Source organism: Bradyrhizobium centrosematis (genome assembly GCF_045571495.1).
Classification (GTDB): Bacteria; Pseudomonadota; Alphaproteobacteria; order Rhizobiales; family Xanthobacteraceae; genus Bradyrhizobium; species Bradyrhizobium centrosematis.
This window is the reverse complement of record NZ_CP120703.1, coordinates 4,879,213-5,790,797: the sequence shown is the minus strand read 5'-3', so window position 1 is coordinate 5,790,797 and position 911,585 is coordinate 4,879,213. Positions and strand designations below refer to the sequence as shown.

Genomic DNA, 911,585 nt, shown 5'->3' with positions numbered 1-911,585 from the left:
GGGCGCGCTACTGATGATGCGAGCGGCGACTACGCGTTCGGTCGTCAGGCGGCCATGACGGAAGAGAGTGTGCCTTACAACTCCCGTGCGTTCGAGAACGCAAAGCTCGACACACGCCGCGTCGTCTCGTCCAGGATCAGCGTGCGCGTGATCGGCGGCTCGGCGCGCTGGGCGCAGTTTTCGCGCTCGCAGAGGCGGCAATTGACCCCGATCGGCGTGCCTTCCGTCTTCTCCAGATCCATGCCGGCGGCGTAAGTCAGGCGCGTGGCGTGGCGGATTTCGCAGCCGAGGCCGATGGCGAAGCGCGGCTGCGGCAGCGGGTGTGGCGCGACGGGGCGGCGCACCATCTGCGCGATCGAGAAATAGCGCGTGCCGTCGGATAGCTCGATCACCTGCTTGAGCAGGCGATCCGGCGTGTCGAAGGTCGAATGCACGTTCCACAAGGGGCACGTGCCGCCGAATTTCGAGAACGGGAAGGTGCCGGAGGAGAAGCGCTTCGACACGTTGCCGGCATTGTCGACGCGCAAGAGGAAGAACGGAATGCCGCGCGCGTTAGGCCGCTGCAGCGTGGTGAGGCGGTGACAGACCTGCTCGAAGCCGGAATTGAAGCGCTGCGCCAGCACGTGAATGTCGTAGTTGAGCGCTTCGGCGGCTGCGAGGAAAGCCGGATAGGGCATCATCACGGCGGCCGCAAAGTAATTGCCGAGCGTGATACGGAACAGCCGGCGCGGCGCGTCGTCGAGCGGGCCGGCGCGGCCGATGATGGTCTCCAGCGCCTGTGCGCATTCGCCGAGCCCGAGCTGAAAGGCAAGCTGGAAAGCGCGCCCGGGCGGATCGACCAGCTCGGAGATCAAGAGCTGGCGGCGATGACGGTCGAAACGCCGCAGCGTCTCGCGCATCACGTCGACCGGCATGATGCGGGTCTGGATCGAGTGCTTTTCACGTAGCCGTGCGGCAAGGGCTGCATAGAGTCCTTCGGCAGGCACGTTCAGCTCGTCGCGGAGCGTTTCCGCGGCCTGCTCGAGCTCCGGAAAATAATTGCGGTTGGCCTCGATCAGCTCGCGCACGCGCTCGACCGGATTGGCCTCAAAGCGCGTGCCGACGTCGCGGTCGGCCATTTGGGCCGCCGCCAGCGTCTCGCCCTGCCGGGCCTCGGTATAGGCCGCATAGAGCCGCTGCAGCGCATGGGTGACGCCGGGGCAGAGCTCGGCGAGGTCGCGCAGCTCCTGCTTGGGAACATCGATCTGGCGGAACAGAGGATCGGAGAAGATCTCGTTCAGCTCCGCGAAGAAGCGGTCTTCGTCGGCGGTGGCGAGGTCACGCAAGTCGAGATCATAGGTCTCGGCCAGCCGCAGCAGGATCTGCGCCGTCACCGGGCGCTGGTTGCGCTCGATCAGGTTGACATAGCTTGGCGAGATCCCGAGGCCCTCGGCGATCTGGGTCTGAGACAGCCCCAATTGCTGCCGGATTCTCCGGAAGCGTGGGCCCACGAACAGTTTCTTGCCGGACTCGGCGGCCATGGGTCGAGTTCTCCGCTTGCATCAAGGACAGTCTTACTGACCTATAATTTTACAAAATTTACAAAATAACATCTATTACATGTTCTGATGTTACATGACATCACCAATAAGAAACAAGCCATCTATACGAAGTTTCTGTTTTCGCGTTTAGCTCCTGACGCGCATTTCGCAATGCAGTGTCAAGAATGTCGATGGCCAGCCATCGCCATCGTCAGCAAAAGGGATTAGGCACATGAACTACCAGCCCCGTGGCATCAGCACCCTCCAGGGTCCGTCTTCGTATCTCGACGAGGTCAAGGCCGCCCAGGCGCTCCTCGAGACCCAGCCGACCTGGAACGGCGTCTCGGCCGAGGCCGTTGCGCGCATGCGCCTGCAGAACCGCTTCAAGACCGGCCTCGACGTCGCCCGCTACACCGCGGCGCTGATGCGGGCCGACATGGCCGCCTATGACAAGGACCCGACCAAGTACACCCAGTCGCTGGGTTGCTGGCACGGCTTCATCGCCCAGCAGAAGCTGATCTCGGTCAAGAAGCACTTCGGCGGCAAGACCGACCGCACCTACCTTTATCTCTCGGGCTGGATGATCGCGGCGCTGCGCTCCGAGTTCGGTCCGCTGCCCGACCAGTCGATGCACGAGAAGACTTCGGTGCCGGCGCTGATCGAGGAGCTCTACACCTTCCTGCGTCAGGCGGACTCCCGTGAGCTCAACGACATCTTCCGCCTGCTCGACAAGGCGCGCAAGGAAGGCGACAAGACCCGCGAGAAGGAGCTGATCGAGAAGATCGACAACTTCCAGACCCATGTCGTCCCCGTCATCGCCGACATCGACGCCGGCTTCGGCAACGCCGAGGCGACCTATCTGCTCGCCAAGAAGATGATCGAGGCGGGCGCCTGCGCGCTGCAGATCGAGAACCAGGTCTCGGACGAGAAGCAGTGCGGCCACCAGGACGGCAAGGTCACCGTGCCGCACGAGGTCTTCCTCGCGAAGATCCGCGCCTGCCGCCATGCCTTCCTCGAGCTCGGCGTCGAAGACGGCATCATCGTGACCCGCACCGACTCGCTCGGCGCCGGCCTGACCCAGCAGATCGCCGTCAGCCACAAGCCGGGCGACATCGGCGACCAGTACAACAGCTTCCTCGACTGCGAGGAAGTGACGCCGGAGAACGCCAGGAACGGCGACGTCATCATCAACCGCAACGGCAAGATGATGCGTCCGAAGCGGCTGCCCTCCAATCTGTACCAGTTCCGCCCCGGCACCGGTGCAGACCGCTGCGTGCTGGATTGCATCACCTCGCTGCAGAACGGCGCTGACCTGCTCTGGATCGAGACCGAGAAGCCGCACATCGAGCAGATCGCCAGCATGGTCGACCGCATCCGCAAGGTGGTGCCGAACGCCAAGCTCGCCTACAACAACTCGCCGTCGTTCAACTGGACCCTCAACTTCCGTTGGCAGGTCTACGACGCCTGGAAGGAAGCCGGCCAGGACGTCAGCAAGTACAACCGTGCCGAGCTGATGAAGGCGGAGTACGACGACACGCCGCTGGCGAAGGAAGCCGACGAGCGTATCCGTACCTTCCAGGCGGATTCGGCCAAGCGCGCCGGCATCTTCCACCACCTGATCACGTTGCCGACCTACCACACGGCGGCGCTCTCGACCGACAATCTCGCCAGGGAGTATTTCGGCGAGCAGGGCATGTTGGGCTACGTCAAGAATGTTCAGCGCGCCGAGATCCGTCAGGGCATCGCCTGCGTGAAGCACCAGAACATGGCCGGCTCCGACATCGGTGACGACCACAAGGAGTACTTCGCCGGCGAAGCAGCCCTGAAGGCGGGCGGCGCCCACAACACGATGAACCAGTTCGGCTAACGCATCGCGTCATTCGAGAGGAGACTGACAATGACCAAAGGCAGCAATTTCTGGGTGATCGGCGGCGAGTTCGGCTCGATGAACTTCCACAAGCTCGTGGAGGGCTCCGCCCAGGTCAAGGGTCCGTTCAAGACCCGCAAGGAAGCCGAGGACTGCTGGAAGGAAGTCTCGGAAGAGAGCCGCCACAAGGCCGGCGTCCGCTTCTCGATCGTGGAAGAGCCCTCGCGCGTCTCGGCCTGATCGCCCTCATTTTAAGAAGACGTCCAAGGACGGATGGTCCCATCCAGGCGCTGCCTGGGTGGGATCGTCTGTTTTTGGCACAGGTCAAACGGCTGTGGGCGCCGTAAGTATCTGGAATTGTAGGCCTTTGCGGAAGGTTTGGTTGCTGATAGGTTAATGGGGATAAGTCGAGGACGAGGCCGACAATGTCAGAGCCCGAGACCAGCGGGACCCATCCCGGCCAGCCGCGCCCGGTGCGGCTGCGCGATGCGCTGCTGCGCGCGCGGATCGAGGCCGCCGACCGGACCGGCGTCGTCGTCGATCTCAGGGACGCCGAGGTGGCGCGGCTCGAGATCCTCAACGATGCGCTCGATCCCCTGTTCGCGCAGGTGCCGGAGCAGATCGACCTGTTCGATCGCGGCGTCAGCCAGGGCGATACGCCGAGACTCTGGATCGACGTCGTCGCCCACATCGTGATGGGGCGCGACAAGCGGATGTACCGCTTCGTCCAGGACACCCGCTTCGGCCGCATCGTGCTCGCCGAATCGCACGACACCGCCGTGATCGTGGAAGCCGTCACCGACTACGTCGCGCGCCGCATGATCGAGCGTGAGCGCGCCATGGTGGTCCCGCCCGAACCGCAGACCCCGGTCGCCGCGCCGCCGCGCCGCTCGCGCCTGTGGCCGTTCGTGTTCGGATTCGTGCTCGGCGCCGCCGCGCTGTTCGGGCTTGCCGTGGTGGCGGCCTTGCGGAGCTGGTGAGGCATCCCCCGCCCGGGGCATGCGAAGCATGGACCCAGAATCCGTCGAGCCATCGCGCATGAGGGTGGTTGGATCTCGGCTTCGCTGCCGCGCGCCCCGGAACGACGGTGAACTAAATCAGCCGCACATGCTTGATCTGCCCGATCTGGAATCCAGCCCCGAGGCTTCGCACCGTCTGCTCGCAGCGCCAGCCGGCATTGTCCTTCTCGATCTTGAACAGGTTATAAGCCGCCGCCGGGTAGCGTCCGTGCGCGAGCGCGGAAGCCGAGGGCACGCCGAGCGCGGGAATGTTGCCGTTGGGGCCTTCGACCCAAATCGTCGAATGAATGTGGTCATGCCCGTGCAGGATCAACTCGACGCCGTGGCGTCTGAGCAGCGCCAGCAAGGCGGCCGCGTCGGTCATCCGCTTCTGGCGTGCGTCGGATTTCAGCGGGTGATGCACCAGCAGCACGCGGAAGACGTCCTCGGCCGCGAGTCGTTCGAGGACCTGCTCGAGCGCGGCGAGCTGATCGCGCCCCAGCGTGCCCGTCGCCATCAGCGGCAGGGTCGGTACCGCCGTCGACAGGCTGATCAGCGCGACCGGCCCGCGCCGGCGCACCGCGGGAAAGCCGATGCGGCCGTCGTCGCCCGCAAGATAAGGGCCAAACGTCTCGCCGAAGCGATGCGAGGTGGCGCGGACATAGGCGTCGTGATTGCCGGGAATCGTGGTGACGCGGTCGGGTGGGCCGACACTGTCGAGCCAGGCGCGGGCAGGGGCGAACTCGGCTTCGAGCGCGAGGTTGACGAGATCGCCGGTCACCGCGACGTGGTCGGGCGCCTGCGCCTTCATGTCGGCGACCAGCGCGTCGAGCACCTCGCGGCGCTGGTACTTGTGGCGGTTGCGCGTCCAGTTGACGTAGCCGAACGCGCGCTTGCCCGCGAGCTCGATCAGCCGCGGCTTCGGCAGGGGCGCCAGATGCGGGTCGGACAGATGGGCGAGCGTGAAGGGAGCCTGCCTGTTGTGAGTCATGGGGCGCGATTGCCTCGCTATTGCTCCGTTGTAATGGCAAGGTCGCGAGGACTGCGCAAGCAGCGCCTGAATCGCGGTATCGAGGAGCTTGATGGGAGAACGTCTGAACCGGGTCCGACGGACATGCGAGCCGCTGCTGCGGCAAATCTTCCACGCCTATTTCTGGATCGTCCGCGGCATGACGCTCGGCGTCCGCGCCGTGGTGCTGGACGCCGAGAATCGGGTGTTCCTGGTCAGGCACAGCTATCTCAGCGGCTGGTACCTGCCGGGCGGCGGCGTCGACTACGGCGAGACCATGGAACAGGCGATGCGGCGCGAGCTCAAGGAGGAGGGCGACATCGACGTCACCGGAGCTGCCGCGCTGCACGGCATCTTTCTCAACAGCCACATTTCCCGCCGCGACCACGTCGCGGTCTACGTGGTCAGGCAGTTCAGGCAGGATCGCCTGCCCGAGCCCAATCGCGAGATCGTCGAATGCGGGTTCTTCGCGATCACGGCGCTGCCCGAGGGCACCACGCTCGGGACACGGCTACGGATCGCCGAAGTGGTTGACGGTCGGCCCCTGATTGCGACGTGGCGCTGAGGGCGGTCTGTGCTAAAGCATGATCCGGAAAAGTGCGAAGCGGTTTTCCGGAAGGATCATGCGCAAACAACAACCTGAAGCGCGATGACGATTCATCCAAATCGCATCGCGCTTTGGTAAGCAGCCCCAAAAGCGTGCCACGGAAACCGGATGAAGATTGCCAAATTCGCTTTCGGCCTGACCTGCCTTCCGATCCTCCCCAACATCGCCACGATGTTGCGCTGGCGCGAGGCGCGCCCGCTGGCCCTGCGGACCGCGCCGCCCGGGCGCGCTCCGGCGAGCCTCGGAGTGCCGGCGCGATGACCTCAACGCAACTTCGCATCGCGGTGCTGGTGCCCTGCTACAACGAGGAAGCGGCGGTCGCGACCGTCGTTGCCGATTTCCGCAAGGCGCTGCCTTCGGCCACGATCTACGTCTACGACAACAATTCGCGCGACCGCACCGCGGCCGTGGCGCGCGAAGCGGGCGCGATCGTTCGCAGCGAGCGCCGGCAGGGCAAGGGCCACGTCGTGCGTCGCATGTTTGCCGACGTCGATGCCGACGTCTATGTGCTGGTCGACGGCGATGCCACTTACGATGCGCCGAGCGCACCGCGCATGATCGACAGGCTGCTGGACGATCATCTCGACATGGTGGTCGGCATCCGCGTCGATCAGGTCCAGGCCGCCTACCGGCTCGGCCACCGCACCGGCAATCGCATGCTGACCGGCTTCCTGGCCTCGACCTTCGGTCACGCCTTCAAGGACATTCTGTCCGGATACCGCGTGTTCTCACGCCGCTTCGTCAAATCGTTCCCCGTCCTCTCCGACGGCTTCGAGATCGAGACCGAGCTGGCGGTCTATGCGCTGGAGCTGTCGCTGCCGGTCGCCGAGATCGAGACCCCCTATTACGCGCGTCCCGAAGGCTCGTTCTCCAAGCTCAACACCTGGCGCGACGGTTTTCGCATTCTCGGCACCATGCTGAAGCTGTACCGCTCGGAGCGGCCGTTGCGCTTCTTCACGGTGATCGGAATCCTGCTCGCGCTCGCCTCGATCATCCTTGCCATCCCGATCGTGATCACCTTCATCGAGACCGGCCTCGTGCCGCGCCTGCCCACCGCCGTGCTGTCGATGGGCCTGATGATCATGGCCCTGCTGTCGGTGTCGTCCGGACTCGTGCTCGACACGGTCACGCGGGGACGGCGGGAGATGAAGATGCTGGCCTATCTGTCCCAACCGGCATTGAAAAGGAGCTGAACGCCTTCGTTGTCCGATGGACCGGGCTGCGTTCAGGTGCTATCCCGCGATTGACATGAACGAACTCTCACTGACCATCCTTCCCGAAGCCGCCGGCGACGCCCAGGCGATCGAGCGGCTGCACGAGCGCACCTTCGGTCCCGGCCGTTTCGTGCTCAGCGCCTACCGCATTCGCGAGCACGTCGACCATCTACTCGAATTGTCGTTCACCGCCCGCATCGGCACCCTGCTGGTCGGCTCGGTCAGGCAGTTGCCGATCCTGATCGGCGACACGCCGGCGCTGCTGCTCGGGCCGCTGACGGTCGAGCCGCCGTTCCGCGACCGCGGCATCGGCCGTCTGTTGATGGAGCGCGCCCTGAAGGACGCGAAGGCAAGGGGCCACGCCATCGTGCTGCTGGTCGGCGACGAGCCCTATTACAGCCGCGTCGGCTTCAAGCAGGTCCCCAAGGGCCGCGTCACCATGCCCGGCCCCGTCGACGCCGCCCGTATCCTGGTGTTCGAGCTGGTCGACGGCGCCTTCGAAGGCGTGTCGGGCCCGGTCGGCCCGGACTGGAGCAAGGCGTGAAGTTAGTTTCCGTGCCTGTCGGGGCCCTTTAGGGCCCCGACAGATCTTTCAAAACTCGAAATTCGCAAACGCTCGCACGCCGATGCCCGGCATCAGCACCTCGTCCTTGGTGTAGGACACGTGGTTGCGGATGTTCTCGTTGAGGAGGTTGTTGCCGACGATGCCGGCCATCATCTCGCGAGCACCGAACCAGTTGCGGTCCAGCTTGGTCTTGTAGCTGACCTCGGCTTTCAACAGATTGTAACCCGCCGTCGGCGTCTCCGCGATCACGGCGACGTTGTTCTGCGCGAAGGCGTGCAACAAGTTGACGCGCATCAACCAGTTGTCGTCGCGCCAGAACACGCCGCCGCCCATCCGCAAGGGTGGAATCCGCGGCACGTTGGTGCCGTCGGAGAAGGTGGCGCGGACGAAGTCGAGCTGGTTCTCGATGCCCCAGATGCCACCCTGGAAGGCGCCGACGTCGAGCTGCGACTGGAATTCGCCGCCGCGGAAGTTCGCGTTGCGCTGCGAATACACCGCCTGGTTCAGCTCGGCGCCCGGATTGCCGCAGGATGCAAAGTCGTCGTCGCACATCACGCCGGTGAGGCGGCGATAGATGAAATTGTCGAAATGCGTGTAGTAGACCGTCGCCTCGAAGCGGAACGGTCCCGTCGCCCTGCGCACGCCGAGCTCGACCGATTTCGCCGTCTCGATGGTGAGGTTGGGATTGCCGATGTCGAACGTCGCGGTCGCGTCATGGCCGCCGCGCGAGAACAATTCGGCTGCCTTCGGCGCGCGCTCGACATATTGCGCGGTGATGCTGCCGACCATGCCGCCCGGCAAGTCCTGCAGCAGGCCGATGCTGCCGCTCTTGGGCGTGAAGGACGGATTGCGCGCGATCGCCGCCTGCGGCGCGCCGTTGGGCAGATAGTCCGCAGGGAAGTCCGGCATCGTGCCGTGCAGCTCGACATGCTCGATGCGGCCGGCGATCTGCGCCCGCGTCGCCTCCGTGAACTTGAATTCGTTGAAGGCGTAACCGGCAACGCGCGTGCTGTTGTTGGGGTCCCACAGGCCGTTGAACAGCGTGCCGGGATTGTCCGGGCTCGGCGCGCTCAATTCCTGATGCCCGACCTGGAAGCCCAGCGCCGTCGTCACCTCGGCGAAGCGCGCGTTGAACGGCATCAGCTGCACCTCGGTGCGGATCTCCTGTTCCTTGTTGGTGAAGGTCTGCCTGATGCCGTCGCTGTTGAGGTTGGCGGGATCGGCAAGGCCGATCTCGTTGTGACGGTAGTCGGTGGCGCCGGCCCAGAAGCGGACCGCGTCGATCGCCGCGGCGTCGGGATGATACTCGCCCTTGACGTTGATCTTGGTCTGGTGGCCGTCGATCCGGGTGTTGTGGTCGGCGCCGTCGATGCCGGGGATGTGGTAGAGCGAATCGTTCTGCGTGATCGATGCGCCGATATAGCCGCCCTGGAAGAAGTAGGAGCCGCCGATCGAGGCGCCGTCCGAACGCGTCGCCGAGTTCGGCTGGCGGCCGTTCACGGGGCGCGATTGGTCGTTCAGATAGGGATAGCCCGGAATGGCGTAGTCGGAGGTCGTGCGGCCATAGGCGTCGGCATGGAATGCAAAATTGCCACCGCCGGTGTCGACCAGCACACCGCTTTCGACGCCGCGGTCGACCGACGAGACCGCGGTGCGGGTCTCGGCGGTGACGCAAGGCGAGGTCGCTGCGCTCGCGAGCGGAGCCTTGGTCGGCAGGCCATAGGCTTGGAACGAGGGCGCGCAGGAGGGCAGCGCATCCGGAATCCGGTTGTTGGTGGCGCTGACGACGCCGCCGATCGAGGTCGAACCGTAGCGCAACGCTGCCGGTCCGCGCACCACCTCGACCTGGTTGGTCGCGAGCGGGTCGATCGGAACGAAATGATCCTCACCGAGGTCGGAGGCGCCGCCGCCATTGGTTCCGTTCTCGACGATGCCGACGCGGTTGACGTCGAGACCCCTGATGATCGGCCGGCTGGAGGCGCCGGGCGCGAAGCTGGAGCCGGTGATGCCGGGCTTGGAGAACAGGAGATCGCCGAGCTGGCCGCCGCCCTCGCGGCGGATCTCGTCGTTCGGCACCACCGTGACGGTGGCGAACTGGTTGGTCACGACAGGCAGCACGCCCTGCTGCGGCGTGGTGGGCGCGGGGGCCGCCGGTGCCGCTTCGGCCGTTTGCTCGCGGTGGCGCACGCGCGCAGTCCGCGTGCCGCGGCCGGGATTGCGGGATGGCACCACCGCCCTGCGCACGATCGGGCTCGGGGCGGTCACGGTGACGGCGGGGATCTCGGTCGACGATTTGTCTTGCGCAGGCGTTTGGGCCGGCTCTTGCGCGAGCGCGGATGTCGCGGCGGCACCGAGCAGGAGCAGGCTTGCTCCGCCAAGACGCTGCGCGCGACGCGATTGAAATGACATGGTCCTGATTCCAGTCAGGCGCCGTCCGGATGATTGTCTGCTGATCGGAGGCGGCCTGCCGTCGCGGCGCGACGGAATTCGACTTCAACTTCTCCCCAGGCATTCGGCGATGTGCAGCGAGCCCGGGCGTGATCAAGCGATGTTGGATGTCAGGACGCGGGAGGGGCGCGGGGCTGGAACGCCGTGCCGGCCGATTTCAGATGGAGAAATTCGGCGTCGGTGGTGCGGTAGAGCAGGTCGATCGCCTGCGGCAGCTGCAACAGAGGTGGTGTCGCGAACAGGATCGTGCCCGCCATCGCGACCACGGCGCAGATCGCGCAATTATCCTCGCCCGGCTGCTCGCGGTCGGGGCCTGCGGGCGATTGCTTCTGGACTGCAGCGCGGTCGACCGCGGAAACGCCCTTGGCGTTATCGGCCTGCGCCAACGAGGACTGAGCAAGCGGTGCGGCCTGGGCGAACCAATGGCTATGGCCGAATGTCAGCGCGAACTGCACCAGCATCGCGAACAACGCGAGCCGGGCACCGTGCCTGATGTTCGACCGGAACCACTTCATCTGGAAACGCCACCCCACGTCGCGAGGCGCCAACCCTTGGGGCATCGCGATGTTGATGTTATAATGTAACATCGCAGGATCGGTCGGTGGATGTCAACGGCGGGCGGCCCCGCAAGCGGCAGGCAGCCGGCCCGATGTGTCGTTCGGGCAACTAAAGCGGGATGAGTAATGGTCGAACCGATGTGAGCCGAGGGTCCACCTCTCCCGAAGCTCCCAGCTTTTTTCCCCCACTCGCCCGATGCACCAGGATCGTTTGCCAGTCGGTGGCCCGTGTGTTTGCTGAGATTGCCGCAATCATTTCGCGACGTGTGGGTCGCAAGCGATAAGCAGCTCTTGTCCGAAGGCTGAAACGATGTAGCCCTGCGGGTGTGTGCGAAGGCAACCTTGCGCTTCGAGATGGTTTATGCTGATCGACAAGCTTGACTGTCTATGACCAGGCATTTCATCCCGCAATCGAGGTTCGTGGAAGGTTGGATTTGGTGTATCTCGCAATTCCATTGCCTTCCGGAGCACGAGGATGTCGATCGGCTGCAAATTTCGTAGAGTTTGGATGAATTCCGGTCTGACATCGCTGCTATATGCAGGGTCCATGGCATTCGCTAACAGCGAAGCGTAGAGTTCCTGCATCTCCTCTCGACTCTCGCGTTGTGCCTGTTCGAGCAATGGTGTCGCGAGATCTTCCGGTAGTGGGCGCGCATCTTTTAGATTGCGTTCTTCGATGATTTTCTTGGTCTTGCGCGCAAAGGCATCGGCGTTGCGTTTCCGCGCCTCGCTAACGCGGTCACCGATCATCCATCCATAAATGTTGTCGATGGCAGGCGAAGCCGATTTGACCACATCAACGGCCTTGCCAAGTGTCTTGGCGGCCTCTTCGATCGCTTTCTCATAGGGTAGGTCGGGGCGTTCCTCGGACATGGCATTCCTTAAGCCTCTTCCTATGCTGGATATCACACCAGGGACACTGCGTCATTGTTGGACCGGCTCCTCCGGCGGCGGTTCGCCATGCAGATGCTCAAAGACCTCACCAAGGTCCGCGGCGATAGGAATCCGAACTCATATTGGGGAGAGGTGAGCCGTTGCCGACCAACCTCATTCATCGCGCCTTGGGAGATCACCGCCCCTCGCGCACCCACGTCGCCGCGAACGCGCCGAGCAACAGCAAGAGGCCGATCAGGCCGGCAAAGATCGGCAGGACGCCGACGCCCTTCACCACGCTGGCATCGCGCATCCGCACGCCCATCCAGCCGTCGCCGGCGAAGACGCTGGCCGAACGCACCGGCAAGATGCGCGGCAGCTCGACGCCGGCGCCGCTCGCCACGCGCACGGCGTTGCCGCCGGTCGCCTGCGTCAGCGGCTTCAAAGTATCGACGGTGGATGTGACTTCCGAAAACTCCTTCGGATTGGTCGGGCCGACATTGATCAGTGCCTTCAGCGTGCCGTCCGTCGCCTGCCACAGGCCGAGCTCGTTCGCCGGCAGGCTCCCGCGCCACTCGCCGGGATCGCCGGCGCTCAGCGTCAGATCGTGCGACACGCCCGACGGCGACGTCACGCTGACGGGCTGGACGCTGTCCGCCATGGTCTGGCGCACCACGACGAGATTCTTGCCCTGCACCTGGAGGCGCAGCGCTTCCTCGTCGAGGTCGGGCTGCTTCATCAGCCAGTGCGACATCCGCCTGAGCAGATCCAGATGCGGCCCGCCGCCCTCATAGCCGCGCGCCCACAGCCAGATGTGATCGGAGAGCAGAAGCGCGACGCGGCCCTCGCCGAACCGCGACAGGAACAGCAGCGGCTTGCCGTCGGCTCCCGTCATCACCGGCGGGTTGACGGAATTGCGGGTGTCGACGGTGCGGAAGAACCGGCTCCAGCGCGGCGGCTCGCTGGCGGAGCCCTCCAGGGCGCGCGTGACCGGATGGCGTTTGCCGATGTCGGACAGATGCGCATAGAACGGCTTTTCGGTCACGCCGACCGGTTCGGCCGGCAGCACCGAGTCCAGCGGCGTGCGCCAGATGCTGGTGTTGGAGGCGTAGTCGGGACCGGCCGAGACCAGGACCGCGCCGCCGCCGCGCACATAGCGCGCGATGTTGTCGAAATAGGCGATCGGCAGCACGCCCTGGCGGGCGTAGCGATCGAAGATGATCAGCTGGAATTCGTTGATCTTCTGCTGGAACAGCTCCCGGGTCGGAAACGCGATCAGCGACAATTCGTTGATCGGCGTGCCGTCCTGCTTCTCCGGCGGACGCAGAATGGTGAAATGCACGAGGTCGACGCTGGCGTCGGACTTCAAGAGGTTGCGCCAGGTGCGCTCGCCCGAATGCGGCTCGCCCGAGACCAGCAGCACACGCAGCTTGTCGCGCACGCCGTCGATGGCGACGACGGCGCGGTTGTTCACCGGCGTCAATTCGCGCTCGAGCGGGGAGGCCTCGATCTCGACGATGTTCGGGCCGGCATGCTTGATGTCGACGTCGACGCTTGCACTTTGGCCGCTCGAGAGCGTGCGCTCGTTGATGACCTCGCCGTCCCTGCGGATGGTGACCTTGGCGCGCTCGCCCGTGACGCCCTGGTCGTCGAGGCGGTAGCTGATGGTCTGGGTCTGTCCGACGATGCCGAAGCGCGGCGCGGCGGTGATCGCGATGCGGCGGTCGCGCTCGTCCTTCTGGCCGGTGATCAGCGCCTGCACCGGCGCCTGGAAGCCGAGCGCGGCGGCGTTCGCCGGAATATCATGGACACGGCCGTCGGTGATCAGGAACGCGCCGGCGACACGATCGACCGGAACGTCCGAGAGGGCCGAGGCGAGCGCGCCGAACAGCTTTGTGCCGTCGGTCTCGCCGTCGGCCTGCCCGGCCTCCACGACGCGCACCTCCAGCCCCTTGATCTTCTTCAGGTTGTCGACCAGCGCTTCCTGCGCTTGCGCAGCTTCACGATTGCGGCTGCCGAAATTCTGGCTCGGGCTCTTGTCGATCACAATGGCGGCGACCGAGGTGAGGGGCTCGCGATCCTCGCGGGTGAAGGAGGGATTGGAAAGCGCCAGCAGGATCAGCGCCAGCGCGGCCACGCGCACGGCGGCGCCGCGCGCGCGCGTAACCAGCAGCACGAGCGCGACGATGACGATCGCGGCGAGCGCGAACCACAGCACGATCGCGGGAACAAGCGGCGTGAATGCGATGCCGTAGCTCATCGAACCACCCAATCAACGTCATTCCGGGGCGATGCGAAGCATCGAACCCGGAATCTCGAGATTCCGGGTCTGGTCCTTCGGACCATCCCGAAATGACGAGGCCCATGGTTCAAGCTCGTCACCCGCATCATTGCCCCAGCCGTTCGATCAGGGCGGGTGCGTGCACCTGATCGGCCTTGTAGTTGCCGGTCAGCGTGTACATCACGATGTTGGCACCGGCGCGGTAGGCGAATTCGCGTTGGCGCGTGTCGCCGCCGGTCACCGGCAGCATGGCCTGCCCGTCGGGCCGCACGGCCCAGGCGCCGGCGAGGTCGTTCGAGGTGATGATGATCGGCGAGACGCCGTCGCCGCCGCGCGCCGGCCGCTGCGCGCTGTCCTCGTCGTCGTCGCGCGGCAGGGTCTCGACCCAGGTTTGGCCGGTCACGAAGCGGCCGGGGAAGTCGCGCAGCAGATAGAAGGTCTTGGTCAGCACGTGCTCGCGCGGCACCGGCTCGAGCTCGGGGACGTCGAGCGAGGACAGGATCTCGCGCAGCGTTTGCATGCCCGGGGTCTGCGCGGCGCCGTTCGCGCCCGGCGGGGCTTCGATCGCATCGCGGGTGTCGAACAGCACGGTGCCACCCTGCTTCATGTAGGCGTCGATCTTGTTGATCGCGTCCTGCGGCGGCTTGGGTGCGCCCGGCACGATCGGCCAGTAGATCAGCGGGAAGAAGGCCAGCTCGTCGCGCGCGGGATCGACGCCGACGGGGTCGCCGGCCTCGAGCGCCGTGCGCTGGGCCAGGAACAGCGTCAGCCCGTTCATTCCTGCCTTGACGATGGAATCGACGTCCGCATTGCCCGTGACGACATAGGCGAGGCGGGTCTGCGCCGTCGCCCGCATCGCGAAATCGTCCGTGACGCCGTCCGCGCGTGACGGCGCCGGTGCGAGCGCGAGGAGTCCTGCGAGCACGAGGCCAAGCACGATGATGGCGGGCGCGGCGCGGCGGCGCAGCAGCGCGGCGATCCCGCCACCGAGCACCGCGACGATGATGGCGTCGATCAGGAAGAGCGCGAGCGCCGTCGACAGCAGCCAGCCGCGCAAGTCCTGCGGCTCGGCATTGGTGTAGGTGGCGTGCCGGGCGCGCAGGCTCGCGGTGTTGAGGGCCGCGATGCGGTCGGCGCTGGCAAGCGTGTTCACGGCGAGCGGTCCTTCGGCCGGCCCATAGAAGCCCGGCGGATGATCTGGGGTGGCGCGGTCGCGGTAATCCGCGGGCAGCGGCTTTGCGGTCGCCGGCGGCGGGCCGAAGGCGCCAAACCCGTCGAGGATGTGCAGCGGCGCCACCGTCTCAGAGGTCGCTTCGCTGGCGACGCCGGCGCCGGGCTTCGACGTGTAGCCGGACATGTCGACCACGCGCCTCAGCATTTCGACGAAGGTGCCCGACATCGGCAGGTCCGACCAGCGCATGTCGGCGCTGACGTGGAATAGGCTGACCAGGCCCTTGCCGCGATGCTCGCCAGTGACGAGCGGCGTGCCGTCCTCCAGCGAGGCCCAGCTCTTGGTGGCGAGCACCGCGTCGGGCTCGGCCAGCACTTGACGGCTGACGGCGACGTCCTTGGGAACTGCGACGCCGGCGAACGGGCCATCGGCGGCGAAGGAGGCGAGGTGCTGCGGCTTCTCCCAGGTCAGGCTGCCGCCGAGCGTGCGGCCGCCCTTGCGCAGCTTGACCGGCACGAGGTCGTCCTCGGCCTGCGCCAGGCGCGGACCTGCGAACCGGACCAGGACGCCGCCCTGGTCGATCCAGGCATTGAGGCGCTCGCGCAGCTCCGGCGCGATGGTGCCGACATCGGCGAGGATGATCATCGGCAGCTTCTGATCGAGGAATTGCGTGATGCCCTGCTGCGGCGAGCCCTTGTCGGCGAGCCTGACGTCGGCGAACGGCGCCAGCGCGCGGGTGAGATAGAAGGTCGGCGCCAGCAGCGGCTGCGCGGTCTCGCTGGTCGAGCCCGAGACGATGCCGATGGCGCGGCGGCGCCAGCGCTTGTCGAGCAGCTGCACCGCGCCGGCGGAGCGCTCGCCCGAGATCTCGAGCCGGGTGATGTCGTTGCGCAGCTCGACCGGCAGATCGAACACAGCGTCGGTCTCCTTGTCCTGCGGACCGAACGAATAGCGGGCTTCGCCGATCGGCGAGGCCTTCTGGTCCAGCGCGCGCACGGTGCCGGCGGCAATGCCGCTGTCGGTGCGCAGCACCTTCACCGTCATCCTGGCGGCCATGTTCTCGGCCGCGACCAGCGCCAGCGGCGCGGAGGTGCCGCCTTCGAACACGGTCAGGCTGCGCTCGCCGATGGTCTTGCCGAGGCCGGCCACGAAATCCTCGCCGCGGCCGGTGTCGACGCCGTCGGACAGCCAGGCGATCTCGCAATCACCGGTCGCCTTGAGAAAGCGGTCGATAGCAGCCAGCGTCTCGACGCGGTCGATCGAATAGGGCTTTGGCGCGAGTTGACGCAGCGCCACGCGCGCCGCGCCCGCCGGCATCAGGGTGATGTCGCGGTTCGGCTCGGACAGCGGCACCAGCGCGATCGCACGGCGATCATTGTCGGCGTTGGCGATCAGCTCGTCGGCGGCCCTGATCCGGACGTCCCAGTGCGATGCCGCGCTCCAGCCGTCGTCCAACATGATCATCAGCGGTGCCTTGCTGCCGGCGAGCCCTGCCTGCGGATTCCAGATCGGGCCGGCGGCCGCGAAGATCACCAGCGCGGCGGCGAGCAGGCGCAGCGCGGTCAGCCACCACGGCGTCCGCGAGGGCGTCTCCTCGCGCGGTGCGATGTCGAACAACAGGCGAGTTGGCGGAAACTCGATCCGGCGCGGCCGCGGTGGCATCACGCGGAGCAGCCACCACAGCACCGGCAGGCTGACGAGGCCGATCAGGAGCAGCGGTTCGGTGAAGGCGAGCGGCAATCCCATCATGCGGCCGGCCCCGCCTTGATCGTCGTGCTGCGGGCGCCCGACTTGCTGACTTGCATGCCGGCATGCAGGAACAGCAGGAGCTCGGCAGCGGAGCGGTCGGTGGCATGCGTGGTGAACAGCCAGTCGAGCTTGCCCGTCTCGGCGCGGATCTGGTCGCGGTGCAGCGCGAGTCGCGCGGTGTAATCCTGCACCCAGCTCTCGGCGCGGCCGGCGGTGATCACGCCGAAGCCCTCGGGCTCGACGAACTCGACACGGCCGGAATAGGGGAACGATTCCTCGGCGGGATCGACGACCTGCACCAGCGTGCCATGCGCGCCGGAGCCGGAGAGCCCGGCGAGCGTCGCCCTGATCTCGGCGATCGGCGACCAGAAATCCGACAGCACGATGGTCTCGGCCAGCGCGGCCGGCACGAAGGACGGCGGCAGGCTGAGGCGGTCGGCATCGTCATGCAGCATCGCCTGCGCCATCTTGTCGATCACGTTGCGGCTCGCGGTCGGGGCCATCAGCCCGGGAATGCCGACGCGTTCGCCGCCGGAGACCAGCAGCTCGGCCAGCGCAAAGGCGACGATCAGCGTGCGCTCGAGCTTGGATTCGCGCGCGGTCTTGGAGGCGAAGGCCATCGAGGGCGAGCGGTCCGGCCAGATCCAGACCGTGTGCGAGGCTTCCCATTCGAGCTCGCGGACATAGAGATGGTCGTCGCGCGCCGAGCGGCGCCAGTCGACGTTCTGCGCCGGCTCGCCGGAGACGAAGCGGCGGTACTGCCAGAAATTCTCGCCGGAGCCGGCGCGGCGCCGTCCGTGCAGACCGTGGATGACGTTGGCGGCGATGCGGCGGGCTTCTAGCACCAGGCGCGGCAAGGAAGCTGCGAGCGTGCGGCTTTCGCCATCGGCACGTCGGATCGCAATGATCTCCTTCGCCGTGTGCCCGTTCTCCGCTGCCATCAACCGATCCGTGTCTTCAATTGCCGGATCACGTCCGGAATCGTGCGGCCTTCGGCGCGCGCCTGGAACGTCAGCGCCATGCGGTGCTTCAGCACGGGCTCGGCGAGGTCGAGCACGTCGTCGACCGAGGGCGCGAGGCGCCCGTCGATCAGCGCACGCGCGCGCACCGCCAGCATCAGGGATTGGCTGGCGCGCGGACCCGGGCCCCAGGCGATGAACTTGCCGGCCTCGCCGGCATCAGGGCCCGGACGGGCCGAGCGCACCAGCGACAGGATCGCCTCGACCACGGAATCGCCGACCGGCAGGCGCCGGATCAGGCGCTGCGCGGTGATCAGCGCATCGGCCGTCATCGCCCCCTTCGCCAGCGTCTCCTCGGCGCCGGTGGTCTCGAACAGAATGCGGCGCTCGGCATCGCGGTCGGGATAGTCGACGTCGATCTCCATCAGAAAGCGGTCGAGCTGCGCCTCGGGCAGCGGATAGGTGCCTTCCTGCTCCAACGGGTTTTGCGTGGCGAGCACGTGGAAGGGTTTCGGCAGATCGTGGCGCGCGCCGGCCACGGTGATGTGCTGCTCCTGCATCGCCTGCAGCAGCGCCGACTGCGTGCGCGGTGAGGCGCGGTTGATCTCGTCGGCCATCAGCAGCTGCGCGAACACCGGACCCGAAATGAAGCGGAAGGCGCGCTTGCCCGCGGTGCTCTCATCCAGCACCTCGGCGCCGAGAATGTCCGAGGGCATCAGGTCCGGCGTGAACTGGATGCGCTTGGCGTCGAGACCGAGCGTGACGCCGAGCGTCTCGACCAGCTTGGTCTTGGCAAGGCCGGGCACGCCGATCAAGAGCGCATGGCCGCCGGAGAGGATGGTGACCAGCGTGTTCTCGATCACGCGATCCTGGCCGAAGATGACGGAGGCGATCGCATCCTTCGCTGCACGAACCTGGCTCGACACCTGCTCGGCCGAACGGACGATTCCGTCCTCCAGTTTCTCGACACTCTCTGCCATCCGTTCGCTCCTTCAGCCCGCCACGCGGCTTGCTTGGGCCATCATGTCATCGCATCACGTCAGATCATGGGCCTATGCTAGACTTGCAGGAAGGCCATGTATTCGTTGAATTAACCTATCCCCACCTTATCGGCTTCGGGTTATGTACGGCATCACGAAGTGGCGACCTCCACACCGGACTATTCCGGATGGAACCGCGCAACCGAGTACAACGTAGACCTGCACCAATCGTGCCAAAGGACAAAGTCAGGGCAAACCATGGCGAACCAAGGGCAGAGCGCCGATCGTGGTCTCGAGGGGCTGACTGCAGCCGCCAAAAGCGCTGCCAGTGCCGAAGGCGCCAAAAAGGGCCTGCCTCCGGTGCATCTGTGGAATCCGCCGTTCTGCGGCGATCTCGACATTCGAATCGCCGCCGATGGTACTTGGTTCTACTTGGGGACGCCAATCGGGCGTCCCGCGTTGGTGCGGCTGTTTTCGACCATCCTCAAGCGCGAGGGCGACAAGCACTTTCTGGTCACCCCGGTGGAGAAGGTCGGCATTCGCGTCGACGATGCGCCGTTCATGGCGGTCGAGATGCAGAAGGAAGGCGAGGAGAAGCATCGCGTGCTGCGCTTCCGCACCAATGTCGACGACTGGGTCACCTGCGATGCCGCGCACCGGCTGCGTTTCGAGCAGGCCGCGGACGGCGGGCTGACGCCTTACCTGCACGTCCGCGCCGATCTCTGGGCCAAGGTCACGAGAGCGCTCTATTACGATCTGGTTGACATGGGCGAGGAGCGGATGGTCGATGGCCAGCCGATGTTCGGCGTCGAATCATCCGGCGAATTCTTCGCCATGGCCGATGCGGAGCAGGTGAGGGCCGCGCTTTGAACAAGCCTATCCTGAAGAGTGATCCTGTCGCCATCGGCGCGTCGGATTTCTTCGCCCGGTCGAAGGCGAGGCTCGGCTTCGACGTCCCGCCCGGCCTTTACGATCCCAACATCATCCCGGCCTCGGGCGATCCCGGCACCGACAAGATGCTGGAGATCGTCGCGCGCGAGCAGCCGGTGCGTCCCGCGGCGGTGCTGATCGCCGTGGTCGACCATCCCGAGCCGACCATCCTGCTGACGCAGCGCTCGGCGCATCTCAACGATCATGCCGGCCAGATCGCCTTTCCCGGCGGCAAGATCGACGCGACCGATGCCTCGCCGCTGGACGCGGCGCTCCGCGAGGCCGAGGAGGAGGTCGGGTTGTCCAGAGATTTCGTCGAGCCGCTCGGCTATCTCGATCTCTACGGCACCGCCTTCGGCTTCCGTATCCTGCCGACGGTAGCGAAGGTCCGGCCGGGCTTCTCGCTCAGCATCAACCATTCCGAGGTTGATGATGCGTTCGAGGTGCCGCTATCCTTCCTGATGAATCCGGTGAACCATCAGGTGCACAGCAAGGAATTCCGCGGCACGCCGCGGTCCTACTATGCGATGCCGTTCGCGGAGCGTTACATCTGGGGCGCCACGGCCGGAATGCTGCGTGTGCTGTATGAGCGGATCTATTCGTCATGATCCGGCCGGTTCTGACCGAGATCGGAATCTTCCTTATTCCCTTTGCCGTCTATGCGCTGTTCCTGGCCGCCACGCGGTCCGGCCTGTTCGCGCACTCGTCCTGGCCAGTCAAGATCGTCGCGCGCCTTGCGCTGGCAGCGATCGTGCTGGTCATCGCAGGCCTGATCGGACTTGCGCATTTCTCCGGCGCGCCGCCGGATTCGACCTACGTTCCCGCTCATATCGAGAACGGCAGGCTGGTGCCGGGCGTGGAAAAATAGGGGCCGCACGATGAGCCAGGAGCCATTTGTTGCGCCGTTACTTGCCGATGCGCCCTGGCTGATCTCAGGCGGGACCGCGCGCGTCCTGCATCTGCTCAACGCCGATGGTGAGGAGGCGCGTGTGGTCGGCGGCGCGGTGCGCAACGCACTGCTCGGACTCGTGCCCGGCGATATCGACATCGCGACAACGGCGCGGCCGGAGGAGGTGATGCGGCGCGCCAAGGCTGCCGGCATCAAGAGCGTGCCGACCGGCATCGATCACGGCACCGTCACGCTGGTCATCGACACCCGTCCCTACGAAATCACGACGCTGCGCGAGGACACCGAAACCTTCGGCCGCAAGGCCAAGGTCGCGTTCGGCCGCGACTGGGTGAAGGACGCCGAGCGCCGCGACTTCACCATGAACGGCCTTTCGGTCGACGCGCGCGGTATCGTCTACGACTATGTCGGCGGCATCGCGGATGCCAAAGCGCGCCGGGTGCGCTTCATCGGCGATCCCGATCAGCGCATCGCCGAGGATTTTCTGCGCATCCTGCGCTTCTTCCGCATCCACGCCGCCTTCGGCGCAGGTGAGCCCGACCGCGACGGCTATCTCGCCTGCATCCGCGGCCGCGGCGGCCTTGCCAGCCTTTCGGCCGAGCGGGTGCGGATGGAGATGCTGAAGCTGCTGGTGACATCGGGTGCATCCGCGGCCGCGCTCGCCATGGCCGAGGGCGGATTGCTGCAGGCGCTGACCGGCGGCGTCGTCTACACCGGACCGCTGGCGACGATGATCGCAATCGAGCGCGAGCTCGGCCTGTCCGCGCAAGCGACGCGGCGGCTCGCCGCGCTGACCGTCGCGGTGACGGAGGATGCCAAGCGCGTCGCGGCGCGCCTGCGGCTGTCCAATGCCGAGGCCAAGGCGCTGGATTCGATGGGGCACCGCTGGTGGCGCCTCGCCACCAAGGACGAAGCCAATGCACGGCGGCTGCTCTACCGGCTCGGGGCCGAGCGCTATCACGATCGCGTGTTGCTCGGCTGGGCACGGCATGGCAGCGATGTCACCTCGATGCACTGGCGCGCGCTCGCCGAGCTGCCGCAGCGCTGGACCGCGCCGAAATTTCCGCTCAAGGCCGCCGATTTCATCGCGCGCGGCATGGCGGAGGGACCCGCACTCGGACACGTGTTGACGCTCGCCGAGGACGCTTGGCTTGCCGCGGATTTTCCACTAGAGCAAGCCGCACTCGCTGCCATCGCCGATCAAGCTGCGGCTCGCATCAGCCGCGATGAGAGACCGTGACCATCGTCTCAGGCTTCGCCGACATCTCGATTTTCCAGCTGCTGCTGGTCGCGTTGATGGCGTTGTTTGCTTCGATCATCGGTGGTCTCGCCGGTTACGGTACCGGCGCCCTGATGCCGCTGGTGCTGGTGCCGCTGGTCGGCGCCGAGCCGGTGGTGCCGATCATCGCGATCTCCGCCATCTTCACCAATTGCAGCCGCGCGATCGCTTATCTCCGCTATGCCGACCGCCGCCGCGCCCTGATCGTGCTCGCCTGTGCCGCGCTGACGACCGCGCTGGGCGCCTACGGCTACACGCGCCTCACCAACGCGGGCGCCGCGCTCGTGATCGGCACCATGCTGATCCTGAGCGTGCCGCTGCGCCGCGTGCTCCGCCGCCGAAAGGTCAAGATCGGCGACAGCGGCCTTGCCGCCGGCTCGGTCGGCTATGGCGTGCTGGTCGGCGGCACTTCGGGCTCCGGCGTGATCCTGCTCTCGCTTCTGATGGCCGCCGGCTTAGAGGGTGCCGCCGTGATCGCGACCGACGCGATGATCTCGCTCGGCACCGGCGTCATCAAGATCTCGGTGTTCGGCCTCGCCGGCGCCGTCACCCCTCAGGTGCTCGCCTTCGCGCTCCTGATCGGCGCGATCGCGATCCCCGGCGCGTTCCTGGCAAAGGCCTTCGTCGAGCGGATGCCGCTGCACATCCACACCGCGATCCTCGATGTCGCGGTGATCACCGGCGGGCTGGTGATGATCTCCGCAGCGGCGAGGCAGCTCGTGGCGTAGATGGCCTGGGCCCGATCGGGCATTCGCGGCTTTGCGCGATCCGGGTCGTTCTCATGACGTCGGCTGCCGAGGGTCCGTTTATCCTCCGCAACCTAAGCGCGATGGGATTTTGATCAATCGTCATCGCGCTTTCGGTTGTTGGTAGGGGACTATGCCGTTGCTGGTGGCTCCTTCAACCCGCGACGTCGGTGCCAAGCCATCAAGCATGCAAACGCTGCGACAAGTCCCGGAAGACCTGCACCGGCGATGGGGCCAGGTACCGAGCCATAGAACGTGATCCCGCTCGAGGTTTCGCGCGTGCCGCCAGCTCCATCCGGGACGAGCAAAGGCAACACCAAATCCAGTTCAAACCAGCCGCCGACTATGGTGGGCTGAAAGCGCACGAAGTTGTTGTTCCAGCAGAAGGGACCAAGACAGCCCTGTCCAGAGCCAATTTGGGTGCCAGGAGGAGGCAGAAGACCGGCAAGCGATGATTGCCCAATCGGCGTGTCGCGAAATATAAACGTCCCGACCGGGTTGTGCGTCGGGAAGAATGTTCCGTCGCCAATTGCCGATAATGAGAATTCGGGACCTATGGCTATCGGTACAGGATTAGCTCTTACTTCCCACGAGCTGATGAATGCACCCGCAGCCAGCATCATCGTCCAAAGCAGTACCTTCTTCATTTAAAACCCTTCATTCAATTCTTTGTTCCACCAATGGAACTCATGGAACCAGATCGCTTGTGACGAGTCAACGCACCGGACGTGGGACTACGTTGAGGCCGTGGGCGGTCTATTCCCACGCCAAAGAAACCAGTGCTCAAGCGCGCTTCTGGATCGTGCCCATGGGATCGAAGATCGATCGCCCCGGCTGAGGTCAAGCAAAGCTGCTGAAATTCGTTTCCCAATCCGACCATCAACCGCCGCCAGATGCACGAGCGGTCAGACATCTCAGTTATGACGGTTTCAGAAGATTGCCTCGAGGATCGACCGCAGCAGGGCGCGTGATGGAGCAGTTCGGGGCGTCCGCTGGTGACCCTCTGTCCTACGCCGAGTGAGGGATTTACCCGCACGTCAAGATTGAATTAGAATGGCTGCACTCGCTTTTTTGGGTTGTTCATGGCCACGGTTCACCTGATTCACGGATACATTGGTGCGGGAAAGACGAGCTTTGCGCGGCGCTTGGAGGAAGAGCTGCCGGCTATTCGTTTCAGTCACGACGAATGGATGGCGAGTTTGTATGGCGATGATCCGCCCATGAATCAGTTTGCTGAATTTCAAGAGCGGGTGTCGAAGCTGATCGACACATATTGAAGACGGTGTGTGACGCTCGGCCTAGATGTCGTGCTTGATTTCGGCTTCTGGTCGCGGCGCCAGCGCGATGAGACGAGGGCGACTGCGGCGGCGCTAGGCGCGCATGCGCGGCTCTACCTTCTAGAGTGCTCAGAAGAGGAAGCGTGGCGCCGGGTCGACAAACGTAACGAGCGTCTCGACGGAAGCCTGTTTATCGTCCGAAACACCTTTGAGATGCTTAAGAGCCGCTTTGAGCCACTGGCAGACAATGAGGACCGAATTGAAGTTAGGCAATGCTGACCAAGGTGCATCAAGCCTGCTAACTCCAGCGTTCCTAAAGGTCTGCCATCGGGCCCGTAGTAGACATTCGCCGACGAGCCTGCCATTCCAGCGATTAACAGAGAAGCAGACATCATTGCGCTGAAGCGGCGCGCGCCAGCCTCACGAGGGTGGGGTCCGAGACGTGCTCACTCCTCGTCGTCGTCTTCCTCCTCTTCATCCTCCTCGTCCTCTTCCACCTGCACCAGCACGGCCAGTGGCAGCGTCTCGCGGAACAGGTCGCCTTCCATGCCCATCCAGAGGCAGAGCACCTCGTCCTGCTTCACTTCCGCGACCGTCAGCGGCTGGCCGCCGGATTTCAGCATGACGACATCACCGGCTTTCAAGTCCATGGATTGTCCTTTCGCGTGATCGATCCGGACGCGAACCTAGCAAGCGGTCATGACAGGCCGATCACGCCGCCCGGCCGTGCCCGGAAATTCCAGCGGCGTGACGCAGCGCAGGGGGCCGCGGCGTCTGTTCGCAGCGGGGAGATCGAGGTGTCTTCCGCAGCCGCCGATCGGCGATGATGACGCTAGCGGCTCGTCAGCCGCAGAAGATGCGGCACGGCCTCGCTGTCGACGGTCGCGCCCAGGCCCGCGTAGAACTGCATCGCCGACGCATTGTGCTTCCAGACATCCCAGCCGAGCTTCGTGACGCCATGATCGGAGGCCCATTCCTTGGCCTTCGTCATCAACGCACTGCCGACGCCCTTCCTCCGCGCGTCAGCATGCACAGCGATGTCACTGATGTACATGCCCGCCTGGGCGCTATAGAGCTCGTGGGTCAAGATCCAGGCGATCAGGCCGACAATGCGATTGTCCAGCAGCGCCACAAAGAGGTGCACAGGCGCATGCTCGCGGGCATAGAAGGCGAGGTAGCGCTCGAGCGTCAGAGGCGGTGGCGGCTCTTCGATATGAGCCGCCAGCGCTTCCGCAAGTCCCCGAACGGCAGCGTAGTCGCTCGCTTCAGCTCTGCGTATGCTCAATTCGCCATCCACGACGCCGCGCCCTCCTTGGGGGCAAAAGCGCCCGCAGGATCATCTACGTGCAGGGACGGCCGGTCGTTACACCGGCAGGCGAAGGAATTCGGATCGCTGACAGGGTGGGGCCATCGCGTGCAGCTCACACCGTCCCATACCAAGCGACGATGATTGGTCCATCTGGACTGTACGCCGCAGGTACTTGGGAACCATCCCTCGCGAGCGACGTTGGGGCTGGTTCGGCGTGAACAGGGCGTCCGCCTGTATCTCTTTCGAACGGTTGGCTCGCATGGGGCCGTCCCCTCCGCCCGAGAGTTAAATCATGTCGAACGTCGAAGAGTTCCCTGTCTCCGCTCGCCGCCGGCCAACGGAGTTCGAAGCACTGGCCGCGGCCGGGCACACTGCGCTCGATGCCATTCCGGGCGCGGTCTGCCTCTGTGACGCCGAGGGATTGATCGTCGCCTACAACACGGAAGCCGTCGAATTGTGGGGGCGGACGCCTGAAGTCGCCTGCGAGCGCTTCTGCGATTCGTATCGGCTCTATTCCCTCGACGGAACGCCGCTCGCCCATGACGACTGTCCCATGGCGATCGCGGTCCGGCGCGGTACGCCGACGCGCAATGCCCCTGTCGTTGTCGCGCGGCCGGACGGCACTCGCTTCACCGCGCTGGTCAATGTTCGCGCCTTGCGCGACCACTTCGGCCTCATCCAGGGCGCCATCAATTGCTTCCAGGACGTCACCGGATGGAAGCGCGTCGAAGAGGAGGTCCGCCAGAAGACCCAGGATCTGGAGGACTTCTTCGACAACGGCGCTGTGGGGCTTCATATCGTCAGCGGTGAAGGCATCATCGTTCGCGCCAACAAGGCTGAACTGGATATGCTTGGGTACAAGGCGGAGGAGTACGTCGGCCGCCACATCGCCGAGTTTCATGTCGATGCTCCAGTGATCGGCGAAATCCTTCAGCGCCTTTCATGCGGCGAACCGTTGTCTCGGTATCCTGCGCGGTTGCGGGCGCGGGACGGCTCCGTGAAGCACGTGCTGCTCACGTCCAACAGCCGCTTCGTGGACGGCAAGTTCGTCAATACGCGTTGTTTCACCCTTGACGTGACGGAGTTGCATGCCGCCGAACAAGCATGGCAAGCCAGCGAAGCCCGGCTGGCCGCGACCTATGAGGCTGCAAGCGTCGGCATCTCGGAAGCGGACGACACCGGGCGTCTCTTGCGGGTCAATGATGCTCTCTGCCGCATCACCGGGCGCTCGCGCGCCGAGCTGCTCGGAATGACCTTCCTGGACTACACCGATCCGGACGACCGTCAGGAGGACGCCGAACTCTACGCGCGGCAAGTGCGTGGCGATGTCGAGAACTACACGATCCGCAAACGCGCAATACGGCCCGACGGCTCCGTGCGCCATCTCGATATCTTCAGCTCGTCGGTACGCGACTCGGGCGGCCGCTTTCTGTACGGCGTTCGTGTCGTCCAGGATGTCACCGCCACCAAACAGCTCGAGGATCGCCTGCGCGAAGGCGAACAGCGCATGCGCGATCTCCTCGAGGCCCTGCCGGCGGCGATCTACACGACGGATGCCGAGGGCCGCATCAATTTCTACAACCGCGCCGCCGTTGAGATGGCGGGCAGGACGCCGCAGCCGGGCGACGAATGGTGCGTGACCTGGAAGCTCTATCGGCCCGATGGCTCGCCTCTCCCGCATAATGAATGCCCGATGGCCGTCGCGCTCCGCGAAGACCGTCCGGTTCGCGGCGCCGAAGCGGTCGCCGAGCGCCCGGATGGCCGGCGCGTGCCGTTCATTCCCTATCCGACGCCGCTACACGACGCCGCGGGCAAGTTGGTTGGCGCCATCAACATGCTCGTGGACATCAGCGAGCGGAAGAGTGCCGAGAATGCGCAAAGGGTCCTCATCGACGAGCTGAATCACCGCGTGAAGAACACCTTGGCGACGGTGCAGTCGCTCGCGAACCAGACCGCTCGCCATGCCGCCGGGCTGGAAGAGTTTCTGCCGACGTTCACGGGACGTTTGTTGGCGCTCTCCCGCGCACACGACCTGCTGACGAAGCGAAACTGGCAGGATGCGCCTTTGGAAAAACTGGTCCAAGACATCGTTGCTCCCGTCTCCGGCGGACGGGTGGTAACGGGCGGGCCACATGTCGATCTGGACGCGCGCACTGCGCTAAGCGTTACTATGGTGCTCAACGAACTGCTGACCAATGCCGCGAAATATGGAGCACTCTCCGTACCGGACGGATCGGTGTCGCTCACCTGGCGGATAGCCGGTGGCGAGCTGGCGCAAAGCATGCTCGAGTGCGAATGGCGAGAATGGGGTGGGCCGCCGGTCATGCCGCCGAAGCGACGAGGATTTGGCACGCGACTGATGGAGCGGTGTGTCGAGCATGATTTGGCTGGAGGGTTCGATCTGGTGTTCGAGCCTGAGGGCACACGCTGCCGCATGACGTTTCCCGTTTTGGTTGGAGCGTCCAATGGCTGAGGTGCCGGGAGCCAGGGTTCTCCTCGTCGAAGACGAAGGGCTTGTCGCCCTCATGATCGAGGACATGCTCGACGAGCTGGGATTCAAGGTCGTTGCCTCGGCTGCGCACGTCACGAAGGCCTGTGAGCTTGCTTCGGCGGCGTCTTTCGATCTGGGACTTCTCGATGTGAACCTGGCCGGAGAGTTCGTCTTCCCGGTTGCTCGCATCTTGCGCGCTCGAAAGATTCCCTTCCTGTTCAGCACGGGTTACGGCGGACCTCCACTTGAGGAGGAGTTCAGGAACGCCCCCTCGATCGGCAAGCCATTCACCGTCGATCAATTGAGCGAGAAATTGCGGACGCTGCTGCCGTGCCCGGGTGTCTGATCGTCTCGATCGACGCTGGCGCACACCAGCCATCGCAAGTTTGGACGATGGCATCTTACCCCTGATTTGCCCGACGGATCAAACGCGTTTCGTGAAATCCGTAAGCCTTTGATCTTGCAGGGGCCGTCTACTGTGCATGGGGTTGTTTTCCGATATTTTGTTCTCGGCCCTGCTCAGGACCGGTCCGGCACCAGCTCGGTCAGCGAGCGGATGATGCGGTCGGGCTTGACGGTCGAGCCCTCCGGCAGGCCGTCGCCATGCACGTCGATCCAGATCGAATAGATGCCGAGGCGTTGCGGCGTCACCACTTCCCATTCCAGATTGTCGCCGATCATCCAGGTGTCCTTTGCGGTGACGCCCAGCGCCTCCATCGCGTGCAGATAGGCGCGCTCCTCGGGCTTGCCGAAGCCGTGCTCGCCCTCGATCTGGATGTGGTCGAAGCGATGGGTCAGCTCGAACCGCTCGACCTTGGCTCGCTGCATCTCGGCGGCGCCGTTGGTGACCAGTGCGAGCTTGACGCCGCGTGCCCTGAACGCGTCGATCGCATCATGCGCTCCGGGAAAGACGAAGATCGCTTCCTCGCGATAGGTGGTGAAGCGGTCGGCGATGCGATCGGCGAGATCGTCGGGCAGGGCGCGGTTGCCCTGGGCGGCGAGCGCGGCGAAGCCACCGCGCACGGTGAGCCGCCGCGCCTCGCCGAGCTTCATCCGCCAGATCGGCTCCGCGGTCGACCAGAACTGCCGCGCATAGGCGAGCACCGCGGTTGCGACCTGCGGCGGCGGCAGCGGCGCAAGCTCCTCGGCGAACTCGGCGGCGATCGTGTTCCAGGCGATCTCGGGCCGGCCATAGGCCGACAGGATGGTGTCGTCCATGTCGATCAGCATGGCGCGGGGCAGCGGCCTTGCGGCGGGCTTCATCGTCGTCACGGCCATTTCACCTCCGGCGGCATCGACGACAGGATCGAGTCGACATTGCCGCCGGTCTTCAGCCCGAAGATGGTGCCGCGATCATAGAGCAGATTGAATTCGACGTAGCGGCCGCGCCGGATCAATTGCTCCTCGCGGTCTGCTGCGGTCCAGGTGCTGGCGAAATTGCGCCTGACGATCTCGGGATAGACCTTCAGGAAGGCGCGGCCGACGTCCTTGGTGAAGGCGAGGTCGGCGTCCCAGTCGCCGCTGTCGTGCCAGTCGTAGAAGATGCCGCCGATGCCGCGGGCCTCCTTGCGGTGCGGCAAGTAGAAATACTCGTCGCACCATTTTTTGTATTTGTCGTAGTCGGCAACGCCGCTGTGCTGGTTGCAGGCCTGTTTCATCGCGGCATGGAAGGCGATCGTGTCGGCATCGTCCTGCGTGCGCCGTCGCTCCAGCACCGGCGTCAGGTCGGCGCCGCCGCCGAACCAGGCTTTCGTGGTGACGACGAAGCGGGTGTTCATGTGCACGGCGGGCACGTTCGGATTGCGCATATGCGCGATCAGCGAGATGCCCGAGGCCCAGAATTTCGGGTCCTCCGCGGCGCCGGGGATCTGGGCCCGAAACTCGGGGGCGAACTCGCCATGCACCGTCGAGCAGTGCACGCCGACCTTCTCGAACAGGCGGCCGTGCATCATCGACATCACCCCGCCGCCGCCGGCCGCGCCGGTATGGTCGGTGCGCTGCCAGGGCGTGCGCTTGAAGCGGCCGGCCTCGCCCGGATAGAGGCTTTGCGGCGCATCGTCCTCGAGCCGCTCGAAGCTCGCGCAGATGTCGTCGCGCAAGGCTTCGAACCAGGCGCGGGCGCGGGACTTGCGGTCTTCGATCGTCGACATGTCCATCAGCATTCCCGTCCTATCTGATGCCGAGCGATTTGTGCGTCTGCACGCTCAGCCGCCATTGCGGATGGCGCAGGCAATAGTCGATCGCGCGCGCGGTGTTCTCGACGACCTCGGGACCGTCCATCGGCTGCAACGAGAAGCGCTCGAAGGCGAGGTGCTCGAACGTCTCGGGCGCGGCGAGGGCCTGCGGGTAGACCAGCTTCAGCTCGTGCCCCTGGCGCAGTACCAGCTCGCTGCCGCCCTTGGGGCTGACGCAGATCCAGTCGAGGCCGTCAGGCGCGGCCATGGTGCCGTTGGTCTCGACCCCGATCTCGAAGCCGCGCTGGTGCAGGGCCTCGATCAAGGCTGTGTCGACCTGGAGCAGCGGCTCGCCGCCAGTGAGCACCACGTAGCGGTTGGCTTCGGTGGCACGCCATTGCGCGGCGATGGTGTCGGCGAGCTCCGCGGCCGAGCCATAGCGGCCGCCGAGCGTGCCGTCGGTCCCGACGAAATCCGTGTCGCAGAACTTGCAAATGGCCTCGAGGCGGTCCGCCTCGCGTCCGCTCCAGAGGTTGCAGCCGGCAAAGCGGCAGAACACGGAAGCGCGCCCGGCATGGGCGCCTTCGCCTTGCAGGGTCAGGAAGATTTCCTTGACCGCGTAACTCAATCGTCTCTCCTCAACCTGTTCAAACGTGCGGGTTACCGGATCTGCCGCAGCGCCTCGCCTGCGGCCATTGCCGCCGTCATGGCGACATTGAGCGACCGCAGCCCCGCCCTGATCGGGATGACCAGCCGGGCATCCGCGGCCTCGACCACGGCGTCGGTGACGCCGGCGCTCTCGCGCCCGAATAGCAGGATGTCCGACGTCTGGTAACGGAAATCGCGATAGTCGGTGGCGCCCTTCGTGGTGAACAGCAGCAGCCGATAGCCATGCGCGGCGCGCCAGTCCTCGAATTTCAGCCAGGAGTCATGCCTGAGGATGCTGACATGGTCGAGGTAATCCATTCCCGCCCGGCGGAACGCGCGGTCGGAGACCGGGAACCCTGCGGGTTCGATGATATGGGCGGCCAGTCCGAGGCAGGCGCACAGCCTGAGAATCGTGCCGGTGTTCTGCGGGATGTCGGGCTGGAAAAGCGCTATCTGCATCGAGGGCGGCGGGGTTGGTTGCGGGGCGGAAATGTCTCAATAAAACATCGCCTGCCCGGGAATTCGTGCATGGCACGCCCCTGCGCCGATAGCGGGCTTGCGCTCGCCCGGCAAGGGTGCCAATAGAACGATTCTGGACTGCTGTTTCGCCCGTTTAGAGGTGAACATGCGAAGTTCTGCCGCCGCGGGGGGCCGCGGGCGCCGGCAGCCTTTCCGGGGACCTCATGGGGCGCCCCCTGGAGCGGTTCCACCGGTTGCACAAGAAGAAAGGGTTGGAATCGTGACGACAGCGTCTTCGGCGGACCATCCGACACGCCGTGATTTCTTATTCGTTGCAACGGGGGCAGCTGCAGCAGTAGGGGGCGCGGCCGCGCTCTGGCCCTTCATCTCTCAAATGAATCCTGACGCCTCGACCATCGCCGCCGGTGCGCCGATCGAGGTCGATCTCAGCCCGGTCGCCGAAGGCCAGGACATCAAGGTGTTCTGGCGTGGCAAGCCGATCTACATCAGCCACCGCACCAAGAAGCAGATCGACGAGGCGCGCGCCGTCAACGTGGCGAGCCTGCCCGATCCGCAGACCGACGAGGCCCGCGTCAAGTCCGGCCACGAGCAATGGCTGGTCGTGATCGGCATCTGCACCCATCTCGGCTGCATCCCGATCGCTCATGAAGGCAGCTACGACGGGTTCTTCTGTCCCTGCCATGGTTCGCAGTACGATTCGTCCGGCCGCATCCGCCAGGGGCCCGCGCCCGCGAACCTGCCGGTGCCGCCCTACCAGTTCGTTTCCGACACCAAAATCCAGATCGGCTGAGCTTCGGGCCTTCGTCCGAAGCTTCGCGCCGTCTCGTCGTACTATTTCCTCAGGATCGCATCATGAGCGGACCATCCGACTACCAGCCGAGCAATCCGGCCCTGCAATGGATCGAGCGACGCCTGCCGATCCTCGGCCTCATGCACTCTTCGTTCGTCGTCTATCCCACCCCGCGCAACCTGAACTATTGGTGGACCTTCGGCGCCATCCTCTCCTTCATGCTGGGGATGCAGATCCTGACCGGCGTGATCCTGGCAATGCACTATACCCCGCATGCCGATCTCGCCTTCAAGTCGGTCGAGCTGATCGTCCGTGACGTGAACTACGGCTGGCTGCTGCGCAACATGCATGCCTGCGGCGCGTCGATGTTCTTCTTCGCGGTCTACGTCCACATGCTGCGCGGTCTCTATTACGGCTCCTACAAGGAGCCGCGCGAGGTGCTGTGGATCCTCGGCGTCATCATCTACCTGCTGATGATGGCGACCGGCTTCATGGGCTACGTGCTGCCGTGGGGGCAGATGAGCTTCTGGGGCGCTACCGTCATCACCAACCTGTTCTCCGCCATCCCCTATTTCGGCGAGAGCATCGTGACGCTGCTCTGGGGCGGCTATTCGGTCGGCAATCCGACGCTGAACCGCTTCTTCTCGCTGCACTATCTGCTGCCGTTCCTGATCGCGGGCGTCGTCGTGCTCCACGTCTGGGCGCTGCACGTCGCCGGTCAGAACAATCCTGACGGCGTCGAGCCGAAGACGGAAAAGGACACGGTGCCGTTCACGCCGCACGCGACCATCAAGGACATGTTCGGCGTCGCCTGCTTCATGCTGCTCTACGCCTGGTTCATCTTCTACATGCCGAACTATCTCGGCGACGCCGACAACTACATTCCGGCGAACCCGGGCGTGACGCCGCCGCACATCGTGCCGGAATGGTATTACCTGCCGTTCTACGCGATCCTGCGCTCGATCCCGAACAAGCTCGCGGGCGTCATCGCGATGTTCGGCGCGATCATCATCCTGTGCTTCCTGCCCTGGCTCGACGCCGCGAAGACGAGGTCGTCGAAGTATCGCCCGCTGGCCAAGCAGTTCTTCTGGATCTTCGTCGTGGTCTGCATCCTGCTCGGCTATCTCGGCGCGCAGCCGCCGGAGGGCATCTACGTCGTTGCCGGCCGGGTCCTGACGGTCTGCTACTTCGCCTACTTCCTGATCGTGCTGCCGCTGCTCTCGCGCATCGAGAAGCCGCGTCCGGTGCCGAACTCGATCTCGGATGCGGTGCTGGCCAAGACCGGCAGCAGGTCGACGCCGATGGTCTCGACCGCGATCGTGCTGGCGCTCGCCGGCTCGTTGTTCGCGGGCTCGATCGACAGCGCGAAGGCGTCTGAAGGCAGCGACCAGCCGCCCGGCAATAAATGGTCGTTCTCGGGCCCTTTCGGTAAGTTCGATCGCGGCGCGCTGCAGCGCGGCCTGAAGGTCTACAAGGAGGTCTGCGCCAGCTGCCACGGCCTGTCTTACGTCGCTTTCCGCAACCTCTCGGAGCCCGGCGGACCCGGCTATTCGGTGGCGCAGGCGGCTGCGTTCGCTTCCGAGTACAAGGTTAAGGACGGCCCGAACGATGCGGGCGACATGTTCGAACGTGCGGGGCGCCCGGCGGATTATTTCCCCTCGCCCTTCCCGAACGAGCAGGCCGCTCGTGCGGCGAACGGCGGCGCGGCGCCGCCCGACCTGTCCCTGATCACCAAGGCGCGTTCCTACAAGCGCGGCTTCCCCTGGTTCATCTTCGACTTCTTCACCCAGTACCAGGAGCAGGGCCCGGACTACGTCGCGGCAGTGCTGCAGGGCTTTGAGGACAAGGTGCCCGAGGGCGTCACCATTCCGGAGGGCTCGTACTACAACAAGTACTTCCCGGGCCACGCCATCAAGATGCCGAAGCCGCTCAGCGACGGCCAGGTGACGTATGACGACGGCTCGCCGGCCACGGTCGCGCAGTACGCCAAGGACGTCACCACCTTCCTGATGTGGACTGCCGAGCCGCACATGGAAGCGCGCAAGCGCCTCGGCTTCCAGGTCTTCGTGTTCCTGATCATCTTCGCGGGCCTGATGTACTTCACCAAGAAGAAGGTCTGGGCCAGCTCGCACTGAGCGGCGCAAGACGAGACTGAAGAAGCCCCCGCAAGGGGGCTTTTTTGTTGCTTTGCCATTCCGCGGCGATGCGTCAGCATCGAGCCCGGAATGACGCGACTGTGGATTGCGCCATCCGCTCCCACCCGCCAAGATGCCCCCAACTGCTCCCCAGAAACTCACCGGAGGACACCATGGGAACCGCCATCACCTTCAAGCGCCCGGACGGCAAGGACGCCTCGGGCTATCTCGCCAATGCCGCGCGCGGCAACGCTCCGGGCGTGGTCGTGATCCAGGAATGGTGGGGCCTGTCGGACCAGATCAAGGGCCTGTGCGACCGCTTTGCGCTGGCCGGCTTCGATGCGCTCGCGCCCGATCTCTACAAGGGCAAGGTGGTGCCGTATCACGACACGGACAGCGCCAACAAGGAGATGAACTCGCTCGACTTCATGGACGCCACCACGCAGACCGTGCGCGGGGCCGCGCAATATCTGTCGCGCAACGGTGCCAAGGTCGGGCTGACCGGCTTCTGCCTCGGCGGCGCCGTCACGATCATCGGTGCGACCAAGATCCCGGAGCTCGCGGCCGGCGTCGTGTTCTACGGCATCCCGCCCGAGCAGGCGGCCAAGCCCGCCGACGTCAAGATCCCGCTGCAGGCCCATTTCGCCAACAAGGACGATTGGTGCACGCCGGAGCTGGTCAACGGCTTCGAGAAGGCCATGAAGGCGGCCGGCAAGTCGCTGGAGCTGTTCCGCTATGATGCCGAGCACGCCTTCGTCAACGAGCAGCGCCAAGCCGTGCACGACCGCGAAGCCGCCGAGCTCGCCTGGGGCCGGGCGACGGAGTTTTTCCGGAAGCATCTCGGGTAGGGCAGTGAGATAGCGCGCCCTGGGGCAACCAGCTACTATCGAAATTGCCCTTATGCAACTTTAAGACGTGGTCGCATACATTCTACATGCGACTGCGGAGGTGCGCGATGATTGTGAAGGGACGTTTGACGACGATTGTCGTACCTCGCACGGACCTGGAAGCGGCTCAGGACCCTAAGAAGGCCTATTATCTAACCGGCGCTGTGGTCGACTACGTCGCTGCACGTGGGCATTTACTCGAGACACGAGCTGCCCGCCGTGGCGATGCAAGCGTATCACGCCGACTACTATCTCGCTCAGGTCGACAACGGCGGTCACAGCCAGTTCATCGGCAACACGGGCGCCGAGATGCTACCCACGACATCCGGTGATGCGCTCGCTGGACTGAAGGCCATGGGAGCGAGCGCGCAACACCAGATTTTGCAAGAGATGATGGCCTGGGTGGAGGCGCACCCCGGCGAAGCCGCACTGCAAAACGGATTCGAAAACCGCTCTGCGGCTCTCAGCGCGCTTGATGATCGCTTCTACGAGGCAGAGCGCCGACAGCCAATCACACACCTCGCGGCGCGATGGATTGCGGGCTGGCCCGAACTCCACCCTGTGTCAAAGGAGCACTACGCTTCAGAAATCGAACGGATTGCGCAACTGAATCCATATTCGTCGCAGCGCCAGATATGGCGAAGCGTCCATAAGATTCGCTTCCAGATGACCGACAGCGTGCAGATTACCGTTGCCGCGGCATGCGGGGCTGCGACGCCTGATCCGGAGCTCAAGGTCATGGTTCTCCCAGGATTCGACATGGATGTGGAGGGAGAGCAATGCAGGACATTCGGTGTCAAGACCGACAAAGGTTCGCGGCTATGCGTCGTTGAAGAAGCGGGCGGACGACTCTATGAAATGGCCCCAGTTAGTCCGATGGTGGGGGCGCAGCTGTCGAGTGTGGGAGCGGACACGATCGCGAGCTTCGTGAGAATTGCCCAGCAAAACCTGGCAGCCGAAGCGATCGACCTGCTGTTGCGAAGATTGGATCTGGATCCAGCCGCGATGATCACGGCACTGCGCGTGAGCGACGACCGTGCCACTTGGTACGCGGTCACACGAAAGACCGGCGTGTTGGTTGAAACCCTGGCGGACCGTAGCAACGTCATCGGATCCGGCGGTCAACTCCTGCTCACAGCGACCCGAGCCGACATCGAGCATCATGCTGCGGACGCAGCCATGGGGCATGACAGCCTGGAGATCAGGGCCTGAGCGCAACCCGGCCGCGCGATTTTGGCGATCGAGGCCACGCAGCTCACCCTTGACGCCGCCGCCCGGCCATGGTGAGTATCCCGCCCATGAGCACCGTAGCCCGCCCAGCCCGTCGTTGGTGGCGCACCTCCTGACGAGGTGGCCGGTGCGCTTTCTTTTCCCAAGATCGCTCGAGGTCGCCAGCACAGCGCGGCGGCCTGATCGTTTGTCCTGTGTGGCGTTCCCTCGGCAAGTCTCGTAAGAGGACCCCAAGAGGATCACATGAACAGGACAGTCTTTGCTCTCCCGGCCAGAAGCGACTATCCGACCCGCGCGGGTCTTGCGATCACGCGCGTGGCCGAGCAGTTTACCGGAGGTGCAAGCCGGCTCGACGACCTGATCAACCTGCTCGACCGCCGCCGCGGCGTGGTGCTGTCCTCCGGCACGACCGTGCCCGGCCGCTACGAAAGTTTTGACCTCGGCTTCTCCGATCCGCCGCTCAAGCTCGAGACCACGGGCGTCAATTTCAAGCTGGAAGCGCTCAACGCACGCGGAGAGGTGCTGATCGCCTTCCTCGGCGACGTCCTGCGCGAGCCCTGCGTCGTAATCTCCGAGAAGACGCCGACGCGCCTTGCCGGCCACATCATCCGCGGCGATGCCCCGGTCGAGGAGGACCAGCGCACCCGCCGGGCCAGTGTGATGTCGCTGGTGCGCGACATCATCGCCGCCTTCTCCGCCAACGATGACGGGCTGCTCGGCCTGTTCGGCGGCTTCGCCTACGACCTCGTGTTCCAGATCGAGGATCTCGTGCAGAAGCGCCCGCGCGAGGCCGACCAGCGCGATATCGTGCTCTATGTGCCCGACCGCCTGCTCGCCTACGACCGCGCCACCGGCCGCGGTGTGGTGCTCTCCTACGATTTCGCCTGGAAGGGCAAATCGACCGAAGGCCTGCCGCGCGAGACGGCCGAGAGCCCATACCTGAAGACGCCGCGCCAGGGCTTTGCCGATCACGCGCCGGGCGAATATCAGGCCACGGTGGAGACGGCGCGCGCCGCGTTCGCCCGCGGCGATCTGTTCGAGGCGGTGCCGGGACAGCTGTTCGCCGAGCCCTGCGATCGCTCGCCGGCCGAAGTGTTCCAGCGTCTCTGCGTCATCAATCCGTCGCCCTACGGCGCGCTGATGAATCTCGGCGAGGGCGAGTTTCTCGTCTCCGCTTCGCCCGAAATGTTCGTGCGCTCCGACGGCCGCCGCGTCGAGACCTGCCCGATCTCGGGCACGATCGCGCGCGGCACCGATGCGATCGGCGATGCCGAGCAGATCCGCCAGCTCCTGAACTCGGAGAAGGACGAGTTCGAGCTCAACATGTGCACCGACGTCGATCGCAACGACAAGGCGCGCGTGTGCGTGCCCGGCACCATCAAGGTGCTCGCGCGTCGCCAGATCGAGACCTACTCAAAACTGTTCCACACCGTCGACCATGTCGAGGGCATGTTGCGCCCCGGCTTCGACGCGCTCGATGCCTTCCTCACCCACGCCTGGGCCGTCACCGTCACCGGTGCGCCCAAGCTGTGGGCGATGCAGTTCGTCGAGGATCACGAGCGCTCGCCGCGGCGCTGGTATGCGGGTGCGATCGGTGCCGTGAATTTCGACGGCAGCATCAACACCGGTCTCACCATCCGCACCATCCGCATGAAGGATGGGCTCGCCGAGGTGCGCGTCGGCGCCACCTGCCTGTTCGATTCCGATCCGGCCGCGGAAGATCGCGAATGCCAGGTCAAGGCCGCCGCGCTGTTCCAGGCGCTGCGCGGCGATCCGCCGAAGCCTCTCTCGACCTTCGCTCCGGATGCGACCGGCTCGGGCAAGCAGGTGCTGCTGATCGACCATGACGACAGCTTCGTGCACATGCTCGCCGACTATTTCCGCCAGGTCGGCGCCAGCGTCACCGTGGTCCGCTATGTGCACGCGCTCGACATGCTCAAGCAGAAGAGATGGGATTTGCTGGTGCTGTCGCCAGGCCCCGGGCGGCCCGAAGATTTCGCGATCAAGACCACGATCGATGCGGCGCTGGAGAAGAGGCTACCGGTGTTCGGCGTCTGCCTCGGCGTGCAGGCGATCGGCGAGTATTTCGGCGGCGAGCTCGGTCAGCTCTCCCATCCCGCCCACGGCCGGCCTTCGCGGGTGCAGGTGCGCGGCGGACGCCTGATGCGCAATCTGCCGAACGAGATCGTCATCGGCCGCTATCACTCGCTGTTCGTCGAGCGCGACAGCATGCCGGAGGTGCTTGATGTCACCGCCAGCACCGAGGACGGCGTCGCTATGGCGCTGGAGCACAAGACCCTGCCGGTCGCCGGCGTGCAATTCCATCCGGAATCGCTGATGTCGCTCGGCAACGAGGTGGGCTTGCGCATTGTTGAGAATGCGTTCCGGCTGGATGCCGGGGCGAATTGAGTAAGAACCGTCATTGCGAGGAGCCTGCGACAAAATTGCGAAGCAATTTTGCGCTGGCGACGAAGCAATCCAGAGTGTTGCCGCGGAGAAGATCTGGATTGCTTCGCTTCGCTCGCAATGACGGTGGAAAAGCCAGAGCGAGATGACCAATGACATTTGACCACGACATCAAGGCGAGCGTCCGCACCATCCCCGACTATCCCAAGCCGGGGATCATGTTCCGCGACATCACCACCCTGCTCGCGGATGCGCGGGCGTTCCGCCGCGCGGTCGACGAGCTCGTCAATCCATGGGCCGGCAACAAGATCGACAAGGTCGCCGGCATGGAGGCGAGGGGCTTCATCATCGGCGGCGCGGTAGCGCACCAGCTCTCCGCCGGCTTTGTGCCGATCCGGAAAAAAGGCAAGCTGCCGCACACCACCGTGCGGATCGCCTACTCGCTCGAATACGGCATCGACGAGATGGAGATGCATGTCGACGCGATCCAACCCGGCGAGCGCGTCATCCTGGTCGACGACCTCATCGCCACGGGCGGCACCGCGGAAGGTGCGGTGAAGCTGTTGCGTCAGATCGGCGCCAACGTGGTCGCCGCCTGCTTCATCATCGACCTGCCCGAGCTCGGCGGCGCCGCCAAGCTGCGCGCGATGGACGTGCCGGTGCGCACGCTGATGACGTTCGAAGGGCACTGAGAAGCGGCAGGGATCCTCAGATCGCCTCGGCGTTCAGCTCGGCCCGCCAATGCAGCTGGCGCTCCTTCAGGAGCGCGTTCCTGACGTAGTCGCTCTCCTCGTCCTCCAGCCGCTCGCATTCGCCGAACGTCAGACCGGCCTCGCCATGCGCAGTCCAGGCGGCCTGGAGGCTCCGGCAGGTGTGGCTGCCCTGGCGCAGCGAGAACCAGATGCGGTTCTGGATCGTCTCCAGGTTGGGCGCCTGGCCGACCCAGACCTGCCCCGACGCCGCGCAGCGCACGACATAGATGCCGGCAATGGTCTTGCGCTCCTTGTAGGCGGCAATCGCTGCTTTCCGATCGATGGTCACGGGACGGCCTTTGACGTGAGGATGCTGATCATGCTTTAGCGGCCGCTCCACCGGGCGTCAATATTACCCGGATAGAAATTAGGACCGTTGCAGGATCAGGCTGAGCTCAAGCTCGCGGAAGGCAAGATAGTTGCGCCGGGTCCATTGGTGCAGCTCGGTGGAGGAGTCCTTCTCCTGGCGGAGGTAGCCGGTGAAGGAGAAGTTCAGCCGGCCGATATAGGTCTTGAGGAAACCGGGCAGCGCGGGTAGGCGGAATAGCCGGCCGCCGGCCATTGCGACTGGCAGCTCGCCGCGCACGACATGTTCGTTGTCCACCGTGATCAGGTTCATGCGGGGGATCTGGGTGCGCAGCATCTCGTGGGCGCGCGCCGAGACGCGGTCGGTATCGGCGATGAACAGGATCTGCGGAGCGACGTGGCGGCGTGCCGCCTCCTTCAACAGGCCGATCTCCTCGGTCATCTTGAAGAACTCGTCGAAGGCGTGGAAGCCGAGGTCGATCACCTTGGCAAGCCCGTCGTCGACGATGACGCGGTCCATCAGCTGCATCTTGCCGTAGGTGTCGATCACGTCGGCGGTCTCGGTCACCTTAGGCAGGTAATCGAGCAGCGACGGCTCTTTCAGATTGACGTCGAAAGCCGCGACATTGCCGTTCTTGAGCAGCAGGAATTCGCTCAAGAGCCGCGCCAGCAGGGTCTTGCCGACCTGCGGGCGTGGCGAGCAGATGATGTAGACGGGCGTTGCGGGCATCGACAGCTATATCAGTCGAACTTGGCGACCAATCCAGCCGTATCAGCCCGCACTTCGCAACTATTTTTCGCTGTTGCGGGTGACCGGCTTCGAGCCGACGATGTCGGTCAGGCGGATGCGATCGAATTCGCTCCAGACATTGGCCAGCCAGTGCCGGACATAGCCGCGCAGCACGAAGGAGTAGTTGGCGGCTTCGTCGTTGATGCCCTTGTTGGCGACGAATTTCAGGAACGGGACGGACGACACCTCCACCTGCTCGTAGGCCATCTCGTTGAGCTTGGGGATGGTCAGCTCGGTGGCGTCCTTGATGCGGTGGAAATAGGAATTGTAGGTCGCCTGGTCCCACTGGAAGAACTGGGTGTCGTTGATGAAGTTCTTCACCAGGAAATATTTCGCGCCGGTCATGAAGCCCGCGGTCTCCGCGATCTCCTCCAGCGAGGCGATCGAGGGTCCGAGGATGTGGAATACCGCGAAGGTGATCTGGCCGGCCTTGGCGGCGTCGAGGAATCCGATGTCGCGCAGCGAGGCGAGCGCCGGCGAGAGCAGGCCGGCGCGGACGTCGATGACGGTGACCGACGGGCTGACAGCGTTGAGCGTGTCAAAAATCTTCATCTGGTCGGCCGTCGTCGTCATGTCGACGATCTCGGTGATGTCGGGGTGGAAGCGCTTCAGGGTTCCGCGCGGCGACTCCGTGTCGAAGGCGCGCGTCGGCACGTTGTTGGCTGAGAAATAATCGAGCAAAGTACGCGACACCGTGGTCTTGCCGACCCCGCCCTTGTCCGCGCCCACCACAACCACTGCCGGCTTTGCCATTGCTGTCCCCTAACGCGCGCCCCCGATCGCGAGGTCGCAATCGGCCGGGCCCCAAATCGATGTCCCGAGTCTGCTGTTGGGCGCGAACATGGCAGAAACAAGGGAGAATTCAATTCCTCGGCATGTCGATACGGCAATTCCCGAAGTTTTTCCCAATCGCGGCGAAACCTGCCACGCATGGTGGCACATCGCGTGCTTAGTGACGGCCCCAGGGACCCATTGGATTACCCACGGGGTTGCCGGTCGCGGTTCCGGAGGGGCCAGGTACGGGCGGCGGAGCGGCTGGGCCGTCAGCATCGTTCCAGGGGCCATGGCGGAGCGGCGCTGGGGCGTCCTGCTGGTCGGCTGGCGGCTCCTCCTTTTCGGGCTGGTCCGTTTCTGCGGTCGGCGGCAGCGGGCCCGGATCATGGCCGCCGGCAAACTTGACCAGTGCATCGACCCTGGATTGCATCGAGGGGTGGGTTGCGAACAGATCGGCAAAGCCCTCGCGCGGATTGTCGACGCAAAGCTCCATCACGGCTGAGGTCGCACCGGGCAGCTCGCCGCGATTCTCGATCTTGCGCAGCGCGGAGATCATGGCATCAGGATCCTTCGTCAACTCGACCGAGCCGGCGTCGGCGAGATATTCGCGCGATCGCGACAAAGCGAGCTTGACCACCTGGGACAGCAGCCAGGCCACCACGATCAGCACGATCGCGATGATGATCACGATCACCGCGCCGCCGCCGGAATTCTTGCTGTCGCTCGACGAGGATGACCGCGACGATGAGGAGGAGCCCGAGGACCACGAGCCGCCGGAGCCGGAGCTCCAATTGAAATTCGTGAACAGGCGGAAGAACAATTCGCCGAAGAAGCCGACCACGCCGGCTATAATGACGGCCACCACCATCAACTGCACGTCGCCGTTCTTGATGTGGGTCAGCTCGTGGCCGAGCACAGCCTCGATCTCCTTGTCGTTCAGCGCCTCGAGCAGACCCGTGGTGACGGTGATGGAATATTGCCTGGGATTGAGACCGGTCGCGAACGCGTTCAGCGCCGGGCTCTCCATGATCTTCAGCTTCGGCATGGTGATGCCGCGCGAGATGCAGAGGTTCTCGAGCAGATTGTAGAGCCGCGGCTCCTCCTGCCGGGTGACGTCGTGGCCGCCGGTCACGGCGTCGATCATGGACTGGTGGAAGAAATAGGCGATCACGATCCAGGCCGCCGCTGCGACCGTCGCGAAGGGCGCGGCCTTGAGCAGGTCGGTGAAGGCCTGGCTCAGATAATAGGTGACGGTGCCGTTGCCGTTGATGACGACCTCGGCAACCAGCGCGCCGGCATAGACCAGCACGTAGACCAGTGCGAACAGGCCGGCGAGCAGCAGCATCGAACGAAACTTGTTCGAGGCGATGTGCGTGTAGAGACCGTACGCGGCCATGGCTGGTTCCGTTTAATCACCGTCATTCCCGGGCGGGCCGGAGGCCCGAACCCGGAATCCAGAGATTGGTGATCTCGATGAGATGCCGGGTTCGATGCTTCGCATCGCCGCGGAATGACAGCATCTGTTGTGCAAGCTCAAATCAGAACTTCACCTGCGGCGCCGCCTCGACCTCGGTGCGGCTGGCGCCGAGATCGAAGAAGTCCTTCCTGGTGAAACCGAACATGCCGGCGAACAGCGCGGCGGGCATCTGCTGGATGCCGGTGTTGTATTCCTGGACCGCGTTGTTGAAGAAGCGGCGGCTCGCCGCGATCTTGTTCTCGAGGTCGGAAAGCTCGGATGCGAGCTGCTGGAAGTTCGCGTTGGCCTTGAGGTCCGGGTAGGCCTCCGACAGTGCGATCAGCCGGCCGAGCGCGCCGGACAGCTGGTTCTCGGCCGCGGACACCTGCGCCGGCCCTTGGGCCGACATCGCCGAATTGCGCGCTTTGATGACGTCGTCGAGCGTGCCGCGCTCATGCGAGGCGTAGCCCTTCACGGTCTCGACCAGGTTCGGGACGAGGTCATGACGCTGCTTAAGCTGCACGTCGATGTCGGCAAAGGCCTGGCCGACGCGCTGGCTCAGCGCCACCAGGCGGTTGTAGGCACTGAACGCCAGGAATACGAGAACGACGATAACGCCGAGAACGATCCAGCCGGTCGACATGGAGAACTCCTGAAGGGGAAGAAGATGGGCTCTAGGGTAGACCAAATTGGCGCGAAGCGTGAGCCCGGCGCAGAGGGGAGGTGAGACTTGGTCGAATGGGGAGCCGCCCGAGTTCAAGGCAAACCGGGGAACGAGGTTAACTTTCGGCAATGACGGCCTCGCCCCAGCGCCAACGCCTGGCACTTGCATAGCCAGCCTTGTCGCGCCGCGGGACTTTTGTCAGCGCCACACCTTGCTCGGTACAGAGCTTCGCCGTGATCTCGGCCTTGCCGACGTCCGGCGGCGCCAGAACGCGCGCGGCGCGGGTGGCGGGCGGGGTGCGGGTCAGCGCGACGTAGATGAAGCGCTCGTCCTCGAACGGGACCTCGGCGCCCTTGATCTGGCGATGCGCTTGCGAGCGCGGCAGGCGCTGGCTGAAATGGCACCAATCCGGCGCGAGCAGCGGGCAGGGCTTTTCGTGCGGGCAGGGCGCGGCGACGTAACCGCCGGCCGCGATCAACTGCTGGCGCAGCGCGAGGATGCGCGCATAGCCGGCGGGCGTGCCGGGCTCGATCACGACCAGCGCGTGGCGCGCTTTGGCCCACATGGCTTCCGCGAGCTTGCGCTGATCGGCCTCGCCGAGCTCGCCGATGACGTAGCTGGCGATGACGAGATCGGCTTGCGAGACTTCCGTGAGATTGCCGCCGGCATCGCCCGGCAGATAGCGGCAGTGCGCCAGGCGGGTGCTGTCGCGCGCCAGTTCGAGCGCGAGCCGGCTCAGCGTGGCATTGGCGTCAAGCAGCGTGAAATCCTGCAACGACGGAAAAGCCTCCGCGGCCGCCCAGCTGGCGGTGCCCGGGCCTGCACCGACGTCGAGCAGCGTTTCCGGAGCGAGATCAGGCGCGATCTCGGTCAGCGCATTGAGGCTGGCCGCCACCGCCGCGTAGGTCGCGGGCATGCGTGCCAGCGCATAAGCGAGCGCGTCGGCTTCGGACTTGATCGTGCCGGAGGTGCCGCCGGCGCGATAGGTGGTCGAGATCTTTTGCGAGCGCTGTGCCGCGTCGCTGCGGGAGAAGCCCTGCAGCTTGCCGTCGAGAGCGGCTTTCAATTCGGCAGGGAGGGTGGGGGAGATCATGTTGGCCCACCGTCATGGCGGGACGCGCACAGCGCGAACCCGCAAGCTGGAGATTGCAGCGCGAGATTCCGGGGTCTCGCTGCGCGAGCCCTGGAATGACGCCGGAGGATCACGCCACGTTCTGGTCGAGAATGTCCACCGCCTCTTGCAGGCTCACCGACACCAGCTGCGAGACGCCGCGCTCGGCCATGGTGACGCCGAACAGGCGATTCATCCGCGCCATCGTGATCGGGTTGTGGGTGATGATGATGAAGCGCGTGTCGGTCGAGCCGGTCATCTCGTGGAGGAGGTTGCAGTACCGTTCGACGTTGTGGTCGTCGAGCGGCGCGTCGACTTCGTCCAGCACGCAGATCGGCGAGGGGTTGGTCAAGAACACCGCGAAGATCAGCGCCATCGCGGTCAGCGCCTGCTCGCCGCCGGAAAGCAGCGACAGCGTCTGTGGCTTCTTGCCCGGGGGTTTTGCGATGATCTCAAGGCCGGCTTCGAGCGGGTCGTCGCTCTCGATCAAATGCAGCGCGGCCTCGCCGCCGCCGAACAGCTCGACGAACAGACGCTTGAAGTGGTTGTTGACGATCTCGAACGAGGTCAGAAGCCGCTCGCGCGCCTCCTTGTTGAGGCTCTGGATGCCCTGGCGCAACCGCTTGATGGCTTCGACCAGGTCGTCGCGTTCGGTGACGAGGCCGGTGTGCTGCGTCTCGACCTCGCGCAGCTCCTCCTCGGCGCGCAGATTGACGGCGCCGAGGCGCTCGCGGTCGCGGCGCATCTTTTCGAGGTCTTCCTCGATGTCGTGCAGCGGCGGCAGCTCGGCACCGGGCTCGATCTCGGCAAGGCCGGCAACCGCCTGCGGCTCGACCTCGAGCATGTCGCGGATCTCGCGCTCGATGTCTTCCAGGCGGCGCCGTGCGCCTTCCATGCGCTCCTCGGCGCGGGCGGTGGCCTCGCGGGCGCTGGAGAGTGCTTCCAGCGTCAGCTTGGCGACGCGGTCGGTCTCAGCCATCGCGCTTTCCGCGGCGGCGAGCGCGTCGGCGGCCATGCGACGGTCGTTCTCGGCGTACTCGATCTCGGTGATCAGCGCGCTGCGCTTCTCGGCGAACACGGCCGGCGCGTTTTCGAGCTCGCTGCGCTCGATCGTGAGCTCGGCGATGCGGGCCTGGATGGTGTCGATATGGGAGGCCGCGCTTTCCTTGCGGTTCTGCCACTCGGTGCGCTCGGCGAGGATCGCCTGCACCCGGCGGTCGGCGAGCTCGGCCTCGCGTGCCAGCGCCTGCGCCTCGGCCCGAACCTGGGCGGCCATGCGGCGGTGGCCTTCGATGTCGCTGCGGACGGCGGCGAGCTGGGTCTCGGTGTCCTCGCTCGAGGGCAGCTCGCCGATGCCGGCCTGGGCGTATTCGTAGGCGGCCTCGGCTTCGGCGCGGTCGGCGGCGAGGCGGCTGTGCGCTTCCGACAGCGTCGCCTTGCGCGCGGCATGGCGGCTGATCTCGCGCTCGGCATTGGCATGGCGCTCGCGCGCGACGTTCAGCTCGCGCTGCGCGGCGCGCCAGGCTTCGCGGCTGGCGCCTTCGGTGCTCGCCGCCATCTGCAGCTCGGATTCCGCGTTCTCCAGCGCCTGGCGCTTGATCTGCGCGTCGATGCGGGCCTGCTCCAGCTCGTTCTCGATGTCGACGAGACGAGCGCGCTCGGCGAGGCGCCGTGCGGCACCGGTCGGGGCGTGCGCCGCGGCGACGAAGCCGTCCCAGCGCCAGACGTCGCCCTCGGGCGAGACCAGCCGCTGGCCGGTCTTGAGCTGCGACACCAGCTCTGCACCGCGCTCGCGCGGCACCACGCCGATTTGCGCCAGGCGGCGCGCCAGCTCGGCCGGCGCCTGCACGTGATTGGCGAGCGGCACCGCGCCTTCAGGCAGCTCGGGATCGCCTTCGGTGTGGCCGACATTGGTCCAGCGCATCGGCGCCGACGGGTCGATCGGGGCGTCGAGATCGTCGCCGAGGGCGGCGCCGATCGCTTTTTCAAAACCCTTGTCGACGGTGATGCCGTCGATGATCGGCGGCCACAGATTCTTGGTCTCGCCGTTGACGATCTTGGAGATCGTGCGCGCCTCGGTCTCGAGCCGCTGCACGCGCTTGTCCGCTTCGACCAGCGGCGAGCGCGAGGATTCCAGCGTCTGGCGCGCGGCGACGTGCGCGGCTTCGCTGGCCTGCGCGGCGGCTTCGGAAGCCGCCAGCGTCTGCTCCGCGGTCTCCACCAGCGCGGTCAGCTCGTCGAGATCGCCGAAGCCGCCGGTCGCCTCGGTGAGCTTCTGTTCTTCCGCCACGACGCTCGCGATCTCCTGGTCGAGCCGGGCGAGCTTGTCGCGATGGGTGCGGACGTTGGCTTCGAGCTGGTTGCGCTTGGCGGTGAGGTCGGCGAGTGCGGTGGTGAGCTCGGCGAAGCGCTGCTCGGTTTCGGTCAGCACCGCCTCGGCTTCGGCGACGCGCTCGTCGACGCCGGAGCGCTTCTCGACGCGAGACTTGATCTCTTCCTTCAGCTCGGCGTCCTCAGTGTCGAGCCGCTGCAGCGCGACGTCGGCATCCATGGTCTGCTGCTGGGCGCGGGAGATGTCGCCCTCGAACTGGGCGAGGCGGCGCTCGAGCTCGGCGACGCGCTCCTTGGCGCGCTCTTCCTCACGGTCGAGCTGCTCGCGGGCATTGGTCAGGCGCTGCAAGCCGGCAGCGGCGCGCGCTTCCGCATCGCGCAGCGCGGGCATCTCGGCGGCGCGGATCGCCTGGATGCGGGCGGCCGCGGCCTGATGCTGGGTGCGTTCGGCCATCTCGCGGACGGCGAGGTCGTGGGTCTGGCCGGATTCGTTGACGTCGGCATGGGCGCCGATCCAGCGCAGGTGGAACAGCGTCGCCTCGGCCTTGCGGACCTTGGCCGCGACCTCGCGATAGCGCACGGCCTGGCGGGCCTGCTTCTTCAGGCCTTCCATCTGGCCGGAGAGCTGGCCGATCACGTCCTCGACGCGGGTGAGGTTGGTCTCGGCGGCCTTCAGGCGCAGCTCGGCCTCGTGGCGGCGGGCATGCAGACCGGCGACGCCGGCGGCGTCTTCCAGCACGCGGCGGCGCTGCTCGGGCTTGGCCTGGATGATCTCGCCGATCTTGCCCTGGTGGACGAGGGCGGGCGAGCGCGCGCCGGTGGCGGCGTCCGCGAACAGGATCTGCACGTCGCGGGCGCGCACGTCGCGGCCGTTGATGCGGTAGACCGAGCCCGCTTCGCGTTCGATACGGCGAGAGATTTCGAGCAGCTGGCTGTCGTTCATCGCCGCCGGCGCGGTGCGATCGGCATTGTCGATCGTCATCGTCACTTCGGCGTGGTTGCGCGCGGGACGGTTGCCGGAGCCGGCGAAGATCACCGCATCCATGTCGGCGGCGCGCAACGACTTGTAGGAGGTCTCGCCCATCGCCCAGCGCAGCGCTTCGACGAGATTCGACTTGCCGCAGCCGTTGGGCCCGACCACGCCGGTCAGGCCGGGCTCGATGACGAAGTCCGTGGGCTCAACGAAGGACTTGAAGCCGTGAAGTCGCAGGCGGGTGATTTTCATAAGCACGCATCTCTGTTGGCAGGCGCGAATCCCCCTGCCGGGACAATACCATGGAAGGCAATGTCGCTATCCGGGCGAGTCGCGCGAGGCGCCTCATGCGGCTGGACAATGGCCGCGGTGCGCCGCGAGGGCAACCGGCGAAAGCCGTTTTTCCCAAGGGATTTATGCCGGGAAAGCTACGGCTTTCGAGATGCGAATCAGGATCTTGACGAGCGAATCAGCTCTTCAGCAGCGGATTGATCTTCTTGGCGAACTCCTCGAACGAGGCCTCGCCCTTGATCTTCTCGCCGTTGATGAAGAAGGTCGGCGTCGAATCCACCTTGAGCACGTCGCTGGCGTATTTCTGGTCGGCGGCGATCTTGTCGAGCAGCGCCTGGTCCTTCAGGCAGGCCTCGACCTGCTGCTGGGTGAGGCCGGCCTGCTTGCCGATCCGCGTCAGGGTCTCGGTGGTGTTCTTCATCACCCAGTCGCTCTGTTGGCGGAACAGCATGTCGGTGACGGCGAAGTATTTCGGTGCGTCGCCATTGGCGATGCAGCGCGACAGCATCGAGCCGGCCGCGGCTTTGATGTCGAGCGGGAACTCGCGGAAGATGTAACGCACCTTGCCGGTGTCGATGTATTCCTTCTTGATCTTCGGGAACACCTGCTCGTTGAAGGCGGCGCAGTGCGGGCAGGTCATCGAGGCGTATTCGGTGATGGTGACGGCGGCGTCGTTCGGGCCGAGCGCCATGTCGGGCAGCGACACCGGCTTGGCGACGTCGGCTGCCGACTGGGCCATTGCTTCAGGGATCATGGCGTCAGAGATCAACCGCAGCGGTGAGAGCCCGGCGATCGCGGCAAGCCCGGTCAGCGACAGCATCGTGGTGAAGGCGCGGCGGGTGATGATCAAGGTCGGCTCCCGGATTGGCAAGGTTCGCCCGAGGTTCCCGGGCGGCCTGTCGCTAGCTTGAAACGTGGTTTGAGGCAATGGCGAGCGACAGGGGCGGGTCCAGATTAGCGGCGGAATGAGGCTCAATTTCGCTTGATGGCGGCCCCGAGCCGCGCCAGCGCCGCCTTGAGCTCTTCATCCTCGATGTCGGTCAGGCCCTCCGCCACCTTGGCGACGGCCTTCGGGTCCGGCGGTCCCGGTCGCTTCCGGGCGCGGGGCCGCGACAGGGGCGCCTGGCGGAAGGCCAGCTTGCCGACTGCGCTCCAGCCGAAGAAGCGGTTGACCCGCTCCAGGATCACGTCGGCGGAATGCTGGATCTCCAGCGCCATCGGCCCCTCGACCCGGAGCACCAGCGTCGCCGGCTCCTGCGGCTGCCCCTCCACCGGTCGCGGCCATTGCATCTTCAAGGGCTCGGCATGGGCCGCGATCTCGGGCCCCGCAATCTGCGCCCACCGTGTCACCAACTCGCGGGCCGCAAAGCCCTGCTTGGCGTAGGCTTCGGCAAAGACGTCGTCGAGCAGGATCCCGAGCGGTTTTGCGCTGATGGGACCGGGCTTGAAGATAGGGCCGGATTTGGACATGGGGCCGCGTCCGTCATGCCGCCGCGCGGGGCCGAATGGCCCTGAGATCGCGATCTATCTCGCGCCGTCGCTGCATCAGATCGTAGTCCATCTGGAGCCCCAGGAAAAAGCCCTCCGATAAACCAAAATAGCGGGCGAGCCGCAGGTCGGTGTCGGCGGTGATGTCGCGTTTGCCGAGGACGATCTCGTTGATCCGCCGCGGCGGTACGTGAACGGCACGCGCCAGCGCGTTCTGGCTGAGCTCCATCGGCTTCAGGAACTCCTCCAGCAGGATCTCGCCGGGATGGGGATTGCGGAGGAGCCCGTTCCTAGTGGTAGTCGACGATTTCAACATCTCTCGGTCCTCCCTCATCCCACACAAAACAGATACGCCACTGACCGTTGATCCGGATCGAATGCTGACCTTCGCGGTCGGCTTTGAGGGCTTCCAGGCGGTTGCCCGGAGGAACCTTAAGATCAGCCAACACCCGCGCTGGTTCAGCAAGCGCAGTTTTCGCAAAGCCACACTCTGAATGTCGGGCGGCAGTTTTCGACTTCGCCGCCCGGACCAGATCAACTCTGTCTCGGCGTTGGCGAAGCTCCGGACATGCCTGTGTATAACGCAAGACGTTATAGCGCGCAACGGCCCGGTCCCGCTGGCCACAGGCGGCATCCTACTCTAGTAAAGGCGAATGCCCTCCATGATTGCGCGCAAGAAGGAAAAGAGCGTGACGACAAGCACGTCGTCGGCTCGTCCGGTCGCGCTTCTTCAGTGGTACGACCGCCACCGACGCCGACTGCCCTGGCGCGCCGCGCCGGGCGAGGCGTCGGATCCCTACTGCGTCTGGCTCTCCGAGATCATGCTCCAGCAGACCACCGTGAAAGCGGTCGGCCCGTATTTCGAAAAATTCATCGCGCGCTGGCCGGATGTCACGGCGCTGGGGCGGGCTTCGCTCGACGACGTGCTGCGGATGTGGGCCGGACTCGGCTACTACTCGCGCGCGCGCAACCTCCATGCCTGCGCCGTGGCGGTGACGCAGGAGCATGGCGGCACCTTTCCCGACACCGAAGAAGAGCTGCGCGCACTGCCGGGCATCGGGCCCTATACGGCGGCGGCGATCGCGGCGATCGCCTTCGACCGCCGCACCATGCCGGTCGACGGCAATATCGAGCGCGTGGTGTCACGGCTGTTCGCGGTCGAGGTTGAGCTGCCGCAAGCCAAGCCGCTGATCCAGCAACTGGCCGCGACGCTGCTGGGGGATTCTCGCGCCGGCGACAGCGCGCAGGCGCTGATGGATCTCGGCGCCTCGATCTGCACGCCGAAGAAGCCGGCCTGCTCGCTGTGTCCGCTGAACGAGGACTGCACCGCGCGTGCGCAAGGCACCCAGGAGACGTTCCCGCGCAAGGCGCCGAAGAAGAGCGGCACGTTGCGGCGCGGCGCCGCTTTCGTGGTGACGCGTGGCGACGAGCTGCTCGTCCGCTCGAGGCCCGAAAAGGGCCTGCTCGGCGGCATGACGGAGGTGCCGGGCTCGGACTGGCTCGCCTGTCAGGACGATGCAACGGCGAAGCAGCAGGCGCCGCAGCTGAAGGGGGTGTCGCGCTGGCAGCGCAAGGTGGGCGTCGTCACCCACGTTTTCACGCATTTCCCACTCGAACTGGTGGTCTACACAGCAAGGGTGGAGGTGCGCACCCTCGCCCCTGAAGGCATGCGCTGGGTGCCGATCGCAACCCTGGCCGATGAAGCGCTGCCCAACGTCATGCGCAAGGTCATCGCGCACGGACTGAGTCTCTAGGATCCATCCTGCTGACAGCAGGCTGTCAGCAGCCTTGCGCTAACAGGGGCAAAGGAGATCTCGCATGGTCAAGACCGCGCTCGACAGCTTCCCACGGCCCCCCTGCGCCGAGCTATTGGGCTGGCGCCTGCTCGATGCGCGCCCTGAGGAGGGGTGGATCAAGCTTGCCTTCGACGGCAAGCCGCTGTTCTGCAATCCAGCGGGGTTCATCCAGGGTGGCATGCTCTCGGCCATGCTCGACGACACCATGGGCCCGGCGGTGCTGGTGATGAGCGAGGGCCGGCTCTACACCACGACCATCAGCATGACCGTGAATTTCCTCAGCCCCGCACGGCTCGGGACCATCATCGGCGAAGCGAAGGTGACGCAGCTCGGCAAGACCATCGCCTTCGTCGAGGCCAAGCTGACGGCCGAGGACGGCACCGTGCTGGCGACGGCAAGCGCGAGCGAGCGGCTGCTGGAGGCCACGAGGGTGGTGAAGTAAAGTAATTTGGCTGCGCATGCGGTACCCCTCCTCCCCTTGCGGGAGAAGGGGGCATCGATGCGCATCTCGCTCGGAAGCGGTCACGCCCTCGCGCGCGCGTCCCTGCTCACGATCGGCGGCTTCGCATTCAGCGCTTCCACCTGGAAACCCGCTACGCGCTTATAGTTCGCGGCGATGTCCTCCAGCTCCTTTTGCGAGAGTACGTCGGTGACGACCTTGTATCCGTCGGGCGCGCGCTCCTCGACCAGCTGCATCACCTGCTCCGGGCCGTTCTTGCGATTGAGCAGGACAAGATCCGTGGTTGCGGGCCGGCGCTCGGCCTCATAGGCGAGCAGCGCCGCGGTCGTCGGGCCATGCGCGAGAATCTCGCGGGTAATGACGCGAGCATCGAGGATCGCCTGCGAGGCGCCGTTCGAACCGATCGGGTACATCGGATGTGCGGCATCGCCCATCAGCGTGACGCGGCCGAAGGTCCATTGCGACACCGGATCGCGGTCGACCAGCGGATATTCGTAAGCGTGCGGGCAGTTCCTGATCAGGGCGGGCACGTCGAGCCAGTCGAACGTCCAGCTTTCGAACCAGGGCAGGAACTCTTCCAGTCGCGCGGTGCGGTTATAGTCCTCGCGCCGCCACTGATAGGTCGGCGGCATGTGGCGCTCCGCCACCCAGTTGATCTGATGGTTGCCGTCGGCGTCCGGTTCTTTCGAGATCGGATAGCAGACGAATTTCAGGATCTCGTGACCGGCCATGATCATGGTGCGGCCGGTGAGGAAGGCTTTTGCCGGCGTGACGCCGCGCCAGAGGATACGGCCGTTCCAGATCGGCGGGCCTTCGTTGGGATAGAGCTTTTCTCGGGCGGCGGAATGGATGCCGTCGGCAGCGATCAGGATTGCGCCGTCGTAGGTGCCGGCGGCCTTGCCGGTCGCCTTGTCGACGAAATCGGCGCGGATGCCGTTTGCCGTCTCGGTCCATCCGGTCAGATGATGGCTGGTGAGGATGTTGTCGCGGCCGAGCCGCTCGACCGCGGTATCGAGCAGGATCTGCTGCAGCGTGCCGCGATGGATCGAGAATTGCGGCCATTTATAGCCCGCCTCCAGGCCGCGCGGCTCGCTCCAGATCGGCTTGCCGTGCTTGGAGAAATAGGCGAGCTCGCGGGTTCGCACGCCGCTGGCGTCCAGCCTGTCCAAAAGGCCGAGTTCGATCAATTCGCGCACCGCATGCGGCAGCACGTTGATGCCGACGCCGAGCGGCTTCAGCTCGGCGACGCTCTCGAACACTTTTACGGGAACGCCGATCTGGTGCAGGCTGAGCGCAAGCGTTAGCCCGCCGATGCCGCCACCGGCGATGAGTACGGTCATGACAAATCCCCCTCCGATTGACGGCGTCTTCGCACAGCCGGGCGGCCGTGGGCAACTGCGAACAGCTCGCCTATGGACGGCGCGGCGGAGGACCGGTAACCTCGGGTTTTCCCCATGAGGTCCGACATGCTCAAGCTCTACTACGCCACCGGCACCTGCGCGCTCGCTACCTACATCACCCTGGAGGAGGCCGGCGCCGACTACACGGCCGAACGGTTGAGCTTCAAGGACAACCAGCAGAACAGCCCGGACTATCTCGCGATCAACCCGAAGGGCCGCGTGCCGGCGCTGGTGACCGATCGCGGCGTGCTCACCGAGACGCCGGCGATGCTGGCTTACCTCGCGCAAGTGTTCCCCAAGGCGAAGCTTGCGCCGCTCGACGATCCCTTCGACTTCGCCCAGGTGCAGTCGTTCAATTCCTATCTCTGCTCGACCGTGCACATCAATCATGCCCACAAGATGCGCGGCGCGCGCTGGGCGACGCAGGAGAGCTCGTTCGCCGACATGAAGGCGATGGTCCCGAAGACCATGGCCGCGTGCTTTGGCCTGATCGAGCAGAAGATGTTTCGGGGACCCTGGGTGATGGGCGATCAGTTCACCATCTGCGATCCCTATCTCTACACGCTCTCGACCTGGCTCGAAGGCGACAGCGTCGACATCAAGGCGACGCCGAAGATCGCAGACCATTTCAAGCGCATGTCCGATCGGCCTGCCGTGGCCAAGGTCATGGCCGCGCAGAAGGCGTAGGAGCGCAGCTGTTGTAGGGTGGGTTAGCGCAGCGTAACCCACCTCTTCTGACGCTGCGGAAACCAAGGCGGTGGGTTACGCCTTCGGCTAACCCACCCTACGCGAGTTTTCGCTTGGCTTGCTCCAATTCCCGCCCCGTCTCCAGCATCAGCCGCCGCAGCCAGATTGAGCCGGGGTCCATCTGCGCCCGGGTCGGATGGAACATGAACTGCTCGTCGATCCCTGGGTCGAGCGGCGGCGTCACCGCGACGAGGCCGAGCTGCTTCGAGAGCGCCGCGATCAGCCGGCGCGGCACGAAGGCAACGAGGTCGGTGCGGGCGGCGACATGCAGCGCTTCGAGATAGCCTGACACCACCAGCGAAATGTGCCGCTCGATGCCCTTGGCTCGCAGCCAGGTGTCGATCAGATCCTCCGGCTGGCCGCGGATGATGACGCCGACATGGCGCGCGGCCAGGAACGTCTCGCGCCGCTTCAGCTTCGCCGCCATGGGGTGGCCGCGCCGGACCGCCAGCGCATCGCTGTCGGTATAAAGCAATTGCCGGTGAAAGCCCTTGAAGGCGTTGCCGATCGAGATCACGAGATCGATGGTGCGGGCAAACTCGGCGTGGAAGATCGCAGGTCCCCGCCATGGCACGACGTCGATGCGGACGTTGGGCGCGGCCTTCGTCACCTTCTCCATCAGGGGCGGTATCAGCAGCTCGACCGCAAGATCCGGCATCATCAGGCGGAATTGCCGCTCGCTGCGTGCGGCATCGAATTCGTCGGGCACGAACAGTCCGCGCACCTGGTCGAGCGCCTGAGCGAGCGGCGCGCGCAGGGCCTGCGCCCGCGGCGTCAGCTCCATGAGTGCGCCGGTGCGCACCAGCAGCGGGTCACCGAAGATGTCGCGCAGGCGTTGCAGCGCGTGGCTGGTGGCCGGCTGCGACAGGCCGATGCGCATGGCCGCGCGGCTGACATTGGCCTCGCGCAGCAGCGCGTCGAGTGCACTCAGCAGATTGAGGTCAAGCGAATTCAAATTCATGCGGTGAATAGATATCATATTTCATATCGATTTGAAGAATTATGCTGCAGCAGCAATGATCTTCCGTGTTCTCACCAAACGGAGATGCCGCCATGAGCGCGAGCGCCAACAAGAAACTGATGCAGGATATTTTTGCCGTCGCCGCCAATCCCGATCCGGCCGCGCGCGATCGCGCCCTGTTCGTCGCAAGCCTTGCCGAGGATGCCAAATGGGTCGTCACCGGCCAGTATTCCTGGTCACGCACCTTTTCGGGCAAGGAGGCGATCCTCAACGACCTGCACGGCTATGTGCGCACTCGCCTGCGCGACCGCACGCGCACCGTCGCGCACCGGTTCATCGCCGACGACGATGTCGTCGTCGTGGAAGCCAAGGGTGACAACGTCACGCCCGAGGGCCTGCGCTACGACAACGACTATTGCCTGGTGTTCCGCCTCGAGGACGGCAAGATCAAGGAGATCCGCGAGTACTGCGACTCGATCCTGACAGAGAGGGCGCTCGGTCCTTTCCCGCAGGCGCCGGTAGGGCTTACGAGCTGAGAAGAGTGAGGACCACCTCTGCAGGCCCGCTTTATCAGGCCGGGCCGGTGAGGGTCGTGCGGGCCTGGCGGGCCCTGGTCGAGATGGTCCGGATCGCGCGCGCCCGGTCCCGGGCTCGAGATCAACTCGCAGCCATGACCGAGCGGGAGCTTCTCGACTGCGGGATGACCAGGGCAGAGATCATGTACGAGCTGCACAAGCCCCGCTGCCGGACATAGAGTCCGACGGACATGGTTCGCGACTGCCCGGATTTTCCAGTGCCGGCGGAGTCTTTTTGGATTCCGCCGGCGTCGAAGTGGTCGAGCACGCGCTGGGCAAATTGCAGCAGGCCGGCGCCTGATGAGCTGTCGTATGCAGCACTCTGCATGACGGCGCGCCTGCATACGCGAACTTTGCATAGCTGCCGATAATAGCAGCAGATTTCGTGCCGGCTGATCTTAATCGCGCGAAGAATTTGAAGGTTCAATTAACGAGTGTCCCCCATTGTGTCGCGGTGCAGCGTGGGTCGAAGGACGCGACCTGCGGCTGCCGGGGTGGCCGATGACGATCGCCGGGATCGTTCGGTCGCTCGAATTGAAATGCATCTTGGTGGACAGTGGGAATGCCGAAGTTTCGTTTGCGGATCAGGGGACGCCTGTACGCAGGCTTCATGGCCCTGGTGGCGGTCGGTCTCGTGATGGCGTTGGTTGCCGTCTGGAATTTGCGGGAGGTCCAGGATCAGGTCGCAAGACAATCCGCGCTCTCCGACAGCACGGCGCGCGTGCTGGAGATTTCGACCCATCTTCAGGCAATCCAGCGCGCCAACCTGCGCTACATCTACGATGCCAACGAATCCGCGATGAAGGAGGCCCAGGAGCGGGAAACCGCAGCGACCGAGCTGTTGCGGGTCGGTGCGAAGGGAACGGCCTCCGAGGAGCGGCGAGCGCTCTATAACGGCCTCATCGACGACATCGCCAAGATGCGACGGCTGCGTGACAATCTCGGCGACGCCATCAACGAGGCGAGAACGGGCAAGGCAACGCTGCTGCCGAGCGGCGAGGAGCTCGCCGCCAAGGTGGGCAAGCTGGTCGATACGGCGCGCGCAGCCGTCGACGAAGACACCGCGGCCCTCGTCGCCGACCTCGAATCCAGAATCCTCCTTGTTCGGATTGCAAACTGGCGTTTCCTGGCGCTCCGCGACACCCAGGGACCGGCCAACTTCCGGTCGAGTGTGGATAGGGCGGCGCAACGGCTCGCGGCTCTCGAAAAGAGCCCACAGGCGACGGAATTGCGATCCACGCTCGCGCCGGTGAAGACCTCGCTCGGCATCTACAAATCTGCTTTCGAGGCGACCTCCGCGGCGATGCTTCAGGCTGACGAAATCTATCACAAGAACCTCGCGCCCCTCATTGTCGACAGCATTGGCAAGCTCAAGGCTGCTGAAACGACGCTGAAGAAGGACTATCAGGACTCGCGTAGCCATGCCGAAGCCGTGATCGCCGGCACGACCACCGTGCAGGAGATCGCCGGCGGCATTGCCAGCCTGTTCGGATTGGTCGTCGCCTTCCTGATCGCCCGCAGCATCGTCGGCCCTCTGACCGCGATGACGCGTGCGATGGGGCTGATTGCCGGTGGCAATCTCGCGGTCGAGATCCCCGGCCGCGGCAAGGCCGACGAGATCGGCGACATGGCCAAGGCGATCCAGGTGTTCAAGGACAACATGGCCGAGACCGAGCGCCTGCGCGCCGAGCAGGCCGAGGTCGAGGCACGGCAGGCCGAAAGCCGCAAGAAGGACATGACGAGGCTCGCCGACCAGTTCGAGCAGGCCGTCGGCGAGATCGTCAACACGGTGTCGACGGCATCGAGCGAGCTCGAGGCCTCCGCCGGCACCCTGACCACGACCGCTTCGCGGGCGCAGGATCTGTCGACGGAGGTCGCCAGCGCCTCGCAGGAGGCCTCGGCCAACGTCCAGGCGGTCGCCTCGGCGACCGAGGAGCTCTCCTCCTCGGTGTCCGAGATCGCCCGTCAGGTGCAGGAATCTGCCCGGATCGCCGGCGAGGCCGTCGGTCAGGCGAGCCGGACCAACGCGCGCGTCGGCGAGCTCTCCAAGGCCGCGGCACGGATCGGGGACGTGGTCGAGCTGATCAGCACCATCGCCGGCCAGACCAACCTTTTGGCGCTGAACGCCACCATCGAGGCGGCGCGCGCCGGCGATGCCGGCCGCGGCTTCGCCGTGGTTGCCTCCGAGGTGAAGGCGCTGGCCGAGCAGACCGCGAAGGCAACCGGCGAGATCGGCCAGCAGATCTCCAACATCCAGGCCGCGACCGAGCAATCGGTCGGCGCTATCCGCGAGATCAGCTCCACCATCGAGCGGCTGTCGGAGATCTCGTCGACGGTTGCCGCCGCCGTGGAGCAGCAGGGCGCGGCTACGCAGGAGATCTCCCGCAACGTCCAGCAGGCGGCGCATGGCACGCAGAGGGTGTCGTCGAACATAGGCGACGTGCAGCGCGGCGCCTCCGAAACCGGATCGGCCTCATCGCAGGTGCTCTCCGCGGCGCGCTTGCTGTCGGCCGACAGCAACCGCCTCAAGGTCGAGGTCGCCAAGTTCCTGAACTCGGTCCACGCGGCCTGACGTCTCAAACGCAAGAGGCCACGCGCGCGCGCGTGGCCTCGAAGAACGGCACGGCGTAATCAGGCCACCTTGGTCATCATGTGCTTGAACATGTTGGCGCGCGCCTCGTCGTCCATCTCGGCCTTGAAGGTGAACTTGTCCTTCAGCGCGATCGCACGTGCCGCCGCAGGGCGCGCCGAGATCTCGTCGACCAGCCGCTTCACGTTCGGGTAGCGCGCAAAGGCGTCGTCGCCGAGCTTGAACGGCAGCATCCGCGCCCAGCCCCACAGCGCCATGTCGACGATCGAATAGCCGTCACCCACCATGTAGCGGCGGCCTTTGAGGTGAGCGTCGAGAATCCTGTAGTGGCGGTCGGTCTCGTACTGGTAGCGGTTATGGGCGTAGTCGTGGTTCTGCTCCTTCGGGGCAAAATGCTTGAAGTGCACGGCCTGACCTGAATACGGGCCGACGCCGGTGGCCACGAACATCAGCCAGGACAGCAGTTCGGCGCGGTTGGCGGGCAGGAATTTGCCGGTCTTCTCGGCGAGATAGAGCAGGATGGCGTTCGAATCGAACACGATGGTGCCGCCATCGTCGATCGCCGGCACCTTGGCATTCGGATTGATCTTGAGATATTCCGGCGTGAACTGCTCGCCCTTGCGGGTGTCGATCTTCACGGGCTCGAAAGCAAGGCCGGCCTCTTCCAGGTAAAGCGCGACCTTGGTCGGGTTCGGCGAGCCGTTGAAGTAGAATTTGAGCATCACACATCTCCCCAGTGTTTCTTGCCGAGAGCGAACGCAGCAACATTGCCACGCCGCCTCTCTTGCCGAACCGCGCCGGAGGGAGCAACCGGCGAGTTTGCCGGGCGGTATCTGCGCCCTGCGCAGATCAGCCGGCGTAACAAAGGCCGATCGCCGCCGTAAGGACCATCGCCGCGCCGACCGCTTCAAGGCGCAGCCCGAGCCGGGCGGCGAGATGCATGTCTGAGGCCCGCGCCGCGCGCTCCGAGCCGCGCGAGTAGCCGTGAACGATGACGTCCTGATTGAAATTGTCGTGCGCCTCGTTGCTGGAGGCGAGGCCGACGCAGATCACGAGCACGCCGAACAGCGCGAGGCCGAAGAATCCGAGCAGGGCGATCAGGAACATCGGAAACATGCCGACCAGGAAGATCGGCAGCAGCGGCACCAGCAGCAATGTCTCGGACTGTCGTCGCATCGGAGCAGGCCGGTCAGGACGGGGCTGATCGGCCGAATCTAGTGCTGGCCGTGGCGGCTTTCAACCAGCAGTGCTGTCATTCCGGGGCGCGCCTCTTGGCGCGAGCCTGCCGTGGCTGGATGAATTCCGGGCTCGCGCTTCGCGCGCCCGGGAATGACGGAGAAAAATTACTCCGCCGCCATGCCGGCTCGGATTTCGGCGCGCAGCTCGTCGATCAGCTTGAGGCCCTTCTTGGTCTCGACGTGCCAGAAGGTCCAGCCGTTGCAGGCCTGCGCGCCCTGCGCCACGGCACCGATGCGATGGATCGAGCCGACCTTGTCGCCGAGCATGATGGCGCCGTCGGCGCGCACCAGGGCGCCGAGCTTCTTCTTGGCATCGAACAGCTTGGTGCCGGGCATGATCATGCCGCGTTCGATCAGTTCGGAGAACGCGACCCGCGGCGCTTCCCGCGCGGTCATGAACGGGGCGAGGCTCTCTTCCGGCAGCGGCTCGACCTTGGCGATGCGCGCTTCGGCGGCGTTGGCGTAGGTCCTGTCGCGCTCGAAGCCGATATAGGAGCGGCCGAGGCGCTTTGCGACCGCGCCGGTGGTGCCGGTGCCGTTGAAGGGATCGATCACGAGATCGCCGGGCTTCGACGACGACAGCAGCACGCGCGCCAACAACCCTTCCGGCTTCTGCGTCGGATGCACTTTCTTGCCGTCGGCGCCCTTGAGGCGCTCCTCGCCGGTGCAGAGCGGGATCAGCCAGTCGGACCGCGCCTGCACGTCCTCGTTGGCGGCCTTCAGCGCCTCGTAATTGAACGTGTAGCCCTTGGCCTTCTCGTCGCGCGCGGCCCAGATCATGGTCTCGTGCGCGTTGGTGAAACGGCGGCCGCGGAAATTCGGCATCGGGTTCGACTTGCGCCAGACGATGTCGTTCAGGAGCCAGAAGCCGAGGTCCTGCATGATCGCGCCGACGCGGAAGATGTTGTGATAGGAGCCGATCACCCAGATCGTCGCCGACGGCTTCATGGCGCGGCGCGCGGCAAGCAGCCAGGCGCGGGTGAAATCGTCATAGGCGGAGAACGAATCGAACTTGTCCCAATCGTCGTCGACGGCGTCGACATGGGATTCGTCGGGACGCTTGAGATCGCCCTTGAGCTGGAGATTGTAGGGCGGATCGGCGAACACGAGGTCGACCGAACCAGCCTGAAGCTTCGACATCTCGGCAACGCAATCGCCGACGACGATACGGTGCGACGGAGACTCAAAATTTGTGCGGGGCGCCCTTGCAGACGCCCCGCGACGCGACTCTACCATGACTCAAGAACTCTGACTCAGGCGACGCTGTCGGCGACGCGGGACCAAACAACCGACTGACCGTTACATTGAAGCGGCAAAGTAAAAATCGACTTAACCCGCCGTTTTGTTGAGCAGGCTTCGCATCGCGTTCTGCGTGCGTATCGTCGCGCGCATTCGCTGTATTTTACGGGGGATTTCGCATTTGCTTGGGCGGCGGACGCAATCATGGCTGCAAAAAGGCCGTAAATTTCTCTCGGAAAAAATTGCTCGACCCTCGGAAAAAATTGCTGGCCTCGACATGCTGCCGCACTAGGCAATTTTTGCCGGCCACGATATTGATAGAGGCAACGGAAATTTTACCTCTGTGGCGCGTTGAGCTTTCGCGTTCTTGCGCACCGATGAATCAGGGACCCCAAAGGGAAGGCCGCCATGCGTTACGATGACTTCCGCCGCAGCGACGACATCGAGGATCGTCGCGACGAAGGTGGCGGCTTTGGCGGCGGAGGCGGCGGGTTCGGCCTGCCCATGGGCGGCGGCGGGCTCGGCATCGGCACGATCATCATCCTCGGTCTGGTCGGCTACGCCTTCGGCATCGATCCGCGCATCCTGATCGGCGGCGCCGAGATCCTCACCGGTGGCGGCCATGCGCCGACCTATCAGACCGATCGCCAGGCCTCCGCCGGCAAGCGCGGCGCGCCGACCGACGAGATGGGCAGCATGATCTCCGGCATTCTCGGCGAGATCGACGACCGCTGGAGCGAGATCTTCCAGGCCTCGGGCCAGTCCTATACCGGCCCGAAGATCGTGCTGTTCCGCAACGCCACCAATGGCGGGCGCTGCGGCATGGCGCAGTCGGCGATGGGCCCGTTCTATTGTCCGCCGGACCGCACCATCTTCCTCGACACCGGCTTCTTCCGCGAGGTCGAGACGCGCTTCCGGGGCTGCTCCGGCAAGTCGGCGTGCAACTTCACCACCGCCTACATCATTGCGCACGAGGCCGGCCATCACATCCAGAACCTGCTCGGCATCATCCCGCGCGTGACGCGGCTGCAACAGCAGGCCGGCAGCAAGGCCGAGGCCAATGCGCTTCAGGTCAAGGTCGAGCTGCAGGCGGATTGTCTGTCGGGTGTCTGGGTCAATCGCGAGGCGAAGAAGCGTCCGAACTTCCTCGAGCCCGGCGACATCGACGCCGCGCTGACGACGGCCAGCGCGATCGGTGACGATACGCTGCAACGCCAGGCCACGGGGCGTGTGGTGCCGGACTCCTTCACCCACGGCTCGGCCGCGCAACGCAAGCAATGGTTCATGACCGGCTACCAGCAGGGCACGGTCCAGGCCTGCAATACGTTCGGCGCGGGAGCGTTGTAGGTCTCGCCCAGGATGCAGCGCGAATTATGATGCGCGATTGCGCATCTCGAAATCCGGGAGTAGTGGCGTCGTCCTGAGGCGCTTGCCGTCAGGCGCGCACCTCGGGATGATGGCGGTGGATGTTGAAGGCAGGTGCAGGGCTATGGCTTCGATCGACGAAACGAAACAGTTCATCCCGCTCAACATCGCGGTGCTCACCGTGTCCGACACGCGCGCGCTTGAGGATGACAAGTCCGGCCAGACCCTGGTCGATCGTCTCACCGCTGCCGGCCATCGTCTCGCCGCGCGCGAGATCGTCACCGACGACGTCGAGGCGATCCGCACCGTGATCCGCCGCTGGATTGCCGATAGTGGCGTTGACGTCGTCATCACCACCGGCGGCACCGGCTTCACCGGACGCGACGTCACGCCGGAGGCGATCGAGCCGCTGTTCGAGAAGCGCATGGACGGCTTCTCGATCGCATTCCACATGCTGAGCCACGCCAAGATCGGCACGTCCACGATCCAGAGCCGCGCCACGGCGGGCGTCGCCGGTGCGACCTACATCTTCTGCCTGCCGGGCTCCCCCGGCGCCTGCCGCGACGGCTGGGACGGCATCCTCGCAGCTCAGCTCGACTACCGCACGCGGCCCTGCAATTTCGTCGAGATCATGCCGCGGCTGGACGAGCATCTGCGCAGGCCAAAGGCCCAGGGCGCGACAGTGTGAGCGCGTTGTTGCGGATAACGTCTGGCTGATCGAGGCACGGTCTTCTTCCTTCTTCCCTTCTCCTCTTGTGGGAGAAGGTGGCGCGAAGCGCCGGATGGGGGCTATCACATGCACCGACGCTCGTTGAGGCATACCCCTCACCTAAGCGAATCTGTGTCAGCCAGCGGAGACGCCCTCTCCCACAAGGGGCGAGGGCACATCAATGTGCATCTCGCCACGATGCGCATTCGCCGGCAGCAAGCTCAGAGATCCAGCTCCCACGTTTCCCCGATTAGATCCTGTCCAAAGCTGTGATGCGGCTCGGTCGCGACCAACTTGAATCCCGCACTTTTGTAGATCCCGCGCGCGGCGACCAGGATGCTCTGCGTCCACAGCGTCATCTTGCTGTAGCCCCGCTCGCGTGCGCCCTGGATGCATTGCTCGACCAGCGCGCGGCCGACGCCGAGCCCTCGCGCTTTCTTCTCCACCTGCAGCAGGCGCAGCTTGGCGATCTCGTCCGTGGCCTTGACCAGAAAGACCGAGCCGACCGGCTCGCCGCCGACTTCCGCGATCCAGCAGTGCTCGCGCGCAGCGTCGTAGTTCTTGATGAACTGCGCGCAGATCTCGGCGACGAGCGCCTCGTAGCTGATGTCCCAATTGTAGTCCGCCGCATAGGCGGCGGCCTGGCGGGAGATGACCCAGCCCATGTCACCGACCCGATGGCTGCGCAGCATGAAAGCCGCGGGCTGGATTCGGCGTTGCTCCAGCAGGGCCTCGATGGTCGCCATCGCCTGCGTGAGCCGCGTTGCATCGCTGGCTGAAAGCGGAGCCAGCATTGCTGCGACCTCATTTTGCGAGCTCAGGTTCAGCTTGGCGAAGGTCTGGCGGCCCTTGGCGGTGAGGCTGAGCTGGTATTGCCTGCGATCTGCGGGCAGCGGCTTGCGCGTGATCAGCCCCTTCTCGTCGAAGCTCTGGACGATGCGGCTGAGATAGCCGGCATCGAGACCGAGCTCGCTGCCGATCTCCTTGGCCGCCAGCTCGTCGCGATGGGCGAGCTCATAGAGCACCCGGGCCTCGCTGAGCGAAAACGGGGTCTGCCCAAGGTGCTGATCGAGCACCCCAAGCTTGCGGGTATAGAAACGGTTGAAGGCGCGGACCGCGGCGATGTGGTCGTCGGAAGCTTCAAGTGACATGGGGCACCTCGATACTTGCCATTGTCAACTAATTGTTTGACTTTGGCAAGTATCTGGCGGCCTCAGGCGACCATGACGATCCGGCTGCGCAGCAGGGTCCGGGACGAGCGGCCGAGCCGCCGGAGCAGCCGCGCCTCGGATCGGCGGGCTTGCGGCGGGTAGCCGCCCAGCCGGTCGTAATGATCACGCGCGATCAGAAGCCCCTGATCGCCGAGCGGGCCGATCAGCCTGCGCGTCACCGCCTGGAGGATGTCGCGCAATCCGGTATCGGCGTAGGGCGAGCGGGCATAGCGGAACACCGCGGCGCGGTCCCGTCCGCTGGCCGCGACGGCCTGGATGAACTGGCTGGTCTCCTCGATCCAGCCGGTTTCCAGCACGGCGCCTGCGGGCAGGAACATCAACCACGGTGAACGGGCCTGGAGCGCGCCGGCCGCGAGCGCGGCACCCTGCGAGGCGCCCTCGAAGCCGACGAAACGGCAGCCCGCGACGTCGGCAACGCGCTCGATGACGCCGTTGCCGGTGCCGTCGACCAGGAGCACCTCGCGGATGACGCCGGCGGCGGCGCCGGGGACCAGCGCGGCCAGAGTGGCCACGGCCGTCTGCTCGACGCCTTCGGTCGGAATGATGACGCTCAGCATGATTGTGGCTTCAAGGTCTGCACTTCGGGAGAAGCGTAGCTCGCTATGATGCTGTCATAAACCCGTAGCGTTGCCGAGTGCAACTTTCTGGCGGTGCTTCGGCGCCGATGGTAAACCGCGGCCGGTCACCGCAGCCAAATGTGTCAAGTGCGGGCTGCAGACGTTGCCGAATGTTTCGGCACAGGCTGGTCCCGAGGGTATTAACCCCTGGTTTCACTGCGCCACTGCGCAGTGCCGCAACGGGTTCGGCGGGAACGATGCGCCTTGCGCGAAAGGTTCGGGGCGGGAAATGTGTGACTTTGGTGCCGGCGGAGGCCTCACATGAACGCCGATCAACTCGCTGTTGGCGCGGCGCCGACATCGCCGAAGCAGGGGGCTGCGCCGAGCTTGCGGATCCGGGCGCTGATGCTCGGTGACCGCATCAATGCCTCCGGCCTGGAGATCGGGACGCTGGTCTCTTCCACCCCGGCCGCTTTCCGCGTCCATGCCGGTCTTGCCGTGATCTTCCGCTACGGCGTCGTGGTGCTGATCGGCCTGCTCCCTTCGGAGGAGAAGGTTCTCATCGACAGTCTGAAGTCACGCGTGACCGGAGAGCTCAGCCCCTACGAGGAGGAGATCGCGCAGGCGCAGCTCTGCAACGACGAGGCCGCCGAGGCGATCCAGCCCGGCGGGCCGATCTGCCTTGCCAAGTTCTCCGACGACCGGCTGCTGCTGGTTGCGGATGCGCTCGCCAAGAGCACCTCGCTCGCGCGCGACGAGCGCCGCGTGGCCGCGGTCTTCGATGTGATCGAGCCGTTTGCGCGGGAGCTCGCCGAACACGGCCGCACGCCGCGCCGGCGCAGGGGCATCCTGCAACTCATCGGCAATGCACTCTTGGTGCAGCAGCGCGTCGCCGGCCGCGTCGCGATTGCCGAGAAGCCCGACGTGCTCTGGGAGAAGCCCGAACTCGACCGGCTCTATTCCCGCCTGGAAGACGAGTACGAGTTGAAGGAGCGCCTCGACACGCTCGAGCGCAAGCTCACCGCGGTGTCGGAGACCGCCAACGCGCTCACCGACATCATCGACACCCAGCGCTCGCTTCGCCTCGAAGTCGCAGTGGTGGTGCTGATCGTGATCGAGGTCGCGATCGGCTGTTTCCAGATCCTGACCGGCACTCACTGAGGCGCAGCGGCGAGCCTGCCATGTCGGCCGGATTGCGCCTTCCAGGCGGCGATCTCGGCGAGCTCGGCTTCGGGCCGTGACCGGATCGTCTCGCAGCGCCCGAGATAGAGCTCTCCGGCGTCGCCTTCGATCGTGATCCACTCGCCTTCGGCAAGGTTGAGACTGCCGAGCTGGGCATGCTCGCCGGCAGGGTCGATCTTCAACTCACGGCAGCCGACCACGCAAGGCTTGCCCATTTGCCGCGCCACCAGGGCTGCATGCGAGGTGCGCGCACCGACCGCCGTGACGATGCCGGCGGCTAAAGTGAATCCCGCTACATCGGCGGTGCTGGTGTCGGGACGCAGCAGGATGACCGGCTCGCCCGCGGCCGACAGGCGCTGCGCGCTTTCGGACGAGAACGCCGCCCGTCCGATACCGATGCCGCCGGAGGCGCCGATGCCTGTCGCTGCGGGTTTGCCTGAGGAAACCAGCCGCGTTTCCGCGAGCGAGGCGAGGTCGATATCCGCCATCCGTTCCAGTGCCTCGTCTTTCGAGATCAGCCCTTCATGCACGAAGTCGATCGCGATCCTGACGGCGGCCCGCGGCGTGCGCTTCGCCGCCCGGGTCTGGAGGATCCAGAGCTTGCCGGTCTCGACCGTGAACTCGACATCCTGGACATCTTCGAACGCGCGCTCAAGTTGCCTCAGAATATCGCCAAGTTCGGATTCCAGCTTCGGCAACTCGCGGGCGATCGCTTCGGTCGTGTCGGGTACGCGCCTTCCGGAAACGACGTCTTCCCCCTGCGCATCGAGCACAAGATCAATCATTGGGCGCCGCGCGCCCGTCGACGGATCGCGCGAGAATGCCACGCCTGCGCCGGAGCCAAGGCCGCCATTGCCGAAGGCCATGGCCTGCACGGTCACGGCGGTCCCCTCCAGCGTCTCGAGGCGCTGGAGGCTCCGATAAGTCCGCGCGCGCTCGCTGGTCCAGGAGCGATAAACAGCTTGGGCTGCCTGCAACTGCGCGAAGGCATCCTCCAGCGAGCCATCGGCGCGATCCTCGATCAGCGCCTGCTCGCGGCCGGCGAGCCGTTCGAGCGCTTCGCTGTCGAGCTCGCGGTCGCTGCCGGCGCATTCGGCTGCGACGAGTTCGGAGATCTGCGCAGCAAATCCAGCCGGGTCGAGCTCGAGCACGGTCTCGCCAAAGCTCTCCACGAAACGACGCCGGCAATCCCAGGCGAGCCGCGGCCGACCAGTCGCACGGATCAGGCCATGCACGGCGTCCAGCGTGCAGCCGACATTGAGAACGGTGTCGAGCATGCCCGGCATCGATCGCGCCGCACCCGAGCGCACGGAGACCAGCAGCGGCTGCCGGCGGTCGCCAAAGCGCTTTCCGGTCGCGCTCTCCAGGAACGAGATGCCCTCCTTCAAGCCGTCGCGCAGATGTCCCGTGGCGTGCGCATGGCCGGCAATGATGTCGGCGCAGAGCTTGACCGGGAGCACGAAGGCCGGTGGCACCGGCAGGCCCAGTGCAGCCATGCGGGCGAGGTTGGCGGCCTTGGCGCCGATCTCTTCGGCCGGCCGCAATTCGGAGGCTTCACCGCCGATACGCACGATATGCATGGTGGTTCCCTCAAGCTGCAAGATCGATCATGATGTGGCGGCGGAGCAGATGACCGAACGCGGCGAAACGGTCGGTTGCGCGCTCGACGGCGCGGGCGAGCTCGATCACCGACAGCGAGGTCGCGACGTCGAAGCCGCCACAAAAGACCAGGGCGGTCGTCGCGCGTTCGCGGTTGTCGGCGGCGTGCTCGGCATCGATCAGACGGGTCACGGCGGAGAGCGCGTCCTCCGAATCGGCGCGCCGTCCCTCCGGCACGTCGATCGCAGCGGCGACGCCGCTTGCGGCGATTTCGGTGGCGGTCTCGGCCACCGTGCAAAGCTCGGCCAGCGATGTCAGCAGGGCCGGATCGGTCCTTTCCGGCATCAGCGAGGCGATGAAGGCGGCCTGCTCCAGCTCGTCGACGGCTTCCTCGGCGCGATCAATCAACTGCCCGATCAGCGGACGCGCATTGAGGCGGTCGACCTCGTTGCGGCTCTCGAATGCGATTCTATCTGCCTTTCGCTCGATCGTGCCGCAACGCTGCGTCAGCAGCGTGCCGTCCGCGGGCTGCCCGGCCCGCAATGCGGCGATATGGCGCGAGATCGCCGCGACCAGATCGTGGGCGAGACCGATCTGCCGCAGCACCACTGCCAGCAAAGCCCCGTCGACGCGATCCAGGTGCCGCATCAGGTCGGCTTCGATCTGGTCGCGCACCGTCCTCACCGAGCGGCCCGCGAGCAGTGCCTCGGTGGAGGCGCGCAGCGAGGCCTTTAGAAAATCGATTGCGGCGTTGCGTCCGAGCGCCTGGTCGAGCCGTTCGCCGAAACCGATCCGCGTCGGGGCGGCGTTGCGGACGGCCGAGCCCAGCAGATCATTGCCGCCGAGCTCGAGGAAGCCGCGATGGCCGATCCGCTGACGGGCAGCCCATTCCAGGATGCGGGCCGCGTCCTCCTTGGCAACCCAGGTCCTGAGCAGCTTGCGCGCCTTGTTCCAGTCGATCAGGAAAACCAGTGCGGCCCCGAGCGCGGCGAGGAACTCGTTGCGATCGGCGGCGTGGTCGCCCTGATACTGCCCGGTGACGAGATAGAAGGAATTGTCCTCGCCGAGGCCTGCGGCGGTGTGACGATCGAGTCCACTCCAGGTCGCCTCGAAATCGTCGAACAGCGAGATGAAGAACTTCGCCCGCGCCAGATGCACGTCGGTGTAGGTGACCGTCACCGCGTTCTTCTTCACCGTGATGACAACGACATGGGCATCCGTGGTGCCGATATCGTTCTGGATCAGCAGCCGGCCGCCGGCGCGTGTGGCCATGGTGTCGAGGCCGGGATGATTGAACTTGAGGCCGCGCGTGGCGTTCAGGCCCTTCATGAAGGCGGCAACGGCCGGCCGGTCCTCGCTGTGCAAGCCAAAGACGTGGGCGCCGTCGAGCGCTTCTTCCGAGCAGCTCGTTGCCAGCCTGTTGAGCTGCTTGTGCAGATCCATGACGAGGCGATGCAGGCTGTCGCCGCCCGCGTCAGCCACGCCGGTCAGACGCACGATGTGGGACAGCGCGATCTCGCCTGTGGCGTCGAGCAGGCCAGCCGCGCGGATCGTGTCGAGGCGCGCCTGCGCTCTCTCGCCTTCGCTCGCCGCGCCGGCGCCGACAGCGCGGATCATGGTCGCGGCATCGTCCGCAATCTCCTGCATCAGCTTGGCAAGATCGGGAGCCGTGAGCCGACCCGGTCCGATCAGATGGGCGCCGCCGATCAGCGCCGCGATTCCCGCAGGGGCGATGCCCGCAGTCCGGCTCTCGACGCCAAGGTCGCTCGCGGGCCGACCCGGCTCTTGCGCGTGCTGGGCGGCCGCCTGCAGTGCGCTCATCCGCACCTTGATGCGGTCGTTGGCGGCGAGCCCTTCGGCCACCAGCGCGGGCAACAGGATGCCGCCTTGTCCGAGCTCTTCGATGATGTGGGTCTTCATGTTCCGTCCGCTCGCGAATTGATGCGGTCGTTATGCCGCGATACCGCGGCTGCATCATTGCGGCAGATCATTCACAAAAATGTCACGCAACGCCGCGTCCGCGGATCAGCGCTGCGCAGTGGCGCGCGATCGTCATCTCTTCATCGGTCGGGATGACGAAGACAGCGACGGCACTGTTGCCGTCGTCGATGCGCTCGCGCGCGTCGTCGTTCGCCGCAGCATCGATGCGCATGCCGAGCCAACCGAGCCGTTCGGAGATTGCGCGGCGGATCTCCCTGGCGTGCTCGCCGATGCCGCTGGTGAAGACGAGACAGTCAAGCCCGCCAAGCGTCGTCGCCATTGTCGCGACCTGCTGCGCCGCACGGAAAGTGAAGAGATCGACGGCTTCACGCGCAGCGGTCTCGCGGCTCGCCAGCAGCGTTCGCATGTCGGCGGAGATGCCGGAGACGCCGACGAGGCCGGACTGGTGGTAGAGCAGGTGCTGGACCTCATCCACCGACATCGTCTCGTGCTGCAGGAGATACAGCAGCACGCCGGGATCGATGGCGCCGCTGCGCGTACCCATCATGAGGCCGTCGAGCGGGGTCAGTCCCATCGTCGTGTCGACGCTGCGGCCATCGCGTAGCGCGCACAGGCTGGCGCCGTTGCCGAGATGCGCGATCACGGTGCGCTTGCACGCAAGCTCCGGGGCGATCTCGGCGAGGCGGCCCGCGACGTATTCAAAGGAGAGGCCGTGAAAACCGTAGCGCCTGACGCCGCGCTCTTCATACCGCCGCGGGATGGCGAAACGGTTGGTGGGCGGGAGCATGCTGTGATGGAAGGCGGTGTCGAAGCAGGCGATCTGCGTCAGCGCAGGCCGGATCGCCGCAAGCGCGCGAATCGGCGCGAGGCACCGCGGCTGGTGCAGCGGCGCCAGCGGCGTCAACGCCGCGAGCCTCGCGATGACTTCGTCCGTCAGCGCGACCGGACCTGAATAGTCCGGCCCTCCATGGACGATACGATGGCCGACGGCCCGCAATGGACGTTCGCCGAAGCGGTCCGCGATGAAGGCGAGCACGTCGGCGAACAGATGACCGCCCTCGGCACCCGCAGCCTCTCTTCGCGTCTCGAACAGGTCTTCGCCTTCGGGACTCCTCACCACGAGCCGGGGTCTTGCCTCGTGCTCGTCGAGCAGGCCCTTGCAAAGCAGGCCGGGCTCAGTCGCCGCGATATCGAACAGGCCGAACTTGATGCTCGACGATCCCGAGTTGAGGACGAGGACCTTGTCCGACATGGCTAGTCGCCGGCTTCGGCGGGGGTGTTGCCGCCGGAACTGTTGGGCCAGACCCAGTCGCGGATCTCCGGCATGTCCTCGCCATGCTCGCGCACATAGCGCGAATGCTCGATCAGCTTGTCGCGAAATTGCTGCTTGGCCTGCGCGGCCTTGGCTGCGAGCCCAGGCACGCGTTCGATCGCCTCGATCGCGAGGTGGTAGCGGTCGAGCTCGTTGAGCACGACCATGTCGAACGGCGTCGTCGTGGTGCCTTCCTCGGCAAAGCCGCGCACATGGATGCCGGCATGGTTGGTGCGGTTGTAGGTCAGCCGGTGGATCAGATAGGGATAGCCGTGATAGGCGAAGATGACGGGCTTGTCCGTCGTGAACAGGCTGTCGAAGTCGCGGTCGGACAGGCCATGCGGATGCTGCTCCTTCGGTTGCAGCGTCATGAGGTCGACGACGTTGACGACGCGGATCTTCAGGTCTGGCAGCGCCTTGCGCAGGAGGTCGACGGCAGCGAGCGTTTCCAGCGTCGGCACGTCGCCGGCGCAGGCCATCACCACGTCGGGCTCGCCCGTTGCCTCTTCTGTCCCCGCCCAGGTCCAGATGCCGATTCCGGCATCGCAATGCGTGGCTGCGTCCTGCATCGAGAGCCATTGCGGCGCCGGCTGCTTGCCGGCAACGATGACGTTGATGCGATTGTAGGTGCGCAAAGCATGGTCGGCGATCCACAGCAGCGTGTTGGCATCCGGCGGGAAGTAGATGCGGACGATATCGGCCTTCTTGTTGGCGACGAGATCGACGAAGCCGGGGTCCTGATGGCTGAAGCCGTTGTGGTCCTGACGCCAGACATGCGAGGTCAGGAGATAATTGAGCGAGGCGATCGGGCGCCGCCACGGCAGATCACGCGTGACCTTCAGCCATTTGGCGTGCTGATTGAACATGGAATCCACGATGTGGATGAAGGCCTCGTAGCACGAGAAGAAGCCGTGCCTGCCGGTGAGCAGATAGCCCTCGAGCCAGCCCTGGCAGAGATGCTCGCTCAGCACCTCCATGACGCGGCCGTCTTGCGCCAGATGCACATCGTAGGATTCGATCGGCTCCATCCAGACGCGTTCGGTCGCCTCGAACACCGCGTCCAGCCGGTTTGAGGCGGTCTCGTCCGGGCCCATGATGCGGAAGTTGCGCTCCTTGGCGTTGAGCGTGATGACGTCGCGCAGGAATTTGCCGAGCTCGCGCGTCGCCTCGGCGATGACGCCGCCGGGGCGTGGGACCTCGATGGCGAAGCTGCGGAAGTCCGGCAGCTTCAGCTCCTTCTTGAGCAGGCCGCCATTAGCATGCGGATTGGCTCCCATGCGGCGGGTGCCGCCAGGCGCCAGCGCCTGAAGCTCGGGGATCAGCGCGCCGTTCTTGTCGAACAGTTTTTCGGGCTCGTAACTGCGCATCCAGTCTTCCAGCACTTGTCGGTGCGCGGGGTTTTCGCGGCAGCTTGCGACGGGGACCTGATGGGCGCGCCAAAAGCCCTCGACCTTCTTGCCGTCAACCTCTTTCGGGCCGGTCCACCCCTTCGGGCTGCGCAGCACGATCATCGGCCAGCGCGGCCGCCCGACGCTTTTGCGTCCGTCCCGTGCGTGCTGCTGGATCGAACGGATGCTGGCGAATGCGACATCGAGCGCGTCGGCCATGGCCTGGTGCATCAATTTGGGATCATCACCCTCGACGAACAGCGGCTCGTGGCCGAAGCCGCGGAACAGATCGCAGATTTCCGCATCTCGCATCCGTCCGAGCACGGTCGGGTTGGCGATCTTGTAGCCGTTCAAATGCAGGATCGGCAGCACCGCGCCGTCATGGACGGGGTTCAGGAACTTGTTGGAGTGCCAGGACGCAGCGAGCGGGCCGGTCTCGGCTTCGCCGTCGCCGACCACGCAGGCAACGACCAAATCAGGATTGTCCAGCGCCGCGCCATAGGCGTGCACCAGCGCGTAGCCGAGCTCGCCACCCTCGTGGATCGAGCCCGGCGTTTCCGGCGCGGCATGGCTCGGGATGCCGCCGGGGAAGGAGAACTGCCTGAACAGCTTGCGCATGCCATCCGCATCGCGCGCGATGTCGGGATAGATCTCGCTGTAGCTGCCTTCCAGATAAGTGTTGGCGACCATGCCCGGCCCGCCATGACCGGGGCCGCAGACATAGATCACGTCGACGTCAAGTGCGCGAATGACGCGGTTGAGATGGGCATAGATGAAGTTGAGGCCGGGCGTTGTGCCCCAATGGCCGAGCAAACGCGGCTTGATGTGCTCGGCGCGCAAGGGCTCGCGCAGCAGCGGGTTGTCGAGCAGGTAGATTTGCCCGACGGAAAGGTAATTCGCGGCACGCCAGTAGCGATCGAGGAGATCGAGATCGCTGCTCGCTGAGGTCGATTGTTGTTGATTTGTCATGTTCCTGCTGACCTTCACCCGGCAACCGTCACCAACATTGTTCCGGGACGATTGATCCCCGACCGGCATCAAACGAAATCGCGATGACGGGCATGTTGCGAGAGGTCAAAGGACCGCGCCCGAACTTTGGGCGGCTACTTTGCATGGGTTGTTTTTCCATTTTTGGTTTGCGTTCTTGATTTGTTCCTTTTGCGTGCTATCTTGGCGTCATGAGTCCTGCAGCATCCTCTCATGCTCTCAAGCACCCGCCGGTCAAGGCGCCCTCCGAGCCGGCGGGTGCGGGCTCTGACTTTCCAGAACTTGGCGTCGCGATCGAGCGTGGGCGCAGGCGAGGGCGCGGCGCACAGTCCAACGCCAGCGGCCGCTACGAGGCCGAGGCGCGCGTCGCCTTCGACGACGGCTGGCAGAGCCTGGAAGAGCTGCCGCCGTTCAAGACCACGGTCGGGGTCGACACTTCGCGCAAGGTGATCACCCGGAACGATTCTCCCGACATCGGCTTCGACCGCTCGATCAATCCCTATCGCGGCTGCGAGCACGGCTGTGTCTATTGCTTCGCCCGGCCGACCCACGCCTTTCTTGGCCTGTCGCCGGGGCTCGATTTCGAGTCGAAGCTGTTTGCGAAGCCCGAGGCGCCGGCGCTGCTCGAGAAGGAGCTCGCCGCCTCCGGCTACGAGCCGCGGATGATCGCGATCGGCACCAACACCGATCCCTATCAGCCGATCGAGCGCGAGCGCAAAATCATGCGCGGCATCCTCGAAGTGCTGGAACGTGCCGGCCATCCGGTCGGCATCGTCACCAAATCGGCGCTGGTGGTGCGCGATCTCGACATTCTGGCGCGAATGGCCAAGCGCAATCTCGCCAAGGTCGCGATCTCGGTCACCTCGCTCGATCCGAAGCTCGCGCGTACCATGGAGCCGCGCGCCTCGACGCCGCCGAAGCGGCTGGAGGCGTTGAAGCAGCTCTCGGACGCCGGCATTCCCACCACCGTGATGGTCGCGCCCGTGATCCCGGCGCTGAACGATTCCGAGATCGAGCGCATCCTCGACGCCGCCGCCCATGCCGGCGTCAAGGAAGCCTCCTATGTGCTGCTGCGGTTGCCGCTGGAGGTGCGCGATCTCTTCCGCGAATGGCTGATGGCGAACTATCCGGACCGCTATCGCCACGTCTTCACCCTGATTCGCGACATGCGCGGCGGGCGCGACTACGACGCCAAATGGGGCGAGCGGATGAAAGGCACCGGACCGATGGCCTGGACCATCGGTCGTCGCTTCGAGATTGCCTGCGACAGGCTGGGGCTGAACAAGCGGCGCTCGAAGCTGACGACAGATCACTTTGCGCGGCCGAAGCGGAACGGCGATCAGCTCAGCCTGTTCTGATCGGGAAGTGGAAGAGGCGTCGCATGGCCAAGGAACTCACTGTGCCGGTGCCGCGGCTCACCGTCATCACGCTCGGCGTCAGCGACATCCGTGCAAGCATCGCTTTTTACGACGCGCTCGGTTTCTTGCGCCGGCTCAAGGCAACCGGCGAGGCCGTCGCGTTCTACGATACCGGTGGTCCCGTGCTCGCGCTGTATCCCTGGGATCAGCTCGCGGCGGACGCGGCGTTGCGGGACCGGCCGAGGCCTTCGAGCTTTCGCGGGATGACGCTTGCCTGGAACTGTCGGACGCGCGAGGAGGTCGATGCGGTGATGGCCTTCGCGCTTGGCAAGGGGGCGATGCTGGTGAAGGCCGCACACGAGACCGATTACGGCGGCTATTCCGGTTATTTCGCTGACCCCGACGGCCATCCCTGGGAGGTCGTGGTCGCCCCCGGGATCGACGTTGGTGAGGACCGGCGGGTGCATCTGGCGGAGTAGGGCGCACTGAATAACGGGAATTGCGCCGGGTTTCCGGTTGCGCGGGCCGGGTCGTTTGCGCACGATCCCGCCATGATTCGGGACAAGTCCGCGACCAAGCCGGCCAAAGCCGCGCCCAAGAAGGCCGCTGCGAAGAAGCCCGCGCCTGCCAAGGCGGCGAAGGCCGCCGAGGTCGAGGCGTCGACGGGCAAGAGCGCAGGCAGGAAAGGCGTCATTGCCGTCGCTCCCCCGAGCTTTCGTCGCGAGCGCGCGCTGATCAAGCGCGGGGTTTGGCCGGTCGCCGGCTGCGACGAGGCCGGCCGCGGCCCGCTCGCAGGTCCCGTGGTGGCGGCTGCGGTGATTCTCGACCCCGACCGCATCCCGCGCGGCATCGATGATTCCAAGCGCCTGACGGCCGAGGAGCGCGAGAAGCTGTTCGACAAGATCTGTGCGACCGCGCAGGTCTCCGTTGCCGTCGCCTCACCCTCGCGGATCGACCGCGACAACATCTTGCGCGCCTCGCTGTGGGCGCTGAAGCGCGCCGTGGTGGCGCTGCCGGAGGCGCCACGCCACGTCTTCGTCGACGGCCGCGACCGGCTCGACACCGAATGCGATTGCGAGGCCGTGATCGGCGGCGACGGCATCGTGCTGTCGATCGCGGCGGCCTCGATCATCGCCAAGGTGACGCGTGACCGGCTGATGTGCGCGCTGGCGCAGGACTGTCCCGGCTACGGCTTCGAGCAGCACAAGGGCTACGCCGTCCCCGAGCACCTCGATGCCCTCGACCGCCTCGGCCCCTCGGTCCACCACCGCAGCTTCTTCGCCCCCGTCGTCGCCGCCCGCGCCAAGCACATGCCCTGGACGGTCGAGTCGGTGCAGGACTTGTTCTCGGGGACCGAAGTGCAGGTGCAGGTGGAAGCCCAGATCGAAATCGATACCCAGGCGAATCTGTAAGGCTTCGCTCGTTGTTTCCGCATCGTCATGGCCGGGCTCGACCCGGCCATCCACGCCTTGCTTTGCGGCCTCAAGAACGTGGATGCCCGGGCCTTCGCCTCGCCGAAGCGGCTTCGGCCGCGCAGGCGGGACAAGCCCGGTGACGAACGATCGCGTAGCTGTCTTGCGCGCCTCACTCTGCAAGAACGGGGAGAGGGAGCACACCGAAGTTGCCACGACGCGCAGCGCCCATTATCAAAACAGGTGTGAGCGAATAGGGCCGGCTGGACGGGTTGGCTGCATCTTTCGGGCGTTGCATGCGGTTTACCTCCCTGGTCATCGAGCTCATTCGCGCCCGGCCGCGGCTGATTGTCTGGATCGCCGTGCTGCTGCAGGCCGCGATGTGGCTGTTCGTGGCGCTGGTGTTCTACCGCAGCCCGCCTGGCAGCCTCGCGACGCTGCTGGCTTTCGGACGCGAATACCAGGTCGGCACTGACCTCGGTCCGCCCTTGCCGGTCTGGCTCGCCGACATCGCTTACCGCGCCGCCGGCGGCCACATGTTCGGCGTCTACGTGTTGGCCGAGCTCTGCGAGATCGCGACCTTCATTGCGCTCTATCATTTGTCCCGCGCCGTGGTCGGCTCGCAGCACGCGGTGCTCGCCGTGCTGTTGACCATGACGGTGCTTGCCTTCTCCTCCTCGGCGCTCGACTTCGGTCCCCTCGTCCTGGCCCGGCCGCTCTGGGCGCTGCTGCTGCTGCACTCCTGGCAGATCATCGGCCAGCGCCGCGGCAATGCCTGGTTCGCCTGGTCGATCGAGGCCGGCCTCTTGCTGCTGACGACGCCGGCCGCGGTCTTCCTGCTGCTGCTGCTCGTCGTCTTCGCGGTCTCGACCGCCGCCGGCCGCCGGACCCTGCGTGCGCTCGATCCGCTGTTCGCGCTGATCGTCGTCGCGGTGCTGGCGCTGCCTTATGCGGTCTGGCTGACGCGCGCCGGGACGCTTGCCCTGCCGGCCCTGCCGCAGGTCGCGGAGCTGAATGCCCGCGCCCTGCATGCGGCCTGGCTGCTCGGCGGCCTCGTGCTCGGGGCCGCCGCGATTCCGGCGCTGACCTTCCTCAACACCGGCCTGTTTGCCGGCAAGGGTGAGGAGCCGCCGATCATCTTTAGGCCGCCGGTCGAGCCGCTCGCGCGCAACTTCGTCTATTTCTTCGCGCTCGCCCCGATGCTGGGCGCGGTGCTGATCTCCGGTCTGCTCGGGCTCGACTCTGTCCTTGGCGGCGCCGGCGTTCTGCTGGTCACGTCCGGGCTTGCCGTGGTGGTCACGGCCGGCGATCTCATCGCCATGCGCCGCGCGCGGATGCTGCGGATGGTGTGGGCCGCGGCCGTGGTGGCGCCGGCCATCGGCGTCGTGCTCGGCGTCCTGCTCCTGCCCTGGACCGGCACCGCCGAGATCGCAACCTCGATGCCGGCGCGTGCGATCTCGGACTTCTTCGACGAGAGCTTTGCCCGCCGCACCAATCATCGTCTGCGCGCGGTGGCCGGCGAGACGCAGCTTGCGAGCCTGATCACGCTGCATTCCGGCCGGCCGCATCTGTTCATCGATGCCGATCCTGCACGTACACCGTGGATGAACCAGACCAAGTTCAGCGAGACCGGCGGCGTCGTGGTCTGGCGCGCCTCCGACACCGCCGGCACCCCGCCGCCGGATATTCTTAAACGCTTTCCCGGCATCGTGCCGGAAGTGCCGCGCGCCTTCGAATGGCTGGTGACCGGGCGCCAGCAGCTCCTTCGCATCGGCTGGGCCATCGTGCGGCCGAAGGGGAGCTAGAGCGGCGGTCTCTCCCCCGTCATTGCGAGGAGCCCTTGCGACGAAGCAATCCAGAGTGCCTCTCCGAAAAGATCCTTGATTGCTTCGCTGCGCTCGCAATGACGGGGAGAGAGAGTTCCGCCCCTCACGCTCCTGCCAGCGCCTTCGCGATCGCCCGCAGATCCTGCCACGCCAGCCGCTTGTAGGACGGCGAGCGCAGGAGATAGGCCGGATGGAACGTCGGTAGCGCGCGGATGGTGCGCGCACCCGTCTCATAATCGAACCAGCGCCCGCGGGTGCGCATGATGCCCTCGCGCGTACCGAGCAAGGTCTGGGTCGAAGGATTGCCGAGCGTCACCAGCACGTCGGGATTCACCAGCTCGATCTGGCGCTGGATGAAGGGCAGGCAGATCTGTGTCTCCTGCGGCGTCGGCGTGCGGTTGCCGGGCGGCCGCCAGGGAATCACGTTGGCGATGTAGGCGGTGCTGCGGTTGAGGCCTATGGCTCCGATCATCAGATCGAGCAGCTTGCCGCTGCGCCCGACGAAGGGCAGGCCCTCGATGTCCTCGTCGCGGCCCGGCGCCTCGCCGACGAACATGATGCGGGCCTGCGGATTGCCGTCGGCGAACACCAGCCGCGTCGCCGTGTGCTTGAGCGCGCAGCCCTCGAAGTTTTGCATCAGCTCCCGCAGCGCCTCCAGCGTCGGCGCGGTCCGCGCCGCTTCGCGCGCCGAAGCGATGGCGATGTCTGGAGGGGCAGCGGCCTCGCCACGCATCACCGCGGGCGCAGCCACCGGACGGGGCGCCTCGACCGATGGCGCCGCGCGCGGGGCCGGCGATGGAGCATCCAATTCCGCCAGGCGGTCGATCGGTTCCTCCGCCAGCGCGCAGTCGACCCCGGCCTCCAGATAGAAGGAAAGCAGCTCGCGGACGGTGGGTGCGGGTTCGGGGATCATGGGAAAGTCTGACTTTTACATCATTCCGGGACGCCTTGCATCCCGGCGAAATGTGATTCCGAGGTTGTCCTGCCCGGAAAAATCGGAAACAAGAGGGCACAAACGACCGAGGACCGTCTCAAGGGCTGAGATCAGATGAGCACCGAAGAACTTCCCCCGCGCGAATCCATGGAATTCGACGTCGTCATCGTCGGCGCCGGCCCCTCGGGCCTGTCGGCCGCGATCCGGCTGAAGCAGCTCAACGCCGATCTCAACGTCGTCGTGGTGGAGAAGGGCTCCGAGGTCGGCGCGCATATTCTCTCCGGCGCGGTGATCGATCCGGCCGGACTCGACAAGCTGATCCCGGACTGGCGCGAGGATCCCGATTGCTCGCTCAAGACCCAGGTGAAGGACGACCGCTTCTTCTGGTTCACCGAGACCGGCGCGATCAAGCTGCCGAACTTCATCATGCCGCCGCTGATGAACAATCATCATTGCTACATCGGCTCGCTCGGCAATGTCTGCCGCTGGCTGGCGCGGAAGGCAGAGGCGCTCGGCGTCGAGATCTATCCCGGCTTTGCCGCAGCCGAGGTGCTCTATGACGAGGCCGGCAACGTCAGGGGTATCGCCACTGGCGACATGGGCATCGGCCGTGACGGCAAGCCGAAGGACTCCTTCACCCGCGGCATGGAATTGCTCGGCAAGTACACGCTGTTCGCCGAAGGCGCGCGCGGCAGCCTGTCCAAGCAGCTCATCGCGAAATACGCGCTCGACGCCAAGAGCGAGCCACCGAAATTCGGCATCGGCCTCAAGGAAGTCTGGCAGATCGATCCTGCCAAGCACCAGAAGGGTCTGGTCCAGCATGCGGTCGGCTGGCCGCTGAAGAATGACACCGGCGGCGGCTTGTTCTTTTATCATTACGACGAGAACCTGGTGTCGATCGGCTTCGTCGTCCACCTCAACTACAAGGATCCCTATCTATCGCCGTTCGACGAATTCCAGCGCGTCAAGAACCATCCCGCGGTGCGTGCCACGCTGGAAGGCGGCAAGCGGCTGGCCTACGGGGCCCGCGCCATCACCGAAGGCGGCTATCAATCGGTGCCGAAGCTGAGTTTCCCTGGCGGCGCGCTGATCGGCTGCGCGGCCGGCTTCGTCAACGTGCCGCGCATCAAGGGCGTCCACAATGCGATGGGCACCGGGATGCTCGCCGCCGAGCATGTCAATGCCGCACTCGCTGCGGGCCGCGCCAATGATGAACTCGTCGAGTACGAGAATGCATGGCGCGATTCCGTGGTTGGCAAGGATCTCTATCCCGTCCGCAACGCCAAGCCACTGTTGTCGAAGTTCGGCACCTTCATCGGCGCCGGCCTCGGCATCTTCGACATGTGGTGCAACACGCTGTTCGGCGCCTCGCTGTTCGGCACTCAGTCCCATGCCAAGCCGGACCGCGCTACGCTCGACGCGGCGAAGAGTCACGCCCCGAAGAACTACCCGAAGCCGGACGGCAAGATCTCCTTCGACAAGCTGTCCTCCGTGTTCCTGTCCAACACCAACCACGAGGAGGACCAGCCGGTCCATCTGAAGGTCACGGACATGAACCTGCAGAGGACCTCAGAGCACGACGTCTACGCCGGTCCTTCGAATCGCTATTGCCCCGCCGGCGTCTACGAGTGGATCGAGGAGGGATCTGGGCCGCGCTTCCAGATCAATGCCCAGAACTGCGTCCATTGCAAAACCTGCGATGTGAAAGATCCCAACGGTAACATCACCTGGGTTCCCCCGGAGGGCGGTGGCGGCCCGAACTACGAGGCGATGTAAAAGAGCCAGCTAGGCGAGAGAACCCGATCGCGAAGGGGATCCGGCGCACGTTCGCGTGAGGATGGGGCCGCGGTCCCCGGTCGCGGTCACGATAAGGCCATAGTAGCGGCGTCTTGGGGCTGCTCCTGACCGGACTTGGCCGATTTGGGGGGCATGCGGAGGGGGCGGCCGGTCCGAATCCTTGCGGCGAAGCGCCAAAAGCGGCATTGTCGGGCCGACGGTTCCGGGTCCGGACGCCTCCGGCCGCGTTCGCATGCGATACGGCCCTTTGCTGCAAACCCAGGCACTACCAACTCAAGGCGAGCCCTGATGCTTTCATATCGTTTCAACCGCTGGACTGTTGCTGCCATCGCCCTCATGAGCACAGCGATCGCGACCGTCCCCGGCAGGGTCGTGGCGCAGACGCCGGATCATCCCTCCGATACGGCGGCGCAGTTTCCGACCCGAAACGATCTGAAGTCGCTCACCAGCGCCGGCAGCTATCTCGCCGCCCGCCACGCCAGCGTCGAGCGCGACGCCGCCTCGGCCGCCGCATTCTACCGCTCGGCGCTGCGCACCGACCCGAAGAACAACGAGCTGCTCGATCGCGCCTTCATCTCGTCGGTCGCCGACGGCGATATCGACGAGGCGGTCAAGCTCGCCGAGCGCATCCTCACCATCGACAAGACCAATCGCGTCGCGCGCCTCGTCGTCGGCGTGCATGACCTCAAGGTGAAGAAATACGCGGCCGCGCAGACCAACATCAGCCAGTCGATCCGCGGTCCGATCACCGATCTCGTCGCCACGCTGCTGTCGGGCTGGGCCGCCTATGGTGCGGGTGATGCCAAGGGCGGTGTCGCCACCATCGACAAGCTGGCAGGTCCGGAATGGTATCCGCTGTTCAAGGATCTCCACAGCGGCATGATCCTCGAGCTCGCCGGCAAGGAGAAGGACGCCGGCACTCGCTTCGAGCGCGCCTACAAACTGGACGATTCCATGCTGCGCGTGACCGAGGCCTATGGGCGCTGGCTGTCGCGCAACAAGGATTCCGCCGCCGCGACCGCCGTCTACCAGGCGTTCGACAAGAAGCTCGCGCGCCATCCGCTGATTCAGGAAGGCCTGCGCGACACCAAGGCCGGCAAGAAGATGCCGCCGCTGGTCGATTCCGCACAGGCCGGCGCCGCCGAGGCGCTCTACGGCATCGGCGCGACGCTGACCCGCCGCGGCGGCGAGGATCTTGCGCTGGTCTATCTCCAACTCGCGCTCTACCTCCAGCCCAGCCATCCCCTGGCGCTGCTCTCGCTCGCCGATCTCTATGAGTCCGTGAAACGGCCCCAGATGGCGATCAAGGTCTATGAGCGCGTGCCCGCGACCTCGCCGCTCAAGCGCAACGCGCAGATCCAGCTCGCGATCGATCTGGATTCCGCCGATCGCACCGACGAGGCGATCAAGATCCTGAAGGGCGTCACCGCGGAGGATGCCAAGGACCTCGAGGCCATCATGGCGCTCGGCAACATCGAGCGCGGCCGCAAGAAGTTCGGCGATTGCGGCGCGACCTATTCGCTAGGCATTGACGCGCTGCAGGCCGGCAACGACAAGGCCAACAGCGTCTGGTACTATTATCGCGGCATCTGCGAGGAGCGCTCCAAGCAGTGGGCGAAGGCCGAGGCCGACATGAAGAAGGCGCTCGAGCTGCAGCCCGACCAGCCACATGTCCTCAACTATCTCGGCTATTCCTGGATCGACCAGGGCGTGAACCTCGACGAAGGCATGAAGATGATCAAGCGTGCCGTCGAGCAGCGTCCGGACGATGGCTACATCGTCGACTCGCTGGGCTGGGCCTATTACCGCATCGGCAACTACGAGGAAGCGGTGAAGAATCTCGAGCGCGCGATCGACCTCAAGCCCGAGGATCCCACCATCAACGATCACCTTGGCGACGCCTATTGGCGCGTCGGCCGCACGCTGGAAGCCAAATTCCAGTGGTCGCACGCCCGCGACCTCAAGCCCGAACCGGAGGAGCTTCCGAAGATCGAGGCCAAAATCGCCAATGGCCTCGCCGACGACAATTCGAACTCTTCGGCCGCGCAGGCGGAAAAGAAGAAGGACGACGGCAAGGGCGGTTAGTCTGAGCGCATTTTGGGGGCGTGTCGCCGATGCCGGCGTTGATTGAAGAAGGACGGGCGAAGGTCAACTTGAGCCTTCGCGTCGTGGGTCGTCGTGCCGATGGCTATCATGATCTCGAAAGCGTGGTCGCCTTTGCCGACTGCGCCGACCGGCTGACGCTGGAGCCGGGCGGCGAGCTGAAGCTCACCACCACCGGACCATTGGCGGCGGCCTGCGGCGATACGTCCGACAATCTGGTGTTCAAGGCTGCCAGGCTGCTCGCCGAGGCGGTGCCGGAGCTGAAGCTGGGCGCGTTCACGCTCGACAAGGTGCTGCCGGTAGCGGCCGGCATTGGCGGCGGCTCGGCCGACGCCGCGGCGGCGCTGCGGCTCCTGGCGCGCCTCAACAATCTATCGCTCGATGATCCGAGGCTGCAGAAGGTCGCGCTCGCGACCGGCGCCGACGTGCCGGTGTGCCTCGTCTCGCGGGCCTGCGACATGACCGGCGTCGGCGAGCAGCTGCTGCCGCTCGCGCTGCCGAGCATGCCCTGCATGATGGTCAATCCGCGCGTGCCGGTCGCCACCAAGGACGTGTTTCAGGAATTAGGCCTGCGCAACGGCGAGCTGCTGGTCGGCGCCACCGCGGTGCTGCAGGCTCCGGCTTGGCCGGAAGCGGGCGGATCGATTGCCGATTGGGTCGAGGTTCTCGAAACCGTCGCCAACGATCTGGAAGCGCCTGCGCTGCGCATCGAGCCTGTCATTGGCGAGGTGCTGGAGGCCTTGCGCGACTCCGCCGGCGTCAAGCTCGCCCGCATGTCGGGCTCGGGCGCGACGTGCTTTGCGATCTACGGCGCGGCAAACGAAGCCCATGCCGCCGCAGAAAAGATCCGGCGCGATCATCCCGGCTGGTGGGTGCATGCGGGTACGTTGAGCTAGTCTGTTCGTCACTGCGAGCCAACGGGTCCGCGCGAAGCGCGGCCCCGTTGGCTCGCAGTGACGTGGATGTCGTTGAGCTAACCCGCGCCGTCCTCGTCGAGCCCAAGAAATCGCCGGATCTCGCCCAACACCTCCTGCGGCTTGTCGTGCTGCAGCCAGTGTCCTGCCTCGGCGATGGTCTTGATGCGCGCGTTCTGGAAATAGTGTTCCAGGCCCGCCGCTCTGGCGCCGGCCAGGAAGCTTTCGCCGGCATTGAGCAGCAGGGTGGGGCAGGCGATGCGGGCCCACAGCGCGATGTGATCGTCCGGCCACAGCCGGTGCGGGGCGGAGGCGCGCTGATACGGATCGAATTTCCAGCTATAGCTGCCGTCCTCGTTCCGCCGTGCGCCATGCGTGGCGAGATGCAGCGCGAGCTCGCGGGTGAGGCGCTTGTTGTGAAGCACCATCTGGGCCCCGGCGTCTTCGAGGGTTGCATAGCGGCGAGGCGTGCGGTCATGCAGCTTGTCGAGCTGGCTGACCCATTTGTTGATGCGCTCATGCACCGGCGGCTTCGGCGTGTCCGGCAACATGGTGACGCCGTCGAGCACGACTAGCTTCGAGACCAGCTCCGGGAACGATCCCGAGAAGATCAGGCTCACCATGCCGCCCATCGAATGGCCAATCAACGTGATCTGAGCTGCGGCGACGCTGCGGACGAGCTGGGCGAGATCGTAGACATATTCGGTCAGTGCGTAGCTGCCGCCGCGGGTCCAGTCGGAATCGCCATGACCGCGCAGATCCGGCGCGATGACGTGGAAATGCGGTTGCAGCGACCGCGCGATGACGTCCCAGCTCCGGCAGTGATCGCGGCCGCCATGGACCAGCACGGCGACCGGCGCGCCAGCGTTGCCCCAGTCGGCATAATGCAGCCGCAGGCCGTGCGATTCATAAAACCGGCCTTGCGGGACGCTAGCCATTGGCTGGCCGCCGCGCCAAGGCGAGGGAGAGGCCGAGGCCCGAGATGAAGACGCCGGAGCCCCGGGTCAAGCGCCGCATCAGCTGCGGCCGTCCGATCAGGTGCGTGCGGGTCGCGGAGGCCATCAGCACCACAACGACATCGGCGAGCGTGTTCAGCGTCACCGAGATCGCGCCCAACATGATGAATTGCAGCGTCGGGCTCGATCCCGCGGGATCGAGGAATTGCGGGATGAAGGCGAGGAAGAACGCCGCGGTCTTCGGATTCAGCGCCTCGACCAGCACGCCGTCGCGAAAGGCGCGCTTGTCGCCGGCGGCATCGCCCTCGAGCGGGAGCGCGCGGCCAGCGCTGCGAAAGGTCTTGATGCCGAGCCAGACCAGATAGAGTGCGCCGACAAACTTGACCGCGGCGAACAGTTCGGCGCTCGCCAGGATGATCGCGGAGATACCGAGACTGTCGGCCACGACATGGACCATGCCGCCCAACGCCGTGCCCGCGGTCGAGGCAAAGCCGCTGCCGCGCCCCTCTGACAAGGTACGCGCCGCGACGTAGAAAATGCCGGGGCCGGGAACGGCGGCAATGAGACAGGCGGCAGCCAGGAACAGCCAGAAATTCGTTTCGATCATCCTGGTTTCGTAGCGCAGCGGATCGCGATTGCAAGGGCCTTCGTTCAAGCCATGCGGCGGAAGATCACGCTGGCATTGACGCCGCCGAAGCCGAAGCCGTTGGAGATGGCATGCTGTATCGGCATCGGCCGCGCGGCGCCGGCGACGATGTCGATTCCCTCCGCGCCCGAATCCGCGTTTTCGAGATTGAGCGTCGGCGGCGCGATCTGGTCGCGCAGCGCCAGGATGGTGAAGATCGCCTCGAGGCCGCCGGCGGCGCCGAGCAGATGGCCGGTGGCCGATTTGGTCGCGCTGACCGCAATGCCGCGCTTGCGGCCGAACAACGTGGCGATCGCGCCAAGCTCGCTCTCGTCGCCGGCCGGCGTCGAGGTCGCATGTGCGTTGAGGTGCTGCAGATCCGCGGGCGCAAGGCTCGCTTGCCGTAGCGCGATCTCCATGGCGCGGCGGGCGCCGTCGCCGTCGGGCGGACCGGACGTCATGTGATAGGCGTCCGCCGTCGTGCCGTATCCGATCAGCTCCGTGATCGGCGTGGCGCCCCGCGCCCGCGCGTGCTCGAGCTCTTCGATCACCAGAATTCCGGCACCTTCGCCCATCACGAAACCGTCGCGATTGCGATCGAACGGGCGCGAGGCGCGCGCAGGCTCCTCGTTGAAGCCGCTCGACAGCGCGCGGGCGGCGGCGAAGCCGCCGAGGCTGACGATGTCGATGCAGGCTTCCGCGCCGCCGCAGATCGCGACATCGGCTTCGCCCGCGCGGATCATCCGCGCGGCATCGCCGATGGCCTGCACGCCGGCGGCGCAGGCCGTGACAGGCGTGCCCAACGCGCCTTTGTAGCCGTATTTGATCGAGACGTGGCCGGCGGCGAGATTGGCGAGGAAGGAGGGGATCGTGAACGGCGACAGCCGGCGCACGCCGCGCTGCTCGGTGATGCGCACCGCCTCCGCCATCGCCGGGAATCCGCCGACGCCGGAGGCGATGATCGTCGCGGTGCGCTCCAGCGCGCTCGCGTTCTGCGGCATCCATCCGGCCTGCGCGACTGCTTCTGCCGTGGCGAGCAGCGCGAACAGGATGAAGCGGTCCATCTTGCGCTGGTCTTTTGGCGCGGCGGCCTGCGCCGGATCGAAGCCGCCCTCGGCGTCATCGGCCTTGTCGGGCACGCGGCCGGCAATGCGTGCCGGCAGCGCCTGCGCCCATTCCGGCAGCGCACGCAGCCCGCTCTGGCCGGCGAGCAGCCGGCGCCAGGACAGTTCGACACCGCAAGCCAGCGGCGAGACCGCGCCCATGCCGGTCACGACGATACGACGCATGTCAGTCTCCGGCCGGCGCCACGGCCGGGTTCATGGCTTTGAGCGAAGCGATGCGCCGACGCATTCCGCGGCTGGCGCGCGACCCGGCGATGGCGACCGTATTGGCGAGCGTGATCGGCTGCATGCTGGTCGCGTCGACGACGACGGGGTCGAGCGGGCGGACGTCGTCGCGGCTCGCCAGCAGAATCGCTTCGCCCTTCGGCGCGAGATGCTTGTTGCCCCAGGCGAGCAGTGCCACGATCACGGGGAAGAAATCCCGCGCCTTGTCGGTCAACACGTATTCGTAGCGCGGCGGCCGCTCGTGATAGCGGCGGCGCACGAACATGCCTGATGCGGTGAGATGGGCAAGCCGCCGCGACAGGATGTTCGGCGCTATCCCGAGGTTTTGCGAAAATTCGTCGAACTTCGTCGCGCCCTGAAACGCATCGCGCAGGATCAGGATGCTCCACCATTCGCCGACCGTCTGCACGGCCCGGCCGACGGGGCATTCGAGGATGGAAGGGGATTTCGGCTGCATGGCCGGAAGGTTTAGGTCAGTTACTTGTGAAATGCAAGTGACTTGGCAGCTGGTAAGGCTGAGCCGCTTTTGTGCCAATCTCTGGGTGTTGCGTGGGACCCGGCTTTGCGCCACAGCGCTTCACGCTGCAGCGCGTCCGGGACACGAGCAAGGGTCGTGCTGTTGCATCTTGCTGGTCATTGCGAGCGAAGCGAAGCAATCCAAACGGCTTCGCCGGAGGGATTCTGGATTGCTTGGCAATGATCGTGTGGAGGCAGGCGCACAAATCTGGCGCTGTCACCGTGAGGTGCTCGCCTCTTGGGCGAGCCTCGAACGGCGGCGGCCCAGCTGCCGCTCGGTCGTTCATCCTTCGAGGCCCGCGGCGCGATGCATGGCATCATGCCGCTCGCGCCTAAAGCGACAACGGCTTCGCCGTTGCGCGGGGACGGCGGGCTAACAGTAGCGCGGGGTGACAGAAGCCTCAGTCGCTCAGTGCGACCTTGCCAAACAGAACGCCACCACCTGCTCCAGCGCGCTCTTCATCGGCGAGGACGGGAATAGCGCCAACGCATCGACGGCCATGGCGCCGTAGTGCTGGGCGCGGCTCAGCGTATCTTCCAGCGCGCGATGCTTGTTCATCAGGCCGATGGCGTGATCGAGATCGCTGTCGCCGATCTCGCCGCGCTCCAGCGCCCGGATCCAGAAGGCGCGTTCGGTGTCGTTGCCGCGGCGGAACGCGAGCACGACGGGCAGCGTGATCTTGCCCTCGCGGAAGTCGTCGCCGGTGTTCTTGCCGAGCTTGGCGCTCTTGCCGCCATAGTCGAGCACGTCGTCGACGAGCTGGAAGGCGATGCCGAGATTCATGCCGACCGAGCGGCAGGCGGTCTGCTCCGCCTTCGGACGGTTGGCGATGACGGGGCCAACCTCGCAGGCGGCTGCGAACAGCTCGGCGGTCTTGCCGCGGATCACGGCGAGATATTCATCCTCGGTGGTCGCGGTGTTCTTGGCGGCGGCGAGCTGCATGACCTCGCCCTCGGCGATGGTGGCGGCGGCCGCGGAGAGGATATCCAGCGCGCGCAGCGAGCCGACCTCGACCATCATGCGGAAGGCCTGGCCGAGCAGGAAGTCGCCGACCAGCACGCTCGCCTCGTTGCCCCAGAGCATGCGGGCGGACAGCTTGCCGCGGCGCATCTCGCTCTCGTCGACCACGTCGTCATGGAGCAGGGTGGCGGTGTGCATGAACTCGACGCTGGCGGCGAGCTTGATATGGCCGTCGCCGGTGTAGCCGGCGAGGTTGGCCATGGCGAGCGTCAGCATCGGCCGCAGCCGCTTGCCCCCGGAGGAGATCAGATGGTTGGCAACCTCCGGGATCATGGTCACGTCCGAGCCGGTCCGCGACAGGATCGTGGCGTTGACGCGCTCCATGTCAGGGGCGACAAGGGCAACCAGCTCTTCGATCGACGCGCCGGGAGTTTCGAAAGGTACGATGACGGCCACGCCGGTCTCCAATATTTGCCCCGGAAGGGCTATTCTGACGGAAAGACAATAGAAACTGGCGGCGAATGCGGCAAGTGCCGCGGAACCATTGACATTTGCCGTCTAACCCCTTTCAGGCAGGAGATCTGCGTTTTGCGTGAACTGGTTCGGACCAACGATATGGTGCTGGTGTCGGCGATCGGCGCGCTGCTCGACGGCGCCAATATCCATCATCTGGTGCTGGACCAGAACATGAGCATCATCGAAGGCTCGCTGGGTATCCTGCCGCGGCGGATCCTCGTCCATGAGGACGACGCCCAGGAGGCGCGCCAGCTCCTCACCGAGGCCGGCCTCAGCCACGAATTGCGCGGCGATGAGTGAGACCGCAGGCATTACCGAGGACGCCTTTCTCGGCGGGCAGCTGCGCTTGATGCAGAAGCGATCCGGCCATCGCGCCGGACATGATGCGATCCTGCTTGCGGCGGCGACGCAGGCTCGGGCGGGGGATCGCGTGGTCGATTTCGGCGCTGGCGTCGGCACGGCCGGGCTGGCGCTGGCCCGGCGTGTTCCCGGCGTCAGGCTCACCCTGGTTGAGATCGATCCGGAACTCGCCGAGCTCGCGCGCGGTAACGCGGCTGCAAACGCGATTGCCGCCGAGACGATCGTGCTCGACATCACGGCGGGCGCCGAGGCCTTTGCGTCACATGGGCTGGGTCCCGATAGCGTCGACGTGGTGCTGACGAACCCGCCCTTCAACGATCCCGTCCGGCATCGTGGCTCGCCGGATCCGTCCCGCCATTCCGCGCACGTCGCGACCGAGGAGACGCTGCATGCGTGGGTGCATGGAGCGCGGCGCATCCTTCGATCGAACGGAGTCCTGACTCTGATCTGGCGCGCAGACGGAATCGCCGAGGTCATGGCAGCGCTGTCACGCGGCTTCGGCAGCCTTGTCGTCCTGCCGGTTCATGGCGAAGCGGGAAGGCCCGCGATCCGCGTGCTGGTGCGCGCGGTCAAAGGCGGTAGGGCTCCGACACGATTGTTGCCGGGCCTCGTGCTTAATGAAGAGTCAATCGTGCCTAAAAAAGAGGTGAGGGATATTCTGGAGGGGAGGGCGACGTTGCCGCTGGCGGAGCCGTGACGGCCTACTGCGGAAGCGATTCCGTCTGCTGTTCGGACGAAGACGTAAAGCGAATCGCCGTGAAAAGCGCACCGATCAGCAGCATCAGCAGGTAAATCTTCATGGCGTTCCCTCCGCTGCCTATTGCAGCTTTCCAACGGGGATTCTGCAAAACACGTTCCAGGCACTTTCAATGACACTCGCGTGATAAGAAATGGTAAATCAGAGGTAACGGCATGGCCGAGCAATTGAACGATCGTGAGAGTTCCGGCCTGGCCGACACACTCATGCAATATCTGCCGGCGCGCTTTCGCCCCGGCGCCGCCATCGTGCCGGTGGTGCGGCTGTCAGGTGTGATCGGTGCGGTGACGCCGCTGCGTCCCGGCCTGACGCTTGCCGGCGTCGCGCGGGTGCTCGAGCGCGCGTTTTCCTTCCGGCACGCCAAGGCCGTGGCGCTGGTGATCAACTCGCCCGGCGGCTCGCCGGTGCAGTCGCGCCAGATCTACCTGCGCATCAAGCAGCTCGCGGCGGAGAAGAAGCTGCCCGTGCTTGTGTTCGTCGAGGACGTCGCGGCCTCCGGCGGCTACATGATCGCCTGTGCCGGCGACGAGATCATCTGTGATCCCTCCTCGATCCTCGGCTCGATCGGCGTGGTCGGCGGCAGCTTTGGTTTTCAGGAGGCGATCAGGCGGCTCGGCATCGAGCGGCGCCTCTACACGGCCGGCGCGCACAAGGCGATGCTCGACCCGTTCTTGCCGGAGAATCCGGATGACGTCGCCAAGCTGAAGGCGATCCAGCGCGAGATCCATCAGATCTTCATTTCGCTGGTGAAGGAGAGTCGCGGGGCACGGCTGAAGGGCGCGGACGACACGCTATTCACGGGCGAATACTGGGCCGGCGACAGCGCGGTGGCGCTCGGGCTCGCCGACAGCATCGGCGATCTCCGCTCAACTCTTCGTGCTCGCTATGGTGACAAGGTTCTCACCCCCGTGATCGCGCAGCCGACCGGATTGCTCTCCGGCCTTCTGGGGCGGAAATCGCCTGGCGCGGGGCAGCTTTCGGCCCTGGAATCAATCGCCGGCCTGCCGGACGAGCTGATCTCGGCGGTCGAGACGCGGGCGATTTGGGCGAAATTCGGGTTCTAGGCGGCCGCCTCCCGCGCCATTTGGTCCCTTGGCGGGCCGATTGCGGCGCAGCTCCGACTGCGCGAGAATGCGCGTGGGGGCTGAGCATTGAACAAGGATCGACCGATGCCGCCGTTCGTTGCATTCGCGGGCGTTCTGGGCGGGCTTGCCGTGGTCCGCTGGGCCTACAAGACCGCTGTCAGGATCAACCAGGAGCTGGAGGAGATGCGCCTGTCGCGCGTCACTGAAACCGCCCGCATGGGGGATATCCAGACGCTGAAACGTGACCCTGTGACCGGAGCCTACCGGCCGGGTTAGCCGCTCCACACGCTCATTCGTCATTCCGGGGCTCGCGAAGCGAGAACCCGGAATCCATCGAACCAGGGAGCGAGCGGCGCAATGGATTCCGGGCTCGCCCTGCGGGCGCCCCGGAATGACGGCCAATCCGCCCCCTTTGCCTTGATTCCCACTCCCGCCGTCGATACGGTCCCGCGCGATTCAACCCCCCGCGAGAGCCTGATCTGACGATGGACGCCTCATTGCCCGCCCATATGCGCCCGGAACGCTCGTTCCAGGGCTTCATCCTCGCGCTCCAGCGGTTCTGGGCCGAGCAGGGCTGCGTGATCCTGCAGCCCTACGACATGGAGATGGGCGCGGGCACCTTCCATCCGGCGACCACGCTGCGCGCACTCGGGCCCAAGCCCTGGAACGCTGCCTATGTGCAGCCCTCGCGCCGGCCCAAGGATGGCCGTTACGGCGAGAACCCGAACCGGATGCAGCACTACTACCAGTTCCAGGTCATCATGAAGCCGTCGCCGCCGAACCTTCAGGAGCTGTACCTGAAGTCGCTCGCCGCGATCGGCATCGATTCCGCCGTGCACGACATCCGCTTCGTCGAGGACGACTGGGAGAGCCCGACGCTGGGCGCCTGGGGCTTGGGGTGGGAATGCTGGTGCGACGGTATGGAGGTGAGCCAGTTCACCTATTTCCAGCAGGTCGCCGGCTTCGAATGCGCCCCGGTCGCGGGCGAGCTCACCTACGGGCTTGAGCGCCTCGCGATGTACGTGCAGGGCGTCGATCGCGTCTACGACCTCAACTTCAACGGCCGCGAGGGTGAGCAGAAGGTCACCTATGGCGACGTCTTCCTGCAGGCAGAGCAGGAATATTCGCGCCACAATTTCGAACATGCCGACACCGCGATGCTGTTCGAGCAGTTCAAGATGGCGGAAGCGGCCTGCAGAAAGTACCTCGACGCAGGCTGGCGCGAAGGCGGCAACAGGAAGCAGCATCTGATGGCGCTGCCGGCCTACGACCAGTGCATCAAGGCCAGTCACGTCTTCAACCTCCTGGACGCGCGCGGCGTGATCTCGGTGACGGAACGGCAGAGCTACATCCTGCGCGTCCGCGAATTGGCAAAAGCCTGCGGCGAAGCCTGGATCCACACTGAAGCGGGCGGAGCGGCCTGATGCCCGATCTTTTGCTTGAACTGTTCTCGGAAGAAATCCCGGCGCGCATGCAAGCCAAGGCGGCCGACGATCTGCGTCGCCTCGTCACGGACAAGCTGGTCGCCGAGGGCCTCGTCTACGAAGGCGCGAAGGCGTTCGCGACGCCGCGCCGCCTTGCGCTCACCGTACACGGCATCCCCGCGCGCCAGCCTGACCTCAAGACCGAGCGCCGCGGACCGAAGGTCGGCGCGCCCGAGGCGGCCGTGCAGGGCTTTCTGAAAGCGACGGGATTGAAGTCGCTGGACGAAGCAAAAATCCAGCGCGACCCCAAAGGTGACTTCTACATCGGCTTGATCGAGAAGCCGGGCCGCGACGCCATCGACGTGCTCGCGGAAATCCTGCCCGTCATCATCCGCACCTTCCCCTGGCCGAAATCGATGCGCTGGGGCGCGCGCTCGGGCAAGCCGGGCTCGCTGAACTGGGTGCGTCCTCTGCACGCGATCACCGCGACCTTCGGACTCGAGACCGAAGAGCCCGACGTCGTGAAGTTCGAGGTCGACGGCATCGAGAGCGGCCAGACCACCTACGGCCACCGCTTCCTCGCGCCGGCGCCGATTCAGGTGCGCCGGTTCGAGGATTACGAGGCAAAACTGCTCGACGCCAAGGTCGTGCTCGATCCCGAGCGCCGCAAGGACGCGATCCTCACCGACGCCAAGCAGCTCGCCTTCGCGCAAGGCTTTGAGCTGGTCGAGGACCAGAACCTGCTCGACGAGGTCGCCGGCCTCGTCGAATGGCCCGTCGTGCTGATGGGCTCGTTCGAGCCGGAATTCCTGGCGACGCCGGGCGAAGTGATCCGCGCCACCATCCGCAACAATCAGAAGTGTTTTGTCGTCAGCGATCCCAAGAGCGCTGACAAGCCTGGCAAGCTTGCGAGCAAGTTCATCCTGGTCGCCAATATCGAGGCAACCGACGGTGGTGCGACCATCATCGCCGGCAACGAGCGCGTGATCCGCGCGCGTCTGTCGGACGCGAAGTTCTTCTACGAGACCGATCTCAAGACCAGGCTCGAGGACCGGCTGCCGAAGTTCGAGCAGATCGTGTTCCACGAAAAACTGGGAACGCAGGCGGAGCGCATCAAGCGCATCGAGCGCCTCGCCGCCGAGATCGCGCCGCTGGTCGGTGCCGATGTCGCCAAGGCCACGCGCGCGGCGCATCTCGCCAAGGCGGATCTGCTGACCGAAGTCGTCGGCGAGTTCCCCGAGGTGCAGGGCCTGATGGGCAAGTACTACGCGCTGGCGCAGGGCGAGGATTCCTCCGTCGCGGCTGCCTGCGAGGAGCATTACAAGCCGCAGGGGCCCGCCGATCGCGTGCCGATCGATCCGGTCAGCGTCGCCGTGGCGCTCGCCGACAAGATCGACACGCTGGTCGGGTTCTGGGCAATTGACGAAAAGCCGACGGGCAGCAAGGATCCGTATGCGCTGCGTCGTGCAGCGCTCGGCGTGATCCGGCTGATTGCCGAGAACGCATTGCGTCTGTCGCTCATGAAGGTGGCGGGATCCGCGCTCGCCGGCTTGTCGGTCAAGCCAGCCGATGCCGCGAAGCTTCCGAGCGACCTGCTCGCCTTCTTCGCCGATCGCTTGAAAGTTCAGCTCCGCGAGCAGGGCGCGCGTCACGATCTCGTCGATGCCGTGTTCGCGCTCGGCGGCCAGGACGATCTGCTGATGATTGTCCGCCGCGTCGAGGCGCTCGGAAAATTCCTCGACAGCGACGACGGCAAGAACCTGCTCGCCGGCACCAAGCGTGCCAGCAACATCCTTGCGATCGAGGAGAAGAAGGACAAGCGCACGTTCGACGGTGCGCCGGATGCTGCGCTCTATAGCCTCCCCGAGGAGAAGGCGCTGGCCAAGGCGATCGGTGACGTCAAGGCGGAAGCCAGCGCCGCCGTCGCGAAGGAAGACTTCGCCGCCGCGATGAGCGCGATGGCCAAGCTGCGTCCGCCGGTCGATGCGTTCTTCGACAAGGTCCGCGTCAACGACGACAATGCGAAGGTGCGCGAGAACCGCCTGAAGCTCCTCAACGAGATCCGCACCGCTACGCGCGCGGTGGCGGATTTCTCGAACATCCAGGATTGAGGCGCAGCCGCGCGGCAAATGCCGCTGTCATTCCGTGGCGCGCATAGCGCGAGCCCGGAATCCATCGTGCCGCGCGTGATGCTGAAATGGATTCCGGGCTCGCGCCAAGTGGCGCGCCCCGGAATGACAGAGCAAAAAATGCCCCGCCCGGCGGGGGGAAGACCGGGCGGGGCCTGATGTCCGATTTAACACTGCTCGCGCCAGTCTGATGTAGCGCGCCGGACATCGAATGCAGCGGCAGCGTTCTCAGTCCAGCACCTCGACGATGCGGCGTGAGCGCGGCTCGACCAGCACGGTCTCGCCGTTCACGACGGTGTAGCGATAGGTGGTGGCGCCGAAGCGTTGCGGCACGTCATAATAGGTAATGCCGCTCTCGGGTAAGGTGGCACCGACCACCACGCGATCCGGAATGCGGAAGGGCGGCACACGTTGTTCGACGACATATTCGCGGAAGGCCGGCCGCTGTTCGACGGCAATCGTCGCGGCGCTGTCGACCACGGCGGGCGCGCGTCCGATCGTGACATCGCTTTGCGCCTGCGCCGCAAGGGGCGAGCCGATCGCGGCCGCAAGCGCTGCGAGAGCAAGAATCCTGTTCCGCATGGGCAACTCCTTCGACGTGATTCTTCGGACGCGCCAGTGGCGCGTTCTAGCTGCCAATGCATGGCCCGCTGCCAATGTTCCGGGAAAAGGGCTGCCGCATTCGCGGCAATTTCGGGCAGTTTTCGTGAGGCGGGGAACTCGCTACGCGCCTTGCGCATCTCTACTCCCGGAACCCAGCCGGCTATGATCCGCGCACGATTCGCCTCACCTCCACAGAAAGATAGTTCATGCACATCACCGTCGCCCACATTTCGCCGATCCTGTCGTTGATTGCGGGCGTGCTCATCCTGATCATGCCGCGGCTCCTCAACCTGATCGTCGCGATCTTCCTCATCGTCAACGGCGCGATTGGGTTCGGGCTCCTGAAGTGGCTCCGCTTCTAGGCGTTCACTTTTCGGAACTGTCCGACTTGCGCGGGCCCGCCCAAAATGGTGTAAGGCCCGCGATTTCCCATTCCTCTCGCAGGTTGTGTGCAAGCTATGGCCAAAGCCGCCTCGAAGCCGAAGAAAATCCTAGTGAAATCAAAGCCCTCCGCCGCCGCCAAGGCTGCGCCGCCGGCCCGTAAGGCGCTGGCCAAGAGCGCGCCAAAGCCGGTCGCCAAATCCGCCGCCAAGCCGGCTGCGAAGCCGGCGGCAAAGGCCGTGACCAAGGCGGCTGCGCCGAAGGTCGCTGCCAAGCCCGCAGCAAAGAAAGCTGCGCCGGCGAAGGCGGCGCCCGCAGCGGCCAAGGCTGGCAAATGGGTCTTCACGTTCGGCGACGGCAAGGCCGAGGGCCGCACCGAGATGCGCGACCTGCTCGGCGGCAAGGGCGCGAACCTCGCCGAGATGGCCAATCTCGGCCTGCCGGTGCCTCCGGGCTTCACCATCCCGACCTCGGTCTGCACCTATTTCTACGCCCACGACAAATCCTATCCGAAGGAGCTGCAGTCGCAGGTCGAGAAGGCGCTCGCCTATGTCGGCAAATTGACCGGCAAGACCTTCGGCGACGCCAAGAACCCGCTGCTCGTCTCGGTGCGCTCGGGTGCGCGCGCCTCGATGCCGGGCATGATGGACACGGTGCTCAACCTCGGCCTCAACGACCAGACCGTGGAAGCGCTGGCCGAACTGTCGGGCGACCGCCGCTTTGCCTATGACAGCTATCGCCGCTTCATCACCATGTATTCAGACGTGGTGCTCGGCTTCGAGCATCATCACTTCGAGGAAATCCTCGACACCTTCAAGGACAGCCAGGGCTACACGCTCGACACCGATCTGTCCGCCGACGACTGGGTCGAGTTGGTCGGCAAGTACAAGGACGCGGTCGCGCGCGAGACCGGCAAGGACTTCCCGCAGGATCCGCACGACCAGCTCTGGGGCGCGATCGGCGCGGTGTTCTCATCCTGGATGAACGCGCGCGCGGTGACGTACCGCAAGCTGCACGACATTCCGGAATCCTGGGGCACCGCGGTCAACGTGCAGGCCATGGTGTTCGGCAACATGGGCGAGACCTCGGCCACCGGCGTTGCCTTCACCCGCAATCCCTCGACCGGCGAGAGCAAGCTCTACGGCGAGTTCCTGATCAACGCGCAGGGCGAGGACGTGGTGGCGGGCATCCGCACGCCGCAGGACATCACCGAGGAAGCGCGCAAGGAGTCGGGCTCCGACAAGGCGTCGATGGAATCGGCGATGCCCGAAGCCTTCAAGGAGCTGACGCGAATCTACACGCTGCTCGAGAAGCACTACCGCGACATGCAGGACATGGAGTTCACGGTCGAGCAGGGCAAGCTCTGGATGCTGCAGACCCGCAGCGGCAAGCGCACCGCGAAGGCGGCGCTGCGCATCGCGGTCGAGCTCGCCAATGAGGGTCTGATCTCGAAGAAGGAGGCGGTCACCCGCATCGATCCGGCTTCGCTCGACCAGCTCCTGCATCCGACCATCGATCCCAATGCCAAGCGCGACGTGATCGCGACCGGCCTGCCGGCATCGCCGGGCGCTGCCTCCGGCGAGATCGTGTTCTCCTCGGACGAGGCCGCCAAGCTTCAGGGCGACGGACGCAAGGTCATCCTGGTCCGCATCGAGACCAGCCCGGAAGACATCCACGGCATGCATGCCGCCGAAGGCATTTTGACCACCCGCGGCGGCATGACCTCGCACGCGGCGGTGGTCGCGCGCGGCATGGGCAAGCCCTGCGTCTCCGGCTGCGGCACCATCCGCGTCGATTACGGCCGCGGCACCATGAGCATCGGCTCGCGCACCTTCAAGACGGGCGACGTCATCACCATCGACGGCTCGCTCGGCCAGGTGCTCGCCGGCCGCATGCCGATGATCGAGCCGGAGCTGTCCGGCGAGTTCGGCACGCTGATGAACTGGGCCGACCAGGTCCGCAAGATCGGCGTCCGTGTCAACGGCGACACGCCGGACGATGCGCGCACCGCGATCAAGTTCGGCGCCGAAGGCATCGGCCTGTGCCGCACCGAGCACATGTTCTTCGAGGAGACGCGCATCCGCACGGTGCGCGAGATGATCCTCTCCGAGGACGAGCAATCGCGCCGCGCCGCGCTCGCCAAGCTGCTGCCGATGCAGCGCGCCGATTTCGTCGAGCTGTTCGAGATCATGAAGGGTCTGCCGGTCACGATCCGTCTGCTCGATCCGCCGCTGCACGAGTTCCTGCCGCACACCCATGCCGAGGTCGAGGAAGTGGCACGCGCCATGAACACCGACCCGCGGCGCCTCGCCGACCGCGCGCGCGAGCTCTCGGAGTTCAATCCGATGCTCGGCTTCCGCGGCTGCCGTATCGCGATCGCCTACCCTGAGATCGCCGAGATGCAGGCCCGCGCGATCTTCGAGGCGGCGGTCGAGGCCGAGAAGCGCACCGGCAAGGCCGTCGGCCTCGAGGTGATGGTGCCGCTGATCGCGACCAAGGCCGAGCTCGACCTCGTCAAGGCGCGGATCGATGCCACCGCGCAAGCTGTGATGCGCGAAACCAACACCAAACTGGCCTATCAGGTCGGCACCATGATCGAGCTGCCGCGCGCCTGCCTGCTCGCGGGTGAGATCGCGCAGTCGGCCGAGTTCTTCTCGTTCGGCACCAACGACCTCACGCAGACCACCTACGGCATCAGCCGCGACGACGCGGCGAGCTTCCTCGGTCCCTACGTTGCGAAGGGCATCCTGTCGGTCGATCCGTTCATCGCGCTCGACCAGGAAGGCGTCGGCGAGCTCGTCAAGATCGGCGTCGCGCGCGGCCGCAAGACGCGGGCGAAGCTCAAGGTCGGCATCTGCGGCGAGCACGGCGGCGATCCCGCCTCCGTCGCCTTCTGCCACAATATCGGCCTCGACTACGTCTCCTGCTCGCCCTACCGCGTGCCGATCGCCCGTCTTGCCGCCGCGCAAGCCGCGCTCGGCAAGGAGATCGCAAGCCAGGCGTAAGGCGAAGCGCAAATTGAACGCGAGAGAGGCGGGGCGAAAGCTCCGCCTCTTTCATTTTAGGCGGCGCTCTCTCCACGCGTCATTGCGAGCGCAGCGAAGCAATCCAGGCTGCCTCTGTGGAGGGATTCTGGATTGCTTCGTCGCAAGTGCTCCTCGCAATGACGCGTTTGTGGGGCAGATTCGCCACGCCCCCCGCTGTCATCGCCCGGCTTGACCGGGCGATCCAGTACCCCGAGACGGCAATGAGCGAATCGAGACGGCGCGGCCTACTGGATTCTCCGCCTTCGCGGGGAATGACCCCGGTGACGAGAATACGTTTCGCGCAAGCGCCAACAGCGGAGAAACTGCGCGTCCCATATTGATACGTACGTGCGCGCAAGAGTTCCTTCACCATTCGCGTTGACCTCTTGTTTACCGCTTCACGTGACGTCGCATTTACCACCGTCCGCGATCGCTCCGTGAAAACACCTGTGTTCGCTTGAGTGTGCTGCACGCGCAACGCCGATTAACGCCCCGGCAACCTAAATTGGATACTTACGATAAAGATCGAATTGCACGGACGTACTGCGGTTCGGTTTTTCTGGCGTAAGCGTAGCGTGAGCGTGTTGATGTCAGTGTTGCGTAACCATCCGAAGGGCGCGCGGTTCGCGTCCTTCGGCATCGGTCTCTGCATCTTCGCCTTGATGCCGAGAGAGACCGGCTATCAAGACATTGCTTCCCTGCTGGCGCGCCAACCCGGCGTCGCCGAGCGTTGGCAGAAGCAGGTGTTCTCCGCGGCGTCCTCGATCCAGCTCGCCACCTACAGTTTTTCGCGCCCCATCGGTACCTCGGTTCCGCAGAGCGCGATGGTTCGCCTGGCCAGCCTCGATGGCCGCGACGTCACCGGCGCGATCAGACGCAATCCCGCGCTGCAGGCCGCGCCGCGCTACCAGGCTTCCGACTTTCCCAAGGTCGACCGTTCCATGAAGGGTGATCGCCTTGCGATCATGACCCCGGCGGCGCCCGCCGCTACGACCGTGCCGGTTGCGCCGCCCGCGCAGGAAGATCCCGTGACCTCGAACAGCTCGGTGTTCGGCGCCAAGACCGTCGCCCTGCCACAGGCGATGTCGCCGGAATCTGCAGCCGCGCTCGATCCTGAGCTGCAGGAAGCCCTGCGCGCGCCGCCGCTGCCGCAATACACCAACGCGCCGCAGGCCAGCGCCGCCGCGCGCGCGCTCGCGACCGCTCCGCTCGAGGCGTTCAAGCGGGACGCCGCGCCGCCCGCGCCGGCGCGCGATCCTTTCAGCGTCAAGACCTCGAACCTCTTCTTCGGCAGCTCCTCGCTCGGCGGCAATCTGGAAAGCATCGAGAGCTGGCAGCCCGGAGCCGAGCCGCTGATCGTGATGCCCGATCCCGACATGAAGGTGACGGCCGCGTTGACGCCGCCGACAGTGGAGATCGCCAAGGACATCGAGAGTGGCGAGAGCGTTGCGCCGAAGGGCGAGGTCAACGCCGACAACCAGCGCACAAGGTCGCCGGCGGAGCGGCTCGCGCTCGACGCCAAGTCGCGCGCCAAGTCCGAGAAGTGCCTCGCCGAGGCCGTTTATTTCGAATCCCGTGGCGAGGCCGTGCGCGGCCAGATCGCGGTGGCGCAAGTCGTGATGAACCGCGTTTTCTCAGGCAAATATCCCGACACCGTGTGCGGTGCGGTCTATCAGAACAAGCACCGTCATCTCGCCTGCCAGTTCACCTTCGCCTGCGACAACAATGCCGACGTGATCCGCGAGCCTGAGATGTGGGAGCGCGCCAAGAAGATCGCGAAGGCCATGCTCGATGGCCAGATCTGGCTGCCCGAAGTCGGCAAGTCCACCCATTACCACGCCTATTGGGTGCGCCCGTCCTGGGTCGCCGAGATGAAGAAGATGTACCGGACCGGCGTGCACACCTTCTACCGGCCGCGCGCCTGGGGTGACGGCAGCGAGGAGCCGAGCTGGGGCACGCCGGCCCAGACCGCCGCGCTCTCGGCCGAGCTCGCGCAGGAAGCCAAGAGCTCCGCGGAGCTGGGTGCGACCGAGCGGAGGTAGGGCTCGCCACGACCCGGGTCTGCTCCCTCGCCCCGTTTGCGGGGGAGAGGCGGAGACTCACATATCGATATCCAGCGCGCAGTCGAAATTCGGTGCCGAATGCGTCAGCGCGCCGGCTGATGCATAGTCGACGCCGGTCGCGGCGATGGCGGCGATCGACTCCAGCGTGACGCCGCCGGATGCCTCCAGCGCGAGGCGGCCCCCGTTGAGCTTCACCGCTTCGCGCAGCGTCGCAAGGTCCATGTTGTCGAGCAGCACGGCGTCGGCGAGCCCGCTGTCGAGCACCTCGCGCAGTTGCGACAAGGTATCCACCTCGATCTCGATCTTGACGAGATGGCCGGCATGGGCGCGGGCGCGCGCCAGCACCGCACCGACGCCGCCGGCAACCGCAATGTGGTTGTCCTTGATCAGGATCGCGTCGTCCAGACCGAAGCGGTGATTGAAGCCGCCACCGCAGCGCACTGCGTATTTCTCCAGCGCCCTGAGCCCCGGCGTGGTCTTGCGCGTGCAGCAGATGCGCATCTTGGTGCCTTCGGTGCGCGCGACATAATCCGCCGTGAGCGTCGCGACGCCCGACAGGCGGCCGACGAAGTTCAACGCGGTCCGCTCCGCAGTGAGAATGGCGCGTGCGGGGCCCGAGATCGTCAGCACCTGCTGTCCACGGGCAACGCGTGCGGCGTCACGGACATGCGCGCGCACCTCGATATCGGGCGAGAGCTTTTGCAGCGTCGCGAGCGCGAGCGGCAGGCCTGCGATCACGCCGGATTGGCGCGCGACCAGGATGGCCTGGGCCTTGGTCGCTTCCGGGATCGTCGCAAGCGACGTGATGTCGCCGGCGCGGCCGAGATCCTCGTCGAGGGCGCGCTGCACGGCCGCGTCGATTGCGAGCGGCGAGAGGAAGGCGTCGGGGTTGAGCAGTGAGGTCGGGCTGATCATGACGGGCTCCATCAGGCGATCATGGGGCGGGCGGTGCGGGGCAATGGGCTCAAGCCATCGGCGATCTCGCGCACCGCGGTGAGCGAGGTCATCGTTCTCTGCGCCAGCGCAGAGCTGTCCGCCGGATAATCGGAGCGGAAATGCGCGCCGCGGCTTTCGCGCCGGCGCCATGCCGCGGCCGCGACCAGCAGAGCCGACGTCGCCATGTTGCGGAGCGCGATGCTCGTTGCCTCGCGTTCGAGCGCGGCAAAGCTGCGCACGGCTCCGATGAGCCCGTCATCGTCGCGGACCACGCCGACGCAGGCGCTCATCGTCGCCCGCAGCCGCTTCACGGCCGCAGCATCCGGTGCACGACCGCGCGGTGCCACCACTGCATCGGGAAGGCGGGCAGGCGAGGGGAGCGCACGGCCGGCGATGTCGTCGGCGATTCGCGCGGCGTAGACCACGGCCTCGAGCAGCGAATTCGAGGCGAGACGGTTGGCGCCGTGTGCCCCGGTCGACGACACCTCGCCGCCGGCCCAGAGCCCGTCGATCGAGCTGCGGCCGCGGCCGTCCACGGCGACGCCGCCCATGTGATAGTGCGCAGCCGGCGCGATCGGGATGGGCTGCGTCGCCGGATCGATACCGGCGGCGACGCAGCTTGCATGCACGGTCGGAAACTTGTCGGCGAAGCGCGCGCCCAGCGCCTGACGCGCATCGAGGAAGGCGCCTCGCCCGGCCGCGATCTCGGCGAACACGCCGCGAGCCACGATGTCGCGTGGCGCGAGCTCCGCGAGCGGATGGCGCGCGACCATGAAGCGTTCGCCGTTGCAATTGATCAGCGTGGCGCCTTCGCCGCGCAACGCTTCGGTTGCGAGCGGTGCCGGATCGCTTCCGGCCATGATGGCGGTCGGGTGGAACTGCACGAATTCGGGGTCGGCGATCACGGCACCGGCGCGCGCGGCGATCGCAAGGCCCGATCCGCTGGCCTCCAGCGGGTTGGTGGTGACGGCATAGAGGTGGCCGATGCCGCCAGTGGCCAGCACCACCGCGCGCGAAGGGAGCACGACCGGCCTTGCCGATGAGTTGCCGGCCTCGCGCAATTGCAGGCCGGTGACGGCGCCGTTCTCGGTCAAGAGCGCTTCGGCGACGAGACCTTCGATCACGCGGATCGACGGCGTGCGGCGCACCGCTTCGCTCAAGGCTGCGATGATGGCCGCACCCGCGCCGTCGCCGCGCACATGGACGATGCGCCGGGCCGAATGCGCCGCCTCGCGTCCGACCGCGAGCCTGCCTTCGAGGTCTCGATCAAAGGGAACGCCATAGCTCAGGAGATCGTGGATGCGAGGCGCGGCCTCGCGCGCGATCCCAAGCGCGACCGTCTGGTCGACGAGGCCGCCGCCGACCGCGATGGTATCGGCGGCATGCGCCTCCGGCGTGTCGCCCTCGGCGACCGCCGCAGCGATGCCGCCTTGCGCCCATGCCGATGAGGCGCCCTGTCCGAGCGGCGCCGCCGAGATCAAGGTCACCGGCCGCGGCGCGAGCTTCAGCGCACAGAATAATCCGGCAAGGCCGCCGCCGACGATGACGACATCGTCGTTGCGAGTGAGATTGTGGATGTTGTCGGTCATGTCTTCTCCATTCACTCCGCTGTCGTCCCTGCGAAAGCAGGGACCCGTGCACCGCAGCGGAGATTGTTGTGCGAAGCTGCGATTTGCCTTCAGTTCTTCAGGTTGATCATCCGCTCGACCGAGCGCCGTGCGCGGATCGCGAGCGCGGGATCGATCGTCACCTCCTCGCGGAGCGTCAGCAGACTGTCCAAGATGTTGGCGAGCGTGATGCGCTTCATGTGCGGGCAGAGATTGCAGGGGCGCAGCATCTCGACATCAGGCAGCTCGGCCCGGACATTGTCGGCCATCGAGCATTCCGTGATCATCACCAACCGCCGCGGCCGTTTCTCGCGCACCCAATTGATCATGTGGGCGGTCGAGCCGGTGAAGTCGGCCTCCGCCAGCACGTCGGGCGGACATTCCGGATGCGCGATGATCTGGACGGACGGATCGGCCTCGCGAAAGGCGCGCAGCTCTTCGCCCTTGAAACGCTCATGCACCTCGCAGGCGCCCTTCCAGGCGATGATCTTCACGTCGGTCTTCGAGGCCACGTAAGTGGCGAGATAGCGGTCGGGCAGGAAGATCACGCTGGGCGCATTCAGGCTCTCGACCACCTGCACCGCATTCGACGACGTGCAGCAGATGTCGACCTCGGCCTTCACTTCCGCGGAGGTGTTGACATAAGCGACGACGGGCACGCCGGGAAATTTTTCGCGGAGCAGCCGGACATCGGCTCCGGTGATGCTGGCGGCCAGCGAGCAGCCGGCGCGCGAGTCGGGGATCAAGACCGTCTTGTCCGGATTGAGCAGTTTCGAGGTCTCGGCCATGAAGTGCACGCCGCACTGGACGATGACCTTGGCCCGCACTTTCGTGGCCTCCACCGCGAGTTGGAGCGAGTCGCCGCCGATGTCGGCGACGCAGTGGAAGATCTCCGGGGCCTGGTAGTTGTGTGCGAGGATCACGGCGTCTCGCGCGCGCTTCAGCACGTTGATCGCGTGGATCGTCGGCGCCATCAGCGGCCACTCGATCGGCGGGATCACGTGCTTGACGCGGTCATAGAGCGGCGCGGTGGTGCGTTCGACCTCCGGCGTCCATTCCAGCGCGGGCGCGGGCAACGTCTGGCCCGTTCGCGCCGGTGCGGCACGGGAGGCGGTGACTTGGCCCTGCGGCCGGTTGTCAAAGTCGTCGGGGCCGTAAATTCCAGCAATCGGCATCGAAGCCTCCCTTATGTCAATTATGCTCAATATGAGTATATTTGAGTCCTAGATGATCCGGCCGTAGGGCCAGTGAGGGATTTCTTCCGGACTCCGATATACTCAATATGAGCAAATCAAAAATAGCACGCACTGCGAGGGATAGCCAGACCCGTCCGCACACATTTCCGTCAAGCCGCGGCTGACACGTCGGGCGAGGCCAAGTCGAAATGCAATGCTCTCGCGGCAGCTCCCCGTGGAATGCAACCGTTTTTGACTTGGGGTTTTCATGCAAGTGCATTAAACGGCTGGTTCGCGGGCGCTGCTTTGGTCCGCCAACGACAGACGAGGAACACCATGTCGACATCAGCGGGCGAACTTGCTCCGGCCTCTCGTTCCTCCAATTGGCGCACCCCCGCCGTCATCATCCTGTGCGGTTGTGCGATCGGCATGCTCGGCTTCGGTCCGCGCTCGGCGCTCGGCTTCTTCGTACAGCCGATGAGCCACGAGTTTTCCTGGGGCCGCGACGTGTTCGGCCTCGCGATTGCCGTGCAAAATCTGTTGTGGGGCTTGGGCCAGCCGTTCGCCGGTGCGGTCGCGGATCGCTTCGGCCTGTTCCGGGTGATGTGCGTCGGCGCTCTGCTCTATGCCGGCGGCCTGCTGCTGATGCGCTATTCCTCGACGCCGCTGTCGCTCGACGTCGGCGCCGGTGTGATGGTCGGCTTCGGTCTTGCCGGCTGCTCGTTCAATCTGGTGTTGTCGGCTTTCAGCAAGCTGTTGCCGGCCGAGAAGCGCGGCCTGGCGCTCGGTGCCGGCACCGCGGCGGGCTCGTTCGGACAATTCCTGTTCGCACCGATCGGCGTTGCGCTGATCGACAATTTCGGCTGGCAGCAGGCGCTCTCGGTGTTCGGCTTCCTGATGTTGCTGATCATCCCGCTGTCGCTGGCGCTCTCGACGCCGCCGGTTGCACATGCGGCAAACGCGACGCCGGCGGATGAGCAGAGCTTCACCAGGGCGCTTGCCGAAGCCTTCGGCCATCGCTCCTATGTGCTGCTGGTGCTCGGCTTCTTCACCTGCGGCTTCCAGCTGGCCTTCATCACCGTGCATCTGCCGGCCTTCCTGGTCGATCGCGGCATCTCCGCGCAAACCGGAGGCTGGGTGATCGCGGCAATCGGGCTGTTCAACATCATCGGCTCTCTCAGCGTCGGCTATCTCCAGAACTCACTGCCCAAGCGCTACATCCTCTCGACCATCTACTTCACGCGCGCGCTGGCAACGCTTGCCTTCATCTCGTTCCCGATCACGCCGTTCTCGGCGATTGCGTTCGGCGCGATCTCTGGCCTGACCTGGCTGTCCACGGTGCCGCCGACCTCGGCGCTGGTGGCGCTGATGTTTGGCACGCGCTGGCTTGCGACGCTCTATGGCTTCGCCTTCGTCAGCCATCAGGTCGGCGGCTTCCTCGGCGTCTGGCTTGGCGGCATCGTGTTCGAGAAGTTCGGTTCCTACACCCCGATCTGGTGGCTCTCGATCCTGTTCGGCGTGCTCTCGGCGCTGATCAATCTTCCGATCGTCGAGAAACCGGTGGCACGGGCGGTTGCGCAGCCTGCCTGATCGGCTAAACATCCCGGACAAACAAAGTCAGGGAGTTCAGTCGTGGCCACATTCAAGGCGATCCGAATCGACAAGGCGGACAAGGGCACCACCGCCGCGCTCACCCAGTTCGATGAAGCCGAGCTGATGGAGGGCGACGTTACCGTCCGGGTCGAATGGTCGACGTTGAACTACAAGGACGGCCTGGCGCTCACGGGCAAGGCGCCGGTGGTGCGCCGCTTCCCGATGATCGCCGGCATCGATTTCGCCGGCACGGTCGAAGCGTCCTCGCATCCGCAGTGGAAGGCTGGCGACAAGGTCGTCTGTACCGGCTGGGGCATGGGCGAGACCCATCTCGGCGCCTATGCCGAGAAGGCGCGGGTGAAGGGCGACTGGCTGGTCGCACTTCCGCAAGGCCTCTCGGCGCGCGATGCCATGGCGATCGGCACCGCCGGCTTCACGGCGATGCTCTCGGTGCTGGCGCTTGAGAAGCACGGTCTGTCGCCGAAGAGCGGCCCGGTGGTGGTCACGGGCGCCGCCGGCGGCGTCGGATCGGTCGCCACCGCCGTGCTCTCCAAGCTCGGCTACCACGTCATTGCCTCGACCGGCCGAGCCGCGGAGGCTGACTATCTGAAGCACATCGGCGCCACTGAGGTCATCGACCGCAACGAATTGTCGGGGGCGGCCAAGCCGCTCGCGAAGGAGCGCTGGGCGGGCGGCGTCGACAGCGTCGGCTCGACCACGCTGGCGAATCTGCTGTCGATGACGAAGTACGGCGGGGCGATCGCAGCCTGTGGCCTGGCGGCCGGCATGGACCTGCCGTCTTCTGTCGCACCTTTCATTTTGCGCGAAGTGTGCCTTCTCGGCATCGATTCGGTGATGTGCCCGATTGAGCCGCGGAAAGCTGCCTGGCAGCGTCTGGCCTCTGATCTCGATAGGGCAAAACTATCTGAAATCACTCATGAAATTTCGCTTGAGGAAGTTCCTCAATGGGGCGCGAAAATCCTCGCCGGTGAGGTACGCGGCCGCATCGTGGTAAAAATTCTCTAACGGCGTTCAGACTTTACCAACCAACCTGCTTCAATGTCGCCATGGTTAGTATGGTAAGCAGCGGGTAAAGACATAAGGCATCGCCCGCTGCGGGGGTCGGTTCGGAGTTGAGCATGCTTGCGCGTATTGTGTTGGGGGCTGTCACGGCGGCAGCAACGTTTGCGCCGGCCATTGCCGGAAGCATGAATGCCGACGAGGCACGTCGCTTCGTGGCCGGCAAAGTGTTCGCCTTCACCTGTTTCGACGGCACCCGCGGCGCAGGCCGCATCCTTGACGATCTCGGGGCTGCCGGTGCGGTGCAGTTCTCGGGCGCAGGCCCGGTTCGTCATCTCCGCCTGCCCGGCAACACGCTTCAGATCCGCGGCCAGAACGTCTGTGCCTCGATCAAGGGCATTCCGTTCGAACCCTGTTTCAACCTGGAAAAGACCGATGATCGCAGCTTCCGCGGCTCGGTGTCGGGCATGGGTTTCGCCTATTGCGACTTCCATCACCAGGGCGGCAACCAGATGCTGTTGGCGCGCGCTGCGGCGCGGCCGCGCTCGATCCACAGGGTGGAGCATACCGGCTCGATCGGTGCGAACACCGAGGTCGCCGCCCGGGTCGAGACGCCCCGAGTCGAGAGCAGCCGGCTCGAGCCGGTGAAGGCGGAGATCAAGTCGGAGCCCGCCAAGAACGAGGCGCCCCTGGAGCTGCGCCGCTCGACCCAGTGAGACCGCAGCGCGGGACAGTCCGCGCATCTCGTCGTTGAACACGTCCATCGAACACGAAGCCGCCGCGCCGTAGTCATACGGACGGCGGCTTTCATGCGTTGGTAGCTGTTCGCGCTCCAGTTTGCGTACGGCCGGGGGGCGCGGCCCGATAAAAGGGTTCAACGATGTCGCTGTACTTTTTCCGCATCAGTACCGGTCGCTATTCCGGCGCCGCCGACCAGCCGTACGAGTTTGAGGATCGCGCAGCCGCCTGGACGGAGATGACCGAGGTCTGCGCCAACCTGCTCGGTGGCATCGCCCGGAGCCTGAAGCCGAACGCCGAGTGGTGCATGGAGCTGCTCGACGAGAACAAGAAGCCGGTTTTTCGGATCAGCCTTGTCGGCGAGACCGTCGGGTGCAGAACACCCTAGGTCCGACCTCTAGCTGCAATTTACAACTATGGCGAGATCGATTCCCTTCACTTTCAATCATTTAGCGCAGCAAATGCGTATTTCTGCGAGTGACGTCGTTAACCAAATCGGAATGTCAGGCGCTCAGTTTTTGGGCAAGGGCGCAGTCAACGCTCAGGGGCAGTCGACAATGACTCGACCGCGCATTCCTTTGGGGGAAACGGCCCATGTTGAGCCTTGTTCAGAATCTGAAGATCGGCACCAAGCTGGCGATTGCTTCGGCACTCGGGGTGCTCCTGGTCGCAGCCATGATCGCGAGCCAGATGCTCGGCAATGTCAGTGTCCGCGAGATCACGGAGAGTGCGATTGCGCAGCAGCAGATCGCGCGCGACGCGGTGAAGGCCGAAGCCGCGGTTCGCGGCATGCAGCTCGCCGTACGGGACCTTCGTCTCGCCAATAGCCCGGCCGATATCCAAAAGGCGAACCAGAGTTTGGAGAATCAGCAGAACTCGACCAGCTTGTTGGTCGATCGGATGCTGCGGCTATCTCACGAGACTGAGAACCGCGCCCGCATGGAGAAGTTGAGGGCGCTGGCGGCGAGTTATGGCAAGGCGGCGCAGCAGATTGCTGGCGTCCGCGGCGAGATAGTGGCTGCGAGTGGCGCAGATGGCGCCTCGCGTGCCGCCAAGCTCAATGAGGATGCGATACGCATCGCTCGCGAGGTGACCCTGCCGATTGCCGCCGAACTCGATGTCCTGATCGGTCAAATCGCCGACTACGCGAGCCGCAAATCCGAAGAGAAGAATGCCGCGTCCGCTGCCCAAATGAGATCGAGCGAGCAGGTTGCGATCATGGTTGGCGCACTTGCCATGCTTGTCCTCGTCGGCTCCTGGCTGACGTCGTTCGTGACGATCGCCCGACCCATCCGGATGCTCACGGTCGCCATGGACAAACTCGCCGGCGGCGACTTCTCCGTGGTGCTCCCCGGGCTCGGCCGCAAGGACGAGGTCGGCGGTGTTGCCGCGGCCGTTGAGAAATTCAAGATCGTGTCCGAACGAAAGGCGCGCGAAGAGGCCGAGGCCAAGATCAGGCAGGATCAGCTTGCGGCTGCGCAGCGCAAGGCCGAGATGCACAAGCTGGCCAACAGCTTCGAGGCCGCGATCGGCGAGATCGTCGATACCGTATCGGCGGCGGCAACCGAACTGGAAGCCTCCGCGTCGACCCTGACATCGACTGCGGCGCGTGGGCAGGAGCTCACCACGATGGTTGCTGCCGCCTCCGAGGAGGCGTCTACCAACGTGCAGTCGGTGGCGTCGGCCACCGAGGAGCTGTCGTCATCGATCAGCGAGATCAGCCGCCAGGTGCAGGAATCCGCCCGTGTCGCGGGCGACGCGGTAAACCAGGCCCGTACCACAACCGATCGTGTGGGCGAGCTGTCCGCAGCAGCAGCGCGGATCGGCGACGTCGTCGAACTGATCAACACCATCGCCGGCCAGACCAATCTCCTGGCGCTCAATGCAACCATCGAAGCTGCGCGCGCCGGCGAGGCGGGCCGCGGCTTTGCCGTCGTCGCGTCCGAGGTCAAGGCGCTCGCCGAGCAGACCGCGAAAGCGACCGGCGAGATCGGCCAGCAGATCGCCAGCATCCAGACCGCGACCGAGCATTCGGTCGGCGCCATCAAGGACATCAGCCACACTATCGAGAAGCTGTCGGAGATTTCCTCAACCATCGCAGCCGCGGTGGAAGAGCAGGGCGCCGCGACACAGGAAATTTCCCGCAACGTGCAGCAGGCGGCGGCCGGCACACATCAGGTGTCGTCCAACATCACCGACGTTCAGCGCGGCGCGAGCGAGACCGGTTCGGCGTCCTCGCAGGTGTTGTCCGCGGCGCAAATGCTGTCGGGTGACAGCAATCGTCTCAAGCTCGAGGTCGAGAAGTTCCTCGGCACCGTGCGAGCCGCCTGACAGCGACGTCTCACCGAAGTTCGGATTTCAACCGGCGCGCGCGAATGCGCGGCGGTCTCGCGCGTTCGTATTCGCTGCAGCGGGCTCTGCAGGCGAGGTTAACTTTCCGGAAAAGCGATGCGGTCATGATTGCCGCAATTTCTGGGGTGCTGAGTCGCCCTTCGCATATTGCGTCTCGATTGCTGGAGCGAGTCCATGAGCGGTATTTCCATTCGTCTCACTCACAAGGTCATGGCGATCGGATTGTTCGGTCTCATCGGGCTCGTCGCATTCGGCTCGATCTACCAGATTGGCAGCCTCTCCCAGGACACCTCCCGCGGTGCTGCGGAAGACGCGCGCAGAATGTCCGATCTGAACCAACGGATTTCCCAACAGATGCTCGAAGCGCGCCGGGCCGAGAAGGATTTCCAGCTCCGTCGCGATCAGGCCTATACGAAACGGCACGCCGAACTTGCGTCCGACATCATCCGCAATCTCGATAGCCTCGGCGGCGCAACGCGTGCGGCAGGATACGCGGGAATTGGCGAGAAGGTGTCGCAGGTCCGCGCCGGGTTCGAGAGATACGCGAAGGAATTTGCAGCCGTCGAGCAGGCTGAAATCAAGCTTGGACTGAACGAAACACTGGGACTGTCGGGTTCGCTACGCACCGCGGTCCACGACATCGAGACCAAGCTCAAGGAGATCGACGACCCCCGGCTCACCAACGGCATGCTGATGATGCGTCGTCACGAGAAGGATTTCATGCTGCGCCGCGACCAGAAATACGTGGAGGCGCTCAAGAAGACCGCGGCGGAATTCTCCAGGCAAGTCGAAGCATCGACGGTTCTCCCGGCAATCAAGGCCGATATCGGCAGGAAGCTCGCCAAATACGAGGTTGACTTCGCGGCCTGGGCCGCCGGCGCGCAAGATCTCGCCGCGCATGGCTCGGCCATGTCCAAGGAATTCCGGGCGATCGAACCGGTCCTCGAGGACATCGAAAAGAACGTGACTGAGCGCCACGTCGCGGCGCAGGCGGCCGAAGTGTCGACGCGCGCCTCGATCAAGCTGTGGATGTGGGTCGCGCTTGGATGCTCCGTCCTGCTGGTCGGGAGCGTGTCCTACTTCATCGGCCGCTCGATCTCGACCGCACTGATCGCGATGGTGCGGTCGATGACCGGCTTGGCACATGGCGACACCTCCGTCGTGATCCCCGGCCTCGGCCGCAAGGATGAGATCGGCGAGATGGCCGGAGCGGTTGCGGTCTTCAAGACCAACATGGCGGAGGCCGAGCGGCTGCGCACCCAGCAGGCCGAAGCGGAGGAGCGCGTCCGGCAGCAGCGCAAGGCGGACATGCAGCGCCTCGCCGACGATTTCGAAGGCGCCGTCGGCGAGATCATCGAGACCGTATCGTCGGCGGCGACCGAGCTCGAAGCCTCCTCCAACACACTGACGCAGGCCGCCGAGCGCGGCAACAGCCTCGCCACTGCCGTTGCGGCAGCCTCCGAGGAGGCTTCTGCGAACGTGCAGTCGGTGTCGTCAGCGAGCGAGGAGCTGACCTCTTCGGTCTCGGAGATCAGCCGTCAGGTGCAGGAATCGGCCCGCGTCGCCGACGTCGCTGTCGGACAGGCCGAGCGCACCAATGCGCGCGTCGCGGAACTGACGAAGGCCGCCTCGCGCATCGGCGACGTCGCCGAGCTGATCAACACCATCGCCGCGCAGACCAACCTTCTGGCGCTCAACGCGACGATCGAGGCGGCGCGGGCGGGCGAAGCCGGCAAGGGTTTTGCGGTGGTCGCGACCGAAGTGAAGGCGCTTGCCGAGCAGACCGCAAAAGCCACCGGCGAGATCAGCCAGCACATCGGCGCGATCCAGACCGCGACGGAAGACTCCGTCGGCGCCATCAAGGAGATCGGCGACACCATCGCACGGATGGCGGAGATCTCCTCGACCATCGCCGCGGCGGTGGAGGAGCAGGGCGCCGCGACGCAGGAAATTTCCCGCAACATCCAGCACGCCGCGATAGGCACGTCCGATGTCTCGGCAAATATCGGCGATGTCCAGCGTGGCGCCGGCGAAACCGGCGCCGCCTCGGCCCAGGTGCATGCAGCCGCGCAGTCGCTGTCGCAGGAGAGCAACCGCTTGAAGACCGAGGTCACGCGCTTCCTGGAGACGGTACGGGCGGCCTGAGCGGCTGCCATCTGGTTCGACGTGGAGCGATGCGGTGTAGTGGTGTGATGTTGCGCGATATCGGCTGCACTGCAACAGATGGTTGCGGAACATGCAAAGGCGGCGGCGCCGAAGCCCGTAATTCAACGTAGCATCCTGTTAACGCCTGTTTGCAATGATGGGCGCAATCTTACGGGACAATAACCAGCCAGCATTGTTGGAATGAGCCCGCCCTGTCGTCCGTTGACGATTGCGGCGCGGCTGCCTCGTGCGTTGCAGGTTTCATCGGGATTTGCGTGATGTCGAAGTTGTCAATCGTGTTCAAGCTGCTGACCGTGCTGTCGGTCCTCGTGCTCTCGCTTGCCGGTGTCGGCGTGATGGCGATCGGCACCATGCAGAACATCAACGCCCACACCGTCGAGATCGCCGAGAGCTGGCTGCCGAGCGTGCGGGCGCTGGGCTCCATGCGTGCCGACATCAACGAGCTGCGCGTCGCGCTTCGTTTGCATCTGATGCAGGACACGGCCGAGGGCAAGGACGCAGCCGAGAAGCGGCTGGCAGGCTTGCGTGAGCGGATCGAAAAGACGCGCAAGGTCTACGAGCCGCTGATCACGGTCGCCGAGGAACGCTCACTCTACGAACAATGGAGCAAGGCGTGGGCCGAATATCTGAACGGCGTGCAGGAGACGATGGCGCTGTCGCGCAAGAGCATCGGCCGCTTCCCGACCGATGCCAACGAGCTGCTGCAGACCAAGGTCGCGAAGATGGCCCAGGCCGCCGATCCCCTGCTCCAGAAGGGCATCGAGCTCAACAATCAGGGCGCCGAGCTGGAAACGAAGCAGGCGGCCGACAGCTACGCCACCATCTTCCGCGTGCTGGTCGGCATCATCGTTGCGGCCGTCGTGATCGCGATCGGCGCCGCCTACTATCTCGTGCGCGACGTGTCGCGTGGCATCGCCTCGATCATCCGTCCGATGCAGTCGCTCGGCGAAGGCGACCTCTCGGCCGAGGTGCCGCATCGCGGCGAGAAGACCGAGATCGGCTCGATGGCGGATGCGCTCCAGATCTTCAAGGAGGCGCTGATCGCCAAGAAGGCCGCCGATGAGGCGGCCGCCCGCGATGCCGAAGCCAAGATCGAGCGCGGCCGCCGCGTCGATGCCATCACGCGCAATTTCGAGGTCATGATCGGCGAGGTCGTCGAGACCGTGTCGTCGGCCTCGACCGAGCTCGAGGCCTCCGCCGCCACGCTGAGCGGCACGGCGCAGCGCGGCCAGGAGCTCGCGACCGTCGTTGCGGCCGCGTCCGAGGAAGCCTCCACCAACGTCCAGGCCGTCGCCTCGGCCTCGGAGGAGTTGTCGTCCTCCATCACCGAGATCAGCCGCCGCGTGCAGGACTCGGCGCGGATGGCTGCGGAAGCCGTCGAGCAGGCGGCGCGGACCAACGACCGCGTCAACGCGCTGTCGCAGGCGGCCTCCCGCATCGGCGACGTCGTCGAGCTCATCAACACTATCGCGGGCCAGACCAACCTGCTGGCGCTCAATGCCACCATCGAAGCGGCGCGTGCCGGCGAAGCCGGCCGCGGCTTTGCCGTCGTCGCTTCCGAGGTCAAGGCGCTGGCCGAGCAGACCGCGAAGGCGACCGGCGAGATCGGCGCGCAAGTCGCGGGGATCCAGGCCGCGACGCAGGAATCGGTCAACGCCATCCAGGAGATCGGCGGTACCATCGAGCGGTTGTCCGAGGTGTCCTCGGCCATCGCCGCCGCCGTGGAGGAGCAGGGCGCGGCCACGCAGGAGATTTCGCGCAACGTCCAGCAGGCCGCACTCGGCACCCAGGAGGTCTCGTCCAACATCACCGACGTGCGGCGCGGGGCGATCGAGACAGGCTCTGCCTCGGGCGAAGTGCTCTCGGCAGCGAAATCGCTGGCGACCGACAGCACCCGTCTCAAGGTCGAGGTCGCGCAGTTCCTGCAGTCCGTCCGCGCGGCCTAGAGGCATCGCTCGGTCGTTGTTCACCTCTCCCGTAGGGAGAGGTCGGAGCGCATCGAAGATGCGATCCGGGTGAGGGGTTACGCTCTTATTGAACGCTGCTGCCCCTCACCCGGATTGCTGCGCAATCCGACCTCTCCCCGCTGGGGAGAGGTGAAGTACCCCGCCGACGATCTCCTCTAGCTGCCCGCCTGCGGGGCGACCGGCGGTGGTGCGACCTGCCGCCGGAACAGGATGCGCTGGTAGAGCCAGCCGATCGCGACCAGCACGCCGCCGAGGCACATGAACGACAGCGCGCGATAGACGCCCGTCAACGTCCAGACGTCGACGGCGAAGGCCTTCAGGATCGTCAACCCGATGACGGCGGCCGAGGCCAGCCGCGCACGCTCCGAATTGACCAGGATGCCGACGCCCAGCAGCATCACCCCGAACGCGAGCCAGCCGATCGAGTAGGTGTATTGCTCGGCGCTCGTCGTTCCGCCGTAGAGCAGGACCGGGCCGTGATAGAAGCGACGGATCTCCAGCGTCACATAGGCGAGCGCGAACACCAGGGCGCCGCCCGCGATCGTATTGGCATATGCGACGGGACGATGGCCCGCCACGGCGTAAGAGAGCAGCAGCATCAGCACGGCCGGCAGCGCATAGCCGAGCAGCAGCAGGTTGAACACGAGGCCGCCGACATTGACGCTGGAGAACAGCAGCGGATTCTCCAGAATCAGGAGCCCCGGCACACTGATGAGCCCGCCGACCGCCGTGAGCACGACCGCGCCGGCATTGTGCACGATGCTGTGGCTGCGCAGCCGTAAGCGCTCCAGCGCGATCGCCATCGCGAGCGTGACACAGACTTGCAGGGCGAACTCGAGCAGCGACGGCGGTGAGGTCATGCGGCCGCCGGTCGCAAAGTGCCTGATCTCCATGAAGGCGAGCAGCGCCGTGAACAGGATCGCGGCGGTCTCGACCATGCGCAGCGGCGGATCGTCGGCGCGGCGGCGCAGGAAGAGGCTCGCGCCCCAGAACGAGGCCGCCGGCAGGCCGTAGCCCCAGAGCAGCCAATTGAAGATCGGCGCGGTGCCGACGGCGTCGCCGACGATGCGTGGATCATAGACGATGCGCGCGGTGACGAGCCCCGCGAAGATGGCGGCGAGCCAGCGTAGGAACGGGATCGGCCGCTGCAGCGAGATCCAGGCAGTGCCGAGCGACATCAGCGCCAGTGCGATCGTGAGCCAGCCCTTCTCCAGGGCGAAGGTCAGCGCCAGCGCCAGCGCACCGAGCGTGCCGGTCGCGAACAACGCGGTGGAGATCATGGTGCCGGGCCGGGTGTCGCGGCGCGTGAGGGCTTCGGTCGCGGCACCAAAGGCGGCGGCGAGCAGAACGGCGAGGATCGCGAACGGGACCGAGCGGTCGAGATGGGCGATGCGCGCATAGAGCGCAACCAGGATCGCAATCGGCGTCGCGACGCCCGCCGCCGACCACACCACCGGGATGATCGCCGAGTTCGAGCGGCCCTGCGCGAGGAAGCCTGCGATGCCGAAGCCGGCGGCGAAGACCGCGGCCGTCACCAGATGCAGCGTCACGGAGCTGTCGATTGCGGTCGGCCCGACGCCGGACATCGCGCCACCCGGCAGCACCAGCATGTCCGGATTGGCGCGCACCGCCCATTCGGCGAACACGATGAAGACGGTGGCGGCAGCCGCGCCGATGGCGCCGGTGGCTGCCGGCGCGCGCCAGGCGACGAACAGCGTTGCGCCGACCAGCAGCGCAAACGCGATCAGCGCCAGATCGGCATGCGCACTCGACAGCACGATCAGCATCGCGCCGAACAGATAAGCGCCGAGCGAGCTCGACGAGATCGGCTCGATCTCGCCGTCTTCGATGCCGGGTCCGAACATGAAGCCGCAGACGACGAGGAGCGCGGCCAGCACGAAGCCCGCGATGACATGGAAGGCGTCCGGCGCGACCTCGACCTGCTCGGTGTCAAGACCCGGGAACAGCCAGAGCACGGCGAAGACGATCGTCGTGACCGCAAGCCAGCGCCACAGCCGGATGCGGGCGAGGCCGAAACTCGCGGCGGTGACCACGGCAAGATAGATGTAGAGCGACCAATAGTCGGGCTTGTCGCTTGAGACGAGGACCGGTGTCACGAAGGCGCCGACGACGCCGAGACCTGCGAGCGCCGGTCCATGCAGCAGCGCGGCGGCGAGCGTGCACATGGCTACGATGCCGAGCAGCACGAAGGCGGTGGCAGGCACGAGGAAGCCGTAGAGCGCATAGGCGGCATAGATGGTCGCGAACGCCACTGCGGTGCCGGCCGCGGTGAGGATCGCGGGGATGTTGGCGATCGGCAGCGCCGCGATGTTGGAGATGCTCTCCTTGCGCCGCGTCCATTCGCCGGCCCCCAGCAGCGCCGCTGCGAACAGGCCGCCCAGGAACACGCGCACGCCGGGGCCGAGCAGGCCGGCCTCGATCGAGTAGCGCACCATGAAGAAGCCGCCGAGCGCGAGCGCGAGGCCGCCGATCCACACCACCCAGCGCGTGCCGAGCTGCTCCTCGAAGCCAGGTTCTCGAATATCAGGCGCGGGAGTGGACGCGGGCAGCGGCGGCGGGGCATCGGCCTGCGGGCTGGTTTCGGCCTGAGGCGGCGCAAGCTCTTCGGTGAGGCGCGGAGACGGCGCCGGCTCTGTCTCAGGCGCAAGCGGCGGCGGCTCGGCGGTCGGTATTGCGGGCGCTTCAGCCTGCGCCAGCGTGGGCAGCGGCGGCGGCTGGACCGGCCGCTGCGCGTAGAACATCTCTTCGAGCGCGTTCAGTCGCCGGCGCAGCTCGGCGGCCTGGCTGGACGCCTTGATCGCGATCAGGAAGGCGATGATCGCGATGATCACCGCAAAGGTGTCGAACGGGCCGTCGAACATGAATCCTCCAGGCAACCGGCGGGCAGGGCCCCGCGGCACCAATCTCAGAGTCTAGCGCCGGGAGCGCACGCGCAGGCCCGGCGCGGGCCGCTCCTGGAGCACCTCGCGGCGGAAGCGGTAGAGCGCTGCCGGCCGTCCGCCCGTCTGTGTCGACATCAGCCCGGTCGGTTCGACCAGAGCTTCCATTTCGACCAGGCGGCGGAAGTTCTGCTTGTGCAGGTGCCGGCCGGAGATCGCCTCCACCGTATGCTGCAGTTCCGTAAGTGTGAATTCGGGGGGCAAAAGTTCAAAGACGACAGGACGATACTTCAGTTTTGCCCGCAGCCGCGCGATCGCCGTGGCGAGAATCCGGCGGTGGTCGAACCGCATCGAGGTGCCGAGCGGGGGAAGCCTCTTGCGGGCCAATGCCGCGGGGCGGCCGTCACGCCGCGCTTCCTCGACCAGCCCGGCCTCGTACAGGAGCTCGTAGCGGTCGAGCACGCGCTCCTCGTCCCAGGCGGCTCCGTCGAGGCCGAAATAGAACCGCACGCGATCCTTGCGCGGCAGCGCGCGGACCGTCTCCGGCGTCTCCTCTGCGGCCCATTCGCTCAGCGCGGGAATGATGTCGCGGGCAATGATCGCTGGCGGCTCCTCGCGCCAGTCTTCCCAGGGGAAGAAGCGATACCATGGCGCGAAGCTCGCCGCGTTTGCCGCAAGCTCGCCGTCCACCGCGCGCGTCAGCGCGAGATAACCGATCGACACCATATGCGCGCCGGTATCGCCGGCCTCGGCATGGCGGCCGCGATCGCCAAAGGTGTAGAGCTGCTCGACATAGCCGAGCCGCAGGCCCGCCTGCTCCTCGACCCAGGCGCGCAGGCCGATCTCGAAGGTGCGGTGCGCGAGAGCGTCGAACGGGCCGAACGGCAGGCCGGTAAGCCCGTCATCGCCGCGCGCGGTGAGGATCAGCGGCTCATGGCCCTCGATCGCGACGATCGCCGCGGTCAGGCCGATCTCGATCGGCGTCAGCAGCGTCTCGCTCATGCGGCCGTCGCGTCTTTCGCCTCTCCCGCTTGCGGGAGAGGTCGCGCCGAAGGCGCGGGTGAGGGTTCTCTCCTCTGGAGGATTCCCGATGCGGAGACACCTTCTCCCGCAAGCGGGAGAGGGGGCGCAATCACGCGGCTGCTATTCGCCTCCAGCCTCATTCGAGTTCGATCACGAAGGGGCGGCCCTCGACCATCATCGCGCCCGGGCCGATCTCGTCGAGCGCGCGCAACATGCGACCGTTGCGCCCCAAGGCGCGGTCGGCGAGGCTGACGATGCGCCGGTTCGGCGAGGCGATCGGCGAGGCCGCGCGAATCTTCCTGGCGATCTCGAGCTCGTCACGGTTCGGATTGAGCGCGCAGACCGCGGCAAACGCGCTCGCCGTGGAGCGGCTGATGCCGGCATAACAATGCACCACCAGCGGCGCGCTGCGGTCCCAGCCGCGCACGAAATTCAGCACCTGATCGATATGCGTCTCGGACGGCGCGACAAAACCGTCCATCTCCTCGGTGATGTCGTCCATCGACACCTTGAGATGGTTGGCCGGCAGCACCGAGACCGGCCGCGCCACCTGCTCGACATTGGCCATCACGGTCAGCACATGGCTCGCCCCGGTGAGGCGAACGGTTTCGGGAAGGGCGGCGAGGGAACAGACGTGGATCATGGCAGACCTTTTTTGCCGGCGATTATAGCCGGTGCCGTAAGGTGGGCAAAGCGACGCGTGCCCACCACCTTTGTCGCAAACGCGAAAGGCTGTGGGCACGGCGCAAGCGCGCTTTTGCCCATCCTGCGGCACCTACGCAAACACCGCGCCGAACCGCTCCAGAAACTGCTTCTCGGCTCGCGCCGCCGTCCAGGGCGTCAGATAGTCGCGGCGGACGCTGTCGGCGAGGCCGGGATCCCTGCCGAACAGGCGCCTCGCCTCGCTTTCGCTGAAGCCGGCAAGCTCGGTCGCTTCCAGAAAGGCCGCGCCGCGATCGGCGGCCTTGATGGCTTGCGTGATGTCCGCCGGTAGGACCGGCGGCAGCCCGAAGCGGATATGAATGGCGCCAAGCAGGCGCTTCTCGACCGCCTTGTAATGGCCGTCGAGCACGGCCTTGAACGGCGAGATCATGTCGCCGATCACATATTCCGGCGCATCGTGCAGCAGCGCGGCGAGGCGCAAGCGCTGGTCGACATTCGGCATCTCGTGCCGCAGCACCATCTCCACCAGCAGCGTGTGCTGGGCGACCGAGAAGATGTGCGCGCCGGTGGTCTGGCCGTTCCAGCGCGCCACGCGCGCCAGCCCGTGTGCGATGTCGGCGATCTCGACGTCGAGCGGCGAGGGATCGAGCAGGTCGAGCCGCCGGCCCGACAGCATGCGCTGCCAGGCGCGGGACGGCGCATCGCGCGCGGTCTTCTTCGCTGTCATTTGACCTTGAGGCGCGGCTTGCGCTGCGTCTTGCCGCAGATCGCGTGGCAGTGGCAGTCGACGAGATGGTCGTTGACCATGCCGGTCGCCTGCATGAAGGCATAGACGATGGTCGGGCCGACGAACTTGAAGCCGCGCGAGGACAGCTCCTTCGAGATCTGCACCGACAAGGGCGTCGAGGCCGGCACGCTCGCGCTAGTCTTGAAATGGTTGACCCTGGGCTTGCCGTCCATGAAGTCCCACAGCAGCTTCGAGAAGCCCGGACCTTTCTCCATGATATCGAGATACGATCTGGCGCTGAGGATCGCGCCGTCGATCTTGGCCTTGTTGCGGACGATGCCGGCATCGTTCATCAACGCATGGACCTTCTTCGCATTGTAGCGTGCGATCTTCTCCGGCTGGAAATCGTCGAAGGCTTTGCGAAAATTGTCGCGCTTGCGCAGGATCGTGATCCAGGACAGGCCGGCCTGGAAACCGTCGAGGATCAGCTTCTCGTACAGCGCGCGGTCGTCATATTCCGGCACGCCCCACTCGGTGTCGTGATAGGCGACATAAAGCGGGTCGTCGCCCGGCCACGGGCAACGGGTCTTTCCGTCGGGATGCAGACGAGGGGCTCGGCTCATAAGGTGGGCTGCTTCGCAGGCATGCGGACAATTTCGGGTTCGGCGAGCTTCAACGCCAGACCGCCGGCGGTGAGCGGCTGGCCGGCATCGAGCGCCTCGGCGACGCGGTCGATGCGCACCAGCGCGATGCCCATTCCCTTGGCCGATGAGCCCATCGTGCCGACGGATTTGTCGCCGGCCATGACGCTGGCTCCGGCCTCCGGCGAGAAGTCGTCGAGCAGCACCTTGACGCTGCGGGTGCGCGCGGTGCCGCGATGTTGCATGCGCGAGACGACCTCCTGACCGACATAGCAACCCTTGTCGAAATCGACGCCGGCGAGACGGTCCATATTGGTCTCGTGCGGGAACGCATCGTTGTACATGAAGTCGAGCCCACCCCGCGGCACGCCCAGCGCGATGCGGTGCGCCTCGTATTCGGCGGCATCGACCAGCTCGGCGCCGATCAGGTCGGACAGCTTCTGCTTGAGATCCTCGGGGACCAGGATGCGGTAACCGAGCTCGCTGTTGCGCGGATCGGCGAAGGCGAGGTCCGGCTGCGTCGCGAGCTCGCCGTCCCAGGCCGCGAGCACGCCGAGATCGAGGATTTCCACCGTGACCTTGGCGCGCAGCTTGTAGAATTTCAGCTTGGTGGCGAGGGTTTCCGCCAGCGCCTTCGGGCAGTCGATCAGGAACCCGCCGCCGTGGCCGGCGGGCACTTCCGTGATCAGGAAATCGACGATGATCTTGCCCTGCGGCGTCAGCAGCGCGCCGAATCGCCCCAGGCCCGGCTTCAGCCTGTCGAGATCGGTGGTGACCAGGCCGTTGAGGAAGTTGCGCGCATCCTCGCCCGCGACCTTGACCACGCCCCGGTCGGGAAGAAACGCTGATTTCATGCGAAAATCTCTTGCGACATGTTGCTCCGGAACGTAAGCCCGCGAGGCATAAACGACAAGACCTCGAGCCCTGCGCTTGGGGATGAGAGGGGCCTTTAGCCATGACCCAGCGTTTCGACGTGATCCTCAAAGGCGGCACCGTGGTCAATCAGGACGGCGAGGGCCAGCGAGACATCGGCATCGCGAATGGCCGCATCGCCGAGATCGGCGCGTTGTCGCAAGGCTCCGCCGCCGAGGTGATCGACTGCAAGGGGCTGCACATCCTGCCCGGCGTGATGGACACCCAGGTGCATTTCCGTGAGCCCGGGCTGGAGCAGAAGGAAGACCTCGAGACCGGGTCGCGCAGCGCCGTGATGGGCGGTGTCACCGCCGTGTTCGAGATGCCGAACACCTCGCCGCTGACCGTGACGGAGGCCACCTTCACCGACAAGGTGAAGCGCGCCCATCATCGCATGCATTGCGATTTCGCCTTCTTCATCGGCGGCACCCGTGAGAACGTGCAGGACCTGCCGGTGCTCGAGCGCGCGCCGGGCTGCGCAGGCGTCAAGGTATTCATCGGCTCCTCGACCGGCGCGCTGCTGGTGGAGGACGACGAAAGCCTGCGCCGGATCTTCCAGGTGATCCGCCGCCGCGCTGCGTTCCACGCCGAGGACGAATATCGCCTCAACGAGCGCAAGTCGCTCCGCATCGAGGGCGATCCGCGTTCGCATCCGGTCTGGCGCGACGAGACCGCGGCATTGATGGCGACGCAGCGGCTGGTCAAGCTCGCGCACGAGACGGGAAAGCGCATCCACGTGCTGCACATCTCGACCAAGGAAGAGATCGAGTTCCTGCGCGACCACAAGGACGTCGCCTCCTGCGAGGCGACGCCGCATCACCTGACGCTGGTTGCGCCCGAATGCTACGAGCGGCTCGGCACGCTGGCGCAGATGAACCCGCCGGTGCGCGGCGCCGATCACCGCGCCGGGATCTGGCGCGGCATCGAGCAGGGCATCATCGACGTGCTCGGCTCCGACCACGCCCCGCATACGCTGGAAGAAAAGCAGAAGACCTATCCGGCTTCGCCCTCCGGCATGACCGGCGTGCAGACGCTGGTGCCGCTGATGCTCGATCATGTCAACGCCGGCCGGCTCTCGCTGGCGCGCTTCGTCGACCTCACCAGTGCAGGCCCCGCGCGCCTCTACAACATGGCCTGCAAGGGCCGCATTGCCGCCGGCTACGATGCCGATTTCACGATCGTCGATCTCAAGCGCAGCGAGACCATCACCAACAAATGGGTGGCGTCCAAGGCCGGCTGGACACCTTATGACGGCGTGCGCGTGACAGGCTGGCCGGTCGGCACCTTCATCCGCGGCCGGCGCGTGATGTGGCAGGGTGAGCTGGTGACGGCCTCGCGAGGCGAGCCGGTGCGGTTCCTGGAGACGCTGAAGGCGTAGGGGTGCTGTGCTGGGGAGCCACGCTGCTTCCCCAGGCGTCATTGCGAGCGCAGCGAAGCAATCCAGAGCCCCTCCGCGGCGGCAGTCTGGATTGCTTCACTGCGCTCGCAATGACGAGGAGAGGGGTCTACACTTCTTCTCGAACGGGAGTGCAGTCCGATGTCCCAGCCAGCCGCCCTCACCACCACCGAGCAGCTCGCCGCCATGCTCGAAGATCCAAACCTCCGTCTCTATGACTGCACGACCTATCTCGAGCCGGCGCCCGAAGGTAGCGCCGTGCCCTACCGCGCAGTCCCCGGCGACAAGACGTTTGCCGCGGGCCACATCCCCGGCGCCGATTTTCTCGACCTGCAGGGCGAGTTCTCCGACGCCTCCTCGCAGCAGTTCTTCATGATGCCCGATGTGACGCAGCTGGAGGCCGCCTTCGGCCGCCATGGTCTCGATGCGTCCAAGACGATCGTGCTCTACAGCATCGGCACCATGATGTGGTCGACGCGGTTCTGGTGGATGCTGCGCTCGCTCGGCGTCGATGCCCGTGTGCTCGACGGCGGCTTCGACAAATGGAAGGAGGAGGGGCGGCCGATTGAGACAGGCGCATCGCGGGGGTATCCGGCCACAACTTTCAAGGCCACGCCGCGCGAAGGCTTCTTCGTCGACAAGACCGCGGTGAAGTCGCGGCTCGGTGATCCCTCGACCGTCATCGTCAACGCGCTCGGTCCGCAGTTTCATCGCGGCCTCGAGCCGAGCCGCTACGGCCGGCCCGGCCGTATTCCCGGCAGCGTCAACGTATCGGCCGCAACGCTCGTGAACGCCGACAAGACGCTGACGACGCTTGCAGACGCAGAAGCGAAATTTGCAGGTCAGGGTGTCACACGCGACAAGAACGTGATTCTCTATTGCGGCGGGGGCATTTCGGCCACGATCGACCTGTTCCTGCTGACGCAGCTCGGCTTCGACAGGCTGACGCTCTATGACGCCTCGATGGGCGAATGGGCGAGGGATCCGGCACTGCCGATCGAGACGGATTAGGCCCCTTTCTTAACAAGAAATCTGGGAACCTTTGGCTTCGGCCGGCATCCAATGTCCGGAACCAATGGAGACAAGGCACCCGCCATGCCACGGACCTCAGCCGGCTCGTCCGCCGGCGTCAGGATATCGGAAGCCGAGCTGATCGACCGCGCGCGGCGGCGTGACGCAGCCGCGCTGCGCGAGATCATGCAGGCCAACAACCGCAGGCTCTACAGGCTCGCCCGCGGCATCTTGCGCAACGATAGCGAGAGCGAGGACGTGGTGCAGGAAGCCTACATCCGCGCCTTCACTCATCTCGATGGATTTCTCGGTGAAGCCGGGCTGTCGACCTGGTTGTCGCGCATTGCGATCAACGAGGCGCTCGGACGCCTGCGCAGTCGGAAGCCGCAAGTCGAGCTGGAATCGCTGCCGGAGGCGACGCTCGAAGCACAGATCATCCAGTTTCCCCTTTCGTCCGCCGCAACCGATCCGGAAAAATCCATGGCTCAACGCGAGATCCAGCGCGTCGTCGAACACGCGGTCGATGAACTGCCCGACGCTTTCAGAATGGTCTTCATCGCACGGGTGATGGAGGGGATGAGCATGGAGGAGACGGCCGAGCTGCTCGCCATCAAACCCGAGACCGTGAAGACGCGCTTGCATCGTGCACGCACCCTGCTGCGCGAGAACGTCGAGAAGAAGATCGGCCCCGTCGTGATGGATGCCTTTCCGTTCGCCGGACAGCGCTGCGAGCGCCTGACGGAAGCCGTACTCAGGCGCCTTGGTCTCGGCTCGTAATTTTTCGGGAACGTTCGCGCAAAACTCCCATCCAATTCCTGTGAAGCAACGCGCCGGGCGAGGTCCGGCACCACAGGAGTATCGAGCCATGTTCATCCGACAGAGCGCGGCGATCGCCGCGGCCATTCTGTTGTCGAGTCCGGCGCTGCTGCAAAGCGCCGGCGCAGCCGACAAGCCTACCGATCCGCAGATCGCCCACATCGCCTACACCGCAGGCGTGATCGACATCAACGCCGCCAAGCAGGCGCAGAAGAAGGCGAAAAGCAAGGACGTTAAGGCGTTTGCCGCGGACATGCTGCGCGACCACGAGGCCGTCAACAAGCAGGCGCTCGCGCTGGTCAAGAAGCTGAACGTCACGCCTGAAGACAACGATACCAGCAAGGCGCTGTCCAAGCAGGCGAGCGACAAGCTGGCCGAGCTCGACAAGCTGAGCGGCGCGGCGTTCGACAAGGCCTATGTCGCCAACGAGGTCGCCTACCACAAGCAGGTCAACGGCGCGCTGGAGACCCAGCTCATTCCGTCCGCCAGCAATGCAGAGCTGAAAAGCCTGCTGCAGACCGGCCTGAAGATCTTCCAGGGTCATCAGCAGCACGCCGAGCACGTCGCGGCCGAGCTGAAATAGGAGAGAGGCCATGATGCCGGAGCGACGATTGCCGGTCGCCGCAGCACTCGTCCTTGCGGCAATGGTCGTTCCGGCGCGCGCCGCGACGATCGAGATCACGATGGACAACCTCGTGATCTCACCGGCCGAAATATCGGCCAAGGTGGGCGATAGCGTCACCTGGATCAACAAGGATGTCTTCGCCCATACCGCTACCGCGAAAAACGGCGATTTCGACGTGACGCTGCCGCCGAAGAAATCAGTAACGTCCGTTCTGAAGAAGGCGGGAACGATCGAGTATTACTGCCGCTATCATCCCAACATGAAAGCGACGCTCAAGGTTGAGCCGTGAGGGGAGGGAGGGAATTCCCGACCCTGGCAGGAACATCTCCCGGCCATTGCGAGACGAATGCTTGTCGGGAGGGCGCGGCTTCCGTGCGATAAACCCTGCAGACTTCGCGACGCCTTTCGCAAAGTCATTCATCCGTTGACTGGCCCCGCCCGCGTGGCGGGGTCATTTTCGCGAAAGGCTACTGTCTTGCGATCGTGACCGAGAATTCGCCATTGCGGATGCGGCCGGGAAAGCCCTCGACGAACTTGGCGACCGCGTCCTCGCCATAAGTGCCGACGAGCTCGGCAAAGGCGGCGAACAGGCTCGCCTGCGCCAGGCAGTCGCCGTCGACGCCGTCATGGCGCGCCTCGGCCCAGGCCTCGTTAAGATAGCTCAGTGCGGCCTGCTTCTGCTCGTGGTCGGGCAGCGGCGCGCGGGCGGGGGCGTAGGAAATCGGCTGGCTCATGAAACTCGATCAGGGCTGGGGCGCGATCCACGGCGATGCGCTGTGCGAGAAGGTGTAGCACGGGCGTTAACGACCGCTAGGCCACATCTTTAAGAACGGTTAACGGCTGTGAACAAAGTCGATGACAAGGTTCCAGCCTCTGTCATTCCGGGGCGCGCACAGCGCGAACCCGGAATCCATCGGCGTCATAGTTGGTGGTGCGATGGATTCCGGGCTCGCGACTTCGTCGCGCCCCGGAATGACGGGGGAGAGTTCTAGTTCGCGTAACGTGCCGTCAGATCCCGCGAGATTTTCGAGCCTTCCTCGATATAGCGGCGGATCGCTACCGTCGCGGCTGGCGTGCAGGTTCGATAGGTCTGCTGAAAGCCGTTATAGCCGCGGTTGAAACCGGCGATCATGCGGGTGCGGCGCTCCCCGGACGGCGTTTCGGCATCGATCAGCGCCTGCATCTCGTTGCGCCATTTGTTGCCCTCGTTGGATCCGCAGATGCCGCGCAGATAATGCAGCCCGCCGAGGATCTCGGCCAGCCGCTGCAAATCGGCATCGAACGGCGCCGCCACGTCCTGGGCCCTCGCGGGCACGGAGGCGCAGGCGAGAATCAGGGCAAAAATGGCCAGAAATCGCATGGACATCGGCAGGGTGTATGCCCCCTTGGGACGGCAGGCGCAAGGCGGGCGGTCAGGCCCCGATCAACCGGTGGGCGGACTGGATGACCTCCTCGAGCCCTCCGGTCAGTTTGAGGTCACCGAGGCCGGCCAGGGCGTCGGGGGCGATCCATCGATAGTCGTCGAGCTCGTCGTTCAGGACCGGCTCCCGGGCCACCCAGCGGGCGGCAAACGACATGATCAGATAGTGCCCGGCACCAGCCGCCGCCGGCAGCACCTCACGCCAGCCGGCGAGGTCCACGATCGCAATGTCGAGCCCGGTTTCCTCCGAGACCTCGCGCTTCAGCGCCTGGTGCAGCGATTCGCCGAATTCGACCCGGCCCCCCGGCAGCGAATAGAAGCCCTTGGCGGGCGAACGGGCGCGGCGGGTCAGCAGCACTTTGCCGTCGCGGAAAATGGCGGCGCTGACGGCGAGCTGGGGATGAACGGGCTGGACGACTGAGGCCATTTTCTGAAAGGACCTGGCTCAGTTCGCCATGATGGTGTCGACGTCGGCTTCCGCCCCGCCATGGATGATGCCGCCGCAGGCCGCGATCAGCGGCTTGACCCATAGGGCGGCCTGTTCGGCGAGGCGGATGCGCGTCGTGTCCTTCTCCACCTCGCGCATGGCCGAGCCGACCGCGGTCAGGATCGAGGTCATGGTGTCGGTGAGGTGATCGAACTGGGCGCGCACGTTGGGATCGGCCTTCTCATAGGCTTCGATCGCCAGATCCCGTGCCTTGAAATTCGATGCCGTAAAATGCTCGGCATAGGACAGCGGCGTCCAGGTCAGGAAATCTTCCGCGCATTCGGGCATGTCCGGAACCATTTCCAGCAGCATCACGGCTTCATTGAAATGGTTGAGATAGTCGGTGGCAAGCCCGGTGCGCGGGTTGATATTGGCCACGCGCAGCCGCTCGGCCCAGGCCTCAGCCTCGGGGCCCGTCTGTACATGCGTCCGCGCGGGTTGGGAGGCCGTTGAGCTCATCTGCCGCAGTGTTAACGTTCGGGGTTAAAAGGACCTGAACGGACCCTATATAGGCTTCCAAGGATGTGTGGACGCTTCGTCATAACTTCGGCCCCCGCGGCTTTGCGGCAACTGTTCGGCTATGTCGAGCAGCCGAACTTCCCGCCCCGGTACAACGTCGCCCCGACACAACCGATTCCGGTCGTGCTGGTCGAAAACGGCGCGCGCCATTTCCGCCTGATGCGCTGGGGTCTGCTGCCGAGCTGGGTCAAGGACCCCCGCGGATTTACGCTCCTGATCAATGCCCGCTGCGAGACGGTGCTGGAGAAGCCGGCGTTCAAGAAAGCTATACGCCGGCGCCGCGGCCTGATCCCGGCGGACGGCTATTATGAGTGGAAGTCGGAAGGCGGCCGCAAGCAGCCGTTCTTCATCCACCGTGCCGACGGTGCGCCGCTTGGTTTCGCCGCATTGTTCGAGACCTGGATCGGGCCGAACGGCGAGGAGCTCGATACCGTCGCGATCGTCACGGCCGCGGCGGGCGAGGATCTCGCCGCGCTGCATGACCGCGTGCCCGTCACCATCAGCCCGCGCGATTTCGAGCGCTGGCTCGACATCAAAGGCGACGACATCGAGACGATCCTGCCGCTGATGACCGCGCCGCGCATCGGCGAATTCGCCTGGCACCCGGTTTCCACCCGCGTCAATCGTGTCGCCAATGACGACGAGCAGCTCGTGTTGCCGATCAGTGCGGAGGAGATCGAGGCGGAGGCCGAGGCGGCCAGGCCGAAAAGGACGGTGCGGAAAGCCTCCGCTGCGTCTGCCGACGACGGGCAGGGGTCGCTGTTCTAAAGCATGATCCGGAAAAGTGCGCAGCGGTTTTCCGGAAAGATCATGCGCAAACGATTTCAAACGATCTCCCTTGCCCTCAAGTCCGCGATCTCCGCCGCATCGAATCCCAGTTCGCCCAGCACCGCCTCCGTATCGGCGCCCAGCTCGGGCGCCATCCGGTCCAGCCGGCCGCCGCCATGGGCGAGCTTGAAGCCGCTGCCGGCAAAGCGCAGCCGGCCATAGGGCGTGTCCAGCTCCTGGATCGCACCGCGCGCCTTGATTTGCGGATGGTCGATCACCTCCTCGACCTTCCAGATGCTGGCGCAGGGCGCCCCGGCGTCTTCCAAGATCGTCTCCCATTCGCGCGCCGGTCGTGCCGCGAGCGCCTGCTCGATGATGGCGCGCAGCGCAGGCTCGTTCTCGTTTCGGGAGAACCAGTCGGCAAAGCGCGGATCTGACAGCGTATCCTCGCGGCCGAGCGCGCTCATCAATGCGCGGTATTGCTTCTCGTTGTTGACGGCGAGCAGGATGTGGCCGTCGCCGCATTTGAACAGATTCGCCGTGGTCCGGCGGCTCACCGCCTGATTGCCCGAGAGTGTCTGGCGATGGCCGGCGACCGACCAGTCTGCGATCTGCCCCGACAGAAACGCCAGCGTCGCCTCCAGCATGGAGACGTCGATCAGCTGCCCCTTGCCGGTGCGGTCGCGCTGGTACAGCGCGCTCGAGACACCAAAGGCGGCGGTGGCGCCGGAGAGCACGTCGCATACCGCAAAGCCGGCGCGCGTCGGCCCCGTTTCGGGATGGCCGGTGATTGCCATGATGCCCGACAACGCCTGCATCTTGCCGTCATAGCCGGGGCGCAGGCGGTCCGGGCCGGTCTGGCCGAAACCCGACACCGCGCAATAGATCAGCTTTGGATTGATCGCGGACAGCGCCTCGTAACCGATGCCGAGCTTGTCCATCACGCCCGGACGGAAATTTTCCATGACGACGTCGACGGTCGCCGCGAGCTTCTTCACGATCGCGATCGCCTCCGGCTTCTGCAGATCGAGCGTCAGGCTGCGCTTGTTGCCGTTGATGGCCTGGAACGCCGGCGCCAGCCCGCGCTCGGCCCATTCGCGGGAGAGCGGCGTGCGGCGCATGTCCTCGCCCTCGCGCCGCTCGACCTTGATGACGTCGGCGCCCAAGAGCGCGAGCTGATAGCTCGCATAGGGGCCGGCCAGCACTTGCGTGAAGTCCAGGATCTTCACACCCTCGAACGGTCGCGTCACGTCGCTCTCCCCTTTTGTCTTCGTTATCGGAGGACGTCAGGCGGCGCGGTTGCCGCGCGCGATCTCCTTCTGCTTGTCGAATTCGGCGCGGCGGCGGGCCAGCTCTTCCGGCGAAAGCTGTGCGACATTGTTGTAGTCGAGCTTCCAGGAGGCATCCTCGCTCCAGCGCAGCGGCGACTGCATCGTCGTCTGCGGGCCGCTCGCGGTCTCGAGCAGCCGAAGCGCGAGCTCCAGGGTCTGCGCCTGCGAAGCGACATCGTGCGGCTTGCCGGCGGAATTGCCGAGCGGGAAGTCCGAGAACAAGAAGCGCGGCACCGCGGCGTGCTCGATGATGTCCTTGGCGCAGCCCATGATCACGGTCGGAATGCCGTTGGCTTCCAGGTGCCGCGCCACCAGCGCCGTGGTCTGGTGGCAGACCGGGCAGTTCGGCACCAGCACCGCGGCGTCGACCGCATCAGCAAGGCAGCGCGCCAGGATCTCCGGCGCGTCGGTGTCGAGCGTGACGCGGTGGCTGCGGTTGGTCGGCGCGCCGAAGAAGCGCGGGCTCACCTCGCCGATGCGGCCTGCGGCGGATGCCTTCAACAGCTGCGGCAGCGGAAACCAGGTGCCGCTGTCCGTGGCCGAGGTGTGCTTGCGGTCGTAGCCGATGTGCGAGATGCGCAGGTCGTGCTGCTTGGAGGTGTTGCCATCATAGACCTGGTAGAACTTCGCAGCTCCATTATAAGCCGCGCCCGGCCCCTGGTCGCCCTTGGCGGGATCGTAGGGTGCCGCGGTCGTGATGATGGTCACCCGCGACTTCGTCAGCGGCTTCTTCAGCGGCTGGAACGGCGCCGAGGTGTAATGCGCCCAGCGATAGGGCGTGGTGTAGCCGATCGCCGCGTAATAATCGCGGGTGCGCTGCATGTAGGGGACGGGGGAATCGTAGTCGGGCGCAAAGCCGAATTCATCGTCGCGCGGAGCGGACATAGGCGCGTCTCCTTGGTCTTGGTTGGAGCCAGACTAGAGATAGTTTGGGGCCTGCTCAACGGGGGGAGCGGCGGCGCAGGACAGAATTGCAGATGAGAATGGCGCGGCGTCTCTTACCCTCCCCTGGAGGGGGAGGGTCGATCGCGCGCAGCGCGAATCGGGGTGGGGTGATCTCTCCACGCGGGCAGTGTGCGACGTGGACAGACCGTCACCCCACCCCGTCTCACATTTCGCTGCGCTCAATGTGACCGACCCTCCCCCTCCAGGGGAGGGTAAGCACGTCACTTGAACACGTGCAGCGCCGCATATTGCAGCAGCATGATCGCCTTGGCATCGATGATGCGGCCATCAGTGATCATCGCCAGCGCCTCGTCGATGGAAAGCTCGAGCACCTCGATGTCCTCGCCCTCGTGCTCGAGGCCGCCGCCGTCGCTCACCCGCATCTCCGGCTCGTATTCGGCGACGAAGAAATGCAGCTTCTCGGTGATGGCGCCAGGGCTCATGAAGGCCTCGAACACCTTTTGGACGTGGTGCAGGCGATAGCCGGTCTCTTCCTCCGCCTCGGCACGAATGCGCTCCTCGGGCTCGGCGTTGTCCAAAACGCCGGCGGCGGCCTCGATCAGGAGGTCGTCGTAGCCGCGGATGAAGACGGGCAGGCGGAACTGGCGCACCAGGATCACGGTGCGCCGGGCGCGATTGTACGGCAGCACGGCGGCGGCGTTGTCGCGCTCATAGGTCTCGCGGTGCTGGGTCTGCCATTCGCCGCTGGCGCGGCGGTACTCGAACGTGGTGGTCTTCAGCGTGGTCCAGCCGTCTGAGAGCACGCGGACGTCCTTGATGCGGACGCGGTCGGAAATGGTCATGGCGATCTCAATTGCTTGGCGTGGTCGCGCGGCCGTCGAGCCACTTCTGGAACATCACGGAGGTGGATAGCTCGAAGCCGAGCGAGCCGTAGAACGCATTGGCCTGCGCGTTCTCGCGCCGGACCAGGAGCTGCAGCTTCGAAATGCCGGCCGCGCGCAGCCAGTCCTCGGCCGCCGCCATGATGCTGCGGCCGAAGCCGCGCTTCTGGCTGTCGGGATCGACCGCGACGTAATAGACCCAGCCGCGATGGCCGTCATGGCCGACCATGACGGTCGCGACGATCGCGCCATCGTCGCGGCCGATCAGCACGGTGGAATTGTCGCGCCGCCGTGCCAGTGCGATGTCGGCATGCGGATCATTCCATGGCCGCGTCAGGCCGCAGCGCTGCCACAGCGCAACCACAGGCTCGACATCGGCATCATTGATCGCATCGATCGCGAGCGGAGCAGGCGAGCTGGATGCGCTCACAGCACCTTCCCCGGATTCATGATGCCGAGCGGATCGAGCATCGCCTTGATCGCGCGCATCAGCTCGATCGCGGTCTTGTCCTTCACCTCGGGCAGCTCGTCGCGCTTGAGCACGCCGATGCCGTGCTCGGCGGAGATCGAGCCGCCCATGCGCAGCACGATCTCGAACACCACCGCGTTCACGTCGTGCCAGCGCGCCAGGTAATCGGCGGTGTCGGCGCCGATCGGCTGGCTGACATTGTAATGCAGATTGCCGTCGCCGAGATGGCCGAACGGCACCGGCCGCGCGCCGGGGATCAGCTTCACCACCGCGGCGTCGGCCTCGGCGATGAAGCCGGGCACGGCGGCGACCGGCACGGAGATGTCGTGCTTGATCGAGCCGCCCTCGGGCTTCTGCGCCGCCGACATCTCCTCACGCAGCTTCCAGAAATCGTTGCGCTGGGTGAGATTGGCCGCAATCACGGCGTCGTCGACGATCTCCTCCTCCATGGCGCGGGTCAGGATCGTCTCCAGCGGCGTGCGGGCGTCGTCGCCGGGGGAGGACAGCTCCATCAGCACGTACCAGCGATGCTTCTCTGCAAGCGGATCGCGCACGTCGATGCCGTGGCGGACCGAGAAGTCCACCGCCATCTCCGAGAGCAGCTCAAAACTCGTCAGCGCATTAGCGGCCTCGCCTTGCGCAATCGTGAGCAGCTTGAGCGCCGCCGCCGGGGACTTCAGCCCGACGAAGGCGGTCTCGATCGACCGCGGCTTCGGAAACAGTTTCAGCGTCGCCGCGGTGATGATGCCGAGCGTGCCTTCGGCGCCGATGAAGAGATTGTGCAGATTGTAGCCGGTGTTGTCCTTCTTCAGCTTCGACAGCACGTTGAGCACGCGCCCGTCGGCGAGCACGACCTCCAGGCCCAGCGCCATCTCGCGCGCCACGCCGTAAGCGAGGGCGGCGGTGCCGCCGGCATTGGTGGAGAGATTGCCGCCGATGGTGCAGCTGCCTTCGGCGCCCAGCGACAGCGGAAACAGCCGGTCCACGTCGGACGCCTTCTGCTGCGCCACCTGCAGCACCACGCCGGCCTCACACGTCATGGTGTTCGAGGCGGTGTCGACCTCGCGGATCTTGTCAAGCCGGCGTAGCGACAACACCACCTCGCCATTGTGCGGCGTCTGCCCGCCGACGAGCCCGGTATTGCCGCCCTGCGGCACCAGCGCGATCCTGTGCTCGGAGGCGAGCTTGCAGATCGCGGAGACTTCGGCGGTCGAGCCCGGGCGCAGCACCAGCGGCGAGCGGCCGTGGAACAGGTTGCGTTCCTCGGTGACGTAGGGCTCGATGTCGTTGGCATCGGTGATGGCGTGACGGTCGCCGACGATCTCACGGAATTGGTCGATCAGCTCCGGCGCGAGCGGAGGGGCGGCAGGCTTGTCGATGTTCATTGTCTCGTCTTCTCTTATCGCACCACGGCCGCGCGCCGCAGCCGGTCATTGATCGCTTCGCCCAGGTCTTCCTCGGGTATCGTCATCACCGCAATCGCCCGCGGGCCCCTGGCATCGAGCTCGCGAAGATAGCCGAACAGATTGGCGGCGGCTTCATCGAGATCACCGGTGGGCGACAGATTCATGACGGCGGCTGCGGCCTCCATGCCGGGCAGGTGCTCGGAGCCGAAGGCCAGCAGCGCTTCGTCGGGCGCAACGTCCTGCGCGCGCAGGCGCACATGGGCGCGCGGCGCGTAATGCGAGGCCAGCATGCCCGGCGCCAGCGGCTGGCCCTCGTCGCTCTCGGTCTCCACCGGCGGCCGCGCCAGGGGTGCGCCAAGCACCGCCTCGATCCGCTCGCGCGACAGCCCGCCGGGGCGCAGCAGCATCGCCCTCTCGAAGCAGCCGACGATCGTCGATTCGACGCCGACCGCGACCGGCCCGCCGTCGACGATCAGGTCGATCCGTCCAGCGAGGTCGCTTTCGACATGGCCGGCCAGCGTCGGCGAGACGTGGCCCGAGATGTTGGCGGACGGCGCCACCACCGCCCCGCCGAACGCGCGCAGGATCGCCTGCGCCACGGGATGGGCGGGGATGCGGATCGCGACGGTGTCGAGCCCGGCGGTGGCGAGATCCGCCACCGGGCAGTTCTGCGTCTTCGGCACCACCAGCGTCAGCGGCCCCGGCCAGAACGCCTTAGCAAGGCTCAAGGCGCGGGCATCGAACCGCCCGATCCGCTGCGCGGCCTCGAGATCGGCGACATGGGCGATCAGCGGATTGAACGCCGGCCGCCCCTTGGCGGCGTAGAGATGGGCGATCGCCGTGGCATTGGCGGCGTCCGCTCCGAGCCCGTAGACCGTCTCGGTCGGAAACGCGACCAACCCGCCGGCGGCCAAGGTGCGGGCAGCGGCCTCCGCGCCAGCCTCACCGGCCGGTAAAATCAGCGTTTCAAGACCCGTTTTCACAGGGACAAAATTCCTCATCTCGGCCGCTTGCGGTGCGTCAAACCCGACGCTATAAGCCGCCTTCTTGTCGGAGTGTGGCTCAGCCCGGTAGAGCACTGCGTTCGGGACGCAGGGGTCGCAGGTTCGAATCCTGCCACTCCGACCATTCTTCCAAAAATTGACGTCCAGAGGCTTGGCGGACCGTCCGCCGGCGCCTCGGAGCGCCTTTTTGCAACGATTTCGGGATCGGGTCCACGGCCGATTTGGCCCTCGCAGGGCGGCCTGTTGCGGCGGCATGGCTTGCCATGGGTCGGGGGGCGAGCGTTGCGAGGTAGGTCAGAGGACGCCGCGCCGCCCTCATGGAATTCGAAGCACCATCCCCCCGATGCGACCGCAATAACCTGACGAACCGCCGCGGCCCATTGCATAGCTGCGCTCGGGATAACCGGTTGCTCTCCGGTCAGTCCGACAGCTAGATGAAAGCACAGTCGATCGCGCGTTCGAGAGCGCGACCGGCCAATAAAAAACAGGGCTGGAAATCATGAACAAGAAAATCCTCGCGCTCGTCGCAGCGTTTGGCTTCGCCGCCTGCGGGTCGGCATGGGGGGCGTGGCCAGACGACAAGCCGATCGAGGTGGTGGTCGGCTTTGCGCCCGGCGGCGGCACCGATGTCATGGCGCGCAAGCTTTTGCCCTTTGTCGAGCGCTCGCTCGGCGGCAAGGCGAAATTTGTCGTCCTGAACAAGCCCGGCGCCGGCGGAGAGATCGCGTTTACCTCGATCGCGCGCGGGGCGCCCGACGGCTATGCGATCGGTGTCGTCAATGTGCCCGGCTACAACTTCCTGCCGATGACCCGCAAGACCCAATACACCACGGACGAGCTTCGGCTGGTCGCACGGGTCGTCGAAGATCCGAACGTGATCGTCGTGCCCGCGGACAGCAGATTTCAGAATTTGGCTGACATCATTGCTGCGCTTCGCAGCAAGCCGGGGTCGGTGAGCTTCGGTCACAATGGTGCCGGAACGAACGGCCATCTGGCCATTCGCATGCTCGCGGCCGTCGCGAAGGTCGAGCCCAACGAGATCTCCTACAGAGGAACGGCCGCACAGCGGACCGATCTGTTGGGCGGCCATCTGGACGTCGGGATGGTCACTCTCAGCGAGATTCCCGAGCTGCATGGCACCAACAAGGGGCCACTTCGCGTCATCGCGATCCTGTCGAAGAAGCGCTTTACATCGCTGCCCGGCGTTCCGACGGCAGAGGAGGCGGGCTTTCCGGTCATGACAACGGCCGAGCGCGGCTTTGCGGTCCCCAAGGGCGTTCCAGACGACATCGTCAAGAGGCTGGAAGCCGGGATAGCCGAGGGCCTGCGCAATCCGGAGTACCTGACGGGGTCGCCCGGGGATGAGCCGGTGATCGCCTTCATGCCTGGCGCGGAGTGGCAGAAACGCCTCGACGACATGTCCGAGGCCCTGCGTCCTTTCGCCGAGCAGATGCGGGCAAGCGAACAGAAGTAACCCTGTTGCAAGCGGCTCTGGCGCGGCTACCTTGGCGCCACCAGCACGCCCACCAGAAACGCCACCATCAGCGACGGCAGCGGAGCCTCGCGCACCATGCCGCGCACGATGTCCGGCCAATGCTGGTCCGGGACCAGTCGCGGCGAGCGCACGTTGGGCGTCGGATCGATGCCCCAGTGTGATGCGAGCTCGGCGACTTCGCTTTGCGCAAGCCGCACGCCGTCGCGGACGCGGAAGATTGCGGCCTCGGAGCGTTCGTGCGGCGCGAGTTGCATCAGCGTCGCGACCGCGGTGCGCAACGTCATTTCGCCAAAACCCTGCAGCCTCACCTGCTCCTCGGGATCGGACGTCATGTAAAATCCCTCACAGCGCCAAATTGGTCACAACGCAAAGTGGCGCGCGATGGTGAAGGCCGCCGCCGCGCACAGCACCAGCGTGGACACCGCGCCGGCCACGCCGCGCGCGAGATGGGCTCGCGTCAGGTGCCTCGTCATGATCGTGCTCCATGCTGTGCATGGAAATGGCGGCGGTGGATCTTGGTTCCTGTGCGAGGAGTGCGAATCGGCGGACGCCGGCTATTTCCGCAGCAACTCGCTCAGCGCCGCCGTCGCCTCGGCGCAGCGGATATCGTCGATCTCCCGCGACAGGCTGAGCGCGCTCGATTTCAGCTCTTCGAGCTTCCAGCTGTCCGGATGCTGGCTTTCGAGCTCACCGAGACGCTTGTTAAGATCGTCCAGTTTCGATTGAAGCTGCCCCACGCTGGCCGCCCCATTCACATTCCAAACGCGTTGTGCACGCATCGTCGTTCCCCTGATAGTCTCACGGCCTTGTGAGAGCGGTTCGTGGCCGGAATGGGAGTTTGTTTTGTCCGGCTTCAGATCGCGGGGAACCGTTGCAGATTCGCAACGAAGTTCCCGGTTCTTTCGTGAGCACGCGGGCGCCGCCGCAAGATGATACCCGCAGGCACGGAATTTGATTGTGTCGTCACGGCGGTGGGGCGAGGCAGCCCTGTGCGTCGCGAGCACCGCTCGATAGGCTTTAGCCCGGATGCCCTCCGGCACAGGAAGGAATGACGCGTGGCAAGATTTGTGACTGTCGCAGCCGGCCAGCTTGGCCCGATCGCCAGGACCGAGAGCAGGGCCGAAGTTGTGGCTCGGTTGACGGCCTTGATGCGCGTGGCGAAGGCCAGCGGCTGCGATCTGATCGTCTATCCCGAGCTTGCGCTGACGACATTTTTCCCGCGCTGGTACTTTGAGGATCAAGCCGAAATCGACAGCTTCTTCGAACGCGAGATGCCGGGCCCTGAAACGCAGGCCCTGTTCGATCTCGGCCGCGAGCTCGGGATCGGCTTCTGCCTGGGTTATGCCGAACTGATCGTCGAGGCCAATATCGTCCGGCGCTACAACACGTCCATCCTCGTCGACAAGGGCGGCGCGATCGTCCTGAAATATCGCAAGGTCCATCTGCCCGGCCATGCCGAGCACGAGCCATGGCGGAAATTTCAGCATCTGGAAAAGCGTTACTTCGAGCCGGGCAAGGGCTTCGGCGTCGCCGATGCCTTCGGCGGCGTGATGGGCATGGCGATCTGCAATGACCGCCGCTGGAGCGAGACCTACCGGGTGATGGGGCTGCAGGGTGTCGAGATGGTGATGATCGGCTACAACACGCCGGTGCACAATCCACCCGCGCCCGAGCACGACGATCTCTCGCTGTTCCACAATCATCTGGTGATGCAGTCCGGCGCCTATCAGAACGGCACCTTCGTGGTCGGCCTCGCCAAGGCGGGCGTCGAGGAGGGCGTGGACCACATCGGCGGCAGCTGCATCATCGCGCCCTCCGGCGAGATCATTGCGCGATGCACCACCAAGGGCGACGAGCTCGCGCTGGCAAGGTGCGATCTCGATCTCTGCAACTCCTACAAGCGCACCACCTTCAATTTCGACGTTCACCGCCAGCCGCGAGCTTACGGGAGATCGTCGAGCGTAAGGGCGTGAGCATGATGGCGGATGGTTCGCCGGTAGCCCCGAAGCGGTGATCTCTCCTTCGTCATTCCGGGGCGATGCCAAGCATCGAACCCGGAATCCATCGCGCCGCAAGACACGCCGCCCATGGATTCCCGGATGCCCAGTTGCGCATAAGTCGTCGCTGCGCGCCGCCCCGGAACGACGCCGAAAATTGCTGTGTCGCCGTCTGTCAATCCGCCAGCCCAAAAATATTCCACTTTACCGAAATTCGGTTTTGGCGTATGTGTCGCCCATCCCGGCTCATCCTTGAGGGGCGATCATGTTGTCGTCACGATGCGCGAGCCGGGCTTGCGGTGGACGCGGCAGCGTCGGCACGAGATGGGGCGGGCAGGGCGGGTAGTCCCTGTGAGCCTGAATCCCGCGTGCAGATGAGCGGCGCTGTTCTATTCGTCGCGCCAACATTTTTCCGGCCGTGTCGACAATGCCGGGAGACCCTGTGGCGCCAACGAATGCGCGTACGGCAAAACCGTGTGGTCCTTGCGTCCAGCGCTTTTTTTGAAGACTGGGAAGCGTGGTAAGTAGCTGTAAGTGAAAGAAATTCTTGGCTATCGCTGGAAAGCGGAAGGCCCGCCCGAAACCGCTGGGCCCTATTAGGCCCTATGCGCGCTCTGCCCGCTTGCCCGAGCCCGTGGGGTGCCCGTTCTCCCGCGTGTTGCTATCCGCCTTCGCTGACCGTCTTAGCCTCGCCTCATGGACGCCTGTGTGCTGGCGCGGGCTGGTCCGATGCACAGCGGCGTTCCCGCCGAGCATTACTATGGCTTCCTCCACCCTTGGAAGCGGGCATAATGGCGCGAGCGTCACAGACAGGCGGTGGAGAAGTACGTGCTACGTATCGATAAAACAGGGAAGAAGTTGGTCCGACTGACGAAGTCCACTTTTGTGGATGCCGATCATTGGGAAAGGGACTTGCAGGCGATGATCTGCACAGATCCCGACAGCTTCTGCGAAGAAATCGGTGAAAATCTGTGGGTGATTGGCCAAGAAGTTCGTCCGTCTGAGGCTGTATCCGACAGGATTGATATTCTTGCAACGGACGAAGATGGAACAACTGTTGTCATCGAGCTGAAGCGCGGCACGCACAAACTTCAGTTGCTACAGGCCATAAGCTACGCCGGAATGATTTCTAAGTGGCCGTCCGACCGATTTGTTCAAACTCTGGCCACGAACTACAAGCAGTCGTACGACGACGCGCGTGCCGAGATTGAGGAACACGTTGGCTCGGACGTCTCGGCGATCAATCAAAACCAACGAATAATACTCGTTGCAGAGGACTTCGATCCCGCGCTCCTGATCGCAGCCGAATGGCTTCACGAAATCTTTGAAGTCGATATTCGATGCTACCGGCTGTCGCTGTCTCAGGAGGGCGGGAATGACTACTTGACGTGCACATGTGTGTATCCGCCCATTGAGATAGCGGCTCTCACTCGCGGCTCCGAAAAAACTGATCGCACCTCAACCGCGTGGAAGGACTGGGATGAGGCACTGAAGGCTATCGAAAATCCTGCCGTTGCCGACTTCATACGAAACGCCCTTGCAAGTAATCAAGAAACGCGGCTCTATCGGCGGCAAGTTATGTATCGCATCGGCGGTAAGCGACGCTTCTGGGTGACGTGCCGACCGGCATTTGGATACGTTTGGCAACTTGGCAGATTTGATGGTGACGAGCAGTTTTGGAAAACACGGCTTTCGACACCTAACGTGAAGGAGGTCAACGATAAGCGCGGCCTACGCTTTTATTTGAGAACCGCAGCCGATTTCGACGCATTTAATCGCAGCGTTGCTCAGGAGTTGGTTTCAACCGAGTTTTCTGAGCCAGACGAATTGGAGGTTGAAGGTGCTTAGGACGAACTGCCCGAAGTATCTTGCATGCCCGATTTCATTTCTGTGCGGATCGGTACGCAAAACGGCGCGGATGCGGTCGGCGGATGCGCGTTATTCGAGCGGCCTTCGCTGCCCGTAGAGAGACCACCATCGCGGCTTCTGTGTCTCATTCAATTTGCGTCTTCCTTCTGCCTGTCGCCTCCGAAACTCGTCCTCATCGTCGCTCGTCGCAGTGACCCACTCTAATTCCAGTACATTTTCGCAGAATGTTCTCAACTCATCTGGAGTTAAGTGTCCTTTCAGTCGATTTGCTTTGTGGCAGATGACCCAGACGTTGCCTTTAACATAACCAAGGCGAGGGTCTTTGCGGTCCAACGTGGGGGAGTAGTCTGTGTGTTGACCTCTGCCGACTTCAAAAGGAACTCCAAGCAGCGGGCAGACTTCCGGAATCTCGTAATCGCTCTTGTCGATGTCGAACGCGATTGACGACTTCTTTGCTCGATGCCTCGCGCTGTAGAACAGGCGCGTCATCACGTCCCAGTATTCGTAGCCACGCGGATTGACCCAAAAATCGGAAGCGCGCAGCTTGCTGACCTTTTCCTCGACGTCTAAGCCAATTTCTCGCCAGCGCTCAGCGATCTTGTAGTGTTGCTTATGGAGCAGTTGCCATCCCCGCTTCGTCATGATGTAGAGCATGGCGCGAGTCCCCCTTCCAAGAACTTTGGCGCAACGTAGCATATACTTTGTTGCCTGCGGCAACGCCCAAGTCGAAGCGCGATGGCAGAGGCCGGAGCGGGTGAGAATGTGCCTTCTGCGTCACCGCTTAGCCTTTCCTGCTTGATAAGTGTTGCGCTAAACTCCGTTTATCGACATGGGAGGGTCAGATGAAAAACAAAGGTTCAATGTCACGCAAGGCGACGAAGATCGGGCAATCAATTGTGCCCACCAATACCTTCCGAGAAGAAGGTGCTGCGCAAAAGAATAATCGTCACGCACGGCGGCGCGATGCCAAGCTGGCGAAGAGAGACGATCAGAAATAGCCGAGGCGGCTGTCCCTCGGTGTCTCGATGTCAAAAGCGGTGCGCGGAGTTGCGCGCTTCGCCGATGTTGGTCTCACTCGTCTCGCTCCAACGGCAAATCATTGACCATCCCCGTCGTGATGAAGCCGACCGCGCTCGGACCCTGCGGCCCCGCTGATGCCCGCCGAAGGACCCCGCACATTGTGGCAGTGAAGTACCCGCCAAGGATGTGAGAAAATATTTCACACTTTACCGTACGAAATTCTGCTTACCTTTCAGCCCTATATTCTCCGATCCAAATACCTCTCGCGCAGGCAGCGACCCCGTGCAATTGCGGCAAAGGGCTGACGAATTTGCGTCGAGATTCAAATTACGTTGCAGCGATAATGACTAAGGGGAAAATCACGTGTCCCTTTTTGTCCCTGCTCTTTCAATGGCTTGTCTTGTGGATAACTTGACTGCACGTCGCTGACCGATCACGATGCGGTATCGGCGGGCTTCGTCCAGCCGCAGCCGATTTCACGAGCCTACGCTCATTCAAACAATAACGACTGTCTTGTCGCGCGGGAGGCCATGCCTGCCGAGGGAGCCGCACGCGCGCGGAGGATGTTCGATGTCTACTCGAAAGACGCACCGTCGCCGCTCGACCGCCGCGACGCGACGGCGCAACGGCACGGCCGGGCAAAACGCCCCGCGCCGCATGCTGACTGAAAAGCAGGTTCTGGAAATCGTCCCGGTCTCGCCAGCGACGTTGTGGCGGATGGAGCGGGACGGCTTGTTTCCGAAAGGGACCTTCATCAGCGCGAACCGAAAGGTCTGGTTCGACGACGAGGTCGTCGGGTGGCAGAACGGCGTTAGCGGACGCCGACGCGGAAAGCATCATTACCCGAAGGTGGAAACCTGAAGGCCCGCACACGCGCGAACGTGGCGCGGGCCGAGGGTTGCACCGTGGTCTTCTCGTCAGCTTGGAACGGCTCGAACGATAGCACCATCAATTCCCGACTGCCATAGTCGCGCCGACGTGCTGGCCCTCCGATTGAGGGATTGCACAGAATGAGCCACGAGCAGGACGATCTGCCGGGTGTTGGCGACGATCTGCCGGGAGTCGAGCCCGATCCCAACAACATCAACAACAACCGCAATGCATCGATTGCGATCAAGCGTAGCCTGTCGTCGCCAAGCGATCACGATGATCTCACTGTTGAAGCGTGGCTCCGCCGTGAGCTGCCTGCACGCGACTACCTTTTCAAGAACGTGCTCTGCACCACCAGCCGATGGATCATCAATGGCGAGACCGGCGTCGGCAAGACACTCTTTGGGCTCGAATTAGGATTCGCTGCGGCGGCGGGCTCGGACTTCTTGTCGTGGAAAGGAGGGCGCCCCTGCCGCGTTATGTATCTCGACGGCGAAATGCCAGCCGAAACGCTTCAGGAGCGCATCAGGTCTGCGGCCGATGTCTACGGCACCGTCGATCTCTACGCCTACAACCGAGACGAACTGAAGCTCGGCGAAATGCCACCGTTAAACACAGACAGCGGACGGGCATGGCTCATGAGAGAGATTTCTGCCGTTCAGCCTGACCTGCTCATTGGCGACTCTCTCATGTGCCTGTTGGCGGGGTCGCTCAGCGACGAGGAACCATGGCTGCCCATGAAGGCGCTGATCCGGCATCTCTCGGCACAACACGTCGCGCAAATCTGGCTGCATCATACAGGGCACGATGTGTCGAAGGGCTTCGGCACCAAGACGCGCGAGTGGGAAATGGACACCGTCGCGATGATGTCCAAGCGTGATGACAACGAAGGGCTTACGCTCGAATTTACCAAAGCTCGCTTACGAACCCCGGCGACTGCTGCCATGTTCAAAACACAGGTGATCCGGCGCGAAGCTGACGGCTGGCGCACGACCGGCTCAGCGAGCGCGGGAAAGCCCCGAAGCACGGCCGAACGAAAGCGCGCGTGGTTCAAGGAAATCTATTTCGAGTTGGCGGCGGACGTTCCCGAAACGCCGGGCTATACGGCGGCGCTGGTGCGGAAGGTCGCGCTGGACGCCATCAGAAAAGGTATGGTGGCGCGCGGCTTTCTTTCAACCGAGGACGGCAAGGTCACCAGCGCGGAGCGCAAGGCGTTCCAGCGCGCGAAGGACGATTTGGTGGACAGCCGGATGTTCTGCTCCACCGACCTACATTTCTGGCAAGTGTCGTAACGCGTACGCGAATTTAGCTAATGGCTTGAGGTTGGTTGGCTAAGCCCCCACTTAAGCCAAGCGCAAGGAACCTTTCAATGTACAGGCACGCAAGGGGTCCGAGACCCACGTACACGACGGGACGCCGAGGCGACCTTCGGAATCCCTCCCGTAGTGAATTTGACGCGATAGACGCCGCCCATCGCAATCGCTGGTTCGTGCAAACGGCCAGCGAGCTTATCACGATCCTCGCCAATCGCGGCGACCCGTCATCCTGCTCCGACATGGCATCAATGTTAAACGGCGGAGGCTTCCTGACTGCCACGGGAGACCGCTGGACTGATCGCCTCGTCCGCTTGTTTGTGTTCCGCAACAGCCTCTCGAAGCCTATCCTCTGAGCCATTAGTCGACATTTAGCTCGCTCCATTCGGGTGACATCATTCGGGTGACATCATTCGCGTGACATCACGTGACATTGTCACGTGACACGTAAGAACGCCCCAAAGATGAACGTGTGACCGTGACAAGTGCCTATAAGGCACTGTCACGTCACGCGCATCGGGCCGGTTTTGTGGCAGAACGGAGCATGGAGAAACCGGCGGCGTCCTGATTGCCGATGAGTAAACGTGGTTTTATTTTCACGATGTGCCGTTCGATTTCGTCAACGAAGCTGTCACGAAAGGCGCGCGAAAAGGGTATCAGCGCGCCACGCACGCTCGCGAAAATCTGGTCGAGCGGCACGCCAAGCTGGATGTGTTTGCGTTGCACCGTGCCGGGCTGCTCGTTGCAAGCCGGGTAACTGTTGCCATCGGCAAGCGGAAACAGACCGTGCTGATCGAACAGGAGGCGTGGCGCGGAGATCACCGGCTCCGTCCGAACTTCCTCTGCCCTACCTGCGGTCGTCGGTGCCGCAGACTTCACGAGAAGGACGGTGCTCTCCTCTGCCGCATCTGTGCGGGCTACGACTACGCCTCGCGCCGTCTCAACCGCTTCGATCCTGCTTTCAATCGCGTTTTGCGGCTGAAGCGTAGGCTCGTGGACAATCCACGCCACCGCGACGCCAAGCTGTACCGGGCCGAAATTCGTCGCGGCGAACGCGCGCTTGCAAAGAATTTGCGCCGGGTGTTGGCTGCGCTCGCCAAGCAGTTGAAGGACGCCGGACCATGACCGACCTAATCGACTTGGACAGTGCGCCGGATAGCGCCGAGCGCGACGAGCAGATTCTGAAGCTGCGGGTCGCATGCAACAGTGTGCGCGAAATCGCCAAGCATTTCGGCATGCAAATCAGCGCGGTGAATGCCGCAATTGATCGCGCGGTCGGCGTGATCGACAACAAGCTCAGGGCGCGAAGCGTCGCCGTCGATCTCGAAATGCTAAACCTGCTTCAACGGCCGTTTCTGGCGCAGGCCCTCAAGGGCGATGTGGCGGCGGCGGCGCTGCTGTTGAAGATCGTCGAAAGGCGCGCGGCGTACCTCGGTCTGGATGCCCCCATGAAGCTCGACATCATCTCGCAACAGGTCAGCGCAGCGGGCACGTCTACGGACGACTTGCAGGCATCCATTGATAGGTTGGTTGGCAAAGGCCCCACGCCGCCGCAATAGCGACCGCTGAGGCGTTTTCCGCGCCTCGCCACGCTCGGCTGCCCTCATCGGGTTATGCGCGCCAACGGCCTTCCTATTGGAGTATCGAGTTACTGCCGCCGACAACGTGGCTTCGGGTTATCCGATCTGATACAAGTAAACGAACGTCAGCATGTAACAAAGCCGTGGAACGTCCTTCTATGTCGCAGCCCGTCATTGCCTATGTCCGCGTCTCGAAACCGAAGCAAGGCCGCAGCGGCCTCGGTCTCGAAGCCCAGCAGGAAGCTATTGCGCGCTTTGCCGAGGCCGAGGGCTACGTTGTGGTCGAGACGTTCGTGGAGGTCGAGACCGGCAAGGGTGCGGACGCGCTGGAGAAGCGGCCGCAGCTACGGGCCGCCATGGATGCCGCGCGCAAGCTCGGCGGTGCTCGGACGCAGCGCGACGCGGCCCCGGTTCTCGTTGCCAAGTTGGACCGTCTATCGAGGGACGTCCATTTCATCAGCGGCCTCATGGTGCAGCGGGTGCCCTTCATTGTGACGGCGCTGGGGCCGAACGTCGATCCGTTTACGCTCCACATTTACGCGGCGGTCGCAGAGAAGGAGCGCGAGCAGATTGCGGAGCGTACCCGGCAGGCTCTGGCGGCGGCCAAGCGGCGCGGCGTCAAGCTGGGCAATCCCAAGGCCGCCGCGCAAAACAAGCGCGACGCTGATGCCTATGCCGAGACCCTGCGGCCTACTATCGCTTCGCTCGCTGGCAGGACTACCCGAGCCATCGCCGCACACCTGAATGCTGAGGGGATCATGACCGCTCGCGGAGGTCAGTGGCGGCCGACGACGATCATGCGGCTACAGCGGCGGCTTGGCCTCGGGCGAACCGACGGCCTCGCCTCGGTCTGACGACCGCTCTCTGATCAACCTTCATCGTTTGATATTGCGCTGACCGCTTCCAGCGTCGTGGATGCTCGTCGTCCAGACCCGGGGGTTGTTTTGCCGGGCGCGACAAGTTCCCCGGCGGACTGGAGGCACCCCCTTCGCAGTCGTTCGGCGACATTTGATGATCTGAACACCCGCTCACCGATTGGAATGGAAAACGATGTAGCCGCGCCCGACGCCTTGTAATAAGCTGCGCGCCGAGGAGATCACCGGCGTCGGCGCCACCCGGATAATCGGGCGCGGCAAGGAGTGATCCCCGTGGGTATGGAGCTACACGACCTCCTCAACGAGGTTCGCGCCACGCGCGACGCGCTGGCGACCGGCGACACCGAGCGCGACAAGGTCCTCAAACAGATCAAGGACGACATCGACCGCCTCTTCCTGCGCGTCAACCGACCGGGCAACGACGACGGTGCTGGCGAGAACAATGAGCGCAAGCGCGCGAAGGACTATCTTCAGCTTCGTCACGTCCTCAAGAACGGACCGACTGCCCAGCCCGTCGAATTTGATCATCAGCAGATCGATCAAGCCGCCCTCGCGCGCAAGGCTTTCGCGTCCTACGTGCGCACTGGCGATTTCGCGCGCATGGTCGAGCCGGAGCGCAAGGCGCTGTCCGAGTTCACGATGGGCAACCTCGGTCTGCTGCTGCCGCCCGAAGTCTCCGACAAAATCCTCAGTTGTTTGACCGACCCCGGCGATTTGACCGGCGTGGTCGATTCTTTGACGATCTCGTCCGCCGCAGTCCAATTCCTCGTCGATAATGCCGACGGCGAAGACCTGTTCGGTTGGGCGTGCGAGACCGACTGCGCGGCCAACGGCAACGGGGCCGACATCGCCAAAGGTCTCGGCCAACTCGAAATGAAACCGGAGGAATTGCGCGGCCTGATCTGCGCCACCCGGTCGTTTCTGGAAGACGCCGCGATCAATATCGAGAACTGGATCGCGCGCAAAGGCCAGCAGGGCGTGCGCCGGATCGCCAGCCGAGCCATCGCTGTCGGCAGCGGCGTCGGCATGCCAATTGGCATCCTCAATCCGCAGAGCGGCATTCCGATCTGCGACACGGCCGCGCCGACACCGGCAGGCCAGTTCACATGGCAGGACCTCGTGAGCCTGATGTTTGCGGTGCCCATCGAATATCACGCCAACGGCTCGTGGATCATGAACCAGCGAACGCTCGGCATGCTGTTCGGCATATCGGATGCGAACGGGCGACCGATCGTCGTTCAGGACTTGCAGTCCCCTTTGCGCTGGCGGCTGCTTGGTGCTCCGGTGATCGTGAACCAGTTCTGGCCTGATGTCGCACCTGGCGCGACGCCCGTCGCCTTCGGTGACTGGAAGGCCGCTTATCTCCTGATCAACCGCAAGGCACTGACCATCCTGCCGGACCCATACTCCATCGGCTGGTGCGTGCTGTTCAAATTGTACGCGCGCCTGGGCGGCGGCATCATTTGCGCGAACGCGGCGCGGCTCCTGCGGGTAAAGTGAACGGAGGAGTTAGCATGACCGACGTCGAGAGCAACGCTCTGTTCGCGGAGATGACGCGGCTTGTGGCGGCGATGACGGCCGATCCCGATCATCCGTCATGGTCGCACCCCAGCATTCGTGAGTTGCCCGGCGACGAGCCGATCATCTTCGCAAGGCTCGCAAAGCGGATGCACCCGGAGTTGAGCGACGAGGACCGGCGGCAGTTATTTCCGCAATGGGAAGACTATGAACGAAGGCGGCTGCGGGTCGAATTGATCAAAGCCCGTGCCGAGTTAGGGGCGGCGGACGACGAGCGGCAAAAGCCGTTCGGACATCGGGAAGGCGCCTGCTCACTGCGATGTGCGTGCGGGGTCATATTGGATGACGCCTCTGACCCAGAGACGATCAGGCAGCACAAGCCGCATATGATTGCCGCTGGCGTTCTTCGCGACGATTGAAGCCGGAAAGCGGCGAACGGCTCCCTGATGGCGGCGATGGGTTAGTCGGAGACATCCGGACCCGGCGTGCGCATGCGACCGGGTCGAAGTTGCACGACCCGACGCGCGCCGACCTCCGGTTCCGCGACGTCGCCACCCGTTGGCTGGAGGCACATCAAGGCCTGACGGGCAAAGCACTCCGCTTGCTTGTTTCCGGCCTTCTCAATCTCTTCGATGGCCCAGATAAGCATCTGAACCGCACCTTCGGTGCTTTTCCGGTTCATTTACATGCTCGTTGCTCGAAGCCCACCAGCCAATCTAAGGTAGACCTTTGGTGGAGCCAGTTCGGTACACAATTGTACATTGAACACGCCCGGCGTCCAGCGGCTGATGAGCACATCTTGCAATGACCGACACCATTCTATCTCCACGCGAGAAGCAGCTTCTAAGACGCATTGCGGCTGGGAAAACGGATGCTGAAATAGCAGGGAAGTTCGGAGGTGGCGTGAAGCGCGTCGCCGAACAGCGATCCCGGTTGCTGCGAAAACTCGGGGTCAGCGAGCCCGCCGAGATCGTGGAAGTGGCCGAGCGGCTTGCGAGCTGGGGTAGCTATAGAGGCGTTACTTAACAGACCAGTGGCGGCCGCACATGATCGCGGCTGGCATCTACTACGAAGGCTGACGTGGCCAATCATCCGGCTCGCATGCCTCCGACCGTGCGCGTCAAGCCGATTTTCTAAAAAGGATGCCATATAAATAGCTTGATGAGAGCCGCGTTCAGGATCAGCTTAGCGGAAGTGAGGAGCCGACCCGGTCGCAGGCTCCTTCAGCAGCGGCATCTTCGCTGTCAGCGCGGCAAGGCAAGGCAAGGCAAGGTCTTTGACCTTCGAGCAATGCGAGCGTGACCGGGGCATTGCACGGGGTCTCCCCTCAACAAGGAGACTTGCCATGAACGTGCGAAATCCCAAGCTGAGGCGCGGCCATGCACCCGGTCATGTCCGTGACACGTTTTGCGATGCTGTCGATGCTTTCCTTGGATGGCAGGATGGCGAACCGGAGCCGTGTGTGGAGTTTGAAATTCACTATGTCGCGCATGCTATCGTAATTTCGCGCGCGTGTACGCTCGTGTGGAATTGCACCGATATCGTGCCGGGCATGTTGATTGCCGAACTCCGCGACCACGGACTTGAGATCAAGCGAGCAACCTACGCCGCTTGTGCGAGGGCAATGCATGCTGAGGTTCGTGCTCGGGTCGAAGCCGATTCGGTTGCGGTCAACTGTGGAAATTCATTTCCCCATGCTTGCACCTTGCCGGTCGAACGCTACCTTGATCCTCAAGAAGAGACAGCCGAAGAGTGCTGAGGGACACCCCGGTGGCTGTTTAAAAACCGAAAAACCCTCGCACTGGCCTGATGCGCGAGTTCGGCTCTGGAAGGGACCCCGCGCACGATGACAGGAGGCCCCATGGGCATTTTCCTTGTCTTCGAAGCCAGTCGCCCGTGCGGTACGAAATACCGTCTCGGTTTCGGGTGCCTCGTGCATCCCAAACTGGCCTCGATGGTAGTCGCGCTGCTCGGGCTGCGCTGACAGAGAGAGCCGTCACCGACAGGTGGCGGCTTTTCTGCGCGTTCATTCTGCCTTGCCTCGCGAATGAACCGCGCGGCGGACAGAAATTACCTCCTTTTCCTTCCGCATTGTTGGTGACACGATGTTCTAAACGCCAGTTCATGGCCTCGGGCGATATCCGCCGAACGGCAATTCGCTGGACGTCATCACTTAGGATAGGTCAAGCGCCGATTATTCTTGGGCGGATGGACTGCCGGTGATTCTTGTATAAAGTCTCCATGCAATCGGGGCGTGTTTCAAATGCAAATTACGCATTTTCACTGTGTCGGCTTAAACGCTTTTCTGGACTATGATTTCGACTTTTTCAGCGACGTGACATTTTTGCACGGGATCAATGGTTCGGGGAAGACGAGCATCCTGCGAGCAATCGCTTCGCTGCTCACGCCTGATCCCGTCTGGCTGTGTAACAGCATCTTTGAAAAAATCTCTGTATCGCTCGAACACGACGGCCAGAAGTATTCGATATCCGCAATGGCTTATTCGGAATCTAACACACTGATCGTCAGCGTTGAAGGGCCCGAAAATGAGAGAAGAGATAGTATCCTAAGGGAGGACCTGCTTGGTATCCTCAAATTCTCGGATGACGAATGGCGCATACCCAACGCAGCATTGCAGGAGGAAATCACCCTTCGCACAAAGCGATTGATCGATAGCTTGGATACGTTCAAGTTTATCGCTGGTCTCCCGACACCGATTTTTCTTGGACTGGATCGAACCACTCTCACGCCCAGCAATATAAGGGCGCCGCAACGAGGACGGGGGCGGATTCTAAGTCCCTATTTTCGTACGTCTCTCGATGACGCATTGCACGAAGCGGAAAGGCTCGTAACCACTCAGCTTGCGGCGCTAAGTGTTGAACGAAACCGGCTTTTCGAGACGCTGCGCAATCAACTTGTTCTTTCGCTTTTTCAGCTTCCCGGCGAGGGCCCCGACGAGCCCCCCAATAGGCCGCAGGTGGTCCGTCTGCAGAGAATGCGTTCCTCAGTCATTACAGCTTTGAAAAAGATTTCGATTACGCCAAGCGAGATTGAGACAACGGTCGAGCCGTTCTTTGGGCGGGTATTTTCGACGACCGATCAGGCTATCGCGGCACCACAACCCACGCAATCAAACTTCCAAGAGTTCATTGCTGCCGTTGGCCCATATTTGGCTTTACGCCCATCCATTTCAATCATTGATCGTGCTGTCGAGAAGATTGAGATCGCAAATAACAAGGAAAACGCAATCTCTCGTCCTCTGGAAACATATACGAGCATTATGAACTCATTCTTCGAGGACTCAAGAAAAGCGATTGTGTTTGAACAGAACAATGTTCGCGTGAGGCTGCCCTCCGGGAAGACTGCCGACATCACTGCGTTAAGCTCGGGTGAACGGCAGATTTTTGTGTTGATCACGCATTTGCTCTTCAATCCATCCATGCGAGCCGAAAACATTCTTTTGATTGATGAGCCGGAGCTGTCATTGCACTTAAAGTGGCAGCGGCAGTTCGTGCCTGCAATTCGGACCGCCAGCCCTGCAATTCAAATGATCCTTGCGACACACTCTCCCGAGATTGTTTTTAACGCTGACGATCGAATGATTTCTTTGGAGTTTTGACTTGGCCCAGTTCTCGCCGCAGTCCATGGGGGCTTATGCCGCCATTTGGCGACCCTACAACGACATAGACATTTTCGTCGAAGACTCTTCTCTTCAGGGGCTCTACGAACGGATGTTTCAGCGGATGTTGAAGGGGGCTGCTCGTGTAAGTGCGATCATTCCGCTTCAGAATCGTGATGCCGTTATTGCGGAAGCGATCCGATTTAAGGATGACCAAAGCCGACGGCGGTTCTTTTTGATCGATGGAGATTTTGAATGGGCGGTCGGCAGAATCCGTAGAGTGCGCAACTTATATACGCTGCGGTGTTATTCTATCGAGAACCTCGCTTGGAACATCAATTCGATCCATTCCGCTGCTAAGAAAGTAGCGCCCGGTATGAGCAATGCCGATATTTCTCGCGCGATTACCGAAATCGATTTGGACGCTATTACCGCAGCTTTGGTTCCCTTGTTTGTTGCTTACTCGATTTGTTTTCGCCTCGGCGCTAACTGCGAGACCGTTGGGTTCTCAATAGTTCGCCTAATCCAAGACGGACGGCAGACGTCGCTGTGCTCCAAAAAGATCGGCGGCAGGCTGCGCGAAGTCTTCAGACATGTTAAGCAACACCACGGCGTTGACGCATGGGTTCGGGAACGGCGCGCTGTGGAAACAATGCTAAGCCAGCGAGAAGTCGAGCCGTCTCATTTCATCGCTGGAAAAGATTATCTTCTTGTCATTTTGCTTCGCATGTTCAACGAGCGATTGAATTACAGAGGCAGCTTGCGCTTAATGTTCTCGCTTCTTCTGGATGAGCCTTCCGGGATGGAGGTGGGCCTTCAACGGGCGGTGAGGAGGGCCGCCCGAGCGTGAATTAGGTAGGAAGAAGCGGACACACGATTAGGCAACGAGTCGAAGTTGACTGTGCTGGTCGAGGTTATCGCTTGGCTTACCCACAATTCGACGTAATTCGGTCGCGACCGCGTTCAGCAATGCACGCTTCTCCTTCATGCGGTTGGAGTGATTGTAGACCTTGCCGGTAACGGTCGGCACGATCACATCACCCTTCCTACTGACAGCATGGTCGAGGCACTTTGCGATGGCGGCATCGTCGAAGCCGAGATCGCCCGCCAATGTCGCCGCCGTCCTGCGCAAGTCGTGCGGTGTGAACGGCTTCAGGCCCAGTAGCTCGCAGAGCCCCGGCGTCTTGGTCTTGTTCTTGTTCTTCTCGTGTTTGGTGCCCCGCAGGGCGGCAGCCATGGCTTTGCGGTGGATGGGCTGGCCAGCGTAGATCGGGCTTTCAAAGACGAACTGCTGATCTTCGGAGATCAGCGCCTCTTTGATGAGCTCGACTGCTAAATCGGAGAGCGGCTGCTGGATCACCCGTCGCTTCTTGACTCGCTTGAGTGGCACATCGAAGCGCGGATAATCGCCGTCGAGATCGAACAATTCACTCCGATGCGCACCGAGCAATTCGCTCGACCGGAGCATGGTTACCAACTCGAATTTGAGTGCGAGGCGGGTCTTCCGGTCCCACGGCAGGTCGTTGCGGTCGAGGCCGTGCCAGAAAATCCTGATTTCGTCCTCTGAGAGGACGCGGGTGCGGGGATGCTCGGGGTCCAGCTTGGGCAGGTTGATGCAGGGGCTGGCGGTCACGTAATCGCGGCCTGCTTCAGCCGCCCAGTTGAACAGGCCCGAGGCTGCTTTGCGCATGTGCCGCGCATTGCTGACGGAGGGCTTTCCTCCGTGCCTGCCTGCCACGATGTCGTTCGAGAGCGTGGCGATGTCGTGCTTGGTGACCTCCATGGCCAGCCTCTTGCCGAGGCGGGGGCTGAGGAACCGGCGCAGGTGGCTGGCGGTGTTCTCCCAGCTTTCCAGACGAGGGCGCATTTCGCCATCCGGCTTCCGGACCGGGGTCTTCATCCACTCGATTCGCTCCTCGATGATCTCATTGACCGTCTTGCCCCGCTTCAATTGACCCGTCTTTCGGTCGCGGAATGTCTCGGCGAGTGCCTCGCCGCTCTTGCCCTTGAGGCCGTAGACCCTGCTGCGGGCGTCCTCAACCGTAAAGGTCTCGGGATTGTAGACCCCGAGCCAGCCGGTGCGCTGTTTGCCCGTCTGTCGGTCGGTGAACTTGAAGGAGAAGGTCGCAACACCGGCCGTGGTGATGCTGACATAAAGGCCGGGGCATTTACGGTCGTAGATTTTCGTGCGTTCGGTCACCCGTTTCTCGCACATGCGGTCGGTCAAGATGACGCTGGCCTTCCGACCCCGCTTGCCTGCGAGGGTGGCGACAATGGTAGTATTCATGTGGTTTCGGCTCCTGAGGCTTGAGACCAGAGGGCTCGGCTTTGAGGTTTTCAGTTTGTCGTGCGGACGCTGAACGCCTTAGGGCCGGGCCCTGATTTTGGCGAAAGTCGCTGAAAGCCGATGAGGGATGGTAGTGGAAAACCCCTTCGTTTAAAGGGGTTTGTTTCTTTCAGGACCTTTCACCGGCCATCAAAATATAGACGTGTGGTCCTGGCCGTCGTTGCTACGGTCAAGCCGGATCGAAGATGCGCGCGAGCCCGACCGGGTGGACGGCATCACCAATTCGAACGGCGAGGGAGGCCAGAACGAACTCGGCTCCCGGGAGAGCACGGCATAAGCCGTCCGACCACCGCGCAGGGAAGGCCGTGTGTTGGGCTTCACCTGTATGCTGCTGTGCGGTTCTTCCTGCGCGTGCCTTTCGCGCGGCGGACCGCGGGTGCGAGCCGGCACCCGGCCTTCCCTGCGCCCTCTTGACTTTCAGAGGGCGAAGCGACGAAGCAAAGCTCGGGTGAATTGAGCCGCGAGATCGGGAAGGTGTGTCTGCAAGCCGAGGCGCGAGTTGGAGGGTGATGCCGACGCCCCTTGCTCCCGTCATTGCGAGGAGCCCTTGCGACGAAGCAATCCAGACTGTCACTGCGGAGGGATTCTGGATTGCTTCGCGGAGCCTGTCATCAGGCCGCGCCCTGCGCGCACCCGGTTTGTCCGGGACAGGCGCGCGCCACCGGCCTGCAGGATGTCCGGCATTGTACGATGCGGTTCGTTTACCAATCCCGTCCCGATGCAATTTCCACCTCGCGGTTTTGCCGCGGCTGTAGTACTTTGGTCGCAACTGGACCCGGTTAACGGGCGGCAGGGGGAGACTGATGAGGCGTGCTGGGCTGTTTGGCGTACCGCGGGTACGGCCATGGTCGTGGCGGGCGTTTCTGCTCGGATTCATCGTTGTTGCGGTGTCGGCTGCGGTCCAAGGCATCTGTGTCGCGCTCGGCGCAAAGCTCTATTTCGCCGCGTTCCTGCCCAGCCTGTTCGTGCTCGGACTCGTCGCGGGCGCCCCGGCGGCGGTGGTCGCCGCGCTGCTCACCATTCCCCTGGTGTGGTGGGCGTTCATTCCGCCGTTCTTCCAGTTCATGCCATTATCCAGCGCGAATGCGGATTCCATCAACCTGTTCTGCCTGCTTGCCGTGCTCTTGATCGGCCTTGCCGATCTCTGTCGCGAGACGATGGCGATCGTCAGCCGCGGCGGATTGAAGTCCCCGGGCGAGAGCGCAGCAACGAATCCGCAATAGTTCTTGTTGGCCCCACGCTGCGCGTTGCGGGCCCGCAACAGTCCGGCAACCATTCGCGAGCTTGCCGCGCGCCGCTAACTTTTCGAAAAAGATTTGGCCGCAGTTTCTCCCCCGGGAATGACGAGGGAGTTTTCGGACATGAACGGCCAGATCAACGGTCAAGCCATCCTGGCGAACGTGCGCCGCTATCGCGGCATTGCATCGCTCTATCGCCAGACCGCCGCATTCCGCCCGGGCCAGAGCTGGTCGTTGCTCGAGCAGGCGAGGGATTGGGAGGCGCGCGCGCTGTCGGAGCTGGAAGCCTATTTCGCCACGCGCGTGGACTACGCCGCTTCGCTCGCGGCCTGATCGTTAACGACCTGCGCGGCCGCGAGCCGGCCCGCCGCAGGCGCGATCGCCCACGGGGCGATTACGGAGTTGTCGCCGCGCCCTTCTGTGCTAGCAACGGGCCGAGCGAAATCTCCTTCACGACGGCCGGGGCAAATGATGACCACATTCAACCGCATCTTCACGACGGAGCGCCTGCTCCAGATCATCGTGATCCTGGCGGCCACCATCCTCATGAAGCTGATGAGCTGAGCTCGGCGGACTATCGTCCGCCGAGCTCGGGCACGTCGGGCAGATAGTTCGATCCCTCCGAGCCCAGAAAATCGAACATCGCCTGCGCCGGCGGCAGCAGCACCTTGTCGCTGCGGCGGATCACGTACCATTGCCGGACGATCGGCAGGCCCGCGACGTCGAGCACGACGAGCCGGCCCTCCGCGAGCTCGTGCGCCACCGTGTGGGCCGAGATGAAGGCGATGCCGAGCCCGGCAATCACCGCCTGCTTGATGGTCTCGTTGCTGCTCATCTCCATGCCGATGATCGGCTCGAGATCGGACTTCTGGAACATGCCCTCCATCAGCGTCCGCGTGCCCGAGCCGGGCTCGCGGGTGAGGAAGGTCTCGTGCACGAGGTCGGTCAGGTTGAGGCCGGAATCCTTTTCCAGCCAGTGCCCCTTGCGCGCGACGATGATGTGCGGATTGCGCCCGAGCTGGCGGACATCGACGGTGACGTCGGCCGGTGGCCGACCCATCACCGCGAAATCGAGATCGTAGCCGTGCATGGCCTCGCGGATCTCCTCGCGATTGCCGATGGTCAGCTTGATCTCGATCTTGGGATAGCGCTTGGAGAACGCCGCGATCGCATGCGGCACGAAATATTTCGCGGTCGAGACCGCGCCGAGTTGCACGGTGCCGCCGGTCCGCCCCGCGAGCAGGTCGAGCGCGCCCTGGCAGTCCATGATGGCGGCCTCGACCCGCTCCGCCAGCGCCAGGACCTCCTTGCCGGCCTCGGTCAGGAGCATGCCGTCGCCGGTCCGCTGCACCAGCGGCAGGCCGGCGAGGTCCTGAAGCTGCCGGAGTTGCTGTGTCACGGCCGGCTGGGTCAGCCCGAGATGGCCGGAGGCGGCCGTCACGCTGCCCTTGGCCGCAAGCGCCGCAAGAGAGCGCAGCTGCCGGATGGTCAGATGCCGGAGCTGCGCCGCTGCATGGCCAGGGCCATTATAAGAAAATTCTTTGATGCTCATTATGAATAGAAATTTTCCTTATTAAGTCACCGCTGTCAATCTCCTGATGCCGGGACTGATCGCACCGACCTCCAGCGGGGAGGCAATCGGAGGCGGCGCCGGCAGAGGGGATGGACGCAGATGACCGGGCAACTCAGGCTGGACGATCACCTTCAACGGTATTCTGAGACCGCGCCGCACGCGCTGGCCGTGGCGGCCGCTGTCGATGCCATCGCGGCGGCGGCCATCGAGATCGCCGACCTCATCGCGTCAGGCGATTTCGCGGACGCCTCCGGCCTGACGACGGGGCGCAACAGCGACGGCGACATCCAGCGCGATCTCGATGTGCAGGCGGATGCGATCCTGCGCCGCTGCCTCAGCAAGCTGCCGATCGCCGCGCTCGCCTCGGAAGAGATGCGCGAGGCCCAGGTCGTCGATCGCGCGGCAAAGATCTGCATCGCGATCGATCCGCTCGACGGCTCTTCCAACATCGACATCAACATGACGGTCGGCACGATCTTCTCGATCCTGCCCGCCCCAGACGATCTCTCGCTTGCCTTCCATCAGCGCGGCTCGGCGCAGCTTGCGGCGGGCTTCGTCACCTACGGTCCGCAGACTTCGCTGGTGCTGACGCTCGGCGAGGGCGTCGACATCTTCACGCTCGACCGCAAGGCCGGCTGCTTCCGTCTCGCGCGCAGCGGCGTGCAGATCGTCGAAGCCTGCGAGGAGTTTGCGATCAACGCTTCCAATCGCCGGCACTGGGATCCGCCGGTGCGCGCCTTCATCGACGAATGTCTCGCCGGCGTCGAAGGGCCCGCCAACCATGATTTCAATATGCGCTGGGTCGGCTCGCTGGTCGCCGAGGCTTATCGCATCCTCACCCGTGGCGGCATCTTCCTCTATCCCTCGGACGCGCGCGCAGGCTACGGCGACGGCCGCCTGCGCCTGGCCTACGAGGCGCACCCGATGGCGATGATCATCGAGCAGGCCGGCGGCTCGGCCTCGACCGGCCGCGAGCGCATCCTCGACCTCTCCGCGCAGAGCCTGCATCAGCGCGTGCCCCTGATCATGGGCTCGAGCAACGAGGTGCGGCGCGTCGAGGAGCTGCATTGCGATCCACTGCTGGTCGCCAGCGTCTCTGCGCCGCTGTTCGCGCGGCGCGGATTCTTCCGGCTCTGAGCGAGGCGTCCCATGTCCAGGAAGCATCCGATCATCTCCATCACAGGCTCCTCCGGCGCCGGCACCACCTCGGTCAAGAAGACTTTCGAGCAGATTTTTTTCCGCGAGAAGGTCAACGCCGCCTACATCGAAGGCGACGCCTTCCACCGCTACGACCGCGCCGAGATGCGCGCGCAGATGGCGAAAGAGGCCGAGCGCGGCAACAAGCATTTCAGCCATTTCAGTCCCGAGACCAACCTGTTCGAGGAGCTGGAGCGCGCGTTCCGCGACTACGGCGAGACCGGTACGGCGGTGACCCGGCACTATGTTCACGACGCCGAGGAATCCGCGCTGCACGGCACGGCGCCCGGTACTTTCACCGACTGGAAGCAGCTGCCGGAGAACTCCGACCTGTTGTTCTACGAAGGCCTGCACGGCGCCGTCGTCACCGATAAGGTCAATGTCGCGCGCTATGCCGATCTCAAGATCGGCGTCGTGCCCGTCATCAATCTCGAATGGATTCAGAAGCTGCACCGCGACCGCAGCGCGCGCGGTTATTCGACCGAGGCGGTCACCGACACCATCCTGCGGCGGATGCCCGACTACATCCACTACATCTGCCCGCAATTCACCGAGACCGACATCAATTTCCAGCGCGTGCCGACGGTGGACACATCCAACCCGTTCGTGGCGCGCTGGATCCCGACGCCGGACGAATCCATGGTGGTGATCCGCTTCAAGAACCCGCGCGGCATCGATTTCCCCTATCTGCTCTCGATGCTGCCGCAGAGCTGGATGTCGCGCGCGAATTCGATCGTCTGCCCCGGCGCGAAGCTCGATCTGGCGATGCAGCTGATCCTGACGCCGCTGATCATGCAACTGATCGAGCGCAAGCGCAGCCTGAAGTGAACGAGGAGAGAATCCGATGAACATCTCCGTCCACGCCGAAGCCGACCTCACGGCGATCGCGCACAACGATCTCGCCAACGCCGTCCGCTTCCTCGCGGTCGACGCCATCGAGACCTCGCAGTCGGGTCACCCCGGCCTGCCGATGGGCATGGCGGACGTTGCCACCGTGCTATTCTCGCGCTTCCTGAAATTCGACTCGGCGCATCCCAACTGGCCGGACCGCGATCGCTTCGTGCTGTCGGCGGGCCATGGCTCGATGCTGCTCTACGCGCTGCTGTATCTGACCGGCGGCGACGTCAGCCTCGACGACATCAAGGCTTTCAGGCAATGGGGCTCGAAGACGCCGGGCCACCCCGAATACGGCCACACGCCTGGCGTGGAGACCACAACGGGACCGCTGGGGCAGGGGATCGCGACCGCGGTCGGCATGGCGCTCGCCGAGCGGATGGCCAATGCGCGGCATGGCGACGGCCTCGTCGATCACTTCACCTATGTGATCGCCGGCGATGGCTGTCTGATGGAAGGTATCAGCCAGGAGGCGATCTCGCTGGCCGGCCATCTCGGGCTCGGCCGGCTGATCGTGCTGTTCGACGACAACGGCATCTCCATCGACGGGCCGACGTCGCTCGCGACATCGGACGACCAGCTCGCCCGTTTCGCCGCCTCCGGCTGGTCGGTGCGCCGCGTCGACGGGCACGATCCCGAGGCTGTTGCGCAGGCGATTGCGGAGGAGCGGGAGACCGCAAAGCCGTCGCTGATCGCCTGCCGCACCATCATCGGCTACGGCGCGCCGGGCCGGCAAGGCACCGAGAAGGCACATGGCGCACCGCTCGGCACCGAACAGACGGCGGCGGCGCGCCGGACGCTCGGCTGGGACTATCAGCCCTTCGTGGTGCCGCTCCCGATCCTCAAAGCGTGGCGGATGATCGGGCAGCGCGGGCAAGTCGATCGGCTCGCCTGGCTCGATCGCTACGAAGGCGCAACGCCGGAGCAGCGCGACATGTTCGTCGAGGGCAAGGCGGTTGCCTTGCCGGGCGCCTATGCGCTGGCCGCTGCGAAATTGCGCGAGCGCTTTGCCAGTGAGCGTCCGAAGCTGGCGACGCGGCAGGCCTCGCAACAGGTGCTCGACGGCATCGCCGGGACCATCCCCGGTCTCGTCGGCGGCTCAGCGGATCTGACGCACTCGAACCTGACGCATGCCAAGGCGCAGGCGCCGGTCAAGAGCGGCGCATTCGGCGGTGACTACATTCACTACGGCATTCGCGAGCACGGTATGGCCGCTGCGATGAACGGCCTCGCGCTGCATGGCGGCTTCATCCCTTATGGCGGCACGTTCCTCGCGTTCTCCGATTACAGTCGGCCGGCGATCCGCCTTGCGGCGCTGATGCGGCTGCGCGTCATTCATGTGATGACGCACGACTCCATCGGCCTCGGCGAGGACGGCCCGACGCACCAGCCGGTCGAACACCTTGCCGCGCTGCGGGTGATCCCGAATCTCCTGGTGTTCCGTCCTGCCGACGCGGTGGAGACGCTGGAGGCCTGGGACTGCGCACTCAGCTCCGAAAACCGTCCGTCCGTGCTGTGCCTGTCGCGGCAGGCGTTGCCGACCTTCCGCAGCGATGCCCGCGGCAAGAACCGCGTCGCGCGTGGTGCCTATCTCGTCGTCTCGCCGGATGGCGGCCGCGACGTGACGCTGATCGCAACCGGCTCGGAAGTGTCGATCGCACTGGAAGCGGCCCGCTTGCTCGCAACCGAGCACATCCGGGCAGCCGTGGTCTCCGCGCCTTGCTTCGCTCTGTTCGAGGAGCAGCCGGATGATTACCGCGCCACCGTGCTCGGCAACGCGCCGCGCGTCGGCATCGAGGCGGCCGTCGCCGGCGACTGGCATCGCTGGATCGGCGCCGACGGCGAGTTCGTCGGCATGCGCGGCTTCGGGGCCTCCGCGCCGGCGCCGGTGCTCTACCGCGAATTCGGCATCACCCCACAAAGCATTGCAGAGGCGGCCCGCCGGGCGATCGCCCGCAAGAGCCAATAAGGAGGACGACCCTTGGCCCGTATCACCCTTCGCCAATTGCTCGATCACGCCGCGTCTCATGGCTACGCGGTGCCGGCATTCAACATCAACAACATGGAGCAGGGCATCGCGATCATGCAGGCAGCGGCCGAGGTCGACGCGCCCGTCATCATGCAGGCCTCGCGCGGCGCGCGCAGCTATGCCGGCGATCTCATGCTCTCGCACATGATCGACGCGCTGGAGCGGACCTATCCGGATATCCCGCTCTGCATGCATCAGGATCACGGCAACGATGAAGCGACCTGCGCGTCCGCCATCGCTCACGGCTTCACGTCGGTCATGATGGACGGCTCGCTCAAAGCCGATGCCAAGACGGCGGCCGACTACGAGTACAATGTTGCGATCACCCGCCGCGTCGTCGATCTCGCGCACTGGGTCGGCGCTTCCGTCGAAGGCGAGCTCGGCGTGCTTGGCTCGCTCGAACATGGCGGCGGCGAACAGGAAGACGGTCACGGCGTTGAAGGCAAGGTCAGTCACGACCAGCTCCTGACCGATCCCGACCAGGCGGTCGACTTCGTTCGCGCCACCAAGGTCGATGCGCTCGCCATCGCGATGGGCACTTCGCATGGCGCCTACAAGTTCAGCCGCAAGCCGGACGGCGACATCCTCGCGATGCGGGTGGTCGAGGAGATCCACCGCCGCCTGCCGAACACGCATCTCGTCATGCACGGCTCCTCCTCGGTGCCGCAGCCGTTGCAGGACATGTTCAACCAGTTCGGCGGCGAGATGCCTCAGACATGGGGCGTCCCGGTCGAGGAAATCGTCCGCGGCATCCGAAGCGGCGTGCGCAAGGTCAATATCGACACCGACTGCCGCCTCGCGATGACCGCCGTATTCCGCAAGGTCGCCGCGCAGAGCCGCAGCGAGTTCGATCCGCGCAAGTTTCTCAAGCCCGCGATGGATGCGATGCGCCAGCTCTGCCGCGAGCGTTTCGAGCAGTTCGGCACCGCAGGTCACGCCAGCAAGATCAAGGTTGTTCCGTTGAGCGAGATGGCGCGGCGCTACCGCGCCGGCGAGCTCGATCCGCGTATCGATGCCCGCGCACCCGTTGCGGCCTAGTCAATCCGAAAGAGCAGAGAAAAGAGCAGGAGAGAGACATGAACGCACATGCAGGCACGGTCCGCGGCAAAGAGCGCTATCGCTCCGGCGTGATGGAATACAAGCGCATGGGCTATTGGGAGCCCGACTACACGCCGAAGGACACCGACGTCATCGCGCTGTTTCGCGTCACGCCGCAGGAGGGCGTCGACCCTATCGAGGCCTCTGCTGCGGTGGCCGGAGAATCCTCGACCGCGACCTGGACGGTGGTGTGGACCGACCGCCTGACGGCGGCCGAGAAATATCGCGCCAAGTGCTATCGCGTCGATCCGGTCCCGGGCTCGCCGGGTTCGTACTTCGCCTACATCGCCTATGATCTCGACCTGTTCGAGCCGGGCTCGATCGCGAACCTGTCGGCCTCGATCATCGGCAACGTGTTCGGCTTCAAGCCGCTGAAGGCGCTGCGTCTGGAGGACATGCGCTTCCCGGTTGCCTACGTGAAGACGTTCCAGGGACCGGCGACCGGCATCGTGGTCGAACGCGAACGCCTCGACAAGTTCGGCCGGCCGCTACTCGGCGCGACGGTTAAGCCCAAGCTCGGGCTGTCGGGCCGCAATTACGGCCGCGTCGTCTACGAGGCGCTGAAAGGGGGGCTCGATTTCACCAAGGACGACGAGAACATCAACTCGCAGCCCTTCATGCATTGGCGCGACCGATTCCTCTATTGCATGGAGGCGGTGAACCGCGCACAGGCGGCCTCCGGCGAGGTGAAGGGCACGTACCTGAACGTTACCGCAGGGACGATGGAGGATATGTACGAGCGTGCCGAGTTCGCCAAGGAGCTCGGGTCGTGCATCGTCATGATCGACCTCGTGATCGGCTACACCGCGATCCAGTCGATGGCCAAATGGGCGCGGCGCAACGACATGATCCTGCATCTGCACCGTGCCGGCCATTCGACCTATACGCGGCAGAAGAGCCATGGCGTGTCGTTCCGCGTCATCGCGAAGTGGATGCGGCTCGCCGGCGTCGACCACATTCATGCCGGCACGGTGGTCGGCAAGCTCGAAGGCGACCCCAACACCACGCGCGGCTACTACGACGTCTGCCGCGAGGACTTCAACCCGACCAAGCTCGAGCATGGCCTGTTCTTCGACCAGCACTGGGCGAGCCTGAACAAGATGATGCCGGTCGCCTCCGGCGGCATCCATGCCGGCCAGATGCATCAGCTGCTCGATCTCCTAGGCGAAGACGTCGTGCTGCAATTCGGCGGCGGCACCATCGGCCATCCCATGGGTATTGCCGCCGGCGCGACCGCCAACCGCGTGGCGCTGGAGGCGATGATCCTCGCCCGCAACGAGGGCCGCGACTACGTCCACGAGGGTCCGGAGATCCTGGCTAAGGCAGCCGAGACCTGCACGCCGCTGAAGGCCGCGCTCGAGGTCTGGAAGGACGTCACCTTCAACTATCAATCCACCGACACGCCGGACTTCGTGCCGACGGCGCTGGAAACCGTCTGAGGAGATCGACATGAAGCTGACCCAGGGTTGTTTCTCATACCTGCCCGCTCTGACCGACGACCAGATCTATAGCCAGGTGCAATACTGCCTCGCCAACGGTTGGGCGGTGAACATCGAGTTCACTGAGGACCCGCATCCGCGCAACACCTATTGGGAAATGTGGGGCCTGCCGATGTTCGACCTCCAGGATGCCGCCGGCGTGATGATGGAGCTCGCCGAATGCCGCAGGGTCTATGGCGATCGCTACATCCGGATCAGCGGCTTCGATTCCAGCCATGGCTGGGAATCGGTCCGGATCTCCTTCCTCGTCAACCGGCCGCCGCGAGAGGCGGAGCTCGAGCTGGTGCGACAGGAGGTCGGCGGCCGCGCGATCCGTTACACCACTGTGCGCCGGCAGGCCGCGCACGCGTCGACTTAACCATCCGCTTCCGCGCGGAGCTCTCCCTGCTCCGCATCCTTGGCGGACCAACTGCTTCGCCGCCTCCCTCGCGGCGAAGCCCTTTTTTCGAGGCTCCGATGCTCGATGTGCCCCACGCAACGACGACCGAACACAACGAGACCCATTTCGATCTTCGCAAGGAGGCCGAAGCGGCCGGGATCACCGGCACGCTGCAGCAGCTCGGGCAGGAGCTGGTCGGATTGAAGCCGGTGAAGAGCCGCGTGCGCCAGATCGCCTCGCTGCTGCTGATCGAACGTATCCGGCAGCGCGCTGGATTGGCCTCTGCGCCGCCGACGCTGCACATGTCCTTCACCGGTAACCCTGGGACCGGCAAGACCACCGTGGCGCTGCGCATGGCAAAAATCCTGCACGGTCTCGGCTTCGTGCGGCGCGGGCAGGTGATCTCGGTGACGCGCGACGATCTCGTCGGCCAATATATCGGCCACACCGCGCCGAAGACGAAGGAGATCTTGAAGAAGGCGATGGGCGGCGTGCTGTTCATCGACGAAGCCTATTATCTGCATCGCCCCGACAACGAGAGAGACTACGGTCAGGAGGCGATCGAGATCCTGCTCCAGGTGATGGAGAACCAGCGCGAGGATCTCGTCGTGATCCTTGCCGGCTACGGCGAGCGCATGACGAGCTTTTTCGCCTCCAACCCCGGCTTCCGCTCGCGCATCGCCCATCACATCGAATTCCCCGATTATGCCGAGGCCGAGCTGCTGGTCATTGCCGAGCTGATGTTGAAGGAACGCGGCTATCGCTTCTCGGCTGCGGCGCGAGACGCCTTCGAGAAGTACATCGCGCTGCGCCGGACGCAGCCGTTCTTCTCCAACGCGCGCTCGATCCGCAACGCCGTCGACCGCATCCGGCTGCGGCAGGCCGATCGCCTGGTGTCAGATCTCGATCGCATGCTCGATGTTGCGGACCTCGAGACCATCGATCCCATGGACGTCCTGGCGAGCCGCGTCTTCAGCGGCGGCACTGACGCGCGGAGTGCAAAGCCATGACCAGAGAGATCATGATCGCTCCTTCGATCCTGGCTGCGGACTTCGCGCGCCTCGGCGAGGAGGTCGCGGCAATCGACGCGGCCGGCGCCGATTGGATCCATTGCGACGTCATGGACGGACACTTCGTGCCGAACATCAGCTTCGGTGCCGACGTCATCAAGGCGATCCGGCCGATGACCACGAAGATCTTCGACGTTCATCTCATGATCGCGCCTGCCGATCCCTACCTCGAGGCGTTCGCGAAGGCCGGAGCCGATATCATCACCGTCCATGCCGAAGCCGGCGCCCATCTCGACCGCTCGCTTCAGGCGATCCGCGCGCTCGGCAAGAAGGCCGGCGTCAGCCTGTGTCCGGCCACTCCGGAGAGCGCGATCGCCTATGTGCTCGACCGCGTCGATCTCGTGCTGGTGATGACGGTCAATCCAGGATTTGGCGGCCAGTCCTTCCTCGAGTCCCAGCTCGAGAAGATCGAACGGATCAGAGTTATGATCGGCGATCGGCCGATCCGGCTCGAGGTCGATGGCGGTATCACGCGCGACAATGCCGCCGCCGTGGCGGCAGCGGGCGCCGATACGCTGGTGGCGGGTTCCGCGGTGTTTCGCGGCAAGAGCGTTGCCGACTATGCCGCTAACATCGGGGCAATTCGCATCGCTGCCGAGACGGGCCGGGCTCCGAAGCGGCGAAATAATGCCATGCAGCCGATGCGCCTCGGCGAAGGCGCGCGCATCCGGTAGATTACGGGCAGCGGCATCGGGCGATTGCGCATCGGACATCGATGGCTCGGGAACCGGCATTTTTCCCGGAGTCTTACGGAGAACCAGCAACGACTCGGCAATGCCTTTCATGCCGGGGTAACCAACGGTGTCGAAGTACGCACGCGATTAACGACGACGCAATGCGCCGCTCCACAATCTGTGGTTCAAGAACTGCAGAGTGTGTGGGATGCAGATTCAATATCTTCACTGGAATGCTGCCCATGGCTGGCGCGGAGCGGATGCCCTGTGCGAGCCTGCTCAGCTCGTGCTCTATTTCGGCAGCCGCGATGGACTGGCTAGCGGCGAGCGCTATCGCGAACTTCGTGACCTCTATCCGGACGGCCATATCGTCGGCTGTAGCGCGGGCGGGCAGATCCATGGCGATGATATCAGTGACGACGAAGTCGTTGCCGTTGCCCTGCATTTCGAGCGTACACAGGTGCGGCTTGCGAGCGAGGTCGTTGCGTCCCGCGACGGCTCGCGCGCCTGCGGCGAGCGCCTCGCCAGGCAGCTGACGGCTCCTGATCTGGCAGGCCTCTTCGTTCTGTCCGACGGGCTGGTGGTGAATGGCAACGAGCTGGTTGCCGGCATCAACGGGATCGTGAGACCGGATTTGACCGTCACGGGTGGTCTGGCGGCCGATGCGACCAAGTTCGAACAGACCCTGGTCGGGGTCGATGGCGTGCCTGCGCCGAATCTCGTCGCCGCGATCGGCTTCTACGGCGCGTCCTTCCGCTTTGCGCATGGCTGTGCCGGCGGTTGGGACGTGTTCGGTCCGCGCCGGAAAGTCACGCGGTCGGAAGGATCCGTGGTGATGCAGCTCGACGGAGAGCCGTCACTTGACCTCTATACCCGCTATCTCGGTGAGGAGGAGGCCGCAGCCATGCCGGGCTCGGGCCTCGAATTCCCCTTGCGCATTCACGACGATGCCGAGCCGGATCGGCAGATCGTGCGCTCAGTGTTTGCGGTGGATCGCAATGCCCGCACCCTGACCTTCGCCGCCGACATTCCGGAAGGATGTACCGCGCAATTGATGCGCGCCAATTTCGACAGCCTCGCCGCCGGCGCCGGCGAAGCCGGCAGGCAGGCGCGCAACGCACTCGCGGAAGGCGTTGCCGGCGACAAGCTTGCGATCCTGGTGAGCTGCACCGGCCGTCGCAGGGTGATGGGGCAGCGCACGCAGGACGAGCTGGATGCAGTCGCCGCCGAGCTCGGCGAGGACGTCGTTCGGATCGGATTCTACTCCTACGGCGAGATCGCCCCGCCGGCCGCATCCGGCCGCTGCGAACTGCATAACCAGACCATGACCGTCACTGTCATCGCGGAGGCCGCGGCTTGACCATGCATCGGCTGATCGCAAGACAGATTCGCCAGTCGACGGACGAGTCCGGACAGGTCGATCTGACCAGGCTCGGCGAGCTCGTCAGCGCGGCCTATGAGGAGAGCGACCGCGATCGCCGTCGCACCGATCGTGCGATCAAGCTGATGATCGAGGAGCTCGAACAGACGCACAAGCGCGCCGAGCATGATCTGCTGCGGGCGCGCGAGTTTCTCGACAGCATCATCGAGAACATTCCGATCGCGGTGTTCGCCAAGGATGCGAAGGACTCCCGTTATGTCCTGCTCAACCGTGCCGGCGAAGAATATTACGGCATGAAGCGCGAGGCGATGCTGGGCAGGACTCCGCAAGAGATATTCCCGGACAATATCGCCCGCGTCGTCAACGAGCAGGATCGCCGCGTGGTCGACAGCGGCACGCCGCTGCTCCTAGAAGGCCATCGGCTCGAAGCCGGCGTCAATGGCCGCGATCGCCTGGTCAATTCGCGCAAGCTGCTGATCAGGGACGGCAATGGCGCGCCGCAATATCTGGTCGGCGTGATCGAGGATGTCACCGAGAGGATCACGAACGAGGCGCGGATCAGCCATCTCGCGCATCATGATGCCTTGACCGACCTGCCGAACCGCAGTGCCTTCAACGCCGCGCTCGACGAGCGGCTGGAGCGGGCGCAAGAGACGGCGACCAGCTTTGCCGTGCTCAGCCTCGACCTCGACCGCTTCAAGGAGGTCAACGACGTGTTCGGCCATCCCGTCGGCGACATGCTGATGCGGACGGCGGCGGACCGATTTGCCGCGGAGGCCGACGGTGCCTTCGTCGCCCGTATCGGCGGCGACGAGTTCATGATCCTGATGCCTGACGACATCAGCCGCGAGACAGTTCTGGGACTCGCCGAACGTCTGGTCGAGACGATCGGCAAGGAGCTCGAGGTCGACGACTATCTTCTTCATGTCGGCCTCAGCGTTGGCATCGCGTTTTATCCTGATGACGGCGTGAGCGCCGCCACGCTGCTCGCCAATGCCGATTCAGCTCTCTATCGCGCCAAGCGCGAGGGCAGGGGGCGGGTCCGCTGCTTCGAATCCGAGATGGACCAGGAGCTGCGCGACCGCAGGTTGTTGCAGCACGATCTGCGGCAGGCGCTGGAGCAAAACCAGTTCCTGGTCTACTTCCAGCCGCAGGCGCGGGTGGATGGCGAGGTCATCGGCTTCGAGGCTCTGCTGCGCTGGAACCATCCGACACGTGGCTTCGTGCCGCCGGACCAGTTCATTCCGCTCGCCGAGGAGAACGGGCTGATCGTCGAGATCGGCGAGTGGGTCTTGCGCGAAGCATGTCGCGAGGCGGCATCCTGGCCGCGGCCGCTCCAGGTCGCCGTCAATTTGTCGCCGGTTCAGTTCCAGGCGGGGGATCTCGAACGTTCGATCCACCAGATCCTGCTGGAGACGGGGCTTACGCCGACGCGACTCGAGGTCGAGATCACCGAGGGGGTGCTGATCGGGGATTTCACCCGCGCGCTCAATCTGCTGCGGCGGTTGAAGGCGCTCGGCATCCGCATCGCGATGGACGATTTCGGCACCGGCTATTCGTCGCTGTCCTATCTGCAGTCGTTCCCGTTCGACAAGATCAAGATCGACCGCAGTTTCATCTCCAATCTGGAGACGAAGCCGCAATCGGCCGAGATCGTTCGCGCGGTCTTGAGCCTCGCGCACGCGCTGAAGATCCCGGTCATCGCCGAAGGGGTGGAAACGGAAGCGCAGCGTGCCTTCCTGGCGCGCGAGGCCTGCGAGGAGATGCAGGGCTATCTGGTCGGCCGGCCCGACCTCATCGAGCGCTACCTCGATCTGGTCGGCGTAACCGTGGAGCGACGGCGCTACGCCTAGCCGCTGCAGCGTGCGGCGTTCCGGGCGTCATTCGACATCATTTGGAACTTTGGCCCGGAGATATATTTCCTAACAATCAGGCGGGACCGGGCGTGAGGACGGGTGCAGCAAATCTTTCGCATAGCCGCCATCGGCCTGACGCAAATCAGAGCAATAAGCTCTGTAAGTGCGAGGGAGGGTCTCATGGAGAACGTACGTCGCTACCGGGCGCTGGCGTCCCTCTGTCGTCAGCAGGCGGCCTACCGGCCGCTCCAGAACTGGCAACTCCTCGGCCAAGCTGAACATTTCGAATATCTCGCCGAAGTCGAGCTCAAGGCGCATTTCGACGCGTGCAACCTGCGACAGGACGAGAGCGCCGCAGCGGCCGCGACATGGGAGACCCCGGTGGCGGCTTGATGGCACCGGGCCGGCTCAATGCGACATCAGCGTCGGCACCGTCATGGCTTCCAGCATGGCACGGGTGACGCCGCCAAGAACGCGCTCCTGCAATCGCGAATGGCCGTAGCCGCCCATCACCAGGAGATCGAGTGCCTCATCGGCCGCCAGCGACAGGATGGTCGGTTGGATGTCGGCGCGCGTCGCCGACAGGCTGATCGTGCGGGTCGACAGTCCGCGCCGGCCGAGATGTCTTGCTAGGCTGTTGGCTGACGCGTCGCCGGGGACCGCGTCGGCCTCGTTGATGGTGATGATCACGATCTCGTCGGCACGTGCCAGGAACGGCGCCGCGTCGCGCACGGCGCGGGCAGCGAGGCGGCTGCCGTCCCAGCAGATGCCGATTCGTGCCGCCTTGAAAGCTCCACGGAATGTGTAGGGCAGGAACAGCACCGGGCCGCCCGACTGGAACAGGATCTCGCCCGGCACGTCGTTGTCGAACGAGCTGTGCGCCGGATCGGGCTGAAGCACGACGCTGAGGTCGTGCAGCCGCGCCATCTCGCCGAGCGAGCCCGCCGCATCCACCGGGATCGCGCCGAGCGGGCGCAAGGTGTAGGAGACGCCGGCGTTCGCCGCTTCGATTCCGAACACCGAGAGTGCGGCTTCGGCCCGCTCCAGTGCGCGCTCGCGTTCCAGCTCGAATACGGCAGCCACCGCCGCGCCGCCCTCCATCACATAGGCAGCACTGGTTGCGACATAGCCGATCGCGACCGCGTCGAGCTGGGCGTTGAACTGCGCGGCGAGCGAAATCGAGCCCTCGACGGCTGCGCGCATGGGACGCTCGGTGGGGATGTGGACGAGAATGTCTTTGTACATGGGGCGCCTCCGATGAAGATCATTCGGTGGCTGTAGTTTTTCACTGCCCGGAGGACCCGCGTTGAGCTGCATCAAATGCGCCGGGACGATCTTTCCCTGGGTGCCCGCCCGCATATCCTTTGCCAAGATTTAATCGGACGGACGGGACGTCGTAAGGTGACGATCTCCATGTTGGACGCAAGGCGACACCTTACCCAACATGGACATTTCGACATGAACGATCACGTTAACTCCGACACCACGACGTCCCGCAAGATCTTGAGGCCGCGCCGGCTCGCGCTGCTCGGCAGCGTGGCCGCGCTCGGCGTCGCCGTGCTGGCGGTATCGCCCGCCTCTTCGCCGTTCGGCATGGCCTCCTTCATTGCGCCGGCCCAGGCCGCGGAATCCGCCGCAACGCCGCCGGGTTTCGGTGATCTGGTCAGCAAGGTCAAGCCCGCCGTCATCTCGGTGCGGGTCAGGATCGACCAGGACAACGACAAGAATGCGATGCTGCAGCAGAACCGGATGGACTCCGACGAGGACTCCCCATTCGACCAATTCTCGCGGCAGTTCGGCTTCCGCTTTCCGGGCGGTCCGAACGGCTTGCCGCGCCAGCGCCATCAGATGGTCACGGGCGAAGGCTCCGGCTTCTTCATTTCCGCCGACGGCTACGCCGTGACCAACAACCACGTCGTCGACCACGCCGAGTCGGTGCAGGTGACCATGGATGACGGCACGACCTATACCGCGAAAGTGGTCGGCACCGATCCGAAGACCGATCTGGCGCTGATCAAGGTCGACGGTAAGAAGGACTTTCCGTTCGTCAAATTCTCCGACCAGAAGCCCCGCATCGGCGACTGGGTGGTCGCGGTCGGCAATCCCTTCGGTCTCGGCGGCACCGTGACCGCCGGCATCGTTTCGGCCAGCGGCCGCGACATCGGCAACGGGCCCTATGACGATTTCATCCAGATCGACGCGCCGATCAACAAGGGCAATTCCGGCGGCCCGGCCTTCGACATGAACGGCAACGTGATCGGCGTGAACACCGCGATCTTCTCGCCCTCCGGCGGCTCGGTCGGCATCGGCTTCGACATTCCGGCCTCGACTGCAAAACTCGTCGTCGCGCAACTGAAGGACAAGGGCGCGGTGACCCGCGGCTGGCTCGGCGTGCAGGTGCAGCCGGTGACGGCAGAGATTGCCGACAGCCTCGGCCTCAAGGAGGCGCGCGGCGCGATCGTCGACAATCCGCAGGATGGCAGCCCCGCGGCGAAGGCCGGCATCGAGGCGGGTGACGTCATCACCGCCGTCAACGGCACCGCGATCAAGGACTCCCGTGATCTCGCCCGGACCATCGCCACCCTGGCCCCGGGCAGCTCGGTGAAGCTCGACGTGTTCCACAATGGCGGCACGAGGACGCTGACGCTCGCGCTCGGCGAGCTGCCGAACGAGCGGCAAGCTAAAGCGAATGGCGGCTCTGACGAGGGCAGTGGGCAGTCGAACGCGGGTACGCCGCGCCTCGGCCTCGCCCTGGCGCCGGCCAGCGAGGTTCAGGGCGCCGGCCAGAAGGGCGTCGTCGTCACGCAGGTCGATCCGCAAGGTCCGGCCGCGCAGCGCGGCATCCAGACCGGCGACGTCATCCTCAATGTCGGTGGCAAGGCGGTTGCCAATGTCGGCGAGGTTCGCACGGAACTGGCCCAGGCCAAATCGTCTGGCAAGCGCAGCGTGCTGTTGCAGGTCAGAAGCGCCGAGGCGACGAGGTTCGTCGCGGTGCCGCTCGCGTAACGCGAACGGCTCCCCCACCCATCCAAAAGGGCGGCCCTCGGGCCGCCCTTTCCTTTCGCCTTCAGGATCTGCGGCGGGCTCCGATAACATTCTCGTTAACGGCAGGGATGGTGACGCGGTTCATACGAAAAAGCCGTGTTCGGCCATCACAGTTCCGATGCTCGTCGGCAACGACGCTGCCGAGTGATTGCAAGCGTGGAACTCCGAACTTCCGGCCGCTTTGTGGAACTGGCCGGTGGTTCGTATTTGATCGGTGCCGACATGGGTCGATTGAAGCTCTCGCTGAGAGGTGCGCTGCTCGTGGCGCCGCTGGTGCTGTGGGGCGGAAGCGCGCTCGGTCGTGATGACGGCCGCTACGCGAACTCGCCCCTCAAGCCGTGGTTCGACAGCCTGCGCAGCCACCTCGGTCCCTGCTGCTCGGACGCCGACGGTTTTGCCGTCTCCGACCCCGATTGGGAATCGCATAACGGGCATTATCGCGTGCGTCTCGACGGGGAGTGGATCGAAGTGCCGGACGAAGCCGTCATCACCGAGCCGAACCGCGCCGGCCGCACCATGGTGTGGCCGGTGAAGACGGCCTTCGGAATCTCGATCCGCTGCTTCATGCCCGGCAGCATGATCTGAGGCGTCAGCGTCAACGCTTGCTGGATTTGCGCTTCGACGACTTCCTGCTTGTCTTCTTGGCTGTCTTCCTGCTCGTCCGCTTCTTGGACGACTTCTTGCTCGCCTTCTTCGGGACCTTCTTGCCCTTCTTGCGCGCCTTCGACAGTCCGATTGCGATCGCCTGCTTGCGACTCTTCACGCGTCCGCCACGGCCTTTGCGACCGCTCTTTGCCGTGCCCTTCTTGTAGCGCCGCATCTCGCTTTCGACATCGCTGCCGGAGCTGCGCGAGTAGCGGCGCTTCTTTGCCTTGCGTGCCATGCATGTTCTCCCTTGGCCCGGGAGAACCGTTCGAAACGAGCATGGTTCCCGAAAGAGCGCGCGACCTTGCGGGCGAAGGCCTAGAACGAATTCGCCAGCGCGATCTCCGCCTCCAGCACCTGGATGCGCCGTGCCGCCTCGCTGGACGACAGATCGCGCGCATATTGTGCGGGCTGATAGGCCTCTTCGCTCAGTCGTTTCAGCTTCAGTCCTTGCGCCCGGGTCATCTGCTCGGCGAGGAAGAGCTTGGCGTTGTATTGACCTTGAGCCTGCATTTGACATCTCCATTTCCGAAATCGTGACTTGACTATATGTTCTTATTTTGTTCTAACAAGCCATGGACAACAGATTTAATGAAATTCGACGTAAGATCAGTGCTTTGAGGCTGGAGATGGCGGCCGTCGAGGCCGCCGTGCGCGATCGCGTCAACGGCGGTCGCGATTGCACCGAACAGGCCCTGACGCAGATGGATCTGCGGCGGAAGATCAATCTGCTGAGCGACGAATGGAAGGCTGCCGGCGGCGGCGATGTCCTGCCTGACGTTGGCGACCGGGTCCGCCTTCACCTCGTGAAGACAACAATCGGCCATTCCGCGCGCGCGAGCATGCGGCGCTGAAACCTTGGAGAGGGCGCTGTGGAGGAGGTCCAGGACACTTACCGGATCTTGAAGCTACGTGCCGAGATTCCCGAATTGCGATCTGCCATCCGGCAATTGTAGCGCGCGGGTCTCGATGACGATGCGGCCCAGTTTTTGATCGGACGCAAGCGATGGCGACTCATCTGAATCGCATCGCGCTTTAGCCGCAGGCGCGACCTTGCAGCGCGCCGGCCGCAATGAGCCGGTGCGGACGCCGGACGATGTGTGGCTCCATTGCCGATCACGCATCAAGAATGGAGCCCCGCGTCGCCGCGGGGCCCGATGTCATGCCGGCCTGAGCTCACTTGGTGTTGCTCATGCCCTTGCTGTTCTGGTTGGTCATGGTGCCGCCTTGGTCTGAGCCGGGGCCCGAACCACCTTGGCCGGAGGGATCTGCGCCCTTGGACGACTTGGTGTTGGCGCCCGTGGTCTGCGACGACGACATCGAGGATCCATGTTTCGCCTTGTGTGACTTGGCCTGCGCGGCGAGCGGTGCGGCGGCGAGGCCGGCTGCCAACATTGCGGTGAGAACGAGCTTTGCCGTTGTCATGCGAGGGAACTCCCTGGGTTAAATTGACGCAGGCAGCCAACCGCCATTTGCCGCAGGAGTTCCCAACAAAGCTGCTGCCGCGTTCCGCGCGTGCTTCAAGATTGCTTGTCCTCGACGAGGATGAAGACGGCGCCGGTGAGTGTCGCGCCGATCGTGAACGTCGTCACCAGGGTGAGCGCGAAGATGGTCGCAGCTTGGCTTCCACCGTTGTTGAGCAGGTTTGCGACGGCGGGATTGGACAGGATCAGCGCGAGACTGAAGGAGAGGCCGAGGGCCGCCCCCATCATGGCATGCGTCATCAGCTTGACGAGGCCGCTCGCAGAGATCAGATCCGACGACTTTTTGGTGCGCATGGGAACCGCATCCCGACTTGGCATGCAACGCGGGCGATACGCGCCGGTTCCAATTGAATGAAGGAATTGTCATCCCCGGCTTCATCCGACGTTCATGCCGGGCTTGCGAGGATGAGTGCCAGCAAAACGGGAACATCGATATGGGTAAGGTAGTCTTTCTTTACCGCTCGCTGGCCTATCGCAACGCCGCCGCGGACATTCTGCGCAAGGCACGCAAGCTGCCGCGCGGCGCAGAGCGAAGCGCGGCTCGCCGCTACGCCAGGGCGCTCCGCGATCTCGCCCAGACGGAAGCCTGGCTCGAAGGCCGGGTTGCACGCGAGCCGCGGACGGCGCAACGCATGACCAGCGCGGCGTCCGGCTAATGCTTTGCCGCTCCGTTGGAAGCGAAGCGGAAGGCGCACGCTTCTTGTCTTGACGCGCCTTCTCGACGCGAGCCGGTCGCCACTTCGCCGGAAAAGGCTCTAACCGGATGCGCGCTGCAATTCGGCGGAGCTGGCATCCTCGAATTTGCCGGTTGTGGTCGTCGTCGGCGTTTTGCGTGTCAATGGCACCTGCAGACGGCACAACAGGCCTTCGGCTCGCCAATCGAACTGCGCCTGTCCGCCGAGCTGGGACTCGACGCTCGCAAGCAGGCTTCGTGTGCCGAAGCCGCGCGATTTCGGCGTCATGACGAGCGGACCGCCGGATTCTTCCCAGCTCAGCGTGAGCAATTGGTCCTCGACCTGCCAGCTGATCGTGAGCCGCCCCGACCTGGTCGAGAGGGCGCCATATTTGGCCGAGTTGGTGAAGAGCTCGTGCAGGGCAAGCGCCAGCGTCTGGGCTGTCGCCGGCAGCAGCTGAACCTCCGGACCCGCCAACACGATCTGGCCACCAAGCGAGTAGGGCGCCAGCTCCTCGTCGATCAGCCTGGAGAGCTCGGCGCCCTGCCAGCTCGACAGCGACAGGATCGTGTGCACGCGCGCCAGCGCATTGATACGGCCCTCGACGGCGTTGACATAGGCCTTGACCTCGTCGGCACGGGTGAGGCGCACGATCGACTGCGCCAGCGCCAGCGCATTCTTGGCGCGATGATCGACTTCCCGCGCCAGCAGATTCTGCCGTTCCTCGGCACGCTTGCGTTCGGTGATGTCCACGGTGACGCCGCTGACGCGAACGACGCGACTGCTATCGTCCACCGTGGCTGCCGCCGTGCCGACGCACCAGCGCACCTCCCCGTCGGGCCGTATGATGCGGAACTCGGTCTCATAGGCCCGCGCGCCCTTGTTGAACTCGGCAATCGCCTTGCGCAACTGATCGACGTCGTCGGGATGCAGCAGCGCCTGAACGTTGGCCGGGTTGACCTCGAAGTTCTCGGGGCTGACGCCAAAGATGCGATATTGCCCCTCGTCCCACATCCAGTCGCCGCTGATCCAGTCCCAGTCCCAGGAACCCATCTTGCCGGCGGCGATCGCCATGCTGCGCCGTTGTTCGCTCTCGCGCAGCTTTGCCGTGGAGTTCTCCAGCTCCGCCGTGCGGGCGCGGACACGATCCTCGAGCTCCTGGTTCAGCCGTTCGAGCTCGCGGGTCTTGCGGTAGAGTTCGGCAAACACCTTGATCTTGGCGCGCAGCACCTCCGGCACGACCGGGACCGGCACGTAATCGACCGCGCCCATCTCGTAGCCGCGCAGCCGGTCGATGTCGCTGACCTGGATGGCGGAGATGAAGATCATCGCGGTCTTCTGGAAGCGCGGATGCTCGCGGATCATCGCGGCGAGCTCGAAGCCGTCGAGCTCGGGCATGCAGACGTCGACCAGGATCACCGCGATCTCGGTCTTGAGCAGCACCTCCAGTGCCTCGCGTCCGGACGAGGCGATCACCAGGTTCTCGCCGAGATCCTTCAAGATCACCTCATAGGCGAGCAGCTTGGCCGGCTGGTCGTCGACGAGGAGGATGTTGACCTTTTCGTGGTCCATTCGCGGATCCAACTCAGCGGTGCAGCCACATGCGGATCGCAAGCAGCAATTGATCGGTGTTGACGGGTTTGGCGAGATAGTCGGACGCACCGGCCTCCAGGCATTTTTCGCGGTCGCCCTTCATCGCCTTGGCGGTCAGCGCAATGATCGGAAGGCGGGCGAAGGCCGGATTTTCGCGAATGACGCCGATGGTCTGATAGCCATCCATCTGCGGCATCATGATGTCCATCAGCACGATGGCGATTTCCGGATTGGATTCGACCAGCGCCACCGCCTCGCTGCCGGTCGTGGCGGTCAGCACCTTCATGCCGCGCCGCTCCAGCACGCTCGATAGCGCGAAAATGTTGCGAGCGTCGTCGTCGACGAGCAGCGCGGTCTTGCCGATCAGGTCTTCGTCGGAGCTGTTCAGCTTCTCCAGCATGCGCTGCTTCTCGATCGGAAGCTCCGTGATCACGCGGTGCAGGAACAGTGCGGTCTCGTCGAGCAGCCGTTCCGGCGATTCCACGCCCTTGACCACGATGCTGCGCGCCATGGTGTGGAGTTCCGCATCTTCCTCCGCCGAAAGCTCGCGGCCGGTGAAGACGACGACCGGAACATTCGACAGCGCCTCGTCATTGCGGATCTGGTCCAGCACCTCGAAGCCGCTCATGTCGGGCAGCCTGAGGTCGAGCACGACGCAGTCGCAAGGCGCCTCGCGCAGCGTCGAGAGCGCGCCGGCGCCGGTGGCGGTCGTCACGATCTCGATGTCGTCGTGATGCAGCAGCTCGCGGATCGAGAGCTGCTCGGCCTCGTTGTCCTCGACGATCAGGAGCCGCTTGCGCCGCGGCCGCGCATATTCCTTGATCTGGGTCAGGGCGGCGGCGACGCCTTCGGTCGTCGTCGGCTTGTTGACGAAGGAGAATGCACCTCGCGCCAGCGCGTGCTGGCGGTCCTCGTCGAGCGTGATGATCTGCACCGGGATGTGACGGGTCAGCGGATTGTGCTTGAGCTGGCTCAGCACGGTCCAGCCCAGCATGTCGGGCAGGAACACGTCGAGCGAGACCGCTCTCGGCTGGTACTGCTTGGCGAGCTCCAGCGCCTCCGCGCCACGGGCGGCGACCAGCACCTTGAACCCCTTGTCGCGCGCGAGGTCGACCAGCACACGTGCATAATGCGGGTCGTCCTCGACGATCAGGAGGATACTGTCGCCTGGCTCGAGATTGAGCCGGTCGTCGGGAAGCTGCTCGATGACGCGCTGCTGGTCAGGTGCGGCGGGCTGCAGCGCCGGCGGTTGGTTGTGTTGCTGCGGGGCCGGCGCAGCACGCGGTGCGAGCGTCGGGCCGGAATATTTCAACGGCAGATAAAGGGTGAAGGACGAGCCCTTGCCCGGTGCGCTGCGCAGATGGATCTCGCCGCCGAGCAGGCTCGCGAGCTCGCGGCTGATGGCGAGGCCAAGGCCGGTGCCGCCGTATTTCCGGCTGGTACCGGCATCGGCCTGCTGGAACGCCTCGAAGATCAGCTTCTGCTTCTCCACGGGAATGCCGATGCCGGTGTCGGACACTTCGAACGCGATCACGGCCGGCGCGGAGTTCAGCACCGGATGATCCGTTCCCCAGCCGCCGACCGCTGCGGTGACCTTCAGGCGCACCTCGCCTTCGGCTGTGAACTTGAAGGCGTTGGAGAGCAGGTTCTTCAGGACCTGCTGCAGACGCTTGGAGTCGGTGACGATGCTGCGCGGCAGGGTCGGATCGACGTCGATCTTGAACGACAGGTTGCGGTTGTCCGCCTCGTGCCGGAACGGCCGTCCGACGGTCTCGAGAAGGTTTGCGGTCAGGATCTCCTCGGCGTCCACCGTCACCGTGCCGGATTCGATCTTGGACAGATCGAGGATGTCGCTGATGAGATTGAGCAGATCGGTGCCGGCGCCGTGGATGGTGCGGGCGAACTCGACCTGCTTGGCCGTAAGGTTGCCGTCCGGATTGTCGGTGAGCTGCTGTCCGAGGATCAGGATCGAGTTCAGCGGCGTGCGCAGCTCGTGGCTCATATTGGCGAGGAATTCGGACTTGTACTTCGAGGTCAGTGCAAGCTCGGTCGCCTTTTCCTCCAGCGCGCGGCGGGCCTGCTCGATCTCCTGGTTCTTGCGCTCGACCTCGACGTTGCGCTCGGCGAGCTGCTGCGCCTTCTGTTCGAGCTGGTCGTTGGTCTGCTGCAATTCGCGCTGCTGGGTCTGGAGCTCGCCGGCGAGCTGCTGCGATTGCTTGAGCAGGCCTTCGGTCTGCATCGTCGCTTCGATCGAATTGAGCACGATGCCGATGGAGTCGGTGAGCTGCTCCAGGAACGTCATCTGCGAGGTCGTGAAGGAGACGAGCGAGGCGAGCTCGATCACGGCCTTGACCTGGCCTTCGAACAGCACCGGCAGCACGACGAGGTTCTTCGGCGCGACGCGGAACAGCGCCGAGTTGATCGGCACGACGTCGGAGGGAATGTCGGCGACCACGCGCGGCCGCTTGTCGAGCGCGCACTGGCCGATCAGGCCCTCGCCGAACTGCAGCACGCGCTGATAGGGGTAGACGCCATCGCTGGCATAGGAGGCCAGCAGCAGCAGCTGCGGATTGCCCTCGCTCTCGACCTGGTAGATCACGCCGGTATGGGCGTTCACCAGCGGCGACAATTCGGTGAGCAGCAGCCGGCCGACGGTGGCGAGATCGCGCTGGCCCTGAAGCATGTTGGTGAATTTGGCGAGATTTGTCTTCAGCCAGTCCTGCTCGGTGTTCAGCTCCGTCGTGAGACGGAGGTTGGTGATCATCGTGTTGATGTTGTCTTTCAGTTCGGCCACCTCGCCGCGGGCGTCGACCTGGATCGATCGCGTCAGGTCGCCCTTGGTGACGGCGGTCGCCACCTCGGCGATCGCGCGCACCTGCGAGGTGAGGTTGGCGGCGAGCAGGTTGACGTTGCCGGTGAGGTCCTTCCAGGTGCCGGCCGCACCCGGCACGTTGGCCTGACCGCCGAGGCGGCCCTCGACGCCGACCTCGCGCGCCACCGACGTCACCTGGTCGGCGAAGGTCGCGAGCGTTTCGGTCATGTTGTTGATGGTGTCGGCGAGCGCGGCGACCTCGCCCTTCGATTTCACGGTGAGGTTCTGCTTCAGATCGCCGTTGGCGACCGCCGTCACCACCTTGACGATGCCGCGGACCTGCTCGGTCAGATTGGCCGCCATGAAGTTGACGGTATCCGTGAGGTCCTTCCAGGTGCCGGCGACGCCGGGCACCTGGGCCTGGCCGCCGAGCTTGCCTTCGGTGCCGACCTCGCGCGCCACGCGCGTCACTTCGCCGGCGAAGGCGTTGAGCTGGTCCACCATGGTGTTGATGGTGTTCTTGAGCTCGAGGATTTCGCCCTTCACGTCGACGGTGATCTTGCGCGAGAGGTCGCCGCGCGCGACCGCAGTGGTGACTTCGGCGATGTTGCGGACCTGGGTGGTGAGGTTCGCGGCCAGCAGGTTGACGTTGTCGGTGAGGTCCTTCCAGGTGCCGCCGACGCCGGGAACGACGGCCTGACCGCCGAGCCGGCCCTCGGTGCCGACCTCGCGCGCGACGCGCGTCACTTCGGCGGCGAAGGAGCGGAGCTGCTCGACCATGGTGTTCAAGGTGTCCTTGAGCAGCAGGATCTCGCCGCGCACGTCCACCGTGATCTTCTTCGACAGGTCGCCGCCGGCGATCGCGGTCGCGACCTCGGCGATGTTGCGGACCTGGGCGGTGAGGTTCGAGGCCATGAAGTTGACGTTGTCGGTGAGGTCCTTCCAGGTGCCAGCAACGCCGGGCACCTCGGCCTGGCCGCCGAGCTTGCCTTCGGTGCCGACCTCGCGTGCCACGCGCGTCACCTCGCCGGCAAAGCCGTTGAGCTGGTCCACCATGGTGTTGATGGTGTTCTTCAGCTCGAGGATTTCGCCCTTTACGTCCACGGTGATCTTGCGCGACAAGTCACCGCGCGCCACCGCGGTGGTGACCTCGGCGATGTTGCGGACCTGGGCGGTGAGGTTGCCCGCCATCGAATTGACGCTGTCGGTGAGGTCCTTCCAGGTGCCGGCGACGCCGGGCACGTTGGCCTGACCGCCGAGGCGGCCTTCGGTGCCGACCTCGCGCGCGACGCGCGTCACCTCGCCCGCGAAGCGGTTGAGCTGGTCGACCATCGTGTTCAGCGTGTCCTTGAGCTGCAGGATCTCGCCGCGCACGTCCACGGTGATCTTGCGCGACAGGTCGCCGCCGGCGATCGCGGTCGCGACTTCTGCGATGTTGCGGACCTGGGCGGTGAGGTTGCCCGCCATCGAGTTCACGGAGTCGGTGAGGTCCTTCCAGGTGCCGGCGACGCCGGGCACGCCAGCCTGGCCGCCGAGCTTGCCGTCGGTGCCGACCTCGCGCGCCACGCGCGTGACCTCACCGGCGAAGGCGTTGAGCTGGTCCACCATCGTGTTCAGCGTTTCCTTCAGCTGAAGGATTTCGCCCGACACGTTCACCGTGATCTTCTTCGACAAATCGCCCTTGGCGACCGCGGTCGCGACCTCGGCGATGTTGCGGACCTGGCCGGTCAGGTTCGAGGCCATCGAGTTGACGCTGTCAGTGAGGTCCTTCCAGGTGCCGCCGACGCCGCGCACGACGGCCTGGCCGCCGAGCTTGCCCTCGGTGCCGACCTCACGCGCCACGCGCGTCACCTCGCCGGCGAAGGCGTTGAGCTGGTCCACCATGGTGTTGATGGTGTCCTTCAGCTCCAGGATCTCGCCGCGCACGTCCACCGTGATTTTCTTCGACAAGTCGCCGCCCGCCACCGCGGTCGTCACCTCGGCGATGTTGCGGACCTGTGCGGTCAGGTTCGAGGCCATCGAGTTGACGCTCTCGGTGAGGTCCTTCCAGGTGCCGGCGACGCCGAGCACGTTGGCCTGGCCGCCGAGCCGGCCCTCGGTGCCGACCTCGCGCGCCACGCGCGTCACTTCGCCGGCGAAGGCGTTGAGCTGGTCGACCATGGTGTTGAGCGTCTCCTTCAGCTGAAGGATTTCGCCCGAGACGTTCACCGTGATCTTCTTCGAGAGGTCGCCGCTCGCGATTGCGGTTGCGACGTCGGCGATGTTGCGGACCTGCGCGGTCAGGTTCGAGGCCATGAAGTTGACGTTGTCGGTGAGGTCCTTCCAGGTGCCGGCCACACCGGGCACCTGGGCCTGGCCGCCGAGCTTGCCTTCGGTGCCGACCTCGCGCGCCACGCGCGTCACTTCGGAGGCGAACGAGTTGAGCTGGTCCACCATGGTGTTGATGGTGTCCTTCAGCTCCAGGATCTCGCCGCGCACGTCCACCGTGATCTTGCGCGACAGGTCGCCGCGCGCCACGGCGGTGGTGACGTTGGCGATGTTGCGGACCTGAGCGGTCAGGTTGCCGCACATCGCGTTGACGGAGTCGGTCAGGTCCTTCCAGGTGCCGGCGACACCGGGCACGATGGCCTGGCCGCCCAGCTTGCCGTCGGTGCCGACCTCGCGCGCCACGCGCGTCACTTCGGAGGCGAAGGAGCGCAGCTGGTCCACCATCGTGTTGATGGCTTCCTTGAGCTGGAGGATCTCGCCGCGGACGTCGACCGTGATCTTCTTGGAGAGGTCGCCGTTGGCGACCGCGATCGTCACTTCGGCGATGTTGCGAACCTGATTGGTCAGGTTGTTCGCCATCGAGTTGACGCTCTCGGTGAGGTCTTTCCAAACGCCGGTCACCTCGGGCACCTGGGCCTGGCCGCCGAGCTTGCCTTCGGTGCCGACCTCGCGCGCCACGCGCGTCACCTCGGAGGTGAACACGCCGAGTTGCTTGATCATGGTGTTGACGATATTGGCCGATTGCAGGAATTCGCCCCGCAATGGCCGGCCGTCGACGTCGAGCTTGACGGTCTGAAGCAGGTCGCCTTGGGCGACGGCGGCGACCGCGCGGGTCACCTCGCGCGTCGGCCACAACAGGTCGTCGATCAGCGTGTTGACGGAACCTTCCATGTCGGCCCAGGAGCCCGAGGCAAGGCCGAATTTCACGCGCTGCCGGGTCTTGCCTTCGCGGCCGACCACCTGGCCGACCAGCTCGAGCTGTTGCGCCATGCGCTGGTTGGCGGCGATGATTTCATTAAAAGTGTCGGCGATCTTGCCGTCGATGCCGAGGTAGTCACCGCTCATGCGCACCGAGAAATCGCCGCTGCGCATCGCCTGCAGGGCGAGCAGCAACTCGGCCCGCGAATCCGGGTCCGACACACCGTTGGTTTTTGGCCTTGGGACGCGACGACCGGAGCGTGATGCAGTTCCGGGATCGAGGTCGCTCATACTGATTCCCCCGCAAGCGTCGGCCGAATCCTAGGCAAGACGCGTTAGGTCAAAATAGAGCGTCAGCCAAATTCGAAATCAAGCGCCAAGGTCGCGGCGCGAGGAAATGGAACCTGTCTTGCTCAGCCCGACGTAAGCAACGCCGATCCCCGGAATTGGTTCCATACGAATTCGGAAAGAAGCGGCCTCCGCCGCCCCCCATACCTTGCCGGTCCGGGCATTGGCCTCCTTCGGAACGGAGCGCCAAGCCTCGCTGTTAGCCCGCAAAGAGGGAGAACGGATATGAAAGCAGGACTTGCCGCGATCGTCGTCATGCTGCTGGCCGGGTCGGCCTGGGCGCAAGGCGGAGCGCCCCGCGGCCGCGGGGCGGTGACCGGCGATCCCGCCGCCAGTTCCGCCAGCCCGCAGGCGGATACGCCGACCACAGGGGCAGCGACGCGCGCGAACCCGAGCGGAAGCGGCACTTCGTCTTCGGGCGGCAAGGATGACAATGGCGATGCAGGTCGGGACAAGATGCCGGAGAGCGACCGCACTGTGCGGCCGCAGAGCCAGCAGCATCATCCGAACGACAAATAGGGACGCTACTTGTCCGCCATGGTGTGCTCGGCATCCATGACTTGCGAGCGCAACAATGGGAGCTGTTCGCGCGCGAATGCTGCGAGTGCAGGATTGTCGGGCGCCTTCAGATAGCCTTCGAGCAGCTTGATGACCGATTGATATTCGGGAATCTGCGAGGCATAGAAGCTTCGGACGTAAGTCGGTCCGTCCGACGTCTCGGGCTCAACCAAGCTCGCGCCAACGGAGGTCGCCTTGTCGACGCGCGGCTCCGCGCCGATCGCCTGCTGTATCTGCTTCAGCGCCTTGTCGCGCTTGGCCGCTTCCTCGGCGCGCAGGGCCGCAAGGTTCTTGACCTCAGCGTTACCCTTCAGATCGGTGCTCTCGAGCAGGTCCTGCTGGAAGCGGCTGAAATTGTAGAGACCGTTGATGACGTCGGTGGCGCTCGGCGGGCGGTCGCCGGAGTTCCGTTCACCGGCGCTGTCGGCAAGCGCAGCGGTGCTGATGAAGGCCAGGATAATGGCGACGAGAATTCGCATCGGGTGTCAATGGCGGAGGGCAAGCGAAGTTCCCTGCTACATTACGATCCGGCAAGCAGGTTGCGATGCCAGAGTTCCGTCCCCACGTCCTTTCCTATGAAACAGTCTGACATCTTCAGAGACAACGCCGACAATTGTCTTCAGCTCGCCGAGCGCGCCGACGGACAGCCCGCGCACAAGCGTTATTCGCGTATGGCCGATGCCTGGACGGCCCTCGCGCACGAGCAGGATTGGCTCGATGGCGAGATCCCGCCCGTTGCCGCCCGTTTCCCTCAAGAGCGGGACGCGTGAGGACGCCGCGTGTGAGACGGCGCACGGAATGCAAGTGACCCATCCAGGACGATCAGGGAACAGTTCATCGCATCGGTTTTGATTCCAGAAGGAGGTTTGCAATGGCTCCACGTCTGGCTCTGCTTTCACTCATTCTCGCCTTTGGTGTCTCGGTCGCGTTTGCGACGGTGACGACGGTGCGCCAGGTGCATCTCGAGAATGCATCGGCCACGGTCCACGCGACGCGCAGCTAGCACCACGCCGGAACATTCGACGCCGCAATGCGTAAGCGCTTCGAGACATCATAAGAGGCGAGAGAACGTCATGGCGAATTCGCAAGGCATCGTTCGGGACCAGCGGGGCGAAGAGCAGCCGCGTGACAAGCAACGCGCGCAGACCGTTCATAAGGCAGATCCGCAGGGCTCGCCATCGCGTGAAGCGACGCGCGATCCCAAGCTCAGCGACGGGAGCAAGACGCCAGGGTCGGGCGCCATGCCTGACGGTTCAAGCGACGCGACGGGGTAGTCTGCAGTAGGAACCAGCTCTCGCGCGACGAGTCCCCTGGTTGCTTTCGGCTGTCATGCCCCCGGTGCGCCGGAAGCGACCTCCAGGACGGCCCTGGCACCCACCGGTGCCGGGGTCGTTCGCTTATGGGCGGCCGGCATGCCAGTCATTACGTTAGTCGTTGCTCTCGGGGTCTCCGTGAGTATGCCCGTCAGGTCCCCGGCCGAACACGCCGAAACTGCTCGATTTTACGCCGGCGGCGGCATCGACGCCCGCGGCGGCCAGTCCGAATTTGAGCAGCTCGCGGACAGCTGCCGCTCGCGTCGGCATGCGATGTTTGAAGCGGAAATCGTCGACAGCGGCCAACTCTTCCGGCGAGAGCATGACCTGAAGGCGCTCGGCGCGAAGATCATTCATGGTTGGTCACACAGATGAGTAGATTGAGTAGATTACTCAACGAACCAACTTGACGCGAGTTCCACAAGGGACGAGAAAGTCTCCAAATGAGTAGAAATATTCAGCAAAATCAATAGATTAATAGTTGCAACGAGTCGTCTGCTGGCGCATTCCCTTGGAAAGGGAGAGAAGCCATGACGGACGAGGTCAGGTTGCCTCGAAAGCTTTCCGAAGAGCCGGAAGCCCCCAAACCGGTGCGTCCAAGCCATCAGAAGGTCATCGAGCAGGTCGAGCGCTGGGCCAACAGCCCGGGACTGCAGCCACCGAGGACAGAAGGTCCGAAGACCGTCTAAGCGCGACGTTGTTCGTTCTCGCGCATCGATCAGCTTCAGACCGCTGCCGAGATGGACGGCTGTCGGGTTTTACGAGACGGTGCCGCGGCTGTTGGCTGATGGCCCGAGGCGCCCGGCCTGCTCGGTGCGGGAGGTGATGCGAAGCTTTCGTCTCAGCCACCACGCCAAAACCGAGACGGCAGCCCACGCCAGGACGGCGGCGATGAATGCGCCGATCACGTTTTTCGAGACCACGACGTAAAACACCGCAGCGAACGCTACGAGACCGATGCTTCCGAGGCCCGCACCCGCAGCATCGAGCGCTGCGGCTTGCTGCCCGCGTCGTTGTCCTTTAAGGCCGGCCTTTTCCTTGGCCCGGCGCTCATGGCTTTCGACCAGGGTTGCACTGGCACAGAAGATAGCGGGGAGTGCGAGGAAGAGCCCGCCGACGGAGATGCCGAAATGGCTGCCGATGAGGCCTGCCGCGACCGTCGCAAGGCCGCCAAGCGCGAAACGCACCGCATACTCGTACCAGTGCGTCTGCTTGAGGGCGGATGATGATAGCTTTATCGGCATCAGGCAGCGCCTCCGAGACCGGCAAGCAAGCCGAAGGCGACCACGAGCCAAACCGTAAAGGCGAGGATGGTCGCCAGCAGCGCTCCGAGGCGAAATCGCATCAACATCTGGCAGACGGCGAGGCTGTAGCAGCCGAGGGCGACCGCGCCGTAGATCATGGTCCAACTCGCGGCCGCCGCGTATTGCGGGCCGTGCTGAACGACCGCGATGCCGAGCGTGGCGAGTGCGACTGACGGTGCCGCACCGAGAAGCCCGGCAAAGCTCTTCGGTCGAAGCATGTCGCCGAGGATCGCGAAGGCGGAGACAATCAAGCCGCCGGCGACGAAGCGCACCAGATATTCCGTCATGGCCGGCCCCGCGAAGCCGATGACCGCTGCGGCCGCGACCTTGCGAGCGTGAACGGCCTGAACAGTCGCTCGACGATGACGCCGAGCGTAAAGCCCGCCACGACGTCGCTGGCCCAATGCGCGAGCAGCGCCACGCGCGTCAACGACAACGCTACGGCGAGCGTTCGGGCCAAGCGGCGCGAGGGCGGCGGCAACAAGCCGGCTGCCGAGGCGAGGGCGCCCATGTGCACGGCATGGCCCGAGGGAAACGCGTCTCTCGACCGCCCTGAGAAGGGAACGCCACGCCAATGGCCCTTAACGGTGAGCCGGTCCGGTCTCGTCTGATCGAATAAGGATTTCAGAATATGCGGCAGCACGGCTGTTGCCAGCGAGACCATGAGAACATGATCCGCAACACGACGCTGCTGCGGTGACCGCAGCCGCGTGTAGAGCCATCCCGCCGCCGCGACCGCGACCAGCAGATGCTCGTCGGCGCCCCATGTCATTGCCTGGGCGGCGTGCTCGAGGCCTGAGTTGGTGTTGTCCGCGATCTCGTTCGCGATCGCCGTATCGATCCGGGTGGGTTTGACTGTTACGAGCGCCATCGGTCTGCCGGCGAGATTTCCTCCATGACAGATTTGTAAAAGCTGGAAGACAAAGATGGTTCCTGTGTTCCAGCGCGAGTGCAGCGGCTCGACTAAGGCTGGCCCGATCCACCCGCGGCGCCATACACCTGTCCGGTCGCATAGCTTGCGTCGGCAGCGGCAAGCTGCACGTAGATTGAAGCAAGCTCGACTGGCTGGCCGGGGCGGCCGAGCGGCGTCATGCCGCCGAATTTTTCGAGCTTGTCCATCGTGGCGCCGCCGGAGACCTGAAGCGGCGTCCAGATCGGTCCCGGCGCCACGCCGTTGACGCGGATGCCTTTGGAGGCGAGCTGCTTGGCCAGCGACTTCACATAGTTCATCGTCGCTGCCTTGGTCTGCGCATAATCGTAGAGATCCGGCGAGGGATCGTAGGCTTGCTCGGAGGTGGTGCCGATGATGCAGGAGCCGGGCTTGAGATGCGGCAGGGCCGCCTTGATGATCCAGAACGGTGCGTAGATGTTCGTCTTCATGGTCGCGTCGAAATCCTCCGACGAGATATCGAGGATGGAGGCGCGTGTCTGCTGCCGTGCGGCGTTGCAAACGACGACGTCGAGGCCGCCGAGGCCTTGTGCGGCCTGCTCGACCAGCTGCTTGCAGAAGGCTTCGTCCTTGAGGTCGCCCGGGATCGCAAGGCCGCTCCGCCCTTCCTTCTTGATCAGCGCGATCACTTCCTGTGCGTCGGGCTCTTCCGCGGGCAGATAGTTGATGGCGACATCGGCACCCTCGCGCGCATAAGCGATCGCGGCGGCCCGGCCCATGCCGGAATCGCCGCCCGTGATCAATGCCTTGCGGCCGGCGAGCCGGCCCGAGCCCTTGTAGCTGGTCTCGCCATGATCCGGCCGCGGCTCCATCTTGCCAGCAAGACCCGGCCAGGGCTGCGACTGCTTCTTGAACGGCGGCTTCGGATAGCGGCTGACGGGATCGATCAAAGCGTGCTCGGCCATGGACGTGTTTCCTTGCGCTGGGGGCGCCAGCGAGGCCGCCGCGAGCGATGCGCCTGCGGCGTGCACGACATGGCGGCGCGACAGGGAATTCTTGCTGTGGGACATGGTGCGCTCCGCGATGGACGAGGCTCAATGCGCGGAGGCGATCGACGTTGCTAAGCGAAGGACGCCGGGTGCGCCGGCGTCCTTCAGTAATACGTTACTTGTTGGACTGGCCGACGCTCGGCGCCTTGCCAAGCTCTTTGGCCATGTCGAGATGGTGCTTCAGGGCGGGCAGCGTCTTGCCGGCCCAATCCTTCAGCTCGGCATTGTCGCCGCCTTTGGCGTAACGCTCGAACAGCGAAACGGCATCCTCATGGGCGCTGACCTGATAGGAGTTGTAGTCCGAGCTGAAATCCTTGCCGTTCGCATTCTTGAGCTTGTCGAGCTTGCTCTGGTGCGAACTGTCGAGCTCCGTCGGAAGCGTCGCCTGGACTTTCTTGTCACCGACCAAGCCCTTGAGCTCGGTGCTGGTCTTGGTGTGGTCGGTGACCATCTGCTGAGCGAAGCTCTTCTCCTGCGCGTTGCCCTTCTGCTGGGCGAGCTTGCTCGACTCGATCTCGAACATGTCGCTGATTGCGACCTGTTTGACGAAGTCGGCGGTGCTCGGTGAGACGCCGAGCGCGGAATTGACGCCGGTCTTTTCGCCGAGCGATTGGGCGAGCGCAGGGCCTGCGAAAAGCACGCAAGCGAGGGCGATGACGACACGTTTCATGTTCGGTCACTCCAATTTGGATGCGCGGCCGGTTGCCGCGCGTTGTTGCGCCGATCAACCCGCCGCCGAGGCCGTGGTTCCTAACGATCAATCCGCGGGATTCCGTCCGGTGCGCGGATTGATGGGATCGGTCGGCTTGCGTCGAAGCCGCTCGGGCAGAAATGGTTCGGCCGGCACAGCGGTTGGGTCGGCTCGTACGTCGGCATGGCGCTGCGCCCGCTCATGCGGCGTCCGGTTGTCGTTGATGTGGTACTTCACATCGACGCCATCGACCGGATCGTTGACGCCGTGCCGGATATCGCGGAAGTCGCTCATGGTTCACCTCATTCCTTTCCGGGCAGGATCGTCTCGAGCACCTGCCGTGCTGCTCCCTTGATCATCCCGCTTTCGTTCGGGTCACCTTTCAGCAGGGCGAGCGAGAAGTTCTTGGCCTGTTGCAGCGTGATATGCGGCGGCAGCGGCGGCACTTCGGGATCGGTCTTGACCTCCAGCACGACGGGCATCTCGCTCGCCAGCGCCTGCTCCCAGGCCGAGCCGAGCAGTTGCGGACTGTCGACGAAAATGCCGCGCAGCCCGATGAGTTCGGCGAAGCGGGAATAGGAGACGTCGGGAATGCGCTGCGAGGCCTCGAATTTGGGATCGCCGTTGATGATGCGCTGCTCCCACGTCACCTGGTTGAGATCCTCGTTGTTGAAGACGCAGACGATGAAGCGCGGATCCTTCCAGTTGCGCCAATATTTCGCGGCGGTGATCAGTTCGGCCATGTTGTTCATCTGCATGGCGCCGTCGCCGACAAGGGCGATCACCGGCCGGTCGGGATGGGCGTATTTCGCGGCGAGCGCATAGGGCACCGCGGCGCCCATCGAGGCGAGGCCGCCGGAGAGCGACGCCGTCATGCCGCGCCGCATCTTCAGGTCGCGCGCGAACCAGTTGGCGCAAGAGCCGGAATCGCTGGTAATGATGGCGCGATCGGGCAGACGCGGGGACAATTCCCAGGCGACGAGCTGCGGATTGACCGGCGCCGCGGGCTGATGCGCGCGATCATCCAGCGTCTTCCACCATCTCGTAACGTCCTCCTGGATGCCTTGGCGCCAGGCGCCCTCGCTTCTGGGTTTCAGTCGCGGCAACAGTGCGCGTAGGGTCTCGGCGGCATCGCCCACGAGACCGACCTCCATGGGAAAGCGGATCGACATCATGCTGGCGCCGATGTCGATCTGCACGCCGCGCGCGGCGCCTTCCTTTGGCAGGAATTCGGCGTAGGGGAAGGCCGAGCCGACCATCAGCAGCGTGTCGCATCCCATCATCATGTTGTAGCTGGGCTCGGTGCCGAGCAGGCCGATCGCGCCGGTGACCCAGGGCAGGTCGTCCGGGAGTGCGGCCTTGCCGAGCAACGCCTTGGCGCAGCCGGCCGACAGCCGGTCGGCGACGGCGATCACCTCGTCGGTGGCGTGAAGCGCACCGGCGCCGACGAGCATCGCGACTTTCTTGCCGGCATTGAGGACCTCCGCCGCACGATCGAGATCGGCCTCGCGCGGCGTGATGCTGGGCGCGCTGTAGCCGATGCCCGAATGCAATGTGCCGTGGGCACGGGGCGGGCTCTCGTACGGCTCTTCCTGCAAATCGTTGGGGAGGATGATCACGGTCGGAGTGCGCCGCGCCAGCGCCATCCGTACCGCACGGTCGATCAGGTGCCGCACTTGTGCAGGCGAGGACGCCTGCATGACGTAAGCACCGGCGACGTCCTTGAACATCGAGAGAAGGTCGAGCTCCTGCTGATAGTGCCCGCCGAGGGCGTTGCGGGCCTGCTGGCCGACGATCGCCAGCACCGGCTGGTGATCGAGCAGCGCATCGTAGAGCCCTGTGATGAGATGCGAGGCACCGGGCCCGGAGGTCGCGATGCAGACGCCGAGCTGGCCCGAGAACTTAGCGTAGGCGCTCGCCATGAACGCCGCCATCTCCTCGTGCCGTGCCTGCACGAACCCGATCCTGTCTTCAGCCCGGTTCATCGCGCCGAACACGGCGTTGATGCCGTCGCCGGGGTAGCCGAAGATGTGACGCACGCCCCATTGATGCAAGCGCTCAACGATGAAATCGGAAACTGTCTGGGTCATCGTGCGGCTCTTCGGTTCTGCGAACTGGCTGAGGCTCAGAGAACCCATCGTCCTCCGCGATGTTCCTGGCTTTCCGGGATGTTTCCGCCCCACGCGCGCGGAACAGCGGCGGAACGATCGCTTGCCTGTCCGGTTGATTCACATATTGGCTGAGTGGAGCACTGGGATGTTGAATCAAAGTGAGCTGGATCGCGCCGAGATGGGACGTCTGATCGGCAGCGATAAGGTCGAGGGAACATCGGTCTACGGCGCCGATCGCAACCGCATTGGATCGATCGAGCGCGTGATGATCGACAAGATCAGCGGCAAGGTGTCCTACGCCGTGCTGGGGTTCGGCGGATTTCTCGGACTGGGCAACGACCACTATCCGTTGCCTTGGCAGTCGCTGAAATACGACACGGAGCTGGGCGGTTACGTGACGGCGATTACTGCCAAGGATCTGGAAAGCGCGCCGAGATACAGCGAACGGAGCGACTGGAACTGGGGCGATGAAGCCGCGGTTCGCGGCATCAACTCCTATTACGGCGTTCCCTTCGCATAGACGGTGCACGGAAGGGAGTTCGATGAGCAAGGAGCGACCCAATGACGATCCCCGCAATCAGGACGATTGGGGATCACACCGACAGACGGACAAGCCCTGGAAGGGTAATCCGGAGAAGGAGCAGGGATCGGACGAGGTGAAGCCCGATCTCGAGAAATGGCATCGGACGAAGACGCACTGAAACAGGTGCGCTTTCGCGGAATAACGAGACGAGCGCGGCATGAGATGCCGCGTTTCGTTTTTTCACGGCGCGATCACGAATGATCGCGGCGCGTTGGCGGGGCGGAACCAAGTGTCGGCGCCGAGGTTAGGCCGGCGGCGCACAAGACCTGCCCCAAAAGCGTTCGGGCGTCATTTCAATCCTGAGAGAGGTTGTTGGCCGTGGATGCTCAGACACGGGAGCATGGGCCGTCCGCGGAGCGGCCGCAGCGGGCGAAGCAGGCTCCAAACGCGCCGCCTGATCCGACCCGCGACGCTGATGGCCAGCCGCCCAGGCCGCCGTCGACGCGAGAGCGGCTTCGGGAGCATTGGCTGCTTGTAACCGCAGGTGCCGTCGTTCTGATCGCCGCGCTCGTCGGCGGCCTGCTCTACTGGATGGAGGTCCGTCACTATGAATCGACCGACGATGCTTTCGTCGCCGCGCGAAGCTTCTCGGTCGCCTCGAAGGTCGGCGGCTACGTGACCGACATTCCCGTCACCGACAACCAGCACGTCAATTCCGGCGATCTCCTCGCCAAGATCGATGAGCGCGATTATCGCATCGCCATCGATCAGGCCGATGCGCAGGTCGCCAGCGCCAAGGCGAACATCGCCAACGTCGAGGCCCAGATCGATTCGCAGCACGAGCAGATCAAGCAGGCCGAGGCCCAGCTTGAGCAGGCCCAGGCCCAGCTTCAATTCTCGCAGGAGGAATTCACGCGCGCCCAGGACCTGGTCGAGAAGGGCGCTGGCACCGTGCAGCGCCAGCAGCAGACCCGCTCGGATCTTCAGGCGCAGCAGGCCAACACCGAACGCGCCAGGACGGCGGTGGCATCAGCGCAACTCGGCATCAAGACGCTGCAGGCCCAGCTCGAAGGCGCCCAGGCGCAGCTCGGGCAGGCGCAGGCGCAGCTCGATCAGGCCAAGCTGAACCTGCAATACACCAGCGTCGCCGCCGCCCAGTCCGGCCGCGTCGTCAAGCTCTCCGGCGCCAAGGGCACGTTCGTCACTGCGGGACAGAGCCTGATGATGTTCGTGCCCGACGAGATCTGGATCGTGGCGAACTACAAGGAGACGCAGCTGGGCGACATGCGTCCGGGCCAGCCGGTCGAGATCCGCATCGATGCCTATCCCGGCCGCAAGCTCACCGGCCACATCGATTCCGTGCAGCCGGGTTCCGGCACCGCCTTCAGTCTGCTGCCGGCGGAGAACGCGACCGGCAACTACGTCAAGGTGGTGCAACGCGTGCCGGTGAAGATCGTGGTCGACAGCTGGCCGGCCGACCTGCCGGTTGGCCCAGGCATGTCGGTCGTGCCCTGGACCAGGGTGAGATGACGGACACAGCGCAAGGCGGCGCGTCCGCGGGCGGCTGGTCGCCGGAGCGCTCGGCGGCCGGAGGGCACAATCCCTATTTGATCGCCTTCGTGGTCTCGATCGCGACTTTCATGGAGGTTCTCGACACCACGATCGCCAACGTTGCGCTGCGTCACATTGCAGGCAGTCTTGCGGTCGGCATCGACGAGAGCACCTACGTCATCACCAGCTATCTCGTCGCCAACGCCATCGTGCTGTCGATCTCGGGTTGGCTCTCGACCGTGATCGGCCGCAAGCGCTTCTACATGATGTGCGTCGCGACCTTCACATTTGCCTCGCTACTGTGTGGCTTCGCGTGGAATCTGCAGTCGCTGGTGCTGTTCCGCATTCTTCAAGGTCTCGGTGGCGGCGGCATGGCGACGAGCGAGCAGGCGATCCTCGCCGACTCCTTCCCGCCGCATAAGCGCGGCCAGGCTTTCGCCATCTACGGCGTCGCCGTCGTGGTCGCGCCGGTGATCGGTCCGACGCTTGGCGGTTGGATCACCGACACCTACACCTGGCATTGGGTGTTCCTGATCAACGTGCCGATGGGGCTGCTGTCGCTGTTCCTGGTCGGGACGCTGGTCAAAGAGCCTTCGGGCGCGGAGGAGGAGAGGGAGAAGCTGCTCAGCAAGGGCCTGCGCGTCGATTATATTGGCTTCCTTCTGGTTGCGATCGGACTCGGCTCGCTGGAATTCGTGCTCGATGAAGGTCAGCGCAACGACTGGTTCGGCTCGAACATGATCGTCGTCTTCGCGCTGCTGGCCGCGGTCTGCCTGATCGCGCTGATACCGTGGGAGCTGACGCGGGAGGATCCCATCGTCGATTTGCGCCTGCTCGGCGGCCGCCAGTTCGCCGCCTGCTTCCTGGTGATGCTGGCCACCGGTGCCGTGCTGATCTCGACCACGCAGCTCTTGCCGCAGCTGCTCCAGACCGAGTTGAACTACACCGCCATGCTGGCCGGCCTCGCGTTGTCGCCGGGCGGCATTGCGACCCTCGTGCTGATGCCCGTGGTCGGTCGCCTTGTCGCTACGGTGCAGCCGAAATATCTCATCATGTTCGGCGCGACGATCGTTGCGCTCTCGATGTGGCATCTCACCGGGCTTACCGGCGACATCACCTATGGCTATGCGGCGCTGTCGCGCATCTTCCTGGCGCTCGGTCTGCCGTTCCTGTTCCTGCCTGTCACGACCGCGTCTTACGACGGCGTTCCGCCGGACAGGACCAATCAGGCTTCGGCGCTGATCAATGTCGCCCGCAATATCGGGGGATCCATGGGTGTTGCGCTGGCGCAGACGGTGTTGGCGCAGCGCCAGCAGTTCCATCAGAGCCGCCTGGTCGAGCACGCCGCGCCTTCCGATCTCGGCTATCAGCAGACCATCGACACCATGACGCGGTACTTCCAGGCGCAAGGCTCCAATGCGAGCGATGCAGCGTCGCAGGCTGTCGCCTGGGTCGGTCGCACCTTGCAGCAGCAGGTCGATTTGCTCGCTTATATCGACGTGTTCTGGACGCTGGCGGTCATTGCGGTGCTGATGATCCCCACGGCCGCGATACTCCGCCCGATCAAGCTGGGTGGGCCGGCGCGGGGGCATTGATTGCGTTGCTGTTGCAAGTGGCGAGCTTCGATCACGAAGATGCTGCCACTCACGCCCCCACTTTCAGCCATCGCCGACACGACGATGGTCCGGAGAGCGAGCAGGTCTCCTCGTCCGGCGCGTCCCATTTCCCGGTGCGATCTCCGACTTGTAAGTCTGAAAAAAGAACTGAATTTAACGATCAGAAAAAGTTGCACGGCGCGCAAACGATCGCGCCCGTCATTTGACAGGTCCATTTTAGAACTATAGCCTGCAGCCGGTCATCTGAGCTCTTGCTGGAGGAGGCGAACCTTGCCGAAGCGAAACGCGACAGCTGCCGTGATCGGGGCCGGCGACTTCATCGGATCCGAGATCGCGAAGAAATTCGCGGCGGAGGGGTTCACGGTCTTCGCCGGCCGCCGCAATGGCGACAAGCTGGCGCCGCTGGTGCGCGACATCGAGGCCTCAGGCGGCGAGATCCACGCCCGCTCGCTCGACGCGCGGAAGGAGGACGAGGTCATCTCCTTCCTCAACGACGCCGACAAGCACGCACCGCTCGAAGTCTGCATCTTCAATGTCGGCGCCAACGTCAATTTCCCGATTCTCGACACCACCGAGCGCGTGTTTCGCAAGGTCTGGGAGATGGCCTGCTATTCCGGCTTCCTTGCGGGTCGCGAGGCGGCGCGGCTGATGCTGCCGCGCGGCGGCGGCAACATCTTCTTCACGGGCGCGACCGCAAGCTTGCGCGGCGGCAGCGGCTTTGCCGCCTTTGCCAGCGCCAAATTCGGCCTGCGCGCGGTGGCGCAGGCGATGGCGCGCGAGCTCGGCCCGAAGAACATCCATGTCGCCCATCTCATCATCGATTCCGGCGTGGACACCGAATGGGTGCGGCAGCGCCGGCTCGAGGCGCTCGGGCCGAATGCGCTGGATAATCCCGATCTCTTGATGCCACCGTCTTCGGTTGCTGACGCCTATTGGCAGCTTTACCGGCAGCCGAAGAGCGCCTGGACGTTCGAGATGGAGATTCGCCCGTTCGGAGAGAAATGGTGACTGCGGCGCAAAAGTCCGGCTAGACTGAGCCCAACCCAAGCAAAATTCCGGGAGGAGAACGACGTGAAGACCGCGATCACCGAGCTGTTCGGCATCGAGCACCCCATCATCCAGGGCGGCATGCATTTCGTCGGCTTTGCCGAGCTGGCTGCTGCCGTCTCCAATGCCGGCGGGCTCGGCATCATCACTGGTCTCACCCAGAAGACGCCGGAGCTGCTCGCCAAGGAGATCGCGCGCTGCCGCGACATGACCGACAAGCCGTTCGGGGTGAACCTCACCTTCCTGCCGACCTTCTCGGCGCCGCCTTATCCGGAATATATCGCAGCCATCGTCGAAGGCGGCATCAAGGCGGTGGAGACCGCAGGCCGCAGCCCGGAAGCCTACATGCCGGCGCTGAAGGCCGCCGGCATCAAGGTGATCCACAAATGCACCTCGGTGCGCCACTCGCTGAAGGCCGAACGCATCGGCTGCGACGCCGTCAGCGTCGACGGCTTCGAGTGCGGCGGTCATCCCGGCGAGGACGACATTCCCAACATGATCCTGCTGCCGCGTGCGGCCGAGGAGCTGAAGATCCCGTTCGTTGCCTCCGGCGGCATGGCCGATGGGCGCAGCCTCGTCGCGGCATTGTCGCTGGGGGCGGCCGGCATGAACATGGGCACGCGCTTCATCGCCACCAAGGAAGCACCGGTGCATCAGAACGTGAAGAACGCGCTGGTCGCGGCGACCGAGCTCGACACCCGTCTGATCATGCGGGCCTTGCGCAACACCGAGCGCGTGCTGAAGAACGCCAATGTCGACCGTCTGCTCGAGATCGAGCGCGAGAAGGGCGACAAGCTGACGATCGACGACATCCACGATCAGGTCGCGGGTGTTTATCCCAAGATCATGCTGGACGGGCAGATGGATGCGGGGGCCTGGAGCTGCGGCATGGTCGCCGGGCTGATCCATGACATCCCCTCCTGCAAGGAACTGATCGATCGCATCATGACTGAAGCGGAAACCATCATCCGCAGCCGCCTAATGGGGTTCCTGGATGGGACGGGGGCAACGCGAAAGGTCGCCTGACACCGCCAAACTTCTTAACCACGGCGGCACTCGACCGCTGGAATTGCGCGCGACGCCTCCTAAATTGGGGTAAATTACCTCTTTCATCATGGAATTTCAGGAGGCGTCCCGTGGTCCTGAAAAGCGTTCCTTTTGCAGTTGCCGTTGCCCTGGTGCTCGCAGCGTGTGGCATCGCGCGCGCTGACGACTACAAGCCAGACGAATATCTCAGTCTCGATCTCTCCAAAGCCGTGCTGTCGCCGAAACGGCTCGGGCCCGAGACGCAGTTTGCACCGGTCGCGCTCGAGGCGCGCGGCGGCAATGACGCGCAGGCGCGCGCCGAGCCAGTCGATGTGCCGAAGAAGGTTGCGGCCGAACGCGTTCGTGTGGCCGAGCCGAAGGCCGCACAGGCCAGGAGCGCACAGCCGCGCGGCGCGGCCCGCGCCAAGCTTGCGCATCGTCACGGCAATGCGCTCGACGCACAGGCGATGGACACCCGCATCCAGACCTGGCCGTGCCGCTCCGGCGGCATCTGCAACTGGAAGCGGTAATCGCAGCACTCTCTTCGCCTATCCCCGCAGCGCCAGGGCAATCGCTTGATGTCGTTTGGGGGCCATCCTTCGAGACGCCCGCCGTTGGCGGGCCCTCAGGATGAGGACCGAGTGCGTTTGGCTGGTTTCAATGGGCTCCGATGCCGCTTAGCCTCATCCTGAGGAGACAGCTGAAAGCGGTCGTCTCGAAGGACGAGGCGCGCGCTCAGCCCGCGAAGAGCCATATGCGATTGCCCTGCCGCAAGCGGGAGGGGAGAAAATCGCCTCGGCTGCATCTCGTTCGTCATCCGCTCGTCGTAAAACCGTAGGCGCGGAGTCAAGAAACCGTAAGCTGCAAGTCAAGGAGCGCAGGCACCTTCCGTCGCGATTCGAGGAAGGTCTCCTGAATGGCAATGCTCCGCGCGCAGCGCGCATGGACCCGACGGCAATTCCTGGCCCGCTCCGCCTCTAGCCTCGCTATCGCCTCGCTCGCGAAGCCTCACCTAAGCCGCGCCGCCGATCGGCCGCAAATCGCAGGCGGCATTCAGTCCGGTGACGTCTGCGGCGATGGCTCCGCCGTGATCTGGGCGCGAGCCGACCGTCCCGCGCGCATGCAGGTGGAATGCTCGACCGTCGAGAGCTTCAAGACCATCATTGCGTCGGCTTCGCGCGATGCGGTGCCGGAGGCCGATTTTACTGCAAAGCTGCTGCTGAACGACCTGCCGGCCGGGCAGGACATCTTCTATCGTGTCCGCTTCGACGACATCGCAACCGGCGTTCCCGGCGAAAGCCGCCTCGGCCATTTCCGTAGCGCGCCGGCAGCTGGCCAGTCGATCTCGTTTGTGTGGTCCGGCGACGTCGCGGGGCAGGGCTGGGGCATCGACGTTTCGCGCGGCGGCTATCGCAGCTATCGCACCATGCTCGACAACCGTCCGGATTTCTTCATTCATTCCGGCGATCACATCTACGCCGACTGCACGATTCCGTCCGAGCAAAAGCTGCCGACCGGCGAGATCTGGCGTAATCTGGTGACCGAGGACAAAGCCGAGGTCGCGCACACGCTGGCGCAATTCCGCGGCAACTACAAATACAACCATCTCGACGAGAATTTCCGCGCCTTCCATGCCGAGGTGCCGATGCTGGCGCAGTGGGACGACCATGAGGTCACCAACGACTGGTCGCCGACCGGCAGCTACGATGAGGCAGGCTTTGAGCAGGACGGGACTTCGCGTCTGGTTGCGCGCGCCCGCCGTGCCTTCTTCGACTTCATGCCGATCCGCGATATCGGCACGCGGCAGGGCCGGGTCTATCGCAAGATCGGCTACGGTCCGCTGCTGGATGTCTTCATGATCGACATGCGCAGCTATCGTGACGAGACCTGGAACAAGGGGAGCGATCACCGCGGCTGGATCCTGGGGGCCGAGCAACTCGCCTGGCTGAAGCGCGAACTCGCAGCCTCGCGCGCGACCTGGAAAGTGATCGCGGCCGACCTGCCGATCGGCCTGGTCAGCCTGGACGCCGTCGCGCTCGGCGACGGGCCGCCTGACCGGCGCGAGCACGAGATCGCCGATCTTCTGGCGTCCCTCAAGCACGCCGGTGTGCGCAACATCGTGTGGCTCACCGCCGACATGCACTACACCGCCGCGCATTACTACGATCCGAACAAGGCGCAATTTAGGGATTTCGAGCCGTTCTGGGAGTTCGTCTCCGGTCCGCTGCATGCCGGCACTTGGGGCCCGGCCGAACTCGACGACACCTTCGGCCCGGTCGCGATGTACCAGAATGGCTGCAGCGCAGCGCAGGGCGAGAATTTGGCGCCCTGCTTCGGACTGCAGTTCTTCGGCCGGGTCGACATCGACGGCCGCAGCGGCGTCATGACCGTGACCCTGAAGGACGTCGACAACCGCGATCTCTGGTCGGTCGATCTCGTGCCACAGCCACAGCCGCAGCCGCGCCCGGCAGTGGTGGCGCAGCATTCGTGAGGGAGCGAGCCTTGCGCGCCCGGCCGTGACGGCGGGGAGGCAGGGCGCGCCTGCCAGTCTTAACCCGATCTTGATTGGCCGCCTCCCGCCTCCCTCGCTATACTGACCACTCCCGCCACCTCTTTTCCATCACCAGAGAGTTTGCAGCCCGCGGCTTCGCCGCGCGTCCGGCGGGACGCAATATGTCAGGAGTTAGCTCATGGACGATCTGAAGACACAGGGCATCAGCATGCCCAAGCTCGGCCTCGGCACCTTTCGCATGCAGGGCGATGCCTGCCGCGCTGCGGTCGAGAGCGCGCTGTCGATCGGCTACCGCCATATCGACACCGCCGAGATGTATGCCAATGAGGAGCCGATCGGCGCAGCCATCGCAGCGTCCCGCCTGCCGCGCAGCGAACTGCACGTCACGACCAAGGTCTGGCACGAGAACCTCGCGCCGGACGCGATCCGGCGGGCCATCGATGCGAGCTTGAAGAAGCTCCGGCTCGACCATGTCGATCTCTATCTCGTGCATTGGCCGTCGAAGGCCGCGGATTGGGGGGCAGTGTTCGAGACCTTGATGAGGCTGAAGGAGGAGGGCCGCACGCGGGCGATCGGCGTCGCCAATTTCACCACCGCGCTGCTCAAGATCGCGGTCGAGGACATCAAGGCGCCGATTGCCTGCAACCAGATCGAATATCACGCGATGCTCGATCAATCGAAGGTGCTGGCCTATCTCGCGCCGAAGTCGATTCCGCTGGTCGCTTATTGTCCGCTGGCGCAGGGGCGCATTGCCTCGGATTCGGTGCTGGCCGAGATCGGTGCCAAGCACAACGCGACCGCGGCGCAAGTGGCCCTGAAATGGCTGCTCGACCAGGACGGCGTCGCCGCGATCCCGAAAGCCTCGCGCCGCGAGAGCCAGCAGGCCAATCTCGATGCGCTGAAGATCACGCTCGATGATGCGGACCGCAGCAAGATCGCCGCGCTGCCGAAGGATCGACGCTGCGTCAATCCGGGCTTCGCGCCGGCGTGGGACTAAAGCATGATGAGTTTTGGTTGAATCGATGTGCGCTCAGGGCTCGATTCACCTCTCCCGCAGGGAGAGGTCGGAGCGCATCGAAGATGCGGTCCGGGTGAGGGGATCTGGTCTTGCCGAGTGCCGCGGCCCCTCACCCGGATTGCGCTGGACTTTGCATCGCCAGGGCAATCCGACCTCTCCCCGTTGGGGAGAGGTGAATCACCGACAGCCCGCCGAATCTAACTTCATAACGCTTTAACTCGACGGGTTTTCGATGCGCAAAGAAATGGCCCCGCGAGGGGGGCCATTTCCAAGTTGCGCGCTGCATTAGTCCCAGTGACGATGGCTGCGCTTGATCACCACGACGCGGTCGCCATGGTGGCCGCGATGCCAGCCATAATCGCGATGCCTGCGGAATTCGGCGCGGGCGCCGTACGGGCCGTGATGATGATGGTGATAGCCGCCACGCTTGATCACCACGGTCTCCGCGCTTGCCAGCGTCGGCGCCGCGATCACGAGCGCGCCCAGGGCCGCAACCACATAACCAAGCTTCTTCATGATGTCCTCCTCCAATTCAATGCACATCTAAACCGCGCATTGATGCGAACGTTCCGGAGGAATAGCGGGAGAATTCTGAACGGCTGTTCAGATCGATGCTTAGTCGCAGCGCTGTTGCGTGGGCGTTGGTGCGCCTGTCGCGACGTATTTGCCGTCTCGAATCGTGTACTCGCCGCGTTCGCTGCGATTGTAGATCGCGCGCAGGCTGCCGTCCTTCGCCAGCAGCAGCCCGAACTCACGCGCGTGGTGCAGCGAGGGGAAGTACACCATCACATTGATCAGGCCCTCGGCGTTGACTGTGGCCGACACCACCTCGTTCTCGTCCTTGGCGTCGCCGAAATTGCGCCGGTACATCACCCGGCCGTCCTTCCGGATCTCGTAGGTCAGGAGCGCGCCCTTGTCGCGGTCAGGGCGAGCCGCGCAGTCGACCGCCCATGAGCCGAGCAGGCCCCATTGCTCGACTGTCGCCGCCAGCGTCTCGGCACCTGCGGCGGAGGTGATCGCCGCCCACAGCATCCCCGCCGCGATCCAGCGGCTCAAACAACGCGTCATGTCCCTAGAGAACCCCGCCTCGAAGAATTCCAAAGTGTAGCATCCCGCCCGATTCCGTCCATGGCGGCCCCTGATCGCTCGCGAATTTGATCCGCGTCAATGAGGCCGGTGTTTTCCCGGGTAGGATGGCATTTCCCGAAGGCGAATCTGGATAGACCAATGCTGAATCAAGTCATGGATTTTGCGGGCGAAGTGCTGCCGGGGAGCTGTGCCGTGCCGCCTTATTCCGAGACCGAGTTTCTGACCGAGCTGGGTGATCGTTTGCGGTCCTCGCGCATGCGCTGCGACCTGTCGCGCCGCGAGCTGGCCCGCCGTTCGGGGATCTCCGAGCGCTATATCGCCCAGATCGAGGCCGGCAAGGGCAACGTCTCGATCGTCCTCTTGCTGCGACTGGCTTCCGCGATCCACAGCAGTCAGCCCCAGGCGGCCTGACGCTTCGAGGTGGCCGCCATGGGGCAGCTGGTACTCGCGGCCAAGGTCACCCACGTTCCATCATTGATGCTGTCGGAGCAACCCGGCAGCCCGTTACGCGACGCGCGCAAAGCCGCCGTCGATGCGCTGCGCGAGCTCGGCCGGCGGGCGAAGGAGCGCGGCGCGACCTGCTTCGTGGTGTTCGACACCCACTGGCTCTCCAATTTCGGCTACCACATCAATGCCAATGCGCGGCACCGCGGCTCGTTCACCAGCCACGAGGCGCCGCAGATGATCCAGGATCTGCGCTACGATCTGCCGGGCGATACCGCTCTGGCGGAAGCCATCGCGACCAGGGCCGGCGAGGCGGGCCTGAACGTGATCGCCCATCAGGTGGCCAGCCTCGGGCTCGAATACGGCACCATCGTGCCGATGCACTACATGAACCCGGACGGCTCTGCGAAGGTCGTCTCGGTCGCCTCGCCGCTGTTCACCTCGGTCGAAGAGAGCCGGATCCTCGGTGAAGCGACCCGCCGGGCGATCGATGGATCCGGTGAACGGGTCGCCGTTCTCGCCAGCGGTTCGCTCTCGCACCGGCTCTGGCCGAACAAGAAGCTGGGACCCGAGGCGTGGACGTCGGTCGCCAGCGAGTTCAACCGCCAGGTCGATCTCCGCGTGCTCGAGCTGTGGCAGGGCCGCCGCTACCGCGAGTTCCTCGACATGCTTCCCGACTACGCCACCAAGTGCAACGGTGAGGGCGGCATGGCCGACACCATCATGCTGTTCGCGGCGCTCGGCTGGTACGACTATCGCGGCGCCGCCGAGCAGCTTTGCGACTATTTTCCCTCGTCGGGCTCCGGCCAGGTCAACGTGGAGTTTCACGTCGAGGCGTGAAGCCGCGGCCTCAGGCCCGCTTCTCCACATTGGCGCTGCGGGCCGGCACGCCGAACTCCTTGCGGCAGACCTCTGCCAGCACGGCGACGCCCTCGCGAATCTGCTGATGCGTCGGACTCGCAAAGCATAATCTGAGCCGCGAGCTGGAATGGCCCTTGTTGGTCGACCATTCCGGCCCTGGATTGATCGAGACGCCGGCGGCGAGCGCGGCCTGATATAGCTTCAGCGTATCGACCTGGTCGGGCAGCTTCACCCAGAGGAAGATTCCGCCTTTGGGTTCCTCGAATTCCGCGGCCGTCCCGAACTGCTCGTTCAGCGCCTCCATCAGCGTGTCGAGCTTGGTGCGCAGCGCCTTGGTCAAAGCCGGCACGTGGGTTGCGAAATGCGGCTTGCAATAGGTGGCGAGCACCATCTGCTCCAGCGCGCCGGAGCCGGCATCCGTCTTCAGCGCCAGCATCCGCGACATCACCTCCCATGGCGCGACGATGAAGCCGACACGCAGCGCCGGCGCGATCGACTTCGAGAACGAGCCGATATGGATCACGCCGCCGCTCTCGCTCATCGCGTAGATCGCCGGCGGCCGCTGCCCCGACCAGACGAGGTCGGCATAGCAATCGTCCTCGAAAACAGGCACGCCGTATTCGGTCGCGAGCCGCACCAGCTCGGCGCGCCGGCTTTCGGGCATGATGCTGCCGGTCGGGTTCTGCACCGTTGGGATGGTGTAGATGTATTTCGGCCTGATGCCGCGGCTCTTGAGGTCGGCGAGCGTGGAGGCCAGCACGTCCATGCGCATGCCGTCCTTGTCGAGCGGGATGCCGACGACGTTGACGCCGAGCCGCGCCAGGCGGGTCAGGGAGCCCTGATAGCTCTCCTGCTCGAAAATCACGGTGTCGCCGCGGGTCAGCAGCGTGGCGTTGACGAGGTCGAGCGCCTGCAGCGAGCCGGAGACGATCAGGAGATCGTCCACGGTGCAGTTGATGCCGGCGTCGCGCTTGAGTTTCGTCACCAGGAACTCACGCAAGGGCAGGTAGCCCTGCGGCCCATGGGCGAGCCCGTAAGTGGCGAGCGACCGGCCTTCGTGCCGCAGCACCGTGCTGGTCGCTTCGATCAGCTCGTCGAGCGGCACCTGTTCGGAATCGTTGTTGCCGCCGACAAAACTGTACTTCGCAAGGCCGGTCCAGCGCGCGGAGGGGGCCGGCAGCCCAGCCGGAAACAGGGGCGCGAAATCGAAGCTGGACGTCATGGGGCGTTCCTCGTTTCTGTTCTTGTTGAGCCAGCCGGCGTTGCACCGGCCAGGCCTTAATTCTTGGTCGCCGTCCGGGTCGGACGACCCTGGCTGATGAAAGCGTAGTGCGCATTGGCGACGCCGCCAACCATCAGCGCCTCGACCACGGGCTCGGCGATCTCGCCTGTCGCGGCCCAGTCGACCAGGAAATTGGCCCCGGTCCCGCCGCGCACGTCGTCGGTCGGAATGAAGATCGAGACAGTGGCCAGCGGCCTCAAGGCCACCGGCGCCTTCAGATAACTTTCGACCTGCTTGCCTGCGGTGTCGAAATAGGCGATGCGTTTGATCACCAGCGGCTGGGTCTCGGAGGCGTTGTGAACACTCAAGGTCACCGAGAAGTCGACGCGCAGCTTGCCCTGGCTCATTGCGACACTGGAATAAGCGGGCACGTAGAAGCCACCGCTGACGGCGAGGCCCTCCTTCGGCATCGTGGTGAGGGAATCGGCAAAGTTTTGTTCGATATTGACCTTGGATTGTGCGGCGGCGGGCACGGCAAAGGCCAGGGGGCATAGCAGCATTGCTGCGAGCAGGCCTCCTTGCATGTGACGAATTGCTCGCTTGCCGCGCCGCAACCCGTCTCTAGGGTGCGGCAAAACGGACCAATCTGGTATGCACGAGCTCATTCGCGACATCACTCTCTGTATTCTGTTTGCCTGGATGCTGGGCCTGCTCGCCCATTTCTCACGGCAGCCGCTGATCCTGGCCTATCTTATCGCCGGCTTTTGCATTGGTCCATTCGGCGCCGGCTGGGTCCACTCGCAGGAATCGATCGGCGTCATTTCCGAGCTCGGCCTGATCTTCATGCTGTTCATGATCGGTCTGGAGATCGACCTGAAGAAGATCGTGCGGGCGGGAAAGGTGATCCTGTTCGCGGCGGGCGGCCAGCTGCTCGGCGGCTGCCTGCTCGGGGTCGTGTTCTTCGTCGGCATCGGCCTCTCGCTCGGCGGTGGGCATTTCGATGCGATCTATCTCTGCGTCGCCTGCGCGCTGTCGAGTACCGTCATCATCGTCAAGGTGCTCTACGAGAAGCGCGAGCTCGACACGCTGCCGGGACGGATCACGCTCGGCGTGCTGGTGCTTCAGGACATCTTCGCCATCCTGTTCCTGGCGGTGCAGCCGAGCCTTGCCAATCTGCAGGCCAGCGTCATCCTGCTCTCGATCGGCCGCGTCGCGGTACTGGTCACCGCGGCGCTGCTGGTCAGCCGCTACGTGCTGCCGCGGCTATTCCACCAGATCGCCCGGCGGCCCGAGCTGATCCTGCTTGGCGCGCTGGCCTGGTGCTTCCTGGTTGCCGAGACCGCCGAGCGGCTCTCGCTGTCGCGCGAGATGGGCGCGCTGATCGCCGGCGTCTCGCTCTCGACCTTTCCCTACGCGCTCGACGTCACCGCCAAGGTCACCACGCTCCGCGACTTCTTCATCACCCTGTTCTTCGTCGCGCTCGGCATGACCATTCCCGTCCCTGGTCTCTCCGTGATCGGGCTGGCGCTGATGATCGCCGCTTTCACGGTCGTGAGCCGCCTCGTCACCACCTTCACGCCGCTCTATCTGATGAAGCAGGGCCTGCGCGCCAGCCTCCTGCCGGCGCTGAACCTCGCGCAGATCTCCGAGTTTTCGCTGGTGGTGATCCAGACCGGTGTCACCGATCACCACATTGCAGCCGAGACGGCAAATGCCGCCTCCTTCGCCTTCGTGGTGCTGGCGGTGCTTTCGACCTTCGTGATGACCCGCAGCGACGAGATCACCCGTTGGGCGATCGGGCCCTTGAAGCGGATCGGCCTGCGCGACCTCGACCATGGCAGCGACCATGGCGAGGAGGGGCACGAGGGCGGCCATGGCGAGGCTCGCCGCATCGTCATCCTCGGCTTCTTCCGGGCGGCGAGCGCGCTGCTGGCCGAGATCGAACGGCAGGCCCCGGTGCTGCTGGAGCAGATCACGGTGGTCGACTTCAACCCCAATGTGTACAAGACGCTGCTCTCGCGCGGCCTGCACGTGATCTATGGCGACATCAGCAACGTCGATACGCTGCTCCATGCCGGCATCGGCAAGTCCGAGATGGTCATCCTCAGCGTGCCGGATTCGCTGCTGAAGGGGGCCACCAACGAGAAGCTGGTCCGCCACGTCCGCGCCCTCAATCCGACCGCTATGATCGTCGCCACGGCCGACCTCCTGGCCGACGTCGGCGCCCTCTATGAAGCCGGCGCCAATTACGTCACTGTGACCCGGCTCAGCGATGCCCACGAGCTGTTCACGGTCATTGAGGCGGCCCAGGCCGGGCTCCTTGCCGACAAGCGCGCTGAGCTCGATCAGCGGCTCGGCGAGCGCCGCGAAGTGCTGCCCTGAGGGCGGCCAGCCTACCCGCCCGGCTGCCTGCACCTATATCCCTGGTATCTTCGGTGCAAGCTTGGCGTTCCGATGGCCCGCGGCCCGGAATATGCGGTTGCGTCCAGGACACTAGCGCCCCGGCCCAAGTCCGGCTAAGCCTCCCGGCACAACCGATAGAGATTGGGACATGCCCGATAGCGTTCAGGAAGTCTTGCAGGCCTTTGCCCGGGGCGAGCTCGTGGTCGTCACCGACGACGAGGACCGCGAGGGCGAGGGCGATCTGATCGTCGCCGCCTCGCTCTGCACCGCGGAGAAGATGGCGTTCATCATCCGCCACACCTCGGGCATCGTCTGCGCGCCCGTGACCACCGAGGATGCGCGCCGCCTGCGGCTCGATCCGATGGTGGCCCATAACGATTCCGCGCACACCACCGCGTTCACGGTCTCGATCGACTACAAGCCCGACGGCGGCACCGGCATTTCCGCCGAGGAGCGCGCCTCGTGCTGCCGTGCGCTGGCCAATCCCAATGTCGGCGCCAACGATTTCGCCCGGCCGGGCCACATCTTTCCGCTGATCGCCAAGGATGGCGGCGTGCTGCTGCGCTCGGGCCATACCGAGGCCGCCGTCGATCTCTGCAAGCTCTCCGGCCTGCCGCCGGTCGGCGTCATCAGCGAGTTGATGAACGACGACGGCAGCGTGATGAAGGGTGAGCAGGTTGCGCAGTTCGCGGCCAGGCACAAACTCAAGCACGTCACCATCGCGGACATGATCGCCTACCGCCAGGCGCGCGAAAAGCTGATCGAGCGGGTTTCGACCTTCGTCACCGAAAGCCCGATCGGGCCGCTGCAGGGCTATGCCTACCGCTCGCCGTTCGATTCCATCGCTCACGTCGCCTTCGTCTACAACGGCGTCGGTGACGGCAAGAACGTTCTGACGCGTTTTCACAAGCCGAATATCGTCAAGGACATCTTCACCGGACACAAGCGCATGGCGACCGTGCTGGAGCATTTCAAGAAGTCCGGCCGTGGGGTGCTGGTCTATCTGCGCGACGGCGCGGCCGGTGTGCCCGTCGCGGCGCTGCCGGACGAGACGGCGACGGAGGCCGACCGCAACCGCCAGTGGCGCGAGGTCGGCGTCGGTGCGCAGATCCTGCGCGACCTCGGCGTCACCTCGATCCGGCATCTCACCTCGTCGGTGCACGACTACAAGGGCCTGTCGGGCTTCGGCATCGAGATCGTCGCCAACGAGCAGCTCGAGAGCTAGCGCGCAGCGTCATTCCGGGATGGCGCGACAAGCGCCAGACCCGGAATCTCGTAGCGACTGACAAAGAGAGTCCGGGTTCGACGCTCCGCGTCGCCCCGGAATGACAAACCAGGATGCAATTGCACTTGTTGCCGCGGCGCTTTAATTTGTCGGGCAATTTCTAGACGGAACCAGACGAAAGGACGTTTCATGAGCGTGCGCCCTCAGGCCAAGGACAAGCCGGCTGCGGCTTCTTTCCAGTGGGACGATCCGTTCCTGCTCGACGAGCAGCTGACCGAAGACGAGCGCATGGTGCGCGACACCGCCCGCGCCTATGCGCAGGACAAGCTGCTGCCGCGCGTCTCCAAGGCCTATCTGGAAGAGAAGACCGACCGCGAGATCTTCAACGAGATGGGCGAACTCGGCCTGATCGGCATCACGCTGCCGGAAGAATACGGCTGTGCCAATGCGAGCTACGTCGCCTATGGCCTCGTCGCACGCGAGATCGAGCGGGTCGATTCCGGCTATCGCTCGATGAACTCGGTGCAGTCCTCGCTGGTGATGTACCCGATCTACGCCTATGGCGACGAGAACCAGCGCAAGAAGTACCTGCCGAAGCTCGCCAGCGGCGAGTGGGTCGGTTGCTTCGGCCTGACCGAGCCCGATGCCGGCTCCGATCCGGCCGGCATGAAGACCCGCGCCGAGAAGGTCTCGGACGGCTATCGCCTCACCGGCAGCAAGATGTGGATCTCCAACGCACCGATCGCCGACGTGTTCGTGGTTTGGGCCAAGTCGGCCGCGCACGACAACCAGATCCGCGGCTTCGTGCTGGAGAAGGGCATGAAGGGCCTGTCGGCGCCGAAGATCGGCGGCAAGCTCTCGCTCCGCGCCTCCATCACCGGCGAGGTCGTGATGGACGGCGTCGTCGTCCCCGAGGACGCGCTGCTGCCCAACGTCTCCGGCCTGAAGGGGCCATTCGGCTGCCTCAACCGCGCCCGCTACGGCATCTCCTGGGGCGCGTTAGGGGCGGCCGAGGACTGCATGCATCGCGCCCGCCAGTACACGCTCGACCGCAAGCAGTTCGGCAAGCCGCTCGCCGCGACGCAATTGGTGCAGAAGAAGCTCGCGGACATGGAGACCGAGATCGCGCTGGGGCTGCAGGGCTCGCTTCGCGTCGGCCGTCTGATGGACGAGGGCAAGTTCGCGCCGGAGATGATCTCGATCATGAAGCGCAACAATTGCGGCAAGGCTCTCGACATTGCCCGCACCGCCCGCGACATGCACGGCGGCAACGGCATCTCGATCGAATATCACGTGATGCGCCACGTCCATAACCTCGAGACGGTCAACACCTACGAGGGCACCCACGACGTCCACGCCCTGATCCTGGGCCGCGCCATCACGGGCATTCAGGCGTTTTTCTGATTTGGTTCTCCGTCATTCCGGGGCGATGCGAAGCATCGAACCCGGAATCTCGAGATTCCGGGTTCGCCCTTCGGGCGCCCCGGAATGACGTCAAAGAACAAAGAAGAAGCCATGTCCGACAACGACGACGTCCCGTTCAACCGCAACTTTCCGCTGAAGCCCGGCATCGTCGAGGAGGTCCGGCCCGGCGTGCGCCGCGTGCTCTGCAATAATCCGAGCCCGTTCACGTTCACCGGCACGGTTAGCTACATCGTCGGCACCGGCAATGTCGCGATCATCGATCCCGGTCCGGACGACGAGGCGCATGCGGCGGCGCTGCTCGATGCGGTGCGGGGCGAGACGGTGAGCCATATCTTCGTCACCCACACCCACCGCGACCATTCGCCGAACACCGCGCGGATCAAGCAGGCGACGGGGGCGCCGGTGTATGCCGAAGGCCCGCACCGGGCCTCGCGCCCGCGTTTCGAGAGCGAGAAGCACAATCCGGAATCCGGCGCCGATCGCGATTTTGCACCCGACGTCAACCTTGCGCATGGCGACGTCGTTGAAGGCGACGGCTGGCGGCTCGAGGCCGTGGCGACGCCGGGGCACACCGCCAATCATCTGGCGTTCGCCTGGCCGGAGCGGAAGTTCAACTTCGTCGGCGATCACGTGATGGGCTGGTCCACCTCGATCGTGGCGCCGCCCGACGGCTCGATGATCGACTACATGGACTCGCTCGACCGCCTCGCCGCCCGCGAGGAAGATCTCTATTTCTCCGGTCACGGTCCGGAGATTCCCGAGGGCCAGCGCTTCGTGCGCTTCCTGATCCGCCACCGCAAGGCCCGTGAGGCCTCGATCCTGCATCGCCTCGCCAAGGGCGAGACCGACATCCCGACCATGGTCCGCGCGATCTATATCGGCATCGATCCCAGGTTGACGACGGCCGCCGGCTATTCCGTGCTGGCGCACCTCGAAGATTTGGTCGCGCGCGGCGTGGTGGCGACGGATGGTGATCCTGTGATCGGGGGGACGTATCGGATGGCTGGCGCGTAGCTCTCCGCCGTCATTCCGGGGCTCGCGAAGCGAGAGCCCGGAATCCATTCATCGACAGACTCCGCCGCCCGATGGATTCCGGGTTCGTGCTTCGCACGCCCCGGAATGACGGTCGAGACTATTTCTTCACCGTCTTTGCCGGTGCCTTCGGGGGTGTCACCGGCGTCTTCTTCACAGGCTTGAGCGCGTCGGCATCGGCGGCGGCATTGAGATCGTCGATGAATTTCTTGACGCGCGCGGCGTTGCTGCCGAGATCGTTGTCGAAATTGCGCGAGGCCGAGCGGATATCGACGCGGGAATCATCGCCGTCCGCCACGAACCTGATCGAAATGTCCTCGCGGAACCCCATGATCGGTGTGCGCGCCACCGCCTCGATGCGGCCGATCCGGCGCGGCGGCTGCGGCGCGCGCTCGTCGATGACGGTCCATTTGCGCTTGTGGACGAGCTGAAGCGCGATCGCATAGGCGCGGTCGACGGAAATCTCGAGCTCGACGGGCTCGACGTCGGGATAGAAGTGGCGCTGCTGCTCCGCCGAATAGAGGCCGGCATAAACCGCGCTGTTGGTGCCCTCGCCGGTGCGCAGTCGCGCCAGCGCCTCGAAGCGCGGCGGATCGATCGGGTCGGTTGTGATGTCGTAGATCGCCGGCAGCTTGCGATATTGCAAGGCCAGATAGGCGGGATAGGCGAGGATCGCCCCGTCGATCAGGAACGCGAGCAGGATGCGCGCCATGCCGCGCGAGCCGTTCTGCCAGATCGCGGCGAAGCCGGCGAGCCCGAACAGGATCGAGAGGCCGGCGATGGCGAGTCCGCCGAAGAAGGTCGCAAGCGCCGGCTTCGGCTCCAGGAAATCGAAGCGGACGATGATGATCGAGACCACCACCGCCACCACCGCGAACACGGCCAGATTGCGCGCCCAGCTCGCGAGGCTGGACACGGGCTCCGATTGATAGGGAGCGGAAAACCTGCGGGCCATCGGATGAAGCTCTGCCGGGGTTGGCGATGCCGGCCGATCCGGCGCGGCGATGGGCCGTTGAGATCACGGCCGACGGGTAAATTCAAGGGAGACCGGACTGTTACGGCCCGTCATTCCGGGGCGCCCGAAGGGCGAACCCGGAATCTCGAGATTCCGGGTTCGATGCCGTTGGCATCGCCCCGGAATGACGTGTCTGTCCCTACGCCGCCGCGTTCGGGAAGCGATAATCCTTGAACTGGTCGCGCAGCGCCGTCTTCAGGATCTTGCCGGTGGCCGTATGCGGAATGCCTTCGACGAAGGCAACGTCGTCGGGCATCCACCATTTGGCGATCTTGCCGTCCATGTATTTCAGGATCTCCTCACGCGTGGCCTGCCGGCCCTGCTTGAGCTGCACGATCAGAAGCGGCCGCTCGTCCCATTTGGGGTGGAACACGCCGATCACGGCGGCTTCCGCCACGGCCGGATGACCGACCGCGAGGTTTTCGAGGTCGATCGAGGAGATCCATTCGCCGCCGGACTTGATCACGTCCTTCGAGCGGTCGGTGATCCGCATGTAGCCGTCCTCGTCGATGGTCGAGACATCGCCGGTGTCGAAGAAGCCGTCCTCGTCGAGGATGTTGGTGTCGACGCGGTAATAGGCCTTGGCGACGGAGGGACCGGAGACCTTGAGACGGCCGAAGGTCTTGCCGTCCCACGGCAGCTCCTTGCCGGCGTCGTCGGTGATCTTCATCTGCACGCCGAACGGCGCATAACCCTGCATCTGCAGCACGTCGAGCTTGGCATCGCCGGTCGCATTCTGGAACGGCGGCTTCAGCGCCGCGACGCTGCCGATCGGGCTCATTTCGGTCATGCCCCAGGCGTGGCGCACGTTCGAGCCCATGTCGAGGAACGCCTTGATCATCGAGCGCGGCATCGCCGAGCCGCCGCAGATCACCATCTTCAAATCCGGCAGCTTGAGATTGTTGGCGGACATGTGCTGGAGCAGCATCAGCCACACCGTCGGCACGCCGGCCGTATGCGTCACCTTCTCGGTCGAGAGCAGCTCATAGACCGAGGCGCCGTCGAGCTTGGCGCCGGGCATGACCAGCTTGGTGCCCTGCGAGGGGGCGGAGAAGGCGATGCCCCAGCTGTTGGCATGGAACAGAGGAACCACCGGCAGCATTGTCTCGGACGCGCTCGTGCCGAGGGCGTCGACATTGTTGGCCATCAGCGCGTGCAGCACGTTGGAGCGATGCGAATACAGCACACCTTTCGGGTCGCCCGTCGTGCCGGACGTGTAGCACATCGCCGCTGCCGTGTTCTCGTCAAAGTCCTTCCATTTGAATTTGCCGTCCGCCTGCGCGATCCAGTCCTCGTAGGCGATCACGTTCTTCAGCGTGGTCTCGGGCATGTGCGCCTTGTCGGTGAGCACGACGTAGCGCTCAACGCTCGGCAGCTTGTCGGCGATCTTCTCCAGGATCGGAACGAAGGTGAGATCGGTCATCACGATGCGGTCCTGCGCATGGTTGATGATCCAGGCGATCTGCTCGGGGAAAAGGCGGGGATTGACGGTATGGCAGATGGCGCCGATCCCCATGATGCCGTACCACACCTCGAGATGGCGCCAGGTGTTCCAGGCGATCGTCGCGACCCGGTCGCCGAGCTTGATGCCGTCGCGCTCCAGCATCTGCGAGACCTTGAGCGCGCGCTGGTGGATCTCGGCGTAAGTGGTGCGATGGATCGGTCCCTCGACCGAGCGTGTGACCACCTCCTGCTTGCCATGAATTTTGGCGGCGTGTTCGATGATCCGGTGGCAGAGCAGGGGCCAATCTTGCATCAAACCGAGCATTCCGACGTTCCTCCGAGAAGTCGCTGGGCGCATTGTCGCTCTCAGCGTTGGGCCAAAGATTGCCATGAGTTTTAGCCTGCCGGACTTTCGCCGCAAATGGTCTTGTCGCGGCTATATGTCCGCTCGGGCGGCAATGGTTACCGCTGCGCTCGGTTTATCGCTCGGGTCCGCCGGGACGGCGGAGGCGCGAAGACATGCGTCCCCGCTGGATATCTTCGGGATCGCCGCACCCCGGCCGCGCCCCGTGGTTCATGCCGCCAAGATCCCGCTGCCGAGACCGCGCCCTGAGGAGGCGCCCAAGGCAGCGGACGAGGCCGCGCCGGAAGCTGACGACAAGCCCCTCGCGGACAAGCCCGGCGCCGAAAAGCCCGCCGAGGCTGCGCCGCCACCCCAGAAACCGGTCTCGGCCTGCCGCCTTGCGCTGACCGAGGAGATTGCGATCGCACCCTCAATTCCTGACATCCGCGGCCCCGGCGCCTGCGGCGGCGAGGATCTGGTGCGGCTGGAAGCCGTCGTGCTGCCGGACAAGAGCAAGGTGACGGTGAAGCCGGCGGCGATCCTTCGCTGCACCATGGCGTCCGCGATCGCCGACTGGCTGCGCAAGGACATGGTGCCGCTGGCCACCAGCCTCGGCTCGCCCATTGGCGAACTCGATAATTTCGATTCCTTCGAGTGCCGTGGCCGCAACCGCGTCGCCGGCGCGCTGCTATCCGAGCATGGCAAGGCCAATGCCATCGACATCCGCGCCATCAAGCTGGCCAACGGGCAGTCGATCGGCCTGACCGACCGCACCACCTCGCGCGAGGTGCGCGAGCGTGTGCTGCACTCAGTCTGCGCGCGCTTTTCCACCGTGCTCGGCCCGGGCTCGGACTGGTACCACGAGGACCATGTCCATCTCGACCTGGCGCAGCGGCGCAACGACTATCGGATCTGCCAATGGAATGTCTGGGATCCGCTGCCACAGGTCGCCCCATTGCTGCCGGCGGAACGTCCCGAAGAGGCGCCGCCGCGCGAGGTCGCGGCCGGGCCCGAGGCGAAGAACGGAGCTGACGACGAGGCGGAGAAGACCCAGGCGCCTGCGGAGAAGCCGGCGGCCGAACGCAGCAAATCCCAGCCGCACAAGCCGGCAACAAAAAAGCGCCGGTGAACCGGCGCTTTTGGAGCCCAGGGGATCAGCAGGCGATCAGTAGCTGCCGGCCTGCCCGGTTTGGCTGCCGCCGAGCGCAAGCCGCGAATTGTAGGGCGAGTCGCCATGCTTCGGTTCGAGCACGACGACGATGGTGCCGACCTTGACGCGGTTGTAGAGGTCGATGGCGTCCTCATTGGTCAGGCGGATGCAGCCCGACGAGATCGAGGCGCCGATATATTCCGGCTGGTTGGTGCCGTGGATGCGGAACAGCGTGTCCTTGCCGCCCGAGTAGAGATACATCGCACGCGAGCCCATCGGATTGTCCGGGCCGGGCGCAACATAGGTCGGCACGCCCAGGCGCGAGATCTCGCCGGGGGTCGGATGCCAGGCCGGCCACTCGGTCATGCTGCCGACCTTGGCGATGCCGGACCAGGCCATGGCCTCTTCGCCGACGGTGATGCCGTAACGGATCGCCTTGCCGCCATCCAGCACGTAATAGAGGTAGTGGTTGTCGGAATCGACCACGATCGAGCCCGGCGACTCCTTGCGGTGGTATTCGACGATGGCACGGCGGAACGGCTCCGCAACCGGGGTGTTCTCGTACCGGACCTTGGCGAGAAGTTCCTTGTCCTTCGGCTTGAAGGCCTTGGTGTCGGTCGCCTCGAAATGCGTGGCCTGCATGCAGCCCGACAACATCAGGCCCGCGGCCAAAATCCCCAACTTAACTTTCAGCGACGACATGGTTTGGTTCCAATCAAAACAATACCGTGCGGAAGGCCTGAGCTTAACGCCCAAGTTCCTCGACTCCGTTAAGCCCATTATCGTTGAAATCTGCCACAATTCCAGCACTGAAGCCCTTTTCCCGCGCTGCGAGAGCCGAGCTGTGGCTTTTCTGCCGCAAGTTTTACGGTGGCGTGGAGGTTTTTGGGCAAGCAGGCCCCGAACTGTCGATTCCATGCCACAGAGGGGCCATGGCGTCGCCACAAATGCAAACGCTCCGTTAATCTGGTTGTCATCGTGAACTTGTCAGAATCGCGCTAAGGGCTGTCATTCTGTCGCAGGTTCTCTGGAGTTGTTCATGTTTTCGGTGTTTGTTCCCTCCGAGTCTGCCCTGAAGAAGGTTGTCGTTGAGGATCTCGCTGCGCTGCCCGAACACGCCGTCTGGATCGATCTCGTCAATCCGACCGCGGCCGAGGACAAGGCGGTCGAGCGGCTCGCGGGTATCGCCATCCCGACCCGGGAAGATATGCAGGAGATCGAGATCTCCAGCCGCCTCTATATCGAGAACGGCGCGCGCTACATGACCGCGACGCTGATGTGCCACTCCGATACCGACATGCCCCGGACCACGGCGGTGACCTTCATCCTTGGCGACCACCGCCTGGTGACGGTCCGCTACGACCTGCCGAAGCCGTTCGCCCTGGTGGAGGCCAAGCTCGCCCGCTCCTGCACGCCTTCCATCACCGGGGAGATGGTGCTGATGGAGCTGCTGGACGCCGTGATCGACCGCTGCGCCGACATCCTGGAGCGATGCGGCGCCGAAATCGATCAGGTCAGCCACGACATCTTCGAGCCCGAGAGCGAGCGCCACGGTCACGCCAAGCAGTATTCCCGGATCCTGATCTCGATCGGCCGCAAGGGCGATCTGACCTCCAAGGTTCGCGAAAGCCTCGTGTCGATCGGCCGGGTCGTGACGTTCCTGTCCGCGGTGGTCGAGGGCGTGAAATGGTCCAAGGACATGCGCGAGCAGCTCAAGACCATGCAGCGCGACGTTGCCTCACTGACCGACCATGCTTCCTATCTCTCCAGCAAGATCACCTTTGTGCTCGACGCCATGCTCGGTGTCGTCAATCTCGAGCAGAACAACATCATCAAGCTGTTTTCGGTCATGGCCGTTGTCCTGATGCCGCCGACCTTGATCGCCTCGATCTACGGCATGAACTTCAAGGTGATGCCCGAGCTGGAATGGGTGCACGGCTATCCGATGGCGCTGGTGATGATGCTGATCGCCGCCATCGTTCCGTACTGGATCTTCAAGTTCAAGAAGTGGCTGTAATACTACCGAGACCTTACAGCGTTCGCACAGACATCACGGTTGGTGTCGCAGAATAGAGCGGGATTGCGGCCGCGCGGTGATGCCTGCCTGCCGCCCCAATTCCTCCGGTAAAATTTGAGCGGTGGGCTGAACGTTTGCGCGAAACTTGTCTGCGATAAGCAGTGCGTAGCCGCGAGGAACAACCATGGTTGAAAAACACATAACGTCGCCCCGCAACGTCATCGACCTGGCGATCTATCGCCAGGTCCTGGCGAGCGGCAAGGCGTCGTCGATGTCGGCGCGCATGTGCCGGCACTGTGGTGCTCCGCTGCTCGACGGTGAGAACGACGACGATTGCTCGACCGCATTCAGCTCGGCCGCTCCGCGGCCGCGCGACAGGTCGCGTCGGATTCGAATCGATTGAGGAACGGAAGGCGAGGGCGATCCAGGTCTTGCGGCGGCGTTGTCTGGATCGCCTTGCTTCCCCGAGCGGCATTTCTGCTTCCGTCACTGCGAGGAGCGCGCGAAAAAATTGCGTAGCAATTTCGCGCTGGCGACGAAGCAGTCCAGACTATCTCCACGGAGGCAGTCCGGATTGCTTAGCTTTCGCTCGCAATGACAGTGCTCGCCTACACGTGCTGGCCGCCGTTGATGTGGATCTCGGCGCCGTTGACGTAGGAACTGGTGTCCGTGCACAGCACGTAGATGATCTTGGCGACCTCGTCGGGCGTGCCGAGGCGGTGCATCGGAATCTGCTGCTCGACGATCTTCTCGGTCCCCGGCGACAGGATCGAGGTATCGATCTCGCCCGGCGCGATCGCGTTGACGCGCACGCCGATACGGCCGAAATCGGAGGCCATCTCGCGTGTCAGCGCCGCGAGCGCGGCCTTCGAGGTGGCGTAGGCGGCGCCTGCGAACGGGTGCACGCGCGAGCCCGCGATCGAGGTGACGTTCACGACCGATCCCTTGGCGGCCTTCAACTCCTCGATCAATCCGCGCGCCATCATGATCGGCGCGAAGAAGTTGACATGGAAGACGTGCGTCCAGGTGTCGAGATCGGTGTCGACCGAACCGAGCCGCGAGCCGCCGGGCCCCTTCGGCGAGATCGCGGCGTTGTTGACCAGTGCGTGCAGCGTGCCGCCCTCCAGCCGGTTGCGGATCTCGCTGATCGCGCGCGCGGTGTCCTGGGGATCGCCGAGATCGACCTGGATGTGGTCCTCGGGACCCGCGTCCCACGGGCAGTCCTCCGGGAAGGGGTGCCGCGAGCAGGTGATGACCCGCCAGCCCGCCGAGGAGAAGCGGATCACGGTGGCGTGGCCGATGCCGCGGCTGGCTCCGGTCAAGAGCAGCGTACGGCGCGGCGCATTGGACGAATGCGGCATGGACATCTTTCAGGTCGGCCCAAAGCTCGAGACAGCGTTCAAGAGGGGCTCAAGGATACATCCGCGTCTTGGACCACTTCTGGCCGGCCGCGTCACGGCGAAATTCGATGCGGTCGTGCAGACGGAACGGGCGGTCGTGCCAGAACTCGATTCGCAGCGGCGTGATGCGCCAGCCGCTCCAGCCCGGCGGCCGCGGCACTTCGCCAATGACGTATCTTGCCGCGACCTTCGCGATGGCTTGCTCGAACGCGAAGCGGCTCTCCAGCTCCTGCGACTGCTTGCTCGCCCAGGCGCCGATCTGAGCCTGCTTCGGTCGGGTGGCGAAATAGGCGTCGGCCTCGGCCTCCGTCACCGGCGTCACGGTGCCGCGAATGCGGACCTGGCGACGCAGCGACTTCCAGTGAAAAAGTAACGCCGCCTTAGGATTTGCGGCGAGCTCGCGGCCTTTCTGGCTGGCGATGTGGCTATAGAAGACGAAGCCCTCGGTATCGAAGCCCTTCATCAGCACCATGCGCACGTCAGGCAAGCCGTCCGGGTCGACGGTTGCGAGCGCCATGGCGTTCGGATCGTTCGGCTCGCTCTTGATCGCCTCGTTCAGCCAGGCCTCGAACAGCGCAAATGGCTCGTCGGCGGCGGTGAAATCACCGGATGTTAAGGGTGTCTGGTGTTTCATCGAGGTCGTGTCGGTCATGTCTGGAGTCCGAGTTGCGTCCCGCGGCCCAAAACGCGTTGTTGTCCGCTCCCGCCCTATATAGGGCATGGGGACGCGTTGGCCTATCGGCGATCCGGCCGTCCGGCTTTATCATGACGCTCATTCTCATCGGACTGGGGACCGGAGGATGCAGCTTTTCCCGCAACGACCAGAGCGCCTACGCCAAGGCCGATGACGGCGACCTCACCGGCTCGATCGCGCGGCCGGCGAAGGATGCCCCGCCGACCGAGACCGATCTCGCCTTCGCCCGCAACGCCGCGACCGACGTTCTCAGCAAGGGCGACAAGGATTCCAGCCAGCATTGGGAGAATCCCGAGACCGGGGCGCGCGGCTCGGTGACGCCGATCGCGCAGTCCTATGCCGCCGAGGACGGCCGCAAGTGCCGCGATTTCCTGGCGAGCTATGTCAACGGCAACACGGAAAGCTGGCTCCAGGGCGCCGGTTGCCAAAGCAGCCGTGGCCGTTGGGAGATTCATACGCTAAAGCCGTGGCGGAGCTAGGATTCGGCCGGCAACCCTAGTTGCAAAAATGCCACTCCACCCCCACATGGATCGCAGGTGGGGCGGGGAGCCCTTTGAACAATTCGAATTCTTGAAGGAGACGTGACGGATGCGCGACCCCTATGAGGTCTTGGGGGTGCCGCGGAGCGCCAGCGCTGCCGCGATCAAGAGCGCCTATCGCAAGCTTGCCAAGAAGCATCATCCCGACAGCAACAAAGGCGACCCGAAAGCCGCTGAGCGGTTCTCCGAGATCAACTCGGCGAACGAGATCATCGGTGACGAGGACAAGCGCAGGCAGTTTGACCGCGGCGAGATCGACGCCGAGGGCAAGCCGCGCTTCCAGGGGTTTCCGGGTGGCGGCGGGCCGCGCGGCCGCGCCGGTCCCGGCGGGTTCGAAAGCTATACGTTCCGCTCCGGTGGTGGCCCCGGCCAAGGCGGCGGCGCATTCGAGGATATCCTCAACAGCATGTTCGGCGGCGGGATGCGCGGAGCGCGACCCGGAGCCGGCGGCGGCGCCCAGTTCGAATTCGACACCGGCGGGATTGGGCTCGATCTCGACGTCAATGTCGCCATGAGCGTCTCGCTGGAGGAGGCGGTCAAGGGCGGCGAAAAGCGTGTCCGCTTGCCGACAGGCAAGGAGCTCAACGTCAAGATTCCGGCAGGCGTCACCGAGGGCCAGCAGATCCGGCTCCGGGGGCAGGGAGAAAGTGCTCAGGGCCATCCGCCCGGCGATCTCCTGATCACCATCAACATCACCCCCCATCCCTTCTTCAAGGTCGAGGGCGCCGATTTGAGGATCGATCTGCCGGTGACCCTCTACGAGGCTGTCCTCGGCGGCAAGGTCCGCGTGCCCACCCTCGGCAATGCCGTGGAGCTCTCGGTCCCCAAGAACACCTCCAGCGGCCGAACTTTCCGTCTCAAGGGTAAGGGGCTGCCGAAATCTGGTGGAACCGGGGATCTCTTCGTCACCATCAGGATTATGCTACCGGACGGGAACGACGCCGAGCTTGAAGCATTGATGGAGAAGTGGCGGGACCAACACCCCTACAATCCACGTAGCGGGCTTGGCTAGGCGATCGGACTGACGGGGTTCTCCTAAAGGACGAAGGCATGATCCGGAAAGTGCGAAGCGGTTTTCCGGAAAGATCATGCGCGAGTAATAACCCAAGGCGCGATGCCGGTTTGTCCAATCTCATCGCGCTTGAGGGCATCATCCTGAGATGATGCTCATCATACGCCTGAGGCGTGGTAGCGCTTCATGAACTGGACGTGTCGGCTGTCCGGCGGGGCAGCCGATAAAAAGGTGCGGCCTCGAGAGGGGGACCAGCGCGGTACCAAAAACCCCAATCGAGGCCGCCCGCGTCGATCGGCGGATCGAACGCCACTCATAATCGCGTGAACACTCGGTGCGATAATGAGACGCGTCGATGTCCTGATTCGAAATTTTCGATGACGGAATCTGGGCACTGCGCTTGTGCGGTTGTCTAGGTGCCGTTTTTCTCGGCCTGATCATAGACGGCCTGCGCCACCTTGGTCAGCCGGTCGCGATCGCCGCCGCCGCTGACGACGTAGCCGACGCCCCGCTCGGCCCAGAACAGCGCCCCGTCCTTGTCCGTCCTGGCATAGCGCATTTGCGTCGCACCATTCTCGGTCTTGGCGGTATAGATCGTGTAGCGTTCGCCCGAGGCGCCCTCATACATCAGGAACGATGCAGGACCGTTCGGCCCCGGCAAGAGCCGGCCGCCGACCAGCTTCAGCCCGCTGGCCTCCAGATTCGGCGCGAACACCGTCCAGCCGCAGCGCCGGGTCAGCCAGGCCTGGAGGTGGTCGCGCTCGTTGCCGCCGACCTCGACGGGATGGCGGACCTCCACGACATAGAGGCGGTGAGCGTCGAGCGCGTCCGCGGTCAAGCTCTGGAAGGTCGAGGGCGCGCTGGTGGCCCCATGCGCAACCCAGCCGGCGGTGCCGCCGGCGATAAAAGCAACCAGCACGGCCGCGGCGGCGCCATAGAGCCATTGCCGCGGACGGCGCTCCAGCCGCTCGAGCTCCAGCCGCGCCGGCACCGGCTCCTGGGCGATGACGTCATAGCGGGCGTGCAGCATCTCCGCCATGGCGCGCCAGGATTGCACGCGTTCGGCCTCTTCTGGATGGGCGGCAAGCCAGGCCTCGACGTCGGCGCGGCGCTCGACCGGCAGCTCGCCGTCGACATAGGCGTGCAGTTCGTCCTCGGTCACTGGGATCTTGCGGTCGTTCATATCGATCGTCTCTGGCTCTGTGGCCCAAAATATCTTCTGCGAGTTAACTTCGCACAGCCCATCATTTCACCCGCCTGAGCGCCGGGCGCTCGCCCTCCAGCGAGGCCTTGACGTGGGCGCGGGCACGGGCGAGGCGCGACATCACGGTGCCGATCGGCACGCCCTGGATGTCGGCGACCTCGCGGTAGCTCATGCCTTCCAGCATCACCAGGAGCAGCACCGAACGTTGCTCCTCGACGAGTGTGGCGAGCGCCCTCTCGATGTCGCGCCCTTCGGCTTCAGTGCCGCTGGCATCGGGGTTGTTCTCCGTCAGCTGCATGAACTGCGGCCGTCTCGCCAGCGAGCGCCGCCGGTTCTTGTTGAGGTTGGTCAGGATCGTGTAGAGCCAGCTCCTGACGTCGCCTCCGAGAAACAATCGCTCCGAGCGCAGCGCCCGCACCAGCGTGTCCTGCACCAGATCGTCGGCTGCATCCGCGTCGCGCGTGAGCGCGCGGGCGTAGCGGCGCAGCGCCGGGATCATGGCTTCCACACTCTGGCGAAACGCACTCATTGTGGTCTTGACGTCCTGATCTCAGGCGCGAGCGCCCATAGCAATCATAACACCCGAATGGAACGGCTATTCCGGCGCCCGAAACAGCGTTAACGCCGTGTATTAGGGCTGTACCGCAGGGGAGGGCTGGTGTACCTCCAGACCTCACGAGTTCGACGGGACGTTCAAAGATGGCGCAGAATTCAGGTCTGATGCAGGGCAAGCGCGGGGTCATCCTCGGCGTTGCCAACAACCGCTCGATCGCCTGGGGCATCGCCAAGGCATGCCACGCCGCGGGCGCCGAGCTCGCCTTCACCTATCAGGGCGATGCGCTGAAGAAGCGCGTCGAGCCGCTCGCCGCCGAGATCGGTGGTCTCGTGCTCGGCCATTGCGACGTCACCGATGCCGCGTCCATCGATGCTGCGTTCGCGGTGCTGAAGGAGAAGTGGGGCAAGATCGACTTCCTGGTGCATGCGATCGCCTATGGCGAGCAGCTCGACGGCCGCTACGTCGACACCACGCAGGAGAATTTCTCCAAGTCGATGCTGATCTCCTGCTACTCGTTCACGGCGGTGGCGCAGCGCGCCGAAAAGCTGATGACCGATGGCGGCTCGCTGATCACGCTCAGCTATTACGGCGCCGAGAAGTGGATGCCGCATTACAACGTGATGGGCGTGGCGAAAGCGGCACTGGAGGCCAGCGTCCGCTATCTCGCCGCCGACCTCGGCGAGAAGAACATCCGCGTCAACGCGATCTCGGCAGGTCCGATCAAGACGCTGGCGGCCTCCGGCATCGGCGACTTCCGCTACATTCTGAAGTGGAACGAGTACAACGCGCCGATGCGGCGCAACGTCTCGACCGAGGACGTCGGCGGCAGCGCGCTCTATTTCCTCTCCGACCTCTCGCGCGGCGTCACCGGCGAGGTCCATCACGTCGATTCCGGCTATCACGTGCTGGGCATGAAGCGGCCCGATGCGCCGGATATCTCGTTCGGCGGGTAGAGCATGATCCGGAAGAGTGGAAACCGGTTTTCCGACAAGATCATGCTCAAACAAGACGACTAGACTTAAGACCTGGAATGGCCGTGCCCACGATCTACTTCCTTCGCCACGGCGAGACCGAGTGGAATGCCCTCGGCAGGCTTCAGGGCACCCAGGACATTCCGCTCAATGCGCGCGGCCGCAGCCAGGCTGTTCACGCTGCAGGCGTTCTGGCCGATCTGTTCAGGCGCGACGGCAAGGACAGGGCGGCGCTGCCTTACGTGGCAAGCCCGCTCGGCCGCGCACGCCAGACCATGGAACTCGTGCGCGGCAAGCTCGAATTGCCGCTTCCCGACTATTCGCTCGACGATCGCCTGCGCGAGATCGGCTATGGCGTCTGGGAGGGGCTGACCCTCGCCGAAAGCGAGGCCTCCGATCCGGATGTCTATGCGAGGCGCCTGGCGGACAAATGGGCCGTCGCCCCGAGCGGCGGCGAGACTTACGCCGCCGTGCAACTGCGCATGCTCGACTGGTACGAGTCGCTCCTCGTCGACACGGTCGCGGTCGCCCATGGCGGCACCTGCCGGGCCCTGATGGTCGCCCTGGGCATCGAGACGCCCGCCAGCGCTGCCAAGCTCTATATCGAGCAGGGGGCCGTCTACGTGTTCCGCGACGGGAGGCTGGAGAAATTCCGTTAAGCTCGATTGCCGTCATTCCGGGGCGCCCGAAGGCGAACCCGGAATCTCGAGATTCCGGGTTCGATGCTTTGCATCGCCCCGGAATGACGGAACTAGGGTTGAACGCAATGCTGCTCGGCGCTAGGACGTTGACATACAACGTATATGTTGAACGTCAGCATTAGGCGACAGTACGGATGTCCTTCAACACCTTCGGCCACATGTTCCGCGTCACCACCTTCGGCGAGAGCCACGGGGTGGCGATCGGCTGCGTGGTCGACGGTTGCCCGCCCATGATTCCGCTCACCGAGGCGGACATCCAGAAGGACCTCGACCGCCGACGGCCGGGCCAGTCGCGCTTCACCACGCAGCGCCAGGAGCCGGACCAGGTCAAGATCCTGTCCGGCGTGATGCCGCACCCGGAGACCGGCGTGCAGGTGACGACGGGCACGCCGATCGGGCTCCTGATCGAGAACACCGACCAGCGCTCGAAGGACTATTCCGAGATCAAGGACAAGTTTCGCCCCGGTCACGCCGACTTCACCTATGAGGCCAAATACGGCCTGCGCGACTATCGCGGCGGCGGCCGCTCCTCCGCGCGCGAGACTGCGATGCGCGTCGCTGCCGGCGCGATCGCGCGAAAGGTGATACCGGACGTCAAGGTGCGCGGCGCGCTGGTGCAGATCGGCCCGCACAAGATCGACCGCGCCAAGTGGGACTGGGACGAGACCGCCAGGAATCCGTTCTTCTGCCCGGACAAGGACAAGTCCGCATTCTTCGAGACCTATCTCGACGGCATCCGCAAGAGCGGGTCCTCGATCGGCGCGGTGATCGAGATCGTTGCCGAAGGCGTGCCGGCCGGACTTGGCGCGCCGATCTACGCCAAGCTGGATTCCGATCTGGCGGGTGCGATGATGACCATCAACGCGGTGAAGGGCGTCGAGATCGGCGCCGGCTTCGGCGCCGCCGAGCTGACCGGCGAGGAGAACGCCGACGAGATGCGTACCGGCAATGATGGCACGCGCTTTTTGTCCAACCATGCCGGCGGCGTGCTGGGCGGGATCTCCACCGGGCAGCCGGTGGTGGTGCGTTTCGCGGTGAAGCCGACCTCGTCGATCCTGCAGCCGCGCCTCACCGTCGATCGCAAGGGCACTGATACCGAGATCTTCACCAAGGGCCGCCACGATCCCTGTGTCGGCATCCGCGCCGTCCCCGTCGGCGAAGCCATGATGGCCTGCGTGCTGGCCGACCATTTCCTGCGCGATCGCGGGCAGGTGGGACGGTAGCTGCTTCACCCCTCCCGTAAGGAGAGGTGAAACCCGCGATTGAGCGTTGATGTCGCGGTACCAGCCCACCGCGCAGCTTGACGATCCCGCAACTTCGTCCGCAAATGCGGGCATGCAAACTTCCGAGCTCCAGCGCATCACCAACTGGCTGATCGACGGCGCGAGGTCGTCGGGAACGCCGGCCGAGATGATCGCGGAGGTCTGCGAGCATCTGGTCGAAGCGGGTCTGCCGCTCTGGCGTTTCGGCATCTTCATCCGCACGCTGCATCCTGAGATCTTCGGCCGCAACTTCATCTGGCGGCAAGGCGAGGAGGTCGAGGTCGGCACCGTCGATTTCGACATCCTGGGCACGCCGGAATTCGCCGCAAGCCCGCTCCGCATCGTGTTCGAGCAGGGCATCGAGGTCCGGGCGCGCATCGGCGATCCCGGCAACGAACGTTTTCCCATCGTCAACGACATGCGGGCCGAAGGAGCGACCGACTACATCGCGGTGCCGATGCCATTTCTGGACGGCTCGGTCCACGCCACGAGCTGGGTGACGCGGCATCCCGGCGGCTTCACCGACGACCACATCGCGGCGATCCGCTCCATCGTGACGCCGCTGGCGCGCGTCAGCGAGATCGTCAGCCTGCGCCGCACCGCCGAGATGCTGCTCGATACCTATGTCGGCAACCGCGCCGGCGCGCGTATCCTCGGCGGCCAGATCCGTCGCGGCCACAACGACACCATGCAGGCCGCGATCTGGCTCTCGGATCTGCGGGGCTTCACCGCGCTGTCGGACCGGCTGCCGCCCGAGACAGTGGTGCAGATCCTCAATCATTATTTCGACTGTCAGGTCAGCGCGATCCGCGGCCATGGCGGCGAGGTGCTGAAATTCATGGGCGACGGTCTGCTCGCGGTGTTTCCGATCGATGAATATGTCGGCGATGCCGCGCATGTCTGCACGCGCGTGCTGGAGGCCGCGCGCGAATCCCGCGCCAGCGTCGAGGCACTGGCCTTTCCGGTCGGCGAGACCATCGAGCGCTTCCGCTTCGGCGTCGCGCTGCATGTCGGCAACATTCTCTACGGCAATATTGGCGGCGGCAACCGCCTCGACTTCACCTGCATCGGCCCCGCGGTCAACCTTGCCGCCAGGCTCGAGAAGATCACGGGGCGTCTCGGACGGACCGTCGTGGCTTCGGAAGGCTTCGCCAATGCCTGCCGCCACGATTGGCGCGAGCTCGGCGAGTTTCCGATCGCGGGCTTTTCCAAGGCGCAGCGCGTGTACGGGCTGGCGGAAGAAACGCCGGTGGTGATGGCCTAGTGGCTGGCGCTCTCGGCGGCCCTAGCTGTCGCGGACATAGGATTGCTTCAGCCCGAGCGTGAGGATGTTCAAGGTGATCCACAGCCGCAGCATGGCGAAGCTGAAGATGAAGACGAAATAGATCAGGTTCTTGGTGAACTGCGTCGAGGACGAGGTCTGCCAGAAGTTCCAGATCGCGGTGCGTACCGCCTCCTGTCCATAGGCGAGGGCGACGTTGACGACGCCGAGGACGATGACGGCGGCGCCGAGCCACAGCCCGCGCCGCGCGAATTCGCCGATGGCTGCAAACAGGTCGACCGTGCCGTCATCGCGCTCGGCACGCACGATCATGAGCAGCACGATCGCGGCGATCCATGCGCTCCAGAAACGTCCGGGATGGGTGAACTGGTCGAACGCCATGCCGTCGAGGCCGGCCATGAGATGATACGCAGATCCGTAACCGGCCGCTGCGGCACCGAGCGCCGCCGCGACCATCACGAGCATGATCCGCCACAGGATCGAGAAGGAAAGCTTGAACTGCTCGCCCAACGTCAGCGCACCCAGCGAGGATTGTCCACCCGCCGCCTCGATCGATTGTTGCGCCGTCGCAAAGAAGGCCAGCAGCACCGAAATGTCGGCAACGATGATTGCGGGCAGCGCCATGGCGCCGCCGCCGAACGCGATTACACGCATCGCGGCCGCCAGGATCAACCAGGGCAGGGCATGCAGGAGCCTGAACGGACCGAACGAGGTTTCGGGTCGGGCCGACTTGAGCCCGAGTTGTTTGCGCAGTGCGACTGTCATTGCATGGTGATGACACAGGCGACTAAACCTGCGGTAGCACGGATTGCTAAAATTGACCCGAAGCGGGCAGGCGGCGCCTATTCCTCCGGCTCGGTCGTGAACAGCAGCGGATAGCCCTTGGCGCGGCCGGCGTCGGTGGCGCGCGTCGCCTTGGTCTCGGCGACGTCCTTGGTGAACACGGCGACGACGCAGGCCCCCAGCTTGTGCGCGGTGATCATCACCTTGTAGGCCTGATCCTCGGTCATGCGGAATTCGGCTTTCAGCACCATGGTGACGAATTCGCGCGGCGTATAGTCATCGTTGATCAGGATGACCTTGTGCAGCCGTGGCCGCTCGACCTTGGTCCTGGTCTTCGGCTTGGTGACGGTGTCGTTCATTCCGCCTCCTGGACACGGCGGGCTCGGTTCCTGCCGCGGCGATCAGCTCGCAGCCTTCTCACCATATTGCAGGACCTGCACCTTCTCCAAGGTGATCAGCCCGCTCGACATCATGCCATCCAGGATGGGCAGGAATGCGTTGATGTTGTCCTCGCTGTCGACGATCTCAATCAGCAGCGGCAAATCTTCCGACAGCCGCAGGATTTTCGAGGTGTGCAACCGGCTCGACTTGCCGAAACCCATCGGCCCGCGCAGCACGGTGGCGCCGGCGAGGTGCAGCTCGCGCGCCTTGATCACAATGGCTTCATAGAGCGGCTTGCCTTCGAAATGATCGCTTTCGCCGATGAAGATCCGGAGCGAAACTGCCTGATTGGGAATTTGCATGCTCAGCTCCTTGTCAAGCGGTTGTAGCGGTTCGCCATCATATGACCGATCCATACCGATGCCAGCCAGCAGATCACGGATGCGGCGATGTAGGCGAGTGCGGTGTATTTCATTCCGCCGTGGAACAGACGGAAGGTCTCCAGGCTGAAAGTTGAAAACGTGGTGTAACCGCCGCAGAACCCGGTCATGACAAATTGCCGGTGCTCGGGTCGCGCCAGCATGCGGCCGTCGGGGCCGGTCAGCGTCGCGTAGAAGCCGATGATCAGCGATCCCGTCGCGTTGATGAACAGCGTCGCGAACGGAAAGCCCGGCCCGGTGTCGAGCGCAAGCCCGACGAGATAACGCGTCAGGCCGCCGACGATGCTGCCGGCCGCAACCCAGGCATAGAGCAGCGCAACGCGCCAGCGCTCGGCGGGAGAGTTCATCGGCCTCTAGCCTCCCAGACCGTCCGCAAGGACGAAGCCGCAGCTGACGGCGGCGAGGCACAGTCCGACCGAGAATACGATATTCCCGAGCGCATGCATCGGCTCGCTGCGCGCGAGCGTCAGCGTTTGCAGGCTGAAGGATGACACCGTGGTGTAGCAGCCGAGGAATCCGGTGACCGCGAACAGCCATGGGTTGGGCGATGCGAACACCGAACCAGGATGGCTCGCCAGCGCGCCAAGGATGCCGATCAGGAAGGCGCCGGTGACGTTGATGGTCATGGTGCCCCAGGGAAAGGTTTCGCCGAGCCGCCGCGCGATCACACCGGAGACGAAATAGCGTGCGCAGCCGCCGAGGGCACTGCCTACGATGATCGCGATAGCCCCGCTCAGCACGATGAACGCCCCTCCGTCATCCTTTGTCCTTCGTTGCGAGACCGTCGCCGACGGCCAGCAGTCCCAGCAGCGAAACCAGCGCGAAGCCGAGCCCCGCAAGGAACGTTCCTGCCGGACCATAGGCGTCCCACAGCGCGCCCGCGATCACGCTCGCGGCCAGCAAGGCGAGGCCGGTGAACAGGTTGAAATAGCCGAACGCAGTGCCGCGCAGGCTGGGCGGGGCGGCATCGGCGACCAGGGCCGAGAGCAGGCCTTGCGTCAGTCCCATATGCAGCCCCCACAGCACGACGCCGAGCGCAAGGCCGGCAAGGTTTCCCAGCAGTGCGAGCGCGAGATCGGCACACGCGAGGAAGACGAGGCCGAGCGCGAGCAGGCCGGTCCGGTTGATCCGGTCCGAGAGCACGCCGGCTGGATAGGCCGACAGGGCGTAGACGATGTTCATCAGCACCAGCACCGCCGGCACCCACATCGCATTGAGCCCGATGTTCTGTGCGCGCAGGATCAGGAAGGCCTCGCTGAAGCGCGCGAGCGTGAAGATGACGCCGAGGGCCACGACACGCCAATAGACCGCTCCGAGCTGCCGCATCGCGGCGAGATTGAGCGGATTCTTGGCCGGCTCCCGGCTCGGATCCGGCTCCGGCTCGCTCACCGCGAACGCGATCAAGCCGAAGGACAGGAAAGCCGGCAGCACCGCCACCCAGAACACGGCGGCAAAATTGTCCGCCGTCCACCACATCAGGCCGATCGCCACCAGCGGGCCGACGAAGGCGCCGATGGTGTCGAGCGATTGCCGCAGGCCGAAGCTCGCCCCGCGCAGGCCGGCGGGGGCGATGTCGGCGATCAGCGCATCGCGCGGCGCGCCGCGTATGCCCTTGCCGACGCGATCGACGAAGCGCGCCGCCACCAGCCATCCGACGCTGGGTGCAAGCGGGAATAGCGGCTTGGTCGCGGCGGCGAGGCCGTAGCCGAGTGCGGCGAGCAGCTTGCGGCGGCCGAGCCAGTCCGACAGCGCGCCGGAAAAGATCTTGGTGATCGAGGCCGTCGCCTCGGCAATGCCCTCGATGAAGCCGACGGTCAGCGTCGAGGCACCGAGCACGGTGACGAGATAGACTGGTAGCAGCGCGTGGATCATCTCGGAGGAGATGTCCATCAGCATCGAGACGAAGCCGAGCACCCAGATTCCCCTGGGCAGCCCCGCACGCTCGGCATTCGGTGTCGTCGTCGTCACGCCATCGCCTTCGTCGCCGGACAACAAAAAACCCGCCTCCGGCGGGTTTGTCCATGCTCCCGCCGACGGCAGAGGCTCAATGATTGCCCCTCCTCAAGCAGGAGTCATCAGCCCACCACGGTCATCAACCGCCGGGCGGTTATCGGGGAACTCCATCCCCATCTGTGCGGCCAACCTAGCATGGAAATCGCGCTGGACAAGTGGCGGGGGAATTCTGTCCCGCGCCTCTTCAGCCCGCTTCGCGCATCGTGGGCCCGCTGGTGCGAGCGAGCGGGCCGGTCCCGGCGGCGCGAGCGTGGCAACATGGCGGCAGCTTTGCGCAAAGCGAGTGCGCGCCTAACCCACAGATTCCTAACTTGAATGTGAAGCGCAGGCGATCTTCGCGCTTTGCGGCAAGGCGATTGCATGTCACCATCGCATCATACGACGGGAGGCTGCGATGCGCTTGCTGTTCTCGATCGGGGCTGTGCTGGTGGCCGGCATGTTTGCCGGAGGGGATGTCGCGGGCATCGCGGCACCAGGACCAAGATTTGAGCCGTCCAAGACTCAGCCGCAGCGGCTGGCGGCCGACAGAGACGCGCAGACGGTCGACGTCGAGCTGGTCCTCGCGGTCGACGTGTCCTATTCCATGGACATGGACGAGCTCGCGATCCAGCGCGAGGGCTATGCGCAGGCGATCCAGTCCAAGGAGTTCCTCCAGGCCCTGAAGCTCGGTCCGAACGGCCGGATCGCGGTGACCTATTTCGAGTGGGCCGCCTCGAGCGACCAGAAGATCATCATTCCCTGGCGGCTGGTCGATGGCCCCGAGACGGCGGATGCGGTCGCCTCCGAGATCATGAAGACGCCGATCCGGCGCGCCTCGCGCACCTCGATCTCCGGGGCGATCACCTTCGCGATGCCGCTGTTCGACGAGGATCCCTATCGGGGCCTGCGCCGCGTGATCGACATCTCCGGCGACGGCCCCAACAACAATGGCGGCCCGGTCACGGTGGCGCGAGATGCGGCGCTGGAGAAGGGCGTCGTCATCAACGGCCTGCCGATCATGGTCAAGGAGCCGTCCTATTCGACCATGGATATCGACAATCTCGATCTCTATTACGAGGACTGCGTCATTGGCGGTCCCGGCTCCTTCGTCATCACGATCAAGGACCGCGACAAGTTCAAGGAAGCGATCCGCACCAAGCTGCTGCTGGAGGTCGCCGGCCGCACGCCGGAGCGTCCTGTGATGCGGGTTGCTGACAAGGAGCCGCGCGTCAGTTGCCTGATCGGTGAAAAGATCTGGTCGGACCGCTGGGGCCGATAGGCACGCCTCGAGGCTTGAGATCTTTCGGCTTGAGACCTTTCGCCTCATCTCGCCCGAGGGTTGAGTTTAACCGCTCGTTAACCGGCACATGGCCCTAATCGGACTGTTTCTGTTCGTTTCCAGCCGGCATCCCGAGATTGCTGGCTGACGAGCGAACGAGAGCGGGTTCATCGCACCCGTCCACCGAGCAATCCAATGGCCATCGTCACCTCGAGCACCAACCAGATTTCGCCCGCCAATGAGCGGCTGTATCACCAGAGTGCTCTGGTCGGCGACTGGAAGGGCAATTGGGTGGGCAACAACCAGCCCGTCGGCTTCAAGGTCGTGAACATCCGCGGTGCGCGGGCGCAGGTCGAGTACACCCACAACGGGCACACCGAGCGCGGCTTCGGCGAGGTCAAGGGCACGCTCATCACCTTTGGCGGAGTCACGGTCGGCACCAAGGACGGCAAGAACATGGTGATGCTGTTCTCCTTCGGGGGGGCCGGCAAGCAGACCGCCAATCTCGAGAAGCAGGACCCGCCGGCTTCCGACAGCCGCCTGATGGGAAGCTGGGGCGGCTACTCAAGCGCGAACGGCAAGAGCGCGAGCTTCAAGGTGCTGTCCGTCAATGGCAAGGAAGCCCAGGTCAGCGTCACCACTGACGGCGTCACCCGCCAGGGCACCGGCTACGTCTACAAGAACGTCATCATGTTCGGCCAGGCGCAGATCGCAACCGATGACGGGCAGAACGGCAAGGTCATCTACCAGGTCGGCACCAAATCCTTCATGGTGCCGGTGACGAAATACCCGCCGGCCGATTCATCGTCCTCGGTCGACAGGACCGCCTGAACGCGCCGTCCTCCTGCGCAAAGCCCTTCGCCGCTACATCGGCAGATGTCACCGCGTTCTCCGCGCTTTCATTGACACAGCACCTTCAGCTGCCGGTCGATCTTGCGCAAGCCGCCACAGGCGGCTGCGAGGGCGCCTTTGCCGATCATCTGCCAGACATCGTCGGCCCGTTCGGCCAGCTGGGGGATCGTGAGCGGCAAGCGGGCCGCTTCGTGCAACGCGCCCTTCTCGTTGATGAGATAGCGTTCGTTGAGCGCGAACAGCACCTGCGCGATGCAGCTGAGTGATCTGTAGAGACATCCGGCGATGTGGGTGCGGTCACCGCGCGCAATGGCGAGCTCGGCGTTCTCGACGCCAAACAGGATCTCCCACTGGAAGCGCTGGATCAGGGCTTCGCGTAACCGGCGGGGATAGGGCAGGGCGATCGATTTCAGCCGCGCGATCAGACCCTGCGGATCATGCAGAGGCTGACAATAGGCGATCTCGCCCATCCAGATGGCCGAGCAAAAGCCGTGGGGATGGCCGGGCTGGTAGGCCATGAGGACCGTCCCGTGCCGGCAGTCCGTCATGACGCGTTCGACCTCGTCAGTGCGACGGTATAGCAGGTCGACCTTCTTCCCCTGGATTGACAGCCAGGCGCCGCCGACGATCCACGGTCCCCATTCGCCAAGCCTCGTCACGGTCGCGGCGCCTGGATCGTCGGCGATGTCCTTGACCATGGTCTGGAGCAGATCCGTATCGAGCGGGCGGGCCTCGGAGCAATACAGCCCGATGTCATAGTCCGATGTAAGATGTGCACTGCCGCGCGCACGTGAGCCGCCGAGCACGATCGCTTCAATGCCCGGAACCTCGGCGAGACTGGATGTCAGGTGACTGAGCAGCGGATCGTGAGGCATGAGGTTTGGTTGTCGGGGAGAGCCCCGCGACTTCGGCGCGGACGCTTGGCTGGCATTGGTCATGTCGGCAGAGTATAATCGGCAAAAGTCCTGACGGTAGCTTGAATGTCTAGCCTCGTCCCTTCACGCGTTCTTGCAACTCTGATCGCAGCGCTTTGCCTGACCGCAACTCCTGTTCATGCGCAGGTCGCGCCGCTGAGATATTGGATTCCCGGCGGGCCTTTCGGTCTCGGCGGTGGTACCGGCCGGAGTTCCGATACTTACGGCAGCTTCACGAGCTTCAACGCGGGCGATGCGGATTGGCGCAGCAGCTTGACGGGCGGCTTCTTCGTTGGAAGCCAGCGCGGCAACCTCAATTGGAGCGGCCTCGGTCAGACCGGCCTCGCCGGCAATTTCAGCGCGCTCTCTTATGACAGCACGCAGTTCGGCTATACCACCAAGACCGCGGGCGGCTTGCCCGTGACCTTCTTTGCCGGTTTCGACACGATGAAATACGGCAATGGTATCGGCAGCTCGCTCGCGCCGCTGACCCCCGGTGCGGCTCCCGGCTACAGTGCATTTGCAGGTGTGGAGTTCAAGCCGACGTCCAATCTCAGCCTCTCGTTCGGGGCTGGTTTCATCCAGCAGGACTCCGGCCGCATGGACAGCGACATCAGGTCGAACATGCTGCCGGGCGAATCGCCGGCGCTGAGCGGTCTACGACGTTAGGACCGCATCACCAGCTCCGGCGGACGCCGCGGCGATTTCGGCAGGTCCGGGCCAGCTCCGAAACGCATCACGATATCAGGACGCCGTTCGCCGAGCCCGAGTGAGGTCGCAAATTGCGGCCGCAGCGCCGCAACCTCGACCGGCTGGTTGACGAAGGAATATTTGAGTCCGAGTGCAGTCGCCTGCAGACCGAAGCGCTGGCAGGCGCGGCCGACCGCAATCCAGTGCGATTTGTCGCTGCGATCGGCCGCGAGCACGACGACGCCCGCGGAGCTGGCGAGCTGCTCGCGGTACTTCTTGTTCTCGCCGCTCTCGGTGAAGAAGAATCTCAGCAGCGGCCGCGCCAGCCATGACGGCAGGGAAGGGTTTCCCGAGGCGGGCGAGAACAGCCCGTCCAAGGTCGCGAGCGCTTCCGCCTCGTTGAAGCGAATCCAGCTCACCAGTTCACGCATGAAGGCCTGGTCGCGCATTTGCGCCGAGTTGCCTTCGAGCACGTAGTCGGTGACCGCGGCGATCGCGGCACGCTCGGTGATCAGGATCGCTGCCACGTTGGGCTCGCGACAGGCGTCCTCGAGCCGACGCAAGGTCTCGGGCGCTGCCGGCCTACCGTCGTACGCCGCGCGGGTGCATTGCCTGACCGGAATCGCGGCCGCCAGCGCCAATGCGGCCGGCGGCGCTTCCTCGAGCGCGATCACGATGCGGTCGCCGTCGACGGTCGGGTCAGCGCGCCAGCCGAGCGTGGACGCAGCGAGAATGAGATTCTCGGCGGCGCAGCCGAGACTGACGAAGATGTGATGATCGTCCGGATCGACGGCCGGACAGCGGCGCGCGAAATCCGGTGCAATCGTGATTTCGTTGCCGCGCGCGGAGAAGATCCACGGCTGGGTGTTGTGGCTGTTGGCGGCGAGCGTGGCAAAGCGCACGAGCTCGCGGTCTCTCGGCACGGGCTGCAGCGGAGCTCGCGACATGCGCACCGCCTCATTATAGGTCATGGTTGCTCCCGCGGCGGGGAAGCCGCCGATCGCAGCCGCAGACACCCCCAGCGCGGTTGCGATGAACTGTCGTCGGTCAACCACCAGCGTCCGCTCCATGCCGTTCTGCAGGATGCGTTTAGCAGCAACGGACGTCAGCGCGATTGACCGGAATCAAGACCGGCAGGCAGCAGTCCCAGAGGCGAGTGTCACGCCCGCCGTGCGGCTTGGCGTGTCCGGTGATGATGGCCCGACCGTCACGACAAGCCTGCCACCAACGGCCGTTGCAGGTGCCGGGCCATCAGGTCGGCCGCCTCGGCGTAGCGTCGCGTCTCCAGCACATCGAGCAGGCGCAAATGCTCGCGCACGTGCCGCCGCATGCCGTCGCGGTCGGCGAAGCTGCGATAGGCGAACAGGCGTCTGATCGAGTTCACGCGCCTCAGCGCTTCGAGAAAGAAGGGATTGCCGGCGCCGCGGATGATCTCTTCGTGGAATTCGCAGCCGGAGTGAAAGATCTCGCCGATCGTCATCTTCTCGAGCTCGCCCTCAAACATGCGGTGTTGGCGCTCGCGCAGGCGTACGATCACCTCCTGCTGCAGTGCGAAGCCTGGCTGGGCAATTGCCGCCGGCTCGATCACCGCGCGAAACGCCTTGGCTTGCGCTTGCGCTTCGGGACTTGCGACCGTCTCTGCGAAACGCCAGCCATAGCCCGGCAAGCGTGCGATCCAGCCTTCGGCGGCGATCCGGTCGAGCAGCCGCTGCAGCTCGGCCCGAGTGACACCATAGCGGCGCATCAGCTCGGCCTCGGTGACATCGGCCGGCAGCCGCGCCGCCAGCACGTCGCCTGCGACCGTCGCATAAACCTGCTCGTTGCGCCTGACTGCCGCGAGCGCGGGTTGGGCCGCGCCGCTGGTGGGATTCTTCGCCAGCACAAAGCCGCGATGCGGCTCGCCGCGCGCCAGCCCTGCCGCTTCCAGGGCTTTGAGGCCGAGCCGGATCGGCGCACGTGAAAGATCCAGTGCATCGGCAAGCCTTTGCTCGATCAGGCGATCGCCCGCCTTCATGCCGTCGCGTCGGGCGAGCGCCATGATCAGCCCGGCAAGATGTTCGGCGCGCTCGGAACCGGTCTTGTCGCTGCGTTGTCGCGAATTGTCTGATGCGCTCATTGCACTGCACGACGAGTTTAGGACTTGACAGAGTGTCCCATGGATTGTTCTTTTATGCAACAATATACAATCGATCCCAGGGAGAGCCCGATGGCGCACGCGCCCGATGTCTACATCTGCGAGGTTGCGCCCCGCGATGGTCTCCAGAACCTGGACATTTTCGTTCCGACCGAAGCCAAATGCGCGTTGATCGACACGATCGCTGCCGCCGGCGTGCGCGAGATCGATGCCGGATCGTTCGTACCGCCAAAAGTCGTGCCGCAATTCGCCGACGTCGATGCAGTGATGGCGCATGCGCTGACGCACGAGACGGCAACGATCGGCGCGCTGGTGCCGAACCCGAGGGGTGCCGAACGCGCCATCGCCGCGGGCGTCAACGCCGTCTATTTCGTCATCTCAGCGAGCGAGACGCACAACCAGGCCAATGTGCGCCGCACGGTCGCCGAGCAGATCGAAGGATTTCGTGCGGTCCGTGCCGCGATCGACGCCCGGCCCGTGGGCCAGCGGCCGCAGCTGATGGGCGCAATCTCGACCTCGTTCGGCTGCTCGCTGGAAGGTGAGGTCAGCGAGGCAGCCGTATGCCGTGTGGCTCGCGCCTTTGCCGAAGCCCGTGCCGACGAGATCGGGCTTGCCGATACCGTAGGTTATGCGACGCCGAAATCGATCGGGCGGATCGTCGCGGCGGTGCGGCGTGAGGTCGGGTCGGAGATGACGCTGCGGCTGCATCTGCATGACACGCTCGGTGCCGGCCTCGCCAACGCCGTCGCCGGCCTCGAAGCCGGCATCCGCCGGTTCGACGCCGCGGTGTCCGGCCTCGGCGGCTGCCCCTTTGCTCCCGGTGCGCGCGGCAACATCGTCACCGAGGATCTCGTCTTCATGCTGGAACGCATGGGATTGTCGACCGGCATCGATCTCGACCGCCTGATGCAGACGCGCGACATTCTCGCCCGCCATATCCCGGCAAAACATTTGACGGGCCATCTGCACGAGGCAGGTATCCCCAAGGTTCTGCGGAGGGCCGCATGACGGCGGCAGCGCCTCAGCCGACATCGGAGCTTCGTCCGCTGGCAGGACTTCGTGTGATCGAGTTCAGCCAGATGGTGATGGGGCCGAGCTGCGGCTTGATCCTTGCCGATCTCGGCGCGGATGTGATCAAGGTCGAGCCGCCCAAGGGCGATCGCACCCGCACCTTCAAGGGGCCCGCCGCCGGCTTCTTCGCCACCTACAGCCGCAACAAGCGCAGCATCGCGCTGGATACGTCGACCGCGGAGGGCCAGGGCGTCGCACGCAGGCTGATCGAGAACAGCGACGTCCTGATCGAGAATTTCCGCCCTGGCCTCCTGAAGCGGATCGGCCTCGACTACGAGAGCGTCGCAGCCTTTGCGCCGCGCCTGATCTATTGCTCGCTGAAGGGCTATCTGCCCGGCCCATACGAGAACCGCCTCGCGCTCGACGAGGTCGTTCAGATGATGGGCGGCCTTGCTTACATGACCGGCTTGCCCGATAGGCCCATGCGCGCCGGCGCCTCGGTCAACGACGTCATGGGCGGCATGTTCGGCGTCATCGCGATCCAGGCAGCGCTCGCCGAGCGGCAGCGGACCGGACGGGGTCGCCACATCCAAAGCGCGCTGTACGAGAACAATGTGTTTCTGATGGCGCAGGCCATGATGTGCGAGGTGGTGAGCGGCCAGCCGTCGATCCCGTATTCGATCAAGGACAGTCCGTGGCCGGTCTACGATCTCTTCGACACCAAAGACGGCTCGAAGCTGTTCGTCACCATCGTCGGTGAGGAGCAATGGGACGCGTTTTGTCGCGCCTTCCATCGCGAAGCCTGGCTGGCTGATCCCCGCTTTGCGACGAGCAACGACCGCGTCGATCATCGCAGCTGGCTGATCCCCGAGATCGCGAAGATCTTCAAGCAATGGGACAAGGCCGATCTCGCTGCGCGCCTCGAAGAGCTCGATCTGCCCTATGCGCCGGTCAACAAGCCCGGTGATCTCTTTGATGATCCGCATCTCAACCAGTCCGGCGGGCTGACCGACATTCGTCTGCCTGACGGTAACGAGGCCAAGACACCGCTGTTGCCGATCTCCATGGACGGAAAGCGGCTGCCCAACCGCTACGATCCACCTGGGATCGGCGAGCACAGCGGCGAGATCCTGCGCGAGATCGGGATGTCGGCGAATGAGATCGAACAGCTGCGACAAGCCGGGACGATCAAGGTCGCGCCGTCCTGACGGGCCGCGCGATTGAACAAGAACCGAGGGAGGAGGAGCAGATGAGCATTTCCAGGCGACAGGCGCTGATCGCGGGCTCCGCATGGGCCGGCGCATCGCTGCTGCCGGGGCAGTTACGCGCCGAGGCCAAGCAGGTCTCGCTCGCCTTCGGGCCGGTATCGCCGGTCTACGCCATCGGCATGATCGCGGAGCTGAAAGGGTATTTCAAGGACGAAGGGCTCGATTCCAAGCTCGTCACCGGCAATGCCGGCACATTCGGCCGGCAGACATTGGCGGCAGGGCAGGCCCTGTTCGCCCATGGCGATGCGAGCCATCCGCTCCAGCTCGGCGCGCGCGGCAAGCCGTGCAAGATCCTGCTCGCGACCGAGATGGTGTGCTCCTATGCCAACATCATGGTCCGGCAGGACCTTTACGACAGCGGTATCAATTGGGTCGAGAAGCTCGCCGACTACAAGCGCGCGGACGGCGCCAAGCCGATCGTCGCCGCGACCGCGATCGGGTCCGGCACCTGGGTGTTCGGCACCTATGTGTTCGAAGCGCGCGGGCTGGGCAGCAAGGTGAACTGGGTCGCGGGCGGCGGGCCCAATACGATGTTCCCTTCGCTGCAGACCAAGCAGTTCGATGCCATCATGGCGCCGCCGAGCTGGATCGTCGAGGTCGAAAAGAAGGGCTTTGGCAGGACCATCTACGACACGTCCAAGCCCGGCGTGTTCGAGAAGGATTTCGGCGGGACGCTGCCCGTGCTGGTGATCTACACGCTCCAGGACACGGTCGAGCAGGACAAGACGATGGTGCAGGCCTATGTCAATGCGATTCATCGCGCCATGGCTTTCGTGAAGGCGGCGCCGCTTGCGGAGGTGCAGGCGCTGGTCACGCCGAAATATTTCTCCGGGATCGATCCCGACGCGGTCAGCGCCGAGCTCGGCTTCGACAAGTCGACCTGGGCCTATGATGGCGTCATCGACAAGGCCGCGTTCGAACGCGGTGCCAAGCCCTGGTACCGCAAGGGCACGGATATTCCCGAGACCAGATACGAGGATGTCGTCGACATGAGCTTCCTCCAGGCAGCAAGGGCGAAATACAAATGATCGCCGCGCCAGGCCAGAACCTTGCGCTCGCGGGCGAGCCGGATCGAGCAGCGGCGGCGCCCACGCGCATCGCCGTGCAGGGTCTTGTCAAGCGCTTCAACGCCTCCGGCCGCGAATTCGTGGCGGTGGATGACGTCTCCTTCGAGGTCAAGCAGGGCGAGTTCGTTGCGCTGCTCGGTCCATCCGGCTGCGGCAAGAGCACCATTCTCAACATGGTCGCTGGGCTGTTGCCGCGCTCCGGCGGACGCATCCTGATCGACCAGGACACGGTCGAGACCGGCAGAGTGAACCCCAGGGTCGGCTATGTCTTCCAGCGAGATACGCTGTTTCCCTGGCGAACCGTGGAGCAGAACATCGGCTACGGGCTGGAGATCGCGGCAGTGCCGAAGACCGAGCGCGCCGGGCGCGTCGCCGCGGCGGTGGAGAAGGCCGGGCTCTCGGGCTTTGCGCAGAGCTTTCCGCGCATGCTCTCCGGCGGCATGCGCCAGCGCGTCGCCCTGATGCGCACGCTGATCCTGGAACCCGAGATCCTGCTGATGGACGAGCCGTTCGGAGCGCTCGATACCCACACCAAGCTGGAGATGCACAAGACGCTGTTGGAGATCTGGGAACGCGAGCGGCAGACCGTGCTGTTCGTGACCCACGATCTCGGCGAAGCCTTGACACTGGCGAGCCGCATCATTCTGCTCTCCGCGCGGCCCGGGCGTCTGAAGGAAGATTTCGACGTCGCCATTCCGCGTCCGCGCGACCCCGTTGGTGTGCGCGAGACTGCCGAATTCGGCCGGCTCTATTCCCACATCTGGCATTCCCTCGGCGAAGAATTCCGCCGCACCAGGGCCGATTGACCATGTCCAACAGCCGCGCCGTCATCCTGTTCTGGCAACTGGCCATTCTCGCAATCATTCTCGTGGTCTGGCAGTGGGGGTTCGAATGGAGCAAGGCGCTGCTGCCGAAGGCCTATGTGCCGAAGATCCTCGATCCCTATTTCGTCGCCAAGCCGTCGCTGATCTGGCAGAGCTTCTTGCGGCTTGGCTGTTTCGCTGACGCGGCCGGCTTTACCGCCTGCATCACGGGCAGCGACAACAATCTGTGGCTTGCGACGCTCGTCACCTTGAAGAACACCTGGTGGGGCTTCCTGTTCGGCTCGGCCAGCGGAATCGCGGCAGGTCTTGTTCTCGGCCGCTCGGATTTCCTTGCCCGCGTGTTCGGTCCCTACATCGTGGCGCTCAACTCGATCCCGCGTATTGCGCTGGTGCCGCTCGTCATCCTGATCTTCGGCCTCGGTGACCTCTCCAAGATCGCGACCGCCTGGCTCGTCGTGTTCTTCGTGGTGTTCTTCAACACTTTCGAGGGAACGCGGGCGGTCGACCGCGATCAGATCGCCGCCGCCCGTCTGCTCGGCGCCAGCGAATTCACGGTGCTGCGCACCGTCGTGATACCGTCCGCGCTCGCCTGGGTGTTCGCTTCGCTGCTGCCGGCCGTCTCTTTTGCCCTGATCGGCGTCATCGTCGGCGAGTTCATCGGCGCTGAACGCGGCCTCGGCAAGCTCATCATCGAAGCCGAGGCGCGGGCCAATGCCAGCGAGATGATGGTCGCCATCTTCGTCATGATGTTCGTCGGCATCCTGCTGGCGATCGCGGTGCGCTTGCTGCAGTCCTACCTCCTGCGATGGCAGCCGCAATTCGAGCCGTCGGCGTAGAGCATGATCCGGATAAGTGTGCAGCGGTCTTCCGGAAAGATCATGCTCAAACAGTAGCGTCCGGGGTCAGCGGCTGAACCGCGCCACCAGCTCCACATGCGGTGTGTGGCGGAACTGGTCGACCGGCACCACCGCCTCCAGCCGGTAGCCGCCGTCGATCAAGAGCCGCGCATCGCGGGCAAAGGTTGCGACGTTGCAGGACACCGCGACCACGACGGGCACCTTGCTTGCCGCGAGCTTCAACGCCTGCGCCTGCGCGCCCTGGCGCGGCGGATCGAACACCACGGCATCGGCATCGCGGAGCTCCTGCGGCACCAGCGGGCGGCGGAACAGGTCGCGCGGCTCGCACCTGATCGGCTTCAGGCCAGGTGTGCGCGCGGCTTTTGCCAGCGCCGCGATGGCACCGGCGTCGCTGTCGTAAGCGGTGATGCGTGCCTTCTCGGCGAGCCGTAGCGCAAACGGGCCGACGCCGCAGAAGAGATCGAGAACCTCCTTGGCCTTGCCGATGCGTTCAGTGACGAGCGCGGCGAGGGTCTCTTCCCCCGCCATGGTCGCCTGCAGAAATGAGCCCGGCGGCAGCGTTACCTCGGCGCGGCCCATCTTTACGGTCGGCGGCAAGCGTTGCAGCACCAGCTCGCCATGCCGCGTCAGCCGTGCCAGCCGGTGCTGCTCGGCGATCCGCGACAGCGCCGTGACCAGCGGCGTCGGCAACGGCCCGGAGCCGCGCACGTCGACGTCGAGGCCGTTGCTGGTCGCGGTCACCTGGATGTCGAGCGGCTTGGTCACCGGCATCTTCGACGTCAGCGGCTCGGCGATCGCCCAGGCGGCATCGAGCGCACCGTCGAGCGCGGGATCGAGGATCGGGCAGCGATGGATCGGGATCACATCGTGCGAGCTCGTCGCGGAGAATCCGACCTTGAGGATGTCGTGCGTGCCGAACCGGCCGTGCAGCGTGACGCGCCGGCGCCCGGCGCCATGGGCGTCGACCAGCGGCGCCACCTCGCAATCGATGCCGGCCTGCGCCAGCGTCTCCACCACGATGCCGCGCTTCCAGGCATGATACGGCTCGGCGGCCCAATGCTGGATCGCGCAGCCGCCGCAGACGCCGAAATGCGGACAGAACGGTTCGATCCGTTCGGAGCTTGCCACGTCCACCGCGAGCAGCTTGCGGCGGTCGGGATGATGCCCCACGACATGGTCGACCTCGACGGTCTCGCCGCCAAGCGTGTAGGGCACATAGATCGCTTCGCCCGTCGCGAGCGAGACGCCGTCGCCGCGATGGCCGACATGGTCGATGGTCAGGCGCTCAACCACGGCGCGCGCCCAGGAAGAATTCGACATTGCCGTCACCGCCCGCGATCGAGGAGGGAAACACCTCGATGTCGGTGCAGCCGAGCGAAGCGGCGAAGGCGGCGATGTCGTCGCAAATCTCCTGACGTACGGCGGCGTCGCGGACGATGCCCTTCTTGTTGTGCTTCCGGTCCGCTTCGAATTGCGGCTTGATCAGCGCCAGCAGGCTCATCGGCGCGGCCGCCAGCGACAGCGCCACCGGCAGCACCGACTTCAACGAGATGAAGCTGACGTCGATGACGACCACGTCGGGCCGTGCCGGCAGCCGCTTGCCGTCATAACTGCGGATGTCGGTCTCCTCCATCGACACGATCTTGGGATGATCGCGCAGCGAGGGATGCAACTGGCTGGTGCCGACATCGATGGCGAACACCAGGCTCGCGCCGTTCGCCAGCAGAACCTCGGTGAAGCCGCCGGTGGAGGCGCCGACGTCGAGGCAGACATGATCCTCGATCTCGATGGGATAGCGCTCCAGCGCGCCGGCGAGCTTGACGCCGCCGCGGGAGACATAGGGGTGCGCGGGCTCGGCCTGGATCACGGCGTCCTCGGCGATCGTCTCCGACGGTTTTGAAACCGGCCTGTCGTCGGCCATGACGAGGCCGGCCTCGATCGCCGCCCGCGCCCGCGCCCGGCTCTCGAACAGGCCGCGTTCGACCAGCAATACATCTGCGCGCTTGCGGGCAGGGGGCAACCGACTCTCCAGAACAGGGGCTGGCGCTTACTTAGCCATCAATCGCGCGGCCGCCATCCGGACGCAAGCCTCGAACGCGGCAAGATCGTGCCAGACATCGATCGGCGTCGTCGCGGGGGTCACCAGCGGGCAGCCATGCAGCTCCAGCGCGTGGATCATCATGAGATTGTCGACGAGGCCGAAATCCTCGACGGTCAGTCCCTGTGCGTCGACCAGCCGCCCGTGCTCCGACGTGACGTTCATGAAGCGCTTGACGCGGTCGGCATAGACGGCGCCGTCGTTGGAATAGGCCAGGCAGAGCTTGCGGCGCCCGGCCATGTAGCCGAGCTCGTAGACGGTACCAGGATCGGCGCCGGCGCCGCGGAACGGCGTCAGGTTCGCAATGATAGCATCGGCCGCATCCATCATCGCCTCGTTGCCGCAGAAGATCTGCCGGGAGGCGTCGGGCGCGGCGAGATCGATCTCATTGTCGAGGGGATAAAGGCCGGTCAGGCCGAAGCCAGCGCAGATATCGACCTTGCGACGGCCAATCTCGATGGCATCCGGCAGGAACACGTCGGGGCCTGCCAGATAGATCTTCATGGGAGCCACGATCGAAGTGGCACCACGTTGCCGCGGCATCGGTGGTGCAGAACCTCTCCCACCGGGAGAGGTCGCGCCGAAGGCGCGGGTGAGGGGTAATGCTCTCTCGTGGGACCTGAACCCCTCACCCGGATTGCCGGCGCAATCCGACCTCTCCCTTCGGGAGAGGTGGAGTTCAGTGCCCGCACGACAATCAAGCCAGCTTGACCGTCTCGGTCTTCACGTCCTTGCCGAGCGCTTCGAACACCTTGGCGACGATGCCCTTGGCGTCGAGACCGGCGCGGGCGTACATCGCGGCGGGCGTGTCGTGGTCCTGGAACACGTCGGGCAGCACCATCGAGCGGAACTTGACCATGCCGGTGTCGAGCACGCCCTGATCGGTCAGGAACTGCGCGACATGCGAGCCGAAGCCGCCGATCGAGCCTTCCTCGATCGTGATCAGGATCTCATGGTCGCGGGCGAGCTTGAGCACCAGCTCGGTGTCGAGCGGCTTCATGAAGCGCGCGTCCGCGATCGTGGTCGACAGACCGTGGGCCGCGAGCTCGTCGGCGGCCTTCTCGCATTCGGCGAGGCGGGTGCCGAAGGACAGCAGGGCGATCTTGCTGCCCTGGCGGATCATGCGGCCCTTGCCGATCTCGAGCGGAATGCCGACCTCGGGCATCTCGACGCCGCGGCCTTCGCCGCGCGGATAGCGTAGCGAGCTCGGACGGTCGTCGATGGCGACCTGGGTCGCCACCATGTGCACGAGCTCGGCCTCATCGGCGGCGGCCATGATCACCATGTTGGGCAGGCAGCCGAGATAGGCGTTGTCGAACGAGCCGGCATGGGTCGCGCCGTCGGCGCCGACCAGGCCGGCGCGGTCGATGGCGAAGCGGACGGGCAGGCTCTGGATCGCGACGTCATGCACGATCTGATCGTAGCCGCGCTGCAGGAAGGTCGAGTAGATCGCGCAGAACGGCTTGTAGCCTTCGGTCGCAAGGCCCGCGGCAAAGGTCACCGCGTGCTGCTCGGCGATGCCGACGTCGAAGGTGCGGTCGGGGAAGGCCTTGTTGAAGATGTCGACACCGGTGCCCGACGGCATCGCCGCGGTGATGGCGACGATCTTGTCGTCCTTCTGCGCCTCCTTGACGAGGCTCTGGCCGAACACGTTCTGGTAGGCCGGCGCGTTCGGCTTGGCCTTGGCCTGGGTGCCGGTCGCTACGTCGAACTTGACGACGGCGTGGTACTTGTCGGCGGAGGCTTCCGCTGGGCCGTAGCCCTTGCCCTTCTGCGTCACGACGTGGACCAGGATCGGGCCGGTCTCCATGTCGCGGACGTTCTTCAGCACGGGCAGCAGATGGTCGAGATTGTGGCCGTCGATCGGGCCGACGTAGTAGAAGCCGAGCTCCTCGAACAGCGTGCCGCCGTCCATCATGAAGCCGCGGGAATATTCCTCGACGCGGTTGGCGCGGTTGGCGATGATCTTGGGCAGGCGCTTGTTGATCTGCTTGGCCGCATCGCGCAGCGTGCGATAGGTCTTGCCGGAGTAGAGGCGCGACAGATAGGCGCTCATGGCGCCGACCGGCGGCGCGATCGACATGTCGTTGTCGTTGAGGATGACGATCAGGCGCGAGTTCATCGCCCCCGCATTGTTCATGGCCTCATAGGCCATGCCGGCCGACATCGCGCCGTCACCGATCACGGCGATAACGTTGTTCTTGCCGCCGGAAAGGTCGCGCGCCACGGCCATGCCGAGGCCGGCGGAGATCGAGGTCGAGGAATGCGCCGCGCCGAACGGATCGTAATCGCTCTCGCTGCGCTTGGTGAAGCCGGACAGGCCGCCGCCGGTGCGCAGGGTGCGGATGCGGTCGCGGCGTCCAGTGAGAATCTTGTGCGGATAGGCCTGATGGCCGACGTCCCAGATCAGCCGGTCGCGCGGCGTGTCGAAGACGTAATGGATCGCGGTGGTGAGCTCGACCACGCCGAGGCCCGCGCCGAAGTGACCGCCGGTCACCGAGACGGCATCGATGGTCTCCTGCCGCAGCTCGTCGGCCACCTGGCGAATCTGCTCGACCTTGAGCTTGCGCAGGTCTTCCGGCGTCCGGATGGTGTCGAGGAGCGGCGTCTTACTGTATGCGTTCACGGCGATTTCCAATTTGTCAGCGCCGGAAGGTCATTCCGGCGCGCGATGGGTTTGCACAATATCGGCGCAGCGCGAGTCCTTAAACCGTCGGAGCCACCTGCCAGGGGCAAGGCCCCGTCTTCAAGCTTAGGTGAGCCTAGGTGCGCCCCGGTTCAGTCTCTGTGATCCCTGTCACTTAGATCGGCTTCGTCCGTCCCAAGCCAATTTCATTAGCAGTTTGAAGCGCTTGTCATGGGCAATCGGTGCCTACGCAAGGCTTGCAAAAAGCCACACTCCGCGCAGCTTTACACCAAAGCTTGGGCCAAAGCCAACCCGTCGGACCGATTAGGGGTATGCAGGTGCAACCGGCGGGCCAGAGTGGTTAACCTTGGGCCGGGACCAGGGGTTCCTGCCTTATTCTACGTTTTGGCAGGCTTTTTTTCGCTGAAGGACGTCGTTTTCGCGCTGGGGCGGGCCGATTCGGGAGCGGAAGGGCGATCGGTCCGTCGGCGCGGAACCGCCGAATGTCGCGGAATGGCGCCGTGCGATCATGAAAACAATGCGGCAGGAAAGCAACGCAGCATCAAGGCTCGCTGCAAAGACGTTTCGCGGGCGGGCCCTGCGTCAGGAGACTGACCGGAAGAGCCTCGGCTTTCGCTTATTGGACGTCGAGCGGCGCCGTGCCGGCGGCCTGTCCGCTGGCATCGGTGGTGATCTTGTCGACGCGCGCCTCGGCCTGCCGCAGCAGGTCCTCGCAGCGGCGCTTCAAGGCTTCGCCGCGCTCGTAGATCGTGACGGATTCCTCGAGCGGCACCTTGCCGTCCTCGAGCCGCTTCACGATCGATTCGAGTTCCTCGATTGCGCGCTCGAAGGTGAGGCGGGAGACGTCGACTTGGGTGTTTTCGGCCATATCCGGTTCCGATTGCCCGATTCGCTTCGCCCACAGTGAAGGCGGGTTTTGCGGGCTTAATGTGGCGAGTGCTCTCAAGCGCCCATCAGGGCGCCGACATGCGCCGTAACAGATTCTTTCAGTCCTTGCAGGTCATAGCCGCCCTCGAGCACCGAGACAACACGCCCGCCGGCGGTCTTGTCGGCGAGGTCCATCAGCTTGCGCGTCACCCAGCCATAGTCCTCCGCGCGCAAATTCAGCGAGGCCAGCGGATCGCGATAATGTGCGTCGAAGCCGGCGGAAATGATGAGAAGCTCGGGACTGAATTTCTCGAGCTGCGGCAGGATCAAATTCTCGAACGCGGAGCGGAATTCCGGCCCGCCATCCTCGGAGGCGAGCGGCGCGTTGACGATCGTGTCGTGGTCGCCGCGCTCGCTTCTGGCGCCGGTGCCTGGAAACAGCGGCATCTGGTGCGTCGAGCAGTACATCACGGTCGGGTCCGACCAGAAAATGTCCTGCGTGCCGTTGCCGTGATGCACGTCGAAATCGACGATGGCTGCGCGCTTGATGCCGTATTTGCGCTGCGCATGGCGCGCGGCGATCGCAACGTTGTCGAAGAAGCAGAAGCCCATCGGCTTGCCGATCTCGGCGTGATGTCCGGGCGGACGCACCGCGACGAAGGCGTTGCGATGCTCGCCCGCCATCACCGCCTCGGTCGCCGCGACCGCGCCGCCGACGCCCCGCATCACCGCTTCCCAAGTGCCCGGCGACATCGACGTATCGCCGTCGACATAGACCTGCCCGCTGGTGGGCGCGATGTGGCGCAGCTCGGTGACGTAGTGCTCGTTGTGGCAGAGCGTGACGAGATCGAGATTGCCCTCCGGCGCCTGGTCGCGCACCAGGAACTGGAAGCGCTCATGCGACAGCGCTTCCTCCACCGCACGCAGGCGATCCGGCCTTTCAGGGTGTCCCGGCGGCGTGACATGGTCGAGGCAGGCCTTGTGGGACAGGAGAAGCGTGCTCATCAGGTCGGCCTCACAGCAAACGGGCTCTCGTCGTCGCTTGGCGCATCCGGCGCCAAAACGCAATGCAAAACCCAATCTATGCGCTTGGGCGGCAATGGCAAAGGGGCCGGGGCCTCGCCGTTTGATCCCGATCAATTCACCCTCAGGATGCGGGTGGGCGGGAGTGGACCGATCGGTCCGTGCGCCCGGAAGAACGCGAACAGCGCGTCCGCATCGTATCCGCCATATTGCGGCGACGTGCCCTGTTTGGCCACGGTAAACCCGTCGCCGCCGACGGCAAGGTAATCGTTGAGGGTGACGCGGTAACCACTTCCAGCTTCGATCGGGCTGCCGTTGAGCGTCATCCTTTCGGCCATCACGCGCTCACCGAATGGCTTGGACGCATCCCAGGCATAGCTGAATCCATTCGAGACCTGGAGGATCCGCGGCCGCTTCGGGTCCAGCCATTGCTGCTCGAGCATGTCCTTGAGCTGACTGCCCGTCAGCGTCATCGTGACGAGGCGGTTGCGGAACGGCTGGCTGGCGAAGACGTCGCCGAAGGTTATCGCGCCGTTCTCCTTCGGGACGATGTCGGTGCGGATGCCGCCGGGATTGGTAAGCGCGATGACAGCGCTGCCAGCCTTGGCATCCCTGGTCGCGGCAAGCTGCGCGTCCGCGATGACGTCGCCGAGCGCGCTTTCGCCGGCCTCGTTCGGAACGCGCGACAGCGTCTGCGTCACCGATCCGGCCGGCCGGTTGGCGATCGGCGCCGACAGCCTGTCATAAGCCTCGATCAGCGCGGTCTGCTCGGCGTCCTTTGCCAGCGAGGCATTGGCGACGATGACGTTCTCGCCCTTGGCGCTGACGATGTCGCGCGTCACGGGATCGAGCTTCAAGTCAATCGCCGTGACCAGCGTGCCGTATTTGTCGCCGCTGGTGACGAGCCGCCCGTCGATGTCGCAGACATAGGCGCGGTGGGTGTGGCCGCTGACGACGACGTCGACGGCGCGGTCGAATTTCTTCACGATGTCGACGATCGGTCCGGTGATGGCAGGGCATTCATTGTAGTCGCCGGCGGGCTCGCCGCCCTGGTGGATCAGCACCACGATCGCTTCGACGCCGCGCGCCTTCAGCTGCGGTACCAGTGCGTTCACCGTCTCAGCCTCGTCGCGGAATTCGAGCCCCTTGATGCCCGACGGCGACACGATGCCGGCGGTCTCCTTCAAGGTCAGCCCGATGAAGGCGACGGGAATGCCGTCGAATTCCCTGATCTCGTAAGGCGGCAGCACGCTGCTGCCCGTCGCGGTCTCGATGGTGGATGCGGCGAGATAGCGGAACTTGGCGCCCGTGAAGGGATGCGGTCCCTGGCAGCCGTCGACCGGATGGCAGCCGCCATTCTGCATCCGCAGGAGCTCGGCCTTGCCCTCGTCGAATTCGTGATTGCCGACCGAAGTGATTGCGAGCCCCATCATCGAGAGCGCCTCGATGGAAGGCTCGTCGTGGAACATCGCCGACAGGAACGGGCTCGCGCCGATCAGGTCGCCGGCGGCGACGAAGATCGTGTTCTTGTGTCCCTCGCGCAGCTGCTTCACCAGTGTCGCCATGTATTCAGCGCCACCGGCCGCCACCATCACCTTTCTCGACCTGTCCTCGGGATCGTTGATGCGGATGCCGCCCGGCGGCGGCCGCAGATTGCCGTGAAAATCGTTGATCGCGAGGATACGCAGTTCGACGGGGGCTGCGGTCTGGGCAGAAGCGGGCAGGGTAGCGAGGGCGAGCGCGGCAAGAATGCATGGGACTACGTATCTCATGGAACCAGACTAGTCGTACCGCGCGAAGATTTCACGAAACCTTTTGTTGAAGCACCGCGCGTGCCGCGCGCTCCGCACCCGCCCTTTGAAGGCAGAGCTATCGCATATGGATTTCACGAGCACTGCCTGCGGGCTTGCTCCGCCTCTCCCGCTTGCGGGAGAGGCCGACGCGCTCGCAGAGCGCGGCGGGTGAGGGCTCTCGCTACGCAGGGGACATCTTCCTCAATGCCCTAACAATCCCGACGCGGAGACACCCCCACCCCAGCCCTCCCCCGCAAGCGGGAGAGGGAGCTTAGTGACGATGCCGCCACATCGTGCATGCCATATGGCCCTGCCCTCCAGAGGAGGGTGATAGCCGGGTCCGCACCTCACCGCCTCTTCCGGTTCGCAAACGCGTTGAACGCCGCCACCGCTTCGTCCGACTTCAGCCGTTCGCCGAACAGATGGCCTTCCTGGTCGATGCGGCGGGTGAGCTCTTCGGACGGGCCGCGCAGCAGCTTGCGTGAGGTCGCGATCGCCTCGGCCGGCAGGCGGCAGATCTCGCGCGCCACCTTGCGCGCCTCGACCTCGGTATGTCCCGGCGACACCACGGTGTTGACGAAGCCGGCGGCATGCGCTTCCGCGGCGGAGAAGGTCCGCCCCATCACCAGCATTGCAAAGGCGCGCTGGTATCCCATCGTGTTCGGCATCAGGAGGCTGGCTGCGCCGACCGGCACCAGGCCGAGATGGATGTAGGGCGCGGAAAAGGTCGCAGCGTTCGAGGCCAGCACGTAGTCGCAGTGGAACAGCATCACCGTGCCCATGCCGATCGAGGCGCCGTCGACGGCCGCGATGATCGGCTTGAGGTTGAGGGCGAGCGAATAGAGGAACTTGGCGGCCTCCGACAGCGTTTCGGGGCGCGAGGTGTCGGCGTGCATGAAATCGTCGATGTCATCGCCGGCGGTGAACACGCCAGAACCGCCGGTGATGATCATGCAGCGGATATCGGAGTTGTTCTGCGCGGTGTCGATCGCGCTCCTCATCTGCCGGTACATATCCTGGGTGATCGCGTTCTTCTTGCCGGGGCGGCGCAGGGTGATCACGCGCGTTCCGCGCTCCTCGGTGACGACGATATTGCCATTCGGCATGAGAGCCCCCTGCGCTCGCCGCTGTGCGAGTCTCGCTGAACCTCCAGCCTACATCATCCCGCAGGCGTGCCAATGCACTGGCTCAACCTTTTCAGCGCAATTCCCGCCTGGCACCGTCGCTCATCGCGACAATTGGCGGCGATGTTTCCTGAAAAAGCCGGGCATTTGCCCTGCGCGGGGCTCGATCTCTGGCTGCAGGGGCAGCCCGTAGCCGGGATTACGCGCCATCCAGGCGACAAGGCCGCCTTACCCCAGCAACACCGCATCCGCCGCCGCAACCGATTCGGCGCTCTCCGTCACGGTGCGCTCGAGCGCGCCGGCCTGCACCGTGATGTTCTCGGCGAAGAAGCGCGCGAGCGCGACGTAGCGCGCGGCGTCCGTGTTGGCGTCGGCCTTGGCGGCGAGCGCCTCGGAGGCCAGCAGGCAGCCGCCGAGCGTCGCGCCGAACTGCTGCAGATAGGGCGTCGCACCGGCAAGCGCCTCGTTCGGTGCGGACGTCACGCGCTCCAGCAGCCATTTGCTGGTGCGCCTCAGCGCCTCGACCGCTTCGCGCAATTTCGCGCCGGTGGTGCCGAAGGCGGGATCGTTGGAGGCTTCGACTTGGCTGACGGTTGCGGCGAGCTCGTCGAGCAGCGCCCACACCGAGGCGCCGCCGTTGGCGGCGAGCTTGCGCGTGACGAGGTCGATGGCCTGGATGCCGTTGGTGCCCTCGTAGATCGCGGTGATGCGGGCGTCGCGATAGTGCTGCGCCGCGCCGGTCTCCTCGATGAAGCCCATGCCGCCATGGATCTGCACGCCGAGATAGGCGACCTCGTTGCCGATGTCGGTGGAATAGGCCTTGGCCATCGGCGTCAGCAGTGCCGCGCGCGCGGCAGCATCGGCGCGAACCTTCGGATCCCTGGCGCGCGTCGAGACGTCGATCGCAACCGCCGTCGCATAGCAGATGGTGCGTGCGGCGGCCGTCTGGGCCCGCATCCGCATCAGCATGCGCTTGACGTCGGGGTGGACGAAAATCGCGTCCGAGCCGTCGCCCTTCTTGCCGACGGCGCGGCCCTGCTTGCGCTCCTGGGCATACGACAAGGCCTGCTGATAGGCCCGGTCGGCAACGCCGACGCCCTCGAGACCGACGCCGAGGCGGGCCTGGTTCATCATTGTGAACATGCAGCGCATGCCCTGGTTCTCTTCGCCGATCAGAAAGCCGATGGCGCCGCCGTGATCGCCCATGGTCATGGTGCAGGTGGGGGAGGCATGCATGCCGAGCTTGTGCTCGACGCCGGATGCATAGATGTCGTTGCGTGCGCCGAGCGAGCCGTCGGCGTTGACCATGAACTTCGGCACCAGGAACAGCGAGATGCCCTTGGTGCCGGCAGGAGCATCGGGCAGGCGGGCCAGCACGAAATGCACGATGTTGTCGGTCATGTCGTGCTCGCCATAGGTGATGAAGATCTTCGTGCCCTTGATGCGATAGGTGCCGTCGGCCTGCTTCTCGGCGCGGGTGCGCAGTGCGCCGACATCGGAGCCGGCCTGCGGCTCGGTGAGCTGCATCGTGCCGGTCCATTCGCCCGAGACGAGCTTTTCGAGATAGATCTTTTTCAACTCGTCGCTGCCATGCGCGTCCAGCGCCTCGATCGCCGAGGCCGTCAGCAGCGGACAGAGGCCGAAGGCGACGTTGGCCGCGCTCCAGATCTCGGTGCAGGCGGCGTTGATCGCGATCGGCAGGCCCTGGCCGCCGAAATTCTCCGGGCCGGACACCGCATTCCAGCCGCCTTCGATCCAGCGCTTGTAGGCGTCCGGCCAGCCCGGCGCGGTCGTGACCTTGCCGTCGTCGAGCTTGATGCCGTGCTCGTCGCCGATCTTGTTGAGGGGCGCCAGCACGTCGGATGCAAACTTGCCGGCTTCCTCCAGCACGGCTGCGGCGATGTCCGCGTCGAAATCGCCGTAATGACCGGCCTCCACGGCGGCCTTGAGGCCGGCGCCATGGTTGAGCGACAGCAGCATGTCATTGATCGGCGCGCGGTAGGTCATGGCTCACTCCCGTGGACAAATATTGGCGCCGTATTCTCACGAAACGGGAGCGGTCTCAATGGCCGCGGGCTGGGGCGGGCGCCGGACCGCAGCCCGGATCTCTCGATAATAAAGAGAGGACCGGCGGGATCGTCGGCCCCGCGTGGTATTTTGCCGCTCCAGGCGGTTGAAATGCCGCGCCGCTCCCTATAGACCGGCAGCCACCCGAGGGAATCTGCGGTAGCCAGGTCTTCCGCCGTTCCTTTGGTCGCTGTTGGGGCGTAGCCAAGCGGTAAGGCAGCGGATTTTGATTCCGCCATTCGGAGGTTCGATCCCTCCCGCCCCAGCCAGTGTTTAAGCCGTTGAGTTCGTTCGTTAAGCAGTGGAAAATTGCAGCCCGGCCGCAGTCCGCCCAGCCGGCGGCCTCGGGGCGGTCGTTGCCCGCTATTGGGGACCACTACGACCGCAAATGGCGCGGCCTTCGTTTCCTTGCCCGACCGGAACGATGTAGACCGCGCACTTCCTGCTGTTGAAAAAGCTCCGCGCAGACGCCACGCAACCATTGGCTTGCCGGATCGTGATGGAAGCGGGCGTGCCAATATTGCTTTACGGTAAAGCCGGCGATTGCCAGCGGACAATTGAGCACGTTCAGTCCGTAGTAGTGAGCCAGCGTTTCGCCAATGTGCCTTGGAAGGGTGGCGATCACGTCGGTCGTTCCCACGATTGCGGGTAATCCCAAAAAGCCGGGGAGCTCGAGGGCAACGTCAAGGACCATCCGCTGCTCTTGTAACGCGTCCGCGAGCAATTGATGTCCGGTGCCGGAGCGAATGATGACGTGGGCCTCACGCCTGAAATCCTTTGTGGTGATGCGGTCGCGGATCCGGGCATGTTTTGCGTTCGCCAGGCAGACCCAATCCTGCGGAAACAGCGCCTGCTGGAAGTGTCCCGCATCGAGATCCGAGATGTAGCCGAGCGCCAGATCGGCCTCTCCGGATCGCAGCATCCGTGGGGTGTCCGCGCCGATCTGTGTCGCCTCGATACGAACGCCGGGGGCAACGCGGCGGACGTGAGCGAGAATGGACGGAAGCAGCGTGACGTGGCTTCCATCCGTCATGCAGATGGTAAAACGGCGTTTTGCGGTCGTCGGATCGAAATCCGTACGAAGCTCGGCCAGGCGACGCAGCATTTCCAGCGCCTGCCTTGCCGTGCCGATGAGTGCCTCGGCGCGCGGCGTCGGCAGCATCCCCTCCGCTGAGCGGATGAAGAGCGGATCGTCCAGTTCCTTTCGCAGCCGCGCCAGCCAAATCGAAATGGTCGGCTGACTCTGACCGAGTTTCTCGGCTGCCTTGGTGACGCTGCCCGTGGTGAACAATGCGTCGAACAACCTGAGCAGGCGCGGGTCAAGCAGGTTCGTCTCGGTGTGATCCGGATGTATCATTGCAATTCGCAATAATGGCTATAAGGATCATAGCATATCTTAATGTCGACCAGCCTGCTACCACCCGACCAACGCCAAGAAAGGCGCTGGGAGAAGCGTTCGGATGAGGATCTGCTTTATCGGAGCGGGGGCCTTAGGCTCGACCATTGGCGGCACAATGGCGCGCGGTGGAGCCGAGGTCTGGCTGATTGATCCGTTCCAGGCCCATGTTGACGCGATCAACGCCCGCGGGCTTCACCTTCTCGAAGGTGGCGCCGAGGCCGTCGTGAAGGTCACGGCCTGCACGTCTGCGGCCCAGGTTGGCGTCGAGGCGGACCTCGTCATTGTCCTCGTCAAATCTTACCACACGCGAGACGCCATCCGCGCCGCTGCGCCGATCATCGGGCCGCAGACGGTTGTGATGTCGCTTCAGAACGGTCTTGGCCACGAGGACATCCTGTCGGAGGAAGTCGGTCGTGACCGGGTCATGGCGGGCAAGACCTACGTGGGAGGCGTGCTGCTCGGTCCCGGTCATGTTCGCTCCGGGGTCATCGGCAAGGAAACGATCATCGGCGAACTTGATGGGCGCTTGACGGAACGCGCACAGCGAATTTCCGAGACTTTCAATCGTGCCGGCATTCTCACGCTGCTCAGCGACAACATCCTGGGCACGATGTGGGACAAGTTGTTCATCAACGTCGCCGGCGGAGGAATTACCGCCATTACCGGCCTGACCTATGGCGGCCTCTATTCGCTTCCCATCCTGGAAGATTGTGCGCTGGCAGCGATTTCAGAGGGCATTGCGGTCGCGCAGGCCGCCGGCGTGAAGATCTCGATTGCCGACCCGCGCCGTGCCTGGACGATGGCGTCCGCTGGACTGCCGCCCGAATTCAAGACCTCGATGTTGCAGAGCCTGCAGTCCGGCAACCTGACCGAGGTCGATTACATTCACGGCTCCGTCGTGCGTTGGGGGGCGAAGTTCAATGTCCCGACCCCCGTCAATTCGACCCTCGTCGCGTTGATCAAAGGGCTCGAATATGCCCGCAGCGATTATCCAGGAAAGGCCTGAGACGATGTCGTTGCCCCGCGCTTACGTCGAACACGTCGCGATCCGCGTGCCGGACGTTGATCGTCACGTCGACTTCTTTCGTGAGGTGCTTGGTCTTGCCATCCGCGACGAGCAACCGGCCGATGGCGCGCGCCCGCGTCAGGTATGGGTGCTCGGAAGCGTGCAACTCATCGAGGATCCGAACTTCGTCGGACCAGAGGGGCGTCTCGCCCATCTCGGCATCATGGTCGACGATTACGAAGGTGTGCTCGCCCGTGCTGCCGCGTGGGGCGCCAAAGCACTGCCCGCCGGGCCGAACTGGCTCGAGCTGCCGGGCGGGCTGAACGTCGAAATCTTGCAAGCCAGTGCGGGTGCCGTGGAAGCCGCTTTGGCGATCAATCCACGGGCCTAAGGAACACGCGACATGACCGATGAGCGCTACTGGGACGATGCCAAGGTCGGTGATGAATGCGTCACCCCCTCGGTGACGGTCACCGAAGCGATGGTGAATGCCTATGCCGAACTGACCGGTGATTTCACGCCGGTCCATGTCGACGAGGAATACGCCAAGACCACACCATTCGGCACGCGCGTCGCGCATGGGCTGTTTGGGCTGTCGCTAGCCGACGGCTTGAAGACCCGTGCCGATTACCGCTTCCTGCCGGGAATGTCGCTGGGCTGGACCTGGGATTTCAAGCTGCCGATCAAGCTCGGCGACACCGTGCATGTGAAGTTCCGCGTCGGCGCGATGCGTGCCACGAAGCGGGAAGGGTGGGGCATCGTGGTGCTGCCCTCGGAGCTGATCAATCAGCGCGGGGAGGTGGTGCAGCTCGGCGAGCACCGGCTGATGATTCCGATGCGCCCGAAGACCGGCGTCGCGGGAGGCCAGGCATGACCGCACAGGATCTGCCGCTCCAAGATCTGCCGCTCAAGGGCATTCGCGTCATCGACTACAGCCATTTCCTGGCGGGTCCGTTCATGGGCCGCTGCCTCGCCGCGATGGGTGCGGAAGTCATCAAGGTGGAGCGTCCGAAGGCAGGCGATGCGGGCCGCGCCCATGGCTATTTCAAGGACGGACAATCCGGCTACTTCCTGCAGCAGAACATGGGCAAGCAGGGCCTGTGTATCGATCTGCGCGACAAGCGTGGCCTCGACCTGATGATGAAGCTGGTCGACACAGCCGACGTCTTCATCGAGAACTACCGCCCCGGCGCCCTCGAGCGCCTCGGGCTCGGTTACAAGGCGCTCTCGGCGCGGACTCCCGGACTGATCTATTGTTCGGTCTCCGCCTATGGTCACACCGGTCCCTATGCCGACCGTCCGGGCTTCGGCCTGATCGCAGAGGCGATGTCGGGCGCCCTGGCGCAGCTGGGTAATCCCGGTGAAGCGCCGCCGCTGCTGCGGATGCCACTGGCCGACATGTACACCGGCATTCACGGTGTGGCTGCCATCAATGCCGCGCTGGTCGGCCGCGCATCGTCCGGGCGCGGTCAACACATCGATCTGGCGCTGTACGACTGCATGGTCTCGATGCACGACTATGCGGTGCAGCGCTACTTCCTCTCCGGGGGGAGCGATCTGCCGAAGCAGACCGGCAGCGGACAGCCGGACTCGACCGTCTACGGCGTCTTTCCGGCCAGGGACGGCAATCTTGTCATCGCCGCGCAAGTCGATGATGCGTGGCGACGATTGGCGAATTTGATCGGCGGAGACAATCTGGCATCCGACGAACGCTTCACGACGCCTGCTGCGCGCAACGCCCATTATGCTGAAGCGATGGAGATCGTGCGCACCTGGACGCAGTCGCAACCATCTCGGGACGCCTGTCTGGCGGCACTTGAGGCAGCAGGTGTGCCGTCCGCTCCGGTGCAGACGATCGAAGAGGTCGTGAAGGATCCGCAGATCCACGCGCGTGGCATGCTGGTCGAGCAGGAGCATCCTGTGCTCGGCAAGGTGACGTTGCCGAACTTGCCGTTCCGGTTCTCGGATTGCGACACCACGGTGCGAACTCCGGCGCCGCTGCTCGGTCAGGACAATCGCCGCATTGCGGAGTCGCTGGGATTTTCGGCCGAGCTCGTCGAGGCGATGGTGCGCGACGGGGTCCTCTACAGCGAAGTCGCAGTGCAGGAGTGAGCGATGAGCGACCGTTATGCGGTGATCGGCAATCCGATCGGCTTCAGCAAATCACCTCTCATTCATGGCACTTTCGCCAGAATGACAGGACAGGATGTTGTCTATGAGGCGATCGAGGGTCCCCTCGGTGGCTTCAGCGAACGGGTTGATCAATTCCGGACAGAGGGCGCCAAGGGGCTGAACATCACTGCCCCGTTCAAGCTCGATGCCTTCGACTACGCAAACGAGCTTTCAGAGAGCGCCGACCGAGCTGGCGCCGTAAACTGCCTGAAGTTCGACGGCGATCGGATCATTGGCGAGAATTTCGACGGGATTGGCCTTGTGCGCGACATCACCGCCAATCTCGGCGTCAAAATGGCCGGCCGGCGCGTCCTGATGCTCGGTGCCGGGGGCGCGGCGCGTGGCGCGCTGCTGCCCTTCCTGCGCCAGGAGCCGTCCGAGCTGGTTCTCGTCAATCGTACCTTATCGAAGGCTGTGGCATTGGCCGAAGAGCTTGCCGGTTGTGGTCCTCTGATCGTCAATGGCTATGCCGAGCTGGCCGATCTTGCCGAGGGCTATGACATCGTGGTCAACGCGACATCGGCCAGCCTGCGCGGTGAGATGCCGCCGCTTCCCGGCAATGTCTTCCGTGGTGCGGAGCTGGCGTACGAACTCGCTTACGGCAAAGGGCTGACTCCATTTCTGCAAGCGGCCCGCGCCGAAGGCGTAGCCAAGCTGGCCGATGGCGTCGGCATGCTGGTCGAGCAGGCGGCCGAAGCTTTTGCCTGGTGGCGCGGCGTTCGGCCGGGCACGGCTCAGGTCATCGCCGAACTGACCGTTCCACTGAGCTGACGCGCGATGCCCGACATGCACCCGAAGTCCAGCTTCCTCGTCGCCCTGATCGGCAGCGGCATCGCGGCGTCCCGCACCCCGCCGATGCACGAAGCGGCCGCCGACGCCGCCGGCATCCGCTATCTCTACAAGAAGGTCGATCTGGCTGAGCTGAAACTCGGAGTCGAAGCGCTGCCGGAGTTGCTCACGGCGGCAAAGCGGATGGGCTTTGATGGGCTGAACGTGACCCATCCTTGCAAGCAGGCGATTCTCTCGCTCCTGGACGAGCTTTCGCCCGACGCGGAGGCCCTTGGCGCCGTGAACACCGTGGTCATCAGGGACGGTCGAATGACCGGCCACAACACCGATTGGTTTGGCTTCGCCGAGAACTTTCGCCGTAACATGCAAGGTGCCCCGCTCGGTCGTGTCGTCCAATTCGGCGCGGGCGGCGCGGGGGCTGCGGTCGCATTCGCGCTGATGAAGCTCGGCGTGCGGGAACTGACCATGATCGACGTCGACATGGCCAAGGCGCAGAGCGTGGTCGACAGCTTGTCCCCGCGATTTGCAGAAGCGCGCTTGAAGGTCGGCCAGGATGTCGCGGCCGCCGTTGCTGCTGCAGACGGAATTGTCAACGCGACACCGGTGGGCATGGACAAATATCCGGGCACGCCGCTGCCGACGGCCCTGCTGCGTCCCGATCTGTGGGTCGCCGAGATCGTCTACTTCCCGCTGGAGACTGCATTGCTGCGCACGGCGCGCGCCCTTGGCTGCCGCACCGTCGATGGCGGCGGCATGGCGATTTTCCAGGGTACCGAAGCATTCCGCCTGTTCACGGGCATCTCACCTGATCCAGACGTCTTCTTCGCCACTTTTGCATCCCTGGGAGGGTGACACCCGGCCGATGGGCGAGCGGCACGTACAACGCCCGAGAGGAAACGCAAGATGGGCTACACGCTCGATTTCTCGGTGGTTTGGCATGCCATGCCCGCGCTGCTGTGGGGATGCGTGGGGACATTGGGCCTGGCGCTTGCCGGCATGACGCTCGCGATGATCATCGGTGTCGCCGGGGTCGCGGCACGCGATTCGAAGGCGGCCTGGTTGCGGGCCATCGTCATCGGCTTCGTCGAGATCGTACGCAACACGCCTTTCCTGGTGCAGATCTTCTTTCTGTTCTTTGCGCTGCCGCTCGTCGGGTTGAAGCTCAATCCGACCGCGACTGCCATTATCGCGCTCGGTGTCAATGGCGGCGCTTATGCCATCGAGATCATTCGTGGCGGCGTCCAGTCCATTCATAAAGGACAAATAGAGGCCGGCTACGCGCTCGGCCTGCACAAAGGACAGGTATTCCGCTTCATCGTGCTCAAGCCCGCGCTTCGCGCGATCTACCCCTCGCTCACGGGGCAGTTCATCATGCTGACGCTGACCTCCTCGATCTGCTCGGCGGTATCGGCCTACGAATTGACGTCGGTTGCGCAACGCATCGAAAGCGACACGTTCCGCAGCTTCGAGGTCTATTTTTCCGTAACCCTCCTGTATCTCGCGATCTCCTGGCTGCTGATGCTGGGCTTTGCCGTCGTTTCCCACCGCTTCTTCTCCTATCCGACACGTTGAGGGAGCGATCATGACACCGCATTTTGGTCTTGCCGAGTTCGGCTTCCTGCTGCGTGGGCTGCAATGGACGGTGCTGCTGACGCTGGTCGCGTTTGTGGGCGGCTGCACGGCGGGGCTCGCGGTCGCATTGCTGCGCACCTGCGGTCATAGCAGCGTGGAATGGATCACCCGCATTTACATCGCGATATTCCAGGGCACTCCGCTGCTGCTGCAGCTCTTCGTCGTGTATTACGGATTGGCGCTCACCGGGCTGAAGCTCGACGCCTTCGTGGCGGTGGCGATCGGCTTCACCGTGAATGCCTCCGCCTTCCTTGGCGAGATCTGGCGCGGAGCGATACAGGCCGTGCCGCGTGGCCAGACCGAGGCGGCGCTGGCGCTCGGACTGCACTATTCGTCCCGCATGCGCGATATCGTGCTGCCGCAGGCGATCCGCATCTCGCTGCCCGCGACCATCGGCTATCTCGTGCAGCTCATCAAGGGCACGTCGCTTGCCGCCATTGTCGGTTTCATCGAACTCGCTCGCGCCGGTCAAATCGTATCGAACCAGACCTTCCAGCCGCTGCTCGTCTTCGGCGTGGTCGGCGCGATGTACTTCATCCTCTGCTGGCCCCTCTCATGGTGGGGCAGCCGGATGGAAGCCAGGCTTGCCCTGGCCGGTCAAAGGTAGGAACGGCGCACCTACTCAATCACAAACAGCCATCACCAGGAGGAGATACTCATGTTGTTTTCACTCAATCGTCGCCAATTCGGCATTGCCGTGCTGACGCTGGGAGCCATCGCTCTCGCCGGCAAATCGCAGGCGGGCACGTTGGAAGACGTGAAGAAGAAGGGTGTCGTCGTCATCGGTATTCAGGGCGACAATCCCCCCTGGGGTTATGTCGACAGCTCGGGAAAGCAGGATGGCATCGATGCCGACGTGGGGCGCGCCTTCGCCGAATATCTCGGTGTCAAGGCCGAGTTCGTCCCTCTGGCGGTGGCCAATCGCATTCCGGCGCTGACCACGGGCCGCGTCGACATCCTGTTCGCAACCATGGCCATGCTGCCCGAGCGTGCGAAGGCGGTGCAGTATTCCAAGCCCTACGTCGCCAACGAGATCACGCTTGTCGCGGCCCAGGCGACCCCGATCAACAGCAATGCCGACATGGGCAAGTACGTCATCGGCGTTCCCAGGTCCTCCACGCAGGATACCCAGGTGACCAACAACGCCCCGTCCGGGACCCAGATCCGCAGATTCGACGATGACGCCGCCACCATCCAGGCGCTGCTCTCTGGCCAGGTCCAGGCAGTCGGCGCGAATCTGTTTTATCCGCAGCGCCTCAACGCTGCAAAGCCGGAGCTGGGGTTCGAGCCCAAGCTTCACTTCACCGCGCTTTACAACGGCGCTTGTACGCGCCTCGGAGAGAAGGAGTGGAATGAGACGGCCAACAAGTTCATCGACGAGATCAAGTCGAACGGCAAGTTGGCCGGTTTCTACGCCAAATGGATGAAGGTCCCGGTTCCTGTCTTCCCGGACTCCGTCCCCGGCGTTCCCTTCACCGTCCAGTAGCCACCGCGAGCGGCCGACGCGATCCGCGTTGGCCGCCGCCCAACGGCGGAGACCAGCATGCAGGACCAGATCCTGATCGAAATGAAGGGCGTGCAGAAGTGGTACGGCGGGTACCAAGCTCTCCGCAACGTCGATCTTACCGTGAGGAGGGGCGAGAAGATCGTGCTCTGCGGCCCGTCCGGTTCAGGCAAGTCGACGCTGATCCGCTGCATCAACCGCCTGGAGCCGATCCAGCAGGGCACCATCGTGGTGAACGGTCACCGGCTCGACGACAGCATCAAGGCTATCGATGTCGTACGTCAGGACGTCGGCATGGTCTTTCAGAGCTTCAATCTCTTTCCGCACATGACGGTCTTGCAGAACTGCATGCTCGCGCCCATTCGCGCGCGCCGCATCGGCAAGGCCGAGGCGGAGGCGACCGCGCGAAAATACCTCGAGCGCGTGCGCATCGGTGACCAGGCTGAGAAATATCCGGCTCAGCTTTCGGGCGGTCAGCAACAGCGCGTCGCGATTGCGCGCGCGCTGTGCATGCAGCCCAAGGTGATGCTGTTTGATGAACCGACCTCGGCGCTCGACCCCGAGATGGTCAAGGAGGTGCTGGATACGATGATCGGCCTCGCCAATGACGGCATGACCATGATTTGCGTCACCCACGAGATGGGCTTTGCTCGCCAGGTCGCCGACAGGGTCATATTCATGGCCGAAGGGCAGATCGTCGAAGAAGGCGCGCCCGACGCTTTCTTCCGCAACCCACAGCACGCACGCACCAGGCAGTTCCTTGGCGAAATCCTTGCCCATCACTGAACGGAGGTCTTCCATGAGTCGCCTTGTCTACGTCCTGAACGGGCCTAATCTCAATCTGCTCGGCAAGCGCCAGCCCCACATCTACGGCCACGAGACGCTTGCGGACGTGGAGCGGGATTGTCGAGCATTGGCCAACGAGCTTGGCCTGGAGATTCGTTTCCATCAATCCAACAGAGAGTACGAGCTGATCGACTGGATCCACGAGGCGCGCGAGACAGCTGCCGGGATCGTGATGAATCCCGCAGCTTTCACCCATACGTCAGTCGCCATCCTTGATGCTCTGAACACGTTCGAGGGGACGGTGATCGAGGTGCATATTTCCAACGTTCACAAGCGCGAGGAATTCCGCCACCATTCGTTTGTGTCCAAACGAGCTGATGGCGTCATCGCAGGCTTCGGCACCCAGGGTTATCTGCTCGGCTTGCGCCGTGTGGCCAAGCTGCTTGATGAGAAGAGGGGATAGCATCGGACGGCGGCGCGCGTCTGGCTGGCCGCCGAGCTGCTGCACCAGCTCTGCAACGGATCGGCCCTGCGCCCCGCCATCCTCACCCCGCCTCAGACCCAGCCGCCATCGACGATGTAGTGTTGAGCGGTGCAGGCGGAGGCCTCGTCGGACGCGAGGAAGACGGTGAACTTCGCAACTTCGTCCGGCACCAGCCTGCGCTTCAGGCATTGTCGCTGCTGCAACTCGATCTCGCCGGCCGGCGTCATCCATTTCTCCAGCTGCCGCTCGGTCATGATCCAGCCCGGCGCGATGGCGTTGACGCGGATGTTGTAGGGGCCGTAGTCGCGCGCCAGCGAGCGCGTCAGCCCGATCACGCCTGACTTGCTGGCGGTGTAGGCGGCCATGCCGCCTTGTCCTGCGATCCACGACACCGAGCCGAAATTGATGATGGCACCGGCATTGGCTGCCTTCATGTCCGGCAGCACGGCCTGCGATGCAAAGAACTGGTGCTTCAGATTCACCGCGATGCGGTCGTCCCAATAGTCCGGCGTCATCTCCTCGGTGTTGTGCCGCTCGTCATGCGCGGCATTGTTGATCAGGATGTTGATCGGGCCATATGCCTTGCGTGCCTCGACCACGCCGGCACGGAGTGCGGGGATGTCGGTGAGGTCGACATGCTGGAAATGCGCGGCCATCCCCTGGGCGGACAGTTCGCGTGCCAGGCGCTGTCCCTCGTCGCGCTTGATGTCGAAGAACACGACTTTCGATTTCTGCTCGGCAAAGCGCCGCACGATCGCAGCGCCTATGCCGGATGCGCCACCGGTGACGAGCACGACCTTGCCGGCGAGGTCGGAGTAAATGGCAGCCATAGGCACCTCGGTTTGTTGTGCCGGCGCGGCGGGCCGCCACCGACTCTTTTTCCAAACCTTAGCCATTCCATCGGTGAGGTGCATAGATCAGATTTTGTGTTGCGTACCTCAAAAATTGAGGGCAGGATTGCACCAAAGAATAAAAGCTGGTTGGGAGGATGTGATGAGATTGCTCGGGAAACTGGGACTCGCCGCTGTCGCATGCCTGCTTTGGGCCAATGCCGCGTCAGCCGACACCACGGTGAGATGGCTGCACATCGAAGCCAACCCGGCCCAGGTGAAAATCTGGGACGAGGTCGCCCGCGCCTATGAGGCATCGCATCCTGGCGTCAAAATCGAGATGCAGTTCCTCGAGAACGAGGCCTACAAGGCCAAGCTGCCGACGATCCTGCAATCCAAGGATCGCCCGAACATCATCTACAGCTGGGCCGGCGGGGTTTTGAAGACCCAGATCGAGGCGGGCGTGCTCGAGGACATCACTGATCAGGTGAAGGGCTACAGCGACAGCCTGACACCGGCGGCGCTCGCAGCTTTCACCAGCAATGGCAAGGTCTACGGCCTGCCGACCGCGCTGTCGCAGGTCGGCTTCCTCTGCAACAAGGAGCTGATGGCGAAAGCGAAGGTCGATCCGGCCGCGATCAAGACCTGGGACGATCTGCTCGCCGCCGTGAAGACGCTGAAGGGCGCTGGCGTGACGCCGATCGTGGTCGGCGGCGCCGACAAATGGCCGCTGCATTTCTACTGGACGCATCTGGCGGTGCGCATCGGCGGCAAGGCTGCGTTCGATGCAGCGCTGCGCGGGGAGAACGGCGGTTTCGCCGGCGAGACCTTCCAGAAATCCGGCGAGCTGTTCAAGCAGCTCGTCGATCTCCAGCCGTTCCAGAACGGCTTCCTCGGCTTCAAGAATCCGCAGGCCGTCGGCTATTTCGGTGACGGCAAGGCCGCGATGACGCTCGCGATTTCGACCGTCTATCATCTGCAGCGCGCGCTCGCGGCGGACAAGGTCGGTCTCGGCGAAGACAAGATCTGTTGGTTCGACTTTCCGGTCGTCGCCGGCGGTAAGGGCGCGCCGACCGACACTCTCGGCGGCATCACCGGCTGGCTGATCACCAAGGGTTCGCCGAAGGAGGCCGTCGATTTCCTGAAATACTTCGTCTCCAAGGACGTGCAGACGCGGCTTGCGGCGGCCAATTTCATCATCCCGGTGGTGCAGGGTGCCGATGCTGGCCTCAACAATTCCTTCATGAAGCTGATCGCGGCCAATCTGTCGAAGTCGAACTACCACCAGAACTTCTACGATCAGAGCCTCGGCCCCTCGGTCGGCCGCGTCGTCAACGACGTCACCGCGGAGATCGCCGGCGGCAGCATGGCCCCGCAGGACGCTGCGAAAGCGATCGAAGCGGCTTGGAAGCAGGGCAATTGATGTTGCAACGGCGCATCGCGAGCGCGTGGGCGATGGGCGTCGTGAAGCCGACGTCCTCGCCGCTTGCGGTTCGCGGCCCCAGCTGGGACGGCCGCTTCACGGTCCTGATCCTGTTCCTGCCGCCGGCGCTGCTGCTGTTTACGCTGTTCGTGGTGCTGCCGATCGGCGAGGCGGCGTGGTACTCGGCTTTCAATTGGAACGGCTTCGGCAGGCCGACGAACTGGATTGGCTTTGACAATTACCGCTTCGTGCTGGAGACGCGCGCTTTCTGGCTCGCGCTGCGCAACAACGGACTGATCATCGCCGTCTCGCTCGCCGTCCAGCTGCCGCTTGCGCTGACGCTGGCCCTCATGCTCGCGGAACGCTTTCGTGGCGCTGTGGCGCTGCGCATGCTGTTCTTCATGCCCTATATCCTCGCCGAGATCGCAACGGGCCTGATCTTCAGCTTCGTCTACGACGGCGACTACGGCCTCGTCGCCTCGATCTGGCGCACGTTCGGCGCCGAGCCTCCGCATCTTTTGGCCTCGACCGACACGGCGATGCTGGCGGTGCTGATCGTCGTGGTCTGGAAGTATTTCGGCTTCCACATGATGCTGTTCATCGCCGCGCTGCAAAGCCTCGACAAGAGCCTGGTCGAGGCCGCCCGGATCGACGGCGCGACGCGGACGCAGACGCTGCGCCATGTCGTGATCCCCTTGCTCTACCCGACGATCCGTCTGTCGGTGTTCTTCGCCATCATCGGCTCCTTGCAGCTGTTCGATCTCGTCATGCCGCTGACGCGCGGCGGACCGGCCGACTCGTCGAACACCATGGTGAGCTTTCTCTACAACAACGGCATCTCGCGCATGCGGGTCGGCTATGGCAGCGCCATCGGCGTCATCCTGTTCGCGATCTGCGTGACCTTTGCCTTCACCTACAAGCGATGGTTCATGCGCGATGAATAGTGCCGGGGCTAGACGCGCATTCGATCCCGCCGGGCTGTTCAAGGCGTTGTTCCTCGGCCTGATCGCGATCTTCGTGCTGGTGCCGCTGCTCGCGACCCTGCTCGGCGGCTTCAAGTCGCTCGGCGACCTTCGCGTCAATCCGTTCGGCCTGCCCAGGCATTGGGAGTGGCAGAACTACGCCGACATCCTGTTCTCGGCCCGCTACTGGCAGCTGTTGCGCAACTCCCTGATCATCTCGACGCTGGCGGTGACGCTCACGCTGATCACGGCTTCAATGGCCGCCTTCGCTTTCGCCCATGTCAGGTTCTTCGGCTCATCGATGCTGCTCAGCTATCTGACGCTGGGCCTTTTGTTTCCAGCCGCGACCGCCGTGCTGCCTCTCTTTATCAAGGTGCGGGATCTCGGCTTGCTCGATACCTATTTCGGCGTCGCGCTGCCGCAGGTGGCGTTCAGCCTCGCCATGAGCGTGCTGCTGCTGCGCCGCTTCTTCAAGGACATTCCATATGAGCTGCTCGAGGCCGCGCTGGTCGACGGCTGCAGCTACGTCAAATTCTTCCGCTATGTGACTTTGCCCTTGTCGCGCCCGATCCTGGCGACCGTCGGCACCATCACCTTCGTCAACAGCTGGAATGCCTATCTGTTGCCGCTGGTGATGCTGAACACCGATGCGCTGTATCCTTGGCCGCTCGGCATCATGGTCTATCAGGGCGAATACTCGTCCGAATGGCACCTGATCCTGGCCTTCATCACGCTCACCATCCTGCCCACGATCATTCTGTTCCTGCTGGCGCAGAAACACATCGTGGCCGGCCTCACCGCAGGGGCGGTCAAGGGATGAGCCATATCTGGAGATCACAATGAGAAAAGTCGGCGTCGGAATCATCGGCTGCGGTGTGATCAGCACCGCCTATCTCAAGGCGGCTCAGCGCTTTCCGGTCATGGAGGTCAGGGCGCTCGCCGACATGCGCAGCGAGGTTGCCGAGCGCCAGGGAGCGGCTTTCGGTCTGCCGGCGATGCGGGTCGACCAATTGCTGAAGCGTGACGATGTCGAGATCGTCGTCAATCTCACGGTGCCGCTCGCCCACACCGACGTCAGCCTGGCGGTGCTGAGTGCCGGCAAGCACGTTCATTCGGAGAAGCCGCTCGGCATCAATGTCGCCGAGGCGCGCAAGGTGATGGAGCTCGCTGCACAGAAGAATCTGCGCGTCGGCTGCGCACCCGATACGTTCCTTGGCGGCGGCCATCAGACCGCGCGCAAGCTGATCGACGACGGCGCGATCGGCACGCCTGTCGCGGGCAGCGCCTTCTTCGGCTGCCCCGGCCATGAGCGCTGGCATCCGGCGCCCGGTTTCTACTACCTGCGCGGCGGCGGGCCGATGCTCGACATGGGGCCGTACTACATCACCGATCTCGTGCAATTGCTCGGTCCGGTCGCCAGCGTGATGGGCTCGACCGCGCGTCCAAAGGCCGAGCGCATCGTCACCAGCCAGCCGATGAACGGCGCGCTGATTCCGGTCGAGGTCGCGACCCATGTCGCCGGGACGCTGGAGTTCGAGAGCGGCGCCGTCGTATCGATCACGATGAGCTTCGACGTGCCGAAACATCGGCATGCGCCGATCGAGATCTACGGCGACAAGGGCAGCATGCTGGTGCCTGATCCAAATCGCTTCGGCGGCGAGGTGCAGGTGGCGAAGACCGGCGGTGAATGGGAGGCGATGCCGCTGACGCACGGTCACGTCGAGGGCGAATTCCGCTCGATCGGCGTCGCCGACATGGCCTCCGCGATCCTGCACGAACGGCCGCATCGCGCCAGCGGCGCGCTCGCCTTCCACGTGCTGGAGGTGATGGAGGCGTTCCAGACCTCCGCCGACGAGGGCCGCCGCGTCAAGATCGAGAGCCGCGTCGAGCGGCCGGCGATGCTGCCCACGGGGCGCGAAACCGGACAGATCGATTGAGGAAAATGACCATGCGCAAGGCAATGATTGTATGGGGCGGCTGGCCGGGACATGATCCCGATCTCTGCGCTTCGATGATCCGTGGCTGGCTGAAGGCGGAAGGCTTCGAGGTGCGGATCGAAACCACGACGGCAGCCTTTGCCGATCCCGCGATTCACGATCTGTCGCTGATCATACCGATCTACACGATGTCGAAGATCGAGAAGGCGGAAGCGCTCAATCTCTGCGATGCGGTGCGCGGCGGCGTCGGCCTGGCCGGCCATCATGGCGGCATGTGCGATGCCTTCCGCGAGTCGGTCGATTACCAATTCCTGTGCGGCGGGCAGTGGGTCGCCCATCCCGGCAACATCATCGACTACAAGGTCGACTTGACGAAACCGGATGATCCCATCATGACGGGTCTGAAGAGCTTCGAGCATCGGTCAGAGCAATATTACATGCATGTCGACCCCGCCAACGAGGTCTTGGCAACCACGACCTTCACCGGCGAGCACGCGCCCTGGATCGACGGCGTGGTGATGCCCGTGGTGTGGAAGAAGCGTTATGGCGCGGGGAGGGTGTTCTATTCCTCGCTCGGCCACCGCGCCTACGAGCTCGACGTCCCGGAGATCCGGACGTTGATGATTCGCGGCATGCTGTGGGCCGCGCGCGAATGACTGAAGGCGCGACCCAGCCGGTGCTTCGCGCCACGCTCGAGGACGTCGCGCGCGCGGCGGGCGTTTCGCTGGCCACCGTCGATCGCGTGGTCAACCGGCGCGAGGGCGTTCGCGCCAAGACCGTCGCACGTGTCGAAGCCGCAGTGGCAAAGCTCGGCTATCGCGCCGATGTTGCGGCGGCGCGGCTCGCCCGGGGGCAGACGTTCCGCTTCGCCTTCGTGCTGCCGACGGGCAGCAACAGCTTCATGACCAATCTGACCGAGCAGGTGGCGCGCACCGCCGGCTGGCTCGCCGGCCAGCGCGGCTTCATCGACATCCATCATGTCGACGTGTTCGACCCCGATGTGCTCGCCGGTGCGCTGGAGACCCTCTCGCCGGCCTATCAGGGCGTCGCCGTCATCGCGCTCGATCATCCCCGGGTTCGCGCCGCGATCGACGAGCTGGTCGCGCGCGGGGTTGCCGTGGTGACTCTTGTGTCGGACGCGCCGAGCTCGTCCCGGGTGCACTATGTCGGCATCGACAATCCGGCCGCGGGCCGCACCGCAGCGACTCTGATGGGGCGCTTTCTTGCCGGGCGCGAGGGCACGGTGGCGGTGATTGCGGGATCGTTGTCGCTGCGCGATCACACCGAACGGCAGTTCGGCTTCCACCAGATCCTGTCCAGCGAGTATGCGAACCTGTCCACGCTACCGGTCATCGAAGGCCGCGACGACAGTGATCGCACGCGAAAACTCACGGCTGCGCTGCTCGCCCGTCATGCCGACCTGCGCGGCATCTATTGCTGCGGCGCCGGAAACCGCGGCATCGCCGACGCGCTCGAGGCCTCGGGCCGCGCGCGCGAAGTGGTCTGGATCACCCATGAGCTGACCGAGCATACGCGGCGATTCCTGGTTCGCGGCACGCTCGACGCCGTCATCAACCAGGACGCCGGCCATGAGGCGCGGTCAGCGGCGCGAATCCTGCTCGCGCATTGTTCGGGCGAGCCGATCAGCCCCGACCAGGAGCGCATCCGCATCGACATCTTCCTGCGGGACAACCTGCCTTGATTTCGAGTGTCGTTGCCGCGGTGCGCCTTGCCAAAGCCGGCGTCGCGGCCGCGGCCGGGCGAGCATCTTGACACCTCGGCGCGCCTGAATATTTTTGACGCCGGAAGAAGCTTCTTCCGGCAACCTCAACCGAAAAGGACCGTGAAAGACCGTCAGGAGTGACGATGATGCTCGATCTGGATTTCGCCCGCGTCCGCGCGCACCGCAACAACGTCTCCCGTTATCGACGCCTGCTGAAGACCAGGCTATCGGACCTCGAGCGCCAGTTCATCGAACGACGCCTCGCAGAGGAGCAGGCCGCGCTCGAAGCTCTTGCCGCCGATGCCATCCCGGCCGCGTTCACCCTTCCCAACGCATCATTGGTACCCACAGCCGCGGGAGCGGAACGATGAGTGACGTCCGCGAGCTCCTCATCCGCGGCAGCGAGAAGGTGATCGGGCACTATCGTGTGCTGCTGGCCGGAGCCAAAAGCGAGGCCGAACGCGAGCTCTATCGCGCCCGGATTGCGCGCGAGCAGCGCCTGCTCGATAGGCTCCAGCACGGCTTGCTGGACCGATCGGCGGCGTGAATGGATGGCGTTGCCGAGATCTTCTGCGGATCTCGCTGGGGGACGAACGCGTGCATCTTAAAGCTTAGTTTCCGGCCGCCGAATTTTTCCGCCGGTCACGCTGCACTGCTCCACCCGGCGGGTGTCGCTCGCGATCAAAAATTTTTGCCTGGCCCTCTTGAACCGAAATCGGCCTGCTCCTAGGTCGTTTTCCGCCCGGGGGCCGGTTCCGGACCCGGATTTTGGACATCGCTGAACCTACTCAAGGAGGATGTGCATGCATTTCCGCCCGTTGCACGACCGTGTGCTCGTGCGCCGCATCGATGCCGAGGAGAAGACCGCCGGCGGCATCATCATTCCCGACACCGCCAAGGAGAAGCCGCAGCAGGGCGAGATTATCGCCGCTGGGCCGGGTGCACGTAACGAGCAGGGCCAGCTCGTGCCGCTCGACGTCAAGATCGGCGACCGGGTGCTGTTCGGAAAGTGGTCGGGCACCGAGGTCAAGATCGAGGGCGAGGAGCTCCTGATCATGAAGGAGAGCGATCTTCTCGGCGTCGTCGAACAGGCCGGCGCGCTGAAGAAGGCGGCGTAACTGACAGTCATCGAACGGAAAGGAGTTTGAAACATGGCTGCCAAAGACGTGAAGTTCGCGACCGAGGCCCGCGAGCGCATGCTGCGGGGCGTCGACACACTGGCCAATGCGGTGAAGGTCACGCTCGGTCCCAAGGGACGCAACGTCGTCATCGAGAAATCGTTCGGCGCGCCGCGCATCACCAAGGACGGCGTCACCGTCGCCAAGGAGATCGAGCTGGAGGACAAGTTCGAGAACATGGGCGCGCAGATGGTGCGCGAGGTCGCCTCGAAGACCAATGATCTCGCCGGGGACGGCACCACCACGGCGACCGTGCTGGCGCAGGCCATCGTCAAGGAAGGTGCCAAGGCGGTCGCCGCCGGGATGAACCCGATGGACCTCAAGCGCGGCATCGACCTGGCCGTGGACGCGATCGTGGCTGACCTCAAGTCGCACGCCAAGAAGGTCACCTCCAACGACGAGATCGCGCAGGTCGGCACCATCTCCGCCAACGGCGATACCGAGATCGGCCGTTTCCTGGCGGAGGCCATGCAGAAGGTCGGCAACGAGGGCGTGATCACCGTCGAAGAGGCCAAGAGCCTGCACACCGAACTCGAGGTGGTCGAGGGCATGCAGTTCGACCGCGGCTATGTCTCGCCCTATTTCGTCACCAATGCGGAGAAGATGCGGGTCGAGCTCGAGGACCCCTATGTGCTGATCCACGAGAAGAAGCTGTCGGGCCTGCAAACGATGTTGCCGCTGCTCGAGCAGGTCGTGCAATCCGGCAAGCCGCTTCTGATCATCGCCGAGGAAGTCGAAGGCGAGGCGCTGGCCACGCTGGTCGTCAACCGGCTGCGCGGCGGCCTGAAGGTGGCCGCGGTCAAGGCGCCCGGCTTTGGCGACCGCCGCAAGGCGATGCTGGAAGACATCGCGATCCTCACGGGCGGCACGGTGATCTCCGAAGACCTCGGCATCAAGCTCGAGAACGTCACCGTGAAGATGCTGGGCCGCGCCAAGAAGGTGGTGATCGACAAGGAGAACACCACGATCGTCGACGGCGCCGGCGCCAAGAAGGACATCGAGGCGCGTAGCCAGCAGATCAGGGCGCAGATCGAGGAGACGACCTCGGATTACGACCGCGAGAAGCTCCAGGAGCGTCTGGCCAAGCTCGCCGGCGGCGTTGCGGTCATCCGGGTCGGCGGCGCGACCGAGATCGAGGTGAAGGAACGCAAGGACCGCGTCGACGACGCGCTGCACGCGACGCGGGCTGCCGTCGAGGAAGGCATTCTGCCGGGCGGTGGCGTGGCGCTGCTGCGCGCCCTCAAGGCGCTCGATGGCGTCAAGACCGTCAACGCCGACCAGAAGGCGGGCGTCGACATCGTGCGGCGCGCGATCCAGGTGCCGGCCCGGCAGATCGTGCAGAACGCGGGCGAGGACGGCTCGGTCGTCGTCGGCAAGCTCCTCGAGAACGAGACATACACGTGGGGCTTCAACGCGGCGACGGGCGAGTACCAGGACATGGTCAAGGCCGGCGTGATCGATCCTGCCAAGGTGGTGCGCACCGCTTTGCAGGACGCGGCCTCCGTCGCCTCACTGCTCATCACGACCGAAGCGCTGGTGGCTGACAAGCCGAAGAAGGCCGAAGCGGCAACCGCTCCGGCGATGGACTTCTAAAGAACGAGCGAGCCCGGCGCTGCCGCCGGGCTCGCTTTCCTGAGTGTTGTCACGATCAACGGATCTGTTTTCGAACGACTGGAGGATGAGATGATTAAGCATCGTACTTTCTCCGCTCGCGCGGAGAACACGCAAATGGCGCGGCACCTTGCCGCCGCGGCTGTCGCTGCCAGCCTCTCTCTCGTGCCCGTTGCGGGCCATGGTGCCGAGAGCGCCGGCTCGGCAGCCAACGCAGCAGACACTTTCGAACGGCTGACGTTGCCGCCGATCCCATACCTGGACACGATGCCGTGGTCGAACTGGGAGCGGACCAATGCCACCATGAAGGTGGATACGCTGCTGTCGCCGGTGCTCGGGCCATCGGGTATCCGTCTCGATGCGACCCCGCACGACCAAGCCCGGCCACAACCTGCCATGAGCTGAGGCGCCGGAGCGGCCGCGGGGCCGCTCCGCTGTCGACGCACATGCAAGTGAAAGGAGGATGATGAGAAATGAGAGGCGTCGTTGTCGGAGTTGCTTTGTTGGGAATGATCAACGTCCTCCAGGCCAAGGAGACGGATCTTCCGCGCGGAGACGCACGGAGCTCGGCCGTGCCCACGCGGCAGCTTGCGACCAGCTCCGCGGCGGTCTCACGCAGCGATACCGAGAAGCCGCGCCGCAATGGGCGCCGGAGCCCCGAGTTTTCCGCCGAGCGCATTATCCCTGACATCTGCACCAGGTGCTGATCGGCCTTTTGGCCGATCAGCAGTCGGGGGGACCGCGGCAGGGCCCGTATCAGCAAGACGGGCGCAGACCTTTGCCTTGATCCGCTGCAGCGCACGCTGCTCGATCTGCCGGATTCGCTCGCGCGAGATGCCGAACTGGCCGGCAAGCTGCTCCAGCGTCTTTTGCGGCTCGTCCAGATATCGAGCCTTGACGATGCTGTGCTCGCGCGGAGACAGCGCAACGAGCGCCTCGGCGAGGGCAGTCCTCTCTCGTTCACGATCGCTCGCCTCCAGCAGCAGGTTCTCCGGATCGGGAGAGGGATCCACCAGCCGATCCTGCCACTCGTCTCCCTCGGTGTCCGCGCTGAGCGGCATGTTGAGGGAGATGTCGCCGCGCAGCCTGCCGTCCATCTCGATCACGTCGCCTTCTCTCACCTTGAGGCTGCCGGCAATCTGCTTGAGCTGATCGGCACGCAGATCGCCGTCCTCCGGGACGCCGAGCCTGCTCTTCAGCTTGCGGAGGTTGAAGAACAGCTTCTTCTGCGCCGCCGTGGTGCCGAGCTTGACGAGCGACCATGATCTGAGGATGTATTCCTGCACGGCCGCCTTGATCCACCAACTCGCGTAAGTCGCGAGCCGAAAGCCCTTCTCGGGGTCGAACCGCTTGACAGCCAACATCAACCCCACATTCGCCTCGGAAATGAGATCGGCGATGGCAAGGCCATAGCGGCGATATTGAAGCGCGATCTTCGCCGCCAGGCGCAGATGACTGGTCACCAGCCGGTAGGCCGCCTCAGGATCGCCGCGATCCCGCAGGCGGCGCGCATATTCGATCTCCTCCGGCGCCTCGAGCAATGGAAATCGATGGATCTCGTTCAGATAGCGGGACAGCCCGCGTTCGGAATGGATCATAGGAAGCGACGAGACGGGCAGCATCGCTCACTCCTTACCGACACCATTTGCGCAGAGCCGGTACGCCCTGCTGCTTGAAGCACCGCGCGCGGCGACGCCGGCCGGCCGCGCATTCTGGGCATAGGTCGTTCTCATGTCCAAATCCTCCGGAGAGCAAGATGGTCAGAACCACCGATCGCCTGACCCACTGAGCCCAATGAGGCGCCCAGATGTGGTCAGGCCGGCGGTGCCTCTAGAATTTCAAAATGGGCTGAATGTTCCGGCGTGAATGAGCCGCAGGGCACGCAGTCAGGCTGTCCCTTGAACCGAGACGTCTTCATTCTACCTTGATCCATGCACGCGGCGGGTCGCGCCCGCTGGTCGAGCAACCGAGATCTTATGTTTGGTTCGTGGAATGGATAATTATCGTGATCTCGTCAGCGCGGCCCTCGCGCTGTTCTGCGCCGGCGTGATGTTGGTGGCCGGTCACCTCTTCATCGAATGGCGCGCCAGGCATGCTGATCCCGCTACGGGAATGGAGGCGCCCGCGAGCGAAGACCTGCCTTTGCCGAAGATTTCGAACGGTTCGCCACCGAACAGGAAAATGATCGAGCTTCCGGCGGAGATCAGGGTGAAACGGGCCGCGTAGCGGCCGGTCCTGCGCCTGAGGCATCGAACGGCGCCAGGTCAAATCGCACGCAATCCTTCCCTCGGCATTTCCTGGACCAGCGCGTCGATATCGCTCTGCTCCAGGGTTTCCTTCTCCAGCAGCTTCTTCGCAGCGCGATCCAGGATCGGCCGCCGCGTGTTCAGGATGCCCTGGGTACGCTGGAAGACCTGGTCGACGATCGACTTGACCTCCCGATCGACCGCAGCTGCGGTCTCTTCGGCATAGTCGCGCTCGCGCGTCGGATAGGCGCGGTCCGGACCTGCAAGGAAGTTGCCGGGATCGCGCTCATAGGCGACGCTGCCGAGTCTCTCAGACATGCCGTAGCGCGTCACCATGCTGCGCGCGATGTCAGTCACCCGGCGCAGATCGTCGGCCGCACCGGTTGACAAATGCCCGAACACGATCAACTCGGCCGCCCTGCCGCCGAGCAGCACGGCCATCTTGTTCTCCAGTTCCTCCTTCGTCATCAGGAAGCGGTCTTCGATCGGTCGCTGGATGGTGTAGCCGAGCGCGCCCACGCCGCGCGGGATGATCGACACCTTGTGCACGGGGTCGGTGCCGGGCAGCGAGAGCGCGACGAGGGCGTGTCCCATCTCGTGATAGGCGACGATTTCGCGCTCCTTAGCATTGAGCAGGCGGTTGCGCTTCTCGAGGCCCGCGACCATACGCTCGACCGCATTGTTGAAGTCGCTCATGCTCACCGCGTCGGCCCCGCGGCGCGTCGCCAGAAGCGCGGCTTCGTTGACGAGGTTGGCAAGGTCCGCGCCGGTAAAGCCGGGCGTCAGCGCTGCGACCGTCTCTGCCTCGACGTGCTCGGCCAGGCGCACCTTCTTCATATGGACCTTGAGAATCTCGATGCGGCCCTTCTTGTCGGGGCGGTCGACCAGCACCTGCCGGTCGAAGCGGCCGGCGCGCAGCAGGGCAGGGTCGAGGATTTCCGGCCTGTTGGTGGCGGCGAGGATGACAAGCCCGGAGCGGGAATCGAAGCCGTCGAGCTCGACCAGCAACTGGTTGAGAGTCTGCTCCTTCTCGTCGTGGCCGCCTGCGAAGGGGCCGATGCCGCGGGCGCGGCCAAGCGCGTCGAGCTCGTCGATGAAGATGATGGCCGGCGCCTTTTCGTGCGCCTGCTTGAACAGGTCCCGCACCCGCGCGGCGCCAACGCCGACGAACATCTCGACGAACTCCGACCCGGAGATCGAGAAGAACGGCACTCGGGCCTCGCCCGCGACAGCCTTGGCCAGCAGGGTTTTGCCAGTGCCCGGCGGGCCCACCAGCAGCACGCCTTTCGGCATGCGGCCGCCAAGCCGGCCATAATCAGTGGGGTTCTTCAGGAAATCGACCACCTCGCGAAGCTCGTCCTTGGCCTCATCGACCCCTGCAACATCGGCGAAGGTGACCCCGGTGTTGGACTCGACATAGACCTTGGCCTTGCTCTTGCCGATCGCCATCAGCCCGCCGCCGATGCCGCCGCCTTCCGCCATGCGGCGGCCGATGTACCACCAGAGACCGAAGAACAGCAGCACCGGCATGACCCACGACAACAGGTCCCGCAGGAACGTGCTCTCGATCTGGCCGGTGAAGCGGACGTTGTATTTCTCAAGCTCCTGGGCGACGTCCTGGTCGACGCGCGTGGTGACGAATTGTTTCTGGCCGCCGGCAAGCGGCTCCTTCAGCGTGCCTTGCAGGGTCCGATCGGAGATGCCGACTGCCTCGACCTTCCCCTGGCGCAGCAATTGCTGATATTCGCTGTAGGGAATCACGGCGATCTGGCTGGCCGTGGAAATGAGATGTTGGATCAAGAACACCGCGAAGATCGCGGCGGCAGCATACCCGAGATTGAAGCGGATATTCTTGTTCATGCGAAATCCGGATCCGATCGTGTTGCGCGGCGGGGCGGCGCCGAGGCGCATTCATGCGCGCTCGCGCGGGCCCGGTTACGCGTCCGGACCTGCATCGTATCCACAAAACTTCTCCTGCTGCCTTCTGTTCCGGACGCCAAGGTGCCTTGGCAGGCACCTGGCATCTGCAGCTTCGTGATCAGGCAATCGGGCGGTGTCATTCAGCGATAAGGCCCGGCTGCAGGCCGGGCCTTCCTCAGCTCACCACCAGTAGGGGTAGGCCGCTGGATAATAGCGGACGGTCCGATAGTATCGGGGTCCGTAGTAATATGCCGGCGGTCCATAGACCGGCTCATAATAGACCGGCGGTGCCGTCGCGGCCGCCAGCGCGCCCGTGAACAGACCCAGGGCAACTGCCGGACCGATGCCCGGACCACCCCAGTGATGATGACCTCGCCAGTGGGCCGAAGCCGGCGCAATCGTTCCGATGAGGAGCGTTGCTGCCGCGAGAACTGCAAGAGCAAGCTTTCTCATGTCATCTTCCTCGAACTTGTGCCCGCGCAAGCTGCGGGCCATTCCTAACCTCTGCATCAGTGTTGATCGCCGAACCCGCAAGGTCCGGCTGTGTTTGAACTTAGAATTGGTCGCGGCGACTTCAAGCCTCCGCGTCTCGCCCGGTGCGTGCCTCCCGCATCGGCATTTTGCCGCGGGCGGTGTGTCGCAGCGGCAACAGCCGATCCTTTTCCGCCGGTTGCAACCGGCTTGTCGCTCGCGTGCCCTTGCGAAGGCCGCCGGGGTTCCAACATAGGCACGGACCACGCGCCGGGGGCGGTGCGGTGGCGGGGCAGCTGCCGACTGCGAGTGACCAACCATGCGCGCGTTCGTTCGAATCGCGATCCTTCTATCCGCCATCTGGTGTCTTGCCGGCCCGAGCGCAGTCTTCGCGCACGCCATCATCGTATCGTCAGCGCCGGAGGCCGGTGCGACCATATCGGGAGATGCGATCGCGATCCGCCTCAAATTCAACAGCCGGATCGATCGCGCCCATTCCCGGCTGACGCTGCTGGCTCCGAACGGCGCCGCACAGGCGCTGGCGCCTGCGGCCGACGCGCCGGCCGACGAGCTCAAGGCCGAGGCGGCGCGGCTCTCCAGCGGCGCATGGCGCCTGCGCTGGCAGGTGCTCAGCGTCGATGGGCACATCACGCGTGGCGACATTCCGTTCATCGTTCACTGACCCTGCCTTGTACCTGTTTCTCGACATATTCGGCTATCTGTCGGTCGTCCTGCGCGGCCTGATCCTGATCGCGCAATCCGTCACGCTCGGCGGTCTCGCCTTTCAGATGTTTCTGTGGGGTCCGTTGCAGCCGCGGCTTTCCGTATTCGGCCTCACGATCGAGGAGAGGTGCCTGACGGTGCTGAAGGTCAGCGCCTTCGCATGGGCACTGCTCACCCTGGCCTCGCTGGGTCTCAATGCCGCCGCGCTGGTCGGAACGCTTCAGGTGCCCTGGAGTGAGGCGATCGGTGCCGATTTCGGCCGGGCCGACCTCGTCATTGCGGCCAGCGCATTCGGCCTCGCCGTGCTGGCCGATCGCCGCGCGCAGGGCCTGCGAGCCCTGGCGCTTCTCGCGCTCGCACTGCTCGCGCTCGCGATGCAGACCAGGCTGACCCACGCGGCGAGCCGGCCCGATCTCAGCTGGCCGCTGCTCTTGGCCGATGCCGGCCACATGCTGGGCGCCGCGATCTGGATCGGTGGGCTGCCCTATTTTCTGATCGCGTTGAACGGCTGCAAGGTGCCCTCCGACTGGCGCCTCATCGCACGGCGCTATTCGTTGATGTCCATGGCCGCAGTCGCGGCGATCGTCGCCGGCGGCCTCGTCATGGTCCTGAATTACATCGGCTCGATCGGGGCGATTTACGGCACCGCCTACGGCGTCATGACGCTTGCCAAGATCGGATTGCTGCTGATGCTGCTCGCGCTTGGCGCGGGCAATTATCTCCTGGTCGAGCGGCTGCGGCGCGATCCCGCGACGCCGATCCTCCGCCTCAAGCGCTTCGCCGAGGTCGAAATCGGCATCGGTCTGACCGTTCTGCTCGCCGCTGCGTCGCTGACGTCATTGCCGCCCGGCATCGATCTGTCGCGCGACCGGCTGAGCTGGCAGGAGATCGTCGAGCGCGCCACGCCGCAATGGCCGCCGCGCCTGACCAGCCCGGACTACGACAAGCTGACCATCGCGCAGCTCCAAGCCAGAATCACATTGGCCGATGCCGGGCGCAGCAGCGCGCCGTCAGCCTACGTTCCCGGCGAGGGCACGATCCTACCGCGCAATGCCGAGGACATCGCCTGGTCCGAATATAATCATCACTGGGCCGGCGTCTTCGTGGTGCTGATCGGGTTGCTTGCCCTGATTGAGCGTTTTCGCTGGGGCCGCTGGGCGCGGCACTGGCCGCTGCTGTTTCTCGGCATGGCGGCCTTCCTGTTCCTGCGCGCCGATGAGCAGGCCTGGCCGCTGGGTCCGGTTGGATTCTTCGAATCGCTGCGCGACCCCGAGGTGGCACAGCATCGCATCTTCGTGCTGCTGATCGCCGTGTTCGGCCTGTTCGAATGGCGCGTGCGGCTGCGCGGCGACAAGGCCGGACGCGCGGCGCTGGTGTTTCCCCTGACCACCGCGCTCGGCGGCGCGCTCCTGCTCACGCATTCCCATGCCATCGCCAACATCAAGGACCAACTCCTGATCGAGATGAGCCACACCCCGCTCGCCTTGTGCGGGATCGCGGCGGGCTGGGCGCGCTGGCTCGAATTGCGGCTCGACGGCCGCGTCCGCAACGTCGCGGCGTGGATCTGGCCCGTCGCCTTCATCCTGGTCGGCCTCATCCTGCTCGACTACCGCGAAGCCTGAGCGCGTGCTGTCGGTGATTCACCTCTCCCCGACGGGGAGAGGTGAATCGAGCCCTGAGCGCACAACGATTCAACCAAAACTCATCCTGCTTTAGCCCAACGCCTCCGAGAGCTTGTGCATCACGCGGTCGAGCACCTTCACCTCCTCAGGCGTCAGCACGTTGAGCAGCTCCGTCTCCCGCGCCAGTGCGAAAGGAACGATCTTGCGATACAGCGCGCGGCCGGCCGGCGTCAGCGAGACGATCAGCTCGCGCCGATCGTCGGGATGGTGCTTGCGGCTGGCGATGCCGCGCGCCTCCAGTCCCTGCACGGCGCGGCTGACCTGCATCTTGTCGAGCGTCGTCAGCGGACCGATCTCCTTGGTCGCAATGTCTGCACGTGCCCCGAGAATGGCAAGCACGCGCCATTCCTGCCGCGTCAGCGCAAACCGCTCGGAATAGACCTCGGCAACCGCCAGCGACACCTGCTCGGCAAGACGCGCCATCCGGTACGGAAAATATCGCTGCAAATCGAGCGCGCGACCATCCTGTCCCGAGCCGCGCTCGGCGGCATCCCCGCGCCGCATCTCACCCGAATGCCCCATCACGCGATGTCCGCTCCGCCGGTCCACCTGGCAAATTCTTCCGAGCCGGTTGATCCAGATCAAATCTGGGAAATAGTAACATCTGATACCAATTTCGCAACCGCAAGTCCAGGGAGCGAAACGTCATGAAGATCGAGAAGATCCACCACGTCGCCTATCGCTGCGTCGACGCCAAGGCCACGGTCGAGTTCTACAAGAAGGTCATGAATATGGATCTGCTCGGCGCCATCGCCGAGGACCGGGTGCCGTCGACCAAGGCGCCGGATCCCTACATGCACATCTTCCTCGATGCCGGAAACGGCAACATTCTCGCCTTCTTCGAGCTGCCGAACTCGCCGCCGATGGGCCGCGATCCCAATACGCCGGACTGGACCCAGCACATCGCCTTCCAGGTCAAGGACCTCGCCGAGCTCGAAGAGGCCAAGGCGCGCGCGGAAGCCGCCGGCCTCGACGTGGTCGGCGTCACCGATCACACCATCTTCAAGTCGATCTATTTCCGCGATCCCAGCGGCCATCGCCTGGAGATTGCCGCCTGGACCGCCACGCCCGAGCAGATCGACCGCATGAAGTCGGTCGCGCATGAGATGGTCGAGGAATGGTCGCGCACCAAGCGTCCGCCGCGCCACACCGCCTGGATGCACGAGAAGGAATTCGCGGACGCGCATTGATCCCGCACCCGTGCATCAGGAAGCGAACATGACGAGCTACATCTATCCGAAGTTCGGCTATCGGCGCTCTCAGGAACAGGCCGATTGCATCGTGAAGCGGCATCCGATCGTGGTGATCGGCGCAGGTCCCATCGGCCTCACCGCGGCGCTCGACTGTGCGGCCCGCGGTCAGCCGGTCGTGGTGCTCGACGACAACGACACCGTCTCGATCGGCTCGCGCGCGGTCTGTTACGCCAAGCGTCCGCTGGAGATCTGGGACCGCCTTGGCTGCGCGGCGCCGATGGTCGAGCGCGGCGTCAGCTGGAAGGTCGGCAAGGTGTTCTTCCGGGACGAGATGTCCTATCAGTTCGATCTGTTGCCGGAGGCCGACCACCAATGGCCGGCCATGATCAATCTGCAGCAATATCATCTGGAAGAGATGCTGGTTGCCCAATGCAGGGCCAATCCGCTGATCGAGCTGCGCTGGAAGCACCGGCTCATCAGCCTCAAGCAGGCCGCCGACCATGCGACGCTGGCGGTGGAAACGCCCGACGGCATCTTCACCATGGAGGCGCAATGGGTGATCGCCTGCGACGGCGCCAACTCGGACGTACGCAAGATGGTGGGCGCCGAGTTCACGGGACAATTCTTCCAGGATCGCTTCCTGATTGCCGACGTTGCCATGAAGGCGGATTTCCCGACCGAGCGCTGGTTCTGGTTCGATCCGCCGTTCCATCCCGGCCAGTCTGTGCTGCTGCACCGGCAGGCCGACAACATCTGGCGCATCGACTTTCAGCTCGGCTGGGACGCCGATCCCGAGGAGGAAAAGCGGCCGGAGCGGGTGATCCCGCGCATCCGTGCCATGCTTGGCGAGGATGCCGAGTTCGCGCTCGAATGGGTCTCGATCTACCAGTTCGCCTGCCGGCGTATCGACAATTTCCGGCAAGGCAGGGTGCTGTTCGCCGGCGACGCCGCGCATCAGGTCTCGCCGTTCGGCGCGCGCGGTGCCAATACCGGCGTCCAGGACATCGACAATCTCGCCTGGAAGCTCGCGATGGTGCTGCGCGGCGAAGCCTCCGAAGCGCTGCTCGACAGCTACCACGAGGAGCGGGCCTATGCCGCGGACGACAATATCCTGAACTCGACGCGGGCGACCGACTTCATCACGCCGAAGACGAAGCCGAGCCGCTATTTCCGTGACGCGGTGCTAGAGCTCGCCCGGCATCACGGCTTTGCACGACCGCTGGTCAACAGTGGCCGGCTATCGACGCCGACTCCTTACGTGAGGTCGGCGCTCAACACGCCCGACCACGATGCGGTGCCGGGCGCCATGCGGCCCGGCATGAATGCGGCGGATGCGCCGATTGCCGTGGATGGCAAGCCGTCCTGGTTCCTGCACTGTCTCGGCGAGGGCTTCACGGTCGTTGCCTTCGGCAAGGTGAGCGACAAGACCGAGATCGCGGTGGGGCCGTTCGCGGCCAAGCTCATTCTCGTCGGCCGCGACATCGAGGATCCCACGGGTCTGCTTGCGCAGCGCTACGGCGCCTCGCCCGGAACCACGTATCTGTTCCGCCCCGATCAATATGTCGCCGCGCGTTGGACCGGATTCGACGAGGCCAAGATCACCGAGGCGGCGCTACGCGCAGCCGGCCACGACACCGCAGACCGGACGGAGCTTGCGGCATGATGCTCAACCTGTCACCGAACATCGCCGATCCCGACGATTTCTACGCCGAGCTGATCAACAGCCAACGCGATCTCGATGAGGAGCAGGCCCTGCGCATGAACGCCCGGCTGATCCTGCTGCTCGCCAACCACATCGGCGACCGCAAGATTCTCACCGAGGCGATTGGATACGCCCGCGCCGGTTAATTCACGGGACTACCGGCCTTGTCGGCAGTGGTGGCGTGCGTAGGCGGCCGGCAGCGGTTGCAATTGCGCGATCTCGTCGGCTGAATTCGGCGCCAAGGTCATTGGCGTGAGAAAGGCATGGGGCGCAAGCCGCTTTGTTGACTTGCCTCAAGGTAAAATCGGTGAAGTTCGACAACCTCCTTGGGCCCACATCAAGGCCGGAGGAGTGCCATGCGAGATCGAACCATTGCCGTAGCGTTGCTGTTCGCCATCTTGGGCCAGCCAGCTTTGGCTCAATCGCCGGCGGATCATCAAGGCCATCATCCCGGACAGGAGCAGACGCCGACGTCGCCGCAGTCGAGTTCTCCTGCCAATCCGTCCGCCGAGCGGCAGAGCCCGATGCCGGGTGGAGACATGATGGGAATGATGGGGCGCGGAATGATGGGACAAGGAATGAAGGGGGAGGGGATGAAGGAACATGGCGCGATGGGCAGTGACGCCATGCCGCCGCCGGTCGCCTTCCGCATCATCTTCGCGCTGATGGATGCCGATGGCGATGGGAACGTCTCGCTGCCCGAGTTTCAGGCCGCTCACGAGCGCGTGTTCAAGGCAATGGACCGCGACAAGGACGGCAAGCTCACGTTGGAAGAGATGATGGCGTTCATGCACAGGAGCAAGAGCCCCGTCCCGCAGCAATAGCAGGTGGAAGACGAAGGGCGCGCGCCAAGCCATGCCGTTTGATCGGGTCTTGCGATGGGCTCTGGTTGCGATCGCAATCGCAGGATTGACTGCAGGGACTCTCGCGCGGGCCGCGGGCCGGCCTGATCTGGCCGATCTCGCGTGGGCGCTCGGCACCGTGCCCGTGATTGCAGGATTGGCGGTCTCGATCGTCCAGGATCTGCTGAGGGGCCGCGTCGGCGTGGACGCGATCGCGCTGCTGTCGATGAGCGCGGCTTTGGCGCTCGGACAGCCGCTCGCAGGGGCTGTGGTCGCGCTGATGTATTCCGGCGGCAACCTGCTGGAAGAGATCGCGATCGCACGGGCGGAGCATGATCTGCGATCTCTGGTCGATCGGGCGCCGCGGCAGGTCCATCGCAAATCGAGCGAGCGGATCGAGGATGTTCCGATCGAGGAGGTGGCGGTCGGCGAGGAGCTTCTGGTGCAGGCCGGCGAAATCGTGCCGGTCGACGGTGTCGTTGCGTCGGCCTTCGCCGTGATCGACGAGTCCGCGGTTACAGGCGAACCGATTCCGGTGGAGAAGTCACGCGGAAGCGCCGTTCTTTCCGGTTCCCTGAACGCGGGTGAGACCTTCCAGTTGACCGTGACCGCGGCGGCCAGCGAGAGCACCTATGCGGGCATCGTGCGCATGGTGACTGCGGCGCAAACGGCGAGAGCTCCCTTCGTGCGGTTGGCCGACCGGCATGCGCTGATCTTCCTGCCGGTGACACTCGTCATCTCGTTCCTGGCATGGCACATCTCCGGCGACGTGACCCGCAGCCTTGCGGTGCTGGTGGCGGCGACGCCGTGCCCGTTGATTCTGGCCGCGCCGGTCGCCTTCATCGCGGGAGTGGCGCAAGCGGCCCGCCGCGGGATCCTGGTCAAGGGCGGCAAGGCGCTGGAGGCGTTGGCCCGTGCTCACACCGTGCTGTTCGACAAGACCGGTACCCTGACGGTGGGCGGGGCGCGGTTGCTCTCCGTCGAGGTCGCGCCGGGCGAGGATCCGGATCAGGTCCTCACGCTCGGCGCGTCGCTCGAGCAAGCTTCGCACCACGTGCTGGCGAAGGCCGTCGTCGCTGCGGCCCTTGCCCGTGGGCTCAAGCTGAAGCCGCCGGAGCACGTCAAGGAGACCATGGGAGCCGGCCTCAGCGGCCAGATCGACGGACGCCACGTCATGGCGGGCTCGCGAGAGATGCTTCTCTCGCGTGCCGAGCTTTCGTCATGGGAGGCGCGGGCGATTCGACGTGCCTCGTGGCGCTCGGCGCTGATCGTCTTTGTCGCGGTGAACGGCCGTCTCATCGGCGCGTTGCTGCTGGCGGACGAATTGCGCGCGGATACGCCACGCGCGATCCGGCTGCTGCGCGATGCCGGCATTGCGCGCATGGTGATGGTGACGGGTGATCGCGCTGCAGCGGCGCAGGCCATCGGAGCGGCGCTCGATCTCGATGCCGTGCTGGCCGATCGCGTTCCCGCGGACAAGGTCGAAGCGGTACGTAGCGAACAGCGGCTGCATCCGACCATCATGGTCGGCGACGGCATCAACGACGCCCCGGCGCTGGCTGTGGCCGACACGGGGGTCGCGCTCGGCGCGCGCGGTGCAAGCGCTTCCTCCGAGGCGGCAGATGTGGTGATTCTCACCGACCGGCTGGATCGGGTCGGCGAAGCGATCGTCATCGCGCAGCGCGCGCGGCGCATCGCCCTGCAAAGCATCTTCGTCGGGATGGGGCTGTCACTGGCGGCAATGGCCGCTGCCGGCCTTGGCTGGCTCGATCCGGTACCGGCCGCGATCGTTCAGGAGGTGATCGACGTCGCCGTCATTCTAAACGCGCTGCGAGCGCTCAATCCGCCGCTCGCCAGGAGTGGTCCGCGCCTCACCGCGGAGCAGGGGCTGACGTTGCATCACGATCATCAGGCTCTGCTTAGGGATCTCGGCCGCTTGCGTCAGATCGTCGACGCGCTGGACGATGCGGGGCCCGAAGCCGCCGCCGCGCTGATTGGTGAGGCGGATCGACTGGTTCAGGGCAGCGTGGTGATGCACGAGCGCGAAGATGAGGACAGCGTCTATCCGAAGCTCACGCAGGTGCTGCGCGACCGCCACGGGCTCTCTGCCATGAGCCGTGCGCATCGCGAGATACTGCATCTCGCCCGGCTGCTCGCCCGGATCGCGGAGGATCTGCCGTCGGAGAAGATCGACCGCTACCTCATTCGCGACGCTCAGCGCGTGATCGAGGCGATCGAAACTTTGGTGCGCATGCACACGGCCCAGGAGGAGGATATCTACGAGGCGGTTGCCGCATAGGCGATAGCCGTACATTGCGCCGGCATTGTGCATCCCCAACTTGCCCTGGCGGCCAGTCCCTGTAATCTGCAACAAACAACAGGGAAGGGTTCGATGGGAGGAGTTTTGGAGGGCGTGCGCGTGCTCGATTTCGGGCGCTATATCGCAGGTCCCTATTGCGCGACCTTGCTGGCCGAATTCGGCGCCGAGGTCATTCGTGTCGAGAAGCGCGACGGCAGCGAGGATCGCTTCGTGGCGCCGGTCGGTGAAGGCGGCGAGGGCGCGCTGTTCCTCCAGGTCAACCGCAACAAGAAGTGCGTCACGCTCGATCCGATGAAGCCGGACGGGCAGGAGGTGATGCGCCGCCTGATCGCGACCGCCGACGTCGTCGTCGCCAATCTGCCGCCGCAGACCCTGCGCGCCATGAAGCTCGACTACGAGTCGTTGAAGGCGATCAAGCCCGACATCATCCTGACCACGGCGACCGCGTTCGGCGGGCCGGGGCCGTGGTCCGATCGCGTCGGCTTCGACGGTGTCGGGCAGGTCATGTCGGGATCGGTGTACATGACGGGCGCGGGCGATCCGCCGTATCGCGCCGCGGTGAACTGGGTCGATTTCGGCACCGCGCTGCATTGCGCATTCGGCACGCTTGCCGCACTGATCGAGCGCGGCAAATCCGGGCGCGGGCAGGTCGTCGAGGGCGCGCTGCTCGCGACCGCCTTGTCCTTCACCAATGCGACGCTGATCGAGCAGGCCGTCATCAACGTCAACCGTGTTCCGACCGGCAATCTCGGCCAGACCGCAGCGCCCGCCGACATCTACCGCACCAAGGACGGCTGGGTGCTGTGCCAGGTCACCGGCCATCCGCTGTTCAAGCGCTGGGCAAGGCTGATGGGCGAAGAGGAGATCTGGCTGAACGATCCGCGCTTCGCCGACGATATCAGCCGCGGCAACAACGGCCGTATCATCAGCGAGCGGATGGCGCGCTGGTGCGCCGAGCGCACCACGCAGGAGGCCGTCGATGCGCTGGGCCAGGCGATGATTCCGACCGGGCCCGTGCTCTCGCCGCAACAGGCGCTGGATCATCCGCACATCCGCGCCGCCGGTTTCATGCAGGACGTCGACTATCCGGGGCTGCCGAAACCCGCACCGGTGACACGGGCCGCGGTCCGGCTCTCGGAAACGCCGGGCGAGATCGCGCGCCGTCCGCCGACCCTCGGTGAGCACACCGATCTCGTCCTTGCCGAGCTCGGCTATGACGAAGCCGCGATCGCGGCGCTCCGGCAGAGCGGCGTCATCTAGCGTCACAGCAGCTGCTTCAGCGCCAGCGCGTCGACGGGTGCTGCGCTCTTCTGGTCGTTGTCGAAATAGACATAGACGTCGCAGCCCTGCCGCTTCCAGGACTTGATGCGCTTGGCCCATTGCGCCAGCGTGGCCTTGGTATAGTGCCCGTGATAGCGTCCGCTCGGGCCGTGCCCGCGCACATAGACGAAATCGGCCGTGCGCTTCCACGGCGCCGGCGCGTCGTGATGGTCGGACAGGCACAGCGAGATGTTCTCGTCGGCCAGCATCCGCAGGATGCGCGGCTGATACCAGCTCGGATGACGGAATTCGAAACTGTACCGCCGTTTCCGCGACAGCAGCTTGAAGAACGATGCGAGACGGTCGGCATTCGCCTCGAATTGCGGGGGGAGCTGGAACAGGATCGGGCCGGCCTTGCCGCCGAGCCGGGAGATGCGGTCCTCCAGCAGCTCGAGGCTGTTGACCGAGCGCTCCGACAGGCGCTTCCAATGCGTGATGAATTTCGATGCCTTCCACGCGAAGACGAAATCGCGGCCGGTCTGCTCGCGCCAGCCTTTCACCGCCTCCGGCGTCGGCGTGCGGTAGAACACGCCGTTCAGCTCCGTGGTGTCGAACTGTCCGGCGTAGTAGCTGAGCTGCTGCTTGAGCGTCACGTCCTCGGGAAAGAACGGGCCGCGCCACGAGGCGTAATGCCAGCCGGAAGTTCCGATCAGAACGCGCGCCATCGACGTGCCATCTCCCGCCTTTTGCCGGAAGGGAACGTCCGTGCGGCCGATACGTTTCCGGTGCACGCGTCAATGCAAGGACCGGAACCGATGTACGCGCTGTTCGAAGGCAGCAAGCAGATTGGCGATCCCTTTCCGACCGAGAAAGAGGTTTGGGAAGCCGCCTTGATCGAGGGCCTCGTGACAGACGTCCCGGTCGCAGACGAGGAGGGTGGCCACCTGCTGCCTGCCGGATATCACGTCGCCCGCGTCGAGGAGACGTTCGAGCCGCGGCCAGACTGGAAGCTGCCGCGCGAGATTTCGTGAACGGCCCTGGGGCGGAATCGCTTGAGGTCGAACTGATGGCCACGGGCCCGGTGCAGCCTCTCCCGCTTGCGGGAGAGGTCGCGCCGAAGGCGCGGGTGAGGGCCTTCTCCTCTAGGGGATTGTCCCATCGCTGAAGCACCCTCTCCCCAGCCCTCTCCCGCAAGCGGGCGAGGGAGTGCATCTGTCAGGTGGCAAGCGATAAACCCGATCACATCGCGCTTTAGTTCGACGCCAGCGCCGCCTTGGCCACCTCCGCCATCCAGCTCGAGGCCACGGGCAGGATCGCGTCGTTGAAATCGTAGCGCGGGCCGTGCAGCTCGGCGCCATCGCGCAATTCGCCATTGCCGATCCAGACGAAGGCGCCCGGCCGCTGCTGCAGGTAATGGGCAAAATCCTCGCCGGCCATGCTCGGCGCGAGGTCGCGCCGCACCGGCACCTGCACCTTCTCCGCGGCGATCCGCGCGAGGTCCGCCTCCTCCGGCGTGTTGACCACCACACCCACACCCCAGACGATCTCCGGCGTGACCTTGACGCCGAAGCTCGTCGCAATCCCGGCGCAGGTCCGTTCGATGCCGTCGAGGATGGTACCCCTGACGGCCTCGCGGTGATAGCGCAGCGTGCCGCGGATGGTGACGCGGCCGGCGATCTGGTTCGGCGCGGTGCCGCCTTCGATGGTGCAGAGCGACAGCACCGCGGTGTCGAGCGGATCGACGCTGCGCGAGACCACCGATTGCAGCGCCACGATCAGATGACCGGCCGCCACCACCGGATCGCGCGTCAGATGCGGCATGCCGGCGTGGCCGGCATGGCCCTCGATGGTGATGGTGATGCGGCCGCCGGACGCCATGACGACGCCGTCGTGCACGGCGATGGTGCCGGCGGCAAGGCCCGGCCAATTGTGGAAGCCGAACACGCGCTGCATCGGAAATCGATCGAACAGCCCGTCCGCGACCATCGCGCGCGAGCCGCCAAAGCCTTCCTCCGCCGGCTGGAAGATGAAATCGATCGTGCCGCTCCAGCTGCTGTCGCCGGCGAGCAGCGCGGCGGCGCCGAGCAGCGAGGCGGTGTGGCCGTCATGGCCGCAGGCATGCATCACGCCTGGTGTCTTGGAGGCGTAGGGCAGGCCGGTGTCCTCGGTGATCGGCAGCGCGTCCATGTCGGCGCGCAGGCCGACGCGGCTCGGGGCATGTCCGCGCGTCAGGGTCGCGACGATGCCGTGGCCGCCGATGCCCGCCTCGAAGGGAATGCCGAGCTCGGTGAGCTTGTCCTGCACGAAGGCGGCGGTCTCCTTCTCCTGGAGCGACAGCTCCGGATGCATGTGAAGGTGCCGGCGCCACATGGTCAGTTTCTGGTGCAGTTCGGGGGACAAGGCGGGATCTTTCGCGGAGAGAGTCGACTTACAGTAAGCATAGCCGATTATCGGACCGCTGCATCAAGCGCCAGCGAATAGCTCGCGTGCAAAGCGCGCCGCTCTTTCCCCGTCATTCCGGGTTCGCGACTTCGTCGCGCCCTGGAATGACGAGCATTGGGTATCACGCCAGCTTTGCCAACCCCGCCCAGTCGAAGCTGATGCCGTGTCCGGGGCGGTCCGGCGCCAGTGCCTTGCCGTCCTCGAGCACCAGCGGGTGCTCGATGTATTTGTCGAGCCCGAAGCCGTGCGCCTCCAGATAGGAGCGGTTCGGGCAGGCCGCGAGCAGATGCACGGTGATGTCGTGCGCGCCGTGGCTGGTGACGGGCAGGTTGAAGGCCTCCGCCAGGTGCGCGATCTTCATGAAGGCGGAAACGCCGCCGCAATTGGTGACGTCAGGCTCGGGATAGGACACCGCGCCCGTGGCGATATAGCTCTTGAACTCCCACAGCGAGCGCAAATTCTCTCCCGCCGCGATCGGCACGCCGCCCTCCCGCATGATGCGGGCATGGCCCGCGACGTCGTCGGGGATGATCGGCTCCTCGAGCCAGGTGAGGTCGTAGGGAACGAAGGCCCGCGCGCCGCGGATCGCCTCCTCCACCGTCCACTTCATGTTGGCATCCGCCATCAGCGGAAAGCCGTCGCCGAGATGCCGTCGCATCGCGGCAACCTTCGCAACGTCCGCTTTGAGATCGGGGCGCCCGACCTTCATCTTGATGGCACGAAAGCCTTTGGCGAGATTGCCGTCGGTCTGCGCCAGCAGCTCATCCACGGAGAGGTCGAGGTCGATGCCGCCGGCATAGCAGGGCACGCGCGCGTCGAAGCCGCCGAGCAGCCGGTACAGCGGCACCTTGGCGCGGCGCGCCTTCAGATCCCACAGCGCGATGTCGAGCGCGGAGAGCGCCAGCACCATCGGCCCGCCGCGCCCACCGTAATGCAGCGCCCACCAGACGTGATGCCAGATCGCCTCGGTGTCATCAGCCTCGCGCCCTTCGACCAGCGGCGGGATCTCGCGCTTGAGAATGTCTGCAACAGCGCCGCCATTGCGCCCTACGGTGTAGGTGTAGCCGACGCCTTCGGCACCATCGGCATCGCGGATGCGGCAGGTGATCAGCTCGAACGCGGTGATCTCGCCATGAGTGGAATCGGAGAGCGTGACGGGAAGGGGGATCCGGTAGAATCCGGTCTCGATCGTCGCGATGCGTGCCATGCGGCCTCCCTGTATTTTTCTTCTTGTAGGACGGGTAGAGCGCAGCGAAACCCATCATCTCCGTCTTTGCAAGGAACGATGGGTTGCGCTGCGCTCTACCCATCCTACGACCTATCTCACCGCATCGTCGCGAGCTGCACGGCGAGTGCACAGGCGCGGTCGTATTCGTCGAGATTGATCCATTCGTCGATCGTGTGCGCCTCGTTTTGTCCGGCGCCGAAGGTTACGGTCGGGACGCCGTGGCGGACCATCCAGTTGGCATCGAGGCCGCCATTGGCGGCGCGCACGTTCGGGGTGCCGCCCACGGCGGAGACTGCCTCGATGGCACGTTTGACCACGGGCAGGCTCTCTTTCATGCGGAACGGATAATAGTCGGTCTCGGCCTTGAACTTGACCTTGCCGGACTTGCCTTGCGCGTTCGTCACCTTCTTGGCCGCCTTCTCGAACGCGGCCTTGTAGGCCTTCGTGATCTCCTTGAAGAACTTTCCGTCGTGGCTGCGGCATTCGCCGCGCACATGCACGTAGTCGGTGACGACGTTGGTGGCATCGCCGGCGGGGCGGCCCTCGCCGCCGGTGACGGGGCCGACATTGCTGGTGCCTTGCTTCTTGCCCTTCACCACCTTGCCGAACCAGCCGCCGGCCTTCACGTCCGCAAGCGCCAGCGCCATGATCATGGTCGCGGAGATGCCGCGCTCCGGCGCGACGCCGGCATGCGAGGCGCGGCCGAAGATCTCGACCGTCCAGCGGTCGGCGCCGACCGCGCCGATGACGACGTTGGAGGCGGAGCCGCCGTCATAGTTGAAGGCCATCACGGGCGAGCCGAGCTCGTCCACCTTGACGTGGCGTGCACCGTAGAGCCCGCTCTCCTCGCGGACGCAGAACAGCAGCGTGATCGGCGGATGATCGAGCTTCTGCTTTTCGAGCTCGGCGGCCAGCGTCACCAGCACGCCGCAGCCGCAGCGATTGTCGCCGCCGAGCGCGGTCTTGGCCTCGTTGACGATCTTGCGTCCCGATTTCTTCGGCTTGGCGCCGGCACAGAGCGGCACGGTGTCCATGTGGGTCATGAACATGATGCGCGGCTGGTTGTGCAGCGCGCCGCGGCCGGGCAGGTCGACGATGAGATTGCCGGTCTCGGTCGGCACCGGAATGCGCGTGTTGGCATCGTCGAGCCGGATCGCCTTCGTCGGCACGCCGCTCTCCTTCAATGCGGCGGTGAGCTCGCGCCCGATCGCCGCCTCCCGGCCGGTCACGCCCTCGACGGCGAGGAAGCGCATGAGGCGGTCGGTGGCGGCTTTGGTGTCGACAGGCATGATTCTTTCCTTGTGGCGAACCGGCCCACCATCCTACGAACGCTGCGTCGTGTAAGTCAAAAAGATCAGCACGCCGAGTGCCAGCATGGCAGCCATGAACAGCAGCACGGCCGGCAATCCGGCGAGCGCCGCCACTGCGCCCGTCACCGACTGCATCAGAGCCGCGCCGAGGAAGAACGCAAGGTTCACGGCTGCGAGTGCCTTGCCCGCCACCTGCGCATCGACGAGTTGACGGGACATGCCGAACAACAGCGGCTGGGCGGAGGTCGCAAGGCCGATCAGCACGAACAGCACGAGATCGTATTGCGGCGGCATCACGGGCACGCCGAACAACATCGACACCGCAGCCTGCGGCGCCCCGAGCGCCATCAGCGCCAGCAGCAGCGCCCCGACCATATGCGAGCCCGCCACCAGCGCGCGGCGGCGGCCGAGCCTGCGATCGATCATGCCGATGCACAGCGGCCCCGCGATCATCGCCAGCGTGAACGCGCCGAGCTGGTTGCCGGCTTCGACCCGCGACAATCCCTTCACCTGCATCAGCCACGGCCCGCCCCACAGGCCGCGCAGCACCAGCGAGGTCGCCAGCGACACCAGCGCGAGCGCGATCAGCCCACGCAACGGGCGCGAGAGGCCGAGCCTGAGCACCTCGATCATCTGCGACAGCGGCGAGGAATCGTCCTTGTGCTCGGCCGCCTGGTGCGGCACCAGCGCGAACACCGCGAGCGCGACCGCAACACCGCCGAGGGCGGATATCCAGAACCCGGCGCGCCAGCCGTAGGCGTCGACCACGAAGGCGAGCGGACTCGCCGACAGCAGCATGCCGATATTGCCGATCGAGAGGATGGCGCCCGACCACAGCCCGAACCGCGCCGCAGACAATTGCTTGGCTGCCAGCGTCATCGGGCACATCAGCATGCCCGAGGTGGCGACTCCCAGCATGAATTGCCCGACCGCAAAGCTCGCAGCCCCCGTGGCGAAGCCCGATGCCACCGCGCCGAGCACGGTGCCCGCGAGCAGGCTCAGCGACACCGGCCGCACGCCGAAGCGGTCCATCGCCGCGCCGACCGGGATCTGCGCCGCGGCAAAGGCAAACGGATAGATCGAGGTGAGGCTGGCGAGGGCCTGCGGCTCGATGTGGAAATCAGCCGCCATGAGATCGAGGCTGACGGCCGGAATGGTGCGCAGCAGAGTGGAGAGCATGTGGCCGCAGGCGAGTGCGACAAGCGCAAAGATCAGCGTGCGGGTGGCGGTGCCCGCGTCGTCGGCAGCAGTCTCCATGAGTATCTCGTCCCGGCAACTTTCGTGTCGCGTTACACGATCGGAGCGGCCGTGCCAAGGCGGGGCGATGGCACGGCGACATGCTCTGTTGCGCGGAGTGGTCAGGTCATGCCGCGAGCTCGCGGAGCAACCCCTTGCCTGGAGGGCCTGTCATGGCCTGCATGCAAGGGACGCAGCTCGCGTGCCCCGCAGGCGCAGGTCAACCGACCCGCGGATTGACCACCGCATAGCCGCGCAACGATCGCGCGTGAATGCGGGTTGCCCGGCCTCCCGAATTGCCGTCATACGCCATCCAGACGTCGCCGCCGACATGTTGCTCGAGAACGAAGACGTGCCCGTGTCGCGCGGCGACCATGCCCGGCGCCGGCGATGTCCGCGGAAAGCGCAGCCAGTTGGCGGCCAGGTTCAACCCCGGCACGATGCGGCCAAACACGCGAATGGATGCTGCGCAACCGCAGAAGGAATGCGGGCAGCCGGATGGGCGGCCCCCGACGACCCGGCCGGCGCCCTCTGCCGTCGCAACCTGCATGGCGGCGGGTCCCATCACCTCACGCTGCATGGGAAATCGCGACACCATCGTGCGGGTGCGTATGCTGGAGCCGGTGAAGTCGCACGGCATAATGACATTGCACTCCCGCGGCGCGGCGGGGAGGGATCGGACAGGGCGTGCATCGGCAATGCCGAAGGTAATCGCAAGAAGGAAAGCAACGATAAACGCAAACTGACGGCGCATTGCAGGTCTCCAGGTTCGTGAAGCCTGCCCCGCCGCAGAGACAGAACAATCCTGAACCAAAATACGGCGGCTGATCCGGACAGGCCGGAATCGAGCATCTTTGGTGAGTTCCACTAACCTATGCTAAGCGCGGCCATGCTGGCGCGTGAGTGCGATACTGGTCGCGCGCATTGCGTGCAGAGGCGCTGCGCGATCCGGGCACATCTACAGATGCCGGTTTTTTGCGACCGAAATCGGTTCGGCGAAGCACGGCCTTGCCTTATGCCTGCCGTGGCAAGCGCATCAGCGCGGCCTCAGGCGGCGGTCACGAACCAGGACGTCCGCCAGACGTTATAACCGGGAAAACGTGGCATCCTGCCACGCAGCAAGCGGCTTCATCTGCGGCCAGCGGCGCCATGTCTTCGTCCGAGCGTACAAGTCAGACGACCAGCGAGGCGGCCCGTCGAGAGCGGAGAAGGGGCAATTCCTTGCTCTTGGTTCTCGCCGTGGGATTCCTTGTCTTTGGCGCCGCGGCGGGCGCACTCTATTATGCATTGCGGCCGGACGTTCTCCGGATCGCCGTTGGACCACCAGGTAGCGACGACTACAAAGTCGTTCAGGCGATGGCGGATACCTTCGGCGGCGAAAGCCGGGCTGTCAGGCTGCATCCGATCAAGACAGAGGGAGCGGTGGAGTCGCTTGCCCTGCTCGGGGCTGGCAAAGCCGACCTCGCCGTCGGCCGTGGCGATCTGGAGATGCCCGCGGAGGCACAGACGGTCGCCGTGGTTCGCAAGAACTTCGTCGTGCTCTGGGCCCCTTCTCGAGCTGCCGGCAAGACGCCGAAGAGAAAGCCATTGCCGAAAATCAAGGAAGTTGCCGATCTCGCGGGGCGCCGGGTCGGCGTGATCGGCCGGACTCCGGTCAACGCTGCATTGCTGCGCGTCATCCTGAGCGCCTCCGGAGTGGAGGCGGACAAGGTCGTCGTGACACATTTTGGCACGGATCAGACCGAGGAGCTGGCGGCCGATCCAACCCTCGATGCCTACATGGCGGTGGGGCCGCTCGACAGCAAGATCACTTCCGATGCCGTGGCTGCGACGGCGCGGCTGCGCGGCGAACCGAAGTTTCTCGCCATCGAGACATCGGAAGCCATCGCCCTCAAGCACCCGCGGTATGAATCGGAGGAGATTCCGCCCAGCGTCTTCAATGCCGATCCGGCCTGGCCGGGCGACAAGGTTGAAACGGTGAGTGTCAGCCACCTGATCGTGGCGAGAAAGTCCCTGCCTGAAACGACAGTTGCCGCCTTTTTCCGGCAGCTCTTTGCCGTTCGCCAGGCGATCGCAAGGCAGGTCCCGGGTGCTGCGCACATTGCCAAGCCTGACGTCGACAAGGACACCGAGCTACCGGTGCATCGGGGAGCGGCGGCTGTCATCGACGGCAACGAACGGACGTTTCTCGATCGTTACGGCGACTACTTCTGGTTCGGGCTGCTGCTTCTCTCCGGGATCGGCTCGGCCGCCGCCTGGTTTCGTCGTTATCTCAATCGCGACGAAAGAGAGGAAACCAACAGCCACCGCAAGAGAATCCTGGCCATGGTGTCCAGCGCGCGAACCGCCGGATCCAGCCAGGAGCTTGTGGCTCTGCAGCGCGAGGCCGACGCCATCATCGCTGAAACGCTCGAGTGCTACGATGACGGCGCTATTGAGGAAGACGAACTCGCGGCTTTTGGTCTTGTGCTCGGGCTGTTGAGCAATGCCATCGCGGAGAGACGCGCCACGTTGCAGCGTGCCAATTTCGAAACTGTCAAAGGAGCGGCGTCCGCGTCGCGAAGTTGACGCGCCATTTTGAGGCCGCCGCTGCCGGTTTGACGGAAGACCGGAACAAAACGGACGTCCTCGCTCTTACTCCAGTCAGGAGATTCGTTCATGCTGAGCTCGAGACCGCCACGGGTCATTCGCACGACGCTTGATCTTGCGAACGCAAAGCAAGTCAAATCCGTTCGAAGGCGCCTCAAGATCTCCGATTCCGACCTGGTCAGGATCGTCGAAAAGATCGGCAATTCTCTGGCGGCCATAGAGAAGGAAGTTCAGCTCGAAAAGCTCGCGCTCGTTGAGCAGTGCAGCGCCAAGGGCGGACTTACGCCCCCGGGCTAGTTTCAGTCACCCCATCGAAAAGGAGAACGCGAATGAACGGCCTGATTTACCTCGTGGGATTGGTCGTCGTCGTCGCAGCCATTCTGTCATTCTTCGGCTTGCGTTGAGCACGCTCCCTTCGGGACAACGCGCGCCCCGGTCGGGTTTGAGTCCGTTCGCAACTTCGTGTGCATCAAATGGTTGATCTGCACCAGGTGAACACCATCATCGCCACGACCATTTGCGCGTTCTTCAAAGGACATCCGGACGCGCAAATCGGGACCGAGGAGGCCAAGCTGCTGGCGAAGCAGATTGCCCAGGCGCTGGAAGAGGCCGGTCTGCAAATTTCTGCCGCCGATCAGACAAGCGCGCCGCCCTAGCTCTTGGCGCGCAGCCGGTGATGTAGCCAAAGCGACGATTGCGGCGTTTCGCGAGGGTGAACGCGTCATGCAGCCCGCATGGTTGTTTCCCCTCCTCGTTCCGGAATGTGGCCTCTCTAAAGCGCGACGAGATTAGGTTTGGAGGGACTGTTGGTGATTCACCTCTCCCCTACGGGGAGAGGTCGGATTGTCCTGGCGATGCGAAGCATCGTCCAGCGCAATCCGGGTGAGGGGCTGCGGCACCCAGTGAGACCAGAACCCCTCACCCGGATCGCATCTTCGATGCACTCCGACCTCTCCCGATGGGAGAGGTAGATCGAGGCGCTGAGCGCACATCGAATTGCTCAAATTTCGCCCCGCTTTAGATCATCGCGCTTCAGGTCCGTTCGAACGTATCGATGTTCGTTGTCACGGCGCGCCACCAGTTTACCGGCTTGAGCTTCGCCGGCTCGCCCTCCCTGGACGCACTCAGCACCTGGTCAGCGATCACGAACCAGGCGGTCTCCATCTTTGCGTGACGCAGCAATCCGGTATAGGAGACCGCGCGGTCGCCCGTCGCAGACGAGCCGACTGCGACAAAGGCGATGCAATTGCCCTTGTGAAAGCCGGTGATCGGCACCGCCTGGCCGTAAAAGCCGCTGTCCTCGAGCGCGGTCTCGAAGTTCCCCTCGATGCGGCCGTTCGCATCGTCAGTGATGCGCAAGATCGAGCCGAACTGATTTCGCCAATCGCCGACCCAGGCCATGTTCGGTTCTCCTCCGCGCGTCCATTTGGCCAGGCCTGCAGCCGGGCAACCTGAGCGATTCCCTGCGCGACGGCTGCCTCAGCCGGTTATCGCGCCCGCATGCTGTCCGCCTGCTTGCGAAATTCCGTGCAGCGCCTTCGCCGCACCGTCGCCCGGCTTGCATACGGCGATATCGCCGAGTGCGATGATGCCGACCAGCCGCTTGCCTCGATTGAGCACGGGCAGCCGCCGCACCTGGATCTCGGCCATGTTCCGGGTGACCTCGTCGATGTCCTGGTCCTCGTAGCAGTATCTGACGTCTGTGGTCATGACATTCCGCACTGGTGCGTCGGGTCCGAGGCCCATTGCGACCCCTCGCGTTGCGATATCGCGGTCCGAGATCATGCCGACAAGGTGGTCATATTCAGCCACGGGCAGCAGGCCGACATTGAGCGTCGCCATCGCCTCGGCTGCGTCCCTGATGCTGTCCTGCGGCGTGCAAAGCTGCACGTCGGGAGTCATTACGTCGCTAACTCTCATTGGAAACCTCCATTGCTGTTAGCCGGCCAACAAAATGCGCCAGCGGTCGTTCCTTGGGAACAGGCCGCAAATCGCGACGAATTCAAGAAGCAACGATGCTGACGCGTGCGAGCCAATCGCTGGCAGAGCTGGCACCTTCAAGCTGGAGCATGATGAAATTAGGTTCGGCGGGCTGTCGGTGATTTCCCCGACCGGGAGAGGTGGATCGAACCCTGAGCCCCCATCGATTCAACCAAAACTCATCCTGCCTTAGTCAGTCTGATCCCTTTCTGGCAGGCTGCCTGGCGCCATCTCCCCCAGCAGCTTTGCCGCATCGTCGAACAGCGCCCGGATCGCCCTTCGCTCCGCGATCCGTTCCTGTGTGAAGGCACCATGCTTGTGCGCATTGCGGTTGCCCCATGGCGCGCCCGATCCCGCGGCGCCGCCGTGCATGCGGCAGCGGAGCTTGCCTCGCACGGCCGGCGCGCGGCAGGTGAGCCCGCTTCGGGTCGCGGCGCCGCATCGCGGGCTCGCCGACATCGCGCTGATGTTGCGGATGGGCCTGGCACTCATGCGGTGGTGCCTCGCGTTGCCTCGACACGATAGTGTTCGCGTTCACTGAGGTCGCGGGGCGGGACCGGTCCTGCCTCTGTCCCGATGCCCGGATCGGCAACGATCAGGTGCGCCTGCTGCGTGAGATTGCCAACGATCGCGCTGCCGCCATCCTGCACCGAGAGATTCTGCACGGTGATCGGCCGTTCACCGTTGCCGCGGTGGCGATTGAGGGCCTCCATCTGGGCTGCGAAGGTGCGGGCCAGACGGGTCAATGTGCGTGCGATGCCTTCCTGCTGCGAGAGATCCTCGGTGAAGGCGAGGCGGCAGGCGGAGCGCATTGTGGCGACGTGAACGGACACCATCTGCGCCGTCAGCATTGCCTCGAGCGAATCCCTGGGCGCGATGCCCTTCATCATCGAGATCATGAAGGCGAGGTTGGCCTCATCGGGCTTCTGCAAGACCGCGCTGGCTTTCATCAACTGCCTGAGCATGCCATGCAGCGCATCGCGGTCGACGGCGCCGAGCGCCTCGGCCAGCAGCCGTTCGCCGGCCTGCGCGTCGGGATGCCGGATCAGGATGCGTCGCCGGGCGAGCTTGATCCGCGGGCTCGGCCTGCTGCCGTCATATTTGCCGACCGGTGTCGTGCTGTCGCGCGTCAGGGCTGTCGTCATGTCGATATGTCCTTATGCGCCCACGCAGGAGCGGGGGGCTCGCTGGGCGAGGCCGACCCGCGCAGCTGCCGTGCGGCGGTTGCGATGTTCAGATGTCGATGGAGGGCTTATGCGCGATCGAAACGAGGCAGCCATGGCCCGGTGGGCCGTGGACTTCACGGTGATCGCGATGATGCCATTATGCCCCTGATTTGCCCGACGAGTCAAAGCCGGTTTCGAAAAATACGAAGATCGTTGCCTCGGCCTAAGTCCTTGTTTCGACTGGGGCCGTCTACTGTGCATGGGGTTGTTTTCGCATTTTTTGGTGCGAAGGGGTGCGCATGTGCCGTGCGGCGGAATGCCGGCGCGCAAACGCGATTGCGAAATCCGGCGCGACCGCTATTCATGGAATTGCGTCGCATGAACAAGCCTGCACAAGCGGCGCTCACGAGGTCTCGGGAGAGAAGCAATGCAACGAACCGCCCGCCTGCTGGCCCTCATTGCCGGCTTGTGCGCCTCCGTGCTGTCGACGGAGGCCACGGCGCAGAAATATCCGGTGCGGCCGGTCAAGATCATGGTCGGCTTCAGCGCGGGCGGACCGGTTGATGTGGTCGCGCGCATCATCGGCGATCGCTTGGGCAGCAAGCTCGGGCAGCCCTTCGTGGTCGAGAACCGTGCCGGCGCCAACGGCATGATCGCCGCAGAGGGCGTCGCGCATGCGGACGGCGACGGCTACACCATGCTGGCCTGCAACTCGTCCACCATCACGCTGAACAAGACGCTGTTCAGGGATATCCGCTACGACCCGGAAAAGGATTTCGCGCCGCTCACAACCGCGGTTTCGGCGCCGCTGGTGCTCGTGGTCAATCCGGAGAATCCCAAGACGGCTGACATCAAGACCGTCGCCGACCTTGTCGCCGCGGCGAAAGCCGCGCCCGGCGCGCTGGCTTACGGTTCGGGCGGCAACGGCAATCTGGCCCATCTCGCCATGGAGCTGCTGAGCCAGAAGGCCGGCATCAAGCTGATCCACGTGCCCTATCGCGGCGGCTCGGCGGCCGAGGTCGGCATTCTCGCGCAGGAGGTGCTGGCGGTGTTCGATCCGCTCTCCGCCGTGCCGCTGGTCAAGGCCGGCAAGCTGCGCGCGCTCGCGGTGTCGTCGGCCGAGCGGCTGCCGGCGCTGCCTGATGTGCCGACCGTCGCGGAAGCCGGCTATCCCGGCTTCGACATCTCGTTCTGGGTCGGCTTCTTCATGCCGAAGGCGACGCCGGCGCCGATCCTGGAGACGCTGCACCGGGAAATCGTGGCGGCGGCCAAGGACCCGGCGATCGAGGAGAAGCTCGGCTCGCAGGGCGTGGTCAGCGTGCTCAGCCCGGCCGACTACGCCGCCAAGATCGCGAAGGAGACCAAGGAGCTTGCCGAGGTGGTGGCGGCCGCGAACATCAAGGCGGAGTGAACAGGCGCCCCGCGCGAATGGTCCATGGTTGCGGCGGTCTCTACTCGCCGCCGGCCAGCTGCGCCAGCCGATCGAGCAGCGGGCGTTGCCCTGCGTTGATCTTCTCGCGCGCCGCTTCGAGCGTGAACCATTCGGCACAATCGACCTCCGGGAAGGTCTGCCGCTTGCCGCTCCGTGGCGGCCACTCCATCTCGAACATGTTGCTGCGAACGCTGCGCACGTCGAGGTCGAGCTCGGCTGCGAATGCAGTGACGAGCTTGCCGCCGCGCTGCCTGACCTGACCAAGCTCAGTCAACGGTCTGGGCACCTCGAGCCCCAGCTCCTCGGCAAACTCTCGCCGCGCCGCTGTTTCCGCATCTTCTTCATCCGAATATTCCCCCTTGGGAATCGACCACGCGCCAGCATCCTTGTTGCGCCAGAACGGCCCGCCGGGATGAACGAGAAGGACCTCCAGCCTTCGGCGCCTTCGATAGACGATGATCCCGGCACTCTTCGATGGCATTGCAGGTTCCGTGCTGGAGCGGCCCAGCCTTCTCTCGGGAATAAGTGGAACTGGCGGATTTAGCGCAGGTTAGTAGCCCATGTTCATTTGATGAAAGGGAGTGAACCATGATCCGCCTGTTGGCAACCACCGCCTTGGGGCTGGTGCTGGCGAACGCCGCCTTTGCGCAGTCGCCCAGCACGACCACGAAGTCCGAGCAGACGCCGCAAACCCAATCGAATTCCACGACGCCGTCCACCACCTCGCCATCGGGCGCGACTGGTACGCAGACCACATCGCAGCCGGCGCAATCGCCGGGGACTGGAACGTCAGCGCAGAACACGCAGAACCCCGCGCCGTCATCCGGCGCTGCCAATTCCGGTTCCGGCACGTCCAACAATGCTGCGAACAGCACCGACACCTCGCGTCCGCAAAGCGGCACTGCGAACTCGGACACGGCCGGCAACCCGCCTGCGTCGCAGCAGAGCGCCAACCCGCCACCGGCGAATACCAACCAGGCGCAGGATCGGTCCAGTCCGCCTCCGACCAACAGCAACCAGGCCCAGCAAGCGCCTGCGGCGACCGGGACCAACCAGGCCCAGCAGGCGCCGACCAGCAATCAGGCGCAGGGCGAGCGGTCCGGCACCGGTTCACAGGCTGCGGCGCAAACCGACGTCAACCTCAACAAGCAGCAGGAGACCAAGATCAGCGCATCGATCTCGCACCTGAACGTGCGGCCGCTGACCAATGTCAATTTCTCGCTGAATGTCGGCACGGTGGTGCCGCGCGACGTGCAGCTCTCGACACTGCCGCCCGATGTCGTGGAGATCGTGCCGCAATATCGCGGCTATAGCTTTGCACTGGTGAAGGACCAGATCGTCGTGGTCGATCCAGCGACCTACAAAATCGTGACGGTGCTGCCGTATTCGGGGCAGTCGACCGCGACAACGACGACGACTACGCGCGAGCGTAGCGCCAGCAAGTTCTCCGATCGCGATCGCGAGGTGATCCGCAAGCATGCGAAAACGCGTGCCGAAGGGCGGAGCGAGGCGCGGACCACCGGCAGCACGGCGCGCAGCGAGATCCATGTCGGCGATCGCGTGCCTGACACCGTCGAGGTGGAGGAATTCCCGAGCACGGTCTATCGGGAGGCGCCGGATCTGCGCGAATACCGCTACATCCATCGCGACACCCGGACCTACGTCATCGAGCCCCACGAACGGCGCGTGATCGAGGAGATCGACTGACGATGGATCTCGGAGCCACTCAAGCGGGTGGCTCCGAACCGCTAGCCCGAAGGCCGTTCGCGTGATGCGAAGCGGACGGCGCGGGCTTTCGCGCTCTTTCCGGCCGCGCGCGCGGCAATCATGCTGCGCGCCTTGCCATGAGCAGAAGCGTTCTTCCGGAGCAAGGTGGCGAACCGCTTGCGGGCACGGTTCGCCGTCAGGCGCGCGGCGAGCTGTTCGGCCTTGCGCATGATGGTCGCGACTGAGGGCGTCAGGTTGACCGGAACCCAGGCGACGTCCTTGGCCTTCGAGAGGCTGCCGATGCCTTCGCAAGGGGCTTCGCGCGGCAGGTCGATCCGGATCGCAAGCGCGTCAGAGCGCTCGGTCCAGTCCTCGGCCTTGGTGCCGGTGATGATGCGCACATAGTCGCGCGTCTCGCGCGGCAGCTCGCTCTCCTTGGCAAGCCACTTCTGGATGCGGCCGGGACCTGCATTGTAGGCGGCTGCGGCAAGGCCGAGATTGCCGAAATCGTCGCGCAGCTTGCGCAGGAATTTGGCCGATGCCGGCAGCGCCTTCATCGGGTCAAACGGATCATCGAGCCCGACCTCGGCGGCCGTCTCAGGCATGAACTGCGCAACGCCCTGCGCGCCTGCGTGGCTGACCTCGTTGGACTTGAAGCGGCTCTCCTGCCAGATCAGGCGCGCGAAGAACGGCACCGGGATGCCGCTTGCCTCGGCGGCTTCGCGAAGAGCGTGACAGAATTGGTCTGTGGGCGACGGCGGCCCCTCGGCGACGGGCTCGGTCGGGAGTGGGGGCTCGATCGTTTCCTCATGCGCCGCGCGCGCGTTGGCGAGCTCGATCGCCTGCACGCTGGCGAGGAAGAGTTCGACCACAGGAACCAGCGGCGAGGCATGGTTGTTCTGAACAACGACGGTGTCGAAAGTTGATGTTTGCCGGGACACCGACGGATCGAGGTCGCACATCAGAAGCAGAAACGCGGCGCAAGCCGCGACGACAAATCGCATTTGCTGGGGCAACCTCGAACTGTGGGATGAACGGCCAGCGATGCGCCGGCGATAGGGAGTTCTTAACCCTCCGATTGCGGCAAAGCTGCGATCTCGTCGGTTCCTTCGGTGTTACTACGGTGTTCCCGGGAGAAGCTTCCCCGCGGTTTTGCGGATCATTGTTTGCAAGATGGGACGAGCGATCATGATGCGATGGATGCTTGGCGCGGTGATGTCACTGTGGTTGGTCTGCCCGGTGCTGGCGGGCAATCTCGATGCGAGAGCGGTGAACGACGCTGCGCGCCCCGAAAAGTTGCCACCTGCCGACAAGATCAGCGCGCCGGCGACGAAGCTTCAGATATTGCTCGATCGTGCGCAATTCTCGCCTGGCCAGATCGACGGCAAGCTCGGCGAGAATGCGCAGAAAGCGTTGAAGGCATTCGCCGAGCAGAACGGACTGAGCGTCGACAAGACCATCGCTCCGGAACTCTGGGATAGGCTGAATGCAGCCAGCGAAGGTCCTGCTCTCGTCGAGTACAAGATCACCGATGCAGACGTGAAGGGGCCGTTCCTGAAGAAGCTTCCCGCCAAGCTCGACGACATGAAGCCGCTGGAGGCGCTGAGCTACACCAGTCCGCTCGAAGGCCTCGCTGAAAAATTCCACATGAGCGAGGAGCTGTTGAAGGCGCTCAATCCGGGCAGGTCTTTCGACAAGGTCGGGGAGACGATCGCCGTGGCCAATGTGCCGGCGCGACGGGAGCTTCCTCGCATCGGTCGGATCGAGATCGACAAGACGCGCGCGACGCTGAAGGCTTACGAGGCCTCCGGTCGTCTGGTGGCGTTCTATCCGGCGTCAATCGGCAGTCCGGATCGGCCGACGCCGACGGGGACGCTGAAGGTCACAGGCACCAATGAGCAGCCGACCTATCATTACAATCCCGAGTACAAGTTCAAGAGTGTGAAATCCAAGAAGCCGTTCGACATCAAGCCGGGTCCGAACAATCCCGTGGGTGCGTACTGGATCGGCCTCTCGGCGCAGGGCTATGGCATCCACGGGACGGCCGAGCCCGATAGGGTCGGCAAGTCCGCATCGCATGGTTGCATCAGGCTGACCAACTGGGACGCGCGAGCGCTCGGCGAGAACGTCAAGCGCGGCACGCCCGTCGTCTTTCTCGACGCGCCGACGGATTCCTCATCGAGGCAGCAGAGCAAGACGGCCGGCACCCGCGCTGCGAACTAAGCCTCGAATTAGTCCTTGGGGAAATCCTTGCGCATCGCGATCTCGGCGGCATCGCCGGGCGACAGCACGGTCTGATCGAAGGCCGGTTGCGGCACCGTCATGATATCGTAGAGCGAGATGCCTTTGATGGGCTTGCCCATCAGCTCGCGGACGCAGCCGGCGAGCGTGCCGTTGTAGACAAGATAGGGCGGACCTCGATCCTTTTGCCTCTCGCCCTTCAGCGACGGCCACTTCTTCAGTTCGGCCGGCGCATCATAGGCAATCGGCGATCCTTCTTTGAACATGGGTTGAGCCCCGGTGGCTTGGACTGCGGGGAATCCTAAGGCCGCCGGGGTAAATCCTCGTTAAAGAATTGGTTCAAATCAGCCGGTAACGAAGGCGAGCAGGGTGCCGTTGGCCCTGGCGGGCGGGACGCAGATCGCGGGGCCACTGCGCACAGCAGTCGATCCCAGGGCTTTCTCCGTCGCCGCGAGGTCACCGCTGACGAGCACCAGCGCGGCGCCGCCGCGCTCGGCAAGGCCGGCGAGCGGCACGCCGGGATAACGCTTTCCGAGCTGCTCCAGCGTCAGATAGACGAAGTCGGCGCGATCGCCGCCGGAGGGCACGGTCACGGCGCCATCGGCCTCCGCCTTTGGCTCGCGGTCGATCAGCTGGCGGAGATGCGCAGCTTCTTTCGCCGGCTCAGGCGTTGCGATCAGCGTCTGCTTGATCCGCTTCGCCGCATTGGCGTGCTTCATGAGCTCGGGGATCCATACCGTCTCGCGCGTCTTGTGCTGGCAGGCGAAGATGCGCACGCCGCCCGGCGCTTCAGCGGTCGGCCACATGAAGGTGCGGAACTTGGCCGCCGAGACCGTGCCATCGGGCAGCGTGACCGGCCGCTCGAAATCGGTCGGACCGATCGGCGTCAGGCCACGTGCGCGGATCTCCTCCGCGCCGGCGGCGGAATCCACCGCGGTGAAGGCGATGCGCTCGATGCCTTCACCCCGCTTGTCGAGGAAGGTGCGTGCGGGCGCGTTGTGCTCGGTCGCGGCGAGCACGCCGAGCAGCTCCATATAGTCGGGGTCGAACATGATGGTGTAGTTGCCGGTGCCCATATGCGCGCTATGGGTGCCGCGCGGGGAGACCGTGAAGCCGAGCTGCCGGTAGTTCTCGGCGGCCTTGTCGAGGTCCTTCACCATGACCACGGCGTGGTCGATACCGATGACGTTCTTGAGAGCCACTGTTCTTTCCCGCGAATGCAAACCGATCTGAAGCCGCGCCGGCGGCGGTCGCTCCTGTCTACGCCGGATAGGCGACCATGTCATTTTCAAATCAGCCAGGGCATGCGGAATTTCGTTCCGCGAGATGTGGCCTCGACGCGTCACGAGCTCAGTGCGCCGTCTCGATATAGGCGGCCAGGACCGCACGCTCCTGGCGGGTCATTTCGGTGATGTTGCCCGGTGGCATCGCGCTGGACCAGGCCGCGACACGGCCGATCAGGCGGATGTTGCGATGGATGTGCTCGGGCGCATCGAGCAGGATGCCCTTCGGTGCAGTCGCGATCCCGGCCCACACCGGCTCGGCCGCGTGGCACATGCTGCACCGGGACATCACGATGTCCTCGACGGCGGCGAGCGTCGGTTGTGTCGAGAGCGCGGCGGTCTTCACCTCGCGCGGGCCGGCTGCGGAGAGGAAGAGAATAGCGACGACGCCCGCGGCAGCGACGCCCCATACCCACCACGGCGATTTGCGCCCGGCGTGCCGCTCGTTGAAGAAGTGGCGGATCACCGGGCCGAGCGCCAGGATGATCGCGACGATGATCCAGTTGAAGCGGGTGGCGTAGAGCAGGGGATAGTGGTTGCTGATCATCAGCACGACAACGGGGAGCGTCAGATAATTGTTGTGGACCGAGCGCTCCTTGCTGGCCTTGCCGAGCTTCGGATCGGGCGCCTGTCCAGCGATCAGGCTGGCCACGATCTTCTTCTGGTTCGGGATGATCAGGGCGAAGACGTTGGCGACCATGATGGTGCCGATGATCGCGGCGATCTGGTTGAAGGCGCCGCGACCGCTGAGCACATGGGTGAAGGCATAGGTCAGCGCGACCAGGAAGAGATAGCCGCCGATGGCAAAGGGCAATTCGCGCTGGGCAAGTCCGGTGCGGCAGGCGGCTTCATAGAGCAGCCACGCCAGCGCGAGACTACAGAAGCTGAACAGCCCCGCCTGGAATGGCGTGAGATCGAGGATCGACTTGTCGACCAGGAACAGGTCGGCGTCGAGATAATAGACCACCACCATCAGCGCAAAGCCGGACAGCCAGGTGGTGTAGGCCTCCCATTTGAACCAGGTCAGCTCGTCCGGCATCTGGCTTGGGGCCACCAGATATTTCATGATCCGGTAGAAGCCGCCGCCATGGACCTGCCAGGCTTCGCCCTGCACGCCATCAGGCAGGTTACTGCTGGGCCTGAGGCTGAGGTCGAGGGCGATGAAATAGAAGGAACTGCCGATCCAGGCGATCGCCGCGACCACGTGCAGCCAGCGGAGCAGCAGGCTCGCCCATTCCGATATGATGGATCCCCACATGATCATCCCATCAATTGCGACAGCGATGCCGCAGCTTTGATGACCGCAACCCCGCCCTTACAATGTGTCGCACCTATCTGCCGGGTTTTCCAGTACGATGGGTCGCAGCTTATGCACATCGTGCGTGCATCGGCTGATATGAGATGCAGCAAGGCTCTGATCTGACGCCGTGGCGTTGATGTTCGAGATGGCAGGCCGGGAGGACAAATTGAAGAGCGGATTTTTGTCCATCGCGCTATCCGCGGGGCTGCTGTTTGCAGGCGCTGCGCAGGCCGAGCTGGTGCTGCAGGGCAAGGACGCCTATGGCGATTGGCGGGCCGATAAGCCCGGAACGATCAGGTTGATCCGGCCGCAAGACCTGGTCAGGCCCGGCGCAACGCGGTCGGTTGCGAGTTCGTCGCGCGTGGTGTCGCGTCCGCCGGAAGCGAAGCTTCAGGTGCCGGCAGGCTTCAGGATCGAGCCGTTCGCGGAAGGTCTGCGCGCGCCGCGCATCGTGCGGGTGGCGCCGAATGGCGACGTGTTCGTCGCGGAAACGCGCGCCGGCAGCATCCGTGTGTTGCGCGCCGGGGAGGGCGGCAAGGTCGCGAGCAACGACGTCTTTGCCAGCGGACTGAGACAGCCCTTCGGAATCGCCTTCTTTCCGAACGGTGACAATCCGCAATGGGTCTATGTTGCCAACACCGACAGCATCGTCCGCTTTCCCTATCAGGCGGGCGATCTCAAGGCCCGCGGCAAGGCGGAGACGGTCGTGGCAAGCCTGCCGCACGACGGCGGCCATTCCACGCGCGACATCGTCTTCACGCTCGACAACAAGCGCATGCTGGTGTCGGTCGGCTCGCTCAGCAACGTCGCGGAAGGTCTGGGCACGCCGTCGGGCGGAATGGAAGCGTGGTCGAAAGCGCAACCGCTCGGCGCAGCCTGGGCCAGCGAAACCGAGCGTGCCGCCGTGCTGGCTTTCAGTCCTGATGGAAAGGAACGGAAGATCTACGCCACGGGTATCCGCAACTGCGTCGGCCTTGCGATCCAGCCGCAGACCGGTCTGCCCTGGTGCTCGACCAACGAACGCGACGGTCTCGGCGACGATCTCGTGCCTGACTACGTCACCAGCGTGAAGGAGGGCGCCTTCTACGGCTGGCCATGGTTCTACATCGGCAACAACGAAGACCCGCGCCACGCCGGCGCGCGGCCGGACCTGAAGGACAAGGTGACGGTGCCCGACGTGCTGATCCAGCCGCATTCGGCCTCGCTCGGCATGGCCTTCTATCAGGGCACGCAGTTTCCGTCCGAATACCAGGGCGACGCCTTCGCTGCCGAGCACGGCTCGTGGAATCGGTCGAAGCGCACCGGCTACAAGGTGATCCGCATCCGGATGAAGGACGGCAAGCCGACCGGCGAGTATGAGGATTTCGTCACGGGGTTCGTGGTGAGCGACATGGAGGTTTGGGGCAGGCCAGTGGGCGTAGCGGTCGCCAAGGACGGATCGCTGCTGGTCTCGGAGGATGGCAACGGCACGATCTGGCGGGTGACGCACTGATCTTACCCTTCCCCCTCCGGGGCAGGAGAATCGCATGTGGCTCTTTTGCACGAGCTGAGCGCGCGCCTCGTCCTTCAGACGACCGCTTTCAGCGGTCTCCTCAGGATGAGGCGAAGCGGCATCGGAGCCCGTCGAAACCAGCGAAACGCACTCGGTCCTCATTCTGAGGGCCCGCCAACGGCGGGCGTCTCGAAGGATGGCCGCACGCGATATCACTCTCATATGCGATAGCCCTGGCCTCCAGGGGAGGGTGAGGTTAGCTCGCTTCTACCCCCGTCGCACGCTCGCGCCGCCATCGACCGGCAGCGTCACGCCCGTGATGAAATTGGCTTCGTCCGACGCCAGGAACAGCGCGGCGTTCGCGACGTCCCAGCCCGTTCCCATCTTCCTGCGCAGCGGCACCTTGCTGTCGCGTTCGGCTTCGACCTCGGCGCGGGTCTTGTGCCATTCGCGGGCGCGCGTGTCGACGGCCATCGGCGTGTTCATCAGGCCGGGCAGGATGACATTGGCGCGGATGCCGTATTCGGCATTCTGGTAGGCAAGCTGCTCGGTGAAGGCGATCATCGCAGATTTCGTGGCCTTGTAGGCAACGTAAGGATAGGTCGTGATTGCGGCCATCGAGGAGATGTTGATGATGGCGCCGCTGGCTTGCGCGCGCATGATCGGGATCACTTCCTTCGCAGCGAGAATGCAGCTCTTCAGATTGATGGCGACGACGCGGTCGAAGGCTTCTTCGGTCAGTTGAAGGAGTTCGGCATCGCCGCCGGCCAGGCTGACGCCGACATTGTTGTGCAGCACGTCGATCCGGCCCCAGCGCGATTGCGCGTCCTTGACCATCGCCTTGATGTCGGCCGACTTCGTCACGTCGGCCTTGAAGGCCGCGGCGGTGCCCTGCGCCGCCGTGATCATCGCGACCGTTTCCTGTGCGGACTCCAGATGGTGGTCCACGCACAAGACCTTCGCACCTTCGCGCGCAAAGGTCAGCGCGGTGGCGCGGCCGTTGCCCATGCCTTCACCGGGGCTCTGCCCGGCCCCGACGACGATCGCGACCTTGTCCTTCAGGCGCATCTCAGTTCACTCCCTGGATCGGATGCTTCTCATTATTTTCGTGCAGATTAGCAATCGGCCCGGCCGGAGAGAAGGCGCGCCTTCTGCGTTCATGTCATTGACATCACATGGAATTGCATGTCGGGCCGGACGCCTTGCCGACGGCTGCCCCCGCGGTTCAGGAACCGATGTCACGCGATCGCGTTTGTTGCGGAGCCTTTCCCGCGCTAGGCTCTGTCCCGGGGCTTCCCAACCGCCAGTGGCTTGCCGATGAACCTGCTCGATCCGCAAGGGCCTGTGGCTGCAGCCAACAGCACCATCCTGGTCGATTCCGTCTTCATCATGCTCGTGATCGTGGTGCCGACCATTGTCGCGATCCTGGCCTTTGCATTCTGGTTTCGCGCCTCGAACACCAAGGCGCGCTACCAGCCTGACTTCGTCTATTCCGGCCGCGTCGAGATGGTGGTGTGGTCGATCCCGGCACTCACCGTGATCCTGCTCGGCGGTGTCGCCTGGATCGGCTCGCATCAGCTCGATCCCGCCGCACCCGTGCCGGGCACCGGCAGCCCGGTGCGGATCCAGGCCGTCTCGCTCGACTGGAAATGGCTGTTCATCTATCCGGACCAGCGCATCGCCACCGTCAATACGCTGACGGTGCCGGCCGGCGCCGAGCTGAACTTTCAGCTGACGTCGTCGAGCGTGATGAACACGTTCTTCATCCCGCAGCTCGGCAGCATGATCTATACCATGAACGGCATGGTGACGAAGCTGAACCTGCGCGCCGACAACGAAGGCAAGCTGCAAGGACTGTCGGCGCATTTCTCCGGCGACGGCTTTCCCGACATGATGTTCGATGTCGACGTGATCTCCCCGCTTGCGTTTCCGGATTGGGTGGCAGGCACGGCGAAGACCGATGCCGTGCTGAACGAGGACAGCTACAGGAAGCTGATGCAGCAGGGCGTCGAGAAGGGCCGACCGACCTATCGCCTCGACGATCCGCGCCTGTTCGACTTGATTGCAACCCAGCACATTCCGCCGGGACCCGGACCGGAGCTGATCTCCGATGCCGGTCGTCCGCATATTGGAGGCCATGATGCTCGGTAAGCTCGATTGGTCGGCCATTCCGTTCGATCAGCCGATTCCGCTCGTCGCAGGCGCGGTGGTGCTGGTCGGGATCCTTGCGGTGCTGATATGGGTCGTGGTCAAGGGGCATCTGCCCTATCTCTGGCACGAATGGATCACCAGCGTCGATCACAAGCGGATCGGCGTCATGTACATCCTGCTGGCCTCGGTGATGCTGCTGCGCGGCGGCAGCGACGCCATCATGATGCGAATCCAGCAGGCGGTCGCCTATCAGTCTCAAGGATACCTGCCGCCGGAGCACTACAACCAGATCTTCTCGGCGCACGGCACCATCATGATCTTCTTCGTGGCGATGCCGTTCGTAATCGGGCTGATGAACCTCGTCGTGCCGCTTCAGCTCGGCGTGCGCGACGTCGCGTTCCCGACGCTCAATTCAGTCGGTTTCTGGCTGACCGCGACCGGCGCGCTATTGGTCAATATCTCGCTCGTGGTTGGTGAATTCGCGCGCACCGGCTGGCTCGCCTTTCCGCCGCTGTCGGAATTGTCCTATTCGCCCGGCGTCGGCGTCGACTATTACGCCTGGTCGCTCCAGATCTCCGGCGTCGGCACGCTGGTCGCCGGGATCAATCTCGTCACCACGGTGCTGAAGCTGCGCACCAGGGGCATGAACTATCTGCGCATGCCGATGTTCTGCTGGACCACGCTGGCCTCGAACCTCCTCATCGTCGCGGCCTTTCCGATCCTCACCGCGACGCTCGCGATGCTGCTGCTCGATCGCTATCTCGGCTTCCATTTCTTCACCAACGAGGCCGGCGGCAATGTCATGATGTTCATGAACCTGATCTGGGCCTGGGGACATCCCGAGGTCTACATCCTGGTGCTGCCCGCGTTCGGCATCTTCTCCGAGGTGGTGTCGACCTTCTCCGGCAAAGCGCTGTTCGGCTATCGCTCCATGGTGCTTGCGACGATGGCCATCTGCGTGATCTCCTTCATGGTCTGGCTGCACCATTTCTTCACGATGGGCGCGGGGCCCGATGTCAACGCAATCTTCGGCATCGCCAGCATGATCATCGCCATCCCGACGGGGGTGAAGATCTACAACTGGCTGTTCACGATGTATGGCGGCCGCATTCGTTTCGCGACGCCGATGCTGTGGTCGGTCGGCTTCATGGTCACCTTCATCATCGGCGGATTGACGGGTGTCCTCGTCGCGGTGCCGCCGGCCGATTTCATGCTTCACAACAGCATGTTCCTGGTCGCCCACTTCCACAACGTCATTATCGGCGGCGTGCTCTTCGGTGCCTTCGCCGGCTTCGAATACTGGTTTCCGAAGGCGTTCGGCTTCCGTCTCGACGAGCGTTGGGGCAAGGCGGCGTTCTGGTTCACCTTCCTCGGCTTCTATATCACTTTCATGCCGCTCTACATTGCCGGCATGCTCGGCATGACCCGCCGCATGCAGCACTACGACGTCGCGGCGTGGCGGCCCTGGATGATCATTGCAGCGGTTGGCATGGCCGTGTTGACGATCGGCGTGATCTGCCAGATCGTGCAGCTCGTGGTCAGCATCCGCAATCGCGAGGCGCTGCGCGACCGCACCGGCGATCCCTGGGATGGTCGCACGCTGGAATGGGCGACCGCGTCGCCGCCGCCGGTGTTCAATTTCGCCTTCAATCCCGATGTGCGCGGAGAGGATGCCTATTGGGACATGAAGGCTCACGCCAAGCAGCAATCGCTCGAGCATGAGAGGCCGGAATATCAGGACATCGAGATGCCACGGAATTCCCCGACCGGCTTCGTCTGCGCCTTCTTCGCCACCATCATGGGCTTTGCGCTGATCTGGCATATCTGGTGGATGGTGATCCTGGGTGGCCTCGGCGCGTTCGCGACCTTCGTCGTGTTCGCCTGGCGCGACCATGACGAATACGTCATCCCGGCCGAGGAGGTCGCAGCAATCGACCGTGTCAATATCGAGGAGCGGCGCAGCCTCGTCAGCATGGCGGGAGCGGTCTGATGGCGATGATCGCGACCGCCGGCCACGCGCACGCCGATCCCCATCATATCGGGCTCGTCATCGAACATCCCGGACCAGCGCCAAAGCGGATCGTGACCGCTTACGGTTTCTGGATCTTCCTGCTTTCCGACATCGTGATGTTCTCCTGCTTCTTCGCGGCCTATGCGGTGTTGTCCGGCCAGACGGCTGGTGGCCCGAAGGGCTCGGAGATTTTTGAACCGCGAAACGTTGCGATCGAGACGGTCTGCCTGCTGCTGTCGAGCTTCACCTGCGGCATGGCGAGCATTGCCGCAGATGTCCGCAACCGGTTCTGGTTCTATCTCGGCATGGCCGTGACCTGCGTGCTCGGACTCATTTTCCTGGCCATCGAGTTCCGCGAATTCGCCGATCTCGTCGCCCGCGGCTACGGCCCGTCGCGCAGCGCGTTCCTGACCGCGTTCTTCTCGCTGGTCGGCTGTCACGGCCTGCATGTCTCCGCAGGTGTGCTGTGGCTTCTCACCATGATGGCCCAGGTCTTTGCCAAGGGCTTTCGCGCCGACATCTTGCGCCGGATGACGTGCTTTGCCCTGTTCTGGCACGCGCTCGACATCATCTGGGTTGCAGTTTTCTCCGTCGTCTATCTGCTTGGGAGTGGCGCATGAGCGATCAGACCCACGCGCGGACCGACCACGACCTCGCGCCGGGCGAGGAAGAGCAACACAGTGTCGGCGCCAGGATCCTCGGTTACGTCGTGGGGCTCGCGTTGGCGCTGCTGCTCACGGCGACATCGTTCTTTATCGCCGGCACCGATCTGGTCTGGCAACCCTCGATACCCGTCGCGCTGATCGTGCTGGCGATCGCTCAGATGGGTGTGCACCTGGTGTTCTTCCTGCACATCACCACGGGCCCCGACAACACCAACAACGTGCTGGCGCTCGCCTTCGGGCTGCTGGTGGTCTTCCTTGTGGTCGGAGGTACCGTCTGGATCATGGCGCATCTGAACGCCAACATGCCGCCAATGGACCAGATCATGATGCGGCAGTAGCCGGAGCCGCGGCAGAGCCGCCCAAAAAAGAAGAGCCGCTCGTGATGACAAGCGGCCCAAGTCTAGGGAGGAAACGCCCAAGCAAAGACAATTCGATGAGAATCATCTGCCAAGGAAACGCTCGCGCGAAGCGCTTGCGTATGTTGATAAGTGCATCAACTCGGGACGAAGTTCAATTCCGGATCAATACGGTCCCGAACTACCACTCACGGATGCGTGAACCCCTTATTCACCTTGGCCGGCGGCAATTATAGGCCTTGCGGAAGCCGGCGGCTTGGGCGTCCTCCTCCGAGCAGAACCAGCGGTCCGGCTTGGTGGTCGCCGGGTAGCTCGGGCACCCCCGCAGGTGATAGATGCCGATATTACCGGTGACGCGCGCGCGCACCGCGAGCTTGCCCTTGATGCTGCAGCTCGGCGGCATCGTCAGCTCCTCCGGGAACAGCACCGCGCGAATTTCCTTGTCGCGGTCCTGGCGGCAGGCAGCGCCCAGGAGTGCGCCATCCTTCTTGCCGGCGCGGAAGTCTTGCGGCGCAACAAAGCAGCCCTTCCAGATTCCCACCGAGGCCGTCTTGGCTTCGGACGCCGCCGGCTTGACGTTCGCCTTGATCGGCTCCCGCGCGACGGCAAAACCGAGCTTGATTAGCTGCTCGTTCAGGCTGGCCTTGTCGCCCTCGGCGGTGCAGATCGCCCGGTGCCGCTTGCCGAAGCTCTTCTCCGGTCCGACATCGTCGCATCGCACGACGCGGCCCTTGATCAGCTTCGCGAGCTGGTCGCGGGCCTCGATACCGCAGGTCCAAGCATCGGCGTGGTCGTCGATGCAGACCTGATCCAGCTCGGGCGCGTCGACGCCGTCGAGCCGGTAGGTGACGTCGCCGAGCTGGACCGAATTGCCGTCGCGGACCGTCGCGGCGGCCGTCAGCGCGGAGGCTGGCTCGAATGAGACCAGAATTCCGGACAATGCGAAGAATGAAACGAGCGCAAAAGCGCGGGCGGCGGCAAAGACATTTCGGAAGGACATGCGGTCTCGCTATCGATGGCTCGGTCCGCCTGTTCCTAGCATCCGGATATGGCGATACCAATGGTCTGCACCCTGCGAAGTGCGACATTCCGGCCTCGCGGCTTTACTCGCCACCCGCTCTGATCCTATCGTTTGCCGGCCTTGCGGATCGCGAAGGCCGAATCGCCCGGAAAGCGGCGAGGGCGGGAGGACAAGGTTACGATGAAAGACCCCGTGGACGTCCTGATCATCGGCGCCGGCGCTTCGGGTGCGGCGGTGGCATGGTCGCTGGCCGAGACCAAGATGCACATCGTCTGCCTGGAGCAGGGCGGCTGGATGAACCCCGCGGAATATCCGAGCACGGGCCGCGACTGGGAGGCCAAGTTCTACGGCGAGTGGTCGTCGAGCCCCAACGTCCGCGGCCGGGCCGAGGATTATCCGATCAACGACGACAATTCGCCGATCAAGGTCGTCAACTACAACGCCGTCGGTGGCTCGACCGTGATGTACACTGCGCATTGGCCGCGGCTGCACCCCTCCGACTTCAAGGTGAAGACGCTCGACGGCGTCGCCGACGACTGGCCGATCGACTACGACGCGCTGACGCCGTTCTTCGAGGAGAACGACCGCATGATGGGCACATCGGGCCTGTCGGGCGATCCGCTCTCGCCGTTGACGCATCCGCCGATGCCGCAGCAGCCGCTCGGCCTGTCCGGCGCCATCATCGCCAAGTCCATGAACAAGCTCGGCTGGCACTGGTGGCCGTCGGACACCACGGTTGCGACCATGGACTATGAGGGGCGGGCGCGCTGCATCAACCTCGGCCACTGCACGCCGGCCTGCGCGCAGGGCGCGAAGTCTTCCACCGACATCACCTATTGGCCGCATGCGATCCGCGCCGGCGTCGAGCTGCGCACCCATTGCCGGGTGCGCGAGATCACCACCGACGAGAACGGCATGGCCTCGGGCGTGGTCTATTACGACAAGGACGGTGTCGAGCAGTTCCAGCCCGCGCATGTCGTCATCATCGCCTGCAACGGCGTCGGCACGCCGCGGCTGCTGCTCAACTCCGCATCGGGGCGATTCCCCAACGGTCTTGCCAATTCGTCGGGCCTCGTCGGCAAGAACCTGATGTTCCACCCCTATGCGCAGATCTACGGCTACGTGAAGGAGCCGACCGACTCGAACCGCGCGCCGCCGACCTGCCTGTGGAGCAAGCAGTGGTACGACACCGACCTGTCGCGCGGTTTCGTGCGAGGCTATGGCGTCCAGTTCGTGCGCGGGGCAGGGCCGGTGTTCGAGGCGGTCGTCAGCGAGCAGAAGGGCATTCTGCCTTGGGGCGAGGATCATCACCGCGTCTTCCGCAAGCTCAACGGCCATCGCCTGGGTTTCTCCGCGATCTGCGAGGATTTGCCGGAGGAGCATAACCAGGTCACGCTCGATCCCGTCTTGAAGGACAGCCACGGCATTCCCGCGCCGAAGATCGACTACACGATCAGCGAGAACAGCCGGAAGATGATGGAGCATGCGCTGGCTCGGGGACGTGAGTTTCTCGAGACCGCAGGGGCCACCGATATCTGCGTCAACTCGCCGATCCCGTGGGGCGGCTGGCACCTGCTCGGCACCGCGCGGATGGGCACCGACCCCGAGCGCTCCGTCGTCAACGAATGGGGCCGCACCCACGACGTGAAAAACCTCTTCATCGTCGACGGCAGCATCTTCGTCACGTCGGGCGGGGTGAACCCGACCTCCACCATCCAGGCTCTCGCGCTCTACATCGCCGACCAGATGAAGCAGCGCCTAGCCAATTTGTTTGATTAGAGGCGCGTGGTGGATGCACTGAACTCGCCACGAACTCACTGTACCTCTCCCGCTTGCGGGAGAGGTCGACGCGCTCGAAGAGCGCGGCGGGTGAGGGCTCTCTCCTCTAGGGGAGCCCCTCCGCGGAGACACCCTCTCCCCAGCCCTCCCCCGCAAGCGGGGGAGGGAGCGCACCTTCACCGTGGCCGCAAGGTTTTCCACGAGAGCACGCCATGACCGATCAACTCACCCTCTCGCCGCGGCAGCGCGATGACCTCCGCACCATCGCCGCGATGATCATTCCACCGAGCGAGGAATACAACGTGCCCGGTGCCGATGACGAGATCATCCAGGCGGACATCCTCGCAACCCTTGGCCGCGACACCAGACCGGTCGCGGCGGCGCTCGATCATCTGGTGCGGCTTGCCGGGATGCCGCTTGCCAACCTCGAGCCGGCCGCGCGCGAAGACGTTGCCCGGCAGCTTCGCCAGCAGGGCGGCGTGCCTGTTGCGACGCTCGTCCGCGTGGTGCTGCAATGCTACTATCGCGACGACCGCGTGCTGCGCTCGCTCGGGCTCGAGCTGCGCGCGCCGTTCCCTAAGGGACATGTGCTTCCGGACGGCGACTGGTCGCTGCTCGACCCGGTCAAGGCAAGAGGCGGCTCGCTGAGGCGGGCGACCTAGCCATCTGGGCAGTCCAGCCCTGCCGGCCGGGCGGGCATCTTGCGCGGCAGGGAGCAGGCCACCATCTGTGTGAGCCTTCAAGGACTCTTGCCATGTTGGACTTCACCTCAGATATCGTCGATGACGCACCGTCATCGCGAACGACGGCGTCTGCCCCGGTCGACGACGGGGCGCTGCTGGACGCCTATTCCAATGCCGTGATCGACGTGACCGACCGCGTCGGCCCTGCGGTCGTGCGGATCGAAACCGGACCAAAAGTGCCTGATAGACGCGAGCGCGGCGGGCTCGGCTCGGGCATCGTGATCTCGCCGGACGGTCTCGTTCTCACCAACAGCCACGTGGTCGGCACGTCGAAGGAGATCCGGCTGCGGGACGTCGAAGGCCATGTCGGCGAGGCGCAGGTGCTCGGCGTCGATCCCGACACCGATCTGGCGCTGCTGCGCGCCAACGGAGTGCGCCATCTGCCCTATGCCGCGCTCGGCAATTCCAAGACGTTGCGGCGCGGCCAGCTCGTGATCGCCATCGGCAATCCGCTCGGCTTCGAATCGACCGTGACTGCCGGCGTGGTCTCCGCGCTCGGACGTTCGATCCGCTCGGTGAGCGGGCGCACCATTGAGGACGTGATCCAGACCGACGCCGCGCTCAACCCCGGAAATTCCGGCGGGCCGTTGGTGTCGTCGCATGCCGAGGTGATCGGCATCAACACCGCCATCATCAACGGTGCGCAGGGCATCTGCTTCGCGGTCGCCAGCAACACCGCCCAATTCGTGCTGTCGGAGATCATCCGCCACGGCTATGTTCGCCGCGCCTATATCGGCGTTGCCGGACAGACCGCGCCGGTCCCGCGGCGGCACGCGGTGCTCGCCGGCGTCGAGAACAAGATGGGCGCGCTGCTGATGCAGATCGAGCCGGACGGTCCGGCGGCCAAGGCTGGCCTGCTGCCCGGTGATGTCGTGATCCGGCTTGATGGGGTCGAGATCAATGGTGTCGACGATCTGATCCGCGTGCTCGACCGCGACCGGATCGGCCGGCGGCTCGCCATGGACGTGTTGCGGCTCGGCCGCCTGCGGGCGATCGATATCGACCCGATCGAGCGCAAGCCGGCGCGCTAGCTGCAGGCTCGCTGGCGAGGTATGACGGTGTCATGCCTCGCTTTCGCACAGCCGCCGCATGATGTCGGCGCATGAGACCTACGATGTCATCGTCATCGGCGCCGGTGGCATGACGGCGGCGGCGGTGGCCGCTGCCGAAGGCCTGCGCGTGCTGGTGATCGAGAAGACCGCGTTCGTCGGCGGGACCACCGCCTGGTCCGACGGCATGGTGTGGATTCCCGCCAATCCCAAGATGAAGGAAGCAGGGCTCTCCGACAGCGTCGCAGATGCCGTCCGATATTTGTCGGGCACGGTGCCCGAACCTGCCAATGCCGGCCTGCGCGCCGCCTTCCTTGCGCGCGGGCCGGAGGTGATCGCTTGGCTCGAAGCCAATACCGAGGTGCGGCTTCAGCCGGTGAAGGACTCTCCGGATCATTATCCGGAACGACTGGGGGCGACGGCCGGCGGTCGCGTGCTCGAGCCGGTTGTCTTCGACGGCACGCGGCTTGGTCGGGCTTTTGCACGATTGCGGCCGCCGCTGCCGGAGTTCACCCTGCTCAGCGGGATGATGGTCAATCGTCTCGACATCCCGCATTTGCGCAGTGTCGGAAAATCGCTGCGCTCGACCTTGCGCGCGGCGCGGCTGGTTGCGGCGTATGCGCTGCAGCGGCTGCGAAGTCCGCGTGGGACTACGCTGCATCTCGGCAACGCGCTTGCCGCGCGGCTATATGCTTCGCTGCTGGCGCGGCAAGTCGAGATTCTCTTCAGCGCCGATGTCCAAGACCTCTCGATGCAGGGCGATCGCGTCAGCGGCGTCGTGATCCGTCATGGTTCCCGCGACCGCCCGATCGCCGCGCGCCGCGGCGTGGTGCTGGCGACCGGCGGCTTTTCGCACGACGCCGTGTTGCGCAAGCGCTTCTTCCCGGCGGCAGCGCGACTTGTCTCGGCGACCAACACCTCCAGCACCGGGGACGGACTTCGTCTCGCGACAGCGGCCGGTGCCGCACTCAACACAGATGCGACAAGTCCGGCCTATTGGGTGCCGGCCTCGCTATTCCGCAGGGCCGACGGCAGCCGCGGCGTGTTCGCGCACACCGTGACTGACCGCGCCAAGCCCGGACTGATCGCCGTCAACGCGGCCGGACGGCGCTTCGTGAACGAGGCGCTGTCCTACCACGAATTCGTGATCGCCATGCTCCGCGACGGTAATGGCGAGCCGGACCGGCCGTTCTATCTGATCTGTGACCGCCAGTTCCTGTGGAGCTACGGTCTCGGCCGTATCAAGCCGTTCACGCGCAGTGTGCGGCGCTACGTGACGAGCGGCGAACTTGTCGAAGCCGCTGACGTCGCGCAACTGGCGACGAAGATCGGCGTCAAGCCCTCCGTGCTGACGGCGACGCTTGCGAGCTACAATGAAGGCGCGAAGGAGGGGCGCGATCCCGAATTCGGCCGCGGCAGCACGATCTATCAGCGCCACCTCGGCGACCCCAGCCACAAACCCAACCCTTGCGTCGCGGCGATCACGCGTGCGCCGTTCTTCGCAATGCGGATCCATCCGGCCGATCTCGGCACCGCGATTGGCATGAAGGTCGACGCCCAGGCCCGCGTGCTGCGCGCCGATGGCACGCCGATCGCCGGTCTCTATGCCTGCGGCAACGACATGGGCTCGATCATGAACGGGAATTGTCCGGGGCCGGGTATCACGCTGGGTCCGGCGCTGGTGTTTGGATATATCGCGGGAAGGTATTTGGCGGAGGGGAGTGCGGCGGGCACGACGAGCGCTGCGAATGCCTCAGTCCAGTGATTGTCTTGGCTGCGTCCACAGGCTCCGTCATTGCGAGCGCAGCGAAGCAATCCAAACTGCCGCCGCGGCAAGGATTCTGGATTGCTTCGTCGCAAGGGCTCCTCGCAATGACGCGGAGAGAGGCTAGCTCTATCCGCTACTCGGCAGCCGCTGCAAAGCGGCTGTTCTCCAGCTCGGCCTCAAGCCGCGCTTTCTCCGCCGCGGCTAGCTTGACGTTGGCTTCCTTGACGTGGCCGAAGCCGCGGATGGTTTCCGGCACGCGGGCGAGCCGTGCCAGCAGCGGGATCTGCTCCGCCTTCAGGCTCGTGATCCGCTGATCGATCATGTCGAGATAATCCGCAACGAGCTTCCGCTCGGTCCGGCGCTCCTCGGTGCGGCCGAACGGATCGAACGCGCTGCCGCGCAAGAACTTGAGCCTGGCGAGCACGCGGAAGGCGTGGATCATCCAGCCGCCGAACTCCTGCTTCTGGAACCGTCCGGTCGCCTTGTCGCGCTTTGCGAAGATCGGCGGCGCCAGATGGTACTTCAGCGTGAAGTCGCCATCGAATTTCTCCGACACCTTCCTGGCAAAGCTGCCGTCGGTGTAGAGCCGTGCCACCTCGTACTCGTCCTTGTAGGACATCAGCTTGAACAGGTTCTTCGCGACCGCGTCAGTCAGCTCCGTGGACGCGGTCGAGGCCGCGCTCTCCGCCTTGCGCACCTTGGCAACGGCTGCAAGGTAGCGGTCGGCGTAGGCCTTGTCCTGATAGGAGGTCAGGAATTCGGCGCGGGTCGCGATGATGTCGTCGAGCGATTTGGTCGGCGCCGACGCCCGGCTCTTGAACTGCAGCACGCTGCGCACCCGCGACATGTCGTGGGCGGCGAGGCGCCCCCAGGTGAAGGCGAGCTTGTTCATCTCGATGGCGGCGCCGTTGATCTCGATGGCGCGGAGCAGGGCTTCCAGCGACAGCGGGATCGCGCCCTTCTGGAAGGCAAAGCCGAGCATGAAGGGATTGGTCGCAATGCTGTCGCCCATTAGCGCCGCGGCAATGCCTGTCGCGTCGATGATGTCGAGGTTCTTGTCGCCGACGGCGTCGCGCAGCACGGTCTGCATCGTGCCCATCTCGAAATCGAGATCGGGATTTTGCACGAAGCTCGCGGTCGGCTGCAAATCCGCGTTGATATAGGCTTTCGTCACGCCGCGCTCGGCGCGGCTGAGCGCCGTGGGGCCGGCCGAGACGATCATGTCGCAGCCGAGAATGACGTCGGCGCCGCCGGTGGTGATGCGGACGGCGGAGATATCCTCCGGCTTCGGCGCGATGCGGACATGGCTCATCACCGCGCCGTTTTTCTGCGAAAGGCCGGTGAAATCCAGCGCCGAGCAGCCGCGGCCGTCGACATGGGCGGCCATGCCGAGCAGGGCGCCGATGGTGATGACGCCGGTGCCGCCGATGCCGGTGACGAGAATGTTGTAGGGGCCATCGAGCTCTCGCGTGGCCGGGAGCGGGAGGTCGGCGAAGAGCTGCCCGGAATCCACCGCCGAGGTCTTCATGCGCTTGAGCGAGCCGCCATGGACGGTGACGAAGCTCGGGCAAAAGCCCTCGACGCAGGAAAAGTCCTTGTTGCAGTTCGACTGGTCGATCTGGCGCTTGCGGCCGAACTCGGTTTCCAGCGGCTGCACCGAGACGCAGTTGGAGGCCTGCGAGCAGTCGCCGCAGCCTTCGCAGACGAGCTCGTTGATGAAGGCGCGCTTGGCGGGATCGGGATAAAGACCGCGCTTGCGGCGGCGGCGCTTTTCCGCAGCGCAGGTCTGGTCGTAGATGATGACGGTGAGGCCTTTGATGTCACGCAGCTCGCGCTGCACGGCGTCGAGCTCGCGGCGGTGATGGACGGTCGCGCCCTGCGGGAAGTAATTGCCTTGCGGGTACTTGGCCGGATCGTCCGAGACGATCGCAAGCCGCTTGACGCCCTCGGCCCAGACCTGATGCGCGATCTGGGCGACGTTGAATGCACCTTCGGCGGGCTGGCCGCCGGTCATGGCGACGGCGTCGTTGTAGAGGATCTTGTAGGTGATGTTGATGCCGGCGGCCGACGCCGCGCGGAGGGCGAGCAGCCCGGAATGGGTATAGGTGCCGTCGCCGAGATTCTGGAAGATGTGCGTCTCGCTCGTGAAGGGCGACTGGCCGATCCAGTTCACGCCCTCGGCACCCATATGCGAGATCAGGTCGGTGCGGCGGGTCGGCATGCTCAGGGCCATGCCGTGGCAGCCGATGCCGGCCATGGCGCGGCTGCCCTCCGGTACGCGCGTCGAGGTGTTGTGCGGGCAGCCCGAGCAGAAGAACGGCGTGCGCGCGAGCTTGATCGGCGTGCTGGTGGTGACGGGATTGTCGAAGGCCTCGAGCCGGGCAAGGCGCTGCTCCAGCACCGGGCTGTGATGGCCGAGCTTGCGCAGGCGCGCCACCAGCGCGCCCGCGACGATGGTCGGCGTCAGCTCGCCCTCGCTCGGCAACAGCGGTGCGCCGCGCTCGTCGCGCTTGCCCGTGACCGTCGGGCGCCTGGAGGCATCGACATTGTAGAGAATGCGCATCAGCTGGTCTTCGATGAAGCCGCGCTTCTCCTCGACCACCAGCACGTCCTGCAGCCCTTCGGCGAAGCGCTTGGCACCGCTTTCCTCCAGCGGCCAGGTCAGCGCGACCTTGTAGATGCGCAAGCCGAGGTCCTGCGCGTCCTTGTCGGTGATGCCGAGATCCGCCAGCGCCTGGCGCAGATCGAGATAGGCCTTGCCGGTCGCGACGATGCCGAGCCGCGCCGGCTTGGAATCGAGCACGATGCGGTCGAGCTGGTTGGCCCGGGCGAAGGCCTGTACCGCCGCCATCTTCGGGCCGAACAGGCGCCTCTCCGCCTCCAGCGGCGGATCGGGCCAGCGGATGTTGAGGCCGCCGGGCGGCATCTCGAAATCATCGGGGAGCACGATCTTGATGCGCTCGGGGTCGCTGTCAATCGAGGCAGAGCTCTCCACCGTCTCGCTGATCGCCTTGAAGCCGACCCAGCAGCCGGAGAAGCGCGACAGCGCGAAGCCGTGGAGGCCGAGATCCAGATAGTCCTGGAGCGTCGCCGGGTTGATCACGGGGATCAGCGCCGCCGCGAACACCTGCTCGCTCTGATGCGCCAGGGTCGAGGACTGGCAGCCGTGATCGTCGCCGGCCAGCGCCAGCACGCCGCCGTTACGCGAGGTGCCGGCGGCGTTGGCATGCTTGAGTGCGTCGACCGAGCGGTCGACGCCCGGGCCCTTGCCGTACCAGATGCCGAACACGCCATCGACCTTGGCGCCGGGAAACAGGCCGACCTGCTGGCTGCCCCAGACCGCGGTCGCTGCCAGGTCCTCGTTGAGGCCGGGCACGAAGGCAATGTCGTGCTGCTGAAGGTGCGACTTCGCCCGCCACAGCGCGTGGTCATACATGCCGAGCGGGGAACCGCGATAGCCCGAGATGAACCCGCCGGTATTGAGTCCCTGCAGCCGGTCGCGTTCGCGCTGCAGCATGGGCAATCGAACTAGGGCCTGCGTGCCGGACAGGAAGATCCGCTTGGATTCGAGCCGGTATTTGTCGTCCAGCTCGACCTGCAACAACGTCATTTCGGGAGTCCTCGTCTTTCGTACGGCGGGAGGTTTGCGCTGCGGGAGGGGTCGCGGCTGCGCGACGCGAATTGTGACAGTCAAAAGGATGGGCCGGCGAAGTCAATATCGCTGGCCGCATCCGTGGCGCTCCTGCTAGTCATGGCTTGCCCGCGGAGAACATCATGGCTGCAAACGCATTCGACACCGAGATCACGGAGACGCCCGAGGCCCTGATCGGACCATGGCGCCAGCCCCGTCAGATGCTGCAAGCGCAAACCTACGACGCGCACGCATCGATCCACGACGACGCCACCGCGCAGAAGCTCGGCTTCAAGGGCGGCACCATCGAGGGCCCGACCCATTTCAGCCAGTTCGCCCCGCTCGGCGCGCGTCTGTGGGGCCGCGCCTGGTTCGAGACGGGATGTCTGTCCGCGCATTATCGCAGCGTCTGCTATGAGGGCGAGGAAGTGCAGGCGATCCTGTCGAAGCCGCTGCCGGGGACAAGCCAGTCCCAGATCCAGATGGTCAAGCGCGATGGCACCGAGGTGCTGCGCGGCACCGCCTGCGTCGGTGAACCCCACGCCGCCACGGCGCTCGAGGCCCGCCTTGCCGAGCTCAAGCCGCTCGCCGATCCCGTGATCCTGCGCGACGTCAAAGTGGCGCAGACCGGCAAGCGACAGATGGTGCGCATGGCGTTCGACCAGACCATGGGCGAGCTCTATCCGTTCTCCCTGCGGCAGAAGCTCGCCGTCATCACGGAGAACTCGCCCTACTACGCGACCGCCGACAATCCATGGGGCAAGCCCATTATCCCGATGGAGATGCTGAGCGTGCTGTTTCAGTACCGCTCCAAGGACGATCCGCTGCCGGCCAAGGGCCCGGCCGTCGGCCTGTTCGCCGACCAGGAGATCCGGCTGGTGAAGGGCCCGCTCTTCGTCGGTGAGGAATACGAGGTCGAGCGCGAGGTGGTCGCGCTCTCCGGCAGCCGCCGCACCGAAAGCGCCTGGGTTAAGACGCGCGTGTTCGACAAGACGGGCACGGTGGTGGCAACCATGCTGCTGAACATGGCGACGCTGAAGGACTCCTATGCGCCGTATCAGGAGGAGTATCGGCAGCTGTATGGGGCGGGGCGGTAGTCTCCTCGTCATTCCGGGACGATGCGAAGCGTCGAGCCCGGAATCCATGAAGCGGCAGAGTCCCGGGTGAAATGGATTCCGGGCTCGCGCCACGCGCGCCCCGGAATGATGGCGAAAGCCGCCCATCCCTTGGGCAAATGCACGTCGCAAAGCCGTCGCACAGGGAATAAGCAGACGCTGATCGCCGTCGTAACCTTCTGACAAAACAGCAAATTCCATCGCGCCCCACGCGTCCCTGCAATTGTACACAATGGCACGGCGCTTGCAGAACTCCTGGCACAGTTCTCGCGAGGGGCGGGCGTCATGCTGGACTTGATTAAGCCGACGATGGGCGTCATCAGCGCCGAGCCCGAGCCAATCAAGCTCGACTGGTCCGTCACCGCGCTTCTGATCATCGACATGCAGCGCGACTTCATGGAGCCTGGCGGCTTCGGCGAGACGCTGGGCAACGACGTCAGCCAGCTCGCGCGCGCGGTGAAGCCGATCGGTGAGGTGCTGACGGCCGCGCGCGACACCGGCATGCTGGTGATCCATACCCGCGAGGGCCATCTGCCCGATCTCTCCGATGCGCCGCCCGCGAAGATCGAGCGCGGCGCGCCGAGCCTTCGCATCGGCGATCCCGGCCCGATGGGCCGCATCCTCATCCGCGGCGAAGCCGGCCACGACATCATCTCCGAGCTCTATCCGCTCGACAGCGAGATCGTGATCGACAAGCCCGGCAAGGGTGCGTTCTACGCCACCGAGCTTGGCGACGTGCTGGAGAAATACGGCATCGAGAATTTGCTGGTGTGCGGCGTCACCACGGAAGTGTGCGTCAACACGACCGTGCGCGAGGCCAATGACCGCGGCTACCGCTGCGTCGTCATGTCGGACGGCTGCGCGTCCTACTTCCCCGAGTTTCACGAGATGGGCCTGAAGATGATCAAGGCCCAGGGCGGCATCTTCGGCTGGGTCGCGGACTCAGCCGCAGTTCTGGAGGCAATGAAGGTTTCGACCACATAGGGGTGTTATCAATGAGCACATTGACGGGGACGGCCGGCAGTTCTGATCTGAACAAGTCCGCTTTTAAGCCGGCATTATGGACATCGGGCGACTGGAACGCGTTTTTCGGCTTCGGCACCAACATCCTCGTCAACATGCTGGTGCTCACGGGTCTGTTGCGCTTCGTCTTGAAGATGCCTGATAGCCTCGTGTTCGGCCGCATCCTGCCCGCGCTCGGGCTGATGATGTGCCTGTCGACCTTCTACTACGCCTATCTTGCCTATCGCCTCGCCCAGAAGACCGGGCGCAACGATGTCTGCGCGCTGCCTTCGGGCGTCAGCGTGCCGCACATGTTCATCGTCACCTTCGTTATCATGCTGCCGATCACCCTCAAGACTGGTGATCCGCTCAAGGGCTGGTCGGCGGGCCTGGTCTGGGTGTTCTTCCAGAGCTTCATCCTCATGGTCGGCGGCTTCATCGCGCCGTTCATCCGCAAGATCACGCCGCGCGCGGCGCTGCTCGGCACCCTTGCCGGCGTGTCCGTCACCTTCATCTCGATGCGGCCGGCGCTGGAAATGTACATGACGCCGCAGATCGGGCTGGTCTGCTTTGCCATCATCCTGGTGAGCTGGTTCGGGGGCGTGAAATATCCGCGCGGCATTCCTGCAGGCCTCATCGCCATCGCTGCCGGCATGATCATCGCCTGGGGTTCGAATCTGTTCGGGCTCGGCCTTGGCGGCTTGAGTCTCAATGGCGTCGGCGCAGCGTTTGCCAATTTCGGCTTCTCGGTGCCGCTTCCCGCCGTGGGCTACGTCTTCTCCGGCTTCGAATTCCTCGGCATCATTCTCGTTACCGCCATTCCGTTCGGCATCTACGACCTCGTCGAGGCCATGGACAATGTCGAGAGCGCGGAGGCGGCCGGCGACGAATATCCCACCACGCGCGTGCTCACCGCGGACGGCGTCGTCAGCCTGATCGGCTGCCTGATGGGCAATCCCTTCATCAACGCCGTCTATATCGGCCATCCCGGCTGGAAGGCGATGGGCGGCCGCATCGGTTACTCCGCGGCGACCGGCGTCATGGTGATCGTGCTGGCCTGGTTCGGCATCATCTCGGTGCTGCTGGCGCTCGTGCCCGTGGTTGCGATCTCGCCGATCCTGCTCTACATCGGCATGCTGATCGGCGCTCAGGCGTTCCAGACGACGCCGGTCAAGCACGCGCCTGCGATCGTGCTCGCGCTGACGCCGCACCTGGCCGCCTGGGCCAAGCTGCAGATCGACACCATGCTCGGCTCCACCATGAATGCGGCGGCAGCCGTCGGCGGAATGGCCGCCGACAAGGCCGACGCGGTGAAGGCCGCCGCGATCGCCGCGCTGCCGCAGCAGGGCGTATTCTACCACGGTCTTGAAGTGATGGGCGGCGGCTCCATTCTTGGCGGCCTCATCCTGGGCGCGATCGGGGTGTTCATCATCGAGCGCGATTTCGAAAAGGCCTCGGCCTTTGCTCTGGTCGGTGCCGTGCTCACCTATTTCGGCTTCATGCATGGCGAGGCTGTCGGCATCGGCGGCGGATTTGGTGTCACGCCCGCCGTCGCGCTGGCCTATGCCGCGATGGCCGCCGGCCTGTTCGCGGCCAGCAAGCTCGGCGCCAGCGAGCACTATGCCGCGCATCCGGAAATGTCGGCCGCGCCGGCGGAATAGGCAACAGCCGCGGACTTCAGCGAAGCGGCCGGCCTGTGCCGGCCGCTTTCGTTTCAGGGCCGCACCGCCGGCGTCTCCATCGGCAGGCCGTGCGCCCGCGACATCAGATAGAGCTCGAGCGCGACCAGCTCGGGCGAGCCGTAATCATAGGCCTGGGCGCGCACGCCGCTCATGCAGCTGCGTAAGCGCCGCTCGAGCGAACCCAGCGTCTGCCATTCCAGGCGGTAGAGCGGATAGCCGGTCGGCTGTCCTTGCGTGATCGGCGCGCCCGCGAGGCGCTTGTTGAAATTGTCGTCGTGACAATTGGTGCAGGCGAGGTTGAGCTGGCCCTCGCGCTGCATGAAGAGGTCGCGTCCTTGCTCCACGAAAGGTCTTGCCTGCGGATCGTCGCCAGCAGTGATCGGAAGGCCGCGCGACTGGTGCGCGACGTAAGCCGAGAGCGCCAGGAGGTCGCGGCTCTCGTAGGGCAGCGGCGCTGCCTGCTGATGATTGGATCGGCAGAGATTAATGCGCTGGTCGAGCGTAACGGGGCGCGCCAGCGCCTTGTCGAAGGCGGGATATCGCGCCGCGATGCCCTTCATGCTGCTGCGGGCATCGCCATGGCAATCTGCGCAGGCCTTCTCCGCGCTGCCGGTTTTCCTGCCCCACAGCTGCTCGCCGTCGAGCACGAATAGCATGCCAGGATTGGAGGTGTCGTCGTCCTGCATCGCGCGCGTTTCCAGCCCCATGAAGGAATAGCCGGACCGACGCACATCGGGCGAGATTTCACCGGCGAGCAGGGCAGGGGCTGCGGCGAACAGGGCCGCCGCGGCTATCGCGCGCCAAACACTCATTCGACGATGATCGATGCCGATGCAGTTGACGAATAGCCGTTGTCGCCGATCCACTCGAACTCGAACCTGCCGCTTTCGTTGGCGACCGTGAAGAATGACAGATAAGGATTGGCTGCGATGGCAGGGAAGAGATCGGCACGAAAGATCTCGGCGCCGTTGTAGCGGCAGGTAAAGCTCGTAATGATGTCGCGTGGCACGAGCTTGCCGTCCGCGGTGTGGCGGAACCCTGTTTCCATGATGTGGGAGGTCAGCGCGCGGATCTCGATGACGTCGCCGCGCCTGGCCTTGGCAGGAACGTTGATGAGCGCGGCCATCAGTTCATCTCCTCGGTGCATGCGGCCAACGTCACGACGACGTCAGCGGCAACCTGCCAGAACGTGTCGTCGGACAGGCGCGCGATCGCAACCACCTTCTGGGTGTCGGCGAGCCGGATCCGGGTCGAGACCTGAGGGCGGCCGGACGATGGACCGAAATAGAAATTGCCGATGTTCGGCTGCGGGTTCTTCTCGTTGAAGACATGGATGCTCTTGACGTGGTCGTCAGCCGTCATTGGACTTGCAACGCTCACCGTCATCGGCACCGTGTTGCCGTTCTCGACCAGCGGCGGAATGTCGAGTTTCACCCTGCCGGTGCGAACAGGCGCTTCGCCAACGAGGTTGCGGATCGCGCCGTTGAGCATCGCCGGCGTCGCCTGAAGCGGACGCAGGGTGACGATCGGCAGCGTCCCGGCGGCAGTGACGCCACCGGCGAGGCTCAGGAATTGTCGTCGCGTGCTTGGCATGAACAGTCCTAGTCGCGCAGCGTTGCAAGAAAGGCCACGATGTCCTCGATCTCCTCAGCCGACAAGATCGGCTTGCCGGCAAAATTGCGTCCCACCCGCACGAGGCCATCGTTACGATAATAGGACGGCATGATGGTCTCGGGATTGAAGCGGGAGGCATCGACCAGTCGAAGCCGCAACTGGCTCACCGTCCATCGGTTCCCGGCGCCACTGAGATCGGGCGCAAGATCGCCCTGGAACCGCGTCTCCGGAAAAGGCCCGGAATGGCAGAGGATGCAGGTCGTCGTGCGCGCGAGCACCAGCGCGCGTCCGCGCGCGGCATCGCCGGGCGTGCCGGTAAGCGAGGCTGGAATGCCGTCGCCGACGATCGTGTAGGGCACGAGCTCGTTCGCTTTCGTATGTGAGGGTAGAGCGAGGCTCAGTACGATGAATGCCGCAATCCCCGCTATTGGATGGGACGGCTGAGATCGCCGCGCATTCCCCTTAGCTCTCCCGCTTGCGGGAGAGGTCGAGCCGAAGGCGAGGGTGAGGGCTTTCTCCTCCGGGGGAGTCCTTGTTGTTGAGATACCCTCTCCCCAACCCTCCCCCGCAAGCGGGGGAGGGAGCGCATCGTGGTCGTGGCGGCAGGCTCTTTCCATCATTGCGTTAGCCAAATGTGTCCGCTGTGAGAGCCTGAAACCAGCGCTCCGCCTCCGCGGCCTCGCGCGCCCGCAGTTCGCGCGGGGCATCGACGGGACTGGTGGTGCCGCCCTCGACCTCGGCGAAGATGTCGCCCTTGGGCTCGTATTGGCCGGTGAGCGAGAAGCCGTAACCGGGGGCGACGGTGTTGTAGCAGACACCCGTGAGCCGGGGCGGCTCCGGCCGGCGGCCCGCGAGCAAGGCGACAATCGCAGCGGCGCAGGCCTTGCCCTGGGCGCTCGCGGCCGCCGCGGATTTCGGAATGCCGCCGCCGAGGCAGGCATCGCCGATGACGTGGATGTTTTTGACGAGCTTCGATTCGAAGGTCACGGGATCAATCGGGCACCAGCCGGTCGCATCCGCAGCGCCCGCGGTCTCGGCGATGCGGCCGGCGCGCTGCGGCGGAATGACGTTGGCGACATCAGGCGTATAATTGCCGAACTCGGTGACGATGGTTCTGGTCGCGGCATCGACCGACGTGACGTGGCCGCCTTGCGACAGCGCGATGCGCTCGATCATGTCGCCGTAGAGTTCCTTCCACGCCTTCTCGAACAGCCGCTGCTGCGAAAAGCTATCCTTGGCGTCGAGGATCAGAACTTTCGAGCGCGGCTTGTTCGTCTTCAGATAATGCGCGATCAGGCTGGCGCGCTCGTAAGGCGCGGGCGGGCAGCGCGAGGGATTGGCCGGGATGGCGATGGCGACCGTGCCGCCGTCTTCCATCGCCGCCAATTGCCGGCGCAACAGCAAGGTCTGCGCGCCGGCCTTCCACCCATGCGGCATCTTCTGCGCTGTGGCCTCGTCATAGCCGGGCAGGGCTTCAAGGTGAAAGTCGATGCCGGGCGAGAGCACGAGGCGATCATAGGGCAGCGCAACGCCGTCGGCCGTCATGACGCTGCGCCGCTGCGGCTCGATCGTGGTCACGGCCTGGCCGATCACAGTGACGCCATCGGCGGCGATGTTGTCGTAGCCGAAGCGTTGCGCTTCGATGTCGCGCAGGCCCGCGATCACCTCGTTGCTGAAGGGACAGGAGGTGAAGACCGCGTTGGGCTCGATCAGGATGACCTGCAAGTCTGCTTGCGCGCGCTTCAGCGCGCGAGCGCAAGCCGCGCCGCCAAAGCCGCCGCCGACCACGACGACACGTCCCGTGGATTGCCCGCGCGAAATCGATGGCCGCGCCAGCGTCGCGGCCGCCATGGTGATGCCGAACACGGCATTCCGCCGTGTCATCGGGCGCGTGGTCATCGAGCGCATCTGAAAGGGCTGCGGCGGCAATTGCTCGTCGCCGCAGCATGTTGCTCTAGGCAAAGGTGATGTTCTGGTCGCGCAGCGGCACCGAGCGGATGCGCTTGCCGGTGGCGGCGAAGTACGCATTGAGCACCGCCGGCGCGGCGACGCCGATGGTCGGCTCGCCGACGCCGCCCCAGAACCCGCCGCTCGGCACCATCACCGACTCCACTTTCGGCATCTCGTTGATGCGCATCGAATTGTAGGTGTCGAAGTTGGTTTGCTCGATCTTGCCGTCCTTGACGGTGCAGCCGCCATAGAACAGCGCGGAAAGGCCATAGACGAAGGAGCCCGCGATCTGCCGCTCCACCTGCGCCGGATTGACGATGTAGCCGGGATCGGTGGAGGCGACGATGCGATGCACCTTGATCTTGTTGCCGTCGGTCACCGAGATTTCGGCGGCGCCGGCGACATAGCTGCCATAGCCCATGACCTGCGCAATGCCGCGATAGACGCCCTGCGGCGCCGGCTGGTCCCAGCCGATCTTCTCGGCGACTGCATTGAGCACCGCCAGATGCTTGGGATGGTTGCCCATCAGCTTGCGGCGGAATTCGAGCGGGTCCTGGCCTACGGCCTGGGCCAGCTCGTCCATGAAGCACTCCATGTAGATCGCGTTGTGATTGACGTTGACGCCGCGCCAGAAGCCCGGCGGGACGTGCGGGTTGCGCATCGCATGCTCGATCAACAGGTTCGGCACCGAATAGCCGAACGCGGCCTCGCCGGATTGGGCGACGCCCTGGAAGGCGGCCGGGTCCATGCCGTTCTGCAGCGCTTCGGGGCGGAGCGAGAACAGGATCGATTGCCCGGACAGGCGGTAGTGCAGCGCGACCAGATTGTCGTTGGCATCGAACGCACCGGTCATCTTGCACTGGGTGATCGGGTGATACCTGCCGTGCGCCATGTCCTCTTCGCGCGACCACAGCAGCTTGACCGGCGTGCCCGGCATCTGCTTGGCGATCATCACGGCCTGACGGACATAGTCAGTCTGGCCGCGCCGGCCGAAGCCGCCCCCGAGCATCACCTTGTGGACGTCGCACTTGTCCGAGGGCAGGCCGGAGGCTTCCAGCACCGCCGCGAATGCCGCTTCGCCGTTCTGCGTGCCGCACCAGACCTCGCACTTGTCCGCCGTGTAGAGCGCGGTGGCGTTCATCGGCTCCATGGTGGCATGGTTCTGGTAGGGATAGGAGTAGACGGCCTCGACCTTCTTGGCCGCGCTCGCAATCGCCGCCTTGGCATCACCGTTCTTGTTGCCGACATAGGCCGGCTGCGAATTGTCGAGGCCCTCTGCCAGCCATTTCGCAATTGACTCGCTGGAGACCTTGGCATTGTCGCCTTCGTCCCAGACGATCGGCAGCGCGTCCAGCGCGGTCTTGGCGTGCCACCACGTATCGGCGACCACGGCGACTGCGGTGTCGCCGACCCTGACGACCTTCTTGACGCCTTTCATGCCGGCGACCTTGGCTTCGTCGAAGCTCTTCAACTTGCCGCCGAACACCGGGCAGTCCTTGATCGCGGCGTTCAACATGCCCGGCAGCTTGACGTCGATTCCGTAGATCATGGCACCGTTGGTCTTGTCGACGGTATCGAGCCGCTTCACGCCCTTCCCGATCAGCTTCCAGTCTTTCGGGTCCTTCAGCTTGACCTCGGCCGGCGGCGTCAGTTTGGCCGCGGCTTCGGCGACCTTGCCGTAGGTTGTGGTCCGGCCCGACGGCGTATGGGTGATGACGCTGTTCGCGGCCGTGCACTCGGAGGCCGGCACCTTCCAGGCGTCGGCGGCGGCCTGGATCAGCATCACCCGTGCGGTGGCGCCGCCCTTGCGGACATAGTCCTGCGAGGAGCGGATGCCGCGGCTGCCGCCGGTGGAGAAATCGCCCCAGACGCGCTTGCGGACGACGCTCTGGCCGGGCGTCGGATATTCAGTCGTGACCTTGGTCCAGTCGCATTCGAGCTCCTCGGCGACGAGCTGGGCGAGGCCGGTGAGCGAGCCCTGGCCCATCTCGGAACGGGCGATACGGATCACGACGGTGTCGTCGGGCCTGACCACGACCCACGCGCCGATCTCAGGCGAGCCGTCGGCGGCGCGGACCACGGCGGGCCCGCCGAAGGGGATGTCGAGGCCGATGGCAAGACCGGCGCCGAGCGTGGCGCTGCCGATGACGAAGGCACGGCGGTTCATCGTGGGAGAAACATGCTTGTTCATGAGGGCGCCTCCTTTAAGCGCTGGCGATCGTGTGGATCGCTTCGCGCACCTGCTGGAAGGTGCCGCAGCGGCAGATATTGGTGATGGCCTCGTCGATATCGGCGTCGGTCGGTTTCGGCTTCTCATTCAGCAGCGCTGCCACCGCCATGATCATGCCGCTCTGGCAGTAGCCGCATTGCGGCACGTCCTGCGCGATCCAGGCCTCCTGCACCTTGTGCAGCGTATCGCCCGAGGCGAGTCCCTCGATCGTGGTGATCTTCTTGCCCTCGGCCTCGCTGACCGAGACCCCACAGGAGCGCATTGCCACGCCGTCGATGTGAACCGTGCAGGCGCCGCATTGTGCAATGCCGCAACCGTATTTGGTGCCGGTCAGGCCAGCATTCTCGCGGATCGCCCACAGCAGCGGCGTATCCGGCTCGACGTCGAGGGTGAAGGTTTTTCCGTTGATTGTTAGGTTTGCCATCGCAGTCCCCTGATTGGCCCAATCCACCGATTGAACTCAGGCGCGCAATGTGTCCGGCAAATTGGAACTGTTCAAATCAACAGTCCGCGGGGTGGCCGCTGAAAATTTTCGTCGCGTGGGAAGATCAGGGGCCGAGCGGTGTCACGGCCGAAGCCCGCCCCCGGGCGACGGGCAGGGTTCTCTCTCGCCGCCGATCGACCGCCTGAGGCGACGCCCGGCGCGTTCCCGGCGTTCCCATCCGCGATTTTGCCACCATTGTCGGGATGCAAGACGGCGATGCTTTGCTACACTGTAACGACGCCCTGAGGAGTTCCATGATCGTGCCGAGCCCCTGCAACGTGCTGATGCTTTATCCGCTATTCACGGCGGAATCGTTCTGGAGCTTTGGCGAATCCTGCAAGCTGATGGGCGTTCGGCGGCCCGCGGCTCCGCTCGGCCTGATCACCGTTGCCGCGATGCTGCCTTCGAATTGGACCGTCCGGCTGATCGACTGCAACACGCAGGCGTTCGGTGACGACGATCTCGCCTGGGCCGACGTCGTCTTCACCGGCGGCATGTTGCCGCAGCAAGCCGACACGCTGCGCCTGATCGACAAGTGCCGCGCGGCGGGCAAGCCGGTCGTCGTCGGCGGTCCCGATCCGACCTCGAGCCCGCACATCTATGAGAAGGCCGACTTCCAGGTGCTCGGCGAGGCCGAGGGCGTGATCGACGACTTCATTGCGGCTTGGGAGGGCGGAAAGCGGTCCGGCGTCTTTACCGCGCCGAAGTTCCAGGCCGACGTCACCAAGACGCCGGTGCCACGCTTCGACCTCTTGAAGTTCGAGGACTATCTCTATCTCGGTGTGCAATATTCCCGCGGCTGCCCGTTCACCTGCGAGTTCTGCGACATCATCGAGCTCTATGGACGCGTGCCCAGGACAAAGACGGCCGAGCAGATGTTCGTCGAGCTCGAGACGCTCTACAACATGGGTTACCGCGGCCATCTCGACTTCGTCGACGACAATTTCATCGGCAACAAGAAGTCGCTGCGCCAGTTCCTGCCGCAGCTCGCCGAATGGCAGCGCGCCCATGGTTATCCCTTCGAATTGTCGACCGAGGCGTCGGTCAATCTCGCCGACGATCCCGAACTCCTTGAGCTGATGGGCGCGGCCAATTTCTTCGGCATCTTCGTCGGCATCGAAAGCCCGGATCCCGCGACCCTGGTGGCGATGCGGAAGAAGCAGAACACGCGGCGCAACATCGCCGAGAGCATCCACAAGATCTACGCTGCCGGCATGCTGGTCACCGCCGGCTTCATCGTCGGCTTCGACAACGAGAAGGTCTCGATGGCGGACGCCATGGTCGACTTCATCGAGGAGGCCGCGATCCCCGTCGCCATGGTCGGGCTACTCTATGCCTTGCCGAACACGCAGCTGACGCGGCGGCTCGCCAAGGAGGGACGGCTGCACGCGGACCACGATCTGGCCTCGACCACGGGCGGCGATCAGTGCACGAGCGGAATCAATTTCGAGCCGGTGCGGCCGTTGCGCGATATCCTGATGGACTACAGGACCGTGCTGGAGCGCATCTACAGCCCGGCCGCCTACGCAAGCCGCGTCGATCGCCTGATGACTCTGCTCGACCGTTCCCGGCAGCGCCACGAACTCGCGGAGGGCGACATCCGTTCGCGGGTCGGCGCCATGGAGACCGTCCACCGCGTGATCACGGCCATTCCCGAAGCGCGCGGGCCGTTGTGGCAGACCTTCATGAACTGCGCCAAGCGCGATACCTCATCGGCGCGGATCGCGGTGCAGATGATCGCGGCCTATGCGCATCTCGGGCCGTTCTCGCGCAAGGTCATCGCTGCCATCGACGCGCGCCTTGCGGCGCTGGACGACGAGGCGGTCGTTCCGGCGGCCGCGACGATCGACGCCACCGTGGCTCGCCACCTGGCCTGAGCGGCCTACTTCACCGCCAGCCGCAGAAAACTCATCACGCTGCCGAGCGCGGCAAAGCCGGCGCCGAGCGCCAGCGCCAATGTTGCACCCTGGTGGCCGGCGAGGGCAAAGCAGGCCGCGGCAAGCGCGGCTCCCGTCGTCTGTCCCGTCAGGCGGGCGGTTGCGACGATGCCGGAGGCGCTGCCGCTGCGATGCGGCGGCGCGCTCGACATCACCGCCTTCATGTTCGGCGCCTGGAAGAAGCCGAACCCCATGCCGCAGATCACCATCCGCCAGATGATGTCGGCTATGGCGGGGTTGGCCGGCAGCGTCGCCAGCAGGGCCATGCCGAGCCCGAGCAGGACGAGGCCGATGCCGCCGAGCAGGCCGACGGCATAGCGGTCGGAGAGGCGCCCGGCGATCGGCGCCATGATGCCGACCACCAGCGGCCATGGCGTCATGAAGAAGCCGGTCTCGACCTGCGAGCGACCCAGCACGTCCTCGAAATAGAACGGCAGCGAGACGAAGGCGAGGCCCTGCACGGCGAAGGAGCACACGGCCGTTGCCGCCGACAGCGCGAACATCGGCCGGCTGAACAGGTCGATCGGCAGCATCGGCGCGGGATGATCGGCGTGCCGGCGGGTCAGGATGAAGCCGAACGCAAGCGCCGCAACCAGCTCGATGCCCACGGTGACCGGCGACAGATTATGCGCGGCGCTGCCGATGCCGATGATGAAGAGGCCGAGGCAGGCCGATGCCAGAACCGCGCCGAGAAAATCGAAGCCGTGATCGGCCCGCGGTGTCTTCGGCAGCATCGCAAAGCCGATGCCGATCGCGACGAGGCCGAAGGGGATGTTGACGGCGAACAGCCATGGCCACGGTCCGAGCGCGAGGATGGCCGACGCAATCGATGGCCCGAACGTGAACGCGGTGGCGACAACGAGCGCGTTGTGACCAAAACCACGGCCGAGCATGCGACCCGGATAGACGAAGCGCACCAGCGCGGTGTTGACGCTCATGATGCCGCTGGCACCCAGGCCCTGCAGCGTGCGCGCGATCAGGAGGCTGTCGAGCGACCACGCCACCGCGCAGAACAGCGAGGCGATGGTGAACAGGATCAGGCCGCCGAGATAGATGCGCTGGTGCCCGACGATCTCGCCGAGCGCGCCAAGCGGCAGCAGCGTCGCCACCAGCGCGATCTGGTAGACGTTGACCACCCAGACCGACTGCTCCGGGCTGACATGAAGATCGGCGGCAATCGCAGGCAGGGCGATGTTGGCGATCGCGGTGTCGAGCGAGGCCATCGCCAGCGCGGTGAAGATCGCGGCGATCGCCCAGCGCCGCCGCGCGGCCGGCAGGCCATCGGACGTGGTGTGGTCAGGCTCGCGCGCTGCGGCGGGTAACGTGATTGTCATTGCGTTCGCGCGTTGCTCCGGCGGGCGTGACGAAAGGGCCCTTCGGCATGTACTACGCCGGAGCCTGCTGCCACAGGCATATGCTTGCATGATGTGTATGCGCGAAGGCTGGGCGATGTCGTCTCGCGCCGGCGTATGATCGCGCCGACTGTTACAATGAGGGGAAGCGCCATGCACATCGTCGTTCTGCCCGGAGACGGCATCGGGCCCGAGATCACGACCGCGACATCGGGCGTGCTGCGCGCGGCCTCGGAGCGCTTCCAACTCAATCTGCGCCTCGAGGAGCACGCGGTCGGCCACGCCAGCCTGAAGCTGTCGGGCGCGACCGTGCGCCCCGAGCTGCTCGACATCGTTCGCGCCGCCGACGGCCTGATCCTCGGGCCGACCGCGACCTTCGACTTCAAGGACGAGGCGCATGGCGAGATCAACCCGTCCCGGCATTTTCGCAAGAACCTCGACCTCTACGCCAATATCCGGCCCGCGCGCACTTATGCGGGGCGGCCCGGTCGCATCGGTGACTTCGACCTCGTGGTGGTCCGCGAGAACACCGAGGGCTTTTACGCCGACCGCAACATGGAGCAGGGCAATGGCGAGCTGCTGGTTACGCCCGACGTGGTGATCTCGCTGCGAAGGATCACGCGGGCGTGCTGCGAGCGGATCGCGCACGCGGCCTGCCGCCTGGCGATGAAGCGGCGAAGGCACCTGACCGTCGTGCACAAGGCCAATGTGCTCAAGCTCGGCGACGGCATGTTCCTCGACATCTGCCGCGAGGCGGCGAAGGGCTATCCCGGTCTCGCGGTCGACGACATCCTGGTCGATGCCATGATGGCGCATGTGGTGCGCAGTCCGGATCGCTTCGACGTGATCGTCTCGACCAACATGTTCGGCGACATCCTGTCCGATCTCACCGCCGAGCTTTCGGGAAGCCTCGGCCTCGGCGGCTCGCTCAATGTCGGCGACCGCCACGCCATGGCGCAGGCCGCGCACGGCTCGGCGCCGGACATCGCAGGCCAGGACGTTGCCAACCCGGTCTCGCTGATCCTGTCGGCCGCGCTGCTGCTGGCCTGGCACGGCGAGAAGACCGGCGCCGTCCGCTATGAAGAGGCGGCGCGCGCGATCGAGGCTGCGGTTGCGAGGTCGATCGGCGAGGGCAGGGCGACGCGGGATGTCGGCGGCACGCTCGGCACCATCGCGGCGGGCGCAGCGGTTGCGGAGATCCTGCAGGCGGGGTGAGCTGGCGCTTTCCCCTGGAGGCCCGAGGCAAAAGTCGAAAAACAACCCCATGCACGGTAGAAGGCCCCTTGATTAATAAGGGATTTTCGAACCGTGCCATGACGGCGGCGCGCTCTGCCCCTGGAGCGGCCAATGCGTGCGGCAGCGCAATAGAGTCGTGATCGGCCCCAATCCGACTCTCTCCCCCTATAGTGAGGGCTGCTGATATGGAGAGAACATGAGCGTGCCGGAAATCATTCGACGGGCCATCGAAATCGGCGAAGGGAACGGCAAGATTACGTTCGGTGAACTGAATCAGCTGTGTGACGGCCGGTCACTCCACCCCAAAGACGTCGAGCGCATTCTCAACGCGCTGAGCGAAGCAGCAATTTGGATTGAAGGAGGCTAAGGTCCGCTTCCGGCGACATTTCAGCAGTTCGGCCACAAGACAGCTGGCGGCCCAAAGCGAACCTCTACAAGCCGCTCGTGATGGCATTGAAATGTTCGACAACAGCCTCCGCCAATGCGCTACACGAGGGTTACAGGCACAACTTCAGGCGACCATTCGGCCTTCAGATTGGCAAGTACCTCTTTGAACTGAGGCCGGGCCGTGGCCGCGATTGGCGAACCCTATTTGTCCGGGTTTGATCCCAATGAGGTTGCGAACGATCTAAGGTGTGTGGGGCTTGAATTGGTGCAGGATCTCGACGGAAAGGCAATGTGGGAGCGCTATGCGGGAGGCAGCGCCACCATCCGCCCACCGCCTGCCAGCTTGCACATAGTGCTCGCGCGCAAGAGTTAGCGCATCGGCAGTGCCAGTCGAGCCGCCGCTAATGGCCGGCTTGGGTCATTACCTACGGGAGTAGGCGGCCCGCCCCAGGTGCTGCTCGACCTCCTGGCGCAAGAGGTTGAAGTCGATGGGCTTAGGAATCAATCCGGCGGCCCCGAGTTCGGTCGCCCTCTTTCTGGTCCCATCGTCCCCATAAGCAGTAATCATAATTACAGGGACGTTCGGACGTTGTGCCTTGACCCGAGGAAGCATTTCAAGACCGCTCATTCCTGGCATATTGATGTCTGACAGGATCAAGATTAGCGACGGATCAGGAATCGCGTTCACCTGCTCCAAAGCGATCGGCGCCGACAGAGCGAATTCCATTACGAAGCGCCCCGATCTCAGGTCCCGTCGAAAATACTGCCGGAACATGCTTTCGACGTCGGGTTCGTCGTCTACGACAATAATATACACGCTCATTTCGATCTCCGGCCACTACTGCGCCGGTCCCCGACGCGGTAGCGTAATGATGAATTCCGTGAATGCTCCAGGTTCGGTATCTACTTCGATTGTACCGCCATGCTGTTTCACCACGATGTCGTGGCTCATGGACAGGCCAAGGCCGGTGCCCTCGCCGGCCGGCTTGGTGGTGAAGAACGGATTGAACATCTTTTCCTTGATCTCCGGCAGGATGCCCGTGCCGTTATCGCGGATCCGGATCTCAACCCTGTTGCCCAGGTTCTTCGTAACGGCACTCAGCGTCGGCTCAAAGGCGTCACCCGCTTTCTCCTTGCGCTTGGCCGCCGCATAGAAGCCGTTCGAGATCAGATTGAGGAAGACGCGGGTGATCTCCTGCGGATAGATGTCGAGCGTGCCGGCGGTCGGATCGAAATCGTGCTTCAGCGTGACGTTGAAGCCAGGCTTTTCGGCACGGGCACCGTGATATGCGAGGTTGAGGCTCTCCTCAACGATCGCGTTGATATCCGCGGCGCGATGCTCGCCCGCTCCTTCGCGCGAATGCAGCAGCATGTTCTTGACGATGGAATCGGCGCGCTTGCCGTGCTGGACGACCTTCTGCAGGTTGTCCTTTAAAAGACCTGTCAATTCATCGACTTCGTCGCGGATGCTACTGGTGAGACTGGCGGACTTCAGAATATCGTTGAGCTCGTCCGTCAGTTCCGATGAGAGTGCGGCGAAGTTGTTGACGAAATTGAGCGGGTTCTTGATCTCATGCGCAATGCCAGCGGTGAGCTGGCCAAGTGAGGCGAGCTTTTCGGTCTGGATGAGCCGGTCCTGTGCGGTGCGGAGCTCGTCGAGGGAGGCGACAAGTTCTTTAGTGCGGGCCTGCACCTCGTCGAAGAGGCGCGCATTCTCGATCGCGATCACGGCCTGGTCGGCGAAACTCGTGACGAGTTCAATCTGCTTTTCGCTGAACGGCCGGACTTCGCGTCGTGCGAGGATAATCGCACCGACCGGGCTGCCTTCCCGCAGCAATGGCACCCCAAGAAAGGTGCGCGGATTGCCGCTTAATTCCTGCCCTTCAAAGAAGTAGTCAGGGTCTTCGAGCACATCGATAACATGGACCACCCCGTCGCCGAGTAAAGTCCGGCCCGTGATGGTACGCTTGTCGGCCCGGACCGGGAGATCTCTTACATATTCGGCGAATTGGACTGGAAAGCCGTACGAACCGGCGCGGAAATAAACGTTGCCAGTCTTGCGGGTTATCGCCGCCATATCGGCCTCGCATAGTCGAGCCGCCGATTCAACTAGCGTATTGAGCACGGCCTGCAAGTCGAAGGCCGAACGACTGATCACCTTGAGCACATCCGCTGTCGCCGTTTGTTGTTGCAGCGACTCGCTCAAATCCTCGGTGCGCTCTCGCAATTCCCTGAGCAACCGAGTGTTCTCGATGGCGATGACTGCCTGGGCAGCAAATTGCTGCAGGAGCGCGATCTGCTTTTCGGAAAACCGCCGGTTCTCCTGTCGGAAGATCATGACGTTGCCTACGACACGTTCGTCTTTCACAAGCGGCACCGCTAGTAGGCAGCGTGCGCCCCCGAGATCGACCAGCGCCCGACGGTTGGAGTCTCCGGTGCGATAGGCGTCCGACTCGAGCAGGTCCGCGATTTCGACGAACGCTTCACCTTCTAAGAGGCGCGCGGGCGCGGTGGCCGGACCGTAATTGAGGGGTTGCTTGCGCCGGGACTCATCGTAAGCGGCGGGCAGGCCAAAAGTGGCCGCTGTATGGAATTGCCGGCCATCGTAGGTGTTGAGCACGCCAAAACTGGCGTCGCAGAGCTGCATCGCCTTGCTCAGCATCGCGTCGAACACCGGGGTGAGATCGCCGGCCGATCGACTGATGACGCTCAGCACTTCCGATGTCGCGGTCTGCTGCTCCAGCAATTCAGTCAACTCCTGCGTCCGCGCCTGCACCTCCTCGAACAGGTGGACATTACCGATGGCGATCACCGCCTGGTCAGCGAAGGTTTGCAGCAAGGCAATCTGCTTATCGCTGAACGGATGGACCTCCGCTCGACGTAGCACGATCGCACCGATGCCTTCGCCATCCCGCAGCAGCGGCGCGCCAAGGAGTGTGCGGCAACCATCGGCACGCGACATTTCGTGCGCTTTCGCAAAGTCCGAACCTTCGTCGGAAAGCACGTCGTGCACGTGTACCGGGCGCCTGTCGGCCACAGCACGGCCCGAGATCGACGCCCGGTCGTTGGACCAGCGCTGCTGACTCATCGAAATCGGGCCGTGGTGGGCGCCGAGGCGCAGTTCGCCGCCCTCCTTCAACACCACGACAGCATCATAGGCATCGCAGAGCTCGCAGGCACTTTCAACGATGGCGCTAAGAACCGGCCCGACATCGGTGGGCGAGGAGGCGATGACGCGGAGGATGTCGGCGCTACCTGTCTGGTGCTGCAGCGCTTCGCTGAGATCATTTGTACGCTGGCGCAGTTCCTTTAATAGCCTTGCGTTCTCCATCGCAATGACCGCTTGGGCTGCGAAATTCCGGACCAGTTCGATCTGCTTGCTTCCAAAAGGGCGGACCTCGCGGCGATAGATGGCGAAGGCACCAACCAGTTCATCATTCTTGAGCATTGGTACAAGGAGAAGGGTGCGCGCTCCGGCGGCGTCGACAAGCTCGCAGAATCGTGGGTCGCGATCGATGTAGCTTGGCTCGTTTCTGACGTCTGCAATGTGAACAATCTCTTTCGTGCGAATGACCCGGTTTAAGGGAACATCCGGATGGGAGTGATGGACCACCCCGCCACGACGTCTCGCCTCAGCATAGGCTGGCGGCGCGCCATGTAGCGCAGCCGTGGCAAAATCCTTGCCATTATAAAGGAACAAATTTCCGAACTCGGCTTGGCAAAGCTGGAGCGCCTTGTCGACCATTGCGTCGAATACCGGTTCCAAATTGCCGGCCGATGAATTGATGACCCGCAGCACTTCGGCGGTGGCTTTCTCCCGCTCGAGCGCCTCGTCGCGCTCACGTCTTAAGCGTCTTTGCTGGTCACCGGGCATCGCTTTGGATGAGCCTTGCCTCGTCGGCGTGTCGCGCGTCGATTTGCCTGTCTTGCTGTCCGCGTTTACGCGCCGCTTCATTGTGGTCCCCAGTGCCGGTCCATGGCGATCCTAACCGCTGAGGCCAACACGCTGGAAGCTCTCATCGCAGCGCAGCAAAGTTTGCCCCCCTTCCGTGCTGGTGGCAAAAGCGGAGTCCTGCTATTCGGGACCAAACGCGATTACCTCGGATTCTGTTTTCCCGGTCCTCCAAGCGCGCGGGTCAATTCCCTGACGTCACTTAGATGTTCGATATCGTTGACCAGCGACATGACATGCTGCGCGCCAGCCTTGCCGACCACAGGGACGGCAAAGTTCAGGAACTTGTGCTCGAGCGAAGAATCCGACATCGGGCGTTGAGCGTCCCCCTCGGCAACTTCGACCGTCTCGCGTAAGGATTGGCCATCCGCAAGGATAATCTCGACGCTTGCGCCGCGCCCCTTCGGTAGCTTCGCGATGAGTTGCTCTGACGGCTTCACCGATATTTTTTCAACGAGGGCGCTCACGTCCTGTCTCCGCCAGCGGTCCTTCTCGAATTGTGAAACTGTCACATCGCCATCCAGGAGGCCCATGGCGAAACAAACAGGAAGGCTGTGATCGGCGGTTCCTTTTGTCTGCGGCCGGAATTTGGCTGGATCTGCAACGCGCTCGATGATCCCGGGATAAGTTTCGACCGTGATTGAGCGGATGTCTTCGGTTCGACCCTTTATCCTATTGCTCAGCAACACGGCAGCCTCGGTCACGGCCTGCAACTCGATCTGAACGGGAAAGCTTTTGAATGCAACACGGGGCAAGCGGTATCCCGCAGGCTCGAGGTCGACGGTAAAGCCTGCCTTGGCAGGTTTCATTTTTGACGCAAGCCATTCCAACGTGCCGGTAGGGCCTGTAAAGCCCTGAGCTGCGAGTCGAGTTGCAAAGACCCCGTCGGCCGCGGTTGCCGCGAGCCCCATCGCCTTCATCATGCTAATCGCGCCGCTGTTGACGACAAAACTCGTGAAACCGCGCGCGCCGGAAATTCCGACCGCATTCGCAATCGCCTCCTTCGGCAAATCCCATATCTTGCCTGCTATCAGAGGGATGCCGTACGAGGCGGCGCACAGGGGGTGGAAGCCCCGTTCGATGAACGAAATTGCATCGTTGACCCGCATGCTGGCCTCGTAGCCAGCGACCATCGCTTCGATGAGATCGGGGCCACTGCGCCCCTTATCTTCGCAGAGCGCGAGCGCGGTTGGCAGCACCTCGCTCGGGTGAAGCGGCTCGGTGCCGATATAGGTGTCGTTCATGTCGAGGGAACGGACGAGCACACCATTGACGAAGAGCGCGCCCTCGATGGTCGCGGGTCGCGGATAGCCGATAATTGTCACGGTGCTGCCGTCGCCAAAGGTGTTTCGGATGGTGCTCTCGGCGATGTTAGCAGGTTCCGACCCTACAGCACCAAACGCGCAGCCGAGCGTGTCCAGCAGCACGCGCTTGACCGAAGCAACCACATCTTGCGGTAGCTTGTCGTATTTAATCGACAGAGCAAATTCTGCAAATCTCTGCTCAAGCGGCGTTTTCTGGTCGCTGCTGTCACCGGCGGCAAATGCCGGAGTCACCAAATGAGAGCTCTCCAGCCAGAAGCTGCTCGAAGCGAGACTTGCTGGAAAAGCCATTGCGGCTCGGCGCAAAAAACAACGGCGATTCATCAATGCCCCCTTTTATAAAAATGCAGAGACAGCGATCAGCAATGAGAAAATTGTCGTCGAAATATCCGGACGGCACGGACGTGACGCGAAGGGGCTTGCATTTGTCCGCAAGCGAGAGGGCAGTATGGTCAAAAGAGTCAGTTTTCGAAAGCCCAAATGTCCGCTTCGGGTCAACAGCGACGTTTCTGGGCGCGTCCGGGCACTTCCAGTTTGGCCTCAAATGCCGACGTGCCGGGCACCGACGCGATCTTCGCCTACGGGCCCAATACCAGACTTTTCAGTACCTGGAAGGGGCGCCCGTCATCGGCAAATTCAATGTTCTGCCAGACGGGAGGAGATCGCCATGACAGGCGCGCCAACTTCAGGCCGGGACAAACTGGCATCTGATTTCAGGTCGGGGGCCGTAATCGTCCGGTTTTGACTCGGCGTAACCTGATGTGGTGGAAGCTAGGTACACTTCTCTCGGTTGTGAAGACGAGTCTGCCGTCGCGGCGAATCCTGATTTCGACTAGCAGAAATGCTGTCGAGTTGCTCAGTGCCTCGAGGCGCGGATCTCATCCCAACGCTCGAGCCCGCGGCGATCGGCTTGCGCTTCGGGCAGACGCAGCGACCAAGCCCCAGCGGAGATCCAGTCGTGGTTCGCTTGCATGTAGAACGTTTCATTCGCAGCCGGGTTGTTCGCCGATCCCTGGCGCTCGGAATCATCGCTCTGGGCGGATGGGCGCTGTTACCGTATGCGACCTACCGAATCGCTCCTTCCGCATTTGTCAACGCCGAGCTCATGCGGGTGACCGCACCGATCGCGGGTCAGCTCTCGCCTGATCTTCCACGCAAGGGCGAATATTTCCAGCGCACCCGGGTGGTGCCGCTGGTCGAGGCGCGTTCGCCGGATCGCCGGCACCTCATGGATCTTGATCAGCAGCTTGCCGTGTCAACCAAGCGCGCCGAGCTGGCAAGCCGGCAACTGGAGGAAATCGCCGAGCTCGATCGCAAGCTCCGCGAGCGCAGCGAGGACTATCGTTTGGGGATGGTCGCGCGCCTGAGCCACGAGATCGGCGAAACGGAAGTTGAAAAAGGCGGCTGTCTCGCCGAGGCGCGGCAGCGCAACGATGTCGCGGGCCGGATGGAGAGGCTCGTGAAGCTCGGCATCAGTTCGCAGATCCGCTCCGGTGAGGCCCAAGCCTCGCAGGAGGCAACCGCAACGCGCTGCCAGATGGCCGACGAACGCCTGCGGCGCCTCAGGACCGAGTTGGGGGCGGCCGAGAAGGGCATCTATCTTCGCGGCGATGCCAATGACGTGCCCTATTCCCAGCAGCAACGCGAGCGACTTGTTCTCCGCCGCCAGGAGCTCGAGACAGACCAATTGCAAAACAGCTCACGCTCCGCGCAGCTGGCCGCCGAAATCGCAGAGGAGCGCGCTCGGCTCGGTCGTCTCGATCACTACGATCTGTCCTTGCCCGCCGCTCATGTGGTCTGGTCGGTCGCGGCGAGCCCAGGCTCTATGGTGACGGAAGGGCAATCGGTCTTCGATTTTGCAGATTGCGAACGCCGATTCATCGTTGTTGAACTGCCCGAGCGCGATTTCGAGAAGATCAAGGCCGGAGATGCAGCCACCGTCCGCCTGATTGGGAGCCGCGAATGGAAAACCGGCCAGGTCCGGCAGGTCCGCGGTTCGGCAGCATACGGCGATGATCGACTGCTTGCGGCTCGGGTGCCGCGGCCCGATCCGGGCAGCATTACCGTCGAGATATCGCTTCCGCCGAATGGGACGCCGGCCAACAGCAACGGCTCCTGCGATATCGGACGGTTGGCTGAAGTGCGCTTCGAGCGCAGAGTCGACGGCCTGCTCCGATTGGTCAGCTCGAAATTGAAATGGTTGACCGCTCGCCTGGAGCTTGACCAGTCGTCCCTGTGAGCGAGACGTTCCATGCAGGCTATGACTCTGCCTTTCTCTCAGCTGTTCGCGCCGATGCTGGTCAGCTTTGCCGCGATGTACCTGTTGGCGCCGACCTTTCCAGTCGCGCGCCTTTGGGTACGTGTCGCGGTTTTTGCCGTAGTTTGGCTTGTGGTCGCCCGCTATCTCGAATGGCGTATTTTCTCCACCGTGCTGCCGGCGAGCGGGACCTGGTATCAGGTTGGCTGGATCTGGTTCTGTCTCTTCGTCGAGCTTTTGACCTTCACGGATCAGTTCATTCTCTATCTGACTTTTCTTCGCAGGACTGATCGCCGCAGTGAAGCCGATCAGCACGAACGTCGGCTTCGCAGCCTGCCGGCTGACGAACTGCCCTCGGTCGACGTCCTTATTCCGACCTATGACGAGCCATTCGAGGTGCTGGAAAAGACGATCACCGGCGCGCTCTGCCTGGACTATCCAAACTTCCAGATCTGGGTCCTGGATGAGGGTCGGAGGCCTTGGCTGAAGGAGCTCTGCGAGCAAAAGGGCGCCGGCTATCTCACCCGCGCCGACAACGCGAATGCCAAGGCCGGCAATATCAATCATGCCCTGACGAAGACAAGTGGCGAGTTCTTCGCGATCTTTGATGCGGACTTCGTACCGCAGCGCAATTTCCTGATGCGCACAATGGGCTTCTTCGCCGATCCAAAGATAGGGATCGTTCAGATCCCGCACACCTTCTACAATGAGGACCCGATGCAGGCCAATCTCGGCCTGCACAGGGGGCTGCCGGACGAACAACGGTTCTTCTTCGATTCCATCATGCCCGCGCGCGACGGCTGGGATGGAGCCTTCTGTTGTGGTTCCAACTCCGTCACACGGCGTGGAGCACTCCGGGCAGTCGGAGATGCCTTGCCGACCCAGTCCATTACGGAAGACATCCTGCTGACGCTGGTCCTGCTACGCAAAGGGTACATAACCCGATATCTTCGCGAGCCGCTGGCGATCGGCTTGGCGCCAGAAAGCCTAGATGCCTTTTTCGTGCAGCGGCAACGCTGGGCGCGTGGCGCGATCCAGACGCTGTATCTTGCTGCCGGCCCGCTCGGTCCCGGACTGGGCTTGATGCAACGGCTCCTCTTCTTTCCTACGCATTGGCTCTCAATGGGCCTGCGCGCGCTCGCGGTCGTGGTGGTTCCGATCGTGTTCATGTGGACTGGGCTGGCGCCTGTCGTCGACGTCACCCCTGAGTCGGTCTTCTACTATTTGTTTCCCGCGATCCTGGCGCTCAACGGCGGCGTCTCCTGGTTCGCGCCGCACGAACATTTTCCGCTCGCCGCTCAGGTCTCGGCGACGATCCAAAGCTTCAAGCTCCTGCCGACGGTGCTCGGGACTCTCGTCAAGCCGAAGGGACATGCATTCAGGGTGACGCCCAAGGGTGCTGCAGCGCGGTGCTCAAGCTACGCCGCGGACATATTCTGGCCGTCGGCGGCTCTCATAGCGCTGACCGTTATCGGTCTGGTCCTGAACACCATCCCGGAATGGCGGATCATCGATCATCCGGCCGCATTGCCGATGGTCGCCTTCTGGTCGGTCGTGAACATCGTCGTGCTCTTTTTCGTCTGCATGACCTCGCTGCAGGCGCGGATGGGGCGTTCCGAGGAACGTTTCGATGTCGACGAATCGGTCTTGATCGAGACTGAGGCCGGCGAGCGATTTTCCGGGCGCGTGAGCAACATCTCCCTCTCCGGCGCCGGCGTCCTCCTCGGTTCCAGCATTGACGGTCCTCGTCCCGGAGAGCCGCTGCGCATGCACATCATGCAGGTGGGCTGGGTCGATGCGATGATTGTGCAACAAAGAGGCCAGCTCATCGGAGTGCAGTTCAAATTGCCGCAATCGCTTGAACGAGACCTGCTGATCCGCAAGCTCTTTACCGTCGCCCGTCTGAAGGCGAACGGTGCCGTCGCGTGCTCGGTGAACCGGGCGATGCTCAAGAACATCTGGTCGATGGCCGCGCCGTTGCCTCAAATTGCTAAAAACGGCGCCAAGTCCGCAACGCTTCTGCCGGCTGAGCGTCTGCCGGCAGAGAGCCTGCTCATTCGACCTCAACCGCGGATCGACGATTTGGCGCGCCTTGCCGGAGTTCGAAGCGGGCATCCGGCAAGTTTCACTGAATCCGGCTTTGGCCCGCTAGCCGGCACGGTGCTCTAAGCTAAAGCGCGATGGCTTTAGGTGGAATCGACATCGCGCATTAGCTCTCGGCTCGAGCATTATCTTTTCGGAAACAGCGGCGCACTTTTCCGAATCATGCTTGGGCCATCAAGCCGAGCCGATTGCTGTTGCTCCGTCGACCGCTCCGCGAGCTGGTCGGTTGAGCGCAACTCCTTTGTGAATGCCGTCAGTCTCCTTCTAGGTTCTGCCACAAACCTGGATCGAAATAAGCAAGCCTGTCTTACCCAAGGCTCTGGGGTTGCAGGGGTGGAGGGAACATCTTGATCGATCACGGCAGCGATCTCCGCCAAGCGCGTTTGACGTTCTGGACCTCGCTATTTGTGGCGGTCGCCTGCATCGCGATTGTCGCGCTCAGCGGCTGGCGCGAGTGGTCCTCGCGACTGACGGTGCTGAAGAGCTCCGAAACGGATATGGCCAATCTGGCTCGATCGGTGACGCAGCACGCCGACGACACGTTCGAACTCGCGGACACCGTTCTAAACGTGTTGGTTGCTCAACTCGAACTCGAAGGAATCAGCCCAGCGGCAATCGGCAAGATTCAGACCTTGCTGACGCGACGCAAAGCCGCGAACCGGATCCGTGCCGTGTTCGTCTATGACGAAACGGGCCGCTGGCTTGCAACCAGCGAGTCCATGGATTTCGCCGGTCTCAACAACAGCGACCGAGACTATTTCCAGCATCATCGTGCCGTGGCCGAACGAGGAACCTTCATTGGGCATCCGGTGAAGAGCAGGTCGGGCGGACAATGGATCATCACCGCGTCAAGGCGCTTCAATCATCCTGACGGCCGTTTTGCCGGAGTTGCCCTTGCAACGATCGATGTCGACTATTTTCTGCAGTTTTATCGCGGATTCGACGTTGGCCAGAACGGCTCGATTGCACTGACGGCCACTGATGGCGTTGTCCTGGCACGGAGCCCGGACAACGGATATACGGGCCGCGATTTATCGAGTGCTCCGCTCTTCAAGGAAATCGGCGAGCGGCCGGCTGCCGGTGCCTACTACTTCACGTCGCCGCTCGACGGCGTCCGGCGCCTGAGCTTTTATCAGCTCAGCCGTCGCTACCCTGTTCTCGTGGTTGCCACGGAATCGGAAGATGACGTCCTGGCCCCCTGGCGCGGCGCCGCGCTAACACGCATCACTGCGGTACTGGGGCTGACATGTGGGCTCGCCGTCGCGGGTCTCCTGCTGGTTCATCAGTTGCACCAGCGGCAAAAGATGGCCGCAGCTCTGGTAGCCAAGGAGGCCGACTTTCGCCTCCTCGCGGAGGCGTCGGGAGACATGGTCATGCGCATAGGGGTCGATGGACAGATCCTCTATGCGTCACCGTCCAGCGCTCGAATTCTCGGCTGGGCTCCGAACGAGTTGGTGCATACGTCAGCCCTCGCCGGCATAAATCCCGCGGATCTGGCACGGGTCGAGCACACGATCTCCGCGTTGAAGAACGGCGAAGCCGAGGAGGCAAGGCTCGCGTATCGCACCCGTCATCGCGAGAAAGGAGAAATCTGGATCGAAGCGGCGCTGCGCATCACCAGGAGTCCACAGTGCGGCGACATCAACGGCGTGGTGGCGATCTCGCGCGACGTGACCGAGCATAAGGATCTTGAGAAAAAGCTGGCGGCTCTCGCCATTTCGGATGGCCTGACGGCGTTGGCGAACCGCAGACATTTCGACGAGCGGCTCGAGACGGAATGGGATCGGGCGAGGCGCGAAGGAACACCCTTGTCGCTGTTGCTGATGGATGTCGATCATTTCAAGGGATTCAATGACCAGTACGGTCATCAGGCCGGCGATGCGTGTCTCCGCTCAATCGCCAGGATCCTGGTGGAGCAGGCCAGACGCCCGGCAGACGTGGCGGCTCGGTACGGTGGTGAGGAATTCGCCTTGCTGTTGCCGAACACAGATGCTGAAGGTTGCGAGCAGGTCGGCGAACGAATCCGGCGGGCGATTCAGGAACTCGGCATCCTGCATGCGCTCAACCCGCCATCCAAGCAAGTCACCGTGAGCATTGGCGGCGCAACGCATGTTCCGCCAACGGACAAGGCGGATTGCACGTCATTGGTCGCCGCTGCTGACAAGGCGCTCTACGCCGCCAAAGAGAGCGGGCGCAACCGCATCGTGATGTCGGGGCAAGTCGTGGCGTGGCCCGGTTCGATACGGGCTTGAAGTGGCATTCGAGCGAAGTGCTTTTGGATCGCGACGGGATCGGTCGTGAGGTCGTAGGGTGACCTCAATTCCTAAACGCCGCGATGAACTGCGAGGATTTCAATCTCCTGAGCGGCAATGCGTCCGCATTTGCATAGTTTATTGCGGCGACGTTTCGGCCGGGTAGTCTCTTCCCATGGAACGAGAACTCCGACGCCTCGAACGGAACGCCCGCCATCAAGCAGCTCTGTCTGCTGACGAGCGCACAAGGGCGGCCTTGCTCGAAATCGCGGAGGAGTACCGGTTACGCGCCGATGACCTCGAGGCCCAAAGCGGCAAACCGACTGAGGCAGGAGGTCGAAAGGGCTCGTAATCGCGCTCTTTGGCACTCTCGGGGGATTGACTGCCAAGCCGATGAGGAACAGCGTTGTTCCATCATCGCCCGGTTCGTGGCTTCTATCGGTGACTGAGAGACCAATTGTGCTCCCGCCTACTCAAACAGGGGGCAACGGTCATGCCGATTTCACGGCTGATTGCGAACATCGATCTCACCCGCGAACAAGAGCACGTTCTTGAACTGGCCTTCAACCACGCCCTACGCAAGCTCGATTTGATCGGCCGAAGTGATCCGCTCTGTGATCTCGTTGCCAAGAGGATGATCGAAATTCACATGCGCGGCGTTACTGATGCCGTCGCTCTTGCCGAGATGACAGTCCGGGAAATCAAGGTAGCGAAACAGTAACAGCGCCCCTGGTCATGCGTGCTGGGTCAGTCAAGCAAGGCATTATTCGCAGTCGAAAAAAGTGGTCGGTGTTGGCGCGAAGCTGACATCAGCAACGATTCATGAAGACGTCGTTCTAGACCAAGCCTTGCGTCGCAAGATTCTCCTTGGTCCGACCGAAGTTACGACCCGACGTTACGACCAGCCTTGACCTGATCCTCGTCGTCCCACGCGACGTTGTTGAGGTCCAGGTAGCTCGAAACCGGCCGAGCCAGCGGCAGTCATCAAGTTGACCGGTCCAGCAAAATACTGGCAGGATGCCGATATGGCGGCGATCCGGAAACACACTGGTGCGCTCCTGAATGCGTGATGCTGCATGCAGCAGCGAAGCGCGTATGGGCTGGCCTAGGGGAGCGGTGACGCTGGGTATCGGCTGATGGCGATGCCGCTGCCCGAGACTGCAGCACAACGATCGTCGTCAAGGCAGGAGAGGTCAGTGAAAAGGCGGGCAGTCGTTTTGGGAGGCGCGGCGGCGCTGTTATGGCGCGGGGCGGGCGCCCAGACGCGCGGCGGACCGCCGTCCCGGCTTGGCATTCTACGCTACGGAGGACCGTCGAGCGACGAGACCCTTGAGCCGTTTCTCGCAGGCATGAGCGCGCTTGGCTATGCGGAGGGGAAGACGGTCTCCTACGATTATCGTCATGCCGACAATGACGGGCAGCGGCTCGCCGCTCTCGCCGCCGAGCTCGCTGCGACCAAGCCCACCATCATGATGGCTTTCGGAGGCGATATCGCGCCCTATGTGCGGGATGCAGCGAAGAACCTGCCGATCGTATTCTCGGTCAGTGCCGACCCCGTCAAGCTCGGACTGGTGGCGAGCCTGAGCCGGCCGCAGCGCAACGCGACCGGCGTGACGTTCCTGCATGACGAACTCGGCTCGAAGCGGCTGCAGCTCCTGAAGGAGGCCGTGCCGCGCATCTCCCATGTCGCATTCCTGTGGAATCCCAACCATCTCGACAATGAGCTCGAAGATACGCAACGGGCGGCCCAGCAATTGGGAGTGAAGCTGCTGTCGCTGCCGGTTCGAACGGTCGACGAGCTTGCGCCGGCTCTCGACAAGGCCACGGCGGCCCAGGTCGATTCAGTCTACGTCGTCACGTCGACGCTGATGATAAACCTGATGCCGCGCATCGTCGGCTATGCAGACGAGCGTCGGTTGCCGCTGATCGGCGGTTGGGGCGCCTGGGCCTCCGGCGGCGGGCTGATGTCCTACGGACCCGACGTCAACGTGATGGTGAGACGCACGGCGGCGTATGTCGACAGGATCCTGAAGGGAGCGCAGCCGTCCGAGCTGCCGGTCGAGCGGCCCACCAAATTCCTGCTGACCATCAACTTGAAGGCGGCCAAGGCGCTCGGCCTGATAGTCCCTGAGAGTTTTCTGATCGGTGCCGATCAAGTGATGGACTGACGCGCCGCTTGCGTTCGAGCCAGGGCGGACGTGTCTCGCAGAATGTGTGGAGGATCTGCAAGATCCATCGCGGACAACCGGTCAGCGCGCGCGTTCCTGCCGTTTCGCCAGCAGGAAGACGGGCACCGAAGCAAGTTGAGCGAGGATCGAGAATGCGATCAGCCCGGCCTTCGAATTTTCGTACAGCAGGCCCGCCACGATGCTGCCAACGAGCCAGCCGACGCCGTAGCCCGCGTAGTACAGCCCGAAGGCGAAGTTGCGCTTTCCTTCGGGCAGCACCTCGGCGACGATCGCCTTGAGCAGCGTGTCCTGGATCGCGTAGCCGACGCCCCAGAGCAGCATTCCGAACAGGACCAGCCAAAAGCCGCCGAGAAACACGAAGGGCGAGAATGCGGCCGAGACGCATACGGCGGCGATCACCACCGGAAGTCCGGTCCGGTCGTAAGCTTTTCCGAAGGCCAGATTCGCCAGCACGCCGAAGGCGGTCGAGGCGGCGAGCATCACGGGGATCCATTGTTCGGACGCGATCCCGGCCTTGGTCAAATGGTAGGAGATGAGCTCGAAGCTCATCAGCCCCGCGGCGAACATCGCGCCGGCCAGCATATAGAGCCAATAGGCCCTGCAGAAGTCCTTTGCCGGAGCCGTCCCGCCTTGATCGAGGCTTGACGGCAGCGGGAAGTTCACCCGTGCGACCACCAGCGCGACGAGCGCCGCCGCGGCCGAGATCGCCAGCAGCGCGTATCCGGTCCGAAGGTCTCCCTTCAGCAGAAGCACCGCCGCGACGATGAGCGGACCAAGGGTCGCGCCGAACTCGTCCAGCGCGGTGTTCAGCGCGTACACCCAGCCCTTGCCGAGCTCAGCCGTCGTATAAGAGAGCATCGCCTCGACCGTGGGCTTGCGAAGCGCGCGCCCGATGCGCTCGGCCAGGATGAGCGCGGCCGCGACCTGCCAGCTTCCGGCGAGCGCCATCGCCGGCACCGCGAAGAGGTTGATGGCGTAGCCGACGAACGTGATGAGCCAGTAGCGGCCGGTCCGGTCCGCCGCGTAGCCGGCGGGAAGGCGCAGGGCGTAGCCGAGAAACTCGCCAAGCCCCGCCGTGGCGCTGACGATGGCCGCGCTCGCGCCGAGCGAGGCCATGAACGGCCCGTTGATGCTGGCGCCGCCTTCGTAGGTGATGTCGCCGAACAGGTTGACGATGCCCGTCGTCATCACGAAGAGAAACGCCGGAGAGCCGAAGTCACCTGTTTTGCGGGACTGCGCCATCCGCAATCCTCCACCATCCTCGTGCAGACGCGGCGTGCCGCCGGTCAACGCGGCGTGAATTGGTTCAGGTCGTCAATACCCATCTGCTGCTCGAGTCGGGCCACGCGAGCGGCCATCTTCTCGAAGCCGTCCTCCCCGAAGATCTCGTGCTCCTTCTTCTCGAATTCCTCGGCCATGGCGTCGTATTCGCTCGACGAGACCACGTCCTTCAGCTTTGGGAAGAGGTCGGTATCCTCCCGCGCGGCGTGCGGCCGGTACATCGTGATGAAGGATTGCATCGAGCCGACGAGCTGCTTGCGGCCATCGGCGTCGGTCCGGCTCCTGGGCGCAAGCAACAGGATGGTCTCCGTGACCTTTCGACCGGCCTCGTGCTGGCGCAGCAGGACGTCCACGAGATCGGTCATCTTCCCGGCCTTCTTGAAGCGCGGGAAGACGTGCTGCTCCTCGGACTTCTCATGGTAGTTGTTGATGAAATCGCGAATGACCTCGGCCGATTGCGTGATCAGCGCAGGGTCGAAATCCGCGTTGAACGAGAGCTTCCGCATGCCGGCCTCGTAGAGCAGCAGCACGCGATCGAGCACGCCGTGCTCGCGCATTAGGTCCTCCGGTGGCGTGACGTCCTCGTCCTTCTTTCCTGTGACCGCTTGCTTCAACGTCTCGCCGATGCCCCGCTCATCGGCCAGCGCCCGCGTGGTGAGAATGGCCGGCGCTGCGACGGTTACCAGCGTGGTTCCGAGCAAAAGCCGACGGCGCTTGTCTGGCACGATGACTTTCATGGCCGGCACTCCCGAATGCGGTGCTGATATGGCTTCGCCGGTTTCCGGCGAGACGGCGTCAACGTGCAACGGAAAGCCTCGTTCCAATCACGAAGTCTGGCAAAAAAGCGTGCCCACCATTCTCGGTGGGAAGATGAGTGATGAGACGATGGCAGGTAGCCCGGCGGCAAGCGCAAGCAAAACTGCCCGAAGATTGCCTTGCGGTTCGCAGCTTCTAGAACTGATACCGCCGCAATCCCCCATCCACCGGGATCACCGTGCCGGTGATATACCGCGCCACCGGTGAGGCCAGGAACACCGCGAGCGCGGCCAGATCCTCCGGCTCGCCCCAATAGCCGACCGGGATCTCTTCCTCGGCAAAGCGCTCGCGATAGTCCGGCGGATAGTTGCGGCGGATCTGCTCGCTCATGATGCGGCCGGGCGGAATGCAGTTGATGGTGATGCCGTGCTCGCCGATCTCGCGCGACAGGCCCTTGGCCCAGGCATGCACGGCGGCCTTGGCGGCGAAGGCGGCGTTGAGGCCTTCGGGCTCGGACTTGCCGGTGATGTTGACGATGCGGCCCCATTTGCGCGCGATCATCTGCGGCAGCAGCGCATGGGCAATGCGGCGGTAGCTGGTGAAATTCAGCGCGATCGCCTCGTCCCATTTGCTGTCGGGCGCATCGACCGGCAACGGGCGGCTGCCGCCGGCATTGTTGACGAGAATGTCGACATGGCCGAGCTCTTTCAGCGCGAAGGCGGCGATCGTCTCGGCCGCGTCCTTGGCCATGATGTCCTGCTCGAGCGGCGTGATCAGCCCGCCACCGACCTCTTTCGCCAGCTCGGCCAGCAGCTCGGTACGCCGCGCCACGCCGACGACGCGCACGCCCTCGGCGGCAAGACCCTTGGCGATGGCGCGGCCGATGCCGATGCTCGCGCCGGTGACGACTGCGGTTTTCGATTTGAGCCCGAGGTCCATGGTCACACGCTCTCTTGGTCGTTCTTGCTTGTTGCTGTTGGTTTCCTGCCCTGTCCCGGCCGGGGTGATTTGCCCGATGGGGACGAGCAGTGGTAACCAAGAGGCTTGCCGAAGGACAAGAGCCTTGGCGAAGGAAACACCAAAAAGAAAAGGCGTCGAGCGATGGTCTGGGATCCGCAGCAATATCTGAAGTTCTCCGGCCACCGGCTGCGGCCCGCCGTCGATCTCTTGATGAGGATTCCGGATTTTGCTCCGCGCACGATCGCCGATCTCGGGGCCGGCGCCGGCAACGTGACCAAGCTGATCAAGGAGCGCTGGCCGGAGGCCAGCGTGACCGGCGTCGAGGGCTCAGCCGAGATGGTCGCGGCCGGGCGCAAGGCCGCGCCGGACGTGGAATGGTCACATGAAGACCTCGGCCATTGGCGCCCAGCCAAGCAATACGACTTGATCTATTCCAATGCCGCACTGCACTGGCTGCCCAATCATGCGGCACTGTTTCCGTCCGTCATGGAGAAGGTGACGCCCGGCGGCATGCTTGCGGTGCAGATGCCGCGCAACTTTACCGCGCCGTCGCATGTGCTGATCGGCGAGACCGCGCTCGATGGTCCGTGGCGATCGAAGGTCGAGCATCTCGTCACGCCGCCGCCGGTCGAGGGGCCGGCCTTCTATCACGATCTTCTTGCGCCGATGTCGGCCAACATCGACATCTGGGAGACCGAATATCTGCAGGTGCTGGAAGGCGAGAACCCGGTCAAGGAATGGACCAAGGGGACCTGGCTGACGCGCTATCTCGACGTGCTCGCGGGCGAGGAGAAGATCGCGTTCGAGGCCGCCTATGGCATGCGCGTTGCGAAGGCCTATCCGAAGAATGCGGCGGGACAGACCCTGTTCCCGTTTCGCCGTCTGTTCATGGTCGCGCAGCGCAAGGGCTGATGCATTGCCGCAATGCGACATAAGCGCTCGTTCCGCTGGGCGCGCGGGTGCCGGGTTGCGCATACGGCACGCGGCAAGCTAGCTTGGCTGCTGCAAATTGGGCTTAGGTCTAGTTGTTCGGCTTGCGGATAGCTGCCACTACTGACCTGCAAAACAAAAAGAACCCGGTTTTCCAGGTTGTTGGGGAGGTCTTCATGCGCAAACTGCTCTTTGCGGTCGCGGCAGCCGCGCTCGCTCTGGCTCCTGCCATTGCACACGCCCAAAATCCGATCGTCATCAAGTTCAGCCACGTCGTCGCCAACGACACGCCGAAGGGGAAGGGCGCGCTGAAATTCAAGGAGCTCGCCGAGAAATACACCGACGGCAAGGTCAAGATCGAAGTCTACCCGAACTCCACGCTCTACAAGGACAAGGAGGAGATCGAGGCGCTGCAGCTCGGCTCGGTGCAGATGCTCGCGCCATCCACAGCGAAGTTCGCCCCGCTCGGCATCAAGGAATTCGAAGCGCTCGACTTGCCCTGGCTGTTCAAGGACGATGCGACCTATTCCAGCGCGATGAAAGGCACCGTCGGCAAGTGGCTGTTCCAGAAGCTCGAAGCCAAGGGCATCACCGGGCTCGCTTATTGGGACAATGGCTTCCACATGCTCTCCGCCAACCGGCCCTTGCTGAAGCCGACCGATTTCCAGGGGCTCAAGTTCCGCATCTCCGGATCGAAAGTGGCCGACCAATATCTGCGCATCATGGGCGCGATCCCGCAGATCATGGCGTTCTCCGAAGTCTACCAGGCGCTGCAGACCGGGGTGGTCGACGGCTGCGAGAACACCGCGTCCAATTATCTGACGCAGAAGTTCTACGAGGTGCAGAAGGACATCACCGTGTCCTATCACGCCCATCTGCAATATGCCGTCATCGTCAATTCGAAGTTCTGGTCGGGGCTGCCGCCCGATATCCGCGCCCAGCTCGACAAGGCGATGGCTGAGGCGACCGACTACACCAATTCGATCGCGCGCCAGGAGAACGAGGACGCGCTGGCCGAGATCAAGAAGACGGGCAAGACCAATCTGCACTACCTCACCGATGCCGACCGCAAGGCCTGGCAGGAGGCGATGCAGCCGACTTATAAATGGGCAAAGGGCAGAGTCGGGCAGGAGGTGCTCGATCTCGTTGCCAAGGAACTCGACGTCAAGATGAACTGACGGCCGCGCCCTAACAAGAACAATAGCAACGGTCGGGAGTGATCGCGCTCCCGGCCGTTTCGCTCTTGATTGATGAGACGATGCTGGGGGGACCAAGTTGCTGCGTGTGTTGAACCGTTTTCTCGATCACCTCGAGGAGTGGCTGATCGCGACGATGATCGCGGCTGCGACGTCGCTCATCTTCGTCGCCGTACTGCACCGTTACGGCGCCGGACTGTCGATCGACATCGCCAAATGGGCGGAAGCGCGCAAGCTTGCTTTCCTGGCCGTTCCGGCGCGTGCGACGTTCACCTGGCTTGCCGCGCTCGACCTGTCCTGGGCCCAGGAGCTCTGCATCTACATGTTCATCTGGATGGCGAAGTTCGGCGCCGCCTACGGTGTGCGGACCGGCATCCATGTCGGCGTCGATGTGCTGGTCAATATCCTTCCCGGCGGATCGCGCCGGCGCGTCATCACCTTCGGGCTGTTGTGCGGTGCGCTTTTCACGGCGATCGTCGCCTATTTCGGCGCCGCGTTCGTCGGCCAGATGTGGCAGACCGGCCAGCAGTCCAACGATCTGGAAGCGCCGATGTGGATGGTCTATCTCACCATCCCGCTCGGCTCCGGCCTGATGTGCTTCCGCTTCCTGCAGGTCGCCTGGTCGTTCTACCGCACCGGCGAGCTGCCGCATCACGACATGGCCGGCGTCGAGGGCGTCGATGTGGACCCGGTGCATCCGGCACCGGTCACGCCCACCCAAGTGGTCCGGGACGAGCGCAGCCCGCTCGGCTGGATCCTGATGCTGCTGCCGGTGCTGATCGTCGCGCTGTGCTTCGCCCATGCGGGCCATGTCATCACGCTGCCGCAGGGCCTGCGCGTCATCATCGTGTTCGCGCTGCTGCTCTCCCTGATGCTCACGGGCATGCCGATCTCGATCGCGCTGGGTCTCACCGTGCTCAGCTTCATGTTCACGCTGACCGACGTGCGAACGGAATCGGTGGCGCTGAAGCTGTTCACCGGCATCGAGAATTTCGAGATCATGGCGATCCCGTTCTTCATACTCGCCGGCAACTTCCTGACCCATGGCGGGGTGGCGCGCCGGATGATCACCTTCGCGACCTCGCTGGTCGGCCATTGGTACGGCGGCCTCGCGCTGTCGGGCGTGGTCGCCTGCGCGCTGTTCGCGGCGATCTCCGGCTCCTCGCCGGCGACCGTGGTGGCGATCGGCTCGGTGATCCTGCCGGCGATGGTGGCGCAGGGCTTCCCGAAGCGGTTCGGAGCAGGCGTCATCACGACGTCGGGCTCGCTCGGAATTCTCATTCCGCCGTCGATTCCGATGGTGCTCTACGCCGTGTCCACCAACAGCTCGGTCGGCAAGCTGTTCATCGCCGGCATCGTGCCGGGATTCGTGCTGGCCTCGCTGCTTGGTGCCACGACGTTCTATCGCGCCTGGCGCAACGACTATCCGCGGATGCCGAAGGCCACCTTCCTCCAGCGTCTCGACGCCTTCCGCAAGTCGATCTGGGGCATCCTGCTGATCGTGATCGTGATCGGCGGCATCTACAGCGGCCTGTTCACGCCGACCGAAGCCGCCGCTGTCAGCGCGGTCTACGCCTTCATCGTCGCAGTGTTCATCTACAAGGATCTGAAGCTGCGCGACGTGCCGCGGGTGCTGCTGTCGTCGGCGAACCTCTCGGCGATGCTGCTCTACATCATCACCAACGCCGTGCTGTTCTCGTTCCTGATGACCTACGAGAACGTGCCGCAGGCGCTCGCGCAATGGATGATCGACCAGGGCTTGGGGTGGATCGGCTTCCTGCTCCTCGTCAATTTGCTGCTGCTGCTGGCGGGCAACGTGATGGAGCCGTCCTCGATCATCCTGATCATGGCGCCGATCCTGTTCCCGGTCGCGGTCAAGCTCGGCATCGACCCGATCCATTTCGGCATCCTGATGACGGTCAATATGGAGGTCGGCCTGTGCCATCCGCCGGTCGGGCTCAATCTCTACGTTGCCTCGGGCATCGCCAAGATGGGGATCACCGAGCTCACCGTCGCGGTCTGGCCATGGCTGCTGACCATGCTGGGCTTCCTCGTGGTGGTGACCTATTGGCCCGGCCTGTCGTTGTGGCTGCCGAGGCTGCTGGGGATGTAGTGGGCGCGAAAGGCTGCGCGAGTCTCACCCTCCCCCTCCAGGGGAGGGCAATCGCATATGGTGTGCACGATGCGGCGGCAGTGGCAGTCGGCTCCCTCTCCCGCTTGCGGGGGAGGGCTGGGGTGGGGGCTGTCTCCGCATTGGGATTGCTAGAAATTGCGGAAGATGCCCCCGGGTGGCGAAAGCCCTCACCCGCCGCGCTCTGCGAGCGCGTCGGCCTCTCCCGCAAGCGGGAGAGGCGTAGCAAGCCCGCGGTCCTCGCGAATCCATATGCGATTGCCCTGCCCTCCAGGGGAGGGTGAGCCCGGCGGCCGCTTCGCCCCATCGATGGCCATCGGCGGTGAGATGCGGTTAGATTGTTCCAGCCAGTGCGGGAAGGAGCGGGCCGATGACAGGGATTTCCAACGAGCCGAAGGATGCCACGCCGTCCGTCATCGCGCAGCAAGCGGCGATGCTGAATGCGCTGCCGTTTTCCGATACGCGGGATTTCGATGATGCCGCCCGCGGCTTCCTCGGCACGATCGAGGACGCGACGATCGCGAACTCGCAAGGTCGGACGGTCTGGAGCCTGAAGCCTTACGGCTTCCTGTCCAGCGAAGAGGCGCCGCCCACGGTCAATCCGAGCCTGTGGCGGCAGTCGCGGCTCAACATGCAGCACGGCCTGTTCGAGGTTGTGCCCGGCGTCTATCAGGTGCGCGGGCTCGACATCGCCAACATGACGCTGATCGAGGGTGACAACGGCGTCATCGTCGTCGACACCCTGACCTCGATCGAAGGCGCGCGTGCCGCGCTCGATCTCTATTTCAGGCATCGGGGGCTGAAGCCGGTTGCGGCGGTGATCTTCACGCACACCCACACCGACCATTGGGGCGGTGCGCGCGGCGTGCTGGAGGAGGATGCGCTCGCCATCGGGCGGGTGCCCATCATCGCGCCGAACCTGTTCATGGAGCATGCCGTCTCCGAGAACATCATCGCGGGGCCGGCCATGCTGCGCCGGGCGCAATACCAATTCGGGCCGCTGCTCGCCAAGGGCGCGCGGGGGCAGGTCGATTGCGGGCTCGGCAAGTCGATGGCCGCAGGCTCGGTTGCGCTGCTGCGCCCCACCGACCTGATCATGGCGACCGGCGATACGCGCGTCATCGACGGCGTCGAATTCGAATTCCAGATGGCGCCGAACAGCGAAGCGCCGGCGGAGATGCACTTCTTCATCCCGCGCTACAAGCTGTTGAACCTCGCCGAGAACTGCACGCATAATTTCCACAATCTGCTGCCGTTCCGCGGCGCCGACGTGCGCGACGCGCTGGCGTGGTCGAAATATCTCGGCGAGGCCTTGCGGCTCTGGGACGGCAAGGCGGAAGCGATGTGCGGCCAGCATCACTGGCCGGTGTGGGGGCGCGAGCGCATCGGCACGATGATCCGGCAGCAGCGCGATCTCTACAAATTCGCGCATGACCAGACCATCCGCCTGATGAACCATGGCCTCACCGCAGCCGAGATCGCCGAGACGATCCAATTGCCGAAGAGCCTGGAAGGCGCCTGGCACGGTCGCGGCTATTACGGCCACATCCGGCACAATGTGAAGGCGATCTACCAGAAATATCTCGGCTGGTACGACGCCAACCCGGTCAATCTCGATCCGCTGCCGCCGGTGGAGTCGGGCAGGAAATACGTCGAGTACATGGGCGGCGCGGACGCGATCCTGGCGCGGGCGCGCGCAGATTTCGACAAGGGCGAGTTTCGTTTCGTCGCGCAGGCGCTCGGCCATCTCGTCTTTGCCGAACCCGACCATGCGGCGGCGCGCAGCCTGCTCGCCGACACGCTGGAGCAGCTCGGCTATGCCGCCGAAAGCGCGACCTGGCGCAACGCCTACCTGTTCGGCGCGCAGGAATTGCGCCAGGGCATGCCGAAGGTGCCGGCCCGTCCCCCGATGCCGCGCGAGACGCTGGCCGCGCTGCGCACCTCCCAGCTCTGGGACGTGCTGGGCATCCGCCTCAACGGCCCCAAGGCGGAAGGCAAGCACATCGTCTTGAACTGGCTCTTCTCCGACACCGGCGAGACCTTCGTGCTCAATCTGGAGAATTGCGCGCTCACTTACACTGAGGGCGTGCTGGCCGAGGATGCCGATGCCGGCTTCACGCTGGAGCGCTCCACGCTCGACGAGGTGATCGCCAAGCTGACGAGCTTCCCGGAGGCGGTTGCCGCCGGCAAGATCAAGCTGTCGGGCAATCCGATGAAGCTCGCCGAGCTGATGGGTCTGATGGACGAATTCCCGCGCATGTTCGAGATCGTCGAGCCGAAGCGGGCGACGGTGAGATAGGACGCTGTCGCGCCATATTGGGTGTCGTCCCCGCGAAGGCGGGGACCATAACCCCAGGGAGAAGTTATAGCGCCGGCTGGCAACTCCGAGTCTTCGCAAAACCAATGCTGCGGATCATCCCGGATCGGCGCGCGCTTTTGGGCGCGCTTGTCCGGGACGACGCCGTTTGGTTTACCTACTCCGCGCTGCTCACCAGCTTGATCCGCGGCGCCTGCGCCTCGGTCAGCGAGCGATAGGCGGCGAGATAGTCCAGCGCCATGCGCCGCGCCGTGAAGCGCTTCTCGAACTGGCTGCGGATCGCGGTGCGGTCGAGTTGCGGCAGACGTTTCACCACGCCCGCCGCACTGATCACGTCCTCGACCACGAAGCCGGTCAGCCCCTCGTCGATGATCTCCGGTACCGAGCCGCGGTTGAAGGCGACGACCGGCGTTCCGCACGCCATGGCTTCGATCATCACGAGGCCGAACGGCTCCGGCCAGTCGATCGGCAGCAGCAGCCCGAGCGCGCCGCTCAGGAAATCCGACTTCTCGTGATCGCTGATCTCGCCGATGAACTCCACCAGCGGATTGTTCTCGATCATCGGCCGGATCAGTTCGTCATAGTAATCCTGATCGGCACGATCGACCTTGGCCGCGATCTTCAGCGGGATGCCGCAATCGGTCGCGATCTTGATGGCGCGGTCGACGCCTTTCTCCGGCGCGATGCGGCCGAGCACGGCGAGGTATTCCTGTTTCGCCGGCTTCGGCGTCAGCAGGTTCTCCGGAAGACCATGGTGAATCGTCGCCACCCAGTTCGCCTGCGGCACCGGCCGCCGCTGCGCATTGGAGATCGAGATGACCGGCATTTTGGAGAAGGTGTTGAAGACAGGCTGATGCTCCGGCAGGTCGAGCCGGCCATGCAGCGTGGTCAGGAAGGGCGTCGGCTGCCGGTGGAACAACGACCAGGGATAGTAGTCGAGATGGAAGTGGAGGAAGTCGAACTCCTCATCGTCACATTTCTGCCGGACGCGCTCGAGGAGGACCATGTGCAGCGCGTTGGGGTCGCGCACGGAGCCATCAAGCCGAAGCGCCCGCGGCCATAATGCATCCAGCTTCGCCGACGTCTGCGAGTCGCCGCTGGCGAACAGCGTCACATCGTGTCCCAGGGCCACCAGCTCTTCCGTCAACCAATGCACCACCCGCTCGGTGCCGCCATACAGCTTGGGTGGAACAGCCTCCGTCAACGGAGCTACCTGCGCGATGCGCATCTCACCATCTCCTCTGCGATCATGAATGTTGAAACCCCCGCCTGAAGGCACCGGCAATGCCAGACGAGGGAACGTTCCCGCACCTGCGAAGTTCCTTCTCCCAAACGTTACATCTTCGACACGTCGGGGCAGCGTCGCGATGTTGCCACTACATCTTCGCAGATCGTCCGCATCCGCATGTCGTGATCACGGGGCGCGGGAACCCGGGCGAAGCGTCGATGTTCACAGCGCTAAGACGACAAACTTAAAATTCTCAGGACGGGGCAATAGCCAAATGGATCATCTTTCTGGATACGCGCGCAGACCATTTGCCTTTGTCTTGCGCTATCTTCGGATGCGAATGGCGTCGCATCTGGTGATCCTGGCTGCGGTCGTAGGGGCCGTTGCCTGCTCCGTAGGCACCCAGTACGGGGTTAAGTCTCTCGTCGACGCCCTGTCCGCGGGACCTTCGCATGGCGGTGGCGTATGGCTGGCATTCATTTTGCTCATGTCGCTGATCGCCGCCGACAACTTCCTGTGGCGCATCGCGAGCTGGACAGCGAGCTTCACCTTTGTCCGGGTGACGGGCGATTTACGGCGTGACATATTTCGGCATCTCACCGGGCATGCGCCAAGCTATTTCTCGGACCGGATGCCGGGAATGCTGACGAGCCGCATCACGGCGACCTCAAACGCGGTGTTCACGGTCGAGAACATGTTCGTCTGGAACGTGTTGCCGCCTTGCATCGCCACGGTTGCGGCCATCGCGCTGATCGGAACCGTGAGCCCCTACATGGCGCTCGGCCTGACCGTGATCGCGGGCGGTATGGTGATCGCGATGTTCCACCTTGCCGCCGCCGGCAAGCCGCTTCACGACGATTTCGCCGACAAGGCTGCCGCGGTCGACGGCGAGATGATCGACGTCATCAGCAACATGCCGCTGGTCCGTGCCTTTTGCGGCATCGGCCACGAGCATGAGCGGTTCGACGCGACGGTGAACCGGGAGCTGACGGCGCGAAGCCGCAGCCTGCGCTATCTGGAAAAGTTGCGGCTGTTGCATGCCGCCGTCACCGTGCTCTTGACGATCGCGCTGATGGCCTGGGCCATCACGCTCTGGCAGAAGGGCGAAGCGACCACCGGCGACGTCGTGCTGGTCTGTACGCTCGGCATCTCGATCTTGAGCGCGACGCGCGATCTCGCGGTGGCGCTGGTCGACGTCACCCAGCACGTCGCGCGGCTGACCGAGGCGATCGCCACGCTGCTGGTGCCGCACGAATTGCGCGATCACCCCGAGGCGGAGCCGCTGGTGAAGAGCGGCGCGGCCATCGCATTCAACAACGTCACCTTCGGCTATCCCGGCGGCGACAAGATCTTCGAGCGGTTCAGCCTGCGGCTTCAGCCCGGCCAGCGCGTCGGCCTGGTCGGCCAGTCCGGCGGCGGCAAGTCGACATTGTTCACCCTGCTGCAGCGCTTCTACGATATCGACGAAGGCAGCATCACCATCGACGGTCAGGACATCTCCATGGTGACGCAGCAGAGCCTGCGCGAGGCGATCTCGGTCGTGCCGCAGGACATTTCGTTGTTTCACCGCTCGATCCGCGAGAACATCCGCTACGGCCGGCCGAACGCGACCGACGACGAGGTGTTGCGAGCCGCGATCGCGGCGCGCTGCGACTTTGTCGAGAGCCTGCCGGAAGGGCTCGACACCATGGTCGGTGACCGCGGCGTCAAGATGTCCGGCGGCCAGCGCCAGCGCATCGCGATCGCGCGCGCCTTCCTCAAGGACGCGCCAATCCTGCTGCTGGACGAGGCCACCGCCGCGCTCGACAGCGAGTCCGAGGAGGCGATCCGCGAGGCGCTCTCCCGCCTGATGCGGGGCCGCACCGTGATCGCGATCGCGCACCGGCTGGCGACGTTGCGCAATTTCGACCGCGTGGTGGTGCTGAGGAATGGCAAGATCATCGAGGACGGCTCGCCGGAGCGTCTGATGCAGGGCCACGGGCCGTATCGTGAGCTGGTGACGCAGGAAATGAGCCGGCTCGCGCAAGCCGCCGCGTAAATCAACAGTCGCGTTCTCGAGTCGGTTGCGTTCCATACAGCGCAGGGGAGCAGCTCATGTCGGCCGAAGCCGTAACCCAATTCGCCTCCGTGACGCGGACCTCCGAACAGGTCGCGGAACAGCCTTTCTACATCCCCATGACCGGGCCGTCGGCCCGGCCGCGGCGGTCCCTCAAGCACGACGACATGTTCATCGTGCTCGACAGCCATGGCGACATCGGTGCCTCGGCCGGCGGGCCGGACGGGCTGTTTCACCACGACACGCGCTATCTGGCGCGGCTGGAGCTCGTGCTCGACGATCTCCAGCCGCTGCTGCTCGGCTCCAATTTGCGCGACGACAATTCGGCGCTAACGGTTGACCTCACCAATCCCGACATCTACCGGCAGGGCAGCCTCGTTCTGCAAAAGGACCTGCTGCACATCGTGCGCACCATTTTCCTGTGGCGTGGCACCGCGTATCAGCGCATCGGCGTGCAAAATCACGGCGACCGGCGCACCAGCTTCGACCTGACACTGCTGTTCGACAACGACTTTGCCGACCTGTTCGAGGTTCGCGGCGAGCGGCGCCCGCGCCGCGGGACCGGCACCAGCAAGTTGCTCGGGCCGACCGACGTGCTGTTCGAATATCGCGGTCTCGATGACACCGAGCGCACCACGAGCCTGCATTTCGACCCGCGCCCGACGCGGCTGTCGGTCAATGCCGCGACCTGGCAGCTCGAGCTGGAGCCTCACGAATCGAAGTCCCTGTTCGTGGCCGTATCCTGCAACCGGCCGGCCACGGAGAAGCCCGTGCGCTTCTTCAGGGGGTTGCTCGCCCATCGCCGCGAGATGCGCTGTTCCACGATGGGCGCCGCCAGCATCGAGACCTCCAACAACATCTTCAACGAGGTGCTGTGCCAGGCCATGGCCGACCTCAACATGTTGATGACGGAGACGCCGCAGGGACGTTACCCCTATGCCGGCATCCCCTGGTACTCGACGACTTTCGGCCGCGACGGCCTGATCACCGCGCTCCAGATGCTGTGGGTCGATCCGCGCGTCGCCAAGGGCGTGCTGAGGCGGCTCGCGCATTTCCAGGCCAAGGCGGTCGATCCGCTCGCGGACGCCGCGCCCGGCAAGATCCTGCATGAGATGCGCGGCGGCGAGATGGCGGCGCTGCGCGAGGTGCCGTTCGCGCAATATTACGGCAGCGTCGATTCGACCGCGCTGTTCGTGCTGCTCGCCGGGAGCTATTTCGAGAGGACCGGCGACGAGAAGACTCTGATCGAGCTATGGCCGGCGATCGAGGCGGGGCTGGCCTGGATCGACGGCCCCGGCGATCCCGACCAGGACGGCTTCGTCGAATACCAGCGCGCGACCGATAAGGGGCTGGCCAACCAGGGCTGGAAGGACTCCTACGACGCGATCTTCCATGCCGACGGCCAGCTCGCGGAAGGCAACATCGCGCTGGCCGAAGTCCAGGGCTACGTCTACGCCGCCAAGCAGCTCGCCGCTCGCTGCGCGCTGCGGCTCGGCAAGCCGGAGCGTGTGCGCAAGCTCGAGGCCGACGCCAGGATACTGGCCGAGCGCTTCGAGCAGGCATTCTGGTGCGAGGAGCTCGGCACCTATGCGCTAGCTCTCGACGGCAAGAAGCGGCCGTGTAAGGTGCGGACCTCGAACGCCGGTCAGGTCCTGTTCAGCGGCATGATCCGCGAGGACCGCGCTCGCCTCGTCGCGGCCGATCTGATGCGGCCGCACTTCTTCTCGGGCTGGGGAATCCGCACCGTCGCGCAAGGCGAGGTGCGCTACAACCCCATGTCCTACCATGACGGGTCGATCTGGCCGCACGACAATGCGCTGATCGCGCTCGGGCTCGCGCGCTACGGCCTCAAGCATTCGGTGGCGCATGTCTTCAAGGGACTGTTCGACGCCGCGACCTACATGGACCTGCGCCGGTTGCCCGAACTGTTCTGCGGCTTCCGGCGCGAGAAGCGGCGCGGCCCGACGCTTTATCCGGTCGCCTGCGCGCCGCAGGCCTGGGCCAGCGCGACGCCGTTCACGCTGCTGGAAGCGGCACTCGGCATCGAGTTCGACGTGGCGCGCGGCGAGATTCGTCTGCGCAACCCGCATCTGCCGGCGTTCCTCAACGAGGTGATCCTGCGCGACCTGCGCCTCGGCGAGTCCAGCGTCGATCTTCGCGTCAGCCGCCATGGCGACGACGTGGCGCTGGAGGTGTTGCGCACGCGCGGCCAGATTCAGGTCTCGATCGTGCTGGCGCGCTAGCAGCGCGCAAGGAGGCGTCATGCGTGCGACCGGAGCATTGATCCTTGGCCTAGCCGTCGTCGCGAACCTGGCGGTCGCCACCTCGCACGCCGCGGACGAGCCGCCCACGGCCCCGAGTGAAGCGAATGCGCCGGCATCCCAGCCACCGGCCTCGACCGTGCCGGTCACGCCGAAGGACGCCGCGCCGCCGCCGTCGGTGACCATCATCGGCGCGAGCGAGGCCCACGGCGTGCTCGGCCGCGACGTGCGCAGCGCGGCCGGCGAGGACATGGGCCGGATCGTCGACGTCATCGTCGATCGCACCGGCCATGTGCGCGCCGCGGCCATCGATTTCGGCGGATTTCTCGGCGTCGGCAGCCGCAAGATCGTGGTGGACTGGAATGCGCTGCGCTTCGGCAAGATCGCCAACAAGAAGGACAGCATCACGCTGGAATTGACCAAGGCGCAGGTCGCCGCCGCGCCGGAATACAAGGAGGACACGCCGATCGTCGTGCTCGGTGCGTCCGGCAGCCTTCAACCGCTGCAAGCGATCCAGTGAGGTGCGGGGAGGGCTGACCGCCTGTGCTGTTGTCGAGGAAGCCGAAGCATGCAGATCGCGATGGCCGCGTTGAACAGGACAACGTCGCCGCGCCTTCGGCCGCCAGCATCCCGGCTCCGTCGCGGCAGAGCCTGCGCGGCCTCGACTGGTTCATCTTCTTCCTTGCCGACGTGCAGACCGGATTCGGTCCGTTCATCGCGGTCTATCTGACCACCCAGAAATGGACCCAGGTCGAGATCGGCCTCGTGTTGTCGATCGGCGGTATCGTCGCCTTGATCGGGCAGATGCCGGGCGGGGCGATCATCGATGCCGCGAAATCGGAGCGGCTGGTCGCCGCGCTCGCGATCGCGACCATCGGCGCTTGCGCGCTCGCCTATGCCGCGATGCCGATCTTCCCGGTGGTGATCACGGCCGCCACCCTGCATGCGATGGCGAGCTGCGTGCTGGGCCCCGCGATCGCGGCGATCAGCCTCGGCCTCGTCGGCCCGCTGGCGATCGGCGAGCGGCTCGGCCGCAACGCGCGTTTCGCCTCGCTCGGTAACGGCGTCGCGGCGGCGGTGATGGGCACCGCGGGCTATCTGCTGTCGAGCCGCTCGGTGTTCCTGGTGACCTTCCTGCTCGCAATCCCGACCCTGATCGCACTCTCGCGGATCCGCGAGCACGAGGTCGATATCAGGCGTTGTCACGGCGAGATGCCGCCCGAAGCGGCCGACCGCGCCGACACCAACATCTGGCATCTGATCCGGCAGCGCCCGCTGATCGTATTCGCCCTCAGCGTGCTGCTGTTGCAGCTCGCCAACGCCTCGATGATGCCGCTGATGGCAAGTGCGGTGACGGCGCGGTCCGCCCAATGGGCGACAGTGCTGGTCGCGTTCTGCATCGTCGTTCCGCAAGCGATCGTGGCGCTGCTGTCGCCGACGGTCGGACGCAAGGCGCAAGCGTGGGGGCGGCGGCCGCTGCTGCTGATCGGATTCGGCGCGCTGGCGATCCGCGGCCTGCTGTTTGCGACCGTGCGCGATCCGTATCTGCTGGTGCTCGTGCAAGTGTTCGACGGCATCACCGCGGCGGTGTTCGCGGTGATGATTCCGCTGATCGTGGCCGACGTCGCCTTCGGCAGCGGCCATTTCAACCTGGCGCAGGGCATCGTCGGCACCGCGACCGGCATCGGCGCGTCGCTGAGCACGGTGCTCGGAGGCTATGCCAGCGACAAGTTCGGTAATGCCACCGCCTTCATCGGGCTGTCCGGCGTTGCCGCAACCGGGCTGCTGCTGATTCTCTTCGTGATGCCGGAAACGCGGCGCACGGCATGATCGCGGCAAAGAAAAAGCCGGCTGAAACGAGTTCGGCCGGCCAAGTCACGGGGGAGAAACTGATCAGGCGTCGAGATGCTGCAGGCGCTGGCGATTGCGCAGCACGATCTGGCGGGCGCCGGAGAAGCCGAGAATGCCCTGCGCATGAAGCTGCGACAGTGCGCGCGATACGGTTTCGAGCGTGAGGCCGAGATAATCGCCGATGTCGCGACGGCACATCGGCAGCGCCATCATGCCGGCAACGGTGAGGCGGCGGTCCATCTCAAGCAGGAAGGTCGCAACGCGCTCCATCGCGGTTTTGCGGCCGAGCAGCAGCATGTGGTCCTCGGCATGGCGCAGCTCGGAGGCGGTCATCGCCCAGAGCTTGCGGGCGACCTGGACGTCGGTGCCTGCAGCCTTCTCGAGGCTCGCGCGCTTCACGAGGCGCACCGTGGTGTCGATGATGGCTTCGGCGGCAAGGCGGTGAACCGGACCGGATTCGAGGCCGAACACGTCGCCGGGAAGATGAAAGGCGCCGATCTGGCGACGGCCGTCGGACAGGAGCTTGTAGCTGCTCACCGCGCCGGAGACGACCTGGTAGACATATTCGGCCGGCTCGTCCTCGCCATAGATCTCCTCGTCCTTGCGGTAGGAGAACTCCGTGGCGACGAGGCCGACATGGCCCGTGATGGCGCCGAACTGGTCGGTAACGGGGTGGGCAGGGGCAATCTTGCCGATAATCTGGGTGTTGATCGCCTGGGTGTTGAGCGTCTGGGTCAGCATCTGCGCCATCTCCGTTGTGATGGCGCATTGGTACGCGGTATCCGGGGCTTCGAAAATTTCGAGCGATATCTTAAGGGGGTCGCCTTACGTAGAATCCCGTAGGTCAGGCCTGGGGGCGGTCCTGGATGGCGTGGCGGATGCACTTGACCAGATTTTCGTCGAGAAGTGGCTTCAGAACCACGTCTTTGATGCCCGCCGTCGCAGCCCGGGCCGAGATGTTCTCGTCGGGATAGCCGGTGATCAGGATCACGGGCGCGTCGCGGTCGGATTTGCGCAAGCGGCCAGCCAACTCGATCCCGTTGATATCAGGCATCTTGTAGTCGATGACATAGCAGTCCGGCCCGGGCGCGCCGCCGACATTGAGCAGCGCCGTGCCGCTCCTGAAGGTTCGCACGGCAAAGCCGTCGGCCTCCAGCAGGAACCGCAGGGATCCCAGGACGGCGGCATCATCGTCGACCACAAAGACGGTAAGTTGTGCGGGGGACGACGGCCGCGCACGATGTGAGCTGACCTCGATCATGCTGCCTGGTTAGCACGGCGCCGGCAAGGTGCCTTGACCTGCCTCAATCCTTGAGCATGCCAGCCCGCATGGCCAGTCGGACCAGCTCCGAGAGGCTGCTCGCCTGCATCTTGGTCATGACATTGGCCCGGTAGACCTCGATGGTGCGCGGGCTGATGTCGTATTCTCGGGCGATCAGCTTGTTGGAGAGACCTGCGATCAGCCCTTCCATGACCTGGCGCTCCCTGGGACTGAGGGACGCGACGCGGGCGGCGATATCATGTGCCACGGCTTCATTCTTGGCAGCGGGCTCGGCCTGGCGGATCGCCGACTCGATCATGGCGGTAAGACGGTCGTCGTCGAACGGCTTTTCGAGGAAATCGACCGCTCCGAGCTTCATCGCCTCGACCGCGAGCGGCACGTCGCCATGACCGGTCATGATCAGGATCGGGAAGGTGCTTTGCAGTGCCTTCATCCGCTTCAAGAGCTCGATGCCGTCGAGGCCGGGCATGCGCACGTCGGAAACGACGCAGCCGAATTCCAGGCGGGGCAATGCCTCGAGAAAGGCGAGGGCGTCGTCGAACAGCGTGACGCCGAAGCCGGCCGAATCCAGCAGGAAATTCAGCGAATCGCGCATCGCTGCGTCGTCGTCGATAACGTAGACATGTCCCTTGGTCGTCATGAAGTCAGCTCTCGTCGGTTGCCGGCAGGGTGAAGCGGAATGTCGCTCCGCCAGCTGCGTTGCTCTCGGCCCACATGCGGCCGCCATGAGCCTCGATGATTGAGCGGCTGATGGAGAGCCCCACGCCCATGCCGGTGTCCTTGGTGGTGAAGAAGGTCTGGAACAGGTTTGGAATCACGTCGTCCCGGAAACCCGAGCCGGTATCGGAGACCTCCACCTCGATCATGTCGTCGGCGACGCGGGTGTTGGCGACCACGAGCTCGCGGCGCGGCGACTGCGCCATCGCCTCCAGCGCGTTGCGGAACAGATTGACCAGCACCTGCTGGATCTGCACCCGGTCGGCGAGAACGAGATCGGCGTCGGGATCGAGGCTGAAGCGGAGCTGCACGTTCTGCTCGCGCGCGCCGGCGAGCCCCAGCGCGCCGGCCTCCTCGATCAGCTTGGACAGGCTCTCGACCCGCTTCTCCGATTCGCCGCGGGAGACGAAGTCGCGCAAGCGCCGGATGATCTGGCCGGCGCGCAGGGCCTGCTCCGCCGCGCGATCCAGCGCGTTCTCGACCTTCGGCGTGTTGGGATCGCTGCTGCCGGCGAGGAGGCGCCGCGACCCCTTCATGTAATTGCTGATCGCGGCCAGCGGCTGATTGAGCTCGTGAGCGAGCGCGGAGGCCATTTCACCCATCGCTGTCAGCCGCGAGACGTGGACGAGCTCGGATTGCAATTCCTGCAGCCGCGCCTGGGTCTGCTGGTGCTCCGTAAGGTCGCGCACGAATCCCGTGAAATAGGGCTCGCCGCCGGATTCCATCTCGCCGATCGACAGGTGCATCGGAAAGGTCGTGCCGTCGCGGCGCTTGCCGGTCACGATGCGGCCGATGCCGATGATGTGCGGATCGTTCGTGGTGCGGTAACGGGCGATGTAGCTGTCGTGCCGGGTGCGATCGGGCTCCGGCATCAGGATGCTGACGTTCTGGCCGATCGCCTCGTGCTCGGACCAGCCGAACAGGCGCTCCGCGGCCGTGCTGAACAGCTGCATGATGCCGTGGCCATCGATGACGATCATGGCGTCGGGAATGGTTTGGAGAATGGAGCGGAGGTGGCTCTCGCGCGTGCGCAGCGCCTCCTCGACCTGCTTTTCCTCGTCGACGTCGAGAAAGATGCCGCTGAGATGACGGGCGACGCCATGTTCGTCGCGAATGAGGCCGGCCCGGGCGCGAATCCACTGCCAGCTGCCGGAGGCATTCGCGACCTTGAAAGACACGTCGAAGCCGCCGCCACGCTCGGAAACGCGCTTGATTGCGCTCTCGACCCGCTCTCTGTCCGCGGGCTGAAGCCGCGACAGGAACAGCTCGTAGCTCGCCGGCTGATCCCGCTCGATGCCGAGCAGGGCCTTGGCGGTATCGGACCAGTCCAATTCCCGCGTGGTGAGATCGAGATCCCAGGTGCCGACGCCAAATCCTTCGATCCGAACGCGAAAACGTTCGCCCCGACCATCGTCCTGCGAGTACGTTACGGGGGTCGGCGACAAATGGTGCTCCTATTGCTGATGCGGCGGCTCCGGACGCCGTTACCGCTTCCCCCAATGTCGCTCAAGGCCGGGCCGGAGGCAAGTTCCGTCGCTTGCGGATCGACGGCAAGCCGGGCGCCCGTTGCCTCCTTGATCTATCTCATCCCCATGTGTGGAGGCAGGCGTAAGTTTCGCCAAAGTTTCTGCACTGGAGAACTTCGATGACATACGCGACCGTGATGGTCAGCCTGGCGCTCGATCAGCCCAACGAGGCGCGTCTCCAGGTCGCTGGCGAGCTCGCTGAACGATTCGAGGCTAATATCGTCGGGGTCGCCGCGGCGCAGTTCGCGCCGCCACTCTATTTCACCGACGGCGCCGAGGCGCAAGCGCTGATCGACGACGGCGAAGCTTCGGTCAAGCGCCGGCTGGCCGGCCTCGAGGCGCAATTCCGGGCCGCCACAAAGAATCGTGGCGGCCATGCGGAGTGGCGCAGCGCCATGGATTTCCCGGTGCGATTCGCCCTGGCGCAGGCGCGTTGCGCCGACATCGTCGTCAGCGGCGGGCAGAGCCCGGCGTTCTCCGACGCGTTCGCGCTGGCAAGCCCCAAGGATCTGGTGATGCAGGCCGGTCGCCCGCTTCTCGTCGTTCCCGACCGCGTCAACTGGCTCGACCTGCGCAGCGTGCTGGTGGCGTGGAAGGATACGCCGGAGGCGCGGCGGGCTGTGGCCGATGCGCTGCCGATGCTGCGCAAGGCAAGGGAGGTCACCATCGCCACGGTTCCGGAGCGCGACGACGACCGCTCAGCCGTGATGGCCGGCGTCACCGACGTGGCCGCCTGGCTCGCCCGCCACGGCATCACCGCGACGGCCCGCATCTGCGAGGGCGCTCGCAACGAAACCGCCGCCGCGCAGCTTGAGAAGGTCGCCGGCGAGGTCGATGCCGGCCTGATCGTCGCGGGCGCCTATGGCCATTCGAGATTTCGCGAACTGATCCTGGGGGGCGTCACCCAATATCTCGTGACGCAGACGGCCCGCAGCGTGCTGCTGTCGCATTGACGGCCGGCCAGGATCGAATCGAGGAGGACGCGCCGTGTACAAATTTCTTGAACAGACCGTCGACGGCTACATGACGCGCAACGTCAAGGTGGTGCAGCGTGACCGCGACCTGCTCGAGCTCAGCGAGATGTTCGAGACCGACGATTTCAACTCCTATCCGGTCGAGGACGACGGGCAAGTCGTCGGCATCGTCACCAAATTCGACATCCTGAAGTGCTTCGCCTTCACGCCGACCCAGATGCTGCCGCGCTATCACGACCTGATGAGCCGCAAGGTCGGCGACGTCATGACGCCCGAGTTCATCTATGTCAGCCCCGAGACGCGGCTGACGCGCGTGCTCCAGATCATGGTCGAACACCGCATCAGGAGCATCATCGTGCTCGACGGCACGCAGAAGCTGGTCGGGATCATCGCCCGCGAGGACGTCATCGCCGCACTCAAGGCGACGGCGCTGGAGTGACGGACCATTCCTGAACGAGTCCATTGTCGCCTCCGTGATTGTACGGAGGCTGCTCCCATTGGCGCGTCACGCCGGGGCGGCCTGCGAGCGTCGAGATTTTGAAGGAACCAGCACGATCGCCGCCGACTCCGAAGAACTTAAGTGTCGCTCTTGATTGAAATCAATTCCCGGTGAGGGTGGATGTGGTTTCTGGAGCTGTGTTCTTTCAGAGAGAATCCGCATGAGCCAGCCCTCCATTTCCAAATCCATGACCATCGGTGAAAGCGGCTTGGCTGTCGTGTTCGCAGTCACCGCCTTCTTCTGCGTGATCGCTTCGGCCAAGGCGCTCGATGCGCCCTTCGCCTTCCATGCCGCGCTCAGCGCGGCGGCGAGCCTGGCTGCGGTGTTCGTCATCGTCAACCGCTACCTTGACCGCCCGGCGGCGCTGCCGCCGCAGGAGATCAACGGCCGCCCGAACTACAATATGGGCCCGATCAAGTTCTCCGCGTTCATGGCGATGTTCTGGGGCATTGCCGGCTTCCTCGTCGGCCTGATCATCGCCTCGCAGCTGGCCTGGCCGGCGTTGAATTTCGACCTGCCCTGGACCAGCTTCGGCCGCCTGCGACCGCTGCACACTTCGGCGGTGATCTTCGCCTTCGGCGGCAACGTGCTGATCGCAACCTCCTTCTACGTGGTGCAGAAGTCCTGCCGCGCGCGCCTCGCCGGTGACCTTGCGCCGTGGTTCGTCGTCATCGGCTACAATTTCTTCATTCTGATCGCCGGCACCGGCTATCTGCTTGGCGTCACGCAAGGCAAGGAATATGCCGAGCCCGAATGGTACTCGGATCTCTGGCTGACCATCGTCTGGGTCGTTTATCTGCTGGTCTTCCTTGTCACCGTCATCAAGCGCAAGGAACCTCACATCTTCGTCGCGAACTGGTTCTATCTCGCTTTCATGGTGACGATCGCGGTGCTGCATCTCGGCAACAACCCCGCGCTGCCCGTCTCCGTGTTCGGCTCGAAGTCCTACATCGCCTGGGGCGGCATCCAGGACGCCATGTTCCAATGGTGGTACGGCCACAACGCGGTCGGCTTCTTCCTGACCGCCGGCTTCCTCGCCATCATGTACTACTTCATCCCGAAGCGCGCCGAGCGGCCGATCTATTCCTACCGGCTGTCGATCATCCACTTCTGGGCGCTGATCTTCCTCTATATCTGGGCCGGCCCGCATCATCTGCACTACACGGCGCTGCCGGATTGGACGCAGACGCTCGGCATGACCTTCTCGATCATGCTGTGGATGCCCTCCTGGGGCGGCATGATCAATGGTCTGATGACGCTGTCGGGTGCCTGGGACAAGCTGCGCACTGACCCCGTGCTGCGCATGCTCGTGGTCTCCGTCGCCTTCTACGGCATGTCGACCTTCGAAGGCCCGATGATGTCGATCAAGGTGGTCAACTCGCTCAGCCACTACACCGACTGGACCATCGGCCACGTGCATTCCGGCGCGCTCGGCTGGGTCGGCTTCGTCTCCTTCGGCGCGCTCTACTGCCTGGTGCCGTGGGCCTGGAACCGCAAGGGCCTCTACAGCCTGAAGCTCGTCAACTGGCACTTCTGGATCGCCACGCTCGGCATCGTTCTCTACATCTCGGCGATGTGGGTGTCCGGCATCCTGCAGGGCCTGATGTGGCGCGCCTACACCTCCCTCGGCTTCCTCGAATATTCCTTCATCGAGACCGTCGAGGCGATGCATCCCTTCTACATCATCCGCGCAGCCGGCGGCGGCCTGTTCCTGATCGGCTCGCTGATCATGGCCTACAATCTCTGGATGACGGTTCGCGTCGGCGAACAGGAAGCCCAGATGCCCGTCGCTCTTCAGCCGGCGGAATGAGGAGCTAAAGCAATGTCGTTCTGGACACGCCACCAAGTCTTCGAAAAGAACTCGATCATCCTGATCGTCGGCATCCTGCTGGTGATCGCGATCGGCGGTCTCGTCGAAATCACCCCGTTGTTCTACCTCAAGAGCACGATCGAGAAGGTCGACGGGGTGAGACCCTATACGCCGCTGGAGCTGGCGGGGCGCAACGTCTACGTCCGTGAGGGCTGCTATCTCTGCCATTCGCAGATGATCCGGCCGCTGCGCGACGAGGTCGAGCGCTACGGTCACTTCTCGCTCGCCGCGGAGAGCATGTTCGATCATCCGTTCCAGTGGGGCTCCAAGCGCACCGGTCCGGACCTCGCCCGCGTCGGCGCCAAATATTCCGACGACTGGCACGTGACCCATCTGACCAACCCGCGCGCGATCGTGCCGCAGTCGGTGATGCCGGGCTATCCGTTCCTCAGCCGGAACGAGGTCGATCCGGACGCGATCGCCGACCACATGCGCACGCTGCGGACCGTCGGTGTGCCCTACACGGACGACCAGATCGCCAATGCTGGCGCCGATCTGAAGGCCCAGGCCGATCCGGAGAATGCCGGCACCGACTCCTTCAACAAGCGCTACGCCAAGGCCGTCGTGCGCAATTTCGACGGCAAGGCCGGAACGCCGACCGAGATGGACGCACTGATCGCGTATCTGCAGATGCTCGGCACGCTGGTCGACTTCAAGATCTACAACGAGAAAGCCAATCTTCGCTGAGAAGGCATGAACGATGAAAGCTATCCTGACAGTCCATAATCTAGCGTCCGAGCTCGTGACGACGATCTGGACGCCGGCGTTCGTCGCGATCTTTCTCGCGATCATCGCCTACGCTTTTTGGCCCCGTAACAAGGCTGCTTTCGATGAAGCAGCGCACCTGCCGTTGCGGGAGGAGTGAGACACCATGACCGACCATCATAGCGACATCGATTCCGTCTCCGGCAAGTCCACGACCGGGCACGAGTGGGACGGCATCAAGGAGCTCAACACGCCGCTGCCACGCTGGTGGGTGATCACCTTTTACCTCACCATCGTCTGGGCGATCGGCTACTGGATCGTCTATCCGGCATGGCCGCTGATCGCCAGCAATACCACCGGCGTGTTCGGCTATTCCTCGCGCGCCGACGTCGCGGTCGAGCTCGCCAACCTCGAGAAGATCCGCGGTGACAAGATGGCGGCGCTGGGTGCGGCCTCGCTCGCCGACATCGAGAAGGACCCGGCCTTGCTGGCGCTCGCCCGCGCCAAGGGCAAGACCGTGTTCGGCGACAATTGTGCGCCGTGCCACGGCTCCGGCGGTGCCGGCGCCAAGGGCTTCCCGAACCTGAACGACGACGACTGGCTGTGGGGCGGCACGCTCGACCAGATCATGCAGACCATCCAGTTCGGCGCGCGTTCCGGTCATGCCAAGACGCATGAGGGCCAGATGCTCGCCTTCGGCAAGGACGGCGTGCTGAAGCCGGACGAGATCGTCACGGTCGCCAATTACGTGCGGTCGCTGTCGGGCCTGTCGACCCGCAACGGCTTCGATTCCGCCAAGGGCGCGAAGATCTTTGCGGAAAACTGCGTCGCCTGCCATGGCGACGGCGGCAAGGGCAACCAGGAGATGGGCGCCCCGAACCTGACCGACAAGATCTGGCTCTACGGCTCCGACGAGGCGACCCTGATCGAGACCATCAGCCAGGGCCGCGCCGGCGTGATGCCGGCCTGGGAAGGGCGGCTCGATCCCGCCACCATCAAGGCGATGGCGGTCTACGTCCACTCGCTGGGCGGTGGAAAGTAGCGGGATCCGCGGCTCAAAGGTTCAGGCGGGGGCGCACAAAAGTGCCCCCGTTTGAGCTGGATCAACTGACGCGGCGATGTCGGGTCTAGGTTTAATCGCACCTCTTCGAGAAGCTCTAGGCGATGAACAAGACCGTCAACCCGAACGAACTGAAGCCTGCGGACGACGTCGGGCCGCTCTATGCGGCCCGTAAGAAAGTCTACCCTCAAAGCGTCTCCGGCACGTTTCGCCGGATCAAATGGGCGCTGATGGCGTTCTGCCTCGGCGTCTACTACTTCCTGCCGTTCGTACGTTGGAACCGCGGCCTCGGCGCTCCCAGCCAGGCGGTGCTGATCGATCTGCCCAACAGCCGCTTCTACTTCTTCTTCATCGAGCTGTGGCCGCAGGAGGTCTACTACTTCACCGGCCTGTTGATCGTGGCCGCGGTGGCGCTGTTCCTGATGAACTCGGTCGGCGGCCGCATCTGGTGCGGCTATCTCTGCCCGCAGACGGTGTGGACCGACCTGTTCTATGCCGTCGAGCGCCTGATCGAGGGTGACCGGCGCGAGCGGATGAAGAAGGACAAATCGTCCGATCCCTTGAAGCTCGAGCGGATCTCCGAGATCGTGCTCAAGCATTCGATCTGGCTGATGATCGCCTGGTGGACCGGCGGCGCCTGGGTGCTCTACTTCAACGACGCGCCGACCCTGGTGAAGGAGCTCGTCACCTTCCAGGGCCCGATGATCGCCTATATCTGGATCGGCATTCTCACCGCCTCGACCTATCTGCTCGCCGGCTACATGCGCGAGCAGGTCTGCACCTATATGTGCCCCTGGCCGCGCATCCAGGCCGCGCTCACCGACGAATGGGCGCTGAACGTCACCTATCGCTACGACCGCGGCGAGAAGCGCACTTCGGTCAAGAAGGCCGCCGAGCTGCGCGCGCTCGGTCAGCAGGTCGGCGATTGCGTCGATTGCTACCAGTGCGTCGCGGTCTGCCCGACCGGCATCGACATCCGCAACGGACCGCAGATGGAATGCATCCAGTGCGGCCTCTGCATCGATGCCTGCGACAACGTGATGGCCAAGATCGGCCGGCCGAAGCGGCTGATCGGTTACGACAACGACATCAACATCCATCGTCGTCAGGAAGGCAAGGCGCCGATCTATCGCATCGTCCGGGCCCGCACCATCGTCTACAGCGCGATCATCGCAGCGGTCGGCGGCTTCATGGTCTATACGCTGGCGACACGCAGCCTGCTCGACGTCAACGTGCTGCACGACCGCAATCCGGTCGCGATCAAGCTCAGCGACGGCTCGATCCGCAATGCCTACACGGTGCGGCTCCTGAATAAGAGCGGCTACGACCGCGCCATCGCCATCGACGTCGAGGGGCCGGTCAATCCCACGATGCACGTCGTCGGCGTCGATTCGGTGACGCCGGACCGGCCCATCATCGTGATTCCGCGCGACTCCACCAGCGAGCTGCGGCTGCTCGTCACGGCGCCGGCCGAGAACAATCCGGAAAAGTCGATTCCGGTCCGCTTCCACGTCATGGATATCGGGCTGGGCGTCGCCGCGAGCGCCACCGACAACTTCGTCGCGCCGTAAATCCAGGAGACCATCATGTCATCCAAGCCGCTGACCGGAACCAAGGTCCTCCTGATGCTGGTGGCCTTCTTCGGCCTCGTGATCGGCGTCAACATCACCATGATGAAGCTCGCCATCGCGACGCTGCCCGGCACCGACGTCGACAGCCCCTATGCTGCCGGCTTGACCTACGACCGCGAGATCTCGGCGGCGCAGGACCAGGCCGCGCGCAAATGGAAGGTCAACGCCCATATCGAGCGTCGCAACGACGGCGGCGCCGTGGTCCAGGTCGAGGCCCGCGATGCTGGCGGCCAGCCGATCGCCGGGCTCAAATTCGGCGGACGGCTGGAGCGGCCGACCGACAAGCGCGCCGATCTCGCCGTCGAGCTCACCGAAGCCGGCATCGGCCTCTATCGCGGCGGTGCCGCCTCCGTCGCGCCGGGCCAGTGGGACCTGGTGATCGAAGGCGAGGCGCGAGGAACGCGCGTGTTCCTGTCGCGCAACCGCGTGATCCTGAACTGAAGGGTCTTGCCATGCAGGTCACGCGCGATTTCTCCCATTATGTTCGCGAGGCGGGCGAGGGCGTCCAGCACATCGATCTCGCAGTGGAAGGCGTTCACTGCGCCGGCTGCATGGCCAAGATCGAACGTGGCCTGTCCGCCATCCCCGACGTCACGCTGGCGCGCGTCAACCTCACCGACCGCCGCGTCGCGTTGGAATGGAAGGCGGGCACGCTCGACCCAAGCCGGTTCATCGATCGGCTCGAAGAGCTCGGCTACAAGGCCTATCCGTTCGAGACCGAGAGCGCGGAGGTGGCGGAGGTCGCCGAGTCGCGCTTCCTGCTGCGCTGCCTCGGCGTCGCGGCCTTCGCCACCATGAACGTGATGATGCTGTCGATCCCGGTGTGGTCGGGCAACGTCTCCGACATGCTGCCCGAGCAGCGCGACTTCTTCCACTGGCTGTCGGCGCTGATCGCGCTGCCGGCGGCGGCCTATGCCGGCCAGCCGTTCTTCCGCTCGGCCTGGCGCGCGCTGTCGGCGAAGACGACCAACATGGACGTGCCGATCTCGATCGGCGTGATCCTGGCGCTCGGCATGTCCGTGGTCGAGACCATTCATCACGCCGAGCACGCCTATTTCGATGCGGCGATCATGCTGCTGACCTTCCTCCTGGTCGGCCGCTTCCTCGACCAGAACATGCGGCGGCGGACCCGCGCGGTCGCCGGCAATCTCGCGGCGCTGAAGGCGGAGACGGCCGCGAAGTTCGTCGGTCCCGATGAAATCTCGCAGGTGCCGGTGGCGGCGATCCATCCCGGCGACATCGTTCTGCTCAGGCCCGGCGAGCGTTGCGCCGTCGACGGCACCGTGATCGAGGGGCGTTCGGAGATCGACCAGAGCCTGATCACCGGCGAAACGCTTTATGTCACGGCCGAGCAGGGCACGCCGGTCTATGCGGGGTCGATGAACATCTCCGGCACGCTGCGGGTGCGGGTTTCGGCCGCATCCGAGGCGACGTTGCTCGCCGAGATCACGCGGCTGCTCGACAACGCGCTGCAGGCCCGCTCGCGCTACATGCGCCTCGCCGACCGCGCCTCGCGGCTGTATGCGCCGGTGGTGCACGCGACCGCGCTTTTGACCATCTTCGGCTGGGTCATCGTCGGCGCGTCCTGGCACGATGCAATTATGACGGGTGTTGCCGTGCTGATCATCACCTGCCCCTGCGCGCTGGGGTTGGCGATTCCGACCGTGCAGACGGTCGCCTCCGGCGCGATGTTCAAGGCAGGTGTGCTGCTCAATGCGGGCGACGCCATCGAGCGGCTGGCCGAGGCCGACCATGTCATCTTCGACAAGACCGGCACGCTGACGCTGCCCGATCTCGAAGTGATGAATGCCGCCGACATTCCCGCCGACATCTTCGAACTCGCCGGCCGGCTGGCGCTGTCGAGCCATCATCCGGTCGCGGCCGCAATCGCGCAGGCCGCCGGCGCCAGATCGCCGATCGTTGGTGCCGTCGAGGAAGCCGGACAGGGCGTCCGGGCGACCGTGGACGGCGTCGAGCTTCGCCTCGGCCGCCCCTCCTTCTGCGATGCAGAGGCGCTGATCGGCAGCGCCATGGTCGATCCCGAAGCCTCCATCGTCGCGTTCAGCAAGGGTAGCGAAAGGTTCATCCTCTCGGTCCGCCAGGGCCTGCGACCCGATGCCAAGGCGGTGATCGCGGCGCTGAAGGCGCGCAACATCGGCATCGAGATTCTCTCCGGCGATCGCGAGCCGGCGGTGAAGGCCGCGGCCCAGGCGCTTGACATCCCAGAATGGCGCGCCGGCGTCACGCCGGCCGACAAGATCGAGCGGATCGAGGAGCTGAAGCGGCGCGGCGCCAGGGTGCTGATGGTCGGCGACGGCATGAACGATGCGCCTTCGCTCGCTGCGGCCCATGTCTCGATGTCGCCGATCTCGGCCGCCCATCTTAGCCAGGCCACCGCCGATCTCGTCTTCCTCGGCCGGCCGCTGGCGCCGGTGGTTGCCGCCATCGACGCCTCGCGCAAGGCGCTGCATCTGATGCGGCAGAACCTCTGGCTCGCGATCGGCTACAACGTTCTCGCCGTGCCGGTTGCGATCAGCGGCGTCGTGACGCCCTTGATCGCGGCGGCGGCCATGAGCGGGTCCTCGATCCTGGTGATGCTGAATTCGCTGCGCGCGCGCAGCGCCTCGCGGGAGATCGTGTGATGGAGATCCTGGTCATCCTGGTCCCGCTGGCGCTGATGCTCGGCGGCGCCGGTCTCGTCGCCTTCCTGTGGTCGCTTAGAAGCGGCCAGTACGACGACCTCGACGGGGCCGCCTGGCGCGCCATTGCCGACGACGAGCCGCCGCAGGAAGCCCCGGCCAAGCGCTAAAGCCTGATCCGAAAAAAGTGCCAAGCGGTTTTCCGGAAACATCATGCACAAAGCGGGATGATGATTCATCTAAATCTCATCGCGCTTTAGCGCAAAGGTGAGCAGGGCTGCCGCGATGAGAGCCGCGCCTACGCCGAGCACGCATGCCTGCCACCCGAAAGCATCGAACAGGCGCCCGAGCACGGCCGTGCCGACCAGCCCGCCGCAGAAATAGCACGCAAGATAGGTCCCGCTGGCGATGCCGCGGTTGTCGGCAGCCGCCTGTCCGACGAAGCCGGTGGCGGCGGCCTGCGCGAAGAATGTGCCGACGCCGACCAGAACCATACCGGTGAGGACTTCGCTCAGATGCGGCCGCAGCATCAAAGGGAGGCCCAGCCCGGCAATCGCGAGCGCGCCCCAGATCGTCGGACGTGTTCCGAGCCTTGACGCCACCCGGCCGGCCAGAAGCGTCGTGACCACCGACGGCAGGAAGACGAAATAGACGAGGCCCAGATCCATCATGCCGAGCGCCAGCGGCGGCCGCACCAGCACGAAATTGACGAAGGTGAAGGTGCCGATGAAGGCGAACAGGATGCAGAAGCCGATGCCGAAGACCGCCCGCAGATTTGGATTGCGCCAATGCGCGATGGTGGCGGCGAGCGGCGAAGCCGCCGGCGTCATCGCATGCATGGGCGGCAACCGTCGAATCGTGAAATGGACCAGCACGGCGCCGGAAAGATTGAGCGCGGCGAACAGATAGAAATTCCAGGCGAGGCCGAGTCCGTCGGCGATCGCCGCCGACATCAGCCGCCCGACGAGATTGCTCGCGACATTGCCGGTGATGTAGGCGGCGAAGGCGGTGCCGGCGTCCATCGCGCTGCATTGCTCGCCGAGATAGGCGAGGGTGAGCGCGAAGGCGGAGGCCATGCACAGGCCCTGTGCGACCCGCAAGGCGGTGAAGACGGCGAGGTTCGGCGCCGAGGCCAGCAGGCTGGTGGGGATTGCCAGCAGAGCCAGGCTGAGCAGGATGCCGGTTCGCCGGTTGATGTGCGGGCTGAAGATGCCGACGACGAGGCTGGCTGCCGCCATGCCGAAGGTGCTGGCGTTGACGGCAAAGCCCATCGCTGCGGGCGTGACGCCGTAGTGCCGCGTCAGCGAGGGCAGGATCGCCTGCGTCGCGAAAAGATCGACGACGGTCAGGAATGCGGTGAGGCCGATCACGAGCGAGCGCAGCGCCAGACCCGGCGCGTGCGCCTCCATCGGCATCGCGGACGGTTTGATGGGCGCGGAGAGGTCGGTCATATCGTTGCGTCTCCTCATGCCGGATGTCATTCCGGGTGCGGCTTCGCGACCCGGAATGACGTAGGGCTGTCGCACCTGGCGCTTTGTCAGTCCCGAGCGCGCGCCTCGTCCTTCGAGACGACCGCTTCGCGGTCTCCTCAAAAGCGGGCGTCTCGAAGGATGGCTGCAGCGAATTACATGTGGTGGTCGTTGGGGTCCTTGCGGACGTCGCCGACATAGAGAATGACGGTCTCCTTGCCGAGGTTCTTCCACCAATGCGAGGTGCCGTAGACCTCGGGACGGATGTCGCCGGCCTTGTGCACGATCGGATCGACGCAGTTCGAGGCGTATTCTACGATCTCGCCCTGCTGCACGAAGATCAGCGCGGGGCGGTCGTCATGGCTGTGCCAGGGCACGATGCCGCCGGGCGCGATAGTCAGCTTGCGGAAGCGCAGCTCGCGCCCCTCGATATGGGCCGGCTGCTTGCCGAGGTCGATCGCACCAAGCGTGACGTCGGTGACCCCGACCGGCTTGTAGTCGACCATCTGCTGGGCGTTCGGCTTGATCTTGCCGGCCGGGCATTCGCCGGCAACGACCGGCTGCGCCGAGAGTGTCAACGCGCCGACGATAGCAAGGCCCGGCCAGATCAGACGCGACAAGGCATGGCTCTTGGACATGGGAGGTCTCCTGTGTTGGCCGCAACCCCGCTGGTCGCCGGCGGTGAGGCCAGCTTTGACGAGATCGCGTCCCGCCTGAAATGCCAGCTTGCTCTCGTTGCGATAGCGGCGCGCTATGTCGATGCGCGGCGGCTATCGATCCGATTGGGCAACGGCATTTCCGCTTTTGGGGCATTCGGCGTCCGATGACAGGGCGCCCGATTGGCGGGCGTTCGCGTCGATCCGGAGGAGCATGTCATGACGAGAGTGTCCAAGACCCTGATTTTCACCGCTGCGTTTGCTATCATCGCCACCTCGGCCTTCTCGGAGGCCACATGGGACTTCAAGGCCGGCATGGCCTATGTCTATGGCGGACCCGGCAAGATGTCGGCGATGGCGATGGCCCCGGCCGAGAAGAACCACGAGGCGATGATGAAGAACGCCAAGAAGGTGCCCGACAATACCGTCTTCTTCATGAACAACGGCTCGCTCTACTACACGCCCGGCCGGCTCGATCCGACCGGCAATTTCTACGTGAACTGAAGAGACCTTCGCCTAATGGCCGCCCCTTGCGGGCGGCCGGAGCGAAAAACTACTATTCCCCCTTCCAAGGCCGGAGCGGAAGATGACGTCTCTCTCACCTGCCGACGCCGAGCGGCTCAAGCTTGCCTTCCAGCGCTGCCGCGACATGGACGGCACGTTGAACGAGCAGCTCCGCGCCTATGCCGATGCCAGCCGTGCCGTCTTTCCGGCCTATGGCGAGGCCGTCGATCGCCTGGTGGCGAGATTGGGCGGCAATGGCGGCGGCGAGTCCGCGCCGCGGCCGGGCGATGCGATGCCGCCGTTCATGCTGCCGGACGAGGGCGGGCGTCTCGTTACGCTGCCTTCGCTGCTCGAGCGCGGTCCGGTCGCGGTGATGTTCTTCCGCGGCCATTGGTGTCCCTATTGCCGGCTCAATGTCCGCGCCGTGGTCCAGGCGCTCGACCGCATCGAGGCCATGGGCGCGCAGATCGTTGCGGTCATGCCGGAGACGCAGGAATACACCGGACGGCTCAAGGCCGAATCCGGCGCGCCGTTTCCGATCCTGACCGACCTCGACAACGGCTATGCGCTGTCGCTCAATCTCGCGATCTGGCTCGGCGCCGAGATCCAGAGCCTGTTATCCTATCAGGACATGGCGAAATTCCACGGCAATGACGGCTGGATGCTGCCGATCCCGGCCGTGTTCGTGGTCGGCCGCGACGGCATCGTGAAAGCGCGCTTCGTCGACCCCGATTTCCGCAAGCGCATGGAGATCGATGACCTGCTCGCAGCGCTGGAGAGCGCGAGCCGGGAGAACTGAGCAGCGCATTGCGCGCTTTCTTCCTTTGCCACCTCGCAAGAGGAGAGCGGAAAGGAAGCGCGAATCTCCGTCTACCCCGCAATCTCCCGCCAGTCGGCGCCGCGCAGCATGCGCATGACGGCGTTGGCGACCGCCGTTCGCTGCCGACCTGCCACGCCGTAGAGGCTGACGGTGCGGCGGGCGTCGAGCCCAGTGACGGCGGCGCGTTTCAGGCTCTCCGGGACCAGCGAGGTGTGGGGCATCATGGCAACGCCGATATCTGCCTCCACCAGTTCGATCAGATCGCGTTCGCTCGAGATCTCGTGGCCGTGATCCACGTCGATGCCGTGCTCGCGCAGGCTGGCGGAGATGCGCCTGGAATGCTCGCAATAATTCCGGCCGAGCAATTGCTCGGCGCGCAAATCGTCCGGCTCGATCGTATCATGCCCGGCGAGCCGGTGCTCCCTGCTGACGACGAGATCGAACGTCTCGGTGAACAGCGGCCAGGCGTCGAGCCGATCCCAGGCCTCGTCGATCTCGGCGGCGATGCCGAGCTCGGCTTCGCCCTTCTTGAGGAAATCGCCGACCTCGCGGCTCGTCCCGCGCAGGAAGCGCAGCTCGAGCCGGTTGAACTGCCGCCTGATCTCGTTGAGGTGGGGAATCAGCAGCGCCAGGTCGATCGAATGCGTCAGCGCGATGCGCAGCGCGCCGATCTCTCCGCTCTTGAACGAGGAGGCGAGCGAACGCGCGCCGATGGCGGCATCGTAGCACTGCTTCAACAGCGGATGCATGCGCTGGCCGAGCTCGGTCAGTTGCGCCGCCGGCCGCTCGCGGCGAAACAGGTCGCCGCCGAGCTCGGCCTCGAGCTGCTTGATCGCGCGCGTCAGGGAGGGCTGCGTGACGTTGCACTCCTCCGCCGCGCGCGTGAAATTGAGCAACTGCGCCACCGCGAGGAAATAGCGGACCTGGTGCATTTCCATGGTTCGGCTCCCAGCAAGATCGGCCTCAAACCTAGCCGATCGGCGCGGGAAATGACATCCCGCCCGCGATAGCGCGGGCGTATGGAGTCGGAAGCCAACCGGCATTTCCGTGAAACAGGATGATCCCGCAGATTTCGCTGCAGCCACGGCGCGGTATCGCGCCCAGAACAGGTCCGGATCATGAATATCCCCATCAAGACGCAGACGTCCGCTTCGTCACGCGCGCTGGCCGGCAAGGTCGCGCTCATCACGGGCTCGACCAGCGGTATCGGTCTCGGCATCGCACGTGCGCTGGCGGCGGCCGGCGCCGATGTCGTACTGAACGGCCTCGGCGTCGCCAGCGAGATCGGCCGGACACGCGAGCAGATCGCCGCCGAGTTCGGCGTCAAGGCGAGCTACTCGCCGGCCGACATGACGAGGCCGAAGTCGATTGCCGAGATGATTGCGGCGACCATCGCCCAGTCCGGGCGGCTCGATATCCTCGTCAACAACGCCGGCATCCAGCATGTGGCGCCGCTCGACCAGTTCCCGGTCGACAAATGGGACCAGATCCTCGCGATCAACCTGACCTCGGCCTTCCACACCACGCGGCTCGCGCTGTCGGCGATGCGCCAGAACGGTTTTGGCCGGATCATCAACGTCGCCTCCGCGCACGGTCTGGTCGGCTCGCCTTTCAAGGCGGCCTATGTCGCCGCCAAGCACGGCATCGTCGGTCTGACCAAGGTCACGGCGCTGGAGACCGCGGAGCAGGGCATCACCTGCAACGCGGTCTGTCCCGGCTACGTCTCTACGCCGCTGGTCGAAGCGCAGATCGATGGACAGGCCAAGGCCCACGGCATCTCCCGCGATCAGGTGATCCGTGAGGTGCTGCTCGCGCAGCAGCCGAACAAGCGTTTTGCCACGGTCGAGGAGCTCGGCGCGCTGACGGTGTTCCTGTCGACGGATGCGGCGGCTTCGATCACCGGCATCGCGCTTCCGGTCGACGGCGGCTGGACCGCGCATTGACATGGGCCAGCGCAGCAAGTCGAATATTCGACCAACGCAGGAGCGTGACATGAACGGCACACAGGACAACACACGGGGCAAGGGTCACGACCTGCCGGGTCAGGTCGTTCTCGTGCTCCAGGGCGGCGGCGCGCTCGGCTCCTATCAGGCCGGCGTCTATCAGGCCCTGCACGAGGCCGGCATCGAGCCGGATTGGGTCATCGGCACCTCGATCGGCGCCATCAATGCCAGCCTGATCGCCGGCAACGCGCCGGAGCATCGACTGGCGCGCCTGAGGGAGTTCTGGAAGCGGATGGAGCAGAAGCCGGCCTGGGACTGGCGCGCCGCGTTTCCCGGCTTCAACGAGAAGCTCGCTTATTGGTCGACCGTCACCCACGGCATTGCCGGCTTCTTCCGGCCCAATCCGCTGGCGCATGCCGGAGATTCCTATCCGCTCGGTGCCGACAATGCGGGCTACTACTCCACCGCGCCACTCGAGAAGACCCTGAGCGAGCTGGTCGATTTCGATCTCGCCAATCGTTGCGCGCCACGTCTGACGGTCGGCGCCGCTCATGTCGGCACCAGCGAAATGCGCTATTTCGACAGTCGCGACGGCGAGCTGACCGTGAAGCATGTGATGGCTTCGGGGGCGCTGCCGCCGGCGTTCCCGGCGGTCCGCATCGACGGCGAACTCTATTGGGACGGCGGCATCCTGTCGAACACGCCGACGGAAGCGGTGTTCGACGACAATCCACGACGGGATTCGCTGATCTTCTCCGTGCATTTGTGGAATCCCGTCGGCGCCGAGCCGACCACGATGGCGGAGGTGCTGAACCGGCACAAGGACGTGCAGTATTCCAGCCGAATTTCGAGCCAGATTGCGCGCCAGCAGCAGGCCCATCGCCTGCGCCATGTCATCAACGAGCTCGCGGCGCGGCTTCCGGAGAGCGAGCGCACCGACCCCGCGGTCAGGGAGTTGATGAGCTACGGCTGTCACACCCGCATGCATGTGGTGCGGCTGCTCGCGCCGCAGCTCGAGCGCGAGACCCACACCAAGGATATCGATTTCAGCCCGTCGGGGATCACGCGGCGCTGGCATGCCGGTTACGCTCACATGCGATCGGTCCTGACGCGCAAGCCCTGGATCGGCGAATTCGATCCACTCGCCGGAGTGGTCCTGCACGAGCATACGGATGAGATGCCGATGGCAGCGGAGTAGAGCTGCTCTCGCATCATCGAATTGCCACAGGCCTTGCGGATCGTCGGTGGTCCATCGTCGAAAGGCCCTCGCAAGTGGTGTCCGCGAACGATCTTGATGCGGCCCTCGATCAGGTCCGCGCCAACGCGGCCGGAGCGGTGGCCGGCGTGTTCGGCCCGGCCTCGGTGACGTGGCGGATCGACCGCGAGGCCGTCATCTTCCTCGGTGCCGGCCGCGCGCTGTTGCTGCAGCTGGCCCATCCGTGGGTCGCGGCTGCCATCGCCGAGCATTCCAAGACCTTTGCCGATCCGATCGGGCGTTTCCACCGCACCTTCGACATCGTCTTTGCCATGGTGTTCGGCTCGCTCGACCAGGCCTTGCTGCCGGCCCGGAAGCTGCACCGACGCCATGGCATGATCGTCGGAGAGATGCCTGAGACCATCGGCCCGTTTGCGGCAGGCTCGCGCTACTGCGCCAACGACATTCCTTCGCTGCGCTGGGTTCACGCCACGCTGGTCGAATCCGCGCTGATGGCGCACGATCTGGTGCTTTCTCCAATCCCGGCGAAGGAACGCGAGCGCTACTGGACCGAGAGCCGATTGTTCGGGGCCTTGTTCGGATTGACGGCAAGCGACCTGCCGGGGGACTGGTCGGGCTTTACGGCCTACACCGCAGCGATGGCGCAATCGGAGACGCTGACCGTCAGCCCGGCGGCGCGCGAGATCGCTACGCAGATCTTCAGCGGCGCACGTCCGTGGCTGCGGCCGCCGCGCTGGTATCGCGCGCTCACGGCGCGGATGTTGCCGGAGCGGCTGCGCGCCGGGTTCGAGTTTGGGCTCGATGCGCGTGACGAGAGGGCGGCCGACAACGCGCTGCGATGGATCAGGCGCATCTATCCACGATTACCCGACAGGCTGCGCTATGTCGGACCCTACCAGGAAGCGCAGGCCCGGCTGCGCGGCGAACCGCAGCCCGACTGGATGACGCGCTGCCTCAACCGGGCCTGGATCGGCCGCTCGCAGATGGACGTGCGAGGGAAATAGGGTCTTGAGGCCAAGGTTGTTGAAGCTTGTCATTCCGGGACGCGCGGAGCGCGAACCCGGAATCCATTTCTTCCAGCATTCCGGCGGAACGATGGATTCCGGGTTCGCGCCAAGCGGCGCGCCCCGGAATGGCAGCGTTCCTCACGCCGACGCCAGCCTGCGGTACAGCGCGCTGTAGCTGCCGGCCGAGATGCTCCAGGAGAACGAGCGTCCCATGGCGCTACGGCGCATGGTGTCGAGCTGGTCCTGCGCCATGAAGGCCGAGAAGGCACGGCGCACGCCGCCGAGGAACGAATCGCGCGAGGGTTTGGAGAACAGGAAGCCGGTCTCGCCGTCGGTGATGGTCTCGGCAAGGCCGCCGGTCTGGTGCCCGATTGGCAGCGAGCCGAAGCGCTGGGCGTACATCTGGCTGAGCCCGCACGGCTCGAACCGCGACGGCATCAAGGTGAAGTCGCTGCCGGCGAAGATGCGCCGCGCCTGGGCGTCGTTGAAGCCGATCGCAACGCCGATGGCGTCGGGGCGACGGCGATGGGCGTCGATCAGGGCCTGCTCGAGCGCCGGCTCGCCGGACCCGGTGACCACGATCTGCCCGCCGGCGTCGACGATCTCGTCGGCCGCCGACAGCACGAGGTCGATGCCCTTCTGGTGCACCAGGCGCGCGACGATGCCGAACATCGGGCCGCGCGAGACTGCCAAGCCGAACTGCTTGCGGACGTAGTCCGCATTGGCCCTCTTGCCGGCCCAGTCGCCGGCGCCGAATTGCTGGGCGAGCTGGGCGCAGGAGCGCGGGTCCCAGCTCTCGTCGATGCCGTTGAGGATGCCGGTGAGCTCGGCGGCGTCTGAGCGCAGGCGGAGCAGGCCCTCCAGGCCGCAGCCGAACTCGGCCGTGGTGATCTCCCGCGCATAGGTGCCGCTGACCGTGGTGAGGTGGGAGGCGTAGACGAGGCCCGCCTTGAGGAAGGAGAGCTGGTCGTAGAACTCGACACCGTCGATGTGGAAGGAGCTCTCCGGTGCGCCGATCCGCCGCAGCGAGTCCTTCGGGAAGAGGCCCTGATAGGCGAGGTTGTGAATGGTCAGGATCGACGGCAGCTTGGCGCCGCGCCAGGTGAGATAGGCCGGCACCAGCGAGGCTTGCCAGTCATTGGCATGGATCAGGTCTGCTGCCCAATTCTTGTCCAGCGTGCCCATGGCGAGCTCAGCGGCTGCCGAGGCGAAGCGCGCGAAGCGGATGTCGTTGTCCGGCCAGTCGCGCCCGGACTCGTCGCCATAGGGATTGCCGGGCCGGTCGTAGAGTTGCGAGCACAACAGCACGTAGACCGGCAGGCCGTCCTTGGTCGCGGCCCGGCCGAGCGAGCAGGCCGGCATCTCCGCGAACGCCGGGCAGCGGCCGACGATCTGAATATGCGTGAGTTGCTCGATGATGTCGCGATAGCCGGGTAGCATGACCCGGATATCGGCAAAGTGGCGAAGGGCTCGGGGCAGGGCCGCGGAAACGGCGCCAAGTCCGCCGACGCGGACGAAGTCGTCCATCTCCGTGGTGACGAACAAGACCCTCAAGAACGACCGCCCTCTTCCGATCCCGTCTGCTGCTATGCAAGAACGGGTCCAGTTGCCCACACATTCCAAGCCCGCCCACGCGGCGCGTCCGTTCGGTAAAGACTTTCCTACTCAGCCGCCGCCCTCTAGGGTCGCCGCACCAACAACAGAGAACATTGAAGGTTCCAAGGGACTTCGCGGATGCAGCTAGCAGACAAGCATGAGGGGATATTGACAAAGGTCATGGCGGGCCTGCGGGTCCTGGATTTTTCGACCACGATCGCCGGTCCCCATTGCGCGCGGATGCTTGCCGATATGGGGGCCGAGGTCATCAAGATCGAGTCCGACGGCGGCGAGACGATGCGGACCCGGCCGCCGCTGCGCAAGGGGTGCAGCACCGCGTTCGGCCAGCTCAATGTCGGCAAGAAGAGCATGGTGCTCGACCTCAAATCCGAGGACGGCAGGGAGGCGGTTCGCCGGCTGGCCGCGACATCAGACATCCTGGTCGAGAATTTCCGCCCCGGCGTCATGCACCGGCTGCGGCTCGATTACGACAGCTTGCGCGCAGTCAACCCGCGGCTGATCTATTGCTCAATCTCCGGCTACGGCCAGAGTGGCCCCTCGGCCGAGCTGCCGGCCTATGCGCCGGTGATCCATGCCGCCTCGGGCTACGACATGGCGCATCTCGCCTACCAGCCCGGCCGCAATCGCCCCGATTATTGCGGCATCTATCACGCCGACGTCGTCACCGGTACCTATGGCTTCGGGGCAATCGCCTCCGCGCTCTATCAGCGGACCGTGACCGGGCTCGGCCAGCATATCGACGTGTCCATGCTGGAAACGATGCTGTCGCTGACGCTGACCGAATTGCAGAGCGCGCAATTCGCCGTGAAGCCGCCGCCGCGCCCGATGTTCGGCCCGACCGAAACGGCGAACGGCTACGTCATGATCACGGTCGCCAGCGAGAAGACATTCCAGGGATTGATGGGCGTGATCGGCCGAGCCGAATGGATCTCCGATCCGCGCTTCTCGACCTATGCCGCGCGCCGCGACAACTGGGCCGAGGTCATGGACGGCGTCGAGGCCTGGTCGCGGCAGCTCACGACCGATGCGTGTCTCGCTGAGCTCGGCGCGGCCGGCGTGCCGGCGTCGGCCTATCGCACCGTGGCCGAGGCGCTGGCCGATCCGCAGCTCGCGCACCGGCAGGCGCTCACCGAGGTGCAGGACGAGGGCGGCTCCTTCAAGGTGCTCAACCTGCCGTTCCGGATGTCGGGCGCGGACACCACGCCCGCCAGGACGATCGCCGTACTCGGCGAGCACACCGATGCGCTGCGCGACGAGATCGGCCTTGGTGATGACGCGTCAATTCCGACAGGCAAAACGGCCGCGACGCTCTGAGCAACATAGCGCCGCACCCGCGGCATGTGATCTCTCGTGCGTTCCCCTTGCCGTCGCGAGCATTTGTCGCCAATCTCGCCTCCCAGTCATTCAACGATCCGAAACATCGGACGAGGGATCCCGGGAGGAACCATGACGAAGATTGCTGCTGCGGCGCGCAAGCACGCGCCGATTTTCCTTGTTGCGGCATTTGCGGTCCTTCCGCTTGCCGAGCCAGCGCAGGCACAGAAGTCCGGCGGCAGCATCACCGTCGGTCAGGAGCTGGATATCGCCGGCTTCGATCCGCTCAAGGTCGGCGTCTACGACACCTCGACCTTCACCGCTGCCGCCGCCATCTTCGACACGCTGACCATATTGAATGAAAAGGGAGAAGCCGCGCCAAAGCTCGCAGTGTCCTGGACGCATTCCGACGATTACAAGACCTGGACCTTCAAGCTGCGCGAGGGCGTGAAATTCCACGACGGCACGCCGTTCAATGCGCAGGCCTTCAAGGAGAATTTCGACCGGCAGAAGGATCCCGCCAACAAGTGCCGTTGTGCCTTCTACATCACCAACATCAAGGAGGTGCTGGCGCCAGATGAATACACGATCGTCTACAATCTGACCGATCCTAGCGTGAACCTGCCGGCGACGATCACCATCCAGAGCCAGAACAATGTCGTGCACTCGCCGACGGCGTGGAAGACGAAGGGCGACGATTATAACCGCAATCCCGTCGGGACCGGTCCCTACATCCTGAAATCCTGGACCGCCGGCGACCGCATGGTGCTGGAGAAGAACCCGAACTACTGGGACAAGGGCCGACCTTATCTCGACCGCATCATCTTGAAGCCGCTCCCCGACGCGCAGTCGCGCTTCGCTTCGCTGCAATCAGGCGAGGCCGACATCATCTGGGACGATGAGGCCGACGCCGACAACATCATGAGGGCGCAGAAGGACCCCAAGCTCACCGTTCACACCTACAAGGGCTCAGGCGCTTCGGTCTATGCCTTCAATACCAAGGTCGCGCCGTTCGACGACGTCCGCGTGCGCCAGGCGCTGGTGATGGCGCTCGACCGTCCGAAGATGTCGCAGGCGATCAGCAACGGCCTGAGCCGCCCCGCGACCAATCCGTACGGCGACGGCTCCTGGGTCAAGTGCAAGGACGACGGCGCGCTGCCGTTCGACGTCGAGAAGGCCAAGGCGCTAATCAAGGAGTACGGCAAGCCGGTCGAGTTCAAGATGCTGGTGACCGCGACGCCGCGCGGCCGCATGGTCGGCCAAGTGCTTCAGCAATTCTGGAAGCGCGTCGGCGCCAACATGGAGATCGAGCAGGTCGACCAGGCCACCATTCCGTCGCGCGCATTCACCCGTCAGTTCCAGATGACGCCGTGGCGCATCGTCGATCTCGCCGATCCCGATCCGCAGATGTACGCGAATTTCCGCAGCGGCAGCCCGCTCGCGCTCGCCGGATACTCAAACCCCGAGCTCGACAAGCTGCTGGACCACGCGCGCGTTACTCCCGATCTCGGCGAACGCACCGAGGATTACTGCGCCATCAGCCGCCTGATCAACAAGGAGGCGATCTGGTTCTGGACTTTCCAGAACACCTATTACGCGCTGTCGAGCGCCAAGCTGAAGGGCTTCCCGAAGATCTACAACGGCGTGATCGACGTCTCGACCACCTGGCTGGAATGACGGCGCGATGCTGAACTTCCTCGTTCGCCGACTGCTCGGCATGCTGCCGGTGCTGCTCGCCGTCTCGCTGCTGACATTCCTGATCGCCTCGCTTCTGCCAGGCGATCTCGCTCTCGTTATCCTGGGCGACCAGGCGACGCCGGAGAATGTCGCGGCGCTGCGCCGCGACATGGGGCTAGATCAGCCGCTGTGGTGGCGTTACCTGAGCTGGCTCGGCCACGTCCTGCAGGGCGATCTCGGCCGCTCGTTCCGCACCGGCCAGACCGTGCTGCAGGCGGTCGCCGAGCGCATTCCGGTCTCGCTCCAGCTGATGGTGATGGCCGAATTCATCGGGCTCCTGATCGGCGTTCCCGTCGCGATCGCCTGCGCCGCGCGCGCCGGCGGCGCCTTCGACCGCCTGATGACCGGCAGCGCGTTCGCAATGCTGTCGATGCCGTCCTTCCTGGTGGCGATCCTCCTGATCTATCTGTTCGCGGTCGAGCTGCATTGGCTGCCGGCGACCGGCTATGTGCCGTTCACCGAGGAGCCGCTGGCGAATCTGCGGTTCTTCGTGCTGCCGGCGTTGACGCTGGCGCTGGCGGAATGGCCGGGCATCATGCGGGTGCTGCGCTCCGACATGATCGCGACCTTGCAGGAGGACTATATCGCGCTGGCGAAAGCAAAGGGCCTCAAGCCCGCGCGCATCCTGTTCGTGCATGCGCTGAAGCCGTCCTCGCTGACCCTGGTGACGGTGACTGGCATCAATATCGGCCGCCTGCTCGGCGGCACGCTGATCGTGGAATCGATCTTTGCGCTGCCCGGAATCGGCCGGCTGCTGGTCGGGGCGATCTACACCCGCGATCTCGTCATCCTCCAGGGCGTGGTGCTGCTGGTCGCCTGCGGCTTCGTCATCGTAAACTTCATCGTCGACATGCTCTATGCCGTGCTCGACCCCAGGATCCGCCATGGCCACGCTTGAGCTCTCGCTGCAGGACGAGGCGGTGCCCGTGCCGGCCGGCCGCAAGCGTAAGCTCGGCCTGCTGTTCTGGATCGCGAGCGCCTGGCTTGCGATGATCCTTGCGCTCGCGATCCTCGCGCCGGTGCTGCCGCTGCAGAACCCCGTGGACATGGACATGCTGGAGCGTCGTGCGGCGTTCTCCGGCGAGCACTGGCTCGGCACCGACGCGCTCGGCCGCGACGAGCTCGCCCGCCTGATCTTTGGCGCGCGGGCATCGCTGACAGTCGGGCTGGTCGCACCGATGATCGGCCTCACCGTCGGTGGCGCGCTTGGCCTGCTCGCCGGCTATTTCCGCGGCCGCTTCGAGACATTGGTGGTCGGCAGCATGGACGTGCTGCTCGCCTTTCCGCCGCTGATCTTCGCACTCGCCGTGACTGCCTATCTCGGACAGTCCGTCCCCAACCTCACCTTGATCCTGGGCGTGCTCGGCATTCCCGCCTTCATGCGCGTGGCGCGGGCGGCGACGCTGACCCTGGCACGACGCGAGTTCGTGATCGCGGCTGAGGCACTCGGCGCCAGCCATGCGCGCATCCTGCTGCGCGAGCTGTTGCCGAACGTGATCCTGCCGCTGCTGGCCTTCTTCCTGCTCGGCGTTGCCGTCACCATCGTGGTCGAGGGCGCGCTGTCCTTCCTCGGTCTCGGCGTGCCGCCGCCGATGGCGAGCTGGGGCAGCATGATCGGCGAGGGGCGCGACAGCCTCGACGTCGCGCCGCGGCTGGCGTTCCTGCCGGCGGCCGGACTGTTCCTCACCGTGCTGGCCTTCAACCTGGTCGGCGACACCTTGCGGGCGCTGACCGACCCGCGTCAGGGGGCGCTGTGAGCGCCCCACTCTTGACCATCGCGGATGTCGCGGTCGAGCTGCCGACGCCCCGCGGCAATTTGCGCGCGGTGGATCATGTCGACCTGTCGCTGGCGGCTGGCCGCACGCTCGGCATCGTCGGCGAATCCGGCTGCGGCAAGACCATGCTGTCGCGCGCCGTGCTTCAGCTGCTGCCGAAGAAGGCGAAGCTGACCGGCCGCGTGATGTTCGACTGCCAGGACTTGGTGCGGCTCGAGCCTGAAAGCCTGCGGCGCCTGCGCGGACGGGACCTCGCAGTCGTGTTCCAGGACCCCATGACCTCGCTCAATCCGGTGCTCACCATCGGCACGCAGTTGATGGAGACGATCCAGGAGCACCTCGAGCTCGACGCGCCGGAGGCACGGAAGCGCAGCATCGAGCTGCTCGCTGCCGTCGGCATTCCCGCGCCGGAGCAGCGGCTCGCGCAATATCCGCATCAATGTTCCGGCGGCATGCGCCAGCGCATCGCGATTGCGATCGCGCTGTCCTGCGAGCCGAAGCTCTTGATCGCGGACGAGCCGACCACCGCGCTCGACGTCACCATCCAGGCACAGATCCTCGATCTGCTCGCGCGCGAGCAGCGCCGCCGCCATATGGCGATGATCATCATCACGCACGATCTCGGCGTCGTCGCCGGCCGCGCCGACGAGGTCGCGGTGATGTATGCCGGCAGGGTGGTGGAGCGCGCGCCGACGCAAGCCTTGTTCAAGCGTATGCATATGCCCTACACCGAGGCGCTGCTGGCGGCGATCCCGAAGCTGGATGCCGCGCCGCATACGCCGCTGCCGGCGATCTCGGGCCGTCCGCCCGATCCGACCCGGCCGCTGCGTGGCTGCTCCTTCGCGCCGCGCTGCCGCTATGCGGTCGGCCGCTGTCATGAAGCCAAGCCCGAACTGACGAGCGCCGAGATGCCCGATCATCTCTATGCCTGCTTCCATCCGATCCGGATCACAGAGGGCGTTGGCGCATGATGCAGCTTGCCGCGCGTGCCGAGCCGCTCCTGAGCGTCGACAATCTCGTCGTCGAATATGGCCTCGGCAACAAGACCGTGCACGCAGTCTCCGGCGTCAGCCTTCGGGTCGCACGCGGCGAGACGCTGGGGCTGGTCGGTGAATCCGGCTGCGGCAAGTCGACGCTGGGGCGCGCAGTGCTGCAATTGCGCCGGGCCAAATCCGGACGTGTGCTGTTCGACGGGGAAGATCTCACCGCGATGGAAGGCGAGGCGCTGCGCAAGATGCGCCGTCGCGTGCAGCTGATCTTCCAGGACCCGATCGCCTCGCTCAATCCGCGCCGTCGCATCGGCGACATCGTCGCCGAGCCGCTGATCATCGCCGGCGTCAAGGATGCCGCCGAGCGCCAGCGCAGGGTTCACGAGGTGCTCTCGGCCGTCGGGCTCGATCCCGATCTGGTGGCGAACCGCCTGCCGCATGAGTTCTCCGGCGGGCAGTGCCAGCGCATCTGCATCGCGCGATCGCTGGTGCTCAACCCGGAGTTCATCGTCTGCGACGAGCCGGTCTCGGCGCTCGACGTCTCGATCCGCGCGCAGATCCTCAACCTGCTGGAGGAGATGAAGACGCGCTTCGGGCTGACGCTGCTGTTCATCGCGCATGACCTTGCGGTGGTCAAAGCGGTCAGCGACCGTGTGGCGGTGATGTATCTCGGCCGGCTCTGCGAGGTCGGGCCGTCAGAGCAATTGTTCGCGAGCCCTCGGCATCCCTACACGAACCTGCTGTTGCAGGCGATCCCGGTGCCCGATCCGGATATCCGTCCCGTCGAAAGTGTGGCGGCGGGCGAGCCGCCATCGCCGATTGCGCCGCCCTCCGGCTGCCGCTTCCGCACCCGCTGCCCGCGGGCCGATCAGCGATGCAGCGCGGAGATACCGGAGTTGCGCGAGGTTGGACCCGGCCAGTTCGCGGCTTGCCACCATCCGCTGGCCTAAACTAAGACAGCGCTCGAATTTGTCTCGTCAGGCCACCCATGGCATGGTGGCGACAAGGACAAGCATGCCGGGAGGATGCCGATGAAAAGTTTCAAGGTTGCCGATTTCAAGGCGCCGCTGCAGGAGGTCGACGAGGCGACGCCGCAGCCGTCGGGCACGCAGGTGCTGATCAAGGTGAAAGCGGCCGGTGTCTGTCACAGCGATCTCCACATCTGGGAAGGCGGCTACGATCTCGGCCATGGCCGCAAGCCGCTGTCGCTGAAGGACCGCGGCATCAATTTGCCGCTGACGATGGGGCACGAGACCGTCGGCGAGGTGCTGGCGTTCGGTCCCGACGTGAAGCCGACCGACCAGGGCGATCTCAAGATCGGCGATGTCGGCCTGGTCTATCCCTGGATCGGGTGCGGCAAATGCGCCACGTGCCTTGCTGGCGACGAGAACATGTGCCTGACGCCACGCTCGCTCGGGGTCTATTGCGACGGCGGCTATTCCGATCACATGCTGGTGCCGCATCCGCGTTACCTGCTCAATCTAAGAGGGCTCGACCCGGCGACGACCGCGCCCTATGCCTGCTCCGGCGTCACCACCTACAGCGCGCTGAAGAAGGTCGAGCAGCATTTCGACACGCCGATCGTGATGTTCGGCGCCGGCGGCCTCGGCCTGATGGCGCTGTCGCTCTTGAAGGCGATGGGCGGCAAGGGCGCGATCATGGTCGACATCGACGCCAGGAAGCGCGAGGCGGCCGAGAAGGCCGGTGCACTCGCAACCGTCGATCCCAAGGCGCCGGATGCGCTGGAGCAGCTTGCCAAGAAGGCGGGCGGCCCGATCCGCGCCGTGATCGACCTCGTCGGCAATGCCGCCACGACGCAGCTCGGTTTTGACTGCCTGACCAAGGGCGGCAAGCTCGTCATCGTCGGCCTGTTCGGCGGCGGCGCGACCTGGGCGCTGCCGCTGATTCCCATCAAGGCGGTGACGATCCAGGGCAGCTATGTCGGCAATTTGCGCGAGACGCAGGAGCTGCTCGATCTCGTGCGCAGCAAGAAGGTGCCGCCGATCCCGGTGACGACCGCCCCGCTCGCCAGGGCCAACGACGCGCTGCTGCAGTTGCAGCAGGGCGCGGTGGTCGGACGCACGGTGCTGACGCCGTAGTAACAACTCTACCGTCATTGCGAGCCACCGGGTCCGCGCAGAGCGCGGCCCGATGACAGGCTCCGCGAAGCAATCCAGAGATCCCTCCGCTGACATAGTCTGGATTGCTTCGTCGCAAGAGCTCCTCGCAATGACGAGATCACTCTGACCTTCACGCAGGAACCCCCATGTCCGCGAACAACGCCTTCCACATTGCCGTGCTCGCCGGTGACGGTATCGGCCCCGAAGTCATGGCACCGGCGCTCGAGGTGCTGCGCAAGGTAGGCGAAAAATCCGGTCTCGGCTTCCGCTTCACCGAGGCGCCGGCCGGCGCCAACAATTATCTCGCGACCGGCGAGTCGATGCCGGACTCAACGATCAAGCTCTGCGAGGAGGCGGATGCGATCCTGCTCGGGGCCTGCGGCCTGCCGTCGGTGCGCTATCCCGACAACACCGAGATCGCGCCGCAGATCGAGTTGCGTTTCATCTTCGATCTCTATGCCGGCGTGCGGCCGGCGCGCCTCATTCCCGGCGTGCCGAGCCCCATCGTGGGTGCCGACCAGCGCGGCATCGATCTGGTCGTGATCCGCGAATCCACCGAGGGCCTGTTCGCCTCGATGGGCAAGGGCGTCGTCACCCATGAGGAGGCGCGCGAGACCATGGTGATCACGCGCAAAACCTCCGAACGCCTGTTCGAGTTCTCGTTCCGCCTCGCCGAGCGGCGCAAGGCGCGCGGGAAGCCGGGAATGCTCACCTGCGTCGACAAGGCAAACGTGTTCAAGGCGTTCGCGTTCTTCCGCGGCATCTTCGATGAGATCGAGAAGAAGCATCCAGGGGTGAAGACCGACCGGCTCTATGTCGACGCCTGCTCGGCGATGCTGGTCAAGCGGCCCTGGGATTTCGACGTGATGGTGATGGAGAACATGTTCGGCGACATCGTCTCCGACATCACTGCGAGCCTGATTGGCGGCCTCGGCATGGCGCCGTCGGCCGACATCGGCGACAAATACGCGGTGTTCCAGCCGTGCCACGGCACCGCCCCCGACATCATGGGGCAGGGCAAGGCCAACCCCACCGGCATGATCCTGTCGGCGGCGATGATGCTCGACTGGCTCGCCGACAAGCACGGCGTCGAGAGCGCGGCGGAAGCCGGCGAGACGATCGAGCGTGCGGTGGACCAGGTCTATGCCGGCGGCATCAAGCCGATGGAGTTCGGCGGCAGCAATGGCACGGCGGATATTGCCAAGGCGGTGATTGCTGCACTCTGAAAGGAACTGGATGAGTAGGCAGGTCCCCGAACGCCATCGACACCTCCGGACGTTTGCTTTCGGCGACAGTCCCAGGCTCGCGGACGAATTGCTCGATCTCGTCGTCAGGGGCATCAAGACCGCAACCTGCAGCACGGAAGACGAGCCGAACACGTCTACGCCCGGCGAACGCTGGGTCGTGCTCGATGGACGGGGAGAGCCGCGCTGCGTCATCGAAAGTACCGAGATCACATATCGGCGCTTTCATGAGGTCGACGCCGCCTTTGCCTATGACGAGGGCGAAGGCGATCGTAGCCTGGCCCATTGGCGCAGCGCTCATCGCAGCTATTTCGGCCGGCTCGGACGATTCAGCGAAGACATGATGCTCATGTGCGAGCGCTTTCGACTGATCGAGGTGTTTGGGGAGCCGCCGCCAACGGAACCATAGCTGACTTTAGCCGGCGATGATCGCCTTCCTCGTTCCGGAAGCTGGCTATCTGGACCGAGCGCTTTGGTGATCAAACGCCTTCGACGAAAAGGGGGCCTTGCGGCCCCCTTCAATTCACCAGCGGTGCCAGTGGCGATAGCCCCAGCCCCATGGGCGCGGTCCGTAAAACCGGCGCGGGCCGCCATAATAGCCATAAGCGCCGTAATAGTTCGGGCGCCACCAGCAGCGGCCCCAGGGGTTGCAGACCCAGCGCACCTGGTCGACCTCGGCAGCGGGGCCCTTTGCGATCTGGTCCGCCTGCGGAATGCCGTTCGGCATCGCCGCGAGCGCCGGTCCCGAGGCAAGCGCCACACCGCCAATGGCAGCCAGACCAAGAACAGCAAATTTAAATGTCATTGCGATCTCCCTCATTGGTGGCGGGAGAACTATCGGTGGATCAACTGGTTGCTACCGCAGCGGGCCGCGCAAAGAATTTAATCTTCGTGAATGAAGGTTCAGCTACTTCCCCTGGAACCGCGGCTTCCGCTTCTCCATGAAAGCCTGCCGGCCCTCGCGAAAATCCGCGCTGTCCATGCAGGCATTGCCGATCGCCTTGACTGCCTCCATGTCGCGCTGGCTCTCGTCCTTGAGCACCTGCGCAATGGTGATCTTGGCGGCCTTGATCGCGAGCGGGGCGTTCTGCGAGATCGTCTCGGCAATCGTCATGGTCTCGCCCCAGAGCTCGTCGACTGGAAACACGCGTTCGACGAGGCCAATGCGCAGCGCCTCGGCGGAATCGATCCGCATGCCCGTGTACATCAACAGGCGCGCCCAGGACGGGCCGACCAGCGACACCAGATGCCGCAGGCCGTCATAGCCATAGGCGATGCCGAGTTTTGCTGCGGGAATGCCGAACTGGCTGCCATGCGAGGCGAGACGGATGTCGGCGAGCATGGCGACCTGCATGCCCCCGCCGAGACAATAGCCGTCGATGCAGGCGATCGTCGGCTTGGGATAGTCGGCGAGCAGGGCGCGCTGGACGGCGCTGCGCCTGCCGTATTCCTCGGACGCCGCCGCGTTGTGCCTGACCTTCTCGAACTGGCTGATGTCGGCGCCGGAGACGAAGGCCTTGCCGCCGGCACCGCGCAGGATCACGACGCGTACCGTCTCGTCGTCGCGCAGAGCCGTCAGCGCCTCGCCAAATCCCTCCCACATCTCCAGCGACATCGCGTTGCGCTTGTCGGGGTTGTTGAAGGTGATCACGCCGACGCCGCCGGCTGTGTGCTTGAGGATCTTGCCGTCGGCGTAAGGTGTTTCGTTCGTGCTGGACATGTCAGGCATCGCGCGCTCGCTCATCATGGGCAAGGTGCAATGTGCTGCGGGGGCGTTACCGCGGTCAACGGCGGCAGACGAGGAGGCCTGCATCCGCCTGTGCCGCCATTGCATGGCGGCGATGGGACGACGTTCGCGACACAGGGAGGAATGGCGGCCATTCGACAACAAAAAAGGGCGGTCAGACCGCCCCTGGAAGCAAAGGCCGCGCGCGGAAAGCGCGCGGGCCAAGACGGACGCAATGACATGCGTTCCGGTCCCGTTCAATCCGGCCGCGCCCCTGTGACGCGGCGGATTGAAGATCGGCGGCCAAGACGGACCGTCGGTCGATCTCAGCTTTCGTTGGCTGCGATCGATTCCATCAGCGAGACGAGCTGCCGCTGAACCGTCTGGTCCTTGATCTTGCTGTAGGCGCGCAGCAGGCGGAGGCTGAAGGCCGAATCGAGGAACAGCAGGCTCTCGACTTCGCGCGCCTTGTTGTCGCCGTCGTAGAAGAAGGTCACGGGCACGTCGAGGGCGGAAGCAATCTGCTGGAGCCGAGCCGCGCCGACGCGATTGACGCCCTTCTCGTACTTCTGGACCTGCTGGAAGCTGACGCCGAGCTTTTCGCCGAGCTCGGCCTGCGAGATCTTCATCTCGACGCGCCGCAGACGGATCCGCTTGCCAAGCTCGATATCCGGCTTGCCGGCGCTGCGCTGCTTCATTCTTTTCGCCGCTGCTTTCATCTCTGTTTTCACCTTTGTTCTTCGGTTGAAAATCCCCCGAAGAGCTGGGTCAGGGGTTCGCCCATATACGAGTGCCTGAATTCATGCGGGTGCACGAATTCTTCCTTAAACCACGGGAAGCGAGCCGGATTGAAAGCCTCGATCAGCCAATCAATCATGTGCCGCACGCGCGGAATCCGGCCGCTACCGGGATGGTAGGACAACCAGATATCCAGCGGTCGGTTCAGCTCGACCTCAAGTGGAATCAACTTCCCGCCAAGCGCAATGGCGTAGCTGGGGAAGACGCCGATGCCGGCGCCATTCGCGACCGCCCAATAGTTGGCGCTTGAGACGTTGGTCTTCATGACCAGAAGGTCACGTTCCGAAACGCCCGGGAAGAAGCTTTCGAAGGATTCCTTGGCGGCGAGCTGGTCGGCGAATTGCAGCACCAGGCGGTGCTTGATCAACTCCGCCGCCGAACGCGGCGCGCCATGCTTTTCGATATATTTCTCGGAGGCCCAGAACATCAGATGCATGCGGCCGAGCCGCACCAGCTTGATATCGAGCGCCGAGGGACGGGAGAGATGGATGGCGACGTCGGCCTCGTGGCGCGAGACGTCGGCCGAGCGCATCGCGCAGTGCAGGTCGACCAGGATCTTCGGATAGGCCTGCTGGAATTCAACCAGGCGCGGGGCGAGCCAGAACGTGCCGAGCCCCTCGGTGACGGCGACGCGGACCTCGCCGGACAGGGCGTTGGCCATCGAATCGCTCGCGCGCAGCACGTCGAAGGTGGCAGCCTCCATGCGCTCGACGGCGGACACCACCAGCGCACCTTCATCCGTCAGATGGGTGCCGTGGACGTCGCGGGTGAACAGCGTGGTGCCGGTCTGGCGTTCGAAATCGTCGATTCGCCGGCGCACGGCGTTGATCGACAGCGACAGGCGTTCGGCCGCCGATCGGAAGCTTCCGCATCGGACGACTTCAAGAAATATGCGGGCCGCATCCCAATCCGAGAGGCCGCTGAGATTTGTCTTTGGGCGTTCCGCCAGAGGAACGCCCCTTTCCGCCAAGGAGTGCATACAATTCCCTTCGGGCGGCTAAACTGGCAGAATCTGGCGCAAACCACAACCACTGCGGGTTGGGGGATGATGAGTTTTGAACGTCATCCTTACTACCTCGTGGGTGGTATCTGGATGCTGCCACCGGCTGGGAATCGGGCAGGTTGTTCGCCTGAATGAGGGGTGTGGCGTGAGTTCCGTTGCGAGCCTTAAGTTGGCTGCGGGATTGTCGGCGCTGTCCGCAATGAACGTCTCCGCGCGAGAGCCGGCTTGGCCTCCCTTGGTGGATCAATCGCAACGCGCCATGCGTTTTCTCCCAGACAGTTTCGATCATGGCCGACGGCGCAGCGGGGCGATGTTGGCAGGAACCGCGGTTCCACGGCAGAAACCCGGTGGAATCAGGTTCGGAGGCTCAGCGGCCTCATGCTATCCTCGATATTCCATGGGGGCCGAGGGGGTCGTCACCATCACGTCTCGCAGGCCGAATTAACGGAAAGAACGCCGGTGTCGCATTCAGACGAACAGTTGCAGTCGGTGCTGGAAACGCTCGAGGAGTGCCGCAAGGTTCTCAACGCGTGCAACAGCCGTGAGTCGGCCGAGCTGCTCTCCATCGTCATCCTCGACGTCAGGATGAAGCTCAAAGGAATAGACAGTGCCGATCTCAAGGCGCTGTGCGACGAAATGCTGCGGAGCGCAGCGAGCGTGCCGCCACCCCCTTTCAAGCAGACGCAGGACCAGCCCCGGCGTCCGCTGCTCCGCGTGGTGAAGTAGCCACGCCGCCGAATCTCGCTTTTTGGCGAGGTCTGCGCGCGTCCCGATGCCGCACCTGTGATCGCAGACGGCATCGGGAGGAGCCCTGGTTCCGTGCGCCTCTGTTGCGCATTCTCCGGCATCGGCTACACCAGAGCCGGTTCGGTTCCGGCCGGGCGCATGTCCCGTGCGCCGTAACGGCACCTGAGATGGCTCAGACGGCATCATGCAAAATGTTTCGATCCCGGCGGCGCTGATTGCCGGCCTCGTCAGCTTCCTCTCGCCTTGCGTCCTGCCGCTGGTTCCGCCCTATCTGATCTATCTCACCGGCGCCACCATCGAACACGTCGAGAGCGACGAGCCGGTCTCGGCCTCCAAGCGCGCGATCATGATGTCGGCGCTGCTGTTCGTCCTGGGCTTCTCCACGGTATTCGTCGCGCTCGGCGCCAGCGCCTCGTTGATCGGTGGGCTGATCCGGGCCTGGTCGGCGGAGCTGTCGATCCTCGCCGGCATCGTCATCATCGTCATGGGCCTGCATTTCCTCGGCTTGACCCGCATCGGCCTGTTGATGCGCGAGGGACGGCTGCCGATTCGCAAGCCTGTCGGGCTCTGGGGGGCCTACATCATGGGCCTCGCCTTCGCCTTCGGCTGGACCCCCTGCATCGGTCCGATCCTTGCTGCGATCCTCTCGATCGCTGCGGCCGAAGCCACGGTGACCAAGGGCGCCGGCCTGCTCGCGGTCTATTCCGCAGGTCTCGGCATCCCCTTCCTGATCGCCGCGCTGATGATCGAACAGTTCTCCGCACTATTCGCGCGCATGAAGGGGCACCTCGTCAATGTCGAGCGCGCCATGGGCGTGTTGATGGTGATCACCGGGATCGGCTTTCTCACCGGCGCGGTCTCGAATGTGAGCATCTGGCTGTTGGAGACGTTTCCGGCATTGCAGACGATCGGGTAGGGGCCTCGTCCGTTCACCGCGTGTCGTCCAGCGTGCAGACCACGGTGCAGATCACGCCGCGCGGCAGGAAATCGACGGTTGCTTCGCCGCCGAGCTGGTCCCGCGCGCTGCGCTCAATCAGGCGCGAGCCGAAGCCGCGCTGCACCGGCGCCGTCACCGGCGGTCCGCCGGTCTCGGTCCAGATCAGCCGCAGCCGTGGCTTCGGCGTCTCGGCGATGATCTCCCAGTCGAGCATCACCCGGCCGGTCTCGTTGGACAGCGCACCGTATTTCGCGGCGTTGGTGGCGATCTCGTGCACGATCATCGACAGCACCACGGCGAGCCGCGGCGACAGCGGCACGGCGGGGCCGGCCATGCGGATGCGATCGGGATTGTTCAGCACGAACGGCTGAAGCACGCGGACGATCACGTCCCGGAGCTCGGAGCCCGCCCATTTCTCCTGGCTCAGAAGGTTGTGCGCCTCGGCCAGGGCGCCGAGCCGTCCCTCGAACTTGATCCGCTCGTCCCGGCTGGCGCTGCGGAAGGTTTGCACCGCGATGGCCTGCATCAGGGCGAGCGTGTTCTTGACGCGGTGGTTGAGCTCTTCGATCAGGAGATTGTGCAGCATCTCGCCGCGCGCGATCGTGGTCGCCATCCTGACCGCGAAGGTCAGGCCGGTCAGCAGCAGGATGCCGCCGATCAGGCTGGTAATGGCGATGTTGCGCCAGAGCGGCGCGATCAGCGAGCTCTCGGCAACGCCGGCGACGACCGTCCAGCCGGTCAGGCGCGACCTGGTAAAGGCGGAGGACAGCGCGATCCCATCGAGCGAGACGGTCGAAAGGGCCGCTTCCGACGTGCGAGACATCGCGTCGTGGAGCGCGCCGGAAGCCTGCTTGCCGATCGTCTCGCCCGGGTTCGGCGCACGCGCGAACACGACGCCTTTGGTGTCGAGCAGCGACACGGTCCAGAGCTGGTCGGGCCGCTGCTTTTCAACCAGCTCCTGAAAGATGCTGATCGGCGGACTGAAGCAGAGATCGTAGACCACCCCGCCGTCGCGGAACACCGGGACCTCGACGGTGAGCACCTGCCGCCCATTAATCGCGCCGATGAACAGGTCCGAATATTGCGGCGATTTGGTCGTAAAGACCCTCTCGATGGTCTCGAGATGGCCGCGCGGCGGCACGCTTGCGATGTCCTCCGTCGCGGAGGAAAACAACAGCCGGCCCTTGCGGTCCGAGATCAGCACGAGGCCGCCCCTGCCGTACTGCTCGACGAAACCGAGCGCGATGCGCCGGAAGGTTTCAAAGTCGTCGTTGCGCAGCGAATTCGTCAGCGCCAGGACCTGCAGCCCGCCGGTCATCCGCTGCACCTCGGAATCCAGCACCAGGCGCATGCTGCGCACGTTCTCCAGCACGCGGCGCGTCGCATCGTTGCGATCCTGCGTGTAATTGTAGACGACGATACCGACCGCAAAGACGATCAGCGGCAACATCGTTCCCGTGACCAGGAGAGCGAGGCGGACCGGCAGGGTGAGCTTTGACAACGCGGGCGTCCCGATTCCGGCGCAGCCGCGCCGGATCATGATTTTGGCAAGACCATACGGGCGGGGCCTGCATGGCGCCACGATTTTCGCATCTGGCGGCAAGGGCAAAACGGAATCTTGCTGCCTCGCCGATACGTGCTGTGCTTCGGCGCGTGCTGATATGGTCAATAGTGGACACATGGCGAAGACGGCCGAGACTGAGCCCGGCCGCGCTAATGCTTGCGGCACCGGTCGCGTCCTCGAAGAGAATTGAGGAATTGCGTGCCATAAGTAGCCCGGGTTGCAGTGCAACAGGGTTGTGGCAGGAATGTTCTCCGACGAAGGAGTCCCAGCAACGCGGGCGAAATGACTTTCGTCCGGCCGAGCTTTTTCATACGCTTCCCTCTCGCAAGCCGCATACCGGCTGCGCTCACGCCCCGGCGACAGGGGCGGAGGATCAAAGGGAGGGGAGACCATGAAGCGAAGATCATTCCTCGCTGGCTTCGGTGCGACCACTGCGGCGGCCGTGGTCGGCATGCCGTCGATCGTCAGGGCGCAGGCTCCGATCACGCTCAACGGAGCCGTGCAGTTCAACGATGACCACGCCTTCAACCGGGCGCTGATCCGGTTCGAGGAGCTGGTGAAGACGTATTACGGCAAGCCCGTCAATTTCACCCTGCACAAGAATTCCTCGCTCGGCCTCGAGAAGCAGTATTTCGAGTACATGTCGCAAGGTAAGGCGGTCGATTACGGCATCGTCTCGCCGGCTCACATGTCGACCTTCGCCAAGGCCGCCCCGTTCATCGATGCGCCCTTCGTGTTCAAGGGCATCGAGCACATGAACAAGGTCGTCGAAGCCAATATCCTGGCGCCGATCGCCGACGAGGTCGCGGCGAAGGCCGAGGTCGTGCTGATCGGCTATGCCGGCGGCGGCATCCGCAACATCTTCGCCAACAAGCCGCTCAAGAATCTCGCCGATCTCAAGGGTCTCAAGGTCCGCGTGCAGGGCGCGCCGATCTGGTCGAAGACCTTTGCGGCCGTCGGCATGAGCCCGACCGTGATCGCCTATAACGAGATCTACAACGCGATCCAGAACGGGGTGATATCGGCAGGCGAGAACGAGGCGGCCGGCGTCGAGGCGATGAAGTTCTACGAGGTGGCTCCGCATCTCAACCTGACCCAGCACGCCGTGTCGATCCGGCCGATCTGCTTCTCGGTGAAGACGTTGAAGACCCTGCCGAAGGATCTGCAGGACGCGATCATGAAGGCCGGCAAGGAGGCCGGCGATTACGGCCGCCAGCTCGAATCGAGCGAGGAGGTCGTCAAGCTCGACACGCTGGAGAAGGCCGGCAAGCTCAAGCGCGTCCCGTTCGAGGAGCGCGACGCCATGAAGAAGCTCGCCGACCCCGTGATGGCCACCTACGCCAAGGAAATCGGCGCGGAGGGCATTTTCGAGAAGATCAACGTCGTCTGAGGTCGTTCTGTCCGCCGATAGCATTCCGGGCAGGCCCCGCTTCCTGCCCGGAATTGGCGGATGAGCGCCGTACGGAGCTCCAATGTCCGAAACGCACGTCCCGTCCACACCGTCGCTGTGGCGTCGCGTCACCGCGGCCTATGCGAAATTGCTGGAATTCCTGCTGGCCGCCTGCGTCGGCATCCTGGTCGTTCCGGTCACGCTGCAAATCATCTCGCGCTACACGCCCTTCATTCCCTCTTACATCTGGACCGAGGAGATGGCGCGATTCCTGTTCGTCTGGACGATCATGATCGGCGCCATGGTGGGCATCCGCGAGGCGCAGCATTTCGAGGTCGACGTGTGGCCCGACCTGTCGCGGCGGTCGGAGGCCGCGGTGCGGATCATCGCGCGGCTCGGCGTGCTGGCGCTGGCGATCGTGTTTGTGTGGGCCGGAATCGAATTCACACGTTTCGCCTGGAACAGGACGTCGGAGCTGGCTGATCTGCCACTCTGGCTGATCCACGTCGCCTGGCCGGTGGCCGGCGTGACCTGGATCGTGTTTGCGGGCGAACAGATCCTTGATGAAATGCGCGTTCTGGTCGGGGTAGGGCGATGAGCGGCAATGTACTCTCTGCCGGACAGGCCGCGATGGTGCTGTTCGGGGTCTTCATCGGCCTGCTCATCGTGCGCGTGCCTGTGGCATTCGCGCTCGGCCTTGCCTGCGTGCCGATCCTTTTGATCGAACCGCGCCTGTCGCTGATGATGCTCGCGCAGGAGACGTTCAACGCGTACAACTCGTTCATCCTGCTCGCAGTGCCGTTCTTCCTCCTGACGGCGAACCTGATGAGCATCGGCGGCATCACCGACCGCCTGGTGGCGCTGTCGCGCTCCATGGTCGGGCATTGGCCGGGATCGCTGGCGCAGATCAACGTCGTACTGTCGGTGTTCTTTGCAGGCATCTCGGGCTCCTCCACTGCCGATGCGGCGAGCCAGTCCAAGATATTCATCGATGCGCAGACCAAGGAGGGTTACGATCTTTCGTTCTCCATCGCCATCACCGCAGTCTCCGCGGTGCTTGCAGTCATCATCCCACCCTCGATCCTGATGATCGTGTGGGGCGGCCTGATCTCGACCTCGATTGCGGCGATGTATCTCGCCGGGATCGTGCCGGGCCTGCTGATCGCGGGCGCGCAGATGGCGACGGTGCACGTCTATGCCGTGCGCCGCGGCTACCCGACCTATCCGAAGGCGACCTGGGTCGAGATGCGATGCGCCATTTGGCGGTCGATACCTGCGCTGATGACGCCGTTCATCATCGTCGGCGGCATTCTGCTCGGCTGGTTCACCGCAACCGAGTCCGCCTGCGTCGCCGTGCTTTATTCCGTGATGCTCTCCACGTTCTTCTACCGCGAGACGGGCCTGCGCGAATTGTACAAGGCCTTGCTCGATACCGGGCGCCTTGCCGGCGTAGCGCTGTTTTGCGTCGGCACCGCCAGCGCGTTCGGCTGGCTGCTTGCCTATTACAGGATCCCGCAGGAGCTGCTGGCCAACGTCTCGACATGGGGCATGGGCACCCTCACGGCCGGCTTCTTCATCTCCTTCTGCTTCCTGGTGGTGGGCTGCTTCCTCGACGCCATCCCGGCCATCATCATCGTCGGCACCGTGCTGGAGCCGCTCGCCAAGTCGGTCGAGCTTCATCCGGTCCAGTTCGCGATCATTTCCATCGTGTCACTGGCCTTCGGGCTGGTGACGCCGCCCTACGGCCTGTGCCTGATGATCGCCTGTTCGATCGCCGGCGTCCGGCTACGCTATGCGCTGAAGGATACGGTGATCATGCTGATCCCGATGCTGCTCGTGCTCGCGGCCGTCATCGTCTGGCCCAGCGTCTCGCTGTTCCTGCCGCGCCTGATCGTGCCGGAGATGCTCAGATGAGCATGTGATGGGGAGATCCCGCGGCCGACAGCCGCGGGATCGCGGCGGCCGTTAGAGGTTGCTCTCGGTGATCGCGGCGTAAACCATGCTGCGCAGCTCGCGCCGGATCGGATAGGCGCTCGACGGCAGCACCTGCGTCATGAAGATCGCAATCAGCTCCTCGGCCGGGTCGATCCAGAACGAAGTGGTGGCCGCACCGCCCCAATTATATTCGCCGGGGCTACCGGCGATCAGCGTCTCGGCCGGGCGCATGGTGACGGCGAAGCCGAGACCGAAGCCGATGCCGTTGTAAGTGGCTTCCGAGAACAGCGAGCGCGAGACTTCCGGCAGCGCACGGCCGCCCGGAATGTGGTTGGTCGTCATCAGCGCCAGCGTCTTCGGGCCGATCAGCCTGACACCGCCGAGCTCGCCGCCATTGAGCAGCGCGCGGCAGAAGGTGAGATAGTCGGCGACCGTCGAGCACAGGCCGCCGCCGCCGGAAATGAACGAGGGCGGCGACAGGAACGAGCTCGTCGTCGGATCGTCCTGAAGCGTCAGGCCCTCGCGTCGCTGGCCGGCATGGAAGGTCATGCCGCCGCCGGGATCGGCGGAATAGCAGGCCGCAAAGCGATGCGCCTTTGAGGCCGGGACGTGGAAGTCGGTGTCGGACATGCCGAGCGGGTCGAGGATGCGCTCTTTGAGGAACTGCTCGAAGGGGATGCCCGAGATCTTGCCGATGAGATAGCCGATCACGTCGGTCGCGACGGAATAGTTCCACGAGTCGCCCGGCGAGAATTCCAGCGGGATCTTCGCCAGGCCCTCGATCATGGTTTGGAGCGTGCCTGACTTCTCGACCTCGCCAATCTTCTCACTGCGATAGGCGGCATCGACATTGGAGCGCTGCTGGAAGCCGTAGGTGAGGCCGGCGGTGTGGCGCAAGAGGTCGACGATCAGCATCGGCCGGGACGGCGGCCGGGTCAGGAAGGCCGGATAGGTACCGGCGACGAAGACGCCGAGATCCTTCCATTCCGGAATGTATTTGGCGACGGGTTCGTCGATCGCGACCAGGCCTTGCTCGACCAGCATCATGAAAGCGACGCTGGTGAGCGGCTTGGTCATGGAATAGATGCGGTAGATGGTATCATCCTTGACCGGCAGCTTGCGCTCGACATCGGCAAAGCCCTGAACCGAGCTGTGCGCGACCTTGCCGCGGCGGTAGACCAGAAGATGCGTGCCCGGGAAGCGGCCGGCATCGATGTACCGGCTCTTCAGATGCGCATCGACGCGTTCGAGCGCGGCCTTGGACATGCCGACGGATTCAGGCGAGGCGGGGGCGGGCGCGAGCATCAGTTCCTCCGGGCAGTTTGTCGGAAAGTTGATAGCGAAATAGCGGCTCCATTCCAAGCCGGTTGCGCTTAACGCGACCCTGCCGGTTGGTGTAGGCTGACCCTCCAACGCTTCCAGGCAGCCCGCCGGGGCCAACGACAAAAACGCGAGGGCAAACGCTTATGACCCAGTTCAACGAGACCGATCTCACCGAAGCCGTCGTCAAGAGCTTCGACAATACGCCGAATCCGCGCGCGAAATTCCTGCTCCAGGAATTGGTCAAGTCGCTGCACGATTACGTGAGCAAGACCGGGCTGACCTTCGAGGAATGGGACTACGCGATCAATTTCCTGACCCGCACCGGGCAGAAATGCACCGACACGCGCCAGGAATTCATTCTCCTGTCCGACGTGCTCGGCGTGTCCATGCTGGTCGACGCGGTCAACCACAGGGATCGCGAGGGCGCCACCGAGACCACCGTGCTCGGCCCGTTCTATGTGGGCGAGCACAAGGTGACAGCCCACGGCACGGATATTTCTCCGAACAACCAGACCGGCGAGCGGATGTTCGTGCAGAGCCGCGTCACGGATTTGAAGGGCAAGCCGCTCGCGAACGTCCCCGTCGACGTCTGGCATGCCGACGATGACGGCTTCTACGATTCACAGAAGGCGAATTACGATGAGGTCGGGGCCTCGGCGCGGGCGCGCTTCATCACCGATAACGACGGCCGCTTCTTCTTCCGCACCATCCTGCCGTGCAGCTATCCGATCCCGACCGACGGCCCGGTCGGTGAGATGATCGTGCAGACCAACCGCCATCCGATGCGCCCCGCACATGTGCATTTCCTGGTCAACGCGAAAGGCTATGAGCCACTGATCACCCATGTCTTCATCGGCGGCGACAAATATCTGGATTCCGACGTGGTGTTCGGCGTCAAGGACGACCTCATCGCCAAGGTCGAGCCGCGCACCGACGCTGAGATGCCCGACGGCACCAAGGCGAACGGGCAGTGGCATCTGATGACCTACGAATTCCACCTCAAGCCCGGAAGCGGCATGGCGCCGAAGCCGCTGGGGGTGAAGACAGCGGAGCCGGCGTGATCCGGGTTTGTCCGGCTATCGCAGCCGGAGCACGGCGAGCAGCACGATGACGGCGCAGGCCAGCACCGCCGTGGTCAGCTTCCAGAACAGCAGCGGATTGCGCTCCAGAAGTGGCGTGGTCCGCGTCGCGAGATAGGCCGGATTGGGATTTCTGAGTTCGAACACGAACTCGGAGAGGTCCTCGTGCCGCTTGTAGGGATCGGGATGCAGCGCTTTCCTGAGCGCGCCATCGATCCAGCTCGGGATGCCCCGCTCGGCATCGATCGCGGGACGGTATTGCAATTTCCACGCATCCGATCTGCCCCGGATTTTGGCAAGCTGGGCGCCGTAAGGAAGATGCCCGGTAAGCATGTGGTAGCAGATCGCCGCCAATGAGAACATGTCGGACCGGGGCGATCCGCCTTCGCCGAGGAAATATTCCGGCGCCGTGTACTGGACCGTGCCGAGAATTTCCGCGTCGGCCGATCTCGGCGCGGCCTCGGCGACGCCTGCGACCCTGACCGATCCGAAGTCGATGATCTTCGCGGTGCCGGTCTTGTCGATCAGGACGTTATCGGGCCTGAGATCCTGGTGCAGCATCTCCATCCGGTGGAAGGCGCGAAGCCCCGTGGCGATCTGCTCGATGATCCTGCGCACCGTCTCCAGATCGGGACGGGGATTGTCGAGCATCCACTGCCTCAGCGTCTGCCCCTCGACGAACTCGGTCGCGACGTAGAGATAGTTGCGCCGCGTCGATCGCGACCGCGGCTTGAGCACGTACGGACTGTCGATCCGCCGTGCGATCCATTCCTCCATCAGAAAACGTTTCAGATAGGCGGCGTTGTCGCGCAGGTCGATCGATGGAATCTTGAGCGCGACCGTCTCTTCAGTGTCCGCATCGACGGCGAGATAGATATGGCTGCGGCTGCTACCGTGGATCTCGCGGACGATCCGGTAGCCGTCGAACATCGCCCGCGGCTCCAGCAGCGGCGGCAGCGGCAGCGCCGATCTCCGATCGAAGACGCCGGATTCCTCCTCCGGCACCGCATCGATCCGGATGATCTGGACGGTGATGTTGTCGTCGCTGCCGCGCCGGTAGGCCTCCTCGACGATTGCCTTTGCCGCTCCGTCAAGGTCGGCTGCGTGCTCGCTCAGCGCGCTCGTGACGAAGCGCGCGTCGACGAATTCATAGGCGCCGTCGGTCGCCAGCAGGAAGATGTCGCCGGCCTCGATCTCGAACGCCTGGTAGTCGATCTCGAGCTGCGGATTGATGCCGAGCGCGCGGCCGAGATAGGTCTGCTCCGACGACACGATGATTCGGTGATCGTCGGTCAGCTGCTCGAGCGCCTTGCCGGCGACGCGGTAGATGCGGCAGTCGCCGACATGGAAGATGTGCGCGGTGGTCGCCTTGATGACCATGGCGCTGAGGGTGCAGACGTAGCCCTTGTCGCGGTCGTAGGCGTATTGGCTCTTGCGCGTCTGCGCGTGCAGCCAGGAATTGGTGGCGTTCAGCACGCGGCGGGCGGACGTCTTCACCGTCCAGGATTCCGACGTGCAGTAATAGTCCATCAGGAAGCTCTTGACCGCCGATTCGCTGGCGATCTGGCTCACCGTGCTGCTCGAGATGCCGTCGGCGAGGACCGCAGCGATTCCCTTCAGGCCGAGCAACGGCTCCTCGGGAATGAGGACGCCGTGGAAATCCTGATTGACAGGCTTGCGACCCCTATCGGAGTACTGGCCGACCGAAATCAGGAGTCCGCGGGTCATCGTCATCACCGGGAGAGGGGAGCCTCACCCTGCTCGGACAAGGCTCCCCTGTCGAGACGGATTCGATCAGGCGGCGACGCGGGGCTTCGCGGCCTTGTCGATCTGGCGCTTCGGCAGGGTCATGACATGCGTGGCGTAGAGGGTCATGCCGGTGAAGGCGAGGCCGCCGACGAGGTTGCCGAGCACGGTCGGGATCTCGTTCCAGATCAGATAGTCCATGATCGAGAATTTGGCATGGAGCATCAGGCCTGACGGGAACAGGAACATGTTCACCACCGAATGCTCGAACACCATGTAGAAGAACACCAGGATCGGCATCCACATGGCGATGACCTTGCCGGAGACCGAGGTCGAGATCATGGCGCCGACGACGCCGGTCGAGACCATCCAGTTGCAGAGCATGCCGCGCATGAACAACGTCGCCATGCCGGCCGCGCCGTGCGCGGCGTAGCCGAGCGTTCGGCCCTCGCCGATATTGCCGATCGCCGCGCCGATCTTGTCGGGTGCCTGCGTGAAGCCGAAGGTGGTGACGAAAGCCATCATGAAGGCCACGGTGAAGGCGCCGGCGAAGTTGCCGACGAAGACGAGACCCCAATTGCGCAGCACGCCGCCGAGCGTGACGCCCGGGCGCTTGTCGATCAGCGCGAGCGGCGAAAGCACGAACACGCCGGTCAGCAGGTCGAAGCCCAAGAGATAAAGCATGACGAAGCCGACCGGAAACAACAGCGCGCCGATCAGCGGCTGGCCGGTATTGACGTTGATCGTGACGGCGAACCAGGCCGCCAATGCCAGGATGGCGCCGGCCATGTAGGCGCGGATGATGGTATCCCGGGTGGACATGAAGATCTTGGACTCGCCCGCATCAACCATCTTGGTGACGAATTCCGAAGGCGCGAGATACGACATCAATGGTTCCTTTGCTTCGTAAGTGAGACCGACGCGCCACTGGCGAAGGCGCGTCTGAACATCTTGGGCCGTGCGGGCTGGCCGGCCGCGCACGAGGGCTATGGAGAGTCGGAAGCCTTGGGAATCGCGTCACGAGGACTTGGCCGGTGAGGGCCGCGAAGCAGTTGAGCTTCCAGGCACAGCCGCCAGAGGCTGCACCGATGCGGCAAGCCGCAGTCGTCGTTGACGCCAAGGGCGATGCAAGTCGCGTGCCGCATCGTGGTGCTGCAAAAATCCAGTGATCTCAATGAGATCCGTCTTTGACGGAACGGATCCCGCGCGACCGCGGGCCTGTTGTATGAGCGGCTGCACAAGCTTTGTGCGCCGCACAACAATTAAGCAGAGCGCTGGTTTCGCAAGCGGAACAGCGCTGCGGCAGTCTGGCGCATCTCAGTTAACCTGCTGATTAATTGATATTTTTTCGGGTGTCGGCCTTGGCACGAAGCTTGAATGGTTCCCCACGACGCCATTGAAGCCGTCCCGCGAGATTTCTCATCCGACTTGCCGACGCCACCAGACGGGGGTCTCCCCCGTCGCGCGTTCGCATGCGCCAAGGACGGCGCCGCCGGACGGACGGGCTGCTCGTGTGCACAGACGCCAATCAATTCTGCAACGATGCAAAGGACGACACTGCCTATGACCATGCGCACTCGCCGGCCCTCGGAGACGGGCCTTAGCCGCCGTCAATTGTTGAAAGCCACCGGCTCGACCGCCGCACTTCTCGCCGCAGCAAAACTGAATTTCCCCGCCGGCGCGTTCGCGCAGGACGCAGGCCCCGAGGTCAAGGGTGCCAAGCTCGGATTCATCGCGCTCTCCGATGCCGGACCGCTCTTCGTCGCCAAGGACAAGGGCCTGTTCGCCAAATACGGCATGCCCGACGTCGACGTGCAGAAGCAGGCCTCCTGGGGCACGACGCGCGACAACCTCGTGCTCGGCTCGGAAGGCAACGGCATCGACGGCGCGCATATCCTCACGCCAATGCCCTATCTGATGTCGGCCGGCAAGGTGACGCAGAACAACCAGCCGACGCCGATGTACATTTTGGCGCGGCTCAATCTCGACAGCCAGTGCATCTCCGTCGCCAACGAATATGCCGACCTCAAGCTCGGCGTCGATGCGGCACCGTTCAAGGCCGCGCTGGAGAAGAAGAAGGCGTCTGGCAAGGCGGTGAAAGCCGCGATGACATTTCCCGGCGGCACCCACGACCTCTGGATCCGCTATTGGCTCGCCGCCGGCGGCATCGATCCCGACAAGGACATCGAGACCATCGTGGTGCCGCCGCCGCAGATGGTGGCCAACATGAAGGTCGGCACCATGGACTGCTTCTGCGTCGGCGAGCCCTGGAACCTGCAGCTGATCCATCAGAAGATCGGCTACACCGCGGTCAACACCGGCGAGCTCTGGAACAAGCATCCGGAAAAGTCCTTCGGCATGCGCGCCGCCTTCGTCGACAAATATCCGAAATCGGCAAAGGCGCTGCTGATGGCCGTGATGGAAGCCCAGCAATGGTCCGACAAGGCCGAGAACAAGGCCGAGCTTGCCGCCATCATGGGCAAGCGGCAGTGGATGAACTGCCCGGTCGAGGACGTGCTCGACCGCACCGCGGGGAAGTTCGACTACGGCATTCCGGGCAAGGTGGTCGAGAACTCGCCGCACATCATGAAGTACTGGCGCGACTTCGCCTCCTATCCGTTCCAGAGCCACGACCTCTGGTTCCTCACCGAGGACATCCGCTGGGGCAAGTACGAGGCCGGCTTCGATACCAAGGCGCTGATCGCCAAGGTCAACCGTGAGGACATGTGGCGCGATGCGGCCAAGACGCTCGGCGTCGCTGCCGCGGAAATCCCGACCTCGACCTCGCGCGGCAAGGAGACCTTCTTCGACGGCAAGGTGTTCGATCCCGAAAATCCGGCAGCCTATCTGAAGTCGCTTGCGATCAAGCGCGTCGAAGTCTGATGCAGCCCTGCGGCCGCCCGTTGGGCGGCCGCATCGTCCTGATCATGCCGGAACAAGGGATTTTCGATGAACATGCCTGCCACGAAGATTGAGCTTGAGACCGCATCGCCTGCGGCCGTTGCGGCGCCGGTCGTCGCGCTGACGCCGAAGCGTCCGCCGCGCGCCGAGAGCTACGCACGAATGGCGCGCGAAACCGCCGTGCGCGTGATCCCGCCGCTGGTCGTGATCGCGCTTCTGACGGTGGTGTGGGAGCTGGTCTGCCGCCGCGCCGGCTCGGCGCTGCCGCCGCCGTCGAAAGTTTTCAACGACACCAAGGAACTGATTTTCGATCCGTTCTTCGACCATGGCGGCATCGACAAGGGGCTGTTCTGGCATCTGTCCGCCAGTCTCCAGCGCGTGGCGCTCGGCTATTCGCTGTCTGCGGTCGCCGGCATCGCGCTCGGCGTGCTGGTCGGGCAGTCGGTCTGGGCCATGCGCGGGCTCGATCCATTGTTCCAGGTGCTGCGCACGATTCCGCCGCTGGCCTGGCTGCCGCTCTCGCTGGCGGCGTTCCGGGACGGTCAGCCCTCGGCGATCTTCGTCATCTTCATCACCTCGATCTGGCCGATCATCATCAACACCGCGGTCGGCATCCGCAACATCCCGCAGGACTATCGCAACGTCGCCGCCGTGGTGCAGCTCAACCCGCTCGAGTTCTTCTCCAAGATCATGATCCCGGCGGCCGCGCCCTACATCTTCACCGGCCTTCGCATCGGCATCGGCCTGTCGTGGCTGGCGATCGTCGCGGCGGAAATGCTGATCGGCGGCGTCGGCATCGGCTTCTTCATCTGGGACGCCTGGAACTCCTCGCATATCAGCGAGATCATCCTGGCCCTGTTCTATGTCGGCATCGTCGGCTTCGTGCTGGACCGCCTGATCGCGGGCCTCGGCAAGGTCGTCACCCGCGGCACCGCGCTGAACTGAGAGGAGGGGGCCACATGACCGCCTATCTGAAGCTCGACCACATCGACAAGGTCTTCACCCGCGGCGCCGCCACCACGGAGGTGCTCAAGGACATCAACCTGACGATCGAGAAGGGCGAATACGTCTCGATCATCGGCCATTCCGGCTGCGGCAAGTCGACCCTGCTCAACATCATCGCAGGGCTGACCAACGCCACCACCGGCGGCGTGCTGCTGGAAAATCGCGAGGTCAACTCGCCGGGGCCCGACCGCGCCGTTGTGTTCCAGAACCACAGCCTGTTGCCGTGGCTGACCGTCTACGAGAACGTCAGGCTCGGCGTCGACAAGGTCTTCGCCAAGACCAAGTCCCGCGCCGAGCGCGACGCCTGGGTCATGCACAATCTCAACCTCGTGCAGATGGCCCATGCCAGGGACAAGCGGCCGTCCGAAATCTCCGGCGGCATGAAGCAGCGCGTCGGTATCGCCCGGGCGCTGGCCATGGAGCCGAAAGTGCTGTTGCTGGACGAGCCGTTCGGCGCGCTCGATGCGCTGACCCGTGCGCATCTGCAGGACTCGGTGATGGCGCTGCATCAGAAGCTCGGCAATACGATCCTGATGATCACCCACGACGTCGACGAAGCCGTGCTCTTGTCCGATCGCATCGTGATGATGACGAACGGACCGAGCGCGCGTATTGGCGAGGTGCTGGAGGTGCCGCTGGCGCGGCCACGCAAGCGGCTCGAGCTTGCCACCAACACCACCTACTTGAAGTGCCGCCAGCGGGTGCTCGAGTTCCTGTACGAGCGTCATCGCTTCGTCGAGGCCGCATAGACCAGGCGTTAACGCGAAAGATGTCCACGCCCAAATAATCGACATCTCGCTCAATCCTTGTGCGCCGCACAAGGATTGAGCGAATCGCAAAATTAGCGTGCGGAATCAGCTCTGCGAAGAATTCGGGCAATGCGAATAACATCCTGAAATCCCTGCATTTCCAGCGTGCGCGCAACTGGCACGGAAATTGAAACGTCTTTGCGCGACGCCAACGACGACGTCCCTCAACATCATCAATCAGCATCGTGAACTCGCCACCGGGGTGATGCCTCGGAGCGCGCCTCCGTGCCTGGAGGCAGAGCCTGCAACGACGCAGCGGTGAGCCTGGAAGGGATACTCAATGACGAAGAATCCGACTCTGAACTCCACTTGGATTTCAGACTGGCGCCCCGAAGATGAGGCGTTCTGGAACGCGACTGGCAAGACCATCGCCCGACGCAACCTGATCTGGTCGATCGTGGCCGAGCATATCGGCTTCTCGGTCTGGCTGATCTGGAGCATCGTGACCACCAAGCTGCCGCAGGCGGGCTTCCACTATAGCACCGACCAGCTGTTCCAGCTCGTCGCGGTGCCGGGCCTGATCGGCGCCCTGATGCGCTTCCCCTACACATTCGCAGTGACGACCTTCGGCGGTCGCAACTGGACCATCTTCAGCGCGGCGATCCTGTTCATCCCGACATTGTCCCTTGCCTATTTCGTGAGCCAGCCCGACACGCCGTTCTGGCTGATGCTGCTGATCGCCTCGACCGCCGGCCTTGGCGGCGGCAATTTCGCCTCCAGCATGACCAACATCTCGTTCTTCTTTCCCGACCGGATGAAGGGCTGGGCGCTCGGCCTGAACGCGGCCGGCGGCAACATCGGCGTCTCCAGCGTGCAGCTCCTGACGCCGATCCTGATGACGCTCGCCGTCTTCAACCTGTTCCAGGCGACGCCCGTCGACGGCATCTATCTCCAGAACGCCGGTCTGATGTGGGTGCTGCCGATCGCGATCGCGGTGTTCGGCGCCGTGTTCTTCATGAACAACCTCACCTCGGCGAAGTCGTCGGTGAAGAACCAGCTCGCCATCGTCAAGCGCAAGCACACCTGGATCATGGCGTATCTCTATATCGGCACGTTCGGCTCCTTCATCGGCTACTCCGCGGCGTTCCCGCTGCTGATCAAGACGCAGTTCCCGACAATCACGATCTCGATCGCGTTCCTCGGGCCGCTGGTCGGCTCGCTGGCGCGCCCGTTCGGCGGCTGGCTCGCCGACAAGGTCGGCGGCTCCATCATCACCTTCTGGAATTTCATGCTGATGGCGGCGGCGACGGTCGGCGTGCTCTACTTCGTCGGGCACAAGGATTTCATCGGCTTCCTGTCGATGTTCCTGATCCTGTTCGTGACGACGGGCATCGGCAACGGCTCGACCTACCGCATGATCCCCTCGATCTTCCGCGAAGAGAATCTGTTCAAGGTTCGCGGCAAGGGCGATGCGGCACGTAGCGCCGCCCTGAAGACGGCGAGCATCGAGAGCGGCGCGGCCGTCGGCTTCATCGGCGCGGTCGGCGCTGTCGGCGGCTACCTGATCCCGAGCGGCTTCGGCAAGTCGATCGCGATAACCGGCGGCCCGTCGCTCGCGCTTGCGATCTATCTCGCCTTCTACGCCTCCTGCCTCGCGCTCACCTGGTGGTTCTACCTGCGTCGCAGCCCGCAGCCTGACGGCGCGCCAAGCCTTGCAGAGGCTCGCGTGTAACACTTGGTACGAATCTCGCTTCTCCCCGTACGCGGGGAGAAGCCCCTCTGATGACGTTTGATCCATGAACTTTTTCCGCAATGGCGCGGACGAAGGCAGACCGAAACAGACAGGAGAATACCATGACGCCCGAGCAGATCGCCCTCGTCCAGCAGAGCTTCGCCAAGGTCGCCCCGATCTCGGAGCAGGCCGCAGTGCTGTTCTACGACCGTCTGTTCGAGGTGGCGCCGTCGGTGCGCGCGATGTTCCCTGAAGACATGACCGAGCAGCGCAAGAAGCTGATGGGCATGCTCGCCGCCGTCGTCGGCGGCCTGTCGAACCTGGACTCGATTCTTCCCGCTGCCTCCGCACTCGCCAAGCGTCACGTCGCCTACGGCGCAACGGCCGAGCACTATCCGGTGGTCGGCGCGACGTTGCTCTGGACCCTGGAGAAGGGTCTCGGCGAAGCCTGGACGCCCGAACTGGCAAAGGCCTGGACCGACGCCTACGGCGTGCTGTCCGGCTACATGATGTCCGAAGCCTACGGCGCACAGCCGCAGGCTGCTGAATAGGAGATGCTCCGTGAGTGAACCGCTGGTCATCGTCGGTAACGGTATGGCGGCCGCGCGTCTGGTCGACGAGCTCGCCAAGACCGCGCTCGGCCGCTACGCGGTCGCCGTCATCGGCGAGGAGCCTCGGCTCGCTTACAATCGCGTGCTGCTCTCGTCCGTGCTGGCCGGCGAGACCGGCTCGCACGAGATCGAGCTCAGACCGGCCGATTGGTGGCGCCATCGCGGCGTCACCGTTCGCTACGGCTACCGCGTTACCGAGATCGACACCGGCCGCCGCGAGCTCAAGATCGCGGGCGAAGAGAGCATGGAATATTCCAAGCTCGTGCTTGCCACCGGCTCGACGCCGCTGCGGCTCAACGTGCCCGGCGCCGATCTCGCCGGCGTTCATACGTTTCGCGATACGCGCGACGTCGACCTTCTGCTGACGCTGGCCGCGGCGAAGAAGCGCGTCGTCGTGGTCGGCGGCGGGCTGCTAGGCCTCGAAGCGGCCTACGGCCTCGCCAAGGCCGGGGCGCCGGTGACGCTGCTGCACCTGATGGATCGTCTGATGGAGCGTCAGCTCGATGGGCCGGCTGCCGACCTGCTCAAGACGCTGGTCGAGCGCAAGGGCATCCGCATCCTGCTCAACGCCTCGACCGCCCGCATCCATGGCGATGGACATGTCGAGGCCGTCGAGCTTGCCGACGGCAGCCGCATCGAGGCCGACGCCGTGATCTTCGCCGCCGGCATCAAGCCGAACGTCACGCTGGCGAAGGAGGCGGGGATCGCCGTTAACCGCGGCGTCGTCGTCAACGACGTGATGCAGACATCCTCGTCCGACATTTTCGCGCTCGGCGAATGTGCCGAGCATCGCGGCACCTGCTATGGCCTGGTCGAACCCGCCTATGAGCAGGCACGGGTGCTGGCGCGGCATCTGGCCGGCAAGCCCGCCGCCTATCAGGGCAGCGTGGTCTCGACCAATCTGAAGGTGTCCGGCGTGAGCGTGTTCTCCGCCGGCGACTTCATGGGCGGACAGGGCAGCGAGAGCCTGGTGCTGACCGACCGCAGGCGCGGCACCTACAAGAAGCTCGTGATCGCCGACGGCCGGCTCACCGGTGCGGTGCTGATCGGCGATACCGTCGATGCGCTCTGGTATCTCGAGCTGATCCGCAATCGCGACAAGGTGGCGGCGATCCGCGCCGACATGATGTTCGGCCGTGCGCTCGCGCTTCCTTCGAAAGCAGCCTGACATGACCGCGATCGATCCCACGCTCCGCACCACCCGAACGACCTGTCCCTATTGCGGCGTCGGCTGCGGCGTGCTGGCAACGCCGGATGGCAAGGGCGGCGCGGCGATCGCGGGCGACCCCGATCATCCCGCCAATTTCGGCCGGCTGTGCTCCAAAGGCTCCGCGCTCGGCGAGACCGTCGGACTGGAGGGCCGCCTGCTCCATCCGATGATCCGCTGCAAGGGCGTGCTCGAACGCGTCGCCTGGAGCGATGCGCTCGATCACGTCGCCCATCGCATGCAGCACATCGTGGCCCGCGACGGCGCCGATGCGGTCGCGTTCTATCTCTCCGGCCAGCTCCTCACCGAGGATTATTATGTCGCCAACAAGCTGATGAAGGGCTTTGTCGGCACGGCCAACGTCGATACCAACTCGCGGCTCTGCATGTCGTCGTCCGTTGCCGGCCATCGCCGCGCCTTCGGCGCCGACACCGTACCCGGCTGTTACGAGGATCTCGACCAGGCCGATCTGCTCGTCTTCGTCGGCTCGAACGCAGCCTGGTGTCATCCGGTGCTGTTCCAGCGCATGCTGAAGAACCGGCAGGAGCGGGGCGCGCGGATGATCGTGATCGATCCGCGCCGCACCGACACCGCTGTTGACGTCGATTTGTTCCTCGGTCTCAAGCCGGGCACCGACACGGCCCTCTTCTCCGGACTGTTCGTTGATCTCGTCGACAGCGGCGCGTTGGACAAGGGCTACGTCGCCGACAACACGTCGGGCTTCGAGGATGCGCTGGCGCGCGCGCGCAGCATCGCCGGCAGCATCACCGCGACCGCGCTTGCCACGGGCCTGTCCGAGCAGGACGTCGCCACCTTCTTCAGGATGTTCCGTGACACCGAGAAGGTCGTCACGCTCTATTCGCAAGGCGTCAACCAGTCGGCGCAGGGCACCGACAAGGTCAATGCCATCCTGAATTGCCATCTCGCCACCGGGCGCATCGGCAAACCGGGCGCCTCGCCGTTCTCGCTGACCGGGCAGCCGAACGCGATGGGCGGCCGCGAGGTCGGCGGCCTCGCCAACATGCTCGCCGCCCATATGGGCTTCACGCCACCCGACATCGACCGCGTCAGGCGGTTCTGGAAGGCGCCGCGCATCGCCACCCATGAAGGCTTGAAGGCGGTGCAATTGTTCGAGGCGATCAATCGCGGCGAGGTCAAGGCGCTGTGGGTGATGGGCACCAATCCCGCGGTGTCGCTGCCCGATGCGGACTTCGTGCGCGAGGCGCTGAAGAAGCTCGAGCTATTCGTCGTTTCCGAAAACGTGCTGGCCAACGACACGGTCGAGGCGGGTCCGCATGTGCTGCTGCCGGCGCTCGCCTGGGGGGAGAAGTCGGGCACGGTGACCAACTCCGAGCGCCGCATCTCGCGCCAGCGCTCGTTCCTGCCGGCGCCGGGCGAGGCGCGCCCCGATTGGTGGATCCTCAGCGAGACCGCGAAACGCCTCGGCTTCGGCGACAGCTTCAACTACAAATCCGCCGCGGACATTTTCCGCGAGCATGCCGCGCTTTCGGCGTTCGAGAACGGCGGCCGCCGCGATTTCGACATCGGCGCGCTGACCTCGCTGTCCGACGAGGCTTTCGACGCATTGAAGCCGGTGCAGTGGCCGATGCGCGAAGGCGGGACGCCCAGCGAGCGCTTCTTCGCGCAAGGCGGCTTCTTCACCAATGACGGCAAGGGCCGCTTCGTTGCACCGGAGGTGCCCTCGCTGCGCAGCGAGACCGGCCCGTCGCGCCCCTTAAGGCTCAACACCGGGCGCATCCGCGACCAGTGGCACACCATGACGCGCACCGGGCTCAGCCAGCGGCTGGGCGCGCATCTGCCCGAGCCCTTTGTCGAGATCCATCCCGACGACGCCGGTAAATACGGCATCGCCCATGACGGCTATGCCCGGATTACCACCGATTACGGCCAATGCATCCTGAAGGCCGTCGTCAGCGACCGCCAGCAGCGCGGCACGCTTTTCGCGCCAATCCATTGGAGCGCGATGAACGCCTCGCACGGCCGCGTCGGCGCGCTGGTGCAGTCCTTCACCGATCCGTTCTCCGGGCAGCCGGAATCGAAGGCGACGCCGGCCGCGATCGCGCCTTACGAATTCGTCTTCCGCGGCTTTGCGCTGGCGCGCAAGCAGCTCGAGCTTCCGTCGAACCTGCTCTGGACCCGCGTTACGGTCGCCGGCGGCTTCGGCTATCTGTTCGCCGACAATGGTGATCTGTCGCGCTGGCCGGCCTGGCTCGATGGCATTGCGGGCGAGGACGTCGCCGAATATCGCGATTTTGCCGGCGGCATCTATCGTGCTGCCTCCTTCGCCGGAGATCGCATCGAGGCCTGTCTGTTCGTCGGTCCCGGCCATGACGCCGGGGATTGGGAGGTGGTCAGAACTGCCTTTACAGCCGATCACGTCACCGACGAGCAGCGCCGCATGCTGTTATCGGGCAAGTCGACGGAGGGCGCGGCCACGACCGGGCCGATCGTCTGCGCCTGCTTCGGTGTCGGCCGCGGCACCATCTGCGACACCATCGCGAGCGGCGCGCGCACGGCGGCGGAGATCGGCGCCAAGCTCAAGGCCGGCACCAATTGCGGCTCCTGCATCCCCGAGCTGAAGCGGCTGATCGCGACGACGGACGTCGCGGCAGTGAAGCCGGCCAAGGTCGCGAGCGCGGCGGGGTAGCTCCTCTCCTTCCATCGTCATTGCTTCGCCGCGCTCGCAATGACGGCGCGGAGGCCGCTCTTTCCAAAACGACGATCTCGTGCCCGGACGCAGCATCACTTTGACCGTGCGCTGCAGCGCGTCGGGACACGAAAGCCGTGTCGACGCAGCCATGCCTCCGCCCCAATCGACGCGCCGTCGATTGTGCCTTATGGTGCCGCGCGCTACCCTCAACGTTCAAAAAACAACAATGATGTACCTGGAAACGCCGCCGCGCCTGATCGAAACCAGGCTGTTCTCTGCCATGCCCGACAAGTTCCGCCGCAAGGACGTGCGGACGGATTGGGCCGACGCCAATCGGCCGAATGTGCCGACCGACAGTTTCATCGAGGGGCCATCCTTCGACAAGGACGGCAATCTCTACATCGTCGACATTCCGTTCGGCCGCATCTTCCGCATCGCGCCTGATGGCGCATGGTCGCTCGTGATCGAATATGAGGGATGGCCGAACGGGCTGAAGATCGCCTCCGATGGCCGCATCCTGGTGGCTGATTACATGCACGGCATCATGGAGCTCGATGTCGAAGTCGGTCGCGTCAAGCCGGTCCTCACGGCCCGCAATTCGGAATCATTTCGCGGCTGCAACGATCTGCATCTCGCCTCCAATGGCGACATCTATTTCACCGATCAGGGCCAGACCGGCCTGCATGACGCAAGCGGCCGGGTCTACCGGCTGGCATCCAATGGCCGCCTCGATTGCCTGCTTCATACCGGCATCAGCCCGAACGGCCTGGTGCTCGACCCCACCGAAACCGTGCTGTTCGTCGCGATGACGCGCGACAACGCGGTGTGGCGGCTGCCGTTCATGAGGGACGGCAGCGTGTCCAAGGTCGGCCGGTTCTGCTCGTTGTTCGGCACCAGCGGACCTGATGGGATGACCATGGATGCCATGGGCCGGCTGTTCGTGGGCCATGCTTCGCTCGGCCACGTCTTCGTGTTCGCGCCGAACGGCGAATTGATCGCGCGGATCAAATCGTGCGCGGGGCCGAATTGCACGAATGTCGCACTCGGTGGCGAAAGCAAGGACCGTCTCTATATCACGGAGTCTTCGACCGGCAGCGTGCTGGTCGCTGATATTGGCGGACTGTGAGCTTTAACATGAACACAAAACGCTTCGGCAAGACCGGCGCCAACGTCTCCGTCATCGGGCAGGGCACCTGGTATCTCGACCACGGTGACCGCAAGCGTGCGGTCGCCGCGCTCCAGCGCGGGCTCGATCTCGGCATGAGCCACATCGACACCGCCGAGATGTATGGCGATGCCGAGCTCGTCATTGCCGATGCCATTGCAGGGCGCCGCGATGAGGTGTTCCTCGTTTCGAAAGTGTTGCCGAGCAACGCCTCGCGCCGCGGAACCGTCGCTGCCTGCGAGCGCTCGCTGAAGCGGCTGAAGACCGACCGCCTCGATTGCTATCTGCTGCACTGGCGCGGTTCCTATCCGCTGGAAGATACCGTGGCCGCGTTCGAGGAGCTGGTGAAGGCCGGCAAGATCAAGTCCTGGGGCGTTTCCAATTTCGACGCCGACGATCTCGACGAGATTCTCGCCGTCGCGGGCGAGGGCCGCATCACCTGCAATCAGGTGCTCTATCATCTGAAGGAACGCGCGATCGAGCACGCGGTGATCCCCTGGTGCGAGCGGCATGGCGTCGCGGTGGTCGCCTATTCGCCGTTCGGGCATGACGACTTCCCGGATGCGCGCAGCAAGGGCGGTGCCGTGCTGGCGCGCATCGCAGAGGCACGTCGCGCGACGCCGCGTCAGGTCGCGTTGAGCTTCCTGACCCGGGCAACTACGGTGTTCGCGATCCCGAAGGCGTCGTCGGCCGAACATGCCGGCGAGAATGCGGCGGCCGGCGATCTCGTGCTGACGAAAGACGAGGTTTCTGCTCTCGATGCGGCGTTTCCGCGCGGGCCGAAGCCGCGCAGCCTGCCCATGCTGTAGTGCACAAACACCCATTGTTAACGGAGCATTGACGCGCGCGGACGTGAGCGCATATCGGCATCCTGTTTTCGGAAGTTGTGAACGCAACGCAATTGTCGTTTTTTACGACTGTTCTCGATTCGCATTTTGCCCGGGTTCCAGCCGTGACACCGCCGCCCGCCGCAGCCGCAAGGCTCGACAATATCCCCATGCCCGCGCCGGAGAAGAAGCAGAAGGCTCGCCGTGCGCCTGCGCGCGTCGATCATCCCTTCAAAGGCATTGCGCTGGTGCTGTTGTCGACCGTGTTTCTCGGCACCTCCGACACCACCGCGAAATATCTCTCGACCAGCCTGCCGTCGATCGAGATCACCTGGATCCGCTTCGTCACCTTCGCGCTGATGTTCACGCCGGTGATGCTGCCGGGCTCGCCGCTCCATGCGATGCGCACCGAGCGGCTTGGTCTGCAGCTGATGCGCGGTGCCGCGCTGCTCGGCTCCTCGCTGTTCTTCATCACCGGCCTGAGCTTCCTTCCCATTGCGGAAGCTTCCGCCACCGGCTTCGTCTCACCGCTGTTCGTCACGGCGCTGTCGATCGTTTTCCTGAGCGAGAAGGTGGGCATGCGCCGCTGGATCGCAACCGCTATCGGCCTGACCGGCGTGCTGATCATCCTGCGGCCGGGCACGAGCGCGTTCCACGCCGCCGCGTTCTTCCCGATCATCTCGGCGTTCTGCTGGGCTGCCGCGCTGATCCTGACGCGGATGATGAGCGGTCGCGAGGCCGTGCTCACCACCATGGCCTATTCCGCGCTGACGGGCGTTGCGATCCTGTCCGTGATGGTTCCGTTCGTCTGGGTCACGCCGAGCTGGAGCGCGATCGGGCTCGGCATCGTGATCGGCGTCGCCTCGACCGTCGGCCAGTGGATCATCGTGCTGGCCTATCGTTACGGCGATGCCTCGGTGCTGGCACCCTTCTCCTACACGCAGCTGCTCTGGGTCAGCATCTTGGGCTTCTTCATTTTCGGCGAAGTCCCGGATGTCTGGACCGTCGTCGGCGCCGCCTTCATCGTCGCCAGCGGTCTCTACATCGCCCATCGCGAGCGAGTGCGCCGCGCTCAGCTGCTGGTGCTGGAAGAGCGTTCCCCGAACGCCTGACGCAATATCGCAACTCGCACGTCGTGCTATCAACGGCTCCAACAACAAGGGAGGAGCCGGATGCGCGCTGCGATCTTCAGGAACGGTGAGATTGTCGTTGATCGGATGGCCGATCATAGGCCTGGTCCCGGCCAGGTTCTGGTCAGAACGCTCGCCTGCGGCATCTGTGGCTCCGACCTGCATGCGCGCCAGCACGCCCACCGCATGGTGGAGATGGCACGGAAGACCGGGCGCAAGCCGATGGACCTCGCCCGCGATGTCGTGTTCGGCCACGAGTTCTGCTGCGAGATCGTCGAATATGGCCCTGGCACCACCCGCAAGCTCAAGCCGGGCACGCATGTCTGCTCGCTGCCGGCGCTGGTGACGCCTCGAGGCATCGAAGGCATCGGCTATTCCAACGACAATATCGGCGGCTATGCCGAGGCGATGCTGCTGAGCGAAGCGCTGCTGCTCGAGGTGCCGAACGGCCTTGCGCCGGAACATGCGGCGCTGACCGAGCCGCTCGCCGTCGGGATCCACGCGGTGGCGAAGGCCAATATTCGTGGCGGCGAGGTGCCGCTCGTGATCGGCTGCGGCCCGGTCGGGCTTGCGGTGATCGCGGCGCTGCGGATCAAGGGGCTGCATCCGATCGTCGCCGCTGATTATTCGCCGGCACGGCGCACGCTGGCGGCAAAGCTCGGCGCCGACATCGTCGTCGATCCCAGGGTGTCGCAGCCTTATGCGACCTGGGCCGAGCATGCGCAGATGTCTGACGCCGAGAAGGCGGCGCGGCCGCCGTTCCAGGCCATGCTGCCGGCGCTGAAGCCCGCGATCATCTTCGAATGCGTCGGCGTTCCCGGCCTGTTGCAGCAGGTGTTCGAGGGCGCCCCGCGCGATGCTGGGATCGTGGTGGTCGGCGTCTGCATGGAGAGCGACAGAAATGAGCCGATGCTGGGCATCATGAAGGAGCTCAACGTCCAATATGTGCTCGGCTACACGCCGGACGAGTTTGCTGCGTCGCTGCGCCTGATCGCGGAAGGGCAGGTGGATGCGGCCGCGATGGTGACCGCCGAGGTCGGCCTCGATGGCGTCGCGAAGGCCTTCGCCGACCTTGCGAATCCCGAAGCGCATACCAAGATCATCGTGCAGCCGTGGCGGTGACGGCTACACCGGCAGTGCGATCGAATACTTCACCTGGCTCAGCGCAAAACTCGACTCGATCGAGGCGATGCCGTCGAGGCGGGTCAGCTTGGTCTTCAGGAAGGTCTCGTAGGAGGCGAGGTCGGCGGCGACGACGCGCAACAGATAGTCGCGATTGCCGGTCATGAGATAGCATTCCAGCACCTCGTCCCACTTGGAGATCGCGCGGGCGAAGCGGTTGAGATCCTCCTCCTTCTGCCGCGCCAGCTTGATCGAGATGAAGACGCTGACATGCAGGCCGAGCGCCTTCTGGTCCACAGTCGCGACATAGCGCGAAATGACGCCGCGCTCCTCCAATAGCTTGACCCGGCGGTGGCAGGGCGAAACCGAGAGCCCGACCTTGTCGGCGAGTTCCTGCATGGTCTGCCGGCTGTCGTTCTGGAGGTGGCTGAGGATCTTGCGGTCGATGGCGTCGAGTTCAGGCATTGGAATGAAACCTGTGCTTGGGGCGATATGTTGGTAAAATATCCCAATATCGGCGGGTATGGCGCGAAAAATTGAGAAGTTTGGCGCGGTCCGCGGGCGTATCATCGCCCCACCTGTTCCGGGAGCATTGCCATGCCCGTTGATTCCGCCCGTCTGGACATATTGACCGCCCTCAGCCGCAAGGCGCTGTGGCTATCGTCCTGGACCATCCACCACGCCAACCACATCCGTCCCAATGCCGATGGCCTCAAGGTCGGCGGCCACCAGGCGTCCTCGGCCTCGCTCGCCACCATCATGTCGGCGCTGTACTTTCACGTGCTGCGCCCCGAGGACCGCGTCGCGGTGAAGCCGCATGCGAGCCCGGTGTTCCACGCCATCCAATATCTGTTCGGCCGGCAGAGTCGCGAGAAGCTGGAGAACTTCCGCGGCTTCAAGGGCGCGCAGTCCTATCCCTCGCGCACCAAGGACGTCGACGATGTCGACTTCTCCACCGGCTCGGTCGGGCTCGGCGTCGCGCAGACGCTGTTCGCCTCGCTGGTGCAGGACTACGTCAAGGCGCATGGCTGGATGAAGGATCGCCGCGAAGGGCGGATGATCGCGCTCGTCGGCGACGCCGAGATGGACGAGGGCAACATTTTCGAGGCCCTGGCGGAGGGGTGGAAGCATGGCCTGCGCAACACCTGGTGGGTGGTCGACTACAACAGGCAGTCGCTCGACGCGGTCGTGCGCGAGGGGCTCTGGGAAAAATTCGAGACCATGTTCCGCAATTTCGGCTGGGACGTCGTCATCGTGAAATACGGCCGCCTGATGCGCGAGGCGTTTGCCGAACCGGGCGGCGAAGCCTTGAAGCGGTGGATCGACAATTGCCCGAACGCACTCTATGCGGCGCTGTGCTTCCAGGGCGGCGCGGCCTTCCGAAAACATCTGCACGACGAGATCGGCGACCAGGGACCGATCACGAAGCTGATCGACAAGCGCAGCGACGAGGAGCTGCTGGCGCTGATGTCGAATCTCGGTGGCCACGACATGGCGAGCATGCTGGAGGCGTTCGAATCCATCGACCACGATCGCCCGGTCTGCTTCATCGCCTACACCATCAAGGGCGTCGGCCTGCCGTTCCAGGGACACAAGGACAACCATGCCGGCCTGATGACGGTCGCGCAGATGGAGAAATATCGCGACAGCCAGAACATCCGCCCCGGCCATGAATGGGACAAGTACGAGGGCCTGCCGCAATCCGCCGCCGAGATCGACGCGTTCCTCGCGCGCGTGCCCTTCAACCAGGACGGCCGCCGCCTGACCGCGCCCGTCGTCGAGGTGCCCGCGCAGCTCGCCTTCAAGCCGTCGCCGCAGATGTCGACCCAGCAGGGCTTCGGCCTCGTGCTGAACGAGATCGCGCGCAGCGACAGCGAGCTGGCAAAGCGCATCGTCACGACTTCGCCCGACGTCACCGTCTCCACCAATCTCGGCCCCTGGGTGAACCGCCGTGGCCTGTTCGCCAGTGCCGAGAAGGCCGACTTATTCCGCAGCGAGAAAATTCCCTCCACCTACAATTGGGATGCCTCGCCCAAGGGCCAGCATCTGGAGCTCGGCATCGCCGAGATGAACCTGTTCATCATGCTCTCGGCGCTCGGCCTGTCGCACCAGATCAACGGCGAACGCCTGCTGCCGGTCGGCACGCTCTACGATCCCTTCATCGAGCGCGGCCTCGATGCGCTGAACTACGCCTGCTACCAGGATGCCCGCTTCATGGTGGCGGCCACGCCCTCGGGCATCACGCTCGCACCCGAAGGCGGCGCGCATCAGTCGATCGCGACGCCCTTGATCGGCATGGCGCAGGACGGGCTCGCCTCATTCGAGCCGGCCTTCGTCGACGAGCTCGCGGTGATCATGGCTTTCGGCTTTGAGCACATGCAGCGCGAGCCGGGTGAGGGCGGCTCGGTCTATTTGCGGCTCTCGACGCGCACGATCGAGCAGGCGCAGCGGATCATGACACCGGAGCTGCGACAGGGCATCACCGACGGCGCCTATTGGCTGCGCAAGCCCGGCCCGAATGCCGAGGTCGTGATCGCCTATACCGGCGCGGTCGCGCCGGAGGCGATCGAGGCCACCGGCTTCATCGGCGAGAGCCGCCGTGACGTCGGCCTGCTCGCGATCACCTCGGCCGACCGTCTGCATGCAGGCTGGACCGCCGCACGGAAATTGCGCCGCGACCGGCGCGGCGTGCAGCACCTCAGCCACATCGAAAGGCTGCTGGCACCGCTGCCGCGCGACTGCGGCATCGTGACCGTGATCGACGGCCATCCGTCTGCGCTCGGCTGGCTCGGCAGCGTCCGCGGCCACCGTGTCGAGGCACTCGGGGTCGAGCAGTTCGGCCAGACCGGCAGCATCGCGGACCTTTATCGGCACTATGGCATCGACGCGAACGCGATCATCGATGCGGCCGAAAGCCTCACCACCGGCGCGCCGGTGCTGCATCGGAAGATGGCGGTGTAGCTACGTCGTCATTCCGGAGCGATGCGAAGCATCGAACCCGGATTCTCGAGATTCCGGGTTCGGCTCTTCGAGCCGCCCCGGAATGACGCCTGAGAGAACCTTGCCTCTCTCCCGCCATCGGCTCATATAACCTCCGCTCGCCGCAACGCTGGCCCCGCATATGGCGGGTTCAATTGCCGGCGCTTTCGTGCAAGGATGCCTGCCGAAACGCCCCCACCATGCCCCCAAGAAGAGGTTAACGATGGTCAATCGCATGCAATTCTACATCGACGGCGCCTGGGTCGATCCCGTCGTCAAGAAGTCCACCGCCGTGGTCAATCCCGCGACGGAAGAGGCGATGTACGAGGTTGCGCTGGGCTCCAAGGCCGACGTGGACAAGGCGGTTGCCGCCGCCAAGCGCGCCTTCGCAACCTTCTCCCAGACCAGCCGAGAGGAGCGCGTCGCGCTGCTCACCAAGATCATCGAGGTCTACAAGGGCCGCCTCAAGGAGATCGGCGCCGCCGTCTCCGACGAGATGGGCGCACCGCTGCCGATGGCGGAGAAGCTGCAGGCCGGTGCCGGTCTCGGCCATCTCATGACCACGCTCGACGTGCTCAAGAACTATCATTTCGAGGAGCCGGTCGGCACCGCCATGGTGCTGCGCGAGCCGATCGGCGTGGTCGGCATGATCACGCCCTGGAACTGGCCGCTCAACCAGATCGCCTGCAAGGTCGCGCCGGCGCTCGCGGCCGGCTGCACCATGATCCTGAAGCCCAGCGAGTTCACGCCGACCTCGGCGCTGATCTTCGCCGAAATCCTCCATGAAGCCGGCGTGCCCAAGGGCGTGTTCAATCTCGTCAACGGCCTCGGCCCCGAGGTCGGCGCCGCCATGAGCGAGCACCCCGACATCGACATGATCTCCTTCACCGGCTCGACCCGCGCCGGCATCGACGTCGCCAAGCGTGCGGCGCCCACCGTGAAGCGCGTCAGCCAGGAGCTCGGCGGCAAGTCGCCGAACGTCATCCTCGAAGGCGCCGACCTCCAGAAGGCGGTGACCGGCGGCGTGATGCACATGTTCAACAACTCCGGCCAGTCCTGCAACGCGCCCTCGCGCATGATCGTGCCGCTGTCCAAGATGAAAGAGGTCGCCGCGATCGCGAAGGCCGTTGCCGACAAGACCAAGGCGGGCGATCCGCGCGCCGAAGGCACCACCATCGGCCCGGTGGTCAACCGCGGCCAGTGGGACAAGATCCAGGGCCTGATCAAGAAGGGCATCGACGAGGGCGCAACGCTCGTCGCCGGCGGCCCGGGCCTGCCCGAAGGTGTCAACAAGGGCTTCTATGTCCGTCCGACCATCTTCGCCGACGTCACCCCTGACATGACGATCGCGCGCGAGGAGATCTTCGGACCGGTGCTGGCCATCATCGGCGCCAAGGACGAGGCCGACGCGGTCAAGATCGCGAACGACACGCCCTATGGTCTCGCCGGCTATGTCTATGGTCCCTCGGTCGAGGACGCCAAGCGCGTCGGTCGCCAGATCCGCGCCGGCAACGTCAACCTGCAGGGCGTGCCCAACGACCGCACCGCGCCGTTCGGCGGTTACAAGCAGTCGGGCAACGGCCGCGAGTGGGGCAAGTTCGGCCTCGAGGATTTCCTCGAAGTGAAGGCGGTTGCGGGCTTCAACGCGGCGTAAGCTTTAGCGCCTGAACAATCACGACGCCGGAGCGGGTAACCGCTCCGGCGTTTTTCTTACGTCATTGCGAGCGAAGCGAAGCAATCCAGAACCTTTCCAAGTGTGCAGTCTGGATTGCTTTGTCGCGAGTGCTCCTCGCAATGACGCGGAGAATACGGAGCGCCTATCCCCCCAGCGCGCCCTGCGTGTTCACATACAGCGCGTAGATCGACTGGCTTGCGGCCATGAACAGGCGGTTGCGCTTGATGCCGCCGAAGCAGACATTGGCGCAGCGCTCGGGCAGCGCGATGCGGCCGATCATGAGGCCGTCGGGCGCGAACACGACGACGCCGTCGAGCTCGGGATCGCCCATGCCCCATCCGCACCAGAGATTGCCATCGATGTCGCAGCGCATGCCGTCGGGCGTGCCCGGACCTGCATCGATGTGAACGCGCTTGTTGGAAATCGTGGTGCCGTCGGCCGAGACGTCATAGGCGAGGATCTTGCGGTTCGGCACGCCGCGCGATTCCACCACGTAGAGGATCTTCTCGTCCGGCGAGAAGCACAGCCCGTTCGGCCCCAGCACGCCTTCGGCGACGATGGTCGCCTTGCCGGTTTCGGGATCGAGCCGGTAGACATTCGGATCGATCTCGCTCTCGGCCTTGTAGCCCTCGTAATTGCCGAGCAGGCCGAAGGTCGGATCGGTGAACCAAATCGAACCGTCCGATTTAACAACGACATCGTTCGGCGAGTTCAACCGCTTGCCGTTGAATTGATCCATCAGCACCGTGATGCTGCCATCATACTCGGTACGCACCACGCGGCGCCCGCCATGCTCGCAGGTGATCAGCCGGCCCTGCCGGTCACGCGTATTGCCGTTGGCGAAATTCGACGGCTTGCGGAACACTGAAACAGCGCCGGTCTCTTCTTCCCATTTGATGATGCGCTGGTTCGGGATGTCGCTGCAGAGCAGATAGCGTCCGTCGCCGAACCACACCGGGCCCTCGGCCCAGCGCAGCCCGGTTGCAATCCTCTCCACCGCCGACAGCTTCAGCCAGTATTTCTCGAAGCGGGGGTCCAATGCCCTAATCGCGGGGTCGGGATAGTAGCTCGCCGGCCGCCAGCCTGGCCGCTCCTGGGGATGGGACGATGCCTCATTCATGCCGGTTCTCTCGTTTCGTTCCCTCTGGACAATCCTGCTATCATTAGAGACATGTGACCGCAAATCGGTCAGCACAGGCGAGGAAAGACATGCCGCGTATTTTGATGACGGGAGCTTCGGGCGGAATCGGCACGAGCCTGCGAAAGCTGCTGCCGCCGATCTATCCGGATCTCCTGCTCTCCGACATCAAGCCGCCGGCCGATCTCGGCCCGAACGAAAAATTCAAGGCGGCGGATCTCGCCGATCTCGCGCAATGCGAGGCGATCTGCGAGGGCGTCGACGGCATCATCCATTTCGGCGGCTATTCAGTCGAAGGCACCTGGGATCAGATCCTCCAGGCCAACATCATCGGCGGCTATAATCTGTTCGAGGCGGCGTATCGCAAGGGCGTCAAGCGCGTGGTGTTTGCCTCCTCGAACCACGCCGTCGGCTTCTATCCGCGCCACCACAAGATCGGCACCGACGTGACGGCGCGTCCCGATAGCCGCTACGGCGTCAGCAAGGTGTTCGGCGAGGCCGTCGGTGCGCTCTATGCCGACAAGCACGGGATGAAGGTGACCTGCCTGCGTATCGGCAATTTCGGCGACATGCCGCTCGACCAGCGCCGGCTTTCGATCTGGCTGAAGCCAGACGACCTGGTGCAGCTCTGCCGCATCGGGCTCGAGCATCCCGACATCCATTTCGAAGTGTTCTACGGCGCCTCCTTCAACGAGCGTGCCTGGTGGGACAACCATCGCGCCTACGAATTCGGCTATCGCCCCACGGGCCGCGCCGAGGACTTCCGCGAGCATGCCATGGCGGAACAGGCCAAGCTGAAGCCGGATCCGGTCGGCGATTATTTCCAGGGCGGCACGTTCTGCAGCATGGAGTTCGATGCGGATCCGGGCCGGATCATCGATTGGAAGAAGCGGTAGTTCTGTTGATGTAGCCTGCGCCCTCGCTGCGGCGCAGGTACACTCCATCGCTCCGTTCTGAGGGGGAGAGGGTTGGGGGGAGGGGCCGCTTCCGCAGAGACGGTGACAGTCGGACCCAATCGCTCTGACGTTGATAGAGGGGCCCTCGCTGTCGAAAATAAGGCTCGCAGAGACCGTCATTGATCTAGATCAACTCACCGCCGGCATCAGCGGCTCTCGATTTGTGTGACCGCAAATCGAAAGCCCCGACAATGAAAATCAAACTATCAGCCGTTGCGATGTTCGCGATGATCATTTCCGAACCGTCGCAAGCCGCAGCGCTCACCGAGACCGAGGCGACTTTCCTCGACCAGCTCGTCATCGCATCCGTGGTGCTCGAACAGCGATGCGACGGCTACGAGGTCGACGGCAGCGGCAGCGTTCAGCTCGGCGCCCGACTGCTCGGCAGCCCCGATGCCGCCATGGCCATGATTGACGCCTATGCCACGGCCATCAAGGCCCGCGACGGCGAGAGTTACGATCCCGGTAAATTCCGCCCCGAGGTGGCGGATGCGGCCGCCACGACATTCAGGCGCGTCCGGACCGACCTGATCAGAAGCCCGAGCCGGGCCTGTGCCGATTATGGCGAGGCGAGCGTGGATCGCGGGCTGTTGAGACGGTACTGAACGGTCTCATGCGCGTCCTCGCTTGCTGCAGCGCGACCGGTCTACGCGGCGGGGGGAGGGGTGCTTCTGCAAGGACGGTGGGAGTTGAGTTCCCGGAGAGTTCCACACGCGGCAGCACTATCGCAGAGGACTCGTGATGGCGGTCTGCGCGCACGCCTCGTCCTTCGAGAGTTCGGATGGCCATAGAGGAGAGCTCTTAAGGCAATAGCCGCGGCGAGAGAGGTGAAGCTAGCGCCGCTATCGACTGATCTTATTGACAATCGAGGGGCAGGTTGTACCACAATGAGAACTTAAGGAGCGACCTGATGACGAGTGGTTTGCGCAAGGGTTTGACGAGCTATGGCGATGCCGGCTTTTCGCTGTTCCTGCGCAAGGCGTTCATCAAGGCCATGGGCTATTCCGACGACGCGCTGGAGCGCCCGATCGTCGGCATCACCAACACCTATAGCGACTACAATCCCTGCCACGGCAACGTCCCGCAGATCATCGAAGCCGCCAAGCGCGGCGTGATGCTGTCGGGCGCGATGCCGTTCGTGTTCCCGACCATCTCGATCGCCGAAAGCTTTGCGCATCCGACCTCGATGTATCTGCGCAATCTGATGGCGATGGACACCGAGGAGATGATCCGGGCCCAGCCGATGGACGCGGTGATCGTGATCGGCGGCTGCGACAAGACTTTGCCGGCGCAGGTGATGGCTGCGATCAGCGCTGATCTGCCGACCGTGGTGATTCCGGTCGGTCCCATGGTGGTCGGCCATCACAAGGGCGAGGTGTTAGGGGCCTGCACCGACTGCCGCCGTCTCTGGGCGAAATATCGCGCCGGGGACATGGACGATGCCGAGATCGAAGCGGTGAATGGGCGCCTCGCGCCGTCGGTCGGCACCTGCATGGTGATGGGCACGGCCTCGACCATGGCTTGCATGATCGAGGCCATGGGCTTGTCGCTGCCGATGAGCGCAACGATCCCCGCGCCCCATGCCGAGCGCTTTCGTCTTGCCGAGGCCAGCGGCAAGGTTGCCGCCGAGATGGCCAAGACCAAGGGGCCGAAGCCGAGCGATCTGCTGACGCCGGCGTCCTTCAAGAATGCGCAGGTCGTGCTTCAGGCCATCGGCGGCTCGACGAACGGCCTGATCCATCTGACCGCGATGGCGCATCGCTCGCCGCACCGGCTCGATCTCGGCGCGTTCGACCAGATCGGCCGCGAGGTGCCGGTGCTGGTCGATCTCAAGCCGTCCGGCGAGCACTATATGGAGCATTTCCATCACGCCGGCGGCGTGCCAAAGCTCTTGGCGCAGCTCGGCGACCTCATCGATCTCGACGCCAGGACGATCAGCGGCCAGACGCTGCGCGAGATCGCGGCGAATGCGGAGGACGTTCCCGGCCAGGACGCCATCCGTCCGCGCGACAATCCGATCAAGAAGGAGGGCGGTCTCGCCATCCTGCACGGCAATCTCGCGCCGCGCGGCGCGGTCATCAAGCAATCGGCCGCGAGCCCGAAGCTGCTTAAGCATACGGGGCGCGCGGTGGTGTTCGAATCCGTCGAGGACATGACGCTGCGGGTCGACGATCCCGATCTCGACGTCACCGCCGATGACGTGCTGGTGCTGCGCAATGCCGGCCCGAAGGGCGCACCCGGCATGCCTGAGGCCGGCTATCTGCCGATTCCCAAGAAGCTCGCGCGCGGCGGCACCAAGGACATGGTGCGTATTTCGGACGCGCGCATGAGCGGTACCGCGTTCGGTACCATCGTGCTGCATATCACGCCGGAATCGGCCGTCGGCGGACCGCTGGCGCTGGTGAAGAACGGCGACATGATCAGCCTCGACGTGGCCAAGCGCAGCATCGAGCTCCTGGTCGATGCTGCCGAGCTGGAGCGGCGGCGTGCCGCGTTGCAGCCGGCCGCAGCGCCCGCGGAGGCACGGCGCGGCTACGCCTGGCTGTTCAACGAGACCATCATGCAGGCCGACGAGGGCTGCGACTTCGATTTCATGCAGCGGACCGGCCCCGTGAAGGGCTGAGCGAGCGCGGCGCTACTTGCCCTTGCTCGTGAACTTCTTCACGGCAACGCGGAATTCCTCCGTGTTCATCGCCATGATGATCTTGTGCTCCTCGGCATCGAGCTGCTGCTTCACCGGCGTGGTGGCGGCCTGATAGACCAGCTGTTTGGTGCCGGCGATCGCGGCCGGCGGGTTCTGCGCGAGGCGCTCGGCGAGCTTTTGCGTCGCCCCCTTCAATTCCGCGGCGGGAACGACCTTCGCAACCAGGCCCCATTCATAGGCCTGCTGCGCGGTAAAATTGTCCTCGGACAGAAAGATCTGCAGCGCCCGGCGGGAGCCGACCGTGCCGACGATGCCCACGGTCGAGCCGCCGTCGGGCGACACGCCGATCTTGGCATAGGCCGGCGTGAACTTGGCGTCGTCGGCGGCGATGCAGAGATCGGTGACGAAGGCGAGGCCCATGCCGGCGCCGGCCGCCGAGCCGTGCACGCTCGACAGCGAGATCTTCGGCATGCGCCGGATGATCTCGATGAAGGCATGATAGTGCTTCAAGAGCTCGCCGACCACCGGCGTTACCGTGCCCGCCTCTGCAGCCGCCCCGATCGTCTGCAGATCGCCGCCGGCCGAGAATGCGCGGCCTTCGCCTTCGAGGACCACGACGCGGATCGCGTCATCGCCTTCGATCGCGGCCGCGAGCCGCTCGAGCTTCTGGGCGATGGCGAGGTTGATCGAGTTGAAGGCGGCGGGACGGTTGAGCGTGATGGTCGCGATCGGGCCATCGATCCGCAGCAGGGCGGGATCATCGGGCTGGGAGACGGGAGCTGGCATCTGGAATATCCCCGGCGTGAGGTCGTGGACAGCGACTAAATCGCAGAAGCGCGGGGGAGACAATCCCCGCGGCGCACCCTTGCACTGGACGGAACGATAGGCTCAAATGGATGCGCCTTCGCCAAGGGACGGACACGAGCGCCGGCTCCTCGTAAGGTCAGCAACCAAAATCAGCGAGAGAGGAGGCGGCATGGGTCACGCTCGTGTCTTCCGGAAATGGGCTGTCCAATGAGCGACGGTCCGGTCATCATCGTCGGTGCCGGCCATGGCGGCTATCAGGTCGCGGCGTCCCTGCGCCAGGCGGGCTTTTCGCAGCGCGTCTGCCTGATCAACGACGAGGCGCATCTGCCCTATCAGCGGCCGCCGCTGTCCAAGGCCTATATCAAGGGCTCGGCCGGGCCTGAGAGCCTGATGTTCCGGCCTGAAAAATTCTACCAGGATCAGAAGATCGAGCTGATCGCGGGCCGCGCGGTGTCGATCGACCGCGCCGGGCGCAAGGTGCATCTCGCCTCGGGCGAGACGCTCGCTTACGGCCATCTCGTGCTGGCGACCGGCGCGCGCAACCGCCTGCTCGATCTGCCCAACGCGAACCTCGCGGACGTAAAATATTTGCGCATCCTCGACGACAGCGAGGCGCTGCGCGCGATCATGCCGTCGAAGACGCGCGCCGTGATCATCGGCGCCGGCTTCATCGGGCTCGAGTTTGCCGCGACGGCCCGGATCAAGGGCCTCGAGGTCGACGTGCTCGAGCTTGCGCCGCGCGTGATGGCACGTGCGGTGACGGCGGAGGTCTCCGAATATTTCCAGGCGCGGCATCGCGAGGCCGGCATCCGCATCCATCTCGGCGTGCAGGCGACCTCGATCGAGGCCGAAGGCGGCAAGGTCACCGGCGTGTCCCTGAGCGACGGACGGCATCTGCCTGCCGACCTCGTCGTGGTCGGCGTCGGCGTGCTGCCGAACATCGAGCTCGCGGCGCAGGCGGGGTTGCCGGTCGCCGCTGGCATCATCGTCGACGAATATCTTGCGACCGCCGATCCCGACATCTCCGCGATCGGCGATTGCGCGCTGTTCGCCAGTCCGCGCTTCGGCGGATCGCTGCGGCTGGAATCGGTGCAGAACGCCACCGATCACGCCCGCTGCCTCGCGGCGCGGCTGACCGGCGACAAGAAGCCTTATGACAGCCATCCCTGGTTCTGGAGCGACCAGGGCGACGACAAGCTCCAGATCGCGGGACTGACGACCGGCTACGACCGTGTCGTGCTGCGCGGCGATCCCACCAAGAAGGCGTTTTCGGCGTTCTGCTACCATGGCGAGAAGCTGCTTGGCATCGAGTCCATCAACCGCGCCGGCGACCATATGTTCGGCCGTCGTCTCCAGGCCATGGATCGCTCGATCACGCCGGAGCAGGCCGCGGACGAGAGCTTCGACCTGAAGAGCGCGCTGGCGTGATCAGCCTGCGCCGAGCACGGCCATAACCTCCGCGGCCGTCGGCATCGACGGCCCGGCGCCCATGCGCTGCACGCTGATCGAGGCGGCGGCGTTGGCGAAGGCGAGAGCGGCGCGCAAGGGCGCACCGTCGGCGAGTTGCGCGGCGAGCGCTCCGACAAAGCAGTCGCCCGCGCCCGTGGTGTCGACCGCCGTCACCGCGCGCCCCGGCACCACAATCTCCTCGCGCCCGGCGAGCGCGAGCACGCCGCGCTTGCCGAGCGTGACGCAGATGGTCTGATCCTGGCGCGCCTGAAGCTGTCGCGCCACGTCGATGATCTCTACGGCCTCGTCACTGTCGGACAGTTCCACGCCGGCGAGGAAGCCGAGCTCGGTCTCGTTCAGCACCAGGATGTCGACGAGCGCCAGCAGCCCATCGGGCATCTTTTGCGCCGGCGCCGGGTTGAGCAGCGTCGTAGCCCCGGCCTCACGCGCGCGCCGGAAGAACGCGGCGATGGCGGGCAGCGGAATCTCGAACTGGCTGACCGCGACGTCGCCCGCCAGCAGCGGCACGACCTCGACGTCGTCGGCGCCGACCAGCCCGTTCGCGCCGGGAATGACGACGATTGTGTTGTCGGCTTCCGCCACCGTGATGATCGCGGTGCCGGTGTGCGCCTCGGCCATCTCCTGGACATAGCCGAGATCGATGCCCTGGTCGCCGAGGAAGGTCCGCAGCTCGGCTCCGAACGAATCCTTCCCCAGCCGCCCAATCAACGTGGTCCGCGCGCCGAGCCGTGACGCCGCCACCGCCTGGTTCGCGCCCTTGCCGCCTGGGAAATACAGCACCTGCCTACCCGCGACGGTCTCGCCGATGCGGGGATGGCGATCGGCCGTCGCCACCACATCCATGTTGATGCTGCCGGCGACGAAGACGCGCCCCATAGGAAACCTCAAGCGAGTCTAGACTCTGACCTCGAACTCGTGCCTGACCTTGGCGATGTCGACCAGCGTCGGCAATCCGGCCTCGTTGCCGAGCCGCTGGATCTTGAAGGTCGAGGCGGCGCGGGCGAAGTCGAAATGCTCGCGCCAGCTTTTGCCGGGATGGGCGAGGTAGGAATAGACATAGGCGCCGTGGAAGACGTCGCCGGCGCCGTTGGTGTCGATCACGCGCTCGCGCGGGATCGGCATCGCCGGCATTACCTGGACCGTTCCCGTCTCGTCGTACCAGAGCAGGCCCTTCTCGCCCATGGTGACGCCGCCGATCTTGCAGCCGCGGCTCTTGAGGTAGTCGAGCATCTTCTCCGGCGTCAGATCCATCTGCTCGCACAGCCGCTCGGCGACGATGGCGACGTCGATATATTCGAGCAGCTCATGGGTGTTGGTGCGCAGGCCGCCACCGTCGAGCGAGGTCAGGATGCCGGCCTCGCGGCACACCTTGGCGTAGTGGATCGCGGCATCCGGCTGGTGACCGTCGACATGCAGCGCGCGGCAGCCGCCGAGATTGAGCATCGGGAAGGGGTGAATGTGCTCGTCGTCGCGGCAGCGGACGATGGCGCGCTTGCCGTCCTTGGGCATGATGAAGGAGAGCGAGGACTGGTTGACCTTCCGCCCGTGCAGCGAGATCGCGTATTTCGCGCACATATCCTGGAACATGCGTCCCAGCCAGTCATTGGCCGCGGTGGCGATGAGGTCCGGCACGATCCCGAGCTTGGCGCAGCAGAACGCCGCCGTCACCGCGTTGCCGCCGAAGGAGACGGCGTAGTCGGAAGCGACGTGCTTCTCGTCCCCGGTCGGCATGTGGTCGGTGATGAAGACGACGTCGATATAGGTCTGTCCGATGAAGAGAGCCTGCATTGCTTGTCCGTCATGCGCTTTGTGGTCCCGGCCGGGCGCTTACTGTAGCACCGGTTCCGCTCCGGCGGGACGCTGAAATTATTCGCAAATCTGCCGCCCGAAGCGCTTGAGGTCAGCATGGCCAGGGAATACGACCATCACCGGGCGATGCCAAGCCCGGACAAACGCCGTGTTTCGGCCCATGGGTTCCAGGGCAGTGACAGGCGCGATCAAAAGGGGGACAGATGATCACCGGCCTCGATCACGTCGTCGTTCTGGTGAGGGACATCGGGGCGGCCAAGGCGGCCTACCAGACGCTGCTCGCCCGCGCGCCGGCCTGGCAGAATTCGGGCGAGGGCGCCGACCGCGTGCTGTTCACTCTCGCGAACATGACGATCGAGCTGATGGCGCCGAGCGGCTTCAGCGTGACTGCGGATCGCATGCGGGCCCTGCTCGATGACCAGGAGGGCATGCTCGCCAGCCTGTGCTTTCGTGTCGCAGACGTGAGCCGGATGCACCGGCGGCTGGAGCGGGTAGCCTTGAGCCCCGATCCGGTCGCCGAGGTCGAAAGCAGCGATACGGATACGGGCAACGTGCTGCACTGGAAGCGCACGCGGGCCGCCACGGAACTCACGCGCGGCGTGCGCATGTTCTTCCTCGAGCTTGCCGACGAGCGCCCGCTCTCGGTCGCCACCGACATCGCGCCGATCGACGCGCTCGACCACATCGTGGTCACCACCGAGGATTCCGAGCGCGCCGCCGCGCTCTACGGCGCGCGGCTCGGCCTCGACCTGGCGCTCGACCGCTCGCACCAGGATTGGGGGCAGCTGCTGTTCTTCCGCTGCGGTGACCTCATCGTCGAGGTGGTGCGCCGGCCGGTCGCCGGCGGCGATCCGATGCATGACCGGCTCTGGGGCCTGAGCTGGCGGGTTGCCGACATCGATGCCACGCGTGCCCGCCTGATCGCTGCGGGCCTCGACGTCAGTGAAGTCCGCAATGGCCGCAAGCCGGGCACGCGGATCATGACCGTGCGGAGCGGCACCTGCGGTGTGCAGACCGTGTTGCTGGAGCGCTCGCCGAAGCCGGCGGATTGATTCTGTCATTCCGCGGCGTCGCGAAGCGACGAGCCCGGAATCCATTCATCCGCCCGGCCCTGCGGCCCGATGGATTCCGGGTCCGCGCCTAAGAGGGCGCGCCCCGGAATGACAGAGCCAACCAGCAACCTTGCGTTCTCAAACGCCGGGCCGCGTGTTACACGCCATATCCAGACCACCCAGCGAGCACCCGGTTTGGCGAAGGCAAAGCGAACTCTGAAATGGCAGCGCGATCCCGAGGGGATGCGGCTGCGCATTCTCGAAGCTGCCAAGCAGGAGTTTTCCGCCCATGGCCTCGCCGGCGCGCGCGTCGATCGCATTGCGGCCAAGGCCGGCGCCAACAAGCGCATGCTGTATTATCACATCGGCAACAAGGACGAGCTCTATCTCGCGGTGCTCGAAGGCGCCTATGACAAGATCCGCAGCGAGGAGCGGGGGCTCGATCTCGAGCATCTCGATCCGCCCGAGGCGATCAGGCGCCTGATCGAGTTCACCTGGAATTACTTCCTGCGCAATCCGGAATTCCTGTCGCTGCTCCAGACCGAGAACCTCGCGCGCGCGAAGCACCTGAAGAAATCGACCAAGGTCAAGTCGATGCACTCGCCCTTCGTCGAGATGATCCGCGCCGTGGTGCGGCGTGGCGTCGAGTCCGGCGATTTCCAGGTCGCCGTCGATCCGGTGCAGCTCTACATCTCGATCGCGGCGCTCAGCTTTTTCTACCTCTCCAACTCGGCAACGCTCAGCGTCATCTTCGGCCGCGATTTGCTGGACGAGAAGGCCAAGGACGAGCGGCTGGCGCACATGGTCGGCCTCGTGCTGGCTGCGCTGACCGGGCGCTCGGCGGAACTGTTCGAGATCGCGAAAGCGCCGAAGTCGCGGGCGGCGGTGGCGCAGGCGGTGTAGCGCTCCATTCTCTGCTGTCATTCCGGGGCGGTCCGTAGGACCGAACCCGGAATCTCGAGATTCCGGGTTCGATGCTTCGCATCGCCCGGAATGACGTTGGTGTACCGGACCCCCGCGCAAAACGTCACAGGGAAAGCTCTGGACAGTATTTATCCAACGGGTTAATTTCTCCGCATAACGAAGAAGACTGCCGGGAGTGAAAATTGGCCGAGCCGAAGCCACAGAGTGCCATCTCCAGGATGCTGAATGCGGCCTGGGTTCGGCCGTTCTTGTTCCTGGTCTTCATTGTCGTCGCCTGGGATCTGGCGATCCGCCTGTTCAAGATCCCCGCCTACCAGATCCCGTCGCCGCTGGACGTCGTCGCCGTGTTGCGGACCGAATGGCCGGAATTGCTGCGCCAGTCGTGGCCGACCACCTATGCGACCGTCTGCGGCTTCCTGCTGTCGGCGCTGTTCGGCATTCCCGTCGCGATGCTGATCGCGGGCTCGAAGACGGTGGAGAGCTACGTCTATCCGCTGCTGGTGTTCTCGCAATCGGTGCCGAAGATCGCGATCGCTCCGCTGTTCGTGGTCTGGTTCGGCTTCGGCATCATCCCGAAGGTGATCTCGGCGTTCCTGCTCGGCTTCTTCCCGGTGGTGGTCTCCGCGGTGCAGGGCTTCAAATCGGTCGACCCCGACATGGTCGATCTCGCCCGCGCCATGCAGGGCAGCCGCCTGCAGGTGTTCCGTGCGGTGAACCTGCCGCACGCGCTGCCGGCGATCTTCTCCGGTCTCAAAGTGTCGGTGACGCTCGCCGTGGTCGGTGCCGTCGTCGGCGAGTTCGTCGGCTCCAATTCCGGCATCGGCTACGTGATGCAGCGCTCGATCGGTACCTTCGACCTGCCGACGATGTTCGCCGCGCTGGTAATCCTGGCGCTGCTCGGTGTGGTCCTGTTCTGGATCGTCGACCGGATCGAGAAGCTGATCATCCCCTGGCACGTCAGCCAGCGCGAGGACGTGATCTTTGCATCCTGACCAAAGAAACGAGCGGCCACCAACGGCCGACGCAACGAACGGCAAGGGAGAGTAACGATGAAGCGGTGGATTGGGGCTGCATCCGTGGCGCTGATGGCGTTCGCAGCCGTACCGGCGCAGGCGGCCGACAAGGTCGTGCTGATGCTGAACTGGTACGTCTATGGCGAGCACGCGCCGTTCTATTACGGCAAGGCCAAGGGCATTTATGCCGCCGAGGGCATCGATCTCGAAATTCAGGAAGGCCGCGGATCGGCTGCGACCACGCAGGCCGTCGCCGCCAAGACCGCGGACTTCGGCTATGTCGACGTTCCCACCATGATGCGCGCCGCCATCAAAGGCGCTCCCGTGGTCGCGACCGGCGTCCTGCTGCAGACCTCGCCGATGTCCGCCATGGGCTTCGTCGACAAGAACATCAGGAAGCCCGAGGACATCAAGGGCAAGACGGTGGCGATCACACCGGCGGACTCGATGACGCAGATCTGGCCGCTGTTCCTGAAGAAGACCGGCCTGAAGGAGAGCGACTTCAAGACCGTCGCCGGCGACGGCCAGACCAAGCTCAACGCCGTCATCAACGGCCAGGCCGATCTGCTGCTCGGTTACGTCATGGACCAGTCGATGAAGATCAAGGATGCCACCGGCAAGGACGTCTATCCGATCAAGTTCGCCGACTACGGCATCAACATGGTCTCCTCCGGCATCATCGCCAACACCGACTATGTGAAGGCCAATGCCGATCTCGTCCGCCGCTTCATGTCGGCGACCACGAAATCGGTCGAAGCCGCCGAGAAGGAGCCGAAGGCCGCCGCGCAATCGATCCTCGATGCCAACCCGAAGGGCGGCAAGATCGAGACGCTGACGCAGGGCTTTGAGCTGACCATTCCGCTGTACCGGACCGCGGAGACCAAGAGCAAGCGGCCGTTCCAGGTCACCGACCAAAACATGGTCGAGACCGTTAATCTGCTGGTCGAATATGGCGGGCTCGATGCCAAGGCCAAGGAGAACCCGAAGGCCTTCTACACCAACGATTACCTGCCGAAGAGCGGGTCGTGAGAACGCCAACACCGTCATTCCGGGATGGTCCGAAGGACCAGACCCGGAACTCGAGATTCCGGGTTCGATGCTTCGCATCGCCCCGGAATGACGGTTCGTATTGTCGACCGGACTTGATCGAATGAAAGCAGCAGAAGCGATATCTCACGCGCAACCCGCCGCACATCTGCGCCTGGTGTCCGACCGCGCCGGCGATGCCTCGGGCATCAAGCTGTCGGGCGTGTCGAAGACGTACCGGACGCGCGACGGCGACGTGCCGTCGCTGCGGCCGCTCGACTTCCACATCAATGACGGCGAGTTCTTCGTCGTGGTCGGCCCTTCCGGCTGCGGCAAGTCCACGCTGCTCAAGCTGATCTCGGGCCTCTTGCCGCCGACCACGGGCGAGATCCTGGTCGAGGGCGAGAAGGTGATGACGCCGCACGGCAATGTCGGCATCGTCTTTCAGAACGCGTTGCTCTTGCCGTGGCGCAACATCCTGGGCAACGTGATGTTGCCGATCGACATGAAGCGGCTGCCGCGGCAGGAATATCTCGACCGCGCCAAGTCGCTGTTGAAGCTGGTCGGGCTCGAAGGCTTCGAGAAGAAGCTGCCCTGGCAGCTTTCCGGCGGCATGCAGCAGCGCGCCTCGATCTGCCGCGCGCTGGTGCACGATCCCAGGATCATGCTGATGGACGAGCCGTTCGGCGCGCTCGATGCGCTGACGCGCGAGCGCATGAATGTCGAATTGATGCGGATCCAGCGCGAGACGAAGAAGACGGTGTTGCTGATCACGCATTCGATTCCGGAAGCCGTGTTCCTCGCCGACCGCGTGCTGGTCATGACTGAGCGGCCCGGCGCGGTCGCCGCAATCTACGACGTGCCGCTGCCGCGCCCACGCTCGCTCGACGTGATGGCCGATCCTGTCTTCACCGAGCTCGTACAACGCATCCGCAAGCATTTCTTCTCGCAAGGTGCAATGGATTGATATTATGGGCTCCGCCGTTAGCCACCACGACGCCGGTGCGCTCCCTCCCCCGCCTGCGGGGGAGGGTCGGGGAGAGGGTGTCTCCGCTGGAAAGACTCCCCAAGAGGATAGAACCCTCACCCGCCGCGCTTTGCGCGTCGGCCTCTCCCGCAAGCGGGAGAGGCGAGTCGCCCGCGGCTGCACCGCTCGCATCAAGTTCATCTCGTTCTATTGCCCATGTCGCCCCGCCTGAAACTGCGAGACATCGCCTTCTTCGAACGTCCCGTGCAGTTCGCGCGGCCGTTCCGCTTTGGCGCGATCACGATCAATGCGACGCCGCAGCTGTTCGTGCGAGTCGAGATCGAGATCGAGGGTCGGGGGAGCGCTGTCGGTGCCAGCGCCGAGCTGCTGGTGCCGAAATGGTTCGACAAGCGGCCGGAACTGTCGTCGGCGCAGACGGTCGACGGCTTGCGACGATCGCTCGAGATTGCGCGCGGGCTTTATCTGGCGCGCACCGGATATCAGACCGCGTTCGATCTGCATGCTTCGTGCATCGGTGCCCAGATCGCGACCTGCGCGAAGAAGAACATTCCGCCGCTTGCCGCAGCTTACGGCCCGGCGGAGATCGACGAGGCGGTACTCGATGCGCTGCTGCGCGCCGTCGGGACCAGCTTGTTCGACGGAGTGGCTGCCAACATCGCCGGCATCGATGCGCGGCTTTGTCCTGACCTGAGCGAGAAGGATATCGGGACGTTCCTCGCCGGCCGGGTGCCGCTGCAGCGTGTTGCCATCAGGCACACGGTCGGCCTTGATGATGTCGTTGAAGGCGAGGGCGGCGTCGCCGATCCGCGCGAGAATGCCGGTGCGCGGTACTTCAAACTCAAGCTGTCGGGCGATCCCATCGCCGATGCAGCACGGCTGGCGCGGATCGGCAAGGAACTCGATATGCTCGGGCGCGACTATCGGGTGACGCTCGATGCCAACGAGCAATATGCGGATCTCGCTGCTTTGCAGGCGCTGATGGACCGGCTCGATCATGACACCGCGCTGCGTCCGATCGCCACGCGCCTGCTCTATGTCGAACAGCCGATGCCGCGCGACATCACGCGGCGGGCGCCGCTCGGCGCGCTGGCCGCGCGCGACTTCATCATCGACGAGGCCGACGATTCCTACGACGCCTTTGCGGCGGCGCGGGCGCTTGGCTATCGCGGCATCTCCTCGAAATCCTGCAAGGGGCTCTACAAGTCCATCGTCAACGCCACGCGCGCGGCGAAATGGAGTGCGAGCGGCGAGCGGTTCTTCATCACCGGCGAGGACCTCACCTGCCAGGCAGGTCTCGCCGTGCAGCAGGATCTCGCGCTGGGCGCCTTCATCGGCCTCACCCACGCGGAGCGCAACGGCCATCACTATGTCGACGGCTTCGGCGAGACGCCTGCGGCCGAGGCACGTGCCTTCGCCGCCGCGCATCCCGATCTCTATGCCGACGCCGGGCAGGGCATCCGACTCTCGATCCACGACGGCGATCTCCTGACGGGATCGCTCAACACAGTAGGCTTTGCGACGTCGGTCCATCCGGACTGGTCGGCGCTCCGCCCGCTCGAGCAGCCAATATTACTTCAGGAGCATTTGACATGACCACCCAACGCCTCGGCCTCATCATGAACGGCGTCACCGGCCGCATGGGGCTTAACCAACATTTGATCCGTTCGATCGTCGCGATCCGCGACCAGGGCGGCGTCCGCTTGAAGAATGGCGATCGCGTCATGCCCGATCCGATCCTGGTCGGCCGCAGCGCCGAGAAAGTCGAGGCGCTTGCCAAGCGCTACAACATCACGCGCTGGACCACCGACCTCGACGCCGCGCTCGCCGACAAGAACGACACCATGTTCTTCGACGCCGCGACCACGCAGGCGCGCCCTGGTCTTTTGACCCAGGCCATCAACGCCGGCAAGCATGTCTATTGCGAGAAGCCGATCGCGACGAATTTCGAGGAAGCCGTCGAGGTCGTGAAGCTCGCCAATGCCAAGGGCGTCAAGCACGGCACGGTGCAGGACAAGCTGTTCCTGCCGGGCCTAAAGAAGATCGCCTTCCTCCGCGACTCCGGCTTCTTCGGCCGCATCCTCTCGGTGCGCGGCGAGTTCGGCTATTGGGTGTTCGAGGGCGGCTGGCAGGAGGCGCAGCGGCCGTCCTGGAACTACCGCAACGAGGACGGCGGCGGCATCATCCTCGACATGGTCTGCCACTGGCGCTACGTGCTCGACAACCTGTTCGGCAATGTCCAGAGCGTCAGCTGCATCGGCAACACCGACATCCCCGAGCGCTACGACGAGCAGGGCAGGAAGTACAAGGCGACCGCGGATGATTCCGCCTACGCGACCTTCCAGCTCGAAGGCGGCATCATCGCCCATATCAACATGTCCTGGGTGACGCGCGTCTATCGCGACGACCTCGTCACCTTCCAGGTTGACGGCACGCTCGGCTCGGCGGTCGCGGGTCTTTCCGACTGCATGATCCAGGCACGGCAAGCCACCCCGAGGCCGGTGTGGAATCCCGACGAGAAGCGGCTGCACGATTTCTACGGCGACTGGCAGAAGCTGCCCGACAACGTCAGCTACGACAACGGCTTCAAGGAACAGTGGGAGATGTTCATCCGCCACGTCTACGAGGATGCGCCGTACAAGTTCACACTGCTCGAAGGTGCCAAGGGCGTGCAGCTCGCCGAATGCGCGCTGAAGAGCTGGAAGGAGCGGCGCTGGATCGACGTCGCTCCGATCAAGGTGTGAGGTCAGTCGGATAATCCCGATGTCTACTAAGCCGTCATTGCGAGCGAAGCGAAGCAATCCAGAGTCTTTCCGCAGAGGCAGTCTGGATTGTTTCGCTTCGCTCGCAATGACGGGGAGAGGTTCGAAATCATGAACAAGCCCGTCCTGCCAATGTCATCACTGTCGCTCAAGCTGCCCAAGGCCGATCGCTCGATCGAGACCTACCGGCTCGCGGCCTCGCGCACGTTTCCGGCAAAGCTCGAGGGCCCGCTGAATCGCATCGCCTTCTCGGCCGTGCATACGGTCGCAGATCCTTTCGCGGACAACGATCCCTGGCTCTCGGTCGCCGTCGACTGGGACAAGACCATCGCCTTCCGCGAGCATGTCTGGGATCTCGGCCTCGGCGTCGCCGAAGCGATGGACACCGCGCAGCGCGGCATGGGCCTGGACTGGCCGACCTCGCTGGAGCTGATCACGCGCTCGGTCGCCGCCGCGAAGCGGCGCAACGCGCTGGTGTTCTCGGGTGCCGGCACCGATCATCTCGCGGTCGAGGATGCGAAAAACCTCGACGACGTGATCCGCGCTTATGAGGAGCAGATCTCGGCGGTCGAGAAGGTCGGCGGCCGCATCATCCTGATGGCCTCGCGGGCCCTCGCAAAGCTCGGTCGCAATGCCGACGATTACGCCAAGGTCTATGACCGCGTGCTGTCGCAGGTTCGCGAGCCCGTCATCATCCATTGGCTCGGCGATATGTTCGATCCCGCGCTGACGGGCTACTGGGGCACCAAGGACCTCGACAAGGCGATGGACACGGCTGTCGCCATCATCAACGGCAACGCCGCCAAGGTCGACGGCGTGAAAGTCTCGCTGCTCGACAAGCAGCGCGAGATCGACATGCGCCGTCGCCTCGACAAGCGCATCAAGATGTATACGGGCGACGATTTCAACTACGCGGAGCTGATCGCGGGCGACGAACAGGGTTTCTCGCATGCGCTGCTCGGCATCTTCGATGCGATCGCGCCGGCGGCGTCCTATGCGCTGTCGCAGCTGGCGGCTGGCGACGAGGCCGGCTTCCACGACGTGCTGGGGCCGACGGTGCCGCTGTCGCGTCACATCTTCAAGGCACCGACGCGCTTCTACAAGACCGGGGTGGTGTTCATGGCCTATCTCAACGGGCACCAGGATCATTTCACCATGGTCGGCGGTCAGGAGAGCACGCGCTCCACGCTGCATCTGGCCGAGCTGTTTCGTCTCGCCGACAAGGCCGGCCTGCTCGCCAATCCCGAACTGGCGACGCGGCGGATGAAGACCGTGCTGGCCTCGCATGGATTGGAAGACTGATGCGTGACTTTTCGTCCGATCATCGCTGGCTGTCGCTGAACACGGCAACCGTCCGCAAGCAGGGTGATCTCGTCGCCATCATCGAGGCCTGCGCGAAGCACGGCATCCGCGCCATCGATCCCTGGCGCGACCAGGTCGCCGCCGTCGGGCTCGATCGCGCCGCACGCGCGGTCCGCGAGGCCGGCCTTGAACTGTCCGGCTATTGTCGCGGCGGCATGTTCACCTCGGACGCTTCGCGCCGAAGCGAGGTGCGCGACGATAACCGCCGCTGTGTCGATGAAGCCAAGGCACTGGGCGCGCCCTGCATCGTTCTGGTCGTCGGCGGACTGCCGCAATATTCGCGGCCTGGCAGCGAGGCCTCGAAGGACATCGTGGCCGCGCGCGGGCAGGTCGAGGAAGCCCTTGCCGACATGCTCGACTACGCCAAGCAGGCCAAGCTGCCGCTGGCGATCGAGCCGCTGCATCCGGCTTACGCGGCTGACCGTGCCTGCGTGAACACGACGAAGCAGGCGCTGGATATCTGCGACCGGCTCGACCCCGATCGTAGCGGCATGCTCGGCGTCGCGCTCGACGTCTATCACATCTGGTGGGATCCGGAGCTGATGGACCAGATCGCGCGTGCCGGCCGGGATCGGCTGCTGGCCTTCCACGTCTGCGACTGGCTGGTGCCGACCAAAGACATCCTCAACGACCGCGGCATGATGGGCGACGGCGTCATCGACATCAAATCGGTGCGTGCGGCCGTCGAGGCACAGGGCTTTGCCGGCTATTCCGAGATCGAGATTTTCTCCAACGATTGGTGGAGCAAGCCGATTGACGAGGTGCTGCGCACCTGCATCGCGCGCCATAAGACTGTCGTGTAGAGCTTCCGCCTCACGCCCTCACGGGCCCGCGACCTGTTGCAATCTGTTGAAGCGCGCTTTCTGCTCGCTGCTCAGCGTCGCATAGAATTCGTCCAGCGCAGGTTCGACCAGCTTGGCGGCCGTCAACATGGCCTCGAGCCGGTGCTGCATCGCCTCCAGCCGTCCGACCGGCGTCAGGGGCACATCGTTCGGACAGGCCGCCTCTAGGTCCTGAACGCCCTTCGCCGTCGCTTCGCCGAGGCGGTCGAGCGCCTCCTTTTGCTTGCCTGCGGGGTGGAGCACAGCCTCGATCCTCTGGATCGGCAACTGGGTCAGGCCGGTCTTGGGATCACCGCAGCCCTCGGCACTGGCCTGCTGCTGCTCTGGCGATCGTTCGCCGACATTCGGGCCAAGCGCGTTGAAGTGGGCCTGCTGTTCGTCACTGAGCGAGTTGTAGAAATTCTCCAGCGCCGGCCGCACGATCTTGACGGCTTCCAGCGTCGCGCTGATGCGGTTCATCATCGCGCGCAAACGGCCGGGCGGGGTCTGTGCATAAGTCTCCGTGCAGGAGTCCTTGAACACACCGGCAGCCTTGGCCGCCGCCGTCTTGAGCTCGTCCAACAATACGCGTTGCTCCGGCGTTGGCCGCACCGCCCGTGCGATATCGGCGAGCGGCCAGGCGGTCACGCCCTTATCCGGTGTGGCGCACAATTGCTGAACCGTCTGCGGGCTCACGCTGGCACGCTGGCGCGCGCGGTAGCTGCCGCCGGCTTGCGAGTAGTCATAAGGATTGGTGCTGGCATAAGCGGAGTAGGGGTCGTCGCCACCCCAGAATACGGTGTCGACGAAGTCGTCATAGGCGTACGCCCAATAGCCGGGCTCGTAAGCATTGGACCAGAACGTGTAGTCGAAAATGTCCGAGTAGGCATAAGGCCAGAACACGGGCCCAAGCCAAGCCACGAACACCGCGGGATGCCGATGTCGCCAAGCCTGCCGGGGAGCCCAACCGCTCTGGCGGGTGGTGAGTGCGGCCTGAGCTTGTTGCGCAGGGGCCTGCTCGCGGAAGCGCTCCGCAAACCGCCCGCGCTGGGCGGCCTGCGCGGCGACCGCGGCAGCGGCAATAGTCGCTGGCGCCCGCCCGGCCGGAGCTTGCACTCCAAGCCGCTGCTGGCGCGCCAGGTCGCTTTGCTGCGCGCGCTGCTCACGCGCGAGCAAGCGGTTCTGCGTCTGGAGCATCCGTTGCTGCTCGCGCAGCGCCCTTGCGCTGTCCGGCTTCTGCGACTGGAGTTGCTGCACGCGCTGCTGCAGGCGATCGATGCGGGTCTGGCGTTCCGTAGTCTGGCGCGACAGCATCTCGCGCTGGTGCTGCTGCACCATCTGCTGGCGCTGCTGAATTTGTTGCTGGCGCTGTTGTGCGCGCTGTTCGATCTGATCCCGCCGCGACAGTCGCTCGCTCGCGGCCGGCGGTCCGCTGGGCCGTGAGGGAGCGGCGATGTGCGGCGTCGGCCGCGGTGCCATCGCCGGGCGTTGCGGTGCTGCCGGCGCCCGATGAAATTCGGGCCGCGGTGCAGCGAAGTGCGGGGTCGGACGCGGTGGAGGTGAGGCCATATGCGGCGCCGGACGTGGCGCCATGGCCGGCCGCTGCGGCATGGAAGGTTGATGGAAAGCCGGCGCGGCGGGACGCGCCATGGCTGGAGGCGCAGCCGGGCGGGCCATGGTAGGTGGTGCTGCTGGCCTGGCTGCCGGTGCCGCGGCGGAACCTGGTGGTCCGCCCCTTCCATGTCCCGGGGGTCCCTGAGCGAACGTGCCGACGCTGGCTCCCAGCATCGAGACACCAACCAAAACGGCCCTTAGGCAAACGCCACGCGGAAGCATGATCGTAGCTCCCAGCTCGTAATCGCCCACGACGTTCAACGCACAGCTGGCGGAATGGTTCGTCCTTGGCCGCCGTCGGCGTTGCGATCTTCCGACGCAGGCAGCCTTACGAGAGATCCTGCGTCAGGGTGGTGGCGAGCCGCTCCAGTGCCCAGTCGACCTGGTCGCTTGTGATCACCAGCGGCGGGGCGATACGGATCGTATGCTCATGGGTATCCTTGGCGAGGATGCCCTTGGCCTGGAGTGCCTCGCAGTAGCGGCGAGCGCGGCCGGCCTCGGGATGCAGCTCGACCGCCAGCATCAGGCCGCGCCCGCGCACCTCGCGGATCGTATTGGCGCGAATGTCCTTCAAGCCCTCCAGAAAGCGTGCGCCCTGGATGGCTGCGTTCTCGATCATGCCTTCCTCGACCAGCACGCGCATCGCCGCGCGGGCCACGGCGCAGGCAAGCGGGTTGCCGCCGAAGGTCGAGCCATGCTGCCCAGGTCGCAAAGTCCCGAGCACGTCGTTGTTCGAGAGCACGGCCGACACCGGATAGAAGCCACCGGACAGGGCCTTGCCGAGCAGTGTCACGTCCGCCTCGATTCCCTCGTGCTGTTCGGCAAGCAGCTTGCCGGTGCGGCCGAGCCCGGTCTGGATCTCGTCGAGCACCAGCATCACGTTGTTGGCGGTGCAGAGCTCCCGGACCGCGGTGAAATAGCCGGCGGGAGGAATGATGACACCTGCTTCGCCCTGGATCGGCTCGACCAGAAAGGCGACCGTATTTGGGGTGATTGCTTCCTCCAGCGCCGTGGCGTCGCCGAACGGGATGATCTTGAACCCTGGCGCGAACGGCCCAAAGTGCCCGCGGGTCTCGGGATCGGTTGAAAAGCCGACGACGCCCAGCGTGCGTCCGTGGAAATTGTTGGCACAGACGATGATCTCGGCCTGGCCGTCCGGGACGCCCTTCACCTCGTAGCCCCATTTCCGAACCGACTTGATCGCGCTTTCGACCGCCTCGGCGCCGCTGTTCATCGGCAGCACCTTGTGGGAACCGGTGAGCGCCGCGATCTCCTCGTAGAACAGGGCGAGCTGGTCGTTGTGGAAGGCGCGCGAGGTGAGCGTCAGCCTGTGCGCCTGTTCGACCATCGCCCCCAGGATCTTGGGGTGGCAGTGGCCCTGGCTGACCGCCGAATAGGCCGAGAGGCAATCCAGATAACGCTTGCCTTCGGTATCCCAGACCCAGACACCTTCGCCGCGCGACAGGACGACCCCGATCGGCTCGTAATTGCGGGCGCCGAAGCGTGCTTCCGTTGCGATGAAATCAATGACCGACGAGCTCATCTGTCGTCACTCCATGGCCGCACACGGCGGCGTCAACGACTGCACCGCCGGCGCTCAGCTTGATCTGGGTATCAACTTGCCGCCTTGGAAGTCTTCATGCGTCCGATGGTGGAGCCCTATCTGATTTGTCAAAAGTATCAGAGGGTTATCTACTGTGCATGGGGTTGTTTTCGCAATTTTTGGTGTCGAGCCCTTCAGCCGATCGTGCAGGGCACGCTCAGAAAGCCGCGGAAGCGCACCCGTCCGCCGCGCACCGGCGCCCCGCTCACGGCATAGTTCGGGAAGCGGGCCAGGAAGCGCGAGATCGCAATCGCCCCTTCGAGCCGCGCCAGCGCCATGCCGGCGCATTGATGCGCGCCGGTGGCGAAGGCGAGATGCCGGTTCGGCATGCGCGCGATGTCGAAGCGCTCGGGGTCGGGAAATTGCGCGGGATCGCGGTTGGCCGCGCCAATGCACAGCGTCACCGAAGTGCCGGCGTCAAGCATGACGCCGCCGAGCTCGACCTTCTCGGTGGTCATGCGGTTGCCGAGCTGGTTGGAGCTCTCGTAGCGCAGCATCTCTTCGACCGCAGTCCTGATCAGATCCGGGTTGTCGATCAGGCGCTGCTTCTGGTCGGGATGCCGATCCAATGCCACGAGGCCATTGCCGATCAGATTGGTGGTGGTCTCGTGGCCGGCATTGAGCAGGAAGATGCAATTGTGCAGCAGCTCCTTCTCGGTCAGCCGCTCGCCGTTCTCTTCCCCCTGGATCAGCCGCGTCAGCACGTCACGTTCGGGATTGCCGGGCTTGTCACGCCGGCGTGCCACCAGCGTCTCGAGATAGGCGAGGAAATCGCGCACCGCCTTGTTGCCCCGCGCGGCGGCTTCGGGCGAGACCACGGGTTCGAGTGCGCCGAGGATCGCCAGCGACCAGTCGCGCAGCGGCCCGCGCTCGTCATGGGGAACGTCGAGCAGATTGCCGATCACCTCGATGGGAATGGACGCGGCGAAATCCTCGATCAGCTCGCAATGACCCTTGGCTGCGATGGCGTCGAGCAGGCCGTCGACGAGCTTGACGAGATCGCCTTCCATCCCGGCGATCGCCCGCGGCGACAGCGCGCCCATGATCAAGCGCCGCACGCGGGTATGGACGGGCGGATCGTTGAAGACGAGGCTGGTGGTGTGATGCTCGTAGAGCGGCGTATCGCCGTATTTCGGCGCGAACTCGCGCTTCTTGTCCGAGCTGAACGCCTTCGTGTTCTTGTAGGTGGTGACGAGATCGTCATAGCGGGTCAGGAACACGGTGCCGTTGCGCAGGCGCTTGACCGGCTCGTTCTCCCGCAGTGCACGATAGGTCGGATAGGGGTCGTCGTAGAACTCGGGCGTCAGCTTCTCGAGATCGAAGCTTGCCGCCAACTCCTTCGCACTTGCGTTCATCCCGTTATACTCGCCGGTTAAATCCGTTATGCCTTTTTTGTTGTTCTGATGGACGCATGCATGCGTCTACAGTCGTGGCGTATTTGCTAGCCGACCGGACGGGAAAATGCACGCCTACGCTGATGCTGCCGAGACGGCCCCGACTTGGCCGGACGATATTTTCGCGACCCTGCAACGCTTCGACGTCCGGCAGGTCCCTTACGTGCCCGATGCGGGCCACGCCAAGCTGATCAATCGCGTGTTGGCCTCGTCCACGATGCGCGGCATCCCGCTGACCACGGAGGAGGAGGGCGTGGCGCTGCTTGCGGGCGCCTGGGCCGGCGGACAGCGCGGCGTGCTGCTGATGCAGTCCAGCGGCGTCGGTAATTGCATCAACATGCTGTCGCTGATCCCGATCCTGCGCTTTCCCTTTCTCACCCTCGTCACCATGCGCGGCGAGTGGGGCGAGTTCAATCCGTGGCAGGTGCCGATGGGATCGACCACGCAGGGCGTGTTCGAGCTCTCCGGGGTCCAGGTGCTGCGCGCCTCCAACGCGGCCGAGGTGCCGGCCGTGCTGCAAGCGGCTGCATCACAGGCCTACAACGCGCTGACGCCCACCGCCGTCCTTCTGTCGCAGCGCCTGATCGGCGCCAAGGTTTTCACCAAATGAGCAAGGCCAATCTCCTCGACCGCCGCCAGGTGGTGTCCACGCTGCTGGCGAACCGCAAGGATGTGGTCGCGATCGGCGGCTTAGGAGCCTCCACGAACGACATGTGCGCGGCCGGCGACCACGCCCGCAACTTCTATCTCTGGGGCGGCATGGGCGGCGCGGCGATGATCGGCCTCGGCCTGGCGCTGGCACAGCCGAAGCTGCCGGTATTGGTCATCACCGGCGACGGCGAGATGCTGATGGGCATGGGCAGCCTTGCCACCATTGGCCTGCAGAAGCCGTCCAACCTCTCGATCGCAGTGCTCGACAATGAGGCCTATGGCGAGATCGGCGGCCAGATCAGCCACACCTCGACCGCCGCCGACCTCGTCGGCGTCGCCAAGGCCTGCGGCATCAAGGACAGCCGGGCTGTCACGACAATGGCCGAAGTCGAAGCCTTCGCCAAAGCCGTCCACGACATTTCCGCGGGGCCGCGCTTTGCCAATGTGAAGATCGACAGCGCTGGCCTCGAGCGGATCTTGCCGACTCGGGATGGGACTTACATCCTCAACCGGATCCGCGGCGACCTCGGATTCCAGCCGATCTAGGGCGGGGCTGTCTCTTCCCGAGGCGTCGGTCCTGCACGTGACCCGTGCAGGACCGACCAATTTCCACTGAAATCAAAACGCACTTAGGTTGCGATGCAACATAGTGCTTGACTTTTGCGTGGGTGAGTGCTTACTCACTAAGCATGAGCTCATTGCGTATGACGAGCGACCTGAGGCGTCAATTGATCCTCGGTGCCGCGAAGCGCTGCTTTGCCCGACATGGCTATAACGGCACCACGACGAAGAGCGTGGCGGCTGCTGCGGCAATTTCCGAGGCGCTGCTGTTCAAGCATTTCCCGTCCAAGGCGGCGCTCTACGCCGAAATCCTCAGCGACGAATGCGAAGCCGACCCGGCGCTCACCGAGCTGCTCGAACGCGAGCCTTCGACCGCGACGCTGGTCGAAATGATCCGCGGCATGGTCCAGCATTTCCTGCACATCGCAGATGGTCCGGATCAGGAAGAGGCGCAGCGGCTGCGACTGATGGCCACGAGCCATTTGGATGATGGCGAATTCGCCCGTTTGCTGTATGCAAAGATCGAGACGCTGATCGGGTCGATCTTCGTCGCCTCGCTCGAACGCGCCGTTGCCAGCGGTGACGCGCGTCCATACGGCGGCGAACCGCTCAACCTGTTCTGGTTTGCGCATCACACGGTGATGACCGCCGCGCTGACCAGGCTGCCGGCCACGCCTTGCCTTGTCTACGGCAGGGCCGAAGACCTCGAGCGGCAGCTGTGCGAGTTTCTCCTGAGGGGTATCGGACTTAACGACGCCGCAATTGCTTCGCATCTGAGCCACAATCAGGCCGCGGATGCCGGCAGAACGGCGATTGCAGAAAGTGCATGACATGAACATCGTAGCCGAACACAAGATTTCGGGCGAACCGATCGACAATAAGGCTCCCAAGCGTCCGGTCCGGCCGGTGCTCTGGTTCATCATCGTCGGTACGCTTCTGGCCGTGCTGGTGGGCGGCCTGGTCTGGTTCAACTATTTCCGCGGCCAGATGATCAAGCAGTTCTTCGCCAACAACAAGCCGCCGCCGACCTCCGTCAGCGCGGCCGAGGCGAAGTCTGAGGTGGTGCCGAACCTGCTCACCGCGGTCGGCAGCCTCGTCGCTGTGCACCAGGTCGACGTCAGCGCCGACGTCAACGGCCGCGTCACCGACATCAAGTTCGTGCCGGGCACGCGCGTCGAAGCCGGCACACCTCTGGTGCAGCTGTTCGATGCGCCGGAGCAGGGCGACCTCGCCAATTACAAGGCCCAGGCAACCGTCGCGCAGCTGTCGCTCGACCGCGCCAAGCAGCTGGCGTCTCGCCAATTCGGTCCGCAGGCGACCGTCGACCAGGCGCAGGCCGCCTACGACCAGGCGCAGGCGGGTATCGCCAAGACCGAAGCCTTGATCTCGCAGAAGCTGGTGCGTGCGCCGTTCGCCGGCGAGCTCGGCATGCGCAAGGTCGAGGTCGGCCAATATCTCACGGCCGGCACCGCCATCGTCTCGCTGACCGATCTGTCGGAGTTGTGGGCCAACTTCACGGTGACCGAAAAGGATTCCGGCAGCCTCAAGGTCGGCCAGACGGTCCGGCTGAAGGTCGACGCCTATCCAGGTCGTACCTTCGAAGGCAAGATCACCACGATCGAGCCGCAGATCGCCTCCGACACCCGCAACATTCGGGTGCAGGCGACGATCGCCAATCCTGAGAAGATTCTGAAGCCCGGCATGTTCGTGACCACCACGGTGGTGCTGCCGGAGAAACCGGCCGTGATCACCGTTCCGGAGACGGCGGTCGACTATACGCTGTACGGCGACTCGGTGTTCGTGATCACCGAGAAGAAGGAAGCGGACGGCAAGACCAGCCTCTCTGCGGTGCGCACCTTCGTGCAGACCGGCAATCGGGTCGAAGGCCGCGTCGAAATCGTCAAGGGCCTGAAGGCAGGCGACAAGGTCGTCGCCGTCGGCCAGCTCAAGCTGCAATCCGGTGCGGCGGTGGCGATCTCGACCGATCCGGCTCCGCCGATCCCGGCGCAGCCGCCGCGCTACTGATCATGACATTCAAATGATCCGGCCTGGCCGGATCATTTCTCTTGAGACAAAGAAATCGAGATCGCCGCGATGCGCTTTACCGACATCTTCATCAAACGCCCGGTCCTGTCGGTCGTCGTCAGCCTGTTGATCTTGCTGATCGGCCTGCGCGCGGCGATGGTGCTGCCGATCCGCCAATATCCCAAGCTGTCGAACACGGTCATCAACATCACGACCGTTTATCCCGGCGCGTCCGCTGACCTGATCCAGGGCTTCATCACGACTCCGATCGAGCAGGCGGTCGCCTCCGCCGAGGGCGTCGACTACATCACCTCGTCCTCGGTGCTCGGCACCTCGACGATCCAGGTCTACATCAAGCTGAACTTCGATCCGAACCAGGCGCTGACCGAGGTGCTGGCGAAGACGAATTCGGTCAAATACCTGATCCCGAAGGAATCCAACGACCCGATCGTTACCAAGACCACCGGCCAGACCACGGCCGTGATGTATATCGGCTTCTCCTCCGAGGAGCTGTCGGGCTCGGCGATCTCGGATTATCTGACGCGTGTGGTGCAGCCGGTGCTGTCGACGGTCGATGGCGTGGCCTCCGCCGACATCCTCGGCGGGCAGACTTTCGCGATGCGGCTGTGGCTCGATCCCGAGAAAATGGCCGGCCGCAACGTGTCGCCGGGTGACGTCGCCGCGGCGATCACCGCCAACAATTTCCAGTCCGCGGCGGGCCAGACCAAGGGCTATCTGATCGTCTCGAACGTCTCGACGAATACGGGCCTGACCGACGTCAACCAGTTCAAGAAGATGATCGTCAAGGCCAAGGACGGCGGCTTCGTGCGGATGGAGGACATCGCCACCGTCGAGCTTGCCGCACAAAGCACGGACGCGAGCGTCGCCTTCAACGGCGAACATGCGATCTTCATCGGCGTGAACGCGACGCCGCAGGGCAACCCGCTGACGCTGGTCAAGGGCGTGCGCGCCTTGTTCCCCGAGCTCGAGCGCAATCTGCCGCCGTCGATGAAGATGAAGGTCGCCTACGACTCGACCAAGTTCATCCAATCCTCGATCGACGAGGTGGAGAAGACGCTGGGCGAAGCCGTGATCATCGTGATCGTGGTTATCTTCCTGTTCCTGGCCTCGCTGCGCTCGGTCATCATTCCCGTCGTCACGATCCCCTTGTCGATGATCGGCGTCTGCACCCTGATGCTGGCGCTGGGCTTCAGCTTCAACCTCTTGACACTGCTCGCGATGGTGCTGGCGATCGGCCTCGTGGTCGACGACGCCATCGTTGTGGTGGAGAACATCCATCGCCATCTGGAGGAGGGCAAGACGCCGGTCCAGGCCTCACTGCAAGGCGCGCGTGAAATCGTCGGTCCGGTCATCTCGATGACCATCACGCTCGCGGCGGTGTACGCGCCGATCGGCTTTCTTGGCGGCCTCACCGGTTCGCTGTTCCGCGAATTCGCCTTCACGTTGGCGGGCTCGGTGATCGTGTCGGGCGTGATCGCGCTGACCTTGTCGCCGATGATGTGCTCGGTGCTGCTGAAGAATACCGAAGAGGGCCGCTTCGCCAAGCTCGTCAACCGAGTGTTCGGCGCGCTCACGCGCTGGTATGGCCGCAGACTCGACCGCTCGCTCGACTACAAGGCGGTCACCGGCCTGTTCGCCATAACCATTCTCGGGCTCGTCGGGTTCCTCTACATGCATACGTCGAAGGAGCTGGCACCCGAGGAGGATCAGGGCATCGTGTTCGCGGTGACCAAGGCGCCGAAATACGCCAACATCGACTATGTCGATTTCTACGGCGAAAAGCTCGACAAGGAATTCCAGAAATTCCCCGAGACCGATCTGCGCTTCGTGCTCAATGGCATCAACGGCCCGCAAGGCGGCATCGCCGGCATGCTGCTCAAGCCCTGGGACGAGCGCAAGCGCTCGTCGATCCAGCTGAAGCCGCTGGTGCAGGCCGAGCTCTCCAAGATCGAGGGCGTGCAGGCTTTCGCGTTCAACCTGCCGCCGCTGCCGGGCGGGCCGGGCGGCCTGCCGGTGCAGATGGTGATCAACTCCACCGCCGGCTTCCAGACGGTCTATGAGCAGATGGAGAAGTTGAAGGACGCTGCGCGCAAGAGCGGCATGTTCATCGTCTCCGACAGCGACCTCAACTACAACCAGCCCAACGTGAAGGTGACGATCGACCGCAGCAAGGCGCAGGACCTCGGCGTCAACATGCAGAACCTCGGCGCCACGCTCGCGGTCCTGCTCGGCGGCAACTACATCAACCGCTTCAATTTGGAGGGGCGCTCCTACCAGGTGATTCCGCAGGTGCCGCGCGCCAAGCGGCTGTCGCCGGAATCGCTCGGCGGTTACTACGTGACGACCAACACCGGCCAGCAGCTTCCGCTGTCGACGGTGGTGTCGATCGAAACCAAGACCGATCCGAATTCGCTGACGCATTACAATCAGCTGAATTCCGCGACGTTCTCGGCGGTGCCGATGCCCGGCGTGACAGTCGGCGCGGCGGTCGACTTCCTCGAAGGCGAGGCCAAGAAGCTGCCGCAGGGCTTCAGCCACGACTATCTGGCGGACAGCCGGCAATATGTTCAGGAAGGCAACCAGCTCGCGATCACCTTCGGCTTCGCGCTGATCATCATCTTCCTGGTGCTGGCGGCGCAGTTCGAGAGCTTGCGCGATCCGCTGGTGATCATGATCTCGGTGCCGATGGCGATCGTCGGCGCGCTGATACCGCTGTTCTTCGGCGTCGCCACCATGAACATCTACACGCAGGTCGGTCTTCTCACCCTGGTCGGCCTGATCACCAAGCACGGCATCCTGATGGTGGAGTTCGCCAACGAGCTCCAGGTCAACGAGCGGCTCGACCGCCGCTCGGCCATCGAAATGTCGGCTCGCATCCGCCTGCGGCCGATCCTGATGACGACTGCCGCGATGGTGACCGGCCTGATCCCGCTTCTGACCGCGACCGGCGCGGGCGCGGCCAGTCGCTTCTCGATCGGCTTGGTCGTCGTGGCCGGCATGTCGATCGGCACGCTGTTCACCCTGTTCGTGCTGCCGGCGGTGTACGTCGTGCTGGCGACCGACCACCGCGCGGCAGCCGATTCCAACCGGAACAAAGAGGTCAACGAGCTCGATCTCGGCACCAAGGCCCTGCGGCCGACCTGAGGCGGCCGGGCAAGCGAACCAGAGGGCGGCAGCGGGCAGACCGTTGCCGCCCTTTTTCGTTCTGCCATCGCATCGGCGATTTGGCGCCGCGGCCATCGGGCCGTGGGCTTCTCGCGCTTGCGAAAGACAAGGTCCGCTCTTCTTGCTAGGTTCCGCGGGATGAGCCTCTCCCTCCACCCCGACACCCCGCAAGCCAGGACGTTGCCGAGCACGGCTCCAGCCGGTGCTGCCGCCGGCGCGGTTGCGGGACGGGGGATCCGGAGCCGGTTGTTCACCAAATATGTCGCGCTGTTCGTGGCCGTCGTCGCCATTGCGCTGCTCGCCAACGGCCTGTTCGAGGTCTTCTTCTATTATCGCGAGCACAAGGCTTCGTTGATCCGGGTCCAGCACGAGCAAGCCGAGGCGGCCGCGGCCAAGATCGGTCAATTCGTCAAGGAGATCGAAAGCCAGCTCGGCTGGACCACGCAGCTGCCGTGGTCGGCCGGCTCGATCGAGCAGCGCCGGTTCGACGCGCTGCGGCTGCTGCGGCAGGTGCCGGCCATCACCGAGCTTGCCCAGGTGGATTCGACCGGCAAGGAACGGTTGCGGGTCTCGCGGCTGGCGATGGACGCGATCGAGAGTGGGATCGACCTGTCCGGTGATCCGAAGTTCACCGAGGCGGTCGCGCACAAGGTCTATTACGGGCCTGTCTATTTCCGCCGGGAGTCCGAGCCCTACATGACGCTGTCATTGGCCGGCGCACGCAAGGATGCCGGCGTCAGCATCGCCGAGGTCAATCTCAAGCTGATCTGGGACGTGGTCTCCCAGATCAAGGTCGGTCGGCGCGGGCACGCTTATGTCGTCGGCCCGGAGGGCCGCCTGATCGCGCATCCCGACATCAGTCTCGTGCTGCGCAACACCGACATGTCCGGCCTCGCGCAGGTGCGTGCCGCGCAATCTGCCGGCGGCAATATGCCGGATGCGCTCGAGGAGGCGCACAACGTCCAGGGCCAGAAGGTCCTGACGGCATCGGCTCCAATCGAGCCGCTGCACTGGACCATGTTCGTCGAGCTGCCGGTCGAGGAGGCCTATGCGTCGCTCTACGCCTCGCTGCAGCGGCTCGCGATCGTGCTGCTCGCGGCGTCGATCTTTGCGGTGCTTGCGGGGATATTCCTGGCGCGCCGCATGGTCGGGCCGATCCAGGCACTGCGCAGAGGCGCCGAGCGAATGGGCGGCGGTGACTTCTCGCAACGTATCTCGATCAACACCGGCGACGAGCTCGAGGGACTGGCCGACCAGTTCAACGACATGGGCGCGCGCCTGCAGGAATCCTATGCGGACCTGGAAAACAAGGTCGAACGGCGAACTGCGGAATTGAGCGAGTCCTTGCAGCAGCAGACTGCGACCGCCGACGTGCTGAAAGTCATCAGCCGTTCGACATTCAACCTTCAGACTGTCCTCGATACCCTCGTCGAGTCTGCGACGCTGCTATGCGAGGCAGATGAGGGAATCATTCTCCAGCCACGAGACGGGGCTTATCGCCTTGCCGCGCATTGTGGCCTGACGCCTGAGAAGAAGCAGTTCCTCGGCGGATATCTCTTCAGGGCTGGGAGCGCATCAGCGGTGGGCCGCGCATTGGATGAACGTAAGATCATCCACATCAACTATGACGATGCCGATTCCTGGATGGTGGTGCCTGGTGATCCGGACCCTGCGCGAACGCGGCTCGCCGTTCCTATGCTCCGCGAGGGATTTCCAATCGGCGTGTTCGTGCTTACGCGCCGTGAAGTTCGTGCATTTTCGACTAAGCAGATAGAGCTCATTGCGACCTTTGCCGATCAGGCTGTCATCGCTATCGAGAACGCGCGTTTGTTCGAGGAGGTTCAGGAGCGCACGCGAGAGCTATCCCAATCCCTGAACGATCTGCGCACCGCGCAGGACCGTCTGGTCCAGACCGAGAAGCTCGCCTCGCTCGGCCAGCTCACCGCCGGCATCGCGCACGAGATCAAGAACCCGCTCAACTTCGTCAACAATTTTTCCGCTCTGTCGACCGAGCTGATCGACGAGCTCAACGAGGTGATCGAAGCGGCGGGTCTCGACGGCAAGACCAAGGAAGAGGTCGGCGAGCTCACCCAGATGCTCAAGGGCAACCTCGAAAAGGTCGTGCAGCACGGCAAGCGCGCCGATTCGATCGTCAGGAACATGCTGTTGCACTCGCGCGAGGGCTCCGGCGAGCACCGCGCCGTCGACATCAATGCCGTCGTCGAGGAAAGCCTCAATCTGGCCTATCACGGCGCGCGCGCCGAACGGCCCTCCTTCAACGTCACGCTCCAGCGCGCGCTCGATCCCGCGGCCGGCATGGTCGACATCTATCCGCAGGAGATCACGCGCGTCTTCCTCAACCTGATCTCAAACGGCTTCTATGCCACTGCCAAGCGCAAGGAGAGCGCGGGCGAGGTGTTCGAGCCTACCTTGAGCGCGGCAACCAAGGACCTCGGCGGCAGGGTGGAAATCCGGATCCGCGACAACGGCACGGGGATTCCGCCCGAGGTGAAGGAGAAAATGTTCAATCCCTTCTTCACCACCAAGCCCGCCGGCGAAGGCACCGGGCTCGGCCTGTCCATGAGCCATGACATCGTCGTGAAACAGCATGGCGGCACCATCGACGTGAACACAGAGCCCGGTGTATTCACCGAATTCATCATCACGCTGCCGCGGACGATGGCGGCGACTGGCACTTCCGGAGGCAAGACTTGAACGTTTACATCCTGGTCGTCGACGACGAGCCTGACGTCGAGGCCCTGTTCCGCCAGCAATTCCGGCGCGAGCTACGCGCCGGTCGCTTCCAGATGGAGTTCGCCGCGTCTGCGCCCGATGCGCTCAAGCGCGCCGCAGAGATCCGGGACCCCTCGTTGATCCTGATCCTGTCGGACATCAACATGCCCGGCATGAGTGGGCTTGACATGCTGCCGAAGGTCCGCGCCGCGCATCCGGACGTCCCGGTCATCATGATCACGGCCTATGGCGACGCCGAGACGCGCCGCAAGGCGATCGAGCGCGGCGCCGTCGGGCTCCTGACCAAGCCGATCGATTTCGCGCTGTTGCGACAGGAGATCGACACGAGGCTCGAGCAAGCCGCATGAGCGCGACCATCCTCTTCGTCGACGACGAGCCTGATCTCGAGGCGCTGGTCCTGCAGAAGTTCCGCAGGCAGATTCGCGACGGAGAGGTCACGATCATGTTCGCACGCGACGGCATCGAGGCGCTGGCCTCGCTCGAGCAGAATCCGCAAGTCGACATGGTCGTCTCCGACATCAACATGCCCAGGATGGACGGGCTGTCGCTGCTCGCCAAGCTTCAGGAGGCCGAGGACAAGAAGTCGACCATCATCGTCTCCGCCTATGGCGACATGAGCAATATCCGCACCGCCATGAACCGCGGTGCGTTCGACTTCCTGACCAAGCCGATCGACTTCGCCGACCTGGAGACCACGATCCAGAAGACCATCCGCCATGTCGAGATGCTGCGCGAGGTGCGGCGGCGCCAGGCGGAAGCCGAGCGCGCCCACGCCGCGCTGTCACGTTTCTTCTCGCCCGAGATCGCAAGGCGCCTGGCGGCAGATGTCGACGGTGACGGCATGGAGGTGCAGTGGCGCGATGTCGCCACCCTCTTCACCGACATCACCGGCTTCACCTCGCTGGTCGAGACCGCGCCCCCGCAGACGCTCGGCGAGCTCCTCAACGAATATGTCGGCGGCATGACCGAGATCGTCTTCGCCCACGAAGGGACAGTCGCCAAGATCATCGGTGATGCGATTCAAGTGCTGTTCAATGCCCCCGGCGATCAGCCGGACTATGCGACGCGTGCGGTGGCCTGTGCCCATGATCTCGACGCCTGGGCCGAGGACTTTTCGGCGCGCTGGAAGGCGAGAGGCGTGAATTTCGGGACCACCCGCATCGGTGCCCATGCCGGCCCGGCGCTGGTCGGTAATTTTGGCGGCAACCGTTTCTTCGACTACACGGCCTATGGGGACACCATCAATACAGCGGCGCGGCTGGAGGCTGCCAACAAGCATCTGGGTACACGCATCTGCGTCAGCGACAGTGTGGCCAAGGGGGCTGCAAATTTCCATGGGCGTCCCGTGGGCGATCTGATGCTGCGCGGGCGCAGCGAGCCGCTGCGTGCGTATGAACCGCTGCCGCAGGCCAAATTCGAAGCGCCGGCGACGGCACAATATTGTGAGGCCTTCGCCAAGATGGAGGCCGGCGATGCCGCGGCCATGCCGGCCTTTGCCGCGCTGGTCGGCATGCACGCCAACGATTCCCTGGCCGGCTTTCACCTGAAGCGCCTGCTCAACGGCGCCAAGGGTATTCGCATGCAGCTTGAATAGGAGTTCGTCATGACGCGCGAGTTCTCTGCCGGCAATTACCGCTTCATTCCGTCCGTGTTTCAATATTCAGCGGGGGCTGCTGCAGATGACGGCTACGAGATCGAACGCGTCCGCTTTGACCGTCTGGTGCCGCTCGCGGACGGGTTTGCGCTGGCTGCAAAGTTCATCCAGGAGGCAGGCCGCCCGCTGACGGCGTTCTGCGCCTGCGAATTGCGTTCACCAGCGGCTTTCAGCGAGGAAGGCTTTCGCGCGTTCAACCTGCACTATGTGAAGACGCTGTCGGAATGGGGCATCTTCGACGGCACCACCAATCCGGTGGCGCGCAGCAATGTCTGTCCCGAGATTGATCCGCCGTCCGAGCCATCGTTCTATGCGTTCTCCTTCACCCGTCCGACCCGCTCCAAAGCCCCGTCTTTCGTGATCGCCGGGGGCGCCGAGGCACGCGAAGGCAGCGGGACCTATGTCGAGCGCACCGTGCGCTATCGTGATCTCAGCCCGGAGGGGCTGCGGGAGAAGGTGCGCTTCACCACCTCGCAGATGGAGCACCGGATGGCGGCGCTGGGAGTCGGCTGGAAGGACACGACAGGCGTGCAGGCCTATTCCGTGCACGACTTCCACCACGCGCTCGCCGATGAGTTGGTCCGCCCCGGCGCGTTGCGCTCCGGCCTGACCTGGCATTTTGCCCGGCCGCCGGTGGTCGATCTCGAATACGAGATGGATTGCCGCCGCGTGATGCGGGAAGTGGTGATCTGAACAACCGACACGCGTTCTTCACCTCTCCCCGTCGGAGAGAGGTGGAGGGCGACCCCGACACGACTTCAGCGCTGCCTTGGGTCGAGCGCGTCGCGCAAGCCGTCGCCGAGCAGGTTCAGCGACAACACCACGAGGAAGATCGCAAGCCCCGGCCAGATCGCCATCCACGGCGCTTGGGTCAGGAAGCGCTGCGCGGCGTTGAGCATGCTGCCCCAGGACGGCGCCGGCGGCTGCTGGCCGAGGCCAAGGAACGACAGCGCAGCCTCGGCGATGATGGCGGCGGCAATCGAAAGCGTCGCCTGCACCAGCAGCGCCGGCAGGATGTTCGGCAGGATATGCGAGAGTGCGATCCGCCATGGCGGATTGCCGAGCGCGCGCGCGGCCTCGACATAGTCCTCGGCCTTGACGACGAGCACCTGGCCGCGGGTCAGGCGGACGAAGATCGGGGTTGCCGAGATGCCGATCGCGATCATGGCATTGCCGAGGCTCGGACCGAGGAATGCGGCGAGCGCGATCGCCAGAATCAGGAACGGGCATGCCAGCATCGCGTCCGTGATCCGGCTGATCAGCGCATCGACGAAGCCGCCGCGATAGCCGGCAAGGAGGCCGAGCGGCACGCCGATGCCGAGCGCGATCGCAACCGAGATGAGGCCTGCCAGCAGGGAGGCGCGCGCGCCGTAGACGACGCGGCTGAGGATATCGCGGCCGAGCTCGTCGGTGCCGAACCAGTGCGCCGCGGTCGGCGGCTTGCGCACCAGGCTCCAGCTCGTCGCGATGGGATCATAAGGCACGATGAGCGGAGCCAACGCGGCAAGCACGATGAACATCGTGAGCACCACGAGCCCGAACACCGCCGCCTTGCGCTTGAACAGCCGCCGACGCGCGCGGCGGGCGGGGTTGTCCAGCTCGTCGGCATGCGTGAGAGGGCTCGGCAGCGCGGCGTCGGTCATGATCTAGCCCCGAAGCCGCGGGTTGACGAGGATATAGGCGATGTCGGCGACGAGATTCAGCGTGATGTAGACCGTGGCCGTCACCAGCACGACGCCCTGCACCACGGCATAATCGCGGTTGAAGACGGCATCCACGATCAGCTTGCCGAAGCCGGGAATGGAGAAGATCTGCTCGGTCAGGACCGCGCCCGAGAGCAGCGTGCCGAGCTCGAGCGCGCCGAGCGTGATGACGGGCGTCAGCGCATTGCGCATGGCGTGCTTGAGGATGACGGAGCGCTCCGACAGGCCCTTGGCGCGCGCGGTGCGAACATAGTCGCTCTCCAGCACCTGGAGCATGGCGCTGCGGGTATGCCGCATCAGCACAGCGGAGATCGCATTGCCAAGCACGAAAGCCGGCATGATGGTGGCAGCCAAGCTGGCGCGCCAGTTCTCGGTGAGCGGCACGTAGCCGGAGGCCGGAAGCCAGCCGAGCTCAATCGAGAACAGGAAGATCAACAGGATTCCAAGCCAGAAATTCGGCGTCGAGATTCCCCACAACGCGAACAGATTGGCGCCGTAGTCCCAGACCGTGCCCTTCTTGACAGCCGAGACGATGCCGGCGGGAATGCCGATGAGGAACGCGATCAGGATCGCCATCGAGCCGAGCTGTAGCGTCACCGGCAGCTTCTGCGCGATCAGCTCGCGCACCGGCATCTTATTGCGCAGGGACTCGCCGAAATTGCCTGTCAGCACGCCCTTGAGCCAATAGACGTATTGCACGGGAATCGGCTGATCGAGCCTGTACTGCTGGCGGATCTGCTCGATCACGGCGGGATCGCGCTCCTCGCCGGCCATCACCAGGGCAGGATCGCCCGGCAGTAATTGTTGCAACGAGAAGATCAGCACCGACACGAAGAACAGTGTCGGTACGATCTGCGCGATGCGGCGGGCGAGGAAGTTCAGCATGAGGCCGATCGCGTCATGGAGGCTGTGACGATCACTTGAACTTCAGCCCGACCACGCGCACCAGCCCGTCGGGCATCTGCCGGTAGCCTTCGAGCTTCTTCGTGTGCGCGATCAGCAGCGTACGATGATAGATGTAGATGATCGGCAGGTCGTCGAGCAGGACCTTGGTCAGCTTGGCATAGATCGCCTTGCGCTCGTCGACGTTGGATGTGGCGCGACCCTCTTCCAGCAGCTTGTCGGCCTCGGGGTTGGAATAGCCCCCATCGTTCTGCGGCGCCTTGCTGCGCATGAAGATGTAGGAGTTGCCGTCGGGGTCGATGCGGCCGCTCCAGTTGATCTGGAACACCTGGAATTCGCCGGCCTGGGCCTGTTTGAAGGTGGTCGCGAATTCGACGGCGCGGATCTTGATGTCGAAGCCGGCTTCCGCGGCCATGGACTGCACCACCTGGGCCACGGCCTCGTATTCGGTGCCCTTGGGGACCATGTAGTCGACGGTGACGGGGAGGCTGACGCCTGCTTCCTTCAGCAGCGCCTTGGCCTTGGCGATATCGCGGCCCGGAATGGGAAACGCCTTCTGGTAATAGGGGTGCGTCGGGCTGACCCACTGATTGCCCGCCGTGAACTCGCCGTTGAAGACGACCTGGTTGATGGCCTCGCGATCGATCGACAGGCTGAGCGCCTGGCGCACCTTCGCCGACTGGCTGAGCGGCCCCTTGGCCTTGTCGTTGCCGATGTTGATGGTCAGGCCTTGATAGCCGAGCTCGGGGGCCGTCGACAGCACCAGCTTGGGGTCGGCGCGGACATCCTTGATGTCGGTCGCCAGCACGCGTTCGATCAGGTCGAGCGCGCCGGATTTCAGGTTGGCAAGCCGCACCGTCGAATCGATGATCGGCAAGAACACGACACGGTCGATGTGAAGGTTGTCCTTGTTCCAGTAGTCCGCGAACTTCTCGAATACCATGCGGTCCTGCTGGACGCGCTCGACGAATTTGTATGGGCCGGCGCAGACCGGATGCAGGCCGAACTTGTCGCCGGCTTCCTTCGCCGCCTTCGGCGACACCATCATGCCGGAGCGGTCGGTGAGTTGGGCGATCAGCGGCGAGTAGGGCGTCTTCAGCACCAGCTTGATGGTGAGGGGATCGACCACCTCGACATGGTCGACGCTGGCAAGCTCGGATTTCCGGAACGAAGTCGGCAGCGTCATGTGACGCTCGATCGAGAATTTTGCCGCCTCCGCGTCCAGCGGCTCGCCGTCGTGGAATTTGACGCCCGGTCGGAGCTTGATCGTCATCTCCTTGCCGTCGGCCGAGGTTTCGTGGGACAGCGCCAGCTGCGGCACGATGTTGAGCTTCTCGTCGATGTCGAACAGCTTGTCGCAGAACGCGGAGAACACGATGCGGCCGACATAGGTGCGGCCGACGCTGGGATCGAGAATATCAGGATCTTCAGCGATCCCGATGCGAAGCGTGGTCTGGGCCTGGACTTGGCTTTGGGCCGTGCCCACGAGCGACGTCAGCAGGGCCGACGCCAGGATGGTCAAACGCATGAAGCTCATCGCTCTCAACCTCTGTTTTACCTCTACGCGGGAGGCGCCCCAGCTGAACTAACCCCGCCGCCGCGTGCTGCTTCCGGCCCGCCGCTGAAGGCTGCGACCAATTTTTCCAGGACTGGCGAGAAGCCGCCATCCATGGGAACGATTGCCGCCGAGGACGGCAGTTCGGATGTTCGGTGGCAGGCCGTTGCATGTCCGATGCCATCCGCCACGAGCCCGGGCATTTCGTTGCGGCAGCGGTCGACCGCATAGGGGCAGCGGGTGTGGAAGCGGCATCCCGGCGGCGGATTGAGGGCGCTGGGGATCTCTCCCTGCAGCACAATCCGGCTGCTCTTTGCCCGCGGTTTGGGCACGGGGATCGCGGACAGGAGGGCACGGCTATAGGGGTGGCGCGGCGCGGCGAACAACGCGTCGGCCTCCGCGGTCTCGACGATCTGGCCGAGATTCATCACCGCGACGTGGTCGGCGATGTGCTTGACCACGGCGAGGTCGTGCGAGACGAAGATATAGGCGAGGCCGAGCCGATCCTGCAGCTCGCGCAGCAGGTTCAGGATCTGCGAGCGGATCGAGACGTCGAGCGCCGAGACCGGCTCGTCGCAGATGATCAGCTTCGGCTCGACCGCGAGCGCGCGGGCGATGGCGATGCGCTGGCGCTGGCCGCCCGAGAATTCGTGCGGATAGCGCCGCGCCAGCCGCGGCTCCAGCCCGACCAGCCGCAAAAGCTCGGCAACGCGGGCGTGCCGCTGCGCCGGCGGTACGAGATCGTGCAGTGCCAGCGGCTCGGTCAGGATCTGGCCTACCGTCATGCGCGGATTGAGGGAGGCGTAGGGGTCCTGAAAGATGATCTGCGCCTCGCGGCGGAAGGCGCGCAAGCCGCCGGCATCGAGCGCGCGCAGGTCGCGGCCGTCGAAGCGGATCGCGCCTGCATCCGGCTCGATCAGCCGCAGCACGAGGCGGCTGACGGTGGATTTGCCGCAGCCGGATTCGCCGACCAGCGCCAGCGTCTTGCCGGCTTCGAGCGAGAAGGAAACGCCGTCGACCGCCTTGACGTGTGCCAGCGGCCGGCCGAACAGCGAGCGCTCGGCGACGAAATGCTTGACCAGGTCGTCGACCTCGAGCAGCGCCATCACGACACCAGCCGTTCGAGCGGCGCGCGGATGCAGCGCGAGAGGTGGCCGGGGCTGACTTCGACGAGTGGCGGCGGCGCCTTGGCGCAGGCGTCGAGCACGAAGGGGCAGCGCGCGGCGAAGCGGCAGCCGGCCGGTGGCTGCGCCATGTTCGGGACCATGCCCTCGATCGTTGCGAGCTGCTCGGCGCGATGGTCGAGCCGGGGGATCGAGCCGAGCAGGCCGACCGTGTAAGGGTGCTGCGGCGTCGAGAACAAGTCGTCCACCGGCGCGCGCTCGACGATCTCGCCGGCATACATCACCGCGACCTCGTCGCAGACCTCGGCGACGACGCCGAGATCGTGGGTGATCAGGATGATCGCGGCGCCGCTCGCGGCCTTCAATTCGCGCATCAGCTCCAGGATCTGAGCCTGCAGGGTGACGTCGAGCGCGGTGGTCGGCTCGTCGGCGATCAGGAGGCGCGGATCGCAGGCGAGCGCCATCGCGATCATCACGCGCTGGCGCATGCCGCCGGAGAGCTTGTGCGGATATTCGTCGATCCGCCGCTCCGGTGAGGGAATATGGACGCGGCGCAACAACTCGATCGCCCGCTCGCGCGCGCTCTTCCGTGAGCCGCCGCGATGGCGCAAGATGGTCTCGATGATCTGGTCGCCGATGGTGAAGCTCGGGTTCAGCGAGGTCATCGGCTCCTGGAAGATCATCGCCAGCCGGTTGCCGCGCAGGTCGCGCAACGTCTGGTCAGGCGTCTTCAGTAAGTCGAAACCGTCAAAACGGATCGCGCCAGTGATCTCCGCGCTTTGCTTCGGCAGCAGGCCCATGATCGCCAGCGACGTCACGCTCTTGCCGCAGCCGGATTCTCCGACGAGGCCGAGCGTCGCGCCGTTGGCGACGCTGAGATCGACGCTGTCGACGGCGTGGGTGACACGGCCGTCGTCGCCATGAAAGCGGATTCGAAGATCTGTGATCTCGATGAGGGGGCTCGCGCTCATGATTGCCTTGCGCGCGCTACGTTGATGCTGGCGTCGATGACGCTGCGATCGGTGTTGCCGGCAGGGTTCTGCCGCGTCGGCATTGACGCGCGGAAGTGCACCCAGAGCTCCTGGCTGACCCGTTCCAGCCGTTCGAGCTCGCCGATCGGATCGGGATGGTCGTCGGCGCGAATGTCCAGCGCCGGCCATTCCTCATCGCCGTGGATCAAGAGCGCGGCAGATTGCTTGCCGCGCTTGTCGCCACCCGCGGCTTCCCCTGCACGCATCGCCGCGAGGAGGCGGCGCGGGAACGGCAGGGTGTCGCTGGCGATGTAGGTCTTTGCGGTCTCGTCGAGCACCTCGGCGCCCGCCAGCATGTTGCCGGCGACCGAAAACCCGCTGCCGGCGATGTGACCGCACCAGTCGACGCAGTCGCGCCCGGTATGCGCGGCGATTGCGCCGCTCGCATCCATGATATGGACCTGCCGGCTCTCGCGTCCGTTGTCCGCCGCGACCGTCGCGGCGAGCACGTCGTGCGCGTTGAGACCCTCGCGCAGGAGCTTGACCCCGTCGATGCCGTAATAGGGATTGACGAAGGCTTGTGTCGCGATGGCGCCGAGACCGGCCGCGATATACGGCACGCGCGCGCCGACGGCGAAGAACCGGGTTGCGACGGCGATGCCGAACTGGCCGGTGGCAGGATCTCGCGCGATGATCGACCAGGTCATATGCTGCCTATCACCGTCCCGCGGCGTAACCCTGCATGCCGCGCGGATTGGCGGCGGCGCGCCGGCGCGGACCCACGCGTGAGGCCGCGGTGAGGCGGCCTTCGGACCAGTCGGGACCGACCTCGACGACATGCCCGCGCTCACGAAGGTTCTCGATCGTCGCCTTCGGCACGCGGTTCTCGACCACGAGCACGCCGGGCCGCGCGGTGCGCGGCCAGAACGAGATCGGGAAATGCTCGGAATGCCAGGCCGGCGCGTCGATCGCTTCCTGGAGGTTGAGATTGCAATGGACGTGGCGCAGGAAGAACTGCGTGATCCACTGGTCCTGCTGGTCGCCGCCGGGCGAGCCCCAGGCCAGATAAGGCTCGCCGTCGCGTAGAGCCATGGTCGGCGACAGCGTCGTGCGCGGCCGCTTGCCCGGCGCAAGCGAACTCGGTTGGTTCTCCTCCAAATCGAACATTTGTGCGCGGCTGCCGAGGCAAAAACCGAGCTCGGGAATGATTGGCGAAGATTGCAGCCAGCCGCCCGACGGCGTCGAGGACACCATGTTGCCGGCGTTGTCGATGATGTCGAAATGCACGGTGTCGCCGCGCACCTCGCCGAAGCGCCCCACAGTCGGTTCGCCGGCGCCGAGTGCGCCGACGGCCTCGCGCTGGCCCTCGGCGCGCCGCAGCTTGATCACCCCGCCAAAACCCTCGACCGCGCCGGGTCGAAGGTCGAGCGAAGCTTTCTCGGTCACCAGCTTGCGGCGCTCGTCGTTGTAGGCATCCGACAGCAGCGTCGCGATCGGGATATCGCTGAACTTGGGATCGCCGTAGAACTTTTCGCGGTCGGCAAAGGCGAGCTTGGCGCATTCGATCTGGAGATGGATGAACTCGGGTCCCGTCGGGTCGAGGCCGTCGAGCGCAAAGCCCTTCAGCAGCGCGAGCTGCTGCAGCGTCACCGGCCCCTGGCTCCAGACGCCCGCCTTGCAGACGGTGTAGCGGCCATAGTCGTAGGTGAGTGGCGCCTCGACCGTCGGCTGCCAGCGCGCCATGTCGTCGGCGGAAAGCACGCCGCGATGCGGCGAGCCGCTGACGTCCATCACCTCCTGGGTGCGGCAAAACTTGTCGATGGCCTCGGCGACGAAGCCTTGCGACCAGGCCTTGCGCGCCCGCGCGATCTCGGCGTCGCGGCCTCCGCCGCCGCTCTCGGCCTCGCCGAGAATGCGAGCATAGGTCGCGGCCAGCGTCTTGTTGGTGAACAGCGTGCCCGGCTTCGGCACCTCGCCGTTCGGCAGGTAGACGGCGGCGGAGGTCGGCCAGTGTTTGCGGAACAGCTGCTCGACGGTCTGGATCGTGGCGCAGGCGCGCTCGACCAAAGGATAGCCGTCGCGCGCATAGAAGATCGCGGGCTCGAGCACGTCGCGCACGCGCATCGTGCCGTAGTCGCGCAGCAGCATCATCCAGGATTCGAAGGTGCCGGGAACGCAGGCCGCCAGCAGGCCGGTGCCTGGCACCATGTCCAGGCCCTCGCTCCTGTAATGCGCGATGGTGGCCCGTGCCGGCGCCGGACCTTGGCCGCAGATCACCTCGGTGCGACCGCGCTTCACGTCGTGCACGATGACAGGCACGTCGCCGCCGGGGCCGTTCAGATGCGGTTCGACCACCTGCAGCGTGAAGGCGGCGGCGACGCCGGCGTCGAAGGCGTTGCCGCCCTTTTCGAGGATGGCCATGCCGACGGCGGTCGCGATCCAATGCGTGGTGGCGACGACCCCGAACGTGCCCTCGATCTCGGGGCGCGTCGTGAACGGATCGGGATTGATGTTGCTGGCCATGGGCTACCTCATTTGCGGCGTGCGCAATTGATCACAGGGGCAAGCCGCCGCCAAATGCGCGGGCTGCATGGCATGCGCGCGTCACGCCGGGACCGGCGCGGTGTTAACCGCGTGGCAGGCGACGCCGTCGATCAGCTCTGGCGTCTCCTTGCGGCAGAGATCGAACGCCAGCGGGCAGCGCGGATTGAAGGCGCAGCCGGAAGGCGGGTTGATCGGGTTCGGGATTTCGCCCTTTACCGGAATGCGCTGGCGCCCGCTCATGGCGAGATCCGGCACCGCGCCCAGCAGCATCTTGGTGTAGGGCATGCGGGGACGGGCGAACAGCTCGCGCCCCTCGGCGATCTCGACGATGCGGCCGAGATACATCACCCCGACGCGGCTCGCCATGTGGCGGACCACGGCGAGGTTGTGGCTGATGAACATGTAGGTGAGGCCGAACTTGTCCTGGAGATCGCGCATCAGATTGAGGATCTGCGCCTGCACGGAGACATCGAGCGCCGAGGTCGGCTCGTCGCAGACGATGAACTCGGCATCCGATGCGAGCGCCCGGGCGATCGCGATGCGCTGGCGCTGGCCGCCGGAGAATTCGTGCGGGAATTTCAGCCGGTCGTCCGGATGCAGGCCGACGAGCGTGAGCAGCTCGCCGACGCGGGCCTGGATGTCGCGCTCGCCCTGGATCAGGTCGAAGGCGCGGATCGGCTCGGAGATGATGGCATCGACGCGGAACCGCGGGTTCAGGCTCGCATAGGGATCCTGGAAGATCATCTGGATGCGGCGGCGCAGCTTTCGCCGCGCGAGGGCCTGCCGCGGGTCGGTCATCGAGACGCCGTCGATCAGCACGTCGCCGGAGCTCGGCGGCAACAAGCCGACGACCATCCGCGCCACCGTGGTCTTGCCCGAGCCGGACTCGCCGACCAGCGCAAACGTTTCACCCTTCCTGATGTCGAAGGTGACGTGATCGACCGCCTTGAGATACTCAAGGTGCCCGCCCTCGAGCACGCGGTTGAGCCAGGGCTTCGAGACGTCGAACACCCGGCGCAGATTTGTCGCCTGAACGAAGGGGGCGCTCATGCCGCGCTCTCCGCTGGCACGCTGTCATAGAGATGACACGCGACCGATTGTGCGCCCCGCGGTAGCGGCTCGGGCCGCTCGACCCGGCAGCGATCGAAGGCGAAGGCGCAGCGCGGATTGAACGAGCAGCCGGGCGGGATCGCCGAGAGGCGCGGCATCGAACCGGGAATCTGCTGAAGGCGCTTATCGTCGCCGGCAAGCGTCGGGATCGCGCCCATCAGGCCCTTGGCGTAAGGGTGCAGCGGATTTCTGACGACATCCTGGACCGGACCGATCTCGGCGACGCGGCCGGCATACATCACCGCGACGCGGTCCGAGGTCTCCGCGATCACGCCCATGTCGTGCGTCACCAGCATCACGGCAGTGCCGTGGTCGCGGCCGAGCCGCTTGATCAGCGAGATGATCTGCGCCTGCACGGAGACGTCGAGTGCGGTGGTCGGCTCGTCGGCGATGATCAGCTCAGGTTCGGCGCAGATCGCGAGCGCAATCACGACGCGCTGGCGCATGCCGCCGGAGAATTCGTGCGGATAGCCGTCGATGCGCTTGTCCGGCGCGGGGATGCCGACCTCGGCGAGCAGGTCAATGGCGCGGCGGCGCGCAGCCGTCTCCGACAGGTTCAGGTGGGTTCGGATCGTCTCGATGATCTGGTCGCCGACCCGGTAGAGCGGATTGAGCGAGGTCAGGGGGTCCTGGAAGATCATGCCGATCCGCTTTCCGCGGATGCGGCGCATATCCTCGGGTGGCAGATTGTCGATGCGCAGGCCGGCAAGATGAATCTCGCCGCCGGCGATGCGGCCGGGCGGATCGATCAGGCCGATCACGGAGAGGCCGGTGACGGACTTGCCGGCGCCGGATTCGCCGACGACGCCCAGCACTTCGCCCTTGGCGATGTCGAACGAGACGCCGTCGATGGCGCGCAACGTGCCGCGACGGGAGGCGAACTCCACCTTGAGATTGCGGACGGAGAGAACGGGCTCGGTCATGAACGCTGCATGCTCATCGGAGTTTGGGGTTGAGGGCGTCGCGCAGCCAGTCGCCGAGCAGGTTGATCGACAGGATCAACGCCGCAAGTGCGATTCCGGGGAAGGCGACGATCCACCATTCACCTGCGAACAAATAGCCGTTGCCGATGCGGATCAACGTGCCGAGCGACGGCATGGTCTCGGGCATGCCCGAGCCGAGGAAGGACAGTGTCGCCTCGGTGATAATGGCGAGGGCGAGGTTGATGGTGGCGATTACCAGGACCGGTCCGGTCGTATTCGGCAGCACGTGGCGCAGCATGATCACAGGAGCCGGCAAGCCGATCAACTGCGCGGCCGCGACGTAGTCCTTGTTCTTTTCGACCAGGACCAAGCCGCGGACCGTGCGCGCATATTGGACCCAGAAGCTCAGGCCAATCGCGAAGACCAGGACCGCCAGCATACTCATCTCGTCGAGCTTGTTGCCGAAGACCGATTTGGCGATACCGTTGATCAAGAGCGCGATCAGGATGGCCGGGAAGGACAGCTGCACGTCGGCGATGCGCATGATCAGCCCGTCGACGGCGCCGCCGAAATAGCCGGCTGTCAGCCCGAGCAGAATGCCGAGTGCGCCGGAGAAGACAACGCCGAGCACGCCGACAAGGAGCGAGATGCGCAGGCCGTAGAGAATAGCGGACAGCACGTCGCGGCCCTGCTCGTCGGTGCCGAGCAGGAACGGACTCTGGCCGTCGGCGGTCCAGAGCGGCGAGATACGTGAATTCATCAACTGGAGCTGCGCAGGATCGAACGGATTCTGCACCGACAGCATGGGAGCGAAGATCGCAACCAGGAAGAACAGCAGCGTCACGCCGGCCGCGGTCATGGTCACCTTGGAACGGCCGAACGAATAGAACAGGTCGCTGTCAAGCGTGCGCTTGAACCAGCCCGGCGCGGCCGCGTTGGGCTTCCTGGTCGTGTGCGGAACGACGGCTTCGCTCATCTCAATGCGCCTGGCTGACTGTCGAGCGCAGGCGCGGATCGACGATGGTATAGAGGATATCAACCACGAGATTGATGGTGACGAAGATCAGGGACACCATCATCAGATACGCCGCCATGATCGGGATGTCGACGTTCTGAACGGCCTGCACGAACAGGAGGCCCATGCCCGGCCACTGGAACACGGTTTCGGTGATGATCGCGAAGGCAATGACCGAGCCAAATTGCAGGCCGGCGACGGTGATGACGGGAACCAGCGTGTTGCGCAGGGCGTGGCCGAAATGGATCGCGCGCGTCGTAAGGCCGCGGGCGCGGGCGAAGCGGATATAGTCGGTTCGCAGCACTTCGAGCATCTCGGCGCGGACCAGACGCATGATCAGCGTCATCTGAAACAGGCCGAGCGTGATCGACGGCATGATCAGTGCCTTCAATCCCGACAGCGTCAGCAAGCCCGTCGTCCACCACCCGATCCGCACGACATCGCCACGGCCGAAGGACGGCAGCCAGCCGAGCGTCACGGAGAACAGGTAGATCAGGAGGATGCCGATCAGGAAGGTCGGCAGCGAGATGCCGATCAAGGAGACGGCCTGGAATATGTGCGTGAGCCAGCTGTCGCGGCGAAGCGCGGAATAGACGCCCATCAGGATGCCGCAGATCATTGCGAAAATGGTGGCGCAGATCGCAAGCTCCAGCGTCGCCGGCATCCGTTCCACCAGAAGATTCGTGACAGGCAGGCGGAACTGGTAGGAGACGCCGAACTTGAACTGCGCAGCGTTGCCGATATAGCGGCCGAACTGCACGATCACGGGGTCGTCAAGGCCGAGCGATTTGCGGATCGCGGCGCGTTCGGCGCCGGACGTGTCCATCCCGACCATCTGGTTCACGGGATCACCGGCGAAGCGAAACATCGAGAACGCGATGATCCCCACGGCGATCATGACACCGATGGCCTGGATGGCCCGGCGCAGTGTGAAAGCGAGCATCTGTTCCTTTCACATCTCTTCAGTAGCACGCATCATCGCGTTAGCCCGAAACGGTAAGTCCCGGAAGCCGAGATCCTGGTGGCTTCCGGGACTTCACAACTTGCCGATACCTACTCGTCCTGCTTGGTCGCCCAGTAGAGCAGGACCTGGTTGTCCGCGCGCTGGGTCAATTTCACCTTCTTCGACACGCCCCAGGCGAGCGCCTGCTGGTGCAGCGGGATATAGGCCCAGTCCTTCATCGAAAGCTCGAAAGCCTCCTTGATCAGCAGATTGCGCTTGGTCGTATCCGTTTCCACGAGAACCTTGTCGGCGAGTTCGTCGAACTGCTTGTTGCAATAGCCTGCGAGATTGGCTTCACCGCGGTTGGGATCCTTGGGATCGTCCCGGCAGCCCATGATGTCATGCAGCACGTTCTGGGAGTCGAGCGTATCCGGGGTCCAGCCCAGCATGAACAGCGAGGTCTTGTAGCCGCCGGGCTTCAGCACCTTGGCGAAATACTGGGCCTTCGGCTGCGCCAGCAAATCGACCTTGATGTTGATGCGAGCGAGCATGCCGACGATCGCCTGGCAGATCGCGGCGTCGTTGACGTAGCGATCGTTCGGGCAGTCCATCGTCACCTCGAAACCGTCCGCATAGCCGGCGTCCGCCAGGAGCTTCTTGGCGGCGTCGGGATCGAACTTCGGCCTGGTGAAATCCTTCGCAGCGAAGATCTCCGGTGCGACCATCAATGCGGACGGGGTGGAAAGGCCGCGCATGACGCGATTCTTGATCAGCTCGACATCGATTGCCCGGTAGACGGCCTCGCGGACGCGAACGTCCTTGAACGGGTTCTTGCCCTTGACATTGGAGTACAAGAGCTCGTCACGCGCCTGATCCATGCCGACAAAGATGGTGCGAAGTTCAGGCCCTGTCAGCACGGTGGCGTTCGGGCTCGCTTTGACGCGCTCGATGTCCTGTACCGGAACCGGCTCGATCACGTCGACCTCGCCCGACAGTAGCGCCGCAACACGCGTGGCCGGGTTGGCGATCGGCGTGAAAATGATTTCCTTCAGATTGTGTTCCGGCTTGCGCCACCAGTTTGGATTGGGCTTGAAGACGGTTTTCACGCCCGGCTGATGACTCTCGATGGTGAAGGCGCCGGTGCCGTTTTCATGGAGCGATGCATAGCTCGGGGTCGTCGCCGCTGCGGGCGTCGGTGCCACTGCATCGTTCGCCTCTGCCCATTTCTTGTCCATGATGTACCAGGTCGCCCACAATGCCGTCAGGATGGGATTGGGCGAGGTCAGGATGAAATCGACGGTATAGTCGTCGATCTTGACGACCTTGGCATCAGCGGGAACGCGGCTCTGGAAATTGGAGCCTTTTGCTCGCACACGCTCGGCCGAGAACACGACGTCGTCGGCGGTGAAGGGGTCGCCATTGTGGAATTTGACGCCCTTGCGCAGGTGAAAGCGCCATCGCGTCGGCTCCGGCGTCTCCCAGCTTTCCGCGAGCGCCGGGATGATCTTCAGGTCCTTGTCGCGGGCAACCAGGCCCTCATAGACATGGCCGAGATGCGCACTCGTGGTTGACTCGTTCAGGGTGTACGGATCGAGCGATTTCAGCTCACCCTGATTGGCATAGCGCAGCGTCTGGCTCGACGCCGGCGAAACAGCCAATGCAAGCGCACCGGCAAGCGTCGCCGCAAACAGACTTCGTCCAACTGACATTCTTGACCCTCTCCACTCGCCCCGACCGTCATTTTTGATTGTTCGGTGAGGCCGATCGATCCATGTTGCCCAGAGTTCTCGACCCGTGCAAGCGCCATTCCAGCAAGGAACGCGCCAAGTTGCACCGCTGTGCAGCAATGCTGGCCATGCAGCCCGGCATGGACAATTGCCTATTTCGACCTTGGTTGACCATGTGGGCCGATTGCGGGACGGGGCACCTCGCGCCGGCGTCAGGTCGCTTGCGTCGCACCACAACTCGCGGCGATACTCCCGCCAGGCCGCTCGAATCTCAATCCGGAGGGGACATGAAAGTTAACATCGAAATCGACTGCACCCCCCTCGAGGCACGCCAGTTCTTCGGCCTGCCCGACGTGGCGCCGATGCAAACGGCGGTGATGGACAAGCTGCAGCAGCAGGTGCTCAGCAACATCGAGAAGGTCTCGCCGGAATCGCTGATCCAGAGCTGGTTCACCTTCGATCCAAAGATCGCCGAGCGCTTCCAGGACATGTTCGTCACCATGGCCGGCCTCGGCGGTACGCGCAGCAGCGACAAGAAAAAATAGTGTCGTCCGGGCGGGAGGGGGCGCAGGAGACAGGCCGGCTTCGTCCGCCGGGTCTCGGCCTACTGCTCGCCGAAGCCCGCGGCTTGTTCGAGCTCAATGCGAGCCTGCTGCTGTCGCCGCTCCTGATGCGGGCGCCGCGAGGCGACGGCCATCCAGTGCTGGCGCTGCCGGGCTTCCTCGCCAGCGACCTCTCGATGGTGCCGATGCGACGCTATCTCAGCGAGCTCGGCTATGAGGCACATGCCTGGCGGATGGGGCGAAATCTTGGTGGGCTGGAGCGGATGCGGGACGCCTTGCGCGCCCGCCTTGGCGAGGTTCATGCCGCGAGTGGACGCAAGGTCAGCCTAGTCGGATGGAGTCTCGGCGGCGTCTATGCCCGCGATCTCGCGCTTTGGGCACCTGACATGGTTCGCTACGTTGTCACGCTCGGCAGCCCCTTCGCCAATGACGTGCGGGCGACCAACGCCACGCGGCTCTACGAGGCGCTGTCCGGCGAGCGGGTCGAAGATTTTGCGGAAGCGCGGGAGGCGATTGCCGGCGATCTGCCGGTGCCGACAACCTCGATCTATTCGCGTGCGGACGGTGTGGTTAACTGGCGGACCTGCCTGCTGCGCCCGTCGGACCGGGCCGAGAACATCGAGGTGCATCTCGCGAGCCATCTCGGGCTCGGGGTGAACCCCGCGGCGCTGTGGGCGGTGGCGGACCGGCTTGCGCAACCGGAAGGGGAATTCTCGCCATTTGACCGGGCCGGGCCGTTTGCCATTGCATATGCCCCGCCGGAACAGGCAGTATCGGCCTGACGAGAAGCGCCGGCCAAGGCGCCCGTCAAATCTTGCGGGAGGGAACTATGGCTGACGGTAAGAAGCTGTCGTCGCTGGACGCGTCGTTTCTTTATCTGGAAACGCCGGAAATGCCGATGCATGTCGGGAGCATGGCGATCTTCCGCCTGCCCGACGACTACAAGGGCGACTTCTTCGAAGACTTCAAGGCGATGATCGTCTCGCGCCTGCATATCGCGCCGATCCTCAAAGCGCGGCTGGAGAAGGCGCCGCTCGACATCGACCATCCCTCCTGGGTCGAGGACGACCAGTTCGACATCGACCGCCATATCTTCCGCGCGAGCTTGCCGCAGCCGCGCGACCGCGCCACGCTCGAACGCATCGTCGGCTGGATGCATGCCAAGCTCTTGAACCGCGCACGCCCGCTCTGGGAATTCTATGTGTTCGAGGGCATGAAGGACAACGAGGTCGGGCTCTATTCAAAGATGCACCATGCCGCCATCGACGGCGGCGCCGGTGCGGCGCTGACCAACATGATCTACGACATCTCCCCGATCCCGCGGAAGGTCGAGCCGCCGACGGCTGGAAGCAAGCCCGGACAGGAGCCGCGCGACATCGCCGCCAACCTGCTCGATTCCTATCAGCAGCTGTTCAGCCAGCCGCTCGATGCCTCGGCGGCGGCGAAGAACCTGCAGCTGCCGCGCACTGGCAAGAGTGACATCGGCTCCATCCTGTTCGACAATGCGATGTATCAGATCGAGAGCGCGGTGCGTTTTGCCGGCAACATCCCGACCGTGCTCAAGAGCGTGTCCGACGTGCTCGGCAAGATCACCGACCCGAAGTCGCGCGAAAGTCTCGCCAGCATGGTGTCGCCGCCGACCATGCTCAACAAGACCATCTCCTCGGAGCGGAGCTTTGCCGGCGTGTCGATCCCGCTGTCGCGGGCGAAGGCGGTGGCCAAGCAGGCCGGCGGCAAGCTCAACGACGTGGTGCTGGCGCTCGCCTCCGGCGTAGTCCGCCGCTATCTCCTGCAATATGGCACGCTGCCGGCGAAGTCCCTGACCGCAGCGGTGCCGATCTCGCTGCGCGAGGAGGGCAACACCGAGGCCAACAACCAGGTGTTCGGCATGATCTGCTCGATCGCGACCAACGTCGACGATCCCAAGGCGCGGCTCGAGGCCATCATCGCGCAGTCGACCAAGTCCAAGGAGATGTCGCATCCCTTGCGCGCGCTGATGCCGCAGGTCTCCAACATCTCGATGCTGGGTGCGCCGATCATGGTGCAGATTCTGGCGCTGCTCTACAGCCGCTCCAACCTGTCGGACGTGCTGCCGCCGGCCGCGAACATCACCGTGTCCAACGTGCCCGGGCCGCGGCAGACGCTCTACGCTGCCGGCGCGGAGCTTCTGCACATCTTCCCGGTGTCGATCGCGACGCACGGGCAGGCGCTCAACATCACCGTGCAGAGCTACCGCGACCAGCTCGATTTCGGCTTCATCGTCGGCGCCAACATCATTCCGCACGTGCAGGTGATGTGCGACATGCTGCCGGGGGAGTTCGCCGCGCTTGAGGCGGCCTACGCGCCGCCGACGGCGGACATCAAGGGCGCTGCCGAGTAGGAATGTTTCAATGATCGAAATGCCGCCGCTCAAGTTCGCGCAGACGAACGGAATCCGCATGGGCTATTACGAGGCGGGTCCGGCCGATGACAAGCCGCCAATCGTGCTGTGCCACGGCTGGCCCGAGCTCGCCTTCTCCTGGCGCCACCAGATCAAGGCGCTGAGCGAGGCCGGCATCCGGGTGATTGCCCCGGACCAGCGCGGCTATGGCGCGACCGACCGGCCCGAGCCGGTGGAGGACTACGACATGGAGCATTTGACCGGCGATCTCGTCGGTTTGCTCGATCATCTCGGGATCGAGAAGGCAATCTTCGTCGGTCACGACTGGGGCGGCTTCGTGGTCTGGCAGATGCCGCTGCGGCATCCCTCGCGCGTCGCCGGTGTGGTTGGCGTCAACACCCCCCATTGGGACCGCATGCCGATCGACCCCATCGCGCTGTTCCGCCAGCGTTACGGCGACCAGATGTATATCGTCCAGTTCCAGGATCCCGCGCGGGAGCCGGACAAGATCTTCGGCAGCCGGGTCGAGCAGACCTTCGACGCCTTCATGCGCAAGCCGCTGGCAAAGCCGGCGGCGAAACCGGACGAGCCGCCGATTGCAGGCGTCGGGGCCTCGGCAAAGACCAATCTGGCCTTCCCGCAGATGATCGCGGCGTACGATGCCAAGGTCGATCCACGCACGCCGATCCTGTCGGCCGACGAGAAGAAGGTGTTCGTCGACACCTTCACGAAGACCGGCTTCACCGGCGGCATCAACTGGTATCGCAACTTCTCCCGCAACTGGGAGCGGTCGAAGGGCCTGGACCACAATATCCATGTGCCGTCGTTGATGATCATGGCGGAGAACGATGCAGTGCTGCCGCCCTCGGCGGCCGACGGCATGGAGAGACTGATCTCCGACCTCGAGAAGTATCTGGTGAAGGACAGCGGCCATTGGACGCAGCAGGAGAAGCCGGAGGAGGTCAGCGCGAAGCTGATCGAATGGCGTAGAAGGCGGTTTGGGTGACGGCGCGGTCGTCAATGTAGATGAGACGTCATTCCGGGACGGTCCGAAGGACCGGACCCGGAATCTCGAGATTCCGGGTTCTCACTTTCGCGAGCCCCGGAATGACGCGATCAGGGGGAAGCACTCTTAATGTCATCCAAGAACCGTCTGGACCCGATCCCGCAGCCGCCGACCAAGCCCGTGGTCGGCAACATGCTGTCGCTGGACTCGGCCGCCCCCGTGCAGCATCTCACGCGGCTCGCCAAGGAGCTCGGTCCGATCTTCTGGCTCGACATGATGGGCTCGCCGATCGTGGTCGTCTCCGGCCACGATCTCGTCGACGAGCTTTCCGACGAGAAGCGGTTCGACAAGACGGTGCGCGGCGCGTTGCGACGCGTGCGTGCGGTCGGCGGCGACGGCCTGTTCACGGCGGATACCAGGGAGCCGAACTGGAGCAAGGCGCACAACATCCTGCTCCAGCCCTTCGGCAACCGCGCCATGCAGTCCTATCACCCGAGCATGGTCGATATCGCCGAGCAGCTCGTCCACAAATGGGAGCGGCTCAACGCCGACGACGAGATCGACGTCGTGCACGACATGACCGCGCTAACGCTGGATACGATTGGCCTGTGCGGCTTCGACTACCGCTTCAATTCGTTCTACCGGCGCGACTACCACCCCTTCGTGGAGTCGCTGGTGCGCTCGCTCGAAACCATCATGATGACGCGCGGCCTGCCGTTCGAGCAGCTCTGGATGCAGAAGCGGCGCAAGACGCTCACTGAGGACGTCGCCTTCATGAACAAGATGGTCGACGAGATCATCGCCGAGCGGCGCAAGTCCGCGGAGCGGGTCGACGACAAGAAGGACATGCTGGCCGCGATGATGACCGGCGTCGACCGCGCGACCGGCGAGCAGCTCGACGACGTTAACATCCGCTACCAGATCAACACGTTCCTTATTGCCGGGCACGAGACCACCAGCGGCCTGTTGTCCTACACGCTCTATGCGCTGCTCAAGCATCCGGAGATACTCAAGAAGGCCTATGACGAGGTCGACCGCGTCTTCGGCCCCGACGTCAATGCCAAGCCGACCTACCAGCAGGTGACGCAGCTCACCTACATCACCCAGATCCTGAAGGAGGCGCTGCGGCTATGGCCGCCGGCGCCGGCCTATGGCATCGCGCCGCTGAACGACGAGACCATCGGCGGCGGCAAGTACAAGCTCAGGAAGGGCACCTTCGTTACCATCCTGGTGACTGCGCTGCATCGCGATCCCTCGGTCTGGGGACCCAATCCCGATGCCTTCGATCCCGAGAATTTCAGCCGCGAGGCGGAGGCGAAGCGGCCGATCAATGCCTGGAAGCCGTTCGGCAATGGCCAGCGCGCCTGTATCGGCCGCGGCTTCGCCATGCACGAGGCTGCGCTCGCACTCGGCATGATCCTGCAGCGCTTCAAGCTGATCGATCACCAGCGCTACCAGATGCATCTGAAGGAGACGCTGACGATCAAGCCGGAAGGCTTCAAGATCAAGGTGCGGCCACGCGCCGACCGCGAGAGGGGTGCCTATGGCGGACCCGTCGCGACCGCCAGTTCGGCGCCGAAGGCGCCGCGCCAGCCGACGGCGCGGCCCGGCCACAACACGCCGATGCTGGTGCTTTACGGCTCCAATCTCGGCACCGCCGAGGAGCTCGCGACGCGCATGGCCGATCTTGCCGAGATCAACGGCTTTTCCGTGCATCTCGGCCCGCTCGACGACTATGTCGGCAAGCTGCCGCAGGAGGGCGGCGTGCTGATCATCTGCTCCTCTTACAATGGCGCGCCGCCCGACAATGCGACCCAGTTCGTCAAATGGCTTGGCGGCGATTTGCCGAAGGACGCCTTTGCCGGTGTCCGCTACGCCGTGTTCGGCTGCGGCAACAGCGATTGGGCCGCGACCTATCAATCGGTGCCGCGCCTGATCGACGAGCAATTGTCGGCGCACGGCGCCCGCGCGGTCTATCCGCGCGGCGAGGGCGATGCGCGTAGCGATCTCGACGGCCAGTTCCAGAGATGGTTCCCGGCTGCTGCACAAGTCGCGACCAAAGAATTCGGCATTGACTGGAATTTCACCCGCACTGCGGAAGACGATCCGCTCTACGCGATCGAGCCGGTGGCGGTGACTGCGGTCAATACCATCGTCACCCAGGGCGGTGCGGTGGCGATGAAGGTGCTGGTCAATGACGAGCTCCAGAACAAGGCTGGGCCCAATCCGTCCGAGCGCTCGACGCGCCATATCGAGGTGCAGCTGCCGGCCAATGTCAGCTACCGCGTCGGCGACCATTTGAGCGTTGTCCCGCGCAACGATCCGACGTTGGTGGATTCGGTTGCCCGCCGCTTCGGCTTTTTGCCGGCCGATCAGATCAGGCTCCAGGTGGCCGAAGGTCGGCGCGCGCAATTGCCGGTGGGCGAGGCCGTGTCGGTGGGCCGCCTGCTCAGCGAGTTCGTCGAGCTGCAGCAGGTGGCGACCCGCAAGCAGCTTCAAATCATGGCCGAGCACACCCGCTGCCCCGTCACCAAGCCGAAGCTGCTCGGCTTCGTCGGCGAAGAGGCGGAGCCGCTCGAGCGCTACCGCACCGAGATCCTCGCCAAGCGCAAATCGGTGTTCGACCTGCTGCTCGAATATCCGGCCTGCGAATTGCCGTTTCACGTCTATCTGGAAATGCTCTCGCTGCTGGCGCCGCGCTATTACTCGATCTCGTCCTCGCTGTCGGTCGATCCCGCCCGCTGCAGCGTCACTGTCGGCGTGGTCGAGGGGCCTGCCGCCTCCGGCCGCGGGGTCTATAAGGGCATCTGCTCGAACTATCTCGCCAACCGCCGTGCGGGGGACATCATCTACGCCACCGTGCGTGAGACCAAGGCCGGCTTCCGTCTGCCGGATGATCCATCGGTGCCGATCATCATGATCGGTCCCGGTACGGGCCTCGCGCCGTTCCGCGGCTTCCTCCAGGAGCGCGCTGCGCGCAAGGCGAAGGGGGCGACCCTCGGTCCGGCGATGCTGTTCTTCGGTTGCCGCCATCCCGATCAGGATTTTCTCTACGCGGAGGAACTGAAGGCACTGGCGGCGAGCGGCATCACCGAATTGTTCACTGCGTTCTCGCGCGCGGATGGACCGAAGACCTATGTGCAGCACGTGCTCGCCGCGCAGAAGGACAAGGTCTGGCGGCTGATCGAGCAGGGCGCGATCATCTATGTCTGCGGCGACGGTAGCAAGATGGAGCCCGACGTGAAGGCGGCCCTGGTTGCGATCCATCGTGAGAAGAGCGGCGGCGACGCCGCCGCCAGTGCCCGCTGGATCGAGGAGATGGGAGCGAAGAACCGGTATGTGCTGGACGTCTGGGCGGGTGGGTGATTGTTCGTCCGATCGTGCTAAAGCATTCCCATGATTCCCTGGGAAGAGATCGACACTGCCAAGATTCCTGGTTCCGACGAAGAGCTCCGCCTGATGAAGCGCGGCAAGGAGTTCTCCATCAAGCTCGGCACCAACGAGCTGATGAACAGCCGCCTGTCGGGCTCGGAGGCGGCGCTGGCGACCCTTGCCGCGAAGCAGATCGAGAAGGTCGCAAAGCCCGTCGTCCTCATCGGCGGATTGGGCATGGGTTTTACGCTGCGCGCGGCGCTGGCCGTGCTCGGGCCCCAGGCGAAGATCGTGGTCTCCGAGTTGGTGCCGGCGGTTGTCACCTGGGCGCGAGGCCCGATGGCGGAGATTTTCGGTGATAGTCTCGATGATGCGAGGATGAGCATCCGGGAAGTCGATGTCGGCGAGATCATCAGGGCGCAGCGGTCGGCCTTCGACGCCATTCTCCTCGATGTCGACAATGGGCCGGAAGGGCTGACCCGCAAGGGCAATGATGCGCTCTACAGTGCGAGCGGGCTGGCGGCAGCCAGGACGGCGCTGCGGCCGGGCGGCGTGCTCGCGGTCTGGTCGTCGGCACCGAACGCGGCATTCACCAGGCGTCTTCGCAGCGCCAGCCTCGAGGTCAACGAAGTCGCCGTCCGCGCCACCGGACGAGGCGGCGGCGCGCGCCACGTGATCTGGATCGCTAAGAAGGCCTAAGCGGCCCGCGCAGCAGCGCCATGTGCGTGCTTGTCGATGGCGCCGATGATCTCGGGCCAGAACCGCATCGGCAGCGCGTGCCCCATGCCTTCGATCATCAGGAGTTTTGCGTTCGGGATTGACGCTGCCGTGTCCTTGCCGCCTTCGGGGCGCACCAGCGGATCGACAGTGCCGTGAATGACCAGTGTCGGCGTCTGCACGGCGTGCAGCCGCTCCTTGCGGCTGCCGGAGGCGAGCACGGCGCGGAGCTGGCGGCCGACGCCGGCCGGATTGAGCCCGCGCGCGAACACGCGCTCGGCACGTTCGGGGTCGAGCGCTTCCTCCTCCGGAAAATGTCCGGCGCGCAACACCTTCCAGGTCTGGCCGTAGCGGATGATGAACTCCTCCTTGCTGCGCGGTGGCGGCGCCATCAGCATCGCGGCCGCCTCGCGTGTTGGCGGCGGCACGCGCGGATTGCCCGTGGTCGACATGATCGAGGTCAGCGAGCGCACGCGATGCGGAAACGATAGCGTCACCTCCTGCGCGATCATGCCGCCCATGGACGCGCCGACCAGATGAGCCGACTTGATGCCGAGCGCATCCATCAGCCCGACCGTGTCCTTTGCCATATCGATCAGCTTGTAGGTCGCTGCGACGGGAATCCTGAGGAAGCGGAGCTTGAGCAGCTCGAGCGGCGTCAACCGCTTGCCACCGGTGAGATGGCTCGACCTCCCGATATCGCGATTGTCGAAGCGGATCACGCGGAAGCCGCGTGCGGCGAGCTGCTCGCAGAACGCATCGTCCCAATGGATCATCTGCGCGCCGAGGCCCATGATCAGCAGCAGCGGCTCGGCATTGTCGCTGCCGAAGATCTCGTAGCAGATGTCGATGCCGTTGGCGCGAACGGTCTGGGGCGGCTGATGCGCGGGCACGGGTCCCTCCTGCTGACCGTTGCTGTATCGCACGGTTTCGTTCCGCGAAGAAGCGGCGTGTCCGACGCTGCGCCGGCTGCTTGACCGGCACCGCGCAACGGTGTGGTATGGCGGGACAAGAAGGGTGCGAAGCCCTCCGCATTGGGAGGACGCTGATGACCGACAAGATCACCGATCCGGTCGCCTTGTGGCAGAAGATGGTTGGCGAGATGGAGAAAGGTTTCAACTCCTTCGCGACCAAGGCGATGGAGACGCCCGAATTCTCGCAGGCCATGAACCGCGCCGGCGGCGTTGCTGCAGGTGCTCAGAAGCAATTCGGCGACCTCATGGAGAAATACCTGCTCTCCATGAACCTGCCGAGCCGCGAGCAGATGACCGGGATCGCGGAACGGCTCCAGTCGATCGAAGGCCAGCTTGGCGAGATCAAGTCGATGCTGAGCCAGATGTCAGCCAATTCGGGCGCGCAGCAAACCGGCGCCGCGCCGCGGCCGCCGCGCACCAAACGTCCGCCGTCCGAAGGCGGAGATCAAAAATGAACGCGCCGGCGGGACTTGATCTTGCCTCGATTCCGGAACGCATCCAGTCCGAGGTGCAGCGCGCGATTCAGCGCAGCATCAAAGGCGTCGAATATTTCTCGACCTCAGGCCCCTCGCTCGGCTCGACGCCAAAGGACGTGCTGCACTCGCGCGGCACCATGAGCCTCTATCACTACCGGCCGATGACGGACGAGATCTACCGCGTGCCGGTGCTGATCGTGATGGCAACCACGAACCGCGGCTACATCCTCGATCTCGTCCCCGGCCAGAGCTTCATCGAGTTCCTGCTCAAGCGCGGTTACGACGTCTATATGCTCGACTGGAGCGCGCCGCGGCCGGAGGAGAAGAGCCTGCGGATGGAGGACTATGTCCTCGACTTCATCCCGGACTGCGTCCGCCGCGTGCAGGCCGATTCCGGCGAGCAGGACGTCTCCGTCATCGGCTATTGCTTCGGCGGCGTGCTGTCGCTGCTCTACGGCTCGATCCACGCGGACGGGCCGATGAAGAACCTGATCTGCTTCACCACGCCGATCGATTTCCGCGAGTTGAAGCTGTTCTCCAACTTCTCCGACCGCCGCTATTTCGACGTCGATCATCTCGTCGACAGCGTCGGCAACGTGCCGCCGGAGATGATCCTGTCCTCGTTCGAGATGCTGCGTCCGGCCTCGCGCACGGTGAGCCAGATCCAGCTCTGGGAGAACATCTGGAACGACGAGTTCGTGAAGTCGTATCGCATGTTCGACCGCTGGGCGACCGACACGCTGCCGCTCGCCGGCGAATATTTTCGCACCATCACCAAGGACCTGATGTGGGACAACAAGCTGTTCAACGACACCATGTCGGTCGGCGGCCGGCCTGCGAAGCTCGAGAACATCAAGGTGCCGATCCTGCATGCGGTCGCCGAGCACGACCACATCGTGCCGTATGAGGCCGCCAGGCATCTGATCGCGAAGATTGGATCTGCGGACAAGGAAGAGGTGGTGCTGAAAGGCGGTCACGTTTCGCTCGTCGCGGGTGCCAATGCCGTGAAGCGGCTGTGGCCGAAACTGGATTCCTGGCTGGGAAAGAGATCGATATGAGCGAACCGCGTTCCTATCCGCGTCATGTCAAGACCGACGCCGGCGACATCGAAATTCGCCTGATGGCGCCCGCGGACGAAGCCGCGGTGCTTGCCTTCGGCAAGGGCCTGCCCACCCATGACCTGTTGTTCCTGCCGCGCAATATCAGCGAGCCGAAGGTGCTGTCCGCCTGGGTCAAGGAGATCGAGCGGGGCGCGATCACGAGCCTGCTTGCGGTCAAGGACGGCAAGGTCGTCGGCTGCGGCACGCTTGTGCGCGATCCCCACTCCTGGTCGCCCCATGTCGGCGAGATCCGGATGGTGGTCTCGCTTGATGTTCGCGGGAAAGGGGTGGGGCGGGCGCTATCGCAGGAGACCTTTGCACTCGCGCTCGGCGCGGGCCTGGAAAAGCTCTCGGTTCAGATGACGGTCGACCAGCAGGCCGCGATCGCTCTGTTCGAGAGCCTCGGCTTCAGGGCCGAGGCGTTGCTGCGCGACCATGTCCGGGACGTCGAGGGCAAGACCCACGACATCGTCGTGCTCGGCCACAACATCGCGCAGGTCCAAGCCCAGATGGAGGCCTATGGACTGCCCGGCGCGGTGCAGCACTAGCGATTGCCAGGGTGGGCCGGGTGACGAAGGCGGCATCAGCAGGCCTCATATCAAGCCAATCACAATTTCGTGATATCGCAGTGCAATATTGATATTGCGCTGCACAATTAACTATGCCATATAGGTCGTGCCCCGGGCCAATGCGGACGGGGTGAGCCCATAGCTCAGATCAATGAGGATGGAGAGAACCCCATGACCACTGAAACCAACGGCGCTTTCGAGGGCTTCAAGGACGCTTTCAAGAACATCCAGAATCTGGAAGTTCCCGAGGCCGCCCGCGAGTTCGTCAAGAAAACTGCCAACACCGCCAAGGACCGTGCTGCTGAGGCTTTCGCAGGCTCCGAGCGCGTGACTGCCGCCATCGAGAACGCGGTGACCGAATCCGTCACCGAGGCCGGCAAGATCAGCCGCAACATCCAGCAGGCGATCTACGAGGACGCCGAGGCGTTCTTCTCGGGCATCGACAAGCTCGCGTCCGCCAAGTCGGTCAGCGAAGCCGTCGAGATCCAGTCGAGCCTGCTCCGCTCCCGCGGCGAAGTGTTCGTCTCGCGCGCCAAGGCGACCGCCGATTATCTCGGCAAGCTCGCCGCCAACGGTGCGAAGTCCGCTCAGGACAATTTCGCCAAGGTCTACAACAAGACCGCCTGATCCGGCGCCTGAGCACAAACTGAATTTGAGGCCCGCTTCGGCGGGCCTTTGTTTTTGTCACGCCGCCTCAGCCGTCATTCCGGGGCGATGCGAAGCATCGAACTACGGTGCGCCTTGCGCACCTGAGAATCTCGAGATTCCGGGTTCGGTCCTGCGGACCGCCCCGGAATGACGTACTCTGAAATCGTCATGGCGATTCAAAGCACCTTCTCCCTCGACACTCCCGGCGATGCCGCACGCGCGGCCGAGCTGCGCCGCGTCAAGACGCTGGCGACGCTGGTGCTGGCCTCGACGCTGGCGCTGTTCGTGGTCGCAAAGTGGCTGCTGCCGGTGCATCCCGTGTTCGGCTTCATTGCCGCCTTCGCGGAAGCTGCGACCATCGGCGGGCTTGCCGATTGGTATGCCGTGGTGGCGCTGTTCAAGCGGCCGCTCGGCCTGCCGATCCCGCACACCGCGATCATCCAGAGCAACCAGGCCCGCATCGCCGACAAGCTCGGCGAATTCATCCAGGTGCATTTCCTCGAAGCGGGTCCCGTCGAAGCTAAGCTGAAAGAGATCGATTTCGGCTCATTCGTCGCCGACTGGCTGCGCGACCGCAAGCGCAGCGACGATCTTGCGCGCTTCGCGCTGCGTCTGTTGCCCGAGGCGGTCTCGGCGACCGAGAGCTCGGGCCTGATGACCTTCATCATTCGCCGCATGTCATCGCAGCTCCAGGCGATCGACCTTGCACCGCTCGCGGCGGGTACGCTGCGAGGCTTCGTCGCGGAGGGACGGCACCAGATCCTGTTCGACGATCTTCTGCGCGTGATGCACGAGACGCTGAACCAAAAGGAAACGATGGCGATGATCCGCGAGAAGGTGCGCGCGGAATTGCCGACTCTGCTCAAGCTCTATCGCGCCGACAAGTTTCTGGTGAACAAGATCGTGGCCTCCGCCACCGCCTTCTTCAACGAGGTGCGCAGCGATCCCAAGCATCCGTTCCGCGGCGAGTTCGATCGCATGGTGCTGAGCTTCGTCGACAGGTTCGGCACCGATCAGGCCTATATCGATCGCATCGACGGTTTGAAGCGCGATCTGCTGGCGCGGCCCGAGCTCGCTGATCTCGCGCGCACGGTCTGGGCCAACACGCGTTCCTTCATCGAACGCAGCGCGAGCGGCGAGACGCAGGTGCTGCAGCATCATCTCGCCGGCATGTTCGTTTCGGCGGGTGAAGCGCTCGCCGGCGATGCCGAGCTGCGCGGCGAGATCAACAAGGGCTTGGTGACGGTGCTGCGCAGCTTCGTTGCGGACCAGAAGAGCGGCGTCTCCACCTTCATCTCCGACCAGGTCAAGGCGTGGAATATGACGCAGCTGATTTCGCTGATCGAGATCAACATCGGACGCGACCTGCAATACATCCGCTTCAACGGCTCATTGATCGGTGGGCTCGCGGGCCTTGCGCTCTACTCCGTAGAAGTCCTGCTTCGATTGCTGTGACTTTTGCGTCACGGCCGTTAGCATTAACGCGCGGGCCTATTGTCGCCGTGCGTGCCTCCCGCTTGAATATCGGGAACCGGCCACCTAGCTGATTCATGCTGCGTTGCGGAACGATCAAGAAGCCGACGTGTTGGAATTCATCCCCATTTGTCGGCATCCCAGCCGGCGCCATTTCAGGGAAAACATTGATGACCGCTACTGCCCAGACGCTGCGTCCGCCGTCCCGTACCCTGATGTTTCTGGAGGGGCGCGCGATCCACGAGTTCGGCGCATTCCTGGGCGCGCTGCCGCTGCTGAGCCTCGCGCCGCGCGGCGATGGGCATCCGGTGCTGGTGCTGCCGGGCCTCGTCGCCTCCGATGCGTCGACACGCGCACTGCGTACCTTCTTGAGCGGCAAGGGCTATGCGGTGAGCGGCTGGCGCCAGGGTCGCAATTACGGCCTGCGCGAGGGCGTTCAGGACGCCATGGTCGATCTGGTCGAGGAGCTCAGCGACACCCACGGCCGCAAGATCAGCCTGGTCGGCTGGAGCCTCGGCGGTCTGTATGCGCGCCAGCTCGCCAAGATGATGCCCGAGCGCGTGCGCCAGGTGATCACGCTCGGCAGCCCGTTCGCGGGCGATCCCCGCTCGACCAACGGCTGGCGGGTCTATGAATGGGCAAGCGGCCGCAAGGCCGACGAGGTCGATCCGCGCTTCGGCGGCGAACTCGCCGTGCCCCCGCCGGTGCCGACCACCGCCATCTTCAGCCGCACCGACGGCGTCTGCGCCTGGCAGGGCTGCATGGAGAAGTCGGGCGCGCAGACCGAGAGCATCGAGGTCGAGAGCAGCCATTGCGGCATGGGCCACCATCCTGCCGTTGTCTATGCGGTCGCTGACCGGCTGGCACAGCAGGAAGGTCAGTGGCGCCCGTTCGACCGCAGCGGCTGGCGTAGCCTCGCCTATCCCGATCCGCATCGGTAGGTTCTTCACCTTCCCCCGCTTGCGGGCGACGCGCGTATGCATTTCTAGGTTCGTCATTCCGGGGCGATGCGAAGCATCGAACCCGGAATCTCGAGATTCCGGGTTCGCCCTTCGGGCGCCCCGGAATGACGGAGAATATTGACAGTAGCCTCCGCGGAGAAGAAAACCCGGCGGCCCTCCGTTGTTTCACCCGCACCAAACGCGCTATGCCTCGCGCATGGCGCATCCGCTCTCCCGTATTATCGACCAGCTCAAGCGCGAGCCGTCCCGCACCGGGTCCATCGTCATCACCGTGTTCGGCGACGCCATCGTGCCGCGCGGCGGTTCGGTGTGGCTTGGCACGCTGCTGGAATTCTTCGAGAGCCTGGACATCGATAGCGGCGTCGTCCGGACCGCGATGTCGCGCCTTGCGGCAGATGGCTGGCTCACACGGGAGAAGGTCGGGCGCAACAGTTTCTATCGGCTTGCCGACAAGGGACGCCAGACCTTCGAGGCCGCGACGCGGCATATCTACGATCCACCGCCATCCGACTGGACCGGACGTTTCGAGCTGCTGCTTATCGGCAATGGCGAGGACCGCGACGCCTCACGCGAGGCGCTGCGCAATGCCGGCTTCGGCAGTCCGTTGCCCGGTGTCTGGGTTGCACCGTCGGGCGTGGCCATCCCGGACGAAGCTGCGGGCGCCATCCGTCTCGAGGTCTCGGCAGAGGATGACAGCGGCCGCCGCCTGCTCAGCGCAAGCTGGCCGCTGGATCGCACCGCGGATGCGTACCTGAAATTCATGAAGACATTCGAGCCGCTCCGTGCCGCGATCGGGGGCGGTACGGAACTGTCCGAGGCCGACGCCTTCACCGCGCGCATTCTGCTGATCCATCACTATCGTCGCGTCGTGTTGCGCGATCCGCTGCTGCCCGAGAGCCTGTTGCCGGCGGACTGGCCGGGCCGGTCGGCACGGAAGCTCTGCGGCGACATCTATCGTGCGCTGCTAGCTCCGTCCGAGCAGTGGCTTGATGGCCATGGGACCAATGAAAAGGGGCCACTGCCGCCTGCGCGAAAGCTGCTGGAACGGAGGTTCGGCGGCTGACCATTATGTTACAGAAATATCTTGCATGAAGTAAGTTTTGTTATATATTGCCTCCCAACACATAGGGAGGACGCGCATGTATACCCAGGCGCTGAACAACGCCGAGACCGACGATCGCGGTCTGGAGGACGCAGGCAAGGCCGCGCAGTTCCAGGCCCGCATCGATGCCGAGGAGCGCATCGAGCCGAATGACTGGATGCCGGCGGCCTACCGCAAGACGCTGACCCGCCAGATCTCCCAGCACGCCCATTCCGAAATTGTCGGCATGCTGCCGGAAGGCAACTGGATCACGCGCGCGCCGACGCTGCGCCGCAAGGCCGCGCTGCTGGCCAAGGTGCAGGACGAGTGCGGCCACGGCCTCTATCTCTACGCCGCCGCCGAGACGCTCGGCTCATCGCGCGAGGAGCTGGTCGATGCCATGCTCGCCGGCAAAGCCAAGTACTCCTCGATCTTCAACTATCCGACGCTGACCTGGGCCGACATCGGGACGATCGGCTGGCTGGTCGACGGTGCCGCGATCATGAACCAGATCCCGCTGTGCCGCTGCTCCTACGGGCCCTATGCGCGCGCGATGATCCGGGTCTGCAAGGAGGAGTCATTCCACCAGCGCCAGGGTTACGAGATCATGCTGACGCTGTGCCGCGGCTCGGACGAGCAGAAGGCGATGGCGCAGGATGCGCTGAACCGCTGGTGGTGGCCGGTGCTGATGATGTTCGGCCCGCCCGATGCGACCAGCCAGCATAGCGACACCTCGACGAAGTGGAAGATCAAGCGCTTCTCCAATGACGAGCTACGCCAGAAGTTCGTCGATGCCACCGTGCCGCAGGCGCAATATCTCGGCCTCACGATTCCAGATCCCGGCATGATTCAGGATGCCGACGGACACTGGCGCTACAGCGAGATCGACTGGGCCGAGTTCAAGCAGGTGCTCGCCGGCAACGGCCCGTGCAATCGCGACCGGATGGCCGCGCGCCGCAAGGCGCATGCCGAGGGTGCCTGGGTGCGCGAGGCCGCCGCAGCCTATGCCGCGAAGCGGGCACGGCGTCAGACCGCGCAAGCCGCGGAATAGGGAGATCAAGATGGCCACGCCGAACACGCCGCTGTGGGAAGTCTTCATTCGCAGCCGCAACGGGCTTGCGCACAAGCATGTCGGCTCGCTGCATGCGAGTGATGCCACCATGGCCCTGCAGGCCGCCCGCGACATCTACACCCGCCGCGGCGAGGGCCTGTCGATCTGGGTCGTGCCGTCGAGCGCGATCACAGCAAGCGATCCCGCTGAGAAGGCCATGATGTTCGAGCCGGCGGAATCGAAGATCTACCGCCATCCGACCTTTTACGAGGTGCCCGAAGAAGTGGGGCATATGTGATGGCGGTCGCCAACATCCAGGTCTCCGAAACGCCTCTGGTGCTCTATACACTGCGCCGCGCCGACGATGCGCTGATCCTCGGCCACAGGCTGTCGGAATGGTGCGGGCACGCGCCGATGCTGGAAGAGGACATGGCGCTCTCCAACATCGCGCTCGACCTCATCGGTCAGGCCCGCGAGCTCTATAGCTACGCAGCCAAGGTCGAAGGCAAGGATAACGACGAGGACAAGCTCGCTTACTTGCGCGACGTCAGGCAGTACCGCAACCTGTTGCTGGTCGAGCAGCCGAATGGCGATTTTGCCCAGACGCTGATGCGGCAGTTCTTCTATTCCGCGTTCGCCGACCTCTATTGGCGCGCCATGATGACCTCGCGCGACACGACGCTGGCCGCGATTGCGGCCAAGTCTGAAAAGGAGAGCGCCTATCATTTGCGCCACGCCTCGGAGTGGCTCATCCGGCTCGGCGACGGCACCGACGAGAGCCACGCCCGCGCGCAAGCCGCGATCGATCAGCTCTGGGCCTTCACCGGCGAGATGTTTGCCGTCGACGACGGCGAACGTGGCCTGATCCATTCCGGTATCGCCGTCGATCCCGGGCCGTTGCGCAGTCGCTGGCTGCAGACGATCTCCGACGTCGTTAGCGAAGCCACGCTGGCCCTGCCGCAGAACGACTGGATGCAGCAGGGCGGCCGCTCGGGCCGGCACAGTGAACATCTCGGCCATCTCCTGTCCGAGCTGCAATCGATGCAGCGCACCTTTCCGGGGCTAACATGGTGAGCGTGCTGGAACGCGATAGCGAGCTGCGCCGGCGTGCCTGGGACGCCGCGGCGAGCGTGGTCGACCCGGAGATTCCGGTGCTGACCATTGCCGATCTCGGCGTGCTCCGCGATGTGGCCGTAACAGGCGACCATGTCGAGGTCGCGATCACGCCGACTTATTCCGGTTGCCCGGCGATGAACATGATCGCGCTCGAAATCGAACTGGCGCTGGAGCGTGCCGGTTTTCGCCAGCCGAAAGTCAGCACCGTGCTGTCGCCGGCCTGGACCACCGACTGGATGAGCGAGGAGGGTCGTCAGAAGCTGCGCGCCTACGGCATCGCGCCGCCGCAGGCTTCAAGCTCGCGCCGCGCGCTGTTTGGTGCGCAGGCTGTCACATGCCCGCAATGCGGCTCGGCGAACACCGAACTGCTCTCCGAATTCGGCTCGACCTCGTGCAAGGCGCTGTGGCGCTGCAAGTCCTGCCGCGAACCTTTCGATTATTTCAAGTGTCATTGATCATGTCAGCCGCCGCACCCCGCTTCCACCGCCTGGCCGTCAACGACCTCCGCCGCGAGGCGATCGATGCCGTCTCGATGACCTTCGCGATTCCCGCCGAACTCGCGCGCGACTACGCCTTCACGCCCGGTCAGTACCTCACGCTCCGCACCACACTGGAAGGAGAGGAGGTGCGCCGCTCCTATTCGATCTGCTCAGGTCCGGACGACGGCGAGATCCGCATCGCCGTGAAGAAGGTCGACGGCGGCGCGTTTTCGAGCTGGGCGGCCGAAGATCTCAAATGCGGCGACGAGCTCGACGTGATGACGCCGACGGGCCGCTTCGGCGTGGTTCCGCCGGCAGACCGCGCGCGCATTCATGTCGGCTTCGCCGCGGGCTCCGGAATCACGCCGATCCTGTCGATCGTCAAGGGCACGCTCGCGCGTGAGCCGGATAGCCGTTTCTTTCTGTTCTACGGCAACCGCACCACGGACAACATCATGTTCCTCGAAGCCTTGGAGGAGCTCAAGGACCGCTTCATCGATCGTCTCTCGATCTTCCACGTCATCTCCGGCGAGGAGCAGGATATTCCGATCCTGCATGGCCGGCTCGACGGCGACAAGGTGAGGGTGCTGCTCCGCTCGCTGGTGCCGGCCGCAAGCGTCGATCACGTCTTCATCTGCGGTCCATCAGGCATGAGCGAGGAGATCGAGGCAACTTGCCGTAACCTCGGGATTGCAGAAGAGCGCATTCACGTGGAGCGCTTCGTTTCCGAATTTGGGGGCAAGCCGCGGCCAAAGAAGCTGGTTGCTCCCGACGCGCCGCCGAATGCGATCGCCTCGCTGATCATCGACGGCAAGCGGCGCGATGTCCCGGTCGCCGAGGACGAGGCGATCCTCGATGCCGCGCTGCGGGCCGGCGTCGATCTGCCGTTCGCCTGCAAGGGCGGCATGTGCTCGACCTGCCGTGCCAAGCTGGTCGAAGGCGAGGCGCCGATGGATATCAACTATTCGCTGGAGCCGTGGGAGCTGAAGGCGGGCTTCGTCCTGACCTGCCAGGCCAAGCCGTCCTCGGAGCGCGTCGTGGTCGATTATGACCATGTCTGAGCAGGCGCATCAGACGCCGACGATGCAAATGCGTCGCATTATTTGACAGTTTTGGCCAACCAGCAGAACATCATGGGCAAGCATTTGACCGGGAGAGGCGTGTGAACCTCAAAGCCGCTTTGTCGCCTGAGCATGTTGCCCGCGCCTGCGCCGATGCGATGTGGGCGGAGGACGATGCCTCCAAAGGGCTCGGCATGGAGATCGTCGAAATCGGCCCGGGCTTCGCGACGCTCGCGATGACGGTGCGGCCCGACATGGTCAATGGCCAGCGGATTGCCCATGGCGGCTTCATCTTCACGCTCGCCGATTCCGCCTTTGCCTTCGCCTGCAACTCGCACAACGACCGCGTCGTTGCCGCGCAGGGACAGATCACGTTCATCAAGCCGGGCAAGCTTGGCGATCGTCTCATCGCCAAGGCGCGGGAGGTCACGCGCAGTGGACGTTCCGGCATCTATGACGTGCGGGTCACCACGGGCGACACAGTGATCGCAGAATTCCGCGGGCATTCGCGGGTCATTCCCGGAACCTGGTTGCCGACCAAAGAACCGTAGACGAACAAGAGCAATAAAAAGAAACCGCTGATGTGGGGAAACGAAGATGAGCCTGATGAGGCTGAAGCAAGGTGGCAGCGCCTATAGCCCCGAGATGGATACGCATGAGCGCGCCTCGCGCGACGAGATCATGGCGCTGCAGAAGCAGCGGCTGGCCTGGTCGCTGAAGCACGCCTATGACAACGTCGCGCATTATCGCAAGGCCTTCGACGCGGCTGGCGTGCATCCGTCCGACTTTCGCGAGCTCTCCGATCTCGCGGAGTTTCCGTTCACCGTGAAGACGGATCTGCGCGACAATTATCCCTTCAACATGTTCGCCGTGCCGCGCGAGAAGCTGGTGCGGGTGCATGCCTCCTCGGGCACAACCGGCAAGCCGATCGTGGTTGGCTATACGCAACGCGACATCGACACCTGGTCCGAGGTAATGGCGCGCTCGATCCGCGCCGCCGGCGGCCGCACCGGCATGATCATCCACAACGCCTACGGCTACGGCCTGTTCACCGGAGGTCTCGGCGTACACTACGGCGCGGAAAAGCTCGGTTGCACCGTGGTGCCGATCTCCGGCGGCATGACCGAACGGCAGGTGCAGCTCATCAACGATTTCCGGCCCGACATCATCACGGTGACGCCGAGCTACATGCTGGCAATCCTCGACGAGTTCAAGCGGCAGAGGCTCGATCCGCGCCAGTGCTCGCTCAAGGTCGGAATCTTCGGCGCCGAGCCCTGGACCAATGCGATGCGCGGCGAGATCGAGGAAGCCTTCGACATGGATGCGACCGACATTTACGGTCTCTCCGAGGTGATCGGCCCCGGGGTCGCGCAGGAATGCATCGAGACCAAGGATGGCCTGCACATCTGGGAAGACCATTTCTATCCCGAGGTGATCGATCCCGAGACAGGCGCGGTGCTGCCGGACGGCGAGAAGGGCGAGTTGGTGTTCACCTCGCTCACCAAGGAAGCCTTTCCGGTGATCCGCTATCGCACCCGCGACCTGACGCGGCTGCTGCCGGGCACGGCGCGGCCGGGCATGCGGCGCATGGAGAAGGTGACGGGCCGTTCCGACGACATGATCATCCTGCGCGGCGTCAACCTGTTCCCGACCCAGATTGAGGAGGTGCTGCTCGCGACCGACTGGTGCGGCGGGCACTTCATCCTGGAACTCACGCGAGAAGGCCGCATGGACGAGCTGACCATCATTGCCGAAGCGCGATCGGAAAGCTGGGACGGAAGGGGTCTCGTCGACCATGCCGACAGGATCTCGACCCACATCAAGAACACGATCGGGATCAGCTCCAAGGTGCGGGTGGTCGCGCCGGCCACGCTGGAGCGCTCGCTCGGCAAGGCCAAGCGGCTCTACGACAAGCGGGCCAAGGATTGATCTCTCGCTCCTCATGGTGAGGAGGCGCCACCGGGGCCGCGAGGCGGTTGACTCGACCGGCTCCAGAGGCGACAAGGCCCGCGAGAAATCGCGGGTTCTTTTCATGTCGTCAGCCGATGCCAAATCCGTCCAAGCGCGCTGCGTGCGCCTGCAGGCCAAGGCGGAGAACGCCGCCGCGCTTGCGCCGGTGGTCGAACGCCACGCGCTGACGCGCGGGCCGAACGATCTCCTGATCGAGGTGAAGGCGGCGGCCGTCAACCCTTCCGATGTGAAGGCCGCGACCGGCTTGATGCCCTATGCCGTGTTCCCGCGCACGCCAGGCCGCGATTATTCCGGCGTGGTGATCGACGGACCGGCCGGCACGGTCGGCAGCGAGGTGTTTGGCTCCTCCGGCGATCTCGGCATCCGCCGCGACGGCACCCATGCCAGCCATCTCGTGGTCGAGGCCGACGCGGTGGTCGAGAGGCCGAACACGCTATCGTGGGAGGAGGCGGCCGGCATCGGTGTTCCCTTCGTTACCGCGATGGAAGGCTTTCGTCGCGCGGGTGTGCCGAAGAGCGGCGACACCGTGCTGGTGTTCGGCGTCAACGGCAAGGTTGGTCAGGCCGCGGTGCAGATCGCGACATGGCAGGGCGCGAACGTCATCGGCGTGGTGCGCAAGGCCGAAGCTTACGAAGGCCACAGCAACGCGCCGATCGAGGTGATCGATGCCTCCGCGACGGACGTTGCCGCACGCGTGCGCGAATTGACCGGCGGCAAGGGCGCTGACATCGTCTTCAACACGGTGGGCGATCCCTATTTTCAGGCAGCGCACAAGTCGCTCGCGTTGCGCGGTCGCCAGATCCTGATTGCCGCGATCGACCGCATTGTCCAGTTCAACATTCTCGAATTCTATCGGGGGCAGCACACCTATGTCGGCATCGATACGCTCGGCCTGTCATCGACGTCGACCGGCACGGTGCTGCGCGACCTCGGCCCGGGCTTTGCGAGTGGTCACCTGAAACCGTTTCCGATCAAGGCGAATGCCGTCTATCCGCTCGAGCGTGCGAAGGAGGCGTACGTTGCCGTCGCGGGCTCGTCGCGTGACAGGGTGATATTGAAGCCGTAACACCGTCATTGCGAGCGCAGCGAAGCAATCCAGGAATGTATCTGCGGAGACAGACTGGATTGCTTCGCTGCGCTCGCAATGACGGAGAATGTCGAGAGATCTGAGAACGATTGATGGAATCCGCACAACTCGTCATCCTTGCCGGCCTTGCCATCGGTGTCGTCTACGGTGCCGTGGGCCTGCTCAGCGGCTTCTGCCTGATGAGCAGCATGCGCGGCTGGCTGGCCGAGGGGGACGGGCGGCTGGTGCGAACTTATGCGCTGGCGGTCGCAACTGCGATCGCCGCGAGTCAGTTCCTCGCGGGCAGCGGCACCGTCGATCTCGGCAAGTCGATCTACCTGCAACACTCCTTCTCGGCGCCAGTGCTGTTCCTCGGGGGCCTGCTGTTCGGCTACGGCATGGTGCTGTCGAACGGCTGCGGCTCCCGCGCGCTGGTGCTGCTCGGCCGCGGCAATCTCCGCTCCTTCGTCGTCGTCATCGTGCTTGCGATCGCCGCGCAGATGACGCTCAAGGGCCTGATCGCGCCGGCGCGCATTGCGCTGGTCCAGGCCTCGCAGGGTACGGTCGATGCGAATTCGCTGCCGTCCTTGCTGGCGACGCTCGGTCTTACGGAGGTGTTTTCGCGCGCGCTCGCCGCCGTCATGATCGTCGTCGCGTTAATCCTGTTTGCTTTCGCGCATCCGACGTTCCGCCGTTCGCCCGGCCAGATCGTCGCGGGCGTCATCGTGGGCCTCCTCGTCGCCGGCGGCTGGTACGCAACCGGTTATCTCGGCGCCGACGACTTCAATCCCATTCCGGTGACCTCGCTCACCTTCGTCGCGCCGATCGCCGACAGCCTGCAATACGCCATGCTCTCGACCGGCCTGACGCTGAACTTCGGCATCGCGACGGTTGCCGGCGTCTTCGTCGGCAGCTTGGTGACGGCACTCGCAACTGGCCGCTTCAAGCTCGAAGGCTATTCGTCGCCACGCCACATGCTGCGCTCAGGTAGCGGTGCTGCGCTGATGGGGATCGGCGGCGTGATGGCGTTCGGCTGCTCGATCGGGCAGGGGCTCACCGGCGTCTCCACCCTCGCGCTGGGCTCATTCGTCGCGGTTGCCGGCATCCTGCTCGGAACCACGGCGGGCCTGCGCGGAAGCCTGCGGGTTCAGCCTCTCGCTGTGGCCTGACTTCGCAGCAAGCGGTCGCCCAGCGTGGCAAGTCCGATGCCGCTGACGATCAGCCCGGCCGCAACGGCGAGACTCGCATCGATGGGCTCGCCGAGCAGGATCGCGGCGCTGGCGATGCCGACGAGCGGCGTTCCCGTGGTGCCGAGCGCCGTCGTCAAGGCCGAGATGCTCTTGTTGACCATCGACATCGCCCAATAGGCCAGCGCCGTCCCGATCAGGCCGGAGTACAGAAACAGCAGGACGAGCCTCCACGACCATTCCGTGTGCGGCAGGCCGTCCGTCACGACCGCCGACGCCGTCAGCACGATCGTCGCGACCAGCACCTGCCAGATCAGGAGCTGGAGCGGCGATGCGATCCAGCGGTGCGCGCGGATATAGATGATGTTGGCCGCCCACGAGATCGCAGCCAGGATGACCATGCCGGCGCCGAGCACGACGTTCGCATTGGTCCAGTCGATCGAGGACGGGTTCAGGATCACGGCAAGGCCGATCAATCCAAGCAGGGCGCCGGCGAGCTTTGTCGCAGTCAGCGTATCCTTCCCCAGCAAAGGCGCAGCGATGGCGACCCAGAGCGGCGTGGTGTAGCCCAGCACGATGGCCTTGCTCGCGGGCAGGAAGCGCACACCGGCCGCAACCAGAACCGAGAACAACGTCATGTGCAGCAGCGCCACGCTCAGGACCACTGGAATGTCGCGCCGCTCCGGGATCACCAGGTTCTTGCTGAGCCCGAGGATCACGAACAAGCCGGCCAGCGCGATCCAGCTGCGGATCGCCGAAGTCCATAGCGGCGGAAGAAACTGCACGAGTTGTTTCGTCACCGACCAGTTTACGCCCCAGGCCAGCACGACGATGAGGAACAGGCCGACGGCTGCGCGAGGGGAGAGGGCGTTCATTGCGATGGTCCTTGAAACAGTCCAGTGCGGCGGATAGCATCCGGTCTGGCACCTGAAAAAGTGCCAGACTTGGGAAGAATGAAGTGCCAGTTTCCGAGAGCATGATCGCGAGCCTGATCGACCTCGATCGCGCCGGCGACGAGGGGGTGACGGCGCGGCTGACCGGTCAGCTCCGAAGCTTGATTGCGAGCGGTCGTCTCGGTAAGGGCCATGTGCTGCCGTCGAGCCGCCGGCTCGCGAGCGATCTTGGCGTGTCCCGCAACACCGTCACCTATGCGTTCGAGCAGCTCGCCGCGGAGGGCTATCTGGCTGCGTCGCACGGGCGGCGCGCGGTCGTGATTGTCGACGGTGCGGAGCGGGTCGACATTGCAGGGGCGGCTCCATCGCGTCCGCGCTCCGGTCAGGTGCGGCTCTCGCCCTGGGCTTCACAGCTCAAGCAGACGGACTGGCCAATGTCTTATCTGGCGCCGCTCAAGCCGTTGCGTCCGGGACATGGCGACGCAAGGGAGTTTCCGTACGAGATCTGGGGGCGCTGCCTGCGCCGGAGCGCCGTAGGGGCAGCCAAGCGCGAGCCCGGTCCTGTCAACCGGCCGCGCTTGTGCGCGGCGCTGGCGCATTACCTCGCGGCCAACAGAGGCGTTCGCGCCGGCGCGGAGCAGATCTTGATCCTGCCGAGCGCGCAGGCTGCGCTCACCTTGATTGCGGCTGCCGTCATCACGCCGGGCGATGAGGTCTGGGTCGAGGACCCCGGCTATCCCGGTGCTGCAGCCGCCTTCCGTGCCTCCGGTGCGCGCGTCACTGGCATCGGTCTGGACGAACAGGGGATGCAGCGGGCTGCCGGCCTGGCACCGCCAACGCTGATCTTCATGACGCCTTCGCACCAGCATCCGACCGGGCGGCTCATGTCGCTGGCCCGCCGCACCGAGTTTCTGAAGCTGAGCAGGCCCGGCAAGACCTGGATCGTGGAGGACGATTATGACGGCGAATTCCACTACGACAGCCGGCCGGTACCGGCATTGCAGGGATTGGATGTCCACGGCCGCGTGTTCTATGTCGGCACCTTCTCCAAGGCGATGACGCCAGACATCCGGCTCGGCTATCTCGTCGCGCCCCCGGCATTGGTAAGCACGCTGGAGATCGCGCAGCGGCATATCGGGCTGGTCGCCGCCAGCCCTGTCCAGGAAGCCCTGGCCGAGTTCATTGCGGACGGGCATTTCCTCGCACATCTGCGGCGGATGCGCCGGCTCTACCACGCGCGGCGCGATCATCTCGTCGAGGGGCTGGAGCGCCACCTCCGCGACGTGCTCTCGGTCGAGGTTCCCTCAGGTGGCATCCAGCTCGTGGCGCGTCTCAAGCGCGGCCGCGCCGATCAGGCGGCGGTGAAACGGCTCGTTGAGGCGGGCGTTGTCACGCGCGCCATATCCAGCCTGGCGCTTGGCCAGCCGCGCGATCATGGCCTGCTGCTCGGCTTTGCAGCGTGGCGCGAAAGCGAGATCAGCGCGGCCTTGCGAGTGATGGCCTCGTGCTTCTAGAACGCCGCTTCAATCCACGGCCTTCGTCACGATCCGGATCTCCGATGTCAGCGTGCGGTGCACCGGACATTTGTCGGCGATCTCCATCAGCTTCCTGCGCTGTTCGGCGTCGAGCGCGCCGTCGATCGCGATGTCGCGCTCGATCTGGTCGAGTATGCCTTCGCGCGTCTCGCACTCCGCGCAGTCCTTGGCGTAGATCTTGGAGTGTTTCAGCGTGACCGTGACGCGGTCGAGCGGCAGCGACTTGCGGTCAGCGTAGAGGCGCATGGTCATGGACGTGCAGGCGCCGAGGCCGGCGAGCAGAAAGTCGTAAGGGCCAGGGCCGGCGTCCTCGCCACCGGCCGCAACGGGCTCGTCCCCGACAAGCCGATGCGGCCCAATGGTGATGGTCTGGTTGAACTTGCTCTTGCGAGTCTCCTGGACCACGACCTTCCGCGGTTCCTCCGGAAGATCCATCACTCTCGCAGGTTTTGCCGTGTCGATGTAGCGGCTGGCCCAGGCCGCGATCACATCGGCCGCGTAAAGCGCGTCGGCCGGCTTGGTCAGCAGATGATCGGCATGATCGAGCGAGACGAAACTCTTGGGGTGCCTGGCCGCAAGGAAGATCTTGGTCGCATTGTCGATGCCGACGGTGTCGTCGACAGGCGAATGCATCACCAGCAGCGCCTTGTGCAGACCGGTGACATCCTTCATCAGCTCGTGCTCGGCGATGTCATCGAGGAATTCGCGCCTGATCCGGAACGGGCGCCCTGCGAGCGTGACCTCGACCTCACCCTGCGCGCGGATGTTGGCGATATGCTCCTTGAAGAGACCGGTCACGTGCGCCGGGTCTGATGGGGCTGCGATGGTCACGACTGCGCTGGCTTCCGGAATCTTTGCGGCGGCGGCCAGGATGGTGGCGCCACCGAGGCTGTGGCCGATCAGGATCGACGGCGCCTTGTGGGCGCTGCGCAGATGATCGGCCGCGCGGACGAGATCGGCAACATTGGAGGAGAAGGTTGAATTGACAAAATCGCCTTCGCTCGAGCCGAGCCCGGTGAAGTCGAAGCGCAGCACCGCGATGCCCTTGGCGGCGAGCGCGACCGAGATGCGCTTGGCCGATAGCGTATCCTTACCGCAGGTGAAGCAGTGCGCAAACAGTGCGAACGCGGCAGGCTCGCCGTCGGGCAGTTCGAGTGCGGCCGAAAGCTGGTGACCTCCTTCGCCGGTGAATTGAAAGCGTTCCGTCGACATGGGCTTCCCCCGTTCGTGCTCGAATTCTAGTCGTCCGAATAACGCTGCTCCGCCCAGGGGTCGCCGCGGTTATGATAGCCGCGGACTTCCCAGAAACCCGGCGCGTCCTCGGTCCGGAATTCGATGGCCTGGAGCCACTTCGCGCTTTTCCAGAAATAGAGATGCGGCACGACCAGGCGCACGGGGCCGCCGTGCTCCTCCGTCAGCGGCTGGCCGGACCAGCTATGGGCGAGCAGCGCATCCTCGGCGGCGAAGTCTTCCAGCGCGAGGTTGGTGGTGTAGCCGTCATAGGAATGCAGCACCACGAAGCGCGCATCCTCGCGCGGCTGGCAGGCGGCGAGCAGATCGCGCGTGGCGAGCCCTTCCCATTCATTGTCGTAGCGCGACCAGGTCGTCACGCAATGAATGTCGGAGATGAGCCGGACCTGCTTTTGCGCGGCGAACTCGGCAAAGGTCCAGAACACGGGGGTCTCGACCGCGCCGTAGACGTCCAGTCGCCACCGCTCGCGCGACACCGGCGGTGTGACCCCGAGATCGAGCACCGGCCAGTCCTTGGTAAGGTGCTGGCCCGGCGGCAGGCGCTGGTCTTCCGGACGCGTGATCCTGCCGGTGAGGAAGCGGCCTTCGCGCGCCCATTTCTCCTTGGTGCGGGTCAGCTTGCTGTCGGGCGGCTCGTTGTCGTCGGACATTGGCTACTCATGGCGGTGCATTGCGGAGGCGTGCTTGGTGTCGCGCATGGTGGAATAGATGATCAGCGACAGGCAGATGATGCCGCTGAGATAGAAGTAGAACCAGTCCTCGTGCCCGATGCTCTTGAAATAGAGCGCGATCGCCGGCGCCGTGCCGCCGAAGATCGAGACCGTGATGGCATAGGGCAGGCCGACGCCGAGCGCGCGGACATTGGTCGGGAACAGCTCGGCCTTCACCACCGCATTGATCGAGGTGTAGCCGGCGACGAACAGCCAGGCGGCGCAGATCAGGATGAGGGCGATGAAGGGCGACTTGGTCCCCTTTAGCGTCATCAACAGCGGAACGGTCGCGAGCGTGCCGGCGACACCGAAGAAGATCAGGAGCGGCTTGCGTCCGATCTTGTCGGAGATGGCGCCATAGATCGGCTGCAGGATGGTCGCGAAGATCAAGGTGCCGAAGATGACCAGCGTTGTCTGGTCTTCCGTCAAGCCGACCGACAGCTTGACGAAGGTCTGCATGTAGGTTGTGAAGGTATAGAATGCCGCAGTGCCGCCGGCGGTGAGGCCGACCACCAGCAGGAGCTCGCGCGGATAGCGCAGCAGGTTGGTAATCGAGCCGGTGGGCTTCACGACCTTCTTGGCTTCCTCGAACGCCTCGGTCTCGTGCAAGCCGCGCCGCATCACGGCGGCCACGATCGCGAGCATCGCGCCGATTGCGAACGGGATCCGCCAGCCCCAGGCTTTCAGCTCCTCCGGCGTGAGGAACACCTTTTGCAGGAGCAGCAGCACGATGATCGCGGTGAGCTGGCCCCCGATCAGGGTCACGTACTGAAAGCTGGAATAGAAGCCGCGATGCCTGGGGTCGGCGACCTCGCTGAGATAGGTCGCGCTGGCGCCATATTCGCCGCCGAGGCTCAGGCCCTCAATGATGCGGGCGAGCGCCAGGATCACCGGCGCGGCAAAGCCGATCGTGGCATAAGTCGGCGTCAGCGCGATGATCAGCGAGCCGAAGCACATGAAGACGACCGAGAGGGTCAGCGAGATGCGCCGGCCGAAATGGTCGGCGAGGTAGCCGAAGAACCAGCCACCCAAGGGCCGCATCAGGAAGGTCGCCGCGAAAACGACGGCGACGTTCAATTGCTGGACGACAGGGTCGTTGCCCGGAAAGAAGGCTGGGGCGAAATAGAGCGCGAATGCCGTGTAGGCGTAGAAATCGTACCACTCGACGAGATTGCCGATCGAGCCGATGAAGATCGCCTTGATCCGCCGCCTGGCGTCGGCGAGGTCGATGTGGTCAGAGGCCGGTTGGGTTGTTAGCTCAGTCACGTCCGGCCTCTCCGCTGTCTGGAAAGGCCTACATCGCCTTTCCGAGCAGAAATGGCAACTGGCGCGGGCCTCGCACCGTGCCCTGCGACCAGGTCACCGTGCCTGCCGGATCGAGCCGGAAGTCCGGAATGCGTCTCAGCCATTCCTCCAGCGCAACCTGCATCTCCATGCGCGCAAGGTTGGAACCGACGCAGCGATGGATGCCGAGGCCGAAGGCCGCGTGGCGATTTTCGCGGCGGTCGATCACGACTTTGTCAGCATCCGGAAACACCTTGGGATCGCGATTGGCGGCCGGGAAGGACAACAGCACCATGTTGCCGGCCTTGACCGGGCAGCCCGAGATCGTCGTGTCCTTGACCACTTCGCGCGCCATCGTCACCGGCGAATAGGCGCGCAGCAGTTCCTCCACCGCGGTCGGGATCAGCGCGGGCTCGGCGATCAGGCGCTCGCGGTCGGCCGGCGTCTTCGCAAGATGCCACAGCGAGGAACCTATCGCGCTCCAGGTGGTGTCGATGCCCGCGATCAGCAGCAGGCGCAGCGAGCCCAGCACGTGGGACTCTTCCAGCGGCTGGCCTTCCTTGTCCTTGGCGTTCATCAGGTAGGAGATGAGATCGTCGGTGGGCCTCGATCTGCGCTCTTCGATGTGCGTCCTGAAATAGTCGCTCATCTCCTGCACGGCCTGGATCAGCTTGGTCTCGTCCTTGATGCCGAGCTCGAGGATCATGTGGATCCAGTTGATGAAGAGATCGCTGTCGCTCTCGGGAATGCCGAGCATATGCGCGATGGCTCGCACCGGGATGTATTTGGCGTAGCGCGCCGCGGCGTCGACCTTGCCGTCGGCGATGAACCCGTCGATCAGCTCGTTGCAGATCGCGCGCATCCGCGGTTCCAGCTTCTTCATCGCATCCGGCGTGAACGGCGGCAGCAGCAGCTGCTTGGCCGGCTTGTGCACGGGTGGGTCCGAGGTGATCGGCGGGGCTGCGTTCCTGGCGATCTCCGGCCGCACGTCGCGGACGATGATGCGGCGCGAGGAGAAATGCTCGGTGTCGTTGGCTATCTCGCGAACGGCCTCATAGGTTGTCGGCATGTAGCAGCCGAGGAAGCGCTCGGTGTGCACGACCGGGCTTGCGGCGCGCAGCTCATCCCAGATCGGGAACGGGTCTTCCGTCCACTGCGGATCGGTGTGGTCGAAATCGTTGACCCAGTCGATGACGGGCGGATGAGCGACAGGCTGGCTGACGTCGGACATGTCGGGGGAATCCTCGGGCTAGTGGTCGAATAGCGCACGCGTGCAGAAGAAGGCCGCGCTACTCCTCGATCACATCGATTGCGATTTCCGGGCAATTGGATTTGGCGAGCCAGGCCTTGTCTTCGAGCCCGGGCGGGACCGTGCCGTCGCCGGCTTCGTGCGCGTTGCCAAATTCGTCGAGCTCGAAAAGTTCGGGCGCGAGTGCCTTGCAGCGCGCGTGGCCCTGGCACTTGTCGGGATCGACGTGAACCCTCAGTCGCTCTGTCATGGCGGCATCCTTGGTCGTATGCGCGCGAGCCCCGCAGGGGGCAGCGCTTTCCTCATGTCAATCTTATCGGCGGCTTTTGCCGCGGGCTTTAAGTTATATGCTATTACATTCGTGACAGGCTTTCCCTGTCAAGCGCAAACTTATAGGCTTGGCCATAACATGCGCTCCCAACTCGCCCGCAAGCCCGACAACACCTATCATCATGGCGATCTCCGCGACGCCCTGATCAAGGCCGCGCTGCGCGAAGCGGAGCAGGGTGGTGCCGAGGCGATCAGCATCAAGGCGCTGGCCAAGCAGCTCGGCGTCTCGCAGCCGGCGCCGTATCGGCACTTTGCCGATCGCGAGGCGCTGCTTGCGGCGGTGACGGCGGAGGCGTTCCGGCAGCTCAGCGCAATGCTGCGCGAGGCAATGGCAAAGCCGTCGAAGCAATCAAAGTTGTCGCGGCTGGCTCAGGCGACGCTGGATTTCGGTCTGCGCCGCAACGGCATCTACCGCCTGATGTTTGCCTCGCGCACCGTCTCGTGCGCGGCCAAAGGCAGCGAGCTGCACGAGGCCACGCGCGAGACGTTTGCACTGGTGATCGAAGCGCTGGAGGCGCCTGCGGTCGGCTATCTGCGCGAGCGGCAAGCGCTCAAGATCTGGGCGGCGCTGCACGGCGTCGTGATGCTGGCCGAGCAGGGTCTGTTCACCGGCGAAGCGGCCCATGCCACGCGCGAGGAGCTGGTCGAGGATTTCGTCAACGAGACGAAGGCCGCGCTTGCGGCCGCGATCAAGCACGCGCGGCGCCGGAAGACGACCGATCCCTAAGCCTTCGTCCCCAACAGCGTCATCAGCTTGTCGACGGCGCTGTCAGGCGTGGTCACGACGGGACGGCCGGTGGCTTCCGCGACCAGCGGTGCCGTCGCTGCGATGCTGAACTGCGCCAGCGCGATGACGTCACAATGGCGCAGGTCTTTCGAGGCTTCGACGATCAGCCGATCGTGCGTGACGCGGTCGCCGCGGTCGAGTGCCGCCAGCGCGCCATCGGCAAGTTTCGGTACGACCTGCACCGAAGCGGGGAATTCCGGCGGCATTGACACCAGGGTCGGCGGGAAGGTGGATAGCAGGCCGATGCGCCTGCCCATCGTCACCGCGCGCTCGATCATCGCTTCGTTCGGCTTGAGCACAGGCATTGGGGCATGCGCGCGCGCAACCGCTTCGATACAGGGGCCAAAGGCCGAGCAAGTGAACAGAATCCCATTCGCCCCGGTCGCTGCCGCATAATCGCCGAGCGCCAGGAAGCGCTCGGTCATGGCATCGTCGAGCGCGCCGTCACGTGCCAGATCCGCCGACAGGCTGTCGTCGAGCAGGTTCATCAGCCGCGCCTCGGGCCACGCGGTCGCGAACGCCGCCTCGATCGGCGCGATGGAGTGCTTGAGGGCGTGGATCAGGGCGATGCGCGGGGGTGTCGTCATGGAAGGTGGCTGCCTGAATGGTGTCGTGCCCTGGACGCAGCAGCGCGTCCGGGGCACGGCAAGACGTCTACTTGAAGGGCACCGCGTACATCAAGCCGCCCTTGCTCCAGAGACCGTTGAGGCCACGATCGAGCTTGAGCGGGCTCGCCTTGCCGACGTTACGCTCGTAGATCTCGCCGTAATTGCCGGTGGCCTTGATCGCGGTCACCAGCCATTTGTTGTCGAGCCCGAGCCGCGAGCCGAGATCGCCGGAGGCACCCAACAGACGCTGGATCGCGGGTGTCTGCGACTTCGTCATCTCCTCGACATTGGCTTGCGTGACGCCGAGTTCCTCGGCCTCGATCAGGCCGTAATGCAGCCAGGTGATGATGTCGCTCCAGACCTCGTCGCCGTTGCGGGTGAAGGGGCCGAGCGGCTCCTTGCTGATGGTCTGCGGCAACACGACGTAATCGGCCGGGTTCGGCGCCGCGGTCGTGACTGCGCCGGCAAGCGCGGAGGCGTCCTGGGTCATCGCATCGCAGCGGCCGCCGAAGAAGGTCTGGTACATGGTGTCGATGCGGTCGAACACCAACGGCTTCCAGTCGATGCCGTTGGCGCGGCCGTAATCGCCGAGCGTAACCTCGTGCGTGGTGCCCTGAGCCACGCAGACGGTGGCGCCTTTGAGGTCCTTGATGTCCTTGACGCCCAGATCCTTCTTCACGACAAAGCCCTGGCCATCGTAGAAGTTGATCGGCCCCTGGCGCAGGCCGAGCGTCACACCGCGCAAATAGGTCTGCGTCGAGTTGCGGTAGAGCACGTCGATCTCGCCCGATTGCAGGGCCGTGAAGCGGTTCTGTGCGGTCAACGAAACGTAACGAACCTTGCTGGCATCACCCAGCACGCCGGCGGCGAGTGCGCGGCAATAGTCGACGTCGAGGCCCTTGTAGTTGCCTTGCGAGTCCGGCGCGGAGAAACCGGCAAAGCCGGCGCTGACGCCGCACACCAGCGTGCCGCGGCTCTTCACCGTGTCCAGCGTCGCGGCGGATGCGACAACCGTCGATGCGGCGAGCATACTCGCCGCGATAACCACTTTCCTCATCATGCTACTCCCCTCAGTGATTGACACTACGCAACACGTTGTCGACAGCCGAGCCGAGCTTGTCGACGATCAGGTCGATCTCGTCGGCGGAGGCGATATAGGGCGGCGCCAGCAGGACATGGTCGCCGCGCACGCCGTCCACGGTGCCGCCGCCGGGATAACAGCCGAGGCCATTGGCGAACGCTTCGGCCTTTATCTTCTGGTTCAGCTTGAGCGCGGGATCGAACGAGGTGCGGTCGGCGCGATCAGCCACCAGCTCGATCGCCCAGAACAGGCCGCGGCCCCTGATGTCTCCGACATGACGGTGATTGCCGAAGCGCTCGGTGAGGCGCTGCTCGAGCTGCCGGCCGCGCTCCTTGACCTGCGCGAGCAGACCGTCCTCGCGAATGACCTCCTGCACTGCGAGCGCGGCCGCGCAGGCGAGGGGATGTGCGAGATAAGTGTGGCCATGCTGGAACGCGCCGGAGCCGGCGCGGATGGTGTCGATGATCTTGCCGCTCGCGAGCATCGCTCCGATCGGCTGATATCCGCCGCCGAGCCCCTTGGCGATGGCCTGGATATCAGGCGCGACGCCTTCCTGTTCCCAGGCATGCGTGGTGCCGGTGCGGCCCATGCCGCACATGACCTCGTCGAGGATGAGCAGCGCGCCGTGGCGATCGCAGATCTCGCGCACCGCCCTGAAGTAGGCGTCGGGTGCCGTCACGGCGCCGGCGGTGGCGCCGACGACCGGTTCGGCGAGGAAAGCCGCCACGGTATCAGGGCCAAGCCGCTGGAACTCGGATTCCAGCTCGGCCGCCAGCCGTGCCACGAATTGCGCATCCGACTCGCCGTCGCGCTTCTCGTGATAGGGGAAGGCCGGTGTTACGTGACTGAAGGCGCCGGAGAGCAGCGGCGCGTAAGGCGCGCGTCGCCAGGCATTGCCGCCGGCGGCGAGCGCACCCAGCGTGTTGCCGTGGTAGCTCTGTCGCCGCGCGATGAAATGCTGCCGCTGTGGCTCGCCGCGTTCGATGAAATATTGCCGCGCGAGCTTGATGCTGGCTTCGATCGCCTCCGACCCGCCACTGACGAAATAGGCATAAGCGAGGCCGCCGGGCTCGTGCCCGACCAACGTCTCGGCAAGGGCTTCGGCGGGCTCGGACGAGAAGAAGGCGCTGTGCGCATAGGCCAGGGTGGAAGCCTGCTTTGCCAACGCCGCGATCACGCGGGGATGCTGATGGCCGAGGCAGGAGACTGCCGCGCCACCGGAGGCATCGAGCACGCGCCGCCCGTCCTCCGCGAACAGGTAGACGCCTTCGCCGCCGATTGCTTTGGGCGGGGTCTCGCGCAACGAGCGATGCAGCACGCGGCTGGTGCGAGCGGCCATGGGTCAACCTTTCTCTGAAACATAGGTGGAGGCTGCGGCTAACCGCGCCTCGGTATTCTCCAGGCGCTTTTTCGCGGTGGCGCCGCCGAGCGAGAACGTCACTGCAGCCAGCGACTGCGCGATCGCGACCGCGCCGGTGAGGCTCGGGAAGAAGCCGGGAGAGGAGGCCGCCTCGAACAGCAGCACGTGGTCGGCGCCCTCGGCCATCGGTGCCGAAGGGCTGTCCGCGATCGCGATCAGTGTCGCGCCGGCGCGATAGGCGGCCTGCGCGACGCCGACGCTCGCATTTGTATAGGGCAGGAAGCCGATGACGACGACGGCTTCGCCGGGCCTGATAGCGCCGAGGTCGAGATCGTCGGGGCCGGACGTTCCGACGAGCCGCACCTGTTCGGGGCGGAATAGCCGCAGCTCATAATTCAGCAGCTCCGCGACACTGCGACAGCTGCGATAGCCTGCGATCCAGATCCGCTTGGCCTCGTGCAGCGCACGAGCGGCCTCCGCGATCGGCTGGGCCGGGATCCGCGGAAGGCCGGCGGCCTCGGCCTCGAGCTTGTCGCTGACGAGGGCGACATCGGCGTTCGGGCCGGGCCTGCGGCTTCTGGCGCGGCCGGAGAAGGGCGAGGTCTGCGATGGTCGCCGCGCCTCGGTCAGCGCCGCGCGCAATTCGTCCCAACCTGAATAGCCGATCGCCTTGGCGAGGCGCGTGAACGCGGCTGGATCGGCGCCGGCTTCCGCCGCGAGGTCGCGCATCGAACGGGTGGTGGCGTCGTAATCATTGGCGGCGACGAAGCGGCCAACCTCCTGCAGACGCAGGGGGAGCGATGGCAATGCAATGCGCAGTTCGCTCAAGGGCGAGGATTTCGCGGGCTCGGCCATGAAACATTTGTTGCACGCTTTTCCGATTGGTGCAACAGTTGACGTGCCGCTGCCGGAAATCGCTACTTCCTGAGAAGGATTTTTGTGCCGTGACCCCAGATACGCCAAGACCGCCGCCGCGCCGCCGCCTGTTCGGCGCTTGGGGACCGCGCGAGCTGAAGGGACTGTTCTGGCAGGTGCTGGTGGTCGCGATCGTCGTTGGCGTCATCGGTTTCCTCTGGTCCAACACCGTCACCAATCTCACGGCGCGCCGCATCACGACTGGCTTTGCATTCCTTGGCCGTGAGGCGGGCATGCCCATTGCCGACAGCCTGCTCGCCTACAATCCAAGGGACAGCTACCTCTGGGCCTTTGTCGTGGGTATCGCCAACACCTTGCGCGTCGCCGTGATCGGCATCGTGCTCGCGACCATTTTGGGCACGCTGGTCGGCATCTCCAGGCTGTCGGCCAACTGGCTGCTCTCCCGTCTTGCCGCGGTTTATGTCGAAACTCTCCGCGACATCCCGCTGCTGCTTCAGCTCCTGTTCTGGTACGTGCTGATGCAGGCACTGCCGGCCGCGCGCGCGGCATGGCGGCCGATCGAGGGCGTGTTCCTGTCCAATCGCGGCCTGATCTTGCCGGCGATCCCGGTCGGCGCGCCGCAGCTCTGGGTGCTCGGCACGGCGGTGCTCGGGCTCCCCGTGTTCTACGCGATCCGGCGATGGCTGGTCGCGCAGCAGATGCGCGACGGCAAGCCGAGGGCGGCCTGGCCCTTTGCAGTTGGCCTCATCCTCGCACTGCCCATGATAGTGTCGGTGCTGCTGGGCGTGTCCTGGACGATCGAATGGCCGCAGCTGCGCGGTTTCAATTTCGTCGGCGGACTGACGCTCGCCCCGGAATATTTCGCGCTGCTCATTGCCCTCGTCACCTATACCGCGGCCTTCATTGCCGAGATCGTGCGCAGCGGCATCCAGTCCGTGCCGCGCGGGCAATGGGACGCCGCCAACGCCCTTGGCCTTCGGCGCAGTTTCATGCTGCGCCAGATCATCCTGCCGCAGGCGCTGCGCGTGATCGTGCCGCCGATGACGAGCCAGTATCTCAACCTGACCAAGAATTCCTCGCTCGCGGTGGCGATCGGCTACCAGGACGTGGTCTCGATCGCCAACACCACGCTGAATCAGACCGGCCAGGCGATCGAAGCCATCGCGCTGATCATGGCGGTGTTCCTGACGATCAGCCTTTCCATCAGTTTCTTCATGAACTGGTACAATGCGCGCATTGCGCTGGTGGAGCGCTGAGCATGACCGTCATCGCCGATATTCCGGACGCACCGCGCGCTGCACGCCGGCCGCAGGCCGGCAATCCGATCCTGCGCTGGTTGCGCGCCAATTTGTTCTCGTCGATCCCGAACGGCATCCTTACGGTCGTGCTACTGGCATTGCTCGCCAAGGGCATCTTCAGCTTCGTGCAGTGGGGCATCGCCAATGCGGTGTGGTTGACGCCGGCGAACGATTCCAGCGCCTGCCGCGCGGTGCGTGGCGTCGGCGCCTGCTGGGCCATCATTCCCGAAAAGTACCGCTTCATCCTGTTCGGCACCTATCCGTTCGACGAGCAGTGGCGACCGGCGCTGTCGGTGCTGCTGTTCATCGTGTTGTTCTACCTGTCGACCCGTCGCGCCCTGTGGCGGCGCGAGCTTGTCTTCGTCTGGATCGGGGTGCTTGCGCTGATCAGTGTGCTGATGTGGGGCGGGGTGCTGGGGCTCTCCTTCGTCTCGCAGGATCGCTGGGGCGGATTGCCGGTCACGTTGATCCTCGCGACCTTCGGCCTCGCATTCGGCTTTCCGCTCGGCATCCTCGTTGCGCTCGGCCGGCGCTCGAGGCTGCCGGCGATCCGCTCGCTCAGCGTGCTCTATGTCGAGCTGATCCGCGGCGTCCCGCTGGTGAGCCTGTTGTTCATGGCGAGCGTGATGTTTCCGCTGTTCATGCCAAGCGGATTCAACATCGACAAGCTGCTGCGCGCGCAGATCGCGATCATCCTGTTCGCGGGCGCCTATCTCGCCGAGGTCATCCGTGGCGGCCTTCAGGCCGTGCCGCGGGGCCAATACGAAGCTGCCGATGCGCTCGGGCTGTCCTACTGGCGCAAGAATCGCTTGATCATCCTGCCGCAGGCGATCCGCCACGTCATCCCGCCGCTGGTCAACACCTTCATCGCCTTCTTCAAGGACACCAGCCTCGTTCTCATCATCGGCATCTTCGACCTCTTGACGACGGCGAAGACCGCGATCATCGATCCGGCGTGGCAGCAATTTTCGGTCGAGGTCTACATCTTCGTCGCCGCGATCTACTTCATGTTCTGCTTCGCGATGTCGCGCTACAGCCGCAGTCTTGAGGCGACGAGTCGAAGGTGATCTTCCTTCTCCCCTTGTCGGAGAAGGTGGCGCGAAGCGCCGGATCAGGGGTTTCATCGTCGAATTCAGGCGGTGAGGGGTCCCTCGTGGAGAGATACCCCTCACCCGTCTCGCCGCTTTGCGGCGAGCCACCCTCTCCCACAAGGGGAGAGGGCGCCACGGAGCGCGCGGTGTAGAGTGGTTACTTGCTCACCTTCGGATCGATCGGCGTCGTTCCGCGCAGGCCCAGAATATCCTCCAGCACCTTCGCGCCGGCGATCACCTGTGCGTCGGCGCGCGGGGCACCGACGACCTGCACGCCAACCGGAAGGCCGGCCGCCGTGAAGCCGCAGGGCAGCGATAGCGACGGACAGCAGGCGAGCGTGATGGCGGACACGATGCCGAGCCATTCGATGTAGTTCTCGAACCGCTTGCCGGCACATTCGGCGACATAGCGGTGCTCGATCGGGAAGGGCGGCACGATCGTAGTGGGCGTCAGCAGCAGATCGTAGGTCTTGAAGAACTCGACCGCGCGGGCGGTCATGCCGACGCGCTGAGCCTCGGCGCGCGCGAGCTGCTCCACCGTGAGCTTGAGGCCTTCCTCGATGTTCCAGATCACCTCGGGCTTGAGCAGGTCGCGCTTGGTGCGCAGCAGATTGGCCTTGGTGATCGCGAAATCGAAGGCGCGCAGAACGTGGAAGCATTCATGCGCCTCGCGCCAGTCCGGATGTGCCTCCTCGACAATGGCACCGGCTTCCGCGAAACGTTCGGCGGCCTTGCGCGTGAGCGCCTTCACTTCGGGATCGACCGGGGTAATGCCGAGATCGGGCGAGTAGGCGATGCGCTTCGGCCTCTTGCCTGCTTGCGCCGCTGACAGGAACGAGGTTGTAGGGGCGGGCAGCGACAGCGGATCGTCCGCGTAGTCGCCGCTCATGGCATCCAGCAGCAGAGCGAGATCCTCGACGTTGCGCGCCATCGGACCCACGACGCCGAGATTGCGATCGATCCCCGATTTGGGGGTATGTGCGACGCGGCCGATGCTCGGCCGCATGCCGACGACGCCGCAGAACGCCGCCGGACTGCGCAAGCTACCGCCCATGTCGGAGCCCTGCGCCAGCCAGGCCATGCCGGTCGCCAGCGCCACCGCGGCGCCGCCGGAGGAACCGGCCGCCGATTTCGTCGTATCCCAGGGATTGAGCGTCGCGCCGAACACCTCGTTGAAAGTGTTGGCGCCGGCACCGAATTCCGGCGTGTTGGATTTGGCGTAGACGACCGCGCCGTTGGCTTCGAGGTTCTCGACCATGAGGTCGGACTTCGCCGGGATGTTGTCCTTGAAGATCGGCGAGCCCTGGGTGTTCAGGACACCCGCAACGTCGGTCAGATCCTTGATCGGTACCGGCAGGCCCGCCAGCAGCCCGCGCGCGCCGGCGGGCTTCCGCATCAAGGCCTTGGCGCTGTCCCGCGCGCGATCGAAACACAGGGTCGGCAGTGCATTGACCTTGCCGTCGACCTCCTTGACGCGCTTCTCCAGCACATCGAGCAGTTCGAGCGGCGAGACGTCGCCGGAGCGCAGCTTGTCGACGACGGCGCAAGCGGTTTCGCGGATCAGGTCTTGAGACAATTAGTTTACTCCTATGCTTGTCGTCACTGCGAGCGTAGCGAAGCAATCCAGTCTGTCACCGCGGGGGCATTCCTGGATTGCTTCGCTGCGCTCGCGATGACGGCGAAATTCTAACCCCACCCTGCGCTGATGCCGCCGTCGACCGTGTAGATCACACCCGACGTATAGCCGGCCCGGTCAGAGGCCAGGAACGCCATGAGGTCGCCGATCTCGCGCGCATGCGCGGGACGACCGAGCGGCAGGCTCTCTTGGAACTCCTTGTAGCGGCTCTCGTCGCCGAACTGGTGCTTGGCCCGCGTCTTGAGCAGGGTGACGTGGCGGTCGGTGCCGACGGGGCCCGGATTGATGCCGACCACGCGGATGTTGTCGGCGAGACTTTTTCCCCCGAGCGCGCGGGTGAAGGCCATCAGCGCGGCATTGCCGGCACTGCCGCAGATGTAGTTGGCATCAAACTTTTCGCCGGCTGCGCCGATGTCGTTGATGATGACGCCGCCGCCCTTCGCTTTCATCTGGGCGTAGATGTACCGCGTGAGGTTGATATAGCCGAACACCTTCAATTCCCAGGCGTGTCGCCAGGCCGCCTCGTCGATCTTGTCGATCGAGCCGCCGGGAATGTCGCCGGCATTGTTGACGAGGATGTCGATATCGGCGGCTTCCCGGGCGAGCCGCGCCACGTCTTCGGGCTTGCGCAAATCCACCATGCTGGTTGCGGCGTCGATCTGGTGCGCGGAACGCAGGCGCTCGGCCAGCGCCTTGAGCTGGTCGCTGCTGCGGGCGGCGAGCAACAGATGTGCGCCTTCCTCGGCAAACGCCTCGGCCGCGGCTGCGCCAATGCCCTTGGACGCGCCGGTGATCAGGACGCGCTTGCCACGCAGATGCAGATCCATGACGGGTACTCGCAGGACAGGAACAGGATAAAATCAGTAGGCGCTCGGCCGCGCCATCGTCAACATTGCAGTGCAGCGTTGCACTGCCGCCGCGTTTGGTCCATTGCAGTGCGGTCAAAAAAGGCGGCTGGCTGCCGGACCAACCAAGGACGTTCTCGATGAGTAAGAAACAATACCGGATCGCGGTCATTCCAGGCGACGGCATCGGCAAGGAAGTGATGCCCGAAGGTCTGCGCGTCCTGGAGGCTGCGGCGAAGAAGCACGGCGTCTCCCTGCATTTCGACCATTTCGACTTCTCGTCGTGGGACTATTACGAGAAGCACGGTCAGATGATGCCCGATGACTGGAAGGAAAAGATCGGCAAGCACGACGCCATCTATTTCGGTGCGGTCGGCTGGCCCGCCAAGATTCCGGACCACGTCTCGCTGTGGGGCTCGCTGATCAAGTTCCGCAGAGAGTTCGATCAGTATGTGAACCTGCGCCCGGTACGACTGATGCCGGGCGTGCCGTCGCCGCTGGCGAATCGCAAGCCCGGCGACATCGATTTCTGGGTGGTGCGCGAGAACACCGAAGGCGAATATTCGTCCGTCGGCGGTCGCATGTTCCCGGACACCGACCGCGAATTCGTGACGCAGCAGACGGTGATGACCCGCACGGGGGTCGACCGCATCCTGAAATTCGCCTTCGAGCTCGCGCAGTCGCGGCCGAAGAAGCACCTGACCTCGGCGACCAAGTCCAACGGCATCTCCATCACCATGCCCTATTGGGACGAGCGCGTGGAGGCGATGGCGAAGAAGTATCCCGGCGTGAAGTGGGACAAGTACCACATCGACATCCTGACCGCGAACTTCGTGCTGCACCCGGATTGGTTCGACGTCGTGGTAGGCTCCAACCTGTTCGGCGATATCCTCTCCGACCTCGGCCCGGCCTGCACCGGCACCATCGGCATCGCGCCGTCGGGCAACATCAATCCCGAAGGCGACTTCCCCTCGGTGTTCGAGCCGGTGCACGGCTCGGCGCCTGACATCGCCGGCCAGGGCATCGCCAACCCGATCGGCATGATCTGGTCCGGCGCGATGATGCTGGAGCATCTCGGCGAGAAGGTCGCGGGCAAGTCGATTGTCGAGGCGATCGAGCGCACGCTCGCCGAGCGCACGCTGCGCACCAAGGATCTCGGCGGCAACGCCGACACCACCGCCTGCGGCAAGGCGGTTGCGGACATGGTGGACTAAGGTGCATCTTTCCCTCTCCCCTTGCTTGCGGGAGAGGGTGGCTTCGATGCGAAGCATCGAAGACGGGTGAGGGGGTCTGTCTCCGCGGAAGCAGACCTCTCATCGTGGGTTTTCGCTCGCTGTGAGAACCCCTCATCCCCGGCGCCACAGCCGAAGCTTCGCTTCGGCGTTCTTAAGAACGGCGGCCGAAGGCAGCCTATGCCACCTTCTCTCGCAAGCGGAGAAGGGAAGACAAGCGTATCTCGCTCGGCTTACCCCGCGATCTTCTCGATCGTCGCCTGATCCAACCCGAACTTCTTGCCAGCCTCGAGAATCTCCTGCCAGGTGGTCGGATCGACGGGAATGCCTTCGGCGAGGCGCTTCTTCTTGGTCTCGCGCTCGGGCTCGCCGGCGATTCTGACCTTGTCGACGCCGGGGCCAGGCGGTGAGCTGGTGTGCCAGGCAACGAAGCTCTCGACTTCGCGCGAGAGGTTCTCGCCTGTGCCGAGTTTGGCCGGGTCGATGACGATCGAGAGCATGCCGTTGAGGACGTTGTACTTGCCGTCGGACGGGCCCTTGACCACCTGCCCACCGGAGAGCGCGCCGCCGAGGATTTCGCATACCAGCGCGAGCCCCGAACCCTTGTGCTCGCCGAACGGCAGGATGGCGCCGTATGGCGGGATCACGGTGTAGCGCGGATTGACCGTGGGCTTGCCTTCATCGTCGATGATGGTGCCGGGCTCGAGCGCGACGCCCTTGTTGTGGGCGACACGGGTCTTGCCCTGCGCGATCCTGCTGGTGGCGAAGTCGAGCACGATGGGGTCCTTGCCCCGGCGCGGGATGCCGACGCAGAACGGGTTGGTGCCGTGGCGGGCATCGCTGCCGCCCCAGGGCGCCACGATCGGGCGCGAGATCACGTTGACGAAGTGGATCGAGACCAGCCCGTGGTCGATGCACTGCTCGGCCCAATGGCCGATGCGACCGATATGGTGCGAGTTGGAAAGGCCGACGAGGCACACGCCATTCTTCTTGGCGCGCTCGGCCGCCAGCTCCATCGCCTCATGGCCAATCACTTGGCCGTAGCCGGTCAGTCCGTCGAGGGTGAGCAGCGGACCGGTGTCGAGCACGATCGTGACGTGCTGGTTGACGGCGAGGCCGCCTGTCGTGACGCTCTGAACATAGCGCGGGATCATGCCGACGCCGTGGGAGTCGTGGCCCTTCAGATTAGCCTCGACGAGGTTCGTGGAGACGAGCTCGGCCTCGCGGTCCGAGGAGCCGCCGGCCTTGACGATGGCGCGGATGGCGTTGGTGAGCGGCTCTGCCTTGATGGTGCGATAGTCGGCCATTGTTGTTGCTCTTGTCCTTTCACGATTTGGCGGAGAGCGTAGGGATGGGGTAGCCGAAGGCGTAACCCAGCCTACGAACTTACGATTCGGCGGCAATGGACCAATGCCGCTTCAATCAGGTTCTCGCTGGCCTCGGGCGTGCGGAAGGCCGAATGCGCCGAGAGCGTCACGTTCGGAATCTTGGTCAGCGGATGGTCCGCCGGCAGAGGCTCGATGTTGAAGACGTCGAGGCCGGCATGGCGGATGTGGCCCGACTTTAGCGCGTCGATCATGGCTTGCTCGTCGACGATCGCGGCGCGCGCGGTGTTGACGAAGATGACACCCGGTTTCATCTTCGCGATCTTCTCGCGCGTGATCATGCCGCGCGTCTCGTCGTTGAGCAGCAGGTGCAGCGACACCACGTCGCTTTTCGCCAGAACCGTGTCGAGATCGGTGAACGTCACGCCGGGATGGCTCTTGGGCGAGCGGTTCCAGGCGATCACCTTCATGCCGCTGCCGGAGGCAATGCGTGCGACCTCCGCGGCGATGCCGCCGAAGCCGATCAGGCCGAGCGTCTTGCCGGTGAGCTGCATGCCGTCCTCGCGCAGCCAGCTGCCGGCGCGCATCTCGCGGTCCATCATCGCGATGACGCGGGCCGAGGCCCACATCAGCGCGATCGCGGATTCGGCGACCGCGGTGTCGCCGTAGCCCTTGATCAGATGTACGGAGATGCCGAGCTCGGCGAGCTCCTCCGGATTCATGTAGCTGCGCGCGCCGGTGCCAAGGAACACGACGTGCTTCAGGCCTGCGCATTTCTTGGCAATCTCGGTCGGAAGAGCGGTGTGATCGACGATCGCGATCTCGGCGCCGTCGAGGATTTCAGGGTATTTCTCGGGCTTGATGTCGGGATCCCGGTGGATGCGCACCTCGGGATCGCCGGGCTTCGTGAGCCGCTCCATGATCACGGCGAGGGCTTCGTTGGCGTCGACGAATACTCCGCGCATGGCTCTCTCCGGTCAGGATGCGACGCCGGCGATCGCCAGCACGGTATGCATGAGGACGTTGGTGCCTGCGGCGCAGTCGGGTTGCGTCGCGTCTTCCAGCTCGTTGTGGCTGATGCCGTCCTTGCACGGCACGAACACCATCGCCGCCGGCATCTTGGTGTTGAGGTTGCAGGCGTCGTGGCCGGCGCCGGAGGTGATGCGACGCGAGGAATAGCCGAGCGACTTGGCCGCGTTCTCGACCGCCGCAATGAGCGTGGGATCGAAATGCGTCGGCGGCTTGCGCCAGACCAGGTCGAGCTTCACCTCGACCTTGCGGCGCGCGGCGATCTCGGCAATCGCGGCGCGCAGATCGCGGTCGAGCGCGTCCATGATCGCGCCATCAGCGCTGCGGCCATCCACGGTGAAGGCGATCTCGCCGGGAATGACGTTGCGCGAGGGATTGGCGATCACGGCTTCGCCGATGGTGCCGACTGCGTGCGGCCCGTGCTTCTTCGCGATGGCCTCCATCGCCAGCACGATCTCCGACAGCGTTGCGAGAGCATCGCGCCGCAGCGGCATCGGCGTGGAGCCCGCATGGCTTTCGAAGCCGGAAATCTTGCCGTCGTACCAGAGCACGCCCTGGCCGGAATCGACCACGCCGATGGTCTTGCCTTCGGCCTCCAGGATCGGACCTTGCTCGATGTGCAATTCGACGAAGCAGCCGAGCTTCTGGAAGCCGACCGGCTTGTCACCGCGATAGCCGATGCTGTCGAGCGCCTGGCCGACGCTCACGCCTTCGGCGTCCTTGCGCGACAATATGTCGTCGGTGGTGAAATCGCCGACATAGGCGGCGGAGGCCATCATCGCGGGTGCAAAGCGCGAGCCTTCCTCGTTGGTCCAGTTGACGATGCAGATCGGCGCCTCGGTCTCGATGCCGGCGTCGTTCAGCGTGCGGATCACTTCCAGGGCGCCGAGCGTCCCCAGAATGCCGTCATACTTGCCGCCGGTCGGCTGGGTATCGAGATGCGAGCCGATACCGACGGGCAGCTTCGACATGTCGCGGCCCTTGCGCAGGCCGAACTGTGATCCGAGCGCATCGACGTGAACTTCCAGCCCGGCGTCTTCGCAGGCCTTGCGGAACCAGTCACGCACCTGCTTGTCTTCGTTGCTGAGCGTCAGCCGCCGCACGCCGCCCTTGGCCGTCGCGCCGAATTGCGCGGTCTCGTGGATCGAGCCCCAGAGGCGGGCGGAATCGATTTGCAAATTGGTGGTGGCTCGGCTCATGCGGTGGGTCTCTCAGTTGTCATTCCGGGGCGGCTCGAAGAGCCGAACCCGGAATCTCGAGATTCCGGGTCTGGTGCTGCGCACCATCCCGCGGAATGACGTCGAAGATTATCCGGCGCCTTTTTCAATGACCCGCCAGCGCGGGCGCGTCAACCGCGAGGCTGCTCTGCGCAATCTGCCGTGCCAGCTCGGCGACGCGCTCTACGGCGACCACGTCGGGCGAAGCCAGCCAGCTCGCGGTGAAGGTCAGCGGCGCGATGGCGAGATCGGTATCGAGCAGTTGCAGCCGTCCGTCGGCGAGCTCGTTCTCGACGATGGCGTCGGGGATCACGGCGATGCCGAGGCCCTCGACCGCCATGTGGATGACGGTGGCCAGAGAGGCCGATGCGTGCAGGCGGATCGGCGGCAGCTCCGGCCGGTCGAACACCTCGCGCACGACCTCGTAAGGCTTGGTCTTGCGCGGGAAGGTGATGATCGGAAATCGCGCGAGCTCCGCCGGCGTCACCGGGCCCTTGCCGAGGCCGAGCGAGGGACTTGCGAGGAATCCGATCGGATAATCGGCGAGCACACGATTGTGCACGCCGGAGGCGGACAGCGGTCCCACCACGAACGCAAGCTCGATCTCCTGGGCGAGCAGGCGCGCGGTGAGGTTCGGCGTGATGTCGACTTCGATCTCCAACGACAGGTTCGGATAGACCTGGTTGACGCTCTTCACGAGGCGCGGCAGCCAAGTGTGTACGATGGTCTCGGCGACGCCGAGCCGCATCACGCCCCGCATTGCCGACCGGTCGCCGATCTCCGCCATCATCGCGGCGCGCAGGCCGATCAGCTTCTCCGCATAGACCATCATCTGCCGGCCGCTCGGGGTCGGCGAGGCCACACGATGATCGCGGTTGAGCAGCTTCACGCCCATCTCGCGCTCGAGCTGGGCGATGCGCTGGGAGATCGCGGGCTGGGTCGTGTTGAGCCGCTGGGCGGCGCCGCGAAAGCTGCCGAGCTTCACCACCCAGAGGAATGTCTCGATCGACCTGAAGTCCAGCATGGAAGGATTTTCCCAGTCGATAAATCAGATTTATCGAGATTGATCAGAAACGAAGATTAGACTTTATAGCACGCTTAGTGTTGGCTTGTCTTTGTCGAGTTTATAGGCAGGTCGATCACATGACTGTTTTGGTGGCAGCGCAGCAAACTGAAACGGCCGACACCCTCCCGAGCCAGAGGGCCCGGCTCGCCTACCGCCAAGGCTTGGTCGCTTCCACTGCCGGCGTCGCCCCCGGCTTCGTGCAGGGCAATCTGGCGATCCTGCCGGCGGAATATGCCAGCGCCTTTCATCGCTTCTGCCAGCTCAATCCGAAGCCGTGCCCGATCGTCGGCATGTCCGATGTCGGCAGCCCCCACATCCCGGCGCTCGGCGCCGATCTCGACATCCGCACCGACGTGCCGCGCTATCGCGTCTGGCGCGACGGCGAAGTGGTGGATGAGCCGACCGACGTGACGACGTATTGGCGCGACGATCTCGTCACCTTCGTGCTCGGCTGCTCGTTCTCGTTCGAAGAGGCGTTGCTGGACGAGGGCATGCCGATCCGCCATATCGAGCAAAACGTACGGGTGCCGATGTACCGCACCAATATCGCCTGCGGCGAGGCGGGCCCGTTCGCCGGTCCCATGGTGGTGTCGATGCGTCCGTTCAAGCCGGCCGACGCGATCCGGGCGGTGCAGATCACTTCGCGCTATCCCGCCGTACACGGCGCGCCCGTGCATCTCGGCCATCCGCACCTGATCGGCATCAAGGACATCGCCAAGCCCGACTATGGCGATCCGGTGCCGGTCGCCGATGACGAAATCCCGGTGTTCTGGGCCTGCGGCGTGACGCCGCAATCTGTCATCAACGCCGCGAAGCTCCCGTTCGCGATCACGCACTCGCCCGGCCTGATGCTGGTGACCGATCTCAAGAACAGGACCATGGCCGTGATTTAGTGGGCAGCATTTGCTGCTTCTTCGAGCTTTACCGCATCCATCAATCGCTTCATTCGATCATTCGAATTCAGTCACAGAGGACTCTGCCATGACGATCACTCGCCGCGACGTGCTGTTAGGTGCCACCGCCACTGCCGCTCTCGTTCCGCTGGCAGCGCGCGCACAGACCTCGGAAGTCGTGATCGGCGTGATCTATCCGTTCTCCGGCGGCAGCGCCCAGCAGGGCGTCGACGCGCAGAAGGCCTATGAGACTGCGCTGGAAGTCATCAACAAGGACGCTGATTTCGACCTGCCGCTGGCGAAGGGCGAAGGCTTGCCGGGCCTCGGCGGCGCCAAGATCCGCCTCGTGTTCGCCGACCATCAGGCCGATCCCCAGAAGGGCCGCGCCGAGGCCGAGCGCCTGATCACGCAGGAGAAGGTCTGCGCCATCATCGGCACCTATCAGAGCGCCGTCGCCGTCACCGTCAGCCAGATCTGCGAACGCTATCAGGTCCCGTTCGTCTCCGCCGACAATTCCTCGCCGAGCCTGCATCGCCGCGGCCTGAAATATTACTTCCGCGCCGCGCCGCACGACGAGATGTACTCGGCCGCCATGTTCGACTTCTTCGATGCCATGAAGAAGAAGGGCACCAAGATCGAGACGCTGTCGCTGTTCCACGAGGACACCATCTTCGGCACCGATTCCGGCAACGCCCAGGCCAAGATCGCCGGCGAGCGCGGCTACAAGATCGTCACCGACATCAAGTATCGCGCCAACTCGCCCTCGCTTTCGGCCGAAGTGCAGCAGCTCAAGTCTGCGAACGCCGACGTGCTGATGCCCTCGAGCTACACCACCGACGGCATCCTCCTGGTCAAGACCATGGCCGAGCTCGGCTACAAGCCGAATGCGATCGTGGCACAGGACGCCGGCTTCTCCGAGAAGGCGCTCTATGATGCCGTCGGCGACAAGCTCGAAGGCGTGATCTCGCGCGGCACCTTCTCGCTCGACCTCGCGCAGAAGCGCCCGATGGTCGGCAAGATCAACGAGATGTTCAAGGCGCGCTCGGGCAAGGACTTCAACGACCTCACCTCGCGCCAGTTCATGGGCCTGATCATTCTTGCCGACGCCATCAGCCGCGCCAAGTCGACCGACGGCGAGAAGATCCGCGATGCGCTGGCGGCGACCGACATCCCGGGCGAGCAGACCATCATGCCCTGGAAGCGCGTCAAGTTCGACGAGGCCGGCCAGAACAACGACGCCGACCCGGTGCTGCTGCAATATGTCGGCGGAAAGTTCGTCACCGTCTTCCCGCCGCAGGCCGCGATCGCCGAGGCGATCTGGCCGATGAAGTGAGTCGGCCAGAACCAAGCAGTTTGGCGGTGCAGCCGACCGGGCTGTCTCCCGCGACGTCATTGCGAGCGAAGCGAATCAATCCAGAGATGTATCCCGGGAGACAGTCTGGATTGCTTCGTCGCAAGGGCTCCTCGCAATGACGGAGAAGGCAATTTCCGCGCTCGTTCAGAGCGCATTTCGGGGGACAGACTTTTGACAGCCCAAGCCATTATCCAGAGCCTTGCAAGCGGTCTGCTCATGGGCCTGCTCTACGGACTGATCGCGGTCGGCCTCGCGCTGATCTTTGGACTGATGGACGTCACGAACTTTGCCCATGGCGAGTTCCTGATGATCGCGATGTACCTGTCCTTCTTCCTGTTCGCGTTCTTCGCGATCGACCCCTTGCTGTCGGCGCCTTTGGTCGCCGCCGCACTCTTCATATTCGGAGCGGTCGTCTACCTGCTCCTTGTCCGCTTCGCCATGCGGGCCAAGGCCAATGCCGGCATGGTGCAGATCTTCACCACCTTCGGCCTCGCCATCGTGATGCGCGGCCTCGCGCAATACTTCTTCACGCCGGACTATCGCAGCATTCCGCAGTCCTGGCTCGGCGGCAAAACCATTTCGGTTGCCGGCATCTTCCTGCCGGAACCGCAGCTGGTCGGTGCGCTGGTCTCGATCGCGGCCTTTGCCGGTCTCTATTTCTTCATCCACCGCACCGACTTCGGCCGCGCACTGGAGGCCACGCGTGAAGATCCCGGCGCGGTGGCGCTCGTCGGCATCGACAAGAACCGCGTGTTCGCGTTCGGCTGGGGCCTCGGCGCCGCGCTGGTCGGCCTCGCCGGCGCGATCATGGCGGTGTTCTTCTACATCTATCCCGACGTCGGCGCCTCCTTTGCCCTGATCGCCTACGTCACCGTGGCGCTGGGCGGCTTCGGCAGCGTGTTCGGCGCCTTCGCCGGCGGCATCATCGTCGGCCTCGTCGAAGCGGTCACCGCTCTGGTGCTGCCGCCGTCGCTGAAGTCGGTCGGCATCTACGCGGTCTATCTGCTGGTCGTGTTCATCCGGCCGCGCGGCCTGTTCGGATCGATCTGATGGACAAGGATTTTGCAGCGCGGCGCCGCCGCGACCTCTTCATCGCCGCGGTGCTGGCCGCGATTGCGGCGCTGACTCCGTTGTTCGTGAAAGACGTCGTCGTCCAGAACATCCTGATCCTGACGCTGATGTATGCGGGGCTTTCGCAAAGCTGGAACATCCTGTCCGGTTATTGCGGTCAGATCTCGCTCGGCCACGCACTGTATTTCGGCCTGGGTGCCTACACCACCGAGCTGCTGTTCACCAAGTTCGGCGTACTGCCCTGGTTCGGCATGCTGGCAGGCGGCGTCGTGTCGGCGCTGATCGCGATGGGCCTCGGCTATCCCTTCTTCCGCCTGCGCGGCCACTACTTCGTGATCGCAACCATCGTCATCGCCGAGATCGGGCTGTTGCTGTTCCACAATTGGGAATGGGCGGGCGCCGCGATGGGCATCACCATTCCAATCCGCGGCGACAGCTGGCTGAAATTCCAGTTCCTGCGCACCAAGCTGCCATATTTCTATTTCGCGCTGGCGCTGTGCTGCCTCGCCTGGTTCGTCACCTGGTGGCTGGAGGACTCCAAATGGGGGTTCTGGTGGCGCGCGGTGAAGGACAACCCGGATGCGGCCGAGAGCCTCGGCGTCGACGTGTTCAACTCCAAGATGGGTGCGGCCGCGGTCTCTGCCTTCCTGGTTGCTGTCGGCGGCAGCTTCTACGCCCAGTTCGTCTCGTACATCGATCCTGAGAGCGTCATGGGTTTCCAGTTTTCGCTGCTGATGGCGCTGCCCGCCGTGCTCGGCGGCATCGGCACTCTGTGGGGGCCGGTGTTAGGGGCCGCCATTCTGATCCCGCTGACCGAGCTCACGCGCTTCAAGTTCGGCGGCTCGGGGCGCGGTGTCGACCTCATCGTCTACGGCTCGCTGATCGTTTTGATCTCGCTGGCCTTGCCGCGGGGGCTGCTCAGCCTGTTTTCACGCCCGAAGAAGACGGGAGCCGCACGATGACCGCGCTCCTCGAAACCCGCGGCGTCTGGCAGCGGTTCGGCGGCCTTGTCGCCAACAGCGACGTCTCGATCTCGGTCGGGCGCGGCGAGATCGTCGGCCTGATCGGCCCCAACGGCGCCGGCAAGTCGACGCTGTTCAATCTCATCGCCGGCGTGCTGCCGCCGACGCAAGGCTCGATTCTATTCGATGGCGAGGACGTCACCCGCATGCCGGCGGCCGTACGCTGCCAGCGCGGTGTCGGGCGCACCTTCCAGGTCGTCAAGAGCTTCGAGACCATGACGGTCATCGACAACGTCATCGTCGGCGCGCTCGTGCGCAACACCGTGATGCGTGAGGCCCGCCGCAAGGCGCATGAGGTTTTGGAGTTCACCGGCCTCGCGGCGCGCGCCGACGTGCTCGCCAGCGACCTCGTGCCGGCCGAGAAGCGCCGCCTCGAAGTTGCCCGCGCGCTTGCAACCGAACCGAAGCTGCTGCTGCTCGACGAGGTCCTCACCGGCCTGACGCCCACCGAGGCGCAGACCGGCGTCGCGCTGGTACGCAAGGTCCGCGATGCCGGCATCACCGTCTTGATGGTCGAGCATGTCATGGAGATCGTGATGCCTTTGGTCGATCGTGCCATCGTGCTCGACCTCGGCAAGGTGCTGGTCGAGGGCAAGCCCGCAGAGGTGGTCCGCGATCCCAAGGTGATCAAGGCATATCTGGGAGATCGTCATGCTGTCGGTGCGTGAAGTCACGACCGCCTATCAGGGCCTGGTCGCGATCTCCGCGGTCAGCATCGAGGTCACCAAGGGCGAGATCGTCTGTGTCGCCGGTGCCAACGGCGCCGGCAAGTCGACCCTGCTGAAGTCGATCGCCGGTGCCGAACGCCCGCGTTCGGGCAGCGTGACTTTCGACGGCAAGCAGCTCAACGGCATGGCGCAGCACCACATCACGGCGGCCGGAATCGCCTACGTGCCGGAGAACCGCCGCCTGTTTCCGCGTCTGTCGGTGCGCGACAATCTGCGTCTCGGCAGCTATCTCTACCGGGGTGAGGCGAACCGGGAAGGGCCGCTCGATCTCGTCTTCAACCTGTTTCCGCGCCTCTCCGAGCGCCTCGACCAGCGCGCCGAGACGCTGTCCGGCGGCGAGCAGCAGATGCTCGCGATCGGCCGCGCGCTGATGACGCGCCCGCGGCTCTTGATGCTGGACGAGCCCTCGCAGGGCATCATGCCGAAGCTGGTGGACGAAATCTTCCAGGCGGTGATGCGCATCCGCGACGCCGGCATGACCGTGCTGATCGTCGAGCAGCGCATGGCCGAATGCCTCGAGATCGCCGACCGCGCCTACATCCTGCAGACCGGCCGCGTGCTGATGCAGGGCCCGGCCGCGGAGATCAAGGGCAATCCCGACGTCAGGAAGGCGTATCTGGGGCTGTAGGTGCTATCGTCATTGCGAGGAGCCCGCGACAAAATTGCAGAGCAATTTTGCGCTGGCGACGAAGCAATCCAGATTGTCACCGCCCAGGCAGTCTGGATTGCTTCGCTGCGCTCGCAATGACGCAGTTAGAGCGGAGCTCAGTTCCCGTGCCCGTGCTCGGGCAACGTCACCCCAAATACCTTCACCAGATCGTTCACCTGCTCCGGCGACAAATAGCGCGGGTTCATCCCGCGCAGCAGCAGGTACAGCTTCGCCGTCTCCTCCAGCTCCTCCGTCGCGAACACGGCGGCTTCCAGCGTGTCGCCGGCAACGACTGGGCCGTGATTGGCGAGCAGCACGGATGAGTATTTCCCGCCGAGGCCCTTGATCGCGTCCGCGACCGCGGGATCGCTGGGGCGGTAATAAGGCACGAGCGCGGTGGCGCCGCATTTCATCAAATAATAGGCCGTCATCGGCGGCAGCGCGGCGCGGGGATCGATCTCGGGCAGCATCGACAGCGCGACCGAATGGGTGGAGTGCAGATGCACGATCGCCCGCGCGCTCCCACGCGTGTCGTAGAGCGCATTGTGCAGAGGAACTTCCTTGGTCGGCGCATCGCCCGAGACCAGCCGGCCCTGCTCGTCCAGCCGTGACAGCTTTGCGGGATCGAGGAAGCCGAGCGAGGCGTTGGTCGGCGTCACCAGCCAGCCGCCATCGTCCATCCTGACGCTGATATTGCCGGAGGAGCCCGGCGTCAGCCCGCGCTCGAACAGCGACCGTCCGAACCGGCAGATATCCTCGCGCAGTCGCGTCTCGTTGCTCGTTTCAGCTTTCATGGCCGACATGCCTGCTTGTCTCACGCTTTGGCAGCGCGGCCAAGCCGTGATATCGGTTCGCCGAGCCGCCGCCAAGGCCGGCCATCCGGGAAACGTTCGCAAGGATCAGTTGCATGTCCACCTCTATGCCGCAGAATCAGCGCATCGCCATCATCGGGCTCGGCTCGATGGGGTACGGCATGGCGGCCTCACTGAAGCGGGCCGGTCACGCCGTGACCGGCTGCGACGTTTCGGCGGACGCTGTCGCGCGCTTCGTGAAGGACGGCGGTGCGGGAGCCAACACGCCTGCCGAAGCGGCCAAGGGCGCGGACATCGTCGTCAGCGTCGTCGTCAATGCTGCACAGACCGAGGCGATCCTGTTCGGCAAGGACGGTGCCGCCGAGGCCATGCCCGACGGCAGCGTCTTCATCTCCTCCGCCACGATGGACCCCGACGTGGCGCGGCGCCTCGCCAAGCAGTTGGAGGCGACCGGCCGGCATTATCTGGACGCCCCGATCTCCGGCGGGGCGCAGCGCGCCGCGCAAGGCGAGCTGACGATCCTCGCCTCCGGCAGTCCTGCCGCTTTTGCCAAGGCGAGGCCGGCACTCGATGCCATGGCCGCCAAGCTCTACGAGCTCGGCGATGCCGCCGGCCAAGGCGCCGCCTTCAAGATGATCAACCAGCTGCTCGCCGGCGTGCACATCGCCGCCGCCAGCGAAGCGATTGCGTTTGCGGCCAAGCAGGGCCTCGACATCCGCAAGGTCTATGAGGTGATCACGGCATCCGCGGGTAATTCCTGGATGTTCGAGAACCGCATGCCGCACGTGCTCGACGGCGACTACACGCCGCGAAGCGCGGTGGAGATCTTCGTCAAGGACCTCGGGATCATCCAGGACATGGCGCGCAGCGCCCGATTCCCGGTGCCGGTCTCCGCCGCCGCGCTCCAGATGTTCCTGATGACCGCGGCCGCCGGTATGGGCCGCGACGACGACGCATCGGTCGCGCGCATGTATGCGCAGGTCACCGGCGTCAAGCTGCCTGGCGACAAGTGAGTAAGGGGATTTCGATGCCGCGTTTCGCCGCCAATCTCTCGATGATGTTCACCGAGGTGCCGTTCCTCGACCGTTTCGACGCCGCCGCGCAAGCCGGCTTCACCGCCGTCGAGTTCCTGTTTCCCTATGAACATCCCGCCGAGGCCGTCGGCGAACGGCTCAAGCGCAACAGTCTGACCCAAGCGCTGTTCAACCTGCCGCCGGGCGACTGGAACGCCGGCGAGAAGGGCTTTGCGGCGCTGCCGGCGCGGTTCAATGATCTCAAGGCAAGCCTGGAGACGGCGCTGCCTTACGCCAAGGCGACCGGCGTCAAACGCCTGCATCTGATGGCCGGCATCGCCAACCGCGGCGAACGCGTCGCGATCGAGGCCTTCTACAAATCGGTGGCATGGGCCGCGGAATTCTTTGCGCCCCATGGCATCGACGTCGTGATCGAGCCGATCAATGCCCGCAACGTGCCCGGCTACTTCCTCAACGATTTCGGTTTCGCGCGTGACCTGATCCAGGAACTCCGGCTTCCGAACCTCAAGCTCCAGTTCGACATCTATCACTGCCAGATCATCCACGGCGACGTCACCATGCGCTTGCGCGAGATGATGCCGATCATCGGCCACATCCAGATCGCCAGCATTCCCTCGCGCAACGAGCCCGATGGCGAGGAGCTGAACTACCCGTTCCTGTTCGAAGAGCTCGACCGGCTCGGCTATGCCGGCTTCGTCGGCTGCGAATACAATCCGCGGGGCAAGACCACCGACGGCCTCGCCTGGTTTAGGCCCTATGCCGGAGTGAAGCCGTGACCCTCGCATTGGGCTGCATCGCCGACGACTATACCGGCGCTTCCGATCTCGCCAACACGCTGACGCGCGCGGGCCTGCGCACCGTGCAGACCATCGGCGTGCCCTCGGACGACCTCGCGCTGCCCGAGGTCGATGCCGTCGTGGTGTCGCTGAAGAGCCGCTCGATCGAGGCGGGCCTTGCCGTGTCGCGTTCGCGTGCGGCGGACAAATGGCTGCGCAGTCGCGGCGCACTTCATGTGCTGTTCAAGATCTGCTCGACCTTCGATTCCACCGATGCCGGCAATATCGGCCCGGTGATGGACGCGCTGCGTGCCGATTGCGGCGAAGATGCCGTTCTGGTGACGCCGGCGTTCCCGGAGACCGGCCGCACGGTCTACCAGGGCAACCTGTTCGTCGGCGCCGTGCCGCTGAACGAGAGCCCGCTGAAAGATCATCCGCTCAACCCCATGCACGATTCCAACCTGGTGCGCGTGCTCGCGCGTCAGAGCGGGACGCAGATCGGTCTCGTCGACCTCGCCACCGTCGCACGCGGCGCCGATGCCGTGCGGGCGCGGCTGGCCGAGCTTGCGGGCAAGGGCATCGGCGCCGCCATCATCGACGCCGTGTTCGACCGCGACCTCGAAACCATCGGCCTCGTGGCCGCCGAACATCGCCTGTCGGTCGGTGCCTCCGGCATCGGCCTTGGGCTCGCGCGCGCGCTGGTATCGACGGGCAAGGTCAAGTCGGCAACGGCGAGCAGCGAAGCCGGCGCTGCCGTTGGCGGATCGGTGGCGTGTCTTGCCGGAAGTTGCTCGCAGGCGACGCTTCAGCAGATCGCGAATGCCGAGCGTGTCATGCCGGTGTTGCATCTCGACCCGGACCGTATTCTTACGGGTGCGGCCGAGGCGCAGCGTGCACTGGACTGGGCAAGGCCGCGACTGCCCGATGGTCCGGTGCTGATCGCGTCGAGTGCGACACCCGATCAAGTCGCCGCGCTTCAGGCGCGTCATGGTCGTGATGCGGCCGGGCATGCCATCGAGCAGACGATGGCCGACATTGCCGAAAGCCTTGTAAAATCAGGTGTCCGGCGTTTGGTCGTTGCCGGTGGCGAGACATCCGGCGCCGTGGTGGATCGGTTGAAAATTCCCGGCTTTCTCGTAGGAGTGGAAATTGCCGCGGGCGTTCCGGTGCTGCGCGCGGTCGGTAGTGAAGGCGACATGCTGCTTGCTTTGAAGTCCGGCAATTTTGGCGGTGCGGAGTTTTTCTCGGACGCGCTTAGGCTTATGCGCTGAGCGCAGAGCGTTCTTAGCCCCCCATTCATTTCTTTCGGTTTCCGTACCCGTACGGAGTCGCAGTTAACATCCGCGCAGGTGCTTTGGTGCGTGATGTCGGCGCTGCTCCCTTGTTTGATTCGTAATTCCCGGACGCGCGCCCGCGCCATCACAACGAGACCCGATTATGTTTGCCAAGCTTTCCATCCGCGCCAAGATCACCGGCGTCGTGGCGTTCCTTTTGATCGCGATGACCGGCATGGGCCTGCTCGCCGTCATGAAGATGCGGTCGATGAACGCCAATACCGTCGACATCACCACGAACTGGATGCCGAGCGTCAGGGTGATCGGCGATCTGCGTGCCGCGGTCATCACCTATCGGAACGTGGTGCGTCAGCACATGCTGGCCGAGGCCCTGGAAGACAAGCTCGCGGTGGAGAAGACCGCTGCCACCGTGACCGAGGCGCTCGCCAAGACCCGCGGCAAGTACGAGCCGATGATTGCCTCCGCGGAGGAGCGGGCGCTCTACGGCCAGTGGTCCAAGCTCTGGGACGAGTACAAGAAGGGCACCGACGAGGTGATGGCCTTGTCGCGCAAGGAGGCCGGCAAGATCCCGCGCGAGGCCCAGGAGCTCAACTCCAAGACGGTCAACAAGATCGGGCTCCAGGCGGATGAGGTCCTGAACAAGGACATCGAGCTCAACACCAAGGGCGGCGAACAGGCCGCTCAGGACGCCGCCGACAGCTACACCAACGCGTTCATGCTGGTGTCGGTCATTCTCGGCATCGCGGTCGTGATCGGCATCGGCCTCAGCTTCTATCTCGTCCGCGACGTCTCGAACGGCATCAATTCAATCACCGAGCCGATGCAGGCGCTGGGCCGGGGCGACCTTTCCGCAGAGGTTCCGCATCGCGGCGAGAAGACGGAGATCGGCGCCATGGCCGACGTGCTCCAGATCTTCAAGGAGGCGCTGATCGCCAAAAAGGCCGCGGACGAAGCTGCGGCCGCGGATGCCGAAGCCAAGATCGAGCGCGGCCGCCGTGTCGACAACATCACCCGCGAATTCGAAGCCATGATCGGCGAGATCGTCCAGACCGTCTCGTCGGCCTCGACCCAGCTGGAGGCCTCGGCCTCGACGCTGACGTCGACCGCCGACCGCTCCCAGCGACTGGCGACCACGGTTGCCAGCGCTTCGGAGGAAGCCTCGACCAACGTGCAGTCGGTAGCCTCTGCCACCGAGGAGATGGCCTCGTCGGTCGGCGAGATCAGCCGTCAGGTGCAGGAATCGGCGCGGATGGCCGGCGATGCCGTCGGCCAGGCGCGCGCCACCACCGAGCGCGTCAGCGAGCTGTCGAAGGCGGCGTCCCGAATCGGCGACGTCGTCGAGCTGATCAACACCATCGCAGGTCAGACCAACCTGTTGGCGCTGAACGCGACCATCGAGGCGGCGCGTGCAGGCGAAGCCGGCCGCGGCTTTGCGGTGGTGGCCTCCGAGGTGAAAGCGCTCGCCGAACAGACCGCGAAGGCGACCGGTGAGATCGGCCAGCAGATCTCCGGCATCCAGGCGGCGACCAACGACTCGGTCGGCGCGATCAAGGAGATCTCCTCGACCATCGAGCGTCTCTCGGAAATCTCGTCGGCGATCGCGGCGGCGGTGGAAGAGCAGGGCGCGGCAACGCAGGAGATCGCCCGCAACGTGCAGCAGGCCGCGCAGGGCACGCAGCAGGTCTCCTCCAACATCACCGACGTGCAGCGCGGCGCGACCGAGACCGGCACGGCCTCATCGCAGGTGCTGTCGGCGGCGCAGATGCTGTCGAACGACTCGGGCCGTTTGAAGAATGAGGTCAGCAAGTTTTTGACCAACGTCCGCGCGGCGTAAGCTGCGACACCAGACCCTGGCACCAACGAACGGGCGGCGCTGCAAGCGCTGCCCGTTTTTCTTTCGGCGGTAGCATGATGTCGCCTGCAGGTAGCATCATGTTGGACCAACCGTAATCGTACGGGCCCGCCGTTTCATCGATGGTTAAATCGCATTTACGACAATTGGGGTGAGGGCGGCTTCGCGTTGGAGACGATCCCGATTGGAATAATCCATTTTGCATTCCTTTTAAGGAGGCTTCCAATGCGCAAGAATTTTCCCGTCACCGATGTCGAATATCCGGTCAGCGACGAGACGCTGATCGTCTCGCGCACCGACCTCAAGGGCAAGCTCAGCTACTTCAACGAGGACTTCATCGCGGCCGCCGGCTTCACGTCGGCGGAGCTCATGGGCCAGCCGCACAATATCGTCCGTCACCCCGACATGCCGCCCGAGGCGTTCGATAATCTCTGGGACACGCTGAAGGCCGGCAAGCCGTGGCTCGGCGCAGTGAAGAACCGCCGCAAGAACGGCGACTTCTACTGGGTGCTGGCGACGGCCTCTCCGATCCGCGAGAACGGCGAGGTCAAGGGCTATACCTCGATCCGTACCAAACTGCCGGCCGACCAGCGCAAGCTCGCCGAAGAGGTTTACACCGCAATCCGCGAGAAGAAGCCGCATGGCTATCGCATCGACGCCGGCATCATCCGCCGCCGCTCGTGGCGCGACCGCTTCAGCGTCTTCACCGGCACGCTGAAGGCACGCCTCGTCACGACGATCGCACTCCAGGTGCTGTTCATGCTCGCACTCGGCATCGGCGGCGCTCTCGCCTCCGGTGGCTCGGCCAGCCTGATCCTGTCGACACTGGCCATCGTCGGCGCCGCTATCGTGGGGTTCGCCGGCCTTGCGACCATGCGTGCGATCCAGGGGCCGATGCAGCAGCTCAACGACACTTTGCTCAACCTCGTGCAGGACAAGCTCGACAATCGCATCGTGATCGAGCGCGACGACGAGATTGGCGAAGCGCTGCGTAACCTCCAGACGGTGCAAACCATCGTTCGTTTCAGCCGCGACGAGGTGCAGGCGGTGCAGCGCCGGGCCGAGGCGCAGCGCAAGGCCGACATGACCAAGCTTGCGGACGGTTTCGAGGCCGCGATCGGCGAGATCGTCGAGACCGTGTCGTCGGCGGCCACCGAGCTCGAGGCTTCGGCCTCGACGCTATCCTCGACCGCGGGTCGGGCGCAGGAATTGGCGACGGCGGTCGCAACCGGCTCGGAGGCGGCCTCCAGCAACGTTCACTCGGTGGCTTCGGCCGCCGAGGAAATGTCGTCCTCGGTGCGCGAGATCGGCCGGCAGGTGCAGGATTCCTCCCGGATCGCGAGCGAAGCGGTCAGCCAGGCGCAGGCCACGACCGAACGCGTCAGCGAATTGTCGCGGGCGGCATCGCGGATCGGCGACGTCGTTGAGCTCATCAACGCAATCGCCGGCCAGACCAATCTGCTGGCGCTCAATGCGACGATCGAAGCGGCACGTGCGGGCGAGGCCGGACGGGGCTTCGCCGTCGTGGCCTCCGAGGTCAAGGCCCTCGCCGAGCAGACGGCCAAGGCCACCGGCGAGATCGGCCAGCAGGTCGGCGGCATTCAGGCGGCGACGCAGGATTCGGTCAGCGCCATCGGCGAGATCAGCGGCACCATCGCGCGCTTGTCGGAGATCGCTTCGGCGATTGCGGCGGCCGTGGAGCAGCAGGGCGCGGCAACCCAGGAGATTGCGCGCAACGTTCAGCAGGCCGCTCAGGGCACCCAGCAGGTCTCGTCCAATGTCGGCGACGTCCAGCGCGGCGCCTCCGAGACCGGCTCGGCGTCTTCGCAGGTGCTCTCGGCGGCGCAGATGCTGTCCCGCGATTCCAACCGTCTGAAGCTCGAAGTCGGCAAGTTCCTGAATTCCGTCCGGGCGGCGTAGCGATCGGCCGCATAGCTGCGATGTCGATTCCGCAGTGCGATAGCAGGGAAGTGAATGCAGGATAGTTCTGGTTATTAGCCTTTCGCGCGGTGCTCGGGTAAAGGAGGGAAGAGGATCCCCGTGGGGGCGGATCCCCTTCCTTGCTAGACCCGGATTTGCCTGGCGCATGATTGCACTGGTCCGTATTGCCCTGAGCCGGCCCTATACGTTCGTCGTGCTCGCGCTTCTGCTGCTGATCATCGGACCGCTCGCGGCGCTGCGCACCCCGACCGACATCTTCCCGGACATCCGCATTCCCGTCATCGGCGTGGTCTGGCAGTACACCGGCCTGCCGCCGGACCAGATGTCGGGCCGCATCACCACGCCGTTCCAGCGTGCGCTGACGACGACGGTCAACGACATCGAGCACATCACCGCCAATTCCTACAATGGCTTTGGCATCATCAAGATCTTCTTCCAGCCCAACGTCGACATCCGCACCGCCAACGCCCAGGTCACCGCGATCTCGCAGACGCTGCTCAAGCAGATGCCGCCGGGCGCGACACCGCCCCTGATCCTGAACTACTCCGCCTCGACCGTGCCGATCATCCAGGTGGCGCTGTCGGGAGACGGCCTGACCGAACAGAACCTCGCCGATATCGGCATCAATCAGCTCCGCACGCCACTGGTGACCGTGCCCGGCGCGGCGATCCCCTATCCGTTCGGCGGCAAGCAGCGCCAGGTCCAGATCGACCTCGATCCCACCGCGCTCCAGGCCCGCGGCCTGTCCGGCCAGGACGTCGCCAACGCGCTCGCGGCCCAGAACCTGATCACGCCGGTCGGCACCCAGAAGATCGGCTCGTTCGAATACAACATCCAGCTCAACAACTCGCCGCTCCGGATCGACGAGCTCGGCAATCTGCCGATCCGGACCGTCAACGGCGCCATGGTCTATGTGCGCGACGTCGCCTCCGTGCGCGACGGCAATCCGCCGCAGACCAACATCGTCCATGTCGACGGCAACCGTTCGGTGCTGATGATGGTGCTGAAGGCGGGTGCGACCTCGACGCTCGACATTATTTCCGGCATCAAGCAGAAGGTGGTCGAGGTCAAGGATCAGCTGCCCGACGCGCTCAAGATCGGCTTCATTGGCGACCAGTCGGTGTTCGTCCGCGGTGCGATTCAAGGTGTCGCCTTCGAAGGCGTGATCGCGGCACTGCTGACCAGTGTCATGATCCTCCTGTTCCTCGGCAGCTGGCGCTCGACCGTCATCATCGCGGTCTCGATCCCACTCTCGGTGCTGGGGGCCATCATCATGCTGTCGGCGATCGGCGAGACACTCAACATCATGACGCTCGGCGGCCTCGCGCTCGCGGTTGGCATCCTCGTCGACGACGCCACGGTGACGATTGAGAACATCAACTACCATCTGGAGCAGGGCAAGCCGGTCGAGCAGTCGATCCTCGACGGCGCCAACCAGATCGTGACGCCGGCCTTCGTGTCGCTGCTCTGCATCTGCATCGTGTTCGTGCCGATGTTCTTCCTCACCGGGGTGGCGCGCTTCCTGTTCGTGCCGATGGCGGAAGCCGTGATGTTTGCGATGATCTGGTCGTTCATCCTGTCGCGCACACTGGTGCCGACCATGGCGAACTATCTGCTCAAGGCGCATGTCCATCATGACGGCGCCGCGCCGAAGTCGCGTAATCCCCTGGTCTGGTTCCAGCGCGGCTTCGAGGCGCGGTTCGAGCGCATCCGCGGCTTCTATCACGGCTTGCTGGGTCTCGCGCTGGCGCATCGCGCGGTGTTCGTGATCGGCTTTCTCTGTGTCGTGGGGGCGTCGTTCGCGCTGGTGCCGTTCCTGGGGCGCAATTTCTTCCCCGCGGTCGATGCCGGCAACATCCTGATGCATGTCCGCACCCAGGTCGGCACCCGCGTCGAGGAGACCGCCAACCAGCTCGCCGACGTGCAGAAGGCGGTCCGCAAGCTGATTCCCGGCGAGATCGAGACCATGACCGACAACATCGGCATGCCGATCTCCGGCATCAACATGACCTACAACAACACTGGCGTGATCGGCCCGCAGGACGGCGACATCCAGATCAAGCTGAAGGAGGGCCACAAGCCCACCGAGGAGCATGTGCGCGTGCTGCGCGAGCAGTTGCCGCGGCTGTTCCCCGGCGTCAGTTTCGCATTCCTCCCCGCCGACATCGTCAGCCAGATCCTGAATTTCGGCGCACCGGCGCCGATCGACCTGCAGATCCGCGGTGCCAATCTCGCCGCCAACTTTGCTTATGCCAACAGCCTGCTGGCCAAGGTGCGCAGGATCCCCGGCGTCGCCGACGCGCGCATCCAGCAATCGCCGAACAACCCGACCTTCAACATCGATGTCGACCGCACCCGTGCTCAATATGTCGGTCTGACCGAGCGCGACGTCACCAACAGCCTCGTGGTCAATCTCGCCGGCTCCTCGCAGGTGGCGCCGACCTACTATCTCAATCCCGACAACGGTGTGTCCTATTCGATCGTGATGCAGACGCCGCAATACCAGATCGACTCGCTGAGCGCGCTGCAGACGCTGCCGATCACGGCGGCCGGCAATGCGCAGTCACCGATCCTCGGCGGCATCGCCGACATCAAGCGCTCGACCTCGAGTGCCGTGGTGTCGCAATACGACATCCAGTCGATGGTGCAGATCTTCGCCACCACGTCGGGCCGCGATCTCGGCGCGGTGTCCAGCGACATCCGCAAGGTGATCGCCGACACCGCCAAGGACGTGCCGAAGGGCTCCTCCGTGGTGCTGCTCGGCCAGGTGCAGACCATGAACAGCGCCTTCACCGGCCTTCTGTTCGGCCTGCTCGGTGCGGTCGTGCTGATCTACTTCCTGATCGTCGTGAACTTCCAGTCCTGGTCCGATCCGTTCGTGATCATCACCGCCTTGCCGGCCGCACTCGCCGGCATCGTCTGGATGCTGTTCGCGACCGGGACCACGCTGTCGGTCCCCGCGCTCACCGGCGCCATCATGTGCATGGGCGTTGCCACCGCCAACAGCGTGCTCGTGATCTCCTTCGCCCGCGAGCGCTATGCCGAACTGGGCGATCCCATCGCGGCCGCCCTTGAAGCGGGCTTCGTCCGGTTCCGCCCTGTCCTGATGACCGCTCTCGCCATGATCATCGGCATGGCGCCGATGGCGCTGGGGCTGGGCGAGGGTGGCGAGCAGAACGCCCCGCTCGGCCGCGCCGTGATCGGCGGCCTGATCTTTGCAACGTTTGCCACGCTGGTATTCGTTCCCGTGGTGTTCAGCATGGTACACAAGAAACAAGGCGCCAAAGTCGCCGCCTCATTGGAGACCCCGCATGTCGCCCACTGAATCCGGCTCCCCGGTCTCGCACCGGAAACTGGGCATCTTCGGCGTGGTGGCGCTGATTGCGGCTGGCCTCGTCGTCGGCACCGGCATCCGCGCCCGCGAGGAGCAGGGCTCCAAGCTGAGGGAATGGACCGACGACCAGGCCATTCCGAGCGTGGCGGTGACGCAGCCGAGCGCCAAGGCGCTGAGCGCGACCATCGACCTGCCGGGCCGGCTGGAAGCCTATTACCGCGCGCCCATCTTCGCTCGCGTCCCCGGCTATCTCAAGAGCTGGAGCGCCGACATCGGAGCGCGCGTCAAGGCCGGGCAGGTGATTGCCGAGATCGAGGCGCCCGATCTAGACCAGCAGCTGCTGCAGGCGCGCGCCGACCTTGCCAGCCAGCAGGCCAGCGCCAGGCTGTCGGAAGCGACACTGAACCGGCGGAAGACGCTGGTCGCCTCCAACTTCGTCTCCGCGCAGGAGATCGACGAGCGCACCGCCGACCTCTCCAACAAGAACGCGGCGGTTCGCTCGGGCCAGGCCAATGTCGAGCGGCTGGAAGCGCTGGCCGGCTACAAGAAGATCACCGCTCCGTTCGACGGCGTGGTGACGGCGCGCGATACCGACGTCGGCGCGCTGATCAATGCCGGCGGCGGCTCGGGCCCGGCGATGTTCGTGATATCGGACATCACCAAGCTGCGCGTCTACGTCAACGTGCCCCAGAACTACGTGCCGGCGATCAAGATCGGCGCCAAGGCCACGATCACGCTGCCGGAATATCCCAACCGGACCTTCCAGGCGACGGTGGAGGCTTCCTCCCAGGCCGTCGACGTCGCCTCGGGGACGACTCGTATGCAGCTTGGGCTGGATAATTCGAGCGGCGAGCTGATGCCCGGCGGCTACGCCAGCGTGAAGCTGAGCCTGCAGCGCGACTCGGCGCCGCTCAGCATTCCCGCCAGCGCCCTGATCTTCAACGGCAGCGGCCTGCGTGTCGCCACCGTCGGTGCCGACGACAAGGTGCTGTTCAAGCCGGTGACCATCGCGCGTGATCTCGGCCGTGAGATCGAGCTCGCTTCGGGGATCGCGCCCGACGATCGCGTTATCACCGCTCCGCCGGACGGCCTGTCGGATGGCGATCAGGTCCGCGTCGTCGGTGCCGGCGCCAAGGGCAAGCCGACAACCGCATCGGAAAAGCAGGCGCCGAAGACCTGAAACAGGATGAGTTTTGGTTGAAGCGATGTGGGCTCAGGGCTCGATTCACCTCTCCCGCAGGGAGAGGTCGGAGCGCATCGAAGATGCGGTCCGGGTGAGGGGATCTGGTCTCGCTGAGTGCCGCGGCCCCTCACCCGGATTGCGCTGGACGATGCTTCGCATCGCCAGGGCAATCCGACCTCTCCCCGTCGGGGAGAGGTGAATCACCGGCAGCCCGAAGAATCTAATTTCATCATGCTCTAGTGCTGTCTCGTGCCCCGGACGCAGCGCAGCACGAAGTGGTGCGCTGCTGAGCGGGGCCCATCTCTCCGCCTTGTACTTTGTAGCTTTCTGGGTCCCGGCTCTGCGGAGCGGCATTGCATGCCGCACCGCGTCCGGGACACGAGAGGGAGTTACGCCACCCGCCACTCCGGCACGCCATCGGCGGCCATCGCGATCTCGCCGTGCGAGCCCACCGGCGTGCGATCCATGGTCAGCAGATGGGCCAGCGTCGCGCCGTCGCTCGCCGGGATCCGCGCCAGCGTGCGCCGGTCGTCCGCCGTCCGCAGCATCACCACGCCATGCTCGACATCGCCGCCACGGCCGTAGAGCACGGTAAAGCTCTCGACCTTGCCCTTGCCAGAGGCCTCGTCAACGAACTCCGGAACGGCGCGCTTGTTGCGGTCGGCTTCGCCTTGCACGCTCGTCTCCTGCGCCAGCGCTTCGCGCGGTGGCGCCTTCGCCACCACCAGCGCGTGATGCTTGGTGACGAAGCCGCCCTGGCCGTAAAGCAGACCGAGCCTGGCGCCGTCGCGCACACGCCGCACCATCGCACAGGCCGCATGCGTCATGTAGGTGTTGAGCGGCGCGCCGAAGAAGGTAAGGCCACCGGTCACGGTCGGCTGCACGTCGGCGCCGAGACCGAGCGTCCGCCGCGCCATCTTGGGCACGCAGGGGAAGCAGCTGTAGAGCTCGATCGCGTCGAACTTCTGGCCGTCGCCGCCGGCAAGGTCCATCACCGCTTTCAGCACCGCGTTCTGCGGATGGCTCTCATAGAACTGATCGCGCAACAGATAGTCGCGCGGCTCCTCCGCCGAGGCGCCGCCCAGCGGATAGACCAGTCTGTCCTCGGCGATGCCGAGTGCGCGCGCCTTGGCAAGGCTGGTCAGCAGCAGGGCACCGCCCATGTTGACGCTGGGATTGGCGACCATGAGCTTGTTGTAGGGCCACGCGATCAGGCGGTTGTCTGCGGTCGGAGTCGTGATCTCCTCCGGCGCATAGCGCCGCTTCAGCCAGGCATTGGGATTCTGAGCGGCGGCCTCGGAATAGCGCGACCACAGCGTGCCTGACTCCGCCATCGCCTCGCGCGGGGTCTGGCCCCAATGCGCGGAAGAGGCGGCCTCGTAGAACGGATAGACCGTGACAGGGCGGAACACGCCGAGCTTCACCGCCAAGGGCTTCTGGAACGCCGCGCCGCGCTTGGGCTCCTCGACGTCATGTGCGAATGGCGTCCATGGCAGCTTGACGCCGGCACGCTCGGCCTTGGTCGCGGTCGACTGCGCTTCCGCGCCGCAAACGGCCGCAACCGTGCATTCGCCGCGCGCGATGCGCTTGGCCGCCTCGTGGATGTAGCGGATCGGGCTCTCGCCGCCGACCGGGCCGTAATAGCAATGCGCCGGCGAAACGCCGAGGCGCCGTGCCAGCAGCTGCTCCGGATCGCGATAGCGCCAGCTCAGGAAGTTGACGACGTCGAGCGACTGCACCTCACCAAGCAGTTTCGCGCCGGCATCCGCCTCCGCGCGCCGCAATGCTTGCTCCAGGAGATCGAGCGGCTCGAGGCCTGCGGTGATCTCCTTGGGACGGTCGACGATCTCGCCGATGCCGACGATGACGGGGATGCGGTCTTCGGGGGTAGTCGTCCTGTCGGTCATGGCCTCAATTCACGATATCAGTTGTTCGTCATTGCGAGCGCAGCGAAGCAATCCAGAATCGGTCCGCGGCGGCAGTCTGGATTGCTTCGCTGCGCTCGCAATGACGATGTGGACGTTACTCCGCCACCAGCGCATTCATGTGCTCGACGGCTTCGGCAAAATCTTCCTTGAACTCCTGCACCACCGCGCCTGCGGACTTCACGCTGTCAATCAGGCCGACGCCCTGGCCGACGAAATAGCTGACGAGATCGCGCGCCCGCGCGTTGCCGCCCGCGGCGGCACGGTCGATCGCGTTGAAGGCGTCGCGGCTGATGATGCTCTGCAGCGGCATCGGCAGCGCGCCGGGGCTCTCCGGTGCGCGGTCCCAGGCGTCGGTCCAGACCGAGCGGAGCTGTCGCGCCGGCTTGCCGGTGCGGCCCTTCGATCGCACCGCGTCGCGCGATGACGCCGCGATCATCTTCTCGCGGAAGATCTCCGTGGTCTCGGCTTCCACCGTCGCAAGCCACACCGAGCCGGTCCAGGCGCCGGCCGCGCCCATCGCCATGCAGGCCGCCATCTGCTGACCCGTCATGATGCCGCCGGCCGCCAGCACCGGCACGTCGCGGATCTCTTTGATCGCCTTGATCACCTCCGGCACCAGGACCATGGTCGAGACCTCGCCGCAATGGCCGCCGGCCTCGGTGCCCTGCACCACGAGGATGTCGACGCCGGCCGCGACCTGCCGCAGGGCGTGCTCCTTGGCGCCGACCAGGGCGGCGACTGGCACGCCGTGTTTCTTGCCCATCTCGATCATCGCCTTCGGCGGCACGCCCAGCGCATTGGCGATCAGCCGGATCGGATGATTGAACGAGACCTCGAGCAGCTCCAGCGCGGTCTTTCCGTCGAACGGCTGGGGGTGATCAGCTGCGACCTCGGTGGTCGTCAGCTCAATGTCGTATTTCTTCAGGAGATCGCGCGTGTACCGGCGGTGCTCCTGCGGCACACGCGCCTCCAGGCTCTTCCAGGTGACGTCCTTCTCGCCTGCCGTCGAGATGTTCTCGGGGATCAGCACGTCGATGCCGTAGGGTTTGCCGTCGACGTGATCGTCGATCCATTTCAGCTCGCGTTCGAGCGTATCGGGCGTGTGCACGGTGGCACCTAGCACGCCGAATCCGCCGGCGCGGCTGACGGCAGCCACGACATCGCGGCAATGGCTGAAGGCCAGCAGCGGGAACTCGATTCCCAGCATGTCGCAGATCGGCGATTTCATGGCTCTCTCCCGGCGGCCTTCGTCGCTGTTGTTGCTTGCTTGCGAAGGCCGTTCGACGCTAGCGCATTGTCATCTGCGATGCCAAGCCGGATTTGGCCGCGCATCTTGCGTGCAGGCGCCGCGCAGCGAACGCGCCATTCCGCTGCACAAAATAAGCAGATCAGGGCTCGCCGATTTGCCTCTTGCGCTTTGGCAAGGTCAAGAGAATGCTGGCTGACAACAACAGAAAACGATCAGGGAGCGCCAACCAATGTCGCCAGCGCAAACCAGTCCGGCTCAGGCCGAAGAAGTCTACGACGTTGTCGTGGTCGGCGCGGGCTTTGCCGGCATGTACATGCTGCATCGCTTGCGCGGGCTCGGCTTCTCGGCGCGCGTCTACGAGCAGGGCGGCGGCGTCGGCGGCACCTGGTACTGGAACCGCTATCCCGGCGCGCGCTGCGACGTCGAGAGCATGCAGTATTCCTATTCGTTCTCGGAGGAGCTGCAGCAGGAATGGGACTGGAGCGAGCGCTACGCGCCGCAGGCAGAGATCTTGAAATATGCCAACCACGTGGCGGACCGTTTTGATCTGCGCCGCGACATCCAGTTCGACACACGTGTGGAGCGCGCAATGTTCGACGAGCGTGCGAAGCGCTGGCGCGTGACGGTCTCCGGCGGCGACACCGTCCAAGCGCAGTTCGTCGTGCTCGCAACCGGGTGTCTGTCGAATGCGCGCAAGCCGGACATCAGGGGCCTCGAAAGCTTCAAGGGCCCTGTCTATCACACCGGCAGCTGGCCGCACCAAGAGGTCGACTTCACGGGCTTGCGCGTCGGCCTGATCGGCACGGGATCGTCGGGCATCCAGTCGGCACCGATCATCGCCGCGCAGGCGAAACATCTCACGGTGTTTCAGCGCACCGCAAATTTTTCGATTCCCGCGCGCAATGCCGCGTTGAGCGAGGAGGAGCGCGATGCGTTCCGCAGGAACTATCCGGAGGTCCGCCGCTTTGCCCGCGAGGTCGCGCGCAACGGCATCTATGCCGAGCAGCCCGATCGTAGCGCGCTCGAGGACACAGACGATGTCAGGCGTGACAAATACGAGAAGCGCTGGGCGCGCGGCGGGCTCACCTTCATGTACGCCTACAACAATCTCGGCCTCGACCGCACCGCCAACGACACCGCCGCAGATTTCGTACGCGGCAAGATCGCCGAGATCGTGAAGGACCCCGAGACCGCAAAGCTGCTCCAGCCCAACAGCCATCCGATCGGCACCAAGCGCATCTGCATCGACACCGATTATTTCGCGACCTTCAACCGGCCCAACGTCTCGCTGGTCGACATCAAGGCCAATCCGATTCAAGAGATCACCGCAAATGCCGTGCGCGTCGCCGGGAAGGACCACGAGGTCGATGCGCTGGTGCTGGCGACCGGCTTCGATGCCATGACCGGATCGGTCGCGAAGATCGACATTGCCGGCCGCAATGGGCAGACGCTGAACCGGAAATGGGCGGAAGGCCCGAAGACCTATCTCGGCCTGATGAGCGCGGGCTTTCCGAACCTCTTCATCATCACTGGTCCGGGTAGCCCGTCGGTGCTGTCCAACATGATCGTGTCGATCGAGCAGCATGTGGACTGGATCGCCGATTGCCTCGTCCACCTGCGCAAGCAGGGGTTCGCGACCATGGAAGCGGGCAGGGAGGCCGAGGACAAATGGGTCGCCCATGTCAACGAAGTCGCCCAGGGCACGCTCTATCCGCAGGCCAATTCCTGGTACATGGGCGCCAACGTCCCCGGCAAGCCGCGCATCTTCATGCCCTATATCGGCGGCGTCGGCGTCTATCGCCGGATCTGCGACGAGGTCGCGGCAAAGGGATATCAGGGGTTCGTGATGGAGCGGGCGGAGCAGCCGCAGGCTGCGGCATCGTAGGCAGCACGCACTCTCGCCTGGTCATTCCGGGGCGTCGCGGAGGCCTAGCCATGACAAAACGTGAAGTTGCCGCGCCACGCAATGCATCGGGGCGCCCTTGTCATCGGCCATCCCAGGGCTAATTAATGCAGGCGCATCTTTCTGCCGGAGCCCCCGCATGACCGATACCCCCGCCTACGTGCCGCCGAAAGTCTGGACCTGGAACAAGGAGAATGGCGGGCAATTCGCCAACATCAACCGGCCGATTGCCGGTCCCACCCATGACAAGGAGCTGCCGGTCGGCAAGCATCCGCTTCAGCTCTATTCGCTGGCCACGCCGAACGGGGTGAAGGTCACGGTGATGCTGGAGGAGCTTCTGGCGCTCGGCCACAAGGGGGCCGAATATGACGCCTGGCTGATCAAGATCGGTAACGGCGACCAGTTCGGCAGCGGCTTCGTCGACATCAACCCGAACTCGAAGATCCCGGCGCTGATGGACCGCTCCGGACCCGAGCCGATCAGGGTGTTCGAATCCGGCTCGATCCTGTTCTACCTTGCCGAGAAGTTCGGCGCCTTCCTGCCGAAGGACGTCAAGACCCGCACCGAGGCGATGTCCTGGCTGTTCTGGCAGATGGGCAGCGCGCCCTATCTCGGCGGCGGCTTCGGCCATTTCTACGCCTACGCGCCGTTCAAGATCGAATACGCCATCGACCGCTTCGCGATGGAAACCAAGCGCCAGCTCGATGTGCTCGACCGGCGCCTTGCCGATAACGAGTATCTCGCGGGCAAGGACTATACCATCGCCGACATGGCGGTGTGGCCCTGGTACGGCGCCCTTGCCAAGGGGCTGGTCTACGGCGCTGGCGAATTCCTTTCGGTGCAGGACTACAAGAACGTGCAGCGCTGGACCGACCAGATCGCGCAGCGCCCCGCCGTGAAGCGCGGCCGCATGGTCAACCGCATCTCCGGCGATCCCGCCAGCCAGCTCCACGAGCGTCACGACGCGAGTGATTTCGAAACGAAGACCCAGGACAAGGTCGCCCCTGCGGCGTAGGGCACTTTCTTCACCTCCCCGCTTGCGGCAGGGCTATCGCATTTGAGAGCTTTTCCCTGCGGCCATCCTTCGAGACGCCGGCTTTAGGCGGGCTCCTCAGGATGAGGACTGAGTACGTGGCTGCAGTTTCAACGGGCACTGGCGCCCATTAGCCTCATCCTGAGGAGGCGCGTAAGCGCCGTCTCGAAGGACGAGGCGTGCGCGCAGGCCGTCGCGGGGCGAGGGAGCGCACCGTTGCCGCGGCCTATTTCTTCACGCCCTCCGCTGCCGGAAACACCACGCGGTCATCGGTGCGGCAGTAGCGGTCGGCGAACATGCGGCCGATCGGGTGATAGCGGTCCATGTGCACCCGCATCGCCGTGTCGTCCCACAGCACGTCGCGGATGTGGAAGTGGAGGCCTTCGCCCATGATCAGCCGGCGATCGTCGTTGACGTCGATCAGCTTCCAGAGCTTGCACTCCATCGCCCAGGGCGTGTCGGCGAGCCTGGGCACGGCGACCTTCGTCGAGGGCGCAAGCTTGAGGCCGAGATAGTCCGGCTCGCCGACGTCGGGCGGAAAATCGCCGCTGCTCTCGTGCATGGCCCGCGCCAGCGATTCGTCGGCGAGGTTGACCACGAACTCACCGGTGCGCTGGATGTTGAGATAGGTGTCCTTGTCCTGCCCGTTCGGTTTGCGGTTGGCCGCGAACATGCAGAGCGGCGGATCCTCGCAAAAGGCGTTGAAGAAGCTGAACGGGGCGGCGTTGACGACGCCGGTCGGCCCGACCGACGTCACCCACGCGATCGGCCGCGGCAGGATGAAGGAGGTCAGCACCTTGTAGCGCTCGCGTGGCGTCAGGTCGCTGGCGGCGTAGTCCATGGTGGCTCCTGGGCAAGTCGTCATTGCCGGGCTTGACCCGGCAATCCATCAATCCTGAAGAAATGTTCCATTCCATGGATGCGCGGGTCAAGCCCGCGCACGACGAGTGGGGATCACGCCATGCTGAGCTCGTGCCGTCCCACCACCATCCAGTGCACCTCGTCCGGACCGTCGGCGAAGCGCAGGTGGCGGACGTCCTGGTACATCTCGGCGAGCGGGGTCCAGTGCGAGATGCCGGTGGCGCCGTGCATCTGGATGGCCTGGTCGATGATCCTGCAGGCGCGCTCCGGCACCATGGCCTTGACCATGGAGACCCAGACGCGGGCCTCCTTGTTGCCGAGCACGTCCATCGCCTTGGCGGCCTTCAGCACCATCAGCCGCATCGCCTCGATCTCGCAGCGGGCCTGCGCAATGATCTGCATGTTGCCGCCGAGATGGGCAATCTTCTTGCCGAACGCCTCGCGGGTGAGGCCGCGCTGCACCATCAGGTCGAGCGCCTTCTCGGCCTTGCCGATGGTGCGCATGCAGTGATGGATGCGGCCGGGACCGAGGCGAAGCTGCGAGATCTCGAAGCCGCGGCCTTCGCCGAGGAGGATGTTCTCCTTCGGCACCCGCACATTGTTGAAGCGCATATGCATGTGGCCGCGCGGGGCGTGGTCCTGGCCGAACACGTACATGGGCCCGAGCACCTCGACGCCGGGCGTGTCGCGCGGCACCAGGATCTGCGACTGCTGCTTGCTCGGTGGCGCGTCCGGATTGGTCTTCACCATCACGATGAGGATCTTGCAGCGGGGATCGCCGAGACCGGAGATGTAGTATTTCTCGCCGTTGATGACCCATTCGTCGCCGACCAGCTTCGCGGTCGTCGAGATGTTCTTGGCGTCCGAGGAGGCGACGTTCGGCTCGGTCATGACATAGGCCGAACGGATCTCGCCGTTGAGCAGCGGCTTCAGCCACTTCTCCTTCTGCTCCTTGGTGCCGACGCGCTCCAGCACCTCCATGTTGCCGGTGTCCGGCGCCGAGCAGTTCATGGTCTCCGACGCCAGCGGGCTCTTGCCGAGCTCGGCCGCGATATAGGCGTAGTCGAGGTTCTTCAGGCCCTGGCCGGTCTCGTCATCGGGCAGGAAGAAGTTCCAGAGGCCTTCCTGCTTGGCCTTGTTCTTGGCCTTCTCCAGCACCTCGAGCTGCTTCGGCGTGAAGCTCCAGCGATCCTCCTTGCCTTCGCCGGCCTTGGCGAACTCGATCGACATCGGCTCGACGGTGTCGCGGATGAACTTCTTGACGTGATCGTAGAGCGGCCGGACCTGGTCCGACATGCGGAGGTCGTTGAGCTCGTCGCCGGGATTGAGGGTGTAGTTGGTGGTGCGGGGAATGTAGGTGTGCTTTGTCATTGTTCCTCCCGGAGGCCTTGAGTTCGTGTTGGCGCTCAGAATAGTCGCAGCGCGGCCAAAGTGCGAGCGTGCATTTTCAGGCGCGAGGCCATGCCATCCGATGGAATATCGCGAGAGCGTTTGAAATGTTGTTTGAATGGGACGCGCAAGTGGGCTGGAGCGCCGTCCGATCCCCAGGACTCCGTCATTGCGAGCGTAGCGAAGCAATCCAGAATCTTACCGCGGCGGCAGCCTGGATTGCTTCGTCGCACCAGTGCAAAATTGCTTCGCAATTTTGTCACGGGCTCCTCGCAATGACGAGGAGAGACCTCAAGCGGGCATCCGGTGCATCGCGCAGATCTTGTTGCCGTCGAGGTCGCGCAGATAGGCGAGGTACAGCTTGCCGCCCGGGCCCTGACGGATGCCGGGCGGATCCTCGATCGACTTGCCGCCGGCTGCGACGCCCGCCGCGTGCCATGCATCGACCTGCTCCGGCGAATTGGCCGCAAAGCCAATCGTGCCGCCATTCGCGCAAGTCGCCGGCTCGCCGTTGATCGGCTTCGACACCGAGAACACACCGGTCTTGGTGATGTAGAAGATGCGATGGCCGTCGACCCTGGCCGGTCGAACCTCGAGCGTGCTCAGCAGATTGTCGTAGAACGCCTTGGCCTTGTCGAGATCGTTGGTGCCGATCATGATGTGCGAGAACATTTGCCCATTTCCCTCAGAGTGCGTAGCCCGGATGGAGCGCAGCGAAATCCGGGTCTTGCTTGCTTTTTGTGGTCCCGGACTACGCTTCGCTCCATCCGGGTTACGAACTAGAACGCCGTATAGCCGCCGTCGATCACGAACGTATCCGCGGTGTGATACGACGACGCCTTGCTCATCAGATACACCGCGATGCCGCCGAAATCGCTCGCTTCGCCGAAGCGGCGCTGCGGAATGCGGGGCATCACGTTGGCGACGAATTTCTCGTTGGCCATGATGCCTGCAGTCATGTCGCTCTTGATCCAGCCGGGCAGGATCGCGTTGGCGGTGACGCCGTGGCGGGCGAGCTCGACGCCAAGCGCGCGCACCAGCGCGTTGATCGCGGCTTTCGTTGCCGCATAGTGCTCGTTGCGGGCGGTGCCGAAGATCGAGGCAAGGCTCGAGGTTGCGACCAGCCGGCCGAAGGGATCGCCGGCATTGGCGCGCTCGGTCATGTGCCTGGCCGCGGCCTGGAAGGCGTGGAACACGCCGTCGAGATTGGTCGCGAACATCGTGCGCCATTCCTCTTCGGTGCGCTCGATGAAGGAGCGCCGGCCGCCGCCGCCGATGCCGGCATTGGCGAAGCAACCGTCGACCCGGCCGAAAGTATCGAGCGTCGCCTTCATCGCGGCATTGACCGAGGCCGCATCGGTGACGTCGACGACGCGGGTGTCGACCTTGCCTGAGAGCCCCGCCATGCTCGCGGCCGCAGCCTTGTTCTTGTCGGGATTGCGGCCCCAGATCGAGACGTTGCAGCCCTGGCCGGCGAGCGCCTGCGCGATGCCGAGACCGATGCCGCCATTGCCACCGGTGATCACGGCGACGCGGCCGGCGAGGTCGAAAAGGTTCATGGCGCGTTTCCTGTTCTTACTGGAGATCCTGGCATGCGGCGCATCAGCCGCTGCGCGCAAGATTGCTTGCTATGCTCTGATCACCATGGACAAGACCGCGCCAAAAATCAAATATGCGCCCCGGCAAACGAATTCCGGTCTGCGAAACTGACGCAGGCGCAACTGACGAGGAAACCATGCAGTTCAAACACGTCACGCTCGACTTCGATGGCTCGGTCGCGATCCTCAGGCTCGACCATCAGGAGGTGATGAACGCGGTCTCCGTGGACATGCTGGGCGGCCTTGCCGAGGCGCTCGATACGATCGAGGAGAAGAAGGACGAGGTGCGCTGCGTGGTGCTGACCGGCGCGGGCCGGGCCTTCTGCACCGGCGCCAACCTGCAGGGGCGCAACAACCAGTCGAAGAAGACCAAGGCCGGCCTGACGCTGGAGACCGGCTTTCATCCCTTCCTGCGCCGCATCCGCAACCTGCATTGCCCCATCATCACGGCCGTCAACGGCCCGGCCGCCGGTGCCGGCATGAGCTTCGCGCTGCTCGGCGACATGATCTTGTGCGCACGCTCGTCCTATTTCCTGCAGGCGTTCCGCCGCATCGGGCTCGTGCCGGATTGCGGCTCGACCTGGCTGTTGCCGCGCCTCGTCGGCCGCGCGCGCTCGATCGAATTGTCGCTGATGGGCGAGCGGCTGCCGGCCGAGAAGGCACTGGAATGGGGCCTCGTCAACCGCGTCTATGACGACGGCGTGCTGATGGAGGAAGCGATGAAGCTCGCGCGCGAGCTCGCCAGCGGCCCGACGGTGGCGTTGGCGCTGATCCGCAAGCTCTATTGGGACAGCCCCGAAAATTCCTTCGAGGATCAGCTCAATCTCGAATTCCAGTGCCAGCTCCGCGCCGGCGACACCCAGGATTTCCGTGAGGGCGTCGGCGCGTTCCTGGAGAAACGGCCCGCGCAGTTCAAAGGCAAATGATCGAGGCCGAACTCTCCCGCAGTGTCCGGCGCTGGTGCAAGGGCGCGACCGGCGTCACCGGCGCGGCAAAGCTCTCCGGCGGCGCCAGCCAGGAAACCTGGCGCTTCGATATCCTGCATCCGGATGGAGTGATCGGCGCGATCCTGCGCCGCTCGCCGAAAGGCTATGGCGCCGCGCCAACCCGCGCGGCCGGGCTTGCCGCTGAAGCGCAGCTGATGCAGCTCGCCTTCGAGGCCGGCGTGCCGTCGCCGCGCGTGATGCATGTGCTGACGGTCGAGGACGATCTCGGCACCGGCTTCGTCATGCAGCGGGTCGAGGGCGAGACCATCGCCCGCAAGATTCTTCGCGATGACGAGTACGCGGCGGCGCGCCCGATTCTGGCGCGGCAGATCGGCGGCATTCTCGCCGGTCTCCATCGGCTGCCGCAGGACAAACTGCCCGTGTTGCGCAGCAGGTCGGCGACCCAGGAGATATCCGAGTTCGAGCGCGACTATCGCAGCCTGAACTGGCCCAAGCCCGTGTTCGAGCTGGCGCTGCGCTGGCTGCGCGACCACGATCCCGGTCCCTCGGCCGAGACCACGCTGGTGCATGGCGATTTCCGCAACGGCAATCTCATCATCGGCGCCGACGGCGTCCGCGCCGTGCTGGACTGGGAGCTCGCCCATCTCGGCGACCCCATGGAGGATCTCGGCTGGGTCTGCGTCAACTCATGGCGCTTCGGCGAGATCGACAAGCCCGTCGGCGGCTTCGGCTCGCGCGAGGAGCTGTTCGCAGGCTATGAGGCGGCTGGCCGCAAGGTCGACGCCGCGCGCGTCAAATTTTGGGAAGTGATGGGCACCTTGCGCTGGGGCATCATGTGCGGCGGCATGATGCAGCGGTTCCGCGAAGGGCCGGATCATTCCATGGAGCGCGCCATGATCGGCCGCCGCGCCTCCGAGACCGAGATCGATCTGTTGCGGCTTCTGGCGCCGCGCGGGAGCTGACACATGCAAGACGAGCCGACACCGATCGAGCTGACCAAGGCGGTCGCCGATTTCCTCCGCAACGACATCACGCCGCTGATCTCCGGCCACCAGGCCTTCAAGCTGCGCGTCGCCATCAACATCCTCGATCTCGTCACGCGGCAACTGACGAGGGAGGAGGGGAGCGATGCTGCGGAAGTCGAGCGTCTGCGCGAGCTGCTCGGCGAGAACGGCTCGGTCATGGAGCTCAACCGCGTGTTCGCCGATCGCATCGCCAGGGGCGAGATCGATCTCGCAACCCCGGGCCTCGCCGAGCATCTGTGGGCGACCACGATGGACAAGCTCGCGGTGGATCAGCCGAACTACGCGTCGTACAAGCGGGAGCTCGGGCGGGGCGGGTAGGCGGCAGCTACATACTCCGTCATTCCGGGGCGTCGCGCAGCGACGAGCCCGGAATCCATTTATCCGCGCGTTCTGTTGCTTGATGGATTCCGGGCTCGCGCCTGACGGCGCGCCCCGGAATGACGGCGCAAGACGCGGTCACTTCCCCACCCATTTCGGCGGCCGCTTCTCCGAGAACGCCTTCGGGCCCTCGATGTAGTCCTGCGAGGCCACCATGGCCTTCACGGCCGGATAATCCCGCTGCTCCGCGATCGCCTGCTCCAGCGAGACGCCGAGCCCCTTCTGGATCGCCTGCTTCGAGGCGCGGATCGACATTGGCGAGTTCTTGGCGATCATCTCGGCCCAGCGCAGCGCGGCGGCGAGCGCCTCGCCCTGCGGCACTACCTCGTTGACGAAGCCGAGCTCAAGACCTTCCTTGGCGCTGACATGCCGGGCGGTGAGGATCATGCCCATGGCGCGCTTCAGGCCGATCTGTCGCGGCAACCGGTGCAGGCCGCCGGCGAGCGCGGCAAGGCCAACCCGCGGCTCAGGCAGGGCGAAGGTTGCGTTCTCCGCGGCGATGATCAGGTCGCAGGCCAGCGCGATTTCGAAGCCACCGCCCATGGCAACGCCGTTCACGGCAGCGATGATCGGCTTGTCGCAGTCGAAACGCGAGGTGAGGCCGGCAAAGCCGCCCTTGTCCCAGCCTCGCTTTCCCCCGGCCGCCTGCCACTTCAAATCGTTGCCGGCGCAGAACGCCTTGTCGCCGGCGCCTGTGACGATTGCGATCCACTGCTCAGGGTCCGCGGAGAAATCGTCGAACACTTTCTGCAATTCGAAATGCGCATCGGTGTGCAGCGCGTTGTAGACCTCGGGCCGCGACAGCGTCACGATCGTGATCGGCCCCTTGCGTTCCACCTTTGAGAATTTCAGCTCCATCGCGCGCTCCCGGATTTTCTTTCGAAGGAATATTGGCGCCATACTACCGTGCGGGTCCGCCTGAGCACCATCGAATTGCGCAAAGCGCCTTGCGCCTTCGGCACGTCTCGCCTTGCTTGACTTGGACGTGCTCTTCTCACCTTAATCGTGCGAAGCAAGAACGCGCCTAGCGCCTTAACGCAAAACGATAAATCATTCCGGGAGAGAACCCTTGGATTTCTCATTGCCTGCCGATCTCGTCGCCTATCTCGGAGAACTCGACCGTTTCATCGAATGCGAGATCAAGCCGCTGGAGGAAGCCGACGACAACATCCGCTTCTTCGACCATCGCCGCGAATGGGCGCGCACGGATTTCGAGAATGGCGGCCTGCCGCGCCATGAATGGGAAGCGCTGCTGCGCAAGGCCAAAGATCTCGCCGATGCCGCCGGGCATCTGCGCTTTCCCGTGCCGAAGCAATATGGCGGCAAGGACGGCTCCAATCTCTGGATGGCCGTGATCCGCGAGCACTTCGCCGCAAAGGGCCTTGGCCTGCACAACGATCTCCAGAACGAGCATTCCATCGTCGGCAATTTCCCCGTCGTCACCATGCTTGATCGCTACGGCCGCGACGACCAGAAGGCGATGATCGACGGCTCGATCAGGGGCAAGTACCGCATCACCTTTGGATTGACGGAGCCGCATCACGGCTCGGACGCCACCCACATGGAAACGCGCGCGGTGCCCGCGACCCGCGACAACGTCAAGGGCTGGATCATCAACGGCGAGAAGATGTGGACGACCGGCATGCACGTCGCCACGCACTGCGCGCTGTTCGCGCGCACCAGCGGCAATGACGGCGATGCCCGCGGCATCACCTGCTTCCTGGTGCCGGCCAAGAGCCCCGGCGTGAAGGTCGAGGAATACATGTGGACCTTCAACATGCCGACCGACCATCCCCGCGTCAGCTTCACCGATGTGTTCGTGCCGGAGAATGCGCTGTTCGGCGAGGTCGGCCGCGGCCTGTCGCTGGCGCAATGCTTCGTGCACCAGAACCGCATCCGCCAGGCCGCAAGCTCGCTCGGCGCTGCGGTCTACTGCATCAACGAGAGCGTCAAATATGCCCGAGAGCGCAAGCCGTTCGGCCGGGCGCTCGCGGAAAACCAGGCGATCCAGTTCCCGCTGGTCGAGCTCGCGACGCAGGCCGAGATGCTGCGCCTTCTGATCCGCAAGACCGCCTGGGAGATGGACCAGCTCACCGAGGAGCAGATCGAGCGCACGCTCTCCGACCGCGTCTCGATGTGCAATTACTGGGCAAACCGCCTCTGCTGCGAATCCGCGGACCGCGCCATGCAGGTCCACGGCGGCATGGGCTATTCACGCCACAAGCCATTCGAGCACATCTACCGCCACCACCGCCGCTATCGCATCACCGAAGGCAGCGAGGAGATCCAGATGCGGAAAGTGGCGGGGTTCCTGTTCGGCTATATGGGGCCGGGGAAGCATTGATAAGCCGTTCTGAATGCGACGAGCGTCTTGCGCGGCGGCAGTCTGGATTGCTTCGTCGTATCCGCGCAACGATGTGGAGAGAGAGAGAAACGCCTCTCTTCTCCGTCATTGCGAGCGCAGCGAAGCAATCCAGCATCTCTCAAAGGAGGTAGTCTCGATGGCTGCGCCTCGAGGCTAATTCACCCGCCGATCCTTGCCCGCCCAATACGGCTCGCGCAACTGCCGCCGCAGGATCTTGCCACTTGGATTTCGCGGCAGTGCCGGCAGGAACTCCACGCTCTTCGGCGTCTTGTAGCCGGCGATGCGCGTCCGGGTAAAGTTGATGATGTCGGTGGCGGTCGCCTCCTTGCCGGGCTTCATCACCACGACGGCCTTCACCGCCTCGCCCCATTTCTCGTCGGGCACGCCGATCACGGCGGCTTCTGCGACATCAGGGTGATCGCACAGCGCGCTCTCGACCTCGGCAGGGTAGATGTTCTCGCCGCCGGAGATGATCATGTCCTTGATGCGGTCGTGAATGTAGAGATAGCCGTCCTCGTCCATGTAGCCGGCATCGCCCGTGCGCAGCCAGCCGTCGCCGCGCAGCGTCGCAGCGGTGGCCTCCGGCAGATTCCAGTAGCCCGCCATGTTGGAGCCGGAGCGCGTCGCGATCTCGCCGACCTGGCGCGGCGGCAGCGGCTTGCCGGCCGGATCAAGGATGGCGATCTCGACGCCCGGCAGCGCCTTGCCGGCCGAGCGCATCCGCTCCAAACCTTCCACGTGATCCTCGGGCGGCAGCGCGACGATCGTGCCGGTCGTCTCCGTCATCCCATACAGCTGGACGAAGCCGCATTTGAAGACCTCGATGCATTCCTTCAGCAGCGCCGCAGGGATCGGCGAGGCGCCATACAGCATGTATTTCAGTCGCGAGAAGTCCACCGTCCTGGCGCGCGGCTGCCGCACCACGAACTGCATCGCCGCCGGCACCATGAACAGTTTCGTGATGCCCGACTGCTCGAAGAAATCCAGAATCTTGGTCGGGTCGAACTCGCGCGCGATCACGCCGCGCGCCCCGTGATAGAGCCCCATCACGCCCCAGCCGGAGCCGCCGATGTGGAACACCGGCATGGCGACCAGCGACACGTCGTCGGTCGACCACCGGTTCCACTCCGGCTTGTCCTCGGCATTGCCTGATTGCACGAGGTTCAGGAAGTTCGCGTGGCTCAGCATCGCGCCCTTGGGCTTGCCGGTCGTGCCTGACGTGTAGAGCTGGATCGCGACGTCTTTCGGGTCGATCGGCAGCTTGGGATCATTGCCGCTCTGCGCATCGCGCCAGGCCGTAAAATCCGGCCATTCCGCTGCGCCGTCCTCGGTGGTGATGATGGTCCGCACGCCCGGAACCTGATCCCTGATCTGGCGCACCTGCGTGATGAATTCCGGCCCGACGAACAGAACCGGCGCCTTGCAGTCCGAAACGATGAAGGCGACCTCGGGTCCGGCGAGCCGCCAGTTCACCGGCGCCATCACGACGCCGGCCTTCATCGCGCCCATCAAGAGCTCGAAATAGATGTCGCTGTTCTTGCCGAGATAGGCGATGCGGTCGCCGCGTCCGCCCCCCATCGTAAGGAGCGCGTTGGCGACCTTGTTGGTCTTGACGTCGAATTCGGCAAAGCTGGTGACGCGGCCCTCGAACTCGTAGGCGATAGCGTTACCGCGGCTCTTGGCGCGCTCGCGCACCATGTCGGGCGAGGTTCGCCAGTTTCTGTGTGGACATGTTTCTCCCGTGGCGTTTTGTTTTATGCCGGGGAGTGTGGCGACATCCGCGGATGAAGACAAGATGGGAGCCCGGCTGTCGTCCCGGCCAAGCGCGCCATAAGCGCGCGCAGATCCGGGACCCATACGCCGCAGCAGGGATTTGGCGCAGACTCGGGGTTACCTTCTCGCCCCACACGTCTCCCTGTGGTCATAGGTCCCCGCGTTCGCGAGGAAGGGAGTGCTAGTCCCTCACAGCGCCTCGCATGCGCAAAGCGCCATCACCCTCGCTTCGCGCGGTCCTTCTCGTTCTGCGCCATGATGCTCTCGCGCGCGGTCTTCCAGTCGTCGTCGCTCCAGTCGCGGAGCTGATAGAAGTTGCCGCCCATGGCAAGCGCCTGCGCGCCGTCCATTGCGATGGTCTCGCCGTTGATCCAGTCGCAGCCGCCGGAGATCAGGAACACCGCGAGGTTCTGCAGTTCCTCCATGGTGCCGACGCGGCCCATCGGGTTCATCGCCTTGGTGCGCGCGCCGGCCTCGTCGCCGGGCTTGATGCGCTTGCTCATGCCTTCGGTCGGGATCTCGCCCGGCGCGATGGTGTTGAGGCGGATGCCGTAGCGGCCCCATTCGGTCGCGAGCGACATCGTCATGGCATGGATTGCCGACTTGCTCATCGCCGACGGCACCACGTAAGGCGAGCCGTTGCGCACCCAGGTCACGGTGATCGAGACGACGTTACCGGGCTGCTTGTCCGCGATCCAGCGCTTGCCGACCGCATGGGTCACGTAGAACGTGCCGTGCATGACGATGTTGGCGACCGCGTCGAAGCCGCGCGGCGACAGCTCCTCGGTACGCGAGATGAAGTTGCCGGCGGCATTGTTGATGAGGTCGGTGAGGCCACCGTCGCGAAAGATGTTTTCGACCATCTCGTCGACCGCGAGCGCGTTGCGGATGTCGACGCCGTGGCTGGTGACGCGGCCGCCATAGAGGTCCATCAGCTCGGTGGCGGTCTCGTCGCACACGATCTTGCGGCGACCGCAGATGTGCACCTCGGCGCCGAGCTGGAGGAAGCGCGCCGCCATCGACTTGCCGAGACCGGTGCCGCCGCCGGTGACGAGAATGCGCCGGCCGGCCAGAAGATTTTCCTTGAACATGGCTGTTTCCCCCGTAGGGATTGTCAGTTAATTGGTCGATTGACTAAATCCGGCCGCCAGCGTCCTGTAAAGCGGCAACACGGCAAGAACAGGGGAGAATTCGTCCATGGAAGAGCGCGTCTCGATCTCGATCTCGGAAGGCGTCGCGGATGTGCGCCTGGTGCGCGCCGACAAGATGAACGCGCTGGATCAGGCCATGTTCGAGGCCCTCGTCGCCGCGACCGACCGGCTTTCGAAGGAGAAAGGCCTGCGCGCGGTCGTGCTGTCAGGCGAGGGCCGCGCCTTCTGCGCCGGTCTCGACATGGGACGTTTTGCCGCCATGAAGGAGAAGGGCGGCAACGGAATTCCGGGCGGCGAAAATCGCGACCTCACCAAGCGCACGCATGGCCAGGCGAACTTCCCGCAACAGGCGGTCTGGGGCTGGCGCCAGCTTCCGGTGCCGGTGATCGCGGCCGTGCACGGCGTCGCTTTCGGCGGCGGCTTCCAGCTCTCGCTCGGTGCCGACATGCGCTTCCTCTCGGCGGATGCACGGATGTCGATCATGGAGATCAAATGGGGCCTCGTGCCCGACATGGCAGGCACGCCGATCCTGGCCAGCCTCGTGCGCGACGACATCTTGCGCGACCTCACCTACACCGGGCGCATCTTCTCCGCGCAGGAGGCGATGGCTTACGGCCTCGCCACCCGCATCTGCGACGATCCGCGCGCCGCGGCGCTGGAGGTTGCGCGCGAGATTGCCGGCAAGAGCCCGGATGCGATCCGCGCCGCCAAGCGGATGTTGAACAATCTCTCGGTTGATCCGGGTCCGGCACTGCTTGCGGAATCGGTCGAGCAGCAGAAGCTGATCGGCAGCCCGAACCAGACCGAGGCCGTGCGCGCCAATCTGGAGAAGCGCGCGCCGAACTTTGCGGATTGATCTCTCCGTCGTTCCGGGGCGGTGCGAAGCACCGAACCCGGAACCTCGAGATTCCGGGTATGGTCCTTTGGACCATCCCGGAATGACAACCGACAACAAAGAAAAACAACAATGAGCGAAACGTCTGACTTCCTCGGCATCGTCTCCGGCGACCGCCGCCGCACCCATACCGAAATCGCCGATCGCGCCGACCGCATCGCGTCCGGTCTCGCCAAGATCGGTGTCCGCCAGGGCGATTGCGTCTGCATGCTGATGCGCAACGACATCGCTTTCCTGGAGGCCGCCTATGCCGCAATGCGGCTCGGTGCCTATGGCGTTCCGATCAACTGGCACTTCAAGCCGGAAGAGATCAATTACATCCTTAAGGACTCCGGCACGTCAGTGCTGATCGCACATGCCGACATGCTGCACGGCCTGCGCGATGCGGTTCCTGAGGGCGTCACCGTGCTCAGCGTGCCGACGCCGCCGGAGATCCTGTCCAATTACAAGCTCGATCCGGATCATCTGGCGACGCCTGGCTTTGCGATCGAATTCGAATCCTGGCTCGCGCAGCACCCGCCATATGATGGCCCGGTCGTGCCGCAGCCGATGAACATGATCTACACCTCGGGCACCACAGGCCATCCCAAGGGCGTGCGGCGCAACGCCCCGACGCCGGAGCAGCAGGCCGCCGGCGAGCGCATGCGAGCGATGATCTACGGCCTGAAGCCGGGCGCCCGCGCATTGCTGCCGGGCCCGCTCTATCATTCGGCGCCGAACTCGTTCGGCATCCGCGCCGGCAAGCTCGGCGGGGTGCTGGTGCTGATGCCGCGCTTCGAAGCGGAGGAATTTCTGGAGGCGATCGAGCGTTACAAGATCGACACCATCTTCATGGTGCCGACCATGTTCATCCGCCTGATGAAGCTGCCGGAGGCGGTGCGCAAGAAATACGACGTTTCCTCGCTGCGCCACGTCATCCATGCCGCCGCGCCGTGCCCGGCCGACGTCAAGCGTGCCATGATCGAATGGTGGGGGCCGGTGATCTACGAATTCTACGGCTCGACCGAATCCAGCGCCGTCACCTTCGCGACCTCGGAGGATGCGTTGAAGAAGCCCGGGACCGTCGGCAAGATCTCGCCCGGCGCCGAGCTGCGCTTCATCGGCGAGGACGGCCGCATGCTGGGGGTGGGCGAGATCGGCGAGATCTATTCCCGCATGGCCGAGCTTGCCGACTTCACTTATCACAACAAGCCCGAGAAGCGCGCGGAGATCGACCGCGACGGCTTCATCACCTCCGGCGACGTCGGCTATATCGACGAGGACGGCTACGTCTTCATCTGCGACCGCAAGCGCGACATGGTGATCTCAGGCGGCGTCAACATCTACCCGGCCGAGATCGAATCCGTGCTGCATGCCGTCCCCGGCGTGAATGATTGCGCCGTGTTCGGCATCCCCGATGCCGAGTTCGGCGAGGCCCTGATGGCCGTGGTCGAGCCGCAGGCAGGAATCACGCTCGCGGCCTCCGATGTCCGCGCCGCGTTGAAGGGGCATCTGGCCGATTACAAGGTGCCCAAGCACATCGAAATCCGCCGCGGCCTGCCGCGCGAAGATTCCGGCAAGATCTACAAGCGCCGCCTGCGCGATCCCTATTGGGAGCAGGCGGGGCGGAAGATCTGACACTGTAATAGGGTGACGGAAGTGCCCACCAATTTCGCTTACGGAGACATATCGTGGGACGGCGCGAGCGCGCCTTTGCCCATCGAAACAAATGCGCGAGCCGAAATTCGAGGATGGTAGCGGGCACCTGGTGGTACGCGCGGGAGTAGCAATCACCGGCCGGCTGGGCTAGGTTGGCATTCCCACGCCAGGCCCGTTGCAATCATCCATGCCGTCACACCGCGCCAGTCCCGGTTTCTTCGAAGTGCCTCATGCCGCCGTCTACACGCTGATGACCGTGAGGGTCCTCGCGTCGGGGTTCTGCTTCATCCAGGCGGGCGGTCCGGCGGCGCCGGCGGAGTTACTGTATCGCTACGGCGGCATGTATGCGACTGCGATCGCTCGGCATGAATACTGGCGCCTCGTTGCCTACGGTTTTCTGCACGTCAATTTGGTTCATCTCACCATGAACATGCTGTGCCTCGTGCTGTGGGGTGCACATCTGGAGCGGCGGGTCGGGCCGGCCTATTTTCTCATCATCTATCTCTGCGCGATGGTGCTCGGTGCCGTCATCGGCAACGGCATCCATTCCACACCCTATTTGACGGTCGGCGCGTCCGGCGCGACGTCGGGCATCCTGGGCGCACTGCTTTGCCTGTGGATCCTCGGCAAGCTCGAGGTCAGCTTCGATTTCTTCGCGATCAACATCGGCCTGAACATTGCGTTCGCGCTCGGCAATTCGCGCATCGATTGGGGCGTTCACCTCGGTGGCTTTGCGGCCGGGCTGATCGTCTGCGCACTGCTGGACCTGGTCGAGAAGGCGAATGCCTATCTGCTTCGCTGCAAGTTTCCCGAAGCCGTGAAGGTCAATCTGGCCGTGCTCGCCGGCGTGATGGCGCTGTGGGTCTGGAGCGGTCCGGCCCAGGCTATCGCTGCGGAGGCTTCCAGTTGGGGTCCGGTGATCATGATCGCGGCCGCATATTGTGCCGTCGTGAAGCTGGTCGATCTCGGGCTTTCCATGAAAAAGGGTCTCGCGATCGTCGTGACGGCCTTGGCCGGAGTGAACGCCGCCGTCGTGATGCTGTGCGGTTGGGCTCTGGCATTTTATTGTTGGCCGCACACGCCGATTGGATATCCCCCGCTCGACGTTTTTCTTGTCATACTCTGCTCGAATCCCATTCTCATCTCCGGGCTCAGCGCGATCGGCATCGCCGCACTGACGCTTTGGCTTTGCGCGAACGAGATTTCGCGCGGGATCGAGGATGTCGGGTTCGTCGGCACATCGTTGCGTGCGGAACGCAGCCGACGTCATGGACTATGACCTCGCGGGACGTGCTATACTGAAGGGGTCACTGACCCCACGGATAAAGCCATGGCCCCCGTTTCCATCCTGCTCAACCTGCTCTGGATCCTCATCGGCGGCGCCTGGATGGCGTTCGGCTGGGTGGTCGCCGCGGTCATCATGGCCATCACCATCGTCGGCCTGCCCTGGGCGCGAGCGGCGTTCAACATTGCCGTCTACACATTGCTGCCGTTCGGCTCGAAGGCAGTCAACCGTTACGACGTCACCGGCGTCGAGGATATCGGCACCGGCCCGCTCGGGGTGATCGGCAACATCATCTGGTTCGTGCTCGCCGGCTGGTGGCTGGCGCTCGGCCACCTCCTGACGGCGCTGGTGCTCGCTGTCACCATCATCGGCATCCCCTTCGCCTGGGCGCACCTCAAGCTCGCCGGCATCGCGCTGTGGCCGATCGGCAAGGTGATCGTGCCGGCCTGAGGCGAACGTGCGGAATGGGTAGGGCGCAGCGAAACCCATCAAGCCGGCCGCTGACGCCGAAAGCAAGCTTGCTGCTATGGCCAGCCCGCTTACCGCATCGCCCCCAAGTTCATCTTGCACTGCGGTAGAAAAATATCGCACACTCCCACCGACCGGGCCGCCAAGGGCGCGAGCAGGGGAGCGAGCCATGTCCCTCCAGACCGTATCATCCGACAGCACTGAGCATCGCGCCAATCGCCCTGATGACCTTCAGGTGACGGAAGCGGAAGCCCGACTGCGGGACGACATCCGCCTGCTCGGCCGCATCCTCGGCGACACCGTGCGCGACCAGGAAGGGGCCGACGTGTTCGATCTGGTCGAGCGCATCCGCCAGACCTCGATCCGGTTCCACCGTGACGAGGACCGGCTCGCGCGCCGCGAGCTGGAGCAGATCCTCGACAGCATGTCGATCTCCGAGACGGTGCGCATCGTTCGCGCCTTCAGCTATTTCTCGCACCTTGCCAACATCGCCGAGGACCAGAACAACATCCGCCAGATGCGCGCACGCAGCGCGGGCAAAAGCGGCGGCTCCGGCGTGCTGGCGGAGACGCTCGCTCACGCCAAGGCTGCCGGCATTGGTCCCGACCAGCTCCGTAGCTTCTTCAGGACCGCACTGGTCAGCCCTGTCTTGACCGCGCACCCGACCGAGGTCCGCCGCAAGAGCACCATGGACCGCGAGATGGAGGTCGCAGCCCTGCTCGACCGCCGCGAGCGCGTCGCGCTGACCGCGGAGGAGCTTGAGGCCAGCGACGAGCAGCTGCGCCGCGAGGTGCTGACGCTGTGGCAGACCAATCTCTTGCGCCGGACCAAGCTTACCGTGCTCGACGAGGTCGCCAACGGCCTGTCGTTCTACGATTACACCTTCCTGCGCGAGGTGCCGCGCCTGATCAACGCGCTGGAGGACCGGCTGGAGGAGGGTGGCGAACAGGCGGCCGGCGAGCTCGCCTCGTTCCTGCGCATGGGCAGCTGGATCGGTGGCGACCGCGACGGCAACCCCTTCGTCACAGCCGACGTCATGCGCGGCACGCTGCGGCTGCAGTCGAGCCGGGTGATGCAGTTCTATCTGAACGAGCTGCACGTGCTCGGCTCGGAGCTGTCGATCGCAGCCCATCTCGCCGACGTCTCCGAAGAGCTGCGTAACCTCGCCGAGCGCTCGCCGGACACCTCGCCGCACCGGAGCGGGGAGCCCTATCGCCTCGCGGTCTCCGGGATCTATGCGCGCCTGACCGCGACGGCCGAGAAGCTCGAGGTCGAGATCACGCGCCGGCCGGTCGGCAAGGGCGCGCCTTACGCGAGCGTCAAGGAGTTGCAGGCCGATCTCGATGTGCTGCACCGCTCGCTGATCTCCAACAATGCCCGCGTCATCGCCCGCGGCCGGCTGCGGCTCTTGCGCCGCGCGGTGGACTGCTTCGGCTTCCATCTGGCGCGGCTCGACATCCGCCAGAACTCGGCGGTGCACGAGCGCACCATCGCCGAGCTGATCGACGCAGCCAACCCCGGCATGTCCTATCTCGCGCTCGGCGAGGACGCCCGCATCTCGCTGCTGACCAATGAGTTGCGCTCGACGCGCGCGCTGGTGTCGCCCTTCGTCAAGTACAGCGACGAGACCATGGGCGAGCTCAACGTGTTTCACGCCGCTGCGGAAGCGCACGCGAAGTTCGGCTCGGACGCCATTCCCCAATGCATCATCTCGATGTGCAAGGGCATGTCCGACATGCTCGAGGTCGCGGTGCTGCTGAAGGAAGTCGGCCTCGTCCATCCCTCCGGGCGCAGCGCCATCAACATCGTGCCGCTGTTCGAGACGATCGAGGATCTGCAGGCCTCCTCAGGCATCATGGACCGCATGCTGTCGCTGCACGATTACCGACGTCTGGTCGACAGCCGCGGCGGCGTGCAGGAGGTCATGCTCGGCTATTCCGACTCGAACAAGGACGGCGGCTTCGTCACCTCGGGCTGGGAGCTCTACAAGGCCGAAATCAACCTCGTCGACGTGTTCGAGCGGCATCACGTGCGCTTGCGCTTGTTCCATGGCCGCGGCGGCTCGGTCGGCCGCGGCGGCGGCCCGAGCTATGACGCCATCATCGCCCAGCCCGGCGGCGCCGTGAACGGGCAGATCCGCATCACCGAGCAGGGCGAGATCATCTCGTCGAAATATTCCAACGCCGAAGTCGGCCGCAACAACCTGGAGATTCTGGCGGCTGCGACGCTGGAGGCGAGCCTCTTGCATCCGCGCCGGAGCGCGCCGCGCCGCGAATATCTCACCGCGATGGACGAATTGTCGAACCTCGCCTTCAAGGCCTATCGCGGCCTCGTCTACGAGACCGAAGGCTTCGTCGACTATTTCTGGTCATCGACCGTCATCAACGAGATCGCGACGCTGAACATCGGCAGCCGTCCGGCTTCGCGCAAGAAGACCCGCGCCATCGAGGACCTCCGCGCCATTCCCTGGGTGTTCTCCTGGGCGCAATGCCGCCTGATGCTGCCGGGCTGGTACGGTTTCGGCAGCGCGGTCGAGCAGTGGATCGCGGAGCATCCAGAGCAGGGCATGCCCTTCCTGAAGGAGCTCTACAGGGAATGGCCGTTCTTCCGCATGCTGCTGTCGAACATGGACATGGTGCTGGCGAAAAGCTCGATTGCGATCGCCTCGCGCTATGCCGAGCTGGTGCCCGACCAGGCCCTGCGCGAGAAGATCTTTGGCCGCATCCGCCGCGAGTGGCATTCCTGCATCGAGACGCTGCTCGACATCATGGGCCAGGACCGCCTCTTGCAGGGCAATCCGCTGCTGGAGCGCTCCGTGCGCCACCGCTTCCCCTATCTTGATCCGCTCAACCATGTGCAGGTCGAGCTCCTGAAAGAGCACCGCGCGCAGAACCCGGACGAGCAGGTGCTGCGCGGGATTCAGCTGACCATCAACGGCATCTCGGCGGGGCTGCGGAATACGGGTTGATCACTTTGTCGTTCCGGGGCGCCCGGAGGGCGAACCCGGAACCTCGAGATTCCGGGTTCGATGCTGGCGCATCGCCCCGGAATGACATTGCAAGCCTCAACAGAAATGCGCGCCCTGCGTCTCCACATAGACCGCATAGAGCGACTGGCTTGCCGTCATGAACAGGCGGTTGCGCTTCCTGCCGCCGAAGCAGACATTGGCGCAGGTCTCCGGCAGCAGGATCTGCCCGATCCGGGCGCCGTCGTTCGGCGCGAACACCTGGACGCCGTCATAGCCCGGACCGACCCAGCCGGCGCCGACCCAGATGTTGCCCTCGGTGTCGACGCGCAGGCCGTCAGGGAAGCCCGACTTGCCCTCCAGCTTCATGTCGATCAGCTTCTTCGGGTTGGACAGCTTTGCTCCGTCGATGTCGTAGGACCACACCACGTTCTCGGCCTGCGGATAGTGCGTGATGCCGGTGTCGCAGACATAAAGTTTCTTGTAGTCGTGACTGAAGGCGATGCCGTTCGGCTTGAACGGCTCGTCCGCGACCTTCGCAAGCTGCCCGGTCTGGGTGTCCAGGCGATAGACGGCTTCCTTCTGGTGCGGCTGCAGCGAGCCGGTGTTGGCGAGCTTGCCCTCGTAGATGCTGATCGCGCCATAGCCGGGATCCGTGAACCAGACCGACTTGTCGTTGGGGTGCACCACCATGTCGTTCGGGCCGTTCAGCGGCTTGCCGCCGGCCTGCTCGGCCAGCGTCGTCACCGATCCGTCATGCTCGTAGCGGACGAGGCGCGTGCGCTCGGCGGTGAGCTGGCGGCCCTCGGTGTCGAACGAGTTGCCGTTGGCCTCGTTGGACGGCTTGTGGAACTGCTCGGAGATGTGGCCGTCGTCGTCGAGATAGCGCAGCTGCCGGTTGGCGGGGATGTCGCTCCAGACGAGATATTGGCCTTGCGCGTTCCAGGCCGGCCCTTCCGCCCAGAGGCAGCCGGTGTAGAGCCGCTTGATCGCGGTGTTGCCGACCTTGGCCTTGAAGCGCTTGGGATCGATGACGACGATGTCGGGGTCGGGATAGCGCTGCGGCTCGGCATTGACGCCGAAGTCGCGGGCGTCGGCTTGCGAAGCGAGCAAGGTCGACGCAGCGAGTGTCGCTGCGCCCTTGAGCAACGTGCGGCGGCCGAGGCCGCCGGGTTCGCTTGCGGTCGTGTCGTCGGACTTGGTCAGTATTCTTGTCATGGTTTCCTCCCAAAGTTTCGTTGGGAGGACACCATTCGCCTGCATTCAGGCGTAAAGCAGAGCAATCTCGGGTCGAGACAACCGAAGATCGCAGGGCAGGAATGCCGGAAATGCAGCTAGACGGGATCCCAGGTGAAGATGTCAGCCGAGCGGTCGAGCTTGTAGAACGAGCCCTTCAGCGCCGGCATGCCGTGTTCCGCGATCGATTGCGGCGTCCAGCCCTCGCTCCGCTGCACCGAGCGGATCGGACGGTTCTGGCTGAACAGGAAGATCTCGTTCATGCGCACGCCGAAAATCTGGCCGGTGACGTCCTTGGCGGAATCGCCGAGCAGATAGCCGCAGAGCGGCGCGATCTTCTCCGGGCCCATCTGCTTGATCTTCTCGACCCGCGCCTTCTCGGCCTCGGTCTCCGTCGGGATGGTGCCGATCATGCGCGTCCAGGCGAACGGCGAGACGCAGTTGGAGCGGACGTTGAAGCGGCCCATGTCGAGCGCAATCGACTTGGAGAGCCCGACGATGCCGAGCTTTGCGGCGGCGTAGTTGGCCTGGCCGAAATTGCCGATCAGGCCGGAGGTCGAGGTGAAGTGCACGAAGGAGCCGCTCTCCTGCTCGCGGAAGATGCGCGCCGCGGCGTGGGAGACATAGAACGAGCCCATCAGATGCACCTTGATAACGGCCTCGAACGCCTCCACGCTCATCTTGTGGAAGATCATGTCGCGCAGGATGCCGGCATTGTTGACGACGCCGTCGAGCCGACCGAAAGCATCGGTCGCGGTCTTCACGATCTTGCTGGCGGGGATCGCTTCGGCGACCGACTCGAAATTGGCGACTGCGGTGCCGCCGCGCTTCTTGATCTCCTCGACCACCTCCTCGGCGGGCGCCGCGTTCGAGCCCGCGCCGTCGGCCGCGCCGCCGGGATCGTTGACGACGACCTTGGCGCCTTCGCCTGCGCACAGCAGCGCGATCTCGCGCCCGATGCCGCGGCCTGCGCCGGTGACGATGATGACCTTGTCCTGCAGTGATTTGCTCATGTGAGTGCTCCTGTTGTGTCCGTCATTCCGGGATGGTGCGAAGCACCAGACCCGGAATCTCGAGATTCCGGGTTCGCGCTGCGCGCGCCCCGGAATGACGGGCTGCTACCTCTCGTTCGTAAACACGATCGTGCCACTCGCCGCGAACATGCCGCCGACGCCGTGGCACACCGATATCTTCGCGTTCGGCACCTGCGCCGGCGCGATGCCGCGCATCTGGCGCACGCTCTCCTGCAGCGCATACATGCCGTACATGCCCGAATGCATGTAGCTCAATCCGCCGCCATTGGTGTTGAGCGGCAGCTTGCCGCCGGGCCGCGTATGGCCGCCCGCGATGAATTGGCCGGTTTCCTCGTGCGGCATGAAGCCGAGGTCGCCGAGCCCGAACAGCGGCAGATGCGCAAACGCGTCGTAGATCATGAGATGGTCGACGTCCTTGTGCGCGATGCCAGCCTCCTTGAAGGCCAGCGGCCCCGCCGTCTTGAACGCGCGCGAGGAGTTGAACGTCTCCATCTGGCTCACCATCGGCGTCTCCACGCTCTCGCCGGTGCCCATGATGTAGACGGGCTTTTGCGGAAAATCCTTGGCCCGGTCCGCCGAGGTCAGGATCAGCGCGCCGCCGCCGTCGGTGACGAGGCAGCACTGCAGCAGCCGGAACGGATAGGCGATCATGCGCGAGTTGAGGACGTCCGCGACCGTGATCGGGTCCTTCATCATTGCCCGCGGATTCTTCGCCGCCCATTCCCGCTGCACCACCGCCACTGAAGCGAGTTGCTCGTGCGTGATGCCGTAGGTCTTCATGAAGCGCAGCACGGGGATCGGGAACATGCTGGGCGGGCCGTAGACGCCGAAAGGAGCCTCAAACTGACCGTTGAGGCTGTCGGCCGGCGTCGAGCGCGGCAATTTGCCGATCATCGACTTGCCGCTCTCGGCATGGGTGATCAGCACGGTCTTGCACAGGCCCGCCTCGATCGCGGCCGCGGCGTGGCGGACGTGCAGCATGAAGGAGCAGCCGCCGACCGAGGTGCCGTCCACCCAGGTCGGCTTGATACCGAGATAGTGGCAGACCTGCTGCGGCGTTTCGACCGCCGTTGCGAAGCCGTCGATGTCGGACAGCTTCAGCCCGGCGTCGGCAATGGCATTGAGCGCCGCATCCGCGTGAAGCTGGAGCTGCGACATATTCGGGATAACACCGAGCTCGGTGGTCTCGGCGGCGCCGACGACGGCAACCTGGTTTTTGCGCATCGCTTATCCCTTCGCCGGACGGAAGACTGGGAGGGTGATCTTGTCGTCGAGCTCCTGGAACGCGACCTCGAGCTTCATGTCGAGCTCGAGCGCCTCCGGCGTCTGCGGACAGTCGATGATATTGCTCATCATCCGCGGCCCCTCGGCGAGCTCGACCACTGCGATCGCATAAGGCGGCGTGAAGCCCGGCGCGGCGGGGCGGTGGTTGATCACGTAGCTGTAGAGGAAGCCCTTGCCGCTCGCCTTGAAGATGCTGACCTTGCGCGAGGCGCAGGAGGGGCAGAACGGGCGCGGCGGGAAGTAGACATGGGCGCAGGCGTCGCAGCGCTGCAGGCGCAGTTCGCCCGCCTTCGTGCCGTCCCAGAAATGCTGGGTCTCCGGTGTCGGTTTCGGTCGCGCGCGCTGCGGTTCGGCCATATTGGCGGCTCCTCCCAAGAGGCAGGCTTCACGCCTGCCTGTTTCGATCTTGATGCGACAATCGACCATGGTGCGTCAACGGTCCAGCAATGCGCATGCATGCCATCATGCGCACAATGCTTGTGTCGGGCTGAGCCAGCGCTATAGATTGCGCGCGCCAATATTCCGTGAGACAGACATGCCCGATTTTCCGACACTGGCGAAGCTCGCCGACGACCTCGAAAGCGGCCGCACGACCTCCCGCAAGCTCGTGGAAGCGTGCATCGCCAGGATCGCTGATCCCGCCGGCGAGGGGCAGCGCACCTTCATCCACGTCGACAACGACGCGGCGCTGACGACCGCCGACGCCATGGATGCCCTGCGCAAGGTCAAGGCTGCGCCCTCGCGTTATGCCGGTATTCCCATCTCGATCAAGGATCTGTTCGACATCAAGGGCCAGGTGACGCGGGCCGGCTCCCGCGCCCTCGACGATTCCTCGCCGGCCGAGCAGGATGCCGCGACGGTGGCACGCCTGCGCAAGGCCGGCTTCGTCGTGATCGGCCGCACCAACATGACCGAGTTCGCCTATTCCGGCATCGGTATCAATCCGCATTACGGCACGCCGAAGGGGGCTTGGAACCGGGCGGTGGGCCACGTGCCCGGCGGCTCGTCCTCGGGCGCGGCAGTGTCCGTGCTCGATGGTATGGCGCACGGCGCGCTCGGCACCGACACCGGCGGTTCCTGCCGGATCCCGGCTGCCTTCAACGGCATCGTCGGCTACAAGCCGACGCAGCGGCGCGTGCCGCTCGACGGCTCGGTGCCGCTGTCGTTCTCGCTCGACAGCATCGGTCCCTTGGCGCGATCGGTCAGCTGTTGCGCCATACTCGATGCGGTGCTCGCGAACGAGCCGATCACGGCGCCGAGGCCGCGCCCGGTGAAAGGCATGCGGCTCGCGGTGCCCACCACGATCGCGCTCGACGACCTCGATGCTGAGGTCGCCGCGACCTTCGAGCGCGCGCTGAAATCGCTCGCCGATCACGGGGCCATCATCGAACGGATCGAGATGGCCGAATTCCACGACATCGGCCCGATGAACGCCAAGGGCGGCTTTGCGGCGTCCGAAAGCTATGCCTGGCATCGCTATCTCATCACGGCCAAGGGCGACGTCTACGACCCCCGCGTCTCGGTGCGCATCCTGCGCGGCGAGGCGCAGAGCGCGGCCGACTACATCGACCTGCTCAACGAACGCCGCTCGCTGATCGCCCGCGTCAACGCCCGCATCGCGCCCTATGACGCGCTGGTGCTGCCGACCACGCCCAACACGCCGCCGAAGATCGCCGACCTCGCCGACGATCAGGCATTCACCCGCGAGAACATCCGCGCCTTGCGCAATTGCAGCCTGATCAACCTGATCGACGGCTGTGCCATCTCGCTGCCTTGTCATCGCGAGGGCGACGTTCCCGTCGGCCTGATGCTCGCCGGCGCTGGCGGCGCGGACCATCGCATTTTCGAACTTGCTGCCGGCATGGAGGCCGTCATTCGTGTTTGACCTGACTTTCACCGTCGACGCCCAGTGCACCACCACGCCGTTGACACTGGCGATCGACCAGATGGTCATCGCCGGCTGGACCGGTCGCGATCCCGTCGCGCGCGACAAGCACATCGCCGAGCTCAAGGAGATGGGCATCGCCCCGCCGGCCTCCACGCCGATCTACTACCGCGCCTCGGCGCGGCGGCTGACGCAGGAGGACAGCATCGAATGCAGCGGCGGCGATTCCTCGGGCGAGGTCGAGTTCGTGCTGATCGGCTGGCAGGGCCGCATCTTCGTCGGCTGCGGCTCCGACCATACCGACCGCAAGGTCGAGGCCTACAGCGTCACGGTCTCCAAGCAGATGTGCGACAAGCCGATCGCCTCCACGCTGTGGGAGCTGGAAGACGTCATCGGCCATTGGGACAAGATGATCCTGCGCTCCTACGCCACGATCAAGGGCGAGCGCGTGCTCTACCAGGAGGGCACGCTGGATGCCATGCTGCCGGTCACCGACCTGATCGCACGCGGTGGCTTCGATGGCGGCAAGTTCCCCGACGGCTGCGCCATGTTCGGCGGCACGTTTGCGGCCAAAGGCGGCATCCGCCCCGCCGACCGCTTCGATTTCGAGCTCGAAGATCCCGTGCTGAAGCGCACGATCAGGCACGGCTATGACGTTGTGACGCTGCCGGTGAGGGGCTGAACGCTCTCCAGCGTCATTGCGAGCGCAACTCTCTCCTCCGTCATTGCGAGGAGCCCTTGCGACGAAGCAATCCAGGCTGGTTCTGTGGAGGGATCCTGGATTGCTTCGCTCCGCTCGCAATGACGGGGAAGTGGGCGGAAATCGGGTGGCGGGGCCGAGGTCGGGCTGCGAAGGTGATTGCTATGACAATGACCGCACGAAAATCAGCCCAGCCCTCTGTTCCCGACCTCGTCGCCCACGTCGACGCCCTCGATTGGCCGCAGATCACCGCCGAGCTCGACGCCCAGGGCTGCGCCGTCCTGAAGAACCTGCTGACGCCGGACCAATGCCACGCCATCGCCGCGCTGTACCCGGACGACGCGCACTTCCGCAGCCGCATCGTGATGGGCCGCCACGGCTTTGGCCGCGGCGAGTACAAGTATTTCGCCTACCCGCTGCCGGGCCTGGTCGCGCAGCTGCGTCCCGCGCTGTACGCGCACTTGCACGCCGTCGCCAATCGCTGGAACGAGGCGATGGGGATCGACATTCGCTATCCCGAAAGCCACCCCGCGTTCCTGAAACGCTGCCACGAAGCCGGCCAGGCACGGCCCACGCCGCTGCTGCTGCAATACGAGGCCGGCGACTACAATTGCCTGCATCAGGACCTCTATGGCGAGCACGTGTTCCCGCTCCAGGTCGCGATCCTGCTCTCCGAGCCCGGACGCGATTTCACCGGCGGCGAGTTCGTGCTGACCGAGCAGCGTCCGCGCATGCAGTCCCGCGCAGAGGTGGTTCCCCTGGCGCAGGGCGATGCGGTTGCTTTCGCTGTGCATCACCGCCCGGTGCAGGGGACACGTGGCACCTACCGCGTTAATCTGCGCCACGGCGTCAGCCGGATCAGATCCGGCCGGCGCCACACGCTGGGTGTGATCTTCCATGATGCCAAATGAGCGCAGGCGTTGACGGCTGATCTGTTCGACGCGATCGCCGAAGCCCAACCGTCGCGCGAACAGATCGCGGACGGTGCCGTGCTGCTGCGTGGATTCGTCAAGCCGATCGAGGGCGAGCTGATCGATGCGGTGCGCGCCATCGTGGCGCAATCGCCGTTCCGGCGGATGACGACGCCAGGCGGTCATCTGATGTCGGTGGCGATGACCAATTGCGGCGAGCGCGGCTGGATCACCGATCACACCGGCTATCGCTACGATCCCATCGATCCGCGCACCGGCGCGCCGTGGCCTGCGATGCCGCCGCTGTTCGCCGATCTCGCACGCCGTGCGGCGGAGCAGGGCGGCTTCCAGGAGTTTGCGCCCGATGCGTGCCTCGTCAACCGCTACGAGCCCGGCACGCGGCTGTCGCTGCATCAGGACAAGGACGAGCTGGACTATTCCGCGCCGATCGTCTCGGTCTCGCTCGGCCTGCCTGCGACGTTCCTGTTCGGCGGCATGGCGCGCAGCGACAAGCCGCGGCGTTTCCGGCTGGTGCATGGCGACGTCGTGGTCTGGGGTGGGCCGTCACGGCTCGCCTATCATGGCGTGGCGCCGCTCGCCGACGGCGAGAATGCGCTGCTCGGGCGGAAACGGATCAATCTGACATTTCGGAGGACGCGCTGAAAGACCGGTCGTTCCGGGTTCGCGCTTTCGCGCGCCCCGGAATGACAAAACTACGGCTTCGGCGGGTGAATGAATGCCCATGGGCTCACTTCCGAGTCCCTGGTCACCTCGACCGAGATCAGATACGGCCCGCCATGGCTGAGCGCCTTCTCCATCGCCGCCCTGAATTGGTCCGGCGCGGTGACGCGCGCAGCCGCAACGCCAAAGGACTCCGCGAGCTTGACGAAATCCGGATTGACGAGGTCGGACGCCACCACGCGGCCGTCGAAACGTTCGCGCTGGTCGCGGCGGACATTGCCGTAGGCGTTGTTGTTGAACACCAGCGTCACCACGCCGATGTTGAACTGCACGGCGGTGGAGAGCTCCTGTACGCCGAACATGAAGCCACCGTCGCCGGTGATCGCCACCACGGGCTTGTCAGGATTGGCGACCTTGGCCCCGAGCGCGGTCGGGAAGCCCGAGCCGAGCGTGCCCTGGTAGCCCGAGGTGATGAAGGTGCGCGGCTGATACACCGGGAAGCCGTACCAGGAGGCGAAGCCGACCTGCGACAATTCATCGGTCACGATCGCATTCGCCGGCAGCACCTCGCGCAGGATGTTGAGATACGCCATCTGCGGCTGAATGCGCTGGATCTCGGCTTGCGTGGCCGCCGTGGCCTCGCGGATCTCTCCGCGCCGGCCGCGGCCCTTGGCATAGCCGGCCTTCTTCACGGCCGCGACCAGATCGGCCGTCCCGGCCTTGGCATCCGCGACGATGGCGGTATCGACGACGAGGCGGCGCATCTCGGCCGGATCGATGTCGATGCGAATGGATTTGAGGCCGCTCGGTTGGTAGGGCCAGCGGAAGCCGGATGCCGGCAGCTCCGCGCGGGTGCCGATCGCGATCATCAAGTCGGTCGTCGGCCACAGCTTGTAGGCGGCGGCCATGGTCAGGCCGAGCTCATGCGCGTTGGAGACAATGCCGCGGCCACTGCGGAAGGCAACCACGGGCGCGTCGATCATCTCGGCGAGCTCGAGGATTTCCTCGCCGGCCTCCATCGCGCCGCTGCCGACGAAGATCATCGGCGCCTTGCTGGCCTTGATCAGCGCGGCCGCCTGCTTGACGAGATCAGGATCGGGCTGCGGGGCGGCAAGCGGCTCCAGCACCTGCGCTGCGGCGGTCGCAGCGCGCTGAGTGAAGACGTCCCAGGGCATCTCGACCGAGGCGGGGCCGCGCCGGCCCGACATCATTTCCTGGAACGCGCGTGCGACGATCGTCGGTGCGTTGCCGGGATATTCGATCCGGTCGGCCCATTTCACATAGGTGCGCAAGGTCGCAAGCTGGTCCGGCATCTCGTGGAGATGGCCGCGGCGCTTGCCCAGGAACTGCGTCGGCACCTGGCCGGTGACGCACAGCACCGGCTCGTTGCAGCCAAAGGCGGTGAGCAGCGCCGCGCTGGCATTGAGCACGCCGGGGCCGGGCACCACGCTGAACACGCCGGGCCGGCCGCTGGAGCGCGCATAGCCGAACGCCATGTAGCCGCAGGCCTGCTCGTGCCGGGCGCCGATCACCTTGAGCTGGGCCTGGTGGAAGGCGTCGAACAGGCCGTAGACCTGCGCGCCCGGCAGGCCGAACACGGTGTCGACGCCGTGAGCAACAAGCCCGCTTACGATCGCTTCGCCGCCGGTGAGGGTGGTCATGTTTGACTATTCCACTTCGATGATTGTTCAGGCTTCGTCGACGACGCCGTTGCGCAAGCGTCCGATTCCCTCGGCCTCGACCTCGACGACATCGCCGGGCTTCAAGTACCGCGGCGGATCGAACCGGGCGCCCGCGCCGGTCGGCGTGCCCGTGACGATGATATCGCCGGGGACCAGCGTTGCGAAGGTCGAGATATAGTTCAAGAGATAGCGGAACGGGAACATCAGCCGGCTGGTGCGATCGTCCTGCCTGAGCTCGCCGTTGACATGCGTGGTGAGCCTGATGTCGGCGATCTGCGATTCCCTTGTGTAGGGCACCAGCCAAGGGCCGAGGCTACCGCTGGAATCGAAGTTCTTGCCTTGCGTGACGTTGAACTTGGCGTGGCGCAGCCAGTCGCGCACCGAGCCTTCGTTGCAGAGCGTAAGCGCGGCGATGTGATCGAGCGCGCTGCTTTCGGGGATGTGCCGGCCCTGCTTGCCGATCACCAGCACGATCTCACCCTCATAGTCGAGCTGCGCGGACACGCGCGGGCGCACCAGCGGCGTGTTGTGGCCGACGAAGGAGCGGGGCGAGCGCATGAACATGCTCGGATATTTCGGCGCGTCCTGCCCGTCCTTGTACTCGGCATTGCGGTCGGGATAGTTGACGCCGATGCAGATGATCTTTTCCGGCGCCGGTACCGGCGGCAACCAGGTGATGTCGGCGAGCGCATGATCCGGCGTGCGGCCGGCGGCCTCTTCGGCAAAGCTGATGAGCTTGCCCGCAGCGATCACCTCGCGCAGCGTGGGATAGTCTCTTGCGTGACGCGCCGAGAGATCGACGATGCCGCCCTCCAGGACGGCGCCATAGCTGACGTCACCCTTGACGGAATAGGTGGCGAGACAAGGCAGCTTCATCAGTCCGCCACCAGCACGTCGGCCACGAATTTCGGCTCGCGCACGGCCTGGCCCGTGAACGGTGAGCCCTGCTCGAACCATGAACGCGGGGCAGGGGCGCCCCACAGCGTCTGGCGGCGCGGATCGCGCAGCGACCAGCGCAGCGGCTCGTGGTCGTGATCCCCGGTGAAATAGTCGCTGGTGTAGAGCTCGAGGCGGTGTCCGTCGGGATCGCGGACATAGAGGAAGAACGCATTCGAGATGCCGTGGCGTCCCGGGCCGCGCTCGATGTTCTTGACGAAACCCTGCGAGGCCATGACGTCGCAAAGATGGATGATGTTCATCGCCGTCGGCGTCCAGTAGGCGAAATGATGCAGCCGCGGGCCCTTGCCATTGGTGATCGCAAAATCGTGAACGTTGCCCTTGCGGTGCATCCAGGCCGCGGCGATGCGCCCGTTGGGCCCGTCCTCCTCGGCATATTCGGTGAGGCGAAAGCCGAGCCGGGCGTAGAATTCCATCGTGTCCTGCACTTCGGCCGCGAAGACGTTGAAGTGGTCCAGTCTCTGCGGGTGGCAGCCCCGGTAGAGGTCGTAGCGGCGCAAGAGATGCGGCCGACGATCCATCGCGGCATAGAGCTCGATCTGGAAGCCGAAGGGGTCGGTGAATTGCAGGGTGCGGCCCTGGAATGGCTGATCCACGAACGCGTAGGAAAGGCCGTTCTCGGACATGAACGCGGCGGCCTTGTCGAGATCCTTGTCGTTGCCGACCTTGAAGCCGAGCCGGGCGCAAGCCGGCACTGCGGCCTTCCGCAGTACCAGCGAGTGATGCTGGTGCTCTTCGGCGGCGCGCAGGTAAACCACCTTGTCGTCGGCATCCTCGACATGCAGGCCGACGGTGGTCTCGTAGAACTCGCGGCTCAGCTTCAGGTCAGTCACGTCGAGCACGACGTGACTGGAGCGGATGATGTTGAACGGCGGCTCGAAGACGTGTTGCGGTACCGGCATGTGCGTTTCCCCTCGATAGACTCCGTCATTCCGGGGCGGCTCGCAGAGCCGAACCCGGAATCTCGAGGTTCCGGATTCGCTTCGCGCTCCGGAACGACGAGGCGTCAAACTCCCAGCTTCTGAATCTTGTGCGTGCCCCGGGCCAGCGAGACGTGCTTGGTTTCCATGTAGAAGTCGAACGAATAGTCACCGCCGTCGCGGCCGATGCCGCTCGCCTTCATGCCGCCGAACGGCGTCGGCAGATGGCGGACGTTTTCCGAGTTCAGCCAGATCATGCCGGCTTCCAGCGCATCGGCAACGCGCAGCGCGCGTCCCATATCGTTGGTCCAGACATAGCCGGTCAGGCCATAGCGGATGTCGTTGGCGATATCGATTGCGTCAGCCTCGTCCTTGAACGGCAGCACGGTGAGGAAGGGGCCGAACACCTCCTCCTGCGCAATGCGCATCTTGCCATGCGCGCCGGTGACCAGCGTCGGCTCGACATAGTGTCCGCCGCCGGGGCCGTCATGCGCCTTGCCGCCGATCGCGATCACAGCGCCGTCCTGGCGCGCGACGTCGAAATAGGAGCAGACCTTCGCCAGATGCCGCTCGTGGATCAGCGGCCCGATCTCGGTGGCGGGATCGAGGGGATGGCCGACCTTCAGCGCCCTCACGCGTGCGGTCAGCTTCTCCACGAATGTTTCCGCGATGCTTTCCTGGATCAGCAGGCGGCTCGATGAGGTGCAGCGCTCGCCGTTGAGCGAGTAGATCATGAACACGACGGCATCGAGCGCGCGGTCGAGATCGGCGTCGTCGAACACGATCACCGGGTTCTTGCCGCCGAGCTCGAAATGCACGCGCTTCAGGGTCGGCGCCCCCTGTTTCATGATGGCTGAACCGGTCGCGCTCTCGCCGACGAAGCCGATCGCCTTGATCGCGGGATGCTCGGTCAGCGCCTTGCCGGCCTCCTCGCCGAAGCCGTGCACCGTGTTGAGCACGCCGTCGGGAATACCCGCCTGCTTGGCCAGCTTCGACAGCATATCCGCGGTGACCGGCGACCATTCGGCCGGCTTGTGCACGACGGTGCAGCCGGCGGCGAGGGCTGGGGCGATCTTCCAGGTCGAGAGCATGAACGGCGTGTTCCACGGCGTGATCACGCCGACGGGGCCGATCGGCACACGGGTCGAGATGTTCCAGTGCTCGTCGCTCGGCGTGTTGAGGCCGTCGCGTGCCTCCGCGCATTTGTCGGCGAAGAAGCGGAAATTCTCGGCAGCGCGGATCGCGGCCTTGGCCATGAAGCGATAGGCCTGGCCGGTGTCGATGCATTCGAGCACCGCGATGTCCTCGGCATTGTCCTCGATGGCGTCGGCGACGCGATGCAGCAGCTTCTTCCGCATCGCCGGACCCATGTCGTGCCAGGATTTGAAGGCCAGCGCAGCGGCCGTTGCGGCGCGGTCGATATCCTCGGCGGATCCACGCGCGACGCTCGCAAGCGTCGTGCCATCGACCGGCGATTTCGTCTCGAACGCCTCGCCGGAGATCGAGGCGACGGTCTTGCCGTCGATCATGTGACCAATGCCGTCGGCACGCAGCTTCTTCAACAGCGGCGCAACGCGGTCCCTGTTGGCCTGGAACACGTCGGCTTTCGGGGTGGGCTTATCCATGGGCAGCTTCCGCTTTCAGGGCGTCGTGGATGTTGTTGCGCTTCCAGCTCGTGTCCTTGTCGTTGATCTGCATGTCGAACGACAAGGCGAATTTGCTGGCGGCGAAGACGGGATCGAGATGGCGGGAGAGAGCCTGGAAGACATGCTCGCCGGCCTGCTGGCGCATCTTGAGGTCGCGGCCCTCGCCGATGCGCAGCACCATGTCGAGAAAGCCGTAGTCGTTGCGCGCATCCGCAATCGCATAATGCTCGCAGCGGATGGCGCGGACGCGGATGCCGCCGAGCGGGAAGATGCCGGTCTCGACCGCCGACTTGCGCACCACTTCGCAGACCAGGGCCATGTCGAGGCGGCTGTCGAGGTTGGCGGAATATTCGATGGTGAAATGCGGCATCGCGGTTTCACTCCCTGTCTTTTTGTCGTTTTAACCGAAGTAGCAGCTGACCGAGCCGTAGGCGCCATAATCGGCCTGAATTGTGTCGCCCTTGCGGGTCTCGATCGGGCGGATGAAGGAGCCGGCGAGCACGACCTGTCCGGGCTCGAGCGCAAGCCCGAGCGGCGCGATCTTGTTCGCAAGCCAGGCAACCGCGGTGGCCGGATGATTGAGCACGCCGGCGGCAAGACCGGTCTCCTCGATCTGGCCGTTCTTGAAGCACAGCGCGCCGATCCAGCGCAGGTCCGCATCCAGCGGGCGGATCGGCCGGCCGCCGAGCACGATGCCGGCATTCGCGGCATTGTCGGCGATGGTGTCGAAAATCTTCCGCGTCGCTTTCGTGTCGGGATCGACGCGCTCGACCCGGGTGTCGAGAATCTCCAGCGCCGGCACCACGAAGTCGGTGGCGTTGAGCACGTCGAACATCGTGCAATCGGGTCCCGCGAGCCGCTTGCTCATGACGAAGGCGAGCTCGGCCTCGACACGCGTCGCGATGAAGCGCTCGGTCGGAATGATCCCGCCATCGGCAAAGAACATGTCGTCGAGCAGCACGCCGGAATCCGGCTCGTCGATGTCAAGCGCGCTCTGCATCGCCTTCGAGGTGAGGCCGATCTTGTGGCCTTTGACGATGCGCCCCTCCGCGACCTTGACGTCGACCCAGGCCTTCTGGATCGCGTAGGCGTCGGTAATGGTGATCCCAGGGAAATCCCGCGAGAGCTGCCGGATCTGCGTGCGGGTCTTCTCGGCCTGGTGCAGACGCATTGCGCAAGCTTGGATATCGTCGTTGGAAAGCGCCATTTGTGATCTTACAAATTCGGGTGCCGGGCGATACTTAACATGTTAAATGAATGCGTCAAACTCAATTCGGCTTGTTGCACCGCAAACGTTCCGCGGCTTGAAAGGGCGCCATGGTGAAGAAACCGGCTGATCCAGCCAATGGAGGCGCGCCCGCCGCACGACAGGTGCCGATGCGCGACTTCTCGCGCTCGCTGCCGATGTCGCTGCTGCGCGCCCGCGAAGCGGTGATGCGCCAGTTCCGTCCCTCGCTGCGCGAGCACGGCCTGACCGAGCAGCAATGGCGCATCCTGCGCGCGCTGGCTGCGATCGAAGCGGCCGAGGTCACGGAACTGGCGCGGACCGCGTTCCTGCTCGGACCGAGCCTGTCGCGCATCCTGCGCGATCTCGAGGCGCGCCATCTGATCGAACGCAAGACCGCGAAGGCGGACCAGCGCCGCAGCATGGTCTCGATCTCGAAAGAGGGGCTGAAGTTGATGGCCTCGGTGGCGCCGACGTCGGAGGCGATCTATGCCGAGATCACGCGACGCTTCGGCGCGCGCAAGCTCGCCGAGTTGCAGGAGATGCTCGGCGAGCTCGAACACAGCCTCGCCGGGCTCGGGGCGGCGGATGAGGCAAGTGCCGGGGAGTGAAAGCAGATATGCGCGTCCTGCCGCTGCAAGCCATGGACATGCGCGCGCATTTTCGCGCAAATTGCGGCCCCGGACTGGCGGCCGGTGGGGGCCGATTCCCGGCCAGGAGGCGGCCGCATAGGCGTTGCGTCATTGCGAGCGTAGCGCGGCGGCCCGGTTCGCGGTAACAGCGGGGGCGTGCTGTCGCGGCGCTCGTCATGGTGACGAAGGTTCAAACAACAAAGAAGGAAGGCAACGTGGCGAACAAGGTCAAGGAAATCTGGAAGTCGGGCAAGGCGGTGGTCAACGCATGGCTTGCTATACCCTCCGGCTTCTCGGCCGAGATGGTCGCGCAATGCGGCTTCGACAGCGTCACCGTCGACATGCAGCACGGCGTGCAGGACTATCTGTCGATGGTGCAGTGCTTCCAGGCCATGGACAAGCATCCCGTGACCCCGATGGTCCGCGTACCCTGGAACGAGCCCGGCATCATCGGCAAGGTGCTCGACGGCGGCGCCTATGGCGTGATCTGCCCGATGGTCAACACGCCGCAGGAAGCCCGGAACCTGGTCTCCTATTCAAAGTATCCGCCGAAGGGCGTGCGCTCCAACGGACCGATTCGCGCCGGCATGTACGGCACCGCGGGCTCCTACCAGAAGACGGCCAACGACGAGATCGTGCTGCTTCCGATGATGGAGACGAGGACCGCGGTCGAGAACATGGAAGCGATCCTCGACGTCGAGGGCATCGACGGCGTCTATATCGGCCCGTCCGATCTCGGCTTCTCCTATGGCCTCGAGCCCAAGCTCGACCGCAGCGAGCCCGAGATCCTCGCGATCTACGAGAAGATCATCAAGGAATGCGGCAAGCGCGGCCTCAACCCGGGCATCCATTGCAGCGGCGCCGAGGGCGCGGCGCGTGCGATCAACATGGGCTTCAAGCTGGTGACGCTGTCGAACGAGGTCGGCCTGATGACCACCTACGCTAAGATGCAGGTCAACGCCACCCGCAAGGATTCGGGCGGCAAGGCCTGAGCTCTCTGTTCTTTCCCTCTCCCCGTTCTTACGGGGAGAGGGTTAGGGTGAGGGGCCTCTCAACACGAACCAAACTATCGATCGAGCGCGCGGCTTGCCCCTCACCCGGATCGCTGCGCGATCCGACCTCTCCCCGTAAGGGCGGGGAGAGGTGAAGAGACCCAAGGAGACTCCCATGACCGTCAGCCCCGTCATCCGCCTGCATCCCGATGATGGCGTGGTGATCGCACGCGCCAGCCTGCCGCCGGGCACCGCGGTGGCCGACGGCGTGACCACGGTCGAGCGCGTTCCCTCCGGCCATAAGGTTGCGATCAAGCCGATTGCCGTGGGTGAGCCGATCAAGCGCTACGGCCAGATCATCGGGTTTGCCACCCAAGCCATAGCGCCGGGCCAGCACGTGCACGTGCAGAATTGCGGCATGGGCGATTTCGCCAAGGACTACGCCTATTGCGCCGACGTCAAGCCGACGCCGAACTTCGACCTGCCGGCGACCTTCGAAGGCATCCGCCGCCCGGACGGCCGCGTCGCGACGCGCAATTATATCGGCATTCTCACCTCAGTGAATTGCAGCGCCCATGTCGCAAGCCTCGTCGCCGACGTCTTCAAGAAGAATCCTTTTACCGGCGACAATCCGCTCGCCGACTTTCCCAATATCGATGGGGTAGTCGCACTCACCCACAAGACCGGCTGCGGCATGACGCAGAACGAGCCGCTGGCGCTGCTCCGCCGCACCCTCGGCGGCTATGCGCGGCACGTCAACTTCTCGCACGTCATCGTGCTCGGCCTTGGCTGCGAGGTGAACCAGATCGGCGGGCTGATGGAAGAGCAGAAGCTCGCCGGCCGCCTGCGCGCGATGGACATCCAGGAGGTCGGCGGCACCCGCAAGACGGTCGAGGCCGGCATCGCCTTCGTGCGCGAGGCCCTGGCCGACGCCAATAAGGTCAAGCGCGAAACCGTGCCGGCGAGCGAGCTCACGGTGGCCCTGCAATGCGGCGGCTCGGACGGCTATTCCGGCGTCTCCGCCAATCCTGCGCTTGGCGCTGCCAGCGATCTCATCGTGCGTCACGGCGGCACCGTGATCCTGTCCGAGACACCGGAGACCTACGGCGCCGAGCATCTCCTGACGCGCCGCGCAGTCAGCCGCGAGGTCGGCGAGAAGCTGGTGGATCTCATGCGCTGGTGGGACGAATACACGACGCGCGAAGGCGCCGAGATGAACGCCAATCCGAGCCCCGGCAACAAGGCCGGCGGCCTCACCACCATTCTGGAGAAGTCGCTCGGCGCGATGGCCAAGGCCGGCACCACCAATCTCGTCGAGGTGCTGCGCTACGCCGAGCCCGTCACCAAGAAGGGCTTCGTCTTCATGGACACGCCCGGCTACGATCCGGTCGCCGCGACCGGGCAGGTCGCCGGCGGCGCCAATCTGGTCTGCTTCACCACCGGCCGCGGCAGCGTGTTCGGCTGCAAGCCGGCGCCGTCGATCAAGCTCGCCACCAACACACCCATGTACAAGCGCATGGAAGAGGACATGGACGTCAATTGCGGCACCATCCTCGAAGGCGAGGAGAGCGTCGAACAGTGCGGCCAGCGCATCTTCGACCTCATCCTCAAGACCGCCTCTGGCCAGCCGACCAAGAGCGAGAGTTTCGATTTCGGCGGCGCCGAGTTCGCGCCCTGGGTGCTGGGCGCGACGATGTAGTCGCGCCATGCGCGCGGCGTCGCGCCGGCGCAATCAAAGGGCGGTAGAAATATGATGCGCGCAGCTCGATAGCGGTGGCGCGTGTAGTGGCGCCGATTGCACCAATCGTTCGCTAAGTAATGATACGGAGGCGGACGCCTCCTGCAAAAAGTTCCCGGCTTACACCTGGTTAAGATTGTTGCCGTAGACACGGGCGTGATGCGGCTCCACAGCGTTGTGGGGCCAGCCGTGACTTGAGGATCGAGCCGATGCAAGCAATACGTCCCACTGGGGTGGAGAATCTCCTCGGTGAGGAGGAGCTGATCGTATCGAAGACCGATCTCAAGGGCCGCATCACTTACGCCAACGACGTCTTCATCCGGATGGCGAAGTACTCGTGGAAGGAGCTGATGGGCGCGCCCCACAGCCTGATCCGCCATCCCGACATGCCGCGCTGCGTCTTCAAGCTGCTGTGGGATACGCTGCAGGCCAAGCAGGAAATCTTCGCCTACGTCGTCAATCTCGCCGCCGACGGCAGCCATTATTGGGTGTTCGCCCACGTCACCCCGACGCTCGACGATCGCGGCAACATCATCGGCTATCACTCCAATCGACGCAGGCCCGATCCGGCGCCGGTCGAGAAAATCAAACCGATCTACAAGGCGCTCTGCGCGGAAGAGGCACGCCACGCCAATGCCAAGGACGGCATGCGTGCGAGCTTCGACGTGATGGTCGGTCTGCTCAAGCAAAACGGTGTCGGTTACGATGAATTTGTGCTCTCTCTCTAAGGCGCAGGGAGCGACTGCCGTCGCGTGTCTTCTCGCCACCGTCGCATTCGTCGCCTCGCTGCTCGGCTGGAGCGGAATCATCAGTGCAGCACCGCTCGGCGCGGCGATCCTGGTGCTCGGCTACGGCCTCTGGTGCCAGCATCGCACGGCAGTCGCCGTCGATGAGGTCACTGACGTCTGCCGCAAGGCAGCGCGCGGCGATCTCGAGGCGCGGATCCTGAGCGAGCGCCAGGCCGGGCGGATCGGCGCCATCCAGAAGTCGGTCAACGACATGCTCGACATCGCCGATGCTTTCGTTCGCGAAGCTTCGGCCTCGATGGACTATGCCAGCCGCGGCAAGTATTTCCGCAAGATCCTCGCGCGCGGATTGCCCGGCTCGTTCCGCCGCTCGGCCACCGTCATCAACGCGGGCACCGACAGCCTCGGCCGCCGCGTGGTGGAGATCGCCGGCCTTGCAAAGCAGTTCGGCACGCATCTCGACGAGGTTGCCGGCAGCCTTATGAGCGCCGCGACGGATCTGGAATCCGACGCCGGCCAGATGGCGGCCGCGGCGGAGACGACCAACCGCCAGACCTCCGGCATGCGCAGCGCCTCCGAGCAGGCCTCGAGCAACGTTGCGACGGTGGCGAGCGCGGCGGAACAGCTCGCATCCTCGATCGCGGAGATCAGCCGCCAGGTGGCTGGCTCGACCGCGAGCACGGGCCGCGCCGTCAATGAGGCTAACCGCGCCGGCAGCGAAATTCGCGTCCTCGCGGATGCCGCGATGCGGATCGGCGACGTCGTCAAGCTGATCAGCGAGATCGCCTCGCAGACCAACCTGCTGGCGCTCAACGCCACGATCGAGGCGGCGCGGGCAGGCGAGGCCGGTCGCGGCTTCGCCGTCGTGGCCTCCGAGGTCAAGAGCCTCGCCAACCAGACCGCGAAGGCGACCGAGGAGATCAGCGCCAAGGTCGGTGAGATGCAGCAGTCGACCACCAATTCGGTCGCGGCGGTCGAAGCGATCGCGCAGACCATCGCCGAGATCGACGGCATTACCGCGAGCATTGCCGCCTCCATCGAGCAGCAGGGCTCAGCGACCCGCGAGATCGCCCGCAACGTTCACGAAGCCTCCGCCGGCACCTCGCAGGTCTCCTCCAACGTGACAGGCATCAGCGAAGCCGCCGCCGATACGGGCCGCGTCGCTGGCCGCGTCAACAGCGCCTCCGAGCGCGTCCACGGCGAAGTCGAGACGCTCCGCCGCGAGGTGACGCAGTTCCTGCAGCGGCTGACGTCGGCGGCGTAGCGTTCGTGCCAAGAGCACGCTGCTAACCCTCTCCCCTTGTGGGAGAGGGTGGTTCGCCGCGAAGCGGCGAGACAGGTGAGGGGTCTCTATCCTCACCAGCGGTTTTGCGGATTGAGAGAGACCGCTCATCCGGCGCTTCGCGCCACCTTCTCCCACAAGGGAAGAAGGGAAGAGCAGCCTCGCCGGCGCGGCCGAATAACAACCCACCATCCCCCGCCCCGCACCTTGCATAGGCACGCGCTGCCCGTTGTTAGTGCTTGATCGCGCTGACCTCAGGTGTTCTGCTCAAAAAAGCTGCTGGAGCACCGCACCCCCGTGTCGATCTACGTCGCATTGCATCACGTCACGCATTACAAATACGACCGCCCGATCGACCTCGGTCCGCAGACCATCCGCCTGCGCCCGGCGCCGCATACGCGCACGCCGATCCTGAGCTATTCGCTCAAGGTCTCGCCAGCCAACCATTTCGTGAACTGGCAGCAGGATCCGCAAGGCAACTGGCTCGCTCGCTATGTCTTCCCGGAGAAGACGACCGAATTGAAGATCGAGGTCGACTTCACCGCGCAGATGACGGTGGTCAACCCATTCGACTTCTTCGTCGAGCCCTACGCCGACAGCTTTCCGTTCGAGTACCCGAAGGATCTGAAGACGGAGCTCGCACCATATCTCGAGACGATCAAGCCCGATCGCCTGTTTGCGAAATATCTCGACTCGATCCCGCACGAGGCTCCGAACACCGTCAACTTCCTGGTCGAGCTCAATCGCGCGCTGCAGCAGAAGATCCGCTACATCATCCGGATGGAGCCGGGCGTGCAGACGCCGGAGGAGACGCTGGCCTCGGGCGCCGGATCATGCCGCGATTCCGCGTGGCTCCTGATCCAGACCTTCCGTCATCTCGGCCTCGCCGCGCGCTTCGTCTCCGGCTATCTCATCCAGATCCGCCCCGACATCGATCCGATCGAAGGTCCGCCGGAGGTGGAGAACGACTTCACCGACCTGCATGCCTGGGCCGAGGTGTATCTGCCCGGCGCCGGCTGGATCGGGTTCGATGCGACCTCGGGCATGCTCGCGGGCGAGGGCCACATCCCGGTCGCCGCCACGCCGCATTATCGCTCGGCCGCGCCGATTTCGGGCAGCGCCGGCTTTGCCGAGGTCGAGTTCGCCTTCGACATGAACGTGAAGCGCATCCGCGAGGCGCCGCGCATCACCAAGCCGTTCTCCGACGAATCCTGGGCGCGGCTCAACGATCTCGGTGAGCAGGTCGACGGCGATCTCGCGAATGCGGACGTGCGGCTGACCATGGGCGGCGAGCCCACCTTCGTCTCGGTCGACGACCTCGAAGCCGGCGAGTGGAATACCGAAGCGGTCGGCCCGACCAAGCGCACGCTTGGCGATGATCTGATCCGCCGCCTGCGCACGCGCTTTGCGCCCGGCGGCCTGCTGCATTACGGCCAGGGCAAATGGTATCCGGGCGAGAGCCTGCCGCGCTGGGCCTTCGGCCTGTACTGGCGCAAGGACGGCGTGCCGATCTGGAAGAACGCCGACCTGATCGCCAGGATCGCCAATCCCAGGCGGCCGGAGGTCCGGGACGCCGAGGCCTTCATGGAAGGCACCGCGGCGCGGCTCGGGCTCGATCTCGGCTACATCATGCCGGCTTATGAGGACCCGGCCTATTGGTTGCAGAAGGAAGCCGAGCTTCCCGTCAACGTCGATCCCACCGATTCCGAGCTGTCCGATCCCGAGGCGCGGGCCCGCATGGCACGCGTGTTCGACCAGGGCCTTAATACGCCGCGCGGCTTCGTGCTGCCGATCCAGCGCTGGAACGCGCCGCCGCGCTGGCGCAGCGAGCGCTGGCCGCTCCGGCGCAATCATCTGTTCCTGACGCCGGGCGATTCACCGCTCGGCCTGCGCCTGCCGATGGGCTCGCTCGGCCATGTGCCGCCGAACCAATATCCCTACATCGTCGAGCAGGACCCGATGGAGCCGCGCGGCAGGCTGCCGGTGTTCACCCGCATCGCGCGTCCGCCATCGCCGCCGCGCACGGCCCCCGAGCATCTCAACACGGCGATTCCCGTGCGCACCGCGATGGCGGTGGAGATCCGCGACGGCGTGATCTGCGCCTTCATGCCGCCGGTCGAGCGCATCGAGGATTATCTCGAGCTGGTCTCGGCGCTGGAAGACACCGCCGAGGAGATGCAGCTCCCCGTTCATGTCGAAGGCTATCCGCCGCCGTTCGATCCGCGCATCGAGGTCATCAAGGTGACGCCCGACCCTGGGGTGATCGAGGTCAACATCCAGCCGGCCAGGAGTTGGCGCGACGCGGTCGCGATCACGACCGGCCTCTATGAGGACGCGGCCAAGGTTCGCCTCGGCGCCAACCGCTTCCTGGTCGACGGCCGCCACACCGGGACCGGCGGCGGCAATCACGTCGTGGTCGGCGGCTCGAGCCCGCAGGACTCGCCGTTCCTGCGCCGGCCCGATCTGCTGAAGAGTCTGGTCCTTTACTGGCAGCGGCATCCCTCGCTGTCCTATTTCTTCTCCGGCCTGTTCATCGGCCCGACCAGCCAGGCGCCGCGCATCGACGAAGCCCGTCACGACAGCATCTACGAGCTCGAGATCGCGCTCTCGCATGTGCCGCTGCCGGGCACCCAGGCGCCGCTGTGGCTGGTCGACCGCCTGTTCCGGCATCTGCTCGTCGACATCACCGGCAACACCCATCGCGCCGAGATCTGCATCGACAAGCTCTATTCGCCGGAAGGGCCCACCGGCCGGCTCGGCCTTGTCGAATTCCGTGCGCTCGAAATGCCGCCGGACCCGCGCATGTCGCTGGCGCAGCAGCTCTTGATCCGCGCCCTGATCGCGAAGATGTGGCGCGAACCGCAGGCCGGTAAATTCGTGCGCTGGGGCACTGCGCTGCACGACCGCTTCATGCTGCCGCATTTCATCTGGGAAGATTTCCTGGACGTGCTCGGCGAGCTCAAGCAGTTCGGCTATCCGTTCGAGCCGGAATGGTATCTGGCCCAGCTCGAATTCCGCTTCCCCGCCTTCGGCCGCGTCCATCATGGCGGCGTGACGCTGGAGCTGCGCCAGGCGCTGGAGCCCTGGCACGTGCTGGGCGAGGAGGGCTCGGCCGGCGGCACGGTGCGCTACGTCGATTCGTCGGTCGAGCGGCTCCAGGTCAAGGCGGAGGGCTTTGTCGAGGGCCGCCACATCGTCACCTGCAACGGCCGCCGCCTGCCGATGACCTCGACCGGCCGCTCGGCGGAGGCGGTGGCCGGCGTCCGCTTCAAGGCCTGGCAGCCGGCCTCCGGGCTGCACCCGACCATTCCCGTCCACGCGCCCCTGACCTTCGACCTGATCGACAGCTGGAACGGCCGCTCGCTGGGCGGCTGCGTCTACCACGTCGCGCATCCGGGCGGACGCAACTACGACACCAAGCCGGTCAACACCTACGAGGCCGAGGCCCGGCGGCTGGCGCGCTTCCAGGACCACGGCCACACGCCGGGGCCGGTCCAGCCGCCGCCTGAGGAACGCACAAATGAGTTCCCGCTGACCCTCGACTTGCGGACCCCGCTCCTGCAATGAGTATGATGGTGGGGCAGGGAGAGGCGCATGGCCGAAGGCGCAGCCGAAGAGAACGACAAGGCGGGCAGGGCGCCAAGTCAGCCTGAAGCTCATCCTGAAAGCCAGCGTGAAGGCCAGCGCCGCTTCGCGCAATGGGTCCGCGACTACAGCCGCCTGCCTGATGTCCCCGACGAGTTCTTAGGGTCCGACGGTGCTCCGCGCGCGGTCTGGAGCCGTTTCTTCGAAGCCTTCGGCGCGCTCGCGCCCGACGAGATCGAGCGGCGATTCGGCATGGCCGACCGCCACCTGCGCGAAGCCGGCGTCACCTACCGCGCGCCCGGTGACAGCGCCGACCGGCCCTGGTCGCTGAGCCATTTGCCGCTTCTGATCGACGAGTCCGATTGGCGGCAGCTTTCCGACGGCATCACCCAGCGCGCCGAGCTGCTCGAGCGCGTGCTGCGCGACATTTATGGCGAGGGCCGGCTGGTGGCCGAGGGTGCGCTGCCGGCGGCCGCGATCGCCGGCAGTCCCGAATATCTCCGTCCCGTCTGCGGCGTGCCGCCGCCGGGCGGCCGCTATCTCTCGATCTATGCCGCCGATGTCGGCCGCGGCCCGGACGGCCGCTGGTGGGTGCTCGGCGACCGCACCCAGGCGCCCTCGGGCGCGGGCTACGCGCTGGAGAACCGCCTGGTGCTCTCGCGCGCCTTCTCCGACCTCTACAAGTCGATGAACGTGCCGCGCGTCGCGCCGTTCTTCGAGGCCTTCCGCGACTCCTTGCGCGCGCGCGCCGACCGTGACGAGCCGCGCATCGGCGTGCTCACGCCCGGCAGCTTCAGCGAGACCTATTTCGAGCATGCGACGCTGGCGCGTTATCTCGGCTTTCTCCTGGTCGAGGGCGACGACCTCGCCGTCAGCGACAACCGCGTCCACATCCGCACCGTCGCCGGCCTCAAGCGGCTCGATGTGCTGCTGCGCCGGGTCGATTCCAACTCGCTCGACCCGCTCGAGCTCGATGCGTCCTCGCATCTCGGCGTGCCCGGCCTGATCGACGTGCTGCGCAAGGACGGCGTCGTCGTCGCCAACATGCCGGGCTCCGGCGTCCTGGAGGCCCGGGCGCTGCTCGGTTTCCTGCCGGCGCTGAGCCGCCGCCTGCTCGGCGAAGAGCTCAAGATGCCGCATATCGCGACCTGGTGGTGCGGCCAGCGCAGCGCGCGAGAGGAGGTGCTGGCGCGGCTCGACGAGGTCGCGATCGAAGGCGCCTACCAGCGCGGCGTGCCCGGTTTCGGCATGAGCGGTCCGGTGCTCGCCAGCCAGCTGGGCGCGAGCGACCGCCAGCGCCTGGTCGACGCCATCGCCGCGCGTGGCATGGACTATGTCGGCCAGGAGGTGGTGCGGCTCTCGACCATGCCGGTGTGGGAGCGGGGCCAGATCACGCCGCGTCCGTTCGTGCTGCGCGTGTTCGCCGCGGCGACGCCGGACGGCTGGGCCATCATGCCCGGCGGCTTCTGCCGCATCGCCGAGCAGCCGGACGCGCGCGCGGTGTCGATGGGCGACGGCGCCCGTGCCGCCGACGTCTGGGTGGTGTCCGACAAGCAGGTCTCGACCGTGACCTTGCTGCCGGCGACCGACAAGGTCCGCATCCGCCGCATCGCCGGCGTGTTGCCGAGCCGCGCCGCCGACAATCTGTTCTGGCTCGGCCGCTATCTCGAACGCGCCGAGGCGACGCTGCGGCTGGTGCGCGCGCTCGGGTCGCCGAGCGGACCCAACAAGGGCACCGCGGCCTCGCTGCAATCGGTCGAGCGAATCCAGCGCCTGTTGGTGGCCTGGGGCGCCGTCTCGCAAACTTCGCGCGCGGCGCCTGGGCGTATCGTGGCCGAAGCGCTGCAGAGCGAGGCGCGTTTCGGCTCGGCCCTGTCGCTGGTGCGCGCGGCGCAGCGCACGGCGACATCCTTGCGCGAGCGGCTGTCCCCCGATGCCTGGCAGGTCATCACCGAGATGGCCGAGCGCCTCGCCTACGAGGTCGAGGACGACGACAGCGTGCTCAGCGCCGCCGAGCTGACCTTGCAGGAGCTCGCGAGCTTCGCAGGGCTGGCGCAGGAGAACATGAACCGCGCCGCCGGCTGGCGCTTCCTCGACATGGGCCGCCGCGTCGAGCGCGCCATCAACACCACGCGCTTCACGCGTCAATTCGCCTATGACGAGGCCGGCGACGAGGACCTCGACATCCTGTTGACGCTGGTGGATTGCCAGATCACCTACCGCTCGCGCTATCTGCTGGCACCGATCCTGGCGCCGGTGCGGGACCTTGCCGTGCTCGACGGCTACAATCCGCGCTCGGTGGCGTTCCAGGTGACGACGCTGAACGAGCACATTGCCGCGCTGCCGAGCCTGAAGGAGCACGGCCTGATCGAGAAGCCGCAGCGGCTTGCGGTGGCGCTGCAGGCGATGCTTGCAACGGCAGAGGCCGAGAAGCTCGAGGTCAAGACGCTGTTCGCATTGGAGCAGGACCTGCTCAGCCTCGCGGAGGCGATCGGGCAGCACTACTTCCCGCATGGTCCCAATGCCGCCCGGCCGGAAAAGCTGACGGGGCTGGCGTGATCTACGACATCCGTCACGTCACGACCTACGAGTACGAGAATCCGGTCAGCTTCGCCCGCTGCACGCTGCGGCTGGAGCCGCGCAGCGGCAGCGGCCAGGAGCTGATCTCGCACAGTGTCGAGATCCGCCCGCGTCCTGCCGAGCGCAATGTGCGGCGCGATTTCTTCGGCACGCTGACCGAGAGCCTCGTGATCGAGGCCGCGCATCGAACCTTGCGGATCGACTCGCGTTCGCGCGTCGCTGTGTCGCGTCAGCCGCCGGCACGGGACGCCGTCAGTCCGCCCTGGGAAAGCATCCGCGACATCGCCTTCGAGGCGACGAGCCTCGGGCCGGCCTCGCCGGTGGGTTACGTCTTCGCAAGCCCGCTGGTGCCGGTGCTGCGTCCGGTCAGCGCCTACGCGGCTTCGAGCTTTCCGCCCGGCGCGGGCATCCTCGAAGGTGCGGTCGATCTCATGCGGCGTATCCGCAACCAGTTCCGCTACGACCCGAAGGCGACGGTGATCTCGACGCCGCTGGCCGAGGTCTTCGACAATCGCCACGGCGTCTGCCAGGATTTTGCCCATGTGATGATCGCGGGCCTGCGCGGCCTCGGCCTGCCGGCGGCCTATGTCAGCGGCTATCTGCGCACCATTCCTCCGCCCGGCCAGCCGCGCCTGCAAGGCGCCGACGCCACCCACGCCTGGGTGTCGCTGTGGTGCGGGGCGGAGCTCGGCTGGGTCGATTTCGATCCGACCAACGATCTTCTGGTCGCGAACGACCACATCGTGCTCGCGGTCGGGCGCGACTTTTCGGACGTCTCGCCGATCGACGGCGTCATCGTCGGCTCGCCCAAGCAGAAGCTGGGCGTCGCCGTCGACGTGCTGCTGGTGGAGTAGGCGGCCTGTCCGGCCAATTGCTCTCGGTCACCGAACCATGGTTTCGCGATCCCAGGCCTGATAGTCGGGCGAACCTTCGATGCGGATCGGACCATCGTAGCCATATTCCACCATGTGCACGGTCACATAATCGTCTCCGAAAAAGACCACGCCATAGGATTGCGGCAGGTCGGACGCGCTCAGCAATTTGGTCTCGGAGAACAGTGGAAAGCTCGCATGATTGGTGCCGCGCAGCGACGAGACGGGAACGCCTGCGACCGAGCCGGCCAGGGGCAAGTGACAATGACCGAAGAAGACGTGACGGATCTTTGAACGATTGCGGCCAACCAGGCGCCGGAACGTGGCGTCGTCGAGCAAGCGGATCTGGTCGAAGGGCGCCAGATGCACCGGCATGGGGTTGTGATGCATGAACAGCAGGAACGGCCCGTCATGCTCGGCAAGCCGCGCCTCGAGCCAGCCAAGGCGATCGTCGCAATAGCGGCCGGCATGGGTTTCCGGATGCGCGGTGTCGAGGAACAGGCAGCGGCCGGCGGCCGTATCGTGCACGCCCTGAACAAATCCGTTCTCGTCGGCGAGATCGGGGAACACGCTCAGGAAGGCGGCACGCCGGTCGTGATTGCCGATGCACAGCCGGACCGGCAGCGGATAGGCGTCGAGGGACTGCTTGAGCCATTGATAGTCGGCGGCGTCGCCCCAGTCCGAGAGGTCGCCGGTGATCACCATCAACTCGGCGTCATGATGATCCTTCAGGGCATGCGCAAGCGCGCGCTCGAAATTGGCGCGCGGATCGCGGCCACCGATGGTCGAGCCGGGCGCCGTCAGGTGAATGTCGCTCAGATGAAGCAGCTTCATCGTTTTCTCCCGTCATTGGGCAGGGCTATCGCATATGACTTGCTGCGGCGGCCTGCGCGCACGCCTCGTCCTTCGAGACGGCGCTTACGCGCCTCCTCAGGATGAGGCTAATCGGCGCCAGTGCCCGTTGAAACTGTCGCCACGTACTCAGTCCTCATCCTGCGGAGCCCGCCTAAAGCGGGCGTCTCGAAGGATGCCCGCAGGGGAAAGCTCTCAACTGCAATAGCCCTGCGTCACTAGGGCACGGGGCACTGGTGGCGCCCCGTGCCGACGGATGTGAGGATGCTCAGCGCGCTGCGCCGGTGGTCTTTGGCAGCAGCTTCTGCACGTCCGTCGTCATGTCGGCGAGAACGGCTTCGGGCTCCCTCGCGCGGGCCCCGGAGATGATCGCGTTGAGATGATCCTTGATCACGTCGGTGATCTTCAGGCCGTTGTCGCCGGGGAAGGCGTACCACTTCGTCAGCAGCGCGAGCTGGCTGACGGCAGTGTAGTTGTTGGGGTTCTTGACGTAGAAGTCCTTCAGATAGACTTCGTTGGCCACCTTGTTGGGCGGCATGTAGCCGGTCGTTTCGGCCATGATCGCGGCGCCCTTGGGTCCGGTCCAGAACTTCACCGCTTCCCAGGCTGCGTCGCGCTTGGCCTTGTCCTTGGCGAGGATCATCACGACGTTGCCGCCGGCCGGCAGCCTGCCGTTCGGGGCGGCGACGTCCGGGAACGGGATCGTCTTCAACGCGAACTTGCCGCCGGTCATCTGCGTGACCTTGTTGAGGTCCGATGTCGAGGTGACGTGAAAGCCGGTCTTGCCGGCCGCGAACGCCGCGCGCATCGACGGCTGGTCGAGGTTGGGCATGCCCCCCTCGTTGACGAGCCGCGCGATCATGTTGATGGCGAACTTGCCTTCCGCCCCGTCGAAGGCGACCTTGGTCTCGTCGGCATTGAGCATGGTGCCGCCGCGCGCGAACACCGGGGCTTGCCACAGCCAGTTGCCGGTGATGTCCCAGGCATAGGTGACGCCGTTGGTGTCGTTGCCGAGCGCCTTGATCTTCTTGGCGAGCGTGAGCAGCTCGTCCCAGCTCTTCGGCAAATTGTCCACGTCGCCGCCGGCCTGCTTCACGAGGTCGAGATTGACGTAGACGATCGGCAGCGAGATCGCGAAGGGAAGGGCGTAGACTTTGCCGCTGGCGGTGCCGATGTCGTACATCGCCTGGTGGAAGCCCTGCTTGTCGAAATCCTTTTCGGCCGCGATGTAGCCGTCGAGCGCGGCAGGGATGTTCTTGTCGACCAGGACGCGGATGCGGTTCAAGCCCTGGAAGGACACGTCCGGCATCTGATTGGTGACGGCTTCGCGCAGCACCTTCTGGGTGCCGTCCTCGTAGGATTCGTAAGGCGCCCGCATGGTGACCTTGATCTCCGGGTGCACCTTGGCGAATTCCTCGGCGATGCGCTTGTGCGTCTCGGTGAACAGCTCCGGATAGGGATACTGCATCACGATCTCGGTCTGGGTCTGCGCCAGCGCAGAGCCGGCCGCAAGCGACAGAGCCGCCGCGGCGATGATGGACTTCAGCATGAATAACTCCCTGTTTGAGGTGACGCGGTTACTTGATCCCGGTGAGGGTGATGCCCTCGATGAAGCGACGCTGGGCAAAGAGGAAGGCGATGACGAGCGGCGCGATGATCACCATCGCCGCGGCCATCATCGGGCCATAGCTGGTGCCGGCCTCGTTGTTGCGGAAATGCGCGACCGCGAGCGGCGGCGTACGCAATTGCTCGCTATTGAGCACGATCAGCGGCCAGAAATAGTCGTTCCAATGCGCCACCACGGAGAAGATGCCGAAGGCGGTGACCGCCGGGATCGCGGCCGGCAGCATCACCCGCCAGACGATGCCGAATTCGGAGATGCCGTCCATGCGCGCGGCATCGACGAGATCGTCCGGCACGGTCTTGAAGAACTGGCGCATCAGGAAGATGCCGAACACCGAGATCGTGAAGGGCAGGACCAGCGCGGCATAGCTGTCGAGGAGTCCGATCTTGTGCAGCAGCAGGAAGACCGGGATCGCGGTCGCCTGCGGCGGGATCAGGATCCCGAACAGAACCAGGGCAAACAGCGTCTCGCGGCCGTGGAAGCGAAGTTTCGCCAGCGCGTAGGCTGCCGGCAGCGCCACCATCACCTGCAGCACGAAGATCGAGACCGTGACGATGACGCCGTTGAGCAGGAAGCGCAGGAGATTGGCCTTGGCGAAGGCTTCGCGCAGGTTCTCCACCAGCGCGAACCGGTAGGGGATCAGGTGCAGCTCGCTGGAGAAGACCTCGGTCTGCGGCTTGGATGCGGTCGAGATCATCCAGATGAAGGGGGCGAGCATGAGCGCGGCACCCGCGATCAGAAGCACGTGGCGGAGGATCGCGCGGAACGGGATGGGTTGCGCGTTGCTCATGTGTAGTGCACGCCGCGATCGGCGAGCCTCGACTTGATGATGGTGAGCGCGAGAACGAAGACCAGGAAGACGACGGTGATTGCGGCGGCGTAGCCTGAGCGGAAGAACTCGAACCCTTCCGTGTACATGGTGTGGATCAGGACCTCGGTGGATTTGGACGGGCCGCCTTTGGTCAGGACATGCACGGTATCGAACACCTGGAAGGAGCGGATGCCGGAGATGACGACGACGAAGGTCGTGACCGGTCCGAGCATCGGCCAAGTCACGAGGCGGAAGCGTGCCCAGCCGCTCGAGGCGCCGTCGATCTCGGCCGCTTCGTAGAGCTGCTTGGGGATGGAAACGAGGCCGGCAAGAAACAGCACCATGTTGAAGCCGACGGTCTGCCAGATGCCGATTGCGCACAGCGCGTAGAGGGCGGTGCTGCGGTCCTGCAGCCAGGCGAAGGCCGGCAGGCCCGCGCTGCGCAACAGCCCGTTCACCAGGCCGAATTGCGGATGCAGCATGAATTCCCACACCACCGCCATGGCGATCAGGGTCGCCATCACGGGCAGAAAATAGATCGTCCGGTAGAGGCTGCGCAGGCTGGTGCCGCTCTGGATCAAAAGCGCGATCGCAAGGCCTGCGATCACGGCGCCGGGCACCACGATCACGACATAGGTCAGCGTGTTGCGCAGCGCGATCCAGAACACCTTGTCGGCGAACAGGTCCTGGTAGTTCGCAAGCCCGATCCAGGAGAAATGCGGCGCGCCGAGCTGATAATCGGTGAAGGAGAGGGCGATCACGCCGGCGAGCGGACCGAGTAGCATGACCAGCATGAGTGCGGCGGCTGGCGTCACCAGGGCGTAAGCGGAGTATATGCGCCGGCTGCCATGAGCCGGCAACGCCCGCTTCGCGACGCCGGCCGGAACGATCGCCGCGTCAATGGTCATGGAGCCGTCAGACATGGGCGGGCTCACGGTTGCGCCCGGCCGCCTGCTCGAGGCTGAGCGCGATCCGCTTCCCGACCGGATCGAAAACCCGCACCGCGTCGGGCGCGAAGTCGAACGCGACCGGACTGCCCATCGCAGGCAGCTGCCTGACATCGGCAAGTCGCGCGATCAGGCGCACCCCGGCGCCTTCGATCGCAAGGTGCACGAAGGCTTCCGCGCCGAGGTTTTCCAGATGGACGACGCTGCCTGAGAATGGCCCCGCGCCCAGCTCGATCCGCTCCGGGCGCACGCCGACACGGCAGTCGCCCGCGGGCACGCCACACGCAAGTCGCAGAGCGGTCCCCAGCACGTCGATGCCGCCGTCCTTCCGGATCCGGCCAGGCAGGATGTTGATCTTGGGGCTGCCGATGAATTCGGCAACACGGATGTCGCCGGGCTCGTTGTAGATCTGCGAAGGCGTGCCGGCCTGAATCAGCTCACCGGCCATCATGACGGCGATCCGGCTCGACATCGTCATCGCCTCGGCCTGGTCGTGCGTGACATAGATGAACGTTGTCTTGAGACGGCGGTGCAGCTCGGCGAGTTCGGCGCGCATATGGACACGCAGCTTCGCGTCGAGATTGGAGAGCGGTTCGTCGAACAGAAACGCGCGGGGCTCGCGCACCATGGCGCGTCCGACAGCGACGCGTTGTCGCTGTCCGCCGGACAATTGCCCGGGCTTGCGCCGCAGCAATGGCGCGATATCGAGCTGCTCAGCGATGGCTGTGATGTCGGCGCGGATGCCGCGTTCCTTCGCGCGCCGGCCCGGCAGCAACGGGCCGAGCAGCGGCAGCCGCTCGATCGCCGAGAGGCGCCGCATCCGCAACGGCACCGCGATGTTGTCGAAGGTATTCAAATGCGGATAGAGCGCGTAGGACTGAAAGACCATCGCGAGGTTGCGCGCGCTTGGGCGAATGCCGTCGACGGGGCCGCCGTCGATGCGCACCTGCCCGGAATTCTGCGGCTCCAGCCCAGCGATGATCCGCAGCAGGGTCGACTTGCCGCAGCCGGAAGGACCGACCAGCGAGATGAACTCGCCGTCCTCGATCCGGAAATCGATGCCTTTCAGGACGTCGGCCCCGTCGAAGGATTTGCGGATTGCGGAAAGCTCGATTTGCGCCATTCGCGCTGGTCCCCTGCTGCCTGTCGCGGCGCACGAGGAGTTAAGGAGCGCATCTGACATTCACATTACGGTCAATGGCATTGCTTATGCTGACCAAAGGTTTTGCTTTTGCGGCGTCCTGAAGCAGGGATGTCGGTTTTGGAGTTCTTGTCGTGGCATTGACGTCGTCGCGTGTCCGGGCGGTCAACGCGGTGTTCGACACCGGCAGCTTTGCTGCCGCAGCCAGGAAACTGGGAGTGTCGCAGCCTGCCGTTGCACAGCTGGTGCGCGATCTGGAGGCCGAGTTCGCCGTTGCGCTGTTCGACCGCCACGGACAGAACCTGATCCCGACACCGCTGTGCCGGCGACTCTACGCCGCGACCAACCGTATGCAGGCGCTCGAGGCGGATGCGCAGGCCATCCTCGAGCAGCGCGATGAGCTGACGGGGGGCGAGCTTCGCATCGGGCTCGGCAACGCCATGCCGGGGATGGCGTTGATTGCGGCCTTTCGCAACCTGTATCCGAAGATCCAGATCAACATCGAGATCGGAAGCTGGTCGGCGATCATGGCGGCGGTGGTCGATCAACGCGTCGACATCGCCGTGCTGCCGGAGGTGCCACAGGACAACCGCTTCCGTCGCGAGCCCTGCGTGCAACAGCGCGTCGTCGCGATCTGCCATCCCGTTCACGACCTCAGTCGGGAATCGCGCGTCTCCGCCGTCAGCCTGATGCAATATCCGCTGGTGTTTCGAACCCGGGATTCGGCGACCCAGCGTGCCGTGGACAGGGCGTTTCGCGCCGTCAATCTGCGCGTTAGCCCGGCGATCGTCGTCAACACGCGCGAGGGAATGCTGGAGGCGGTCGCCAACCGGCTCGGCGTCGGCTTCGTCTGGGAGCACGGTTCGAGCCGTATCGATCGCATCGCCAAGGTGGCGATCACGGAAATCGAGACGGAATCCCCCGAATATATCTTCTCGCTGGCCGGCAAACGCGCCAAGCTGGTCGAGCTGTTCTATCTGGCCAGAAGCCTGGCGCGCCCGGCGGGTGGCGCCGACATCCTGTCCGCACCGTAAGGCGACAGGCAGGCTCGGACCCTTCCCGCGCAATCGCCCTTAGGCTGCGGCGAAGCATGACCACAACCGCGATGTTGCGCAGCGGGAATGTAACATATTTACGAATTTTTGCTACCCAATTTGGTCAGCCGGCCCAAGATGGGCTATGCTGGCACTGCGTCGAGAGCAACAGAGACGTCGGGAGATGGCATGGGACACCAGCGGCGGACGGGGCTGCGTCCATGATAACATTACCGAGACTGGCGGCTGAATCCCTCGAGGAATTCCTCGGTAAGTTCATGCGTCGCCGGTACGATGAGACTTCTGCCAGTATCGTCGAGAGCGCGACCCGTACCGCGATGGAATGCATCGGCAACAGCGATGCGCTCTATCACAATATCGAGCATACGATGCTGGTGACGCTGGCGGCCCAGGCAATCCTTCGCGGCCGAAGCCTTCATACCCATCTGTCGGCCGAGGATTACGTCCACGTCCTGATCGCCTGCCTCGCCCACGACATCGGCTATGTCCGCGGGCTGTTCGAGGAGGACGATGCCGACGGCTTCGTCATCGACGCCGCCGACACCAAGATCTCACTGCCGCGCGGTGCATCCGACGCGAGCCTGATGATGTATCATGTCGATCGCTCGAAGCTGTATGTGACGCGGCGGCTGCGGCATATTCCCGGAGTCGATCCCGAGCGCGTCGCCCGTGCCATCGAGGGCACGCGCTTTCCGGCCCGCCAAGGACAGGAATACGATGACGAGGCTTCGATCCTGCGCGCCGCCGACTTCATCGGCCAGCTCGGCGATCCCAACTATCTGCGCAAGGCCAACGCGCTTTATTACGAGTTTGAAGAGGTCGGCATGAATCGCCAGCTCGGCTACGATTCGCCGGCCGATATCGTAAACCGCTATCCACAGTTCTACTGGAACAGCGTCGCACCGCACATCCAGACCGAGATCGGCTATCTCAACAAGACCGAGATCGGCCGGCAGTGGATCGCCAATCTCTACAGCAACGTGTTCCGCGCCGAGCGCGACATCTCGCTGTCCGGCCCGCAGAAGTAAGCCTCATAGCCCGCATGGAGCGGGGGGGCATGCGGGGACGCCTGCCTCCGCGGATTCCGGATTGCGCTCCGCTCCATCTGGGCTCCGAGCCCCAACTCCGTGAGAAAATCATGCAACAAAGCACCGTCACCACGGACATCCTCGACATCGCCTATCGCGAATATGGCGCGCCCGACGGCTGGCCCTGCATCATGGGCCACGGCTTCCCCTACGACGTGAACGCTTATGCCGAAACAGCGCCGATCCTTGCAGCGGCCGGCGCGCGCGTCCTCGTGCCCTGGCTGCGCGGCTATGGACCGACGCGTTTTCGCAGCGCTTCGACCTTGCGCTCCGGGGAGCAGGCGGCGCTCGGCGCCGATCTCTTGGCCTTCATGGATGTGCTCGGCATCGAGCGCGCGGTGGTCGGCGGCTATGACTGGGGCGGGCGCGCGGCCTGCGTGGTGGCCGCGCTCCATCCGGAGCGCGTCATCGGTCTCGTCTCCGGCAATTCCTACAACATCCAGAACATCGCCCGATCCATGGAGCCGGCCTCGCCGCCGGAGGAGGCCGCGCTCTGGTACCAATATCTCTTCCACAACGAGCGCGGCCGCCGCGCGCTGGAGCGTAACCGGCGCGGCTTTGCCCGCCAGCTCTGGGCGATGTGGTCGCCGAAATGGGTGTTCGACGATGCGACGTTCGAGAACAGCGCGGCGTCCTTCGATAATTCTGATTTCGTCGATGTCGTGATCCATTCCTACCGCCACCGCTATGCGCTCGTGGAAGGCGATCCGGCCTATGCGGCCATCGAGGCGAAGCTCGCCGGGCAGCCGCCGATCCGCGTCCCGACCATTGCGATCGATGGCGACAGCGACGGCGTCAATCCCGGCACCGCCCATCACGCCGGCAAGTTCGAGGGCGCATTCGAGCGCCGCGTCTTCATCGATACCGGTCATAATCTGCCGCAGGAGCGGCCCGCCGAATGGGCGCAGGCCGTGATCGACGTAAGGAAAGCGGCTGCGTCATAGGTGGTCCAAGCTCCGTTCCCCAGATTTCCCCGATCTGCGGGAACCTTTTCCGGTTGCAGCCGTCCAAGCTGTGGGCCCGCTTCCATATGCGCGGGCTCGTTGCAGGGAGGGTCTTGATGAAGTCACCAGTGCGCAAGTTGGAACGTGTCGCCGTGGCGCAGGCTCCGGTGGAGCGGCCTGACAGGTCGGAGGTCGAGCAGGCGATCCGGACCATGATCCGCTGGGCCGGCGATGATCCCGCCCGCGACGGTTTGCGCGAGACACCTGATCGCGTGGCACGCGCTTTCGAGGAGTATTTTTCCGGATACGCGCAGGACCCGACCGAAATCCTGCAAAAGACCTTCGAGGAAATCGAAGGCTATGACGAGATGATCGTGCTGCGCGGGGTTCGCTTCGAGAGCCATTGCGAGCACCACATGGCGCCGATCGTCGGCCGCGCCTGGGTCGCCTATATTCCGGAGGGGCGCGTCGTCGGCATCTCGAAGCTTGCGCGCGTGGTGGACGTCTACGCGAAACGGCTCCAGATCCAGGAGAAGATGACCGCCCAGATTGCCAATACCATCAACGACGTGCTCAAGCCCGAGGGCGTCGGGGTCATCATCAAGGCGACTCATCACTGCATGACGACGCGCGGTGCGCACAAGCCCGGGACCGATCTCGTCACCAGCCGCAGGCTGGGTGTGTTCCGCGACAACGCGCTGACGCGCCAGGAACTGCTAGGGCTCGCCAATTCGGACGATTGAGGCCTTCGCTCGCCGCATTCGATCTTGATTTGCGTCAACGTCGCAGCCGGCGAGGACTGCTCTGCTGGCTGTCGTCCCGGTCTGGTGCGTGCTATCGTGGCGCGTGCCCGCGGGCTTCGCATGCAGGAGTGGCTCATGACAAGTGCCTCAGATGCGTCCCATCATCCCAGTCTCGGCTCGGGTATCTCTGCGCTCCACGGCAAATGGGGCTGGATCGTCGCACTCGGCGTCGTTTACCTGATCGCTGGCTTCGTCGCGCTCGGCAGCATGGTGATGGCGACGGTTGCGAGCGTCATCGTGGTCGGCGCGATGATGATCGTCGCCGGCGCGACCGAGGTGATCGGCGCCTTCCAGATGAAGAGCTGGGGGAAATTCTTGATCTGGGCCTTGCTCGGCGTGCTCTACATCATCGCCGGCTTTCTCACTTTCGAGAACCCGCTCTTCGCCGCGGTTCTGCTGACCCTGTTCCTCGGCGCCTCGCTGCTGGCCTCCGGCGCAGTCAGGCTGTTTCTCGCCTTCAGCATGAAGCGGGAAAGCCCGTGGGTCTGGGTGGCGCTGTCGGCCGTCGTCACGCTGCTGCTTGGCCTCTTGATCCTGGCGCGCTGGCCGGTGAACAGCGTCTACATCCTCGGCCTGTTCCTCGGCATCGACCTGATCATGGCGGGCGCGGGCTGGGTCAGCCTTGGTCTCAGCCTGAAGCGGCGCGGCTGAACCCTCCGGCGAGGTGCGCGCTGCCAAAGCGCGATCAGATTGGGATGGATCGTGATCGCGCTTCGGGCTCTACGCATGACCTTGCCGGATCATGCTTTGGCAGACCAATCCAGCGGCAACTCGTCGAGCGGCCAGATCGGGCGGCGCACCCTGCGATAAGTGAGGGTCGTGTAGTCATTCGTGGCAAGGCCGCCGCTGTCGGCCAGGATCACCTCCTTGGCCATCGGCCCGAAAGCGGCGCGGAAGTGGTGGGCGGACTTGACCGCGACGACCCGAAACTGCGCCGGCTCCGCACCGAGAATTCGGAACATTTCTTGATCATAGGTCTGCAGCGTGTTGGTCGACAGCGCGATCGAGATGCCGTTCACCTCGAGCAAGGCCGACGGACCGAGCGTCATGGGCTGACCGGCATTCATCGGTCCCTCGCAGACGAAGGCACCATCCGACAGCGCGGCGACGCGTCCGGCCAGCGTGAGTGGCGGCCCGTAGCTGGCGGGATCGCGCTTGGCGCCGACGACGATTTCGAGGCTGGCCCCGAGACCTGCGGCATGACAGCGGGCGGCGGCTTCGGGATCGCCGAGGACGCCGAGCAGCACGCCTTTGACGTTGGCGTTCAGCAGCGCCTCCAACAGGCGGACGCCGTCGCCATAGGCGCCTGAACCCGGGTTGTCGCTGTAGTCGGAAATCACGAAGGGGCGGGTATCGGCGAGATCGGCTGCGGCCGCCGCGGCAAGCCTGGTCGCGGTCGGCAAATCATGCACTGCGACGGTGACCTCGGCGCGGCGACGGTAGATCTCGTCATAGAGCGCGGCCGCAGCCTGCCGCGCCGCCGTCTCGGCGGCGTTGTGCGAGGCATCGTAGGTCACCTGCACGCTGGGGCCGACCTCGGCAATGTCCGAGCGGCTGAAGCCCGCGCAGACGTCGACCGACAACAGGCCGGGCGTTCGGGCCTCCATGTCCGCCGCGCGCGTCAAGAGATCGCTCATCACGCCGCCTTGGGTTCGTCCGTGATTGCAACCGTCGAGCAGCGGTCCCTGCAGGTGGACGACCTTCGGACGGATCTTGCCGTCCATCGCCGATTGCAGCAGATCGGCCGCGCGGAGCGCCGTCTCGTATTGGTCGATATGCGGATAGGTCCGGTAGGGCAGCATGATGTTGGCCAGCCGGCCCATGCGTTCGGTGACGTTGGCGTGCAGGTCGAGCGTCACCGCGATCGGGATCGTCTCGCCGAGCCGCTTGCGCAATCCTTCCAGCAGCGCACCCTCGGCATCCTCGTCGGTCTCGGTCACCATTGCGCCGTGCAAGGCGAGGATGACGCCGTCGAGCGGTCCCGTCTCGCAAGCCTCGTAGAGGAGGCGTTGCAGTTCGGCCCAGCAGCCGGCCGTCACCTTGCCTGATGGCGTGGCCGAGGCTGCAATCGGCTGCACCAGGGTCCAGCCGTAGCGTTTGGCCGCAGCCAGATGCCCGGCGATCTCCATTTTGGTCGCGCCGAGCGCGGGGGCTATCTCGGCTCCCAGGAGAAACAACCGCTTGCGATAGTCATCGAGCGTGGTCGGAACGATCGAGAACGTGTTGGTCTCGTGGGCGATCTGCGCGGAGAGCACACGTCGCGTCTGGCTCATGGGGGCTCCTTGTTGTTCATGGAAGCCGCGCCCGGTCTCGCGCCCTCACGAGGCATTTCGCTAGCATCGAATCGGGCTGCACGACCAGCCGCTTGACGCAAGACCGCCATGCAGGACTCCGCTGATCTGACGCGCTGACAAATAGCAGCACGCGGCGCGGCTCGTCTCGCGCGGACGATGATCATCGGGGAGGAACCATGAAAGCTGCCTTGGTCCTGGCCGCGGCGCTGGCTGCCGCCTGCATGCCGACGTCTGTCTCCGCGCAGAAATCCTACGGCCCTGGTGTCAGCGACACCGAGATCAAGATCGGCAACACCATGCCCTATAGCGGGCCGGCCTCGCCGCTCAGCATCACGGGCAGGGTCATTGCGGCCTATTTCGACGAGGTCAACGAGAAGGGCGGGGTCAACGGGCGTAAGCTCAATCTGATCTCGCTCGACGACGCGTTCTCGCCGCCCAAGACCATGGAGGCGGCGCGGCGCCTCGTCGAGGGCGAGGGCGTTGCCTTCATCTTCGCCACCATGGGCACCGCGCCGAGTTCGGCGATCGCAAAGTACCTGAACAGCAACAAGGTGCCGCAGCTCTTCCTGATCAGCTCGGCCTCGAAGTGGAACGATCCCGCCAACATGCCGTGGTCGATCGCGCTGCCCTGGGCGCCGAACTACACCAGCGAGGCCGCGATCGACGTCGCCTATGCCCGCGCCAAGAACCCGAATGCGCGCTTTGCGGTGCTCTATCAGAACGACGATGCCGGCAAGGAATATCTGCGCGGCGTCAAGGAAGCCCTCGGCACTGAGGCCGACAAGGCGATCGCGATGGCGTCGAGCTTCGAGGTCGCCGACCCCACCGTCGATTCCCAGGTGCTGACGCTGGCGAGCACCAAGGCCGATGTCTTCATGATCTATTCGGTGACGCCGCGCGCCTGCGCGCAGGCGATCCGGAAAGCTCATGAGGTCGGCTGGCAGCCGACGCGCTTCCTCGCCTCGGGCTGTGCCAACAAGGCGACAGTGATGGTGCCGGCGGGGCTCGATGCCGGCAAGGGCGTGCTCTCGCTCGGCTCGCTCAAGCCGTTCGTCGAGACGCCGAAGGACGATCCGGCGATGACCGCCTATATCGAATTCATGAAGAAGCGCCTGCCCAATGCCGACGTCAACAACGTCGCCGGCCTCTACGGCTACACCGTCGCCGAGGCGCTGGTCGTGCTGCTGAAGCAGTGCAAGGACAATTTGACGCGCGAGAACATCATGGCGCAGGCCGCGAACCTGAAGAACGTGCCGCTGTCGCTCCTGATGCCCGGCATCACCCTCAACACCACGCCGCAGGATTTCCGCCCGATCAAGGACGGCTATATGCTGCAATTCGACGGCAACGATTGGGTGGTGGCGAGCGAGCTCTTGAAGGGGACGTGAGGGGCGGCGCGGCTGTCGCGGTTGATACGGCGCATCCTTCGAGACGCCCGCTTCCGCGGGCTCCTCAGGATGAGGGCGGAGTGAGCGGCGATAGCTCCAACAGGCGCGAATGCCGCTTAGCCTCACCCTGAGGAGACCGCGCAGCGGTCGTCTCGAAGGGCGAGGCGTTGCACTCCACTGCCGCCTATGGCCAGGTGAACAGGAGACCACCATGGACTTTCAGCACTCCGCCCGTTCGCTGGAGCTTCAGGAGCGCGTCCGGCAGTTCATGCGGACGCATGTCGAGCCGGTCGAGGATCTCTATTACGAGCAGGTGAAGCCGGAAGCTGCGCGCTACCGGACGCCGCCTGTGCTGCAGGAGTTGAAGCGGCTGGCGCGCGAGCAGGGCCTCTGGAACCTGTTCCTGTCCGGCGAGCACGGGCCGGGCCTTTCCAATCTCGAATATGCGCCCGTGAAGGAGATCATGGGCCGCATCCTCTGGGCGCCCGAAGTCTTCAACTGCTCCGCGCCCGATGTCGGCAACATGGAGGTGCTGGCAAACTACGGCACCAAGGCGCAGCAGGATCGCTGGCTGAAGCCGCTGCTGGAGGGGCGCATCCGCTCCGGTTTCTCGATGACGGAGCCGCAGGTCGCCTCCAGCGACGCCACCAACATCCAATGCGCCATCAAGCGCGACGGCAACGACTACGTCATCAACGGCCGGAAATGGTTCACGTCAGGCGCGATGAACGAGGATTGCGAAATCCTGATCGTCATGGGCAAGACTGCGCCCGACGATCCCGACCGCCACCGCCAGCAATCCATGATCCTGGTACCCAGGAACACGCCGGGCGTGCACATCGTTCGCGACATGCTGACCTACGGCTATGACGACGCCCCGGTCGGCCACCCCGAGATTTCTTACGAGGACGTTCGCGTGCCCGCCGAGAACATCCTGCTCGGCGAAGGCCGCGGCTTCGAGATTGCGCAAGGCCGGCTTGGTCCCGGCCGCATCCACCATTGCATGCGGCTGATCGGCTGCGCCCAGCGTGCGCTGGAATTGATGTGCCAGCGCGCGGTGTCGCGGGTCGCCTTCGGCAGGCCGCTCGCCGAGCAAGGCTCGGTGCGCGAGGACATCGCGCACTCATTCTGCGAGATCGCGCAGGCCCGGCTGCTCACGCTGCAGGCCGCCGACAAGATGGACCGCGAGGGCAACAAGGCCGCGCGCGACCTGATCGCGGCGGCCAAGATCGTGGTGCCCAGCATGGCCGCCCGTGTCATCGACCGCGCCATCCAGATCCACGGCGCCGCCGGCGTCTCGCAGGACACCTTCCTCGCGCGTGCTTACGTCTACGCCCGCTTCATCCGCATCGGCGACGGCCCGGACCAGGTGCATCTGGCGGCGGTGGGGAAGGAGTTGATCAGGCGGGGCGGGGTGATGTGACAGGTCTTTGGCGCGGCTTCAGCCGACCGAGTCAGAAAGATAAAGAACCAACGCGTCGGATTAGCGAAACGATCTATATCGTCGAGCTTGCATGAGCGTCTCTGAGGGAAATTCACCGAACTCAAGTTTGTAGAGTCGGGAGAAATCTCCCATGTGCCAGAAGCCGTGGGCGCCGGCGATCGCCTTCACGTTCGTTGATGGGTAGCCTCTCGCCAACTCACAACGAACCATCCAAAGCCGCCTCGTGCGTATGTATTTGTGCAGCGAGATGCCATGTACGGTCGCCATGGCAGTTTGCAGCGTTCGCACCGAGGTGCCAAGAGCAAGGGCTAGATCGTCACTGTACAGCGAGGCGCTGGGCGATTCTTGGATGAGCGCGTCGACTTGGCTCACGTACTTGCGGTGACGATCGTGCGATCTCGGGCGCGCTCGTATCGCGTCCGATTTGATCAGGATGTTGTCCAATGCGGCGTAGAGGGTTTCCTGCATGTCAGCCGCCTGTCTCGCAAAGTCTGCCGAAGCCAAGCAGGTAGAGGCCCGCTGGGCGATATGCCAAAGCACGCGCTGAAGATCATGGATCTGTTGAGCACCGGCGCACAGCAAACCTATTCCTCGCTCGAAGTCCGGCCATCCTCTCGTCTGCATTGCCGTACTGATGCGCACGAGCGCGTAACTGTTAGGATGCGGTTCACGCACGCGACAGGGCATAATTCCGCGCATAAGGACGATTCCATCACTCCCAACCAGTTGCCCGTTCAAGGTGTGACAGTGATCGCGAGACATGGGGATAACCAAGCCGCAGGTCTCCGCGCCGAGATCGCCTTCGGATTCACGAGCAAAAGACCGCTGCAGCACCACGCGGCATTCGGGCAAGGCCAGGGCCGCGCGGCTGATGGAGGCTGATGCTGGATCCAACGCCACGGTTTTTGAAGCGCCGAGAATGCCGACTGGGCGAAATTCTTCGATGTTCTTGAAATGATCGATACGGAGAACCGATGATGCCCTTAATTCGCGAGCATAATCGGGGTTGCCGATCCGATCTTGAGGTCTGTCGAGAGAGCCTAGAAGAGGCATGGTCGTAAGGCGCTGACTTTATCGCGCGCCTCTTCAATCAACGAGCTCAGCGCAGCCGACTGCTCGATCAGCTCTGCCGTCGCCGGCACGTCCCTGTAGTCATTCAACACAATTCGGATACACTTGTTCGCCACGTCGAGCGCGTTCAGAGTGCGCGACATGTCGGCCCGGCTGCTGAGATGAGAGGTATCTAGCCTGTTCAAGGCTTCTTGAATCCCCCTGAGCCGTTCCAGGGCCGGATGACGGTCCTCCCGATCTCGATTTCGCCGGGGGAGGGATACCACGTTGGACATGCAGATCCCTCGCCGGGTGAGCTACTTCGTCGATCAATGCGAAGTATGATGCATATCATTCAATATTTGACGGTCAATTGCCGCGACTATCGGATTTCGGCCAAGTTGTAGTCGGTCCGGTAATTAGCTGCCTGCGGTTCTCATGATTCCGTCGCAATACGACGTGCCGCGGGCATATGTTGATCTAGGTCAAGCCTGGCTGGATTTATTTTATCGCCGCGTTGTGCTTTCGCGAGTCGTTGCAGACCCGGTGGACTACCGAGGTCAGTCTCATTTGCCGAAATTCGATATCTGCTTTAACGCGACCGATACTGCACTCCATTAAGAGTCGTCGGGCCGTCGGCGCGGCTGCTCGGTAAGACGGCATATCCCAGATGAACGGAGATGTGCGCATGAACCTGCGCTTCTCGATCAAGCTTCGCATCTACGCAATTATCGGGCTGAGCTTCTGCGGATTGCTTGGTCTCGGCGGCGTCCAAGTGAGTAATCTCGCTACGGCTCTGCGAGAGCAGCGTCAGGGAGAGCTGAGCCATCTGGTGGAAGCAGCGCTGAGCATCGTGAAGGCCGAATACGATGGTGCGGCGCGCAATAAAACGTCAGATGACGCGGCCCGCCAACGTGCCGCCGAGCAGATCGGTCGTCTGCGTTATGGCAATGGCGATTACTTCTGGATCAACGATCTCACGCCGCGCATGGTCATGCATCCGATCAAGCCGGAGCTGAACGGCCAGGATCTGGCTGACAACAAGGACCCGACGGGTAAGCGACTGTTTGTCGATTTTGTCGACACAGTGAGGCGCCAGGGCTCGGGATTCGTCGAGTACCACTGGCCGAAGCCGGGCAAAGACACTCCACAGCCAAAATTGTCCTACGTTACCGGCTTCGCGCCGTGGGGTTGGGTGATCGGCAGCGGAGTGTATATCGACGACTTGGAGGCGCAAGTCTGGACCAGCGCTCGGAACGTAATCATCGCGGCCTTATCCGTAATCGTACTGCTTGGCGCGATCACGCTCGTGATCGCACGGCGGATGTCATCGGCGCTGTCGTCCATGACCTCAGCGCTGCTCGCGCTTGGAGCCGGGCAGTTTGACATCGAATTACCGGGCCTCGATCGTTCCGACGAGCTCGGCGAAATGGCGCGTTCCATCGCCCAATTCAAGATCAGGGCCGCCGAGAAGGCCCGCGAGGAGGCCTTGGCCGAGGAGCAGCGGCGAGTGCATGCCGAACAGGTCAAGGCGACGGCGCTCAGGGAGATGGCCGAGACCGTCGAGCGAGAGACCAATACAGCGGTTGGCGAGGTCGCTGACGGCACCGCGCGGATGGCGGGCAACGCCACCTCCATGAACGAAACGGCGCGGACGCTTGGCCAGAATTCAAGCAGCGTCGCGGCCGCAGCAGAAGAGGCGCTTGCCAATGCGCAAACAGTGGCGAGAGCGTCTGCGCAGATGGCGGGGTCGATCAGCGAGATTGCCACGAAAGTCTCGTCCTCCCGAGAGCTGACGCGGCAAGCGGTCGCCGCCTCGACAGATGCGCAGGCGACGATAGCGAAGCTGTCGGAGGCCGCGGGGAAGGTCGGGACCGTCACCAATCTGATTAGCGAAATTGCCGAGCAGACCAATCTGCTGGCGCTTAACGCCACGATCGAGGCCGCTCGGGCCGGGATCGCCGGACGCGGCTTCGCCGTAGTCGCATCCGAGGTGAAGTCTCTGGCGGAGCAGACGGCGAAAGCGACCAGCGAGATTTCCCAACAAATCTCGGAGATCCAGGAATCGACCCACGCTTCGGTCCAGTCGATTTGCGCCATTGGGGAGGTCATTCGCAACGTGGAAGTGGTTTCCACTGCGATTGCTGATGCGATCGAGGAGCAGAACGCGACGACGCTGGAGATCTCCCGCACTGTCGAAGAGACTTCGCTGGCTGCCCGCGAAGTGGCGGCTCAGATCGCTTCGGTCTCACGCGAGGCTGCGGAAACAGGCCGCCGCGCTTCGGAAATCCTCGATGGTTCGGTGAATATCGCCAGGAAGGTCGATGTCCTTCGCACGACGCTCGTTCGCGTTATTCGGACATCGACAACGGACGTCGACCGCCGACTCGCGACGCGGATGGATATCCGACGGCCAGGTACGCTTCTGGTGGCCGGTACTCCGTTCAATGTCACTGTTCACGACATCTCCACCGGCGGCGCGCGGCTCGACGACATACCCGTGAGCTGGCCCATCGAAACCCAGGTGCAGCTGAGGATAGAGGGCGCCTCGGCGGCTCTAACCGGCACCATCGCCCGGATCGACGGGCAATCCGCACTGGTGAGGTTCACGCTGGCCGGAGCGGAGCGAAGTGTCGTGGACGAATTGGTTCGTGCCGCCTAGCTCGCGTCACATGAATCACAACGCGATGACCGACATTGCTTCTCCGCACGGCATCGTGCCTGCGGCGTGAACCAGCTCAATCCGGTCGGACACCTGCTCAGCTGGCGTGGAAGGTCGGCCGTTGAGACGAACTCATCCGCCGGCGGTGCTCCTTGCTGAATTCTGACAGAACACTCAAGCAGCCGTTAGCCTAATCCGGCATCTGTTGCCTACTTTTCGAGGCTGTTAGTTCGATCGCAACGTAGGATCACGATCATCATGCCTCGCAATCGAGCAGGTGCGATGGTCCCGATTTCATTACAGCGGTCGATTCACCGCAAGCCGCAGGCGATCGTCGCGGCTTTTCTGGCGGTGATGATGGCCTGTGTCCTGGGCCTCGTGGGTTGGAAAGTCTCTGCCTCCCGGCAGAGCACATTGGACCGAGCAGAGGCGGATCTGTTGAACCTGGCTCGCTCATTATCGCAGCATGCATCGAACACGATCAAGGCTCCAGACGTCGCGATGGCAGGAATGGTGGACCTGCTCAAATTCCAGAACCCGTTGCCCGAAAGGTTCAACGCTTATCTGCAAGATGCGACCCGGGCGATGCCGCAGATTCAGTTCTTCGCGGTTCTCAATTCAGACGGGAGCTGGCGCTACTCCTCGGTGACATCGCTGCCGAGCCATAACAACGGGGACAGGCCCTATTTCGCTCATCATCGGGATAATCCGGGCTCGGAGTTGCTGATCAGTGGCCCGGTCGAGTCCCGCCTCACCGGCAGGCCTGTGATCATTTTATCGAAACGGATCAGCAGTCCCGCTGGCGATTTCGCTGGCGTCCTTGTGGGCACGATCGAATGTGAGTTCTTCAACGCATTTTACAGCGGATTTTCTGTCGGGACCGAGGGTGGTATCAGCCTCCTCTTGAAGGACGGCACCGTGTTGGCGCGTTGGCCCGTGCAAACCACGCTGCGTAAGGTTGCGGACAATCTGTCTTTCGAGAAGCGTGTCAGCGAAAGCATGGCCGGGTTCGAAATCGTCACCTCACCCTTCGACGGCAGGCAAAAATACCTGGCGTTCGAGCAGGGGCCGGAATATCCGGTTGTCGTGACGATAGCGCGTTCAGAGCAGCAGGTCCTGGAGCATTGGAGAAGGGACCTGGCGTCTGACGCTCTCATCGCCGGCCTCCTGGTCGCGGGTGTCGTGGGAATGGCGGCGCTCTTGAACGCTCAATTCCGCTTTCGGACGAAACTCGAACAATTTCTCCGCGAGAGGGAAGCCAGGGTTCGGCTGCTCACCGACAATATAGCTGATATCGTCGTCGTCATGGACCGTAAGGGATGCCTTCGCTATGTCTCGCCCTCGGTCGCGGCCGTGCTGGGAATGGACGAGAACGCTTTCCTCGGGCGTAACTGTCTCGAGATGGTCCACGAGGATGACCGCAACAAGATCGTAGCTGCGAGCCGAAGACTGAGGGAAGCCGGCGGCTGCCCATCGGTCCAATTCCGGATGCGCCGAGCCGATGGTGATGCGATTTGGTTGGAATGTCGCTTCAGGGTCGCCGAGCAGTCCCCTGGGCAAGATCTAGAAGTCGTGGGCGTGCTCCGGGAAATCACGGAGCAGAAGAAGCTGGAGGACGAATTGTCGTCAGCCAACCTCAAGCTGACGCAGCTCGCTGCGACGGACGGACTGACGCGGCTTGCAAACCGGCGCAGCTTCGATGCGTTCCTGCGAGACGCATTTGTCAAGCACTCGCAGATTTCAGTGCTTCTCATCGATATCGACTACTTCAAGGGCTTCAATGATGCTCTGGGGCACCAGGCTGGCGATGGATGCTTGAAGCAGATTGCGCAAATCATCGGTAGCGCGACTGTCAGCACGGGAAGTCTATCGGCAAGGTACGGCGGCGAGGAATTCGCCATGGTGCTGCCCGGTGTGAGTGAAGATAAAGCAGTCAGGGTGGCCGAGGCTATCCGGCTGTTGGTCTCCAGGTTGAACATCTATCATCCGCGATCACCGCGGAAGCGCGTGACCATAAGCATTGGAGTCGCGGAGACGAGCGCGACCACAATTGATGAATTCGCGCTTACGCGGGATGCTGACATAGCGCTGTATCGGGCGAAAGAACGCGGAAGAGACTGCATAGTTGCCGCTTCATCGCTGGTTTCAGAGGGGCTGGAGATCGCTTCTCTGATCCCATCAATGGCGGATGTCGAGCAGGCTTCGTAAGCAAGACAAGCGGGGCGTTATCGGTACTTGGTCGTCACAGGACCTCCGAGCCAATGCGTCATGCGCAGCCGCCTCGCTGAACAAGCGTCCGGCGTTAACCATCGCGCCTGGTTCCGGTCTGGACCAGATCGCTTCGAAGTTTCTTAAATTTTGCTGGGTACCTGTCTTGGGCACAGTAACCTGAGGAGTGACATGGGTAAGCGGGCCAAACGTGGAAAGGCAGAGGCGCTCGCACTCCCGATGGCCGCGAGAGTTGCGATTGGCGCCGTCGCCGTCGCGGCTTTGGGGTACGGTTTGCTGTCTGGCCCGAGCGTGCAACTGGTGCGGACGCCCGCGCGGGAAGCCCGGGCATCGTCAACTCCGGTTTACGTGGCGGCTCCGGCTCACGCACCGGCGCCAGCTCCGGCTCCGGTCCCGATTCCGGCCCCGGCGCCCCTGGTCGAGCCACCAAAAGCCGATGCTGACGCTCCCGGCGCATTGGTGCGGCAGGTGGTTGACTACGCCAGCCACCAGGCGCCGGGCACGGTGATCATCGATACCGGGAACACATTCCTCTATTTCGTCCTGAACGACAGGCAGGCGATGCGCTACGGCATCGGTGTCGGCCGCGAGGGGTTCACATGGTCCGGCGAGCAGACCGTGGCGCGCAAGGCCGAATGGCCGGATTGGCATCCGCCGGCCGAGATGGTCTCGCGCCAGCCTTATCTGCCGCGGTTCATGGCCGGCGGTCCCGGCAATCCGCTCGGTGCGCGCGCGATGTATCTTGGCGAGACCGAATATCGAATCCACGGTACCAACAAGCCCGACACTATCGGCAAGCGGGTCTCGTCCGGCTGTATCCGGCTGACCAACGAGGACGTCGTCGATCTCTACGAGCGGGTGAAGGTCGGAGCGAAGGTGATCGTGCTTCCGCCGACCGCTGCCCGCAAGCCGTCCCAGGGAGCGCCGTCCGACGCCGCGTCCCGATCGCCGGACCCGGTACCGCCATCGAACCGGCCCGCGGCAGCCAACGCGCAGATGCCATCCTCGGGACCGAAGATTGCCGAGGCCCGGTAAGACCTGGGTGGGAAAGGCCGTGCGCCGCATGGATGACATCATGCCGGTGTTTTGCCCGACACGGCAAACTCACCTAGCGGAATCCGCAAGCCGTCGCAGCGGCAGCTAACTCATTGATTCCGTTGGTGCCGGCTACTGTGCATGGGGTTGTTTTCGCGTTTTTTTGGTCGAGCGGCCGTAGCGACGGTCTCCTGGGCCGCCGTCCACGCAGTTAGGCCGTCTTGGCGATGCGGCCGTCTGCCGATCCCGCGCGCAGGTTCTGGAAGAACTTCTCCATCTCGCGCGACAGCGTATCGGCGGTCTCGGTCAGGCTGCTGGCGGCCGTCAGCACCGAGGCTGCCGCCGTATCGGTCTTGCCGATGGCATCGCGCAGCGAGGTGATGTTGGCGACCAGCGTCTCGTTGCCTTCAGCGGCGCTTTGCGCGTTTGACGAGATCTCGCGCGTGGCGGCGTCCTGCTGACTGACGGCGCCGGCGATCGCCGAGGTGACCTCGTTGATCTCGCGCACCGCGCCGCCGATCTCGCGCACGGCATCGACCGCGTTGCGGGTCGAGGCCTGGATCATCGCGACGTTCTCGCTGATCTCGGCGGTGGCTTTGGCGGTCTGGCCCGCGAGCGCCTTCACTTCATGAGCGACCACGGCAAAGCCGCGGCCGGCATCGCCAGCGCGCGCGGCTTCGATGGTGGCATTGAGGGCGAGCAGGTTGGTCTGCTCGGCGATTGCCTGGATTAGGTTGAGCACGCCGTCGATGCGCTGCGTGGCCGCGGCAAGGCTCTCGATCTCGGAGATCGACTTCTCGGTGCGCTGGCCGGTCTGCTCGACTGCGCCGGCGCTCTGGCGGACCTGGCGGCCGATCTCGACCACCGAGGCCGACAGTTCCTCGGCCGCGCCCGCCACCGCCGTGACGTTGTGTGAGGCCTGCTCGGTGGCGTTCGCCGCCGTTCCGGCGCGGCTGGAGGCATCCGCGGTGACGCGGGTGATGGTCTGCGCGGTCTCGCGCATGACCGAGGCGTTGTCGCTGAGGCCGCGCATGATCGCGCCGACCGCCTCGCGAAACTGCTCGACCGATCGTTCGATGTGACGGGCGCGCTCCTCGCGCGCAGCGGAGTCCTGCGAGACCTGCGCGGCCAGATTGCGGTTGCGGCCCATGGCGTCCTGGAAGACCTGGATCGCGCGGGCGAGCGCGCCGATCTCGTCGGCGCGGTCGGCGTGGGGCACCGCGACGTCCTCGGCGCCGTCCGCGACCTGCTTGATGGTGGCGGTGATCGCGGCGAGCGGCCGGGCGACCGAGCGGGCGATGATGACGATGCCGATCACGACGAGGGCCAGCGCCACACCACCGAGGCAGGTCAGCACGAAGGACAATTCGCGATTGGTTTCGGCCTGCTGCGCGATCTGCCTGGCGCGCTCGGCATAGACCTTGGACAGCGCCTCGAGATCCTTGTTCAGCGCTGAGCGCACGGCGCGGTTGGCGTCGTTGTCGCCCCATTCGCGGCCCGCCGCCGCATTGATCTCGACACCGCGGCGCACCAGCTCCTTGCGGAACTCGACGAACTGCTCGATGCGCTTCTTGAAGGTCGCGAACTGCTCGGCATCGTCGGCCTTGACGATGGTCTCCCAGCGCTTCACGACGTCGAGGATCTGGGCGTTGAACTTGAGCAGGCCCTCGCCGTATTTCTTCACCACGGCGGGCTCGGTCGACATGTAGACGCCGCGCGATTCCATCACGACCGCATAGACCAGCGAGTTGACGCGCTCGACATTCAGCGCGGCGGCGTTCGCCGTCTCGATCACGCTGGTCAGCTCGGCGCTGCGGCGGCTGTTGTAGTCGGACAGCAGGGCGATCGCCGCCGTGAGCAGCGCGAACAGCGCGAAGATCGCGTAGAGCTTGGTCGCAAGCGTGAAGCGGCCTGCCGGCTTGGCGGCATTCCCAGATCGAGCTGATGTCATGGTTGTTCAGGGGCCCGGAATGGCCTGAAACGGCCGGTGAGCGGGGTTCAGGTAAAATTGATGCAAAACTATGCAGAACGAAGGTGGACGCGGCGTTAACGCGGGTCTTTGGCGCCGCCGCCCCTGGGCCAAGGAAAGCCAAGTCATTTCAGCGTCTTGATCCCAAGGTTTAGTTTCAGGATAGTCTTGGACTCGGCCGCTGGCCGAGCAACCCCGGAGAGACCGTTGGTCTACCGCCACACCATCGACGCCACGACCCACACATTCCCCGACTTGCGCGACCTGCTCGCCAAGGCGACGCCGCCGCGCTCCGGCGACCGGCTGGCCGGGATCGCCGCCGACACGGCCGAGCAGATGATCGCGGCGCGGATGGCGCTCGCCGACGTCCCGCTCGCCCAATTCCTGCAGGAAGCCGTCATTCCCTATGAGGCCGACGAGGTCACCCGTCTCGTCATCGACAGCCACGACGCCAAGGCGTTCGCGCCGGTGGCATCGCTGACGGTCGGCGCGTTCCGCGATTGGCTGCTGTCGGATGCCGCAACGCCCGATGTGCTGCGCAGGCTGGCGGGCGGCATCACGCCGGAGATGGCGGCCGCGGTGTCGAAGCTGATGCGCAACCAGGATCTGATCCTGGCGGCGCGGAAATGCGAGGTCGCGACCGCCTTCCGCAACACCATCGGCCTGAAGGGGCGGATGAGCACCCGGCTGCAGCCCAACCATCCGTTCGACGATGCCAGGGGCATCACCGCCTCGATCCTCGACGGCATCCTGCTCGGGGCTGGCGACGCCTGCATCGGCATCAATCCCGCCAGCGACGATCCGGCCGTGATCGCGCAATTGCTGCGGCTGCTCGACGAGATCATCGCGCGGCTGAAGATCCCGACGCAAGGCTGCGTGCTGACGCATGTCACGACGACGCTGTCGCTGATCGGGCAGGGCGTCCCGGTCGACCTCGTCTTCCAGTCGGTGGCCGGCACCGAGGCGGCCAACCGCAGTTTCGGCATCGACCTTGCGCTTCTGAAGGAGGCGCAAGACGCCGGGCTGTCGCTGCGGCGCGGCAACGTCGGCCAGAACGTGATGTATTTCGAGACCGGGCAGGGTTCGGCGCTGTCGGCGGGCGCCCATCACGGCGTCGACCAGCAGACCTGCGAGGCACGCGCCTATGCGGTGGCCCGCGCCTTTGCCCCGCTGCTGGTCAACAGCGTGGTCGGCTTCATCGGCCCGGAATATCTCTATGACGGCAAGGAAATCATCCGGGCCGGGCTGGAGGATCATTTCTGCGGCAAGCTGCTCGGCCTGCCGCTTGGCATCGACATCTGCTACACCAACCACGCCGAGGCGGACCAGGACGACATGGACAATCTGCTGACGCTGCTCGCCGCCGCCGGCGTCACCTTCATTATGGGCGTCCCCGGTGCCGACGACGTCATGCTGAACTACCAGTCGACGTCTTTCCACGACGCGCTCTATGTCCGGGACGTCTTCGGTTTGCGCCGCGCGCCGGAATTCGACGACTGGCTGGCGCGGTCGGGCATCACGGGCGGCGATTTCCGGATCGCCGGCGATGCAGGCTTGCTGCCCGATTTTGCCTCGCGCCTGATCGCGTGAGGCGGCACGAAGCGTCAAACTTTCTCTTTCAGGAAACCATCGGGGCCCTCCGGGATTATGCTTATGCCACAATATTGAGAAATTCCGGCGGCAGCGTTACGCTATGTGTCTGGCTGGCAATTTCCGCACCATCGGTCGTGGCGGGGGAGCTTAGATGCGAGCTGAAAGTAACGGAACGTCCCGGCGGATCCTCTGCGTGTTTCCGCGCTACACCTCCTCGTTCGGTACGTTCGAGCATTGCTATCCGCTGACCGATGGTGTCCGCGCCTTCATGCCGCCGCAGGGGCTGCTGCTGATCTCGGCCTATCTGCCACAGGATTGGCAGGTCAAATTCGTCGACGAGAACCTCCGTCGCACCACGAGGGAAGAGTTCGAATGGGCCGAGGCGGTCTTCGTCAGCGGCATGCACATCCAGCGCCAGCAGATGAACGACATCTGCCGTCGCGCGCATGAGTTCGATCTGCCGGTCGCGCTTGGCGGCCCCTCCGTCAGCGCCTGTCCCGACTATTATCCGTCGTTCGACTATCTCCATGTCGGCGAACTCGGCGATGCCACCAACCAGCTGATCGAGATCCTGTCGCGCGACACCTCGCGTCCTGACAGCCAGGTGGTGCTGACGACCAAGGATCGCGTGCCGATGACGGAGTTTCCGATCCCGGCCTACGAACTTGTCGACGTGAAGAAATATTTCCTCGGCAGTATCCAGTATTCCAGCGGCTGTCCCTATCAGTGCGAGTTCTGCGACATCCCCGGCCTCTACGGCCGCAACCCGCGCATCAAGACGCCGCAGCAGATCATCGCCGAGCTCGACCGCCTGCGCGAATGCGGCATGACCGATACGATCTATTTCGTCGACGACAATTTCATCGGCAACCGCAAGGCGGCGATGGACCTGCTGCCGCATCTGATCGAATGGCAGAAGCGGACCGGCTACGTGGTGCGGCTCGCCTGCGAGGCGACGCTCAACATCGCCAAGCGGCCCGAAATTCTCGAGAAGATGCGCGAGGCCTATTTCATCACCATCTTCTGCGGCATCGAGACGCCGGATCCCGACGCGCTGAAGGCGATGCAGAAGGACCACAACATGATGGTCCCGATTCTGGAGGGCGTGCGCACCATCAACTCCTACGGCATGGAGGTCGTCTCGGGCATCATCATGGGGCTCGACACCGACAAGCCGAATACGTCGGAGGCGCTGCTCGCCTTCGTCGAGGAGTCCCGGATTCCGCTGCTCACGATCAACCTGCTTCAGGCGCTGCCGAAGACGCCGCTGTGGGACCGGCTGGAGCGCGAGGGGCGCCTGGTCGAAGACGACAGCCGCGATTCCAACGTCGACTTCCTGTTGCCCTATGACGAGGTCATCGCATCCTGGAAACATGCCATGGCCGTCGCCTACGCGCCCGAGAAGGTTTATGCACGTTTTCAGTATCAATGCGACCACGTCTACGTGCACCGCCTCAAGATGCCGGTGTCGGACGAGATGAAGACCTGGCCCAACATCCGGCGCGGCCTCGTCATGCTGCGCAACATCTTCTGGAAGGTCGGCGTGCTCGGCGACTACAAGCGCGTGTTCTGGAAGTTCGCGCTAGGGCGCATCAAGCGCGGTGACATCGAAGGCCTGATCGGCTGCACTCTGATCGCGCATCACCTCATCACCTTCGCGCGTGCGGCCTCGAGCGGCAAGCAGAACGCCTCGAACTATTCGATCCGGCTGCGCGAGGCCGCCGTTCCCGCCGAATGAGCGACAAGTCCATTCCGGCTCGTCCGACTGTTGACCTGCGGTCATTCACACCCGCGCGCGTCGCGCTCGGGCGCAGCGGCGCAAGCGTGCCGACAAAGGCGCTGCTCGACTTCACGCTCGATCATGCCCGCGCCCGCGATGCCGTGCATGCCGCTTTCGATGCGCCGCGCCTGCTCGCCGATCTCCGCGCGCTCGGACTTGCCGTCACCGAGGCGACGAGCCAGGCGGTCGACCGCAGGGACTATCTGCGCCGGCCCGATCTGGGACGACGGCTTGAAGCGGGCTCGGCCGAGGCTCTGGTGCGAGCGGCTTCCGCGCCGTGCCAGCTCGCGCTTGTGATCGGTGACGGCCTGTCCGCGGCGGCGGTCCACGCCCATGCGGTGGCTCTGGTCAGGCGCCTGCTGCCGCTGCTCGCGGAAGGAGACGATGTCGCGATCGGCCATGCCGTCGTCGCCTCTGGCGCGCGCGTCGCGCTCGGCGACGAGATCGGCGCCATTCTCGGTGCGCGGATGGTCGTGATGCTGATTGGCGAGCGGCCCGGCCTGTCGGCGCCCGACAGTCTCGGCGCCTATCTGACGTTCGCGCCGAAGCCCGGCCGCACCGATGCCGAGCGCAATTGCGTCTCCAACATTCACCACGCCGGGTTGAGCTATGACGAGGCTGCCTTCAAGATCGCCTGGCTGGTCCGCGAGGGGCTGGCCCGCCAGGTCAGCGGCGTGGCACTGAAGGACGAGAGCGCAGACCGCGCGCCGCGTCGAATTGGCACATTCTCGCCCGGATGACCGGCAACCCCGCCCAAATCGCCGCTTCTTGATCGATTCGGCCACGCTGGGCCTGCTTGCGAAAAGACCTGTTGACCTGCTAAACCCCACGCGGCGATTTTCCGCGCATTTTCAAAGGGCAAGCCTCCCATTGGTATGGCGTTTTCAAGCCGTTCGCGCGGCGCGATAAGCTCTCAAGACCGAGCTGATTAGGAACTGGATAAGGCATGCTCGAAAAGCACAGCGAGAGTGAGGTTCATGTCGACAAGGTCGAGCAAGGACCTACGTCCTCGATCGCCTTCGGGCTGGAGCGTCTCGGGCTGATCGCCGTCCGGGCGCCGATCGTCTCCTGCATTGTCCTGCTGGCGCTGATCGTCGGCGCCGTGTTCGGCATCCACCGGATCAAGATTGACGATTCGCTGTCGCAGCTGTTTCGCTCCGACACCCGCGAATTCCGTCAATATGAAGAGGTGACGAAGAAGTTCCCGGCCGAGGAATTCGACGTCCTCGTCGTGGTCGAGGGCAAGACCCTGCTGGCGCGGAACAATCTGGAGAAGCTGCGCGACTTCGTCACCGACCTGCAGCTGGTCGAAGGCACGCGCGGGCTGGTCTCGCTGTTCTCGGCGCGTCAGGCGCCGGCGCCGGGCAAGTTGCCGGCGGCCCTGTTCCCGGCCGAACTGCCCGAAGGCGCGGCCTATGACAAGTTCATCGACACGGTCAAGAACAACGAGATCATCCGCGGCAAGCTGCTGTCGGAGGACGGCACGCTGGCGCTGATCGTGCTGTCACTCGATCCGGAGGTCGTCGCCTCCAACAAGCTGACCAAGACTGTGGGCGACATCCGCGCGCTGATGAAGGAGGATCTCAGCGACACCGGGCTCAACGTGCAGCTCTCGGGCGTGCCGGTGATGCAGCTCGAGATCCGCAACGCGGTCGAGCGCGACGGGCTGACCTACAACATTCTCGGCATTCTCGCCGGCTGCATCATCGCCATCATCTTCTTCCGCAAGATCTCGTTCATGATCGCGGCCGCATTTCCGCCGATGATCGCGATCCTGCTGGCGCTCGGCGCACTCGGCTGGGCCAATTTCAATCTCAACATGTTCCTGAACGTGATGACGCCGCTCATCATGGTGATCAGCTTCTCGGACTCGATGCAGCTCACCTTCGCCGCGCGCGACCGGCTGATCGCAGGCCAGGACAAGTTCACCGCGTTCAAGAACGCGGTGCTGGTGGTGGGCCCGGCCTGCGTGCTGACGCACGGCACCGCCGGCATTTCCTTCATCGCGTTGCAATTCTCCGACTCCGACCTGATCCGCAAGTTCGGAGAGGCGGGCCTTGCCGCCACCATTATCGCGCTGGTCGCCGTGCTGTCGCTGGTGCCGGTGTTCGGCGTGCTGTTCGTGCGCAACGAGAAGGTCTTTGCAGTCAAGTTCCAGGGCGCCGATGCCGGCGTCCAGGCGCTGCGCAATTTCTGCTACTGGATCGCGGTGCGGATGGTCGGCCGGCCCGGCCTGTTCAGCCTGATCGCGGTGCTGTTCGTCGGCGGCCTCGGCGTCATCTACGCCAATCTGGAGCCGCGCTACCGGCTCGCCGACCAGGTGCCGGACAAGCGCCAGGCGGTTGCCGCCAGCGACCGGCTCGATGCCAAGCTCACCGGTGCCAATCCGGTCAACGTGCTGATCGTGTTCCCCAAGGGTGAATCGCTCTATTCGCCGCAGACGCTCCAGACCATCGCCGAAGTCCACGCGACAGTCGAGAAGGCTGCCGGCGTCGGCAATGTCTGGTCGCTGGAGACGCTGCGCCGCTGGCTGGCGGAGAAAGCCGGCAGCGCCGACGTCGCGACGCTGAAGGAATATGTCAGCGTCATCCCCGAGCACCTGGTGCGGCGCTTCATCGACGCCGAGCAGGACGCTGTCGTTGTCGCCGGCCGCGTGCCTGACAAGGATTCCAGCCAGCTCCTGCCGATCGTCGACAAGCTCGATACCGAGCTCGACGCTGTCCGCAAGAAGCATCCCGGCTACGAGGTCGCGGTGACCGGTCTTGCCGCCATCGCCGCGCGCAACTCGGCCAGCATGATCGAGAAGCTGAACCGTGGCCTCACCGTCGAATTCGCACTGGTCGCGATCTTCATCGGCCTTGCCTTCCGCTCGTGGGTCGTGATGTTCGCCTGCATCCTGCCGGGCATCTTCCCGGTGGTGATGTCGGGAACGGTGCTGTGGGCGATGGGCGAGGGGCTGCAATTCGCCAGCGTCGTCGCGCTCACCGTCTCGTTCGGGCTCGGCTTGAGCGCCACCATCCACTTCCTCAACCGCCTCCGCCTGGAGAGCAAGCCAGGCGTCGGCTCCGCGCTCGCGGTGGAGCGCGCGACCGTGCTGGTCGGACCGGCGCTGATTCTGACCACGGTGGTGCTGGCCTGTGGCCTCGTCGTCACCGTGTTCTCCGACCTGCCGTCGCTGCGGCTGTTCGGCTGGCTCAGTGCCTTCTCGATGGTCATGGCTCTCGTCGCCGACCTCTTCATCCTCAGGCCGACTGCGATGTGGCTGATCAATTTGCACGCCAAGCTGCAGGGCACCGACAAGCCGGCCATCTGAGCAGCTTCATCCACCGGACATGGAATCGGCGCAGCCTGGGCGACTGCGCCGGGGGGCCGGCTGAGGATGCAGCCTATGCGGCACGACAGCTCGATCGTAGCGTTTCAGCAGAAGCGAGGCGGCGATTGCGCCGCCTTTCTCGTCCCGTTCCTGACCTCAGACATGATCCTGCTCGATGCCGGCTGCGGGCCCGGCACCATCACCGCGGCACTCGCAGGCATTGTGGGGAGGGCCGTCGGCGTTGATATCGAGCCGAAGGCAATCGCCGCGGCACATCAGCTTGCTGCGAGGACTGGCCTCACCAATGTGGCCTTTATCGAGGCCGACATGGCCGCCCTTCCGTTCGAGAATGGGACGTTCGACGTCGTGTTCTTTCACGCCGTGCTGTACCATCAAAGCGAGGCGGTGCTGACGCGGACGCTGGCGGAAGCCAGACGCGTGCTAAGGCCGGGCGGACTCGTCGCAACACGCGACGCCGATGTCGGCGGCAATGTTCTTTATCCTGAGCTCGATGGCGTACGTCTCGCGCTCGATCTCTGGCAGCGCTGGTACGAGCACGACGATGCGGAGGCGTTACGCTTCGGCCGGCGGCAGGGCTCCATTCTCCGCGCTCACGGGTTCACGCCGGTCTGGGCGGGCGCGAGCTACGTCAACCACAGCGCCGATGCGGAGAGCCGCAGCGAGGCTGTCGCCGACGCGCGGCGAAGCCTGCTTGGGCTTGGGCCGCAACTCATGGGCAAGGGGTTCGCGACGAATGATGAGATTCAGGCTGCGCTTGCCGGATGGGAGGCCTGGGGAGCCGATCCGGACTCGGTCTATTTCCGATGCCGGTGCGAATGCGTCGCACGCAGAGACTGATGGGCGCGCCTCGATCCGACGATACTATCCGGATTGAACTTGAAATCGCTCTCGGCGTGGTCCTGCTCCTGCGACAGCGTGAGCTCGCGATCGCACAGCGTCGCATCGATGCCGCGCTCGGCCATGGCGTTGGCGATCTCCTCCATCGATGAGTTCCGATGAGTTCGTGTCAGCAAAAAGCCCCCGGCTCGCGAGAACCGGGGGCTTTTTGTCTCTCAGCCGAGAAGAGCGTGTCAGCTCTTGGTCATAGTGATGTTGACGCCGCGGATCTCGCCCTTGGAAGAGATCTGCACCGTCTGTTTGGTGCCGTTGGTGCGCAGCGAGAGGTTGGCGGCAAAGCCGTTGGCCTCGACGAAGACCTCGATCTGGCCGCCGCCGGCGGTACCCTGCAAATTGCCGAAGATGTTGCGGCTGGACTCGCTCCAATTGCCGGAGATGCGCTCGCCCTGGCTCGTCACGTCGCTGGTGAGGTCGAACTTGTAGCTGTCGGACGCACAGTGCAGGGCCTGCTTCAGATTGAGGCCGCTGCCGGCGACCTTGTAGTCGGCCTTGCAGCGAATACGCTCGGTGGAGCCGTCGGACAGCGACACCGTGCCGGTGCCGGACCAAGCGCCGTCGAAACCGGCAAACGGGCCGGAGGACTGAGCATGGCTTGCCGAAATCGAAAAGAGCAGCGCCGCCCCGATGCCGGCCGCCTTGATTGCCAGTCCAGATCGCCCAAAGAATGTCATCGCAAATATCCCGTTTTGGAAGGACGCCCGCTCATGCGTGATAACGTCTCGCCACATCGAAAGTTTAGTGCTCCGAGCCAGTGTCAGGTTCAAAGCCGGACCGCCAGAGATGGCCGTTCACGACGTCTCGCGCCAGGCCCGGATTGGTTGATTTGCACTTGTTTCGGCATGTTTCTGGCGGGAAAAGCGGGGCGGAGAGATGCAGCTCTGCAACAGGTATGCAGTAAAACGCAGTCTCCCGGAATTATGACGTAGTATCAATCTCTTACATCTGCCAATGAAGGTCGGGGGAAGACCTGATTTGGCGGGCGCGGCGCCAATTTGGCCGCATTTGCCAGTGCTTGTGCCTTCTCTGAGGCCGCACTTTCCGCGCGGCAACTTGCCATCAGAATAGTCCGATCCGGTCGTCAGCCCTGTGCAGTCCGGGCCCGGTGCGATTCTGCCGTCAGAATGAAGGAATACAATGCGTAAGCTTCTCGTCGCTCTCACCCTGCTGTCGGCATCTGTTTCGACGACGGCGTTCGCACAGCAAGGGCGTGGCACGGACGCCGAGCAGAAGGCCTGCACGCGCGACGTGCAGAAGTTCTGCCGTCCGGTTATCGATCAGGGCGATTTCACCATCCTGGCCTGCCTCAAGGAGAACCGGGCCAAGATCTCGCAGGCCTGCGACCAGGTTCTGAAGAACCACAACCAATAAGCTCGGCCACTGGCTCACAAAAGGCGGCCCCATGGCCGCCTTTTCGGACCTGATCCTGGGAAGGGCTGCCATCGCGAGACAGGATTGGTTTTGCGGCCATATTCCCCTATATGGGGGCCGCGGCGGATCGCCGGCATGAGCCCGCGAGCGAAGAAGCCCTTTCTATCCAAACGATTGTAAGCCAGCCCTCGATGACCTCTGCGAGCGAATTGCGATCCGGCAAGGGTGACCGCGACGAGAATTTTCCCGTCGCGTCATGGATCATTCATCCGCGACATCGCGCCCTGATCCTGGCGTACTATAATTTCGTCCGGACCGCCGACGACATCGCCGACCACGCCACGCTCCCGCCCGACCAGAAGCTCGCCTACCTCGATCTGCTCGAGGCGGAACTGCTCGGCAAGGGCGACAGCCAGGCCGAGGCCGTCAGCTTGCGGCGCGCGCTGGCCGAGCGCGGCATGGCGCCGCGCCACGCCCTCGACGTGCTGATCGCGTTCCGCATGGACGTCACCAAGCTGCGTTACGAGAGCTGGGACGAGGTCATTCATTATTGCCGTTATTCGGCGATGCCGGTCGGCCGTTTCATGCTCGACGTCCATGGTGAGAGCACCTCGACCTGGGCCGCGTCGGACGCGCTCTGCGCCGGCCTGCAGATCAACAACCATTTGCAGGATTGCGGCAAGGACTTCCGCGAGCTCAATCGCGTCTACCTGCCGCGCGATGCGCTGGCAGCACACGGTGCCTCGGTCGAGCAGCTCGGGCTGTCACAGTCGCCGCCGGCGATGCTGGCCTGCCTGCAGTCGCTCGCCGCGCGCAACGAGGCGCTGCTCGACGAGGGCAGGTCGCTGAGCGCCGAGATCCGCGATTTCCGCCTCGGCGTCGACGTCGCAGTGATCCAGGCCTATGCCGACCGCATCGTGCGGCTCTTGAAGGTGCGCGATCCCCTGCGCGAGCGGGTGCATCTGAACAAGTTCGAACTGCTCGTCTTCAGCCTTGCCGGAATGCTCGGCGAGGCCGGCCGCCGCGCCGTGGGACGCAGGGCCATTTCCAGACCGGGGACTGCACATGACGCTTGAGGCGACCTCGCCCGGCGCCAATTATGGCTCGACCGCATCCGGCAGCTCCTTCTACGCCGCGATGCGCATCCTGCCGCATGACCAGCGCGAAGCGATGTTCCAGATCTACAGCTTCTGCCGCCAGGTCGACGACATCGCCGATTCCGACGGGCCGCGCGATCAGCGGCTCGCCGCGCTTCAAGCGTGGCGCGACGACATCGAAGCGCTCTATCAGGGTAACCCGCCGCCGCGGCTGAAGGACTACGTCACCTCGGTGAAGACCTTCGGCCTTAAGCGCGAGGATTTCCTGGCGATCGTCGACGGCATGGAGATGGACGTACCGCAGGACATCCGCGCACCCGACATGGCGACGCTCGATCTGTACTGCGATCGCGTCGCCAGCGCCGTGGGACGGCTGTCGGTGCGGGTCTTTGGCCTGCCCGAGCAGGACGGCATCCAGCTCGCCTATCATCTGGGCCGCGCGCTTCAGCTTACCAATATCCTGCGCGACATCGACGAGGATGCCGGCCTCGGCCGGCTCTATCTGCCGCGCGAGGCGCTGCTGCATGCCGGCATCACCTCTGATGACCCGAACCGCGTCATTGCCGAGCGCGCGCTGCCGAAGGTCTGCATGCCGCTGGCCCAGCGCGCGAAGGTGCATTTCGAGAAGTCGGACGAGATCATGAACCGCAACAAGCGCCGCGCGGTGCGCGCGCCGCGGATCATGTCGAAATACTATCATTCCATTCTGGATCTCCTGATTGCGCGCGGTTTCAATGCGCCGCGCCAGCCGGTGCGTGTGTCGAAGATCACGCGCATCGCCATCCTGCTCCGCTACGCTTTCATCTGATGCAAAAGACAGCTCACATCATCGGTGCTGGAATTTCCGGCCTCTCCGCCGCCGTGCGGCTCGCCAATGCCGGCTTCAACGTCGTCGTGCATGAGGCCACGCACCAGGCCGGCGGCCGTTGCCGTTCCTATTTCGACGGCGCCACCAACCTCACCATCGACAACGGCAATCATCTGCTGCTGTCGGGCAACAGCCACGCGCGGGCCTATGCACGCGCGATCGGCACCGAGGCCGGCCTCGTCGGTCCCGAAAGCGCGCAGTTTCCGTTCGTCGACATCAAGACCGGACAGCGCTGGCAGATCGATCTCGGCGCCGGCCGGCTGCCGACCTGGGTGCTCGACGAAAGCCGCCGTGTGCCCGACACCGGACTCACCGATTATCTGAAGCTGGCACCGCTGATCTGGGCGTCGGAACAGACGCTGGTCGGCAAGTCGATTCCGACCGAAGGCATCCTTTATCAGCGCCTGGTGCAGCCGCTGCTGCTCGCCGCGCTCAACGTCGATCCGCCCGAGGGCTCGGCGGGGCTTGCCGGTGCGATCGTGCGCGAGACGTTGCTTGCGGGCGGGCAGGCCTGCCGTCCACTGATCGCGCGCGAGGGTCTCAGCGCCGTGCTGATCGAGCCGGCCGTGAAGTTCTTGACTGAACGTGGTCACACCGTTCAGCTCGGCCACGAGCTGCGCGCGTTTGCAAGCAGCGACGGCAAGGCCAGTGCGCTGAATTTCGGCGGCGAGGACGTGATCCAGCTTGGCGAGGGCGATGTCGCCGTGATGGCGGTGCCGCCGCGTGCGGCCTCCACCCTGCTGCCGGGCCTGAAGACGCCGACGGAATTCCGCGCCATCGTGAATGCCCATTTCCGCTTTGAGCCGCCGCCGGGCTCGCCGCCGATCCTAGGCGTGATCGGCGGCGTGGTGGAATGGCTGTTCGCTTTCCCGAACCGGCTTTCCGTCACCATCAGCAATGGCGATCGTCTGGTCGACATGCCGCGCGAGGAACTCGCGCAGGCGATCTGGAATGACGTCTGCCAGGCGGGCGGCGTGTCGGGCGAGCTGCCCCCGTGGCAGATCGTGCGCGAGCGCCGTGCCACATTTGCGGCCACGCCAGCCCAGAATGCCTTGCGTCCAGGGCCGGTCACTGCGCTGAAAAACCTGTTCCTTGCCGGCGATTGGACTGCTACGGGATTGCCTGCAACCATCGAGGGATCGGTCCGGTCGGGAGACCGCGCCGCCGATCTGGTTTTGGCCGCCAAAGGATCCTGAGAGGCGGTCCTGACGGGCGATGTCCCGGTCAACTTTCAATCGACTATCGGAGCAATCGAGCGACATGGATTCCGTGAACGCGATCAGCCGCGAAGCTTTGGAATCGAGCATTGCGTCGGCCACCCAGGGCATCCTCGGCTTCCAGCAGTCCGATGGCCATTGGGTGTTCGAGCTCGAGGCCGACTGCACGATTCCGGCCGAGTACATTCTGCTGCGCCACTATCTCGCCGAGCCGGTCGATACCGTGCTCGAGGCCAAGATCGGCAATTATCTGCGTCGCGTGCAGGGCGCCCATGGCGGCTGGCCGCTGGTGCATGACGGCGAGTTCGACATGAGCGCCAGCGTGAAGGCCTATTTCGCGCTGAAGATGATTGGCGATTCCGTCGACGCGCCGCACATGGTGCGTGCGCGCGAGGCGATCCACGCTCGCGGCGGTGCGATCAACAGCAACGTCTTCACCCGTTTCCTGCTCGCGACGTTCGGCGTCGTGACCTGGCGCGCGGTGCCGGTGCTGCCGATCGAGATCGTGCTGCTGCCGTTCTGGTCGCCGTTCCATCTCAACAAGATCTCCTATTGGGCGCGCACCACCATGGTGCCGCTGATGGTGATCGCCGCGCTGAAGCCGCGCGCGAAGAATCCGAAAGGCGTCGGCATCGACGAGCTGTTTCTTCAGGATCCGCGTTCGATCGGCATGACCGCGAAGGCGCCGCACCAGAGCATGGCCTGGTTCCTGCTGTTTCGTTCGCTCGATGCGATTCTGCGCGTGATCGAGCCGCTGTTTCCGAAGAGCCTGCGCAAGCGCGCGATCGATGCCGCGCTCGCCTTTATCGAGGAGCGGCTCAACGGTGAGGACGGCATGGGCGCGATCTATCCGCCCATGGCCAACATCGTCATGATGTACGACGCGCTCGGCAAGGACGAGAACTATCCGCCGCGCGCGATGACGCGCCGGGGTATCGACAAGCTGCTCGTGATCAACGACGAGGAGGCCTATTGCCAGCCCTGCGTCTCGCCGGTCTGGGACACGACGCTGACCGCGCATGCGCTGCTGGAAGCCGGCGGCGACAAGGCGGTGCCGGCGGCCAAGCAGGGCCTCGACTGGCTGATCCCGCGGCAGGAGCTCGAGGTGAAGGGCGACTGGGCGGTGAAGCGGCCCGACGTGCGTCCGGGCGGCTGGGCGTTCCAGTACAACAACGCGCATTATCCCGATCTCGACGACACCGCCGTGGTGGTGATGTCGATGGACCGCATGCGCCGGGAGCACGGTGCGACCGGTTATGACGCCGCGATCGCCCGCGGCCGGGAGTGGATCGAGGGCATGCAGAGCGACGATGGCGGCTGGGCCGCCTTCGACGTCAACAATCTCGAATATTATCTCAACAACATCCCGTTCTCGGACCATGGCGCGCTGCTCGACCCGCCAACCGAGGACGTCACGGCGCGCTGCATCTCGATGCTGGCCCAGCTCGGCGAGACCGCGAAGACCAGCAAGCCCGTCGCCGACGGGGTCGCTTACTTGCGGAAGACCCAGCACCCCGAAGGGTCCTGGTACGGCCGTTGGGGCATGAACTTCATCTATGGAACCTGGTCGGTGCTGTGCGCCCTCAACATGGCCGGCGTCGACCACAAGGACCCTATGATTCGCAAAGCCGCGGCCTGGCTGGCCTCGATCCAGAACGAGGACGGCGGCTGGGGCGAGGACGCCGTCAGCTATCGGCTCGACTACAAAGGCTGGGAGGCCGCCCCCTCGACCGCCTCGCAAACGGCATGGGCCTTGCTTGCCCTGATGGCTGCAGGCGAGGTTGATCACCCGGCCGTCGCCCGCGGGGTGGAGTACCTGATTGCAACACAAGACAAAAAAGGACTGTGGGACGAGCAGCGGTACACCGCCACAGGCTTCCCCCGCGTGTTCTATCTACGTTATCATGGTTACCCAAAGTTCTTTCCGCTGTGGGCATTGGCGCGGTATCGGAACTTGCGGAACACCAACAGCAGGGTGGTAGGGGTCGGAATGTGACTTTGGGGACGGGGGACTATTTTACCGCGGGTCAGACGGTCGACCCGCGGCCGATACTGATCGTGACCGGATTGGTCCAGGAGGCCCGCATCGCAGCCGGGCCCGGAATGGCGGTCATCTGCTCATCCAGCAGCCCGACGCAGTTGCGGGCGCTTTTGACCGTCGTGGATCCCGAGACGATTCGCGGCGTGATCTCGTTCGGCGTGGCCGGCGGGCTGGACCCGACGCTCCGCTCCGGCGACGTCGTGCTGGCGACCGAAGTGCTGTCCGGGGATGCCCGTTGGGCCGCGGGACTCTCGCTGGGCGACGATCTGATCGACCGCCTAACCTCGGGCCGCCGCCGCGTTGTGCGCGGCAGCCTCGCCGGTGCCGAGGAGGTGGTCACGAAGCGCTCCTGCAAGGCGGCGCTGCATTCGGAGACGGGAGCTGCGGCCGTCGACATGGAAAGCCACATCGCCGCCGCCTACGCCGCCGAGGCCGGGCTGCCCTTTGCCGCGGTCCGCGTCATCAGCGATCCTGCCCATCGCGCCCTGCCGGCGCTGGCCCGCGCCGCCATCAAGCCGAACGGTCAGATCGACCTCGCCGCCGTGCTGCGCGGCATCGTCCGCAATCCGGCAACGCTGCATGCGCTGGTCTCGACCGGCATCGACTTCAACCGCGCGCTGCGGAGCCTGCGCGGCTGCCGCGACTATCTGATCGGCACCGAGCTGATCGAGAGCGAGGCGCTGGTGTCGAAGGCGGCGTGATCCCTTGATGCGATGAAACAAAGGGCCCGGTCGCGATTTGCGACCGGGCCTTTTGCGTTTTGGTACATGCTCACTCGGTCGCCTCCATGCGGTTTCGGTCCACAACCCACAGCGTCCGTCGCACCATGCCCTCGACGATTGCCGCCGACTCGCTCGGACGCAGATAGATCGCCGTGGACTTGAGCAGCCATGGCAACACCGCTTGCTCGAGCCGCTCCTCATAGGCGCGGCGCATCATGTCAAATGCCTGCAGTCCGGGTCCCGCCAGGATCACATGCTGTGGACGCAGCACGGATATCGTTGCCGCGACCGCCTCGGCGAGCGCGCGCCCTGCCTGCTGGAACACTTGCTCGAGACGGGGATCGCCCCGCCGCGCCCGCTCGCGCAGGAGCGCCATCTGCGCCTCGGAAGGTTGTTGCGCCGCCGCCGGCGGCAGGTCGAGAAAGGTGCGGGCGTCGCGGTAGAGCGCATAGTCGGCGAGATGGGCTTCGATGCAGCCGCGCTGGCCACAGCGACATTGCGGTCCGTTCGATCCCAATTTGATATGGCCAATCTCGCTGCCCGCACCGCCGCCCCAGCGCGCTTCCCCGTCGACGACGACGCCCATGCCGACGCCGTGGCCGACCATGATCGTAGCTGAGAGGCCCTGCGCCAATGTCGGCTCCGCGGCGCAGAGGGCGAGCGCAACCGCCACAGCGTCATTCGCCATCACGACTTCGGCATCGTAGGCCTCGCGCACCGGCCTCACCAGGTCGACATCGGTGACGGACAGCGCCGGACTCCACAGGTGCCGGCCAGTGTCCGCGTTCACGATTCCCTGCAGGGCAATCCCTATTCCCAACAGGCGATGGCGCGGTGTGGCCGTCGCCTCAAGCATCGCATCGATCTGCGCGATCACGAGATCGCATAACGCGCCCGCATCGAGAGCTCGCGTCGCGATTTCGAGCCGCGATTGTGCCAGGCCGGAGCCGCTGAAATCCGCGATCAGTGTTTCAATCAGATTCATGCGGAGCGAGACCGCAATGATGCGGCCGAACTCCGGGTTCAGGGTCAGCAGCACAGCTGGCCGGCCGCGGCGGCGGCCGTTCAGCCCGTCCGCATCGTCTTCGTCCGTGTCCTCGGACCATGAGGTGGCTGCCGTCTCGGTCTCGCACAGCAACTCTTCCGCGATCAGTCTCGATGTGAGGCCAGACACGGCGGGGAAGCTCAAGCCCGTGCTCCGGGCGAGCTCCACACGGGGCAACGGCCCCTGGCGTCGCAAGACCTCTACAAGGCGGCCGCGGTTCGAGCCACGCGCGGGGCTGGAAATTCGTCTCGGCTGCTCAATTTGGTCAACCATACTGTCTCTTTAATTCAGGAAGTGAAGTTAATTGGATGGACGCGACGGGTGTGATCGAAAAAGCACGTCCCGAAAGTGTCGTTTGAGAGTCATATTTACTAATATCATACCTCATGTACTATTTTCGCGTGAGCGAGGTAGGCAGTACATCCCAATTCCGATGTCTTTGCTCTGCGGCATTTATTCGCTGCATAAATAAAATGACGCGCGAAAGCGTCGAGAAGCCCATCACTGGGCGGACCATAGGGAGGTGAACATGAACGGATCGATGCGGAAATTGCTAGTCCCGGTGCTCGCAACCGCCGCGCTCGCGATGGCAACGGGGGTGGCGCAAGCCCAGCAGAAAAAGACCATCGCGCTGGTCACCAATGTGGCGGCCGACTTCTGGACCATTGCCGGCCGGGGCCTCGAGAAGGCACAAAAGGAGCACCCGGACTACAATATCGAACTGATCGTCACCAACGAAGGCACGGCCGCGGGCCAGCGGCGCGAGTTGGACGACCTGCTGGTACGCGGCGTCGCCGGCATCTCCATCTCGGTCGACGATGCGCCGCATGCGACCGAACAGCTCAACAAGGTCGCGGCCAAGACCGTGCTGATCACGACGGACAGCGACGCGCCGCAGAGTAATCGTCTCGCCTATATCGGCACCGACAACGTCGCGGCCGGGCGACAAGCAGGCGAGGAGATCAAGAAGGCGCTGCCGAACGGCGGCAAGATCGCGCTGTTCGTCGGCACGATGGACGCGGACAACGCCCGCGAGCGGGTACAGGGCATCAAGGATGCCATCGCCGGCACCAAGGTCGAGCTGGTCGACGTATTCACCGATCAGGTGGACTTCGCCAAGGCCAAGGCGAATATCGAGAACGTGCTCGTCAAATATCCCGACATTGCGCTGTTGTCCGGCCTTTGGAGCTACGAGACGCCGCTGATCTATGACGCGGTCAAGGCGGCGGGCAAGGCCGGCAAGGTCAAGATCGTCGGCTTCGACGAGGACCAGCGCACGCTGCGGGGCGTCTCCGACGGCACCATCGAGTCTACGGTGGTGCAGCAGCCTTACGAGTTCGGCTATCTCTCCGCCACCAACATCATCAAGACGCTGAACGGCGACAAGTCCTGGATCCCGGCGGGCGGCAAGCTGATCGTGCCGACCAAGGTGATCAGCAAGTCCAACGTCGCGGACTTCACCGCAAATCTGAAGGCCCTTCTGAAGAAGTGACTTTCAGCGCCCGGCGGCGTGGCCGCCGGGCGTGGTGCGGGAGGAAATGAATGGCGGAAATCCTGTTCGAACTCGTCGGGATCACCAAGTCCTATCCTGGGGTCATGGCGCTCGACGATGTCAGTCTGCGAGTGTATCGCGGCGAGGTGTTGGGCCTGATCGGCGAGAACGGCGCCGGCAAATCGACGCTGATGCGCGTGCTGGGTGGCGTGATCGCGCCGAGCGAGGGCGTGATCCGCATCGGCGGCGCCGACCACGCCCGTCTGACGGTGAACGAGGCGACGCAGGCCGGTATCGCCTTCGTGCATCAGGAACTGAACCTTTTCGAAAATCTCGACGTCGCCGCCAACGTCTTCATCGGGCGCGAGAAGCTTGTCGGCGGACCGCTGAAGCTGGTGGACGACGCGGAGATGCGTGCCCGCGTGACGCCGCTGCTGGAGCGGCTGGGTGCCGATTTCACCCCGGACACGTTGGTCGACAACCTGTCGATCGCCGAGCGGCAGTTGGTGGAGATCGCCAAGGCGCTCTCGATCGACGCCCGCGTGATCATCATGGACGAGCCGACCTCCAGCCTGACGATTTCGGAGACTGAACGGCTGCTGGAGGTGATTGCCGATCTGAAGGCGCACGGCATCTCGGTGATCTACATCTCTCACCGACTCGGCGAGATCATGACCTGCGCCGACCGCGTCGTGGTGCTCCGCGACGGGCGCACGGTGGGAGAGCTGGCGCGGGACAGGCTGAGCCACGCCGCAATGATCCGGTTGATGATCGGCCGCGACCTGAAAGCGCTGCATACGCCGCCGAAGCGGCCGCCGCTGCCGGGCGGTTGCGACGTCGTCGGCCTCGTGACGTCGGCCTTTCCCGACCGCCAGATCGATCTTTCCGTGCGGCATGGCGAGATACTCGGACTGGCAGGGCTCGTGGGCGCCGGTCGCACCTCCCTGGCTCGCGCGGTTTTCGGCATTGATCCGCTGCTGGGCGGCGAGATCAGGATCGACAACGCGCCGGTCGATGTCGCATCGCCGCGGGACGCGATCAGGCAAGGCATCTATCTGATGCCGGAGGACCGCAAGAAGTCCGGGCTCGTGCTGGAACTGCCGATCCGGGAGAACGTGACACTCGCCAGCCTGCTGCATTACGCACGGATGTGGCTGGTCAGTGGCCCGGCGGAGCGCAAGGTCGCGAAAGAGCAGGTGAGGCGCCTTTCCATCAAGGTGCCGAGCATCGATGTGGAGGCCGTGACGCTCTCCGGCGGCAACCAGCAGAAGGTCGTGGTGGGCAAGTGGCTTTCCATGCGGCCGCGCGTGATGTTCTTCGACGAGCCGACTCGTGGTGTCGATGTCGGTGCCAAGAGCGAAATCTACGCGCTGATGCGAGAGCTCGCCGACCAGGGCGTCGCGATCGTGATGATTTCTTCGGACATGGAGGAGGTCATTGGCGTCTCCGACCGGATCGCGGTGATGCATGAAGGGCGCATCAGCGGCGTGCTGCAGCGCGAGCAGTTCAGCGAATACAACGTATTGCAGCTTGCAATCGGCCACGCGCTGGAAGCCGCGGAAGCGGTTGCGCCATGAACAAGAAAGAACTCGGCCTCGGCCTGCTGCTCCTCGTGATTTCAGCCGTCACGGGTGCGATCAATCCTGCCTTCCTGTCGCTCGTGAACTTGCTGAACATGGCCAACCTGATCGGCCTGTTCGGTGTGTTTGCACTTGGCGAGGGCCTGGTGATCATCACCGGCGGCATCGACCTTTCGCTTGGCTCGATGTTCGCGCTGCTCGGTGTCGTATTCATCGACCTTCTGACGACTTATCAGGTTCCCTGGCCCCTGGCGCTGGTGGCCGTGTTGCTGGGCGGGCTGGCGCTTGGAGGAATTCAGGGTTTCCTCGTCACCCGGTTGAAGATGCAGCCCTTCATCGTGACGCTGTGCGGGTTGCTGATCTATCGCGGCGCCGCCCGCTACTACACGACCGACTCGACACGTGGCTTCGGCTACGGCGACGAGGCTGCGACGCTGAGCAGCATTGCCTCCGGCAATGTGGCTGGCGTCCCGAATACCTTTATCTTTCTGATCCTCCTTGCGCTCGTCCTCGGCGTGGTGCTGCACCGTTCGGTCTACGGGCGCTGGCTTTATGCCGTCGGCAAGAACGAGGAAGCGGCGCGCTTCTCGGGCATCAACACGAATATCGTGATCGCCGCCGCCTACATCATCAGCGGTGGGCTCGCCGGAGTTTCAACAGTCTTGTTCGTGTTTTACACGAACTCGGTGTCTCCGAGCTCCTTCGGCAATTTCTATGAGCTCTACGCGATCGCGGCGGCTGTCCTCGGCGGGTGCAGCCTGCGCGGCGGCGAAGGCTCTATCCTCGGTATCGTGCTGGGGACTGCGCTGCTGCAGGTGCTGCAGAACCTCGTGAATATCCTGGGCATCCCCAACTCCCTGAACTTTGCAGTGATGGGGACGGTGATTCTGATCGGCGTGTTGGCGGATCATCAACTGCAGGCCCGACGGCGACGCAAGATGGCGCTGGCCGGCCTCGCCCGCACGGCGCCGAGATCGACATTTGAAGGACAGCAGGGCGCAGCACCGCGCGGCGTAGACGCGTTGCCGGCGAGAACGGGCGACCAGGCATGATGGATCCAGGCTCCAGTTGACCAAAGCAGCTGCGTGGATGCGCGGCTGCGATGGTGTGCGCTGGGGAAGGAGCGCGTTCCAGGCTCGAGGGCTTGGCCGGAACGTGAGGCTAGAATGACAAAGCCGAGACGGCGGGAGGACGAGAGAAATGTTGCGCAGGATTGTGAACACCGCATGTGCGTGCGGTGTGGGGATTGCTTTGTCATCGCTGTGGGGCGGTGCAGTACATGCGGCCGATTTTTCAACGAAAGCTGCGCCTCTTCCTTATGCGCAGGCCGACGATTTCTGGACGAGACCCTATCTGTTCGGCGATCTCGGCCGGACGAGGCTGAAGGAGCAGGGCATCGAGCTGGGCCTGACGCTGGGTAACGAATCTGTCGGCAACGTCACAGGTGGAAGCAGGAACACCGCAGCCAACGCCGGTCAGCTATGGTTTGGCGCGAAGCTCGACATGGGGAAGCTTGCCGGCATCCAGGGCGGCACCGTCGGCCTTACGCTGGTCGACCGCTTCGGCAAGAACCTGAATACCGAGGCGGACATTCCCGCCTTGCAGCTGACCAACGAAGTGTTCGGCCGTGGCAATATTCTGCGCCTGACCCAGCTCTATTATTCGCAGAAGCTCTTCGATGATCGCCTTGAGCTCAAGGGTGGTCGTCTTCCCGTCGGCTCCGACTTCTTCTTCGGCCTATGCGAGTTCATCAACCTGACGTTCTGCGGCGGCCAACCCGGCAACATCCAGGGCGGGTACATCTATAACTGGCCGGTGAGCCAGTGGGCCGGCGTCGTCCACTACAAGCTGGCTCCGGAGTTCACGATTTCGGTCGGCGTCTACGACGCCAATCCGAATTACCTGACGACGTCAGATCCTGCCGTCTACTTCTTGCCCGGAATCCCCGCTTCGACTCCCGCCAGCGGCGTGTTGGTGCCGGTGGAGTTGGTGTGGGCGCCGAAGGGGCCCTTGAACGGGACCTGGAGATTTGGCGGCTGGTACGACAGCGCATCGACCATTGATGGTGGTCTGCCCGGTGTCATCTCCACCATCCCCGGCATTGGAGGCGTCCCTGATCAAAATCTCGGAGATCAACGCGGCCGCTACGGCGTTTACGAGTCCATCCTTCAGCGCTTGAGCGTCGACGGTCCGGGCGCACAGGGATGGTATACCTTCCTCAATACGACCGTTGCTGATCATCGGACGTCGTACCAGGACTACCAGATCGCCCTGGGCTTCAGGCATACCGGAACGTTCAGCTGGCGTCCCCAGGACGAAGTCGGCTTCGCGGTGGGTACGACCCACGTGAATTCAGCGGCCCTCAGCCCCAACGCCGGCGGCAACGAAGTTCCGATCGAGGTCTGGTACGGATGGCAGGCGACCGGCTGGATGAACCTCAAGTTCGACGCGCAATACGTGATCAATCCCGGCGGGCGCGGCTATAACGCCGCGGGCGTGAAGACCGACAATGCCGTGGTCCTTGGCATGCGCACCGAGGTCCACTTCTGATGCGATGCTCACCCGTCTGATGCGAAAGCCGGGCTTGCCTGTCGACCGGCATGCCAAGAAATCCCATCGGAGCATACGCAACATGGGGCAGCCCCGCCCTTGGCGGAGCTGCCCCGCAAGTGACCGATTTCCGCAGTTCGCCTGCTGGCAACCGCGTAATTCCCAACAACAACACAACGGACCCGCCCTGAACCCGTATCAATTCTTTCGCACCAACGGCAGAAACACTAAGTCTATGATTTCGTAGATCACTTGATCCGACAGCCTCGTCGGTTTCACGAAGAGCTCATTGCGGGCAAGATCAATTGGGACAGCTTTCACACGCGGCGATAATTTTTCGGTGTCCACTTCGCCACGCGCAACGCCGCGTCGCAAGACTTCCTCAAGCATGTCCGTCTCGCCGATCTGCTTGGCAAGGTTGTGGCGTACGCCGCTTAAGTCGTGAGTAGCTGGCGCGAGATCGTTGCGTAGATCGAGCATGAACCTGATCGGTGCGGGTGTCGCCCGTTCTGACCACTTGCGCAGCAAAAGCGCCAGTTCCTCGCGCACGCTGCCCAAGTCCGGCACGTTGATCGGATTGCTAGCGAAGTGGCGGCCAATCGCGGCGACGGCCAGTTCGGCGCGCCCGACCCACCGCCGCGATAAAACCGGTCTGCTGGTGCCGGCACGCTGTGCAACACCTTCCATCGTGAATCCGGCGTAACCATGCTCCTCAAGTTCGGCCCACGCCGCCTGTAGCAACGCGTCCTCGAGCACAGCACCGCGACGACGATGGGGCGGGTCGCCTGAAAGGCTCCTGCTCATACAACTCCATCCCTTACCGCTAGACCGCGCGCATCAATCGAACCCGACGATGCTCGTGTGACGGGTAACATAAGATGCGGCCAGAATCCTATTGACATCGCCACCCGATTAGGATGCATAATGTATCTTATTGCAATGGAGGCGTCTGCGGTGAGCGAGCATTCCTCAAACCCGCCTAGGAGGACGCCTGATGCAAATCAGAATGGTGTGGGCGCGCGCGGCCGGAGCCGTCTTCGCGCGCGAGGTATCAGCGAAGAACTGCGCGGCAAGAATGACGCTCTAGGAGCGACCAAAAAAGGAGATTCGAATGGGATCGGTCAAAGACGGCGAAATACTAGCGCAACGTATGAATCCGAAAAGCAGGCTGTTCTTCATGGACCCTGAAGACGAAGACCTGGATTTCATATTTCAGTGGTTCGTTGGGTGGATAGCCTACGGTGCCGGCACTCCTGGTGAGCTGTTTACGATCGCTCGCAAGGTAGATCCGAAGTCGGCGCGGAGCTGGATGACGGAATTTCAGAATGAGGGAAAAAAGGTTGAAGCGATCGCCGAAGACTGCCTGAAAAAGGGACATAGGATCAGCGCCGGCCAAGCGTTCTTGCGAGCCTTCGCCTACTACCGCGCGTCGTACTGCGCGATCGATCCGAAGGATGATCTCTTTTTCCCTGTCTATTTCAAGACCGTGGAATGCTTCAAAAAATACCTCGATGCGATGTATCATCAGTTTCCACACGAGTACGTGGAAATCGACTACAAAGGCTACAAGTTCCCTGCCATCTTCCTCAAGGCAGAGAACAGTAACAAGCCAAAGCCGACGATCTTCTTTCATAACGGCGGCGAGTCACACAAAGAGGACACCTTCTTCCTGGGGGGAAAAGATGCCGTCGAGCGAGGCTATAATGCATTGCTCGTGGATCTGCCTTACGATGTCCAGCCAAGGTCCTATGACCCCGAGATCACAGCAAAGAACTTTCCTAAGGTCGATCTGATAGCTGCTTATCGTGCAGTTACCGACTTCCTCGTCGCTCGCCCTGACGTAGATCCCAAACGGCTAGTGGTATGCGGCGATAGTTATGGTGGCATGAAGAGCACGTTGAACGCAGCAAACGACGATCGTTTCGCCGCGCTTGTAGCTAGTGCGCCATTATACTCTTGGCCGCTCGTGATCAAAAACGGCGTCATGCCTCTCCAGTTCACCATGGGCGATGCGGAAGAGTCGAACAGGACGGTAAACAGCTTGCCGTGGCTTCCCCGAGTGACGCTACATCGAGTCTGTTGGATGCATGGCTTCGACAGCTTGGTCGAGTGGCTGGCCGCAACAGAGAATACTATGGAGCTTGATCCGCAAGACATTAAGTGCGCATTCCTGTCGATACGCGCGGAGTCCGAAGGACCAGAGGTTGTTAGACAGGCGACCGAGTGTTTTGAAAAAGCATCCTCCAAAAAGAAATCCCTATGGATAGGGAAAGCAGAGGACGGTGCCGATTGTCACTGTCAAATCAACAATCTGTCGTTGAGATTCCAGGTGCAATTCGACTTCTTGGACGAAGCCCTTGACTATAAGGGTTACTAGGCAGGCAAGATCATGAGGCCCCTAGCCAGCCGAGGAAAGGTGTAGGGGCTTGCGCGACGCAAGCCCCACTCACACGCTCCTGGTATCTCCCCAAGGTCCGCTGTCTTTGATGATGACGATCCCGTTGCGCTGAACTTACGCGGCCGTCGAAGCCTTCTGTGCAGCCTTTGCCTGCGCGGCGGCGGCTTCGTCCTTGCGGATCTCGGAGAGCTTCTTCTGGACCTGCTCGGAGAAGATGTACTGCGCGGGGCGCTGCTTGGAGAGGTCGATCTCCGGCGCCATCGGACCCGAGGTCTTGATGCCGCGCAGCGACACCCACATCGCCTTCAGCGGGTTGTTGAGCGCTGCGGTCGCCGCCGTCGGCTCGTAGCCGCAATGGGCCATACAGTCGGCGCACTTCTCGTAACGACCGGTGCCGTAGCTGTCCCAGTCGGTGGTCTCCATCAGCTCCTTGAAGGTCTTCGCGTAGCCTTCACCGAGCAGATAGCAGGGCTTCTGCCAGCCGAAGATGTTGCGCGCGGGCATGCCCCAGGGCGTGCACTCATATTCCTGGTTGCCGGCGAGGAAGTCCAGGAAGAGGCCGGAATGCATGAAATTCCACTTCTTGCCCTTGCCCAGCGCAAAGACGTCGCGGAACAGCTTCTTGGTCTTGGTGCGGTTGAGGAAGTGTTCCTGGTCCGGCGCGCGTTCATAGGCGTAGCCCGGGGACATCGAGACGCCGACGCCGAGCTCGGTGGTGAAGTCGAGGAATTTGGCGATCTCCTCCGCCGGGTGGCCGTCGAAGATGGTGGCGTTGACGTTGACCGTGAAGCCGCGCGCCTTGGCCGCCTTGATCGCGGAGACGGCGCGGTCGAACACGCCCTTCTGCGACACGGCCTTGTCGTGATGGTCACGAAGACCGTCGAGATGCACGGAGAAGAACAGGTAAGGGGACGGCTCGAACAAATCGAGCTTCTTCTCGAGCAGCAGCGCGTTGGTGCAGAGCGAGACGAACTTCTTGCGCGCGACGAGGCCGCGCACGATCTCGCCGATCTCCTTGTGGATCAGCGGCTCGCCACCGGGAATGGCGACCATCGGCGCGCCGCACTCGTCGGCCGCGTCCCAGCACTCCTGCGCGGTCATGCGGCGGTTGAGGATCGCATCCGGATAGTCGATCTTGCCGCAGCCGACGCAGGCGAGGTTGCAGCGGAACAGCGGCTCCAGCATCAGCACGAGCGGGTAGCGCTTGCGGCCAAGCAGTTTCTGCTTGAGCAAATAGCCGCCGATACGCATTTCCTTGAAGAAGGGGATTGCCATTACAAGTTTCTTTCTGGGCTTTTCAATTCGGGTGGGTCAGCTCGCAGCCAGTTGGGCCGGAAGCCGGAATTCGATGTTTTCCTCGCGGCCCGGCAGTACGGAGACCTTGACCGGTCCGATCCGCCGCATCGCTGCAATCACGTCATCCACGAGTACCTCGGGCGCCGAAGCGCCGGCCGTGATGCCGACGGTCCTGGCATTCTTCAACCACTCCGGATTGAGCTCGCTGCCGTCAGCAATCAAATAACTCGCGACGCCGGCCTCGGTGCCGATTTCGCGAAGCCGGTTCGAGTTCGAGCTGTTGGCAGCGCCCACCACCAAGATCACGTCGACCAGCTTGCTCAAGTCCCTTACCGCAGATTGGCGGTTCTGTGTCGCATAGCAGATATCCCGGATATCCGGACCTTGAATATCTGTAAAGCGGGCCTGAAGGGCGGCGATGATGTCCCTGGTGTCGTCGACCGACAGGGTGGTCTGGGTGATGTAGGCCACTGGCGTATCCGCCGGCAGGGCCAGCCCGTTAACCTCTTGAACGCTTTGGACAAGCAGGACCGGGCCGGGAACCTGGCCCATCGTGCCCTCGACCTCGGGATGCCCGGCATGGCCGATTAGGATCAGCGTGCGGCCCTTGGTGATGTAGCGCTTCCCCTGATTGTGAACTTTCGTGACCAGAGGGCAGGTGGCGTTGAGCACCGGAAGGTCGCGCGCGGCGGCCTCTTCCTCGACGCTTCGGGCGACGCCATGGGCGCTGAAAACCGTCACCGACTTTGGCGGGACCTCGGACAGCTCCTCGACGAAGATTGCGCCTTTGTTCTTCAGGCTTTCGACGACGTATTTGTTGTGCACGATCTCGTGGCGCACGTAGACGGGCGGCCCGTACTTCTCCAGCGCCCGTTCCACGATCTCGATCGCACGCACCACCCCCGCGCAGAAGCCGCGCGGTTGCGCCAGATAAACTTCCATAGGACGTCCGTCACGCAAGTTGCACCAATCCGCTTCGTAAGTCCCCCGCGGCACTCCGATACTGACCAATGAGTTGCAATATCCGCACCATTGGTTCGCGCACGCGGTAGCCACCCACCCCGGTCGGGGCTCCGGCGCATGGAGGCGCAATACTTTGTGTCAAAAAATCGGCAGCAAGGAAAGGTGGAATGAAACCCTGGGGCCAGCTTGGGGCTCGATGTAAGGTATTATAGTATAGATTTTGGCGTGCGCAAAACGGCGACATCGGTGCTCACCCCTTCGTCACTTTCCCGCCTCAACTCGCCGGCTATACCGACCGCCCCCGCATGATTTTGCCCGGGTCTCCCGCGTTTACTTCGAACCTTGTTGCGGCGAGAACCACCCAAAACAGCAATAGGTTTCGCCCGGGAACTCCGATAAACAGCGGGCGTTCTCGGCAAGCTGTTAACCGCAGAAAGAAAAGAAGTGCTGCAAAGCGTAGTCGTTGCCATCGTCAGGGCCTGCACCCGGTTTGCCTCCCTCGTCGTCGTTCTCGGGCTCCTGCTGGCAGTGGGCGCGGGCTATTACGCGTCCCGGCACTTCGCCATCAACACCGACATCAATTCGCTGATTGCCCAGAATCTGGACTGGCGCCAGCGCGACCAGCAGTTCGACCGCGCCTTCGACCGCGATGCCACGATCACGGCGGTCGTCGAGGCCAAGACCCCCGAAATGGCGAGCGCGGCATCGGGTGCGCTCTATGCCAAGCTGAAGGACGACAAGACCAACTTCCAGTCGATGCAGCAGCTCGGCAGCGGCGAGTTCTTCGAGAAGAACGGCCTGTTGTTCCTGCCGACCGAGGAAGTCGGCAAGATCACCGGCCAGTTCGAATCCGCGGCGCCCCTGATCGAGATCATGGCCGGCGATCCCTCCATCCGCGGCCTGACCGGCGCGCTGGAGACGGGGCTTGCCGGCGTCAAGCGCGGCCAGGTCAAGCTCGACAACACCGCGCGGCCTTTCAACCTGATCGCGCAGACCGTCGAGACCGTGCTCAACAAGGGCGCTGCGAGCTTCTCGTGGCGCGAGCTCGTCAGCGACGAGCCGCTGTCGGATTCCGACAAGCGCGCCTTCATCGAGTTCAAGCCGATCCTCGACTACAACGCGCTGGAGCCGGGCAAGGGCGCTACCGACGCGATCCGCAAGGCCGCTGCGGATCTGGAGTTTCCGACCAAATACCAGGCGCGGGTGCGGCTGACCGGCCCGGTCCCGATCGCCAATGAGGAATACGCCACCGTGCAGGAGGGCGCCGTCATCAACGGCGTCGGCACGGTTCTCGTCGTATTGGTCATCCTGTGGTTGGCGTTGCATTCGGCCAAGATCATCTTCGCCGTGTTCGTCAATCTCTTCGTCGGTCTTGCGATCACGACCGCGGCCGGCCTGATGATGGTCGGATCGTTCAATCTGTTGTCGATCGCATTCGCGGTGCTGTTTGTCGGGCTCGGCGTCGATTTCGGCATCCAATACAGCGTCCGCTACCGCTCCGAACGCTACAAGCACAACGATCTCACGGGCGCGCTGGTGCTGGCGGCCAAGCGCTCGGCGGTGCCGCTGTCGCTCGCGGCGATGGCGACGGCCGCCGGCTTCCTCTGCTTCATGCCGACCGACTACAAGGGCATCGCGGAGCTCGGCCAGATCGCCGGCGTCGGCATGCTGGTGGCGTTCCTCTCCTCGATCACCGTTCTGCCGGCCATGCTGAAGCTGCTGAACCCGCCCGGCGAGAAGGAACCGGTCGGCTATGCCTTCCTCGCGCCGCTCGATCACTTCCTGGAGAAGCACCGCGTGTTGATCGTTGGCGGCACGCTGCTGCTTGCGCTGGGCGGCCTGCCGCTGCTCTATTTCATGAAGTTCGACTTCAACCCGATGAACCTGCGCAATCCGAAGGCCGAATCGATCGCGACCTTCCTCGATCTGCGTAAGGACCCCAACACGGGCGCCAATGCCATCAACGTGATGACCACGTCCGAGGAGCAGGCAAGGCAGGTCGAGGCGAAGCTGGAGAAGGTGCCTGAGGTGCTGCGGGTGATGTCGCTCGACAGCTTCGTGCCGCAGGACCAGCCGCCGAAGCTGAAGCTGCTCGCGCAGGGTGCCAAGGTGCTGAACCCCGCGCTCAACCCCGAACAGATCGATGCGGCGCCGTCGGACCAGGAAAACGTCGAGGCGCTGAAATCCTCGGTCGACAATCTGCGCCGGACCGCCGGCGACGCGAAAGGCCCGGGCGCGCTCGCCTCGCGCCGTCTGGCAGATGCGCTCGAAAAGCTCGCCAATGGCGACGAGGCCACGCGCAACAAGGCGCAGGACGTGTTCGTCACGCCGCTGAAGATCGTGCTTGACCAGCTCAGAAATGCGATGCAGGCCGAGCCCGTGACCCTGAAGTCACTGCCGCCCGATCTCGTCAGTGCCTGGAAGAGCAAGGACGGCATCATCCGAGTCGAGGCGCTGCCCAAGGGCGATCCCAACGACAACGACACGCTGCGCAAATTTGCGGCGGCGGTGCTCGTTGCCGAGCCGACCGCGATCGGCGGGCCGGTGTCGATCCTGAAATCGGGTGATACCGTGGTGCGGGCGTTCATCCACGCCGGCATCTACGCGTTGCTGGTGATCGGCCTGTTGCTGTGGATCACGCTGCGCCGCTTCGTCGACGTGCTGATGACGCTGGTGCCGCTCCTGGTTGCGGGCGCGGTGACGCTCGAGATTTGCGTGTTGATCGGTCTGCCGCTCAACTTCGCCAACATCGTTGCGTTCCCGCTGCTGCTCGGTGTCGGCGTCGCCTTCAAGATCTATTATGTCGTCGCCTGGCGCTCGGGCAGGACAAACCTGCTTCAGACCAGCCTGACACGCGCGATCTTTTTCAGCGCGCTGACGACCGCGACCGCGTTCGGCAGCCTGTGGCTGTCGAGCCATCCTGGCACGTCCAGCATGGGCAAGCTGCTGGCCCTCTCGCTGGTGACGACGCTCGCGGCCGTGCTGCTGTTCCAGCCAGCCCTAATGGGCAAGCCCCGCAATCTCAGGGAGTAGGCAGATGTCGCCGACCGGATCGGCGGCGCTCTTCTGACCCGGCTTGGCTGCGCCGGCGGCCGCCTTCGGAGCTGCGGGCGGAGGCGCAGGCGCAGGCGCGGCGGCAACCGTCGTACCTGCGGTTTTCGGCGCCGGGCCAGCGGATTTTGGCGTGCTCTTGGCCATGGCGTTGGCGGTGCTCGAGGGGATGGGCGGGCCAACCCGGGTCCAGGTCTCGCCACCGCAGAGAAAGCCCATCACGCAGCCTTTGATTTCTAGCTGGTCGGCACCCGTCGGCGTGATGGTCGCGCTATAGGTCTGGCCGTCCTGCGCGTTGTAGACTTGTCCTTCCCACTGATCGGCGCCTGGCTTCTTCTTCATGTCGATCAGCGTCACCATGCCCAGCGTCGGCCTGCTCCTTTTCGAGACATCTGGATTGTTCTCGTCGCGCCCGCCGGGTTTCTTTTCCCAGGAAACCGCGCCCCACATGCTGCCATAGCATTGGGCGACGCGGATGTTGGCGACGCCGTCGGCCACCCGCCAGTCGCCGGTTGGATCGGCGGCGAGCGCCGGCGTCAGGCAGCTGTAACCGCCAGCCAGTATTAGTCCGGTGTAAAGGGCCAAACGCATGATAGTTCCTCGGCAGTGCAACATGGTTTAAAGCTGTGCTTGCGAAGATGGTCCGAAAAAGGGCAAAAGGCCGCACAGCCCGTTTTCAGTAACGGTCCCTTTTCAGTTGACGAGACGACCCTCAACCGAAGTATGTAACGGATGCACAGCCCAAATCCAGACATGTCTCAGCTATTCGCGGACCGTCAGGCCCAGCGCAGCACCCTGCATAATCGGTATCTGAACGAGCAGTTCGTTCGGGTCCTCAAGACCATCGGCTACGACGTCGGCTTTCAGAAAGGGCAGGGGCAGTACCTCTACGATCGCGATGGCGCGCGCTATCTCGACCTGCTGTCCGGCTTTGGCGTGTTCGCGATCGGGCGCAATCATCCGGTGATGCGCGATGCGCTCAAGAGCGTGCTCGATGCCGACCTGCCTAACCTCGTCCAGTTCGACGTCTCGACGCTCGCCGGCGTGCTCGCCGAGCGGCTGTTGAAATACGTTCCCTATCTCGACAAGGCGTTCTTCGCCAATTCCGGCGCCGAATGCGTCGAAGCCGCGATCAAATTCGCGCGCGGCGCGACGGGGCGTCCCGGCATCGTGTATTGCTCCCACGGCTATCACGGCCTGACCTACGGCGCGCTGTCGCTGACCGGAGATTCCAATTTCCGCACCGGTTTCGAGCCGCTGCTGCCGGGCTGCACCCCGGTTCCGTTCAATGATCTGGCGGCGCTGGAAAAGGCGCTGGCCTCGCGCGAGGTCGCGGCCTTCGTCGTCGAGCCGATCCAGGGCAAGGGCGTCAACATGCCCACCGACGAGTTCCTGCCCGGCGCGGCCGCGCTCTGCAAGAAATACGGCACGCTGTTCGTCGCCGACGAGATCCAGACCGGCATGGGCCGGACCGGCCGCTTCCTCGCGGTCGAGCACTGGAACGTCGAGCCCGACATGGTGCTGCTGTCGAAGTCGCTGTCGGGCGGCCACGTGCCTGTCGGCGCGGTGCTGACGCGCAAGAGCATCTTCGACAAGATCTTCAACCAGATGGACCGCGCGGTGGTGCACGGCTCCACCTTCTCCAAGAATGACCTCGCGATGGCCGCGGGCATCGCCACGCTCGACGTCATGGAATCCGAGAAGCTGATCGATGCGGCCGCCAAGCGCGGCGCCGAGCTGCGCCTTGCGCTGACGCGCATGGTGCCCGGCTACGAGCTGCTCAAGGAAGTCCGCGGCAAGGGCCTTATGATCGGCATCGAGTTCGGCCCGCCGAAATCGCTGCGGCTGCGCGCCTCGTGGAACGTGCTGGAAGCCGCCAACAAGGGCCTGTTCTGCCAGCTCATCACCGTGCCGCTGTTCAAGGATCACAAGATCCTCACCCAAGTCGCCGGTCACGGCAGCCACACCATCAAGCTCTTGCCGCCGCTCACCATCACCGAGGAAGACTGCAGCTGGATCGAGAAGGCGTTCGACGACGTCATCGCCGGCAGCCACAAGGTCCCCGGCGCGATCTGGTCGCTCGGCAAGACGCTGGTGGACAACGCGGTGAGAAGGTCAGCTTAAGGCCGATCGCTCAGGCCGCCCTAGGCTTGTTCACAATCTCGATGCGGTCGAGAGCCTTGCCCAGATCGCGCCTGGCGATCTGGATGTCGTAATCGTTCTGGAGATTTCTTCCCGGAGAACCTCGCCCGGATGCATGGGCTTGAGTTTCTTGGCCATCGTCGCGTTCTCCTAAGAGAGGTGTATCGGCTTCTGATACATTCCTGGAGCTGGTGGGGCGGCGATGCTACCCCTCCACATTCGCCTTCATCGCCGCCTCGAACTTGTCGACGAACTCGGCGAGCTCGTCGGCGCCGATATCGCTGACGGCCCAGAAGTTCAGGCCGCGCTCGCCCCAGCGGCGGCAGTTGAAGCCCTGCATGGTCTGGGTCTTCGGCGGCCGGTGCTCGGTGCTCGAAGTTTGCGACACGAACAGGTTGATCACGTGCTGCCGGCGCCGGTAGACCACGGCGCCGATCGCGCGGGCGTCGATATAGTCGAGCCGGCCGCCGACCAGCGTAAAACCTTGCGCGGTGAGATCGATCACCGGCGGGGCGACGTCGAGCTTGCCGTTGAACCAGGGCTTCACCGTGTGCTGGTCCGTCGAGATCACGTCGGTGAGGTGACCGGCCTGGAGCGAGCGCAGATGCGCGGAGACGACCTCCGACAGGATGCGCTGCTGGTCGTCCTGGCGCAGCACGACGGCGACAACGCCTGAGGCGGCGAGCGCAGAGACCGCCGAGCCCATGGCAAAGCCGCGCAGCACGGAGCGGCGGGTCGGCTGGGCTTGCTGCTTCGGCAGCGAGGCCTCGATCCGGTCGCGCAGGCTTGCCGGCGCGGTATAGCGCAGATTGGTGCCAGCGAGCATGCGCTGCATCTCGCGTTGCGCGGCAAACTCGGCTGCGCAGTCCGGGCAGCCGGCGATATGGGCTTCGACCTCGCGCGCATGGCCGGCATCGAGCTCGCCGTCGAGCAGCGCGTGAAGCATGATTCTTGCTTCGTCGCAGGTCATCTGGAGTGCTCCTCTTCCGCCGTCCAGGCGGCGCGCAGCATGGCGCGGGCGCGAGCGAGGCGGGACATCACGGTGCCGACGGGGGCGCCGACGACTTCCGCGATTTCGCGATAGGATAGGTTGTTGATCTCACGCAGCACGAACGTTTCCTTGAACGGCTCGGCGAGCGCGTCGATCAGCTTGCGGATGGCACCTGCGTCGCGGCTGCGCAGCATCTCGGTTTCCGGGCTCGCCTCGCTCTCCTGCCAGATCGGCGTCTGCTCGGCGGCGCCTGGCGTATCCTCGATCGCGCTGGGCCTCGACGCTCGCCTCGCATATTCTGCGTTGCAGACGTTGCGCAGGATGGCGAACAGCCAGGGCTTCATCGCCGGGCCGCGGTAGCTATCAAAATGCTTCAGCGCGCGCAGATAGCACTCCTGCACCGCGTCCTCGGCGTCGGAGGCATCGCGCAGCAGGTAGCGTGCGAGCGTGTAGACGTCGTCGAGATAGGGCAGCGCCGCCTCGCGGAAGCGTTGCGCCTTCTGCACATCGTCGGTGGCGGGCATCGCTCCTCGCTTTGCCTCTTGTTCTGCTCGTGGCTTCGTTTCGTCCCTGTTGGGTGTGCCGTTGTTGGTGACCAAAGGCGCACGAGCCCGGCCGGCGTGGGACCACCGGCCGGGCAAGACGTTGATGCCTTGGTTGGAGACGTTACTCAACCTTGATCATCCCCGTCATGTGCGGGTGCAGCGAACAAAAATATTTGTAGTCGCCCGCATTGGTGAAGGTGAACGCGAACTTGTCGTCGGTGTCCAGGGTCTTGGATCTGAATTTGCCGGCCGACACCACGGTGTGCGGGATGTCGTCCCGGTTGGTCCAGGTCACGGTGGTGCCGACCTTGATCTTGAGCTCGGCCGGCTGGAAAACGAAGTTGTCGATATGGATTTCCATGTCGTCGGCGCGGGCCTTTGTTGCGGGCAACAGGATGGAAGCGGCCAAAGCGAGGCCGAGATCGAGACTGAAGTCGCGGCGGTTGAGTGTCTTCATTGTCAGCTTCCACCTCAGCCCTGGAGCGGCGTGTCGATGATCGCGAGCCGCTGCTCGTTCTGCTTGAAGTTGATGCTGGCGACCCCGAGCATGCCGCGGAGCCTGGCGTCCTCGACCTTCATCGGGCCGGGCGAGGGGGCGGCGCCCGGCGCCGGCTGCGGGAAGGCGGTGGAGCGTGCGGTGTGGAAGGTGACGTTGCCCTCGACCTTCTGCATCACCTGATGGATGTGCCCGTTCAGCACGGTGACCGAGCCGAAGCCCTTGACGTATTCGAGCGCGCGACCGCCGTCCTCGGTGCCCCAGCCCCATTCGGGATAGACCGTCCAGAGCGGAATGTGCGCGAACAGCACGATCGGCGTCGATTTCGACTTGCCGCGCAAATCGTCCTCGAGCCAGGCGAGCTGCTCGGCGCCGAGATTGCCGAGACCGCCCGCCTTGAGGTCGACGACGTTGACGAGGCCGATGAAGTGCACCCCGCCGGCGTCGAACGAGTACCAGCCGTGCCCCTTGGTGCCGCGGCCGTAGCGCTCGCGATAGAGCTTCACCTCCTCGTCGATGAAATCATGCTCGCCGGGGACATAGTGCACGTCGAGCTTGGTCTGCGAGATGATGCGCTCGGCATTGTCGAACTCGGCGGCTTTCGACAGATGCGTGATGTCGCCGGTGTGGATCATGAAGGAGGGCTTGGCCGGCATTGCGTTGATCTTGTTCACGGCCTCCTCCAGCGTGCCGAGCGCATTGGGATTGGCCGGCTTGTCGAAGCCGACATGGCTGTCGCTGATCTGGAGGAAGGTCATGCCCGGCGCGGCCGCGGTCGCAGCTTGCGCGGAATCGATGATGCCGAGCGCGCGCGGCACGCCGCCCGTGACGGTCCACAGCACCCCGGTGCCGGCCCATGTCATGCATTCCAGCACCTTGCGTCGGCTGACGCCGTCGTCCCCGTGATCGTGTCCGCTCATCGTGCATCTCCGCTTCGCCCGGAAGTGGGCTTCGGGGAGGTGATCGGGGGAGGCGCGGGCTTATTCCCGGATGGGATGACGTTTTCGTGAGGTGGGATCTCGTACCCCGGGCGCACTGCAGCGCGTCCCGGGCACCAGATTTATGTCGCAAATTCCCGCACGGCTTCCACTACGGCTGCCGGCACTTCCTGCGCGACGCAATGCCCGGCGTCTTCAAAGACGAACGTGCTGACGCGGGGTATCAACGACACGGCGCGTCGTGCCATCTCCCAATAGATCGGCCCCGACCTCGCAGCGGTCGAGACGCGCACCGGGCAGTCGATCTCGGCGAGCGATCCAAACGGATTGCCGCGGGCATCGCCGACATAGACCTGCTCCATCGCCTCGTAGATCGGACGCAGGATCGCGGATTCGATCTCCGGCGTGCAGCACAGCCGCACCCGACCATCGTCGAGCCGCACGAAGCCGTGACGCAGATAGGCGCGGAGCGATGCTTCGGTCCAATCCGCAAAGGCCGGCGCCACGCGGTAGCGCTCGAACACGGCGTCGGCACTGTCGAATTCGGCGCGTCGGCGCAGCGTGCCCTCGACGCGGGCGAGGGATTCGCCGCTCAATCCGCCGATGCCCGCCGTGCGCGGGTCCATCACCGTCGGCTCCATCACGAACAGGCGCGTGAAGCGGCCGGGCAAGAGCTTTGCCGCGAGCAGGAGATCGGTCGCACCCGCGCTGTGGCCGATGCCGTAGACGTCTCGCAGGCCGAGCGCATCGACCACCCGGCAAACATCCTCCGCATAGTCCAGGAAATGATAGGCACCAGGCTTGTGGCTCGCGCCGTGGCCGCGGCGGTCGAGCGCATAAACTGTGTAGGTCGATGCGAGCTCGCGTGCGACCTCGTCCCAGACGGCGGCGACGAAACCGGTGCCGTGTACGAGGAACGCAGGCGGCCTGCCGCTCGCGCCCCATTGCAGCAGGGCGATCTCTGCGCCGGCGGGGCCGATGGAAAAACGCTGTGGGGTGATCATGCGTGACGGATGCTACTTCGCATCCTCCAGGATCATCGTCGCACCTTTCTCCGCGATCATCGCGGTCGGCGTGTTGGTGTTGCCCGAGGTGATGGTCGGCATGATCGAGGCATCGACGATGCGCAAGCCTTCGAGGCCGTAGAAGCGCAGGCGCTCGTCGACCACCGCCAAGGGATCGCTCGCCGCGCCCATCTTCGCGGTACCGACGGGATGGAAGATGGTGGTGCCGATATCGCCGGCGGCCTTTGCCAGCGAAGCATCGTCGTCACCGACGGAGGGGCCGGGCAGATATTCGACCGGGCGGTATTTGGCCAGCGCCTTCTGCTGCATCAGGCGGCGCGTGGTGCGGATGGCGTCGGCGCCGACCTGGCGGTCGTCCTCGGTCGACAGGTAGTTTGGCGCAATGATCGGCTTCTCGTCGGGCGCCGCCGAGCGCAGCCGCACGGTGCCGCGGGAGGTCGGCTGCAGATTGCAGGCGCTCACCGTGATGGCGGGGAAGCGATGCAGAGGATCGCCGAACTTGTCAAGTGACAGCGGCTGCACGTGGAACTGGATGTTGGCGCGCGCGCGCGTCGCGTCCGAGCGGGTGAAGATGCCGAGCTGCGACGGCGCCATCGTCAGTGGACCGCGGCGGCGGAACGCGTAGTCGAGGCCCATCAATCCGCGGCGGAACAGATTGTAATAGGTCTCGTTCAGCGTGCGCACGCCCTCGACCTTGTAGATCGCACGCTGCTGCAGGTGATCCTGCAGATTGCGCCCCACACCGGGCTTGTCCATGACGATGTCGATGCCGAGCGGCGACAGCCAATCCGTGGGGCCGATGCCGGAGCGATGCAGCACCTGCACCGAGCCGATCGAGCCGGCCGAGAGGATCACCTCGCGTTTCGCGCGCGCTTCGATGATTTCGCCGTTCTGAATGAAGCGCACGCCGACGGCATGGCCCTGCTCGATGATGATGCGGTCGACCAGCACGTGTTTCTCGAGCCGCAGGTTTGCCCGCTTCAGCGCCGGCTTGAGAAAGCCGCGCGCCGAGGACCAGCGCCGGCCGCGCTTCTGGTTGACGTGGAAATAACTGGTGCCTTCGTTGTCGCCGGTGTTGAAATCCGGGATGCGCTTGATGCCCATCTCCTCGGCGGCATCACCGACTGCATCGAGAATGTCCCAGGAAAGGCGCGGTGCCTCGATGCGCCAGCCACCGCCAGCGCCATGATGCTCGCTGGCGCCGAGGAAATGGTCTTCGAGCTTTTTGAATAGCGGGAGCACGTCATCGTAACCCCAGCCGGTCATGCCGAGCTGGCGCCAGTGATCGTAGTCGGCAGCCTGTCCGCGCATCGAGATCATGGCGTTGATCGCCGAGCAGCCGCCGATCACCTTGCCGCGGGGATAGGCGAGCGAACGGCCGTTCAGGCCCGGCTCGGGCTCGGTCTTGAACATCCAGTCCGAGCGCGGATTGCCGATTGCGAAGAGATAGCCGACCGGGATGTGGAACCAGATCCAGTTGTCGTCCCCGCCGGCTTCGAGGACGAGGACGCGGTTCCTGGGCTCGGCCGAGAGCCGGTTGGCGACGATGCAGCCGGCTGTGCCGGCTCCGACGACAATGTAGTCAAACTCACCTTCGAGCCGCCTCGGCATTCTGCTTCCACCCGGATGGTCACTTAGCGTTCCGCCCTAATAGGCAGACGCGACGGATCGGGACAAGCCCGGCCATGCCGGGCGGGCAGGGCTAAACCCCGATGTCAGGCGGTTGGGTGGACCGACGCTTGCATGGTAGACAGGCCTGCATTTTCCACAAAGCTCGAGACCCTCCATGCCCATCGTGAACCGCGTCGCCGACCTCCAACCCGATATTCAGGCCTGGCGCCGGGACATCCACCAGCATCCCGAGCTGCTGTACGACGTTCATCGCACTGCAGCATTCGTGGCGGACCGGCTGCGCGAGTTCGGTTGCGATGAGGTCGTGACCGGCCTTGGCCAGACCGGCGTGGTCGGCGTGATCAAGGGCAGCAAGCCGGCCGGCGAGGGCCTCAAGGTGATCGGCCTGCGCGCCGACATGGACGCGCTGCCGGTCGAGGAGCAGACCAACCTGCCTTACGCCTCCAAGACCCCAGGCAAGATGCACGCCTGCGGCCATGACGGCCACACCGCGATGCTGCTCGGGGCAGCCCGCTACCTTGCCGAGACCCGTAATTTCGCCGGCGATGCCGTGGTGATTTTCCAGCCGGCGGAAGAGGGCGGCGCCGGCGGCGCGGCCATGGTCAAGGACGGCCTGATGGAGCGCTTCGGCATCGAGCAGGTTTATGGCATGCACAACGGCCCGGGCATTCCGGTCGGCTCGTTCGCGATCCGGTCGGGCCCGATCATGGCGGCGACCGACGAGGTCGACATCATGATCGAGGGCCTCGGCGGCCACGCCGCGCGTCCGCACAAATGCGTTGATTCCGTGCTGGTTGGCGCGCAGGTGATCACCGCCTTGCAGTCGATCGTCGCGCGCAGCGTCGATCCCCTGGAATCGGCCGTGATCTCGATCTGCGAATTCCACGCCGGCAACGCCCGCAACGTCATTCCGCAGACGGCAACGCTGCGGGGTACCATCCGCACGCTCTCGCCCGAGGTGCGCAAGCTGGTCGAGAAGCGCGTGCACGAAGTGGTCGCGGGCGTCGCGCAGATCACCGGTGCCAAGATCGACCTGCGTTACAAGCGCAACTACCCGGTCGTGAACAACCACGCCGCGGAAACCGAGGTGGCGCGGCGCATCGCCAAGCAGGTCGCGGGCGAAGCCAACGTGCACGAGATGCCGCCGCTGATGGGCGGCGAGGATTTCGCCTACATGCTGGAAGCGCGGCCCGGCGCCTTCATCTTCTGCGGCAACGGCGACAGCGCCGGCCTGCATCACCCCGCCTACAATTTCAACGACGAGGCGATCGTCTACGGCACGTCCTATTGGGTGAAGCTCGTCGAGGAATCGCTCGCGGCATCGTGAGGTCGGCTGTTCGTTTACCTCGCCCCGCTTGCGGTGAGAGGTCGGAATGCGCGCGTAGCGCGGATTCCGGGTGAGGGGGACTCTCCACGAGTCCATCTCTCACCGTGATCGCGGAAGCAGCCCCTCCCCCCAACCCTCTCCCCGTAAGAACGGGGAGAGGGAGAGGAGAGAGCTTTAGAAGATCCGCGAGAAGATCACGTAGAGCGTGGCCGACAGCATGATCGCGCAGGGCAGCGTCAGCACCCAGGCCATCAGCAGGTTGCGGATGGTGGACCATTGCAGGCCGGAACCGTTGGCGGCCATGGTGCCGGCGACGCCGGACGATAGCACGTGCGTGGTGGAGACCGGCAGGCCGAACATGTCGGCGGCGCCGATCGTGGCGGCGGCGACGAGCTCGGCGGAGGCGCCTTGCGCGTAGGTGAGATGGCTCTTGCCGATCTTCTCGCCGACCGTGATCACGATGCGCTTCCAGCCGATCATGGTGCCGAGTCCGAGCGCGATGGCGACCGCGATCTTCACCCAGTTCGGGATGAACTTGGTGGCGGCGTCGAGCGAGCCCTTGTAGGCGTTCAGGGTCGCGATCTCCTCCTTGCTGAGATCGTTCTCCTTGTCCTTCATCAGGAAGCGGATCGCTTCCGAGGTCAGGTACATGTCGTTGCGGGTGTTGCCGACGGCTTCCGCCGGCACCTTGTTCAGCGAGCCGTATTTGGCGACCTGGTCGCCGACGTCCTTCACGAGCACGGCGAGCGAGGGATAAGTGCCCTCGTTGAGGTGATGCAGCGCGATGTACTGCGTCACCGCCGGACGGGGATCGCCGATGATGCTGTGGCCGGCGCCCTTCGCCGAGATTACCTTTGCGGCGGCGTCAGAGGTCTTCTGGAACTGGGCGACCTGGGAGTCCGGCAGCGCGCGGTTGAGCGCGTAGGCGGTCGGCACGGTGCCGATCAGGATCAGCATGATCAGGCCCATGCCCTTTTGGCCGTCGTTCGAGCCGTGCGCGAAGCTGACGCCGGTGCAGGTTGCGATCAAGAGGCCGCGGATCCAGAGCGGCGGGGCCTTGTTGCCTTCGGGCGCAGCGTAGAGTGCGGGGTTGCGCACGATGAACTTGAGGAGCAGTAGCAGCACGGCGGCGCAGATGAATCCGACCAGTGGCGAGAGCAGCAGCGCATAGCCGATCTCGGTCGCCTTGCTCCAGTCCACGCCCGAGGTGCCGTCGCGGCCGCGCATGACGGCGTTGGCGACGCCGACGCCGATGATCGAGCCGATCAGCGTGTGCGAGGACGAGGCGGGCAGGCCGAAGAACCAGGTGCCGAGATTCCACAGGATCGCGGCGATCAAGAGCGCGAACACCATGGCGAAACCGGCGCTGGAGCCGACCTGGAGGATCAGCTCGACAGGCAACAGCGAGACGATGCCGAAGGCGACCGCGCCGGAGGACAAGAGCACGCCGAGGAAGTTGAAGAAGCCTGACCACATCACGGCAACTTCAGCCGGCAGCGAATGGGTGTAGATCACGGTTGCCACCGCATTGGCGGTGTCGTGGAAGCCGTTGACGAACTCGAAGCCGAGCGCGATCAGCAGCGCGACGAACAGCAGGATGTAGGGCAGGTAGGTCGTCACGCGCGTGCCGGTCGCGTTGACGTCGACATAGATGCTGTAGGCGACGAACAACAGGCCCGCAGCGAGGATGCCGAAGAACAGGATCATCGTCAGCGGATTGAAGCCCTTGTCGAGATTTGGCCGCGAGGCCGGCTGGACAGGCGCGGGATCGGCTACCGCGCGGTCGAATGCAACATCGGTCATGTGGACGCCCCTTAACTTTCAGGTAAGGGTATTGTCCGCGATGGATTTGAAGACTGGATGACAAGCGCCGGTTGAAAAGTGTTTTCCTGCCAGTATTTAGGCGGCGCGCGCGGCTTTCCTCTGCAGGCCAGCGGCGATCTTCAGGTCTTCGACAAAGCGCTGATATTCCAGCACCTTGGCTTCCGGATCGGGCAGCCGCAGCAGATAGGACGGATGCACCGTCACCAGCGCCTTGCGGCCGTCGGGAAGGTCGATGAGGCGGCCGCGGTTTTTGCCGATGGGTGTGATCTTGCCGAACACGCTCTGCGCGGCGGTGGCGCCCATCGCCACGATGAGCTCAGGCTGGATTGCCGAAACTTCCCGCTCATACCATTGCCGGCAGGCCCGGATCTCAGGCGTGTTCGGCTTCTGGTGCAGTCGGATCTTCCCGCGCGGTACGAATTTGAAGTGCTTCACGGCGTTGGTGACATAGACCTTCTTGCGGTCGACGCCGGCTTCCTCCAGCGCACGGTCCAGCATCTGGCCGGCCGGGCCGACGAAGGGATGGCCGGCGAGGTCTTCCTTGTCGCCGGGCTGCTCGCCTACCAGCATGATGTTGGCGTTCTTCGGACCTTCACCGAACACGGTCTGGGTTGCGTCCTTGTAAAGATGGCAGGCGCGGCAATGCGCAGCCTCCTCGCGGAGCGTTTCGAGATCGTCGGCAGCGGTCTTGCGTTTCATCGGGGCCTCCGGCCGCTTCTGAGGCTTGTGCGGATCGGTTGCGGCATTGGCGATCATGGCGCCGGTCATGCGTTCGGCGTCCTCGATCAAGGGCTTAATGATTGAAGCCTCGGGCAGGTTCCTCCAATATTTCTTCGGCATCTCGGCCTGCATCGCCTTCACCTTGAGGCGGGCGGGATTGAAGATGCTGGCGTAGTAGCGCCGCCAGGTCTCCTCGAGCCGGTCTTCGCTCGGCGCCTCGCGCTTGCTGACACCGGGCGTGAACGAGAGCGCATGGCCATCCCAATGCGCGCACAGATCGGGCGTCAGGATCGACCAGGGCATGTCGGCAAAGCGTTTTGCGAAGAACGGCGCGGCGAGCTCCACGATGTGATGCTCGGGCTCGAACCAGGCGACGTAATGCGCCTGACGTTCCCTGCCGATCTCGCGAAAGCGCACGAAGGCATGCATCTTGTGCTCGTCGCGATAGACCGCTTTGGCCATGGCGGTGACCTGCGCGACGTCAGGGTCGGTGGCGACCTCGATGAGATCGTGATTGTCCTTCAGCCGGAACAGCAGCCGATACAGGATGGCAAAGCGCTGGGGATCGCGGTGCAGGATCGCGCCCTGGGCGAGCTCGACGAATTTGCCTGATACGGTGAAGGTGCCCTCGTTCGCCTCGAGCATCGGAGATGGCGCTTGTGGCGCAAACAAGTCCGTTTCGCCGCCTTTCACGGTCCAGATGACATCACTGGGCGGCACGTGGTGAAGCACGAGGCTCCGCGCTGCTTTGCGCCAGCCGTCGAAATCGGTTTCGGTGTCGAGGGTGATGTACTGCATCAGAAGCCAAATCCCAATTGCGTTGCTTTCGGCTTGAACCGTTCGACCAGCCGCGCCTCATCGAGGCGGTGTGGCGGCGGCCGGTGATCGCTGAGGACGATGAACGGCAGTGCCTTGTTGCGGGGCACGTGCAGTCGTGCGAGATCGGCGAGGCGGATCGTGGTGGTGCGCCGTGTCGCGATGATGCGTTCGACCGTCCTGGTGCCGAAGCCCGGCACGCGCAGCAGCTCCTCACGGCTGGCGCGGTTGACGTCGAGCGGGAAGCGGTCACGGTGGCGCAGCGCCCATGCCAGCTTTGGATCGATCTCGAGCGGCAGCATCGCGCTGTCGTCGACGATCTCGCCGACGTCGAAGCCGTAGAACCGCATCAGCCAGTCGGCCTGGTAGAGCCGGTGCTCGCGCAGCAGCGGCGGCTGCACCAGAGGCAAAGCGCGGCTGGCATCGGGGATTGGGCTGAAGGCGGAATAGTAGACGCGCCGCAGCCGGTAGGCGCCGTAGAGATTGGCGCTGGTGTAGAGAATGGTGTGGTCGGAGGCGCTATCTGCGCCAACAATCATCTGCGTGCTCTGTCCGGCCGGTGCAAAGCGCTGTGGCTTGGCCTTCGTTTTCGTTGCGCGGTTCTCCTCGGCCTCGTCGAGCTTCAGCCGCAGCCGGCCCATGGTGCGGCGGATCGCGCGCACGTCTTTCTCCGGCGCGAATTGCTGCAGGCTCGTCTCCTGCGGCATCTCGATGTTGATGGAGAGACGGTCGGCATATTTGCCGGCCTCTGCGATCAGCGCGTCATCGGCTTCGGGAATGGTCTTCAAGTGGATATAGCCGCGGAAGTGATGTTCCTCGCGCAGTTTTCGCGCGACGCTGATCACCTGCTCCATGGTGTAGTCGGGACTGCGGATGATGCCGGAGGATAGGAACAAGCCCTCGATGTAATTGCGCCGGTAGAAATCGAGCGTCAGCTTGACCAATTCGTCGATGGTGAAGCGGGCGCGCGGCACGTTCGAGGAAGCGCGGTTGACGCAATAGAGGCAATCGTAATTGCAGGCGTTGGTCAGCAGCACCTTAAGCAGGGAGATGCAGCGTCCGTCCGGCGCGTAGGAATGGCAGATGCCCATCCCGGGAGCGGTCGAGCCCATGCCCTTGCCATCGCTGGAATCCCGCTTCTCGGTGCCGCTGGAAGCGCAGGACGCATCGTACTTGGCGGCATCGGCCAGAATTTCCAGCTTGCGTTGCACGTCCATATTTGAATCCCTTTGATTCAGCTCATGAATCCGACAGCGCGCCAATTCGATTGACTCTTCTGGCGCCGTTAGCTTTATATTAGAACATACCATGAACAAATGAGCCAGCCGCTGGTTCTCTTTTTGAGAGCCATCGGCAATCACCTCTGAAGGAGCGGCGAGCATGAGCGGCGCACGTATGAGCGCGCTTGCGACCTTGCGCGGTCAGATCGAGCGCATCGAGACGGCGGAGATCGTGCATCAGCACGATCGCGTCGCGCTCGGCCATGGCCAGGCCGATACCGTGCTGAAGGGCGGGCTCGCGCGCGCGGCGGTCCACGAGGTGTTTTGCGAGGGACGCCAGAGCGCGGCCGCAACGGGTTTTGTCATGGGGCTTGCGGGGCGCGTGACGGTACGCAAGCCGCTGCTGTGGGTACGGCAGGATTTTTCGGAAGTTGAAGCCGGTGCGCTGTCGATGAGCGGGCTATCCGAGCTCGGCCTCGATCCGCGCCGCGTGGTGATGGTCCGCGCCGCCGATGTCGAGAGCGCGTTGCGAACTTCGGCCGATGCGCTGGCCTGCGATGCGCTCGGCGCCGTCGTGCTCGAACTCTGGGGTGATGTCAGGCAGTTCGATCTCGTGGCGAGCCGCAAGCTGACGCTGGCTGCGCAATCGTCCGGCGTCACCGGCCTGATGCTGCGCATGGCGGCGCAGCCGTTGCCGTCGACCGCGGAGACGCGATGGATGCTGCGCGCGGCGCATTCGCCGCCGGGCACGGCTTCAATGCCTGCGGCGCCTTGGAGTGCCTGGGGCGCGCCGCGCTTCGATGCCGAGCTCTTGCGCAATCGTCATGGCCAATGCGGCCGCTGGATCATGGAATGGAATTGTGATGAGTGCCAGTTCAGTGAACCGTCGGCGTATCCTCAGCCTGTGGCTGCCGCGCCTGCCCATCGACCGGATCCAGCGGTTTCTTGGCAACGCCGGGCTGGGTAAGACCAATCATGAGCCCAGCATTGTCGTCATCAAGGAGAACAATGCGCTGGTGATCCATGCGCTGGACGAGGCCGCCGAACGTCTCGGCCTGTATATCGGCCAGCCCCTGGCCAATGCCCGGGCGATGTGTCCGGACCTGAAGGTGTTCGACGCCGATGTGGTGGCCGATGCGAAGACGCTCAGCGATATCGCCGATTGGTGCGACCGTTTCACGCCGCTGGTTGCGCTCGATCCGCCGCACGGGCTGTTCCTCGACATCACCGGTTGCGCGCATCTGTTCGGCGGCGAGGCGGCACTGTTGGGTGCGCTGGTCCGGACGCTCGCCCGTCAAGGCTTTGCCGTCGGTGCGGCAATTGCCGGCACGTCGGTCTGCGCGCGCACGCTGACGCGGCAGGCCGCGGGCACCATCGTCGCCGATGGTGAAGAGGCGGCGGCGATCGAACGGTTTCCGGTGTCCGCGCTCGGCGCTGGCGAGGCGATCACCACGGGCTTGCGCCGCGCCGGCCTGAAGACCATTGGCGATGTCGCTTCCCGCAGCTCCCATGAGATCACGGCGCGGTTCGGCGCCCGATTCTCCACGCTGCTCGCCCATGCGCTGGGGCAAGGCGATGCGCCGATCAGTCCGCGAAAACCGCCGCCCGATTACATCGTCGAGAAGCGCTTCGCCGAGCCGATCGCAACCGACACCATGATTGCGATGACGCTGTCGCGGCTCGCCGACACGTTGATCGCCTCCATGGAGAAACAGGGCAAGGGCGCGCGCCGGCTGGAAGCCGCCTTCTTCCGCACCGACGGCGTGGTGCGCACGATCATGGTCGAGACCGGACGTCCCGTGACGCGAAGCGCGGTGATCGACCGGCTGTTTCGCGAGCGTCTCGATGCGCTCGCCGATCCGCTCGATCCCGGCTTCGGCTTCGACATGGTGCGCCTGTCGGCGAGCCGCACCGAGATCGTAGTGCAGGAGCAGCGCGATCTCGACGCCCATGTCCACGACAATGACGAGCTCGCCGCCTTGATCGACCGCATCGCCGCGCGCATCGGCGGACAACGCGTCGTCGTGCACCTGCCTGAGGATACCCATATCCCCGAGCAGGCGGTGTTGGCCGCGCCGGCGCAGCATCATCTCGCTGCCGCCATGCAGGCCGAATGGCCCGCACGCGTCGAGAGCGAGCCGCCGCTGCGCCCCTTAAGGCTGTTCGACAAGCCGGAGCCGATCAAGGTGCCGTTCGCGGCCGTGCCGGATGGTCCGCCCCATCAATTCACCTGGCGCCGCGCGCTGCATGCCGTGGTGCGGGTGGAGGGGCCCGAGCGCATCGCGATGGAATGGTGGCGGCAGGACGGCAAGCAGCTGACGCGGGATTATTTCCGCGTCGAGGATGCCGAGGGCCTGCGCTTCTGGATCTTTCGCGACGGTCTTTACGAGGGGGAAGTGTTCGATGGCGATGGCAAGCCCGCGTCTCCCGGCTGGTACGTGCACGGTCTTTTCGCATGAACACCCCCGCCTATGCCGAGATCGGCATCACCACCAACTTCTCCTTCCTGCGCGGCGGCTCGGATCCGCGTGCCTATGTGCATCAAGCGAGCGCCTTGGGAATTCCAGTGATCGGCATCGCCGATCACAACACGCTCGCCGGCGTGGTACGGGCCTACAAGGAGCTCGACAATGACAAGGTGCTGCACAAGCCGAAGCTGCTGATCGGCGCGCGCATCGTCTTCATCGACGGCACACCCGACATTTTTGTCTATCCGCGCGACCGCGCCGCCTATGGCCGGCTCTGCCAGCTCCTCACCCGGGGCAAGCGGGGCGACGACATCACGCGGATCGAGAAGGGCGAGTGCCGTCTCAGCTTCGCCGATCTTCTCGAATTCTCGGAAGGCCAGCTTCTGGTGCTGACGCTGCCGCATCGCTTCGATCCCGCACAGGCGCTGGATGTGCTCGCAAAGCTGAAGGCGAGCCGCGCCGAGGGCGTGTGGCTGGCGGCGAGCCTGATCTATCGCGGCGACGACCGGCGTCGCCTCTCGCGGCTCGACGATCTCGCCGCAAGAGCAAAGGTGCCGCTGCTCGCGACCAACGAGGTGCTCTATCACGATCCCGGCCGTCGTCCTCTCCAGGACGTGCTGACCTGTATCCGGGAAAAGACCACGATCGAGGCTGTGGGGCGGAAGCTGGAAGCCAATGCCGAGCGCTTTTTGAAGTCGCCACGTGAGATGGCGCGGCTGTTCCGCGATTTCCCTGATGCGATCGCGGAGACCATGCGCTTTGCGGACGGAATCGAATTCTCGCTCGACCAGCTCAAATATCAATATCCGGACGAGCCGGTGCCGCCGGGCAAGACCGCGCAGGGGCATCTGGAGGATCTGACCTGGGCGGGCGTCGACAAATATTTCGGCGGCAAGATCGACGACAGGCTGCGGGCGACGCTGAACAAGGAGCTCGCGCTGATCGCCGAACTGAAATACGCGCATTATTTCCTCACGGTGCATGACATCGTGCACTATGCGCGCAGCCAGAACATTCTGTGCCAGGGGCGGGGATCGGCGGCGAATTCGGCCGTGTGCTACGTGCTCGGCATCACCTCGGTGGATCCGACCAAGGTGGACCTCTTGTTCGAACGCTTCATTTCCAAGGAGCGGCTGGAGCCGCCCGATATCGACGTCGATTTCGAGCATTCGCGCCGCGAGGAGGTGATGCAATATGTCTATCGCCGCTACGGCCGTCACCGCGCCGCGATCATCGCCACCGTCATTCATTATCGCCCGCGCAGCGCCATCCGCGACGTCGGCAAGGCGCTGGGGCTGACCGAGGACGTCACCGCCGCGCTCGCCGATACCGTCTGGGGCAGCTGGGGCAAGGGTCTCAACGACATGCAGGTCAGGCAGGCCGGGCTCGATCCCGATAATCCCATGATCAACCTCGCGGTCGAGCTTGCGACCGAGCTGATCGAATTCCCGCGCCATCTCTCCCAGCATGTCGGCGGCTATGTGCTGACGCAGGACCGGCTCGACACTTATGTGCCGATCGGCAACGCCGCGATGGACGACCGCACCTTCATCGAATGGGACAAGGACGACGTCGACGCACTCAGCATGATGAAGGTCGACGTACTCGCGCTGGGCATGCTGACCTGCATCCGCAAGTGCTTCGATCTGATCGCGGATCACAAGGGCAAGCGCTGGGTGCTGGCGAGCGTCCCGCAGGACGATCCCAAGGTCTACGACATGCTGTGCCGCGGGGAATCGCTCGGTGTGTTCCAGGTCGAGAGCCGCGCGCAGATGAACATGCTGCCACGGCTGAAGCCGCGAACCTTCTACGATCTCGTCATCGAAGTCGCGATCGTACGGCCCGGACCGATCCAGGGCGACATGGTTCATCCTTACTTAAGGCGGCGGAACGGCCAGGAGAAAGTGACCTATCCGTCCCCTGCGCCAGAGCATGGTCCCGCGGACGAGCTCTACAAGGTGCTGCACAAGACCAAGGGCGTGCCTCTGTTCCAGGAACAGGCGATGCGCATCGCGATCGAGGCGGCCAAATTCACCTCCGAGGAGGCCAATGGCCTGCGCCGTTCGATGGCGACCTTCCGCAATGTCGGCACCATCGGCCAATACGAGGAGAAGCTGATCGGCAACATGGTGGCGCGCGGCTACGATGCCAATTTTGCCAGAAGCTGCTTTGACCAGATCAAGGGGTTCGGCTCCTACGGTTTTCCGGAGAGCCATGCCGCGAGCTTCGCGCAGCTCGTCTATATCTCGTCATGGCTGAAATATCATCATCCCGACGCCTTCTGCTGCGGCCTGCTGAACTCGCAGCCGATGGGCTTTTATGCGCCGGCGCAGATCGTCGGCGACGCCCGCAAGAACGGCGTCGAGGTTCGTGACATCGACGTGTCCTACAGCTTTGCGCAGAACACGCTTGAGGAAGGGAGCGGCAGGTATTGCGCCGTGCGCCTCGGTTTTCGCCAGATCGACGGCTTTCATTGGCTGGATGAAGACGAGGAGAGGCTGAAACGTTCTCAAACGTCATTCCGGGACTTGCCTGAAGAACTTTCCATGATTGGGCCGGTCTTGCCGCAGGCTCCGTTCACCTCTCCCTATGGGAGAGGTGTAGCACCGCCGATGCCTCAGCAAGACTGGGCCGACCGCATTATCGCTGCGCGCAGCCGCCGGCCTTTCACCTCGCTCGAAGACTTTGCCCGCGACACCGGCCTGCCCAAGCGCGCGCTGATCCTGCTGGCGGATGCCGATGCGTTCCGCTCGCTCGGGCTCGACCGCCGCGAGGCGCTATGGCAGGTGCGGCGGCTGCCCGACGATTTGCCGCTGCCGCTGTTCGAGGCGGCCACCGCGCGCGAGCAGCCGGACGAAGGCGCAAAACCGCTGCCGGTGATGCCGCGCGCCGAGCAGGTGGTCGCGGACTACCAGACCATCCGGCTATCGCTGAAGGGCCACCCGATGGAATTCTTGCGCGAGATGTTTTTGCGCGAGCGCGTCGTTGCCTGCAAGGATGTCAGCCATGAGAACGAGCGGCGCCGCGTCCGCTGTGCCGGCGTGGTGCTGGTCCGACAGCGGCCGGGCAGCGCCAGCGGCGTCGTGTTCATGACGCTGGAGGACGAAACCGGCATCGCCAATGTCGTGGTCTGGCCCAAGATCATGGAGCAGTACCGCAAGGAGGTGATGGGCGCGCGTCTCATCTTGGTCGAAGGCTACATCCAGAGCAGCCCCGAGAAGGTGACGCATCTCATCGCCCAGCGCATGATCGACCGCTCGCACGATCTGGTCGGCCTTGCCACCGACGCGCTGAGCCGCAAGTATCCGGTGCCCGCAGGCGCCGCGGTGATCGAGCCGCTGAACGAAGACCCTCGCGCGCTCGCGGACATGCCGGCACAGAAAGTCCGCCACCCCCGCAACGTCCGCATCCTGCCGCCGTCGCGGGATTTTCATTGAGTGTCGCGACGCGGGCTGCGCACCACGCCGTCATTGCGAATTTGTCGAGCGATCGCGCGCCACACGCTCAGTCGTCATGCCCGGGCTTGACCCGGGCATCCACGTCTTTCTGATTGCGCGGTGGCGCATGGATGGCCGGGTCAAGTCCGGCCATAACGGCGGGGGAGTTTGAACGAACCTCCTAAAAATTCACCCGGTTCGAGATCGCGCCGTCCACGACGAGATTGGATCCCGTGGTGAACCCAGACACCGGGCTTGCCAGGAACACTGCGGCGCTCGCGATCTCCTGCGGCGTTGCCATGCGTCCGGTCGGATTGCGCTTCATCGCGTCGTTGTAACGCTCGGGCATGTTCTTCTCGATCATCTCCCAGACGCCGCCCTTGAAATAGACGGTGCCGGGCGACACGACGTTCACGCGGATCTTCTTCTTGGCGTATTGCCGCGCCAGTCCCTTGGCCATGTGGATCAGCGCCGCCTTGATCGGGCCGTAGGAGCTGGCCGTGTCGGCTTGCGCCGCCGAGATCGACGAGATGATCACGAAAGCGGCGTCGCCGCTGCTGGCGCCGCTGGCCTCGAGGAACGGTCGTGCGGCATCGAACGCATGCACGGCGCCGAGCACGTCGAGCCGGAAATTCTGTTCCCAGGACGCGGGATCGCCGCCTTGCGCCATCGCGCCGGCATTGGAGAACAGCAGGTCGATGCCGCCGAGCTCCTTTGCTGAGCTCTCGATCCAGGCCTTCAACGCCGCGCCGTCGGTGACGTCGACGGCGCCGCCGGCAGCCTTGATACCGCTCGCCTTCAGCTCGGCGACGGTGGCTGCGACCCGCTCGGCATTGCGTGCACACACCGCGACATTGGCGCCTTCACCGGCGAGCGTTGCCGCAATCGCCCGCCCGATGCCGCGCGTGCCGCCGAGGACGAGGGCGTTCTTGCCTTTCAGACCGAGATCCATTGTTGGGCTCCTTTTTGTTGATGCCGCGAGTGTAGCTGTTTCAGAAGGCCCACAGAAGCCTCTACATCGTCATTGCCGGCGCAGCGAAGCCATCCCGAGTCTCTCAACGGAAACAGTCCGGATTGTTTGGCTGCGCTCGCAATGACGAGGAGAGGCATGTGCGTCCCTCACTCCGGCGCAGCCCCTATCGGCGGGCCGCCGGGCGGGCGGTGCAGGAAGGTGAGCGAGGCATAGGCGCCGACCCAGGAGCCGATCGCGGCGAAGGCGACATAGAAAGCGTTTTCGGTGTAGCTGATCACCGCGTAGGATGAGAGCAGGTACCAGATCGCGCTCCAGGTGGCGGCCGGCACGCGCTTGCGTGCGACCACGGCCGAGGTGAACATCACATAGACCGCGTCGGTGGCCGCCGTTGCGACGAACACGGCGCCCGCGGTAAGGGGATCGATGGCGGCCATTGCAATCCTTTCTGCGATCGTGACATGGTCGCGAAAAGTACAGCAAACGACGAGGGAGAGAAGCGGCCATGCAAGGCCCCGCCGACATTCTCGAGGAGATCTGGACCTCCGCTGGCGGCGATCGGGCCGCGCTCGAACGCGTGCGGCTGACCGGCGAGGAGCCGCAGCTTCCGTCCTCATTTCGTGTTGCTGTCGCCGGCCAGGCCGCGATCGCAGCCGCAGGCCTCGCCGCGGCCGAGATCTGGCGGCTGCGCAGCGGGCAGACGCAGGATGTCTCCGTCGACATGCGCCACGCCGTCGCCGAATGCCGTTCCGAACGCTATCTGCGTCTCGACGACAAGCCGCCGCCTCCGGCCTGGGACGCAATTGCCGGTGTCTACAAGGCCGGCGATGATCGCTTCGTCCGCTGCCACACCAATTTTCTGCATCACCGCGATGCCGTCTGCAAAGTGCTTGCTTGCGAGCCGGAGCGGGACAAGGTGCAGGCAAGACTGATGCAATGGACCGGCGAGGATTTCGAGACAGCGGCCTACGCGGCCGGCGGCGTCGTTGCCCTGATGCGCTCTCACGACGAATGGTCCGCGCTGCCGCAGGCACGTGCGCTCGCGCAATTGCCGCTGCTCTCGATCGAGAAGATCGGCGAAGCCGCGCCGCGGCCGTGGCCTGAAGGCGATCGTCCGCTCGAAGGTCTTCGCGTGCTCGATCTCTCCCGGGTCATCGCAGGTCCCGTTGCCGGCCGCACGCTCGCGGTGCACGGTGCCGACGTGCTGCTGGTGTCCGGGCCCGAGCTGCCCGCCATTCCCTGGCTCACCATCGATACCGGCCGTGGCAAGCTCGCCACCTTCATCGAGCTGAAGAGCGAGACGGGCAGGGCGCAGTTGCGCGAGTTGCTCACTGGCGCCGACATCTTCTCGCAGGGCTATCGCCCGCGCGCGCTCGCCGCGCTCGGCTTTTCTCCGGAGGATGCAGCGGAGATCAGTCCCGGCATCGTCTATGTCACGTTGTCGGCCTATGGCCACACCGGCCCGTGGGCCGAGCGGCGCGGCTTCGATTCTCTGGTGCAGACCGCGACCGGATTCAACCATGCTGAAGGTCAGGCCGCCGGCCTCGACGGTCCCAAGGAATTGCCGGCGCAGATCCTCGACCACGCCACCGGCTATCTGATGGCGTTCGGCGCGATGATGGCCAGAGCACGCCAGGCGTGCGAAGGCGGCAGCTGGCACGTGCGCGTCTCGCTGGCGCAGACCGGACGCTGGCTGTGGAATCTCGGCCGGCTCGACGGCGGACTGAAGACCCCGGATCTTACCGGGGAAGCTGTACATGCTGCGTTCATCGAGCGCATGCCATCTGGCTTTGGCACGTTAAAGGCAGTGCAGCATTCGGCACGGCTGTCGAAGACGCCGGCGCAATGGAGCCGTCCGGCGATGCCGCTCGGCAGTCATCCGGCACAGTGGCCGCCTCGAAGCTGACGCGGAGCTGACGCGTCGCAAAATTTTAACTCAAACGGAAAGGCGCGGAGCGTTTTTTAGGTTGTTTGAACTCTCAATTCGGCACTATTAGCGCGACCGATGAGGCTATCGTTTGCCGACATCGTCGCAGACAAGACCGGGCCCTATGGTAGTTGAAAATACCAAGCGATTGCAGGTGCTTACAAAACAGCGGGTGATCGCATCCGTAGTTTTACTAGCTCTTGCCGGCGGCGGGGCCTACGGCTTTCTCCGTGCGGGCGCCAAGGAGAAGAGCCACTCTGAGATCTCCAGCCAGTCGCGCAGGAATGCGCAGAACTTCACGCCGACGGCGTCCGAATGGGCGACGCTGACGATCGAGCCGGTCAAGACCAGAGCCTTCCGCGCCGAATACGTCACCGAAGGCAAGGTCGCCGTCGACGAGGACCGTTCGACGCCGGTGTTCTCGCCCTATGCCGGCCGCGTCACCAAGCTGCTGGCCAAGCCGGGTGAGACGCTGAAGCAGGGGCAACCGCTGTTCACAATCGAGGCCGCCGATACGGTGCAGGCCCAGAACGATTTCATCGCGGCGATGACCTCGCTGAACAAGGCGAAGTCGGCGCTCGAGCTCTCCGACATCCAGTTCAAGCGCGCCAAGGACCTCTACGAGGGCCATGCCATTCCGCTGAAGGACTATCAGCAGGCGGAGGCGACCCAGGTTCAGGCGCGCAACGACATGCGTTCCTCGGAGACTGCGCTGGAAGCCGCGCGTAACAAGCTGCGCATCCTCGGCTTCACCGACGAGACCATCAAGGCGTTCCAGGACAAGGGCGTGATCAATCGGGAAGTCACGATCTATTCGCCGATCTCCGGCACGGTCGTGCAGCGCAAGATCGGCCCGGGCCAGTACGTCAATTCCGGCGCCAGCGATCCGGTCTTCGTGGTCGGCGATCTCTCCACGGTCTGGCTCACCGCCTTCGTGCGCGAGAGCGATGCGGCGGCGATCTGCATCGGGCAGGACATCACGGTCAACGTGATGGCGCTGCCGGGCCGTCCGCTCACCGCGAAGATCAACTACGTCGCCGCCGCGATCGACCCCAACACCCGCCGTCTGCTGGTCCGCGCCACCATCGACAACAAGGACGGCCTGCTCAAGCCCGAAATGTTCGCCAACGTCACGATCTATTCGGCCGGCGACCGCGCCGCGCCGGCCGTGCCGAAGCAGGCCTTGATCTATGAAGCGGACAAGGTCCGCATCTGGGTCGCGCGCGAGGACAAGTCGGTCGAGCTGCGTCAGATCACGATCGGCCTCGTCAACGGCAACCTCGTCGAGGTCACCAGCAATCTGACACCCGGCGAGCAGGTCGTCACCAAAGGCAGCCTGTTCATCGACCGCGCGGCGTCCGGCAGCTGATCGACGACCCAAGAAAACTCGAGACAAACTGAAGCTTGAATGGATCGTCTCGTCGCCCTTGCCGTCAACCGGCGCTTCCTCATGGTCGGGATGTTCGTCGCCGTGCTGATCGGCGGCCTGATCGCGTTCAACCAGCTCAATATCGAGGCCTATCCCGATCCGACCCCGCCGATGGTCGACATCGTGACGCAAAGTCCGGGTCTGTCGGCCGAAGAGATCGAGCGCTACATCACGATCCCGATCGAGACCCAGGTTGCGGGTCTGAAGAACATCACGACCATCCGCACCATCTCTCTCTACGGTCTCTCCGACGTCAAAATTCAGTTCTCCTTCGCCTATACCTATGACGAGGCGTTGCAGCAGGTGTTGAATCGCCTGGCGCAGCTCGCGCCGCTGCCCGGCAACGTCCAGCCGCAGATATCGCCACTCAGCCCGATCGGCGAGATCTTCCGCTACCGTCTGGTGGGTCCGCCGAATTACAGCGTGCTCGACCTCAAGACCATCCAGGACTGGATCCTGCAGCGCCGCTTCCGCGCCGTGCCGGGGGTCATCGACGTCACCGGGTGGGGTGGCAAGAGCAAGACCTATGAGCTCCAGGTCGACTTCAACAAGCTGGTCGCCAACGGTCTGACGCTGCCGCAATTGCTCCAGGCGGTCGGCAATTCCAACGTCAATGTCGGCGGCAACACCGTCAATATCGGCCAGCAATCGGCGGTCGTGCGCGGTGTCGGCCTGATCCGGTCGATCGACGATCTCGCCAATACCATGGTGGCGCAGACCGGCGGCAACCCGGTGCTGGTCAAGGACGTCGCCACCGTTACGGTCGGCCAGAAACCCCGTCTCGGCATTGCCGGCATCGACGATTCCGACGACATCGTGCAGGGCATCGTGCTGATGCGGCGCGGCGAGCAGAGCTCGCCGACCATCAAGCGGGTCCACCACCTGGTTCAGACCATCAACAATTCCAGCATCCTGCCGCCCGGCGTGCGCATCGAGCGCATTTACGACCGTGGCGACCTGATCGAGCTGACCACCCATACGGTGCTGCACAACATGGTGGTCGGCATTCTGCTGATCGTGCTGCTGCAGTGGATCTTCCTCGGCGATTTGCGCAGCGCGCTGATCGTCGGCGCCACCATTCCCTTCGCGCTGTTCTTCGCCGTCATCATCCTGGTGCTGCGCGGCGAATCGGCCAACCTTCTGTCGGTCGGTGCGATCGATTTCGGCCTGATCGTCGATGCCACCGTCATCATGGTGGAGGCGATCTTCCGCCGTCTGACGCAGACGACGCCGATGTCGGAATCCGAGCATATGTCGCCCGAGACGCTGTTCGGCATGAAGAGCCACGCCATCCTCAGCGCGGCTGCCGACGTCTCGCGTTCGATCTTCTTCGCCGCGGCGATCATCATCGCGGCCTTCTTGCCGCTGTTCACGCTATCGGGCGTCGAGGGCAACATCTTCGGGCCGATGGCCCGCACCTATGCCTATGCGCTCGCCGGCGGCCTGCTTGCGACGTTCACCGTCACGCCGGCACTGTCCGCGATCATCCTGCCCGCCCATGTCGAGGAAACCGAGACCAGGGTCATGCTGATCCTGCACCGGTTGTATTCGCCGCTGCTGCAATGGGCGGTCGGCCATCGCAACATCGTGCTCGGCGGTGCGGTCGGCCTCGTGCTGATGACGGTCGCGCTCGGCCGGTTGCTCGGCCTCGAATTCCTGCCGAAGCTGGAAGAGGGCAATCTCTGGATTCGCGCCACGCTGCCGCCGACGATCTCGCTGCAGGAGGGCAACTCCTACGTCAACGAGATGCGCAAGGTGATCCGCGCCCGGCCGGAGGTCGAGTCCGTCGTGTCGCAGCACGGTCGTCCCGACGACGGCACCGACGCTGCCGGCTTCTTCAACGCCGAGTTCTTTGCGCCGCTCAAGCCCGTGAGCCAGTGGCCCGGTACGCGCGACAAGGAAGAGCTGACCGCGCAACTGCTCAAGCAGCTCGACGATCGCTTTCCCGGCGTCGAGTTCAACTTCTCGCAATATCTCCAGGACAACGTTTCCGAAGCCGTCTCCGGCGTGAAGGGCGAGAACTCGATCAAGCTGTTCGGCAACGATCTGCAGGCGCTGACCGACACCGCGAATAAGATCAAATCGGTGCTGGCCACCGTGCAGGGCGTCACCGACCTTGCCGTCTTCACCTCGCTCGGCCAGCCGACCGTCCAGATCGACATCGACCGTGCCAAGGCCGCGCGTTACGGTCTCGCCCCGGGCGACATCAACGCCACCATCAAGGTTGCGATCGGCGGCGACACGGCGGGCGATCTCTACGAGCCGGGCAGCGATCGTCACTTCCCGATCATCGTCCGTCTCGCGCCGGAATATCGCAGGAGCGCGGAGGCAATCCAGAACTTGCGGATCGGCGCGCCCGGGCCGAACGGCACCGTCACGCAAATCCCGCTGAGCGAGGTTGCCAACATCAGCCTCGTCTCGGGCGCCGCTTACATCTATCGCGAGCAGCAGGAACGCTATTTGCCAATCAAGTTCTCGGTCCGCGAGCGCGATCTCGGCAGCGCGATACGCGAAGCGCAGGACAAGATCGCCGAGCAAGTTCAGCTGCCGCCCGGCTCGCACATGGAATGGGTCGGCGAATTCGGCAATCTTCAGGACGCGATCCGGCGGCTGTCGATCGTGGTGCCGATCTCGCTGGCGCTGATCGGCGTGCTGCTCTGGTTCAATTTCGGCTCGATGGCCGACACGCTGCTTGCGATGAGCGTGATTCCGATGGCGATCTTTGGCGGCGTGCTGGGCCTGTTGATATCCGGCACGGCATTCAGCGTCTCCGCGGCGATCGGCTTCATCGCGCTGTTCGGCATCGCGGTGATGGACGGCATCATCATCCTGTCGCAGTTCAACCAGCTCATCGAAGAGGGCATGGACCGCATGAGCGCGGTGGTGCGCACCGGCGAGCTGCAGCTCCGGCCGGTGCTGATGACCTGCGTCGTCGCCGGCGTCGGCCTTCTGCCGGCGGCGCTGTCGGAGGGGATCGGCTCGCAGGTGCAGAAACCGCTCGCGGTCGTCGTCGTCACCGGCATGATGCTGGCGCCGGTCGTGATCCTCGTGACCCTGCCGGTCCTGATCTCGTTCTTCTCGCGCCGCGCGCGCTGACCGTCAGAACCCGTAGAGCCGTGCCGGATTGTCGACCAGGATCTTCTTGCGTATATCGGCATCCGGCGCCCAGACCGGAAGCTGGTTGAGCAGGCGGCCGTCGTCGATCTGATAGAGGGGGGCGATGTCGGTTGGCTTGCGGCCCTCGACGCGGCTGGAATCCGGATGCGGCCAGTCGGTGCCCCAGACGATGCGGTCCGCATTTGCCGCGATCAGCGCACGCGCATAGGGCACCATGTCCTGATAATCGGGCGCGAGCTTGGACGAGCGATAGGCGCCGGAGATCTTCACATAGGCCTTGCCGGATTTGACGAGCGCGACCAGGTCGGCAAATCCCGGCTGCTCCAGCCCGAGCGAAGCTTCCAGCCCGCCGAAATGATCGAACACGACGGGCACGGGCGCCGTCTCGACGAGGTCCTTGATCGCCGAAATCATGGCGAGCGTGGTGTAGAGCTGCACGTGCCAGCCGCGCGCCTTCATGCGCTCGACGGCGGCGGTGAAGCGCGGCCGGCCGACATTGGGGTCGTTGACGCCCCCGGTGGCAAGATTGAGACGGATGCCGCGGAAGCCGTCCTGCTGCATCGTGTCGAGCTGCGCCTCGGTGGTCTTGTCGTCGATCACCGCCACCCCGCGCGCGGTCGCGCCGCGCGCCTTCATGCCGAACAGAGTGGAGGAGTTGTCGGTACCGTAGACGCTCGGCGTGACGATCACCACGCGCTCGATATGCAGCGCCTTGTGCAGCGCGGCCATTTCTTCGGGGCTCGCCGGCTCCGGCGTGTAGACACGTCCGGCGAAGAACGGAAACTTCTCGACGTCGCCGTGGATATGGGTGTGGCAGTCGCAGGCATGTGCGGGAACGTCGAAATTGACCGGCGTCGAGGGTTGCGCCGCGCGGGCGTGGGCTTTGCTGGTCATGGCTACTCCGGCGGCAAGGGAGGCAAGCAGGACGCTGCGTCGATTGAGCATGGTTTCTCCCCGATGTTGTTATTTGGTCGTGGTGCCGGGGACCGTATCACATCAGCGCGGTAATCGCTCCACGTCGCTGCATAGCTGCTCGACGAGGTCCGCAAGCGGGCGTGAGCCGTCAACGCGAATGATCGGGCAGGGCAGGCCCGCGAGCCAGGCCTCGTGCTTGGCGAGACTGCGGCCTTCCCGATTCCCGGCTTCATAATGCGAGGCCCAGTCGATAAATGACTCGGTCTCGTCGTGACGCCAGCCGCCCGGCGCGACGGCACCAGCGCCGAAATGGGCGGCCTCGCGGGCGCGCAATCGCTCCAGGCGGACGTCGCGCGGCGTGGTCACGAAGACGACGAGGTCGAAGAACGGAACAAGCTCCTCGCCCCAGCCGGCGACGGATCCGCTCAGCACCCAGTCGAGACGCGGCAGAAACATCTCGTGCATCAAGCGCAGACGCTCGGACACCGGGCGCGTCGTCCGGTAGGGCGGCACGGTCGGCAGCCAGAAATAATCGTCGCTGTCATGATGCGGCAAAGCAAGCCGGCCCGCGAGCGCCCGGCCGAGCGTCGTCACGCCGGAGCCCGAAGCGCCCGTCAGATGGATGCGTCGGCTGTTCATATCCTCTATCCCCGGGATTGCTCGAATCGGTCTGGTGGATGGTGACCGCGACCACGACGTCCAGGCGCGTTGCTCAGGCGGCGCGACGACGCTTCGACATTCGTCCGCTTGTCGCGGGTTGGGCTGATAACGTCAGGCCCAACGCTCCGACAATGCGCATGACCGTACCGAACTCGGGATTTCCGGACTCGCCGAGCGCCTTATATAGACTTTCCCGGTTCAAGCCCGCTTTCTTTGCGATTGCGCTCATGCCGCGCGCACGCGCGACGAGACCAAGCGCATCACGCACGAAATCGGCGTCGCCGGTTTCCAGCGCGGCTGCGATATAGGCGGCCTGACGCTCTTCAGTGTCGAGATAGTCGGCCGCGTCGAAACGCGTCGTTTTGGATGCCGTTCTTGCCGTCGTTTTTGCTGCCTTTGGCATCACAATGTCTCCGCCAGTTGCTGGGCTAGCTCAATGTCTTGCCGTTGTGTGCGCTTGTCACCGCCGCACACAGGATCACGATCTGCGCTCCGCGCTGTAAATAGTAAATGCGGTAGCCCGGGCCGTAGTCGATGCGCATTTCTCGGAGGTTGCGGCCGATGCTCTTGCTGTCGCCGGGATTACCCATTTCCATGCGGCGAATGCGGACGGTGATCCGGGCGACCGCATTGGGATCCTTGAGGCGGTTCAGCCACCCCGAAAAATGCTCGGTCTGCCTCACCTCGATCATGAAGCTAACTGTAGCCTATGGGCGACAGATCGTCAAGGAACAGGCATGGCGAGATGCGAGCGGAGCAGGGCGTTTGGAAGCGCTGCGCTTCGGGTCGCCTATTGCCCCGATGGCGTGCGCAGGCCGTGCCAGGCATCGCGGACCTGGTGGTAGTGCACCTCGGGCAGGTAGTCCGGTGTGTTCAGGTTCAGCGTCTTGACGTCGAGATGCCCGATGGCGCTGAGCAGCGTGTAGGAGGCGATGACGCGGTCGCGCTGCGCGCCAATCAGACGAGCCTTGGCCTGGATCAGATCCGCCTGCGAGTTCAGCACGTCCACCGTCGTGCGCTGCCCGCCGGCGGCCTCGCGCTGCACGCCCTGCAGCGCGACGGTCGCGGCCTTGACCTCGGATTCCGAGGCCGAGACCGCGATCTTGGCACCTTCATTGGCGACCCAGGCGCTGACCACCGCCGTGCGCGCCTGGTTCCGCACCTGGTCAAGGACCAGCCGGCTCTGTGCCGTGACCTCCTTGGCCTGCCGGGTCTGTGCGGCGGCCTGGCCGCCGTCATAGATCGGCGCGGTGACGTTGGCGACGATGGAGGCCTGGTCCTCGGCGAAAGTGCCGAGCGTCGGATCGTTGTTGCGGCTCTTGCTGGCGCTGCCCTGGATGGTGGCGCTCGGCAGCAGCGCGCCTTCGGCGATGCGGATGTTGGTGGAGGCGACGTCGACGTCGAAGCCTGCCGCCAACACCGCCGGGTGCTGGCGGATCGCCATCGTCATGGCGTCTTCGCGGCTCTTCGGCAGATAGCGATCGACGACCTCGGCGGGCCGAAGCTGCGAGGGTGAATTGCCGATCACTTGCGCATAAATCGCCTGGCTGACGGCAAGCGCGACTTCGGCAGCGTTGAGATCGGCAAGGCCGCGATTGAGGCGCGCCTCGGCTTGCGCGCTGTCCGTCGGCGTGACATCGCCGGCGTTGAGGCGGCGCTGGGTGACCGCGAGAGTTTCGCGCAGGAAGGCGACGTTGGAACGCTGCGCCTCGACCAGCGACTGGTTGGCGAGCACGTTGGTGTAGGCGGTGACCGCGTCAAGCAGCACGCCCTGGCCGACGTTGCGCAGCGCCTCGCGGCCCGACTGCACCTGGAGCTCGGCGGCCCGCACATTGTTGGCGGTGCGGAAGCCGTTGAACAGGTTCTGCGTCACCGTGACGCCGATGATCCATGGCTTCAGATCGGCGGTCTGGATGGTGTTGTTGGGCAAGAGGTTGCGCACCGATTGCAGGCCGGCACTGAGGCTCGCCACGAGTTGCGGTCGGTAGCCGGCGAGCGCCTGCGGCACGTTCTCGTCGGTCGCGCGCTGGCGTGCGCGCTCGGCATTGAGCTGTGGGTTGGTTTGGTAGGCCTTGGCCAACGCCTCCGGCAGGGCTTCAGCCCATGCAGCGGAGGGGAGGGCGCACGACAGCGCCAGCGTGCTCCATGTCGCAAGCACAGGAGCCACGCCCGATCGATGCCGCTTTACCGCGCGACCAGCTCTGGCGGTACGCCCCATCATGTAATCCTGTTAAACCCCGGCTGTCCGCCCCCGCCGACGATGGCCTCTTAACTGTTTAGCCAGCCGAGGTCCCGCAGGCAAACTGCCGCGGGGAAAACTCCCATGAAATCCGTGCTTGTTGCAGCTTCGTCACAGGATCTAACGGGAACGCGGCAGAGCCTTACATCAGCCTGACGTTCGTCGGCATCACCGGTTCTTGTTCACCGGCTTGCGCTTCTCGATGAATGCCGCCATGCCCTCGGAGCGGTCCTCCAGCGCGAAGGTCGCGTGGAACAGGTTGCGCTCGACGCTCATGCCCTCGGCAAGCGTGGTCTCGAAGGCGCGGTTCACCGCTTCCTTGGCCATCGCGGCCGCGGGCCGCGACATCGCGGCGATCTTCTCGGCCGCCGCCATCACTTCGTCCATCAGCTTGTCGGCGGGCACGATGCGGCTGACGAGGCCTGAGCGCTCGGCCTCTGCCGCATCCATCATGCGCCCGGTGAGGCACAGGTCCATCGCCTTCGATTTGCCGATGGCGCGCGTCAGGCGCTGGGTACCGCCGATGCCGGGAATGGTGCCGAGCGTGATCTCGGGCTGGCCGAACTTTGCGGTGTCGGCCGCGATGATGATGTCGCACATCATGGCGAGCTCGCAGCCGCCGCCGAGCGCATAGCCGGCAACCGCCGCAATCGTCGGCTTGCGGCAACGTGCGACGCGGTCGCCGCCGATCGCGGCAAAATCCTCGGAGAACATATCGATGAAGCCCTTCGGCTGCATCTCCTTGATGTCGGCGCCGGCGGCAAAAGCCTTCTCGCTGCCGGTCACGACGATGCAGCCGATGGCGTCATCGGCCTCGAGATCCTCGACCGCCGCGGCGATCTCGCGGAAGACGCCGAAGGAGAGCGCGTTGAGCATCTTCGGCCGGTTCAGCTTGATAATGCCGACCGCACCGCTGCTTTCGACGATGATGTGTTCGAACGTGCTCATGCTCCACCCACGCTTTTGATTGGGCGGGCAATGTGCCTGCTGGCGCGGATGCCTTCAAGGGGGCTGAAGGCCGCCGGAACACGCCGCGAAAGGCGCATTCCGGCGGAGGGCTTTCAAGCCAAGACTTCAGGCCGGGATCGAACCGGCACTCACGCCATGAACATGCGCGCGGCGGACGCCAGCGTCAGCAGCGTGCCGACGCCGATGAAGATCTTGCCGATCAGGGAGCTCTGGTCCCAGGCCGAGCTCTGCTGGCTGCTTGCCATGACCGGCGCCGGCCGGGGCTGCGCCTCGGTTGCGGCAATCACCGCCTTCTGTGCCGGTGAGCTATCCTGTTGCGCGGCGCGATCGATCTCGTTGAGCTGATCGGGTGCGACGACCTGGCTCTCGGCGTTCCCGGCACCGGTATTATCGGCCGCTGCCTGGACATTGCCGTTGGCGCGGTCGGTCATCGCGGAGGCTGCAGCCGCGGTCGGCGTATCGGTGGCGGCGAGCTGCGCATTGGCATTGGCAACTGCCGGCGGCATCTGGCTCGAGGCCGGGGCGTTGTTGTCGGCCACAGCCTCGTCGGCCTTTGCCGGAGCATCGGTCTTGTCGTCCGATTTCTGTGCCGTCTTGCTGCTGCCGGTGTGGCGTGACTCGTGGCGCCGATGCTTGCCCGGCTTGGCCGTGTCGGCCTGCTTGCCCGCGCTGTCCGATTTGCTCGTGGCTGAGGCTGGGGCCGCTTGAGCAAGGCCTCCGAACAGCAACAATAGCCCGGCCAGACCAATCAGGGCCGCGCGCCCGCTGGCTTTCATCATGTGATGATCTCCCCAATTCCGCCCGTCCCGGGCCGAACAGAGACCCCGGGGCGTGACGACAGCGGGGCAGAAAATGGGAATCTTCGGGCTACACCGGGCAAAAACGGGGCAAACCGGCCCTCTGCTGCCGGGCGCCGGGTGCGGGGCGCGCGGATCGGTGTTATGAGCCCTCGCAGTCGTTGCCGGCCGTACCGGTTGCGAGATCGGGCGATTATCACGAATTCGTGATCTTGTGCCGATCCGCGTAACAAATTGAACGAACGGCCGAATTGCATGGTGAGGGGCGCGCGTGCGCGGACGTGAGGACGAATGGACCGGCCTGATGCGGTCGGCCATGGCAGGCGATGATGCGGCGTATCATCGCCTGTTGAAGGCGGTCACGCCGGTGCTGCGCGCCGCGGCGAGGCGTGGCCTGGCGCGAGCCGGGCAACCTCCCGATCAGGCCGAGGATATCGTGCAGGAGATACTGTTGGCGGTGCACCTGAAGCGGCACACCTGGGACAGCGAGGCCCCCTTCGCTCCGTGGCTGTTCGCGATCGCCCGCAACAAGCTGATCGACGCGCTCAGGCGCCGCGGCAGGCGCGTCTTCGTCAACATTGACGATTTCGCCGAGACACTGCCGGGCGAGGCACCGCAGGAAACCGCCTCCACGGGCGAGGTCGCCGCGCAATTGGGCACGCTGCCGCAGCGCCAGCGCGACGTGCTGCAGTCGATCGCCGTCGAGAGCGCCTCGATCAAGGACACAGCGGCGAAGTTTTCGATGAGCGAAGGCGCGGTGCGGGTCGCATTGCATCGCGGGCTTGCGGCACTGACTGCCAAACTGCGGGACCACTCGTGATGGACACCGATCAACTGATCCGTTCGCTCGCAGCCGACAATGCCCACCGCGCGCCCCGCGTTGGCGCCGTGCTGACCATGTCGCTGCTGGTCGCCGCGCCCTTGTCGATCCTGATTTTCGCGACCTTCCTCGGCGTGCGGCCGGACGTGATGACGGCCATGCACAACCCGTTCTTCGACATGAAATTCGCTGTCACGCTGTCGCTTGCGATCCCCGCGATCATCGTCAGCCTGCATCTGTCGCGTCCCGAAGCCCTGATGCGCGGCTGGGGCTGGCTGCTGCTGCTGCCGGTCGGGCTGCTTGCGGTTGCGATCGGCAGCGAGGCGATGATGGCGCCGGCGATGCCGATGACGATGCGGCTGATGGGCAAGAATTCCAGGGTGTGCCTGCTCGCTATCCCTGCGATGTCGCTGCCGTTGCTCGCGGGCGCGCTGTTCGGGCTGCGCCATGGCGCGCCCTCGCGACCGGCGCTGGCCGGCGCGCTCGCCGGACTCGTGTCGGCCGGCCTTGCCGCCACGCTCTACGCATCGCATTGCACCGACGACTCGCCCCTGTTCGTTGCGACCTGGTACACGATCGCGACCGCGCTGGTGACGGCGATCGGTGCGGCGGTCGGATCGAGGGTCCTACGGTACTAGAGCATGATCCGGAAAAGTGCGCAGCGGTTTTCCGAAAAGATCATGCTCAAACAACAAGCTAAAGCGCGATGACGATTCGTCCTAATCGCATCGCGCTTTAGGCTCTGCGAGCCTCACGCCGCCGGAATCGTGCTCTGCTGCATGCGGTGGAAGCGCAGCACCTGCTGTGCGGTCGATGAACGCAGCGCCTCGTAACTGTCCCGCAGCGTCAGCATGTCGGTCTGCGAGCCGCCTGAGAGCTTCTCGCGCATCGCGATGATGGCGCGCACGCTCGGCCAGGACATGCCGGCGACCTTGGCGAGGATCATCACGCCCTCGGTGCGGCTTTCGATCATCATGGTCTCGGCGGTCTCGACCGCCACGCCGGCGAGCGCGGCGAGCCCCGCATTGGTTTCGTCGAACTTGCCCTGCTCGGCGAAAGCGGTGACCTGGAATTCGTCGAGACGGCCGTCCTCGTGCAGCGACTTCACCAGCGCGCGCGCCATCTCGGTCTGCTTCGTCATGGCGGCGGCGCGGACTCGCTGGGCCGCTTCCTGGACCACGCTCGACACCTCGTCCACGAGCCCCGGATGCGCGGCCGCGAGCTTCCTGCGCACGCTCAAGGACGCCTTGGCGACCAGCTTCAAATAGTGGTGGCGCGGCAGGTCGGGTCGCAGGCCGATGCAGGTGGCGAGATCGTCGTCGCGTTCGGCGCGCGTGACGAGGTCGGACAGGCATCCCTCAGAGAACCGCGCGCCCGGATTCCTGACGGTCGACTGCACCACGTCCTCGTTGCCGCGCGTCACCAGCACGTCGGTCAGCGCCTCCGACAGGACCCGCCGCAGCGAGATCGCCTTGAGATGCGCCTGGCCCCTCGTGCGCGCGATCTCGATCAAGGTCGTCTCGTCCAGCCGTTCGGATTTCGACAGCACCGGGCCGGAGACCTCGATGACCTCGTCGAGCGCGAGCGTGCGGATGATTTTTGGCGGCGCGGCCGCGATCGGTGCGAGGCGCTCGGCGAGCAGCGCCCTGGCCGAGGTCTCGATCTGCTCGATCAGGCACTGGAACACGTCGTCGAACACGCGGATGTGGTCGTCGGAATAATCCAGCGCGTTGCCCACGAAGAGATCGGTGACGCGACGCAGCGTCTCGACTCGGCGCGCCACGGTGCCGTGCGAGAGCGCCGCCTGCAATTCGTCGAGCAGGTTCTCGGATGACTTTGCGGATTTGGATCTCATTGCCCTGTCCTGGAGCGTTTGGTCCGGCGGCTTCTGCCGAACCGGGGGAAAATGGATTGGTCAGCTCGTTGCAATGCGGTTGCGCCCTTGCGCCTTGGCGGAATAGAGCGCGCTGTCGGCGCGCGCGAGAAATGTATCGGCAGTATCGGTCTCGCGCAGCGTCACGACGCCGGCAGAAATGGTCACGCGCATGCTGAGGCAGAATGCGCCCCAGTCGAGATCGGCGACGATGCTGCGCAAGCGCTCGAGCATGTGCTGCGCGGCTTCGCCCGACGTGTCCGGCAGCAGCAGCAGGAATTCCTCGCCACCGTAGCGGCCGAAGCTGTCGGACGGGCGGATATTGGCGAAAATGGTGATCGCGAAGGTGCGCAGCACCTCGTCGCCGACAGGATGGCCGTGAGCGTCGTTGATGCGCTTGAACCAGTCGAGATCGATCAGGGCGATCGCGCAGGGCGTCGAGGTCTGCCGCGCCTTTTCGATCGCGCCATCGAGCAGCCGCATGATGCAGCGGCGGTTATAGGAGCCGGTCAGCTCGTCGAGCTCGGCCAGCTCCTCGATGCGCTGATAGGCGGCCTTCAGCTCGATGCTGCGCCGGTACAGGATCTTGCGCAATGTGGCGCCGAACAGGCCGAGGAAAGCGCACTGGCCGATCACCAGCACGAAGCAGAGCATCGAGGCGGTGCGCTCCAGACGGGTCGCGACCGGCAGTCCGATCGGCAGGTCCGAACCCAGGAAGACGAAGGCCAGCCCGCAGGTGGCGAGGCCCCAGGTGACCATCGCCTGGCTCGAGGTCATGCGCAGCGTGCCAAACGCGAAAATCAGAAACAGCACGGCGATGAAGGCGACCCCGACCGTCGGCACGGCGAGCAGGAATACCAGTTGCAGCGCCATGTGCGCCGAGATCTGGAAGACGGTGAGGTAATGATCCTCGAAGCGGTCGCCGATGCCGGCTTCCGACAAGACGGTGAAGGTTCCGATGATCAGGAGGCCGCCGAGCCAGAACAGCGAGGGAACGGCCATCGAGACCGCGCCGCCATAGGCGTAGAGCAGCAGGACCGAGGCGCCCAGCGAATAGCTCGCGACCTGACCGACATACATCTGGCGGCGCTGTCGGATGCGGCGCGCCAGGACTGCCGGGGCCGCCGTCTCGGGCGCGAGGACGGTATCCGCGACCTCAGCGGCATTCCTCTCGGGAAAGGACGTCGCGGCCCTGCTCATGGTCCCGCCAATGGTGGATGTCAGCGGAAAAATCTACGTGGCAAGCCTTTAGGTTTGGTATCCTTTTGGAGCCGAATCCGAACCGTGCAGCACGGAACAGGATGATGGGCCGGCGAAGAAATTTCGCCGGCGACGAGCCATCAGTTTGCAATGCCATCGAGCCTCAGCCAGGCTTGGCGAGACATATGTCGTGCAACGCTGCTATGGAACCGGACGAGGCCGGCCGCCTGTGCCGGACAGGCATTCCGTAAGGAAGCAACTAAGTATTATGTTACCAATCTGGATTGTGGCGGCCGACGGTCGCAGATGGGACAAGAAAGATACGGGTATGTGGGGTGGATCACACAGAAGCCCGTATGACTGCGGTAGCTTGAACAATTTTGCACCCCCCGTCGAACCGTCCGCCGCGCCGACCCGACCAACTTTGCGAGACGGCCTTTGAGCGCGACACAGGCGGCTTCGGACGAGATCCTGATCGCCAGGATCGCTCAAGGTGACCGGCTCGCCATGCAGGTGCTGTACGGGCGGCACCACGTCAGGGTGTACAGGTTCGGGCTCAGGCTTGTGCGGGACGAGCAGGCGGCGGAAGACCTCATCAGCGAGGTGTTTCTCGACGTCTGGCGTCAGGCCGGCAAGTTCGAGGGCCGATCCGCCGTTTCCACTTGGCTGCTGGCAATTACGCGATTCAAGGCCCTGTCTGCGCTCCGGCGCAGGAAGGATTTTGAGCTGGACGAAGAAGCCGCCAACGCGATCGAGGATGCGTCCGACGATCCGGAAACGGTGGTGCAGAAGAAGGATACCAGTGAAGCGTTGCGGGGGTGTCTGGCGGGCCTCTCGCCGGAACACCGGGAAATCGTCGATCTCGTCTACTACCACGAGAAGTCCGTGGAAGAGGTGGCCGAAATCGTCGGGATACCGGAGAACACTGTGAAGACGCGCTTGTTTTATGCGCGCAAGAAACTGGCCGAACTGCTGAAGGCAGCCGGCGTTGAGCGAGGCTGGCCATGATGGCTTTGAGCAAGAAGATGCTGGAGCAAGAGCCCGGTGACATTGAACTACTGCTGCCCTGGCACGCGGCCGGCACGCTGAACGCGCGCGATGCGCGTCGGGTCGAGGAAGCGCTGGCGCGCGATCCCGAGCTTGCCAAGCAATATGCCGCGATCCGCGGCGAATACGAAGAGACCATCCATCTGAACGAGAGCCTCGGTGCTCCGTCGGCGCGCGCGATGCAGAAGCTGTTCGCCGCGATCGACGCCGAACCGGCGCGGGCGAGCGGCCCGCTGCCGTTGTCGGCGCGCATTTCGACTTTCTTTGCCAGCCTGTCGCCGCGCACGCTGGCGTGGTCGGCGAGCCTCGGCGCCGTCGCGCTGGTGCTGCAAGCCGGTGTCATCGGTGCCGTGCTGATGAAGAACCAGCCCGCGACCTTCCAGACCGCCTCGCTCTCGACCGGCGCGCCGATCACGCGCGAGTTTGGCGGCGCCGCTGCGCCGGCACGCGCGCTGGTGCGCTTCACGCCCGAGGCGCGCATTTCCGACATCACCTGGCTGCTGGACAGCTACCACGCCTCGATCATCGACGGGGCCAAGGGCGGCATGTTCCGCCTCCAGTTCGACAAGGCGATGAGCCAGGACGAGCTCGCTTCGCTGCTCGGCAAGATGCAGCGCGAGAAGTTCGTGAACCTCGCCGTCGCGGCGCCCTAGGCGCGCCGCTGACCCGATGATGGGCAAATCCGAGAGCAGGATGCGCGCCCGGGCCTACGCTTCATCGGTCGGCGCCGCGCTTCTGATCGCCGCCTGTCTCGGCGTCGATGTTGCGCAGGCGCAGGCGATCATGCGCACGCCCACGATCAGCGTCCCCTCGCGAACGCCGACCATCTCGTCCAGCATTACCCCGCGCGTCGCGCCGACAGTGTCGGCCAGGGCCGTGTCCGTCGATCGCGGGCCGCGGACGATAGCGACCATTCCCCACACCACGACGTCGCGTATCCGGTCGACGACGACGGTGCTGCCTTATGCGCGCTACTCGCCGAACCTCTATCCAGCCTGCAGCGCGCCCTATCGCGACGCCGACGGCGAATGCCTGGCGCAGCCGAACGCAGGCGGCGCCGGCTCAGCCAAATCCGGCCAGAAGAGTGCAGGCAAGGGCCGCGGCAAGGCCGCGCCGGCCGTTGCCAATCTGCGCAGCTTCGCCAACGAATTCGTGGCGGAGATCGACGGCACGCTGTCGCCCGGCGATGCCGACGAGCTTGCCCGCCGGCACGGCCTGACGCGCATCTCCTCGGAAAATTTTCCGCTGATCGGAGCCACGTTCGGTCTGTTCCGCATCGCAGATGGCCGGCCGTACGAGACGGTGCGGCGCGAATTCGCAGCGGACGGCAGCGTGCGCTCGGTCCAGCCGAACTTCCGTTATGTGCTCCAGGACCAGAAATCGGCGATCCCGAGCGAGGGCGATCCCGCGCAGTATGCCCTGGCCAAGCTCCGTTTGCCGCAGGCGCACACGCTGGTGCACGGCGCCAACGTCACGGTTGCCGTGATCGACTCCGGCATCGATGCCAGGCATCCCGAGCTCGCCGATTCCGTCGCTGACAATTTCGATGCCCTCGGCAGCGCCGAGGGGCCGCACGTCCACGGCACCGGCATCGCCGGCGCGATCGTGGCGCATGCCCGGTTGATGGGCAGCGCCCCCCAGGCGCGCATCATCGCGATCCGCGCCTTTGGCGGAGCCAATAGCAGCGCCGAAAGCTCGTCCTACATCATCCTGCGTTCGCTGAATTACGCCGCCGAGCACGGCGCGCAGATCGTCAATATGAGCTTTGCCGGTCCGAAGGACGCGGTGATCGAACGCGCCATCGCGGCGACCGCCGCGCGCGGGCTCGTGCTGATTGCGGCCGCCGGCAATGCCGGCGCGAAGTCGCCGCCGCTCTATCCGGCCGCCAATCCCAACGTGATCGCGGTCAGCGCGACCGACCAGCAGGACAGGCTGTTCACCGCGTCCAACCGCGGCAATTACATCGCGATCGCAGCGCCGGGGGTCGATATCTTCCTTCCGGCACCTGACGGCAAATACCAGATGACGTCGGGAACATCGTTTTCGGCCGCCTATGTCTCTGGTGTTGCGGCGCTGCTGCTCGAGCGCAACTACGCCTTGAAGCCGGAAGCGCTGCGCATGACGCTGACAAAGACGGCGCGCGACCTCGGTTCTCCCGGGCGTGACGAGCTTTTCGGCGACGGCCAGGCCGACGCATTTGCCGCGGTCATGGCCGTTCCCGCCGCCAGCGCGACGCCGGTTGCGGCTGCGTCCGGTACAACAAAACGTGAAGACGCCGGGAAGCGTGGCGACGAGCTCAATAGCCGCGCGATCGAACAACCCTCGCTGTCGAGCGCGGATGATAAATCCACGGTTTCTCAGGCGGATAGGCCAGCGACGCGCTAGCGGTTGCGGCAAAGACGCGCGCGAGATCGAAGCTCAAAAAAGCAAACCCCGCGTTGAACGTTCAGCTGGCTGCCACGACCAAATTATGTGGGAGCGGTCATCCCTCCCCATCGGTCATATCAGGCGCGAGCGCCCATCCACCCCAAGCGCCCATATGGCTCGACCCGTCCGGTTGTCCCCCCGGACGGGTCTTTCTTTTTGGGCGTCCGATTCTTCGAAACGTTGAGTGGATTCAGCTTTCGGTTGAAAGTCGCGCCCGCCTGTATGGCGTCGCTCGGCCAGCCATGCCGCAAGCCCGCTATGCTTGTGCGAAGCTTGACTCGAAAACACAGGAAATCTCCGCACAACTACGGTCTTTGAGGAGGAGCGTTGTGTCGTTGCTGGACAAGTCAAATCTTTTCCACAAAATATTCATGTCGCGTCTAAATTGATTCGTGTGCGTTGCGTCCCCCGCGTCCGTGTTTTCTCCTGACGGGCTGGTTCATGACACATCGCCAAGGATCTGACTGCACGTCTGATCGTGCCGTGGCCGTTGGCCGCGACCTCGCGCTGCGCTGGTGCGCTCTTGCCGAGCAACGGCTGCAGCATCTCTCCGAAATGTTCGAGACCGGCCGCTGGCGCCGCTATCACTCCGAGATCGCTTTCCTCGAAAACATCCAGGAAGCCAAGCGCGCCGTTCAGACCTGGCGCGCGCTCGCAACCGGCGGGGACGTCGCCGAGGCGGCTGCCAGCGTGACGCCCGCATTCGGTTGGTCGCCGGCGACCATGCCCCGCGTGTTTCCGCGTGTGCAGCAGGCGCAGACCGTGCAGCCGAAGGCGGTCCACATCGCTCCCGAGACCGCCGTGCCGGTCAGGCTCGATCCGAAGTCGGACATCCTGGCGGAGATCGCCGAAGCCCCGCTCGCCGCGCCCCTGGCGCCGGCAGCGAGGCCGTCGTTCACCGCGCCGGCCGAGATGCCGCCGCTCGCAGTAGCCGCCGCGAAGCCGCCGAACACCGCGCCTGCAGCGATGGCTGCGCTTCTGCCGCAGTTCGCCCCGCCGGCCGACGAAATCGTCGCAGCCCCCGAGCGCGTCGTCGAATTCACCTTCAGCCTCGACGGCCTCGAGGCCAAATACCCACTGCTCAGGAACGCGTTCTAAGGCGGTGAGTGAGACCAGAGAAGTGTCGGCCGTCTCTCTCGCCCCGTCATCCTGAGGTGCGAGGCATGAGACGCGACGCGTCCCATGGGGAGCCTCGAAGGATGAGCGGCCTGGCTGTCGGCCGAGCCTATCTGCGCACCGCGTTCCCGCCGAGCACCACCTGGGCAAATCGCTGCGCGCCGTCAGCCGACAGGTCCGAGGTCACGGCACGCGCGTGATCGAGGCCGACCACGGCGCCGCGCGGGGTTTCCGAGATCATGTTGTTGTTGACCAGCGCGATGCCGGCGCCCGGCACGACGGAGACGCCGACGCCGGCCAGCGCCTTGCGGATCACATTGCCCGTGATCGCGACATCGCGCAGATATTTGCCCCAGCCCGCGACGATGCCGTAGGACGGCGCGTTCTCGATCACGTTGCCGGTCACCGCTGTATCGGCCTCGATGTAGATGCCGACGCCGGCATCGTCGTCCGGCGCGGTGCCGATCGGCCGTTTCGGGATCAGATTGCGGATGATGTTGCCCTGGACCACCGCGATGCGGCCGCCTTCGTTGAAATTGCAGACGGAGACGCCGACGGCGGCGCCATCGACGGTATTGTTGGCGATCACGGCGGCTTCGAACGCGAACTCCGAATAGAGCGCGACCTCGCGCACGTCGTTGACGCTGTTGCCTGATATCTGGATGTTCGAGGCGGAGTTGCCGCGCACCGCCGAGTAGTCACAGTTCCTGATGCGGTTGCCGCGCACGATCACGTTGCCGGCACGGAAAGCGTTGATCGCATTGCCGTACTGGCCGGAGCCGCCGGGGCCTGCCTTGATGTTCTCGATGCGGTTGTCGGCGACCAGCGTGCCGTCGTCGCCGATCGCGGTGCGCAGGATCTCGATGCCGTTGTCGTTGGTGCCGAGAATCGTGTTGCGGCAGACGCTGAGGCCTTTGGCGTCGAACGAGACCACCGCCGTCACCGCGATGTTGGTCAAGATGTTGCCGGCGATGTCGCCGGTGACCTGCTCGAGCCAGATTCCGCTGCCGCCCGAGTTCGTGATCTCGCAATCGGCGATGCGGACGTCACGGCCGCCGAGCACATGGATCAGCCCGCGCCGCGCCGGCAGCGGAATGCTGCCGCCGTCGAAGGTGATGCCGGTGACTCCGATGGAATCCGAACCGTCGCTCTGGACCGCCGAGGGCCCGCCGGTGAAGACGAGTCTCGTTGCGCCGCGCACGCCGATCAGCTGCGCGCCGTTCGGCAGCCGCAACGGTCCGCTGCGGTAAACGCCGGGCGGCAAGGCCAGCGGCATCTGTGCCCGCGCCGCCTCGTCGATCGCACGTTGCAGCGCGCGGGTCTGGTCTTCGCTGCTGCCGGGGCGCACGCCGTATTGCGTGGCATCGCGGCCGAGCAGGGACGTCAGCGGCGCGGCGCGTGCCGCGTCCGCCGGCATCGCCAGCGCACCCGCAAGGCCTGCGGTCGAAGCTCCGATGAGGTGACGGCGATTGAGGTCCATGACGCGTCCTCCGGCGGACGCGGGGTGTCCGCGCCGACTAGGTAGCGCAGCGCGGCCGGGCTGGTGGGGATTGTTTGCGGTAGGGTTAAGTGTTTACCGCGAGGCCGGCGTGGTCCGCCGCTTTCTTGCCAGCCCCACCATCTCCATCAGCATCGCTTCCCCCGCATCCACCAGCTCCTCCAGCGTGATCCGGGCTGCGCCCTTGCGACGCACCGCGCCGCTGCGCGCCAGCGGGGGGATGTGGATGAACGCCGCAAGCTGCGGACCGCCCGCCCTGACCTTCTCGATCGCGCGCCAGCTCAGATAGTTGCAGAGATAGGCGCCGGCATCGCGCGAGGACCGCGCATCGATGCCGGTGAGGCGCGCGGCGCGCAGCAGCCTTGCCGTGTGCGGGCCGAACGTCATCGCATCCGCATGACCGGCAATGCCGCGCTTGCTCGAGCGGGTGTTGGCGGCGTCGGGCCAGAGCATGGTGACGGCGTTGCGCGCGCGAGTTTCGATCCGCAGATAGGGCGTGCGCGCGGCGAGGCCGAACATCAAAAGCGCGTCCGGCTTCACATTCGCGAGCACGTCAGGCAATTGCCGGTCGACCGCGGCGTAGGTGACCGGGAAGATGTGGCTGGAGATCGCGACGTCATCGAGTGCCGGACGGCGCAGTTGCGCGAGCCGCGCCACCAGCGGCTGGGTGGGATTGTAGGGCGCGCCGGGAAACGGCCCGAAGCCGGTGAGGAGAACGCGGAGCTTGTCGCTCATTGCAGCAACTCCAATATCTGCTCGGCGGCGAGAGCCGGCGTGAGATGTCCCTCGGCGACCTCGGCCTCGATCTTCCGGACCTTGGTGCGAACCGAGGCCTCGCTGCGCAGCCGCGCCAGCATCCGCTGCTCCAGCATCGACCACATCCATTTCACCTGCTGGTCGCGCCGCCGTGCGGCGAAATCGCCGCACGCGTTCATTGCCTTGCGATGGTCGAGGACCTTTTGCCAGAGCTCGGCGATGCCGGTGCCGACCAGCGCCGAATAGGTGACGACGGGCGGATGCCAGTGCTCGGATCGGGGGCTGAGAATATGGAGCGCACCGCGATAATCGGCGGCGGTGACGTTGGCGCGCTTGAGATTGTCTCCGTCGGCCTTGTTGATCGCGATCATGTCGGCGAGTTCGACCAGCCCCTTCTTGATACCCTGCAACTCGTCGCCGCCGCCCGGCAGCATCAGGGCGAGAAAGAAATCGGTCATGTCGCAGACGGCGGTCTCGGATTGGCCGATGCCGACGGTTTCCACCAGCACGACGCCGAAGCCGGCGGCCTCGCAGAGCAGCATCGCCTCGCGCGTCTTCGCCGCGACGCCGCCGAGCGTGCCGGAGGATGGTGAGGGTCGGATGAAGGCATGATCGGACGCCGCGAGCCGCGCCATCCGCGTCTTGTCGCCGAGGATCGAGCCGCCGCTGCGCGCCGAGGACGGATCGACTGCGAGCACGGCGACCTTGTGGCCCTGCTCGATGAGGTAAGTGCCGAGCGCATCGATGGTGGTGGATTTGCCGACGCCCGGCGATCCCGTGATGCCGACGCGAAACGCCTTGCCGGTGTCGGGCAGCAGCATCTGCACCAGCTCCCGCGCCAGCGCCTGGTGGTCGCTGCGCCGGCTCTCCACCAGCGTGATGGCCCGGGCGAGGGCCGCGCGACTGCCGGCGCGGACGTCGCGGGCGAGGGACTTGATGTCGAGCGAGGCTTTCTTCTCAGTCATGCCCTGCTTTACAACGCCCCGGCGAGGCAGGCGAGGCCCGCCCGCCCGATATCACCGGCCCGTTGCCGCGGCGGCTTGCGGCTGTTTCACCTTGCGCCAGAGCCAGACCATCACCGGCCACAGCAGCGCGCCGATCGCCATCGCGGCGAGGATGGCGGCGACCGGGCGTTCGAAGAACGGCAAAATGCTGCCATCGGACTTGATCAGCGACGTGACGAAGGCCTGCTCGACCATGGTGCCCATGACGATGCCGAGCACCATCGCGGCGACCGGATAGCCGTTCGCCTCCATGACATAGCCGATCACGCCGAAGGCGGCGACGGTGATGACGCCGAACATGTTGTTGCCGATCGCGAACGAGCCGACCGCACAGCACAGCATGATGATCGGCATCACGGTGGATCGCGGCGCCAGCAGGATGTAGGCGGCGACCCGGATCATGGCGATACCGAGCGGGATCATCAGGATGTTCGCGATGATGAACATCAGGTAGATCGCGTACATGCTTGACGCCTTCTCGGTGAACAGCGTCGGGCCCGGATTGAGCCCCTTCATGTAGAGCACGCCGATCGCGATCGCGGCGATGGTGTCGCCGGGAATGCCGAACAGCAGGGAGGGTACCCAGCCCGAGGCGATGCTGGCATTGTTGCTGGCGCCGGCCTCGACCAGGCCCTCGACATGGCCGGTGCCGAATTTTTCCGGCTCCTTGGAGAAGCGCTTCGACATCGCATAGGAGACCCAGGCGGCCATGTCGGCGCCGGCGCCGGGCAGCACGCCGATGATGATGCCGACGATGTTCCCGCGCGTCATCTGCCAGTGATAGAGCTTGGTCAGCTTCCACTGGCCGGCCATGATGCTTCCGAACTTGCGCCGCGGCAGCGGCGGCGGCTCGGGCGTCAGCATCGCCCGCATGACCTGCGCCACCGCGAACACGCCGACCAGCGCCGGGATCGGCTCGATGCCGCCGAACAGATCCGTAACGCCGAATGTGAAGCGAGGGACGCCGCCGGGATTCTCGATGCCGATGCAGGAGACGAGCAGGCCGATGAACATGCCGGCGATCGCCTTCACCGGCGAGGAACGTGCCACCAGCGTGGCGCACATCAGGCCGAGCAGCGCCAGCCAGAAATATTCGAAGGTCGAGAACGACAATGCGATCTCGGCGAGCGGCGGTGCCAGGATCATCAGCGACAGCACGCCGGCAATGCCGCCGACCGCGGAGAACCACACGCCGGCACCTAATGCGAGTTCCGCCTGGCCTTTGCGCGTCATGGCATAGGCCTCGTCCGCATAGGCGGCGGAAGCCGGCGTGCCGGGGATGCGCAGCAGCGCGCCCGGAATATCGCCGGAGAAGATCGCCATCGAGGATGCCGCCACGATGGTCGCGATCGCCGCGATCGGCGACAGGTAGAAGGTGACGGGGACGAGCAGGGCGGTGGCCATCGTCGCCGAGAGGCCCGGCAGGGAGCCGATCACGAGGCCGTACACGGAGGCCGCGAACATCGCGATGATGACCTCCCAGGTGGAAATCAGCGCGAGGGCATCAATCAGGGTCTTGAGCATGGGATTATCACCAGGGCGTCGGCAACAGGCCGGCGGGCAGCGGCACGCGGAGCAGTTTGCCGAAGATGAGATGGATGGCGAAGGGCGAGAGCGCTGCGAGCGGCAGCGCCAGCTTCCATTTGGCCCCGAGCGCGGTCGAGGTGATGTAGACCATGATCGCCGCGGTGACGATGAAGCCGAGCCGGTCGGCTGCAAACACGTAGAACAGCAGCAATGCGGGCGGCAACAAGGCGCGCAATCCGTACAGCTTGCCTTGCGGCGGCGGGGCTGCCGCCTGGCTGTCCTCCAGCGGGACGAGCTCTTCCTCCTCCTCGAAGGAGTGGCCGATCCCGAACACGATCGCGAGCCCGCACAGCGCCAGCCCTGTGCCGATCACGAGCGGAAACACGTTGGGGCCGACCGGTTGCCCGGGTACCGGCGGCAAAATCCAGCCGCCATAGGCGGCCGCCGCGCCGAGTGCGACGAGAAACGATCCCGTGACGGAGTCGGGAAGACGCATGGGAGAAGTCCTGTCAGAATTCCGGGAGGTGGGCTCCGTCTCCCCGCGTGGGCCGGGCTAACGCATATGCAGAAGGTGCTCGGCCTGCATGGTTCGAGACGCCCGCTTTCGCGGGCTCCTCACCATGAGGGTCTGATATCTCGCCGCAGAACGCGACCTCATCCTGAGGGCCCGCCGCAGGCGGGCGCCTCGAAGGATGGGCTGCAAGCGAGCTACTCGCCGCCTTCTTCTTCATATGCGATAGCCTCGCCGCACGCGAGGAGAGGTGAACAATCACGCCTTGCTGAGGCCGGCCGCCTTCATCGCCTCGCCCATCTGGGCGTCGCCCTTGTCCATGAAGCCAGCGAACTGGCCGGCATCGCCCCACACTGTGCCGAAGCCGCGATTGCTCATGAAGTCCTTGAACTCCGCGGAGTCGTAGACCTTCTTCAGCGCCGCGGTGAGCTTGGACGCGATCTCCGGCGGCAGATTTTTCGGCGCGCCGATGCCGCGCCAGGCGCCAGTCGCATAGTCGATGCCCATCGCCTCCTTCAGCGTCGGCACGTCCTTGAAGACCGGATTGCGCGCCGGCGCCATGATGGCGAGGCTCCTGGCCTTGCCCGCCTCGATGATGGCGCGCGCTTCCGGCACCGAGCAGGTGGTGAGGTCGAGGCCACCGGCGGCGAGATCCTGCATCGCAGGCGCCGCGCCGTTCGACGGCACCCAGGCAACCTGATTGGCCGGCAGGCCCATCGCCTGCATCCAGCCCACCAGCGCCAGATGCCAGATGCCGCCCTGGCCGGTGCCCGAGGCCTTGAACTTGCCGGGAGGCGCCGCCTTGATCGCTTCAGCGAGCTCCTTGACCGTCTTGTACGGCGAAGAGGAGGAGACCTGGATGCCCGGAGGATCCTCGTTCATCAGCGCTAGCGGCGTGTAGCTCTTCGGCGTCAGGTCGGTGAGGCCCTGCCAGTGCATCATCGAGATTTCGACGGTGAGCATGCCGATGGTGTAGCCGTCGGGCTGCGCGGTCGCGATCGCGCTATGGCCGACCACGCCGGAGCCGCCGGTGCGGTTGACCACGTTGAAGGGCTGGCCGAGGTCCTTTTCGAGGAGCGCCGCGACGATACGCGCAGTCGCATCGGTGCCGCCGCCCGCGCCCCAGGGCACGATCACGGTGACCGGACGCGCCGGATAGGCTTGGGCGAGTGCGGGCTTGAACCCGAAAGCGGCGGATGCCGCGACGGCGGCCGTCGAAGCCGCGAAGGTGCGGCGGGAAATCTTGGACATTGAATGCCTCCCAGCGGCGCCCGTGACACCGGGCGCTCTTGTCAATAGCGACATTCTAGTCGGCTTTGCAGCGCCGCCGCAAGGTAGCGCTACCAAGAGATCGACATGTTGTGTGAAAACAGCATGCCGATCGGACCGGCAGTCGGAGATCGGGTGGGTTTTGCCGGCGCAACTCGCCAACCTGAGCGGGTAACGAAAGCCAAAGGCAAGCCCTCGATGACCCAAGCCTATTACAGTGCCGTGCTGGACCGTCCGCTCGACGACGTCTGGTCGCTGATCCGCGATTTCAACAACTATCCCGCCTATATAGACGGCGTGAGCGAGAGCGTGATCGAGGACGACAAGCGCGGCGATGAAGTCGGCGCCATCAGACGCTTTTGCTATCTCGGAAACTGGATCCGCCAGCGCCTGGTCGATCACTCGGACCGGCAGCACACGCTGACTTATGCCGGCCTCGAAGCGTTGCCATATCCGCAAGACGATGGAAGCCTGACGCCGGCGCCGACGCGCTATCAAGGCACCATGCATCTGCGTCCGATCACCGAGGGCAACCGTACCCTCATCGAATGGTCGGTCGCCCTCGATACCGAACCTGCCGACGCCGACCGCTGGCGAGCGCTGTTTGCGTCCTGGATTCCCGATTGGACGGATTCATTGGCGCGGGCTCGTCCGCGATCGGGTTAGGGATCGTTCAGGGCTCGTCCGCGTCGCCCTTCGGCCGCGCGCCGCCGAAAATGCGGATGCCTTCTGCGGTGAGATACGGCTTCAGCGCGTCCCACGGGACGAAAGCGACGTATTCGCCCTCGGCATAGGGGCCGACCGCATAGGGCGGGTAATGGAAGGTGAGCCCGGAGCTCTTGCCTGCTTCGGTCGAGGGGGCGAGCGTCACAGCGCCGATCTTGAGCAGGCTCGGCTCTACGCTCTTGAACCACTCGTCGGTCGCGGTCTCGCCGGCATCGCGCTTCTTCTTCTCGGCCTTGAGCGAGGCGATGATGGCCTTCACCATCGCCTTCAGGGTCGGCCCCTTGTCGGCGGTCTCGGTGAAGAACGGGCGAATCGAGATGCGCTTGTTCTCGGCCTTGTCCCACAAGATCGTGTTCACATCCGAATTGGGATGTGCGCCGTTCGTGTTCATGTAGTCCTTGCGCAGGATGCTGACATAGCGATCGGCGACGACCGAGCGGATCTCATATTTGCGCTCGAAATCCCAGCCGCCGTTCCCAGAGAGCTGCGGGTCAGCCTTGCGCGCGGCGGCGGCTTCCGCGGCATTCTTGTCGAGCCATTTTCTGCCCTCGGCGAGGCAATCCGCCGCCAGTGCGGCATCCGCCTTGATCTTGTCGTCGAGCAGGACGCGCGCCTCGATGCTCTTGGTCTTGATCACCGCGTCGGGCTTGGGGTCGGCGGCGAGGGCGGAAAACGCGTATGTTGCGCTCAGCGCCAGGGCGACGCTCAAACCGGCGATGAATTTCAAGGATGGTGCTCCTGCGTGAGCGTCAGAATATTTCGACAATGTCGTCTGCGCTGTGAGGCGCAAAGCGGGGAGACGTCGAGCGGCGCACAGTTGCCTGCGTTTGCAAGCCGGTCGCACCTTCGATGATATTCTCGACATCGATCAGCTTGAGCAGTGAAAAAGACGTGTCCGGCTCGATCTCGAGCAGAATGTCGATGTCGCTGCCGTAATCTTCGCCGGCCCGCGAGCCAAGAATGGCAAGCTTCGAGACGCCCTTGCCTCTGATGGCGTCGGCATTCTCGCGTATCGCCGCGATGATTTCGTCTCGCGTCATTGACACACTTGGCCGGTTACGGCCAGTCTATCATCTACTCCGCCGCCTCGCTATGGCCGAGCCGGGCGTTGAGCTTGCGGATCAGCTCCTCGGCCGCATCCGCAATCACGGTGCCCGGCGGGAAGATGGCTTCGGCGCCGGCCGCATAGAGCGCATCATAGTCCTGCGGCGGCACCACGCCGCCGACGATGATCATGATGTCGTCACGGCCCTGCTTCTTCAGCGCGGCTTTCAGCTCCGGCACGGCGGTGAGGTGAGCGGCGGCAAGCGAAGAGACGCCGAGGATATGCACGTCGTTCTCGACCGCCTGCCGCGCAGCCTCGTCGGCGGTCGCGAACAGCGGTCCGATGTCGACGTCGAAACCGATGTCGGCGAAGGCGGAGGCGATCACCTTCTGGCCGCGGTCGTGACCATCCTGGCCGATCTTGGCGACCAGGATGCGCGGACGGCGGCCTTCCGCCTCCTCGAAGGCGTCGATCAGCGCCTGAACCTTTTCAACCTGGTTGCCCATGCTGGACGCCTCCCGCTTGTAGACGCCGGTGATGGATTTGATCTCGGCACGGTGGCGGCCGAACACTTTCTCCATTGCGTCAGAGATTTCACCAACGGTCGCCTTGGCCCGTGCGGCATCGATCGCAAGCGCGAGCAGATTGCCGTTGCCTTCGCCGGCTGAGCGCGTCAGCGCGGCGAGCGCAGCATCGACGTCCTTCTGGTTGCGCTCCGATTTCAGCCGCTTCAGCTTGTCGATCTGCAGCCGCCGGACATTGGTGTTGTCGACCTTCAGGATTTCGATTCTGTCCTCGTCGGTCGGCTTATACTTGTTGACGCCGATCACCGCCTGCTTGCCGGCATCGATGCGCGCCTGGGTCTTGGCCGAAGCTTCCTCGATGCGCAGCTTGGGCACGCCGGCCTCGATGGCCTTGGCCATGCCGCCGAGCTCCTCGATCTCCTGGATGTGGCCCCAGGCCTTGGCGGCGAGGTCGCGCGTGAGCCGTTCGACGTAATACGAGCCGCCCCAGGGATCGATGATGCGGGTGGTGCCGCTCTCCTGCTGCAGGAACAGCTGGGTGTTGCGAGCGATGCGCGCCGAGAAGTCGGTCGGCAGCGCCAAGGCCTCATCGAGCGCGTTGGTGTGTAGCGACTGGGTATGGCCTTGCGTCGCCGCCATCGCCTCGACCGTGGTGCGCATCACGTTGTTGAAGACGTCCTGCGCGGTCAGCGACCAGCCCGAGGTCTGGCTGTGCGTGCGCAGCGACAGCGAGCGCGGGTCCTTCGGGTTGAAGGGTTTCAGCAGCTTCGCCCAGAGTAGGCGCGCCGCGCGCAGCTTGGCGACCTCCATGAAGAAGTTCATGCCGATCGCCCAGAAGAACGACAGCCGCGGCGCGAAGCGGTCGACGTCGAGGCCGGCGGCAAGGCCGGCGCGTAAGTATTCGACGCCGTCGGCGAGCGTATAGGCGAGCTCGAGGTCCTGTGTCGCGCCGGCTTCCTGCATGTGATAGCCGGAGATCGAGATCGAATTGTATTTCGGCATCTTTTGCGAGGTGTAGGCGAAGATGTCCGAGATGATCCGCATCGAGGGCGCTGGCGGGTAGATGTAGGTGTTGCGCACCATGAACTCTTTCAGAATGTCGTTCTGAATGGTGCCCGACAGCTTCTCCGGCGGCACGCCCTGTTCCTCGGCGGCGGCGACGTAGAGCGCGAGGATCGGCAGCACCGCGCCGTTCATGGTCATGGACACGCTCATCTGGTCGAGCGGAATGCCCGCGAACAGCGTGCGCATGTCGTAGATGGAATCGATGGCAACGCCGGCCATGCCGACGTCGCCGCCGACGCGCGGATGATCCGAGTCGTAGCCGCGATGGGTGGCGAGATCGAAGGCGACCGAGAGGCCCTTCTGTCCGGCAGCCAGGTTGCGGCGGTAGAACGCGTTGGAATCCTCCGCCGTGGAGAAGCCGGCATATTGCCGGACCGTCCAGGGCTGGTTGACATACATGGTCGGGTAGGGGCCGCGCAGGTATGGCGCGATGCCCGGATAGGTCTCGAGGAAATCGAGCCCGGCGAGATCGGCCTCGCCATAAGCGGGCTTCACCAGAATGCCCTCCGGCGTCAGCCAGGGCTCGGCGCTGCCGGCCGCTGCAGCGGTGGCAGTTCTCTCGAAAGCGATGTCGGCAAAGTTCGGAATGCGGCTCATGGCTTCAACCATATCCTCGGCGCCTTAATCATGATCCGGATGCTGATGGCTGACGATGGTCGCCATCTTCTCCGGTCCGTAATTCTGCTGCGTGGTCTGGCTCGGCAGATTGGCGATGCCGACCACCCAGCCGAGGCGGGATTCGGTGCCGAACTGGCGGGTCGGGATCACCCGGTCGGGGTGGTCGAAGGTGCCGGTCATGATCTCGATCCGGTCGCCGTCAATGCGGCCGAAGCTCAGCGGCGTGCCACAGGCAGAGCAGAAGCCGCGCTCGGCGATGGTGGAGGAGCGGAAGAACGACGGCTGTCCCCTGGTCCAGGCGAAGTCGGTCTTGTTGATGTCGGCAAAGGAGGCGAACGGCGCACCGGCTGCCTTCTGGCACATGCGGCAGTGGCAGATCGAGACCCTGTTTGGCGCCGTCGTAACGCCGAAGCGCACCGCCCCGCATTGGCAGCCGCCGGTCAGAACGGGTTTGCTGGTGTCGGTCATGGCTGCTCCATCCGTCGGTAGGCGTCTTGCAGCGTGGCAAGCGCATCGCCTCCGGCGAAGACAAAACCCGTGACGCCGGCGGCCCGCAGCGCGGCCTCGGCATCCGTCGGGCGGCCCGCCAGATAGATATGTCGGCCGCCTGCGCTTTGCAGGGCCTTGGCTGCAGCTTCAGCGTGTTCCGCATAGACCTTGTCGCTGGAACAAAGGCAGGCGAACTCGGCGCCGGAGGCTTTGAAGGCGGCGGCGAGCTTGGCCGGATCGGCAAAGCCCTCGCTGTCGACGGCCTGAATGCCGCCAGCCTCGAAGAAGCTCTTGGCGAAGGTCGCACGTGCCGTGAAATCGGCGGGCGTGCCGAGATTGGCGAGAAACACTTTTGGCCGCGCGCCGCGCGCCTTCAGCACGGCATCCGACTTGTCGCGCAGCGCCTCGAACGGTTCCGCGAGCCGGATCGGCGGCAGCGCATCGAACTTGTATTTCTGCTCGCCGTAGGGCGGCAGCGCGACCGGCGTCGCTTTCAGGACGGTGGCTTCGCTCTCATGCAAGTTCGGAAACTCGCTGGCGCCGGTCAGCACGTCGCGGCGTTTGGCGATGTTGGCATCGCGCGCCTTGCGTGCGGCCGCGACCTTGCTCTGGAACAGGCCCTGCTGAAGCGCGGCGAAGGCGCCGCCGGCTCTCTCGCTCTCCTGGAACAGCGCCCAGGCGGCTTCGCAGAGTTGCGCCGTCAACGTCTCGATGCCGCCGGCGCCGGCGGCGGGATCGCTGACCTTGGCGAGGTTGCTTTCCTCGAGCAGCAGGAGCTGCGTGTTGCGCGCCACGCGGCGCGCGAACGGATCAGGCAGGCCGAGCGCCAGCGTATGCGGCAGCACCGTGATCGCGTTGGCGCCGGCAAGGCCGGCCGCGAATGTCGCGATGGTCGCGCGCAACATGTTCACGTAGGGGTCGCGCTGCGTCAGCATGCGCCAGGCCGTGTCGGCCGCGATGAACAGCGGCTTTGGCGTCAACCCACACGCCGTTTCGATACGCGCCCACAACAGCCGCAGCGCGCGGAATTTGGCCATGGTCAGGAACTGGTCCGCATCGGCGGCAAGCCGTGCATAGACCATGCCCTGTGCGGTTTCCAGCGGAATGCCGGCACTTTCGATCGCGCGCAGGTAAGCGACGCCGCAGGCGAGCACGAAGGCAAGCTCCTGCACCTCGGAGCCGCCGGCATCGTGGATCACGCGTCCGTCGGCCGAGGCGAACGGCCCCTTGAAGCCGAGCCCGGCGAGGCCCTTGATGGCGCCGGTGATAGCGGGGGCGATCTCCTCCCAAGTGTAAGGGCTGTGTCCCCACACCGCGCCAGCCGCGAGCGGATCGAGGCCGAAGCGGATGTTGCAGGCGGCTGGATCGAGGCCCTTGCCCTTTACATATTCCGCGACATGGATCGCGGCCATCCGTGATTGCGGTCCAATCTCGAGCTCGATGCCAATGCCGGCGTCGAGGTGAATGTCGTTCAGGAGCTTTGCGACCGCGTCGGCCGACGGTTCCAGGCCGAAGCCGCGCGCGCCATTGGCGCCGGCGAACACCAGCGCAAGCCCGGTGGCACCGTTCTCCAGATCCTGCAGCGCCTGCGCGTTCGCGAGCGCTGCATCGGGATGGTCGATCCGCTGCATGATCTGCCACGGTGCCGCCGCAGACCGCCCCACCACGGGCGCAACACCCTTGGCGCGTGGATAGAGCGGATCGATCTTGATCCCGTCATAGGTCTTGCCGACCAGCTTGTCGAACGGCGCGCCCTTGAGCACGCCGTCGACCAGCTTGCGCCAGTCCTCGAGCGTTGCCTTTGGAAAATCCGCCGCCAGCGGCAGGTCGTCAGTCACGGAGGTCATGCGGCGAGAGGCTCCCGAACGTATCGTTATTCGCAGGCGAATTTGCCACGGCGGACCGTCCCTGCAAACGGTCGTTTTTGGTTAACCGGTATCCGGAAGCCGCTCAATGCCTTGCGTCGAGACGCTGGCGAGGGCATCGCGCACGCGAATGCCCGAGATCACGCGGTCGGGCGCGATTTCAGCCAGCGGCACCAGCACGAAGGCGCGCTCGAACAGGCGCGGATGCGGCAGCGTCAGGTCCGGCTTCTGCAAGGACACATCGTCATAGGCGATCATGTCGAGATCGAGGGTGCGCGGACCCCAGCGCCGGTCCTTGTCCCGCGTGCGGCCGAACTTCTGCTCGACCTTCTGCAGCACGAACAGCAACGCGTGCGGATCGAGGCCGGTCTCGATCTCGATGCAGGCGTTGATGAAGGCGGCTTGGTCCTCGTCGCCCCAGGGTGGCGTCGCGTAGTCAGCGGAGCGCGCGATCAACGCGGCTTGCGCCATGCCACAGATATGGGCGATCGCCTTCCTGAACGTCGCGCGGACATCGCCGACATTGCCGCCGAGCGCGATCAGGACGCTCGCCATCAGAGGTGCCGCGAGCGCGTCAGCACGATACCGACATCGTCGAAGATCGCGGCGATCGGCGCGTGCGGCTTGTGCACGGTGACCTTCACGGCGCGGATGCGCGGGAAGTGCGACAGGATGGCGTCGGCCACCGCGCCGGCCGCGCGCTCCAAAAGCTTGTAATTGGTATTCTTGAACGCCGCCGTCGTTGTCGCCACGACGTCGGCGTAGGACACGGTATCGGCGAGCCGGTCGCTGCGCGAGGGCTCCGACAGGTCGGTATAGAGCTCGAGGTCGATGACGAAGCGCTGGCCGACCTCGGTCTCGTGATCCATCACGCCGTGACGGGCATGGATCGATAGGCCGGTGACGAAGATCGTATCGGTCATTGCTTGCCCTCGATCGCATTCGCCACCCGCAGCGCCTGCAAGGTCTCGGCGACGTCATGGGTCCGGATGATCCTTGCGCCGCGCTGTGCGGCGATCAGATGCGCGGCGAGCGAGCCCGCGAGCCGCTCTTTCGGCTCCGACGGCGACACCGAGGCGATGAAGCGCTTGCGCGAGGCGCCGACCAGGATCGGCAGGCCGAACATCTCGAATTCGCGTAAGCGCGCCAGCGCCGTCATGCTCTGCTCGGCGGTCTTGCCGAAGCCGATGCCGGGGTCGAGCACAATCTGGTCGCGCGCGATGCCGGCCTTTGCCGCGATGTCCAGCGAGCGCAGGAAGAACGTCTTCATGTCCGTGATGATATCGATGGCGGGATCGGCATCGTCGCGGTTGTGCATGACGATGACGGGGACACCTCTTTCGGCCACCAGCGGCGCCATGGCGGGGTCGCGTTGCAGGCCCCAGACGTCGTTGGCGATCGCCACGCCCTGGTCGAGCGCGAAGGCCACCACCTTGGCCTTCATGCTGTCGATCGAGACGGGCACGCCGAGCGCCACGACGCCAGCCAGCACCGGCTGCAGCCGGGCGAGCTCATCGTCAGCCGTGACCGGCCGGGCGCCCTTGTAGGGCCGGGTGGATTCCGCGCCGATGTCGATGATGTCGACGCCAGCCTCGATCATCGCCCGTGCACGCGCCAGCGCCTGCTCGGGCGCGATGAACTCGCCACCGTCGGAGAAGGAATCCGGTGTCACATTGAGCACGCCCATCACCGCCGGGATCGGTCGCTGCAGCAGCGTCCGCAGCAGATCAGGCCCGGCCGAGCCGGCCGGCGGGACGGTTTTGGGGGGCGAGGCGTTCATGGAGGTGGCTTTAGCGGGCGGGGATGGGGGATTCAAGGCAGGATTGGGCCAACTACAAGCTGAGTTGCCGGTGAGGGAGCCATGCTCTCGCCCGCACTTCGCCATTGCGAGCGCAGCGAAGCAATCCAGATTGCCGCTGCCAAAAAATTCTGGATTGCTCGCGCGGAGCCTGTCATCGGGCCGCGCTTCGCGCGGAGCCGTTGGCTCGCAAGGACGACTTGGCAAGTAGCGGTGACCTGTCGGCCCTGCCGTATCTCCGGATCAATACGTAATCTTCGGCGGCAGCTTCTTCGCCTTGGCGATGATGTCGCCGACCGACTTCTCCGAGGGCAGGATACGGAGCAGCTTCTTCTTCTCGTTGGCGTCGCGCATGCTCTGGGCGAGCCTTGCCGGATTTCGATAGGCGAGCTCGCGCACGGTGGTGACGCCGGCGGCGCGGACCAGGCCGACCTTGGCCCGGCCCATGCCGGGGATGCGCATGTAGTCGGAGACATTGGCCCATTCCAGCAGCAGCTGCTCGCTGATGCCGGTCTTGGCGGAAAGCGCCTTGCGGCCCTTCACCGTGCCGGCCGCCTCGAGCAGCGCGTCGGTGGTGCGGATACCCTGCGCCTTCAACTTGTTGGCGGCAAAGACCGACAGGCCCTCAATCTCGGAGATGGGATATGTCATGGTGCTCGATATGAAATGCCAAGGCTTCAGGCGAACTGGCTGAGACCCGGCGTCCCCGCAACGATCTTGCCCATCTGATCTGCTCCGATTTTGTCTCGGCCGTAGCGGAAAAGTTCACGGGCGACGTTTTGAATCTCGGACATGCCGAGCCCGAGGCCCATCAGGCGCGTGCCGACCGCCATCAGGCCGCCGCCCATCAGCCGAGACAATCCGCCGCCGCTCCTGGACGCCTCGATTGCCGCTTCCGCTCCGGGGATCTGATCGATCAGGGCCTGCACGCTGTCGGAAGGACCCTCGCTGCGGAGGAAGCCCAGGATGATGCCGACGGTTTTTTCAGCGACAGCACTATCTATGCTGGCGTTTGTCGCCAGCCGCCCGATCAGTTCGTCCATAATGCCCGCCCCTCAGCCGGTTTGCATGCCGGAGTATTTCTTTCGAAAATGATCTTGAGCCGGTGTGATGTGAAATTCAAGCGATGAACGCAGGCGTTGTCGCGATTCATCCTCGAACGCGCGAAAAGTGTTGCAGCGGTGCAAGAGCGGAGATGGAATCGGCGAAAAATTGCCGCGTTGCGAACAGCTTGTCCCTACTTTCGGCTGATCTCGTCCGTCTGTTTCGGACCATGTCGCATGACGGGCGCCTGTTCAATGGATTTAATCGGTGCGCGACATGCATTAAACTACGGAACTGATACTTTGAGTTTCGATACGCGAAACCGACAGGAAGATCAGAGAGAAGAATGACCGCACAGGACAGCAAGCTCGGCGATACCGACGACAGGATCTTCGTCGGCAAGGGAGACGAGCAGGCATGGCTGACGCTGGCGCTCGCCAATCGCCACGGCCTCGTCACCGGTGCAACCGGAACCGGCAAGACCGTGACGCTGCAAGTGATGGCGGAAGGATTTGCGCGCGCCGGTGTTCCGGTCTTCGCGGCGGACATCAAGGGCGACCTTTCAGGCATCTCCGAGGTCGGCGTGCCCAAGGACTTCATCGTCAAGCGCGCAACCGAGATGGGGCTTGATTTCCAGCCTGATCAGTTCTCGACGGTGTTCTGGGACGTGTTCGGCGAGCAGGGCCACCCGGTGCGCGCGACCGTCACGGAAATGGGACCGCTGCTGCTGGCGCGCATGCTCGACCTCAATGACGTGCAGGAAGGCGTGCTCAACGTCGCCTTCCGCGTCGCCGACGACGCCGGCCTGACCCTGATCGACATGAAGGATCTGCGCGCGTTGCTCGATGCCATCGTGCCCGAGAGCGGCAAGAAGGGAGCGGACGCGGAGGAGGATCCACTCGCAGCCATCCGCAAGGCCGCGCAGGGCTTCGGCAATGTCACCAAGGCCACCGTCGGCACCATCCAGCGCCAGCTCCTGGTGCTGGAGAACCAGGGCGGCACCAAGTTCTTCGGCGAGCCGGCGCTGGCGCTGAAGGACTTCATGAAGACCGACCGCGACGGCCGCGGCATGGTCAATATCCTCGTGGCCGACAAGCTGCTGCAGAGCCCGCGGCTCTATGCGACGTTCCTGCTGTGGATGCTGTCGGAGCTGTTCGAGGAGCTGCCCGAGGCCGGCGATCTGCCCAAGCCGAAGCTGGTGTTCTTCTTCGACGAGGCGCATCTGCTGTTCAACGACGCGCCAAAGGCGCTGATGGACAAGATCGAGCAGGTCGTGCGCCTGATCCGCTCCAAGGGGGTGGGCGTCTACTTCGTGACGCAGAACCCGATCGACGTACCCGATCGCGTGCTCGGACAGTTGGGTAACCGGGTGCAGCATGCGCTCCGCGCCTTCACCCCGCGCGACCAGAAGGCGGTTGCGGCCGCAGCCCAGACCTTCCGCCCCAACCCGAAGCTCGACACCGCCAAGGTGATCACGGAGCTCGGCAAGGGCGAGGCGCTCGTGTCCTTCCTCGAGGGCAATGGCACGCCGGCGATGGTCGAGCGGGTGATGATCCGGCCGCCATCGGCCCGGATCGGGCCGATTACGCCGGAAGAGCGCAAGGCGATCATGGATGCAAGCCCGGTGAAGGGCAAATACGACACCGCCGTCGATGCCGAATCCGCCTACGAGATGCTTCAGAAGCGCATTGCCGGCACCGCGGCCACGGCCGACGCTCCGGCCGGCGAAAGCGGCGGCATTCTCGGCCAGATCGGCTCGATCGTCGGAACCATCTTCGGCACCAACGTCAAGCGGGGCCGCCTGTCGACCGGCCAGATCATCGCACGGGACGTGACGCGTTCGGTCACCAACCAGGTGATCGGCGGGATGGCGGCCAATATCGGCAAGTCGGTCGGTGGCCAACTCGGCGGCTCGATCGGCCGCACGCTGGTCCGCGGCGCGCTCGGCGGATTGCTGCGGAGGTAAGCTGCTCGGTTGTGGCCATCTTTCGAGCCGCTCGCCGTGGGCAGGCTTGCTGTGCCGTGTCGTGGCTGGCACCGGCGCGGTGACGGCGCTAAAAGCCGAGGACTACCGAGATCCAGCAATCAGGACCCACCACCATGGCCAATGCGCAGCTTCAATCCGTGCTCGATCACATCGACAAGGACTTCGACAACAGCCTGGAGCGCCTGTTCGCGCTGTTGCGGATCAAGTCGATTTCCGCGGATCCGGCCTTTGCCGGGGATTGCAAGGCGGCAGCGGACCATCTCGCCAAGGACATCGCGAGCCTCGGCGTCGCCACCGAGGTGCGGCCGACCGCGGGCCATCCGGCGATCGTCGGCAAGACCAGCGCCGGCGGGCGGCCGCACGTGATCTTTTACGGCCATTACGATGTGCAGCCGGTCGATCCGCTCGATCTCTGGCACCGTCCGCCGTTTGAGCCCGTCGTGACCGATCACGCGGACGGCCGCAAGATCATCGTCGCGCGCGGTGCCGAGGACGACAAGGGGCAGGTGATGACCTTCGTCGAGGCCTGCCGCGCCTGGAAGAAGGTGACCGGCTCGCTGCCCATCGACATCACCTTCCTGATCGAGGGCGAGGAGGAGGTCGGCTCGAAGAATTTTGTCCCCTTCATCGAGGCCAACAAGGACGAGTTCAAGGCCGACTACGTCCTGGTCTGCGACACCGGGATGTGGGACCGCAACACGCCGGCGATCACGACCTCGCTGCGCGGCCTGCTCTATGAAGAGCTGAAGATCACTGCCGCCAATCGCGACCTGCATTCCGGCGTGTTCGGCGGCACTGCGATGAATCCGATCCGGGTGCTGACGAAAATTCTCGGCGGTCTGTTCGACGATGACAACCGCATCACCATTCCCGGCTTCTATGATGGCGTGAAGGACCTGCCGCCCGACATCCTCGAGCAATGGAAGAAGCTCAATCTGACGCCTGAGATGTTTCTCAAGCCGATCGGCCTGTCGATCCCGGCCGGCGAGAAGGGCCGCCTCCTGATCGAGCAGGCCTCGTCCCGCCCGACCTGCGACGTCAACGGCATCTGGGGCGGCTATATCGGCGAGGGCTCCAAGACGGTGATCCCCTCACACGCCTCGGCGAAGGTCTCGTTCCGCCTGGTCGAAGGGCAGGATCCGCAAAAGATTCGCAAGGCGTTCCGCGATTACGTCACGGCACGGCTTCCGGGCGACTGCAAGGTCGAGTTCGGCGACCATTCCGCCGCGCCCGCCGTCGCACTCGACTGGAACATGAAGCCGCTCGCCGCCGCCAGCAAGGCGCTCAGCGAGGAATGGGGCAAGGAGACCGTGCTGATGGGCTCGGGCGCCTCGATCCCGATCGTCGCCGACTTCAAGCGCACGCTTGGCCTCGATTCGCTGCTGGTCGGCTTCGGCCTCGACGACGACAACATCCACTCGCCGAACGAGAAGTACGACCTGCGAAGCTTCCAGAAGGGCATCCGCTCCTGGGCAAGGATTCTCGCGGCGCTGGCTGAAGTGAAGTGAGACCCCCAAAGCTCTATCCTCGTCATTGCGAGCCACCGGGTCCGCGCATCGCGCGGCCCGATGACAGGCTCCGCGAAGCAATCCAGAAATCCCTCCGCGGAAACAGTCTGGATTGCTTCGTCGCAAGGGCTCTTCGCAAGGACGGGTGCGGCGACCGCTACCTCCCAGAACAAAAACGCCGCCCGGAATTGGGCGGCGTTTCATTCCAAAACGTGCAGAGGTAGTTCGACGAAGACGCTACCTCAAATCAGTGAAAATTTCAAGCCCGATAACCGGGATTGACGCGGTCGAGCTTGCGCAGCAGCGGCGGCCACACGAGGTTGGTGGCGCGCAGCTCGGCGCGATCGCGGTTGGCGAGCAGCTCGGTGTTCTTCTCGATCGCAATCTCCTCGACCGGATAGACCGGCGTGCCGAGTGCGCGCGTGCGCACCTGCATCGAGCAGGCGCGCTCGAGGTGGTACATGCGCTCGAACGCGGAGGCGACCGAGCGGCCGACTGTCAGGGTGCCGTGATTGCGCAGCAGCATGTGATTGTGGTCGCCGAGATCCTTCTGGAGCCGCGGCCGCTCGTCGTGGTCAAGCGCGATGCCTTCATAATCGTGATAGGCGAGGTCGTGGGTGACGAGCTGGGCGGTCTGGTTCAGCGGCAACAGGCCTTCGGCGCTGCTCGACACCGCGGTGCCGTCGAGCGTGTGGAGATGCAGCACGCAGATCGCATCCTCGCGCACCTCGTGGATCGCCGAATGGATGGTGAAGCCCGCCGGGTTGATGCTGTATTCGCTCTCGGAGAGCTGGTTGCCGTGCAGGTCGACCTTGACCAGGCTCGAGGCGGTGATCTCGTCGAACATCAGCCCGTAGGGGTTGATGAGGAAATGATGCTCGGGGCCGGGCACGCGGGCGGAGATGTGGGTGTCGACCAGATCGTCCCAGCCGTACAGCGCGACAAGGCGATAGCAGGCGGCGAGATTGACCCGTTGCTGCCACTCCGCCTCGGTCATGTTGGAGGGCACCTCCCTCAGGCGGGCTTCTGCTGGCGACATGGCTGATCTCTCCGAACATCGTTGTTGCAGAGAGGGAGCGTAGTCGTGGGCGAGACCGGCAGCAAGGCGCTCAAAGCGCGGCAGTCAAGCGCCGCCCGCATGGAGCCACCGGGCCGCGGCTGCGGAGAAGAATCCTACGGTGCCGGGATCGACAGCAGGCTGGAGATGCTGCGGCCGCGGATGTCGTAGACGCGGGCGAACACCACGTCGTCGCGCTTGATCTCGACCATCACGGGCGCCGTGAGGCCCTTGCAGTAGAATTCGCCGAGCGTCATGGCGAAATCGGCCGCGTTGGAATCCCAGCCGATGGTGAAGTCGGGCCCGAGGGCGACCTGCGCCGGGCGCTGCGGACCGCACACCGCGACCTTCCATTTGCGATTGGTCGGCGGCACTTCCTGCCGCTCGACAAGCTGCTCGCGCAATTCGTCGGAGGCCTGCTTCAAGGCGAGGCCCCAATAGTCCAGCATGAAGCGGTCGTCGGCGCCGCGGACGGTGCCGGCAATGTGGTTGAAGTGCGTGTACTGATAGGGATGCAGCCGGATCATCTCGGCGAGCGACAGCGCAAGGCCAAAGCAGAAGGTCGCGAGCACGACCGGCTGCCAGGTGCGGTGATTGGCGCGCAGGCGCTCCATGGCCCACGCGAAGGCGACGCCGCCGAGCACGGCCATCGGCGGAATCACGAACACGAAATGGCGGATGCCGTTGTACAGCGCCGGCCGTTTCACCATCGCGATCGCAAGCGGCAGGGTCGCCGCCAGCGTCAGCATCAAGAGGATGGTTTTGCGCCGCGCCGGAACCTCGCGTCGCGGCAGCATGGCGAACGTGCTGAACACGGCGCCCGCCATCAGCACCAGCATCACCTCGGGCAGCTGCAGCGCGAACAGCGTCGGCAGATAGGACCACGGCATGTCGGGCACCGACACGATTGCGCCGTCGAACATCTCCTTCCACGGCTTCTCGAAAAAATGCGAGAAGTAGGTCAGCGCCTCGAAGGGGTTGCCGGGCTCCATGATCGACCAGGGCCAGATCAACCCCATCACGAGATAGCCGAACGCGAGGCCGGGCAGCAGCACATAGACGACATGGGCGAAGCGGCGAACGGACTCGCGCAAACCTTCAGTGCGGAGTTCCTCCAGCAACAGCGGGATGAAGCCGAGCACGGCGTAGACCAGCGCGAGCCCACCGAGAACGCGGCAGCCGAGCGAGAGGCCGGAGCCCAGGCCAACGATCAGAACCGTGCGCGGCGACGGCTGCGGATATTCCTCGGCGAGGCGGACGAGGCCGAGCATCAGGATGATCATGGCCACCGCGAAGGGCGCATCCTTCGGGTTCATGAACATGTGGCCGTAGAAAATTGGGCAGAGCGCAAGCAGGAGCAGCGCCGCGAGGCCTGCGAGCGGTCCGCCGATGCGGCGGCCGAGTCGCCAGGTCACGGCGAGCCCGATCACGCCGACGATGGCGCCGACCAGACGGCGCGTTTCGAACAATTCGAGCGGAATGACTTTGTGGAGCAGGGCCGCGACCATGTCGAAGCCGCCGCCATACATGTAGAGATTGGCGAAGGAGAGCGCCGCGGTGTCCTTGAAGCCGGAACCGAACATGCGCAGCAACAGGTCGGCATATTCAGCGTGGGTGTAGTCGTCCCAGCCGAGGCCGTAGTCGCGGAAGGTCAAGCCTGCAATGACGGCCACGACAGCCAGCACCAGCATGGCGAGATCGTCGCAAGTGCGTTCGACCGAGCGCCGTTGAGGCGTGTCGATCGCCGAAGTCGTGATGGATGTCATGGCTATCGGTGCCCCGGAATCCCCTTTAGGCCCTGCTGGTGCGCGCGGGCCTCAACCCCGGACTCCCTATAGCGCAGTTCCATTACCAAGTAATTGGGCATTATGGCTAAATTCCTGATGCGACGCAGCAATTCCGGATTTCGAGCACAATCTAGCAGTAGCGAGCGGTAGCTGAAGGGAATGTGAATAAGTCCCTGATTTCCTTCCCTTTAGGAACGTTGCCCGCAATTGGCCGTTGGCGCGGAACAGCGTAAGACGGTATCGTGGCGTGACGGGTCGCGCGTGGTTGTGCGGCCGGGGGTGAGTTCGATGACCTTGGCATTGTTGATCGCGGGGATTTTCGCCGTTCTGGCGGGCCTCCTTGCGATCCTGTTTGGCTTCTCCGTCAGGGAGTTCAGCCTCGGCAGCCCCCTCATAATCTCCGGCACGATCGCAGTCTGCTCCGGGATGTTACTGGTCGGCCTGTATGTCGTGGTCGCGGAACTGAAGGAGATCGCGCGCCGGCTGGCCGGTGCGCCGTCCGAGGTTCGGGTCAGGCCCGTGCTGCCAGGCCTCGCTGCATCAGGCAGTGCTGGGTCCGAGCCGATGCCCGTCTCGGCCGCGAGGACCGAGCCGCCACCGCCACCACCGGCGGCAGGTCCACCGCCGTGGCAGAGCGAAGCCGCCGCGCGCGAGCGTCCGCGCACCGAGACGTCGGCAGAGCCGGACGCTCCGCCGCTGCCTGCGGCTCCGGAAGCGCCGCGCCGGCGCAACCTGTTGTTCGCCTCCACCTCGCGCAAGGAGCGCGAGCGTGCGGAGGCAAAGGCCAGCGAGGCGCCGCCGCCCCATGACGAACCCGCGGGGCAGGACACTCCGCCTCCCAGTTTCGACGACGCCTGGCCGAAGCCGGACCGCACGCGTCCGCCGGAGCCGCCGGTCGGTCCGCGCCGCCCGCCGCCGCGCTCGCCCTTTGCGGAAGCCGCTCCCCCGCCGCCTTCACCTGAGCCGCAGGCCGAGCCCGAGAAGCCGCCCGTCACCGTGCTCAAGTCCGGCGTCGTCGACGGCATGGCCTATTCGCTCTATTCGGACGGGTCGATCGAAGCCCAGATGCCGGAGGGCATGATGCGTTTTGCTTCCATCGACGAGCTCCGCTCCCATCTGGATCAGCGCGGCTGAGGCGGCCCGCGCTCGAGGCCGGTGCCCAACTGGCGTCCAAGTAAAGCGCCGCCGTTCAGCAGTAATCAGCCCGTCATCGTCAGTCGTCGTGTTCAGCCGAACGTATTCTTGACAGGGAATACTCCGACGTCGTCAATCCCGTGAGCCACGAGGCGAACAAGGGACGGGCGCATGTCGGATGCGGGGGCGAAGAATTTCATCGAGCTGACGGCGAGCATCGTGTCGGCCTATCTCAGCAACAATGCGACGCCGGCGGCCGAGATCCCGAACCTGATCAGTCAGGTGCACGGCGCCTTGGTGCGGGTCTCGTCAGGCCGCACCGAGACGGCGCCGCTGGAGCCCGCAAAGCCGGCCGTCTCGCTGAAGAAGTCGATCGCGCCCGATTATCTGGTCTGCCTGGAGGACGGCAAGCGCTTCAAGTCGCTGAAGCGCCATCTGCGCACGCAGTACAACATGACGCCGGAGCAATACCGCGAGAAATGGGGCCTGCCGGCCGATTACCCCATGGTGGCGCCGAACTACGCCGTGGCGCGCTCGCAGCTCGCCAAGCAGATGGGCCTCGGGCAGCAGCAGCGAAAGCGGAAGTAGCCGAGCATCTCACGTCGCTTCGGCGAGCGCCTCTCTCGCGTCGGTCTTGATGCGCTCGACCATCGAGCGCAGGCCGTTGGAGCGCTGCGGCGTCAGATGGTCGCGAAAGCCGAACTCGTTGAACACGGCAATCGCGTCGGTATCGAGGATCTGCTGCGGCGTGCGGCCCGAATAGAGCGCGAGCACGATCGCGACCAGCCCGCGCACGATATGCGCGTCGCTGTCGCCGCGATATTTCAGGATCGGTGCGCCATTGCTGCGGTCGACTAGCTTCTGCAGCCAGACCTGGCTGACGCAGCCGTTCACCTTGTTCTCGGCGGAGTGTTCCGCCTCCGGCATCGGTTCCAGGGTACGGCCGAGCTCGATGACATACCGGTAGCGGTCATCCCACTCGTCCAGAAGCTCGAAATTGTCCCTGATTTCGTCGATCGTCGTCATGCGTGGCCCACGGTTCCGCTTCCCGGCAATATAGGGATGCGAAGCGGTGAAATCGATAGGATTCGGGGCCTAATTCGCCGGCTGCGGGCCGCGCCATTCCAGCGCGAGGTCGTCCTGGCTCAGCGTGTCGCGCGGCGCTTCGCCCGAGATGGCGTCGCCTTCGCCGACCATCGCGATCGAGCCGGTATGGTCGGGCGCCTTCTTGTCGTTCTTCTCGTTCCTCTCGTTCTTGTCGTTGGTGATCTGCTCCTTCTTGTCGTTGATGATCTGATAGAGCTTCTTCGCGCCGTCCTGGGCGCGCTGACCGATGATGGTCGCGGCTTGTCCGCCGACCTCGCAGGCGGCCGGCTGGCGCTTGCAGAACTGGGTCATGTCGGAGACGGCCGCGGTCGCAGCCTGAACCGCATCGGCAGCGCCGATCTGCGGCAGCTTGTCCGATTCGGGTGTCTTGTCCCGTGGCAGGAGCACCAGCACCAGCCCGAGCCAGAATGTGATGCGGAGCAGAAAGCGCATCTTGTCGACCTGTATCGTGGATCCCGTCCGCGGCGATGGTCCGCGCGCGTTTCGACCCAGCAACTCTCGATAAATCGCAAGTGATTGCCTTGAGCTTAATTCGCCGGAAATTGACGCAAAATTCTTCGCGATCGACGATGTCGTAAATTTTCGATTGACGCCGGCGCCCGTGATTCTGCCGGCGGACAAATCCACCAATTCGAAACCATGAGCGGGAAGGTGAAACTCTGTGTTCACCATCCTCGCCGAAGACGTCGCCAAATCGTCTAAAAAGCCCGGCGATGTCTCGGCGCCCGGCTGCACGCCGTGCCGCCTTAGCACTCGTTTAAGGTCGCTCTGACACGGTGGCTCAACGACAAGGAGGCGTTCCGGCGCGTCTTCTCAGGACGATTGAGCCGAAGCGCGAGACCCGTGACAGTTTTGAGTATCATCCGCGATTGTCTCGATGCGCTGCTGCATCCCTCCGCGCGTTACGATGCGCTGATGCGAGCGCGCCATCGTGCCTTCATGGCGCCGCGGCTGCTCGGCAGCCTGGCCGCCTTTGCCGCATTTCCGGTCTATCTCGCCATGCGTGGCGCGCCGAGCGCGCTCGAGGTCGCCGCCTTCGCCTGGCTGATCGCACCCATCCTGCTGTCCTGGTTCCTGTCGCGCACCGGCCGCTATGAAGGCGCGCATGTGCTGTCGTCGCTGGCGCTCGCCGGGCTGATCATGGCGGTCGCGGGCACCACGGGCGGCATCGAATCCTTCGCCGCGGTCTGGCTCGTCGTGGTTCCGCTCGAAGCCGCGCTGTCGGCCTCGCGCCGTGTCACCGCCTTCGCGTCGCTGCTCGCACTGTCCTGTGCGGGGCTCCTGATCCTCGGCAGCCAGCTCGGCTGGCTGCCGTCGGCAGACATCAGCGCCGCAGAACGCGGCGTGCTGATGGCCTGCGGCGTCGCCTCGGCAACGCTCTATGCTGCGGCTCTCGCCTTCGGCGCGGAATCGCTCGCGCGCACCAGCGTCGCGCTGCTCTCGCGCGAGGAGGAGCGCTACCGTCTGCTGGCCCGCAACATGAGCGATGTGATCTCGCGGCATCAGCGCAACGGTGCGGTGCAGTTCATCTCGCCGGCGGCGGAGGCCATGCTCGGCGCACCAGTGGCGCAACTGCTCGGTCATGGCCTGTTCGACCGCGTCCATGTCGCCGATCGTCCGGCCTATCTCACGGCACTTTCCGACGCCGCGTGCGGCGACGTGTGCAGCGTCGAGTTCCGGCTACGGCGTGAACCCGATGGTTCGGAACGCGGCCAGGTCGATTTCCTCTGGGTCGAGATGCGTTGCCGCCCGCTCGAGCAGGATAGGGGCCAGAATCCTCACAGCGACGCCACGCGCGAGGCCGAGGTCGTCGCCGTGATGCGCGACGTCACCGACCACAAGCTGTCCGAGCAGGCGCTGGATCGGGCGCGCAGCGCCGCGGAAGCGGCCGATGCCGCCAAGACGCGCTTCCTCGCCACCATGAGCCATGAGCTGCGGACGCCGCTGAACGCCATCATCGGCTTCTCCGAGATGATCGCGCAGGAGCAGACCCTGATGCTGGGCGCGGCCCAGCGCCGGGAATATGCCCAGCTCATCAACGATTCCGGCCAGCATCTCCTGTCGGTCGTCAACGGCATCCTGGACATGTCGAAGATGGAGTCGGGCAATTTCGAGATCGCGTCCGAGCCGTTCGCGCCGCGCGCCTCGCTCTTGCATTGCTGCAATCTGTTGGCGCTGAAGGCGCGGGAGAACGGCATCGACCTCATCACCGACGCGCCGCAGGACCTGCCGGTCATGACCGGCGATCCCAGGGCCTTCAAGCAGATCGTGCTCAATCTCGTCGCCAACGCCATCAAGTTCACCGAACGCGGCGGTCAGGTTTCCGTTTCCGCTGCGGTGACCGGCTCGCAGCTGATGCTGCGCATCAGCGACACCGGGGTCGGCATCGCGCCCGACGACCTCAAGCGTATCGGCGCGCCGTTCTTTCAGGCCGGCAGGACCTATCAGCGTCGTCACGAAGGCACCGGCCTCGGACTCTCGATCGTGAAGAGTCTCGTGGCGTTGCATCTCGGCGAATTGACGGTACAAAGCAGGCTGGGGGAGGGCACCGCCGTCACCGTCAAGCTGCCTCTCCTCTACGCACCGCCGCAAGCCAAGCCGGCCGAGAGCAAGATCGCGACGTTGACGCCGGTGCTGCGCCAGGAACTTCAAGGTCAGGAGCTTCAAGACCACGCTCACGACCAGCCTCAGGACCAACCCGCTCTGGTGAAGAAAAGTGCCTAAGAAGTCTGCCAAGGACGAAACCGCTCCGCGCCGCCGTGGCGCCAAGGCCGCGGTTGTCGACGTCGAGACCGAGCGCAATCTCGTGATGCGCGTGCTGTTGCACAGCCCCAAGGATACGCTGGCAGGTCTCGTCGCCGTCGCCGCGATCAGCGCGATCGTTGCCAATGCGCTATTCCTGCAGACCGGCCGGCATCCGGCGCCGATGTTCGGCACCGTGATCAATCTGCCCGCGCCGTCATCGGTGCCGCTGCCCAATCCCTTGCCGCGTCCGCGCCCAGTCGGCGCCGATACCTCGCCGCTGGAGCCGCGCGCGACCGAGTTCCGCGCCGAGCCAAAGCCTGCCGAGCGAGCCGTCGAGAAGCCGGTGGAGAAACCCGTCGAGGCGACCGCATCGACACGCGCCAACGATCCGATGACCAATCTGGTCCGTCAGACGACCTCGACGCCGTCCTCCGCGATGCGTCCGCCGGCGCCGATTCCCTCGCCGCAGAGTCCGGCAGCGCGGCGTATCGCCGGCGTGCAGCGCGCGCTGTCCGAATATGGCTACGGCAATTTGAAGATCACGGGCGCGATGAACGGCGAGACCCAGTCGGCGATCCAGAAGTTCGAGCGCGAGCACAAGATGCAGGTCACCGGCCAGCTGTCCGATCGGCTGCTGCGCGAACTCGGCGCCGCGATCGGCCATTCCGTCGAATAACACGGATTCCGCTGTCATTGAGGCGGATCAATTCCGGGCGTCCCGCACCGGCAGAGCATGCGCGTCCCGGAGGCGCGATTTGCTTGGAATCAATGACGCCGGCAGCTTCGAGCAACATAGTTGCCCATCTTCAACGAAGAAGAGAGGGTGTCATGTTCAAGGTCTCCGTTCTGGTCTGGATCATGCTGGGCACGGTGCTGGCGGGCGTCAGCCTGATCGTGGTGCTGATGGTGCCGAGTTTTGCCGCCAACGCCATCAGGAACATTCCCTATGCGGTCGCTGTTGGGTTTGCGCTCGCAATGCCGCTGTCATATCTCGTCGCATGTCAGATCCGCGGCGGGCAAGGCATCGGCAAGGCGTGACAATCGGACGCTGACACTGGCGGCGCGCGCCGCGCTGGCCTATCGTTCGACTCATGCGTTTGAAATCCAACATATGGGTCGCCGCCTATCTGCGCCGGTGCCAGACCGAGGGCGTGTTCGGCGCGGTCCGCCGTCGCGGCGCCGAGGAGGCCGGGGCGGTGTTCGTGAAGGTGTCGCTGCTCGACGGCCATGCGATGCTCTACGTGCCGGCGCCGCAGACCTCTTACGACGACGGCCGCCCCGTCGATCGCTTGTTCGTGCCGGTGGCGCCGCAGCCCTTGCCGGAGCACACCGTCGAGGAGCGGCTGACCCGCGAAATCCGCTTCGACCCGGACGCCTGGATCGTCGAGACCGAAGACCGTGCCGGGCGGCATTTCTTGGAATTGGCCAAGACGTAAGCGCTCCTCCGCCATCATTGCGAGTGCAGCGAAGCAATCCAGCAATGCCTCCGCGAGGGCAGCCTGGATTGCTTCGTCGCAAGAGCTGCTCGCAATGACGAGTTCGGGGTGGCGCAGTGCGCCCCGTCACGCGTCACGGCCTGCGAAGGCGATTATCGTTCCGACGATCCGTCGGTGCCGGTGCGGCGTGGCATCGCGCCCGGCTGCACGCCCGGCCGCGTCTGGCTTGCGCCGGCGCGGGCGCGTTGGCGTTCACCGTCATGCAGCGACGGCTGGTATTTTGCGCGCGTGACGGCGAGCGTCGAGCCGCGCCAGGCCGCCAACATCACCAGCGCCGAGCGATCGCTGAGCCGGTCATAGAGCCGCGACAGCCGGTACACCTCGTTCACCGAGGTGCCGATCGCCGGCTTGAAGAACAGCAGGATGCGCTGGAAGTTCGGGCTCGGCATGTCGAGCGCGCGCGCGGCGACAGCGAGCGCTTCGCCGCCGGCGTCGTCGACGATCTGGGCTGCGACGCGCGAGGGCAGGATCAGGCTGTCGCCGAGCTCCAGGGTGAAGTTCTCGACGTCGCCCGCGATCGCCGCCATCTCCAGGATCTGAATTGCGCGCTTGGCACGCACGGTCGGGATTCGCGGCGCGGCCTTCAGCGGGGTCTGCGCCAGATTGTGCAGGATCAGCGCGCGCTCGGAGGCGCCGGCGCCGAAGAACATGTCGTGGATCTCGGCGGCGTCCTTCGGCTGCATCGCCATGTTGGTGGCGATGCGCTGCTCGGCATCCGAAGGCGTGCGGACCGGCGCGGGCGAGGAGGCAGATGTGGGAATCTCGCGCGCCAGGGGGACCCTGCGGCCTTCCTGGGCTGCGACCAGCCCGAGCTTCTGCAGCACCGGGACGGGCGTCTGCGGGTAGATCGCGAGCTTGGCCTTGATGGCCGCGCGCGTCGCATCGTCGACCTGGTCGATCAGCCGTGTTGCCAGCTCGGTGAACTGCCGCTGCTCGTCGTCGCTGTGGATACGGGTCTGGACGTAGAGGTCGGTCAGCACGCGCAGCAGCGTCGGCCGAACATCGACGCCTTCGCGACGGGAGAGGGACATCAGCCCGTCGAATCCGGGAAACAGCGACTTGGTCATGGAGAGATACGCGACCTGCAAAACATACTCGCCGCCAGCCTATCGCAGGCTCCTTTAAAGGCTCGTTAAGGAAAACGAGGCGTGAAGCCGAACGCTCGATTTGAGGCGGTCTCGTGCCTTAACGGGACGCCGCGGCCGGTCCGTGCGGATACGGTCCAAACGCCGCGTTTACATCCCGTTAACCATGAGCTGATCTTAATGACTGCCATGTTGCATGGGCGCGTTCGGTCGCGCGGCAATTGAAGAGAGCTGACATGGGGACCATCATTGAATTTCCGGCCGGTCGCCGGGTGGGCTCGTCGGGGGATGTCGCTCCGCGCGCGGACATGGGAACGGTCCTGATCCTTCCCGTCATTCGTATCGAGCGCGAGGCAGATGAAACCAGCGGCGATCGCGGCCCTGAACAGGGCACAGCGCCGGGGCGCCGTCGCCGCCGTCGCTGACATCCGGCTTCTTGCAATGCCGGACACCATCCGCCAGATCCGGCCCGTCCTGTCGGCCGTCCTGCTCGCGCTGCTTGCTGCGACCCTGGGTGCGTGCAGCGGTGGCGATTTCGGCCGCACCCGCGCCGACATGCGCAGCGACGACATGCATCGCTGGCTGGGCGCGGAGGCCACCTCCAGCGTCGGCCTGAGGCCTTCGCAATTCCAGCTCACCGACGAGGAGCGCCAGCTGCGCGACCTCGCCTACCCCATGATCGAGCCGCCGCTGTCGCGCCCCGCATGGAAGAGCGTGTTCGGCGACTACAAGGCGATGCCCTCGCCCTGGCGCCAGAAGGTGGTGTTCGACCGCACCATGTACGGGCGCACGCTGATCGACGAGCCGCACCGCTCGCATTCCTCGCGCTATGCGCAGCTGATCGAGGACGTACGCAACGACATCACCCGCTTCGAGCCGTTCTTCGCATCCGCGATCCGCGTCATCGACCTCGACAGGAAGCGCGACGCCAGCATGGCGCGCGTCTCCGCGCTCTCGCCGAGGGAGAAGGAGGATGCGGTCGCGCGCATGCAGGAGAACTCGCTGATCGTGCAGTGGGTGCAGCAGTGCCTCGAGCAGCGCATCTCGTCCTATCGCTGGGCGCTGGAGCGCCTGGTGATCCAGGCGCCCGACGGCATGGCCGCCGATGCCGACCGCCTGATCGGCGAGCTGGCGGCGCAGACCGCCAACCCGCCGGTCGCAGGCCAGCCGCCCTACGGCCGCGCGGTCATCTCGAAGGGCTGAGCGTCTTGCGCGCGCCGGCTCGGCGCTTGGTTCGATCCGGCCCGCGCTGCTTCTGCAGCTTCCCCACAAACTCTTTCAGCGCATCGGCCAACGGAACCGCGGCGCTGTAGGCGAGGCCGACCTCGCGCCTGAGCTTGATCTCGATCTCGCGCAACGCGACATCGGGATTTCCCCGTGCCACGCCTTCCGGGACGATGGCGATGCCGACACCGGCGGCGACCAGTGCGATCGCCCAGTCTTCCGACTGCGCGATCGCCGCGGCCTGGCGTCGCTGCGCCTTGCGGCCGAAGAACGCGCTTTGCTCGCAATGGCAGCGGTCGATCAGGGGCACGCCGGCAAGGTCGGCGGTCCGAAGCTTCTCCTTCAGCGTCAGCGGATGCGACGGCGGCAGCGCCGCCACATAGCGCTCGCTCCACAGCGCGACGAATTGCTCGTCCTTGCGCAACATGCTCTTGGAGATGATGCGTGCATCGGCGTGCTCGTCGCTGCCGACGAGCCGGAGCGCCACGTCGCTACGCGCCGTCAGCGGCTTCAGGAGCGCGATGGTCCGGGGTACGTCGAGCGTGCGCATCAGTCCGAGCGTGATCGTGCGCCTGGTGCTCGGCTTCCTGAACAGGCTGCGCGCCGCATCGGCCTCGTCGATGATGCGGCGGGCCAGTGCATGAAACTGCTCGGCCGAGGCGGTCGGCGCCACGCCTTTCTTGTGCCGGATGAACAGGGTGGTGCCGAGCTCGGCTTCGAGATTGGTGATCGCGATCGAGATCGAGGGCTGCGACACGAAGCAGGCGCGTGCCGCCGCGGTCAGGTTGCATTCGCGATAGACGGCGGCGAAATAGCGAAGCTCGCGGATATCCATAGGATAGGCCTAGAGAACATATCAATAATCGATATTTTACCTATGGAATGAACGCTGGCAAGAACGCCCTGATCACGAACGGCAGGAGCGCGCGATGAAGATCCATCACCTCAACACCGGTACGATGTGCCCGATCGGCCGGCGTCTGGTGAACGGCAGCGGCGGCCTGTTCCAGCGCGCCCGGCTGGTCTGCCACTGCCTGCTGGTCGAGACCAATGACGGGCTTGCTCTGGTCGACACCGGCATCGGTCTCGACGACATTGCCTCGTCCGAGCGGCTGGGGCGGCGGTGGGTGCGGCAGACCGCGCCGAGACTCGATCCCGCGGAGACGGCGGTCGAGCAGGTGAGGGCGCTCGGCTATTCACCGGCCGACGTGCGCCACGTGCTGTTGACGCATCTCGACCGCGATCACGCCGGCGGCGTGCCCGACTTTCCGCACGCTGCGATTCATGTCCATCGCGCTGAATACGATATGGCGGTGCTGCGCAAGCCGGCGCCGCCGGAAGGGCGCTACGTCACGGGGCAGTGGAGCCACGGACCGCGCTGGCAATTCTACGGCGATGCCGGCGAGGACTGGTTCGGCTTCAAGGGCGTGCGCGCGCTTGGCGACAGGGAAGCGGACATCCTGATGATTCCGCTCGCCGGCCACACGCTCGGTCATTGCGGCATCGCGGTGCGTTCGGGTGAGAGGTGGCTGCTGCATGCCGGTGACAGCTACTTCCATCATGCCCAGCTCGACAGCTCGCCGCGCGTGCCCTTGATGCTCGGCTATTTCCAGCGCCGCGGCGACATGGACCGCGGTATGCGGATCGCCAACCAGGCGCGATTACGCGCGCTGAAGCGCGATCACGGCGACCGCGTCACGATCGTCAACAGCCATGATCCCGCCGACTACGAGCGCTGTCGCTGCGGAAAGCATGGATACGGATCTACGGGTCTGTGAATGTGTAAGAGTGAACATAACGGATCTCCTTGCATGCGGTAGTTCCAGGGAATCGATCGACTGCACGCCTCAACGCACTATCTGGCTTGAATATCGGGCGGCGCTGTGCGTCATTGACTACCCTGGAGGAGAGGCGTGGCCGCTGAAAGAATCCGCCATATCGCTCGGGCGCTGATCGTCGGAGCCTGTCTGAGCGTGGCTGCGCAGTCCGCGGCTCAAGACGAGAAGAAGACGGACGACGACAAACCCGCCGATCCCGATACGGGAGAAAGCACGGTCGAGGAAAAGACGCTTGGGCTGCTGCCCAATCCATGGCAGCAGAACGGGGTGAAGTTTGCGGCGACCTATATCGGCGAGGTGCTCGGCAACCCGACCGGTGGCCTGAAGACGGGTGCGGTCTATGAGGGGCGGCTTAACCTGGCCGTCGATCTCGACCTCGAAAAATTGGTCGGTCTGGACAAGTTGACGTTCCACGCCAACGTGTTTCAGATACATGGCGACGGGCTGTCACGCTCCAACCTCCAGAATTTTTTTGTCGTCAGCGGTATCGAAGCGCTACCCTCGACGCGGCTGTATGAGGCCTATTTCGAGAAGCAGTGGAGCGACAAGAAGATCTCGCTCAAGTTCGGGCAACTTGCGGCCGACAGTGAATTCTTCAATACCAAATACACCGACGTATTCACCAACGCCTCGATGGGTTGGCCGGCGATCACCGCACTGGCGCTGCCGAGCGGTGGGCCCTCGCCGCCTCTGGCAGCGATGGGCGCGCGCCTGCTCATCAACGTCACCGATCAGTTGTCGGTTCTCGGCGCGATTTTCGATGGCGATCAGGCCGGTCCAGGTCCCGGTGATCCGCAGCAGCGCAACCGGTATGGCGTGAATTTCCGCGTCAACGATCCGCCACTCCTGCTGGGCCAGATCCAATATGCCTGGAACAATAAGAAGGGCGATCCGAATCTGACCGGCCAGATCAAGGTCGGTGGTTGGCGCCATTTCGGATCGTTCGAGGATCTGCGCTTCGCCTCCAACGGCGTTTCGCTCGCAGCGCCGGCAAGCAGCGGCGAGCCGCAGCTGCTCTCGGGTGACATCGGAGCCTGGGCGGTTTTCGAGCAGCAGGTCTATCGGGTGCCGGACAGCGACGACCGCGGCATCGGCATCTTCGCGCGCGTGTCCGGCGCGCCGGCCGATCGCAATCTGGTGGACCTCTATGCAGATGGCGGGGTCGAGTTCATCGGGCTCAGCAATGCCCGCCCTGATGACAAGTTCGGTATCGCCGCGGGCTATGCGCATATCTCGAAGCGCGCACAGGCGCTGGACACCGATTACAGCAGGTATGTCGATCCCCGCTGGCCGCTGCGGAGCTTCGAGGGGCTGTTCACAGCGGTCTATCAATACCAGGTCAGGGATGGCTGGACCGTTCAGCCGAACTTTCAATACATTCTCCATCCCGGCGGCGGAGCGACCGGTCCAGCCGGACCACGGCCGGGAAGACTCTTGCGGGACGCTTCAGTGTTCGGATTGCGAACGACGCTGAAGTTCTAGCGACGGCCTCCGCGCTGGTGGTCGGTGGCCCTACGCGTTTGGAGAGCAGCGCCGCTCTCAGGGCAGGGCGTTCCGGTCACGGATGCTTGACCGGGATCAAGGACTGTTTTCATTTCCAGGATATGGTATTGGGGCCATGTTCGGCCCCAAGGGTTAAGCCTTATCGATGCGGTTTGTCCGTACCATCCTGGCATTTGCAATCGCCATATCCCTGGCGATGCTGCCCGTTGGCGCGTCCGCATCCGGCCTTGCCATGTCATCTGACGACATGCAGACGGCCATGCACATGAGCGCCGCGAGCGACATGGCGATGGACGATTGCTGTCCCGACGGCAAGGGAACGGGTTCCGATACCGTCGGCTACAAGTGCGGAATGGGCTTCTGCTGCGTCGGCGGCACCATCGCGCTCGATGATATCAGGCCCGTCGCCTTCGGGTATTTCGCGGTCGCGACAAGCACGATTGCCATTCCCGCCGATCAGGCCGTCTCCGTCCACAGCGGCAGTCCCCCGTTCCGGCCTCCTCGAATCTGAACTCGCCCAGCCAAGGACGCGAGCGGCATGCCTGCTCGCGACGACTGACGTGTGCGCGCATGCGCCACGGCGAAAATCAGATCATGAGGACAGGACAATGCTTTCCAAATTCAGCACCGCGGCGCTCGCCGCCACCCTTTCGCTTGCCGCTTCCGCTGCAATGGCGGGCGCCGGCGACTACGCTTTCGAGCCCGTCAATCCGCAAATGAAGAAGGGCGACGACGTCACGCTCTCGGTTCGCCTGACCAACAAGCAGACGGGCAAGCCGGTGGCGGACGCCGTCATCTTCAAGACTCGCGTCGACATGGCCCCGGACGGCATGGCCGAGATGGAATCGGCGGTGGCGCCGCTGCCGTCGAAGGAGCCGGGCGTCTACGCCTTCAAGACGGACCTGCCGATGGCCGGTCGCTACCAGGTCACCCTGTCGGCAAAGGTGCAGGGCGAACCGGAGACCGTCACCGGCAAGGTGATCGTCACGGCGATTAAGTGAGCGTGCGGACGCCGCAAGCGGCGTCCGAACTTCTCCGTCCCATTCACATGGACGCGCGCACGCCGCGCGAAGACACACCATGAAGACGCTGCGTCTCCTGACTATTCTCGCTCTCGGCGGTGGCCTCGCCCTGGGCGGCGTGTACTGGGCCTCGTCCGATGGACGCTGGTCCGCTCATGCCGAGGTGGCCCCGGCCGCGGCCCGGGCCGACCGATCTCCGCTCTATTACCGCGATCCCAGCGGCGCGCCGCTCTGGTCCGCCGGTCCGAAGAAGGACGATCGCGGCCACGACTATCTGCCCGTCTACGAGGACGGTCAGGCCGCAGCGCCAGTGAAGCCAGCGCAGGCGGAATCCTCGCGAAAGATCCTCTATTACCGCAACCCCATGGGCCTGCCCGACACCTCGCCGGTGCCGAAGAAGGATCCGATGGGGATGAAGTACATTCCCGTCTACGAAGGCGACGAGGTCGACGACGGCACGGTCAAACTCTCGCCGGGCAAGATCCAGCGCACCGGCGTGAAATCCGAGCCCGTCGAGCGGCGGGCGATCCGCGTGACGGTCAAGGCGCCCGGCACGATCCAGCTCGACGAGCGCCGCGTCTCGGTGATCGCGATGCGGGCGGAAAGCTTCGTGCGAGAGATCGCCGACGTCACCACCGGTACGCGCGTCAAGGCGGGCCAGCCGCTGATGGAGATCTACAGTTCGGCGGTCGCCTCCGCAGCAGCGGAGTATCTCGCGACCATCACCTCGAAGACGGTAGGCGGCGTCGAGATGTACGGCCGCGGCTCGCGGCAACGGCTGATCAATCTCGACGTCCCCGAGCCCGTCATCGCCGAGATGGAGCGGACGCACGTCGCGCCCGTTACCATTCATTGGTCGGCGCCGCGCGATGGCATCGTGCTCGAGCGCAATGCGGTCGAAGGCATGCGCGCCAATCCCGGCGACGTGCTGTTCAGGATCGCGGATATCTCGCTGGTCTGGGCGCTGGTTGACGTCGCCGAGCGCGATCTCGGCAACATCGCGGTGGGCCAGCCGGTAGCGGTGCGCGCGCGCAGCTTTCCCGGCCGCGTCTTCAGCGGCAAGATCGCCGTCGTCTATCCGCAGGTGAACCGCGAGACCAGGACGGTACGGGTCCGGATCGAGCTCACCAATCCCGATGCGGCGCTGCTGCCGGACATGTATGTCGATGCCGACATCGACACCGCCGACGCCGCGCCTGTCCTGGCGATCCAGGATAGCTCCGTGCTCGACACCGGCACGCGGCAGGCCGTCCTCGTCGACAAGGGGCAGGGGCGCTTCGAGCCGCGTGAGGTGAAGCTCGGCCGCCGGGGCGGCGGCTATATCGAGGTGCGCGACGGACTTGCGGACGGCGAGGCGGTGGTCACGTCGGCCAATTTCCTGATCGACGCGGAAAGCAATCTGAAGGCTGCGCTCAAAGGCTTCGCCGAGGCGGCGCCTCCAGCGTCCGAATCTGGTCATGCGGGGGGAGAGCACAAATGATCGCCCGCATCATCGCCTGGTCGGCGCGTAACCTGCTGCTGGTGCTGTTCGGCGCCGGCTTTGCGGCCGCCGCCGGCCTCTATGCGCTGATCCATCTGCCGCTCGATGCGATCCCGGATCTCTCGGACACGCAGGTCATCGTCTACACCGAATATCCCGGCCAGGCGCCGCAGGTGATCGAGGATCAGGTCACCTATCCCTTGACAACGGCGATGCTGACCGTGCCGAAATCGAAAGTCGTGCGCGGCTTCTCGTTCTTCGGCGTGTCGTTCGTCTACGTGATCTTCGAGGATGGCACCGACATCTACTGGGCGCGCTCGCGCGTCCTGGAGTTCTTGAACGGCGCTGCCTCGCGGCTGCCCGCCGGCGTCAGCCCGACCATTGGACCCGATGCGACCGGCGTCGGCTGGGTCTACCAGTACGCGGTGATGTCGAAAGAGCTGAACCTCGCCGACGCCAGGACCATCCAGGACTGGAATTTGAAATTCGCGCTGGCCAAGGCCGAGGGCGTTGCCGAGGTCGCCAGCATCGGCGGCTTCGTCAAGCAGTACAATGTGGTGCTCGATCCGCAGCGGATGCGGGACCGCGGCATCAGCATGCAGAAGATCCGGGAGGCGATCCGCGCCAGCAATGCCGATGTCGGCGGTCGCACCGTCGAGCTCGCCGAGTTCGAATACGTCATCCGCGGCAAGGGCTATCTCAAGAGCATCAATGATCTCGGCAATATCGTCCTGAAGACGAGCAACGGCACGCCGGTGCTGCTCCGCGACGTCGCCAATGTCGAGCTCGGACCCGACGAGCGCCGGGGCATCGCCGAGCTGAACGGCGAAGGCGAGGTCGCAAGCGGCATCGTGCTGCAGCGCTTCGGCGTCAACGCGCTCGATGTCATCGAGAACGTCAAGAAGCGGTTCAAGGAGATTGCGAGCAGCCTGCCGGCATCGCTCGAGATCGTCCCGGTCTACGACCGCTCCAGCCTGATCTACGCGGCCATCGACACGCTCAAGCATACGCTGTTCGAGGAGAGCATCGTCGTCGCGCTGGTCTGCATCGTGTTCCTGCTGCACGTCCGCAGCGCGCTGGTCGCGATCCTGATGCTGCCGGTCGGCGTGCTGATGGCGTTCGGCGCCATGAAGCTGCTCGGCCTCGGCTCGAACATCATGAGCCTGGGGGGCATCGCGATCGCGATCGGCGCCATGGTGGACGCCGCCATCGTCATGATCGAGAACGCCCACAAGCATCTCGAACGTGCCGAGCCCGGCCAGTCGCGGGTGCAGGTCTTGATCGATGCCGCCGCCGAGGTCGGCCCGGCGCTGTTCTTCAGCCTGCTGATCATCACCGTGTCGTTCATGCCGATCTTCACGCTGGAATCGCAGGAAGGGCGGCTGTTCAGCCCGCTCGCCTTCACCAAGACGTTCGCGATGGCTGCAGCCGCGCTGCTGTCCGTCACGCTGGTGCCGGCGCTGATGGTGATCTTCGTTCGCGGCCGGATCGTGCCGGAGAGCAGGAACGTCATCAATCGTTTCCTGATCTGGATCTATCGGCCCGTGATCAAGGGCGTGCTCCGCGCCAAGATGCTGGTGATCCTGGCATCGGTCGCCATTCTCGCCATCACGACATGGCCGGCGCTTCAGCTCGGCACCGAGTTCATGCCGACGCTGAACGAGGGGACGCTGCTCTACATGCCGACGACGCTGCCCGGCATCTCGGTCACCAAAGCGGCCGAGCTGATGCAGACCCAGGATCGCATCATCAAGTCGTTCCCGGAGGTCGCGTCCGTCTACGGCAAGGCGGGGCGGGCGGCGACCGCGACCGATCCGGCGCCGACCGAGATGTTCGAGACGGTGGTCAACCTGAAGCCGAAGGAGCTTTGGCGGGCAGGCGTCACCGTCGACAGTCTGGTCGCGGAGATGGACAAGGCGCTGCAGTTTCCCGGCGTCTCCAACGCCTGGACCATGCCGATCAAGGCGCGCATCGACATGCTGTCCACCGGCATCCGCACGCCTGTCGGCGTCAAGGTCATGGGCACCGATCTCGTCGAGATCGACCGGCTGGCGAAGCAGGTCGAACGGGTGATCAAGACCGTTCCGGGCACGTCCTCGGCCTACGCCGAGCGCGGCATCGGCGGCTACTATCTCGAGATCGTGGCGGACCGCGAGGCGCTCGCCCGCTACGGCATCCTGATCCAGGACGTTCAGGACACCATCGCGGCCGCGCTCGGCGGCCAGACGGTGACGACGACGGTGGAGGGACGGCAGCGCTTCACGGTGAACATGCGCTATCCGCGTGACCTGCGAGACAATCCCAAGGCGATCGCCAGCGACATCCTGGTGGCGATGCCGGCGGGCGGCGCCGTGCCGCTCGGCGAGGTCGCGAAGGTCGAGCCGGCGCGTGGGCCGACGTCGATCCGGACCGAGAACGGACAGCTGGCGACCTACATCTATGTCGACATCCGCGATCGCGACATCGGCAGCTACGTCGCCGATGCGCAGCGCGCGGTGATGGAGAGCATCCAGTTTCCCGCCGGCACCTACGTGGTCTGGAGCGGCCAGTACGAATATCTGCAGCGCGCCGCCGCGCGCCTCAAGATCGTTGTGCCCGTGACGCTCACGATCATCTTCCTGCTGCTGTACCTCAACTTCAAGGCGCTGACCGAGACGTTGATCGTGATGCTGTCGCTGCCCTTCGCGCTGGTCGGCGGCATCTGGATGATGTGGTGGTTCGGCTTCAACCTGTCCGTCGCGGTCGCGGTCGGCTTCATCGCGCTCGCGGGCGTCGCCGCGGAGACCGGCGTCGTGATGCTGATCTATCTCGAGCATGCACTGGTCGAGTTGAAGGCCAAGCGCAGCATCGAGAGCAGGGTCTTCACCCGGCGTGATCTCCACGACGCCATCATGGTGGGCGCGGTCGAGCGGGTCCGGCCCAAGATGATGACCGTGGTCGCCATCATGGCGGGCCTGCTGCCGATCATGTGGAGCACCGGAACGGGATCGGAGATCATGCAGCGCATCGCGGTGCCCATGATCGGCGGAATGATCTCCTCGACGCTGCTGACCCTTGTCGTGATCCCGGCGATCTTCGGCCTGGTGAAGGGGCGGGGACTGCCCGATGGCGAGCAGCCGGCGCTTGCCGACGATCACGCCGCCGAGATGGCGCACGGCGTGCGCGCTTCGCAGGCAGCCGAATAGGATCGGTTGGTCGCCGAGCAGACGCTCCTTGTTTCAAGCTGCGGGTTGGCCTGGTTCCGCCAGGAGTGAACTCTTCGTGACGCGCCTCGGCCGTCCCCGGGTTGACAGTTGGGTCACCCGGGTTTCTAGTCGGTGCGACGGGGATATGCGATCTCCCCGCGAGGCGACATGCCCAAGCATCGCGTCCTGATCACCAAGGGCGCAGCATGTCATCTTTCATCTCCTCATCTTTCACCTCCGCTTCATCCCCCGAACGCCTTGTCGGCACGTCGACGCGCCATCGGCGGCGCGCATCCGCGTCATGGCCCTGTCGCGCGCCATGGGAGTGATCCGGAGCAGCGTCACGAAGCGGCTCACCTGGGGCGGGGGACACGACCAGGAGAAACGATCATGCGAATACCAGCAATCTTTCACCCAGTTCTGCTTCTGGCGATCGCAGCCGGGCTGTCGAGCGCCCACGCGCTGACGCAGGAGGAACTCGTGGCCAGGCTGCAGGCCGCCGGCTATTCGCAGGTCAGTGACATCAAGTCGACCGCCGAGGGCACCACCGCAAAGGCCATGAAGAACGGCAAGCAGGTGCGCCTGGTCGTCGACAGCGGTGGCCAGATCAAGGAGCAGAAGTGAACGCTGGGGCGGGAACCTGAAATTCAAGCTCAAGGAGCAGATCAATGCGAAAGACAATCTCGGCGCTGATCGGCGTCAGTGCCTGCCTCATCGCGAGCGCTCACGCGCAGGAACTCGACTGGAAGAAGGTGGACGAGACACTGGGCCGCAAGCCCGTCGTTGCGGATGATGTCCACCGCTACGGCTTTCCCCGCACCGATCTCTCGGTGACCTTGGACGGGGTGACGATCAAGCCGTCGCTGGCGCTCGGCGGCTGGCTCGCGTTCAAGCCGGTGCATGGCGGCGCCATGGTCATGGGCGATCTTGTGCTCCTCGAGACCGAGATCAATCCCGTCATGGCCAGGATGATTGCGAACGGGCTCGAGATCACCGCCGTGCACAATCATCTGCTGCGCGCGAGCCCGGCCACGTTCTACATGCACGTCGCCGGGCATGGTGACCCCGTCAAGCTGGCCTCAGCGATTCATGATGCCCTCGCCGAAAGCAAAACCCCGCTGGCGGCCGCCGCGCCTGCGAACCCTGCGCCGCCTGTCGATCTTGATACGGCGAAGCTGGATCAGATCATCGGCGTCAAGGGGCAGGCCAATGGCGGCGTCTACCAGTTCAACGTCAAGCGGCGGGATCCGATCACCGAAGGCGACATGCCGCTGACGCCGGTCGGTGCGATGGGCGTTGCGACCGCCATCAATTTCCAGCCGACCGGGGAAGGCAAGGCCGCCATCACCGGCGATTTCGTGCTGACCAGCGATGAAGTGAACCCGGTCATCGTGGCGCTGCGGACGCACGGCATCGAGGTGACGGCGCTGCACAGCCACATGCTCGACGAACAGCCGCGGCTGTTCTTCATGCACTTCTGGGCCAATGACGATGCGGTCCAGCTCGCCGGCGGCCTGCGCGCCGCGCTCGACAAGACCGCCAGCACGAAAAGCTGACGCGAATCCGGTTGGCGGCTGTTGGAGCCTCCAACGGAGCCGTGACCGGTTGGAGCGGGGTTAGACCAGGACGAGAGCCGTCTTGCGCCGCTCCGCGCCAGACGCGGACAGGTGGCTTGCCTCTTCGACGTGAAGACCATTATTCCAATATTCTAGAAATATGGTTTGACATCGGGCGAGCGAAAGCGCATCTTGCAGGCTATGAAGATCGATGACGCAGCTCAACGCCTGGAGGCTCTGGGTAACCGGACGCGGCTCCAAATCTACCGCGCCCTGGTCCGGGCCGGACATGCGGGCATGCCCGTCGGTCGGCTGCAGGAGAAGCTGAAAATTCCGGCGTCCACTCTCTCGCATCACATCAAGACACTGGTCGCTGTTGGGCTCGTCAGTCAGGTCAGGGAATCGACGACGCTGATCTGCCACGCGAACTTCGATGCGATGCGGGGCCTGGTCGACTTCCTGGCAGCGGAATGCTGCGCCGACGAAGCCGGATGCAAGGGCGCGCAAACGGCCGCGTGATCTATTTGCCCAGTTATTCGATGATTCTAGAAAGATGGGAGAAGTTGGAATGAACAGCAAGACGGTCGCCATCATCGGAGCCGGGCCGGTTGGCCTCGCTGCAGCTGCTCACGTGCTCGAACGCGGCATGTCTCCCATCGTGCTCGAAGCCGGGCCCGAAGCCGCACATGCGATCCGACAGTGGCGGCATGTCCAGCTGTTCTCGCCGTGGGAGTACAATGTCGACAAGGCGGCGGCGCGGCTGCTCGCGCCGACGGGGTGGAATTCGCCGGACCCTCACGCCTATCCGACCGGTGGCGAGTTGATCGAGCGATATCTCGCCCCGCTCGCAACCCGCACGCTGCTGCGCGAGATGATCCGGACCTCGAGCCGGGTCACGGCGATCAGCCGGGCCGGCTTCGACAAGGCGAAAACCAAGGGCAGAGAGCAGGCGCCGTTCGAAATCCGCTATCAGAACGGCAAGGGTTCCGAGGTGCTGCGCGCCGATGCCGTCATCGACATCTCAGGCACGTGGTTCTCTCCCAATCCCGCCGGCAGCAACGGTTTGCCTGCGGTCGGCGAACGCGAGCACGCCAAGCGCATCGCCTATGGCATGCCGGATGTGCGGGGCACTGAGCGTGCCAGATACGCTGGTAGGACCGTTGCCGTGCTCGGTGTCGGCCATTCTGCATTGGGCACGCTCATCGATATCGTGCAGCTCGCGGGCGAGGTGCCAGGCACGCAACCGATCTGGCTGTTGCGCGGCACCGATCCCGCAAAGGCGTTCGGCGGCGGCAGCAATGACAAGCTGGCAGCGCGCGGCCAGCTGGGCTCCACCTTCGCCGCGCTCGTGGCCGCCGGCAAGATCAGGGTCGAGACCGGATTTGGTGTGACGCATCTGTCGGATTCCGAAGGCCGCCTCAGGATTTCGGCAGGCAGCTGTTGTGGCGCGCAGAGTGTGGTGGCGGACGAACTGATCGTCTCGACCGGATTTCGTCCCGATCTGTCGTTCCTGTCCGAGCTGCGGCTGCGGCTCGATCCGGCGATCGAGGCCCCGGTCGCGCTCGCGCCGCTGATCGATCCCAACGAGCATAGCTGCGGCACGGTTCGGCCTCATGGCGCGCGTGAGCTCGCGCATGACGAGCCGGGTTTCTATCTCGCCGGCATGAAGTCCTACGGTCGTGCGCCGACCTTCCTGATGATGACCGGATACGAACAGGTCCGCTCGATCGCGGCCGATATCGCCGGCGACAAGAAGGCTGCTGCGCGGGTTGAACTCGTGCTGCCGGAGACCGGCGTCTGCACGCGCGGCGGTGTCGAGACGGCGGGGGCGGGATGCTGCGGCGGTCCGGTAAAGGCAGAGCCGTCGGCCTGCTGTGCCGCCGATGAGACGGCCAAGAAGGCAGGTCGCGCGGGGTGCGGCAGCCCTCGATCCTCATCCTGAGGGCCCGCCAACGGCGAGCGTCTCGAAGGATGGCCACAGGGGAAATCGATCCCATGTGCGATTGCCCTGCAACAGAGGGGAGGCGAGCATTCGGGGCTTGAGCGGGTGGCCGCTGATTGCGGTGATGTGCATCGGCCAGGTCGGCAATTTGCTGCCGCACGTGACGCTGTCCGCGAACCTGGCGCAGCACCTGATGCCGGCGTGGAATCTCTCCGCCGCCGAAGGCGGGTTGATGGCGAGCGGCTATGCGTTCGGCTACATGCTGGCCGTCCCCGTGCTGACGACGCTGACCGATCGCATCGATGCGCGCCTCGTCCTGCTCTGGGGCTCGATCGTCAGCGGGCTCGCCACTGCGGCTTTCGGCCTCTTCGCGCAAGGGTTCTGGTCGGGCACCGCGATCTGGTCGCTGGCGGGACTTGGTTTTGCCGGCGCCTACATGCCCGGCCTGAAGGCGCTGACGGACCGGCTTCCAACTGGGGACAGCTCGCGCGCGGTGACACTGTACACGTCGAGCTTCTCGGTCGGCGTCGGCCTCTCGTTCTTCGTCGCGCAACTGATCGCCGATCGCTGGGGCTGGCGGGCAGCCTTCCTCGTCACCGGTTTCGGCCCGATCGCAATGGTGGTCGCGTGTCTTCTGCTCGATGCGCGGCAGCCCGCGCCGAAGGCCGGGCGCCTGCTCAACTTTGCTCCCGTCTTCGCCAATCGCGAGGCGCTCGGCTACATCCTCGGCTACGGCGCGCACTGCTTCGAGCTCTACGGCATCCGCACCTGGCTGGTGGGGTTCTGGACCTTCGTCGTTGCGCATCAAGGCGGGCCGCCTTGGATGACTCCCGTGCTGATGAGCTTTTGCTTCGCGGTGATCTCGATGCCCGCCAGCATCCTCGGCAATGAAGCCGCTCTCAAATTTGGACGGCATCGCGCCATTACGGTCGTGATGATCGCATCGGCCTGCGTCGCGCTGGTGATTGGCCTCAACGCGACGGCTCCGGCATGGGTGCTCGCGCTGCTGCTGATGCTGTACGGCCTGACCGTGCCGGCGGATTCAGGTGCGCTGACCGCAGGCATGTCGGCTGCGGCCGTTTCCGAGCATCGCGGTGCAACGCTGGCCCTGCACTCGACGGTTGGCTTCGGCTTGTCGGCCGCCGGTGCGTGGGGAACCGGCGTCGCGCTCGACATGGCCGGCGGCCCGCAGAGCGCGAGCGGCTGGCTGCTGGTGTTCACCGTGCTGGCGGCCGGAATCGCGCTGGGACCGTTGGTGCTGCTCTGGGCGCGAATGGAGCAGCGAGACGGCTTCGGGTCTTGAGCGCGGGGCGTCGATCAGGTGGGGTCAGCCATTCTCCGGCGTGTCGCCTGCGTCGTCCCCGAGGATCGTCTCCGAGAGCAGTGCGGCGGCCTTCTGCAGTGGAGCGATGAACCGATCCAGCTCGGTGAAGCTCACGCGTGCCACGGGAACGGAGACACCGAGGCACGCGATCAGCTCGCGATCGGGGGAGAGGATGGGAACGGCACAGCCGACGACGCCTCGCACATATTCTTCATTGGTCTTGGCCCAGCCGCGCTTGCGGGTCTCATCAAGCACCTGCATCAGGCGCTCGACATCGACGATCGTGGTGTCGGTATACCGCGTCAGAGCGAGGGCGCGGCACAGCTTCTCGCGCGCCCGCTCCGGCAGACGGCTCATGTAGATCTTGCCGGTCGAGGTGCAGTGGAGCGGGGCCGCTTCACCGGGATTGAACTGGAGACCTTGAGGCTGTGACACGCGGACGCTGTCGACATACGCAACGACATTGTCCCGCACCACCCCGATCTCGCATTGCTCGCCGATTTCGGCGGCGACGGCGCGGAGCACCGCGTGGCGGCGCGCGGTCCGGAAAGCTGCGCCGATGACCTTGGCCGACAGCGTGACCAGTTGATTGCCGACCACGTAGCGCTTCGTTCCCACGGCTTTCTGAAGCAGCCCGCGCTGCTCCAGATTCCCGATGAGCCGGTGCGCCGTCGGCAGCGGCAGGGACAGTGCAGCGGCGATGTCCGCGACCGAGGCAGCTCTGGTCTGGCTGGCAACATAGCCAATGACCGCGAAGGCGCGGTCCAGCGGCCCGTCGGTACTCAGCTGCTGCATTTTGCGTTCCCCAATCCTGACATTCGACAAATTATCATTTTTCGGAATGAAAACTACTGAAATATGAAAATTACTATAGGCGAGTTTGCGTCTTGCCCATATCGTTGGCGTTGCGAGGCGGTGAACAGGATTTGTGCAGTGCGAGCCGCCGCGGACGCGCTCAGGAGATCGGGATGCCAGGCCATTACGACGTCGAAGCCGTGCGGAAAGAGTTTCCGGCTGCCGAGCGGATCACCTATCTCGACTCCGGTTTCCAGACGCCGCTTGCGCGCCCGGTCAAGGCAGCGATCGATCGTTTCCTCAGCGAAGGTCTCGAGACCGCCGGCCCGAAAAGCGTCTGGCTCGATCGCGTCGAGCAGACCCGTGGCAGGCTGGCGCGGTTGCTGGGCGTATCGGCGGATGAGATCGCCTTCACCAAGAACACCTCGGAAAGCATGAACATCGCCGCGAACGCGCTGCCGCTGCGCGCCGGCGACAAGGTCGTGATGATCCACGGCGATCACCCGAACAACGCCTACGCGTTCCTCAATCTGCAGCGCAAGGGCGTCACCGTCGAATTCGTGCCGATGACCGAGATCGTCAACGCCGACAGTCTTCGTCCCTACATCGATGCGAGCACGCGGGCGATCTCGATGTCGCAGGTGACGTTCCATGCCGGTCACCGTTTCGATGTCGAGGGCATCGGCGCCCTCTGCGCGGAGAAGGGACTCTATTTCATCGTCGATGTGATGCAGGCGATCGGCGTCGTGCCGATCGATGCCAAGGCGATGCGCGCGACCTTCATCGGTTCGGGCAGTCACAAAGGTCTGCTCGTGCCGCAAGGGCTGGGCCTTTTGTATTGGGACAAATCCAGGATCGAGCTTGAGCCGGCTTATCTCGCGGCCGCGAGCCTTGCGGAGGTCCCGGCCGATCTTATCGCTCGAACTGACAAGCTCGATCTTGCCCCGAGCGCGCGCCGCTTCGAGCTCGGCAATTTCAACCTTCCGGCGATCCAAGCGCTCGGTGCCTCGCTCGACATGATCGAAGCGCTGGGCGTGGAGAACATCCAGAGCCACTGCTTCGATCTCGGCGACCATCTCATCGCCCGGCTCGACGCGCTGGGCGTGCGCCTGGTCGGCCCTCGCGCGCGCCAGCATCGCGCGCCGCACATCTACGTCATCGCGTTGCCCGCCGCCGAATGGCTCGGCCATTTCGAGGAGAATGGGGTTCGCGTGTCGCCGGAGCGGGACGGCATTCGCGTGTCGTTCGGGATGTTCAACACGATAGCCGACATCGACCGCCTGATCGAGATCATCCAGCGGCGCGGCGTGAAGCCATCATCGAGGGCTGCCTAAAGCATGATCCGGAAAAGTGCGAAGCGGTTTTCCGGAAGGATCGTGCGTAAACAACAACCTGAAGCGCGATGACAATTCATCGCAATCTCGGCGCGCTTCAGGCTGTCCATCAAGGAGACGTACATGACCAATTTTGCGCGTGTCTTGAGCATTCTGTCCGGCCTCGCGGTCCTCGGCACCGTTACCGGACCCTCGGCTGCCGCTGATAGCCCCACGCTCGCCAGGATCAAGTCGAACGGCGCCATCACCATCGGCCACCGCGAGGCCTCGATACCGTTCTCCTATCTCGGTCCTGACCAGAAGCCGATCGGCTTTTCGCTCGACCTCTGCGCCGCCATCGTCGAGCGCATCAAGGCGGAGACCGGCATGCCCAATCTCAAGGTGAATTACGTCCCGGTGAACTCGTCCAACCGCATCCCGCTGATCCAGAGCGGCACCGTCGATATCGAGTGCGGTGGCACCGCGAATGACAGGAAGCGGCAGGAGCAGGTCTCGTTTTCCGTCGCCACCTTCGTCAGCCAGCCGCGCTGGCTGGTCAAGGCGGACAGCGGCCTCAAGACCGCCGGCGATCTCAAGGGCAAGACCATCGTCGTCACCCAGGGCTCCAATGCCGTCGGATTCGCGCAAGGCGTGAACTCGAAGGAGCAGCTCGGCTTCAACATTGTGCAGGCCAAGGACCATGCCGAATCCTTCCTGATGCTGAATACAGGCCGCGCGGCCGCCTTCATGGAAGACGATATTCTCCTCGCGGGCCTCAAGGCCGCAGCTCCGAATCCGGATGCGCTGATTTTTCTCCCAGAGGGTTACGCCAAGATCTATTATGGCCTGATGTTCACGAAGGGCGATACCGGCTTCAAGGCGCTGGTCGACGACGTTCTGTCGAAGCAGATGGCGTCGGGCCAGTTCGAGAAGACCTACGCCAAATGGTTCACCCGGCCGATTCCGCCCAAGAACGAGAACCTGGCATTCCCGCTGACGGTCGAGCTCACGGAGCGGATCGCGCATCCCAGCGACGCGGTCGATTAGAGCATTTTCGAGCGAGGTGGATTCCGGTTCGCGTCAAGCGTCAAAACAACAATCCACTTCGCGCCAAGGCGAAGACTGTCCCGCAAACCGAGCCCTGAGGTTCGCCATGTTTGCAGTGCTTCTTGAACAGACCGCGGATGGCCAGCGCTATATCGACTGGCTCGTGTCGGGCCTCGGCTGGACCCTGGCGCTGGCGTTCTTCGGCTGGTGGATTGCCTTCGCGGTCGGGTTGATCGTTGGCATCGGCCGCACCGTGCAGAACCGGGCCGTCGCGGCGCTTGCCCGCCTGTATGTCGAGATCTTCCGCAACATCCCCGTGCTGGTGCAGATGTTTCTCTGGTATTTCGTCCTGCCGGAGATCCTTCCTGCCGCGCTCGGCAATGCCATCAAGCAGGTCCCGCCGCCCTGGGGATCGTTCTTTCCGGCGCTGGTGTGCCTCGGTCTCTACACCGCCGCCCGGATCGCCGAACAGGTTCGTGCCGGGATCGAGGCGCTGCCGAAGGGACAGGTCGAGGCGGCAAGCGCGCTCGGGCTCGGCGGCTATCTGACCTATCGCCATATCATCGTGCCGCAGGCGCTGCGCCTGATCATCCCGAGCCTGACCAGCGAGGTGATGGGCATCTACAAGAACACCTCGGTCGCGCTCACGATCGGGGTGATGGAGCTGACCGCGCAGGCCCGTCAGATCAGCGAAGCGACATTCCAGACGTTCACCGCCTTCGGCGCCGCGACACTCGTCTACCTCGCGCTGGCGCTCATTGCCTATCAAGGGATGGCGCTGATCGACAGGGCCGTGCGCATTCCGGGCACTGACCGTGCGGACGCTGCCGTCAAGCCGGCCGCGACGCACGCCACCCAGCCGATTGGCTCCCTGCCTGACGCAATGGAGGTCGTGAAATGAACAGCCTCGATTTCTCCGTTGTCCTTCAGGCGTGGCCTTACCTGTGGTCGGGCCTGCTGTTTTCGCTGGCGCTGACCGCGGTCGCCTTCGTGGTCGGCCTGGTGCTCGGCACCTGCCTGGCCCTGGTGCAGCACTTCGAAGTGCCCGTGCTCGGCAAGATCGTGCGTGGCTATGTCGCCCTGATGCGCTCGATCCCGCTGATCCTGGTCCTGTTCTGGTTCTTCTTCCTGGTGCCGATCGTGCTCGGCCATCTCGGCGGCAACGGGCGGCCGGTCCCGATTGGCGCCACCTGGACGGCGTTCATCACCTTTGGCCTGTTCGAGGCCGCCTATTATTCGGAGATCATCCGCGTCGGATTGCGCGCGGTAAACCGGGGGCAGTTCGAGGCCTGTCAAGCGCTCGCACTCTCCACCTTCGATACCTATCGCTCCGTGATCCTGCCGCAGGTGCTCCGCGTCGCCAGCCCGATCATCCTGAGCCAGACCATCATCCTGTTCCAGGACACGTCGCTGGTCTACGTGCTATCGCTCACCGATCTGCTCGGCGCAGCCTCGAAGCTGGCGCAGCTCAACGGCCGTCTCGTCGAGATGTATCTGGTCATTGCGGTGGTCTATCTCGCGATCAGCTCGGCAGCATCGCAATGCGTGGCATCCTTACGCAAGCGCTATGCGATCGCGGGAATGCGCCGCTAGCGCTGCGCGTGGTCATCCCGGTCTTTGGAGAGGAAAAATGCTTCAGCTCGCTGCGGAGAATGCGTCCATCGTCACCGTGGAAAATCTGGTGAAGCGGTTCGGCCATTTCACGGCGCTGAATGATGTCAACCTCACGGTCGCGGCCGGCGAGAAGATCGTGCTGTGCGGTCCTTCGGGCTCCGGCAAGTCGACGCTGATCCGCTGCATCAATCACATCGAGAAGCACGATGCGGGGCGGATCGTCGTCGACGGCGTCGAACTGACGAACCGGATGGATAACATCAACGGCGTCCGACGCGAGGTCGGTATGGTGTTCCAGAGCTTCAACCTGTTTCCGCATCTCTCGGTCGTCGAGAATTGCATGCTGGCGCCGATGAAGGTGCGGGGCCTGTCCCGCGCCGAGGCGCACGAGCGTGCGATCGGTCTGCTCCGCAAGGTGCGCATCCATGACCAGGCGCACAAATATCCGGGGCAGCTCTCCGGCGGCCAGCAGCAGCGCGTTGCCATCGCGCGGGCGCTGTGCATGCAGCCGAAGATCATGCTGTTCGACGAGCCGACCTCCGCGCTCGACCCGGAGATGGTCAAGGAGGTGCTCGACACCCTGGTGGAGCTTGCAAGAGACGGCATGACCATGGTCTGCGTCACCCACGAGATGGGCTTTGCCCGCGAGATCGCGGACCGGGTGCTGTTCATGGATCGCGGCGCGATCGTCGAGGAAGCCGATCCCGAAACCTTCTTCCGCGCGCCGAGGACGGAACGGGCGAGGGATTTCCTCGGCCAGATCATCCACTAAAGCATGATGCGGAAAAGTGCGAAGCGGTTTTCCGGAAACGATCATGCGCAAACGACAACCGCCCGCGCGATGACGATTCATCTGGGGTGCGTACTCATAAAACCTACCACTAGGAGCTGGCGCACCTGTCCGCTTGTCCCCCAGCAGCGGCGCGAAAGCGGACGTTATCGGACTTCCGGGAAGGGCCAACAACGAAAGTCACTGGTCGGCTTAGCCCGTGGTTGCGCCGGAGAAACCAACCTCAAGGCTGGCAGCGGTGGGATCAACCATCAGCCATTTCGTCCCGACTGAGGCGGTGATCACTGCATCTGCGCCTGCATTGCGGCTTGACGACGACCCTTCGCGAGGCTCGCGAGGCGCCGTAAGGCGAAACTGCCCGTGTGCTCATCTAAAGGAAAAATCAAGCTGTCCTCGATCTCGCGCCAAGGTCATTCGGAGTCTTTCGATCACGCTTGATGGTATGAACGCCTGCGCAGGAAAAATCACCCGGGTAATGGGATGCCAGTTCCTTTCACAGACTTCAGGGGCAACATCTATAGCTCGTTGGACGTGCTCCAGTGGATCAAGCAAAACGTTCCGTGTTTCACGGGGATGATTCCTAGGGAATGGACACAGGCGGTCTACGCCGAGGGCCGCCTGCGCGGCATAAACCACGCGGTTGCCAAACAGGCTTTATTCTTGGCGTCTCGGTCTGGCTACCAGTTCGACTTCTCGAGCCCCCCGGTCGCGACGGACCCGGTCGTACGCATGTCGAAAGCTGAGAAGCTATCGGCAGGAATAGAACATTCCCTGAAATATCTGCCGCCGGATCTCCAGTCTGTCGGCCAGGCCTTGCTGGAACCCAAGTCGCTCACGATCATGGTGGGCACACTCCTGGTCTGGGCTGCGTCGCATGCCTTCGGGATCGGAGAGGTCATCGATTTGATCCTGCTCGGCGTTGGCGTCCTGTCGGTGGGCTTTTCCATATTCTCGGGCGCGGGCGCGTTGATTGACTTCGTCGAAACCGCGGTCGATGCGAGCACGAATGAAGATCTCAACAAGGCCGGCCAGCACTTCGCCCGCGCCGTCGTCGTTCTCGGAATAGCGACTATCCAGGCCCTGCTGCTTCGCAAGCCGATAAAGGCCGCCCGAGCCCGCTACGCCGCACCAGCGAGGGTCGGAGCTCCGCCACCGCCCGGAACGCCTCCATCGACCACGTCTGAACCAACGCTTCCAAACAATGCGTTGGGGTCAACGGACGCGTATGGGAATATCAAGATATCCCTGCAGCAGTCAGCCGCTTCTGCGAAAGAAACCCTGCTGCATGAACTGGTCCACCGCTTCTTCTCGCCTCGCGTCGCGCTACTGCGACGATTTCGGGCCCAGCTGAATATCGACGCATACGCGCGGTCGTGGCTGCTGAGATACCTCGAGGAGATGCTGGCAGAAGGCTTTGCGCAACTCAGAGCCAACGGAGTGCTGTCGACATTCAAGGCGCTCTACTTTCCCATCGCCGAAGGCTACGTGACGTTGTCACAGGTTGTCACCGAGGGGACGGTGATCGGCACGATCACACTTGCCGGCAGACGAATTTACGTCCTCGTTTCGACAGGCAAGATTCCGGCGGATTCACAGTGATCGCCTTGCGTACGACGTCCGGTTTCCCGCAGACAGCCGACATGGCCCTTTCGTTGTACAGCTGAGGGCCACAAGCGGAACTGACGCCGTAGGAAGGCGCAATACCTCACGCGGGTTCCGTGCGTCGAAAAACGCGGAGATCCATCTCGCGCCAACGCATCATCACCTTTTGCTCGAAGCGATCCTCTCTAATTCTCACGCGATAGACGCCCTCGAAGACGAAGATATCATCCTTGGTAGCTACCGCTTCCAAGAAGCGGGGAGACAGAACGGCGAGATTGACGGCATCGTCGCGCCCCGACATTTGGCCGACCAGCTGCCAGAAGGCGAACATTGCGTAGCAATAATTGTCGAAGGTCTCGAACGCTGAAAAGTCGGCGGCGTGACACTCGTCCAAGGTCATCAAGGGATAGCTATACGCACTCCTCATGTTGAGATCAGGCTCAATGAACTTGAGAACGGGCGGAGGCGATCGGAGCGTCTGTGACGCCGGCCTCTTCCAAGACGGAAGTGCTCCACTCCCAGCAGCTCGTGGAGTTGTGGCAGAAGGCTTCACGCAGCAGGCCATCTTCGTCAGGGAGCCACAGATTATGTCCCCGCTCCGCTTCCATCAGACGATAAACGTCGAATAAAAACTCGTATATGAACGCTCCTACAGCCGCATTTCGCATCACGCTTAACATTCTACAACCTCCAACTAGCCCGGCTCGTTAGCCTCTAGAGGCTATCACCAATTCCTAACAAAGAGGATCGCAGCGGAAGTCCGCTCAGGGTCAAAATGCGAAGAACTCAGCACGCGCAAAGTAAGTCGGCTCAGCGCCGCGAAGCGGACCTTCACTGAATCGTGTACCGCCGCCTCGCTGATCGGCTAGACGCGAGGCTCCGAACGAAGAAGCCGCTGCTCGAGGCGGCCTCCGTTGCCGAAAGCTCGCGGCAATGCTGCTTGCCGACCGGATCAGGGAGCTTGCCATGAAGAAAGGCGCGTCGAACGGTTCTTCAACAGCATCAAGCAATGCCGTCGAGTGGCGACACGCCACGACAGGCTCGAGGGAAACTACCTTGCCTTCGTCCAACTCGCATCCGCTTATGGCTGTCCGCGCGCTATGACTCCGCGCCCTAGACCGCATCGCGCTTTAGCATACGTCTCGGTCTTTAGCGCCACAGCGGAGCGCGGCGTCAATCGCAGAACTACTGCCGTGCCGCGCCGCTGGCTCCGGGGATTTGTCCCCCGAACTTTGACGGGCCGGTGCCACTGACGCTCGTCGGGCCGCCGGCTGTCCCATTCGGGTCGGTCCGGGCCGCGGTCCGGCCGGGGCCGTGCATCATGTTCATTGAATTGAACCAGCCGTGGTGGTGATGGCGTTTGGCGCTGTGGGCCGAGGCATAGCCGGTCGAGCAGGCGAGTAAGATTGCTAATGTAAGCGTTGCTGTTTTCATCTGGGTTTCCTCTCCGGTTGAGGAAACTGCATGGGCCGGCGACTTGTTCCAAGGCTACGTTTCAAGGCTACGTCGATCTGGAAGCGTCTCTCACGTGGCGGTCGCGTCGATGGGACGTTCCGCGCCGCCTGTCCACATGGTCAAGCTGACGGCCGCGCAAAGCATCACGTCCTACAAATGGGTGCATCCGACCGAGGAGCGCCAGCCCAATGATTTCAATGTCCCGCAGCTCCAGTTCGTCACCCTATGGCAGCGAAGGCTGCGATTTGACAAATCCGTCCATTGCGCAATAATCGCCATACGGGGAAGCGGTCTCCCCGTGAGGCGACATGCCCAAGAATCGCGTCCCAATCTCGACAAGGACGCTGCATGTCTGACGTTTTCCCATCCCATCTGCAGGCTTCTCGATTGGTCTCGCGCGCGTCAGGACCTCGCTGTCGGCGATGGGACCAACGCGTCCATGGCCTCTGCCGAACCGCCAGGCATCGTGCCGAGGTCGGCGGCTATGCGGATAGCTTCATGGCAGCGGTCGATCGGAGTGTCGTGCAGCGGGCTTGCGAAGGCATGCAGCCATGAAGCGCGCTTCACGCAATGCTTTGCGCATGATCGCTTGTCTGGCCGTGCTGGCCGTTACGATCGACGCGCGCGCAGGAGATCAGCTTCGGATGCTTGACGGCAAACAAATTCGCGCGCGTGTCGTGGGCAAAGACATCACCGATGGTGCGCACTGGTCGCTGTATCTGCGACCGGACGGAACGATCATCGGTTCCGAGTCCGGAGAGTCCTGGACCGGGAGCTGGAAAATCCGCGATGACAGGCTCTGCATGACGCAATCCGGCATCACGTCACCGGTCTGCAGCGAGGTCTGGATGTCGGGCGCGAGCATCAAAATGCGCGGCAGCGGCGATGAGAAGACGCTGGATGCGATGGTCATGGTCCACCGAGCCAATCGATGAAACGACGGCAGGGAAAGGAAAACTCGAATGCGATATGTGGCTCTTGGTTTATGGATGCTGGCCGCTCTCCTGGTTACGAACGCGACGGCGCAGGCCCAAACATCCTGCAAGATATGCGTCGAACAGCAAAAAGCATGCATGAAGAACTACGCCGGCCCGGCCTGCAAGACCGAGTATCAGATCTGTCGCAAATCGTGCAAGAGGTGAGGGCCATGGAGCCGAGATCCTCGCGGGCGGCGGCTTGCTTCGTCGCGGCACTCGCTGCCGGCGTCGGCGCCCTGATCGCGTTCGATGCGGGCGGCGCCGCAGCCAAGACGCACCAAATCCTGACCGGTACGCAGATTCGCGCGAGCTTCATGGACAAGCAACTCACCGACGAAGTCCACTACCGCTTCGTCTTCGACCGGGATGGTGCGCTTCAAAGCTATGCAATGGGTGTGAAGAAGATCGGCAAATGGCATGTCGACAAGGACGAACTCTGCCTCGACCTCGGAGAGAGGGACGATGGCTGCTATCGGGTGACGCTGCGCGGCGAACGGATCGAGTTGACGCCGACGGGCTTGGGTGGCGCGCTCGACGGCATTTTGCAGCCGGCGTATCGCGGTGATGGGAGGTAAGGCCCGGAAGCACCCGACATAACAGCTAGACTTCGGGGGTGCCGCGGCCTCCCCGTGAGATGGAATCCCATCCAAGCGCTCGCCACTTCGTTGAGGGGAAACGATCCTATGGATGGACTTGTCTTCACTATCTTTGCTCTTGCCGCCCTTGCCGGCGGTTTCGTCAGCGGCTTCTCGGGCTTTGCGATGGGTCTGGTGGTTTCCGGTGTCTGGCTGCACATCATCACGCCGATCCAGACCGCCACTCTGATCGGCGGATACGGTCTGCTCACCCAGGGCTACGGCATGTACAAGCTGCGACATGTGCTGGATCTGCGCAAGGCCTGGCCGCTCGCGCTGGGAACCGTCATCGGCATTCCGATAGGCGTTGCAATCCTCGCCTATCTCGATCCTGCCTATCTCCGGTTCGGCGTCGGGATGCTGTTGATGATATACGCGATCTATGGTCTGGCGCGCCCGGTGTTCGTGCCCATGAAAATCAGCCCCGGAGCAGACGTCGTGATCGGCATCTCGAATGGGATGCTTGGCGGGCTGACCGGGCTTGGCGGCATCATCTCCACCATATCGTGCCAGTGGCGAGGTTGGCCGAAGGATGTGCAGCGGGCCGTCTTTCAGCCGGTGTTGTTCGTTGCCTTCCTCGTCATCTCCCTGTCGCAGGCGGCGGCCGGCACCATCACCAGAGAAACACTGACACTATATGCGCTGGGTGTTCCCTTCATGGTCGCCGGCCTTTGGTCCGGTTTCAGACTGTTCGGCAAGATCGACGACGAGACCTTCCGCAAGGCCGTTCTGACCCTGCTGCTGTTCGCTGGGCTCTCGCTGATCGTGTCGACGCTGCCCTTCTCCTCCCGCTGATCCACGAGGGCATCATGTCACTGCCGAGCCTGGGCGTCATCGCCATCCCGAACGGCCTGCACAGCGATTTCGATCATGCCGCGTTCGATCCGAGGACGCGGCGGGTCTTCATTGCGCATACGGCGCGCGATTGCCTCGAGGTGATCGATCACGATCGCCAGGCGCACATCGCGACGCTGCCTGGTTTCCCCGCGGTTGCCGGAGCGGTGGCCGATGACGGCGAAATCCTCACGACCAATCGCGGCGCCGCGACGGTCACCTGGCTGGACGCTGCGACCTACGACATCAAGGGAGTGTTCCCGTCCGGACCACGTCCGAATGGAGCGGCGATCGTGAAGCGGAGGGGGATCGGCATCGTCGCCTGTATCGGCGATGGGCGACAAGGGCCAACGCTGCAGGTCATCGACCTGAAGCACATCACTCAGCGCGCGATCGACCTGCCGGGGCGGCCGCGCTGGTGCGTCACCGATGCAGATGGGGAGAGGATCTTCGTCTGCATTCGCGAGCCTTCGATGATTCTGACCGCCCGGCTGCCGGATCTCGGAGAGATCGTGCACTGGCCGCTGCCGTCCGGCGGCGCGCACGGACTGGACATTGATCACGCGCGCGATCGGCTTTACGCCGCCTGCGACGACGGCGACCTGGTTGAGGTCGACAGCACCTCCGGCAAGGTCACGAATGTCTGGTCGATCGCGGGTCCGCCCGATGTGACGTTCTTCAATCCAGCCACTGCCCGCGTTCACGTGGCGATCGGTGAGCCCGGTGTGATTGACACGATCAATCCGCGGACGGGCGATCGACTCCAGACGCCAACGGGCGCCGGCGCTCACACCACGGCCATCGTCGCACCGAACCGGCTTTACGCAATCTCACCCGCCCATGGGGGCCTTCTGGTCCTCTGTGATGAGGGCTGAGCGGGAATGCCAAGCCGTACCTGATGGACTGAAATGCTGATGATAGGACGATCGATCATGTGCATAGCCGCAACCTGCCCGTCCCGATCTTCTGCATGGATGCCGCTTGTCCTGGCATCGATTCTGACTTTGATATTGGGAGGAAACGCCATGGCCGAGACCGTGAATTTTGACGACGCTGCTGCCGGGCTGTCGCCGCAAGGATGGAATCTCGGGATGACCGGAAAGGGAGAACCGAAATGGACCGTGGAGGCCGAACCTACGGCGCCAAGCCAGCCGAACGTCCTCAAGCAATCCGGACGGGCGACCTTTCCGGTGGCCATCAAGAACGGTACCGCCATTCGTGACGGATTCGTCGAGGTCAAATTCAAGGCCGTCGCCGGGTCTGAGGATCGCGCCGCGGGGATCATCTGGCGAGCGAGGGATGCCGAGAATTACTACGTCGTCCGGGCCAACGCGCTGGAAGACAATGTCGTGCTCTACAAGACCATCAAGGGCGTTCGAACCTCGCTGGAGATTGTCGGCCGGAAGGGAGGCTACGGCGTCAACACGGCCGTGGCATCCGGGCAATGGCACACACTGCGCTGCGATTTCGCAGCAAGCCGGTTCAAGGTGACCTATGATGGAAAGAGGTTATTCGAGGTGGAGGACACCACCATTTCGAACGCCGGCATGATTGGCTTGTGGACCAAGGCGGATAGCGTGACCTTGTTCGATGATCTGACATATGGTGAGGCCAAATAGGCGTTGCCCTGGAGATTGTGATGTCTGTTCGATGTCTGGCGGTTGCGATCGTCCTGCTGGCCGCGTCCATCCGCCCAGGGCGGGCGGAAGAAGCTCTCGTTACCTACAAATCGCTGAGCCCGGAGCTGGCGTTCGACCTCGCGCGCGCCGCATTGGACAGCTGCCGTGGCCGCGGATATCAGGTCGCGGTCGCCGTCGTCGATCGCTTCGGCGTCACGCAAGTGGTGCTGCGCGATCGCTTTGCGGGACCGCACACGCCGTTGACCGCATCCGGCAAAGCGTGGACCGCCGTGTCGTTCAAGACAAGCACCACCGATCTGAATGCGATCAGCCAGCCCGGCATGATGCAGGCGGGCATTCGTCATCTGCCCGGTACGGTCATCATCGGAGGAGGACTGATCATCGAAGCGGGCGGCTCGTTGGTCGGCGCGGTCGGCGTCTCCGGCGCTCCGGGTGGTGACGCAGACGAAGCGTGCGCGAAAGCGGGGATCGAGGCCATGCGTGACAGGTTGGAGTTCTGAGAGCGAACGTTAAGGTCCCGGCTGAACTGACTTTGAACGTTTGCGCCAGCTTGCAGGCCGCCGCTATTCGCGGAAATGGTTGGGCGCGCCGCGCGCGCAGGGCGAGGTGCGACGGAGGCGAAATCGCTCCATATGCGATTGTCTATCCTTTGGTGCCTTCGTCTCAAGTATGATCGCGGCTTTCGTGCGCTGTCCACGCGGCGACCGCGCGGAAGTTCGGCCTCGCCGTGTGAACCGGATCATACAATCGGCCACAGGTTGCTCCTAAGTTTCCGATCGCAGCACCGGCGGAGCAGATTTTTTCGGCGACTCTCGTTTGCCTTTGAGAAGAAGGTCCTCTGGCGTCGTCCCGATTGAACCTCGCGCGCCCGACCGGACGTCGCGCTGCAGCCTTAACGCCTCGAAAGGAGCTCTCCGATGCTGACCTTTCTGCGAAATGATCCCTCCGTTCCGGTCGACATCCAGGACACCGAGTTCACGCGTGATCTGCTCGGCAGATACGTGTGCAGCACATACGACGAAGCGGTGAATAATGGCGGCAGGCCTTTCGATGTCGTCGTCATCGGCGCAGGCATGTTCGGCGCGTATGCCGCGAGCAAGATCTATCGCGCCGGCGCCGACCAGAATCTGCGTGTGCTCCTGCTCGACGCGGGAGGATATCTTGCCCCGACGCACCTGCAAAACCTGCCGCATCTCGGCTTGAATGCGCCGGATACCGCGCTGGTCACGCGCAATGACCTGGATCCGGGCACGCGCAACGGTGTCTGGGGCATTCCCTGGCACAGCAACGAGCCATTCACCGGGCTTGCCTACTGTCCGGGAGGCCGCTCGCTGTTCTGGGGAGGCTGGTCGCCGCGGCTGATGCCGGCCGACCTCGATGCATGGCCCAAAGACGCGCGCGATTTTCTGAACACGAACTACCCTGACGTGGAACGCGAGATCGGCGTGCAGGACAAGGCCGATTATCTGTCGGGCCCGCTCAACACGGCGATCAATGCAGAGTTGCAAGCGGTTGCGGCTGGCACGAATGCGATCCTGCCTGAGGTGAGCTTGGACATCGTCGAAGAAGCTCCGATCGCGGTGCAGGCGAACTCGCCGGGCCCCGGGTTGTTCTCGTTCGACAAGTTCAGCAGCGGACCCATGCTGCTTGAAAGTATCCGCGACGACATCGCCAGGCGCTGGACCTCGAACGACAACTCGAGGCGACGCTTCTTCCTCGTTCCGCGCTGCCATGTGATCCGGCTCCAGAACAACGGCGGCAGGATCACCGGCATCGATCTCACCTACAACGGACAGTTTCGATCACTTTCCGCTCCCGTCAATCTCAGTCCCGATTGTCAGATCGTTTTGGCGGCGGGCACGATCGAATCGACGCGGCTGGCCCTCGAGTCGTTTCCGATCAGTCGTGGCGCGTACAGCATGGGTGCCAATTTTATGGCGCATCTGCGCACCAATCTCACCGTGCGCGTCAGGCGCAGCGCGCTCGGGCTCGGTGCGTCCACGACGCTCGAACAGGGCGGCGCGATCGTGCGTGGCGAGATCAAGAACCCCGACGGAAGCAAAAGGCGCTATCATTTTCAGGTGCTCGCCTCGGCCGAGAAGGGATCAAATCCGGAAGCGACGATGTGGACGATGGTGCCCGATATCGACCTCTTGCGGAACCTGCTGTCGAACGAGGATCCGGACTGGGTGGCGATCGTCTTCCGCGGCCTTGGAGAGATGGATGGCGACAAACGGGCGCGACCGGGCAGCACGACGAGCTTTGTGAACCTCACGAATGGAGCCGATCCGCTTCAAGGCGATGGCTTGAGCGCTCGCGCGTGGGTCCAGTTCGCGCCGACGCCGAACGATTACGCGGCATGGCGCAAGCTCGCCACCTCCGCGGTCGAGCTGGCCGGGCGCCTTGGCAAGAGCGCGGGCGACGTCGAGTACTGGTACAACGGCGGCTGGCAAAGCGCGCCGCCAGCCGATCCTTTTGCCGCTACGAAGGACCAACTCGGCAACACTCATCACGAAGCGGGGACGCTGTGGATGGGCGATGATCCAGCGACGTCGATCACGGGCCCGACGGGACGTTTCCATCATGTTTCCAACGCCTACGTTGCGGGCCCTGCCTTATTCCCCACGGTCGGATCGGCGAATCCGTCCTTGACGGGCCTGGCGCTCGCGCGTCAGATCAGCGTTGCCGTCGTCGAGGCCCTGAAGCCGGCGCCTTTGCCACGTTCCAAGCTGCTCTACGCCGGCAGTCTCGCGGACTGGCAGATGTCGGGTGCCGGAAGCTTCCTCCAGGTGTACGACATTCTCGAGTCCGTCGGCGGGCCCGGATTGCTGTGGTACACGCGCGAAAGCTTCTCCGACTTCGTGCTCGAGTTCGAATGGCAATACGCGAGCCGCACCGACAATTCCGGCGTTTTCATCCGCGTGCCCAATTTGAACAGCTCGACTCCGAATGACTGGATGGCGGCAATCGACCAGAGCTACGAAATTCAGATCGATCCGCGTGGGTACAATTCCGAAGCGAAGAAGGAGAACGATCCTCTGCGAAGCACCGGTGCGATCTACAATATCAATGCGCCGACTCGCACCGACATCGAGAAGGGTCCGTGGCAGTGGAACACGTTCGTCATCGAGGCGATCGGTAACCGCATCAAGGTGACGCTGAACGACGTGCTCGTGAACGATTTCACCGACGCGAAGCCACGCTCTCTTCGCGGTCATATCGCGCTACAAAACCATCACGACGGCTCGAAGGTGCAGTTCCGCAACATTCGCATCAAATCGGTGGTGCCAGGGGTCACCGAATTGCCCGTCGCGAGGGTCGCCTAGATCGATAGCCCGGCATCGCATCTGCGATCGTCCTGGAGCAGATCAGGTGTCGGGCGGCGCGCATCCCGTGCGCATACCCTTCGACGTTGTCATTGTGCCGGTGGTTTGCCCGACACGTCAAAGCGGACCAGACGTCGCGCGGACCGGGCTGTCACCGTCGCGGTGGCGAAATCCCGGGGTGAAAATGCGATAGACATCAGTAGCTTGGCTACTGTGCATGGGGTTGTTTTCGCAAATTTTGTTTGGCGCTGCCTTAACAACCGCGCTCAGCGCCGTCCGCGCGGCGCCTCTGCCTTCGCCGGCGGCTCGGTCTGGGGCGCGCAGGTCGCAGCCTGAAGCGTCGCCTGCGCCTGTGGCATCAGGCCGGGCTCGGGGGCGAGCGCCTTCATCAGGATCAGGCCGGTGGTGGTCGGGGAGTCGATGATCAGGCGGTCGGCCGCGGTGACCTCTTCGTCCTCGGGCAGCTCGTTGTGCTGCGCTTCCGTCATCAGATCGAGCTCGATCACCTTGCGGCCCGCGGAGCGGTCGTTGATGGCGTAATAGGCGATCTCGTTGCGGGTGTAGAACGACACGGACGTATAGGCCTGGCTCACCGGCACGGTCAGCTTGAGCGGCCCGTTCGTCAGATCATAGCGGCAGATCGCGAGCGCGAAGGCCGGGTCCATGAACGGCATCGGCGAGGTCTGCGGATCGGCGAGGGGAAGCTGGGTGACGGCGTTCACCTTCGTCATCGGCGTCAGCCGCGAATAGGCGTCCTGCGTCGCGATCCGCGGCAGCGCCAGCACGCTGACGAGATGGACGACGAGGCCCAGCACGATGCCGGCAACGATGGTGAAGGCGAGGCGGATCATGAGCAGCCCACCGTCGAGATGCTGGGCATCGGCGCGTCGCGCTGGGTGCGCGTCGCGACGCCGACGGGGGTGTCGTAGAGGCGCAGCATCAGGGCGTAGCGCTCGATGCCGCCGGTCGGCAGCCAGTTGCCGGCGCGCGAGCGCGAGGCGATGCGGATCTCGAACGAGCCGTCGGACTGGCGCACGATCTCCTGGCTGGTGAAGCCGTAGCGGGCGAGCGAATTGGCGACGAGGTGGCCCTTGCGGTCGTAGAGCGTCAACGTCCAGAACCGCGCCGGCGGCGTCACGCCGGAGACGATCACGTCGCAGCGGCCGTCGAGCGCCTTCTTCTTGTCGTCGGTGGTGGCGGTGAAGGCGACGCCGTCGCCGGTGCCGATCGGCAGCTCGCCGTTGCGCACGATGGTGGCGCGCGAATAGGGATCGACGTCGGCGGTGCCGGTGCGCGGCCTCGCGGTCCAGGCGCCGATGGTGAGCGCACCGATCTCGGTGCCGCGCGTCGTCGTCATCCAGGTCGCACCCAAGCCGACCGCGGTGGCGAGCAGAAGGGCCGTCAATGTGATCAGGATCAGCCGCACGGGTTTCGATCAGTTCTTGCGCGGGGCGGAGGCGTTGGCGTTCTCTTCCGCATAGTTCTGCGGGAAGGCGAGCGCGCTCGTCGCCGGGGACGGCTTGGCCGGCATGGCGTCGGCATCCGCCGATTTCTTTGCAGTCTTGGCCGCGTCATCGAGCAGCTTCTCGACCCGCACCAGGATGTCGGCGCCGCGCTTGGTCAGCACCGGCGGCGGACCCGGCTTGGTCTCCAGCACCTTCGGCGCCGCGTTGGCCTGGGCGTTGGCGACATGCTGCGGCGGCAGCTTCTGGCCCATGCCGATGCCGGGGATTTCCCGGACCTCGACGCCCTGATGCGCCGCGACCATGATGTCGTGCCAGGTTTGCGCCGGCAGCGAGCCGCCGGTCATGCGGTTGGTCGGCGAATAGTCGTCGTTGCCGTACCAGACCGCGCAGGTGAAATTCCCGGTGTAGCCGACGAACCAGGCGTCGCGATACGCGTTGGTCGTGCCGGTCTTGCCCGCGGTCGGAATGCCGTCGAGCGCTGCACGGCGTGCGGTGCCTTCGCTGACGACGTGGCTCATCATGCCCGCCATGTCGGCGGCAACGGAGGCAGGGATCGCCTGCCGTGGCTTCGGGCCGTCGCGGTCCCAGCGCCAGACGAGGTCGCCCGCACCGGTGCGCACCTCCAGCACCGAATGCGGCGTCACCGCCTTGCCGCGGTTGGGGAAGGTCGCGTAGGCGACCGCGTGCTCGAGCACGGTGACTTCGTCCGAGCCGATCGGCAGCGACGGCGTGTCGGGCAGCGGCGCCTTGAGGCCGAAGCGGCGCGCGACTTCCACGATCTTGGCGCGGCCGATCTTGGCCGGGTTCGGCGCCTTCGGCTGCTCCTTCTGGCCGATCGCGATCGACAGCTTCACCGGCACCACGTTGATCGAGCGCGTGATCGCCTGGGTCAGCGTCACCGAGCCGGAATAGGAATGGCCATAGTTCTGCGGGCACCAATTGCCGATGCAGACCGGGCCGTCGACCACGATCGAGTTCGGCGTGAAGCCATTCAACAGCGCGGTGGTGTAGACGTAAGGCTTGAACGAGGAGCCGGGCTGGCGGTAGGCGTCGGTGGCGCGATTGAACTGGCTGGCGCCGTAGTCGCGGCCGCCGACCATGGCGCGGATGCCGCCGTCGAGATCGGCGACCACGGTCGCCGCCTGCGTCGCATGATAGTCGCGGCCGAACTGGCGCAGCTGGTTTTCGATCGCGTCTTCCGCGGCCTTCTGCACGTTGGTGTCGATGGCGAGGCGGACCACGAAGACGCGCTCGGTGTACGACTTCGGGAAGGTATCGACCAGCTTGCGCATCTCGTCGAAGGCGTAGTCGAGATAGTAGTTCGGCGACGCCTCGTCGCGGCGGTCGACCGCGAAGGCCGGGTTGCGGCGGGCGCCGAACACCTGGCCCTCGGTCATGAAGCCGGCGTCGACCAGGTTGTCGAGCACGACGTTGGCGCGGGCGCGGGCGGCGGGCAGGTTGATGTGGGGGGCGTATTTGGTCGGCGCCTTGAACAGGCCGGCGAGCATCGCCGCTTCGGCCAGCGTCACGTCGCGCGCGGATTTGTTGAAGTAGAAATGCGCCGCGCCGTCGACGCCGAAGGTGCCGCCGCCCATATAGGCGCGGTCCAGATAGAGCTTGAGGATCTCGTTCTTGGTCAGGCGCCATTCCAGCCAGACCGCAAGGAAAGCCTCGTTGACCTTGCGCTCGATGGTGCGCTCGTTGCTCAGGAACAGGTTCTTGGCGAGCTGCTGGGTGATCGAGGAGCCGCCCTGGCGGACGCCGCCGGCTTGCGCGTTGGTGACGAGCGCGCGCGCGGTGCCGGCGATGTCGATGCCGAAATGCTCGTAGAAGCGGCGGTCCTCGGTGGCCAGCGTCGCCTTGATCAACACGTCAGGAAAATCTTCCAGCGGGATCGAGTCGTTGTGCTTGATGCCGCGGCTGCCGATCGGGTTGCCGTAGCGGTCGAGGAAGGTCACTGCGAGATCGGACTTCTTCAGCCAGTCCTCGTCCGCGGTCTCACGGAAGGCGGGAATGGCGAGGGTGAGCATCACGACCAGGCCGCCGAGCCCGAGGGTGGCGGCCTCCGACAGCGGCTCGATGAACACCCAGCGCTTCCAGCGCCCGACATAGAACCGATCCATGAAGGTCGAGTAGCGCTCGTAGAGCTCGCGGATGCCCTTGGCCGAGGAGAACAGCGAGGAGTCGATGCGTGCATCGAGATCCAGGAAGAAATTCCGGACCCTCTGCTTCCAATGCGGTGGTATGATCTGGCGCACCTAGAACCCTTGAGGCTCGCTTCGAAAGCGTTCAAGCACCCGGCCGGGGCGGCATCGAGACGTCTTGGGGGAATGTTGCGGCAAACCCAAGGCGCCCGGCCAGCATCCGAGGGACTTGCTGTTCCTTCTAGCCGAGCGGGGCCCATAAACCAATGGTCACGCTCGCGATTTTGAACAACAGGCCTAATTGACCCCGGTTCATTACGGGCCGTTTGGGCGGGTTGCTTGCACCACCACGGCCGCACGCCCTAGATGACGTTAGCCGTAGCTCTTTCGAATCTTTGTTGAGGCGCATGACCGCAGCTCCCAAACGACCTTCAGGCCAGGAAGGATTCTTCTGGAAAACCAAGACGTTGGAAGAGATGTCGGCGGCCGAGTGGGAAAGCCTGTGCGACGGCTGCGGACGCTGCTGCCTGAACAAGCTCGAGGACGAGGACACCGGGCATATCTATTTCACCCATATCGGCTGCAAGTTGCTCGATGGAGCGAGCTGCGCCTGCAAGGACTATCCGAATCGGTCCGACAAGGTTCCGGACTGCGTCCGCCTGTCGCCTGCCAATGTCCGCACCCTGAACTGGCTGCCGCCGAGTTGCGGCTACAAGCTCGTCGCCGAGGGGCGCGATCTCTATTGGTGGCATCCCCTGGTCTCCGGTGATCCCAACACCGTGCACGACGCCGGCGTCTCCGTGCGCGGACGGGTCGAGGGCAGCGAGGAGGAGATCCCGGACGAGGAGCTCGAGAACCATATCGTGCAATGGCCGGCGACCTTGCCGAAGCGGGCCCGCCTGAAACGACGTCCGAAGGACTGAGCCGCCCTCGCAGCCGATCAATTGTTCGGGATGGCCCGGGGGTGGGATGCACCCATGCGCCGCGGTGCCTGCCTGGGAAGATCTTTGCTGTCTACATTCGGTTGCATAGAACGAATCCTTTGCGGCGTTGCGCCGCCTCACGACGTCCGAGCGAGATGAACAAGTTCGACCGGCAGAGCAGTTCTGCCGACATCCAGGCGTTGCCCGACGACATCGCCGAAGAGCTGTCCCGGCTTCCGAGCGAGGTCATCAGCGTCGATGACGCCCCGTCCATCGCGCCGCCGGCGCCGCTGACCTCCGACGAGGTCCGCACCATCGTGATCAGCCTGATGCTGACGATGTTCCTGGCGGCACTCGACCAGACCATCGTGGCCACCGCGCTGCCGACCATCGGACGCCAGTTCCAGGACGTCTCCAATCTCTCCTGGGTCATCACCGCCTATCTGCTCGCCTCGACCGCCGTCGCGCCGGTGTTCGGCACGCTCAGCGACATCTACGGCCGCAAGGCCATGATCATCACGTCGCTCAGCCTGTTCGTGGCGGGCTCGGTGCTGTGCGCGATCGCGCCGAACATGCCGATGCTGATCCTGGCTCGCGGTCTGCAGGGGCTCGGCGGCGGCGGCATCATGCCCGTCGTGCAAACCGTGATCTCGGATGTCGTCTCCCCGCGCGAGCGCGGCCAGTACCAGGCCTATTTCTCCAGCGTCTGGATGGTCGGCGGCATCTTGGGCCCGGTCATCGGCGGCGTGTTCGCCGAGCATCTGCACTGGTCGATGATCTTCTGGATCAATCTGCCGCTCGCGGCCGCGGCGATCGCGCTGTTGCTGCCGAAGATGAAGAAGATCCCGGTGTTCCACCGCAAGCGCAAGGTCGACTGGCTCGGCGGCGTCCTGCTGATGGCCTCCGCGGTCGTCTTCATGCTGGTGCTGACCTGGGGCGGCACGCGTTACGCCTGGCTGTCGCCAACCGTGCTGGCGATGGTGGGCGGCGCGGTCGCGCTCGCGGTGACCTTCGTGTGGCACGCCCGGCGAGCCGATGAGCCGTTCCTGCCGCTGCCGTTGTTGACGGGATCGGTGGCGCCGTTCGCGCTGACGGCCGGCGGCTGCGGACTCGGGGCGATCACCGGCCTCACCGTGCAGCTCCCGCTCTATTACGAGCAGGTCTACCATCTCAGCGCCAGCGAGGCGGGACTTGCGCTGATCCCGCTCGCCGCGGTCTCGACCTGCGGCGCGGCGATTGCCGGCCGCACCATGGCGCGCGCCAAGCACTACAAGCGCGTCGCCATCATCGGCACCTCCTGGGCTGCGCTGTGCGGCCTCGGCCTCACGCTCACCACCTTGCCGCTCTGGGGGCTGTTGACCCTGATGGCGGCATTCGCACTCGGGCTCGGCACCACCTTTCCGGTTTGCGTGGTCTCGCTGCAGAACTCGGTGGCGCGCCCGCAGGTCGGCACCATCACCGGCGCGATGAACTTCTTCCGCTCGCTGATGTCTTCGTTCACGGTCGCCGCGTTCGCGGCGATCCTGCTCATTGCGCTGGGCATCGACGTTCCGCTCGCCGGCGAGCACCACGCCGCAGGCAGCGTCGCGATTCCCGCTGAGGACATGCGGCACGCCTTTCGCTACGTGTTCGGCGCCGCCACCGCGCTGATGACCACCGCCGCGCTGTGCCTGATCGCGATGGAGGAGCGGCCGCTGGCCGGCCCCTCGGCGAAGCAGCCCGTCGAGATGGCGGAGTAGGGCTCAGCCCGCACCATCCGGGAAGCTGATCGTCCGCGGCAGCAGAATCGTGAATTCGGTGAACTCGCCAGGCTTGGTCGCGACCTCGATCGTGCCGCCATGCTGCTTCACCACGATGTCGTGGCTCATCGACAGTCCGAGGCCGGTGCCTTCACCGGCCGGCTTGGTGGTGAAGAACGGATTGAACATCTTCTCCTTTACCTCGTCCGGGATGCCGGTGCCGTTGTCGCGAATGCGGATCTCGATGTGATCGCCGCGGTCGCGGGTCGTGGCGGTCACGACCGGCACATAACCCGTCGCCTCGTTCTCCGCCTTGCGCTTGGCGACGGCATGGAATCCGTTCGAGATCAGGTTCAGCAGCACCCGCGTGATCTCCTGCGGAAACACGTCGGCCGAGCCCGCGGCCGGATCGAGATCGCGTTCGAGCGTGACGTCGAACTGTGGCCTCTCCGCCCGTGCGCCATGATAGGCGAGGTTGAGGCTTTCCTCGACCACCGCATTGATGTCACTCAGGCGATGCTCGCCGCCGCCCTCGCGCGAATGCAGCAGCATGTTCTTGACGATGGAATCGGCGCGCCGGCCGTGCTGCACGATCTTGCCGAGATTGTCCTTCAGGAGCCCGGTGAGCTCGTCGACCTCCGCGCGAACGTCGGCTGCGAGCGTGACCGGCGCAAGCACCTCGTTGAGCTCGTCGGTCAATTCGGCGGAGAGCGAGGCGAAATTGTTGACGAAGTTGAGCGGATTCTTGATCTCATGCGCGATGCCGGCGGTGAGCTGGCCGAGGGAGGCGAGCTTTTCGGTCTGCACCAGCCGGTCCTGGGCTGCGCGCAAATCGTCGAGCGATTTGGCAAGCTCCCGTGTGCGGTCCTGCACCTCGTTGAACAGGCGCGTATTCTCGACCGCGATCACGGCCTGATCGGCGAAGGTCTTGAGCAGGTTGATCGCCTTGTCCGGAAAATGACCGGGCTCCCGCCGCGTGACGGCGATGGTGCCGATCGCCACGCCGTCGCGCAGCATCGGCACCACGAGGATGCTGCGATAGCCCCGCGTCCGCGCCAGCTCCTTCATCGCCTCGGTGAGGTCGGGCTCGCTCTGCATGTCGCTGCGGAAGGCATATTCTCCGCTTCGGGCCACCCGGCTGTGAATGCCTGACGCGGACAGCGGCGTCGGGAAGGAACTGAGCAGGCCGGCATTGCCTGCTTCGTTGTCGGTGGTGAAGGCGGCCAGATGCAGCATGCCGCCGATGACGCGGGTGACGGTGGAGGAATGCCCGCCGATCAGCGCCTTGGCGCTGTCGGAGATCGCCTGGAACACCGGCGTGACGTCGGCAGGCGAGGCCGCGATCACCTTGAGGATGTCGGCGGTCGCGGTCTGACGCTCCAGCGCCTCCCGCGTCGCATTGAACAGGCTGACATTCTTGATCGCGATCACGGCCTGGTCGGCGAAGGTCTGCAGCAGCCGCACGTGATGTTCGGCGAACGCACCGGTCGCCCGGCGCGTGGCGATGATGATGCCGATGGCCTCGCCCTCGCTCATCAGCGGCGCGAACAGCATGCTGCGATAGCCGCGAGCACGCGCAATATCGCGCGCGGCGGGCTCGAGCTCGGTGTCGGGCAGTTGCGCGGCCGCGCCCTTGGCGACGAGCTGATAGGGCGGAAACTGCGCGAACGGCACCGGGAACGAGGCCTGCAGCACGCGATCGCCGGCCGGGTCAGTCGGGGTGAACGCGGCAAGATGCGCGGCGCCGTCGACATAGCGCAGCACGGCGGTGGAGAAGCCGCCGATCAGCCGATTGGCATTGGCGGCGATCGCGTCGAACACCGGCTGCACGTCGGATGGTGAGGCGGCCATGACCTTCAGGATGTCCGCCGTGGCGGTCTGGCGCTCCAGGGCGTCGCGCGTCTCGTTGAACAGGCGTGCATTCTCGATCGCGATCACGGCCTGGTCGGCAAAAGTCTGGAGCAGCTGCACGAGATCGGGCGCGAACGCGCCTGTTACGGCACGGGTGACGCTGATCATGCCGACCGGCGTGCCGCGGTTCATCAGCGGCATGAACAGCACGCTGCGGAAGCCGCGCAGCCGCGCCAGATTCCGGTTCAGCTCTGGGACGTCGGCAGCCTCGGTATCGGGAAACTGGATGGTCTCGCCGTCGCGCACGAGGGCAAAGGTCGGGAAGTCCGCGATCTTGCGCGGGAAGGACGCCTTCAGCCCTTCATCCGCCTCCGGACTGGTGGGCGTGAACGCCACGAGGTGCAGCTCGTCGCCGATGAATTGAAGCACGGTGGCGGAGAAGCCGTCGAGCAGGCGCATGGAGCTGGACGCAATCGCCGCGAACACCGGCCGTGCATCGGAGGGCGAAGCTGCGATCGTGTGCAAGATCTCCGCGCTGGCATTCTGGCGATCGCGCGCAACCGCCAGCGCGCTGCGCAGCTGCGCGTTCTCGGCTGCGACCGACTGCAATCGGCGCTCGAGTTCCTCGATTTCGTGGGAAGAGGTGGTCATTTCTCATCCGGCTCGATGCCACGACAGGCGTGACACCTCGGCGGATTATCACATCTTCCGCGACCGGTGCCAGCGTCGGCGGCGTCATTGAATCGAGATGAGCTGATCGATACGACAAAGCGGGCGCCGGGGTTCACCTCTCCCCGCTGGGGCAGGGCTATCGCATATGAGTGCGGTTGCTGTGGCGCATCCTTCGAGACGCCCGCCTTTGGCGGGACCTCAGGATGAGAACGGAGTGCGCGGCAGCACTTTCAACGGACACCGATACAGTTCAGCCTCATCCAGAGGAGACTGCGAAGCGGACGTCTCGAAGGAGACCCGCTTGCTTGGGCCCCGCCACAAAGCCAGATGCGATAGCCCTGCCCGCTGGGGAGAGGTGGACGACGGCGCAAGCCGTTGGACTCCATCGATGACGCCCGTCTCACGTGCCGGGCCGCGACACCTCCGTCTCCTTGCTGGTGATGAACTCCAGCAGCACCGGGATGCCTTCCCTTGTCTTCTGAATGCCGCGCTTGATCGCGGGGATGATGTCCTCCGGTCGCGTCACCCGCTCACCATAGCCGCCGAAGGCGCGCGCCATTGCGGCATAGTCGCCGGAAATGTCGGTCGAGCGATATTTCTCGGTCGAGACCGGCATCACCTTCAACTCGATCGCCATCGAGAAATTGTTGAGCAGGATCGACATGATCGGGATGCGCTCGCGCACCGCGGTCTCGAAATCCATGCCCGTGAAGCCGATGGCCGCATCGCCCCAGACATTGATGCAGAGCTTGTCGGGTTTCGCCAGTTTCGCGCCCATGGCAAGGCCGAGGCCGTAGCCGAGCTGCGTCGTCTTGCCCCAGCCGAGATAGGTGAGGGGGTTTGTCGATTTCCAGAACGGCGAGAGCTGGTCGCGCGGGCTGCCGGCATCGTGGGTGATGATGGTGTTGTCGATGTCGACGGTGTGCTGCAAGTCCCACAGCACGCGATAGGGGCTGAGCGGCGCCTCATTGCTGGTGAGTTTGGGCATCCATTTGGCCAGCCACTCCTTGTGCGAAGCGGCGATCTCGGCTGCGACGGCGGATGCATCCCGGTCCGCGCTGACCGTCTTGCCGATCTCCTCCAGCAGTGCATCCAGCACGAGGCCGGCGTCGCCGACCAGGCCGATCTTGGCCTCGACATCCTTGTTGAGATGGTTGGGATCGAGCGTGGAATGGATGATGGTCTTGCCCTTCGGCATCGCGATGCCGAAATTCGTTTCCGTGAACGAGCAGCCGATGCCGAAGATGACGTCGGCCTCGCTAAGGAATTTCGGCACCGCGCGCGGCACCGCGAGGCCGCCCGAGCCGAGCGAGAGCGGATGGGTTTCCGGAAACGACGATTTGCCGCCGAGGCTGGTGGTGACGGGGATTGCCAGCCGCTCGGCGAGCCGTTTCAGCTGCGGCCAGGCCTGCGCGTAATGCACGCCCTGGCCGGCATAGATTACCGGCCGTTTTGCATTCACAAGCAGGCTTGCGGCCTCCTTCACATGCACGGGGTCGGCGCCGTAGCGGGTGCGCAGCACCGGCGTGTAGTCGAGTGGCTCCGGCACCTCCTCGTTCCACATGTCCGAGGGGATCTCGACGATCACGGGACCGCCGCGGCCGTTCTTCAGCTTGGTGAAGGCGCGGCGGAAGATGTTGGCGACTTCAGCCGCCAGGATGATCGGCTCGGAGGATTTCGCGAAGGGCTTCATCGCCTCGCTGGAATTGAAGTTCGGCTCGATATGCGCAAGCCGGCGCTGATAGCCCATCGGCAGCACCAGCACGGGAACGGATTCGCCAAAACACTGCGCGACGCCGCCCATCGCGTTCTCCGCGCCCGGTCCGTGCTGCATGCAGAACGCGCCGATCGAGAGCCCCGACGTCACGCGCGAGATCGCGTCCGCCATGTGGATGCCGACGCGCTCCTGCCGCACCATCACGGGACGGATCTCGGCTTTGGCCGCATGCTCGATCAGATGGTTGACCGGATAGCCGCAGAGGATCTCGATGCCCTCGCGCCTCATGATTTCCGCAATGGCGGTGCCGAGCTTCATGGCGTCTCTCTCCCCTTAAGGCTTGACCGGTTGATCCGGCCGGTTGGGCAGAGAGGATCAGGAATCCCGCGAAGCGTAAAGCGCGAGCGGCGAGTGCGGCGGTAGGCCAGCTATGCACCGCGAGCGTGCGCCGGCTCCGGCTGGCGAGAGTGGCCGCGGCCGAACGTCGCCCGCCCCACGGGCTGCAGCAGGCGCCTGGCAGCAACGAGATCGGGCGTTTCGAAGCCTTCGGTGAAATCGTCATAGATCGGGGCGAGCAGTCGGATGGCCTTCGGCCTGCGACCGGTCTCGATCCAGTGTGCTGCGAGATCGGTGGCGATCCGCAACTGGAATGTCATGGCGCCTATGGCGCGCGCTTCCGAAAGCGCCTGCTGCAGCCGCTTTTCGGCGCGCAGCGGCTCGCCGGCGCGGAAGAGGACCGATGCCTCGACGCGTTGAAGTTCGGAACGGCACCAGCGCTCTCCCTGGCGTTCCTGATGGCCGATGGCCCGCGCGACGGTCTCGTGCGCTTCCGCGATCCGCCCTTGCCGCAAAAGGGCGCGGACGAGGACGGCGAGATAACTGCCGATCCGCATCAGGAATCGGCATTCGATCAGTTCATCGATCGCGGCTCGAATATCCTCCACCGCGCGTGGATCGCCGCGCAGGTCGCGAAGGCAGGCGGAAAAATAGCGCTCGACCGGAACCCAGCGCGAGATGCGCTCGCGTTGCAGGTTACGACGCAGGCGTTCGGTGAAGCTTTCGAGTCCATCCAGATCGCCGGTTTCGAGCGCAACAGGAAGTGCGGCGAGCCCAAGTGCATTCGACTGCGACACCCAATGGCCACTGCGATCCGCGGCATCGACGGCGTCGCGGGCCAGCCTCGCCGCGTAATCGGCTTGTCCTTGCATCCACGCTACGAAGGGCAGGTTGAAACGGACGGTGATGAACCGGTAGACCTCGTTCGCATCCTTGCGCGAGCGGCCTTCGGCCAGCGAATAGGTTGCCGCAAGACGATCGAGAACGGGGCGGCTCTTGCCCAACTCGCCGGCAAAGGCGCGCGCCCAGGCCAGAGCCCGATCGGCCTCCGACGTTGCCGTCAAATCGCGGTCGCGGTCGGCTAGCTCCGTCGCTTCCTCGAGACAGATTATGGCGCGCGGAACTTGGCCGATCTGCAACAGGTAAAAGGCAAAGCCGACCAGCGCGCGCTGCTGATATTCTATGCTGCCGGCCCGCCTTGCAAAGGCGATTGCATCGAGCCAGGCGACCTCGTTCTCATTCGACATCTTGCGGGCGTAGAACAGGCTCCATCCGAGGGCGCAGGCGAGCTTTGCCTTCGACAGATCGTCGCACGCGATGGTCTTCGCCAAGGCGAGCGCCACCTCCAACCGTGTCTGCGCTTCCGACAGGATGGACGTCTCCGACCACAAGGTGATCGCCGCAACCGCCAGCCTGATTCCGAGGACAGCATCGCCTTCGGCGTTGAATGCCCATGAAAGAGCGGCCCGCAAGTCGGCGATGCGGCCAAGGTAGCGCTGGGTCCAATCGGCCGGCTCACGCCAATGCCACTCCTCCTCGGATCGCTCGAACAGCGCGAGGACACATTGCGCATGACGGAGGAGCGCGCGGTCGCAGGCGGGATCGGTCTGGCGTCGCTCGGCGGCATAGCGCCGCGTGCTGTCGAGCAGCCGATAACGAAGGCTCGCTCCGCCGGCCTGTGTGCCCAACAGCGACTTGGCGACGAGGCTACCGAGACTGGTGACGACGTCGACGGGGGTGAGCCCTGCCACCTCCGCAACGAAGACCGCATCCTCAGCTTCGAACGCGTCGCGGAACACCGATAGCAGGCCGAACAGCCTGGCCTCCTTTTGTGGCAGCAGCCGGAAGCTCCAGTCGATCGTCGCCATGAGGGTCTCGTGGCGCGGCGGGGCGCCCTCGGCGCTGGCGGCGCGAAAACCGAGGTTCTGATCGAGCAGCGCCACCAATTGGCGAGGATTGAACGTGCCGATCTGGGCTGCCGCCAATTCGATGGCCAGCGGAAGGCCGTCAAGCGAACGGCAGATCGAGCCGATGGCCTCGCAATCATCATCGACGAACCGATAGTCTGACCATTCGGCGGCGCGGCGGACGAACAGCTGCACCGCCGGGAATGCCACGGCCTGGTCGACGCTCAGGGTGCAGCCCGGTTTCGGTGAGGCCAGCGCGCCAAGCCGCACAATATGCTCGGTGGCCGTGCCGAGCGGTTCCCGGCTCGTCGCCAGCAGCCTGGATGGCGACGTGTCCGTCATGAGCTTGCCGGCGAAGATCGTGGCGGCGGGCAGCACATGCTCGCAATTGTCCAGGATGAGCAGCATCTGCCGCGACCTCAGAAAATCGAGGGCCGCAGCCAGGCCGTTGTCCGTATTGCCCCTGATGCCGAGTGCCGTCACCAGCGCCGCGCCGAACAGCGTCGGATCGGAGATCGCGGCGAGATCGACGAAGCAGACCCCGTCGCGGCACCGCGGCGCAAATGCTTGGGCGACTGCTACGGCAACCGTTGTCTTGCCGATCCCTCCCGCACCAACCAGGGTCACGTGCCTGTTGTCCGTCAACAGATCGGCGATGGCGACGATGTCCGCTTCACGACCAACGATGCCGCGCAACAATGGCAGCCTGGACGAGGGGACTGGATCGGTGAGCGCAAGATCGTCCCCGATTTCGCCGATGCTGATTTGAACGTCCGCGATGAACTTGTACCCGCGGCGCGCCACGGTCGCGATGTAGACGGGCTCGGTCTGGGTATCGCCCAGCGCGCGCCGCAAGCTCCACATGTTGACCTTGAGATTGCTGTCGTGGAGGAAGGTGCCCGGCCAGGCCGCCGCCATCAATTCAGTCTTGCTGACCAGCTCGCCCCGGCGCTGCACCAGCAGCTGCAAGAGCTCGAATGCCCGTCCGCCTAATTTGACGGGGCGTCCGTCGAGAAGCAGCAGCTGGCGGCGGGGAACCAGCCGAAAAGGGCCGAAACAGTATGTGAGTTCCTGTCGGCGTGTGCCCCGTTGCCGTGTCTCCGTGGCAGCCCGCATTGCTCATTGCCAATCGATCGATGAGATCGCTCTGCAATTATCATGCGCTGCAAGATTGTTGGAGTGAGCTGTTCTGAATTCGCACGATTGCGATGGGGTATTTGCCCGCAGGATGGCCGCGACAAAACCGCTCGCAGGTGGCGCCGGCTATTTCTTGGGAGCGCCAAGAACCGCCATGCGCATGACTTCGACGCCGCCATCGGCAAGTTCCGGAAGCTTGGCGAACCAGTTCTTCACATAAGGCGTGGCGTTGTGCGCGTCGAAATCGGCCTGGCTTGCGAACACCTCGTAGAAGATGAAATGGCCGGGTTTGGCGCGGTCTTCCTGGAGAAAATAGACGAGGTTCTTGGGATCGCCGCGAACCAGATCAACCAGCGGAAGCGTGGCCGCACGCAACGCGCCTTCCTTCCCTGGCTTGGCGCGCACCTGCGCCACCACCGAATAGGCGCCTTCCGGAATCTCCTGATAGCGCACGCGCGGGCCTTCCTGGGCCACGGACGGCGCCACCGTCATGGCCATCGCGGCGGCGAACAGCAGCGAACGATGCGAATTGCGGACGAGGATTTGCATGATGAAGTCTCTTACGTTGAGATCGTGGGTGCCTTGTCGGGCGACCAGCGGAAGCCGGTCGCCCGAGTCTGACGTCAGCGCACGATTGTCTGCTGCCGCTTTGCCAGGGCCTCGCTGAAACGCTTCTTGACCGGGCCGAGCGCCTTGACGAATTCGAGCTGTTCGCCCTCGGGCCCTTTGCAATAGATCAGCTCCCAGCCGTTCGAGGGTTCCGCGGTCACCCGATTGGTGTTGGCGCTCTCGGGCGCAGCCTTGCGGTCCGCTTCGGTCATGACACGGATGGTGCGGTTCGCTCTCACCTGCGTCATGCCGTGGCGCGCCGACTCGGCTTCGAGATCAGTGATGAACCTGTTGAAGTCGACGTCGTCGCGAACATAGAAGCAGATGTGCATCATGCGCGGAAACGCGGGACTCATGTGCTCCACCGGTTCGGCAAAGCTCTTCGCGCTGCCCATGGGCTGATCGGCCTCGCGATATTGCAGCAGCTCGAGCACCATGTTGTCGAACTGGATGAAGCGGACGTCGAGCCGCTGCGCTCCGCTTCTGAGGTCGGGAACGCCGATGGTTCGCGGATTGACCCCGCGTGCATTCGCCTCGATCTCCTGGTCGGCCAGCAGCGTGTTCTGCACCCCGTCGCCCTGGAAGTCTCCATGACGGAACACCTCCGTGCCGCCGAGCACCTCCGTGTAGAATCGATAGGCGCGCTCCATGTTCTGGACCGTCAGCCCGAAATGCTGGACACCCTGGAGCCGCGCGCCGAGCGGCGACTCGTTGAGTGCGGCTGACGCGCCGCCGCTGTCTCGCGTCGCGGCCCGCGTATCCGCCGCTGTCCCGGCAATGACGCCCGTGACCACGGCTGCGCCGGCGGTTTGCAGCAGGGTGCGGCGGCCCATCTCGGTCGTGTTGCCTGCTTCATCGGTCATGTCGTTCTCCTTGTCGTTTGATGGAACCTGCAGTGCTCTCGCGATCTCAATCGGCGGCGGGCAGCGGAGCTGCGGGATGGACGAGCCCTTCCGAACGGAGCTCGCGCCAGAAATCGGCGGGAACGGCTTCCTCGAGCGCGGCGCGATCCTCAGCGATGCGGCTCGGGCGGCTCGCACCGGGAATGACGGCCGCCACCACCGGATTGGCGAGCGCGAACTGCAGGCCGGCCGCCTTCATGCTGATTCCATAGCGGTCGGCGATCGCCTTGATCCGCGCCACCTTGTTGAGGATTTCCGGAGGTGCCGGGGCATACTCGAAGTTCGGGCCGCCGACGAGTGCGCCCGAACTGTAGGGGCCGCCGACGACGATCGCGAGCTCGTGTTCCGCCGCCATCGGCATCACGCGCTGAAGCGCTCTTGCATGGTCGAGCAAGGTGTAGCGGCCCGCGAGCAGGAAGCCGTCGGGGCGCGGCTCATCGAGCGCGAGCAGCAGCTCGATCGGCTCGACCCGGTTGACACCGAGTCCCCACGCCTTGATCACGCCCTCGTCACGCAGCCGGTCGAGCGCTTTGAACGCGCCCTTGCGCGCGCTTTCGAACACCGAGAGCCACTCGTCGCCGTAAAAGTCCTGCGCGACGTCATGCACGAAGACGATATCGACGTGGGAGGTCGCGAGCCGCTTCAGACTGTCCTCGATCGAGCGCAGTGTCGCGTCCCGCGAATAGTCGTTCACGATCCTGTTCGGGCGGCCGTATCGGAAGACGCCGCCCTTTTCGCCGAGATCGCGGGCACTGACATCCTCGATCTCGTCCAGGATCAGTCGCCCGACCTTGGTGCTGACGACGTAGTCACTGCGCGGCCGGCCAGCGAGCGCGGCGCCGATGCGGATCTCGGCAAGCCCTGCGCCGTAGAACGGCGCCGTATCGAAATAGCGGATGCCGTCGTCCCAGGCTGCATTCACCGTCGCGAGGGCTTCCTGCTCCGGGATGTCGCGGAACATGTTGCCGAGCGGCGCCGCGCCGAAACCCAGTTGTCCCGGCAGAATAGCCTTGAGGGCCATGTTGCGAGTCCTTCCTCTGTAACGGCGCCGACCATCGCGCGATCGATCTCAGTCGGTTGCAGAGGTGTCCGCACTTCTGATGAAGGCCGCGACCTCACGCGGATGCGCTAGCATCACCGCGTGGCTGCTCTTGATCTCCGTCACTTTCGCGCCCGATCGCTTGGCCATGCTGCGCAGTAGGCTCGGAGGGATAATGTGATCCTGCATCGTCACCATGTAATAGGTCGGCTTCGTCTTCCAGGCCACGCGCTCGACCTTGGTCTGGACCGCCTGCAATCCAAACGGCAACTGCGCCGCAGCCATGAAGCGGCTCGTGGCCGGGTCGACGCCGGCGGCGAAGGAGGTCGGGAATTTATCGCGCTCGACGAAAAGATAATTGCCCTCAGTGACCAAGGGACCCTTGTGCTCGCCGGGCGGCACGGGTGCTTCCGACAGCGTGCTGACCGACTCCCCGACATCGGGAGCATATGCCGCGAGATAGACCAGGCTACGAACCTTCGGATTGTCGCCGGCTTCCGTGATGACCATTCCACCATAGGAATGCCCGACCAGAATGACCGGATGCCGCGCCTTGGCGATCACGCGCTCGGTCTCCGCGACATCGTCACGAAGCGAGATCGTCGGCTGCTGGACCACGAGCACTTCATAACCCGCCTTCGAGAGAATGTCGTAGGTATCCTTCCAGCCCGATCCGTCGACGAAGGCGCCGTGGACGAGGACGATGGATACGGCCCTCTCGGCCGCGACGGCGGTGGTTGCCTTGGGCTGTTGCGATCGACAGCGCAGCAAGCGCAGAGATAAGCGGCTTCATATCAGGCTCCAATCATCGATGCGGCGGCATTGCCGTTGACGAGCCCACCACTAGCTCACGCCGGCACTGCGGTATTTCCGATTCCTGCGCGATGACCGACGCATCTTGCTCATCGCGGCGAGATCAGCGCTTCAAGATCATCGAACGCATGGTCCAAGTCTCTGGCTCGCTGCCGTTTTACCTCTTTTAACCGCGCAGCCTCTGGACTTCGCAATCGCCGCTTGTGAGAAATTCGCGGTCGGCGTGGCAGTGACCGCGGCTGTAACTCAGCACCAGACGCAATGCTCGCCGGCGATGCGGGGGCCGGGATTCGCCGCAACTGAAGCGGAGATCGTGATGGCGCTCGTGACGCATGGAGATCAGAAATATCAGAACAGCGAGAAGCTCGCGGCAGCCAGCGACTGGCCGGGGCTGGCCATCGAGCACCGCAAGTTCGAGGCGGGGCGCCAGGCGACACCCGTTCCCATCTGCACCGAACTCGTGATGCTGCTGTCAGGCGGAGGGATGGTCTGTCGCGCCGGCAACGGCGAAGTCCAGAAGAGCTTGGCGCGGCCGGGCATGAGCTACCTCGTCCCCGTAGGGACGCAGGAGAGTCATCTCGAACTTTCCGACCGGATGGAATGTCTTCATCTCTATCTTCCCCCGGCGCTGTTGGACCAGAGCGCTCTTGCGGATTTCGACATCGATCCGGCAAAGGTCGAGATCGCCTACGCCCACGGCCTCGCGGACCAGGTGCTCTTTCACATTTGCTCGCCGCTTCGCGACCTGCTGCATCGTCCGCGCCAGCCGACCGACGCGCTGTTCGTGGAGGGAATCCAGGTCGCGCTCGCCGCGCATCTTCTCGGCAATTATACGATCGACCGCTGGCGCGCGCCTGAAAAGGCGCCATCGCTCGATCCGCGACGCCTTCAGCGCGTGCTGGATTATATCGAGGCCTCTCTCGGCGACGATGTCAGGCTCGAGGATCTGGCGGCTCAGGCCTGCCTCAGTCCCTATCATTTTTCGCGATTGTTTCGCGAGGCGACCGGGCTGTCACCGCACCGTTACGTGACCGATCGCCGCGTCCAGGCGGCGCGGCACGAACTTGCGCGCGACCGCTTGTCCCTGGTCGAAATCGCCCTGGAGTGCGGTTTCGGCTCGCAGGCTAATTTCACGCGCGTGTTCCGCAAGGCCGCCAGTCTCACACCGGGACAGTATCGCGAATTGTGCTGCGGCCAGGCCGACGTGAAGAGCGATCCTTCCGATACGGCACTGCGCAGAGATTGCGCATGATTCCGCAGGAATCGGGAATACGGCTCGGCCTCTATCAGGCAGTGCTGTTGTGCCGACGAGATCCGCTAGGAGACATATCGATATGATCGAGCTCACGGTAAACGGGATCAAGCGTAGCGTCGACGTTGTTCCCGAGATGCCTCTGCTCTGGGTGCTGCGTGACGAACTCGGCATCACCAGTCCCAAATACGGCTGCGGTGTTGCGCAATGCGGCGCCTGCACCGTTCACATCGATGGCAAGGCGGTGCGCTCATGCCAGGCGCATATCGGCGAGGTCGCCGGCAAATCGGTCGTCACGCTCGAAGGGCTGGACAACAAGGAGCAGAACCCGGTCCTGCAGGCCTGGATCGAGCATCAGGTCCCGCAATGCGGCTACTGCCAGACCGGTCAGATCATGCAGACCATCTCGCTTCTTGCACGGATCTCCAAACCAACCGACGAGCAGATCAATCAGGTGATGTCGGGCAATCTCTGCCGCTGCGGGACCTATCCGCGCATTCGCGCGGCGATCCATGCGGCGGCGTCCAGGAAGATGGCGGAGAAGTGAGATGGGCCGCATGCAGAGCCTTTCCCGTCGCGCCTTCGTTTTCGGCTCCGCTGCCGTCGCCGGCGGCATTGCCTTCGGCGCCTATGGCAATGCCGAAGCCGCGGCGCCAAGCGCCAGCGACAATCCGCTGGCTGCGGGCCTCGGGCCGGATTCCGTCACCTTCAATCCCTGGGTCGAGATCAGTCCGGACAAGATCACGCTCATCGCCCAGCACGCCGACATCGGGCAGGGCGTCGGCTCGGTGCAGCCGATCATGATCGCCGAAGAGATGGACCTCGATCCCGGGCAGTTCGAAGTCCGCTTCGCCGGCCCGAGTCCCGCCTATTTCAACACCGGGTTCAAGGAAGAGCTGGCGCCGTTCCTCGCCTCCGATCAGAGTCCCGCGGCCGAAGCGGGTCGCGCCGAGGCGCTCGAAGGTCTTCGAAAGTCCGGCCTGCAGATGACGGGCGGCTCGAGCACGATCCCTGACACTTATGAGAAGTTGCGCATGGCCGGGGCCGTGGCGCGCGAGACGCTGAAGGCGGCTGCTGCCGGGCGTTCCGGTGTCGCGGTGGCCGACCTGCGCACCGAGTCCGGTCACGTGATCCTGCCCAACGGCTCCAAAATTGCTTATGTCGCGCTGGCGGCCGAAGCCGCAAAAATTCCGCCGGTGCTCGATGCCAAGCCGCGCGATCCCTCGACCTGGCGCATGCTGGGCAAGCCGATGCAGCGCCTCGACATCCGTGCGAAGGTGATGGGCGAGCTGAAATTCGGCATCGACATGAAGATGGACGGCATGCTCTACGCCTCCGTCAAGCTGAACCCCGGCAAGGGACAGCCGCTGAAATCCTACGACGCCAGCAAGGCGCGCGCGATGCCGGGCGTGAAGAAGATCCTCGAGATCAAGAACGGCGTTGCGGTGATCGCCACCAACAGCTGGTACGCGATGAAGGCGGTCGACGCGATCGCATGCGAATGGGCGCCGTCGGCCTATCCCGCCGAGCAGGCCGGCCATTGGAAGGTCCTGGAATCATCGTTCAAGCCGGAATTCCTCGGCAAGGAATGGCGCAAGATCGGCGATATCGAAACCGGGCTGAAAACGGGGAAGCTCGTCGAAGCCGAATATCGCGCGCCCTATGTGGCACATCAGCCGTTGGAGCCGCTCAACGGGATCGGCCTCGTTACCGATGCGGGGATGGAAATCTGGGTCGGCCATCAAAGCCCGCGCTTCGTGCAATGGGTCGCGGCGACCGCGATCGGCCTCAAGCCGGAACAGGTCACCTTCCACAATCAGTGGACCGGTGGAAGCTTTGGCCATCGTCTCGAGTACGAGAACGTTCGCGTTCTTGCCGAGATCGCCAATCAGATGAAGGGCACGCCGATCAAGCTCGTGTTCTCGCGCGAGGAGGATTTTCTCCAGGACATCCCGCGGCAGATCGCGATCGCGCGGCATCGCGGCAGCATCGACAAGGGCAAGATCCTCGCGGCCGATCTGCAGCTGGCCTCGACGGCTCCGCTGAAGGGGCTGCTCGAGCGTTCGGGCACGCCATCGAAGGATCCTGACGGTCAATTGGCGGCCGGCCTCTGGAACGTCTATTACGACATCCCCAATTTCCGGGCCACCAGCTACGAGGCGCAGGGCTTGTCGCCCAGTACGACATGGCGTTCGGTCGGTGCATCAACGGCGGGCTTCTTCACCGAGAGCTTCATCGACGAACTGATCCATGCCGCTGGCCTCGATCCCATGAAGGCGCGGATCGCCATGTGCAACGTGCCGCATTATCGCAAGGTGCTGGAGACGGTCGCGGAGATGTCGGACTGGAAGGGGCCGCTCGGCGATGGCAGGGGCCGGGGCGTCGCGTTCGTGGAGTCCTTCGGGACGCCGACTGCGGAGGTCGTCGAGGTAACGGCGACGGACCGCGGCATCCGGATCGACAAGGTCTGGGTCGCAGTGGACGTCGGCAAGGTGATTGATCCCGTCAACTTCGAGAACCAGGTGCAGGGTGGCGTCGTCTGGGGACTCGGCCACGCCATCAATTGCGAGCTCACTTATTCAAGAGGCGCGGCGCAGCAGACCAACTACAATCACCACGAAGCGATGCGGATCTATCAATGTCCAGTCATTGAAGTTCGCGGGCTCGAGAACGATCCCAAGGTGAGGGGAGTCGGAGAGCCGCCGGTTCCGCCGGCTGCGCCCGCGCTCGCCAATGCGATCTTTGCAGCGACCGGAAAGCGCATCCGCGAGATGCCTTTCAACAAGTTCATCGATTTCGTGTGAGGGGATGATGAAGAGATCTCTGATCGCGGTGGTGCTCGCCGCCTCGTCAATTGCAGCCCTCACGGGAATTGTCGCGGCCAAGAACGAGACCACGAAGGATATCTTGCCGCCGGGCAGCGTCAGCCGAGTCGTGGGGCTGGAGGCCTGGAAGCGGATCGAGGCCGTGGTGACGCATCCGCGTTGTGCCAACTGCCACGTCGATGCCAAGGCCATCCCGATCTGGACCCCGGCCGGCGAAACCAGGCCGCGCGTGCATGGCATGAACATCCACGGCGGCAAGAGCCGCATCGGCGCCGAGGCGATCCCGTGCTCGACCTGTCACATGACCTCGACGCAGGCGAACGAGCCGGCACCGGCGCCGCCGCGCGCAGGCATCGACTGGCAGCTCGCGCCGGTGGCTTTCATCTGGTTCGGCAAGTCCGGCGCCGAGATCTGCGCGCAGCTGAAGGATCCCAAGCGCAATGGCGGCCGCGACGCCGCCGGCCTCGTCGAGCATTTGCGGCACGATGCCTCGCTGAACGGCTTCATTCCGCGGGGCTGGGCGCCCGGGGCTGGCCGTACGACGCCGCCGGGCACCTTCGAGGATCACGTCAAGGACATGGCCCTGTGGGGCGCCGCCGGACAACCCTGCCCGAACTGACGACCGCGCGCCCTGATGGCGCGCGATCGCATCGGCCGCGCGATCGGCCTGCTCAGACCAGCGAGCCCGCGTGCAAGCTTGCATGGGCGAGCAACGATTGAATCACGACGTTGCTGCCGGGCCCTCCGTCCAGCACATCGATGCCGCCGCCGCCGATCAGCACGTCATCGCCAAGCCCGCCGAGCAGCGTATCGTTGCCGGCGCTGCCGATGAGGACGTCATCGCCGACACCGCCGTCGAAGACCAGATGCGGCCCGCCCGTGCCGACGCCCGACGCGGTGATCACATCGTCGCCGCCGAGGCCATTGATGGTGATGGTATCGTTGAAGTCGAAATTCTCGATCACGACCTGGCTCGCGAGGCCGTCGATCACCAGCGCGCCATGGCTGTTGAGCGACAGCGTGATGACGTCGTCGCCGCCGGTGCCGTTGATCACGATGTTGTCGACCGCGCCATCGCCGCCGGGAGTGCCGGGGACGCCGCCGAGGTCGATCTTCACCTGCGTCACGTCGGTGCCGCTCATGTCGCCGATGGTGATCTTGTCGGCGCCGCCGCGGGCATTGAACGCGATCGTTTCGACGCCCCCCGTGTCCATCGTCACGGAGGCGACGTCGCGCGTCAGCTCGGCGCGGGAGCCGTTGGCGAAGATGTTGATGGTTTCGGCGATGTTGGCGCCGTTGAACAGCAGGGTGTCGCTGCCGGCCTGGCCCTCGATCGTATCGTTGTCGTCACCGGGATTCCAGACGAAGGTGTCGTTGCCTGCGCCCATCAACGCAACGTCGTTGCCGTCGCCGCCGTTGATGAAATCGTCGCCCTGGCTGCCGCGGATGGTGTCATTGCCGATGCCGCCGTTGATCGTCAGCTGCAGCACACCGGCAGCGAGCCCGCTGGCGTCGATGACGTCGTCGCCGGCGAGGCCATTGAGCGTCAGTTGATCGGCTCCATCCATTGCGGTCAGGTGGGTCGCCGCATGCAGGCCGAATACCGTCACGCCGCCGGCATTGCCGCTGACGCCGAACGTGTCGGCGCCCTGGGTCGCATCGACCGCGACGGTATCGACGGCCCCGTCAGGCGTTCCGGCCGAGCCGGCGAGGTCGATGTTGACCCGTGTCACGTCGGTCCCGGTCAGATCTCCCACAGTGATATGGTCGGCGCCGCCGAGGGCATGGATATCGACGTGCTCGACCCCGTGCAGGTCCATCGTGATGTTGCCGACATCGCGCGTCAGCAGGGCGCGGTCGCCGTTCGCCACGAGGGCCATGGTCTCAGCAATGTTGGCGCCGGAGAACTGCAGCGTATCGATGCCGGTGCCGCCCTCGACGGTATCGCTGCCGTCACCCGGATCCCACTTGAAGATATCGTTGCCGGCGCCCAGCAGTGCGGTGTCATTGCCGCGGTTGCCGTCGACGAAATCATTGCCGTCCCCGCCGATCAACGTGTCATTGCCGGCGCTGCCGAGGATCGTATCGTTTCCGGCGCCGCCATCGATGGTCAGGTGCACGATCCCTGCGGCCAGCGTCGCCGCCGAGATCGTGTCGTTGCCGCCGAGGCCTTCGATGACCAGCGCGTCGTTGGCGCCTTCCGTATTGGTAAGAGTAACGGCGGCGGGCAACCCTGCGACCATCACCGAGGTGCCCGAGCCCGATACCTCGATCGTATTGGCGCTGTTCGTGCCCACCAGCGTCACCGTATCGGCTGCGCCGTCGCCGGCCCCGGCCGACCCGAGATCGATATTGACCTGTTTGACGTCGGTCCCAGCCAGATTGTCGATCAGGATGTTGTCGCTACCGCCGCGCGCGTTGATGGTGATGGTTTCGATGCCGTTCAGGTCCATCTTGACGTTGCCAACGTCGCGGGTCAGAAGCACGCGTCCGCCGTTTGCCGCAGACAGGGTGATGTGCTCGGCGATGTTCGCGCCGTTGAACAGCAGGGTGTCGGTGCCGGCCTGTCCGTCGACCTTGTCGCTGCCGTCGCCGGGGTCCCACTGGAAGATGTCGTTGCCGGCGCCCAGCAGCGCGGTGTCGTTGCCCTGGTTTCCGTCGATGAAGTCGTTGCCATCGCCGCCCAGCAGAAGGTCCGCGCCATTGCCGCCGAGGATCGTGTCGTTGCCGGCTCCGCCGTCGAGGGTCAAATTGATGAGCGCGGCAAGATTGCCCGTCGCGGTGATGAGGTCGTCACCGCCACCGGCATGAACCACGAGATTCTCGGTGGTGCCGATGTCCAGCGAGAACGGCGCCGGATCGACGCGGTCGAAGCGCACGCGCGTGCCGTTGGCCGTGATGGCGAAGGTCTCGCTGCCGTTGCCGCCGTTCACCTCGGCGGTGTCGATGCCATCGCCGCCTTCCATCAGGTCGCTGTCGTCGCCGGGGTTCCAGATCATGCGATCGTTGCCGGCTTCGCCGAACATCTGGTCGTTGCCGTCGCCGCCGATCAGCACGTCATCGCCCGAGCCGCCGAACAAGAGGTCATTGCCGCCCTTGCCGAACAGCGTGTCATTGCCGGACTGGCCGAACAGCATGTCGTTGCCGGATCCGCCGGTCAGCGTGTCGTTGCCGGCGCCGCCGAACAGGTTCGCCGCTGGGATGGCGCCGTTGCTCTCGTCGATCGTGATGATGTCGTTGCCGTCGAGACCGAAGGCCTGGATCAGTTTGGTGTTGGCGACCGTCGCGGGGCCGCCTTTGATCGCGACCGCGCCATGGTTGACGACGATCGTGCCGGCCGCGTTTCGGCCCAACGCGACCGTGTTGTTGGGGCCGTCGCCGAGGACGGTGAGAATTCCGGCGGAAAAATTCGCTGTGACAGCCATGGGCGCTTCTCGCTCTACGTGATCGAAATAGGCCGCCCGGCGGGATCGTGACGCTTTTCGCGAGGCCGCGGCGAACGGCAGACGACCTCGTCTGTAGGCCGGGACGGTGGTTCCGGCTTCGCGGATATCTTCGGAGGGGCTCCTGTTTTGCTTGAGAACCGCTTGATTTTCGGGAAGGCGAGGTGAAGAAGGCAGTTCACGCAGCCGTGTTTCGCGGCGGCTCGGCCGATTGCCACTTACAACCCGTTGTGTCGCCGACGGGCAAGACACGCCAGTGCTGGGTCGACAGGCGCTCGCAAAATATTCGTATTTACAGAAGTTCGGATTTATCGTACAGGACGGGCATCCCGCCCGCCACGAGGGGCGTAATGACGAGTTTGCCGCGAGGCCTTGCCGTCAAACGCCATTCAGCGACTCACGCCTTCTCCTCCAGCGCGCGGCGGAGCCGTCGGATGATGACGCCGCGGGCGCGGTCGTCGGCGGCCGCGCCGATCCTGTCGTTGATGTCGAGCATGAGCTCCGACATGTCGTTGTGCCAGTCGAGACGGGTCACGGCCTCCGGCGCGAGCCGCCGGCGATGATCGACGTCGAGAATGCGCGGTTCGGGCGCGGCCAGCTCGTAGACGTCGTCCAGCATCGGCTGATAGATCCTGGCTGCGGGAATGATGCGCTCGGCGACGCGTGCGGCCAGTCCCGCGATGGCGTCTTCCTCGCCATGGACCAGGAACAGCCCGCGGGAAATCGGCCGGCGCGCTGCGATCCAGCTCGCGATGCCGGCGCCGTCGGCATGGCCCGAATATTCGTCGATCATGCGGATGCGGGCCGCGACCTTGATCTCCTCGCCCTGGATCCGCACCGCTTTGGCTCCGTTCTGGAGGAAGCGGCCGAGCGTGCCGTTGGCCTGGAAGCCGGCGAGCAGCACGGTCGCGCGCTCGTTCCACAGCCAGCGCTTCAGATGATGGCGGATGCGGCCGGCGTCGCACATGCCACTCGCGGCGATGATGATATGGAAGCCGGACAGGCGCATGATCGCCTTGCTCTCGTCCGCGGTCTCGGTGAACTTCAGATGCGGCGAGTTGAGCAGGCGCGAGACGTCGACCGACGGGTCGAGGCTCGCGGCATGGCGGCGAAACACTTCGGTGGCGCGGATCGCGAGCGGCGAATCCAGGAAGATCGCCGCGGTCGGAATCTCGCCATGCTCCATCAGGTCGACGAGGTCGACGATCAGCTCCTGGGTGCGCTCGACCGCGAAGGCGGGCATCAGCAGTGCGCCGCCCGCCGCCGCGGCATCGCGCACCTCGGCCGCGAGGTGCTTGCGGCGAAGGGCAGGCGACGTGGCCTCGCGGATCCGGTCGCCATAGGTCGATTCGGAGATGACATAGTCGAGGTCGGTCGGTGCCTCGGGATCGGGCTGCAGCAGCTTGGCCTCCGGTCCGACGTCGCCGGAGAGCAGCACGCGCAGCGGACGTGGCGCGCCCGGCTCGGCGATTTCGAGCTCGATCGAGGCCGATCCGAGCAGATGGCCGGCGTTCCAGTAGCGCGCGCGAACGCTTGGGATCACGTCGGTCCAGCGCTCATAATCGACCGCGCGAAACGATTGCAGCGATGCGATCGCATCGGCCTGCGTGTAGATCGGCGCGACCTGCTTGCGCCCGCGCGAAGCATTACGCCGGTTGAGCTGCGCGACTTCCGATTCCTGGATGCTGCCGGCGTCGGGCAGCATGTAGGAGCAGAGATCGATCGTGCCGCGCGTCGCCAGGATCGGCCCCTCGAAGCCGGCGCGCACGAGCTTCGGCAGCAGACCGCTATGGTCGATATGGGCATGCGTGAGCAGCACCGCATCGATATCGGCGGGACGAAACGGAAAGGCGCCGTAGTTTAGCTCCTTCAGCGTCTTCTGTCCCTGGAACAGGCCGCAATCGATCAGGAAGCGGCCGCCTGCGGTCTGGAACAGATAGCTCGAACCGGTCACGGTGCGGGCGGCACCGCAAAATCGAACGGTGATGCTCATGGCCTCGTCTCCGGAGGATGGGGTGTGGTCAATTCGGACCGCAACGCGGCTGCAAGACTCTCGTCGAGCGCAATCGCGTTGGTCGGATGCGGCACGCTGTCGGTCGAGCGTACCGACCGGATGCCGGCTTCAGTGAATGCATGGATCATCGCGGGTGGAAACAGCGCGTGGGTTACGATCGCATCGACGGCGGTCGCGCCCATCGCCGTCAGGGCTTTCGCAGCGGCGATCAGCGTCGTCCCCGAGGAGACGATGTCGTCGATCAACAGCGCGGGCCGTCCCGAGACCAGGCCGGGATCTGCAAAGCTGATTGCAACCGAACGATCACCGTGCCGCGTCTTTTTCGCCACCGTGTGCTGCAGCCGCAGCCGGCTCGCGATATCGCTGACCCAGGGCTCGGACTCCATGTCGGGTCCGATCACGATTGTTGCGGGGTCGACGCCGCCCGTCGCCAGCGCGTTCGCGATCGCCGGCATGGCGGACAGGTTCTCCGCTTCGATGCCTGGAAAGATCAATCTGATGTCGGGGGTACGATGCAGGTGCGCGTCCACGGTGACGACGCGGTCGACGGTCGTCGCGAGCAGTTTGCCCATGGCGCGCTGGCTGATGGCTTCGCCCGCATGAAACGCGGCATCCTGCCGCATGTAGCAGAGATAGGGCGCGACCAGCACCAGCCGCTTCGCGCCGCCACGCCGCAGCGCCTCCGCAGCGAACAGCAGCGTGATCAGCTTGTCATTGGGTTGATCGAGCGGAACATAAAGGATCGTGGTGTCGGTCGTCGGCGCGACGGCGACGCGCAGCTCGCCGTCCGGAAAGCGATGCACGGCGATCCCGGCGCAGGCAAGCCCGAGCCGCGCCGCAAGCCGCCTCGCCGCATCGCTGCCGCTGGGCAGTGTCTGGAGCGCGATCGTGCTCACGACGCCGACTTGTCCTGCGGGGCCGTGTGACCGTTGACGACGTAACCGGTCTCTTCAATGGCGGCATCGGCCGCCAGGTCGTGCTCGGGGCGGTCGAAGGTGTAGACGCGATAGAGCGGCTCACCCTGCTCGACGCGATCGCCGATCTTCTTGAACAGGCGGATGCCGGCACCCTTGTCGAGCGGGGCGCCAGCGGTGCGGGCGAGGCGGTTCAGACGCAGGCAGTCGATCGCGGACACCGTGCCGTCGCGCGCTGCCTTGACGTCGAAGCTGAGCGGGCCCAGCTCGTTGCTGGAGGTCGAGGGGCCCTGGGCGTCGATGATCTTCTGCATCTGCTTCAGCGCCGCGCCGCTGTCGAGCAATTCGCGCGCCCTTGCATAGCCGGCGCCGCCGCGCAGCTTCGGATCGTATTCCAGCAGATGGGCGGCGAGCCGGAGCGACTTCTCACGCAGATCGCGCGGCGCGTCCTTGTCGTTGCCGAGCACGGCCATGACGTCATTGGCCTCGAGCACCGGCCCGATGCCGTTGCCGATCGGCTGGCTTCCATCGGTCATGATCACCTCGACCGAGCGCCCGTAGCGATCGCCCACGAATTCGAACAGCTTGCGCAGCCGCATCGCCTCGACGCCGCTGGTGACCTTCGCGGTCGGCCCGACCGGAATGTCGATCAACAGATGCGTCGAGCCCGCTGCGATCTTCTTGGACATGATGGAGGCGACCATCTGCTCGCGGGTGTCGAGGCTCAGCGGACGCTCGACCGAGATCAGGACGTCGTCGGCCGGCGACAGGTTCACGTGTCCGCCCCAGATCAGGCAGCCGTTGCAGGCCGAGACGATCGCCTTCATCTCCTCGACGCCGACATTCACGCGCGCCAGGACCTCCATCGTGTCGGCGGTGCCGGCAGGCGAGGTGATGGCGCGGGAGGAGGTCTTGGGGATCGGCAGGCCGTGGGCGGCGACGATCGGCACCACGACCATCGAGGTGCGATTGCCGGGGATGCCTCCGATGCAGTGCTTGTCGACGACAACGGGCGTCGGCCACACCAATTGCGTGCCGGCCTGGGCCATTGCCCCGGTGAGGGCGAGCAACTCGTCGCTGGTGATGAAGCTCGCCGAACCGATCAGGAAGGCGGCGATCTCCATGTCCGAGTAGCGATAATGTGCGAGGTCGTTGATGATCTCGCCGATCTCGGCCTGGCTCAACGTTCGGCCGTGGATCTTGGCGCGCACCGCTTCCAGGCTCTCCGGGGGCGAGGCGGGCCTGATCGTCACCAGGGTGCCGGCACCTTGCGCGAAGCGCCGGAAGGCCGGCTCGGAGAGCCCGATCTCGTCCGGGGCCGCCAGCGTGTCGTCATCCGTGATCAGCAAGGTCGCCAGCAGCACCTTGTCGCCGCGACGAAGCTCGACACGGCTGAAGCCGCGGAAGATCTCGGCGCGCAGCGCTTTCGACTGCCTGGAGAGGACGACGACGTTCTCGCGGCCGGTATCGAGCCGGACGCGGCGGATCTTCAATTGGGAGTGCGGAAGGTCTGGATGCATGGACAGGCCGGCAGGGAGAAAACCAGGCCTTCATGCTTAGACGTCGCGGTGCAGATGCTCTTGACCCAGATCATGGCCGGCGCGCCGCTGCAGGCATGGGTGTGCCGTCACGCATTCGCGCCGTTGCAGGCCTGCCGGTCCGGAGATGACGGAGGGGCTGGATGCCGTGGCGATATCGCCGTGTCGGCCGGCCAAATCAGGGATCGGGCGCTATTTGATCGCCGTGCTGATCGCGACGAATTTGTTATTGAGGAGGGCGCCGCCTGTGTTGTTCACGGCCGTGACGATGACCATCGCGATCCCTGCGGCAATGAGGCAGTACTCGATTGCGGTCGCACCACTCTCATCGGCAAGGAAAGACGTAAGCAAGCGCATTGCCAACTCCTGTTCATTCGATCCAACGTCTGGTCGCGTCGTCATCGAATTCACAAATAGATCGAATAAGTCTTTGTGCGCGGCAAAAGAATTAAGCCCGGGCGAGCGCGCCTCCGCTCATACGACGGCATTCATTAAATTAGGGTTCCGCCGCTCCATCCAAATGGATTCAAATCGGCTGGCCCCCGGGGGCTGTCGAGCGCTGGACGGCGTTCGCTGCAACGGTGGCATCGGGGAACGCGTGCCCCTTAACGGACTGTTGACGCTGTTCGCGGGGACATCCCGCTCATCGACGCCGGTGAGCCGCATTCAGGGCGCGCAACATGGCGATACGGGCGAACATCACCCAGCCGCCGCCTGCCTCGGCCGCATTGATCAAGGTCTCGATGGCGGTCTGCCAGTGCACCTCGTGCTGGGCGTCCGCGGGCAGCTGCATGATGTAGTCCGCCGCCTCTTGCAGCGTGAGCAGCGTGCGCTTGTTGCTGACGCGGACGGGATCGTCGAACGCCGTCGACCAGGGCATGTCAGGCCGCCTGGTCCGCGAGGAGGGGCATCACGGCGCGATCGCGGGGGTGATGCGGTCAGCCGGCCTTCTTCGTCCGCGCCGGCGCGCGCACCGGCTTGTCGGCGGCCTTCCTCGGGGTCGTCGCAGCCTTCGCCGCCGCCTCCTTGCCGCCCTTGCCCGAGATCGGCAGCAGCATCTCGCGCTGGCCCTCGACGCGCTTCTTCGGCTTCTTGGCCTTGGGCGTCTCCCTGGCAACCTTCGCCGCAGGCGCGGCGTCCTTCTCGTTCGCAATGCTCTTCTTCAGCGCGTCCATCAGATTGATGACGTTGCCGCCGCTCTTCGGCGTCGCCTTGGCCGCGATCGGCATGCCCGACCGTTTCTTGTTGATGAGATCGATCAGGGCGGTCTCGTAATGATCCTCGAACAGCTCGGGTTCGAACGCGCCGGACTTCTTTTCGACGATGTGCCTGGCGAGATCGAGCATGTCCTTGGTCAGCTTCACGTCCTGGATGTCGTCGAAATATTCCGTCTCGCTGCGGACCTCGTAGGGATAGCGCAGCAGCGTGCCCATCAGGCCGCTGGCGAGCGGCTCGAGCGCGATGATGTGCTCGCGGTTGGTCAGCACCACGCGGCCGATCGCGACCTTGTCCATGCTGCGGATGGTCTCGCGGATCACGGCATAGGCGTCGTGGCCGACCTTGCCGTCCGGCACGAGATAATAGGGGCGGATCAGATAGCGGTTGTCGATGTCGGTCTTCGGCACGAACTCGTCGATCTCGATCGTGTGCGTGGAATCCAGCGCGATGTCGTCGAGCTCGTCCTTGGTGACCTCGATATAGGTGTCGGTATCGACCTTGTAGCCCTTGACGATGTCCTCGGAGGTCACCTCGTCCCCGGTCTCGGCGTCGACCTTGAGGTACTTGATCCGGTGGCCGGTCTTGCGATTGATCTGGTTGAAGGAAACCTTCTCGGTATCCGAAGTGGCCGGATAGAGCGCGACCGGACAGGTCACGAGCGACAAACGCAGAAAACCCTTCCAATTGGCGCGGGGGGCCATGGGCTACTCCAAACGCAACAGGGACGAGCCCCGAGGATAACATCGCCTTGGAGCGAATCATAGCAACCGTCGCCGCGGAATCGTCCAACGGCGTTAATCGCCGGCCTGATGCCCACGCCTGCGGGCCAATGATCCGGAACATCGCGGATGATCAGGCGTTGCCCCGACACTTCATGGCCGCGAGGAGGTCGCGGCAAGCCGACGCGACAGGCAGAGATTGAGGTCACCATGGCAGCCACTCGAGAGCAGAACCGGATCGTGGAAACCCCGACCGAGGCGCGCCAGGGCGAGCCCGGGCCGTCGGTGGCGGCGCTGCTCGCCATCTCGACCGGGCTGGCGATCCTGATCCTTGCCGTCATCTGGTTCGTGTTCTTCCGCACCTGACGGCCGAATCCGGACACCTCGGACCTTTCTGACCGCCGCGCATCGCGGCATGTTGCGCCCGCCCTGCCGCCGGAGCCCGCCGGCGCGGCGGGCGCAGTCGCATTGTCTGGCGACAGGTCGTATATGACCAAAAAGTAACGCGGGCCGGTTCCCGGCGTTCATATTCAGTTCACGCCGGAATTGCTCATCTGGCGCGGTGTTGTCGCGGTCTATTTCTGGAGAGAAACGTGCGCCTGCTCGTTGTTGAGGACGACCCCGATCTCAATCGCCAGCTCACCAAGGCGCTGACCGACGCCGGCTATGTCGTCGATCGCGCCTTCGACGGGGAGGAAGGGCATTATCTCGGCGACAACGAGCCGTATGACGCCGTCGTGCTCGACATCGGTCTGCCGAAGAAGGACGGCATCTCAGTGCTGGAGGCCTGGCGCCGCAACGGCCGCACCATGCCGGTGCTGATCCTCACCGCACGCGACCGCTGGAGCGACAAGGTGCAGGGCTTCGATGCCGGCGCCGACGACTATGTCGCAAAGCCATTCCACCTGGAGGAGGTGCTGGCGCGCATCCGTGCGTTATTACGTCGCTCCACCGGCCATGCCCAGAGTGAGCTCAGCTGCGGCCCGGTCACGCTCGATACCCGGACCGGTCGGGTCAGCGTCTCCGGCAATCCCGTCAAGATGACGTCGCACGAATATCGGCTTCTGGCCTACCTGATGCACCATTCCGGGCGGGTGGTCTCGCGCACCGAGCTGGTTGAGCACCTCTACGATCAGGATTTCGACCGCGACTCCAACACGATTGAGGTCTTCGTCGGCCGCATCCGCAAGAAGCTCGACGTCGACATCATCCAGACCGTCCGCGGCCTCGGCTATCTCCTGACCCCACCGGCTGCCTGACGCGTTCCGGGGCTTGACGGCCAGCCCGACAGGGCCCTTGGTCCGGACATGAGCTCCGACGCCCTGCCATCCTGCGCCTCCCGGGACCATTCCGATGGCCGCTAGTTCGCTTGCCAATCGCCTGTTCCTGTCGGCGACCGCCTGGCTCGTGGTGATCCTGGCCATCACCGGCGTGGTGCTGTCGTCGGTCTACAAGAACGCCACCGAGCGCGCCTTCGACCGCCGGCTCAATCTCTATCTCCGCACCCTCATCGCCGAGGTCGCCACCCCCGACGAGCCGCCGGACCGCCAGTTCCAGTCGCTGGGCGAGCCGCTGTTCGAGCTGCCGCTGTCCGGCTGGTACTGGCAGATCACGCGGACCGACACCGAAAAGCCCGAGGTGCGCTCCTCGCGCTCGCTCTGGGACAAGAAGCTGCCGAAGCTGGAGGAGCAGGGCGCCGAGCTCACCGCCGCCGGCATTCGGCTCGCCTATGTCGACGGACCCGAGGGGCAGAATCTGCGCATGGTGGAACGGCCGGTCGATCTCGGCGCCGACGGCAAATTTCTCGTCAGCGTCGCCGGCGACGACACCGAGATTTTCGATGAGACGCGCAGCTTCGACTATTACCTCGGGGGCACTTTCACCGCGCTCGGCATCGTGCTGCTGCTGACGACGGTGTTCCAGGTCCGCTTCGGCCTCGCGCCGCTCAAACGCATCTCGGAATCCATTGCCGACATCCGCTCCGGGCGCGCGGAGCGGCTCGAGGGTGAATTTCCGGTCGAGATCGCGCCATTGGCGCGCGAGACCAACGCGTTGATCGATGCCAATCGCGAGATCGTCGAGCGCGCGCGTACCCATGTCGGCAATCTCGCCCATGCGATCAAGACGCCGCTCTCGGTCATCGTCAACGAGGCCGGCGCCCACGTCGCCGATCCCTTCGCAGCCAAGGTGATGGAGCAGGCGGACGTGATGCGGGACCAGGTCGCCCACCATCTGGAGCGTGCGCGCATCGCAGCGCGAGTCTCGGTGGTCGCGACCGTGACCGAGGTGGCGCCCGCCATCGAGGCGCTGCGGCGGACCATGGAGAAGATCCATCGCGATCGCGGCATCCTGGTCGAGGCCAAGGCCGATCCGTCGGCGAAGTTTCGCGGCGAGCGCCAGGATCTGGAGGAGATGGTCGGCAATCTCGTCGACAACGCCTGCAAATGGGCGGCCTCGCGTGTCTTCATCGAGGTCCTGGTGGAGACGCCGCCCCAGGCGGGGGCGGGTCCGCGGCTGCGGATCCTTGTCGATGACGACGGCCGCGGCTTGTCGGAATCAGAGCGCGCGCAGGTCTCCCGGCGCGGCCAGCGGCTCGACGAGTCCAAGCCGGGATCGGGATTGGGCCTGTCCATCGTGGTCGATCTCGCCGCACTTTATGGCGGCAGCCTCTCGCTCGGCCGTGCGCCGACCGGTGGCCTGCGCGCCGAACTGGTCCTGCCGGGTGTGTAATCTATTGTTCCCGCTGGATTTTTCGTCCCTGCCGAGGCCCGGCGGAAGTCCCCCGAGAAGATTCGCTCCCGCTTCCTAAACGGCTTCTTAAGTGGGCCCTCCTATGATCGAGCCGGACGCATCCCATGTCCGCCATTTTACCATGCATTACCCGGGCGCATGAGCCAGACATCGATCGAGCGGCTGAGGGAATATCTCGCGCAGCTCCCGCCGCAGTCGCAGGCGCTGCTGATGCGGGAGTTCGAGCGTGCGCTCGAGCGCGGCCAGGATACGGCCGTGGCGACCCTCGTGCTCGAGCAGTTGCGCAAGATCGTCCGTAAGTCCGAAGCCGATGAGGCCCCGCCGCCGCGTACGGACGATCTGTCGCGGCTGTTGTTCCAGGTGCTGGAACCATTCCTGGTGGAAGCGGGCGTCCCGATCCGGGTCGGCCAGATCCGGCGCTCCTCGCTGCAGCCGATCTGGCAATGGCTCGGCCGTGACGGCGCACCGGACAAGGTGAACGAATTCGAGGCCACGCTGGCGCGCATGCCGGCCGACAGTGCGGGGCAGGTCGAAGCCCTCGCGCAGAAGCTCCAGGCAGTGGCTGCGGACGCCATTTTCGAGCTGACGGGTCCTGGCGGCGGGGACAAGTCGCGCGCCCTGGCCCGGGTCGGCCCGCCCAACGTGATCGAGGACCTCTATTCGATCGGAGCGGTGCTTCAGGTCCGGGAGGCCATCGCCGGCCTGAACGAGAAGCTGCCGCGCTTCCTGCGCGCTTTCGGCGATTCCCAGATCGCCTCGGTGACGTCGGCGCTCAACATTCCGGTGCTTCAGACCCCGCAGATGCTGCCCTTCGCGCTGTCGGTCGTCGTGCAGCGGATGACCGCGCCGTGGCAGATCATTCGCCTCGCCATTAAGATTGCCGCCTCCGACGACGAGATCCGCGTCGCGGCCACGCCCTATGGCGTCGCCGTCACGATCGCGCTGCACGATCTGTCCTGTGTTGCCGCCACCCTGCGCATGGACATCAAGCGCGGCCATTTCGACAACGTTGCCGGCAATCTCAAGGCGTTGCACGACGGCGTGCGCGGTCTGCGCACCGAGCTCGACCTGCGCAACGATTCCGCCTGGGGCAAGCAGCTGACCTCGATCCGGGCCGACATCTCCAATGCGCTGCAATCCGAGATCGACAGCGTTCCCGGCCGCGTCCGCCGCATCCTGCGCCAGCGTCCCGAGAAGGACATTCCGCCGGGCGCGCGGATCGACAGCACCGAGGTGGAAGAGACCGTGGCGCTGATCGATTTCGTCGCGACCTGCCGCAACTACGCGAGCGAGCTTGCGATCAACGAGGTGACGCTGCGCACCTATTCCGACCTCCAGCAATATGTCGAACGCTCGACCGAGCAGCTGGTGCAATCTCTGCGCGCGGCCGATCACAAGGTCCGGACCTATCGGCAGCAGCAGGTGCAGGCCGCGATTCGCTTCTGCCGGGTGCTGTTTGGCGATGATTATGCCTCGCTGATGAGCCGCGCCGCGGAGAACGCCGCTACGGGCGAGCGCAAATCGTCGCGCGCCAGCTGATTCAAGCGCATATTTTCCTGATCACAATTTCTGGTTGACCTTGTCGGTGGCGCGCCGTACGGTTCGCGTGCAAGTTCGGGGAATTTCTACTTGTGCGCATGAAACCCGTTATCAGCTCGATCGAAATCGAGAACCGCGTCGTCGTTGCCAAGTATCAGAGACTGATGGTCGGCGCGAAGGTGGTGCTGGTCGAGAAGGCGAGCGGTCGGCAATTGTCCGAGACATGCACCAGGGTCTCATCGCCGGTTCCGGTCGGCGCGCTGCGCATCAGATTGCCGGATGTCATGAACCCGGGAACATACTTCCTGAAGGCCTTCAATGGGCGCGGCGAGGACGCCGCGCAAAGTGCGGATTTCGAGATCCGCTAAGCCGTTGGCTTTTCAACGTTTCGGGAGCCGCGCGCGCTCGCGTCGAATTGACAATTGTCAATTGCCGCCTCGTCCGGCCGTGGTGTAAAGGCACCTATAGGCGCTGTTCGTGCGCTCCCGGAAGCTTGCCAGATGACGCTATGGTTCGTGTTCGCGCTGATGACGGTCGCGGCGATTTTCGCCGTGCTCTGGCCGCTTGGCCGCAAGGAACGCGCGCAAGACGGGGGTAGCGAGGTCGCGGTTTACAAGGACCAATTGGCCGAGATCGAGCGCGATCTCGGTGCGGGACTGATTGCCGCCCCGGAAGCCGAGGCGGCGCGCGTCGAGATCAGCCGCAGGCTGCTCGCCGCGGCCGCGAGCGAACCCGCGGTGGCGCCGACCTCGAATCTGAAATGGCGCCGTGTGGCGGCGGTGCTGGCGCTCGCCGGTCTGCCGCTCGTTGTGATCGGCGTCTACATGCCACTCGGCTCGCCTCGGCTTCAGGACTTTCCCTTGGCGCAGCGGGAGCGCGGATCCGGGTCCGGCATGGCGCAGTCGCTCGAGAATCTCGTCGCGCAGGTCCAGGAGCATCTGGAGAAGAATCCGACCGACGGGCGCGGCTGGAACGTGCTCGCGCCTGTGCTGCAGCGGCTCGGCCGCTTCGACGAGGCAGCGCGCGCCTATCGCAATTCGCTCACTTACAATGGTGAAAGTTCCGAGCGCCGTGCGGATCTCGGCGAGGCCATCTCGGCTGCCGCCGGCGGCGTGGTGACAGCCGAGGCCAAGACCGAGTTCGAGCGCGCACATGCGCTCGACGCCGACGATCCCAAGGCCAACTATTTCCTGGGGCTCGCCGCCGAGCAGGATGGCCGCAAGGACGAGGCGGCCAATATCTGGCGCGCGCTGCTTGCGAAGGCGCCGGCGGACGCGCCGTGGCGTGCCCTTGTGCAGTCCTCGCTGGCGCGGGTCGGTGGCGGCGGCACGATGCCGGCGCTGTCGGACGAGACGATCGCCGCTTCCAGGGACATGGCCGAGGGTGACCGCAACGCGATGGTGCGCGGCATGGTCGAGCGTCTGGCGACCCGATTGAAGCAGAACGGCGACGACGTCGATGGATGGCTGCGCCTGGTGCGCGCTTATCTCGTGATGGGCGAGCGCGACAAGGCGATGGGGGCGTCGGCCGATGCCCGGCAGGCCGTTGCCAGCGATGCCGAGCGGCTGCGCCAGCTCAACGAAGGCCTCAGGACACTCGGGCTCGGCGGATGACGATGCCGGCACGAGCGAAGCGGAGAACGGATAAGCCATGACGCGCAAGCAGCGACGTATGACCATCATCGGCGGCTCGCTCGCCGTGCTCGCGCTCGCGGCCGCGCTGGTGCTCAACGCACTTCGCGACTCCATCGTGTTCTTCTCGACGCCGACAATGGTCGCCGAGAAGCACGTCGCGCCCGGCAAGCGGTTTCGCCTCGGTGGGCTGGTGCAGCCCGGCTCGCTCCAGCGCGGCGACAACCTTGCGGTGACCTTCGAGGTCGCCGACGGCAACGCCAAGCTGCCAGTGGCCTACAAGGGTATCCTGCCCGACCTGTTCCGCGAGGGGCAGGGCGTCGTTGCCGAGGGCGCGCTCGATGCCAATGGCGTGTTCAAGGCCGATACCGTCCTTGCCAAGCACGACGAGACCTACATGCCCAAGGACGTCGCCGATGCCCTGAAGAAGCAGGGGCATTGGAAGGACGATTACGGCGGCAAGACTTCCGACAGCGGCAAGACGTCCGATGCGGGCAAGCCCGCGGCGACGACCGCGCAGGGCAATCCGCAAGGAGCAGTGCGGTGATCGCAGAATCCGGACATTACGCGCTGGTGCTGGCGCTTGGGCTCGCACTGATCCAGTCCGTCGTCCCCCTGATCGGCGCGCGCCTGCGCGATGCCGCGCTCATGAACGTGGCGCGCTCCACGGCGCTGGCGCAGCTCCTGTTCGTCGGTGGCTCGTTCGTCGCGCTGGTGATGCTGCACGTGAACTCGGATTTCTCGGTCGCCAACGTGTACGAGAACTCCCATTCGATGAAGCCGCTGCTCTACAAGATCACCGGCGTCTGGGGAAACCATGAAGGCTCGATGCTCTTGTGGGTGTCGATCCTCGCGCTGTTCGGCGGGCTGGTCGCGGCCTTCGGCAACAATTTGCCGCTGTCGCTGCGCGCGCACGTGCTCGCCGTCCAGGCGTGGGTCGCCAGCGCATTCTATCTCTTCATCCTCGTGACCTCGAACCCGTTCCTGCGCATCGCCAGCCCGCCGATCGAGGGACGCGACCTCAATCCGGTGCTTCAGGACATCGGCCTCGCCGTGCATCCGCCGATGCTCTATCTCGGCTATGTCGGCTTCTCGATCTCGTTCTCCTTCGCGATCGCCGCGCTGATGGAGGGACGGATCGACGCCGCCTGGGCGCGTTGGGTGCGGCCGTGGACGCTGGTCGCCTGGATCTTCCTGACGCTCGGCATCGCCATGGGCTCGTACTGGGCCTATTACGAGCTCGGCTGGGGCGGCTGGTGGTTCTGGGATCCGGTCGAGAACGCCTCGTTGATGCCCTGGCTCTCTGGCACCGCGCTGCTTCATTCGGCCCTGGTGATGGAGAAGCGCAACGCGCTCAAGGTCTGGACCATCCTGCTGTCGATCCTGACCTTCTCGCTGTCGCTGCTCGGCACCTTCCTGGTGCGCTCGGGGGTCATCACCTCGGTGCATGCCTTCGCCACCGATCCAACCCGCGGCGTGTTCATTCTGCTGATCCTCTGCGTGTTCATCGGCGGCAGCCTGTCGCTGTTCGCGGGCCGCGCCACGTCGTTGAAGCAGGGCGGCCTGTTCGCGCCGATCTCGCGCGAGGGGGCGCTGGTCTTGAACAATCTGCTGCTCACGGTCGCCTGCGCGGTCGTGCTGTTCGGCACGCTCTATCCGCTGGCGATGGAGATGCTCGCCGACTTCAAGATGTCGGTCGGTGCGCCCTTCTACAATCTCACCTTCGCGCCGCTGTTCGCCCTGCTGCTGCTCGCCGTGCCGTTCGGGCCGATGCTGGCGTGGAAGCGCGGTGATCTGCTCGGCGTGACGCAGCGCCTGCTCGCGGCGGGCGTCGCCGGGCTCGTTGCCGTCGCCATCGCCTGGGGCTGGGCGCGCGGCGGCAGTGCGCTGGCGCCGCTTGCGATCGGGCTCGGCGTCTTCGTCATCGCCGGCGCCGTCACCGACATCGTCGAGCGGACCGGCCTTGTGCGGCTACCGTTCGCAACGGTGCTGCACCGGGCACGCGGCCTGCCGCGCTCGGCCTGGGGCACGGCGCTCGCGCATGCCGGCCTCGGCGTGGCGCTGATAGGGATCGTCTGCGAGACCACCTGGAACAGCGAATATATCGCGACGATGAAGCAGAACGACGTCGCCCACATCGCCGGCTACGACGTGAAGCTCGACGGTTTGCTGCAGCGTCAGGGCCCGAACTACCGCGAGATGATCGCAGAGTTCAACATCAGCCGCGATGGCGAGCCCGTCAGCGTCATGACGCCCTCCAAGCGCAGCTTCACCACCCGCGGTTCGTCGACCACCGAGGCCGCGCTGCTGACGCGCGGCGCGAGCCAGCTCTACATCTCGCTCGGCGATGCCACGGCCGAGGGCGCCATTGCCGTGCGCATCTATCACAAGCCGCTGGTGCTGCTGATCTGGTGGGGACCGGTGTTGATGGCGTTCGGTGGCGTGCTGTCGCTGTCCGACCGGCGCTTGCGGGTCGGCGCGCCGAAGCCGGCGCGGGCCAAGCAGCGTCTGCAGCCGGCGGAGTGATCTGATGCGCCGGACGATGGCCGCGTTTGTCGCCCTGATGCTGCTGGCCTTGCCTGCGGCGCATGCGGTGCAGCCCGACGAAATCATGCCGGACCCCGCCAAGGAGGCCCGTGCGCGCGAGCTGTCGCGCGAGCTGCGCTGCATGGTCTGCCAGAACCAGTCGATCGACGATTCCGATGCGCCGCTGGCGCGCGACCTGCGGCTGTTGGTGCGTGAGCGCATCGCCGCCGGCGACAGCAATTCGCAGGTGCTCGACTTCCTGGTCGCGCGCTATGGCGAGTTCGTGCTGCTGAAGCCGCGTTTCGAGCGTCAGACCCTGCTGCTGTGGTTGCTCGGGCCACTGCTGCTGATCGGGGGCGGCGTGGCGCTGTGGCTGCAGATCCGGCGTCGCGCGCGCGGCGGTGCCGACGTACCAGCGCCGCCGCTGACACCGGATGAACAGGCGCGGCTCGCGGCCTTGATGTCCGACGAGCCCAAATCTCCCTAGCGAGCGACGTCGTCCTGGCTACGTATTGCTACGTAAGTCGCCGGCCGCCGCCCGCGCGCTTCATGCTATATTGACCTTTGTCTGGAAGCTTGTCGCAACATTCGATTCCAGACTCTGAGTCCCTCCGATGTTCGCGAACAGCAATCTGACGATCCGCTTCCTGGTCGGCGCCGTCGTCGCTGCATTATTGTTTCTGCTGGGCATCGGTGGCGGCACCGGCTTCATCGCGGTGCTTTATCTCAACAACGAGATCACCAGCCTGTCCTCGGACTTCGCGGCGCTGAGCGGCCCCGCGCGCGACCACGCGATGCAGACCTATCAGCAGGCGCAGGCTGCGTTCTCCTACTTCCTGGCCGCCTGCGGCGTGATCGCCGTCCTCGCCGCCGTGATCTGCCTCACCACCTGGTTCGCCGTGCGCAACGGCATCCTCAGTCCCCTGGCGGCGATCGTCCATGCGATGCGCGAGGTCGCCGACCAGAAGTTCGAGACGCCCGTTCCGGGTCTCGGGCGCACCAACGAGATCGGCCTGCTCGCCGGCGCGCTGGAGGTGTTCAAGACCAACGGCCTCGAGCGGCGCCACCTCACCGAGCGGCAGCTGCATGAAGCGCAGCACCAGGCCGAGCGATCGAAATTCCTGGATGACCGGATCAAGCGCTTCAACGATCTGGTCGCCAGCGTCGTCGACAGCGTGGCATCATCGGCGGTGCATCTGAAGAGCAATGCCGAGACGCTGTCGCGCACGGCCAACGACACCAGCACCAAGGCCAATGCGGTGGCGAGCGCCGCGAGCCAGGCCAGCGCCAGCGTGCAGACGGTCGCGGGTTCTGCGGGCGAGATGACCAATTCGATCGGCACGATCAGCCGCCGCGTCACGGACGCGACCCAGCGCGCCGAGGGCGCCGCGTCGCAGGCGGAGAAGAGCCGCGACACCATCCACACGCTATCGGATGCCGCCGACAAGATCGGCGAGGTTGTCCAGCTCGTGCAGGCGATCGCATCGCAGACCAATCTCCTGGCACTGAACGCCACCATCGAGGCGGCACGGGCAGGGGAGGCCGGCAAGGGCTTTGCGGTGGTCGCCTCCGAGGTGAAGAATCTGGCGCATCAGACCAGCAAGGCGACGGAGGAGATCACCTCGCACGTCGCCAGCATCCAGGGCATCACCGCGGAGACGCGCGGCGCGATCGACGGCATCTCCAACACGCTGTCGGAGATCTCGTCTATCATGTCCGGCATCGAGGTCGACACCGCCCAGCAGCGCAACGCCACGCAGGAGATCACGCGCAGCGCCCAGGACGCCGCGCGCGGCACCCTCGACGTCTCCAACCACATCGTCCAGATCACCTCGACTTCCGCGGAGACCGGCCGCATGGCCGCCGAGGCCAGGGATTCCGCGGTCGACCTGTCGCAGCAGGCTGAAACCCTGAAGCGCGAGGTCGACGAGTTCATCGCGAGCGTCAGAGCGAGCTGAGAGTGCCAAAACGCGCCGCCTGCGCCGTCCCGGGAACTCGGTTAAGTTCCTGTGAGATCACAATTTTCGCTGTGCGCTAAACTGCCGCATCCACCTCCTGCCTTCATTACGAAAGTTTAACCCCGCCGCCAGCGCACGGTAAGGCGGAAGACCCCATCTTCAGGTTCGCAAGGTGCTGGCATCCGGCACCGAATGGATTTCAAGGGCCTGGAGATTTCTGCATGAGCGACCGTATCGACCTCTCGAACCTCCCCTCCTACCGGCAACCGCGCCGGTCGGTGTTCTCCGCGCGCAAGTTCGCGCTGATGGCTTCGGTCGTCGCTGGTCTCGGTGCGGCCGTCTATGGCTTCAGCCCGTCGACCTCGCCGGCCGACCTGTTCTCGAGCCCGGCGCATGCGCAGGTCAATAACGAGGTTCGCAAGGTCGAACGTCCCATCGGCTTCGCCGACATCGTCGAGCGCGTAAAGCCCTCGGTGATCTCGGTGAAGGTCAACATCAAGGAGAAGACCGCGAGCAACGATGACGGCGATGATTCCTCCTCGCCGTTCCAGCCGGGCTCGCCGATGGAGCGCTTCTTCCGCCGCTTCGGCGGTCCGGATGGGTTTCCGGGCCTGAAGGGAGGCCGCGGCCGCGTCGTGCAAGGTCAGGGCTCCGGCTTCTTCATCTCGGCTGACGGCTATGCCGTGACCAACAACCACGTGGTCGATGGCGCCGACAAGGTCGAGGTCACCACCGACGACGGCAAGACCTACACCGCCAAGGTGATCGGCACCGACCAGCGCACCGACCTCGCCTTGATCAAGGTCGAGGGCTCCTCGAACTTCCCCTTCGCCAAGCTCGCCGACAGCAAGCCGCGGATCGGCGACTGGGTGCTTGCGGTCGGCAATCCGTTCGGCTTGGGCGGCACTGTGACCGCGGGCATCGTCTCGGCAAGCGGCCGCGACATCGGCAATGGCCCCTATGACGATTTCATCCAGATCGACGCGCCCGTGAACAAGGGCAATTCCGGCGGTCCGGCCTTCGACACGAATGGTGAGGTGATGGGCGTCAACACCGCGATCTACTCGCCCTCCGGCGGCAGCGTCGGCATCGCGTTCTCGATTCCCGCGAGCACCGTGAAGAGCGTGGTGGCCCAGCTCAAGGACAAGGGCTCGGTCAGCCGCGGCTGGATCGGCGTGCAGATCCAGCCGGTGACGTCCGACATCGCAGACAGCCTCGGCATGAAGAAGGCCGAAGGCGCGCTGGTGGCGGAGCCTCAGGCCAACGGTCCGGCCGCGAAGGCCGGCATCGAGTCCGGCGACGTGATCACGTCGGTCAACGGCGAGGCCGTCAAGGACGCCCGCGAGCTTGCCCGCACCATCGGCGGCATGGCCCCCGGCGCGACCGTGAAGCTCAACGTGCTGCACAAGGGCCAGGACAAGGTCATCAATCTTACCCTCGGTCAGCTGCCGAACACGGTCGAGGCCAAGGCCGACACCGACGATGACAGCAGCGGCAAGGGCGCCAACCGCGGCACCGACGTGCCCAGGCTCGGCATGACCGTTGCGCCCGCCAACTCCGTGGCCGGTGCCGGCAAGGAAGGCGTCGTGGTCACCCAGGTCGATCCGAAGAGCGCCGCGGCCGAACGCGGCTTCAAGGAAGGCGACGTGATTCTCGAAGTCGGCGGCAAGAGCGTCGCCACCGCCGGCGAGGTCCGCGATGCCATCAATACGGCGCGGACCGACAACAAGAACAGCGTCCTGATGCGCGTGAAGAGCGGCGGCCAGTCGCGCTTCGTCGCCGTGCCGATCGCCAAGGGATAAGCCTCAGGAGGCTTTTGAGATGAAGGGTGTCGGCCGGCATCAGTCGCCCCCGCCGCCGGCGCCCTTCGGGGAAGCAGCGTAACGTCCGCTTCCCCTGCCTACCTTCCGGTGGAATTACGCCCCCCTCCGTCGGAAGGCCTAGGGCGGTGGAGTCCCCCCAGCTTCACCGCCCGCCTTTTTCTCCGTGCCAGAGTCTCCCACTCGGCTTGCATGCGATTGCCGCTCGCGCCATGTTTAGAGAAGGTTGACCTCCTTGACCGCCGCCGAACGCACGATGCGCCTCCTCATCATTGAAGACGACCGCGAATCCGCCGATTACTTGGTGAAGGCGTTTCGCGAAGTCGGACACATTGCCGACCACGCCGCCGACGGCGAGGAAGGCCTCGCCATGGCCGAGAACGGCGATTACGACGTGCTGGTGGTCGACCGCATGCTGCCCAAGCGCGACGGCCTGTCCCTGATCGGCGCGCTGCGCGACAAGGGCAACACCACCCCGGTGCTGATTCTCTCCGCGCTCGGGCAGGTCGACGACCGCATCAAGGGGCTGCGCGCCGGCGGCGACGACTATCTGCCGAAGCCGTATTCCTTCGCCGAGCTCCTGGCCCGCGTCGAGGTGCTGTCGCGCCGCCGCGGCGGACCTGCCGAGGACACGCTCTACCGTGTCGGCGATCTCGAGCTCGACCGGCTCTCCCATCGGGTCGCCCGCGGCAAGGACGAGCTGACGCTGCAGCCGCGCGAATTCCGCCTGCTCGAATACCTGATGAAGCATGCCGGCCAGGTGGTGACACGCACCATGCTGCTCGAGAACGTCTGGGACTACCATTTCGATCCGCAGACCAACGTGATCGACGTGCACATCTCGCGGCTGCGCTCCAAGATCGACAAGGGCTTCGAGCGGCCGCTGCTGCACACGATCCGCGGCGCCGGCTACATGATCCGGGACGGGATCAGATAAGACACGGCATCTATGATCTCCGGACCCTACGCCCGGCGAGCGACTTGGCCGCCTCAGAGACGTACGCCGGTCGTGGCAAATGCGTGAGCGACGGGCTCCTGGACCCGATTCAACAGCATCATTCCCGCAGCCGCGATCACCAGGGACGCGACGCAGCCAAGAAGAAATGCCTTCATCCGCAGCCTCCCGCACCAAATATCCAATGTTTACGCGATATGGCCAGCCGCGCGCAACGCGTTGGTTGCATCAGGGCACAAGCGATTTCAAGGTCTTGAAGATCGGGTCGGCGGAGAACGCGTTGCCATCAGGCCAAGCGACTTGAGCGCGGCATGCAAGGCCAGTCTGTCGCGGCTCACCTGCCGGAACTCGCGCGGAGGCAACTCGTTTGGTCCGTGAACCGGAGGAGCGAACGTGAAATTGCTGACGACGAGTTTGTGCCTTGCAGCACTCTGCCTGTTTGGGAGCGCCTCCGCCCAGCCCGCGCAATCCAACTCATCTGCCGCGCAAACTGCTCCGGAGGAGAAGGGTCAGCCCCAACCGCAAGGCTGGACCGGTCCGATCAATACCGGTTCGGGTGGCGCGCCCGCCGAAAGTCCCCAGGGACAGAGTCCGCCGGGAATGCAGCCTGCGCCTGAAGGATCATCCAAGGCCACGACGGCACCAGCGAAGTAGATCGAATATTCATCTCCGCGGGCTGTTCTGGCAATCTCCAGGGCGTGAATGTGACCAGGGCGGGTGAGAGGCAATGAGGTTACCTTTCTGCGCAGTTGGTGCCGCAGTCCTGTGGGTCATTTCCCCAGTATCGGTATCGACTGTGCACGCTGACATGGCGGGACACGGCGGCCCGGTTCGGGCGCTCGCGATTTCTCCCGATGGGAACGGCCTATTGTCTGGCAGCTTCGATACGGCAGCCATTCGCTGGTCGCTGGCGACGGACACGGCGGAGCAAGTGCTGCGGTACCATGCGGATGCCGTCAACGCAGTCGCCTTTCTCAAGGACGGCCGCATCGTCACGGCCGGCGCCGATGCACGGATTGCTGTTTGGACGGCGGGCCGGCCGCAGCCGGAGCGAGTGTTCGAGGGACATGCCGGCCCAATCGTCGCGCTCGCGGTCTCTCCCGACGGCGCATATCTCGCATCGGCGTCATGGGATCGGACCGTGCGGTTGTGGGCGCTATCGGACGGGATCTCGCGCGTGCTGGAAGGGCATTCACAGAACGTCAACGGCGTCGCATTCTCGCCGAACGGCAAGTCACTCGTGAGCGTCGGCTATGATCTGACCTTGCGCATCTGGCACTTGCCGGACGGCAAGCCCGATATCGTGACCTTGCCTGCGCCGCTCAACGCTGTGGCCGTGGCGCCGGATGGCGAGATCATCACGGGGGCTGTCGATGGCATGCTGCGCATGCTGACTACGGACGGCAAGATCAGCGGCGAGGTTGCGGCCGGCACGACACCGGTGGTAGCCATGTCGATCTCGGCGGACGGTACGTTGATTGCTGCGGCCGGCATCGGCGGCACCGTTGCGATCGTCGACCGCAAGTCGCGCAGCCTGCTGCGTACGTTGATCGGGCCGGGGCTGCCGGTCTGGTCGGTAGCTTTCCTTTCAGATCGCGAGACGCTGATCACGGGTGGTGCGGACGGCAAGATACGACGCTGGAATGCGCGCACGGGCGATCCGATCACTGTCCCGTCCGGCAAATCCGCCGATCCGCTCGCGGCCTATGCCGGCGACCACGGCGCGGAGGTGTTCCGCGCGTGCGTTGCCTGTCACACGTTGTCGCAAGATGAGGTTCAGCGTGCGGGACCGACGCTTGCGGGACTGTATGGCCGCAGGATCGCATCGCTCCCGGGTTATCGCTTTTCCGACGCGCTGAAGACGATGGACATCGTCTGGACGCCGGAGACGGTCGCAAAGCTGTTCGAAGTCGGACCGAACAGCTATACGCCCGGGACGAAGATGCCGGAGCAGCGCATCGGTTCAGCCGAGGACCGCCGTGCATTGACCGACTTCCTTGGCCGCGCAACGTCGCGATAGCCGCCTTTCAGATCGACTCCCAATTGTCCATCGGAAGATCCCTCATCTCCGGATGCTGCTTCAGTATCTGAATGACGTCGATGGTGGGATGCTCCTTCAGTGCTTCGGCAACGCAGTGATTGACGTATTTCCGGCGCGACAGCCAGGCGATCTTCTTGCCCTTGGCTTCGGCCTTGCAGGCGATGATCGCCTGCTTCACGGCGATCTTCTGCGCCTTGGTGAGGGGAGGAGCGGCGGCTTCGGCCGATCCGCCGGCGAGAGCAACCGAGATCATGCACGTCGACAGAGCTGCGATGAAACGAGACATGGTGATGCTTCCTTGGTTTTCGACCCCGCGAAATTATCCGTCGTTGTTCTTGGCCTCGCGCTGGCGCAGATAGTCGTCCGTGGTGCGCGGCGGCGTTCGTTCGGGAACTCCCTTGAACGGATCGAATTGCTGTTCGCTCGTGACGATGACGCGGCAGTCGGCGCACATCCTGAGCGTCTCGATTCGCTTGTCGCCCGCGGGATACATCCAGTGGCGGCCTTCGAGCTTGGCTGCGATGCGATCGATCGTGCTCTTCACGCCGAAAGCCGTGCCGCACCGGACGCAGAGTGCGGGCTCCTCTTCCTTGAGGGTGACGGCGGACGCGCGGGTCGCGCGGAAATCGATCTGCGGCTTGAGGCTGATGACTTTCTCCGGACAGGTGCTCTGGCACAGGCCACATTGCACGCAGGCGTCCTCGATGAATTTCAGCACCGGGCGGTCGGGATCGTCGCGAAGCGCGCCGGTCGGGCAGGCCGAGACGCAGGAGAGGCACAGCGTGCAGCCGTCCGTATCGACCGTGATCGCTCCGATCGGTGCTCCCGGCGGCAACGCAATCACGGCGACAGGAGTTGGCGCCAGGCGGTGCAGCTCGCTCAGTCCAAATCGCAAGAGGTCGCGCCGCTTGCCGACTGTCTTGAAGGTCGCGGGCGTTGCGACGGAGGCGAGCCGGCCGATCTCCGTCAGATGCGCGCTGAGCGCATCCGGATCGTCCGTTTCGATGGTGGCGAGGCGGCGGCCTGCAAATCCGAGGCCGCCGAGGATCGCCTCGGCCATGCCGATCGTCTGCAACAATCCCGTCACGTCGTGGCGCGGCTTTGCCCGCAGCAGGAACCTCACCGCCGATGCGCCATAGGCAAACGCGCCGATGATAGCCTCCAGTCCGAGTTGCGTGAGCTCGTTGACGGCGAAGGGAAGCACGTTCGCCGGCAGGCCGTCGCCATGTCGGGCGAGCGCCTCGATCAGGGGAGTGCCATGCGGGCTGTCATGAAAGAGCAGCACGGCATCCGTGCCACCGGCCGCATGGTAGGCGAGCAGCATGGCTCGAATTTGATGGAGCTGCGTGTCGGCGGGCGGCAGCGTGTAGGACGCCGCGCCGGTCGGGCAGGCGGCGGCGCATTGGCCGCAACCGGCGCAAATGTTGGGATCGATTGCGACATGATTGCCGGCGGGCGTGATCGCCCCGGTGGGGCAGAGGTCGAGGCACCGATGGCACCCCGTGCGCTTCGAGCGCGAATGCGCGCAAAGACTGGGCGTGACATCGATATATTTTGGTCTGTCGAAGCTGCCGACGAGGTCGCGCGCGCTCAGCACGGCGCGCAGCATCGCCGCGGGATCATCCGGATCGGCGCGAAGGTAGCCGTCGCGCAGCTCGTGGGCAGGAAAGAGCGGCGTGCCGGCGGAAAGATCGAGCACGATGTCGCAGCGCGAGGTTACCCCACTCCGCGGCGCGTCCAGCATGAAGCGATCGCGCGAGGAGGGGCGAGGACGCGCATAGTCGTCGATTGCAAGCTCGAAGGCGCCGAAATGCCCCTTCGCGGAGCGGATCGTGCCCGTCACGATCGGGAAGACCGTCGCAGCGGGCGGCATCATCTCGCCGATCTGCTTCAGCATCACCGTGACGTCGAGGTGGTCGGCAAGCAGGCGGCCGGCCTCGATCGCGGCCTCGTCGCGCCCGTAGATCAGGACCACGCCTTTGCTCGACAAGGTGACGAGTGGATAGTCCGGCACCGGGATTGCCGCCGATGCGAGCAGGGCAGCCATCTTTGCTCCGGCGTGGACGCCGTCCCGGGACCATCCCGCCGTTTCGCGGATGTTGACGAAGCTGATCGGATCAGGCCGTTCGCCGGCCTCCTCCGCGAACTGCGTTGCCTGTTGCGTGCAAGCGACCGTCAGCGCGCGTTCGGTCGCGGCGATCTTGCGGAAGTGATCGAGCTCGGCACCGCAGAGATGGCGGAAGCTCCTGATGTCGCTGTTGGAACATCCGCGCTTGATCGCGGCCATGTCGAGCTGCATCGTGTCTTCGCACGAGCAGATCAGGACGGTCTTCGATGGCTGCTCCAGGTTGATCCCTCCGCCATTCGGGCGACGGCGGACTCGCGCCGGCCCTTCGCCTCGTATAGACATTATCGATCGGGAAGAAAAGGAAAGCGGAGGACGACCTGCCGTCGACCCCCATCAGCGAACTGTCCGTGGCGGAACCGATCCACCTGCCGCCGCCGTTCACCTTGGTGCGGCTACGCGAGAGTGGCGACGCTTTTGCCCATGCATGCCGCATTGCACAGGAGAGCGGCGCCGGGACGCTCGTCTATGTCGGCCGCTTTGACCTCGCTGAGTTCGCGGTGGTGCTCGAGCCGGCCGAGCCGTTACGCAGCGCACGGCGCGCGTTCTACGCCGGCATGGTCGCCCTCACCGATGCTCTGCGCGCCTACGCGCCGCCCAGCAAGCCCATCACGATCGGCTGGCCGGATGCCGTCAGGATCGACGGAGGCCTGATTGGCGGCGGTCGCTTGGGATGGCCTGTCGCGGCCCCTGAGGAGGAGGCGCCGCCATGGCTGGTGTTCGGCGCGATGATCCGGACGGTGACGATGAACGACGAGCCGGGTGTCCACCCGCTTGCCTCTGCGCTCGACCAGGAGGGCTTTGGCGAGGCCGGCGCGGCGCAGATCACGGAGAGTTTTGCCCGGCACCTGATGCTGGCATTCGACGGCTGGCGCGCGGACGGCTTTGACGGCGTTGCGCGCGAATATCTCTCCCGGATGCCGCGCGAACGGCAGACCGTCCAGCGCATCGACGATCGCGGCGATCTCCTCGCGCGCCGGATTGGGGCGGACGCAATCGAACGTCGCGACCTCGTGCGGGCGCTCGCGACCCCATCCTGGCTCGATCCGGCACTTGGAGGGCCGCGGCTGTGAAGCTCCTGCGTACCATCGCGCTCGATCCCTCCGACACGTTCGTGTTTGACGTGGCGGCAGAACCAGGCGAATGGGCCGTTTCCGGAGCTTTCCGCTTCTGGGATTGCGACGTTGCGTCGCTCGAGGGCAAGGCCCGTGCGGCGTTTCGCGGCGGTTTTCTCGGGGTGCAATCCTGGGGCTGGTCGACGCTGGCGCAGATCGTTCCAGCGACCGAGACTGATTACCACGGCCTGGTCGATCTCCTCGCCAGGCAACTCGTCGATTGCTTCGGTGCGCCGGACGTGACGACCGCGAGGGCGGCGGCCGAAGACGAGGTGGCGTTCGCGCAATCGCTTTGCAGCCATCCGATCGGTTCGCTTGTTGCTGTGCACCGGGTCGTGAACGAGGGCGAGGTCCGGGAGTCTTTCCGCCGGCTGCAGCTTCGCGAGGGGCAGCGGCACGGCAAGGCGTTCTCGTTCATGGAAATGGAGGATGAGCTGGAGCCTGACGACAGTCTCAGGCTTGCGGATCTCGGCCGGGGACCAGCCGTCAGATGAACGATTTCTGGTTCGCCTGCGGCCATCATCTGCTCGATCTCGACGAGAGCGGCGGGCTGCGCGTCACCGACGAGTTCCTCAAGGCCTATTTCGCCCGTCCCGAGCTGATGCCGCCGGAGGATGCGTGCCCGATCGAACGCCGCCTGCACCGCGAACTGCTCGCCAATCCGCGTCAGGCGGTCGGTGCGGACGAAATTGCAGGGATTGTTGATCCCGACGCGCGGGAGAACTGGCAGTTCATGCTGGCGTTTCGCGACCTGCTGTTGCGGCATCCGACGCTCGAAGCCGCTTATCTTGCGTCCGTGCGATCCGGGGCGAGTGACCTGCCGCCGTTGTTCGTCAACCAGCTCGTGCACGTCATCCTGCGCAATGCGCTCGACGGCTGTGACGATCCGTTCGTGCTGCGCGCGGCCGAGCTGTTCTTCCGGATCCAGCGGGTCCTGCCGCATGAACAAGCCGTGCTGCTCGGCGACGAGGAAATCGTCGGCGGCCGCAATCCGACCCCGGTTCTCTCCCTGATGTCGATGCTGGGGGCCACCACGGACGCGGTGGTCGACGTGTTGAGTGAAGAGAATGCCGGGGCATATTGGCAGCGCAGCGACCAGTTCGATATGGCCCTCGACCTCTCGGCCGGCGGCCGCGGACCGGCCGCGCTGGCGCAGGCGATGACGCGCTGGATCGCCCACCTGCTCGGCATCGACGTCATGATCGAGCCGATGCGCGCCCTGCAGGGCGAAAGGCTCACTTGGTACGTCGGGCTCGATGCCGACTCCACGCGGCTCGGCGACTGCCTCTGGCACGGCGAGGAGCTCGACCAGCGCAGCGCCGACCGGGTGCTCGCCCTGTTCCGGCTGACCTTTACGGATTCAAGCCGCGCGCTTGACGATGTCAGGGATGAGCCCGTCTACCTGATCTTGTCTATGACGGCGGACCAGAAGCTCCGGTTGAAGCCGCAGAATTTGCTGACGGGGCTGCCGGTGAAGGGGCTGGAGATGGCGACATGAGCCCTGCGGCGCGCCCCTTGTTGTCCATTGCGGTCGGTGTCGTGGTCGAGCGGCGGAAAGCGGATTCGCCCTGGGTGGATTTCGTCTGGCGTGGAATCGCCGTCCTGCCGGACGAGCCGGCCACACACCCTTGGACCGTGCTTCGCGAGCAGGACGGCTCAACCCTGTTCTACGCCGGACGTGCGACCGTGGATCTCTATCCCTCCGAGACGGCGCGCTATCGGGAGAATCTCGCCTCTGGCAATCCGAGCATATGGACCGTGCTGTCGCCGTCGGAAGGCGCCTGGCCCTATACCGTCGCCGCGGTGACCGCTGATCCCGCGGAGGGCGAGGGCTTTACCGAAGCTGCCGACAATCTTGTCGAGGCCGTGCCGATGCCGGAGGTGCTGCGCGCGGCAATTGAAAGCTTCGTGGCCGAGCACCATGTCGAGCGGGAATTCGTCAAGCGCAAGCGGCGCCGTGCCGACCCGGAGGCGCTGGCGCGCCGCGAACACGAGGGCGGACAGGAATGAGTGAGGAGGATTTCCTTGCCCGTTGGTCCCGCCGCAAGCGCGAGTCGCGAGCGGAGCCGGCGAACCCTGCTGCCGCGCAATCCGCGCCGCCGCCCGAGGTCAAGGACGACGCAAACGAGCTCGATCTGTCGAGCCTGCCGTCGATCGACGAAATCGATGCCGCGACCGACATCACCACGTTCCTGCGCAAGGGTATTCCACAGGACTTGAGCCGTGCGGCTCTTCGCCGCGCTTGGGCGGCTGATCCGGCCATCCGCGACTTCGTCGGTCTTGCGGAGAATGCCTGGGACTTCAACGATCCGACCGCGATGCCGGGGTTTGGGCCATTGGATTGCTCCTCGGAGGAACTGGCCGCACTGGTCGACCGCATCGTCGGCGGCGTGCGCGAGGCAGTGCAGTCTTCCCCCGAAACGTCGCTCGAAACAGCGGATTCTTCCGCGGAATTTCATCAAGCCGAGGCCTGCGAGCCGTCCGATGTTACGGAGCCGCCGCCTGAGACGGAATGCCCAAAAATCCCTGTTGCAGTGCAACCGGCGGTGGCGGAGGAGTTTGTGGATCTTGTCGAGCCTGTCAGGCCGCGCACGCATGGTGGTGCACTGCCGCGCTGAACAATATACCAAAGGCTATAGGCTCCGGCTATGGGCGCGATTGACGGTCCGTGGAACCAAGACTACCCTTGCTCTAGTGCTTTGTAAGCACTGACAATAATCAGCAGACGGGACTCTTGGATGGGAGGTCCACGTGCGTGATGATGGGCTTGAGCGCGCGATCGATGCCGCAGGCGGCATCGCCCAGCTTGCGCGCAAAATAGGCATCAGTCAGCCCTCCGTCTCGACCTGGACCCGCGTGCCTGCACAACGGGTGATTGCAGTCGAAAGCGCCACCGGCGTTCCTCGCAACGACCTGCGGCCCGATCTCTATGCACAGGCCGTGCCCGCAGAGCCCATCGACCCCGTCGATGCAGCGCGCGGGCAGGAATATGCGTTGCTGGCGACGTTGCTGTGCGCGCCGCCGTCGAAACGATTGCTCGAGCAGCTTGCGGCATTGACTGGCGACGCAACGCCGCTCGGACACGCGCATGCGGCGCTGGCCGACGCTGCCGCGAGTGCGGTTCCAAGTCAGGTCGAGCGGGAATATTTCGATCTGTTTGTCGGGCTCGGCCGCGGCGAATTGCTTCCCTACGCGTCCTACTATCTCACCGGGTTTCTCAACGAACGGCCGCTGTCGCGCCTGCGCGCAGACATGGCTGCGCTCGGCATCGAGCGGATTGCCAACAATTCCGAGCCCGAGGATCACGCCGCGATCCTGTGCGAGATCATGTCTGGCCTCGCCGACGGTTGCCTGGATGCCTCGCCCGAGGCTCAGCGCGCCTTCTTCGACAAGCACGTGTCGCCCTGGATGGGGCGGCTCTTCGCCGACATGGAGAGCGCAGATCATGCGCGTTTTTATCGGGCGGTTGGTGCGCTCGGCCGCACCTTCATCGAGATCGAGACGGAAGCATTCACATTCGCCAATTGATCGACGCGCGTCGGTCCGGGAGAGATGCGATGAATGAGGAGACGAAAGCCAAGGTCGGGCGCCGCGACTTCCTTCGCCAGGTCGGTATCGGCACGGTCGGCGCCGGCGCGACGCTTGCGACGCCGTTGGTCGGCTCCGCGCAGGCGGACAGCGAGAACAACGATGAGAAGCGCAAGGCGCGCTACAAGGAATCCGATCACGTGAAGGCGTACTACCGCGTCAACCGTTACCCGGCCTGAGAGGGAGGCTGCCCGTGCTTATCAAGCGAACACACCAGCGTTCCGATCGCCGCGGTTCCGTCGCCGAAGCCCTTGCGGGGCAGGGCGGGGGACTTGATCGTCGCACCTTCCTGCGCAGGTCGGGCCTCGCCGGCGGCGCTCTCGCCGCGCTGGGGACCATGCCGGTCGGCAGCGTCCGCAAGGGTGAAGCGGCCGTTGCCGGCCCGCTTGCCGCCGGTGCCGTCGTCAAGAAGAGCATCTGCACGCATTGTGCGGTGGGCTGCACGGTCACCGCGGAAGTTCTCAACGGAGTCTGGATCGGGCAGGAGCCGAGCTGGGATTCCCCGATCAACCGCGGCTCGCATTGCGCCAAGGGCGCTTCGGTCCGCGAGCTCGTGCACAGCGATCGCCGTCTGCGCTATCCGATGAAGCTCGTGAACGGGCAATGGACGCGCGTGTCGTGGGACACGGCGGTGAACGAGATCGGCGACAAGCTGCTCCAGGTTCGCGAGCAGTCGGGCAGCGATTCCGTCTATTGGCTCGGCTCGGCCAAGATGACCAACGAGGGCTCCTACCTTTTCCGCAAGCTCGGGGCCTTCTGGGGGACCAACAACACCGACCATCAGGCTCGCATCTGCCACTCCACCACCGTCACCGGCGTCGCCAACACCTGGGGCTATGGGGCGATGACGAACAGCATCAACGATATGCGCAACTCCAAGACGATGCTGTTCATCGGCAGCAACGCAGCGGAAGCGCATCCCGTCAGCATGCAGCACCTGCTCGAATCCAAGGAGCTCAACAAGGCGAACTTCATCGTCTTCGATCCGCGCCTGACCCGCACCGCGGCCCATGCCACCGAATATGTCCGCATCCGCCCGGGCACGGACATTCCCGTGCTCTATGGCATGATGTGGCACATCCTGAAGAATGGCTGGGAAGACAAGGAGTTCATCGCGCAACGCGTCTATGGCTTCGACGATTTGCGCAAGGAAGTCGAGAAATGGAATCCGCAGGAGGTCGAACGCGTAACCGGCGTGCCCGCGGCTCAGCTCGAACGCGTTGCCAAGATGTTTGCCACGCAAAAGCCGGCGACCATCATCTGGTGCATGGGCCAGACCCAGCACACAGTCGGGACCGCCAATGTGCGGGCGAGCTGTATCGCCCTGCTGATGACCGGCAACATCGGAAAGTCCGGCGCTGGCGCCAACATCTTGCGCGGCCATGACAACGTGCAGGGCGCGACCGATGTCGGTCTCGATATCGTGACTCTGCCATTCTACTACGGCCTCGCGGAGGGCGCCTGGAAGCACTGGTCGCGGGTTTGGGAGGTGGATTACGACTATCTGGTCTCCCGCTTCGACGAGAAGAAACAGATGGAGACGCCAGGCATCCCGCTGACGCGCTGGTTCGATGCCGCGCTGTTGCCGAAGGCGGATGTCGCCCAGAAGGACAACGTCAAGGCCGTCTTCGTTCAAGGCCACGCCAGCAACAGCATCACCCGCATTCCGGAATCGATGAAGGGTCTGAAGGCGCTGGACTTGCTGGTGATCGCGGATCCGCACCCGACGACCTGGGCGGCTCTGGCTGTGGAGGCGGGACGAAAGGACGGCGTTTACATCCTGCCGGTGGCGACGCAGTTCGAATGCGCGGGATCGCGCGTCGCTTCCAATCGCTCGATGCAGTGGGGCGAGCAGATCGTCAAGCCGATCTTCGAGTCCAAGGACGATCTCGAGATCATCTATCTGATGGCGAAGAAGTTCGGCTTCGCCGACAAGATGTTCAAGAACATCAAGGTCGAGAACAATCTTCCGGTCGCCGAGGACGTGCTGCGCGAGATCAACCGTGGAAGCTGGTCGACCGGCTATTGCGGGCAGTCGCCCGAGCGGATCAAGGCGCACATGAAGAACCAGAACAAGTTCGATCTGGTGACGATGCGCGCGCCCAAGGACGATCCGGAAGTCGGCGGCGACTATTACGGTCTGCCGTGGCCGTGCTGGGGCTCGCCGGAGGTGAAGCATCCGGGATCCCCGTTGCTCTACAACAACAATCTGCATGTGATGGACGGCGGCGGCGCGTTCCGGCCCCGGTTCGGCATCGAACGCGAGGAAAAGCTGCCGGACGGCACGACCCGGAAAGTCAGCCTGCTTGCCGACAAGTCCTTTTCCAAGGGCTCGGAGATCGAGGACGGCTACCCCGAATTCACGCTGGCGAGCCTGAAGAAGCTCGGTTGGGCCAAGGATCTCACCGACGCTGAAATGGCAACCATCCAGAGGGTCAATCCGGCCAACCCGGATGTGGTCTCCTGGGCGACGGACCTCTCGGGCGGCATCCAGCGCGTCGCGCTGAAGCACGGCTGCGTGCCCTTCGGCAACGGCAAGGCGCGCATGAATGCGTTCGGTCTGCCGGACCCGATCCCGGTGCACCGCGAACCGATCTATACGCCGCGCGTCGACCTCGTCGAAAAATATCCGACCCTGCCGGACGCGAGGCAGTTCCGTCTGCCCAATATCGGCTTCTCGGTCCAGAAGGCGGCGGTCGAGAAGGGGATCGCGAAGCAGTTTCCGCTCATCCTCTCCTCGGGCCGGCTGGTGGAGTATGAGGGCGGAGGCGAGGAGACGCGCACCAACCCGTGGCTTGCCGAATTGCAGCAGGACATGTTCATCGAGATCAGTCCGGCCGACGCCGCCGATCGCGGCATCAAGGACGGCAGCTGGGTCTGGGTGAGCGGCGCCGAGAATAACTCGCGGGCCAGGATGAAGGCGCTCGTGACCGAACGGGTCGGCAAGGGCGTTGCCTGGATGCCGTTCCATTTCGGCGGCTGGCTCGGCGGCGCCGATCTGCGCAAGAACTATCCGGCCGGCACCGATCCGATCGTGCTGGGCGAGAGCGCCAACACGATCACGAGCTACGGCTACGATCCCGCAACGGGCATGCAGGAGCCGAAGGTCACGCTTTGTCAGATCGTCGCGGCTTGAGGGAGCAACGAACATGGCTCGGATGAAATTTCTCTGCGACGCTGACCGCTGCATCGAATGCAACGCTTGCGTCACCGCCTGCAAGAACGAGCACGAGGTGCCCTGGGGCATCAACCGCCGCCGCGTCGTCACCATCAATGACGGCAAGCCCGGCGAGCGCTCGATCTCGATGGCCTGCATGCATTGCACCGACGCGCCTTGCGCGGCGGTGTGCCCGGTGAACTGCTTCTACACCACGGCGGATGCCGTGGTGCTGCACTCCAAGGACCTCTGCATCGGTTGCGGCTATTGCTTCTACGCCTGTCCGTTCGGCGCGCCGCAATACCCGAAGGTCGGCAATTTCGGCTCGCGCGGCAAGATGGACAAATGCACCTATTGCGCCGGCGGCCCCGAAGCTGACGGCAGCAAGGAGGAGTACGAGAAATACGGCGCGAACCGGCTGGCCGAAGGCAAGCTGCCGCTCTGCGCGGAAATGTGCTCGACCAAGTCGTTGCTAGCCGGCGACGGCGAGATCATCGCTCAGATCTACAAGGAGCGTGTCATGAAGCGCGGCTACGGCTCGGGCGCATGGGGCTGGAAGACCGCCTATCGCGAGACGATCGAATCCTGACGCGGCAACAGAAGGGCGCGCAATTACCGGGGAGGACGTGATGGCGTCATTAGGAAGGTTCATTCGCCTGGCTGTCGGCATTTGCACGCTGCTTCTCGTGGTGATGGCGGCGCCCGCGACGGCCCAGCAGGTCAATCCGACGGCTAGCTCGGTCAAGGAGCAGCAGCTTCTGCAGGAGCTGAACCGGATCCAAGGGCGCGTCAGCATCCCGGATCAGCGGTCCGGCGTTCTCGAACAGCCACAGGGGCGGGAATGGCGGGAATTCCGCAATGTGACGCTGCGTTGGATCGGCGGCATTGCCATCCTCGGCATGATCGCCCTGATCATGATCTTCTACCTGACCCGCGGCATGGTTCGACTGGAAAGCGGCCGATCGGGCCGCACCATCGTTCGCTTCAACGGTTTCGAGCGCTTTGTGCACTGGATGACGGCAAGCTGCTTCATCATCCTGGCGGTCTCCGGCCTCAACATCACCTTCGGCCGGCCGCTGCTTTTGCCGCTGATCGGTTTCGAGGCCTTCTCCGAATGGTCGCAATGGGCGAAATACGCCCATAATTATCTGAGCTTCCCGTTCACGCTTGGGGTCGTCCTGATCTTCCTGATGTGGATCGGCGGTAACATTCCCAGCAAGGTGGATATCGAATGGGCGAAGCGCGGCGGCGGCCTGATCGGGCATGACCATCCGCCGGCCTACCGCTTCAATGGCGGCCAGAAAATGATCTATTGGATCGTCGTGATCGGCGGCGGGCTCGTCGCGACGAGCGGCTATGCGCTGATGTTCCCATTCTACGGCACGGGAATCGAGGGCATGCAAATGGCCCAGATCGTCCACTCCACCGTCGCGGTCCTGTTCATCGCGGCGATGATCGCGCACATCTATATCGGCACCATCGGAATGGAAGGTGCATTCGAGGCCATGGGCTCGGGCGAAGTCGACGTCAACTGGGCCCGCGAGCACCATAGCCTCTGGCTCGACAAGCAAAAGGCACGAACCGGTCCAAACGATGGACAGCCTCAACCTGCGACCGCGGCGGCCGAGTAACGCGAAGAGCCCGAAAGAGGACGGTCCGCTCTATTGGGCCGCTTCTTTCGCAAACAAGACCGAGCGATCCTGCATCTGTTGTTCGGGAAGCTTGTTGGCCTGACCTGTCTGCAGCTCCTGGATGGACGGCATGGCAGTCCGATCGTCATGGAACAGCGCATGTGATCTGAGCACGCTGGTGGCTGCACCAGCGAGAAGCAAGGTTACAATGAGCAAAAGCATGAGGCGTTTCATGCGCATCTCCGTCTGCCATGCCCATCCGACACCATGGATACACGCAGATTGCCTCACGAGATGTGTGCCACCTCACAGTCGACAGTTCCGAGGTCGTCCAGCGACGTCAGGGTATGAGCGAAGAAGCGGGATGAACTGAGAATATCGAGGGGTATTAGGAAACTCGCTGACAGTCTTGGCGCGGAGCCCGCCTCATCCGATGGCAAGACTATCTGATGTGTGGTAGGGGGAATCTCACCTGGATGAATCCATCCCCGATGAGGAAGGGTGTTCAAGCTTGCAAGTCGCCGCCTTCCCGTCCGACCGAGCTGAAGAGATCCTCGTGTCGGCTTCCAGGCTCTTTGCCCGCCATAGCTATGCGAATGTGACGATGGAGCAGGTCGCAGCATCGGTTCGATCGGTGCCGGGAGCGCTGTACCACTACTTCCGCGACAAGGAAGACCTGATCTTTCACTGCTACCTGCGCGGCCTTGCCATCTACAGGCATGAAATCGAGACCGCGGCCGAGCCCGGGATCGACGGGCTCGAAATCGTCAGGCGCTTCATACGAGCCCGGCTGCGGCCTGAAGGCCAGCGCATGATCCTGTTCTCCGACATCGATGCACTGGCTGCCTCCTACAGCAACGACGTGCACGCCAGGCGCTGGCAGAATGCCGCGCTGCTCGCCGACATTCTGAAGCGCGGCGTTGCCGACGGCTCGATAGCCTGCGAGGAGCCGCTGCTTACGGCCGTCGCCCTCATTTCCATTCTGGATTGGGTTCCGTTCTGGTTCTCCGACCGCGACTATTATTCGCGCCAGCAGGCGATTGATGCCATCGACGACATCATCACGCATGGAGTCTATCGGCGTGAAATCGCCTTGCCGGACATGCCCGAAGCGCCGAGCCTGGCGCCGTTTCTCCAGTCCCGCTCGAAATTGAACAAGCGCGCGGCGAAGCTGGACAGGATGCTCTCGATCGCCTCCGACAGTTTCAATCGAAGGGGCGCGTCCGGCACGTCGCTCGAGAGCATCGCGGGGGAGGCGGGCATGACGCGGGCCGGCATCTACTATCATTTCCGCGAGAAGGAAGGCCTCTTGCTGGCTTGCTTGCGAAGAGGCCTGGCCGGTGAGATCGGCATTCGAGAGTATTTGCAGGACCTCGGCCTCGGGGCATTCGACTACGTCGTTCAGAGAGTGCGCCTGCTATTGATGCTGCACGACACTCCTTGCGGCCCCAAGGCGACTTACCACAACATCAATTATCTCAACGACGTCGACCGCAAGCACTATGTCGGACAGGTGCTTGCGACGATCCGGCAGGACCAGAGAAATCATCAGCGCTGGATCGACGCGGGATACTTCCGCAGCGTCGACACTTACTTCGCCGAACGCGTTCTGACTGGAATGGGACACTGGTACCCGATCTGGTTCAGGGGCGAGCGGAGCTGGTCTCCGATGCAGATTGCCGATCATTTTTCGCGGCTATTCCTCGCGGGGCTCAAGCCCCGTCGCTGGGTGGTATAAAGCAACCAATCAGAGGACCCTGGTCGCGCTCTTCATCTTTCCGGACTTCATGTCTGCCGCAGATCGAGATGTCTGCCGCAGATCGAGCGCGGCTTTTCGTCTCAAAAAGTTGCCTGTGAATTCAATATGGCGGACGGGCGCGGCAATCTGCACGCTTACGCCACAATTATTTCTTGCACCAAAACTTTACACAGTATTCAATGTTGGAGTAGCGAAAGGTGGCGCGACCGACGTTGTGAGTCCGCTTCGATCGCCAAGGAACAAGAACATGCAAACGGGAGAAGCCAGGGATGCATAGGCTCGTAATTGCTGCGGCGGCAGCGCTGACGATGGTCGGCGGAGCAGCATTCGCGCAGGAAACCATCAAGTTCGGTTACATCGATCCGCTGTCCGGCGGTGGCGCCAGTGTCGGTGAAGGCGGTCTGAAGACGTTCCAGTATCTCGCCGACGAGATCAACGCCAAGGGTGGCATCCTGGGCCGCAAGATCGAGATCCTGCCGCTCGACAACAAAACCAACCCGCAGGAAAGCCTGGTTCAGGCGCAGAAGGCGATCGACGCCGGCGCCCGCTTCATCACGCAGGGCAACGGCTCGTCGGTCGCCGCAGCGCTGTCCGACTTCGTGACCAAGAACAACACGCGCAATCCCGGCAAGGAAGTGCTCTACTTCAACTACGCCGCCGTCGATCCGAGCCTGACCAACGAAAAGTGCAGCTACTGGCATTTCCGCTGGGACGCCAGCTCCGACATCAAGATGGAGGCGCTCACCAGCTATATGAAGGATATCGCCGCGATCAAGAAGGTGTATCTGATCAACCAGGACTACTCCTTCGGCCAGTCGGTGCGCGCCGACGCGCGCAAGATGCTAGGCGCCAAGCGTCCCGACATCCAAATCGTCGGTGACGAATTGCATCCGCTGCTGAAGATCACCGACTTCTCGCCATACGTCGCCAAGATCAAGGCTTCGGGCGCCGACAGCGTCGTGACCGGCAACTGGGGTCAGGACATCGCACTGCTGCTCAAAGCTGCTGCGGATGCCGGCCTGAAGGTCAATTGGTACACCTACTATGCCGGCGGCGCTGGCGGTCCGACCGCGATCAAGCAGACCGGTCTCGATCATCAGGTGTTCCAGATCACCGAAGGCTTCGCCAATTCTGGCCATCAGCCGGCGATGGACTTCGAAAAGGCTTTCCGCGCCAAGGTCAACATGTCGCTGTGGTATCCGCGTGCGGTCAACGAGATGCGCATGTTCAAGGCCGCGGCCGAGAAGGCCAACTCGCTCGACCCCGTGAAGGTCGCAGCGGCCCTCGAGGACCTCAAGTTCGAGGTGCTGGATGGTGGAGAGGGCGTCATGCGCAAGGACGATCATCAGTTCTTCCAGCCGATCTACATCTCCTCCTTCGGCAAGCTCGCTGCAAACGAGCCGTTCGACGAGGAAGGCACCGGCTGGGGATGGCACCTGGTTTCCAAGGTCGACACCTCCAAGACGATGGTTCCCACAACCTGCAAGATGACCCGGCCGTAAGCTGGACCAGCTTTGCCTTCCCGCGGCCGGCAGCGGTTCGCGGGAAGGTCGCTGGTGGGGGTGGACCGACGAGCTTGCCGGCTTTTCTGTGCCGGCCATAGGTGTGAATATCGTGCTTGAACTGATCGTCATATCGACACTGAACGGTCTGCTGTTCGGCATGCTGCTGTTCCTGCTGTCGAGCGGCCTGACCGTCATCTTCAGCATGATGGGCGTGCTCAACTTCGCCCATGCCAGCTTCTACATGCTCGGCGCGTTCTTCGGCTATCAGCTCACGAAATGGATTGGCTTCTGGCCGGCGCTGCTGCTGGCACCGCTGCTGGTCGGCGCGATCGGCATGGCGGTCGAGCGCTACGGCCTGCGCAATACCCACAAGCACGGCCATGTGGCGGAGCTGCTCCTGACATTCGGTCTTGCATTCGCGATCGAAGAAATCGTGGCGATGATGTGGGGCAGGAGTCCCGTCGACTATCGCGTGCCGGCGCTGCTCGACTTTCCGGCCTTCACGATCTTTTCGACGAATTATCCCGCCTACAAGATCTTCATGCTGGCCGTGTCGATCCTGATCTTCGTCGTGCTGCTGATGGTGCTCAAGCGCACGCGGGTCGGCCTGATCGTTCAAGCCGCGCTGACGCATCCCCACATGGTGGGGCATCTCGGTCACAACGTCGGACGCATATTCATGCTGGTGTTCGGCGTCGGCAGCGCGCTGGCGGGAATCGCCGGGGTGATCGCCGGTCCGGCGCTGGTGACGCAGTCCGATATGGCCGCGGCGCTGGGACCGATCCTGTTCGTGGTCATCGTGTTCGGCGGCCTCGGCTCCTTGCCCGGCGCCTTCATCGCCTCGCTGGTCATCGGCCTGATACAGACCTTTGCGGTGGCGCTGAACGGTTCGCTGGCGAGCGCCTTCGGTCCGCTCGATCCGTCGGCAGGGCCGTCTGTGCTCACCGACATCTGGAACGTCACCATCGCCCAGGTGGCGCCGATCGTGCCCTACCTGCTGCTGGTGATCATCCTGATCGTACGCCCCATGGGCCTGATGGGGACGCGCGAAACATGAACGCCAAAACGACATCGACATCGACGATCGCAGAGAAGCCGGCGGCCGACGGCCTGCGTTTCTACGGCATATGGCTTGCCGGGATCGCCGTGCTGATCGTGCTGCCGCTGATTTTCTCCTCCGGCGGCTCGCTGACGTCCTTCAGCCTGATCGGCATCGCAATCGTGTTCGCGCTGTCCTACAACATCCTGCTCGGCCAGACCGGCCTCTTGTCGTTCGGCCATGCGGTCCATTACGGCCTCGGCGGCTTCGCCGCGTGCCACATGATGAATGCGGTGGTCTCGCACGGCTGGCCGATCCCGTTGCCGTTCATCCCACTGTTCGGTGGGCTCGGCGGCCTGGTTTTCGCGATCATCATCGGCTGGCTGATGACCAAGCGGGCCGGCACAGTGTTCTCGATGATCTCGCTCGGCATTGCCGAGCTGGTGGCGTCCTCCTCGCTCATCCTGCGATCGGTGTTTGGCGGCGAATCCGGGATTTCGACCGACCGCACCGCTTTGCCGAAGCTTCTCGGCTTGAGTTTCGGCCCGCAGCTTCAGGTCTATTATCTCATCGCGTTCTGGCTGGTGATCTCGGCCATCGCGATGTATGCGCTGACGAGGACCCCGCTGGGGCGGATCAGCAATGCGGTGCGGGACAACCCCGAGCGCGTCCAGTTCATCGGCTATGACCCGCACGTGGTCCGCTATATCGCCTTCTGTTTTGCAGGGTTCTTCGCCGGTGTGGCAGGGGGATTGGCTGCGATCAACTTCGAGATCGCCAACGCCGCCTATCTCGGCGCGATCCAATCCGGCCTCGTGCTGTTCTCGACCTTCATTGGTGGCGTCGCCTTTTTCTTCGGACCCATCCTGGGTGCAATCCTCGTGACCTATCTTCAGCTCGGGCTGACCAGCGTCACTGGCGTGTGGCAACTCTATTTCGGCATCATCTTCATCGGCATCGTGATGCTGTCCCCCGGCGGCATCGCAGGGCTGGTCATGATGCACCGGCCGCTGGTTCGCGCTGGAACTCTGCCGACAGTGGTCCCTTCCTATCTGCTCGCGGCGGTGCCAACCATGGCACTGGCTTGCGGCGTGATCCTGACGATCGAATCGATCGCGCGCACGCATAGCGGCCAGGGCAACCCGATCAACCTGTTCGGCATTGCGTTCGATCCGGCGTCGCCGATGACGTGGGCGAGTGCGGCGGTCCTCGTCGCCGGCGGCTTCTTCGTCGCGCGCCTGAGCTGGCGGCGGGTCGGCGATGCCTGGGACCGCGCGGCGACGGTCGCACGCGACCGGGGGTATTTGGCATGACGGCAGCGATCGAAGTCCGCGCTGTCGAAAAGCGCTTTGGCAATGTCGGCATCATCCGCGATCTCAATCTCAGCGTCGCGCAAGGTGAGCGTCACGCCATCATCGGTCCGAACGGTGCCGGCAAGTCGACGACGTTCAATCTCATCAGCGGTCATATCAAGCCCACCTCGGGCGAGGTGAGGCTGAACGGCGATGTGATCTCCGGGATGAGGCCGTTCGAGATCAACCGGCGTGGCCTGTCGCGGTCGTTCCAGGTCACCAACGTGTTCGCGCGAATGTCGGTGTGGGAAAACGTCCGTTGTGCCGTGCTGTGGGCGACCGGTCACCGTTACGCCTTCTGGAAGAACGTCGATAGCCTGCCGGAAGTGCGCGAGCGGACCGCCCAAATCCTCGATGACATCCATCTGACCCATCGGCGCGATGTTCCGGCCGGCTTGTTGACCTACGCCGAGCAGCGTGAGCTCGAGATCGGCATCACCATCGCCAGCGGTGCGACCGTCGTGATGCTGGACGAACCGACGGCGGGCATGAGTCACGCCGAGACCGACCGCGCGGTGTCGCTGATCCGGCGCCTGACCGAGGGCAAGACCCTGGTCATCGTCGAGCACGACATGAGTGTCGTGTTCGGCCTGGCCGACCGCATTTCGGTGCTGGTCTACGGCCACATCATCGCTTCCGGCACGCCGGAGGAGATCAGGCGCGACCCGAAGGTCAAGGAAGCCTATCTCGGCGAGGAGGCGCACTGATGCTCGAGGTCAGGGACCTGCACGCCTATTACGGCAAGAGCCACATTCTCCAAGGTGTCGATCTCGACGTTGCCGCGGGCGAGGTCGTCAGCCTACTCGGCCGCAACGGCGTCGGACGTTCGACCACGGTCAAGGCGATCATGGGCGAGGTTGCTCCGCAAGGCACGATCCGCTTCAAAGGCAAGGGCATTGCCGGGCTGCCGAGCTACAGGATCGCGCGTCTCGGTCTCGGCTATGTGCCGGAGCATCGGGACATCTTTCCGAGTCTGACGGTCCGCCAGAATCTGCTCCTCGGCATCAAGGATACGCGACGCCCCGGCAAATGGCAGCTTCAGGACATGCTCGACATGTTTCCCAATCTGGCCGCGCGGGCCGATACGCCTGCAGGGGTGCTGTCGGGCGGCGAGAAGCAAATGCTCACGACTTGCCGGACCCTGATGGGGGATCCCGATCTCATCATGATCGACGAGCCCACCGAAGGTCTTGCCCCGTTGATCGTACAGCAGGTCGGCGATCTCATCGCCCGCATTGCGCAGGCCGGCGTCGCGATTCTGCTCGTCGAGCAGAAGCTGTCGATTGCGATGAAGATCTCCAACCGCGTCTACGTCATGGGGCACGGTCGTGTAGTCTTCGAAGGTACGCCCGAGCAATTGAGGTCAAACAGCAGCGTTCGCGCGCAATGGCTCGAAGTGTGAGGGCGCGCCCCGGTATCGCGCATGCCATGTAGGACCCAGATCCAGGTATCCGGGACGGGGACCAACGTCCGGGTGAAGGCCGACGGTGGAGTCGGGTAGCTTCCGGCCGGACGAAATCTCATCGGTGGCCTGCCGAGGTGTCTTAAGCCGGCGGATTTGACGGCATTGCGCTCGATGCGGCCGACGGAACGGCTGATGTTCCTCGGCGTGGTCGGGAGGGAAGGCCCAGAGCCGATCACGGCTTCCGCAGGCTTCCCCAGCTCCATGGACCGAGCTTGCGGGGAATTAACTTGGTTCCGATCGGGTGCCCCTTTAACGTTCCTCGTCCGCTTATCACCCGTCGTCACGGATCCTCGCACGTTACTCGTTCGACAAGCGACCTGCGGGCAGGTGGGACAATCTACGAAGCTATGTTATTGTAAACAAAGCGAAATACGTGGAGTTACAATGCACGAGATAGCAGGCGCGGCACTGAAATTGGATACGTGATCCGTGACGGCATTCGGTAAACTCGTCCGCACCACGGCGTTCCGGCTGACGCTGGTCTATCTGCTGCTGTTCGCGATGTTCGCGGCCTCGCTGCTGGCCTATTTCGCCTGGAATACGCGGCGGCTGATCACCGAGGAAATCACGCAGACGGTGAATGCCGAGACCTCGGAGATCAACGAGATCTACGGCCGTCGCGGTCTGCGCGGCCTCGTGCTTGCAATCGAGTATCGGGCGCTGCGACCGGGTGCCAATCTCTATCTCGTGACCACGCCGACCGGGCAGGCGATCGCCGGCAATGTCGGCTCGCTGGCGCCCGGCGTGATGGCGACGCGCGGCTGGTCGGAGACCGCCTACCGGCGGATCGAGGACGCCGACGACCGCGATCACCGTGCTCTGGTGCGCGTCACCGAACTCGAGAATGGCTTCCGCCTGCTGATCGGCCGCGACCTTGCCGAGCGACGGCGGCTGTTCGGTATCGTCGCCAAGGCGGCGCAATGGTCGGTCCTGATCGTCGTCGTGCTCGGCCTCGGTGGCGGCGTCTTCGTCGCGCGCCGTGTGCTCCGGCGCATCGACGCGATGACGGGCACCGCACAGCGCATCATGACCGGCGATCTCAGCGAGCGCCTGCCGGTGGGGCGCAGCGGCGACGAGCTCGATCGCCTCGCCGAGAATCTCAATGCCATGCTGGAGCGGATCGAGGCGCTGATGGCGGGGCTGAAGGAGGTCTCCGACAACATCGCCCATGATCTCAAGACGCCGCTGACGCGCCTGCGCAACCGCGCCGAGGAGGCGTTGGCGAAATCGGGCTGCGAGGCCGATTACCGGGCGGCGCTGGAGCGCACCATCGAGGAATCCGACGGTCTCATCCGCACCTTCAACGCACTGCTGATGATCGCGCGCGCCGAATCCGGACAGGCGCGCGGCAACATGGATGATTTCGACGCGGCCGAGGTCGCGGGCGGCATCCACGAGCTCTATGAGCCGCTCGCCGAAGACGACGGCATGACCTTGAAGGTGAAGGCCGACCCGACGCCGATTCACGCCAACCGCGAATTGATCAGCCAGGCGCTCGCCAATCTGGTCGAGAATGCGATCAAATATGGCAAGCCGGTCGCGCAGACCGGCGGAACCGTGGTCAGCATGGATTCCCGGCAGATCACGATCGAGGCCAGGCGCGAGGGCGAGCATGTGCTGCTCAGCGTCACGGATCGCGGTCCCGGCATCCCCGAGGCCGATCGCGCGCATGCCGTCGAACGATTCGTGCGGCTGGAAGCGAGCCGCACGCTGCCGGGCTCCGGCCTCGGTCTCAGCCTCGCCTCGGCAGTTGCGACATTGCATGGCGGTGAATTGAGGCTGGCCGACGCCCAGCCCGGTCTTGTCGCGACGCTTGTGCTCCCCGCGCGCGCCGGCGACAGGGTTGCTCCGCCAATACCGGATGTGCCACAGAAGGTGGCATGAACCATCCCGCGCCGGGAAACGCGGACAAGCATGGTGAGAGACTCGCCGCGCGCTTTGCGGCAGCTCCCCATATTGCCGCTTCCACAACCGACGAACGACGTTTCGAGAGCTGGCTGACCGAGCTCGAGCCGGCCCAATCGGCCCGTCTCGAACCGCACCTCGGCCGTCCCTTCGCGCGCGACATCCTGGCCGGCATCGCGGAATATTCGCCCTATCTGTTCGATCTGGTGCGCGCCGATGCCCCACGCCTGATCCGGCTGCTCGAATGCGATCCGGATGAGCATCTGGCGGCGCTGATCGCGGAGGCGAGGGGGGCGGTGCTCGCGGCCTCGGATGAGGCCGAGGTGATGCGGCTGCTCCGACGCATGAAGGCCGAGGCTGCGCTCCTGATCGCGCTGTGTGACATCGGCGGGGTCTGGCCGGTGATGCGAGTGACGGCGGCGCTGACCGATGTTGCGGTGTCCTCGGTGCAGGCGGCGCTGCAATACCTGCTGCGACAGGAAGCCGCACGCGGCAAGCTCTCGCCGCCCAACCCCGAGGCGCCCGAAGAGGGCTGCGGGCTGATCGTGCTCGCCATGGGCAAGATGGGGGCGGGCGAACTGAACTATTCCAGCGACATCGATCTCATCGTGTTCTTCGATCCCGACGCGACGACGCTGGCGGCGGACATCGAGCCGCAGCCGTTCTTCGTCCGGCTCACGCAGGGAATGGCGCGCATCCTCCAGCAGCGCACCTATGACGGTTACGTCTTCCGGGTCGATCTGCGCCTGCGACCCGATCCGTCCTCGACGCAAGTGGCGATCTCGCGCGATGCCGCGCTGAACTATTATGAGCGGGAAGGGCGCACCTGGGAGCGCGCCGCGATGATCAAGGCACGGGCCTGTGCTGGCGACTTCAGGGCCGGCGAGGCATTGCTCGCCGAGATCGCGCCCTTCGTCTGGCGCAAGCATCTCGACTTCGCCGCGCTCGCCGATGTCCACGACATGAAGCGGCAGATGCAGACCTATCGCGGCCAGAGCGAGGTCGCCGTGGAGGGGCACAACGTCAAGGTCGGTCGCGGCGGCATCCGCGAGATCGAGTTCTTTGCCCAGACCCAGCAATTGATCGCCGGCGGCCGTCATCCGGAGTTGCGGGTGCGGCCGACGCTGAGGGCGCTCGACATTCTCGCATCCAGCAACTGGATCACCCCAGCTGCGCGCGACGAGCTGACCACGGCGTACGAATTCCTGCGCCGGGTCGAGCATCGCCTCCAGATGATCGCCGACGAGCAGACCCACGCGCTACCTGAGGACAAGGACGCGGTCGAGCGTTTTGCCCGCTTCTTCGGCTATCCCGATCGCGAAGCCTTTGCCAGCGACCTGCTGCGGCAGCTCGAGATCGTGCAGGGGCACTACGAGAAACTGTTCGAGGGCGACGATCCGACCGGCACGGCAAAGCTGCCGGCGCTCGATTACAGCGCCGGTCCCGACGATCCGCGCCTGCTGCAGCATCTGGTGAGCCTCGGCTTCAAGAAGCCTGCCGCCGTCGCGCAGACCGTGCGTGACTGGGTCACCGGCGACTATCGCGTGTTCCGCAACGAGGCGACGCGGAACGCCTTCGTCGAATTCGTGCCGGCCCTGATCGATGGCCTTGCCCATGCCGAAGAGCCGGATCGCGCGGTCGTTTCGTTCGATCATTTTCTGGGCGCGCTGCAGCGCGGCGGCCGGCTGATCACGCTGCTCGGCCAGAATCGCGAGCTGGTCGCGCTGGTGGCCCTGGTGTTGGGCGCCGCGCCGCGGCTCGGCGAGATGCTGGCGCGCCAGCCGCAGCTCATGGATGGCCTGATCGACCCGCGCTTCTTCGGCGCCATGCCGGACAGGCAGGAATTGTCGGGGCGGCTGGCTGCGACGGTCCAGGACGCCGGCTCCTACGAGGAGTTCCTTGATCGCCTGCGCCTGTTCGGGCAGGAGAGCCTGTTCCTGATCGGCACGCGCATCCTGTCCGGCACCGTCTCGGCACAGCAGGCGAGCACGGCCTTTGCCGATGTTGCCGAAGGCATCGTCTATACCGTGCATGGCCTCGTCGCCGACCGCTTTGCCGCCCAGCACGGCCGGATCAAGGGCCAGGAGACCGCGATCATCGCGATGGGTCGGCTCGGCAGCCGCGAGATGACGGCCTCGTCCGATCTGGACCTGATCCTGCTCTACGATTTCGACAGCGACAATCCGGACTCCGACGGGCCGAAATCGCTGCAAGGCGCGCATTATTTCGCCCGCCTGACCCAGCGCCTGATCAGCGCGTTCACGACGCGCACCAATTACGGCGTGCTCTACGAAATCGACATGCGGCTGCGGCCTTCGGGGCGCGCCGGTCCCGTGGCCTCGAGCCTGGTCTCGTTCGCGGATTACCAGGCCAATGAGGCCTGGACCTGGGAACACATGGCGCTGACGCGTGCGCGCGTGGTGTCGGCTTCGCCGGAATTCCGGATGCGGATCGAACGCGTCATCCGCGACGTCCTGACCCGCCGCCGCGATCCCGCCATCACGGCCAACGACGTCGCCGACATGCGGCGTGCGATCGCGCAGGAGAAGGGCGAGGCCGATTGCTGGGATCTCAAGCATGCCGCCGGCGGCATGGTCGACATCGACTTCATCGCGCAATATCTCCAGCTCGTGCATGCTCACGACAAGCCCGACATCCTCGATGTCAGTACGATGCAGGTGCTGGAAAACGCATGCAGGCTCGGCGTGCTCCCGCAATCCGAGACCGAGATCTTGCGCGCCGCTGCGCGGCTTTATCACGACCTGACTCAGATCCTGCGGCTCTGCGTCAGCGACCGCTTCAAGCCCGAAACGGCCGGCAACGATCTGCAGCGCGTGATGGCGCGCGCCGGCGATGCGCCGGATTTCTCCTCGCTCGAGGCGCGCGTGAAGGAGACGCAGAGCGAGGTGCGGCGCGTGTTCAGGGCGCTGCTGGAAGGCTCATAGCCTGCTTCAGCGAGGTGAGGGCCTCGCGCACGTCGGGCTCGAGGCCCGAGCCGCCGGCATCGAGATGGGCGAAGATCGCGCGTTTCATCCTGGGATCCCAGAATTTCTTGATGTGCTCGGCGATCCCCGGCACGGCCTTGTCGTGGCCCTGGCTCCGGAAGAACCTGCCGATCTGGTTGGCCATGTAGATCAGGCGGTCAGGCGACATCGGCAACCTCCGTGGCATGGCGGGCGACAACCCGGTCACCATGCGAAAACACTTCGAATCCATCCTGGCGGGCAATGGCGATCAGCGTGATGCCGGCGGCTTCCGCCGTACGCACCGCGAGCGCGGTGGGCGCGGACACCGCGATCATCACCGGCGCACCGATCGCGGCGGTCTTCTGCACCATTTCGACCGAAACGCGGCTTGTCAGCAGCACCATGCCGCCGCGCGGCTCGGTGCGGCTGCGCGCGAGGGCTCCTGCGAGCTTGTCGAGCGCATTGTGGCGGCCGACGTCCTCGCGCAGCGCGGCGACGTGGCCGGCAGGGGACCAGAACGCGGCGGCATGAACGGCGCGGGTTTGCAGGTTGATCGATTGCAGCGGCGCGATGGCCTGCATCGCCGCCATGATTTCTTCCGGCGTGAAGGTCTGACCGCGCGGCACCACCGCGGCGGGGCGCACGGCTTCGGCAATGGACTCAATGCCGCAGATGCCGCAGCCGGTCGGCCCTGCGACGTGGCGGCGACGCTCGCTGATGAGCGCTGCATCTTCCGCCGCCAGCCACATCCTGAGCTCGATGCCGTCGTCGAGGCGAACCACGTCGAGCGACTTGATGTCGTCGACCGACCTGATGATGCCTTCGTCCAGGCTGAAGCCGACGGCAAAATCCTCCAGGTTCTGCGGCGTTCCCATCATGACGGCATAGGTGCCGCCATTATAGGTCAGCGCCAGCGGCGTCTCCTCCGGGATCAGCCGCGTGCCTTCGGACGCGACGCCGTCGCGCCAGATTTGTCGGTCGATGGCCTGGACCGGCACGTGCATGCCGTTACTCCGCGGCTTCGGCCGGCACGATGCGGCGGGACTGCCGCGCCTGCGCATCATAGGCCTTCTGCCAGTCGGACGGGCCGTTCGAGGGCGAGACCTGCACCGCAGTGACCTTGTATTCGGGGCAGTTGGTCGCCCAGTCCGAATAGTCGGTCGTGATGACGTTGGCCTGTGTGTCCGGATGGTGGAAGGTGGTGTAGACGACGCCCGGCGCGACGCGATCGGTGATCTCCGCACGCAGCGTGGTCTCGCCGGCGCGGCTCTTCAGCCGCACCCAGTCGCCGTCGCGCACGCCGCGCTGCTCGGCGTCGTGCGGATGGATCTCGAGGCGGTCCTCAGAATGCCAGACCACGTTCTCGGTGCGCCTTGTCTGCGCGCCGACATTGTACTGGCTGAGGATGCGGCCTGTCGTGAGCAGTAGCGGATAGCGCGGGCCGGTGCGCTCGTCGGTCGCGACATATTCGGTGACGACGAACTTGCCCTTGCCGCGGACGAAGCCGTCGATATGCATCACCGGCGTGCCCTCTGGCGCCTTGTCGTTGCACGGCCACTGCACCGAGCCGAGCTCGTCCAACTTGGCGTAGGAGACGCCGGCGAAGGTCGGCGTCAGCGCCGCGATCTCGTCCATGATATCGGAAGGGTGGCTGTACTTCATCTCGAAGCCCATCGCCTTGGCAAGACCGATCGTGACCTCCCAGTCGGCAAGGCCATTCTTTGGCGTCATCACCTTGCGCACCCGCTGGATGCGGCGCTCGGCGTTGGTGAAGGTGCCGTCCTTCTCGAGGAAGCTCGAGCCGGGCAGGAAGACGTGGGCGTAGTTCGCGGTCTCGTTGAGGAAGAGGTCGTGAACGATGACGCACTCCATCGCCGACAGCGCCGCGACCACGTGGCTGGTGTTGGGATCGGACTGGAGGATGTCCTCGCCTTGCACGTAGATCCCCATGAACGTGCCTTCGACCGCGGCGTCGAACATGTTGGGAATGCGCAGGCCCGGCTCCGGGTTGAGCTTGACATTCCACAGCGCCTCGAACTGGTCGCGAACGGCATCGCCGGAGATATGGCGGTAGCCGGGCAACTCGTGCGGGAAAGAGCCCATGTCGCAGGAGCCCTGCACGTTGTTCTGGCCGCGCAGCGGGTTCACGCCGACGCCGGGACGGCCGATATTGCCGGTCGCCATCGCAAGGTTGGCGATCGCGATCACGGTGGTGGAGCCCTGGCTGTGCTCGGTGACGCCGAGGCCGTAATAGATCGCGCCGTTGCCGCCGGTCGCGTAGGTGCGGGCGGCTTCGCGCAGGTCCTTCGGGTTGACGCCGGTGAGGATGGCGGTCGCTTCCGGACTGTTGTTCGGCTGGGCGACGAACGCCGCCCATTCCTCGAACTCGCTCCAGTCGCAGCGCTCGCGCACGAAGGCTTCGTTGACGAGGCCCTCGGTGACGATGACATGGGCCAGCGCGGTCATGACTGCGACATTGGTGCCGGGCATCAGGGGCAGATGCAGCGCCTTCACATGCGCCGATTCCACCATCTCGGTGCGGCGCGGATCGATCACGATCAGCTTGGCGCCCTGGCGCAGCCGCTTCTTCAGGCGCGAGGCGAATACCGGGTGAGCGGAGGCCGGATTGGCGCCGATCACGACGACGACGTCGGTCTCCTCGACCGAGTCGAAATCCTGCGTGCCGGCCGAGGTGCCGAAGGTGGTGGCGAGGCCATAGCCGGTCGGCGAATGGCAGACGCGGGCGCAGGTGTCGACATTGTTGTTGCCGAAACCGGCGCGGATCAGCTTCTGCACCAGATAGGTCTCTTCATTGGTGCAGCGCGACGATGTGATGCCGCCGATGGCATCGCGGCCGTATTTCTTCTGGATGCCGCGCAGCTTGGCGGCGGCGAAGGAGAACGCCTCGTCCCAGGAGACTTCGCGCCAGGGATCCTCGATTCGTTCGCGGATCATCGGCTTGAGGATGCGTTCCTTGTGATTGGTGTAGCCCCAGGCGAAGCGGCCCTTGACGCAGGAATGGCCGCGATTGGCCTTGCCGTCCTTGTACGGCACCATGCGCACGACTTCCTCGCCGCGCATCTCGGCCTTGAAGGCGCAGCCGACGCCGCAATAGGCGCAGGTGGTCACGACCGAATGCTCGGGCTGGCCGATCTCGATCACGGACTTTTCCGTCAGCGTCGCGGTCGGGCAGGCCTGCACGCAGGCGCCGCAGGAGACGCATTCGGAACCGAGGAAGCTCTCGCTCATGCCGGGCGAGACGCGGCTGTCGAAGCCGCGGCCGGAGATGGTCAGCGCGAAAGTGCCTTGCACCTCCTCGCAGGCGCGGACGCAGCGCGAGCAGACGATGCACTTGGAGGGATCGTAGGTGAAGTACGGGTTGGACTCGTCCTTCGGCATCCAATTGTCGTTGGTGCAGCCGTTCGTCTTGGCGAAAACATGATTCTCGCCCTCATAACCGTAGCGCACGTCGCGCAGGCCGACGGCACCCGCCATGTCCTGCAGCTCGCAATCGCCATTGGCGCCGCAGGTGAGGCAGTCGAGCGGATGGTCGGAGATGTAGAGCTCCATCACGCCCTTGCGCAGCTTCTTCAGCCGCTCGGTCTGGGTGTGCACGACGAGGCCGTTCATCACGGGCGTGGTGCAGGAGGCCGGCGTGCCGGCGCGGCCGTCGATCTCGACGAGGCAGAGCCGGCACGAGCCGAATGCGTCGACCATGTCGGTCGCGCAGAGTTTTGGGATCTGGTGGCCGGCATCCATCGCGGCGCGCATGATGGAGGTGCCCTCGGGCACGGTGACCTCTCTGCCGTCGATGGTCAGCGTGACCATCGTTTCCGACTTGGAAGCCGGCGTGCCGTAGTCGATTTCTTCGATCAGAGACATCGTCGTTCTCCTATTCCGCGGCCTGAAGCGTGGTCGGGATGGGGGTGAAATCCTCCCGGAAATGCTTCAAAGCACTGAGCACGGGGTAGGGCGTGAAGCCGCCGAGCGCGCAGAGCGAGCCGAATTTCATGGTGTTGCAGAGATCCTCGACCAGTGCGAGGTTTTCATGGACGCGCTCGCCATTGATGATCTTCTCGATGGTCTCGACGCCGCGGGTCGAGCCGATCCGGCACGGCGTGCACTTGCCGCAGGATTCGATGGCGCAGAACTCCATGGCAAAGCGCGCCTGCCTGCGCATGTCGACGCTGTCGTCGAACACGACGACGCCGCCATGACCGATCAGGCCGTCGCGCGCGGCGAATGCCTCGTAGTCGAACGGTGTGTCGAACAGCGCGCGCGGGAAATAGGCCCCGAGCGGCCCGCCGACCTGCACGGCGCGGACCGGGCGGCCGGTGAACGTCCCGCCGCCGATGTCGTCGACGAGCTCCCCGAGCGTCACGCCGAACGCTGTTTCGAACAGCCCGCCATGGCGGATGTTGCCGGCGAGCTGGATCGGCATCGTCCCGCGCGAGCGGCCCATGCCGAAATCCGCATAGGCCTTGGCGCCCTCGGCGAGAATGAAGGGAACGGCCGCGAACGACAGCACGTTGTTGATGACGGTCGGCTTGCCAAACAAACCATGGTGTGCCGGCAGCGGCGGCTTGGCGCGCACGATGCCACGGCGGCCTTCGAGGCTCTCCAGCAGCGAGGTCTCCTCGCCGCAAACGTAAGCGCCGGCGCCGACGCGGACCTCGAGATCGAAGCTGGTGGCCGAGCCGCCGATCTTGTCGCCGAGATAGCCGCCGCGCTTCGCGGCCCCGATCGCGGCGTTCATGGCCTCGACCGCGTGCGGATATTCGCTGCGGATGTAGATGTAGCCCTTGGTCGCGCCGACGGTGATGCCGGCGATGGTCATGCCTTCGATCACCAGGAAGGGATCGCCTTCCATGATCATGCGGTCGGCGAAGGTGCCGCTGTCGCCTTCGTCGGCATTGCAGACGATGAACTTGCGGTCGGCCCTGGCCTGCGCGACCGTCTTCCACTTGATGCCGGTCGGAAAGCCCGCGCCGCCGCGGCCGCGCAAGCCAGATGCCGTGACCTCGTTCAGGATCGCATCAGGTCCCAGCGAGAGCGCGCGCTCAAAACCCTTGTAGCCGCCATGGGCGCGGTAATCGTCGAGCGAGCGCGGGTCGATCACGCCGCAGCGGCCGAAGGTGAGGCGGGTCTGGCGCTTCAGCCAGGGGATCTCGTCGGTTGCACCGAGCCGCAACAGATGCGGCGTGTTGCTGGCGAGCGCGTCGAGCAGCGAGGGCACATCGGCCTCGGTCACCGGGCCGAAGGCGATGCGGCCCTGCGGGGTTGCGACCTCGACCAGCGGCTCGAGCCAGTACATGCCGCGCGAGCCGGTCCTGACGATCTCGACGGCAACGCCCCGTTTGGCCGCGGCCTGCTCCAGCGCCAGCGCAACCTCATCGGCGCCGACGGCGACCGCGCCTGCGTCGCGCGAGACGAATATTCGCATGCTCATCGCTGCGCCTCCGCAACGAGCGCATCCAGGCGCTTCTGGTCAAGCCGGCCGATCAGCCGGCCGTCGAGCATCGCGGACGGCGCGGTTGCGCACAGGCCGAGGCAGTAGATCGGCTCCAGCGTGACGCGCTCGTCGGGCGTCGTGTTGCCGAGCGACACGCCGAGCTTGGCTTCGGCGCGCGCCGCCAGCGCATCGCCGCCGGCAGCCTGGCACGCTTCGGCGCGGCACAGTTTCAGCACGCGTCGGCCGGCCGGCTTGTGCCTGAAATCATGATAGAACGTGAAAACGCCGTGCACTTCGGCGCGGGAGAGGTTCAGCGCCTGCGCCACCATCGGAATGGCGGCCTCCGGCACGTAGCCGAACGCTCCTTGAAGCGCATGCAGGATGACGAGCGTCGCGCCTTCCTGCCCGGCATGTTCAGCGATGATCTCGGCGCCGCGCGTGTCGTCCCAAGGCTCGTAACGAGACTCGTAAGTGGCTGTCATTCCTGGTTCTCAACTTGAGCGTTCCTTCACGGCAAACTATTTGGAATCATTCGAAGATCAATAAAGCTGTCTCATGCTGCGATCGCGAATTCAGATCGATTTGCAACCGCAATCGATCGATACGAATGGCTAATGAAAAGTTGTATCGGCTGCCGGTTTTTGCGTGTTGGTGCAGGCGCGGCATGCTAGCTTGCATGCCACGACGGAATTCGAGGGGACGACCGGTTGATCGACAAGCTTGAATTGCTGCTGGCGCTGGCGAAGGAGCGGCATTTCGGCCGCGCGGCGGAAGCCTGCGGCGTGACGCAACCGACGATGTCGACCGGGCTCAAGCAGCTCGAGGAGATTCTCGGTGTGATGCTGGTCCAGCGCGGCTCGCGCTTCCAGGGTTTTACGCCCGAAGGCGAGCGGGCGCTCGACTGGGCGCGGCGGATCGTCGGCGATGCCCGCGCGATGCGCGACGAGATCAACGGGCTGAAGCATCAGCTGTCCGGAGAGATCCGCATCGCGGCGATCCCGACCGTGCTCGGCATGGTCGCCGCGCTGACGACGCCGTTCCGCGCCAGGCATCCGGAGGTGCGCTTCCGCATCCAGTCCACCACCTCGTCGGAGGTGCTGGGACTCCTGGAAAATCTCGAGGTCGATGCGGGGCTGACCTATATCGAGAACGAGCCGATCGGCAAGGTGCGCACGATTCCGCTCTACAACGAGAGCTATCGCCTGCTGACTGCGCCGGATGCGATGTTCGGTGACCGCGAGACGGTCACCTGGAAGGAGGTCGGGCAGGTGCCGCTATGCCTGCTGACGCCCGACATGCAGAACCGCCGCATCATCGACCGCGCGCTGCGCTCGGTCGGTGCGGAGGCGACGCCGACGCTGACCTCGAACTCGCTCTTGGTGCTGTTCACGCATGTGAAGACCGGGCGCTGGGCGAGCGTGATGCCGGCCAAGCTGGCCGAGACGCTCGGCCTCTCCGATACGGTGCGCTCGATCCCGATCGTCGAGCCCGACGTCAATTACAGCATCGGCATGGTGATCCCGCAGCGCGACCCGATGACGCCGCTGATCGCAGCGCTGGTCAATGTCGCGCGTGAAGTGGCGCCGACGCTGCAATCCTGAATCAGAAGGCACTTGGTGCGCACGATGTAACGGCATCGGCGCTGGGCTCCCTCTCCCGCTTGCGGGAGAGGGGTGGGGAGAGGGTGTCTCCGCAGCGGGACAATCGCCAAAAGGAAAGAACCCTCACCCGCCACGCTCTGCGAGCGTGTCGGCCTCTCCCGCAAGCGGGAGAGGCGGAGCAAGCCCGCCGGCAGTCCTCGTGAAACTCAAGCCGCAGCCGATATCCCGGCCGCCTTGACCGCGTCGCGCGGCAGCGTCACGCGCACCACTGTGCCGACATCGATCTTCGAGCGCAGGCGCATCGAGCCGCCATGGAGCTGCGCCAGCGAGCGGGCGATCGCAAGGCCGAGGCCCGAGCCGTGATAGGTCTTGGTGAGCTGGCTCTCGACCTGCTCGAAAGGGCGGCCGAGCCGCGCCAGCGAATGCGGCGCGATGCCGATGCCGGTGTCGGCGATCATCAGCACGATCCTGTCGTCGAGCTGCCGGCTGCGCACCACGACACGTCCGCCGTCGGGCGTGAACTTCACGGCATTGGAAAGCAGGTTGACGATGATCTGCTTGGTGGCGCGGCGGTCGGCGACGACGGAGATGGATTTTGCGATGTCGGCGTCGAGCGTGATGTGCTTGTCCTCGGCCCGGCCGGTCACGACGCGCAGGGATTCCGCCAGCGTCCGCGACAGGTCGAGCTCTTCCAAGTCGAGCTTCATGCGGCCCGCCTCGATCTTGGACATGTCGAGGATGTCGTTGATGACCTCGAGCAGATAGTGCCCGCTGGTCAGGATGTCCTGGCAGTATTCCTGGTACTTCTCGCTGCCGAGCTCGCCGAACATGCCCGAGCCCATGATCTCGGAGAAGCCGATGATGGCGTTGAGCGGCGTGCGCAGCTCGTGGCTCATATTGGCGAGGAATTTCGACTTGGTCTGGTTGGCTTCCTCGGCGCGGGTCTTCTCGCGCTGGTATTTCTCGGCGAGATCGGCGAGCTCGACCGCCTGGCGCTCGAGCGCGGCCTGCGAACGCTTGAGGTCGATGACGGTGGCGCGCAGGCGCAGATCGTTGTCGACCAGCTTCTGCTCGTGCTCCTTGATCCGGGTGATGTCGGTGCCGACCGAGACGTAGCCGCCGTCCTTGGTGCGGCGCTCGCTGATGTGCAGCCAGCTGCCGTCGTCGAGCTGCGCCTCGAAGGTGCGCGCCCCCGGGCCCTGGCTCGCGGTTTCATTGTGGCGGGTGCGCACCTCCGGCATGCGGCCGACTTCCAGCACGGTCTCGTAGGAGGTGCCGGGGATGACGGCGGTGTCGGGCAGCTTGTGCAGGCGCTGGAAGTGCGAGTTGCAGAGCACCAGGCGGTCGCTCGCATCCCACAGCACGAAGGCCTCCGGGATGGTCTCGATCGCGTCGCGAAGGCGAAGGTCGGCTTCCACCGTCTTCTGCGCAAGGCTCTTCTGCTCGGTGATGTCGACGGCGATCCCGATCAGGTGAACGCTGGAATCGGTCGCGCCGCGGGTCTTCTCGCAGCGGACGCGGAGCCAGATCCAGTGGCCGTCGACATGCTGCATGCGGAAGGTCTGGTCGATGTGGTCGATCTTCTCGGAGATCAGCTGGTCGGCGATCGCGAACAGGTCGATGTCGTCGGACTTCACCAGCGCGTTGACCTCGCCGAAGGTGAGGAGCTCGTTGCGACCGTCGAGGCCGAGCATCGAGAACATCGACTGCGACCAGAAGATCCGGCCGCGCGACAGATCCCAGTCCCACAGCCCGCAGCGGCCGCGGTTCAGAGCGGTGTCGATGCGGCCGCGCACGGCGTCGTTGATGAGATCGCCCTCGCGGGCGCGGGTGGACTGCCAGTGGAAGGCGAAGCCGAGAATCAGGACGACGAAGCCTGTCGTCGCCGACAGCGTCACCGAGAGCGCGGCGTCCGATCCCCAGATCGGCTCGTTGCGCTCCTGGATCACCGTGACGAAGCCGGGCAGCGACTTGATCTGGCGCGAGGCCGCCATCGCCGCATTGCCGTTCGGCAGCGTCATGTCCGAGATGTCGCCGTCGCGCGGTGGCGAGGCGAGCAGCTGCGCGGTGGTGATCGCATCAAGCAGACGGTCGTTGCCGGACGGATCGGTGTCGACCGGAATGCGGGCGAGGATGCGGCGGTCGACGCCGGCCGAGGTGACGATGACATGGCGGCCCGAGGCCGTGCCCCAGGACGGGATCAGATCGGCCAGCAGCGTCGGCAGGTTCTCGATGTTCCTCAGCCGCTCCTGGCGCACGGAGGTGAGGCGGTCGATGCGTTCGGCGAGCAGCTCGGCGAGCGCCGAGATGTCGTGGCGGATCACCAGCCGCTTCTGGCGGGTCTGGTCGACCACCTGCACGAACGCGCCGAGGCAGATCGTGATCAGGAACGCGATGATGAGCGTCGGCACGGCGCGACGAAGCGCTGGCTCCGCGATCAAGAGCCGATGATAGGCAGGTTTCGCGATCGACTGCGCCAATCCCTTGATCGAATCGGATTGGACGCACGCGCTCGCGGCGTCTGCACGCGACATGCCTTCGGCCCCCTGAAAACCAGCTTGCAACTGAAGTCCGGAAGCAGCCCCACGTCGCTTCCGAATCACACTGATTTGAATCCAGTTTTCGCGGGCTGTCGAGAGTCAACGAATCGATAACGCGAAATTATTCTTATCCAACGCGCAGTTTGTGCATCGCGTGTCCGCAAACTCACGGACGCGCGGAGTCCGAAACGAGAACGTGTGACTCCTCGCACGTTCTTCGCCTCTTTCGTCACGCGCGCGGCGGCTCGGCGTGGCTGATCACGCGCTTGACGCTCGGAAATGCGCGCCGCAGCGCGCGCTCGATCGCGTCGACATGCTCGTGCACCCTGATCACGCTCATCGACGGCGTCGCGCGGCAGTGGAAGTTGACGATCTCGCCGGCATCGGTGTTGCGGACACGCACATTATGGATGTCGTGGATCTCGCTGCCGGCGGCATATTCCGTCAGCGCGGCGGCGATGGTCCGCACCCGGTCCGGCGTGGCATCGACCCCGAACGGAAGCTCCGGTTCCAGGGGCTCGATATGGACGTCGACCTCGACGTCCTCGCCGAACTCCTCCTGGATGTTGCGCTCCAGCGTGTTGGCGATCTCGTGCGCGGCGTCGAGCTGCATTCCGGCATCGACCTCGAGGTCGATGCTGACGATCAGCTTGGCGCCGAGATCGTGCACCGTGACATGGTGGATGGCGAGGCCCGAATTGCGCGCGATCACCATGATGCGGTCGCGCACGGTCTCGTTGTCACGCGCGACCGGGACGGGAGTGAAGGAGAGGTCGGCGTCCCCGAACGCCTGGTCGACGGCGGCATGCGCCTTGCGCTTGATCTCCTCGACCCGGTCGATCGGATAGGTTCGCGGCACCTTTGCGATGGCGTCGATGAAGGTGGTGGCCCCGACCATGCGCACGCGCAGGCGTTCGACGTCGATCACGCCGGGCACGCTGCGGATCGCGGCCGTGGCTTTCTCCTGCGCGCCTTCAGGGGCGCGATCGAGCAGCGTCTGCACGGTCGCCCCGGCCATGCGCAGGCCGAGGGCTGCGATCATCACCGCGACCGCGGCCGCGGCCGCGGCGTCGCCCCACCAGAAGCCGAGGCCGGCGAGGATCAGGCCCACGATCACGGCGAACGAGCCCATCACGTCGGAGGCGAAATGCAGCGCGTCGGCTGCCAGCGCCTGGCTCCGCGTCTCGCGCGCGGCGCGGTGCAGGGCGCGGGCGCGCCAGAGATTGACGACGATGTCGATCACCAGCACGACGAAGGGCACGGCCGAAATGGTCGGCGGCGGGGTTCCCTCGCGCAGCCGGCTGTAGGACTCGACCAAAATGCCGCCGGCGAGCACGTAGAGCAGGGCGGTGACGCCCAGCGCGGAGATGCTCTCCAGCTTGCCATGCCCGTAATGGTGCTCCTCGTCCGCCGGCTTGTCGGACACCCGCACCACCGCCCAGGTGATGATGGTCGCGACCAGGTCGATCGAGGAGTGCAGCGCCTCGGAGATCAGCGCCAGCGAGCCAATGGCGATGCCGACCACGAACTTGGCCGCCGCCATGCCGCCGCTGGCGAAGATTGAGATCGCGGCGACCGAGGTCTTGTCGTGCTGGGAGGTCATGGCGGGGGATTTAGCAGCCCGCGGGTGAACATCAAGCGACGATCCACAGGGCTAGTCGCAAGTGATTTGCAGGAGCGCCACGTCATTCCGGGGCGCCGAAGGCGAACCCGGAATCTCGAGATTCCGGGTTCGGTCCTGCGGACCGCCCCGGAATGACGGTGGCACCTATAGCGTCACCACGATCTTCCCCAGATGCTTGTTCGCCTCCATGTGCTCGAACGCCCTGTCGATGTCGTCGAACGCGAACACCTTGTCGATCGGCAGCTGCAGCTTGCGCGACTCGACCGCGCCCCAGATGTCCTTCCTGACCTCCTCGAAGATCTCGCGGACCTCCTCAATGGTGCGGGTGCGGAAGGTGACGCCGACATAGTCGATACGGCGGGCCGCATGCAGGTCGAAGTTGAAATCGGCATGGGTGCCGCCGAGCCGGCCGACATTGACGATGCGGCCCTTGACCCTGGTCGCGGCGAGGTTCTGGTTGGCGATCTTGCCGGAGACCTGGTCGACGATGAGGTCGACGCCTTCGCCGTTCGTCGCCGCCAGCACCTCGTCGACCCATTTGGGATCGGAGGAATCGACGGCGAGGTCGGCGCCGAACTCCTTGAGCCGGCCGCGGCGATAAGCATCGGTGGAGGAGCCGATCACGAGCTTGGCGCCCTTGAGCCTTGCGATCTGCATCGCCATCAGCCCGACGCCGGAGCTGGCGCCCTGGATCAGCACGCTCTGGCCGGGCTGCACGCCGCCGACGGTGACCACGGCATTGTGCATGGTCGCGAGCGCAACGGGGAGGGTGGCCGCCTCCTCGAAGTTCATGTTCGAGGGCGCGTGGAACAGCCGGCCGTGGTCGGCCAGCGTGTATTCGGCGAACGCCGCGCCGCCCGAGCCCATGATGCGATCGCCGATCTTCACGCCCTTCGCATCCGGTCCGAGCTCGGCGACCTCGCCGGCCCATTCCATCCCGAGCACGGTGCCGACGCCGCCCGCGGCGCCATGGGCGTGGCCCTTGCGCATGCCGGTGTCGGCGCGATTGAGGCCGCAGGCGCGGACGCGAACCAGCACCTGCGTGCCCTTCGGTTTTGGTTGAGCGACGTCGGAAATCTGAGCCCCATCAGGACCATAGACGTAGGCCTTCATGCGTTACCTCGAACTCATCTGAGATTGTGGATGAAGAGCGATGCCGTTCTTCCTCTCTCCCCGCTTGCGAGGAGAGGGGAAAGAACGATCACTCCGCAGCTTCGCGCTGCGGCTGAACGATCATGCCTTCCAGCCGGCCGCGGATGATCGCCTCCGCCTCGCGCACGATGCGGGAGACCAGCTCGGCGCAGCTCGGGATGTCCTGGATCAGACCCTGCACCTGGCCGGCCGACCAGATGCCTTCATCGGAATTCCCGGTCGCGTAGACCATCTTGCCGCGAGCGCCCGCGACGAGCTCGCGGATGTCCTCGAACTTGGCGCCTTCCTTCTCCATCGCGACCACCTTGGTCGAGATCGCATTCTTGGCGACGCGGGAGGTATTGCGCATGGTGCGGAAGATCAGCTCGGTCTCGCGCTCGTCATTGGCGACGATCTTCTCCTTGATCATCTGGTGGATCGGGCTTTCCTTGGTGGCCATGAAGCGGGTGCCCATATTGATGCCGTCGGCGCCCAGCGCCAGCGCGGCGACGAGGCCGCGGGCATCGGCGAAGCCGCCCGAGGCGATCATCGGGATCTTGATCTTGTTGGCGGCGGCTGGGATCAGGATCAGGCCGGGCGTATCGTCCTCGCCGGGGTGGCCGGCGCATTCGAAGCCGTCGATCGAGATGGCATCGACGCCCATGCGCTCGGCCGAGAGGGCGTGGCGAACGCTGGTGCATTTGTGCACGACCTTGACGCCGTGCTTCCTGAACTCGTCGACATGCTCCTGCGGCTTGTTGCCGGCGGTCTCGACCACCTTAATGCCGGCCTCGATGATGGCGGCGCGGTATTCGGCGTAGGGCGGCGGCTTGATCGCGGGCAGGATGGTGAGATTGACGCCGAACGGCTTGTCGGTGAGGTCGCGGCAGCGCGCGATCTCCTTGGTCAGATCCTCCGGCGTCGGCTGGGTCAGCGCCGTGATGAAGCCGAGCGCGCCGGCATTGGCAACGGCGGCGACCAGCTCGGCGCGGCCGACCCACTGCATGCCACCCTGGACGATCGGGTGCTGGACGCCGACGAGTTTAGTGAACCGTGTCTGCAACATGATCTGTTTCCCCCGCGCCCAAGGGTGGCGCTCTGTTATCCATTGGCTGGCGGGAAGGATGCCGCTGGGGGTGGGAAAAGTCTATTGTGCCGCCGGGCGGGGCGACCATGCGGGAGGCGCGGAAGATTCCGTGAGGCGGACAATTGGCGCCGCCGCTCCTCCACATCGTCATTTGCGAGCGCAGCGAAGCAATCCAGAGTCTTTCCGCGGAGGGATTCTGGATTGCTTCGTCGCTGCGCTCCTCGCAATGACGGCCGAGCCTACTCTGCCGACAGCCGCACCATCTGGCGGCCGCCGTTCATTTCCTTCAGGCGGTTGACGAAGTTTTCCGGACGCTGCCAGCGATTGGGGACCTCGAGGCCCATGAACTCGGCGATGTCGCCGATGAAGCCGGTGCAGTTGGCGGTCTCGGCGTTCCACACCGGCGAGTTTGCCTGCAGCTTCTTGATGTAGGCGAACACGCGCTTGGCGTCGGCCTCGTTGAGATAGACGCGATAGCTCGCGGTCAGATATTCCGGATCGAGATCGCCGTAGCTGGCGCCGGTCTCCGACGGCACAAAGGTGATGTGGCCGAGCACGTAAGCGAGCGTGTCGCCGGCCGGCGTAAGCCCTGCGACCTCGACCGCCTTCTCGCTGGTCTTGCCGTACCAGACGAAGGCATGGCCCCAGCTCGCGGCCGTGCGGGCGCGGAAATCGACGTAGTACGGACCTTTCTCCCCGCGCGCGACCGAGCGCCGCGTCGATGGCGGTGCCGGACGTGACGCGGAGTCGGCGGTGGCGAGCGCGTTGGCGTCGGTCGCGCGCTTGTTGGCTTCGTGCGCCGAAGCCGAGGGCATCAGGCAGGCGATCATCGCCGCGAGGGCGAGTCCGGCCAGGATGCAGGACCCCGATCGATCAGGTCTGTTCGTCACGCTGTGCCCCTCGACTGTCGGCCGCTTACGCTGGTTTTGCGCGAGCGCGTCAGTAGCGCGCCGCGACCGGGCCGGGCGCCTTGCCGATCGGGGCCTTTCCAACCGGGCTCTTGCCGATCGGCATCTTGCCGATCGGGGCCTGCTCCGCCGGATAGACCGGCACGGGCTGGCGGCGCGGCAGATCCGCAGCGTTCGCGGCCGTCACCAGAGCAAGCGTGGCACCCAGAGCAAATACAATCTTCTTCACAGCGATACCCCTAGAAGGTTTGGTCCAAACACGGCCATGCCGTGCCCCCAGACACGCCTCCCAAAAGGGCGACCGAATGCGTCCAAGTTGCGGCGCGCGCGGGACATGTTGGCGGCATTGATCGGGCGCGCGCAGATGTGATGTGTCCGGATGTTTCGGGAGGCTCGGCCCCACGCAGCTTCTCACCCGATCCGGTTCAAGCTATTCTTGATCGTCGCGAAGATGCCGCCGATGTCCTTGCGCAGGGCGTCGAGCGCGTTGAAGTGCTCGAAGATGCGGGCGAGGCGGTCTTCGACCTCCGTTCACCTCGATCTCGCTGACGGTCTTGGCCAGGAGGGGCCCCTGTGGACGCTTCGAGCCGCGTGATCCACGGTTGATTGCGTCGGCCGATCGGCGGAGGGGCGTGGCGCGACTGCAGGGTTTTCCCGGGACGGACGTTCACACACGTCATGGTCGGACCTGTCCCCGGCATCCACGTTTTCAGCTGCGGTCAACCAAGGTGGCCGGACAGCCAGGCCATGACGGATCAGGCAGCGTTAGTAGCTCCGCTCATGCGGGGCTATGGCATCGTGCGCGCTTATCACTTCCCGAGGAAATTCGAGCGCATCTTATCGGCGAACCAAACCACGAAGATCGCACCGAACGCGAGAGCAAAGTACAGAGCCGTCCATAGAAGTGCATTACCTGCATTTGTCATGGCATCCTCCCTGGCGTCAGAAATTGATTGCTGGGAAGGATAAGGCGGCCGTGCCGACCCGATTTGCGCCGGATCAATTTTGCCGCGCTGCGGCGAGAATAAGTGCTACGGCACGGCGTTCCCAGCTACAGCCGAAACTCGTTGGTGAGCTCGCCGATGCCGTCGATCGCGACGGTCACCGTGTTCACGGGCTCCTTCATCACGCCGACGCCGACCGAGGTGCCCACCGCAATGAGATCGCCGGGCAGCAGGGTCATGTCATGGGAGATCTTGCTGACCAGCTGCTGCGCGCTGAAGATCATGTCCGAGATCGGGTAGTTCTGCCGCTCCGCGCCATTGAGGATGGTGCGGACGGTGAGCTTTGCGGGATCGAGGCCGGTTGCGATCACGGGGCCGAACGGGCCGTAATCGTCGATGCCTTTGGCCCGGGCCCATTGCGGGAAGGTGGGGTTGCTGGTCAGGATGTCGTTGGCGGTGATGTCGTTGACGCAGGTGTAGCCGAAGATGAAGCTGTCAGCGTCATCCGGTGAGACGCGGGCGCAGGTCCTGCCGATGACGATACCGAGCTCGCCTTCGTAGGTGGTCTTGCCGTCGTAATAGGAGGGCCGGCGGATCACGGCGCCCGGCGTCGTGATGGTGGTGGTGGCCTTGAGCAGATAGAGCGGCTCCGGCGGCTCTGGCTGGTTCAGCTTGGCCGCGAGCGCGTGAAAATTATTCCAGAGCGCGACGATCTTGCTGGGCGCGCAGGGCGCGAGCAGCTCGACCTCCGACAGCGCCAGAGTCTTGCCGGTCGCGGCGTTGCGGCCGAACATCTCGCCCTCATGCACGCTGATGCCGGATGAGGTCAGCGTGCCGAAGCCGGCCGCGCCGGCGTGACGGAAGCGCAGCCACTTCTTCATCTCCTCCGCCATCACGCCACCGCCAGTGCGCGGGGATCGGCCGGCGTCGAGACGCCGTCATAAAGGCCGGCGATGCGGGCGCGCTGGGTCACCATCGCCAGCACCGAGTCGAGCGCGGGCGTCGGGATGCCGGTGAGGCGGCCCATCTCCTGCACCACGGTGACGAGCGGGTCGATCTCCATCGGGCGGCCGCGCTCGAGATCCTGGAGCATCGAGGTCTTGTGGGCACCGACCTTGCGGGCACCCTCGATGCGGCGCTCGACGTCGACGCGGAATTTGACCCCGAACGTCTCGGCAATCGCCTGTGTCTCCATCATGATCGCGCGCGACAGCGCCCGCGTCGCCGGATCGGTGCAGATCACGTCGAGCGTTGCGTGCGTGAGCGCGCTGATCGGGTTGAAGCAGACATTGCCCCATAGTTTCAGCCAGATCTCGTCGCGGATGCGGTCGAGCACCGGGGCCTTCAGCCCGGCTCCGACGAACAGGCCGGCGAGGCGCTGCACGTCCGGCGTGATCTCGCCGGAGGGCTCGCCGAGCGGGAAATTGTTGCCGTAGACGTGACGGATCACGCCGGGCGCCTCGATCTCGATCGCGGGATAGACGATGCAGCCGATGGCGCGCTCGGCGCCCAGCTCGCGCCACTGCCGCCCGCCGGGGTCGATGCTCTCCAACGTCGCATTCTCGTATTGGTTGCCGTGCTTGTAGAAGTACCAATAGGGGATGCCGTTGACGGCGGTGACGATGCGGGTGTGGGGCCCGAGCAGCGGCTGCATCTTCTCGATCACGCCGGTGATCGAATGCGCCTTCAAGGTGATGATGATGAAGTCCTGCGCGCCGAGCTCGGCGGGGTCGTCGGTGCAGCGCGGATGCACGGTGTGCGTCTCTTCGCCCGCGAGCAGCGTCAGGCCGCGCTCGCGCATCGCGGCAAGGTGCGCGCCGCGCGCGATCAGGCTGACGTCGGCGCCTGCGCGCGCGAGCTGAACCCCGAGATATCCGCCGATCGCGCCGGCGCCGTAGATGCAGATCTTCATGAAATCCTCGCGGGACCAATTTGGCAGTTGGATGGATCGATCGTGACACAGGTTCGCTGCACCTCTCCCGCTTGCGGGAGAGGTCGGCGCGCCCCGGGCGATGCGAAGCATCGTCCCGAGCGTGGAGGGTGAGGGTTGTGTCCTCTTGGGGAGTCTGGCTGGCGGAGACAGCCCTCTCCCCAACCCTCTCCCGCAAGCGGGAGAGGGGGCGCAGCTGTTCCGTAACTGAAAGAAAGCGAGCTCTTCTAGGCGGCTTGCGGCGTCGAGTTGGCCGCTTCGTCGACGGCCGCGGCGATGTCGCGCATGCTGATGACCGAGACGAGGCTGTAATCGTCGATCACAGGCAGATGGCGGATGTGATGGCGGTTCATCAGATGCCGGACGTGCTCGATCGTGTCGCTCGAGGTGCAGGACACCAGCTGCTGCACCGAGACGAGCTGCGAGACCTTGATGTTGACGGCGTTCGCGCCGTGCTCGGCGACGGCGCGCACCACGTCGCGCTCGGTGAACATGCCGACGGCGGTGTTGCCCTCGGAGCGGACCACGTCCTTGACCACCAGCGCGCTGATGTTGTTGGCGCGCATCAGCTTGGCGGCAATACCCACCGTTTCGTTCATTCGCACCGTGACAACGCGCGGCGTCTTCTTGCGCAGAATGTCTCCGACCAGCATTGCAACCTCCCTGGGTGAACGATGAGGGAAGTGTGGTATACATAATGCCAATCGTCAAGCGTTGGATTTGGCTGATCCGAAAAATCTTGCGACAGCGATGCTGACGTTTCTCGACGGGACAAAAAGAAAGGGGCGCACGGCTGCGCCCCTTTTCGTTTCCTGCGGATGTGCTTGGCGGCTACGCGGTCTCGGTCTTGGCGCTGCCGGCCGTAGCCTCAGCGCTCGCGGCCTCCTTGCCGAGGATGAAGGAGCGGCGCATCGGCTTGATCACGAACAGCGCCATCAGTGCCGCCGTTGCGTTCAACGCCACCGCAACCACGAACACGGCCTTCCACCCGTAGGCTGCCGAGATCACGCTTGCGAGCGGGACGAGCAGCGAGGCGGTGCCCTTCGCGGTGTAGAGCATGCCGTTGTTGGTGGTTGCGAACTTCGAGCCGAAGGTGTCGCCGCAGGTCGCGGGGAACAACGAGTAGATCTCGCCGAACACCCCGAAGTAAATCGCGGTCGCCAGCACGAACACGATGGGGATGTGCCCGTAGGCCGACAGCGTCAACAGCATCAGCGCGGCGGTGCCGAACGCGATGAACATGGTGTGCTCGCGGCCGATCGTGTCGGAGACGAAGCCGAAGAAGGGCCGGCCGAAACCATCGAAGATGCGGTCGAGCGAGATCGCGAAGGTCAGCGCCGCCATCTGGAAGCCGGCGAGTGTGACGGGCGTGTTCGCGATCTTGAAGTCGTGCGCGATCGGGGCGATCTGCGCCGCCGTCATCAGTCCGCCGGATGCGACCATCACGAAAACGAGGTACATGACCCAGAAAATAGGGCTGCGCAGCACCTGGGGCGGGGTGAAGTCGATCTTGGTCTGCGGCAGGTTGAGCTGCTTCTTCTTCGGCGGGATCGAGAGCCGCGGCGGCTGGATGAAGAAGGCGAGCACGAAGACGATCAGGCCCTGGCCGATGCCGAAGGTGAAGAAGGCGTGCTGGTAGCCGCTTGCGGCGATCATCTGCGCGATCGGCACGACCGTGAGCGCTGCGCCCGCGCCGAAGCCCGCGGCGGTTGCGCCGGCGGCGAGGCCGCGGCGGTCCGGAAACCATTTCAGCGCGTTGCCGACGCAGGTGCCGTACACCGCGCCCGCGCCCATGCCGCCGATGATCGCCGCGGCGTAGAGCAGGGTGAGGCTGTCGGCGTAAGAGTTGAGGATCCAGGACAGCGCGATCATCACGCCGCCGAACATGATGACGATGCGCGGGCCGTATTTGTCGACGAACCAGGCCTCGACCGGCACCAGCCAGGTCTCGGTGACGACGAAGATGGTGAAAGCGAGCTGGATCGCGGCGCGTCCCCAATGGTGGGCCGCATCGATCGGATCGACGAACAGCGTCCAGCCATATTGCAGATTGGCGATCATCGCCATGCAGACGATGCCCATCGCGAGCTGGAGCCAACGGAAGCCGGTGCGAAGTGGCGCGGCCGTGACGGCGCCATCCGTGCTGGAAATCATAAGAACCTCCCAACGCGCCTGATTGAGTGCGACGCAGGAGTGCAAGATGACCCAGTGTCGCAAATATTGTGGCTTATCGTCGCAAGCGCGGCAGGCAGATTGGTATACCATATTCCAGAAGGCAAGCCCTAACTGTGCTGGATTGTCACAAAATTCTCCGGTTCCCTTTCAGTCGGGGCGCCAACAGGACTTCGCCAAAACGAAACGCCCGGCCGAAAGGCCGGGCGTTGGCGTTTGGAGCCGCTGAGGTGAGGCGGTTCAGAGCGTCGATTTCGCAACCACGACCTTGCGCCAGGGCTTGAGCAGCGCGATCGCCAGCAGCGATGCCAGGATGTTGGCGCCCGCCGCGATGATGAACACGCTGTCCCACGTGCCTGACGATTGCTGCATGTAGTTGGCGATCGGCACCAGCAGCGCGGCGGTGCCCTTTGCGGTGTAGAGCAGGCCGGCATTGGTGGTCGCGAACTTGGCGCCGAACGTGTCGGTGCAGGTCGAGGGGAACAGCGAGTAGATCTCACCCCAGGCGAAGAACACGAAGCCCGAGAGCAGCACGAACCAGACCGGATCGTGGCCCCAGAGATAGAGCATCCAGATGCCCAAGCCTTCCATGCCGAAGGCGATGAACATCGTGTTCTCGCGGCCGATCATGTCGGAGATCCAGCCGAAGAACGGGCGCGTCAGGCCGTTGAGCACGCGGTCGATCGTGGCCGCGAACGTCACTGCGGTCATCGTCACCGCCATCAGCGTCACCGGCACATTGTCGACCTTCCAGTCGGCCGCGATCGGCTTCAGGTTGGCCGTCACCATCAAGCCGCCGGCGCCGACGATGACGAACATGAAGTACATCAGCCAGAAGATCGGCTGACGCAGAACTTCGGTCGGCTGATAGTTGCGGCGGCTCTGCAACAGGTTGGCGTTCGCCACCACGGTCGGCACCTGGCCCGCCTTCGGCGACAGCAGGAAGAAGGCGAGGATACAGATGATGATGCCTTGGCCGAGGCCGAAATAGAGGAAGGTGGTCTGGAAGCCACTGTCCTTGATCATGGCCTGAATCGGCGCGACGGTCAGCGCGGACCCTGCACCGAAGCCTGCGGCCGTGATGCCCGCGGCCAGACCGCGCTTGTCCGGAAACCATTTCAGCGCGTTGCCGACGCAGGTGCCGTAGACGCCGCCGGCGCCGATGCCCGCGATGATCATGCCGAGATAATAGCCGTTGAGCGTGGTGGCTTGCGCGTTGATCGCCCAGCCGAGAGCGCAGAGCACGCCGCCGACCAGCACCACGATGCGCGGGCCGTATTTGTCGACGAACCATCCTTCGACCGGCACCAGCCAGGTCTCGAACAGGACGAAGAGGGTGAAGGCCCATTGGATCGAGGCGCGATCCCAGCCGAACTTCTTCTGGATGTCGGGGACGAAGAAGGTCCAGCCGTATTGATAGTTGGCGATCATCACCATCGCGCCTACACCGATCGCCAATTGCGCCCAGCGATATGTGTCGCTAACGCGCGCGGCTGTAGGGGCGGTTGCCTGCACCATGTCCGTCATAAAGCCTCCCGTGGCGCCTCTAATTTTTATGCGAGCGCTGGAGTGGCATTCTTGTATGCATTATGCCAAGCTTCAAGCGCTGGTCCGGCCACCGTGCGCAAATGTCGCAGCCGTGCCGGCTGCGGCTGTGACTCGGGACAGCAGAAGTAGAAATGGCCCCGCGTTGCGGGGCCATTCATCAAAAGTAGCATGTGAATCGTTCTGAAACCGCCGCGCTCCGCGGCAGCGCGGGAATGTGCCGGCTTACAGGCCGAAACGCGGCAGGTCGCCGTTGTGGTTCGAAATCTCGGCGCTCGCCATCAGGAAACGATCGACCGCGGCCAGAAAGCGGGCGAACAGCGAAGAGGAGGGGACGAAGGCGACGGAAGCGGTCTTGGACATCGGAATTCCCTTTCTTAAGACGGACAGGCTTGGCGTCTCGTTTCGAGGGACAATCTATGTATACCAGATGCCAATGACCACGCATTTGTTTGCATAGCAGCATGCGAAGCACCGCATTGCAGCATAATGCCGGGTTAATGCCGCCGGTTCGAGCCTGAATGGCCCGGAAAGCCCCGTCGTCTGGTTCGCTCGGATGCGGAATCGAGGGCAAAAGAAAGCGGGAACCGGAGCAGAGCCAGGGCTTGCCGGGTCGAGGCTTGGCAGGTCCAAGGCTTGGCAGGTCCATGCAAAGCGGCTAGTGGTCCGCCCCCTTATCCAATCAACTGTCAGAGTGGTTATGTCGAGCGCCTCGCCCGCCGTCTCGATCGGCATCGATTTTGGGACCAGCAACACGGTCGTCGCCCTTGCGGCGGACGACCGCCGGGTCGAGGCCATCCGCTTCGACCATGGCGGACAGCGCCACAGCGTCTACGTGTCGGCCCTGTGCTTCTGGGAAGACCGGCCGGGCGCCGGCGCCCAGGCCGAGGGCGGCCCCTGGGCGATCGAGCAGTTCTTCGAAGGGCGTCACGTCTACCGTTTCCTGCAGTCGTTCAAGACCTTCGCCGCGAGCTCCAGCTTCAACACGACGCAGGTGTTCCGGCAGCGTTTCAAGTTCGAGGACATCCTGGCCGCCTTCCTGCGGACATTGGCGCGCCATGGCGGCGAGAAGTTCGGCTTTGAGACGTCGACCATCACGGTCGGCCGCCCCGTGCGCTTTGCCGGCGGCAATCCCGACGAGGCGCTGGCGATGCAGCGCTACCGCGCCGCCTTCGAGCGCCTGGGGGCCGGCCACGCGCGCTATGTCTACGAGCCCGTGGGCGCGGCGTTCTCCTTTGCTCGAAGGCTGGAGCGCGATGCCACCGTGCTGGTGGCGGATTTCGGCGGCGGCACCAGCGATTTCTCCGTGATGCGCTTCTCGCGGAAGGGAGGCAGCCTGCGCGCCGAGCCGCTGGGGCACGCCGGCATCGGCATCGCCGGCGATACGTTCGACTATCGCATCGTCGACCACATCGTCTCGCCGCGGCTCGGCAAGGGCTCCAGCTTCCGCTCCTTCGACAAGGTGCTGCCGGTCCCGAGCGGTCATTACACCAATCTGGCGCGCTGGCATCAGCTGGCGATGATGAAGAGCAACGGCGATTTGCGCGAGCTCCGGGAGCTTGCGCGCACCGCGCTGAAGCCCGACCTGCTCGAGGATTTCATCACCATCGTCGATCTCGACCTCGGCTTTGCGCTGTACCGCGCGGTGTCGGATGCCAAGGTCGCGCTCTCGGCGCAGGACGAGGTGGATTTCCGCTTCAAGGGCGGCGGCGTCGACATCGGCGCAGCCATCACGCGGAAGAATTTCGAAGCCTGGATTGCCGACGACATCGCCCGTCTCGGGGCCACCGTCGACAAGGTGCTGGCCGAAGCCGGTATCGCGGCGCGCGAGGTCGAGAAGGTGTTCTTGACCGGCGGCACCTCCTTCGTTCCCGCCGTTCGAAAGCTGTTCGCCGAGCGGTTCGGCAACGAGCGGCTGATGTCGGGCGACCAGTTCGAGTCGATCGCCTATGGGCTTGCGCTGATCGGACACAGTCCGGACCCGGATCGCTGGACGGCAAGCGGCGGGCTCGCCGCGGGCATGGCCAGCCGCGCTTGAGCAGATCCGCTGGCTGTCCAATCCAGCCGCCCCTTCCAATCCGCTTGAGCCGGGAACGCTGACTCGCTAACCTGAAACGGCCGTGAGTGACGGTCGGGGCATTACCCCGTACGCCTCCTCGCGGCGCAAACCAAAAGCAAGAAATTTCCGAAATTTTTGTCCTGCCTGTACGGGGCCCGGTTTTTCCGGGCCCACGACCTTGGTTTTCACCAAAAGGATATTCGGCGATGCTTGGTTTAATGATGCAAACCCCGCTGCTGTTGTCGTCCATCTTGTTGCACGCAGCGCGGTCCTTTCCCGATGTCGAGATCGTGTCCCGCACCCCCGACAAGCCGGACCATGTGACGAACTACGCCGGGCTGCTGTGTCGCAGTTCGCAATTGGCAAACGCGTTGACGTCCGCAGGCATCAAGCAGGGTGATCGCGTTGGCACGCTTGCCTGGAACGGTTACCGCCATCTGGAGCTCTATTACGGCATCTCTGGGATGGGGGCGGTGTGCCACACCGTCAATCCCCGCCTGTTCATCGAGCAGATCGTCTACATCATCAATCATGCTGAAGACCGGCTGATGTTCTTCGACACCGGCTTCACCGAGCTGGTGAAGACCTTGATGCCGAAATGTCCAAGTGTCGAGCGTTGGATTTGCCTCGGCGAAGCAGGCGAGGCGAGAGCGGCCGGGGCGGGGGACTTCCAGATCTATGAGGATCTGCTGGCAGGCCACTCACAATCCTTCGAATGGCCACAGCTCGATGAGAACACTGCGTGTGGTCTCTGCTACACGTCCGGGACCACGGGCAATCCCAAAGGCGTGCTCTACGCACACCGCAGCGCCGTGCTGCATTCCTTTGCCGCAGCGCTTCCCGATGCCTGCCGGATCTCACTGAACGATACCGTCGCATTCATCTCGCCGATGTTCCACGCGATGTCCTGGGGCATGCCCTATTGTGCGCCGGCGATGGGCGCAAAGCTGGTGATGCCTGGACAAAAGGTCGATGGCGAGAGCATGCACAGGCTGTTCGAGGACCATGGCGTGACGTTCGCCAATGGCGTGCCGACGGTTTGGCTCGGTTATGTCCAATATCTGCAAAACGCAGGCCTCAGGCCCAGCACGCTCAATCGCGTCCTGATCGGGGGAACGGCGTGCCCCCCTTCGCTCATGCAGGCACTTCAGGACGATTATGGTGTCGAAGTGCTGCACGTTTGGGGCATGACGGAAACCAGTCCTGTCGCGACCATATCGAAGCTCTTGCCAAAGCACAGGTCGCTATCGAGCGCGGAGCGCCGCAATCGGCAGGTCAAGCAGGGTCGGGCGGTGTTCGGGGTTGAAATCGGAATTCGCGATGGAGAGGACAAGGAGCTGCCGCACGACGGCAAGGCTTTCGGCGATCTCGTGATCCGTGGCCCCTGGATTGCTCGGGCCTATTACAAGATGCCGGAGAGCGAGCGCCCCGATGGCTGGTTCTTCACGGGCGACGTCGCAACGATCGACGAAGAAGGCTACATGCAGATCACCGACCGCTCGAAGGATGTGATCAAGTCCGGCGGCGAATGGATTTCATCGATAGACCTCGAAAATCTCGCGATGGCGCACCCAGACATCGTAGAGGCCGCCGTCATCGGCGTTCCACATCCGAAATGGGACGAGCGGCCGCTCGTCATCGCGGTGCGGCGCAAGGGATCGAGCCTCACTGCTGCTGAACTGCTGGCCTTCTACGAAGGCAAGATCGCGAAATGGTGGATGCCGGACGATGTTCTGTTCGTGGAGGAGCTGCCGCACGGTGCGACCGGCAAGCTTCTGAAGACCAAGCTGAGGGAACTTTACGGAGATCACAAGCTCCCCACCATCCACCAGGCGAAAGCCGGCTGACATCCGATCGGCAGGCGTGCGTAATGGTCTTTCGGCTCCGGATCGCTGGACGGCAAGCGGCGGGCTCGCCGCGTCGGCCTAAAGCGCGATGAGACTAGGTTTGGGGGGCTCTTGCTGATTCACCTCTCCCTACGGGGGCGGTAGATCGAGCCTGAGCACACATCGATTCAATCAAATCTCGTCCCGCTTTGGCAGGGGGCGAGCAGCGTCCCTGCGGCCAGGCTGCCCGGTCGCTATTTCTGCTGAATTCGGTTCAGGTAGTCGATCACCGCGAGAATGCGGGTCCGCACGACGACCTCCGGGTTTTGCTGCGGCCCGGCCTTCTGCCAATAGTAGGAATCGACGGCGTGAGGCAGGTTGACGATGGGGTTGAACCGCTCGCCCCAGATCGGCATTTCACGGGTGCCGTGAGCTGCGACTGATTTCGCACCGTATATGGTTTCGTAAACGGCGTTGGTGGGAAACACGCCGTTGTTGTTCTTGCTCAACATGGTCAAGTCGGAAGGTGCCGCCTTGAGCTGGCCGCTGACCGGTCCGTTGCCCTTTGCATCGACACCATGACAACTCGCGCACGACGACTGAAACTCCGCCTTGCCGATATCGACTTCTTCGGCCCTGGCGGCAGTGGCCAAACCGGCGGCAAGACCGGCAATGATCAACCATTCGACAGCAGATCTCATCATCTCCTCCGACGTCCGCAGGGAAGACTTCTGCTCCTAGCCGCTTTGTCCTACTGACCGTTTGACACATATCAAGATCGCAGACCCGGTGCCGTCGGGTGGGCGAGGGCGCACAGCGCCGTGCCCACCACCTTCCTGGGTTGAGAGAGCATCGGCGGGCGCCGCCCACCCGACAATCCCTGATGTGGTCGCTACTGGTTGATCTCCGGCTCGACCAGCTTCGCCAGATTGCGCAGCGATTCCTGCCAGCCGAGATAGCAGGCCTCGGGCGGAATCACGTCGGGGATGCCCGCCTGTGTGATGTCGATCTCGGTGCCGACCGAGACTTTCTTCAGGATCACGGTCACCTGGATTTCGCCGGGCAGATTGGGGTCGTCGAACCTGTCGGTGTAGCGGAGACGTTCGCCCGGCACGAGCTCGAGATATTCGCCGCCGAACGAATGGCTGTGACCCGTCGTGAAATTCCGGAACGACATCTTGAACGTGCCGCCGACCTTGGGCTCGAAATGATGCACGGTGCAGGTGAAGCCGTTCGGCGGAAGCCATTTCGCCATTGCGTCCGCCTCCACGAAGGCGCGATAGACCTTCTGCGGGCTGGTGGCGAGAACGCGGTGCAGGCGGATAGTGCTGGGCATGGTTGTTATCCTCAGTGATTGATGGGCCCGAGATTGGCCTCTATGGCCCATTCATGTCACGAGGACGACCAGCACGCCGCCGATCCGACAGGCAATTCAGAATTTTTTTGAAGGTTCTCCGGCCGGCCAGCTAGGTGGCAGCGACATCCTGCGCCGTCATCGTGAACGCCAGCCTGTAGCGGCCGATCATGACATCCTCGCGCGCGCCGGCGGCGCGAAGCGATGATGCCGAAAGCTGGCGTTCGATCACGCCCGCGACCACATCAGCATCGTAACCCGACAGCAGCACGATCCAGTCGGCGGCACCGTCCTTGCCGCGGATCTGCTGTTCGGTGGTGGGCGCGCTCGTCCTCGGTGTGTCGGTGAGGAGAAGGTGGGCGCCGGTTAGCCCCGGCTTCTGTGCCAGCGTGCTGAGCATTTCCGAAAGGCGCGCCTGTAGCCTCGCCTCCTGTCCGGCCTCCGGCGACAGCCTGATGGTGGCGAGCGAAGTCGCCACGCCTCCGCCGAAGCTGGCGACGATCCGGCACTGGCTGCGGATCATGCCGAGATGATGCGGCATCATCTTCGTAGACCATGGCGTCGGCGCGTTGAGCCGGTCGAGATAACCTTTCGATGTGAGGACGTCGTAATCCTCGAGCTCGTAGAGCACGAAAAAGCCTTCTGCATCCGTCGTGCTGGTCCATCGCGACCCCCGCCGAAAGCCGGGAATGCTCATCCGCTCCGGAAAGTGCTCGTGCGAATGCCAGTCGCCGAACTCGGCGCGCTGCTCGGGGCGAACGCTCCACCACATCGCGACGGCGGCCTTGCCGAGCAGTGACATGCTGACCTCTCTCTCGTCGTCCCGCAGATTGCTTCAGGATGCCCTCCCGATCAATCCGCCACAATTCCGCTATCGTTCCCCGTTCAGCTCCCGCGCGAAATCGGGGGGGCTACGTTGCGCAGCACGTTTCGGGTTCTTGCCGTCATCCTCGGCTGTCTCGGCTCGCCTGTGCAGGCTGCAGGCATTCAGCTTCTCCAGTCCGATCCCGCGCTGTCGGGCGCGATCTGGTATCCGTGCGCACGTCAGCCGACGCAGGTGGCGCTCGGCAGTTTGTCTGTCGGCGCCGATTTCGACCTGAAGGGCGCGAAGGATTGTCCTGTCACGGGCGCGAAGCTGCCGCTCGTCATCTACTCGCACGGCCGGGGCGGATTTTTCGGCCAGCAGCATGACACGTCGGAGGCGCTGGCCGATGCCGGCTTCATCGTCGCCGCCATCAATCATCCCGGCGATACGTTCAGCGACTCCTCGAGGCGCGATACCCTGTCGGTCTGGGGATCGCGCCCGGCGGACATCGTGCGCCTGCTCGATTTTCTGTTGAACGACTGGAAGGACCGGGCGGCGATCGATCCCGCCAGGGTCGGCTTTATCGGTTTCTCGCTCGGCGGGGCGACTGGTCTCGTGCTGATGGGCACCACGCCGAATTTCGCCAGGGTCGCCAGCCTCTGCAAGGAGACGACCGGCGTGTGCGCACAGCTTCACAACGGCGAGACGCCGCCCGAGCCGATACGGGATGCACGTATCCGCGCTGCCGTCATCGTTGATCCTGCGCCGGCTGTCCTGACGCGGGAGAACCTCGCCCTGGTCAAAGTGCCTTTCCAGTTCTGGCGATCGCAGTTCGGTGGACCCGGCGTCGGCGATGGCTCGGGCAACGCGCGCGTCGCAGAGGGCTTGCCGGGCAAGCCCGACATTCATGTCGTGCCGGCCGGTCATTATGCCTTCCTCGCGCCGTGCTCGGCCGATCTCGCCGCGGCCGTCCCGCGCATCTGCACCGATGTGCCGGCAGGCTTCGACAGGGCAGGCTTTCATCGCGAGTTCAATGCAATCGTGGTGAAGTTCTTCCGTGAGCAACTTGGCGGCGGAAGCCGCTGAGCGCTGCAAAGGTTCCGACGAAGCTGCGCGATTAAATCCATTGGAAGCCTTGCTAAGGGCGATGGCGAGGTGTACGCTGATTTTGTTCGTTCAGCCGCTGTGCTTGTTGAATGCGCCTGCGGGCTCCTTTTCCAGAGACATCGACGAATTGAATTGATCTGCGTGATCGTCACGCGGAATGCGCGTCTATGCGCTTTGGAGAAGAAAATGACGACAGGTACTGTGAAGTGGTTCAACGGCCAGAAGGGCTTTGGATTCATTCAACCCGACGACGGCGGCAATGACGTGTTCGTTCACGTCAGCGCGGTCGAGCGGGCTGGTCTTGCGGGTCTCGCCGAGGGCCAGAAGGTCAACTTCGAGACCAAGACCGATAAGATGCGGGGCAAGGTCAGCGCGGAGAATCTCTCGCTGGCTTGAGCTCTGTACGGCCGTTTCACGGATGTACTGGAACGGCTATGCGACCCGCTCGATCGTAAGGGATTGAGCGGGTTCTCTCCGTTGCCGAGCAGGCGAAAGGCGAGCGCGACGAGATGAGCGGCAAGAAATCGGCCGAACGGTCGCCCGAGTCCATCGCGCGGTCCGAGCGTCAACGCTTGGCCGCCGAAGAGGGGGCGCGCGCGATCGCCGACGTCGAAAGGCACGCTGTCGACATCCGCAAGAACATGGCGCGGCTTCGCGAGCTGCGTGAGGCCAAGGAAGCAGCCAAGCAAGCAGCCGAGCAAGCGGCCGATGGCGGTCTTCGCGCTTCGTCGCCGTCGACTGCAGCGAAGAAGCGCCGGAGAAAATTGCCGAGATAGCCGAATTCGGTAGTGCAGGCGATAATCTGAAGAGGGGCCGTTCACATGCGAAAGAGTGCGAGTCGTGCCTAGGATCAAGCCGGATGGCGGCGGCACAATCACCTTCTTCCTTGCGCTCGGAGCAGGCCGGCAGCTATGCCGTCTTGCGACGACCTTTCGGACGCAGAAGCAGGCCTTCAGCTATCTTCAGAAGTATCGGACGGAGTTCGAGCGCATCGCGAGGGCGCAGCTGGCTTCCGGAGAGCTCGAGGATGGCGTCATCGTCCTCTCGATGCTCTGACGCTGGCGATCTCATTCCCTATGTGCGACGATTTCCCTGCTCGGCCTCTCGCGCCAGCCGCTCCGCTTTCAGGCGCTCGCGATTTTCGTCATGGGATTGTTGCGCCTTTGCATAGTCGGTCATCGGCTTCTTGGTCTCGACCGGCTTGAATGCCTTGTTGGCCTCCCGCAGAGCCCGGGACGCGGGATGATCTCTCGTCATATTGACCTCGATGTCGGTAATGGGCGCGATTTCGAAACTCGCCGACCTGGTGTATCCAGTTCGCGGGCCGGTCGCGTCTGACGTGTCGTCGGATGGCCGGCTGCGCTCCAAGGGTGTGCCGGCGGGAGATAACGAACCGGAACCCAATCTGTTCCATTCAGGCGGCTTCAAGTCGGCGTTGATGCTTCCTCGGGACGCGCGGGGCAACGCGTCAGCGAAGAGGCGCTGCAGCCGAAGGCCGCGGGTGTGATGCCATGGGGAGCAGAACGTTCGGCTTCTTCGACCATGGCATAGTACCCGTGTTTTGCCCGACGGCGCAAAGGCGATCCGCGAAATACGAAATCTCTTCGTCGCCAGTGGGTTAGCTACTGTGCATGGGGTTGTTTTTCAGTTTTTGAATTTGGGCCTGCGACAGCATGGCCTTGCCGACGCAAAAAGGGCCGCCCCTTCGGACGGCCCTTTCGTCTCGTTCAAGGTAGTGGTCGCTTACTCGGCGGCCTGCTTCTGCGGCGGGTCGAGCGCGCCGGACTTATGGATGTCGGCGACCTGGTGATCGCTGAAGCCGAGCACCGAGCGCAGGATCTCGTCGGTGTGCTCGCCGAGCAGCGGCGAGCGCGTCACTTCGGCGGGGCTATCCGACAGCTTGATCGGGTTGCCGACCGAGATGTACTTGCCGCGGGTGGGGTGGTCGACCTCGACCACGGTGCCGGTCGCGCGCAGCGACGGGTCCTCGGCGATCTCCTTCATCGACAGGATCGGGCCGCAGGGAATGTCATCCTTGTTGAGGATCTCCATCGCCTCGAACTTGGTCTTGGTCATCGTCCACTGCTCGATGCGGGCGAAGATCTCGTTCAGGCGGGGCAGGCGAGCCGCCGGCTTGGCGTAGTTCGGATCGGTCTTCCAGGCAGGCTCGCCGATCACGTCGCAGATCTTCTCCCAGACCGGGGCCTGGGTGATGAAGTAGATGTAGGCGTTGGGATCGGTCTCCCAGCCCTTGCACTTCAGGATGCGGCCGGGCTGGCCGCCGCCGGAATCGTTGCCGGCGCGCGGCACGGCGTCGCCGAACGGCACACCTTCGCCGAACTGGCTGTATTCCTTGAGCGGGCCGTGGGCGAGGCGCTGCTGGTCGCGCAGCTTGACGCGGCAGAGGTTGAGCACGCCGTCCTGCATCGCGGCGGTGACGCGCTGGCCCTTGCCGGTGTGGGTGCGCTGATAGAGCGCGGTGACGATGCCGAGCGCGAGGTGCAGGCCGGTGCCGCTATCGCCGATCTGCGCGCCGGTCACGAGCGGCAGGCCGTCGCGGAAGCCGGTGGTGGAGGCGGCGCCGCCGGTGCACTGGGCGACGTTCTCATAGACCTTGCAGTCCTCGTAGGGCCCGGGGCCGAAGCCCTTGATCGAGGCGACGATCATTTTCGGGTTGATCGCCTGGATCTTCTCCCAGGGGAAGCCCATGCGGTCGAGCACACCGGGGCCGAAATTCTCCACCAGCACGTCGCACTTCTTGATCAGCTCGGTCAGGACTTCCTTGCCCTTGGGGTTCTTGGTGTCGAGCGTGATCGAGCGCTTGTTGTGGTTGAGCATGGTGAAATACAGGCTGTCCACGTTCGGGACGTCCTGCAGCTGGCCGCGGGTGATGTCACCCACGCCGGGGCGTTCCACCTTGATCACGTCGGCGCCGAACCAGGCCAACAGCTGCGTGCAGGTCGGTCCCGATTGGACGTGGGTGAAATCGAGAATGCGAACGCCCTCGAGCGCTTTGGTCATCATATTGCTCCGTACTCTGTCTGCCCCTGCTAACCACAGGGAATAAGGGTTGAAGGGGTGGACTTACTTCTTCTTCTGCAGAACGCTCTGCGGATTGAGGTTGCCGATGCGGCCGCTCTCCGAGCCCGCGGCCGGATCGATCACCGCATTGATGAGCGTCGGCTTGCCGGACTTCATGGCTTCGTTGACGGCGCGCTTCAGTTCATCCGGCGAGGTTGCATTGACGCCGACGCCGCCGAAGGCTTCCATCATCTTGTCGTAGCGCGCGCCCTTGACGAACACGGTGGTTGCCGGATCGGCGTTGGCGCCGTTGACGTCAGTGCCGCGATAGATGCCGTCATTGTTGAAGATGACGACGCAGATCGGAAGATTGTAGCGGCAGATGGTCTCGACCTCCATGCCGGAGAAGCCGAAAGCCGAGTCGCCTTCCACGGCGAGCACGGGGTTGCCGGTCTCGAGCGCGGCCGCGATCGCCTGGCCCATGCCGATGCCCATCACGCCCCAGGTGCCGACGTCGAGACGCTTGCGGGGCTTGTACATGTCGATGACGCCGCGGGCGAGGTCGAGCGTGTTGGCACCCTCGTTGACGAGGATCGCCTCGGGATACTCCTTCATGACGTTCTTCAGGACCCCGAGCGCGCCGTGATAGTCCATCGGCGACTTGTTGTTCATGAGCTTCGGCGCCATCTTGGCGACGTTCTCTTCGCGCTTGGTCGACACCGCCTTGGTCCAGTCGGCCGGCGGGGCGGTCCAGGACGATCCCATCGCCTGGTTGAAGGCGGAGACGACCGAGCCGATGTCGCCGACGACGGGCGCGACGATCTCGACGTTGGAGTCCATCTCCTTCGGCTCGATGTCGACCTGGATGAACTTCTTCGGCGTTTCGCCCCAGCTCTTGCCCTTGCCGTGCGACAGCAGCCAGTTCAGCCGCGCGCCGATCAGCATGACGACGTCGGACTCCTTGAGCACGGTCGAGCGGGCCGCGCCGGCGCACTGCGGATGGGTGTCGGGCAGCAGACCCTTGGCCATGCTCATGGGCAGGAACGGCACGCCGCTCTTCTCGACGAAGCTCTTGATCTCCTCATCGGCCTGCGCGTAGGCCGCGCCCTTGCCGAGGATGATGAGCGGACGCTTGGCGCTCTTGAGCACGTCGAGCGCGCGCTTGACCGAAGCGGGCGAGGGGATCTGCGCGGGCGCCGCGTCGATCACCTTGACCAGCGATTTCCGGCCGGCCTCGGCGTTCATCACCTGGCCGAACAGCTTGGCCGGTAGGTCGAGATAGACGCCGCCCGGACGGCCCGAGACCGCGGCGCGGATGGCGCGGGCGAAACCGATGCCGATGTCCTGGGCGTGCAGCACGCGATAGGCCGCCTTGCACAGCGGCTTTGCGATCGCGAGCTGGTCCATTTCCTCGTAGTCGCCCTGCTGCAGGTCGACGATCTCGCGCTCGGAGGAGCCGGAGACCAGGATCATCGGATAGCAATTGGTGGTGGCGTGCGCGAGCGCGGTGAGACCGTTGAGGAAGCCGGGCGCCGACACCGTAAGGCAGACGCCGGGCTTCTTGGTGAGATAGCCGGCGATGCCTGCGGCGTAGCCGGCGTTCTGCTCGTGGCGGAAGGAGATCACGCGAATACCCGCGGCCTGCGCCATGCGGCCCAAATCCGTGATCGGGATGCCCGGCACATTATAGATGGTGTTGATGCCGTTCAGCTTGAGCGCGTCGATGACGAGATGGAAGCCATCCGTCAGTTCCTGCTCGGTGCCCGGTGCCTCGGACTTGGTCGCGGTATTCAGCATGGGCCTTGTCTCCCTGGTCTCAGATCGTGGGGCGAGTTGTTCGCCCTTCTGGTGAACGTTGCTAAGTGAAGAGTTCCTGACCGTGCGCTTCGACGTAAGCGGCAAGGCCGAGGGTGTGGTCGCGGGCACGCTTCTCGGCGAGCTCGGTATCGCGCGCCTCCAGTGCCTCGATCATGGCGAGATGCTCCGGCAGGGAGGTCGCGGTGCGGTCTTTGCGGCCGATGGTCAGCTGGCGATAGCCGCGCACGTGCAGCAAGAGGTCGTTGGTGAGGTCGACCAGCACCGGCGATTCCGACAGCGAGATCAGCGCCTGGTGGAAGGCGATGTTGGCCTTGGAATATTCCTCGACATGATCCTCGGGCAGGCGGTCCTTGCCGAAATCCTTGAAGAAGTCGCGCAGCGCCGTGATGTCCTTCTTCCGCGCGGTGGTGGTGATGAGGCGCGCGGCCATGCTCTCCAGCGCCGCCCAGGCGCGGATCATGTCGACGATCTCGCTCTTGGTCCGGCGCACCACCATGATGCCGCGGCGCGGCACCGTCTTCACGAAGCCGTCCTGTTCCAGCATCGCGATGGCTTCGCGGATCGGGGTGCGGCTGACGCCGAGGCGTTCGGACAACGCGCGCTCGTCGAGCATCACCGGCTCGGGCGTCGAATAGATGTCCATCTTGAGGATGGCTTCCTTCAAGGCGTCATATGCCTTGTTCTTGAAGCTGCTCTCCGGGGCAATACGAACGATTGCGATGTCTGCCTCGGCCATGTTCGGCAACGCCTTGGTTGGTTTCCGTAGTGACACGACGAATCTCCTCCAGTGGGAGTCGTCTTTTACAGGAATATTAACGGGAAAGTTTTTGGCATACCACATGCCAGAATGTCAAGCTGCCTATTTTTTGCGGCGTTCCGGGGCATGCCGCGGCTTGACAAGTTGGCTTCTGGCATACCAAATGCCATCGCCAGCCATTTTTGATCCAAGGCGGCGGAGTAGTCTCAGGCTTTATGCCGCTCCGACCCGCGACATGGAACAGAGCGCGGCGAATGGCAAGCATCACGGGCAGCCGCAAACACGCGCGCGCTTTGAAAAGAACGAACTGAGGTCAAGGGAGAAGCCACATGTCCAATTCCAAAGATGCCGTCCGCAAGGTGCTTGACCAGGTCAAGGCGGACAACCGCACCAGCCTGACGGCGCCGGAAGGCAAGCTGGTCTGCGACGCCTACGGCATTCCGGTGCCGAAGGAGGGCGTGGCCAAGTCGGCGGGCGAGGCCGGCAAGATGGCCTCCTCGATGGGCTTCCCGGTGGTGATGAAGATCGTCTCGCCGGACATTCTCCACAAGACCGAAGCGGGCGGCGTCATCGTCGGCCTCAAGACGGCTGAAGAGGCCGAGAAGGCCTATGAGACTATTCTCGGCAACGCCAAGAAGTACAAGGCCGATGCCAAGATCGAAGGCGTCCAGGTGCAGCAGATGCTGGCCGGCGGCACCGAGGTCATCGTCGGGTCAATCACCGATGGCTCGTTCGGCAAGCTGGTCGCCTTTGGCCTCGGCGGCGTGCTGGTCGAGGTGCTCAAGGACATCACCTTCCGCCTCGCGCCGGCGACCAAGGATGACGCACTCTCGATGCTCGACGGCATCCAGGCGCACGAGATCCTCAAGGGCGTGCGCGGCGGCGAGCCGGTGAACCGCAATGCTCTCGCAGACGTCATCGTCAAAGTCTCGCAGCTCGTCACCGATTTCCCGGAGATCGTCGAACTCGACCTCAATCCGGTGTTCGCAACACCGAAGAGCGCAACCGCCGCCGACGTCCGCATCGTCGTCGACTTCGCCTACAAGCCGAAGCCGAAGCCGCGTCCGACCGAAGAGATCGTCGCGGCCATGAACCGCATCATGCAGCCCAAGGCGGTCGCCGTGATCGGCGCCTCCGCGGAGGACGGCAAGATCGGCAATTCCGTGATGAAGAATCTCATCAACGGCGGCTACAAGGGCGAGATCATTCCGATCCATCCCAAGGCCGCCGAGATTCTCGGTTACAAGGCGTACAAGAGCGTCAAGGATGTGCCCGGCGTGATCGACGTCGCGGTGTTCGCGATCCCTGCGAAATTCGTCGCCGGCGCGCTCACCGAATGCGGCGAGAAGAAAATTCCGGGCGCGGTGCTGATCCCGTCGGGCTTCGCTGAAGCCGGCGCGCCGGAGCTGCAGGCCGAGATCGTCGAGGTCGGCAAGAAGTACGATATCCGCCTGATGGGGCCGAACATCTACGGCTTCTACTATACGCCGGCCAATCTCTGCGCGACCTTCTGCACGGCCTACGACGTGAAGGGCCATGCGGCGCTGTCGTCGCAATCGGGCGGCATCGGCATGGCCATCATCGGCTTCTCGCGCTCGGCGAAAATGGGCGTCTCGGCGATCGTCGGCCTCGGCAACAAGTCGGATATCGACGAGGACGATCTGCTCGCCTTCTTCGAGCAGGACCCGAACACCAACCTGATCGCGCAGCACTGCGAAGACCTCAAGGACGGCCGCGCCTTTGCGGAGGCCGCCAAGCGCGTCTCCAAGAAGAAGCCGGTCGTCGTGCTCAAGGCCGGCCGCACCTCCGCCGGAGCCAAGGCGGCGTCCTCGCACACCGGCGCGCTGGCCGGTAACGACCGCATCTATGAGGATGTGTTCAAGCAGTCCGGCGTGATCCGCGCCCGCTCACTGCGCCAGCTGCTCGAATTCGCCCGTGGCGTGCCGGTACTGCCGACGCCGAAGGGCGAGAATGTGCTGATCATCACCGGTGCCGGCGGCTCGGGCGTGCTGCTGTCGGACTCCTGCGTCGACAACGGCCTGTCGCTGATGTCGATGCCGCCGGATCTCGATGCGGCTTTCCGCAAGTTCATCCCGCCGTTCGGCGCGGCCGGAAATCCTGTGGATATCACCGGCGGCGAGCCGCCGATCACCTACGTCAACACGGTGAAGCTCGGCCTCTCGGACGAGCGCATCCATGCGCTGATCCTCGGCTACTGGCACACCATCGTCACCCCGCCGATGGTGTTCGCCCGCAACATGGTTGAGGTGAAGAAGGAGATGGAGGCCAAAGGTTTCGTGAAGCCAATGGTCGCCTCGCTCGCCGGCGACGTCGAGGTCGAGGAGGCTGCCGAATATCTCTACCAGAACGGCATCCCGGCCTATGCCTATTCGACCGAGCTGCCGGTCGAGGTGCTCGGCGCCAAGTACAAGTGGGCGCGCGGGGCAGGGCTGCTCTGAGCCTAACTCTCCTGTTATCCCGGGGCGATGCGGAGCATCGAACTATGGTGCGCACTCGCGCACCTGAGGATCTCGAGATTCCGGGTCTGGTACGCCAGGCCCGCGCTGCGCGCAGTCCCGGCGCACCATCCCGGAATGACGGATGCACAAGCGGCAGGTCGCGATGAGCAAGAACGTGATCCGGCGCAAATCGCTCCAGCCTCGATCGCCGTCGGAGGGCGAACCTGAGCCCCGCGACGGCGGCGTTCAGTCGGTCGACCGCGCGCTGTCGATCCTGGAAACGCTGGCCGAAGACGACGAGGGCTATCGCCTCAGCGACTTGGCGATCCGCACGGGATTGTCGGCCTCGACCGTGCATCGCCTGCTCGCAACCCTGGAAGGCCGCCGCTTCGTCCAGTTCGATCGCGCCGAATCCAAATGGCACGTCGGCTCGCGCGCCTTCACGGTCGGCGCGAGCTTTGCACGCCGGCGCAATTTCTCCGCTCAGGCGATTCCCTATCTTCGCAAGCTGCGCGACCTCACGCGCGAGACCGCCAACCTCGCCGTGGTCGACGACGAATTCATCATCGTGCTGACCCGCATGGAGAGCCGCGAGATCATGCGCTCGTTGACCCAGGTCGGCGGCCGCGTCGCCATGGTGACGTCAGGCGTCGGCAAGGCGGTGCTCGCGACCTATTCCGACGAGGATGTCGGCGCCGTCATTCACCATCATGGCATGCCCCGCCTGACCGAGAAGTCGATCGTGCGGCCAAGCGACCTGTTCAAGGAGCTCGAAAAGATCCGCCAGCAGGGCTTTGCGATCGATGACGAGGAGGCCTGCATGGGCCTGCGCTGCATCGCCGCGGTGGTATACAACGACTGCGCCGAGCCACTCGCGGCCATCTCGGTCTCGGGCATGACCAGCCGCCTGACCGACGACAGATTGCCTGAGGTCGGCCAGATCGTACGCGACGTCGCGGGCGAGCTGACTGTCGCGCTGGGTGGGGTGATGCCGCCCCGCTGACCGGGAAATCTGAGCGCGGTCGCTGGACAGCATGGGCCGTTTTGGCTGATAAGCGGCCAAACGACACAATGCGGCAACCGTCCGCATGAGCTTGGAGAGCGTCCTGATGTTCCAATTTTCCGCGCGCCTTGCCGGCGCAGCCGTCGCGCTGACCCTTGCGGCAGCGGCGCCGGCTTTTGCCCAGCAGCTCGAGCTCAAGCTGATGGCGCCGGCGGCTCCCGGCGGCGGCTGGGATCAGACCGCGCGCTCGATGCAGCAGGCGCTGGTCGCCTCCGGTGTCGCGCGCAGCGTGCAGGTCACCAACGTTCCCGGTGCGGGCGGCAGCGTCGGGATCGCCCAGTTCGTCAACGGCGCCAAGGGCGACGGCAATCAGATGATGGTCAACGGCTTCGTCATGGTGGGCGCGCTCGCCATGAACAAGTCACCGGTGACGCTCGAGCAGGTGACGCCGATCGCGCGTCTCACCGAGGAAATCCAGGTGATCGTGGTGCCTTCGAATTCGCCGATCAAGACCGCGCAGGATCTGGCCGCTGCGGTGAAGGCCGACATCGCCAAGGTGACCTTCGCCGGCGGCTCGGCCGGCGGCGTCGACCATGTGATGGCGGCGTTGTTCGCCGGCGCCGTCGGGGCCGACGCCAAGAAGATCAACTACATCCCATTCTCGGGCGGCGGCGAGTCGCTCGCGGCGATCCTCGGCGGCAAGGTCACGGCGGGCATTTCGGGCCTCAGCGAATATGAAGGCCAGATCAAGTCCGGCAAGCTGCGCGCAATCGGCGTGACCTCGGAGAAGCGCATCGCCGGCAGCGACATCCCGACATTCAAAGAGCAGGGCATCGACCTCGTGATCGCCAACTGGCGTTCGGTGGTCGCGCCTCCCGGCATCACGCCTGAGCAGAAGAAGACCCTGAGCGATGCGGTTGAGAAGATGGTGAAGTCGGACGCCTGGAAGGAGATCCTCAAGCAGAAGGGCTGGGAGGATGCCTATCTCGGCGGTGACGCCTTCGCCGACTTTCTGAAGAAGGAGACGGTGCGCGTCACCGACGTGCTGAAATCGGTCGGCCTCGTCAAGTCATGACCTCGGGCGATCCGGCTCAGCCGCCGCGGCGCGTCGATCGCGCCGGCCTCGTCATCGCTGCATTGCTCGCAGGTCTCGCCGCGGTGCTGGTCTGGGATGCGCGCGGCCTGCAATCTGCAGCGATGTACGGAATGGGACCGGAGGCGATGCCGATCGTGGTCGCGAGCGGCCTCGCGCTGCTTGCGATCGGCAATTTCATCGATGCGCTGCGCGGCAATTTGCCGGCGCGCGAGAGCGCCGACCCCGTGCCGGTGCTCTTGATCCTCATCGGCCTTGCGCTGCTGATCGCCATCATCGGCTTCGGCGGCGGCTTCATCCTGGCGACCTCGGCGCTGTTCGTGACGACTTCGGCGGCGTTCGGACGCCGCGCCATCCTCGTCGACGCCATCATCGCACTGGTGATGTCGACCCTGATCTATCTCGCGTTCGACCGGCTGTTGACGCTGAGCCTTCCGACCGGCCCGCTGGAGCGACTGCTGTGATGGACACTTTTGCGGCGCTGGCCCACGGCATGGCCGTTGCCGTCCAGCCGATAAACCTGCTCTATGCGCTGATCGGCGTGTTCCTCGGCACGGCCGTCGGGGTGCTGCCCGGCATCGGCCCGGCGCTGACGGTCGCGCTGCTGCTGCCCGTGACCTACAAGCTCGATCCGGGTGGCTCGCTGATCATGTTTGCCGGCATCTATTATGGCGGCATGTACGGCGGCTCGACCACCGCGATCCTGATCAACACGCCCGGCGAGAGCGCGTCGATGGCGACCGCGCTCGAAGGCAACAAGATGGCCAAGGCCGGCCGTGGCGGGCCGGCACTGGCGACCTCCGCGATCGGCTCCTTCGTCGCCGGAACCATCGCCACCATCGGTCTCGCCTTCCTCGCACCATGGCTGGTCGATTTTGCCGTGCGCTTCGGCCCCGAGGACTATTTCGCGCTGATGTGCGTTGCCTTCGTCACGGTGTCGGCGACCTTCGGCGATTCACCGATCCGCGGCTTGACCAGCCTGTTCATCGGCCTGACGCTCGGCCTCGTGGGCATCGACAAGCTGACAGGTCAGGCGCGGCTTGCGTTCGGCGTTCCTGAATTGCTCGACGGCGTCGAGGTGACGACGCTTGCGGTCGGCCTGTTCGCGGTCGGCGAGGCGCTCTACGTCGCATCGCGCCGCCACCACAGCGAGGAGAAGCTCGAGCCGGTGCGCGGGTCGCTGTGGATGACGAAAGAGGACTGGAAGCGATCGTGGAAGCCGTGGCTGCGCGGCACCATGTTCGGCTTCCCGATCGGCGCGCTGCCGGCGGGCGGTGCGGAGATTCCGACCTTCCTGTCCTATTCGACCGAGAAGCGGCTGACAAAACATCCCGAGGAATTCGGCAAGGGTGCGATCGAAGGCGTGGCCGGCCCCGAAGCTGCCAACAACGCCTCCGCCGCCGGCACGCTGGTTCCGCTGCTGACGCTGGGACTGCCGACCTCGGCCACGGCCGCGATGATGCTGGCGGGTTTCCAGCAATACGGCCTCAACCCCGGGCCGCTGCTGTTCGCCGAACGGCCGGACCTCGTCTGGGGCCTGATCGCCAGCCTCTTTATTGCCAACGTGATGCTGCTGGTGCTGAACCTGCCGCTGGTTGGCCTGTGGGTGCGGCTGCTCGCGATCCCGCAGCCCTGGCTCTACGCGGGCATCCTCGTGTTCGCGACCATGGGCACCATCGCGGCAAAGCCGTCGGTGGTGGAGTTGTCGATGCTCGCGGGCTTCGGCGTGCTCGGCTTCCTGATGCGCCGGTTCGATTTTCCGATCGCGCCTGTCGTCGTCGGCCTGATCCTCGGCCCGATCGCCGAGAGCCAGCTGCGCCGCGCGCTCGCGATCAGCCTCGGCGATCCCATGGCGCTGCTGCAGAGCCCGATCTCCGCGACGCTGCTCGGCGTCGCGCTGATCGCGCTGCTGGCGCCCTTCGTACTGAAGGGGCTCGGCCGGTTCAAGGCTAACGAGGATTAGTCGTCCGACGCACGCATTTTTTGATGCTGCGTCCATTTCGTGGGGACATGCCATGCCGTCGGAAGTTCGCTCGCCTCGCCTCGCTGTCCTGATCGATGCTGACAATGCCTCCGCGAAGATCGCGGACGGATTGTTCGAGGAGATTGCCAAGATCGGCGAGGCCAGCGTTCGCCGCATTTACGGCGATTTCTCCAATGCCCGTTCCAGGGGCTGGGCCGACATCCTGTCGAAGCATGCGATCATCCCGCAGCAGCAGTTCGCATACACGACAGGAAAGAACGCGTCGGATATTACCCTTGTCATCGACGCGATGGACCTGCTGCACAGCGGACGGTTCGATGGTTTCTGCCTCGTCTCGTCCGACAGCGACTTTACCCGCTTGGCCGCCCGAATCCGGGAGCAGGGCATCGATGTCTTTGGGTTCGGCGAGCAGAAGACGCCGGAAAGCTTCAGGCAGGCCTGCCGAAGGTTCGTCTACACGGAGAACCTGCTTGCCGGTACGACGACCACCCAGGACGCCGCTTCAAGGTCCACACCGCTTCAGCCGCCCGATGCTGCTACGCCCATCATCAAGAAGGTCATCACCCAGATGGAGAGTGAGGACGGTTGGGTTACGCTGGGAGAAGTCGGGCGGCAGCTCGCAAATCTGGCTTCCGATTTCGATCCTAGGACGTTCGGCTTCCGCAAATTGAGCGATCTCGTCCGAAAGACCAATTCGTTCGAGATCGATGAGGCAAAGGGCCGGTCGATGCGAATCCGGGTCAAGCCCACTGCCGCACCGCCGCGACGGCGGAACTCGCGGAGATCTGCCGGGTCGGGGACGGCAGGCAGTTCAGCGCCTAAGTCGTAAGCACAGCCTGCCGTTATATTTGCGCTTGCCCGGTTTGGCGCGGGGCGTAACCATCGCTCGCCCGTAACGCCACGCGAGAGCCCCGATGACCAAACTCACCCGTTTCTCCGTCGCGCCGCTGCACAGCATGACCCGGCGCCTCGCCGACGTCGCCTCGGCCCGCGTCGCGCCGGATCTCGTCATATCGGGCGCGCGGGTGCTTTCGACCTATTCGGAGCGCATCCATCCGGGGCGGGAGGTCTGGATCACCGGCGGCCGCATCGCGGCGGTGAAGCCGGCAGGAGCGGCCAAGAGGGCCTGGAGCGGAGTGTCGATTTATGACGCAGCCGGCGGGATCATCGCGCCGGGCCTCGTCGACCCGCACATCCACATCGAATCCTCGATGGTGACGGCCTGCGCCTATGCCGAGGCCGCGCTGCTCAACGGCACCACGACAATCTTCTGCGATAGTCACGAGATCGGCAACGTCATGGACGTCGCTGGCGTCGAGGCGATGCTGGAGGACGCGCGCGAGGCGCCGCTATCGATCTTCCTGACGGTGCCTTCGACCGTCCCTGCGACCTCGGCCGAGCTCGAGACGGCGGGCGGGGACCTTACGCCGGACAAGATCGCGGGCCTGTTCGACCGCTGGCCCGAAGCGGTCGCGCTCGGCGAGAAGATGGACTTTGTGCCGGTCACGATGGGCGATGAGCGCAGCCATGCGATTCTCGCGGCTGCGTTGCAGCGTGGCCATCCGGTGTCCGGCCACGTCTACGGCCGCGAATTCGTTGCGGCCTATGCGGCGAGCGGCGTCACTGACACCCATGAGGCAATCGACCGCGACATCGCCGACGATCTGCTCGATGCCGGCGTCTGGGTGTTCTTGCGCGGCGGACCGCCGACGACGCCGTGGCATTCGCTGCCGCAGGCCATCCGCACCATCACCGAGCTCGGCGCTTCGCACAAGCGCACGGCCGTGTGCACCGACGACCGCGACGCCGACGATCTGCTGCTGTTCGGGCTCGACTGGGTGGTGCGCGAAGCTGTCAAGGCGGGGATGTCGCCGGAGCAGTCCTGGTCGATGGGCTCGCTGCATGGCGCGACGCGCTTCGGCATGGATGGCGACATCGGTGGGCTCGGCGGCGGCCGCCGCGCCGATCTCGTGCTGATGGATGATCAGCTCAAGCCGCAATGCACCTGGTATGGCGGCGAGCTCGTGGTCGAGCATGGCAAGATCACGCCACGCCTCGATCAGGCGCTCTCGCAGCGCTATCAATATCCGAAGGCGGCCTATGTCACGGTGAAGCTGCCGGAGAAGGTGAAGCTCACACCGGAGTTGCCGGCAAACGCGTGTACGGTCAACACGATCAAGACGGCGCTGCCCGGTATCACGCTGATCCATGAGAAGGTGGCGATCGAGCCCGCAAAGGACTGGCCGTCGCTGTTCGCGCGCTACGGCTTGTGCTTCGTGACGGTGGTCGAGCGCCACGGCAAGTCGGCCGGCAATGTCGCTTACGGTCTGCTGAAGGACTTCGGCCTAAAGCGCGGCGCGGTGGCCTCCAGCGTTGGGCACGACAGCCACAACATCATCGTGGCCGGCACCAACGAGGCCGACATGCAGGTCGCCATCGCCGCCATCAAGACGCACCAGGGCGGCGTCTGCGTCGTCGCTGAGGGCAAGGTGAGGGCACTCGTTCCGCTGCCGATCGCCGGGCTGCTCTCCGACAAGCGCGTCACCGAAGTCGCCGAAGAGGTCAAGGCGCTGAAAAAGGAGTGGGCGGAGGCCGGCTGCACCATCCCCTACATGGGCTTCAATTTGATTCCGCTATCGGTCATTCCGGAAATTCGCATCACCGACAAGGGCCTCGTTCTGGTGCCGCAGATGGAGCTGGCGCCGCTGTTCGAGTGAAGCGGCTTTCACGCATCTCTCGATCTAACCGATTGAGACGCCCGCGATTTTCTCGTGGCTGCCGCATCGTGGAAAATAAAATCGATCTCGTTGAGATCGCATCTCGCGCACCTGATGATCTCGCTTGCTGACTTGAACCAAGCGAGGTCCGATATGGCGAAGATGCGAGCCGTCGATGCAGCCGTGCGCATCCTGGAGAAGGAAGGCATCTCGACTGCCTTCGGCGTTCCCGGTGCTGCGATCAATCCGCTTTACTCGGCGCTGAAGAAGCGCGGCTCGATCCACCACATCCTGGCGCGGCATGTCGAGGGTGCCTCGCACATGGCCGAGGGCTATACGCGCGCGAAGGCCGGCAACATCGGCGTCTGCATCGGAACCTCGGGGCCGGCGGGCACCGACATGATCACCGGGCTTTACTCGGCGATCGCCGATTCCATCCCGATCCTCTGCATCACCGGGCAGGCGCCGCGCGCGCGGCTCTACAAGGAGGATTTCCAGGCCGTCGACATCGAATCGATCGCAAAGCCGGTGACCAAATGGGCGGTCACCGTGCGCGAGCCGGCGCTGGTGCCGCGCGTGTTCAGCCAGGCGTTTCATGTGATGCGCTCAGGACGGCCGGGGCCGGTGCTGATCGACATGCCGCTCGACGTGCAGCTCGCCGAAATCGAGTTCGACGACGAGACCTACGAGCCGCTGCCGGTCTACAAACCCGCCGCCACGCGCAAGCAGGTCGAGAAGGCACTGGAGATGCTCAACGCCGCCGAGCGTCCGCTGATCGTCGCGGGCGGCGGCATCATCAATGCCGACGCTTCGGACCTCCTGGTCGAATTTGCCGAGATTGCCAACCTGCCTGTGGTGCCAACGCTAATGGGGTGGGGCGCGATCCCGGACGACCACGTGCTGATGGCCGGCATGGTCGGCCTTCAGACCAGCCACCGCTACGGCAACGCCACCATGCTGGAATCCGACTTCGTGCTCGGCATCGGCAATCGCTGGGCCAATCGTCACACCGGCTCGGTCGAGACTTACACCAAGGGCCGCACCTTCGTGCATGTCGATATCGAGCCGACGCAGATCGGGCGCGTGTTCAATCCCGATCTCGGCATTGTCTCGGACGCCAAGGCCGCGCTCGCGCTGTTCGTCACCGTCGCCAGGGAGTGGCGGCGGTCAGGCAGGCTTCGCGAGCGCCAGGCGTGGCCCGCGGCCTGCCGGGATCGCAAGAAGACAATGCTGCGCAAGAGCCATTTCGACAACGTCCCGATCAAGCCGCAGCGCGTCTATGAGGAGATGACCAAGGCCTTTGGCCGGGACACCTGCTACGTCACCGTGATCGGCCTGTCGCAGATCGCGGGCGCGCAGTTCCTCGGTGTTTACAAGCCGCGCAACTGGATCAATGCCGGGCAGGCGGGACCGCTCGGCTGGACGCTGCCAGCCGCGCTCGGCGTACGTGCCGCATGCCCGGATCGCGACATCGTTGCGCTCTCCGGCGACTACGACTTCCAGTTCCTGATCGAGGAGCTCGCGGTCGGGGCGCAGTTCAATCTGCCCTACATCCACGTGGTCGTGAACAACTCCTATCTCGGCCTGATCCGTCAGGCCCAGCGCGGCTTCGACATGGATTATCACGTCCAGCTCTCCTTCGAGAACATCAACGCGCCCGAAATCGGCGTCTACGGCGTCGACCATGTCGCCGTCGCCGAAGGCCTCGGCTGCAAGGCGATCCGCGTCACCGATCCGAAGGACGCACAGGCCGCGTTCGCGACCGCACGCGAACTGATGGCCAAGCATCGCGTTCCTGTGGTGGTCGAGTTCATCCTCGAACGCGTCACCAACATCGCGATGGGCACGGAGATCGACAACATCGTCGAGTTCGAGGAGGTGCTGGATCTGCCGCTCGACGAGGTCGAGCGGGCGCGCCCTGGCGTGCTGCAGCCGGCGGATTAGGGAAGGACCACATCATGCCGAAATTTGCCGCCAACCTCACCATGCTCTTCAACGAGATGCCGTTCCTCGATCGCTTCGCTGCGGCGAAGGCGGCGGGCTTTGCCGGGGTCGAGTATCTCTTCCCCTATGAGTTCGACAAGGCGCAGCTGCGCGAGCAGCTCGAGGCGCATGGGCTGACGCAGGTGCTGCACAATCTGCCGGCCGGAAACTGGGCGGGCGGCGAGCGCGGCATCGCGATTCTGCCCGAACGAACCGCCGAATTCCGCGACGGTGTGTTCCGCGCCATCGAATATGCCAAGGCGCTCGATTGCGAGCAGCTCAACTGTCTCGTCGGCATCGCGCCGGTCGATGCCGATCCGCGCGAGCTTCAGGAGACGCTAGTTGGAAACTTGCGCTTTGCCGCTTCGACGCTGGCACGTGAGAACATCAAGCTGCTGGTCGAGCCCATCAACACGCTCGACATTCCCGGCTTCTTTCTCAACGGCACAGAGCAGGCGGTGCAGCTGATCTCGGAGGTGAGGTCGAACAACCTCTTCATCCAGTACGACATCTATCACATGCAAATCATGGAGGGTGATCTCGCCCGCACCATGCAGGAATATCTGCCGCAGATCTCGCACATCCAGCTTGCCGACAATCCCGGCCGCCATGAGCCGGGCACCGGCGAGATCAACTATCCCTTCCTGTTCCACCATCTCGACGCGATCGGCTATCGCGGCTGGATCGGCTGCGAATACAAGCCGCGCACCACGACGCTGGAAGGGCTGGCCTGGCACGCGGCACGGACGTTTGAGACGTGAGGTTTGGGGCCAGACGCAGCCGCGATGACGGTGCGCTCCCTCTCCTCACCCGGCGCTATGCGCCGACTTCTCCCGCGAGCGGGAGAGGTGCACCGAGCGCGCGGATGAATTTTCCTACTCCAACTGTGAGGCATCAAATCATGATCGACATCGGCTTCATCGGACTTGGCACCATGGGACGGCCCATGGCCGGCCATCTCCTGGCCGCGGGCCACCGTGTTCTCTTGCATGACGTCGCGCCGGTTGCGCCGGAGCTGATTGCGGCGGGCGGCATTCCCTGCAAGTCCGGCAAGCAGGTCGCGGAGGAGGCCGATGCGGTCATCATCATGGTCCCGGACACGCCGCATGTGGAGGCCGTGCTGTTCGGCGAGGATGGCGTGGCCAGCGGCATTTCCAAGGGCAAGATCGTTGTCGACATGAGCTCGATCTCGCCGCTGGCGACGAAGGAGTTTGCGAAGAGGATCGAGGCGCTCGGGGCGGACTATCTCGACGCGCCGGTCTCGGGCGGGGAGGTCGGGGCGAAGGCCGCGAGCCTCACCATCATGGTCGGCGGGCCGGAGCGGGCCTTTGGCACCATGAAGCCGGTCTTCGACAAGATGGGCAAGAACGTCACGCATGTCGGCGCCAACGGCGACGGCCAGACCACGAAGGTCGCCAACCAGATCATCGTCGCGCTGACCATCGAAGCTGTGAGCGAGGCGCTGCTGTTTGCATCGAAAGCCGGCGCAAACCCTGCGCTTGTGCGCAAGGCGCTGATGGGCGGATTTGCTTCCTCGCGCATCCTCGAAGTGCATGGTGAGCGCATGGTGAAGCGCAATTTCGATCCCGGTTTCCGTATCGAGCTGCACCAAAAGGATCTCAATCTCGCGCTCGAAGGCGCGCGCTCGCTTGGCCTCTCGCTGCCGAGCACGGCGGTGGCGCAGCAATTGTTCTCGGCCTGCACCGCCCATGGCGGCAAGGGCTGGGATCATTCGGCGATGGTGCGCGCGCTGGAACTGATGGCCGGCCACGAGATCGCCGCAGCCTGAACTGTTACGCCGTAACACTCTCCAGCTGTGCTCCATTCTTCGGCGCGCGGGAACCGGAACAATGATCCGGTCCCGCGGTTGAAACCGCAGGACAATCACTGGAGACATAACAACATGAAGACCCGTTTTGCGATTTCGTTGGCTGCCGCCTCGCTGCTGGCGTCTAGCGCAGCCTTTGCTCAGTCGACGACCGCCCAGGGCGCAGCGGATGGCGCGCGTGCGGGTGGCGATATCGGCGGCCCGATCGGCGCGATGGTCGGCGGCACCGTCGGTGCAGCCGTCGGCGCCGGCCTCGAAATTCCGAATGCCGTGCTGGGCGGAATTCCGCGCGACGATTCGGTGGTCGTCCACGAGCGGGTCGTCGTCGGCGAGCCGCTGCCGCCGACCGTGGTGCTCCGGCCCGTGCCGAACTACACCGAGTACCGCTATGCAGTCGTGAACGACCGCCGCGTGATCGTCGAGCCGCGCACGCGTCGCGTGATCAAGATCATCGACTGACCCAGCGCAATCCTAGGCGTTGAGAAGATGGGCCCTGCGGAGTGTCACTCCGCGGGGCCTTCGCTCGTCAGGGCGGGTCCAGCGCGAAAGCGCGTGAGCAACCAGTCCGCCACGGCCGCGAGCGCAAAGCCGATGCAGGCGGTGAGCGCGTCGACCAGAAAATCCTCCAGCCGGGCGTGGCGTCCGGGTGCCCAAAACTGCATCAGCTCGAGGACACCGATCAGGACGACCGCGGCCGCCGCGATCAGCAGGCGCCGGCGCGGATAGGCGAGGCCGAAGGTCAGCCCCACCAGAATGAATGCGAGCGCATGTTCGCCATCCTGGCCGAGGTTGGAATGGGGGCGCAGGCCGGGAGGACCGAGGGTGGCGAACGTGACGGCGGCCGCGAGCAGCCAGGCAATGGATCGAACCAAAATGGACATTCGGCCCGCTTAGCACAGATTTGCAGCGAGCCGGTACCGTCCTCCCATCAGATCGCCGTGTGGTTAATGACGAAACGTTAAAGCGGCTCGCGCACGCCGAGCCCGTGCATGAAGCGCTCGCGGATCTGCACGGGATCTCGCCTCGTGGTCCCGACGCCGGGCTTGTCGTCGATCCGGACCGCGATCAGGCTGGGCTCGGTAGCCGACATCGCGGCGTCGACCAGACGCTCGAAATCCTCCTCGTCTGCGGCCCAGGCGCTGCTGGCGAGGCCGGAGCCGATGGCGATGGCAACGATGTCCGCGACGCTTGCCGCAGGTGTCGGCTGTGCGCCGGTGATCTGGTAGATGCCGTTGTCCATCACGACCATGATGAGGTTCTTCGGCTTCAACGTCGCGATGGTCGAGAGCGCGCCGAGCTGCATCAGCAGCGAGCCGTCGCCTTCGAGTGCGAACACGCGGCGGTCGGGCTGCGCCAGCGCGACGCCGAGCGCAATCGGGAAGGCGAGTCCCATGCTGCCCAGCATGTAGAAATTCTGCGGCCGGTGTCCGGCGGCCCAGAGGTCGAAATTGGTGTTGCCGATGCCGCCGATCACGGCCTCCTCATGCTTCAGCTTTCCGATCAAGCGCGAGGTCAGGTCGAAGCGGTTCATGACCTTGGTGTTGCGCATCGTCACGGGCGACCTCACTTGTCGAACGTCTTGCCGCCGGTGAGCAGCGGATTGAGGATCAGCGCGACCGGCGCCTGCGTGGTGACGGCCTGCTTGATCGAGCGGTCGGTGATGAATTCGAGCTCGTCGATCCGGGTGATGGTGTGGTGCTCGAGCGCCAGCGAATCCAGCACCGGGCGCATGGTGCGGCAGACCAGCGACTGCCCGTAATTGAACTCGCCGAGCGTGCCGCGTTCGGAGACGAACATGATCAGAGGGATCTGGTAGGGCACCGCGAGCGAGGCGAGCACGTTGGCGAGCGTGGCAAAGCCGGAGGTCTGCATCAGCACCGCGCCGCGCCGGCCGCCCATCCAGGCGCCTGAGACGATGCCGACCGCCTCCTCTTCGCGCGCCGTGGCAAAGGTGGTGAAGAAGGGATCAGCGTGCAGGTTCTTGATCAGCGGGGTCAGCACGCGGTCGGGCACGTAAGGGACGAGGCTGATCTCGTTTCGTTTCAGGCATTGCAGGACGATGCCGTGCCAGCTCCTGTCGCTGGGTCCAGGTGACGCCTGAGTCTGCTGGTCCGCAATCGCCATTGCGTTCTCCCTCGAGCCGCGCATGCTTCTTGGTTGTGGCCGTCGCGGCGGTCTGTCGAGCTTGACGGAGCGGGCGGGATTGTCAACATGTCCGGGCCGGCACGTGATCTGCGCCAGACGGCCTGCCGTGGTCGGCACCGCCATGTCATAAGGGCGGCAACGAGAAAGCGGGGGGAGGCACGGACCGGGCGCGCATCGCGCCGACCTTGCGGTGTCCCTCCAGAGAGCCGGAAGGGTCCTGATGTCCGTCAACAACAAGCGCGTCTTCTACGTCAAATACCTGGCCAATCCGATCTATGTCGACATTCTGAAGGCGCGGTCCGATGTCCGGCTCGATCGCATCGAGAACGAGAGCCCTGAAGATTTCTACGCGCCGATCCTGAGCGCGGCGCATGTCTACCAGATCGGCGCGGCCAGGGACGAGCTCGCCCCACATTTTCATGTCGATGCCGCCTTCCTGAAGCGCACGCCTAATCTGCTGCTGGTCTCCAGCAACGGTGCGGGCTTCGACCCCGTCGATGTCGAGGCCTGCACGGATGCGGGGGTGCTGGTCGTCAATCAGTCCGGCGGCAATGCCCATTCGGTTGCCGAGCACGCGCTGGCGATGATGCTGACGCTGTCCAAACGCATCATCCAGTCGGATCGGCGCCTGCGTCGCGAACGCGACGTCAACCGCAACGAGCTGGTCGGAAACGAGGTCGAGCACAAGACCGTCGGCATCATCGGCCTCGGCAATGTCGGCCGCCGCATCGCCGCCCTGTGCAGCGGCCTGCTCGGCATGAAGGTGCTGGCCTATGACCCCTATCTGTCGGCCGAGGTGATGGCCGAGCGAGGCGGTGAGAAGGTCGAGCTCGACGAGCTGTTGCGGCGCGCCGATTTCGTCTCGATCTCCTGTCCGCTCGACAAGCGCAGCCGCAACATGATCAGCACGCGCGAGTTCGCCCTGATGCAGCCGCACGCCTACTTCATCACCACGGCGCGCGGCTTCATTCACGATGAGGATGCGCTGCTCCAGGCCCTGCGCGACAAGCGCATCGCCGGTGCCGGGCTCGACGTCTGGTCCAAGGAGCCCCCGCCGCCGGAGCATCCGTTGCTCCAGTTCGACAACGTGCTGGCCAGCCCGCATACCGCGGGGGTGACGATCGAGGCGCGCCAGAACATGGGCCGGATCGCGGCCGAGCAGGTGCTGGACACGCTCGACGGCAAGCGTCCGCCGCGCATCATCAATCCCGAGGTCTGGCCGCGCTATGCGGAGCGTTTCAAGCAGACGTTCGGCGTGATGCCGGGGTAGGGGGCGCGCCGCCTGATCGCCTCCCATCATTGGTTACCACGGCGGAAAGGCAAAGCGTCGCATCTTATCGAGCGGGTAAGTGAACGCGTATCACTTATCCGGTAATTGAAAGTCCATGAGCATCTTCTCGATTGCGACATCCGGACTTTCCGCGGCGAGCCTGCGCGCGAACGTTGCCGCGAGCAACATTGCCAATGTCCGCACGACGGGCCCGCTACCAGCATCGGGCGGATCGTCGGGCACGTCGGCCGTTACAGGCAGTTCGAGCGTTGCCCCGACCTTTCCTGCGGCTTACGTGCCATTGCGCGTCGATCAGGTCGACCAATCCAGCGGCTCGGCGCCGGGCGGCACGATCGCGACCGTGTCGACGGTTTCGCCGAGCTATACTGCGCAATCCGACCCAGGCGCTCCATTCGCGAACCAGGATGGCCTGGTCGCAGCGCCGAATGTCGATATCGCCAGCGAATTCGTCGAACTGGCGGCCGCAAAGTACAGCTTCATTGCCAATGCGAAGGTCATTCAGGCCTACGCGGAAACGACAGAGTCGCTGCTCGACATCAAGGCCTGACGCCTGATCTCGGCCTGGCCTTCGCGAGCCGCCTGCTCGCTTGCTCCGGGATAGGTCCTCTACCCCAGTTTTGCGCCGAGCTGCTGGAACACGGCCTCGCAGGTCATGAGGTCGAGATGACCGCCGCCGGCATTCTTGAAGAAGGTGACATCGGACGGTGAGAGGCGTCCCTGCACCCGGCCACCGGCGAGATCGTAGAGATCGCCCAGCACGTCCGCCTCGCTGATCGCGCCGTTCGCGATCGGTTGCAGGATATCGCCGACGCCGTGGAAGGCGGATTCCCGGCGGTCCACGAACACACGGGACATTCTGGCCGCATCGTCATTGGCTTCACGGGTTTGCGGGGTGTAGCCACCGACGAGATCCAGATGCGCGCCCGGCCGCAAATTGAGGCCCTTGATCAGCGGCTGATGCGATCTCGTGCAGGTGGTGATGACGTCAGCCTCGCGCGTCGCGGCGTCAAGATCTGAGGTCGTTTCCGCCTTCACGCCTCTTTCCGCCAACCGCCTGGCGAGGTCGGCAGCCCGCTCCGGGCTTCGATTCCAGATCAGGACGCGCTCGAGAGACGGTCTCACCGTCCGATGGCCTCGGATCAGCCATTCGGACATCTCACCGGCACCGACGCAAAGCAGTGTCTCGGGGGCGGGCGGGGCGAGCAATTTCGTGCCGAGTGCGGAATCGGCCGCCGTGCGCCAGTGCGTGATCTCGGTCCCGTCCATCGCCGCCAGCGGCCGTCCGTTGGTGCCGTCGAACAGCACGCACACGGCCTGCACCGCCGGCATCTTGCCTTCCGCCAGATTGCTGGGGAAGCTGGTGAACATCTTGCTCGCCATGTAACGGCCGGGATCGACGGCGCTGCGGATGACGTATTGTCCCTTCTCGTCGCCCAGGAAGGCGTCCAGCACCTCCATCTTCGGCCGGCGATGCGCCGCTTCCAGCGCCGCAATGAGAATCGGAAACGTCAGAACTCCCGTGACGTCGGTATCGGAGACAAAGTGCAAGGCAAAATCCTCATGGGCGACCGGCGTTTGCCCATAAACCCGGGCGGCGGGTTCCGCAACGGATCTTCGGTCAGAGCTGCCCGGCCTTGATCCGCGTCAAAATCTCCTTTCCCCGCCCGGCCTAAATGGGACTAAGGTGCTGCGATGGCAGCAGGAGGTCCCATGGCTACTTATGTCGTCAGGTTCATGAAGAACGTGCTCGGCGAGTACGGCCGACAATGCGAGGTTTGCCAGGGTACGCTCGAGATCGACGCCGCCGACGAGCAGGAGGCCACGGAGCGGGCGAAAGCGAAGTTCTGCAAGGACCAGGCGTTGCATCACTGGTCGTTGCATGCCGACCGCATCCATGTGAGGCCGGCCGACTTTCCCTCGTAGGGCTAACGCCCGGGCGCCGTGGCTGGCGGGGGCGCCGTCGTTCCCGCGCCGAGCGAGCGTTGCACCATGACGGTGTCGGACCAGCGGCCGTGGCGATAGGCGACGCCGCAGAGCAGGCCGGCGCGCGCGAATCCAAACTTCTCGTGCAGCGCCAGCGAGGGCGCGTTGTCGGCGTCGATATAGCCGATCATCTGGCGAAAGCCCGCCGCCGCACACGCGTCGATCAATTCCTGCAGCAGCAGCCGTCCGACCCCGCAGCCGAGCTGCGCGTGGTGGACGTAGATCGAATGCTTGGCCGTGTAGCGATAGGCCGGCCGCTTGCGAAACAGCACGGCGTAGGCGTAGCCGACCACCTCGCCGCGAAAGGTCGCGACCAGGTGGGGAAGGCGGGTCTGCTTCAGGTTCTTGCGCCGGTCGCGCAGATCGTCCGGCTCGGGCGCGCCGGTTCCCTCGACATCGCGCGGCACGCCATTGCGGACGTGATGACGGTAGATCGCCAGCATCGCCTCGACATCGCCCTCGCGTGAGGTGCGGACCAGGACCGGCTCGTCGTCTGGATGCACAATTGCCGTGTCGTTCATTCGCACCTACTCGGCCACGACGTAGGTATAGAGCCCGATACGCCCCCGCGCATCGATCTCCTTGTAGACGCCCTGGATCTCGACGTCGAAGCCCGGGAATGTGTTGAAGCAGGTCTCGAACATCTTGAGGTAATCGATCATGGGCTTGGCCCGTTCCGTCAGCCGCTCGCCGGGCACGATGGTGGCGATGCCGGGCGGATAGACCACGAACGGCGTGGTGGCAATACGGCCCGCGATCGCCTCGATCGGCAGATAATCCACATCGTTGCGGAACAGGTACCGCGCGGCGTCACGGGGCGACATCGCGATCTCGGGCATGTGCTCGGGCATGAACTGCCGCGCCTGGAGCGCGCTGACGTCGGCGGCGCGGAAGAAGCGATGCATCTCGCCGCAGAGATCGCGCAGGCGCACGCCGGCATAGCGCGCTTGCCGCCGCTGGTAGAACTCGGGAACGACGTCCTCGAACAGCGTATTGTCGTCGTGGAGCTTCTTGAAGGCGACGAGCCCGGAGATCAGCGTGCCGGCCTTGCTCGCCTCGACCCCGGGGGTGAGCAGGAAGAGCAGGGAGTTGAGGTCGTTCTTTTCCGGGACGATGCGGTTCTCGCGCAAATATTGCGCAACGACCGGTGCGGGGATGCCGTGCTCGGCATAGGCGCCGGTGGCACGATCGAAGCCCGGCGTGAGCAGCGTCAGCTTGTTCGGGTCGGTCATGGCAAAGCCCTCGGTGAGGCCGGGGAAGCCATGCCAATTGCCGTCGGGGGAAAGCTGCCAGAGCGTGGGATTGGTGGCGAGCTCGTCGGTCGAGAGGGTTTCCCAGGCGACGTTGTGCACGGCGCCGGGGCGGCTGACGTCGGGAATGGCGATACGGTCGGGAACGAAGGGCTCGAAGAACCAGCGTCGATCGGGGTTCTGCTCCTTCTCTTCGAACTCCCGGCGCATCGCCCGGATCTTCTTGCGCAGCTCGATGCCAAGGCGGATCGTGTCGTCCCACAGCACCTCGCCGGAGCGGCCCTTCATCATCTGTGCGCCGACGTCGAGCGAGGCGAACAGCGGATAGAACGGTGAGGTCGAGGCGTGCTGCATGAAGCTCTCGTTGAAGCGGCGGTGCTCGACGCGTCGCTTCTGGCCGCGGATGTGGCGGTCCTTGATGTGAATCTGCGAGGCCTGTGAGAAGCTGGCAAGCTGCTTGTGGGTCGATTGCGTCGCGATGATGCCCGGCGCCTCCGGAGGAAGGTTGGAAAGACCCATGGCGAAGCGGCCGGCATAGAGCGGATGGAACTTCATGAAGCCGGCCCAGGCCTCGTCGAACAGGATATAGTCGCAGAGATGGCCGATGCGCTCGATGATCATCTCGGCGCTATGGATCGAGCCGTCATAGGTGCACTGCTCGACGACCGCGACGCGGAACGGCCGCTCCTTGCGCCAGGCGTCCCTGTCGCTGACCAGCGGATGGTTGCGGATTGCCTCACGCAGGGCCTTCTCGTCGAGCGCGTCCCAGCGCATCGGGCCGATCAGGCCCCAGGCGTTGCGAACGGTCGGGACGTAGATCGGGATGCCGCCGTTGATCATCAGCGCGCCATGATGGGCGGCCTTGTGGTTGTTGCGGTCGAACAGCACGAGATCGCCGTCGGTGACGAGGGCACCGAGCGCCACCTTGTTCGAGGTGGAGGTGCCGTTGAGCACGAAATAGGTCTTTTCGGCGCCGAAGATCTGGGCGGCCTCCTTCTGCGCCTTGAGCGCCGGCCCTTCGTGGGTCAGGAGATCGCCGAGATCGAGCACGGAATTGTCGAGGTCGTCGCGGAACACGGACTCGCCGAGATGCTCGACGAAGACACGGCCGATCGGGCTGCGGCTGTAGAACGAGCCGCCATTGTGACCGGGACAGGTCCAGAGCTGATTACCTTCCTCGGCATAGTCGACCAGCGCACCGAAGAACGGCGTCTTCAGCGTCTCGGCATATTGCTTGAGACGGCTGATCAAGTTCTTGGCGATGAAGGGCGGGGTTTCCTCGGACAGGAAGACATAGCCGTCGATGAAGTCGAGCACCTCGACCGGCAGGTCCTCGAAGCGCTTGCGCCGGATCAGGAGGATGATCGGGAAGTCGAGGCCGCGGCGCCGCATCAGATTGATCAGCGCCGAGGTCTTGCCTTCCAGCCCCTTCTTGCCCCAGTCCACCACCATGCAGCCGATCGCGGCATCGGTCTGCACTGCGATCTCTGCGTCTTCGAGCCTGCGGGCCCGGACCACCTCGAAGCCGGAGCGCTGGATCTCCTCGATGATCTGGTTGAAGCGGACGCCTTCGAGATCGTCGGCATCGAACACGGGGGCGGCGAACAGGAAGTTGAAGCGCTTGAAATAGTCCATGGCGGGTCTCGAATGTGCAGAAGATACAGCTCTCTGCACATTCGATGACACCTGGATGACAGGCCCGAGTGCCACAGCGAGGTTGGCCTGCCGCTTTAGGCCAGCAGCTTGTCCAGCGTGATCGGGAAGCGCCGGATGCGCTTGCCGGTCGCATGATAGACGGCGTTCGCAATCGCCGCAGGCACGCCGACGATGCCGATCTCGCCGAGACCCTTGACACCCAGCCTGTTGATCCGCTCGTCCGGCTCGTCGACGAAAATGACGTCGATATCGTGAACGTCGGCATTCACGGGAATGTGGTACTCGGCGATGTCAGCGTTCATGATGCGACCGAAGCGGTGATCCATCACCGTCTCCTCGTGCAGCGCCATTCCGATGCCCCAGACCACACTGCCCATGATCTGGCTGCGGCCCGTCTTGGTGTTCAGGATGCGCCCGGCTGCGACCGCGCTCACGACCCGCGTGACGCGGATCACGCCGAGCTCCTCGTCGATCTTCACCTCGGCAAAGACAGCCGAATGCGTGTTGCGGGCATGCGACTTATCCTCCGCGAACTGGTTGAGCTTCTCCTTTTCGATCCGCTCGAGCTTGCCATGGCGCATTGCATCGGCGATCGAGACGGCGCGGCTCCTGTCGCCGGCCTTGGCGACGGTTCCGTCGACGAGAATGATGTCTGGCGCATCGACGCCGCCAAGTGGCGAGGCCGGCATCGCCTTGGCGTGACGGACGAGCTCCCGGCGAATCTCCTCGGCCGCTCCCAGCACCGCGTGTGCGCTCGAGGCGGCCATCCACGAGCCGCCTTCCACCGGCGCCTGCGGCAGAGTCGAGTCCGCGAGCCTGACGCTGATGTTCTCGATCGGCAGCCCGAGGGCATCGGCCGCCACCTGCGCCACGATGGTGTACGTGCCGGTGCCGATGTCGGACGCGGCGCAGGAGACCTCGGCATGGCCGTTGGCCGTCAGGACGATGCGGACGGCGACCGGCATCTGCAGTGCTTCCCAGACCCCAGTCGCCATGCCCCAGCCGACCAGTTCCTTGCCGTCGCGCATGGAGCGCGGCGCGGGATTGCGCTTGGCCCAGCCGAAGGCTTCGGCGCCGCGGGCGTAGCATTGGCGCAGCTGCTTGCTGGTGTAGGGCAGGTTCCCGCTCTGGTCGCGATCCGAGTAGCATTTCAGCCGCAGCTCGATCGGATCGAGCTTGAGCGCGACGGCTAATTCGTCCATGGCGCATTCCAGCGCGCAGACGCCCGATGCCGCGCCCGGTGCGCGCATGTCGCAGGGGGTGGCGACGTCGAGGTGGACGAGCCTGTGGGAGAGGCGGCTGTTGGGACTCTTGTAGAGCTGCTCCGCCCAGCCGGTATCGTTGCGCGAGAAATCCTCAAAGCGCGAGGTGACGGCAGTAGCTTCGTGGGTGACGGCATCGAGCGTGCCGTCGGGCTTTGCGCCCAGCGCAACGTGCTCGATGGTCATCGGCCGGTAGCCCAGGCTGTACATCTGCTGCCGTGTCAGCATGACGCGAACAGACCGCTTGAGTGCGAGCGCGCCAAGCGTTGCCAAGACGACCTGGTGCTGCGGCCGCAGGCCTGAGCCGAAGGCGCCACCGACATAGGGCGAGATCACGCGGATGTCGTCCGGTTTCTTGCCGAAAACGCTGCAGAGAAACTTCTGGACGTTCTGTACGCCTTGGGTCTTGTCATAGACAGTAAGCCTGCCGTTGTCGTCCCAGACGGCCGTCGTCGCATACAGCTCCATCGGGTTGTGATGCTCGCTCGGGATGACATAGTCCGCCTCGTGATGGAAGGCCGCCCGCGTCAGCGCTGCCGCGGCGTCACCGCGGGGCTTGTGCGGCTGATCCACTTTGGCAGCCCTGCCGCGTTCGGATTCGAGATCGGTCGCAAACGCCTCCTCGTCGTATTCAACGCGGACGCGCGTTGCGGCGAAATTGGCGGTTTCCCAGTCTTCGGCCACAACCAGCGCGATCGGCTGGCCGTTGAACTTGATCCTGTCGTCATAGAGGGGACGGAAGGGCGAGCCCTTCTCCGGCGCCACCTCGTCCTTCCAGGCCTCGTCCTTGTCGGCGAGGGGCGGGCGGTGCGCATGGGTGAGCACGTCGACCACGCCCTTCACTTTCAGCGCCTCGCTGGTGTCGAGGCGAGCGATGCGCCCGCGCGGAATGGTGGCCTCGATGACGAAGCCATGGAGGAGCCGGTCGGCTGAAAATTCGCCGGCATATTTGGCGGCACCGGTGACCTTGGCCCGGCCGTCGACGCGGGACGTTGGTGTTCCGACATAAGCGTTCATCGGGTCCTCACGCGATCTTCTTGTGAGCTTGTGACTGCGGCGTGGCACTTGTGGCTTGCATCAGCGTACGCACGATCGCTCGGCGGGCCAGCTCGATCTTGAATCCATTATGAGATCGAGCCGTTGCCCCCTGCAGCAGCAGGTCGGCGGCGCGACCGAAGTGATCCGGTGTTGCCGCCTGGCCGCGCAACGCCGCTTCGGCCTCGGGGCTTCGCCAGGGTTTGTGAGCCACGCCGCCGAGCGCCAAGCGCGCTTCGCTGATCGCGTTGCCCTCCAGTTCGAGCGCGGCTGCGACCGAGACCAGGGCAAAGGCGTAGGACAGCCGGTCGCGGATCTTCAGATAGCTGTAGTTCCGGGCAAAGCCGTGCGGCGCCAGCTCGATTGCCGTGATGATCTCCCCGTTGCCGAGATTCGTATCGAGATGCGGCGTATCGCCCGGAAGCCGGTGGAAATCGGTCAGCGCGATGCTGCGCTGACCCGAGGGGCCTGCGACATGCACCCGCGCGCCGAGCGCGGCCAGCGCCACGCTCATGTCGGATGGATTGGTGGCGATGCAGGATTTGCTGGTGCCGAGGATTGCGTGGTTGCGATTGAGGCCATCGATCGCCGAGCAGCCCGTGCCGGGACTTCGCTTGTTGCAGGGAGTCACGGTGTCATAGAAGTACGGACAGCGCGTTCGCTGCATCAGATTGCCGCCGACCGAGGCCATGTTGCGCAGTTGCGCGGAGGCGCCGGCCAGGATGGCGCTGGCGAGGAGGGGATAGCGCTGCTCGATCAACGGATGGTAGGCAAGATCCGAATTCGGCACCAAGGCGCCGATGCGCAGGCCGCCTTCGGCCGTCTCCTCGATGTCGCGGAGCGGCAGGCGCGAGATGTCGATGAGCCGGGAGGGCCGCTCGACGTTCTCTTTCATCAGATCGATCAGGTTGGTGCCGCCGGCAATCAGTTTCGCGCCTGGATCGGCGGCAAGGAGGCGAATGGCGTCGGCAACGTCGCTTGCGCGGGAATAATGAAAGTTGTTCATGACCGGCTCATCGCTTGCTCGATCGCTGCCACGATGTTGGGATATGCGCCGCAGCGGCAGAGATTTCCGCTCATCAGTTCCCGGATCTCGTCGGCATCTCCCGCACGGCCCTCGGCCAACAGGCCCGCGGCAGAGCAGATTTGTCCCGGCGTGCAATAGCCGCACTGAAAAGCGTCGTGGTCGATGAAGGCCTGTTGCAGGGGATGCAACGTGCCGTCCCTGGCCAGGCCTTCAATAGTCGTGATCTCCGCGCCGTCCTTCATGACCGCGAGCGTCAGGCAGGAATTGACCCGTCTTCCGTCAACCAGCACGGTGCAGGCGCCGCATTGGCCGTGATCGCAGCCTTTTTTGGTGCCGGTCAACTCCAGGCGGTCTCGCAGCGCATCCAGAAGCGTGGTCCACGGCACGATCTCCAGCGTACGCCTTTCGCCATTGATGACGAGGTTGATCGGAATGCGTTCGGGGATCGCAATGTCGGCCATCGTCTATTTCCTTGCGAAAAGGCCGAGCTGGACAAATTGGGAAGTGACGCGAGTATGCGTTGCCGCCGCTGGCCGATAGCGCCCAACGGATGACGGGTTGCTTGGTTCCGGATTGATTGTTTCGGTCGGACAGAGGAGGTCAGCGCTTTGCCTCGCCGAACACCACCGTCGGCACCGCGCGGTTGACGATCTCGCGCAGGGCGAAGCTCGACTGCACCCGCGCAACGCGGGGCAAGCGGGACAGCTCGGTGCGGTGGATTCGCTCGAAATCCTGGATGTCGCGGGCGAGCACGATGAGGATGTAGTCGTCGGTGCCCGACATCAGGAAGCACCGCACGACGGAGGGGCATTTCACCACCTCGGCCTCGAAGGCCTTGAGCGCCTCGTCGCTCTGGCTCTCCAGCGCGATGCGAACCAGCACGGTGGTGGTGAGGCCGAACTGGGCGAGGTCGAGCGTGGCCTGGTAGGCCTGGATATAGCCGTCGTCCTCCAGCGCCTTCTGTCGCCGTGCCAGGGCGGTGCTCGACAGGCCGATCTTGTTGGCAAGCTCGGTATGACTGGCGCGCGCATTGGTCGTGAGTTCCGCGAGGATCGCGAGGTCTTTCCGGTCGAGGGCCAAGGTTTCGTTTCCAGCGTGAAAGGACAGTTCGGCGCCGGAAACCGGCGCAGCGCGGGCGAAACTAGCGGATATTTGCACGAAACCAAACCGCCCCGGTCGCTACGATGAGAAGCGGAATCAATGCGTTGGTGAAGGAGCTCAAGATGCGCGTCGGTGTTCCCAAGGAGATCAAGCTACAGGAATATCGCGTCGGGCTCACCCCGGGGGCCGTCCGTGAATATGTCGCGGCCGGGCATCAGGTGACGGTCGAGACCGGCGCCGGCGGCGGCATCGGCGCGTCCGACGAGGTGTATCGGCGGGCGGGGGCGACCATTGCCGAGAGCGCCCGCGACATCTTCGCCAAGTCCGACATGATCGTGAAGGTGAAGGAGCCGCAGAAAAGCGAATGGGCCCAGCTTCGAGAAGGGCAGATTCTATTTACTTATCTTCATCTTGCGCCGGATCCGGAGCAGGCCAAGGGCTTGCTTGCCTCCGGCTGCACCGCCATCGCCTATGAAACCGTCACGGACGCGAACGGTCACCTCCCGCTGCTCGCGCCGATGAGCGAAGTCGCCGGCCGCCTCGCCATCGAGGCCGCCGGCGCCGCGCTCAAACGTTCAGCCGGCGGCCGTGGCCTGCTGCTGGGCGGTGTGCCCGGCGTGCAGCCGGCCCGCCTCGTCGTGCTTGGCGGTGGCGTGGTCGGAACGCAGGCGGCCCGCATGGCCGCGGGCCTTGGTGCCGAAGTCACGGTGATCGATCGCTCGCTTCCTCGGCTGCGCCAACTGGACGATCTCTTTGCCGGACGGGTGCGCACCCGCTTCTCGACGATCGAGTCGGTTGAGGAGGAAGTGTTCGCCGCCGACGTCGTGATCGGCGCGGTGCTGGTCCCGGGCGCCAGCGCACCAAAGCTGGTCACGCGCGCCATGCTGACATCGATGCGGCCCGGTGCCGTGCTGGTCGACGTCGCGATCGACCAGGGCGGCTGCTTCGAGACCTCGCATCCGACCACGCATGCCGACCCGACCTATGAGGTGGATGGCGTCGTGCACTATTGCGTCGCCAACATGCCGGGCGCGGTGCCGGTGACGTCGAGCCAGGCACTGAACAACGCCACGCTGCCGTTCGGCCTGATGCTGGCGACCAAAGGCTTTGCCGCGGTGCTGGAGAATCCGCACCTGCGCAACGGGCTGAACGTCCATCGCGGCCGCATCACCAACAAGGCGGTAGCGGAGAGCCTCGGGCTGGAATTTGCTCCCGTGGAGAGCGGGTTGGCGGCCTGAGTAGCCGCAACCTCCGTCATTGCGAGCGCGATTCAAGGGCTTCGACCAGAGTCAGAGCTACCTCACCCCTTCGTCAGTCTGTACTGACTGAGATCCGGGTCGTGCGTCATGCGCCAGTAATCCACGAAGCGCCAGGGCATCGCCGAAAACACGCGGCCACTCGAATTGCGATAGTAGGTGCTCATGCCCTTGTGGGTCCAGATCATCGCCTCGTGCTCGGCGTCGACCTTCCGGACATAATCGTCGAGCACGTCCTGGCGAACATCGATCGCGGTGACGCCTTGCTCGATCATCTCGACCAGGCACGCCGAGATGTAGCGGCTCTGGCATTCCGACTGGAAGATGACGCTGCCGCCATGGGCGGGACCGGAGTTCGGTCCGAGCATGCAGAAGAAGTTCGGGAAAGCGGGCACGGTGAGGCCGAGAAACGCGGTCGGATTGTCGTTGGCCCAGGCCTCGCGCAAATCCTTGCCGTCGCGGCCAGTGATGTTGAGACGGGCCGCCATTTCCGTGACCTTGAAGCCGGTCGCGACCACGATGATGTCGGCGGGACGGTGCCTGCCGTCTGCAGTGACGATGCCGGTCTCATCGAAATGGTCGATCGTGTCGGTGACGAGCTCGACATTGTCCCGCCTCAAGGTCTTGAACCAATTGTTGTCGAGCAGGATGCGCTTGCCATAGGGCGGATAGGTCGGCACGCATTTTTCGATCAGGTCGGGACGGCCCTGCAGCTCCGACAAGATGAAGTCCGTCAGCTCCTGACGGTGCCGGTCGTTGCCTTTGTTCACCGCGCGCTCGGGATGCGGCCAGGCCGGGTCCTTGCGCAGGAACGGCAAGAGGCCGTCGCCATAGCGCCAGAACATGTTGAAGCGGTACCACTGCACATAGAAGGGCAGATGCGCCAGCAGCCAGCGCGCGCCATCGCTGATCGGATCCGCGTAGCCCTTCACCGGCCGCGCCCATTGCGCGCTGCGCTGATAGATCGTGACCGAGGCAACACGGCTGGCGATCGATGGCACCAGCTGCATCGAGGTCGCACCGGTGCCGATCACGGCGACATGCTTGCCGTCGAGCTCGATGTCGTCCGACCACAGCGCCGAATGCAGGACCGTGCCCTTGAAGCTGTCCTCGCCCTTGAAGCGAGCGCGTGAGGGATCGTTGAGCTGGCCGATGGCCGAGACCAGCGCGGTGGATTCAAACGTCTCTTCGCCGTCCTTGGTCTTCAGCGTCGAAATCCAGCGCTTCCTCCCCTCGTCCCAGCGCGAGCCAGTCAGCTCGGTGTTGACGCGCAGATGCTTGCGGATGCCGTATTCCTCCGCGACCTTCTGGAGGTAGCCGAGCAATTCCTCGCGCTGGCAGAAATAGCGCGTCCATGCATTGCCGGAGCCGAACGAGTAGGAATAGGAATGGTTCGGCGTATCGACGCCGCAGCCGGGATAGCGATTGATCCACCAAGTGCCGCCGAGCTCGGCGTTCTTCTCGACGATGGTGTAGGGGATGCCGAGATGGCCGAGCGCCACGCCAAGCGCAATGGCGCAGACGCCAGCGCCGACGATCAGGACGTGCTGCTCGGCGAGCTTCTTGTCGGAGGGGCGGCTGGTCCAGCGCGCCTCGCGCGGCACAAAGCCCATCTCCTCGCGCATCAGAGGAGCATATTCCGGTGCCACGTTCTCGCCGAGGCAGGCACGCATCATGTTCAGCAGCAGCTCTTCGCCGGGATCGGTGATGACTGGCTTCGGCGTGCCACTGGCGAACAGCTTGACCACCGCCGCGCGGATTTCGTCCTGGATCTTGGGGGGGACGCCGGCCTCGGGATCCGGAATGAGGCGGATGTCGCGCTTGGGCAAGTATGGCGGCGCGAGCCATTTCTCGTCGCCGGTCATATGCACCAGAACCATCAGGAGACAGCGGATGTCGCCTTCGGCAATGGTCGAGGCAAGATTGAGCGGCCGGTGCGGAGATTCGATGTTCATGGCGAGTCCAGGTCTTCGGGCGGATTGAAGAGGCCGCGCGTCATCAGCTTGCGATAGGCGGATATCACGTGGTCCGGCACTGCCGTGACGCCGCCGGCCGAATAGGAGTAGCGACGGCTGAGATAGCCGCGCGCGCCCATCAGCATGTGGACGATCGCCTCGAACTCATCGTCGTTGTAATCCGCGATGGCGCCGGCGAGGCGGGCGCGGCGCAGGATGCGGACATAGGCGACCGAGATGTTGTCGAGATGCTTCTGATAGCCAATCGGCGCAAAGAACTCGGCCTCGTTGAGGATGCGCAGGAATTCCGGCACCTCGCGGATGAAGTCGAAGAAGGCGGAAAACCGCTCGATCTCCTGCCGCGCCGCGTGCGCATTACCGGTGCGGGCGCGGATGAACCGGACCATGTCGAGGCCGATGTTCGGCAGCAGTTGGTCGAGCAGCTCCTGGCGGTTCTCGAAATGATTGTAGAAGGTACCTTGCGCGACGCCGGCCTGTTCGGTGATACGGGCGACGGAGGCTTCGGCGTAGCCGTGCTTGCCGACGACCTTGGTCGCGGCGTCGAAGATCTTCTGCTTGGTCCAGGCGTTGCGCTCGACGCGGTTGAGCTTTGTGACCTTCGCGATGGCTGGCCCTTGCGTCATGCCACGGTCTCTAGTTCAGCGCGCAACACGCGCTTGAGAATTTTTCCCGACGGGTTGCGCGGGAGGCTGTCGCGGATGATCAGCTGTTTCGGCACCTTGAAGCTCGCCAGCCGAGCACGGCAGTGCTCGGTGAGGGCAGGGAGCTCCAGCGCGGCACCCTCCGCCAAGACCACGATGGCGACCGGCCGCTCGCCCCAGCGTGCGTCGGAGAGGCCGATCACCGCGACTTCGCGCACTTCGGGCAATTCATAGATGACGCGCTCGATCTCGGAGGAGGCGATGTTCTCGCCGCCGGAGATGATCATGTCCTTCTTGCGGTCGGTCAGATACAGGAAGCCCTCGTCGTCGAGATAGCCGACATCGCCGCTGCGAAACCAGTCGCCGAAGAAGGCGGACGCCGTCTTCTCCGGGTCGTTCCAATAGCCGCGCGTGATCTTTGGTCCGCGCAGGCAGATCTCGCCGTTGACATTGGGCGGCAAGGTCTTGCCGTCCTCGTCGCGGATCTCGATCTCGACATGGGCGATGGCGCGGCCGGTGGAGCCGATCTTCTCGATCTCGCGCCCGGCCTCCATGAAGGTGTCGCCGCCGACGGTCTCGGTGAGGCCATAGGCATCGATGTAGCGCGCGTTGCGGAAGAGTTCCGAGAAGGCGCGGATGCGCACCTCCGGTGTCTTTTCGCCGCCGCCGATGGCCCATTGCAGGCTGGAGACGTCATAACGGTCACGCGTCGGGCAGGTGAGCATCGCCGTGGTCATCACCGGCGCGAACCAAGCGGCGTTGGGCTTGTCCTCGGCGATTGCCGCAAGCGCGGTCTCCGGCTCGAAGCTGCGCTCGATGCGGAGGAAACCGCCATGCCAGAGCACGGCGATGCCGGGCAGGTCGAGCGCGCCGACGTGGTAGAGCGGACCGACGACGAGAAGGCGCGTGCCGGCACTGAGGCCGAGCGCGATGGTCTGGTCCGCCGACTTCCAGTAGAAATTATCGTAAGAGAGCATCACGCCCTTGGGGCGGTCGGTCGTGCCGGAGGTGTACATCAGCCGCATCAGGTCGGATGGCCGACGGACATGCATGGAGGCGGGCGGCGCGTCGCCTGCCAGATGCGTGACGCTCTGCTGAGCAGTCTCGTCGAGCACGACGATCCTTGTGCCCGCGGCATTCGCAGCCAATTCCTCATCGACGATCAGAAGCCGCGCGCCGGCATTGCCGACGATGTAGCCGACCTCCTCGCGCGAGAGGCGGAAGTTGATCGGCAGAAACACCGCGCCGAGATGGCTGGTGGCGAAGACGAGCTCCAGGAACGCCGCGCTGTTCTTCATGAGCACGGCGAGGACGTCGCCGGCGCCGATACCCTGTGCGGCGAGCCAGCCCGCCACCGTTCGGACCCGTCGATCGAACACCGCGTAGGAAATCTCCTCGCCGCGATATTTCAGCGCGGGCCGATCCGGCGAGCGCCTGGCGTGAAAGGCGATGAAGCTCGAAAGATTGATCATTTCGCGGATGTTGGGCCCGTCGCAGGCCTCGACTCCTCCCTCGATGAATTCTGACTCGTAATTCATCTTTGGCTTGACGTCACCCCCCACCCTCTGAAATCCTCGGAAACACGGAGACGAGACGATCTCCGACAGGGATCAGGAAACGCCGACCCGAAAGAGGGAGGGGAAAATGAAGAGAACCCGCACGCCGGGCATCAGTCGCCGTTCAACACTGGCGCTGATGGGAGCCGGTGCGATGACGTTTGCCGCGCCGTGGGTGGCGCGTGCGCAAGCCAAGACCATCAAGATCGGCATGCCGACGATCCTGTCGGGCCGTGTGGCGCAGCTCGGCACCTCCTCGCGCAATGCGGTGATGCTCGAGGTGGAGAAGGTCAACGCTGCCGGCGGCTTCGCCGGGCGCCAGATCGAGATGGTGATCCGCGACTCCAAGGGCCAGCCGCAGGAAGCCGCCCGGGTCGCGCGCGAGCTCGTCAACACTGATGGCTGCGAGCTGCTGCTCGACGGCGAGGCATCGTCCGGATCGTTCGCGGTGCACGAGGTCGCGCGCGATCTCGGTGTGCTCTGCATTCACACCTGCTCGGAAGCGTCCTCGCTCACGGCCGATCCCAAGCAGCATATCCCCAATGCCTTCCGCTGCGTGCGCCAGGGCATCCACGATTCCATCGTCGGCGGCAGCTACGCCGCCTCGATCGCCAAGGCCAAGGGCCTGAAGAAGTGGGCGACGTGCTCGCCTGACTACGCCTATGGCCGCGATACCACCGGCGAGTTCACGCTGTATCTGAAGCGCTTCGCGCCCGACGTCGAAATCATCAGCGAGTCCTGGCCAAAGCTGTTCCAGCCCGACTACACCGAGGTGGTGACCAAGATTTTGCAGGCCAAGCCGCAGGCGCTGTACTCATGCCTGTGGGGCGGCGATCTCACTTCCTACATCGACCAGGCCAACATCTACGCGATGTTCAGCCAGATGGAGGTGTTCGCGGTCAACATGGCCGACTACACCGCGCTCACGGTGGTGAAGAACCTGCCCAAGGGCATTCACTCCGGCAACCGCTACATCAAGACCTTCCCGGCCACGGCGGAGAACGCCGCCTGGGGTGATGCCTACAGGGCCAAGTACAACGAATATCCGACCAACTGGTCATGGCAGAATGCCACGGCCGTGATGTTCCTGGCCGAAGCTGCCAAGAAGGCGAACTCGGCGGACGGCAAGAAAATCGCGGAAGTCCTGAAGGGCCTCACCATCAAGTGCCCGTTCGGCGCCGACGGCACGGTGACGATGCGCGGCGACGACCACACGCTGGTCGGCTATGCCATCGGCTGGGGCACCACGATCCCGCAGGAGCCCTATGTGCCCGAGGTCAAGGCCGGCGACTGGAAGACCATCTTCGAGCTCGAGGCCGAGTGGAAGAAGAGCAAGGGTTACACCTGATCCGAGCCACGGCGGAGACGGATGGCCGTCTCCGCCGTTTTCGTTGGCCTCCTCGCGCCGCGTCAGGCGCACTGCAATGAAAGTGCTTCCGTGGACATCGACGCGCTTGCCGGCTGCCTTGCCAGCTCCGCCTGCCTGGTGACGCAGACCACCAGCGGCCTCATCATCGGCATGCTCCTGTTTCTCGTGGCGGTCGGGCTGACGCTGATTTTCGGCGTGCTCAAGGTCGTCAATTTCAGCCACGGCGCCTTCTACATGTTCGGCGCCTATTTCGCGATGACGACTTATCAGCTCACGGAAAGTTTCGCGCTCGCGATGCTGGCGGGGGCTGCCGGCACCGCGATTCTCGGCCTGATCTTCGAGCGCGTCTTCATGAGCCGCGTCTACGGCGCCGATGTCCTGATGCAGCTGCTCGTCTGCTATGCCTTCGTGCTGATCTTCGACGATGTCGTGCGCATTATTTGGGGACCAGAGTTCAAGTCGATGGGCATGCCGTCCGCATTCCAGGTGATGCCGCTGTTCATCGCCGGCGGAGTGGTGCCACCCTATTATCTGCTGCTGATCGGCGTTGCGCTGGTCGCGGCCATCGTGCTTGGCGCGGGCCTGTCGCGTACACGCATCGGCAAGGTGATCCGCGCGGCTGCGCACAATCCCGGCATGGTCTCCGCGCTCGGCATCAACACCGGCCTGATCTATGGTGGCGTGTTCGCGCTCGGGGGCATGCTGGCGGGGCTTGCCGGTGCGCTGGCGGCACCGGTGCGTTCGCTCACACCAGGGATGGGATTCTCGGTGCTGATCGAATCCTTCATCGTCACGGTGATCGGCGGCATGGGCTCGATCCTGGGCGCGCTGATCGGCGCGCTGCTGCTCGGCCTGATCCGCTCGTTCGGCTCGCTCGGCTTCCCCCTGTTTACCGAAGGCCTGATGTACCTGTTCATGGTGATCGTGCTGATCTCAAAACCCACCGGCCTGTTCGGCAAGGAGGCGGCATGACCGAGCTGGAGGCCGGACGCGCCGAGACGCTGGCGCCGGTGCGCAGCGGGGCGGCGCTTCATCGCTATCGCGACGTCCTGATTGCCTTGACCGCCTTCGCGGTGTTGGCGAGCCTGCCGCTATTCACCGGCAGCAAGGCGCTGCTCGATTTCGTCATCCGCTGCTCGGCATACGGCCTGTTCGCCACCTCGCTCAATTTGCTGGTCGGCTACACCGGCCTGACCTCGTTCGGCCATGGCATGTTCTTCGGGCTTGGCGCCTACAGCTTCGGCCTGATCATGCAGAAGCTCGCCGTGCCGATTCCGGTTGCCTTCGCGGCGACGCTGGCGATTACCGCGGTCGTTGCGGCAATCATCGGCGCGATCTGCGTGCGGCTGAAGGAGATCTATTTCGCCTTCGTCACGCTCGCCTTCCAGATGCTGATCCATTCGACCATCCTGTCCTGGGCATCCTTCACCGGCGGCGACCAGGGCCTGCGCGGCGGCATCCCGCGCCCGGCGTTTTTCGGCATCGACCTTTCCAACCACGTCCATCTCTACGTCGCGAGCTGCGCGCTGCTGATCCTCGGCCTGCTCGCGATGCGCCAGATCGCGCAATCGCCGTTCGGTTACACCTTGCGCATGATCCGCGACAATGCCGCGCGCGCAAGCTTCCTCGGCATCGACGTCTGGCGCGCAAAACTCACCGTGTTCGTGCTGGCGGCACTGTTCGCGGCGATGGGCGGCATAGTGATGGCGCTGTTCGTCTCGGGCGCTTATCCCGAGTTCGCCTATTGGACCATCTCCGGCGAGGCGATCTTCATCAACATGCTCGGCGGCGTCTCGACCTTCCTGGGGCCGATGGTCGGCACCGTGCTCTTGCTACTGCTCAACGACACCGTGACGCGGTTCACCGAGTATCACGGCATCGTGCTCGGCGTGGTCATCCTGTTCTTCGCGCTGGGCCTGCGCAAAGGCCTGCTCGATTTCGTCGCCGAATGGGTCGCGCACCGACGCGACGCAGGCGAGGGGCGCTAGCCATGCTTGAGATCCGTAATCTCGCAAAATCATTTGGCGGCGTGAAGGCGACCAACGACGTCTCGCTCGATTTCCCCGACGGCTCGCTGACCGCTGTGATCGGACCAAACGGCGCCGGCAAGAGCACGTTCTTCAACCTGATCACCGGCGCGCTCAAGCCGGATTCCGGACAGGTGCTGCTCGATGGTGTCGATCTCGCCGGCCGCTCGCCGCCGGAGATCGTCCGCCACGGCATCGGCCGCGCCTTCCAGGTCGCCAGCATCTTCAAGTCGCTGACGGTGGAGGAGACCATGTTCGCCGCGGTCAGCACCGATCAGCGCTCCTCCGCGGTGCTGCACAAGCGCTTCCCGCTGCCGGAGACGCGTGACCGCGCCGAACGTGTGATGGAGCTGCTGGGTCTTGCCGGCAAGCGTCATCGCACCGCCGCGACGCTGTCGCATGGCGACCAGAAGCTGCTCGACATCGCGCTGGCGCTGGTGCTCGAACCAAAGGTGCTGCTGCTGGACGAGCCGACCGCCGGCATGGGGCCGGAAGAACGCTGGCGCATGATCGACAAGGTGCGCGAGCTCTGGGAGACGCAGAAGATCACTGTCGTCTTCATCGAGCACGACATGGACATCGTGTTCAAGATCGCTCCGAAGATCGTCGTGCTGTGCTACGGCCGGATTCTCGCCACTGGCACGCCCGACGAGATCCGCAACGACAGCGCCGTGATCGACGCCTATCTCGGCACCGAGCATGCGGGAGCCGCCGCATGAGCGCCGTTGTCATCGAAGTCGCCGATCTCGACGTCTACTACGGCACCAGCCAGATCCTGTTCGGTGTCGGCCTGTCGGTGCGGCAGGGCGAGACCATGGCGCTGCTCGGTCGCAACGGCGCCGGCAAGTCGACGACGATGAAGGCGATCATGGGATTGGCGCCGCCGCGGCGGGGCAGGGTGAGCCTGCGCGGTGCGGTGATCTCCGGCCAGAAGCCGCATACGATCGCGCGTGCCGGGCTCGGCTTCGTGCCGGAGGACCGCCAGATCTTTCCGGAGCACAGTGTCGAGGACAATCTGGTCATCGGGAAGAAGCGCGGGCCGGAGGGCCAGGACGAATGGCCGATCAAGCGCATCTATGAGGTCTTCCCACTGCTGGAGCCGCTGCGCCATCGCATCGCCGGGCGCCTCTCCGGCGGCGAGCAGCAGATGCTGGCGATCGCGCGCACGCTGATGGGCAATCCCGCGCTGTTGCTGCTGGACGAGCCGAGCGAGGGGCTCGCGCCGATCATCGTGCAGCGGATCGGCGAGCTGTTGCGCCAGCTTCGAAGCATTGGATCGACCGTCTTGATCGCCGAGCAGAACATGCATTTCTGCCTGGGGCTGGCGAGCCACGCTACGGTCATCGACAAGGGCCAGATCGTCTATGCGGCCGGAATCGACGAGCTGAAGGCCAACGATGCGATCCGGCGGCGTTATCTGGCCCTGTAACCCGCGCCGCCGGTGTCCAAATAGGCCTGAAGAAGAAAACTGTTGCCGTGATCCTGCCGCGAGGAAGGAGTTTCCCCTCCGGAGGGCAAAAACGCCAATCGCTTCCATTGCCGTTTGGGTGGGAAACGACGACATTCCCGTCAGAATTTGATGGATTGGCGTAGCCATGGAACGCACTGGATTTGAGCCCTTCGGCGAGCAGTTGGTGTCCGCAACGGATGCCCAGCCGAAGCCGCGCGCCTCGAAGCTCCTGTTGCGGGTCGGCACCGGGCTGTTCTGGTCGCTGGTCGCCGGCATCGTGCTGGCGCGTGCGGCCTTCTTCGAGCCGGGCATCTATGATGGCTTCAGCCGGGTCGCCTCGCTCGCCAAGAACCTGATCTTCTAAGCCGCTTTATTCGGGGCTGAGGATAGAACTTCCCTCGGCTCTGATATGCCGAAAACTTATTCCCCAATCGGATCGTGATGCGTATAGATCTTTCTCCTCTGGGAGAGATTTGTGTCGCAGAATCAAGCATCCAGCCCGGCCGACGCCAAGCCGACCACAGCCACTAGCCGCGTCGTCGCGCTGATTCCCGGAATTCTCCTCTGTATCGCTGTGGCGGGTGTTTCGGCCCTGCTCGAGCACCTGGAGCTCGGCGTTTTCGAGCACCCCTACGTCGAGGCGTTGGTGATGGCGATCCTGCTCGGGATGGCGCTCCGCAGCTTCTGGAAGCCGGCGCCGCGCTGGCAGGCCGGCATCGCTTTCAGCGCCAAGCAGCTCCTTGAAGTGGCGGTGATGCTGCTGGGCGCTTCCATCAGCTTCGCGGCCATCGCCGCCTCAGGCATCGCGCTTTTGGCCTCCATCGCCGCCGTCGTCGTCATCGCGCTTTGCGTCTCCTTCGGCCTGAGCCGGATGCTGGGCCTGTCGACGCGGCTCTCGATCCTGATCGCCTGCGGCAACTCGATCTGCGGCAATTCCGCGATCGCCGCCGTGGCGCCGATCATCGGCGCCAACAATGACGAGATCGCATCCTCGATCTCCTTCACCGCGATCCTCGGCGTGATGATGGTGCTGGGCCTGCCGCTATTGATCCCACTGCTGCAATTGTCGGCCACGCAATACGGCATCCTTGCGGGTCTGACCGTCTATGCGGTGCCGCAGGTGCTGGCGGCGACGGTGCCGGCCGGGCTCGTCTCGACGCAGATCGGCACGCTCGTGAAGCTGATGCGCGTCTTGATGCTCGGGCCCGTGGTCGTCGGCCTGTCGCTCGTCGCCTCGCGCTGGCAGAGCAACGCCAAGAAAGCCAATGTCGGGTTCTTCCGCCTGGTCCCGTGGTTCATCCTCGGCTTCCTTGCGCTCGCCACCCTGCGCTCCCTGGAGATCGTGCCGGCCACGGTGGTGGGACCCGTGACGAAGATCACGAGCTTTCTCACGGTGGTGTCGATGGCGGCGCTCGGCCTCGGCGTCGATGTGCGCGTGCTGGCCAATGTCGGCGGCAGGGTGACCGCCGCCGTGACGTTGTCGCTGCTGCTGCTGCTGGGGATCAGCATCGCGCTGGTGCATTGGTTCAAGTAGGGGGCGCCCTCTCTGGACTTCCTCCGCCAGACGTTTATTGGTCGTCGCCAATGTGATCGGCCGCGGCCGATCCCAAGGAAACAGCGAGGACGCGGCCATGACGACATTGACGGTACAAGACCTTCTCCCCAAGGATGGAACGAAGGGGACGCTGGTCGGCCGCGTCTGGCTGCCGCAGGTCGGGGGTCCGGCCGTGGTCGCCGTGCGCGGCGATGGGGTGTTTGACGTCACCGCAAGATTTCCGACCGTCAGCGCGCTGTGCGAGGAAGAAAACCCGGCAAACGCGCTGGCCGCGACCAGGGGTGAGCGCATCGGCGATCTCGAAGCGATCGTGGCCAACACGGCACCCGATGGTCGTGATCGCAACAAGCCCTGGCTGCTTGCGCCGGTCGATCTCCAGACCTTGAAAGCTGCCGGCGTCACCTTTGCCATCTCGATGCTGGAACGCGTCATCGAGGAACGGGCGAAGGGCAATCCGGCCTCGGCCGAGGCCATCCGCAAAGAGGTGACGCGGCTGATCGGCGACGATCTGTCGAAGCTCAAGCCCGGCTCGGACCAGGCCATGCACCTGAAGCAGGTGCTGATCGACCAGAACGCCTGGAGCCAGTATCTCGAGGTCGGCATCGGTCCCGATGCCGAGGTCTTCACCAAGGCCCCCACCATGTCCTCGGTCGGCACCGGCATGGACGCGGGCCTGCATCCGAAGTCGACCTGGAACAACCCCGAGCCCGAGCTGGTGCTGTTCGTCTCCAGCCGCGGCAAGATCGTCGGCGGCGCGCTCGGCAACGACGTGAACTTGCGCGACTTCGAGGGCCGCTCGGCGCTGCTGCTGTCGAAGGCGAAGGACAACAACGCCTCGTGCTCGATCGGCCCGTTGCTACGCCTGTTCGACGACACCTTCACGCTCGACGACGCGCGCAAGCTCGACATCAGCCTGAACGTCACGGGCACCGACGGTTTCGTCCTCGATGGTCATTCCTCGATCAGCAAGATCAGCCGCGATCCGACCGATCTGGTCGCGCAGACCATCGGCAAGGTCCATCAATACCCCGATGGTTTCGTGCTGTTCCTCGGCACGATGTTCGCGCCGGTCAAGGATCGTGATGCGCCGGGGCAAGGCTTCACCCACAAGCGCGACGACATCGTCACGATCTCCGCGCCGGAGCTCGGCAAGCTCGTCAACCGCATGCGCACCAGCGATGAGTGCGAGCCCTGGACCTTCGGCATCGGCGCGCTGATGAAGAACCTGGCGCAGCGGAAGCTGATCTAGCGCGCGGCCTTTGCCTCTCCCCGCGTGCGGTGAGAGGTCGGAATTGCGCGAAGCGCGCATTCCGGGTGAGGGGAATCTCCGCGAGTCGATTTAGTCGACCGAACCAAAGCTCTTTCCACGTCATTGCGAGCGCAGCGAAGCAATCCAGGGTCTTTCCGCGGAGGGATTCTGGATTGTTTCGCTGCGCTCGCAATGACGTGGAGGTAGTTCACCTTCACCAAATGCCCTTCATCTCCCCGTTGCATTGCTGGAACAAAATCGCGCTGAGCGTGTCGTACAGCCGCGCATCGCCTTGACCGCGCGATTTCTTCAAATAGTCAAATAATATGACTAGTCGGAACCAATCTTCCATGAAATAGTCCCTCCCGCCGCCGTACCGGCCGGCCCGAGGGTGCCAAGATACCAATAGGCGCCCGGATAAACATCTTGGGAGACACGCCTGATGACCTTCAAAGCTCTCTTTGCGGCCAGCGCCACGGCCGCTTTGCTGCTCGCGCTGCCGGCCCAGGCCGGTCAGCTCACCATCGGCTTCTCGCAGATCGGGTCGGAATCCGGCTGGCGTGCGGCCGAGACGTCGGTCTCCAAGCAGGAGGCCGCCAAGCGGAAGGTCAATTTCAAGATCGCCGACGCGCAGCAGAAGCAGGAGAACCAGATCAAAGCGATCCGCTCCTTCATCGCGCAGAACGTCGATGCGATCTTCCTCGCCCCCGTCGTGTCGACCGGGTGGGATTCGGTGCTGAAGGAAGCCAAGGAAGCCAAGATTCCGGTCGTGCTGCTCGACCGCGACATCGATCCCTCGGGTAAGGACCTCTATCTCACCGCCGTCACCTCGGACAGCGTGCATGAAGGTGAGGTCGCCGGTGACTGGCTCGCCAAGACCGTTGGCAGCAAGCCCTGCAACATCGTTGAATTGCAGGGCACGGTCGGCGCGAGCGTCGCTACCAACCGCAAGAAGGGGTTTGACACCGCCATTGCCAAGCACGCGAACCTGAAGGTCGTGCGCAGCCAGACCGGCGATTTCACTCGCGCCAAGGGCAAGGAGGTGATGGAGAGCTTCATCAAGGCCGAAGGCGGCGGCAAGTCGATCTGCGCGGTTTACGCGCACAATGACGACATGATGGTCGGTGCGATCCAGGCGATGAAAGAGGCCGGCCTCAAGCCCGGCAAGGACATCCTGACCGTTTCGATCGACGCGGTGCCCGATATCTTCAAGGCGATGGCCACCGGCGAAGCCAACGCCACGGTGGAGCTGACGCCGAACATGGCGGGCCCGGCGCTCGACGCCATTGCGGCCTTCAAGGACAAGGGCACCGTTCCGCCGAAGTGGATCCAGACCGAGTCGAAGCTCTATACCGCCGCCGACGATCCGCAGAAGATCTACGACAGCAAGAAGGGCCTTGGTTACTGAGCCAGGAGATCGCGCCGGACCGCTCCCCGGTGGTCCGGCGCCCCTTCGAAACCGCCGCGCGAACGAATCGGCCGGGTGTCCGCAACGTCAGCGGGCGCCGGTGGGAGTGACGTCACCATGGAGAATAGCCCCGATCCTGCTCCGCCGCTTCTGGAAGTGCGCGGCGTCAGCAAGAGCTTCGGCGCGGTACGCGCGCTGCAGGAGGTCGATTTCACGCTCCGCGCCGGCGAGATCCATGCGCTGCTTGGCGAGAACGGCGCTGGCAAGTCGACGCTGATCAAGGTCGTGACCGGCGTGTTCCCGCGCGATGCCGGCATCGTCAGGATCGATGGCGACGAAATTGCGCCGCGTTCGGCCAAGGCGGCGCTCGGGGCCGGCATCGCCACGGTCTACCAGGAAGTCAATTTGCTGCCGAACCTCTCCGTGGCGCAAAACCTGTTCCTCGACCGGCAGCCGATGCGCTTCGGCATCGTGCGCGAGGGCGAGATGCGCCGCCGTGCCAAGGCGCTGCTTGCGGATTTTGGCCTCGACATCGACGTCGCCGCGCCGCTCGGCAACTATTCCGTGGCCATTCAGCACGTCACCGCGATCGCGCGCGCCGTCGATCTCTCCGCGCGCGTGCTGATCCTGGACGAGCCGACCGCGAGCCTCGACCGCCATGAGGTCGAGATTCTGTTCGGCATCATGCGCCAACTCGCCAAGCGCGGCATCGGCATCGTCTTCGTCAGCCATTTTCTCGACCAGGTCTACGAGATATCCGACCGCATCACCGTCTTGCGCAACGGCCGCCTGGTCGGCGAGCGCGAGACCGCCTCCTTGCCGCGGCTGGAGCTGATCCGGATGATGCTCGGGCGCGAGCTTGCGGAGACGACCAGTGCACGGGCGGTGGCGGGCGAACGTAGGGACCGCGAGGTCTGCGCAAGCTTTGAGAATTTTGGCAAGGACGGCTATGTCGCGCCGTTCGATCTCGAGCTGCGCCATGGCGAGGTCGTCGGCCTTGCCGGCCTGCTCGGCTCGGGCCGTACTGAGACGGCGCGGCTGGTGTTCGGCGCCGAGCGCGCCGATCGCGGGCAAGCAAAGGTGGAGGGTGCGCCCGTGCGGCTCCATTCGCCGCGTGATGGCGTCCGCCATGGCTTCGGCTATTGCCCGGAAGAGCGCAAAACCGACGGCATCGTCGCCGAGCTCACCGTGCGCGAGAACATCGTGCTGGCGCTCCAGGCCAAGCGCGGTCTGCACCGGCCGCTGTCACGCCGCGAGCAGGACGAGATCGCGCGCCGCTATGTCAAGATGCTCGACATTCGTCCGGCCGATTCCGAGCGTCCCGTCGGCCTGTTGTCCGGTGGCAATCAGCAAAAGGTGCTGCTGGCGCGGTGGCTTGCGACCTCGCCGCGGCTCCTGGTGCTGGACGAGCCGACCCGCGGCATCGACGTCGGCGCGCATGCCGAGATCATCCGCCTGATCCGCAAGCTCTGCGACGACGGTCTGTCGCTGCTCGTGATCTCCTCCGAGCTCGACGAGATCGTGACCTATTCCGACCGGGTCGTCGTGCTGCGTGACCGCGCCCATGTGGAGGAACTCGCGGGCGAGGCAATCGACGTCGGCAACATTCTCGCCGCCATCGCCGCCGATAGCGTCACTGTTGCGCTCGAGGCCCACACATGACAGCGCTGCTGCCGCGCCGCGGCCTTGCGCAGATCCTGGCGCTGATCGTCATCCTGGTGGTCGACCGGGTGGTGTCGCCGCAATTCTTCGATCTGCGTCTCCAGGACGGCCGGCTGTTCGGCAGCCTGATCGACGTGCTTAACCGCGGCACGCCGGTGGCGCTGCTCTCGCTCGGCATGGTGCTGGTGATTGCAACGCGCGGCATCGATCTGTCGGTCGGCGCCGTCATGGCGATCGCAGGCGCGGTCGCGGCGAGCCTTGCCGACAGCCACGGCCTTGCGGTGGTGCTCGCGGCCGCGCTTGGTGCGGGGCTCGCCTGTGGCTTGTGGAACGGATTTCTCGTCGCCGTGCTCGGCATGCAGCCGATCGTGGCCACGCTGATCCTGATGGTGGCCGGGCGCGGCATCGCCCAGCTCATCACCGAAGGGCGCATCGTCACCTTCTCCTCGCCTGATCTGGTCTGGCTCGGCAATGGCTCGGTGCTCGGCCTGCCGGTGCCGGTCGTGATCGCGTTGGGCATGCTCATCCTCACCGGCGCGGTGGTGCGCGGCTCGGCGCTCGGGCTGCTGATCGAGGCGACCGGCGGCAATTCGCGGGCGAGCGCGCTGGCCGGCGTCGGCACCCGTGCGATGGTCCTTTCGGTCTATGTCTGGTGCGGCGTCTGCGCGGCGCTGGCCGGCGTTATCGCGGCAGCCGACATCATGGGCGCAGATGCCAACAATGCCGGCCTGTGGCTCGAGCTCGACGCCATCCTCGCGGTGGTGATCGGCGGCACCTCGCTGTTCGGCGGGCGCTTCAGCCTCGTGCTCGCGGTGCTCGGCGCGCTGATCATCCAGACCATGAACACTGGTATTCTCCTGTCCGGCTATCCCCCGGAGTTCAACCTGCTGGTCAAGGCGGTGGTGGTGCTCGCGGTTCTGCTGCTGCAATCGCCCAAGCTGTCGGGCGTTGCCGGTGTGATGACCTGGTTCGGGAGGACGAAACCATGAGAGGCCTGCCGCCCGCCCTGATCACGGCGATCGTGCTGATCGCGAGCTTTGCGGCCTGTGCGGTGCAGTTTCCCAACATCGCCTCGACCCGCGTCGTCGGCAATCTCCTCACCGACAACGCTTTCCTCGGCATCGTTGCGACCGGCATGACCTTCGTGATCATCTCCGGCGGGATCGATCTGTCGGTCGGCTCGGTGATCGGCTTCACCACTGTCTTCGTCGCGCTGGCAATCGAGCGCTGGGGTGTGCCGCCGCTGGTCGCCTTTGTCGCCATCCTGGCGCTATCGGCGGCCTTTGGTGCGGCGATGGGCGCCGTCATCCATGTCTTCGATCTGCCGCCGTTCATCGTGACCTTGGCCGGCATGTTCCTCGCCCGTGGCGCAAGCTTCCTGCTCTCGACGGAATCTGTGCCGATCACGGCACCGATCTACTCGACCGTGTCGGACTTCGCGCTTCGGATGCCCGGCGGCGGGCGGCTGACGGCGATCGCCATCATCATGATCGCGATCGTGATCGGCGGCGCCTTGCTGCTGCACCTCACGCGGTTCGGCGCCAATGTCTACGCGCTCGGCGGCAGCCGGGCGACCGCAGGCTTGATGGGCGTTGCCGTCGGTAAGATGACGGTGAAGATCTACATGCTGTCGAGCCTGCTTGCGGGTATCGCCGGCATCGTCTTCTCCTTCTACACCGGCGCCGGCTATTCGCTCTCCGCCGTGGGCGTCGAGCTCGACAGCATCGCCGCGGTTGTGATCGGCGGCACACTGCTCACGGGCGGGCAGGGCTCGGTGATCGGGACCTTCCTCGGCGTGCTGATCCAGGGCCTGATCCAGACCTACATCAATTTCGACGGGACATTGTCGAGCTGGTGGACCAAGATCGCCACCGGCGTCTTGCTGTTCGCCTTCATCGCCTTGCAGCAGGGACTGGTGGCGCTGGCGCGCCGGCCGGTGGCCAAGAGCGCAGGAGCGGCGTCATGACCTCGCGCATCGTCGTCATCCCGACCCGACGGGCCCATTCCAACCACGCGGAGGTGGCCCGTTCGATCGGCGTCGACATCATCGCCGGCCGCTATGCGGAAGGCACGCGCCTGCCCGGCGATGCCGAGATGATCGCGATGTTTGGCGTGTCGCGGCCTGTGCTGCGCGAGAGCGTGAAAACGCTGGTCGCCAAGGGGCTGCTCTCCACCAAGGCGCGGGTCGGCACCGTCGTGCGCGAACGCGGCGCCTGGAACATGTTCGACGCCGACGTGCTGGCGTGGCACCTCGACGCCGGCATCGACAAGCGTTTCCTCAATGATCTCGCCGAGATCCGTCTCGCGGTCGAGCCGCGCGCGGCGATGCTGGCCGCCACGCGGCGGTCGGAGGAGGATCTCGCCGAGCTTCGGCGCAGCATGGAGCGCATGCGGCTTGAAGCATCGGACTCCGCCGGCTTCGCCGATGCAGACCTCGCGCTTCACGTCGCCGTCGCGCGCGCCTCGGGCAACCTCTTCATGCGCTCGATCGGGCACGTCATCGAGGCGGCGCTACGCGCCTCGTTCCTGCTCAGCGCGCCGGTCGAGCCGGAAGACCGCGACGCCGTGCTGCTGTGGCACCAGAAGATCGTCGATGCCATCGCGGCGGGCGACGCCGAGGCCGCCTCGGAGGCGATGGTTTATGTCATTCACAACGGCATGAGTCGTCACGAGGGCACGGTGATCGAGACCGCGCCGGTGGACCCGCTGTCAGCTGCGAACACGGGAGAGCAAGCGTGACCGAACTTCGCATCGCCATTGTCGGTTTCGGCAAGATCGCGCGCGACCAGCATGTCGGCGCGATCGCCGCGGTGCCGGGGGCGACGCTGGCGGCCGTCGCCAGCCGTAACGCCTCGCTGCCAGGGCTGCCGCATTTTGCGACCATCGAGGAGTTGCTGGAGAAGGGACCGCCGATCGACGCGGTCTCGCTCTGCACGCCGCCCCAGGCTCGTCGTGCCCAGGCTGCCGCCGCGCTCGCCGCCGGCAAGCATGTCATGCTGGAGAAGCCGCCGGGCACCGGCGTTGCCGAGCTCGATCCGCTGATCGCGATGGCCGCCGCGGCGAGGCGCACGCTGTTTGCGACCTGGCATTCGCGCCATGCTCCGGCGGTCGAGCCGGCCCGGCAATGGCTCGCCGAGCGGCGCATCAAATCGGTGCACATCAGCTGGAAGGAGGACGTCCGCGTCTGGCATCCCGGTCAGGGTTGGATCTGGGAGCCGGGCGGTCTTGGCGTGTTCGATCCCGGCATCAACGCGCTCTCGATCCTGACCCGGATCCTGCCGACGCCGGTGTTCGTCACCGCGGCCGAACTTGCCTTTCCCGCCAATTGCCAGGCGCCAATCGCTGCGAACCTGACGCTGACCGACATCAGCGGACTGCCTGTGACCGCCGAGTTCGACTTTCGTCAGACCGGGCCGCAGAGCTGGGATATTGTCATCGACACTAATCGGGGCCGGATGACGCTATCGAACGGCGGCGCACGCATGGCGGTCGACGGCAAGGTGCTTGCTGAAGCGCCTGATGAGGAATATCGCGGGCTCTACCGGCGCTTCGTCGAGCTCGCGGCGACCGGCGCGAGCGACGTCGATCTGGCACCGCTTCGCCTCGTCGCCGATGCCTTCCTGCTCGGCAGGCGCACAATTGTCGAACCGTTCGTGGATTAGGCATGGCTGGTTCAAGAATCCAAAGAGACCTGTTCGGAAAGCTGCCTGATGGCCGCGATGTCGAGCGCATCGTGTTGCGAGGGGCAGGCGGGTTCGAAGCGCGCGTCATCACGCATGGTGCGGTGCTTCAGGCACTGATCGCGCCGGATGCGAACGGCGGCCATGGCGATGTCGTGCTCGGCCACGACACATTTGCCGGTTATCTCGCCGAACGAAAATTCTTCGGCGCCACAGTCGGCCGCTACGCCAACCGCATCGCCAAGGGACGGTTCTCGCTTGATGGCGAGACGGTGCAGCTTGCCGTCAACAACGGTCCGAATGCGCTGCATGGCGGCCTCGATGGATTCGACCGCAAGCTCTGGGAGATCGCGGAGATCGACGAGGGGGCTGCCCCCGCGGTGACCCTGACCTATACGAGCCCGCACGGGGAGGAGAACTATCCCGGCAAGCTCGATGTGCGCCTGACCTATCGCATCACCGGTCCGACCGAACTATCGCTGCTCATGGAAGCGCGGACCGACCGGCCGACCGTCGTCAACCTGACCAATCACAGCTTCTTCAATCTCGAAGGCGCGACGTCGGGCACGCCCATTCTCGACCATCGCTTGACCGTCGCTGCCGAGCATTTTCTCGCCATCGATCCCACGGCCATTCCGCTGCCGGAGCCGCCGCGCGAGGTGGCGGGCACGCCGTTCGATTTCCGCACCGCCCGTCCCGTCGGCGAGCGCATCCGCGAAGGCGATCAGCAATTGCGCAACGGCAGGGGCTATGACCACACCTACTGCCTCGGGCGTGACGGTAAGCTCGCGCTTGCGGCCCCGGCTGGAGGCGCCCCGCTCAGGACGCATCATGGAGCTGCTCACCGACCAGCCCGGGCTTCAGGTCTATTCCGGCAACTATCTCGACGGCACGATTTCAGGAAAGGGCGGCAAGCTGATCCGGCAGTCGGACGCGATGTGCCTGGAGCCGCATATCTGGCCGGATGCGCCGAACCGGCCCGACTTTCCGAGCCCGCGCCTCGATCCCGGCGCAGTCTATCGGCATCACACGGTCTATCGCTTTGCAGCGAGGGCGCCATGATCGAACACGTGCCAACCTCCGTTCTCTCTGACGATCCCTGCCATCTCGGCGAGGGACCGACCTACGACATGACCACCGACACCGCCTGGTGGTTCGACATCCGCGAGGGCCGGCTGTTCGAGGCGCAGCTTGGCAGCGGCAGCATCCGCATCCATGCGCTCGGCCGCATGGCAAGCGCGCTCGGGCGTATCGATGCCGGGCGGCAGTTGATCGTCGCGGAAGACGGTCTCTATGTCCGTGAGCTCGCTGACGGTGGCATGACGCTGTTCTGTCCGCTCGAAGCGGACAATCCCGCCACGCGCTCCAATGATTGCCGCGTGCACCAGTCCGGCACGTTCTGGATCGGCACCATGGGCAAGGAGGCCGAGCCGAAAGCAGGGGCGATCTACGCGCTCCATCGCGGCAAGATCTCGACGCTGTTTCCCGGCATCAGCATTCCCAATTCGATCTGCTTCTCGCCGGATGGCGCCACCGGCTATTTCACCGACACCCCGCGTGCCGTGCTCTATGCGGTGCCGCTCAATCCCGCGACCGGCCTGCCGCGCGGCGAGCCGGAGGTCCTGCTGCGCCACACCGGCATCGGCGGGCTCGACGGCTCGGTGTGCGACGCCGACGGGAATATCTGGAACGCCTGCTGGGGCGCGAGTCGGATCGACGTCTACTCGCCGCAAGGCGAGCGCCTGCGCTCGCTCGGCGTGCCGGCAAAGCAGGCGAGCTGCCCGGCCTTCGTCGGCCCCGACCTGTCGCGCCTGCTCGTCACCTCGGCATGGCAGGACATGGACGCTGCGGACCGCGCTGCCGATCCTCAGGCCGGCTGCACGTTCCTGTTGGAGGCCTCCGCGCGCGGTCGCGTGGAGCCCGACGTCAAGCTCGCATAGGAGACCCGAAAGAGCCCACCACCGACGTTCTCGACGAAACCAAGAAACAGTCTGACACCCAAAGGGAGTGAAACATGCTGAAACTGAAGACGACGTTCCTGGCGCTCGCTGTCGCGAGCGCCGCCACGCTGATCGCGGGCGCGCCTGCCTCCGCCCAGGACAAGCCGACCGTCGGCATCGCCATGCCGACCAAATCGTCCGCCCGCTGGATCGACGACGGCAACAACATGGTCAAGGTGCTGAAGGAGCGCGGCTACAACACCGACCTGCAATATGCCGAAGACGACATTCCGAACCAGCTCTCGCAGGTCGAGAACATGGTGACCAAGGGTGCGAAGGCGCTGGTGATCGCCGCGATCGACGGCACCACCTTGTCCGACGTGCTCAAACAGGCGAAAGCAAAGGGCATCACCGTGATCGCCTATGACCGGCTGATCCGCGGCACGCCGAATGTCGATTACTACGCGACCTTCGATAATTTCCAGGTCGGTGTTTTGCAAGCACAGTCGATCGAGCAGGGGCTGGGGCTGAAGGAGGGCAAGGGCCCGTTCAACATCGAATTGTTCGGCGGCTCGCCCGACGACAACAACGCCTATTTCTTCTACAACGGCGCCATGAGCGTGCTGAAGCCGTATATCGACAGCGGCAAGCTCGTCGTCGCCTCGGGCCAGATGGGCATGGACAAGGTCGCGACGCTGCGCTGGGACGGCGCAACCGCTCAGGCCCGCATGGACAACCTGCTCAGCGCCTATTATGGCAACAAGAAGCTCAACGCTGTGCTGTCGCCCTATGACGGCATCTCGATTGGCATCATCTCCTCGCTGAAGGGCGTCGGCTACGGCAGCGCCGACCAGCCGATGCCGGTCATCTCGGGGCAGGATGCCGAGGTGCCCTCGATCAAGGCGATGCTGCGCGGCGACCAGTATTCGACCATCTTCAAGGACACCCGCGACCTCGCCAAGGTGACCGCGGACATGGTCGACGCCGCGCTCGGCGGCAAGCAGGTCCCGGTCAACGACACCAAGACCTACGAGAACGGCATCAAGACCGTGCCGTCCTACCTGCTCAAGCCGGTCGTGGTCTACAAGGACAATTGGGAGAAGGTCCTGGTCGACAGCGGCTACTACAAGAAGTCGCAGTTCCAGTAGATTTCTCGGGCCGTCGTTCCGGGTTCGATGCTTCGCATCGCCCCGGAATGACGGCGGAGAGACTGACGAAAGTTTTCTAAGGACACCAACGCCATGACCGCCATGCTGGAGATGCGCAACGTCAGCAAGAGCTTTGCTGGTGTGCAGGCGCTGCGCGACGTCAACTTCTCGGTTCACGCCGGGCAGATCCACGCGCTTGTCGGCGAGAACGGCGCCGGCAAGTCGACGCTAATGAAGGTGCTGAGCGGAGTCTATCCACATGGCAGCTACGACGGCACCATCGTCTTCGAAGGCGAGGAGCGGCGCTTCCGCGACATCAACGACTCCGAGGCGCTCGGCATCATCATCATCCACCAGGAGCTGGCGCTGATCCCGCTGATGTCGATCGCGGAGAACATCTTCCTGTCGCATCCGCCATCGAAGCTCGGTGTCATCGACCGCGACGAGGTGTACCGTCGCACGCGCGAGCTGCTCGCGCAGGTCGGCCTGAAGGAGTCCCCGGATACGCTGATCACCGATCTTGGCGTCGGCAAGCAGCAGCTGGTCGAGATCGCGAAGGCGCTGTCCAAGCGGGTTCGGCTGCTGATCCTGGACGAGCCGACCGCCAGCCTGAACGAGGCCGACAGCGCCGCGCTGCTTGAACGCCTCATGACCTTCCGCGAGCAGGGCATCGGCTCGATCCTGATCTCGCACAAGCTCAACGAGGTCGCCAAGGTCGCCGACCACATCACGGTGCTGCGCGATGGCCGCACCGTCGACAGCATCGATTGCCGCAGCGAGCCGATCCAGGAAGACCGCATCATCCGCAGCATGGTCAACCGCGATATGGCGCACCGTTTCCCGGAGCGCAGCGTGACGATCGGCGAGCCCGTGCTCGACGTCGCGAACTGGTCGGTCTATCACCCCATCCATCCCGAGCGGCAGGTGATCAAGAACGTCAATTTCGGCGTCAGGCGCGGCGAGGTCGTGGGCATCGCCGGTCTGATGGGCGCCGGCCGCACCGAATTCGCCATGAGCCTGTTCGGCCGCTCCTGGGGCACCAATATCAGCGGCAGCCTTCGGCTCGAAGGCCGAGACATGGTGCTGCCGAGCGTCGCCGCCGCGATCGACGCCGGCCTCGCCTATGTCACCGAGGACCGCAAGCAGCTCGGCCTGATCCTCGCCGACGACGTCCGCAAGAACATCACGCTCGCCAGCCTCGACCAGGTCGCACCCAAGCGGGTGATCGACGACATCGCTGAGCTGAAGGTCGCCAGCGACTATCGTACCCGCATGCGCATCCGCTGCTCCGACGTCTATCAGGAGACCGGCCAGCTCTCCGGCGGCAACCAGCAGAAGGTGGTGCTGTCGAAATGGCTGATGACCGACCCCAAGGTCTTGATCCTGGACGAGCCGACGCGGGGCATCGACGTCGGTGCCAAATACGAGATTTACTGTATCATCAACGAGCTGGCCGAAGCCGGCCGCGGCGTCGTGGTGATCTCCTCGGAGATGCCCGAGCTGCTCGGCATCTGCGATCGCATCTGCGTCATGAACGACGGCGCCTTTGTCGGCGAGTTCATGGGCGCGGACGCGACGCAGGAGAAGATCATGCGCGCGATCATGCGCAACGAACGAAACAATGGCAACGCCGCGCCCGCGGCCGCGGAGATGGGAGGATCGCAGCCATGACCGACAAGACGGTTTCGCTGCCCGAGGAGCGCCGGCACGGCAGCTTCATCAAGAACAATTTGCGCAACTACGGCATGCTGATGTCGCTGATCGCGATCATGCTGTTCTTCCAGGTCATGACCGGCGGCACGCTGCTGCAGCCGCTCAACCTGACGAACCTGGTGCTGCAGAACAGCTACATCGTCATTATGGCCCTCGGCATGCTGCTGGTGATCGTCACCGGCCATATCGACCTTTCGGTCGGCTCGGTCGCCGGCTTCGTCGGCGCAGTGGCCGCCGTGCTGATGGTGACATACAAGATCGACTACACGCTCGCCTTCATCGCCTGCCTGTTGCTGGGCGCGGCAATCGGTGCGGCGCAGGGCTATTGGGTGGCGTTTTTCGGCATTCCATCCTTTATCGTGACACTGGCGGGCATGCTGGTGTTCAAGGGGCTCGCGCTCGCGGTGCTGCAGGGCCAGTCCCTCGGTCCGTTCCCGCCGACTTTCCAGAAGTTGTCCTCCGGCTTCATTCCGGAGCTTCTGCCCGAGGCCGGCACGCTGCATCCGACCTCCATGCTGATCGGCGCGGTGCTCGCGCTCGGTCTCGTCTATGCCAGCGCCAAGGGTCGCTCGCGCGAGCAATCGCATGGCATCGAGGTCGAGCCTTATGCGTTCTTCCTCGGCAAAAGCGTTCTGCTTGCCTGCGCCGTGCTCTATTTCACTTATCTGATCGCTTCGCATCGCGGCCTGCCGAACGTGCTGGTCATCATGACCGCGCTGATCGCGCTCTATGGCTTCGTCACGAGACGAACCGTGATTGGCCGACAGGTCTATGCGGTGGGTGGCAATGCGAAGGCGGCAAAACTGTCGGGCATCAAGACTGAGCGGCTGACCTTCTTCACCTTCGTCAACATGGGTGTGCTCGCCGCGCTCGCGGGCCTCGTCTTCGCAGCACGCCTCAATACCGCGACGCCGAAGGCCGGCCTCGGCTTCGAGCTCGATGTCATCGCCGCCTGCTTCATCGGCGGTGCCTCGGCCTATGGCGGGGTGGGGCGCGTCGGCGGTGCCGTGGTCGGCGCCATGATCATGGGCGTGATGAACAACGGCATGTCCATCCTGGGCATCGGTATCGACTATCAGCAGGTCATCAAGGGCCTGGTGCTGCTCGGAGCAGTGTGCATCGACGTGTATAATCAGCGGCGGTAGGTGCACCTACGGCAGCGCATCACTGCGTCGTAAACAGCACCGTCGCGATGGCGACAGAGAGGCTCACCGCCGATACGGTCGCCACCGTCGATAACACCCCCATGCGCCGGAGCGCGATGGCGAAGATGATGATGATGGGTGTCGCCGTCATTAGCCCGATTTGTGCGTCGCTCATGCCATCCCTCGGCGCTCACTAGAGCATTTTCGGTTCTGATTGAATCAGAACCGAAGCTCTAGATTCTTGTTTTGACGCGTTTTCTTCACGCGAACCGGTGTCCACTTCGCTCGAAAACGCTCTAGGTATCCTGAGCCAATTCGTAGCGCGATCCGGTGGGCAGGACGTTGCGTCGGCGCAAACAAGGCGCCCGGCGATTCCTAGTTTGTCCGACGACAAACTCGGAACCCGGCGGCCGGGCTAAGTCTGGCCGGTGTCCTGATCCGGAGAGACGATGTCGACGGCCGAGTGCGAGCAACAGGGAACCGGCTGGGGCATCCTGGAAGATCTTCCCGGCGATCCCATGATCTGGGTGCTCATCTTCAGCGAGCTCGCCGCCTTCGGCCTGTTCCTCGGTGCGTTCGTCGTCGCTCGTGCGCTTCAGCCGGCGGTCTTCGCCGCCGGCCAGGCCACCCTTGACGCGCATCTGGCGGCAATCAACACCATCGTGCTCGTGACCAGTGGCTGGGCTGCCGCGCGTGCGACGGCCGCTGCACGGGAGGGTGAAAGGGCGTGTGCGCGTGGCTGGCTGTTCGGCGCCATGGCTCTCGGCGCCGTCTTCATCGCGGTCAAGCTGTTCGAATATGCGGGCGAGATTGCGTCGGGAAACGGTCTGGAGACCAGCCCGTTCTTCACGCTGTATTTCCTCCTCACCGGCTTCCATCTCCTGCATGTCGGCCTCGGCATCGTGATCCTGGCGGTGGTGTCCCGCGGAGCCCGGGCAGCGGGCGTCGAGACCGGAACCGCTTTCTGGCACATGGTCGATCTGCTCTGGATCGTCATGTTCCCCATCATCTATCTGGTGCACCCGTGATTCCGGATCGTCTCGACATCGCCTGGATCACATTGATCGGCCTCGCGCTCGCGACCCTTCTGGTCCCGCCGCTGGTGTCGCGCCCCTTGCTCGCCAATGGCTTGCTGCTGACCTTTGCCGCCATCAAGGGCCGCCGGATCGTGCTCGACTTCCTCGATCTTCGCGCCGCGCCTGCGCTTTGGCGCGGCCTCGTCAGCGCCTGGGTCGTCATCGTGGTGCTGTTCGCCTGGCTCGCATCCGCAATCGTCGCCCTGATCTGACTGCGGCGCTGCACATCGTCGCGCTCGTTGCGCTTCGACAAAGAGCGATTCCCCTCAATCGGCAATAAATCGCATCACAGATTTTCTCGACGCAAACCGGAAAGGATTGGCAATGGCTGAACGCCTGACCAAGTCGGCCGCCCGAAATGTGTTCTATGGCGGTTCGGCCTTTTTCTTCGCCATCTTCATAGGGCTCACGGCGCACAGCCATTACTACATGGCCACGACGTCCACGGACGCGACGATGCTGACGTCGTCGGTCGCCCGCGGCAAGCATGTCTGGGAGAAGAACTCCTGCATCAACTGCCATACCCTGCTCGGCGAAGGCGCCTATTTTGCGCCCGAGGTCGGTAACGTCTGGGATCGCTGGGGCGGCAACGAGGATCCGGCCGCAGCGCGCGAGACACTGAAGGCCTGGATGCAATCGCAGCCCTCGGGCGCGCCGGGCCGACGGCAGATGCCGCAGTTCAACCTCACCAACCAGGAGCTGGACGATCTCGCCGACTTCCTGCAGTGGACCAGCAAGATCAAGCGGCAGGATTGGCCGCCGAACAAGGCCGGCTGAGCGCCTTCCTCTTTCCAGACAGAGAGAACCCGAGATGAAATATCAAACTCAGAAAGTCGCGATGCTGTATTTCTACGGCGCGCTGACCCTGTTCCTGGCCCAGATCCTGTTCGGCCTTCTCGCCGGAACGATCTACGTGCTGCCCAACACCCTGTCGACCCTCCTGCCGTTCAACATCGTCAGGATGATCCACACCAACGCGCTGATCGTGTGGTCGCTGATCGGCTTCATGGGCGCAACCTATTTCCTGCTCCCGGAAGAGACCGAGACCGAGCTCTACAGCCCGCTGCTGGCGAAGATCCAGTTCTGGATGTTCTTTGGCGCTGCGGGCGTTGCCGTGGTCGGCTATCTCTTCCACTATCACGAGGGCCGCGAGTTCCTCGAACAGCCCTTCATCATCAAGGTCGGCATCGTCGTCGTCTGCCTGATGTTCCTGTTCAACGTCACGATGACCGCGCTGAAGGGCCGCAAGACTACGATCACCAACATCCTGTTGTTCGGGCTGTGGGGCGTCGCGATCTTCTTTCTGTTCGCCTTCTACAACCCGGCGAACCTTGCCGTCGACAAGATGTACTGGTGGTACGTCGTCCATCTCTGGGTCGAAGGCGTCTGGGAGCTGATCATGGCCTCCGTGCTCGCCTATCTCATGATCAAGCTCAACGGCATCGATCGTGAGGTCGTCGAGAAGTGGCTCTACGTCATCATCGGCCTTGCCCTGTTCTCGGGCATTCTCGGCACCGGCCACCATTTCTACTGGATCGGTGCGCCGGGCTACTGGCAGTGGATCGGCTCGTTGTTCTCCACGCTCGAGGTTGCGCCGTTCTTCACCATGGTGATCTTCACGGTGCAGATGACCTGGAAGGCCGGACGCAAGCATCCGAATCGCGCCGCGCTGTTGTGGTCGGTCGGCTGCTCGGTGATGGCGTTCCTCGGCGCCGGCGTATGGGGCTTCCTGCACACGTTGTCCTCGGTGAACTACTATACCCACGGCACCCAGGTCACCGCTGCGCACGGCCATCTCGCCTTCTTCGGCGCCTATGTGATGCTGAACCTGTCGGTGATGGCCTATGCGATCCCGCAGCTCAAGGGACGCGCGCCCTACAACCAGTGGCTCTCCATGACCAGCTTCTGGATCATGTGCACGGCCATGATGGTGATGACCTTCGCGCTGACCTTCGCCGGCGTGGTCCAGGTCCATCTCCAGCGCGTGCTCGGCCAAGGTTACATGGACGTGCAGGATCAGCTCGCGATGTTCTACTGGGTCCGCCTGGGCTCCGGTGTGTTCGTGGCGATCTCCGCGCTGATGTTCGTCTGGGCCGTGCTGGTGCCCGGTCGCGCCAGGCAGGCGGTCATCCCCGGCGCGTTGCAGCCGGCTGAGTAGTCGCGAGGGCGGCCGCGGTTCGCCGCGGCCGCCTGCTTCCTGGAAAGTCCGGAGAGACATCATGAAAGCTGCCCTTCACACGGTAACCTCAGCGCCCGAGTTGCCGGCCTATGTTCCATCCGGAAACGAATGCGAGCTGTTCGAACATGCCTGGCGGCGGCGTCTGCCGGTTCTGCTCAAGGGGCCGACCGGCTGCGGCAAGACGCGCTTCGTCGCGCATATGGCGGCGCGGCTGGGACTGCCGCTTCACACCGTTGCCTGTCATGACGATCTGACCGCCGCCGATCTCACCGGCCGCTATCTGCTGAGGGGTGGTGACACTGTGTGGACCGATGGTCCTTTGACGCGCGCCGTGCGCGAGGGCGGCATCTGCTATCTCGACGAGGTCGTGGAGGCGCGCAAGGACGTCACTGTCGTGCTGCATCCTCTGACCGACGATCGTCGCATCCTGCCGCTGGAGCGGACCGGCGAGGAGCTGGTGGCACCGAACAGTTTCATGCTCGTGGTCTCGTACAATCCCGGTTACCAGACGCTGCTGAAGGCGCTGAAACCCTCGACGCGGCAGCGCTTCGTCGCCATCGAATTTGATTTCCTGCTGCCAGAGCAGGAGATCGGCGTCGTGTCCGCCGAAAGCGGGCTGTCGCCGGAGCGCGTGCGGCCGCTGGTCGGGCTGGCCGGGCGGCTGCGCGCGCTCAAGGGCCACGATCTGGAGGAGGGGGTCTCGACTCGCCTCGTGGTCTATTGCGCGACCCTGATTGCCGCAGGCACGCCGGTCGCCGATGCCGTGCTGGCCGGCATGATCGAGCCGCTCACCGACGATCTCGACGTGAAGGCGGGGCTGCTGGACGTCGCACGCGCCGTCATCGGGTGAGGCCGCGCCCATGCTCGATTTCCTCGAATTGGAGGAGACGGTCGGCCGCGCCTGGCACAGGATGGTCGGCGGCACCGCGAGCTACCCGGTTCACGACGAGCACGCCGTCGCGCTGACCGAGGTGAGGGGACGGCTCGCGGTGATGTTCCGTGCGCTCGGCGGTGAGACCGGCGTCCAGATCGCGAGTGCAGGTGCGCGGAAATCGGGGCACCGTCTCGGCTGGCGGCAGCGCATCGGTCTCGGAGACGAGCGGCTCGCGCAGCCGGGCCGCGACGCCGCGACCATCTTCCTTCCCGATCGCATTGCGATCTTTCCCGATCGCGCGCTGAACGCAGCGCTCTATCGCTGGCTTGCGGCGTGGTTCGCGGCGGCACCGATCGAGACGATCACGGAACCCGATCCGCTGCGGCGGGATCTTCTGGTGTTGCGCCGGGCCAGCGAAACGGCCGTCTTCGTGCTCACGCAATTTCCCGGCCTTGTCGCCGATTACGCCGCCCTCGCCGCGGCAACTGCCGAGGCCCGGCCCCGCCGCCCCTTGCCGCGTATCGAGCAGGAGGTCGAGCAGATCGTCGTCGCTTTGCTCGGAGCCGGCAAGGCACCGGCGGGCAAGCTGTGGCCGGCGATGATGGGCACGGGTCTGCTGCCGGACAAGGCGCCGCCGGGCTACCATTCGATCCTGCCCTGCCCACTGTGGGGAGATTGCTGGACGCGCGAGCTCTCGCCTGCACATGCCGGTGAGGACGAGTGTGCGCCAGGCGCGGAGGCCGCGGCGAAGGACGATCGCAAGCGCTTTGCCGTCCGGGAGCGCGAGGACAATGCCAACCGCCGCGATCCTTTCGTGGTCAACCGCTTCGAGAAGATCCTGGCGATGGCCGAGATGGTCAATGTCGACCGTCCGGCCGACGACAGCGAGGACGAGGATGCACAGAAAGCGGCCGACGATCTCGAGGAGATCACACTCAGCCGCCGCACCGGCAAGCCGGCGAGCCGGTTCAAGTTCGATCTCGACCTGCCGCCGGAAGCCCTCGATGCATCGCGGCTGAACGCGGACCTCACCTATCCCGAATGGGACTATCGCAGTCGCTCCTATCTGCCGGACCATTGCCGCGTGCTCGCAGCTGCAGCCTCCCAGCAAGGCGAGAGCTGGACGCCTGACGACGCCATGCGCCGGCACATCCGCGAGGTGCGCCGCCGCTTCGAAGTGCTGCGGCCGCGCCACGAGCTGATGCGCGCCCAGGCGGACGGACACGACCTCGATCTCGACGCGCTGGTACGCGCGCGGTGCGACCTGCGCGCCGGCAGCGGCGGCAGCGGCCTCGACCGCATCCATCTCGCGATGCGCCCGCAAGGGCACGATCTCGCCGTGACGCTGCTCGTCGACGTCTCGCTGTCCACCGATGCCTGGGTCGACGGCTACCGCGTGCTCGACGTCGAGAAGGAGGCGCTGCTGGTGCTTGCCCACGGGCTTTCGGCCTGCGGCGATCACCACAGCATCCTGACCTTCACCTCGCGCCGGCGATCCTGGGTGCGGATCGAAACCGTCAAGGCCTTCGGCGAGCCGATGAGCGCGCTGGTGGAACGCCGCATCGGCGCGCTGAAGCCGGGCTATTACACCCGGATCGGTGCGGCGGTGCGCCACGCCGCCGCCGAGCTCGCCCGCCAACCTCAGCGCAAGAAGCTGCTGATCGTCCTCACCGACGGCAAGCCGAACGACGTCGATCATTACGAAGGCCGCTTCGCAGTCGAGGACACCCGCAAATCGGTGCAGGAGGCGCGCCGGCTCGGCATCGCCGCCTTCGGCGTCACGGTGGACGCAACCGCGCAATCCTACTTCCCGACATTGTTCGGTCGCGGCGGCTACGCCATCGTCGGCAACATCAAGCGGCTGCCCGCCGCGCTGCCGGCGATCTACCGGCAGGTCGCGCATTGATCAAGGGAGCGGTCGACCGTTGCATCGTTCCATTCCCGGCCGAACTATTGCTCATGCGATGAGTATATGATCGAATGGCCGAATGGACCAAGACCGGCCGAAACCCGATCTGATCATCTTCGATTGCGACGGCGTGCTCGTCGATAGCGAGCTGTTGAGCTGCCGGTGCCTGTCCGAGGTGCTGGCCGAGTTCGGCATCGCGCTCGGCGAGGAGCGGGCGCTCGAGCTGTTTCTCGGGCGCAGCACCAATGCGATCGAGCAGCACTATCGTGACCTCGGGCAGATCGTGCCGGACGGTTTTCTGCCGCGCCTGAAGTCGCAAGTGCTCACGACCTTCGCAGCTTCGCTGCAGCCGATTCCCGGCATTGCGGGCGTGATCTCCGGCTTGTCCGTGCCGTTCTGCGTGGCCTCGTCCAGCGACATGGATCGCGTCGCGCTTTCGCTCGATGTCACCGGCCTGCGCGCGCATTTCGGCGAGCGGATCTACACCGCGCAAATGGTCAGGCATGGCAAGCCGGCGCCCGACCTCTTTCTCCTCGCGGCGGAGAAGATGGGAGTGCAACCTGCGCGCACGCTGGTGATCGAGGACAGCGTCAGCGGCGTCAAGGCGGGCAAGGCGGCCGGCATGACCGTCTGGGGATTTGTCGGCGGCAGCCATTACCGCAGCCGCGACGGGCGGGTTATATTGTCCGGCGCGGGGGCGGACCGGGTCTTCGCGCGCATGAGCGAATTCTGGGAGGCGTAGGCCCGCATGGCCGCCGAGAACGACAAGTCGCGACTTGACGACGCCGCGCGTGCCGGCTGGCTTTATTTCATCGCTGGTCACACCCAGGACGAGATCGCGAAGATGCTGCAGGTCTCGCGCGCCTCGGCGCAGCGGCTGGTGTCGTTGTGTCTCGCCGAGCGCCTCATCACGTTCCGGCTCGAGCACCCGATTGTCGCCTGCATGGAGCTTGCG

Annotated in this window: 829 protein-coding genes, 2 tRNA genes, 6 pseudogenes and 1 riboswitch (1 of these 838 running past the window's edge); of the genes and pseudogenes, 489 read left to right on the top strand and 348 right to left on the bottom strand. The window is 64.6% G+C overall.

All coding sequences use genetic code 11. From position 1 onward, the window contains the following. Positions 1 to 74 precede the first annotated feature (74 nt). Positions 75 to 1,520, bottom strand: a complete 1,446-nt coding sequence (locus tag P6U31_RS27665) for a short-chain fatty acyl-CoA regulator family protein (RefSeq protein ID WP_407184907.1) — start codon at positions 1,518 to 1,520, stop codon at positions 75 to 77. A 232-nt stretch (positions 1,521 to 1,752) separates the two neighbouring features. Here P6U31_RS27665 and P6U31_RS27660 point away from each other — a divergent pair, with 232 nt between their 5' ends. From P6U31_RS27660 to P6U31_RS27650, 3 genes are all read left to right on the top strand, one after another. Continuing rightward, on the top strand, positions 1,753 to 3,387 hold the full coding sequence (locus P6U31_RS27660) for an isocitrate lyase (RefSeq protein WP_407184906.1): 1,635 nt from the start codon (positions 1,753 to 1,755) through the stop codon (positions 3,385 to 3,387). A gap of 30 nt (positions 3,388 to 3,417) precedes the next feature. Beyond that, entirely contained in the window at positions 3,418 to 3,627 is a 210-nt protein-coding gene (locus P6U31_RS27655; RefSeq protein WP_028134831.1) for a hypothetical protein, read from the top strand. Between the two features lie 185 nt (positions 3,628 to 3,812). Beyond that, positions 3,813 to 4,367, top strand: coding sequence for a hypothetical protein (locus P6U31_RS27650; RefSeq protein ID WP_407184905.1), 555 nt, complete (start codon positions 3,813 to 3,815; stop codon positions 4,365 to 4,367). A gap of 112 nt (positions 4,368 to 4,479) precedes the next feature. Here P6U31_RS27650 and P6U31_RS27645 read toward each other — a convergent pair whose 3' ends face one another. Beyond that, entirely contained in the window at positions 4,480 to 5,376 is an 897-nt protein-coding gene (locus P6U31_RS27645; RefSeq protein WP_407184904.1) for a metallophosphoesterase family protein, read from the bottom strand. Between the two features lie 91 nt (positions 5,377 to 5,467). Here P6U31_RS27645 and P6U31_RS27640 point away from each other — a divergent pair, with 91 nt between their 5' ends. From P6U31_RS27640 to P6U31_RS27625, 4 genes are all read left to right on the top strand, one after another. Further along, the gene (locus P6U31_RS27640; RefSeq protein WP_407184903.1) at positions 5,468 to 5,959 is read left to right on the top strand and encodes an NUDIX domain-containing protein; all 492 of its coding nucleotides are present in this window, start codon (positions 5,468 to 5,470) and stop codon (positions 5,957 to 5,959) included. A 150-nt stretch (positions 5,960 to 6,109) separates the two neighbouring features. Continuing rightward, a complete protein-coding gene (locus P6U31_RS27635; protein ID WP_407184902.1) occupies positions 6,110 to 6,262 on the top strand; it encodes a hypothetical protein in 153 nt (50 codons plus the stop codon). Next, positions 6,259 to 7,194: a glycosyltransferase family 2 protein gene (locus P6U31_RS27630; protein WP_407184901.1), complete on the top strand. Its 936-nt coding sequence runs from the start codon at positions 6,259 to 6,261 to the stop codon at positions 7,192 to 7,194. The genes P6U31_RS27635 and P6U31_RS27630 overlap by 4 nt, the downstream gene beginning before the upstream one ends. 55 nt (positions 7,195 to 7,249) lie before the next feature. Continuing rightward, positions 7,250 to 7,759, top strand: coding sequence for a GNAT family N-acetyltransferase (locus P6U31_RS27625; protein WP_407184900.1), 510 nt, complete (start codon positions 7,250 to 7,252; stop codon positions 7,757 to 7,759). A gap of 48 nt (positions 7,760 to 7,807) precedes the next feature. Here P6U31_RS27625 and P6U31_RS27620 read toward each other — a convergent pair whose 3' ends face one another. The 7 genes from P6U31_RS27620 to P6U31_RS27590 all read right to left on the bottom strand — a co-directional run bounded on the left by P6U31_RS27620 (position 7,808) and on the right by P6U31_RS27590 (position 18,798). Then, the gene (locus tag P6U31_RS27620; protein WP_407184899.1) at positions 7,808 to 10,189 is read right to left on the bottom strand and encodes a TonB-dependent receptor; all 2,382 of its coding nucleotides are present in this window, start codon (positions 10,187 to 10,189) and stop codon (positions 7,808 to 7,810) included. Positions 10,190 to 10,338: 149 nt separating this feature from the next. Then, a complete protein-coding gene (locus tag P6U31_RS27615; RefSeq protein ID WP_407184898.1) occupies positions 10,339 to 10,743 on the bottom strand; it encodes a DUF2946 family protein in 405 nt (134 codons plus the stop codon). A 294-nt stretch (positions 10,744 to 11,037) separates the two neighbouring features. Then, positions 11,038 to 11,658 carry an Abi-alpha family protein gene (locus tag P6U31_RS27610; protein WP_407184897.1) on the bottom strand — a complete coding sequence of 207 codons (621 nt, stop codon included), beginning with the start codon at positions 11,656 to 11,658 and terminating at the stop codon, positions 11,038 to 11,040. Positions 11,659 to 11,854: 196 nt separating this feature from the next. After that, positions 11,855 to 13,918 carry a hypothetical protein gene (locus P6U31_RS27605; protein ID WP_407184896.1) on the bottom strand — a complete coding sequence of 688 codons (2,064 nt, stop codon included), beginning with the start codon at positions 13,916 to 13,918 and terminating at the stop codon, positions 11,855 to 11,857. A gap of 127 nt (positions 13,919 to 14,045) precedes the next feature. Then, positions 14,046 to 16,859, bottom strand: a complete 2,814-nt coding sequence (locus tag P6U31_RS27600; protein WP_407184895.1) for a DUF4159 domain-containing protein — start codon at positions 16,857 to 16,859, stop codon at positions 14,046 to 14,048. After that, the gene (locus tag P6U31_RS27595; protein WP_407184894.1) at positions 16,856 to 17,800 is read right to left on the bottom strand and encodes a DUF58 domain-containing protein; all 945 of its coding nucleotides are present in this window, start codon (positions 17,798 to 17,800) and stop codon (positions 16,856 to 16,858) included. Before P6U31_RS27595 ends, P6U31_RS27600 begins: the two co-directional genes overlap by 4 nt. Further along, positions 17,800 to 18,798: an AAA family ATPase gene (locus P6U31_RS27590; protein ID WP_407184893.1), complete on the bottom strand. Its 999-nt coding sequence runs from the start codon at positions 18,796 to 18,798 to the stop codon at positions 17,800 to 17,802. Before P6U31_RS27590 ends, P6U31_RS27595 begins: the two co-directional genes overlap by 1 nt. Before the next feature lie 258 nt (positions 18,799 to 19,056). On the opposite strand from P6U31_RS27590, the gene P6U31_RS27585 reads away from it, so the two are divergent. From P6U31_RS27585 to P6U31_RS27565, 5 genes are read left to right on the top strand one after another with little or no spacing between them, the layout of a single operon-like run. Then, positions 19,057 to 19,668, top strand: coding sequence for a DUF1285 domain-containing protein (locus P6U31_RS27585; RefSeq protein WP_407184892.1), 612 nt, complete (start codon positions 19,057 to 19,059; stop codon positions 19,666 to 19,668). Next, entirely contained in the window at positions 19,665 to 20,336 is a 672-nt protein-coding gene (locus P6U31_RS27580) for a CoA pyrophosphatase (protein WP_407184891.1), read from the top strand. Before P6U31_RS27585 ends, P6U31_RS27580 begins: the two co-directional genes overlap by 4 nt. Further along, positions 20,333 to 20,596: a DUF6111 family protein gene (locus tag P6U31_RS27575; RefSeq protein ID WP_407184890.1), complete on the top strand. Its 264-nt coding sequence runs from the start codon at positions 20,333 to 20,335 to the stop codon at positions 20,594 to 20,596. The genes P6U31_RS27580 and P6U31_RS27575 overlap by 4 nt, the downstream gene beginning before the upstream one ends. A gap of 10 nt (positions 20,597 to 20,606) precedes the next feature. Beyond that, positions 20,607 to 21,875 (top strand): CCA tRNA nucleotidyltransferase, encoded by a 1,269-nt coding sequence (locus P6U31_RS27570; protein ID WP_407184889.1) that lies wholly within the window; start codon positions 20,607 to 20,609, stop codon positions 21,873 to 21,875. Further along, entirely contained in the window at positions 21,872 to 22,642 is a 771-nt protein-coding gene (locus tag P6U31_RS27565; protein WP_407184888.1) for a sulfite exporter TauE/SafE family protein, read from the top strand. The genes P6U31_RS27570 and P6U31_RS27565 overlap by 4 nt, the downstream gene beginning before the upstream one ends. 149 nt (positions 22,643 to 22,791) lie before the next feature. Here the strand turns inward: P6U31_RS27565 and P6U31_RS27560 are convergent, their stop codons facing one another. Further along, positions 22,792 to 23,307 carry a hypothetical protein gene (locus tag P6U31_RS27560; RefSeq protein ID WP_407184887.1) on the bottom strand — a complete coding sequence of 172 codons (516 nt, stop codon included), beginning with the start codon at positions 23,305 to 23,307 and terminating at the stop codon, positions 22,792 to 22,794. 435 nt (positions 23,308 to 23,742) lie between these two features. Here P6U31_RS27560 and P6U31_RS27555 point away from each other — a divergent pair. Next, positions 23,743 to 24,216: pseudogene (locus tag P6U31_RS27555) on the top strand (AAA family ATPase). 167 nt (positions 24,217 to 24,383) lie between these two features. On the opposite strand, the gene P6U31_RS27550 reads toward P6U31_RS27555, so the two are convergent. Together P6U31_RS27550 and P6U31_RS27545 are read right to left on the bottom strand one after the other, a co-directional pair. Continuing rightward, complete coding sequence (locus P6U31_RS27550) at positions 24,384 to 24,587, bottom strand: DUF2158 domain-containing protein (protein ID WP_407184886.1); 204 nt, start codon at positions 24,585 to 24,587, stop codon at positions 24,384 to 24,386. Positions 24,588 to 24,769: 182 nt separating this feature from the next. After that, on the bottom strand, positions 24,770 to 25,222 hold the full coding sequence (locus tag P6U31_RS27545; RefSeq protein ID WP_407184885.1) for a GNAT family N-acetyltransferase: 453 nt from the start codon (positions 25,220 to 25,222) through the stop codon (positions 24,770 to 24,772). Between the two features lie 316 nt (positions 25,223 to 25,538). On the opposite strand from P6U31_RS27545, the gene P6U31_RS27540 reads away from it, so the two are divergent. Together P6U31_RS27540 and P6U31_RS27535 are read left to right on the top strand one after the other, a co-directional pair. After that, positions 25,539 to 27,719: a PAS domain S-box protein gene (locus P6U31_RS27540; RefSeq protein WP_407184884.1), complete on the top strand. Its 2,181-nt coding sequence runs from the start codon at positions 25,539 to 25,541 to the stop codon at positions 27,717 to 27,719. After that, positions 27,712 to 28,083, top strand: coding sequence for a response regulator (locus tag P6U31_RS27535; RefSeq protein ID WP_407184883.1), 372 nt, complete (start codon positions 27,712 to 27,714; stop codon positions 28,081 to 28,083). The genes P6U31_RS27540 and P6U31_RS27535 overlap by 8 nt, the downstream gene beginning before the upstream one ends. 173 nt (positions 28,084 to 28,256) lie before the next feature. Here the strand turns inward: P6U31_RS27535 and P6U31_RS27530 are convergent, their stop codons facing one another. From P6U31_RS27530 to P6U31_RS27515, 4 genes are read right to left on the bottom strand one after another with little or no spacing between them, the layout of a single operon-like run. Beyond that, the gene (locus P6U31_RS27530; protein WP_407184882.1) at positions 28,257 to 29,015 is read right to left on the bottom strand and encodes an HAD family hydrolase; all 759 of its coding nucleotides are present in this window, start codon (positions 29,013 to 29,015) and stop codon (positions 28,257 to 28,259) included. After that, positions 29,006 to 29,893, bottom strand: coding sequence for an oxygen-dependent coproporphyrinogen oxidase (gene hemF, locus P6U31_RS27525; RefSeq protein ID WP_407184881.1), 888 nt, complete (start codon positions 29,891 to 29,893; stop codon positions 29,006 to 29,008). Before hemF ends, P6U31_RS27530 begins: the two co-directional genes overlap by 10 nt. Before the next feature lie 13 nt (positions 29,894 to 29,906). Then, positions 29,907 to 30,539, bottom strand: a complete 633-nt coding sequence (queE, locus tag P6U31_RS27520; protein WP_407184880.1) for a 7-carboxy-7-deazaguanine synthase — start codon at positions 30,537 to 30,539, stop codon at positions 29,907 to 29,909. Positions 30,540 to 30,571: 32 nt separating this feature from the next. Further along, positions 30,572 to 31,018, bottom strand: a complete 447-nt coding sequence (locus tag P6U31_RS27515; RefSeq protein ID WP_407184879.1) for a tRNA (cytidine(34)-2'-O)-methyltransferase — start codon at positions 31,016 to 31,018, stop codon at positions 30,572 to 30,574. 280 nt (positions 31,019 to 31,298) lie between these two features. On the opposite strand from P6U31_RS27515, the gene petA reads away from it, so the two are divergent. From petA to P6U31_RS27485, 6 genes are all read left to right on the top strand, one after another. Beyond that, positions 31,299 to 31,829 (top strand): ubiquinol-cytochrome c reductase iron-sulfur subunit, encoded by a 531-nt coding sequence (gene petA, locus P6U31_RS27510; RefSeq protein WP_246921823.1) that lies wholly within the window; start codon positions 31,299 to 31,301, stop codon positions 31,827 to 31,829. 62 nt (positions 31,830 to 31,891) lie between these two features. After that, a complete protein-coding gene (fbcH, locus tag P6U31_RS27505; RefSeq protein WP_407184878.1) occupies positions 31,892 to 33,964 on the top strand; it encodes a cytochrome b/c1 in 2,073 nt (690 codons plus the stop codon). A 173-nt stretch (positions 33,965 to 34,137) separates the two neighbouring features. Next, positions 34,138 to 34,812: a dienelactone hydrolase family protein gene (locus tag P6U31_RS27500; RefSeq protein WP_128924116.1), complete on the top strand. Its 675-nt coding sequence runs from the start codon at positions 34,138 to 34,140 to the stop codon at positions 34,810 to 34,812. Positions 34,813 to 35,076: 264 nt separating this feature from the next. Then, entirely contained in the window at positions 35,077 to 36,063 is a 987-nt protein-coding gene (locus tag P6U31_RS27495) for a DUF4375 domain-containing protein (protein WP_407189958.1), read from the top strand. 261 nt (positions 36,064 to 36,324) lie between these two features. Next, positions 36,325 to 38,490 carry an anthranilate synthase component I gene (locus P6U31_RS27490; protein WP_407184877.1) on the top strand — a complete coding sequence of 722 codons (2,166 nt, stop codon included), beginning with the start codon at positions 36,325 to 36,327 and terminating at the stop codon, positions 38,488 to 38,490. Positions 38,491 to 38,639: 149 nt separating this feature from the next. Beyond that, positions 38,640 to 39,179, top strand: coding sequence for an adenine phosphoribosyltransferase (locus P6U31_RS27485; RefSeq protein ID WP_018323310.1), 540 nt, complete (start codon positions 38,640 to 38,642; stop codon positions 39,177 to 39,179). A 16-nt stretch (positions 39,180 to 39,195) separates the two neighbouring features. On the opposite strand, the gene P6U31_RS27480 is transcribed toward P6U31_RS27485, so the two are convergent. The 11 genes and pseudogenes from P6U31_RS27480 to P6U31_RS27430 all read right to left on the bottom strand — a co-directional run bounded on the left by P6U31_RS27480 (position 39,196) and on the right by P6U31_RS27430 (position 50,003). After that, positions 39,196 to 39,528 carry a GIY-YIG nuclease family protein gene (locus tag P6U31_RS27480; protein WP_407184876.1) on the bottom strand — a complete coding sequence of 111 codons (333 nt, stop codon included), beginning with the start codon at positions 39,526 to 39,528 and terminating at the stop codon, positions 39,196 to 39,198. 78 nt (positions 39,529 to 39,606) lie between these two features. Continuing rightward, on the bottom strand, positions 39,607 to 40,275 hold the full coding sequence (locus P6U31_RS27475) for a hypothetical protein (protein WP_407184875.1): 669 nt from the start codon (positions 40,273 to 40,275) through the stop codon (positions 39,607 to 39,609). 60 nt (positions 40,276 to 40,335) lie between these two features. Next, the gene (locus P6U31_RS27470; protein ID WP_128924119.1) at positions 40,336 to 41,088 is read right to left on the bottom strand and encodes a hypothetical protein; all 753 of its coding nucleotides are present in this window, start codon (positions 41,086 to 41,088) and stop codon (positions 40,336 to 40,338) included. 196 nt (positions 41,089 to 41,284) lie between these two features. Then, positions 41,285 to 42,505, bottom strand: coding sequence for a M48 family metallopeptidase (locus P6U31_RS27465; protein WP_407184874.1), 1,221 nt, complete (start codon positions 42,503 to 42,505; stop codon positions 41,285 to 41,287). Between the two features lie 142 nt (positions 42,506 to 42,647). Continuing rightward, positions 42,648 to 43,208: a LemA family protein gene (locus P6U31_RS27460; protein ID WP_128924122.1), complete on the bottom strand. Its 561-nt coding sequence runs from the start codon at positions 43,206 to 43,208 to the stop codon at positions 42,648 to 42,650. A 136-nt stretch (positions 43,209 to 43,344) separates the two neighbouring features. Beyond that, complete coding sequence (locus P6U31_RS27455; RefSeq protein ID WP_407184873.1) at positions 43,345 to 44,322, bottom strand: small ribosomal subunit Rsm22 family protein; 978 nt, start codon at positions 44,320 to 44,322, stop codon at positions 43,345 to 43,347. 109 nt (positions 44,323 to 44,431) lie between these two features. Further along, on the bottom strand, positions 44,432 to 47,896 hold the full coding sequence (smc, locus tag P6U31_RS27450) for a chromosome segregation protein SMC (RefSeq protein ID WP_407184872.1): 3,465 nt from the start codon (positions 47,894 to 47,896) through the stop codon (positions 44,432 to 44,434). 217 nt (positions 47,897 to 48,113) lie between these two features. Next, complete coding sequence (locus P6U31_RS27445; protein WP_407184871.1) at positions 48,114 to 48,785, bottom strand: DsbA family protein; 672 nt, start codon at positions 48,783 to 48,785, stop codon at positions 48,114 to 48,116. A 122-nt stretch (positions 48,786 to 48,907) separates the two neighbouring features. Then, positions 48,908 to 49,405: a DUF721 domain-containing protein gene (locus tag P6U31_RS27440; protein ID WP_407184870.1), complete on the bottom strand. Its 498-nt coding sequence runs from the start codon at positions 49,403 to 49,405 to the stop codon at positions 48,908 to 48,910. 13 nt (positions 49,406 to 49,418) lie between these two features. Next, on the bottom strand, positions 49,419 to 49,739 hold the full coding sequence (locus P6U31_RS27435; RefSeq protein ID WP_407184869.1) for a HigA family addiction module antitoxin: 321 nt from the start codon (positions 49,737 to 49,739) through the stop codon (positions 49,419 to 49,421). Then, a pseudogene (locus P6U31_RS27430) lies at positions 49,714 to 50,003 on the bottom strand (type II toxin-antitoxin system RelE/ParE family toxin). Before P6U31_RS27430 ends, P6U31_RS27435 begins: the two are co-directional and overlap by 26 nt. A gap of 109 nt (positions 50,004 to 50,112) precedes the next feature. Between P6U31_RS27430 and mutY the strand changes: the two are divergent. Both mutY and P6U31_RS27420 read left to right on the top strand, forming a co-directional pair. Then, entirely contained in the window at positions 50,113 to 51,177 is a 1,065-nt protein-coding gene (mutY, locus tag P6U31_RS27425; protein ID WP_407184868.1) for an A/G-specific adenine glycosylase, read from the top strand. Between the two features lie 64 nt (positions 51,178 to 51,241). Continuing rightward, positions 51,242 to 51,661, top strand: coding sequence for a PaaI family thioesterase (locus P6U31_RS27420; RefSeq protein ID WP_407184867.1), 420 nt, complete (start codon positions 51,242 to 51,244; stop codon positions 51,659 to 51,661). A gap of 80 nt (positions 51,662 to 51,741) precedes the next feature. Here P6U31_RS27420 and P6U31_RS27415 read toward each other — a convergent pair whose 3' ends face one another. Next, positions 51,742 to 53,019, bottom strand: coding sequence for a flavin-dependent oxidoreductase (locus P6U31_RS27415; RefSeq protein WP_407184866.1), 1,278 nt, complete (start codon positions 53,017 to 53,019; stop codon positions 51,742 to 51,744). A gap of 126 nt (positions 53,020 to 53,145) precedes the next feature. Here P6U31_RS27415 and P6U31_RS27410 point away from each other — a divergent pair, with 126 nt between their 5' ends. After that, positions 53,146 to 53,766, top strand: a complete 621-nt coding sequence (locus tag P6U31_RS27410; RefSeq protein ID WP_407189957.1) for a glutathione S-transferase family protein — start codon at positions 53,146 to 53,148, stop codon at positions 53,764 to 53,766. Between the two features lie 97 nt (positions 53,767 to 53,863). On the opposite strand, the gene P6U31_RS27405 is transcribed toward P6U31_RS27410, so the two are convergent. Then, positions 53,864 to 54,787: a LysR family transcriptional regulator gene (locus tag P6U31_RS27405; protein ID WP_407184865.1), complete on the bottom strand. Its 924-nt coding sequence runs from the start codon at positions 54,785 to 54,787 to the stop codon at positions 53,864 to 53,866. Between the two features lie 92 nt (positions 54,788 to 54,879). On the opposite strand from P6U31_RS27405, the gene P6U31_RS27400 reads away from it, so the two are divergent. Continuing rightward, positions 54,880 to 55,323: a nuclear transport factor 2 family protein gene (locus P6U31_RS27400; RefSeq protein WP_407184864.1), complete on the top strand. Its 444-nt coding sequence runs from the start codon at positions 54,880 to 54,882 to the stop codon at positions 55,321 to 55,323. Between the two features lie 121 nt (positions 55,324 to 55,444). Here the strand turns inward: P6U31_RS27400 and P6U31_RS27395 are convergent, their stop codons facing one another. Next, on the bottom strand, positions 55,445 to 55,690 hold the full coding sequence (locus tag P6U31_RS27395) for a hypothetical protein (protein ID WP_407184862.1): 246 nt from the start codon (positions 55,688 to 55,690) through the stop codon (positions 55,445 to 55,447). Positions 55,691 to 55,924: 234 nt separating this feature from the next. Between P6U31_RS27395 and P6U31_RS27390 the strand changes: the two genes are divergently transcribed. After that, complete coding sequence (locus P6U31_RS27390; protein ID WP_407184861.1) at positions 55,925 to 57,934, top strand: methyl-accepting chemotaxis protein; 2,010 nt, start codon at positions 55,925 to 55,927, stop codon at positions 57,932 to 57,934. A gap of 59 nt (positions 57,935 to 57,993) precedes the next feature. Here the strand turns inward: P6U31_RS27390 and P6U31_RS27385 are convergent, their stop codons facing one another. The 3 genes from P6U31_RS27385 to P6U31_RS27375 form a co-directional block, all read right to left on the bottom strand. Continuing rightward, positions 57,994 to 58,674, bottom strand: a complete 681-nt coding sequence (locus P6U31_RS27385) for a glutathione S-transferase family protein (protein WP_407184860.1) — start codon at positions 58,672 to 58,674, stop codon at positions 57,994 to 57,996. 127 nt (positions 58,675 to 58,801) lie between these two features. Next, positions 58,802 to 59,128, bottom strand: a complete 327-nt coding sequence (locus P6U31_RS27380) for a hypothetical protein (RefSeq protein ID WP_407184859.1) — start codon at positions 59,126 to 59,128, stop codon at positions 58,802 to 58,804. A 167-nt stretch (positions 59,129 to 59,295) separates the two neighbouring features. Beyond that, positions 59,296 to 60,426 carry a site-specific DNA-methyltransferase gene (locus P6U31_RS27375; RefSeq protein ID WP_407184858.1) on the bottom strand — a complete coding sequence of 377 codons (1,131 nt, stop codon included), beginning with the start codon at positions 60,424 to 60,426 and terminating at the stop codon, positions 59,296 to 59,298. A 411-nt stretch (positions 60,427 to 60,837) separates the two neighbouring features. Between P6U31_RS27375 and P6U31_RS27370 the strand changes: the two genes are divergently transcribed. Together P6U31_RS27370 and moaB are read left to right on the top strand one after the other, a co-directional pair. Further along, positions 60,838 to 61,776 (top strand): neutral zinc metallopeptidase, encoded by a 939-nt coding sequence (locus tag P6U31_RS27370; protein ID WP_407184857.1) that lies wholly within the window; start codon positions 60,838 to 60,840, stop codon positions 61,774 to 61,776. A gap of 142 nt (positions 61,777 to 61,918) precedes the next feature. After that, a complete protein-coding gene (gene moaB, locus P6U31_RS27365) occupies positions 61,919 to 62,482 on the top strand; it encodes a molybdenum cofactor biosynthesis protein B (protein ID WP_407184856.1) in 564 nt (187 codons plus the stop codon). Between the two features lie 242 nt (positions 62,483 to 62,724). On the opposite strand, the gene P6U31_RS27360 is transcribed toward moaB, so the two are convergent. Further along, positions 62,725 to 63,654, bottom strand: coding sequence for a GNAT family N-acetyltransferase (locus P6U31_RS27360; RefSeq protein ID WP_407184855.1), 930 nt, complete (start codon positions 63,652 to 63,654; stop codon positions 62,725 to 62,727). Between the two features lie 62 nt (positions 63,655 to 63,716). Continuing rightward, on the bottom strand, positions 63,717 to 64,292 hold the full coding sequence (locus P6U31_RS27355) for a glycosyl transferase (protein WP_407184854.1): 576 nt from the start codon (positions 64,290 to 64,292) through the stop codon (positions 63,717 to 63,719). Between the two features lie 321 nt (positions 64,293 to 64,613). Here P6U31_RS27355 and P6U31_RS27350 point away from each other — a divergent pair, with 321 nt between their 5' ends. After that, complete coding sequence (locus tag P6U31_RS27350; protein ID WP_407184853.1) at positions 64,614 to 65,453, top strand: RMD1 family protein; 840 nt, start codon at positions 64,614 to 64,616, stop codon at positions 65,451 to 65,453. On the opposite strand, the gene P6U31_RS27345 is transcribed toward P6U31_RS27350, so the two are convergent. From P6U31_RS27345 to P6U31_RS27330, 4 genes are all read right to left on the bottom strand, one after another. Then, positions 65,447 to 67,054, bottom strand: coding sequence for a PEP/pyruvate-binding domain-containing protein (locus P6U31_RS27345; RefSeq protein ID WP_407184852.1), 1,608 nt, complete (start codon positions 67,052 to 67,054; stop codon positions 65,447 to 65,449). The genes P6U31_RS27350 and P6U31_RS27345 overlap by 7 nt on opposite strands. 10 nt (positions 67,055 to 67,064) lie before the next feature. Next, complete coding sequence (locus P6U31_RS27340) at positions 67,065 to 68,993, bottom strand: hypothetical protein (protein WP_407184851.1); 1,929 nt, start codon at positions 68,991 to 68,993, stop codon at positions 67,065 to 67,067. An 82-nt stretch (positions 68,994 to 69,075) separates the two neighbouring features. Then, a complete protein-coding gene (locus tag P6U31_RS27335) occupies positions 69,076 to 70,266 on the bottom strand; it encodes an acetate/propionate family kinase (RefSeq protein WP_407184850.1) in 1,191 nt (396 codons plus the stop codon). Positions 70,267 to 70,268: 2 nt separating this feature from the next. Next, entirely contained in the window at positions 70,269 to 72,683 is a 2,415-nt protein-coding gene (locus P6U31_RS27330) for a phosphoketolase (RefSeq protein ID WP_407184849.1), read from the bottom strand. 209 nt (positions 72,684 to 72,892) lie between these two features. On the opposite strand from P6U31_RS27330, the gene P6U31_RS27325 reads away from it, so the two are divergent. The 4 genes from P6U31_RS27325 to P6U31_RS27310 all read left to right on the top strand — a co-directional run bounded on the left by P6U31_RS27325 (position 72,893) and on the right by P6U31_RS27310 (position 77,276). Further along, a complete protein-coding gene (locus P6U31_RS27325) occupies positions 72,893 to 74,059 on the top strand; it encodes a PA0069 family radical SAM protein (protein ID WP_407184848.1) in 1,167 nt (388 codons plus the stop codon). Between the two features lie 23 nt (positions 74,060 to 74,082). After that, complete coding sequence (locus P6U31_RS27320; protein WP_407184847.1) at positions 74,083 to 74,538, top strand: VOC family protein; 456 nt, start codon at positions 74,083 to 74,085, stop codon at positions 74,536 to 74,538. Positions 74,539 to 74,610: 72 nt separating this feature from the next. Beyond that, complete coding sequence (locus P6U31_RS27315) at positions 74,611 to 75,471, top strand: ribonuclease HII (RefSeq protein ID WP_407184846.1); 861 nt, start codon at positions 74,611 to 74,613, stop codon at positions 75,469 to 75,471. A gap of 296 nt (positions 75,472 to 75,767) precedes the next feature. Then, entirely contained in the window at positions 75,768 to 77,276 is a 1,509-nt protein-coding gene (locus P6U31_RS27310; protein ID WP_407184845.1) for a glycosyltransferase family 39 protein, read from the top strand. A gap of 124 nt (positions 77,277 to 77,400) precedes the next feature. Here the strand turns inward: P6U31_RS27310 and P6U31_RS27305 are convergent, their stop codons facing one another. After that, complete coding sequence (locus tag P6U31_RS27305) at positions 77,401 to 78,210, bottom strand: uracil-DNA glycosylase family protein (protein ID WP_407184844.1); 810 nt, start codon at positions 78,208 to 78,210, stop codon at positions 77,401 to 77,403. A 135-nt stretch (positions 78,211 to 78,345) separates the two neighbouring features. Between P6U31_RS27305 and P6U31_RS27300 the strand changes: the two genes are divergently transcribed. From P6U31_RS27300 to P6U31_RS27290, 3 genes are all read left to right on the top strand, one after another. Continuing rightward, entirely contained in the window at positions 78,346 to 80,007 is a 1,662-nt protein-coding gene (locus tag P6U31_RS27300; protein WP_407184843.1) for an electron transfer flavoprotein-ubiquinone oxidoreductase, read from the top strand. Between the two features lie 309 nt (positions 80,008 to 80,316). After that, positions 80,317 to 82,113, top strand: a complete 1,797-nt coding sequence (locus P6U31_RS27295; RefSeq protein ID WP_407184842.1) for a tetratricopeptide repeat protein — start codon at positions 80,317 to 80,319, stop codon at positions 82,111 to 82,113. Positions 82,114 to 82,142: 29 nt separating this feature from the next. Beyond that, positions 82,143 to 83,027, top strand: coding sequence for a 4-(cytidine 5'-diphospho)-2-C-methyl-D-erythritol kinase (locus P6U31_RS27290; protein ID WP_407184841.1), 885 nt, complete (start codon positions 82,143 to 82,145; stop codon positions 83,025 to 83,027). Positions 83,028 to 83,104: 77 nt separating this feature from the next. Here the strand turns inward: P6U31_RS27290 and P6U31_RS27285 are convergent, their stop codons facing one another. From P6U31_RS27285 to P6U31_RS27265, 5 genes are all read right to left on the bottom strand, one after another. Then, positions 83,105 to 83,983 carry an alpha/beta fold hydrolase gene (locus tag P6U31_RS27285; RefSeq protein WP_407184840.1) on the bottom strand — a complete coding sequence of 293 codons (879 nt, stop codon included), beginning with the start codon at positions 83,981 to 83,983 and terminating at the stop codon, positions 83,105 to 83,107. After that, positions 83,976 to 84,608 (bottom strand): LysE family translocator, encoded by a 633-nt coding sequence (locus P6U31_RS27280; RefSeq protein WP_407184839.1) that lies wholly within the window; start codon positions 84,606 to 84,608, stop codon positions 83,976 to 83,978. The genes P6U31_RS27285 and P6U31_RS27280 overlap by 8 nt, the downstream gene beginning before the upstream one ends. Before the next feature lie 44 nt (positions 84,609 to 84,652). Beyond that, positions 84,653 to 85,915: a beta-ketoacyl-ACP synthase II gene (gene fabF, locus P6U31_RS27275; RefSeq protein ID WP_407184838.1), complete on the bottom strand. Its 1,263-nt coding sequence runs from the start codon at positions 85,913 to 85,915 to the stop codon at positions 84,653 to 84,655. 1 nt (position 85,916) lies between these two features. Next, entirely contained in the window at positions 85,917 to 86,432 is a 516-nt protein-coding gene (locus P6U31_RS27270; RefSeq protein WP_407189956.1) for a winged helix-turn-helix transcriptional regulator, read from the bottom strand. Positions 86,433 to 86,900: 468 nt separating this feature from the next. Beyond that, positions 86,901 to 87,908 (bottom strand): polyprenyl synthetase family protein, encoded by a 1,008-nt coding sequence (locus P6U31_RS27265; protein ID WP_026202916.1) that lies wholly within the window; start codon positions 87,906 to 87,908, stop codon positions 86,901 to 86,903. Between the two features lie 132 nt (positions 87,909 to 88,040). On the opposite strand from P6U31_RS27265, the gene P6U31_RS27260 reads away from it, so the two are divergent. The 6 genes from P6U31_RS27260 (at position 88,041) to glyS (ending at position 93,705) form a co-directional block, all read left to right on the top strand. Beyond that, the gene (locus P6U31_RS27260) at positions 88,041 to 88,268 is read left to right on the top strand and encodes a DUF2007 domain-containing protein (protein WP_128924157.1); all 228 of its coding nucleotides are present in this window, start codon (positions 88,041 to 88,043) and stop codon (positions 88,266 to 88,268) included. After that, a complete protein-coding gene (locus P6U31_RS27255; protein ID WP_407184837.1) occupies positions 88,261 to 89,025 on the top strand; it encodes a tRNA1(Val) (adenine(37)-N6)-methyltransferase in 765 nt (254 codons plus the stop codon). Before P6U31_RS27260 ends, P6U31_RS27255 begins: the two co-directional genes overlap by 8 nt. Before the next feature lie 215 nt (positions 89,026 to 89,240). Then, positions 89,241 to 90,149, top strand: a complete 909-nt coding sequence (locus P6U31_RS27250; protein WP_407184836.1) for a S49 family peptidase — start codon at positions 89,241 to 89,243, stop codon at positions 90,147 to 90,149. A gap of 105 nt (positions 90,150 to 90,254) precedes the next feature. Next, on the top strand, positions 90,255 to 90,446 hold the full coding sequence (locus P6U31_RS27245) for a hypothetical protein (protein WP_407184835.1): 192 nt from the start codon (positions 90,255 to 90,257) through the stop codon (positions 90,444 to 90,446). A 209-nt stretch (positions 90,447 to 90,655) separates the two neighbouring features. After that, positions 90,656 to 91,594 (top strand): glycine--tRNA ligase subunit alpha, encoded by a 939-nt coding sequence (locus P6U31_RS27240; protein ID WP_407184834.1) that lies wholly within the window; start codon positions 90,656 to 90,658, stop codon positions 91,592 to 91,594. Continuing rightward, positions 91,594 to 93,705, top strand: a complete 2,112-nt coding sequence (gene glyS / locus P6U31_RS27235) for a glycine--tRNA ligase subunit beta (RefSeq protein ID WP_407184833.1) — start codon at positions 91,594 to 91,596, stop codon at positions 93,703 to 93,705. The genes P6U31_RS27240 and glyS overlap by 1 nt, the downstream gene beginning before the upstream one ends. A gap of 246 nt (positions 93,706 to 93,951) precedes the next feature. Here glyS and P6U31_RS27230 read toward each other — a convergent pair whose 3' ends face one another. Then, complete coding sequence (locus P6U31_RS27230; protein WP_407184832.1) at positions 93,952 to 94,305, bottom strand: DUF1236 domain-containing protein; 354 nt, start codon at positions 94,303 to 94,305, stop codon at positions 93,952 to 93,954. Between the two features lie 227 nt (positions 94,306 to 94,532). Here P6U31_RS27230 and P6U31_RS27225 point away from each other — a divergent pair, with 227 nt between their 5' ends. The 3 genes from P6U31_RS27225 to P6U31_RS27215 all read left to right on the top strand — a co-directional run bounded on the left by P6U31_RS27225 (position 94,533) and on the right by P6U31_RS27215 (position 99,775). Then, on the top strand, positions 94,533 to 94,688 hold the full coding sequence (locus P6U31_RS27225) for a DUF3096 domain-containing protein (RefSeq protein WP_407184831.1): 156 nt from the start codon (positions 94,533 to 94,535) through the stop codon (positions 94,686 to 94,688). A 96-nt stretch (positions 94,689 to 94,784) separates the two neighbouring features. Beyond that, positions 94,785 to 97,712 carry a pyruvate, phosphate dikinase gene (ppdK, locus tag P6U31_RS27220; protein ID WP_407184830.1) on the top strand — a complete coding sequence of 976 codons (2,928 nt, stop codon included), beginning with the start codon at positions 94,785 to 94,787 and terminating at the stop codon, positions 97,710 to 97,712. Between the two features lie 608 nt (positions 97,713 to 98,320). Then, positions 98,321 to 99,775, top strand: a complete 1,455-nt coding sequence (locus tag P6U31_RS27215; RefSeq protein WP_407184829.1) for a cell wall hydrolase — start codon at positions 98,321 to 98,323, stop codon at positions 99,773 to 99,775. Between the two features lie 57 nt (positions 99,776 to 99,832). Here the strand turns inward: P6U31_RS27215 and nadC are convergent, their stop codons facing one another. The 3 genes from nadC to nadA all read right to left on the bottom strand — a co-directional run bounded on the left by nadC (position 99,833) and on the right by nadA (position 103,514). Further along, positions 99,833 to 100,711, bottom strand: a complete 879-nt coding sequence (gene nadC / locus P6U31_RS27210) for a carboxylating nicotinate-nucleotide diphosphorylase (RefSeq protein WP_407184828.1) — start codon at positions 100,709 to 100,711, stop codon at positions 99,833 to 99,835. Between the two features lie 11 nt (positions 100,712 to 100,722). Then, positions 100,723 to 102,321 (bottom strand): L-aspartate oxidase, encoded by a 1,599-nt coding sequence (locus P6U31_RS27205; RefSeq protein ID WP_407184827.1) that lies wholly within the window; start codon positions 102,319 to 102,321, stop codon positions 100,723 to 100,725. An 89-nt stretch (positions 102,322 to 102,410) separates the two neighbouring features. Continuing rightward, positions 102,411 to 103,514 (bottom strand): quinolinate synthase NadA, encoded by a 1,104-nt coding sequence (nadA, locus tag P6U31_RS27200; RefSeq protein WP_407184826.1) that lies wholly within the window; start codon positions 103,512 to 103,514, stop codon positions 102,411 to 102,413. A 336-nt stretch (positions 103,515 to 103,850) separates the two neighbouring features. Here nadA and P6U31_RS27195 point away from each other — a divergent pair, with 336 nt between their 5' ends. The 7 genes from P6U31_RS27195 to P6U31_RS27165 all read left to right on the top strand — a co-directional run bounded on the left by P6U31_RS27195 (position 103,851) and on the right by P6U31_RS27165 (position 113,329). Then, complete coding sequence (locus P6U31_RS27195; protein WP_407184825.1) at positions 103,851 to 105,104, top strand: MFS transporter; 1,254 nt, start codon at positions 103,851 to 103,853, stop codon at positions 105,102 to 105,104. A 42-nt stretch (positions 105,105 to 105,146) separates the two neighbouring features. Then, positions 105,147 to 106,133, top strand: coding sequence for an MDR family oxidoreductase (locus P6U31_RS27190; RefSeq protein WP_407184824.1), 987 nt, complete (start codon positions 105,147 to 105,149; stop codon positions 106,131 to 106,133). Positions 106,134 to 106,246: 113 nt separating this feature from the next. After that, positions 106,247 to 106,843 carry a hypothetical protein gene (locus tag P6U31_RS27185; RefSeq protein WP_407184823.1) on the top strand — a complete coding sequence of 199 codons (597 nt, stop codon included), beginning with the start codon at positions 106,247 to 106,249 and terminating at the stop codon, positions 106,841 to 106,843. A 164-nt stretch (positions 106,844 to 107,007) separates the two neighbouring features. Further along, a complete protein-coding gene (locus tag P6U31_RS27180) occupies positions 107,008 to 107,253 on the top strand; it encodes a DUF6894 family protein (RefSeq protein WP_407184822.1) in 246 nt (81 codons plus the stop codon). A 206-nt stretch (positions 107,254 to 107,459) separates the two neighbouring features. Then, entirely contained in the window at positions 107,460 to 109,196 is a 1,737-nt protein-coding gene (locus P6U31_RS27175) for a methyl-accepting chemotaxis protein (RefSeq protein WP_407184821.1), read from the top strand. Between the two features lie 195 nt (positions 109,197 to 109,391). Next, positions 109,392 to 111,362, top strand: coding sequence for a methyl-accepting chemotaxis protein (locus tag P6U31_RS27170; protein WP_407184820.1), 1,971 nt, complete (start codon positions 109,392 to 109,394; stop codon positions 111,360 to 111,362). Positions 111,363 to 111,640: 278 nt separating this feature from the next. Further along, positions 111,641 to 113,329, top strand: a complete 1,689-nt coding sequence (locus tag P6U31_RS27165; RefSeq protein ID WP_407184819.1) for a methyl-accepting chemotaxis protein — start codon at positions 111,641 to 111,643, stop codon at positions 113,327 to 113,329. Between the two features lie 176 nt (positions 113,330 to 113,505). Here the strand turns inward: P6U31_RS27165 and P6U31_RS27160 are convergent, their stop codons facing one another. The 6 genes from P6U31_RS27160 to P6U31_RS27135 form a co-directional block, all read right to left on the bottom strand. Further along, positions 113,506 to 116,232, bottom strand: coding sequence for a DUF2339 domain-containing protein (locus tag P6U31_RS27160; RefSeq protein ID WP_407184818.1), 2,727 nt, complete (start codon positions 116,230 to 116,232; stop codon positions 113,506 to 113,508). Positions 116,233 to 116,283: 51 nt separating this feature from the next. After that, positions 116,284 to 117,252, bottom strand: a complete 969-nt coding sequence (locus P6U31_RS27155; protein ID WP_407184817.1) for an NUDIX hydrolase — start codon at positions 117,250 to 117,252, stop codon at positions 116,284 to 116,286. A gap of 157 nt (positions 117,253 to 117,409) precedes the next feature. After that, on the bottom strand, positions 117,410 to 117,916 hold the full coding sequence (locus tag P6U31_RS27150) for a tyrosine phosphatase family protein (RefSeq protein ID WP_407184816.1): 507 nt from the start codon (positions 117,914 to 117,916) through the stop codon (positions 117,410 to 117,412). A gap of 132 nt (positions 117,917 to 118,048) precedes the next feature. Then, positions 118,049 to 118,663: a YfbR-like 5'-deoxynucleotidase gene (locus tag P6U31_RS27145; RefSeq protein ID WP_407184815.1), complete on the bottom strand. Its 615-nt coding sequence runs from the start codon at positions 118,661 to 118,663 to the stop codon at positions 118,049 to 118,051. Continuing rightward, positions 118,660 to 119,286, bottom strand: coding sequence for a DNA-3-methyladenine glycosylase I (locus P6U31_RS27140; protein WP_407184814.1), 627 nt, complete (start codon positions 119,284 to 119,286; stop codon positions 118,660 to 118,662). Before P6U31_RS27140 ends, P6U31_RS27145 begins: the two co-directional genes overlap by 4 nt. Then, complete coding sequence (locus P6U31_RS27135; protein ID WP_407184813.1) at positions 119,283 to 120,158, bottom strand: YgfZ/GcvT domain-containing protein; 876 nt, start codon at positions 120,156 to 120,158, stop codon at positions 119,283 to 119,285. Before P6U31_RS27135 ends, P6U31_RS27140 begins: the two co-directional genes overlap by 4 nt. 101 nt (positions 120,159 to 120,259) lie before the next feature. Here P6U31_RS27135 and P6U31_RS27130 point away from each other — a divergent pair, with 101 nt between their 5' ends. The 5 genes from P6U31_RS27130 (at position 120,260) to P6U31_RS27110 (ending at position 124,353) form a co-directional block, all read left to right on the top strand. Next, positions 120,260 to 121,594 (top strand): dihydroorotase, encoded by a 1,335-nt coding sequence (locus P6U31_RS27130; protein WP_407184812.1) that lies wholly within the window; start codon positions 120,260 to 120,262, stop codon positions 121,592 to 121,594. A 159-nt stretch (positions 121,595 to 121,753) separates the two neighbouring features. Continuing rightward, entirely contained in the window at positions 121,754 to 122,623 is an 870-nt protein-coding gene (locus tag P6U31_RS27125) for a sulfurtransferase (RefSeq protein WP_407184811.1), read from the top strand. A gap of 84 nt (positions 122,624 to 122,707) precedes the next feature. Beyond that, positions 122,708 to 123,400, top strand: a complete 693-nt coding sequence (locus tag P6U31_RS27120) for an RNA polymerase sigma factor (protein ID WP_407184809.1) — start codon at positions 122,708 to 122,710, stop codon at positions 123,398 to 123,400. An 88-nt stretch (positions 123,401 to 123,488) separates the two neighbouring features. Next, entirely contained in the window at positions 123,489 to 124,022 is a 534-nt protein-coding gene (locus P6U31_RS27115; RefSeq protein ID WP_407184808.1) for a DUF4142 domain-containing protein, read from the top strand. A gap of 10 nt (positions 124,023 to 124,032) precedes the next feature. After that, positions 124,033 to 124,353 (top strand): cupredoxin domain-containing protein, encoded by a 321-nt coding sequence (locus tag P6U31_RS27110; RefSeq protein ID WP_407184807.1) that lies wholly within the window; start codon positions 124,033 to 124,035, stop codon positions 124,351 to 124,353. A 178-nt stretch (positions 124,354 to 124,531) separates the two neighbouring features. Here P6U31_RS27110 and P6U31_RS27105 read toward each other — a convergent pair whose 3' ends face one another. The 4 genes from P6U31_RS27105 to P6U31_RS27090 form a co-directional block, all read right to left on the bottom strand. After that, a complete protein-coding gene (locus P6U31_RS27105) occupies positions 124,532 to 124,798 on the bottom strand; it encodes a hypothetical protein (protein ID WP_128924187.1) in 267 nt (88 codons plus the stop codon). A 254-nt stretch (positions 124,799 to 125,052) separates the two neighbouring features. Then, entirely contained in the window at positions 125,053 to 125,430 is a 378-nt protein-coding gene (locus P6U31_RS27100) for a TIGR02301 family protein (RefSeq protein ID WP_407184806.1), read from the bottom strand. Positions 125,431 to 125,476: 46 nt separating this feature from the next. Next, on the bottom strand, positions 125,477 to 125,911 hold the full coding sequence (locus P6U31_RS27095) for an NUDIX hydrolase (RefSeq protein WP_407184805.1): 435 nt from the start codon (positions 125,909 to 125,911) through the stop codon (positions 125,477 to 125,479). Between the two features lie 18 nt (positions 125,912 to 125,929). Next, entirely contained in the window at positions 125,930 to 126,430 is a 501-nt protein-coding gene (locus P6U31_RS27090) for a hypothetical protein (protein ID WP_407184804.1), read from the bottom strand. Between the two features lie 63 nt (positions 126,431 to 126,493). On the opposite strand from P6U31_RS27090, the gene P6U31_RS27085 reads away from it, so the two are divergent. Continuing rightward, positions 126,494 to 127,258, top strand: a complete 765-nt coding sequence (locus P6U31_RS27085) for an SOS response-associated peptidase (RefSeq protein ID WP_407184803.1) — start codon at positions 126,494 to 126,496, stop codon at positions 127,256 to 127,258. Between the two features lie 56 nt (positions 127,259 to 127,314). Here P6U31_RS27085 and P6U31_RS27080 read toward each other — a convergent pair whose 3' ends face one another. From P6U31_RS27080 to P6U31_RS27055, 6 genes are all read right to left on the bottom strand, one after another. Beyond that, positions 127,315 to 128,508 (bottom strand): CaiB/BaiF CoA transferase family protein, encoded by a 1,194-nt coding sequence (locus P6U31_RS27080; RefSeq protein ID WP_407184802.1) that lies wholly within the window; start codon positions 128,506 to 128,508, stop codon positions 127,315 to 127,317. A gap of 36 nt (positions 128,509 to 128,544) precedes the next feature. Continuing rightward, positions 128,545 to 129,474, bottom strand: a complete 930-nt coding sequence (locus P6U31_RS27075; protein WP_407184801.1) for a glycine reductase — start codon at positions 129,472 to 129,474, stop codon at positions 128,545 to 128,547. Positions 129,475 to 129,755: 281 nt separating this feature from the next. Beyond that, a complete protein-coding gene (locus P6U31_RS27070) occupies positions 129,756 to 130,337 on the bottom strand; it encodes an NUDIX domain-containing protein (protein ID WP_407184800.1) in 582 nt (193 codons plus the stop codon). A 7-nt stretch (positions 130,338 to 130,344) separates the two neighbouring features. Continuing rightward, entirely contained in the window at positions 130,345 to 130,806 is a 462-nt protein-coding gene (locus P6U31_RS27065) for a GNAT family acetyltransferase (protein ID WP_407184799.1), read from the bottom strand. After that, entirely contained in the window at positions 130,803 to 132,230 is a 1,428-nt protein-coding gene (locus tag P6U31_RS27060; RefSeq protein ID WP_407184798.1) for an FAD-binding oxidoreductase, read from the bottom strand. Before P6U31_RS27060 ends, P6U31_RS27065 begins: the two co-directional genes overlap by 4 nt. A gap of 14 nt (positions 132,231 to 132,244) precedes the next feature. Next, positions 132,245 to 133,234, bottom strand: a complete 990-nt coding sequence (locus P6U31_RS27055; protein ID WP_407184797.1) for an L-threonylcarbamoyladenylate synthase — start codon at positions 133,232 to 133,234, stop codon at positions 132,245 to 132,247. A gap of 68 nt (positions 133,235 to 133,302) precedes the next feature. Here P6U31_RS27055 and P6U31_RS27050 point away from each other — a divergent pair. Beyond that, a tRNA-Pro gene (locus P6U31_RS27050) sits at positions 133,303 to 133,379 on the top strand. A gap of 375 nt (positions 133,380 to 133,754) precedes the next feature. Next, positions 133,755 to 134,729 (top strand): tripartite tricarboxylate transporter substrate binding protein, encoded by a 975-nt coding sequence (locus tag P6U31_RS27045; RefSeq protein ID WP_407184796.1) that lies wholly within the window; start codon positions 133,755 to 133,757, stop codon positions 134,727 to 134,729. Positions 134,730 to 134,755: 26 nt separating this feature from the next. Here P6U31_RS27045 and P6U31_RS27040 read toward each other — a convergent pair whose 3' ends face one another. Both P6U31_RS27040 and P6U31_RS27035 read right to left on the bottom strand, forming a co-directional pair. Continuing rightward, positions 134,756 to 135,082: a hypothetical protein gene (locus P6U31_RS27040; RefSeq protein WP_407184795.1), complete on the bottom strand. Its 327-nt coding sequence runs from the start codon at positions 135,080 to 135,082 to the stop codon at positions 134,756 to 134,758. 222 nt (positions 135,083 to 135,304) lie between these two features. Continuing rightward, a complete protein-coding gene (locus tag P6U31_RS27035) occupies positions 135,305 to 135,529 on the bottom strand; it encodes a hypothetical protein (RefSeq protein ID WP_128929168.1) in 225 nt (74 codons plus the stop codon). A gap of 276 nt (positions 135,530 to 135,805) precedes the next feature. Here P6U31_RS27035 and P6U31_RS27030 point away from each other — a divergent pair. Both P6U31_RS27030 and P6U31_RS27025 read left to right on the top strand, forming a co-directional pair. Then, positions 135,806 to 136,764 (top strand): annotated as a pseudogene (locus tag P6U31_RS27030) (N-carbamoyl-D-amino-acid hydrolase). A gap of 811 nt (positions 136,765 to 137,575) precedes the next feature. Continuing rightward, the gene (locus P6U31_RS27025) at positions 137,576 to 138,595 is read left to right on the top strand and encodes a hypothetical protein (RefSeq protein ID WP_407184794.1); all 1,020 of its coding nucleotides are present in this window, start codon (positions 137,576 to 137,578) and stop codon (positions 138,593 to 138,595) included. 90 nt (positions 138,596 to 138,685) lie between these two features. Here the strand turns inward: P6U31_RS27025 and P6U31_RS27020 are convergent, their stop codons facing one another. Further along, positions 138,686 to 139,270, bottom strand: a complete 585-nt coding sequence (locus P6U31_RS27020; RefSeq protein ID WP_407184793.1) for a hypothetical protein — start codon at positions 139,268 to 139,270, stop codon at positions 138,686 to 138,688. Positions 139,271 to 139,458: 188 nt separating this feature from the next. Here P6U31_RS27020 and P6U31_RS27015 point away from each other — a divergent pair, with 188 nt between their 5' ends. From P6U31_RS27015 to P6U31_RS26980, 8 genes are all read left to right on the top strand, one after another. Next, positions 139,459 to 139,614: a hypothetical protein gene (locus P6U31_RS27015; RefSeq protein WP_407184792.1), complete on the top strand. Its 156-nt coding sequence runs from the start codon at positions 139,459 to 139,461 to the stop codon at positions 139,612 to 139,614. Between the two features lie 679 nt (positions 139,615 to 140,293). After that, on the top strand, positions 140,294 to 140,497 hold the full coding sequence (locus P6U31_RS27010) for a helix-turn-helix transcriptional regulator (RefSeq protein WP_407184791.1): 204 nt from the start codon (positions 140,294 to 140,296) through the stop codon (positions 140,495 to 140,497). Between the two features lie 149 nt (positions 140,498 to 140,646). After that, positions 140,647 to 141,798: an AAA family ATPase gene (locus P6U31_RS27005; protein WP_407184790.1), complete on the top strand. Its 1,152-nt coding sequence runs from the start codon at positions 140,647 to 140,649 to the stop codon at positions 141,796 to 141,798. 624 nt (positions 141,799 to 142,422) lie between these two features. Next, positions 142,423 to 142,944: a hypothetical protein gene (locus P6U31_RS27000; RefSeq protein WP_407184789.1), complete on the top strand. Its 522-nt coding sequence runs from the start codon at positions 142,423 to 142,425 to the stop codon at positions 142,942 to 142,944. Further along, positions 142,941 to 143,378, top strand: a complete 438-nt coding sequence (locus tag P6U31_RS26995) for a hypothetical protein (RefSeq protein ID WP_407184788.1) — start codon at positions 142,941 to 142,943, stop codon at positions 143,376 to 143,378. The genes P6U31_RS27000 and P6U31_RS26995 overlap by 4 nt, the downstream gene beginning before the upstream one ends. A gap of 179 nt (positions 143,379 to 143,557) precedes the next feature. Continuing rightward, entirely contained in the window at positions 143,558 to 144,253 is a 696-nt protein-coding gene (locus P6U31_RS26990; protein ID WP_407184787.1) for a recombinase family protein, read from the top strand. Between the two features lie 300 nt (positions 144,254 to 144,553). Beyond that, complete coding sequence (locus P6U31_RS26985) at positions 144,554 to 145,774, top strand: phage major capsid protein (protein ID WP_407189955.1); 1,221 nt, start codon at positions 144,554 to 144,556, stop codon at positions 145,772 to 145,774. Between the two features lie 14 nt (positions 145,775 to 145,788). Next, entirely contained in the window at positions 145,789 to 146,211 is a 423-nt protein-coding gene (locus P6U31_RS26980; RefSeq protein ID WP_407184786.1) for a hypothetical protein, read from the top strand. 41 nt (positions 146,212 to 146,252) lie between these two features. Here the strand turns inward: P6U31_RS26980 and P6U31_RS26975 are convergent, their stop codons facing one another. Further along, a complete protein-coding gene (locus P6U31_RS26975; RefSeq protein WP_407184785.1) occupies positions 146,253 to 146,474 on the bottom strand; it encodes a hypothetical protein in 222 nt (73 codons plus the stop codon). 122 nt (positions 146,475 to 146,596) lie between these two features. On the opposite strand from P6U31_RS26975, the gene P6U31_RS26970 reads away from it, so the two are divergent. From P6U31_RS26970 to P6U31_RS26955, 4 genes are all read left to right on the top strand, one after another. Continuing rightward, positions 146,597 to 146,818, top strand: a complete 222-nt coding sequence (locus P6U31_RS26970) for a response regulator transcription factor (protein WP_407184784.1) — start codon at positions 146,597 to 146,599, stop codon at positions 146,816 to 146,818. A 319-nt stretch (positions 146,819 to 147,137) separates the two neighbouring features. Further along, complete coding sequence (locus P6U31_RS26965; RefSeq protein ID WP_407184783.1) at positions 147,138 to 147,551, top strand: hypothetical protein; 414 nt, start codon at positions 147,138 to 147,140, stop codon at positions 147,549 to 147,551. A 504-nt stretch (positions 147,552 to 148,055) separates the two neighbouring features. Next, positions 148,056 to 149,411 carry an AAA family ATPase gene (locus tag P6U31_RS26960; protein ID WP_407184782.1) on the top strand — a complete coding sequence of 452 codons (1,356 nt, stop codon included), beginning with the start codon at positions 148,056 to 148,058 and terminating at the stop codon, positions 149,409 to 149,411. A 1-nt stretch (position 149,412) separates the two neighbouring features. Beyond that, positions 149,413 to 150,261, top strand: a complete 849-nt coding sequence (locus tag P6U31_RS26955) for a DUF4435 domain-containing protein (protein ID WP_407184781.1) — start codon at positions 149,413 to 149,415, stop codon at positions 150,259 to 150,261. Positions 150,262 to 150,288: 27 nt separating this feature from the next. On the opposite strand, the gene P6U31_RS26950 is transcribed toward P6U31_RS26955, so the two are convergent. Then, the gene (locus P6U31_RS26950) at positions 150,289 to 151,698 is read right to left on the bottom strand and encodes a tyrosine-type recombinase/integrase (RefSeq protein ID WP_407184780.1); all 1,410 of its coding nucleotides are present in this window, start codon (positions 151,696 to 151,698) and stop codon (positions 150,289 to 150,291) included. Between the two features lie 863 nt (positions 151,699 to 152,561). Between P6U31_RS26950 and P6U31_RS26945 the strand changes: the two genes are divergently transcribed. Continuing rightward, positions 152,562 to 152,981 carry a DUF4118 domain-containing protein gene (locus P6U31_RS26945; protein ID WP_407184779.1) on the top strand — a complete coding sequence of 140 codons (420 nt, stop codon included), beginning with the start codon at positions 152,562 to 152,564 and terminating at the stop codon, positions 152,979 to 152,981. 138 nt (positions 152,982 to 153,119) lie between these two features. Beyond that, positions 153,120 to 153,329 carry a hypothetical protein gene (locus tag P6U31_RS26940; protein WP_407184778.1) on the top strand — a complete coding sequence of 70 codons (210 nt, stop codon included), beginning with the start codon at positions 153,120 to 153,122 and terminating at the stop codon, positions 153,327 to 153,329. A 241-nt stretch (positions 153,330 to 153,570) separates the two neighbouring features. Here the strand turns inward: P6U31_RS26940 and P6U31_RS26935 are convergent, their stop codons facing one another. Further along, positions 153,571 to 154,548 (bottom strand): LysR family transcriptional regulator, encoded by a 978-nt coding sequence (locus tag P6U31_RS26935; RefSeq protein ID WP_407184777.1) that lies wholly within the window; start codon positions 154,546 to 154,548, stop codon positions 153,571 to 153,573. Positions 154,549 to 154,668: 120 nt separating this feature from the next. Between P6U31_RS26935 and P6U31_RS26930 the strand changes: the two genes are divergently transcribed. The 11 genes from P6U31_RS26930 (at position 154,669) to P6U31_RS26880 (ending at position 167,039) form a co-directional block, all read left to right on the top strand. Beyond that, entirely contained in the window at positions 154,669 to 155,706 is a 1,038-nt protein-coding gene (locus P6U31_RS26930; RefSeq protein ID WP_407184776.1) for a class 1 fructose-bisphosphatase, read from the top strand. Between the two features lie 12 nt (positions 155,707 to 155,718). Continuing rightward, complete coding sequence (locus P6U31_RS26925) at positions 155,719 to 156,594, top strand: phosphoribulokinase (protein ID WP_407184775.1); 876 nt, start codon at positions 155,719 to 155,721, stop codon at positions 156,592 to 156,594. Positions 156,595 to 156,610: 16 nt separating this feature from the next. Then, on the top strand, positions 156,611 to 158,629 hold the full coding sequence (tkt, locus tag P6U31_RS26920; RefSeq protein WP_407184774.1) for a transketolase: 2,019 nt from the start codon (positions 156,611 to 156,613) through the stop codon (positions 158,627 to 158,629). A 12-nt stretch (positions 158,630 to 158,641) separates the two neighbouring features. Continuing rightward, positions 158,642 to 159,727, top strand: coding sequence for a class II fructose-bisphosphate aldolase (gene fba, locus P6U31_RS26915; RefSeq protein ID WP_407184773.1), 1,086 nt, complete (start codon positions 158,642 to 158,644; stop codon positions 159,725 to 159,727). A 38-nt stretch (positions 159,728 to 159,765) separates the two neighbouring features. After that, on the top strand, positions 159,766 to 161,226 hold the full coding sequence (locus P6U31_RS26910; RefSeq protein WP_407184772.1) for a form I ribulose bisphosphate carboxylase large subunit: 1,461 nt from the start codon (positions 159,766 to 159,768) through the stop codon (positions 161,224 to 161,226). A 10-nt stretch (positions 161,227 to 161,236) separates the two neighbouring features. Continuing rightward, positions 161,237 to 161,644, top strand: coding sequence for a ribulose bisphosphate carboxylase small subunit (locus tag P6U31_RS26905; protein ID WP_407184771.1), 408 nt, complete (start codon positions 161,237 to 161,239; stop codon positions 161,642 to 161,644). A 98-nt stretch (positions 161,645 to 161,742) separates the two neighbouring features. Next, on the top strand, positions 161,743 to 162,675 hold the full coding sequence (cbbX, locus tag P6U31_RS26900) for a CbbX protein (RefSeq protein WP_407184770.1): 933 nt from the start codon (positions 161,743 to 161,745) through the stop codon (positions 162,673 to 162,675). Continuing rightward, complete coding sequence (rpe, locus tag P6U31_RS26895; protein WP_407184769.1) at positions 162,672 to 163,409, top strand: ribulose-phosphate 3-epimerase; 738 nt, start codon at positions 162,672 to 162,674, stop codon at positions 163,407 to 163,409. The genes cbbX and rpe overlap by 4 nt, the downstream gene beginning before the upstream one ends. A 208-nt stretch (positions 163,410 to 163,617) precedes the next feature. Next, complete coding sequence (locus P6U31_RS26890) at positions 163,618 to 164,769, top strand: FIST signal transduction protein (RefSeq protein WP_407184768.1); 1,152 nt, start codon at positions 163,618 to 163,620, stop codon at positions 164,767 to 164,769. A 2-nt stretch (positions 164,770 to 164,771) separates the two neighbouring features. Next, positions 164,772 to 166,643, top strand: a complete 1,872-nt coding sequence (locus P6U31_RS26885; RefSeq protein WP_407189954.1) for a putative bifunctional diguanylate cyclase/phosphodiesterase — start codon at positions 164,772 to 164,774, stop codon at positions 166,641 to 166,643. Between the two features lie 183 nt (positions 166,644 to 166,826). Then, positions 166,827 to 167,039 carry a hypothetical protein gene (locus P6U31_RS26880; protein ID WP_407184767.1) on the top strand — a complete coding sequence of 71 codons (213 nt, stop codon included), beginning with the start codon at positions 166,827 to 166,829 and terminating at the stop codon, positions 167,037 to 167,039. Between the two features lie 15 nt (positions 167,040 to 167,054). Here the strand turns inward: P6U31_RS26880 and P6U31_RS26875 are convergent, their stop codons facing one another. Further along, a complete protein-coding gene (locus P6U31_RS26875) occupies positions 167,055 to 167,891 on the bottom strand; it encodes a universal stress protein (protein ID WP_407184766.1) in 837 nt (278 codons plus the stop codon). Positions 167,892 to 168,104: 213 nt separating this feature from the next. Here P6U31_RS26875 and P6U31_RS26870 point away from each other — a divergent pair, with 213 nt between their 5' ends. Continuing rightward, the gene (locus P6U31_RS26870) at positions 168,105 to 169,652 is read left to right on the top strand and encodes a Do family serine endopeptidase (RefSeq protein WP_407184765.1); all 1,548 of its coding nucleotides are present in this window, start codon (positions 168,105 to 168,107) and stop codon (positions 169,650 to 169,652) included. Positions 169,653 to 169,913: 261 nt separating this feature from the next. Next, positions 169,914 to 170,276, top strand: a complete 363-nt coding sequence (locus P6U31_RS26865; protein ID WP_407189953.1) for a hypothetical protein — start codon at positions 169,914 to 169,916, stop codon at positions 170,274 to 170,276. Positions 170,277 to 170,286: 10 nt separating this feature from the next. Here P6U31_RS26865 and P6U31_RS26860 read toward each other — a convergent pair whose 3' ends face one another. Both P6U31_RS26860 and P6U31_RS26855 read right to left on the bottom strand, forming a co-directional pair. After that, a complete protein-coding gene (locus P6U31_RS26860) occupies positions 170,287 to 170,574 on the bottom strand; it encodes a DUF6496 domain-containing protein (protein WP_407184764.1) in 288 nt (95 codons plus the stop codon). Positions 170,575 to 170,654: 80 nt separating this feature from the next. Further along, positions 170,655 to 170,849 carry a DUF3072 domain-containing protein gene (locus P6U31_RS26855; protein WP_407184763.1) on the bottom strand — a complete coding sequence of 65 codons (195 nt, stop codon included), beginning with the start codon at positions 170,847 to 170,849 and terminating at the stop codon, positions 170,655 to 170,657. A 116-nt stretch (positions 170,850 to 170,965) separates the two neighbouring features. Between P6U31_RS26855 and P6U31_RS26850 the strand changes: the two genes are divergently transcribed. Further along, complete coding sequence (locus P6U31_RS26850) at positions 170,966 to 171,190, top strand: hypothetical protein (RefSeq protein WP_407184762.1); 225 nt, start codon at positions 170,966 to 170,968, stop codon at positions 171,188 to 171,190. Between the two features lie 322 nt (positions 171,191 to 171,512). Here P6U31_RS26850 and P6U31_RS26845 read toward each other — a convergent pair whose 3' ends face one another. Both P6U31_RS26845 and P6U31_RS26840 read right to left on the bottom strand, forming a co-directional pair. Then, positions 171,513 to 171,761 (bottom strand): hypothetical protein, encoded by a 249-nt coding sequence (locus P6U31_RS26845; RefSeq protein ID WP_407184761.1) that lies wholly within the window; start codon positions 171,759 to 171,761, stop codon positions 171,513 to 171,515. A 95-nt stretch (positions 171,762 to 171,856) separates the two neighbouring features. Continuing rightward, positions 171,857 to 172,114: a hypothetical protein gene (locus tag P6U31_RS26840; protein WP_407184760.1), complete on the bottom strand. Its 258-nt coding sequence runs from the start codon at positions 172,112 to 172,114 to the stop codon at positions 171,857 to 171,859. A gap of 140 nt (positions 172,115 to 172,254) precedes the next feature. Between P6U31_RS26840 and P6U31_RS26835 the strand changes: the two genes are divergently transcribed. Continuing rightward, entirely contained in the window at positions 172,255 to 172,476 is a 222-nt protein-coding gene (locus P6U31_RS26835; RefSeq protein WP_407184759.1) for a hypothetical protein, read from the top strand. 99 nt (positions 172,477 to 172,575) lie between these two features. Here the strand turns inward: P6U31_RS26835 and P6U31_RS26830 are convergent, their stop codons facing one another. Further along, a complete protein-coding gene (locus P6U31_RS26830; protein ID WP_407184758.1) occupies positions 172,576 to 174,066 on the bottom strand; it encodes an HWE histidine kinase domain-containing protein in 1,491 nt (496 codons plus the stop codon). Positions 174,067 to 174,079: 13 nt separating this feature from the next. Further along, on the bottom strand, positions 174,080 to 180,376 hold the full coding sequence (locus tag P6U31_RS26825) for a HAMP domain-containing protein (RefSeq protein ID WP_407184757.1): 6,297 nt from the start codon (positions 180,374 to 180,376) through the stop codon (positions 174,080 to 174,082). Positions 180,377 to 180,658: 282 nt separating this feature from the next. Here P6U31_RS26825 and P6U31_RS26820 point away from each other — a divergent pair, with 282 nt between their 5' ends. Next, the gene (locus P6U31_RS26820) at positions 180,659 to 180,952 is read left to right on the top strand and encodes a hypothetical protein (RefSeq protein WP_407184756.1); all 294 of its coding nucleotides are present in this window, start codon (positions 180,659 to 180,661) and stop codon (positions 180,950 to 180,952) included. Between the two features lie 5 nt (positions 180,953 to 180,957). Here P6U31_RS26820 and P6U31_RS26815 read toward each other — a convergent pair whose 3' ends face one another. Next, positions 180,958 to 181,470 carry a DUF4142 domain-containing protein gene (locus tag P6U31_RS26815; RefSeq protein ID WP_407184755.1) on the bottom strand — a complete coding sequence of 171 codons (513 nt, stop codon included), beginning with the start codon at positions 181,468 to 181,470 and terminating at the stop codon, positions 180,958 to 180,960. A gap of 96 nt (positions 181,471 to 181,566) precedes the next feature. Between P6U31_RS26815 and P6U31_RS26810 the strand changes: the two genes are divergently transcribed. The 3 genes from P6U31_RS26810 (at position 181,567) to P6U31_RS26800 (ending at position 182,265) form a co-directional block, all read left to right on the top strand. Beyond that, complete coding sequence (locus P6U31_RS26810; protein ID WP_407184754.1) at positions 181,567 to 181,761, top strand: hypothetical protein; 195 nt, start codon at positions 181,567 to 181,569, stop codon at positions 181,759 to 181,761. Positions 181,762 to 181,862: 101 nt separating this feature from the next. Further along, positions 181,863 to 181,994 carry a hypothetical protein gene (locus P6U31_RS26805; RefSeq protein WP_407184753.1) on the top strand — a complete coding sequence of 44 codons (132 nt, stop codon included), beginning with the start codon at positions 181,863 to 181,865 and terminating at the stop codon, positions 181,992 to 181,994. A 70-nt stretch (positions 181,995 to 182,064) separates the two neighbouring features. After that, entirely contained in the window at positions 182,065 to 182,265 is a 201-nt protein-coding gene (locus tag P6U31_RS26800) for a hypothetical protein (protein ID WP_407184752.1), read from the top strand. 153 nt (positions 182,266 to 182,418) lie between these two features. Here P6U31_RS26800 and P6U31_RS26795 read toward each other — a convergent pair whose 3' ends face one another. Then, positions 182,419 to 182,661 carry a hypothetical protein gene (locus P6U31_RS26795; protein ID WP_407184751.1) on the bottom strand — a complete coding sequence of 81 codons (243 nt, stop codon included), beginning with the start codon at positions 182,659 to 182,661 and terminating at the stop codon, positions 182,419 to 182,421. A 173-nt stretch (positions 182,662 to 182,834) separates the two neighbouring features. Here P6U31_RS26795 and P6U31_RS26790 point away from each other — a divergent pair, with 173 nt between their 5' ends. Next, on the top strand, positions 182,835 to 182,993 hold the full coding sequence (locus P6U31_RS26790) for a hypothetical protein (protein ID WP_407184750.1): 159 nt from the start codon (positions 182,835 to 182,837) through the stop codon (positions 182,991 to 182,993). 69 nt (positions 182,994 to 183,062) lie between these two features. Here the strand turns inward: P6U31_RS26790 and P6U31_RS26785 are convergent, their stop codons facing one another. The 7 genes from P6U31_RS26785 to P6U31_RS26755 form a co-directional block, all read right to left on the bottom strand. Beyond that, entirely contained in the window at positions 183,063 to 183,548 is a 486-nt protein-coding gene (locus P6U31_RS26785; RefSeq protein WP_407184749.1) for a DUF3147 family protein, read from the bottom strand. Then, complete coding sequence (locus P6U31_RS26780) at positions 183,548 to 183,895, bottom strand: DUF3147 family protein (RefSeq protein ID WP_407184748.1); 348 nt, start codon at positions 183,893 to 183,895, stop codon at positions 183,548 to 183,550. The genes P6U31_RS26785 and P6U31_RS26780 overlap by 1 nt, the downstream gene beginning before the upstream one ends. After that, the gene (locus P6U31_RS26775; protein WP_407184747.1) at positions 183,892 to 184,479 is read right to left on the bottom strand and encodes a phosphatase PAP2 family protein; all 588 of its coding nucleotides are present in this window, start codon (positions 184,477 to 184,479) and stop codon (positions 183,892 to 183,894) included. The genes P6U31_RS26780 and P6U31_RS26775 overlap by 4 nt, the downstream gene beginning before the upstream one ends. Before the next feature lie 92 nt (positions 184,480 to 184,571). After that, the gene (locus P6U31_RS26770; protein ID WP_407184746.1) at positions 184,572 to 185,567 is read right to left on the bottom strand and encodes an SDR family oxidoreductase; all 996 of its coding nucleotides are present in this window, start codon (positions 185,565 to 185,567) and stop codon (positions 184,572 to 184,574) included. A 94-nt stretch (positions 185,568 to 185,661) separates the two neighbouring features. After that, the gene (locus P6U31_RS26765; protein WP_407184745.1) at positions 185,662 to 186,216 is read right to left on the bottom strand and encodes a DUF4142 domain-containing protein; all 555 of its coding nucleotides are present in this window, start codon (positions 186,214 to 186,216) and stop codon (positions 185,662 to 185,664) included. Positions 186,217 to 186,303: 87 nt separating this feature from the next. Next, entirely contained in the window at positions 186,304 to 186,531 is a 228-nt protein-coding gene (locus P6U31_RS26760; protein ID WP_407184744.1) for a hypothetical protein, read from the bottom strand. Between the two features lie 8 nt (positions 186,532 to 186,539). Beyond that, positions 186,540 to 188,327, bottom strand: coding sequence for a thiamine pyrophosphate-requiring protein (locus P6U31_RS26755; RefSeq protein ID WP_407184743.1), 1,788 nt, complete (start codon positions 188,325 to 188,327; stop codon positions 186,540 to 186,542). Positions 188,328 to 188,493: 166 nt separating this feature from the next. Between P6U31_RS26755 and P6U31_RS26750 the strand changes: the two genes are divergently transcribed. The 9 genes from P6U31_RS26750 to P6U31_RS26710 all read left to right on the top strand — a co-directional run bounded on the left by P6U31_RS26750 (position 188,494) and on the right by P6U31_RS26710 (position 197,620). After that, a complete protein-coding gene (locus tag P6U31_RS26750) occupies positions 188,494 to 188,868 on the top strand; it encodes a PRC-barrel domain-containing protein (RefSeq protein ID WP_407184742.1) in 375 nt (124 codons plus the stop codon). Between the two features lie 22 nt (positions 188,869 to 188,890). Then, positions 188,891 to 189,049 (top strand): hypothetical protein, encoded by a 159-nt coding sequence (locus P6U31_RS26745; RefSeq protein WP_407184741.1) that lies wholly within the window; start codon positions 188,891 to 188,893, stop codon positions 189,047 to 189,049. Positions 189,050 to 189,249: 200 nt separating this feature from the next. After that, a complete protein-coding gene (locus tag P6U31_RS26740; RefSeq protein WP_407189952.1) occupies positions 189,250 to 190,401 on the top strand; it encodes an efflux RND transporter periplasmic adaptor subunit in 1,152 nt (383 codons plus the stop codon). Further along, positions 190,398 to 192,017 (top strand): DHA2 family efflux MFS transporter permease subunit, encoded by a 1,620-nt coding sequence (locus tag P6U31_RS26735; protein WP_407184740.1) that lies wholly within the window; start codon positions 190,398 to 190,400, stop codon positions 192,015 to 192,017. The genes P6U31_RS26740 and P6U31_RS26735 overlap by 4 nt, the downstream gene beginning before the upstream one ends. A gap of 291 nt (positions 192,018 to 192,308) precedes the next feature. Then, complete coding sequence (locus tag P6U31_RS26730; RefSeq protein WP_407184739.1) at positions 192,309 to 193,046, top strand: SDR family oxidoreductase; 738 nt, start codon at positions 192,309 to 192,311, stop codon at positions 193,044 to 193,046. Between the two features lie 63 nt (positions 193,047 to 193,109). Continuing rightward, complete coding sequence (locus P6U31_RS26725) at positions 193,110 to 194,111, top strand: NAD(P)H-dependent flavin oxidoreductase (RefSeq protein WP_407184738.1); 1,002 nt, start codon at positions 193,110 to 193,112, stop codon at positions 194,109 to 194,111. Positions 194,112 to 194,221: 110 nt separating this feature from the next. Next, positions 194,222 to 194,641 (top strand): hypothetical protein, encoded by a 420-nt coding sequence (locus P6U31_RS26720; protein ID WP_407184737.1) that lies wholly within the window; start codon positions 194,222 to 194,224, stop codon positions 194,639 to 194,641. A gap of 386 nt (positions 194,642 to 195,027) precedes the next feature. Beyond that, the gene (locus P6U31_RS26715; protein WP_407184736.1) at positions 195,028 to 196,602 is read left to right on the top strand and encodes an alkaline phosphatase D family protein; all 1,575 of its coding nucleotides are present in this window, start codon (positions 195,028 to 195,030) and stop codon (positions 196,600 to 196,602) included. A 199-nt stretch (positions 196,603 to 196,801) separates the two neighbouring features. Next, positions 196,802 to 197,620: an aldo/keto reductase gene (locus P6U31_RS26710; RefSeq protein ID WP_407184735.1), complete on the top strand. Its 819-nt coding sequence runs from the start codon at positions 196,802 to 196,804 to the stop codon at positions 197,618 to 197,620. Positions 197,621 to 197,926: 306 nt separating this feature from the next. On the opposite strand, the gene P6U31_RS26705 is transcribed toward P6U31_RS26710, so the two are convergent. Both P6U31_RS26705 and P6U31_RS26700 read right to left on the bottom strand, forming a co-directional pair. Then, positions 197,927 to 198,157 (bottom strand): hypothetical protein, encoded by a 231-nt coding sequence (locus tag P6U31_RS26705; RefSeq protein WP_407184734.1) that lies wholly within the window; start codon positions 198,155 to 198,157, stop codon positions 197,927 to 197,929. Positions 198,158 to 198,256: 99 nt separating this feature from the next. Beyond that, a complete protein-coding gene (locus tag P6U31_RS26700; RefSeq protein ID WP_407184733.1) occupies positions 198,257 to 198,709 on the bottom strand; it encodes a hypothetical protein in 453 nt (150 codons plus the stop codon). 159 nt (positions 198,710 to 198,868) lie between these two features. On the opposite strand from P6U31_RS26700, the gene P6U31_RS26695 reads away from it, so the two are divergent. Both P6U31_RS26695 and hpaD (P6U31_RS26690) read left to right on the top strand, forming a co-directional pair. Continuing rightward, entirely contained in the window at positions 198,869 to 199,141 is a 273-nt protein-coding gene (locus P6U31_RS26695; RefSeq protein ID WP_164937589.1) for a helix-turn-helix domain-containing protein, read from the top strand. A gap of 18 nt (positions 199,142 to 199,159) precedes the next feature. Further along, positions 199,160 to 200,014, top strand: a complete 855-nt coding sequence (hpaD, locus tag P6U31_RS26690) for a 3,4-dihydroxyphenylacetate 2,3-dioxygenase (protein WP_407184732.1) — start codon at positions 199,160 to 199,162, stop codon at positions 200,012 to 200,014. Positions 200,015 to 200,024: 10 nt separating this feature from the next. Here the strand turns inward: hpaD (P6U31_RS26690) and P6U31_RS26685 are convergent, their stop codons facing one another. Both P6U31_RS26685 and P6U31_RS26680 read right to left on the bottom strand, forming a co-directional pair. Beyond that, entirely contained in the window at positions 200,025 to 201,257 is a 1,233-nt protein-coding gene (locus P6U31_RS26685) for a PLP-dependent aminotransferase family protein (RefSeq protein WP_407184731.1), read from the bottom strand. Between the two features lie 56 nt (positions 201,258 to 201,313). Further along, a complete protein-coding gene (locus P6U31_RS26680; RefSeq protein WP_407184730.1) occupies positions 201,314 to 201,841 on the bottom strand; it encodes a DUF3124 domain-containing protein in 528 nt (175 codons plus the stop codon). Between the two features lie 67 nt (positions 201,842 to 201,908). Here P6U31_RS26680 and P6U31_RS26675 point away from each other — a divergent pair, with 67 nt between their 5' ends. From P6U31_RS26675 to P6U31_RS26660, 4 genes are all read left to right on the top strand, one after another. Beyond that, positions 201,909 to 203,639, top strand: a complete 1,731-nt coding sequence (locus P6U31_RS26675; RefSeq protein ID WP_407184729.1) for a cation:proton antiporter — start codon at positions 201,909 to 201,911, stop codon at positions 203,637 to 203,639. Positions 203,640 to 203,808: 169 nt separating this feature from the next. Further along, on the top strand, positions 203,809 to 204,885 hold the full coding sequence (gene ribB / locus P6U31_RS26670; RefSeq protein WP_407184728.1) for a 3,4-dihydroxy-2-butanone-4-phosphate synthase: 1,077 nt from the start codon (positions 203,809 to 203,811) through the stop codon (positions 204,883 to 204,885). A gap of 189 nt (positions 204,886 to 205,074) precedes the next feature. Then, positions 205,075 to 206,289, top strand: coding sequence for an acyl-CoA dehydrogenase (locus P6U31_RS26665; protein WP_036004014.1), 1,215 nt, complete (start codon positions 205,075 to 205,077; stop codon positions 206,287 to 206,289). Positions 206,290 to 206,400: 111 nt separating this feature from the next. After that, the gene (locus P6U31_RS26660; RefSeq protein WP_407184727.1) at positions 206,401 to 207,324 is read left to right on the top strand and encodes an MBL fold metallo-hydrolase; all 924 of its coding nucleotides are present in this window, start codon (positions 206,401 to 206,403) and stop codon (positions 207,322 to 207,324) included. 118 nt (positions 207,325 to 207,442) lie between these two features. Here P6U31_RS26660 and P6U31_RS26655 read toward each other — a convergent pair whose 3' ends face one another. Both P6U31_RS26655 and P6U31_RS26650 read right to left on the bottom strand, forming a co-directional pair. After that, entirely contained in the window at positions 207,443 to 208,297 is an 855-nt protein-coding gene (locus P6U31_RS26655) for a DUF1499 domain-containing protein (protein ID WP_407184726.1), read from the bottom strand. 199 nt (positions 208,298 to 208,496) lie between these two features. Continuing rightward, positions 208,497 to 210,125, bottom strand: coding sequence for a fatty-acid--CoA ligase (locus tag P6U31_RS26650; RefSeq protein WP_407184725.1), 1,629 nt, complete (start codon positions 210,123 to 210,125; stop codon positions 208,497 to 208,499). Between the two features lie 64 nt (positions 210,126 to 210,189). Between P6U31_RS26650 and P6U31_RS26645 the strand changes: the two genes are divergently transcribed. Beyond that, on the top strand, positions 210,190 to 211,272 hold the full coding sequence (locus tag P6U31_RS26645) for an extensin family protein (RefSeq protein WP_407184724.1): 1,083 nt from the start codon (positions 210,190 to 210,192) through the stop codon (positions 211,270 to 211,272). Between the two features lie 36 nt (positions 211,273 to 211,308). Here P6U31_RS26645 and P6U31_RS26640 read toward each other — a convergent pair whose 3' ends face one another. Continuing rightward, entirely contained in the window at positions 211,309 to 211,995 is a 687-nt protein-coding gene (locus P6U31_RS26640) for a L,D-transpeptidase (RefSeq protein ID WP_080135594.1), read from the bottom strand. A gap of 337 nt (positions 211,996 to 212,332) precedes the next feature. Between P6U31_RS26640 and P6U31_RS26635 the strand changes: the two genes are divergently transcribed. Together P6U31_RS26635 and P6U31_RS26630 are read left to right on the top strand one after the other, a co-directional pair. Further along, positions 212,333 to 213,310: a magnesium transporter CorA family protein gene (locus tag P6U31_RS26635; protein ID WP_407184723.1), complete on the top strand. Its 978-nt coding sequence runs from the start codon at positions 212,333 to 212,335 to the stop codon at positions 213,308 to 213,310. Between the two features lie 184 nt (positions 213,311 to 213,494). After that, positions 213,495 to 213,713 carry a hypothetical protein gene (locus P6U31_RS26630; protein ID WP_407184722.1) on the top strand — a complete coding sequence of 73 codons (219 nt, stop codon included), beginning with the start codon at positions 213,495 to 213,497 and terminating at the stop codon, positions 213,711 to 213,713. Positions 213,714 to 213,918: 205 nt separating this feature from the next. Here the strand turns inward: P6U31_RS26630 and P6U31_RS26625 are convergent, their stop codons facing one another. Beyond that, on the bottom strand, positions 213,919 to 214,671 hold the full coding sequence (locus tag P6U31_RS26625) for an SDR family NAD(P)-dependent oxidoreductase (RefSeq protein ID WP_407184721.1): 753 nt from the start codon (positions 214,669 to 214,671) through the stop codon (positions 213,919 to 213,921). Between the two features lie 49 nt (positions 214,672 to 214,720). Continuing rightward, on the bottom strand, positions 214,721 to 215,362 hold the full coding sequence (pdxH, locus tag P6U31_RS26620; protein ID WP_407184720.1) for a pyridoxamine 5'-phosphate oxidase: 642 nt from the start codon (positions 215,360 to 215,362) through the stop codon (positions 214,721 to 214,723). 113 nt (positions 215,363 to 215,475) lie between these two features. On the opposite strand from pdxH, the gene P6U31_RS26615 reads away from it, so the two are divergent. Together P6U31_RS26615 and P6U31_RS26610 are read left to right on the top strand one after the other, a co-directional pair. Continuing rightward, positions 215,476 to 215,883, top strand: a complete 408-nt coding sequence (locus P6U31_RS26615; protein WP_164937591.1) for an RT0821/Lpp0805 family surface protein — start codon at positions 215,476 to 215,478, stop codon at positions 215,881 to 215,883. 109 nt (positions 215,884 to 215,992) lie between these two features. Further along, on the top strand, positions 215,993 to 216,955 hold the full coding sequence (locus P6U31_RS26610; RefSeq protein WP_407184719.1) for a DnaJ C-terminal domain-containing protein: 963 nt from the start codon (positions 215,993 to 215,995) through the stop codon (positions 216,953 to 216,955). A 412-nt stretch (positions 216,956 to 217,367) separates the two neighbouring features. On the opposite strand, the gene P6U31_RS26605 is transcribed toward P6U31_RS26610, so the two are convergent. Next, positions 217,368 to 218,138, bottom strand: coding sequence for an anti-sigma factor family protein (locus P6U31_RS26605; protein WP_407184718.1), 771 nt, complete (start codon positions 218,136 to 218,138; stop codon positions 217,368 to 217,370). Positions 218,139 to 218,199: 61 nt separating this feature from the next. Beyond that, on the bottom strand, positions 218,200 to 218,688 hold the full coding sequence (locus tag P6U31_RS26600) for a sigma-70 family RNA polymerase sigma factor (protein ID WP_097659779.1): 489 nt from the start codon (positions 218,686 to 218,688) through the stop codon (positions 218,200 to 218,202). 170 nt (positions 218,689 to 218,858) lie between these two features. Between P6U31_RS26600 and fabI the strand changes: the two genes are divergently transcribed. The 4 genes from fabI (at position 218,859) to P6U31_RS26580 (ending at position 222,913) form a co-directional block, all read left to right on the top strand. Continuing rightward, entirely contained in the window at positions 218,859 to 219,668 is an 810-nt protein-coding gene (gene fabI / locus P6U31_RS26595; protein ID WP_407184717.1) for an enoyl-ACP reductase FabI, read from the top strand. Between the two features lie 77 nt (positions 219,669 to 219,745). Further along, complete coding sequence (locus P6U31_RS26590) at positions 219,746 to 220,345, top strand: histidine phosphatase family protein (RefSeq protein WP_407184716.1); 600 nt, start codon at positions 219,746 to 219,748, stop codon at positions 220,343 to 220,345. 176 nt (positions 220,346 to 220,521) lie between these two features. Beyond that, the gene (gene aroC, locus P6U31_RS26585; protein ID WP_407184715.1) at positions 220,522 to 221,610 is read left to right on the top strand and encodes a chorismate synthase; all 1,089 of its coding nucleotides are present in this window, start codon (positions 220,522 to 220,524) and stop codon (positions 221,608 to 221,610) included. Positions 221,611 to 221,722: 112 nt separating this feature from the next. Beyond that, positions 221,723 to 222,913 (top strand): adenylate/guanylate cyclase domain-containing protein, encoded by a 1,191-nt coding sequence (locus tag P6U31_RS26580; protein ID WP_407184714.1) that lies wholly within the window; start codon positions 221,723 to 221,725, stop codon positions 222,911 to 222,913. Positions 222,914 to 222,934: 21 nt separating this feature from the next. Here the strand turns inward: P6U31_RS26580 and P6U31_RS26575 are convergent, their stop codons facing one another. The 6 genes from P6U31_RS26575 to P6U31_RS26550 all read right to left on the bottom strand — a co-directional run bounded on the left by P6U31_RS26575 (position 222,935) and on the right by P6U31_RS26550 (position 226,503). Next, positions 222,935 to 223,696, bottom strand: coding sequence for a hypothetical protein (locus P6U31_RS26575; RefSeq protein WP_407184713.1), 762 nt, complete (start codon positions 223,694 to 223,696; stop codon positions 222,935 to 222,937). Between the two features lie 77 nt (positions 223,697 to 223,773). After that, positions 223,774 to 224,073, bottom strand: a complete 300-nt coding sequence (gene clpS / locus P6U31_RS26570) for an ATP-dependent Clp protease adapter ClpS (RefSeq protein ID WP_407184712.1) — start codon at positions 224,071 to 224,073, stop codon at positions 223,774 to 223,776. A gap of 42 nt (positions 224,074 to 224,115) precedes the next feature. Beyond that, entirely contained in the window at positions 224,116 to 224,457 is a 342-nt protein-coding gene (locus P6U31_RS26565; RefSeq protein ID WP_197958952.1) for a DUF190 domain-containing protein, read from the bottom strand. A gap of 2 nt (positions 224,458 to 224,459) precedes the next feature. After that, a complete protein-coding gene (gene crcB, locus P6U31_RS26560; protein ID WP_407184711.1) occupies positions 224,460 to 224,882 on the bottom strand; it encodes a fluoride efflux transporter CrcB in 423 nt (140 codons plus the stop codon). A gap of 6 nt (positions 224,883 to 224,888) precedes the next feature. Beyond that, positions 224,889 to 225,275 carry a fluoride efflux transporter CrcB gene (gene crcB, locus P6U31_RS26555; RefSeq protein ID WP_407184710.1) on the bottom strand — a complete coding sequence of 129 codons (387 nt, stop codon included), beginning with the start codon at positions 225,273 to 225,275 and terminating at the stop codon, positions 224,889 to 224,891. 16 nt (positions 225,276 to 225,291) lie between these two features. Continuing rightward, the gene (locus P6U31_RS26550; RefSeq protein WP_407189951.1) at positions 225,292 to 226,503 is read right to left on the bottom strand and encodes an MFS transporter; all 1,212 of its coding nucleotides are present in this window, start codon (positions 226,501 to 226,503) and stop codon (positions 225,292 to 225,294) included. Between the two features lie 91 nt (positions 226,504 to 226,594). Next, positions 226,595 to 226,672, bottom strand: a riboswitch (Fluoride riboswitch). Positions 226,673 to 226,942: 270 nt separating this feature from the next. Here P6U31_RS26550 and P6U31_RS26545 point away from each other — a divergent pair. Together P6U31_RS26545 and P6U31_RS26540 are read left to right on the top strand one after the other, a co-directional pair. Continuing rightward, positions 226,943 to 227,806 carry a DUF1194 domain-containing protein gene (locus P6U31_RS26545; protein WP_407184709.1) on the top strand — a complete coding sequence of 288 codons (864 nt, stop codon included), beginning with the start codon at positions 226,943 to 226,945 and terminating at the stop codon, positions 227,804 to 227,806. Between the two features lie 195 nt (positions 227,807 to 228,001). Further along, positions 228,002 to 228,637 carry a hypothetical protein gene (locus P6U31_RS26540; protein WP_407184708.1) on the top strand — a complete coding sequence of 212 codons (636 nt, stop codon included), beginning with the start codon at positions 228,002 to 228,004 and terminating at the stop codon, positions 228,635 to 228,637. Between the two features lie 68 nt (positions 228,638 to 228,705). On the opposite strand, the gene P6U31_RS26535 is transcribed toward P6U31_RS26540, so the two are convergent. Further along, positions 228,706 to 229,533: a DNA polymerase subunit beta gene (locus P6U31_RS26535; RefSeq protein WP_407184707.1), complete on the bottom strand. Its 828-nt coding sequence runs from the start codon at positions 229,531 to 229,533 to the stop codon at positions 228,706 to 228,708. Between the two features lie 105 nt (positions 229,534 to 229,638). Here P6U31_RS26535 and P6U31_RS26530 point away from each other — a divergent pair, with 105 nt between their 5' ends. Next, entirely contained in the window at positions 229,639 to 230,241 is a 603-nt protein-coding gene (locus P6U31_RS26530) for a hypothetical protein (protein WP_407184706.1), read from the top strand. Here P6U31_RS26530 and P6U31_RS26525 read toward each other — a convergent pair. Together P6U31_RS26525 and P6U31_RS26520 are read right to left on the bottom strand one after the other, a co-directional pair. Then, the gene (locus P6U31_RS26525; protein ID WP_407184705.1) at positions 230,238 to 231,332 is read right to left on the bottom strand and encodes an Acg family FMN-binding oxidoreductase; all 1,095 of its coding nucleotides are present in this window, start codon (positions 231,330 to 231,332) and stop codon (positions 230,238 to 230,240) included. The genes P6U31_RS26530 and P6U31_RS26525 overlap by 4 nt on opposite strands. 137 nt (positions 231,333 to 231,469) lie before the next feature. Further along, on the bottom strand, positions 231,470 to 232,477 hold the full coding sequence (locus P6U31_RS26520) for an FCD domain-containing protein (protein WP_407184704.1): 1,008 nt from the start codon (positions 232,475 to 232,477) through the stop codon (positions 231,470 to 231,472). Here P6U31_RS26520 and P6U31_RS26515 point away from each other — a divergent pair. The 5 genes from P6U31_RS26515 to P6U31_RS26495 are packed head-to-tail and all read left to right on the top strand — an operon-like array spanning position 232,469 to position 237,402. Then, on the top strand, positions 232,469 to 233,404 hold the full coding sequence (locus P6U31_RS26515; RefSeq protein WP_407184703.1) for a hydroxymethylglutaryl-CoA lyase: 936 nt from the start codon (positions 232,469 to 232,471) through the stop codon (positions 233,402 to 233,404). The two genes, P6U31_RS26520 and P6U31_RS26515, sit on opposite strands and share 9 nt — an antisense overlap. Next, entirely contained in the window at positions 233,401 to 234,615 is a 1,215-nt protein-coding gene (locus tag P6U31_RS26510) for a CaiB/BaiF CoA transferase family protein (RefSeq protein WP_407184702.1), read from the top strand. The genes P6U31_RS26515 and P6U31_RS26510 overlap by 4 nt, the downstream gene beginning before the upstream one ends. A 41-nt stretch (positions 234,616 to 234,656) precedes the next feature. Beyond that, on the top strand, positions 234,657 to 235,703 hold the full coding sequence (locus tag P6U31_RS26505) for an ABC transporter substrate-binding protein (protein ID WP_407184701.1): 1,047 nt from the start codon (positions 234,657 to 234,659) through the stop codon (positions 235,701 to 235,703). Next, entirely contained in the window at positions 235,700 to 236,548 is an 849-nt protein-coding gene (locus P6U31_RS26500; protein WP_407184700.1) for an ABC transporter ATP-binding protein, read from the top strand. The genes P6U31_RS26505 and P6U31_RS26500 overlap by 4 nt, the downstream gene beginning before the upstream one ends. Positions 236,549 to 236,550: 2 nt before the next feature. Continuing rightward, a complete protein-coding gene (locus P6U31_RS26495) occupies positions 236,551 to 237,402 on the top strand; it encodes an ABC transporter permease (RefSeq protein ID WP_407184699.1) in 852 nt (283 codons plus the stop codon). Between the two features lie 66 nt (positions 237,403 to 237,468). Here P6U31_RS26495 and P6U31_RS26490 read toward each other — a convergent pair whose 3' ends face one another. The 9 genes from P6U31_RS26490 to P6U31_RS26450 form a co-directional block, all read right to left on the bottom strand. Then, complete coding sequence (locus tag P6U31_RS26490; RefSeq protein ID WP_407189950.1) at positions 237,469 to 238,716, bottom strand: class I SAM-dependent RNA methyltransferase; 1,248 nt, start codon at positions 238,714 to 238,716, stop codon at positions 237,469 to 237,471. Then, positions 238,709 to 239,443: a TlyA family RNA methyltransferase gene (locus P6U31_RS26485; RefSeq protein WP_407184698.1), complete on the bottom strand. Its 735-nt coding sequence runs from the start codon at positions 239,441 to 239,443 to the stop codon at positions 238,709 to 238,711. The genes P6U31_RS26490 and P6U31_RS26485 overlap by 8 nt, the downstream gene beginning before the upstream one ends. A gap of 27 nt (positions 239,444 to 239,470) precedes the next feature. Next, a complete protein-coding gene (locus P6U31_RS26480) occupies positions 239,471 to 240,025 on the bottom strand; it encodes a nucleoside 2-deoxyribosyltransferase (RefSeq protein ID WP_407184697.1) in 555 nt (184 codons plus the stop codon). A gap of 193 nt (positions 240,026 to 240,218) precedes the next feature. After that, complete coding sequence (gene dxs / locus P6U31_RS26475) at positions 240,219 to 242,147, bottom strand: 1-deoxy-D-xylulose-5-phosphate synthase (RefSeq protein WP_407184696.1); 1,929 nt, start codon at positions 242,145 to 242,147, stop codon at positions 240,219 to 240,221. Between the two features lie 637 nt (positions 242,148 to 242,784). Continuing rightward, on the bottom strand, positions 242,785 to 243,036 hold the full coding sequence (locus P6U31_RS26470; RefSeq protein ID WP_407184695.1) for an exodeoxyribonuclease VII small subunit: 252 nt from the start codon (positions 243,034 to 243,036) through the stop codon (positions 242,785 to 242,787). Positions 243,037 to 243,110: 74 nt separating this feature from the next. Beyond that, positions 243,111 to 244,040: a histone deacetylase family protein gene (locus tag P6U31_RS26465; protein WP_407184694.1), complete on the bottom strand. Its 930-nt coding sequence runs from the start codon at positions 244,038 to 244,040 to the stop codon at positions 243,111 to 243,113. Between the two features lie 131 nt (positions 244,041 to 244,171). Further along, the gene (locus tag P6U31_RS26460; RefSeq protein ID WP_407184693.1) at positions 244,172 to 245,830 is read right to left on the bottom strand and encodes a bifunctional metallophosphatase/5'-nucleotidase; all 1,659 of its coding nucleotides are present in this window, start codon (positions 245,828 to 245,830) and stop codon (positions 244,172 to 244,174) included. A gap of 368 nt (positions 245,831 to 246,198) precedes the next feature. Next, positions 246,199 to 246,957, bottom strand: coding sequence for an enoyl-CoA hydratase-related protein (locus tag P6U31_RS26455; RefSeq protein WP_407184692.1), 759 nt, complete (start codon positions 246,955 to 246,957; stop codon positions 246,199 to 246,201). 246 nt (positions 246,958 to 247,203) lie between these two features. Beyond that, positions 247,204 to 248,982 carry an acyl-CoA dehydrogenase gene (locus P6U31_RS26450; RefSeq protein WP_407184691.1) on the bottom strand — a complete coding sequence of 593 codons (1,779 nt, stop codon included), beginning with the start codon at positions 248,980 to 248,982 and terminating at the stop codon, positions 247,204 to 247,206. A 254-nt stretch (positions 248,983 to 249,236) separates the two neighbouring features. On the opposite strand from P6U31_RS26450, the gene P6U31_RS26445 reads away from it, so the two are divergent. Beyond that, a tRNA-Gln gene (locus P6U31_RS26445) sits at positions 249,237 to 249,311 on the top strand. Between the two features lie 107 nt (positions 249,312 to 249,418). Here the strand turns inward: P6U31_RS26445 and P6U31_RS26440 are convergent. Then, positions 249,419 to 250,399: a LysR family transcriptional regulator gene (locus tag P6U31_RS26440; protein ID WP_407184690.1), complete on the bottom strand. Its 981-nt coding sequence runs from the start codon at positions 250,397 to 250,399 to the stop codon at positions 249,419 to 249,421. A gap of 103 nt (positions 250,400 to 250,502) precedes the next feature. Here P6U31_RS26440 and P6U31_RS26435 point away from each other — a divergent pair, with 103 nt between their 5' ends. From P6U31_RS26435 to aroQ, 11 genes are read left to right on the top strand one after another with little or no spacing between them, the layout of a single operon-like run. Next, a complete protein-coding gene (locus P6U31_RS26435) occupies positions 250,503 to 251,447 on the top strand; it encodes a ketopantoate reductase family protein (RefSeq protein ID WP_407184689.1) in 945 nt (314 codons plus the stop codon). A 4-nt stretch (positions 251,448 to 251,451) separates the two neighbouring features. Then, positions 251,452 to 251,838: a VOC family protein gene (locus P6U31_RS26430; protein WP_027571023.1), complete on the top strand. Its 387-nt coding sequence runs from the start codon at positions 251,452 to 251,454 to the stop codon at positions 251,836 to 251,838. Between the two features lie 12 nt (positions 251,839 to 251,850). Next, positions 251,851 to 252,321, top strand: coding sequence for a MaoC family dehydratase (locus P6U31_RS26425; RefSeq protein WP_407184688.1), 471 nt, complete (start codon positions 251,851 to 251,853; stop codon positions 252,319 to 252,321). After that, positions 252,318 to 253,559 (top strand): CaiB/BaiF CoA transferase family protein, encoded by a 1,242-nt coding sequence (locus P6U31_RS26420; protein ID WP_407184687.1) that lies wholly within the window; start codon positions 252,318 to 252,320, stop codon positions 253,557 to 253,559. Before P6U31_RS26425 ends, P6U31_RS26420 begins: the two co-directional genes overlap by 4 nt. A gap of 3 nt (positions 253,560 to 253,562) precedes the next feature. Further along, positions 253,563 to 254,390 carry a shikimate dehydrogenase gene (aroE, locus tag P6U31_RS26415; protein ID WP_407184686.1) on the top strand — a complete coding sequence of 276 codons (828 nt, stop codon included), beginning with the start codon at positions 253,563 to 253,565 and terminating at the stop codon, positions 254,388 to 254,390. Positions 254,391 to 254,405: 15 nt separating this feature from the next. After that, entirely contained in the window at positions 254,406 to 255,260 is an 855-nt protein-coding gene (locus P6U31_RS26410) for a shikimate dehydrogenase (RefSeq protein ID WP_407184685.1), read from the top strand. 51 nt (positions 255,261 to 255,311) lie between these two features. Further along, positions 255,312 to 255,980 (top strand): amino acid ABC transporter permease, encoded by a 669-nt coding sequence (locus P6U31_RS26405; RefSeq protein WP_407184684.1) that lies wholly within the window; start codon positions 255,312 to 255,314, stop codon positions 255,978 to 255,980. A 10-nt stretch (positions 255,981 to 255,990) separates the two neighbouring features. Then, positions 255,991 to 256,647, top strand: coding sequence for an amino acid ABC transporter permease (locus P6U31_RS26400; protein WP_407184683.1), 657 nt, complete (start codon positions 255,991 to 255,993; stop codon positions 256,645 to 256,647). Positions 256,648 to 256,698: 51 nt separating this feature from the next. Continuing rightward, positions 256,699 to 257,526: a transporter substrate-binding domain-containing protein gene (locus P6U31_RS26395; protein WP_407184682.1), complete on the top strand. Its 828-nt coding sequence runs from the start codon at positions 256,699 to 256,701 to the stop codon at positions 257,524 to 257,526. Positions 257,527 to 257,583: 57 nt separating this feature from the next. Next, entirely contained in the window at positions 257,584 to 258,330 is a 747-nt protein-coding gene (locus P6U31_RS26390) for an amino acid ABC transporter ATP-binding protein (protein ID WP_407184681.1), read from the top strand. A 13-nt stretch (positions 258,331 to 258,343) separates the two neighbouring features. Then, a complete protein-coding gene (gene aroQ / locus P6U31_RS26385; RefSeq protein ID WP_407184680.1) occupies positions 258,344 to 258,793 on the top strand; it encodes a type II 3-dehydroquinate dehydratase in 450 nt (149 codons plus the stop codon). A 92-nt stretch (positions 258,794 to 258,885) separates the two neighbouring features. Here the strand turns inward: aroQ and P6U31_RS26380 are convergent, their stop codons facing one another. Beyond that, complete coding sequence (locus P6U31_RS26380; RefSeq protein WP_407184679.1) at positions 258,886 to 259,644, bottom strand: SDR family NAD(P)-dependent oxidoreductase; 759 nt, start codon at positions 259,642 to 259,644, stop codon at positions 258,886 to 258,888. Between the two features lie 163 nt (positions 259,645 to 259,807). Here P6U31_RS26380 and P6U31_RS26375 point away from each other — a divergent pair, with 163 nt between their 5' ends. The 11 genes from P6U31_RS26375 (at position 259,808) to P6U31_RS26325 (ending at position 268,883) form a co-directional block, all read left to right on the top strand. After that, positions 259,808 to 261,067 carry an ABC transporter substrate-binding protein gene (locus P6U31_RS26375; RefSeq protein ID WP_407184678.1) on the top strand — a complete coding sequence of 420 codons (1,260 nt, stop codon included), beginning with the start codon at positions 259,808 to 259,810 and terminating at the stop codon, positions 261,065 to 261,067. A gap of 2 nt (positions 261,068 to 261,069) precedes the next feature. Continuing rightward, entirely contained in the window at positions 261,070 to 262,011 is a 942-nt protein-coding gene (locus tag P6U31_RS26370; protein ID WP_407189949.1) for a carbohydrate ABC transporter permease, read from the top strand. Continuing rightward, positions 262,004 to 262,849, top strand: coding sequence for a carbohydrate ABC transporter permease (locus P6U31_RS26365; RefSeq protein ID WP_407184677.1), 846 nt, complete (start codon positions 262,004 to 262,006; stop codon positions 262,847 to 262,849). Before P6U31_RS26370 ends, P6U31_RS26365 begins: the two co-directional genes overlap by 8 nt. Positions 262,850 to 262,868: 19 nt before the next feature. Further along, a complete protein-coding gene (locus tag P6U31_RS26360; protein WP_407184676.1) occupies positions 262,869 to 263,966 on the top strand; it encodes a Gfo/Idh/MocA family protein in 1,098 nt (365 codons plus the stop codon). Positions 263,967 to 263,977: 11 nt separating this feature from the next. Next, positions 263,978 to 264,622, top strand: coding sequence for a ThuA domain-containing protein (locus tag P6U31_RS26355; RefSeq protein WP_407184675.1), 645 nt, complete (start codon positions 263,978 to 263,980; stop codon positions 264,620 to 264,622). Further along, a complete protein-coding gene (locus tag P6U31_RS26350) occupies positions 264,619 to 265,668 on the top strand; it encodes a LacI family DNA-binding transcriptional regulator (RefSeq protein ID WP_407184674.1) in 1,050 nt (349 codons plus the stop codon). Before P6U31_RS26355 ends, P6U31_RS26350 begins: the two co-directional genes overlap by 4 nt. A gap of 164 nt (positions 265,669 to 265,832) precedes the next feature. Beyond that, positions 265,833 to 266,060 (top strand): hypothetical protein, encoded by a 228-nt coding sequence (locus P6U31_RS26345; protein WP_407184673.1) that lies wholly within the window; start codon positions 265,833 to 265,835, stop codon positions 266,058 to 266,060. Beyond that, on the top strand, positions 266,057 to 266,236 hold the full coding sequence (locus P6U31_RS26340) for a hypothetical protein (RefSeq protein ID WP_407184672.1): 180 nt from the start codon (positions 266,057 to 266,059) through the stop codon (positions 266,234 to 266,236). The genes P6U31_RS26345 and P6U31_RS26340 overlap by 4 nt, the downstream gene beginning before the upstream one ends. 256 nt (positions 266,237 to 266,492) lie before the next feature. After that, a complete protein-coding gene (groES, locus tag P6U31_RS26335; protein WP_407184671.1) occupies positions 266,493 to 266,807 on the top strand; it encodes a co-chaperone GroES in 315 nt (104 codons plus the stop codon). Positions 266,808 to 266,840: 33 nt separating this feature from the next. Continuing rightward, entirely contained in the window at positions 266,841 to 268,460 is a 1,620-nt protein-coding gene (gene groL, locus P6U31_RS26330; protein WP_407184670.1) for a chaperonin GroEL, read from the top strand. Between the two features lie 90 nt (positions 268,461 to 268,550). After that, positions 268,551 to 268,883 (top strand): hypothetical protein, encoded by a 333-nt coding sequence (locus P6U31_RS26325; RefSeq protein WP_407184669.1) that lies wholly within the window; start codon positions 268,551 to 268,553, stop codon positions 268,881 to 268,883. Between the two features lie 206 nt (positions 268,884 to 269,089). On the opposite strand, the gene rpoH is transcribed toward P6U31_RS26325, so the two are convergent. Beyond that, positions 269,090 to 270,100 (bottom strand): RNA polymerase sigma factor RpoH, encoded by a 1,011-nt coding sequence (rpoH, locus tag P6U31_RS26320; RefSeq protein WP_407184668.1) that lies wholly within the window; start codon positions 270,098 to 270,100, stop codon positions 269,090 to 269,092. Positions 270,101 to 270,470: 370 nt separating this feature from the next. On the opposite strand from rpoH, the gene P6U31_RS26315 reads away from it, so the two are divergent. Then, entirely contained in the window at positions 270,471 to 270,704 is a 234-nt protein-coding gene (locus tag P6U31_RS26315; RefSeq protein WP_407184667.1) for a hypothetical protein, read from the top strand. 38 nt (positions 270,705 to 270,742) lie between these two features. On the opposite strand, the gene ftsH is transcribed toward P6U31_RS26315, so the two are convergent. Both ftsH and P6U31_RS26305 read right to left on the bottom strand, forming a co-directional pair. Continuing rightward, positions 270,743 to 272,584 (bottom strand): ATP-dependent zinc metalloprotease FtsH, encoded by a 1,842-nt coding sequence (gene ftsH, locus P6U31_RS26310; protein WP_407184666.1) that lies wholly within the window; start codon positions 272,582 to 272,584, stop codon positions 270,743 to 270,745. A 240-nt stretch (positions 272,585 to 272,824) separates the two neighbouring features. Beyond that, positions 272,825 to 273,097, bottom strand: a complete 273-nt coding sequence (locus tag P6U31_RS26305) for a hypothetical protein (RefSeq protein ID WP_407184665.1) — start codon at positions 273,095 to 273,097, stop codon at positions 272,825 to 272,827. A 337-nt stretch (positions 273,098 to 273,434) separates the two neighbouring features. On the opposite strand from P6U31_RS26305, the gene P6U31_RS26300 reads away from it, so the two are divergent. Together P6U31_RS26300 and P6U31_RS26295 are read left to right on the top strand one after the other, a co-directional pair. Further along, positions 273,435 to 273,797, top strand: coding sequence for a copper resistance protein CopC (locus P6U31_RS26300; RefSeq protein ID WP_407184664.1), 363 nt, complete (start codon positions 273,435 to 273,437; stop codon positions 273,795 to 273,797). 7 nt (positions 273,798 to 273,804) lie between these two features. Next, on the top strand, positions 273,805 to 275,460 hold the full coding sequence (locus P6U31_RS26295; protein WP_407184663.1) for a copper resistance D family protein: 1,656 nt from the start codon (positions 273,805 to 273,807) through the stop codon (positions 275,458 to 275,460). A gap of 90 nt (positions 275,461 to 275,550) precedes the next feature. Here P6U31_RS26295 and P6U31_RS26290 read toward each other — a convergent pair whose 3' ends face one another. Further along, a complete protein-coding gene (locus tag P6U31_RS26290; protein WP_407184662.1) occupies positions 275,551 to 276,042 on the bottom strand; it encodes a MarR family winged helix-turn-helix transcriptional regulator in 492 nt (163 codons plus the stop codon). Positions 276,043 to 276,167: 125 nt separating this feature from the next. Here P6U31_RS26290 and P6U31_RS26285 point away from each other — a divergent pair, with 125 nt between their 5' ends. The 6 genes from P6U31_RS26285 (at position 276,168) to P6U31_RS26260 (ending at position 282,837) form a co-directional block, all read left to right on the top strand. Beyond that, positions 276,168 to 276,710 carry a VOC family protein gene (locus P6U31_RS26285; protein ID WP_057195783.1) on the top strand — a complete coding sequence of 181 codons (543 nt, stop codon included), beginning with the start codon at positions 276,168 to 276,170 and terminating at the stop codon, positions 276,708 to 276,710. A gap of 28 nt (positions 276,711 to 276,738) precedes the next feature. Next, positions 276,739 to 278,376 (top strand): FAD-dependent oxidoreductase, encoded by a 1,638-nt coding sequence (locus tag P6U31_RS26280; RefSeq protein ID WP_407184661.1) that lies wholly within the window; start codon positions 276,739 to 276,741, stop codon positions 278,374 to 278,376. Then, entirely contained in the window at positions 278,373 to 278,561 is a 189-nt protein-coding gene (locus tag P6U31_RS26275; protein WP_407184660.1) for a DUF2783 domain-containing protein, read from the top strand. Before P6U31_RS26280 ends, P6U31_RS26275 begins: the two co-directional genes overlap by 4 nt. Positions 278,562 to 278,798: 237 nt before the next feature. Next, on the top strand, positions 278,799 to 279,239 hold the full coding sequence (locus tag P6U31_RS26270) for an EF-hand domain-containing protein (protein WP_407184659.1): 441 nt from the start codon (positions 278,799 to 278,801) through the stop codon (positions 279,237 to 279,239). A 31-nt stretch (positions 279,240 to 279,270) separates the two neighbouring features. Next, a complete protein-coding gene (locus P6U31_RS26265) occupies positions 279,271 to 281,556 on the top strand; it encodes a heavy metal translocating P-type ATPase (protein ID WP_407184658.1) in 2,286 nt (761 codons plus the stop codon). A gap of 93 nt (positions 281,557 to 281,649) precedes the next feature. Continuing rightward, positions 281,650 to 282,837: a CaiB/BaiF CoA transferase family protein gene (locus P6U31_RS26260; RefSeq protein ID WP_407184657.1), complete on the top strand. Its 1,188-nt coding sequence runs from the start codon at positions 281,650 to 281,652 to the stop codon at positions 282,835 to 282,837. Between the two features lie 2 nt (positions 282,838 to 282,839). On the opposite strand, the gene P6U31_RS26255 is transcribed toward P6U31_RS26260, so the two are convergent. Continuing rightward, positions 282,840 to 283,562 (bottom strand): DUF72 domain-containing protein, encoded by a 723-nt coding sequence (locus P6U31_RS26255; protein ID WP_407184656.1) that lies wholly within the window; start codon positions 283,560 to 283,562, stop codon positions 282,840 to 282,842. A 90-nt stretch (positions 283,563 to 283,652) separates the two neighbouring features. On the opposite strand from P6U31_RS26255, the gene P6U31_RS26250 reads away from it, so the two are divergent. Continuing rightward, entirely contained in the window at positions 283,653 to 283,868 is a 216-nt protein-coding gene (locus P6U31_RS26250; protein WP_407184655.1) for a hypothetical protein, read from the top strand. Between the two features lie 220 nt (positions 283,869 to 284,088). On the opposite strand, the gene P6U31_RS26245 is transcribed toward P6U31_RS26250, so the two are convergent. From P6U31_RS26245 to P6U31_RS26225, 5 genes are all read right to left on the bottom strand, one after another. Beyond that, positions 284,089 to 285,237 carry an amidohydrolase gene (locus tag P6U31_RS26245; protein ID WP_407184654.1) on the bottom strand — a complete coding sequence of 383 codons (1,149 nt, stop codon included), beginning with the start codon at positions 285,235 to 285,237 and terminating at the stop codon, positions 284,089 to 284,091. Positions 285,238 to 285,400: 163 nt separating this feature from the next. Further along, positions 285,401 to 286,486, bottom strand: coding sequence for a mandelate racemase/muconate lactonizing enzyme family protein (locus tag P6U31_RS26240; protein WP_407184653.1), 1,086 nt, complete (start codon positions 286,484 to 286,486; stop codon positions 285,401 to 285,403). Positions 286,487 to 286,602: 116 nt separating this feature from the next. After that, positions 286,603 to 287,796, bottom strand: coding sequence for a M20/M25/M40 family metallo-hydrolase (locus tag P6U31_RS26235; RefSeq protein WP_407184652.1), 1,194 nt, complete (start codon positions 287,794 to 287,796; stop codon positions 286,603 to 286,605). 33 nt (positions 287,797 to 287,829) lie between these two features. Beyond that, a complete protein-coding gene (locus P6U31_RS26230) occupies positions 287,830 to 289,074 on the bottom strand; it encodes an MFS transporter (protein WP_407184651.1) in 1,245 nt (414 codons plus the stop codon). Positions 289,075 to 289,273: 199 nt separating this feature from the next. Next, entirely contained in the window at positions 289,274 to 289,807 is a 534-nt protein-coding gene (locus P6U31_RS26225; protein ID WP_407184650.1) for a hypothetical protein, read from the bottom strand. A gap of 395 nt (positions 289,808 to 290,202) precedes the next feature. Between P6U31_RS26225 and P6U31_RS26220 the strand changes: the two genes are divergently transcribed. From P6U31_RS26220 to P6U31_RS26210, 3 genes are all read left to right on the top strand, one after another. Then, positions 290,203 to 291,621, top strand: a complete 1,419-nt coding sequence (locus P6U31_RS26220) for a TAXI family TRAP transporter solute-binding subunit (protein WP_407184649.1) — start codon at positions 290,203 to 290,205, stop codon at positions 291,619 to 291,621. 90 nt (positions 291,622 to 291,711) lie between these two features. Then, positions 291,712 to 291,939, top strand: a complete 228-nt coding sequence (locus tag P6U31_RS26215; RefSeq protein ID WP_407184648.1) for a hypothetical protein — start codon at positions 291,712 to 291,714, stop codon at positions 291,937 to 291,939. A gap of 176 nt (positions 291,940 to 292,115) precedes the next feature. Beyond that, positions 292,116 to 292,298: a hypothetical protein gene (locus P6U31_RS26210; protein WP_407184647.1), complete on the top strand. Its 183-nt coding sequence runs from the start codon at positions 292,116 to 292,118 to the stop codon at positions 292,296 to 292,298. A 376-nt stretch (positions 292,299 to 292,674) separates the two neighbouring features. Here the strand turns inward: P6U31_RS26210 and P6U31_RS26205 are convergent, their stop codons facing one another. The 4 genes from P6U31_RS26205 to P6U31_RS26190 form a co-directional block, all read right to left on the bottom strand. After that, the gene (locus tag P6U31_RS26205) at positions 292,675 to 293,043 is read right to left on the bottom strand and encodes an avidin/streptavidin family protein (RefSeq protein ID WP_407184646.1); all 369 of its coding nucleotides are present in this window, start codon (positions 293,041 to 293,043) and stop codon (positions 292,675 to 292,677) included. Between the two features lie 78 nt (positions 293,044 to 293,121). Beyond that, positions 293,122 to 293,562 carry a CBS domain-containing protein gene (locus P6U31_RS26200; protein WP_407184645.1) on the bottom strand — a complete coding sequence of 147 codons (441 nt, stop codon included), beginning with the start codon at positions 293,560 to 293,562 and terminating at the stop codon, positions 293,122 to 293,124. 249 nt (positions 293,563 to 293,811) lie between these two features. After that, entirely contained in the window at positions 293,812 to 294,114 is a 303-nt protein-coding gene (locus P6U31_RS26195) for an HGGxSTG domain-containing protein (protein ID WP_407184644.1), read from the bottom strand. Next, entirely contained in the window at positions 294,111 to 294,767 is a 657-nt protein-coding gene (locus tag P6U31_RS26190) for a hypothetical protein (protein ID WP_407184643.1), read from the bottom strand. Before P6U31_RS26190 ends, P6U31_RS26195 begins: the two co-directional genes overlap by 4 nt. 448 nt (positions 294,768 to 295,215) lie before the next feature. Here P6U31_RS26190 and P6U31_RS26185 point away from each other — a divergent pair, with 448 nt between their 5' ends. After that, entirely contained in the window at positions 295,216 to 296,199 is a 984-nt protein-coding gene (locus P6U31_RS26185) for a Bug family tripartite tricarboxylate transporter substrate binding protein (RefSeq protein WP_407184642.1), read from the top strand. A gap of 40 nt (positions 296,200 to 296,239) precedes the next feature. Here P6U31_RS26185 and P6U31_RS26180 read toward each other — a convergent pair whose 3' ends face one another. Further along, entirely contained in the window at positions 296,240 to 296,701 is a 462-nt protein-coding gene (locus P6U31_RS26180; protein ID WP_407184641.1) for an NUDIX domain-containing protein, read from the bottom strand. Positions 296,702 to 296,808: 107 nt separating this feature from the next. Between P6U31_RS26180 and P6U31_RS26175 the strand changes: the two genes are divergently transcribed. Further along, positions 296,809 to 297,927 (top strand): DUF1236 domain-containing protein, encoded by a 1,119-nt coding sequence (locus tag P6U31_RS26175; protein ID WP_407184640.1) that lies wholly within the window; start codon positions 296,809 to 296,811, stop codon positions 297,925 to 297,927. 41 nt (positions 297,928 to 297,968) lie between these two features. Here the strand turns inward: P6U31_RS26175 and P6U31_RS26170 are convergent, their stop codons facing one another. Further along, positions 297,969 to 298,931 carry a lytic transglycosylase domain-containing protein gene (locus P6U31_RS26170; RefSeq protein ID WP_407184639.1) on the bottom strand — a complete coding sequence of 321 codons (963 nt, stop codon included), beginning with the start codon at positions 298,929 to 298,931 and terminating at the stop codon, positions 297,969 to 297,971. Between the two features lie 184 nt (positions 298,932 to 299,115). On the opposite strand from P6U31_RS26170, the gene P6U31_RS26165 reads away from it, so the two are divergent. Next, the gene (locus P6U31_RS26165; protein WP_407184638.1) at positions 299,116 to 300,150 is read left to right on the top strand and encodes a L,D-transpeptidase family protein; all 1,035 of its coding nucleotides are present in this window, start codon (positions 299,116 to 299,118) and stop codon (positions 300,148 to 300,150) included. Between the two features lie 8 nt (positions 300,151 to 300,158). Here P6U31_RS26165 and P6U31_RS26160 read toward each other — a convergent pair whose 3' ends face one another. The 3 genes from P6U31_RS26160 to P6U31_RS26150 form a co-directional block, all read right to left on the bottom strand. Next, positions 300,159 to 300,434: a hypothetical protein gene (locus P6U31_RS26160; RefSeq protein ID WP_407184637.1), complete on the bottom strand. Its 276-nt coding sequence runs from the start codon at positions 300,432 to 300,434 to the stop codon at positions 300,159 to 300,161. A gap of 78 nt (positions 300,435 to 300,512) precedes the next feature. Next, positions 300,513 to 301,370 carry a VOC family protein gene (locus P6U31_RS26155; RefSeq protein WP_407184636.1) on the bottom strand — a complete coding sequence of 286 codons (858 nt, stop codon included), beginning with the start codon at positions 301,368 to 301,370 and terminating at the stop codon, positions 300,513 to 300,515. A gap of 148 nt (positions 301,371 to 301,518) precedes the next feature. Continuing rightward, positions 301,519 to 302,709, bottom strand: coding sequence for a urate hydroxylase PuuD (locus P6U31_RS26150; protein ID WP_407184635.1), 1,191 nt, complete (start codon positions 302,707 to 302,709; stop codon positions 301,519 to 301,521). A gap of 178 nt (positions 302,710 to 302,887) precedes the next feature. Between P6U31_RS26150 and P6U31_RS26145 the strand changes: the two genes are divergently transcribed. Further along, a complete protein-coding gene (locus P6U31_RS26145) occupies positions 302,888 to 304,243 on the top strand; it encodes a PQQ-dependent sugar dehydrogenase (RefSeq protein ID WP_407184634.1) in 1,356 nt (451 codons plus the stop codon). A 267-nt stretch (positions 304,244 to 304,510) separates the two neighbouring features. Here the strand turns inward: P6U31_RS26145 and P6U31_RS26140 are convergent, their stop codons facing one another. Beyond that, a complete protein-coding gene (locus P6U31_RS26140) occupies positions 304,511 to 305,311 on the bottom strand; it encodes an SDR family NAD(P)-dependent oxidoreductase (RefSeq protein ID WP_407184633.1) in 801 nt (266 codons plus the stop codon). Between the two features lie 249 nt (positions 305,312 to 305,560). Between P6U31_RS26140 and P6U31_RS26135 the strand changes: the two genes are divergently transcribed. Genes P6U31_RS26135 through cyoD form a run of 4 tightly spaced genes read left to right on the top strand, consistent with a single transcriptional unit; the run spans position 305,561 to position 309,408 of the window. Beyond that, entirely contained in the window at positions 305,561 to 306,394 is an 834-nt protein-coding gene (locus tag P6U31_RS26135; protein ID WP_407184632.1) for a cytochrome ubiquinol oxidase subunit II, read from the top strand. Further along, complete coding sequence (gene cyoB / locus P6U31_RS26130; protein WP_407189948.1) at positions 306,384 to 308,384, top strand: cytochrome o ubiquinol oxidase subunit I; 2,001 nt, start codon at positions 306,384 to 306,386, stop codon at positions 308,382 to 308,384. Before P6U31_RS26135 ends, cyoB begins: the two co-directional genes overlap by 11 nt. Further along, a complete protein-coding gene (locus tag P6U31_RS26125; protein WP_407184631.1) occupies positions 308,384 to 309,025 on the top strand; it encodes a cytochrome (ubi)quinol oxidase subunit III in 642 nt (213 codons plus the stop codon). Before cyoB ends, P6U31_RS26125 begins: the two co-directional genes overlap by 1 nt. Next, a complete protein-coding gene (gene cyoD, locus P6U31_RS26120) occupies positions 309,022 to 309,408 on the top strand; it encodes a cytochrome o ubiquinol oxidase subunit IV (protein ID WP_407184630.1) in 387 nt (128 codons plus the stop codon). Before P6U31_RS26125 ends, cyoD begins: the two co-directional genes overlap by 4 nt. Before the next feature lie 229 nt (positions 309,409 to 309,637). On the opposite strand, the gene P6U31_RS26115 is transcribed toward cyoD, so the two are convergent. Then, positions 309,638 to 310,426 carry a thermonuclease family protein gene (locus tag P6U31_RS26115; RefSeq protein WP_407184629.1) on the bottom strand — a complete coding sequence of 263 codons (789 nt, stop codon included), beginning with the start codon at positions 310,424 to 310,426 and terminating at the stop codon, positions 309,638 to 309,640. Between the two features lie 201 nt (positions 310,427 to 310,627). On the opposite strand from P6U31_RS26115, the gene P6U31_RS26110 reads away from it, so the two are divergent. The 4 genes from P6U31_RS26110 to P6U31_RS26095 all read left to right on the top strand — a co-directional run bounded on the left by P6U31_RS26110 (position 310,628) and on the right by P6U31_RS26095 (position 315,783). Beyond that, positions 310,628 to 312,226 carry a GMC family oxidoreductase gene (locus P6U31_RS26110; protein ID WP_407184628.1) on the top strand — a complete coding sequence of 533 codons (1,599 nt, stop codon included), beginning with the start codon at positions 310,628 to 310,630 and terminating at the stop codon, positions 312,224 to 312,226. 212 nt (positions 312,227 to 312,438) lie between these two features. Continuing rightward, a complete protein-coding gene (locus P6U31_RS26105; protein ID WP_407184627.1) occupies positions 312,439 to 312,888 on the top strand; it encodes a hypothetical protein in 450 nt (149 codons plus the stop codon). Positions 312,889 to 312,980: 92 nt separating this feature from the next. Next, positions 312,981 to 314,000 carry a S1C family serine protease gene (locus tag P6U31_RS26100; protein WP_407184626.1) on the top strand — a complete coding sequence of 340 codons (1,020 nt, stop codon included), beginning with the start codon at positions 312,981 to 312,983 and terminating at the stop codon, positions 313,998 to 314,000. Positions 314,001 to 314,058: 58 nt separating this feature from the next. Beyond that, complete coding sequence (locus tag P6U31_RS26095) at positions 314,059 to 315,783, top strand: FAD-binding protein (protein WP_407184625.1); 1,725 nt, start codon at positions 314,059 to 314,061, stop codon at positions 315,781 to 315,783. Positions 315,784 to 315,919: 136 nt separating this feature from the next. Here the strand turns inward: P6U31_RS26095 and P6U31_RS26090 are convergent, their stop codons facing one another. After that, the gene (locus P6U31_RS26090; RefSeq protein ID WP_407184624.1) at positions 315,920 to 319,396 is read right to left on the bottom strand and encodes an indolepyruvate ferredoxin oxidoreductase family protein; all 3,477 of its coding nucleotides are present in this window, start codon (positions 319,394 to 319,396) and stop codon (positions 315,920 to 315,922) included. Between the two features lie 164 nt (positions 319,397 to 319,560). Between P6U31_RS26090 and P6U31_RS26085 the strand changes: the two genes are divergently transcribed. From P6U31_RS26085 to P6U31_RS26075, 3 genes are all read left to right on the top strand, one after another. Continuing rightward, complete coding sequence (locus P6U31_RS26085; RefSeq protein WP_407184623.1) at positions 319,561 to 320,514, top strand: hypothetical protein; 954 nt, start codon at positions 319,561 to 319,563, stop codon at positions 320,512 to 320,514. Positions 320,515 to 320,817: 303 nt separating this feature from the next. Next, entirely contained in the window at positions 320,818 to 321,516 is a 699-nt protein-coding gene (locus P6U31_RS26080; protein WP_407184622.1) for a cysteine hydrolase family protein, read from the top strand. Positions 321,517 to 321,527: 11 nt separating this feature from the next. Next, positions 321,528 to 323,195 carry a regulator gene (locus P6U31_RS26075; protein ID WP_407184621.1) on the top strand — a complete coding sequence of 556 codons (1,668 nt, stop codon included), beginning with the start codon at positions 321,528 to 321,530 and terminating at the stop codon, positions 323,193 to 323,195. A gap of 53 nt (positions 323,196 to 323,248) precedes the next feature. Here P6U31_RS26075 and soxA read toward each other — a convergent pair whose 3' ends face one another. The 7 genes from soxA to P6U31_RS26040 all read right to left on the bottom strand — a co-directional run bounded on the left by soxA (position 323,249) and on the right by P6U31_RS26040 (position 329,434). Then, a complete protein-coding gene (soxA, locus tag P6U31_RS26070; protein WP_407184620.1) occupies positions 323,249 to 324,028 on the bottom strand; it encodes a sulfur oxidation c-type cytochrome SoxA in 780 nt (259 codons plus the stop codon). Then, complete coding sequence (soxZ, locus tag P6U31_RS26065) at positions 324,025 to 324,342, bottom strand: thiosulfate oxidation carrier complex protein SoxZ (RefSeq protein WP_407184619.1); 318 nt, start codon at positions 324,340 to 324,342, stop codon at positions 324,025 to 324,027. Before soxZ ends, soxA begins: the two co-directional genes overlap by 4 nt. Next, positions 324,342 to 324,809, bottom strand: a complete 468-nt coding sequence (locus P6U31_RS26060; RefSeq protein ID WP_407184618.1) for a SoxY-related AACIE arm protein — start codon at positions 324,807 to 324,809, stop codon at positions 324,342 to 324,344. The genes soxZ and P6U31_RS26060 overlap by 1 nt, the downstream gene beginning before the upstream one ends. A gap of 8 nt (positions 324,810 to 324,817) precedes the next feature. Next, positions 324,818 to 325,258, bottom strand: a complete 441-nt coding sequence (soxX, locus tag P6U31_RS26055) for a sulfur oxidation c-type cytochrome SoxX (protein WP_407189947.1) — start codon at positions 325,256 to 325,258, stop codon at positions 324,818 to 324,820. 196 nt (positions 325,259 to 325,454) lie between these two features. Then, positions 325,455 to 326,738 (bottom strand): FCSD flavin-binding domain-containing protein, encoded by a 1,284-nt coding sequence (locus tag P6U31_RS26050; RefSeq protein WP_407184617.1) that lies wholly within the window; start codon positions 326,736 to 326,738, stop codon positions 325,455 to 325,457. Between the two features lie 46 nt (positions 326,739 to 326,784). After that, positions 326,785 to 328,971: a molybdopterin cofactor-binding domain-containing protein gene (locus tag P6U31_RS26045; RefSeq protein ID WP_407184616.1), complete on the bottom strand. Its 2,187-nt coding sequence runs from the start codon at positions 328,969 to 328,971 to the stop codon at positions 326,785 to 326,787. 13 nt (positions 328,972 to 328,984) lie between these two features. Further along, positions 328,985 to 329,434 (bottom strand): (2Fe-2S)-binding protein, encoded by a 450-nt coding sequence (locus tag P6U31_RS26040; RefSeq protein ID WP_407184615.1) that lies wholly within the window; start codon positions 329,432 to 329,434, stop codon positions 328,985 to 328,987. Between the two features lie 314 nt (positions 329,435 to 329,748). On the opposite strand from P6U31_RS26040, the gene P6U31_RS26035 reads away from it, so the two are divergent. Continuing rightward, positions 329,749 to 331,371, top strand: a complete 1,623-nt coding sequence (locus tag P6U31_RS26035; protein ID WP_407184614.1) for a B12-binding domain-containing radical SAM protein — start codon at positions 329,749 to 329,751, stop codon at positions 331,369 to 331,371. Between the two features lie 5 nt (positions 331,372 to 331,376). On the opposite strand, the gene P6U31_RS26030 is transcribed toward P6U31_RS26035, so the two are convergent. Further along, positions 331,377 to 332,765: an MFS transporter gene (locus P6U31_RS26030; protein ID WP_407184613.1), complete on the bottom strand. Its 1,389-nt coding sequence runs from the start codon at positions 332,763 to 332,765 to the stop codon at positions 331,377 to 331,379. 171 nt (positions 332,766 to 332,936) lie between these two features. Between P6U31_RS26030 and P6U31_RS26025 the strand changes: the two genes are divergently transcribed. Together P6U31_RS26025 and P6U31_RS26020 are read left to right on the top strand one after the other, a co-directional pair. After that, on the top strand, positions 332,937 to 333,998 hold the full coding sequence (locus P6U31_RS26025) for an isocitrate/isopropylmalate dehydrogenase family protein (protein WP_407184612.1): 1,062 nt from the start codon (positions 332,937 to 332,939) through the stop codon (positions 333,996 to 333,998). 217 nt (positions 333,999 to 334,215) lie between these two features. After that, positions 334,216 to 334,386, top strand: coding sequence for an RNA polymerase subunit sigma-70 (locus P6U31_RS26020; RefSeq protein WP_407184611.1), 171 nt, complete (start codon positions 334,216 to 334,218; stop codon positions 334,384 to 334,386). 441 nt (positions 334,387 to 334,827) lie between these two features. Here P6U31_RS26020 and P6U31_RS26015 read toward each other — a convergent pair whose 3' ends face one another. The 3 genes from P6U31_RS26015 to P6U31_RS26005 form a co-directional block, all read right to left on the bottom strand. Further along, a complete protein-coding gene (locus P6U31_RS26015; protein ID WP_407184610.1) occupies positions 334,828 to 335,229 on the bottom strand; it encodes a response regulator in 402 nt (133 codons plus the stop codon). Between the two features lie 15 nt (positions 335,230 to 335,244). Next, complete coding sequence (locus P6U31_RS26010; RefSeq protein WP_407184609.1) at positions 335,245 to 338,361, bottom strand: GAF domain-containing protein; 3,117 nt, start codon at positions 338,359 to 338,361, stop codon at positions 335,245 to 335,247. A 140-nt stretch (positions 338,362 to 338,501) separates the two neighbouring features. Beyond that, positions 338,502 to 339,971 carry an MmgE/PrpD family protein gene (locus P6U31_RS26005; protein WP_407184608.1) on the bottom strand — a complete coding sequence of 490 codons (1,470 nt, stop codon included), beginning with the start codon at positions 339,969 to 339,971 and terminating at the stop codon, positions 338,502 to 338,504. Positions 339,972 to 340,638: 667 nt separating this feature from the next. On the opposite strand from P6U31_RS26005, the gene P6U31_RS26000 reads away from it, so the two are divergent. From P6U31_RS26000 to P6U31_RS25980, 5 genes are all read left to right on the top strand, one after another. Then, positions 340,639 to 341,919, top strand: coding sequence for an HlyD family efflux transporter periplasmic adaptor subunit (locus tag P6U31_RS26000; protein WP_407184607.1), 1,281 nt, complete (start codon positions 340,639 to 340,641; stop codon positions 341,917 to 341,919). Positions 341,920 to 341,931: 12 nt separating this feature from the next. Then, positions 341,932 to 344,106, top strand: a complete 2,175-nt coding sequence (locus P6U31_RS25995) for a glycosyltransferase family 2 protein (RefSeq protein ID WP_407184606.1) — start codon at positions 341,932 to 341,934, stop codon at positions 344,104 to 344,106. Between the two features lie 281 nt (positions 344,107 to 344,387). Further along, positions 344,388 to 346,292, top strand: a complete 1,905-nt coding sequence (locus P6U31_RS25990; RefSeq protein WP_407184605.1) for a diguanylate cyclase domain-containing protein — start codon at positions 344,388 to 344,390, stop codon at positions 346,290 to 346,292. A gap of 493 nt (positions 346,293 to 346,785) precedes the next feature. Further along, on the top strand, positions 346,786 to 347,013 hold the full coding sequence (locus P6U31_RS25985) for a hypothetical protein (RefSeq protein WP_407184604.1): 228 nt from the start codon (positions 346,786 to 346,788) through the stop codon (positions 347,011 to 347,013). 475 nt (positions 347,014 to 347,488) lie between these two features. After that, positions 347,489 to 348,460 carry an ABC transporter substrate-binding protein gene (locus tag P6U31_RS25980; protein WP_407184603.1) on the top strand — a complete coding sequence of 324 codons (972 nt, stop codon included), beginning with the start codon at positions 347,489 to 347,491 and terminating at the stop codon, positions 348,458 to 348,460. Positions 348,461 to 348,541: 81 nt separating this feature from the next. On the opposite strand, the gene P6U31_RS25975 is transcribed toward P6U31_RS25980, so the two are convergent. From P6U31_RS25975 to P6U31_RS25965, 3 genes are all read right to left on the bottom strand, one after another. Continuing rightward, the gene (locus P6U31_RS25975; RefSeq protein ID WP_407184602.1) at positions 348,542 to 349,723 is read right to left on the bottom strand and encodes an MFS transporter; all 1,182 of its coding nucleotides are present in this window, start codon (positions 349,721 to 349,723) and stop codon (positions 348,542 to 348,544) included. Positions 349,724 to 349,767: 44 nt separating this feature from the next. Next, positions 349,768 to 350,499: a hemerythrin domain-containing protein gene (locus P6U31_RS25970; RefSeq protein WP_407184601.1), complete on the bottom strand. Its 732-nt coding sequence runs from the start codon at positions 350,497 to 350,499 to the stop codon at positions 349,768 to 349,770. Positions 350,500 to 350,713: 214 nt separating this feature from the next. Further along, entirely contained in the window at positions 350,714 to 351,457 is a 744-nt protein-coding gene (locus tag P6U31_RS25965; RefSeq protein ID WP_407189946.1) for an SDR family NAD(P)-dependent oxidoreductase, read from the bottom strand. A gap of 162 nt (positions 351,458 to 351,619) precedes the next feature. Between P6U31_RS25965 and P6U31_RS25960 the strand changes: the two genes are divergently transcribed. The 5 genes and pseudogenes from P6U31_RS25960 (at position 351,620) to P6U31_RS25940 (ending at position 358,034) form a co-directional block, all read left to right on the top strand. Beyond that, positions 351,620 to 352,390 carry a methyltransferase domain-containing protein gene (locus P6U31_RS25960; protein WP_407184600.1) on the top strand — a complete coding sequence of 257 codons (771 nt, stop codon included), beginning with the start codon at positions 351,620 to 351,622 and terminating at the stop codon, positions 352,388 to 352,390. 194 nt (positions 352,391 to 352,584) lie between these two features. Next, entirely contained in the window at positions 352,585 to 353,586 is a 1,002-nt protein-coding gene (locus tag P6U31_RS25955) for a DctP family TRAP transporter solute-binding subunit (protein ID WP_407184599.1), read from the top strand. Between the two features lie 154 nt (positions 353,587 to 353,740). After that, positions 353,741 to 354,169 (top strand): annotated as a pseudogene (locus tag P6U31_RS25950) (TRAP transporter small permease); the annotation flags it as partial. A gap of 306 nt (positions 354,170 to 354,475) precedes the next feature. After that, positions 354,476 to 355,717, top strand: a complete 1,242-nt coding sequence (locus P6U31_RS25945; protein ID WP_407189945.1) for a TRAP transporter large permease — start codon at positions 354,476 to 354,478, stop codon at positions 355,715 to 355,717. Positions 355,718 to 356,105: 388 nt separating this feature from the next. Further along, complete coding sequence (locus P6U31_RS25940; RefSeq protein WP_407184598.1) at positions 356,106 to 358,034, top strand: alkyl/aryl-sulfatase; 1,929 nt, start codon at positions 356,106 to 356,108, stop codon at positions 358,032 to 358,034. Between the two features lie 175 nt (positions 358,035 to 358,209). Here the strand turns inward: P6U31_RS25940 and P6U31_RS25935 are convergent, their stop codons facing one another. Then, positions 358,210 to 359,280, bottom strand: coding sequence for a glycosyltransferase family 4 protein (locus P6U31_RS25935; RefSeq protein WP_407184597.1), 1,071 nt, complete (start codon positions 359,278 to 359,280; stop codon positions 358,210 to 358,212). A 274-nt stretch (positions 359,281 to 359,554) separates the two neighbouring features. On the opposite strand from P6U31_RS25935, the gene P6U31_RS25930 reads away from it, so the two are divergent. From P6U31_RS25930 to P6U31_RS25915, 4 genes are read left to right on the top strand one after another with little or no spacing between them, the layout of a single operon-like run. Then, the gene (locus P6U31_RS25930; protein WP_407184596.1) at positions 359,555 to 361,318 is read left to right on the top strand and encodes an ABC transporter ATP-binding protein; all 1,764 of its coding nucleotides are present in this window, start codon (positions 359,555 to 359,557) and stop codon (positions 361,316 to 361,318) included. A 56-nt stretch (positions 361,319 to 361,374) separates the two neighbouring features. Beyond that, positions 361,375 to 363,579 (top strand): glycogen debranching N-terminal domain-containing protein, encoded by a 2,205-nt coding sequence (locus tag P6U31_RS25925; protein ID WP_407184595.1) that lies wholly within the window; start codon positions 361,375 to 361,377, stop codon positions 363,577 to 363,579. Between the two features lie 19 nt (positions 363,580 to 363,598). After that, positions 363,599 to 364,117, top strand: a complete 519-nt coding sequence (locus tag P6U31_RS25920) for a PRC-barrel domain-containing protein (RefSeq protein WP_407184594.1) — start codon at positions 363,599 to 363,601, stop codon at positions 364,115 to 364,117. Positions 364,118 to 364,140: 23 nt separating this feature from the next. Next, complete coding sequence (locus P6U31_RS25915; RefSeq protein WP_407184593.1) at positions 364,141 to 365,427, top strand: MFS transporter; 1,287 nt, start codon at positions 364,141 to 364,143, stop codon at positions 365,425 to 365,427. Positions 365,428 to 365,490: 63 nt separating this feature from the next. Here P6U31_RS25915 and P6U31_RS25910 read toward each other — a convergent pair whose 3' ends face one another. The 4 genes from P6U31_RS25910 to fixL form a co-directional block, all read right to left on the bottom strand. Then, positions 365,491 to 366,189: a helix-turn-helix domain-containing protein gene (locus P6U31_RS25910; RefSeq protein ID WP_407184592.1), complete on the bottom strand. Its 699-nt coding sequence runs from the start codon at positions 366,187 to 366,189 to the stop codon at positions 365,491 to 365,493. 103 nt (positions 366,190 to 366,292) lie between these two features. After that, positions 366,293 to 366,709, bottom strand: coding sequence for a response regulator transcription factor (locus P6U31_RS25905; RefSeq protein WP_407184591.1), 417 nt, complete (start codon positions 366,707 to 366,709; stop codon positions 366,293 to 366,295). Between the two features lie 43 nt (positions 366,710 to 366,752). Next, complete coding sequence (gene fixJ, locus P6U31_RS25900) at positions 366,753 to 367,370, bottom strand: response regulator FixJ (RefSeq protein WP_407184590.1); 618 nt, start codon at positions 367,368 to 367,370, stop codon at positions 366,753 to 366,755. 4 nt (positions 367,371 to 367,374) lie between these two features. After that, a complete protein-coding gene (gene fixL / locus P6U31_RS25895) occupies positions 367,375 to 368,892 on the bottom strand; it encodes a sensor protein FixL (protein WP_407184589.1) in 1,518 nt (505 codons plus the stop codon). Positions 368,893 to 369,092: 200 nt separating this feature from the next. On the opposite strand from fixL, the gene P6U31_RS25890 reads away from it, so the two are divergent. The 10 genes from P6U31_RS25890 to ccoS all read left to right on the top strand — a co-directional run bounded on the left by P6U31_RS25890 (position 369,093) and on the right by ccoS (position 378,521). Beyond that, complete coding sequence (locus P6U31_RS25890; protein ID WP_407184588.1) at positions 369,093 to 369,926, top strand: universal stress protein; 834 nt, start codon at positions 369,093 to 369,095, stop codon at positions 369,924 to 369,926. A gap of 34 nt (positions 369,927 to 369,960) precedes the next feature. Continuing rightward, positions 369,961 to 370,386 (top strand): HPP family protein, encoded by a 426-nt coding sequence (locus P6U31_RS25885; RefSeq protein ID WP_407184587.1) that lies wholly within the window; start codon positions 369,961 to 369,963, stop codon positions 370,384 to 370,386. A 220-nt stretch (positions 370,387 to 370,606) separates the two neighbouring features. Then, a complete protein-coding gene (gene ccoN, locus P6U31_RS25880) occupies positions 370,607 to 372,256 on the top strand; it encodes a cytochrome-c oxidase, cbb3-type subunit I (protein ID WP_407184586.1) in 1,650 nt (549 codons plus the stop codon). 12 nt (positions 372,257 to 372,268) lie between these two features. After that, positions 372,269 to 373,003: a cytochrome-c oxidase, cbb3-type subunit II gene (gene ccoO / locus P6U31_RS25875; protein WP_407184585.1), complete on the top strand. Its 735-nt coding sequence runs from the start codon at positions 372,269 to 372,271 to the stop codon at positions 373,001 to 373,003. Between the two features lie 13 nt (positions 373,004 to 373,016). Then, a complete protein-coding gene (locus tag P6U31_RS25870; protein ID WP_128924382.1) occupies positions 373,017 to 373,181 on the top strand; it encodes a cbb3-type cytochrome c oxidase subunit 3 in 165 nt (54 codons plus the stop codon). Between the two features lie 6 nt (positions 373,182 to 373,187). Further along, positions 373,188 to 374,063, top strand: coding sequence for a cytochrome-c oxidase, cbb3-type subunit III (ccoP, locus tag P6U31_RS25865; protein WP_407184584.1), 876 nt, complete (start codon positions 373,188 to 373,190; stop codon positions 374,061 to 374,063). Positions 374,064 to 374,185: 122 nt separating this feature from the next. After that, on the top strand, positions 374,186 to 375,652 hold the full coding sequence (ccoG, locus tag P6U31_RS25860) for a cytochrome c oxidase accessory protein CcoG (protein WP_407184583.1): 1,467 nt from the start codon (positions 374,186 to 374,188) through the stop codon (positions 375,650 to 375,652). 15 nt (positions 375,653 to 375,667) lie between these two features. Then, the gene (locus P6U31_RS25855; protein ID WP_407184582.1) at positions 375,668 to 376,153 is read left to right on the top strand and encodes a FixH family protein; all 486 of its coding nucleotides are present in this window, start codon (positions 375,668 to 375,670) and stop codon (positions 376,151 to 376,153) included. Between the two features lie 11 nt (positions 376,154 to 376,164). Continuing rightward, positions 376,165 to 378,354: a cation-translocating P-type ATPase gene (locus tag P6U31_RS25850; protein WP_407184581.1), complete on the top strand. Its 2,190-nt coding sequence runs from the start codon at positions 376,165 to 376,167 to the stop codon at positions 378,352 to 378,354. After that, the gene (ccoS, locus tag P6U31_RS25845; RefSeq protein WP_008550618.1) at positions 378,354 to 378,521 is read left to right on the top strand and encodes a cbb3-type cytochrome oxidase assembly protein CcoS; all 168 of its coding nucleotides are present in this window, start codon (positions 378,354 to 378,356) and stop codon (positions 378,519 to 378,521) included. Before P6U31_RS25850 ends, ccoS begins: the two co-directional genes overlap by 1 nt. 69 nt (positions 378,522 to 378,590) lie before the next feature. On the opposite strand, the gene P6U31_RS25840 is transcribed toward ccoS, so the two are convergent. Then, a complete protein-coding gene (locus tag P6U31_RS25840; RefSeq protein ID WP_407184580.1) occupies positions 378,591 to 379,802 on the bottom strand; it encodes an MFS transporter in 1,212 nt (403 codons plus the stop codon). 173 nt (positions 379,803 to 379,975) lie between these two features. Then, the gene (locus P6U31_RS25835) at positions 379,976 to 380,458 is read right to left on the bottom strand and encodes a cupin domain-containing protein (protein WP_407184579.1); all 483 of its coding nucleotides are present in this window, start codon (positions 380,456 to 380,458) and stop codon (positions 379,976 to 379,978) included. 237 nt (positions 380,459 to 380,695) lie between these two features. Here P6U31_RS25835 and P6U31_RS25830 point away from each other — a divergent pair, with 237 nt between their 5' ends. Both P6U31_RS25830 and P6U31_RS25825 read left to right on the top strand, forming a co-directional pair. Then, positions 380,696 to 380,980, top strand: a complete 285-nt coding sequence (locus P6U31_RS25830; RefSeq protein WP_407184578.1) for a hypothetical protein — start codon at positions 380,696 to 380,698, stop codon at positions 380,978 to 380,980. An 82-nt stretch (positions 380,981 to 381,062) separates the two neighbouring features. Continuing rightward, positions 381,063 to 381,779 carry a peroxiredoxin-like family protein gene (locus tag P6U31_RS25825; RefSeq protein ID WP_407184577.1) on the top strand — a complete coding sequence of 239 codons (717 nt, stop codon included), beginning with the start codon at positions 381,063 to 381,065 and terminating at the stop codon, positions 381,777 to 381,779. Between the two features lie 71 nt (positions 381,780 to 381,850). On the opposite strand, the gene P6U31_RS25820 is transcribed toward P6U31_RS25825, so the two are convergent. Then, on the bottom strand, positions 381,851 to 382,738 hold the full coding sequence (locus P6U31_RS25820) for a LysR family transcriptional regulator (protein WP_407184576.1): 888 nt from the start codon (positions 382,736 to 382,738) through the stop codon (positions 381,851 to 381,853). A gap of 180 nt (positions 382,739 to 382,918) precedes the next feature. On the opposite strand from P6U31_RS25820, the gene P6U31_RS25815 reads away from it, so the two are divergent. The 3 genes from P6U31_RS25815 to P6U31_RS25805 all read left to right on the top strand — a co-directional run bounded on the left by P6U31_RS25815 (position 382,919) and on the right by P6U31_RS25805 (position 385,963). Further along, a complete protein-coding gene (locus tag P6U31_RS25815; RefSeq protein ID WP_407184575.1) occupies positions 382,919 to 383,743 on the top strand; it encodes a 3-hydroxybutyrate dehydrogenase in 825 nt (274 codons plus the stop codon). Positions 383,744 to 383,792: 49 nt separating this feature from the next. Next, entirely contained in the window at positions 383,793 to 384,941 is a 1,149-nt protein-coding gene (locus P6U31_RS25810) for a DUF3734 domain-containing protein (protein ID WP_407184574.1), read from the top strand. Positions 384,942 to 385,015: 74 nt separating this feature from the next. After that, the gene (locus P6U31_RS25805; RefSeq protein ID WP_407184573.1) at positions 385,016 to 385,963 is read left to right on the top strand and encodes an oxygenase MpaB family protein; all 948 of its coding nucleotides are present in this window, start codon (positions 385,016 to 385,018) and stop codon (positions 385,961 to 385,963) included. A 141-nt stretch (positions 385,964 to 386,104) separates the two neighbouring features. Here P6U31_RS25805 and glgA read toward each other — a convergent pair whose 3' ends face one another. Continuing rightward, positions 386,105 to 387,520 carry a glycogen synthase GlgA gene (gene glgA, locus P6U31_RS25800; protein WP_407184572.1) on the bottom strand — a complete coding sequence of 472 codons (1,416 nt, stop codon included), beginning with the start codon at positions 387,518 to 387,520 and terminating at the stop codon, positions 386,105 to 386,107. A gap of 180 nt (positions 387,521 to 387,700) precedes the next feature. Here glgA and P6U31_RS25795 point away from each other — a divergent pair, with 180 nt between their 5' ends. From P6U31_RS25795 to P6U31_RS25755, 9 genes are all read left to right on the top strand, one after another. After that, on the top strand, positions 387,701 to 388,897 hold the full coding sequence (locus P6U31_RS25795; RefSeq protein WP_407184571.1) for a CaiB/BaiF CoA transferase family protein: 1,197 nt from the start codon (positions 387,701 to 387,703) through the stop codon (positions 388,895 to 388,897). Positions 388,898 to 389,029: 132 nt separating this feature from the next. After that, on the top strand, positions 389,030 to 390,574 hold the full coding sequence (locus P6U31_RS25790) for an ABC transporter substrate-binding protein (protein ID WP_407184570.1): 1,545 nt from the start codon (positions 389,030 to 389,032) through the stop codon (positions 390,572 to 390,574). A 7-nt stretch (positions 390,575 to 390,581) separates the two neighbouring features. After that, the gene (locus tag P6U31_RS25785; RefSeq protein WP_407184569.1) at positions 390,582 to 391,532 is read left to right on the top strand and encodes an ABC transporter permease; all 951 of its coding nucleotides are present in this window, start codon (positions 390,582 to 390,584) and stop codon (positions 391,530 to 391,532) included. Beyond that, positions 391,519 to 392,391 (top strand): ABC transporter permease, encoded by an 873-nt coding sequence (locus P6U31_RS25780; RefSeq protein ID WP_407184568.1) that lies wholly within the window; start codon positions 391,519 to 391,521, stop codon positions 392,389 to 392,391. The genes P6U31_RS25785 and P6U31_RS25780 overlap by 14 nt, the downstream gene beginning before the upstream one ends. Next, positions 392,388 to 393,380, top strand: coding sequence for an ABC transporter ATP-binding protein (locus P6U31_RS25775; RefSeq protein ID WP_407184567.1), 993 nt, complete (start codon positions 392,388 to 392,390; stop codon positions 393,378 to 393,380). The genes P6U31_RS25780 and P6U31_RS25775 overlap by 4 nt, the downstream gene beginning before the upstream one ends. Continuing rightward, positions 393,377 to 394,348 (top strand): ABC transporter ATP-binding protein, encoded by a 972-nt coding sequence (locus P6U31_RS25770; RefSeq protein ID WP_407184566.1) that lies wholly within the window; start codon positions 393,377 to 393,379, stop codon positions 394,346 to 394,348. Before P6U31_RS25775 ends, P6U31_RS25770 begins: the two co-directional genes overlap by 4 nt. An 81-nt stretch (positions 394,349 to 394,429) precedes the next feature. Then, positions 394,430 to 395,497, top strand: a complete 1,068-nt coding sequence (locus tag P6U31_RS25765; protein WP_407184565.1) for an alcohol dehydrogenase — start codon at positions 394,430 to 394,432, stop codon at positions 395,495 to 395,497. 167 nt (positions 395,498 to 395,664) lie between these two features. After that, a complete protein-coding gene (locus P6U31_RS25760; RefSeq protein WP_407184564.1) occupies positions 395,665 to 396,744 on the top strand; it encodes an isocitrate/isopropylmalate dehydrogenase family protein in 1,080 nt (359 codons plus the stop codon). Between the two features lie 10 nt (positions 396,745 to 396,754). Next, positions 396,755 to 397,171: an ASCH domain-containing protein gene (locus tag P6U31_RS25755; RefSeq protein WP_407184563.1), complete on the top strand. Its 417-nt coding sequence runs from the start codon at positions 396,755 to 396,757 to the stop codon at positions 397,169 to 397,171. 114 nt (positions 397,172 to 397,285) lie between these two features. Here the strand turns inward: P6U31_RS25755 and P6U31_RS25750 are convergent, their stop codons facing one another. The 4 genes from P6U31_RS25750 to P6U31_RS25735 form a co-directional block, all read right to left on the bottom strand. After that, positions 397,286 to 397,567 carry a hypothetical protein gene (locus P6U31_RS25750; RefSeq protein ID WP_407184562.1) on the bottom strand — a complete coding sequence of 94 codons (282 nt, stop codon included), beginning with the start codon at positions 397,565 to 397,567 and terminating at the stop codon, positions 397,286 to 397,288. 102 nt (positions 397,568 to 397,669) lie between these two features. Continuing rightward, positions 397,670 to 398,491 (bottom strand): enoyl-CoA hydratase, encoded by an 822-nt coding sequence (locus tag P6U31_RS25745; RefSeq protein WP_407184561.1) that lies wholly within the window; start codon positions 398,489 to 398,491, stop codon positions 397,670 to 397,672. Positions 398,492 to 398,814: 323 nt separating this feature from the next. Then, on the bottom strand, positions 398,815 to 399,186 hold the full coding sequence (locus P6U31_RS25740; RefSeq protein WP_020608151.1) for a helix-turn-helix domain-containing protein: 372 nt from the start codon (positions 399,184 to 399,186) through the stop codon (positions 398,815 to 398,817). Between the two features lie 29 nt (positions 399,187 to 399,215). Beyond that, complete coding sequence (locus tag P6U31_RS25735) at positions 399,216 to 400,265, bottom strand: LysR family transcriptional regulator (RefSeq protein WP_128924405.1); 1,050 nt, start codon at positions 400,263 to 400,265, stop codon at positions 399,216 to 399,218. Positions 400,266 to 400,748: 483 nt separating this feature from the next. On the opposite strand from P6U31_RS25735, the gene P6U31_RS25730 reads away from it, so the two are divergent. Both P6U31_RS25730 and P6U31_RS25725 read left to right on the top strand, forming a co-directional pair. Continuing rightward, positions 400,749 to 401,015, top strand: a complete 267-nt coding sequence (locus P6U31_RS25730) for a hypothetical protein (protein WP_407184560.1) — start codon at positions 400,749 to 400,751, stop codon at positions 401,013 to 401,015. A gap of 205 nt (positions 401,016 to 401,220) precedes the next feature. Beyond that, a complete protein-coding gene (locus P6U31_RS25725; RefSeq protein WP_407184559.1) occupies positions 401,221 to 401,952 on the top strand; it encodes a cytochrome c biogenesis CcdA family protein in 732 nt (243 codons plus the stop codon). Between the two features lie 13 nt (positions 401,953 to 401,965). Here P6U31_RS25725 and P6U31_RS25720 read toward each other — a convergent pair whose 3' ends face one another. Next, positions 401,966 to 403,423: a sensor histidine kinase gene (locus tag P6U31_RS25720; RefSeq protein ID WP_407189944.1), complete on the bottom strand. Its 1,458-nt coding sequence runs from the start codon at positions 403,421 to 403,423 to the stop codon at positions 401,966 to 401,968. 505 nt (positions 403,424 to 403,928) lie between these two features. Here P6U31_RS25720 and P6U31_RS25715 point away from each other — a divergent pair. The 3 genes from P6U31_RS25715 to P6U31_RS25705 all read left to right on the top strand — a co-directional run bounded on the left by P6U31_RS25715 (position 403,929) and on the right by P6U31_RS25705 (position 406,841). Further along, a complete protein-coding gene (locus tag P6U31_RS25715) occupies positions 403,929 to 404,927 on the top strand; it encodes a TRAP transporter substrate-binding protein (RefSeq protein ID WP_407184558.1) in 999 nt (332 codons plus the stop codon). 82 nt (positions 404,928 to 405,009) lie between these two features. Continuing rightward, entirely contained in the window at positions 405,010 to 405,525 is a 516-nt protein-coding gene (locus tag P6U31_RS25710) for a TRAP transporter small permease (protein WP_407184557.1), read from the top strand. Then, positions 405,522 to 406,841, top strand: a complete 1,320-nt coding sequence (locus P6U31_RS25705) for a TRAP transporter large permease (RefSeq protein WP_407184556.1) — start codon at positions 405,522 to 405,524, stop codon at positions 406,839 to 406,841. Before P6U31_RS25710 ends, P6U31_RS25705 begins: the two co-directional genes overlap by 4 nt. 51 nt (positions 406,842 to 406,892) lie before the next feature. Here the strand turns inward: P6U31_RS25705 and P6U31_RS25700 are convergent, their stop codons facing one another. After that, complete coding sequence (locus tag P6U31_RS25700) at positions 406,893 to 408,167, bottom strand: serine hydrolase domain-containing protein (RefSeq protein WP_407184555.1); 1,275 nt, start codon at positions 408,165 to 408,167, stop codon at positions 406,893 to 406,895. Between the two features lie 161 nt (positions 408,168 to 408,328). On the opposite strand from P6U31_RS25700, the gene P6U31_RS25695 reads away from it, so the two are divergent. Then, a complete protein-coding gene (locus P6U31_RS25695; RefSeq protein ID WP_407184554.1) occupies positions 408,329 to 409,246 on the top strand; it encodes an intradiol ring-cleavage dioxygenase in 918 nt (305 codons plus the stop codon). Positions 409,247 to 409,261: 15 nt separating this feature from the next. Here the strand turns inward: P6U31_RS25695 and P6U31_RS25690 are convergent, their stop codons facing one another. Then, positions 409,262 to 410,998, bottom strand: coding sequence for a protein kinase domain-containing protein (locus P6U31_RS25690; RefSeq protein ID WP_407184553.1), 1,737 nt, complete (start codon positions 410,996 to 410,998; stop codon positions 409,262 to 409,264). 60 nt (positions 410,999 to 411,058) lie between these two features. Then, positions 411,059 to 411,898 (bottom strand): formate/nitrite transporter family protein, encoded by an 840-nt coding sequence (locus P6U31_RS25685; RefSeq protein ID WP_407184552.1) that lies wholly within the window; start codon positions 411,896 to 411,898, stop codon positions 411,059 to 411,061. Between the two features lie 675 nt (positions 411,899 to 412,573). Here P6U31_RS25685 and P6U31_RS25680 point away from each other — a divergent pair. From P6U31_RS25680 to P6U31_RS25630, 11 genes are all read left to right on the top strand, one after another. Continuing rightward, positions 412,574 to 413,893 carry an ABC transporter substrate-binding protein gene (locus tag P6U31_RS25680; RefSeq protein ID WP_407184551.1) on the top strand — a complete coding sequence of 440 codons (1,320 nt, stop codon included), beginning with the start codon at positions 412,574 to 412,576 and terminating at the stop codon, positions 413,891 to 413,893. Between the two features lie 66 nt (positions 413,894 to 413,959). After that, the gene (gene ntrB, locus P6U31_RS25675) at positions 413,960 to 414,856 is read left to right on the top strand and encodes a nitrate ABC transporter permease (protein ID WP_407184550.1); all 897 of its coding nucleotides are present in this window, start codon (positions 413,960 to 413,962) and stop codon (positions 414,854 to 414,856) included. 14 nt (positions 414,857 to 414,870) lie between these two features. After that, positions 414,871 to 415,665 (top strand): ABC transporter ATP-binding protein, encoded by a 795-nt coding sequence (locus P6U31_RS25670; RefSeq protein ID WP_407184549.1) that lies wholly within the window; start codon positions 414,871 to 414,873, stop codon positions 415,663 to 415,665. Positions 415,666 to 416,005: 340 nt separating this feature from the next. Beyond that, a complete protein-coding gene (locus tag P6U31_RS25665) occupies positions 416,006 to 417,397 on the top strand; it encodes an MFS transporter (RefSeq protein ID WP_407184548.1) in 1,392 nt (463 codons plus the stop codon). Between the two features lie 122 nt (positions 417,398 to 417,519). Next, on the top strand, positions 417,520 to 417,948 hold the full coding sequence (locus P6U31_RS25660) for a globin family protein (RefSeq protein WP_407184547.1): 429 nt from the start codon (positions 417,520 to 417,522) through the stop codon (positions 417,946 to 417,948). A gap of 43 nt (positions 417,949 to 417,991) precedes the next feature. Next, complete coding sequence (locus tag P6U31_RS25655; protein ID WP_407189943.1) at positions 417,992 to 419,176, top strand: NAD(P)/FAD-dependent oxidoreductase; 1,185 nt, start codon at positions 417,992 to 417,994, stop codon at positions 419,174 to 419,176. A 1-nt stretch (position 419,177) separates the two neighbouring features. Then, positions 419,178 to 421,883 carry a molybdopterin-dependent oxidoreductase gene (locus tag P6U31_RS25650; protein WP_407184546.1) on the top strand — a complete coding sequence of 902 codons (2,706 nt, stop codon included), beginning with the start codon at positions 419,178 to 419,180 and terminating at the stop codon, positions 421,881 to 421,883. A 232-nt stretch (positions 421,884 to 422,115) separates the two neighbouring features. Then, positions 422,116 to 423,012 carry an SMP-30/gluconolactonase/LRE family protein gene (locus P6U31_RS25645; protein ID WP_407189942.1) on the top strand — a complete coding sequence of 299 codons (897 nt, stop codon included), beginning with the start codon at positions 422,116 to 422,118 and terminating at the stop codon, positions 423,010 to 423,012. An 8-nt stretch (positions 423,013 to 423,020) separates the two neighbouring features. Next, positions 423,021 to 423,860 carry an aldo/keto reductase gene (locus tag P6U31_RS25640; protein WP_407184545.1) on the top strand — a complete coding sequence of 280 codons (840 nt, stop codon included), beginning with the start codon at positions 423,021 to 423,023 and terminating at the stop codon, positions 423,858 to 423,860. Between the two features lie 188 nt (positions 423,861 to 424,048). Further along, positions 424,049 to 424,990, top strand: a complete 942-nt coding sequence (locus tag P6U31_RS25635; RefSeq protein WP_407189941.1) for a DMT family transporter — start codon at positions 424,049 to 424,051, stop codon at positions 424,988 to 424,990. 60 nt (positions 424,991 to 425,050) lie between these two features. Beyond that, positions 425,051 to 426,130, top strand: coding sequence for a zinc-binding dehydrogenase (locus tag P6U31_RS25630; protein WP_407184544.1), 1,080 nt, complete (start codon positions 425,051 to 425,053; stop codon positions 426,128 to 426,130). Positions 426,131 to 426,133: 3 nt separating this feature from the next. Here P6U31_RS25630 and P6U31_RS25625 read toward each other — a convergent pair whose 3' ends face one another. Continuing rightward, complete coding sequence (locus P6U31_RS25625) at positions 426,134 to 426,595, bottom strand: Lrp/AsnC family transcriptional regulator (RefSeq protein ID WP_407184543.1); 462 nt, start codon at positions 426,593 to 426,595, stop codon at positions 426,134 to 426,136. Between the two features lie 132 nt (positions 426,596 to 426,727). Between P6U31_RS25625 and P6U31_RS25620 the strand changes: the two genes are divergently transcribed. Together P6U31_RS25620 and P6U31_RS25615 are read left to right on the top strand one after the other, a co-directional pair. After that, complete coding sequence (locus P6U31_RS25620; RefSeq protein ID WP_407184542.1) at positions 426,728 to 429,091, top strand: transketolase; 2,364 nt, start codon at positions 426,728 to 426,730, stop codon at positions 429,089 to 429,091. A 241-nt stretch (positions 429,092 to 429,332) separates the two neighbouring features. Then, positions 429,333 to 430,763, top strand: a complete 1,431-nt coding sequence (locus P6U31_RS25615; protein WP_407184541.1) for an aldehyde dehydrogenase family protein — start codon at positions 429,333 to 429,335, stop codon at positions 430,761 to 430,763. A 163-nt stretch (positions 430,764 to 430,926) separates the two neighbouring features. Here the strand turns inward: P6U31_RS25615 and P6U31_RS25610 are convergent, their stop codons facing one another. Continuing rightward, positions 430,927 to 431,904 (bottom strand): SMP-30/gluconolactonase/LRE family protein, encoded by a 978-nt coding sequence (locus tag P6U31_RS25610; RefSeq protein WP_407184540.1) that lies wholly within the window; start codon positions 431,902 to 431,904, stop codon positions 430,927 to 430,929. Positions 431,905 to 431,993: 89 nt separating this feature from the next. Here P6U31_RS25610 and P6U31_RS25605 point away from each other — a divergent pair, with 89 nt between their 5' ends. The 3 genes from P6U31_RS25605 (at position 431,994) to P6U31_RS25595 (ending at position 435,501) form a co-directional block, all read left to right on the top strand. Next, complete coding sequence (locus P6U31_RS25605; RefSeq protein WP_407184539.1) at positions 431,994 to 432,818, top strand: NAD-dependent epimerase/dehydratase family protein; 825 nt, start codon at positions 431,994 to 431,996, stop codon at positions 432,816 to 432,818. A 251-nt stretch (positions 432,819 to 433,069) separates the two neighbouring features. Beyond that, positions 433,070 to 433,483, top strand: coding sequence for a hypothetical protein (locus P6U31_RS25600; protein ID WP_407184538.1), 414 nt, complete (start codon positions 433,070 to 433,072; stop codon positions 433,481 to 433,483). A 305-nt stretch (positions 433,484 to 433,788) separates the two neighbouring features. After that, positions 433,789 to 435,501, top strand: a complete 1,713-nt coding sequence (locus P6U31_RS25595) for an IlvD/Edd family dehydratase (RefSeq protein ID WP_407184537.1) — start codon at positions 433,789 to 433,791, stop codon at positions 435,499 to 435,501. A 12-nt stretch (positions 435,502 to 435,513) separates the two neighbouring features. On the opposite strand, the gene P6U31_RS25590 is transcribed toward P6U31_RS25595, so the two are convergent. Beyond that, positions 435,514 to 436,308 (bottom strand): enoyl-CoA hydratase/isomerase family protein, encoded by a 795-nt coding sequence (locus P6U31_RS25590; protein WP_407184536.1) that lies wholly within the window; start codon positions 436,306 to 436,308, stop codon positions 435,514 to 435,516. A 228-nt stretch (positions 436,309 to 436,536) separates the two neighbouring features. Here P6U31_RS25590 and P6U31_RS25585 point away from each other — a divergent pair, with 228 nt between their 5' ends. After that, on the top strand, positions 436,537 to 437,757 hold the full coding sequence (locus tag P6U31_RS25585; RefSeq protein ID WP_407184535.1) for an NAD(P)/FAD-dependent oxidoreductase: 1,221 nt from the start codon (positions 436,537 to 436,539) through the stop codon (positions 437,755 to 437,757). Here the strand turns inward: P6U31_RS25585 and rbsK are convergent, their stop codons facing one another. Further along, positions 437,758 to 438,675, bottom strand: coding sequence for a ribokinase (gene rbsK, locus P6U31_RS25580; protein WP_407184534.1), 918 nt, complete (start codon positions 438,673 to 438,675; stop codon positions 437,758 to 437,760). An 18-nt stretch (positions 438,676 to 438,693) separates the two neighbouring features. Beyond that, entirely contained in the window at positions 438,694 to 439,587 is an 894-nt protein-coding gene (locus P6U31_RS25575; protein ID WP_407184533.1) for a sugar kinase, read from the bottom strand. Positions 439,588 to 439,811: 224 nt separating this feature from the next. Here P6U31_RS25575 and P6U31_RS25570 point away from each other — a divergent pair, with 224 nt between their 5' ends. From P6U31_RS25570 to P6U31_RS25530, 9 genes are all read left to right on the top strand, one after another. Further along, positions 439,812 to 440,660 carry a VOC family protein gene (locus P6U31_RS25570; protein WP_407184532.1) on the top strand — a complete coding sequence of 283 codons (849 nt, stop codon included), beginning with the start codon at positions 439,812 to 439,814 and terminating at the stop codon, positions 440,658 to 440,660. Positions 440,661 to 440,855: 195 nt separating this feature from the next. Further along, positions 440,856 to 441,563 (top strand): TetR family transcriptional regulator, encoded by a 708-nt coding sequence (locus P6U31_RS25565; RefSeq protein WP_407184531.1) that lies wholly within the window; start codon positions 440,856 to 440,858, stop codon positions 441,561 to 441,563. Between the two features lie 203 nt (positions 441,564 to 441,766). Next, positions 441,767 to 442,576 (top strand): ABC transporter permease, encoded by an 810-nt coding sequence (locus tag P6U31_RS25560; protein WP_407184530.1) that lies wholly within the window; start codon positions 441,767 to 441,769, stop codon positions 442,574 to 442,576. Positions 442,577 to 442,633: 57 nt separating this feature from the next. Next, the gene (locus P6U31_RS25555) at positions 442,634 to 443,626 is read left to right on the top strand and encodes an ABC transporter substrate-binding protein (protein ID WP_407184529.1); all 993 of its coding nucleotides are present in this window, start codon (positions 442,634 to 442,636) and stop codon (positions 443,624 to 443,626) included. Positions 443,627 to 443,747: 121 nt separating this feature from the next. Then, entirely contained in the window at positions 443,748 to 444,590 is an 843-nt protein-coding gene (locus P6U31_RS25550; protein ID WP_407184528.1) for an ABC transporter ATP-binding protein, read from the top strand. A gap of 216 nt (positions 444,591 to 444,806) precedes the next feature. Continuing rightward, positions 444,807 to 446,204, top strand: a complete 1,398-nt coding sequence (locus P6U31_RS25545; protein ID WP_407184527.1) for a hypothetical protein — start codon at positions 444,807 to 444,809, stop codon at positions 446,202 to 446,204. Beyond that, positions 446,201 to 447,352, top strand: a complete 1,152-nt coding sequence (locus P6U31_RS25540; RefSeq protein ID WP_407184526.1) for a Gfo/Idh/MocA family protein — start codon at positions 446,201 to 446,203, stop codon at positions 447,350 to 447,352. Before P6U31_RS25545 ends, P6U31_RS25540 begins: the two co-directional genes overlap by 4 nt. A 129-nt stretch (positions 447,353 to 447,481) precedes the next feature. Further along, positions 447,482 to 448,672 (top strand): dihydrodipicolinate synthase family protein, encoded by a 1,191-nt coding sequence (locus P6U31_RS25535; protein WP_407184525.1) that lies wholly within the window; start codon positions 447,482 to 447,484, stop codon positions 448,670 to 448,672. After that, positions 448,672 to 449,535: a sugar phosphate isomerase/epimerase family protein gene (locus P6U31_RS25530; protein WP_407184524.1), complete on the top strand. Its 864-nt coding sequence runs from the start codon at positions 448,672 to 448,674 to the stop codon at positions 449,533 to 449,535. The genes P6U31_RS25535 and P6U31_RS25530 overlap by 1 nt, the downstream gene beginning before the upstream one ends. Positions 449,536 to 449,553: 18 nt before the next feature. Here P6U31_RS25530 and P6U31_RS25525 read toward each other — a convergent pair whose 3' ends face one another. Further along, complete coding sequence (locus P6U31_RS25525; RefSeq protein ID WP_407184523.1) at positions 449,554 to 450,750, bottom strand: Spy/CpxP family protein refolding chaperone; 1,197 nt, start codon at positions 450,748 to 450,750, stop codon at positions 449,554 to 449,556. Between the two features lie 3 nt (positions 450,751 to 450,753). Here P6U31_RS25525 and P6U31_RS25520 point away from each other — a divergent pair, with 3 nt between their 5' ends. Further along, positions 450,754 to 450,996 carry a hypothetical protein gene (locus tag P6U31_RS25520; protein WP_407184522.1) on the top strand — a complete coding sequence of 81 codons (243 nt, stop codon included), beginning with the start codon at positions 450,754 to 450,756 and terminating at the stop codon, positions 450,994 to 450,996. 499 nt (positions 450,997 to 451,495) lie between these two features. Here the strand turns inward: P6U31_RS25520 and rocD are convergent, their stop codons facing one another. Next, on the bottom strand, positions 451,496 to 452,710 hold the full coding sequence (gene rocD, locus P6U31_RS25515) for an ornithine--oxo-acid transaminase (RefSeq protein WP_407184521.1): 1,215 nt from the start codon (positions 452,708 to 452,710) through the stop codon (positions 451,496 to 451,498). A 194-nt stretch (positions 452,711 to 452,904) separates the two neighbouring features. Next, complete coding sequence (locus tag P6U31_RS25510) at positions 452,905 to 454,125, bottom strand: cytochrome P450 (RefSeq protein ID WP_407184520.1); 1,221 nt, start codon at positions 454,123 to 454,125, stop codon at positions 452,905 to 452,907. Between the two features lie 106 nt (positions 454,126 to 454,231). Between P6U31_RS25510 and P6U31_RS25505 the strand changes: the two genes are divergently transcribed. The 9 genes from P6U31_RS25505 to P6U31_RS25465 all read left to right on the top strand — a co-directional run bounded on the left by P6U31_RS25505 (position 454,232) and on the right by P6U31_RS25465 (position 465,688). Continuing rightward, positions 454,232 to 454,774: a phosphonopyruvate decarboxylase gene (locus P6U31_RS25505; RefSeq protein WP_407184519.1), complete on the top strand. Its 543-nt coding sequence runs from the start codon at positions 454,232 to 454,234 to the stop codon at positions 454,772 to 454,774. Further along, positions 454,771 to 455,361, top strand: coding sequence for a thiamine pyrophosphate-dependent enzyme (locus tag P6U31_RS25500; RefSeq protein ID WP_407184518.1), 591 nt, complete (start codon positions 454,771 to 454,773; stop codon positions 455,359 to 455,361). Before P6U31_RS25505 ends, P6U31_RS25500 begins: the two co-directional genes overlap by 4 nt. A 143-nt stretch (positions 455,362 to 455,504) precedes the next feature. Beyond that, positions 455,505 to 456,206: a TetR/AcrR family transcriptional regulator gene (locus tag P6U31_RS25495; RefSeq protein ID WP_407189940.1), complete on the top strand. Its 702-nt coding sequence runs from the start codon at positions 455,505 to 455,507 to the stop codon at positions 456,204 to 456,206. A 1-nt stretch (position 456,207) separates the two neighbouring features. Next, on the top strand, positions 456,208 to 457,401 hold the full coding sequence (locus tag P6U31_RS25490) for an efflux RND transporter periplasmic adaptor subunit (RefSeq protein ID WP_407184517.1): 1,194 nt from the start codon (positions 456,208 to 456,210) through the stop codon (positions 457,399 to 457,401). Between the two features lie 69 nt (positions 457,402 to 457,470). Beyond that, complete coding sequence (locus tag P6U31_RS25485; protein ID WP_407184516.1) at positions 457,471 to 460,566, top strand: MexW/MexI family multidrug efflux RND transporter permease subunit; 3,096 nt, start codon at positions 457,471 to 457,473, stop codon at positions 460,564 to 460,566. Positions 460,567 to 460,725: 159 nt separating this feature from the next. Continuing rightward, positions 460,726 to 463,302, top strand: a complete 2,577-nt coding sequence (locus P6U31_RS25480; protein ID WP_407184515.1) for an ATP-binding protein — start codon at positions 460,726 to 460,728, stop codon at positions 463,300 to 463,302. Next, positions 463,299 to 463,688, top strand: a complete 390-nt coding sequence (locus tag P6U31_RS25475) for a response regulator (protein WP_128916953.1) — start codon at positions 463,299 to 463,301, stop codon at positions 463,686 to 463,688. The genes P6U31_RS25480 and P6U31_RS25475 overlap by 4 nt, the downstream gene beginning before the upstream one ends. Further along, entirely contained in the window at positions 463,685 to 464,935 is a 1,251-nt protein-coding gene (locus P6U31_RS25470; RefSeq protein WP_407184514.1) for an adenylate/guanylate cyclase domain-containing protein, read from the top strand. Before P6U31_RS25475 ends, P6U31_RS25470 begins: the two co-directional genes overlap by 4 nt. A gap of 9 nt (positions 464,936 to 464,944) precedes the next feature. Next, positions 464,945 to 465,688, top strand: a complete 744-nt coding sequence (locus P6U31_RS25465) for a hypothetical protein (RefSeq protein ID WP_407184513.1) — start codon at positions 464,945 to 464,947, stop codon at positions 465,686 to 465,688. Between the two features lie 65 nt (positions 465,689 to 465,753). Here the strand turns inward: P6U31_RS25465 and P6U31_RS25460 are convergent, their stop codons facing one another. The 12 genes from P6U31_RS25460 to P6U31_RS25405 form a co-directional block, all read right to left on the bottom strand. Continuing rightward, positions 465,754 to 466,638, bottom strand: a complete 885-nt coding sequence (locus P6U31_RS25460; protein ID WP_407184512.1) for an ABC transporter permease — start codon at positions 466,636 to 466,638, stop codon at positions 465,754 to 465,756. A gap of 3 nt (positions 466,639 to 466,641) precedes the next feature. Beyond that, positions 466,642 to 467,583, bottom strand: coding sequence for an ABC transporter permease (locus P6U31_RS25455; protein WP_407184511.1), 942 nt, complete (start codon positions 467,581 to 467,583; stop codon positions 466,642 to 466,644). A gap of 31 nt (positions 467,584 to 467,614) precedes the next feature. Beyond that, positions 467,615 to 469,138 carry an ABC transporter substrate-binding protein gene (locus P6U31_RS25450; protein ID WP_407184510.1) on the bottom strand — a complete coding sequence of 508 codons (1,524 nt, stop codon included), beginning with the start codon at positions 469,136 to 469,138 and terminating at the stop codon, positions 467,615 to 467,617. Between the two features lie 23 nt (positions 469,139 to 469,161). Beyond that, a complete protein-coding gene (locus tag P6U31_RS25445; protein WP_407184509.1) occupies positions 469,162 to 470,262 on the bottom strand; it encodes an ABC transporter ATP-binding protein in 1,101 nt (366 codons plus the stop codon). Then, positions 470,262 to 471,251, bottom strand: coding sequence for an ABC transporter ATP-binding protein (locus P6U31_RS25440; RefSeq protein WP_407184508.1), 990 nt, complete (start codon positions 471,249 to 471,251; stop codon positions 470,262 to 470,264). Before P6U31_RS25440 ends, P6U31_RS25445 begins: the two co-directional genes overlap by 1 nt. Beyond that, positions 471,248 to 471,958: a DUF1028 domain-containing protein gene (locus tag P6U31_RS25435; RefSeq protein ID WP_407184507.1), complete on the bottom strand. Its 711-nt coding sequence runs from the start codon at positions 471,956 to 471,958 to the stop codon at positions 471,248 to 471,250. Before P6U31_RS25435 ends, P6U31_RS25440 begins: the two co-directional genes overlap by 4 nt. Before the next feature lie 10 nt (positions 471,959 to 471,968). After that, a complete protein-coding gene (locus P6U31_RS25430; protein WP_407184506.1) occupies positions 471,969 to 473,774 on the bottom strand; it encodes a gamma-glutamyltransferase family protein in 1,806 nt (601 codons plus the stop codon). Between the two features lie 81 nt (positions 473,775 to 473,855). Further along, complete coding sequence (locus P6U31_RS25425) at positions 473,856 to 474,845, bottom strand: ABC transporter ATP-binding protein (protein ID WP_407184505.1); 990 nt, start codon at positions 474,843 to 474,845, stop codon at positions 473,856 to 473,858. Next, positions 474,842 to 475,828 carry an ABC transporter ATP-binding protein gene (locus tag P6U31_RS25420; RefSeq protein ID WP_407184504.1) on the bottom strand — a complete coding sequence of 329 codons (987 nt, stop codon included), beginning with the start codon at positions 475,826 to 475,828 and terminating at the stop codon, positions 474,842 to 474,844. Before P6U31_RS25420 ends, P6U31_RS25425 begins: the two co-directional genes overlap by 4 nt. Before the next feature lie 13 nt (positions 475,829 to 475,841). Continuing rightward, entirely contained in the window at positions 475,842 to 476,804 is a 963-nt protein-coding gene (locus P6U31_RS25415; RefSeq protein WP_407184503.1) for an ABC transporter permease, read from the bottom strand. A 1-nt stretch (position 476,805) separates the two neighbouring features. After that, positions 476,806 to 477,786, bottom strand: a complete 981-nt coding sequence (locus P6U31_RS25410) for an ABC transporter permease (RefSeq protein WP_407184502.1) — start codon at positions 477,784 to 477,786, stop codon at positions 476,806 to 476,808. Between the two features lie 110 nt (positions 477,787 to 477,896). Next, complete coding sequence (locus P6U31_RS25405) at positions 477,897 to 479,495, bottom strand: ABC transporter substrate-binding protein (RefSeq protein WP_407184501.1); 1,599 nt, start codon at positions 479,493 to 479,495, stop codon at positions 477,897 to 477,899. A gap of 305 nt (positions 479,496 to 479,800) precedes the next feature. Here P6U31_RS25405 and P6U31_RS25400 point away from each other — a divergent pair, with 305 nt between their 5' ends. The 6 genes from P6U31_RS25400 (at position 479,801) to P6U31_RS25375 (ending at position 487,533) form a co-directional block, all read left to right on the top strand. Then, entirely contained in the window at positions 479,801 to 480,058 is a 258-nt protein-coding gene (locus tag P6U31_RS25400) for a DUF6489 family protein (protein WP_097659465.1), read from the top strand. Continuing rightward, positions 480,058 to 480,858 (top strand): esterase/lipase family protein, encoded by an 801-nt coding sequence (locus P6U31_RS25395; protein WP_407184500.1) that lies wholly within the window; start codon positions 480,058 to 480,060, stop codon positions 480,856 to 480,858. Before P6U31_RS25400 ends, P6U31_RS25395 begins: the two co-directional genes overlap by 1 nt. 47 nt (positions 480,859 to 480,905) lie before the next feature. Beyond that, entirely contained in the window at positions 480,906 to 482,456 is a 1,551-nt protein-coding gene (locus P6U31_RS25390; RefSeq protein WP_407184499.1) for a WS/DGAT/MGAT family O-acyltransferase, read from the top strand. Positions 482,457 to 482,466: 10 nt separating this feature from the next. Then, positions 482,467 to 483,462, top strand: a complete 996-nt coding sequence (locus P6U31_RS25385; RefSeq protein ID WP_407184498.1) for an alpha/beta fold hydrolase — start codon at positions 482,467 to 482,469, stop codon at positions 483,460 to 483,462. Positions 483,463 to 483,591: 129 nt separating this feature from the next. After that, complete coding sequence (locus P6U31_RS25380) at positions 483,592 to 486,828, top strand: bifunctional cytochrome P450/NADPH--P450 reductase (RefSeq protein ID WP_407184497.1); 3,237 nt, start codon at positions 483,592 to 483,594, stop codon at positions 486,826 to 486,828. A 30-nt stretch (positions 486,829 to 486,858) separates the two neighbouring features. Then, positions 486,859 to 487,533: a spermidine synthase gene (locus tag P6U31_RS25375; protein ID WP_407184496.1), complete on the top strand. Its 675-nt coding sequence runs from the start codon at positions 486,859 to 486,861 to the stop codon at positions 487,531 to 487,533. Here P6U31_RS25375 and P6U31_RS25370 read toward each other — a convergent pair. Beyond that, positions 487,530 to 488,444, bottom strand: a complete 915-nt coding sequence (locus P6U31_RS25370) for an alpha/beta fold hydrolase (RefSeq protein ID WP_407184495.1) — start codon at positions 488,442 to 488,444, stop codon at positions 487,530 to 487,532. The genes P6U31_RS25375 and P6U31_RS25370 overlap by 4 nt on opposite strands. 155 nt (positions 488,445 to 488,599) lie before the next feature. Between P6U31_RS25370 and P6U31_RS25365 the strand changes: the two genes are divergently transcribed. The 16 genes from P6U31_RS25365 to P6U31_RS25290 all read left to right on the top strand — a co-directional run bounded on the left by P6U31_RS25365 (position 488,600) and on the right by P6U31_RS25290 (position 502,747). After that, entirely contained in the window at positions 488,600 to 488,980 is a 381-nt protein-coding gene (locus P6U31_RS25365) for a hypothetical protein (protein ID WP_407184494.1), read from the top strand. Next, a complete protein-coding gene (locus tag P6U31_RS25360; protein WP_407184493.1) occupies positions 488,977 to 490,059 on the top strand; it encodes a PHA/PHB synthase family protein in 1,083 nt (360 codons plus the stop codon). The genes P6U31_RS25365 and P6U31_RS25360 overlap by 4 nt, the downstream gene beginning before the upstream one ends. Further along, complete coding sequence (locus P6U31_RS25355; RefSeq protein WP_407184492.1) at positions 490,056 to 490,649, top strand: GNAT family N-acetyltransferase; 594 nt, start codon at positions 490,056 to 490,058, stop codon at positions 490,647 to 490,649. The genes P6U31_RS25360 and P6U31_RS25355 overlap by 4 nt, the downstream gene beginning before the upstream one ends. A 192-nt stretch (positions 490,650 to 490,841) precedes the next feature. Beyond that, on the top strand, positions 490,842 to 491,297 hold the full coding sequence (locus P6U31_RS25350) for a phasin (protein ID WP_407184491.1): 456 nt from the start codon (positions 490,842 to 490,844) through the stop codon (positions 491,295 to 491,297). 189 nt (positions 491,298 to 491,486) lie between these two features. Continuing rightward, entirely contained in the window at positions 491,487 to 492,773 is a 1,287-nt protein-coding gene (locus P6U31_RS25345) for a DUF445 domain-containing protein (RefSeq protein WP_407189939.1), read from the top strand. Between the two features lie 188 nt (positions 492,774 to 492,961). Then, complete coding sequence (locus tag P6U31_RS25340; RefSeq protein WP_407184490.1) at positions 492,962 to 493,732, top strand: esterase/lipase family protein; 771 nt, start codon at positions 492,962 to 492,964, stop codon at positions 493,730 to 493,732. A gap of 217 nt (positions 493,733 to 493,949) precedes the next feature. Next, on the top strand, positions 493,950 to 494,816 hold the full coding sequence (paaX, locus tag P6U31_RS25335; RefSeq protein ID WP_407184489.1) for a phenylacetic acid degradation operon negative regulatory protein PaaX: 867 nt from the start codon (positions 493,950 to 493,952) through the stop codon (positions 494,814 to 494,816). A 76-nt stretch (positions 494,817 to 494,892) separates the two neighbouring features. Next, positions 494,893 to 495,885, top strand: coding sequence for a 1,2-phenylacetyl-CoA epoxidase subunit PaaA (gene paaA / locus P6U31_RS25330; RefSeq protein ID WP_407184488.1), 993 nt, complete (start codon positions 494,893 to 494,895; stop codon positions 495,883 to 495,885). A gap of 10 nt (positions 495,886 to 495,895) precedes the next feature. After that, on the top strand, positions 495,896 to 496,183 hold the full coding sequence (paaB, locus tag P6U31_RS25325) for a 1,2-phenylacetyl-CoA epoxidase subunit PaaB (protein WP_063196222.1): 288 nt from the start codon (positions 495,896 to 495,898) through the stop codon (positions 496,181 to 496,183). Continuing rightward, positions 496,183 to 496,959: a 1,2-phenylacetyl-CoA epoxidase subunit PaaC gene (gene paaC, locus P6U31_RS25320; RefSeq protein ID WP_407184487.1), complete on the top strand. Its 777-nt coding sequence runs from the start codon at positions 496,183 to 496,185 to the stop codon at positions 496,957 to 496,959. Before paaB ends, paaC begins: the two co-directional genes overlap by 1 nt. Further along, positions 496,953 to 497,456 carry a 1,2-phenylacetyl-CoA epoxidase subunit PaaD gene (gene paaD / locus P6U31_RS25315; protein ID WP_407184486.1) on the top strand — a complete coding sequence of 168 codons (504 nt, stop codon included), beginning with the start codon at positions 496,953 to 496,955 and terminating at the stop codon, positions 497,454 to 497,456. The genes paaC and paaD overlap by 7 nt, the downstream gene beginning before the upstream one ends. 2 nt (positions 497,457 to 497,458) lie before the next feature. Further along, on the top strand, positions 497,459 to 498,541 hold the full coding sequence (gene paaE / locus P6U31_RS25310; protein WP_407184485.1) for a 1,2-phenylacetyl-CoA epoxidase subunit PaaE: 1,083 nt from the start codon (positions 497,459 to 497,461) through the stop codon (positions 498,539 to 498,541). Between the two features lie 101 nt (positions 498,542 to 498,642). Beyond that, the gene (gene paaI, locus P6U31_RS25305; protein WP_407184484.1) at positions 498,643 to 499,092 is read left to right on the top strand and encodes a hydroxyphenylacetyl-CoA thioesterase PaaI; all 450 of its coding nucleotides are present in this window, start codon (positions 498,643 to 498,645) and stop codon (positions 499,090 to 499,092) included. A 46-nt stretch (positions 499,093 to 499,138) separates the two neighbouring features. Next, complete coding sequence (gene paaK, locus P6U31_RS25300) at positions 499,139 to 500,470, top strand: phenylacetate--CoA ligase PaaK (protein ID WP_407184483.1); 1,332 nt, start codon at positions 499,139 to 499,141, stop codon at positions 500,468 to 500,470. A gap of 103 nt (positions 500,471 to 500,573) precedes the next feature. Beyond that, entirely contained in the window at positions 500,574 to 501,578 is a 1,005-nt protein-coding gene (locus P6U31_RS25295; protein WP_407184482.1) for a zinc-binding alcohol dehydrogenase family protein, read from the top strand. Positions 501,579 to 501,691: 113 nt separating this feature from the next. Next, positions 501,692 to 502,747 carry a YeeE/YedE family protein gene (locus P6U31_RS25290; protein ID WP_407184481.1) on the top strand — a complete coding sequence of 352 codons (1,056 nt, stop codon included), beginning with the start codon at positions 501,692 to 501,694 and terminating at the stop codon, positions 502,745 to 502,747. Here the strand turns inward: P6U31_RS25290 and P6U31_RS25285 are convergent. Further along, positions 502,726 to 503,640 carry a DMT family transporter gene (locus P6U31_RS25285; RefSeq protein ID WP_407184480.1) on the bottom strand — a complete coding sequence of 305 codons (915 nt, stop codon included), beginning with the start codon at positions 503,638 to 503,640 and terminating at the stop codon, positions 502,726 to 502,728. The genes P6U31_RS25290 and P6U31_RS25285 overlap by 22 nt on opposite strands. A 101-nt stretch (positions 503,641 to 503,741) precedes the next feature. Between P6U31_RS25285 and P6U31_RS25280 the strand changes: the two genes are divergently transcribed. Then, positions 503,742 to 505,172, top strand: coding sequence for a PLP-dependent aminotransferase family protein (locus tag P6U31_RS25280; RefSeq protein ID WP_407189938.1), 1,431 nt, complete (start codon positions 503,742 to 503,744; stop codon positions 505,170 to 505,172). Between the two features lie 9 nt (positions 505,173 to 505,181). Here P6U31_RS25280 and P6U31_RS25275 read toward each other — a convergent pair whose 3' ends face one another. The 5 genes from P6U31_RS25275 to P6U31_RS25255 are packed head-to-tail and all read right to left on the bottom strand — an operon-like array spanning position 505,182 to position 509,937. Next, positions 505,182 to 506,405, bottom strand: a complete 1,224-nt coding sequence (locus P6U31_RS25275; RefSeq protein WP_407184479.1) for an alpha/beta fold hydrolase — start codon at positions 506,403 to 506,405, stop codon at positions 505,182 to 505,184. Between the two features lie 26 nt (positions 506,406 to 506,431). After that, a complete protein-coding gene (locus P6U31_RS25270; protein WP_407184478.1) occupies positions 506,432 to 507,094 on the bottom strand; it encodes a sulfite oxidase-like oxidoreductase in 663 nt (220 codons plus the stop codon). 3 nt (positions 507,095 to 507,097) lie between these two features. Beyond that, positions 507,098 to 508,420, bottom strand: coding sequence for an MFS transporter (locus P6U31_RS25265; protein ID WP_407184477.1), 1,323 nt, complete (start codon positions 508,418 to 508,420; stop codon positions 507,098 to 507,100). Positions 508,421 to 508,448: 28 nt separating this feature from the next. Beyond that, positions 508,449 to 509,669, bottom strand: a complete 1,221-nt coding sequence (locus tag P6U31_RS25260; RefSeq protein ID WP_407184476.1) for a cytochrome P450 — start codon at positions 509,667 to 509,669, stop codon at positions 508,449 to 508,451. A gap of 58 nt (positions 509,670 to 509,727) precedes the next feature. Continuing rightward, positions 509,728 to 509,937: a ferredoxin gene (locus tag P6U31_RS25255; protein ID WP_100181354.1), complete on the bottom strand. Its 210-nt coding sequence runs from the start codon at positions 509,935 to 509,937 to the stop codon at positions 509,728 to 509,730. 159 nt (positions 509,938 to 510,096) lie between these two features. Here P6U31_RS25255 and P6U31_RS25250 point away from each other — a divergent pair, with 159 nt between their 5' ends. Then, on the top strand, positions 510,097 to 510,744 hold the full coding sequence (locus P6U31_RS25250; RefSeq protein WP_407184475.1) for a TetR/AcrR family transcriptional regulator: 648 nt from the start codon (positions 510,097 to 510,099) through the stop codon (positions 510,742 to 510,744). Here the strand turns inward: P6U31_RS25250 and P6U31_RS25245 are convergent. The 4 genes from P6U31_RS25245 to P6U31_RS25230 form a co-directional block, all read right to left on the bottom strand. Then, on the bottom strand, positions 510,741 to 511,391 hold the full coding sequence (locus tag P6U31_RS25245) for an aspartate/glutamate racemase family protein (RefSeq protein WP_407184474.1): 651 nt from the start codon (positions 511,389 to 511,391) through the stop codon (positions 510,741 to 510,743). The genes P6U31_RS25250 and P6U31_RS25245 overlap by 4 nt on opposite strands. Before the next feature lie 67 nt (positions 511,392 to 511,458). After that, positions 511,459 to 512,472 carry an amino acid ABC transporter substrate-binding protein gene (locus P6U31_RS25240; RefSeq protein WP_407184473.1) on the bottom strand — a complete coding sequence of 338 codons (1,014 nt, stop codon included), beginning with the start codon at positions 512,470 to 512,472 and terminating at the stop codon, positions 511,459 to 511,461. Between the two features lie 10 nt (positions 512,473 to 512,482). Then, complete coding sequence (locus P6U31_RS25235; protein WP_407184472.1) at positions 512,483 to 513,832, bottom strand: aspartate aminotransferase family protein; 1,350 nt, start codon at positions 513,830 to 513,832, stop codon at positions 512,483 to 512,485. A 3-nt stretch (positions 513,833 to 513,835) separates the two neighbouring features. Then, positions 513,836 to 514,708: a MurR/RpiR family transcriptional regulator gene (locus P6U31_RS25230; RefSeq protein ID WP_407184471.1), complete on the bottom strand. Its 873-nt coding sequence runs from the start codon at positions 514,706 to 514,708 to the stop codon at positions 513,836 to 513,838. Positions 514,709 to 514,797: 89 nt separating this feature from the next. Between P6U31_RS25230 and P6U31_RS25225 the strand changes: the two genes are divergently transcribed. Further along, positions 514,798 to 515,985 (top strand): amino acid ABC transporter permease, encoded by a 1,188-nt coding sequence (locus tag P6U31_RS25225; RefSeq protein ID WP_407184470.1) that lies wholly within the window; start codon positions 514,798 to 514,800, stop codon positions 515,983 to 515,985. Positions 515,986 to 515,987: 2 nt separating this feature from the next. Further along, the gene (locus tag P6U31_RS25220; RefSeq protein ID WP_407184469.1) at positions 515,988 to 517,094 is read left to right on the top strand and encodes an amino acid ABC transporter permease; all 1,107 of its coding nucleotides are present in this window, start codon (positions 515,988 to 515,990) and stop codon (positions 517,092 to 517,094) included. Between the two features lie 181 nt (positions 517,095 to 517,275). Here P6U31_RS25220 and P6U31_RS25215 read toward each other — a convergent pair whose 3' ends face one another. Next, positions 517,276 to 518,694, bottom strand: coding sequence for an amidase (locus tag P6U31_RS25215; RefSeq protein ID WP_407184468.1), 1,419 nt, complete (start codon positions 518,692 to 518,694; stop codon positions 517,276 to 517,278). 110 nt (positions 518,695 to 518,804) lie between these two features. Then, positions 518,805 to 519,581 carry an SDR family oxidoreductase gene (locus P6U31_RS25210; protein WP_407184467.1) on the bottom strand — a complete coding sequence of 259 codons (777 nt, stop codon included), beginning with the start codon at positions 519,579 to 519,581 and terminating at the stop codon, positions 518,805 to 518,807. 158 nt (positions 519,582 to 519,739) lie between these two features. Between P6U31_RS25210 and P6U31_RS25205 the strand changes: the two genes are divergently transcribed. Then, positions 519,740 to 520,813, top strand: a complete 1,074-nt coding sequence (locus P6U31_RS25205; RefSeq protein ID WP_407184466.1) for a tartrate dehydrogenase — start codon at positions 519,740 to 519,742, stop codon at positions 520,811 to 520,813. Positions 520,814 to 521,064: 251 nt separating this feature from the next. Here the strand turns inward: P6U31_RS25205 and P6U31_RS25200 are convergent, their stop codons facing one another. The 4 genes from P6U31_RS25200 to P6U31_RS25185 form a co-directional block, all read right to left on the bottom strand. Next, a complete protein-coding gene (locus P6U31_RS25200; protein WP_407184465.1) occupies positions 521,065 to 522,138 on the bottom strand; it encodes a malate/lactate/ureidoglycolate dehydrogenase in 1,074 nt (357 codons plus the stop codon). Positions 522,139 to 522,209: 71 nt separating this feature from the next. Beyond that, a complete protein-coding gene (locus tag P6U31_RS25195; RefSeq protein ID WP_407184464.1) occupies positions 522,210 to 523,121 on the bottom strand; it encodes an NAD(P)-dependent oxidoreductase in 912 nt (303 codons plus the stop codon). A 12-nt stretch (positions 523,122 to 523,133) separates the two neighbouring features. Then, positions 523,134 to 524,384 (bottom strand): Zn-dependent hydrolase, encoded by a 1,251-nt coding sequence (locus tag P6U31_RS25190; RefSeq protein ID WP_407184463.1) that lies wholly within the window; start codon positions 524,382 to 524,384, stop codon positions 523,134 to 523,136. Positions 524,385 to 524,508: 124 nt separating this feature from the next. Next, positions 524,509 to 525,426, bottom strand: coding sequence for a LysR family transcriptional regulator (locus tag P6U31_RS25185; protein ID WP_407184462.1), 918 nt, complete (start codon positions 525,424 to 525,426; stop codon positions 524,509 to 524,511). Positions 525,427 to 525,545: 119 nt separating this feature from the next. Here P6U31_RS25185 and P6U31_RS25180 point away from each other — a divergent pair, with 119 nt between their 5' ends. The 6 genes from P6U31_RS25180 (at position 525,546) to P6U31_RS25155 (ending at position 531,164) form a co-directional block, all read left to right on the top strand. Further along, complete coding sequence (locus P6U31_RS25180; protein WP_407184461.1) at positions 525,546 to 526,361, top strand: putative hydro-lyase; 816 nt, start codon at positions 525,546 to 525,548, stop codon at positions 526,359 to 526,361. 88 nt (positions 526,362 to 526,449) lie between these two features. Next, positions 526,450 to 527,694 carry an ABC transporter substrate-binding protein gene (locus P6U31_RS25175; protein WP_407184460.1) on the top strand — a complete coding sequence of 415 codons (1,245 nt, stop codon included), beginning with the start codon at positions 526,450 to 526,452 and terminating at the stop codon, positions 527,692 to 527,694. A gap of 237 nt (positions 527,695 to 527,931) precedes the next feature. After that, the gene (locus P6U31_RS25170; RefSeq protein ID WP_245477937.1) at positions 527,932 to 528,765 is read left to right on the top strand and encodes a branched-chain amino acid ABC transporter permease; all 834 of its coding nucleotides are present in this window, start codon (positions 527,932 to 527,934) and stop codon (positions 528,763 to 528,765) included. After that, positions 528,765 to 529,748 carry a branched-chain amino acid ABC transporter permease gene (locus P6U31_RS25165; protein WP_407184459.1) on the top strand — a complete coding sequence of 328 codons (984 nt, stop codon included), beginning with the start codon at positions 528,765 to 528,767 and terminating at the stop codon, positions 529,746 to 529,748. The genes P6U31_RS25170 and P6U31_RS25165 overlap by 1 nt, the downstream gene beginning before the upstream one ends. Continuing rightward, entirely contained in the window at positions 529,745 to 530,476 is a 732-nt protein-coding gene (locus tag P6U31_RS25160; RefSeq protein ID WP_407184458.1) for an ABC transporter ATP-binding protein, read from the top strand. The genes P6U31_RS25165 and P6U31_RS25160 overlap by 4 nt, the downstream gene beginning before the upstream one ends. Continuing rightward, positions 530,460 to 531,164: an ABC transporter ATP-binding protein gene (locus P6U31_RS25155; protein WP_407184457.1), complete on the top strand. Its 705-nt coding sequence runs from the start codon at positions 530,460 to 530,462 to the stop codon at positions 531,162 to 531,164. The genes P6U31_RS25160 and P6U31_RS25155 overlap by 17 nt, the downstream gene beginning before the upstream one ends. A 137-nt stretch (positions 531,165 to 531,301) precedes the next feature. Here the strand turns inward: P6U31_RS25155 and P6U31_RS25150 are convergent, their stop codons facing one another. Continuing rightward, positions 531,302 to 531,988 carry an aldolase gene (locus P6U31_RS25150; protein ID WP_407184456.1) on the bottom strand — a complete coding sequence of 229 codons (687 nt, stop codon included), beginning with the start codon at positions 531,986 to 531,988 and terminating at the stop codon, positions 531,302 to 531,304. A 104-nt stretch (positions 531,989 to 532,092) separates the two neighbouring features. Here P6U31_RS25150 and ltnD point away from each other — a divergent pair, with 104 nt between their 5' ends. The 7 genes from ltnD to P6U31_RS25115 all read left to right on the top strand — a co-directional run bounded on the left by ltnD (position 532,093) and on the right by P6U31_RS25115 (position 543,409). Continuing rightward, entirely contained in the window at positions 532,093 to 533,010 is a 918-nt protein-coding gene (gene ltnD, locus P6U31_RS25145; RefSeq protein WP_407184455.1) for an L-threonate dehydrogenase, read from the top strand. Positions 533,011 to 533,024: 14 nt separating this feature from the next. Continuing rightward, positions 533,025 to 533,807 (top strand): 2-oxo-tetronate isomerase, encoded by a 783-nt coding sequence (otnI, locus tag P6U31_RS25140; RefSeq protein ID WP_407184454.1) that lies wholly within the window; start codon positions 533,025 to 533,027, stop codon positions 533,805 to 533,807. Then, positions 533,804 to 535,078, top strand: a complete 1,275-nt coding sequence (otnK, locus tag P6U31_RS25135; protein ID WP_407184453.1) for a 3-oxo-tetronate kinase — start codon at positions 533,804 to 533,806, stop codon at positions 535,076 to 535,078. The genes otnI and otnK overlap by 4 nt, the downstream gene beginning before the upstream one ends. A gap of 166 nt (positions 535,079 to 535,244) precedes the next feature. Further along, positions 535,245 to 536,936 carry a methyl-accepting chemotaxis protein gene (locus tag P6U31_RS25130; RefSeq protein WP_407184452.1) on the top strand — a complete coding sequence of 564 codons (1,692 nt, stop codon included), beginning with the start codon at positions 535,245 to 535,247 and terminating at the stop codon, positions 536,934 to 536,936. A gap of 243 nt (positions 536,937 to 537,179) precedes the next feature. Continuing rightward, complete coding sequence (locus tag P6U31_RS25125) at positions 537,180 to 538,874, top strand: methyl-accepting chemotaxis protein (protein WP_407184451.1); 1,695 nt, start codon at positions 537,180 to 537,182, stop codon at positions 538,872 to 538,874. Positions 538,875 to 539,040: 166 nt separating this feature from the next. Further along, a complete protein-coding gene (locus P6U31_RS25120; RefSeq protein WP_407184450.1) occupies positions 539,041 to 542,220 on the top strand; it encodes an efflux RND transporter permease subunit in 3,180 nt (1,059 codons plus the stop codon). Further along, on the top strand, positions 542,207 to 543,409 hold the full coding sequence (locus tag P6U31_RS25115) for an efflux RND transporter periplasmic adaptor subunit (protein WP_407184449.1): 1,203 nt from the start codon (positions 542,207 to 542,209) through the stop codon (positions 543,407 to 543,409). The genes P6U31_RS25120 and P6U31_RS25115 overlap by 14 nt, the downstream gene beginning before the upstream one ends. A gap of 392 nt (positions 543,410 to 543,801) precedes the next feature. On the opposite strand, the gene P6U31_RS25110 is transcribed toward P6U31_RS25115, so the two are convergent. Together P6U31_RS25110 and P6U31_RS25105 are read right to left on the bottom strand one after the other, a co-directional pair. Further along, positions 543,802 to 545,319, bottom strand: a complete 1,518-nt coding sequence (locus P6U31_RS25110) for an acetyl-CoA acetyltransferase (RefSeq protein WP_407184448.1) — start codon at positions 545,317 to 545,319, stop codon at positions 543,802 to 543,804. A 115-nt stretch (positions 545,320 to 545,434) separates the two neighbouring features. After that, a complete protein-coding gene (locus tag P6U31_RS25105) occupies positions 545,435 to 546,568 on the bottom strand; it encodes a nitronate monooxygenase (RefSeq protein ID WP_407184447.1) in 1,134 nt (377 codons plus the stop codon). Between the two features lie 250 nt (positions 546,569 to 546,818). On the opposite strand from P6U31_RS25105, the gene P6U31_RS25100 reads away from it, so the two are divergent. After that, complete coding sequence (locus P6U31_RS25100) at positions 546,819 to 548,474, top strand: flavin-containing monooxygenase (protein ID WP_407184446.1); 1,656 nt, start codon at positions 546,819 to 546,821, stop codon at positions 548,472 to 548,474. Between the two features lie 157 nt (positions 548,475 to 548,631). Continuing rightward, positions 548,632 to 549,507 (top strand): glutathione-dependent disulfide-bond oxidoreductase, encoded by an 876-nt coding sequence (yghU, locus tag P6U31_RS25095; RefSeq protein ID WP_407184445.1) that lies wholly within the window; start codon positions 548,632 to 548,634, stop codon positions 549,505 to 549,507. Positions 549,508 to 549,751: 244 nt separating this feature from the next. Here the strand turns inward: yghU and P6U31_RS25090 are convergent, their stop codons facing one another. The 4 genes from P6U31_RS25090 to P6U31_RS25075 all read right to left on the bottom strand — a co-directional run bounded on the left by P6U31_RS25090 (position 549,752) and on the right by P6U31_RS25075 (position 553,334). Then, the gene (locus P6U31_RS25090) at positions 549,752 to 550,366 is read right to left on the bottom strand and encodes a flavin reductase family protein (protein WP_407184444.1); all 615 of its coding nucleotides are present in this window, start codon (positions 550,364 to 550,366) and stop codon (positions 549,752 to 549,754) included. A 113-nt stretch (positions 550,367 to 550,479) separates the two neighbouring features. Continuing rightward, positions 550,480 to 551,757, bottom strand: a complete 1,278-nt coding sequence (locus tag P6U31_RS25085; RefSeq protein ID WP_225143807.1) for an acyl-CoA dehydrogenase family protein — start codon at positions 551,755 to 551,757, stop codon at positions 550,480 to 550,482. A gap of 309 nt (positions 551,758 to 552,066) precedes the next feature. Then, positions 552,067 to 552,447, bottom strand: coding sequence for a VOC family protein (locus P6U31_RS25080; protein ID WP_407184443.1), 381 nt, complete (start codon positions 552,445 to 552,447; stop codon positions 552,067 to 552,069). A 107-nt stretch (positions 552,448 to 552,554) separates the two neighbouring features. Next, entirely contained in the window at positions 552,555 to 553,334 is a 780-nt protein-coding gene (locus tag P6U31_RS25075) for an SDR family NAD(P)-dependent oxidoreductase (protein WP_407184442.1), read from the bottom strand. Between P6U31_RS25075 and P6U31_RS25070 the strand changes: the two genes are divergently transcribed. The 4 genes from P6U31_RS25070 to P6U31_RS25055 are packed head-to-tail and all read left to right on the top strand — an operon-like array spanning position 553,333 to position 555,663. Next, complete coding sequence (locus tag P6U31_RS25070) at positions 553,333 to 553,485, top strand: hypothetical protein (RefSeq protein WP_407184441.1); 153 nt, start codon at positions 553,333 to 553,335, stop codon at positions 553,483 to 553,485. The genes P6U31_RS25075 and P6U31_RS25070 overlap by 2 nt on opposite strands. Before the next feature lie 25 nt (positions 553,486 to 553,510). After that, the gene (locus P6U31_RS25065; RefSeq protein WP_407184440.1) at positions 553,511 to 554,299 is read left to right on the top strand and encodes an enoyl-CoA hydratase/isomerase; all 789 of its coding nucleotides are present in this window, start codon (positions 553,511 to 553,513) and stop codon (positions 554,297 to 554,299) included. Beyond that, a complete protein-coding gene (locus tag P6U31_RS25060; RefSeq protein WP_407184439.1) occupies positions 554,296 to 555,282 on the top strand; it encodes a phosphotransferase family protein in 987 nt (328 codons plus the stop codon). Before P6U31_RS25065 ends, P6U31_RS25060 begins: the two co-directional genes overlap by 4 nt. A gap of 3 nt (positions 555,283 to 555,285) precedes the next feature. Beyond that, the gene (locus P6U31_RS25055; protein ID WP_407184438.1) at positions 555,286 to 555,663 is read left to right on the top strand and encodes a DUF6285 domain-containing protein; all 378 of its coding nucleotides are present in this window, start codon (positions 555,286 to 555,288) and stop codon (positions 555,661 to 555,663) included. Between the two features lie 138 nt (positions 555,664 to 555,801). On the opposite strand, the gene P6U31_RS25050 is transcribed toward P6U31_RS25055, so the two are convergent. Further along, positions 555,802 to 556,581: an enoyl-CoA hydratase-related protein gene (locus P6U31_RS25050; RefSeq protein WP_407184437.1), complete on the bottom strand. Its 780-nt coding sequence runs from the start codon at positions 556,579 to 556,581 to the stop codon at positions 555,802 to 555,804. Between the two features lie 211 nt (positions 556,582 to 556,792). Between P6U31_RS25050 and P6U31_RS25045 the strand changes: the two genes are divergently transcribed. Then, complete coding sequence (locus P6U31_RS25045; protein ID WP_407184436.1) at positions 556,793 to 558,067, top strand: acyl-CoA dehydrogenase family protein; 1,275 nt, start codon at positions 556,793 to 556,795, stop codon at positions 558,065 to 558,067. A 174-nt stretch (positions 558,068 to 558,241) separates the two neighbouring features. Here P6U31_RS25045 and P6U31_RS25040 read toward each other — a convergent pair whose 3' ends face one another. Then, positions 558,242 to 559,786 (bottom strand): fatty acid--CoA ligase, encoded by a 1,545-nt coding sequence (locus tag P6U31_RS25040; protein ID WP_407184435.1) that lies wholly within the window; start codon positions 559,784 to 559,786, stop codon positions 558,242 to 558,244. A 293-nt stretch (positions 559,787 to 560,079) separates the two neighbouring features. Continuing rightward, positions 560,080 to 560,952: an SDR family oxidoreductase gene (locus P6U31_RS25035; protein ID WP_407184434.1), complete on the bottom strand. Its 873-nt coding sequence runs from the start codon at positions 560,950 to 560,952 to the stop codon at positions 560,080 to 560,082. Between the two features lie 106 nt (positions 560,953 to 561,058). Here P6U31_RS25035 and P6U31_RS25030 point away from each other — a divergent pair, with 106 nt between their 5' ends. The 5 genes from P6U31_RS25030 (at position 561,059) to ppc (ending at position 568,266) form a co-directional block, all read left to right on the top strand. Further along, positions 561,059 to 561,868: a crotonase/enoyl-CoA hydratase family protein gene (locus tag P6U31_RS25030; RefSeq protein ID WP_407184433.1), complete on the top strand. Its 810-nt coding sequence runs from the start codon at positions 561,059 to 561,061 to the stop codon at positions 561,866 to 561,868. A 111-nt stretch (positions 561,869 to 561,979) separates the two neighbouring features. Then, on the top strand, positions 561,980 to 563,524 hold the full coding sequence (locus tag P6U31_RS25025) for an acyl-CoA synthetase (protein WP_407184432.1): 1,545 nt from the start codon (positions 561,980 to 561,982) through the stop codon (positions 563,522 to 563,524). A gap of 208 nt (positions 563,525 to 563,732) precedes the next feature. Next, a complete protein-coding gene (locus tag P6U31_RS25020) occupies positions 563,733 to 564,824 on the top strand; it encodes a rhomboid family intramembrane serine protease (protein ID WP_407184431.1) in 1,092 nt (363 codons plus the stop codon). Positions 564,825 to 564,875: 51 nt separating this feature from the next. Further along, on the top strand, positions 564,876 to 565,280 hold the full coding sequence (locus P6U31_RS25015; RefSeq protein ID WP_407184430.1) for a YccF domain-containing protein: 405 nt from the start codon (positions 564,876 to 564,878) through the stop codon (positions 565,278 to 565,280). 187 nt (positions 565,281 to 565,467) lie between these two features. Next, positions 565,468 to 568,266: a phosphoenolpyruvate carboxylase gene (gene ppc, locus P6U31_RS25010; protein ID WP_407184429.1), complete on the top strand. Its 2,799-nt coding sequence runs from the start codon at positions 565,468 to 565,470 to the stop codon at positions 568,264 to 568,266. Between the two features lie 96 nt (positions 568,267 to 568,362). Here the strand turns inward: ppc and P6U31_RS25005 are convergent, their stop codons facing one another. From P6U31_RS25005 to P6U31_RS24990, 4 genes are all read right to left on the bottom strand, one after another. Further along, positions 568,363 to 569,481, bottom strand: a complete 1,119-nt coding sequence (locus P6U31_RS25005) for an SMP-30/gluconolactonase/LRE family protein (RefSeq protein ID WP_407184428.1) — start codon at positions 569,479 to 569,481, stop codon at positions 568,363 to 568,365. A gap of 116 nt (positions 569,482 to 569,597) precedes the next feature. Then, positions 569,598 to 570,512: an SDR family NAD(P)-dependent oxidoreductase gene (locus P6U31_RS25000; protein ID WP_128924548.1), complete on the bottom strand. Its 915-nt coding sequence runs from the start codon at positions 570,510 to 570,512 to the stop codon at positions 569,598 to 569,600. A 105-nt stretch (positions 570,513 to 570,617) separates the two neighbouring features. Beyond that, positions 570,618 to 571,757, bottom strand: a complete 1,140-nt coding sequence (locus tag P6U31_RS24995) for a thiolase C-terminal domain-containing protein (RefSeq protein WP_407184427.1) — start codon at positions 571,755 to 571,757, stop codon at positions 570,618 to 570,620. 3 nt (positions 571,758 to 571,760) lie between these two features. Beyond that, positions 571,761 to 572,174, bottom strand: coding sequence for a Zn-ribbon domain-containing OB-fold protein (locus P6U31_RS24990; RefSeq protein ID WP_028172362.1), 414 nt, complete (start codon positions 572,172 to 572,174; stop codon positions 571,761 to 571,763). Between the two features lie 178 nt (positions 572,175 to 572,352). Between P6U31_RS24990 and P6U31_RS24985 the strand changes: the two genes are divergently transcribed. The 4 genes from P6U31_RS24985 (at position 572,353) to alkB (ending at position 575,976) form a co-directional block, all read left to right on the top strand. Beyond that, positions 572,353 to 573,702: an amidase gene (locus P6U31_RS24985; RefSeq protein WP_407184426.1), complete on the top strand. Its 1,350-nt coding sequence runs from the start codon at positions 572,353 to 572,355 to the stop codon at positions 573,700 to 573,702. Next, positions 573,695 to 574,384 carry a DUF2848 domain-containing protein gene (locus tag P6U31_RS24980; protein ID WP_407184425.1) on the top strand — a complete coding sequence of 230 codons (690 nt, stop codon included), beginning with the start codon at positions 573,695 to 573,697 and terminating at the stop codon, positions 574,382 to 574,384. Before P6U31_RS24985 ends, P6U31_RS24980 begins: the two co-directional genes overlap by 8 nt. 182 nt (positions 574,385 to 574,566) lie before the next feature. Beyond that, on the top strand, positions 574,567 to 575,313 hold the full coding sequence (locus P6U31_RS24975) for a 2OG-Fe(II) oxygenase (RefSeq protein ID WP_407184424.1): 747 nt from the start codon (positions 574,567 to 574,569) through the stop codon (positions 575,311 to 575,313). A 9-nt stretch (positions 575,314 to 575,322) separates the two neighbouring features. Beyond that, positions 575,323 to 575,976, top strand: a complete 654-nt coding sequence (gene alkB / locus P6U31_RS24970) for a DNA oxidative demethylase AlkB (RefSeq protein WP_407184423.1) — start codon at positions 575,323 to 575,325, stop codon at positions 575,974 to 575,976. Between the two features lie 50 nt (positions 575,977 to 576,026). Here the strand turns inward: alkB and P6U31_RS24965 are convergent, their stop codons facing one another. The 6 genes from P6U31_RS24965 to hpaH form a co-directional block, all read right to left on the bottom strand. Continuing rightward, positions 576,027 to 577,655: a thiamine pyrophosphate-dependent enzyme gene (locus P6U31_RS24965; protein WP_407184422.1), complete on the bottom strand. Its 1,629-nt coding sequence runs from the start codon at positions 577,653 to 577,655 to the stop codon at positions 576,027 to 576,029. A 27-nt stretch (positions 577,656 to 577,682) separates the two neighbouring features. Then, on the bottom strand, positions 577,683 to 578,552 hold the full coding sequence (locus tag P6U31_RS24960) for a fumarylacetoacetate hydrolase family protein (protein ID WP_407184421.1): 870 nt from the start codon (positions 578,550 to 578,552) through the stop codon (positions 577,683 to 577,685). Next, entirely contained in the window at positions 578,552 to 579,535 is a 984-nt protein-coding gene (hpaD, locus tag P6U31_RS24955; RefSeq protein WP_407184420.1) for a 3,4-dihydroxyphenylacetate 2,3-dioxygenase, read from the bottom strand. The genes P6U31_RS24960 and hpaD (P6U31_RS24955) overlap by 1 nt, the downstream gene beginning before the upstream one ends. 104 nt (positions 579,536 to 579,639) lie before the next feature. After that, complete coding sequence (gene hpaE, locus P6U31_RS24950) at positions 579,640 to 581,178, bottom strand: 5-carboxymethyl-2-hydroxymuconate semialdehyde dehydrogenase (protein WP_407184419.1); 1,539 nt, start codon at positions 581,176 to 581,178, stop codon at positions 579,640 to 579,642. Next, positions 581,171 to 581,569 (bottom strand): 5-carboxymethyl-2-hydroxymuconate Delta-isomerase, encoded by a 399-nt coding sequence (locus P6U31_RS24945; protein ID WP_407184418.1) that lies wholly within the window; start codon positions 581,567 to 581,569, stop codon positions 581,171 to 581,173. The genes hpaE and P6U31_RS24945 overlap by 8 nt, the downstream gene beginning before the upstream one ends. Positions 581,570 to 581,599: 30 nt before the next feature. Further along, a complete protein-coding gene (gene hpaH / locus P6U31_RS24940; RefSeq protein WP_407184417.1) occupies positions 581,600 to 582,406 on the bottom strand; it encodes a 2-oxo-hept-4-ene-1,7-dioate hydratase in 807 nt (268 codons plus the stop codon). A gap of 110 nt (positions 582,407 to 582,516) precedes the next feature. On the opposite strand from hpaH, the gene hpaR reads away from it, so the two are divergent. The 8 genes from hpaR (at position 582,517) to P6U31_RS24900 (ending at position 594,833) form a co-directional block, all read left to right on the top strand. Further along, positions 582,517 to 583,035, top strand: coding sequence for a homoprotocatechuate degradation operon regulator HpaR (hpaR, locus tag P6U31_RS24935; RefSeq protein WP_407184416.1), 519 nt, complete (start codon positions 582,517 to 582,519; stop codon positions 583,033 to 583,035). Positions 583,036 to 583,271: 236 nt separating this feature from the next. Next, positions 583,272 to 584,048 carry an HpcH/HpaI aldolase/citrate lyase family protein gene (locus P6U31_RS24930; RefSeq protein ID WP_124160740.1) on the top strand — a complete coding sequence of 259 codons (777 nt, stop codon included), beginning with the start codon at positions 583,272 to 583,274 and terminating at the stop codon, positions 584,046 to 584,048. 175 nt (positions 584,049 to 584,223) lie between these two features. Next, complete coding sequence (locus P6U31_RS24925) at positions 584,224 to 585,747, top strand: UxaA family hydrolase (protein WP_407184415.1); 1,524 nt, start codon at positions 584,224 to 584,226, stop codon at positions 585,745 to 585,747. Between the two features lie 248 nt (positions 585,748 to 585,995). Beyond that, complete coding sequence (locus P6U31_RS24920) at positions 585,996 to 586,514, top strand: PAS domain-containing protein (RefSeq protein ID WP_407184414.1); 519 nt, start codon at positions 585,996 to 585,998, stop codon at positions 586,512 to 586,514. Next, positions 586,492 to 587,796, top strand: a complete 1,305-nt coding sequence (locus P6U31_RS24915) for a methyl-accepting chemotaxis protein (protein WP_407184413.1) — start codon at positions 586,492 to 586,494, stop codon at positions 587,794 to 587,796. Before P6U31_RS24920 ends, P6U31_RS24915 begins: the two co-directional genes overlap by 23 nt. A 315-nt stretch (positions 587,797 to 588,111) precedes the next feature. Next, positions 588,112 to 591,381, top strand: coding sequence for a DUF2126 domain-containing protein (locus P6U31_RS24910; protein ID WP_407184412.1), 3,270 nt, complete (start codon positions 588,112 to 588,114; stop codon positions 591,379 to 591,381). 27 nt (positions 591,382 to 591,408) lie between these two features. Then, on the top strand, positions 591,409 to 593,958 hold the full coding sequence (locus tag P6U31_RS24905; protein ID WP_407184411.1) for a circularly permuted type 2 ATP-grasp protein: 2,550 nt from the start codon (positions 591,409 to 591,411) through the stop codon (positions 593,956 to 593,958). Next, positions 593,955 to 594,833: a transglutaminase N-terminal domain-containing protein gene (locus P6U31_RS24900; protein ID WP_407184410.1), complete on the top strand. Its 879-nt coding sequence runs from the start codon at positions 593,955 to 593,957 to the stop codon at positions 594,831 to 594,833. The genes P6U31_RS24905 and P6U31_RS24900 overlap by 4 nt, the downstream gene beginning before the upstream one ends. Positions 594,834 to 594,860: 27 nt before the next feature. Here the strand turns inward: P6U31_RS24900 and P6U31_RS24895 are convergent, their stop codons facing one another. From P6U31_RS24895 to P6U31_RS24875, 5 genes are all read right to left on the bottom strand, one after another. Then, entirely contained in the window at positions 594,861 to 595,685 is an 825-nt protein-coding gene (locus P6U31_RS24895; RefSeq protein ID WP_407184409.1) for a phosphodiesterase, read from the bottom strand. Between the two features lie 286 nt (positions 595,686 to 595,971). Then, the gene (locus tag P6U31_RS24890; RefSeq protein ID WP_407184408.1) at positions 595,972 to 597,252 is read right to left on the bottom strand and encodes an ABC transporter substrate-binding protein; all 1,281 of its coding nucleotides are present in this window, start codon (positions 597,250 to 597,252) and stop codon (positions 595,972 to 595,974) included. 28 nt (positions 597,253 to 597,280) lie between these two features. Next, positions 597,281 to 598,117: a carbohydrate ABC transporter permease gene (locus P6U31_RS24885; protein ID WP_407184407.1), complete on the bottom strand. Its 837-nt coding sequence runs from the start codon at positions 598,115 to 598,117 to the stop codon at positions 597,281 to 597,283. Then, positions 598,114 to 599,061: a carbohydrate ABC transporter permease gene (locus tag P6U31_RS24880; RefSeq protein ID WP_407184406.1), complete on the bottom strand. Its 948-nt coding sequence runs from the start codon at positions 599,059 to 599,061 to the stop codon at positions 598,114 to 598,116. The genes P6U31_RS24885 and P6U31_RS24880 overlap by 4 nt, the downstream gene beginning before the upstream one ends. Beyond that, entirely contained in the window at positions 599,054 to 600,208 is a 1,155-nt protein-coding gene (locus P6U31_RS24875; RefSeq protein WP_407184405.1) for an ABC transporter ATP-binding protein, read from the bottom strand. The genes P6U31_RS24880 and P6U31_RS24875 overlap by 8 nt, the downstream gene beginning before the upstream one ends. A gap of 152 nt (positions 600,209 to 600,360) precedes the next feature. Here P6U31_RS24875 and P6U31_RS24870 point away from each other — a divergent pair, with 152 nt between their 5' ends. The 5 genes from P6U31_RS24870 (at position 600,361) to P6U31_RS24850 (ending at position 604,767) form a co-directional block, all read left to right on the top strand. Next, a complete protein-coding gene (locus tag P6U31_RS24870; protein ID WP_407184404.1) occupies positions 600,361 to 601,260 on the top strand; it encodes a LysR substrate-binding domain-containing protein in 900 nt (299 codons plus the stop codon). 221 nt (positions 601,261 to 601,481) lie between these two features. Further along, positions 601,482 to 602,309: a metal-dependent phosphohydrolase gene (locus P6U31_RS24865; protein WP_407184403.1), complete on the top strand. Its 828-nt coding sequence runs from the start codon at positions 601,482 to 601,484 to the stop codon at positions 602,307 to 602,309. A 110-nt stretch (positions 602,310 to 602,419) separates the two neighbouring features. After that, positions 602,420 to 603,313, top strand: coding sequence for an alpha/beta fold hydrolase (locus P6U31_RS24860; protein ID WP_407184402.1), 894 nt, complete (start codon positions 602,420 to 602,422; stop codon positions 603,311 to 603,313). A gap of 116 nt (positions 603,314 to 603,429) precedes the next feature. Next, the gene (folE, locus tag P6U31_RS24855; RefSeq protein WP_407184401.1) at positions 603,430 to 604,056 is read left to right on the top strand and encodes a GTP cyclohydrolase I FolE; all 627 of its coding nucleotides are present in this window, start codon (positions 603,430 to 603,432) and stop codon (positions 604,054 to 604,056) included. Positions 604,057 to 604,191: 135 nt separating this feature from the next. Further along, complete coding sequence (locus P6U31_RS24850) at positions 604,192 to 604,767, top strand: HdeD family acid-resistance protein (protein WP_407184400.1); 576 nt, start codon at positions 604,192 to 604,194, stop codon at positions 604,765 to 604,767. 89 nt (positions 604,768 to 604,856) lie between these two features. Here the strand turns inward: P6U31_RS24850 and P6U31_RS24845 are convergent, their stop codons facing one another. Further along, a complete protein-coding gene (locus tag P6U31_RS24845; protein ID WP_407184399.1) occupies positions 604,857 to 606,389 on the bottom strand; it encodes a M81 family metallopeptidase in 1,533 nt (510 codons plus the stop codon). A 197-nt stretch (positions 606,390 to 606,586) separates the two neighbouring features. Here P6U31_RS24845 and P6U31_RS24840 point away from each other — a divergent pair, with 197 nt between their 5' ends. Both P6U31_RS24840 and P6U31_RS24835 read left to right on the top strand, forming a co-directional pair. Next, the gene (locus P6U31_RS24840; RefSeq protein ID WP_407184398.1) at positions 606,587 to 607,798 is read left to right on the top strand and encodes an ABC transporter substrate-binding protein; all 1,212 of its coding nucleotides are present in this window, start codon (positions 606,587 to 606,589) and stop codon (positions 607,796 to 607,798) included. Between the two features lie 211 nt (positions 607,799 to 608,009). Next, positions 608,010 to 609,221, top strand: coding sequence for an acyl-CoA dehydrogenase family protein (locus P6U31_RS24835; protein ID WP_407184397.1), 1,212 nt, complete (start codon positions 608,010 to 608,012; stop codon positions 609,219 to 609,221). A 60-nt stretch (positions 609,222 to 609,281) separates the two neighbouring features. Here P6U31_RS24835 and P6U31_RS24830 read toward each other — a convergent pair whose 3' ends face one another. Together P6U31_RS24830 and P6U31_RS24825 are read right to left on the bottom strand one after the other, a co-directional pair. Continuing rightward, entirely contained in the window at positions 609,282 to 610,295 is a 1,014-nt protein-coding gene (locus P6U31_RS24830) for a helix-turn-helix domain-containing protein (RefSeq protein WP_407184396.1), read from the bottom strand. Then, on the bottom strand, positions 610,283 to 610,588 hold the full coding sequence (locus P6U31_RS24825) for a hypothetical protein (RefSeq protein ID WP_407184395.1): 306 nt from the start codon (positions 610,586 to 610,588) through the stop codon (positions 610,283 to 610,285). The genes P6U31_RS24830 and P6U31_RS24825 overlap by 13 nt, the downstream gene beginning before the upstream one ends. Before the next feature lie 392 nt (positions 610,589 to 610,980). Between P6U31_RS24825 and P6U31_RS24820 the strand changes: the two genes are divergently transcribed. The 3 genes from P6U31_RS24820 (at position 610,981) to P6U31_RS24810 (ending at position 616,218) form a co-directional block, all read left to right on the top strand. Continuing rightward, positions 610,981 to 612,954, top strand: coding sequence for a cache domain-containing protein (locus tag P6U31_RS24820; protein WP_407184394.1), 1,974 nt, complete (start codon positions 610,981 to 610,983; stop codon positions 612,952 to 612,954). A 282-nt stretch (positions 612,955 to 613,236) separates the two neighbouring features. Then, entirely contained in the window at positions 613,237 to 615,162 is a 1,926-nt protein-coding gene (locus P6U31_RS24815; protein ID WP_407184393.1) for a diguanylate cyclase, read from the top strand. Between the two features lie 192 nt (positions 615,163 to 615,354). Next, positions 615,355 to 616,218 carry a L,D-transpeptidase gene (locus tag P6U31_RS24810; RefSeq protein WP_407184392.1) on the top strand — a complete coding sequence of 288 codons (864 nt, stop codon included), beginning with the start codon at positions 615,355 to 615,357 and terminating at the stop codon, positions 616,216 to 616,218. 211 nt (positions 616,219 to 616,429) lie between these two features. Here the strand turns inward: P6U31_RS24810 and P6U31_RS24805 are convergent, their stop codons facing one another. Then, positions 616,430 to 618,169: a methyl-accepting chemotaxis protein gene (locus P6U31_RS24805; RefSeq protein ID WP_407184391.1), complete on the bottom strand. Its 1,740-nt coding sequence runs from the start codon at positions 618,167 to 618,169 to the stop codon at positions 616,430 to 616,432. A 225-nt stretch (positions 618,170 to 618,394) separates the two neighbouring features. Here P6U31_RS24805 and P6U31_RS24800 point away from each other — a divergent pair, with 225 nt between their 5' ends. From P6U31_RS24800 to P6U31_RS24780, 5 genes are all read left to right on the top strand, one after another. Further along, on the top strand, positions 618,395 to 619,777 hold the full coding sequence (locus P6U31_RS24800; protein WP_407184390.1) for an ethanolamine ammonia-lyase subunit EutB: 1,383 nt from the start codon (positions 618,395 to 618,397) through the stop codon (positions 619,775 to 619,777). A 154-nt stretch (positions 619,778 to 619,931) separates the two neighbouring features. After that, a complete protein-coding gene (locus P6U31_RS24795; protein ID WP_407184389.1) occupies positions 619,932 to 621,518 on the top strand; it encodes a B12-binding domain-containing radical SAM protein in 1,587 nt (528 codons plus the stop codon). Beyond that, entirely contained in the window at positions 621,515 to 622,300 is a 786-nt protein-coding gene (gene eutC, locus P6U31_RS24790) for an ethanolamine ammonia-lyase subunit EutC (RefSeq protein ID WP_407184388.1), read from the top strand. The genes P6U31_RS24795 and eutC overlap by 4 nt, the downstream gene beginning before the upstream one ends. Positions 622,301 to 622,506: 206 nt before the next feature. Beyond that, entirely contained in the window at positions 622,507 to 624,873 is a 2,367-nt protein-coding gene (locus P6U31_RS24785; RefSeq protein WP_407184387.1) for an efflux RND transporter permease subunit, read from the top strand. A 75-nt stretch (positions 624,874 to 624,948) separates the two neighbouring features. Continuing rightward, positions 624,949 to 625,731 (top strand): methyltransferase domain-containing protein, encoded by a 783-nt coding sequence (locus P6U31_RS24780; protein ID WP_407184386.1) that lies wholly within the window; start codon positions 624,949 to 624,951, stop codon positions 625,729 to 625,731. On the opposite strand, the gene P6U31_RS24775 is transcribed toward P6U31_RS24780, so the two are convergent. Both P6U31_RS24775 and P6U31_RS24770 read right to left on the bottom strand, forming a co-directional pair. Next, positions 625,689 to 625,877, bottom strand: coding sequence for a hypothetical protein (locus P6U31_RS24775; protein ID WP_407184385.1), 189 nt, complete (start codon positions 625,875 to 625,877; stop codon positions 625,689 to 625,691). The two genes, P6U31_RS24780 and P6U31_RS24775, sit on opposite strands and share 43 nt — an antisense overlap. Before the next feature lie 87 nt (positions 625,878 to 625,964). After that, a complete protein-coding gene (locus P6U31_RS24770) occupies positions 625,965 to 626,462 on the bottom strand; it encodes a hypothetical protein (protein WP_407184384.1) in 498 nt (165 codons plus the stop codon). A 463-nt stretch (positions 626,463 to 626,925) separates the two neighbouring features. On the opposite strand from P6U31_RS24770, the gene P6U31_RS24765 reads away from it, so the two are divergent. The 6 genes from P6U31_RS24765 to P6U31_RS24740 all read left to right on the top strand — a co-directional run bounded on the left by P6U31_RS24765 (position 626,926) and on the right by P6U31_RS24740 (position 633,083). Next, on the top strand, positions 626,926 to 627,159 hold the full coding sequence (locus tag P6U31_RS24765; RefSeq protein WP_407184383.1) for a hypothetical protein: 234 nt from the start codon (positions 626,926 to 626,928) through the stop codon (positions 627,157 to 627,159). Between the two features lie 191 nt (positions 627,160 to 627,350). Then, positions 627,351 to 628,235 (top strand): squalene synthase HpnC, encoded by an 885-nt coding sequence (gene hpnC / locus P6U31_RS24760; protein ID WP_407184382.1) that lies wholly within the window; start codon positions 627,351 to 627,353, stop codon positions 628,233 to 628,235. Next, positions 628,225 to 629,064, top strand: coding sequence for a presqualene diphosphate synthase HpnD (gene hpnD, locus P6U31_RS24755; protein WP_407184381.1), 840 nt, complete (start codon positions 628,225 to 628,227; stop codon positions 629,062 to 629,064). Before hpnC ends, hpnD begins: the two co-directional genes overlap by 11 nt. Further along, positions 629,064 to 630,320 (top strand): hydroxysqualene dehydroxylase HpnE, encoded by a 1,257-nt coding sequence (gene hpnE / locus P6U31_RS24750; protein ID WP_407184380.1) that lies wholly within the window; start codon positions 629,064 to 629,066, stop codon positions 630,318 to 630,320. Before hpnD ends, hpnE begins: the two co-directional genes overlap by 1 nt. A gap of 64 nt (positions 630,321 to 630,384) precedes the next feature. Continuing rightward, on the top strand, positions 630,385 to 632,337 hold the full coding sequence (gene shc / locus P6U31_RS24745; RefSeq protein ID WP_407184379.1) for a squalene--hopene cyclase: 1,953 nt from the start codon (positions 630,385 to 630,387) through the stop codon (positions 632,335 to 632,337). Next, complete coding sequence (locus tag P6U31_RS24740; protein WP_407189937.1) at positions 632,277 to 633,083, top strand: phosphorylase; 807 nt, start codon at positions 632,277 to 632,279, stop codon at positions 633,081 to 633,083. The genes shc and P6U31_RS24740 overlap by 61 nt, the downstream gene beginning before the upstream one ends. A gap of 70 nt (positions 633,084 to 633,153) precedes the next feature. Here P6U31_RS24740 and P6U31_RS24735 read toward each other — a convergent pair whose 3' ends face one another. Next, positions 633,154 to 634,422, bottom strand: coding sequence for an ROK family protein (locus P6U31_RS24735; RefSeq protein WP_407184378.1), 1,269 nt, complete (start codon positions 634,420 to 634,422; stop codon positions 633,154 to 633,156). 256 nt (positions 634,423 to 634,678) lie between these two features. On the opposite strand from P6U31_RS24735, the gene P6U31_RS24730 reads away from it, so the two are divergent. The 4 genes from P6U31_RS24730 (at position 634,679) to P6U31_RS24715 (ending at position 639,771) form a co-directional block, all read left to right on the top strand. After that, entirely contained in the window at positions 634,679 to 635,641 is a 963-nt protein-coding gene (locus P6U31_RS24730) for a sugar-binding protein (protein WP_407184377.1), read from the top strand. Positions 635,642 to 635,691: 50 nt separating this feature from the next. Continuing rightward, positions 635,692 to 637,218: a sugar ABC transporter ATP-binding protein gene (locus P6U31_RS24725; protein ID WP_407184376.1), complete on the top strand. Its 1,527-nt coding sequence runs from the start codon at positions 635,692 to 635,694 to the stop codon at positions 637,216 to 637,218. Next, positions 637,215 to 638,273: an ABC transporter permease gene (locus P6U31_RS24720; RefSeq protein ID WP_407184375.1), complete on the top strand. Its 1,059-nt coding sequence runs from the start codon at positions 637,215 to 637,217 to the stop codon at positions 638,271 to 638,273. The genes P6U31_RS24725 and P6U31_RS24720 overlap by 4 nt, the downstream gene beginning before the upstream one ends. A 148-nt stretch (positions 638,274 to 638,421) precedes the next feature. Then, positions 638,422 to 639,771 carry a carbohydrate porin gene (locus P6U31_RS24715; protein WP_407184374.1) on the top strand — a complete coding sequence of 450 codons (1,350 nt, stop codon included), beginning with the start codon at positions 638,422 to 638,424 and terminating at the stop codon, positions 639,769 to 639,771. A gap of 198 nt (positions 639,772 to 639,969) precedes the next feature. Here P6U31_RS24715 and P6U31_RS24710 read toward each other — a convergent pair whose 3' ends face one another. Next, a complete protein-coding gene (locus P6U31_RS24710) occupies positions 639,970 to 640,575 on the bottom strand; it encodes a TetR/AcrR family transcriptional regulator (protein ID WP_407184373.1) in 606 nt (201 codons plus the stop codon). A gap of 307 nt (positions 640,576 to 640,882) precedes the next feature. Between P6U31_RS24710 and P6U31_RS24705 the strand changes: the two genes are divergently transcribed. Beyond that, positions 640,883 to 642,148 carry an alpha/beta hydrolase family protein gene (locus tag P6U31_RS24705; protein ID WP_407184372.1) on the top strand — a complete coding sequence of 422 codons (1,266 nt, stop codon included), beginning with the start codon at positions 640,883 to 640,885 and terminating at the stop codon, positions 642,146 to 642,148. Between the two features lie 135 nt (positions 642,149 to 642,283). Here the strand turns inward: P6U31_RS24705 and hpnH are convergent, their stop codons facing one another. Both hpnH and ispH read right to left on the bottom strand, forming a co-directional pair. Beyond that, the gene (gene hpnH / locus P6U31_RS24700) at positions 642,284 to 643,444 is read right to left on the bottom strand and encodes an adenosyl-hopene transferase HpnH (protein WP_407184371.1); all 1,161 of its coding nucleotides are present in this window, start codon (positions 643,442 to 643,444) and stop codon (positions 642,284 to 642,286) included. Positions 643,445 to 643,480: 36 nt separating this feature from the next. Beyond that, positions 643,481 to 644,407, bottom strand: a complete 927-nt coding sequence (ispH, locus tag P6U31_RS24695) for a 4-hydroxy-3-methylbut-2-enyl diphosphate reductase (RefSeq protein WP_407184370.1) — start codon at positions 644,405 to 644,407, stop codon at positions 643,481 to 643,483. A 465-nt stretch (positions 644,408 to 644,872) separates the two neighbouring features. Here ispH and P6U31_RS24690 point away from each other — a divergent pair, with 465 nt between their 5' ends. Then, a complete protein-coding gene (locus P6U31_RS24690; RefSeq protein ID WP_407184369.1) occupies positions 644,873 to 647,461 on the top strand; it encodes an MMPL family transporter in 2,589 nt (862 codons plus the stop codon). Here P6U31_RS24690 and P6U31_RS24685 read toward each other — a convergent pair. Then, positions 647,429 to 648,070 (bottom strand): DUF2147 domain-containing protein, encoded by a 642-nt coding sequence (locus P6U31_RS24685; RefSeq protein WP_407184368.1) that lies wholly within the window; start codon positions 648,068 to 648,070, stop codon positions 647,429 to 647,431. The genes P6U31_RS24690 and P6U31_RS24685 overlap by 33 nt on opposite strands. A gap of 141 nt (positions 648,071 to 648,211) precedes the next feature. Here P6U31_RS24685 and hpnO point away from each other — a divergent pair, with 141 nt between their 5' ends. Beyond that, a complete protein-coding gene (gene hpnO, locus P6U31_RS24680; protein WP_407184367.1) occupies positions 648,212 to 649,603 on the top strand; it encodes an aminobacteriohopanetriol synthase HpnO in 1,392 nt (463 codons plus the stop codon). Positions 649,604 to 649,826: 223 nt separating this feature from the next. Here the strand turns inward: hpnO and P6U31_RS24675 are convergent, their stop codons facing one another. From P6U31_RS24675 to P6U31_RS24650, 6 genes are all read right to left on the bottom strand, one after another. Then, positions 649,827 to 650,591: an anti-sigma factor family protein gene (locus P6U31_RS24675; RefSeq protein WP_407184366.1), complete on the bottom strand. Its 765-nt coding sequence runs from the start codon at positions 650,589 to 650,591 to the stop codon at positions 649,827 to 649,829. Beyond that, positions 650,588 to 651,136 (bottom strand): sigma-70 family RNA polymerase sigma factor, encoded by a 549-nt coding sequence (locus P6U31_RS24670; protein WP_407184365.1) that lies wholly within the window; start codon positions 651,134 to 651,136, stop codon positions 650,588 to 650,590. The genes P6U31_RS24675 and P6U31_RS24670 overlap by 4 nt, the downstream gene beginning before the upstream one ends. Before the next feature lie 142 nt (positions 651,137 to 651,278). After that, the gene (locus P6U31_RS24665; RefSeq protein ID WP_407184364.1) at positions 651,279 to 651,614 is read right to left on the bottom strand and encodes a cupredoxin family copper-binding protein; all 336 of its coding nucleotides are present in this window, start codon (positions 651,612 to 651,614) and stop codon (positions 651,279 to 651,281) included. 14 nt (positions 651,615 to 651,628) lie between these two features. After that, on the bottom strand, positions 651,629 to 652,573 hold the full coding sequence (locus P6U31_RS24660; protein ID WP_407184363.1) for a metallophosphoesterase family protein: 945 nt from the start codon (positions 652,571 to 652,573) through the stop codon (positions 651,629 to 651,631). Between the two features lie 140 nt (positions 652,574 to 652,713). Further along, positions 652,714 to 653,595, bottom strand: coding sequence for an alpha/beta fold hydrolase (locus P6U31_RS24655; RefSeq protein WP_407184362.1), 882 nt, complete (start codon positions 653,593 to 653,595; stop codon positions 652,714 to 652,716). Between the two features lie 12 nt (positions 653,596 to 653,607). Then, a complete protein-coding gene (locus tag P6U31_RS24650; protein WP_407184361.1) occupies positions 653,608 to 655,227 on the bottom strand; it encodes a GMC family oxidoreductase in 1,620 nt (539 codons plus the stop codon). 175 nt (positions 655,228 to 655,402) lie between these two features. Between P6U31_RS24650 and P6U31_RS24645 the strand changes: the two genes are divergently transcribed. Then, positions 655,403 to 656,575: a M20 aminoacylase family protein gene (locus tag P6U31_RS24645; RefSeq protein WP_407184360.1), complete on the top strand. Its 1,173-nt coding sequence runs from the start codon at positions 655,403 to 655,405 to the stop codon at positions 656,573 to 656,575. A 174-nt stretch (positions 656,576 to 656,749) separates the two neighbouring features. Here P6U31_RS24645 and P6U31_RS24640 read toward each other — a convergent pair whose 3' ends face one another. The 3 genes from P6U31_RS24640 to P6U31_RS24630 all read right to left on the bottom strand — a co-directional run bounded on the left by P6U31_RS24640 (position 656,750) and on the right by P6U31_RS24630 (position 661,152). After that, the gene (locus P6U31_RS24640; protein ID WP_407184359.1) at positions 656,750 to 658,378 is read right to left on the bottom strand and encodes an inorganic phosphate transporter; all 1,629 of its coding nucleotides are present in this window, start codon (positions 658,376 to 658,378) and stop codon (positions 656,750 to 656,752) included. 96 nt (positions 658,379 to 658,474) lie between these two features. Next, a complete protein-coding gene (locus P6U31_RS24635; protein WP_407184358.1) occupies positions 658,475 to 659,917 on the bottom strand; it encodes a UdgX family uracil-DNA binding protein in 1,443 nt (480 codons plus the stop codon). Then, on the bottom strand, positions 659,917 to 661,152 hold the full coding sequence (locus P6U31_RS24630) for a putative DNA modification/repair radical SAM protein (RefSeq protein ID WP_407184357.1): 1,236 nt from the start codon (positions 661,150 to 661,152) through the stop codon (positions 659,917 to 659,919). Before P6U31_RS24630 ends, P6U31_RS24635 begins: the two co-directional genes overlap by 1 nt. A 163-nt stretch (positions 661,153 to 661,315) precedes the next feature. Here P6U31_RS24630 and P6U31_RS24625 point away from each other — a divergent pair, with 163 nt between their 5' ends. Genes P6U31_RS24625 through P6U31_RS24615 form a run of 3 tightly spaced genes read left to right on the top strand, consistent with a single transcriptional unit; the run spans position 661,316 to position 667,060 of the window. Further along, the gene (locus P6U31_RS24625; protein WP_407184356.1) at positions 661,316 to 662,122 is read left to right on the top strand and encodes an ImuA family protein; all 807 of its coding nucleotides are present in this window, start codon (positions 661,316 to 661,318) and stop codon (positions 662,120 to 662,122) included. Next, positions 662,019 to 663,614 (top strand): Y-family DNA polymerase, encoded by a 1,596-nt coding sequence (locus P6U31_RS24620; protein ID WP_407184355.1) that lies wholly within the window; start codon positions 662,019 to 662,021, stop codon positions 663,612 to 663,614. The genes P6U31_RS24625 and P6U31_RS24620 overlap by 104 nt, the downstream gene beginning before the upstream one ends. Next, positions 663,611 to 667,060 carry an error-prone DNA polymerase gene (locus P6U31_RS24615; protein ID WP_407184354.1) on the top strand — a complete coding sequence of 1,150 codons (3,450 nt, stop codon included), beginning with the start codon at positions 663,611 to 663,613 and terminating at the stop codon, positions 667,058 to 667,060. The genes P6U31_RS24620 and P6U31_RS24615 overlap by 4 nt, the downstream gene beginning before the upstream one ends. Positions 667,061 to 667,241: 181 nt before the next feature. On the opposite strand, the gene P6U31_RS24610 is transcribed toward P6U31_RS24615, so the two are convergent. Further along, positions 667,242 to 668,012, bottom strand: a complete 771-nt coding sequence (locus P6U31_RS24610; protein WP_407184353.1) for an SDR family NAD(P)-dependent oxidoreductase — start codon at positions 668,010 to 668,012, stop codon at positions 667,242 to 667,244. Between the two features lie 167 nt (positions 668,013 to 668,179). Next, positions 668,180 to 668,467 (bottom strand): hypothetical protein, encoded by a 288-nt coding sequence (locus P6U31_RS24605; RefSeq protein WP_407184352.1) that lies wholly within the window; start codon positions 668,465 to 668,467, stop codon positions 668,180 to 668,182. A gap of 68 nt (positions 668,468 to 668,535) precedes the next feature. On the opposite strand from P6U31_RS24605, the gene P6U31_RS24600 reads away from it, so the two are divergent. From P6U31_RS24600 to P6U31_RS24590, 3 genes are all read left to right on the top strand, one after another. Further along, positions 668,536 to 669,936 carry a CoA transferase gene (locus P6U31_RS24600; protein ID WP_407184351.1) on the top strand — a complete coding sequence of 467 codons (1,401 nt, stop codon included), beginning with the start codon at positions 668,536 to 668,538 and terminating at the stop codon, positions 669,934 to 669,936. Positions 669,937 to 670,081: 145 nt separating this feature from the next. Continuing rightward, positions 670,082 to 671,326, top strand: coding sequence for an efflux RND transporter periplasmic adaptor subunit (locus P6U31_RS24595; protein ID WP_407184350.1), 1,245 nt, complete (start codon positions 670,082 to 670,084; stop codon positions 671,324 to 671,326). Between the two features lie 39 nt (positions 671,327 to 671,365). Continuing rightward, positions 671,366 to 674,482: an efflux RND transporter permease subunit gene (locus P6U31_RS24590; RefSeq protein ID WP_407184349.1), complete on the top strand. Its 3,117-nt coding sequence runs from the start codon at positions 671,366 to 671,368 to the stop codon at positions 674,480 to 674,482. A 3-nt stretch (positions 674,483 to 674,485) separates the two neighbouring features. On the opposite strand, the gene P6U31_RS24585 is transcribed toward P6U31_RS24590, so the two are convergent. From P6U31_RS24585 to P6U31_RS24555, 7 genes are all read right to left on the bottom strand, one after another. Beyond that, a complete protein-coding gene (locus tag P6U31_RS24585; RefSeq protein ID WP_407184348.1) occupies positions 674,486 to 675,448 on the bottom strand; it encodes an amidohydrolase family protein in 963 nt (320 codons plus the stop codon). A 51-nt stretch (positions 675,449 to 675,499) separates the two neighbouring features. Continuing rightward, positions 675,500 to 676,057 (bottom strand): hypothetical protein, encoded by a 558-nt coding sequence (locus tag P6U31_RS24580; protein ID WP_407184347.1) that lies wholly within the window; start codon positions 676,055 to 676,057, stop codon positions 675,500 to 675,502. A gap of 73 nt (positions 676,058 to 676,130) precedes the next feature. After that, positions 676,131 to 676,481, bottom strand: coding sequence for an addiction module antidote protein (locus P6U31_RS24575; RefSeq protein ID WP_407184346.1), 351 nt, complete (start codon positions 676,479 to 676,481; stop codon positions 676,131 to 676,133). A 25-nt stretch (positions 676,482 to 676,506) separates the two neighbouring features. Then, positions 676,507 to 676,770: a type II toxin-antitoxin system RelE/ParE family toxin gene (locus P6U31_RS24570; RefSeq protein WP_407184345.1), complete on the bottom strand. Its 264-nt coding sequence runs from the start codon at positions 676,768 to 676,770 to the stop codon at positions 676,507 to 676,509. Positions 676,771 to 676,868: 98 nt separating this feature from the next. Continuing rightward, entirely contained in the window at positions 676,869 to 678,299 is a 1,431-nt protein-coding gene (locus tag P6U31_RS24565; protein ID WP_407184344.1) for a TolC family outer membrane protein, read from the bottom strand. Positions 678,300 to 678,485: 186 nt separating this feature from the next. Further along, positions 678,486 to 679,265 (bottom strand): enoyl-CoA hydratase, encoded by a 780-nt coding sequence (locus P6U31_RS24560; RefSeq protein WP_407184343.1) that lies wholly within the window; start codon positions 679,263 to 679,265, stop codon positions 678,486 to 678,488. A 149-nt stretch (positions 679,266 to 679,414) separates the two neighbouring features. After that, positions 679,415 to 680,065, bottom strand: coding sequence for a hypothetical protein (locus tag P6U31_RS24555; RefSeq protein WP_407184342.1), 651 nt, complete (start codon positions 680,063 to 680,065; stop codon positions 679,415 to 679,417). A 289-nt stretch (positions 680,066 to 680,354) separates the two neighbouring features. Here P6U31_RS24555 and P6U31_RS24550 point away from each other — a divergent pair, with 289 nt between their 5' ends. Together P6U31_RS24550 and P6U31_RS24545 are read left to right on the top strand one after the other, a co-directional pair. After that, positions 680,355 to 680,903, top strand: coding sequence for a sigma-70 family RNA polymerase sigma factor (locus P6U31_RS24550; RefSeq protein ID WP_407184341.1), 549 nt, complete (start codon positions 680,355 to 680,357; stop codon positions 680,901 to 680,903). Then, on the top strand, positions 680,903 to 681,541 hold the full coding sequence (locus tag P6U31_RS24545; RefSeq protein ID WP_407184340.1) for an NrsF family protein: 639 nt from the start codon (positions 680,903 to 680,905) through the stop codon (positions 681,539 to 681,541). The genes P6U31_RS24550 and P6U31_RS24545 overlap by 1 nt, the downstream gene beginning before the upstream one ends. Before the next feature lie 113 nt (positions 681,542 to 681,654). Here the strand turns inward: P6U31_RS24545 and P6U31_RS24540 are convergent, their stop codons facing one another. Together P6U31_RS24540 and P6U31_RS24535 are read right to left on the bottom strand one after the other, a co-directional pair. Then, entirely contained in the window at positions 681,655 to 682,758 is a 1,104-nt protein-coding gene (locus P6U31_RS24540) for a DUF2336 domain-containing protein (RefSeq protein WP_407184339.1), read from the bottom strand. 60 nt (positions 682,759 to 682,818) lie between these two features. Further along, positions 682,819 to 683,976 (bottom strand): GGDEF domain-containing protein, encoded by a 1,158-nt coding sequence (locus P6U31_RS24535; RefSeq protein WP_407184338.1) that lies wholly within the window; start codon positions 683,974 to 683,976, stop codon positions 682,819 to 682,821. A 438-nt stretch (positions 683,977 to 684,414) separates the two neighbouring features. Between P6U31_RS24535 and P6U31_RS24530 the strand changes: the two genes are divergently transcribed. From P6U31_RS24530 to P6U31_RS24515, 4 genes are all read left to right on the top strand, one after another. Further along, a complete protein-coding gene (locus tag P6U31_RS24530) occupies positions 684,415 to 684,984 on the top strand; it encodes a sigma-70 family RNA polymerase sigma factor (protein WP_407184337.1) in 570 nt (189 codons plus the stop codon). Beyond that, positions 684,981 to 685,676, top strand: coding sequence for a hypothetical protein (locus P6U31_RS24525; protein ID WP_407184336.1), 696 nt, complete (start codon positions 684,981 to 684,983; stop codon positions 685,674 to 685,676). The genes P6U31_RS24530 and P6U31_RS24525 overlap by 4 nt, the downstream gene beginning before the upstream one ends. 16 nt (positions 685,677 to 685,692) lie before the next feature. After that, positions 685,693 to 687,408 (top strand): S8 family serine peptidase, encoded by a 1,716-nt coding sequence (locus P6U31_RS24520; protein WP_407184335.1) that lies wholly within the window; start codon positions 685,693 to 685,695, stop codon positions 687,406 to 687,408. Positions 687,409 to 687,933: 525 nt separating this feature from the next. Beyond that, positions 687,934 to 688,548, top strand: a complete 615-nt coding sequence (locus tag P6U31_RS24515; RefSeq protein ID WP_407184334.1) for a TIGR03809 family protein — start codon at positions 687,934 to 687,936, stop codon at positions 688,546 to 688,548. A gap of 127 nt (positions 688,549 to 688,675) precedes the next feature. Here the strand turns inward: P6U31_RS24515 and P6U31_RS24510 are convergent, their stop codons facing one another. The 6 genes from P6U31_RS24510 to P6U31_RS24485 all read right to left on the bottom strand — a co-directional run bounded on the left by P6U31_RS24510 (position 688,676) and on the right by P6U31_RS24485 (position 695,113). After that, positions 688,676 to 690,046, bottom strand: coding sequence for a TIGR03808 family TAT-translocated repetitive protein (locus P6U31_RS24510; RefSeq protein ID WP_407184333.1), 1,371 nt, complete (start codon positions 690,044 to 690,046; stop codon positions 688,676 to 688,678). A 93-nt stretch (positions 690,047 to 690,139) separates the two neighbouring features. After that, positions 690,140 to 690,799, bottom strand: coding sequence for a pyroglutamyl-peptidase I (locus P6U31_RS24505; RefSeq protein ID WP_407184332.1), 660 nt, complete (start codon positions 690,797 to 690,799; stop codon positions 690,140 to 690,142). Then, positions 690,796 to 691,785: a methylmalonyl Co-A mutase-associated GTPase MeaB gene (meaB, locus tag P6U31_RS24500; protein WP_407184331.1), complete on the bottom strand. Its 990-nt coding sequence runs from the start codon at positions 691,783 to 691,785 to the stop codon at positions 690,796 to 690,798. Before meaB ends, P6U31_RS24505 begins: the two co-directional genes overlap by 4 nt. A gap of 51 nt (positions 691,786 to 691,836) precedes the next feature. Then, positions 691,837 to 693,348 (bottom strand): tripartite tricarboxylate transporter permease, encoded by a 1,512-nt coding sequence (locus P6U31_RS24495; protein ID WP_407184330.1) that lies wholly within the window; start codon positions 693,346 to 693,348, stop codon positions 691,837 to 691,839. 7 nt (positions 693,349 to 693,355) lie between these two features. Then, positions 693,356 to 693,847: a tripartite tricarboxylate transporter TctB family protein gene (locus P6U31_RS24490; RefSeq protein WP_407184329.1), complete on the bottom strand. Its 492-nt coding sequence runs from the start codon at positions 693,845 to 693,847 to the stop codon at positions 693,356 to 693,358. Between the two features lie 273 nt (positions 693,848 to 694,120). Further along, a complete protein-coding gene (locus tag P6U31_RS24485; RefSeq protein ID WP_407184328.1) occupies positions 694,121 to 695,113 on the bottom strand; it encodes a tripartite tricarboxylate transporter substrate binding protein in 993 nt (330 codons plus the stop codon). Between the two features lie 216 nt (positions 695,114 to 695,329). Here P6U31_RS24485 and P6U31_RS24480 point away from each other — a divergent pair, with 216 nt between their 5' ends. Continuing rightward, positions 695,330 to 695,797: an SRPBCC family protein gene (locus tag P6U31_RS24480; RefSeq protein ID WP_407184327.1), complete on the top strand. Its 468-nt coding sequence runs from the start codon at positions 695,330 to 695,332 to the stop codon at positions 695,795 to 695,797. A gap of 7 nt (positions 695,798 to 695,804) precedes the next feature. On the opposite strand, the gene P6U31_RS24475 is transcribed toward P6U31_RS24480, so the two are convergent. The 10 genes from P6U31_RS24475 to P6U31_RS24430 all read right to left on the bottom strand — a co-directional run bounded on the left by P6U31_RS24475 (position 695,805) and on the right by P6U31_RS24430 (position 704,304). Then, positions 695,805 to 696,575, bottom strand: a complete 771-nt coding sequence (locus tag P6U31_RS24475) for an RsiV family protein (RefSeq protein ID WP_407189936.1) — start codon at positions 696,573 to 696,575, stop codon at positions 695,805 to 695,807. 31 nt (positions 696,576 to 696,606) lie between these two features. After that, complete coding sequence (locus tag P6U31_RS24470) at positions 696,607 to 696,897, bottom strand: nucleotidyltransferase family protein (RefSeq protein ID WP_407184326.1); 291 nt, start codon at positions 696,895 to 696,897, stop codon at positions 696,607 to 696,609. A 34-nt stretch (positions 696,898 to 696,931) separates the two neighbouring features. Then, positions 696,932 to 699,088 carry a methylmalonyl-CoA mutase gene (gene scpA, locus P6U31_RS24465; protein ID WP_407184325.1) on the bottom strand — a complete coding sequence of 719 codons (2,157 nt, stop codon included), beginning with the start codon at positions 699,086 to 699,088 and terminating at the stop codon, positions 696,932 to 696,934. A gap of 24 nt (positions 699,089 to 699,112) precedes the next feature. Next, entirely contained in the window at positions 699,113 to 699,577 is a 465-nt protein-coding gene (locus P6U31_RS24460) for a GFA family protein (protein ID WP_407184324.1), read from the bottom strand. Continuing rightward, the gene (locus P6U31_RS24455; RefSeq protein WP_407184323.1) at positions 699,574 to 701,445 is read right to left on the bottom strand and encodes a methylmalonyl-CoA mutase family protein; all 1,872 of its coding nucleotides are present in this window, start codon (positions 701,443 to 701,445) and stop codon (positions 699,574 to 699,576) included. The genes P6U31_RS24460 and P6U31_RS24455 overlap by 4 nt, the downstream gene beginning before the upstream one ends. A gap of 81 nt (positions 701,446 to 701,526) precedes the next feature. Further along, a complete protein-coding gene (gene folK / locus P6U31_RS24450; protein WP_407184322.1) occupies positions 701,527 to 702,018 on the bottom strand; it encodes a 2-amino-4-hydroxy-6-hydroxymethyldihydropteridine diphosphokinase in 492 nt (163 codons plus the stop codon). Beyond that, positions 702,018 to 702,386, bottom strand: coding sequence for a dihydroneopterin aldolase (gene folB, locus P6U31_RS24445; RefSeq protein ID WP_407184321.1), 369 nt, complete (start codon positions 702,384 to 702,386; stop codon positions 702,018 to 702,020). Before folB ends, folK begins: the two co-directional genes overlap by 1 nt. Then, a complete protein-coding gene (gene folP, locus P6U31_RS24440; RefSeq protein ID WP_407184320.1) occupies positions 702,383 to 703,243 on the bottom strand; it encodes a dihydropteroate synthase in 861 nt (286 codons plus the stop codon). The genes folB and folP overlap by 4 nt, the downstream gene beginning before the upstream one ends. Positions 703,244 to 703,504: 261 nt before the next feature. After that, positions 703,505 to 703,912: a DUF4332 domain-containing protein gene (locus tag P6U31_RS24435; protein WP_407184319.1), complete on the bottom strand. Its 408-nt coding sequence runs from the start codon at positions 703,910 to 703,912 to the stop codon at positions 703,505 to 703,507. A gap of 26 nt (positions 703,913 to 703,938) precedes the next feature. Then, positions 703,939 to 704,304, bottom strand: coding sequence for a DUF2267 domain-containing protein (locus tag P6U31_RS24430; RefSeq protein WP_407184318.1), 366 nt, complete (start codon positions 704,302 to 704,304; stop codon positions 703,939 to 703,941). Positions 704,305 to 704,651: 347 nt separating this feature from the next. Between P6U31_RS24430 and P6U31_RS24425 the strand changes: the two genes are divergently transcribed. Then, entirely contained in the window at positions 704,652 to 706,271 is a 1,620-nt protein-coding gene (locus P6U31_RS24425) for a helicase HerA-like domain-containing protein (RefSeq protein WP_407184317.1), read from the top strand. Between the two features lie 134 nt (positions 706,272 to 706,405). Beyond that, on the top strand, positions 706,406 to 707,800 hold the full coding sequence (locus P6U31_RS24420; protein ID WP_407184316.1) for a M20/M25/M40 family metallo-hydrolase: 1,395 nt from the start codon (positions 706,406 to 706,408) through the stop codon (positions 707,798 to 707,800). A gap of 259 nt (positions 707,801 to 708,059) precedes the next feature. Here P6U31_RS24420 and P6U31_RS24415 read toward each other — a convergent pair whose 3' ends face one another. Both P6U31_RS24415 and P6U31_RS24410 read right to left on the bottom strand, forming a co-directional pair. After that, positions 708,060 to 708,839 carry a class II aldolase/adducin family protein gene (locus P6U31_RS24415; RefSeq protein WP_407184315.1) on the bottom strand — a complete coding sequence of 260 codons (780 nt, stop codon included), beginning with the start codon at positions 708,837 to 708,839 and terminating at the stop codon, positions 708,060 to 708,062. A gap of 134 nt (positions 708,840 to 708,973) precedes the next feature. After that, positions 708,974 to 710,623, bottom strand: a complete 1,650-nt coding sequence (locus P6U31_RS24410; RefSeq protein WP_407184314.1) for a glycosyltransferase family 39 protein — start codon at positions 710,621 to 710,623, stop codon at positions 708,974 to 708,976. A gap of 309 nt (positions 710,624 to 710,932) precedes the next feature. On the opposite strand from P6U31_RS24410, the gene P6U31_RS24405 reads away from it, so the two are divergent. Beyond that, positions 710,933 to 711,778 carry a DUF308 domain-containing protein gene (locus P6U31_RS24405; protein WP_407184313.1) on the top strand — a complete coding sequence of 282 codons (846 nt, stop codon included), beginning with the start codon at positions 710,933 to 710,935 and terminating at the stop codon, positions 711,776 to 711,778. Positions 711,779 to 711,949: 171 nt separating this feature from the next. Then, the gene (locus tag P6U31_RS24400; RefSeq protein WP_128924661.1) at positions 711,950 to 712,366 is read left to right on the top strand and encodes a MucR family transcriptional regulator; all 417 of its coding nucleotides are present in this window, start codon (positions 711,950 to 711,952) and stop codon (positions 712,364 to 712,366) included. A gap of 9 nt (positions 712,367 to 712,375) precedes the next feature. Here P6U31_RS24400 and P6U31_RS24395 read toward each other — a convergent pair whose 3' ends face one another. Together P6U31_RS24395 and P6U31_RS24390 are read right to left on the bottom strand one after the other, a co-directional pair. Then, a complete protein-coding gene (locus P6U31_RS24395; protein ID WP_407184312.1) occupies positions 712,376 to 712,804 on the bottom strand; it encodes a SufE family protein in 429 nt (142 codons plus the stop codon). A gap of 69 nt (positions 712,805 to 712,873) precedes the next feature. Then, positions 712,874 to 713,317, bottom strand: a complete 444-nt coding sequence (locus tag P6U31_RS24390; protein ID WP_407184311.1) for a DUF5330 domain-containing protein — start codon at positions 713,315 to 713,317, stop codon at positions 712,874 to 712,876. 411 nt (positions 713,318 to 713,728) lie between these two features. On the opposite strand from P6U31_RS24390, the gene P6U31_RS24385 reads away from it, so the two are divergent. The 4 genes from P6U31_RS24385 (at position 713,729) to P6U31_RS24370 (ending at position 717,066) form a co-directional block, all read left to right on the top strand. Beyond that, a complete protein-coding gene (locus P6U31_RS24385; protein WP_407184310.1) occupies positions 713,729 to 715,609 on the top strand; it encodes a PAS domain-containing sensor histidine kinase in 1,881 nt (626 codons plus the stop codon). Further along, positions 715,602 to 716,306 carry a peptidoglycan-binding domain-containing protein gene (locus tag P6U31_RS24380; RefSeq protein ID WP_407184309.1) on the top strand — a complete coding sequence of 235 codons (705 nt, stop codon included), beginning with the start codon at positions 715,602 to 715,604 and terminating at the stop codon, positions 716,304 to 716,306. Before P6U31_RS24385 ends, P6U31_RS24380 begins: the two co-directional genes overlap by 8 nt. 152 nt (positions 716,307 to 716,458) lie before the next feature. Beyond that, complete coding sequence (locus tag P6U31_RS24375) at positions 716,459 to 716,668, top strand: hypothetical protein (RefSeq protein WP_407184308.1); 210 nt, start codon at positions 716,459 to 716,461, stop codon at positions 716,666 to 716,668. Between the two features lie 53 nt (positions 716,669 to 716,721). Further along, a complete protein-coding gene (locus P6U31_RS24370; RefSeq protein WP_407184307.1) occupies positions 716,722 to 717,066 on the top strand; it encodes a DUF1491 family protein in 345 nt (114 codons plus the stop codon). Positions 717,067 to 717,218: 152 nt separating this feature from the next. On the opposite strand, the gene P6U31_RS24365 is transcribed toward P6U31_RS24370, so the two are convergent. Next, a complete protein-coding gene (locus tag P6U31_RS24365; RefSeq protein WP_407184306.1) occupies positions 717,219 to 718,193 on the bottom strand; it encodes a DUF2336 domain-containing protein in 975 nt (324 codons plus the stop codon). 254 nt (positions 718,194 to 718,447) lie between these two features. Here P6U31_RS24365 and P6U31_RS24360 point away from each other — a divergent pair, with 254 nt between their 5' ends. Next, positions 718,448 to 718,636: a hypothetical protein gene (locus tag P6U31_RS24360; RefSeq protein ID WP_036005903.1), complete on the top strand. Its 189-nt coding sequence runs from the start codon at positions 718,448 to 718,450 to the stop codon at positions 718,634 to 718,636. Positions 718,637 to 718,652: 16 nt separating this feature from the next. After that, positions 718,653 to 719,414, top strand: coding sequence for a hypothetical protein (locus P6U31_RS24355; protein WP_407184305.1), 762 nt, complete (start codon positions 718,653 to 718,655; stop codon positions 719,412 to 719,414). On the opposite strand, the gene P6U31_RS24350 is transcribed toward P6U31_RS24355, so the two are convergent. Next, on the bottom strand, positions 719,398 to 720,270 hold the full coding sequence (locus P6U31_RS24350) for a LysR family transcriptional regulator (RefSeq protein ID WP_407184304.1): 873 nt from the start codon (positions 720,268 to 720,270) through the stop codon (positions 719,398 to 719,400). The genes P6U31_RS24355 and P6U31_RS24350 overlap by 17 nt on opposite strands. 94 nt (positions 720,271 to 720,364) lie before the next feature. On the opposite strand from P6U31_RS24350, the gene P6U31_RS24345 reads away from it, so the two are divergent. The 11 genes from P6U31_RS24345 to P6U31_RS24295 all read left to right on the top strand — a co-directional run bounded on the left by P6U31_RS24345 (position 720,365) and on the right by P6U31_RS24295 (position 733,264). Further along, on the top strand, positions 720,365 to 721,213 hold the full coding sequence (locus P6U31_RS24345) for an MBL fold metallo-hydrolase (RefSeq protein ID WP_407184303.1): 849 nt from the start codon (positions 720,365 to 720,367) through the stop codon (positions 721,211 to 721,213). Between the two features lie 159 nt (positions 721,214 to 721,372). Beyond that, positions 721,373 to 722,755, top strand: a complete 1,383-nt coding sequence (locus tag P6U31_RS24340) for a carbohydrate porin (RefSeq protein ID WP_407189935.1) — start codon at positions 721,373 to 721,375, stop codon at positions 722,753 to 722,755. A gap of 166 nt (positions 722,756 to 722,921) precedes the next feature. Next, the gene (locus P6U31_RS24335) at positions 722,922 to 723,287 is read left to right on the top strand and encodes a hypothetical protein (RefSeq protein ID WP_407184302.1); all 366 of its coding nucleotides are present in this window, start codon (positions 722,922 to 722,924) and stop codon (positions 723,285 to 723,287) included. 97 nt (positions 723,288 to 723,384) lie between these two features. After that, complete coding sequence (locus P6U31_RS24330; RefSeq protein ID WP_407184301.1) at positions 723,385 to 723,777, top strand: FixH family protein; 393 nt, start codon at positions 723,385 to 723,387, stop codon at positions 723,775 to 723,777. Between the two features lie 79 nt (positions 723,778 to 723,856). After that, entirely contained in the window at positions 723,857 to 725,278 is a 1,422-nt protein-coding gene (locus P6U31_RS24325; protein ID WP_407184300.1) for an efflux RND transporter periplasmic adaptor subunit, read from the top strand. Next, positions 725,275 to 728,463: an efflux RND transporter permease subunit gene (locus P6U31_RS24320; protein WP_407184299.1), complete on the top strand. Its 3,189-nt coding sequence runs from the start codon at positions 725,275 to 725,277 to the stop codon at positions 728,461 to 728,463. The genes P6U31_RS24325 and P6U31_RS24320 overlap by 4 nt, the downstream gene beginning before the upstream one ends. A 390-nt stretch (positions 728,464 to 728,853) precedes the next feature. Beyond that, positions 728,854 to 729,087 carry a hypothetical protein gene (locus P6U31_RS24315; protein ID WP_407184298.1) on the top strand — a complete coding sequence of 78 codons (234 nt, stop codon included), beginning with the start codon at positions 728,854 to 728,856 and terminating at the stop codon, positions 729,085 to 729,087. A 44-nt stretch (positions 729,088 to 729,131) separates the two neighbouring features. Next, the gene (locus tag P6U31_RS24310; protein ID WP_407184297.1) at positions 729,132 to 730,019 is read left to right on the top strand and encodes a DUF1259 domain-containing protein; all 888 of its coding nucleotides are present in this window, start codon (positions 729,132 to 729,134) and stop codon (positions 730,017 to 730,019) included. A 201-nt stretch (positions 730,020 to 730,220) separates the two neighbouring features. Further along, on the top strand, positions 730,221 to 730,538 hold the full coding sequence (locus P6U31_RS24305) for an ArsR/SmtB family transcription factor (protein ID WP_407184296.1): 318 nt from the start codon (positions 730,221 to 730,223) through the stop codon (positions 730,536 to 730,538). A gap of 49 nt (positions 730,539 to 730,587) precedes the next feature. Beyond that, the gene (locus P6U31_RS24300) at positions 730,588 to 731,961 is read left to right on the top strand and encodes an NAD(P)-binding domain-containing protein (protein ID WP_407184295.1); all 1,374 of its coding nucleotides are present in this window, start codon (positions 730,588 to 730,590) and stop codon (positions 731,959 to 731,961) included. Between the two features lie 124 nt (positions 731,962 to 732,085). After that, entirely contained in the window at positions 732,086 to 733,264 is a 1,179-nt protein-coding gene (locus P6U31_RS24295; protein WP_407189934.1) for an MFS transporter, read from the top strand. A 24-nt stretch (positions 733,265 to 733,288) separates the two neighbouring features. Here the strand turns inward: P6U31_RS24295 and P6U31_RS24290 are convergent, their stop codons facing one another. Beyond that, positions 733,289 to 734,080, bottom strand: a complete 792-nt coding sequence (locus P6U31_RS24290; protein ID WP_407184294.1) for an IclR family transcriptional regulator — start codon at positions 734,078 to 734,080, stop codon at positions 733,289 to 733,291. Positions 734,081 to 734,253: 173 nt separating this feature from the next. Between P6U31_RS24290 and P6U31_RS24285 the strand changes: the two genes are divergently transcribed. The 6 genes from P6U31_RS24285 to P6U31_RS24260 all read left to right on the top strand — a co-directional run bounded on the left by P6U31_RS24285 (position 734,254) and on the right by P6U31_RS24260 (position 740,443). Further along, the gene (locus P6U31_RS24285; protein ID WP_407184293.1) at positions 734,254 to 735,414 is read left to right on the top strand and encodes an aminotransferase class V-fold PLP-dependent enzyme; all 1,161 of its coding nucleotides are present in this window, start codon (positions 734,254 to 734,256) and stop codon (positions 735,412 to 735,414) included. Positions 735,415 to 735,537: 123 nt separating this feature from the next. Continuing rightward, positions 735,538 to 736,440, top strand: a complete 903-nt coding sequence (locus P6U31_RS24280; protein WP_407184292.1) for an amino acid ABC transporter substrate-binding protein — start codon at positions 735,538 to 735,540, stop codon at positions 736,438 to 736,440. A 106-nt stretch (positions 736,441 to 736,546) separates the two neighbouring features. Further along, the gene (locus P6U31_RS24275) at positions 736,547 to 737,341 is read left to right on the top strand and encodes an amino acid ABC transporter permease (RefSeq protein ID WP_407184291.1); all 795 of its coding nucleotides are present in this window, start codon (positions 736,547 to 736,549) and stop codon (positions 737,339 to 737,341) included. Beyond that, positions 737,338 to 738,033 carry an amino acid ABC transporter permease gene (locus P6U31_RS24270; protein ID WP_407184290.1) on the top strand — a complete coding sequence of 232 codons (696 nt, stop codon included), beginning with the start codon at positions 737,338 to 737,340 and terminating at the stop codon, positions 738,031 to 738,033. The genes P6U31_RS24275 and P6U31_RS24270 overlap by 4 nt, the downstream gene beginning before the upstream one ends. A gap of 37 nt (positions 738,034 to 738,070) precedes the next feature. Continuing rightward, on the top strand, positions 738,071 to 738,826 hold the full coding sequence (locus P6U31_RS24265) for an amino acid ABC transporter ATP-binding protein (RefSeq protein ID WP_407184289.1): 756 nt from the start codon (positions 738,071 to 738,073) through the stop codon (positions 738,824 to 738,826). Between the two features lie 498 nt (positions 738,827 to 739,324). Further along, the gene (locus P6U31_RS24260) at positions 739,325 to 740,443 is read left to right on the top strand and encodes a hypothetical protein (RefSeq protein WP_407184288.1); all 1,119 of its coding nucleotides are present in this window, start codon (positions 739,325 to 739,327) and stop codon (positions 740,441 to 740,443) included. 106 nt (positions 740,444 to 740,549) lie between these two features. On the opposite strand, the gene P6U31_RS24255 is transcribed toward P6U31_RS24260, so the two are convergent. Next, on the bottom strand, positions 740,550 to 740,846 hold the full coding sequence (locus P6U31_RS24255) for a hypothetical protein (RefSeq protein WP_407184287.1): 297 nt from the start codon (positions 740,844 to 740,846) through the stop codon (positions 740,550 to 740,552). Positions 740,847 to 740,886: 40 nt separating this feature from the next. After that, positions 740,887 to 741,126, bottom strand: coding sequence for a hypothetical protein (locus P6U31_RS24250; RefSeq protein ID WP_407184286.1), 240 nt, complete (start codon positions 741,124 to 741,126; stop codon positions 740,887 to 740,889). A gap of 297 nt (positions 741,127 to 741,423) precedes the next feature. Here P6U31_RS24250 and P6U31_RS24245 point away from each other — a divergent pair. The 8 genes and pseudogenes from P6U31_RS24245 to P6U31_RS24210 form a co-directional block, all read left to right on the top strand. Further along, positions 741,424 to 741,563, top strand: a pseudogene (locus P6U31_RS24245) (IS5/IS1182 family transposase); the annotation flags it as partial. Between the two features lie 889 nt (positions 741,564 to 742,452). Beyond that, on the top strand, positions 742,453 to 742,836 hold the full coding sequence (locus P6U31_RS24240; RefSeq protein WP_407184285.1) for a hypothetical protein: 384 nt from the start codon (positions 742,453 to 742,455) through the stop codon (positions 742,834 to 742,836). Next, positions 742,833 to 743,453 (top strand): hypothetical protein, encoded by a 621-nt coding sequence (locus P6U31_RS24235; RefSeq protein ID WP_407184284.1) that lies wholly within the window; start codon positions 742,833 to 742,835, stop codon positions 743,451 to 743,453. The genes P6U31_RS24240 and P6U31_RS24235 overlap by 4 nt, the downstream gene beginning before the upstream one ends. Before the next feature lie 108 nt (positions 743,454 to 743,561). Continuing rightward, complete coding sequence (locus P6U31_RS24230; protein WP_407184283.1) at positions 743,562 to 744,308, top strand: TSUP family transporter; 747 nt, start codon at positions 743,562 to 743,564, stop codon at positions 744,306 to 744,308. A 14-nt stretch (positions 744,309 to 744,322) separates the two neighbouring features. Beyond that, positions 744,323 to 745,222, top strand: a complete 900-nt coding sequence (locus P6U31_RS24225) for a YncE family protein (RefSeq protein WP_407184282.1) — start codon at positions 744,323 to 744,325, stop codon at positions 745,220 to 745,222. A 150-nt stretch (positions 745,223 to 745,372) separates the two neighbouring features. After that, a complete protein-coding gene (locus tag P6U31_RS24220; RefSeq protein WP_407184281.1) occupies positions 745,373 to 745,966 on the top strand; it encodes a hypothetical protein in 594 nt (197 codons plus the stop codon). Between the two features lie 20 nt (positions 745,967 to 745,986). Further along, positions 745,987 to 746,487, top strand: a complete 501-nt coding sequence (locus P6U31_RS24215; protein WP_407189933.1) for a GlcG/HbpS family heme-binding protein — start codon at positions 745,987 to 745,989, stop codon at positions 746,485 to 746,487. 633 nt (positions 746,488 to 747,120) lie between these two features. After that, complete coding sequence (locus P6U31_RS24210) at positions 747,121 to 749,313, top strand: family 16 glycoside hydrolase (RefSeq protein WP_407184280.1); 2,193 nt, start codon at positions 747,121 to 747,123, stop codon at positions 749,311 to 749,313. 266 nt (positions 749,314 to 749,579) lie between these two features. Here the strand turns inward: P6U31_RS24210 and P6U31_RS24205 are convergent, their stop codons facing one another. The 3 genes from P6U31_RS24205 to P6U31_RS24195 are packed head-to-tail and all read right to left on the bottom strand — an operon-like array spanning position 749,580 to position 753,037. Then, entirely contained in the window at positions 749,580 to 750,164 is a 585-nt protein-coding gene (locus P6U31_RS24205; RefSeq protein WP_407184279.1) for a DUF1254 domain-containing protein, read from the bottom strand. Next, on the bottom strand, positions 750,161 to 750,739 hold the full coding sequence (locus tag P6U31_RS24200) for a DUF1214 domain-containing protein (RefSeq protein WP_128924701.1): 579 nt from the start codon (positions 750,737 to 750,739) through the stop codon (positions 750,161 to 750,163). The genes P6U31_RS24205 and P6U31_RS24200 overlap by 4 nt, the downstream gene beginning before the upstream one ends. 9 nt (positions 750,740 to 750,748) lie before the next feature. Continuing rightward, positions 750,749 to 753,037 (bottom strand): transglycosylase domain-containing protein, encoded by a 2,289-nt coding sequence (locus tag P6U31_RS24195; RefSeq protein WP_407184278.1) that lies wholly within the window; start codon positions 753,035 to 753,037, stop codon positions 750,749 to 750,751. 293 nt (positions 753,038 to 753,330) lie between these two features. Here P6U31_RS24195 and P6U31_RS24190 point away from each other — a divergent pair, with 293 nt between their 5' ends. Next, positions 753,331 to 753,846, top strand: a complete 516-nt coding sequence (locus P6U31_RS24190; RefSeq protein WP_407184277.1) for a YcgN family cysteine cluster protein — start codon at positions 753,331 to 753,333, stop codon at positions 753,844 to 753,846. A gap of 155 nt (positions 753,847 to 754,001) precedes the next feature. Then, a complete protein-coding gene (locus tag P6U31_RS24185) occupies positions 754,002 to 755,585 on the top strand; it encodes an MDR family MFS transporter (protein WP_407184276.1) in 1,584 nt (527 codons plus the stop codon). A gap of 3 nt (positions 755,586 to 755,588) precedes the next feature. Here the strand turns inward: P6U31_RS24185 and P6U31_RS24180 are convergent, their stop codons facing one another. From P6U31_RS24180 to P6U31_RS24150, 7 genes are all read right to left on the bottom strand, one after another. Next, positions 755,589 to 758,087, bottom strand: a complete 2,499-nt coding sequence (locus P6U31_RS24180) for a GAF domain-containing protein (protein WP_407184275.1) — start codon at positions 758,085 to 758,087, stop codon at positions 755,589 to 755,591. A 421-nt stretch (positions 758,088 to 758,508) separates the two neighbouring features. Further along, positions 758,509 to 760,143: a thiamine pyrophosphate-requiring protein gene (locus tag P6U31_RS24175; protein ID WP_407184274.1), complete on the bottom strand. Its 1,635-nt coding sequence runs from the start codon at positions 760,141 to 760,143 to the stop codon at positions 758,509 to 758,511. Positions 760,144 to 760,253: 110 nt separating this feature from the next. After that, the gene (locus P6U31_RS24170; RefSeq protein WP_407184273.1) at positions 760,254 to 763,037 is read right to left on the bottom strand and encodes an ATP-binding protein; all 2,784 of its coding nucleotides are present in this window, start codon (positions 763,035 to 763,037) and stop codon (positions 760,254 to 760,256) included. 294 nt (positions 763,038 to 763,331) lie between these two features. Further along, positions 763,332 to 763,754 carry a putative quinol monooxygenase gene (locus tag P6U31_RS24165; protein ID WP_407184272.1) on the bottom strand — a complete coding sequence of 141 codons (423 nt, stop codon included), beginning with the start codon at positions 763,752 to 763,754 and terminating at the stop codon, positions 763,332 to 763,334. 74 nt (positions 763,755 to 763,828) lie between these two features. Continuing rightward, complete coding sequence (locus tag P6U31_RS24160; protein WP_407184271.1) at positions 763,829 to 764,677, bottom strand: VOC family protein; 849 nt, start codon at positions 764,675 to 764,677, stop codon at positions 763,829 to 763,831. Between the two features lie 46 nt (positions 764,678 to 764,723). Continuing rightward, positions 764,724 to 765,737, bottom strand: coding sequence for an aldo/keto reductase (locus tag P6U31_RS24155; RefSeq protein WP_407184270.1), 1,014 nt, complete (start codon positions 765,735 to 765,737; stop codon positions 764,724 to 764,726). Between the two features lie 48 nt (positions 765,738 to 765,785). Then, on the bottom strand, positions 765,786 to 766,526 hold the full coding sequence (locus P6U31_RS24150; RefSeq protein ID WP_407184269.1) for an alpha/beta fold hydrolase: 741 nt from the start codon (positions 766,524 to 766,526) through the stop codon (positions 765,786 to 765,788). Between the two features lie 358 nt (positions 766,527 to 766,884). Between P6U31_RS24150 and P6U31_RS24145 the strand changes: the two genes are divergently transcribed. From P6U31_RS24145 to P6U31_RS24130, 4 genes are all read left to right on the top strand, one after another. Then, entirely contained in the window at positions 766,885 to 767,820 is a 936-nt protein-coding gene (locus tag P6U31_RS24145; protein WP_407189932.1) for a helix-turn-helix domain-containing protein, read from the top strand. 82 nt (positions 767,821 to 767,902) lie between these two features. Continuing rightward, positions 767,903 to 768,367 carry a (2Fe-2S)-binding protein gene (locus P6U31_RS24140; protein ID WP_407184268.1) on the top strand — a complete coding sequence of 155 codons (465 nt, stop codon included), beginning with the start codon at positions 767,903 to 767,905 and terminating at the stop codon, positions 768,365 to 768,367. A 1-nt stretch (position 768,368) separates the two neighbouring features. Then, positions 768,369 to 770,624, top strand: coding sequence for a xanthine dehydrogenase family protein molybdopterin-binding subunit (locus tag P6U31_RS24135; RefSeq protein ID WP_407184267.1), 2,256 nt, complete (start codon positions 768,369 to 768,371; stop codon positions 770,622 to 770,624). 7 nt (positions 770,625 to 770,631) lie between these two features. Beyond that, positions 770,632 to 771,264, top strand: a complete 633-nt coding sequence (locus P6U31_RS24130) for a hypothetical protein (protein WP_407184266.1) — start codon at positions 770,632 to 770,634, stop codon at positions 771,262 to 771,264. Positions 771,265 to 771,316: 52 nt separating this feature from the next. Here the strand turns inward: P6U31_RS24130 and P6U31_RS24125 are convergent, their stop codons facing one another. From P6U31_RS24125 to P6U31_RS24095, 7 genes are all read right to left on the bottom strand, one after another. Continuing rightward, positions 771,317 to 774,070: a beta strand repeat-containing protein gene (locus P6U31_RS24125; RefSeq protein WP_407184265.1), complete on the bottom strand. Its 2,754-nt coding sequence runs from the start codon at positions 774,068 to 774,070 to the stop codon at positions 771,317 to 771,319. 415 nt (positions 774,071 to 774,485) lie between these two features. After that, entirely contained in the window at positions 774,486 to 776,081 is a 1,596-nt protein-coding gene (locus tag P6U31_RS24120) for an MBL fold metallo-hydrolase (protein WP_407184264.1), read from the bottom strand. After that, positions 776,078 to 776,998 carry a ribose-phosphate pyrophosphokinase gene (locus P6U31_RS24115; protein WP_407184263.1) on the bottom strand — a complete coding sequence of 307 codons (921 nt, stop codon included), beginning with the start codon at positions 776,996 to 776,998 and terminating at the stop codon, positions 776,078 to 776,080. The genes P6U31_RS24120 and P6U31_RS24115 overlap by 4 nt, the downstream gene beginning before the upstream one ends. After that, on the bottom strand, positions 776,995 to 778,536 hold the full coding sequence (locus P6U31_RS24110) for a thymidine phosphorylase family protein (protein WP_407184262.1): 1,542 nt from the start codon (positions 778,534 to 778,536) through the stop codon (positions 776,995 to 776,997). Before P6U31_RS24110 ends, P6U31_RS24115 begins: the two co-directional genes overlap by 4 nt. Before the next feature lie 210 nt (positions 778,537 to 778,746). Next, positions 778,747 to 778,911, bottom strand: a complete 165-nt coding sequence (locus P6U31_RS24105) for a Flp family type IVb pilin (protein ID WP_407184261.1) — start codon at positions 778,909 to 778,911, stop codon at positions 778,747 to 778,749. 286 nt (positions 778,912 to 779,197) lie between these two features. Continuing rightward, the gene (locus tag P6U31_RS24100; protein ID WP_407184260.1) at positions 779,198 to 779,434 is read right to left on the bottom strand and encodes a hypothetical protein; all 237 of its coding nucleotides are present in this window, start codon (positions 779,432 to 779,434) and stop codon (positions 779,198 to 779,200) included. A 58-nt stretch (positions 779,435 to 779,492) separates the two neighbouring features. Further along, a complete protein-coding gene (locus P6U31_RS24095) occupies positions 779,493 to 780,473 on the bottom strand; it encodes a Ku protein (RefSeq protein ID WP_407184259.1) in 981 nt (326 codons plus the stop codon). A 228-nt stretch (positions 780,474 to 780,701) separates the two neighbouring features. On the opposite strand from P6U31_RS24095, the gene P6U31_RS24090 reads away from it, so the two are divergent. From P6U31_RS24090 to P6U31_RS24030, 13 genes are all read left to right on the top strand, one after another. After that, positions 780,702 to 780,857, top strand: a complete 156-nt coding sequence (locus P6U31_RS24090) for a hypothetical protein (RefSeq protein ID WP_407184258.1) — start codon at positions 780,702 to 780,704, stop codon at positions 780,855 to 780,857. 227 nt (positions 780,858 to 781,084) lie between these two features. Beyond that, on the top strand, positions 781,085 to 781,750 hold the full coding sequence (locus tag P6U31_RS24085) for a response regulator transcription factor (protein ID WP_018315821.1): 666 nt from the start codon (positions 781,085 to 781,087) through the stop codon (positions 781,748 to 781,750). Between the two features lie 94 nt (positions 781,751 to 781,844). Next, entirely contained in the window at positions 781,845 to 783,221 is a 1,377-nt protein-coding gene (locus P6U31_RS24080; RefSeq protein WP_407184257.1) for an ATP-binding protein, read from the top strand. 159 nt (positions 783,222 to 783,380) lie between these two features. Beyond that, positions 783,381 to 784,781: a hypothetical protein gene (locus tag P6U31_RS24075; protein WP_407184256.1), complete on the top strand. Its 1,401-nt coding sequence runs from the start codon at positions 783,381 to 783,383 to the stop codon at positions 784,779 to 784,781. Between the two features lie 98 nt (positions 784,782 to 784,879). Then, positions 784,880 to 785,149, top strand: a complete 270-nt coding sequence (locus P6U31_RS24070; protein ID WP_407184255.1) for a hypothetical protein — start codon at positions 784,880 to 784,882, stop codon at positions 785,147 to 785,149. A gap of 132 nt (positions 785,150 to 785,281) precedes the next feature. Next, entirely contained in the window at positions 785,282 to 786,394 is a 1,113-nt protein-coding gene (gene ccmI, locus P6U31_RS24065) for a c-type cytochrome biogenesis protein CcmI (protein ID WP_407184254.1), read from the top strand. A 37-nt stretch (positions 786,395 to 786,431) separates the two neighbouring features. Next, positions 786,432 to 786,959 (top strand): cytochrome c maturation protein CcmE, encoded by a 528-nt coding sequence (gene ccmE, locus P6U31_RS24060; protein WP_407184253.1) that lies wholly within the window; start codon positions 786,432 to 786,434, stop codon positions 786,957 to 786,959. After that, positions 786,956 to 788,938: a heme lyase CcmF/NrfE family subunit gene (locus P6U31_RS24055; RefSeq protein WP_407184252.1), complete on the top strand. Its 1,983-nt coding sequence runs from the start codon at positions 786,956 to 786,958 to the stop codon at positions 788,936 to 788,938. The genes ccmE and P6U31_RS24055 overlap by 4 nt, the downstream gene beginning before the upstream one ends. Positions 788,939 to 788,942: 4 nt before the next feature. Further along, positions 788,943 to 789,425 carry a cytochrome c-type biogenesis protein gene (locus P6U31_RS24050; RefSeq protein ID WP_407184251.1) on the top strand — a complete coding sequence of 161 codons (483 nt, stop codon included), beginning with the start codon at positions 788,943 to 788,945 and terminating at the stop codon, positions 789,423 to 789,425. 127 nt (positions 789,426 to 789,552) lie between these two features. Continuing rightward, positions 789,553 to 790,896, top strand: coding sequence for a methyl-accepting chemotaxis protein (locus P6U31_RS24045; RefSeq protein WP_407184250.1), 1,344 nt, complete (start codon positions 789,553 to 789,555; stop codon positions 790,894 to 790,896). Positions 790,897 to 791,117: 221 nt separating this feature from the next. Further along, complete coding sequence (locus P6U31_RS24040) at positions 791,118 to 792,698, top strand: Do family serine endopeptidase (protein WP_407184249.1); 1,581 nt, start codon at positions 791,118 to 791,120, stop codon at positions 792,696 to 792,698. Between the two features lie 274 nt (positions 792,699 to 792,972). After that, positions 792,973 to 793,653 carry a response regulator transcription factor gene (locus P6U31_RS24035; protein ID WP_247275851.1) on the top strand — a complete coding sequence of 227 codons (681 nt, stop codon included), beginning with the start codon at positions 792,973 to 792,975 and terminating at the stop codon, positions 793,651 to 793,653. Between the two features lie 745 nt (positions 793,654 to 794,398). Then, the gene (locus P6U31_RS24030) at positions 794,399 to 795,691 is read left to right on the top strand and encodes a c-type cytochrome (RefSeq protein ID WP_407184248.1); all 1,293 of its coding nucleotides are present in this window, start codon (positions 794,399 to 794,401) and stop codon (positions 795,689 to 795,691) included. A gap of 7 nt (positions 795,692 to 795,698) precedes the next feature. Here the strand turns inward: P6U31_RS24030 and P6U31_RS24025 are convergent, their stop codons facing one another. Continuing rightward, the gene (locus P6U31_RS24025; RefSeq protein ID WP_407184247.1) at positions 795,699 to 795,998 is read right to left on the bottom strand and encodes a hypothetical protein; all 300 of its coding nucleotides are present in this window, start codon (positions 795,996 to 795,998) and stop codon (positions 795,699 to 795,701) included. 33 nt (positions 795,999 to 796,031) lie between these two features. Next, positions 796,032 to 798,011, bottom strand: coding sequence for a 4Fe-4S binding protein (locus tag P6U31_RS24020; RefSeq protein ID WP_407184246.1), 1,980 nt, complete (start codon positions 798,009 to 798,011; stop codon positions 796,032 to 796,034). 176 nt (positions 798,012 to 798,187) lie between these two features. Here P6U31_RS24020 and P6U31_RS24015 point away from each other — a divergent pair, with 176 nt between their 5' ends. The 10 genes from P6U31_RS24015 (at position 798,188) to P6U31_RS23970 (ending at position 807,328) form a co-directional block, all read left to right on the top strand. Beyond that, a complete protein-coding gene (locus P6U31_RS24015) occupies positions 798,188 to 798,910 on the top strand; it encodes a biotin/lipoate--protein ligase family protein (protein WP_407184245.1) in 723 nt (240 codons plus the stop codon). After that, the gene (locus P6U31_RS24010; RefSeq protein ID WP_407184244.1) at positions 798,907 to 799,446 is read left to right on the top strand and encodes a DUF6505 family protein; all 540 of its coding nucleotides are present in this window, start codon (positions 798,907 to 798,909) and stop codon (positions 799,444 to 799,446) included. Before P6U31_RS24015 ends, P6U31_RS24010 begins: the two co-directional genes overlap by 4 nt. Next, positions 799,443 to 800,450 carry a DUF6352 family protein gene (locus tag P6U31_RS24005; protein WP_407184243.1) on the top strand — a complete coding sequence of 336 codons (1,008 nt, stop codon included), beginning with the start codon at positions 799,443 to 799,445 and terminating at the stop codon, positions 800,448 to 800,450. Before P6U31_RS24010 ends, P6U31_RS24005 begins: the two co-directional genes overlap by 4 nt. Continuing rightward, on the top strand, positions 800,447 to 800,962 hold the full coding sequence (locus P6U31_RS24000) for a DUF3305 domain-containing protein (protein WP_407184242.1): 516 nt from the start codon (positions 800,447 to 800,449) through the stop codon (positions 800,960 to 800,962). Before P6U31_RS24005 ends, P6U31_RS24000 begins: the two co-directional genes overlap by 4 nt. After that, positions 800,959 to 801,570: a DUF3306 domain-containing protein gene (locus P6U31_RS23995; RefSeq protein WP_407184241.1), complete on the top strand. Its 612-nt coding sequence runs from the start codon at positions 800,959 to 800,961 to the stop codon at positions 801,568 to 801,570. The genes P6U31_RS24000 and P6U31_RS23995 overlap by 4 nt, the downstream gene beginning before the upstream one ends. Before the next feature lie 133 nt (positions 801,571 to 801,703). Beyond that, the gene (locus tag P6U31_RS23990) at positions 801,704 to 802,480 is read left to right on the top strand and encodes a molecular chaperone TorD family protein (RefSeq protein ID WP_407184240.1); all 777 of its coding nucleotides are present in this window, start codon (positions 801,704 to 801,706) and stop codon (positions 802,478 to 802,480) included. A 29-nt stretch (positions 802,481 to 802,509) separates the two neighbouring features. After that, complete coding sequence (locus P6U31_RS23985; protein WP_407184239.1) at positions 802,510 to 802,719, top strand: twin-arginine translocation signal domain-containing protein; 210 nt, start codon at positions 802,510 to 802,512, stop codon at positions 802,717 to 802,719. A 14-nt stretch (positions 802,720 to 802,733) separates the two neighbouring features. Further along, the gene (locus P6U31_RS23980; protein WP_407184238.1) at positions 802,734 to 805,676 is read left to right on the top strand and encodes a formate dehydrogenase subunit alpha; all 2,943 of its coding nucleotides are present in this window, start codon (positions 802,734 to 802,736) and stop codon (positions 805,674 to 805,676) included. A gap of 13 nt (positions 805,677 to 805,689) precedes the next feature. Continuing rightward, positions 805,690 to 806,286, top strand: coding sequence for a formate dehydrogenase FDH3 subunit beta (fdh3B, locus tag P6U31_RS23975; RefSeq protein ID WP_027571966.1), 597 nt, complete (start codon positions 805,690 to 805,692; stop codon positions 806,284 to 806,286). 40 nt (positions 806,287 to 806,326) lie between these two features. After that, a complete protein-coding gene (locus P6U31_RS23970) occupies positions 806,327 to 807,328 on the top strand; it encodes a formate dehydrogenase subunit gamma (RefSeq protein ID WP_407184237.1) in 1,002 nt (333 codons plus the stop codon). Positions 807,329 to 807,358: 30 nt separating this feature from the next. Here the strand turns inward: P6U31_RS23970 and P6U31_RS23965 are convergent, their stop codons facing one another. Then, entirely contained in the window at positions 807,359 to 807,562 is a 204-nt protein-coding gene (locus P6U31_RS23965) for a hypothetical protein (protein ID WP_407184236.1), read from the bottom strand. A 322-nt stretch (positions 807,563 to 807,884) separates the two neighbouring features. On the opposite strand from P6U31_RS23965, the gene P6U31_RS23960 reads away from it, so the two are divergent. From P6U31_RS23960 to P6U31_RS23925, 8 genes are all read left to right on the top strand, one after another. Continuing rightward, a complete protein-coding gene (locus P6U31_RS23960) occupies positions 807,885 to 809,066 on the top strand; it encodes a TetR family transcriptional regulator (protein WP_407184235.1) in 1,182 nt (393 codons plus the stop codon). A gap of 290 nt (positions 809,067 to 809,356) precedes the next feature. Then, entirely contained in the window at positions 809,357 to 810,589 is a 1,233-nt protein-coding gene (locus P6U31_RS23955) for a branched-chain amino acid ABC transporter substrate-binding protein (protein WP_407184234.1), read from the top strand. A 112-nt stretch (positions 810,590 to 810,701) separates the two neighbouring features. Beyond that, positions 810,702 to 811,649 (top strand): branched-chain amino acid ABC transporter permease, encoded by a 948-nt coding sequence (locus P6U31_RS23950; RefSeq protein ID WP_128924743.1) that lies wholly within the window; start codon positions 810,702 to 810,704, stop codon positions 811,647 to 811,649. Next, positions 811,646 to 812,944, top strand: coding sequence for a branched-chain amino acid ABC transporter permease (locus P6U31_RS23945; RefSeq protein WP_407184233.1), 1,299 nt, complete (start codon positions 811,646 to 811,648; stop codon positions 812,942 to 812,944). The genes P6U31_RS23950 and P6U31_RS23945 overlap by 4 nt, the downstream gene beginning before the upstream one ends. Next, positions 812,941 to 813,690, top strand: coding sequence for an ABC transporter ATP-binding protein (locus tag P6U31_RS23940; protein ID WP_128924745.1), 750 nt, complete (start codon positions 812,941 to 812,943; stop codon positions 813,688 to 813,690). The genes P6U31_RS23945 and P6U31_RS23940 overlap by 4 nt, the downstream gene beginning before the upstream one ends. Further along, positions 813,690 to 814,385: an ABC transporter ATP-binding protein gene (locus tag P6U31_RS23935; protein WP_407184232.1), complete on the top strand. Its 696-nt coding sequence runs from the start codon at positions 813,690 to 813,692 to the stop codon at positions 814,383 to 814,385. Before P6U31_RS23940 ends, P6U31_RS23935 begins: the two co-directional genes overlap by 1 nt. Before the next feature lie 492 nt (positions 814,386 to 814,877). Continuing rightward, positions 814,878 to 816,332 carry an ATP-binding protein gene (locus P6U31_RS23930; protein ID WP_407184231.1) on the top strand — a complete coding sequence of 485 codons (1,455 nt, stop codon included), beginning with the start codon at positions 814,878 to 814,880 and terminating at the stop codon, positions 816,330 to 816,332. Then, positions 816,329 to 819,298, top strand: a complete 2,970-nt coding sequence (locus P6U31_RS23925) for a bifunctional [glutamine synthetase] adenylyltransferase/[glutamine synthetase]-adenylyl-L-tyrosine phosphorylase (RefSeq protein ID WP_407184230.1) — start codon at positions 816,329 to 816,331, stop codon at positions 819,296 to 819,298. Before P6U31_RS23930 ends, P6U31_RS23925 begins: the two co-directional genes overlap by 4 nt. Here the strand turns inward: P6U31_RS23925 and P6U31_RS23920 are convergent. The 5 genes from P6U31_RS23920 to P6U31_RS23900 are packed head-to-tail and all read right to left on the bottom strand — an operon-like array spanning position 819,273 to position 825,253. Further along, positions 819,273 to 819,506, bottom strand: a complete 234-nt coding sequence (locus P6U31_RS23920; protein WP_407184229.1) for a formate dehydrogenase subunit delta — start codon at positions 819,504 to 819,506, stop codon at positions 819,273 to 819,275. The genes P6U31_RS23925 and P6U31_RS23920 overlap by 26 nt on opposite strands. Further along, positions 819,496 to 820,323: a formate dehydrogenase accessory sulfurtransferase FdhD gene (gene fdhD, locus P6U31_RS23915; protein ID WP_407184228.1), complete on the bottom strand. Its 828-nt coding sequence runs from the start codon at positions 820,321 to 820,323 to the stop codon at positions 819,496 to 819,498. Before fdhD ends, P6U31_RS23920 begins: the two co-directional genes overlap by 11 nt. Positions 820,324 to 820,327: 4 nt before the next feature. Continuing rightward, positions 820,328 to 823,201 carry a formate dehydrogenase subunit alpha gene (fdhF, locus tag P6U31_RS23910; RefSeq protein WP_407184227.1) on the bottom strand — a complete coding sequence of 958 codons (2,874 nt, stop codon included), beginning with the start codon at positions 823,199 to 823,201 and terminating at the stop codon, positions 820,328 to 820,330. A 10-nt stretch (positions 823,202 to 823,211) separates the two neighbouring features. After that, positions 823,212 to 824,768 carry a formate dehydrogenase beta subunit gene (locus P6U31_RS23905; protein WP_407184226.1) on the bottom strand — a complete coding sequence of 519 codons (1,557 nt, stop codon included), beginning with the start codon at positions 824,766 to 824,768 and terminating at the stop codon, positions 823,212 to 823,214. Beyond that, complete coding sequence (locus tag P6U31_RS23900) at positions 824,765 to 825,253, bottom strand: formate dehydrogenase subunit gamma (protein WP_407184225.1); 489 nt, start codon at positions 825,251 to 825,253, stop codon at positions 824,765 to 824,767. Before P6U31_RS23900 ends, P6U31_RS23905 begins: the two co-directional genes overlap by 4 nt. Positions 825,254 to 825,478: 225 nt before the next feature. Here P6U31_RS23900 and P6U31_RS23895 point away from each other — a divergent pair, with 225 nt between their 5' ends. Further along, complete coding sequence (locus P6U31_RS23895) at positions 825,479 to 826,372, top strand: LysR family transcriptional regulator (protein ID WP_407184224.1); 894 nt, start codon at positions 825,479 to 825,481, stop codon at positions 826,370 to 826,372. A 206-nt stretch (positions 826,373 to 826,578) separates the two neighbouring features. Here the strand turns inward: P6U31_RS23895 and P6U31_RS23890 are convergent, their stop codons facing one another. From P6U31_RS23890 to P6U31_RS23835, 12 genes are all read right to left on the bottom strand, one after another. Beyond that, complete coding sequence (locus tag P6U31_RS23890) at positions 826,579 to 828,906, bottom strand: PAS domain-containing sensor histidine kinase (RefSeq protein WP_407184223.1); 2,328 nt, start codon at positions 828,904 to 828,906, stop codon at positions 826,579 to 826,581. A 235-nt stretch (positions 828,907 to 829,141) separates the two neighbouring features. Continuing rightward, positions 829,142 to 830,515 (bottom strand): cation-efflux pump, encoded by a 1,374-nt coding sequence (locus tag P6U31_RS23885; protein ID WP_407184222.1) that lies wholly within the window; start codon positions 830,513 to 830,515, stop codon positions 829,142 to 829,144. A gap of 165 nt (positions 830,516 to 830,680) precedes the next feature. Then, a complete protein-coding gene (locus P6U31_RS23880) occupies positions 830,681 to 831,649 on the bottom strand; it encodes a zinc-binding dehydrogenase (RefSeq protein WP_407184221.1) in 969 nt (322 codons plus the stop codon). An 88-nt stretch (positions 831,650 to 831,737) separates the two neighbouring features. Beyond that, complete coding sequence (locus P6U31_RS23875) at positions 831,738 to 832,733, bottom strand: NAD(P)H-dependent flavin oxidoreductase (protein WP_407184220.1); 996 nt, start codon at positions 832,731 to 832,733, stop codon at positions 831,738 to 831,740. A gap of 260 nt (positions 832,734 to 832,993) precedes the next feature. Continuing rightward, complete coding sequence (locus P6U31_RS23870) at positions 832,994 to 833,644, bottom strand: hypothetical protein (protein ID WP_407184219.1); 651 nt, start codon at positions 833,642 to 833,644, stop codon at positions 832,994 to 832,996. Positions 833,645 to 833,693: 49 nt separating this feature from the next. Further along, positions 833,694 to 833,891, bottom strand: a complete 198-nt coding sequence (locus P6U31_RS23865; RefSeq protein ID WP_249153894.1) for a hypothetical protein — start codon at positions 833,889 to 833,891, stop codon at positions 833,694 to 833,696. A gap of 822 nt (positions 833,892 to 834,713) precedes the next feature. Continuing rightward, entirely contained in the window at positions 834,714 to 835,487 is a 774-nt protein-coding gene (locus P6U31_RS23860) for a fumarylacetoacetate hydrolase family protein (protein WP_407184218.1), read from the bottom strand. Positions 835,488 to 835,498: 11 nt separating this feature from the next. Next, a complete protein-coding gene (locus tag P6U31_RS23855) occupies positions 835,499 to 836,518 on the bottom strand; it encodes a 2-dehydropantoate 2-reductase (protein WP_407184217.1) in 1,020 nt (339 codons plus the stop codon). Between the two features lie 245 nt (positions 836,519 to 836,763). Then, positions 836,764 to 837,189, bottom strand: coding sequence for a CBS domain-containing protein (locus P6U31_RS23850; RefSeq protein ID WP_407184216.1), 426 nt, complete (start codon positions 837,187 to 837,189; stop codon positions 836,764 to 836,766). 178 nt (positions 837,190 to 837,367) lie between these two features. Continuing rightward, positions 837,368 to 838,690 (bottom strand): oxalate/formate MFS antiporter, encoded by a 1,323-nt coding sequence (gene oxlT / locus P6U31_RS23845; RefSeq protein WP_407184215.1) that lies wholly within the window; start codon positions 838,688 to 838,690, stop codon positions 837,368 to 837,370. Positions 838,691 to 838,948: 258 nt separating this feature from the next. Further along, the gene (oxlT, locus tag P6U31_RS23840; protein WP_407184214.1) at positions 838,949 to 840,235 is read right to left on the bottom strand and encodes an oxalate/formate MFS antiporter; all 1,287 of its coding nucleotides are present in this window, start codon (positions 840,233 to 840,235) and stop codon (positions 838,949 to 838,951) included. A gap of 243 nt (positions 840,236 to 840,478) precedes the next feature. Next, positions 840,479 to 840,616: a hypothetical protein gene (locus P6U31_RS23835; protein WP_407184213.1), complete on the bottom strand. Its 138-nt coding sequence runs from the start codon at positions 840,614 to 840,616 to the stop codon at positions 840,479 to 840,481. Positions 840,617 to 840,953: 337 nt separating this feature from the next. Between P6U31_RS23835 and P6U31_RS23830 the strand changes: the two genes are divergently transcribed. Then, on the top strand, positions 840,954 to 842,291 hold the full coding sequence (locus P6U31_RS23830; RefSeq protein WP_407184212.1) for an Hsp70 family protein: 1,338 nt from the start codon (positions 840,954 to 840,956) through the stop codon (positions 842,289 to 842,291). An 86-nt stretch (positions 842,292 to 842,377) separates the two neighbouring features. Beyond that, positions 842,378 to 844,159 (top strand): 3-(methylthio)propionyl-CoA ligase, encoded by a 1,782-nt coding sequence (locus P6U31_RS23825; RefSeq protein WP_407184211.1) that lies wholly within the window; start codon positions 842,378 to 842,380, stop codon positions 844,157 to 844,159. Positions 844,160 to 844,392: 233 nt separating this feature from the next. Here the strand turns inward: P6U31_RS23825 and P6U31_RS23820 are convergent, their stop codons facing one another. The 3 genes from P6U31_RS23820 to P6U31_RS23810 all read right to left on the bottom strand — a co-directional run bounded on the left by P6U31_RS23820 (position 844,393) and on the right by P6U31_RS23810 (position 846,294). Beyond that, the gene (locus P6U31_RS23820; RefSeq protein WP_407184210.1) at positions 844,393 to 844,839 is read right to left on the bottom strand and encodes a c-type cytochrome; all 447 of its coding nucleotides are present in this window, start codon (positions 844,837 to 844,839) and stop codon (positions 844,393 to 844,395) included. Between the two features lie 191 nt (positions 844,840 to 845,030). After that, entirely contained in the window at positions 845,031 to 845,474 is a 444-nt protein-coding gene (locus P6U31_RS23815; protein ID WP_407184209.1) for an SRPBCC family protein, read from the bottom strand. A gap of 130 nt (positions 845,475 to 845,604) precedes the next feature. Next, a complete protein-coding gene (locus tag P6U31_RS23810) occupies positions 845,605 to 846,294 on the bottom strand; it encodes a hypothetical protein (protein ID WP_407184208.1) in 690 nt (229 codons plus the stop codon). 114 nt (positions 846,295 to 846,408) lie between these two features. Here P6U31_RS23810 and P6U31_RS23805 point away from each other — a divergent pair, with 114 nt between their 5' ends. The 4 genes from P6U31_RS23805 (at position 846,409) to P6U31_RS23790 (ending at position 848,460) form a co-directional block, all read left to right on the top strand. Beyond that, positions 846,409 to 847,383: an alpha/beta hydrolase family protein gene (locus tag P6U31_RS23805; RefSeq protein WP_407184207.1), complete on the top strand. Its 975-nt coding sequence runs from the start codon at positions 846,409 to 846,411 to the stop codon at positions 847,381 to 847,383. Between the two features lie 207 nt (positions 847,384 to 847,590). Further along, on the top strand, positions 847,591 to 847,800 hold the full coding sequence (locus P6U31_RS23800) for a cold-shock protein (RefSeq protein WP_027558854.1): 210 nt from the start codon (positions 847,591 to 847,593) through the stop codon (positions 847,798 to 847,800). A gap of 113 nt (positions 847,801 to 847,913) precedes the next feature. Continuing rightward, positions 847,914 to 848,180 (top strand): transcriptional regulator, encoded by a 267-nt coding sequence (locus tag P6U31_RS23795; protein WP_407184206.1) that lies wholly within the window; start codon positions 847,914 to 847,916, stop codon positions 848,178 to 848,180. A gap of 55 nt (positions 848,181 to 848,235) precedes the next feature. Beyond that, complete coding sequence (locus tag P6U31_RS23790) at positions 848,236 to 848,460, top strand: hypothetical protein (protein ID WP_407184205.1); 225 nt, start codon at positions 848,236 to 848,238, stop codon at positions 848,458 to 848,460. An 18-nt stretch (positions 848,461 to 848,478) separates the two neighbouring features. On the opposite strand, the gene P6U31_RS23785 is transcribed toward P6U31_RS23790, so the two are convergent. The 4 genes from P6U31_RS23785 to P6U31_RS23770 all read right to left on the bottom strand — a co-directional run bounded on the left by P6U31_RS23785 (position 848,479) and on the right by P6U31_RS23770 (position 852,979). Continuing rightward, entirely contained in the window at positions 848,479 to 848,661 is a 183-nt protein-coding gene (locus P6U31_RS23785; RefSeq protein ID WP_407189931.1) for a hypothetical protein, read from the bottom strand. A gap of 486 nt (positions 848,662 to 849,147) precedes the next feature. Beyond that, on the bottom strand, positions 849,148 to 850,425 hold the full coding sequence (gene frc / locus P6U31_RS23780) for a formyl-CoA transferase (RefSeq protein WP_407184204.1): 1,278 nt from the start codon (positions 850,423 to 850,425) through the stop codon (positions 849,148 to 849,150). Between the two features lie 63 nt (positions 850,426 to 850,488). Next, a complete protein-coding gene (gene oxc / locus P6U31_RS23775) occupies positions 850,489 to 852,222 on the bottom strand; it encodes an oxalyl-CoA decarboxylase (protein WP_407184203.1) in 1,734 nt (577 codons plus the stop codon). Positions 852,223 to 852,283: 61 nt separating this feature from the next. Further along, positions 852,284 to 852,979, bottom strand: a complete 696-nt coding sequence (locus P6U31_RS23770; protein WP_164938111.1) for a GntR family transcriptional regulator — start codon at positions 852,977 to 852,979, stop codon at positions 852,284 to 852,286. Positions 852,980 to 853,329: 350 nt separating this feature from the next. Here P6U31_RS23770 and P6U31_RS23765 point away from each other — a divergent pair, with 350 nt between their 5' ends. From P6U31_RS23765 to P6U31_RS23715, 11 genes are all read left to right on the top strand, one after another. Continuing rightward, a complete protein-coding gene (locus tag P6U31_RS23765) occupies positions 853,330 to 855,459 on the top strand; it encodes an acetate--CoA ligase family protein (RefSeq protein WP_407184202.1) in 2,130 nt (709 codons plus the stop codon). 163 nt (positions 855,460 to 855,622) lie between these two features. Continuing rightward, positions 855,623 to 856,462: an IclR family transcriptional regulator gene (locus P6U31_RS23760; protein ID WP_407189930.1), complete on the top strand. Its 840-nt coding sequence runs from the start codon at positions 855,623 to 855,625 to the stop codon at positions 856,460 to 856,462. 106 nt (positions 856,463 to 856,568) lie between these two features. Further along, entirely contained in the window at positions 856,569 to 857,537 is a 969-nt protein-coding gene (locus P6U31_RS23755) for a Bug family tripartite tricarboxylate transporter substrate binding protein (RefSeq protein WP_407184201.1), read from the top strand. Further along, complete coding sequence (locus P6U31_RS23750) at positions 857,534 to 858,019, top strand: tripartite tricarboxylate transporter TctB family protein (protein WP_407184200.1); 486 nt, start codon at positions 857,534 to 857,536, stop codon at positions 858,017 to 858,019. Before P6U31_RS23755 ends, P6U31_RS23750 begins: the two co-directional genes overlap by 4 nt. Further along, on the top strand, positions 858,019 to 859,518 hold the full coding sequence (locus tag P6U31_RS23745; protein WP_407184199.1) for a tripartite tricarboxylate transporter permease: 1,500 nt from the start codon (positions 858,019 to 858,021) through the stop codon (positions 859,516 to 859,518). Before P6U31_RS23750 ends, P6U31_RS23745 begins: the two co-directional genes overlap by 1 nt. 52 nt (positions 859,519 to 859,570) lie before the next feature. After that, the gene (locus P6U31_RS23740) at positions 859,571 to 860,368 is read left to right on the top strand and encodes an NYN domain-containing protein (RefSeq protein ID WP_407184198.1); all 798 of its coding nucleotides are present in this window, start codon (positions 859,571 to 859,573) and stop codon (positions 860,366 to 860,368) included. Positions 860,369 to 860,453: 85 nt separating this feature from the next. Continuing rightward, the gene (locus tag P6U31_RS23735; RefSeq protein WP_407184197.1) at positions 860,454 to 862,256 is read left to right on the top strand and encodes an adenine deaminase C-terminal domain-containing protein; all 1,803 of its coding nucleotides are present in this window, start codon (positions 860,454 to 860,456) and stop codon (positions 862,254 to 862,256) included. 153 nt (positions 862,257 to 862,409) lie between these two features. Next, on the top strand, positions 862,410 to 864,200 hold the full coding sequence (gcl, locus tag P6U31_RS23730; RefSeq protein ID WP_407184196.1) for a glyoxylate carboligase: 1,791 nt from the start codon (positions 862,410 to 862,412) through the stop codon (positions 864,198 to 864,200). 14 nt (positions 864,201 to 864,214) lie between these two features. Further along, positions 864,215 to 865,000, top strand: coding sequence for a hydroxypyruvate isomerase (gene hyi / locus P6U31_RS23725; protein ID WP_407184195.1), 786 nt, complete (start codon positions 864,215 to 864,217; stop codon positions 864,998 to 865,000). Between the two features lie 140 nt (positions 865,001 to 865,140). Next, the gene (locus tag P6U31_RS23720) at positions 865,141 to 866,028 is read left to right on the top strand and encodes a 2-hydroxy-3-oxopropionate reductase (protein WP_407184194.1); all 888 of its coding nucleotides are present in this window, start codon (positions 865,141 to 865,143) and stop codon (positions 866,026 to 866,028) included. A 114-nt stretch (positions 866,029 to 866,142) separates the two neighbouring features. Continuing rightward, complete coding sequence (locus tag P6U31_RS23715) at positions 866,143 to 866,526, top strand: DUF1236 domain-containing protein (protein ID WP_407184193.1); 384 nt, start codon at positions 866,143 to 866,145, stop codon at positions 866,524 to 866,526. 44 nt (positions 866,527 to 866,570) lie between these two features. Here the strand turns inward: P6U31_RS23715 and P6U31_RS23710 are convergent, their stop codons facing one another. From P6U31_RS23710 to P6U31_RS23700, 3 genes are all read right to left on the bottom strand, one after another. Further along, positions 866,571 to 866,948, bottom strand: coding sequence for a VanZ family protein (locus P6U31_RS23710; RefSeq protein ID WP_407184192.1), 378 nt, complete (start codon positions 866,946 to 866,948; stop codon positions 866,571 to 866,573). Between the two features lie 77 nt (positions 866,949 to 867,025). Then, positions 867,026 to 867,616, bottom strand: coding sequence for a thiamine pyrophosphate-dependent enzyme (locus P6U31_RS23705; protein WP_407189929.1), 591 nt, complete (start codon positions 867,614 to 867,616; stop codon positions 867,026 to 867,028). A gap of 14 nt (positions 867,617 to 867,630) precedes the next feature. Beyond that, positions 867,631 to 868,191: a decarboxylase gene (locus tag P6U31_RS23700; RefSeq protein WP_407184191.1), complete on the bottom strand. Its 561-nt coding sequence runs from the start codon at positions 868,189 to 868,191 to the stop codon at positions 867,631 to 867,633. A gap of 241 nt (positions 868,192 to 868,432) precedes the next feature. On the opposite strand from P6U31_RS23700, the gene P6U31_RS23695 reads away from it, so the two are divergent. Then, positions 868,433 to 869,482, top strand: coding sequence for a hydroxyacid dehydrogenase (locus P6U31_RS23695; protein ID WP_407184190.1), 1,050 nt, complete (start codon positions 868,433 to 868,435; stop codon positions 869,480 to 869,482). Positions 869,483 to 869,597: 115 nt separating this feature from the next. Next, positions 869,598 to 870,050, top strand: a complete 453-nt coding sequence (locus P6U31_RS23690; RefSeq protein ID WP_407184189.1) for a flagellar basal body rod protein FlgC — start codon at positions 869,598 to 869,600, stop codon at positions 870,048 to 870,050. A gap of 59 nt (positions 870,051 to 870,109) precedes the next feature. Here P6U31_RS23690 and P6U31_RS23685 read toward each other — a convergent pair whose 3' ends face one another. Then, positions 870,110 to 871,051: an ornithine cyclodeaminase family protein gene (locus P6U31_RS23685; protein WP_407184188.1), complete on the bottom strand. Its 942-nt coding sequence runs from the start codon at positions 871,049 to 871,051 to the stop codon at positions 870,110 to 870,112. A 162-nt stretch (positions 871,052 to 871,213) separates the two neighbouring features. Here P6U31_RS23685 and P6U31_RS23680 point away from each other — a divergent pair, with 162 nt between their 5' ends. Further along, complete coding sequence (locus P6U31_RS23680; protein ID WP_407184187.1) at positions 871,214 to 871,426, top strand: hypothetical protein; 213 nt, start codon at positions 871,214 to 871,216, stop codon at positions 871,424 to 871,426. Positions 871,427 to 871,428: 2 nt separating this feature from the next. Here P6U31_RS23680 and P6U31_RS23675 read toward each other — a convergent pair whose 3' ends face one another. The 6 genes from P6U31_RS23675 to P6U31_RS23650 all read right to left on the bottom strand — a co-directional run bounded on the left by P6U31_RS23675 (position 871,429) and on the right by P6U31_RS23650 (position 878,796). Then, positions 871,429 to 872,007 carry a GNAT family N-acetyltransferase gene (locus P6U31_RS23675; RefSeq protein WP_407184186.1) on the bottom strand — a complete coding sequence of 193 codons (579 nt, stop codon included), beginning with the start codon at positions 872,005 to 872,007 and terminating at the stop codon, positions 871,429 to 871,431. Positions 872,008 to 872,013: 6 nt separating this feature from the next. After that, a complete protein-coding gene (locus P6U31_RS23670; RefSeq protein ID WP_407184185.1) occupies positions 872,014 to 874,371 on the bottom strand; it encodes an Orn/Lys/Arg decarboxylase N-terminal domain-containing protein in 2,358 nt (785 codons plus the stop codon). Positions 874,372 to 874,466: 95 nt separating this feature from the next. Then, on the bottom strand, positions 874,467 to 876,671 hold the full coding sequence (locus P6U31_RS23665) for a xanthine dehydrogenase family protein molybdopterin-binding subunit (protein WP_407184184.1): 2,205 nt from the start codon (positions 876,669 to 876,671) through the stop codon (positions 874,467 to 874,469). Between the two features lie 7 nt (positions 876,672 to 876,678). After that, entirely contained in the window at positions 876,679 to 877,695 is a 1,017-nt protein-coding gene (locus P6U31_RS23660; protein WP_407184183.1) for an FAD binding domain-containing protein, read from the bottom strand. Then, positions 877,692 to 878,177, bottom strand: coding sequence for a (2Fe-2S)-binding protein (locus tag P6U31_RS23655; RefSeq protein WP_407184182.1), 486 nt, complete (start codon positions 878,175 to 878,177; stop codon positions 877,692 to 877,694). The genes P6U31_RS23660 and P6U31_RS23655 overlap by 4 nt, the downstream gene beginning before the upstream one ends. A 139-nt stretch (positions 878,178 to 878,316) precedes the next feature. Then, positions 878,317 to 878,796, bottom strand: a complete 480-nt coding sequence (locus P6U31_RS23650; RefSeq protein ID WP_407184181.1) for an Lrp/AsnC family transcriptional regulator — start codon at positions 878,794 to 878,796, stop codon at positions 878,317 to 878,319. A gap of 143 nt (positions 878,797 to 878,939) precedes the next feature. Here P6U31_RS23650 and ald point away from each other — a divergent pair, with 143 nt between their 5' ends. Next, positions 878,940 to 880,055, top strand: coding sequence for an alanine dehydrogenase (gene ald / locus P6U31_RS23645; RefSeq protein WP_407189928.1), 1,116 nt, complete (start codon positions 878,940 to 878,942; stop codon positions 880,053 to 880,055). Between the two features lie 62 nt (positions 880,056 to 880,117). On the opposite strand, the gene P6U31_RS23640 is transcribed toward ald, so the two are convergent. Genes P6U31_RS23640 through P6U31_RS23630 form a run of 3 tightly spaced genes read right to left on the bottom strand, consistent with a single transcriptional unit; the run spans position 880,118 to position 884,162 of the window. Then, positions 880,118 to 882,028 carry a flavin-containing monooxygenase gene (locus P6U31_RS23640; RefSeq protein WP_407184180.1) on the bottom strand — a complete coding sequence of 637 codons (1,911 nt, stop codon included), beginning with the start codon at positions 882,026 to 882,028 and terminating at the stop codon, positions 880,118 to 880,120. Beyond that, on the bottom strand, positions 882,025 to 882,672 hold the full coding sequence (locus P6U31_RS23635; protein WP_407184179.1) for a TetR/AcrR family transcriptional regulator: 648 nt from the start codon (positions 882,670 to 882,672) through the stop codon (positions 882,025 to 882,027). The genes P6U31_RS23640 and P6U31_RS23635 overlap by 4 nt, the downstream gene beginning before the upstream one ends. Then, entirely contained in the window at positions 882,669 to 884,162 is a 1,494-nt protein-coding gene (locus P6U31_RS23630; protein ID WP_407189927.1) for an AMP-binding protein, read from the bottom strand. Before P6U31_RS23630 ends, P6U31_RS23635 begins: the two co-directional genes overlap by 4 nt. Positions 884,163 to 884,334: 172 nt before the next feature. Between P6U31_RS23630 and P6U31_RS23625 the strand changes: the two genes are divergently transcribed. From P6U31_RS23625 to P6U31_RS23590, 8 genes are all read left to right on the top strand, one after another. Continuing rightward, a complete protein-coding gene (locus P6U31_RS23625; RefSeq protein ID WP_407184178.1) occupies positions 884,335 to 885,594 on the top strand; it encodes an ABC transporter substrate-binding protein in 1,260 nt (419 codons plus the stop codon). 90 nt (positions 885,595 to 885,684) lie between these two features. Next, positions 885,685 to 886,587, top strand: a complete 903-nt coding sequence (locus P6U31_RS23620; RefSeq protein ID WP_407184177.1) for a branched-chain amino acid ABC transporter permease — start codon at positions 885,685 to 885,687, stop codon at positions 886,585 to 886,587. Beyond that, positions 886,584 to 887,603, top strand: coding sequence for a branched-chain amino acid ABC transporter permease (locus tag P6U31_RS23615; RefSeq protein ID WP_407184176.1), 1,020 nt, complete (start codon positions 886,584 to 886,586; stop codon positions 887,601 to 887,603). The genes P6U31_RS23620 and P6U31_RS23615 overlap by 4 nt, the downstream gene beginning before the upstream one ends. 2 nt (positions 887,604 to 887,605) lie before the next feature. Next, positions 887,606 to 888,361 (top strand): ABC transporter ATP-binding protein, encoded by a 756-nt coding sequence (locus P6U31_RS23610; RefSeq protein ID WP_407184175.1) that lies wholly within the window; start codon positions 887,606 to 887,608, stop codon positions 888,359 to 888,361. Further along, positions 888,358 to 889,071, top strand: a complete 714-nt coding sequence (locus P6U31_RS23605; RefSeq protein ID WP_407184174.1) for an ABC transporter ATP-binding protein — start codon at positions 888,358 to 888,360, stop codon at positions 889,069 to 889,071. Before P6U31_RS23610 ends, P6U31_RS23605 begins: the two co-directional genes overlap by 4 nt. Before the next feature lie 166 nt (positions 889,072 to 889,237). Continuing rightward, positions 889,238 to 889,456: a hypothetical protein gene (locus P6U31_RS23600; RefSeq protein ID WP_407184173.1), complete on the top strand. Its 219-nt coding sequence runs from the start codon at positions 889,238 to 889,240 to the stop codon at positions 889,454 to 889,456. A 111-nt stretch (positions 889,457 to 889,567) separates the two neighbouring features. Next, entirely contained in the window at positions 889,568 to 890,626 is a 1,059-nt protein-coding gene (locus P6U31_RS23595; protein ID WP_407184172.1) for a YeiH family protein, read from the top strand. A 97-nt stretch (positions 890,627 to 890,723) separates the two neighbouring features. Beyond that, on the top strand, positions 890,724 to 891,896 hold the full coding sequence (locus tag P6U31_RS23590; RefSeq protein ID WP_407184171.1) for a fumarylacetoacetate hydrolase family protein: 1,173 nt from the start codon (positions 890,724 to 890,726) through the stop codon (positions 891,894 to 891,896). 214 nt (positions 891,897 to 892,110) lie between these two features. On the opposite strand, the gene P6U31_RS23585 is transcribed toward P6U31_RS23590, so the two are convergent. After that, the gene (locus P6U31_RS23585; RefSeq protein ID WP_407184170.1) at positions 892,111 to 892,248 is read right to left on the bottom strand and encodes a hypothetical protein; all 138 of its coding nucleotides are present in this window, start codon (positions 892,246 to 892,248) and stop codon (positions 892,111 to 892,113) included. Between the two features lie 90 nt (positions 892,249 to 892,338). On the opposite strand from P6U31_RS23585, the gene ytfQ reads away from it, so the two are divergent. The 11 genes and pseudogenes from ytfQ (at position 892,339) to mmsB (ending at position 904,592) form a co-directional block, all read left to right on the top strand. Next, a complete protein-coding gene (gene ytfQ, locus P6U31_RS23580; RefSeq protein ID WP_407184169.1) occupies positions 892,339 to 893,304 on the top strand; it encodes a galactofuranose ABC transporter, galactofuranose-binding protein YtfQ in 966 nt (321 codons plus the stop codon). Positions 893,305 to 893,421: 117 nt separating this feature from the next. Next, positions 893,422 to 894,966, top strand: a complete 1,545-nt coding sequence (locus P6U31_RS23575; RefSeq protein ID WP_407189926.1) for a sugar ABC transporter ATP-binding protein — start codon at positions 893,422 to 893,424, stop codon at positions 894,964 to 894,966. Continuing rightward, positions 894,963 to 895,955: an ABC transporter permease gene (locus P6U31_RS23570; protein ID WP_407184168.1), complete on the top strand. Its 993-nt coding sequence runs from the start codon at positions 894,963 to 894,965 to the stop codon at positions 895,953 to 895,955. Before P6U31_RS23575 ends, P6U31_RS23570 begins: the two co-directional genes overlap by 4 nt. Further along, positions 895,952 to 896,932: a galactofuranose ABC transporter, permease protein YjfF gene (gene yjfF / locus P6U31_RS23565; RefSeq protein WP_407184167.1), complete on the top strand. Its 981-nt coding sequence runs from the start codon at positions 895,952 to 895,954 to the stop codon at positions 896,930 to 896,932. Before P6U31_RS23570 ends, yjfF begins: the two co-directional genes overlap by 4 nt. Next, entirely contained in the window at positions 896,929 to 897,705 is a 777-nt protein-coding gene (locus P6U31_RS23560) for a FadR/GntR family transcriptional regulator (RefSeq protein WP_407184166.1), read from the top strand. The genes yjfF and P6U31_RS23560 overlap by 4 nt, the downstream gene beginning before the upstream one ends. Continuing rightward, positions 897,702 to 898,628, top strand: coding sequence for a Gfo/Idh/MocA family protein (locus P6U31_RS23555; RefSeq protein ID WP_407184165.1), 927 nt, complete (start codon positions 897,702 to 897,704; stop codon positions 898,626 to 898,628). Before P6U31_RS23560 ends, P6U31_RS23555 begins: the two co-directional genes overlap by 4 nt. Positions 898,629 to 898,630: 2 nt before the next feature. Next, positions 898,631 to 899,708: pseudogene (locus P6U31_RS23550) on the top strand (aldose epimerase family protein). After that, on the top strand, positions 899,705 to 900,586 hold the full coding sequence (locus tag P6U31_RS23545; protein ID WP_407184164.1) for an SMP-30/gluconolactonase/LRE family protein: 882 nt from the start codon (positions 899,705 to 899,707) through the stop codon (positions 900,584 to 900,586). Before P6U31_RS23550 ends, P6U31_RS23545 begins: the two are co-directional and overlap by 4 nt. Before the next feature lie 74 nt (positions 900,587 to 900,660). Beyond that, positions 900,661 to 901,734: a multiple monosaccharide ABC transporter substrate-binding protein gene (gene chvE / locus P6U31_RS23540; RefSeq protein WP_407184163.1), complete on the top strand. Its 1,074-nt coding sequence runs from the start codon at positions 900,661 to 900,663 to the stop codon at positions 901,732 to 901,734. Positions 901,735 to 901,827: 93 nt separating this feature from the next. Further along, a complete protein-coding gene (mmsA, locus tag P6U31_RS23535; protein WP_407184162.1) occupies positions 901,828 to 903,405 on the top strand; it encodes a multiple monosaccharide ABC transporter ATP-binding protein in 1,578 nt (525 codons plus the stop codon). Next, positions 903,402 to 904,592, top strand: coding sequence for a multiple monosaccharide ABC transporter permease (gene mmsB, locus P6U31_RS23530; RefSeq protein WP_407184161.1), 1,191 nt, complete (start codon positions 903,402 to 903,404; stop codon positions 904,590 to 904,592). Before mmsA ends, mmsB begins: the two co-directional genes overlap by 4 nt. A 19-nt stretch (positions 904,593 to 904,611) precedes the next feature. Here mmsB and P6U31_RS23525 read toward each other — a convergent pair whose 3' ends face one another. Then, entirely contained in the window at positions 904,612 to 904,767 is a 156-nt protein-coding gene (locus P6U31_RS23525) for a hypothetical protein (protein WP_407184160.1), read from the bottom strand. A 274-nt stretch (positions 904,768 to 905,041) separates the two neighbouring features. Here P6U31_RS23525 and P6U31_RS23520 point away from each other — a divergent pair, with 274 nt between their 5' ends. From P6U31_RS23520 to P6U31_RS23485, 8 genes are all read left to right on the top strand, one after another. After that, on the top strand, positions 905,042 to 905,620 hold the full coding sequence (locus P6U31_RS23520) for a cytochrome c oxidase subunit 3 family protein (RefSeq protein WP_407184159.1): 579 nt from the start codon (positions 905,042 to 905,044) through the stop codon (positions 905,618 to 905,620). Beyond that, positions 905,620 to 905,880, top strand: a complete 261-nt coding sequence (locus P6U31_RS23515) for a cytochrome C oxidase subunit IV family protein (RefSeq protein WP_407189925.1) — start codon at positions 905,620 to 905,622, stop codon at positions 905,878 to 905,880. The genes P6U31_RS23520 and P6U31_RS23515 overlap by 1 nt, the downstream gene beginning before the upstream one ends. A 112-nt stretch (positions 905,881 to 905,992) precedes the next feature. Beyond that, positions 905,993 to 906,445 (top strand): c-type cytochrome, encoded by a 453-nt coding sequence (locus P6U31_RS23510; RefSeq protein WP_407184158.1) that lies wholly within the window; start codon positions 905,993 to 905,995, stop codon positions 906,443 to 906,445. A 34-nt stretch (positions 906,446 to 906,479) separates the two neighbouring features. Then, the gene (locus tag P6U31_RS23505; protein WP_407184157.1) at positions 906,480 to 907,826 is read left to right on the top strand and encodes a cbb3-type cytochrome c oxidase subunit I; all 1,347 of its coding nucleotides are present in this window, start codon (positions 906,480 to 906,482) and stop codon (positions 907,824 to 907,826) included. Between the two features lie 61 nt (positions 907,827 to 907,887). Then, the gene (locus P6U31_RS23500) at positions 907,888 to 908,697 is read left to right on the top strand and encodes a CbbQ/NirQ/NorQ/GpvN family protein (protein ID WP_407184156.1); all 810 of its coding nucleotides are present in this window, start codon (positions 907,888 to 907,890) and stop codon (positions 908,695 to 908,697) included. Positions 908,698 to 908,707: 10 nt separating this feature from the next. Next, positions 908,708 to 910,627, top strand: coding sequence for a nitric oxide reductase activation protein NorD (locus P6U31_RS23495; protein ID WP_407184155.1), 1,920 nt, complete (start codon positions 908,708 to 908,710; stop codon positions 910,625 to 910,627). 82 nt (positions 910,628 to 910,709) lie between these two features. Then, positions 910,710 to 911,372 carry an HAD family hydrolase gene (locus P6U31_RS23490; RefSeq protein WP_407184154.1) on the top strand — a complete coding sequence of 221 codons (663 nt, stop codon included), beginning with the start codon at positions 910,710 to 910,712 and terminating at the stop codon, positions 911,370 to 911,372. A 6-nt stretch (positions 911,373 to 911,378) separates the two neighbouring features. After that, positions 911,379 to 911,585 carry the 5' end (the start) of a sugar-binding transcriptional regulator gene (locus P6U31_RS23485; protein ID WP_407184153.1) on the top strand. The gene runs 744 nt beyond the window's last position, so 207 of the gene's 951 nt are visible here — the first part of the coding sequence; its start codon is at positions 911,379 to 911,381; its stop codon lies beyond the right edge, outside the window.

Excerpts from the sequence above, each read along its gene's own strand:
- P6U31_RS27665 (WP_407184907.1), bottom strand. The coding sequence starts at position 1,520 with ATGGCCGCCGAGTCCGGCAAGAAACTGTTCGTGGGCCCACGCTTCCGG.
- P6U31_RS27660 (WP_407184906.1), top strand. The coding sequence starts at position 1,753 with ATGAACTACCAGCCCCGTGGCATCAGCACCCTCCAGGGTCCGTCTTCG.
- P6U31_RS27655 (WP_028134831.1), top strand. The coding sequence starts at position 3,418 with ATGACCAAAGGCAGCAATTTCTGGGTGATCGGCGGCGAGTTCGGCTCG.
- P6U31_RS27650 (WP_407184905.1), top strand. The coding sequence starts at position 3,813 with ATGTCAGAGCCCGAGACCAGCGGGACCCATCCCGGCCAGCCGCGCCCG.
- P6U31_RS27645 (WP_407184904.1), bottom strand. The coding sequence starts at position 5,376 with ATGACTCACAACAGGCAGGCTCCCTTCACGCTCGCCCATCTGTCCGAC.
- P6U31_RS27640 (WP_407184903.1), top strand. The coding sequence starts at position 5,468 with ATGGGAGAACGTCTGAACCGGGTCCGACGGACATGCGAGCCGCTGCTG.
- P6U31_RS27635 (WP_407184902.1), top strand. The coding sequence starts at position 6,110 with ATGAAGATTGCCAAATTCGCTTTCGGCCTGACCTGCCTTCCGATCCTC.
- P6U31_RS27630 (WP_407184901.1), top strand. The coding sequence starts at position 6,259 with ATGACCTCAACGCAACTTCGCATCGCGGTGCTGGTGCCCTGCTACAAC.
- P6U31_RS27625 (WP_407184900.1), top strand. The coding sequence starts at position 7,250 with ATGAACGAACTCTCACTGACCATCCTTCCCGAAGCCGCCGGCGACGCC.
- P6U31_RS27620 (WP_407184899.1), bottom strand. The coding sequence starts at position 10,189 with ATGTCATTTCAATCGCGTCGCGCGCAGCGTCTTGGCGGAGCAAGCCTG.
- P6U31_RS27615 (WP_407184898.1), bottom strand. The coding sequence starts at position 10,743 with ATGAAGTGGTTCCGGTCGAACATCAGGCACGGTGCCCGGCTCGCGTTG.
- P6U31_RS27610 (WP_407184897.1), bottom strand. The coding sequence starts at position 11,658 with ATGTCCGAGGAACGCCCCGACCTACCCTATGAGAAAGCGATCGAAGAG.
- P6U31_RS27605 (WP_407184896.1), bottom strand. The coding sequence starts at position 13,918 with ATGAGCTACGGCATCGCATTCACGCCGCTTGTTCCCGCGATCGTGCTG.
- P6U31_RS27600 (WP_407184895.1), bottom strand. The coding sequence starts at position 16,859 with ATGATGGGATTGCCGCTCGCCTTCACCGAACCGCTGCTCCTGATCGGC.
- P6U31_RS27595 (WP_407184894.1), bottom strand. The coding sequence starts at position 17,800 with ATGGCAGCGGAGAACGGGCACACGGCGAAGGAGATCATTGCGATCCGA.
- P6U31_RS27590 (WP_407184893.1), bottom strand. The coding sequence starts at position 18,798 with ATGGCAGAGAGTGTCGAGAAACTGGAGGACGGAATCGTCCGTTCGGCC.
- P6U31_RS27585 (WP_407184892.1), top strand. The coding sequence starts at position 19,057 with ATGGCGAACCAAGGGCAGAGCGCCGATCGTGGTCTCGAGGGGCTGACT.
- P6U31_RS27575 (WP_407184890.1), top strand. The coding sequence starts at position 20,333 with ATGATCCGGCCGGTTCTGACCGAGATCGGAATCTTCCTTATTCCCTTT.
- P6U31_RS27570 (WP_407184889.1), top strand. The coding sequence starts at position 20,607 with ATGAGCCAGGAGCCATTTGTTGCGCCGTTACTTGCCGATGCGCCCTGG.
- P6U31_RS27560 (WP_407184887.1), bottom strand. The coding sequence starts at position 23,307 with ATGAAGAAGGTACTGCTTTGGACGATGATGCTGGCTGCGGGTGCATTC.
- P6U31_RS27550 (WP_407184886.1), bottom strand. The coding sequence starts at position 24,587 with ATGGACTTGAAAGCCGGTGATGTCGTCATGCTGAAATCCGGCGGCCAG.
- P6U31_RS27540 (WP_407184884.1), top strand. The coding sequence starts at position 25,539 with ATGTCGAACGTCGAAGAGTTCCCTGTCTCCGCTCGCCGCCGGCCAACG.
- P6U31_RS27535 (WP_407184883.1), top strand. The coding sequence starts at position 27,712 with ATGGCTGAGGTGCCGGGAGCCAGGGTTCTCCTCGTCGAAGACGAAGGG.
- P6U31_RS27530 (WP_407184882.1), bottom strand. The coding sequence starts at position 29,015 with ATGGCCGTGACGACGATGAAGCCCGCCGCAAGGCCGCTGCCCCGCGCC.
- hemF (WP_407184881.1), bottom strand. The coding sequence starts at position 29,893 with ATGGACATGTCGACGATCGAAGACCGCAAGTCCCGCGCCCGCGCCTGG.
- P6U31_RS27515 (WP_407184879.1), bottom strand. The coding sequence starts at position 31,018 with ATGCAGATAGCGCTTTTCCAGCCCGACATCCCGCAGAACACCGGCACG.
- fbcH (WP_407184878.1), top strand. The coding sequence starts at position 31,892 with ATGAGCGGACCATCCGACTACCAGCCGAGCAATCCGGCCCTGCAATGG.
- P6U31_RS27500 (WP_128924116.1), top strand. The coding sequence starts at position 34,138 with ATGGGAACCGCCATCACCTTCAAGCGCCCGGACGGCAAGGACGCCTCG.
- P6U31_RS27495 (WP_407189958.1), top strand. The coding sequence starts at position 35,077 with ATGCAAGCGTATCACGCCGACTACTATCTCGCTCAGGTCGACAACGGC.
- P6U31_RS27490 (WP_407184877.1), top strand. The coding sequence starts at position 36,325 with ATGAACAGGACAGTCTTTGCTCTCCCGGCCAGAAGCGACTATCCGACC.
- P6U31_RS27485 (WP_018323310.1), top strand. The coding sequence starts at position 38,640 with ATGACATTTGACCACGACATCAAGGCGAGCGTCCGCACCATCCCCGAC.
- P6U31_RS27475 (WP_407184875.1), bottom strand. The coding sequence starts at position 40,275 with ATGCCCGCAACGCCCGTCTACATCATCTGCTCGCCACGCCCGCAGGTC.
- P6U31_RS27470 (WP_128924119.1), bottom strand. The coding sequence starts at position 41,088 with ATGGCAAAGCCGGCAGTGGTTGTGGTGGGCGCGGACAAGGGCGGGGTC.
- P6U31_RS27465 (WP_407184874.1), bottom strand. The coding sequence starts at position 42,505 with ATGGCCGCGTACGGTCTCTACACGCACATCGCCTCGAACAAGTTTCGT.
- P6U31_RS27460 (WP_128924122.1), bottom strand. The coding sequence starts at position 43,208 with ATGTCGACCGGCTGGATCGTTCTCGGCGTTATCGTCGTTCTCGTATTC.
- P6U31_RS27455 (WP_407184873.1), bottom strand. The coding sequence starts at position 44,322 with ATGATCTCCCCCACCCTCCCTGCCGAATTGAAAGCCGCTCTCGACGGC.
- smc (WP_407184872.1), bottom strand. The coding sequence starts at position 47,896 with ATGAAAATCACCCGCCTGCGACTTCACGGCTTCAAGTCCTTCGTTGAG.
- P6U31_RS27440 (WP_407184870.1), bottom strand. The coding sequence starts at position 49,405 with ATGTCCAAATCCGGCCCTATCTTCAAGCCCGGTCCCATCAGCGCAAAA.
- P6U31_RS27435 (WP_407184869.1), bottom strand. The coding sequence starts at position 49,739 with ATGTTGAAATCGTCGACTACCACTAGGAACGGGCTCCTCCGCAATCCC.
- P6U31_RS27420 (WP_407184867.1), top strand. The coding sequence starts at position 51,242 with ATGGTCAAGACCGCGCTCGACAGCTTCCCACGGCCCCCCTGCGCCGAG.
- P6U31_RS27415 (WP_407184866.1), bottom strand. The coding sequence starts at position 53,019 with ATGACCGTACTCATCGCCGGTGGCGGCATCGGCGGGCTAACGCTTGCG.
- P6U31_RS27410 (WP_407189957.1), top strand. The coding sequence starts at position 53,146 with ATGCTCAAGCTCTACTACGCCACCGGCACCTGCGCGCTCGCTACCTAC.
- P6U31_RS27405 (WP_407184865.1), bottom strand. The coding sequence starts at position 54,787 with ATGAATTTGAATTCGCTTGACCTCAATCTGCTGAGTGCACTCGACGCG.
- P6U31_RS27400 (WP_407184864.1), top strand. The coding sequence starts at position 54,880 with ATGAGCGCGAGCGCCAACAAGAAACTGATGCAGGATATTTTTGCCGTC.
- P6U31_RS27395 (WP_407184862.1), bottom strand. The coding sequence starts at position 55,690 with ATGCAGAGTGCTGCATACGACAGCTCATCAGGCGCCGGCCTGCTGCAA.
- P6U31_RS27390 (WP_407184861.1), top strand. The coding sequence starts at position 55,925 with ATGCCGAAGTTTCGTTTGCGGATCAGGGGACGCCTGTACGCAGGCTTC.
- P6U31_RS27385 (WP_407184860.1), bottom strand. The coding sequence starts at position 58,674 with ATGCTCAAATTCTACTTCAACGGCTCGCCGAACCCGACCAAGGTCGCG.
- P6U31_RS27380 (WP_407184859.1), bottom strand. The coding sequence starts at position 59,128 with ATGCGACGACAGTCCGAGACATTGCTGCTGGTGCCGCTGCTGCCGATC.
- P6U31_RS27375 (WP_407184858.1), bottom strand. The coding sequence starts at position 60,426 with ATGGTAGAGTCGCGTCGCGGGGCGTCTGCAAGGGCGCCCCGCACAAAT.
- P6U31_RS27370 (WP_407184857.1), top strand. The coding sequence starts at position 60,838 with ATGCGTTACGATGACTTCCGCCGCAGCGACGACATCGAGGATCGTCGC.
- moaB (WP_407184856.1), top strand. The coding sequence starts at position 61,919 with ATGGCTTCGATCGACGAAACGAAACAGTTCATCCCGCTCAACATCGCG.
- P6U31_RS27360 (WP_407184855.1), bottom strand. The coding sequence starts at position 63,654 with ATGTCACTTGAAGCTTCCGACGACCACATCGCCGCGGTCCGCGCCTTC.
- P6U31_RS27355 (WP_407184854.1), bottom strand. The coding sequence starts at position 64,292 with ATGCTGAGCGTCATCATTCCGACCGAAGGCGTCGAGCAGACGGCCGTG.
- P6U31_RS27350 (WP_407184853.1), top strand. The coding sequence starts at position 64,614 with ATGAACGCCGATCAACTCGCTGTTGGCGCGGCGCCGACATCGCCGAAG.
- P6U31_RS27345 (WP_407184852.1), bottom strand. The coding sequence starts at position 67,054 with ATGCATATCGTGCGTATCGGCGGTGAAGCCTCCGAATTGCGGCCGGCC.
- P6U31_RS27340 (WP_407184851.1), bottom strand. The coding sequence starts at position 68,993 with ATGAAGACCCACATCATCGAAGAGCTCGGACAAGGCGGCATCCTGTTG.
- P6U31_RS27335 (WP_407184850.1), bottom strand. The coding sequence starts at position 70,266 with ATGTCGGACAAGGTCCTCGTCCTCAACTCGGGATCGTCGAGCATCAAG.
- P6U31_RS27330 (WP_407184849.1), bottom strand. The coding sequence starts at position 72,683 with ATGACAAATCAACAACAATCGACCTCAGCGAGCAGCGATCTCGATCTC.
- P6U31_RS27325 (WP_407184848.1), top strand. The coding sequence starts at position 72,893 with ATGAGTCCTGCAGCATCCTCTCATGCTCTCAAGCACCCGCCGGTCAAG.
- P6U31_RS27320 (WP_407184847.1), top strand. The coding sequence starts at position 74,083 with ATGGCCAAGGAACTCACTGTGCCGGTGCCGCGGCTCACCGTCATCACG.
- P6U31_RS27315 (WP_407184846.1), top strand. The coding sequence starts at position 74,611 with ATGATTCGGGACAAGTCCGCGACCAAGCCGGCCAAAGCCGCGCCCAAG.
- P6U31_RS27310 (WP_407184845.1), top strand. The coding sequence starts at position 75,768 with ATGCGGTTTACCTCCCTGGTCATCGAGCTCATTCGCGCCCGGCCGCGG.
- P6U31_RS27305 (WP_407184844.1), bottom strand. The coding sequence starts at position 78,210 with ATGATCCCCGAACCCGCACCCACCGTCCGCGAGCTGCTTTCCTTCTAT.
- P6U31_RS27300 (WP_407184843.1), top strand. The coding sequence starts at position 78,346 with ATGAGCACCGAAGAACTTCCCCCGCGCGAATCCATGGAATTCGACGTC.
- P6U31_RS27295 (WP_407184842.1), top strand. The coding sequence starts at position 80,317 with ATGCTTTCATATCGTTTCAACCGCTGGACTGTTGCTGCCATCGCCCTC.
- P6U31_RS27290 (WP_407184841.1), top strand. The coding sequence starts at position 82,143 with ATGCCGGCGTTGATTGAAGAAGGACGGGCGAAGGTCAACTTGAGCCTT.
- P6U31_RS27285 (WP_407184840.1), bottom strand. The coding sequence starts at position 83,983 with ATGGCTAGCGTCCCGCAAGGCCGGTTTTATGAATCGCACGGCCTGCGG.
- P6U31_RS27280 (WP_407184839.1), bottom strand. The coding sequence starts at position 84,608 with ATGATCGAAACGAATTTCTGGCTGTTCCTGGCTGCCGCCTGTCTCATT.
- fabF (WP_407184838.1), bottom strand. The coding sequence starts at position 85,915 with ATGCGTCGTATCGTCGTGACCGGCATGGGCGCGGTCTCGCCGCTGGCT.
- P6U31_RS27270 (WP_407189956.1), bottom strand. The coding sequence starts at position 86,432 with ATGCAGCCGAAATCCCCTTCCATCCTCGAATGCCCCGTCGGCCGGGCC.
- P6U31_RS27255 (WP_407184837.1), top strand. The coding sequence starts at position 88,261 with ATGAGTGAGACCGCAGGCATTACCGAGGACGCCTTTCTCGGCGGGCAG.
- P6U31_RS27250 (WP_407184836.1), top strand. The coding sequence starts at position 89,241 with ATGGCCGAGCAATTGAACGATCGTGAGAGTTCCGGCCTGGCCGACACA.
- P6U31_RS27245 (WP_407184835.1), top strand. The coding sequence starts at position 90,255 with ATGCCGCCGTTCGTTGCATTCGCGGGCGTTCTGGGCGGGCTTGCCGTG.
- P6U31_RS27240 (WP_407184834.1), top strand. The coding sequence starts at position 90,656 with ATGGACGCCTCATTGCCCGCCCATATGCGCCCGGAACGCTCGTTCCAG.
- glyS (WP_407184833.1), top strand. The coding sequence starts at position 91,594 with ATGCCCGATCTTTTGCTTGAACTGTTCTCGGAAGAAATCCCGGCGCGC.
- P6U31_RS27230 (WP_407184832.1), bottom strand. The coding sequence starts at position 94,305 with ATGCGGAACAGGATTCTTGCTCTCGCAGCGCTTGCGGCCGCGATCGGC.
- P6U31_RS27225 (WP_407184831.1), top strand. The coding sequence starts at position 94,533 with ATGCACATCACCGTCGCCCACATTTCGCCGATCCTGTCGTTGATTGCG.
- ppdK (WP_407184830.1), top strand. The coding sequence starts at position 94,785 with ATGGCCAAAGCCGCCTCGAAGCCGAAGAAAATCCTAGTGAAATCAAAG.
- P6U31_RS27215 (WP_407184829.1), top strand. The coding sequence starts at position 98,321 with ATGTCAGTGTTGCGTAACCATCCGAAGGGCGCGCGGTTCGCGTCCTTC.
- nadC (WP_407184828.1), bottom strand. The coding sequence starts at position 100,711 with ATGATCAGCCCGACCTCACTGCTCAACCCCGACGCCTTCCTCTCGCCG.
- P6U31_RS27205 (WP_407184827.1), bottom strand. The coding sequence starts at position 102,321 with ATGACCGACAACATCCACAATCTCACTCGCAACGACGATGTCGTCATC.
- nadA (WP_407184826.1), bottom strand. The coding sequence starts at position 103,514 with ATGCCGATTGCTGGAATTTACGGCCCCGACGACTTTGACAACCGGCCG.
- P6U31_RS27195 (WP_407184825.1), top strand. The coding sequence starts at position 103,851 with ATGTCGACATCAGCGGGCGAACTTGCTCCGGCCTCTCGTTCCTCCAAT.
- P6U31_RS27185 (WP_407184823.1), top strand. The coding sequence starts at position 106,247 with ATGCTTGCGCGTATTGTGTTGGGGGCTGTCACGGCGGCAGCAACGTTT.
- P6U31_RS27180 (WP_407184822.1), top strand. The coding sequence starts at position 107,008 with ATGTCGCTGTACTTTTTCCGCATCAGTACCGGTCGCTATTCCGGCGCC.
- P6U31_RS27175 (WP_407184821.1), top strand. The coding sequence starts at position 107,460 with ATGTTGAGCCTTGTTCAGAATCTGAAGATCGGCACCAAGCTGGCGATT.
- P6U31_RS27170 (WP_407184820.1), top strand. The coding sequence starts at position 109,392 with ATGAGCGGTATTTCCATTCGTCTCACTCACAAGGTCATGGCGATCGGA.
- P6U31_RS27165 (WP_407184819.1), top strand. The coding sequence starts at position 111,641 with ATGTCGAAGTTGTCAATCGTGTTCAAGCTGCTGACCGTGCTGTCGGTC.
- P6U31_RS27160 (WP_407184818.1), bottom strand. The coding sequence starts at position 116,232 with ATGTTCGACGGCCCGTTCGACACCTTTGCGGTGATCATCGCGATCATC.
- P6U31_RS27155 (WP_407184817.1), bottom strand. The coding sequence starts at position 117,252 with ATGAGCGAGACGCTGCTGACGCCGATCGAGATCGGCCTGACCGCGGCG.
- P6U31_RS27150 (WP_407184816.1), bottom strand. The coding sequence starts at position 117,916 with ATGATCCACGTCTGTTCCCTCGCCGCCCTTCCCGAAACCGTTCGCCTC.
- P6U31_RS27145 (WP_407184815.1), bottom strand. The coding sequence starts at position 118,663 with ATGACAGCGAAGAAGACCGCGCGCGATGCGCCGTCCCGCGCCTGGCAG.
- P6U31_RS27140 (WP_407184814.1), bottom strand. The coding sequence starts at position 119,286 with ATGAGCCGAGCCCCTCGTCTGCATCCCGACGGAAAGACCCGTTGCCCG.
- P6U31_RS27135 (WP_407184813.1), bottom strand. The coding sequence starts at position 120,158 with ATGAAATCAGCGTTTCTTCCCGACCGGGGCGTGGTCAAGGTCGCGGGC.
- P6U31_RS27130 (WP_407184812.1), top strand. The coding sequence starts at position 120,260 with ATGACCCAGCGTTTCGACGTGATCCTCAAAGGCGGCACCGTGGTCAAT.
- P6U31_RS27125 (WP_407184811.1), top strand. The coding sequence starts at position 121,754 with ATGTCCCAGCCAGCCGCCCTCACCACCACCGAGCAGCTCGCCGCCATG.
- P6U31_RS27120 (WP_407184809.1), top strand. The coding sequence starts at position 122,708 with ATGCCACGGACCTCAGCCGGCTCGTCCGCCGGCGTCAGGATATCGGAA.
- P6U31_RS27115 (WP_407184808.1), top strand. The coding sequence starts at position 123,489 with ATGTTCATCCGACAGAGCGCGGCGATCGCCGCGGCCATTCTGTTGTCG.
- P6U31_RS27110 (WP_407184807.1), top strand. The coding sequence starts at position 124,033 with ATGATGCCGGAGCGACGATTGCCGGTCGCCGCAGCACTCGTCCTTGCG.
- P6U31_RS27105 (WP_128924187.1), bottom strand. The coding sequence starts at position 124,798 with ATGAGCCAGCCGATTTCCTACGCCCCCGCCCGCGCGCCGCTGCCCGAC.
- P6U31_RS27100 (WP_407184806.1), bottom strand. The coding sequence starts at position 125,430 with ATGTCCATGCGATTTCTGGCCATTTTTGCCCTGATTCTCGCCTGCGCC.
- P6U31_RS27095 (WP_407184805.1), bottom strand. The coding sequence starts at position 125,911 with ATGGCCTCAGTCGTCCAGCCCGTTCATCCCCAGCTCGCCGTCAGCGCC.
- P6U31_RS27090 (WP_407184804.1), bottom strand. The coding sequence starts at position 126,430 with ATGAGCTCAACGGCCTCCCAACCCGCGCGGACGCATGTACAGACGGGC.
- P6U31_RS27085 (WP_407184803.1), top strand. The coding sequence starts at position 126,494 with ATGTGTGGACGCTTCGTCATAACTTCGGCCCCCGCGGCTTTGCGGCAA.
- P6U31_RS27075 (WP_407184801.1), bottom strand. The coding sequence starts at position 129,474 with ATGTCCGCTCCGCGCGACGATGAATTCGGCTTTGCGCCCGACTACGAT.
- P6U31_RS27070 (WP_407184800.1), bottom strand. The coding sequence starts at position 130,337 with ATGACCATTTCCGACCGCGTCCGCATCAAGGACGTCCGCGTGCTCTCA.
- P6U31_RS27060 (WP_407184798.1), bottom strand. The coding sequence starts at position 132,230 with ATGAACATCGACAAGCCTGCCGCCCCTCCGCTCGCGCCGGAGCTGATC.
- P6U31_RS27045 (WP_407184796.1), top strand. The coding sequence starts at position 133,755 with ATGAACAAGAAAATCCTCGCGCTCGTCGCAGCGTTTGGCTTCGCCGCC.
- P6U31_RS27040 (WP_407184795.1), bottom strand. The coding sequence starts at position 135,082 with ATGACGTCCGATCCCGAGGAGCAGGTGAGGCTGCAGGGTTTTGGCGAA.
- P6U31_RS27035 (WP_128929168.1), bottom strand. The coding sequence starts at position 135,529 with ATGCGTGCACAACGCGTTTGGAATGTGAATGGGGCGGCCAGCGTGGGG.
- P6U31_RS27020 (WP_407184793.1), bottom strand. The coding sequence starts at position 139,270 with ATGCTCTACATCATGACGAAGCGGGGATGGCAACTGCTCCATAAGCAA.
- P6U31_RS27015 (WP_407184792.1), top strand. The coding sequence starts at position 139,459 with ATGAAAAACAAAGGTTCAATGTCACGCAAGGCGACGAAGATCGGGCAA.
- P6U31_RS27010 (WP_407184791.1), top strand. The coding sequence starts at position 140,294 with ATGCTGACTGAAAAGCAGGTTCTGGAAATCGTCCCGGTCTCGCCAGCG.
- P6U31_RS27005 (WP_407184790.1), top strand. The coding sequence starts at position 140,647 with ATGAGCCACGAGCAGGACGATCTGCCGGGTGTTGGCGACGATCTGCCG.
- P6U31_RS26995 (WP_407184788.1), top strand. The coding sequence starts at position 142,941 with ATGACCGACCTAATCGACTTGGACAGTGCGCCGGATAGCGCCGAGCGC.
- P6U31_RS26990 (WP_407184787.1), top strand. The coding sequence starts at position 143,558 with ATGTCGCAGCCCGTCATTGCCTATGTCCGCGTCTCGAAACCGAAGCAA.
- P6U31_RS26985 (WP_407189955.1), top strand. The coding sequence starts at position 144,554 with ATGGAGCTACACGACCTCCTCAACGAGGTTCGCGCCACGCGCGACGCG.
- P6U31_RS26980 (WP_407184786.1), top strand. The coding sequence starts at position 145,789 with ATGACCGACGTCGAGAGCAACGCTCTGTTCGCGGAGATGACGCGGCTT.
- P6U31_RS26975 (WP_407184785.1), bottom strand. The coding sequence starts at position 146,474 with ATGAACCGGAAAAGCACCGAAGGTGCGGTTCAGATGCTTATCTGGGCC.
- P6U31_RS26970 (WP_407184784.1), top strand. The coding sequence starts at position 146,597 with ATGACCGACACCATTCTATCTCCACGCGAGAAGCAGCTTCTAAGACGC.
- P6U31_RS26965 (WP_407184783.1), top strand. The coding sequence starts at position 147,138 with ATGAACGTGCGAAATCCCAAGCTGAGGCGCGGCCATGCACCCGGTCAT.
- P6U31_RS26960 (WP_407184782.1), top strand. The coding sequence starts at position 148,056 with ATGCAAATTACGCATTTTCACTGTGTCGGCTTAAACGCTTTTCTGGAC.
- P6U31_RS26950 (WP_407184780.1), bottom strand. The coding sequence starts at position 151,698 with ATGAATACTACCATTGTCGCCACCCTCGCAGGCAAGCGGGGTCGGAAG.
- P6U31_RS26945 (WP_407184779.1), top strand. The coding sequence starts at position 152,562 with ATGAGGCGTGCTGGGCTGTTTGGCGTACCGCGGGTACGGCCATGGTCG.
- P6U31_RS26940 (WP_407184778.1), top strand. The coding sequence starts at position 153,120 with ATGAACGGCCAGATCAACGGTCAAGCCATCCTGGCGAACGTGCGCCGC.
- P6U31_RS26935 (WP_407184777.1), bottom strand. The coding sequence starts at position 154,548 with ATGAGCATCAAAGAATTTTCTTATAATGGCCCTGGCCATGCAGCGGCG.
- P6U31_RS26930 (WP_407184776.1), top strand. The coding sequence starts at position 154,669 with ATGACCGGGCAACTCAGGCTGGACGATCACCTTCAACGGTATTCTGAG.
- P6U31_RS26925 (WP_407184775.1), top strand. The coding sequence starts at position 155,719 with ATGTCCAGGAAGCATCCGATCATCTCCATCACAGGCTCCTCCGGCGCC.
- tkt (WP_407184774.1), top strand. The coding sequence starts at position 156,611 with ATGAACATCTCCGTCCACGCCGAAGCCGACCTCACGGCGATCGCGCAC.
- P6U31_RS26910 (WP_407184772.1), top strand. The coding sequence starts at position 159,766 with ATGAACGCACATGCAGGCACGGTCCGCGGCAAAGAGCGCTATCGCTCC.
- P6U31_RS26905 (WP_407184771.1), top strand. The coding sequence starts at position 161,237 with ATGAAGCTGACCCAGGGTTGTTTCTCATACCTGCCCGCTCTGACCGAC.
- cbbX (WP_407184770.1), top strand. The coding sequence starts at position 161,743 with ATGCTCGATGTGCCCCACGCAACGACGACCGAACACAACGAGACCCAT.
- rpe (WP_407184769.1), top strand. The coding sequence starts at position 162,672 with ATGACCAGAGAGATCATGATCGCTCCTTCGATCCTGGCTGCGGACTTC.
- P6U31_RS26890 (WP_407184768.1), top strand. The coding sequence starts at position 163,618 with ATGCAGATTCAATATCTTCACTGGAATGCTGCCCATGGCTGGCGCGGA.
- P6U31_RS26885 (WP_407189954.1), top strand. The coding sequence starts at position 164,772 with ATGCATCGGCTGATCGCAAGACAGATTCGCCAGTCGACGGACGAGTCC.
- P6U31_RS26880 (WP_407184767.1), top strand. The coding sequence starts at position 166,827 with ATGGAGAACGTACGTCGCTACCGGGCGCTGGCGTCCCTCTGTCGTCAG.
- P6U31_RS26875 (WP_407184766.1), bottom strand. The coding sequence starts at position 167,891 with ATGTACAAAGACATTCTCGTCCACATCCCCACCGAGCGTCCCATGCGC.
- P6U31_RS26870 (WP_407184765.1), top strand. The coding sequence starts at position 168,105 with ATGAACGATCACGTTAACTCCGACACCACGACGTCCCGCAAGATCTTG.
- P6U31_RS26865 (WP_407189953.1), top strand. The coding sequence starts at position 169,914 with ATGGGTCGATTGAAGCTCTCGCTGAGAGGTGCGCTGCTCGTGGCGCCG.
- P6U31_RS26860 (WP_407184764.1), bottom strand. The coding sequence starts at position 170,574 with ATGGCACGCAAGGCAAAGAAGCGCCGCTACTCGCGCAGCTCCGGCAGC.
- P6U31_RS26855 (WP_407184763.1), bottom strand. The coding sequence starts at position 170,849 with ATGCAGGCTCAAGGTCAATACAACGCCAAGCTCTTCCTCGCCGAGCAG.
- P6U31_RS26850 (WP_407184762.1), top strand. The coding sequence starts at position 170,966 with ATGGCGGCCGTCGAGGCCGCCGTGCGCGATCGCGTCAACGGCGGTCGC.
- P6U31_RS26845 (WP_407184761.1), bottom strand. The coding sequence starts at position 171,761 with ATGACAACGGCAAAGCTCGTTCTCACCGCAATGTTGGCAGCCGGCCTC.
- P6U31_RS26840 (WP_407184760.1), bottom strand. The coding sequence starts at position 172,114 with ATGCGCACCAAAAAGTCGTCGGATCTGATCTCTGCGAGCGGCCTCGTC.
- P6U31_RS26835 (WP_407184759.1), top strand. The coding sequence starts at position 172,255 with ATGGGTAAGGTAGTCTTTCTTTACCGCTCGCTGGCCTATCGCAACGCC.
- P6U31_RS26830 (WP_407184758.1), bottom strand. The coding sequence starts at position 174,066 with ATGGACCACGAAAAGGTCAACATCCTCCTCGTCGACGACCAGCCGGCC.
- P6U31_RS26825 (WP_407184757.1), bottom strand. The coding sequence starts at position 180,376 with ATGAGCGACCTCGATCCCGGAACTGCATCACGCTCCGGTCGTCGCGTC.
- P6U31_RS26820 (WP_407184756.1), top strand. The coding sequence starts at position 180,659 with ATGAAAGCAGGACTTGCCGCGATCGTCGTCATGCTGCTGGCCGGGTCG.
- P6U31_RS26815 (WP_407184755.1), bottom strand. The coding sequence starts at position 181,470 with ATGCGAATTCTCGTCGCCATTATCCTGGCCTTCATCAGCACCGCTGCG.
- P6U31_RS26810 (WP_407184754.1), top strand. The coding sequence starts at position 181,567 with ATGAAACAGTCTGACATCTTCAGAGACAACGCCGACAATTGTCTTCAG.
- P6U31_RS26805 (WP_407184753.1), top strand. The coding sequence starts at position 181,863 with ATGGCTCCACGTCTGGCTCTGCTTTCACTCATTCTCGCCTTTGGTGTC.
- P6U31_RS26800 (WP_407184752.1), top strand. The coding sequence starts at position 182,065 with ATGGCGAATTCGCAAGGCATCGTTCGGGACCAGCGGGGCGAAGAGCAG.
- P6U31_RS26795 (WP_407184751.1), bottom strand. The coding sequence starts at position 182,661 with ATGAATGATCTTCGCGCCGAGCGCCTTCAGGTCATGCTCTCGCCGGAA.
- P6U31_RS26790 (WP_407184750.1), top strand. The coding sequence starts at position 182,835 with ATGACGGACGAGGTCAGGTTGCCTCGAAAGCTTTCCGAAGAGCCGGAA.
- P6U31_RS26785 (WP_407184749.1), bottom strand. The coding sequence starts at position 183,548 with ATGCCGATAAAGCTATCATCATCCGCCCTCAAGCAGACGCACTGGTAC.
- P6U31_RS26780 (WP_407184748.1), bottom strand. The coding sequence starts at position 183,895 with ATGACGGAATATCTGGTGCGCTTCGTCGCCGGCGGCTTGATTGTCTCC.
- P6U31_RS26775 (WP_407184747.1), bottom strand. The coding sequence starts at position 184,479 with ATGGCGCTCGTAACAGTCAAACCCACCCGGATCGATACGGCGATCGCG.
- P6U31_RS26770 (WP_407184746.1), bottom strand. The coding sequence starts at position 185,567 with ATGTCCCACAGCAAGAATTCCCTGTCGCGCCGCCATGTCGTGCACGCC.
- P6U31_RS26765 (WP_407184745.1), bottom strand. The coding sequence starts at position 186,216 with ATGAAACGTGTCGTCATCGCCCTCGCTTGCGTGCTTTTCGCAGGCCCT.
- P6U31_RS26760 (WP_407184744.1), bottom strand. The coding sequence starts at position 186,531 with ATGAGCGACTTCCGCGATATCCGGCACGGCGTCAACGATCCGGTCGAT.
- P6U31_RS26755 (WP_407184743.1), bottom strand. The coding sequence starts at position 188,327 with ATGACCCAGACAGTTTCCGATTTCATCGTTGAGCGCTTGCATCAATGG.
- P6U31_RS26750 (WP_407184742.1), top strand. The coding sequence starts at position 188,494 with ATGTTGAATCAAAGTGAGCTGGATCGCGCCGAGATGGGACGTCTGATC.
- P6U31_RS26745 (WP_407184741.1), top strand. The coding sequence starts at position 188,891 with ATGAGCAAGGAGCGACCCAATGACGATCCCCGCAATCAGGACGATTGG.
- P6U31_RS26735 (WP_407184740.1), top strand. The coding sequence starts at position 190,398 with ATGACGGACACAGCGCAAGGCGGCGCGTCCGCGGGCGGCTGGTCGCCG.
- P6U31_RS26715 (WP_407184736.1), top strand. The coding sequence starts at position 195,028 with ATGGCAATGCTCCGCGCGCAGCGCGCATGGACCCGACGGCAATTCCTG.
- P6U31_RS26710 (WP_407184735.1), top strand. The coding sequence starts at position 196,802 with ATGGACGATCTGAAGACACAGGGCATCAGCATGCCCAAGCTCGGCCTC.
- P6U31_RS26705 (WP_407184734.1), bottom strand. The coding sequence starts at position 198,157 with ATGAAGAAGCTTGGTTATGTGGTTGCGGCCCTGGGCGCGCTCGTGATC.
- P6U31_RS26700 (WP_407184733.1), bottom strand. The coding sequence starts at position 198,709 with ATGACGCGTTGTTTGAGCCGCTGGATCGCGGCGGGGATGCTGTGGGCG.
- P6U31_RS26695 (WP_164937589.1), top strand. The coding sequence starts at position 198,869 with ATGCTGAATCAAGTCATGGATTTTGCGGGCGAAGTGCTGCCGGGGAGC.
- hpaD (WP_407184732.1), top strand. The coding sequence starts at position 199,160 with ATGGGGCAGCTGGTACTCGCGGCCAAGGTCACCCACGTTCCATCATTG.
- P6U31_RS26685 (WP_407184731.1), bottom strand. The coding sequence starts at position 201,257 with ATGACGTCCAGCTTCGATTTCGCGCCCCTGTTTCCGGCTGGGCTGCCG.
- P6U31_RS26680 (WP_407184730.1), bottom strand. The coding sequence starts at position 201,841 with ATGCAAGGAGGCCTGCTCGCAGCAATGCTGCTATGCCCCCTGGCCTTT.
- P6U31_RS26675 (WP_407184729.1), top strand. The coding sequence starts at position 201,909 with ATGCACGAGCTCATTCGCGACATCACTCTCTGTATTCTGTTTGCCTGG.
- ribB (WP_407184728.1), top strand. The coding sequence starts at position 203,809 with ATGCCCGATAGCGTTCAGGAAGTCTTGCAGGCCTTTGCCCGGGGCGAG.
- P6U31_RS26665 (WP_036004014.1), top strand. The coding sequence starts at position 205,075 with ATGAGCGTGCGCCCTCAGGCCAAGGACAAGCCGGCTGCGGCTTCTTTC.
- P6U31_RS26660 (WP_407184727.1), top strand. The coding sequence starts at position 206,401 with ATGTCCGACAACGACGACGTCCCGTTCAACCGCAACTTTCCGCTGAAG.
- P6U31_RS26655 (WP_407184726.1), bottom strand. The coding sequence starts at position 208,297 with ATGGCCCGCAGGTTTTCCGCTCCCTATCAATCGGAGCCCGTGTCCAGC.
- P6U31_RS26650 (WP_407184725.1), bottom strand. The coding sequence starts at position 210,125 with ATGCTCGGTTTGATGCAAGATTGGCCCCTGCTCTGCCACCGGATCATC.
- P6U31_RS26645 (WP_407184724.1), top strand. The coding sequence starts at position 210,190 with ATGAGTTTTAGCCTGCCGGACTTTCGCCGCAAATGGTCTTGTCGCGGC.
- P6U31_RS26640 (WP_080135594.1), bottom strand. The coding sequence starts at position 211,995 with ATGTCGTCGCTGAAAGTTAAGTTGGGGATTTTGGCCGCGGGCCTGATG.
- P6U31_RS26635 (WP_407184723.1), top strand. The coding sequence starts at position 212,333 with ATGTTTTCGGTGTTTGTTCCCTCCGAGTCTGCCCTGAAGAAGGTTGTC.
- P6U31_RS26630 (WP_407184722.1), top strand. The coding sequence starts at position 213,495 with ATGGTTGAAAAACACATAACGTCGCCCCGCAACGTCATCGACCTGGCG.
- P6U31_RS26625 (WP_407184721.1), bottom strand. The coding sequence starts at position 214,671 with ATGCCGCATTCGTCCAATGCGCCGCGCCGTACGCTGCTCTTGACCGGA.
- pdxH (WP_407184720.1), bottom strand. The coding sequence starts at position 215,362 with ATGACCGACACGACCTCGATGAAACACCAGACACCCTTAACATCCGGT.
- P6U31_RS26615 (WP_164937591.1), top strand. The coding sequence starts at position 215,476 with ATGACGCTCATTCTCATCGGACTGGGGACCGGAGGATGCAGCTTTTCC.
- P6U31_RS26610 (WP_407184719.1), top strand. The coding sequence starts at position 215,993 with ATGCGCGACCCCTATGAGGTCTTGGGGGTGCCGCGGAGCGCCAGCGCT.
- P6U31_RS26605 (WP_407184718.1), bottom strand. The coding sequence starts at position 218,138 with ATGAACGACCGCAAGATCCCAGTGACCGAGGACGAACTGCACGCCTAT.
- P6U31_RS26600 (WP_097659779.1), bottom strand. The coding sequence starts at position 218,688 with ATGAGTGCGTTTCGCCAGAGTGTGGAAGCCATGATCCCGGCGCTGCGC.
- fabI (WP_407184717.1), top strand. The coding sequence starts at position 218,859 with ATGGCGCAGAATTCAGGTCTGATGCAGGGCAAGCGCGGGGTCATCCTC.
- P6U31_RS26590 (WP_407184716.1), top strand. The coding sequence starts at position 219,746 with ATGGCCGTGCCCACGATCTACTTCCTTCGCCACGGCGAGACCGAGTGG.
- aroC (WP_407184715.1), top strand. The coding sequence starts at position 220,522 with ATGTCCTTCAACACCTTCGGCCACATGTTCCGCGTCACCACCTTCGGC.
- P6U31_RS26580 (WP_407184714.1), top strand. The coding sequence starts at position 221,723 with ATGCAAACTTCCGAGCTCCAGCGCATCACCAACTGGCTGATCGACGGC.
- P6U31_RS26575 (WP_407184713.1), bottom strand. The coding sequence starts at position 223,696 with ATGACAGTCGCACTGCGCAAACAACTCGGGCTCAAGTCGGCCCGACCC.
- clpS (WP_407184712.1), bottom strand. The coding sequence starts at position 224,073 with ATGAACGACACCGTCACCAAGCCGAAGACCAGGACCAAGGTCGAGCGG.
- P6U31_RS26565 (WP_197958952.1), bottom strand. The coding sequence starts at position 224,457 with ATGCAAATTCCCAATCAGGCAGTTTCGCTCCGGATCTTCATCGGCGAA.
- crcB (WP_407184711.1), bottom strand. The coding sequence starts at position 224,882 with ATGAACTCTCCCGCCGAGCGCTGGCGCGTTGCGCTGCTCTATGCCTGG.
- P6U31_RS26545 (WP_407184709.1), top strand. The coding sequence starts at position 226,943 with ATGCGCTTGCTGTTCTCGATCGGGGCTGTGCTGGTGGCCGGCATGTTT.
- P6U31_RS26540 (WP_407184708.1), top strand. The coding sequence starts at position 228,002 with ATGGCCATCGTCACCTCGAGCACCAACCAGATTTCGCCCGCCAATGAG.
- P6U31_RS26535 (WP_407184707.1), bottom strand. The coding sequence starts at position 229,533 with ATGCCTCACGATCCGCTGCTCAGTCACCTGACATCCAGTCTCGCCGAG.
- P6U31_RS26530 (WP_407184706.1), top strand. The coding sequence starts at position 229,639 with ATGTCTAGCCTCGTCCCTTCACGCGTTCTTGCAACTCTGATCGCAGCG.
- P6U31_RS26525 (WP_407184705.1), bottom strand. The coding sequence starts at position 231,332 with ATGGAGCGGACGCTGGTGGTTGACCGACGACAGTTCATCGCAACCGCG.
- P6U31_RS26515 (WP_407184703.1), top strand. The coding sequence starts at position 232,469 with ATGGCGCACGCGCCCGATGTCTACATCTGCGAGGTTGCGCCCCGCGAT.
- P6U31_RS26510 (WP_407184702.1), top strand. The coding sequence starts at position 233,401 with ATGACGGCGGCAGCGCCTCAGCCGACATCGGAGCTTCGTCCGCTGGCA.
- P6U31_RS26505 (WP_407184701.1), top strand. The coding sequence starts at position 234,657 with ATGAGCATTTCCAGGCGACAGGCGCTGATCGCGGGCTCCGCATGGGCC.
- P6U31_RS26500 (WP_407184700.1), top strand. The coding sequence starts at position 235,700 with ATGATCGCCGCGCCAGGCCAGAACCTTGCGCTCGCGGGCGAGCCGGAT.
- P6U31_RS26495 (WP_407184699.1), top strand. The coding sequence starts at position 236,551 with ATGTCCAACAGCCGCGCCGTCATCCTGTTCTGGCAACTGGCCATTCTC.
- P6U31_RS26480 (WP_407184697.1), bottom strand. The coding sequence starts at position 240,025 with ATGAAGATCTATCTGGCAGGCCCCGACGTGTTCCTGCCGGATGCCATC.
- P6U31_RS26470 (WP_407184695.1), bottom strand. The coding sequence starts at position 243,036 with ATGGCCGAAAACACCCAAGTCGACGTCTCCCGCCTCACCTTCGAGCGC.
- P6U31_RS26465 (WP_407184694.1), bottom strand. The coding sequence starts at position 244,040 with ATGAGCACGCTTCTCCTGTCCCACAAGGCCTGCCTCGACCATGTCACG.
- P6U31_RS26460 (WP_407184693.1), bottom strand. The coding sequence starts at position 245,830 with ATGAGATACGTAGTCCCATGCATTCTTGCCGCGCTCGCCCTCGCTACC.
- P6U31_RS26455 (WP_407184692.1), bottom strand. The coding sequence starts at position 246,957 with ATGCCGAATGGCAATATCGTCGTCACCGAGGAGCGCGGAACGCGCGTG.
- P6U31_RS26450 (WP_407184691.1), bottom strand. The coding sequence starts at position 248,982 with ATGACCTACCGCGCGCCGATCAATGACATGCTGCTGTCGCTCAACCAT.
- P6U31_RS26440 (WP_407184690.1), bottom strand. The coding sequence starts at position 250,399 with ATGATACATCCGGATCACACCGAGACGAACCTGCTTGACCCGCGCCTG.
- P6U31_RS26435 (WP_407184689.1), top strand. The coding sequence starts at position 250,503 with ATGAGGATCTGCTTTATCGGAGCGGGGGCCTTAGGCTCGACCATTGGC.
- P6U31_RS26430 (WP_027571023.1), top strand. The coding sequence starts at position 251,452 with ATGTCGTTGCCCCGCGCTTACGTCGAACACGTCGCGATCCGCGTGCCG.
- P6U31_RS26425 (WP_407184688.1), top strand. The coding sequence starts at position 251,851 with ATGACCGATGAGCGCTACTGGGACGATGCCAAGGTCGGTGATGAATGC.
- P6U31_RS26420 (WP_407184687.1), top strand. The coding sequence starts at position 252,318 with ATGACCGCACAGGATCTGCCGCTCCAAGATCTGCCGCTCAAGGGCATT.
- aroE (WP_407184686.1), top strand. The coding sequence starts at position 253,563 with ATGAGCGACCGTTATGCGGTGATCGGCAATCCGATCGGCTTCAGCAAA.
- P6U31_RS26410 (WP_407184685.1), top strand. The coding sequence starts at position 254,406 with ATGCACCCGAAGTCCAGCTTCCTCGTCGCCCTGATCGGCAGCGGCATC.
- P6U31_RS26405 (WP_407184684.1), top strand. The coding sequence starts at position 255,312 with ATGGGCTACACGCTCGATTTCTCGGTGGTTTGGCATGCCATGCCCGCG.
- P6U31_RS26400 (WP_407184683.1), top strand. The coding sequence starts at position 255,991 with ATGACACCGCATTTTGGTCTTGCCGAGTTCGGCTTCCTGCTGCGTGGG.
- P6U31_RS26395 (WP_407184682.1), top strand. The coding sequence starts at position 256,699 with ATGTTGTTTTCACTCAATCGTCGCCAATTCGGCATTGCCGTGCTGACG.
- P6U31_RS26390 (WP_407184681.1), top strand. The coding sequence starts at position 257,584 with ATGCAGGACCAGATCCTGATCGAAATGAAGGGCGTGCAGAAGTGGTAC.
- aroQ (WP_407184680.1), top strand. The coding sequence starts at position 258,344 with ATGAGTCGCCTTGTCTACGTCCTGAACGGGCCTAATCTCAATCTGCTC.
- P6U31_RS26380 (WP_407184679.1), bottom strand. The coding sequence starts at position 259,644 with ATGGCTGCCATTTACTCCGACCTCGCCGGCAAGGTCGTGCTCGTCACC.
- P6U31_RS26375 (WP_407184678.1), top strand. The coding sequence starts at position 259,808 with ATGAGATTGCTCGGGAAACTGGGACTCGCCGCTGTCGCATGCCTGCTT.
- P6U31_RS26365 (WP_407184677.1), top strand. The coding sequence starts at position 262,004 with ATGAATAGTGCCGGGGCTAGACGCGCATTCGATCCCGCCGGGCTGTTC.
- P6U31_RS26360 (WP_407184676.1), top strand. The coding sequence starts at position 262,869 with ATGAGAAAAGTCGGCGTCGGAATCATCGGCTGCGGTGTGATCAGCACC.
- P6U31_RS26355 (WP_407184675.1), top strand. The coding sequence starts at position 263,978 with ATGCGCAAGGCAATGATTGTATGGGGCGGCTGGCCGGGACATGATCCC.
- P6U31_RS26350 (WP_407184674.1), top strand. The coding sequence starts at position 264,619 with ATGACTGAAGGCGCGACCCAGCCGGTGCTTCGCGCCACGCTCGAGGAC.
- P6U31_RS26345 (WP_407184673.1), top strand. The coding sequence starts at position 265,833 with ATGATGCTCGATCTGGATTTCGCCCGCGTCCGCGCGCACCGCAACAAC.
- P6U31_RS26340 (WP_407184672.1), top strand. The coding sequence starts at position 266,057 with ATGAGTGACGTCCGCGAGCTCCTCATCCGCGGCAGCGAGAAGGTGATC.
- groES (WP_407184671.1), top strand. The coding sequence starts at position 266,493 with ATGCATTTCCGCCCGTTGCACGACCGTGTGCTCGTGCGCCGCATCGAT.
- groL (WP_407184670.1), top strand. The coding sequence starts at position 266,841 with ATGGCTGCCAAAGACGTGAAGTTCGCGACCGAGGCCCGCGAGCGCATG.
- P6U31_RS26325 (WP_407184669.1), top strand. The coding sequence starts at position 268,551 with ATGATTAAGCATCGTACTTTCTCCGCTCGCGCGGAGAACACGCAAATG.
- rpoH (WP_407184668.1), bottom strand. The coding sequence starts at position 270,100 with ATGCTGCCCGTCTCGTCGCTTCCTATGATCCATTCCGAACGCGGGCTG.
- P6U31_RS26315 (WP_407184667.1), top strand. The coding sequence starts at position 270,471 with ATGGATAATTATCGTGATCTCGTCAGCGCGGCCCTCGCGCTGTTCTGC.
- ftsH (WP_407184666.1), bottom strand. The coding sequence starts at position 272,584 with ATGAACAAGAATATCCGCTTCAATCTCGGGTATGCTGCCGCCGCGATC.
- P6U31_RS26305 (WP_407184665.1), bottom strand. The coding sequence starts at position 273,097 with ATGAGAAAGCTTGCTCTTGCAGTTCTCGCGGCAGCAACGCTCCTCATC.
- P6U31_RS26300 (WP_407184664.1), top strand. The coding sequence starts at position 273,435 with ATGCGCGCGTTCGTTCGAATCGCGATCCTTCTATCCGCCATCTGGTGT.
- P6U31_RS26290 (WP_407184662.1), bottom strand. The coding sequence starts at position 276,042 with ATGGGGCATTCGGGTGAGATGCGGCGCGGGGATGCCGCCGAGCGCGGC.
- P6U31_RS26285 (WP_057195783.1), top strand. The coding sequence starts at position 276,168 with ATGAAGATCGAGAAGATCCACCACGTCGCCTATCGCTGCGTCGACGCC.
- P6U31_RS26280 (WP_407184661.1), top strand. The coding sequence starts at position 276,739 with ATGACGAGCTACATCTATCCGAAGTTCGGCTATCGGCGCTCTCAGGAA.
- P6U31_RS26275 (WP_407184660.1), top strand. The coding sequence starts at position 278,373 with ATGATGCTCAACCTGTCACCGAACATCGCCGATCCCGACGATTTCTAC.
- P6U31_RS26265 (WP_407184658.1), top strand. The coding sequence starts at position 279,271 with ATGCCGTTTGATCGGGTCTTGCGATGGGCTCTGGTTGCGATCGCAATC.
- P6U31_RS26260 (WP_407184657.1), top strand. The coding sequence starts at position 281,650 with ATGGGAGGAGTTTTGGAGGGCGTGCGCGTGCTCGATTTCGGGCGCTAT.
- P6U31_RS26255 (WP_407184656.1), bottom strand. The coding sequence starts at position 283,562 with ATGGCGCGCGTTCTGATCGGAACTTCCGGCTGGCATTACGCCTCGTGG.
- P6U31_RS26250 (WP_407184655.1), top strand. The coding sequence starts at position 283,653 with ATGTACGCGCTGTTCGAAGGCAGCAAGCAGATTGGCGATCCCTTTCCG.
- P6U31_RS26240 (WP_407184653.1), bottom strand. The coding sequence starts at position 286,486 with ATGGCACGCATCGCGACGATCGAGACCGGATTCTACCGGATCCCCCTT.
- P6U31_RS26235 (WP_407184652.1), bottom strand. The coding sequence starts at position 287,796 with ATGCCTGTCGACACCAAAGCCGCCACCGACCGCCTCATGCGCTTCCTC.
- P6U31_RS26230 (WP_407184651.1), bottom strand. The coding sequence starts at position 289,074 with ATGGAGACTGCTGCCGACGACGCGGGCACCGCCACCCGCACGCTGATC.
- P6U31_RS26225 (WP_407184650.1), bottom strand. The coding sequence starts at position 289,807 with ATGCGCCGTCAGTTTGCGTTTATCGTTGCTTTCCTTCTTGCGATTACC.
- P6U31_RS26220 (WP_407184649.1), top strand. The coding sequence starts at position 290,203 with ATGTCTTCGTCCGAGCGTACAAGTCAGACGACCAGCGAGGCGGCCCGT.
- P6U31_RS26215 (WP_407184648.1), top strand. The coding sequence starts at position 291,712 with ATGCTGAGCTCGAGACCGCCACGGGTCATTCGCACGACGCTTGATCTT.
- P6U31_RS26210 (WP_407184647.1), top strand. The coding sequence starts at position 292,116 with ATGGTTGATCTGCACCAGGTGAACACCATCATCGCCACGACCATTTGC.
- P6U31_RS26205 (WP_407184646.1), bottom strand. The coding sequence starts at position 293,043 with ATGGCCTGGGTCGGCGATTGGCGAAATCAGTTCGGCTCGATCTTGCGC.
- P6U31_RS26200 (WP_407184645.1), bottom strand. The coding sequence starts at position 293,562 with ATGAGAGTTAGCGACGTAATGACTCCCGACGTGCAGCTTTGCACGCCG.
- P6U31_RS26195 (WP_407184644.1), bottom strand. The coding sequence starts at position 294,114 with ATGAGTGCCAGGCCCATCCGCAACATCAGCGCGATGTCGGCGAGCCCG.
- P6U31_RS26190 (WP_407184643.1), bottom strand. The coding sequence starts at position 294,767 with ATGACGACAGCCCTGACGCGCGACAGCACGACACCGGTCGGCAAATAT.
- P6U31_RS26185 (WP_407184642.1), top strand. The coding sequence starts at position 295,216 with ATGCAACGAACCGCCCGCCTGCTGGCCCTCATTGCCGGCTTGTGCGCC.
- P6U31_RS26180 (WP_407184641.1), bottom strand. The coding sequence starts at position 296,701 with ATGCCATCGAAGAGTGCCGGGATCATCGTCTATCGAAGGCGCCGAAGG.
- P6U31_RS26175 (WP_407184640.1), top strand. The coding sequence starts at position 296,809 with ATGATCCGCCTGTTGGCAACCACCGCCTTGGGGCTGGTGCTGGCGAAC.
- P6U31_RS26170 (WP_407184639.1), bottom strand. The coding sequence starts at position 298,931 with ATGCGATTTGTCGTCGCGGCTTGCGCCGCGTTTCTGCTTCTGATGTGC.
- P6U31_RS26165 (WP_407184638.1), top strand. The coding sequence starts at position 299,116 with ATGATGCGATGGATGCTTGGCGCGGTGATGTCACTGTGGTTGGTCTGC.
- P6U31_RS26160 (WP_407184637.1), bottom strand. The coding sequence starts at position 300,434 with ATGTTCAAAGAAGGATCGCCGATTGCCTATGATGCGCCGGCCGAACTG.
- P6U31_RS26150 (WP_407184635.1), bottom strand. The coding sequence starts at position 302,709 with ATGTGGGGATCCATCATATCGGAATGGGCGAGCCTGCTGCTCCGCTGG.
- P6U31_RS26145 (WP_407184634.1), top strand. The coding sequence starts at position 302,888 with ATGTTCGAGATGGCAGGCCGGGAGGACAAATTGAAGAGCGGATTTTTG.
- P6U31_RS26140 (WP_407184633.1), bottom strand. The coding sequence starts at position 305,311 with ATGCGCCTGAAGGACAAGGTCGCGATCGTCGTCGGGGCCGGGCAGAGC.
- P6U31_RS26135 (WP_407184632.1), top strand. The coding sequence starts at position 305,561 with ATGAACCTGCTCGATCCGCAAGGGCCTGTGGCTGCAGCCAACAGCACC.
- cyoB (WP_407189948.1), top strand. The coding sequence starts at position 306,384 with ATGCTCGGTAAGCTCGATTGGTCGGCCATTCCGTTCGATCAGCCGATT.
- P6U31_RS26125 (WP_407184631.1), top strand. The coding sequence starts at position 308,384 with ATGGCGATGATCGCGACCGCCGGCCACGCGCACGCCGATCCCCATCAT.
- cyoD (WP_407184630.1), top strand. The coding sequence starts at position 309,022 with ATGAGCGATCAGACCCACGCGCGGACCGACCACGACCTCGCGCCGGGC.
- P6U31_RS26115 (WP_407184629.1), bottom strand. The coding sequence starts at position 310,426 with ATGTCCTTCCGAAATGTCTTTGCCGCCGCCCGCGCTTTTGCGCTCGTT.
- P6U31_RS26110 (WP_407184628.1), top strand. The coding sequence starts at position 310,628 with ATGAAAGACCCCGTGGACGTCCTGATCATCGGCGCCGGCGCTTCGGGT.
- P6U31_RS26105 (WP_407184627.1), top strand. The coding sequence starts at position 312,439 with ATGACCGATCAACTCACCCTCTCGCCGCGGCAGCGCGATGACCTCCGC.
- P6U31_RS26100 (WP_407184626.1), top strand. The coding sequence starts at position 312,981 with ATGTTGGACTTCACCTCAGATATCGTCGATGACGCACCGTCATCGCGA.
- P6U31_RS26095 (WP_407184625.1), top strand. The coding sequence starts at position 314,059 with ATGATGTCGGCGCATGAGACCTACGATGTCATCGTCATCGGCGCCGGT.
- P6U31_RS26090 (WP_407184624.1), bottom strand. The coding sequence starts at position 319,396 with ATGACGTTGTTGCAGGTCGAGCTGGACGACAAATACCGGCTCGAATCC.
- P6U31_RS26085 (WP_407184623.1), top strand. The coding sequence starts at position 319,561 with ATGGCTGCAAACGCATTCGACACCGAGATCACGGAGACGCCCGAGGCC.
- P6U31_RS26080 (WP_407184622.1), top strand. The coding sequence starts at position 320,818 with ATGCTGGACTTGATTAAGCCGACGATGGGCGTCATCAGCGCCGAGCCC.
- P6U31_RS26075 (WP_407184621.1), top strand. The coding sequence starts at position 321,528 with ATGAGCACATTGACGGGGACGGCCGGCAGTTCTGATCTGAACAAGTCC.
- soxA (WP_407184620.1), bottom strand. The coding sequence starts at position 324,028 with ATGAGTGTTTGGCGCGCGATAGCCGCGGCGGCCCTGTTCGCCGCAGCC.
- soxZ (WP_407184619.1), bottom strand. The coding sequence starts at position 324,342 with ATGGCCGCGCTCATCAACGTTCCTGCCAAGGCCAGGCGCGGCGACGTC.
- P6U31_RS26060 (WP_407184618.1), bottom strand. The coding sequence starts at position 324,809 with ATGCCAAGCACGCGACGACAATTCCTGAGCCTCGCCGGTGGCGTCACT.
- P6U31_RS26050 (WP_407184617.1), bottom strand. The coding sequence starts at position 326,738 with ATGCGCTCGATGACCACGCGCCCGATGACACGGCGGAATGCCGTGTTC.
- P6U31_RS26045 (WP_407184616.1), bottom strand. The coding sequence starts at position 328,971 with ATGAACAAGCATGTTTCTCCCACGATGAACCGCCGTGCCTTCGTCATC.
- P6U31_RS26040 (WP_407184615.1), bottom strand. The coding sequence starts at position 329,434 with ATGGCAAACCTAACAATCAACGGAAAAACCTTCACCCTCGACGTCGAG.
- P6U31_RS26035 (WP_407184614.1), top strand. The coding sequence starts at position 329,749 with ATGATCGTGCCGAGCCCCTGCAACGTGCTGATGCTTTATCCGCTATTC.
- P6U31_RS26030 (WP_407184613.1), bottom strand. The coding sequence starts at position 332,765 with ATGACAATCACGTTACCCGCCGCAGCGCGCGAGCCTGACCACACCACG.
- P6U31_RS26025 (WP_407184612.1), top strand. The coding sequence starts at position 332,937 with ATGCACATCGTCGTTCTGCCCGGAGACGGCATCGGGCCCGAGATCACG.
- P6U31_RS26020 (WP_407184611.1), top strand. The coding sequence starts at position 334,216 with ATGAGCGTGCCGGAAATCATTCGACGGGCCATCGAAATCGGCGAAGGG.
- P6U31_RS26015 (WP_407184610.1), bottom strand. The coding sequence starts at position 335,229 with ATGAGCGTGTATATTATTGTCGTAGACGACGAACCCGACGTCGAAAGC.
- P6U31_RS26010 (WP_407184609.1), bottom strand. The coding sequence starts at position 338,361 with ATGAAGCGGCGCGTAAACGCGGACAGCAAGACAGGCAAATCGACGCGC.
- P6U31_RS26005 (WP_407184608.1), bottom strand. The coding sequence starts at position 339,971 with ATGGCTTTTCCAGCAAGTCTCGCTTCGAGCAGCTTCTGGCTGGAGAGC.
- P6U31_RS25995 (WP_407184606.1), top strand. The coding sequence starts at position 341,932 with ATGCAGGCTATGACTCTGCCTTTCTCTCAGCTGTTCGCGCCGATGCTG.
- P6U31_RS25985 (WP_407184604.1), top strand. The coding sequence starts at position 346,786 with ATGCCGATTTCACGGCTGATTGCGAACATCGATCTCACCCGCGAACAA.
- P6U31_RS25975 (WP_407184602.1), bottom strand. The coding sequence starts at position 349,723 with ATGGCGCAGTCCCGCAAAACAGGTGACTTCGGCTCTCCGGCGTTTCTC.
- P6U31_RS25970 (WP_407184601.1), bottom strand. The coding sequence starts at position 350,499 with ATGAAAGTCATCGTGCCAGACAAGCGCCGTCGGCTTTTGCTCGGAACC.
- P6U31_RS25965 (WP_407189946.1), bottom strand. The coding sequence starts at position 351,457 with ATGGACCTCGGGCTCAAATCGAAAACCGCAGTCGTCACCGGCGCGAGC.
- P6U31_RS25960 (WP_407184600.1), top strand. The coding sequence starts at position 351,620 with ATGGTCTGGGATCCGCAGCAATATCTGAAGTTCTCCGGCCACCGGCTG.
- P6U31_RS25955 (WP_407184599.1), top strand. The coding sequence starts at position 352,585 with ATGCGCAAACTGCTCTTTGCGGTCGCGGCAGCCGCGCTCGCTCTGGCT.
- P6U31_RS25945 (WP_407189945.1), top strand. The coding sequence starts at position 354,476 with ATGCTCACGGGCATGCCGATCTCGATCGCGCTGGGTCTCACCGTGCTC.
- P6U31_RS25940 (WP_407184598.1), top strand. The coding sequence starts at position 356,106 with ATGACAGGGATTTCCAACGAGCCGAAGGATGCCACGCCGTCCGTCATC.
- P6U31_RS25935 (WP_407184597.1), bottom strand. The coding sequence starts at position 359,280 with ATGCGCATCGCGCAGGTAGCTCCGTTGACGGAGGCTGTTCCACCCAAG.
- P6U31_RS25930 (WP_407184596.1), top strand. The coding sequence starts at position 359,555 with ATGGATCATCTTTCTGGATACGCGCGCAGACCATTTGCCTTTGTCTTG.
- P6U31_RS25925 (WP_407184595.1), top strand. The coding sequence starts at position 361,375 with ATGTCGGCCGAAGCCGTAACCCAATTCGCCTCCGTGACGCGGACCTCC.
- P6U31_RS25920 (WP_407184594.1), top strand. The coding sequence starts at position 363,599 with ATGCGTGCGACCGGAGCATTGATCCTTGGCCTAGCCGTCGTCGCGAAC.
- P6U31_RS25910 (WP_407184592.1), bottom strand. The coding sequence starts at position 366,189 with ATGCTGACCCAGACGCTCAACACCCAGGCGATCAACACCCAGATTATC.
- P6U31_RS25905 (WP_407184591.1), bottom strand. The coding sequence starts at position 366,709 with ATGATCGAGGTCAGCTCACATCGTGCGCGGCCGTCGTCCCCCGCACAA.
- fixJ (WP_407184590.1), bottom strand. The coding sequence starts at position 367,370 with ATGACGACCAAGGGACATGTCTACGTTATCGACGACGACGCAGCGATG.
- P6U31_RS25890 (WP_407184588.1), top strand. The coding sequence starts at position 369,093 with ATGACATACGCGACCGTGATGGTCAGCCTGGCGCTCGATCAGCCCAAC.
- ccoN (WP_407184586.1), top strand. The coding sequence starts at position 370,607 with ATGAGCCAGCCCTCCATTTCCAAATCCATGACCATCGGTGAAAGCGGC.
- ccoO (WP_407184585.1), top strand. The coding sequence starts at position 372,269 with ATGTCGTTCTGGACACGCCACCAAGTCTTCGAAAAGAACTCGATCATC.
- P6U31_RS25870 (WP_128924382.1), top strand. The coding sequence starts at position 373,017 with ATGAAAGCTATCCTGACAGTCCATAATCTAGCGTCCGAGCTCGTGACG.
- ccoP (WP_407184584.1), top strand. The coding sequence starts at position 373,188 with ATGACCGACCATCATAGCGACATCGATTCCGTCTCCGGCAAGTCCACG.
- ccoG (WP_407184583.1), top strand. The coding sequence starts at position 374,186 with ATGAACAAGACCGTCAACCCGAACGAACTGAAGCCTGCGGACGACGTC.
- P6U31_RS25855 (WP_407184582.1), top strand. The coding sequence starts at position 375,668 with ATGTCATCCAAGCCGCTGACCGGAACCAAGGTCCTCCTGATGCTGGTG.
- P6U31_RS25850 (WP_407184581.1), top strand. The coding sequence starts at position 376,165 with ATGCAGGTCACGCGCGATTTCTCCCATTATGTTCGCGAGGCGGGCGAG.
- ccoS (WP_008550618.1), top strand. The coding sequence starts at position 378,354 with ATGGAGATCCTGGTCATCCTGGTCCCGCTGGCGCTGATGCTCGGCGGC.
- P6U31_RS25840 (WP_407184580.1), bottom strand. The coding sequence starts at position 379,802 with ATGACCGACCTCTCCGCGCCCATCAAACCGTCCGCGATGCCGATGGAG.
- P6U31_RS25835 (WP_407184579.1), bottom strand. The coding sequence starts at position 380,458 with ATGTCCAAGAGCCATGCCTTGTCGCGTCTGATCTGGCCGGGCCTTGCT.
- P6U31_RS25830 (WP_407184578.1), top strand. The coding sequence starts at position 380,696 with ATGACGAGAGTGTCCAAGACCCTGATTTTCACCGCTGCGTTTGCTATC.
- P6U31_RS25825 (WP_407184577.1), top strand. The coding sequence starts at position 381,063 with ATGACGTCTCTCTCACCTGCCGACGCCGAGCGGCTCAAGCTTGCCTTC.
- P6U31_RS25820 (WP_407184576.1), bottom strand. The coding sequence starts at position 382,738 with ATGGAAATGCACCAGGTCCGCTATTTCCTCGCGGTGGCGCAGTTGCTC.
- P6U31_RS25815 (WP_407184575.1), top strand. The coding sequence starts at position 382,919 with ATGAATATCCCCATCAAGACGCAGACGTCCGCTTCGTCACGCGCGCTG.
- P6U31_RS25810 (WP_407184574.1), top strand. The coding sequence starts at position 383,793 with ATGAACGGCACACAGGACAACACACGGGGCAAGGGTCACGACCTGCCG.
- P6U31_RS25795 (WP_407184571.1), top strand. The coding sequence starts at position 387,701 with ATGCAGCTAGCAGACAAGCATGAGGGGATATTGACAAAGGTCATGGCG.
- P6U31_RS25790 (WP_407184570.1), top strand. The coding sequence starts at position 389,030 with ATGACGAAGATTGCTGCTGCGGCGCGCAAGCACGCGCCGATTTTCCTT.
- P6U31_RS25785 (WP_407184569.1), top strand. The coding sequence starts at position 390,582 with ATGCTGAACTTCCTCGTTCGCCGACTGCTCGGCATGCTGCCGGTGCTG.
- P6U31_RS25780 (WP_407184568.1), top strand. The coding sequence starts at position 391,519 with ATGGCCACGCTTGAGCTCTCGCTGCAGGACGAGGCGGTGCCCGTGCCG.
- P6U31_RS25770 (WP_407184566.1), top strand. The coding sequence starts at position 393,377 with ATGATGCAGCTTGCCGCGCGTGCCGAGCCGCTCCTGAGCGTCGACAAT.
- P6U31_RS25765 (WP_407184565.1), top strand. The coding sequence starts at position 394,430 with ATGAAAAGTTTCAAGGTTGCCGATTTCAAGGCGCCGCTGCAGGAGGTC.
- P6U31_RS25760 (WP_407184564.1), top strand. The coding sequence starts at position 395,665 with ATGTCCGCGAACAACGCCTTCCACATTGCCGTGCTCGCCGGTGACGGT.
- P6U31_RS25755 (WP_407184563.1), top strand. The coding sequence starts at position 396,755 with ATGAGTAGGCAGGTCCCCGAACGCCATCGACACCTCCGGACGTTTGCT.
- P6U31_RS25750 (WP_407184562.1), bottom strand. The coding sequence starts at position 397,567 with ATGACATTTAAATTTGCTGTTCTTGGTCTGGCTGCCATTGGCGGTGTG.
- P6U31_RS25745 (WP_407184561.1), bottom strand. The coding sequence starts at position 398,491 with ATGCCTGACATGTCCAGCACGAACGAAACACCTTACGCCGACGGCAAG.
- P6U31_RS25740 (WP_020608151.1), bottom strand. The coding sequence starts at position 399,186 with ATGAAGCAGCGCAGCGCCGGCAAGCCGGATATCGAGCTTGGCAAGCGG.
- P6U31_RS25735 (WP_128924405.1), bottom strand. The coding sequence starts at position 400,265 with ATGCACTCCTTGGCGGAAAGGGGCGTTCCTCTGGCGGAACGCCCAAAG.
- P6U31_RS25725 (WP_407184559.1), top strand. The coding sequence starts at position 401,221 with ATGCAAAATGTTTCGATCCCGGCGGCGCTGATTGCCGGCCTCGTCAGC.
- P6U31_RS25720 (WP_407189944.1), bottom strand. The coding sequence starts at position 403,423 with ATGTTGCCGCTGATCGTCTTTGCGGTCGGTATCGTCGTCTACAATTAC.
- P6U31_RS25715 (WP_407184558.1), top strand. The coding sequence starts at position 403,929 with ATGAAGCGAAGATCATTCCTCGCTGGCTTCGGTGCGACCACTGCGGCG.
- P6U31_RS25710 (WP_407184557.1), top strand. The coding sequence starts at position 405,010 with ATGTCCGAAACGCACGTCCCGTCCACACCGTCGCTGTGGCGTCGCGTC.
- P6U31_RS25705 (WP_407184556.1), top strand. The coding sequence starts at position 405,522 with ATGAGCGGCAATGTACTCTCTGCCGGACAGGCCGCGATGGTGCTGTTC.
- P6U31_RS25700 (WP_407184555.1), bottom strand. The coding sequence starts at position 408,167 with ATGCTCGCGCCCGCCCCCGCCTCGCCTGAATCCGTCGGCATGTCCAAG.
- P6U31_RS25695 (WP_407184554.1), top strand. The coding sequence starts at position 408,329 with ATGACCCAGTTCAACGAGACCGATCTCACCGAAGCCGTCGTCAAGAGC.
- P6U31_RS25690 (WP_407184553.1), bottom strand. The coding sequence starts at position 410,998 with ATGACGATGACCCGCGGACTCCTGATTTCGGTCGGCCAGTACTCCGAT.
- P6U31_RS25685 (WP_407184552.1), bottom strand. The coding sequence starts at position 411,898 with ATGTCGTATCTCGCGCCTTCGGAATTCGTCACCAAGATGGTTGATGCG.
- P6U31_RS25680 (WP_407184551.1), top strand. The coding sequence starts at position 412,574 with ATGACCATGCGCACTCGCCGGCCCTCGGAGACGGGCCTTAGCCGCCGT.
- ntrB (WP_407184550.1), top strand. The coding sequence starts at position 413,960 with ATGAACATGCCTGCCACGAAGATTGAGCTTGAGACCGCATCGCCTGCG.
- P6U31_RS25670 (WP_407184549.1), top strand. The coding sequence starts at position 414,871 with ATGACCGCCTATCTGAAGCTCGACCACATCGACAAGGTCTTCACCCGC.
- P6U31_RS25665 (WP_407184548.1), top strand. The coding sequence starts at position 416,006 with ATGACGAAGAATCCGACTCTGAACTCCACTTGGATTTCAGACTGGCGC.
- P6U31_RS25660 (WP_407184547.1), top strand. The coding sequence starts at position 417,520 with ATGACGCCCGAGCAGATCGCCCTCGTCCAGCAGAGCTTCGCCAAGGTC.
- P6U31_RS25655 (WP_407189943.1), top strand. The coding sequence starts at position 417,992 with ATGGCGGCCGCGCGTCTGGTCGACGAGCTCGCCAAGACCGCGCTCGGC.
- P6U31_RS25650 (WP_407184546.1), top strand. The coding sequence starts at position 419,178 with ATGACCGCGATCGATCCCACGCTCCGCACCACCCGAACGACCTGTCCC.
- P6U31_RS25645 (WP_407189942.1), top strand. The coding sequence starts at position 422,116 with ATGTACCTGGAAACGCCGCCGCGCCTGATCGAAACCAGGCTGTTCTCT.
- P6U31_RS25640 (WP_407184545.1), top strand. The coding sequence starts at position 423,021 with ATGAACACAAAACGCTTCGGCAAGACCGGCGCCAACGTCTCCGTCATC.
- P6U31_RS25635 (WP_407189941.1), top strand. The coding sequence starts at position 424,049 with ATGCCCGCGCCGGAGAAGAAGCAGAAGGCTCGCCGTGCGCCTGCGCGC.
- P6U31_RS25630 (WP_407184544.1), top strand. The coding sequence starts at position 425,051 with ATGCGCGCTGCGATCTTCAGGAACGGTGAGATTGTCGTTGATCGGATG.
- P6U31_RS25625 (WP_407184543.1), bottom strand. The coding sequence starts at position 426,595 with ATGCCTGAACTCGACGCCATCGACCGCAAGATCCTCAGCCACCTCCAG.
- P6U31_RS25620 (WP_407184542.1), top strand. The coding sequence starts at position 426,728 with ATGCCCGTTGATTCCGCCCGTCTGGACATATTGACCGCCCTCAGCCGC.
- P6U31_RS25615 (WP_407184541.1), top strand. The coding sequence starts at position 429,333 with ATGGTCAATCGCATGCAATTCTACATCGACGGCGCCTGGGTCGATCCC.
- P6U31_RS25610 (WP_407184540.1), bottom strand. The coding sequence starts at position 431,904 with ATGAATGAGGCATCGTCCCATCCCCAGGAGCGGCCAGGCTGGCGGCCG.
- P6U31_RS25605 (WP_407184539.1), top strand. The coding sequence starts at position 431,994 with ATGCCGCGTATTTTGATGACGGGAGCTTCGGGCGGAATCGGCACGAGC.
- P6U31_RS25600 (WP_407184538.1), top strand. The coding sequence starts at position 433,070 with ATGAAAATCAAACTATCAGCCGTTGCGATGTTCGCGATGATCATTTCC.
- P6U31_RS25595 (WP_407184537.1), top strand. The coding sequence starts at position 433,789 with ATGACGAGTGGTTTGCGCAAGGGTTTGACGAGCTATGGCGATGCCGGC.
- P6U31_RS25590 (WP_407184536.1), bottom strand. The coding sequence starts at position 436,308 with ATGCCAGCTCCCGTCTCCCAGCCCGATGATCCCGCCCTGCTGCGGATC.
- P6U31_RS25585 (WP_407184535.1), top strand. The coding sequence starts at position 436,537 with ATGAGCGACGGTCCGGTCATCATCGTCGGTGCCGGCCATGGCGGCTAT.
- rbsK (WP_407184534.1), bottom strand. The coding sequence starts at position 438,675 with ATGGGGCGCGTCTTCGTCGCCGGCAGCATCAACATGGATGTGGTGGCG.
- P6U31_RS25575 (WP_407184533.1), bottom strand. The coding sequence starts at position 439,587 with ATGCAGGCTCTCTTCATCGGACAGACCTATATCGACGTCGTCTTCATC.
- P6U31_RS25570 (WP_407184532.1), top strand. The coding sequence starts at position 439,812 with ATGATCACCGGCCTCGATCACGTCGTCGTTCTGGTGAGGGACATCGGG.
- P6U31_RS25555 (WP_407184529.1), top strand. The coding sequence starts at position 442,634 with ATGAAGCGGTGGATTGGGGCTGCATCCGTGGCGCTGATGGCGTTCGCA.
- P6U31_RS25550 (WP_407184528.1), top strand. The coding sequence starts at position 443,748 with ATGAAAGCAGCAGAAGCGATATCTCACGCGCAACCCGCCGCACATCTG.
- P6U31_RS25545 (WP_407184527.1), top strand. The coding sequence starts at position 444,807 with ATGTCGCCCCGCCTGAAACTGCGAGACATCGCCTTCTTCGAACGTCCC.
- P6U31_RS25540 (WP_407184526.1), top strand. The coding sequence starts at position 446,201 with ATGACCACCCAACGCCTCGGCCTCATCATGAACGGCGTCACCGGCCGC.
- P6U31_RS25535 (WP_407184525.1), top strand. The coding sequence starts at position 447,482 with ATGAACAAGCCCGTCCTGCCAATGTCATCACTGTCGCTCAAGCTGCCC.
- P6U31_RS25530 (WP_407184524.1), top strand. The coding sequence starts at position 448,672 with ATGCGTGACTTTTCGTCCGATCATCGCTGGCTGTCGCTGAACACGGCA.
- P6U31_RS25525 (WP_407184523.1), bottom strand. The coding sequence starts at position 450,750 with ATGCTCCAGACGCAGAACCGCTTGCTCGCGCGTGAGCAGCGCGCGCAG.
- rocD (WP_407184521.1), bottom strand. The coding sequence starts at position 452,710 with ATGAGCTCGTCGGTCATTGATTTCATCGCAACGGAAGCACGCTTCGGC.
- P6U31_RS25510 (WP_407184520.1), bottom strand. The coding sequence starts at position 454,125 with ATGAACGCAAGTGCGAAGGAGTTGGCGGCAAGCTTCGATCTCGAGAAG.
- P6U31_RS25505 (WP_407184519.1), top strand. The coding sequence starts at position 454,232 with ATGCACGCCTACGCTGATGCTGCCGAGACGGCCCCGACTTGGCCGGAC.
- P6U31_RS25500 (WP_407184518.1), top strand. The coding sequence starts at position 454,771 with ATGAGCAAGGCCAATCTCCTCGACCGCCGCCAGGTGGTGTCCACGCTG.
- P6U31_RS25495 (WP_407189940.1), top strand. The coding sequence starts at position 455,505 with ATGAGCTCATTGCGTATGACGAGCGACCTGAGGCGTCAATTGATCCTC.
- P6U31_RS25490 (WP_407184517.1), top strand. The coding sequence starts at position 456,208 with ATGAACATCGTAGCCGAACACAAGATTTCGGGCGAACCGATCGACAAT.
- P6U31_RS25485 (WP_407184516.1), top strand. The coding sequence starts at position 457,471 with ATGCGCTTTACCGACATCTTCATCAAACGCCCGGTCCTGTCGGTCGTC.
- P6U31_RS25480 (WP_407184515.1), top strand. The coding sequence starts at position 460,726 with ATGAGCCTCTCCCTCCACCCCGACACCCCGCAAGCCAGGACGTTGCCG.
- P6U31_RS25470 (WP_407184514.1), top strand. The coding sequence starts at position 463,685 with ATGAGCGCGACCATCCTCTTCGTCGACGACGAGCCTGATCTCGAGGCG.
- P6U31_RS25465 (WP_407184513.1), top strand. The coding sequence starts at position 464,945 with ATGACGCGCGAGTTCTCTGCCGGCAATTACCGCTTCATTCCGTCCGTG.
- P6U31_RS25460 (WP_407184512.1), bottom strand. The coding sequence starts at position 466,638 with ATGACCGACGCCGCGCTGCCGAGCCCTCTCACGCATGCCGACGAGCTG.
- P6U31_RS25455 (WP_407184511.1), bottom strand. The coding sequence starts at position 467,583 with ATGCTGAACTTCCTCGCCCGCCGCATCGCGCAGATCGTACCGACACTG.
- P6U31_RS25450 (WP_407184510.1), bottom strand. The coding sequence starts at position 469,138 with ATGAGCTTCATGCGTTTGACCATCCTGGCGTCGGCCCTGCTGACGTCG.
- P6U31_RS25445 (WP_407184509.1), bottom strand. The coding sequence starts at position 470,262 with ATGGCGCTGCTCGAGGTCGACGACCTGGTCAAGCATTTCGTCGCCGAG.
- P6U31_RS25440 (WP_407184508.1), bottom strand. The coding sequence starts at position 471,251 with ATGAGCGCGAGCCCCCTCATCGAGATCACAGATCTTCGAATCCGCTTT.
- P6U31_RS25435 (WP_407184507.1), bottom strand. The coding sequence starts at position 471,958 with ATGACCTGGTCGATCATCGCGCGAGATCCTGCCACCGGCCAGTTCGGC.
- P6U31_RS25430 (WP_407184506.1), bottom strand. The coding sequence starts at position 473,774 with ATGGCCAGCAACATCAATCCCGATCCGTTCACGACGCGCCCCGAGATC.
- P6U31_RS25425 (WP_407184505.1), bottom strand. The coding sequence starts at position 474,845 with ATGAGCGCCCCCTTCGTTCAGGCGACAAATCTGCGCCGGGTGTTCGAC.
- P6U31_RS25420 (WP_407184504.1), bottom strand. The coding sequence starts at position 475,828 with ATGACCGAGCCCGTTCTCTCCGTCCGCAATCTCAAGGTGGAGTTCGCC.
- P6U31_RS25415 (WP_407184503.1), bottom strand. The coding sequence starts at position 476,804 with ATGAGCGAAGCCGTCGTTCCGCACACGACCAGGAAGCCCAACGCGGCC.
- P6U31_RS25410 (WP_407184502.1), bottom strand. The coding sequence starts at position 477,786 with ATGCTCGCTTTCACACTGCGCCGGGCCATCCAGGCCATCGGTGTCATG.
- P6U31_RS25405 (WP_407184501.1), bottom strand. The coding sequence starts at position 479,495 with ATGTCAGTTGGACGAAGTCTGTTTGCGGCGACGCTTGCCGGTGCGCTT.
- P6U31_RS25400 (WP_097659465.1), top strand. The coding sequence starts at position 479,801 with ATGAAAGTTAACATCGAAATCGACTGCACCCCCCTCGAGGCACGCCAG.
- P6U31_RS25390 (WP_407184499.1), top strand. The coding sequence starts at position 480,906 with ATGGCTGACGGTAAGAAGCTGTCGTCGCTGGACGCGTCGTTTCTTTAT.
- P6U31_RS25385 (WP_407184498.1), top strand. The coding sequence starts at position 482,467 with ATGATCGAAATGCCGCCGCTCAAGTTCGCGCAGACGAACGGAATCCGC.
- P6U31_RS25380 (WP_407184497.1), top strand. The coding sequence starts at position 483,592 with ATGTCATCCAAGAACCGTCTGGACCCGATCCCGCAGCCGCCGACCAAG.
- P6U31_RS25375 (WP_407184496.1), top strand. The coding sequence starts at position 486,859 with ATGATTCCCTGGGAAGAGATCGACACTGCCAAGATTCCTGGTTCCGAC.
- P6U31_RS25365 (WP_407184494.1), top strand. The coding sequence starts at position 488,600 with ATGACCGACAAGATCACCGATCCGGTCGCCTTGTGGCAGAAGATGGTT.
- P6U31_RS25360 (WP_407184493.1), top strand. The coding sequence starts at position 488,977 with ATGAACGCGCCGGCGGGACTTGATCTTGCCTCGATTCCGGAACGCATC.
- P6U31_RS25355 (WP_407184492.1), top strand. The coding sequence starts at position 490,056 with ATGAGCGAACCGCGTTCCTATCCGCGTCATGTCAAGACCGACGCCGGC.
- P6U31_RS25350 (WP_407184491.1), top strand. The coding sequence starts at position 490,842 with ATGACCACTGAAACCAACGGCGCTTTCGAGGGCTTCAAGGACGCTTTC.
- P6U31_RS25345 (WP_407189939.1), top strand. The coding sequence starts at position 491,487 with ATGGCGATTCAAAGCACCTTCTCCCTCGACACTCCCGGCGATGCCGCA.
- P6U31_RS25340 (WP_407184490.1), top strand. The coding sequence starts at position 492,962 with ATGACCGCTACTGCCCAGACGCTGCGTCCGCCGTCCCGTACCCTGATG.
- paaX (WP_407184489.1), top strand. The coding sequence starts at position 493,950 with ATGGCGCATCCGCTCTCCCGTATTATCGACCAGCTCAAGCGCGAGCCG.
- paaA (WP_407184488.1), top strand. The coding sequence starts at position 494,893 with ATGTATACCCAGGCGCTGAACAACGCCGAGACCGACGATCGCGGTCTG.
- paaB (WP_063196222.1), top strand. The coding sequence starts at position 495,896 with ATGGCCACGCCGAACACGCCGCTGTGGGAAGTCTTCATTCGCAGCCGC.
- paaC (WP_407184487.1), top strand. The coding sequence starts at position 496,183 with ATGGCGGTCGCCAACATCCAGGTCTCCGAAACGCCTCTGGTGCTCTAT.
- paaD (WP_407184486.1), top strand. The coding sequence starts at position 496,953 with ATGGTGAGCGTGCTGGAACGCGATAGCGAGCTGCGCCGGCGTGCCTGG.
- paaE (WP_407184485.1), top strand. The coding sequence starts at position 497,459 with ATGTCAGCCGCCGCACCCCGCTTCCACCGCCTGGCCGTCAACGACCTC.
- paaK (WP_407184483.1), top strand. The coding sequence starts at position 499,139 with ATGAGCCTGATGAGGCTGAAGCAAGGTGGCAGCGCCTATAGCCCCGAG.
- P6U31_RS25295 (WP_407184482.1), top strand. The coding sequence starts at position 500,574 with ATGTCGTCAGCCGATGCCAAATCCGTCCAAGCGCGCTGCGTGCGCCTG.
- P6U31_RS25290 (WP_407184481.1), top strand. The coding sequence starts at position 501,692 with ATGGAATCCGCACAACTCGTCATCCTTGCCGGCCTTGCCATCGGTGTC.
- P6U31_RS25285 (WP_407184480.1), bottom strand. The coding sequence starts at position 503,640 with ATGAACGCCCTCTCCCCTCGCGCAGCCGTCGGCCTGTTCCTCATCGTC.
- P6U31_RS25280 (WP_407189938.1), top strand. The coding sequence starts at position 503,742 with ATGATCGCGAGCCTGATCGACCTCGATCGCGCCGGCGACGAGGGGGTG.
- P6U31_RS25275 (WP_407184479.1), bottom strand. The coding sequence starts at position 506,405 with ATGTCGACGGAACGCTTTCAATTCACCGGCGAAGGAGGTCACCAGCTT.
- P6U31_RS25270 (WP_407184478.1), bottom strand. The coding sequence starts at position 507,094 with ATGTCCGACGACAACGAGCCGCCCGACAGCAAGCTGACCCGCACCAAG.
- P6U31_RS25260 (WP_407184476.1), bottom strand. The coding sequence starts at position 509,669 with ATGTCCGACGTCAGCCAGCCTGTCGCTCATCCGCCCGTCATCGACTGG.
- P6U31_RS25255 (WP_100181354.1), bottom strand. The coding sequence starts at position 509,937 with ATGACAGAGCGACTGAGGGTTCACGTCGATCCCGACAAGTGCCAGGGC.
- P6U31_RS25250 (WP_407184475.1), top strand. The coding sequence starts at position 510,097 with ATGCGCTCCCAACTCGCCCGCAAGCCCGACAACACCTATCATCATGGC.
- P6U31_RS25245 (WP_407184474.1), bottom strand. The coding sequence starts at position 511,391 with ATGACGACACCCCCGCGCATCGCCCTGATCCACGCCCTCAAGCACTCC.
- P6U31_RS25240 (WP_407184473.1), bottom strand. The coding sequence starts at position 512,472 with ATGATGAGGAAAGTGGTTATCGCGGCGAGTATGCTCGCCGCATCGACG.
- P6U31_RS25235 (WP_407184472.1), bottom strand. The coding sequence starts at position 513,832 with ATGGCCGCTCGCACCAGCCGCGTGCTGCATCGCTCGTTGCGCGAGACC.
- P6U31_RS25230 (WP_407184471.1), bottom strand. The coding sequence starts at position 514,708 with ATGGCCGAGCCCGCGAAATCCTCGCCCTTGAGCGAACTGCGCATTGCA.
- P6U31_RS25220 (WP_407184469.1), top strand. The coding sequence starts at position 515,988 with ATGACCGTCATCGCCGATATTCCGGACGCACCGCGCGCTGCACGCCGG.
- P6U31_RS25210 (WP_407184467.1), bottom strand. The coding sequence starts at position 519,581 with ATGGATCTGCATCTGCGTGGCAAGCGCGTCCTGATCACCGGCGCGTCC.
- P6U31_RS25205 (WP_407184466.1), top strand. The coding sequence starts at position 519,740 with ATGAGTAAGAAACAATACCGGATCGCGGTCATTCCAGGCGACGGCATC.
- P6U31_RS25200 (WP_407184465.1), bottom strand. The coding sequence starts at position 522,138 with ATGGCCGACTATCGCACCATCAAGGCAGAGCCGCTCACCAACGCCATC.
- P6U31_RS25195 (WP_407184464.1), bottom strand. The coding sequence starts at position 523,121 with ATGCGCGGAGTATTCGTCGACGCCAACGAAGCCCTCGCCGTGATCATG.
- P6U31_RS25190 (WP_407184463.1), bottom strand. The coding sequence starts at position 524,384 with ATGAGCCGAGCCACCACCAATTTGCAAATCGATTCCGCCCGCCTCTGG.
- P6U31_RS25185 (WP_407184462.1), bottom strand. The coding sequence starts at position 525,426 with ATGCTGGACTTCAGGTCGATCGAGACATTCCTCTGGGTGGTGAAGCTC.
- P6U31_RS25180 (WP_407184461.1), top strand. The coding sequence starts at position 525,546 with ATGACTGTTTTGGTGGCAGCGCAGCAAACTGAAACGGCCGACACCCTC.
- P6U31_RS25175 (WP_407184460.1), top strand. The coding sequence starts at position 526,450 with ATGACGATCACTCGCCGCGACGTGCTGTTAGGTGCCACCGCCACTGCC.
- P6U31_RS25170 (WP_245477937.1), top strand. The coding sequence starts at position 527,932 with ATGGGCCTGCTCTACGGACTGATCGCGGTCGGCCTCGCGCTGATCTTT.
- P6U31_RS25165 (WP_407184459.1), top strand. The coding sequence starts at position 528,765 with ATGGACAAGGATTTTGCAGCGCGGCGCCGCCGCGACCTCTTCATCGCC.
- P6U31_RS25160 (WP_407184458.1), top strand. The coding sequence starts at position 529,745 with ATGACCGCGCTCCTCGAAACCCGCGGCGTCTGGCAGCGGTTCGGCGGC.
- P6U31_RS25155 (WP_407184457.1), top strand. The coding sequence starts at position 530,460 with ATGCTGTCGGTGCGTGAAGTCACGACCGCCTATCAGGGCCTGGTCGCG.
- P6U31_RS25150 (WP_407184456.1), bottom strand. The coding sequence starts at position 531,988 with ATGTCGGCCATGAAAGCTGAAACGAGCAACGAGACGCGACTGCGCGAG.
- ltnD (WP_407184455.1), top strand. The coding sequence starts at position 532,093 with ATGTCCACCTCTATGCCGCAGAATCAGCGCATCGCCATCATCGGGCTC.
- otnI (WP_407184454.1), top strand. The coding sequence starts at position 533,025 with ATGCCGCGTTTCGCCGCCAATCTCTCGATGATGTTCACCGAGGTGCCG.
- P6U31_RS25130 (WP_407184452.1), top strand. The coding sequence starts at position 535,245 with ATGTTTGCCAAGCTTTCCATCCGCGCCAAGATCACCGGCGTCGTGGCG.
- P6U31_RS25125 (WP_407184451.1), top strand. The coding sequence starts at position 537,180 with ATGCGCAAGAATTTTCCCGTCACCGATGTCGAATATCCGGTCAGCGAC.
- P6U31_RS25120 (WP_407184450.1), top strand. The coding sequence starts at position 539,041 with ATGATTGCACTGGTCCGTATTGCCCTGAGCCGGCCCTATACGTTCGTC.
- P6U31_RS25115 (WP_407184449.1), top strand. The coding sequence starts at position 542,207 with ATGTCGCCCACTGAATCCGGCTCCCCGGTCTCGCACCGGAAACTGGGC.
- P6U31_RS25110 (WP_407184448.1), bottom strand. The coding sequence starts at position 545,319 with ATGACCGACAGGACGACTACCCCCGAAGACCGCATCCCCGTCATCGTC.
- P6U31_RS25105 (WP_407184447.1), bottom strand. The coding sequence starts at position 546,568 with ATGAAATCGCCGATCTGCGACATGCTGGGAATCGAGTTCCCGCTGCTG.
- P6U31_RS25100 (WP_407184446.1), top strand. The coding sequence starts at position 546,819 with ATGTCGCCAGCGCAAACCAGTCCGGCTCAGGCCGAAGAAGTCTACGAC.
- yghU (WP_407184445.1), top strand. The coding sequence starts at position 548,632 with ATGACCGATACCCCCGCCTACGTGCCGCCGAAAGTCTGGACCTGGAAC.
- P6U31_RS25090 (WP_407184444.1), bottom strand. The coding sequence starts at position 550,366 with ATGGACTACGCCGCCAGCGACCTGACGCCACGCGAGCGCTACAAGGTG.
- P6U31_RS25085 (WP_225143807.1), bottom strand. The coding sequence starts at position 551,757 with ATGACAAAGCACACCTACATTCCCCGCACCACCAACTACACCCTCAAT.
- P6U31_RS25080 (WP_407184443.1), bottom strand. The coding sequence starts at position 552,447 with ATGTTCTCGCACATCATGATCGGCACCAACGATCTCGACAAGGCCAAG.
- P6U31_RS25070 (WP_407184441.1), top strand. The coding sequence starts at position 553,333 with ATGGCGCGTTTCCTGTTCTTACTGGAGATCCTGGCATGCGGCGCATCA.
- P6U31_RS25075 (WP_407184442.1), bottom strand. The coding sequence starts at position 553,334 with ATGAACCTTTTCGACCTCGCCGGCCGCGTCGCCGTGATCACCGGTGGC.
- P6U31_RS25065 (WP_407184440.1), top strand. The coding sequence starts at position 553,511 with ATGCAGTTCAAACACGTCACGCTCGACTTCGATGGCTCGGTCGCGATC.
- P6U31_RS25060 (WP_407184439.1), top strand. The coding sequence starts at position 554,296 with ATGATCGAGGCCGAACTCTCCCGCAGTGTCCGGCGCTGGTGCAAGGGC.
- P6U31_RS25055 (WP_407184438.1), top strand. The coding sequence starts at position 555,286 with ATGCAAGACGAGCCGACACCGATCGAGCTGACCAAGGCGGTCGCCGAT.
- P6U31_RS25050 (WP_407184437.1), bottom strand. The coding sequence starts at position 556,581 with ATGGAGCTGAAATTCTCAAAGGTGGAACGCAAGGGGCCGATCACGATC.
- P6U31_RS25040 (WP_407184435.1), bottom strand. The coding sequence starts at position 559,786 with ATGGTGCGCGAGCGCGCCAAGAGCCGCGGTAACGCTATCGCCTACGAG.
- P6U31_RS25035 (WP_407184434.1), bottom strand. The coding sequence starts at position 560,952 with ATGTTCAAGGAAAATCTTCTGGCCGGCCGGCGCATTCTCGTCACCGGC.
- P6U31_RS25030 (WP_407184433.1), top strand. The coding sequence starts at position 561,059 with ATGGAAGAGCGCGTCTCGATCTCGATCTCGGAAGGCGTCGCGGATGTG.
- P6U31_RS25025 (WP_407184432.1), top strand. The coding sequence starts at position 561,980 with ATGAGCGAAACGTCTGACTTCCTCGGCATCGTCTCCGGCGACCGCCGC.
- P6U31_RS25020 (WP_407184431.1), top strand. The coding sequence starts at position 563,733 with ATGCCGTCACACCGCGCCAGTCCCGGTTTCTTCGAAGTGCCTCATGCC.
- P6U31_RS25015 (WP_407184430.1), top strand. The coding sequence starts at position 564,876 with ATGGCCCCCGTTTCCATCCTGCTCAACCTGCTCTGGATCCTCATCGGC.
- ppc (WP_407184429.1), top strand. The coding sequence starts at position 565,468 with ATGTCCCTCCAGACCGTATCATCCGACAGCACTGAGCATCGCGCCAAT.
- P6U31_RS25005 (WP_407184428.1), bottom strand. The coding sequence starts at position 569,481 with ATGACAAGAATACTGACCAAGTCCGACGACACGACCGCAAGCGAACCC.
- P6U31_RS25000 (WP_128924548.1), bottom strand. The coding sequence starts at position 570,512 with ATGAGCAAATCACTGCAGGACAAGGTCATCATCGTCACCGGCGCAGGC.
- P6U31_RS24995 (WP_407184427.1), bottom strand. The coding sequence starts at position 571,757 with ATGCGCAAAAACCAGGTTGCCGTCGTCGGCGCCGCCGAGACCACCGAG.
- P6U31_RS24990 (WP_028172362.1), bottom strand. The coding sequence starts at position 572,174 with ATGGCCGAACCGCAGCGCGCGCGACCGAAACCGACACCGGAGACCCAG.
- P6U31_RS24985 (WP_407184426.1), top strand. The coding sequence starts at position 572,353 with ATGCCCGATTTTCCGACACTGGCGAAGCTCGCCGACGACCTCGAAAGC.
- P6U31_RS24975 (WP_407184424.1), top strand. The coding sequence starts at position 574,567 with ATGACAATGACCGCACGAAAATCAGCCCAGCCCTCTGTTCCCGACCTC.
- P6U31_RS24965 (WP_407184422.1), bottom strand. The coding sequence starts at position 577,655 with ATGACCACCCTCACCGGCGGCGAAGCGATCGTAAGCGGGCTTGTTGCT.
- P6U31_RS24960 (WP_407184421.1), bottom strand. The coding sequence starts at position 578,552 with ATGAAGCTGCCTTGTCTCGCCACCTATTCCGTCAAGGGTGACGTCAGC.
- hpaD (WP_407184420.1), bottom strand. The coding sequence starts at position 579,535 with ATGCCGGTACCGCAACACGTCTTCGAGCCGCCGTTCAACATCATCCGC.
- hpaE (WP_407184419.1), bottom strand. The coding sequence starts at position 581,178 with ATGGATAAGCCCACCCCGAAAGCCGACGTGTTCCAGGCCAACAGGGAC.
- P6U31_RS24945 (WP_407184418.1), bottom strand. The coding sequence starts at position 581,569 with ATGCCGCATTTCACCATCGAATATTCCGCCAACCTCGACAGCCGCCTC.
- hpaH (WP_407184417.1), bottom strand. The coding sequence starts at position 582,406 with ATGGCGCTTTCCAACGACGATATCCAAGCTTGCGCAATGCGTCTGCAC.
- hpaR (WP_407184416.1), top strand. The coding sequence starts at position 582,517 with ATGGTGAAGAAACCGGCTGATCCAGCCAATGGAGGCGCGCCCGCCGCA.
- P6U31_RS24925 (WP_407184415.1), top strand. The coding sequence starts at position 584,224 with ATGACCGTCAGCCCCGTCATCCGCCTGCATCCCGATGATGGCGTGGTG.
- P6U31_RS24920 (WP_407184414.1), top strand. The coding sequence starts at position 585,996 with ATGCAAGCAATACGTCCCACTGGGGTGGAGAATCTCCTCGGTGAGGAG.
- P6U31_RS24915 (WP_407184413.1), top strand. The coding sequence starts at position 586,492 with ATGAATTTGTGCTCTCTCTCTAAGGCGCAGGGAGCGACTGCCGTCGCG.
- P6U31_RS24905 (WP_407184411.1), top strand. The coding sequence starts at position 591,409 with ATGGCCGAAGGCGCAGCCGAAGAGAACGACAAGGCGGGCAGGGCGCCA.
- P6U31_RS24895 (WP_407184409.1), bottom strand. The coding sequence starts at position 595,685 with ATGAAGCTGCTTCATCTGAGCGACATTCACCTGACGGCGCCCGGCTCG.
- P6U31_RS24890 (WP_407184408.1), bottom strand. The coding sequence starts at position 597,252 with ATGCTGAAGTCCATCATCGCCGCGGCGGCTCTGTCGCTTGCGGCCGGC.
- P6U31_RS24885 (WP_407184407.1), bottom strand. The coding sequence starts at position 598,117 with ATGAGCAACGCGCAACCCATCCCGTTCCGCGCGATCCTCCGCCACGTG.
- P6U31_RS24880 (WP_407184406.1), bottom strand. The coding sequence starts at position 599,061 with ATGTCTGACGGCTCCATGACCATTGACGCGGCGATCGTTCCGGCCGGC.
- P6U31_RS24875 (WP_407184405.1), bottom strand. The coding sequence starts at position 600,208 with ATGGCGCAAATCGAGCTTTCCGCAATCCGCAAATCCTTCGACGGGGCC.
- P6U31_RS24865 (WP_407184403.1), top strand. The coding sequence starts at position 601,482 with ATGATAACATTACCGAGACTGGCGGCTGAATCCCTCGAGGAATTCCTC.
- P6U31_RS24860 (WP_407184402.1), top strand. The coding sequence starts at position 602,420 with ATGCAACAAAGCACCGTCACCACGGACATCCTCGACATCGCCTATCGC.
- folE (WP_407184401.1), top strand. The coding sequence starts at position 603,430 with ATGAAGTCACCAGTGCGCAAGTTGGAACGTGTCGCCGTGGCGCAGGCT.
- P6U31_RS24850 (WP_407184400.1), top strand. The coding sequence starts at position 604,192 with ATGACAAGTGCCTCAGATGCGTCCCATCATCCCAGTCTCGGCTCGGGT.
- P6U31_RS24845 (WP_407184399.1), bottom strand. The coding sequence starts at position 606,389 with ATGAGCCAGACGCGACGTGTGCTCTCCGCGCAGATCGCCCACGAGACC.
- P6U31_RS24840 (WP_407184398.1), top strand. The coding sequence starts at position 606,587 with ATGAAAGCTGCCTTGGTCCTGGCCGCGGCGCTGGCTGCCGCCTGCATG.
- P6U31_RS24835 (WP_407184397.1), top strand. The coding sequence starts at position 608,010 with ATGGACTTTCAGCACTCCGCCCGTTCGCTGGAGCTTCAGGAGCGCGTC.
- P6U31_RS24830 (WP_407184396.1), bottom strand. The coding sequence starts at position 610,295 with ATGCCTCTTCTAGGCTCTCTCGACAGACCTCAAGATCGGATCGGCAAC.
- P6U31_RS24825 (WP_407184395.1), bottom strand. The coding sequence starts at position 610,588 with ATGTCCAACGTGGTATCCCTCCCCCGGCGAAATCGAGATCGGGAGGAC.
- P6U31_RS24820 (WP_407184394.1), top strand. The coding sequence starts at position 610,981 with ATGAACCTGCGCTTCTCGATCAAGCTTCGCATCTACGCAATTATCGGG.
- P6U31_RS24815 (WP_407184393.1), top strand. The coding sequence starts at position 613,237 with ATGGTCCCGATTTCATTACAGCGGTCGATTCACCGCAAGCCGCAGGCG.
- P6U31_RS24810 (WP_407184392.1), top strand. The coding sequence starts at position 615,355 with ATGGGTAAGCGGGCCAAACGTGGAAAGGCAGAGGCGCTCGCACTCCCG.
- P6U31_RS24805 (WP_407184391.1), bottom strand. The coding sequence starts at position 618,169 with ATGACATCAGCTCGATCTGGGAATGCCGCCAAGCCGGCAGGCCGCTTC.
- P6U31_RS24795 (WP_407184389.1), top strand. The coding sequence starts at position 619,932 with ATGCGAGCTGAAAGTAACGGAACGTCCCGGCGGATCCTCTGCGTGTTT.
- eutC (WP_407184388.1), top strand. The coding sequence starts at position 621,515 with ATGAGCGACAAGTCCATTCCGGCTCGTCCGACTGTTGACCTGCGGTCA.
- P6U31_RS24785 (WP_407184387.1), top strand. The coding sequence starts at position 622,507 with ATGCTCGAAAAGCACAGCGAGAGTGAGGTTCATGTCGACAAGGTCGAG.
- P6U31_RS24780 (WP_407184386.1), top strand. The coding sequence starts at position 624,949 with ATGCGGCACGACAGCTCGATCGTAGCGTTTCAGCAGAAGCGAGGCGGC.
- P6U31_RS24775 (WP_407184385.1), bottom strand. The coding sequence starts at position 625,877 with ATGGAGGAGATCGCCAACGCCATGGCCGAGCGCGGCATCGATGCGACG.
- P6U31_RS24770 (WP_407184384.1), bottom strand. The coding sequence starts at position 626,462 with ATGACATTCTTTGGGCGATCTGGACTGGCAATCAAGGCGGCCGGCATC.
- P6U31_RS24765 (WP_407184383.1), top strand. The coding sequence starts at position 626,926 with ATGCGTAAGCTTCTCGTCGCTCTCACCCTGCTGTCGGCATCTGTTTCG.
- hpnC (WP_407184382.1), top strand. The coding sequence starts at position 627,351 with ATGACCTCTGCGAGCGAATTGCGATCCGGCAAGGGTGACCGCGACGAG.
- hpnD (WP_407184381.1), top strand. The coding sequence starts at position 628,225 with ATGACGCTTGAGGCGACCTCGCCCGGCGCCAATTATGGCTCGACCGCA.
- hpnE (WP_407184380.1), top strand. The coding sequence starts at position 629,064 with ATGCAAAAGACAGCTCACATCATCGGTGCTGGAATTTCCGGCCTCTCC.
- shc (WP_407184379.1), top strand. The coding sequence starts at position 630,385 with ATGGATTCCGTGAACGCGATCAGCCGCGAAGCTTTGGAATCGAGCATT.
- P6U31_RS24735 (WP_407184378.1), bottom strand. The coding sequence starts at position 634,422 with ATGGTTGACCAAATTGAGCAGCCGAGACGAATTTCCAGCCCCGCGCGT.
- P6U31_RS24730 (WP_407184377.1), top strand. The coding sequence starts at position 634,679 with ATGAACGGATCGATGCGGAAATTGCTAGTCCCGGTGCTCGCAACCGCC.
- P6U31_RS24725 (WP_407184376.1), top strand. The coding sequence starts at position 635,692 with ATGGCGGAAATCCTGTTCGAACTCGTCGGGATCACCAAGTCCTATCCT.
- P6U31_RS24720 (WP_407184375.1), top strand. The coding sequence starts at position 637,215 with ATGAACAAGAAAGAACTCGGCCTCGGCCTGCTGCTCCTCGTGATTTCA.
- P6U31_RS24715 (WP_407184374.1), top strand. The coding sequence starts at position 638,422 with ATGTTGCGCAGGATTGTGAACACCGCATGTGCGTGCGGTGTGGGGATT.
- P6U31_RS24710 (WP_407184373.1), bottom strand. The coding sequence starts at position 640,575 with ATGAGCAGGAGCCTTTCAGGCGACCCGCCCCATCGTCGTCGCGGTGCT.
- P6U31_RS24705 (WP_407184372.1), top strand. The coding sequence starts at position 640,883 with ATGGGATCGGTCAAAGACGGCGAAATACTAGCGCAACGTATGAATCCG.
- hpnH (WP_407184371.1), bottom strand. The coding sequence starts at position 643,444 with ATGGCAATCCCCTTCTTCAAGGAAATGCGTATCGGCGGCTATTTGCTC.
- ispH (WP_407184370.1), bottom strand. The coding sequence starts at position 644,407 with ATGGAAGTTTATCTGGCGCAACCGCGCGGCTTCTGCGCGGGGGTGGTG.
- P6U31_RS24685 (WP_407184368.1), bottom strand. The coding sequence starts at position 648,070 with ATGCGTTTGGCCCTTTACACCGGACTAATACTGGCTGGCGGTTACAGC.
- hpnO (WP_407184367.1), top strand. The coding sequence starts at position 648,212 with ATGCACAGCCCAAATCCAGACATGTCTCAGCTATTCGCGGACCGTCAG.
- P6U31_RS24675 (WP_407184366.1), bottom strand. The coding sequence starts at position 650,591 with ATGACCTGCGACGAAGCAAGAATCATGCTTCACGCGCTGCTCGACGGC.
- P6U31_RS24670 (WP_407184365.1), bottom strand. The coding sequence starts at position 651,136 with ATGCCCGCCACCGACGATGTGCAGAAGGCGCAACGCTTCCGCGAGGCG.
- P6U31_RS24665 (WP_407184364.1), bottom strand. The coding sequence starts at position 651,614 with ATGAAGACACTCAACCGCCGCGACTTCAGTCTCGATCTCGGCCTCGCT.
- P6U31_RS24660 (WP_407184363.1), bottom strand. The coding sequence starts at position 652,573 with ATGAGCGGACACGATCACGGGGACGACGGCGTCAGCCGACGCAAGGTG.
- P6U31_RS24655 (WP_407184362.1), bottom strand. The coding sequence starts at position 653,595 with ATGATCACCCCACAGCGTTTTTCCATCGGCCCCGCCGGCGCAGAGATC.
- P6U31_RS24650 (WP_407184361.1), bottom strand. The coding sequence starts at position 655,227 with ATGCCGAGGCGGCTCGAAGGTGAGTTTGACTACATTGTCGTCGGAGCC.
- P6U31_RS24645 (WP_407184360.1), top strand. The coding sequence starts at position 655,403 with ATGCCCATCGTGAACCGCGTCGCCGACCTCCAACCCGATATTCAGGCC.
- P6U31_RS24640 (WP_407184359.1), bottom strand. The coding sequence starts at position 658,378 with ATGACCGATGTTGCATTCGACCGCGCGGTAGCCGATCCCGCGCCTGTC.
- P6U31_RS24635 (WP_407184358.1), bottom strand. The coding sequence starts at position 659,917 with ATGCAGTACATCACCCTCGACACCGAAACCGATTTCGACGGCTGGCGC.
- P6U31_RS24630 (WP_407184357.1), bottom strand. The coding sequence starts at position 661,152 with ATGGACGTGCAACGCAAGCTGGAAATTCTGGCCGATGCCGCCAAGTAC.
- P6U31_RS24625 (WP_407184356.1), top strand. The coding sequence starts at position 661,316 with ATGAGCGGCGCACGTATGAGCGCGCTTGCGACCTTGCGCGGTCAGATC.
- P6U31_RS24620 (WP_407184355.1), top strand. The coding sequence starts at position 662,019 with ATGAGTGCCAGTTCAGTGAACCGTCGGCGTATCCTCAGCCTGTGGCTG.
- P6U31_RS24615 (WP_407184354.1), top strand. The coding sequence starts at position 663,611 with ATGAACACCCCCGCCTATGCCGAGATCGGCATCACCACCAACTTCTCC.
- P6U31_RS24610 (WP_407184353.1), bottom strand. The coding sequence starts at position 668,012 with ATGGATCTCGGTCTGAAAGGCAAGAACGCCCTCGTCCTCGGCGGCACG.
- P6U31_RS24605 (WP_407184352.1), bottom strand. The coding sequence starts at position 668,467 with ATGGCCGCCATCGATCCCCTTACCGCGGGCGCCGTGTTCGTCGCAACG.
- P6U31_RS24600 (WP_407184351.1), top strand. The coding sequence starts at position 668,536 with ATGCAAGGCCCCGCCGACATTCTCGAGGAGATCTGGACCTCCGCTGGC.
- P6U31_RS24595 (WP_407184350.1), top strand. The coding sequence starts at position 670,082 with ATGGTAGTTGAAAATACCAAGCGATTGCAGGTGCTTACAAAACAGCGG.
- P6U31_RS24590 (WP_407184349.1), top strand. The coding sequence starts at position 671,366 with ATGGATCGTCTCGTCGCCCTTGCCGTCAACCGGCGCTTCCTCATGGTC.
- P6U31_RS24585 (WP_407184348.1), bottom strand. The coding sequence starts at position 675,448 with ATGCTCAATCGACGCAGCGTCCTGCTTGCCTCCCTTGCCGCCGGAGTA.
- P6U31_RS24580 (WP_407184347.1), bottom strand. The coding sequence starts at position 676,057 with ATGAACAGCCGACGCATCCATCTGACGGGCGCTTCGGGCTCCGGCGTG.
- P6U31_RS24575 (WP_407184346.1), bottom strand. The coding sequence starts at position 676,481 with ATGCCAAAGGCAGCAAAAACGACGGCAAGAACGGCATCCAAAACGACG.
- P6U31_RS24570 (WP_407184345.1), bottom strand. The coding sequence starts at position 676,770 with ATGATCGAGGTGAGGCAGACCGAGCATTTTTCGGGGTGGCTGAACCGC.
- P6U31_RS24565 (WP_407184344.1), bottom strand. The coding sequence starts at position 678,299 with ATGATGGGGCGTACCGCCAGAGCTGGTCGCGCGGTAAAGCGGCATCGA.
- P6U31_RS24560 (WP_407184343.1), bottom strand. The coding sequence starts at position 679,265 with ATGAGCACGTTCGAACACATCATCGTCGAAAGCAGCGGTGCGGTCGGC.
- P6U31_RS24555 (WP_407184342.1), bottom strand. The coding sequence starts at position 680,065 with ATGATGAAAGCCAGCGGGCGCGCGGCCCTGATTGGTCTGGCCGGGCTA.
- P6U31_RS24545 (WP_407184340.1), top strand. The coding sequence starts at position 680,903 with ATGGACACCGATCAACTGATCCGTTCGCTCGCAGCCGACAATGCCCAC.
- P6U31_RS24540 (WP_407184339.1), bottom strand. The coding sequence starts at position 682,758 with ATGAGATCCAAATCCGCAAAGTCATCCGAGAACCTGCTCGACGAATTG.
- P6U31_RS24535 (WP_407184338.1), bottom strand. The coding sequence starts at position 683,976 with ATGAGCAGGGCCGCGACGTCCTTTCCCGAGAGGAATGCCGCTGAGGTC.
- P6U31_RS24525 (WP_407184336.1), top strand. The coding sequence starts at position 684,981 with ATGATGGCTTTGAGCAAGAAGATGCTGGAGCAAGAGCCCGGTGACATT.
- P6U31_RS24520 (WP_407184335.1), top strand. The coding sequence starts at position 685,693 with ATGATGGGCAAATCCGAGAGCAGGATGCGCGCCCGGGCCTACGCTTCA.
- P6U31_RS24510 (WP_407184333.1), bottom strand. The coding sequence starts at position 690,046 with ATGGACCTCAATCGCCGTCACCTCATCGGAGCTTCGACCGCAGGCCTT.
- P6U31_RS24505 (WP_407184332.1), bottom strand. The coding sequence starts at position 690,799 with ATGAGCGACAAGCTCCGCGTTCTCCTCACCGGCTTCGGGCCGTTTCCC.
- meaB (WP_407184331.1), bottom strand. The coding sequence starts at position 691,785 with ATGACTGAGAAGAAAGCCTCGCTCGACATCAAGTCCCTCGCCCGCGAC.
- P6U31_RS24495 (WP_407184330.1), bottom strand. The coding sequence starts at position 693,348 with ATGCTCAAGACCCTGATTGATGCCCTCGCGCTGATTTCCACCTGGGAG.
- P6U31_RS24490 (WP_407184329.1), bottom strand. The coding sequence starts at position 693,847 with ATGCGTCTTCCCGACTCCGTCACGGGATCGTTTCTCGTCGCACTCGGC.
- P6U31_RS24485 (WP_407184328.1), bottom strand. The coding sequence starts at position 695,113 with ATGTCCAAGATTTCCCGCCGCACCTTCGCGGCTTCGACGGCCGCCGTC.
- P6U31_RS24480 (WP_407184327.1), top strand. The coding sequence starts at position 695,330 with ATGACCCAAGCCTATTACAGTGCCGTGCTGGACCGTCCGCTCGACGAC.
- P6U31_RS24470 (WP_407184326.1), bottom strand. The coding sequence starts at position 696,897 with ATGACGCGAGACGAAATCATCGCGGCGATACGCGAGAATGCCGACGCC.
- scpA (WP_407184325.1), bottom strand. The coding sequence starts at position 699,088 with ATGAGCCGCATTCCGAACTTTGCCGACATCGCTTTCGAGAGAACTGCC.
- P6U31_RS24460 (WP_407184324.1), bottom strand. The coding sequence starts at position 699,577 with ATGACCGACACCAGCAAACCCGTTCTGACCGGCGGCTGCCAATGCGGG.
- P6U31_RS24455 (WP_407184323.1), bottom strand. The coding sequence starts at position 701,445 with ATGACCTCCGTGACTGACGACCTGCCGCTGGCGGCGGATTTTCCAAAG.
- folK (WP_407184322.1), bottom strand. The coding sequence starts at position 702,018 with ATGGCGAGCGTCCTGATCGCGCTCGGCGGCAATGTCGGCGATGTCCGC.
- folB (WP_407184321.1), bottom strand. The coding sequence starts at position 702,386 with ATGACCGATACGATCTTCGTCACCGGCCTATCGATCCATGCCCGTCAC.
- folP (WP_407184320.1), bottom strand. The coding sequence starts at position 703,243 with ATGAACGCCTCGCCCCCCAAAACCGTCCCGCCGGCCGGCTCGGCCGGG.
- P6U31_RS24435 (WP_407184319.1), bottom strand. The coding sequence starts at position 703,912 with ATGACATATCCCATCTCCGAGATTGAGGGCCTGTCGGTCTTTGCCGCC.
- P6U31_RS24430 (WP_407184318.1), bottom strand. The coding sequence starts at position 704,304 with ATGGACGAACTGATCGGGCGGCTGGCGACAAACGCCAGCATAGATAGT.
- P6U31_RS24425 (WP_407184317.1), top strand. The coding sequence starts at position 704,652 with ATGACCGCACAGGACAGCAAGCTCGGCGATACCGACGACAGGATCTTC.
- P6U31_RS24420 (WP_407184316.1), top strand. The coding sequence starts at position 706,406 with ATGGCCAATGCGCAGCTTCAATCCGTGCTCGATCACATCGACAAGGAC.
- P6U31_RS24415 (WP_407184315.1), bottom strand. The coding sequence starts at position 708,839 with ATGTCGCCAGCAGAAGCCCGCCTGAGGGAGGTGCCCTCCAACATGACC.
- P6U31_RS24410 (WP_407184314.1), bottom strand. The coding sequence starts at position 710,623 with ATGACATCCATCACGACTTCGGCGATCGACACGCCTCAACGGCGCTCG.
- P6U31_RS24405 (WP_407184313.1), top strand. The coding sequence starts at position 710,933 with ATGACCTTGGCATTGTTGATCGCGGGGATTTTCGCCGTTCTGGCGGGC.
- P6U31_RS24400 (WP_128924661.1), top strand. The coding sequence starts at position 711,950 with ATGTCGGATGCGGGGGCGAAGAATTTCATCGAGCTGACGGCGAGCATC.
- P6U31_RS24395 (WP_407184312.1), bottom strand. The coding sequence starts at position 712,804 with ATGACGACGATCGACGAAATCAGGGACAATTTCGAGCTTCTGGACGAG.
- P6U31_RS24390 (WP_407184311.1), bottom strand. The coding sequence starts at position 713,317 with ATGCGCTTTCTGCTCCGCATCACATTCTGGCTCGGGCTGGTGCTGGTG.
- P6U31_RS24375 (WP_407184308.1), top strand. The coding sequence starts at position 716,459 with ATGTTCAAGGTCTCCGTTCTGGTCTGGATCATGCTGGGCACGGTGCTG.
- P6U31_RS24370 (WP_407184307.1), top strand. The coding sequence starts at position 716,722 with ATGCGTTTGAAATCCAACATATGGGTCGCCGCCTATCTGCGCCGGTGC.
- P6U31_RS24365 (WP_407184306.1), bottom strand. The coding sequence starts at position 718,193 with ATGACCAAGTCGCTGTTTCCCGGATTCGACGGGCTGATGTCCCTCTCC.
- P6U31_RS24360 (WP_036005903.1), top strand. The coding sequence starts at position 718,448 with ATGGGGACCATCATTGAATTTCCGGCCGGTCGCCGGGTGGGCTCGTCG.
- P6U31_RS24355 (WP_407184305.1), top strand. The coding sequence starts at position 718,653 with ATGCCGGACACCATCCGCCAGATCCGGCCCGTCCTGTCGGCCGTCCTG.
- P6U31_RS24350 (WP_407184304.1), bottom strand. The coding sequence starts at position 720,270 with ATGGATATCCGCGAGCTTCGCTATTTCGCCGCCGTCTATCGCGAATGC.
- P6U31_RS24345 (WP_407184303.1), top strand. The coding sequence starts at position 720,365 with ATGAAGATCCATCACCTCAACACCGGTACGATGTGCCCGATCGGCCGG.
- P6U31_RS24335 (WP_407184302.1), top strand. The coding sequence starts at position 722,922 with ATGCGGTTTGTCCGTACCATCCTGGCATTTGCAATCGCCATATCCCTG.
- P6U31_RS24330 (WP_407184301.1), top strand. The coding sequence starts at position 723,385 with ATGCTTTCCAAATTCAGCACCGCGGCGCTCGCCGCCACCCTTTCGCTT.
- P6U31_RS24325 (WP_407184300.1), top strand. The coding sequence starts at position 723,857 with ATGAAGACGCTGCGTCTCCTGACTATTCTCGCTCTCGGCGGTGGCCTC.
- P6U31_RS24320 (WP_407184299.1), top strand. The coding sequence starts at position 725,275 with ATGATCGCCCGCATCATCGCCTGGTCGGCGCGTAACCTGCTGCTGGTG.
- P6U31_RS24315 (WP_407184298.1), top strand. The coding sequence starts at position 728,854 with ATGCGAATACCAGCAATCTTTCACCCAGTTCTGCTTCTGGCGATCGCA.
- P6U31_RS24310 (WP_407184297.1), top strand. The coding sequence starts at position 729,132 with ATGCGAAAGACAATCTCGGCGCTGATCGGCGTCAGTGCCTGCCTCATC.
- P6U31_RS24305 (WP_407184296.1), top strand. The coding sequence starts at position 730,221 with ATGAAGATCGATGACGCAGCTCAACGCCTGGAGGCTCTGGGTAACCGG.
- P6U31_RS24300 (WP_407184295.1), top strand. The coding sequence starts at position 730,588 with ATGAACAGCAAGACGGTCGCCATCATCGGAGCCGGGCCGGTTGGCCTC.
- P6U31_RS24295 (WP_407189934.1), top strand. The coding sequence starts at position 732,086 with ATGTGCATCGGCCAGGTCGGCAATTTGCTGCCGCACGTGACGCTGTCC.
- P6U31_RS24290 (WP_407184294.1), bottom strand. The coding sequence starts at position 734,080 with ATGCAGCAGCTGAGTACCGACGGGCCGCTGGACCGCGCCTTCGCGGTC.
- P6U31_RS24285 (WP_407184293.1), top strand. The coding sequence starts at position 734,254 with ATGCCAGGCCATTACGACGTCGAAGCCGTGCGGAAAGAGTTTCCGGCT.
- P6U31_RS24280 (WP_407184292.1), top strand. The coding sequence starts at position 735,538 with ATGACCAATTTTGCGCGTGTCTTGAGCATTCTGTCCGGCCTCGCGGTC.
- P6U31_RS24275 (WP_407184291.1), top strand. The coding sequence starts at position 736,547 with ATGTTTGCAGTGCTTCTTGAACAGACCGCGGATGGCCAGCGCTATATC.
- P6U31_RS24270 (WP_407184290.1), top strand. The coding sequence starts at position 737,338 with ATGAACAGCCTCGATTTCTCCGTTGTCCTTCAGGCGTGGCCTTACCTG.
- P6U31_RS24265 (WP_407184289.1), top strand. The coding sequence starts at position 738,071 with ATGCTTCAGCTCGCTGCGGAGAATGCGTCCATCGTCACCGTGGAAAAT.
- P6U31_RS24260 (WP_407184288.1), top strand. The coding sequence starts at position 739,325 with ATGCCAGTTCCTTTCACAGACTTCAGGGGCAACATCTATAGCTCGTTG.
- P6U31_RS24255 (WP_407184287.1), bottom strand. The coding sequence starts at position 740,846 with ATGACCTTGGACGAGTGTCACGCCGCCGACTTTTCAGCGTTCGAGACC.
- P6U31_RS24250 (WP_407184286.1), bottom strand. The coding sequence starts at position 741,126 with ATGTTAAGCGTGATGCGAAATGCGGCTGTAGGAGCGTTCATATACGAG.
- P6U31_RS24240 (WP_407184285.1), top strand. The coding sequence starts at position 742,453 with ATGAAGCGCGCTTCACGCAATGCTTTGCGCATGATCGCTTGTCTGGCC.
- P6U31_RS24235 (WP_407184284.1), top strand. The coding sequence starts at position 742,833 with ATGAAACGACGGCAGGGAAAGGAAAACTCGAATGCGATATGTGGCTCT.
- P6U31_RS24230 (WP_407184283.1), top strand. The coding sequence starts at position 743,562 with ATGGATGGACTTGTCTTCACTATCTTTGCTCTTGCCGCCCTTGCCGGC.
- P6U31_RS24225 (WP_407184282.1), top strand. The coding sequence starts at position 744,323 with ATGTCACTGCCGAGCCTGGGCGTCATCGCCATCCCGAACGGCCTGCAC.
- P6U31_RS24220 (WP_407184281.1), top strand. The coding sequence starts at position 745,373 with ATGGCCGAGACCGTGAATTTTGACGACGCTGCTGCCGGGCTGTCGCCG.
- P6U31_RS24215 (WP_407189933.1), top strand. The coding sequence starts at position 745,987 with ATGTCTGTTCGATGTCTGGCGGTTGCGATCGTCCTGCTGGCCGCGTCC.
- P6U31_RS24205 (WP_407184279.1), bottom strand. The coding sequence starts at position 750,164 with ATGATCCGCCTCGCCTTCACCATCGTTGCCGGCATCGTGCTGGGCCTC.
- P6U31_RS24190 (WP_407184277.1), top strand. The coding sequence starts at position 753,331 with ATGACCGCAGCTCCCAAACGACCTTCAGGCCAGGAAGGATTCTTCTGG.
- P6U31_RS24185 (WP_407184276.1), top strand. The coding sequence starts at position 754,002 with ATGAACAAGTTCGACCGGCAGAGCAGTTCTGCCGACATCCAGGCGTTG.
- P6U31_RS24180 (WP_407184275.1), bottom strand. The coding sequence starts at position 758,087 with ATGACCACCTCTTCCCACGAAATCGAGGAACTCGAGCGCCGATTGCAG.
- P6U31_RS24175 (WP_407184274.1), bottom strand. The coding sequence starts at position 760,143 with ATGAAGCTCGGCACCGCCATTGCGGAAATCATGAGGCGCGAGGGCATC.
- P6U31_RS24165 (WP_407184272.1), bottom strand. The coding sequence starts at position 763,754 with ATGCAAATCCTCGTCCGCAATTCGCATCGTTCGCTGCTGTTCGCCGCC.
- P6U31_RS24160 (WP_407184271.1), bottom strand. The coding sequence starts at position 764,677 with ATGACCGATGAAGCAGGCAACACGACCGAGATGGGCCGCCGCACCCTG.
- P6U31_RS24155 (WP_407184270.1), bottom strand. The coding sequence starts at position 765,737 with ATGGCCCTCAAGGCTATTCTGCCGGGACAACTGGGTTTCGGCGCGGCG.
- P6U31_RS24145 (WP_407189932.1), top strand. The coding sequence starts at position 766,885 with ATGGCGCTCGTGACGCATGGAGATCAGAAATATCAGAACAGCGAGAAG.
- P6U31_RS24140 (WP_407184268.1), top strand. The coding sequence starts at position 767,903 with ATGATCGAGCTCACGGTAAACGGGATCAAGCGTAGCGTCGACGTTGTT.
- P6U31_RS24135 (WP_407184267.1), top strand. The coding sequence starts at position 768,369 with ATGGGCCGCATGCAGAGCCTTTCCCGTCGCGCCTTCGTTTTCGGCTCC.
- P6U31_RS24130 (WP_407184266.1), top strand. The coding sequence starts at position 770,632 with ATGAAGAGATCTCTGATCGCGGTGGTGCTCGCCGCCTCGTCAATTGCA.
- P6U31_RS24125 (WP_407184265.1), bottom strand. The coding sequence starts at position 774,070 with ATGGCTGTCACAGCGAATTTTTCCGCCGGAATTCTCACCGTCCTCGGC.
- P6U31_RS24120 (WP_407184264.1), bottom strand. The coding sequence starts at position 776,081 with ATGAGCATCACCGTTCGATTTTGCGGTGCCGCCCGCACCGTGACCGGT.
- P6U31_RS24110 (WP_407184262.1), bottom strand. The coding sequence starts at position 778,536 with ATGCATCCAGACCTTCCGCACTCCCAATTGAAGATCCGCCGCGTCCGG.
- P6U31_RS24105 (WP_407184261.1), bottom strand. The coding sequence starts at position 778,911 with ATGCGCTTGCTTACGTCTTTCCTTGCCGATGAGAGTGGTGCGACCGCA.
- P6U31_RS24100 (WP_407184260.1), bottom strand. The coding sequence starts at position 779,434 with ATGCCCTGGTCGACGGCGTTCGACGATCCCGTCCGCGTCAGCAACAAG.
- P6U31_RS24095 (WP_407184259.1), bottom strand. The coding sequence starts at position 780,473 with ATGGCCCCCCGCGCCAATTGGAAGGGTTTTCTGCGTTTGTCGCTCGTG.
- P6U31_RS24090 (WP_407184258.1), top strand. The coding sequence starts at position 780,702 with ATGGCAGCCACTCGAGAGCAGAACCGGATCGTGGAAACCCCGACCGAG.
- P6U31_RS24080 (WP_407184257.1), top strand. The coding sequence starts at position 781,845 with ATGGCCGCTAGTTCGCTTGCCAATCGCCTGTTCCTGTCGGCGACCGCC.
- P6U31_RS24075 (WP_407184256.1), top strand. The coding sequence starts at position 783,381 with ATGAGCCAGACATCGATCGAGCGGCTGAGGGAATATCTCGCGCAGCTC.
- P6U31_RS24070 (WP_407184255.1), top strand. The coding sequence starts at position 784,880 with ATGAAACCCGTTATCAGCTCGATCGAAATCGAGAACCGCGTCGTCGTT.
- ccmI (WP_407184254.1), top strand. The coding sequence starts at position 785,282 with ATGACGCTATGGTTCGTGTTCGCGCTGATGACGGTCGCGGCGATTTTC.
- ccmE (WP_407184253.1), top strand. The coding sequence starts at position 786,432 with ATGACGCGCAAGCAGCGACGTATGACCATCATCGGCGGCTCGCTCGCC.
- P6U31_RS24050 (WP_407184251.1), top strand. The coding sequence starts at position 788,943 with ATGCGCCGGACGATGGCCGCGTTTGTCGCCCTGATGCTGCTGGCCTTG.
- P6U31_RS24045 (WP_407184250.1), top strand. The coding sequence starts at position 789,553 with ATGTTCGCGAACAGCAATCTGACGATCCGCTTCCTGGTCGGCGCCGTC.
- P6U31_RS24040 (WP_407184249.1), top strand. The coding sequence starts at position 791,118 with ATGAGCGACCGTATCGACCTCTCGAACCTCCCCTCCTACCGGCAACCG.
- P6U31_RS24035 (WP_247275851.1), top strand. The coding sequence starts at position 792,973 with ATGCGCCTCCTCATCATTGAAGACGACCGCGAATCCGCCGATTACTTG.
- P6U31_RS24030 (WP_407184248.1), top strand. The coding sequence starts at position 794,399 with ATGAGGTTACCTTTCTGCGCAGTTGGTGCCGCAGTCCTGTGGGTCATT.
- P6U31_RS24025 (WP_407184247.1), bottom strand. The coding sequence starts at position 795,998 with ATGTCTCGTTTCATCGCAGCTCTGTCGACGTGCATGATCTCGGTTGCT.
- P6U31_RS24020 (WP_407184246.1), bottom strand. The coding sequence starts at position 798,011 with ATGCAGCTCGACATGGCCGCGATCAAGCGCGGATGTTCCAACAGCGAC.
- P6U31_RS24005 (WP_407184243.1), top strand. The coding sequence starts at position 799,443 with ATGAACGATTTCTGGTTCGCCTGCGGCCATCATCTGCTCGATCTCGAC.
- P6U31_RS24000 (WP_407184242.1), top strand. The coding sequence starts at position 800,447 with ATGAGCCCTGCGGCGCGCCCCTTGTTGTCCATTGCGGTCGGTGTCGTG.
- P6U31_RS23995 (WP_407184241.1), top strand. The coding sequence starts at position 800,959 with ATGAGTGAGGAGGATTTCCTTGCCCGTTGGTCCCGCCGCAAGCGCGAG.
- P6U31_RS23985 (WP_407184239.1), top strand. The coding sequence starts at position 802,510 with ATGAATGAGGAGACGAAAGCCAAGGTCGGGCGCCGCGACTTCCTTCGC.
- fdh3B (WP_027571966.1), top strand. The coding sequence starts at position 805,690 with ATGGCTCGGATGAAATTTCTCTGCGACGCTGACCGCTGCATCGAATGC.
- P6U31_RS23970 (WP_407184237.1), top strand. The coding sequence starts at position 806,327 with ATGGCGTCATTAGGAAGGTTCATTCGCCTGGCTGTCGGCATTTGCACG.
- P6U31_RS23965 (WP_407184236.1), bottom strand. The coding sequence starts at position 807,562 with ATGAAACGCCTCATGCTTTTGCTCATTGTAACCTTGCTTCTCGCTGGT.
- P6U31_RS23955 (WP_407184234.1), top strand. The coding sequence starts at position 809,357 with ATGCATAGGCTCGTAATTGCTGCGGCGGCAGCGCTGACGATGGTCGGC.
- P6U31_RS23945 (WP_407184233.1), top strand. The coding sequence starts at position 811,646 with ATGAACGCCAAAACGACATCGACATCGACGATCGCAGAGAAGCCGGCG.
- P6U31_RS23940 (WP_128924745.1), top strand. The coding sequence starts at position 812,941 with ATGACGGCAGCGATCGAAGTCCGCGCTGTCGAAAAGCGCTTTGGCAAT.
- P6U31_RS23935 (WP_407184232.1), top strand. The coding sequence starts at position 813,690 with ATGCTCGAGGTCAGGGACCTGCACGCCTATTACGGCAAGAGCCACATT.
- P6U31_RS23925 (WP_407184230.1), top strand. The coding sequence starts at position 816,329 with ATGAACCATCCCGCGCCGGGAAACGCGGACAAGCATGGTGAGAGACTC.
- P6U31_RS23920 (WP_407184229.1), bottom strand. The coding sequence starts at position 819,506 with ATGTCGCCTGACCGCCTGATCTACATGGCCAACCAGATCGGCAGGTTC.
- fdhD (WP_407184228.1), bottom strand. The coding sequence starts at position 820,323 with ATGCACGTGCCGGTCCAGGCCATCGACCGACAAATCTGGCGCGACGGC.
- fdhF (WP_407184227.1), bottom strand. The coding sequence starts at position 823,201 with ATGTCTCTGATCGAAGAAATCGACTACGGCACGCCGGCTTCCAAGTCG.
- P6U31_RS23905 (WP_407184226.1), bottom strand. The coding sequence starts at position 824,768 with ATGAGCATGCGAATATTCGTCTCGCGCGACGCAGGCGCGGTCGCCGTC.
- P6U31_RS23900 (WP_407184225.1), bottom strand. The coding sequence starts at position 825,253 with ATGACAGCCACTTACGAGTCTCGTTACGAGCCTTGGGACGACACGCGC.
- P6U31_RS23890 (WP_407184223.1), bottom strand. The coding sequence starts at position 828,906 with ATGTCGCGTGCAGACGCCGCGAGCGCGTGCGTCCAATCCGATTCGATC.
- P6U31_RS23885 (WP_407184222.1), bottom strand. The coding sequence starts at position 830,515 with ATGACCTCCCAGCACGACAAGACCTCGGTCGCCGCGATCTCAATCTTC.
- P6U31_RS23880 (WP_407184221.1), bottom strand. The coding sequence starts at position 831,649 with ATGAAGGCCTACGTCTATGGTCCTGATGGGGCTCAGATTTCCGACGTC.
- P6U31_RS23875 (WP_407184220.1), bottom strand. The coding sequence starts at position 832,733 with ATGTTGCAGACACGGTTCACTAAACTCGTCGGCGTCCAGCACCCGATC.
- P6U31_RS23860 (WP_407184218.1), bottom strand. The coding sequence starts at position 835,487 with ATGAAGAAGTGGCTGCGCTTCCGTCACGCCGGCGCGGCCGGCTTCGGC.
- P6U31_RS23855 (WP_407184217.1), bottom strand. The coding sequence starts at position 836,518 with ATGAAGATCTGCATCTACGGCGCCGGCGCGATCGGCGGATATCTCGGG.
- P6U31_RS23850 (WP_407184216.1), bottom strand. The coding sequence starts at position 837,189 with ATGCTGGTCGGAGACATTCTGCGCAAGAAGACGCCGCGCGTTGTCACG.
- oxlT (WP_407184215.1), bottom strand. The coding sequence starts at position 838,690 with ATGATTTCCAGCACGGATGGCGCCGTCACGGCCGCGCCACTTCGCACC.
- oxlT (WP_407184214.1), bottom strand. The coding sequence starts at position 840,235 with ATGACGGACATGGTGCAGGCAACCGCCCCTACAGCCGCGCGCGTTAGC.
- P6U31_RS23835 (WP_407184213.1), bottom strand. The coding sequence starts at position 840,616 with ATGTCCAAGACCGCTTCCGTCGCCTTCGTCCCCTCCTCTTCGCTGTTC.
- P6U31_RS23830 (WP_407184212.1), top strand. The coding sequence starts at position 840,954 with ATGTCGAGCGCCTCGCCCGCCGTCTCGATCGGCATCGATTTTGGGACC.
- P6U31_RS23820 (WP_407184210.1), bottom strand. The coding sequence starts at position 844,839 with ATGAGATCTGCTGTCGAATGGTTGATCATTGCCGGTCTTGCCGCCGGT.
- P6U31_RS23815 (WP_407184209.1), bottom strand. The coding sequence starts at position 845,474 with ATGCCCAGCACTATCCGCCTGCACCGCGTTCTCGCCACCAGCCCGCAG.
- P6U31_RS23810 (WP_407184208.1), bottom strand. The coding sequence starts at position 846,294 with ATGTCACTGCTCGGCAAGGCCGCCGTCGCGATGTGGTGGAGCGTTCGC.
- P6U31_RS23800 (WP_027558854.1), top strand. The coding sequence starts at position 847,591 with ATGACGACAGGTACTGTGAAGTGGTTCAACGGCCAGAAGGGCTTTGGA.
- P6U31_RS23795 (WP_407184206.1), top strand. The coding sequence starts at position 847,914 with ATGAGCGGCAAGAAATCGGCCGAACGGTCGCCCGAGTCCATCGCGCGG.
- P6U31_RS23785 (WP_407189931.1), bottom strand. The coding sequence starts at position 848,661 with ATGACGAGAGATCATCCCGCGTCCCGGGCTCTGCGGGAGGCCAACAAG.
- frc (WP_407184204.1), bottom strand. The coding sequence starts at position 850,425 with ATGACCAAAGCGCTCGAGGGCGTTCGCATTCTCGATTTCACCCACGTC.
- oxc (WP_407184203.1), bottom strand. The coding sequence starts at position 852,222 with ATGCTGAATACCGCGACCAAGTCCGAGGCACCGGGCACCGAGCAGGAA.
- P6U31_RS23770 (WP_164938111.1), bottom strand. The coding sequence starts at position 852,979 with ATGGCCGAGGCAGACATCGCAATCGTTCGTATTGCCCCGGAGAGCAGC.
- P6U31_RS23765 (WP_407184202.1), top strand. The coding sequence starts at position 853,330 with ATGTCCAATTCCAAAGATGCCGTCCGCAAGGTGCTTGACCAGGTCAAG.
- P6U31_RS23760 (WP_407189930.1), top strand. The coding sequence starts at position 855,623 with ATGAGCAAGAACGTGATCCGGCGCAAATCGCTCCAGCCTCGATCGCCG.
- P6U31_RS23755 (WP_407184201.1), top strand. The coding sequence starts at position 856,569 with ATGTTCCAATTTTCCGCGCGCCTTGCCGGCGCAGCCGTCGCGCTGACC.
- P6U31_RS23750 (WP_407184200.1), top strand. The coding sequence starts at position 857,534 with ATGACCTCGGGCGATCCGGCTCAGCCGCCGCGGCGCGTCGATCGCGCC.
- P6U31_RS23745 (WP_407184199.1), top strand. The coding sequence starts at position 858,019 with ATGGACACTTTTGCGGCGCTGGCCCACGGCATGGCCGTTGCCGTCCAG.
- P6U31_RS23740 (WP_407184198.1), top strand. The coding sequence starts at position 859,571 with ATGCCGTCGGAAGTTCGCTCGCCTCGCCTCGCTGTCCTGATCGATGCT.
- P6U31_RS23735 (WP_407184197.1), top strand. The coding sequence starts at position 860,454 with ATGACCAAACTCACCCGTTTCTCCGTCGCGCCGCTGCACAGCATGACC.
- gcl (WP_407184196.1), top strand. The coding sequence starts at position 862,410 with ATGGCGAAGATGCGAGCCGTCGATGCAGCCGTGCGCATCCTGGAGAAG.
- hyi (WP_407184195.1), top strand. The coding sequence starts at position 864,215 with ATGCCGAAATTTGCCGCCAACCTCACCATGCTCTTCAACGAGATGCCG.
- P6U31_RS23720 (WP_407184194.1), top strand. The coding sequence starts at position 865,141 with ATGATCGACATCGGCTTCATCGGACTTGGCACCATGGGACGGCCCATG.
- P6U31_RS23715 (WP_407184193.1), top strand. The coding sequence starts at position 866,143 with ATGAAGACCCGTTTTGCGATTTCGTTGGCTGCCGCCTCGCTGCTGGCG.
- P6U31_RS23710 (WP_407184192.1), bottom strand. The coding sequence starts at position 866,948 with ATGTCCATTTTGGTTCGATCCATTGCCTGGCTGCTCGCGGCCGCCGTC.
- P6U31_RS23705 (WP_407189929.1), bottom strand. The coding sequence starts at position 867,616 with ATGCGCAACACCAAGGTCATGAACCGCTTCGACCTGACCTCGCGCTTG.
- P6U31_RS23700 (WP_407184191.1), bottom strand. The coding sequence starts at position 868,191 with ATGGCGATTGCGGACCAGCAGACTCAGGCGTCACCTGGACCCAGCGAC.
- P6U31_RS23695 (WP_407184190.1), top strand. The coding sequence starts at position 868,433 with ATGTCCGTCAACAACAAGCGCGTCTTCTACGTCAAATACCTGGCCAAT.
- P6U31_RS23690 (WP_407184189.1), top strand. The coding sequence starts at position 869,598 with ATGAGCATCTTCTCGATTGCGACATCCGGACTTTCCGCGGCGAGCCTG.
- P6U31_RS23680 (WP_407184187.1), top strand. The coding sequence starts at position 871,214 with ATGGCTACTTATGTCGTCAGGTTCATGAAGAACGTGCTCGGCGAGTAC.
- P6U31_RS23675 (WP_407184186.1), bottom strand. The coding sequence starts at position 872,007 with ATGAACGACACGGCAATTGTGCATCCAGACGACGAGCCGGTCCTGGTC.
- P6U31_RS23670 (WP_407184185.1), bottom strand. The coding sequence starts at position 874,371 with ATGGACTATTTCAAGCGCTTCAACTTCCTGTTCGCCGCCCCCGTGTTC.
- P6U31_RS23665 (WP_407184184.1), bottom strand. The coding sequence starts at position 876,671 with ATGAACGCTTATGTCGGAACACCAACGTCCCGCGTCGACGGCCGGGCC.
- P6U31_RS23660 (WP_407184183.1), bottom strand. The coding sequence starts at position 877,695 with ATGAACAACTTTCATTATTCCCGCGCAAGCGACGTTGCCGACGCCATT.
- P6U31_RS23655 (WP_407184182.1), bottom strand. The coding sequence starts at position 878,177 with ATGGCCGACATTGCGATCCCCGAACGCATTCCGATCAACCTCGTCATC.
- ald (WP_407189928.1), top strand. The coding sequence starts at position 878,940 with ATGCGCGTCGGTGTTCCCAAGGAGATCAAGCTACAGGAATATCGCGTC.
- P6U31_RS23640 (WP_407184180.1), bottom strand. The coding sequence starts at position 882,028 with ATGAACATCGAATCTCCGCACCGGCCGCTCAATCTTGCCTCGACCATT.
- P6U31_RS23635 (WP_407184179.1), bottom strand. The coding sequence starts at position 882,672 with ATGACGCAAGGGCCAGCCATCGCGAAGGTCACAAAGCTCAACCGCGTC.
- P6U31_RS23630 (WP_407189927.1), bottom strand. The coding sequence starts at position 884,162 with ATGATCAATCTTTCGAGCTTCATCGCCTTTCACGCCAGGCGCTCGCCG.
- P6U31_RS23625 (WP_407184178.1), top strand. The coding sequence starts at position 884,335 with ATGAAGAGAACCCGCACGCCGGGCATCAGTCGCCGTTCAACACTGGCG.
- P6U31_RS23615 (WP_407184176.1), top strand. The coding sequence starts at position 886,584 with ATGACCGAGCTGGAGGCCGGACGCGCCGAGACGCTGGCGCCGGTGCGC.
- P6U31_RS23610 (WP_407184175.1), top strand. The coding sequence starts at position 887,606 with ATGCTTGAGATCCGTAATCTCGCAAAATCATTTGGCGGCGTGAAGGCG.
- P6U31_RS23605 (WP_407184174.1), top strand. The coding sequence starts at position 888,358 with ATGAGCGCCGTTGTCATCGAAGTCGCCGATCTCGACGTCTACTACGGC.
- P6U31_RS23600 (WP_407184173.1), top strand. The coding sequence starts at position 889,238 with ATGGAACGCACTGGATTTGAGCCCTTCGGCGAGCAGTTGGTGTCCGCA.
- P6U31_RS23590 (WP_407184171.1), top strand. The coding sequence starts at position 890,724 with ATGACGACATTGACGGTACAAGACCTTCTCCCCAAGGATGGAACGAAG.
- P6U31_RS23585 (WP_407184170.1), bottom strand. The coding sequence starts at position 892,248 with ATGGAAGATTGGTTCCGACTAGTCATATTATTTGACTATTTGAAGAAA.
- ytfQ (WP_407184169.1), top strand. The coding sequence starts at position 892,339 with ATGACCTTCAAAGCTCTCTTTGCGGCCAGCGCCACGGCCGCTTTGCTG.
- P6U31_RS23575 (WP_407189926.1), top strand. The coding sequence starts at position 893,422 with ATGGAGAATAGCCCCGATCCTGCTCCGCCGCTTCTGGAAGTGCGCGGC.
- P6U31_RS23570 (WP_407184168.1), top strand. The coding sequence starts at position 894,963 with ATGACAGCGCTGCTGCCGCGCCGCGGCCTTGCGCAGATCCTGGCGCTG.
- yjfF (WP_407184167.1), top strand. The coding sequence starts at position 895,952 with ATGAGAGGCCTGCCGCCCGCCCTGATCACGGCGATCGTGCTGATCGCG.
- P6U31_RS23560 (WP_407184166.1), top strand. The coding sequence starts at position 896,929 with ATGACCTCGCGCATCGTCGTCATCCCGACCCGACGGGCCCATTCCAAC.
- P6U31_RS23545 (WP_407184164.1), top strand. The coding sequence starts at position 899,705 with ATGATCGAACACGTGCCAACCTCCGTTCTCTCTGACGATCCCTGCCAT.
- chvE (WP_407184163.1), top strand. The coding sequence starts at position 900,661 with ATGCTGAAACTGAAGACGACGTTCCTGGCGCTCGCTGTCGCGAGCGCC.
- mmsA (WP_407184162.1), top strand. The coding sequence starts at position 901,828 with ATGACCGCCATGCTGGAGATGCGCAACGTCAGCAAGAGCTTTGCTGGT.
- mmsB (WP_407184161.1), top strand. The coding sequence starts at position 903,402 with ATGACCGACAAGACGGTTTCGCTGCCCGAGGAGCGCCGGCACGGCAGC.
- P6U31_RS23525 (WP_407184160.1), bottom strand. The coding sequence starts at position 904,767 with ATGAGCGACGCACAAATCGGGCTAATGACGGCGACACCCATCATCATC.
- P6U31_RS23520 (WP_407184159.1), top strand. The coding sequence starts at position 905,042 with ATGTCGACGGCCGAGTGCGAGCAACAGGGAACCGGCTGGGGCATCCTG.
- P6U31_RS23510 (WP_407184158.1), top strand. The coding sequence starts at position 905,993 with ATGGCTGAACGCCTGACCAAGTCGGCCGCCCGAAATGTGTTCTATGGC.
- P6U31_RS23505 (WP_407184157.1), top strand. The coding sequence starts at position 906,480 with ATGAAATATCAAACTCAGAAAGTCGCGATGCTGTATTTCTACGGCGCG.
- P6U31_RS23500 (WP_407184156.1), top strand. The coding sequence starts at position 907,888 with ATGAAAGCTGCCCTTCACACGGTAACCTCAGCGCCCGAGTTGCCGGCC.
- P6U31_RS23495 (WP_407184155.1), top strand. The coding sequence starts at position 908,708 with ATGCTCGATTTCCTCGAATTGGAGGAGACGGTCGGCCGCGCCTGGCAC.
- P6U31_RS23490 (WP_407184154.1), top strand. The coding sequence starts at position 910,710 with ATGGACCAAGACCGGCCGAAACCCGATCTGATCATCTTCGATTGCGAC.